This is a genomic window from Pseudomonas sp. D4-21 (assembly GCF_051132125.1).
Taxonomy (GTDB): domain Bacteria; phylum Pseudomonadota; class Gammaproteobacteria; order Pseudomonadales; family Pseudomonadaceae; genus Aquipseudomonas.
Window position 1 is genome coordinate 2,677,613 of the sequence record NZ_CP071664.1, and the last position, 922,746, is coordinate 3,600,358.

General features: G+C 61.4%; 788 protein-coding genes, 6 tRNA genes, 10 pseudogenes and 2 riboswitches (2 of these 806 only partly in view). Of the genes and pseudogenes, 387 read left to right on the forward strand and 417 right to left on the reverse strand.

Annotated elements, in window-relative coordinates:
- The 3 genes from J3Q04_RS12040 to J3Q04_RS12050 all read right to left on the reverse strand — a co-directional run.
- Positions 1-1,532, reverse strand: the 5' portion of a protein-coding gene (locus tag J3Q04_RS12040) for an MFS transporter (protein WP_434605901.1). It extends 34 nt beyond the left edge of the window; only the first 1,532 of its 1,566 coding nucleotides appear in the window; it begins with the start codon at positions 1,530-1,532; its stop codon lies beyond the left edge, outside the window.
- On the reverse strand, positions 1,529-2,998 hold the full coding sequence (locus J3Q04_RS12045) for an efflux transporter outer membrane subunit (protein ID WP_434605899.1): 1,470 nt from the start codon (positions 2,996-2,998) through the stop codon (positions 1,529-1,531). The genes J3Q04_RS12040 and J3Q04_RS12045 overlap by 4 nt, the downstream gene beginning before the upstream one ends.
- 177 nt (positions 2,999-3,175) lie before the next feature.
- Positions 3,176-3,550: a response regulator transcription factor gene (locus J3Q04_RS12050; protein WP_434559008.1), complete on the reverse strand. Its 375-nt coding sequence runs from the start codon at positions 3,548-3,550 to the stop codon at positions 3,176-3,178.
- A 463-nt stretch (positions 3,551-4,013) separates the two neighbouring features.
- Between J3Q04_RS12050 and J3Q04_RS12055 the strand changes: the two genes are divergently transcribed.
- From J3Q04_RS12055 to J3Q04_RS12080, 6 genes are all read left to right on the forward strand, one after another.
- Positions 4,014-9,488, forward strand: coding sequence for a trifunctional serine/threonine-protein kinase/ATP-binding protein/sensor histidine kinase (locus J3Q04_RS12055; protein WP_434605897.1), 5,475 nt, complete (start codon positions 4,014-4,016; stop codon positions 9,486-9,488).
- Between the two features lie 113 nt (positions 9,489-9,601).
- A complete protein-coding gene (locus J3Q04_RS12060; protein WP_434605895.1) occupies positions 9,602-10,201 on the forward strand; it encodes a lecithin retinol acyltransferase family protein in 600 nt (199 codons plus the stop codon).
- Between the two features lie 87 nt (positions 10,202-10,288).
- On the forward strand, positions 10,289-10,936 hold the full coding sequence (locus J3Q04_RS12065) for a response regulator transcription factor (RefSeq protein ID WP_434559002.1): 648 nt from the start codon (positions 10,289-10,291) through the stop codon (positions 10,934-10,936).
- 331 nt (positions 10,937-11,267) lie between these two features.
- Positions 11,268-12,989 (forward strand): type I secretion system permease/ATPase, encoded by a 1,722-nt coding sequence (locus J3Q04_RS12070; protein ID WP_420763811.1) that lies wholly within the window; start codon positions 11,268-11,270, stop codon positions 12,987-12,989.
- Entirely contained in the window at positions 12,982-14,352 is a 1,371-nt protein-coding gene (locus J3Q04_RS12075; RefSeq protein ID WP_420763812.1) for an HlyD family type I secretion periplasmic adaptor subunit, read from the forward strand. The genes J3Q04_RS12070 and J3Q04_RS12075 overlap by 8 nt, the downstream gene beginning before the upstream one ends.
- Positions 14,353-14,354: 2 nt before the next feature.
- Complete coding sequence (locus J3Q04_RS12080; protein ID WP_420763813.1) at positions 14,355-15,704, forward strand: TolC family outer membrane protein; 1,350 nt, start codon at positions 14,355-14,357, stop codon at positions 15,702-15,704.
- Between the two features lie 191 nt (positions 15,705-15,895).
- Here J3Q04_RS12080 and J3Q04_RS12085 read toward each other — a convergent pair whose 3' ends face one another.
- The 5 genes from J3Q04_RS12085 to J3Q04_RS12105 form a co-directional block, all read right to left on the reverse strand.
- Positions 15,896-21,508 (reverse strand): putative Ig domain-containing protein, encoded by a 5,613-nt coding sequence (locus J3Q04_RS12085; RefSeq protein WP_434605892.1) that lies wholly within the window; start codon positions 21,506-21,508, stop codon positions 15,896-15,898.
- 321 nt (positions 21,509-21,829) lie between these two features.
- Positions 21,830-24,466, reverse strand: a complete 2,637-nt coding sequence (locus tag J3Q04_RS12090) for an excinuclease ABC subunit A (RefSeq protein WP_434605890.1) — start codon at positions 24,464-24,466, stop codon at positions 21,830-21,832.
- A 52-nt stretch (positions 24,467-24,518) separates the two neighbouring features.
- Positions 24,519-26,258 (reverse strand): dipeptidase, encoded by a 1,740-nt coding sequence (locus tag J3Q04_RS12095; protein WP_434605888.1) that lies wholly within the window; start codon positions 26,256-26,258, stop codon positions 24,519-24,521.
- A gap of 194 nt (positions 26,259-26,452) precedes the next feature.
- Entirely contained in the window at positions 26,453-28,456 is a 2,004-nt protein-coding gene (locus J3Q04_RS12100) for a peptidase U32 family protein (protein ID WP_420763817.1), read from the reverse strand.
- Between the two features lie 105 nt (positions 28,457-28,561).
- Entirely contained in the window at positions 28,562-30,127 is a 1,566-nt protein-coding gene (locus J3Q04_RS12105; RefSeq protein WP_434605885.1) for a sensor domain-containing diguanylate cyclase, read from the reverse strand.
- 128 nt (positions 30,128-30,255) lie between these two features.
- On the opposite strand from J3Q04_RS12105, the gene J3Q04_RS12110 reads away from it, so the two are divergent.
- Complete coding sequence (locus J3Q04_RS12110; protein WP_434605883.1) at positions 30,256-30,714, forward strand: metallophosphoesterase family protein; 459 nt, start codon at positions 30,256-30,258, stop codon at positions 30,712-30,714.
- 10 nt (positions 30,715-30,724) lie between these two features.
- Here J3Q04_RS12110 and J3Q04_RS12115 read toward each other — a convergent pair whose 3' ends face one another.
- From J3Q04_RS12115 to J3Q04_RS12125, 3 genes are read right to left on the reverse strand one after another with little or no spacing between them, the layout of a single operon-like run.
- Positions 30,725-31,627: a sugar phosphate isomerase/epimerase family protein gene (locus tag J3Q04_RS12115; RefSeq protein WP_434605881.1), complete on the reverse strand. Its 903-nt coding sequence runs from the start codon at positions 31,625-31,627 to the stop codon at positions 30,725-30,727.
- Positions 31,628-31,670: 43 nt separating this feature from the next.
- Positions 31,671-32,840 (reverse strand): Gfo/Idh/MocA family protein, encoded by a 1,170-nt coding sequence (locus J3Q04_RS12120; protein WP_434605879.1) that lies wholly within the window; start codon positions 32,838-32,840, stop codon positions 31,671-31,673.
- Positions 32,841-32,859: 19 nt separating this feature from the next.
- Positions 32,860-33,783 (reverse strand): TIM barrel protein, encoded by a 924-nt coding sequence (locus J3Q04_RS12125; RefSeq protein ID WP_434605877.1) that lies wholly within the window; start codon positions 33,781-33,783, stop codon positions 32,860-32,862.
- A 128-nt stretch (positions 33,784-33,911) separates the two neighbouring features.
- Here J3Q04_RS12125 and J3Q04_RS12130 point away from each other — a divergent pair, with 128 nt between their 5' ends.
- Positions 33,912-34,967 carry a LacI family DNA-binding transcriptional regulator gene (locus J3Q04_RS12130; RefSeq protein ID WP_434605875.1) on the forward strand — a complete coding sequence of 352 codons (1,056 nt, stop codon included), beginning with the start codon at positions 33,912-33,914 and terminating at the stop codon, positions 34,965-34,967.
- Positions 34,968-35,110: 143 nt separating this feature from the next.
- Positions 35,111-36,043 carry a hypothetical protein gene (locus J3Q04_RS12135; protein ID WP_434605873.1) on the forward strand — a complete coding sequence of 311 codons (933 nt, stop codon included), beginning with the start codon at positions 35,111-35,113 and terminating at the stop codon, positions 36,041-36,043.
- 29 nt (positions 36,044-36,072) lie between these two features.
- On the opposite strand, the gene J3Q04_RS12140 is transcribed toward J3Q04_RS12135, so the two are convergent.
- On the reverse strand, positions 36,073-36,414 hold the full coding sequence (locus J3Q04_RS12140) for a hypothetical protein (protein ID WP_434611699.1): 342 nt from the start codon (positions 36,412-36,414) through the stop codon (positions 36,073-36,075).
- Positions 36,415-36,511: 97 nt separating this feature from the next.
- Positions 36,512-36,625 (reverse strand): annotated as a pseudogene (locus tag J3Q04_RS12145) (hypothetical protein); the annotation flags it as partial.
- On the opposite strand from J3Q04_RS12145, the pseudogene J3Q04_RS12150 reads away from it, so the two are divergent.
- The 9 genes and pseudogenes from J3Q04_RS12150 to J3Q04_RS12190 form a co-directional block, all read left to right on the forward strand.
- Positions 36,570-36,805, forward strand: a pseudogene (locus J3Q04_RS12150) (LysR substrate-binding domain-containing protein); the annotation flags it as partial. The pseudogenes J3Q04_RS12145 and J3Q04_RS12150 overlap by 56 nt on opposite strands.
- 228 nt (positions 36,806-37,033) lie before the next feature.
- Positions 37,034-38,338 (forward strand): flavin-containing monooxygenase, encoded by a 1,305-nt coding sequence (locus J3Q04_RS12155; RefSeq protein ID WP_434611586.1) that lies wholly within the window; start codon positions 37,034-37,036, stop codon positions 38,336-38,338.
- A complete protein-coding gene (locus tag J3Q04_RS12160) occupies positions 38,338-38,748 on the forward strand; it encodes a RidA family protein (protein ID WP_003201555.1) in 411 nt (136 codons plus the stop codon). The genes J3Q04_RS12155 and J3Q04_RS12160 overlap by 1 nt, the downstream gene beginning before the upstream one ends.
- Positions 38,749-38,758: 10 nt before the next feature.
- Positions 38,759-39,433: a DUF1028 domain-containing protein gene (locus tag J3Q04_RS12165; protein WP_434605872.1), complete on the forward strand. Its 675-nt coding sequence runs from the start codon at positions 38,759-38,761 to the stop codon at positions 39,431-39,433.
- The gene (gene argE / locus J3Q04_RS12170) at positions 39,426-40,595 is read left to right on the forward strand and encodes an acetylornithine deacetylase (protein WP_434605870.1); all 1,170 of its coding nucleotides are present in this window, start codon (positions 39,426-39,428) and stop codon (positions 40,593-40,595) included. Before J3Q04_RS12165 ends, argE (J3Q04_RS12170) begins: the two co-directional genes overlap by 8 nt.
- A 15-nt stretch (positions 40,596-40,610) precedes the next feature.
- Positions 40,611-42,104, forward strand: coding sequence for an aldehyde dehydrogenase (locus tag J3Q04_RS12175; RefSeq protein WP_434605868.1), 1,494 nt, complete (start codon positions 40,611-40,613; stop codon positions 42,102-42,104).
- A 64-nt stretch (positions 42,105-42,168) separates the two neighbouring features.
- Positions 42,169-43,611, forward strand: a complete 1,443-nt coding sequence (locus tag J3Q04_RS12180; protein ID WP_434605866.1) for an APC family permease — start codon at positions 42,169-42,171, stop codon at positions 43,609-43,611.
- Entirely contained in the window at positions 43,611-44,993 is a 1,383-nt protein-coding gene (locus J3Q04_RS12185) for an aspartate aminotransferase family protein (protein WP_434558970.1), read from the forward strand. The genes J3Q04_RS12180 and J3Q04_RS12185 overlap by 1 nt, the downstream gene beginning before the upstream one ends.
- Positions 44,994-45,067: 74 nt before the next feature.
- The gene (locus J3Q04_RS12190; RefSeq protein WP_434564110.1) at positions 45,068-46,084 is read left to right on the forward strand and encodes an ABC transporter substrate-binding protein; all 1,017 of its coding nucleotides are present in this window, start codon (positions 45,068-45,070) and stop codon (positions 46,082-46,084) included.
- Between the two features lie 193 nt (positions 46,085-46,277).
- On the opposite strand, the gene J3Q04_RS12195 is transcribed toward J3Q04_RS12190, so the two are convergent.
- From J3Q04_RS12195 to J3Q04_RS12215, 5 genes are all read right to left on the reverse strand, one after another.
- A complete protein-coding gene (locus J3Q04_RS12195) occupies positions 46,278-47,189 on the reverse strand; it encodes a LysR family transcriptional regulator (protein WP_420763830.1) in 912 nt (303 codons plus the stop codon).
- 220 nt (positions 47,190-47,409) lie between these two features.
- Positions 47,410-48,612 carry an NAD(P)/FAD-dependent oxidoreductase gene (locus J3Q04_RS12200; protein WP_434605863.1) on the reverse strand — a complete coding sequence of 401 codons (1,203 nt, stop codon included), beginning with the start codon at positions 48,610-48,612 and terminating at the stop codon, positions 47,410-47,412.
- A gap of 324 nt (positions 48,613-48,936) precedes the next feature.
- On the reverse strand, positions 48,937-49,311 hold the full coding sequence (locus J3Q04_RS12205) for a response regulator transcription factor (protein WP_434605861.1): 375 nt from the start codon (positions 49,309-49,311) through the stop codon (positions 48,937-48,939).
- Positions 49,312-49,411: 100 nt separating this feature from the next.
- The gene (locus J3Q04_RS12210; protein WP_434605859.1) at positions 49,412-50,062 is read right to left on the reverse strand and encodes a response regulator transcription factor; all 651 of its coding nucleotides are present in this window, start codon (positions 50,060-50,062) and stop codon (positions 49,412-49,414) included.
- On the reverse strand, positions 50,022-51,197 hold the full coding sequence (locus J3Q04_RS12215; protein WP_434611584.1) for a sensor histidine kinase: 1,176 nt from the start codon (positions 51,195-51,197) through the stop codon (positions 50,022-50,024). The genes J3Q04_RS12210 and J3Q04_RS12215 overlap by 41 nt, the downstream gene beginning before the upstream one ends.
- Positions 51,198-51,586: 389 nt before the next feature.
- On the opposite strand from J3Q04_RS12215, the gene J3Q04_RS12220 reads away from it, so the two are divergent.
- On the forward strand, positions 51,587-52,528 hold the full coding sequence (locus tag J3Q04_RS12220) for a LysR family transcriptional regulator (RefSeq protein ID WP_434558962.1): 942 nt from the start codon (positions 51,587-51,589) through the stop codon (positions 52,526-52,528).
- A gap of 19 nt (positions 52,529-52,547) precedes the next feature.
- Here J3Q04_RS12220 and J3Q04_RS12225 read toward each other — a convergent pair whose 3' ends face one another.
- The 4 genes from J3Q04_RS12225 to J3Q04_RS12240 all read right to left on the reverse strand — a co-directional run bounded on the left by J3Q04_RS12225 (position 52,548) and on the right by J3Q04_RS12240 (position 56,069).
- Entirely contained in the window at positions 52,548-53,567 is a 1,020-nt protein-coding gene (locus J3Q04_RS12225; protein ID WP_420763835.1) for a GlxA family transcriptional regulator, read from the reverse strand.
- Positions 53,568-53,681: 114 nt separating this feature from the next.
- Positions 53,682-54,086 carry a cupin domain-containing protein gene (locus tag J3Q04_RS12230; RefSeq protein WP_420763836.1) on the reverse strand — a complete coding sequence of 135 codons (405 nt, stop codon included), beginning with the start codon at positions 54,084-54,086 and terminating at the stop codon, positions 53,682-53,684.
- A gap of 143 nt (positions 54,087-54,229) precedes the next feature.
- A complete protein-coding gene (locus tag J3Q04_RS12235; RefSeq protein ID WP_420763837.1) occupies positions 54,230-54,523 on the reverse strand; it encodes a putative quinol monooxygenase in 294 nt (97 codons plus the stop codon).
- Between the two features lie 112 nt (positions 54,524-54,635).
- Positions 54,636-56,069, reverse strand: coding sequence for a PLP-dependent aminotransferase family protein (locus J3Q04_RS12240; RefSeq protein WP_434605856.1), 1,434 nt, complete (start codon positions 56,067-56,069; stop codon positions 54,636-54,638).
- Between the two features lie 165 nt (positions 56,070-56,234).
- On the opposite strand from J3Q04_RS12240, the gene J3Q04_RS12245 reads away from it, so the two are divergent.
- Positions 56,235-56,675: a carboxymuconolactone decarboxylase family protein gene (locus tag J3Q04_RS12245; protein WP_434605854.1), complete on the forward strand. Its 441-nt coding sequence runs from the start codon at positions 56,235-56,237 to the stop codon at positions 56,673-56,675.
- A gap of 72 nt (positions 56,676-56,747) precedes the next feature.
- Here the strand turns inward: J3Q04_RS12245 and J3Q04_RS12250 are convergent, their stop codons facing one another.
- The 6 genes from J3Q04_RS12250 to J3Q04_RS12275 all read right to left on the reverse strand — a co-directional run bounded on the left by J3Q04_RS12250 (position 56,748) and on the right by J3Q04_RS12275 (position 64,964).
- Positions 56,748-59,321, reverse strand: a complete 2,574-nt coding sequence (locus J3Q04_RS12250) for a bifunctional diguanylate cyclase/phosphodiesterase (protein ID WP_434605852.1) — start codon at positions 59,319-59,321, stop codon at positions 56,748-56,750.
- Positions 59,322-59,534: 213 nt separating this feature from the next.
- Positions 59,535-61,334: a thiamine pyrophosphate-requiring protein gene (locus J3Q04_RS12255; RefSeq protein WP_434605850.1), complete on the reverse strand. Its 1,800-nt coding sequence runs from the start codon at positions 61,332-61,334 to the stop codon at positions 59,535-59,537.
- Positions 61,335-61,433: 99 nt separating this feature from the next.
- Complete coding sequence (locus tag J3Q04_RS12260; RefSeq protein ID WP_434605848.1) at positions 61,434-61,952, reverse strand: HvfX family Cu-binding RiPP maturation protein; 519 nt, start codon at positions 61,950-61,952, stop codon at positions 61,434-61,436.
- Between the two features lie 16 nt (positions 61,953-61,968).
- On the reverse strand, positions 61,969-62,607 hold the full coding sequence (locus J3Q04_RS12265) for a ferric reductase-like transmembrane domain-containing protein (protein WP_434605846.1): 639 nt from the start codon (positions 62,605-62,607) through the stop codon (positions 61,969-61,971).
- A gap of 303 nt (positions 62,608-62,910) precedes the next feature.
- Positions 62,911-64,227, reverse strand: coding sequence for an ATP-binding protein (locus J3Q04_RS12270; protein ID WP_434605844.1), 1,317 nt, complete (start codon positions 64,225-64,227; stop codon positions 62,911-62,913).
- Positions 64,224-64,964, reverse strand: a complete 741-nt coding sequence (locus J3Q04_RS12275) for a response regulator (protein WP_123344949.1) — start codon at positions 64,962-64,964, stop codon at positions 64,224-64,226. The genes J3Q04_RS12270 and J3Q04_RS12275 overlap by 4 nt, the downstream gene beginning before the upstream one ends.
- 225 nt (positions 64,965-65,189) lie before the next feature.
- Between J3Q04_RS12275 and J3Q04_RS12280 the strand changes: the two genes are divergently transcribed.
- The 3 genes from J3Q04_RS12280 to J3Q04_RS12290 all read left to right on the forward strand — a co-directional run bounded on the left by J3Q04_RS12280 (position 65,190) and on the right by J3Q04_RS12290 (position 67,171).
- Complete coding sequence (locus J3Q04_RS12280) at positions 65,190-65,453, forward strand: DUF2790 domain-containing protein (protein WP_434558946.1); 264 nt, start codon at positions 65,190-65,192, stop codon at positions 65,451-65,453.
- A gap of 31 nt (positions 65,454-65,484) precedes the next feature.
- Positions 65,485-66,693, forward strand: coding sequence for a cytochrome c biogenesis protein DipZ (locus J3Q04_RS12285; protein ID WP_434605842.1), 1,209 nt, complete (start codon positions 65,485-65,487; stop codon positions 66,691-66,693).
- 184 nt (positions 66,694-66,877) lie between these two features.
- A complete protein-coding gene (locus J3Q04_RS12290; protein WP_420764035.1) occupies positions 66,878-67,171 on the forward strand; it encodes a hypothetical protein in 294 nt (97 codons plus the stop codon).
- A gap of 202 nt (positions 67,172-67,373) precedes the next feature.
- Here the strand turns inward: J3Q04_RS12290 and J3Q04_RS12295 are convergent, their stop codons facing one another.
- Positions 67,374-69,248 carry a sigma-54-dependent Fis family transcriptional regulator gene (locus J3Q04_RS12295; protein WP_434605840.1) on the reverse strand — a complete coding sequence of 625 codons (1,875 nt, stop codon included), beginning with the start codon at positions 69,246-69,248 and terminating at the stop codon, positions 67,374-67,376.
- 341 nt (positions 69,249-69,589) lie between these two features.
- Between J3Q04_RS12295 and J3Q04_RS12300 the strand changes: the two genes are divergently transcribed.
- The 5 genes from J3Q04_RS12300 to J3Q04_RS12320 all read left to right on the forward strand — a co-directional run bounded on the left by J3Q04_RS12300 (position 69,590) and on the right by J3Q04_RS12320 (position 74,954).
- Positions 69,590-70,663: an ATP-NAD kinase family protein gene (locus J3Q04_RS12300; protein WP_434605838.1), complete on the forward strand. Its 1,074-nt coding sequence runs from the start codon at positions 69,590-69,592 to the stop codon at positions 70,661-70,663.
- A gap of 2 nt (positions 70,664-70,665) precedes the next feature.
- On the forward strand, positions 70,666-71,643 hold the full coding sequence (locus tag J3Q04_RS12305; protein ID WP_434605836.1) for a thiamine pyrophosphate-dependent dehydrogenase E1 component subunit alpha: 978 nt from the start codon (positions 70,666-70,668) through the stop codon (positions 71,641-71,643).
- A 33-nt stretch (positions 71,644-71,676) separates the two neighbouring features.
- Entirely contained in the window at positions 71,677-72,693 is a 1,017-nt protein-coding gene (locus tag J3Q04_RS12310) for an alpha-ketoacid dehydrogenase subunit beta (protein WP_434558936.1), read from the forward strand.
- Positions 72,693-73,805 carry an acetoin dehydrogenase dihydrolipoyllysine-residue acetyltransferase subunit gene (locus tag J3Q04_RS12315; RefSeq protein WP_434605834.1) on the forward strand — a complete coding sequence of 371 codons (1,113 nt, stop codon included), beginning with the start codon at positions 72,693-72,695 and terminating at the stop codon, positions 73,803-73,805. The genes J3Q04_RS12310 and J3Q04_RS12315 overlap by 1 nt, the downstream gene beginning before the upstream one ends.
- Positions 73,806-73,889: 84 nt before the next feature.
- Positions 73,890-74,954: a 2,3-butanediol dehydrogenase gene (locus tag J3Q04_RS12320; RefSeq protein ID WP_434564108.1), complete on the forward strand. Its 1,065-nt coding sequence runs from the start codon at positions 73,890-73,892 to the stop codon at positions 74,952-74,954.
- A 66-nt stretch (positions 74,955-75,020) separates the two neighbouring features.
- Here J3Q04_RS12320 and J3Q04_RS12325 read toward each other — a convergent pair whose 3' ends face one another.
- The 18 genes from J3Q04_RS12325 to J3Q04_RS12410 form a co-directional block, all read right to left on the reverse strand.
- On the reverse strand, positions 75,021-75,521 hold the full coding sequence (locus tag J3Q04_RS12325) for a DUF6644 family protein (RefSeq protein WP_434605832.1): 501 nt from the start codon (positions 75,519-75,521) through the stop codon (positions 75,021-75,023).
- Entirely contained in the window at positions 75,521-75,871 is a 351-nt protein-coding gene (locus tag J3Q04_RS12330; RefSeq protein WP_420763854.1) for a DUF6152 family protein, read from the reverse strand. Before J3Q04_RS12330 ends, J3Q04_RS12325 begins: the two co-directional genes overlap by 1 nt.
- Before the next feature lie 24 nt (positions 75,872-75,895).
- Positions 75,896-76,450 carry a DinB family protein gene (locus tag J3Q04_RS12335; RefSeq protein WP_434605830.1) on the reverse strand — a complete coding sequence of 185 codons (555 nt, stop codon included), beginning with the start codon at positions 76,448-76,450 and terminating at the stop codon, positions 75,896-75,898.
- Positions 76,451-76,676: 226 nt separating this feature from the next.
- Positions 76,677-77,594: a dihydrodipicolinate synthase family protein gene (locus J3Q04_RS12340; RefSeq protein WP_420763856.1), complete on the reverse strand. Its 918-nt coding sequence runs from the start codon at positions 77,592-77,594 to the stop codon at positions 76,677-76,679.
- Positions 77,595-77,671: 77 nt separating this feature from the next.
- Entirely contained in the window at positions 77,672-78,700 is a 1,029-nt protein-coding gene (locus J3Q04_RS12345) for a trans-3-hydroxy-L-proline dehydratase (protein ID WP_420763857.1), read from the reverse strand.
- A gap of 151 nt (positions 78,701-78,851) precedes the next feature.
- Positions 78,852-79,574 carry an amino acid ABC transporter ATP-binding protein gene (locus tag J3Q04_RS12350; RefSeq protein WP_420763858.1) on the reverse strand — a complete coding sequence of 241 codons (723 nt, stop codon included), beginning with the start codon at positions 79,572-79,574 and terminating at the stop codon, positions 78,852-78,854.
- Entirely contained in the window at positions 79,567-80,217 is a 651-nt protein-coding gene (locus tag J3Q04_RS12355; protein ID WP_420763859.1) for an amino acid ABC transporter permease, read from the reverse strand. The genes J3Q04_RS12350 and J3Q04_RS12355 overlap by 8 nt, the downstream gene beginning before the upstream one ends.
- Positions 80,218-80,226: 9 nt before the next feature.
- Positions 80,227-80,892, reverse strand: coding sequence for an amino acid ABC transporter permease (locus tag J3Q04_RS12360; RefSeq protein ID WP_434558928.1), 666 nt, complete (start codon positions 80,890-80,892; stop codon positions 80,227-80,229).
- Entirely contained in the window at positions 80,885-82,663 is a 1,779-nt protein-coding gene (gene lhpI / locus J3Q04_RS12365) for a cis-3-hydroxy-L-proline dehydratase (protein ID WP_434605827.1), read from the reverse strand. Before lhpI ends, J3Q04_RS12360 begins: the two co-directional genes overlap by 8 nt.
- A gap of 10 nt (positions 82,664-82,673) precedes the next feature.
- Positions 82,674-83,492, reverse strand: a complete 819-nt coding sequence (locus tag J3Q04_RS12370) for an ABC transporter substrate-binding protein (RefSeq protein ID WP_420763862.1) — start codon at positions 83,490-83,492, stop codon at positions 82,674-82,676.
- 231 nt (positions 83,493-83,723) lie between these two features.
- Positions 83,724-84,473, reverse strand: coding sequence for a helix-turn-helix domain-containing protein (locus J3Q04_RS12375; RefSeq protein WP_434605824.1), 750 nt, complete (start codon positions 84,471-84,473; stop codon positions 83,724-83,726).
- A gap of 72 nt (positions 84,474-84,545) precedes the next feature.
- Positions 84,546-85,793 (reverse strand): FAD-dependent oxidoreductase, encoded by a 1,248-nt coding sequence (locus J3Q04_RS12380; RefSeq protein WP_434605822.1) that lies wholly within the window; start codon positions 85,791-85,793, stop codon positions 84,546-84,548.
- Positions 85,790-86,026, reverse strand: coding sequence for a 2Fe-2S iron-sulfur cluster-binding protein (locus J3Q04_RS12385; protein WP_420763865.1), 237 nt, complete (start codon positions 86,024-86,026; stop codon positions 85,790-85,792). The genes J3Q04_RS12380 and J3Q04_RS12385 overlap by 4 nt, the downstream gene beginning before the upstream one ends.
- On the reverse strand, positions 86,019-87,134 hold the full coding sequence (locus J3Q04_RS12390; protein ID WP_434605820.1) for an NAD(P)/FAD-dependent oxidoreductase: 1,116 nt from the start codon (positions 87,132-87,134) through the stop codon (positions 86,019-86,021). The genes J3Q04_RS12385 and J3Q04_RS12390 overlap by 8 nt, the downstream gene beginning before the upstream one ends.
- Positions 87,131-88,063, reverse strand: coding sequence for a 4-hydroxyproline epimerase (locus tag J3Q04_RS12395; protein WP_434605818.1), 933 nt, complete (start codon positions 88,061-88,063; stop codon positions 87,131-87,133). The genes J3Q04_RS12390 and J3Q04_RS12395 overlap by 4 nt, the downstream gene beginning before the upstream one ends.
- Positions 88,064-88,187: 124 nt before the next feature.
- Positions 88,188-89,198 (reverse strand): hypothetical protein, encoded by a 1,011-nt coding sequence (locus tag J3Q04_RS12400; RefSeq protein ID WP_434605817.1) that lies wholly within the window; start codon positions 89,196-89,198, stop codon positions 88,188-88,190.
- Positions 89,199-89,316: 118 nt separating this feature from the next.
- Positions 89,317-89,988: a GntR family transcriptional regulator gene (locus J3Q04_RS12405; protein WP_434605815.1), complete on the reverse strand. Its 672-nt coding sequence runs from the start codon at positions 89,986-89,988 to the stop codon at positions 89,317-89,319.
- 91 nt (positions 89,989-90,079) lie between these two features.
- Complete coding sequence (locus J3Q04_RS12410; protein ID WP_434605813.1) at positions 90,080-91,246, reverse strand: MFS transporter; 1,167 nt, start codon at positions 91,244-91,246, stop codon at positions 90,080-90,082.
- 133 nt (positions 91,247-91,379) lie between these two features.
- On the opposite strand from J3Q04_RS12410, the gene J3Q04_RS12415 reads away from it, so the two are divergent.
- Both J3Q04_RS12415 and J3Q04_RS12420 read left to right on the forward strand, forming a co-directional pair.
- Entirely contained in the window at positions 91,380-92,795 is a 1,416-nt protein-coding gene (locus tag J3Q04_RS12415) for a PLP-dependent aminotransferase family protein (protein ID WP_434605811.1), read from the forward strand.
- Positions 92,796-92,870: 75 nt separating this feature from the next.
- A complete protein-coding gene (locus J3Q04_RS12420) occupies positions 92,871-95,012 on the forward strand; it encodes a TonB-dependent siderophore receptor (RefSeq protein WP_434605809.1) in 2,142 nt (713 codons plus the stop codon).
- A 52-nt stretch (positions 95,013-95,064) separates the two neighbouring features.
- Here the strand turns inward: J3Q04_RS12420 and J3Q04_RS12425 are convergent, their stop codons facing one another.
- Complete coding sequence (locus J3Q04_RS12425; RefSeq protein ID WP_434558910.1) at positions 95,065-95,799, reverse strand: SDR family NAD(P)-dependent oxidoreductase; 735 nt, start codon at positions 95,797-95,799, stop codon at positions 95,065-95,067.
- A gap of 309 nt (positions 95,800-96,108) precedes the next feature.
- Positions 96,109-96,315: a tautomerase family protein gene (locus tag J3Q04_RS12430; RefSeq protein WP_030140737.1), complete on the reverse strand. Its 207-nt coding sequence runs from the start codon at positions 96,313-96,315 to the stop codon at positions 96,109-96,111.
- A gap of 127 nt (positions 96,316-96,442) precedes the next feature.
- On the opposite strand from J3Q04_RS12430, the gene J3Q04_RS12435 reads away from it, so the two are divergent.
- A complete protein-coding gene (locus J3Q04_RS12435; protein ID WP_434605807.1) occupies positions 96,443-97,366 on the forward strand; it encodes a LysR substrate-binding domain-containing protein in 924 nt (307 codons plus the stop codon).
- Positions 97,367-97,569: 203 nt separating this feature from the next.
- Here the strand turns inward: J3Q04_RS12435 and J3Q04_RS12440 are convergent, their stop codons facing one another.
- Together J3Q04_RS12440 and J3Q04_RS12445 are read right to left on the reverse strand one after the other, a co-directional pair.
- Positions 97,570-97,998, reverse strand: coding sequence for a nuclear transport factor 2 family protein (locus J3Q04_RS12440; protein ID WP_420763875.1), 429 nt, complete (start codon positions 97,996-97,998; stop codon positions 97,570-97,572).
- 151 nt (positions 97,999-98,149) lie between these two features.
- A complete protein-coding gene (locus J3Q04_RS12445; protein WP_434605806.1) occupies positions 98,150-99,046 on the reverse strand; it encodes a LysR substrate-binding domain-containing protein in 897 nt (298 codons plus the stop codon).
- A 96-nt stretch (positions 99,047-99,142) separates the two neighbouring features.
- Here J3Q04_RS12445 and J3Q04_RS12450 point away from each other — a divergent pair, with 96 nt between their 5' ends.
- The 4 genes from J3Q04_RS12450 (at position 99,143) to nahK (ending at position 105,915) form a co-directional block, all read left to right on the forward strand.
- On the forward strand, positions 99,143-100,417 hold the full coding sequence (locus tag J3Q04_RS12450; protein ID WP_434558906.1) for a glucarate dehydratase family protein: 1,275 nt from the start codon (positions 99,143-99,145) through the stop codon (positions 100,415-100,417).
- A 362-nt stretch (positions 100,418-100,779) separates the two neighbouring features.
- Complete coding sequence (locus J3Q04_RS12455; protein ID WP_434558904.1) at positions 100,780-101,964, forward strand: porin; 1,185 nt, start codon at positions 100,780-100,782, stop codon at positions 101,962-101,964.
- Between the two features lie 215 nt (positions 101,965-102,179).
- Positions 102,180-103,343 carry a nitric oxide-sensing protein NosP gene (nosP, locus tag J3Q04_RS12460; protein ID WP_434605804.1) on the forward strand — a complete coding sequence of 388 codons (1,164 nt, stop codon included), beginning with the start codon at positions 102,180-102,182 and terminating at the stop codon, positions 103,341-103,343.
- Positions 103,273-105,915, forward strand: a complete 2,643-nt coding sequence (nahK, locus tag J3Q04_RS12465) for a hybrid sensor histidine kinase/response regulator NahK/ErcS' (RefSeq protein ID WP_434605802.1) — start codon at positions 103,273-103,275, stop codon at positions 105,913-105,915. The genes nosP and nahK overlap by 71 nt, the downstream gene beginning before the upstream one ends.
- A gap of 160 nt (positions 105,916-106,075) precedes the next feature.
- Here nahK and J3Q04_RS12470 read toward each other — a convergent pair whose 3' ends face one another.
- The 6 genes from J3Q04_RS12470 to J3Q04_RS12495 form a co-directional block, all read right to left on the reverse strand.
- Positions 106,076-106,741, reverse strand: coding sequence for a response regulator transcription factor (locus tag J3Q04_RS12470; protein ID WP_039588789.1), 666 nt, complete (start codon positions 106,739-106,741; stop codon positions 106,076-106,078).
- A gap of 53 nt (positions 106,742-106,794) precedes the next feature.
- Positions 106,795-107,328, reverse strand: coding sequence for a PQQ-dependent catabolism-associated CXXCW motif protein (locus J3Q04_RS12475; protein WP_434605800.1), 534 nt, complete (start codon positions 107,326-107,328; stop codon positions 106,795-106,797).
- A 233-nt stretch (positions 107,329-107,561) separates the two neighbouring features.
- Entirely contained in the window at positions 107,562-108,353 is a 792-nt protein-coding gene (locus J3Q04_RS12480; protein ID WP_434605798.1) for an ABC transporter permease, read from the reverse strand.
- Positions 108,350-109,081 (reverse strand): ABC transporter ATP-binding protein, encoded by a 732-nt coding sequence (locus tag J3Q04_RS12485; protein ID WP_434605797.1) that lies wholly within the window; start codon positions 109,079-109,081, stop codon positions 108,350-108,352. The genes J3Q04_RS12480 and J3Q04_RS12485 overlap by 4 nt, the downstream gene beginning before the upstream one ends.
- The gene (locus J3Q04_RS12490) at positions 109,078-110,067 is read right to left on the reverse strand and encodes a YVTN family beta-propeller repeat protein (protein ID WP_434605795.1); all 990 of its coding nucleotides are present in this window, start codon (positions 110,065-110,067) and stop codon (positions 109,078-109,080) included. The genes J3Q04_RS12485 and J3Q04_RS12490 overlap by 4 nt, the downstream gene beginning before the upstream one ends.
- Positions 110,068-110,093: 26 nt before the next feature.
- Positions 110,094-111,260: an ABC transporter substrate-binding protein gene (locus tag J3Q04_RS12495; RefSeq protein WP_434605793.1), complete on the reverse strand. Its 1,167-nt coding sequence runs from the start codon at positions 111,258-111,260 to the stop codon at positions 110,094-110,096.
- Between the two features lie 163 nt (positions 111,261-111,423).
- On the opposite strand from J3Q04_RS12495, the gene J3Q04_RS12500 reads away from it, so the two are divergent.
- The 3 genes from J3Q04_RS12500 to J3Q04_RS12510 are packed head-to-tail and all read left to right on the forward strand — an operon-like array spanning position 111,424 to position 113,515.
- Complete coding sequence (locus J3Q04_RS12500; protein ID WP_434605791.1) at positions 111,424-111,621, forward strand: hypothetical protein; 198 nt, start codon at positions 111,424-111,426, stop codon at positions 111,619-111,621.
- Between the two features lie 2 nt (positions 111,622-111,623).
- Positions 111,624-112,880, forward strand: coding sequence for a histidine kinase (locus J3Q04_RS12505; RefSeq protein ID WP_434605789.1), 1,257 nt, complete (start codon positions 111,624-111,626; stop codon positions 112,878-112,880).
- Positions 112,877-113,515, forward strand: coding sequence for a response regulator (locus tag J3Q04_RS12510; protein WP_434605787.1), 639 nt, complete (start codon positions 112,877-112,879; stop codon positions 113,513-113,515). Before J3Q04_RS12505 ends, J3Q04_RS12510 begins: the two co-directional genes overlap by 4 nt.
- Before the next feature lie 163 nt (positions 113,516-113,678).
- Here J3Q04_RS12510 and J3Q04_RS12515 read toward each other — a convergent pair whose 3' ends face one another.
- Together J3Q04_RS12515 and exaA are read right to left on the reverse strand one after the other, a co-directional pair.
- A complete protein-coding gene (locus J3Q04_RS12515) occupies positions 113,679-114,317 on the reverse strand; it encodes a pentapeptide repeat-containing protein (protein ID WP_434605785.1) in 639 nt (212 codons plus the stop codon).
- 133 nt (positions 114,318-114,450) lie between these two features.
- Positions 114,451-116,307: a quinoprotein ethanol dehydrogenase gene (exaA, locus tag J3Q04_RS12520; RefSeq protein WP_434558886.1), complete on the reverse strand. Its 1,857-nt coding sequence runs from the start codon at positions 116,305-116,307 to the stop codon at positions 114,451-114,453.
- A 251-nt stretch (positions 116,308-116,558) separates the two neighbouring features.
- Here exaA and pedF point away from each other — a divergent pair, with 251 nt between their 5' ends.
- From pedF to mqo, 11 genes are all read left to right on the forward strand, one after another.
- Positions 116,559-117,020 (forward strand): cytochrome c-550 PedF, encoded by a 462-nt coding sequence (gene pedF / locus J3Q04_RS12525; protein WP_420763890.1) that lies wholly within the window; start codon positions 116,559-116,561, stop codon positions 117,018-117,020.
- Between the two features lie 5 nt (positions 117,021-117,025).
- A complete protein-coding gene (locus J3Q04_RS12530) occupies positions 117,026-117,901 on the forward strand; it encodes a substrate-binding periplasmic protein (protein ID WP_434605782.1) in 876 nt (291 codons plus the stop codon).
- A gap of 9 nt (positions 117,902-117,910) precedes the next feature.
- A complete protein-coding gene (locus J3Q04_RS12535; RefSeq protein ID WP_434558882.1) occupies positions 117,911-118,666 on the forward strand; it encodes a quinoprotein dehydrogenase-associated SoxYZ-like carrier in 756 nt (251 codons plus the stop codon).
- A 16-nt stretch (positions 118,667-118,682) separates the two neighbouring features.
- On the forward strand, positions 118,683-119,618 hold the full coding sequence (locus J3Q04_RS12540) for a quinoprotein relay system zinc metallohydrolase 1 (protein WP_434605780.1): 936 nt from the start codon (positions 118,683-118,685) through the stop codon (positions 119,616-119,618).
- Between the two features lie 280 nt (positions 119,619-119,898).
- Positions 119,899-121,674 carry a PQQ-dependent methanol/ethanol family dehydrogenase gene (locus J3Q04_RS12545; RefSeq protein WP_434605778.1) on the forward strand — a complete coding sequence of 592 codons (1,776 nt, stop codon included), beginning with the start codon at positions 119,899-119,901 and terminating at the stop codon, positions 121,672-121,674.
- Between the two features lie 270 nt (positions 121,675-121,944).
- On the forward strand, positions 121,945-123,465 hold the full coding sequence (gene exaC, locus J3Q04_RS12550) for an acetaldehyde dehydrogenase ExaC (protein WP_420763895.1): 1,521 nt from the start codon (positions 121,945-121,947) through the stop codon (positions 123,463-123,465).
- Between the two features lie 282 nt (positions 123,466-123,747).
- Positions 123,748-123,819: a pyrroloquinoline quinone precursor peptide PqqA gene (pqqA, locus tag J3Q04_RS12555; protein ID WP_003243383.1), complete on the forward strand. Its 72-nt coding sequence runs from the start codon at positions 123,748-123,750 to the stop codon at positions 123,817-123,819.
- 130 nt (positions 123,820-123,949) lie between these two features.
- Positions 123,950-125,107 carry an alcohol dehydrogenase-like regulatory protein ErcA gene (gene ercA, locus J3Q04_RS12560; protein WP_420764037.1) on the forward strand — a complete coding sequence of 386 codons (1,158 nt, stop codon included), beginning with the start codon at positions 123,950-123,952 and terminating at the stop codon, positions 125,105-125,107.
- Positions 125,091-126,461: an ATP-binding response regulator gene (locus tag J3Q04_RS12565; protein ID WP_434558874.1), complete on the forward strand. Its 1,371-nt coding sequence runs from the start codon at positions 125,091-125,093 to the stop codon at positions 126,459-126,461. Before ercA ends, J3Q04_RS12565 begins: the two co-directional genes overlap by 17 nt.
- Before the next feature lie 186 nt (positions 126,462-126,647).
- Entirely contained in the window at positions 126,648-127,853 is a 1,206-nt protein-coding gene (locus J3Q04_RS12570) for a DUF1624 domain-containing protein (RefSeq protein WP_434558872.1), read from the forward strand.
- Between the two features lie 378 nt (positions 127,854-128,231).
- Entirely contained in the window at positions 128,232-129,875 is a 1,644-nt protein-coding gene (mqo, locus tag J3Q04_RS12575) for a malate dehydrogenase (quinone) (protein ID WP_434605775.1), read from the forward strand.
- A 73-nt stretch (positions 129,876-129,948) separates the two neighbouring features.
- Here the strand turns inward: mqo and J3Q04_RS12580 are convergent, their stop codons facing one another.
- Positions 129,949-130,398 carry an Rrf2 family transcriptional regulator gene (locus J3Q04_RS12580; RefSeq protein ID WP_434605773.1) on the reverse strand — a complete coding sequence of 150 codons (450 nt, stop codon included), beginning with the start codon at positions 130,396-130,398 and terminating at the stop codon, positions 129,949-129,951.
- Between the two features lie 135 nt (positions 130,399-130,533).
- Between J3Q04_RS12580 and J3Q04_RS12585 the strand changes: the two genes are divergently transcribed.
- Positions 130,534-131,433, forward strand: a complete 900-nt coding sequence (locus tag J3Q04_RS12585) for an NAD(P)/FAD-dependent oxidoreductase (RefSeq protein WP_434605771.1) — start codon at positions 130,534-130,536, stop codon at positions 131,431-131,433.
- Positions 131,434-131,436: 3 nt separating this feature from the next.
- Here J3Q04_RS12585 and J3Q04_RS12590 read toward each other — a convergent pair whose 3' ends face one another.
- The 3 genes from J3Q04_RS12590 to J3Q04_RS12600 are packed head-to-tail and all read right to left on the reverse strand — an operon-like array spanning position 131,437 to position 134,468.
- The gene (locus tag J3Q04_RS12590) at positions 131,437-132,744 is read right to left on the reverse strand and encodes a CitMHS family transporter (protein WP_434605769.1); all 1,308 of its coding nucleotides are present in this window, start codon (positions 132,742-132,744) and stop codon (positions 131,437-131,439) included.
- Between the two features lie 54 nt (positions 132,745-132,798).
- Positions 132,799-133,122: an AtuA-related protein gene (locus J3Q04_RS12595; RefSeq protein ID WP_434605767.1), complete on the reverse strand. Its 324-nt coding sequence runs from the start codon at positions 133,120-133,122 to the stop codon at positions 132,799-132,801.
- Positions 133,122-134,468: an acyclic terpene utilization AtuA family protein gene (locus J3Q04_RS12600; protein WP_434605765.1), complete on the reverse strand. Its 1,347-nt coding sequence runs from the start codon at positions 134,466-134,468 to the stop codon at positions 133,122-133,124. Before J3Q04_RS12600 ends, J3Q04_RS12595 begins: the two co-directional genes overlap by 1 nt.
- Before the next feature lie 101 nt (positions 134,469-134,569).
- On the opposite strand from J3Q04_RS12600, the gene J3Q04_RS12605 reads away from it, so the two are divergent.
- The gene (locus J3Q04_RS12605) at positions 134,570-135,436 is read left to right on the forward strand and encodes a LysR family transcriptional regulator (protein ID WP_434605763.1); all 867 of its coding nucleotides are present in this window, start codon (positions 134,570-134,572) and stop codon (positions 135,434-135,436) included.
- A 105-nt stretch (positions 135,437-135,541) separates the two neighbouring features.
- Here the strand turns inward: J3Q04_RS12605 and J3Q04_RS12610 are convergent, their stop codons facing one another.
- Together J3Q04_RS12610 and J3Q04_RS12615 are read right to left on the reverse strand one after the other, a co-directional pair.
- Positions 135,542-136,393 carry a CAP domain-containing protein gene (locus J3Q04_RS12610; protein WP_420763905.1) on the reverse strand — a complete coding sequence of 284 codons (852 nt, stop codon included), beginning with the start codon at positions 136,391-136,393 and terminating at the stop codon, positions 135,542-135,544.
- A 195-nt stretch (positions 136,394-136,588) separates the two neighbouring features.
- Positions 136,589-137,362, reverse strand: a complete 774-nt coding sequence (locus J3Q04_RS12615; protein WP_434605761.1) for an L-iditol 2-dehydrogenase — start codon at positions 137,360-137,362, stop codon at positions 136,589-136,591.
- A 213-nt stretch (positions 137,363-137,575) separates the two neighbouring features.
- Here J3Q04_RS12615 and J3Q04_RS12620 point away from each other — a divergent pair, with 213 nt between their 5' ends.
- The 3 genes from J3Q04_RS12620 (at position 137,576) to J3Q04_RS12630 (ending at position 140,466) form a co-directional block, all read left to right on the forward strand.
- Positions 137,576-138,517 (forward strand): AraC family transcriptional regulator, encoded by a 942-nt coding sequence (locus tag J3Q04_RS12620; protein ID WP_434605760.1) that lies wholly within the window; start codon positions 137,576-137,578, stop codon positions 138,515-138,517.
- A gap of 75 nt (positions 138,518-138,592) precedes the next feature.
- Entirely contained in the window at positions 138,593-139,819 is a 1,227-nt protein-coding gene (locus J3Q04_RS12625; RefSeq protein ID WP_434605758.1) for an RtcB family protein, read from the forward strand.
- Positions 139,820-139,830: 11 nt separating this feature from the next.
- Positions 139,831-140,466 (forward strand): hypothetical protein, encoded by a 636-nt coding sequence (locus J3Q04_RS12630; protein WP_434605756.1) that lies wholly within the window; start codon positions 139,831-139,833, stop codon positions 140,464-140,466.
- A gap of 243 nt (positions 140,467-140,709) precedes the next feature.
- Here the strand turns inward: J3Q04_RS12630 and J3Q04_RS12635 are convergent, their stop codons facing one another.
- A complete protein-coding gene (locus J3Q04_RS12635; RefSeq protein WP_420763910.1) occupies positions 140,710-141,615 on the reverse strand; it encodes a LysR substrate-binding domain-containing protein in 906 nt (301 codons plus the stop codon).
- Between the two features lie 155 nt (positions 141,616-141,770).
- Between J3Q04_RS12635 and J3Q04_RS12640 the strand changes: the two genes are divergently transcribed.
- From J3Q04_RS12640 to J3Q04_RS12670, 7 genes are all read left to right on the forward strand, one after another.
- Positions 141,771-142,895: an NAD(P)/FAD-dependent oxidoreductase gene (locus J3Q04_RS12640; RefSeq protein WP_420763911.1), complete on the forward strand. Its 1,125-nt coding sequence runs from the start codon at positions 141,771-141,773 to the stop codon at positions 142,893-142,895.
- Positions 142,885-143,214 (forward strand): (2Fe-2S)-binding protein, encoded by a 330-nt coding sequence (locus J3Q04_RS12645; RefSeq protein WP_434605754.1) that lies wholly within the window; start codon positions 142,885-142,887, stop codon positions 143,212-143,214. The genes J3Q04_RS12640 and J3Q04_RS12645 overlap by 11 nt, the downstream gene beginning before the upstream one ends.
- Positions 143,207-144,580 carry an FAD-dependent oxidoreductase gene (locus tag J3Q04_RS12650; RefSeq protein ID WP_434605752.1) on the forward strand — a complete coding sequence of 458 codons (1,374 nt, stop codon included), beginning with the start codon at positions 143,207-143,209 and terminating at the stop codon, positions 144,578-144,580. The genes J3Q04_RS12645 and J3Q04_RS12650 overlap by 8 nt, the downstream gene beginning before the upstream one ends.
- Entirely contained in the window at positions 144,577-144,927 is a 351-nt protein-coding gene (locus tag J3Q04_RS12655; RefSeq protein ID WP_434605750.1) for a RidA family protein, read from the forward strand. The genes J3Q04_RS12650 and J3Q04_RS12655 overlap by 4 nt, the downstream gene beginning before the upstream one ends.
- Positions 144,928-145,070: 143 nt before the next feature.
- Positions 145,071-145,853: an ABC transporter substrate-binding protein gene (locus tag J3Q04_RS12660; protein ID WP_420763915.1), complete on the forward strand. Its 783-nt coding sequence runs from the start codon at positions 145,071-145,073 to the stop codon at positions 145,851-145,853.
- Positions 145,854-145,921: 68 nt separating this feature from the next.
- Positions 145,922-146,347 (forward strand): GlcG/HbpS family heme-binding protein, encoded by a 426-nt coding sequence (locus tag J3Q04_RS12665; RefSeq protein WP_420763916.1) that lies wholly within the window; start codon positions 145,922-145,924, stop codon positions 146,345-146,347.
- A gap of 91 nt (positions 146,348-146,438) precedes the next feature.
- Positions 146,439-147,272, forward strand: a complete 834-nt coding sequence (locus J3Q04_RS12670) for an AraC family transcriptional regulator (protein ID WP_420763917.1) — start codon at positions 146,439-146,441, stop codon at positions 147,270-147,272.
- Positions 147,273-147,278: 6 nt separating this feature from the next.
- Here J3Q04_RS12670 and J3Q04_RS12675 read toward each other — a convergent pair.
- Positions 147,279-148,814 (reverse strand): annotated as a pseudogene (locus tag J3Q04_RS12675) (family 10 glycosylhydrolase).
- 295 nt (positions 148,815-149,109) lie between these two features.
- Between J3Q04_RS12675 and J3Q04_RS12680 the strand changes: the two are divergent.
- A complete protein-coding gene (locus tag J3Q04_RS12680; RefSeq protein WP_434605747.1) occupies positions 149,110-149,712 on the forward strand; it encodes a LysE family translocator in 603 nt (200 codons plus the stop codon).
- A 225-nt stretch (positions 149,713-149,937) separates the two neighbouring features.
- Entirely contained in the window at positions 149,938-155,043 is a 5,106-nt protein-coding gene (locus J3Q04_RS12685; protein WP_434605745.1) for a dermonecrotic toxin domain-containing protein, read from the forward strand.
- On the opposite strand, the gene J3Q04_RS12690 is transcribed toward J3Q04_RS12685, so the two are convergent.
- Together J3Q04_RS12690 and J3Q04_RS12695 are read right to left on the reverse strand one after the other, a co-directional pair.
- On the reverse strand, positions 155,000-156,001 hold the full coding sequence (locus J3Q04_RS12690) for a class I SAM-dependent methyltransferase (protein WP_434605743.1): 1,002 nt from the start codon (positions 155,999-156,001) through the stop codon (positions 155,000-155,002). The genes J3Q04_RS12685 and J3Q04_RS12690 overlap by 44 nt on opposite strands.
- Positions 156,002-156,124: 123 nt before the next feature.
- The gene (locus J3Q04_RS12695; protein WP_434564106.1) at positions 156,125-156,805 is read right to left on the reverse strand and encodes a murein L,D-transpeptidase catalytic domain family protein; all 681 of its coding nucleotides are present in this window, start codon (positions 156,803-156,805) and stop codon (positions 156,125-156,127) included.
- Positions 156,806-156,968: 163 nt separating this feature from the next.
- On the opposite strand from J3Q04_RS12695, the gene J3Q04_RS12700 reads away from it, so the two are divergent.
- Complete coding sequence (locus J3Q04_RS12700) at positions 156,969-158,531, forward strand: L,D-transpeptidase family protein (RefSeq protein ID WP_434611490.1); 1,563 nt, start codon at positions 156,969-156,971, stop codon at positions 158,529-158,531.
- An 11-nt stretch (positions 158,532-158,542) separates the two neighbouring features.
- On the opposite strand, the gene J3Q04_RS12705 is transcribed toward J3Q04_RS12700, so the two are convergent.
- Entirely contained in the window at positions 158,543-159,175 is a 633-nt protein-coding gene (locus J3Q04_RS12705; RefSeq protein ID WP_434611488.1) for an NAD(P)H-dependent oxidoreductase, read from the reverse strand.
- Between the two features lie 84 nt (positions 159,176-159,259).
- Here J3Q04_RS12705 and J3Q04_RS12710 point away from each other — a divergent pair, with 84 nt between their 5' ends.
- From J3Q04_RS12710 to J3Q04_RS12720, 3 genes are all read left to right on the forward strand, one after another.
- On the forward strand, positions 159,260-159,889 hold the full coding sequence (locus J3Q04_RS12710; protein WP_434611486.1) for a TetR/AcrR family transcriptional regulator: 630 nt from the start codon (positions 159,260-159,262) through the stop codon (positions 159,887-159,889).
- A 223-nt stretch (positions 159,890-160,112) separates the two neighbouring features.
- On the forward strand, positions 160,113-161,639 hold the full coding sequence (locus J3Q04_RS12715) for an alpha-amylase family glycosyl hydrolase (protein WP_434558830.1): 1,527 nt from the start codon (positions 160,113-160,115) through the stop codon (positions 161,637-161,639).
- A gap of 10 nt (positions 161,640-161,649) precedes the next feature.
- Positions 161,650-163,257 carry an alpha-amylase family protein gene (locus J3Q04_RS12720; protein WP_434611484.1) on the forward strand — a complete coding sequence of 536 codons (1,608 nt, stop codon included), beginning with the start codon at positions 161,650-161,652 and terminating at the stop codon, positions 163,255-163,257.
- Here J3Q04_RS12720 and J3Q04_RS12725 read toward each other — a convergent pair.
- Positions 163,246-164,229: an SDR family oxidoreductase gene (locus J3Q04_RS12725; protein ID WP_434611482.1), complete on the reverse strand. Its 984-nt coding sequence runs from the start codon at positions 164,227-164,229 to the stop codon at positions 163,246-163,248. The genes J3Q04_RS12720 and J3Q04_RS12725 overlap by 12 nt on opposite strands.
- 501 nt (positions 164,230-164,730) lie before the next feature.
- Between J3Q04_RS12725 and nirB the strand changes: the two genes are divergently transcribed.
- The 3 genes from nirB (at position 164,731) to J3Q04_RS12740 (ending at position 168,249) form a co-directional block, all read left to right on the forward strand.
- Positions 164,731-167,292: a nitrite reductase large subunit NirB gene (nirB, locus tag J3Q04_RS12730; protein WP_434564067.1), complete on the forward strand. Its 2,562-nt coding sequence runs from the start codon at positions 164,731-164,733 to the stop codon at positions 167,290-167,292.
- Positions 167,292-167,663, forward strand: a complete 372-nt coding sequence (nirD, locus tag J3Q04_RS12735; RefSeq protein ID WP_434611478.1) for a nitrite reductase small subunit NirD — start codon at positions 167,292-167,294, stop codon at positions 167,661-167,663. Before nirB ends, nirD begins: the two co-directional genes overlap by 1 nt.
- A gap of 145 nt (positions 167,664-167,808) precedes the next feature.
- Positions 167,809-168,249 carry a CBS domain-containing protein gene (locus J3Q04_RS12740; protein WP_434611476.1) on the forward strand — a complete coding sequence of 147 codons (441 nt, stop codon included), beginning with the start codon at positions 167,809-167,811 and terminating at the stop codon, positions 168,247-168,249.
- A gap of 41 nt (positions 168,250-168,290) precedes the next feature.
- On the opposite strand, the gene J3Q04_RS12745 is transcribed toward J3Q04_RS12740, so the two are convergent.
- From J3Q04_RS12745 to J3Q04_RS12760, 4 genes are read right to left on the reverse strand one after another with little or no spacing between them, the layout of a single operon-like run.
- Positions 168,291-168,773 (reverse strand): response regulator, encoded by a 483-nt coding sequence (locus tag J3Q04_RS12745; RefSeq protein WP_420763931.1) that lies wholly within the window; start codon positions 168,771-168,773, stop codon positions 168,291-168,293.
- A complete protein-coding gene (locus J3Q04_RS12750) occupies positions 168,770-171,082 on the reverse strand; it encodes an ATP-binding protein (RefSeq protein ID WP_434611474.1) in 2,313 nt (770 codons plus the stop codon). The genes J3Q04_RS12745 and J3Q04_RS12750 overlap by 4 nt, the downstream gene beginning before the upstream one ends.
- Positions 171,079-171,747, reverse strand: coding sequence for a response regulator (locus tag J3Q04_RS12755; RefSeq protein ID WP_434611472.1), 669 nt, complete (start codon positions 171,745-171,747; stop codon positions 171,079-171,081). Before J3Q04_RS12755 ends, J3Q04_RS12750 begins: the two co-directional genes overlap by 4 nt.
- Complete coding sequence (locus J3Q04_RS12760) at positions 171,744-172,928, reverse strand: sensor histidine kinase (protein ID WP_434611470.1); 1,185 nt, start codon at positions 172,926-172,928, stop codon at positions 171,744-171,746. Before J3Q04_RS12760 ends, J3Q04_RS12755 begins: the two co-directional genes overlap by 4 nt.
- A gap of 174 nt (positions 172,929-173,102) precedes the next feature.
- Here J3Q04_RS12760 and J3Q04_RS12765 point away from each other — a divergent pair, with 174 nt between their 5' ends.
- A complete protein-coding gene (locus J3Q04_RS12765) occupies positions 173,103-173,624 on the forward strand; it encodes an SgcJ/EcaC family oxidoreductase (RefSeq protein ID WP_420763935.1) in 522 nt (173 codons plus the stop codon).
- 267 nt (positions 173,625-173,891) lie between these two features.
- Here J3Q04_RS12765 and J3Q04_RS12770 read toward each other — a convergent pair whose 3' ends face one another.
- Positions 173,892-174,293 carry a hypothetical protein gene (locus tag J3Q04_RS12770; RefSeq protein WP_420763936.1) on the reverse strand — a complete coding sequence of 134 codons (402 nt, stop codon included), beginning with the start codon at positions 174,291-174,293 and terminating at the stop codon, positions 173,892-173,894.
- Between the two features lie 246 nt (positions 174,294-174,539).
- On the opposite strand from J3Q04_RS12770, the gene J3Q04_RS12775 reads away from it, so the two are divergent.
- Positions 174,540-175,610, forward strand: a complete 1,071-nt coding sequence (locus J3Q04_RS12775) for a M28 family peptidase (protein WP_434611468.1) — start codon at positions 174,540-174,542, stop codon at positions 175,608-175,610.
- Between the two features lie 113 nt (positions 175,611-175,723).
- Here the strand turns inward: J3Q04_RS12775 and J3Q04_RS12780 are convergent, their stop codons facing one another.
- Together J3Q04_RS12780 and J3Q04_RS12785 are read right to left on the reverse strand one after the other, a co-directional pair.
- The gene (locus J3Q04_RS12780; protein ID WP_434611466.1) at positions 175,724-176,203 is read right to left on the reverse strand and encodes a DUF1348 family protein; all 480 of its coding nucleotides are present in this window, start codon (positions 176,201-176,203) and stop codon (positions 175,724-175,726) included.
- 87 nt (positions 176,204-176,290) lie between these two features.
- Complete coding sequence (locus J3Q04_RS12785) at positions 176,291-176,857, reverse strand: TetR/AcrR family transcriptional regulator (RefSeq protein ID WP_420763938.1); 567 nt, start codon at positions 176,855-176,857, stop codon at positions 176,291-176,293.
- A 124-nt stretch (positions 176,858-176,981) separates the two neighbouring features.
- Here J3Q04_RS12785 and pssA point away from each other — a divergent pair, with 124 nt between their 5' ends.
- The 7 genes from pssA (at position 176,982) to J3Q04_RS12820 (ending at position 185,073) form a co-directional block, all read left to right on the forward strand.
- Positions 176,982-178,325 (forward strand): CDP-diacylglycerol--serine O-phosphatidyltransferase, encoded by a 1,344-nt coding sequence (gene pssA / locus J3Q04_RS12790; protein ID WP_420763939.1) that lies wholly within the window; start codon positions 176,982-176,984, stop codon positions 178,323-178,325.
- A gap of 11 nt (positions 178,326-178,336) precedes the next feature.
- Positions 178,337-179,353, forward strand: a complete 1,017-nt coding sequence (locus tag J3Q04_RS12795) for an AraC family transcriptional regulator (RefSeq protein ID WP_434611462.1) — start codon at positions 178,337-178,339, stop codon at positions 179,351-179,353.
- 153 nt (positions 179,354-179,506) lie between these two features.
- Positions 179,507-181,171 (forward strand): AMP-binding protein, encoded by a 1,665-nt coding sequence (locus tag J3Q04_RS12800; RefSeq protein WP_434611460.1) that lies wholly within the window; start codon positions 179,507-179,509, stop codon positions 181,169-181,171.
- Between the two features lie 16 nt (positions 181,172-181,187).
- A complete protein-coding gene (locus J3Q04_RS12805; RefSeq protein ID WP_434564055.1) occupies positions 181,188-181,949 on the forward strand; it encodes an SDR family NAD(P)-dependent oxidoreductase in 762 nt (253 codons plus the stop codon).
- An 11-nt stretch (positions 181,950-181,960) separates the two neighbouring features.
- Entirely contained in the window at positions 181,961-183,148 is a 1,188-nt protein-coding gene (locus J3Q04_RS12810) for an acetyl-CoA C-acyltransferase (RefSeq protein ID WP_434611457.1), read from the forward strand.
- 9 nt (positions 183,149-183,157) lie between these two features.
- Positions 183,158-184,285: an acyl-CoA dehydrogenase gene (locus J3Q04_RS12815; protein ID WP_420763944.1), complete on the forward strand. Its 1,128-nt coding sequence runs from the start codon at positions 183,158-183,160 to the stop codon at positions 184,283-184,285.
- Between the two features lie 14 nt (positions 184,286-184,299).
- A complete protein-coding gene (locus J3Q04_RS12820) occupies positions 184,300-185,073 on the forward strand; it encodes an enoyl-CoA hydratase (protein ID WP_420763945.1) in 774 nt (257 codons plus the stop codon).
- A 125-nt stretch (positions 185,074-185,198) separates the two neighbouring features.
- Here the strand turns inward: J3Q04_RS12820 and J3Q04_RS12825 are convergent, their stop codons facing one another.
- From J3Q04_RS12825 to J3Q04_RS12860, 8 genes are all read right to left on the reverse strand, one after another.
- A complete protein-coding gene (locus J3Q04_RS12825; protein WP_434564054.1) occupies positions 185,199-186,350 on the reverse strand; it encodes an acyl-CoA dehydrogenase family protein in 1,152 nt (383 codons plus the stop codon).
- A 2-nt stretch (positions 186,351-186,352) separates the two neighbouring features.
- Positions 186,353-187,459: an enoyl-CoA hydratase/isomerase family protein gene (locus J3Q04_RS12830; protein WP_434564053.1), complete on the reverse strand. Its 1,107-nt coding sequence runs from the start codon at positions 187,457-187,459 to the stop codon at positions 186,353-186,355.
- A 133-nt stretch (positions 187,460-187,592) separates the two neighbouring features.
- On the reverse strand, positions 187,593-188,300 hold the full coding sequence (locus J3Q04_RS12835) for an HPP family protein (protein WP_434564052.1): 708 nt from the start codon (positions 188,298-188,300) through the stop codon (positions 187,593-187,595).
- Between the two features lie 169 nt (positions 188,301-188,469).
- Positions 188,470-189,846, reverse strand: a complete 1,377-nt coding sequence (locus tag J3Q04_RS12840) for a UDP-glucose dehydrogenase family protein (RefSeq protein ID WP_434611454.1) — start codon at positions 189,844-189,846, stop codon at positions 188,470-188,472.
- Between the two features lie 87 nt (positions 189,847-189,933).
- Positions 189,934-190,875: a LysR family transcriptional regulator gene (locus tag J3Q04_RS12845; RefSeq protein WP_434611453.1), complete on the reverse strand. Its 942-nt coding sequence runs from the start codon at positions 190,873-190,875 to the stop codon at positions 189,934-189,936.
- A 46-nt stretch (positions 190,876-190,921) separates the two neighbouring features.
- Positions 190,922-191,470: a hypothetical protein gene (locus J3Q04_RS12850; RefSeq protein ID WP_434611451.1), complete on the reverse strand. Its 549-nt coding sequence runs from the start codon at positions 191,468-191,470 to the stop codon at positions 190,922-190,924.
- Between the two features lie 26 nt (positions 191,471-191,496).
- Positions 191,497-192,300: a putative hydro-lyase gene (locus tag J3Q04_RS12855; RefSeq protein ID WP_434611449.1), complete on the reverse strand. Its 804-nt coding sequence runs from the start codon at positions 192,298-192,300 to the stop codon at positions 191,497-191,499.
- Positions 192,301-192,401: 101 nt separating this feature from the next.
- The gene (locus tag J3Q04_RS12860; RefSeq protein WP_434611447.1) at positions 192,402-193,340 is read right to left on the reverse strand and encodes a LysR family transcriptional regulator; all 939 of its coding nucleotides are present in this window, start codon (positions 193,338-193,340) and stop codon (positions 192,402-192,404) included.
- Between the two features lie 330 nt (positions 193,341-193,670).
- On the opposite strand from J3Q04_RS12860, the gene J3Q04_RS12865 reads away from it, so the two are divergent.
- Complete coding sequence (locus tag J3Q04_RS12865) at positions 193,671-194,912, forward strand: OprD family porin (protein ID WP_434611445.1); 1,242 nt, start codon at positions 193,671-193,673, stop codon at positions 194,910-194,912.
- Between the two features lie 12 nt (positions 194,913-194,924).
- Here J3Q04_RS12865 and phnE read toward each other — a convergent pair whose 3' ends face one another.
- The 8 genes from phnE to J3Q04_RS12905 form a co-directional block, all read right to left on the reverse strand.
- Positions 194,925-195,692, reverse strand: a complete 768-nt coding sequence (gene phnE / locus J3Q04_RS12870) for a phosphonate ABC transporter, permease protein PhnE (protein ID WP_420763954.1) — start codon at positions 195,690-195,692, stop codon at positions 194,925-194,927.
- A complete protein-coding gene (locus J3Q04_RS12875; RefSeq protein ID WP_434611443.1) occupies positions 195,689-196,516 on the reverse strand; it encodes a PhnE/PtxC family ABC transporter permease in 828 nt (275 codons plus the stop codon). Before J3Q04_RS12875 ends, phnE begins: the two co-directional genes overlap by 4 nt.
- A complete protein-coding gene (locus tag J3Q04_RS12880) occupies positions 196,510-197,307 on the reverse strand; it encodes a phosphonate ABC transporter ATP-binding protein (RefSeq protein ID WP_434611441.1) in 798 nt (265 codons plus the stop codon). The genes J3Q04_RS12875 and J3Q04_RS12880 overlap by 7 nt, the downstream gene beginning before the upstream one ends.
- Positions 197,304-198,155, reverse strand: a complete 852-nt coding sequence (locus J3Q04_RS12885) for a putative selenate ABC transporter substrate-binding protein (RefSeq protein ID WP_434611439.1) — start codon at positions 198,153-198,155, stop codon at positions 197,304-197,306. The genes J3Q04_RS12880 and J3Q04_RS12885 overlap by 4 nt, the downstream gene beginning before the upstream one ends.
- A gap of 668 nt (positions 198,156-198,823) precedes the next feature.
- The gene (locus J3Q04_RS12890; RefSeq protein ID WP_434611437.1) at positions 198,824-200,263 is read right to left on the reverse strand and encodes a hypothetical protein; all 1,440 of its coding nucleotides are present in this window, start codon (positions 200,261-200,263) and stop codon (positions 198,824-198,826) included.
- A 73-nt stretch (positions 200,264-200,336) separates the two neighbouring features.
- A complete protein-coding gene (locus tag J3Q04_RS12895; RefSeq protein WP_434564043.1) occupies positions 200,337-201,485 on the reverse strand; it encodes an iron-containing alcohol dehydrogenase in 1,149 nt (382 codons plus the stop codon).
- Positions 201,486-201,656: 171 nt separating this feature from the next.
- Positions 201,657-203,030 (reverse strand): sigma-54 interaction domain-containing protein, encoded by a 1,374-nt coding sequence (locus J3Q04_RS12900; RefSeq protein WP_434611435.1) that lies wholly within the window; start codon positions 203,028-203,030, stop codon positions 201,657-201,659.
- 167 nt (positions 203,031-203,197) lie between these two features.
- Positions 203,198-205,051 (reverse strand): ABC transporter ATP-binding protein, encoded by a 1,854-nt coding sequence (locus J3Q04_RS12905; protein WP_434564041.1) that lies wholly within the window; start codon positions 205,049-205,051, stop codon positions 203,198-203,200.
- Between the two features lie 359 nt (positions 205,052-205,410).
- Between J3Q04_RS12905 and J3Q04_RS12910 the strand changes: the two genes are divergently transcribed.
- Complete coding sequence (locus tag J3Q04_RS12910) at positions 205,411-206,145, forward strand: NADPH-dependent F420 reductase (protein ID WP_434611432.1); 735 nt, start codon at positions 205,411-205,413, stop codon at positions 206,143-206,145.
- A gap of 4 nt (positions 206,146-206,149) precedes the next feature.
- Here J3Q04_RS12910 and J3Q04_RS12915 read toward each other — a convergent pair whose 3' ends face one another.
- The 6 genes from J3Q04_RS12915 to pstS form a co-directional block, all read right to left on the reverse strand.
- Complete coding sequence (locus tag J3Q04_RS12915; RefSeq protein ID WP_434611430.1) at positions 206,150-206,776, reverse strand: hypothetical protein; 627 nt, start codon at positions 206,774-206,776, stop codon at positions 206,150-206,152.
- Positions 206,776-207,474: a hypothetical protein gene (locus J3Q04_RS12920; protein ID WP_420763963.1), complete on the reverse strand. Its 699-nt coding sequence runs from the start codon at positions 207,472-207,474 to the stop codon at positions 206,776-206,778. Before J3Q04_RS12920 ends, J3Q04_RS12915 begins: the two co-directional genes overlap by 1 nt.
- A gap of 94 nt (positions 207,475-207,568) precedes the next feature.
- Complete coding sequence (gene pstB, locus J3Q04_RS12925) at positions 207,569-208,330, reverse strand: phosphate ABC transporter ATP-binding protein PstB (RefSeq protein WP_025214260.1); 762 nt, start codon at positions 208,328-208,330, stop codon at positions 207,569-207,571.
- A 75-nt stretch (positions 208,331-208,405) separates the two neighbouring features.
- Entirely contained in the window at positions 208,406-209,317 is a 912-nt protein-coding gene (gene pstA / locus J3Q04_RS12930) for a phosphate ABC transporter permease PstA (protein WP_039588462.1), read from the reverse strand.
- On the reverse strand, positions 209,317-210,282 hold the full coding sequence (gene pstC, locus J3Q04_RS12935; RefSeq protein ID WP_420763964.1) for a phosphate ABC transporter permease subunit PstC: 966 nt from the start codon (positions 210,280-210,282) through the stop codon (positions 209,317-209,319). Before pstC ends, pstA begins: the two co-directional genes overlap by 1 nt.
- A gap of 73 nt (positions 210,283-210,355) precedes the next feature.
- A complete protein-coding gene (pstS, locus tag J3Q04_RS12940; protein ID WP_420763965.1) occupies positions 210,356-211,387 on the reverse strand; it encodes a phosphate ABC transporter substrate-binding protein PstS in 1,032 nt (343 codons plus the stop codon).
- 246 nt (positions 211,388-211,633) lie between these two features.
- Between pstS and J3Q04_RS12945 the strand changes: the two genes are divergently transcribed.
- On the forward strand, positions 211,634-212,392 hold the full coding sequence (locus tag J3Q04_RS12945) for a hypothetical protein (protein ID WP_434611428.1): 759 nt from the start codon (positions 211,634-211,636) through the stop codon (positions 212,390-212,392).
- 77 nt (positions 212,393-212,469) lie between these two features.
- Here the strand turns inward: J3Q04_RS12945 and J3Q04_RS12950 are convergent, their stop codons facing one another.
- Positions 212,470-213,477, reverse strand: a complete 1,008-nt coding sequence (locus J3Q04_RS12950) for an NAD(P)-dependent oxidoreductase (RefSeq protein WP_434611426.1) — start codon at positions 213,475-213,477, stop codon at positions 212,470-212,472.
- Between the two features lie 108 nt (positions 213,478-213,585).
- Here J3Q04_RS12950 and J3Q04_RS12955 point away from each other — a divergent pair, with 108 nt between their 5' ends.
- Positions 213,586-214,221, forward strand: coding sequence for a TetR/AcrR family transcriptional regulator (locus J3Q04_RS12955; RefSeq protein WP_434611424.1), 636 nt, complete (start codon positions 213,586-213,588; stop codon positions 214,219-214,221).
- A 22-nt stretch (positions 214,222-214,243) separates the two neighbouring features.
- On the opposite strand, the gene J3Q04_RS12960 is transcribed toward J3Q04_RS12955, so the two are convergent.
- The 10 genes from J3Q04_RS12960 to J3Q04_RS13005 form a co-directional block, all read right to left on the reverse strand.
- Positions 214,244-214,675 carry a DUF1810 domain-containing protein gene (locus tag J3Q04_RS12960; RefSeq protein WP_420763969.1) on the reverse strand — a complete coding sequence of 144 codons (432 nt, stop codon included), beginning with the start codon at positions 214,673-214,675 and terminating at the stop codon, positions 214,244-214,246.
- Positions 214,676-214,730: 55 nt separating this feature from the next.
- Positions 214,731-215,423: a type 1 glutamine amidotransferase domain-containing protein gene (locus tag J3Q04_RS12965; RefSeq protein WP_434611422.1), complete on the reverse strand. Its 693-nt coding sequence runs from the start codon at positions 215,421-215,423 to the stop codon at positions 214,731-214,733.
- Between the two features lie 120 nt (positions 215,424-215,543).
- Entirely contained in the window at positions 215,544-216,866 is a 1,323-nt protein-coding gene (locus tag J3Q04_RS12970; RefSeq protein ID WP_434611420.1) for an NTP/NDP exchange transporter, read from the reverse strand.
- 70 nt (positions 216,867-216,936) lie between these two features.
- Positions 216,937-217,992, reverse strand: a complete 1,056-nt coding sequence (locus J3Q04_RS12975) for an oxidoreductase (RefSeq protein WP_434611418.1) — start codon at positions 217,990-217,992, stop codon at positions 216,937-216,939.
- A gap of 41 nt (positions 217,993-218,033) precedes the next feature.
- Positions 218,034-218,294, reverse strand: coding sequence for a DUF2790 domain-containing protein (locus J3Q04_RS12980; protein ID WP_434611416.1), 261 nt, complete (start codon positions 218,292-218,294; stop codon positions 218,034-218,036).
- 1,272 nt (positions 218,295-219,566) lie between these two features.
- Positions 219,567-220,940 carry a heavy metal sensor histidine kinase gene (locus tag J3Q04_RS12985; RefSeq protein WP_420763974.1) on the reverse strand — a complete coding sequence of 458 codons (1,374 nt, stop codon included), beginning with the start codon at positions 220,938-220,940 and terminating at the stop codon, positions 219,567-219,569.
- Complete coding sequence (locus J3Q04_RS12990; RefSeq protein WP_420763975.1) at positions 220,940-221,644, reverse strand: heavy metal response regulator transcription factor; 705 nt, start codon at positions 221,642-221,644, stop codon at positions 220,940-220,942. The genes J3Q04_RS12985 and J3Q04_RS12990 overlap by 1 nt, the downstream gene beginning before the upstream one ends.
- Before the next feature lie 115 nt (positions 221,645-221,759).
- Positions 221,760-223,013 carry an OprD family porin gene (locus J3Q04_RS12995; protein WP_434611413.1) on the reverse strand — a complete coding sequence of 418 codons (1,254 nt, stop codon included), beginning with the start codon at positions 223,011-223,013 and terminating at the stop codon, positions 221,760-221,762.
- A gap of 91 nt (positions 223,014-223,104) precedes the next feature.
- On the reverse strand, positions 223,105-224,409 hold the full coding sequence (locus tag J3Q04_RS13000) for a CitMHS family transporter (protein WP_420763976.1): 1,305 nt from the start codon (positions 224,407-224,409) through the stop codon (positions 223,105-223,107).
- A gap of 55 nt (positions 224,410-224,464) precedes the next feature.
- Complete coding sequence (locus J3Q04_RS13005) at positions 224,465-225,547, reverse strand: 4-oxalomesaconate tautomerase (RefSeq protein ID WP_434564030.1); 1,083 nt, start codon at positions 225,545-225,547, stop codon at positions 224,465-224,467.
- 158 nt (positions 225,548-225,705) lie between these two features.
- Here J3Q04_RS13005 and J3Q04_RS13010 point away from each other — a divergent pair, with 158 nt between their 5' ends.
- The gene (locus tag J3Q04_RS13010; RefSeq protein WP_039588554.1) at positions 225,706-226,596 is read left to right on the forward strand and encodes a LysR family transcriptional regulator; all 891 of its coding nucleotides are present in this window, start codon (positions 225,706-225,708) and stop codon (positions 226,594-226,596) included.
- Positions 226,597-226,734: 138 nt separating this feature from the next.
- Here J3Q04_RS13010 and J3Q04_RS13015 read toward each other — a convergent pair whose 3' ends face one another.
- Both J3Q04_RS13015 and J3Q04_RS13020 read right to left on the reverse strand, forming a co-directional pair.
- Positions 226,735-229,839: an efflux RND transporter permease subunit gene (locus J3Q04_RS13015; protein ID WP_434611410.1), complete on the reverse strand. Its 3,105-nt coding sequence runs from the start codon at positions 229,837-229,839 to the stop codon at positions 226,735-226,737.
- Positions 229,836-230,975: an efflux RND transporter periplasmic adaptor subunit gene (locus J3Q04_RS13020; protein ID WP_434611407.1), complete on the reverse strand. Its 1,140-nt coding sequence runs from the start codon at positions 230,973-230,975 to the stop codon at positions 229,836-229,838. The genes J3Q04_RS13015 and J3Q04_RS13020 overlap by 4 nt, the downstream gene beginning before the upstream one ends.
- Positions 230,976-231,185: 210 nt before the next feature.
- Between J3Q04_RS13020 and J3Q04_RS13025 the strand changes: the two genes are divergently transcribed.
- The 4 genes from J3Q04_RS13025 to J3Q04_RS13040 are packed head-to-tail and all read left to right on the forward strand — an operon-like array spanning position 231,186 to position 234,208.
- Positions 231,186-231,989 carry a MipA/OmpV family protein gene (locus J3Q04_RS13025; RefSeq protein ID WP_434564027.1) on the forward strand — a complete coding sequence of 268 codons (804 nt, stop codon included), beginning with the start codon at positions 231,186-231,188 and terminating at the stop codon, positions 231,987-231,989.
- On the forward strand, positions 231,989-232,675 hold the full coding sequence (locus J3Q04_RS13030) for a response regulator transcription factor (RefSeq protein ID WP_434564026.1): 687 nt from the start codon (positions 231,989-231,991) through the stop codon (positions 232,673-232,675). The genes J3Q04_RS13025 and J3Q04_RS13030 overlap by 1 nt, the downstream gene beginning before the upstream one ends.
- Positions 232,644-234,053, forward strand: a complete 1,410-nt coding sequence (locus tag J3Q04_RS13035) for a sensor histidine kinase (RefSeq protein ID WP_434611404.1) — start codon at positions 232,644-232,646, stop codon at positions 234,051-234,053. The genes J3Q04_RS13030 and J3Q04_RS13035 overlap by 32 nt, the downstream gene beginning before the upstream one ends.
- Complete coding sequence (locus tag J3Q04_RS13040; protein ID WP_434611402.1) at positions 234,050-234,208, forward strand: hypothetical protein; 159 nt, start codon at positions 234,050-234,052, stop codon at positions 234,206-234,208. Before J3Q04_RS13035 ends, J3Q04_RS13040 begins: the two co-directional genes overlap by 4 nt.
- A gap of 113 nt (positions 234,209-234,321) precedes the next feature.
- On the opposite strand, the gene J3Q04_RS13045 is transcribed toward J3Q04_RS13040, so the two are convergent.
- Positions 234,322-235,251, reverse strand: a complete 930-nt coding sequence (locus J3Q04_RS13045; protein WP_434611400.1) for an MBL fold metallo-hydrolase — start codon at positions 235,249-235,251, stop codon at positions 234,322-234,324.
- A gap of 260 nt (positions 235,252-235,511) precedes the next feature.
- On the opposite strand from J3Q04_RS13045, the gene J3Q04_RS13050 reads away from it, so the two are divergent.
- Positions 235,512-235,985, forward strand: a complete 474-nt coding sequence (locus tag J3Q04_RS13050) for a (2Fe-2S)-binding protein (RefSeq protein ID WP_420763984.1) — start codon at positions 235,512-235,514, stop codon at positions 235,983-235,985.
- A 14-nt stretch (positions 235,986-235,999) separates the two neighbouring features.
- Positions 236,000-238,240 (forward strand): molybdopterin cofactor-binding domain-containing protein, encoded by a 2,241-nt coding sequence (locus tag J3Q04_RS13055; protein WP_434611398.1) that lies wholly within the window; start codon positions 236,000-236,002, stop codon positions 238,238-238,240.
- Between the two features lie 71 nt (positions 238,241-238,311).
- Here J3Q04_RS13055 and J3Q04_RS13060 read toward each other — a convergent pair whose 3' ends face one another.
- The gene (locus J3Q04_RS13060) at positions 238,312-238,575 is read right to left on the reverse strand and encodes a DUF2790 domain-containing protein (protein ID WP_434611396.1); all 264 of its coding nucleotides are present in this window, start codon (positions 238,573-238,575) and stop codon (positions 238,312-238,314) included.
- A gap of 212 nt (positions 238,576-238,787) precedes the next feature.
- On the opposite strand from J3Q04_RS13060, the gene J3Q04_RS13065 reads away from it, so the two are divergent.
- Positions 238,788-239,936, forward strand: a complete 1,149-nt coding sequence (locus J3Q04_RS13065) for a MalY/PatB family protein (protein WP_434611394.1) — start codon at positions 238,788-238,790, stop codon at positions 239,934-239,936.
- A gap of 146 nt (positions 239,937-240,082) precedes the next feature.
- Here J3Q04_RS13065 and J3Q04_RS13070 read toward each other — a convergent pair whose 3' ends face one another.
- The gene (locus tag J3Q04_RS13070; RefSeq protein WP_434564019.1) at positions 240,083-240,487 is read right to left on the reverse strand and encodes a VOC family protein; all 405 of its coding nucleotides are present in this window, start codon (positions 240,485-240,487) and stop codon (positions 240,083-240,085) included.
- A 185-nt stretch (positions 240,488-240,672) separates the two neighbouring features.
- Between J3Q04_RS13070 and J3Q04_RS13075 the strand changes: the two genes are divergently transcribed.
- A complete protein-coding gene (locus tag J3Q04_RS13075; protein ID WP_420763989.1) occupies positions 240,673-241,530 on the forward strand; it encodes an SDR family oxidoreductase in 858 nt (285 codons plus the stop codon).
- 62 nt (positions 241,531-241,592) lie between these two features.
- Here the strand turns inward: J3Q04_RS13075 and J3Q04_RS13080 are convergent, their stop codons facing one another.
- The 3 genes from J3Q04_RS13080 to J3Q04_RS13090 are packed head-to-tail and all read right to left on the reverse strand — an operon-like array spanning position 241,593 to position 243,072.
- Positions 241,593-242,036 (reverse strand): DUF421 domain-containing protein, encoded by a 444-nt coding sequence (locus tag J3Q04_RS13080; protein WP_420763990.1) that lies wholly within the window; start codon positions 242,034-242,036, stop codon positions 241,593-241,595.
- 7 nt (positions 242,037-242,043) lie between these two features.
- Positions 242,044-242,562 carry a hypothetical protein gene (locus J3Q04_RS13085; RefSeq protein WP_420763991.1) on the reverse strand — a complete coding sequence of 173 codons (519 nt, stop codon included), beginning with the start codon at positions 242,560-242,562 and terminating at the stop codon, positions 242,044-242,046.
- Between the two features lie 9 nt (positions 242,563-242,571).
- Positions 242,572-243,072: a CinA family protein gene (locus tag J3Q04_RS13090; RefSeq protein WP_420763992.1), complete on the reverse strand. Its 501-nt coding sequence runs from the start codon at positions 243,070-243,072 to the stop codon at positions 242,572-242,574.
- A 167-nt stretch (positions 243,073-243,239) separates the two neighbouring features.
- Between J3Q04_RS13090 and J3Q04_RS13095 the strand changes: the two genes are divergently transcribed.
- Together J3Q04_RS13095 and J3Q04_RS13100 are read left to right on the forward strand one after the other, a co-directional pair.
- Positions 243,240-243,851 (forward strand): Yip1 family protein, encoded by a 612-nt coding sequence (locus J3Q04_RS13095; RefSeq protein WP_434611392.1) that lies wholly within the window; start codon positions 243,240-243,242, stop codon positions 243,849-243,851.
- A gap of 152 nt (positions 243,852-244,003) precedes the next feature.
- Positions 244,004-248,149, forward strand: a complete 4,146-nt coding sequence (locus J3Q04_RS13100; protein ID WP_434611390.1) for a CheR family methyltransferase — start codon at positions 244,004-244,006, stop codon at positions 248,147-248,149.
- A gap of 109 nt (positions 248,150-248,258) precedes the next feature.
- Here J3Q04_RS13100 and ligD (J3Q04_RS13105) read toward each other — a convergent pair whose 3' ends face one another.
- From ligD (J3Q04_RS13105) to J3Q04_RS13120, 4 genes are read right to left on the reverse strand one after another with little or no spacing between them, the layout of a single operon-like run.
- Positions 248,259-250,895: a DNA ligase D gene (gene ligD / locus J3Q04_RS13105; protein WP_434611388.1), complete on the reverse strand. Its 2,637-nt coding sequence runs from the start codon at positions 250,893-250,895 to the stop codon at positions 248,259-248,261.
- Positions 250,892-252,055 (reverse strand): carboxylate-amine ligase, encoded by a 1,164-nt coding sequence (locus J3Q04_RS13110; protein WP_420763996.1) that lies wholly within the window; start codon positions 252,053-252,055, stop codon positions 250,892-250,894. Before J3Q04_RS13110 ends, ligD (J3Q04_RS13105) begins: the two co-directional genes overlap by 4 nt.
- Positions 252,027-253,028: a methyltransferase gene (locus J3Q04_RS13115; protein ID WP_420763997.1), complete on the reverse strand. Its 1,002-nt coding sequence runs from the start codon at positions 253,026-253,028 to the stop codon at positions 252,027-252,029. The genes J3Q04_RS13110 and J3Q04_RS13115 overlap by 29 nt, the downstream gene beginning before the upstream one ends.
- Positions 253,029-253,037: 9 nt before the next feature.
- A complete protein-coding gene (locus tag J3Q04_RS13120) occupies positions 253,038-254,423 on the reverse strand; it encodes an iron-containing redox enzyme family protein (protein WP_434611385.1) in 1,386 nt (461 codons plus the stop codon).
- A 197-nt stretch (positions 254,424-254,620) separates the two neighbouring features.
- Between J3Q04_RS13120 and J3Q04_RS13125 the strand changes: the two genes are divergently transcribed.
- The gene (locus J3Q04_RS13125; RefSeq protein WP_434611382.1) at positions 254,621-255,964 is read left to right on the forward strand and encodes a cation:proton antiporter; all 1,344 of its coding nucleotides are present in this window, start codon (positions 254,621-254,623) and stop codon (positions 255,962-255,964) included.
- Here the strand turns inward: J3Q04_RS13125 and J3Q04_RS13130 are convergent.
- Complete coding sequence (locus J3Q04_RS13130) at positions 255,961-256,497, reverse strand: hypothetical protein (RefSeq protein ID WP_420764000.1); 537 nt, start codon at positions 256,495-256,497, stop codon at positions 255,961-255,963. The two genes, J3Q04_RS13125 and J3Q04_RS13130, sit on opposite strands and share 4 nt — an antisense overlap.
- Positions 256,498-256,638: 141 nt before the next feature.
- Between J3Q04_RS13130 and J3Q04_RS13135 the strand changes: the two genes are divergently transcribed.
- On the forward strand, positions 256,639-256,869 hold the full coding sequence (locus J3Q04_RS13135) for a hypothetical protein (RefSeq protein WP_434564014.1): 231 nt from the start codon (positions 256,639-256,641) through the stop codon (positions 256,867-256,869).
- Positions 256,870-256,939: 70 nt separating this feature from the next.
- Here the strand turns inward: J3Q04_RS13135 and J3Q04_RS13140 are convergent, their stop codons facing one another.
- From J3Q04_RS13140 to J3Q04_RS13150, 3 genes are all read right to left on the reverse strand, one after another.
- Positions 256,940-258,874, reverse strand: coding sequence for a PAS domain S-box protein (locus tag J3Q04_RS13140; RefSeq protein ID WP_434564013.1), 1,935 nt, complete (start codon positions 258,872-258,874; stop codon positions 256,940-256,942).
- Positions 258,875-258,988: 114 nt separating this feature from the next.
- Positions 258,989-261,325 (reverse strand): ATP-dependent DNA helicase, encoded by a 2,337-nt coding sequence (locus tag J3Q04_RS13145; protein ID WP_434611379.1) that lies wholly within the window; start codon positions 261,323-261,325, stop codon positions 258,989-258,991.
- On the reverse strand, positions 261,322-262,974 hold the full coding sequence (locus tag J3Q04_RS13150) for a VRR-NUC domain-containing protein (protein ID WP_434611377.1): 1,653 nt from the start codon (positions 262,972-262,974) through the stop codon (positions 261,322-261,324). The genes J3Q04_RS13145 and J3Q04_RS13150 overlap by 4 nt, the downstream gene beginning before the upstream one ends.
- A gap of 221 nt (positions 262,975-263,195) precedes the next feature.
- On the opposite strand from J3Q04_RS13150, the gene J3Q04_RS13155 reads away from it, so the two are divergent.
- Entirely contained in the window at positions 263,196-263,420 is a 225-nt protein-coding gene (locus J3Q04_RS13155; RefSeq protein WP_420764005.1) for a YgdI/YgdR family lipoprotein, read from the forward strand.
- Positions 263,421-263,515: 95 nt separating this feature from the next.
- On the opposite strand, the gene J3Q04_RS13160 is transcribed toward J3Q04_RS13155, so the two are convergent.
- Entirely contained in the window at positions 263,516-264,418 is a 903-nt protein-coding gene (locus J3Q04_RS13160) for a LysR family transcriptional regulator (RefSeq protein WP_434611375.1), read from the reverse strand.
- A gap of 123 nt (positions 264,419-264,541) precedes the next feature.
- On the opposite strand from J3Q04_RS13160, the gene J3Q04_RS13165 reads away from it, so the two are divergent.
- On the forward strand, positions 264,542-266,005 hold the full coding sequence (locus tag J3Q04_RS13165; RefSeq protein ID WP_434611579.1) for an MFS transporter: 1,464 nt from the start codon (positions 264,542-264,544) through the stop codon (positions 266,003-266,005).
- A 192-nt stretch (positions 266,006-266,197) separates the two neighbouring features.
- On the forward strand, positions 266,198-266,476 hold the full coding sequence (locus tag J3Q04_RS13170) for a DUF1652 domain-containing protein (RefSeq protein WP_003201764.1): 279 nt from the start codon (positions 266,198-266,200) through the stop codon (positions 266,474-266,476).
- Between the two features lie 60 nt (positions 266,477-266,536).
- Here the strand turns inward: J3Q04_RS13170 and J3Q04_RS13175 are convergent, their stop codons facing one another.
- From J3Q04_RS13175 to J3Q04_RS13195, 5 genes are all read right to left on the reverse strand, one after another.
- The gene (locus J3Q04_RS13175; RefSeq protein WP_434611373.1) at positions 266,537-269,005 is read right to left on the reverse strand and encodes a UvrD-helicase domain-containing protein; all 2,469 of its coding nucleotides are present in this window, start codon (positions 269,003-269,005) and stop codon (positions 266,537-266,539) included.
- Between the two features lie 220 nt (positions 269,006-269,225).
- Positions 269,226-270,872: a phosphoglucomutase (alpha-D-glucose-1,6-bisphosphate-dependent) gene (gene pgm / locus J3Q04_RS13180; protein ID WP_434611371.1), complete on the reverse strand. Its 1,647-nt coding sequence runs from the start codon at positions 270,870-270,872 to the stop codon at positions 269,226-269,228.
- 90 nt (positions 270,873-270,962) lie between these two features.
- Positions 270,963-272,360, reverse strand: a complete 1,398-nt coding sequence (locus tag J3Q04_RS13185; protein ID WP_434564005.1) for an aminotransferase class I/II-fold pyridoxal phosphate-dependent enzyme — start codon at positions 272,358-272,360, stop codon at positions 270,963-270,965.
- 75 nt (positions 272,361-272,435) lie between these two features.
- Positions 272,436-273,923: a hypothetical protein gene (locus J3Q04_RS13190; RefSeq protein WP_420764011.1), complete on the reverse strand. Its 1,488-nt coding sequence runs from the start codon at positions 273,921-273,923 to the stop codon at positions 272,436-272,438.
- 670 nt (positions 273,924-274,593) lie between these two features.
- Complete coding sequence (locus J3Q04_RS13195; protein WP_420764012.1) at positions 274,594-275,619, reverse strand: zinc-dependent alcohol dehydrogenase family protein; 1,026 nt, start codon at positions 275,617-275,619, stop codon at positions 274,594-274,596.
- A gap of 258 nt (positions 275,620-275,877) precedes the next feature.
- Here J3Q04_RS13195 and J3Q04_RS13200 point away from each other — a divergent pair, with 258 nt between their 5' ends.
- Positions 275,878-276,792 carry a LysR family transcriptional regulator gene (locus J3Q04_RS13200; protein ID WP_420764013.1) on the forward strand — a complete coding sequence of 305 codons (915 nt, stop codon included), beginning with the start codon at positions 275,878-275,880 and terminating at the stop codon, positions 276,790-276,792.
- A gap of 124 nt (positions 276,793-276,916) precedes the next feature.
- Here the strand turns inward: J3Q04_RS13200 and J3Q04_RS13205 are convergent, their stop codons facing one another.
- Together J3Q04_RS13205 and J3Q04_RS13210 are read right to left on the reverse strand one after the other, a co-directional pair.
- Positions 276,917-277,423, reverse strand: a complete 507-nt coding sequence (locus tag J3Q04_RS13205; protein WP_434611367.1) for a nuclear transport factor 2 family protein — start codon at positions 277,421-277,423, stop codon at positions 276,917-276,919.
- A gap of 79 nt (positions 277,424-277,502) precedes the next feature.
- A complete protein-coding gene (locus tag J3Q04_RS13210; RefSeq protein WP_434611365.1) occupies positions 277,503-278,261 on the reverse strand; it encodes an SDR family NAD(P)-dependent oxidoreductase in 759 nt (252 codons plus the stop codon).
- 221 nt (positions 278,262-278,482) lie between these two features.
- Between J3Q04_RS13210 and J3Q04_RS13215 the strand changes: the two genes are divergently transcribed.
- Positions 278,483-279,940, forward strand: a complete 1,458-nt coding sequence (locus J3Q04_RS13215) for an MFS transporter (protein WP_434611363.1) — start codon at positions 278,483-278,485, stop codon at positions 279,938-279,940.
- A 1-nt stretch (position 279,941) separates the two neighbouring features.
- On the opposite strand, the gene J3Q04_RS13220 is transcribed toward J3Q04_RS13215, so the two are convergent.
- The 27 genes from J3Q04_RS13220 to tssB form a co-directional block, all read right to left on the reverse strand.
- Positions 279,942-280,802, reverse strand: a complete 861-nt coding sequence (locus tag J3Q04_RS13220) for a LysR family transcriptional regulator (RefSeq protein ID WP_434563984.1) — start codon at positions 280,800-280,802, stop codon at positions 279,942-279,944.
- 128 nt (positions 280,803-280,930) lie between these two features.
- A complete protein-coding gene (gene cydB / locus J3Q04_RS13225) occupies positions 280,931-281,941 on the reverse strand; it encodes a cytochrome d ubiquinol oxidase subunit II (RefSeq protein ID WP_434611361.1) in 1,011 nt (336 codons plus the stop codon).
- On the reverse strand, positions 281,941-283,314 hold the full coding sequence (locus tag J3Q04_RS13230) for a cytochrome ubiquinol oxidase subunit I (protein WP_434611359.1): 1,374 nt from the start codon (positions 283,312-283,314) through the stop codon (positions 281,941-281,943). Before J3Q04_RS13230 ends, cydB begins: the two co-directional genes overlap by 1 nt.
- A gap of 13 nt (positions 283,315-283,327) precedes the next feature.
- A complete protein-coding gene (locus tag J3Q04_RS13235) occupies positions 283,328-283,810 on the reverse strand; it encodes a DUF1641 domain-containing protein (RefSeq protein WP_434611356.1) in 483 nt (160 codons plus the stop codon).
- Complete coding sequence (gene fdhF, locus J3Q04_RS13240; protein ID WP_434611354.1) at positions 283,810-286,785, reverse strand: formate dehydrogenase subunit alpha; 2,976 nt, start codon at positions 286,783-286,785, stop codon at positions 283,810-283,812. Before fdhF ends, J3Q04_RS13235 begins: the two co-directional genes overlap by 1 nt.
- 203 nt (positions 286,786-286,988) lie before the next feature.
- Entirely contained in the window at positions 286,989-287,975 is a 987-nt protein-coding gene (acuI, locus tag J3Q04_RS13245; RefSeq protein WP_420764018.1) for an acrylyl-CoA reductase (NADPH), read from the reverse strand.
- Positions 287,976-288,029: 54 nt separating this feature from the next.
- Positions 288,030-288,842: an oxidoreductase gene (locus J3Q04_RS13250; protein WP_420764019.1), complete on the reverse strand. Its 813-nt coding sequence runs from the start codon at positions 288,840-288,842 to the stop codon at positions 288,030-288,032.
- A gap of 241 nt (positions 288,843-289,083) precedes the next feature.
- Positions 289,084-290,202, reverse strand: coding sequence for an OmpA family protein (locus tag J3Q04_RS13255; RefSeq protein WP_434611352.1), 1,119 nt, complete (start codon positions 290,200-290,202; stop codon positions 289,084-289,086).
- On the reverse strand, positions 290,199-290,666 hold the full coding sequence (tssE, locus tag J3Q04_RS13260) for a type VI secretion system baseplate subunit TssE (protein ID WP_434611350.1): 468 nt from the start codon (positions 290,664-290,666) through the stop codon (positions 290,199-290,201). The genes J3Q04_RS13255 and tssE overlap by 4 nt, the downstream gene beginning before the upstream one ends.
- A gap of 3 nt (positions 290,667-290,669) precedes the next feature.
- Positions 290,670-291,206 carry a type VI secretion system lipoprotein TssJ gene (tssJ, locus tag J3Q04_RS13265; RefSeq protein WP_434611348.1) on the reverse strand — a complete coding sequence of 179 codons (537 nt, stop codon included), beginning with the start codon at positions 291,204-291,206 and terminating at the stop codon, positions 290,670-290,672.
- Complete coding sequence (gene tssG / locus J3Q04_RS13270) at positions 291,187-292,284, reverse strand: type VI secretion system baseplate subunit TssG (RefSeq protein WP_434611345.1); 1,098 nt, start codon at positions 292,282-292,284, stop codon at positions 291,187-291,189. The genes tssJ and tssG overlap by 20 nt, the downstream gene beginning before the upstream one ends.
- Positions 292,248-294,017, reverse strand: coding sequence for a type VI secretion system baseplate subunit TssF (gene tssF, locus J3Q04_RS13275; protein WP_434611343.1), 1,770 nt, complete (start codon positions 294,015-294,017; stop codon positions 292,248-292,250). Before tssF ends, tssG begins: the two co-directional genes overlap by 37 nt.
- Positions 294,018-294,036: 19 nt before the next feature.
- Positions 294,037-295,623, reverse strand: coding sequence for a type VI secretion system protein TssA (gene tssA, locus J3Q04_RS13280; protein ID WP_434611341.1), 1,587 nt, complete (start codon positions 295,621-295,623; stop codon positions 294,037-294,039).
- Positions 295,620-298,982, reverse strand: coding sequence for an ImcF-related family protein (locus tag J3Q04_RS13285; RefSeq protein WP_434611339.1), 3,363 nt, complete (start codon positions 298,980-298,982; stop codon positions 295,620-295,622). The genes tssA and J3Q04_RS13285 overlap by 4 nt, the downstream gene beginning before the upstream one ends.
- A 9-nt stretch (positions 298,983-298,991) precedes the next feature.
- Complete coding sequence (locus J3Q04_RS13290) at positions 298,992-300,110, reverse strand: hypothetical protein (protein ID WP_434628520.1); 1,119 nt, start codon at positions 300,108-300,110, stop codon at positions 298,992-298,994.
- 116 nt (positions 300,111-300,226) lie between these two features.
- The gene (locus tag J3Q04_RS13295) at positions 300,227-300,508 is read right to left on the reverse strand and encodes a PAAR domain-containing protein (protein ID WP_434611335.1); all 282 of its coding nucleotides are present in this window, start codon (positions 300,506-300,508) and stop codon (positions 300,227-300,229) included.
- 50 nt (positions 300,509-300,558) lie between these two features.
- Positions 300,559-301,749, reverse strand: a complete 1,191-nt coding sequence (locus J3Q04_RS13300; protein WP_434611333.1) for an SEL1-like repeat protein — start codon at positions 301,747-301,749, stop codon at positions 300,559-300,561.
- A gap of 98 nt (positions 301,750-301,847) precedes the next feature.
- Positions 301,848-303,101 carry an SEL1-like repeat protein gene (locus J3Q04_RS13305; protein WP_434611331.1) on the reverse strand — a complete coding sequence of 418 codons (1,254 nt, stop codon included), beginning with the start codon at positions 303,099-303,101 and terminating at the stop codon, positions 301,848-301,850.
- Positions 303,101-304,906 carry a phospholipase D-like domain-containing protein gene (locus J3Q04_RS13310; protein ID WP_434611328.1) on the reverse strand — a complete coding sequence of 602 codons (1,806 nt, stop codon included), beginning with the start codon at positions 304,904-304,906 and terminating at the stop codon, positions 303,101-303,103. The genes J3Q04_RS13305 and J3Q04_RS13310 overlap by 1 nt, the downstream gene beginning before the upstream one ends.
- The gene (locus tag J3Q04_RS13315; RefSeq protein WP_434611326.1) at positions 304,903-307,614 is read right to left on the reverse strand and encodes a type VI secretion system Vgr family protein; all 2,712 of its coding nucleotides are present in this window, start codon (positions 307,612-307,614) and stop codon (positions 304,903-304,905) included. The genes J3Q04_RS13310 and J3Q04_RS13315 overlap by 4 nt, the downstream gene beginning before the upstream one ends.
- The gene (gene tssH / locus J3Q04_RS13320; RefSeq protein ID WP_434611324.1) at positions 307,611-310,268 is read right to left on the reverse strand and encodes a type VI secretion system ATPase TssH; all 2,658 of its coding nucleotides are present in this window, start codon (positions 310,266-310,268) and stop codon (positions 307,611-307,613) included. Before tssH ends, J3Q04_RS13315 begins: the two co-directional genes overlap by 4 nt.
- Positions 310,269-310,412: 144 nt before the next feature.
- Entirely contained in the window at positions 310,413-310,904 is a 492-nt protein-coding gene (locus tag J3Q04_RS13325; protein ID WP_420234474.1) for an Hcp family type VI secretion system effector, read from the reverse strand.
- Between the two features lie 13 nt (positions 310,905-310,917).
- The gene (locus J3Q04_RS13330) at positions 310,918-312,645 is read right to left on the reverse strand and encodes an OmpA family protein (protein ID WP_434611320.1); all 1,728 of its coding nucleotides are present in this window, start codon (positions 312,643-312,645) and stop codon (positions 310,918-310,920) included.
- A gap of 8 nt (positions 312,646-312,653) precedes the next feature.
- Positions 312,654-313,322, reverse strand: coding sequence for a type VI secretion system protein TssL, short form (gene tssL, locus J3Q04_RS13335; RefSeq protein ID WP_420766879.1), 669 nt, complete (start codon positions 313,320-313,322; stop codon positions 312,654-312,656).
- On the reverse strand, positions 313,319-314,674 hold the full coding sequence (gene tssK / locus J3Q04_RS13340) for a type VI secretion system baseplate subunit TssK (RefSeq protein WP_434611317.1): 1,356 nt from the start codon (positions 314,672-314,674) through the stop codon (positions 313,319-313,321). Before tssK ends, tssL begins: the two co-directional genes overlap by 4 nt.
- A gap of 23 nt (positions 314,675-314,697) precedes the next feature.
- Complete coding sequence (gene tssC / locus J3Q04_RS13345) at positions 314,698-316,233, reverse strand: type VI secretion system contractile sheath large subunit (RefSeq protein ID WP_434611316.1); 1,536 nt, start codon at positions 316,231-316,233, stop codon at positions 314,698-314,700.
- 35 nt (positions 316,234-316,268) lie between these two features.
- On the reverse strand, positions 316,269-316,772 hold the full coding sequence (tssB, locus tag J3Q04_RS13350; protein WP_434611314.1) for a type VI secretion system contractile sheath small subunit: 504 nt from the start codon (positions 316,770-316,772) through the stop codon (positions 316,269-316,271).
- Positions 316,773-317,250: 478 nt separating this feature from the next.
- Between tssB and J3Q04_RS13355 the strand changes: the two genes are divergently transcribed.
- The 7 genes from J3Q04_RS13355 (at position 317,251) to J3Q04_RS13385 (ending at position 328,681) form a co-directional block, all read left to right on the forward strand.
- Positions 317,251-318,066 carry a substrate-binding periplasmic protein gene (locus tag J3Q04_RS13355; RefSeq protein WP_434611576.1) on the forward strand — a complete coding sequence of 272 codons (816 nt, stop codon included), beginning with the start codon at positions 317,251-317,253 and terminating at the stop codon, positions 318,064-318,066.
- 148 nt (positions 318,067-318,214) lie between these two features.
- On the forward strand, positions 318,215-319,468 hold the full coding sequence (mexE, locus tag J3Q04_RS13360; protein WP_420766875.1) for a multidrug efflux RND transporter periplasmic adaptor subunit MexE: 1,254 nt from the start codon (positions 318,215-318,217) through the stop codon (positions 319,466-319,468).
- Between the two features lie 15 nt (positions 319,469-319,483).
- Positions 319,484-322,663: an efflux RND transporter permease subunit gene (locus J3Q04_RS13365; RefSeq protein ID WP_420766874.1), complete on the forward strand. Its 3,180-nt coding sequence runs from the start codon at positions 319,484-319,486 to the stop codon at positions 322,661-322,663.
- Positions 322,660-324,084, forward strand: a complete 1,425-nt coding sequence (locus J3Q04_RS13370) for an efflux transporter outer membrane subunit (protein ID WP_434611311.1) — start codon at positions 322,660-322,662, stop codon at positions 324,082-324,084. The genes J3Q04_RS13365 and J3Q04_RS13370 overlap by 4 nt, the downstream gene beginning before the upstream one ends.
- A gap of 213 nt (positions 324,085-324,297) precedes the next feature.
- Entirely contained in the window at positions 324,298-325,359 is a 1,062-nt protein-coding gene (locus tag J3Q04_RS13375; RefSeq protein WP_434674606.1) for a hypothetical protein, read from the forward strand.
- A 152-nt stretch (positions 325,360-325,511) separates the two neighbouring features.
- Positions 325,512-327,014, forward strand: a complete 1,503-nt coding sequence (locus J3Q04_RS13380; protein WP_434611308.1) for an ATPase domain-containing protein — start codon at positions 325,512-325,514, stop codon at positions 327,012-327,014.
- Complete coding sequence (locus J3Q04_RS13385; RefSeq protein ID WP_434611306.1) at positions 327,011-328,681, forward strand: response regulator; 1,671 nt, start codon at positions 327,011-327,013, stop codon at positions 328,679-328,681. Before J3Q04_RS13380 ends, J3Q04_RS13385 begins: the two co-directional genes overlap by 4 nt.
- Before the next feature lie 248 nt (positions 328,682-328,929).
- On the opposite strand, the gene J3Q04_RS13390 is transcribed toward J3Q04_RS13385, so the two are convergent.
- The 5 genes from J3Q04_RS13390 to J3Q04_RS13410 are packed head-to-tail and all read right to left on the reverse strand — an operon-like array spanning position 328,930 to position 335,449.
- Positions 328,930-329,307 (reverse strand): response regulator, encoded by a 378-nt coding sequence (locus J3Q04_RS13390; RefSeq protein WP_030142671.1) that lies wholly within the window; start codon positions 329,305-329,307, stop codon positions 328,930-328,932.
- Positions 329,300-330,565: a hybrid sensor histidine kinase/response regulator gene (locus tag J3Q04_RS13395; protein WP_434611303.1), complete on the reverse strand. Its 1,266-nt coding sequence runs from the start codon at positions 330,563-330,565 to the stop codon at positions 329,300-329,302. Before J3Q04_RS13395 ends, J3Q04_RS13390 begins: the two co-directional genes overlap by 8 nt.
- 5 nt (positions 330,566-330,570) lie before the next feature.
- Positions 330,571-331,158, reverse strand: coding sequence for a chemotaxis protein CheB (locus tag J3Q04_RS13400; protein ID WP_420766868.1), 588 nt, complete (start codon positions 331,156-331,158; stop codon positions 330,571-330,573).
- On the reverse strand, positions 331,155-331,970 hold the full coding sequence (locus J3Q04_RS13405) for a CheR family methyltransferase (RefSeq protein ID WP_420766867.1): 816 nt from the start codon (positions 331,968-331,970) through the stop codon (positions 331,155-331,157). Before J3Q04_RS13405 ends, J3Q04_RS13400 begins: the two co-directional genes overlap by 4 nt.
- Positions 331,970-335,449: a response regulator gene (locus J3Q04_RS13410; RefSeq protein ID WP_434563934.1), complete on the reverse strand. Its 3,480-nt coding sequence runs from the start codon at positions 335,447-335,449 to the stop codon at positions 331,970-331,972. Before J3Q04_RS13410 ends, J3Q04_RS13405 begins: the two co-directional genes overlap by 1 nt.
- Positions 335,450-335,706: 257 nt before the next feature.
- Here J3Q04_RS13410 and J3Q04_RS13415 point away from each other — a divergent pair, with 257 nt between their 5' ends.
- The 10 genes from J3Q04_RS13415 to J3Q04_RS13460 all read left to right on the forward strand — a co-directional run bounded on the left by J3Q04_RS13415 (position 335,707) and on the right by J3Q04_RS13460 (position 347,149).
- On the forward strand, positions 335,707-336,078 hold the full coding sequence (locus J3Q04_RS13415; protein WP_434611299.1) for a response regulator: 372 nt from the start codon (positions 335,707-335,709) through the stop codon (positions 336,076-336,078).
- A 76-nt stretch (positions 336,079-336,154) separates the two neighbouring features.
- A complete protein-coding gene (locus J3Q04_RS13420) occupies positions 336,155-337,444 on the forward strand; it encodes a glycosyltransferase (protein WP_434611297.1) in 1,290 nt (429 codons plus the stop codon).
- Positions 337,445-337,526: 82 nt separating this feature from the next.
- Entirely contained in the window at positions 337,527-338,432 is a 906-nt protein-coding gene (locus J3Q04_RS13425; RefSeq protein WP_434611295.1) for an AraC family transcriptional regulator, read from the forward strand.
- Positions 338,433-338,727: 295 nt separating this feature from the next.
- Positions 338,728-340,038, forward strand: a complete 1,311-nt coding sequence (locus J3Q04_RS13430; protein ID WP_434611293.1) for an ABC transporter substrate-binding protein — start codon at positions 338,728-338,730, stop codon at positions 340,036-340,038.
- A 164-nt stretch (positions 340,039-340,202) separates the two neighbouring features.
- Positions 340,203-341,135 carry a carbohydrate ABC transporter permease gene (locus J3Q04_RS13435; RefSeq protein ID WP_030142680.1) on the forward strand — a complete coding sequence of 311 codons (933 nt, stop codon included), beginning with the start codon at positions 340,203-340,205 and terminating at the stop codon, positions 341,133-341,135.
- Positions 341,136-341,145: 10 nt separating this feature from the next.
- Positions 341,146-341,976 (forward strand): carbohydrate ABC transporter permease, encoded by an 831-nt coding sequence (locus J3Q04_RS13440; RefSeq protein ID WP_014338173.1) that lies wholly within the window; start codon positions 341,146-341,148, stop codon positions 341,974-341,976.
- Between the two features lie 39 nt (positions 341,977-342,015).
- Entirely contained in the window at positions 342,016-343,119 is a 1,104-nt protein-coding gene (locus J3Q04_RS13445) for an ABC transporter ATP-binding protein (RefSeq protein WP_434611291.1), read from the forward strand.
- Between the two features lie 16 nt (positions 343,120-343,135).
- Positions 343,136-344,617, forward strand: coding sequence for a mannitol dehydrogenase family protein (locus J3Q04_RS13450; RefSeq protein WP_434611289.1), 1,482 nt, complete (start codon positions 343,136-343,138; stop codon positions 344,615-344,617).
- A gap of 93 nt (positions 344,618-344,710) precedes the next feature.
- Entirely contained in the window at positions 344,711-346,198 is a 1,488-nt protein-coding gene (gene xylB / locus J3Q04_RS13455; RefSeq protein ID WP_434611287.1) for a xylulokinase, read from the forward strand.
- 12 nt (positions 346,199-346,210) lie between these two features.
- Positions 346,211-347,149, forward strand: coding sequence for a carbohydrate kinase family protein (locus J3Q04_RS13460; protein ID WP_420766858.1), 939 nt, complete (start codon positions 346,211-346,213; stop codon positions 347,147-347,149).
- Between the two features lie 71 nt (positions 347,150-347,220).
- Here J3Q04_RS13460 and J3Q04_RS13465 read toward each other — a convergent pair whose 3' ends face one another.
- The 4 genes from J3Q04_RS13465 to J3Q04_RS13480 form a co-directional block, all read right to left on the reverse strand.
- Positions 347,221-347,499 carry a DUF1652 domain-containing protein gene (locus tag J3Q04_RS13465; RefSeq protein ID WP_434611574.1) on the reverse strand — a complete coding sequence of 93 codons (279 nt, stop codon included), beginning with the start codon at positions 347,497-347,499 and terminating at the stop codon, positions 347,221-347,223.
- A gap of 380 nt (positions 347,500-347,879) precedes the next feature.
- Complete coding sequence (ilvA, locus tag J3Q04_RS13470; protein WP_434611285.1) at positions 347,880-348,887, reverse strand: threonine ammonia-lyase, biosynthetic; 1,008 nt, start codon at positions 348,885-348,887, stop codon at positions 347,880-347,882.
- A gap of 257 nt (positions 348,888-349,144) precedes the next feature.
- Positions 349,145-350,293 (reverse strand): PQQ-dependent sugar dehydrogenase, encoded by a 1,149-nt coding sequence (locus J3Q04_RS13475; protein ID WP_434611283.1) that lies wholly within the window; start codon positions 350,291-350,293, stop codon positions 349,145-349,147.
- Between the two features lie 40 nt (positions 350,294-350,333).
- Entirely contained in the window at positions 350,334-350,675 is a 342-nt protein-coding gene (locus tag J3Q04_RS13480) for a hypothetical protein (protein WP_420766856.1), read from the reverse strand.
- A 221-nt stretch (positions 350,676-350,896) separates the two neighbouring features.
- Between J3Q04_RS13480 and J3Q04_RS13485 the strand changes: the two genes are divergently transcribed.
- A complete protein-coding gene (locus J3Q04_RS13485; protein ID WP_434611280.1) occupies positions 350,897-351,787 on the forward strand; it encodes a Ku protein in 891 nt (296 codons plus the stop codon).
- Positions 351,788-351,820: 33 nt separating this feature from the next.
- Entirely contained in the window at positions 351,821-353,809 is a 1,989-nt protein-coding gene (gene ligD / locus J3Q04_RS13490) for a DNA ligase D (RefSeq protein ID WP_434611278.1), read from the forward strand.
- A 5-nt stretch (positions 353,810-353,814) separates the two neighbouring features.
- Here ligD (J3Q04_RS13490) and lpxO read toward each other — a convergent pair whose 3' ends face one another.
- Positions 353,815-354,714: a lipid A hydroxylase LpxO gene (lpxO, locus tag J3Q04_RS13495; protein ID WP_434611276.1), complete on the reverse strand. Its 900-nt coding sequence runs from the start codon at positions 354,712-354,714 to the stop codon at positions 353,815-353,817.
- Positions 354,715-355,118: 404 nt separating this feature from the next.
- On the opposite strand from lpxO, the gene J3Q04_RS13500 reads away from it, so the two are divergent.
- Both J3Q04_RS13500 and J3Q04_RS13505 read left to right on the forward strand, forming a co-directional pair.
- Positions 355,119-356,705, forward strand: coding sequence for an ABC-F family ATPase (locus J3Q04_RS13500; RefSeq protein ID WP_420766852.1), 1,587 nt, complete (start codon positions 355,119-355,121; stop codon positions 356,703-356,705).
- Positions 356,706-357,050: 345 nt separating this feature from the next.
- Positions 357,051-358,244 carry an MFS transporter gene (locus tag J3Q04_RS13505; protein ID WP_434611274.1) on the forward strand — a complete coding sequence of 398 codons (1,194 nt, stop codon included), beginning with the start codon at positions 357,051-357,053 and terminating at the stop codon, positions 358,242-358,244.
- On the opposite strand, the gene J3Q04_RS13510 is transcribed toward J3Q04_RS13505, so the two are convergent.
- Together J3Q04_RS13510 and J3Q04_RS13515 are read right to left on the reverse strand one after the other, a co-directional pair.
- Positions 358,238-359,275 (reverse strand): alpha/beta hydrolase family protein, encoded by a 1,038-nt coding sequence (locus J3Q04_RS13510; protein ID WP_434611272.1) that lies wholly within the window; start codon positions 359,273-359,275, stop codon positions 358,238-358,240. The two genes, J3Q04_RS13505 and J3Q04_RS13510, sit on opposite strands and share 7 nt — an antisense overlap.
- A 183-nt stretch (positions 359,276-359,458) precedes the next feature.
- Positions 359,459-360,067, reverse strand: coding sequence for an FMN-dependent NADH-azoreductase (locus tag J3Q04_RS13515; RefSeq protein WP_420766849.1), 609 nt, complete (start codon positions 360,065-360,067; stop codon positions 359,459-359,461).
- A 129-nt stretch (positions 360,068-360,196) separates the two neighbouring features.
- Here J3Q04_RS13515 and J3Q04_RS13520 point away from each other — a divergent pair, with 129 nt between their 5' ends.
- Together J3Q04_RS13520 and J3Q04_RS13525 are read left to right on the forward strand one after the other, a co-directional pair.
- Positions 360,197-361,105 (forward strand): LysR substrate-binding domain-containing protein, encoded by a 909-nt coding sequence (locus J3Q04_RS13520; protein ID WP_420766848.1) that lies wholly within the window; start codon positions 360,197-360,199, stop codon positions 361,103-361,105.
- The gene (locus J3Q04_RS13525; RefSeq protein WP_420766847.1) at positions 361,102-361,452 is read left to right on the forward strand and encodes an MmcQ/YjbR family DNA-binding protein; all 351 of its coding nucleotides are present in this window, start codon (positions 361,102-361,104) and stop codon (positions 361,450-361,452) included. Before J3Q04_RS13520 ends, J3Q04_RS13525 begins: the two co-directional genes overlap by 4 nt.
- A 4-nt stretch (positions 361,453-361,456) precedes the next feature.
- Here the strand turns inward: J3Q04_RS13525 and J3Q04_RS13530 are convergent, their stop codons facing one another.
- Positions 361,457-361,879 carry a DUF1294 domain-containing protein gene (locus J3Q04_RS13530; RefSeq protein ID WP_434563912.1) on the reverse strand — a complete coding sequence of 141 codons (423 nt, stop codon included), beginning with the start codon at positions 361,877-361,879 and terminating at the stop codon, positions 361,457-361,459.
- Positions 361,876-362,706 carry an undecaprenyl-diphosphate phosphatase gene (locus J3Q04_RS13535; protein ID WP_420766845.1) on the reverse strand — a complete coding sequence of 277 codons (831 nt, stop codon included), beginning with the start codon at positions 362,704-362,706 and terminating at the stop codon, positions 361,876-361,878. Before J3Q04_RS13535 ends, J3Q04_RS13530 begins: the two co-directional genes overlap by 4 nt.
- Positions 362,707-362,979: 273 nt before the next feature.
- On the opposite strand from J3Q04_RS13535, the gene J3Q04_RS13540 reads away from it, so the two are divergent.
- From J3Q04_RS13540 to J3Q04_RS13580, 9 genes are all read left to right on the forward strand, one after another.
- On the forward strand, positions 362,980-364,614 hold the full coding sequence (locus J3Q04_RS13540; RefSeq protein WP_434563908.1) for a methyl-accepting chemotaxis protein: 1,635 nt from the start codon (positions 362,980-362,982) through the stop codon (positions 364,612-364,614).
- Positions 364,615-364,849: 235 nt separating this feature from the next.
- Positions 364,850-365,413, forward strand: a complete 564-nt coding sequence (gene pnuC, locus J3Q04_RS13545; protein WP_420766843.1) for a nicotinamide riboside transporter PnuC — start codon at positions 364,850-364,852, stop codon at positions 365,411-365,413.
- A complete protein-coding gene (locus tag J3Q04_RS13550; protein ID WP_420766842.1) occupies positions 365,410-365,934 on the forward strand; it encodes an AAA family ATPase in 525 nt (174 codons plus the stop codon). Before pnuC ends, J3Q04_RS13550 begins: the two co-directional genes overlap by 4 nt.
- 306 nt (positions 365,935-366,240) lie before the next feature.
- Entirely contained in the window at positions 366,241-366,687 is a 447-nt protein-coding gene (locus J3Q04_RS13555) for a hypothetical protein (protein ID WP_420766841.1), read from the forward strand.
- Between the two features lies 1 nt (position 366,688).
- Positions 366,689-367,264, forward strand: a complete 576-nt coding sequence (locus tag J3Q04_RS13560; RefSeq protein WP_434611267.1) for an adhesin — start codon at positions 366,689-366,691, stop codon at positions 367,262-367,264.
- Between the two features lie 60 nt (positions 367,265-367,324).
- Positions 367,325-368,302: a heme utilization protein gene (locus J3Q04_RS13565; RefSeq protein WP_420766839.1), complete on the forward strand. Its 978-nt coding sequence runs from the start codon at positions 367,325-367,327 to the stop codon at positions 368,300-368,302.
- Positions 368,303-368,379: 77 nt separating this feature from the next.
- Positions 368,380-369,060, forward strand: coding sequence for a C39 family peptidase (locus J3Q04_RS13570; RefSeq protein ID WP_420766838.1), 681 nt, complete (start codon positions 368,380-368,382; stop codon positions 369,058-369,060).
- 57 nt (positions 369,061-369,117) lie between these two features.
- Complete coding sequence (locus tag J3Q04_RS13575) at positions 369,118-369,864, forward strand: hypothetical protein (RefSeq protein WP_420766837.1); 747 nt, start codon at positions 369,118-369,120, stop codon at positions 369,862-369,864.
- 46 nt (positions 369,865-369,910) lie between these two features.
- A complete protein-coding gene (locus J3Q04_RS13580) occupies positions 369,911-371,194 on the forward strand; it encodes a hypothetical protein (RefSeq protein ID WP_434563902.1) in 1,284 nt (427 codons plus the stop codon).
- Between the two features lie 286 nt (positions 371,195-371,480).
- Here J3Q04_RS13580 and J3Q04_RS13585 read toward each other — a convergent pair whose 3' ends face one another.
- Positions 371,481-372,806 (reverse strand): sigma-54 dependent transcriptional regulator, encoded by a 1,326-nt coding sequence (locus J3Q04_RS13585; RefSeq protein ID WP_420766835.1) that lies wholly within the window; start codon positions 372,804-372,806, stop codon positions 371,481-371,483.
- A 343-nt stretch (positions 372,807-373,149) separates the two neighbouring features.
- Between J3Q04_RS13585 and J3Q04_RS13590 the strand changes: the two genes are divergently transcribed.
- Positions 373,150-373,416: a hypothetical protein gene (locus tag J3Q04_RS13590; RefSeq protein WP_030142711.1), complete on the forward strand. Its 267-nt coding sequence runs from the start codon at positions 373,150-373,152 to the stop codon at positions 373,414-373,416.
- A 113-nt stretch (positions 373,417-373,529) separates the two neighbouring features.
- Here J3Q04_RS13590 and nhaA read toward each other — a convergent pair whose 3' ends face one another.
- The 4 genes from nhaA to gnd form a co-directional block, all read right to left on the reverse strand.
- A complete protein-coding gene (gene nhaA / locus J3Q04_RS13595) occupies positions 373,530-374,675 on the reverse strand; it encodes a Na+/H+ antiporter NhaA (RefSeq protein ID WP_434611264.1) in 1,146 nt (381 codons plus the stop codon).
- A 207-nt stretch (positions 374,676-374,882) separates the two neighbouring features.
- Positions 374,883-375,704 (reverse strand): HAD family hydrolase, encoded by an 822-nt coding sequence (locus J3Q04_RS13600; RefSeq protein WP_434611262.1) that lies wholly within the window; start codon positions 375,702-375,704, stop codon positions 374,883-374,885.
- Positions 375,701-377,221 (reverse strand): glucose-6-phosphate dehydrogenase, encoded by a 1,521-nt coding sequence (zwf, locus tag J3Q04_RS13605; RefSeq protein ID WP_434611260.1) that lies wholly within the window; start codon positions 377,219-377,221, stop codon positions 375,701-375,703. Before zwf ends, J3Q04_RS13600 begins: the two co-directional genes overlap by 4 nt.
- On the reverse strand, positions 377,218-378,198 hold the full coding sequence (gene gnd, locus J3Q04_RS13610; protein WP_434628506.1) for a phosphogluconate dehydrogenase (NAD(+)-dependent, decarboxylating): 981 nt from the start codon (positions 378,196-378,198) through the stop codon (positions 377,218-377,220). The genes zwf and gnd overlap by 4 nt, the downstream gene beginning before the upstream one ends.
- A 273-nt stretch (positions 378,199-378,471) precedes the next feature.
- Between gnd and J3Q04_RS13615 the strand changes: the two genes are divergently transcribed.
- Both J3Q04_RS13615 and J3Q04_RS13620 read left to right on the forward strand, forming a co-directional pair.
- Positions 378,472-378,645 carry a DUF6026 family protein gene (locus tag J3Q04_RS13615; RefSeq protein ID WP_196304772.1) on the forward strand — a complete coding sequence of 58 codons (174 nt, stop codon included), beginning with the start codon at positions 378,472-378,474 and terminating at the stop codon, positions 378,643-378,645.
- A 270-nt stretch (positions 378,646-378,915) separates the two neighbouring features.
- A complete protein-coding gene (locus J3Q04_RS13620) occupies positions 378,916-380,655 on the forward strand; it encodes a phosphoethanolamine transferase CptA (protein WP_434611258.1) in 1,740 nt (579 codons plus the stop codon).
- Positions 380,656-380,671: 16 nt separating this feature from the next.
- Here the strand turns inward: J3Q04_RS13620 and J3Q04_RS13625 are convergent, their stop codons facing one another.
- The 4 genes from J3Q04_RS13625 to J3Q04_RS13640 form a co-directional block, all read right to left on the reverse strand.
- Entirely contained in the window at positions 380,672-381,166 is a 495-nt protein-coding gene (locus J3Q04_RS13625; protein ID WP_420766829.1) for a GNAT family N-acetyltransferase, read from the reverse strand.
- Positions 381,167-381,220: 54 nt separating this feature from the next.
- Positions 381,221-382,342: a cell division protein ZapE gene (zapE, locus tag J3Q04_RS13630; RefSeq protein WP_434611255.1), complete on the reverse strand. Its 1,122-nt coding sequence runs from the start codon at positions 382,340-382,342 to the stop codon at positions 381,221-381,223.
- A gap of 93 nt (positions 382,343-382,435) precedes the next feature.
- Complete coding sequence (locus J3Q04_RS13635) at positions 382,436-382,777, reverse strand: nuclear transport factor 2 family protein (RefSeq protein ID WP_434611252.1); 342 nt, start codon at positions 382,775-382,777, stop codon at positions 382,436-382,438.
- A 51-nt stretch (positions 382,778-382,828) separates the two neighbouring features.
- Positions 382,829-383,545, reverse strand: a complete 717-nt coding sequence (locus J3Q04_RS13640; RefSeq protein ID WP_434611249.1) for a helix-turn-helix transcriptional regulator — start codon at positions 383,543-383,545, stop codon at positions 382,829-382,831.
- 147 nt (positions 383,546-383,692) lie between these two features.
- Between J3Q04_RS13640 and J3Q04_RS13645 the strand changes: the two genes are divergently transcribed.
- Complete coding sequence (locus J3Q04_RS13645; RefSeq protein ID WP_434563890.1) at positions 383,693-384,163, forward strand: LEA type 2 family protein; 471 nt, start codon at positions 383,693-383,695, stop codon at positions 384,161-384,163.
- Between the two features lies 1 nt (position 384,164).
- Here J3Q04_RS13645 and J3Q04_RS13650 read toward each other — a convergent pair whose 3' ends face one another.
- Complete coding sequence (locus tag J3Q04_RS13650) at positions 384,165-385,088, reverse strand: carbon-nitrogen hydrolase family protein (RefSeq protein ID WP_420766824.1); 924 nt, start codon at positions 385,086-385,088, stop codon at positions 384,165-384,167.
- Positions 385,089-385,172: 84 nt separating this feature from the next.
- On the opposite strand from J3Q04_RS13650, the gene J3Q04_RS13655 reads away from it, so the two are divergent.
- Positions 385,173-386,081: a LysR substrate-binding domain-containing protein gene (locus J3Q04_RS13655; RefSeq protein WP_434611246.1), complete on the forward strand. Its 909-nt coding sequence runs from the start codon at positions 385,173-385,175 to the stop codon at positions 386,079-386,081.
- A 4-nt stretch (positions 386,082-386,085) separates the two neighbouring features.
- Here the strand turns inward: J3Q04_RS13655 and J3Q04_RS13660 are convergent, their stop codons facing one another.
- Complete coding sequence (locus J3Q04_RS13660) at positions 386,086-386,340, reverse strand: hypothetical protein (protein ID WP_039591001.1); 255 nt, start codon at positions 386,338-386,340, stop codon at positions 386,086-386,088.
- 164 nt (positions 386,341-386,504) lie between these two features.
- On the opposite strand from J3Q04_RS13660, the gene J3Q04_RS13665 reads away from it, so the two are divergent.
- Entirely contained in the window at positions 386,505-386,822 is a 318-nt protein-coding gene (locus J3Q04_RS13665; RefSeq protein WP_420766822.1) for a DUF883 family protein, read from the forward strand.
- Positions 386,823-386,882: 60 nt separating this feature from the next.
- On the opposite strand, the gene J3Q04_RS13670 is transcribed toward J3Q04_RS13665, so the two are convergent.
- Positions 386,883-387,914: an Ldh family oxidoreductase gene (locus J3Q04_RS13670; RefSeq protein WP_420766821.1), complete on the reverse strand. Its 1,032-nt coding sequence runs from the start codon at positions 387,912-387,914 to the stop codon at positions 386,883-386,885.
- 2,385 nt (positions 387,915-390,299) lie between these two features.
- Here J3Q04_RS13670 and J3Q04_RS13675 point away from each other — a divergent pair.
- Together J3Q04_RS13675 and J3Q04_RS13680 are read left to right on the forward strand one after the other, a co-directional pair.
- Positions 390,300-392,984 (forward strand): dermonecrotic toxin domain-containing protein, encoded by a 2,685-nt coding sequence (locus J3Q04_RS13675; protein ID WP_434635642.1) that lies wholly within the window; start codon positions 390,300-390,302, stop codon positions 392,982-392,984.
- Between the two features lie 189 nt (positions 392,985-393,173).
- Positions 393,174-394,172: a FecR family protein gene (locus tag J3Q04_RS13680; RefSeq protein ID WP_434611243.1), complete on the forward strand. Its 999-nt coding sequence runs from the start codon at positions 393,174-393,176 to the stop codon at positions 394,170-394,172.
- 44 nt (positions 394,173-394,216) lie between these two features.
- Here J3Q04_RS13680 and pvdQ read toward each other — a convergent pair whose 3' ends face one another.
- A complete protein-coding gene (gene pvdQ / locus J3Q04_RS13685) occupies positions 394,217-396,565 on the reverse strand; it encodes a bifunctional acylase PvdQ (RefSeq protein WP_434611240.1) in 2,349 nt (782 codons plus the stop codon).
- Between the two features lie 294 nt (positions 396,566-396,859).
- Here pvdQ and J3Q04_RS13690 point away from each other — a divergent pair, with 294 nt between their 5' ends.
- Complete coding sequence (locus J3Q04_RS13690) at positions 396,860-397,240, forward strand: fe2+ zn2+ uptake regulation protein (protein ID WP_434563878.1); 381 nt, start codon at positions 396,860-396,862, stop codon at positions 397,238-397,240.
- A 7-nt stretch (positions 397,241-397,247) separates the two neighbouring features.
- Here J3Q04_RS13690 and J3Q04_RS13695 read toward each other — a convergent pair whose 3' ends face one another.
- Positions 397,248-397,436 (reverse strand): hypothetical protein, encoded by a 189-nt coding sequence (locus J3Q04_RS13695; RefSeq protein ID WP_186631798.1) that lies wholly within the window; start codon positions 397,434-397,436, stop codon positions 397,248-397,250.
- 258 nt (positions 397,437-397,694) lie between these two features.
- Between J3Q04_RS13695 and J3Q04_RS13700 the strand changes: the two genes are divergently transcribed.
- The 22 genes and pseudogenes from J3Q04_RS13700 (at position 397,695) to J3Q04_RS13805 (ending at position 429,180) form a co-directional block, all read left to right on the forward strand.
- The gene (locus J3Q04_RS13700; RefSeq protein ID WP_434611238.1) at positions 397,695-398,924 is read left to right on the forward strand and encodes an MFS transporter; all 1,230 of its coding nucleotides are present in this window, start codon (positions 397,695-397,697) and stop codon (positions 398,922-398,924) included.
- 24 nt (positions 398,925-398,948) lie between these two features.
- On the forward strand, positions 398,949-400,076 hold the full coding sequence (locus J3Q04_RS13705; protein WP_434611236.1) for an acyl-protein synthase: 1,128 nt from the start codon (positions 398,949-398,951) through the stop codon (positions 400,074-400,076).
- A gap of 1 nt (position 400,077) precedes the next feature.
- Positions 400,078-402,492 carry an acyl-CoA reductase gene (locus tag J3Q04_RS13710; RefSeq protein WP_434611234.1) on the forward strand — a complete coding sequence of 805 codons (2,415 nt, stop codon included), beginning with the start codon at positions 400,078-400,080 and terminating at the stop codon, positions 402,490-402,492.
- 48 nt (positions 402,493-402,540) lie between these two features.
- A complete protein-coding gene (locus J3Q04_RS13715; RefSeq protein ID WP_434611231.1) occupies positions 402,541-403,815 on the forward strand; it encodes a phenylacetate--CoA ligase family protein in 1,275 nt (424 codons plus the stop codon).
- Positions 403,812-404,756, forward strand: a complete 945-nt coding sequence (locus J3Q04_RS13720) for a GNAT family N-acetyltransferase (protein WP_434611229.1) — start codon at positions 403,812-403,814, stop codon at positions 404,754-404,756. The genes J3Q04_RS13715 and J3Q04_RS13720 overlap by 4 nt, the downstream gene beginning before the upstream one ends.
- Positions 404,757-404,860: 104 nt before the next feature.
- Positions 404,861-405,946, forward strand: a pseudogene (locus tag J3Q04_RS13725) (cache domain-containing protein); the annotation flags it as partial.
- A gap of 378 nt (positions 405,947-406,324) precedes the next feature.
- Positions 406,325-406,852 (forward strand): annotated as a pseudogene (locus J3Q04_RS13730) (methyl-accepting chemotaxis protein); the annotation flags it as partial.
- 224 nt (positions 406,853-407,076) lie between these two features.
- Positions 407,077-407,523, forward strand: a complete 447-nt coding sequence (locus J3Q04_RS13735) for a DUF411 domain-containing protein (protein ID WP_434611227.1) — start codon at positions 407,077-407,079, stop codon at positions 407,521-407,523.
- Positions 407,523-407,957: a YqaA family protein gene (locus tag J3Q04_RS13740; RefSeq protein ID WP_434611225.1), complete on the forward strand. Its 435-nt coding sequence runs from the start codon at positions 407,523-407,525 to the stop codon at positions 407,955-407,957. Before J3Q04_RS13735 ends, J3Q04_RS13740 begins: the two co-directional genes overlap by 1 nt.
- Before the next feature lie 86 nt (positions 407,958-408,043).
- Entirely contained in the window at positions 408,044-409,075 is a 1,032-nt protein-coding gene (locus tag J3Q04_RS13745; RefSeq protein WP_434563860.1) for an alpha/beta fold hydrolase, read from the forward strand.
- 11 nt (positions 409,076-409,086) lie between these two features.
- Entirely contained in the window at positions 409,087-410,049 is a 963-nt protein-coding gene (locus J3Q04_RS13750) for a D-2-hydroxyacid dehydrogenase family protein (protein ID WP_434611223.1), read from the forward strand.
- Between the two features lie 640 nt (positions 410,050-410,689).
- Complete coding sequence (gene glgA, locus J3Q04_RS13755; protein WP_420766807.1) at positions 410,690-412,261, forward strand: glycogen synthase GlgA; 1,572 nt, start codon at positions 410,690-410,692, stop codon at positions 412,259-412,261.
- Between the two features lie 8 nt (positions 412,262-412,269).
- Entirely contained in the window at positions 412,270-414,072 is a 1,803-nt protein-coding gene (treZ, locus tag J3Q04_RS13760; RefSeq protein WP_420766806.1) for a malto-oligosyltrehalose trehalohydrolase, read from the forward strand.
- The gene (gene malQ, locus J3Q04_RS13765) at positions 414,069-416,147 is read left to right on the forward strand and encodes a 4-alpha-glucanotransferase (protein WP_434611220.1); all 2,079 of its coding nucleotides are present in this window, start codon (positions 414,069-414,071) and stop codon (positions 416,145-416,147) included. Before treZ ends, malQ begins: the two co-directional genes overlap by 4 nt.
- Positions 416,144-418,930 carry a malto-oligosyltrehalose synthase gene (locus tag J3Q04_RS13770; protein WP_434611218.1) on the forward strand — a complete coding sequence of 929 codons (2,787 nt, stop codon included), beginning with the start codon at positions 416,144-416,146 and terminating at the stop codon, positions 418,928-418,930. The genes malQ and J3Q04_RS13770 overlap by 4 nt, the downstream gene beginning before the upstream one ends.
- A gap of 20 nt (positions 418,931-418,950) precedes the next feature.
- Complete coding sequence (locus tag J3Q04_RS13775) at positions 418,951-419,307, forward strand: DUF2934 domain-containing protein (RefSeq protein WP_420766803.1); 357 nt, start codon at positions 418,951-418,953, stop codon at positions 419,305-419,307.
- A 146-nt stretch (positions 419,308-419,453) separates the two neighbouring features.
- Positions 419,454-421,613, forward strand: coding sequence for a glycogen debranching protein GlgX (gene glgX / locus J3Q04_RS13780; RefSeq protein WP_420766802.1), 2,160 nt, complete (start codon positions 419,454-419,456; stop codon positions 421,611-421,613).
- A 246-nt stretch (positions 421,614-421,859) separates the two neighbouring features.
- Entirely contained in the window at positions 421,860-422,624 is a 765-nt protein-coding gene (locus tag J3Q04_RS13785) for a PIG-L deacetylase family protein (RefSeq protein WP_434611216.1), read from the forward strand.
- A gap of 190 nt (positions 422,625-422,814) precedes the next feature.
- Positions 422,815-423,615: an endonuclease/exonuclease/phosphatase family protein gene (locus J3Q04_RS13790; RefSeq protein ID WP_434611214.1), complete on the forward strand. Its 801-nt coding sequence runs from the start codon at positions 422,815-422,817 to the stop codon at positions 423,613-423,615.
- A gap of 168 nt (positions 423,616-423,783) precedes the next feature.
- Complete coding sequence (locus tag J3Q04_RS13795) at positions 423,784-426,204, forward strand: autotransporter outer membrane beta-barrel domain-containing protein (RefSeq protein ID WP_434611212.1); 2,421 nt, start codon at positions 423,784-423,786, stop codon at positions 426,202-426,204.
- A gap of 292 nt (positions 426,205-426,496) precedes the next feature.
- On the forward strand, positions 426,497-427,399 hold the full coding sequence (locus tag J3Q04_RS13800; protein WP_420766798.1) for an autotransporter domain-containing protein: 903 nt from the start codon (positions 426,497-426,499) through the stop codon (positions 427,397-427,399).
- Positions 427,400-427,554: 155 nt separating this feature from the next.
- The gene (locus J3Q04_RS13805) at positions 427,555-429,180 is read left to right on the forward strand and encodes an NADP-dependent glyceraldehyde-3-phosphate dehydrogenase (RefSeq protein WP_420766797.1); all 1,626 of its coding nucleotides are present in this window, start codon (positions 427,555-427,557) and stop codon (positions 429,178-429,180) included.
- A 13-nt stretch (positions 429,181-429,193) separates the two neighbouring features.
- On the opposite strand, the gene J3Q04_RS13810 is transcribed toward J3Q04_RS13805, so the two are convergent.
- Positions 429,194-430,087 carry a DMT family transporter gene (locus tag J3Q04_RS13810; protein ID WP_420766796.1) on the reverse strand — a complete coding sequence of 298 codons (894 nt, stop codon included), beginning with the start codon at positions 430,085-430,087 and terminating at the stop codon, positions 429,194-429,196.
- Positions 430,088-430,220: 133 nt separating this feature from the next.
- Between J3Q04_RS13810 and J3Q04_RS13815 the strand changes: the two genes are divergently transcribed.
- Positions 430,221-430,658: an Lrp/AsnC family transcriptional regulator gene (locus tag J3Q04_RS13815; RefSeq protein WP_420766795.1), complete on the forward strand. Its 438-nt coding sequence runs from the start codon at positions 430,221-430,223 to the stop codon at positions 430,656-430,658.
- A gap of 114 nt (positions 430,659-430,772) precedes the next feature.
- Here the strand turns inward: J3Q04_RS13815 and J3Q04_RS13820 are convergent, their stop codons facing one another.
- A complete protein-coding gene (locus J3Q04_RS13820) occupies positions 430,773-431,444 on the reverse strand; it encodes a Bax inhibitor-1/YccA family protein (RefSeq protein WP_039588756.1) in 672 nt (223 codons plus the stop codon).
- A gap of 124 nt (positions 431,445-431,568) precedes the next feature.
- Between J3Q04_RS13820 and J3Q04_RS13825 the strand changes: the two genes are divergently transcribed.
- The 3 genes from J3Q04_RS13825 (at position 431,569) to J3Q04_RS13835 (ending at position 434,681) form a co-directional block, all read left to right on the forward strand.
- Positions 431,569-431,656 (forward strand) — tRNA-Ser (locus J3Q04_RS13825).
- A gap of 121 nt (positions 431,657-431,777) precedes the next feature.
- Positions 431,778-432,632, forward strand: a complete 855-nt coding sequence (locus J3Q04_RS13830) for a prohibitin family protein (RefSeq protein ID WP_420766794.1) — start codon at positions 431,778-431,780, stop codon at positions 432,630-432,632.
- Positions 432,633-432,887: 255 nt separating this feature from the next.
- The gene (locus J3Q04_RS13835) at positions 432,888-434,681 is read left to right on the forward strand and encodes a DAHL domain-containing protein (protein WP_434611207.1); all 1,794 of its coding nucleotides are present in this window, start codon (positions 432,888-432,890) and stop codon (positions 434,679-434,681) included.
- Positions 434,682-434,738: 57 nt separating this feature from the next.
- Here the strand turns inward: J3Q04_RS13835 and J3Q04_RS13840 are convergent, their stop codons facing one another.
- Together J3Q04_RS13840 and J3Q04_RS13845 are read right to left on the reverse strand one after the other, a co-directional pair.
- Entirely contained in the window at positions 434,739-434,930 is a 192-nt protein-coding gene (locus J3Q04_RS13840) for a DUF2188 domain-containing protein (RefSeq protein ID WP_420766792.1), read from the reverse strand.
- A 102-nt stretch (positions 434,931-435,032) separates the two neighbouring features.
- Positions 435,033-435,932, reverse strand: coding sequence for a polysaccharide deacetylase family protein (locus J3Q04_RS13845; RefSeq protein ID WP_434611204.1), 900 nt, complete (start codon positions 435,930-435,932; stop codon positions 435,033-435,035).
- A gap of 227 nt (positions 435,933-436,159) precedes the next feature.
- On the opposite strand from J3Q04_RS13845, the gene J3Q04_RS13850 reads away from it, so the two are divergent.
- The 3 genes from J3Q04_RS13850 to J3Q04_RS13860 all read left to right on the forward strand — a co-directional run bounded on the left by J3Q04_RS13850 (position 436,160) and on the right by J3Q04_RS13860 (position 437,387).
- Positions 436,160-436,414, forward strand: a complete 255-nt coding sequence (locus J3Q04_RS13850) for a DUF6555 family protein (RefSeq protein WP_039588765.1) — start codon at positions 436,160-436,162, stop codon at positions 436,412-436,414.
- Positions 436,415-436,566: 152 nt separating this feature from the next.
- Positions 436,567-436,797, forward strand: coding sequence for a hypothetical protein (locus J3Q04_RS13855; RefSeq protein ID WP_420766790.1), 231 nt, complete (start codon positions 436,567-436,569; stop codon positions 436,795-436,797).
- A 164-nt stretch (positions 436,798-436,961) separates the two neighbouring features.
- Entirely contained in the window at positions 436,962-437,387 is a 426-nt protein-coding gene (locus J3Q04_RS13860) for a hypothetical protein (RefSeq protein ID WP_434563836.1), read from the forward strand.
- Positions 437,388-437,411: 24 nt separating this feature from the next.
- Here the strand turns inward: J3Q04_RS13860 and J3Q04_RS13865 are convergent, their stop codons facing one another.
- Together J3Q04_RS13865 and J3Q04_RS13870 are read right to left on the reverse strand one after the other, a co-directional pair.
- Positions 437,412-437,639, reverse strand: a complete 228-nt coding sequence (locus J3Q04_RS13865) for a PLD nuclease N-terminal domain-containing protein (protein ID WP_420766788.1) — start codon at positions 437,637-437,639, stop codon at positions 437,412-437,414.
- A 94-nt stretch (positions 437,640-437,733) separates the two neighbouring features.
- A complete protein-coding gene (locus J3Q04_RS13870) occupies positions 437,734-437,922 on the reverse strand; it encodes a hypothetical protein (RefSeq protein ID WP_420766787.1) in 189 nt (62 codons plus the stop codon).
- Positions 437,923-438,188: 266 nt separating this feature from the next.
- On the opposite strand from J3Q04_RS13870, the gene J3Q04_RS13875 reads away from it, so the two are divergent.
- Positions 438,189-438,551, forward strand: a complete 363-nt coding sequence (locus tag J3Q04_RS13875) for an NUDIX hydrolase (RefSeq protein WP_434611568.1) — start codon at positions 438,189-438,191, stop codon at positions 438,549-438,551.
- Between the two features lie 87 nt (positions 438,552-438,638).
- Here J3Q04_RS13875 and J3Q04_RS13880 read toward each other — a convergent pair.
- A tRNA-Leu gene (locus J3Q04_RS13880) sits at positions 438,639-438,725 on the reverse strand.
- Positions 438,726-438,919: 194 nt separating this feature from the next.
- Positions 438,920-438,993 (reverse strand) — tRNA-Cys (locus J3Q04_RS13885).
- Positions 438,994-439,331: 338 nt separating this feature from the next.
- Between J3Q04_RS13885 and J3Q04_RS13890 the strand changes: the two genes are divergently transcribed.
- From J3Q04_RS13890 to J3Q04_RS13900, 3 genes are all read left to right on the forward strand, one after another.
- On the forward strand, positions 439,332-440,171 hold the full coding sequence (locus J3Q04_RS13890) for an SRPBCC family protein (RefSeq protein ID WP_434563832.1): 840 nt from the start codon (positions 439,332-439,334) through the stop codon (positions 440,169-440,171).
- Positions 440,171-441,343, forward strand: coding sequence for a zinc-dependent alcohol dehydrogenase (locus tag J3Q04_RS13895; RefSeq protein ID WP_420766784.1), 1,173 nt, complete (start codon positions 440,171-440,173; stop codon positions 441,341-441,343). Before J3Q04_RS13890 ends, J3Q04_RS13895 begins: the two co-directional genes overlap by 1 nt.
- Before the next feature lie 141 nt (positions 441,344-441,484).
- Positions 441,485-442,264: a TSUP family transporter gene (locus tag J3Q04_RS13900; protein ID WP_434611200.1), complete on the forward strand. Its 780-nt coding sequence runs from the start codon at positions 441,485-441,487 to the stop codon at positions 442,262-442,264.
- Here the strand turns inward: J3Q04_RS13900 and nudC are convergent.
- From nudC to J3Q04_RS13970, 14 genes are all read right to left on the reverse strand, one after another.
- Positions 442,232-443,062, reverse strand: coding sequence for an NAD(+) diphosphatase (nudC, locus tag J3Q04_RS13905; RefSeq protein ID WP_434563828.1), 831 nt, complete (start codon positions 443,060-443,062; stop codon positions 442,232-442,234). The genes J3Q04_RS13900 and nudC overlap by 33 nt on opposite strands.
- 6 nt (positions 443,063-443,068) lie before the next feature.
- Positions 443,069-443,881, reverse strand: a complete 813-nt coding sequence (locus J3Q04_RS13910) for a crotonase/enoyl-CoA hydratase family protein (protein WP_434611198.1) — start codon at positions 443,879-443,881, stop codon at positions 443,069-443,071.
- Between the two features lie 217 nt (positions 443,882-444,098).
- Positions 444,099-445,589 carry an efflux transporter outer membrane subunit gene (locus J3Q04_RS13915; RefSeq protein WP_434611196.1) on the reverse strand — a complete coding sequence of 497 codons (1,491 nt, stop codon included), beginning with the start codon at positions 445,587-445,589 and terminating at the stop codon, positions 444,099-444,101.
- Positions 445,586-448,690, reverse strand: a complete 3,105-nt coding sequence (locus J3Q04_RS13920; RefSeq protein ID WP_434611193.1) for an efflux RND transporter permease subunit — start codon at positions 448,688-448,690, stop codon at positions 445,586-445,588. Before J3Q04_RS13920 ends, J3Q04_RS13915 begins: the two co-directional genes overlap by 4 nt.
- A gap of 151 nt (positions 448,691-448,841) precedes the next feature.
- Positions 448,842-451,937: an MdtB/MuxB family multidrug efflux RND transporter permease subunit gene (locus J3Q04_RS13925; RefSeq protein ID WP_434611191.1), complete on the reverse strand. Its 3,096-nt coding sequence runs from the start codon at positions 451,935-451,937 to the stop codon at positions 448,842-448,844.
- Complete coding sequence (locus J3Q04_RS13930; protein WP_420766777.1) at positions 451,934-453,250, reverse strand: MdtA/MuxA family multidrug efflux RND transporter periplasmic adaptor subunit; 1,317 nt, start codon at positions 453,248-453,250, stop codon at positions 451,934-451,936. Before J3Q04_RS13930 ends, J3Q04_RS13925 begins: the two co-directional genes overlap by 4 nt.
- Before the next feature lie 190 nt (positions 453,251-453,440).
- Entirely contained in the window at positions 453,441-453,941 is a 501-nt protein-coding gene (tpx, locus tag J3Q04_RS13935) for a thiol peroxidase (protein ID WP_420766776.1), read from the reverse strand.
- A 106-nt stretch (positions 453,942-454,047) separates the two neighbouring features.
- Positions 454,048-454,719, reverse strand: coding sequence for a DUF3313 domain-containing protein (locus J3Q04_RS13940; protein ID WP_434611188.1), 672 nt, complete (start codon positions 454,717-454,719; stop codon positions 454,048-454,050).
- A 199-nt stretch (positions 454,720-454,918) separates the two neighbouring features.
- Positions 454,919-455,716, reverse strand: a complete 798-nt coding sequence (locus tag J3Q04_RS13945) for a transglutaminase family protein (RefSeq protein ID WP_434611186.1) — start codon at positions 455,714-455,716, stop codon at positions 454,919-454,921.
- Positions 455,713-456,663: an alpha-E domain-containing protein gene (locus J3Q04_RS13950; RefSeq protein ID WP_420766773.1), complete on the reverse strand. Its 951-nt coding sequence runs from the start codon at positions 456,661-456,663 to the stop codon at positions 455,713-455,715. Before J3Q04_RS13950 ends, J3Q04_RS13945 begins: the two co-directional genes overlap by 4 nt.
- A gap of 3 nt (positions 456,664-456,666) precedes the next feature.
- The gene (locus J3Q04_RS13955; RefSeq protein ID WP_420766772.1) at positions 456,667-458,076 is read right to left on the reverse strand and encodes a circularly permuted type 2 ATP-grasp protein; all 1,410 of its coding nucleotides are present in this window, start codon (positions 458,074-458,076) and stop codon (positions 456,667-456,669) included.
- A gap of 583 nt (positions 458,077-458,659) precedes the next feature.
- Positions 458,660-460,705: a TonB-dependent siderophore receptor gene (locus tag J3Q04_RS13960; RefSeq protein WP_434611183.1), complete on the reverse strand. Its 2,046-nt coding sequence runs from the start codon at positions 460,703-460,705 to the stop codon at positions 458,660-458,662.
- 243 nt (positions 460,706-460,948) lie between these two features.
- A complete protein-coding gene (locus J3Q04_RS13965) occupies positions 460,949-462,718 on the reverse strand; it encodes a sodium:solute symporter family protein (RefSeq protein ID WP_420766770.1) in 1,770 nt (589 codons plus the stop codon).
- An 11-nt stretch (positions 462,719-462,729) separates the two neighbouring features.
- The gene (locus J3Q04_RS13970; RefSeq protein WP_420766769.1) at positions 462,730-462,996 is read right to left on the reverse strand and encodes a DUF4212 domain-containing protein; all 267 of its coding nucleotides are present in this window, start codon (positions 462,994-462,996) and stop codon (positions 462,730-462,732) included.
- A 244-nt stretch (positions 462,997-463,240) separates the two neighbouring features.
- Between J3Q04_RS13970 and J3Q04_RS13975 the strand changes: the two genes are divergently transcribed.
- The 3 genes from J3Q04_RS13975 (at position 463,241) to J3Q04_RS13985 (ending at position 466,924) form a co-directional block, all read left to right on the forward strand.
- Positions 463,241-465,037 (forward strand): methyl-accepting chemotaxis protein, encoded by a 1,797-nt coding sequence (locus J3Q04_RS13975; protein ID WP_420766768.1) that lies wholly within the window; start codon positions 463,241-463,243, stop codon positions 465,035-465,037.
- Positions 465,038-465,788: 751 nt separating this feature from the next.
- Positions 465,789-466,091, forward strand: coding sequence for a transposase (locus J3Q04_RS13980; protein ID WP_014717988.1), 303 nt, complete (start codon positions 465,789-465,791; stop codon positions 466,089-466,091).
- Between the two features lie 8 nt (positions 466,092-466,099).
- Positions 466,100-466,924: an IS3 family transposase gene (locus J3Q04_RS13985; protein ID WP_434611621.1), complete on the forward strand. Its 825-nt coding sequence runs from the start codon at positions 466,100-466,102 to the stop codon at positions 466,922-466,924.
- A 1,282-nt stretch (positions 466,925-468,206) separates the two neighbouring features.
- Here J3Q04_RS13985 and J3Q04_RS13990 read toward each other — a convergent pair.
- Together J3Q04_RS13990 and J3Q04_RS13995 are read right to left on the reverse strand one after the other, a co-directional pair.
- Entirely contained in the window at positions 468,207-468,404 is a 198-nt protein-coding gene (locus J3Q04_RS13990) for a YbdD/YjiX family protein (protein ID WP_072390895.1), read from the reverse strand.
- A 15-nt stretch (positions 468,405-468,419) separates the two neighbouring features.
- Positions 468,420-470,480: a carbon starvation CstA family protein gene (locus tag J3Q04_RS13995; RefSeq protein WP_045156376.1), complete on the reverse strand. Its 2,061-nt coding sequence runs from the start codon at positions 470,478-470,480 to the stop codon at positions 468,420-468,422.
- Positions 470,481-470,781: 301 nt separating this feature from the next.
- Between J3Q04_RS13995 and J3Q04_RS14000 the strand changes: the two genes are divergently transcribed.
- Positions 470,782-472,143 carry a cache domain-containing protein gene (locus J3Q04_RS14000; protein WP_434611177.1) on the forward strand — a complete coding sequence of 454 codons (1,362 nt, stop codon included), beginning with the start codon at positions 470,782-470,784 and terminating at the stop codon, positions 472,141-472,143.
- Between the two features lie 31 nt (positions 472,144-472,174).
- Positions 472,175-472,807, forward strand: a complete 633-nt coding sequence (locus J3Q04_RS14005) for a response regulator (RefSeq protein WP_434611174.1) — start codon at positions 472,175-472,177, stop codon at positions 472,805-472,807.
- Here J3Q04_RS14005 and J3Q04_RS14010 read toward each other — a convergent pair.
- Positions 472,794-473,666 carry an SDR family oxidoreductase gene (locus tag J3Q04_RS14010; protein ID WP_434611171.1) on the reverse strand — a complete coding sequence of 291 codons (873 nt, stop codon included), beginning with the start codon at positions 473,664-473,666 and terminating at the stop codon, positions 472,794-472,796. The genes J3Q04_RS14005 and J3Q04_RS14010 overlap by 14 nt on opposite strands.
- A gap of 58 nt (positions 473,667-473,724) precedes the next feature.
- On the reverse strand, positions 473,725-474,954 hold the full coding sequence (locus J3Q04_RS14015) for an arabinose transporter (protein ID WP_434563806.1): 1,230 nt from the start codon (positions 474,952-474,954) through the stop codon (positions 473,725-473,727).
- 143 nt (positions 474,955-475,097) lie between these two features.
- On the opposite strand from J3Q04_RS14015, the gene J3Q04_RS14020 reads away from it, so the two are divergent.
- The 4 genes from J3Q04_RS14020 to J3Q04_RS14035 all read left to right on the forward strand — a co-directional run bounded on the left by J3Q04_RS14020 (position 475,098) and on the right by J3Q04_RS14035 (position 479,310).
- Positions 475,098-475,745: a TetR family transcriptional regulator gene (locus J3Q04_RS14020; protein WP_434611565.1), complete on the forward strand. Its 648-nt coding sequence runs from the start codon at positions 475,098-475,100 to the stop codon at positions 475,743-475,745.
- Between the two features lie 90 nt (positions 475,746-475,835).
- Complete coding sequence (locus J3Q04_RS14025) at positions 475,836-476,627, forward strand: transporter substrate-binding domain-containing protein (RefSeq protein ID WP_434611168.1); 792 nt, start codon at positions 475,836-475,838, stop codon at positions 476,625-476,627.
- A gap of 89 nt (positions 476,628-476,716) precedes the next feature.
- Positions 476,717-478,594, forward strand: coding sequence for a DUF294 nucleotidyltransferase-like domain-containing protein (locus J3Q04_RS14030; RefSeq protein ID WP_434563804.1), 1,878 nt, complete (start codon positions 476,717-476,719; stop codon positions 478,592-478,594).
- Complete coding sequence (locus J3Q04_RS14035; RefSeq protein WP_434611166.1) at positions 478,591-479,310, forward strand: 3'-5' exonuclease; 720 nt, start codon at positions 478,591-478,593, stop codon at positions 479,308-479,310. The genes J3Q04_RS14030 and J3Q04_RS14035 overlap by 4 nt, the downstream gene beginning before the upstream one ends.
- A 39-nt stretch (positions 479,311-479,349) precedes the next feature.
- On the opposite strand, the gene J3Q04_RS14040 is transcribed toward J3Q04_RS14035, so the two are convergent.
- From J3Q04_RS14040 to J3Q04_RS14055, 4 genes are all read right to left on the reverse strand, one after another.
- A complete protein-coding gene (locus tag J3Q04_RS14040; RefSeq protein WP_434611164.1) occupies positions 479,350-481,020 on the reverse strand; it encodes a BCCT family transporter in 1,671 nt (556 codons plus the stop codon).
- Positions 481,021-481,303: 283 nt separating this feature from the next.
- Positions 481,304-482,323, reverse strand: coding sequence for a TRAP transporter substrate-binding protein (locus J3Q04_RS14045; protein WP_420766518.1), 1,020 nt, complete (start codon positions 482,321-482,323; stop codon positions 481,304-481,306).
- 52 nt (positions 482,324-482,375) lie between these two features.
- A complete protein-coding gene (locus J3Q04_RS14050) occupies positions 482,376-483,656 on the reverse strand; it encodes a TRAP transporter large permease subunit (protein ID WP_420766519.1) in 1,281 nt (426 codons plus the stop codon).
- Complete coding sequence (locus tag J3Q04_RS14055) at positions 483,653-484,198, reverse strand: TRAP transporter small permease (protein ID WP_434611162.1); 546 nt, start codon at positions 484,196-484,198, stop codon at positions 483,653-483,655. Before J3Q04_RS14055 ends, J3Q04_RS14050 begins: the two co-directional genes overlap by 4 nt.
- A 505-nt stretch (positions 484,199-484,703) precedes the next feature.
- Between J3Q04_RS14055 and J3Q04_RS14060 the strand changes: the two genes are divergently transcribed.
- Positions 484,704-484,961, forward strand: coding sequence for a phage infection protein (locus tag J3Q04_RS14060; RefSeq protein ID WP_434611159.1), 258 nt, complete (start codon positions 484,704-484,706; stop codon positions 484,959-484,961).
- A 228-nt stretch (positions 484,962-485,189) separates the two neighbouring features.
- On the opposite strand, the gene J3Q04_RS14065 is transcribed toward J3Q04_RS14060, so the two are convergent.
- Positions 485,190-490,058 (reverse strand): NAD-glutamate dehydrogenase, encoded by a 4,869-nt coding sequence (locus tag J3Q04_RS14065; RefSeq protein ID WP_434611157.1) that lies wholly within the window; start codon positions 490,056-490,058, stop codon positions 485,190-485,192.
- Between the two features lie 476 nt (positions 490,059-490,534).
- On the opposite strand from J3Q04_RS14065, the gene J3Q04_RS14070 reads away from it, so the two are divergent.
- From J3Q04_RS14070 to J3Q04_RS14100, 7 genes are all read left to right on the forward strand, one after another.
- The gene (locus tag J3Q04_RS14070; protein WP_434611154.1) at positions 490,535-490,888 is read left to right on the forward strand and encodes a hypothetical protein; all 354 of its coding nucleotides are present in this window, start codon (positions 490,535-490,537) and stop codon (positions 490,886-490,888) included.
- A gap of 221 nt (positions 490,889-491,109) precedes the next feature.
- Positions 491,110-492,135, forward strand: coding sequence for a LacI family DNA-binding transcriptional regulator (locus J3Q04_RS14075; protein WP_434611151.1), 1,026 nt, complete (start codon positions 491,110-491,112; stop codon positions 492,133-492,135).
- 157 nt (positions 492,136-492,292) lie between these two features.
- On the forward strand, positions 492,293-493,075 hold the full coding sequence (locus J3Q04_RS14080) for a sugar phosphate isomerase/epimerase family protein (RefSeq protein ID WP_434611148.1): 783 nt from the start codon (positions 492,293-492,295) through the stop codon (positions 493,073-493,075).
- Entirely contained in the window at positions 493,068-494,078 is a 1,011-nt protein-coding gene (locus J3Q04_RS14085; protein ID WP_434563784.1) for a sugar kinase, read from the forward strand. Before J3Q04_RS14080 ends, J3Q04_RS14085 begins: the two co-directional genes overlap by 8 nt.
- A gap of 55 nt (positions 494,079-494,133) precedes the next feature.
- Positions 494,134-495,429, forward strand: coding sequence for an MFS transporter (locus tag J3Q04_RS14090; RefSeq protein WP_434611145.1), 1,296 nt, complete (start codon positions 494,134-494,136; stop codon positions 495,427-495,429).
- Between the two features lie 16 nt (positions 495,430-495,445).
- Positions 495,446-496,423 (forward strand): 2-hydroxyacid dehydrogenase, encoded by a 978-nt coding sequence (locus tag J3Q04_RS14095; protein ID WP_434611143.1) that lies wholly within the window; start codon positions 495,446-495,448, stop codon positions 496,421-496,423.
- 679 nt (positions 496,424-497,102) lie between these two features.
- Positions 497,103-498,818, forward strand: coding sequence for an ATP-binding cassette domain-containing protein (locus J3Q04_RS14100; protein ID WP_434611141.1), 1,716 nt, complete (start codon positions 497,103-497,105; stop codon positions 498,816-498,818).
- 244 nt (positions 498,819-499,062) lie between these two features.
- Here the strand turns inward: J3Q04_RS14100 and J3Q04_RS14105 are convergent, their stop codons facing one another.
- Positions 499,063-499,431, reverse strand: a complete 369-nt coding sequence (locus J3Q04_RS14105; RefSeq protein WP_420766530.1) for a DUF6124 family protein — start codon at positions 499,429-499,431, stop codon at positions 499,063-499,065.
- A 583-nt stretch (positions 499,432-500,014) separates the two neighbouring features.
- On the opposite strand from J3Q04_RS14105, the gene J3Q04_RS14110 reads away from it, so the two are divergent.
- The 9 genes from J3Q04_RS14110 to J3Q04_RS14150 all read left to right on the forward strand — a co-directional run bounded on the left by J3Q04_RS14110 (position 500,015) and on the right by J3Q04_RS14150 (position 512,506).
- Positions 500,015-500,974, forward strand: a complete 960-nt coding sequence (locus J3Q04_RS14110; protein WP_434611138.1) for an AAA family ATPase — start codon at positions 500,015-500,017, stop codon at positions 500,972-500,974.
- A gap of 9 nt (positions 500,975-500,983) precedes the next feature.
- Positions 500,984-501,928, forward strand: coding sequence for a DUF58 domain-containing protein (locus J3Q04_RS14115; RefSeq protein ID WP_420766532.1), 945 nt, complete (start codon positions 500,984-500,986; stop codon positions 501,926-501,928).
- Positions 501,925-502,419 (forward strand): DUF4381 domain-containing protein, encoded by a 495-nt coding sequence (locus tag J3Q04_RS14120; RefSeq protein WP_420766533.1) that lies wholly within the window; start codon positions 501,925-501,927, stop codon positions 502,417-502,419. The genes J3Q04_RS14115 and J3Q04_RS14120 overlap by 4 nt, the downstream gene beginning before the upstream one ends.
- Complete coding sequence (locus J3Q04_RS14125; RefSeq protein WP_434611134.1) at positions 502,412-503,491, forward strand: vWA domain-containing protein; 1,080 nt, start codon at positions 502,412-502,414, stop codon at positions 503,489-503,491. Before J3Q04_RS14120 ends, J3Q04_RS14125 begins: the two co-directional genes overlap by 8 nt.
- Complete coding sequence (locus tag J3Q04_RS14130) at positions 503,488-505,221, forward strand: tetratricopeptide repeat protein (RefSeq protein WP_434611132.1); 1,734 nt, start codon at positions 503,488-503,490, stop codon at positions 505,219-505,221. Before J3Q04_RS14125 ends, J3Q04_RS14130 begins: the two co-directional genes overlap by 4 nt.
- Positions 505,218-506,855 (forward strand): BatD family protein, encoded by a 1,638-nt coding sequence (locus J3Q04_RS14135; RefSeq protein ID WP_420766536.1) that lies wholly within the window; start codon positions 505,218-505,220, stop codon positions 506,853-506,855. Before J3Q04_RS14130 ends, J3Q04_RS14135 begins: the two co-directional genes overlap by 4 nt.
- Before the next feature lie 169 nt (positions 506,856-507,024).
- On the forward strand, positions 507,025-508,269 hold the full coding sequence (locus J3Q04_RS14140) for an exonuclease SbcCD subunit D C-terminal domain-containing protein (protein WP_434611130.1): 1,245 nt from the start codon (positions 507,025-507,027) through the stop codon (positions 508,267-508,269).
- Positions 508,266-511,907: an AAA family ATPase gene (locus tag J3Q04_RS14145; protein WP_434611127.1), complete on the forward strand. Its 3,642-nt coding sequence runs from the start codon at positions 508,266-508,268 to the stop codon at positions 511,905-511,907. The genes J3Q04_RS14140 and J3Q04_RS14145 overlap by 4 nt, the downstream gene beginning before the upstream one ends.
- Positions 511,904-512,506 carry a glutathione S-transferase gene (locus tag J3Q04_RS14150; protein ID WP_434611124.1) on the forward strand — a complete coding sequence of 201 codons (603 nt, stop codon included), beginning with the start codon at positions 511,904-511,906 and terminating at the stop codon, positions 512,504-512,506. The genes J3Q04_RS14145 and J3Q04_RS14150 overlap by 4 nt, the downstream gene beginning before the upstream one ends.
- Positions 512,507-512,510: 4 nt before the next feature.
- On the opposite strand, the gene J3Q04_RS14155 is transcribed toward J3Q04_RS14150, so the two are convergent.
- The 9 genes from J3Q04_RS14155 to J3Q04_RS14195 all read right to left on the reverse strand — a co-directional run bounded on the left by J3Q04_RS14155 (position 512,511) and on the right by J3Q04_RS14195 (position 519,448).
- The gene (locus tag J3Q04_RS14155; RefSeq protein ID WP_434611122.1) at positions 512,511-512,765 is read right to left on the reverse strand and encodes a hypothetical protein; all 255 of its coding nucleotides are present in this window, start codon (positions 512,763-512,765) and stop codon (positions 512,511-512,513) included.
- Positions 512,762-512,941 carry a hypothetical protein gene (locus tag J3Q04_RS14160; protein ID WP_434611121.1) on the reverse strand — a complete coding sequence of 60 codons (180 nt, stop codon included), beginning with the start codon at positions 512,939-512,941 and terminating at the stop codon, positions 512,762-512,764. The genes J3Q04_RS14155 and J3Q04_RS14160 overlap by 4 nt, the downstream gene beginning before the upstream one ends.
- Positions 512,942-513,056: 115 nt before the next feature.
- Positions 513,057-513,182: a hypothetical protein gene (locus tag J3Q04_RS14165; protein ID WP_434563761.1), complete on the reverse strand. Its 126-nt coding sequence runs from the start codon at positions 513,180-513,182 to the stop codon at positions 513,057-513,059.
- 167 nt (positions 513,183-513,349) lie between these two features.
- Entirely contained in the window at positions 513,350-513,529 is a 180-nt protein-coding gene (locus tag J3Q04_RS14170) for a hypothetical protein (RefSeq protein ID WP_420766540.1), read from the reverse strand.
- Positions 513,530-513,684: 155 nt separating this feature from the next.
- Positions 513,685-514,860, reverse strand: a complete 1,176-nt coding sequence (locus J3Q04_RS14175; RefSeq protein WP_434563759.1) for a lactonase family protein — start codon at positions 514,858-514,860, stop codon at positions 513,685-513,687.
- Positions 514,847-515,143, reverse strand: coding sequence for a DUF5629 family protein (locus J3Q04_RS14180; RefSeq protein WP_434563757.1), 297 nt, complete (start codon positions 515,141-515,143; stop codon positions 514,847-514,849). The genes J3Q04_RS14175 and J3Q04_RS14180 overlap by 14 nt, the downstream gene beginning before the upstream one ends.
- 238 nt (positions 515,144-515,381) lie before the next feature.
- Complete coding sequence (locus J3Q04_RS14185; RefSeq protein ID WP_434611118.1) at positions 515,382-516,962, reverse strand: aldehyde dehydrogenase (NADP(+)); 1,581 nt, start codon at positions 516,960-516,962, stop codon at positions 515,382-515,384.
- Between the two features lie 13 nt (positions 516,963-516,975).
- Positions 516,976-517,968, reverse strand: a complete 993-nt coding sequence (gene araD1 / locus J3Q04_RS14190) for an AraD1 family protein (RefSeq protein ID WP_434611116.1) — start codon at positions 517,966-517,968, stop codon at positions 516,976-516,978.
- Between the two features lie 157 nt (positions 517,969-518,125).
- On the reverse strand, positions 518,126-519,448 hold the full coding sequence (locus J3Q04_RS14195; protein WP_420766545.1) for an MFS transporter: 1,323 nt from the start codon (positions 519,446-519,448) through the stop codon (positions 518,126-518,128).
- Positions 519,449-519,641: 193 nt separating this feature from the next.
- On the opposite strand from J3Q04_RS14195, the gene J3Q04_RS14200 reads away from it, so the two are divergent.
- The 4 genes from J3Q04_RS14200 (at position 519,642) to J3Q04_RS14215 (ending at position 527,106) form a co-directional block, all read left to right on the forward strand.
- Positions 519,642-521,378, forward strand: a complete 1,737-nt coding sequence (locus tag J3Q04_RS14200; RefSeq protein ID WP_420766546.1) for an IlvD/Edd family dehydratase — start codon at positions 519,642-519,644, stop codon at positions 521,376-521,378.
- A 205-nt stretch (positions 521,379-521,583) separates the two neighbouring features.
- Positions 521,584-522,309, forward strand: a complete 726-nt coding sequence (locus J3Q04_RS14205; RefSeq protein ID WP_434563751.1) for a FadR/GntR family transcriptional regulator — start codon at positions 521,584-521,586, stop codon at positions 522,307-522,309.
- Between the two features lie 112 nt (positions 522,310-522,421).
- A complete protein-coding gene (locus tag J3Q04_RS14210) occupies positions 522,422-526,309 on the forward strand; it encodes a dermonecrotic toxin domain-containing protein (protein ID WP_434611112.1) in 3,888 nt (1,295 codons plus the stop codon).
- Complete coding sequence (locus J3Q04_RS14215; protein WP_434611110.1) at positions 526,303-527,106, forward strand: hypothetical protein; 804 nt, start codon at positions 526,303-526,305, stop codon at positions 527,104-527,106. The genes J3Q04_RS14210 and J3Q04_RS14215 overlap by 7 nt, the downstream gene beginning before the upstream one ends.
- A 149-nt stretch (positions 527,107-527,255) precedes the next feature.
- On the opposite strand, the gene J3Q04_RS14220 is transcribed toward J3Q04_RS14215, so the two are convergent.
- The 8 genes from J3Q04_RS14220 to J3Q04_RS14255 form a co-directional block, all read right to left on the reverse strand.
- Positions 527,256-529,631 carry an efflux RND transporter permease subunit gene (locus J3Q04_RS14220; RefSeq protein ID WP_434611108.1) on the reverse strand — a complete coding sequence of 792 codons (2,376 nt, stop codon included), beginning with the start codon at positions 529,629-529,631 and terminating at the stop codon, positions 527,256-527,258.
- Between the two features lie 43 nt (positions 529,632-529,674).
- Positions 529,675-530,727: a WD40/YVTN/BNR-like repeat-containing protein gene (locus J3Q04_RS14225; protein ID WP_420766550.1), complete on the reverse strand. Its 1,053-nt coding sequence runs from the start codon at positions 530,725-530,727 to the stop codon at positions 529,675-529,677.
- Positions 530,728-531,084: 357 nt separating this feature from the next.
- The gene (gene pepN / locus J3Q04_RS14230; RefSeq protein ID WP_434611106.1) at positions 531,085-533,742 is read right to left on the reverse strand and encodes an aminopeptidase N; all 2,658 of its coding nucleotides are present in this window, start codon (positions 533,740-533,742) and stop codon (positions 531,085-531,087) included.
- A gap of 13 nt (positions 533,743-533,755) precedes the next feature.
- The gene (locus J3Q04_RS14235; protein WP_434563739.1) at positions 533,756-534,586 is read right to left on the reverse strand and encodes a DUF2797 domain-containing protein; all 831 of its coding nucleotides are present in this window, start codon (positions 534,584-534,586) and stop codon (positions 533,756-533,758) included.
- A complete protein-coding gene (locus J3Q04_RS14240) occupies positions 534,583-534,843 on the reverse strand; it encodes a YeaC family protein (RefSeq protein WP_420766553.1) in 261 nt (86 codons plus the stop codon). Before J3Q04_RS14240 ends, J3Q04_RS14235 begins: the two co-directional genes overlap by 4 nt.
- A 45-nt stretch (positions 534,844-534,888) precedes the next feature.
- Positions 534,889-535,761, reverse strand: coding sequence for a rhomboid family intramembrane serine protease (locus tag J3Q04_RS14245; RefSeq protein WP_434563737.1), 873 nt, complete (start codon positions 535,759-535,761; stop codon positions 534,889-534,891).
- Positions 535,758-536,732, reverse strand: coding sequence for a metallophosphoesterase (locus J3Q04_RS14250; protein ID WP_420766633.1), 975 nt, complete (start codon positions 536,730-536,732; stop codon positions 535,758-535,760). Before J3Q04_RS14250 ends, J3Q04_RS14245 begins: the two co-directional genes overlap by 4 nt.
- Entirely contained in the window at positions 536,729-537,619 is an 891-nt protein-coding gene (locus J3Q04_RS14255) for an NAD(+) kinase (RefSeq protein WP_003180647.1), read from the reverse strand. Before J3Q04_RS14255 ends, J3Q04_RS14250 begins: the two co-directional genes overlap by 4 nt.
- Before the next feature lie 105 nt (positions 537,620-537,724).
- Between J3Q04_RS14255 and J3Q04_RS14260 the strand changes: the two genes are divergently transcribed.
- On the forward strand, positions 537,725-538,675 hold the full coding sequence (locus tag J3Q04_RS14260) for a DUF1853 family protein (RefSeq protein WP_420766555.1): 951 nt from the start codon (positions 537,725-537,727) through the stop codon (positions 538,673-538,675).
- Positions 538,676-538,824: 149 nt separating this feature from the next.
- Here J3Q04_RS14260 and J3Q04_RS14265 read toward each other — a convergent pair whose 3' ends face one another.
- A complete protein-coding gene (locus J3Q04_RS14265) occupies positions 538,825-539,382 on the reverse strand; it encodes an NADPH-dependent FMN reductase (RefSeq protein WP_420766556.1) in 558 nt (185 codons plus the stop codon).
- Positions 539,383-539,567: 185 nt separating this feature from the next.
- Here J3Q04_RS14265 and J3Q04_RS14270 point away from each other — a divergent pair, with 185 nt between their 5' ends.
- Both J3Q04_RS14270 and J3Q04_RS14275 read left to right on the forward strand, forming a co-directional pair.
- Positions 539,568-539,798 (forward strand): hypothetical protein, encoded by a 231-nt coding sequence (locus J3Q04_RS14270; protein WP_420766557.1) that lies wholly within the window; start codon positions 539,568-539,570, stop codon positions 539,796-539,798.
- An 86-nt stretch (positions 539,799-539,884) separates the two neighbouring features.
- Positions 539,885-540,778 carry a LysR substrate-binding domain-containing protein gene (locus J3Q04_RS14275; RefSeq protein ID WP_434611101.1) on the forward strand — a complete coding sequence of 298 codons (894 nt, stop codon included), beginning with the start codon at positions 539,885-539,887 and terminating at the stop codon, positions 540,776-540,778.
- Here J3Q04_RS14275 and J3Q04_RS14280 read toward each other — a convergent pair.
- The 4 genes from J3Q04_RS14280 to J3Q04_RS14295 all read right to left on the reverse strand — a co-directional run bounded on the left by J3Q04_RS14280 (position 540,744) and on the right by J3Q04_RS14295 (position 543,812).
- The gene (locus J3Q04_RS14280; protein ID WP_420766559.1) at positions 540,744-541,358 is read right to left on the reverse strand and encodes a GNAT family N-acetyltransferase; all 615 of its coding nucleotides are present in this window, start codon (positions 541,356-541,358) and stop codon (positions 540,744-540,746) included. The genes J3Q04_RS14275 and J3Q04_RS14280 overlap by 35 nt on opposite strands.
- Positions 541,359-541,527: 169 nt before the next feature.
- Positions 541,528-542,289, reverse strand: coding sequence for a DNA polymerase III subunit epsilon (gene dnaQ / locus J3Q04_RS14285; RefSeq protein ID WP_420766560.1), 762 nt, complete (start codon positions 542,287-542,289; stop codon positions 541,528-541,530).
- Positions 542,290-542,514: 225 nt separating this feature from the next.
- Positions 542,515-542,967: a ribonuclease HI gene (gene rnhA, locus J3Q04_RS14290; protein WP_434611098.1), complete on the reverse strand. Its 453-nt coding sequence runs from the start codon at positions 542,965-542,967 to the stop codon at positions 542,515-542,517.
- 86 nt (positions 542,968-543,053) lie between these two features.
- Positions 543,054-543,812, reverse strand: a complete 759-nt coding sequence (locus J3Q04_RS14295) for a class I SAM-dependent methyltransferase (RefSeq protein WP_420766562.1) — start codon at positions 543,810-543,812, stop codon at positions 543,054-543,056.
- Between the two features lie 65 nt (positions 543,813-543,877).
- Between J3Q04_RS14295 and gloB the strand changes: the two genes are divergently transcribed.
- The 8 genes from gloB to fabI all read left to right on the forward strand — a co-directional run bounded on the left by gloB (position 543,878) and on the right by fabI (position 554,595).
- The gene (gene gloB, locus J3Q04_RS14300) at positions 543,878-544,645 is read left to right on the forward strand and encodes a hydroxyacylglutathione hydrolase (protein WP_420766563.1); all 768 of its coding nucleotides are present in this window, start codon (positions 543,878-543,880) and stop codon (positions 544,643-544,645) included.
- A gap of 99 nt (positions 544,646-544,744) precedes the next feature.
- Positions 544,745-546,193 carry a transglycosylase SLT domain-containing protein gene (locus J3Q04_RS14305; protein ID WP_420766564.1) on the forward strand — a complete coding sequence of 483 codons (1,449 nt, stop codon included), beginning with the start codon at positions 544,745-544,747 and terminating at the stop codon, positions 546,191-546,193.
- A gap of 194 nt (positions 546,194-546,387) precedes the next feature.
- On the forward strand, positions 546,388-548,217 hold the full coding sequence (locus J3Q04_RS14310; RefSeq protein WP_434611562.1) for an extracellular solute-binding protein: 1,830 nt from the start codon (positions 546,388-546,390) through the stop codon (positions 548,215-548,217).
- Positions 548,214-550,067, forward strand: coding sequence for an extracellular solute-binding protein (locus tag J3Q04_RS14315; protein WP_434611095.1), 1,854 nt, complete (start codon positions 548,214-548,216; stop codon positions 550,065-550,067). The genes J3Q04_RS14310 and J3Q04_RS14315 overlap by 4 nt, the downstream gene beginning before the upstream one ends.
- Before the next feature lie 4 nt (positions 550,068-550,071).
- Positions 550,072-551,148: a microcin C ABC transporter permease YejB gene (locus J3Q04_RS14320; RefSeq protein ID WP_420766566.1), complete on the forward strand. Its 1,077-nt coding sequence runs from the start codon at positions 550,072-550,074 to the stop codon at positions 551,146-551,148.
- A 1-nt stretch (position 551,149) separates the two neighbouring features.
- Positions 551,150-552,169 carry an ABC transporter permease gene (locus tag J3Q04_RS14325; RefSeq protein ID WP_434563729.1) on the forward strand — a complete coding sequence of 340 codons (1,020 nt, stop codon included), beginning with the start codon at positions 551,150-551,152 and terminating at the stop codon, positions 552,167-552,169.
- A 1-nt stretch (position 552,170) separates the two neighbouring features.
- On the forward strand, positions 552,171-553,781 hold the full coding sequence (locus tag J3Q04_RS14330; RefSeq protein ID WP_434611092.1) for an ABC transporter ATP-binding protein: 1,611 nt from the start codon (positions 552,171-552,173) through the stop codon (positions 553,779-553,781).
- A gap of 19 nt (positions 553,782-553,800) precedes the next feature.
- Complete coding sequence (gene fabI, locus J3Q04_RS14335; RefSeq protein WP_003202751.1) at positions 553,801-554,595, forward strand: enoyl-ACP reductase FabI; 795 nt, start codon at positions 553,801-553,803, stop codon at positions 554,593-554,595.
- A 53-nt stretch (positions 554,596-554,648) separates the two neighbouring features.
- Here fabI and J3Q04_RS14340 read toward each other — a convergent pair whose 3' ends face one another.
- Both J3Q04_RS14340 and J3Q04_RS14345 read right to left on the reverse strand, forming a co-directional pair.
- A complete protein-coding gene (locus J3Q04_RS14340) occupies positions 554,649-555,062 on the reverse strand; it encodes a hypothetical protein (RefSeq protein ID WP_434611090.1) in 414 nt (137 codons plus the stop codon).
- A gap of 38 nt (positions 555,063-555,100) precedes the next feature.
- On the reverse strand, positions 555,101-555,973 hold the full coding sequence (locus tag J3Q04_RS14345) for a lipid II-degrading bacteriocin (protein WP_434611088.1): 873 nt from the start codon (positions 555,971-555,973) through the stop codon (positions 555,101-555,103).
- Positions 555,974-556,299: 326 nt separating this feature from the next.
- Here J3Q04_RS14345 and J3Q04_RS14350 point away from each other — a divergent pair, with 326 nt between their 5' ends.
- Complete coding sequence (locus tag J3Q04_RS14350) at positions 556,300-557,124, forward strand: AraC family transcriptional regulator (protein WP_434563727.1); 825 nt, start codon at positions 556,300-556,302, stop codon at positions 557,122-557,124.
- 137 nt (positions 557,125-557,261) lie between these two features.
- On the opposite strand, the gene J3Q04_RS14355 is transcribed toward J3Q04_RS14350, so the two are convergent.
- A complete protein-coding gene (locus J3Q04_RS14355) occupies positions 557,262-557,849 on the reverse strand; it encodes a LysE family translocator (RefSeq protein ID WP_420766570.1) in 588 nt (195 codons plus the stop codon).
- Between the two features lie 174 nt (positions 557,850-558,023).
- Between J3Q04_RS14355 and J3Q04_RS14360 the strand changes: the two genes are divergently transcribed.
- From J3Q04_RS14360 to J3Q04_RS14375, 4 genes are all read left to right on the forward strand, one after another.
- Positions 558,024-559,478, forward strand: coding sequence for a TrkH family potassium uptake protein (locus J3Q04_RS14360; protein ID WP_434611085.1), 1,455 nt, complete (start codon positions 558,024-558,026; stop codon positions 559,476-559,478).
- A 64-nt stretch (positions 559,479-559,542) separates the two neighbouring features.
- On the forward strand, positions 559,543-560,625 hold the full coding sequence (locus J3Q04_RS14365; protein WP_434611083.1) for a bifunctional transcriptional activator/DNA repair enzyme AdaA: 1,083 nt from the start codon (positions 559,543-559,545) through the stop codon (positions 560,623-560,625).
- A 22-nt stretch (positions 560,626-560,647) separates the two neighbouring features.
- On the forward strand, positions 560,648-561,274 hold the full coding sequence (locus J3Q04_RS14370; RefSeq protein WP_434563721.1) for a DNA-3-methyladenine glycosylase family protein: 627 nt from the start codon (positions 560,648-560,650) through the stop codon (positions 561,272-561,274).
- Between the two features lie 113 nt (positions 561,275-561,387).
- Positions 561,388-561,876, forward strand: a complete 489-nt coding sequence (locus tag J3Q04_RS14375; protein ID WP_434611080.1) for a GFA family protein — start codon at positions 561,388-561,390, stop codon at positions 561,874-561,876.
- Here J3Q04_RS14375 and J3Q04_RS14380 read toward each other — a convergent pair.
- On the reverse strand, positions 561,873-562,475 hold the full coding sequence (locus tag J3Q04_RS14380) for a tRNA-(ms[2]io[6]A)-hydroxylase (protein WP_420766575.1): 603 nt from the start codon (positions 562,473-562,475) through the stop codon (positions 561,873-561,875). The genes J3Q04_RS14375 and J3Q04_RS14380 overlap by 4 nt on opposite strands.
- 158 nt (positions 562,476-562,633) lie before the next feature.
- Between J3Q04_RS14380 and J3Q04_RS14385 the strand changes: the two genes are divergently transcribed.
- Positions 562,634-563,497, forward strand: a complete 864-nt coding sequence (locus J3Q04_RS14385) for a universal stress protein (RefSeq protein ID WP_434611078.1) — start codon at positions 562,634-562,636, stop codon at positions 563,495-563,497.
- Positions 563,498-563,580: 83 nt separating this feature from the next.
- Here the strand turns inward: J3Q04_RS14385 and J3Q04_RS14390 are convergent, their stop codons facing one another.
- Positions 563,581-564,051, reverse strand: coding sequence for a DUF1289 domain-containing protein (locus tag J3Q04_RS14390; protein ID WP_420766577.1), 471 nt, complete (start codon positions 564,049-564,051; stop codon positions 563,581-563,583).
- Positions 564,052-564,458: 407 nt separating this feature from the next.
- Between J3Q04_RS14390 and acnB the strand changes: the two genes are divergently transcribed.
- Positions 564,459-567,068, forward strand: coding sequence for a bifunctional aconitate hydratase 2/2-methylisocitrate dehydratase (gene acnB, locus J3Q04_RS14395; protein ID WP_249877324.1), 2,610 nt, complete (start codon positions 564,459-564,461; stop codon positions 567,066-567,068).
- A gap of 136 nt (positions 567,069-567,204) precedes the next feature.
- Here the strand turns inward: acnB and J3Q04_RS14400 are convergent, their stop codons facing one another.
- Positions 567,205-568,485, reverse strand: a complete 1,281-nt coding sequence (locus J3Q04_RS14400; protein ID WP_420766578.1) for a serine/threonine transporter — start codon at positions 568,483-568,485, stop codon at positions 567,205-567,207.
- 286 nt (positions 568,486-568,771) lie between these two features.
- Between J3Q04_RS14400 and J3Q04_RS14405 the strand changes: the two genes are divergently transcribed.
- The 4 genes from J3Q04_RS14405 (at position 568,772) to J3Q04_RS14420 (ending at position 573,082) form a co-directional block, all read left to right on the forward strand.
- Complete coding sequence (locus J3Q04_RS14405; RefSeq protein ID WP_420766579.1) at positions 568,772-569,737, forward strand: 2-hydroxyacid dehydrogenase; 966 nt, start codon at positions 568,772-568,774, stop codon at positions 569,735-569,737.
- A 145-nt stretch (positions 569,738-569,882) separates the two neighbouring features.
- Positions 569,883-570,950, forward strand: a complete 1,068-nt coding sequence (locus J3Q04_RS14410; RefSeq protein WP_434611075.1) for a phosphotransferase family protein — start codon at positions 569,883-569,885, stop codon at positions 570,948-570,950.
- A 24-nt stretch (positions 570,951-570,974) separates the two neighbouring features.
- Entirely contained in the window at positions 570,975-571,742 is a 768-nt protein-coding gene (locus J3Q04_RS14415) for an SDR family oxidoreductase (RefSeq protein ID WP_003180553.1), read from the forward strand.
- Positions 571,743-571,972: 230 nt separating this feature from the next.
- Positions 571,973-573,082, forward strand: a complete 1,110-nt coding sequence (locus J3Q04_RS14420; protein WP_434563711.1) for a Gfo/Idh/MocA family protein — start codon at positions 571,973-571,975, stop codon at positions 573,080-573,082.
- Between the two features lie 153 nt (positions 573,083-573,235).
- Here the strand turns inward: J3Q04_RS14420 and J3Q04_RS14425 are convergent, their stop codons facing one another.
- Entirely contained in the window at positions 573,236-574,678 is a 1,443-nt protein-coding gene (locus J3Q04_RS14425) for an FAD/NAD(P)-binding protein (RefSeq protein ID WP_434611072.1), read from the reverse strand.
- A 15-nt stretch (positions 574,679-574,693) separates the two neighbouring features.
- Positions 574,694-575,257 (reverse strand): helix-turn-helix domain-containing protein, encoded by a 564-nt coding sequence (locus J3Q04_RS14430; RefSeq protein ID WP_434611070.1) that lies wholly within the window; start codon positions 575,255-575,257, stop codon positions 574,694-574,696.
- Here J3Q04_RS14430 and J3Q04_RS14435 point away from each other — a divergent pair.
- Complete coding sequence (locus J3Q04_RS14435; RefSeq protein WP_434611558.1) at positions 575,252-576,274, forward strand: DMT family transporter; 1,023 nt, start codon at positions 575,252-575,254, stop codon at positions 576,272-576,274. The two genes, J3Q04_RS14430 and J3Q04_RS14435, sit on opposite strands and share 6 nt — an antisense overlap.
- A gap of 25 nt (positions 576,275-576,299) precedes the next feature.
- On the opposite strand, the gene J3Q04_RS14440 is transcribed toward J3Q04_RS14435, so the two are convergent.
- The 3 genes from J3Q04_RS14440 to J3Q04_RS14450 form a co-directional block, all read right to left on the reverse strand.
- On the reverse strand, positions 576,300-578,144 hold the full coding sequence (locus J3Q04_RS14440) for a bacteriocin immunity protein (protein WP_434611068.1): 1,845 nt from the start codon (positions 578,142-578,144) through the stop codon (positions 576,300-576,302).
- An 84-nt stretch (positions 578,145-578,228) separates the two neighbouring features.
- Positions 578,229-578,507, reverse strand: a complete 279-nt coding sequence (locus J3Q04_RS14445) for a bacteriocin immunity protein (protein ID WP_434611066.1) — start codon at positions 578,505-578,507, stop codon at positions 578,229-578,231.
- Positions 578,504-581,080, reverse strand: coding sequence for an S-type pyocin domain-containing protein (locus J3Q04_RS14450; protein WP_434611063.1), 2,577 nt, complete (start codon positions 581,078-581,080; stop codon positions 578,504-578,506). Before J3Q04_RS14450 ends, J3Q04_RS14445 begins: the two co-directional genes overlap by 4 nt.
- Before the next feature lie 257 nt (positions 581,081-581,337).
- Between J3Q04_RS14450 and J3Q04_RS14455 the strand changes: the two genes are divergently transcribed.
- The 6 genes from J3Q04_RS14455 to J3Q04_RS14480 are packed head-to-tail and all read left to right on the forward strand — an operon-like array spanning position 581,338 to position 587,410.
- Positions 581,338-584,262, forward strand: coding sequence for a monovalent cation/H+ antiporter subunit A (locus J3Q04_RS14455; protein ID WP_434563699.1), 2,925 nt, complete (start codon positions 581,338-581,340; stop codon positions 584,260-584,262).
- Entirely contained in the window at positions 584,262-584,606 is a 345-nt protein-coding gene (locus J3Q04_RS14460; protein ID WP_005789164.1) for a Na+/H+ antiporter subunit C, read from the forward strand. Before J3Q04_RS14455 ends, J3Q04_RS14460 begins: the two co-directional genes overlap by 1 nt.
- Positions 584,603-586,288 (forward strand): monovalent cation/H+ antiporter subunit D, encoded by a 1,686-nt coding sequence (locus J3Q04_RS14465; RefSeq protein WP_434611060.1) that lies wholly within the window; start codon positions 584,603-584,605, stop codon positions 586,286-586,288. The genes J3Q04_RS14460 and J3Q04_RS14465 overlap by 4 nt, the downstream gene beginning before the upstream one ends.
- Positions 586,288-586,776 (forward strand): Na+/H+ antiporter subunit E, encoded by a 489-nt coding sequence (locus J3Q04_RS14470; protein WP_420766635.1) that lies wholly within the window; start codon positions 586,288-586,290, stop codon positions 586,774-586,776. Before J3Q04_RS14465 ends, J3Q04_RS14470 begins: the two co-directional genes overlap by 1 nt.
- Positions 586,773-587,051: a K+/H+ antiporter subunit F gene (locus J3Q04_RS14475; protein ID WP_420766590.1), complete on the forward strand. Its 279-nt coding sequence runs from the start codon at positions 586,773-586,775 to the stop codon at positions 587,049-587,051. Before J3Q04_RS14470 ends, J3Q04_RS14475 begins: the two co-directional genes overlap by 4 nt.
- On the forward strand, positions 587,048-587,410 hold the full coding sequence (locus J3Q04_RS14480) for a Na+/H+ antiporter subunit G (protein ID WP_420766591.1): 363 nt from the start codon (positions 587,048-587,050) through the stop codon (positions 587,408-587,410). The genes J3Q04_RS14475 and J3Q04_RS14480 overlap by 4 nt, the downstream gene beginning before the upstream one ends.
- A gap of 74 nt (positions 587,411-587,484) precedes the next feature.
- Here the strand turns inward: J3Q04_RS14480 and J3Q04_RS14485 are convergent, their stop codons facing one another.
- The 3 genes from J3Q04_RS14485 to J3Q04_RS14495 form a co-directional block, all read right to left on the reverse strand.
- On the reverse strand, positions 587,485-587,922 hold the full coding sequence (locus J3Q04_RS14485; RefSeq protein WP_420766592.1) for a DUF3995 domain-containing protein: 438 nt from the start codon (positions 587,920-587,922) through the stop codon (positions 587,485-587,487).
- A gap of 136 nt (positions 587,923-588,058) precedes the next feature.
- The gene (locus J3Q04_RS14490; RefSeq protein WP_420766593.1) at positions 588,059-589,069 is read right to left on the reverse strand and encodes an ABC transporter substrate-binding protein; all 1,011 of its coding nucleotides are present in this window, start codon (positions 589,067-589,069) and stop codon (positions 588,059-588,061) included.
- Between the two features lie 183 nt (positions 589,070-589,252).
- Positions 589,253-589,702, reverse strand: coding sequence for a hypothetical protein (locus tag J3Q04_RS14495; protein ID WP_420766594.1), 450 nt, complete (start codon positions 589,700-589,702; stop codon positions 589,253-589,255).
- A gap of 411 nt (positions 589,703-590,113) precedes the next feature.
- Here J3Q04_RS14495 and J3Q04_RS14500 point away from each other — a divergent pair, with 411 nt between their 5' ends.
- The 3 genes from J3Q04_RS14500 to J3Q04_RS14510 all read left to right on the forward strand — a co-directional run bounded on the left by J3Q04_RS14500 (position 590,114) and on the right by J3Q04_RS14510 (position 591,028).
- A complete protein-coding gene (locus J3Q04_RS14500) occupies positions 590,114-590,371 on the forward strand; it encodes a hypothetical protein (protein WP_420766595.1) in 258 nt (85 codons plus the stop codon).
- A 99-nt stretch (positions 590,372-590,470) separates the two neighbouring features.
- Entirely contained in the window at positions 590,471-590,701 is a 231-nt protein-coding gene (locus tag J3Q04_RS14505; RefSeq protein WP_420766596.1) for a hypothetical protein, read from the forward strand.
- Between the two features lie 90 nt (positions 590,702-590,791).
- Positions 590,792-591,028, forward strand: a complete 237-nt coding sequence (locus J3Q04_RS14510; RefSeq protein WP_420766597.1) for a DUF2789 family protein — start codon at positions 590,792-590,794, stop codon at positions 591,026-591,028.
- Positions 591,029-591,114: 86 nt separating this feature from the next.
- Here the strand turns inward: J3Q04_RS14510 and J3Q04_RS14515 are convergent, their stop codons facing one another.
- The 14 genes from J3Q04_RS14515 to J3Q04_RS14580 form a co-directional block, all read right to left on the reverse strand.
- Positions 591,115-592,722 (reverse strand): methyl-accepting chemotaxis protein, encoded by a 1,608-nt coding sequence (locus J3Q04_RS14515; protein ID WP_434611056.1) that lies wholly within the window; start codon positions 592,720-592,722, stop codon positions 591,115-591,117.
- Between the two features lie 169 nt (positions 592,723-592,891).
- The gene (locus J3Q04_RS14520; protein ID WP_030141286.1) at positions 592,892-593,296 is read right to left on the reverse strand and encodes a TraR/DksA family transcriptional regulator; all 405 of its coding nucleotides are present in this window, start codon (positions 593,294-593,296) and stop codon (positions 592,892-592,894) included.
- A 326-nt stretch (positions 593,297-593,622) separates the two neighbouring features.
- Complete coding sequence (locus J3Q04_RS14525) at positions 593,623-594,645, reverse strand: ABC transporter permease (RefSeq protein WP_420766599.1); 1,023 nt, start codon at positions 594,643-594,645, stop codon at positions 593,623-593,625.
- Between the two features lie 88 nt (positions 594,646-594,733).
- Complete coding sequence (locus J3Q04_RS14530) at positions 594,734-596,287, reverse strand: sugar ABC transporter ATP-binding protein (protein ID WP_434563689.1); 1,554 nt, start codon at positions 596,285-596,287, stop codon at positions 594,734-594,736.
- Between the two features lie 72 nt (positions 596,288-596,359).
- On the reverse strand, positions 596,360-597,286 hold the full coding sequence (locus J3Q04_RS14535) for a sugar ABC transporter substrate-binding protein (protein ID WP_420766601.1): 927 nt from the start codon (positions 597,284-597,286) through the stop codon (positions 596,360-596,362).
- A gap of 53 nt (positions 597,287-597,339) precedes the next feature.
- Positions 597,340-597,492, reverse strand: a complete 153-nt coding sequence (locus J3Q04_RS14540; RefSeq protein ID WP_434563685.1) for a hypothetical protein — start codon at positions 597,490-597,492, stop codon at positions 597,340-597,342.
- A gap of 142 nt (positions 597,493-597,634) precedes the next feature.
- Positions 597,635-598,687, reverse strand: coding sequence for a Gfo/Idh/MocA family protein (locus J3Q04_RS14545; protein WP_434611052.1), 1,053 nt, complete (start codon positions 598,685-598,687; stop codon positions 597,635-597,637).
- Positions 598,688-598,840: 153 nt separating this feature from the next.
- A complete protein-coding gene (locus J3Q04_RS14550) occupies positions 598,841-599,851 on the reverse strand; it encodes a Gfo/Idh/MocA family protein (RefSeq protein WP_420766604.1) in 1,011 nt (336 codons plus the stop codon).
- A 30-nt stretch (positions 599,852-599,881) separates the two neighbouring features.
- On the reverse strand, positions 599,882-601,813 hold the full coding sequence (gene iolD, locus J3Q04_RS14555; protein WP_434611050.1) for a 3D-(3,5/4)-trihydroxycyclohexane-1,2-dione acylhydrolase (decyclizing): 1,932 nt from the start codon (positions 601,811-601,813) through the stop codon (positions 599,882-599,884).
- 164 nt (positions 601,814-601,977) lie between these two features.
- Positions 601,978-602,799 (reverse strand): TIM barrel protein, encoded by an 822-nt coding sequence (locus tag J3Q04_RS14560; RefSeq protein WP_434611047.1) that lies wholly within the window; start codon positions 602,797-602,799, stop codon positions 601,978-601,980.
- Between the two features lie 32 nt (positions 602,800-602,831).
- Entirely contained in the window at positions 602,832-604,334 is a 1,503-nt protein-coding gene (locus J3Q04_RS14565) for a CoA-acylating methylmalonate-semialdehyde dehydrogenase (RefSeq protein ID WP_434611044.1), read from the reverse strand.
- Between the two features lie 30 nt (positions 604,335-604,364).
- The gene (gene iolB, locus J3Q04_RS14570) at positions 604,365-605,174 is read right to left on the reverse strand and encodes a 5-deoxy-glucuronate isomerase (RefSeq protein ID WP_434611041.1); all 810 of its coding nucleotides are present in this window, start codon (positions 605,172-605,174) and stop codon (positions 604,365-604,367) included.
- Positions 605,171-606,064 (reverse strand): myo-inosose-2 dehydratase, encoded by an 894-nt coding sequence (iolE, locus tag J3Q04_RS14575; RefSeq protein WP_434563673.1) that lies wholly within the window; start codon positions 606,062-606,064, stop codon positions 605,171-605,173. The genes iolB and iolE overlap by 4 nt, the downstream gene beginning before the upstream one ends.
- A gap of 189 nt (positions 606,065-606,253) precedes the next feature.
- Entirely contained in the window at positions 606,254-608,191 is a 1,938-nt protein-coding gene (locus tag J3Q04_RS14580) for a bifunctional 5-dehydro-2-deoxygluconokinase/5-dehydro-2-deoxyphosphogluconate aldolase (RefSeq protein WP_420766610.1), read from the reverse strand.
- A 313-nt stretch (positions 608,192-608,504) separates the two neighbouring features.
- Here J3Q04_RS14580 and J3Q04_RS14585 point away from each other — a divergent pair, with 313 nt between their 5' ends.
- Together J3Q04_RS14585 and J3Q04_RS14590 are read left to right on the forward strand one after the other, a co-directional pair.
- A complete protein-coding gene (locus J3Q04_RS14585; protein ID WP_434611039.1) occupies positions 608,505-609,425 on the forward strand; it encodes a MurR/RpiR family transcriptional regulator in 921 nt (306 codons plus the stop codon).
- Positions 609,426-609,458: 33 nt separating this feature from the next.
- Entirely contained in the window at positions 609,459-610,070 is a 612-nt protein-coding gene (locus tag J3Q04_RS14590) for a glutathione S-transferase N-terminal domain-containing protein (protein ID WP_434611037.1), read from the forward strand.
- A 50-nt stretch (positions 610,071-610,120) separates the two neighbouring features.
- Here the strand turns inward: J3Q04_RS14590 and hcnC are convergent, their stop codons facing one another.
- The 3 genes from hcnC to hcnA are packed head-to-tail and all read right to left on the reverse strand — an operon-like array spanning position 610,121 to position 613,099.
- A complete protein-coding gene (gene hcnC, locus J3Q04_RS14595; RefSeq protein WP_434611035.1) occupies positions 610,121-611,380 on the reverse strand; it encodes a cyanide-forming glycine dehydrogenase subunit HcnC in 1,260 nt (419 codons plus the stop codon).
- Positions 611,373-612,782: a cyanide-forming glycine dehydrogenase subunit HcnB gene (gene hcnB / locus J3Q04_RS14600; RefSeq protein ID WP_434611033.1), complete on the reverse strand. Its 1,410-nt coding sequence runs from the start codon at positions 612,780-612,782 to the stop codon at positions 611,373-611,375. Before hcnB ends, hcnC begins: the two co-directional genes overlap by 8 nt.
- The gene (hcnA, locus tag J3Q04_RS14605) at positions 612,779-613,099 is read right to left on the reverse strand and encodes a cyanide-forming glycine dehydrogenase subunit HcnA (protein WP_420766636.1); all 321 of its coding nucleotides are present in this window, start codon (positions 613,097-613,099) and stop codon (positions 612,779-612,781) included. Before hcnA ends, hcnB begins: the two co-directional genes overlap by 4 nt.
- 1 nt (position 613,100) lies before the next feature.
- Here hcnA and J3Q04_RS14610 point away from each other — a divergent pair, with 1 nt between their 5' ends.
- The 3 genes from J3Q04_RS14610 (at position 613,101) to J3Q04_RS14620 (ending at position 615,426) form a co-directional block, all read left to right on the forward strand.
- Entirely contained in the window at positions 613,101-613,301 is a 201-nt protein-coding gene (locus J3Q04_RS14610; RefSeq protein ID WP_420766615.1) for a hypothetical protein, read from the forward strand.
- Positions 613,302-613,379: 78 nt separating this feature from the next.
- Positions 613,380-614,063, forward strand: a complete 684-nt coding sequence (locus J3Q04_RS14615; protein ID WP_047230191.1) for a response regulator transcription factor — start codon at positions 613,380-613,382, stop codon at positions 614,061-614,063.
- The gene (locus tag J3Q04_RS14620; RefSeq protein WP_434674607.1) at positions 614,041-615,426 is read left to right on the forward strand and encodes a sensor histidine kinase; all 1,386 of its coding nucleotides are present in this window, start codon (positions 614,041-614,043) and stop codon (positions 615,424-615,426) included. Before J3Q04_RS14615 ends, J3Q04_RS14620 begins: the two co-directional genes overlap by 23 nt.
- Before the next feature lie 45 nt (positions 615,427-615,471).
- On the opposite strand, the gene J3Q04_RS14625 is transcribed toward J3Q04_RS14620, so the two are convergent.
- The 21 genes from J3Q04_RS14625 to J3Q04_RS14725 all read right to left on the reverse strand — a co-directional run bounded on the left by J3Q04_RS14625 (position 615,472) and on the right by J3Q04_RS14725 (position 643,461).
- Positions 615,472-615,720, reverse strand: coding sequence for a DUF1652 domain-containing protein (locus J3Q04_RS14625; protein ID WP_420766617.1), 249 nt, complete (start codon positions 615,718-615,720; stop codon positions 615,472-615,474).
- 240 nt (positions 615,721-615,960) lie between these two features.
- Entirely contained in the window at positions 615,961-617,445 is a 1,485-nt protein-coding gene (locus J3Q04_RS14630) for a PAS domain S-box protein (RefSeq protein WP_434611030.1), read from the reverse strand.
- A gap of 82 nt (positions 617,446-617,527) precedes the next feature.
- On the reverse strand, positions 617,528-618,607 hold the full coding sequence (locus J3Q04_RS14635) for a tartrate dehydrogenase (protein WP_420766619.1): 1,080 nt from the start codon (positions 618,605-618,607) through the stop codon (positions 617,528-617,530).
- Positions 618,608-618,647: 40 nt separating this feature from the next.
- Entirely contained in the window at positions 618,648-620,105 is a 1,458-nt protein-coding gene (locus J3Q04_RS14640; RefSeq protein WP_434611028.1) for an NAD-dependent succinate-semialdehyde dehydrogenase, read from the reverse strand.
- Positions 620,106-620,395: 290 nt separating this feature from the next.
- Positions 620,396-621,553 (reverse strand): acetylornithine deacetylase, encoded by a 1,158-nt coding sequence (argE, locus tag J3Q04_RS14645; RefSeq protein ID WP_434611026.1) that lies wholly within the window; start codon positions 621,551-621,553, stop codon positions 620,396-620,398.
- Positions 621,550-622,701, reverse strand: coding sequence for an NAD(P)/FAD-dependent oxidoreductase (locus J3Q04_RS14650; protein WP_434563655.1), 1,152 nt, complete (start codon positions 622,699-622,701; stop codon positions 621,550-621,552). Before J3Q04_RS14650 ends, argE (J3Q04_RS14645) begins: the two co-directional genes overlap by 4 nt.
- Positions 622,698-624,074: an FAD-dependent oxidoreductase gene (locus tag J3Q04_RS14655; protein ID WP_434611024.1), complete on the reverse strand. Its 1,377-nt coding sequence runs from the start codon at positions 624,072-624,074 to the stop codon at positions 622,698-622,700. Before J3Q04_RS14655 ends, J3Q04_RS14650 begins: the two co-directional genes overlap by 4 nt.
- Entirely contained in the window at positions 624,056-624,364 is a 309-nt protein-coding gene (locus tag J3Q04_RS14660; protein ID WP_434611022.1) for a (2Fe-2S)-binding protein, read from the reverse strand. Before J3Q04_RS14660 ends, J3Q04_RS14655 begins: the two co-directional genes overlap by 19 nt.
- Positions 624,361-626,205 carry an ABC transporter ATP-binding protein gene (locus tag J3Q04_RS14665; protein ID WP_420766625.1) on the reverse strand — a complete coding sequence of 615 codons (1,845 nt, stop codon included), beginning with the start codon at positions 626,203-626,205 and terminating at the stop codon, positions 624,361-624,363. The genes J3Q04_RS14660 and J3Q04_RS14665 overlap by 4 nt, the downstream gene beginning before the upstream one ends.
- A 1-nt stretch (position 626,206) precedes the next feature.
- A complete protein-coding gene (locus tag J3Q04_RS14670; protein WP_420766626.1) occupies positions 626,207-627,082 on the reverse strand; it encodes an ABC transporter permease in 876 nt (291 codons plus the stop codon).
- Positions 627,079-628,035 carry an ABC transporter permease gene (locus J3Q04_RS14675; RefSeq protein ID WP_420766627.1) on the reverse strand — a complete coding sequence of 319 codons (957 nt, stop codon included), beginning with the start codon at positions 628,033-628,035 and terminating at the stop codon, positions 627,079-627,081. The genes J3Q04_RS14670 and J3Q04_RS14675 overlap by 4 nt, the downstream gene beginning before the upstream one ends.
- Positions 628,036-628,077: 42 nt before the next feature.
- Positions 628,078-629,721 (reverse strand): ABC transporter substrate-binding protein, encoded by a 1,644-nt coding sequence (locus tag J3Q04_RS14680; protein WP_434611014.1) that lies wholly within the window; start codon positions 629,719-629,721, stop codon positions 628,078-628,080.
- Positions 629,722-629,805: 84 nt separating this feature from the next.
- Complete coding sequence (locus J3Q04_RS14685) at positions 629,806-631,080, reverse strand: NAD(P)/FAD-dependent oxidoreductase (RefSeq protein WP_434611012.1); 1,275 nt, start codon at positions 631,078-631,080, stop codon at positions 629,806-629,808.
- Positions 631,081-631,117: 37 nt separating this feature from the next.
- Positions 631,118-631,786 (reverse strand): haloacid dehalogenase type II, encoded by a 669-nt coding sequence (locus J3Q04_RS14690; RefSeq protein WP_420766630.1) that lies wholly within the window; start codon positions 631,784-631,786, stop codon positions 631,118-631,120.
- Between the two features lie 338 nt (positions 631,787-632,124).
- On the reverse strand, positions 632,125-633,771 hold the full coding sequence (locus tag J3Q04_RS14695) for a phospholipase D-like domain-containing protein (RefSeq protein ID WP_434611010.1): 1,647 nt from the start codon (positions 633,769-633,771) through the stop codon (positions 632,125-632,127).
- Positions 633,772-633,953: 182 nt separating this feature from the next.
- Complete coding sequence (locus J3Q04_RS14700) at positions 633,954-634,697, reverse strand: vWA domain-containing protein (protein ID WP_434611007.1); 744 nt, start codon at positions 634,695-634,697, stop codon at positions 633,954-633,956.
- Complete coding sequence (locus tag J3Q04_RS14705; RefSeq protein WP_434611003.1) at positions 634,622-635,629, reverse strand: ATP-binding protein; 1,008 nt, start codon at positions 635,627-635,629, stop codon at positions 634,622-634,624. Before J3Q04_RS14705 ends, J3Q04_RS14700 begins: the two co-directional genes overlap by 76 nt.
- Before the next feature lie 62 nt (positions 635,630-635,691).
- Entirely contained in the window at positions 635,692-639,465 is a 3,774-nt protein-coding gene (cobN, locus tag J3Q04_RS14710; RefSeq protein WP_434611000.1) for a cobaltochelatase subunit CobN, read from the reverse strand.
- A 3-nt stretch (positions 639,466-639,468) separates the two neighbouring features.
- Positions 639,469-640,533, reverse strand: a complete 1,065-nt coding sequence (cobW, locus tag J3Q04_RS14715) for a cobalamin biosynthesis protein CobW (RefSeq protein ID WP_434610998.1) — start codon at positions 640,531-640,533, stop codon at positions 639,469-639,471.
- Positions 640,534-640,632: 99 nt separating this feature from the next.
- Positions 640,633-640,869: riboswitch (cobalamin riboswitch) on the reverse strand.
- A gap of 104 nt (positions 640,870-640,973) precedes the next feature.
- The gene (locus J3Q04_RS14720; RefSeq protein ID WP_434610996.1) at positions 640,974-642,110 is read right to left on the reverse strand and encodes a glycerate kinase; all 1,137 of its coding nucleotides are present in this window, start codon (positions 642,108-642,110) and stop codon (positions 640,974-640,976) included.
- Positions 642,111-642,336: 226 nt separating this feature from the next.
- Positions 642,337-643,461, reverse strand: coding sequence for a sugar diacid recognition domain-containing protein (locus J3Q04_RS14725; RefSeq protein ID WP_434610994.1), 1,125 nt, complete (start codon positions 643,459-643,461; stop codon positions 642,337-642,339).
- 193 nt (positions 643,462-643,654) lie between these two features.
- Between J3Q04_RS14725 and J3Q04_RS14730 the strand changes: the two genes are divergently transcribed.
- The 5 genes from J3Q04_RS14730 (at position 643,655) to J3Q04_RS14750 (ending at position 653,736) form a co-directional block, all read left to right on the forward strand.
- Positions 643,655-644,965 carry an MFS transporter gene (locus tag J3Q04_RS14730; protein ID WP_434610992.1) on the forward strand — a complete coding sequence of 437 codons (1,311 nt, stop codon included), beginning with the start codon at positions 643,655-643,657 and terminating at the stop codon, positions 644,963-644,965.
- A gap of 135 nt (positions 644,966-645,100) precedes the next feature.
- Positions 645,101-646,114 carry an aldo/keto reductase gene (locus tag J3Q04_RS14735; protein WP_434610989.1) on the forward strand — a complete coding sequence of 338 codons (1,014 nt, stop codon included), beginning with the start codon at positions 645,101-645,103 and terminating at the stop codon, positions 646,112-646,114.
- A 157-nt stretch (positions 646,115-646,271) separates the two neighbouring features.
- Positions 646,272-647,156, forward strand: a complete 885-nt coding sequence (gene rarD / locus J3Q04_RS14740) for an EamA family transporter RarD (RefSeq protein ID WP_420767726.1) — start codon at positions 646,272-646,274, stop codon at positions 647,154-647,156.
- 117 nt (positions 647,157-647,273) lie between these two features.
- Positions 647,274-650,726: a hypothetical protein gene (locus tag J3Q04_RS14745; RefSeq protein ID WP_434610986.1), complete on the forward strand. Its 3,453-nt coding sequence runs from the start codon at positions 647,274-647,276 to the stop codon at positions 650,724-650,726.
- A gap of 100 nt (positions 650,727-650,826) precedes the next feature.
- Positions 650,827-653,736, forward strand: coding sequence for a hypothetical protein (locus tag J3Q04_RS14750; RefSeq protein WP_434610984.1), 2,910 nt, complete (start codon positions 650,827-650,829; stop codon positions 653,734-653,736).
- Between the two features lie 172 nt (positions 653,737-653,908).
- On the opposite strand, the gene hppD is transcribed toward J3Q04_RS14750, so the two are convergent.
- Both hppD and J3Q04_RS14760 read right to left on the reverse strand, forming a co-directional pair.
- Positions 653,909-654,985, reverse strand: coding sequence for a 4-hydroxyphenylpyruvate dioxygenase (gene hppD / locus J3Q04_RS14755; RefSeq protein ID WP_434610981.1), 1,077 nt, complete (start codon positions 654,983-654,985; stop codon positions 653,909-653,911).
- Positions 654,986-655,235: 250 nt separating this feature from the next.
- Complete coding sequence (locus J3Q04_RS14760) at positions 655,236-656,180, reverse strand: DMT family transporter (RefSeq protein ID WP_434610978.1); 945 nt, start codon at positions 656,178-656,180, stop codon at positions 655,236-655,238.
- A 128-nt stretch (positions 656,181-656,308) separates the two neighbouring features.
- Between J3Q04_RS14760 and J3Q04_RS14765 the strand changes: the two genes are divergently transcribed.
- Both J3Q04_RS14765 and J3Q04_RS14770 read left to right on the forward strand, forming a co-directional pair.
- A complete protein-coding gene (locus J3Q04_RS14765) occupies positions 656,309-657,181 on the forward strand; it encodes a LysR family transcriptional regulator (RefSeq protein ID WP_434610975.1) in 873 nt (290 codons plus the stop codon).
- Between the two features lie 318 nt (positions 657,182-657,499).
- A complete protein-coding gene (locus tag J3Q04_RS14770; protein WP_420767720.1) occupies positions 657,500-657,865 on the forward strand; it encodes a histone-like nucleoid-structuring protein, MvaT/MvaU family in 366 nt (121 codons plus the stop codon).
- Between the two features lie 92 nt (positions 657,866-657,957).
- Here J3Q04_RS14770 and J3Q04_RS14775 read toward each other — a convergent pair whose 3' ends face one another.
- Positions 657,958-658,488 carry a DUF4946 domain-containing protein gene (locus J3Q04_RS14775; RefSeq protein ID WP_434610973.1) on the reverse strand — a complete coding sequence of 177 codons (531 nt, stop codon included), beginning with the start codon at positions 658,486-658,488 and terminating at the stop codon, positions 657,958-657,960.
- Between the two features lie 147 nt (positions 658,489-658,635).
- Here J3Q04_RS14775 and gloA point away from each other — a divergent pair, with 147 nt between their 5' ends.
- Positions 658,636-659,157 carry a lactoylglutathione lyase gene (gloA, locus tag J3Q04_RS14780; RefSeq protein ID WP_420767718.1) on the forward strand — a complete coding sequence of 174 codons (522 nt, stop codon included), beginning with the start codon at positions 658,636-658,638 and terminating at the stop codon, positions 659,155-659,157.
- Positions 659,158-659,225: 68 nt separating this feature from the next.
- Here the strand turns inward: gloA and ahpF are convergent, their stop codons facing one another.
- From ahpF to galU, 4 genes are all read right to left on the reverse strand, one after another.
- Positions 659,226-660,788, reverse strand: coding sequence for an alkyl hydroperoxide reductase subunit F (ahpF, locus tag J3Q04_RS14785; protein ID WP_434610970.1), 1,563 nt, complete (start codon positions 660,786-660,788; stop codon positions 659,226-659,228).
- A gap of 123 nt (positions 660,789-660,911) precedes the next feature.
- Complete coding sequence (gene ahpC / locus J3Q04_RS14790; RefSeq protein ID WP_011061677.1) at positions 660,912-661,475, reverse strand: alkyl hydroperoxide reductase subunit C; 564 nt, start codon at positions 661,473-661,475, stop codon at positions 660,912-660,914.
- A 234-nt stretch (positions 661,476-661,709) separates the two neighbouring features.
- A complete protein-coding gene (gene gorA / locus J3Q04_RS14795) occupies positions 661,710-663,065 on the reverse strand; it encodes a glutathione-disulfide reductase (protein ID WP_434611555.1) in 1,356 nt (451 codons plus the stop codon).
- Positions 663,066-663,239: 174 nt separating this feature from the next.
- On the reverse strand, positions 663,240-664,079 hold the full coding sequence (galU, locus tag J3Q04_RS14800; RefSeq protein ID WP_039592970.1) for a UTP--glucose-1-phosphate uridylyltransferase GalU: 840 nt from the start codon (positions 664,077-664,079) through the stop codon (positions 663,240-663,242).
- A 233-nt stretch (positions 664,080-664,312) separates the two neighbouring features.
- Here galU and J3Q04_RS14805 point away from each other — a divergent pair, with 233 nt between their 5' ends.
- Complete coding sequence (locus J3Q04_RS14805) at positions 664,313-664,528, forward strand: hypothetical protein (RefSeq protein ID WP_420767715.1); 216 nt, start codon at positions 664,313-664,315, stop codon at positions 664,526-664,528.
- A gap of 114 nt (positions 664,529-664,642) precedes the next feature.
- Positions 664,643-664,924, forward strand: a complete 282-nt coding sequence (locus J3Q04_RS14810; protein WP_420767714.1) for a hypothetical protein — start codon at positions 664,643-664,645, stop codon at positions 664,922-664,924.
- 14 nt (positions 664,925-664,938) lie between these two features.
- On the opposite strand, the gene J3Q04_RS14815 is transcribed toward J3Q04_RS14810, so the two are convergent.
- Positions 664,939-665,289 carry a hypothetical protein gene (locus J3Q04_RS14815; RefSeq protein WP_420767713.1) on the reverse strand — a complete coding sequence of 117 codons (351 nt, stop codon included), beginning with the start codon at positions 665,287-665,289 and terminating at the stop codon, positions 664,939-664,941.
- A 206-nt stretch (positions 665,290-665,495) separates the two neighbouring features.
- Here J3Q04_RS14815 and J3Q04_RS14820 point away from each other — a divergent pair, with 206 nt between their 5' ends.
- From J3Q04_RS14820 to ada, 5 genes are all read left to right on the forward strand, one after another.
- Positions 665,496-665,798 carry a DUF1883 domain-containing protein gene (locus J3Q04_RS14820; protein ID WP_003182962.1) on the forward strand — a complete coding sequence of 101 codons (303 nt, stop codon included), beginning with the start codon at positions 665,496-665,498 and terminating at the stop codon, positions 665,796-665,798.
- A 26-nt stretch (positions 665,799-665,824) separates the two neighbouring features.
- The gene (locus J3Q04_RS14825; RefSeq protein WP_420767712.1) at positions 665,825-665,995 is read left to right on the forward strand and encodes a hypothetical protein; all 171 of its coding nucleotides are present in this window, start codon (positions 665,825-665,827) and stop codon (positions 665,993-665,995) included.
- Between the two features lie 135 nt (positions 665,996-666,130).
- The gene (locus J3Q04_RS14830) at positions 666,131-666,850 is read left to right on the forward strand and encodes a 2OG-Fe(II) oxygenase (protein WP_434563617.1); all 720 of its coding nucleotides are present in this window, start codon (positions 666,131-666,133) and stop codon (positions 666,848-666,850) included.
- Complete coding sequence (gene alkB, locus J3Q04_RS14835) at positions 666,837-667,517, forward strand: DNA oxidative demethylase AlkB (protein WP_434610966.1); 681 nt, start codon at positions 666,837-666,839, stop codon at positions 667,515-667,517. The genes J3Q04_RS14830 and alkB overlap by 14 nt, the downstream gene beginning before the upstream one ends.
- 87 nt (positions 667,518-667,604) lie before the next feature.
- A complete protein-coding gene (ada, locus tag J3Q04_RS14840) occupies positions 667,605-668,678 on the forward strand; it encodes a bifunctional DNA-binding transcriptional regulator/O6-methylguanine-DNA methyltransferase Ada (RefSeq protein WP_434610964.1) in 1,074 nt (357 codons plus the stop codon).
- Here the strand turns inward: ada and J3Q04_RS14845 are convergent.
- Positions 668,642-669,130, reverse strand: coding sequence for a GyrI-like domain-containing protein (locus J3Q04_RS14845; RefSeq protein ID WP_434610961.1), 489 nt, complete (start codon positions 669,128-669,130; stop codon positions 668,642-668,644). The two genes, ada and J3Q04_RS14845, sit on opposite strands and share 37 nt — an antisense overlap.
- Before the next feature lie 148 nt (positions 669,131-669,278).
- Here J3Q04_RS14845 and J3Q04_RS14850 point away from each other — a divergent pair, with 148 nt between their 5' ends.
- The 8 genes from J3Q04_RS14850 (at position 669,279) to J3Q04_RS14885 (ending at position 675,635) form a co-directional block, all read left to right on the forward strand.
- Positions 669,279-670,340, forward strand: a complete 1,062-nt coding sequence (locus J3Q04_RS14850; protein ID WP_434610959.1) for an NAD(P)H-dependent flavin oxidoreductase — start codon at positions 669,279-669,281, stop codon at positions 670,338-670,340.
- Between the two features lie 238 nt (positions 670,341-670,578).
- Positions 670,579-671,328 carry a molybdate ABC transporter substrate-binding protein gene (modA, locus tag J3Q04_RS14855; RefSeq protein WP_434610957.1) on the forward strand — a complete coding sequence of 250 codons (750 nt, stop codon included), beginning with the start codon at positions 670,579-670,581 and terminating at the stop codon, positions 671,326-671,328.
- Positions 671,328-672,008 carry a molybdate ABC transporter permease subunit gene (gene modB / locus J3Q04_RS14860; RefSeq protein WP_420767705.1) on the forward strand — a complete coding sequence of 227 codons (681 nt, stop codon included), beginning with the start codon at positions 671,328-671,330 and terminating at the stop codon, positions 672,006-672,008. The genes modA and modB overlap by 1 nt, the downstream gene beginning before the upstream one ends.
- 3 nt (positions 672,009-672,011) lie before the next feature.
- Positions 672,012-673,091 (forward strand): molybdenum ABC transporter ATP-binding protein, encoded by a 1,080-nt coding sequence (gene modC / locus J3Q04_RS14865; protein WP_434610955.1) that lies wholly within the window; start codon positions 672,012-672,014, stop codon positions 673,089-673,091.
- Positions 673,092-673,212: 121 nt separating this feature from the next.
- Positions 673,213-674,250, forward strand: a complete 1,038-nt coding sequence (locus tag J3Q04_RS14870; protein WP_434563609.1) for a DNA topoisomerase IB — start codon at positions 673,213-673,215, stop codon at positions 674,248-674,250.
- Between the two features lie 133 nt (positions 674,251-674,383).
- A complete protein-coding gene (locus J3Q04_RS14875; RefSeq protein ID WP_030142235.1) occupies positions 674,384-674,947 on the forward strand; it encodes an ATP-dependent Clp protease proteolytic subunit in 564 nt (187 codons plus the stop codon).
- Between the two features lie 222 nt (positions 674,948-675,169).
- Positions 675,170-675,349, forward strand: a complete 180-nt coding sequence (locus tag J3Q04_RS14880; RefSeq protein ID WP_003182983.1) for a general stress protein — start codon at positions 675,170-675,172, stop codon at positions 675,347-675,349.
- Positions 675,350-675,410: 61 nt separating this feature from the next.
- Complete coding sequence (locus tag J3Q04_RS14885) at positions 675,411-675,635, forward strand: hypothetical protein (protein ID WP_420767702.1); 225 nt, start codon at positions 675,411-675,413, stop codon at positions 675,633-675,635.
- 178 nt (positions 675,636-675,813) lie between these two features.
- Here J3Q04_RS14885 and J3Q04_RS14890 read toward each other — a convergent pair whose 3' ends face one another.
- Both J3Q04_RS14890 and J3Q04_RS14895 read right to left on the reverse strand, forming a co-directional pair.
- A complete protein-coding gene (locus J3Q04_RS14890; RefSeq protein ID WP_434563607.1) occupies positions 675,814-676,566 on the reverse strand; it encodes an OBAP family protein in 753 nt (250 codons plus the stop codon).
- Positions 676,567-676,653: 87 nt separating this feature from the next.
- Positions 676,654-677,190 carry a DUF3087 family protein gene (locus tag J3Q04_RS14895; RefSeq protein WP_434610951.1) on the reverse strand — a complete coding sequence of 179 codons (537 nt, stop codon included), beginning with the start codon at positions 677,188-677,190 and terminating at the stop codon, positions 676,654-676,656.
- Between the two features lie 217 nt (positions 677,191-677,407).
- Here J3Q04_RS14895 and ppnN point away from each other — a divergent pair, with 217 nt between their 5' ends.
- Positions 677,408-678,781: a nucleotide 5'-monophosphate nucleosidase PpnN gene (gene ppnN, locus J3Q04_RS14900; protein WP_420767699.1), complete on the forward strand. Its 1,374-nt coding sequence runs from the start codon at positions 677,408-677,410 to the stop codon at positions 678,779-678,781.
- A gap of 117 nt (positions 678,782-678,898) precedes the next feature.
- On the opposite strand, the gene J3Q04_RS14905 is transcribed toward ppnN, so the two are convergent.
- Positions 678,899-679,561, reverse strand: coding sequence for an HAD family hydrolase (locus J3Q04_RS14905; protein WP_434610949.1), 663 nt, complete (start codon positions 679,559-679,561; stop codon positions 678,899-678,901).
- 78 nt (positions 679,562-679,639) lie between these two features.
- Positions 679,640-680,986 carry an MATE family efflux transporter gene (locus J3Q04_RS14910; RefSeq protein WP_434563601.1) on the reverse strand — a complete coding sequence of 449 codons (1,347 nt, stop codon included), beginning with the start codon at positions 680,984-680,986 and terminating at the stop codon, positions 679,640-679,642.
- Positions 680,987-681,569: 583 nt separating this feature from the next.
- Between J3Q04_RS14910 and J3Q04_RS14915 the strand changes: the two genes are divergently transcribed.
- From J3Q04_RS14915 to J3Q04_RS14970, 12 genes are all read left to right on the forward strand, one after another.
- A complete protein-coding gene (locus J3Q04_RS14915; RefSeq protein ID WP_434635644.1) occupies positions 681,570-682,481 on the forward strand; it encodes a methyl-accepting chemotaxis protein in 912 nt (303 codons plus the stop codon).
- Positions 682,482-682,490: 9 nt separating this feature from the next.
- Complete coding sequence (locus tag J3Q04_RS14920; RefSeq protein ID WP_003180343.1) at positions 682,491-682,859, forward strand: response regulator; 369 nt, start codon at positions 682,491-682,493, stop codon at positions 682,857-682,859.
- Positions 682,860-682,874: 15 nt separating this feature from the next.
- Positions 682,875-683,159, forward strand: a complete 285-nt coding sequence (locus J3Q04_RS14925) for an STAS domain-containing protein (protein WP_420767695.1) — start codon at positions 682,875-682,877, stop codon at positions 683,157-683,159.
- A 39-nt stretch (positions 683,160-683,198) separates the two neighbouring features.
- The gene (locus tag J3Q04_RS14930) at positions 683,199-685,295 is read left to right on the forward strand and encodes a chemotaxis protein CheA (protein ID WP_434610945.1); all 2,097 of its coding nucleotides are present in this window, start codon (positions 683,199-683,201) and stop codon (positions 685,293-685,295) included.
- Positions 685,296-685,327: 32 nt separating this feature from the next.
- Entirely contained in the window at positions 685,328-686,986 is a 1,659-nt protein-coding gene (locus J3Q04_RS14935) for a methyl-accepting chemotaxis protein (protein WP_434610942.1), read from the forward strand.
- Between the two features lie 39 nt (positions 686,987-687,025).
- Positions 687,026-687,562 (forward strand): chemotaxis protein CheW, encoded by a 537-nt coding sequence (locus J3Q04_RS14940; RefSeq protein ID WP_420767692.1) that lies wholly within the window; start codon positions 687,026-687,028, stop codon positions 687,560-687,562.
- The gene (locus J3Q04_RS14945; RefSeq protein ID WP_434610939.1) at positions 687,559-688,395 is read left to right on the forward strand and encodes a CheR family methyltransferase; all 837 of its coding nucleotides are present in this window, start codon (positions 687,559-687,561) and stop codon (positions 688,393-688,395) included. Before J3Q04_RS14940 ends, J3Q04_RS14945 begins: the two co-directional genes overlap by 4 nt.
- The gene (cheD, locus tag J3Q04_RS14950) at positions 688,392-688,889 is read left to right on the forward strand and encodes a chemoreceptor glutamine deamidase CheD (protein WP_434563593.1); all 498 of its coding nucleotides are present in this window, start codon (positions 688,392-688,394) and stop codon (positions 688,887-688,889) included. Before J3Q04_RS14945 ends, cheD begins: the two co-directional genes overlap by 4 nt.
- 2 nt (positions 688,890-688,891) lie before the next feature.
- Positions 688,892-689,971, forward strand: coding sequence for a protein-glutamate methylesterase/protein-glutamine glutaminase (locus J3Q04_RS14955; RefSeq protein WP_434563591.1), 1,080 nt, complete (start codon positions 688,892-688,894; stop codon positions 689,969-689,971).
- Between the two features lie 483 nt (positions 689,972-690,454).
- Complete coding sequence (locus tag J3Q04_RS14960) at positions 690,455-690,982, forward strand: HvfA family oxazolone/thioamide-modified RiPP metallophore (RefSeq protein ID WP_434610936.1); 528 nt, start codon at positions 690,455-690,457, stop codon at positions 690,980-690,982.
- Positions 690,983-691,049: 67 nt separating this feature from the next.
- Positions 691,050-691,901 (forward strand): HvfB family MNIO-type RiPP peptide maturase, encoded by an 852-nt coding sequence (locus tag J3Q04_RS14965; RefSeq protein ID WP_434610933.1) that lies wholly within the window; start codon positions 691,050-691,052, stop codon positions 691,899-691,901.
- Positions 691,894-692,634 (forward strand): HvfC family RiPP maturation protein, encoded by a 741-nt coding sequence (locus J3Q04_RS14970; protein WP_434610930.1) that lies wholly within the window; start codon positions 691,894-691,896, stop codon positions 692,632-692,634. The genes J3Q04_RS14965 and J3Q04_RS14970 overlap by 8 nt, the downstream gene beginning before the upstream one ends.
- Before the next feature lie 27 nt (positions 692,635-692,661).
- Here J3Q04_RS14970 and J3Q04_RS14975 read toward each other — a convergent pair whose 3' ends face one another.
- Entirely contained in the window at positions 692,662-693,633 is a 972-nt protein-coding gene (locus J3Q04_RS14975; protein WP_434610928.1) for a GlxA family transcriptional regulator, read from the reverse strand.
- Between the two features lie 152 nt (positions 693,634-693,785).
- Between J3Q04_RS14975 and J3Q04_RS14980 the strand changes: the two genes are divergently transcribed.
- The 5 genes from J3Q04_RS14980 to J3Q04_RS15000 all read left to right on the forward strand — a co-directional run bounded on the left by J3Q04_RS14980 (position 693,786) and on the right by J3Q04_RS15000 (position 697,746).
- Positions 693,786-694,676, forward strand: coding sequence for an MBL fold metallo-hydrolase (locus J3Q04_RS14980; protein WP_434610925.1), 891 nt, complete (start codon positions 693,786-693,788; stop codon positions 694,674-694,676).
- Between the two features lie 191 nt (positions 694,677-694,867).
- Entirely contained in the window at positions 694,868-695,170 is a 303-nt protein-coding gene (locus J3Q04_RS14985) for an ArsR/SmtB family transcription factor (protein WP_434563579.1), read from the forward strand.
- A gap of 61 nt (positions 695,171-695,231) precedes the next feature.
- Positions 695,232-696,206, forward strand: coding sequence for a zinc-dependent alcohol dehydrogenase family protein (locus J3Q04_RS14990; RefSeq protein ID WP_434610921.1), 975 nt, complete (start codon positions 695,232-695,234; stop codon positions 696,204-696,206).
- Positions 696,207-696,247: 41 nt separating this feature from the next.
- Positions 696,248-696,541: an antibiotic biosynthesis monooxygenase family protein gene (locus tag J3Q04_RS14995; protein WP_420767681.1), complete on the forward strand. Its 294-nt coding sequence runs from the start codon at positions 696,248-696,250 to the stop codon at positions 696,539-696,541.
- A 272-nt stretch (positions 696,542-696,813) separates the two neighbouring features.
- Entirely contained in the window at positions 696,814-697,746 is a 933-nt protein-coding gene (locus J3Q04_RS15000; protein ID WP_434610919.1) for a hypothetical protein, read from the forward strand.
- 24 nt (positions 697,747-697,770) lie between these two features.
- Here the strand turns inward: J3Q04_RS15000 and J3Q04_RS15005 are convergent, their stop codons facing one another.
- The 3 genes from J3Q04_RS15005 to J3Q04_RS15015 form a co-directional block, all read right to left on the reverse strand.
- Complete coding sequence (locus J3Q04_RS15005; RefSeq protein ID WP_434610917.1) at positions 697,771-698,025, reverse strand: colicin E3-like toxin immunity protein; 255 nt, start codon at positions 698,023-698,025, stop codon at positions 697,771-697,773.
- Between the two features lie 10 nt (positions 698,026-698,035).
- Positions 698,036-699,259: a colicin E3/pyocin S6 family cytotoxin gene (locus J3Q04_RS15010; RefSeq protein WP_434610915.1), complete on the reverse strand. Its 1,224-nt coding sequence runs from the start codon at positions 699,257-699,259 to the stop codon at positions 698,036-698,038.
- 153 nt (positions 699,260-699,412) lie between these two features.
- Positions 699,413-700,153 carry a gamma-glutamyl-gamma-aminobutyrate hydrolase family protein gene (locus tag J3Q04_RS15015; protein ID WP_420767678.1) on the reverse strand — a complete coding sequence of 247 codons (741 nt, stop codon included), beginning with the start codon at positions 700,151-700,153 and terminating at the stop codon, positions 699,413-699,415.
- A gap of 145 nt (positions 700,154-700,298) precedes the next feature.
- Here J3Q04_RS15015 and J3Q04_RS15020 point away from each other — a divergent pair, with 145 nt between their 5' ends.
- The 4 genes from J3Q04_RS15020 (at position 700,299) to J3Q04_RS15035 (ending at position 704,282) form a co-directional block, all read left to right on the forward strand.
- Complete coding sequence (locus J3Q04_RS15020) at positions 700,299-702,065, forward strand: S8/S53 family peptidase (protein ID WP_434610913.1); 1,767 nt, start codon at positions 700,299-700,301, stop codon at positions 702,063-702,065.
- 96 nt (positions 702,066-702,161) lie between these two features.
- Complete coding sequence (locus J3Q04_RS15025; RefSeq protein WP_420767676.1) at positions 702,162-702,323, forward strand: DUF2986 domain-containing protein; 162 nt, start codon at positions 702,162-702,164, stop codon at positions 702,321-702,323.
- Between the two features lie 4 nt (positions 702,324-702,327).
- Positions 702,328-703,128 (forward strand): DUF6630 family protein, encoded by an 801-nt coding sequence (locus tag J3Q04_RS15030; protein WP_434610911.1) that lies wholly within the window; start codon positions 702,328-702,330, stop codon positions 703,126-703,128.
- Between the two features lie 200 nt (positions 703,129-703,328).
- Complete coding sequence (locus tag J3Q04_RS15035; RefSeq protein ID WP_434610909.1) at positions 703,329-704,282, forward strand: alpha/beta fold hydrolase; 954 nt, start codon at positions 703,329-703,331, stop codon at positions 704,280-704,282.
- Positions 704,283-704,346: 64 nt separating this feature from the next.
- On the opposite strand, the gene J3Q04_RS15040 is transcribed toward J3Q04_RS15035, so the two are convergent.
- From J3Q04_RS15040 to gabT, 4 genes are all read right to left on the reverse strand, one after another.
- The gene (locus J3Q04_RS15040; protein ID WP_434611552.1) at positions 704,347-704,754 is read right to left on the reverse strand and encodes an ester cyclase; all 408 of its coding nucleotides are present in this window, start codon (positions 704,752-704,754) and stop codon (positions 704,347-704,349) included.
- A gap of 74 nt (positions 704,755-704,828) precedes the next feature.
- Positions 704,829-705,317, reverse strand: coding sequence for an Lrp/AsnC family transcriptional regulator (locus J3Q04_RS15045; RefSeq protein ID WP_420767674.1), 489 nt, complete (start codon positions 705,315-705,317; stop codon positions 704,829-704,831).
- A gap of 45 nt (positions 705,318-705,362) precedes the next feature.
- Positions 705,363-706,019: an HAD family hydrolase gene (locus J3Q04_RS15050; protein ID WP_434610906.1), complete on the reverse strand. Its 657-nt coding sequence runs from the start codon at positions 706,017-706,019 to the stop codon at positions 705,363-705,365.
- A 38-nt stretch (positions 706,020-706,057) separates the two neighbouring features.
- Positions 706,058-707,353 (reverse strand): 4-aminobutyrate--2-oxoglutarate transaminase, encoded by a 1,296-nt coding sequence (gene gabT / locus J3Q04_RS15055; RefSeq protein WP_434610904.1) that lies wholly within the window; start codon positions 707,351-707,353, stop codon positions 706,058-706,060.
- Between the two features lie 287 nt (positions 707,354-707,640).
- Here gabT and J3Q04_RS15060 point away from each other — a divergent pair, with 287 nt between their 5' ends.
- The 3 genes from J3Q04_RS15060 (at position 707,641) to J3Q04_RS15070 (ending at position 710,376) form a co-directional block, all read left to right on the forward strand.
- Positions 707,641-708,567 carry a 2-hydroxyacid dehydrogenase gene (locus tag J3Q04_RS15060; protein WP_434610902.1) on the forward strand — a complete coding sequence of 309 codons (927 nt, stop codon included), beginning with the start codon at positions 707,641-707,643 and terminating at the stop codon, positions 708,565-708,567.
- A gap of 201 nt (positions 708,568-708,768) precedes the next feature.
- On the forward strand, positions 708,769-709,626 hold the full coding sequence (locus J3Q04_RS15065; protein ID WP_434563561.1) for a GNAT family N-acetyltransferase: 858 nt from the start codon (positions 708,769-708,771) through the stop codon (positions 709,624-709,626).
- A gap of 42 nt (positions 709,627-709,668) precedes the next feature.
- On the forward strand, positions 709,669-710,376 hold the full coding sequence (locus tag J3Q04_RS15070) for a cupin domain-containing protein (RefSeq protein WP_434563559.1): 708 nt from the start codon (positions 709,669-709,671) through the stop codon (positions 710,374-710,376).
- A 511-nt stretch (positions 710,377-710,887) separates the two neighbouring features.
- Here the strand turns inward: J3Q04_RS15070 and J3Q04_RS15075 are convergent.
- Both J3Q04_RS15075 and J3Q04_RS15080 read right to left on the reverse strand, forming a co-directional pair.
- Positions 710,888-712,030, reverse strand: a complete 1,143-nt coding sequence (locus J3Q04_RS15075) for an HlyD family secretion protein (RefSeq protein WP_434563557.1) — start codon at positions 712,028-712,030, stop codon at positions 710,888-710,890.
- Positions 712,027-713,688: an MFS transporter gene (locus J3Q04_RS15080; RefSeq protein WP_434610897.1), complete on the reverse strand. Its 1,662-nt coding sequence runs from the start codon at positions 713,686-713,688 to the stop codon at positions 712,027-712,029. Before J3Q04_RS15080 ends, J3Q04_RS15075 begins: the two co-directional genes overlap by 4 nt.
- Before the next feature lie 496 nt (positions 713,689-714,184).
- Between J3Q04_RS15080 and J3Q04_RS15085 the strand changes: the two genes are divergently transcribed.
- From J3Q04_RS15085 to J3Q04_RS15115, 7 genes are all read left to right on the forward strand, one after another.
- Positions 714,185-715,486, forward strand: coding sequence for an OprD family porin (locus tag J3Q04_RS15085; RefSeq protein WP_434563553.1), 1,302 nt, complete (start codon positions 714,185-714,187; stop codon positions 715,484-715,486).
- A 181-nt stretch (positions 715,487-715,667) separates the two neighbouring features.
- Complete coding sequence (locus J3Q04_RS15090) at positions 715,668-716,486, forward strand: NAD-dependent epimerase/dehydratase family protein (protein ID WP_420764460.1); 819 nt, start codon at positions 715,668-715,670, stop codon at positions 716,484-716,486.
- 43 nt (positions 716,487-716,529) lie between these two features.
- The gene (locus J3Q04_RS15095; RefSeq protein ID WP_420764461.1) at positions 716,530-717,435 is read left to right on the forward strand and encodes an SMP-30/gluconolactonase/LRE family protein; all 906 of its coding nucleotides are present in this window, start codon (positions 716,530-716,532) and stop codon (positions 717,433-717,435) included.
- Between the two features lie 56 nt (positions 717,436-717,491).
- On the forward strand, positions 717,492-718,460 hold the full coding sequence (locus J3Q04_RS15100) for a TRAP transporter substrate-binding protein (RefSeq protein ID WP_420764462.1): 969 nt from the start codon (positions 717,492-717,494) through the stop codon (positions 718,458-718,460).
- A gap of 76 nt (positions 718,461-718,536) precedes the next feature.
- A complete protein-coding gene (locus J3Q04_RS15105; RefSeq protein WP_420764463.1) occupies positions 718,537-719,064 on the forward strand; it encodes a TRAP transporter small permease in 528 nt (175 codons plus the stop codon).
- Entirely contained in the window at positions 719,064-720,344 is a 1,281-nt protein-coding gene (locus tag J3Q04_RS15110; RefSeq protein ID WP_420764464.1) for a TRAP transporter large permease, read from the forward strand. The genes J3Q04_RS15105 and J3Q04_RS15110 overlap by 1 nt, the downstream gene beginning before the upstream one ends.
- 199 nt (positions 720,345-720,543) lie before the next feature.
- The gene (locus J3Q04_RS15115) at positions 720,544-721,413 is read left to right on the forward strand and encodes an aldose 1-epimerase (protein ID WP_434610892.1); all 870 of its coding nucleotides are present in this window, start codon (positions 720,544-720,546) and stop codon (positions 721,411-721,413) included.
- Positions 721,414-721,566: 153 nt separating this feature from the next.
- On the opposite strand, the gene J3Q04_RS15120 is transcribed toward J3Q04_RS15115, so the two are convergent.
- The gene (locus J3Q04_RS15120; protein ID WP_434610890.1) at positions 721,567-722,367 is read right to left on the reverse strand and encodes a sulfite exporter TauE/SafE family protein; all 801 of its coding nucleotides are present in this window, start codon (positions 722,365-722,367) and stop codon (positions 721,567-721,569) included.
- A 138-nt stretch (positions 722,368-722,505) separates the two neighbouring features.
- Here J3Q04_RS15120 and J3Q04_RS15125 point away from each other — a divergent pair, with 138 nt between their 5' ends.
- Positions 722,506-723,369 (forward strand): MBL fold metallo-hydrolase, encoded by an 864-nt coding sequence (locus tag J3Q04_RS15125; RefSeq protein ID WP_434610888.1) that lies wholly within the window; start codon positions 722,506-722,508, stop codon positions 723,367-723,369.
- 257 nt (positions 723,370-723,626) lie between these two features.
- Here J3Q04_RS15125 and bkdR read toward each other — a convergent pair whose 3' ends face one another.
- On the reverse strand, positions 723,627-724,115 hold the full coding sequence (gene bkdR, locus J3Q04_RS15130) for a Bkd operon transcriptional regulator BkdR (protein ID WP_420764468.1): 489 nt from the start codon (positions 724,113-724,115) through the stop codon (positions 723,627-723,629).
- A gap of 194 nt (positions 724,116-724,309) precedes the next feature.
- Between bkdR and J3Q04_RS15135 the strand changes: the two genes are divergently transcribed.
- From J3Q04_RS15135 to J3Q04_RS15155, 5 genes and pseudogenes are all read left to right on the forward strand, one after another.
- Positions 724,310-725,545: a 3-methyl-2-oxobutanoate dehydrogenase (2-methylpropanoyl-transferring) subunit alpha gene (locus J3Q04_RS15135; RefSeq protein WP_434610886.1), complete on the forward strand. Its 1,236-nt coding sequence runs from the start codon at positions 724,310-724,312 to the stop codon at positions 725,543-725,545.
- A 1-nt stretch (position 725,546) separates the two neighbouring features.
- Positions 725,547-726,607 (forward strand): annotated as a pseudogene (locus J3Q04_RS15140) (alpha-ketoacid dehydrogenase subunit beta).
- Complete coding sequence (locus J3Q04_RS15145) at positions 726,608-727,885, forward strand: dihydrolipoamide acetyltransferase family protein (protein ID WP_434610884.1); 1,278 nt, start codon at positions 726,608-726,610, stop codon at positions 727,883-727,885.
- A gap of 3 nt (positions 727,886-727,888) precedes the next feature.
- Positions 727,889-729,271, forward strand: coding sequence for a dihydrolipoyl dehydrogenase (gene lpdA, locus J3Q04_RS15150; RefSeq protein WP_434610882.1), 1,383 nt, complete (start codon positions 727,889-727,891; stop codon positions 729,269-729,271).
- A gap of 280 nt (positions 729,272-729,551) precedes the next feature.
- The gene (locus tag J3Q04_RS15155; RefSeq protein ID WP_420764472.1) at positions 729,552-730,571 is read left to right on the forward strand and encodes a branched-chain amino acid aminotransferase; all 1,020 of its coding nucleotides are present in this window, start codon (positions 729,552-729,554) and stop codon (positions 730,569-730,571) included.
- A gap of 88 nt (positions 730,572-730,659) precedes the next feature.
- On the opposite strand, the gene J3Q04_RS15160 is transcribed toward J3Q04_RS15155, so the two are convergent.
- A complete protein-coding gene (locus J3Q04_RS15160) occupies positions 730,660-731,589 on the reverse strand; it encodes a DMT family transporter (RefSeq protein ID WP_434610880.1) in 930 nt (309 codons plus the stop codon).
- 110 nt (positions 731,590-731,699) lie between these two features.
- Here J3Q04_RS15160 and J3Q04_RS15165 point away from each other — a divergent pair, with 110 nt between their 5' ends.
- Positions 731,700-732,494, forward strand: coding sequence for a helix-turn-helix domain-containing protein (locus J3Q04_RS15165; RefSeq protein WP_434610878.1), 795 nt, complete (start codon positions 731,700-731,702; stop codon positions 732,492-732,494).
- Positions 732,495-732,831: 337 nt separating this feature from the next.
- Here J3Q04_RS15165 and J3Q04_RS15170 read toward each other — a convergent pair whose 3' ends face one another.
- Complete coding sequence (locus tag J3Q04_RS15170) at positions 732,832-733,587, reverse strand: ArsR/SmtB family transcription factor (RefSeq protein WP_434610875.1); 756 nt, start codon at positions 733,585-733,587, stop codon at positions 732,832-732,834.
- A gap of 81 nt (positions 733,588-733,668) precedes the next feature.
- On the opposite strand from J3Q04_RS15170, the gene J3Q04_RS15175 reads away from it, so the two are divergent.
- The gene (locus J3Q04_RS15175; protein ID WP_434610873.1) at positions 733,669-734,790 is read left to right on the forward strand and encodes a cytochrome P450; all 1,122 of its coding nucleotides are present in this window, start codon (positions 733,669-733,671) and stop codon (positions 734,788-734,790) included.
- Between the two features lie 11 nt (positions 734,791-734,801).
- Here the strand turns inward: J3Q04_RS15175 and J3Q04_RS15180 are convergent, their stop codons facing one another.
- Positions 734,802-735,143 carry an FKBP-type peptidyl-prolyl cis-trans isomerase gene (locus J3Q04_RS15180; protein ID WP_434610870.1) on the reverse strand — a complete coding sequence of 114 codons (342 nt, stop codon included), beginning with the start codon at positions 735,141-735,143 and terminating at the stop codon, positions 734,802-734,804.
- A 139-nt stretch (positions 735,144-735,282) separates the two neighbouring features.
- Here J3Q04_RS15180 and J3Q04_RS15185 point away from each other — a divergent pair, with 139 nt between their 5' ends.
- Together J3Q04_RS15185 and J3Q04_RS15190 are read left to right on the forward strand one after the other, a co-directional pair.
- The gene (locus tag J3Q04_RS15185; protein WP_434610868.1) at positions 735,283-736,347 is read left to right on the forward strand and encodes a M4 family metallopeptidase; all 1,065 of its coding nucleotides are present in this window, start codon (positions 735,283-735,285) and stop codon (positions 736,345-736,347) included.
- A complete protein-coding gene (locus J3Q04_RS15190; RefSeq protein ID WP_434610866.1) occupies positions 736,344-736,667 on the forward strand; it encodes a protealysin inhibitor emfourin in 324 nt (107 codons plus the stop codon). The genes J3Q04_RS15185 and J3Q04_RS15190 overlap by 4 nt, the downstream gene beginning before the upstream one ends.
- Here J3Q04_RS15190 and J3Q04_RS15195 read toward each other — a convergent pair.
- Complete coding sequence (locus J3Q04_RS15195) at positions 736,664-736,972, reverse strand: RcnB family protein (protein WP_434563525.1); 309 nt, start codon at positions 736,970-736,972, stop codon at positions 736,664-736,666. The two genes, J3Q04_RS15190 and J3Q04_RS15195, sit on opposite strands and share 4 nt — an antisense overlap.
- Before the next feature lie 151 nt (positions 736,973-737,123).
- Between J3Q04_RS15195 and J3Q04_RS15200 the strand changes: the two genes are divergently transcribed.
- A complete protein-coding gene (locus J3Q04_RS15200) occupies positions 737,124-738,224 on the forward strand; it encodes a DNA alkylation repair protein (protein WP_434563523.1) in 1,101 nt (366 codons plus the stop codon).
- Positions 738,225-738,233: 9 nt separating this feature from the next.
- On the opposite strand, the gene J3Q04_RS15205 is transcribed toward J3Q04_RS15200, so the two are convergent.
- The gene (locus J3Q04_RS15205) at positions 738,234-740,312 is read right to left on the reverse strand and encodes a putative bifunctional diguanylate cyclase/phosphodiesterase (RefSeq protein WP_434563521.1); all 2,079 of its coding nucleotides are present in this window, start codon (positions 740,310-740,312) and stop codon (positions 738,234-738,236) included.
- 279 nt (positions 740,313-740,591) lie between these two features.
- On the opposite strand from J3Q04_RS15205, the gene pncA reads away from it, so the two are divergent.
- Both pncA and J3Q04_RS15215 read left to right on the forward strand, forming a co-directional pair.
- Positions 740,592-741,248, forward strand: coding sequence for a bifunctional nicotinamidase/pyrazinamidase (pncA, locus tag J3Q04_RS15210; RefSeq protein ID WP_434563519.1), 657 nt, complete (start codon positions 740,592-740,594; stop codon positions 741,246-741,248).
- 38 nt (positions 741,249-741,286) lie between these two features.
- Positions 741,287-741,928 (forward strand): DUF1345 domain-containing protein, encoded by a 642-nt coding sequence (locus J3Q04_RS15215; protein ID WP_434610862.1) that lies wholly within the window; start codon positions 741,287-741,289, stop codon positions 741,926-741,928.
- Positions 741,929-742,037: 109 nt separating this feature from the next.
- Here the strand turns inward: J3Q04_RS15215 and J3Q04_RS15220 are convergent, their stop codons facing one another.
- From J3Q04_RS15220 to J3Q04_RS15230, 3 genes are all read right to left on the reverse strand, one after another.
- The gene (locus J3Q04_RS15220) at positions 742,038-742,415 is read right to left on the reverse strand and encodes a hypothetical protein (protein ID WP_434610860.1); all 378 of its coding nucleotides are present in this window, start codon (positions 742,413-742,415) and stop codon (positions 742,038-742,040) included.
- Positions 742,416-742,621: 206 nt separating this feature from the next.
- Positions 742,622-743,923: an ATP-binding protein gene (locus J3Q04_RS15225; protein WP_434610858.1), complete on the reverse strand. Its 1,302-nt coding sequence runs from the start codon at positions 743,921-743,923 to the stop codon at positions 742,622-742,624.
- A 3-nt stretch (positions 743,924-743,926) separates the two neighbouring features.
- A complete protein-coding gene (locus tag J3Q04_RS15230) occupies positions 743,927-744,628 on the reverse strand; it encodes a response regulator transcription factor (RefSeq protein WP_030141219.1) in 702 nt (233 codons plus the stop codon).
- Positions 744,629-744,871: 243 nt separating this feature from the next.
- Between J3Q04_RS15230 and J3Q04_RS15235 the strand changes: the two genes are divergently transcribed.
- Positions 744,872-745,312 carry a hypothetical protein gene (locus J3Q04_RS15235; protein WP_434610854.1) on the forward strand — a complete coding sequence of 147 codons (441 nt, stop codon included), beginning with the start codon at positions 744,872-744,874 and terminating at the stop codon, positions 745,310-745,312.
- 76 nt (positions 745,313-745,388) lie between these two features.
- Here J3Q04_RS15235 and J3Q04_RS15240 read toward each other — a convergent pair whose 3' ends face one another.
- From J3Q04_RS15240 to J3Q04_RS15255, 4 genes and pseudogenes are all read right to left on the reverse strand, one after another.
- Positions 745,389-747,686, reverse strand: a complete 2,298-nt coding sequence (locus tag J3Q04_RS15240; RefSeq protein ID WP_434610852.1) for an autotransporter outer membrane beta-barrel domain-containing protein — start codon at positions 747,684-747,686, stop codon at positions 745,389-745,391.
- Positions 747,687-747,928: 242 nt separating this feature from the next.
- Complete coding sequence (locus tag J3Q04_RS15245; RefSeq protein ID WP_434610850.1) at positions 747,929-749,962, reverse strand: hypothetical protein; 2,034 nt, start codon at positions 749,960-749,962, stop codon at positions 747,929-747,931.
- Between the two features lie 187 nt (positions 749,963-750,149).
- Positions 750,150-750,962 carry a hypothetical protein gene (locus J3Q04_RS15250; protein ID WP_434610847.1) on the reverse strand — a complete coding sequence of 271 codons (813 nt, stop codon included), beginning with the start codon at positions 750,960-750,962 and terminating at the stop codon, positions 750,150-750,152.
- A 120-nt stretch (positions 750,963-751,082) separates the two neighbouring features.
- A pseudogene (locus J3Q04_RS15255) lies at positions 751,083-752,290 on the reverse strand (pyridoxal phosphate-dependent aminotransferase).
- Between the two features lie 107 nt (positions 752,291-752,397).
- A riboswitch (cobalamin riboswitch) is annotated at positions 752,398-752,618 on the forward strand.
- A gap of 96 nt (positions 752,619-752,714) precedes the next feature.
- Here J3Q04_RS15255 and J3Q04_RS15260 point away from each other — a divergent pair.
- The 4 genes from J3Q04_RS15260 (at position 752,715) to cobM (ending at position 754,828) form a co-directional block, all read left to right on the forward strand.
- On the forward strand, positions 752,715-752,903 hold the full coding sequence (locus J3Q04_RS15260) for a CbtB domain-containing protein (RefSeq protein ID WP_434610845.1): 189 nt from the start codon (positions 752,715-752,717) through the stop codon (positions 752,901-752,903).
- Positions 752,904-752,914: 11 nt separating this feature from the next.
- Positions 752,915-753,610: a CbtA family protein gene (locus J3Q04_RS15265; RefSeq protein ID WP_434610843.1), complete on the forward strand. Its 696-nt coding sequence runs from the start codon at positions 752,915-752,917 to the stop codon at positions 753,608-753,610.
- Entirely contained in the window at positions 753,607-754,011 is a 405-nt protein-coding gene (locus J3Q04_RS15270) for a cobalamin biosynthesis protein (protein ID WP_434610841.1), read from the forward strand. The genes J3Q04_RS15265 and J3Q04_RS15270 overlap by 4 nt, the downstream gene beginning before the upstream one ends.
- A 70-nt stretch (positions 754,012-754,081) precedes the next feature.
- Positions 754,082-754,828, forward strand: coding sequence for a precorrin-4 C(11)-methyltransferase (gene cobM, locus J3Q04_RS15275; protein WP_434610839.1), 747 nt, complete (start codon positions 754,082-754,084; stop codon positions 754,826-754,828).
- 306 nt (positions 754,829-755,134) lie between these two features.
- Here cobM and nfuA read toward each other — a convergent pair whose 3' ends face one another.
- A complete protein-coding gene (nfuA, locus tag J3Q04_RS15280) occupies positions 755,135-755,719 on the reverse strand; it encodes a Fe-S biogenesis protein NfuA (protein ID WP_003182850.1) in 585 nt (194 codons plus the stop codon).
- Between the two features lie 244 nt (positions 755,720-755,963).
- A pseudogene (locus J3Q04_RS15285) lies at positions 755,964-756,146 on the reverse strand (hypothetical protein); the annotation flags it as partial.
- Between the two features lie 154 nt (positions 756,147-756,300).
- Here J3Q04_RS15285 and metH point away from each other — a divergent pair.
- Positions 756,301-760,011 (forward strand): methionine synthase, encoded by a 3,711-nt coding sequence (gene metH, locus J3Q04_RS15290; protein WP_434610837.1) that lies wholly within the window; start codon positions 756,301-756,303, stop codon positions 760,009-760,011.
- Between the two features lie 65 nt (positions 760,012-760,076).
- Here the strand turns inward: metH and J3Q04_RS15295 are convergent, their stop codons facing one another.
- Entirely contained in the window at positions 760,077-766,862 is a 6,786-nt protein-coding gene (locus J3Q04_RS15295) for an NEL-type E3 ubiquitin ligase domain-containing protein (RefSeq protein WP_434610835.1), read from the reverse strand.
- 264 nt (positions 766,863-767,126) lie between these two features.
- On the opposite strand from J3Q04_RS15295, the gene J3Q04_RS15300 reads away from it, so the two are divergent.
- The 3 genes from J3Q04_RS15300 (at position 767,127) to J3Q04_RS15310 (ending at position 770,025) form a co-directional block, all read left to right on the forward strand.
- Complete coding sequence (locus tag J3Q04_RS15300) at positions 767,127-767,345, forward strand: DUF2970 domain-containing protein (RefSeq protein WP_024781254.1); 219 nt, start codon at positions 767,127-767,129, stop codon at positions 767,343-767,345.
- A gap of 543 nt (positions 767,346-767,888) precedes the next feature.
- On the forward strand, positions 767,889-769,547 hold the full coding sequence (locus J3Q04_RS15305) for a nitrite/sulfite reductase (RefSeq protein WP_420764499.1): 1,659 nt from the start codon (positions 767,889-767,891) through the stop codon (positions 769,545-769,547).
- Positions 769,531-770,025 (forward strand): DUF934 domain-containing protein, encoded by a 495-nt coding sequence (locus J3Q04_RS15310; RefSeq protein WP_420764500.1) that lies wholly within the window; start codon positions 769,531-769,533, stop codon positions 770,023-770,025. The genes J3Q04_RS15305 and J3Q04_RS15310 overlap by 17 nt, the downstream gene beginning before the upstream one ends.
- 221 nt (positions 770,026-770,246) lie before the next feature.
- On the opposite strand, the gene sohB is transcribed toward J3Q04_RS15310, so the two are convergent.
- Positions 770,247-771,278: a protease SohB gene (sohB, locus tag J3Q04_RS15315; RefSeq protein WP_434610833.1), complete on the reverse strand. Its 1,032-nt coding sequence runs from the start codon at positions 771,276-771,278 to the stop codon at positions 770,247-770,249.
- A 227-nt stretch (positions 771,279-771,505) separates the two neighbouring features.
- On the opposite strand from sohB, the gene J3Q04_RS15320 reads away from it, so the two are divergent.
- The 3 genes from J3Q04_RS15320 (at position 771,506) to J3Q04_RS15330 (ending at position 773,553) form a co-directional block, all read left to right on the forward strand.
- Positions 771,506-772,216: a histidine phosphatase family protein gene (locus tag J3Q04_RS15320; protein WP_434610830.1), complete on the forward strand. Its 711-nt coding sequence runs from the start codon at positions 771,506-771,508 to the stop codon at positions 772,214-772,216.
- 52 nt (positions 772,217-772,268) lie between these two features.
- Positions 772,269-772,586 carry an SCP2 sterol-binding domain-containing protein gene (locus tag J3Q04_RS15325; protein ID WP_016774477.1) on the forward strand — a complete coding sequence of 106 codons (318 nt, stop codon included), beginning with the start codon at positions 772,269-772,271 and terminating at the stop codon, positions 772,584-772,586.
- 103 nt (positions 772,587-772,689) lie between these two features.
- On the forward strand, positions 772,690-773,553 hold the full coding sequence (locus J3Q04_RS15330) for a LysR family transcriptional regulator (RefSeq protein ID WP_420764503.1): 864 nt from the start codon (positions 772,690-772,692) through the stop codon (positions 773,551-773,553).
- Between the two features lie 80 nt (positions 773,554-773,633).
- Here the strand turns inward: J3Q04_RS15330 and J3Q04_RS15335 are convergent, their stop codons facing one another.
- Entirely contained in the window at positions 773,634-773,867 is a 234-nt protein-coding gene (locus tag J3Q04_RS15335; protein ID WP_420764504.1) for a YdcH family protein, read from the reverse strand.
- 216 nt (positions 773,868-774,083) lie between these two features.
- On the opposite strand from J3Q04_RS15335, the gene J3Q04_RS15340 reads away from it, so the two are divergent.
- Entirely contained in the window at positions 774,084-774,605 is a 522-nt protein-coding gene (locus J3Q04_RS15340) for a DUF4142 domain-containing protein (RefSeq protein WP_420764505.1), read from the forward strand.
- Between the two features lie 50 nt (positions 774,606-774,655).
- On the opposite strand, the gene J3Q04_RS15345 is transcribed toward J3Q04_RS15340, so the two are convergent.
- The 15 genes and pseudogenes from J3Q04_RS15345 to J3Q04_RS15415 all read right to left on the reverse strand — a co-directional run bounded on the left by J3Q04_RS15345 (position 774,656) and on the right by J3Q04_RS15415 (position 791,624).
- Complete coding sequence (locus J3Q04_RS15345; RefSeq protein WP_434610826.1) at positions 774,656-774,922, reverse strand: hypothetical protein; 267 nt, start codon at positions 774,920-774,922, stop codon at positions 774,656-774,658.
- Between the two features lie 96 nt (positions 774,923-775,018).
- On the reverse strand, positions 775,019-777,130 hold the full coding sequence (locus J3Q04_RS15350) for an ATP-binding protein (protein WP_434610823.1): 2,112 nt from the start codon (positions 777,128-777,130) through the stop codon (positions 775,019-775,021).
- Between the two features lie 164 nt (positions 777,131-777,294).
- Positions 777,295-780,393, reverse strand: coding sequence for an error-prone DNA polymerase (locus J3Q04_RS15355; protein WP_434610820.1), 3,099 nt, complete (start codon positions 780,391-780,393; stop codon positions 777,295-777,297).
- Positions 780,369-781,790: a Y-family DNA polymerase gene (locus J3Q04_RS15360; protein WP_434610818.1), complete on the reverse strand. Its 1,422-nt coding sequence runs from the start codon at positions 781,788-781,790 to the stop codon at positions 780,369-780,371. Before J3Q04_RS15360 ends, J3Q04_RS15355 begins: the two co-directional genes overlap by 25 nt.
- A gap of 26 nt (positions 781,791-781,816) precedes the next feature.
- Positions 781,817-782,419, reverse strand: a pseudogene (gene imuA, locus J3Q04_RS15365) (translesion DNA synthesis-associated protein ImuA); the annotation flags it as partial.
- Positions 782,419-783,036 carry a transcriptional repressor LexA gene (gene lexA / locus J3Q04_RS15370; protein WP_420764511.1) on the reverse strand — a complete coding sequence of 206 codons (618 nt, stop codon included), beginning with the start codon at positions 783,034-783,036 and terminating at the stop codon, positions 782,419-782,421. The pseudogene imuA and the gene lexA, both read right to left, overlap by 1 nt.
- Before the next feature lie 275 nt (positions 783,037-783,311).
- On the reverse strand, positions 783,312-783,584 hold the full coding sequence (locus tag J3Q04_RS15375; protein WP_420764512.1) for a DUF971 domain-containing protein: 273 nt from the start codon (positions 783,582-783,584) through the stop codon (positions 783,312-783,314).
- A complete protein-coding gene (locus J3Q04_RS15380) occupies positions 783,581-784,543 on the reverse strand; it encodes a HEAT repeat domain-containing protein (RefSeq protein WP_420764513.1) in 963 nt (320 codons plus the stop codon). The genes J3Q04_RS15375 and J3Q04_RS15380 overlap by 4 nt, the downstream gene beginning before the upstream one ends.
- Positions 784,540-785,388 (reverse strand): ABC transporter ATP-binding protein, encoded by an 849-nt coding sequence (locus J3Q04_RS15385; protein WP_420764514.1) that lies wholly within the window; start codon positions 785,386-785,388, stop codon positions 784,540-784,542. The genes J3Q04_RS15380 and J3Q04_RS15385 overlap by 4 nt, the downstream gene beginning before the upstream one ends.
- The gene (locus J3Q04_RS15390) at positions 785,388-786,170 is read right to left on the reverse strand and encodes an ABC transporter permease (RefSeq protein ID WP_434610814.1); all 783 of its coding nucleotides are present in this window, start codon (positions 786,168-786,170) and stop codon (positions 785,388-785,390) included. The genes J3Q04_RS15385 and J3Q04_RS15390 overlap by 1 nt, the downstream gene beginning before the upstream one ends.
- A gap of 129 nt (positions 786,171-786,299) precedes the next feature.
- Positions 786,300-787,706 carry an ABC transporter substrate-binding protein gene (locus J3Q04_RS15395; RefSeq protein ID WP_434610812.1) on the reverse strand — a complete coding sequence of 469 codons (1,407 nt, stop codon included), beginning with the start codon at positions 787,704-787,706 and terminating at the stop codon, positions 786,300-786,302.
- Between the two features lie 179 nt (positions 787,707-787,885).
- Positions 787,886-788,131 (reverse strand): 4Fe-4S dicluster domain-containing protein, encoded by a 246-nt coding sequence (locus J3Q04_RS15400; RefSeq protein WP_434610809.1) that lies wholly within the window; start codon positions 788,129-788,131, stop codon positions 787,886-787,888.
- A 24-nt stretch (positions 788,132-788,155) separates the two neighbouring features.
- A complete protein-coding gene (locus J3Q04_RS15405) occupies positions 788,156-789,895 on the reverse strand; it encodes a fumarate reductase/succinate dehydrogenase flavoprotein subunit (protein ID WP_434610806.1) in 1,740 nt (579 codons plus the stop codon).
- Complete coding sequence (locus J3Q04_RS15410; protein WP_420764518.1) at positions 789,892-790,644, reverse strand: GntR family transcriptional regulator; 753 nt, start codon at positions 790,642-790,644, stop codon at positions 789,892-789,894. The genes J3Q04_RS15405 and J3Q04_RS15410 overlap by 4 nt, the downstream gene beginning before the upstream one ends.
- Positions 790,645-790,739: 95 nt before the next feature.
- On the reverse strand, positions 790,740-791,624 hold the full coding sequence (locus J3Q04_RS15415) for a LysR family transcriptional regulator (RefSeq protein ID WP_434610803.1): 885 nt from the start codon (positions 791,622-791,624) through the stop codon (positions 790,740-790,742).
- A 129-nt stretch (positions 791,625-791,753) separates the two neighbouring features.
- Here J3Q04_RS15415 and J3Q04_RS15420 point away from each other — a divergent pair, with 129 nt between their 5' ends.
- The gene (locus tag J3Q04_RS15420) at positions 791,754-793,397 is read left to right on the forward strand and encodes a GMC family oxidoreductase (RefSeq protein ID WP_434610800.1); all 1,644 of its coding nucleotides are present in this window, start codon (positions 791,754-791,756) and stop codon (positions 793,395-793,397) included.
- Between the two features lie 206 nt (positions 793,398-793,603).
- Positions 793,604-795,226 carry an MFS transporter gene (locus tag J3Q04_RS15425; protein WP_434610797.1) on the forward strand — a complete coding sequence of 541 codons (1,623 nt, stop codon included), beginning with the start codon at positions 793,604-793,606 and terminating at the stop codon, positions 795,224-795,226.
- Positions 795,227-795,288: 62 nt separating this feature from the next.
- Here J3Q04_RS15425 and J3Q04_RS15430 read toward each other — a convergent pair whose 3' ends face one another.
- Positions 795,289-795,696: a response regulator gene (locus J3Q04_RS15430; RefSeq protein ID WP_420764522.1), complete on the reverse strand. Its 408-nt coding sequence runs from the start codon at positions 795,694-795,696 to the stop codon at positions 795,289-795,291.
- 241 nt (positions 795,697-795,937) lie between these two features.
- On the opposite strand from J3Q04_RS15430, the gene J3Q04_RS15435 reads away from it, so the two are divergent.
- Positions 795,938-797,881, forward strand: a complete 1,944-nt coding sequence (locus J3Q04_RS15435; protein WP_434610795.1) for a DNA topoisomerase III — start codon at positions 795,938-795,940, stop codon at positions 797,879-797,881.
- Between the two features lie 543 nt (positions 797,882-798,424).
- Positions 798,425-798,754, forward strand: a complete 330-nt coding sequence (locus J3Q04_RS15440; protein ID WP_434563474.1) for a hypothetical protein — start codon at positions 798,425-798,427, stop codon at positions 798,752-798,754.
- A gap of 186 nt (positions 798,755-798,940) precedes the next feature.
- On the opposite strand, the gene glsB is transcribed toward J3Q04_RS15440, so the two are convergent.
- Positions 798,941-799,849: a glutaminase B gene (gene glsB / locus J3Q04_RS15445; protein ID WP_420764525.1), complete on the reverse strand. Its 909-nt coding sequence runs from the start codon at positions 799,847-799,849 to the stop codon at positions 798,941-798,943.
- 321 nt (positions 799,850-800,170) lie between these two features.
- Here glsB and J3Q04_RS15450 point away from each other — a divergent pair, with 321 nt between their 5' ends.
- Entirely contained in the window at positions 800,171-800,365 is a 195-nt protein-coding gene (locus J3Q04_RS15450) for a hypothetical protein (RefSeq protein ID WP_420764526.1), read from the forward strand.
- Between the two features lie 14 nt (positions 800,366-800,379).
- Here J3Q04_RS15450 and J3Q04_RS15455 read toward each other — a convergent pair whose 3' ends face one another.
- From J3Q04_RS15455 to J3Q04_RS15505, 11 genes are all read right to left on the reverse strand, one after another.
- The gene (locus J3Q04_RS15455) at positions 800,380-801,402 is read right to left on the reverse strand and encodes a hypothetical protein (RefSeq protein ID WP_434610792.1); all 1,023 of its coding nucleotides are present in this window, start codon (positions 801,400-801,402) and stop codon (positions 800,380-800,382) included.
- Between the two features lie 84 nt (positions 801,403-801,486).
- Positions 801,487-802,893 (reverse strand): saccharopine dehydrogenase C-terminal domain-containing protein, encoded by a 1,407-nt coding sequence (locus tag J3Q04_RS15460; RefSeq protein WP_434610790.1) that lies wholly within the window; start codon positions 802,891-802,893, stop codon positions 801,487-801,489.
- Between the two features lie 115 nt (positions 802,894-803,008).
- Positions 803,009-803,818 carry a DUF3618 domain-containing protein gene (locus J3Q04_RS15465; protein WP_434610788.1) on the reverse strand — a complete coding sequence of 270 codons (810 nt, stop codon included), beginning with the start codon at positions 803,816-803,818 and terminating at the stop codon, positions 803,009-803,011.
- Positions 803,815-804,246 carry a phage holin family protein gene (locus J3Q04_RS15470; RefSeq protein WP_420764529.1) on the reverse strand — a complete coding sequence of 144 codons (432 nt, stop codon included), beginning with the start codon at positions 804,244-804,246 and terminating at the stop codon, positions 803,815-803,817. The genes J3Q04_RS15465 and J3Q04_RS15470 overlap by 4 nt, the downstream gene beginning before the upstream one ends.
- Positions 804,246-804,899, reverse strand: a complete 654-nt coding sequence (locus tag J3Q04_RS15475; protein WP_434610786.1) for a hypothetical protein — start codon at positions 804,897-804,899, stop codon at positions 804,246-804,248. The genes J3Q04_RS15470 and J3Q04_RS15475 overlap by 1 nt, the downstream gene beginning before the upstream one ends.
- Before the next feature lie 248 nt (positions 804,900-805,147).
- The gene (locus J3Q04_RS15480; protein ID WP_420764531.1) at positions 805,148-806,077 is read right to left on the reverse strand and encodes a ZIP family metal transporter; all 930 of its coding nucleotides are present in this window, start codon (positions 806,075-806,077) and stop codon (positions 805,148-805,150) included.
- 107 nt (positions 806,078-806,184) lie between these two features.
- Positions 806,185-807,066: a manganese catalase family protein gene (locus J3Q04_RS15485; RefSeq protein WP_420764532.1), complete on the reverse strand. Its 882-nt coding sequence runs from the start codon at positions 807,064-807,066 to the stop codon at positions 806,185-806,187.
- A 266-nt stretch (positions 807,067-807,332) separates the two neighbouring features.
- Positions 807,333-807,710, reverse strand: a complete 378-nt coding sequence (locus J3Q04_RS15490; RefSeq protein WP_434564093.1) for a general stress protein — start codon at positions 807,708-807,710, stop codon at positions 807,333-807,335.
- Between the two features lie 511 nt (positions 807,711-808,221).
- Positions 808,222-808,470 (reverse strand): metallothionein, encoded by a 249-nt coding sequence (locus J3Q04_RS15495; RefSeq protein WP_420764533.1) that lies wholly within the window; start codon positions 808,468-808,470, stop codon positions 808,222-808,224.
- A 24-nt stretch (positions 808,471-808,494) separates the two neighbouring features.
- Positions 808,495-808,764, reverse strand: a complete 270-nt coding sequence (locus tag J3Q04_RS15500; RefSeq protein ID WP_420764534.1) for a hypothetical protein — start codon at positions 808,762-808,764, stop codon at positions 808,495-808,497.
- Between the two features lie 78 nt (positions 808,765-808,842).
- Entirely contained in the window at positions 808,843-809,352 is a 510-nt protein-coding gene (locus tag J3Q04_RS15505) for a ferritin-like domain-containing protein (RefSeq protein WP_434563466.1), read from the reverse strand.
- 178 nt (positions 809,353-809,530) lie between these two features.
- On the opposite strand from J3Q04_RS15505, the gene J3Q04_RS15510 reads away from it, so the two are divergent.
- Positions 809,531-810,358 carry an NAD-dependent protein deacetylase gene (locus tag J3Q04_RS15510; protein ID WP_420764536.1) on the forward strand — a complete coding sequence of 276 codons (828 nt, stop codon included), beginning with the start codon at positions 809,531-809,533 and terminating at the stop codon, positions 810,356-810,358.
- Here the strand turns inward: J3Q04_RS15510 and J3Q04_RS15515 are convergent.
- On the reverse strand, positions 810,338-811,249 hold the full coding sequence (locus tag J3Q04_RS15515) for a LysR family transcriptional regulator (RefSeq protein ID WP_420764537.1): 912 nt from the start codon (positions 811,247-811,249) through the stop codon (positions 810,338-810,340). The genes J3Q04_RS15510 and J3Q04_RS15515 overlap by 21 nt on opposite strands.
- A 168-nt stretch (positions 811,250-811,417) precedes the next feature.
- On the opposite strand from J3Q04_RS15515, the gene J3Q04_RS15520 reads away from it, so the two are divergent.
- From J3Q04_RS15520 to J3Q04_RS15530, 3 genes are read left to right on the forward strand one after another with little or no spacing between them, the layout of a single operon-like run.
- The gene (locus J3Q04_RS15520) at positions 811,418-812,116 is read left to right on the forward strand and encodes a CoA transferase subunit A (protein WP_420764538.1); all 699 of its coding nucleotides are present in this window, start codon (positions 811,418-811,420) and stop codon (positions 812,114-812,116) included.
- A gap of 35 nt (positions 812,117-812,151) precedes the next feature.
- Positions 812,152-812,817 (forward strand): CoA transferase subunit B, encoded by a 666-nt coding sequence (locus J3Q04_RS15525; protein WP_003180355.1) that lies wholly within the window; start codon positions 812,152-812,154, stop codon positions 812,815-812,817.
- 11 nt (positions 812,818-812,828) lie between these two features.
- Positions 812,829-814,010, forward strand: a complete 1,182-nt coding sequence (locus J3Q04_RS15530; protein ID WP_434610779.1) for an acetyl-CoA C-acetyltransferase — start codon at positions 812,829-812,831, stop codon at positions 814,008-814,010.
- A 248-nt stretch (positions 814,011-814,258) separates the two neighbouring features.
- Here the strand turns inward: J3Q04_RS15530 and J3Q04_RS15535 are convergent, their stop codons facing one another.
- Complete coding sequence (locus J3Q04_RS15535) at positions 814,259-814,972, reverse strand: FadR/GntR family transcriptional regulator (protein WP_420764540.1); 714 nt, start codon at positions 814,970-814,972, stop codon at positions 814,259-814,261.
- Between the two features lie 336 nt (positions 814,973-815,308).
- Here J3Q04_RS15535 and J3Q04_RS15540 point away from each other — a divergent pair, with 336 nt between their 5' ends.
- Both J3Q04_RS15540 and gudD read left to right on the forward strand, forming a co-directional pair.
- Complete coding sequence (locus J3Q04_RS15540) at positions 815,309-816,655, forward strand: MFS transporter (protein ID WP_434610776.1); 1,347 nt, start codon at positions 815,309-815,311, stop codon at positions 816,653-816,655.
- Between the two features lie 30 nt (positions 816,656-816,685).
- The gene (gudD, locus tag J3Q04_RS15545; RefSeq protein WP_434610774.1) at positions 816,686-818,029 is read left to right on the forward strand and encodes a glucarate dehydratase; all 1,344 of its coding nucleotides are present in this window, start codon (positions 816,686-816,688) and stop codon (positions 818,027-818,029) included.
- A gap of 76 nt (positions 818,030-818,105) precedes the next feature.
- Here gudD and glgB read toward each other — a convergent pair whose 3' ends face one another.
- The 3 genes from glgB to J3Q04_RS15560 form a co-directional block, all read right to left on the reverse strand.
- Positions 818,106-820,340, reverse strand: coding sequence for a 1,4-alpha-glucan branching protein GlgB (gene glgB, locus J3Q04_RS15550; RefSeq protein ID WP_434563456.1), 2,235 nt, complete (start codon positions 820,338-820,340; stop codon positions 818,106-818,108).
- A gap of 11 nt (positions 820,341-820,351) precedes the next feature.
- Positions 820,352-823,696 carry a maltose alpha-D-glucosyltransferase gene (treS, locus tag J3Q04_RS15555; RefSeq protein WP_434610772.1) on the reverse strand — a complete coding sequence of 1,115 codons (3,345 nt, stop codon included), beginning with the start codon at positions 823,694-823,696 and terminating at the stop codon, positions 820,352-820,354.
- Positions 823,697-823,869: 173 nt separating this feature from the next.
- Positions 823,870-825,867 carry an alpha-1,4-glucan--maltose-1-phosphate maltosyltransferase gene (locus J3Q04_RS15560; RefSeq protein ID WP_434610770.1) on the reverse strand — a complete coding sequence of 666 codons (1,998 nt, stop codon included), beginning with the start codon at positions 825,865-825,867 and terminating at the stop codon, positions 823,870-823,872.
- Between the two features lie 207 nt (positions 825,868-826,074).
- Between J3Q04_RS15560 and J3Q04_RS15565 the strand changes: the two genes are divergently transcribed.
- Positions 826,075-826,239, forward strand: coding sequence for a hypothetical protein (locus J3Q04_RS15565; protein ID WP_434610768.1), 165 nt, complete (start codon positions 826,075-826,077; stop codon positions 826,237-826,239).
- A 135-nt stretch (positions 826,240-826,374) separates the two neighbouring features.
- Here J3Q04_RS15565 and J3Q04_RS15570 read toward each other — a convergent pair whose 3' ends face one another.
- Positions 826,375-826,875, reverse strand: a complete 501-nt coding sequence (locus J3Q04_RS15570; RefSeq protein ID WP_434610766.1) for an MgtC/SapB family protein — start codon at positions 826,873-826,875, stop codon at positions 826,375-826,377.
- A 131-nt stretch (positions 826,876-827,006) separates the two neighbouring features.
- On the opposite strand from J3Q04_RS15570, the gene J3Q04_RS15575 reads away from it, so the two are divergent.
- The 3 genes from J3Q04_RS15575 (at position 827,007) to mapR (ending at position 830,516) form a co-directional block, all read left to right on the forward strand.
- Positions 827,007-827,243, forward strand: coding sequence for a DUF3203 family protein (locus J3Q04_RS15575; protein WP_420764554.1), 237 nt, complete (start codon positions 827,007-827,009; stop codon positions 827,241-827,243).
- Positions 827,244-827,655: 412 nt separating this feature from the next.
- Positions 827,656-829,068: a cytochrome c oxidase accessory protein CcoG gene (gene ccoG, locus J3Q04_RS15580; RefSeq protein ID WP_434610764.1), complete on the forward strand. Its 1,413-nt coding sequence runs from the start codon at positions 827,656-827,658 to the stop codon at positions 829,066-829,068.
- 38 nt (positions 829,069-829,106) lie between these two features.
- Positions 829,107-830,516, forward strand: a complete 1,410-nt coding sequence (gene mapR / locus J3Q04_RS15585) for a GntR family transcriptional regulator MpaR (RefSeq protein WP_420764556.1) — start codon at positions 829,107-829,109, stop codon at positions 830,514-830,516.
- Positions 830,517-830,631: 115 nt separating this feature from the next.
- Here the strand turns inward: mapR and J3Q04_RS15590 are convergent, their stop codons facing one another.
- A complete protein-coding gene (locus tag J3Q04_RS15590) occupies positions 830,632-831,378 on the reverse strand; it encodes an SDR family oxidoreductase (protein ID WP_434610761.1) in 747 nt (248 codons plus the stop codon).
- A 77-nt stretch (positions 831,379-831,455) separates the two neighbouring features.
- On the reverse strand, positions 831,456-832,355 hold the full coding sequence (locus J3Q04_RS15595) for a Dyp-type peroxidase (RefSeq protein ID WP_434610760.1): 900 nt from the start codon (positions 832,353-832,355) through the stop codon (positions 831,456-831,458).
- 227 nt (positions 832,356-832,582) lie between these two features.
- Between J3Q04_RS15595 and ampC the strand changes: the two genes are divergently transcribed.
- Entirely contained in the window at positions 832,583-833,728 is a 1,146-nt protein-coding gene (ampC, locus tag J3Q04_RS15600) for a class C beta-lactamase (protein ID WP_434610758.1), read from the forward strand.
- 61 nt (positions 833,729-833,789) lie between these two features.
- Here ampC and J3Q04_RS15605 read toward each other — a convergent pair whose 3' ends face one another.
- The 4 genes from J3Q04_RS15605 to J3Q04_RS15620 form a co-directional block, all read right to left on the reverse strand.
- Complete coding sequence (locus J3Q04_RS15605; protein ID WP_420764833.1) at positions 833,790-834,347, reverse strand: DUF4174 domain-containing protein; 558 nt, start codon at positions 834,345-834,347, stop codon at positions 833,790-833,792.
- Positions 834,348-834,483: 136 nt separating this feature from the next.
- Positions 834,484-835,842: an erythromycin esterase family protein gene (locus J3Q04_RS15610; protein WP_434610755.1), complete on the reverse strand. Its 1,359-nt coding sequence runs from the start codon at positions 835,840-835,842 to the stop codon at positions 834,484-834,486.
- Positions 835,843-835,911: 69 nt separating this feature from the next.
- Positions 835,912-836,697 (reverse strand): sulfite exporter TauE/SafE family protein, encoded by a 786-nt coding sequence (locus tag J3Q04_RS15615; protein ID WP_434563435.1) that lies wholly within the window; start codon positions 836,695-836,697, stop codon positions 835,912-835,914.
- Between the two features lie 103 nt (positions 836,698-836,800).
- Positions 836,801-837,550 (reverse strand): hypothetical protein, encoded by a 750-nt coding sequence (locus J3Q04_RS15620; RefSeq protein ID WP_420764562.1) that lies wholly within the window; start codon positions 837,548-837,550, stop codon positions 836,801-836,803.
- A gap of 297 nt (positions 837,551-837,847) precedes the next feature.
- Between J3Q04_RS15620 and J3Q04_RS15625 the strand changes: the two genes are divergently transcribed.
- On the forward strand, positions 837,848-838,996 hold the full coding sequence (locus tag J3Q04_RS15625; protein ID WP_434610751.1) for an aldose epimerase family protein: 1,149 nt from the start codon (positions 837,848-837,850) through the stop codon (positions 838,994-838,996).
- A 172-nt stretch (positions 838,997-839,168) separates the two neighbouring features.
- The gene (locus tag J3Q04_RS15630; protein WP_434610749.1) at positions 839,169-839,990 is read left to right on the forward strand and encodes an aldo/keto reductase; all 822 of its coding nucleotides are present in this window, start codon (positions 839,169-839,171) and stop codon (positions 839,988-839,990) included.
- 147 nt (positions 839,991-840,137) lie between these two features.
- Here J3Q04_RS15630 and J3Q04_RS15635 read toward each other — a convergent pair whose 3' ends face one another.
- Positions 840,138-842,501, reverse strand: coding sequence for a DNA polymerase II (locus J3Q04_RS15635; RefSeq protein ID WP_434610746.1), 2,364 nt, complete (start codon positions 842,499-842,501; stop codon positions 840,138-840,140).
- A 321-nt stretch (positions 842,502-842,822) separates the two neighbouring features.
- Between J3Q04_RS15635 and J3Q04_RS15640 the strand changes: the two genes are divergently transcribed.
- The 5 genes from J3Q04_RS15640 (at position 842,823) to J3Q04_RS15660 (ending at position 846,775) form a co-directional block, all read left to right on the forward strand.
- Positions 842,823-843,263, forward strand: a complete 441-nt coding sequence (locus J3Q04_RS15640) for a CBS domain-containing protein (RefSeq protein ID WP_030138503.1) — start codon at positions 842,823-842,825, stop codon at positions 843,261-843,263.
- A gap of 69 nt (positions 843,264-843,332) precedes the next feature.
- Positions 843,333-843,929, forward strand: coding sequence for a paraquat-inducible protein A (locus tag J3Q04_RS15645; protein ID WP_434610743.1), 597 nt, complete (start codon positions 843,333-843,335; stop codon positions 843,927-843,929).
- Positions 843,914-844,585 carry a paraquat-inducible protein A gene (locus tag J3Q04_RS15650; RefSeq protein WP_434610740.1) on the forward strand — a complete coding sequence of 224 codons (672 nt, stop codon included), beginning with the start codon at positions 843,914-843,916 and terminating at the stop codon, positions 844,583-844,585. The genes J3Q04_RS15645 and J3Q04_RS15650 overlap by 16 nt, the downstream gene beginning before the upstream one ends.
- Positions 844,566-846,221 carry an intermembrane transport protein PqiB gene (locus J3Q04_RS15655; protein ID WP_434610737.1) on the forward strand — a complete coding sequence of 552 codons (1,656 nt, stop codon included), beginning with the start codon at positions 844,566-844,568 and terminating at the stop codon, positions 846,219-846,221. The genes J3Q04_RS15650 and J3Q04_RS15655 overlap by 20 nt, the downstream gene beginning before the upstream one ends.
- Before the next feature lie 17 nt (positions 846,222-846,238).
- Positions 846,239-846,775 carry a PqiC family protein gene (locus tag J3Q04_RS15660; RefSeq protein WP_434563419.1) on the forward strand — a complete coding sequence of 179 codons (537 nt, stop codon included), beginning with the start codon at positions 846,239-846,241 and terminating at the stop codon, positions 846,773-846,775.
- 1 nt (position 846,776) lies between these two features.
- On the opposite strand, the gene J3Q04_RS15665 is transcribed toward J3Q04_RS15660, so the two are convergent.
- Positions 846,777-847,406: a glutathione S-transferase family protein gene (locus J3Q04_RS15665; protein WP_434563417.1), complete on the reverse strand. Its 630-nt coding sequence runs from the start codon at positions 847,404-847,406 to the stop codon at positions 846,777-846,779.
- A gap of 193 nt (positions 847,407-847,599) precedes the next feature.
- Here J3Q04_RS15665 and J3Q04_RS15670 point away from each other — a divergent pair, with 193 nt between their 5' ends.
- Positions 847,600-848,034 carry a phage infection protein gene (locus J3Q04_RS15670; RefSeq protein WP_434610734.1) on the forward strand — a complete coding sequence of 145 codons (435 nt, stop codon included), beginning with the start codon at positions 847,600-847,602 and terminating at the stop codon, positions 848,032-848,034.
- 152 nt (positions 848,035-848,186) lie between these two features.
- Here J3Q04_RS15670 and J3Q04_RS15675 read toward each other — a convergent pair whose 3' ends face one another.
- The 3 genes and pseudogenes from J3Q04_RS15675 to J3Q04_RS15685 all read right to left on the reverse strand — a co-directional run bounded on the left by J3Q04_RS15675 (position 848,187) and on the right by J3Q04_RS15685 (position 851,368).
- The gene (locus J3Q04_RS15675) at positions 848,187-849,281 is read right to left on the reverse strand and encodes a DUF1615 domain-containing protein (protein WP_434610732.1); all 1,095 of its coding nucleotides are present in this window, start codon (positions 849,279-849,281) and stop codon (positions 848,187-848,189) included.
- 283 nt (positions 849,282-849,564) lie between these two features.
- Complete coding sequence (hemB, locus tag J3Q04_RS15680; RefSeq protein WP_434563413.1) at positions 849,565-850,539, reverse strand: porphobilinogen synthase; 975 nt, start codon at positions 850,537-850,539, stop codon at positions 849,565-849,567.
- 131 nt (positions 850,540-850,670) lie between these two features.
- Positions 850,671-851,368, reverse strand: a pseudogene (locus J3Q04_RS15685) (glutathione S-transferase family protein).
- A 294-nt stretch (positions 851,369-851,662) separates the two neighbouring features.
- Between J3Q04_RS15685 and J3Q04_RS15690 the strand changes: the two are divergent.
- Positions 851,663-852,337: a histidine phosphatase family protein gene (locus J3Q04_RS15690; protein WP_434563409.1), complete on the forward strand. Its 675-nt coding sequence runs from the start codon at positions 851,663-851,665 to the stop codon at positions 852,335-852,337.
- A 149-nt stretch (positions 852,338-852,486) separates the two neighbouring features.
- On the opposite strand, the gene mnmH is transcribed toward J3Q04_RS15690, so the two are convergent.
- Together mnmH and selD are read right to left on the reverse strand one after the other, a co-directional pair.
- On the reverse strand, positions 852,487-853,590 hold the full coding sequence (gene mnmH, locus J3Q04_RS15695) for a tRNA 2-selenouridine(34) synthase MnmH (protein WP_434610729.1): 1,104 nt from the start codon (positions 853,588-853,590) through the stop codon (positions 852,487-852,489).
- The gene (gene selD / locus J3Q04_RS15700) at positions 853,590-854,624 is read right to left on the reverse strand and encodes a selenide, water dikinase SelD (protein WP_420764575.1); all 1,035 of its coding nucleotides are present in this window, start codon (positions 854,622-854,624) and stop codon (positions 853,590-853,592) included. The genes mnmH and selD overlap by 1 nt, the downstream gene beginning before the upstream one ends.
- A gap of 152 nt (positions 854,625-854,776) precedes the next feature.
- Here selD and J3Q04_RS15705 point away from each other — a divergent pair, with 152 nt between their 5' ends.
- Positions 854,777-855,055: a hypothetical protein gene (locus J3Q04_RS15705; RefSeq protein WP_420764576.1), complete on the forward strand. Its 279-nt coding sequence runs from the start codon at positions 854,777-854,779 to the stop codon at positions 855,053-855,055.
- Positions 855,056-855,060: 5 nt separating this feature from the next.
- Here J3Q04_RS15705 and J3Q04_RS15710 read toward each other — a convergent pair whose 3' ends face one another.
- Together J3Q04_RS15710 and J3Q04_RS15715 are read right to left on the reverse strand one after the other, a co-directional pair.
- The gene (locus J3Q04_RS15710; RefSeq protein WP_420764577.1) at positions 855,061-855,513 is read right to left on the reverse strand and encodes a DMT family transporter; all 453 of its coding nucleotides are present in this window, start codon (positions 855,511-855,513) and stop codon (positions 855,061-855,063) included.
- Between the two features lies 1 nt (position 855,514).
- On the reverse strand, positions 855,515-856,012 hold the full coding sequence (locus J3Q04_RS15715) for a DMT family transporter (RefSeq protein WP_420764578.1): 498 nt from the start codon (positions 856,010-856,012) through the stop codon (positions 855,515-855,517).
- Positions 856,013-856,123: 111 nt separating this feature from the next.
- Here J3Q04_RS15715 and J3Q04_RS15720 point away from each other — a divergent pair, with 111 nt between their 5' ends.
- Both J3Q04_RS15720 and J3Q04_RS15725 read left to right on the forward strand, forming a co-directional pair.
- A complete protein-coding gene (locus J3Q04_RS15720) occupies positions 856,124-857,059 on the forward strand; it encodes a LysR family transcriptional regulator (RefSeq protein WP_420764579.1) in 936 nt (311 codons plus the stop codon).
- Positions 857,060-857,133: 74 nt separating this feature from the next.
- Positions 857,134-857,721, forward strand: a complete 588-nt coding sequence (locus tag J3Q04_RS15725; RefSeq protein ID WP_434610725.1) for a hypothetical protein — start codon at positions 857,134-857,136, stop codon at positions 857,719-857,721.
- Between the two features lie 313 nt (positions 857,722-858,034).
- Here the strand turns inward: J3Q04_RS15725 and J3Q04_RS15730 are convergent, their stop codons facing one another.
- The 4 genes from J3Q04_RS15730 to J3Q04_RS15745 form a co-directional block, all read right to left on the reverse strand.
- Positions 858,035-858,751: an alpha/beta hydrolase gene (locus J3Q04_RS15730; protein WP_434610722.1), complete on the reverse strand. Its 717-nt coding sequence runs from the start codon at positions 858,749-858,751 to the stop codon at positions 858,035-858,037.
- Positions 858,752-858,815: 64 nt separating this feature from the next.
- Positions 858,816-859,928 (reverse strand): M14 family metallopeptidase, encoded by a 1,113-nt coding sequence (locus J3Q04_RS15735; protein ID WP_434610720.1) that lies wholly within the window; start codon positions 859,926-859,928, stop codon positions 858,816-858,818.
- 104 nt (positions 859,929-860,032) lie between these two features.
- Positions 860,033-860,812 carry an ABC transporter substrate-binding protein gene (locus J3Q04_RS15740; RefSeq protein ID WP_420764583.1) on the reverse strand — a complete coding sequence of 260 codons (780 nt, stop codon included), beginning with the start codon at positions 860,810-860,812 and terminating at the stop codon, positions 860,033-860,035.
- A 289-nt stretch (positions 860,813-861,101) separates the two neighbouring features.
- Complete coding sequence (locus tag J3Q04_RS15745; protein WP_420764584.1) at positions 861,102-861,536, reverse strand: rhodanese-like domain-containing protein; 435 nt, start codon at positions 861,534-861,536, stop codon at positions 861,102-861,104.
- 100 nt (positions 861,537-861,636) lie between these two features.
- Between J3Q04_RS15745 and ftrA the strand changes: the two genes are divergently transcribed.
- Positions 861,637-862,596, forward strand: a complete 960-nt coding sequence (gene ftrA, locus J3Q04_RS15750; RefSeq protein WP_434563395.1) for a transcriptional regulator FtrA — start codon at positions 861,637-861,639, stop codon at positions 862,594-862,596.
- Positions 862,597-862,633: 37 nt separating this feature from the next.
- Here ftrA and cobF read toward each other — a convergent pair whose 3' ends face one another.
- Together cobF and J3Q04_RS15760 are read right to left on the reverse strand one after the other, a co-directional pair.
- A complete protein-coding gene (gene cobF / locus J3Q04_RS15755) occupies positions 862,634-863,389 on the reverse strand; it encodes a precorrin-6A synthase (deacetylating) (protein ID WP_434610716.1) in 756 nt (251 codons plus the stop codon).
- Positions 863,386-863,952, reverse strand: a complete 567-nt coding sequence (locus J3Q04_RS15760) for a histidine phosphatase family protein (RefSeq protein ID WP_434610713.1) — start codon at positions 863,950-863,952, stop codon at positions 863,386-863,388. The genes cobF and J3Q04_RS15760 overlap by 4 nt, the downstream gene beginning before the upstream one ends.
- Before the next feature lie 297 nt (positions 863,953-864,249).
- Between J3Q04_RS15760 and J3Q04_RS15765 the strand changes: the two genes are divergently transcribed.
- The 8 genes from J3Q04_RS15765 (at position 864,250) to J3Q04_RS15800 (ending at position 870,299) form a co-directional block, all read left to right on the forward strand.
- Positions 864,250-864,462, forward strand: coding sequence for a hypothetical protein (locus J3Q04_RS15765; protein ID WP_434563389.1), 213 nt, complete (start codon positions 864,250-864,252; stop codon positions 864,460-864,462).
- Positions 864,446-865,198: an N-formylglutamate amidohydrolase gene (locus J3Q04_RS15770; protein ID WP_434610710.1), complete on the forward strand. Its 753-nt coding sequence runs from the start codon at positions 864,446-864,448 to the stop codon at positions 865,196-865,198. The genes J3Q04_RS15765 and J3Q04_RS15770 overlap by 17 nt, the downstream gene beginning before the upstream one ends.
- Positions 865,199-865,306: 108 nt before the next feature.
- Positions 865,307-866,323: an arginine N-succinyltransferase gene (locus J3Q04_RS15775; RefSeq protein WP_434610707.1), complete on the forward strand. Its 1,017-nt coding sequence runs from the start codon at positions 865,307-865,309 to the stop codon at positions 866,321-866,323.
- Positions 866,324-866,381: 58 nt separating this feature from the next.
- Positions 866,382-867,416, forward strand: a complete 1,035-nt coding sequence (gene astA, locus J3Q04_RS15780; protein WP_434563385.1) for an arginine N-succinyltransferase — start codon at positions 866,382-866,384, stop codon at positions 867,414-867,416.
- Between the two features lie 197 nt (positions 867,417-867,613).
- Complete coding sequence (locus J3Q04_RS15785; protein WP_434610704.1) at positions 867,614-868,387, forward strand: hypothetical protein; 774 nt, start codon at positions 867,614-867,616, stop codon at positions 868,385-868,387.
- Positions 868,384-869,043, forward strand: coding sequence for a transposase (locus tag J3Q04_RS15790; protein WP_434610702.1), 660 nt, complete (start codon positions 868,384-868,386; stop codon positions 869,041-869,043). The genes J3Q04_RS15785 and J3Q04_RS15790 overlap by 4 nt, the downstream gene beginning before the upstream one ends.
- Before the next feature lie 17 nt (positions 869,044-869,060).
- Positions 869,061-869,246, forward strand: a complete 186-nt coding sequence (locus J3Q04_RS15795) for a hypothetical protein (protein WP_420764594.1) — start codon at positions 869,061-869,063, stop codon at positions 869,244-869,246.
- 183 nt (positions 869,247-869,429) lie between these two features.
- Positions 869,430-870,299, forward strand: coding sequence for an isocitrate lyase/PEP mutase family protein (locus J3Q04_RS15800; protein ID WP_420764595.1), 870 nt, complete (start codon positions 869,430-869,432; stop codon positions 870,297-870,299).
- Positions 870,300-870,438: 139 nt separating this feature from the next.
- Here J3Q04_RS15800 and J3Q04_RS15805 read toward each other — a convergent pair whose 3' ends face one another.
- Positions 870,439-871,668: an acyl-CoA dehydrogenase gene (locus J3Q04_RS15805; protein WP_420764596.1), complete on the reverse strand. Its 1,230-nt coding sequence runs from the start codon at positions 871,666-871,668 to the stop codon at positions 870,439-870,441.
- A gap of 177 nt (positions 871,669-871,845) precedes the next feature.
- Here J3Q04_RS15805 and J3Q04_RS15810 point away from each other — a divergent pair, with 177 nt between their 5' ends.
- The 3 genes from J3Q04_RS15810 (at position 871,846) to J3Q04_RS15820 (ending at position 874,330) form a co-directional block, all read left to right on the forward strand.
- Positions 871,846-872,775 (forward strand): LysR family transcriptional regulator, encoded by a 930-nt coding sequence (locus J3Q04_RS15810; protein WP_420764597.1) that lies wholly within the window; start codon positions 871,846-871,848, stop codon positions 872,773-872,775.
- Between the two features lie 182 nt (positions 872,776-872,957).
- Positions 872,958-873,359 (forward strand): MerR family transcriptional regulator, encoded by a 402-nt coding sequence (locus J3Q04_RS15815; RefSeq protein WP_420764598.1) that lies wholly within the window; start codon positions 872,958-872,960, stop codon positions 873,357-873,359.
- A gap of 71 nt (positions 873,360-873,430) precedes the next feature.
- A complete protein-coding gene (locus J3Q04_RS15820; protein WP_434563379.1) occupies positions 873,431-874,330 on the forward strand; it encodes a hydroxymethylglutaryl-CoA lyase in 900 nt (299 codons plus the stop codon).
- A gap of 590 nt (positions 874,331-874,920) precedes the next feature.
- Here J3Q04_RS15820 and J3Q04_RS15825 read toward each other — a convergent pair.
- Positions 874,921-876,618, reverse strand: a complete 1,698-nt coding sequence (locus J3Q04_RS15825) for an AMP-binding protein (RefSeq protein WP_434563377.1) — start codon at positions 876,616-876,618, stop codon at positions 874,921-874,923.
- 187 nt (positions 876,619-876,805) lie between these two features.
- Here J3Q04_RS15825 and J3Q04_RS15830 point away from each other — a divergent pair, with 187 nt between their 5' ends.
- The 4 genes from J3Q04_RS15830 to J3Q04_RS15845 are packed head-to-tail and all read left to right on the forward strand — an operon-like array spanning position 876,806 to position 882,367.
- Positions 876,806-877,969 carry an isovaleryl-CoA dehydrogenase gene (locus tag J3Q04_RS15830; RefSeq protein ID WP_434610698.1) on the forward strand — a complete coding sequence of 388 codons (1,164 nt, stop codon included), beginning with the start codon at positions 876,806-876,808 and terminating at the stop codon, positions 877,967-877,969.
- An 11-nt stretch (positions 877,970-877,980) separates the two neighbouring features.
- Positions 877,981-879,588, forward strand: a complete 1,608-nt coding sequence (locus J3Q04_RS15835; protein ID WP_434610695.1) for a carboxyl transferase domain-containing protein — start codon at positions 877,981-877,983, stop codon at positions 879,586-879,588.
- Between the two features lie 14 nt (positions 879,589-879,602).
- Complete coding sequence (locus J3Q04_RS15840; RefSeq protein ID WP_434610692.1) at positions 879,603-880,421, forward strand: gamma-carboxygeranoyl-CoA hydratase; 819 nt, start codon at positions 879,603-879,605, stop codon at positions 880,419-880,421.
- Positions 880,418-882,367 carry an acetyl/propionyl/methylcrotonyl-CoA carboxylase subunit alpha gene (locus tag J3Q04_RS15845; RefSeq protein ID WP_434610689.1) on the forward strand — a complete coding sequence of 650 codons (1,950 nt, stop codon included), beginning with the start codon at positions 880,418-880,420 and terminating at the stop codon, positions 882,365-882,367. The genes J3Q04_RS15840 and J3Q04_RS15845 overlap by 4 nt, the downstream gene beginning before the upstream one ends.
- Before the next feature lie 30 nt (positions 882,368-882,397).
- On the opposite strand, the gene J3Q04_RS15850 is transcribed toward J3Q04_RS15845, so the two are convergent.
- Positions 882,398-883,045: a LexA family protein gene (locus J3Q04_RS15850; RefSeq protein WP_434563369.1), complete on the reverse strand. Its 648-nt coding sequence runs from the start codon at positions 883,043-883,045 to the stop codon at positions 882,398-882,400.
- Positions 883,046-883,173: 128 nt separating this feature from the next.
- Here J3Q04_RS15850 and J3Q04_RS15855 point away from each other — a divergent pair, with 128 nt between their 5' ends.
- Complete coding sequence (locus J3Q04_RS15855; protein WP_434610686.1) at positions 883,174-883,515, forward strand: DUF6124 family protein; 342 nt, start codon at positions 883,174-883,176, stop codon at positions 883,513-883,515.
- 487 nt (positions 883,516-884,002) lie between these two features.
- The gene (locus J3Q04_RS15860; RefSeq protein ID WP_434610684.1) at positions 884,003-885,154 is read left to right on the forward strand and encodes a M14 family metallopeptidase; all 1,152 of its coding nucleotides are present in this window, start codon (positions 884,003-884,005) and stop codon (positions 885,152-885,154) included.
- 61 nt (positions 885,155-885,215) lie between these two features.
- Here the strand turns inward: J3Q04_RS15860 and J3Q04_RS15865 are convergent, their stop codons facing one another.
- Positions 885,216-885,752, reverse strand: a complete 537-nt coding sequence (locus J3Q04_RS15865; protein WP_420764608.1) for a cytochrome b — start codon at positions 885,750-885,752, stop codon at positions 885,216-885,218.
- Positions 885,749-886,828, reverse strand: a complete 1,080-nt coding sequence (locus tag J3Q04_RS15870) for a catalase family peroxidase (protein ID WP_420764609.1) — start codon at positions 886,826-886,828, stop codon at positions 885,749-885,751. The genes J3Q04_RS15865 and J3Q04_RS15870 overlap by 4 nt, the downstream gene beginning before the upstream one ends.
- A 166-nt stretch (positions 886,829-886,994) precedes the next feature.
- Here J3Q04_RS15870 and J3Q04_RS15875 point away from each other — a divergent pair, with 166 nt between their 5' ends.
- Both J3Q04_RS15875 and J3Q04_RS15880 read left to right on the forward strand, forming a co-directional pair.
- Entirely contained in the window at positions 886,995-887,501 is a 507-nt protein-coding gene (locus J3Q04_RS15875) for a sigma-70 family RNA polymerase sigma factor (protein ID WP_420764610.1), read from the forward strand.
- Positions 887,498-888,250 (forward strand): anti-sigma factor family protein, encoded by a 753-nt coding sequence (locus J3Q04_RS15880; RefSeq protein ID WP_434610680.1) that lies wholly within the window; start codon positions 887,498-887,500, stop codon positions 888,248-888,250. Before J3Q04_RS15875 ends, J3Q04_RS15880 begins: the two co-directional genes overlap by 4 nt.
- 134 nt (positions 888,251-888,384) lie before the next feature.
- On the opposite strand, the gene J3Q04_RS15885 is transcribed toward J3Q04_RS15880, so the two are convergent.
- Entirely contained in the window at positions 888,385-889,221 is an 837-nt protein-coding gene (locus J3Q04_RS15885) for an IclR family transcriptional regulator (protein WP_434610677.1), read from the reverse strand.
- A gap of 244 nt (positions 889,222-889,465) precedes the next feature.
- On the opposite strand from J3Q04_RS15885, the gene J3Q04_RS15890 reads away from it, so the two are divergent.
- The 8 genes from J3Q04_RS15890 to J3Q04_RS15925 all read left to right on the forward strand — a co-directional run bounded on the left by J3Q04_RS15890 (position 889,466) and on the right by J3Q04_RS15925 (position 897,593).
- Positions 889,466-890,491, forward strand: coding sequence for an ABC transporter ATP-binding protein (locus tag J3Q04_RS15890; RefSeq protein ID WP_434610675.1), 1,026 nt, complete (start codon positions 889,466-889,468; stop codon positions 890,489-890,491).
- Positions 890,488-891,357, forward strand: coding sequence for an ABC transporter permease (locus J3Q04_RS15895; RefSeq protein WP_434610672.1), 870 nt, complete (start codon positions 890,488-890,490; stop codon positions 891,355-891,357). Before J3Q04_RS15890 ends, J3Q04_RS15895 begins: the two co-directional genes overlap by 4 nt.
- 6 nt (positions 891,358-891,363) lie before the next feature.
- Positions 891,364-892,158, forward strand: a complete 795-nt coding sequence (locus tag J3Q04_RS15900; RefSeq protein WP_030140057.1) for an ABC transporter permease — start codon at positions 891,364-891,366, stop codon at positions 892,156-892,158.
- 7 nt (positions 892,159-892,165) lie between these two features.
- Positions 892,166-892,456 (forward strand): (2Fe-2S)-binding protein, encoded by a 291-nt coding sequence (locus J3Q04_RS15905; protein ID WP_420764615.1) that lies wholly within the window; start codon positions 892,166-892,168, stop codon positions 892,454-892,456.
- Positions 892,457-892,616: 160 nt separating this feature from the next.
- A complete protein-coding gene (locus J3Q04_RS15910; RefSeq protein ID WP_434610669.1) occupies positions 892,617-893,972 on the forward strand; it encodes an FAD-dependent oxidoreductase in 1,356 nt (451 codons plus the stop codon).
- Positions 893,969-895,084 carry an NAD(P)/FAD-dependent oxidoreductase gene (locus J3Q04_RS15915; protein ID WP_434610667.1) on the forward strand — a complete coding sequence of 372 codons (1,116 nt, stop codon included), beginning with the start codon at positions 893,969-893,971 and terminating at the stop codon, positions 895,082-895,084. Before J3Q04_RS15910 ends, J3Q04_RS15915 begins: the two co-directional genes overlap by 4 nt.
- 18 nt (positions 895,085-895,102) lie before the next feature.
- Entirely contained in the window at positions 895,103-896,164 is a 1,062-nt protein-coding gene (locus J3Q04_RS15920; protein WP_434610664.1) for an ABC transporter substrate-binding protein, read from the forward strand.
- An 88-nt stretch (positions 896,165-896,252) separates the two neighbouring features.
- On the forward strand, positions 896,253-897,593 hold the full coding sequence (locus tag J3Q04_RS15925; protein ID WP_434610661.1) for a leucine-rich repeat-containing protein kinase family protein: 1,341 nt from the start codon (positions 896,253-896,255) through the stop codon (positions 897,591-897,593).
- Positions 897,594-897,600: 7 nt separating this feature from the next.
- Here J3Q04_RS15925 and J3Q04_RS15930 read toward each other — a convergent pair whose 3' ends face one another.
- Complete coding sequence (locus tag J3Q04_RS15930) at positions 897,601-898,305, reverse strand: YebC/PmpR family DNA-binding transcriptional regulator (RefSeq protein WP_420764620.1); 705 nt, start codon at positions 898,303-898,305, stop codon at positions 897,601-897,603.
- A gap of 216 nt (positions 898,306-898,521) precedes the next feature.
- On the opposite strand from J3Q04_RS15930, the gene J3Q04_RS15935 reads away from it, so the two are divergent.
- Positions 898,522-899,910, forward strand: a complete 1,389-nt coding sequence (locus J3Q04_RS15935; protein ID WP_434610659.1) for a type VI secretion system Vgr family protein — start codon at positions 898,522-898,524, stop codon at positions 899,908-899,910.
- A 156-nt stretch (positions 899,911-900,066) separates the two neighbouring features.
- Here J3Q04_RS15935 and J3Q04_RS15940 read toward each other — a convergent pair whose 3' ends face one another.
- The gene (locus tag J3Q04_RS15940; protein WP_434610657.1) at positions 900,067-900,348 is read right to left on the reverse strand and encodes a hypothetical protein; all 282 of its coding nucleotides are present in this window, start codon (positions 900,346-900,348) and stop codon (positions 900,067-900,069) included.
- 13 nt (positions 900,349-900,361) lie between these two features.
- On the opposite strand from J3Q04_RS15940, the gene J3Q04_RS15945 reads away from it, so the two are divergent.
- Complete coding sequence (locus tag J3Q04_RS15945) at positions 900,362-900,838, forward strand: hypothetical protein (RefSeq protein ID WP_420764623.1); 477 nt, start codon at positions 900,362-900,364, stop codon at positions 900,836-900,838.
- A gap of 65 nt (positions 900,839-900,903) precedes the next feature.
- Here the strand turns inward: J3Q04_RS15945 and J3Q04_RS15950 are convergent, their stop codons facing one another.
- Both J3Q04_RS15950 and J3Q04_RS15955 read right to left on the reverse strand, forming a co-directional pair.
- Positions 900,904-901,812, reverse strand: a complete 909-nt coding sequence (locus tag J3Q04_RS15950; protein WP_420764624.1) for a 1-aminocyclopropane-1-carboxylate deaminase/D-cysteine desulfhydrase — start codon at positions 901,810-901,812, stop codon at positions 900,904-900,906.
- Between the two features lie 172 nt (positions 901,813-901,984).
- Entirely contained in the window at positions 901,985-904,024 is a 2,040-nt protein-coding gene (locus J3Q04_RS15955; protein ID WP_420764625.1) for an FAD-dependent oxidoreductase, read from the reverse strand.
- Positions 904,025-904,294: 270 nt separating this feature from the next.
- Between J3Q04_RS15955 and J3Q04_RS15960 the strand changes: the two genes are divergently transcribed.
- Both J3Q04_RS15960 and J3Q04_RS15965 read left to right on the forward strand, forming a co-directional pair.
- The gene (locus J3Q04_RS15960; protein ID WP_420764626.1) at positions 904,295-905,425 is read left to right on the forward strand and encodes a nitrilase-related carbon-nitrogen hydrolase; all 1,131 of its coding nucleotides are present in this window, start codon (positions 904,295-904,297) and stop codon (positions 905,423-905,425) included.
- Between the two features lie 2 nt (positions 905,426-905,427).
- Positions 905,428-906,465, forward strand: coding sequence for an AraC family transcriptional regulator (locus J3Q04_RS15965; RefSeq protein WP_434610652.1), 1,038 nt, complete (start codon positions 905,428-905,430; stop codon positions 906,463-906,465).
- Between the two features lie 330 nt (positions 906,466-906,795).
- Here the strand turns inward: J3Q04_RS15965 and J3Q04_RS15970 are convergent, their stop codons facing one another.
- From J3Q04_RS15970 to J3Q04_RS16015, 10 genes are all read right to left on the reverse strand, one after another.
- The gene (locus J3Q04_RS15970; RefSeq protein ID WP_434610650.1) at positions 906,796-907,665 is read right to left on the reverse strand and encodes a DUF2242 domain-containing protein; all 870 of its coding nucleotides are present in this window, start codon (positions 907,663-907,665) and stop codon (positions 906,796-906,798) included.
- Positions 907,666-907,886: 221 nt separating this feature from the next.
- On the reverse strand, positions 907,887-909,758 hold the full coding sequence (locus tag J3Q04_RS15975; RefSeq protein WP_434610648.1) for a SurA N-terminal domain-containing protein: 1,872 nt from the start codon (positions 909,756-909,758) through the stop codon (positions 907,887-907,889).
- 224 nt (positions 909,759-909,982) lie between these two features.
- On the reverse strand, positions 909,983-910,255 hold the full coding sequence (locus J3Q04_RS15980) for an HU family DNA-binding protein (protein WP_003183171.1): 273 nt from the start codon (positions 910,253-910,255) through the stop codon (positions 909,983-909,985).
- Between the two features lie 148 nt (positions 910,256-910,403).
- Positions 910,404-912,800: an endopeptidase La gene (gene lon, locus J3Q04_RS15985; RefSeq protein ID WP_039589135.1), complete on the reverse strand. Its 2,397-nt coding sequence runs from the start codon at positions 912,798-912,800 to the stop codon at positions 910,404-910,406.
- 160 nt (positions 912,801-912,960) lie between these two features.
- Positions 912,961-914,244: an ATP-dependent Clp protease ATP-binding subunit ClpX gene (clpX, locus tag J3Q04_RS15990; protein ID WP_109751640.1), complete on the reverse strand. Its 1,284-nt coding sequence runs from the start codon at positions 914,242-914,244 to the stop codon at positions 912,961-912,963.
- 107 nt (positions 914,245-914,351) lie between these two features.
- Positions 914,352-914,993, reverse strand: a complete 642-nt coding sequence (gene clpP, locus J3Q04_RS15995; protein ID WP_003183177.1) for an ATP-dependent Clp endopeptidase proteolytic subunit ClpP — start codon at positions 914,991-914,993, stop codon at positions 914,352-914,354.
- 92 nt (positions 914,994-915,085) lie between these two features.
- Positions 915,086-916,396 (reverse strand): trigger factor, encoded by a 1,311-nt coding sequence (gene tig, locus J3Q04_RS16000; RefSeq protein WP_420764630.1) that lies wholly within the window; start codon positions 916,394-916,396, stop codon positions 915,086-915,088.
- A 413-nt stretch (positions 916,397-916,809) separates the two neighbouring features.
- Positions 916,810-916,894 (reverse strand) — tRNA-Leu (locus J3Q04_RS16005).
- Positions 916,895-916,952: 58 nt separating this feature from the next.
- A tRNA-His gene (locus J3Q04_RS16010) sits at positions 916,953-917,028 on the reverse strand.
- Between the two features lie 40 nt (positions 917,029-917,068).
- Positions 917,069-917,145: transfer RNA gene (locus J3Q04_RS16015), tRNA-Arg, on the reverse strand.
- A 281-nt stretch (positions 917,146-917,426) separates the two neighbouring features.
- On the opposite strand from J3Q04_RS16015, the gene folD reads away from it, so the two are divergent.
- Complete coding sequence (gene folD / locus J3Q04_RS16020) at positions 917,427-918,281, forward strand: bifunctional methylenetetrahydrofolate dehydrogenase/methenyltetrahydrofolate cyclohydrolase FolD (RefSeq protein WP_420764631.1); 855 nt, start codon at positions 917,427-917,429, stop codon at positions 918,279-918,281.
- A gap of 325 nt (positions 918,282-918,606) precedes the next feature.
- The gene (gene pbpG / locus J3Q04_RS16025; RefSeq protein ID WP_434610644.1) at positions 918,607-919,545 is read left to right on the forward strand and encodes a D-alanyl-D-alanine endopeptidase; all 939 of its coding nucleotides are present in this window, start codon (positions 918,607-918,609) and stop codon (positions 919,543-919,545) included.
- Positions 919,546-919,596: 51 nt separating this feature from the next.
- On the opposite strand, the gene J3Q04_RS16030 is transcribed toward pbpG, so the two are convergent.
- Both J3Q04_RS16030 and J3Q04_RS16035 read right to left on the reverse strand, forming a co-directional pair.
- A complete protein-coding gene (locus J3Q04_RS16030) occupies positions 919,597-919,800 on the reverse strand; it encodes a DUF6021 family protein (protein WP_420764633.1) in 204 nt (67 codons plus the stop codon).
- A gap of 99 nt (positions 919,801-919,899) precedes the next feature.
- Complete coding sequence (locus J3Q04_RS16035; protein WP_434610642.1) at positions 919,900-920,577, reverse strand: peptidase C39 family protein; 678 nt, start codon at positions 920,575-920,577, stop codon at positions 919,900-919,902.
- A 222-nt stretch (positions 920,578-920,799) separates the two neighbouring features.
- On the opposite strand from J3Q04_RS16035, the gene J3Q04_RS16040 reads away from it, so the two are divergent.
- The gene (locus J3Q04_RS16040; protein ID WP_420764636.1) at positions 920,800-920,964 is read left to right on the forward strand and encodes a hypothetical protein; all 165 of its coding nucleotides are present in this window, start codon (positions 920,800-920,802) and stop codon (positions 920,962-920,964) included.
- Positions 920,965-921,162: 198 nt separating this feature from the next.
- Here J3Q04_RS16040 and J3Q04_RS16045 read toward each other — a convergent pair whose 3' ends face one another.
- Together J3Q04_RS16045 and J3Q04_RS16050 are read right to left on the reverse strand one after the other, a co-directional pair.
- A complete protein-coding gene (locus J3Q04_RS16045) occupies positions 921,163-921,912 on the reverse strand; it encodes a TerC family protein (protein WP_420764637.1) in 750 nt (249 codons plus the stop codon).
- A 27-nt stretch (positions 921,913-921,939) separates the two neighbouring features.
- Entirely contained in the window at positions 921,940-922,203 is a 264-nt protein-coding gene (locus tag J3Q04_RS16050) for a hypothetical protein (protein ID WP_420764638.1), read from the reverse strand.
- A 136-nt stretch (positions 922,204-922,339) separates the two neighbouring features.
- On the opposite strand from J3Q04_RS16050, the gene nhaR reads away from it, so the two are divergent.
- Positions 922,340-922,746, forward strand: partial view of a transcriptional activator NhaR gene (nhaR, locus tag J3Q04_RS16055; RefSeq protein ID WP_420764639.1) — the beginning only. 490 nt of this gene lie beyond the right edge of the window; only the first 407 of its 897 coding nucleotides appear in the window; the start codon lies at positions 922,340-922,342; its stop codon lies off the right edge, out of view.

Below are 922,746 nucleotides of genomic sequence, written 5' to 3' on the forward strand. Positions count from 1 at the left end.
CGTATGACCGGGGCAGGGATGAAGCTCAGGCGCAGCACCAGCGGAATCAGCAGCACGGCCAGTGCGCCCAGGACGCGGTAGGCGTCGGCGATAGACAGCACCAGCGCCTGCCCGCCGATGAGCATCATCAGTTGCTGTGGATCGGGCATGGACGGCAAGGCGCCGCCCACCATGGCCGTGTGGTCCAGCAGCATTTCCGAGTGGAAACGTGCGCGCAATACCATCAACTGCCCGACCAGCGCAGCGCCGGCCAGGGACCCGAAGGCGCGCACTGTATTGATGGTGCCGGAGAAAAAAGGCCCCTCGGCAGGCTGCACCACGCTGGTAATCAGGAACAGCATCGACACCACGGCCATGGGTTGCCCCAGCGATTGCAGCGTTTGCGCCAAGACGAATTGTTCGCGGTTCCAGTCGCTGGTCAATTGCGCGCCACACAGGCACGCCAGGGCAATCAGGCACAACCCCGCGGCGAAGACCAGGCGCGCATCGACCCACTTCTGGTAGAGCAGCAGCGCCACCAGGGGGCCCAGGATCAACTGCGGCAGCGCCACGATCAGGCCAATGGAGGCCATCTGGAAGGGCCGATAATCCTGGAGCGTGGCCAGATAGCTGGCGGGCAACAGCGAGCTGGACATCAGCACCACCAGCAAGCAGAGAAACAAGGTGCAGCCCAGCCCCAGGTTGCGGCGCCCCAGGACTTGCAATTTGATGAAGGGCGAGGGGTGATACCACTCGGTCAACAAGTAGATCACCAGCAATGCCAGGCCGGCCAGCAGCGAGGAGGTGACCAGCGGCGAATTGAACCAGTCCAGGCGCGTGCCTTGGTCCAGTGCCACCGTGATCAGGCCGAAGGCCGGCACCGCGAATGCCATGCCCAGCCAGTTGGCATGCCCGAAACGCTGGGGTTGGATGGGTTCTTTGGGCAATCCCCAGCCAATCAATGCCGCAGCGATACAGGCCAGCGGAATAATCTGCCAGTACACCCAGCGCCAGTCCTGCAGGCCATCTGTCCAATGGCCGGCCAGCCAGATGGACAGGTTGGGCGCGAAGGTGGCGGTCATGGCATACAACGCCAACCCATACAGCCGTATCGATGGCGGCAAGAATTTCAGCGCAGCCATCATCAGCAAGGGGATCGTCATGCCACTGGCGAGGCCTTGAACAAAGCGCAACGCCAGCAGCAGGTCCAGGTCCCGGATGAAGGGCAATATCGCCGCCAGCGCGGTACAAGTGCCCAACACCCACAGTTCGAGGCGGCGGACCGAAAGCGTCATGGCAAACCAGGCCGCAAAGGGCATCGCGATCAGCTCCCCGGCGCTGTACGCCGTGGTGAGCCAGGAGGCGTCGTCCAGGCCGAAGCCCAACGCGCCCCTCACGTCCGCCAGGGCCAAAGCACCGACGCGGATGTTCAGTCCCGCCATCATTGCCGCCAGGAAGATGCCCAGCAGGCCGACCAACGGCCGCTTCGAGGCCCCGGCGTGGGGCGCTTCGCTGACAGCGACGGCGGCCGTCGGCAAGGCCATGCTGTTCATCGAACCTGCTCCGGATCCCAGCCGCCGCCCAGGGATTTGTACAGATTGACCACGGTGAGGGTGGCGTTGGTCGCGCTGGTGTTGAGGTGGGTCTGGCTGGCCAACAAGTTGAGTTGCGCCGTGAGGACGCTCAGATAGTCGGCGGCGCCTTGTTGATAGCCACGCTCCGCCGCGTCCAGTGCCTCCCTGTTCTGTTCGTACGAAACCTGCAGCTCGTCGTGCTGGCGCCGTTGAGCAGCCCAGGCGTCCAAGGCATTGTCTACCTCGTGCCAGGCTTGCAGCACGGTCTGGCGATAGGCGAGGGCGGCGGTTTTTTGCCGCGATTCGTTCAGGGCCAAGCGCTGCATCAGGCGGCCACCCTCGAAGATGGGCAGGTAGACGGTCGGCCCGACCGAAAACATCCGCGAGTCCCAACTGGTGAGGTCGCCGCTGTCGAAAGCCTCCACGCCGATGCGGCCTTTCAAGCCGATACGCGGATAGAAATCAGCCTTGGCCACGCCGATAGCCGCCGTGGCAGCGTGGAGTTGCGCCTCGGCGCGCAGGATATCCGCGCGCCGGTGGGCCAGTTCCGACGGCACGCCCAGCGGAATGCGTGCAGGCAGCGACGGCAGGGGCATGGCCTGGCGCAGTTGCGCATCGAGGGCTCGCGGTTGTTCACCCATGAGCAGGGCAAGGGCGTTCATCTGGGCGTTACGACGCTGGGCCAGCTCGGGAAACAGGGCTTTGACCGTCGCCAACTGCGCGCGGGCCGATGAGGTTTCGAAGCGTGTCGCCACGCCGTTGCGTTCGCGGCTTTCGGCCAGGGCCAGGGTGCGTTCGGCAACCGCTTGGTTCTGCCGGGCAATGTCCAGTTGTGCCTGGGTCCCGCGTAACTGCAGATACGTGCGCGCCACTTCGGCGGCCAGCGCCACCCTTACGGCTTCGCGATCGTACAGCGAGGCCTGGACTGTCGCCTCGGCACCTTCGCGCGAACGTCGGGCCCGGCCCCAGAGGTCGATTTCCCAGTTCGCATCGAAACCCAGCTGCCAGAAATTGCTGGGATCGGTGGGAGCCCCCAGGGCGGCGAATTTGCCATGCTCGCTTAGCCCCTCGCGGGCGTAGCTGGCGTTGGCGCCGACAATGGGCAACAGCTGCGACGCGACGATGCCCAGCCGTGCGCGGCTTTGCTCGATGCGTTCGGCGGCCATTTGCAAGTCAAGGTTTCCCTCCAGCGTGCGCGCCAGCAACTGGGTGAGCAGGGCGTCATTGAACAGCCGCCACCATTGCATGGGCACGGCCGCAGTGGAGGAGCGAGGCTCGCCGTAGTGTTCCTGGCGGGGCGTCAGTTGCGCGGCGTCCAATCCGTTTTCAGGCCTGATGAAATCCGGGCCCACCATGCAGCCCGCCAGGCAAGCAGCGCCAAGCGCCGCGGTGATGGCGGGGAAGCGAGAGCGTAGGTACTGGGGTAATTCGTCGAAGCCTGACATAGCCAGATCCCCGCAATGTGCGGCGTCAGCCGAAGAGCCTCCGCCATGGGGTCGATAGATTCGTGACCCCATATTATCGACGGGTTGCCCCAGGCACACTTCTACCTCGGTTCAGCGAAACCATACGTGGGATAGGCGGGGATATACGCAAGTATGAGCAGGAACCGATCCCGTTGATCAGTGCGGCTGACCGAGGGCTTTTGCGATGCAGTCCAGCAACCTTCTGGCATCGCAGGGCTTGGGCAGGCAATCCACCAGCCCCGACGTGTTGGCGGCCAGTTCCGGGTACGCCGTAATGAACAGGGTAGGGATACGCACCTTGTTTTTCAGCAGGTGCCGATGCAACTCGATGCCGCTCATGCCCGGCATCTGTATGTCGCAAACCAGGCAGCCGGTTTGCGCGGGCGCTTCTGAATCGAGGAATTCCCTGGCGCTGCGATACGTACGGACCTGATGGCCGCTGGACCGCAACAGGCTATTGAGCGCCGTGCGTACGGATTCATCGTCATCGATGACTGCGATCGTCTTGTTGCACACGGGGGTGTCTTCCATGGGATCGCTCGTAACAGCGCCGGTTTTCAATTCACCATACGCGGTCCGTCCAGGCGCAAAAGTATACCTATGTATATCCGGCTAAGACCTAAGGTGCGCGCGCCCCTGGCGGCATGCAACCAACGGATGCCCAAGTCATACGCGGGCAGGAATGACTGGCGGGGAATTTCACATAGACTGGCGCCGCATCGTCGGCCTGCGTGGTCATTCAACTGCCGTATCCGCTGTGTCCGAGGCCCGTCATCGCCGTTGAAAAAAATATGGGAAGGGCACAGGCGAGGCGCTAATCTAAACGACGGCAATACGATCCGTCCCGGAACCCGACATGAACGCTTTTCGTCGAGTCGCCGGCGCAGCCATGGAAGCCGAACCCTGGCCTTGGCAATTGCGGCATGACACTGGATGGCAGCTCGACGGTAAATGCAACTGAACCCCTCTTGCTCCAGTGCCGATGGAAACCCGCATGCAAACACAATGGGACGATGGCGAGCGTATCTTCTGCCGGGAACGACGCCCAGGTGCCGACGGCGATAAACCTGTCCTGGTGGTTCGGCCCGCCACCCGCCAGCCGCGGCCCGATTGCCTTGAGCGTCTTGCTCATGAATTCGGCCTGAGGGACCAGTTGGATGCTTCGTGGTGCGTACGGCCCCTGGAATGGATCAGTGAAGGTCCTCAAGTGCAATTGGTCGCCAGCGACCCGGGTGGTTTGCCGCTGTTGCAATTGCTCACCTCGCCCTTGGAGACGACCCGGTTCTTGCAGCTCGCGGTGAGCATTGCCGTCGCATTGGGCAAGCTTCACGAGCGTGGCCTGATCCATAAGGACATCAAGCCCAGCCATATCCTGGTGGATTGCGACGACGGCCAGGCCCGGCTCACCGGGTTCGGCATGACGTCACGCTTGCCCCGCGAGCGGCAGGCTCCCGAGACGCTTGCCGGGACGCTGGCCTACATGGCGCCCGAACAGACCGGCAGGATGAATCGCTCGATCGACTCGCGCAGTGATCTCTATTCTTTCGGCGTCACGCTCTACCAGATGTTGACCGGCTCGCTGCCGTTCACGGCATCAGACCCGATCGAATGGGTGCATTGCCATATCGCCAAGAGGCCGCTGGCGCCCAACGAGCGGATCCAAACCATTCCCGACATGCTGTCGCGGATCGTCATGAAGCTGCTCGCCAAGACCGCCGAGGAACGCTACCAGACGGCCGCGAGCGTAGAGCACGACCTGCGTCAGTGCCTGGCGCATTGGCGGCAGTGGCGTCGCATCGAAGATTTTGCATTGGGCGAGCAAGGCGGCTCAGACCGCCTTTTGATTCCCGAAAAACTCTATGGACGCGAGCCCGAGGTCCAAGCGTTGGTAAGCGCGTTCAACCGGGTGGTTGAACGTGGCGCGCCGGAACTCGTGCTGGTCACGGGGTATTCCGGGATTGGTAAATCTTCCGTGGTCAACGAGCTGCACAAGGTACTCGTGCCGCCAAGGGGGTTGTTCGCCCGTGGCAAGTTCGATCAGTACCGGCGCGATATTCCCTATTCGACGCTGATCCAGGCGTTTCAGAGCCTGGTGCGTACGCTGTTGGGCAAGAGCGATGCCGAGTTGGCCGGTTGGCGCGATGCATTGCGCCAGGCCCTGGACCCCAACGCACGGCTGATGACGGACCTGATCCCTGAACTGAGGCTGATCGTCGGGGAGCCGCCTGCGGTGCTGGCACTCGATCCCCAGCAGGAGCAACGGCGCTTCCTGCTGGTGTTGCGCCGTTTTATCGGTGTGTTCGCCCGCCGCGAGCATCCCCTGGCGCTGTTTCTCGACGACTTGCAATGGCTTGACGCGGCGACGCTCGACCTGCTGGAAGACCTGCTGACCAGCGACGACGTGCAATATCTGCTGCTGGTCGGTGCGTACCGCAGCAACGAAGTGGATGCGACGCACCCGCTGTCAGGCAAACTCAAGACGCTGCGCAGCGTCGGCGGCAAGGTCAGCGAAATCATGCTCTCACCGCTCGCCAAGGGGCATATCGAGCAATTGATCGCCGAGGCGCTGCATGACGAGCCTGCTCGCATCGAGCCGCTGGCGCAGTTGGTGCTGGACAAGACCGCGGGCAATCCGTTCTTCGTGATCCAGTTCTTGCAGGCGCTCGCCGATGAGCACTTGCTGGCGTTCGATCATGGCAGCCGACAGTGGTGGTGGGACCCGGATCGGATTCACGCCAAGGGGTACACCGACAACATCGTCGACTTGATGAGCGGCAAGCTGGCGCGCCTGCCGGCCCAGACGCAGCAGGCCTTGCAGCAGCTTGCTTGCATGGGGAACGTCTGCGGGCTGAACGCACTGGCGGTTATCCTTGAGGTCCCCAGAGCGCAAATCCGCACGGTCCTCTGGGAGGCGGTCCGCCAGGAACTGGTAGAGCGCCGCGACGGTGCTTACGGTTTTGTCCACGACCGTATCCATGAAGCGGCCTACTCGATGATCCCCCCGGAGTCACGCGCCTCGGCCCATTTGAAAATCGGCCGGCTGCTGGCCCGGCAGACCGCTCCCGAGGGCCGGGACGAGGCGATATTCGACATCGTGGGCCAGCTCAACCTCGGCGCCGGGTTGCTCGTCGATCAGGCCGAGCGAGAGGAGCTGGCCGCGCTCAACTTGCTCGCCGGCCAACGGGCCAAGGCGTCGACGGCCTATGCGTCGGCACTCAATTACCTGGCCCATGGTGCCCAGCTGCTGGGCGATGACAGTTGGACGCATCGGCACGGCTTGAATTTCGCCCTTGAGCTGAACAGGGCCGAATGCGAGTTCCTCACCGGCCAGCTCGCCATTGCCGACGAGCGGCTGACGGCGCTGGCCAATCGCGCCGTGACGGTGAGCGAACGGGCCAGTGTCGCCTGCCTGTTGATGGATGTGTACTTGCTGATGGATCGCAGCGACGGCGCGGTGGCGGTGTGTCTCGCGTACTTGCGGCATGTCGGCATTCACTGGGCCGCGCAGCCAAGTGACGAGGCCGTGCGCCAGGAATACGACCGCATCGCCACATTGCTCGGCGATAGGGCCATCGAGGATTTGATCGATCTGCCCTTGATGGAAGACGCGACCGCGTTGGAGACCGTCAATGCGCTGAGCAAGCTCTTCGCCCCGGCCCTGCAAAGTGACGCGAACCTGGCGGACCTGTTGATCTGCAAGGCCATCACCTTGAGCCTGGAACGCGGCAATTGCGACGCGTCCTGTGTGCTCTATGCCAATCTGTTCAGGGTCGCGGGCCGGCGGTTCGGCGACCATGAGGTGGGGTTCCGTTTCGGGCAGCTGGGCTGCGACCTTGTCGAGCACCGTGGCATGACTCGATTCGAAGCCAGCACCTATCTGTGCTTCTCTTGCTTTGCCGTGCGCTGGATGAGACCGGTCGGACAATGCCGCGACCTCTTGCGTCGTTCGTTTGCGGCTGCGAACCGGATCGGGGACCTGCCGTACGGTGCCTACGCGGGCAACAACCTCACTGCGGATCTGCTCTTCGCCGGGGAACCGCTGCCCAAGGTACAAGATGAAGCCGAGCGTGGCCTGGACTATGCGAGGAAGGTGCGTTTCGGGCTGGTGACGGATTTCATCGTCACGCAATTGCTGCTGATCCGGATGCTTCGCGGCCAGACGTCGATCTTCGGGCGCCTGGATGACGACGAACTGGACGAGGTGACCACCGAATCCCATTTGTCCAGCAATCCGGACCTGGTCCTGGCTGAATGCTTGTACTGGGTTCGCAAGCTACAGGCCCGCTGTATGGCCGACGAGCCAGAAGCGGCCTTGGCCGCTGCCGAAAAAGCGCGCCGGTTGCTCTGGGTTTGCCAGTCCTTTTTCGAGGAAGCCGAATATCACTTTTTCGGTGCCCTGGCCCATGCTGCCGTTTATGACAAAGCCCCTGCGGATCAGCGAGGGGCGCATCTGGACGCAATGAAGGAGGGCCATGGACAGCTTCAGGCCTGGGCGCAGCAGTGCCCGGACAACTTTGCCAGCCGCGCCGCACTGGTGGGCGCGGAGATTGCCCGTGTCGAAGGGCGGCCAATCGATGCCGAGCTGCTTTACGAACACGCCATGAACCTCGCCCGGCAAAGCGGCTTCGTCCATGTCGAGGCGCTTGCCAACGAACTAGCCTCACGTTTCTACGCCGCCCGTGGCCTTGGGAAAATCGCTCGCATGTATATGCAGGACGCCTGCTACGGCTATCTGCGTTGGGGAGCCGACGGCAAGGTTCGACAGCTCGAAGCCCGGTATCCGTGGCTGCGCGAAACAGAACCCGCGCCCGGCCCGGCGACTACGATGGCGACTCCGGTGGAACACCTGGACATCGCCACCGTGCTCAAAGTCTCTCAGGCAGTGTCGGGAGAAATCGTCCTGGAGAAGCTGATTGATCGGGTGATGGCCACGGCCATCGAGCAGGCCGGCGCTGAGCGCGGCCTGCTGATCCTGTCCACTGGCGAGGGGCACCGGATCGCGGCGCAAGCGACGACCGGCGGGACCACGACGCAACTGCGTGACGAGCCGGTCAGTTCGGCGCTGTTGCCGGAGTCGATTTTTTACCATGTGCTGCGGACCCAGGAGAGCGTGTTTCTCGACGACGCCATGGGCCCGGCTGCCGCGACGTTTGCCGCCGATCCCTACTTTCGCCAATGTCCCGTGCGGTCGATCCTCTGTCTGCCGCTGGTCAACCAGGCCACGCTGGTGGGCGTGCTGTATTTGGAAAACAGCCTTGCCGCCCATGTATTCAGTCCGAACCGCCTCGCCATCCTGAATCTGGTGGCGTCTCGCGCGGCTATCTCCCTGGAAAACGCTCGTCTGTACCGAGAGGTGGCCGAACGGGAGGCAAAGATCCGTCGTCTCGTCGATGCCAACATCATCGGGATTCTGGTCTGGAATGCCGAGGGCGACATCATCGAAGCCAACGACGCGTTCCTGCGCATGGTGGGCTATGAGCGCGAAGACCTTGCCTCCGGCCGGCTGCGTTGGCGGGACCTGACGGTGCCGGAGCATCGCGAGCTGAGCGAGCGTTCTTTGGCCCAGGCCCTGCGCACCGGACAAGCCTGCCCGTACGAGAAGGAGTACTTCAGGAAAGACGGCAGCCGTCTGCCGGTGATCGTTGGCCTGGCCATGTTCGAAGCCAGCAGCCGGGAAGGCGTGGCCTTTGTGCTGGATCTGACCGAGCGCCGACAGGCCGAGGAGAAGATTCGCGAAAGCGAGCGTCGCTATCGCGAAGTGCAGGCCGAACTGGCCCATGCAAACCGAGTCGCGACGATGGGCCAGTTGGTCGCCTCGATCGCCCATGAGGTCAACCAGCCGATCGCCGCGACGATCCTCAATGCCGACGCCGCCCTGCGTTGGCTCAACGCCCAGCCGCCGGAAATCGAGGAAGTCCGGCAGATTCTCGGGCATCTGGTCTTCGATGCCAATCGAGCCGCCGATGTGCTGGGGCGAATCCGCGAGCACATCCGCAAGGCTCCACCGCAGAAAGGGCCGCTGGACATCAACGCAGCCATCGAGGAAATGGTCGAGTTCAGCCGCAGCCAGATCATCAAGAGTGGCGCCTCGATCCAAACACACCTGGCCGACGCGCTGCCTGCTATCGACGGGGATCGCGTGGAGCTGCAACAGGTGCTGCTCAACCTGATCATGAACGCATTGGAGGCCATGAGCGCCGTCGATGAAAGCGAGCGGCACTTGTCGATCAGTTCCGGGCTGGACGATGCCGGTTGCGTGTGGGTGAAAGTCTGCGATTCGGGGCCGGGCTTTGCCTTGGGATGCGCGGAACGGGTGTTCGCATCGTTCTACACCACCAAGGCTTCGGGCCTTGGGCTGGGATTATCCATCTGTCGATCGATCATCGAAGCCCACGGCGGCTGTTTGCAGGCGCACGCCAACCAGCCCCGTGGGGCTGTCCTCGAGTTCTCGCTGCCCGTTGCTCGTTAATACCAAGGTTTACATGCTGCATATCAATCGATCAGTGAACCAATCCCACGTACAAATGATCCCCGCCAACCCGAGCGATACAGTGATTGCCATGGGTTGCGGAGGATCTGGCAATGAAACTGACAGGCATCGCGGCGGATGAATTTTCGTCACTTCGTTCAATAGTGCTTATCTGCCTGGCGTTGGTAGCGGCCAACGTCTCCTACCGTTTGGTTGTGCCGGTGTCGGCAGGCGTGACTCTGGAACCCCGCCACGGCACCAAAAGGCCCGGAGGGCTGGCGATCGATTCGCTGAGGTTGGTCGATATCAGCGCCTTGGGCGAGGTGCCCATCGGGGCGCATCTGATCAGTCCGCGCCGTTTCTATATCCATCACGGGATTTACCTGGGCGCCGGAAGCGTTGCCCATTATTCGGGGTTCAGTGGCGCGCTGGAAGCGGGGCCCATCGAAGTGACCGATCTGGAGCATTTCGCCAGTGGCAGGCCGGTGTGGATCATCGAACAACCCGCCCGCTATCCGGCCAACGAAGTGGCCCGTCGGGCCCGCTCCAGGTTGGGCGAAAACCGCTACAGTCTCCTGGCCAACAACTGCGAACATTTCTGCACCTGGTGCCTTACCGGGAAGGGCTACAGTGCCCAGGTCGGCGCGTATTGGCACCGGCCGCGCGAGTTCCTGGCAACGATTACCGCACTGAAGGCTCTTTTCGTTGCGTGACGCTACCGATTGCGCCTCGTCAGGCCCACTTCGGCGTCGAAGGCGCTGTGCTAGGCTTTTTCAATCCACCCTGCGAGAGAATCGTGCATGAACGGCAATATCAAAAACAATGAGCCGGGCAGCGAAGGTCCTGTTGTGTTCGTGCTGGACGACGATGCGTCCATACGTTGTGCATTGAGCAATCTCCTGCGCTCTGTCGGCATGCGCGTCGAGACATTCGCGTCCACCGCCGAGTTTCTCCAGCGGCCCAAACCCGATTGCGCCAGTTGCCTGGTACTCGATGTCCGGTTGCAGGGCAGTAGCGGGCTGGATTTCCAGCGCCAGTTGGCGGCGTCGAATATCAGGATTCCCATCATCTTCATTACCGGTCACGGCGACATTGAAATGTCCGTCAAGGCGATGAAGGCCGGCGCCATGGACTTTTTGGCTAAACCGTTTCGCGAACAGGATTTGCTGGACGCCGTGTCAGCTGCGCTTGAGGCGGACGTCAAACGGCGGGAAATCGAGCAGCAGCTTTGCGGCTTGCATACGCGTTACCAGACGTTGACGGCGCGCGAGAAGGAGGTCATGGCCCTGGCCGCCAAGGGGCTGATGAACAAACAGATCGCCGGGCAGATGAACCTGAGCGAGATTACCGTGAAAATCCATCGCGCCCATGCCATGAAGAAAATGCACGCCAAGTCGTTCGCCGACCTGGTGCGGATGGCTGAAACCCTCGGCGCAGAACCTGCCTAACGCGCCAAACCTGTGGGAGCGAGCTTGCTCGCGATGGCCGTAAGGCAGTCAAATCGATGCGACTGGTCCGCCAACATCGCGAGCAAGCTCGCTGCCACAGCAAAGCCCGATCCCGAACCGCCGCCGTTTTGCTCTATCCCTCGCAAAAATCCCGCTTCCCCTCTGGCACTAACCTGCGACTACGTTGTCAGTACTTGGCCGCCGTAGGGCCGACGTTCGGCTCATATAGCGACAATGTCAGCTACATGACGCCCTTTTTTTGACGCCTTCGGGACAAAGACTCGCATGGATTTCGCGGGGACCGTTATTTCCTTTTGCGGGTTGACACTCTATGGGTTTTTTTCTCGATCCACGGCATGACATTGATGCCGCTTTGTTAAGTTATCGCCGTGTATTCTGGTCCCTGGCCTTGTTCAGCGGCGTGATCAATCTGCTGGTGCTGGTGCCGTCGCTCTACATGATGCAGGTCTACGACCGGGTCCTGACCAGTCGCAACGAAACCACCCTGGTCATGCTCACCTTGATCGCCCTTGGGCTGTTCATGTTCAGTGCGTTGATCGAGTGGGTGCGCGGCGAGGTGATGATCCGCATGAGCGCCGGGCTGGACGACGCCTTGGGCGAGCGGATTTTCGATGCGGCGTTTGCCCGCAGCCTGCGCGAGCACAACGCCAACCCGGCACAAGTGCTCACCGATCTTGCCACCTTGCGACAGCTGATTACCGGCCAGGGCCTGATCGCCTTGCTCGATGCGCCGTGGCTGCCGATCTTCCTGCTGGTGGCGTTCATCTTTCACCCTTGGTTCGGCGTATTGACGCTGGTGCTCGCCGTATTGCTGATCGGCCTGGCGCTGTGGGGCGAGTTGGCGACCCGTTCCCGCCTGGGAGAGGCCAATCGACTGGGCGTGCAGTCCTCGGTCTACGTCAACAGCACATTGCACAACGCCGAGGTCATCCAGGCCCTGGGCATGCTCGGGCCCCTGCGCCAGCGCTGGAGCCTGCTGCAACAACGGATCATCGCCGCGCAGGCCCACGCCAGCGACCGCGGGGCGCGCATCACCTCGGCGACGCGATTCGTGCGGATTTCCGGTCAGTCCCTCGCTTTGGGATTGGGCGCGCTGCTGGTGCTGGAGGGGCAGCTCTCGGCGGGGATGATGATCGCCATGTCGCTGCTGCTGGGACGTGCCCTGGCTCCGGTGGAAATCGCCATCGGCTCGTGGAAGCAATTCAACAGCGGCCGCCAGAGTTACCAGCGCCTGAGCCAACTGCTCGCGCAACATCCGCGCGATCGCTTGCGCATGCCGCTGCCACCGCCCACCGGCGCGCTGCGCCTGGAGCAGTTGTACGTCGGACCGCCCGGGGCATCACAGCCGATTCTGCGGGGCATCAATTTCAGCCTCGGCAAGGGCGAAGTGCTCGCGGTGGTTGGTCCCAGTGCCAGCGGCAAATCGACTCTGGCTCGCGCGTTGGTTGGCGTGTGGCCGGCCATGGGCGGATCGGTGCGCCTGGACGATGCCGAGATCAGCCAGTGGTCCCATGACGCGCTGGGGCCATACCTGGGCTATCTGCCCCAGGACATCGAACTGTTCGATGGCAGCGTCGCCGACAACATCGCCCGTTTCGGCGAGCAGGACGCCGACAAAATCATCGCCGCCAGCCGTCAAGCGGGCATTCACGAAATGATTCTCAGGTTTCCCAAGGGCTACGACACACCGTTGGGCCCTGGCGGGCTTGGCCTGTCTGGCGGTCAGAAGCAACGCCTGGGCCTGGCGCGCGCGCTGTATGGCAGCCCGTCCGTGATCGTGCTCGACGAGCCCAACTCCAACCTCGATGAAGCCGGTGAACTGGCGCTGGTGCAGGCCATCGGCGTGCTCAAGGCCGCCGGCAGCACCGTGGTGTTGATCACCCATCGGCCCAACGTGCTGGCGGTGGTCGATCACATCCTCGTGTTGAAGGACGGCACTCAACAAGCGTTCGGCCCTCGGGACCGAGTGCTCAAGGCGCTGATGCCGGGGCCGCGGCCGGCCGCTGTGCGGGAGGCAGGCAAGGATGCGTGATTTGAAATCGGCCACACCGGCCCACGGCGAGCATGGCCTGAGCGTGCTCAGCAGCGACACATTGCCCACCGCGAGCACCGATGCGGGCGGCGCGGCGCGCTACGGCGTGGTTTTCCTGGCCCTGACCCTTGGCGGCTTTCTGCTTTGGGCCTGCCTGGCGCCACTCGACCAGGGCGTGGTGGGCAGCGGCACCGTGGTAGTGGCGGGGGAGCGCAAAGCGGTGCAGTCACTGGTGGGGGGCGTGGTGGAAAAACTGTTGGTCAGTGATGGCGATCGTGTCAGCCAGGGGCAGTTGCTGGTGCAGCTCAACACGGTGCAGGCGCAATCGCAGTTGGACGTGACCCTGGGCAAGCTGCTCAACGACCGCAGCATCGAGGCGCGGTTGATGGCCGAGCGCCTGGGCGCCGATGAAATCCAATGGCCGCAACAATTGCTGGAGCGCGCCGATGAGCCACGTGTCAAGGCGGCCATGGCCCTGCAGAGTCAGCTGTTCATGACCCGGCGTGCCGAACTGGGCAGCCGCCTGAAGATCATCGAGCATGAAATCGGCGCCTTGCAGCAACAACTGCAGGGCTACGAAGGGGTCAAGCGCAACTACGATGCGCAAATGCGCTTCCAGCAACAGGAACTCGAGGGCTTGCGCGAGTTGGCCCGGGAAGGCTACGTGCCGCGCAACAAACTTTTCGAGGCCGAGCGAAACGCGGCGCAACTGGCCGGACAGATCGCTTCGGGCATCGGCGACGTCGGGCGCACCCGCCAGGCGATCAACGAAAGTCGGCTCAAGGCCTTGCAGGCGCAGCAGGAGTTTCGCCGCGATGCCGAAACCCAGCTCAGCGAGGTTTCGGCCGAAGCCGCTGCCTATGCCGATCAGATCCGCGCCTTGCAGTTTGAAGTCGATAACGGTGCGATCCGCGCGCCGGTGGCGGGCCAGGTCATGGACATGTCGATCCACACCGTGGGCGGCGTCGCCCAGGCCGGGCAGACGCTGATGCAGGTGGTGCCGTTGGACGCGCCGATGGCGATCACCGCGCGTTTCGATCCGTTGATGGCCAATAAGCTCACCCCCGGATTGCCGGTGCATGTGCATTTCACCGCCCTGCAGCGGGTGGATACGCCGACTGTGACCGGCACGGTGACCACCGTGTCGGCGGACCAACTGATCGACCAGCAGACCCACCAGCCGTACTTCTCCGCCAAGGTAGAAATTCCCGCCGAGACAGTCGTCGCGCTGCAAGGCGCCGGTTTGCTGGTGCGGCCCGGCATGCTCGCCGACGTCACCGTCGTGACCGGTGAACGCACCTTGATGAACTACCTGATGAAACCATTGCGCGAACGCTTGCTGGCTGCCTTCAAAGAGGAATGAGCATGACCGACCGTTGCCGTTACGGCGTCCGTGTGCTGTTGAGCCTGTACACCAGTTGGGCGGTGATCGGCCCCGCCTGGGCGGCGGAGGGCGGGCTGAGCCTGACTGCCGCCTACGATGCCTCGCGGCTCAATGACCCGACCTTGCAGACCGCGACCCACGCCTACGACGCGTCCCGGCAGGAAGAAGCGATTGGGCGTGGCGGGCTTTATCCGCAGGTCTCGCTGTCCTCGCGGTATGGGTATGGCGGGCGTACCGATGGCGGTGACGACAGCAGTTATGTGAACAGCAACGACTACCAGGCGAACAGCGTGACGCTGGCGGCGCAACAGCCGCTGTATGACAAGGGGCGCTGGGCGGCTTATCAGGAAGGCAAAGCCCGCGGCGTGCTCGGTAGCCAACAATTCGACGTGGCCGGCCAAGCCTTGTTCGACCGGGTCGCCAAGGGCTATTTCGATGTGGCCCGGGCCGAGAATGAATTGAAGTTGATCGCCCAGCAGAAGACCGCCATTCGTGGCTTGGTCATCCAAAGCAAAAAGCTCTATGAAGGCGGCCAGGGGGCAATCACCGACATCGACGAGGCCCAGGCCCGGCTCGATCTGGTGGAGGCCCAGGAAACCGAAGCCCAGGCCCGTCGCGTGGCCGCGCTGCGGGCACTGTCGGGACGGGCAAGCGTGCCCATCGAGGACATCCAGCCGATGCGCGAAGAATTGCCTGCCGGCAGCCCCATCCCGCCGGAGCAGGATTTGCCGTACTGGACGGCAATCGCCCGCGAGGCCAGCCCCGAACTGGCCGCGCGGCTGGCGGCGGTGAAAGTCGCCGAGGCCCAGGCCGACAGCCAGCGCGCCGGGCATTACCCGACGTTGTCGTTGACCACGCAGTTGACGCGCCGGGAAACCCGCCAGTACCAAGAGCTCGACCCGCGCCAGGACACCTATTACGTCGGTGTGCAGCTGGACATCCCCTTGTATCGCGGCGGCGCGGTGCGCGCTTCGGTGGCCAAGGCCGAGGCACAACTGGCCGGCGCCCAGTCCGACTATGACGTGCAGCGTCAGGAGCTGGCCGAGTCCATCGAGACCGATTACCTGGGCGTGGTGGCGGGGTTCGCCAAGAGCAGGGCCATGCTACGGGCGGTGGAGTCCAATCAGCGCGCGCTGACGTCGACGGAAAAAGGCTTCCAGGGCGGCGTGCGCTCGACGGTCGACATCCTCGACGCCCAGCAACGGCTGTTCCAGGCGCGCCGGGACCTGCTCGACACCAAGCTCGACATGCTCCAAAGCTACGTAAGCCTGCACACCCACACCGGCCAGATGAACCGTGCGGTGCTGGAGCAGGTGCAAAGTCTGTTCTGAAGTCGTGGCGCTGTGGTGGCGAGGGAGCTTGCTCCCGCTGGGCCGCGAAGCGGCCCCAAAGCAAATTACTGCGGTGTGTCAGGCAAATTCCGTCTTGCCTTTTTAGGGCCGCTACGCGGCCCAGCGGGAGCAAGCTCCCTCGCCACAAAGGCAGGAGTACAAGGGCTGCAAAGCAGCCCCTATAAGCTCAATCAGGCAGTGAAGTCGCTGGCATGCAGCTCCTTGACGCCCACCAGAGAGAGTTCGAACTCGGCGGTGGCGTCGGAGTCGACGCTGCCGTAGAGGATGCCGTCGACAAAGCGCAATTGGCCGGTGGCGTTGGTGGTGTCAAAGGCGTTACTGCCAATGAAGGTGAACGCATCGAGGTTGGCGGTCAGCGGGTTGGCGTCCAGGCCGGTGAAGTCCAGCTTGTCCATCTCCGTGCTCTTGAAGCCGTTGATCACGTCCCGTGCCGCCCCGACGCCCATGTCCGACAACGCGCCAAACGCATAGGTGTCCGCGCCGGTGCCGCCGGTGAGGTTATCGGTGCCCGCACCGCCGATCAGCCGATCATCGCCCGAGCCGCCCACCAGGGTGTCGTTGCCGGCACCGCCGTCGAGGATGTTTCCAGCGCTGTTGCCCGACAATGTGTCGGCGTAGGCGCTACCGGTCAGGTTCTCGATGAACTTCAAGGTGTCCAGCCCGGAGCCCACGGTGTTTTGCTGGGCAGAGGTCGAGAGGTTCACGGTGACCCCGGCCAGGGCTCGGTCGTAGGACACGGTGTCGTTACCATCACGCCCGTCGAGGATGTTGTCGCCGGCACCGGCGAACAAGGTGTTGGCCAGCGCGTTACCCGTCCCGTTGGCGACGCCGGGGCTGTCGACGTAGAGGTTCTCCACGTTGGTGCCCAAGGTGTAGGCGGCGAGGCTACTGTGGACGCTGTCGATACCGCCGGTCACCGGATTGCTGCTTTTCTCGATGACGGTATCGCTGGCATTGTCGACGTAGTAGGTATCGTCGCCGTCGCCACCGCTCATGCTGTCGGCTCCCGCAGCGCCATTGAGCACGTTGTTGGCGACGTTACCGGTGATGAAATTTCGCCGATCGTTACCGGTGCCGTCGATGTCCGAAACGCCGGTCAGCACCAGGTTTTCCAGGTTGGCGCCCAGTGTCCAACTGACCGAAGCCTGTACCGTATCGATCTGCGCGGTCGAGGTGTTGGTTTCCACGACGCTGTCGAACGCGTTGTCGACGACGTAGATATCGTTGCCATCGCCACCGGTCAACGTGTCGGCGCCCAGGTCGCCGTTCAGGGTATCGTTGCCCGAGCTGCCCACCAGCGTATCGTCCTGGTCGGTGCCGGAAATCATCCCGCCCTCATTCTGCGCGCCGTCGAAAATGTCCTGCACGCTGTTGTTGTCGTTGGGGTTGCCCTGGAAACCGAGGTCATCGGCGATGTAGTCGGCCAGGCGCTGGCCAACGATTTCCGCTGATTCCTCGTGCAGGTGCCAGACGTCGTCGGGATAAACCAGCGGGTCCACTTCATAACGCAAGGGCAGGTCGTTGGGGTCCACCGCCAGTTTTACATCGGCACGCTCGGCGGCGATGGCTTCCTGGACGGCGCGAACGTAGCCCACACCCTCGACAATGTCGGCGATCTTATCCTCCGGGTAACCACGGGCGCGCGCGGCGTCCTGCTCGTAGTGGCCGGTCTCCATGATGTACACGTTGAAGTTGCCGAATTGGCTGTGCAGGTAATCGAATACCTTCAATGTCGCCGCTTTGTAGGCTGCCGCTGCTGCCGCCTTGTCCGTGGAGCGGGCGATTTCCTGGGCGGCTTCTTCGCCTTGGCCCCAGATGATGCCCATGGTCACGTTATCGATGGACTTCAGTTCGGTGAGCTGGTCACGCAGCAACGTCACGGCGCGCAACAGCGCCGGCCCCGGTTGATTGGTATCGGTCAGCCACCAGCACAACTTCAGCTCCTCGGCGCCCAGCGTCGACAAGCCGTTGACCGTGCTGCCGCCGACGGCGATGTCGATGCCGTTGCCATCGGCATCGTCGAACTGGCTGCGTACGTCGTAGGTGGTGTACTTGCTCAGATCGTTGACCAGCATCGAGGTGCCGGATTGATCGTCGTCTTCGCTCATGCGCAGCAGGCGCGCGTTGGATTGGCCAAGAGTCGGCAGGTAGAGGATGTCTTGCTGAGCGCGTTCGCCAAAGACGAAATCGTCGGCGGTGAGGGTGTTGAGGTAGTTGCCGTTCAGGGCGATTTCGAAGCGATTGCCATCGGCGTCGGCCTGGCTGGATTTGACATAGGTCTTGTCGCCCGCCGCGTTCAGGGTCATGTAGAGCGTGCCGTTGTTGCCGTCGCCCAGGCCAAGGAAGCCCAGCCCGGAGACGTCAATCTTGTCCACGCCCACGGTGAAGTCGTAGATCGTGTCCGTGGCGGTCACGCCGCCGATGTCGTAATCCCGGTAGCTGTCGGCCAGGTTGTTGTAGCGGAACGTGTCGGCGCCGTCGCCGCCATACAACGAGTCGCGTCCGGCGCCGCCGTCGATGATGTCCGCGCCGGTGCCGGCCTTTATGGTGTCGTTGCCGCCGAGGCCGAGGATCAGGTCGGCGCCTGCCGTGCCGTTGAGGCTTTCGGCGTTGGCGGTACCGGTGATGGTGTTGGCCGGCGCATCGGCGACCACCAGGGCGAAGTTGTCGCTGACCGAGGCGCCCGAGGGGTCGGTGGCCTTGACCAGCACGTCGTAGTTACCAGCGGCGGTGGTGGTGGGCGTGCCGCTGAACGTCAGGTTGGCGGCGTTGAACGTCAGCCACGAAGGCAGGGCGTTGCCGTTGGCGAGGGTCGCGGTGTAGGTCAGCACATCCTGGTTGGCGTCGCTGAAGCTGTTGCTGGCCACGGTGTATTTGAACGGCGTGCTTTCGCTGGCGTTCTGGTCCAGAAGGGGGATGACCACCACCGGCGCGACGTTCGTCGGAGTGTTCTGGTCGGCAAAGACAAAATGATTGGCGGTCAGGCTGCTGACCAGGTTGCCGGCCATCGAGATTTCGAAGCGGTTGCCGTTGGCATCGACCGTGAGGTCCTTGAGGTAGGTGCGGTTGGTCGATGCACTGTAAGTGACTTGCAGCGTGCCATTGAGCCCGTTGCCCAGGCCCGTATAACCGAGAGCCGCGACGTCGATCTTGTCGGCGGCCACGTCGAAATCGAGGATCTGGTCACTGGCGCTGGTGGAACTGGTGCGGTAGCTGTCGAGCTTGGACGTATAGCGGAATACATCGGCGCCCGTACCACCGGTCAGTTTGTCCACGCCGGTGCCGCCCACCAGGACATCGTTGCCGGCGGCGCCATTGAGGGTGTCGTTGCCCGCACCGCCGAAAATCTGCTCGTTGGCGACGGTGCCGGTCAAGGTGTCGTTGTTCGGCGTGCCGTTGATCACCACGGACGAGGGCACGTCTTGCACGGCCAGGGTAAAGCTGTCGCTGACGGTGGCGTTGCTGCCATCGGTTGCGGTGACCTGGATCGAGTAAGTGCCCGACGCCGTGTCGGGAGGCGTGCCGCTGAAGGTGCGCGTGGCGGCATCGAACGTCAGCCAGCTGGGCAGGGCGCTGCCGTCGGCCAGCTTGGCGGTGTAGCTGAGGCTGTCATTGTCCGGATCGTTGAAGCTGGTGGCCGGGACCACATAATTGAAAGGTGTCTTTTCGGTTGCGTTCTGATCCAGCAATGGCGTGGCTACCACCGGCGCCTGGTTGGTGGGCGAGGACGTGGCGAAGACGAAATTGGCATTGGTCAGCTTATTGAGGTAATTGCCGTCCAGCGCTACCTCGAACCGATTGCCGTTAGCGTCTGCCTCCAAGGACTTGATGTAGGTCTTGGTGCCGGCGCTGTTGAGCACCAGGTAGACGGTGTTGTTCTTGCCGTCGCCAAGGCCGGTAAAGCCCATGGCGGAAAGGTCGATCTTGTCGGCGGCGATGTCGAAGTCGGTGATCAGGTCACCCAGATTCGCGCCGCCGGTGTTGTAGTTGCGGTAGCTGTCGAGTCGGTTGGCAAACACAAAGGTGTCTGCCCCGGCGCCACCGGTGAGGGTGTCCATGCCTGCGCCGCCGTCGAGCTTGTCGGCGCCCGCGCCACCACTGAGGCTGTCGTTGCCCGCCAGGCCGAGCAGGGTGTCCGCCGCATCGCTGCCCTGCAACGAGTCGCTGCCGGTGGTGCCGGTGATCACCCGGTTGAAGATGAAGTTATCTGCCGTCAAGGTACTCGCCAGGTTGCCTGAGAGAATCAGCTCGAAGCGATTGCCGCTGGCATCGGCGTCGTAGTCCTTGATGTAGGTGCGGTTGCTGCTGGCGTTGTAGCTGACCTGCAGGGTGCCGCCACGGCCATTGCCCAGGCCGGTGAAGCCGAGATCGGCGAGGTCGATCTTGTCCTGGGTCACGTCGAAGTCGGTGATGGTGTCGTCGAAGCTCGCCGTTGCGTTGCGGTAGCTGTCGGACTGGCTGGTGAAACGGAACGTATCGGCGCCCGTGCCGCCGGTGAGTTTGTCGACGCCCGCGCCGCCCACCAGAATGTCGCTTCCGGCCGCGCCGTTGATGGTGTCGTTGCCCGCCGCCCCAAAGAAGATCTCGCTGGCGCTGGTGCCGGTGAGTGTGTCGTTGCCGGCCGTACCCTGTACGGTGGTCATCGGCACCGTGGCGCTGACGTAGCTGCCATCGCCATAGACCAGCGTGGCGCCCTTGCTGGTGTGGCTGATGGTGTTGGCGATGATGGCGTTGCGATCGGTGCCGTCTTCGTTGCGCTCGGCGACACCGTAGGTGGACAGGTTGCTGCCGCTGATGATGTTGCCCTGGATCAGGTTGTCGCTGCCGTTGAAGTACTTGCCGGACACCCCGAGCGTATCGTCGTAGGACTGAATGATCACTTCCGGCACCGCGCTGCCCAGCGCGTTGTTGTTCAGCGTGTTGTCCAGTACCTCGACATGGTTGCTGCCATAGATGCGGACACCGGCGCCGTTGTTGTCATGGATGTCGACCCCGGTCACGGTTACGTCGCTGGACAGCTTGATCAGCACGCCTTCAGCGCCGTTGCCGTACATCTCGCCACCGGTGATGGTGATGTTGCTGGGGGAGGGGATGTCTTCACTGCCGCGCTGCACCACGATGCCGTTGCCGCCGTTGTTATAAGCGACGTTGTTGGTCATGGTGAAATCGTGGGTACTGGTGACAACGTTGAAACCGTGGCGGTCGTTGTCGTAGGCAACGTTGTTTTCGAAGGTGCTGTCGCTGAGGAAGTCGGCGACGAATCCGTCCAGGCCGTTGCCGTGGGACACGCTGTTCTTGATAACCATGTTGACGGTTTGCTCGTGGGGGTCGAAGCCATACCCGGAGCAATCCTTGATCTCGACGCTGTCGAGGGTGACGTTGGAGTCGTAGCCTTCTTCGCCGGGGATATACCCGTTGAACCAGCCGTCCACCTTGCCGGTGGTGGCGTCGCGGTTGCCGTCGATGGTGAGGTTGCTGACCCCGAAATCATGGGTTTCTTCGCCATAGGCTGAGCGGATGATGCCGGTGATCTTGGCATCGGAGCCATCGACCAATTTCACCGTGGTGTCGCCCATGCCGTCGCCGTACAGGTAAACGTTGCTCTTGAGCATCAGGCAGCCGTCGGAGGGTTCCTCGCCCCCTGACACGATGTAAGTGCCCGTCGGCATGTACACCTGGCCCCCGCCCGCGGCAGCTGCCGCATCAATTGCACTTTGAATGGCCGCCGTGTCGTCAGTGACGCCATCTCCTTTGGCGCCAAAATTTTGTACGTTGAAAATCATGGACTTATCTCCGTATCAGGTTAAGAACCTCGGTATCTGCCAATATTCCATCAGCGACCACGGAGTTATGACCGGAGTAAGTGAAAAAGTTGCGTCCGCATATCGGCGGAGTGTCAAAAAACTGATAAACGGTTGTGGGTTGGTTTGATGTGTAACATTTAATTGACGCTTTTGAGCGCCGTATCAGAGCTGTGGGAGTTCGATCGCGATAGCGGTGTACCCGTTACCTTTGATGCAACTGATCCGACGCCATCGCGAGCAAGCTCGCTCCCACAATGAAAGGGTGGTGCGGCTTGCAGTGCCTTGGCCCAAGGTGAACATTCACTCCAAGACCTTCTTGAGAAACGGCGCCGTGCGGCTCTCCCCGCAGTTCGCCACCACCTGCGGCGCGCCGCACACCACGACGTTGCCTCCCTGGGTCCCGGCCCCTGGCCCGATGTCGATGACCCAGTCGCTTTGCGCTACCACGCGCATGTCATGTTCCACCACGACCACCGTATGCCCTTCATCCACCAGTCGATTGAGCTGCACCAGCAAGCGGTCCACGTCCTGGGGGTGCAGGCCGTTGGTCGGTTCATCCAGCACGTAAAGCGTCGCGCCTCGGGCCTTGCGTTGCAGTTCCGTCGCCAGCTTGATCCGCTGGGCCTCGCCGCCGGACAGTTCGGTGGCCGGTTGGCCCAGGCGCAGATAGCCCAGGCCGATGTCTTTGAGTACCTGGAGCGAACGCCTGGCTGGCGGTTGCTCGGCGAAGACCTCCAGGGCCTGGTTCACCGTCAATTGCAGCACTTGGGAGATGTCCAGGCCTTGCCAGGTCACTTCCAGGGTCTGTGGGTTGTAGCGGGCGCCATGGCAGGTCGGACAGGGGGCGTACACGCTGGGCATGAATAATAATTCCACGCTGACGAAACCTTCCCCCTCACAGGTTTCGCAACGGCCCTTGGCGACGTTGAAGGAGAACCGTCCGGCATCGAAACCGAGCGCTTGTGCCTGCTCCGTCGCGGCGAAGAGCTTGCGCACATGGTCGAACAGCCCGGTATAGGTGGCGAGGTTGGAGCGTGGCGTGCGGCCGATGGGTTTCTGGTCGACCTGAACCAGTCGCTTGACCCCCTCGAGCCCGGCGGTGACCTGGCCGCCGCTGGCCAGCACCGGTTCGTCTTCCAGGCTTTGCTCTTCGCCATCGGCGTTGGCGCCGGGCTGGCCCAGGTGGGCGCCGACCAGATCCAGCAGGGCCTGGCTGACCAGGCTGGATTTGCCCGAACCGGAAATGCCGGTGACAGCCGTGAAGCAGCCCAGGGGAAAACCCACGCTCAGGTTGTCGAGATTGTTGCGGGTGATGCCGTCCAGCCGCAGCCAGTCCTTGGGTGGGCGCGGATGGCGCGCAATGGCCCGTTCTTCGGCGAACAAGTAGGCGCGGGTGCGGGATTCGGGCACTTGCCCAAGGCCTTCGGGCGGGCCACTGTAAAGGACCCTGCCGCCTTGCTCGCCCGCGTCGGGGCCCACGTCGATCAGCCAGTCGGCGCGGCGCATGGTGTCCAGGTCGTGCTCGACCACAAACACCGAGTTTCCTGCTGCTTTCAACCGTTGCAAGGCGCCAAAAAGCGCTTCACTGTCGGCCGGGTGCAGGCCGGCGGAAGGTTCGTCCAGCACATAGATCACCCCGAACAATTGGGAGTTGAGCTGGGTCGCCAGGCGCAGGCGTTGCAGTTCGCCGGAGGAAAGCGTCGGCGTGCTGCGCTCCAGGGCCAGATAGCCGAGGCCCAGGTCGATCAGCGTGACGATGCGCTCCAGCAGTTCGGCGGCAATGCGCTGGGCGGCCAAGCGCTTTTCCAGGGACAGATTGGGCGTGTGGCGCGCGTCCGGCCCGCCAGCGTGCGGGTTGTCGCCCCTGGCGGCGCGCTGCTCACGAGCCTCGCGCGTCTGGCGATGGGTGAGAACATCGCCCGATTCTTCGGGCTGCTCCAGATAATCCGGCGCCGCTACGGCCTTGAGCACCTCGGCCAATTCCAGCAATGACAGGTTGGACAGCTCGGCGATGTCCAGCCCGGCAAAGGTAACGGTCAGCGCCTCGCGCTTGAGGCGCTTGCCTTCGCAGACCGGGCAGGGGCTGGCGCGCATATATTGCGCCACCCGCTTGCGCATCTGCGCGCTTTGCGAATGCATGAAGGTGTGCAACAGGTAGCGCCGGGCCCCGCTGAACGTGCCCTGGTAGCTAGGTTCGAGTTTGCGCTTGAGGGCGTCGCGGGTCTGGGCCGGGGTGAGCCCGGCGTACACCGGGACGGTGGGGGTCTCTTCCGTGAAGAGGATCCAGTCGCGTTGCTTCTTCGGCAGGTCGCGCCAGGGAATGTCGACGTCATAGCCGAGTGTCACGAGGATGTCCCGCAGGTTCTGCCCTTGCCATGCCATGGGCCAGGCGGCTACCGCGCGTTCGCGGATGGTCAGCGAAGGGTCGGGGACCATGGTGGCTTCGGTCACTTCGTAAACCCGGCCCAGGCCGTGGCATTGCGGACACGCGCCCTGGGGCGTGTTGGGCGAAAAGTCCTCGGCATAGAGCATCGGTTGGTCGGCCGGGTAGCTGCCGGCGCGGGAGTAAAGCATGCGGATCAGGCTCGACAAGGTGGTGACGCTGCCCACCGAGGAGCGCGCGCTGGGCGTGCCGCGCTGTTGTTGCAAGGCGACAGCCGGCGGCAGGCCTTCGATGCTGCCTACGTCCGGCACGCCGACCTGGTCGATCAGGCGCCTGGCATAAGGTGCGACGGACTCGAAATAACGACGCTGGGCTTCGGCGTAAAGCGTGGAGAAGGCCAGCGAGGATTTGCCGGAACCCGACACGCCGGTGAACACCACCAGGGCATCGCGAGGAATGTCCACGTCAACGTTCTTGAGATTGTGTTCGCGGGCGCCACGCACCCGGACGAAACCGGTGCCAGCGGTTAAAGCAGGGGCTGAGCGTGGGGGCATCGGGATTCCTTGTGGACGTCGGTGGTTGCGGCGATGGGGAGCACGCCGTTACTTAGAGCTTCGGCAACTGCCCGATCCGCCCCATCATTTCGGTCACGACCTGCAGGTCCAGCAGGAACTGCTCCACGGTCTTGAACTCATTGTCGTTGTGGCCGGTGTACTTGACGTCGGGCATGGCCAGGCCGAACTGCACGCCGTTGGGCAAGTCATGGACCGACGTGGCCCCGGCGGACGTGCCGAACTTGTGCTCCATGCCCAGGTTCTCGGTGGCGACGGCCAGCAGTGCCTTGACCCATTCGCCCTCGGGGTTACGGTACATGGGTTCGTCGATAGTGTTGTCGAAGGTCACGGCAACCCCGGACTTCTTGGCCCACGCGGAGAGCTTGTCGTTGATCTCAGCCTTCAGCGTGTCCGTTGGCTTGCCCACGGGCACTCGCAGGTTCACGGCGAGCTTGAAGCTCTTGTCGTCCATCCCGACGTAGGTCAGCGAGGCGGTCAGCGGGCCCATGAACGCGTCGGAAAAGCCGATGCCCAGTTTGTTGCCCAGGTAATCCAGGCCCCAGTTGTCGGTGGCGTAACGCGCAGCGTCGGTGATGTGGTTGTGCTTGAGCGCGACCTTGCCATCCAGGCCATTGATGAAGGCCAGCATCCTGGCGACCGGGTTGACGCCTGACTCGGGCTCGGAGGAATGGGCGGATACGCCGGTAAAGGTCAGCTTGACGGTTTTATCGGCCACCTCGCTTCTTACTTCAAAGTCGCCGCCATTGGCTTTGGCGTAGTCGGTGCCGGCCTTGAGCAGGCTGGCGGCCAGCTCGGCGGGTTTGTCGGTGCTGAACGTCGCGACTGAAGTCGACGGGATCTGGTTGGTCGCCATGCCGCCGGTCATTGCAACGACTTCAGCCCCTTTGCCTTGGCCCGCCCGGCGAGGGAAGTTCGCCATGACCGTGCCGTAGCCTTTCTCGGCGATCACCACTGGGTAGCTGCCATCGAGCGCCAGGTTGTAATTGGGCGTCGGGTTGCGCTCGAAATAGTAGGGGATGGCGTCGCCGGTGGTTTCTTCGGTCGTGTCCACCAGCAGCTTGAAGTGGCGCGCCAGCGGCAGTTTTTCGTCCTTGATGATCTTCATGGCGTAGAGCGCCACGACGATGGCGTTCTTGTCATCCTCGGTGCCTCGACCGTACATGCGATCGCCCACCAGCGTGACCTTGAACGGATCGAGCCTGGTGCCGTCCTTGAGCACCCAGTTTTCCGGCGTCACCGGCACCACGTCGGCATGGGCGTGAATGCCCACGACTTCGTCACCGTTGCCTTCGAGTGAAATCTCATAGACGCGGTTGTCGATGTTGCGGAAGTTCAGGTTGAAGTCGTTGGCCAGGCTTTTGATCTTGTCGGCGATCTTGAGAAACTCGGGGTTTTCATGCTGGGCCACGCCGTCCTTGCGAAAGGTCGGGATTTCCACCAACTGGCGCAAGGTCTCGGTGGCGGCCTTGCCATACTTCACCCGGGCGTAGATACCGAGCAGCCGATGGATTTCGTTCTGTTGTTCCGCCGACAGGGTTTTGTTGCCTTGGAAGGCATCGATGGCCGGGCCGAGATTCGCGGATTTGGCCAGCTCACTCTTGGCGACGCTCGCCAGGAACTGGCGGAAATCGCTGACCGAGGTATCGGCGTAGGTCTTGACGAAGTCCGCGCTCTGTTGGGCGGTGATGTTGGCGTTGGCGGATATCGAGTAGGACGAGAGGGTGGACAGGACGAGGGTGGCAATAGCCAGGCGCTTGAACGGGAAGTTCATGGTGAGGGGCATTCCTTTGCAGGGAAAAGTGTCGTTTGGTGAAACAATCACTTACAACCTAGCACCATGAGCGCCGGTTGGGGGAGCCCTAAGAACGGAATATGTCGCCGGAAAAAGCGCAAACGGCGCAGAAATGAAAAATCCCCTGTGGGAGCGAGCAAGCCCGCTCCCACAGGGTTCGGTGGTGACTGGAGTCAATGCGTCCCGCGCGGAATCGTCTTGAGCAGATCTTCCGGGCTGATATGCCCCACCACCGGCTGAGCCGTGCTGCCCGGCAATGGCAGGTCGAGGATATGCCCCTTGATCTTGCCGACCACATGCATCTCGCAGGGTTTGCAATCGAACTTCAAGGTCAGCACTTCATCGCCGTGAATCAGCTGCATCGGCGCGACCTTGGTGCGCACACCGGTGACGCCCTTGGCTTGCTTGGGGCAGAGGTTGAACGAAAAACGCAGGCAATGCTTGGTGATCATCACCGGTACTTCGCCGGTTTCCTCGTGGGCCTCGAACGCCGCGTCGATCAGCTTGACGCCGTGGCGGTGGTAGAAGTCCCGGGCCTTCTGGTTGTAGACGTTGGCCAAAAACGACAGGTGCGACTCCGGGTACACCGGTGGCGGCGTGGTTTCGGCCTTGCGCCCGCCCCGTGGATGCGCTGCGACGCGCGCCGTGGTCAGGGCTTCGATCACCTCGCGGCGCAGTGCCTTGAGCTGGGAGTTGGGAATGAAAAACGCCTGGGGCGCGTCCAGCTTGATCGACGTGGCGTGGTACTCGGTGGTGCCCAGTTGGCCGAGCAGGTCCTGCAACTGCTCCAGGGCTTGTTCTGGCTTGTTCGCCAGGCCGAAAGGACCGTCGAGGGCAACGCTGGCGCTGATGCCTTCTTCGCTGGTGGCGGTCAGCTCCAGGCGCTCTTCGCGCAACTGCGCGACCCAGGCCAGGCCCACGCGACGCTCGGCGGAGGTCTTGAGCAAGGCTTGCTGCCAGTTGTGGTCCAGGTTGCGGCTCAGCGGATGGTTGGGCCGCAACTGGTACATGCCGGCGGGCATCTCGTTGGGCTCGACGCGGTAGCGGTAGCGCTTCTGGCCTTCGTCATCGAGGAACTCGCCCTTGGGCTCGGCGATGTTGGCCCGGAAACCCACCACTTCGCGCTTGACCAGCACGTTGAGGCCGTCGCCGTTGGACAACGGATCAGACGTCACCACGTGCAGGTCGCGCTTGCCGACTTTCTCCACCACGCCCACCGGTACGCCGGTGAACGTGGGGGAGTCGAAGGCGCCGATGTCGATCTTGCGCTCGCTGACGAAGTAGTCGGTGCTGCCACGGTGGAAGGTCTTGTCCGGGTCCGGCACGAAGAAGTGCGCGATGCGGCCACTGGAAGCGCGGGCCAGGTCCGGGCGGTCTTCGAGGACATCGTCCAGGCGCTGGCGATAGTAGGCGGTGATGTTCTTCACATAGGCCGCATCCTTGTAGCGGCCTTCGATCTTGAACGAGCGCACGCCAGCTTCAACCAGGGCGCGGATGTTGGCGCTCTGGTTGTTATCTTTCATCGACAACAGGTGCTTTTCGTAGGCGACCACCCGGCCTTGATCATCCTTGAGGGTGTAGGGCAGGCGGCAAGCCTGGGAGCAATCGCCACGGTTGGCGCTGCGGCCGTTTTGCGCGTGGGAGATGTTGCACTGGCCGGAAAACGCCACGCACAACGCGCCGTGAATGAAGAACTCGATGGCTGCGTCGGTTTCGTCGGCGATGGCGCGGATTTCCTGCAGGTTCAGCTCGCGGGCCAACACCAGCTGCGAGAAACCGGCCTGGTCGAGGAATTTCGCCCGGGCGAGTGTGCGAATGTCGGTCTGGGTGCTGGCGTGCAGCTCGATCGGCGGAATGTCCAGTTCCATCACGCCCAGGTCCTGGACGATCAGGGCATCGACGCCGGCATCGTAGAGCTGATGGATCAACTGGCGGGCCGGCTCCAGCTCGTTGTCATGCAAGATCGTGTTGATCGTGGTGAACACCCGGGCATGGTAGCGATGGGCGAACTCCACCAGCCCGGCGATATCGCTCACCTCGTTGCAGGCGTTGTGACGCGCACCGAAACTCGGGCCACCGATGTACACGGCGTCGGCGCCATGCAGGATGGCCTCGCGGGCGATGGTCACGTCGCGGGCGGGGCTGAGCAATTCCAGATGATGTTTAGGCAAGGACATGTTTTTTTAGTCAGGCTGGTCACGGTCGAAGCGCGCATTGTAGCCGCCAGGCGCCGGATCGGCACCTGTGCAAGCCTGTGTCGGGGGAAATGAGCCGATACGCGGTCAGCCCTGGGCGGCGCCGATGCTGCACCAGCGGTTGCGCCCGGTGTTCTTCGCCAGGTACAGGAACGCGTCGGCGGCCTTGATCAACATGGCGGGGCTCACGTCCTCGTTGCTCGGCTGGCAGGTGTTGATGCCCGCGCTGATGGTGACGATGCCCAGGGGATGATCGCCATGCTCGATGTTCAGGGCCCTGACGGCTTCGAGGATTTGTTGCGCGACCTGGGCGGCGCCAGTGCTGTCGGTGTTGGGCAGCAACACCGTGAATTCCTCGCCGCCGTAGCGGACCGCCAGGTCCCCGGGCCGCTTGATCGTCTGCCCGATCGCGCTGGCAATCGCCCGCAGGCAGTCGTCGCCGGCGGCATGGCCGTACTTGTCGTTGAAGCGTTTGAAGTAGTCGACGTCGAGCATGATCAGGGCCAGGGACGAACCCTGGCGCTTGGCCAGGCGCAGCTCATCGGCCAGGGCGCTGTCTAGCCGCCGACGGTTGCCCAGGCCGGTCAGGCTGTCGGTCAGGGCCATGTCCCGCATGGCTTGGTGGGCGCTGCGGATCTGCTTTTCCATGGTCATGCGGTAGCGCAGCTGGCTCAACACGATGAGCCCGAAACCCACCAGGATGGCGATCAGGAATATCAGCACCAGGCTGGTCTTGAACAAGTCCCGGCGCCACGGGGCGACGATCGATTCGCGGGACAAACCGGCTTCCACCACCAGCGGGTAGGTGGTCAGGGCCCGGTAGCCGTACAAGCGTTCGGTGTCGTCGACGACCGCCCGGGCTTCGGCCACGCCCTGGTTGGAGGTTGGCAGGTGCTCACGGAAGATCACGCTGTTGACCAGGCTCTTGCCGATCACCGAGGCGACGAAGGGCCGTCGTACCAGGATCGTGCCACTGCGCAATGCGAGCACCAGCGCGCCTTTGTCGTCGATCTTGAAGTCACCGTAATAGTCGACGAAATAGCTGACCTTGACGGTCCCGAGCATCACGCCGGCGAAAGAGCCGTCGGGGTTGTTCAAGCGGCGCGAGACAGGAATGATCAAGTCGTCGGTGGAACGACTCTTGATCACTTCGCCGATACGCACGCCACGGTCCTGGTGTGTGCGGTGGTACTGGAAGTAGTCTCGATCGGCGTTGTTCGCCATTTCCGGTATCACGTCCTTGTCTGTCGCCAGCCATTGACCGTCCGGGCCGTAGATAAACAAGCCGTGCAGTTGCGGCATGATCGCGGCTTGCTGGATGAGCAGCTTGTGGATACGCGCAATGTCCATGTTTTGCAGCCCGTCGCCTTCCACTCGTTCGGCAAGGGCGGCGGTGAGCACGTCCACTTGGCGGATGGCGTCTTCGGCGTGTTGGGCGGTTGCCCTCGCCAGGTTGGTGACCGAGTCGCGGGCGGAAGCGAAGGCCGCGCGATAATCGCGCCATGTGCGCCAGCCCTCGACGGCCAGGAAGGCCATGACGACCACGAGCATGAAACTGACCGTCAGCCGAAACGCCGCCCCGGCTCGCACAGCCTGCGGGAACGCTTGATCGGGGCTTTCAATCCTGGGCTCTGGCTGTTTGCTTCCGAGCATTGGCTTATCCTTCTACACGACGGGTCTGTGCGCTTGCAGCGCGCAGCCTATCCTATTCCATTTCAGCACGTTAGCTAACTGCGACGAGGCCTATACAGCCGACGACACACGGCACAAGGGGAAGGTTCATGAAAGTTGGCGTCATATCCGACACCCACGGCTTGCTGCGCCCCGAAGCGTTGGACGCGCTGCAAGGCTGCGAGAGGATCATTCATGCCGGTGATATCGGCAGCCCGCAGATCCTGGAAGCCCTGGCATCCATCGGCGAGCTGTACGTGGTACGTGGGAACAACGACCTGGAGGCCGACTGGGCAGGACAGATCGCCGATCAGTTGCAATTCGACCTGGGCGGGTGCCAGGTGCTGTTGGTCCATGACATCGCCGACGTGCCGGCGACGCTCGATCCAGCTGTAAGGGTGGTGATCACCGGCCATTCCCACAAGCCGCTGATCAACTGGCGTGGCGAGCGGCTCTACCTCAACCCCGGCAGCGCCGGCCGGCGGCGGTTCAAGCTGCCGGTGACGCTGGCGTTGCTGGAGGTCAGCGAGCAGGGGATCGAGCCGCGGATCGTGCCGTTGCTGCCGTGACAGGCCTGAGTTACCTGAAGTATTTGTCGACGTAGGACTGGATCTCCTGGCGCATGAAACGCCCGGATTCATCGGCCCGTTCCTCCCAGCCGAACACACATGCCGTGACGATGCCGTCGAAGCCGGTCTTCGCCAGTTCGCCAAAGAACAGGTCCCAGTCGATCTCGCCCTGGTGCATGTCCATGTGCTGATGCACCGTCACCTTGGCTCCGGGTGGGTTGACGATATAGCGCAGGCCGGACGAGGCCTTGTGGTTGTAGGTGTCGGCAATGTGGACATGGGTGATCATCGACCCGGCTTCAGCGATCATGGCTTGCATGTCATCGCCGAAGTAGAACGTGTGGGGGGCACAGTACAAAAACTTCACGTTGTCTGAACCGACGGTCTTGAGCATGTCCAGGGCCGGCTGAAGGGTTTCGCACCAGTCCTCCGGATGCGGCTCGACGTTGAGGGTAACGCCTTCGGATTCGAGGATCGGCACCAGCTCTTCCATCGAGCGCCACCAGGCCGCTTCGCTCGACTCATGGCTGTGCATGCCGCCACAGCAGCTGACCTTGTGCCCGCGATCGGGCGACGGCCCGCGACCGAACTCCGAGTTCATCGTCGTACACCCCATCTCCACGGCAACCTGGATCGCTTCCTTCCAGTAGTTCACCGCCGCCCGGCGTTCGTCCTCGTGGGGGCTGGCCCAGCGGTACATCGGCAGCAGCGACGCCAGTTGCAGGTCATGGTCGCGCAGGGCTTTCTTGAATTCGGTGATGCGTCCCTTGTGGGCGCGAGGGCGAACCCACCACGGCAGGAAATCTTCACGCGGCGACAGTTCCAGGTATTGGTAGCCGAGCTCGGCGGTCTTGCGGCACAGGTCCGGCAGGCTCAGGTGGCGGTGCATGTAGGGATCGAGGGCGATTTTCATTGTTGTTCTCCGTTGATCAACATTGGTTACCTGTGGCAGCAGGTTAATAGGCGATCCAGGTTGAATCGTTGTTGGCCGATTCCACGCAGCGCTCCACCCAGCGCACGCCGTCCACGCCGGCGTCGATGTCGGGATAGCGCAGCGCGGCCAGCATTTGGGCGTCGCCACGGTTGGCGGCGTCCATGGCGAGGGCGAAGCGGCGATAGAGATTGGACCAGGCCTCGAACAGCCCTTCGGGATGACCGCCACCGATGCGGTCGTCCAGCAAAGCGTCGTCGTGCAGATAGCCCATGCCGCGCTCCAGGGTTTGCGCGGGCTGGCCCTGGATCTCGAAACTGAGCTGGTTGGGGCGCTCATCCCACCATTCCAGGCTCGCCCGGGACCCGATCACGCGGATTTTCTGGCCGTGCATGGAACCGGCATTCACCGCGCTGGACCAGACCATGCCCATCGCGCCGCTTTCGTACTCCATCAAGGTATAGGCGTTGTCCTCCAGCGGCGCGCGGCTGGCGACGAAGCTCTGCCGGCTGCACATCAAGCGCTTGATCTTGAGCTCAGGCATCATCACCTTGGACAGATACAACGGATGCGTACCGACATCCCCCAGCACATAACTGGGCCCGGCCTGGCGCGGGTCGACGCGCCATTGCGTCGCCTGGCTCTGAGCCTCTACCGGCGCGCTGTGAAAACCGTGGGCGAACTGCATATGCACCATGCGGATCTCCCCCAGCTCCTTGGCTGCAATCATTGCCCGCGCCTGTTCGATCAACTGGTGCCCGGCGTAGCCGTAGGTCAGGCCGACGATACGGCCCCGGGACCTGGCCAGGGTCCGCAACGCCTCGGCTTCGTCGAGGGTGAAGCACAGCGGTTTCTCGCAAACCACATGCAAGCCGGCTTCCAGGGCGGCGCGGGTGATGGCGTAGTGCGTGCCGTTGGGGGTGGCGATCGACACCGCCTCGATGCCGTCGGGCCGCTGTGCTTCCAGCTCGAACAAGCTCAGGTAGTCCGGATAACAGCGCGCCGGGTCGATCCCCAAAGCTTCCCCGAAGGCCCGGCCACGGCCCGGATCGATGTCCAGCGCACCGGCGACCAGTTCGAAGTTGCGATCGCGCAGGGCGGCCGAGCGGTGGATGTAACCGATCTGGCTGTGCTCGCCGCCGCCGACCATGGCCCAGCGCAGGGGCCGTCCAAGGGTTTTGCTGCCATTGATCATGAGTGTGGTCCTCCTTTGGTCAGAAGCCGATGCCGGCCAAATAGGCGCGGCTGGCCGCCACGTCGTCCAGGCTGGTGGCGGCGTTGCGCGGGTCGCGTTCCTGTTCGACGGTAATCGCGCCTTGGTAGCCGAGCTCACGCAGCAGGCCATGCAGGGCCGGGTAGTCGATGGCACCGCGTCCTATCGGGCACATCACGCCCCGGGCACAGGCGGCGAAGAAGCGGATGCGCTCGTTCAGCACTTGGTCGAAGACCGCCGGGTCTATGTCTTTGAAGTGCAGGTAATCCAAGCGATGGGCGTAGGTGCGCAGCGATGCGAGCGGGTCCATGCCGGCGTAGTAGAGGTGCCCGGTGTCCAGGCACAACCCGGCAATGTCGTGGGGGATGTCATCCACCAGCCGCGCCAGCTCATCGGCGAATTCGATGTAGCCGCCCGCGTGAGGATGGATGACGGCGCGGATGCCATAGGTGTCCCAGGCGAGGGCGGCGATGGCGCGGATGTGCGCCATCATCGCGTTCCAGTGCGCGTCGTCCAGGCGTGGCGCGCGGTCCGAATGGCCGGCCGCGTAATCGCGTTCGTCGTGGCCCCAGTCGATGATCACCAGGTAGGGCCCGCCGAAGCGCTGGCCGGGCTGGGGTTTGAAGGGCGGCAGTTGTTTGAGCGAGCCGCAGATGGCGTGGGTCTGGCGCAGCAGTTCGGGCAGATTGGCGGGGTTTACCAAGTCATCGAAAATCGTTCCCGCGACGATGTGCAGGCCGTGCTCCGACAGTGCTGGATTGAGGATTTCCGCCTCCAGCGGCAGATAACCATAGGGCCCCAGCTCGATGCCGCGATAGCCCGCATCGGCGGCTTCGCGCAGCACCCGTCGCCACGGTGGCAGAAACGCGTTCTTGATGTCGTCGACGCCCCAGCAGCAAGGCGCCGTGCAGATGTGGATCGCCATTTGAAGCACTCCGGCTGTGTTGTTGTTTTTGTCTTGGGCTGATGCTATTGCCTCGTTGCGGAGCGGGCCATGGGGAGATGGCTTAATGTGTCAGAACCCCTCATGATGGCGAAAAGAGGTGTCAAGACATGTCAAAGCAGCCACGCCGAAAATTGCGCCCCACCATGGCCGATGTCGCCCGGGAAGCCGGTGTGAGCCTGTCGACGGTGGACCGGGTGCTGAACCTGCGCGCCGACGTGCGTGCCGACACCGCCCAGCGCATCGCGGCAGCGGCGGGGCGCTTGGGCTTCCATGCCAAGGGGGTGATCGAGCAGCGTGTGCTCAACGACCGTCCCACCCTGCGTCTGGGGTTCCTGTTGCAGAAAAGCGGGGTGCCGTTCTATCAGGGGCTGGCCCACGCCCTGTCAAACGCCGCCGCCACCTGCACGCGAGCGCGGATTCGCGTGGTCATTGGTTACCTGGACGACCTTGATCCGGTCAACGTGGCCCAACGCATCCTCGCCTTGCGTGACCAGGTGGACGGCCTTGGCGTGGTGGCGGTCGATCACCCCAAGGTGCGTGAGGCGGTGGCCCAATTGCGCGCGACAGGCATATCGGTCGTGGCGCTGCTCTCGGAACTGTCCAGCGGCGCCGGCACTGGTTACGCCGGCCTCGACAATCGCCTCACGGGACGCACCGCCGGTTGGTTCATCAGCCGCCTCGCCAGGCAGCCCGGGCCAGCGGCGGTCATGCTCAGCAGCCAGCGTTTCCAATGCCAGGAATTGTGCGAATTGAGCTTTCGCAGCTACTTGGCGGAGCAAACCGGCGAATGGGAGCTGCTCGCCTCGCGCCTGACCCTGGAGGACGACGAGTTTGCCTATGGCAACACCGTCGACCTGCTCACGGCAGAACCCGACCTGGCAGGGCTTTACGTGGCCGGCGGCGGCATCGCCGGGGTATTGCGGGCCCTGCGCAGCCTCCAGCAGCAACAGCTGCGCCTGCCCGTCGTGGTGTGCCATGACCTGACGCCGCTGACCCGGGAGGCGTTGAAAACCGGATTGGTCCAGGCGGTGCTCTCCCACCCGGTGACCACCCTGGCCGAAGAAGCCGTGGATGCTCTGGTCGAAGCCGCGACGGCCACGTCGGTGGGGCCGGTGGCGAGGCGGGTGGTGGCGTTGCAGATCGATGTGCCTGAAAGCACCTAGCGGTTACTTCTTTCGCTTGATGCTGCCGCTGTTTCTGCACGAGCTTTTAAACAGGCCTGTGCAATGAGTGAACGTCGTTATAGCTATCGGTCACTGGGTGTGCCATCATTTTGCCTCTATTTTGGTGGGATGGCAGGGACGCAATGCAAATCGAAAATCTAAGGCGCTTTCTCGACGCGGGAACCACCTTTTCCTTTGGTGAATCAGCTACGCCTCATACGGCCAACGACTTTTGGCAATGGGCTTTTTCCAACATGAACGTACCGGTTCTGCGAGGTGTGCTGATCGAATATCTGGTGGCCAGAAAGCTGATCGCCAACAACGATGACATCGTCGGAGATACGGTCAGGACGTTAACTACCTACACGCCTCGCAAAGGTGACCTGACCCGAAGCATCGAGCAGTTCTACCAAGTGCAACCTCATGGTGATGTATTTGATTTGCAGTTGAGCTGGGGCGTGACACTGGAAATCAAGAGCACCGCATCACCGGATACCTGGAGGCTGAACAAGACCTGCCGCTGGAACATTATTGAAGACAAGAATCTCAAGGAAGCGGTCTTTCCCGCTCAGTTCTATATCCTGGCGCAAATGGACTCCCAGGTGAATTTCACCGACAGCGCACTGGATTTGGGTTCAATCAAATTCCATGTGCGTACGGGAGAAGAGATGGATACGCTCGCCGCCAAGTATCAATCGCTGGGGTTCACCAAGTTCGTAGGCGAGGTGCCCAACCAGCGTACCTGTCAATATGATGAACTGCCCGTTGTGTTATCTGAATTGCAATCAAAACGTCTCGCCCGGGTCCGGAAAAAACTGCTGCCGGACTGGAAGCTTGAACCCCTCGCCCGCGCAGGAAACTTCATGCCGTTGGCCGTTGAAATGGCTGGCTATGTCGAAGCGGGGTGGTATGAGGAGGTTCAAGTGCAAGGCAAATGGACGGCCGTGCGGATCGCACCGATTGCGTCGCCGTGGTTGCCGGACGAAACACCAGGCTGGCGGGATTGGGAGGCAGCGGGTTTTGCTTACGTTCCGGAGATTGTTGCGGTAATCGAACCGGAAGATGCGACTGCCTGAAAACAAAACCTTCGTGACACCACGAGGGTTCAGCCATGACCTTTGGTTCTTACTGTTGCCCTTGATGCCCGGTCAGTGTCGGATAAATCCGTATAACCCTGCGCCTCGCCCTGATAGAACGTGGCCGGATCGGCCGCGTTCAACGCCTCACCCAATCGGAAGCGCTCCACCAGATCCAGGTGTGCCAGGAACGGTGTTCCAAATGACACCACGTCGGCGGTGCCCTCACTGATGGCCGTGCCAGCGCGTTCGACGCTGTAGCCGCCGTTGGCGATATAGGGCCCGCCGAAGCGGCGCTGAGTTCGAGGAAATCGAACGGTCCTTCGCCGCCCCACGATGTGCAGGTACGCCAAGCCATAACGGCTGAGCATCCGGGCCGTGTGGTCGAAAGTCGCCTGAGAAGTAATTGAAGATCGGCGACAGGCGAACGCCAACGCGGCCGGCGCTAAAGTCCTCGATCACCGACTTGACCTCCTCTTTGAGGAAGCGTGCGCGATGCTCGATCGAGCCGCCGTAGGCATCGGTGCGCCTGGTTGGCCCCGATGGCAATGAAGGAGAAGTGCAGATACCCAGCCGCTTCAACGCCGATACCGCGCAAGCCTTGCGCCAGGCCCGGTGGCGGGGCTGGGCATCGCCGTGCTGCCGTCAGCCCTGAGCAGCCTGGAAGCTGGCCGGTTGGTGCGTGTATTGCCGCAATACCAACGCAGTGGTTTTGGTTTGAACGTGCTCTATCCAAGTCGGCGACAATTGCCTCGGGCGCTTCCACAGGCCCAATGCCGGGTGAACCGCCCCTGCCTGGCGCGATTTTGTTCCAACCAGTTTTTTCCTTCCCAGCCACAACAAAAACCCTCGTTTCGTAAATTCCCGCCTGCCAACACAATCGCCTCGACAGCTTGTTTCGATAGCTGCAATCGCAGAACAACAAGAAACCGGAACCCGAGGCGGCGACACGCCGACTTGAGCCAAACCCTCTGCCGGAAGTGCCAAGACATGCCCGTTGAAACCCTACGCATCGATACGCTTGTAATAGGCGCCGGCCAGGCCGGCGTCGCCATGAGTGAACATTTGAGCCGCCAAGGCGTGCCGCATCTGGTGGTGGAGCGCGACCGCATCGCCGAAGCCTGGCGCACGGCGCGCTGGGACTCGCTGGTCGCCAACGGCCCGGCCTGGCATGACCGCTTTCCTGGGCTGGAATTCGACGGCCTGGATCCCGATGCGTTCGCCTCCAAGGACCAGGTGGCCGAGTACTTCGAAGCCTACGCCCGCAAGTTCAACGCGCCGATCCGCACGGGTGTGGAAGTGCGCAAGGTCGAGCGCACTGTCGGTCGCCCAGGTTTTACTATTGATACCTCCGACGGTGTGATCGAAGCCACTAACGTGGTGGTCGCCACCGGGCCCTTCCAACGTCCCGTCATCCCGCCCATCGCGCCGCAGATGCCTGCGGTCACCCAGATTCACTCGGCGCAATACCGCAACCCCGGGCAGTTGGCCGAAGGCGCCGTGCTCGTGGTGGGAGCGGGGTCGTCGGGGGTGCAGATCGCCGATGAATTGCAGCGGGCCGGCAAGCAGGTCTACCTCTCTGTCGGTGCCCATGATCGTCCGCCACGCGCCTATCGCAATCGGGATTTCTGCTGGTGGCTCGGGGTGCTGGGCGAGTGGGATGCCGAGGCGGTCAAGCCGGGCAAGGAGCACGTGACCATCGCTGTGAGTGGCGCCCGGGGCGGCCACACCGTGGATTTCCGCCGGCTGGCCCACGAGGGCATCACGCTGGTGGGCCTGACCCGAGCGTTCAACGGCCACGTAGTGAGTTTCGAATCCAACCTTGCCGAAAACGTCGCCCGTGGCGATGAAAACTACCTGGCGTTGCTCGACGCCGCCGATGCCTATATCGAGCGCAATGGCCTGGACCTGCCGCCCGAGCCCGAGGCGCGCCGGCTATTGCCCGATCCTGAATGCATGACCCATCCGATCCTTGAGCTGGACCTGGTCGAGGCGGATGTCAGCACCATCATCTGGGCCACCGGGTACTCGGTGGATTACAGCTGGCTGAACGTCGATGCGTTCAAAGCCGATGGCAAGCCTCGGCATCAGCGTGGGGTCTGCAGCGAACCTGGCCTCTATTTTGTCGGCCTGCCTTGGCTGTCGCGCCGGGGGTCGGCGTTCATCTGGGGCGTGTGGCACGACGCCCGGCATATCACCGACCACATCGTCAAACAGCGCACGTATCTCGACTACCGCGATGCATCCCAGCGCATTTCGCCACCTTTGAAAACCAGCCTGACGGGAGTTCGTTGATGCCTACTCACACTCGCATCCGCATGTTCAACACCAAGGACACCTACCCCAACCAGACCCTGGACAACGACCTGTGCCAGGCCGTGCGCGCGGGCAATACCGTTTACGTCCGTGGGCAGGTCGGCACCGATTTCAACGGCCAGCTGGTGGGCCTCGGCGATCCGCGGGCCCAGGCCGAACAGGCCATGCGCAACGTCAAGCAACTGCTCGAGGAAGCCGGCAGTGACCTGAGCCACATCGTCAAGACCACCACCTACCTGATCGACCCGCGCTACCGCGAGCCGGTGTACCAGGAGGTCGGCAAATGGCTCAAGGGCGTGTTCCCGATTTCCACCGGGCTGGTGGTCAGCGCCCTCGGCCAGCCGCAGTGGCTGATGGAAATCGATGTGATCGCGGTCATCCCCGAATAAGGAGCACGACATGACGTTTTCCATCGTCGGACGCTGCGCCGAAACCGGCCAGTTGGGCATCGCCATCAGCTCGTCGAGCATTGCCGTCGGCGCCCGTTGCCCCTGGCTGCGGGCAGGGGTTGGCGCGGTGTCGAGCCAGAACATTACATTGCCTGCGCTGGGCCCGCAGATCCTCGACGAATTGGCCGCCGGTTCGGTGGCCCAAGAGGCGCTGGACCGTGCCCTGGCACGCAACGGCTACAGCGAGTATCGCCAGGTGGCCGTGGTGGATGCCCAGGGGCGCACGGCGGTTTTCAGCGGTCGCCACGCGTTGGGCGTCCATGGCGCCGGGGTCGGCGAACAATGTGTGGCGGCCGGCAACTTGCTGGCGGGCGACGGGGTCATTGCCGCAATGGTCACGGCATTCGAACAGGGTGAGGGCAGCCTCGCGTCCCGCCTGTTGGGCGCGTTACAGGCGGGCCAGGCCGCAGGCGGAGAAGCCGGGGCGGTGCATTCGGCGACGTTGTCGGTGGTGGATGACCTGACCTGGCCAATCGTCGATCTACGGGTCGATTGGGCGGATGAAAATCCCATCGGCGAACTGGAAAAACTCTGGCTCGCCTATCAGCCGCAGTTGCAGGACTACCTCACTCGCGCCCTCGATCCAACCCAGGCGCCCAGCTACGGGGTGCCGGGCGATGAGTGAGTTGCGCAGCCGTGCATTACTCGCCGAGCTGGTGGGCTTTGCCACGGTCAGCCGCGATTCGAACCTGGCGTTGATCGAGTTCGTTCGCGATTACCTGCACGGCCTGGGCGTGACCAGCGAGCTGATCTACAACACGGAACGGACCAAGGCCAACCTGCTGGCGAGCATCGGCCCGTCGGTGCCGGGCGGCGTGGTGTTGTCCGGGCACACTGATGTAGTGCCGGTGGACGGGCAAGCCTGGACCGCGGAGCCGTTCCGCCTTAGCGAGCGGGACGGCAATTTGTTCGGACGCGGTACGGCGGACATGAAAGGCTACCTGGCCTCGGTGCTGGCTGCGGTGCCGACATTCCTGTCCAGCCCGTTGAAGCGTCCTGTACACCTGGCGTTCTCTTATGACGAAGAAATCGGTTGCCTGGGCGTGCGCGGCCTGCTGGAAGTCCTGCCGCAACGCGTCCCGCAACCGGCCTTGTGCCTGATCGGCGAGCCCACCGAGCTGCGACCGGTGTTGGGCCACAAGGGCAAGTTGGCGATGCGTTGCCACGTCAAGGGCGCGCCTTGCCATTCCGCCTATGCGCCTTACGGGGTCAATGCCATCGAACAGGCGGCGCGCTTGATCGGCCATCTGGGTGAGATCGGTGCGGAGCTGGCCGAGCCCTCACGACACGATCCGCGTTTCGACCCGGCGTATTCGACCGTACAGGTCGGCGTGATCCAGGGCGGCACGGCATTGAACATTGTCCCGGCCGATTGCCGCTTCGATTTCGAGGTGCGCGCCTTGCCGGACTTCGCCCCGCAGGCAGTGGTCGAGCAGTTGCGCGATTACGCCGAACAGACGCTGCTGCCCAGGATGAAGGCAATAAACGCCGACACCGCCATTCGTTTCGAACCCTTGTCCGCTTACCCGGGCCTGGCGACCTCGCCGCACAGCGCGGCCGCGCGCCTGGTGGCCCGGCTGTGCGGCAACGACGGTTTCGGCACCGTGGCGTTCGGCACCGAGGGCGGGCTGTTCCACCAGGCCGGCATCCCAACGGTGGTGTGCGGCCCCGGCAGCATGGACCAAGGCCACAAACCCGACGAATACGTGAGCGTCGAGCAAATGGCTGCCTGCGATCGCTTGATGGACCGCCTGGCGGTTTACCTCAGCGAACCCAATGACGTTTGATCCAAGGAAATACCCGTGAACGAATTCAATGATTGGAAGGCGCGTGCCGCTCAAGTGCGCCTGCGCGACAGCGCCCTGATCGACGGCGAGCCCCACGAAGCCCTCGATGGCGCCCGATTCGAAGTGATCAACCCCGCCAACGGCGTGTTGCTCGCCAATGTCGTGGCCTGCGCTGAACCGGAAGTGGACCTTGCCGTGAAAAGCGCACGCAAGGCATTCGAGCAGGGCCCTTGGGCGCGCATGGCGCCCAGCGAGCGCAAGGCCGTGTTGTTGCGTTTGTCTCAGTTGATGCTGGCTCATCGCGAGGAACTGGCGCTGCTGGATTGCTTGAGCATGGGCAAACCGGTCATGGATGCCTGGAACATCGACGTGCCGGGTGCCGCCCATGTGTTTGCCTGGTATGGCGAAAGCCTCGACAAACTCTACGACCAGGTCGCGCCCTCGGCGGCGAACGTCCTCGCCACGATTACCCGCGTTCCGCTCGGCGTGATTGCGGCGGTGGTGCCGTGGAATTTTCCGTTGGACATGGCGGCCTGGAAAGTCGCGCCAGCGTTGGCGGCGGGCAACAGTGTCGTGCTCAAGCCGGCGGAGCAATCGCCGTTTTCGGCCCTGCGCCTGGCTGAACTGGCCCTCGAGGCAGGCGTGCCACCGGGTGTGCTCAACGTCGTGCCGGGCCTGGGCGAGCAGGCCGGGCGGGCGCTCGGCTTGCACCCGGACGTCGATTCGCTGGTGTTCACCGGATCGACCGAGGTCGGTAAATATTTCATGCAGTACTCGGCCCAGTCGAACCTCAAGCAGGTCTGGCTGGAGTGCGGTGGCAAGAGCCCGAACCTGGTGTTTGCCGATTGTCAGGACCTTGACCTGGCGGCGCGCAAAGCCGCGTTCGGAATCTTCTTCAACCAAGGCGAAGTGTGCTCGGCCAACTCGCGGTTGTTGGTCCAACGGTCGATTCACGACGCGTTCGTAGAACGCCTGGTGGAACAGGCTCGCCTGTGGCAACCCGGCGATCCGTTGGACCCTGCGAGCCCTGCCGGCGCTATCGTCGATGCGCGTCAGACCGCGAGGGTCATGCAATACATCCAGCAGGCCAAGGCTGAAGGCGCACGCCTGGTGTGTGGGGGACGCCAACTGAACATCGATGGGTCGAGCAATTTCATCGAACCGACGATCTTCACCGAGGTGCGCCCAACCATGCAATTGGCCCGTGAAGAGGTGTTCGGGCCGGTGCTGGCAATCAGCGTGTTCGATGACGAAGAGCAGGCCATCGCCATGGCCAACGAACACATCTACGGCCTGGCGGCCTCCGTGTGGACCGACGACCTGAACCGGGCCCACCGTGTGGCGCGGCGTTTGAACGCGGGCACGGTGTCGGTCAATACCGTGGACGCCCTCGACGTCACCGTGCCCTTTGGCGGCGGCAAGCAATCGGGCTTCGGACGCGATCTGTCGCTGCACGCCTTCGACAAATACACACAACTGAAGACCACCTGGATCCAGCTGCGCAGCTGACCGCGGTCCAGGTCGTCGTTCGCAATCGATTTGTTCTCCCTAAAAAAAGAAAACGGAGCAACCGATGGACAGTTCCTCAAGCGTGCCGCTACAAACCGTTACGTCATCGCAGGTCGGCCCACGCAAACGGCTGGGCCTGAGTGCCCTGTTGGCCGTCGCCGTGGGCCTGGTGGTTTCCCAGGGCGTCATGGTGCTGATGCTGCAAGGGGCCGGGATCGCCGGGCTGGGCTTCGTGATTCCGTTGGCCTTGGCCTGGCTGTTGGCCCTGAGCTACGCCTGTTCGTTTTCCGAACTGGCCTTGATGATTCCGCGCGCAGGCAGCCTGAGCAGTTACACCGAAGTCGCCATCGGCCAGTTCCCGGCGATCCTGGCGACGTTTTCCGGTTATGTGGTGGTGGCGATGTTTGCCCTGTCGGCGGAACTGCTGCTGATGGAATTCATCATCGACAAGGTCTACCCGCACTCGATGCCGCCGTTGAGTGTCGCGGTTGGCGTGCTGTGCCTGTTCACGGTGCTCAACCTGTTCAACATCGACATTTTCTCTCGGCTTCAAACGGTGTTGGCCTTGGTCATGACGGTGATGCTGTTGGTCATGGGCCTCGGCGCCTTGGCGAGCGATGGGGCAGGCAGCGTATCGACGTTGGTGGCGGCTACGGGCTGGAACCCCATGGGGCTCGGTGTCATTGCCCTGACCGCGATGGCGGTGTGGGGATTTGTCGGGGCCGAATTCGTCTGCCCACTGGTCGAGGAAACCCGCCGTCCGGAACGCAACATCCCGGCCTCGATGATGATTGGCCTGACGGTGATCTTCGTCATTATCTGCCTGTATTGCCTGGGCGCTTTGCTCACCGTTCCCCAGGCTGAGCTCGCCAGCAATGGCTTGCCGCACTATCTGTTCGCGACTTCGGTGTTCGGCGAGGCCGGGCAGGTATTCCTGGTGACCGCCGCCATCACCGCAACGTGCAGTACGCTGAACAGTTCCCTCGCTGCCATACCGCGCATGTTGCTGGGCATGGCCCGTAGCGGCCAGGCGTTCGGCATCTTCAAGCGCCAGGGCAAGCGCAGCGGTGCTCCTTGGGTGGCGGTGCTGTTCGTGGCGCTGGTTACCGGCTTGCCGCTGCTGCTGATGCACGACACGCCCGACGCCATCAACCTTTTGCTTCTGGCGGCGGCCCTGGCCTGGCTGCTGGCCTATGTCATCACTCACATCAACGTGATTGCCCTGCGGCGCCGCTATCCCCATGTCCACCGGCCGTTTCGCACGCCGTTCTACCCGGTGCCGCAGCTGTTCGGCATTGCCGGCATGCTCTTTGCCATCTGGCACGTGTCCCCCAGCCCTGAAATGACTGTTCCGATCTTCGCCAGCGCTGGCGCGGTGCTGGGCATCGTTTCGCTGATCGCGCTGGTGTGGGTCAAGTGCGTGATGGGCAAACCGCTGTTCAAGCCCGAGCCGCTGGCGTCTGTCCAGGGCACCGAAACCGACAAGATCAACAAAGGAGACCTTTAATGAACGCGCCATTGAACCCGAACCGCAGCACCCGCGAATATCAGGCCCTGGATGCGGCGCACCACATCCATGCGTTTCTCGACCAGAAAGCCCTCAATGCCGAAGGGCCACGGGTCATCGTCCGTGGCGAAGGGCTGGCGCTCTGGGACAACGATGGCAAGCGTTATCTGGACGGCATGTCGGGCCTTTGGTGCACCAACCTGGGCTATGGGCGCCAGGACCTGGCGGCAGCGGCCAGCCGTCAGTTGGAGCAATTGCCGTACTACAACATGTTCTTCCACACCACCCATCCGGCCGTGGTGGAGCTGTCCGAGCTGCTGTTCAGCCTGCTGCCGGATCATTACAGCCACGCCATCTACACCAACTCCGGCTCCGAGGCCAACGAGGTGCTGATTCGAACCGTGCGCCGCTATTGGCAGATCCTCGGCAAGGCGCAGAAGAAAATCATGATCGGTCGTTGGAACGGCTATCACGGCTCGACCCTGGGCGCGTCGGCGCTGGGCGGCATGAAGTTCATGCACGAAATGGGCGGGGTGATTCCGGATGTCGCGCACATCGACGAGCCGTACTGGTTCGCCCACGAAGGTGACCTGACCCCAGCCGAGTTTGGCCTGCGGGCGGCCCGGCAGTTGGAAGAGAAAATCCTCGAACTGGGCGCCGAGAATGTCGCGGCGTTCGTGGCCGAACCCTTCCAGGGGGCCGGCGGCATGATTTTTCCGCCAGAGAGCTACTGGCCGGAAATCCAACGCATTTGCCGGCAGTACGACGTATTGCTGTGCGCCGACGAAGTCATCGGTGGCTTCGGTCGCACCGGCGAATGGTTCGCCCATGAGTATTTCGGCTTCGAGCCCGACACATTGTCCATCGCCAAGGGCCTGACCAGCGGCTACATCCCCATGGGTGGCCTGGTCCTGTCCAAACGCATGGCCGAAGTGTTGGTGGAGCAGGGCGGCGTGTTCGCCCACGGCCTGACTTATTCCGGGCACCCGGTGGCGGCCGCGGTGGCGATTGCCAACCTAAAGGCCCTGCGCGACGAGGGCATCGTGACACGGGTCAAGGACGACACGGGGCCGTATTTGCAACGGTGCCTGCGGGAAACGTTCGACGGGCACCCGCTGATCGGCGAGATCCAGGGCGCCGGCATGGTCGCGGCCCTGCAACTGGCCGAAGACAGGAACAGCCGCAAGCGCTTTGCCAACGAAAACGAAATGGCCTGGCAATGCCGCACCTTCGGCTTCGAGGAGGGCCTGATCATTCGCTCCACCTTGGGCCGGATGATCATGGCCCCGGCGCTCGTGGCCAGCCATGCCGATATCGATGAACTGGTCGACAAGACCCGTATTGCTGTAGACCGCACCGCCCGCGCTTACGGTCGCCTCTGAGTCCGTCGCCGGCTCGTGCGGGCGAGCCGGCATTTTCGAGGAACCGATTCATGTCCACATCCTTGCGTTACAACATGGCGTGTGCCCTGGCGTTGCTGAGTACCAGCGTCCTGGCCGCGCCACAAAGCCTGACCGTGATTTCATTCGGCGGCGCCACCAAGTTGGCCCAGGACAAGGCCTACTTCCAACCCTTCAACGCCAGCGGTGCGGGAAACATCGTGGCCGGCGAGTACAACGGCGAGCTGTCGAAGATCAAGGCGATGGTCGCGGCCGGGCATACCAGTTGGGATGTGGTCGAAGTGGAGAGCCCCGAACTGCTGCGTGGTTGCGAGGAAGGCTTGTTCGAAAGACTCGACCCGGCGGCCATAGGGAAGCCTGCGGATTTCGTTCCGGGAGCGCTCACTGAGTGCGGCGTGGCCACGTACGTCTGGTCGATGGTCCTGGCCTATGACCAGAGCAAGCTCGCCAAGGCACCCACCTCCTGGGCCGATTTCTGGAACGTGACCGAATACCCGGGCAAGCGTGGGTTGCGCAAGGGGGCCAAGTACACCCTGGAAATCGCCTTGCTGGCGGACGGCGTCAAGACAGAAGATGTGTACAAGGTCTTGAATACGCCGGAAGGCGTGGCGCGGGCATTTGCCAAGCTGGACCAGATCAAGCCGAATATCCAGTGGTGGGAGGCGGGCGCCCAGCCGGCGCAATGGCTGGTGGCCGGGGATGTGGCGATGAGCGCAGCCTACAACGGTCGCATCGCCTCGGCGCAGAAAGAGGGCATGAAACTGAGCATCGTCTGGCCGCAAAGCCTGTATGACCCGGAATATTGGGCGGTGGTGAAAGGCACGCCAAACAAGGCCTTGGCGGAGAAATTCATTGCCTTCGCCAGCCAGCCGCAGACCCAGAAAGTCTTCTCGGAGAACATCCCCTACGGACCGGTGCATCGCCAGACACTGGGCCTGCTGCCCGCTGAAGTCCGCGAGCAACTGCCCACCGCCGAGGCCAACCTGGCACAGGCGCAAGCGGTGGACGCGGAGTTCTGGGTCGACCATGGCGAAGAGCTGGAACAGCGCTTCAACGCCTGGGCGGCTCGCTAGTATCCAACCTAATATCGAACCGCTCTTGTGGCGAGGGAGCTTGCTCCCGCTGGGGTGCGAAGCACCCCCTTTACCCTGTGATCGCGGTGTAGCAGGTGGACCGCGTCAGGTTTTTGGGGCTGCTGCGCCCGAGGCGTCGGACCGGCCCAGCGGGAGCAAGCTCCCTCGCCACGGAGGTATGAGGCTCGCCGGTCTACGCCAGCCATTCCCCGAACTGCTCCTTGCAGTAATCCACGAACAGCTGCGCCGGCTTGGTCAGGTGCGCGCGCTTGAGCCAGCCGGCCACCAGGGCCGAACCGGTTACGTCCTCGGCGATGCTGACGCACACCACGTCCTGTCCGTCGTAGGTGCAGCTCGATTGCGGGCGGGTCACCAACACGGCGAAACCAAATCCCTGGCCGACCATGCCGCGCACCATTTCGATGGAGGGCGAGCTGAAGACGATGTTTGGCGTCAGGCCCAGCTCCTCGAAAATACTGACGAAATAGGTGCGGCTGGGCTGCACATCCAAGAGGATCATCGGCTCAAGCGCCAGGTCGCGAAGCGATACCTGGGATTGATTGGCAAAGCGGTGTCCGGCCGGCAGCAGTGCGTACGGCCGTTGCGGTGCCGTGAGCGCTTCGGTTTCGATCGTGCTGTCGAGATCGTGCTCATAAAAAATCGCCAGGTCGAAACGTCCACCGGTCAGGCCTTGAACCAACTCCTGCTGTTCGCCGTCCTGCACGCGGATCTCCACGCCAGGAAAACGCTCGCGAAAACCGGCGATCAGCCGTGGCAGGTAGAGCGGGGCGACGGTCTCGAAGCAGCCGATGTCGATCTGCCCGCTGACGACGTCATTGTCGGCCAACGCGTTCTGTTCGAATTCCCGGGCCATGCGCAGCAGCTCCTGGGCCTTTCGATAGAAACGCGCACCGGCCGGCGTCAGCGAGACGCCCTGGGCGTGATGACGGATCAACAACTGCACGCCGAAACTGTCTTCCAGGCCCTTGACCGCCGTGGCAATCGACGGTTGGGCGATATACAGCTTGCGGGAGGCTTCGGCGACGCTGCCACACTCCACGGTGGTGACGAAGTACTTCAACTGACGCAGGGAGTAGGACGCCACGGCACACCTCGGTCCGGATGATTTTGCCTACCTTACCGTGAGCCGCTTGCGCAGCGCGACGGGCGTTGCAACGGATTTTGCTGGGCAGTGGCGATATCCAGGCTGGCTTGTCGGACGGGCATAAAAAACGCCCGCCGAAAAAACCTTGGCAGGCGTTTGGGAAAGTCCGGCACAGAAGGAGGGACTGGCCGGTTGGCGCGTGAGTTTCAGGGCATTGGGATCAGGCGACAGGGATCAATGGATCCGCGGCAGCCAGTGCGGTGGCGCGGTCGGCGGCGGGTGGATAGATCCACACAGAGTTGATCTGGGTCTTGAGGTCCTTCGCTTCTTGTCCGACCAACTTGACCTGGCGATCCCAACCTTCGGTGTACACCGCGCCCCAGCCGCCAAGGTCCAGGCACGTCACGTACTTGGGTTGGCTGTAGGTCATCGGCGCGACGCCCAGCAGATCGGCTGCCACATTGTTGCCCGCGTAGCGGCCGAGGGCGATGGCGTGCTGGCAGGACATCGCCGCGTAATTGCCCAGGTCGTCGGTGGCAGCATAGGCCACGTCGCCGGTGGCGAAGATATCGCTCTGTCCGAGCACCTTCAGGTTCCCGTCGACATGCAGCCGGCCCTGGCGATCGTGGGTGCCGGGCACTTGTTCGGTCAGCGGGCTGGCGCGGAAACCGACGGTCCAGATGACAGTCCTGGATTCGATGCGCTGGCCGTCCGACAGCGTGACGCCTCCGGCATCCACCGATTCGACCGAGGCATTGAGCATCCACTCGATGCCAAGGTGGTCGGACGCTTCGATGATCGAAGGGCTGATTCCTTCGCCCAACGCCGCACCGATTGTCGGGCCCCGGTCGACCACGATCACGCGGATGTTGGCGTCGCTGCCCAGGACGGCGCGCAGGCGGGCGGGCATCTCAGTGGCGGTTTCGATCCCGGTAAACCCGCCGCCGGCCACCACCACGGTGTTGCGAGCGGGGCTGTCGGGCAGGGTGGCGAGGGATTTCAGGTGGGCTTCGAGGCGCGTCGCCTGTTCGATCTCATCGACGTCGAACGCATGCTCCAGCATGCCCTCAAGGTCGGGGCGAACCAGCTTGCTGCCTGCTGCCAGGACCAGTCGGTCATAGCCCAGCGTGCCTTGGCCGCCAAACACGTCGCGATAGCCGATCTGCTTGCGGTTGACGTCGATGCTCTCGGCAAAGCCTTGGACGAAATTTACCCCGACCGCGTCGAACAACCCGGCCAACGGCGCCATCATGGTGTGGACGTCGGGTTCGTAGAAACGCGGGCGGATGCGCAACTCCGCCTGGGGCGCCAAGACGCTGATCTGTACGTCATTGCGATCATGCTGGTCGAGCAGGCGAGCCGCGCTGAGTGCGCTCCATACGCCGCCAAAACCGGCGCCGACGATCAAGATTTGCTGTTTCATGAGGTGCTCCCGAAGACTGAGTCGATACGTTGAATTTGTTTGATGTTTCAGCGTGACCGTGTTGCGAAACGCCCGGAGGTGCTTGGCCTGATGGGGTGAATCATTAGGCGCATTCAGCTTCGGTTCGCTATTGGAAATGGTATTCGTCGGCGGGAGCCGCGGCACTTCTACATAGGGTCAGTGGCGGCATGCGTGGGTGTTAGGGGGGCTATACGAAGGTATTAAAATCGTTGGGTTGTGGATTTTCAGCAGCCGCAGAACGATGCGCACCCCGTTACGCTTGTGGGAGCGAGCCTGCTCGCGAAGAGGCCACTGCAACCGCCTTCACCCCTCGCTACCCATCACCGATTCAATGCAGGCAATCAACTCACCACAATCAAACGGCTTGGGAAAAACCGCCACCGGGCTCATCCCGCCCGAGCGGGTTCGCGGCGGTACGGCAGGCAGGCCCGTTATGAAAATAAGCGGAATCTCGATGCCGCGGGCACGAAGCTCATCGCACAGTTGAATCCCGGTCATCCCCGGCATTTGAATGTCCGACAGCAAGCAAGCTGTATTCACATAGCCAGCTGAAGACAAGAAATCGAGAGCACTGGGGTAAGTCTTGACGCGATAACCGTGGGAGCGCAGTAAACCATCCAATGCAACTCGAACCGATTCATCGTCATCGATAATTGAAATAATTGCGGTGTCGGACATTTCGAAACCTGGCAGTAATGTCAGGACGCCATAAAGGCGTCCCTATCACTGCAAGATACGCGGTACAAAAGCCGCGCCTAGTATACGTGGGTATGAACTTTCACTGACCGCGCCCCGGGTCCAATGCCTGGGCCATGCGCACCAGCTCGGCAAACGAGCGCGCGCCCATCTTGCGCATGGCCTGGCCGCGATGAATCTTGACGGTGATTTCGCTCAAGCCGATCTGCCCGGCAATCTGTTTGTTCATCAACCCCGACGCAGCCAGGAGCATCACTTGTCGTTCCCGGGCGGTGAGGCTGGCGTGGCGGTCTTGGAGCGCCTTTTGGCTGTGCTCGGCCTCGCGACGCAGGCGGTCGCGCTGGTGGGCGGTGGACACCGCATCGATCAGGTCCTGTTCACGAAACGGCTTGGTCAGGAAGTCCACTGCGCCGGCTTTCATGGCCCTTACCGTCATGGCGATATCGCCATGGCCAGTCATGAACACGATGGGCAGGTGAACGTCGGCGCTCGCCAGCTGTTGCTGGAAGTCGAGGCCGCTGGTGCCGCGAAGGCGCACATCCAGTAGCAGGCAACTGGGCCCGTCGGCGCGTGGATGGCGCATGAAGTCTGCCACCGAGTCGAACAGCTCGACCCGCAGGCCGATGGACCGTAGCAGACTGCGGAGCGCTTGGCGTAACGACGCATCGTCATCGACCACGTAAACGATGGGCTCAGCGGTGAAGGCAGCGTTCGGGGTGTGGCTTGGGTTCATGGGCGGCGTCCTTGGCGGGGCGGGCAGAGGTAAGCAATGGCAACGAAAACGTGAACGAGGTGCCTTGTCCAGCCGCGCTGGCGGCCCAGATCCTGCCGTCATGGAAGTCGATGATGGAGCGGCAAATGGAAAGCCCGATGCCCAGGCCGTTTTCCTTGGTGGTGAAGAAGGGGGTAAACAGAGAAGGCAGGATCTCGTCGGAAATTCCGATACCGCGGTCCGCCACCTCCAATAGCACCTCGTGCTCCTGCGTCCAGGTGCGTATGCGCAGGATCCGATCGGGCGAGTCAATCGTTTCCATCGCCTGGCACGCATTGATGATCAGGTTGATGATCACTTGCTGCAGTTGCACCCGGTCGGCGTTGACCTGGCACGCCTTTGCCGCGAGGTTCGCCTTCAGGCTGATCTTGTGATGAGCCAACTGCTGGCGCACCAGGTTCAGCGACTCGTTGACGATGTCGTCCAGTAGCTCAGGCTGACGCAGAGGGTCGCATTTGCGCGCCATCGCTCGTGTACGATTGATGACTTCGCTGGCGCGACAGGCATTGGTGACGATCCGCTCCAGCGCGTCGAGGGCTTCCTTGAGGTCCGGAACCGGGCGATCGAGCCAGCGACGACAGGCCTCGCCGCTGCTGGTGATGGCGGTCAGCGGCTGGTTGACTTCATGGGCAATCGAGGCGGCCATCTCTCCCAGGGACGTCAGGCGCGTGACGTGGGCCAACTGGGCGTGGGCGCGGGACAACGCTTGCTCGGCGTGTTTGCTGGCGATCAGGGCGTTGATCAGGTAGGCCTGGTTGTGGCGCAGGCGGTCCGCGGCCTGCTTGCTGCGCAACGCGAGAAACGCAATGGCGGACAGGGCCGTCAGGCAACGAAAGAACCCAGTGATGGACTCCCAGCGGTGATAGCCACCGTTGTACGCAAACATCGCCGTCAGCAAAAACATGCACATCAGCGCTACGGTGATCACCAGGTTGATGGAAAACAGGTTCGCCGCCATCAGCAGCAAAGTGATGTACAGCAGCGTCGGCGCCAGGTCGGAATGGGTTTCGGAATTGATGATGACAATCCCGCAGGCCACCACCAGGCCCACGGCCCAGCCCAGGGCGTTGACCACTGGGTGGGCGCTGATGCGCATCGACGACTCCCCGCCCATCGGGCAGGGGATGTACCGGAAGCTGTCATAGACACTCTTGAACATCGTGGCGGGTGTGGGCACGGCGCAGACCTTCTGTTGTCCGGTGCAGCCCGAGGAAACGGGGCATCGATTTCGGATCTTAGAAGTTGCCCCTGGCATCGGGTAGGACATAAATCCCTGAATTACTGCCAACCCCGGCCGGTTGTCGATGCATACCCACGTATCAATGAATCTACCCAAAGCGTGAGTCCGGTGTCCCCCAGTACAACAGACGCCGGAGGGGCTCTGGCATAACCTTCCTGGTACGTCGTCGTTGTCCAACCGTGCAAACGGCCCGAGGCACGACGTTTCTTTGCTGACTCATTGGCCCTGTGCCTGGAATGGCTACCATGATGAACAGAAATGACCTGCGTCGTGCTGACATCAATCTGCTGGTTGTCTTCGAAACCATGATGCATGAGCGAAATGTCACACGTGTGAGCGAGAAGCTGTTTCTCGGGCAACCGACCATCAGCGCGGCCCTGGCGCGTTTGCGCTTGATGTTCGACGACCCGCTGTTCGTCAGGACCGGGCGGTTGATGGAGCCGACGTCCCGGGCCCGGGAGATTTTTTCCAACCTTTCACCCGCTTTGGACGGCATCGCCGCCGCCTTGAGTCGCTGCCAGGCGTTCGACCCTGGCACCAGCGAGGCAACGTTTCATATAGGCCTTTGCGACGATGTCGAGTACGCGCTGCTGCCGGATTTGCTGCGCCGCCTGCGGGTCGAGGCGCCGGGCACGACGTTGGTGGTGCGTCGCACCGATCAATGGCAGATGTGCCAGTTATTGGTCAGTGGGGAAATTTCCCTCGGTATCAGCCATACCCTGGAACTGCCGGCCAACGCCCGGCGCAAGGCGCTGCGCCCGATCCGGCCGATGCTGCTGCGGGCCGATTCGCGTCCCGGCGAGTTGACCCTGGACGACTTTTGCCGCCGACCCCACGCCGTGGTTTCATCCATGGGCCACGTCATCGATGATTCGGACCGCGCGTTGAGCCTGGTAGGCCGGCAGCGGCGGGTGGTGCTGACGGTACCGCAATTCAGCGCATTGCCCGTGTTGTTGGATCGCAGCGACATGATCGCCATCGTGCCCGACTATGTGGCCCGGGCTATGGCGGCAGTCGCAGGCTTGCGGGCGGAGCCGGCGCCGGTCCAATTGCCTGAGCATGAGCTGTCGATGGTCTGGCGAGGTGCCTCCCATGATGATCCAGGCGAGCGCTGGCTGCGTTCTCGTTGCTGCGCGTTCATCGCCGAGCAGGCCCAGTCGGCGCCGCAAGCCCGGCGCGTGGCCTGACGCGATCGCGCAAGCCTTCTCAAAGGGAAAACCGGCTGCGATATTCGCGCGGTGAGATCGACAGATGCCGCTGGAACGTATGGCGCATCCGTTCCTCGTCGCCGAAGCCGCACGAGCGGGCGATCTGGTCGATGTTGCGCTCGGAGTCCTCCAACAACCTTCGCGCGGCTTCGAGGCGGAACATTTCGACGGCCTTGGCCGGCGTTCGTCCGGTCTGGCGCTTGTAGACCCGGGCAAAATTGCGCGGGCTCATCCGCGCCTGCCGGGCCAGACGTTCGATGGTCAGGTCGGCCTCGTTCAGGTGCTCGGCGAGCCAGGCGTGCAATTCATCGAACCCGGCGCTGTCCTGGGTCTGGGACAGCAACAATTGGCTGAACTGTGCCTGTCCACCGGGCCGCTTGAGAAACACCACCAGTTCCCGGGCCACTTGCAGGGCCACGTCGCGACCGCAGTCGGCCTCCACCAGCGCCAGGGCCATGTCGATGCCGGCGCTTACCCCCGCGGAGGTCCAGACCTTGTCCTGTTGGATGAAGATGGCGTCCAGGTCCACTTCGATCAATGGGAAACCGCTCTTGAGCATCTCGCACATGGCCCAATGCGTGGCGGCACGGCGGCCATCGAGCAAGCCGGCCTGGGCCATGAGGAAGGTCCCGCTGCACACCGACGCCGTGCGCCGGGCCCTGGTGGAGGCCGCGCGCAGCCAGTCCACCAGCTCGACACAGTCAATCATCGCCTGACGAATGTTCGGGGCACCGGGCACGATCAGCGTGTCGATGATGACGTCGTCGAACTGATGCAGGGACGCCGTCTCGACGACCAGGCCTTCAGCGGTCTGCATCAGCCCGCCGGCCAGGCTTGCGGTGTGCATCCGATAGCCCGGCCGGCCGCGTTCGGCCATGGCTTTGGTGGCGGCCCAGAACACGGTCTGGGCGCCGGTCAGGTCCAGAAGGCCCATTTGCGGATAGGCGAGGAACACCAACGCACGCGGTTGGGACATCGACTCGGCGGCGATGTGAATGTCATGGGTCATCTCGTTCATGGTCGCGTCGGCTCGGTAGGGCGCATTTTGAGGATAAAGGTTTCGGCCTGCCCCCCCGCTTTCGCGAGCAGGCTCGCTACCACCGGAAAGCGACGGTGGGAGCGAGGCCATGGGTCATTGCTTGAGCGGAATCAGCACCGCTTCGTTCTCACCCATCACCATGAACACCAAAAGCTTTGCCGGTTGGGTGGCGCTGGCGTTCCTGGATACCAGATGCTCGGAACCGGCGGCTTCGTACCAGTACTCGCCAGCCTTGTAGGTGATGGCCGGCTCGCCCTTGACCTGGGACGTGACTGCGCCTTCGAGCACATAGGCCATGGCGGTGCCGTCATGCTTGTGGGCGATGGACGACTGGCCCGGTGCATAGTCGACGGTCAACATCATGGCTTTCTTGCCGGGCAGGTTTTTGAGCAGTTTTTCCTGAAGCACCTGAACGTTCTCCGACGGCGCGGTTTCGTGGGCGTACAGCGCGGCAACGGGAAGCAGGCTCAGGGCGGCGATCAAATAAAGCGTTTTCATGGGGCGGGTCCTTTGTGGTATCGAGTGAGTTCGCGTTCACCCTAAGCCCCAAGGTGTCGGGGACAAACGTCCAATTTATTGAAAGACGAGTAGACCGCGGTGGCGAGGGAGCAAGCTCCTCGCCACGCCAGAGATGAGCCCATTCACACCACCGGGAAACTGTTGAAATCCACGCTGCGAGCCAGGCGGCTTTCGATCAGGCTGATGAAGCCCTGGACTTCGGGGCAGTTGAAATGCGCCTGCATCGCTGCTTCCGATTGCCAGCGGGCGCTGACGTTCCAGCGGTCGTTGTCTTGCGGGCAACGGTCGACCATATAGGCGTCGCAGCCTGGCGAGGCCCGCAGGGTTTCGACGATTTGCTGCAACTGCCGGCCCAGTTCTTCCGAGCGCCCGGCGGCGGCCTGCACCTGAACGGTATTGATCACTTGGCGAGACATTGTCCTGGCTCCTGAATCAAGTCGAACGGAATCTGATGACACCCAGGCAGGATAGGCCCGGCAAGACAAGGCTAAAACAGCCAATGGGCGGATAAATGCCCAGTCCAATCGGTCAGGCGACCTGCTGCAGGATGTCCCGCAGGCGATCGAAGGCGATATCGATGTCGAGCAGTTCGATGGCGCCAAAGCCCAGTATCAAGCCTGGACGCACCGGTGCCGCGGTAAAGAATCCGTCGAGGCTATAGAGCCCAACCTCGGCTTTCTTAGCCAATTCGATCACCAACGGCAGGTCGATCGGCACCTTGCACAGCACCGCCATATGGAAGCCCGCTGTGGTGGGCACGGCCTCGAACCACGGTGACAGGTCATCGGCCAAGCGCGCCAGGATCCGCTCGCGCCGGCCGGCATACAGCGCGTGGCAGCGCCGGATGTGCTTGAGCAAGCAGCCCTCGGCGATGAACTTGGCCAGTGCCCATTGGGGCAGCGTGGAGGTGTGCTGGTCGGTAAGGCGCTTGGCGAGGATCACCGCCTCGAGAATCGCCGGCGGCAGGACGGCGTAGCCGAGCCGCAGCTCCGGCAGCAAGGTTTTGGAGAAGGTCCCGACGTACGCCACGATCCCGCGCTCGTCCATGCTCTGCAGGGAGTCGGTGGGCCGGCCTTCATAGCGGAATTCACTGTCGTAGTCGTCTTCGATGATAATCGCGCCCAGCTCATACGCCCGTGCCAGCAGCGCCTCGCGCCGGGGCTGGCTCATGGGCATGCCCAGGGGAAACTGGTGGGACGGCGTCACGTAGATCAACCGCGTGCCGTCGGGAATCATGTCCACGCGCATGCCTTGCTCATCCACCGGCACCCCGGCCACCGTCGCGCCGTGGGATCCGAACAGCAGGCGTGCCGGCGGGTAGCCGGGATCTTCCATCGCCACCAGGCTGCCGGGGCGGGTCAGTACCCGGGAAATCAGATCGAGGGCCTGTTGCGCGCCGTTGCACACCACCACGTCGTCGTCCTGGCAGTTGACCCCTCGGGAAAACGCGATGTGCCGGGCGATGGCATTGCGCAGCGTCGGCAATCCCTCGGGTTGGCTGTAGAAACCCTTGGCGGTGGCGATCTGGCGAAGGGCGTGGGCGGTGCAGCGACGCCAGTCATCCAGGGGGAACTGGCCCTTGCCGGTTGCGCCGCCGATGAAGTCATAGCGCAGCGCGCTTTCAGGCAGCGGATGGCGCAGCAGGTCCGGCATATTGCGCCAGGTCTCGACCACGTCCGCCCCGGCCAGCTCACGGTGACTGTGCTTGCGCACGACGCTGGCCGGGCGCGCGTTGACATAGGTGCCCTTGCCGATGACGCCGGTGAGGAGATTTTCGTAGGTCAGTTGCGCGTAGGTGTCGGAGACGGTCTTGCGCGAGACGCCCAACTGCTCGGCCAGCAGCCGGCTGGGTGGCAGTTGCGTGCCGGCCGCCAGCCGACCGCTCTCGATGGCGCTGCGCAATTGTCGGTACAACTGGCCCGCCAGGTCCTTGCGGCCGTTGATGACGACGTGAAGTTCCATACCTGCGGGCTCCCGGATAATCGATGGCGGCAAGGGCCGCGGACGCAAGATTACCCGCAATGCGCCGGCGCGGAGAAGTTGCGTGGGCGTTTATCGTCAGATTGGACCTGTCACGGGCGGCGTCGACGTCCTACCGTGAAATCATCAACCACCACGGAGGCGGCCATGAGCCCGCGTCTTGATTACTACAGCGCATCCCCCGGGGCGATGAGGGCAATGATTGGCCTGGAAGCGCTGACCAGCCGCCTGAGCATCGAGCCGGCGCTGCAGCATCTGATCAAGATCCGCGCCTCGCAACTCAATGGCTGCGCCTTCTGCACCGACATGCATTCGGTGGATGCGCGCCGCCAGGGCGAGACGGAGCGGCGTCTGTATGCCGTAGCGGTATGGCGCGACAGCGGATTCTTCAGCGAACGCGAAAGGGCGGCCCTGGCCTGGACCGAAGCGGTCACCCTGTTGGCTGAAAGCCAGGTGCCCGATGACGTCTATGCCGTGGCCCGCGCCAGCTTCACCGAAGAGGAACTGGTGGACCTGACGCTGGCGATCAGCACCATCAACAGCTGGAACCGATTGGCGGTGAGTTTTCGCCAGAGTCCGGGAGGCTAGGCAGTGCCTATGCGGCGTGCTGAAAACTGACCGTCCAACATTCTGGGGTCAGTCCAACAAAAGCCATGAAGCCTAGAGCCACCGCGGCGTTGTAAAGAACGAGGCCATTTCCGAGCGAGCCAATGCCGCGCCGAAGTAAGGCCCTTGTACCTGGTCACACGCCACGCTGCGCAATTGGCTGAACTGCCGGGCATTCTCGATGCCCTCGGCGGTGACCATCAGCCCGACGCTGCGGCTCAGCCGGATCATCGCCAGCACGCCTTCCTGATCATGCTCCAGGCCCAATTGCGTGAGGATATTGCGATCGAAGCGGATGCCGTCGAATGGCTGGTCGAGGACTTCCCTAAGGGAAGCGATGTTGGTGCCGAACTTGTCGATGTTGATACGTACGCCCAGCGCCTTCAAGGCATGCAAGGTATTGGCGAGGGTCTTGTGGTCGGTGAGCAGTACGCCTTCGGCCACTTCCAGGGTCAGGCGTTGGGCGGGAAGACCGCTGGTCTCCAGGGCTTTGTGTACCTGGTTGAACAGGAAACTGCTGCTGAACCACCGAGGCGAAACGGCCAGGGAAACGTTGAGTGCGTTGGGCCAGCTCGTCGCTTCCTCGCACGCGTTGATCAGCATCCAGCTGCCCAGCTCTTCCAACTGCCCGGACGCTTCGGCGACCGGGATGAAGTCGATGCCGCCCAGTTCGCCGCGTTCGGGATGGTGCCAGAACGCCTGGGCTTCAAAGCCGTGCAACTGCTCGGCATTCACGTCGAAGCGTGGCAGGTAACGCAGTTCAAGCTGGCCTTCCTGCATCGCGTCGCGCAATTGCTGTTCATAGCGGCGCCGGTCACGGGCGACGTTGCCCATGGCCTCTTCATAGATGCGCCAGGTGTTGCGGCCGGCGGCCTTGGCCGCATACAAGGCAATGTCAGCCTGGCGCAGCAGCTCCTCGGCACGTGGGTCACGGGGGTGCGACCACGCCACGCCGATACTCACGCCCAGGTACAGCGTATTGCCGTCCAGGTGCATAGGGCGCTGCATGCAGTCGATCAAGCGCTCGCAGAGCTGATCGAGGTCTCTTGCGCTGCCTGGGTTGGGCATGACGATGACGAATTCGTCGCCCCCCAGTCGCGCCACAAGATCGCTGTTGCGAACGTTTTGCTGGAGGATATGAGCCACTTCCTTGAGCACTTTGTCGCCCACGGCATGGCCCAGGGAGTCGTTGACCGGCTTGAATCGATCCATGTCCAGGTTCAGTAGCGCCAGTGGTGTGCTCTGCGCGTGGTCCAGGTGTTCGCTGAGGCAATCGAACAGACGGTTGCGATTGGCCAGCCCGGTCAGCGGGTCGTGCTGGGACAGGTGCTTGATTTGTGCCAGGGCGCGCAATTCATCGGTGATGTCGGTGGCGGTGCCACGAAAGCCCTGGCTACCGGCGTCGATGGCCCGTACCGAAAGCTTGCAGGTGCGTATGCGTTGGTTACGCGCAATGTACTCGCACAGCAGCGGGGCAGACGAGGCACTGTTGGCGCCGCCGAGCAGCCAATGGGCAATGGAGATCGACCCGCTGTGGGGTTCCAGCAACCGGTGCAACGGTTTGCCGATCCATTGCGTGGGGCTGAAGCCCGTCACCTGTTCAAAGCGCTCCGACAGATAGGTCAGGTTTGCGGCCGAGTCGACTTCCCACAGCCAGTCTGACGACACTTCGGCAATGTCGCGAAAGCGTTCCTCGCTGCGCTCCAACGCCTTGCGATGGGCCAGGAGGCTGACGTACTGCTGTTCCTGTGCGCGAAGCATGACCAAGGCGTGGCGCAATACCAACAGGGCCATGACGCCCAGGAACAGCAACGCCAGTGCCAACAACGGCAACAGGGCTTTACGCAGATCCTTGCCGGGGGTAGCGGGGCGCCAGGCCAGGGCTTCGCGGGTCAGGTCATTGAGCAGCACCTGGGCGGTGTCTTTCGGGCCTGGGGTATGGGCGATATGGGCGTCCGGCAGGGCAAAGTCTCGTGCCAGGTCCTGCAACGCGTCCGTATCGAGGACTTTGACGAATAAAAGCAGGCTCGGCGGGCCAGGAATCTCTGCCACGCTGTTGTCGGTGCCAGTGGTGATGGCCGAGACGGCGACGAAGGCAGGCGCGTCCTGGTGATGGAGCAATTCGACGATCACTTCATCGCGATTCTCGGCGGCGCTGGCCTTTCTGGCGAGTGCCCGCAGGTTGCCAGTCAGCCATGTGTCGGCGTGCACTTCGCTCATTTCACCATCGATGACCGAATAAACCGTCTTGCCGGTCGGGGAAATCACGAACACAGCCTGGTAGCCATACAGCGAGAACACGCTGCTGCCGACATTTTCCTGGTCGTAGGCCCAGTCTTTGTCGACTTCGACGTGCAGGTGGCGGTAGGCGTCGCTCCACTTGGAATAATCGCTCAGGTCGCGGCCGATGCCGGTACGAATCCCGTCGACGGCCCGTTGGGCAAAGAACAGACTCTGGGAACGGGCCTGTTCGTCCTGGGTCTGGGTGATGTTGAGCAATACCGCGATGGCCAGCGCGGACATGATGAACAGCAACAGCATGATGGCCGGAAAGGTGCGGCGAGTGAAACTTCGGGTAGGCCGCTCGCCGGAAATCACCGTGGAGCCATTGCCAGCATCTTCATTCATAAAAACAAGCCATCAGCTGAACGCGAGACATCCCGCACTAGTTTTGTATCGGCTGACCGCCTGATTAACTTAATGAAAGTGGAAAATAGCTGACCAGTTGCACCATTTTTAACGGCAGCTGCCCTCAGGTGCTACGCCTTGGCGGTATCGCCGCCATATAGGCGCCGCCGATTGATCCGATCAGCTCATATCGGCTCGCTCGAGTCTGCATGCTTATTCTTTGTCCTTGCGATGACCGGGCAGCAACGCGCCGAGCACCTGCTTGGCGGTCTCGACCACGATGCCGTGCTCGTTCGGATCGCCCTGGAGCAGGGTCGAGGCGAACTTCTTCGCCTGTTCCAGCTTGATGTGCGGCGGCAGCGGAGGCACGTCGGGGTCGGTGCGGAACTCGATCACCACCGGGCGTTCGGCGGCGAACGCCTGGTCCCAGGCGCTCGCCACGTCGCTTTCCTGGTCGACGAGGATGCCCTTGAGGCCGATCGACTCGGCGAACAGATGATAGGGAACGTCGGGAATATCCTGGGACGCCTCGAATTTCGGGTCGCCTTCCATCACTCGTTGTTCCCAGGTCACCTGATTCAGGTCCTGGTTGTTGAACACCGCGCAGATCCAGGTGGTGTTGGTCCAGGTGCGCCAGTATTTGGCGACGGTGATCAATTCGGCCATGTTATTCATCTGCATCGCGCCATCACCGACCAACGCGATCACCGGACGATCCGGGTGGCAGAACTTGGCGGCGATGGCGTAGGGCACGGCGGCGCCCATCGAGGCGAGGCCGCCGGAGAGTGAACACATCATGCCGCGACGGATCTGGACATCCCGCGCATACCAGTTGGCGCAGGAGCCGGAGTCGCAGGTGATGACGGCGCGATCCGGCAGCCGTGGCGAGAGTTCGAACGTGACGCGCTGCGGGTTGATCGGTTTGGCCGAGACCAGGGCGCGTTTTTCCAGGGTCTTGTCCCAGTCCGCTCGCCATTTCTCGATTTTTTCGCGCCAGGTGCGGTCGGTTTTTTCTTCGATCAGCGGCAGCAGGGCCCGCAGGGTGTCGGCGCTGTCACCTTGCAAGTTGACTTCCATGGGGTAGCGCAGGCTGAGCATGTCTGGCTTAAGGTCGATCTGCACGCCACGCGCCTGGCCCTCGCCAGGCAGGAATTCGGCATAGGGAAAGCCGGACCCGATCATCAGCAGGGTGTCGCAACCGGCCATGAGGTTGTCGCTGGGCTCGGTGCCCAGCAGCCCGATGGAGCCGGTGACCCATGGCAGTTCATCGGGCACCACGGCTTTGCCGAGCAGGGCCTTGGCGACGCCGGCGCCGAGTTTGTTGGCGATGGCGATCACTTCGTCCGTTGCATGCAGGGCGCCGGCGCCCACCAGGATGGCAACTTTCTTGCCGGCATTGAGCACCTCTGCCGCTCGGCGCAGGTCTTCCTCGTAGGGCACGACCTTAGGTTTGCGGTAGCCGACGCCGGAATGCAGCGTGCCGTGCTTGTGGGGCGGCGGTGTGTATTCCAGGTCTTGGAGGTCGTTGGGCAGGATCAGCGCGGTGACCCGACGCTCACCCACCGCCGTGCGTACCGCGCGGTCGAGCAGGTGGCGGACCTGGGCCGGGGCGCTGGCTTGCTGGACGAACGCGCCTGCAACGTCCTTGAACAGGCTGGGCAGGTCCAGTTCTTGCTGATAATGGCCGCCGAGGGCGTTTCGGGCCTGCTGGCCGCAGATCGCCAGGACCGGCATATGGTCCATGCGCGCGTCATACAGGCCGGTAATGAGATGCGACGCCCCAGGGCCGGAGGTTGCGATGCAAACGCCCAGCTCGCCAGTGAACTTGGCATGGGCGCAGGCCATGAAGGCCGCCATTTCCTCGTGCCGCGCCTGGATGAATCGGATCTTGCCCTTGGCCCGGTTCAGAGCCCCGAACACACCGTTGATGCCATCGCCAGGATAGCCGTAGATGCGCCGAACGCCCCATTCATAAAGGCGTTCAACCAGAAAATCGCCGACGGTCATGCTCATGTCTGTTCCTCGTCCTGATGGGCTGTCTTGAGCGTTGCGCCCGCTGGGCAGCGGTACGCAGCGCCATGGCTCTTACAGGACTGGACCGACTCAAGCCCTTCAAGGTTTCGATTTTTTTGACCGGAGCAACGACTTCAATAGCGCATCGACGCTCAACCGCCCGGCGCCCTGCAACAGCAGCGGCAGCAATGCGACCAGGTAAATCAATGGCAGTTTGAAGTTACCGTAGCCCTTGTTGGTGATCGCGTACCCTTGGGCCAGCTCGCCCAGGCTCGACCAATCCGCCGGCCAGTGCACGGCGGCGGTAGCGACCACGGTGACGATCATCAGCACCAGCGCCGAGGCGCGTGTGCCCAGGCCGATCAACAGGGCGACGGCGCAGATCAGCTCCGCCCCCATCGACAATTCCCAGTTCCAACTGGCCGGCACATGGTTGAACGGGAACGGAAAAGCCGACTGGATCTCGGCGAACCAGTTCTGGCCGTTCCATTTTTCCAGGCCGGACTCAAAGAACTCCCAGGCCAGGAACAGGCGCAGCCCCAGGGGTGCGAGCCACGAACCGGCGTGATCGAGGTTCAGGTGCAGGCCGTTCAGGGCTTTCGACAAAGAGGCGTACATGGTTGATCTCCTCGGCTCAGGCCGCACGTTGCAGGGATTGACGCTTGTTGGCCTGGGCCAGCTTGCCCACCAGGCGGACCGCCGTGGCGGCGCATATCAGGCCGAAGGGCAGCACGTACCAGGCGCTCATCGGAATGCGCTTGAAATTGGAATAGGCAAAGATCGCCGCCAGTACCCACATGCCGGTGGTATGCAGGCGCTTCCAGGCGGTGGCGCCGATCAGCCGCGTGGTGCTTTTGAACGAAGTCAGGGCCAGCAGCAGGATAAACACGTAGCCCACGGTGCCGGGCACGTTGCCAAGGGTGGTCCGGCCGGGCCAGAACTCGGTGTTGAGCTGGCCGTACCAGTAGATCAATGCGGCGTGGACCAAATGGGAAAAGGCAAAGGCCAGCCCGATGAAGCGCCGTTCGCGCACCAGGGATTTGCTCAGGGGCGAGGGCACCAGCACGGCGAACGCCGACGCTGTAAAGGCCAGCAGGAACAGGACGAAGGACGAACGGGCGGTCGCGCGAATGGCACTGCGCACGCCTTCTGTGAGGTCTGGATTGAAGATCAGGACCAGCACGGTCATCAGCAATACCAGGGCAGCAAGCAGGCTGAACAGCGACCAGCCCTGGTAACGGAAAGCAGGCGGCGTTGCGGTGGCGGTAGGCATGGGGAAGCTCCTTGGATGGCCCGGCATCGTGGTGGCCGGGAATAGAAGGAGTCTTTCAAGTGGGTGTAAGCGGGGTGTGTCGGGAAGGGGGCCGGTGTGCAAGTTTGTGTATGCGGCGTGGTGGTTGACACACTGATATACAAACCCCGATACCGAACCTTGCACATGACCTTGTGGGAGCGAGCCTGCTCGCGAAAGCGGTGTGTCAGCTACATCGGCGTTGGATGTGCCGCCGTCTTCGCGAGCAGGCTCGCTCCCACAAGGGATATCCACAAGGGATATCCACAAGGGATTCAGTAGTCTTCAGACCTGGGTATCGCAACCCAACCGCAGCTCAGCGCACAGCCCACCGCCCTCGCGGTTGCTCAAGGTCAGCGAACCGCCCATGGCATTCGCCAGTTGCTGGGCTATGGCCAAACCCAGGCCGGTGCCACCGGTTTCCCGGTTGCGCGAGCTTTCCACCCGGTAGAACGGCTTGAGCACTTCGGCCAGTTCCTGCTCGCTGATGCCGGGGCCACGGTCCAAAACCCGGATCGCCAGCTGCCCGTTGGCGGCGGGCTGGACCTGGATCTGCGCCGCGCCGCCGAACTTCAACGCATTATCCACGAGGTTGACCAGCACCCGGCGCAATGCGTGGGGACGGGTATCGATGATCGCGGCGTTCTTGCCGGACAGCTGCACGTCCTGCCCGGTGTCCTGGTAGTCGAACACCAGGCTGTCGAGAAACGCGTCCAGGCTTATCCGGCAACTGGCCTCGGTGGCGCCATGGATGCTGCGGGCGTAGGCCACGCCTTCACGCACCAGGTGCTCCATTTCCCCCAGGTCGCTGTAAAGTTTGTCTTTTTCGATGCCGTCATCCATGAATTCGGCCCGCAGCTTCATGCGGGTGATGGGGGTCTGCAGATCATGGGAGATCGCAGCCAACAGATGCATGCGCTCCTTCAAATAGGCGGCGATGCGGTCCTGCATGGCATTGAAGGCCTTGGCCGCATGTACCACCTCGGTCGGGCCTTTTTCGTCCAGGCGCACGCCGTGGGCGTTGGGGTCCAGGGTTTCGACGGCCTGGGCCAGCCGGGTGAGGGGGCTGATGGCGATGCGCACGGCAAGCCACGTGCAGCCGATCAGCAGCGCCAGTTGCCCCAGCAAGACCACCGGCAGCCAGGGCGAAAGCGGTGCCATCGCCGGACGTACGTCGATGGTCAGCGGATTGCCGTCCTTGAGGCGCAGGTGCGCCTGATAGTGCATCTTCGGTCCCGGGATCTGGTTGTAGGTCAGGGCATAGGCTTCGCCCAAGGCTTCCTGGATCGAGCTGACCGATATCGGCGCGTTGACCGGGAGCATTGGCATGCCAGGCTGGCCCTCATCAAGCACATAGCCGTAGTTGCGTCGCGCAAGCTTTGGCAGCCACGCGGGGCGTTCGGCGGCAGGCAGGCGATCGAGGATCGCCACGGACGTCGAGACGTCAGTCTCCAGGTTGCCGAGCATGGTGTTCTTGGCGCTCTCGTAGCGTTCGTAGTATTGGACGCCGAACGACAAACCCTGGGCCAGGACCAGACCGATCAGGAAAATCAACGACAAGCGCGAGGCGAGGGTACGCGGCCACCGCAGAGACAGGGTCATACCGAGGCCTCGAGGATCTCCACCGGCAGCGAGAACACGTAACCTTCACTGCGTACCGTCTTGATGTACGCCGGCTCGCGGGCGTCGTCCAACAGGCGTTGGCGCAGGCGACTGACCAACAAATCGATGGAGCGGTCGAACAGGTCCGCGTCACGGCCCTGGGTCAGGTTCAACAACTGGTCGCGGTTGAGTACCCGCTGTGGATGGTCGAGGAATACCCGGAGCAAGCGGTATTCGGCGCCGCTCAGGGCCACCATGGTGCCGTCGCTGTCCAGCAGGTGGCGAGCGGTGGTATCCAGCCGCCAACGGCCAAACGCCAGCAGGCGCCCGCTCTCGGTGACCACCAGGTTAGGCGGCAACATGCGCGTGCGGCGCAGCACGGCGTTGATCCGCGCCAACAGCTCCCGGGCGGCGAAAGGCTTGACCAGGTAATCGTCCGCGCCCATTTCCAGGCCGATGATGCGGTCGGTCTCGTCGTTGCGAGCGGTGAGCATCAGGACAGGCGTGGCCTTGTGCTTGCCGGCCCGCAGCTCCCGGCACAACACCAGGCCATCGTCGCCGGGCATCATGATATCCAGCACGATCAGGTCCACCGGAGTGGTCTCCAGAAAGGCGCGCATTTGCCGGCCATCCGCGACCACGGTGGTGCGCAAACCGTTCTTTTTCAGGTAGTTGCCTACCAGCTCCCTGATCTCGCGATCGTCGTCCACGATCAGCACATGATCGACATGATCCATGGTGTTCTGCCCCTTGGCGTTTTGGTGTGGGTCAGTCTACAGCCAGCAGCCGGCCTGGCTCGCGACGGTTTGTATTGCAGTGTATCTGGCGCGTGGCGGATACACAGCGATGCAAAAAGCCACCTGCTCGATACAGGCGCGATACGTGGGGAGCATTCAATGGCATCCATCGAGGCGACACAACCGGCCTCTGCGACAAACACCCATTGAATCGAGGACCGCACCATGAACACCAAAGCCATCTACGCCGCCTGCCTGTTCGCCGCGCTGAACATCTGCACCCTGTCGGCCCGGGCCGAAAGCACCGCGCCGGCGCACACCTACACCTACGGCACACACCTGGATGTTCGCAAAGTGCTGTCCCTGAGCGAAGACCCGCAGCCAGCCTGTGGCGTGGTCAACGCCCACATGACCTACCTGGACTCGGCGGGCCATGAGCAGGCGCTGGATTACCGCAAGCTCTCCGATAACTGCACCAACCAGAACTGACCTTCGCCAGCCTTTATATTGAGGTGTTGCCATGCTTCTGATCGCATTTCTCGGCGGGATCCTGACGATCCTCAGCCCTTGTATCCTCCCGGTGGTGCCGTTCCTGTTCGCCCGGGCCAATCAATCGCGCCGTTCGGTGTTGCTGACGCTCGCCGGCATGGTGCTGACCTTTGCCTTGGTGTCCAGCCTGGCGGTGGCCAGCAGCGAATGGGTGATACGCGCCAGTAGCGTCGGCCGGCAGGTCGCCTTGGTGGTGATGGTGCTGTTTGCGCTGTCGCTGATGTTCAGCCGGGTGGGCACTTGGTTGGCGCGGCCGCTGGTCAGCCTGGGCAACCGTCTTGACACCGGTGCCGGGCGGATGGGCGGGCCTCTGGCGTCAGTGTCGGTCGGTGTCGCCACCGGGTTGCTCTGGGCGCCGTGTGCCGGGCCGATCCTCGGCGTGATCCTGACCGGGGCCATGCTGCAAGGCGCCAGCGCCCAGACCAGCCTGTTGCTGCTCGCCTACGGCCTGGGCAGCGCCCTGTCGCTGGGTACCCTGATCCTCGCCGGTCGAGGCCTGATCGGTCGGTTGAAACTCTCGCTGCCGATCACCGCCTGGCTGCGCCGCGCCACCGGGGCACTGGTGTTGCTGGCCGCCGTGGCGATCGGCACTGGGGCGGATGACCGGTTATTGGCCGCGACGTCGTCGCAACAGTCGGCCAGCTTGGAAAAAAGCCTGTTGGAGAGCGTGCCCAAAGCCATCGACTATGTGGTGAGCAAGGCCAGCGCGAGCGCCATGCCGGACCTCGAAGCCCAAGGCGCCATGCCTTCGCTGGACGGCGCGGTGCAATGGCTCAACTCGCCGCCGCTGAGCAGCGAGTCGTTGCGGGGCAAAGTGGTGCTGGTGGATTTCTGGACCTACGACTGCATCAACTGCCAGCACACGCTGCCGTATGTGAACGAGTGGGCGAAGAAATACGAAAAGGACGGGCTGGTGGTTATCGGCGTTCATACCCCGGAATACGGCTACGAAAAGATCATCGACAACGTACGCGCACAGGTGCGCAAGCTGGACATCCAGTACCCGGTGGCCATCGATAACCGCTATGCGATCTGGCGTGCCTTCAACAACCAGTACTGGCCGGCCCATTACTTCATCGATGCAAAGGGGCAGGTGCGCTATAGCCACTTCGGCGAAGGGCGGTATGGCGAACAGGAACAGGTGATCCAGCGATTGCTACAAGAGGCGAAGTCTGGATAAAAATACTATTTATCAAGAGGTTATAGTTTCTATATAAAGTTGTTTGTACGGATAGACATAGGCTTGAGAACGGCCCGCCAATGCTGGCCCCTTGCTCCATAAGTTGAGGTCAAACTCCTTTCATTTCAGAAAGTTGGACGACAAACCTATGCGTGTTTCTATCTGGATCGCGGCGGCCATGCTCATGGCCGCCGTTTCGCATGAAGCCCAAGCCAGGGCGCTGACGGCAAACCAGCAATCGGTGTGTCGCTGGGGTTCGGACATTGCCGCTGGAGCGCAGGCGTCCAAGCTGTCCGGAGTGAGCCTGTATGGGGCGCGCAAGAAACTGCAGGTGCGCAAGTTTCCCCGGCCCTGGATGCGCATGACCGCCCTGGGCATCACCGAACAGACCTACAACAGCACCTCGCGGCTCAAACCTGCCGCGGTCAAGCAGACCTACTACGAACAATGCGTGCGCCATGAGCTGGCGCGACGATAAGCCATCAGCCCGGGTTCCTGCCGTAATACCGTTCACTTGAGAAAAAGACGATCCCGTGGCGAGGGAGCTTGCTCCCGCTGGGCCGCTAAGCGGCCCCATACCTGCCGAATGCAGAGCTTCAGATACATCGCATTCTCCGGTTTTACGACTGCTTCGCAGCCGAGCGGGAGCAAGCTCCCTCGCCACAGCTGTTTGGCGGCCTTTAGTGAACAGCGTCAGGACGCCTGCCGGGCATCTCGATACCGTGCTGATGCACCCGTCGATACAGGGTCGCCCGGGAAATGCCCAGCGCCCTGGCCGTCGGGGTGGGTTTCCAGCGATGACGCACCAGGGCGTCCAGCAACGCCTGGCGTTCAGGGCTGGCGCTGGGCTCCGGCCCATGATCGGCGGCGTCCGTGATGTGCAATGATTCAGGCAGGTGGCTAAGCTGGATCACGCTCGCCTCGCAGACCGCGCAGGCATAGCGCAGCACATGCCGCAACTGGCGGACATTGCCCGGCCAGTGATAACCCAGCAGGCATTCCAGCGCGGCGCCGCTCAGTTGCACCGCACCGCCGCACAGCGCCGACTCTTCTTCAAGGATTCGATTGATCAACGCCAGCCGGTCGGTGCGTTCGCGCAGCGGCGGCAGCTGGAAGCGGGCGCCGCCGAGACGGAAATACAGATCCTCGCGAAACTCGCCGGCTGCCACCAGCGCCTCCAGGTCGCGGTGGGTGGCGCAGATCACCTGGATGTCCACGGCCTTGCGCCTTGAAGCCCCCAGTGGCGCTACTTCGCCTTCGGCCAGCACCCGCAACAGGCGGGTTTGCAAGGCGAGCGGCATGTCCCCGATCTCATCGAGGAACAGCGTGCCGCCATCGGCCTGCTGCAACAGACCCTGCATGCCCTTGGCCGAGGCCCCGGTGAAGGCACCGGCGACGTAGCCGAACAGCTCACTCTCGATCAGGCTTTCCGGTATGGCCGCGCAGTTCAAGGCCACGAAGGGCCGATCGCGACGCTGGCTGGCCTGGTGCAACTGGCGGGCGAAGACCTCCTTGCCGGAACCGGTTTCGCCCTGGATCAGCACCGGCAGGTTGCGATCCTTGACCCGCACCGCCAGGTTCAGGCTGTCGGCCAGGCGTGGATCGAGTTCGGTGGGAGTCATCGCGACGCGCTGGCGAGGCTTGGCCCGGCGCCGTGGCGCGCTCAGGCGGCCATGCAAATCGACATCGAGTGGGTAGAGGCTTTCATCCCGGGCCCGGTGCAGCAATTGCGGGTCGAAAACCTGGCTGATGTGGCGAGGCAACTGGCCGTAGCGTTGCATCAAGTATTGGCGCGCCGCCGGGTTCAGGGCTTGCAGGCAGCCATCGTCGTCCCAGGCAAGCAGCAGATCCGGCTGGCTGTCGACGTACCCCGCGTTGCGATGGGCCCGCAACACCCAATAACCCTGGACGCTGCTCATGAAAAACGCCTGTTCGATCTCCCGGGCGCTCTGCACCACCATTTGCCGGATCAGGTGCTGGGAACGTCGATCATCCGGCGAGCGCACCGCCGAGACGTCCAGCACGCCGAGCAGCTCGCCTTGCGGATCGAAGACCGGCGCGGCGGAGCAGGTCAGGCCAATGAACGCCGCGCGAAAGTGATCACGCTTGTGCACCGTCACCGCAGTCTTGGCCGTGAGCACCGCCGCCACGCCGCACGTGCCTTCTTCGCCTTCCGACCAGCACGTACCCAGGTAGAGCCCGGCCTTGCGGCAGTCGTTGCGAAGGGTGGTTTCCACCCGGTAATCGATGGTCTGGCCCTGGGCATCGGTCAGCAGCACGCAATAGTCGGCATCGCGCACCCGGCCGTGCAGGCGCGCCACTTCGTCGCTGGCGATATTGAGGAACAGCTCCGAGCGCTCGCGGCATTGCTTGAGCACGTCGTGGGACAGGATCCGTGGGCCCTGGAGCGAGCCGGGGTCCAGGTGATGTTGCTCCATGGAGCGGCGCCAGGAGTCGAGGATCAGGTCCGGCACGGGCAGTTGCGGCAGTTGGGCGGCGTTCTTCAGCACGCGGCTGATGCAATCCACGTGCGCCCTGGAGTGAGCGGAAAGCATAGGGGCCTCCGGTTCAGCTTCTTGTCATTGTCGGCACATTAAGCGCTGATCGCCGGGCGCAGACAAGCCCGACGGAGCGCAGGCAACCCGGTGAGACGCCACGTCTCAACGTCTCGCGGTTAGGTCGTGCAGGCTGGCATGTGGCGTCTCACCGGGCCTATGGCCAATGCTTGCAGCGGAGCGCCGCAAGCGCTCTGGATCGGGGTTTTGCGTCCAGTTTCCGGCTATTGGCACCGCCCTTGCTCTAGGCCTTGGACCCACCCGTTGGGCTTCCAATAATAAAAAGAGGTGCCTATGACTTGCACGCCAAGCCCGTTGACTGTTCCCGCCACGGTGGCGCCATGAGCCGCCGTCCGCTCACCGTCGGCATCATCGCCAACCCCGCATCGGGCCGTGACGTGCGGCGGTTGACCGCCAACGCCGGATTGTTCTCCAGCACCGACAAGGTCTCGGTGATCCAGCGCTTGCTGGCGGCGTTTGGCGCCACCGGCATCGAGCAGGTGTTGATGCCCACCGACATGATCGGCATGGCCGCCGCCGTGCTGAAGAACAGCCACAGCCGCCAGGCCCGCAGTAGCCATTGGCCGGCCCTGGAGTTTCTCGACCTGACCCTGCGCCAGACCGTCGAAGACACCCGCCGCGCCGCACGCCTGATGGCCGAGCGCGAGGTGGCGCTGATCGCCGTGCTCGGCGGCGACGGCACCCATAAGGCTGTCGCCGCCGAAGTGGGCGACATTCCTCTGTTGACCCTGTCCACCGGCACCAACAATGCCTTCCCCGAACTGCGCGAGGCCACCAGTGCCGGGCTGGCAGGTGGGTTGTACGCCAGCGGTCGGATCCCAGACGCGATCGGTTTGCGCCGCAACAAGCGCTTGCTGGTTTGCGACGCCGGGCGTGGTTTGCGGGAAGTCGCTCTGGTGGACGTTGCCGTGTCGCCGCTGCGCTTTGTCGGCGCGAGGGCGATCAGCCGCGCGCAAGACCTGGCCGAAGTGTTCGTGACCTTCGCCGAACCGCAATCCATCGGCCTGTCGGCGCTGTGCGGGTTGTGGTTTCCGGTGTCTCGCCAGGCGCCGGGCGGTGCCTGGATGCGCCTGGACCCGCAATCCCCCGAGGCGCTGCTGGTGCCGCTCGCGCCGGGCTTGCTGCAAGGTTGCGGCGTGCTGGCCGCCGGGCCTCTGGAGCCCGGCGTCGCCCATGGCTTGTCGCTGTCCGCCGGCACCTTGGCCCTGGATGGCGAGCGGGAAATCGAATTCAACGTCCATGACCGGCCCACGGTCACCCTCGATGCCGGCGGCCCGCTGAGCATCGACGTTAACGCGGTGCTCACCTACGCCGCGCAACAGCGCTTGTTGGCCATTGGTCGCGAGCACCCGCAACACCCCTCGAACCTTCAAGAAGACACGCCTGGAGAATAAAAATGTCGACATCGCTCAACCATGATCAATTGCTGCACGCCTATCAGATCATGCGCACCATCCGCGCCTTCGAAGAGCGTCTGCACGTGGAATTCGCCACGGGGGAGATCCCCGGGTTCGTCCACTTGTATGCCGGCGAAGAAGCCTCGGCCGCGGGCGTCATGGCCCATCTCGGGGACGACGATTGCATTGCCTCGAACCACCGTGGCCACGGCCATTGCATCGCCAAGGGCGTGGATGTGTACGGGATGATGGCCGAGATCTACGGCAAGAAAACCGGCGTCTGCCAAGGCAAGGGCGGCTCGATGCACATCGCCGATTTCGAAAAAGGCATGCTCGGCGCCAACGGCATCGTCGGCGCCGGTGCGCCACTGGTCGTCGGCGCTGCCCTGGCGGCTCGGCTCAAGGGCACCGACAGCGTCGCCGTGGTGTTTTTCGGCGACGGCGGTTCCAACGAAGGCGCAGTGTTCGAAGCCATGAACATGGCCTCGGTGTGGAACCTGCCATGCCTGTTCATCGCGGAAAACAATGGCTACGCCGAAGCCACCGCGTCCAATTGGTCAGTGGCCTGCGACCACATCGCCGACCGCGCCGCCGGCTTCGGCATGCCCGGCGTGACCGTCGATGGCTTCGACTTCTTCGCCGTCCATGAAGCCGCCGGGGCCGCCGTCGAGCGCGCCCGTGCCGGGGAAGGGCCGTCGCTGATCGAGGTCAAGCTGACCCGCTACTACGGCCACTTCGAAGGCGACGCCCAGACCTATCGCGCACCCGACGAGGTCAAGCATTTCCGCGAAAACCAGGACTGCCTGATGCAGTTCCGCGAGCGCACCACCCGGGCCGGGCTGCTCACAGTCGAGCAGTTGGACCAGATCGACAAAGAGGTGCAAATGCTGATCGAAAATGCCGTGTACAAGGCCAAGTCCGATCCCAAGCCGGCGGCGTCCGACCTGCTGACCGACGTCTACGTCAGCTACCCCTGAACGCCCCTGAAAACAACAAGAGAGAATCCCATCATGGCGAGAAAAATCAGCTATCAGCAGGCAATCAACGAAGCCCTGGCCCAGGAAATGCGTCGCGACTCCAGCGTGTTCATCATGGGTGAAGACGTGGCCGGCGGCGCTGGCGCACCCGGTGAAAACGATGCCTGGGGCGGCGTGCTCGGCGTCACCAAGGGGCTTTACGACCAATTCCCCGGGCGGGTGCTGGACACGCCGCTGTCGGAAATCGGCTATGTCGGCGCGGCGGTCGGCGCCGCCACCTGCGGCGTGCGCCCGGTGTGCGAACTGATGTTCGTCGATTTTGCCGGGTGCTGCCTGGACCAGATCCTCAACCAGGCGGCGAAATTCCGCTACATGTTCGGCGGCAAGGCGTCCACGCCCCTGGTCATTCGCACCATGGTCGGCGCCGGCCTGCGGGCCGCGGCCCAGCATTCGCAGATGCTCACTTCGTTGTGGACACACATCCCGGGACTGAAAGTGGTGTGTCCGTCATCGCCCTATGACGCCAAGGGTCTGCTGATCCAGGCCATTCGCGATAATGACCCGGTGATCTTCTGCGAGCACAAGTTGCTCTACAGCATGCAGGGCGAGGTGCCGGAAGAGCTCTACACCGTGCCGTTCGGCGAGGCCAACTTCCTGCGCGACGGCAAGGACGTGACTCTGGTGTCCTACGGGCGGTTGGTCAACACCGCGATGGATGCGGCACGCAACCTGGCCGGACGTGGCATCGACTGCGAAGTCATCGACCTGCGCACCACCAGCCCGCTGGACGAGGACAGCATCCTTGAAAGCGTCGAGAAAACCGGACGCCTGGTGGTGATCGACGAGGCCAACCCGCGCTGCTCCATGGCCACCGACATCTCGGCGCTGGTGGCGCAAAAGGCTTTTGGCGCGCTCAAGGCACCGATCGAGATGGTCACCGCGCCGCACACGCCGGTGCCGTTTTCCGACTCCCTGGAAGACCTGTACATCCCCGACGCGGCAAAAATCGAGCAAGCCGTGCTCAACGTGATCGAGTGGAGCAAGCACTGATGAGCCAGATTTTTACCCTGACCATGCCCAAGTGGGGCCTGTCGATGACCGAGGGCCGAGTCGATGCCTGGCTCAAGGAAGAAGGCCAGGCCATCACCAAAGGCGATGAAGTGATGGACGTCGAGACCGACAAGATCTCCAGCAGCGTCGAGGCGCCATTTTCCGGCGTATTGCGCCGCCAGGTGGCGCGCCAGGATGAAACCCTGCCGGTCGGCGCCTTGCTCGGCATCGTCGTCGAAGGCGAAGCCAGCGACGCCGACATCGACGCGGTCATCGAGCAGTTTCAATCCAATTTCGTGCCTGGCGACGCGGCTGACGAGGACAGCGGCCCGAAACCGCAGAAAGTCGAGGTGGACGGTCGGCTGATCCGCTATTTCGAGCGCGGCGAGGGCGGTACGCCGCTGGTGCTGGTGCACGGTTTTGGTGGTGACCTCAACAACTGGCTGTTCAACCATGAAGCCTTGGCCGCTGGGCGCCGGGTGATTGCCCTGGATCTGCCAGGGCATGGCGAATCGGCGAAAACCCTGGAGCGCGGTGACCTCGACGAGCTGAGCGGTGTGGTGCTGGCCTTGCTCGATCATCTGGACATCAACGCGGCCCATCTGGTCGGGCATTCCATGGGCGGGGCCGTTTCGCTGAATGCCGCGCGCTTGATGCCGCAGCGCTTGCGCTCACTGACCCTGATCGGCAGCGCCGGCCTGGGCGCCCAGATCAACGGCAGTTACTTGCAAGGCTTCGTCGACGCCGCCAACCGCAACGCCCTCAAGCCACAGCTGGTGCAACTGTTCTCCAATGCCGAGCTGGTCAACCGGCAGATGCTCGACGACATGCTCAAGTACAAGCGCCTGGAAGGTGTGGACGTGGCCCTGCGCCAATTGGCAGCGAACTTGTTCAAGGACGGCCGCCAGCAAGTGGAGCTACGCGAGGTGGTGCAGGCCGGCCATGTCCCGACCCTGGTGATCTGGGGCAGTGATGACGCCATCATCCCGGCGGTCCACGCCGAAGGGTTGAGTGCCCAGGTCGAAGTGCTGCCGGGCCAGGGCCACATGGTGCAGATGGAGGCGGCCGAGCAGGTCAATCGATTGATTATCGAGTTCATCGGACAGCACTGAACCAGCGGGCGGCGGTTGAGTCGTCGCCCTATGAAAAATCCTGGAGGTAACGCTATGAACGTTTCAATCAAGCCGACCCGCAGCATGCGCGCCGCCGTTTGGCATGGCCGTAATGACATCCGCGTCGAAGACGTGCCGCTGCCGGTTTCACCGCCCGCCGGTTGGGTGCAGATCCGCGTGCAGTGGTGCGGCATCTGCGGTTCGGACCTGCACGAGTACGTGGCGGGGCCGGTGTTCATCCCGGTGGACGCGCCACACCCCCTGACCGGGATCAAGGGCCAGTGCATCCTCGGCCATGAGTTCTGCGGCGAGATCGTCGAGCTGGGCGAGGGCGTCGAAGGTTTCAACGTCGGCGAACCAGTGGCCGCCGATGCCTGCCAGCATTGCGGCACTTGCTATTACTGCACCCATGGGCTCTACAACATCTGCGAGAACCTGGCTTTTACCGGGCTGATGAATAACGGTGCGTTTGCGGAGTTGGTCAATGTCCCGGCCAACCTGCTGTACAAACTCCCGGCCAACTTTCCTGCCGAGGCCGGCGCGTTGATCGAACCGCTGGCGGTGGGCATGCACGCAGTGAAGAAGGCCGGCAGTTTGCTTGGCCAGAACGTCGTGGTGGTCGGCGCCGGGACCATCGGCCTGTGCACGATCATGTGCGCCAAGGCGGCCGGCGCGGCCCAGGTCATCGCACTGGAAATGTCCGGCGCGCGCAAGGCCAAGGCCCTGGAAGTCGGGGCCAGCCATGTGATCGATCCCAATGAGTGCGACGCCCTGGCCGAAGTTCGGCGCCTGACCGGCGGCCTGGGCGCCGATGTCAGCTTCGAGTGCATCGGCAACAAGCACACCGCCAAGTTCGCCATCGACCTGATCCGCAAGGCGGGCAAATGCGTGTTGGTGGGGATTTTCGAAGAACCGAGCGAGTTCAACTTCTTCGAACTGGTTTCAACCGAGAAGCAGGTGCTGGGCGCATTGGCCTACAACGGTGAGTTCGCCGACGTGATTGCGTTCATCGCCGACGGACGCCTGGACATCTCGCCGCTGGTGACCGGGCGCATCCAGTTGGAAGAAATCGTCGGCCAGGGCTTCGAGGAGTTGGTAAACAACAAGGAACACAACGTGAAAATCATCGTGTCACCCGCACGGATCTGACGGCGCCTGAAGTGGGCGATTTGGCGATGGCCGGAAGCGGCCATCGCTTTTTTTTTCAATGCTCGTTCAGGTGTAGGCCAGCAAGCGCCCGCAGCCGATCACCGCGATCCACAACGCCACGGACAGCAGCGCCTGGAGCTTGGCCAGGCTCGGCGCCGTGAGGTGGGTATTCCATTGCTGGACGGAGCGGTAGGGCACCAGATGGAACAGCAGGGCATTGACGCCTGCCGCCGCGATCAGGCACAGCTTGAGAATGAACACGTTGTTGCTGGCGAAATCATGAGGGTGCGCACTGAACATCATCAAGCCGGCAGGCACGATCAACAGCAGGGCCCCGACGGCCCATCGCAGCAGATGGCGAGCCAGTGCGGTCACGGCGATGTCCCTGGACAGCCCGAGGACGCGCAGATCGAACATCACCACCGCGCCCACCAGTATCGAGAACCCGATGATGTGTAGCACTTCCACCAGCGGATAGAGCCATAGCTCGCTGCGCATGGCCGAGGCCAAGGGCGAGTCGCCCAATCGGTCCATCCAGCCTTGCGCGACCGGGCCAGTGACCTGCATCAGCGCAGCTCGGTGGTTCTGTCGTCGATGGTGATGCGTTCGGCGCGAAGCTCGTCAGGCTTGTTTTTATTGGCGTAGCCGACCACGGTGGCCCGGTTACCGGCTTTGAGCATGTCTTTGGTCAGCCCCCGATTTTCCATGCGAGAAGGCGGCGCGAGCACGACGAACCACGTCTTTTCCGTGGTTTGCAGGCGTACGGTCCCGTGGGGGTGGGAGTAACCGGACTCCTTGATCGTACCTTCGAGCGTCAGTGGCTTGCTGGCGTCGTATTCGCTCCAGCCATGGTGGGCAAGGGCGGCGGTGGCGACCAGCATCGTGGACAAGCCGATGCAACGAAAGATCAGGTTCATGGCAAGGTCTCCTGGGTTATCGATTCAATCGGGCTGGTACTCTCGCCAGACCCGCTGCTCGTCGAGTTGCAGCAACTGTTCCTCCTCTTCGCGGAAGCGGCGGTCGCAATCGAGGAAAAACTCGTCGAGCTGCGGCGGTTCGACGTGGGTGGCGCTGAGCATGGTGTGGACCTGGCCGCGGTGATGGATCTGGTGCTCGAACAGGTGCAGCAGTAAGCGGTCGATCCGTTCGAAAGCGTTGCCGTCGGCACGCACCAGGTCGACGGTGCGAGACAGGTCTGTGCGTTTAAGGTTGCTGCACAATGCCGCCAGTTGCCGGTCGGTCCGGTCCTGGCTTTCCCTGAGCTGGTTGAACGCCAGCATCTCGGAAAAATCCCGCTCCTGGCCCAGGACATCGCCTTTGAGGGCGGTGAGGTAATAGCGATCTACTTCCAGTATGTGGCACAGCGTGGCTTGGATGGAGGGGAAGAAACTGGTGCGGTAGGCCTCGTATTCCACGGTGTTCAGCTGTGCGCAGGCGTCCAGCAGCCTGTGATTGGCCCATTGGTTGTTCAGGGCCTGGGCCAGGAAATAATTCATGGGACGCCTCCCGTGCGTCATTGCGCCGGGGAAAAAGCGTAGCAAAGACTGGCGATAACGCCGTGTTGCTGGTCGGTTGGTCCCGTGTTTGCACCACGACCCCCTGTGGGAGCGAGCTTGCTCGCGATAGCGTCGGCACATCCAATAGAGATGCAAGCTGGACAACCGCTATCGCGAGCAAGCTCGCTCCCACAGGTTTCTCACATGCCTGAGCCTGCGCCCCGGCTTAGAGCCCCACCTCCGGCAACACTGGCCGATTGGCCAGGGCCGTGGCCATGATCTGCTCCACGTACACCCGGTCTGCTTCCGGCAGGGCCAGGCGCGGTGGGCGGGTGAGAGCGCTGCCTCGGCCGGCAATGGCTTCGCAGAGCTTGATGCACTGCACCAGGTCGGCGCGGGCGTCGAGGTGCAGGATCGGCATCAGCCATTCGTAGATCGGCATGGCTTCGGCGAACCGTCCGGCGCGGGCCAGCCGGAAGATCGTTTCACCTTCCTTGGGGAACACGTTGGACATGCCCGAGACCCAACCTTCTGCGCCTACGGCGAGGCTTTCGAGCACTACATCATCGAGACCGGCGAATAGCACGAAGCGATCGCCCACTTCATTGCGCACGTCGATGAAACGCCGGGTGTCGCCGGAGGAGTCCTTGAAACACACCACGTTGTCGCAATCGGCCAGGGAAATCAGGATGTCCGGGGTGACGTCGTTCTTGTAGATAGGCGGGTTGTTGTAGACCATCAGCGGCACGTCGGCATGCCGGGCGACATAGCGGAAATGTTCGGCGGTTTCGAACGGCTTGGAGCCGTAGACCAACGCGGGCATCAGCATCACCCCGTCGACACCGACCTTGCGCACCGCATTGGCGACTTTGGCGGCCTGCACGCTGGTGAACTCGGCCACGCCGCAGATCACCGGCACTCGGCCCCCGGAAGCGTCCACCGCCACTTCGGTCACGGCAATCTTTTCCTCCGCGCTCAGGGAAGTGTTTTCCCCCACCGACCCGCAGACCACGAGGCCGGATACGCCATCGCGAATGACGTTGGAAATGACCTGATGGGTTTTTTCCAGGTTGATGGAAAAGTCATCGTTGAATTGGGTGGTAACGGCGGGGAATACGCCGCTCCAGTTGATGCGTTGGCTCATGGGTGTCTCCTTTTGGTGTGTCTCTGTGGCGAGGGAGCAAGCTCCCTCGCCACAAGGGTTATGGGTGGGTATGAAAGTCATGCGCCGGGCCAGGTGTCTGAGAGCCGGTAGCCCTGCGGCCACGGATCGGCCGGGTCCAGCAGCAATTGGTGGGTTCCGGTGATCCACGCCCGCCCGGCGATGCACGGGTAGATCGCTGGGCGACCGGCAACGTCGGTCAGTGAGTCGATGCGGCAATGGAATTCGGAGCCGATGATCGAGCGGCCGATAAACCGTTCACCCACCTGCATCAGGCCTTTGGCGTGCAGCACCGCCATGCGGGCCGAGCAACCGGTGCCGGTGGGCGAGCGGTCGATCTTGCCGGGCTGGATGACGACGGCGTTGGCGCCGGTGGCGATGCCGTTTTCCATGACGACGGGCGCGGCGACCTGGCAGAACGAAATGTGCGACCAATCGGGATTCAAGGGGTGTACGAAGCCCAACTGCTCGTTGGCGGCCCGGGTGATCTTCAGCCCCACGGTCACGAGATCGGCGGCCTCGTCGGGGCGAATGGCGAAGCCCAGGCGCTGGGCGTCGACGATGACGAAGCTGTCGCCGCCATAGGCGGTGTCCACCTGCAATGTTCCCAGGCCCTCGACTTCGATCCAGGCATCGAGGCGGTCAGCGAAGGAGGGCACGTTCTTGATCTCGACCCGTTGCACCTTGCCGTCGCGGCAGTCGGCCACGGCCTCGATCAAGCCGCCCGGTGCCTCCAGGACCAAGCGCGTCTGGGGTTCGGTCATCGGCAGGATGCCGCTGTCCAGCAGCACGGTGGCGACGCACAACGAATTGGAGCCGGACATGGGTGGGGTGTCGGCCGGTTCCATGATGATCCAGGCCATCTGCGCCCGCGGGTCCTTGGCCGGCACCAGCAGATTGACGTGGCGGAACACCCCGCCACGAGGCTCGTTGAGGACGAAGTTGCGCAGGGTCTGGTCCTGGGCGATCCAGCGTGATTGTTCCCAGACCGTGGCGCCGGGTGGCGGCGCGACACCGCCGACGATCACATCGCCGACTTCGCCTTCGGCGTGGCAGCTGACTATGTGGATGATTCTGGATGAGCGCATGGGTCAGATCCTTGTGTTGTCTGGTCGGGCCTCATCGTCGGATCGCCGCCCGGAGCAAGCTCGCTCCCACAGGGTTCTGTGGTGGTTAGCAGCTCATTGCGGCCTACACAAAACCCGTGTGGGAGCGAGCCTGCTTGCGATAGGCCATCCGCTATTTCACCGACTTGAGGAATGCCGCCGTCTCCGGCTGCACCGGATTGCCGATCACCTGCTCCGGCGGGCCGATCTCATGGACTCGCCCATTGCAGAAGAACGCCACGCGGTCGGATACGTCCCGGGCGAAGCGGATCTCGTGGGTCACCAGCACCATGGTCATGCCGTCTTCGGCCAGCATGCGCATGGTGTCCAGCACCTCACCGACCAGTTGCGGGTCGAGGGCCGAGGTGGCTTCGTCGAACAGCATGTAGTCCGGCGACATCGCCAAGGCACGGGCGATTGCCATGCGCTGCTGCTGGCCGCCGGAGAGCTTTCCGGGAAAGGCCTTGAGCTTGTCCCCCAGGCCCACGTGCTCAAGCTGTTTGACCGCCAGCGCCTCGGCGTCCTGCTTGGTCTTGCCCAGCACCTTGCGCGGCGCGAGCATCACGTTTTCCAGCACGGTCAGGTGGGGAAAGGCGTTCCACTGCTGGAAAACGATGCCGATCTTCTGCCGGAGGCGGTTGAGGTCGGTGGCGCTGTCGTGTACCGAGACGCCGTCCACCCGGATGCTGCCTTTCTGGATCGGCTCCAGGCCGTTGATGCACATCAGCAGGGTCGATTTACCGGAACCGGACCCACCGATGATCGACACGACTTCGCCCTTGTCCACCGTCAGGCTGACACCCTTGACGACTTCCAGGTTGCCGAAGGATTTATGCACGTTTTCGATCTCAATCATTTTCTTGCCACCTTCTTTCCAGGCGAGCGCCGAGGCGGGCGACCACCAGGCTCATGAGGTAATAAATGAGGCCCGCGATGCACAGCACCAGCAGGGGTTCCTGAATACGCGTGACGATGGTTTGCGAAGCCCGCAGCAGTTCGACGATGCCGATCCACATCACCAGCGCGGTGTCTTTCATCACCCCCAGCACCAGGTTCAACCAGCCGGGAAACGCCACCCGCGTGGCAATCGGCAGGACGATGAAGCGCAGGTCCTGCCAGTACGTGAGCCCCAGGGATCGGCTGGCCCGCCGGGTGCTCGTCGGTACCGCCAGCACGCCACCGCGGACAATCTCGGTGAAGTACGCGGCGGCGTAGACCCCCAGCACGATGCAACCGACGGCGAAGGCGCTGAGGTCCAGGCCGACGATGCTCTTGAGGGAATTGAACAGCACGAACTGGATTAGCAGTGGCACGCTGCGAAACGCATCGAGTACCCAGGCCAATGGCAGGCTGACCCTGGGCAACAGCGCCCGCAACAGGCCGAACAACAACCCGGCCACGGTGCCCAGCAGGATCGACCAGACGGTCAATTGCACCGTAACCCAGGCACCTTCGAGCAGATACAACACGTCGTTGACGGTAAGGCTTGTAGAGAACATGTCCCGCCCTCAATAACGAAACAGGCGCCAGGACAACAGCCGGGCCAACCCGACGATCAACTTGGCGATCAGGTAATAGAGCACCGCCGCGAGGGCGAAATATTCGAAGGTGCGGAACGTCTTGACGTTGTATTCCTGGGTCACCCCGGTGAGGTCGTTGTTCAAACCGACTACCACACCCAGGGACGTCATCAACACCGCCCAGACCATTTGATTGGTCAGCGGGTAGAAAACGATGCGCAACAGTTGCGGGACGATGATCATCCGGTAGGCCTGGAACGCGCTCATGCCCAGGGAACGGGCGGCGCGCATCTGCGTGCCCGGTACGGCCTTGAGGCCACCGCGAAAATTTTCCGCCAGGTAGCCGGCGTTGTTGAAGGTGATACCCGCCAGCAACGCAAACCACGAACTGACGTGCAGCCCGAGGGAGCCGAGGCCAAAGTAGAGGATGTAGATCTGGAACAAGGAGGGTGTGTTGCGGGCGATCGACACCCAACCATTGCCGACACCGCGCAACAGCGGATGGCGTGCCTGGCGCATCACCGTCAGGACGAGGGCGATCAGCACGCCGAAAATCATCGACAACGCGGCGGTTTCGAAGGTCACCCAGGCGCCGGCAAGCATATCGGGCAGGGCGCGCAAGGCGGGGCGCCACTGGAAGCTGTAGTCAAACATGGCTCGGAGTCCCCTTGGGTGCGGAAGGTTGCAACCACTGTGGCGGCTGATCGCTGGCGGTGGCGGTGCAGGCCGCCTCGATGCAATCGGCCAGACCGGCAAAATGCACGCCGCGCCCCACCAGGCCCGGCGCGTAGTGCGCGTATTTTCCGGAATTGGTCATCAGGGTGGTGGCGGTCGGCGGGATCACCGGCTCGCCCAACATGCACCAACAGGTGTCAGTGACCAGCGTCGCCCCGAAGGCCCGGATCGCGTCCAGGTAACCTGCCTGGCGGGCCTGTTCCAGTACGGCACGGCCACAGGTGATCGCCAGCACCACGCCGGGGTGTTTGTTCCGGCCCGAACACAGGTGTGCCAGGGCGGCGAATTCGCTGAGGGAGAAATGTGGGTTGCCCAGGGAAATCACATCCACGTTGCGATGCCGGGCACTGTTGAGCTCGCGCCAACTGACAAGCAGCCCGGCAGCGTTGACGGTTTCCACCGGTAACACAGCGTCGCAGTCCAGCACATTGGCCGGGTCCAAGGCCTCGGGCGTCACCCCGGCGATGTGGAACAGTGGCGCGGCGCTGGTGGTCGCGAACGCGGCGCCAAAAGCCTTCAAATCATCCCGGGTGGGCGCGGCGTCTTCCAGGCCCCGTATCAGCGGGACACGTCGTCCCGTCAGGCCGCCGATGTGATAGCCCAGCAGCGGATAAAAACTGTCGTCCATCGGGTCGGGCCTTGTCACTTCGACGATCAGCCCGGCCTTTCGCGGCCCATCGAGATGACATCCGGCCAGCGGCGCGCGACCGCACAGGGCGATGCAGATGTCGAGAAAGTCCGGGTACTTCTGCGTGCGGGCGCCGAGCACGCTGTTGGCGTAGACCACCGCGTTGGACTCGGCCCAGACAATCTGTTCGCCGGCCACGGGCGCGGTGTCCAGCAAGTAGGGCGCACAGGTGAAGCTCAATTGCGCGCCCATGGCCATGTAAGCATCACCCAAGGCGCTGGCCGGTTCGCCCAGCGCAGCGTCGACGCCCAGTTCCCGCCAGCGGCGCTGGTCCACGGAGATCGAATTGAGGGTCGTGGGCACACTCACTTTCGCCCCCCACCGCACCAGTTGTTCGGCAAAGCGCAGGCTGGCCGGGCCGGTATAGATACAGCCGTCGATGTGCGCCTGGGTGATGTCCAGCAGTTGGTCGGCGCCCTGGATCTCGGCCATCCGCAGGACGATTTGCATCGCTAGTTGGGCTGCCTTGCCGTGCGCGCCGTCGAGCATTGCCCGATCCCGCTCGTTCAACCGGACGGTGAACGGCATGGACGGCTGCGGGGCCATATCCGTCCCATGCCATTGATCGTTGGGCCGTCGGCCGGACAACGTCAGGCGGTTGCCCTCGACGCGCACGAATCCTTGGCCGCGCAAGCCAGCGAACGCCTCGTGGCCGATGCACAACACCGGCAGCGAGCGCTGGAAAATCACCTCGGCCACGAGTACTCCAAGGGCCAGGATCTCGTCGACTTCGGCCAGTACCAGTGCGGCCGGTGCGTGGCCGTTGCTGATGAGCTCCATCAACACGCTGCTGCCGGTGCAGGAACCCCGCCCGCTGGGAATCGCCAGCACGCGGCCGCCCAGGCGTTCGCCACTCAGAGGATGATGCCGGTCGATGATTTCGCCCGTAATGGGATCGACCCCGCCCCAGAAGCTCAGGCCAACGTCGGCGAACAACAGGGTGCCCTGGGCGGCACCCTCCACCAGGCTGCGGCCGTGCAAGCGGATAGGCGTGCTTGGCATGCCGCGATCCTCAGTAGTACACCTGGGGCACGGTCAGGTTGGCCGGCGGGATCTCGGTACCGACCCATTTGACGAACAGCTCCTTGTAGCGGCCCGTGCGCACTTGCTGGTTGACGAACAGGTTGAGGTAGTTGAGCAAGCCGTACTCGCTGCGCTTGGCGCCGAGGGACACGTAGTCGATGACATAGGGAGCATCGCCAGCGATCTTCAGGCCCTTGTACTTGCCCGACTTGATGGTCGCGGCGGCCACGGTGTTGGTCACGACGGTGGCGTCGATGTGCCCCTGGGCGACCGCCAGCAATGTGTCGTTCTGCGACTGGTAGGCGCGGAAACTGCCGCTGCCCCAACTCTTCTGATCTTTCTCCAGGGCGATGGCTTCGTAAGTGCTGCTGGTGTTTCCGAGTTTCTTGCCCTTGAGGTCGGCGTAGCTGTTGATACCGGTGTCGTCGCGGGTCAGCACCACCATCTGGAAGGCAAAGTAGGGCACGGTCAGGCCAACGGTCTTGGCCCGCTCCAGGGTGTCGGAAGTGGAAGCGACAATGACATCGGCGCGGCCCGAAAGCAGCGCGGGGATGCGGTCGGAGAATGGCGTTTCCACCACTTCGGCGTCGACGCCGAGGACCTTCGCCAGGTCGTGGCAGTAATCCACGTCGAAGCCCGCCGGTTTGTTACTTTCATCGCGAAAACCCATGGGTGGGAAGTCCAGTGTCACCGCGCAACGCAGCTTGCCCGAGCCGATGATGTCGTCGAGCTTGTCGGCATGGGCGGGTAGGGCAAGCAGGGGAAAGAGGACAACGCCAAGGGCTACGGCCAATGCAGGGTTTTTCATAAATGCCTCGCTGTCGAATAAATGCGGAGAAATATCGTATTGAGGATTCCGTATACGATATTAGATAAGCAATCGACGTGCCTGATCGGGTCCTATTCCTGTGTTTTTAGTAATGCTTTGATAACCAACAGATTATGGTGGTCCGGCGGCCAGGCACCGGGCGCGCAGGTGAAAGTGAAGTGTTACAGATGGGAGCAGCGGGGTGGGTTTACGCCCCCTAAAGGAACAGGCTCAACGCTGGTTGTCCCGGTACTGGCTGGGTGAAAGGCTCGTCAGCGCGCGGAACTGGCGGCTGAAGGCACTGTGATCGGTATAACCACAGCGCAGGGCGATCTCGGTAATGGGCAGATCGTGTTCCAGTAACAATCGCGAGGCCTCTCCCAGGCGCGCCTTGTGAATCATCTGCCGAGGCGTGAGCTGGAAGATGCGCTTGCAGTGTCGTTCCAGCTGCGCCACCGACGACCCGGCGATGGCAGTGAGTTCCGCCAGGCTGATGGGGCGGGCGAAGTGCTGCTTGATGTGCGCGTCCACGGCCGCCAGTTGCTGGTACGCCGGATGGCTCGATTGCGGCGACTGCAAGTCACGGGAAATCCCGGCCAGGCCGACGATCCCGCCCTCAGGTTCGCGCAAGGCAAGCTTGTGGGTCAGGCACCACACCGGTTGGTTGCCGTAATAGAGGTGCAATTCGAGCTGGTCGGCCAGCTCCCGTCCGCTGGCCAGCACCCGTCGATCCTGTTCGGTGTACAGCGGGCCGAAGCGCTCCGGGAACACTTGCTCGGCAGTCAGACCGAGCAGGTCGTTGCATTGCTTGAAGCCGCAACGCCGGGCCAGGGTCTGGTTGACGAATGCGTAGCGGGCTTGGGTGTCCTTGATGAAAAACACCGTGTCCGAGAGGGTATCGAGCAACGGCGCGATGGGCAGCAGACTGCGCAGCAGGGTGTCGAAGTCGCAGGGAGTGAAGGTCGTCAGCGAGGGGTACATGGGCGGCTTCGTCGTTTTGTCAGACGTGGAGTTTTGATCGAAATGAGGTGCTTGTCACGCCGTACGCGTGGCTCACTCATCTGCCAGATTAAGCAACGTCTCAACCCGTGCCGGACTGAACGGTGGACGAGGAGCCGGCGGCGCCCAGCCAAACAGATGCTCCAGCGCCGCGCCGCAAACCCTACCCTGGCAGGCGCCCATCCCGCAGCGGCTGGCAAGTTTTGCTTCGCGCCAGTCGGCATGGCTGCTCAGTTCTGCATAGGCCACGTCTTCACAGCGACACACCAAGGTGTCGCCCCGGGCCAGGCCTTTCAAACGAGCATCTAGGGCGAAAGCCTTGTTCAACGCCAGGGCAAAGCCCTGCCACCGCGCCCGGCGAGGCCAGAGGCGTTCGGCTGCCGAGGTGTCGTCGGCGGCGACGTGACCGGCGATGGCGCCTTCCACCAGGGCCAGTTCGCTGCCACCGAAACCGGTGCACTCTCCAGCGGCGTAATGATCACGGCGCGTGGTGGCCTGCCAGGCGTCAACCGCTAGGGCTTGTCCAGCCAGCTCGCAGCCCAACGCCTGACCCAGCTGGGTATTGGGAATCAGGCCGAATCCGCAGGCCAACCGGTCGCACGCCAATTCCACAGTCTTGCCCCGCTGTTGCAGGCGCACGCCTTCGAGCTTGTCCCGTCCCAAGGCTTCCAGCACATGCGTGCCGACGCGGTAGTGGGAATCGAACAGGCTGAACGCCTGCGTCAACTTGCCCGGCCAGTGCGGCAACTGCATGGCAAAACCTGTAACGGCGGCACCGCTGGCTTGTTCGGCGATGCGCAATATTTGCGCCCCGTGGTGCCTGGCCGTCGCCGCGCTGGCCAACAACAACGGGCCGCTGCCGGCAATCACCAGGCGTTCGCCGCGCACCGGCAGGCCGCCCTTGATCAGTGCCTGCAAGCCACCGGCACCGGTGACGCCGGGCAGTGTCCAGCCAGGGAAGGGCAGCAGCAGTTCCCGCGCGCCCGTGCAAAGAATCAGCCGCTCGTAGCGGATCAGCCATCCCTGCTCGGCGTTTTCCACCAACAGTGTCTTCTCGCCCGCGCAGGCAATGACCCGGGTGCCGGCGTGGCAGTACACATTAGTGCAGGCGTTCAGACGATCACGCATCCGACCCGCCTGGGCAGGCAGGCTGGCCTGGGGACCGTCGCGCCAGATCTGTCCGCCAGGGCTCGGGTTGTCGTCCAGCAGCACGATGCGCGCCCCGCTGCGTGCCGCGGCCAGCGCAGCGGCCATGCCGGCGGGGCCGGCGCCGATGATGAGGATGTCGGCGAGTTCGGTCATGGTCGGGTGTCCACGCGCATGCCGTCGCGGCACAGCGTCTGGCACGCCAGGCGCCGGCGGCCGTCGATCATCACCCGGCATTCCTGGCAGATGCCCATGCCACACAAGGGGGCCCGGCGTTGGCCGCTGACCGAGGTGCGACTGCAACCGTCAGCACCCAACGCCAATGCCGCCGCGACGCTGGTGCCATCGGCCACCGAGAGCGGGCGGCCATCGAGGAATAACTCAGGCATGGACCGCTTCTCCCAGGAAACGTTGCGGCAGGTAAGGTTGCGCGGCCAGCGGCGCGGTTTCGTTGAGTAGCTGGGCGACCAGCAAGTCGGCCGTCGCCGGTGCGGTCGTAACGCCGAGCCCTTCATGACCCACCGCCAGCCATAGGTCCTTGCGCTGCGGATGTTGGCCCACCAGTGGCAAGCCGTCGGGGGTCGCCGCGCGAAAGCCTGTCCAGGCGCGGATACCGTTGAGGTGCGCCAGGCCAGGCATGTAGTCCACGGCACGCTTGAGCATTTTCGCCAGCATCCAGCCTTCCACCTCTGGGTCGACATTGCCGAACTGCCGCGAAGCGCCGATGAACAGTTGTCCCGTCGGGCGCGGTTGGATGTTGCACGCCACCGACGGTCCGCTGGCGTTGTGAGCGCTGGTGACGTAACCCAGCTCAACCAAGGTATGGGTGACAGTGGCGGGGTAGCGGTCGGTGATCAACAGGTGCCCCTTCTTGGGTTCGATCGGCAGCTCCGGGCACAGCTCGGTGGCCTGGATGCCGTTGGCGAGCACGACTGCGTCGGCGCTGAGCCAACCGCCCCCTGCGAGGCGCACGCGGTGACCGTCCACTTCGCTGACTTGCGCCCGTTGATGGCGAATGTTGGCGTGATCGAGCATCCAGCGGGCGGCCGCGGGTGCGTAGAGAATGCCGTCGCCCTTGATCAGCAGCCCGCCTTCGAGGCCGGGCCGCAGTTCCGGTTCGCGCTGGAGCAGTGCGGCTCGGCCGATCAGTTCACAGGCTTCGTCATGGGCCATCAGGTTCATGTATTTGCCGTGGGCCACGGCCATCTCTTCGGCGTTGGCCGCCAGCCACAACGTGCCGTTGTTGCGCCAGGCGCAGCGTTCTGGAAGATCGGGGGCCATCTGGCGCCAGCGTCGCAGGGAGTATTGGCTCAGAGCCAGCTCCGCCGGGTTGTCATCGAGTACCAGCAAGTGGCCCATGCCGGCCGCCGTGGCGCCGTGCCAACCGGCGTCCAGCACCAGCACCTTCAAACCACGCTGGGCCAAGGCTTGCGCGCAGGCGGCGCCGATGATGCCGGCGCCGACGATGATCACGTCTGCGACATGGCCTTGGCTCACGGACGAATGCCCCAAGCGAACGGATCGTCCGGCTCGAGGAGCAAGGTGCTTTCAGCACTGATATAGGCCCGGCCGCGAATGGTCGGCACGATGCGCTCGCCTGAACGTTCATACGACCCTTCGAATTCACTGCCGATGACGCTGGCCTGGCGCCAGATCTGCCCGGGTTGCAGTTTGCCGTCGGCCGCCAGGCACGCCAGTTTGGCGCTGGTGCCGGTGCCGCAGGGAGAGCGGTCATAGGCTTTGCCGGGGCACAGCACGAAATTGCGGCTGTCGGCCTGGGGATCGTCGGCGAACAGCTCGATATGATCGATCAGCCCGCCGTCCTCGCCGCGAAACCCCTGTTGCTCCAGGGCTTGTTGCACGGCGAAGGTGTAGGCGGTCAGTGCTTCCAGGTTGTCGCCCGCCACGCGTTGCCCGTGGTCGGCGATCAGGAAAAACCAATTCCCGCCCCACGCCACATCGCCAGACACCGGCCCGATGCCCGGCACCTCCAGGCGCAGCCCTTGGCGGTAACGGTAGGCCGGCACGTTGCGCACGCTGACCGAGCGATCCTCGTGCAACGTCGCCTGCACTGTGCCCACCGGTGTCTCGATGCTGTGCACGCCCGGGCCGATCCGGCCCAGATGAGCCAATGACGCCACCAGGCCGATGGTGCCGTGGCCGCACATGCCCAGGTAGCCGCTGTTATTGAAAAAGATCACCCCGGCACAGGCGGTCGGGTCCACCGGTTCGCACAGCAACGCGCCCACCAGCACATCGCTGCCGCGCGGTTCCAGGACGCACGCGGTGCGCCAGGCGTCGTGCTGCTCGGCCAGGCGCTGCCTGCGTTCGGCCATGCTGCCCTGGCCCAGGTCGGGGAAGCCATCGGTCACCAGTCGGGTCGGTTCGCCGCCGGTGTGGGAGTCGATCACGGTGATGCGTTTCATGGCGCCACGTCCGTTCAGATGAGTGGACACAAGCGTGGCGCGCGCCGGGGGGTGGCGGCTTGATGGTTTTAGTTGTCGGTGATGACGAAATCGGCATAGTGTGCGAGACGAGGCCGAACCGTCATCAACTGCGTGCGTTTGTCCATCGCCATTCGGTATGGCTTGTATCGATATTGATAGACTCGAGCTTCTCCGCCACATAGCGCAAGCAGGCTCCTCCGTCGGGTTTGTAGTGTCCGGAGGCATCGTTGACCATCGCTAGGACATTTTGCATACGGTGTTCCTTGACCCTGAACTCTCCCGCGCAAATGACCGGTCTGCCGCTTCCAAGTTGACTGTGTCTTAAATACTCCGATGGTTTGGCATGTTCCCAGCGCTTATAAATAATCGATCCCTCAGGCGTATATACCCATGTATAGCTGTTGGATTCGCTGTTTGGGGCAAGGAGTTCGCTTGTTTGACCTTTCAGTTGATTACCGATCAACTTGCCGTTCCAGACGCCGAGCAGTTGACCCACCCCTTCTAGTTGTGCCGGGTTGTAACAGCGCCAGCGGGTCAAGTCACTGATATACGGCATCCAGCGTATTGGATACGTCTGAGCGCTCAGATCTAAGGGGCGACGATCGGAGTTCGTCCAGTTGGAGAAATCCACGATGCCTGACCATACCGGGCGAAGATGCGGTGATTTGTTAAAAATCCACGTATCTATTTTATTCATTGCGTTGGTGTAGATATCGTTGGCGGTAATCAGTAGCGACTCGAGTTCCCAGGCATCCGAGATGATCGGGTGCGGCACAGGCGCTTGATAGAACGTCAGGCCGCGAATGTCCGATAGCGAAATGCTCGACCTGCCAAACATCCTTTGGATATCAATCGAAATGTGAATCGTCTGACCGACTCTCGGGGCTTCGATGTAAGTCTGTAACTCGTTGTACGGTCCCATTGATATCAATAGTGTGTCGTCGGTTCCCGCGTAGTAAGTATTCTTTATCTGCGCCGTGACAGTCAGCGTGTCGATGATGGGCTGATTGAACGCTGAGACGATTGTATCTGGGGTGATGTTTGACGCTGCGACGGACGAAGCTGCGTCGCTTTGATTGAATGAGCTCATGCTCAACCGGTGCTGATTAGACATATGCCGTCCCTGGCAAAAGTAGGTGCGCGAGAGCCTAACAAATCAGGCGCAAGTTGCAACGGGCGCTTTGTTTCTATGTTTTTGGAATAGGCCAATGCGGGAAATAAGGCAATCGTGATCAGTGACCGGAAGGCAAGAACTCGAACAGCGTCCTGCAGACCCCGGCGATATGTTCGTCCAGCAGTTTCACCGCGCGCTCCACGTCACCGGCGCGGCAGGCGTCGAGGATTTCGCGGTGCTCATGGTCGGCGCGATCCTTGCCGGCCGACAGGCTCATCTGCATGCGCAGGTAACGTTCGAGTTTGTCGTGAACCGAGCGGATCAGGCTCACCATGAAGGGCCGTTGCGCCGGTTCATAAAGGCAGGCGTGCAACTGCCAGTTCAGCTCGGCCCAGCGGCCGACGTCGTCCTCGCCGATGAACTCCCGGCAGATGCTTTCGGCACGGGCGAAGGTCGCGTCGGTCATGTTGGGGATCGCCAGGCGCAGCACCTTGTCCTCCAGCAACATCCGCACCTCGAACATCTGCGCCAGTTCCGCCTCGGAGATCCGCGTAACCATCGCCCCGCGATTGCGCTGGAACATCACCAGGCCCTCGGCTTCCAGGCGCTTGAGCGCTTCGCGCACGGGGATCTTGCTGACGTTGAATTGCCGGGCGATGTCGTCCTGGCGAATCGGCTCGTCCTCGGCGAAAAGCCCGGCCACGATAGCGTCGCGCAAGTGGCGGGTAATGATTTCCGAGGTGGACGGGGTGTTGCCCAGGTCGGGCAGGTTGAATTTGGATAAAGTCACGGCGACGGTCGTTTGGCTGAGGTGGGGATATGGTATACGACCTGCCTGCCGTGATGTCGAGCGACGTTGGCCATTGTGGCGAAGGGTTTATTCAGCCGTGGGAGGGTTGGGTGATGAAAGCCTGCGTCCGGACGATGCGCAACCCGGTGATCGTTGCGCCTGCCAGCAACGCCAGGCCAAACACCGTCAACGCGACATCAGCGCCGAAATGGTCAGCCATCCAACCCGTCACCACGACCGGAATGCTGAACCCGACATAGGCGAAGAGGAAGAAACCGGCGCTGACTCGGGCTTTTTGCGTACCGGCCATGGCCGTGATCGCCGACAGTCCGCCGAGGTAAAGAAAGCCATAGCACGCACTGCTGGCCCCCAGTGCGCCGAGCAGCACGGCGGCCAGCGAACCCTGGCTCGCGCCCCAGGCGAGCAGCGCATAGCTCAAAGGCAAGACGAGCAGCCCCAATCCCGTGGCCCTGGCCGGCTGCATGCGTTTCACCCAAGGCTGGAAGATCAGCCCGCAACTGATCACGGTGAAGGTCGACAGGCCGGACCATCGCTGCAAGTCATGGGCCGCGAGCACCGAAGGCAGGATGGCGATCACCAGCCCGGAAGTCGCCCAGGCCAGCAGCATGGAGAAGCTGTAGGGCAGGCTGCCAGCAGGGAACAACGGCAGGCGCAACAGCGGCGCGTGCCTGATTTTCGGGGCTGGGTCTGGCAGTCGCGCGACCACGACGATCGCCAGGGCGGCCAACGCCAACTGCACCCAGAAACTGCCTGGCGTAACGCTGTGATGGACGAACAGGAAAAGGCTGGTCAACGCCGCGCCCAATCCAAAACCCAGGGAGGTGCTGGCGGTGACCCGGTTTGCCGGCGACCGGGCATCGCCGGTCGGCATCAATTCCACCATGTAGGCCGTGGAAGTCGCCGAGGCCAACCCGGTGCCGACGCCCATCATCAGGCGCGCCACGCCCAGCGCTATCAGGTTGGGCCAGATCGAGGTGATGACCGTTGCCAGCATCGACAGGCCAAGCGCCACCAGGATCAACGGTTTGCGGCCCATCCGGTCGGCCAGTCCGCCGAACGCCAGCAGCACGGGCAACACGCCGAGCACATAACCGGAAAACGCCACCGCCGTGGCGCCTGCGCCGTAACCGGAAAGCTGCGCATAGGTGGTGTACAGCGGCGCCTGCAGGTTGACCGCCAGGGTGATCAGGCACAGACCAAAGGCCAGGCCCCATGAATGTCGTTGCTGTGCGTCCAAGAGAGATCCTGCAAAAGTGTGAGCCTGGGCGGACTATCACCGCCGGACAGCAGGCAAACAAGGAACAGACGGGGGGCTTTTATGTTTAACTGTTTGCTCGAAATTCAAGAACACTTAGCCGAGACGCCGCGCCATGGACCTGAACATCGATCGCAACGCCAGGGGAAGCGTGGTCCGGCAACTGGTTGCCAGCCTAGCCGCGTGGATCGATACCCATGGCATCCGCCCCGGTGCGCGAATGCCTTCGATCCGCCAGTTGGCGACGGAAAACGGCTTGAGCCTGTCGAGCGTGATCAAGGCATATGACCAACTGGTCGCCAGCGGCGTATTGGAATCGCGGCATGGTTCGGGTTTTTTCGTGGCCCAGCAGTTACCCCAGGCGCTGGCGGCGCAGATCGAGGATGAGGCGATATCCTGGCCGCTGTTCGACAACGAATCGACCCAGCTCAAGCTGGGTTGCGGCTGGCTGCCGGACGCGTGGCGCGATGACACCGACCTGGGCCAGGCGATCCGGCAGGTGGTGCGCAGTGACAATAAAGCGCTGTTCAATTACAGCACGCCGTTGGGCTCGGCTGATCTGCGCCTGCAAATCCAGAAGCGCCTGGGCCTGATCGACATTCACGTCGATCCTCGCCAGATCATCACCACCCAAGGCGCCAGCCATGGCTTGGACCTGTTGGTGCGCACGCTGCTCAAGCCCGGTGACCTGGTGTTGGTGGAGAGCCCTGGCTATTACAACCTGTTCAACCTGCTGAAGCTGCATGGAGTCAGGACCCTGGCGGTGCCGAGAACCGCCCATGGTCCGGATATCGCCCGGCTGGAGCAGTTGCTCAAAGCGCACAAGCCCACGTATTTCTTCATCAACAGCATGTACCAGAACCCCACCGGCACCAGCCTTGCGCCGAGCGTGGCCTATCGCCTGTTGCAACTGGCGACGCTGCACGACTTTCGGCTCATCGAGGATGATATCTACGCCGATTTCCAGAACGGCCCGACGTCGCGCCTGGCCTCCCTCGATGCCCTGGACCGGGTGATCTACCTGGCGAGTTTTTCCAAGACCTTGTCCAGCTCGTTGCGCATCGGCTACGTCGTCGCCCAGCCTGAAATCATCCAGCGCCTGGCGCAGGTCAAGATGGTGACCGGTATTGGTTGTTCATTGCTGACGGAAAACGTCGTGGCGACGCTGTTGGCGAACGGGGCGTATCGCAAGCTGATCCAGCGCCTTCGCGGGCGCCTGAACAAGCAGATGGCGAGCACGTTGCGTCAGCTTGACCCGACGCACTGGGAAGTGTTTGCCGAGCCCAGTGGCGGGCTGTTCGTGTGGGCGCGGCCTCGTCTTGTGCCGGCCGAGCGGGTGCGACAGATCGCCAAGCAGCTGCAGGTTCAGTTGTCCCAAGGGTCGTCGTTCCTGCCAGAGGGGGGTGCCTGCGACTGGTTGCGGCTGAACGTTGCGTTCACCCAGGATGCCCGGGCCCAGGCGTTTCTCAGGCAAATTCGACAAGTTTCCACAGCTGGAACGGGGGTACTAATGGGAATAGATGTCAAATAGGAATGAGTTGCTGTATCTTTCGCGACACATTCTTGTCGCCCTTGAGGCGGCGTCTTTCATTAGGATTGTGTGTCGATGCGTCGGATACTCGTTTCACTGTGTGTGCTCCAAGCTTATTCCATCTCCTCCTGGGCAGAAGAGCCCGTTTCCACGGACAAGGCGCCGCTGGAGTTGCAAGCCACCGACATTGTCGGCACCTCGGACTTCGAGACTGCACAAGGCCCGGTAAAGGGCTACCACGCCACCCGTTCCGCCAGCGCCACGCGTACCGACACCGCTATCCACGAAACCCCGCAGTCGATTTCTGTCGTGTCCCGCGATGTGGTCGAAGACCTCAGCGCCACGCGCCTGCAAGATGCCCTCGATTACGCTGGGGGCGTCGGCAGGGGGAACAATTTCGGCGGCCAGGGCCTGACCACGTTTACCGTGCGTGGCTTTACCACGGGCGAGTTCTACCGCAACGGCTTCCCGATCAATCGGGGTTACCCGAACATGCCCGATGCCAACACCATCGAGCGTCTGGAAGTGCTGCGTGGGCCGGCGTCCATGCTGTATGGGCGTGGCGATCCCGGCGGCACCTTCAACGTAGTGTCCAAGCAACCATTGGCCGAGCGCACGGTGACCCTGGGCAGTCAGATCAGCGATCAGGGAATGCGTCGCGGCACCTTGGATGCGTCCGGCCCGTTGGATGACGAAGGCCGCCTGGCTTATCGCTTGAATGTGGTGGGCGAGGGCGGCGATACGTTCCGCGATCATGTCGAGACCGAACGTTATGGCATCGCCCCTGTGGTCACTTGGCAGGTCAACGACACCACGCGCCTGACCTTCGAAGGCGACTTCATGCGCAACAATGCGCCGCTGGACCGTGGCCTGACGCACTACGCAGGCCAGCGTGGCACCGCGTCCCGCGATACTTTCTTCGGCGAAAAAGACGTCGGCAAGTTGCACAACGACAACAACATGCTGCAGGTGCGTTTCGAGCACATGCTCAACGACGACTGGACCCTGGCCGGTGGCACCCAGTGGCTCGACGGCACGTTGCAGGGCAACGCTGTCGAAGGCAACGGCATCGCCGCCGATGGGCGCACCCTGGGGCGCAACTTCAACTACCGCAAGCTGGAATGGACCGACCGCGATACCCAGCTCAACCTCACCGGGCACTTCTCCACGGGAGGGTTCGAACATACGCTGCTGACGGGTGTGGAATACGAAGACTACAGCTACGAATCCATCATCCAGCGTTCCGCCGGTGGTTCTGGCGCGTACCCGATCGACATCTTCGATCCGGTCTATGGCCAGCCGCGCCCGGCCTTGACCCGCACCCCAACCGACGACCAGGAAAATCTCAAGACCTTCGGCGTGTTTGTCCAGGACCAGGTGGCGCTGACCGAGCGGCTGAAGGTGCTGGCGGGGGCGCGTTTCGAGCGGTTTGAGCATGAGTATGAAAGCTTTGTGCCCCAAGCACGCCCCGGCAGCCGCAACTGGGAGGTTACCGACAATGCAGTCACCCCACGCCTAGGCGTGATCTATGACCTGACCGACACGGTGGCGGTCTATGCCAACACCGCGCGCTCGTTCAAACCCAACAACGGCGCGAGCCGCGAGGGTGGCGGGTTCAAGCCGGAAGAGGGTAAGTCCTATGAAATGGGCGTTAAGTGGGAAGCGCTGGATCGCCAGTTGAGCGTCGATGCGGCGGTCTATCAGATCGAAAAACGCAACGTGCTGACGCCCGATCCGTTGGATTCGACCTTCAACGTCGCCGCTGGCGAAGTGCGCAGCCGTGGTTTCGACTTGAACGTGGCGGGCAACCTGACACCGGAGTGGCGCGTCATCGGCGGCTACGCCTATGTGGACGCCGAAGTGACCAAGGACGAGAACATCCCCACCGGTACTCGGCTGCTCAACGTACCGAAAAACACCGTCAGCCTGTTGAACGTCTATGAATTCCAGGACGGTGGCTTGAAGGGGCTAGGCCTGGGCCTGGGCGCCAGGTATGTGGATGAGCGGGCCGGCAACACCGCCGCCACCACCTTCACCATGGACGACTACACGGTGGTCGACCTGCTCGGCTACTACAAGGTCAACGAGCGCATTCGCCTCAACCTGGACCTGAAGAACCTGTTCGACGCCGATTACGAAGAGGGCGCGTTTGGTGGCGTCTACGCCTATCCGGGCGCACCGCGGACGGTGCAGGCGGGCATCTCCTACACGCTGTAGGTTCGAGCTAAAGAAAAACCCCGAAGGTTTCTGCCTTCGGGGTTTTTGTTTTTCACCATTTGCCGGTGCTCATGCCGCCGTCCACCGGCAGGACCGCGCCAGTCGTGAAGTCGGCACCCGCCAGGTACAACACGGCTTCGGCGATCTCTTCGATGGTGCCCACCCGACCGGCCGGCGCCAGGTTGTTGAGGAAGTCGCGGTGCGCCGGGTCATGCATCGGCGTGTCGATGATACCGGGCGCCACGGCGTTGACCTTGATGTTGAAAGGCGACAACTCCAGGGCCAGGGCGCGGGTCATCTGGTTGACGCCGCCCTTGATCAACACTGGCAGTGCTGCCGGCACCTGGATGTTCGGTTGCAAGGCCACCGAGGCGGAAATGTTGATGATGAAACCCTGCTGGCGATCGATCATGTGCGCGGCTGCGGCCTGGCTGGCGTAGACGAGCCCTTTGAGATTGGTGTCCAGCAGCGATTCCAGGTCCTGCGGGCTGTATTCGACAAAGGGTTTGGGCAGGAAAAAACCGGCGTTGTTGACCAGCCCATCAACCGCGCCAAACGCCGCGATGGCTTTGCCGACAAGGGCGGTAGAGGTCGCCGGATCGGCAATGTCTCCGGCCACGCCGATGAAGCTCGCTGGATGGCCCAACTGGCCGGCCGCATCGTCCAGGCCCGACTGGGAACGGGCATTGCCCACTACGTTATAGCCGCGAGCCAGGAACGCCTTGACCAAGCCAAGGCCAATGCCGCTGGACGCGCCGGTGATGATGACGGTTTTCTGATTGCTCATGATGTTGACTCCTGATCACGTTGAGTAGGAACCGCTGCGCCTGTCTGGGCGTTGGTTGTGATCAGGGTATTGATGCGCTTGGGTTTGATAAATGGGGGTTCTGGTACTTGAGTTGATACTTGGTGTAATCAATCAATCGAACCTACGCTACACCCTGTGGGAGCGAGCTTGCTCGCGATGGCATTAGATCAATCACATGTGGGCTGGCTGACCCGCCGCTATCGCGAGCAAGCTCGCTCCCACAGGGATAGCGACTCGGCAGGCAGAAAAAAGCCCGGTCATTCGGACCGGGCTCGGTAGGGCGAAGCCTTACTCCTTGGGTTTGCTTCGATACTCCGTCGTCGTCATGCCGGCATAACCCCAGTTATCGGTGTCGACTTCCTCGATCACGATATGGGTCAGGTGCGGGTCCTTGCCCAACACACGCTGCAGGGTTTCGGTGATTTCGCTAATCACCTGGGCTTTCTGTTCGCGGGTAACGCCGTCGCGGGTGATACGTACATTGACGAAAGGCATGCTGCACTCCAGTTGACGAGAATAGGCGCGGGAAGATCCAGCGCAATCGAGGGACCACTGTATTTATACGCCACGGCCTGATAAACAGGCATCGGGAATCTTCAGTTGATACGCGGTGTAATGAATCATGAAGCGGCACTTCGAAGACTTGCAGTTGGGCAGCATCGAGCTTTTCTGTCTGGCGGCGGAGGCGGGCAGTTTCACGGCGGCGGCGCAGGTGGCGGGCGTGACCCCAGCGGCGGTGAGCCGCTCGATTTTTCGGTTGGAAGAGCGTCTGGGTTCGCGCCTGTTTGTGCGCACCACCCGCAGCATCCGCCTGACCGACGCCGGCAGGACTTTTTTCGAGCAATGCCGTCAGGCATTGACGCAATTGGTCGAGGCGCAACAGGAAGTCATGGGGGCGCAATCCGTGCCATCCGGGCAACTGCGCATCAGCGTGCCGACGACTTACGGCCATCACCGCATCCTGCCACTGCTGCCGGCGTTTCGCGCGCAATACCCGCAAGTCACCGTTGATGTCCACTTGAGCAACCGCAACATCGATTTTGTCGCAGAAGGTTATGACCTCGCCATCCGTGTTCGGGCCCAGCCGGACTCCTCGATGATCGCCCGGTTGCTGGAAGACGCGAAACTGGCGGTGGTCGCGTCCCCGGATTACTTGCGCAGGGTAGGCACGCCGCAAACGCTGGAAGACTTGGAATCGCACGAGTGCATCCAATTCGAGCTGCCCAGCAGTGGTCGTCGTATCTCTTGGTTGTTCAACGTCGAGGGCAAGGAGAAGGAAGTGTTCGGGCAGGGTGGGTATTGCTGTTCCGACGACGTGTTGGGCGGGGTAACGCTGGCCAAGCATGGCGCCGGGCTGTTCCAGACCTATCGATTCATCGTTGAAACAGAGTTGGCGGACGGGCAATTGGTGGAAGTGCTGACACCGTTCGCGGGGCGTTCGCGCCCGTTCACGTTGCTGTATCCCCATGGCCGGTACGTGCCGCAGCGGGTGCGGGCGTTTGTGGATTTTCTGTTGCAGTACCGGGAGCAGTGGGCCGCGACTTGAGGTGATTGTGATCTGTGGCGAGGGGATTTATCCCCGCTGGGCTGCGAAGCAGTCCTCGCTCAGACTGCTCGGTGTGCCAGATTGAACACCCGCCGCTGTTGGGGCTGCTGCGGAGCCCAGCGGGGATAAATCCCCTCGCCACAATGGATCACCATAAGCTCAAATAATGCGTTTGCCGCAGAGATTCCCGGCCCAGCCCCTTATCAGAACCGGAATGCCTGACGACCAATCAGCAGCCATTTGCCGTTCTGTTTTTGCCAAATCTGGAAGTTTTCGATTTCGGTCGGGACCACTTCGGTGCCCTTGAGCGCCTGGGCAGAGAAGTGGTTGCGTACCAGGGCCACGTCGCCAGAAAGGGTGATTTTCTGATTTTTCATTTCCAGGGTCTTGAATGCGCTCTTGCCGGTTTCGATGTCGGCGATGAAGGCTTTTTTGTCCTGGATATTGCCGCTGGAGTGGCCGTAGGTCAGGTTCTCGGCGGCAAGGGCCTGGAGTTGGGGGATGTCTTTGTGAAGCATGGCCTGGGTCAGGTGGTCTACAGCTTCGGCCACCTCTTTTTCGGCCGGTGCGGCGGCTGCGACGTAGCCGCTGAAGAGGCAAACGAAACCGATCAGCAATGATGCTTTTTTCATGGGTTTTTTCCTTGTTTTTGTAAGTATCGGGAATTCAGAGCATCTAGTGCTCGTCGGTCATCGTACAACTTGTCACGGTAGACTGGAATAGGGCACGGTCAACGTGGGGAGGGAGCAAGCGTCCTCGCCACAAGGGCAAACGGTATTTTGCCTACAGTCCCTCCCGAACGGCCCCCCGAATCCCCTCCAGCAACATCGTAAACGCCGGATTGTCGTTATCCTCCCGCCAAACCAGATGCAGCTCACTTTGCACCCCTTCACCCAGATCGATCTCGCGAAACACCACCTGCCTGAACGCCACGCTGGTCGCGCAACGCGGCACCAGTGCCAGGCCCATGCCGGCGTTGACCAGCGCCAGGATGGTCAGCGAAGACCCCAGCCATTGCACGAACTGCGGAGTGACACGGGCCGAGCGCAGCATGCCGGTGAGCAGTTCGTTGAAGGGCGGGTAGGCGGAGTGGGCGTACATCAGGAACGGCTGTCCATCCAGGTCCTGCACGCTGACAGACTCGGCGTTGGCCAGCGGGTGGCCCGCAGGCACGGCCAGGACAAACGGCTCGCGCACCAGGCACTCAGTGGCGTAGCCGGTTTCCAGCAGCGGCGAGCGGACGATGCCCAGGTCGATGCGCCGGGCGCGCAGGGCTTCGTGTTGTTGGTAGGTGTTCATCTCCGACAGGACGATCTTCACCTGCGGTTGCTTGAGCCGCGCTTCGGCGATCACCTTTGGCAGGAATTCATACACCGCGCTGCCGACGAAGCTGATGGTGACCGAACCGATATGGCCCTGGGCAAAGCGCTTGGCGGCCACTGCTGCCTGCTGCGCCTGTTGCAACAGGTTCTGCGCCTCGATGAAGAACGCCCGGCCGGCGGCGGTGAGGGCGACGCTGCGGGTGCTGCGGGTGAACAGTTCGACGCCCAGGTGATGCTCCAGCAATTGGATCTGCCGGCTCAAGGGTGGTTGGGTCATGTTCAGGCGTTCGGCGGCGCGACGGAAGTTGAGTTCGGTCGCCACGGTGGTGAAGCAGCGCAGTTGGGCCAGCTCAAACATTGATTCAATCCTGGTATCAATCAAGTGCCAGGTTAGATTAGACGGGAACAATCAGCGACGTCCATCATCGACGCGCACACCTTCCGGAGCCGCTGCATGAAAATCAAACGCGTCACCGTCACCCCCATCGCTTTCCGCGACCCCCCGCTGCTTAACGCCAGCGGCATCCATGAGCCCTTTGCGCTGCGCTCGATCATCGAGATCGAAAGCGACAACGGCTACATCGGCCTCGGCGAGAGCTACGGCGATGCGCCGGCCCTGGCGATCCAGCAACAGGTCCAGGACCAACTGGTCGGCATGGACCCGTTCAACCTCAACCAGTTGCGGGCCATCGTTCAGGCCACCGTGGCGGCCCACAAGCCGGCCAGCGTTGCCGGGGCGGAACTGGCGCCGGGCTCCCATGCGAGCAAAGCGGTGAGCAATGCCTATTCGGCCTTCGAGGTGGCTTGCCTGGACTTGCAGGCGCATTACCTGAACGTGCCGCTGGTGGACCTGTTGGGCGGTGCGATTCGCGATGAAGTGCCGTTCAGCGCATACCTGTTTTTCAAATATGCCGAGCACATCGACTCGCCATATCCTGCGGACAACTGGGGCGAAGCGCTGAACGAGCAGCAGATCGTCGCCCAGGCACGGCGGATGATCGAGGAATACGGGTTCAAAAGCATCAAGCTCAAGGCCGGCGCCCTGGAGCCGGAGCATGAAGTGGCCTGCATCAAGGCGTTGAAAAAAGCGTTTCCTGGCTTTCCGCTGCGCATCGATCCCAACGGCAACTGGTCGCTGGAAACCTCGATCCGCATGGCTGAGCTGCTAGGGGACGACCTTCAGTATTACGAAGACCCGACGCCTGGCCTGGAGGGCATGGCCGAGCTGCACAAGCGCACTGGCCTGCCGCTGGCGACCAACATGGTGGTCACCGATTTTGACGAGTTCCGCCGAAGCGTGGCCCAGGACAGCGTGCAGATCGTCCTGGCCGACCACCATTATTGGGGCGGGCTGCGGGACACCCAGGTACTGGCGAAAATGTGCGACACCTTTGGCCTGGGGGTTTCCATGCATTCCAATTCGCACTTGGGCATCAGCCTCATGGCCATGGCCCACGTGGCGGCTTCGGTGCCGAACCTGGATTACGCCTGCGACACCCATTACCCATGGCAGGAACCGGATGAAGAAGTGATCAAGGGTGGCAAGCTTCCGTTTGTCGACGGCTGCGTGAAGATCACCCGGGCGCCGGGCCTGGGGTTGGAGCTGGACCGCGATCAACTGGGCAAGCTGCACGAGCAGTTCCTCAGCTGCGGCATTCGTCAGCGCGATGACGTGCGGCAGATGCGCCGTTATCGGCCGGATTGGAAGACCGTCAAGCCGAGGTTCTGAGCTGAAGGCGAGGGGGCCTGCTGCGCAAGCCAGCGGGAGCAAGCTCCCTCGCCACGGGATCACCTTGTATTAGGGAACGAAGTCGTACTCGGCTTTGTGGCGAGGGAGCTTGCTCCCGCTGGGCTGCGCAGCAGCCCCAAACCAGACGACTCGGTACCACTGCACAACGAGTTGATCCTACCCACCCACCGGCCCACACCCAAAGTACCGCGCCCGGCGGCATCCGGGTCTTACACACAAACTGCCGCGCCGGGCCTGCGCTGCCAAAGCAGCCGCCAATCACTTCCAAGGCAGCGTATGACGCGCCCGGGTGCCTTTCGATAATCGCCTCCGACATCCCGTCCCCTGTTGCGGAGCGCGCCATGCACAACAATAAAAATACCTGCCTGCGTTTTTTGCCTGCGGTCATCGCAGGCCTCTCGACTCTCGCCCCGATGCCTTGGGCCCACGCCGAAATCATGCTGTACGACAAGGACCAGACGACCTTTTCCACCGACGGCTACATCAACGCTTTCTACGTCAACAGCGACGTGGACCGTGCCGGCGAACAGTTCGACCGCCGCCAGTCGCGGGTCAAGATGGGCTTCTTGCCCAACTACCTGGGCTTCAACATGGGCAAGCAGGTCGATGATCTCAAGCTCGGCGCCCGGGCGTCGTTCTGGGTGACCATCAACGACAGCGAAACCAACGGCACCGACACTGCCATCGACGTGCGCCAGTTCTACGGCACCGTCGCCAACCCGGAGTGGGGCGAAGTGCTGATCGGCAAGGACTTCGGCCTGTTCGCCCGTTCCAACATCCTGCTCGATGAGCTGCTGGCCGGTTATGGCCAGGTCAGCGACACCTTGGGCCTGGTGGACGGCGGCGGCGTCTCGTTCGGCAATATCGGCAGCGGTTATCCGTACCCGTTCCCTACGTCGCAAATCACCTATCGCACCCCCGTGATGGACGGGTTGCGCGTGGCGGTGGGCATCATGGACCCAGTGGACACCAACGACAGCAGCGCCACCGGCAAGGCCTACCAGGAGAACCCTCGCACAGAGAGCGAGGTTACTTATCAGTTCGACCTGGGCGCAGCGAAGATCTACAGCTGGCTGAACGGCAGCTACCAGACCTCCGACAACACCGACTCCAGCGTCGAGTCGGTCACGTCCAAAGGTTTGGGTTATGGGGTGCAGGCGAAGATGGGTGGGCTGTCGCTCACCGGCTCGGGGTTTCAGGCCAAGGGTATCAACCCGTTCTTCACAAACAATGCCGGCGAGGCCACGTTGCGCAATGTCGACAGCAAGGGCTACCTCTTGCAGGGCTCCTACAAGCTGGGCAAGAACCGCCTGGCGCTGTCCTATGGCAAGACCGAGGACGACGGAAACGGCGTGGTCGGCAGCGGCGCCGACTATGAGACTCGCGGTGTCGCGCTGTTCCACGACATCAACGATAACCTCAAGCTCGTCGCCGAATACAACCAGTTCGAAATCAACGGCCACGACACCAGCGCGCAGAACGAAGACACCGATACCTTCGCGGTGGGGGCGGTGTTGACCTGGTAAGGACTACTCAACCCGTGGCGAGGGAGCAAGCTCCCTCGCCACAGAAGCGATCCACGTCAACAAAGTTTTCCTGGCGGCCCCAACCGTGCGCATCGCGGCTGGGGCCGCCACGGTTCTCATCCCATGGAAGCGTCCATCCGCTACCCAAGTAGCATTCGTGGGCCGGGCGTCGATTCGTACACTCAAGGCTCTATCACGCACCGTCGGAGGCGCAGATGCAGCAGGCCCAGAGCGAGGGCGTGGTCAGCGCCATGTCCCAGGCAACGGACGTCGAGCAAGTGGCCCAGGAGCTGGCGCGACAGTTGTTGCACCCGTACCTGGGGTTCGTGCTGTTTTTCTGTTCCGCCGAATACAATCTGCCTGCCCTGGGCCAGGCGCTTTCGCGCAGCTTTGGCGGGATCCGGCTGGTGGGCTGCACCAGCGCGGGGGAAATCACGCCACAAGGTTACGGCCGCAACTGCGTGACGGCGGTGGGTTTCGACCACCGGCATTTTTCCATCGCTGCCGAACTGATCGGTGAAATGGAGCACTTCAGCCTGATCGATGCCCAGCAGATGGTCGAGCGCCTGGCCAGTGGTTGCCGCAGCAACGCCTTGGCGCCGATCAAGGGCCACAGCTTCGCCTTGACCTTGCTCGACGGTTTGTCCAGCCGCGAGGAGATGGTGCTGGCAGCCTTGAGCGCCGCCCTGGGGGACATCCCGCATTTCGGCGGCTCGGCCGGGGATGACAATTACCTGACCCACACCCACGTCTACTTTGAAGGTCAATTCCACAGCGGCGCGGCCGTGGTGGTGTTGATCAATACTTGGCTGGAGTTCGAAGTGTTTACCACCCACCACATCCTGCCCCGGCAGGAAAAACTGGTGGTGACCGGCGCCGACAGCGCCACGCGCAGGGTCTACGAGCTAAACGCCGAGCCTGCGGCCGAAGAATACGCACGGCACATTGGCGTGCCGGTAAACGCGCTGGATTACCGGGTCTTCGCTGCCCATCCATTGGCCGTGCGCATCAACGACCAGTACTACGTGCGAGCGATCCAGCAGGTCCATTCGGACCTGAGCCTGAGTTTCTATTGCGCGGTGGAGAACGGCATCGTCCTCACCGCCATGAGCCCGGGGCCGTTGCTGCACAACCTGCAAGATCTGTTCGATGGTTTGCAGGCGCGCCTCGGGGACTTGCTGCTGACCCTGGGCTGCGACTGTTTCCTTCGACGCCTGGAGCTGGAAGATCGCGACGGCCTGGAACAGATCGGCCAGTTCCTGCGTGAACATCGGGTGATGGGGTTCAACACCTATGGAGAGCAATTCAATGGCATGCACATCAACCAGACATTCACCGGAGTTGCCATTGCCCGCCATCGCGTCCCCGACCATCGCTGAACTGCAGGCGCAGCTCGCCGCTCTGGAGCATGAGAACCGCAAGCTGCGGCGCATCAATGAAGCGCAGATCGAGCGGGTGGAATCCGGCGTGACGCGCGGCAGCGACCCATACGCAGCCTTCCAGCATTCGGTGGTGCTGGCCGAACAGGTGCGTGAGCGTACCGACGCCTTGAACCAAGCCATGGCCGAGTTGAAGGCCGGCAACCATTTGCTCGGCGAAGCGCGGTTGCGGGCGGAAACGGCCCATCGGCATTTGATCGACGCGATCGAGAGCATTTCCGATGCCTTCGTGCTGTTTGACGCGCAACAGCGCATCGTCCTGTTCAACAGCCGTTTCAAGGCGTTCTGGGCCCACAGCAGGGTGCGGATCATCGCGGGGATGCGCCTTGCCGAGGTCAAGCGTTTGATGACCGCCAACGGCTTGTTCAGCGAAGAAACCCGCGGCCAGCCCGACGAACCGGTGCTGTACCGATTGCAGAACGGGCGCTGGCTGCAAGTCAGTGAGCGGCCGACCCAGGAAGGCGGCCGGGTGATTCTCTTCACCGATATCACCGACGTCAAACTCAGTGAAACCGTGCGCCGGGAACAGGCCATCGCGCAGAAATCCCATCTGTTGCAGCGCGCCGTGGACAACCTGTCCCAGGGCGTGGCGATGGTCAACGCTCAAGGCGTGCTGGAACTGTGGAACCGGCGCTTCCTGGAGCTCAGTGGCCTGGCACCGGTAGCGGCCCATCGGCCGTTCAACGAGGTCATCGCCGACAGCGAACTGCAACTGCTCACACCGACCAGTCGCGATGGCAATGGCCGGCTGATCCAGGAGTGTGAGCAACGGCTGTCCGATGGCCGAGTCCTGGAGATCCGCACCCATCCACTGCCCACCGGTGGCTACGTCAACACCTTCACCGACATCACCGAGCGCTACCAGCACGCCGAGGCGTTGAGCGAGAGCGAGCGCTGGATCCGCCTGATCACCGACCACGTTCCGGCGCTGATCGCCTATCTCAACGCCGATCTGGTCTATGAGTTCACCAACAAGGTCTACGAGCAATGGTATTGCTGGCCCCGTGGCGTGATGCTCGGCCAGAGCCTGCGAGAAGCCCACAGCGAGCAGCACTATCAGCGCTTGGAAGCCTACGTGGCCCGGGCGCTGGCGGGCGAGAGCGTGACGTTCGAATTCGCCGAGACCAACATCAACAACCAGGAGCGCTACATGCTGCGCTCCTATGTGCCCAACGTGCTGGCCAACGGCGAGGTGGTGGGGATCTTCGTGCTGATCCGCGACATCACCGAGCGCCGTCGCACCGCCGAGGCGTTGCACCAGGCCTATCAAAACCTGGAGCAGCGCGTGCAGGAGCGCACCGCTGAACTGACCAGCCTCAACGACCAGTTGCTGCGCGAGATCGATGAGCGCAGCCGGGTGGAACTGCGCTTGCGCGAAGCCAAGCGCGAGGCCGAGCGGGCCAACCTGTCAAAAACCAAATTCCTCGCGGCGGTCAGCCATGACCTGCTGCAACCGTTGAACGCCGCGCGGCTGTTCACCAGCGCCTTGCTGGAGCGCCGCGAGCCGGTGGCGAACGCGCACCTCGTGCGCAACGTGAGCAATTCGCTGCAGGACGTGGAAAACCTGTTGGGCACCCTGGTGGATATCTCCAAGCTCGACGCCGGCGTGATCAAGGCCGACGTGGCGCCGTTCGCCTTGAGTGAATTGCTCGACAACCTGGCGGCCGAATATCGCCAAGTGGCGCGCAGCGAGGGTCTTGAATTGTGTTTCGTACCTTGTTCGGTGCTGGTGCGCAGTGACATCCAACTGTTGGCGCGGATCCTGCGGAACCTGCTGAGCAATGCGCTGCGCTACACCCCGAACGGGCGGGTTCTGCTGGGATGCCGGCGTCTTGGCAATCGTGTTTCGATCGAGGTCTGGGATTCTGGCATAGGCATCGCCCAGGATCGCCTGGAGGAGATTTTCCAGGAGTTCAAGCGCGGTGATGTCCAGCGACCGAACCAGGATCGAGGCTTGGGCCTGGGGCTGGCGATTGTCGAGAAGATCGCCAGGATACTTGGGCACCGGATCCGGGTGCGCTCATGGCCGGGCAAAGGCTCGGTATTCGCCATTGAGGTGCCCCTCAGCGCCACCGCGCCCAAGCCGCTGCCGTGCCTGGACATGAGCGAGCCCATGCTTGAACGCCTGCGCGGGGCGCGGGTCTGGGTGCTGGATAATGATGGAGCGATCTGCGCCGGCATGCGTACCTTGCTCGAAGGTTGGGGCTGCCTCGTGGTGACTGCGCTGTCGGAACAGGACCTGGCGCGGCAAGTGGACGGCTACCGTGCCGAAGCCGACCTGCTGATCGCCGATTACCACCTGGATCACGACCAGAACGGCGTGGACGCCGTGGCCCGGATCAACGCCTGCCGTGCCTCACCGATCCCGGCCATGATGATCACCGCCAATTACAGCAATGAACTCAAACAGCAGATCCGCGAGCTTGGGCACACACTGATGCACAAGCCGGTGCGGCCGATGAAACTGAAGATTGCGATGAGTCACTTGCTGGGCCAAACAACCAGCCGATGAGTCGAACCGCTTTTGTGGCGAGGGAGCTTGCTCCCGCTGGGCTGCGAAGCAGCCCCATCCTGAACAAGCCTGACACACCGAGGTGCCTGGGTTTGGGGCCGCTTCGCGCCCCAGCGGGAGCAAGCTCCCTCGCCACAGTGTCCCGTTAGTGTTCAGCCGTTCAACGCCGCAAATAAGCCCCGAAATCAATATCCCCCGCGCTGAGAATCGCCTGCACCCGGTTATGCACGTTGAGCTTGCGCAGGATCGCCGAGACGTGAGCCTTGACCGTGGTTTCGGCGATGTCCAGCGTGTAGGCGATCTGCTTGTTCGACTCGCCCTTGGTCATGCGTTCGAGTACCAGCAGTTGCTTGCGCGTCAGGGCCTGGAGCAGTTCGGGCGGGAACGCCGGGGTTTCGTTCAAGCGGCGGCCCGTGGGGCTCTTCTGGGTGCGGATGATGTCCGGCGGCAAGTACACGTTGCCGTTGAGGATCTGCTCGATGGCGTCGGTCATTTGCGAGCGAGGTGAAGACTTGGTGATGAAACCCACCGCGCCATAGGTGATGGCCTGCAGAACGATTTGCTTGTCCTGTTCGGCGGACACGATCACCACGGGGATGGTCGGCGCTTCGTTGCGCAGGTTGATCAGGCCGTTGAGGCCGTGCATGCCGGGCATGTTCAAGTCCAGCAGGATCAAATCCAGGTCGTCGTGTTCGCGGGTCAGCGCCAGGGCGCTGTCCAGGTCGGCGGTTTCCATCACCTCGCTACCGGCGAACCCGTCGCTGATGACGTTGTGGATGGCTTCGCGAAACAGTGGGTGATCGTCGGCTATCAGGATTTTATACATGGCCATTCACCTCGTTATTGTCGTGTTGGGGCAATTGCACGCAGGGCGCTGCATCAGGGAAAAGGTTCGGGGCGGGCCGCTTGCAAGGGCAGGTTGGCCGCCTCCCAGGCGTCGAGGCCGTCGCGGTACCAATACAAATGTTTATAGCCCATGGACGCGGCGCGTTTTACCGCGTTCCAGCTCAACCAGCAATCGGAGCGGCAGTAAAAGACCAAGGGTTGGTCCAGGCGCCCGTCGGTGGCCTTGCGCAGGTGGGAGGTGAAGTAATCCTGCCAGTTCGCCTCCAGCTCACCATCGCCCGTATTGGCCAGCCATAGGCTGCCGGGGAGGTTGGCGTGGGGCTCGGTGTCGATGAAGCGCCCCTGGACCCATGGACGACGGTACACGTCGATCAACACCGGGGCGGGCGTTTGCCCAAGCAGGCGCTGCAAGCCTTCGGTGTCGACGGTTTGCGCGCCCTGGGCGGAGGCGGGCGTGGGGCTGCGGTATTGGGTAATGCGATAGCCCTGCGCCGAAAACAACGCAGTGTCGGCCTGGGCGACATTCAGCGCCAGGCCCAGCAAGACGATGGCCAGCAAACGGGGCATGGGATTTATCCTTTTTGTTATGCGCCCATTACATGCCAGGGTCGAGGTCTTGTGAATGCGACCATAGACAGGAAAAACGGTACTAAAGTAGTAATTTTCATCACGGATCACACAAATCCCCTGTGGGAGCGAGCCTGCTCGCGAAAGCGGTGGGTCAGGCAGCATAGATGTGTCTGGTCTACCGCATTCGCGAGCAGGCTCGCTCCCACAAGGGGCTGTGTGTATCAGGTAGGTCAATTGGCCTTGCGCAACGCCGCATGCTGCGGATTGAACGTCCACACCGCCAGCAGCGCGAACAGCAGCGTCAGCCCCACGCACACAACCATCGCCAGCACATTGAATTGCCCATACAACGCGAACCGCACCAGCTCCACGCCATGGGTGAAGGGGTTCACCGCGCACAGCCAGTACAACCAGGGGCTGGCTTCGAGCATTTTCCACAACGGGTACAGCGCCGAAGACAGGAAAAACATCGGGAAGATGACGAAGTTCATCACCCCGGCGAAGTTCTCCAGCTGGCGGATCGCGTGGGACAACAACAGGCCCAGGGCACTGAGCATCAGCGCCACCAAAAGCAAGGCCGGCAATGCCGCCAGCACGCCCATGGCTGGCGGCTGGACACCGTAGAGCCAGGCGATGGCGAGGAAGGCGTAGACCTGCAAGAGCGAGATCAGCGAGGTTGCGAGCAATTTGCTCGCCAGCAAAAAGGCCCGGGGCAGGGGGCTGGTCAGCAGCACGCGCATGCTGCCCATTTCGCGGTCATAGACCATCGACAGCGAGCCTTGCATGCCATTGAACAACAGGATCATGCAGGCCAGCCCCGGCACGATGTACACCTCATAGGGGATGTAAGTGTCATAGGGCGCGATGATGGCGATGCCCAGCGCCGCCCGGAAGCCGGCGGCGAACACCAGCAGCCACAACAACGGTCGCACCAGTGCGCTGAGCAATCGCGTGCGTTGCAAGACGAAGCGCAGCCATTCGCGCATCACGACGCCAAGGAAACATCGCCAATACGCGTTCATGCGGCAACTCCCGAGGCGGTCAATCGATCAAAGGCCGAGCCGAGACTGCCGCCGTGTTCCTCGCTCACGTCCTCGGCCCGTCCGCTGGCGACCAGCCGGCCCTGATGCACGATAAGCAGGTCATCACTGGGCTGCACTTCGTCCAGCAGGTGCGTGGCCCAGAGCACGCTGATGTCCTGTTCGCGACACAGTTGGCGAATGTGTTGCCCCAAAGCCTGGCGGCTGGCCGGATCGAGCCCGACGCTCGGCTCGTCCAGCAGCAGCAAGCGCGGTTCGTGGAGCAGGGCCCGGGCGATTTCCACCCGGCGCCGGTGTCCGCCATTGAGGTGGCGCACCCGCTCGTGACGTCGTTCGGTCAACTGCTGGCGGGCCAGTTCGGCTTCAATCCGGGCATCGGCCTGGCGCCGGCAAAAGCCATGCAGCGCGAGGTGATAACGCAGGTTCTGCTCGACGCTCAGGTCCAGGTCGAGCGTGCTTTGCTGGAACACCACGCCCAACTGGCGCAACGCCTGGTGCGGTGACGTGCGCAATGAATGACCGCCGACGCGGATCTCGCCGCGCTGAACATCGTACAGACGCGTCAGCAACGCAATCAGCGTCGACTTCCCAGCGCCGTTCGGTCCGAGGAGGGCGGCGAAGCGTCCGGGCGGTACGCTGAAGCTGATCTGGCGCAGGGCTTGCCGCGCACCATAGGCGAAACTCAGGTCGCTGACCTCCAAGGCGTTCATGGCGTCACCACCACGCCCCAGGGATAGCGGCCGACCTTCACCGACTTGAGCACCTTGCGGCTCTGCACGTCGATCACCGAGACGTCGCCGCTGACTCCGTTGGTTGCCAGCAGTTGCTTCTGGTCCGGGGTGAACGCCAGCTGCCAGACGCGTCGGCCCACCAGCAGGTAATCCAGCACTTCGAAAGTCTTGGCATCGATCACTGCCACATGGTTAGCCGGGCCCAGGGCGACGAATGCCAGCTTGCCGTCGGCGCTGAGCTTGATGCCCACTGGCTGCACCTTGTCCGGGTGCACGCCCTTGATCTGGAAGGTCAGAGTCTTGAGCACCTGGCGCGAGGCAACGTCGAGGATAGTCAGCGTCCCGCCGATCTCCGCCGAGGCCCAGAGTTGCGTGCCGTCGCGATTGAACTCGACGAAACGCGGCCGTTGGTCCACCAAGGTGTTGTCGGCCAGGGTCTGGGTGCTGGTGTCGATCCAGTGCAGCATGTTGGTGGTTTCGCTGGTGTTGACCGCCCACTTGCCGTCGGGGCTGACGGCCATGCCTTCGGGCTCGACGCCGACGCCGATCTGGCCCAGCACTTCGGAGGTATGGGTGTCGATCACTGTGACCAGCGCATCGTCCTCGTTGGAAACGTAGAGCCAGCGGTCGTTGGGGTGCAGGGCGAATTGCTCCGGATCCTTGCCGGAGGGCAGCTCCTTGATGATCTTGCGAGTGGCGACGTCCATCACCTGGACGCGGTCCGAATCGCTGGCGCAGATGTACAACAGGCGGTTGTCATGGGACAACAACAAGCCTCGCGGGCGCTGGCCTACCGGCAAGGTATCGACAACTTCCAGGCTCTGCAGGTCGATCAGGCTGAGGCTGTTGTCTTTTTCGTTGGAGACCCAGGCGATACTGGCGGCAGCGGGACCGGCAAGGAGCAGCGAGGCGCCCAGGGCGAGGGCTTGGCAAAGCAGAGCCGGGTTGAGCAGGGGGCGGCGCATGGCGTTTTCCTTATTGTTGTGATCGATCAGGGGTAGCGACAGCTCACTTCGGGCCGGTCGAAGCCCAGGCTGTCCATTTCGTTGGACGGGTGGAGAAAACCGTCCTGGGGCGACGTGCTGACCAAGGCCCGAGGCTGAACCAGGGGAATCGGTTGGCGCAGTTGACCATTCCAGGGCCGGTAGCTGAGCTTGCGGCCCTTGAATCCATCCAGCGGCAGCTCGTCGCCAAGGGCCAGTTGGCGAATGGCGAATGGCTCGTCCTGGCGCAGCTTGCTCACGGCGGCGGCGATACTGCGCACGGCGATCCAGGCGGCGAAGTCGCGGTCGTTCATCCAGCGGCCGGCCAAGGCTTCGAAGCGCTTTTGCAACTGCGCCGCGCCGTATGTCTCGACGGTCTTGTGCCAACCGGTGGGCGTCAGTCCCTGAGTCCCTGCGACCGGGCGCGGGAGCCAGGTCTGATAGGGCACGTATTCGCCGAAGTCGCCGCGCTCGTCGGCTACCAGCACCACGTCGTACTCGACGGCCTGGGTGAACAGCGGCATGTCGGCCTGGGCACTGCGGCGCTGGTCGTTATCGAACTGCCAAGGTTTCTCGGCGACGATCTTCATGCCGAAGCGTTTCATGGCCCGGCGCAATGCAGCGGCGTAGGCCTGGTCTTCGGGTGTCTGGCCGACGATCAGCAAGGCCCGCTGCCATTTGCGCACGACGCTGAACTGGATCAAAGCGTCGGCCAGTGTCGCGCGGTCGGGCAGGGTGTGTAGCACGTTGCTCAGGCAGCCGCTGGTGCGCAGGCTGTCGTCGGGGCTGCCGGCGTTGAAGAGCAGGCTGTCGGGCAGGGCGGCGCTGAGCTGGCGTAGGCTTTCGCCTGGCGCATTCACCACGAACAAACGCAGGCCCTGTTCATGCTGGGCACGGGCGGCCTCCAGCAGTGCCTGCGGGTTGTCGACGTTAGCGCTTTCGAGACGGTAGTCGTGCTTGAGAAATCGCCCGGTGCTGTTGCTGTCGATGATCGCCAGTTCGGCGCCGCGCAATCCGGCATCGGTGGGTTCAGCGATGACGTTGGACAGCAGCGGGCCGGGGTCGGGACGGTAACCCAGGTAGCCGATGCGCACCTGCAACGGCGCGGCATCGCTGGCCTGGGCGGTCGATGCGGCCAACAGGTAGATCAGGGCGTAACTGACAAGCCAGCGCATGACGTCCTCCATTGCAGGTAGCGCCAGCATAGGAAGGCCGTGATGCCGGGGAAATATGCAGAAAGTACCGCTGGGGCAGTACCAAGGTAGTAGCTCGCCCCAGGCGCCGGGGTTTTAGGATGCTTTCAATTGTCATTCATCAGGGAGCGGACAGACCGTGCGAATGTTCAAGACGCTGCTGTTGCCGTTGTTGCTGATCCTGAGTTTGATAGGCGTGGATCGACCTAAAGTGTCCTTTGTGGGAGCGAGCCTGCTCGCGAAAGCGTTGGTCCAGCCGACGTTGATGTTGGATGTGCCTTCGCTTTCGCGAGCAGGCTCGCTCCCACAGGGGGCCGGTGTGATTCGCAGATTGGAGCACTGACCATGTCTGCCCTCTGGCGCATCAACCTCTGGGTCACGGCGTTCTTCGCCCTGGTCACCCTGGCCTGCGCAACGCTGCTGTTGCACCAGGCCACGGTGGATGTGCGACGCGAACTGCAATCGGCCGAGTCGGTGGTGCATTACCTGCGCGAGACTGCCCAGCGCGACCCGGCCAGCCTCCAGTCGCGGCTCACCGGCAGCCTGCGTCACGTTCGGGTGCGCTGGTTGGCGCCCGGCGAAAACGCGCCGGCACAGGAGCCTGGCTTGAACGCCTGGTTGGGGCGTCGACTCCTGGCCCAAGGGCCTGCCGCCCAGATCGTCGAGTTGCAGGACGGTCGTCGGGCCTGGATTGCCGTCGACCCCGGTGACGAAGTCGATGAAATCTTCGATTCCCTGGTGCAGTTGCTTGGCGTTTGCGCGATGGCGTTGCTGCTCAGCCTGCTGGCGATCCGCTGGGCGGTGCGCCGGGGTATGCGCCTGCTGGACGAGTTGCTACAGGCGTTGCACCAGGTGTCCAGCGGCGACCTGCAAGTGCATCTGCGGCCCGAGGGCCTATCGGAAGCCCAGCAATTGGCGGCGCATTTCAACCGCATGACCGCCGCCCTGGGCCAGACTCGGGCCGACAATGCGCGGCTGACCCAGGCGTTGCTGGCCGTCCAGGAGCAGGAGCGCAGGTCCCTCGCGCAAACCTTGCACGACGATTTGGGCCAGTACGTGGCAGGTATTCGCGCGAGGGCCTGTTTGTTGCGCCTGGTGATTCATCAGCCGCCCGTGCTGGAGCAGACCGCCAACGAATTGGAAGAACACTGCGATCATTTGCAGCAAGGCTTTCGCGCCTTGGTCAACGACTTGTATCCGGTCGTGCTCCAGCATCTGCCGTTGGGTGAGGCCATTGAATTGTTGGCCCGGCAATGGCAGGACAGCCACGGCATCGCCTGTCAGTTACGGGTCGATGGAGCACCGCCGCCATTGGCCGCATCGCACAAGGCTCAGTTGTACCGCCTGTTGCAGGAAGCGCTGACCAACATCGCACGGCATGCCGACGCCAGCCAGGTGCGGATCCGCATGCAGCACCGCGCCGGTCGCCTGCGGCTATGGGTGCGCGATAACGGACGCGGTGCCCAGCAGCCCTCCCGGGCCGGCGTGGGCCTGCATTCCATGGCGGAACGGGCGCGCAGCCTTGGTGGTGAGCTGCGGATCATCAGTCGGCCCGGGGCGGGTTGGGCGCTGGCCTTGAATATTCCCTTGGAGGCCTCATGAACATTTTGTTGGTGGACGACCACGCCGTGGTTCGGCAGGGCTACGCCAGCTTGTTGCGGACTTTGATGCCACAGCTGCAGGTGCGCGAAGCGGCCTGCGGCGAAGAGGCGTTGAGCCAGGTGCAGGAACAAGTGCCGAACCTGGTGATCATGGACTTCGGCCTGCCGGGGATCAGCGGGCTGGAAACCACCCGGCGCCTGCGTCAACGCTTGCCGCAACTGCGGGTGCTGTTCTTCAGCATGCACGACGAGTTGCCGTTGGTTCGCCAGGCGTTGGACGCGGGCGCTGCGGGCTACCTGACCAAGAATTCGGCGCCGCAGGTATTGATCGAGGCGGTACGGCGAGTGCTGGCCGGCCATGCCTACATCGAGCAGGCCCTGGCCACTCAGTTGGCCTGCGCCACCACCCGCCACGACAGCGATCCACGCCTGCAATCGATGACCCAGCGCGAGCTGGAGATCTTCGTCATGCTCGCCAATGGCACTCCCGCGCGCACCATTGCCGAACAGCTATGCATCAGCGCCAAGACCGTGTCCAACCATCTGACGTTGCTCAAGAGTAAGTTGCAGGTCAGTTCCCATGCCGAGTTGGTGCATTTGGGGATCGATATGGGAGTGGTGCGGGTGGCTGGGTGAGTCCCTGACTTGAAATGCCGGCCAATTGTGGCGAGGGAGCTTGCTCCCGCTGGGGTGCGAAGCGCCCCCAAGGCCGGCGCCTCGGTGTGTCAGGTTAATTGAGTCGTACAAATTGGGGCTGCTTCGCACCCCAGCGGGAGCAAGCTCCCTCGCCACGGGAGCTTCATTGTTCCCAAGACGTTGGGCATCCGACACACCCCTGCATATTCGCATCCTGGAAATTCCCATAGTGCTGCCGCGAGCCCGTCAGGTTGGCCTGTTCCAGGTTGCTTTCGCCCAGTTTGACCTCCTGCAGGTTGGCATCGCGCAAGTCGGCGCCCTTGAGGTCGGCTTTGCTCAGCCAGGCCATTTCCAGGTCGGCGGCTTGCAGGTTGGCGTCGTGCAGGCGGGCGCCGGACAAGCGGGCGAACTGGAGATAGGCGGCCGTCAGGTCGGCTCGCTGAAACTGCGCGCCCTGGGCAAACAGGCCCCAGCCCTGGATCGCCTTGAGCGTGGCATCGCTGAAGTCCGCCAGGCGAAGGTTGCTTTGTTGCAGGCTCGCGCGACTCAGGTTGGCGCCCTGTAGCTGGGCCTTTTCTAGATTCGCCAGGTCCAGCCGGGCATGGCGCAGGTCGGCGTCGCGCAGATCCGCGCCGGCGAGGTTCATCTTGCGCAGGTCCTGGTTGGCCAGGTGGGCGCCCCGCAGGTTAGCGCCGGGGCATTGGCTGGATTCGGCAATGAGGCAGCCGTTTAGGGTCAGTGGGGTGTCGTCGGCGTTGGCAAACGCGCTGATGAACAGAAGCAACAAGGGCAATGATTTCATAGCATGAACTCGATGTTAACTGTGGGAGCGAGCTTGCTCGCGATGGCGGTGGTTCAGCCGGCATTGATGTTGACTGACACTGCGCCATCGCGAGCAAGCTCGCTCCCACAAGGGATTGTGGTGGAGGTCAGGGTTATTTCTGCGCCGTCGCCTTATCCCAACTCGGAATCTTAAACACCCAGAACGAACCGCCCTGGGCCACCGGCTTGGTCAGTTCGGCCATGTCTCCGCCCCACAACGGTACGGCGCCGCCGTAGCCAACGGTCACGCCGATGTATTGCTCGCCGTCCTGCTCCCAAGTGACGGGCGGGGAGACAATGCCGCTGCCGGTCTGGAACTTCCACAGCTCTTTGCCGGTTTTCGCGTCGAAGGCCTTGAAGAAGCCATCGCCAGTACCGGTGAACACCAGGTTGCCCTTGGTCGCCAGCACACCGGCCCACAGGGGCAGAGGCTCCTTGTGCTCCCACACCACCTTGCCGGTGGTGGGGTTCATGGCTCGCAGGCTGCCGACGTGGTCGTCATACATGCGCTTGATTCGAAAGCCCATGCCCAGGTAAGCCGAGCCTTTCTTGTAGCTGACTTCCTCGGTCCAGTACTCCTCTTTCCACTGGTTGCCCGGTACGTAGAACAGCCCGGTGTCCTGGCTGTAGGCCATGGGGTTCCAGTTCTTGCCACCGAGGAATGGCGGTGAGACTTCCACCGGCTTGCCCTTGGTTTCACCGGGCAATGGCTTGGCCGGACGCTGGCCAGGGTTTTCCACCGGGCGGCCAGTCTTCAGGTCGATGTGGCTGGCCCAGGTAATGTTGTCGACAAAGGGAAAGGCGTTCTGCAGTTTGCCGTTGTTGCGGTCCACCACGTAGAAGAAGCCGTTGCGGTCGGCGTGGGCGGTGGCCTTGACCATTTTGCCGTCCTTGTCCTTGTAGTCGAACAGCACCAGTTCGTTGTTGCCGGAAAAGTCCCAGGCATCGTTGGGCGTGTGCTGGTAGAACCATTTCACTTCACCGGTGCTGGGGTCGACGCCCACCTGCCCGGAGGTGTAGAGGCTGTCGTAATCGTGGGGATTGCCGTCCTTCGCCGTGCGCGCCCAGGTGTTCCACGGGCCGGGGTTGCCCGCGCCGACGATGATGGTGTTCGTCTCGGGATCGAAACTGGCGCTTTGCCAGGGCGCGCCGCCGCCGTGGCTCCAGGCCTCGACCTTGCCGGTCTCGGTGGTCTTGTCGTCGGGCCAGGACGGCGCCTTGACGTCGCCGGTCGGGGTGCTGTCCTTGCCGTTTAGCCGCCCCATGTGGCCTTCGACGAAGGGGCGCATCCAGACTTCTTCACCGGTGTCCGGATCGCGGGCAAACAATTGCCCGACCACGCCGAACTCGTCGCCGGAGCTGCCATGGATCAGCAAAACCTTGCCGCTGGTCTTGTCCTTGATCAGCACCGGGGCGCCGGTCATGGTGTAGCCGCCGGCGTGATCGCCGAACTTCTTGTTCCACACCACCTTGCCAGTGTTTTTGTCCAAGGCGACGACCCGGGCGTCCAGCGTGCCGAAGTAGATCTTGTCGCCATAGATGGCCGCGCCCCGGTTAACCACGTCGCAGCATGGGCGGATGTTGTCCGGCAGGCGGTGGTTGTAGGTCCACAGGCGCTTGCCGGTCCTGGCGTCGAGTGCGAACACCCGTGAGTACGAGCCGGTGACGTAGACCACGCCGTCGCTGACGATGGCCTGGGATTCCTGGCCGCGTTGCTTCTCGTCGCCGAAGGAATAGGACCAGGCCGGGGTCAGCTTGAAGACGTTCTTGTCGTTGACCTGGGCCAGCGGGCTCCAGCGCTGGGCGTTGGTGCCCATGCCGTATTGCAACACGTCCTTGGTGGTCAGGTGATCGTTGGCGATGTCTTCCCAGGTAACGGCGGCGTTGGCCTGTGGGCCCAGGGACAGGCTGCCGGCCAGCAGCAAGGCAACGGTCAGGGACGAGAGGGCAGGGAGCGTTTTTATTGTCATGGTGGGATTCCCAGTGAGGTTTTGGCCTGACTAGGGTCGGGTCTCGCCCCCCTGGTCCGATACGGAAAAAATCCCGCCCTCGCCGGGAAAACTTCCCAGGGCGCCTGTCTTTGCGACTAGCGTCGGATGGCCTGCTACCAAGGAACTAGACCGCGACCACCAAAGCAGCATTCGGTTGGCGGCAGACGGTTCCTAAGATGACGGCACGGCCTCTGCGAAGAGGTCTTGCGTGCAATTTCGAGGGCATAACAATGACAACAAAACGCAACGCCATCATCGCTACCGCATTGCTGATGGGGCTGACCGGCGCAGGCTCCGCATGGGCCCATGGCAACGTAGTGCCCCAGGCAGTGGAAACCCAGGGACTGACCCCGATCAAAGACACCAACCTGCCGTTGGATGCCGATGGCTGGGCCTCGCAAAACCCCTATCGCAATGCTCCCGAACGGGACAAAGCCGTCGAAATCGGCGCATCGGCGTACAACCAGAACTGCGCGGCCTGCCATGGCCTGGAAGCCAAGTCCGGCGGGATCGCCCCGGACTTGCGCATGCTCGATGCCGCCGAAGCCGGTGACGAATGGTTCGTCGAACGGGTGCGCCATGGCGCGGTGCGCGACGGCCGGGTCTATATGCCGAAGATGGCCGACTACCTGAGCCAGGAAGCGCTGTGGGCGGTGCGGACCTATCTGGACAGCGTACACGTCGAGGAGTGACCGCCATGCGCCTGTTCGCCTGGGTGATGTGCAGCCTGTTGCTGTGGGGCTCGGCGGTGCAGGCGCAGGTCCGCGGCTATGACCAGATGATCGCCGACGGCGAATTGAAGGTCGCGGTCTACAAGGACTTTGCCCCCTACAGTTTCGAAGACCAGGGCCAGCCCAGGGGCGTCGACGTTGAATTGGCTCAGGCCTTGGCCAAGGCCATGGGCGTGCGGCTGAAACTGATGTGGGCGCCACCTGGCGAGAAGCTCGACGATGACCTGCGCGACTACATCTGGCGCAGCAGTCCGCTGCACGACCGGCAACTGGCCGACCTGATGATGCGAGTGCCGTACGATCACGACTATGTGCAGCGGCGCAACGACATTGGCGAACGGGAAAACGCCCAGGTCGTGATGTTCGGGCCATATCAGCAGGAGTGCTGGCAGGTGGCGTATGACCGCCGTCGATTGGCGTCGGTGGGCAGTGTCGCGGTGTTCCAGCGGCACCCCATCGGCGTCGAAGTCGACAGCGTGCCATCGTTCTACCTGACCTCGGTGTTCAACGGCATGCTCAGTGCCAAGACCCGCCATTACCCCAGCGTTGCCAAAGCCTTCGGGGCCATGCAGGCCGGCGAAGTCGATGCGGTCATGGCGATGCGCGGCGAGATCGACTGGCAAGTGCATCAGGCTGCCGACTCGCAGTTGGCCCTCGCTGAAAACGCTTATCCGAACATGGGTAAGCAGCGCTGGGAGATCGGCATGGCGGTGCATGAAAGCAACCGTCAGCTGGCCTATGCGGTGGAGGAGGCGCTGGAAGGCTTGATTCGCGACGGCAGCCTCAAGGCGGTGTATGCCCGCTATGGCCTGCGCTACGAAGTACCGCAAATGTACCAATAGGAGCGCAGGATGAACTGGCGTGTGTTGGGGCTGCTGTTGGGCTGGCTGCCATTGATGGTTAGCGCAATCGAGCCGGGAAAGGATCCGGTGCCATCGGTGATGTGGGCCTTCTATCACAAGCAATTGCTGGCTGACGCACCGTTCGTTTTCGACGACCGGGTGCGGCTGCTGGCGCCACCTTTTGCCGAAGATGCGCGGCAGGTGCCGCTGGAAATCGATGCCAGGGCGTTCACCGGCGATGTCGTACGAGTGCTGGCGTGGGCCGAGCTCAACCCACTGCCGAAAATCGTCGACTTCCAACCTTCGGAGCGGGTGCTGCCGTGGCTGTCGATCCGCATTCGTATCGAGCAGGCCACGCCGTTACGTGCCGCCGTACAGACCCGCGACGGCCTGTGGCACGTTGGCTCGGCCTTGATCGACGCGGCCGGTGGTGGTTGCACGGCGCCCAGCGTGGTGCGCACCCAACCGGGTTGGGAAGAACACCTGGGCGAAGTGCTGGGCGGGCGCTACCCGCGTGGGGACTCGAATCGCCTGCGCTTGCAGATAGCCCATCCCATGGACAACGGCCTGGTGAGCGGCATCCCTGAGTTTTTCCTCAACCAGGCGCAACTGTTGGACGCTGACGGCAAGCTGCTGGCGCGCCTGGAGCTGTTCCCGGCGGTCAGTGAAAACCCCAACCTGGGCTTCGACATCCAAGGCCCGGGACAGACCCGCCTGGTGCTGCGAGACAACAGCGGCAACGAATTCGAGGCGGCCATTCCCTGACCACAAGGAGCGCACCATGCGCTGGTTGTTGCTGATCTGTCTTGGACTGTGCCTGCCGGCGTGGTCCTCCGATTATTCCCTCAAGCCCCGGCAGATCGCCGAGGGCACCTGGCTGCTGGAAGGCAGCACGGATAATTTCGCCAAGGCCAACGGTGGCAACATCGTCAACACGGCGTTCATCGTCACCGACGTCGGGGTGGTGGTCATCGACACCGGCCCGTCCAAGCGTTACGGCGAGTCGCTGCGCCAGGCCATCGCGGCGACGACGGACAAACCGGTGATCCAGGTGCTGCTGACCCACCATCACCCCGATCATGTGCTGGGCAACCAGGCCTTCAACGGCGTGCCTGTTGGTGCGCTGGCGGGCACCGCCGACCTGCTGCGACAGCAGGGCGATGCGATGGCGGAAAACATGTACCGGCTGGTGGGCGACTGGATGCGCGGCACCGAAGTGGTTTTGCCGACCCAGGCGCTGAGCCCCGGTACGCTGAAGGTCGGCGATCACTCGCTGCGCCTGCTTGCGTTGGCCGGGCACACCGGGGCGGACCTGGCGATCCTCGATGAAACCACCGGCGTGCTGTTTGCCGGTGATTTGGTGTTTTATGAACGGGCCCTGACCACCCCGAACAGCCCCGGCCTGGATATCTGGCTCAACGATCTGAACACGCTGCAGGCGCTGCCCTGGAAGCAGATCGTCCCCGGCCACGGCCCGGTGGCCATCGACGCCCGGCCTTTCGCACAGATGCACGATTACCTCGGCTGGCTCGACCAACTGATGCGCGAGGGCGCCGCCCGGGGCGACGACATGGCCGAAATGATCCGCAGCCCCATCCCCGAGCGCTTCGCCGGGATCAGCTTGAGCCGGTATGAGTTGATCCGCAGCGTCAGTCATCTTTACCCGCGTTATGAGCGGGCGGGGATGACGCGGGTGGATACCCAAAACCCTGACTGATCACACATCCCCGTGGCGAGGGAGCTTGCTCCCGCTGGGGCGCGCAGCGGCCCTAAGATAGCCAGTCAACATTGATAACCAGGGGGACAACAGAAGGGCTGCTGCGCAGCCCAGCGGGAGCAAGCTCCCTCGCCACGGGGTATTTGCTTACCTCTATGTGTACCAAGGAACTAGAAAACTCAACACAGCGGGCAATTGTTGGCGGCGGCCCCCGGCCCAAGAATCTGCGACAGACCGGGAAATTTTCCCGGGTATAACAATAACCGCAGAGGTAGCCGCCATGATTCATCCCGCACGTCGCCAGCCCTTCGCCGTAAGCCTGCTGCTCAGTGCCATGCTGCTGTCCGGCTCGGCCTTGGCCGCCGTGACCGACCAGGAAATTCTCCAGGACCCGAAGAATCCGCAGCAGGTCGTGACCAACGGCCTGGGCGTGCAGGGCCAGCGCTACAGCCCGCTCGATGCCCTCAATGTCGATAACATCAAGGACCTGCGTCCGGTCTGGGCGTTTTCTTTCGGCGGTGAAAAGCAGCGCGGTCAACAGGCCCAGCCCATGATCAAGGACGGGGTGATGTACCTCACCGGCTCCTACTCTCGGGTGTTTGCGGTGGATGCGCGCACCGGCAGGAAGCTCTGGCAATACGACGCGCGCTTGCCCGATGACATCCGCCCTTGCTGCGACGTGATCAACCGGGGCGTGGCGTTGTATGGCGACCTGGTGTTCTTCGGCACGCTGGACGCCAAGCTGGTGGCCCTGAACAAGGACACCGGCAAAGTGGTGTGGAGCAAGAAGGTCGCCGACCACAAGGAAGGCTATTCCATCAGCGCCGCGCCCATGGTTGTGAATGGCAAGCTCATCACCGGCGTGGCGGGGGGCGAATTCGGCGTGGTCGGCCAGATCACCGCATTCGATCCGAAAAATGGCGCGTTGCTGTGGACCCGGCCGACCGTTGAAGGCCACATGGGCTACGTCTACAAGGACGGCAAGGCCGTGGAGAACGGTATTTCCGGCGGCGAGGCGGGCAAGACCTGGCCGGGCGATCTCTGGAAAACCGGCGGCGCCGCGCCTTGGCTGGGCGGCTACTACGACCCGGAGACCAACCTGCTGCTGTTCGGCACCGGCAACCCGGCACCGTGGAACTCCCACCTGCGCCCTGGCGATAACCTTTATTCGTCGTCGCGCCTGGCCCTGAACCCGGACGATGGCACCATCAAATGGCACTTTCAGAGCACGCCCCATGACGGTTGGGACTATGACGGCGTCAACGAGCTGATCTCGTTCAACTACAAGGACGGCGGCAAAGACATCAAGGCGGCGGCGACCGCCGACCGTAACGGCTTCTTCTACGTGCTCGACCGCACCAACGGCAAGTTCATCCGCGGCTTCCCATTCGTCGACAAGATCACTTGGGCCACTGGCCTGGACAAGGATGGCCGTCCGATTTACAACGAGGCCAGCCGTCCGGGTGCGCCGGGCAGCGAGGCCAAGGGCAGCTCAGTGTTCGTCGCTCCGGCATTCCTCGGCGCGAAGAACTGGATGCCGATGGCCTACAACCAGGACACCGGTCTGTTCTACGTGCCATCCAACGAGTGGGGCATGGACATCTGGAACGAAGGCATCGCCTACAAGAAAGGCGCGGCGTTTCTCGGCGCTGGGTTCACCATCAAGCCGCTGAATGAGGATTACATCGGCGTGCTGCGGGCCATAGACCCGAAAACCGGCAAGGAAGTGTGGCGCCACAAGAACTTCGCGCCGCTGTGGGGCGGGGTGCTGACCACCAAGGGCAATTTGGTGTTCACCGGTACGCCTGAAGGGTTCTTGCAGGCGTTCAACGCCAAGACTGGGGAAAAGGTCTGGGAATTCCAGACCGGCTCCGGCGTGCTGGGCTCGCCGATCACCTGGGAAATGGACGGCGAACAGTACGTCTCCGTGGTCTCGGGTTGGGGCGGTGCGGTGCCGCTGTGGGGCGGTGAAGTGGCCAAGCGCGTGAAGGACTTCAACCAGGGCGGCATGCTCTGGACCTTCAAGTTGCCGAAGGAACTTGTCGCCAAGCGCTAAAACCTTGCCGAGAACCGTGGCGAGGGAGCTTGCTCCCGCTCGGCTGCGCAGCAGCCGCCAAAAGCGGGGAGTGCTGCGCACTCCAGCGGGAGCAAGCTCCCTCGCCACAAGGGCCTGCGCCGGCCTTGAACTTGCGCTTATCGCTTACAAACCTACGACCAAATAACGAGAGAGCCCCCTGCCAATGACGCATTCGTCCACCGCGCGGGGCTCTCTACCATCGGCCTATCGCCTGTCCCGCGACAGGCATCGACCAGGCAGAGGCCCATCATGATCTACGCACAACCCGGAACCCCAGGCGCCGTCGTTTCCTTCAAACCGCGCTATGGCAATTTCATCGGCGGCGAGTTCGTCGCGCCGGTCCACGGCGAGTATTTCACCAACACTTCGCCGGTCAATGGCGAAGTCATCGGCGAGTTTCCGCGCTCCAGCGCCGCCGACATTGACAAGGCCCTGGACGCGGCCCATGCCGCCGCCGATGCCTGGGGCAAGACGTCGGTCCAGGACCGCTCCCTGATACTGCTGAAAATCGCTGACCGCATCGAACAGCACCTGGAAATCCTGGCGGTCAGCGAGACCTGGGACAACGGCAAGGCCGTGCGCGAAACCCTTAACGCCGACGTACCGTTGTCAGCCGACCATTTTCGCTACTTTGCCGGCTGCATTCGCGCGCAAGAGGGCGGGGCCGCCGAGATCAACGAGTTGACCACCGCCTACCATTTCCACGAGCCGCTGGGCGTGGTCGGGCAGATTATCCCGTGGAATTTCCCGCTGCTGATGGCCGCCTGGAAACTCGCCCCGGCCCTGGCCGCCGGTAACTGCATCGTGCTCAAGCCGGCGGAGCAGACGCCGCTGTCGATCACGGTGTTCGTCGAGCTGATCGCCGATCTGCTGCCGGCCGGCGTGTTGAACATCGTCCATGGTTTTGGCCGCGAGGCCGGTGAGGCCCTGGCCACCAGCAAGCGCATCGCCAAGATTGCCTTCACCGGCTCCACACCGGTGGGTTCGCACATCATGAAATGCGCGGCCGAGAACATCATCCCGTCCACCGTGGAACTGGGCGGCAAGTCGCCGAATATCTTCTTCGAAGACATCATGCAAGCCGAGCCGGCGTTCATTGAGAAAGCGGCGGAAGGCCTGGTGCTGGCGTTCTTCAACCAGGGCGAAGTCTGCACCTGCCCATCCCGTGCCTTGGTGCAGGAATCGATCTATGCGCCGTTCATGGCCGAGGTCATGAAGAAAATCGCCAAGATCAAGCGCGGCAACCCGCTGGACACCGAGACCATGGTCGGTGCCCAAGCGTCCCAGCAGCAATACGACAAAATCCTTTCGTACCTGGACATCGCCCGGCAAGAGGGCGCCGAACTGCTTACCGGCGGCGCGGCCGAATGCCTTGAAGGAGACTTGTCGAGCGGCTATTACATCCAGCCGACCCTGCTCAAGGGCCACAACAAGATGCGCGTGTTCCAGGAAGAGATCTTCGGGCCGGTGGTGGGCGTGACCACTTTCAAGGACGAAGCCGAAGCCCTGGCGATCGCCAACGACACCGAGTTCGGCCTCGGTGCCGGCCTCTGGACCCGCGACATCAACCGCGCCTACCGCATGGGCCGGGCGATCAAGGCCGGTCGCGTCTGGACCAACTGCTACCACCTGTACCCGGCTCATGCGGCGTTCGGTGGCTACAAGAAATCCGGCGTCGGGCGTGAAACCCACAAGATGATGCTCGACCATTACCAGCAGACCAAGAATCTGTTGGTGAGCTATGACGTGAATCCGCTCGGGTTTTTCTGACCCTGGGAGATAACAAGCAGTTGCAGTGACCCTGTGGCGAGGGAGCTTGCTCCCGCTGGGCCGCGAAGCGGCCCTTTCCTTGATGCACATATTGATTGTGTGGCTGCTTATTTGGGGCTGCTGCGCAGCCCAGCGGGAGCAAGCTCCCTCGCCACAAGTGCTCGCTGCTCCAGTAGTACCAACGCACCCCACCCACCGCTTCGAAAGTAGCATTCGAGCCCTGGTCGCCCCGTGCATTAATGAACCTGCCGGAATCGCCCGGTACAAGAAGAGGAAAGACCCATGTGGACTAAACCCGCGTACACCGACCTGCGTATCGGCTTTGAAGTGACGATGTACTTCGCCAACCGATGAGGCGCCGGCCCGGCCTGATGCGTTCGGGCCGGGCTCCCCATTGGTCGGATTGCATTCATGGCGGGATGCTTTAGGCTCAACGTATCCCATGACAATAACAACAGGCTTACCGATGAGCCCCCCTGAAAAAATGAGCCTCAGCCCGCTGCGCAAGTTCGTTTCCCCTGAAATCATGTTCGGCGCAGGATGTCGGCACAACGTCGGCAACTACGCCAAGACCTTCGGCGCGCGCAAGGTGTTGGTGGTGACTGATCCCGGGGTCATCGCCGCCGGTTGGGTCGGCGATGTAGAAGCCAGCCTGCAAGCCCAGGGCATCGATTACTGCCTCTACAGCGACGTCTCGCCCAACCCACGGGTCGAGGAAGTGATGCTCGGTGCCGAGACGTACCGCGAGAACCATTGCGACGTCATCGTCGCGGTCGGTGGCGGCAGCCCCATGGACTGTGGCAAGGCGATCGGGATCGTGGTTGCCCATGGCCGCAGCATCCTTGAATTCGAAGGCGTGGATACGCTGCACGTGCCCAGCCCGCCGCTGATCCTGATTCCCACCACCGCCGGCACCTCGGCCGACGTCTCGCAGTTCGTCATTATTTCCAATCAGCAGGAACGCATGAAGTTTTCCATCGTCAGCAAGGCGGCGGTGCCGGACGTGTCGCTGATCGACCCGGAAACCACCCTGAGCATGGACCCGTTCCTGTCCGCCTGTACCGGTATCGACGCCCTGGTGCACGCCATCGAGGCGTTCGTCTCCACGGGTCACGGGCCGCTGACCGATCCCCATGCCCTGGAGGCAATGCGGCTGATCAACAACAACCTGGTGCAGATGATCGCCAACCCGGCGGACGTCGCCCTGCGGGAAAAGATCATGCTCGGCAGCATGCAGGCCGGGTTGGCATTTTCCAATGCGATCCTCGGCGCCGTGCATGCGATGTCCCACAGCCTGGGTGGCTTCCTCGATCTGCCCCATGGGTTGTGCAACGCAGTGTTGGTGGAACATGTGGTGGCGTTCAACTACACCTCGGCACCGGAGCGTTTCAAAGTGATTGCCGAGACCCTGGGCATCGATTGCCGGGGCCTCAACCATCGGCAGATCCGCACCCGGTTGGTGGAGCACCTGATCGCTCTCAAGCACACCATCGGCTTCCATGAAACCCTCGGACTGCATGGCGTCAGCACGTCGGACATTCCATTCTTGTCGCAACATGCGATGGACGATCCGTGCATCCTCACCAACCCTCGAGAGTCGAGCCAGCGGGATGTCGAGGTCGTCTATGGCGAAGCCCTCTGAGGAGCAGCAAAAAGCCCTGGCAGGCTTGCTGGGGCTGGGCAACCACTCGACACGCAAAAGCCACTACCCTGAACTGGCGGCGCGCCTCGATGAGCTGGAGCAGGCCCGACGGCACCTTCAACAGCTCAATGATCAACTGGAACAACGGGTGGCCGAACGCACCGATGCGTTGCTGGAGGCCAATCACAACCTGCAGCAGCAAATTGCCCAGCGCGAGCTGGTCGAGCAACAGCTGCGAGATGCCCGGGACGCCGCCCAGGCGGCCAACCGCAGCAAGGACAAATACCTGGCCGCCGCCAGCCATGACCTGCTGCAACCACTCAACGCCGCGCGCTTGCTGATTGCGACGTTGCGCGAGCGGCAACTGCCCGCCCCGGAACACGTACTGGTGGAGCGGACCCACCAGGCGCTCGAAGGCGCCGAGGATTTGCTCACTGACCTGCTGGACATCTCCCGCCTGGATCAAGCTGCTGTCAGGCCGGACCTGGCGCCTTATCGAGTGGATGAGCTACTCGCGCCGCTGGTGTCCGAGTTCCAATCGGTGGCCGGTGCCGCGGGCCTGGAATTGCGCGTGCGGTTTGCCGATGACGCGGTACTGACGGATCTGCGATTGATCACTCGCATCCTGCGCAACCTGCTCAGCAACGCCTGCCGATACACCGACCAGGGCGGCATCCTGCTGGCGGCTCGGCGTCGGGGAGGGCGGTTGCGTCTGGAAGTCTGGGACACGGGGCGAGGCATTGCCGCCGATTGCCTGGAGTCGATCTTCCTGGAGTTCAACCAACTGGACGTCGGTCGTGCGGCGGATCGCAAGGGCGTGGGCCTGGGACTGGCGATCGTCGAACGCATTGCCCATATCCTCGGTTATCGGGTGCAGGTGCGTTCGCGGCCGGGACGCGGCTCGGTGTTCAGCATCGACGTGCCGCTGTCGGCCGAGCGGCCGCTGCCCATGTCCCAGGTCCCGGTCCAGCCAGTGGCAGGCAATCCGCTGCCGGGTCGAAGGCTGTTGGTCATCGATAACGAAGTGAGCATTCTGCAAAGCATGGCGGCGCTGCTGGAACAGTGGGGTTGTGAAGTGCTGACCGCCACCGATCAAGCCGCTGCCCTCGACGTCCTGCGGGGCCGTGCCCCGGAACTGATCCTGGCGGATTTCCACCTTGATCATGGTGTGGTCGGCTGCGAGGTGGTCAGGCATCTGCGCGAGCATTTCCAGCGGGCGATTCCCGCCGTGATCATCACTGCCGACCGCAGCGACCAATGCCGCCGCGCCTTGCGCAAACTGAACGCGCCGCTGCTGAACAAACCGGTCAAGCCTGGAAAGTTGCGGGCGGTGTTGAGCCAGTTGCTCGCATAGGCCGCCGTACACAGATCCCCGTGGCCGCTGGGTCAACGGAAATGATGGGGCTGACAAGCCGCTTTGGCGAGCAGGCTCGCTCCCACAAGAACGAGGCATTTGCAGGTATTCGTGTTATGTTATCCGCTTTCATTTGGCAGGTATTCTCATCTGCCTTGTCCGGACCACGACCGCCCGAGTACCGCCATGAGTCTATCCCCAAGCGCGACAAGCCCAGCCGCTGTCATCGCGCCGACCCTTGCATCCACCACCGCAACAGCCGCCACACGCTTGCTCGCCATCGACGCCCTGAGGGGATTCGTCATGTTGTTGATGCTGGTGGACCATGTGCGCGAAACGTTTCTTCTGCATCGTCAGGTCACTGATCCGATCGATGCCCTGAGCGTGACCCCGGACCTGTTTTTCACCCGTTTGCTCAGCACGCTGTGCGCGCCGGTGTTCATCTTCCTTACCGGTTTGTCGGCATGGCTCTACAGCCAGAAACACACCGCCGGCCAGACCTCGGTGTTCCTGCTCAAGCGCGGTCTGTTCCTGGTGTTTCTGGAACTGACGTTCGTGTGTTTCGCGTGGAACGCCGAGTTTCCGCCGAAGACGCTGTGGTTGCAGGTGATCTGGTGCATCGGGATCTGCATGATCGTCCTGGCGGCGCTGCTGCATTTCAAGCGCAGCTGGCTGATTGTGCTTGGGGTCGCCATCGTCGCTGGGCACAACCTGCTGGACGGTATCGTGCTCGGGCCGGATTCACCGTTTTTCGTGCCGTGGTCGATTCTTCACCAGCGGGCGTTCATCGACATCACCGAGTTCACCCGGGCCCGCACCACCTATCCGGTGCTGCCATGGATTGGCGTGATCCTGCTGGGTTGGGGTATCGGGCCATGGTTCGCCAAGGACGTGGAGCCCGCCGTGCGCCTGCGGCGGTTGTTCATGGTCGGCCTTGGCTTATTGATCGCCTTCGCGTTGATCCGCTATGTCAATGTCTACGGTGATAAACCCTGGGTCCAGACCGGTGATGGGTTGCGCACATTCATGAGTTTCATGAGTGCGACGAAATATCCGCCGTCGTTGATGTTTCTCATGCCGACGCTGGGGCTGGGCTTGATCCTGCTGGCCCTGTTCGAAAAAGCCCAGGAGCGGGGGAGCATCGCGAAACTGGCGATCTACGGCGGCGCGCCGATGTTTTTCTACTTGCTGCACCTCTACGTGCTGAAGGCCATGTACCTGGTTGCGGTCGCCTTGTGGGGAACCAACCAGGGCGCGTATTTCGGCTTCGATCACTTGCCAATGGTCTGGTTGTGGAGCGTTATGCTGGCCGTCGTGCTGTTTTTTCCAACACGTTGGTTCGCCGCCTTGAAACAACGCCGTCGCGATATCTCGCTCCTCAAGTACCTCTGATTTGGCGAAACCGCGATATTTGCGGGACGCAACCGAGCCATTAAAACGCCGCCATTTGGTCGGCGTTTTTGCCTGAAATGTAAAAATACGCTTCGGTCTGTTTGGTTCATTCTGTAAACTCCCCCCGCTGCGACAATCGGGCACGGCCACGCCGGGCCCGATCCAGACCGTTTTGCAGTGTCCCTCACCCAGCTGAAGCCAAGACCTACAAGAAGTCAGCGCCGGAGAGACATAAATGTGAGGCCGATATGCTCGGCCCCTGTAGGTCCATCCTCCAGTCCACTCGATACCCGCCCGCCGGCCTTGCCGCAATGGGGTGTGGTTGATGCTTGAACAAAATCGGAGGACGGAATGGCGTTCCATCCTAGGGATACACACATGTTGAAGAAAACACACACGGCGCTATTGGGCCTGGCGATGGCGATGGGTCTTGCGACCACGCACGCCGCCGAGCCGAAAAAAGTGGATGTCTTGCTCATTGGTGGCGGCATCATGAGTTCGACCCTCGGCGTCTGGCTCAATGAGCTGGAGCCGGGCTGGACCATGGAAATGATCGAGCGCCTGGACGGTGTTGCCGAAGAAAGCTCCAACGGCTGGAACAACGCCGGTACCGGTCACTCCGCGCTGGCCGAGCTGAACTACACGCCGGAAGACAAGAACGGTAAGGTCGAGATCGTCAAGGCCATCGAGATCAACGAAGCGTTCCAGATCTCCCGTCAGTTCTGGTCCTGGCAGGTCAAGAACGGTGTGCTGAAGAACCCGCGCTCGTTCATCAACTCCACGCCGCACATGAGCTTCGTCTGGGGTGATGACAACATCGCGTTCCTGAAGAAGCGCTACGACGCGCTCCAGGCCAGCCCGCTGTTCGCCGGCATGCAGTACTCCGAGGATCCGGCGCAGATCAGTAAATGGGTTCCGCTGATGATGCAAGGGCGTGACCCGAGCCAGAAAGTCGCGGCCACCTGGAGTCCGCTGGGTACCGACGTGAACTTCGGCGAAATCACCCGTCAATTCGCAGCTCACCTGCAATCCAAGCCGAACTTCTCCCTCAAGCTTTCCAGCGAAGTGGAAGACATCACCCGCAACGAAGACGGCACCTGGCGCGTTTCGTACAAGAACCTCAAAGACGGGACCGAAACCGAGACCGACGCCAAGTTCGTGTTCATCGGTGCCGGTGGCGGCGCGCTGCACCTGCTGCAGAAGGCTGACATTCCAGAAGCCCGTGAATACGCCGGTTTCCCGGTGGGTGGTTCGTTCCTTGTGACCGAAAACCCGACCATCGCTCAGCTGCACCTGGCCAAGGCCTACGGCAAGGCTTCGGTTGGCGCGCCGCCGATGTCGGTGCCGCACCTGGACACCCGCGTGCTTGATGGCAAGCGCGTGATCCTGTTTGGCCCGTTCGCGACGTTCTCCACCAAGTTCCTGAAGAACGGTTCGTACTTTGACCTGCTGACCAGCACCACGACCCACAACGTGTGGCCGATGACCAAGGTCGGTATCGAACAGTACCCGCTGGTGGAATACCTCGCCGGTCAGCTGATGCTGTCGGACGAAGACCGCTTCAATGCTCTGAAAGAGTATTTCCCGGACGCCAAGCAGGAAGACTGGCGCCTGTGGCAAGCCGGCCAGCGCGTGCAGATCATCAAGCGTGACGAAGAGAAGGGCGGCGTGCTGAAACTCGGCACTGAAGTCGTCGCTTCCCAGGATAGCAGCATCGCCGGCCTGCTGGGCGCCTCGCCAGGTGCCTCGACCGCTGCGCCGATCATGCTGACCGTGCTTGAAAAAGTCTTCAAGGACAAAGTCGCCACCCCGGCCTGGCAGGAAAAACTGCGCCAGATCGTACCGAGCTACGGCACCAAGCTGAACGAAAGCCCTGAGCGTGTTGCGCAGGAATGGGCCTACACCAGCGAAGTGCTGCAACTGGACCCGCCACCGGCTATCGGCAAGGCTGGCACCGTTGTAGCTCCGGCCCAGCCGGCTGCTGCTCGGCAATCCAATCCAGCGGCTGACATGGCGCTGTAAACCGGACGCTGTCTGGTCAGGTAAAAAAACGCCGCTCATTGAGCGGCGCTTTTTTATGTGCGTGCGCCAGGAATCAGAGGTGACGCTCGACCTTGGGCTCGTCCCGAAACCGCGTATCAAAATCCTCCGCCAACTGGGCCAACGTGATACTGCCCAGACGCTCAAGCAACAACGCCTGGGCCTCATCGAACGCATCCGTCAGCGCCGCATTCACCGCTTGTTCAACCAGGCATTGCGGATGATCAGTGGACAGGCCGATGGCGAAAATCGACGTGCTGCCCAACGCCTGATGAATGTCCAGCAGCGTCATCTCCGCCAACGGTTTAGCCAGGCTCCATCCACCGCGATGGCCTTTCTCCGAAGTGACGTAACCCCGTTCCTTGAGCAACGCCATGGTTCGGCGCACCACGACCGGGTTGGTACCCAGCATCTGGGCGAGGGTGTCGGAGGTCGCCGATTGCTGGTGGCGATCCATATGAATCAAGACGTGCAGCATGCGTGATAGGCGGGTGTCGTTTCTCATGGGCGGGTCCGAAGGTAAATCTGCGCGGAGTATCGCCTGTAATGGCAAAAGTTACGAGACCATTGACAGGCGCTTTTCAAGAAACATACGATGTTTCGAGAAAATCCCACTCCTTCGAAAAATGGAGATCGCCCCATGGAACACGACATCATCATCGCTGGCGGCAGCTACGCCGGCCTGTCCGCTGGCCTCCAATTGGCCCGCGCCCGTCAAAAGGTGCTGGTAATCGACGCCGACCAGCGTCGCAACCGGTTTGCAGCGACTTCCCATGGTTTCCTAGGACAGGACGGCCGCGCCCCGGATGACATTGCCAGTGACGCCCGTGCCCAACTCATGGCTTACCCGACCGTGGAATGGCTGTCGGATAGCGCGATCCACGCCACCCGCGACGCGGACGGCTTCGTCGTCGAAACGGCCCGGGGACAACGCTACAGTGCCAAACGCCTGTTGCTCGCCACCGGCGTGATCGATGAGTTGCCCGATGTGCCAGGATTGAGGGAGCGTTGGGGAAAAAACGTTTTCCATTGCCCGTACTGTCATGGCTATGAATTGGAGCGGAGGCCGATTGGTGTGCTGGCGACGTCGCCGATGTCGCTGCACCATGCCTTGATGCTGCCCGACTGGGGCCCGACGACGTTTTTCACCAATGGTGTGTTCGAGCCTGACCGTGAGCAACAGGACAGCCTGGCGCAACGCGGTGTGACCTTGGTGCCGGAACGTGTCGAACGTATTGAAGGCGATCGGGCCAATGTGGTGTTGGCGGGCGGGCGAGTGATCGCCATTGAAGGCCTGTTTGTCTTGCCGCATACCCGCGTTGCCAGTTCCCTCGCCAGATCCCTGGGTTGCAACTTTGAAGAAGGCCCGCTCGGGGCGTTCATCCAGGCCGACCCGATGACCCGGGAAACCAGCATTCCCGGGGTGTTTGCTTGTGGCGACGCGGCGATGCCGTTCGGCTCGGTCGCGCTGGCCGTTGGTGATGGGGTGAGGGCGGGCTCCGGGGTGCATCGGTCGTTGATCTTCCAGACCCACCCTTGAAACTCAGACCTGTACCGCGCCGGTTGCCACGGCGAAAGCGAGCATCACCAGGCTGACGCCCCAGGCCCAGAAAAACGTATAGGCCATGTGCTTGCGCAGTTCGACGCCGGACAACGCAAGCGCCAGGTAGACGCTGGGCACCACCGGGCTGATGGAGAACCCGGTGTTCTCGCCGATCAACATGGCCCGGGCGACCGCTTCGAGGGGAACGCCGGCCGCGGCGGCCACGTCCCTGATCACCGGTAGCAGGGCGAAATAATAGGCGTCCGGCGAAAAAATCATGCCCAGGGGCACGCCGAAGAAGCCGACGATCACGTGCAGGTATTGGGCAGAACCCGCGGGCAGGATATCGATCAGCGCCAAGGCCATGCCGTCGGACATCTTCGCGCCGGAGAGCACGCCCAGCAGGACGGCGGCAGCCATCATCACCAGGACCATCTGCAGTGCATCGGATGCATGAGCCTTGAGGCGTTCGGCCTGGGCGTCCAGGGATGGGAAATTCAGCGGCAGGGCGATGCCCAGTCCCACCATGAAACACGCATACAAAGGGAAAATACCGGTGAACAGGCACACCAGGATGCCACCGGTCAGGGCCACGTTCAGCCAGTAGCGCGGCTCCCGGGGAGAAAGACTGAATTCGCGATCCTGGGTTTGCAGACCGTCTACATCACACGTTGCGGCCGCCCCCAGCGACACCGGTTGGCGACGCTGGGCGCGCAGGCCTAATACCGTCGCCACCCCGAGCATGCACACCAGGCCCACCATCTGCACCGGCAGCAAGCCCAGCCACAGCTCGGTGGCGTCCAGGCCCGACACCGCGGCGGCGCGGGCGGTCGTGCCGCCCCAAGGCACCATATTGATGACGCCCGCCGTGGTGCCCACCAGACACAGCAACATCGCCGGGCTCATGTTCAAGCGTTTGTACAAGGGCAGCAGCGCCGGGATAGTCAGCAGGAACGTGGCGGCGCCAACGCCATCCAGGTGCACCACCGACGTCACCAATACGGTCACCAACGCCACAGCCAGGGGTTTGCCGCCCGTGCTGCGGATCAGCAGGTTGACCAGAGGATCGAACAACCCCCGGTCACGCATGATGCCAAAGAACAGGATGGCAAACAGGAAGAGCGCGGCAGTCGGCGCAACCGTGATCAGGCCGGCCTTGATGAATTCGCCAATCTGCCCGAGATTGAACCCCGCGAGCAGACAAACGATCACGGGAAGGGTGGTGAACGCCACCACCGGGCTGATCCTGCGCAGCAATATCAGTCCGATGATGGCAAGCATCATCAAAAAACCCAGGGTTGTAATCATGTTGCAGCCTCTCTTTTTATTCTTGTCGGATGGTTCGGGCGGGCGAAGGATCGATCAGTCTCCCGGGCCTGGCAGGTGCAGGGCCAACAGCAGATAGCTCAAGCTCTTGCCGTGGCGGTCCAGGCCGCAACTGCGGTTCACGCCGCCCTCCAGGGCGTCTTCAAGGACAAAATTCAGTGCATTGAGGTTCGGCAGTTCATAGCGCTGCACCATGGAAGGCCGCCGCGTGGCGAATTGCTCGGCCACCCGTTCGCAGGTCAGCTCCCGCAGCAACCAAGCGTAGTGGGCCGCGTCATGGGGAAACACCGCGATGCTGAGAATGTTGCCTTTGTCGCCGGCACGGGCGTGGGCAAAATCGGCGAGCGTGACGAGGTTCATCAGTACCACTCCAGGGTTGTATGGATTTCACCGCGCGGCAGCAGGAAACTGCGAGTGGTGATGGCCTCGACGAGGTGTCGCCGAACGCCACCGCCGCCGGCTGGCCCGTTGGTGTAGAGCGATTCCACCTCGGCCAACAGCACTTCGAGCAACGACCGGTCGGTGTGGGTCAGGCCGATGCGCACGCGCACATCTTCGAGGGCTGGTGCCTGGGCGAGTTGCTTTTGCAGATAGCGACCGCCCTGGTCGTTGAACAGGCTGGCGACGCCGGAAAGATCGATCCAGGGCTGTACGCCTGGCGCCAACCGGTCGAAACGCTCCAGCAGGATTTCTCGCGCCAATGCCGCACGCGCCACGGCGCCGGGGCCGGCATAGGATATTTCCGCCTCGCCGAACCAGAGGCCACGCACGCCCGCCAATCCTTTGAGCGTGTCAGGACGCGGATGGCCGAGCAGGCCGCTGATTTCCACACGGTCGTTGCCCAGGTCCTGCACGCGTGCTTCGCCCAGATCCAGTACAACGTCCGGTGTCAGGTAGCGGCGAGGGTCGTGGACTTCGTAAAGAAGCTGCTCCTTCACGGTCTGCTCGCTGACCCGGCCGCCGCTGTGGCGGGTCTTGCCCAGGATCAAGCGGCCGTCCTCGTGGATTTCGGCGATCGGACAACCGAGATTGACCGGGTCTGGAATGTCTTTCATCCCGGGATGCGCAAAATAACCGCCGGTGACCTGGGTGCAGCACTCCAACAGATGGCCGGCCGCCGTGGCGACGGCGATTTTCTGCCAATCGTCGGCGCTCCAACCCAACCCATGACGGATCGCGCCTACCGCCAGCGAAGGGTCGGCGACACGGCCACAAAGAACGATGCCGGCACCGTCGGTCAACGCCTGGACGATACCGTCGGCGCCGGTGTAGACGTTGACGGAGACAGGCTGTTGAGTATCGGACGACAGCCATCGCTCATAGCGCGGCGGTGTTTCTTCAAGCAGGTCGTCGCCGAGCACGCAGGCAATTTTCAGCCCAGGGAAACGACCGGCCAATGCACCGCGCAGTCGCTGGGCGGCCGCCCTCGGGTTGGCGGCGCCGCCGTTGGTGATGATCGGGATCCCGGCTTCGATGCAAAGGTCCAGCATGGGCTCGAGAAAATCGAACAACCGGGCGGAATAACCGGCCTGTGGATCGAGGCGCTTGCGCAGTTGCGCTTCGGCCAGGGTCCGCTCCGCCAGCAGCTCGAGCATGATGTACCGCTGGCCGCTGCGTTGTGCCAGGTCCTGGGCCAGTCGCAGGGCCGCGTCAGGCCGGTCATTGGCGAAACCGGCGCCACACCCGACGAGAATTGTTTTTGTCATGTCCGTTTTCCACTGAAGGGTGGCCCTATAGTGGAGAGGCTGGATTGTTCTGTGAATTTTAAAGGTAGAATCAATTGATCCAATAATTTTATGAGCGGGCCATGAACGTATCCTTCCGCCAGCTGCGTGCGTTTATCCTGATCGCTGAAACGTCCAGCTTTACCCGCACCGCCGAACAGCTGCACCTGTCCCAGCCGGCGCTGAGCTACAGCATCCGCAAACTCGAAGAGAGCATGGGCCTGCAATTGCTCGCGCGAAACACCCGCAGCGTCGAGCTGACCCCGGCCGGCGAGCATTTCCTGCCCCAGGCCCGGCGCATGCTTCGGGACATGGACGATGCCGTGCGCGACGCCCGCGACACCCTCAGCTTGAGCCGGGGCACGCTCAGGCTCGCAGCGTTGCCGACCGCTGCCGCGTCGTTCCTGCCGGGGGTCATCGCTTCTTTCCAGCGTGAGCATCCGGGCGTGAACGTGCATCTGCTGGATGGCCGAGCGGGGGAAATCATGGGCTGGGTGCAGCGTGGCGAGGTGGATGCCGGCATCAGTTCACTGCCGGACGACCTGTCTGGCTTGAGCTTCGAGCGCCTGTTGGATGACAACCTTGTGCTGCTGAGCCACAAGGATCATCAACGCGATTGGACGCAGCAGCCTTATATCGCCCTGACGCCGGACACCAGTATCCGGCCGTTGGCTGACGCTGCGTTGCGTTACCTGAATGTCGATCCGTTGCCCGCCTGGGAAGTGGCGCATATGAGCACCGCCACGGCCTTGGTGCGGGAAGGGCTGGGATTTTCGCTGTTGCCGGCCAGTTGTACGGCGGTGTTCAACATCGGCGAGCAATGCGCCGTCACCGCCATCGATCAACCGGCAAAACGTTCGATTGGCCTGCTGCAGCGCAAGCCAGTAGCCCCGTCACCGTCGTTGAGCCAGTTCATGGGGCATGTGCGGCAGGTATTGCGGCTGGAATGAGGGCCGATGCGCGGCCTTCGCGAGCAGGCTCGCTTCCACAGGGGAAAACCGCAATCCATGTGGGAGCGAGCCCTGCTCGCGAAGGCGCAAGGTCGATCAATACAATTACTGAGTGCCAAACATCGCCGTCCAATAGATCCCCGCATCGCTCTTCGGGTCCACCGCATACCCGGCGCCCAGTTCGCGATATTGCGGATTCATCAGGTTGGCGCAGTGCCCCGGACTTGCCAGCCAGCCGTCCACTACCTTCAGCGCGGTGTCCTGGCCGGCGGCGATGTTTTCGCCGATGGCCTGGCCCAGGTAACCCGCCAATTCAGCGCGATCGCCCGGCATGCGTCCGTCACGGTCCTTGTGATCGAAGAAATTGTTGTTGGCCATGGCCCGGGTGTGATTGACAGCGGCCAGGGCCAGCGTGGCGTTCCAGGCCAGCGGCGTCGTGGCGCTGAACGCATCGGTGCCGCAGCGGCGCGGCTGTGCGCGGGCGCTGTTGATCAGTTTGAGCAATTTCTGCCCTTCGGCCTGCCAATCACCCAGGCGCGCCGATAACAGCGGGCGGGCGAGCACGATGCGCCACTCACGGTCCAGGCGACTGACGCCGATATCGACAAATTGTGGGTCCAGCACAACTTGGCAGAAGCTTTCCTGTACAGCCTTCATTGCCGCTTGGGCGTCGCGCGGCCCGGACAGGCTGATGGCCTGCACATTGACCATCGGGTAGGCTGCTCGCGCCAACGCCTGTTGCAGATCGCCGATGCCATTGGCCGACAGGATCAACCGCGAATCCATCGCCAGCGGTGGCAATTCCAGGGACGCCTGGCCCGCGCAGCTTTGGGACTGGCTGCGGTAGAGGTTGATGGACTCGACCAGTTGCGTCTCCTCGGTGGCTGCGGCGCTGGTGGCAAACGCCAGTCCCAGCGACAGCGCGGCAAGACGCATGACGGAAAAAATGGCACGCATGTAAATCTCCCTTGAGCGGACGGCGCCTATGATGCGCAATTTTTGCCCCGCTGGGGCAACGGTATTCACGCTCTCTTGAAATCCCTTGCAACGGCACCGTTTGGTACCGTTTGGGACGATCCTCAAGTAGTCGGATCAATTTTCAGGCGATTAGGTCCATTTTCGTCGTCTCAAGGCCATAAAACTTCCAGCGCGTCAGCTCATCCAGTTGCCTCCGTCGACGTTGTAGGTCTGTGCCACTACGTATTCGCTTTCCGCCGACGCCAGGAAAATCGCCATGCCGACCAGGTCCTGGGCCGTGCCCATCCGGCCATACGGGACCTGTTGCCCGACCAGCCGCTTCTTTTCTCCCAACGGCAGGTTCTCATGGCGCGCGAACAGCGCGTCGACGCCGTCCCAATGTTCGCCGTCCACCACGCCAGGGGCGATGGCGTTGACGTTGATCCGGTGTTTGATCAAGTCCAGCCCGGCGGACTGGGTCAGGCTGATCACGGCAGCCTTGGAGGCACAATAGACCGCCACCAGGGCCTCGCCGCGCCGGCCGGCCTGGCTTGCCATGTTGATGATCTTGCCGCCGTGGCCCTGGCTGATCATCTGCCGAGCGGCGGCCTGCAAGGTGAACAACGTGCCGGCGACATTGATGGAAAACAGCCGTTCGTAGCTCTGGCGCGTGATTTCGACGACGGGCGCGAGGTCGAACAGGGCCGCGTTGTTGATCAGGATATCCAGCTTGCCCGCACGGGCCACGACTGCGTCGATGGCGCCATCGATTGACGCCTGGTCAGTCACGTCCATCTTGACCGCAAAGGCGCTGTCGCCCAGTTCAGTGGCGGTGGCTTTGGCACGCTCGAGGTCGATATCGGCAATCGCCACCGTCGCGCCTTCGTTGATATAGGCCTGGGCAAACGTGCGCCCGATGCCGCGGGCGGCGCCGGTCACCAGGGCGCTTTTTCCTTCCAGTCGTTTCATGGGGAGGTCCTGTCATTGTTAGGGGCAGGCCGATTACAGCAGCGCGGGCGGAAGCCGACAAACGCCAGTGGGGCTGAAAACTGATACTTTTTTAACGCGATCGACTACCCCAGCGCCCGTGTTAAAAAAGTATCGGTGCGCGGTCGCGACGAGGCTGGCGACGCCCTAGGCACTCGGCGTAAGGTGCCCGCAATAACGAGAAAGAGGCGCGACATGCCTGACCACCGAACGCTGCTGTACGATCACCGGCCTGCCGAGCTGGAAGTCATCCTGACCGAGCCCGAGCACAGTTTTCGCTGGTACGAACACGACTATCCCTATCCGCTGGCACGCTGGAACCATCATTCGGAGTTTGAAATCCACCTGATCCGCCAGGGCAGCGGCAGATTACTGGTCGGTGACTACATGGGCCCTTTCGGGCCAGGCCATGTGGCGATGATCGGGCCGGATTTGCCTCACGACTGGATCGGCGATGTCGCACCCGGGGAGCAGTTGGTCGGGCGCGACGTGGTGTTGCAGTTCGACGGTGCCACGCTGTTGTCGTTGCGCCGGACCTTACCTGAACTGGGGGATCTGCAGCGATTGTTCGAGCGGGCCAGACGTGGCCTGGCCTTTAGCGGCGGCACTGCGCGCCGTGCCGCGCAACTGCTCGAAGCGATCGGCCCGGCCAGGGGGCTGGCGCGACTGGCGCTGTTTCTCGAACTGCTCGACACCCTTGGCCATGCCGGCGACGGCGAGGCCTCATGCCTGGCCAGTCCTTGCTATGCGCCGGTCCTTGACGCGCGCAGCTCGGAGCGCATCCAAAAAGCGTTCGAATATCTGCAAGCCGAACTCACGGGCGACCTGCGCGTGTCAGAGATCGCCCAGCAACTGGGCATGAGCGAGCCCGGATTCTCTCGGTTCTTCAAACGCATCACCGGGCACGGGTTCATCGACCTGACGCGCAAGCTCCGGGTCCAGCGCGCCTGCCGGTTGCTGTCGCAGAGCGAAATGGCGGTGACCGATATCTGTTTTGAAGTCGGTTACAACAACCTGTCCAACTTCAATCGGCACTTTCGCGTCGAGATGAACCAGACGCCCAGCGAGTATCGCCACAGCCTCGAGGCAGGCTCGCCACATCCCGTCATGCAATCGCATTCGACAGACCGCACCTGAATCTGCGTTCATGGCCGGTGTCGAAAATCATGAGCCGGCAATCAAGCCGGTTCGCCTATAGACAGTGCTCCGGTCATGCAAGAAAACACCTACGACCTGCTGGAAGTCGCCAACGGCAAGCCCATCAAGCTCTGGACCCAGAGCGTCCCGGTGGAGCCCGAGGCCCGACAGCAATTGATGAACACCGCGAAGATGCCGTTTATCTTCAAGCACTTGGCGGTGATGCCCGATGTCCACCTCGGCAAGGGCTCGACCATAGGCAGCGTGATCCCGACCGTGGGGGCAATCATTCCCGCTGCGGTGGGGGTGGACATCGGTTGCGGCATGATTGCGGCCCGTACTTCACTGGATGCCGCCGATCTGCCCGACAACCTCCACGCCCTGCGTAGCGCCATTGAAAAAGCCGTGCCCCATGGCCGCAGCCTCAGCCATGGCGGGCGCGACAAAGGCGCCTGGAGCAACGTCCCACGGCACGCGGACCAGGCGTGGTCCGCGCTGGCCGCGCGGTTCAAGGCGATTACCGACAAATACCCGAAGCTGGCCCGCACCAACAATCGCCAGCACCTCGGGACCCTGGGCAGCGGTAATCATTTCATCGAGGTGTGCCTGGATGAGGCCAATCGGGTCTGGCTCATGTTGCACAGTGGCTCCCGGGGCGTGGGCAACGCCATCGGCAACCTGTTCATCCAGCTGGCCCAGGCCGATATGCGCCAACACCTCGCCAATCTGCCGGATCGAGACCTGGCCTATTTTGAAGAAGGCAGCCGGCATTTCGATGACTACGTCGAAGCGGTGGGCTGGGCTCAGGATTTCGCCCGGCAGAACCGGGCGTTGATGATGGACGCCGTGATACAGGCCACGCGACAGGTGATCAGCAAACCGTTCGAAGTGGCTTTGGAAGCGGTGAACTGCCATCACAACTATGTGCAGAGGGAGCGACACTTCGGACGCGAGGTGCTGGTGACCCGCAAAGGCGCGGTATCGGCGCAAAAAGGCGAACTGGGCATCATTCCCGGCTCGATGGGCGCCAAAAGTTTCATCGTCCGGGGCCTGGGCAACGAGCAATCGTTCTGTTCGTGCAGCCACGGGGCCGGTCGGGTCATGAGCCGCACCGAAGCGAAAAAGCGTTTCACCGTCGACGACCAAGTGCGCGCCACCGCCCATGTAGAGTGCCGCAAGGACGTCGCCGTGATAGATGAAATCCCCATGGCTTACAAAGACATAGAAAAGGTAATGCATGCACAACGTGAACTTGTCGAAGTGCTGCATACACTGCGTCAAGTGGTGTGCGTCAAGGGTTAGCGGAGCTCGTCATGTTGAGGATCGTTGAACAGTCGACCAGTGATGCGTTGCGCCAGCGGATGGAGAAAGCCGGTTGCGCGTTTGATTTCCTGGTCTTCGCGCCCGAGGCGGTTGATACCGTCGACCAAGCGCTGCATGGCCAGGCGGTAGACCGGCTGTTCCAGTACATCAAGGCTCAATGGCTCGAACAGCACCGTCAGTTGGTCGTGGATCCGTCCGTTGCCGACGTCCCGCCTCCAAACATGAACTGGGACTTGGCCAAAGCCCGACCCAGAGCGCTAGGGCGCGATGAGATCCTTCAACTGGTGCGTGTTGAAAAGACCGGGCGAAACCCGGAATCCTTCGCTTTGTACGACGCGTTCTGCGAGCCACCCTATGGCACTCGCTTCGTTGACGACACGCCCCAGGCGCTGTTCAAGGAATGGCTTGACGTGTTGGGGCTTGCACCGGATGCCCGCGTGGTGGTGGTGGACTGGGTCGATAATTTCAACTTCAACGGGTTGGCCAGCGACGAGCCCGATCCGACCCGGGACCCCTGGAGTGATTATTTCGCCGATGGCATGGAATGGTGGGGCGTTTGGTGCCTGAGTATCTGGAACCCCGAGCGTTGCACGCTGGGGGTGCTGGCGGCGAGCACGACGGATTGAGGCCCAGGAGAGACACGTCCCGATAGTCGAGCCTATACAAAACCCGTGGCGAGGGAGCTTGCTCCCACTCGGCTACATAGCAGCCGCAAAACGGCGAGTGAGCTTTACCTTGATTCCATTAAGGGGCTTGCTTCGCAGGCCATCGGCAGCAAGCTCCCTCGCCACGGGTTTTGCGGCAGTTCAGTTTTGGTCAAGTGATCCATCAAGTCTTCACTGATTTGCCCAATGGATCCGTTGAACCAGCTAAAACCGATACGCCGCCGGCACCTGCGCCTCGATGAATCGCTGCATGTGTTCCAGAAAGCACGCCTGCAATTTCGACAAGGGTCCCTGAATCGGCAGCAACATGCTGAAGTCCATTTCAATCGCCGGCTCGAAGGCGCGGAAGACGATGCCGTTGCCCCGGTATTCGACCGCGCTGATGGCGTCCACCAACGCAACGCCCAGGCCTTGCTCGACGAACGTGCACATGGGCTGGGAAAGCTGCGTCTCCAGGCGCAATTCACGTTCCACGCCGTGTGCGGCGAAGATCGCGTCGATGTGCTGGCGAGAACCAATGGACTGCGGATAGGAGATGAACCGCTCACCGTGCAGGTCTTGCGGCACGATCATCCGGCGATCCGTCAGACGATGGCCAGCGGGAAGGGCGCAGAGCATCCGTGTCGCCAGCAGTTTTTCAGCGCGGGGACTCGGGTAGGTGTTGGGCAGGACGATCAAGCCCAGGTCGCAACGCTGGCCCACCACCAGGTCCACGACTTCCCGCGAGGATTGCACCACCAGGGAAACCTGCACCTGGTCATGCTCGGCCATGAACGCGGCGATGGCCCGTGGCAGGAACGACAAGCCCATGGCCGGCGCGCAGGCGATGTGCAGCGATCCGCGCTTGAGGTTGCGGATGTCCTGTGCGGTCCGCGCGATGCGTTCCACGCCCAGCAGCGACCGCTGCACCTCCTGATAAAGCGTCATGGCTTCGGCGGTGGGTTGCAGCCGCCCCTTGATCCGGTCGAACAGGCTGAAGCCGATGTCTTCTTCCAGGCTGGCGATCAGCCGGGTCGCGGCGGGCTGGGAAATGTGCAGCATCTCGGCGGCGCGGGTCACCGTCTGCCCCAGGATCACTGCGCGAAAGGCTTCGAGCTGACGAAGGTTCATGGGCTTACCTATCCATAACAAAAAGACATGAACTGGACAAAATAAAGCATTTTTCACGAGCGCGGCAGCGCCCTAGCATCTTGTCCATCAAAGCATGTGTCCGAAATAAAGGCCTGTGCCCCCTGCAAGAAGCACCTCCACGGTAAAGAGCTGCCATGCAAAAAACTGATGTCATCATCGTCGGCGGTGGGTTGGTAGGTATGTCCATCGCTTATGGCCTGGCCCTGCTCGGACGCCAGGTGAGTGTGCTCGACGAGGGCGACGATGCCATACGCGCCGCCCGGGGCAACTTCGGTTTGCTCTGGGTCCAGGGCAAGGGTTTTGGGATGAGTCCTTATGCGCAATGGACCCGTGAGTCCGTGGCGCTGTGGCCACGCTTCGCCGCTGCGTTGCAGGCCGATACCGGCATCGATATCCACCTGCGCCAGCAGGGCGGTTTCCAACTGTGCCTGAGCGACGCGGAAATGGCCGAGGAGGCCGCGCGCCTTGGCTGGCTGCGCGAAGCCCTTGACGGCGATTACCCCTACGAACTGCTGGCACCGGCACAACTGCGCAGCCGTCTGCCCGGCATCGGGCCAGACGTGGTGGGCGGTTGCTTCTCGCCCATGGACGGTCATGTGAATCCGTTGAAACTGTTGCGTTCGCTCTACGCCGCATGCCAGGCCCGGGGCGTAACGTTGATCAATGGTCATCACGTCGATGCAATCGAACCCGATGCCAGTGGTTTTCGGCTACGTGCCGGCGACCAGCACTGGTCGGCCCGGCAGGTTGTCCTGGCCGCTGGCCTGGGCAATCGGAGCTTGGGTGAAATGGTTGGTCTGGATGTGCCCGTGCAACCGAACCGAGGGCAGATCCTGGTGACCGAGCGCCTCAAGCCCTTTCTCGATTACCCCACCACTTACGTGCGTCAGACCGACGAGGGCACCGTGCAATTGGGCGATTCCCATGAATCGGCAGGTTTCGACGATGGCACCGGTAGCCAAGTCATGGCTGCTATCGCGAGGCGCGCGGTGCAGTGTTTCCCGCTGTTGGGTGACGTGCGGCTGGTGCGTGCCTGGGGCGCGTTGCGGGTGATGAGCGCGGACGGGTTCCCCATCTACGAAATGTACCAGGGCTGCCCCGGGCTGTCGGTCGTCAGTTGCCACAGTGGTGTGACGTTGGCCGCCGCTCATGCCCTGCGCCTGGCCCCGTGGATTGCCGGTGAATTCGATGACCCGGCCGTGAAGCCATTCGGCTTGCACCGCTTTAGCTCATCCGTGGAGGTACGCCATGCTGGCTGACAGCCTTTTCAGACCTTTGGTCGCTGCGCAGCACAATGTGTTGATCGAATTCGAAGGCCAACCGTTGAGCGTGCCGGGGAATGTCTCGCTGGCGGCCGCCTTGCTCGCCAGCGGCGTCCGCCATACCCGCGAAAGCGCCATCAACGGCAGGCCCGGGGCGCCGTATTGCATGATGGGCGTGTGCTTCGAATGCCTGGTGCAGGTGGATGACCAGGCCAACGTCCAATCCTGCCTGGTGGCCGTGCGCGCCGGCATGCGCGTGCGCCGTCAATGTGGCGCCGCCAGCCTGGTAACGGGCCGGGAGCAAAGCGATGAGTAACGTCGCGATCGATCTGGTCATCATCGGCGCCGGACCTGCCGGCATGAGCGCGGCGCTCGAAGCCCGGTCCCGTGGATTGTCAGTGGTGGTACTGGACGAACAGGCCAGCCCCGGCGGGCAGATCTATCGCCAGGTCCTTCACGCCGATGCCTGCAGCCGCGCGGTCCTGGGTGAGGATTACCGCGTGGGCGCTGGATTGGCGGCGGAATTCATGCAGTGTGGAGCCCGCTATTTGCCCAACGCGGCAATCTGGCAAGTCACACCGCAGCGCGCGGTTCATTACCTGATCGACGGCCGTGCGCGAGTCTTGCAGGGGCGCCATCTGCTGATTGCCACCGGCGCCCTCGAACGGCCGATGCCGATTCCCGGCTGGACCTTGCCCGGGGTGATGACCGCCGGCGCGGGGCAGATCTTGCTCAAGAGCGCGGCGATGGTTCCGGCCGGGCCCGTGGTCCTGGCAGGTTGTGGTCCGCTGTTGTACCTGCTGGCAGTGCAGTACCTGCGGGCCGGGATCGTCATCGACGCGCTGGTCGATACCAGCCATCGGCGCGATCTCATCAAGGCCTGGCGTGAGATACCCGGGGCGCTCCGTGGTTGGCGTGACTTGCTCAAGGGGGCGGGGTTACTGGCTGAATTGAAGCGTGCCGGTATCCGCCATTTTCGCGGTGCCGCTCATTTGCGCATCGAGGGCGAGGATCGTGCCAGGGCGTTGAGTTTCGACAGTGGCGGGCGGCATCACCAGGTAGGTGCCGAGCTGATTTTGTTGCACCAGGGCGTGGTCCCTCATACGCAGGTCAGCCGGTCGCTGCGCCTGGAACATGACTGGAGCGAGTCGCAGCTGTGCTGGGTCCCGCGCCGCAATGGCTTTGGCGAAACCAGTGCTCCTGGCATCTTCATTGCCGGTGACGGCGGTGGCATCGGCGGCGCCCAGGTGGCGCGACTCGAAGGGCGGTTGGCGGCGCTGGCCGTGGCCGGATGTCAGGAGCCCGCGCGTCGCGTCCAGAAGGCATTACGCCGCGCCCGTGCGGCGCGGCCATTGATCGATGCCCTTTATCGCCCATCGACGCAGAGCTGCGTTCCCGCCGATGACGTCACGGTGTGCCGCTGCGAAGAAGTCAGCGCCGGTGATATCCGCCGTCATGTCGACCTCGGCTGCCTGGGGCCCAACCAGACCAAGGCCTTCGGCCGCTGCGGCATGGGCCCGTGCCAGGGCCGCCAGTGTGGCTTGACTGTCACGCAGATCATCGCCGCCCATCGCCGGGTTTCACCCGCCGAGGTCGGCGACTACCGCATCCGTGCGCCCCTCAAACCCATCACGCTGGCCCAACTGGCCGGCGAAAGCCACTCATTGGAGCAACTGTCATGACCATCCAACGTATCGAAAGCAACCCGCGCCTGAGCCGTAGCGTCGTGCACAACGGCGTGGCCTGGCTCAGCGGCATCGTCGCCGCCGATTGTAGCCAGGACATCGAGGGCCAGACCCGCCAGGTGCTGCAACGGGTCGATGAACTGCTCGCCGCGTCGGGTAGCGATAAACGTCGGCTGCTCAGCGTGCAAATCTGGATGAAAGACATGGGGCGCGATTTCGCCGCGATGAATGCGCTGTGGAGTGATTGGGTCGAGGCCGCGCATACCCCGGCGCGGGCCACCGCACAGGTGGCGTTCGATGACCCGCAGATCCTGCTGGAACTGATCGTCACCGCGGCGGTGTAGCACCGCCGGACCGCTGTGCTGCCGTCCCCGGGCAAGACGACCACCAGAGCCGTCGCCCGCGCTTGTTCACGTTGCTGCTGCCATAACGGACGGCTTCCCCCCGGAGCGTCCGAAATCAATAACATCGCATCCGGAGCTAATGAATGAACATCAAACGCATTGCACTTAACCTGGGCATCGTCTCGTTGCTGGCGTTCGGCGCCAACCTGCAGGCCGCGCAGACTTCGTTGCGCATCGGCATCGAAGCGGCCTATCCACCGTTCGCCTCTAAAACCCCGGACAACGCCATCGTGGGTTTCGACTACGATATCGGCCAGGCCTTGTGCGCCGAGATGAAGGTCCGTTGTGAATGGAAAGAGCAGGAGTTCGATGGCTTGATCCCGGCGCTCAAAGTGAAGAAAGTCGACGCGGTGATTTCCTCCATGTCGATCACGCCGGAGCGGATGAAATCGGTCGACTTTACCGACCGTTACTACCGAATCCCGGCTCGCCTGGTGTTTCGCAAGGGCAGCGGCATCAACGCGATTCCCGCGCAGCTCAAGGGCAAGCGAATCGGCGTGCAACGGGCGACCAACTTCGATCGCTACGTCACCGACAAGCTTGCCCCGGCCGGCGCCGAAGTCATCCGCTACGGTTCGCAGAACGAGATCTTCCTCGACCTGCTGGGCGGCCGTCTGGACGCGACGATGGCCAGTTCGGTCGTCATCGACGAAAGCTTGCTCAAGCGGCCGGAAGGCAAGGATTTTGAATTTGTCGGACCCAATTTCGTCGAAGAACAATACTTCGGCACGGGCATCGGTATCGCGGTGCGCAAAAACGATCCGCTGGCGAGCCGCTTCAACCGGGCCCTGGCAACCATTCGCGCCAATGGCACGTACGATCGGATTCGCCAAAAATATTTCGATTTCGATATCTACGGTGAATAATCAGCGCATTGCCCACGGCCTGTAGGCGCTGGCCGGCAGGCCTCATGTTCCATAACTCGGGGTGATTCATGAAAACCAAAGCGGTACTCACGGAACAGGACGTTGCACAACTACTGGTGGCGGCCAAGGAGCTTGCTCACCAGCGCCAATGGGCGGTGTCGGTGTGTGTGGTGGACGATGGCGGGCATCCCCTCGGGCTGCTGCGCCTGGACGGCGCGTCGCCCTTGTCGACCTACATCGCCACCGAAAAAGCCCGCACCGCCGCCATGGGACGGCGTGACAGCAAGGCCTTCGAGGACATGATCAACGGCGGCCGCCTGGCCTTCTTGAGCGCGCCGCACTTGCAGGGCATGCTCGAGGGCGGCGTGACGATCCGCCATGACGGCCAATGCATCGGCGCCATCGGAGTTTCCGGTGTGAAGGCCGAGGAAGATGCGGAGCTGGCGCGGTTGGCGGTGGAGACGGTGCTGCCGGTAATCACGCCCGATGCGTGATGCTATTTCCCCTCGGTCTGCACAAATCTTCCAGACAGAGGCCCGAGCAGCCGTTAATCTGCCGGAGCACATCGACTAGACGGAAAGAAACATGACAGCGCGCAACTGGATCGATCTCAAGCAGGACGCCACGTCCGGCATCGAGACCGTGCGCGCGCATTTCGAGGGGCATGCCTACGATCCGCATTGGCACGACGCCTACCTGGTGGGCGTGACGGAGCAGGGCGTGCAGCAGTTCCATTGTCGCCGACAACAACACACCAGCACGCCGGGCAAAGTGTTCCTGCTCGAGCCCGGCGAACTGCATGACGGTAACGCCCCTCACGAACACGGTTTCACCTACCGCACGTTGTATCTCGAACCGCAATGGCTGGAGCGCGAACTGCGCTCGCTGTTCGAAGAAGCGCCGGACAACGCCCGCCTGGGCTTCGCCGCAACCCTCAACGACGACGCACAACTGGCGCGCGCCACCGCCACGGCTTTCCAGAGCTTGCATGAACAGGACATCCTGATCGTGCGCCAAACCGCCCTCGACATGCTGCTGTCCAACCTCACCCAACACCTGCACTGGCGCGCGCGGATCAATCCCGACCCGCGCTTGCCGCTGGTGGCCCAGCAGGCCCGCGACTACCTGCACAGCCATTTGAGCGAGGACATCGGCCTCGACGACCTCGCGCGGGCCACCGGTGTGGATCGCTTTCGCCTGAGCCGCGCGTTCAAAACCGCTTTCGGCCTGGCGCCCCATGCTTACCTGATCCAGCTGCGCCTGGCTCGGGCGCGACGTCTGCTGGCTCGTGGCGAAAGCGCCGTGGCGGTGGCTGCGATGCTCGGTTTTGCCGACCAGAGCCACCTCGGCCGTTGGTTCCAGCGTGCCTATCGCATGAGCCCGGCGGACTATCGCAAGCGAGCACTCCGGAACCAATGAACCGGTTCATTCGCTTTGTTGCGGTACAAGGGCGCTCCAACGGGCGAGCGCCATGGCGCTTTCATTGTGGTTGCGATCAAGTGCTGTCACGGCATACATCATCCCCTCGGAACTCGACGGTGACGTATCCACCCAACACTGTTGTGTTCCCGCCCTACGCACCGTAGCGATCAGATTTTCAGGATTGTCGATCATGACTGACTGATTGCACGCGAATCTGTAAATCGCGTAGTACACGGTCCCCTCGTCATTTCCATCCACCCATCGAAGTTCAACCCCTTGCGACGCCGTGCGGCATTCCGGCTCTATGGGTGGGGCGGGGGGCTTTGTGCCTTTCCACGGCATGGAAGGAACGAGCGCCAGGGTTGGCCATATACTTTGCTTGATCACACCTGTCGCGGGCAGCACCGCCGGGGCATGGAAGAATGACGCTCGAAAAAGAACACTTCCGTGAACGCCCTCCGATGTGAGGTTCCACAGGAGTTGGTTACCGATTTCAGTCGTGCCATTTTCCACGAGCCACTGTGGTTCCGCACTGCTGGCGACTCCTACTTTATAGAGTGCCATGCCGATATATAGATGCACACTTTTGCCGCGAACGACACTTGCCCACCAGTTCGAAATAATGTCGTACTGCACTATTCTGCGCGTCAGCGGCCAATACACTTGAGGCGCGATATAGTCGAGCAGTTCATCCAATACCCACTGTCTCGTATCGGCGAACTGCTTATCGTAGGTGGGACTGCCGGCCGTGGTATCCGACCCCTCTATATCGTCTCTTTGGTTGCGCCATACTCCTGCGGGACTGACACCGAACTTGACATGTGATTTCGAGGCTCGTATTCGCCTGGAAAGCAGGGCTATCATCTCGGTGATGTTATTTCGGCGCCAATCGCCCTTGTCTTGAAAGGCATTACCATACTTCGCAAAAGTGTCCGCATCATCAAGTGGCGAGTCTGGCGTTTCGTAATAGAAATAATCATCGAGATGAACGCCATCGATGTCGTAGTTGTCGACCACTTCCATGATGCCTTGAATAACCCAATCCCTTGCCTCTGGAACCCCTGGGTCCAGCACGAATCGCTGCGCGGCGATGCGGACCCAGTCATGATTCGACGAGTAAACACTGACGGGCGAGGCGGGGGGCACGTTACTCAACGCCTCGACAGTGCTTTGTCTTGTATTCATGGAGACTCTGTATGGGTTGAACCATGCGTGCAGCTCCAAGTTGCGCAGGTGTGCCTGCTCGATGGCGAACTGCAATGGATCGTAACCGGGATCCTGGCCCAAAGTGCCAGTAAGTTAGGCCGACCAAGGCAGTACTTGCGAACGGTAGAAGGCATCGCAAGCCGGTTTGACCTGAAAGAACACCGCATTGAGCCGCAGCTTGACTGCCTCGTCCAGCAGGTTTTTGAGTTCGTTCTTTTGTTGGTTGATGCGTGCCTGAGGATCAACAAGCGAGAGGGAGTTTTTTGACGGCCAGTCGAGATTGATTACTGTCGAGATCCACGTGCCTCGAAGATGGCGCTTGATGTTAGTCAAAGTATTACTCCCCGCAGAAAATATGATGTGTGCGGACAGGAATATAAATGAAGTAGTCAGGGTTGGTTGTTCAGCGTGCTGTCAATTTTGCGGCGAGATATTGCACGATCGAAGTGTGTAACTTGGCATTGCCATATGCGTCCGGTAACAGGGTTCCTCGACTAGCTTCGCGGGTCGGTTTTTACAGTAATGCACTGAGCCCGGTGGACTAGCGCAAGCGCTGCTCAATTGTTCCAGACTCAATACGGCGGCATCGGGATGATCAGCTCTACGATCACCAATGAGAAGTCGCTCCATGGACCAATTACTGCCGTTTGCCTTGTTTGCCTTCGTCGCCTCCATCACGCCGGGCCCGACCAATATCCTCGTACTGAGCCACAGCTCACGCTACGGCCTGGCGACCACTTGGCCGATAATCCTCGGCGCTTGCGCAGCCGCCGCCATGTTGGTGCTATTGGTGGGCACCGGGCTGGGGGACGTGCTGGCCCGGCATGGCATGGTTCAAACGGCGCTGTCATGGGCCGGCATCGCCTGGCTCAGCTGGATGGCTTGGCAGATCTACAGCGCACCGGCTGAAGCCATCGACCCGGACCGACCTGTGGACGGGCCCCGACTCGGCCTGGTGGGCGCCGCCGGGTTGCAGCTGGTGAATCCCAAGACCTGGATGATGGCGTTGGCGGTGGTCAGCGTGTTCGCCGGGTCCGAGGCCGACCGTACGGCGCGGGTGCTGTGGCTGTCCCTCGCATTCTTCGCGATTTCGATCCCCTGCATGACTGCCTGGGCCTGCTTGGGGCGTGGCGCGGCGAGGTTTTGCCGTTCCGCCGTTGCGATGGGCCGCTTCAATCGGGCCATGGCGGTGTTGCTGCTGGTCTCGGCGTGGTTGACGTTGGTTGTCTAGTCGAGAGCCGCTTAGATGGCGGCCTGACGCGAAGGGGCAACGGGTTCGCTGCACGCACCCAGGCGCCGGGTGCGATTAGCCGCGAGCCCGTGCCCCAGTCTCGCAACCCCTTGCAACGCTTCGCCGGTTTCAAAAAGCGTCCGATTTCGACAGCATCGCCCAACCCTGAGCTGAGCGTGCTCACCACTTCGAACGCTCGAACGACCCCAAGGAAGGAGGTCCATCATGTCCATTCAAACTCATGTCGCCATCATCGAGGCCAAGCTGCCCGGCTGGTTGAAGCGAGCCGCGCGCCCTCATCAGACGCGCTTGAAAGCCCTCATGAAGCAGTTACAGAGCGACAGCGACGCACTCAACGCGTTGGTTGCCGACCTGCCGAAACCAGCGGTTTTCGCAACCAACCTGCTGCAAGCCGAGCCACAGATACAACGCTGGATTGCGGTAAACGGCTTTGGCACGGCTGTCGATGCGGTGCGCAGGGCAAGGGTGAGTCGCACCCACTACATCCGTGACCCCGCCCTGACGGTGGTGAAAGCCGCGATGCAAAATTTCCCGCCCGCCGATGCTGTGACAGGCAGCGACTTCGATAAGGACGGCGTGCTCTACATTCAAGGTCGCAGCCTGGAGTTCCTGGACGCCGATGAACGATCGGATACCGCGGCATTGCCCATATCACCCGCCGAATTTGCGCGTCTTTGCCGCCGGATTAACGCAGGCGGGGCTTACCGACAGGTGCTCGAAAGCAGGTTGCCGCACCTCGGCGCCGAAGTCCCCGCCATTGCGCATGTCTACATGAGCTATGCACGCAGCCGTCTCGCCTACGATGCCTATGAAGCGAAGCTGGACGGGCGCCTGGATGAAACCGGCGAGCGGATGCTGGCCCACGTTGGTGTGCACCTGGAAGAGCGACCTGCCGTGCCGCTGGCTTGCGAGGTCAAGTCCCTTGAGCTGCTGTCGGTGCCGTTGTTCGGTGCACGGGTTTACTGGGGCGTGCAAGGCAACGCCGAAGGCGTTCGGCCAGTCGTCCTGCACATGCCCCATGATGCGGTGGCGCCCCTCAAGCAATTCAAAAGCCTGCAAGCCATGTCTGCCGAGCTGATCGAACGGGTACGTAAACGCAGTTATCGCCAGAGCCTGATGCATTACTTCCCGTTGCGCTTGCAGGCCTCGTTGGGGACCGCGTTGCACGATCAGGTGGAATGGCGGGTGGATGCCCACCCTAACGTGATGCAGGAGATCTACGGCCGCATCACCGGCTGGCGCGAGGGTGAGCGGGGCGAGGACGGGACGCGGGAACGCATCCGGGTGCCGATGCCAAAGGTTGCCTGGGGCCTGGGTGATCTGCGCGAGCAGCCCTGGCCCGCTTGCTATCGCGAGTGGCGCGGCCATGTATTGGCCAACGCGGCTACGCTGATGGTTCCCACCGAGGAGAAGGACTGGCAGGCGCGGATGGCGCGGTTTGCCTACTGGGAAAGCCTTGCCGAGCGTGCGTTGATGGTCACGGCCATGCTGTTCCCGTTCTACGCACCGGTTGGCATGACCGCGGCGGCGGTCGGGGGCGCGCAGATGGTGTATGAGATTTTTGAAGGCATCCAGGCGTTCAACGAAGGCCAGGCCCAGGAGGGCATCGACCATATCTTCAATGTCTTGTTCGGGATCGCCCAAGGTGCCTATCTGGGATTCGTGGGCGGGACCCTGGAGCCGATGTCCGCCCATGACGGTAGCACGCGCTTGTGGAACGGCGATGTGCGTAGTTTCCGGGCGCAAGGCGTGCCGCCGGCAGAAGCCGAACAGGACGCGTGGGGCGTCTGGCGCACACCGGAGCAGGCCTGGGTTCGAATCGACGATGACTACTTCGAAGTCCAGGGAGCCGGCGACGCGCTCGACCTGCGCTTGCCTGCCGACCATCGTGGTATCCGACCGCCCCTGAAGTGGAACCGTGCCCGTGGTTGGCAGTGGGCCCATCGCGATCCGATGCGGCAGGGCAACCTGGAGCTGCTGCGATCTTTCGCCGAAACACCCTCCGAGCTGGATGACCAGGCAATCCTCTCATTGCAGCGCCAGACAGGTATCAACGAGGAACATCTACGCTATTTGCAGGTCGAGGGCCAGCCATTGCCGGCAATACTCGCCGACAGTCTGGATGACGCGAGGAACTGGCAGAACCTGAAACAGGCCGTCGCGCGACTGCGCCGCAATGAGTCGATGGGGGGCGCGCACTTTCGGATCGTCCAGACCCTTGTCGATCTTCCAGGCTGGCCGAGAGGCGCCACGCTGCGCTACGACGATGGCGTCAGGGTCTACCCCATTGGGCGTGCGGGCGACGTGCGGTTTATCCGATTGACCAGCACAGATTTGCAGAGCGATGCCTGGGCCAACTATTTGCTCTCGAATTTGGGCAGGGAAGAACAGACCGAGATACTCGGGCAACGCAGCATCGGCCTGCGCCCAGCAGAGCGTAGTCGGCTGTTGGCGGACCGCTGGGCCGACCTGTTGGAGCGCAACGCGGCACGGGTGACCGATGGCATGCGTCGCGGTGTCGAGCTGGATCCGTTGGCCACGCCGATCAAGCGTGCTTTTCCCGGTATGCCGGAGTCCATCGCCAACGAGCTTGCCCGTCAAACGACGGGGGTCGAACGGTTGCGCTTGGTCCAAGGGCGTGTGGCCGGGGACTTGGGTGACCAATGTGCCGAAGCGTTGCGTGAGTTGCGCCTGACCCGCGCGCTGGGCGCATTGGAACGCGGTGAAAGCACCGGCGACCGGGATCGCCTGGTCATGGGCCTGCTCGACCAGTCGCCGCTGGCCAAGGGGCGTTTGCATCTTCGCCTGTGGTCGCGGGAACTCCGGACTCCGCTTGAGCTGGAAGGAGAAGGGCCGATGAAGACCATCCGCCAGGAAGGTGAGCGATACCAGCCTTTCGATGAACAAGGTGAAGAACTGGCGGGCCCTCTCCCGTTGGAGGAAGCGCTGCTCAGGGCCATGCCCGATGATGCGCGCAAGGCGCTCGGCCTGGATATATGGGACGCGACGAAGCTGCGCACCCGTTTGCTCGACCAGGCCTTGGATGATCGGCAGGCACTCCGTGGTTTCCTACAGATGAAGCGCATCGGTGATGACGGGCCCGGCCTGCAATCGCTCAACGGCCGCATGGGTTACCCGCTCAGCGGGCGTGGACGCCTTCCTCTATCGGCGTGGCGCAACGGCCTGGACCATCGGATCGAACAGCTTTATCCCGGTCATGCCGGTGATGCCATGGTTCAGCTTCGGCTGGATCTGAGCCAGCAGGCGAGGCGGGCGGGCACGACGCTGGAGGCGTTGGTCGACCGGCTGCAAGCCCAGTGGACAGCACTTGACCAAGAGCTGCATCACTGGGAATCCCATGGAGACGTGCATCACCCCGCCGAAAACCCGCTCGACCCGCAGGCGCGGGCCGAGCAGCGCAGGATCGTCGGCGGGGAAATCCGCCGTGCCTGGCGACGCACCCCGGTTCCGGGCCAGGAGGGGAGCGAGGTGCGGTTGAAGCTGTCGGGGCACTACCTCGGCCGATTACCGACCATCAGCGCAAATTTCGAGCACATCGAAGAGTTGATGTTGACGAATCTGAGCCTGGATGAGGACCCATCTGATTTCCTCCGGTTGTTTCCCAACATCGATACCTTGCACCTGCGGGGCAACCAGCTGAATACGATACCCGTGGCTGCCGGCGAGTTGCGCGGGCTGCTGGAGTTGTCGATGAAAGACAATCCCTTGTTGATGACCGCCGATGTCTTCGTACCTCTGCTTGGCGGCGATTCGGCGAGCAACCTGCATATCCTGAACCTGTCGGGAGTCAGCAGTGGGGTAGGGCCGTCGATGAGTGCCGCCACGGTCGAGGCCATCGGTCGCCTCGCCGAGCTGCCTTCGCTGCAGGACCTGGTATGGGCTGATAATCTGCATTTCACTCCCGAGCAGCTGCGAGCCATCGCCGCCTTGCCGGAGCTGCGCATCTTGAACCTGTCGCGCTGTGGCCTGAGGCTCGATGAGGAAGGCAGCGCATTCCTGCGCACGGCGACCGGGCTGGAGGAGCTCGCCTTGAACGGCAACAATTGCACCCATCTGCCAAGCCTGCCCGAGCTCAGACTGTTGCGGGACCTGGGACTGGCCAATACCGGGCTCGATACGGTGCCCCCGGCGGCCCTGGCGATGCTGTCCAATCCATCCGCCGCGCATATCACCCTCGACCTCATGAATAATCGGATCAGCAATATCCAGGATGACCTGCTGCCTCTATTGGGCGGTGAGCCAACACCTGAGGTGCTGGCAATACTCCTTCAGAACAATCCGTTGCCGAGCGCCCAGATCCAAGCGCTTCGCGTCTTGCGACCGGAGGCCTTTCGCTACACGGCCGATGATTGGTTGGAGGGCTTTGACTCTTTTCGAGGCTCCCTGGAGGCGGCGCGCGATGAGCCCGGGAACAGGCGGTTCATTGACTGGTTTTCAGTCCGGATGACCAGCGATATCAACAGTGCCGACCCGGGGCTGCCGTCCAATGCTCGTTCCAGGGGAGCCGCCGTGCTTCAGCATTACACGAATTTCGAGGACATCTATGCCGAGCTACCGAGCCGACTGACAGACTTTGATCCACAACTGGCAGCGCTGCGCAGCCGGTTGCAGGCGCGCATCCTGGACAGGGTATCGCCTGATTTGTCAGAGCTTGAAGTACACATATCCATGTTCATTACGGTACAGCGCGCCCGCCTTTTGAATGAGCCAGTGCCTTTTGCCAGTTTCATGAGAATTCAATACGACTTCTGGAATTACTCGCTATCGCTCAGGCCGCTCACTGTTGCCGAGCGTGCCGCACTGATGAGCCGGGAGGCGTTCATCGACTGGCTTTGCACGGCCCAGGACATTTTCAACGATGCTGATCAAGTTGCTTGCGTAGGGGAAACCACTTGGCGGCCGTACCTTGGCCTGATGTCCCGGGACTGGACTGAAGGAGCGACCATTTGGGAAAGCGTGGACGAGAAGCTGTCGGATGCCTTCAGCGAACCGGTGGACGCGGCCGGCTGGCCGCAAGCGCTGCTGGACAACCTCAGGCATCCAGCCGCCGATCTACCGAGTGCCTGGGAGCACGCTCCGGTGGATGGCCAGATGGTTTGGCGCCGAGCGAACCTGGAGGCCGTGAACGATGTGGACTGGACTGCTGGCCAGCCGGTGGCACTCAATGATGATCAGTTCCGGCGCACCATGGCGATCTACCGCTCGGTGAGGACTCGGGAGATCGACGCCCTGGTTCGTCGCGTGACTACCGATCTGGTCGATCCATGGTGGCCGTTGCGGCCTCAATAGCGTCCATACCCTTGCCTGAGGCCTGTCGCCTGAATACCAGGGCCTTGAGGCCACAGGCCGGGTCAGCGTCTGGAAACTCCGGGGGATTGGCCAGCCGCTCTGCAAATAACAGCCCCGGCGCTTCGCGCATGACACCGTCGATGAGGAAGTCCGGGCCGGTGGCCGGATCGTTGCTGCAAGCCAGGACGGTTCCGGCAGGCGTCAACAGTTCCGGCAGGCGGCGCAGTACACGCTGATAGTCCTTGGTCAGCAGAAAGCTGCCTTTCTGGAAAGTGGGTGGATCGATGATGACAAGGTCGTACGGCCCGTTGTTGATGACCTTGCCCCAGGACTTGAACAAGTCGTGGCCGAGGAAACTGACCTGGCCCAGGTCATGGCCATTCAACCGGTGATTGTCGCGTCCACGGCTCAAGGCCGCGCGGGACATATCCAGGTTGACCACGTGGTGCGCACCGCCGGCAATGGCCGCTACCGAAAAACCGCAGGTGTAGGCGAAGAGGTTCAGCACCCGCATGCCAGAGGCATTGGCCCGCACCCAGTCGCGCCCGTAGCGCATGTCGAGAAACAGGCCGTTGTTCTGCTTCCTTCCCAGATCGATCCGGTAGCGCAGGCCGCCTTCGGTCAGGGTCCATTCATCGATCGGTTCGCCTACCAGCCACTGGGTGAGACTGTCGGGCAGGTATCGATACTGCACGGCGAGGGTATGGGCGCCGCTGTGTTGCCAGGCGGGCGAGGCGGCGAGGGCGCGCAGCATGGTGAACAAGTCATCCAGTTGCGTTGGATCGGGCTCCTTGAACAGCGAAACCAGCACCACGCCTTGCAGCCAGTCGACAGTGATTTGCTCCAGCCCTGGCCAGCAGCGCCCGCGACCGTGGAATAGGCGACGGGTTTCGTCGGGCACCGATCCCAGCGCCGTCGACAAGTGGCTCTGCAATGTTTGAAGGGCTTGAGGATTCATCAGGAAAAACGCCAGCGACTCGAAAGGCCGGCATTTTAACCACCGGCGAACCGGGTGCAATCCCTGTGGCGAGCAAGCTTGCTCGCGCTTGAGTGCGAAACACTCACACGATTGGGGCTGCTGCTAGCCGCCACTGGTCGCCAGGATGCTCGCCACCTGTTGCGGCTGGCAATTGAGATAGGCCGAACGCTTGAGCCACGCCGGGTCGGGGTACCAGGAAAACATGAATTGCCCACCCTTGAGCTTGTCGATCACCTGGCGCGCCACTTGCGGGCGTACGGCGGGGCAGCCGAGGCTGCGGCCGATGCGACCCTGGCGCGCGCTCCACAGCGGATTCACATAATCGGCGGCGTGGATCACGATCGCCCGGTCCCGGGCCAGGTCGTTGAAACCGGGTTCGAGGCCGTCCATGCGCAGGGAGTAGCCATGGGCGCCCTGGTAGCTTTCCTGGGTACGGAACAACCCGAGGCTGGACTGATAACTGCCCAGGCGATTAGAGAACTGCGTGGCGAAGTTTTCCCCGGATTTCTGCCCGTGGGCCACCAGGTCGCGCAGCACCAGCTTTTTCTGGCGCAGGTCGAAAATCCATAGCCGGCGGGCCGTGGACGGTTGCGAATAGTCGATCACCGCCAGGTGGCGGGCCTGTCCAGCGCCGTTGGCAACTGCGCACTGCATCGCACTCAGGGCACTTTTCAGCGCCTGGGGATTGAGTTCCGGCGCGGCGTGGGCGAGGCTGTTGTAAAGAGGCTGGGTCTTGGGTTTTTCGGCCAGCGCGGGGCTGCACACGACGCCCAGGCTGGTCATGACCAGGCAAAGTCGGCGCAAGTAGGCCGATACAGGCGAAAACAGCTTATGGTGGCGTTCGTTTGCGGCATCCCGTCCGGTTTCGTTTGTCTGCATGATGGCGGGTCGTACCTGTCGCAAAAATTCACCGTCAACGAGACGGCCATGGATTGGAGTAAAGCAGTTGTTTAAAAAGCCCGCATGTTACCTGAGCCTTTTATTGCTCGTTGCGCCATTGGTCGCTACGGCCGATGACGGCGATCCGGGGCAGGCGCAAACCACGCTGGCGCAGCTGTCGGTCAACTGCCCTGAGTTGGCTGCAAGCGTTGATTTTCCGACAGTCATGAGCTTGCAGTCCCTGTACCAGCAAAACGCAGGCCAGGCGATCTGGATGGACGATGAGCGGTTACAGGCGCTACAAATCCAATTGCAACAACTGGCGGATGATGGAATGGATCCGGCCCGCTACAGCCTACCGGGCCAGGGCGCCTATTCGAATGCGGCCTGTACCGACATCGCCATCAGCCAACGCTACCTGCAAGCCCTGCATGATCTGCGCTTCGGTTATCTGCCACAGAACCGCCTGGAGCCGATCTGGAAAGCCAATCCGCAATTGCCGGATCGTCGATCCATGGTGCTGCACTTCGCCATCGCGGGCCTGCACAATCCGGTAGAGGCTTTCGAACTGGCTCGGCCGAGCCTGACGCTCTATCGCAACCTGCGCGAGCTTTACGTCCGGCAGCGGCAGCAACCCCTGGCGGACTGGCAATCGGTGCCCGGTGGTCCGCTTTTGCAGCCAGACAAGCGCGACGCCCGCGTCCCGGCACTCGCCCGGCGCTTGTTCAACGAAGGCTACCTGAGCGTGCCGCCACTCGATGCCGATGAGCATTACAGCCCGAGCCTCGTGGACGCGATGAAGAATTTCCAACTTGACCATTCGCTACAAGCGGATGGGGTAGTGGGCCCCTGGACCGTCTCCGAGCTCAACATCAGCCCGGCCATGCGTCGCGAGCAGTTGCGCATCAACCTGGAGCGCATGCGTTGGTTGGCCCAGGACCTGGAGCCGGACAGCGTGCTGGTCAACGTGGCGGCGGCGCAACTGACGGTTTACCAGGGCGGCGCTCCAGTGTGGCAAACCCGCACCCAGGTGGGGCGTGCCGAACGCCAGACGCCGCTGATCAAATCGCGTATCACCCGCCTGACGCTGAACCCCACCTGGACGATCCCGCCGACCATCATGCGCGAGGACAAACTGCCCGAAATCCGTCGCGACCCGGAATTTCTCACTCGGCACAATCTCCGTGTGCTCGATCGGGACGGCTTGCCGGTGGCAGCGGAGAGTATCGACTGGGAGCACCCCGGCGATCTCATGCTGCGCCAGGATGCCGGCTCGAAGAATCCCTTGGGCAAACTGGTCGTGCGCTTTCCCAACCCGTTTTCCGTGTACCTGCACGACACGCCCAGCCAGGCTTTGTTCAGCAAAGGACCGAGGGCCTTCAGCTCTGGCTGTGTGCGCATCGAGCAGGTCATGCACATGCGGGACTTGCTCGTAACCCCGGCCGAACGCAAGCGGACCGACACGCTGCTGGCAAGCGAGCTGACCCATGAATTCAGGCTGGCCAAGCCCGTGCCGATCCTGCTGGGCTATTGGACAGTGCAAGCGGACAGCCAGGGCCGGGCGGTGTATATCCCGGATATCTACCAACGCGATATCGCCCTGTCTGCCGCTGACCGCCGTGCGCTCTGAGCACAGGGGGCTCAGGCGCATGCCGCTTCGCCCGTTACATGGGCCGTCTCGTCAGTTGTCGAAAAGAGCCGTTGGCCAAGGGCCTCTGCCGTTTGCAGATGTAGCTTCGGATCGAGGCTTTCCGATTCGAGCAATCTGTCGGAGCTCACGACGTGGGCGCCGCAGTAGTCGAAGATGCCGTGTTCGATTTGCGTGACCATCGCCTTGTCGTAGCCGTGGCGTTCGAAACTGCCGGCATCTGCGCCGCCGACGCCCACCAAATGAACCCGCAGCCGCTGGAGTTTCTGGACAAATGGTTGACCGGGGATGTAATCGAACGCCCAGCCGTTGGAAAATACCCGGTCGATCCATCCCTTGAGCAAGGCCGGCATCGACCACCAGTAGATCGGGTACACCACGACCAATGCGTCGGCACGGTCGATCCGGGCCTGCTCGGCAAGAACATCGGCGGGCGGTGCTGCAACGCGGCGATGAACCGCACCGTCGGCGTAATCAAAGCGTGGGTCGAATCCTTCGGCCGCCAAATCGGCTATCTCGAACGTATCCGTCGGATTGGCTTGATTGATCCCGTTGCCAATGGCTTGGGCGAGGGCATGGGTCAAAGAACCCGGGTTATGGTGAGCAACAACGATAACGGCATGCATATGGATTTCCTCTGGTATCGCGCATTAACAAGCGCGTATGATCAGCTAAGTTACTGAACGTAAGTTACCGTTGGTATAGTTAACATGTCAACCCACGAAGAAAATGGGCGCCCCGGCGCTGCACCCCGGCGGCGGCTATCGCGCGCCGACAGGCAACGGCAGCTGTTGGAAGTCGCCTGGCGCATGGTGCGCGAAGAAGGCAGCGAGGCGCTGACCCTGGGCCGCCTGGCGGAACAGGCTGGCGTGACCAAACCCATCGTCTACAACCACTTCCTCACGCGATCAGGGCTACTGGCCGCGCTTTATCAGGATTTCGATGTCCGTCAGACGGCGTTGATAGGTGCCGCGATCGACGCCAGCGAGCCGGATCTGGAAAGCCGCGCGCAGGTGATTGCTGGCTCCTTTGTGGATTGCGTGCTGCTTCAGGGAAGGGACATACCGGGCGTCAGCGCGGCGCTGAGCGGCACGCCTGAACTTGAGTCCATAAAAAGGGAATGTGAACGAAGCTTCCTGGAAAAATGCCGATCGGTCCTCGAACCCTTCGCCGGAACCGGACGCCTTTCCCAAGCGAGCCTGCGGGCGATGCTGGGGGCGGCGGAGGCGTTGTCCGATGCGGCGGCCAATGCAGAGGTCAGCGCGGAGGAGGCCAAGCGGGAGTTGTTCCTGACCATCGTTGCGATGGTCGAGCGGGCTGCCGGAAATGCCTCAAACTGATCAACCGCTATCGCGAGCAGGCTCGCTTTCATAAGTCTTGTGAACGGAACAACCCCATGTGGGAGCGAGCCCGCTCGCGATGGCGGCAGCACATTCAACCTCTCTCCAAGAAAAAACGAACCCCAGGCTCCTTTTTCGGTTCTTAACTGATGTCCCTTGATAACAGGGACATCAGGCGGGGCCGCGGTCTTGCCCACCAAACACTGCGATCAAAGGAGGCGACATGCCCAACTCCTTCCATTCGCCCTGGTGGAAGAACGCTGTGATCTACCAGGTCTATCCTCGCTCTTTTGCCGATGCCAACGGCGATGGCATTGGCGATCTTCCCGGTTTGACGGCACGTCTGGACCATCTGCAACGTCTGGGCGTCGATGCATTGTGGCTGTCGCCGGTGTACCGCTCGCCGATGTGTGACGCAGGCTACGACATCTGCGACTACACCGATGTCGATCCGCTCTTCGGCAACCTGGCCGACCTCGACGCATTGATTGCCCAGGCCCACGAACGAGGCTTGAAGGTCCTACTCGACTTCGTGCCCAACCATACGTCCGACCAGCATCCCTGGTTCCTCGAATCACGTTCCAGCCGCGACAACCCCAAGCGCGACTGGTACATCTGGCGCGACCAGCCCAACAACTGGCGGGCCTCGATCGATGGCGGCAGCGCATGGACCTGGGACGAGACCAGCCAGCAGTACTACTTGCACTTCTTTTTGCCGCAACAACCGGATCTCAATTGGCACAATCCAGAAGTCGTGGCCGCCATGCACCAAGTCCTGCACTTCTGGCTCGAGCGCGGCGTGGACGGGTTTCGCGTCGACGTGGTGCATTGCGTCGGCAAGGACCCGAGTTTCGCCGACGACCCGCGCTGCATGGCCGGTGAAACGATGGTCAAGATCAACGACCAGCCGTATAGCCATGAAGTGTTGCGAGGGTTGCGACGCCTCGTTGACAGCTACCCCGGCGAGCGGGTGCTGATCGGTGAGGTGAACATTCGCTCCACGGCGCAGGTGGCGGCCTACTACGGCGCCAGTGACGAATTGCACATGTCATTCAATTTTCCACCCCTGGACGCCCCCTGGGACCCGGTGGTGTTTCGCATGTGCATCCGCGAGGTGGAAAACGACCTCGGCCCCTTGCAGGCCTGGCCCACGTGGGTGCTGTCCAACCACGACAACAGCCGTCACCGCAGTCGCTATGGTGGCTCGTTGCGCCGGGCGAGGGCCGCGGCAGTGATGCTGCTGACGCTGCGGGGCACACCCTTCATCTACCAGGGCGAGGAATTGGGGCTGGAAGACACCCAAGTAACCGCCCAGACCCGCGTCGATCCTGGCGGGCGGGACGGCAGCCGGGCACCGTTGCCGTGGACGTCCCAGGCGCCGCACGGTTGGTCGGGGCAGGCGCCGTGGTTGCCATTTGCAGCAGACGCCGGCGCGTTGTCGGTGGAGTCGCAGGAACGTGCCGCCGATTCGGTGTTGGCCCTTTATCGCCGTTTGCTCGCCTGCCGTCGCAATAGCCTGGCGCTGCGCCTGGGCGGCTGGGAAGAACTGCCGTCCCATCCACAAGTGCTGGCCTATCGTCGCCATTGTGAAGGCGACGAGCGCCTGGTCTGCATCAACTTTGCCGACAACGAACACACCTTTCCTTTGGCCGATCCCTGGCGGGTGGAAGTCGCCAGTGATGGGGCGGACGAAGGCCAGCCGTTCAGCGGTCTTCTGGCTGCCGAGCAGGCCGTGATCCTGTGTCGATAAGGAGTGATCAATGAAAGCCAATTGGCACCGAAACACTTTGATCTATCAGATCGATCCATCCTTGTTCTACGACAGCAACGGCGATGGCCGGGGCGACCTTAAGGGCATCATTCGCCAGCTGGACTACCTTCAGGCGTTGGGCGTCGGTGCGCTCTGGCTGATGCCGCTGTATCGGTCACCGTTCAAGGACGCCGGTTATGACGTCAGCGATTTCATGGCACTGGACCCGCGCTTTGGCAGCGAAGAAGACTTGCGCCAGTTGATCGTCCAGGCCGGTGAGCGCGGCATTCGAGTGATCCTTGAATTGGTGGTGCAGCACACCAGCGATCAGCACCCCTGGTTCCTTCGCGCGCGGCGGGACAAGGACAGCGTCTATCGAGATTATTATCTGTGGTCCGACACGCCGGTGGACGATGGCAACCAGCCAATCTTCCCATCGGTGGAGGACAGTATCTGGCGCTGGGACGAACAGGCCGGACAGTACTATCGACACCTGTTCTACCGCCATGAGCCGGACCTCAACCTGGCGAACCCTCGCGTGGTCGAGGAGATCGAGCGCATCATGGTCCATTGGCTCGAGCTGGGCATCGCCGGCTTTCGTCTCGATGCCGCTTCACACCTGGTGGAACAGGCTGGCGGCGGCAATGAAGAGCAGGGCGTCTGGGTGCTCGACCGATTCTACAAATGCATGACCCGCATCAACCCCGAAGGCGTGCTGATGGGCGAAGTGGATGTCGAGCCGGAGCGCTTCAGCCACTATTTCGGTACCGGGGAACGCTTGGGCCTGGTCTTGGATTTCTGGGTCAACAATCATCTGTTCCTGGCACTGGCCCGTGGCAAGGCCGAGCCTTTGCAGCGGGCCATCATCCGGCGTCCGGCGCCACCGGATGGTGCGAATTACGCGGTCTGGCTGCGCAACCATGACGAACTCGATCTGGAGCGCTTGAGTGAGCAGGAACGCGAGGAAGTGATGCAGGCGTTCGCCCCGGAACCGGACATGCGCCTGTACGGCCGAGGCATCCGCCGGCGCCTGGCGCCGATGCTCGGCGGCGATGTCCGGCGCCAGGCCTTGGCCCAGGCATTGTTGTTGTCACTGCCCGGGACGCCGATCGTGCGCTACGGCGAAGAAATCGGCATGGGCGAGGACTTGTCCCGTCCCGAGCGCCTTTCGGTGCGCACGCCCATGCAATGGAGCGACGAGGCCAATGCCGGGTTCTCATCGGCCCAGCGCCTGGCTGCGCCGCTGATCGACGAAGGGCCGTTCGCCTATACGCGACTGAACGTGGAAGCGCAGCTGGATGACCCCGATTCGCTGCTGGCTCGCGCCCGTCGATTGCTGTTGGCGCGCAGGCGGTTGGGTGAAGTGGGCGACGGCAAGGCGCGCCTGTTGACGGTCGATCATCCAGCGGTGTTCGCCATCGCGCATGAATGCAGAGCAACCTCGGTGATGCTGGCGAATATCGGGACCGACGCGGTCACCGTGCAGTTGCGCGAGCTGGACCTGGAGGGTTTCGAGGAAGTGCTCTCGGACAGCCCGTACCCGGCCCCGGCGCAATCGAAGCTGGCGCTGAACGGATACGGGTATCGCTGGTTCCGGCGCAGTGGCTCAGAACAGTAGCAGCACGAGCGCCAACAACCCGCCACAGGCCAACAGCAGGGCCGACACCTGTGTCGAGCTCAGGGCCAGCGCAGAGTCCCGGGAGCGGCCGTTGAAGCGCCCGCGGGTACGATGCATGGACTCCTGTGGCTCGAACAGATTGTCCGGGCGCTGATTGTCGTCATCCTCGTTGGTCATTTGCCCCGACCAGGCGTTGCGGGCCAACAGGCGATCGAGCAGCCCAGGCATCAGACACGTGCCGACAATGGCTTTGAGCGACGCCGCACCCAGCCACAATTCCCTGGGCGTGCGCTTGACCACGCTCAATATCGCCCGGGCGGCCACGTCCGGATCATGAATCGGTGGCACCGGTTGCGGGCGCTTGCCCAGCTTGTTCCGGGCCCAATCGAACTGCGGCGTGTTGACCGCCGGCAGTTGCACCATGCAGACCTTGATTTTGCTGTGCTCATGAAGCAGTTCGCAGCGCAATGAATCGGTAAAGCCACGCACCGCGAACTTGGCTCCGCAATAAGCGGCTTGCAGGGGAATCGCGCGGTAGGACAGTGCCGAGCCGACCTGGATGATCACCCCGCGATTACGTCGTCCCATCAGGTCCAGCGCTGCGAGGGTGCCGTGGACGGTGCCCAGGTAAGTCACCTTCGTGACTCGGTGGATTTCTTCGGCGCTCAACTGACGGATCGGCGAAAACACCGTGACCATTGCGCAGTTGATCCACACATCGACAGGTCCCAGTTCGCGCTCCATCCGCTGGGCCGCTTCGAAGACTGCATCGGCGTCGGCGACATCGACGCTGATCGCCAGGCACGTCGTACCCAATTGGTTCAGTTCTTCTGCGGTAGCCGCCAAGGCTTGTTCGCCCCGGGCCAGCAACCCGACGCGGTAGCCCGCCGCGGCAAACCGGTGGGCGGTCGCACGACCGACGCCGGCGGTGGATCCACTGATGACAACGACAGGTGGGTTTCGCTCATCCATTGCGTTCACATCCGATCAATAGCCTGCGCCCTCTGGCGCTGTTGGGTTCCAGTTATTGTGAAAATCCCGGCCAGCGTAGGTTCAGGATTTTTTGCGCGCGGGCTCTCAGGGTTGCACTTATATGAAGCCGTCGGTGCCCGATCGCACCATCGCAAGGCAAAGGAACAGGCGGATGTCGCCCACGGGTTTCGGGTAGCCGAGCTGACCCCTTCGCGAGCAAGCCCGCTCCCACAGGGGGCTGGCGGCGAATATGCGATTGCTGATGAGGTTTGGCACGCTCGCTGCAAGACCTTGTCCAGGCCCACCGTGAACACAATCGAGTGGGTAGCCCCGTCGGTCAACGAAGATCGAGCGCCAGCAGGCCGGGGGATAACGGTAGATCAGGGCGCAGCCGCCGGGTCGATACCGCACAGAACAGGCAAAGACGCCTGGAACCGCAAGGTTTCAGGCGTCTTTTTTTTGCTTTCAAAAAACCGTGATGGGCTTTTGTCGGGTGCTTTTATGAATTCCAACGTTGCTTCCCTGAACAAACTGCAAACGCTGATCGTGATCGGCAATGGCATGGTCGGCCATCACTGCGTCGAGCAACTGATCGAGCGCGGTGCCCTCAACCATTACCGCGTGCATGTCTTCAGCGAAGAGCCGATGCGGGCCTACGACCGCGTGCATCTGTCCGAATATTTTTCTGGGCGAGACGCCGAATCCCTGGCCCTTGGCGAAGCGACGTTGTACCAGACGCCGGGTGTGACGTTGCACCTGGGCGTGCCGGTGTTGGAAATCGACCGCCAGGCGCGTGAGGTGGTCACCGCCACTGAACGCCTCGGCTATGACAAGCTGGTGCTCGCCACCGGTTCCTATCCGTTCGTGCCGCCGATCCAGGGCGCCGAGGGTGATTCTTGCCTGGTCTACCGCACCCTCGAAGACCTCGATGCGATCCGCGCCGCCGCCAGCAACGCCCGTCGTGGCGTGGTGGTCGGTGGCGGATTGTTGGGCCTGGAAGCGGCCAATGCCTTGAAGAGCCTCGGCCTGGAAGCTCACGTCGTGGAATTCGCCCCCCGGTTGATGCCCGTGCAATTGGACGAGCAAGGCGGCCTGGCACTCAAGGCGCGCATCGAGAAACTGGGCGTTGGCGTGCATTTGTCCAAGGGCACCCAATCGATCAGCGCGGGCGAGCAGTATCGTTATCGGATGAACTTCGGCAACGACGATTTCCTCGAAACCGACTTGATCGTGTTTTCCGCCGGTATTCGCGCCCAGGATGCGTTGGCCCGTCAATGCCAATTGCCGATCGGCCCCCGCGGTGGCGTGGTAATCGACGACCATTGCCAGAGCAGCGACCCGGACATTTACGCCATCGGCGAATGTGCGGCGTGGAACGGCAGCATTTTTGGACTGGTCGCGCCGGGCTACCAGATGGCCCGCAACGTCGCGTCGCGCCTGTGCGGCGAAGCCGGCGAGGCGTTTACCGGCGCGGACATGTCCACCAAGCTCAAATTGCTGGGCGTGGACGTCGGCTCCATCGGCGACGCACACGGCAACACGCCGGGTTCGCGCAGCTTCCAGTTCATCGACGAAACCAGCGCCAGCTACCGTCGCCTGGTAATCGACGCTGACGGCAAGCGCGTGATCGGCGCGGTTTTGGTAGGCGACAACAGCTACTACGACACCTTGCTGCAGTACATGCAGAACGGCATCGCGTTGCCCAAGGACGCCGCCAGCCTGATCCTGCCATCGTCCGAAGGCGCCCCGACACTGGGCCCGGCGGCTTTACCCGAAACCGCCACCCTCTGTTCGTGCCACAACGTCACCAAGGGGGCGGTCTGCTCGGCCATCGACGGCGGCTGCACCGATCTCGGCCAGCTCAAGTGCGACACCAAGGCCGGCACCGGTTGTGGCGGCTGCGCGGCGCTGGTCAAGCAAGTCTTCGAGCACGAACTGATCGCCCGCGGCGTCAGCGTCGACAAGAGCCTGTGCGAACACTTCGCCTATACCCGCCAGGAACTGTATGCCCTGGTGCGCGTGGAAGGCATCATCAGTTTCGAAGAATTGCTCGCCAAACACGGTCGTGGCCACACCGGTTGCGACCTGTGCAAACCGGCCGTGGGCTCGATCCTGGCGTCGTGCTGGAACCAGCCGATCATGGACCCGCACCTGGTGCCGTTGCAGGACACCAACGACACCTTCATGGCGAACATGCAGAAGAACGGCACCTATTCGGTGGTGCCGCGCATCGCCGGTGGAGAAATCACCGCCGACAAACTGATCGCCATCGGCGTGGTTGCCAAGAAATACGACCTTTACACCAAGATCACTGGCGGACAGCGCATCGACCTGTTCGGCGCGCAGCTGCACCAGTTGCCGGACATCTGGGCCGAATTGATCGAAGCCGGGTTCGAAACCGGCCACGCCTACGGCAAATCCACGCGCACGGTAAAATCCTGCGTGGGCAGCACCTGGTGCCGCTACGGCGTGCAGGACAGCGTGCAAATGGCCCTGACCATCGAGGATCGCTACAAAGGCCTGCGCTCGCCCCACAAGCTCAAGTTCGCGGTGTCTGGCTGCACCCGTGAGTGCGCCGAAGCCCAGAGCAAGGACGTCGGCGTGATCGCCACTGAAAAGGGCTGGAACCTCTATGTGGCCGGCAATGGCGGTATGCGTCCGCGTCACGCCGAACTGTTCGCCACCGACCTGGACGATGCGACGCTGATCCGTTACATCGACCGCTTCCTGATGTTCTACATCCGCACCGCCGACAAGCTGCAACGCACCTCGGTGTGGCGCGAGAGCCTGGAAGGTGGCCTGGACTATCTCAAGGACGTGATCATTCACGACAGCCTGGGCCTGGGCGCCGAGCTCGAAGCGCAGATGCAACTGGTGGTCGACCGCTACGAATGCGAATGGGCCAACGCCCTGAAGGACCCAGAAAAGCTCAAGCGCTTCCGCACCTTCGTCAACGACAAGCGCGGCGATCCAGACGTTCATTTTGTCCGCGAACGCGGCCAGCGCCGGCCGGTGCATGCCGGCGAACTTCACTTGATTCCCGTCACCGAGGAGGTGCTCTGATGACCCAGCCAAACGTCGTTCGTATCGCCCAAGAATCCGTGCAATGGCATGCCCTGTGCAGTCGCGAGGACCTGGTGCCCAACTCCGGCGTGGTCGCCTGGCACGACGGCAGCCAAGTGGCGCTGCTCTATCTCCCAGAGCATGCGGACAAGCCACTGTACGCCGTCGATAATCGCGATCCGAAGTCCGGCGCCAACGTCATCGGCCGCGGCCTGTTGGGCAATATCAAGGGCGAACTGGTCATTGCCTCGCCGATGTACAAACAGCATTTCCGCCTGGAAGACGGCCTTTGTCTGGAGTACCCGGAGCAGCGCTTGCGGGTCTGGCCGGTGCGCTTGAATGGCGATGTGGTGGAAATAGGCGAGGGCTGATTAGCTTGCCTGATTGTGGCGAGGGGATTTATCCCCGCTCGGTTGCGTAGCGACCGTAAGATTTTTTGGGCCGCTGCGCGGTCCAGCGGGAGCAAGCTCCCTCGCCACGACAGCGGCCACTTTTGTTTGAGATTGGGGATTAGTAATGAAGACCGCCGCGCAACTGGTAAGGCTCAAGAGCGTACAGAACCAGCGTGTCCACAGCATCGCACCGGATCAGACCGTGCTCGAAGCGTTGCAGATCATGGCCGAGAAAAATGTCGGTGCGCTGCCGGTGATCGAAGGCGGGCAGGTGGTGGGGGTGTTCAGCGAGCGGGACTACGCGCGCAAGATGGTCCTCAAGGGCCGTTCATCCGTGGGCACTGCGGTGCGCACCATCATGAGCACGCCGGTGATCACCGCCGACAGCCAGCAGAGCATCGATCGCTGCATGGCGGTCATGACCGACAGCCACCTGCGGCATTTGCCGGTGCTGGATAACGGCGAGCTGATCGGGCTGTTGTCCATTGGCGACCTGGTCAAGGAAGCGATCGTCGAACAAGCGGACCTGATCCGGCAGTTGGAGCATTACATTCGCGGGCATTGAGCACCTGCTGTGCCGTTGTGGCAAGAGAGCCTGGGAGCCATTCAATCGCTTCCGTGCTGGGCCGCATCAGCGCTTGGCCGGTGCTGGCGCAACAATTCGATTTGTTGGGCGGGAATCAAGGTGCGCAAGGATTTATAGAGGGCGCGGGTTTCCAACAGGTTCCACACGCGCAACATGGTTTCCAGCGCATCGAGGGGTTTGCTGATGAAGTCGCGCGCGCCCAGCGCCAGGGCACGCAGGCGGGTGTCGCGGGTCGCGTCGGCCGTCAGGACCAGGATCGGCAGGTAATCATTGGCCGGGATCCGCCGGTTGAGCTGCTCCAGCACCGCGAAGCCATCGAACGCAGGCATGTGCAGGTCCAGGATGACCAGGTCCGGCTCGAAACTGTTGAACAGGTCAAGGGTGCGCAGCGGTTCGGTGCTGCTCAGTACATTGTGCAGCCCTTCGCGGGCGAGCAATTGCTCCATCAGATCCAGGTTGGGGCGCTGATCGTCGATGATCAGGATGCGCAGGTCGCGATTCATGCGGACTCCGGTAGATAACGCTCAAGGTGGCCAAGGAAGGCCTGGATATGAATGGGTTTGGTGAGGATCGCCGTGGCGCCGGTGTCAAGCAGGGCCCGGTGGGACAGGTCGCTGGCATCGGCGGTGATCATCAACACCGGCGTGTAGGCCGTGGTCGGGGATTGGCGCAGGCGGCGAAGAACTTCCAGGCCATCCAGATCGGGCAATGTCACGTCCAGTAGGATCAATTGCGGCGCGTGCTGGCGAGCCAGGTCGAGGCCCATCTGGCCTTGCATGCTGGACAGCAACTGAATGCCTGGACGGCGTTGCATCAGGGTCTCGATCAGGGCGAGGCTAGACAGGTTGTCCTCGATGCACAGCACCTTGCCGTCGAATTCGGTGCGTGGGCGTGCCACTTCCAGCGCAACCATGGGCGGCAGGTGAGCGCCGGATACTCGGGCGCCGGGCAGTCGCAACGTGAAGCAACAGCCTTGTCCCGGATCGCTGCGTACTTGCAGGCTGCCTTGCATCATCTCCAGCAGGCTCTTGCTCAGCGAAAGGCCGAGCCCGGTGCCTTCGATCTGGGGATCCGCGCCGAGGCGCTCGAATGGCTTGAACAGCTGATCCAACAGCTCGGGGGCGATGCCACGCCCGGTGTCGCTGATGGCGATACTGACATGGGGAGCTTCAGCCGTGACCTCAATGCGTACTTCGCCACCCGGCTGGTTGTATTTGATGGCATTGGACAGCAGGTTCAGCAATACCTGCACCAGGCGCTGGCGATCGGCAAGCACGCCGCTGCCCTCGGGCAGCGATGCAAGCTCGGCCAGATGTATCCCGGCGTCGGCCGCCATCGGCGACACCAGCGTCAACGCTTCGTGCAGCACCGCCGGCAATCCGATCGGTTCGATGTTCAGGGGCAGGCGGCCGGCTTCGATTCGGGCGATGTCGAGTACCTCGTTGATCAACGCCAACAAGTGCTGACCGGCTCGCAGGATGTGGCTGACTTGCGTGCGCTGGCCGGCAATGGAATCCATGTCCAGCAGTTGCGCGAAGCCCAGGATGGAATTCAACGGCGTGCGCAGTTCATGACTCATGCGCGACAAGAACTCACTCTTGGCGCGACTGGCGCTTTCGGCTTCTTCACGGGCCGTGCGCAGGGCTATCTCGGCGGCCCGTCGGTCGGTGATGTCCCGGGTGATCTTGGAGAAGCCTCGCAGGGCGCCGGTGCTGTCGTATTGGGCGGTAATCACCACGCTGGCCCAGAAACGACTGCCGTCCTTGCGGCATCGCCAGCCTTCTTCCATGTAATGACCTTCGCGGGTGGCCGCGAGCAAGGCCATGTCCGGATGCGCCGGGCATTCTTCGGCCAGGTAGAACAACGAGAAATGCCGGCCGAGCACTTCCTGTTCGGTATAGCCCTTGATCCGTTCGGCGCCGACGTTCCAAGTGATCACGTGGCCTTGGGCGTCCAGGGCGAAGATCCCGTAGTCCTTCACCCCATCGATGATCAGCCGCAGGCGTTCTTCGTTGTCGCGCAAGGCTCGTTCCCGCTCGGCCAATAATTGCCCAGCCTCCACCAGGCGCGTGCCCAACTGGCCGATCTCATCGCGCTCCGGTGGTTGTGGCAACAGCGGTTGGCCCAGCGCCAGACGCTGGGCGTTGCCTTGCACCTTCTGGACCCGGGCGACGATGCCCTTGGACAGGAACAGCACTGCAACGATGGCGCCGAACAGTCCGCACAGCGCCGCCAGCAGAGTCGCGAACAACAGGCGCATGCGCGTAGCGGAAGCGGCGGCGCTGCGGTCGGTGAGCAGGGCGTCCTCACGGATACGCATGGCGCTGATCTGCTCGCGCAGCACGTCCAGCACTTGTTTGTTTTCGATCAGGATGGCGGTGATGGTCGCGGTGTTGTCGCCTTTGCCGGTGCGCAGGGAGACCAGTCCGTTGAGCTTTTCAGTGATCAGCGGTGTGATGGTCTTTAGGTGCTCGCGCATTCTGGCGTCGCGGATATTATGATCCAGGCGTTGCAGTGCGGCCTGGATCTTTGGGGTGGCCTGTTCGTAGCCGGGCAGGAAATCTTCGCGGCGGGTCAGCAGGTAACCGCGCACGCTGGCGGCTGCTTCGGCCAGTAGGGTGTGCACCGCCTGGATGTCGCCCTGTACCAGCAGCACCCGGCGCACATCCTCTTCGGCGCGTGCGGTCTGGCGCTCGGTGATGTAGATCAGCACCAGTGACAGCAACAGGACAACCAGCGGCAGGGAAATCACCACCAATGCCTTGCCCCGCAAGGGCAGGTCGGCCCAGCGACGGGCCGCGAGGATCTTCATGGCCATTGCCCCGACGGTTGCGCGACCAACCCCAGGGCGATACCGCGCACCGCGGCCTGGGTGCGGTCGGCGGCGCCAAGCTTGCCGATGACCCGCTCGACATGGGCCTTTGCGGTGCCGGGGGCGATGCCGAGTTTTTCGCCGATTTCACGATTGCTGAAACCACTGGCGACCAGGCCGAGCACCTGCCGCTCACGGGCGGTCAGGGCCTGGACCTGAGCCGTACCTCCGGCGCCGCGCTCGGCCATGCGCCGCAAGAGGCGGGCGCTGACCGAGCTGTTCAAGGCTTCCTCTCCCTGGGCGACCCTTCTGAGCGCATCGATCAACTCGGCGCGACTGGCATCCTTGAGCAGATAACCGACGGCGCCCGCGCCGATGGCCGCTTCCAGGTGGTCGGGGCTGTCGTCCATGGTGAAAATCATGACCTTGAGCTGCGGCTGACGTTGTTTCAGGATGCGCGCCGCGCCGAGGCCATTGAGCACCGGCATGCGAATATCCAGGATCGCGATGTCCGGTTGCAGCTGCTGGCACAAATCGAGCGCCTCCTGGCCGTCTCTGGCCTGGCCGACCACCTCGAAGCCCTCGATACCGCAAAGCATTGAAATGAAACCGGTACGGGTCACTTCGTGATCATCGGCCAACAGCACGCGCAGAGGACGGTTCATGATTGGCCTCCATGGGTTGGCAGGGGCACGCTGGCCAACAGGCGAGTACCACCGTTGCGTTCGCTGCGACAGTCCAGATGGCCTCCCAGGAGGCTGGCACGTTCCTGCATGGCCGCCAGGCCCAGGTGGCTGGAGCCATGGCTTTCGATGGGCGGTTCGAGGGCAAACCCGCGGCCATCGTCCTCGACCCGCAACGTTGCCCGTCCGTCACGCACCACCAAGCCAAGGCAAACATGCCTGGCCTGGGCATGCTTGAGGATATTGTTGATGCCTTCCTGGGCGATGCGGAACAGGGCAATCTCGGCGTTTCCCGACAGCCGCGCAGCGCTGTGCTCGACCCAATCCACTGTCAGCCCGGCGTCACGCAGGCGATCGGCTTCCTTGTCGATGGCGGTGTACAAGCCAAAATCGTCCAGTACATGGGGGCGAAGGCCGCCGATCAACTGCCGGCTCTCGCCGACGCAACGCTGGGCCAGGTCGAGGATGGCCTGGTGTTCGCTGTGCAGCGTCGACGACAGCGGCGGGCAGCGGCCGGCGAAACCTTGCAGGCGCTGATGCAGCCCCGCGAGGTTCTGCGCAAGGCCATCGTGAAGGTCATATGCCACGCGCTTGCGTTCGTCTTCCTGGGCGCTGAATAGCCGATGGACCAGCTCGGACATGGTCCGCTCACGGGCTTGCAGCGCCTGGAGCAGCCGGCTGTTTTCCAGGTGCGCCGCCAGCAGCGTCGCAAGCAATTGCAGCGACTCGATGTCCTCGTTGTCGGGGGCCCCGAGGGGCACGCTGTTACCCAGCAGCAGGGCACCGAACACGATGCCGTCCGCGCCTCGCAGCGGCACGCGCAGAACCTGCGCCAGGGTTTTCCCCGGACAGTCCAACCACTGCGGTTCGGGCGCCGACGGCTGCGCGAGCTGGGCAAGCAAATCGAGCCCATCGCCGCTGCCGTGACTGGCAACGGTTTGCAACGTGGCTTGCGGCGTCCACTCCAGCAACAAGCCATGGTCCATGGCGACGAATGCGCACGCTCGCTGCACCGCGCGCTCGCGCATTTGCGCCAAGGGCAGGCGGGTCAATTCGTGCCCGGTGCCCAACAGAAGGCCCAAACGTGCCGCGCGGCTTTGCGACTGGCGGTATTGGCTGCGGATCGCCAGGGCGCTGCCAGGGTCGTGGGGTGGGCTTTGCATGGGGGAACTCCAGCGTGGACGTGAACCGGCCTGGTTCGCGATGGCGACATTAGACCTTGGGATCGGCACCTGGCCTATCTGCCGAATGGCATAGGCGATCAGCACCGGTTGGCCGATGGCGAGCGCTGCGGGGATCGGCAAAGTGGGGCCATTGAAACCCAAAGGACCACAACGATGAAAATGAAAACCTGTGCCATCGCCGCTTTTTTCGTGCTGGCTGCTCCCTTTGTCCAGGCTGCGGAGACCGCGCCGTTCGTCTATCGCACCGTCGTCGAGCAACCGCAAAAGCAAACCGACCGGGAAATAGCGGGGCTTTTCGACCGCTGGAACGCAGCACTGCAAACCGGCAGCGCCAGCGCGGTGACCGCCCTCTACGCGCCGGATGCGGTATTGCAACCGACTGTTTCCAACAAGGTGCGCAGCACACCGGACCAGATCCAGGATTACTTCGTGCACTTCCTGGCGGCCAAGCCGGTCGGGGTAATCAACTACCGGGAGATCCGTCACCTGGGCGCCGACGCTGCGATGGACAGCGGGGTCTACACGTTCACGCTGACCCAGGCCGACGGTTCCAAGCGAGAGGTCCAGGCGCGGTACACCTTCCTCTATGAACGACTCGACGGGCAGTGGAAAATCATCAACCATCACTCATCGGCCATGCCTGAAGTGCCCAAGACCCTCCACGCCAGCCATTGAGGCCGCCGGTGCCTTTGTCATATGTCAGCCCCGGCACCGTCGGCACATCCCACTCTGCGCCAAGGTATGCGCGCCAATGTCGAGAACGTCGCGGATAAACGGTATTGAAGTTCGGCGGGGGCTTCGGATGACAGTGAGCCGGGGTTGACGCTGCGACGCCTCGGACTTATCTGGTTTCGGCGACCGTGGATTTTTGAATGTGGTTCTCTGAAGTGGAGGTATATCCGTTACCAGGATGACGGATATACAAACCGGCCAAGAGCAGCCTCAACCACCCCGAAACAGATCCCGCGAGTCCAGCAACCGCCAGGCAATCTCAGGCCGCTTCTCCAGCCCCCGGCGAATCGCAGCCGGGATCGACTGGCGAATCTTGCGGCATAGCCCCGGCTGCTCCTGGAATTCGATGGCAATACCGCGCATCGTCCGAACCTCGTTATAGCCGGGCTCGATGGTTACCCGCACACCCAGGTTCTCGAACAGCCGCTGCTGCAACCGTTCAAGCTCGTCCAGGCTCTGGATATTTTCCAATCGCTCAAGCAGGCGTTTCTCTTCCTGGCGATTCAGGCAAAGGATGCGCAGATCGCTGCCCGGCGTTTGCAGCAACGCATCACGCCCGCAATCACAGACACCAGGCGGGCAGGGGGGGCGGATGGGCATCGACGCGGTCATGGGCTCCACAAGCTCTGCAACACGACAAACCGCCTTCGGCGTAGGGACGATCCAGGCAATGTGATGCCTGACGGCGTGTCGGTCAACCCTTCGGGAAGGCCGCCTGTCCGCACTTCATGGGGGGCCGCTCGTCAGTTTCGCCAGGATCCGATCAAATTTTCCAAGGCCAGGCGTGTTCAAGAAGACAGACACGTCGCGGCCCGCTTCGTCAGTGGGCCGCGCCTGGAAAAAAGGAGAACCCATTTGATGCAACCCAATCCGTCTACCTTGCCGCTGCTGGAGGAGCTGCTGATGGCCCGCGGGCCCGGCGGGCAGGAGCATGAAGTGCGCGACATCTGCCTTCGGGAGCTGAAACCGCATTGCGACGAAACCTGGGTCGACCCGGCGGGCAATGTCATCGGGCTGATCAAGGGCGCCCGGCCGGACACGAAGCCGCATCAGTCGATCCGGATCATGGCGCACCTGGACGAGATCGCCATGCTGGTCAAACGCATCGAGTCTGACGGCACGTTGCGAGTGGTGGCCCTGGGCGGTGCCAATCCGATCAACTTCGGGGTCTGCCCAGTGGACATTCTTGGCGACCGGGATTTCATTCCTGGCGTGTTGTCGTTCGGGTCGATGCACAGCACCGGTGAAACCCACCAGGGCGCGGACGTGTTGTCGGGAAACGTCAATTGGGGTGACGTCCATGTGATTACCCGTCGCACGAGCGAGCAATTGCAGGCCCATGGGGTACGCCCCGGCACGCGGGTGGTGTTGAGCCAGCACTGGCGACGACCGTTCCGGGTCGGCGACGCCATCGCCGCGCATTTCCTGGACGACCGCGCGCCCATGGTGGCTGCGCTCCAGGCCGCCACGCTCTTGGCCGAGCGCCGTAAAGAGCTGCCACACGACGTTTATTTTGTTTTTACCACCCAGGAAGAAGAGTCCAATGCCGGCGCCCTTTATGCCGCCAGCCATTTGCCCGGGGACGCCACGGTGGCGGTCGAGGTCGGCCCCGTGGTCGCGGAATACGCGACCCGATTGGGCGTCGATCCGATCATCAACACGGGTGACAAGAATGGCTGTTACCACCGTGGGCTCGTCGACCAGCTGTACCAGGCCGGTAAACGCAGCGGGCTGACACCACAATTTGCCTTGTTGGCGGATTTCGCCAGTGACGCCAGTGCGATCATGAGCAGCGGGGCGTCCGCCCAAGGCGGTTGTATCGCAATCCCGACCGAAAATACCCACGGCTATGAGCTGATCGTGGAAGGCAGTATCGAGGCTTGCGCGGTGACATTGCTGGAATTCTTGTTGAGTCGACGTAGTGCCTGACGCCACGGGGATCAATGTGGGAACGAACCTGCTCGCGAAGGCGGCGGCCCATCCAATATTGCATTGGCTGATACACCGCATTCACGAGCAGGCTCGCTCCCACAAGGGTTTGGTTACAGCCCCAGCTCAGAAAGGCCTGGGTGATCGTCCGGCCGACGGCCCAGCGGCCAATGGAATTTACGTTCGCTTTCCTTGATCGGCATGTCATTGATGCAGGCGTAGCGGTTGGCCATCAGGCCGTTCTCATCGAATTCCCAGTTTTCATTGCCGTAGGAGCGGAACCAGTTGCCCGAGTCGTCGTGCCATTCATAGGCGTAGCGCACGGCAATACGGTTGCCAGTAAAGGCCCAGAGCTCCTTGATGAGCCGGTAGTCGAGTTCCTTGGCCCACTTGCGGGTCAAAAAGGCCTTCGCTTCTTCCCGGTTATGGGCGAATTCAGCGCGGTTACGCCATTGAGTATCGAGAGTGTAGGCCAGCGATACTTTCTGCGGGTCACGACCGTTCCAGCCGTCTTCGGCCAGGCGAACTTTTTCGATAGCTGTTTCACGGGTGAAAGGTGGCAGCGGTGGGCGAACTTCGGCAGAGGACGACATGGCCAATCTCCAGATAATGAACGTGGGTTGCACGATTGCTTTACAGCGAGGGTCTTTACGAGCGGTCCTGCGGTTTACACGTGTTGCTTATTCAATCGCCAACAACATCTTCAGGACGTCTTGGGCCTGATCGGCAGCATCGTGATCGCCCATGACGAGCGCGAGGGTAATGGCGCCGTCAATCAGGATGAGCAGCTGTCGGGCAAGCACGTGCGGCTGCTCAATACCCTGTTCGGTACACAAGCGGGTCACATACTCGAGCAATGCCTGTTTGTGCATTTTCGCAACCTGGCGGACCGGGTCCTGAGGGTCGCCGGTTTCGCCGCTGGTGTTGATGAATGCACAACCACGGAAGCCTTCGCTCTGGAACCAGCCCTTGAGCACGGGAAACAGGCTGAGCAAACGTGCGAGGGGCGTCGGCGCCTTGCCCACTTCGCTGCTGAACCACTGCATCCAGCGTTCATCACGGCGCTTGAGCGCCGCGACGACGAGCTCCTCCTTGTTGGCGAAGTAGCGGTAGATACTCTTCCTGGAGACGCCGGCGGTTTTTACCAGAAGATCCATGCCGGTGGCCGCGATGCCACTTCTGTAGATCAACTTTTCGGCGACATCAAGGATGATGTCTCGTGTTTCAGTGCCAGTGATTTCGTTCATGCGACTTAAAGTAGAACGGTCATTCTCCTTGGTCAAATATTTTTTCATCTCGACGGGGAGACCCCAAGCCACGCGTCATGGTGTAAGCTCAACGGTTCTTCGGAATCGACTTTTTGCGAGCCCTATGCCGTCGCTTTTCAAACGTTCCTTGCTGCCCAAGCTGCGCAGCTTTCCACTCACCGCCGACGCCGTGACGATCCTCGACGGTGCCGCCGAGTTTCGCCGTTGCCTGCTTGAGAAAATCGCCCAGGCCACCCAGCGCATCTACATCGTCGCCCTCTACCTGCAAGAGGACGAGGCCGGCCAGGAAATCCTCGATGCCTTGCATGCCGCCAAAACCGCACGTCCCGAACTGGACATTGCGGTGGTGGTGGACTGGTTGCGGGCGCAACGTGGGCTGATCGGGGCCAAAAAACAGCCGGGCAACTCGGCGTGGTATCAAAAACAGACCCGCGCCCATGCCAGCGAAGTGCCGATCTACGGCGTGCCGGTGCAGACCCGCGAGCTGTTCGGGGTACTGCACCTCAAAGGCTTCGTGATCGACGACTGTGTGCTCTACAGCGGTGCGAGCCTCAACAACGTCTACCTGCACAAGTTCGACAAGTACCGCTACGACCGTTATCACCTGCTGCAGAACGCCCCGCTGGCCGATTCGATGCATCATCTGGTGCAACATGGCCTGATCGCCTCCAGGGCCGTGCATCGCCTTGACCTGCCGGACCTGCCCAGCACCCGCAGTTTGCGCAAGGACATCGGCGACCTGCGCAGCCGCCTCAAGTACGCGGCCTACGACACCACGGCGGGCAGCCTCGACAAGAATGGCCTGTCGGTGAGCCCGTTGCTGGGCGTCGGCAAGAACAACCCGCTGAGCAGGGTGATCGGTGAACTGATCGCCGGCAGCCGCAAGCAACTGACCATCTGCACGCCGTATTTCAACCTGCCATTGGCTGTGACGCGGGAAATCAACCGTGCTCTGGCTCGCGGCGTGCGAATCGACATCATCGTTGGCGACAAGACCGCCAACGATTTTTATATTCCTGCGAGCGAGCCGTTCAAGATCATCGCTGCGTTGCCCTACCTGTACGAAATCAGCCTGCGTCGCTTTGCCAAGCGGCACCAGCGCTACATCGACAGCGGCCAGTTGAACCTGCACCTGTGGCGAGACGGCGACAATACCTACCACCTCAAGGGCATGTGGGTGGACGAGCGCTATACCTTGCTCACCGGCAACAACCTCAACCCACGGGCGTTTCGCCTGGACCTGGAAAATGCCCTGTTGCTGGACGATCCCAAGGGCGAGTTGTCGGGACCGCGCCAGGCCGAGCTCGAGCGGATCTATCGGCACACCCAGCGAATCGAACGCTACCTGGACCTGGAAACCCTGCCGGATTACCCCGCAGCGGTGGGCAAGTTCCTCAAGCGCGTCAGCCGGGTGCGAATAGAGCGTCTGCTTTACCGGATCCTGTGAAAACCCAGGCCATGTCGGAAAAAGACACCATCTCGGTCCACTTGGTGCGCGAAGCACTGCTGCAAAGCTGTGCCCCTGGCGCTGCGACCGACGAGGTGCTGCGCAAAGTGGGCATCGACCCGGCGTTGCTCGGCGATGCCCTGGCGCGGGTCCCGGCCCATGCCTATGCGCAGCTTTGGCGCCTGCTGGCGAGGCGCCTGGATGATGAATTTTTCGGCATGGACCCGCGCAAGCTCAAGTCCGGCAGCCTGGCCTTTCTGTGCCGCTGCGCCATGGCCCAGCCGACATTGGCCTCCGGGCTGACGGCGGGGCTGGGGTTCCTTTCGCTGATGCTCGAACACCTGCCGGCGCAATGGGCTCGCCAACAAAGCCTGGCGGAAATTGTCCTGCTCGAAGAAGACCAGACACCGCGCCGGGCCTTCACGTATTTCACCTATTGGATGATCGTCCATGGCGTGGCCTGCTGGCTGGCCGGGCGACGCATTCCGATCCTGTCCGTCGAGTTGCGGTGCCCGCAGCCCGACTTCTGTGATGATTACCGCGTCATGTTCTCCCAGAACCTGCGCTTCGACCGGCCCCGTACGCGGATGATCTTTTCCGCCGACTGCCTGGACCTGCCCATCCGCCGCAGTCCCGAGGAGCTCAAGCGCTTCCTGGCCCAGGCACCGGCGAATATCCTGGTCAAGTACCGCGACCCGCAAAGCCTCTCCAGCCGCATTCGCCATGACCTGCGCCAGCTGCCCGCCGAGCAGTGGCCGGAAACCGAAGCCCTGGCCCAGCGGTTATGCGTTTCCGCCTCGACCCTGCGCCGACGCCTGGCAGAGGAGGGGCAAACCTACCAGGGCCTCAAGGACGGCGTCCGCAAGGAGCTGGCCATTGCCTGGCTGGCCGAACCTTCCATCAGTTTCGTGGAAATCGCCTCGCGCCTGGGGTTCGCCGACGCCAGTTCGTTCTACAAGGCGTTTCGCAAGTGGTCCGGGTCCAATCCTGGGCACTATCGCAGCTTGATTCTCAACGAGGCGGGCTGACGGCCCGCACAGCCAACGCCTACTTTGGTCCATGGCCAAACCAGTCAAGCAACTTGAAGGCTTTGACCATTGCCGCGCCGCCTCTTCGGCGCGAGTATTTCCCTGCTATTCACGGTTCCCCCCACCAATAAAAAGTACAGAGGGATTCTGGTCATGCGCGATTATTCGTCCGCCACGTCGCAGTTCGATTACCTGAACACCGTCAATGCCTCGTTGCACGGCTCGCTCGAAGCGCTCAATGCCTGCGTCGAATGCTGCGACAGGCACACCTTGCCGGGGCGCATCGCCTTGTTTTGGGAGGGCCGTGACGGCAGTGACGCGACCTGGACTTACCGTGACCTGCAGGACAACGCGGCGCGCTTCGCCAATTTCCTGCGCGCCCAGGGCGTCGGCAAGGGTGACAGGGTGGCCGGCCTGTTGCCGCGCACTGCCGAATTACTGATCGTGGTGCTCGCCACCTGGCGCATCGGCGCGGTGTACCAGCCGCTGTTCACCGCGTTCGGCCCGAAAGCCATCGAACACCGCCTCGGCAGCTCCGGGGCACGGGTTGTGGTCACTGACGCCGTCAACCGTCCAAAACTCACTGAGGTTGCCGATTGCCCCATCGTCGTCACGGTCGGCGGGAAAAAGGGCGAGGGCATCGTTCGTGGCGATTTCAGCTTCTGGGCCGAAGTCGCCAATCAGCCCAACCAGTGCGAACCCCTGATGCTGACTGGCGAAGACCCGTTCCTGCTGATGTTCACCTCCGGCACCACCGGCCCGGCCAAGGCGTTGTCGGTGCCGCTCAAGGCGATCGTGGCGTTCCAGAGCTACATGCGCGACGCCGTTGACCTGCGCCCCGAAGACGCGTTCTGGAACGTTGCCGATCCCGGCTGGGCCTACGGCATCTATTTTGGCGTGACCGGGCCTTTGGCGATGGGGCATCCGATCACGTTCTACGACGGCCCGTTCACCCTGGACAGCACCTGCCGGGTCATCAATAAATACGGCATCACCAACCTCGCGGGCTCGCCAACGGCCTATCGCCTGCTGATCGCTGGCGGCGAGCAGTTCGCCCGCTCAATCAAAGGCAAGCTGCGCATCGTCAGCAGCGCCGGCGAGCCGCTGAATCCGGAAGTGATCCGCTGGTTCGCCGACAACCTGGACGTGGTGATCCACGACCATTACGGCCAGACTGAACTGGGCATGGTGCTGTGCAATCACCACGGCCTCAAGCATCCGGTGCACCAGGGCGCCGCGGGTTTTGCCTCGCCGGGCCATCGCATCGTGGTGCTGGATGAAAGCCATCAGGAGTTGGGCGTCGGCCAACCGGGCATTCTTGCGGTCGACCGTAGCCAGTCACCCATGTGTTGGTTCGCCGGCTACCAGGGCGGGCCGACCAAGGCCTTCGTCGGCGATTATTACCTGAGTGGCGACACCGTCGAGTTCAATCCGGACGGCAGCATCAGCTTCGTCGGGCGCAGCGATGACGTGATCACCACGTCCGGCTATCGCGTTGGCCCGTTCGATGTGGAAAGCGCGTTGATCGAGCATCCGGCGGTGGTCGAAGCTGCCGTGGTCGGCAAGCCCGATCCGGAACGTACCGAGCTGGTCAAAGCCTTTGTGGTGCTCAGCGCCCAGTACCGCGCCGCGCCAGAGCTGGCCGAAGAACTGCGGCTGCACGTGCGCAAGCGCCTCGCTGCCCATGCGTATCCGCGAGAGATCGAATTTGTCAGCGACTTGCCGAAAACCCCAAGCGGCAAATTGCAGCGCTTTATCTTGCGCAACCAGGAAATCGCCAAAGCTCAAGAGACTGCGGCGAAGAACGTTTCAGCTTGAATCCAAGGAAACCATGATGCAGATCGACAACAAGATATTCCTCGTCAGCGGTGGCGCTTCCGGCCTCGGCGCGGCCACCGGTGAAATGCTGGTCAAGGCCGGCGCCAAGGTGATGCTGCTGGACCTCAACGCCGACGCCGTGGCCGCCCAGGCGCAAAAGCTTGGCTGCCAGAGCGTGGTCGCGGACATCAGCAACGAAGCAGCCGCCGAAGCGGCGGTCAAGGCCACGGTCGATGCGTTTGGTGGCCTCAACGGCTTGGTCAACTGTGCAGGGATCGTGCGCGGCGAGAAGATCCTCGGCAAGAACGGTCCTCACGCCCTCGCCAGTTTCAGCCAGGTGATCAACGTCAACCTGATCGGCAGTTTCAACCTGTTGCGCCTGGCCGCTGCGGCCATTGCCGAAACCGAAGCCAACGCCGACGGCGAGCGCGGTGTGATCATCAATACCGCGTCGGTGGCGGCCTTCGACGGCCAGATCGGCCAGGCAGCCTATGCCGCATCCAAGGGCGCGATCGCCAGCCTGACTCTGCCGGCCGCCCGTGAGCTGGCACGCTTCGGCATTCGTGTGATGACCATCGCGCCGGGCATTTTCGAAACCCCGATGATGGCCGGCATGACCCCGGAAGTGCGCGACTCCCTGGCCGCCGGCGTGCCGTTCCCGCCGCGCCTGGGCAAACCCGCCGAGTACGCGGCGCTGGTCCGGCATATCATTGAAAACAGCATGCTCAACGGCGAGGTGATCCGTCTCGACGGCGCCTTGCGCATGGCCGCCAAATAGGAGGATTTGTCATGTCCCATGATCCAATTGTCATCGTCAGCGCTGTCCGCACCCCGATGGGCGGCTTCCAGGGCGAACTCAAAAGTCTGACCGCGCCGCAGCTGGGTTCCGCCGCCATCAAGGCTGCCGTGGAGCGTGCCGGCATCGCACCGGACGCGGTCGAAGAAGTGTTGTTCGGGTGTGTGCTCGCCGCAGGCCAAGGCCAGGCGCCGGCACGGCAGGCAGCCCTCGGCGCCGGGCTCGACAAATCGACCCGTTGCACCACACTCAACAAGATGTGCGGTTCGGGCATGGAAGCAGCGATCCTCGCCCATGACATGCTCGTCGCCGGCAGCGCCGACGTCGTGGTGGCGGGCGGCATGGAAAGCATGTCCAACGCCCCGTATCTGCTGGACCGTGCTCGCGCCGGCTTGCGCATGGGCCACGGCAAGGTGCTGGACCACATGTTCCTCGACGGCCTCGAAGATGCCTACGACAAGGGGCGCCTGATGGGCACCTTTGCCGAAGACTGCGCCGAGGCCAACGGCTACAGCCGTGAGGCCCAGGATGCCTTCGCCATCGCGTCCACCACCCGCGCGCAACAGGCAATCGAGGATGGCAGTTTCGATGCCGAAATCGTGCCGTTGCAGGTCATGGTCGGCAAGGAACAGGTCACCGTTCGCCACGACGAGCAACCGCCCAAGGCACGCATCGACAAGATCCCCACGCTCAAACCGGCGTTCCGCGAAGGCGGTAGCGTGACGGCGGCCAACTCCAGCTCGATTTCCGATGGCGCCGCAGCCTTGGTGATGATGCGCCAGAGCCAGGCGCAACAGCGCGGCTTGAAACCTTTGGCGGTCATCCATGGCCATGCGGCCTTTGCCGACGCCCCGGGCCTGTTTCCCACGGCGCCGATTGGCGCGGTCAAGAAGCTGATGGGCAAGACTGGCTGGTCGCTGGACGAGGTTGATCTGTTCGAAGTCAACGAAGCTTTTGCCGTGGTGGGCGTGGTAACGATGGACAAGCTGGAAATCCCCCATGACAAGGTCAACGTCCATGGGGGCGCCTGCGCCTTGGGCCATCCGATCGGTGCATCCGGCGCACGGATCCTGGTGACCTTGTTGTCGGCCCTGCGCCAGAAGGGCCTCAAGCGCGGCGTCGCGGCCATCTGCATCGGCGGCGGCGAAGCCACGGCCATGGCCGTTGAATGCCTGTACTAAGGAACTGCCATGCTCCCGACTGAAGAACAGACACAAATCCGCGACATGGCTCGGCAATTCGCCCAAGAGCGTTTGAAACCGTTCTCGGCTGAATGGGACCGCGAGCATCGTTTTCCCAAGGAGGCCATTGGTGAAATGGCCGAGCTGGGCTTTTTCGGCATGTTGGTGCCGGAACAGTGGGGCGGCTGCGACACCGGTTACCTGGCCTACGCGATGACGCTGGAAGAAATCGCCGCCGGCGACGGCGCGTGCTCGACCATCATGAGTGTGCACAACTCGGTGGGTTGCGTGCCGATCCTGAAATTCGGCACTGACGAGCAGAAAGCCAGGTTCCTCACACCCCTGGCCAGCGGCACGATGCTCGGCGCCTTTGCCCTGACCGAGCCTCAGGCCGGCTCCGACGCCAGCAGCTTGAAGACCAGGGCGCGGTTGGAGGGCGACCATTACGTGCTCAACGGCAGCAAGCAGTTCATCACGTCCGGGCAGAACGCTGGGGTGGTCATCGTGTTTGCGGTCACCGATCCGAGCGCCGGCAAGCGCGGTATCAGTGCTTTCATCGTGCCCACCGACTCGCCGGGCTACAGCGTGGCGCGGGTCGAAGACAAACTCGGCCAGCACGCCTCCGACACTTGCCAGATCCTCTTCGAAGACCTGAAGGTGCCCGTCGCCAATCGCCTGGGAGAAGAGGGCGAGGGCTACAAGATCGCCCTGGCGAACCTGGAAGGCGGGCGGGTTGGCATTGCCGCGCAGTCGGTGGGCATGGCCCGCGCGGCATTCGAAGCGGCGCGCGACTATGCCCGTGAGCGCCAGAGTTTCGGCAAACCGATTATCGAACATCAGGCCGTGGCGTTCCGCCTGGCCGACATGGCGACTCAGATCGCCGTGGCACGGCAGATGGTTCATCATGCCGCAGCCCTGCGCGATGGCGGCCAGCCGGCGCTGGTGGAAGCATCCATGGCCAAACTGTTCGCCTCGGAAATGGCCGAGAAGGTCTGCTCCATGGCGCTGCAAACCCTGGGCGGCTACGGTTACCTCAACGATTTCCCGCTGGAGCGCATCTACCGCGACGTGCGGGTCTGCCAGATTTACGAAGGCACCAGCGATATCCAGCGCATGGTCATTTCGCGCAATCTTTGAACAAGGAATCCTGCATGAATTACGAAACGATTTTGTTGGAGATCAAGGACCGCGTCGGCCTGATCACGCTAAACCGTCCTCAGGCGCTGAATGCGCTCAATGCGCAGATTGTCAGCGAGCTGAACCAGGCGCTGGACAGCCTGGAGGCGGACCCGCAGATCGGTTGCATCGTGCTGACCGGCTCGAAAAAAGCCTTCGCCGCCGGCGCCGACATCAAAGAGATGGCCGAGCTGACCTACCCGCAAATCTATTTGGACGATCTGTTCAGCGACAGCGACCGCGTTGCCAATCGCCGAAAGCCGATCATTGCGGCGGTGAACGGTTTTGCCTTGGGCGGCGGGTGTGAATTGGCGTTGATGTGCGACTTCATCCTGGCGGGTGACAACGCCAAGTTCGGCCAGCCGGAAATCAACCTCGGCGTGCTGCCGGGCATGGGCGGCACCCAGCGTCTGACCCGCGCCGTGGGCAAGGCCAAGGCTATGGAAATGTGCCTCACAGGGCGTTTTATCGATGCGGTCGAGGCCGAGCGTTGCGGCATCGTTGCGCGGATCGTGCCGGCTGATGAGCTGCTGGACGATGCAATGAAGACGGCGGCACTGATCGCCTCCAAGTCCGTGCCTATCAGCATGATGATCAAGGAAAGCGTCAACCGCGCTTTTGAAGTCAGCCTGTCCGAAGGCGTGCGTTTCGAGCGGCGGGTATTCCACGCCGCGTTTGCGACACAGGACCAGAAGGAAGGCATGGCGGCGTTCGTGGCCAAGCGTGCGGCGGCGTTCCAGGACAAGTAAGGCGGCGTTCCGACTGACCCCATCGCGAGCTAGCTCGCCCCCACAGTGGATCTGGGGTGTACGCGCTATTGCGTACGCCTCCAAACCCTGTGGGAGCGAGCTAGCTCGCGATGTTTTTCCCGCCGTTACGCCAGGTAGTGCTTGAGTTCGCGGGCAATGACCATGCGTTGTATTTCGCTAGATCCTTCGTAGATCTGGGTAATCCGCGCATCCCGGTAGTAGCGCTCCACCGGATAATCCTCCAGATACCCGTACCCCCCATGGATCTGTATCGCCGACGAGCAGACTTTCTCGGCCATTTCCGAAGCAAACAGCTTGGCTTGCGACGCTTCCGACAAGCACGGTTTGCCAGCGCTGCGCAGGCGCGCGGCGTGGAGGATCAGCAGGCGGGCGGCGTTCAGGCGGGTGTGCATGTCGGCCAGCAGGTTGGCGATGCTCTGGTGCTCTATGATTGGCTTGTCGAACTGCACACGATCGCGGGAATAGGCCAGGGCCGCTTCAAACGCTGCGCGGGCGATGCCTAGTGCCTGGGCGGCAATGCCGATGCGACCGCCTTCGAGGTTGGAGAGCGCAATGGCCAGGCCTTTGCCTCGGGCACCCAGCAGATTGGCCTCGGGGACGGTGCAGTTGCTCAATGTCACCGCGCAGGTGTCGGAAGCGCGAATGCCCATTTTGTGTTCGGAGCGATCGACGTTGAAGCCCGGGGTATCGGTCGGCACCAGGAACGCCGAGATGCCTTTCTTGCCCAGGTCCGGGTCGGTCACAGCGAAGACGATCGCCAGCTTCGCCCGTTTGCCATTGCTGACGAACTGCTTCGCGCCGTTGATCACCCATTGGCCGTCCCGCAGCTCGGCGCGGGTGCGCAGGTTGTGGGCTTCGGAGCCGGCCTGGGGTTCGGTCAGGCAAAAGCAGCCAATCGCCTGGCCGCTGGCAAGATCCGCCAGCCACGTCTGCTTCTGCTCATCGGTGCCGAAATTGAGGACCGGCCCGCAACCCACCGAGTTATGAATGCTCATCAATGCGCCCGTGGCACCGTCGCCAGCGGAGATTTCTTCCACGGCGAGGGCGTAGGCCACGTAATCGACATAGGTGCCGCCCCATTCCTCCGGCACGACCATGCCCAGCAGGCCCAACTCGCCCATCTTCGCCACCAGGCCGTCGTCGATCCATCCGGCTTTCTCCCAGGCCTGAGCGTGGGGCGCGATTTCACCGCGGGCGAAGTCACGGGCCATGTCGCGGATCATCACTTGTTCTTCGGTCAGCTCGAGGTCTTGCATGATCAATTCCCGTGGTAGTCGAGACCGTCGAAGAAACTCGCCACGACCGAGGCGTCCAGCGCCTCCAGGGTCGGCGGGTTCCAGCGCGGGCGCTTGTCTTTATCGATCAGCAAGGCGCGTACGCCTTCGATCAGGTCACCGCGCTCGAACCACTGGCGGTCCAGGTGCAGCTCGAGGGCGAAACAGTCTTCCAGGCTCAAGTGACGGCCGCGACGCAACATTTCCAGGGTCACCGCCATGGCCAACGGCGAGCGGGTTTCCAGCAGATTGGCGGTTTCCATCGCCCAATCATGGCTGTTGGCAACCGTGACCTGACGCAACTGCTCGACCATGCTCGGCACATCGGGCAGAGCGAAGAAATGGTCGATGACGGACCGCAAATCGGCGAGGGGCGGTGCAGGTAGCTGTTGAACCGCCATTTTTGCCAGCAGGCTTTGCAAGTCCTTGAGTGGGGTATCGCGCCACTCCAGTCGATCGAGACGCTCATCGAGCTGGGCAAGCTTGCGGCTATCGAGGTACCAGTCGGCGAGCCCACAGTACAACGCGTCGGCGGCGCGGATGTGCACACCACTGACGCCCAGGTAGATCCCCAGCTCACCGGGAATGCGCGGCAGGAAATAACTGCCGCCCACGTCCGGGAAATAACCGATGGACACTTCAGGCATGCCCAGGCGAGTGCGCTCGGTCACTACCCGCAGGTCGGCGCCTTGCGCCAGGCCCATGCCGCCGCCCAGCACGAAACCGTCCAACAGGGCCAGAATGGGCTTGCGATAGTGGTGGATGGTCAAGTCGAGGGCGTATTCCTCGACGAAGAAGTCTTCATGCAGGGTATCGCCCTGCTTGTGGCTGTCGTACAGCGAGCGGATATCACCGCCGGCACAGAACGCCTTGTCGCCGGCACCGCGAAGGACCACCGCGCGAATCTGCGCATCCTGCGCCCAGGCATCGAGTTGCTGTTGCATGCTGCGCACCATGCCCAAGGTAAGGGCATTGAGGCCGGCGGGGCGGTTCAGGGTCAAGTGGCCAATGTGGTTGCGGACTTCGAACAGCACCTCGTATGGCGCGGTCTCGACGCCGTCCGCAGCTTGGGATGAAACCTGAGCTGTCATCGCTAACTCCCTGCTTTTATTGTCTTTATAAATAATGTCGCGCGTACCCGGTCGGGATCGTAACAGTGCAAATTTGCATTGCACAACCGGGATACGTGCAGGTCCTGTCTGCATATTTATAGCAGCCACAGGCTCAACCGCGACCCGACAGCACCTCCGTGATGCTGCGGCGCTTGGCATGGCGCTCGCTGGCGTGGATCAATTGTTCGAGATCCTCGGGAGTTACGTCGAAGAATGCTTCCATTTCCTCGAGCGCAAGCTTCAAGTCTTCGGCGGTGATGGCCTGGCGATCCACGGGCGGGTGGTCGGCCGGAATGGCGGCGACCGGCTCGCTGGCGCGCTTGGGGTAGCGTACGCGCGTCAGGTTGTTGTAGGCCAATGCGAAGGCGAGCAGACCGGAGCCGGCCAGCATCGAAGCGCCAAGCGCCTGCCAATCCAGGGCAATGATCGAATGATCCGCCAGCACCAGCGTGGCCGCCAGGGCCCCCGCCGGCGGGTGCAGGCAACGCAGCCAGCACATCAGAACCAGCGCCATGCCCGCCGCCAGGCAAGCGCTGCCCAGTGTTCGGCCGAGCACATGGGCGACCAGCAACGCCACGACTGAAGCACAGAGGTAACCGCCAAAAATCGACCAAGGCTGGGCCAGGGCGCCCGACGACACGGCGAACAGCAATACCGCCGAGGCCCCGAGAGGGCCGATCAGGTGTTGCGCCACTTCGAGGCCAAACACCTGGCCGCAGAGCCAGACACTGAACATTGTTCCTAAAGCCATGCCGATCGCGGCACGGCTCCATTCGGTGGGACGGGTATTGATAGCAGCGGGGAACCAGCGAGAAAACATTAAGCGGAGATCCAAAAAGCCAACAAAAAAAGGGGCTTACGGGAGAATCCCAGAAAGCCCTTTAAGTGTTCCAACATTTGGGGGAGGAACGGAGCACAGTGTGCCGCTCGGCTCTCTTGCTTACAAATTCATATTAATGCTGGTTGAGTTCATTTATTTTGCAGTTTGATCAAGCGCTTCTGGCTTGTAACCAAGGCTGGTGGGCAATGGGCAAGCTGCATGACTGTCCGCGGCCCATCGGGAGATAGACGAAACCTCTGTCCGCCATGCGTTCCGGTTCATAGAGGTTTCGCCCATCAAAAATCACCGGTGCGTTCAGGCGCTGCCGGATCAGCTGGAAATCGGGGGCCTTGAACGACTGCCATTCGGTGCAGATGATCAACGCATCGGCGCCGGCCAGGACTGACTCTGGCGTTCCCATCAGCATCAGTTTCGGCTCGTTGGGGTAGAGCAGCTGGGTCTGTTGCATTGCTTCGGGGTCAAACGCGCGGACGTTGGCCCCAGCCGCCCACAACGCTTCCAGGAGCATGCGACTGGGGGCGTCGCGCATGTCGTCGGTGTTGGGCTTGAAGGCCAGGCCCCACAGGGCAAAGGTCTTGCCGTGCAAGTCGCCCTGGTAGTAAGCATTGATGCGTTCGAACAGTTTGTGTTTCTGCCGCAGATTGATGGACTCCACCGCCTGCAGCAGGTCACTGGCGCAATGGGCTAGCTGCGCTGTATGGATCAAGGCCCGCATGTCTTTAGGGAAGCACGAACCGCCGTAGCCGCAACCGGGATAAATGAAGTGATAGCCGATGCGCGAGTCAGCCCCTATGCCCTGGCGCACCGACTCGATGTCGGCACCGAGGTGTTCGGCCAGTTCGGCGATCTGGTTGATGAAGCTGATCTTGGTTGCCAGCATGCCGTTGGCCGCGTATTTGGTGAGCTCGGCGCTGCGCACGTCCATGAACAGGATCCGGTCGTGGTTGCGGTTGAATGGCGCATACAGCTCGCGCATGGTTTCCCGGACTTCTTCACGCTCACAGCCGATCACAATGCGATCGGGACGCCGGCAATCGGAGACCGCGGAGCCCTCCTTGAGAAATTCGGGATTGGACACGACATCGAATTGCAGCAGGCGCCCGGCCTTGAGCAGGCACTTATCGATGTGGGCGCGCAGGATATCGCCAGTGCCCACCGGCACGGTGGACTTTTCCACCACCACCAGCGGCTGTTCGCCGTAGCGGGCAACGGCTTCAGCGACGGCGAGGACTTGGCGTAAGTCCGCCGAGCCGTCTTCCCTGGACGGCGTGCCGACGGCGATGAACACGACCTGCCCATGCCGGACGGCCATTTGTTCGTCGCTGGTAAAACGCAAGCGCCCGGCATCGAGCCCCTCGCGCACCAGCGTCGCCAGGCCGGGTTCGAAAATACTCACCTGACCCTGGCGCAGGTTCTCGATCTTTTGCTCGTCGATGTCCATGCACACCACGTCATGACCGACCTCGGCCAACACGACGGCTTGCACCAATCCAACGTAACCACTGCCGAACACGCTGATCTTCATGGCGAACTCCCTGGACCATCCCGAGCGGCCGCACCCAGCGGTACACCGCGGTGCGCTCGTTTCAGGATAGGGCGGGGATGTTGCAGTTCACTGACAGCCTGCCGGGGCAGGGTCCGCCGCCAGCCGGTATCGGGCAGGCAGTTGCGCGCTGAATTCTTCAACCACCTCCCGGGTCTGGGTGACGATGTCTTCGACCCGTTCCATGCCCGCGCCGGTGCGCCAGCTGGCGACCACGTCCATCACCGAGGGCAGCGGCACGCCATCCACCAGCCTCAACGTGCCCTGGGCCAGTTCGCCTTGAACCAGCGCCGCGGGCATGGCGCCGATGCCAAAGCCGTCGCGCACCAGCCGCGTGATGGCCGACGCCGAATTCACGCAATTGATGCGCGGCGAGACGATATTGGCCGAGTGCAGCAGGTTGAGGACGTCCTGGTGCGGACGCGAGTTGCGCGAAAAGGTCACGATGCGCTCCTGGGATAATTCTTCCAGCGAAGCATAATCGCGGTCATAGGCGGAGCCGGTGCGCACCACCCAATGCATCGGATAACGGGTCAAAAGCGTATTGCGCACGCTGTCCAGGCGCAGGATGTCGGTTTGGAAGATGATGTCCTGATAGCCTTTTTCCAGCTGCGAGCACAGGTTGCTCGCGGTATCGGCCGACAACTCGATTTCCAGGGCCGGGTAGCATTCCATCAGCCGTGTCACCAACGGGCTGAGCCAGGTATGGATCACCGTGTCCATCGCGCCGATGCGGATCCGACCGCGCACCTGACGGGGATCCTTGATCACCGCCTTCATGCTTTGCATGGTTTCCATGATGCGCTCGGCATATTCGAGTACCCGCAGGCCTTCGGATGTCAGCGACACGCCCTTGGGATCGCGGACGAACAAGCGCACGCCCATTTCATCTTCAAGGGCCGCGATACGGCTGGAAATCGACGCCTGAGTGGTGAAGAGCTTTTCCGCCGTCAGCCGGAAGCTTTTCAAGCGGGCGACCCAGACGAAGGTTTCCAGGAACTTGATATTCATGTCGGGCAGCTCCTTGAAACGAAGAGGCAGGGAAATCCAAGGGCGATCAAACCGTTCGATCATGCCTGACTGACAGGTATTGGATCACGTCTTCAAGCGCGCTTGAATCCGGCACCGCATCCATGGCGTCATCAACGCTGCACCACGGGTACGCCAAACGCGACACCCAGGCCATGACTGCCGATAGATCGTCTGCAGGCAAGGTTTTCATGTGTGCAATGGTGATGGTGAGTCCCTCAGCCAACCATGACTGGGGCCTGAATCGCCAGTCATACCGGCCACACCCGACCCGGACTTCACCGCTGTGCTTGTCCGCCATGGCGACCATCCAACGGCACTGTAGCGTCTCGGCGTTGGACGCAGGAGGAGCGTCCAGGCAAAACGTGTAGACGTTCTCGAAGGTCTGGTTGAAACGGCTCACCAGCACATCACCGATGGCGCCACGGCCTTGGACATGATCGGGGAATGAAATGGATCCGGTGCATACCACCATGTCCAGGGTCGCGTCATTGGTAAACGCCTGGTCCAGCAGGTGGGGGCGGTTGCCGTCCTTGGCGCGGATGTACTGCTCGATCGATCGTCGCGGGCTGTTCATCAAATCTCCGTCTCCGGGTCGATACATCACAATGCGCTGTTCCATAGATCGGTGACCAGCATGCAACCCGGCGCGTGAGTGATACACAGCGGCGGACGCGACGCCTGGACCACCGATTGCGGCGTCACGCCACAGGCCCAGAATACCGGTATTTCATCGCTTTCGACCGGTACCGCATCGCCGTAGTCCGGCGTTTCCAGGGACTCAATGCCGATCTGCGATGGATCGCCAATGTGTACCGGGGCGCCATGGACGCCGGGCATGCGCCCGGTGATCTGGATCGCCTGGATCGCCGCCGCCGCTTTCATCGGGCGCATGCTCACGACCATTTTGCCCGACAGTCGCGCGGTGGGGCGTGTGTCGATGTTGGTGCGGAACATGGCGACGTTGCGACCCAGGTCGATGTGCCTCATCCGAATGCCGGCCTCAAGCAACGGTTGCTCGAAAGAAAACGAACAGCCGAGGGCGAAAGTCACCAGGTCATCGCGCCAAAGGTGTTCGATGTCCGAAGGTTCCTCACTTATCTCTCCGTGGTGAAAGACCCGGTAGCTTGGGACCTCGTGGCGGATGTCGATGGGAGCGCCCAGGTTGCGCAGGAAGGGGTCACCCGGTTCCGTCACGTCCAGCACCGGACAAGCCTGACGGTTGAGCGTGCAGTAGCGCAGGAACTCGTCGGCCCAGTCTCCCGGCAGGATCACGATATTGGCTTGGACCCGACCCTGGCCCAGGCCGCTGGTATGGCCGTGGTATTGCCCGGCGGCGATTTTCTGACGCAAGGCTTGCGGTGAACACTGCTGCAGTTGCTCGAGGGACAGGGCTGATGGACTCATCGCAGGGGCTCCGTTGGGTTCTTTTTCTGAGTGAGTCCTTTTTAGAAAATCCCGGCGATGGCGTCCAACAAGGAAAATTGCTACCCCCTGACAAGTAAAAGTTATTCGACCGTCGACAGCCCCGGTGCCGCGACCATGCGTTGCGGTCCGACGTCCGTGGCGTACTGGCAGACCACTTGGCGGCTCATGTGCACGATGCTTTCGATCAGTTCGAGCCCCACGCCGGCCCGCCACGATGCGACGACATCGAGCTGGGGAAGGGGCGCGCCCGGTTCCAGCTGGATCAACTCGCCACGGGCCAGCGGCTTGGTCACCAGCGCCGCGGGCAGCGCACCAATGCCGAAACCGTCGCGTATCAGTCGCGTCATCGCCGATACCGAATTGACGCAACTGACCCTCGGCGTACCGACGCCATGGGCATACAGCAGGTTGAGCACATCCTGGTGAGGCCGTGAATGCTTGACGAAAGTGATGATGCGCTCGCTCGCCATTTCCGCCAGCGAGGCGTAGGGCCGGGCGTAAATCGATTGGCTGGCGGCGATCCAGTGCATCGGGTAATGCCCCAGCTCGAGATTGCGCACGCTTTCGTGGCGGACCAGGTCGGTCTGGAAGGCGATGTCCAGGTAACCTTTTTGCAGCTGCTCACAAAGATTTCGCGCCGCGTCGGCGGTAATTTCGATCTCCACGGCGGGAAACGCCTGCATCAGCATCGACATCAACGGGCTCAGCCAGGTGTGAATCACCGTGTCCATCACACCGATGCGCACCAGGCCTTGCTGTGGGGTTCTGTTGTCCAGGGACTGCTTCAACTCGCGCTGAACGTCGAGCATTCGCTCGGCATATTCAAGGACCTTGGTGCCTTCCGGGGTCAATGACACGCCCCGTGAATCACGCACGAACAGGCGCAGGCCCAGCTCGTCTTCCAACGAGGCGATCCGACTGGAAATCGCGGCCTGGGTGCTGAACATCTTTTCGGCGGTCAGGCTGAAGCTTTGCAGGCGAGCGACCCAGACGAAGGTTTCGAGAAACTTGAGGTTCATGGTGGCTCTCTTGGCGTTTATCGTTCTTATCGTTGCAATTGTTACTCCAGATAGGGCTTCGGCGCGCATCAAATTTTCTTATGTACGCGCCTGGGTTTTTCCCGTTTGACGCTGTATCGCGCCACTGCGAAGAATCCGCCCCGTGGCGAGGGAGCTTGCTCGCTCAAGCGCGCAGCGCTCACCGTGAATGGGGCCGCTGCGCCCGAGGCGTCGGACCGGCGCAGCGGGAGCAAGCTCACTCGCCACAGTATCCGCACTGCCCCAAATAATAAGCGAGGCGCGTACGCCGTCCCCGAAGGGATCGTTCGCGCTCACAAAAAGGAGCACGCCATGCCCTGTTTCATCGATACCCACTGGAGCCGTTCGCCCATTGGTCCCTTGCTCGGCCTGGGCCTGATCGGCGCGCCGGTGGCCCATGCCGATTGCATTGGCGACAGCAAGGCCAGCCTGGAAGCTCGCAATTTTTATTTCAACCGCGATTTCAGGCAGGAGGGCGCTCGGGACAAGGCCGAGGAATGGGCGCAAGGGTTCTTGTTGCGCCTGGAGTCGGGGTACACGGCCGGCACCGTGGGTTTTGGTCTCGACGCCTTGGCCATGGCCGGCATCAAGCTGGACTCGGGCGGCGGGACGGCGGGTACCAATCTTTTGCCGGCGGACCTGTCCGGCGGCTCCCAGGACCGCTACGGCGAAGTCGGGCTCACCGCGAAAATGCGCATGTCCAACAGCACGCTGAAAGCCGGGACGCTGCAGATCAAGGACCCGGTGGTGAATTCCAACGACACGCGCCTATTGCCGAGCACCTTCAAGGGCGGACTGTTGAACGTGCAGGAAATCGACCGCCTCAAGCTCACCGCCGGGCAGCTCTCCCAGATCAATTTCGTCGATTCCACCGACTATCAAGACATGACCGCCAATCGCATCGGCGGCACCAGCGACAGGTTCCAGTTCGCCGGGGCGGACTACCAGCTTCTGCCCAATCTCACCGCGCAGTACCGCTACGGCAAGCTCGAGGATATCTACCAGCAGAACTACCTCGGCTTCGTCCACACCCTGGACCTGGGCGATGGCCAGTCACTGAAAAGCGACGTGCGTTACTCGCGCAGCACCGAGGACGGCAGTTTCCGCGGGATCGATAACCAAGCGTTCGGCGCACTGTTCACCTACAGCCTCGCTGGCCACGGGTTCGGGCTGGGCTATCAGCGCATGAGCGGCGACGATCCGTTCCCCTACATCTCCCGCAGCGATCCTTATCTGGTCAACTTCGTGCAGATCGGCGACTTCGCCAACACCGACGAACGCTCCTGGCAAGCCCGCTACGACTACAACTTCGCCGCCCTCGGTGTGCCGGGCCTGACATTCATGACCCGCTACATCAGTGGCGACAACGTGCAACGCAGCGCGCCAGGGGAGGGCCAGGAATGGGAGCGCAACACCGACATTGCCTATGTGATCCAGGACGGCACATTGAAAGGGCTGGGTTTCAAATGGCGCAATGCAACGGTGCGTTCGAACTTCGGCAATGACCTGGATGAGAACCGTTTGATCGTCAGCTATACGATGGCGTTGTGGTGAATCCCCAGGCCGTCAAGCCTTGACCCAACGCTGACGGCTCCAACTGCTCAACGTATCGACGGTGAAGACCAGCAGCAACATCGCCAGGATCACCGTGCTGCCTTGCGCCTCCTGGAACAGGCTGAGGCTGACGTAGAGCATCTGGCCAAGGCCGCCGGCGCCGACGAACCCTAGCACGCTGGCCATGCGGATGTTGTTTTCCCAGCGGTACAAGGTGTAGGCCAACAGTTGCGGCATCAGGTTGGGCAGCGTGCCGTAGCAGAACGCCCAGAGGGCGCTGGCCCCTTGCAGGCGGAGGGCATCGGCGGGTTGCGACGGAGTGTTTTCCAAGGCTTCGGCAAACAATCGACCGAGCACGCCGACGGTGTGCAGGGCGAGCGCCAGCGTACCGGCGTTGGGGCCAAGCCCGGCGGCAAGCACCATCAGCGCGGCCCATACCAGCTCCGGCACCGCGCGCAAGGCGTTCAACAACAGGCGCGACACGCTCTGCAACGGCCAGCCAAGGCGCCCGGCGGCGGGCAGCGCCAAGGCCAAACCCAGCACTGCCGCGAGCAGTGTGCCAAGGGCGGACATGGCGATGGTTTCCAGCGCGCCATGGCCGATCGCCTTGAGGTAGGTCGGGCTCAGGTCAGGGGTCAGGAAACGCTGGGCATAAGCGGCCATTTGCTTGAGATTCGAGTGATCGCCAAGGGCGTCCAGGTCGATACCCAGATAGACGAACGAGGCAACCACGGCCGCGCCGATGCACAGCAGCAACAGCGCGTTGAGCAGGCGACTCATGCCAACCTCCAGCGCAGCACGCGACTGAGCTGGTCGGCGAGCAGCACCAATATCAGGAAAGTCAGCAGCAGGCTGGCGACTTCACCGCCGGCGAACATGCGCAACGACAGGTCCATCTGTTGGCCCAGTCCACCAGCGCCGACGAAGCCCATCACCACCGAGGCGCGGATGGCGCATTCCCAGCGGTACACGGTGTACGACAGCAGCTCGGCGGCGACGTTGGGCAAGATGCCGTAGCAGAAGGCGGCGAGCCGACCGCTTCCGGCTTGCATCAGCGCGTGCGCGGGGCGTTGGTCAACCGACTCGAAGATTTCCGCGTAGACCTTGCCCAGCATGCCGCTGTAGGTGATGGCGATGGCCAATACCCCGGCGGTGGGGCCAAGACCGACGGCCCGGACGAAGAGCAACGCCCAGACGATCTCCGGCACGCTGCGCAGGAAGATGAGCAGGCCACGGACCGGCCAACGCAGCCACTGACCCCAAAGGCCAGGCCTGCCTGCGCGGTACGCGGCGGACAACGACAGCGCCCGGCTGGCGACCAGGCTCGCGGGCACCGCCAACAGCAGTGCCAAGGCCATGCCGGCGGTAGCGATGGCGAGCGTCTGCAGTGTGGCTTGCAGCAGCAATTCGACAAACGTTTCGTCATGGGCCGGCGGCCAGAACGCGGCGGCGAACCGGCCCATCTCGCTTTGGCTATCGCTGGCCAGCAGCACACCCAGGTCCAATTCGCTGAAATGGATACCCGGCCACAGCAGGGCAATGGCCAGCAGGCCAAGGAACAGGCGAGGGAGGGCGGCGGGGTCCCGAGCGTCACGCGTCAGCATCGGGGAATCTGCACGCTCGACGGCGGCGGTGGGCTCGACAGCGACTCCAGTTGCTCATTGGCATAAAGTGCATCGAGCTGCTTGCGATCAACCGCTTCGGTCGGCAAGTCGAAGAGAATCTGGCCGTCACGCAAACCAATGATTCGCGAGAAATGCGCAAGCGCCAGGTCCACCGCATGCAGACTGGTCACCAGGGTGACGTGCTGCTCCCGGGCATGCTGGCAGAGCACCGAGAGCGTGTGCTCGGCGAGCACCGGGTCCATCGCCGATACCGGTTCATCCGCCAGCAACACCTCCGGCGCCTGGTAAAGCACGCGGGCGATGCCGACGCGTTGCAGCTGCCCGCCGGACAATTGCTGGCATTGCACGAACAGTTTTTCCCCCAGGTCCAGACGGGCCAAGGCTGCCCGAGCCCCGGGGATATCCAGCGGATGGAACAGGTTCAGCAGGCTTTTGCCGATACCCCATTGCCCCAGCTTGCCAGCCAGTACTGCGGTGACCACACGTTGGCGCGGGGGCAGGGGAGGCGCTTGATGAATCAAGCCAATGCGCGCACGCAGGCGTTGGCGCTGGCGCGCCGACAGCTGCCAGGCCCGCTCGCCCAGCACTTTTACTTCACCGTTGGCTGGCCGCAGCGCGGTAGCAAGGACGTTGAGCAGGCTGGACTTGCCAGCGCCGGACGGGCCGATGATCGCGACCTGTTCCCCTGCGCGCAGGTGCAGGTCCACGCCGCGCAACGCCTGGGCGCCGTTGGCGTGGATGACGCTGGCCTGGGTCAAACGCAATGTCATTTGAGCAGGTCAGCGGCGCGTGCGGCTTCTTCGATGCCCTTGTAGTTCTCGGGCTTGGTTTCGATGAAGCGGCTGGCGGCTTGCAAATCAAGGATCTCCTTGTCCTTTGGGTTCGCCGGATCAAGCGCCAGGAACGCGGCCTTGATCTTGCCGGCCACCGCCGGGTCGAGGGTCCCGCGCACCGTCCAGTTGTAGTCGAAATACGCTGGGGTGGTGGCGAAGACCTTGACCTTGCTGGTGTCGACCTTGCCGGCGGCCACCAGTTTTTCCCAGACGCTGGCGTTGAGCACGCCGGCATCGACCTTGCCGGCCTGAACCCACGCCGCCGTCGCGTCATGGGCACCGGAGTAGGCCACGCGGCTGAAGTAGATTTCCGGCTTGATGCCATCCTGGAGCATGAAGTAACGCGGCATCAGGCTGCCGGAAGTAGACGAAACAGAGCCAAAGGCAAAGGTCTTGCCATTCAGGTCGCGCAGGGATTTGACGGCCGGGTTGGCACTGATGAATTTACTGGTGAACTGCGCGTCCTGCTCACGTTGCACCAATGGAATGGCGTTGCCGGTCTTCAGGCGAGCCTGGACGAAAGTAAAACCGCCCAGCCAGGCCATGTCGATGCGGTCGGTGGCCAATGCCTCGACCACCGCGGGATAGTCGCTCACCGGTACGAACTCGACCTTCATGCCGATCTGCTGCTCCAGGTAAGCCCCCAGCGGCTTGAACTTGCGCAGCAATTCGGTCGGCGCTTCGTCGGGAATCGCGCTGACTTTCAGGGTGTCGGCGGCCTGCGCCAGGACAGAACTCAGGGTCAGGGTGAAACCGACGGCCAAGGCCAGGGAACGCTTGAGCATGGAAATCTCCGGTGCGTGAAAGCAAAAAGGTTCAATCACCTGGCATTCTTGCCGGGCGCGTTGTGAGGGTAGACGAATGGGGGCGATTTTGATCGTTTCCGGTGATCAGGTAAATGGCTATAGTCGCTTGCTACATCCTGTTGCGTCAGAGCGAATAACGCAGGCCGAGCATGACCGATGGGGCTTCGTACTGTGGACCGAGCAGATCCATGTGCCGACCAGTGCGGGTCATGTGTCGTCGAAAATCCTGACTGTTCAAGTCCGCAGTCCTTGCAATGCTGCTCATTACAGTTGCTGTCCGGTTGCATGACGCTGTGACCGTTCATGCTCAGTGTGAACGTGCTGAGGTGACAATCGTGGCTTCAAATCTGTCTGCCCACGCCCCAGGTAGCTCCATACGAAGGTTCACATAATGTATATTATGTTAAACAAGATGTTTACGTATCCGCTCCCTTCCTGTTGTCCACTTCCAGTAACCCCGCTTCTCGAAAATCAGAAGATTGACCCACATTCATAATCCACCTCTCGACATCGGCGCTCACTAACGGCTTGGACTGTTTCCGGCTCACACGCTCGCTACCAGAATTTTCCTAACGTCCAAGCGAGGGATGCCGGGCCGGAGCTTTGCAGCTGCGGCCCGGCTGATATCGACGGACACGTCGCCCAGGTTAAAGCACATTCTCCGTTGCAACCCGCCTGATCGCGGGGGCCGACCCGACATCTCTGACAGGGTTGCCGCCCGGCGCCTTCAGGTCCTTGGCAAACGTCCCATCCACCTCCCCCTTGAAAAAGTTCTTGCCGTAGATCAGCAAGCACAACACAACGCCAATTCCAAATGCCCAGCTCGCGCCTTTGATCGCGAGCACCGCGCCAATCACGCCCGCGATGCCCAGGTCACGCTGGCTTCGGGCTTCGAGAATGCCCAGGCGTACGCTAACGTACCCTTGGATCAGCAGCGTCAGTGACAAGGCGACACCGAGAATCGGCTGTACCAGCGTGACGACCGGCAACAACAGCAGACCGCTGTTGGTACCCCAGCGGAACGACCCGACGCCGCCAATGATCGACTTCATTGCCTTCGGTCCACCTTTGAAACGCTCGATCACGACCACCAGCATCGCGGCCCATTTTGGCCCGCACATGGCGACATCGGGACCAAAGATGCTCATGAACGCGTTGCGCGCGCCGAAGATCAGGTGAGCGCGATCGGCGTTGTAGTCGACGACTTCGTCGGTGCGCACGGTTTCTGCCTCATCAAGGAGCGATTTGGCGCTGAGCACGTCGCCGAACACGATGATGTAGGCCGCCAGCATGGTTGGCAACGCTGAGATGAACATGGAGACTGGCGGCATGCCCAGACCGAAGACGGTGTAGTCATTCCACAATCCGGCAAAGTCCGGTTGGCTGATTCCCCACTGAATCGTCGGCCATGGCGCCTCACCAAACAACGGTGCAATCACCACCGCCAGCAGGATGATCGGCAGGATGCCGAGCTTGGCGAAGTTCCACCAGAAGCGGTTGCGTTGCTTGAGCTCGTTGAAGTGCTGGGAAAAGATCAGGTAGAAGGCTATGCCCACCGCAATGGAGATGGTCCAGGGCAGTACATTGAATTTCCCGCCCACCTGGAACACCGCGATCACGGCACTCAAGCCAGCCCCGACGATGATGCCGGACTTGATTGCCGAGGGCACGAATTCCACAACCTTTTTCGCCATTCCAGTCGCCCCCAGGGCAATTGAAAATACGCCAAGCATCAGTTGGAAGGCTATCAAGGCATGGACACGCTCCGGGCCCATTGGGAACTGCGCGCAGTAAGCCATCAACAGAGGAACCGCCGGCGTGATCCAGCCAGGAACGGTCGGGTCACCGAGCAAATGGTGCGCCAGGTAAAGCAAGCCGTTGAGCATCACCACGGCAAGCGCGACTTCGAAAGGCATGCCCAGCAGTTCGGTCATCAGCGGGATCGCGGCCAGGTCCACGGCACACATCAACAAGCCTTGGAGGTAGTCTGGAAGTTCGATCTTGTAATGGAGAAACGGCAACCGGACCTTGAAAGGACCGAGCGGGATGTATGGACTTTCGCCCCGCTGCGCAGGAGTGTCAGACATTGGGTTCACCTGTGTTATTGGTCTTGTAGTGGCGGGCGCAGGCTCTGGGAAACCGGAGCCATGGCTTTATGGATCAGTAGGCGGCGCGATAGATCTTCTCGATATCGGCGGCCGTCAGCTTGCGCGGGTTGTTGCGCATCAAACGGTCGATCTTGCTGGCCTCCTCCGCCATCGCTGGGATGGCCTCCTCGGGCACGTTGAAACTGCGCAGCCCGGAGGGAATATCAACGCCAGCACACAGATCCGCCATGGCTTTCACAGCCTGGTCCGCAGCGTCCCTGTCGCTCAGGTTCGCGACGCGCACGTCCATGGCTTCGGCGATGTCACGGAAACGCTCGACGCAAGCTGTCTTGTTCCACTCCATTACGTACGGCAGCAGCAAGGCGTTGCTGACGCCATGGGCAATGTTGAACCGTCCGCCGAGCGGGTACGCCAGCGCATGCACCGCCCCTACCCCCGCGTTGCCAAACGCCATGCCGGCCATCAGGCTCGCAGTGGCCATGTCTTCCCGGGCTTGCAGGTTGGTTGGGTTGGCATAAGCCTTCGGCAGCGCCTTGCTGATCAACTTGATCGCACCGAGCGCGATGGCATCGGTGATTGGCGAAGCGTTGACTGAAAGATAGGACTCGACCGCATGCACCAGCGCATCGACGCCACTGGCCGCCGTCACACTGCGTGGGCAGGTCAACGTCATGGTCGGACTGACCAGCGCCACGTCCGGTAGCAGGTAGTCACTGACGATGCCTTTTTTCAGCTGTGCTTGCTTGTCGGAGAAAATCGCGACGTTGGTCACTTCCGAACCTGTGCCGGCAGTTGTCGGGATAGCAATCAAGGGCGGGCCCTTGCGTTTCACCAAATCGACACCGAACAGTTCCGTCAGCGGACCTGCATGACCGGCATACGCCGCGACGCCCTTGGCAATATCGATGGCACTGCCGCCACCCACCGCAATCAATCCGTCGTGTCCACCCTCGCGATAGGCGCGAGTGCACTCCTCCACGATGGCCACCTCAGGCTCCGGTTTGACCTGGTCGAAAACGCCGTAGTGACGATCACCGAGTTGCGCCAGCGCCAGGTCCACAGTGCCGGAGTTCACCAGGACGGTGTCCGTGACGATCAGTGGGTTCTTGATCTCAAGGCGCGTCAGCTCAGCGCAAAGCTGCTCGATTGCGCCGGGTCCGGTGATTAATTTATTGGCGATTTTGAAAGAAGAAATGTTCATCGGGCTCGTCCAGTTGATGTTGTTTTATGGAAGACGTGCCAAATGGGACAGCGAAAGACGTGCCAATGCCCTGGAAGCCCCGTCCTACGGGACTTTGCGTGGATTATGGGCTTTTTTACCGGTGAGCTCCGATTAGTTTTCTGATCGTTTTACCCTACATTGATCAGAATCCTAATCAGACTGTTCCCAGCGTTTCATTTTCTGCACCACAGTCGCCTGGCTCACCCCTAACGCCTTGGCCGCAAGGCGCGTGGTCTTGTGCGCAAGCAGCGCGGCGCGAATCGCGCTGCGCTCGGCATTTTCCAATACCTTGCGCAGTGGCAGCCCCGCGTCATTGGTTTTCGACGGATTAAGGTTGAGGATCTCTTCCGGCATATCAAGCGCCTCGACAGTCCCGGTCTGATTGGTCACCACCAGCCGTTCGACGACGTTGATCAACTCGCGAATATTGCCGGGCCAGGCGTATTCGCACATCAAGTCGAGGGCATCCAGACTCCACTGGACCTGGCGTTCATAACGAACGTTGAATCGGTCGAGGTAGTAACGCAGGAGTGGCGCAATCTCCTCCCGACGTTCGCGCAGTGCCGGTATGTGAATCGGCACCACGTTGAGCCGGTAATACAAATCAGCCCGAAAATGCCCCTCCGCCACCCGCTGCTTGAGGTCATGGTGGGTGGCGCTGATGATGCGTACATCCACCTCCTTCAATTCCAGGCCGCCGACAGGAATGAAGCGGTTCTCTTCGATGACCTTGAGCAGCTTGACCTGCACCGGCAGCGGAAGATCACCAATCTCATCTAGAAACAACGTGCCGTGATGCGCCAGTTCCAGCAGGCCACGCTTGCCTTTGGGACCTGCGCCAGTGAACGCCCCAGGTGCATAACCAAACAGCTCGGCTTCGATCAGATTCTCGGGCAGCGCGCCGCAGTTGAGCGCGAGGAAGGGTTCGCTGGCACGGGGGCTGGCGTTATGGATGAATTGCGCGACGAGGGTCTTCCCGACGCCGGTTTCGCCTTGAAGCAACACCTTCACCGAGCTGCTCGCAACCTGCCGGGCCAGCGAAAGGACGCGGCCGGAAACTTCCTGATCGGCCATGAGCGGAGAACGCAGCAGATTGTCCCGTTGCCCGGCATGAAGCTTGGCGGTGCTGTTGCGCAGTTGTTTGAGCTGTTGCAACTCATCGCGCTCGTGTTTCATGCGCAGCAGTTCAGTCATGTCGCGCACGGTGCTGACCACATATGAAATTCGCTTTCCAGCGTCGAGAATTGGCGTGGCACTGACGAGCAGCTTCTTGCCATGGCTCAGGCTCTGCATCACCGATACCGGCCGACCACCCTGTAACACGCGCAATGTGGCCGATTGCGAGATGACGCCCTCCTTCACCAGCTCCTGCATGGATCGACCGACGAGATCCGCACCACTGAGCCCGGTCAGGCGCTCATAGGCTTGATTTACTTTTAGCGTATTGCCGTCGCCATCCGTGATGTAGACGCCGTCATGGAGAGCGTTGAGCAGTTCTTCGAAGCTGGCGTCATTGACGTTCACCGGGGAGGTTCCTTCAGGGGGAGCAGTCATATGCAGAGGGTACATTCTTGCAAAACCCCGCCTGCGAGAAAATCGCTTCCCTGGGACAAGCCCTGAAATACGCGGGTCTTTCGGATTGCACGATTACACGGAACCGGAATCACGTGTTGTTCCGATACTGAGCCAGCCTACTCCACCGCCTCAACCACCCCCTGATCCTCCCCCAGGAAACCGCCACTCTGGTGATGCCACAATCGCGCATAGGTCCCGTTCTTCCCGAGCAGCTCGGCGTGGGTGCCCTGCTCGATGATGCGGCCTTCATCCATGACGATGAGCCGGTCCATGGCCGCGATCGTCGACAGCCGATGGGCAATGGCGATCACGGTCTTGCCCTTCATCATTTCATCGAGGCTTTCCTGGATGGCGACCTCGACTTCTGAATCCAGTGCGCTGGTGGCTTCGTCAAGCAGCAGGATCGGGGCGTTCTTGAGCATCACCCGGGCAATTGCGATGCGTTGTCGCTGGCCTCCCGAAAGCTTGATCCCACGCTCCCCAACCAGGGTGTCGTAGCCGCAATGACCTTGCTTGTCACTCAGTTGGCTGATGAATCCATCGGCTTGAGCGCTGATCGCGGCGCTGCGGATCTGCGCGTCGGTTGCATCGGGGCGGCCATAGGCGATGTTGTCGCGGATGGAGCGGTGCAACAGCGACGTGTCCTGGGTGACCATGCCGATGGCACTGCGCAAGCTGTCCTGGGTGACGTGGGCGATATTCTGCCCATCGATCCGAATCTCGCCGCTGTCCACGTCGTAGAAACGCAGCAGCAGATTGATCAGCGTGGATTTCCCGGCGCCGGAACGGCCTACCAGGCCAATCTTTTCTCCCGGGCGGATGCTCAGGCTCAGACCATCGAGCACCTGGCGTTCGCCGTTATAGTTGAAGCGCACCTTGTCGAAGGTCACCGCGCCGCCCGTGGTGACCAGCACGCCGGCGTCTGGCGCATCCTGCACCTTGGGGCCGCGGGTCAGGGTCGCCATGCCATCCTGCACCGTGCCGATGTTCTCGAACAGCGAGGTCATTTGCCACATGATCCAGTGCGACATGCCATTGATGCGCAACGCCATGGCGGTAATCGCCGCGACGGCACCGGTGCCGACTTCGCCTTGGTGCCATAGCCAAAGGGCATAACCGCCCGAGCCCATGATCAACCCGACCACCAAGGCCTGGTTGACGATCTCGAACTGGCTGACCAAGCGCATCTGGCGAAAGCCGGTTTGCTTGAAATCCTCCATGGCGGCGCGCGCAAAATGCGCTTCGCGCTTGGAGTGGGAGAACAGCTTTACCGTGGTGATGTTGGTGTAGGCGTCTGAAACTCGCCCGGTCATCGACGACCGCGCATTGGCCTGTTCCTGCCCTACTTTCTCCAGGCGCGGCACGAAGTAGCGCATGGCGACACCGAACAAGACCATCCAGGCAATGAAAGGCAGCATCAGTTTCAGGTCAAAACCGCCTGCCAGGGCGATGATCGCGATGAAGTACACGCCGATCCCGGGAACGATCTCGATGATGGTGAACAGCACCTCACGCACCGACAGCGCCGTCTGCATCACTTTGGTGGTGACCCGGCCGGAAAACTCATCCGAAAAGAACGACAGGCTTTGCCTCAGCATCAGCCGGTGAAAATCCCAGCGCAGGCGCAACGGCAAATTGATCGCTAGAATCTGGTGCTGCACCATCGTGCGCAACGCGACCAGCCCAACGCTGGCCACCAGGATGATGCCGATGCCCCACAGCACCCGACTCTCTTGCGCTGCCGCATCGCCGCCTGCCTGCCAGGTCGAGAGCAAGTCCACGACCTGACCGAGGAAAGAAAACAGCCAGGCTTCGTAGATCGACACACCGGCACTGAGCAGCGCGAATGCGAGAATGTAACCGCGTGCGCCTCGCGTGCAAGCCCACAGGAACCGCGCCAGACCGTCGGGTGGCGGGGGGACTTCATCGGGTGGGAAAGGGTCTAGCCGTTGTTCAAATAGGCGAAGCATGGTGATTTCCAAAACGATCTGACGCATAGATAGTCGCATTTAAAGGATGCGTTGAGGGTTTTGGACGCGCAGACAGTGCCGTTTGCTCAGAATTTTTACCCGCGGAGGGCCGGAATTTCTCCGGCTCCCGCTGAAATACGAAAAATGAAGAAAAACGCCATGCCCTTGGACGAGTTCCTGCATGACGTTCTTGAATTGCTCGAAATCGACTCCACAGGAACTTGTCGTCGAGCGCGCCAAGCCATTACGGTTTGCCGAATCCAACGGCCCACATGACGAGATTCTAAGTTTGCTGGCCGGATACAGGCCGGCGCAGGAATGATGAGACTTGCAGACTGTCCACAAGCGAGGTGATTGAAATGAAAATCGGAATTATCGGCGCAGGCAACATTGGGGTGACCCTTGCCCGCAAACTCGCGGCGTGCGGGCATGACGTCAAACTGGCGAACTCAAAAGACCCTCAAAGCCTCCAGAAACTTGCCAGCGAAATCGGCGTGCATGCCGTGACCAAGGACGATGCGGTGTCCGGCGTGGACGCTGTAATCCTGTCGATTCCATTTGCTAGATACCCTGACCTCAAGCAGACGTTGAGCAATGCTTCCCCGAAGACCGTCGTCATCGATACTTCCAATTACTATCCGGGTCGCGACGGGGCAATCAAGGAAGTTGAGGACGGCAAGCCCGAGAGCGTCTGGGTGAGCGAACAGCTTGGTCGCCCGGTGGTCAAGGCATGGAATGCCCTGCTCGCCGCCACGCTTGCCGACAAAGGCCAGCCGGCGGAAGCTTCAACGCCCATCGCGATACCCGTGGCTGGGAACGATGCCGCCGCTGTGGCGCTAGCGCAGGATCTTGTCGAGCAGACAGGCTTTACCGCTTTTGCCGCCGGTAGCCTCGAAGCCTCATGGCGTCAGCAGCCAGGCACACCGGCTTACTGCACCGAGTTGACACTGCCGGAGCTGGAAATGGCGCTGGACGCGGCTGAAAAGGCACGGGCACCGGAGAACCGCGACGCACTGATCGCCAGGTTCATGGATCCCGGCAGTCAGCTTACCCATGAGCAGATTGTGGCCCTGAATCGCACGATGACAGCCTGACTTGCTAGCCGGTCGTAACCCGGCGCAACGGAGCCCGCTGGACCGGCCTCTGCTGCCAATCAAGCTGCGCCTGGACCATGGCCACCGCATCCAGCACCTTCTGCGCCCAGCCTTCATCCTCCGGATGCACCACGACAACGCGAAACCCGTGGTCATCCCCTTCAATCTGCACACCCTCGGAATCATCGACGTGCAAGTCGATATCGAACGCCGGCGGGTACTTGGAGGGTGAGTTGGACAGCCCATGTGTCGTCAAGGCGCGGTTGTGCAGCACGCTGTTGACGACACCGTCGACGCGGATGCCGTACAGCAGCAGCCAACGCCTGATGTAGGACGGCGTGCGCCCAGATGATGTGTAGACCCAGATACTGCAACCCTGGCGACGCAGCTCCCGGATCAGCGAGCGCGTACCCATGCGCAGCGGCTCTCCCAGCCAGCGGTGAACACAGGCCGGCAACCGGCTTCGCTCGACATCGCAGTGGTGGAGTTGGCAGGCGAGCGTGTCGTCGATGTCGAACGAAATGCGTATGCGCTGGCGTTGGAGCAGCCGCGTCGGATTGACGCTACGGATAGCCTGCCCTACCCGGCCACCTAAGGTTTTGCATCCGGCGAGCACAAGAGCCCTGCTCATCAGTGACGGCCCTGTGAGACGGGCAAGGATTTGCCCTCGAGGAAAAATTTCATTGGATCCGGTGCCTGTTCTTCGAGGAACGCTGCGTATTTCTTCTTGATCTTGGGCAATTCATACAAAGCCTTGACGCCATGCTTGGCGGAGTTGCGTATGACCGAGGACGGATTGAAGTAGCCCTCGGCGTTTTCCAAAGACAGCACAAAAGGAGGAAGCCCCGCGCGCATGAGCAGATAGCTGACGATGAGCGACCCACTGCGGTTGTTGCCCTCGATGAACAACTGCGGCTTGCTGAGAATGCGTACATAGACGCCGGCCGCACGCTTCCACACCGACTCACTGCGATAGGCGCAATACCAGTTGTACAAATCCTTGATGCCGCCCTCAACGTTGTTGAAGAAATGCGCCTCGGTCGCCGCCAGGTGCTGGGCGTATTCCAGCCGGCGTACGGGGTCTCGGCCACACAGCACCGTGGCGTTGATCTCGAGCATCAGGTTCAGTTGCTGGAGATCGAACAGGTCGACGCCGCGGGCCACATAGTCGTCAATCAGCCCATAGCCTTCAAGCACATTTTGCAGCACTTCATCCGTCAGGGGGTCCCGCGGCTCCGTGAAGTGCCGGCTCAGCGCGGCGAAGCTCTTTTGCACTTCGCGCAGTGCGCGCTCAATCGCAGGCAAATCAAGGCGATGCGTAGCAGGCATTGGTGCTCCTTGGAAACGCTTGGTAAATGTCTACCGGATGCCCGCCAAATCCATTTGGCTTCTGCAGGGATGCGGCCTCGACCGAGGATGTCGCTCAGCTGAACTTGCCGCTGATGTAATCGCCGGTCATCTGTTCACGGGGGTTATCGAAAATCTGCGTCGTCGGGCCCATTTCCACCAGATAGCCGGTGCGTGTGCCCTGGGAAATGTCCACCGAGAAAAACGCTGTGGTGTCAGCAACGCGGATGGCTTGCTGCATGTTGTGAGTCACCAGCGCGATGGTGTAGTCCTTTTTCAACTCGACCATCAGTTCCTCGACCCGCCGGGTAGCGATCGGGTCGAGCGCCGAACAGGGTTCATCCAGCAGCAACACTTCCGGCTCGGTGGCGATGGCGCGGGCAATGCACAGCCGTTGTTGCTGGCCACCGGAGAGCGACAGGCCGCTGACCTTGAGCTTGTCCTTGACCTCGTCCCACAGCGCCGCGCCTTGCAGCGCATGCTTGACCCGGTCGCCAATGTCACCTTTATAGCGATTGAGGCGCAGGCCGAACGCGACGTTGTCGAAGATGCTCATCGAGAACGGGTTCGGCTGTTGGAACACCATGCCGATATAACGGCGCACCACCACCGGGTCGACACCCTTGCCGTAGACGTCCTGGCCAAGAAAATGCACGTGGCCCTCGAAGCGGAACCCCTTCACCAGATCGTTCATCCGGTTGAGGCTGCGCAGCACGGTGCTCTTGCCGCAGCCGGATGGGCCGATGAAGCCGGTGATCTTGTTTTTCTCGATCGGTACGTGGCTGTCACGCACCGCCATGAAGTTGCCATAGAAAATCTTGTCCAGTTTGCAGTCCATGACTACAGGCGCCTGGGTGACAAACGGAGCGGCTATTTGCGCAGTGGATACGTTCAAGATCAGATGCTCCCGTTCTCAATACTTGGGCTTGCCGAAAATACGGCTGATGATGTTCACGACCAGCACGATCATCACCAGCACCAACGAGGCCGCCCAGGCGAGCTCCAGTTGGTTGTCGAAAGGCATGCCGGAAAAGTTGTAGATCAGCACGGCAAGCGATGCCGTCGGATTCATGACCTCTAGGTTGCCTTGGTGGTAGATCCAGTAGTTGCTGAACAGCGCGGTAAACAGCAACGGCGCGGTTTCGCCGGCGGCGCGCGCTACCGCCAGCATCACGCCGGTGAGGATCGCGGGCATGCCGGTGGGCAAGATGATTTTCCAGATCACCTGCGAGCGGGTGCAGCCCATGCCATAGGCGGCGTCCTTCATGATCTTGGGCACCATCCGCATCGACTCTTCCGCCGTCAGCACGACGATAGGCAGCATCAGCACCGCCAGCGCCACGCCACCGGCCGGTGCCGAATACGTGCCGGTGGTCATCACCACCAGGGCATAAGCGAAGACACCGGCAAGAATCGATGGCAGACCCGTGAGCATCTTGGCCGCAAAACGCGCGGCGTTTGCCAGTTTGCTGTCCGGCCCCAGCTCTGCGAGGAAGATCGCTGCCATGATGCCGACGGGCACCGCGATGGCCGCCGCGATACCCACCATTACGAAGGTGCCTGCCATGGCGTTGCCGAAGCCGCCGCCCATCTCGAAGCCTGTCGGCGGCAGCTCGGTGAACACTTCCAGGTTCAAGCGCGCACCGCCGCGGGTGATCAGCATGTACAGCACCGAAATCAGCGGTACGCTTGCCAGCAGTGCCCCCGCCCAGACCAGGGTGGTCAAGATCAGGCTGCGCAGGGCCCGGCCCTCGAACCTGCGTTGCAGGCTGGGCATCGCGCCCGCTGGAGCCGTCAAATCTGTTGCAGCAGTGAGATCAGTCATCACTTGTTACCCCGTTGGGCGTACATCATGATCATCGAACCGATGATGTTCACCAGCAGCGTGATGAACATCAACACCAGTGCGGCATACATCAACACCTCGATCTCGTTCGGCCCGGCCTCGGGGAAGTTCAGCGCCAACAGCGCCGCGAGGGTATTGGCCGGTGCGAACAGCGAGAGCGAAAGCGTGTTGGCGTTACCGACCAGCATGGCCAGCGCCATCGTTTCACCCAGCGCCCGGCCCAAGCCAAGGACCAGCGAGCCGAAGATGCCGGTGGCGGCAGACGGCACCATCACCTTGAGAATCGCTTCCCAGTGGGTGGTGCCCATGCCGTAGGCGGCCTGCTTGGTTTTCATCGGTACGGCCGTGAGCGCATCCTGGGAAACGGCGGCAATGGTTGGCAGGATCATGATGGCCAGCACCAGCGCCGCAGGGAGCAGCCCCGGCCCGCTCAAGGAAGTGCCGAAGAACGGGATCCAGCCCAGTTCGCTGTTCAACCAAGTCGTCAGCGGACGGATCGCAGGGATGACCACGTAGATGCCCCATAGGCCGTAGACGACGCTGGGGATAGCCGCGAGCAGTTCGACGATGGTGCGAAAAATGGCGGCGAGCTTGGGGGGCAGAAAGTCCTGGGTCAGGAAAATCGCCATGCTGACGCCGAAGAAACCTGCAATGAGCAATGCGATCAAGGCGCTGTAGAGCGTGCCCCAGATCGCCGGCAGGATGCCGTATTTACCTTGGTTAACGTCCCAGACAGTGCCGAAAAGCACATCCGTGCCATGCTTCTCCATGCCCGGAAGCGCCTTGCGCCCCACCTCGAACACCAGCGCAAATACCAGCGCCAGGATCAGAACCACCCCGATGCGTGCAAGCGCACGGAAGGTGCGATCAACCAGGAAGTCCTTCGCCGATGGTGGTTGGCAGGCAGAGTCCGGATTAACCGGTACGACAAAAGGTTTGTTCATTGGCTAAGTCCGAACAAGGGAAAAGCTCTCCCGGCGCGGCTGATCGCGCACGCACCGGGAGAGGTCTCATGCATCACTGAATGTTGGCGGACGCTTTGCGAACCTGCTCGACGACGGAGGCCGGCAGTGGGATGTAACCCATCGAGTCGGCAATCTTCTGGCCTTCGGTCAGGCTGTATTCGACCATTTCACGCATGGCCTTGGCCTTGGCCGGATTGCCGTTGTCCTTGCGGAAAATCATCCAGGTGTAGGACGTGATCGGGTAGGACTTGGCACCGTCCGGATCAGGCAGCCACGACACCAGGCTTTGCGGCATCTTCACCGCAGCCAAGGCCTCGGCACCGCTTTCGGCGTTCGGCACGACGTACTGGCCGGCCTTGTTCTGCAACTGGGCAAAGTCGACCTTGGCGAGTTTGGCGAAGCCGTATTCGATGTAGCCAATCGCACCCGGGGTCTGGCGCACGGTGGCCGTCACACCATCGTTCTTGGGCGACTTGATGAACTTGTCGCTGGCCGGCCAGTTGACCGTATTGCCCTCGCCCAGCGCCTGCTTGAACTCAGGGTTGATGGTCGCCAAATGCTTGGTAAACACCGCAGTCGTACCGCTGGAATCCGCACGCACAACGACGGTGATCGGCGTATCGGACAGTTTCAGGTCCGGGTTGGCGGCGACGATCTGGGGGTCGTTCCAACGGGTGATCTTGCCCAGGAAAATGTTGGAGTATACGTCCCTTGGCAGCTTCAGGCCCTTGGGATTGCCCGGCAGGTTATAGGCCAGGACGATTTCACCGGCCGTCATCGGCAGCAACTGCACGCCTTCGGCGACCTTGGCGATGTCTTCGTCTTTCATGGCCGAGTCGCTGGCGGCGAAATCGACGGTCTTGTTCAGGAAATCCTGAACCCCGGCGCCGCTGCCCTTGGATTGGTAATCCACGGTGACACCGTCGGACTTCTTGCTGAAATCCTTGAACCAGGTGAGGTAGATCGGCGCGGGGAAACTGGCGCCAGAGCCCGTCAGGCGGACGCTCTCTGCGGCGAAGGATGCCGAGCTGGCACAAAGAGAAACCGTAACGGCAAGCGCAGCAGACTTCATCAAACTTTTCATTAAAGGAAACTCCTTGTGATGACGGGCTGAGGAACTCTGCAACAGAGTTGTTACGTTTTTATGAAGATCGAATGGCAACGTCGCTTTTTTCCACCTGACATGTTCCTGTCAGCGGCCTGTCACCCTGACGTCAGTTCCCTGCGCCTAAGGTAGGCCTTGATCTCTCTGAGGTGGTTGCGCGAGCAACAGGCCCAGTGGGACGTCGTTTTTTGCTGGCCTCATGCATCAGCGGAAGGAGAAACGCTAATGAGCCATCCCGATGGGCACGACAGCACGCTCGATCAATTGACCTGGCGGGCGACCCTTGACCGCAATCTGGACAAGAAAGACCTGTTGCTTCACATGCTCGCCGAACAGCAGTTCGTGGTCGCGCAGCTGCGAGCCCGCAATATGGATCATCGGGACTATCTGCTCGCGGTGATTGATTCAGCATCGGCCGTGAGCGAAGGCGCAGGCCAACCCTCCCCCTTCGATGCCCATCGAATGCGTCGCGTCATTACCGAGGCGGCCGCGAGGGGCCATTGGGGCAAGGCAGGCGAACGTGGCCGGAGTCAGGGGATCGCCGCTCATTACGATGCCCAGGGCTGCGCCGCGATCGTCGTCGATATCGAGATGAGCGATGAGCGCCGCTTGATTGTTCATCACGCGGTCGTAGTGGCGGACCTGGGTTATGTAGAGAGCCCAGGCCGTGTGCGCTCGCAGCTTGAAGGCGCCTGGCTGATGGGCGTGGCTCTGGTGACGTCTTGTGATATCGGGCCCGCGATGGGCAATCGTTGCGCGATACTGGCCAACCGTGCGAGTTGGCCACTGGTTCCATGGTTGCCAGGCGAAATCGCCGTGCACCTGATCAACCCAACGGGTGCTGTCAATGTCGGGCAGCCCAGTCAGGTGAGCTACGTACCGGTCGTCCGGGCCCTTTGCAGCGCAATTTGCCAGGGCCCGGACAACCGAGCCAGCGACGCGCGGCTCAGCAGCCAGGTGCTCGAAAAGGCCGGCGAACGTTGAGCCGTTGCCTGGGGCAAGAGTCTGCCCTGCGGCGAGGTTTTGCCAGGCGCCAGCTTAGGGAGCGCTGATTCGCAGCATCATTGCACCTGCAACCGGCGCAACTCGCCGCCCTCTTGTTTCAAGCGTTTCAGGTACGCCGCAGCGTCCAACAACTGATAGGGAAAATAAAGCCCTGCCGACGTCACCGGCTGACCATCCAACCCAAGCAGGCGTTCAAGAAGCATGGCGACGCTAAGGCCGGTCAGCGGCGCCGTGCCCGCCGGGTGAACGACGGCGTGACGGGTGCGCAGCGGTTCGCCTTTCAGGTCCGCGCCGGCAAGCTCGATGATGATCTCGGTGGACATCGGTTGTCCTTGTCGCCGACTGGAGCTCACCCCGATGCCAATGTTGAACTGGACATTGGCCGCGCCCGTCGCAGCCGCCAGGCCGGCGACATCAATGGATGAGAAGCCGCCGGCGTCGATTGACGTACCGTCCACGGCTTGGAACTGCGTATTGGAATGTTCGCCTTCACGCCATACGAACACCCCGTCGCGCCTTGTCAGCGCTGCGGGGAGCATCTTGTTGAGGTGTTCGAAATCGCTGGCGACGGTCGGCCCGCCAGTGTCCTGCTCATCGACCAGCGCATCGATGCGGATATCATCGATCTGGCCAAATTCCCGGGCCACGCTCAACGTCGCCGCCGTCGTTGCGCCGGCCATCCATTCGTAACCCAGAACAATGGGCGAGGCGCCTGGCGCATGCATGTACATTGCGATTTCGGGGGCGATCTCGAAGACCCCGGAAGATATGCTCAGGTGCGGCACCCCGCGCTTTTGCGCATAGCGCAATCCGGCGAGAGCGTGGTCCATGTAAAAAACCACCACGGCGCTGACCGGACGATCGCCGAGGCCCAGGTCGTCTGCGCTGGAATCGATCACCACGGCCTGCGCCCCGCCCATCTGCGCTGCGACCCGTTGGGCCTTCGCAAGGTCCCGCCCACCAATCAGCAGCGGCACGTCTGGATAAGCGGCGCGTAGCGCTCGGGCTGTGTGGTGGCCGATTGCGCCGGAACCGCCCATGAACAAGATAGGATTGAGTGACATTGTTTGTTCTCCTTGTTTCCGGGTTGACCTACTATTAGTAGGTAACCTAGCACACCCTCACCGACAGTTACCTACCATTGGTAGGTTTTTTGAATTGGAAGCGACAACGTGCAAAAAAAAATCGAGCCGACCCCTGTCAGCGCTCCGTCCCGCAGGCTTTCCAAAGCCGAACGGCGACGCCAGCTACTGGACACTGCCTTGTTGATCGTGCGCGAGGAAAACGCCGACCGACTGACCCTGGGCCACCTGGCCGTCCGCGCCGGGGTGTCCAAGCCCGTCGTCTATGATCATTTCGGGACACGCTCGGGGCTGTTGATCGAGCTCTACAAGTGGATCGATACCGAGCGGGTCAACGCGTTCCGGGACGCGATGTCCAGCACCACCCTAAGCCTTGAGCAAACCGCCCAGGCTCTGGCCAGCGCCTACATCCAGTGCGCGGCGGACCATACCGACGAGTTTCACGCGGTGGGCGCGGCCTTGGCCGGCAGTGACGAAAAGGTGGCGTTCCAGGAATTGCTCGACAATTGCGTAAAGATGTTCATGGCCGTTCTCAAGCCCCACGCCCGTCTGGCAGAAGCCGAACTTGAGCGGTGCTGCATCGGCCTGGTTGGCGCGGGAGAAGCGCTCTCCGGCGCCTTGGTTAGGGGGCGACATGGCGAGGAGGAAGTGATCGAAGCGTTCACGGCATTGATACAGGGCGTTCTGAAGCCGATGTCCTCGCAGCCTCAGGGGCCTGCTGATTAGGTCGGTGTGACGCGCCCGCCGTTCATACCTGTTGCTCAAGCAGGGCGAGGGTTTTGCGATCCGGCTCGCCGGAATAGAACTGGTCGAGCGCCTGTTGATACAAAGGAGAGCCCGACTGGGCGCTGACGAACAGCGTAAGACAGGAACGAAACTTCATATCATCGGGCGAGCCGAATATGCGCTCGGCGCTGACGTCGCTGTGTTGCAACACCGCTTCAACAGAGCTCTCCAGTCGCGGACCGAGCACATCGTGTTGCAGATACGCGCGGGCCTCGGCAAGGCCGGAAATGGCGAAACGACTGGCCATTTCGGAACGGCCAAGCCCGCGCAATTGCGGAAATATGAACCACATCCAGTGGCTCGTCTTACGGCCCGCACGCAACTCATCCATGACGCGACTGAATACCGGGTGTTGCGCGTCAACGAAACGGGCCAGATTGTATGGGTCGTGCATGTTTGATGCTCCTCCAACGGGAGCGACTTGATCTGTCGCCCCCACAAAGCCGGATTCAAGCGCTCTGCTCTTGCTTCAGCCGCTTGAGCAACGCATGGGCGGCCGCTTGCGATGAGGCCGGATTCTGGCCGGTGATCAGGTGGCCATCCTCCACCACATGACTCGCCCAGTCCGCGCCCTTGGAGTATTGCGCGCCTTTGGCCTTGAGCATGTCCTCCACCAAAAACGGCACCACTTGCGTCAGGCCCACCGCCTCTTCTTCGGAGTTGGTGAATCCGGTGACTTTTTTACCTTTCACCACAGGCTCGCCATCCGGTGCGTTGACATCCTTGAACACCCCAGGCGCATGGCAGACCGCGGCGATGGGTTTGTTCGATGCATAAAAGGCTTCGATGAGGGTCTTGGAGTCGGTGTCTTCGGCGAGATCCCACAGGGGGCCGTGGCCGCCAGGATAGAACACCGCATCGAAATCATAGGGATCGACCTCGCCCAGGGGCACGGTATCGGCCAGTGCCGCTTGGGCGCTGGTATCCGTGGCGAAGCGCCGCGTGGCGTCGGTCTGGGCTTGTTCCTCATCGCTCTTGGGGTCCAGAGGGGGCTGCCCGCCCTTCGGGGACGCCAGCGTCACCGCGGCGTTGGCGTCGATGAACACGTAATAAGGGGCCGCGAATTCTTCCAGCCAGAAACCGGTCTTCTTGCCGGTGTCGCCCAACTGATCATGAGATGTAAGTACCATCAAAATTTTCATGTACACCTTTCCTCCGATCGGTAATGGGCGAAATGCATCCGCCCTGCATTATTGTCAGAGGCTGCATCGCGGTAGACGTTCAAGTCGTTAGCGCCACGCCGCGATGCAAATGCACAGGCGTCATGCCCTGGCCGAAATGGCCGCCAGGCGCAGTTCCCTTGATGCGGCGTAATCCGCCTGTCGCCCCAGTTGCCAGCCCAGGTAACCCCACAGTAACGCGCAACACGCACCCACCATCGCCGCCACCCCTGCCCCTTGGCCCAGCTGGTCGAGCAGGCTCTTGGCCCAGCCGCTCATGGCGTCGCCGGCGCGATAGACCACGGTGTCGATGAAGTTCTTGGCCGTGTATTTACTTTCAGCATCCAGCGGTGCGAAGAGCATCTCCCGGCCCGGCCGCACGAATGCGTATTCGCCGATGCGTCGCACAATCATCAGGGTCGCCAGCAGCGCAAACCCAGGCGCCAGGGCCAGGCCCAGGAAGCCGATGCACATCAGCAACGGGACGATAGCCAGCAACGCGCGCACGCCAAGCCTCGGTGCGATTCTGCCGGTGATGAATAGCTGGGACAGCAACGCACCGGCCTGCACGATGATGTCGATGGTGCTGAAGATGCGAACTTGCGAGGCGCGGTCCGGATAGTGTTCGGCCACCAGACGCGCTTGCTCGAAATAGAGAAACGTACTGACCGTCGCCAACAACACCACGAAACCGGCGATGCCCAACAAGTAAGGCGAGCGAAGCACGGCAACCATCCCACTCAACGGATTGCCGGCCAACGGCTGTCGAGGGCTTTGCGTGGGCGCAGCACCGGGCCGCCCCGCCCCACCTTCTTCACGCCAGTTCATCAAGGTCCTTTTCAACACAAGCGTCGCACCGAGCAACACCGCCGCCAACAGCATCAAGCCTGACACACCTACGATGTCGATAAGCAAAGCGCTCAGGGCCGGCCCCAACAGGCCGCCGACACTGGCGCCGGCGGCGATGAACGCGAACAAGCGCTTGGCCTGCTCGCTGTCGAACACATCCGCCATCAAACTCCAGGCCACCGACACGACGAACAGGTTGTAAACCGATATCCAGACATAAAACACTCGGGCCAGCCAGACGCTGTCCGGTTGGAATTGAAAGAACTCGACGAACATCAACAGGTTAATGCCGAAAAAGCCGTAGACCCAGTCGATCAGACGCAATCGCGGCACCCGGGAACTGAGCCAGGCGAACAGCGGAACGGCCGCGAGCATGACCAGGAAGGTCGCGGTAAACAGCCATTGCAAGTTCTCGACGCCTGCTGCAATGCCCATCGATTCGCGGATCGGACGCAGCATGAAGTAACCGGTAAACAGGCAAAGAAACAGCAGGAACCCGCACAGTGCCGGACGCAGCTCGCCGTCGCGGGCGTTGAGGGCGAGACTCAGCCGATGCAAGTAGGAAGTCGTACTCATGAAAACTCCAGAGGGAGGCGGCAGCAGACTAGAGAGCAGGCGCGAGACGGACACTCGCGCCATGACCGGTTCAGCGATAGGTAACGCCGGTCAGACGTTCGGAGGCGGCCCAGAGCCGTTCGGCGTCCGCTTCGTTGGTCGCGGCTGGCGGTGTCTTGGCGAACCCCAGCGGGCCGCGTTTTTCCTCATCGCCCGTCGGACCGTAGTAGGCACCGCCAACGGCCTGCTCGGCGGTGGCTCCGTAGAGCGTGGGCAGCGCACCTTGTGCCGCGGAATGGTACGCATCGCGGTCCTTCGCCCAGCGCTGGCCGAACACGCTATTGACGCCCGGGCCGCGGGCGATCAGTTCAGTGACGGCCACGCCGGGATGGGCGGCAATGCTGCGGATACCCCATTTTTGCGCGTCACTACGCCGTTGTAATTCGAAAGACCACTGGAGCACAGCCAGTTTCGACTGGGCATAGGCTGCATAAGGGTCGTATTTCTCCTCGGACTGCAAGTCATCGAGATTCACCGCGCCGCGCGTGGCCGCGATGCTGGAAAGGCTTACCACTCGCGCGTCGTCGCTTTGGCGCAGAAGCGGAACCAGCAGGCCAGTCAGCGCGAAGTGCCCCAGGTAATTGGTCGCCAGCTGAAGCTCAAAGCCATCGGCGGAGGTGCCCCGCTCCGGCGGCGCCATGATGGCGGCGTTGTTGATCAGCACGTCGAGGCGCGGCAATCGCTGGTTGAGCCGCTCGGCCAGGCCGCGCACCGATGACAGGTTGGCCAGGTCGACGGGCTCGAACTGCAACTTGGCGTCGGGTACGGCCTGGCGGATACGCTTGATGGCCTCCGCGCCCCGCTCCGGGTTACGCGCCGCGATAATCACTTCGGCGCCGGCGCGCGCCAACGCCAGCGCATCTTCGTAGCCCATGCCGCTGGTGCCGCCGGTCACCAGCACGATCCGGCCCTTCTGGGAGGGCATGTCACGGGCCGACCAGTCGGGTTTCGGCGCGGCACGATCCGATGCTTCAAGACTCATCGCACTGAGGAGCGCGACGCCGGCCGTCAACGTACGGGCCAGCCTCATGAGCTTGCTGATGTTGTATGAAAAGCCAACGGCGGGGGTGATCGTTCTATTCCACATGATTGAGTTCCTTGATTGGGTGGCAACCGGCGCGACCGGGCTCACTGAATGGCGCAGGCGTCAGTCTGCTGAAGGAAACTGACGTGCCGGATCTGTCCTTGGGTGTCTACGTAGGTCATCTTTGCCTGCGCGACCTCGCATACGGCTGATTTCGGCTCCTCGATACGCAGGGCTTGGGCAACGTCCAGCGGCATGCCGTATTCATAAGCCGGAATATTGGTTTGCTCTTTGGCAAACAGAGGCGAACCGCTCAACGTGATCACTGCCAGCAGACTTGCGACCGACAAGGTTTGAATGTTCATGGTGGACTCCACTGTCCTGACCGGGATGGTGGTTGAACTTTAAGAGCGGGACGCTGACGTCAAGGTGACCGGTGCCTGTCAGGAACATGTCAAACGCCAATGCGATGGCGGTGCTTCAGCTAATGGAAATACTGAATGTGCAAACGTCTTCGCGAGCCTGCTCGCGATGGCGGTGCTTCAGTTGATGAAGATGCTGAATGTGCCGGCGTCTTCGCGAGCAGGCTCGCTCCCACAGGGGTTGGGTTGCCCTTGGGATTCATGTCAGCCGCAAATCCGGTGTGGGAGCGAGCCTGCTCGCGATGGCGGTGCTTCAGTTGAGGAAGATGCTGAATGTGCCGGCATCTTCGCGAGCAGGCTCGCTCCCACAGGGGGGGGTTGTGTTGCCCTCGGGATTCAAGTCAGCCGCAGATCCAATGTGGGAGCGAGCCTGCTCGCGATGGCGGTGCTTCAGTTGATGAAGATGCTGAATGTGCCGGCGTCTTCGCGAGCAAGCTCGCTCCCACGGGGTTTGTGTTGCCCTCAAGATTCAAGTCACCCGCAGATCCAATGTGGGAGCGAGCCTGCTCGCGATGGCGGTGCTTCAGTTGATGAAGATGCTGAATGTGCCGGCGTCTTCGCGAGCAGGCTCGCTCCCACAGGGGTTGTGTTGCCCTCGGGATTCAAGTCAGCCGCAGATCCAATGTGGGAGCGAGCCTGCTCGCGATGGCGGTGCTTCAGTTGATGAAGATGCTGAATGTGCCGGCGTCTTCGCGAGCAAGCTCGCTCCCACGGGGTTTGTGTTGCCCTCAAGATTCAAGTCACCCGCAGATCCAATGTGGGAGCGAGCCTGCTCGCGATGGCGGTGCTTCAGTTGATGAAGATGCTGAATGTGCCGGCATCTTCGCGAGCAGGCTCGCTCCCACAGGGGGGTTGGGTTGCCCTTGGGATTCAAGTCAGCCGCGAATCCAGTGTGGGAGCGAGCCTGCTCGCGATGGCGGTGCTTCAATGAGGAAGATACTGAATGTGCCGGCATCTTCGCGAGCAGGCTCGCTCCCACAGGGGTTGGGTTGCCCTTGGGATTCAAGTCAGCCGCAAATCCGGTGTGGGAGCCAGCCTGCTTGCGATGGCGGTGCTTCAGTTGATGAAGATGCTGAATGTGCCGGCGTCTTCGCGAGCAGGCTCGCTCCCACAGGGAGTTGTGTTGCCCTTGGGATTCAAGTCAGCCGCAGATCCAATGTGGGAGCGAGCTTGCTCGCGATGGCTGTATCACGGGCAACGGGGACTGAAGGCGGACTAACGCGCTGCCTGGCTTGTCAACGAGAACCCGAAGGTATTGAGCCCGTCCTTGCTGTGGGCGAACACGCGACCGCCGTGCATGGAGGCCACCGCCCGTACGATGGAAAGCCCCAAGCCATGATGCGCGTCACTGCGGGCCCGGGCGGCGTCGGCCCGGTAGAAGCGCTCGAACAGACGCTGCAGATGAACGTTATCAATCGGCTCGCCAGCATTGGACACGCTCACCTCGGCCTGCATGCCATGGCTGACCAGGCTTACCGTGATCGTGCTGGTCGGTACCGCGTATCGCGCAGCATTCTGGATCAGGTTGGCCAGGGAACGGTGGAACAGACGTCGGTCGATGCACACCCGCATGTCGCCTTGAATCACCACGCTCAACTGCTTGTCGTGCAAGACCGGCTCCAGGTAGTCCACTGTCTTGGACGCCTCTTCATAGAGCGAGACATCGCTCAGCTCCGTGGCTCGCTGCCCGCTTTCGGCACCCGCCAGGAACAGCATGTCATTGACGATGGTGCCCATCCGCTCCAGCTCTTCGAGGTTCGATTGCAGCAGGTCTTGAAGCTCATTCACGTCCCGGCCGTGGGCCAGGGCGACCTGGGTCTGGCCGATCAGGTTGGTCAAGGGCGTGCGCAATTCATGGGCGACATTGGCATTGAACCCTTCGAGCTGGCACCAGGCGGCCTCCTGGCGAGCCAGGGCGCCGTTGAACGACACAGCCAGCTCCTGCAACTCACCAGGCAACGCCTCGGTGTCCAGCCGTTGCTTGGAATCCCCCGGCGGCAGGCTGTTGGCCTGGCGGCTCAGGCGCCGGACCGGTCCCAGGCCAAAACGCGCGATCCAATACCCCAGCAGCGCGACCAGCACGACACCCAACGCGGACGTTACGATCAACGTCTTGGTGAAATTATTCAGGGTCTTCATGAACGGCGTCGAATCGAGCCCCACGATAAAACGCACCTCCGGCCGGCTGCCCATGGCCGCGATGGTTTCGATCATCAGCACCATGGGGCGATCCCGGTCAGGGATGGCGACCGTGGAAAACCCATCCGGACGCTTTGACCAATCCTGGCCGTCCGGCATCGCCCCGCCATAGCTGTAGGCCGGGTTATCGACCAGGACCCAGTAACGCACGCGCTCATCGGTGGGTGTCAGGCCGTCGAGCTTTTGCCGCAGCCCCACCCAGAATTCCGGTGAATCATATTTCGCGAGCACCGGATCGAGAACCGAATGCCGCAGGATAAGCTCGTTCTGCATCTGGTCTTCGAGCGATTGCTTCAAGGAACAGCGCAGCAGCGTTGCGCTGACCGCGGTGATAAGCATGACCGCGAGGGCAAACATCAGGGCGAGCCGCTTGGAGATCGATCCTTTCATCACACCATCCCAACGTGCCTGTCGTCCGCTTCACGACTTTCCAATACATAGCCCATTCCGCGCACGGTATGCAGCAATTTGCGTGGATATGGCGCATCCACCTTGGCGCGCACACGCTTGATCGCGACCTCCACCACGTTGGCATCGCTGTCGAAATTCATGTCCCAGACCTGCTCGGCAATCATCAATTTGGAAAGAATCTCCCCCTGGTGTCGCGCCAGCAGGCTCAACAGGCAGAACTCCTTTGCCGTGAGGTCCAGCCGCAAACCGGCCCGGGTGACCTTGCGGGCTTGCAGGTCGACCTCCAGGTCGTCGATGCGCAGATGCGTGGGATCGGCCGCGTCATCGGCGCGACGGCGGATCAACGCCTGGACGCGCGCCACCAGCTCGGCAAACGAAAAGGGCTTGCCCAAGTAGTCATCAGCGCCCTCGCGCAATCCCCGGACGCGATCATCCACCGTGCCCCTGGCCGACAACATAATCACCGGGGTTTTCTTGTGCAGGCGCAGGCCCTGCAACACGGCATAGCCGTCCTTGCCCGGCAACATGACATCGAGGATGACCACGTCGTACTCAAGCTCCAGGGCGTAGTGCAAGCCATCGATGCCGTTCGTCGCGACATCGACAATGTAGCCGAGCTCGCTCAAGCCGCGGTGGACATAGGAGGAGGTTTTTTCTTCGTCCTCGACGATCAGCAAGCGCATCTGGTGACTCCTCTACGAAAGCGGGGCAACCAGAAGAGTCTAGACGCAGAAGGTGTCCGGAGGCTGACGGCTTGCTGACATTCTTGTCAGAAAGCCCCCCCCGCGAACCCAGACCCTACCAAAGCGCGACGTCATAAGTGACGTAGACACGGTTGCTATCGCGTCCCCGTGAAAAGTCGGAGCGATAGACATAGTTACGCAATTTGACACCCAACCCCTTCAACTTACCTTGCTGCACAATGTAAGCGACTTCGGCGTCGCGCTCCCACTCGTTCACGACGCTGTTGGATTTGCCATCGGCGCCACTGAGGTAGCGGCTGGAAAACGTCAGGCCGGGCACGCCTAGGCGAGCGAAATCGTAGCCGTAGCCGAGCATCCAGGTCTTTTCATCTTCCTCGATGAACTTGCCGATCCCAACGTTGCTGAAGGAATAGACCGTGGCGCCGCTGATGTATGGCAAGCCCCCTTCCCCGCTGAGCTTCTGGTAACCGGCACTGAACGTGTGGCCGAGGGCAACGTACGACAGCGAGCCGCTGAACATGTCATTGTCGACTTTACCGCCATGGGCCAAGCCCGAATCGGCACTGTTGAAGTAGCGCAGGTCGCTGGTGAGCACGCCGGGACCGAGCTGTAGGTCATGTTGGACACCGGCGAAGTTCTGCCGGTAGAAGTTTTCCAGTTCGCCATAGAAATAGCTCAAGCGAATGTTCTTTCCCAGCTTGTAGTCGGCGCCGGCATAAATGAAGTCGCCTGACTCGTTGCCACTGTAGCCGTCGGGCACGATCGGCATGCTGTCGCTTGAATCGCGCAGTTTGAATCGTTCCAGCCGCCCACCCGTCAGGGTGAGGTTGTCGATGTCGTTGCTGCTGACCTGCCCCCCCTGATAGGTCTGGGGCAGCAGCCTCGCGTCGTTGTAGATCAGTACTGGGTTCTTGGGCAGCAGCGTGCCGTATTTGAACGTGGTTTTCGCCAGTCGGGCCTTGGCGGTCATCCCCGCGCTGGCGAACTCTTCAGCGGCACGACCGTCGTCATGGACCGGTAGCAAGCCAGTGCCGCTACGACCGGGCCCCGAATCAAGCCTGAATCCGAGCAGGCCCAGGGCATCGACGCCGAAACCGACCGTGCCTGACGTGTAGCCTGACTGATAATCCAACAGCAAGCCCTGAGCCCATTCGGTGCGCTCGCTTTTGGCGGTCCGCGCCGCTCGCGCACTCATGCCATGTTCATCGCGAAAGTTCTCGTTGAAGTAAACATTGCGCAACTGCAATTTGAGCTTGCTGTCGTCGACGAATCCCTCTGCACTGGCGTTGGCCAACGGCAGCAGACCAAGAATCGGAAACAGAACCCCGCGAATCAGGTAAATACTCATGTCGAGTGTCTCGTTGTTGTTATTTGGCGCGCAGGCCGGCGCACTCCCCATGCGGGGAGGGTCAGGCAAGGACTAAAGGGTGTCGGGTGAATCAGGAGAACAGCGTCAGCGCCCCGGTCAGAAGCGCCAGCGCCGTTATTACGATTGAGGTGAGCACCGCCCATTTGATGGTGGCTTTCTGGAAATCGCCCAGGTCGCGATCGACCATGCCCACCAGCAACAAGGTCGAGGCCACCAATGGGCTCATCAGGTGCACCGGCTGACCGAGGATGGACGCCCGAGCTATTTCGACCGGGTGAATCCCGTAGGCGGCAGCGGCGTTAGCCAGGATAGGCACGACCCCAAAGTAATAGGCATCGTTGGACAATACGAACGTCAGCGGCATGCTGGTAATTGCCACCACCAGGGGGAACAAATGGCCCCAGGAAGGCGGAATCCAGTCGACCAGCGTTTGCGCCAGGGCATCGACCATTTTTGTTCCGGAGAAAATTCCGGCGAAAATACCCGCCGCGAACACCAGCAGGACCACGGTCATGGCGTTACCCGAGTGGGCGAGAATGCGCTCTTTCTGGATGTCCAGCTGCGGATAGTTGATCACCAGCGCCAGGACGAAACCGATCAGGAACAGAATCGCCGAGTGCATGAGGCCCATCACCAGCGCGACCATGACTGCGACGACCAACAGCAAATTGACATAGGCCAGTTTCGGACGCTTGTGCGGCGTGTCCTCCAGGATGGCCTTGATATAGCAATCGCCGCCTCCGCTCTGTAGTTGAATGTTGCCGATACGCTTGCGCTCGGCACGACCCAGCAGGAACGCGGTGAACACCACCCACATCGCGCCACCGATCATAGTCGGCAACAAAGGCACGAAGTACTCGCCGGCATCCAGGCCGAGTGCCGCGATGGCCCGGGTCGCCGGCCCGCCCCAAGGCGTCATGCCGCTCATGATGCTCAGCGAAAGCATCGCGACGGTCGCCAGGATCATCGGATTCATGCCGATGCGCTTGTACAGTGGCAGCATCGCGGCGCAGGTAATCATGTAGGTCGTCGTGCCGTCACCGTCCAGTGCAACGAGAAGCGACAGCAGTGCGGTGCCCACGGCGATTTTCATCGGATCGCCATTGACCCGCTTGAGGATCTTGCGGATCAGCGGGTCGAACAGGCCCGCGTCGATCATCAGACCGAAAAAAAGAATCGCGAACAACAGCAGTGCCGCCGACGGTGCAACCATCTTCAGCCCATCCAGCATCATCTTGCCAGTGGTCCCACCGAAGCCGCCGATCACCGCGAAGACTATCGGCACGATCGTCAGGGCGACGATCGGCGACAGCCGTTTGGTCATTATCAGAAAGGTGAAGACCACCACCATGGCCAAGCCAAGTAAAGCGAGCATAAGTCAGTTCTCTTGTTGTTATGAGTCGCTGATGCAATGACAAAGTCTGCCCGGGTCATCCGGCCAGGCGCTGGGGAACCGTGGCGTAGACAAAACCTGAAAAAAGCCTGCGGGCGGTACGGACCACCGAGGCGCGGATGGTCTCACCCTTTTCGCCGGTGTAGGACAACACGACATCGATACCGCCACTGGGGTGCTCGATGCGCACCCGTTGAAGGCGTGGTTCGCTGACGCCGCCAAGCAGGTTGGCCGCGACACTGCCGTCGGTCACGCAGGCCGTCGCCAGCCCGATGGAACCGGTAATCGCCAAGGCGCGATGACAGCTATGCGGCATGAAGTAGCGCACCTGGATCGTCCCGCCACACGTGGCCGTCGAGACCAGCACTGGCTTGGGAATCACTTTGTCGCTGACGTCGCCCAGGCCCATCGCCAAGCCGGCCTTCAAACGCAAGGACTCCAAACGCTGCAAGAATGCCGTATCGCCATCAAGCTCGGCGGGGCTTTCGTCGCCACGCTTGCCGAGCTGGCCGGCCTCGACAATCAGCATCGGCATGGCCATGTCGATGCAAGTCACCGGGATGCCATCGATCAAGTCGACGGATTGCCCCGTGGGGAAGAGTTTTCCGGTCTTGCTGCCGGCTGCGTCGAGAAAGGTCAGTTGCACTGGAGCGGCCGTGCCCGGCACACCGTCGATGGCAGTGTCGCCTTCGTAGCTGACCTTGCCCTGAGGTGTCTGGACCTCGGCATTGACGAAGGTTCCGGTATTGAGGTTGCGGATCCGCACGCGGGTCAGGTCGCCTGTGGCCTTGACCAGCCCTTGCTCAATTGCGAACGGGCCTACGGCACAGAGCATGTTGCCGCAGTTGGGTGCAGTGTCGACCCGGCGCTGGGAAACCATGACCTGGACAAACAGGTAATCCACGTCGGCTTCAGGGTGCAGCGATGGGCTGACGATCGCCACCTTGCTGGTTTGTGGACTACCACCCCCGATGCCGTCGATCTCCAGCTCATGGCCAGAACCCATCAGGTTGAGCAGCAACTCGTCACGTTCAGGAATCGTTGCCGGCAAATCCCAGGCGAGAAAAACCGGACCTTTGGAAGTGCCGCCGCGCATGAGTACACAAGGAATTCGTTGCATGACCACTAACTCTTGTTGATCAATCTGGATAATTGATGCTCTGTGCACAAGAGTGGCAGGGTTTAAAAAGTGTTTCCAATGCAAAGATCGGAGTTATTATTGCGTTTCGCAAAAGAATTATTTTGGAGTTCTTTGGAACCTGGTAGCGAGAAAAATTGATGGAATATGAACTTCAGGACATCCGATCTTTCGTTAAGATCGCCGAACTTGGCAGTTTCCATGAAGCCGCCGATGCACTGCACCTATCCCAGCCCGCCCTCAGCCGACGGATGAAAAAGCTTGAGGAAGGATTAGGCACCGCCTTGCTCGACCGCACGACGCGAAAGGTCAGCCTGACCAGCGTTGGGCGTGATTTCCTGCCTAAGGCGCGGCGCTTGTTGGATGATTTTGACGATTCCATTCTCAATATCCGCGAATTGGCCGAGCGGCAGATCGGCCGAGTCACCTTGGCCTGCATCCCGACGGCGGCGTTCTATTTTCTTCCCTCGGTGATCCGGCTTTATAACGAACGCTACCCGAAGATCCGCATACGCCTGCTCGATCTCAGTGCCAACGAAGGATTGGAGGCTGTACTGCGTGGCGAAGCTGACTTCGGCATCAACATGATGAGTGGCCAGCACCCGGACATCGAGTTCGTGCCCCTGGTCAACGAACCCTTTGTGCTGGCCTGCCGACGAGACCATGAGCTCGCTGGCCGCAGTGCGGTCACCTGGTCGGAGCTCAGCGACTATCGGCTGATCGGTGTCGGTCGCTTGAGTGGCAACCGCATGCTGCTTGACCACGCCTTGTCAGGCCTGAGCTGGCGTCCGCAGTGGTTCTACGAAGTGCAGCACCTGTCCACATCCTTGGGCTTGGTCGAGGCTGGCCTCGGCGTGTCGGCGATGCCCAGCCTGGCGATGCCGGCGGTCGATCATCCGACGCTGGTCAGCGTACCGCTGATCGAGCCGGTGGTGAATCGGTCGCTGGGTCTGGTTTATCGACGCGGTGCCTCCCTTTCCCCCGCTGCGGAAAAATTCGTCTCGATCCTGCTGGAGCAGTGGCCACAGTAGAGGCCAACGCTATGCACCGGCCAATCGATGCCATACTCGCTCACCACAACGCTTGGTCGAGAACAAGGCGCCAGGACGCTGACGCATTGTTTCTCAGAGCGCCTTGTCCCTGTCGCGCAACAGGGGCTTGGGTCGGCTTCATGAGTGCTCGGAGTGACCCCCCACCGTTTCATTACCCGTGATGTTACGCATACGCGCATATATTCCCTGCGCGCCGTCGTCCACCAAGGAAAACACCACGGGAATGACCAGCAGGCTCAGCACTGTCGAAGTGATAAGCCCGCCAATCAACACGATGGCCATCGGCGCGCGGAAGCTCGGGTCAGCCCCCCAACCGAGTGCGATGGGCATCATGCCGGCGCCCATGGCGATTGTCGTCATGACAATGGGCCGCGCACGCTTGCCGCAGGCATCGATGATCGCTTCAGAGCGCGTCAGTCCGTGGTCTCGGCGCGCGAGGAGGATGTAGTCGATCAGCAGGATCGAATTCTTCGTGGCAATCCCCATTAGCATGATGAGCCCAATCATCGACGGCATCGACAATGTCGAGCCGGTGACGAACAGCGCCAGGAAGGCGCCTGGCACCGAGAGCACCAGGGCGGCGAGAATGGTCAGCGGTTGCAGGAAGTCCTTCAGTAACAGGACCAGGACCATATAGATGCACAACACCCCGGTCAGCATCGCCACGCCGAATCCCGAGGCAAGCTCCCCCATGGCTTCGGCATCTCCCACCGAAGTGCGCACCAGGCCGGGCGGCAGTGCTTGCAGGCTCGGCAAGGCAAGCACTGCCTGTTCAATGTCGCCCAATGGCTGGCCGTTTGTCTCGATTTCGATATTGACGTTGCGCATGCGGTCGAAACGTTCGATCTGCGCCGGGCCGCTGGCGATCTCCAGCGACGCGACATTTTCCAGCGGCACCGGACCACGGGCGCCGGGCACCGGTAGGCGCTTGAGCGTCTCGAAATCCTGACGAGCGGCGTCGGTCAAGCGCACGACAACAGGCACTTGCCGTTCACTGAAATTGAGTTTGGCGAGCGCCTGGTCGTAGTCACCCAAGGTGGCGACGCGCAGGGTGTCGGCGATAGCTGCGGAGGTCACGCCAAGGTCGGCCGCCCTGGCGAAATCGGGTCGCACCAGCAGTTCGGGGCGTTTCAGGCTCGCGGTCGAAATCACCGCGCCCACGCCAGGCACGCCGCGCAGTTCGCGCTCCACCAGCTGCGCATGCCGGGTGAGCAAGGCGCCGTCTTCGCCGGCAAGCACCAGCACGTAGTTCTCCGACTCGCCCATGCCCACCTTCACCCGCGTTGCGGGCAGTATCGCGAGGGCTTCGCGCAATTGTTTCTCGATCTGTTGCTTACTCAGTCCAGGTCGATCGTTACGGTGCGTCAGGTTAAGTGTCAGCACCGCCGTGCGGACATTTTTGACGTTGCCGCCCGCTCCTATAGGGTCGGTGCCGGCATTGCCGTCCCCGACGGCGGTGTAGACCTTTTTCACCTGGGGGTTGTGCCGGACTATCCCCCGGGCCTGCTCGGCCAGCACCAGGGTGTCGCCCAGTCTGCTACCGGGCGCAAGCGTGAGGGTGACCTGGGTTTGCCAGTCGTCATCGGGCGGCATGAAGGTGCCAGGCAACGCTGCCGCGAGCATCAACCCGCCGACAAAAAAAATCGCTGCGCCAACAGCGGTCACGGCTCGATGACGCAGGCACCAGCGGGCCCAGGACAAGTAGTGCATCACCCATCCGGCCACCCTGGGCTCGGGTTTTTTCGGGGCGCGCATCAGGTAGGCCGCCATCATGGGCGTCAGCAGGCGCGCGACAACGAGAGAGAAAAATACCGCCGTGGCCGCCGTCCAGCCAAACTGGACGAAAAACTTGCCGACCGTGCCGCTCATGAACGCGGTGGGCAGAAACACCGCAATCAACGTAAACGCCGTGGCGACCACCGCCAGGCCGATCTCCTCAGAGGCATCCATGGCCGCCTGGTAGGGTTTCTTGCCCATCTGCAAGTGGCGCCCGATGTTTTCCACTTCGACGATGGCGTCGTCCACCAGCACACCGACCACCAGCGACAGCGACAGCAGCGTAACGGTGTTGATCGTGAACCCCATCCAGTGCATCACCGCGAATGTCGGTATCGCCGACAGCGGCAGCGCGACAGCCGAGACGAAGGTCGCTCGCCAATCCGGCAAGAACAGGAACACCACCAGCACCGCCAGTGCCGCGCCCTCGTAGAGCAGGTGCAGGGAACCCTGGTAATTTTCGATCACCGGCTCGACGAAACTGAACGCCTGGTTGAACGTGATTCCAGGATGTCGGTTCTTGAGCCGCTCAAGGGCGGCGCGTACACCTTCATCGACCTCGATTTCCCCGGCCCCTTTTGCCCGTACGATTTCGAACGCGACCACCGGCTCGCCGTCCAGCAGCGCCGCCGAACGTCGCTCGCCAACGGTATCGGATACCGTCGCGACCTGGTCGAGCCGCACTCGCCTGCCGTCACTCAAGGTCACGTCCAGCATCGCGACTTCATTGGCCGACCGTACCGTGGCAAGCGTACGCACCGTTTGCTCGATGCCACCCAGATCCACGCGCCCGCCGGAGGCCTCTTGCTGGATCTGGCGAAGTTGACGGGAAATATCCAGCGCCGTGGTATTCAAGGCCAACAGGCGTGCCGGGTCCAGATCGATGCGGATTTCCCTCGTCACCCCACCGACACGCTCGACTGCGCCCACGCCAGGGACAGCCAGCAAGGCCTTGCTGAGGGTGTTGCCGGCGAACCATGACAGCGCCTCTTCGTCCAGGCCCGCGGCCGACACCGTATAGGTCAGGATCGGCGTGCCAGCAACCTCGATCTTGCTGATCACCGGGTCGCGCAGGTCGGCGGGCAGGTCTGCCCGAACCCTGGAAACCGCATCACGAACGTCATCGAGCGCTTCCTGGGTGGGTTTGCCGAGGCGGAACTCAACCGTGATATCGGCGTTGCCGTCGGTCAAGGTGCTCTGGATATGCTTGACGCCCTGCACGGTGGCGAGAGAATCCTCGATCTTGCGGGCCACATCGTTTTCCAGCTGGACCGGCGAAGCACCCGGCAGCTCGGCTGAGATAGCGACCATGGGCAGGTCGATGTCGGGAAAGTTCTGCACCTTCATCTTCCAGAAGGCCATCGCGCCGGCAAAAGTCAGCAGGATGAACAACAGCACCGAAGGCGTTGGGTTGCGGATCGACCAGGACGACACGTTAAGGCTCATTGCGCGCTCCCGCTGGTGAGATTGTGTATCGGTTGGGTGCGCCCCTGGACGACGCGGACAAGGTCACCTTCAGCGAGAAAACCGCCTCCGGCTTCGATCACGGCGGCGGTGATGTCGATGCCAGCGGTGATCTCGATTCGATCGCCGACGCGGCGCCCTACTGTCACCTTGGCCTGGGCCACTTGGAACGCCGCGCCGACCTGCAAGACGTAACTGAAGCCGTCGTGCTGCAGCACGGCAGTTTGCGGCAGCGTCGCCATCCGCTCGGCCCCGACGTCGAACTCGCCACGGGCAAACATCCCGGCACGCGCCGCCGTGTCGGCGGGCAGGTCGACATACACCAGACCATTGCGGGTCTGCATGTCCACCGTGGGCGCAACCCTGCGCACCCTGCCCTCGATCGCCGCGCCGTTGACCGGCACCACACGCGCAAGCTGGCCGGGATGGAATTTCGCGAGATCCGCTGCCGCGACCTCGGCGCGCCATTCGAGCCGGCTCTCGCGGATCAGGCGAAACAGCTCCTGGCCGGCGGGTAATACGGCGCCCACCGTGGCACTGCGCGCCGATATCACTCCGTTGTCGGGCGCCAGGACGCGGGTCTGGGCCAGGCGCAGGTGCTGCAATCGTTCGGCGGCCTCGCCCGCCTCAAGCCTTGCCTGCGCCGTGCGTTCGGCTGTCACATGTTGATGGACCTGCTGCTGCGAGAGCGCCCCGCTCGACTGCAACTGCCGGGCACGCCGCGCGATGGCCCGGGCTTCGGCCAGGGCCGAGTGTGCTTCGGCGGTGGCCGCGCGACGTTGCGCGAGTTCGGCGGCCACCGTATCGGAGCTGAACGTTGCGAGCACCTGGCCACGCCGCACCACATCGCCAACGTTCACCATGACCTCGGCCAACCGCAAGCCATCGGCCTCGGTGCCGACGCTCGCTTCCTGCCACGCCATGATGTTGCCATTGGCCTGGATGCGAACCGGCAGCATGGCCGATTCAAGCCGGGTGACGGCCACGGTCAGTGCCGGTTTGGGGTGATGTTCAGGACCGGGCGGTCGCGGGTCCGGCGACAGGCCCATCATCACCAATGCAACGGTGCAGGCGATGGTCGCGACAAACAGAACGACGTGGAGGGTTTTTCTTTTCATGGGGGATCGGATTCCTGCGCAGGGTTCGCATCGCTCGCGGGTGCCGATACATCCACATGGCGCGATTGCTCGAGACGGTCACTATGCGACAGGCAGTCTTTCGCAACACTTACCGGCAAAAGGCGGTTAGCCATGCCGAACCGTAAGTGTTCAGTAAGAAGAAGTTCTCAACGATAGGCATGCATTCATCCCACCGATCCGGAGACTTCCATGCGCGCCTTGACCTTATCGAAACCTTACCTTGCGATCCGGCTGACCATCGCCAGCTCCGCGCTTGTGCTGGGCGTGTGCTCACCGATCGCGGCCAGTGCCGACGAGTCTGAAGGCTCCGCTTGGGGCCTCGGCGTGGGTGCAGCCAGCAGCCAACAGCCCTACAAAGGCATCGACCGTGACAGCGAGGTCCTGCCGCTGATCTATTTTGAAAACGAATATGTGCGCGTCTTTGGCCCAACCGCCGAGATCAAATTGCCGAGCCTGGACATCAGCGACACCCAGCAACTCGAATTCAGCCTCGTCGGTGAGTACGATTTCAGTGGCTATGATGACGATGACGCCCGCATCCTGGACGGAATGAGCGACCGCAAGGGCGGCTTTTGGGCGGGGGGCAAGGTGCAGTGGCGCAACGACCTGGCCGATGTCAGCGCCGAGTGGTTGGGCGACGTTTCGAGCAACAGCAAGGGCCAGCGCTTCACCCTGGGCCTGGAACGGTCGTGGAATTTCGGCGAGCACATCAGGCTCACGCCACGGCTGGCCGCCATCTGGCAGGACGACAACTACGTCGACTACTACTTCGGCGTCCGGGAAAATGAAGCTCGCGCCGATCGGGCAGCCTATGATGGCAAGTCCGGCATGAACACCGAAATCGGCTTACGTGGAAACTATATGTTCGATGATCATCACTCCGTGTTTCTGGACCTCAAGGCCACGAGCCTGTCCGATGAAATCAAGGACAGCCCGCTGGTAGATCGATCTACCGAAAACAGCGCGCTGTTCGGCTACCTGTACCGTTTCTGATGAGCCGCATACTGCTGGTCGAAGACCATGAGCGTCTGGCGCAACTGGTGTGCAAGGGTTTGTCGAGCGCAGGCATCGCCGTCGACGTCATCAGCCGCATCGATGCGGCATGGGCGGCCATCCAACAGGTGCCCTACCAGGCGTTGATTCTCGACCGGGGTTTGCCGGATGGCGATGGGCTGCTACTGCTCGAACGCTTGCGCAACGCCGGGTTGGGCGTGCCCTGCCTGGTGCTGACGGCCCGCGACGCGCTGCATGACCGGATCGAAGGCCTGGACGCCGGGGCCGATGACTACCTGCCCAAGCCATTCGCCATGGACGAAATGGTCGCACGCGTGCGGGCCTTGTTGCGCCGCCCCGTGGAGCGCCGCCCCTTGGCGCCGTCACACGGCGACCTCAGCGTGCAACCCGACGCAGGGGTCATGTGCAGCGTCAAAGGCAGCGTTCCACTGGCGCCGGCGGAAATGCAGATCATGTTGTTGTTACTGCGCAAGCCCGGTGAAATCGTCCGTCGCAGCGCCATCGAGGCGGCTGCGTGGGGCTTGAGCGAAGCCGTGACGCCAAACGCCCTCGACGTGGCCTTGCATCGTATTCGCCGCAAGCTTTTGGCGATCGGCTCCCACCAACGGATAGTCAACTTGAGAGGCCTGGGCTATGCCCTTCGTCAAGACGACCTGGCGCAATAGCATCAGTTTCAAGGTCCTGCTCGCCTACGTCGCCGGCGTGGGCTTGAGTATCTTGCTGATTGCGCTGGGCGCTGTCGCGCTCATTACGTCCAGGAGCGATATCCTCCTGACCACCGACGTCGCCGAACGCACCCATGAACTCGCCGGCAAGCTGATGTTCGACGCGGCGGGCCATCCTACCGGCTTCGATGACAGCGAAGGTGATCGCGTCTGGACCTTCAAGAGCCTGGGGGTGGAAATCGGCTATCGCGTGCTGGACTCGCAGGCAAACGTCGTCCTGGCCTCCACCGACGAGGCATTCTGGTCGCCGGTCGCCAAATCACCGCCTTCGGACCAAGGGCGCTTCAAGTTCGAGCGTGAGGGCATGCTGATGTACGCCGCCACCGCCCCGGTGGAGCGCGACGGCACGATCTGGTATCTGCAATTCGCCGTCAGCGAACGACTGATGGAACTGCTTCATCAGGGTTTCGCCTGGCCTTTCATGGGGGCCGGTATCGTCCTGTTCAGCCTGGTGCTGCTTTTTGTCTTCGGCGCTTGCGCCTATTTCACGCTGGGGTATGCGCTCAAGCCACTGCGCGAAGTCTCGGAATCAGCGGCGGCCATTTCCCCTCGATCCTTGCATTCACGCCTGGACAGCAAAACCGTGCCGTCGGAAGTCGCGCCACTGGTCAGCAGCTTCAACAGCGCCCTTGAACGCCTGGAACAGGGATACCGTGTGCAGCAGGAGTTCCTCGCGACCGCGGCCCATGAACTGAAGACGCCACTGGCGCTGATCCGCGCGCAAATCGAATTGATGGCTCCAGACAAGACCCGCGACTCGCTGCTCAATGACGTCGAGCACATGACACGCCAGGTTCAACAATTACTGCTGCTGGCCGAGACCAGCGAGGCCCACAACTACAGCTTTGCCGCCGTGAACGTCGGGGAAGTGGTGCAGCAAGCCGCAGACTACCTGCAACGCATGGCCGACGCCGCGCGGGTCGGCATCGTCCTGACAGGGCATACGGCCACGCAAACGCCTTGGCAGGCCGACCGCAGCGCCCTGTTCACGCTGCTGAAAAACCTGCTGGAAAACGCCATCCAGCACGCGCCTGAAGGCACGCAGGTGCGGGTGCAATGTACCGCCGACAAGTTAACCGTGCGCGACTGGGGCCCCGGCGTGGAGCAAGCGCAACTGCCCTACATATTCACTCGTTTCTGGCGCGGCGCCCATCGGCGCGATCACGGCGCGGGACTGGGGCTGACCATCTGCCAGGAGATCGCTCGCGCACACGGGTGGACACTGGTTGCGCACAGGGCGGAACCGGGATTGGCGTTTTGTTTGTCCCCGCCTGTCACCGATTCACCGAGTATAAATAGCAGTCAGGAGAGTTCATGAAAATCCATCGCCTGTTTTTCGCATGCGCGTTAGTACCGGGTCTCTTTGCTGGTGGCTGGGCATCGGCGCAAAGCTTCCCTTCCACGGTCGTGGTCCGTATCGCGCAACTTGAGATCGACATTTCAAGCTTTACGTCGAGCAAACCAAGTCGATGATCCGCTCGCGAGGGCTGATCGAGACGACGCCGGTGCAACTGAGTTCGAAGTGACAACGTCGCGACTTGGTTCGTTACGCTGGGCCCGAACTGACATCCAAGCCCAGCCAGCACTCAATAATCCCAGGACCCCGCCACCCAACGAAACGCGTCGCCATCCACCGCCACACGGCCCACGGAAGGAAACGAAAGGTGGGTCGCCACGAACAGCTCCCCGCTTGCCGCGGCCTCTTGCATCAACCGTACGCGAACGCGCACCGCTTCTTCAGGGTCATGCTCGAAGCCGTTTTGCCAATCGGGATGGTCGAAAGCCACCGGGAACAAGGCGTCGCCGGCAAACGTGAGCTTTTCGCGGCCAGACGTCACATGCACCACACTGTGCCCCGGGGTATGCCCGCCGGTGCGTTTGACCACGACACCCGGCGCCACTTCATGCTCCTGCTCGAAGGTGTGCAGTTTGTCGTGGTATGCCTCCATGAACTGCCGCGCGGTCGTGTGCAGCACGTCCGGTATCGGCGCGGGCATGACGGTGCGGGAGAAGTCAGGCTCCGCCCAGAAATCGACCTCGGTTTGGCAAACATGGATCCGCACGTCCGGGCTCAGGCGGGTCCGTACCTCGTCGACGAGCAGGCCGCCTATGTGATCCATATGCATGTGGGTGATGACCACGTCGGTAATGGAGGAAAGCTCGATGCCGGCCGCCTCCAGCCGCTTTGGAAACAGCCCTGCACGTGGGAAGCCGGGGAACTGCCCGCCCAGCCCCGCGTCGACCAGCAGGGTTTGCTCGCCGCTGCGCACCACCAGCACGTTCAACGCCCAATCGAACGCGTCCGGGCCAAGGAACATGTCCTTGAACCAGGCAGCACGTGCGGCGGGGTCGGCATTGGTGGACATGGTCGAGGTCGGCAGCGGCAGCACGCCGTCGCTCACCACCAGTACATCGATGTCGCCGACCTTGAGTGCGTAGCGCGACGGAACCAGTTCCTCGGTCGCGGATACTCCCTGGATGGTTTTTTGCGGCGTGTCTTGCAGATGCATCGTCATGATCGCTCTCCTGTGCTGGATGAGGCGAATCCGTATCCATTGGCAGAACAACGGATCACCTGGAGGACGAGTGTGCATCGCGGTATGGCGCGCCCGATATCATACGCGGGTATGCCGTGCCCACATCTTGGCGTGGTCGTTTCAAACGAACGGCTGGGTGATTTGCAAGATTGGGCAATAATCGGACCGGATCGTGCAAGCTATCGCGCCCGATGCTTTCTATAGTAATCGGTGCCCAACCATCTGGAGCTGGTCCGACTATGAGCGCCCTCAATATCAATGGCCGTGAGCACACGGTTGACGTAGACCCTGGCACCCCTATTCTCTGGGCCCTGCGCGACACGCTGGGCATGACCGGCACCAAGTTCGGCTGCGGTGCGGCCTTGTGCGGCGCCTGCACCGTTCATCTGGATGGCCAGGCCATTCGCTCCTGCGTGACGCCGATAGCCGCGGCGGTCGGCAGGAAGATCACGACCATCGAGGCGGCCACCGACGGCAGCGACCCGGTAGGCACCGCGGTGCACGAAGCCTGGGTCAAGCATGACGTGGCGCAGTGCGGCTACTGCCAGAGCGGGCAGATCATGAGCGCGACCGCGTTTCTCAAGGCCCAGCCCAAGGGCAAGCAGCCGACACCGGCCGAGATCGACTCGGCGATGGCCGGCAATATCTGCCGCTGCGGCACCTACGCACGAATCCGCGCCGCGGTGGCCGACGCCGCCAAAGCCCTCGCCTGACAGGGAGTTGCGCCATGCTGAACGAGATTTTTCCAACCGAACTTCCGCGAGCCTTGCAGCACCTGCTCGAACGCGATGACGCGGACGGTCCCGCGACCCTGCCCCGCCGCAGCTTCCTCAAGATCGTCGGCATCGGCGGCCTGGCCTTGGGGGCTTTTCCTCACCTGGCCCTGGCCGAACAGGCTAACGGCGCGGGCGAAGGCCCACTCAAGCCGACCCAGCAACCCTCTGCCTTCGTCCAGATCGCGCCTAACGGCGAGGTGACGGTGACCATCAATCGCCTTGAGTTCGGCCAGGGCGTGCAGACCGGCCTGCCGATGATCCTCGCCGAAGAGCTCGACGCCGACTGGAGCCTGGTGCGCACGCGCAACGGCAGCAACGACGCGGCGTACATGGATCCGGCCTTTGGCATTCACCTTACCGGCGGCTCCAATTCGATCAAGAACAGCTACACCCAATACCGCGAACTGGGCGCCCGGGCCCGTTCGATGCTGCTGGCCGCCGCAGCGGCGCGCTGGAATGTCGACGCCTCCAGCCTGACCACGCAAAACGGCGCTGTGCTTGGCCCTGGCGGTCGCAAGGCCAACTACGGTGAGTTGGCCGAAGCCGCCATGGCGATGCCCGTGCCGGAGAAGGTCACGCTCAAGGACCCCAAGGACTTCCGCCTCATCGGCCAGGCCACCACCCGCCTCGACGCCAAGGCCAAGAGCAGCGGCCAACAGGATTTCGGCATCGACGTGCATCTGCCGGGGCAACTGACCGCCGTGGTCGCCCATCCACCGGTATTCGGCGCCCGCATCGCCTCCCTGGACGACAGCGCCGCACGCGCGACCAAAGGTGTAAAAGCCGTGCTGCGCGTGCCGTTGGACGGCGGTGCCGAAGGCGTCGCGGTGATCGCCGACGGCTACTGGCAGGCCAAGCTGGCGCGTGATGCGCTGAAGGTCGAATGGGACGTAGCCAAGGTCGAAAAAGTCGACACGGAAAAACAACTGGCCCAGTACCGCGAACTGGCCGGCCAATCCGGACCGCTCCACTTCGATGCCGACATGAAGCCCCTGGCGTCGGCGCCCCATCAACTGGAAGCCGAGTTCGTATTTCCTTATCTGGCCCATGCGCCCATGGAGCCGCTGAACTGCACCGTCCAGCTGTCCGAGGGCCGTGCGCAGTTGTGGGTGGGTACGCAGTTTCCCGGCGGCGACGGCGCGGCAGCGGCCAAGGTGCTCAATCTCAAGCCTGAGCAGGTCCAGGTGAATGTGCAGACGGCGGGCGGTGGCTTCGGCCGGCGCGGCGTGCCCACCAATGATTTCGTCGTACAGGCTTGCGAAGTGGCCGAGGCGGCCCGCGCCGCCGGGCTCGATGCCCCCATCCGCACCCTTTGGAGCCGTGAAGACGACATCAAGGGCGGCTACTACCGCCCCATGCACCTTCACCGCGCGCGGATCGGCTTCGACGACAGCGGCAAGGTGTTGGCCTGGGACCACGCGCTGGTGGGGCAATCCATCTTGACCGGCACCTTGTTCGCCGGGCAGATGAAAAACGGCATCGACCCCACCGCCACCGAAGGCCTGCGCGATCCGTATCCGCTGCCGATGCGATTGACGGTGCATCATCCCAAGCTCAATGTGCCCGTACTGTGGTGGCGCAGCGTCGGCTCGACCCACACCGCCTTCGTAATGGAGACGCTGCTCGACGACATCGCCCGCACGACCAAGCAGGATCCGGTGGCGTACCGCATGAAGCTGTTTGGCGACCAGAACCCGCGTCATCGCGACGCGCTACAGTTGGCGGTCGACCGCAGCGGATACGGCAAGCGCCAGTTACCCGCCGGTCAAGCCTGGGGCGTGGCGGTGCACGAGTCGTTCAGCTCGGTGGTGGCCTACGTGGTCGAAGCCTCGGTGCAGGATGGCCGTCCCGTGCTCCATAACGTCACGGCGGGCGTGCACTGCAATCTGGCGGTCAACCCACGCAGCATCGAAGCCCAGGTCCAAGGCGCTGCGCTGATGGGCCTGTCGATGTGCCTGCCTGGTGGCGCCGTGACGTTGAAGGATGGTGTCGTGCAACAAAGCAACTTTGCCGACTTCAGCGTGCCGCGTATCACCGACATGCCGCAAATTGCCGTCCACATCGTCCCGAGCGCTGAGCCACCGACCGGCATGGGCGAACCCGGCCTGCCCGCCTTGGCCCCGGCGTTTGCCAATGCCATTGCCAGCCTGACGGGCAAACCCCTGCGGCAGTTGCCGTTCAGCCTGGCTTGATTGGGAGCGAACGCCAAACCTTGGCGAGGGGTTTTATCCCCTCGCCACAGCCACATGGGACAACCGTTTCTTCAATTGCCCTGACCGCAATCCTGCTCGATCGCGCTGTAGTCCAGCGCCTGGATCGCCCCGGTGGAATCCAGGTAGGTCATTCGCGACTCGACGACGCCGCAGCCTGAGCCCATCCCTTGCTTGACCGACAGCACCTGGGCGATGTCCAGGTGATCACCGTACATATAGGTATGCGGCTTGACGGCGTCCTGGGCGTTGGCTGCCAGAGCGCCGAGGCTGAGGACGGCGAACAGTGAAGCAATGCTGAGATTCTTGACGTTCATGGCGATGTCTCCGACGTTTGAGTGAGTAGCTGAGACGGCTTGTGCTGTCTCGATGGGCTCATTTGACGCCGGCGAGGTATCTGGGATGTGTCATCGACAGGCCCAAAGGAATCAGTGCGTATCGGCAAAGGGTCTGGATACACAGCGATACAATCATGCCGTTCACGCTTTATCATGGCGCCATCCCCATTCCCTGACCTGATGGAACGACCATGACTTTCGATTTCGACCTGGTGTTCGAGCGCCACGGCACCGGTAGTACCAAGTGGAGCCGCTACCCGGCGGATGTATTGCCAATGTGGGTGGCCGATATGGATTTCGCCGCGCCACCGGTCGTCGTCGATGCGCTGCGCAAACGCCTGGAGCACCCGATGCTCGGCTACAGCGTTGCCCAGGACAATCTGCGCGCGGCCATCGTCGCCGATCTCTGGAGCAAATACGCCTGGCGCGTCGAGCCCCAGCAAATCCTATTCCTGCCTGGGGTCGAGCCGGGTTTCAACATGGCACTGCATGCGCTGGTGGAACCGCAGCAGAACGTCGTGGTGCAGGTGCCCAACTATCCACCGCTACGCAACGCGCCTGGGAACTGGAACCTGAACAAGGTGGAATTGGCATTCGACACGGTCGATGGCGAGTTCCGCACACCGCAGGCCGAACTACGGGATGCCCTTCAAGGCGGCGGTGCACTGTTGCTGAGCAACCCTCATAACCCACTGGGCAAGGTATTCGGTCGCGACGAACTCAAGGCGGTGGCGGATATTTGTGTCGAGCAGGACGCCTGGATCATCTCCGACGAAATCCATGCCGAGCTATGCTTCGATGGCCGCGTGCACATCCCCACCGCCAGCCTGGGCGCGGACATTGCCGAACGCACCATCACCCTGATGTCCGCCAGCAAGGCCTATAACATCGCGGGGCTGAAAACCTCCTTCGCCATTATCCAGAACGCCAAGCTGCGCGAGCGGGTCAACGGCGCCAGGGCCGGCATGGTCGACAGTGTGAACGCCCTTGGCCTGGAGGCCACCCGCGCCGCGTACAGCGAAGCGGGACCGTGGCTGGAGGCCTTGAAGCAGTATTTGCAGGCCAATCGTGATTACCTGGTCGAGGCGGTGAAGACCCGCTTGCCGGGCATCACCATGACCGTGCCGCAGGGAACGTACCTGGCGTGGCTGGATTGCTCCGGATTGGGGTTGGACGACCCACAGGGCTTTTTCCTGAAGCAAGCCAAGGTCGGCCTGAGCGCCGGGCTGGATTTCGGCGACGACGCGGGGCAGTTCGTGCGGCTGAACTTCGGCTGCCCACGGGCGTTGCTGGAGGAAGGGATTGCGCGGATGGAGCGTAGCCTGAAATCCCGAACCTGACCGGATCCCCTGTGGCGAGGGAGCTTGCTCCCGCTGGGCTGCGAGCGGCCCCAAAACCTTGCGGTCGCTGCGCCCGAAGCGTCGGACCGACCGAGCGGGAGCAAGCTCCCTCGCCACAAAAGCCTCCACCACCGGCCATGCCGAAGTCAGTCATGCATATCCGGCGTATGCACAAAACACAGCTTGTTCCCCTCCGGATCCCGGCAATAGGCGCCGAAGTAATCCTTCGAATATTGGGGCCTCGGGCCCGGCTCGCCTTCGTCGAAACCTCCCATGTCCATCGCCATCTTCCAGGCTTCGCGTACGGCTTGCTGTGATTCAGCGGCAAAGCTGACCTGCATCCCATTGCCCCAGGTCGCCGGCAGCCCGTTGATGGGCACCTGGACGAACACCTGCGGCCAATGCCTGCCGGGCTGATGCCAGCCCTCGCCGGGTGGGCCAGAGTCGTCCTCGCTGTCCATGCGCACCAGGCCAAGGCAGCCCAGGACCGCATCATAAAACGCGACCATCTTCGGTAGGTCGCGCGCGCCGATCTGTATATGACTGAACATGCCCTTCTCCTTCTGAGACCTTATTCGATTGGAAAAGGCGGCTTCGCCCACGTTCACCTTAATCGGTGATCGGTCGATGAAACGCTCGTGGTCACGCTTATCGACCGACAGGAAAATTCGACCGAACTCCGGCCAAAACCCCAGGGTCCACCCTCCATCGCAACCACTGGAAATGGAGAACGAAAATGGCCGATTACCCAACCCCACCCTTCCCTAAGCAAAACCAACCCGTACCTGGCAGCCAGCAGAAAATGGACCCTTATCCAGACTGCGGCGAACAGAGTTACAAAGGTTCAGGACGCCTGGCGAACAAGATCGCCCTGATCACCGGCGCCGACAGCGGCATCGGGCGCGCCGTGGCGATTGCCTTCGCCCGTGAAGGCGCGGACGTGGCCATTTCCTACCTGAACGAACACGAAGATGCCAAGGAAACCGCGCGCTGGGTTGAACAGGCCGGTCGCCAGTGCCTGTTGCTGCCGGGCGATCTTGCCGACAAGGCCCAGTGTCGCAAGGTTGTCGATGAAACCGTGGCGCGCTTCGGGCGTATCGATGTCCTGGTCAACAACGCCGCGTTCCAGATGACCCATGAAACCCTCGAAGAAATTCCCGATGAAGAATGGGTGCGCACGTTCGATATCAACATCACGGCGATGTTCAGGATCTGCCAGGCCGCGGTGCCGCACATGAAGGCCGGAGGCTCGATCATCAACACCACATCGGTCAACTCCGACATGCCCAAGCCGACGCTGCTGGCCTATGCTACGACCAAGGGCGCCATTGCCAACTTTACCGGCGGTCTGGCCCAGATGCTCGGGCCCAAGGGTATTCGCGTGAACAGTGTTGCGCCGGGGCCGATCTGGACGCCGCTGATCGTCGCCACCATGCCCGAGGAAGAAGTGCAGAATTTCGGTTCCCAGACGCCGCTGGGCCGCCCCGGCCAACCGGTGGAAGTGGCGCCGATCTTCGTGCTGCTGGCGTCGGATGAGTCCAGCTACATCTCCGGCTCGCGGTATGCGGTGACGGGGGGCAAGCCGATCCTGTAAGCGCAGGCACATATTCCGTGGCGAGGGAGCTTGCTCCCTCGCCACGGAAAGCGCCCTTCTGATCACTCCTTGGCAATCACCGAAATCTTCCCATTGCGCTCGATGATCGCGAATTTGATCTGGTCCAGGGTCTCGATGCCCTGGCTCGAGCGTGCCGCTTCCATGATGTCCGCCTCAACCAGCCGTGCGTGGCGCATACGGCCCTGGAGGATGCGCCCGTCCTCGACGATGATGGTCGGGCCGCCATCGATGAGCCGGGACACCCAGTCGGAGCGCAGCTTGAGCAACGAAAATCCGACATCAATGGCGATCAGCGTGACGATGACCATGAACGAGTTGGTCATCGAAAAGTCATCCCCCAGCAGCGCTTGCTGGGTCGCCTCGCCAATGATCATCAAGAGCACGAAATCGAACGTGGTGATTTCCGCCAACGAACGACGCCCGGCGATCTTGAACAACACCATCAGCACCGCATACATCGCGGCGGCTCGCAGTACCGAATCCATATGTCACCTAAGGAAAGATGAATTGACTGAACGTGACCACGGCGCCGTTGGGCGTTGCGATGCGGCTCTGGTACGTGCCGAGGCCTTCGCTGAGCAATGACAGGTGCAGGTTCGCCTGCCCCTGACCATCCGCCTGGAGCCAGAGCTTCATGCCCGGACCCGCGGCGGCCGAGCGCATGGGCGTAGGTTGCACGCTTTGCACGTCGAATCCCTCCAGCCAGTCGCCCCCGAGCTCGATTTCCAGCACTGCATTGGGTGCTCCCTTCAAGCGCACGATCACCGGATTGGTCGAGCCGTTGCGATGGAACCTCTCGTATTCGACCCCGATGCTGCCGTCAGCACTGTGAATCTCGCTATTGCTCAGTGGCCCATGGGAAAACAGCCCGAGCAACGTCAACAAGACCAGCAGCACCAACGCATACCAACCCACCCGTTCGAAACGCCAGACCTTGTGCTGGAACGCCATGTCCTCGCATACCGGGTACTGGCGACTGCGATGATCGTCCTGTTCGCATTGGTCGGTCATGGGGTCCTCCTATCGACGTTCACCCGCCATGGCGCGCCGGTGATAGCTGGGCAATTGCTGCAAGGCGTATTCACTGGATAACCGTTGCACCTGGCGCCGATCGCCGAAAAAACGCTCTCGGCGGCTGAACAGCGCGCGCTGCCCGTTCAATTCGAACGCCCAGGCAAAACACACCGTGCCGGCGGGAATACCGTCCTTGTCGTCGGGCCCGAGCAGGCCGGTGGTGGCCACCGCCACGTTGGCGTTGGCGTCGCGCAATGCGCCAAAAGCCATTTCCTCGGCGACTTCGCGGCTGGTCAGGTTGAAGGTATCGATGGTCCGCGGCTTGACACCCAGCAGCCGCTGCTTGGCTTCGGGGGAATACACCACGTAACCGCTTTCGATCAGCGAACCGCTGCCCGGCACTTCGGCCAACAGCGTGACGATAAGCCCTGCGGTGCAGGACTCGGCAGTGGTCAGGCGCAACTCATGTTCACGCATGTACTCGATCAGGGAATGGGCAACAGTCATGGCATACAGTCCTTCATGGATGCTGATGGGTTGACCCCCGCCGCCTCGAATCATTCCCTTTATCGCGCCGTCGCGCCAAGCGGTCAAATAAATGAAACCCCTGGTCATTCCTGTACCTCATAACGGTATGAGCCTCATGCAGAGGCTGTCTTGATCAGGAGGTCGTTATGTCCGTGCTTTTCGTCAAACTGTTCACCCATCCGGAATTCGCCTGGGGGGACATTCGCGAGCAGGAACAGGCCCATCCCCACCATTACCTGGCGCATCTTCTGTTGCTCGCACTGATTCCGGCGGTAGCCCTGTTCGTCGGTACCACTTGGACCGGTTGGAGTCTGGCCGAAAACGAAACCGTGCGACTCAGCCACGCCAGTGCGCTGCAGCTGTGCGTCTTGCTGTATGTGACCATCGTTGTCGGCGTAACGTTGATGGGGCTGTTCATCCGCTGGATGTCGCGCACCTTCGAGGCCCGGCCAACCGTCAACCAATGCATCGGTTTCGCTGCCTACACCGCGACCCCCTACTTCCTGGCCGGAATATTCGGCGTGTACCCCAGCCGATGGCTGGCAGTGGCCGTCCTGCTGGCGGCTTCGGTGTACTCGACTTTCCTGCTGTTCGTCGGCCTGCCTAAGTTCATGGGTTTGAAGAAGGAACAGGGCCTACTGTATTCGGCCAGTGTCTGGGGCGTCGGCCTGCTGGTGCTGGTCACGATTCTGGTGGAGATGATCCTGCTGTGGTTCAACTATTTGCAGCCGGAGTATTTGCGGGTTCCGGTAGGCTGAACGGGTTTTGAGGTACACAATAACGGTGGCGGCGGTGTTGCGAAGCGTCAATTTCGCAATGTTCGTGTAACACGACTATCCTGCGGCTTTGCATCCTGAAATCGAGTCGGCAGCGCTGGACCGCCCCGCCGCCCTTTAAGGCCTAACCTAATATGTCATCTCCAAGCAAACGCTCTCCCAACGTTCCACAACGAAAGGAGCTGAGCCCCAGTCACCTGGATTTCGCCGTCGTGGGCATCGGCGCCTCGGCGGGTGGGTTGCAGGCCATCAAGCAGTTTTTCGAGCACATGCCCAAGGACAACGGCATGGCGTTCGTGATCGTACTTCACTTGGCGCCGGATCATCAGAGCATCGCCGACAAGATCATCCAGGAATCCACCAAGATGCCTGTATTGCAGGTGACCGAGGCGGTGCCGATCGAGAAGAACCATGTCTATGTGATTTCCCCGGCCCATCATTTATCGATGAACGACGGGTATCTGAAGGTTACCCCGGCCGAACCGCGCCAGGGTGGGCACGTGGCGATCGACCTGTTTTTCCGTGACCTGGCCGATGTGCACAAGGACCGCGCGTTTTGCCTGGTGCTGTCGGGCACCGGTTCCGACGGTGCCGTGGGTCTGTCAAGAATCAAGGAGCAAGGGGGGGTGACCCTCGCTCAGTCGCCCCAGGACGCCGAATTCGATGGCATGCCACAGGCGGCCATCGACACCCAGATGGTCGATCTGGTGCTACCGGTGGCGGAAATGCCGCAAAAACTCCTGGAGCTGTGGCAAAACTCCCAGGCCATCCGCCTGCCGACCGCCAACGACCCTGAGATACATGCCCAGCCGCCGACATCCGAGCGAGAAGCCGTTGCCGCCGAGCAATCGCTGCACGACATCCTGGTGCAGCTGCGGGCAGGCACCGGCCATGACTTCAAGCATTACAAACGGGCCACCGTGCTGCGGCGTATCGAACGACGCATGCAAGTCACCGCCCAACCGGACCTCAACGCCTACTACAGCTATCTGCAGAATCATCCGGAGGAAACCAAGGCCCTGCTCGGTGACCTGCTGATCGGTGTGACCAACTTCTTCCGGGACCGTGAGGCCTTCGAAGCCCTGGAGCGCGACGTACTGCCCAACCTGCTCAAGCCGGTGGAACCGGGCAGCGTCCCGCCGGAGGAAATCAGGGTCTGGTCGGCCGGCTGCTCGACCGGCGAGGAAGCCTACACCCTGGCGATGTTGATCAGCGATCAACTGCAACACGACGCCAGCAACGCCAAGCTGCAGATATTCGCCACCGACATCGATGAGCGGGCAATAACCGTGGGCCGCAGCGGGGGCTACCCCGAAGCGATCATCACCGACGTGCCGCCCACCCGCCTGCGCCAGTACTTCGTCAAGGAAAACTCGACATTCCGTGTGCGCAAGGAAGTCCGCGAACGGGTGCTGTTCGCCAAGCACAGCCTACTCTCGGACCCGCCGTTCTCGCAGATCGACCTGATCGTGTGCCGCAACCTGCTGATCTACCTCGACCGCGAGGTGCAGCGTGAAATCCTGCAAATGTTCCACTTTGCCCTGCGGCCGGGCGGCTATCTGTTCCTCGGCTCTTCGGAATCGGCCGACGCCTGCAGCGAATTGTTCAGCCCGGTGGACAAGCGCAACCGGATCTTCCGCGCCAAGTACGGCACCGCCAGCAGCCGCCGCACACCGACCATGCCCCGTGGCGGTTATGTGCGCAGTACCTCGGCGTTGGTCCCGCCCCAGGTCGCGGTGCCACGCAAAGTCTCGTTCGCCGATATCCACCTGCGCGCCATCGAGCGTGCCGCGCCGCCCAGCATGATTGTCGACAACAATGGCGACATCCTGCACATGATCGAAAGTGCCGGCCGCTACCTGCGCCATGTCGGCGGCGAAATGTCGCGCAACCTGCTGACGCTGATCAATCCGCAACTGCGCCTGGAAATCCGCACGGCGTTGTTTCAGGTCAACCAGAACGGCCAACCGGTCAAGTCACGCCAAGTCAACATGGAACGCGACGGACGGCGTTTCCTGGTGGACCTCCTGGTCCAGCCCTATCGCGACGAACAGTCCGATGGCGACTTTGTGCTCGTCGTCTTCGAAGAGGAAGAAATCGACCCCGTCCAGCAGGTTGCCGCCATTACCAGCCAGACCGAAAACCAGGTGCTTGCCAACCTGGAACGCGAACTCCAACGCACCAAGTCGCACCTGCAGGACACCATCGAGCAGGCAGAAGTCTCCAGCGAAGAGCTCAAGGCTTCCAATGAAGAAATGCAGGCCATCAACGAGGAGTTGCGATCAGCCACCGAGGAGCTGGAGACCAGCAAGGAAGAGCTGCAATCGATCAATGAGGAACTGCTGACGGTCAACTACGAGCTCAAGACCAAGGTGGAGGAAACCGACAAGATCAACGACTACCTCACCAACCTGATCGCCTCCACCGATATTGCCACGGTATTCGTCGACCGCAGCATGCGCATCAAGTGGTTCACGCCTCGGGCCACGGAGATTTTCAGCATGCTGCCGGTGGACACCGGCCGTTCGTTGCTGGACATCACCCATCGGCTGGACTACCCGGACATGGCGGCGGACGCCACCCAGGTATTCGAATCCCTGAACATGATCGAGCGCGAAGTCACTAGCAGCGACGCTCGCTGGTACATTGCCCGGCTGCTGCCATACCGCTCCAGCGAAGATCATATCGACGGCACGGTGCTGACCTTCATCGATATCACCAAGCGTCGCGCGGCCGAAGAAGAGCTGCGCTTGGGCGAGGAACGCATGCGCCTTGTGGCTGAAAGCACCCGCGACTACGCGATTATCCTGTTGGACGAGCACGGCGTGATCACCAGCTGGAACACCGGGGCGGAGCTGATCTTCGGGCATACCAAGAGCGAAGCCGAAGGCAGTTACTACGACTTCGTGTTCACGCCCGAGGACCGCGCCACTGGCGTACCCGAAACAGAATTGAGCACCGCTCGAACCAAAGGCCGTTGCGAAGACGAGCGCTGGCACCAGCGCAAGGATGGCAGCCGCTTCTTCTGCAGCGGCGAAGTCACACTGCTCAGCGGCGAATGTCTGCAGGGTTACGTGAAGATTGCCCGTGACCTCACCGGCCACAAGCGCCTGCACGAGGAACAGACCCAGCGGCTCCTGGAAACCCAGAACTCCAGCCATTTGAAGGATGAGTTCTTCGCCGTCATGTCCCACGAGCTCAAGCACCCGCTGAACCTGATCCAGCTAAACGCCGAATTGCTTCGCCGCCTGCCGGTGACCAAGGCCGCCACCACCGCGGCCCGGGCCGTCAATACCATTTGCGATGCGGTCAACAGCCAGGCACGCATTATTGACGATCTGCTGGACGTGGCCCGTGTCCGCACCGGCAAGCTCAAGCTCAAGCGCCAAGCCGTCGATCTGGCGCGGGTGCTACAAGACATCTACACCGTGGTGATCAACGACAATCATCCCAACAAGGTCACTCTGGACCTGCCCGAGGGTTCCAATGGAGAACTGATCGTCAATGCCGACCCGACCCGGCTGGAACAGATCATCTGGAACCTGGTGAACAACGCGCTGAAATTCACCCCTAGCGGCGGCCGCGTGCAACTGGTCGCCAGCCACGACGACCATATGGCGCGCCTGGACGTAAAGGATTCCGGCGTGGGTATCGCGGCGGAGCACCTGAGCGAAGTGTTCGACCTGTTCGGCCAGGCCGAGACCCAACACGCGACACACCAGCGCGAAGGCCTGGGGATCGGCCTGTCACTGGTCCGGCAATTGACCGAAGCCCACGGCGGCAGCGTCGAGGTCAAGTCCGAGGGGCTGGGGAAAGGTTGCACCTTCACGATTCGCCTGCCCCTGAGCAATGCCGCGATCGTGCCCAAACCGCAGGCTTGCGAGGAACAGTCGGGACGCCTGAGCGGCCTGACGGTGTTGCTGGTGGACGACTCCCCGGACGTGCTCGATACCCTCAAGTTGCTGCTGGAAATGGAAGACGCCAACGTGGTCGCTTTCGACCAGCCGCTGCAAGCCTTGCAGGCCGCCAAGGACGCCCGTTTCGACGTGGTGATCTCCGATCTGGGCATGCCGGTGATGAATGGCCATGAATTGATGCAGGCGCTGCGCGAGCTGCCTCACATCAAACACATCCCGGCCATCGCCCTGACGGGCTACGGTGCGTCCATCGACCTGCATAAATCACAACAATCGGGCTTCGACCAGCACATCGGCAAGCCGGTGTCCTATGACGAGTTGATTGAAACGATCGAGCAGTTGCGGCGTTCGCGGGTTTACTAGCTGGGGCTGGCTAGAACAGCCTCTGTAGCGGGGGTGCTTGCTCCCTCACCACAGAGGCGGGTTATTTTTAGCTACTCATTGCCTCGCCAAAAAAGCGAGGCCGATCAAGCTACTTCGCAGTCTTCTTCATCCCAATCCGCCGCCGCATGTCGGCGGTGATGCTCTGGCGGGTCTTGGGCAAGTCAGCCCAAGGCTCATGCCCCACCTCCGCCAGCCGCTCGTGGACGTTGTTCACGTTCCAAAGGTTGGCGCCCTTGAGCTCGGCCACTTCTTCCCGGTAGATGGGCACCGACACCGGCAGCCCTTCCCTGGTACGCACTGCGTAGGCACAAATGGTGGTTGCGCCCAAACCGTTGCGCAGGTAATCGATGAAGATCCGCCCTACCCGGTTCTTGGGACCCGACACTGCCGAGAAGCGATCGGGCAACAGCTTGGCCATGTGGCTGACGATGGCATGGCTGAAGCCTTTCACCTCATCCCAGCCCAACTTGCGAGTAATCGGCACGACAATGTGGATGCCCTTGCCGCCGCTGGTCTTTAGAAACGCCTTCAGGCCCAGCTCATCCAGCACTGACAAAGTCAATTGCGTGGCTTCCACCATGCTTTTCCACGGCAGCGCCGGGTCCGGGTCAAGGTCGAGGACGAAGCGGTCAGGCTTGTCCAGATCGGCAGAAGTCCCGTTCCAGGTGTGCAGCTCCACGGTACTCATCTGTACCGCGCCGATCAGCGCTTCGGCGTTGTTGATGATCATCACTGGTTGCCCGGTCAGGTCCTTGTCCAGGCTGGTGATGCCGGGAATTGCCAGGCGCTCGGGGTTCTTCTGGAAGAACAACTCGCCGGCGATGCCATCCGGCGCCCGTACCAGCGCCACCGGGCGATCGGCCAGCTCCGGCAGGATAAAATCAGCAACGCTGGCGTAGTACTCGGCGAGTTGCATCTTCGTGGTGCCGCTGCTCGCGTCGATAATCCGATCCGGATGGGTAATGCGGACCTTGCCTTCCAAGGTTGGCGACTGCGTGGTCTTGGCCTTGGCCGTGGCCTTGGATTTGGATTTGGATTTGGCTTTCGGCTCGGCCGGCGCCGGTTCAGCATTGTCCTTGGCCGCCGCTTTTTTCACGGTTTTGGGCAATTCCTGGGTAATCGCCTTTGCCGGTTTGTCATTGCGCAGGCCATGGAACACGGCATGGCGTACCGAGCCTTCCTTGGTCATTTCGGCAAACGCCACTTCCGCCAGCAACTCCGGTTTTAGCCAGTGCACACCCTTGGCGTCATACCCTGTGGGCGGATTGACCACGGCGGCCTTTTTGGTTTCCAGGGGCAACAGCTGCTGATGGATGCTTTTGAGCGTGGTTTCGTTGAAACCGGTGCCAACCTTGCCGGCATAGCGCAGCTCGCCGCTGTCGACGTCATGCAGGCCCAGTAACAAGGCGCCAAACGCGCTGCGGGCGCCCTTCGGCTCGCTGAAGCCGACCACGACGAATTCCTGGCGGTTCTTGCACTTGAGCTTGATCCAGTCGCTGCTGCGCCGGGACACATAGGCGCTGCCCTGGCGCTTGCCGATCAGCCCTTCCATGCGCATCTGGCAGGCACTGTTGAGCAATGCTTGCGGGGTTTCTTCGAAGGAGTCGGAGTAACGCAGCAAGGGATCTTCGTTGGGTTCCAGCACCGCAGCCAACGCCGCCCGGCGCTCCTCCACCGGCACTTTGCGCAAGTCCATGCCGTTGAGGTACGGCAGGTCGAACAGGTAATAAGCGATCTTGCCACTGCTGCCAGCGTCGAAGGCGTTTTGCAGGGCCTGGAAGTCCGGCACGCCTTGCTCGTCGGCGACGACCATTTCACCGTCCAGCCAGGCTGATTCCAACCCCAGCCCCGCCAGAGCCTCGGCCTGTTTCGGCAGTTTGTGGGTCCAGTCATGGCCGTTGCGGGTAATCAAGCGCACGTCGCCATTATCGATGCGCGCCATGACGCGGTAGCCGTCGAACTTGATTTCGTAGAGCCATTCGCCATCGGGTGCGCTTTCCACCAGGGTCGCCAGTTCCGGCTTGAGGGTCTCGGGGATGGGCCCGGCCACGGCGCCGCTGAGGGTGGTCTTGCCGCTCTTTTTGGATGGCTTCGCCTTGGCGGGTTTTTCCGGCTGCTTTACAGCCTTGGCGGCGGCCGCCTTGCCCCGCCGCTTGGGCACGATGGTGCGGTCACTGAGCACGCTGTCGGGCTCGGCCTGCACCACGTCGTACTCGCTTTCCGGCCGGGCGGCGTCATCTTGATGCTTGATCAGAAACCATTGTTCCTGCTTGCCCGGCATATGGGTGCGCACCAGGTTCCACAGCCCCGCGAGCTTTTCCCCCCGCAGCTCGAACTTGAGCCGGCCTTTTTCGTAGGCTTCGTGCACGTCACCCTGTGGAATCCACACGCCCCGGTCCCAGACGATGACGTCGCCCGCGCCGTAGTGCCCCTCCGGGATACTGCCCTCGAACGTCGCGTAATCGATGGGATGGTCTTCAACGTGAACCGCCAGGCGCTTGACCTTCGGGTCCAGGGACGGCCCCTTGGGCACCGCCCAGCTCTTGAGCGCGCCATCCAGCTCCAGGCGAAAGTCGTAATGCAGCCGCGTTGCATCGTGCTTCTGTATGCAGTACTGCAACCCGTGGGTGGTTTTTGCCGATTTGCGAGAGCGCTTCGCCGACGGTTCCGGGGTGGCGCCGAAATCGCGCATGCGGTTGTAGTCGTCGAGGGTTTTGCTGGTCATTGGCCACCTGCAACTTGCGCGAGGGTGGGATCGGCCACCGGCAAACCGGCGGTTTCCGACAACAGCTGATCGACCACCCGGCCCAGGGCCTCTTCGGTCGTATCGCCCAGCAGCAGGCCTTGCTCGTAGAGGACCACTTGTCGATCAGCGCTGGTGCCCTCCTGGATGATCCGGCGCGCTTGCTTGAACACATCCTGCACGCCCAGCGCCGTCGCGGTGTCGCCGAAGGTCTGCTCGGCCAGGTTCAGCCACTCGCCAATCAGCATCGGCTGCTCCTGGCCTTCGACAATAAATTCCGCGAGGATGCCGTGGCGCTTGGCCCGATAGCGGTTTTCCTTGAGGATCCAGTGGGACATCAAGCTGTAGTGGGCGCCTGGCTTGGGCTGGGCGACGGCGTGGGCAATCATCAGTCGAAACAGCGAGACGAGGCACAGCACATCTTCGGTCCGCGGGCAGGCATCGCAGATACGCAGCTCCAGGGTCGGATAGTGCGAGGAAGGCCTGATCACCCACCAGCAATCGCTGGGCTGGCGGATGGAGCTGGTGCGGGTGAGCATGTCCACGTAGCCATTGAAGGCTGATTCGTCCTCGAAGAATTCCGGCACGCCCATGCGCGGCCATTCATCGCAGGCCACTTGCCTATAACTGCTGAAGCCACTGTAGGCGCCGTTCCAGAACGGCGATGACGCGCTGAGCGCCAACAGCATCGGCAGCCAGGGCAGCACCTCATTCATCACCTTGACCCGGTCATGATCGCCCGGCACTTCCACATGTATGTGCAGGCCCGACAGGACGCTGCGGCGCGCCACGCGCTGGTAGTCGTCGAACAACTGCTGGAAGTGCAGCTCGTCGGTGGGTTGCAAGCCAACGGTCGCCATTGGATGGGATCCTGCGCTCAGCAATCCCAGGCCATGGGGCGCCAAGCGCTGAGTCAGGCCGTTACGCACCTGGGCCAGGTAATCGGCCGCCTCGGCCAGGCTGCGGAAGATGGGCGAAGCCATTTCCACCTGGCTCTGGAACATTTCATGGGCGAAGTGCTTGCCCAGCTCTTCCCGGCACGCCGTCACCGCCGCCGCCGACGGTTGATCGGGCATGCGGCGGGTTTGCAGGTCGGTGATGAAATATTCCTCTTCAATGCCGAACTTCAGACGCCTGTTCATCGATATTCCCTCCGATACCCGCACCCGTGCGGGTGACAACCAACGCCACCACGGCGATCCGTTCCACGTCCTGATAACCGGGTGTCAGCAGTTCCTCGCCAAACACATCCGGGTCCAATTCCCTGTAGGTCCAGGCGAACTGCGGTGAATCGCGCCAAGGGCCCAGAGCCTCCAGAAACGGATCACGACCGTCGACCATCGCCACGCCGGTGTAGAGCACCAGCGAACCGCCGGGTGTCAGCCGTGGCAATGCCTGTTCGACGATACGCAGCGACAATCCCGCGCCCAGCGTTCCGCCGCCATGGCGATAAGCACGCTCGGCGGGGTCGGCCATATACGGGGGGTTGGCGACGATCAGGTCGAAGTCGCCCTCGACGTCCTTGAGCACGTCGCTGCGGGCGATCTCGACATTTGCCACCTCGGCCAGCGCCGCGTTGACGGCGCACAGCCGCAAGGCCATCGGGTTGATGTCGATGGCCAGTACCTGGGCTTCGCGTCGGGCGCGGGCAATCACCATCGCCCCGACACCGGCGCCGCAGCCAATGTCCACCGCGCGATGCACGGCCGTGAAGTTCTGTTGCAGATGGGTATGGATCAGGTGCGCGAAACGGTAGCTGTCGGGGCCGAAGAACACTGCGTCGTTGGCCTGGGTCGGAAATTGCGAATGGGCGAACAGCATGCCGTCCAAGCTTGACCAGCGCACGCGGCTGCGCAGCAGGCCGTCGTGTTCTTCCAACACTTCTGCTTCTTGCAATTGACGCTGCTCGTCGGCGGAAATAAGCCCCGGCGCGAAGGGCCTGGACCAGCCGAAAACATCCCGCAAGGTCTTGGAGCGCTCGTTGCCTGGCCGCTGGTTGACGCGCTCGTGAGTAAGCGGCGTTGGGGTGATGAAACGGTAGCCGTCAGCGTGCAGGCGGCGACCTAGCTGCAGCAGGGCCAGGTCGGGTTCGGACAGGCGGTCTTCCTGATTCATGCAGGGCTCCTAGCGAAGGGCGGATTTGAGTTCGATGAACCGGCGGGTCGCCAACAACCCGGCCGGGTGGCTGTGGCAGCGGGCCGAGAGCCAGGGCATCAGAATTTGCATCTGCTCATCGGGGGCCTTGCCCCGCAGCGTTTGCTGCAGGTTCTGCACATCCGGGTCTTGGGCCGGTGCCGGCGATTCATGGGCCGCGCCATGATTGCGGCGGGCGCCGGGACGACCGCGCTGGTCCAGCCAGTCGCCGGCAATCCAGTCATGCAGCAGCTGTTTTTCGTAAGGGCTGAAAACCCCGAACATCGCCGCGCCCGGGCCTTCGATCAGGGTCCAGAAACGGCTGTTCTGGGGATCTTCATGGCGTCGGATCCAGCCTTTGCCTTGCATGGCCTTGAGGAAACCCTCCAACTGCCCCGGTTCCGCCAGCCATTGGTTGACGGTCTTGCCTTCGAACTTGCAGTAATCGGAATGCATGTGCTGGCCGAACGGGCGCTTGCGCTCAAGCATGTCCAGGACTTCGCGCTCAAGGTCGAACGACTCGATGACCGCCCGGCTGCCCTGCCCCAGGTCGTTGAGGCGATAGCCCAGTGTGACCCGGCGCCAGAACGACTCGCGGTCAGCTTCCATCGGCATCAGTTGTTGCAACGCTTGCACGGCTTTGTGGGCGTGCCCGGTGCTGGCGTTGTCGATGGTCACGTGAAGCGTGAAGTAATACGGGTCGATGTCCAGCTCGCTCAGCTCATAGGCGCTGATCAGCAAATGCAGGGGCAGTTGCTCATAACCCAGGTTGTAACCGATGACCTCGGGCAGGTATTCGTCGCCGGCATAGCCCAGGGCCAATTGAACAGCACCTTGCAGGTAGCGCTCGTCATCGATGTCGGGCATGTCCTGTAAGCCGTGTTCGGCCAACAGCTTGCGGTAGAGCACGACATGGTTCTGGGCCGGAACGCCATCCCCAAGCTCTTCCAGATAGGTGCACAGCAGCCCCTCGAAGCGATGGTCATGCCAGTGTTTGAGCACACCGTACAGCCATGCGCCGTCCACGAGCTTAGTCGGCGCCACGGCCTGGATAAAATACAGGGCATGGGCCTTGGTCTGGAAAAACTCCCGACCGCCGCCGCTTTTGCGCCGTTCCAGGTAGTCGGCATATTGCCGGGCCACGCCGGCGCTGTGCTGTTCTACCCAGGCAAGCAACGCGCCAGGGTCGTCAGGCATTTCTTGAGGCAATGCGCTCGCTTGTTCGAGACACGGTTGCAGGAAGGCCTGGGCAACCGCTTGTTTGTCAGCATCGTCGGCGCCTTGCAACAGCCGCTCGTAACACTGGCGAACGTTACCAGCACTTGTGAATGGCTGCGCGGTGGCAGGCCTGGATTGGAGGGGTGTCAGCGCAGTCATATAGGCCTCTTGGGTTCTTGGCTGGACGCTCGAATCGGCACGTCTCTTCCTTTGCAGAGCCTCGCGCAGGGCAAAAAATTCCCCTGGATCGAAAAGCGCCCGGATAAACGGAATCGCCCTGATATGCGGCGGAACCCTCGCTTCGCTATCGCCCTCGAACGTTGGACAGGCGCCTTTTCATTACCCAAGGAGCAATCATGATCTTTACCGTGTGGGTAGCCGTACTCGGCGCTGTCTTGCTGACCTTGGCCCTGACCTCCTCCTACCTGCGCTGGATGCCCGTCACCACTTCCGCCGTGTGCCTGGCGCTGGGCGTCGCCATCGGGCCGGCTGGGCTGGGGCTGCTAAAGCTTGATGTCAATGACTCGTCCGGGTGGATGGAGCACCTGACCGAAGTCGCCGTCGTGTTTTCGCTGTTCGTCAGCGGTCTCAAGCTGCGCCTGCCCCTCAAGAACCGCAGCTGGCGCGTGGCTTACGGGCTCGCCGGGCCGGTGATGATCTTGACGATCGTCGGGCTTTGCCTGGCGCTGCATTACCTGTTTGGCCTCGGTTGGGGCATGTCGATGCTGATCGGCGCGATACTGGCGCCGACCGACCCGGTGCTCGCGGCCCTGGTGCAGGTCAACGATGCCCGCGACGACGACCGGGTGCGGTTCGGGCTGTCCGGTGAAGCCGGGCTGAACGATGGCACGGCGTTTCCCTTCGTCATCCTTGGCTTGCTCATGCTGAGCGAGGAAGGCAGCGGATTCCTCGGCGAATGGGCGTTGCGGGACGTCCTGTGGGCGGTGCCGGCGGGTTTGTTGGTGGGCTACTGGCTGGGGCGCGGCATCGGCGGGCTGACGTTGTCGATGCGTATCAAGAATGCCGACAGCACCTTGTCACCCAATGACTATCTGGCCCTGGCCCTGATCGCCCTCGCCTACGTGGCGGCAGAAGCGATCCACGGCTACGGTTTCCTGTCGGTGTTCGCCGCTGGCCTGGGGCTGCGCCAGGCCGAGGTCGAGTCCACCGACGAACACTCGCCACCGGCAGAACACCTGGTACAGCCGGTGGTGGGCCACGAAACGGTCGAGCCTCAGCAGGCGGTGGTCGGCGACACCCAGGCCTTGGACGACGGCCAAGTGGCGGCTGGCGTGATGATGAGCGACATGCTGGCGTTCGGCAGCCTGGTGGAGCGTTCCATGGAGGTTTTCCTGGTGACACTGCTGGGCGTCGTCCTTGCCACTCATTGGGATTGGCGGGCCCTCGCCGTCGGCGCCCTGTTATTCGCGGTCATTCGCCCGTTGAGTGTGTGGGTGATGCCCTGGGGGCGGTTGCTGGACCATCCGCAACGGCTGTTGATCGGCTGGTTCGGTATCCGCGGGATCGGCAGCCTGTTTTATCTGTTCTACGCCTTGAATCACGACGTGCAATCGGAAGTGGCGCAGCAGTGCATCAACCTCACGCTGTCGGTGGTGGCGCTGAGCATCCTTGTCCACGGTGTCACCACCCAACCCGCCCTGGCGTGGTATGAGCGCCGCAAAGACGGTCGCACGGGCTAGCCGCCCGGATCGGTCACTTGGATAAACACCGAGTAAATGCCCAACAGCACCCAGAACGCTGCGAATATCCACGGCGTGCGCACCGAAAACAGCAGCGACTTACGGTAGCCCTTATGGGTCGACTCTCGCTCGCTGAACAGCGGCGATTCGTCGTAGGCCAGCCCCATCAGCGGCTCGCTGCGCAGCAATTCGCTTTGTTTGAAATGCCAGTGGTCGATGATGTCGTAGGCGGCCCGAATGCCCGGCCATGCATTGAGGGAACTCAAGACGCCGAGCAACGCCAAAAATGGCGGCACGATCAGTGTGAAGAGCTTGCCCCACTCCGGGTTCAGATTGGCCATGCAGGATGCAAACGCGATCACCAGGAATGACTGGGCGGTCAGGTAGGCGTCGGTGCGATTGGCCAGAATGCTGGTTTCGTACTGGATTTCCCGACGATAAAAGTCCAGCCGCTCCTTGGGCGAGCCGAACATTTTGGCGTTGTGTTCGGTCAGTTCTTCTTCAGGGGTCAGACGGGTGAGGATTCTGGGCATTGCTCAGGTTTTCCCTCGGTTTGATTGGGGTACATCTAGAAGGATGAGAGCCGGGCAAGTTCAAGCCGATGGACCAAAGGTCAACGAAACGCTGCTGCACCGCCGGGGTCTTTAAAGGATTGAAGGCAAGAGGAAAAAAGCGTGGATTATCTTGGATGGGTGCAATGGCCAGCAATGGCGATCACGGTATTGGCGGCATGGTTGATCGGATCGCGCCAGCCCCGTCGGCGAGTGGCGGGCTTCAGTTGTTTTATTCTCAGCAATATCCTGTGGGTCATTTGGGGCTTGCACACGGATGCCTACGCGCTGATCGTCTTGCAGTTCTGCCTGTGCGCGATGAACCTGCGGGGCTTCAAGAAAAATACCCAATGACACACCATCTGATCGTGGCGAGGGGTTTTGATCCCCTCGCCACAGCGGTCGCACATGACGACTTGGCGGTTTAACCCATCGTCTGCCCGATGATCTGCACCAGGTCGATCTGCTTGAATGGCTTGGTCAAACGCGGCAATTGCGTTGCAAACCCTTCCAGGCGCTCGGCGTAACCAGTGGCGAGGATAACCGGCAGGGTCGGTTGGCGCTCGCGCAGCAATCTGGCCAGCTGCGCGCCATCCATCTGGGGCATGGCCATGTCAGTGATCACCAGGTCGATACCTTCATTGCGCTCGAACAGCTCCAGCGCTTGGGCGCCAGACAACGCGCAGAGGACCCGATGCCCCAAGTCTTCGATCAGCAAACGGGTGCTGGTCAGCACCAGGCTGTCATCGTCCACCACCAGCACCGTCAGTTTCTGGACGTGTTGCGTTGGTATCTCGGTGGCGGGTGGCTTGTCCCTGACCGAATCGTCGGCCACTGGCAACCACAGCTCGGCACTGGTGCCGACGCCTTTCTCGCTCTTGAGAATCAGCCGGCCGCCCAGCTGCTCGGCCAGGCCATGCACCATGGACAGACCCAGGCCAGTGCCTTTGCCGACGCCCTTGGTGGTGAAAAAAGGATCCACCGCCGAAGCCAGCGTCTCCTCGTCCATGCCCTCGCCTTCATCGCTGATGGTCAGGCAGATGTAGCGTCCGGTCGCCAGCGGCTTGCTTGCCGTCGGAGCATCGCTCCCCTGTCGCTCCTGTGCCTGGATCAAGATCCGGCCGCCCTGGGGCATCGCGTCCCGGGCATTCGTCGCCAGGTTGAGGATCGCCAGTTCCAGTTGGTTGACGTCGGCCAGCACCGGCGACAACGCCTCGTCAAACTGGGTCTGGATGTGTATCGAAGGGCCCATGGAGCTTTGCAGCAAACCGCTGATGCCGTCCACCAGCGCCGACAATTCGACCGGTTCGGCGCTGAGTTTCTGCCGCCGGGCAAACGCGAGCATGCGCTGGGTCAGCGATACGCCGCGCAGCGCGCCCTGGGTGGCGTTGTCCAGCAGTTGGGTCAGCTTCGGCTCGCTGGGCATACGCTTGCGCACGATCTCCAGGTTGCCAAGGATCACCGTCAGCAGATTGTTGAAATCATGGGCGATGCCGCCGGTGAGCTGGCCGATGGCTTGCAATTTCTGGGATTGGAACAACGCCTCGCGAGCCTGTTCAAGGGCCTGCTGCGCTTGGGTGGCATCGGTGATGTCCCGGGTGATCTTGGCAAACCCCAGCAACGTACCGGTATCGCTGCGAATCGCATCGATAACCACGTGGGCCATGAATCGCGTGCCATCCCTGCGCACGCGCCAGCCCTTCTTTTCGAAACGCCCCTCCGTGGCGGCGATGCTCAGAGCGCGCTGCGGCTCCCCGGCTTCGCGGTCTTCAGGGGTGTAGAACATGGAAAAATGCTGGCCGATGGCTTGAGCCGGCAGATAGCCCTTGATGCGCTGGGCACCCTGGTTCCAGTTGGTGACTTGTCCATCCGGATCGAGCATGTAGATGGCATAGTCGGTGACGCTTTGCACCAGCAGGCGAAATTGCTGTTCGCTTTGCTTGAGGGTTTCCTCGGCCATCTTGCGATCGGTCAGGTCACGGGTGATCTTGGCGAAACCGAGCAGCTCGCCGCTCTGGGCGTCGATGATCGGGTCGATCACCACGTGAGACCAGAACAGCGTGCCATCCTTTCGCACTCGCCAGCCTTCGCCTTCGAAGCGTCCTTCGCGCACGGCGGTGTCCAGCGCCCGCTGCGGCAGGCCGGCGGCGCGGTCCTGGTCGGTGTAGAAACGGGAAAAATGCTGGCCCAGGATTTCCGATTCTTCATAACCTTTGAAGCGCCGGGCACCGGAGTTCCAACTGATGATAATGCCCGACGGATCGGTCATGTAGATGGCATAGTCCACCACCGCATCGATCAACAGTCTAAAGCGCTGATCTTCATCGATACGGGCGGTCTTTGGGTTCTTCTCAAGCATGTGGCCGAGGCATCCAAGGGAATTTGGGTGGAGTATGGAACAACTGACCCGCCGGGAAAAACCTGATTTTCGTGGGGCTATAGGCTGTTGGGCTTGTGACAGCGGTGCATCCGCCTAAGAAGAGGCAGGATATGCAGGCGACATCGCGATCAAGCTCGCTCCCGCAGGTGCCTTGGGATGCTCAGGATTGATTGACCACCACCGTGGCAGCAACTGCTGCACCTTGGCCTCGCCGAAGCGATCGTCGATCAGCATCACCACTCCGCGATCCAGCTGGGTACGGATGACGCGCCCAGCCGCTTGCACGACCTTCTGCAGGCCGGGGTACAAATAAGTGTAGTCGTATCCATCGCCGAAGATCGCCGCCATTCGCTGCTTGATCTGTTCATTGACCGGGTTGAACTGCGCCAGTCCCAAGGTGGCGACGAAGGCGCCGATCAGGCGCGAGCCCGGCAGGTCGATGCCTTCCCCGAACGCCCCGCCCAGCACGGCGAAGCCGATGCCCTGGCCCTGCTCCGTGAATCGCTCGATAAACGCCTGTCGTGGGGCCTCGCCCATGCCGCGCGATTGCGCCCAGGTCTCGACGTGCGGATATCGCTCGGCGAACAGCCCGGCCACCTGCTGTAAATAATCGAAACTGCTGAAGAACGCCAGGTAGTTGCCAGGGCGCTCATCGAACTGGCGGCCCATCAACTCGACGATCGGCTCAAGGGAAGCCTGGCGACGGGCGAACCGGGTGGAAATGCGACTGACCACCTGTACGTCCAATTGTTGGGCCTGGAACGGTGACTCAACGTCGATCGATACCGTGTCCGCCGGCGTACCCAGCAAGTCAGCGTAGTAGCGCCGTGGACTCAGGGTCGCGGAGAACAGCACGCTGCTGCGTGACGCCGTGAACCGGGGCCGCAGGAAACCGGCCGGGACCACGTTGCGCAGGCACAGCGTGGACAGGCTGCGCTGGCGACCGGTTTCTCGCTTATGGATATCGAACAGGAAGTGCTCGTCGAACGACTCCGCCACGCGCCCGAACTGCAAGATGTCGAAATAGAAGGCCTGCAGGCCGCTGTCCAGGCCTTGGGGGTGGTCGTTGAGGTAATCGCCCATAGCCGTGGCGCAGGACCCCAGCGCAAGGAGCAGCTTTTCCGGGGGGCGGCCATAAGCCTGGTAAGCCGCTACCTGTGGTGCGTGCAAGGCATTCCACTGGCGATTGAGCTTTTGCAGGGGTTTCTTCAGGGGCTCGGGCGCGGTTTTGAGCACCGCCGACAAGGTGGCCTGATCCAGGGTCGCGCTGTACATCTGCCGCCCTCGCTCCACCAGGTTGTGGGCTTCGTCCACCAGGGTCGCGACCGCCCAGCCATTGGCCTGGGCAAGGCCGAAAAGCAAGGCGCTGAAATCGAAATAATAGTTGTAGTCTGCCACCACCACGTCGGCCCAGCGGGCCATTTCCTGGCTCAGGTAATACGGGCAGACCTCGTGGTGCAGGGCGATGTCACGCAACGCGGCTTGATCGAGGAGCGTTACCTGGCTCGCCGCTGCCCGGGCCTGGGGCAGGCGGTCATAGAATCCACGGGCCAGCGGGCAGGATTCGCCATGGCAGGCTTTATCCGGATGTTCACAAGCCTTGTCCCGGGCGATCATTTCCAGCACCCGCAGCGGCATCGCGGTCGTGCTGTTGGTGAGCAGCCGGGCGGCGTCCAATGCCAGTTTGCGTCCTGGGGTTTTCGCCGTGAGAAAAAACACCTTGTCCAGGCGCTGCGGCGCCAAGGCCTTGAGCATGGGGAACAAGGTGCCAACCGTCTTGCCGATGCCAGTGGGCGCCTGGGCCATCAGGCAACGACCGGTGCTGACGGCCTTGAAAACCGACTCGGCCAGGTGGCGCTGCCCCGGCCTGAAGGTCGCGTGGGGAAAAAGCAGGGCCTGTGCGCCCTGGTTGCGTGCCTGGCGATGGCGCATTTCCTGCTCTGCCCAGGCCAGGAACCGTGCGCATTGCTGCTCGAAAAACGTCTGGAGTTGCGACGCTTCGAAACGCTGGTCCAGGCAGGTTTCCTTCTCGCTGACGATGTCGAAATACACCAAGGCAACGTCAATGCGCGGCAGCTCCAATTTCTGGCACATCAGCCAGGCGTAGATCTTCGCCTGGGCCCAGTGCAGCTGCCGATGGTTGTCCGGTTGCTTGCTGAGGTCGCCGCGGTAGGTCTTCACTTCTTCGAGGCGGTTGGTCGCAGGATCGTAGCCATCGGCTCGCCCCTTGACCTTCAGGCTCTGGTAGGTGCCTTCCAGGCTGACCTCTGCCTGGTAGCCCTCGCTGCGCCGTGATGCCACGGTCCGGTGGCCGACAATCCCTTCCAGCGCGGTGGGTGACGGAGTAAAGCGCAAATCGAGGTCGCCGACCTTGGCGGTGAATTCACACAATGCCCGCACGGCGATGCTGTAGCCCGGCGCCTCGGTCATGCGCCCTGCTCCGCCCATTGCACGTAACAGACAGCCACTGGCATACGGTGCTCATGGCAGAAGTCCAGCCATCGCAGCTGGTTGTCCTGCAGGCGATCGCCAGGGCCTTTGACTTCGATCATGCGGTAGGTCTTGTGCTGCGGCCAGAACTGGATCAGGTCCGGCATGCCCGCGCGGTTGGCCTTGATGTCCAATAGCAAACGACTGAACCAGTGTTTGAGGTGCTCTGACGGCAGACAGTCGAGCGCCTGGTCCAACAGCGCTTCGGACAGCGCCCCCCAGAACACGAAAGGTGATTGCACGCCACATTTTTCTGAATAACGACGGCGGATGGTTTCACGGTAGCGCCCGTCATCCAGCTCGGCGAAGCACGCCGCGAACAGCTCGGCGCGACGGTCGTGAAAGTCCTCGTTGAGCAGGTCCACCGGGCCGCGCTGGAACGGGTGGAAGAACGACCCTGGCAACGGCGCGAAAATCGCCGGCCAGCACAGCAGGCCGAACAGGGAATTGACCAAGCTGTTCTCGACGTAGTGCACCGGCGCGGCGTCGTCATGCAAATGGGCCTGGACGCAATATTCCACCGACAATGCCGGATCGACCCGGGGTAAGTGCAAATCCAGCCGCTCGACGCTCCGGGCTATCGGGCGCGGCACGGGTGGCCCGCCCAGTTTGCGCCGCAGCCGCGGCACGATCCGCAACAGGGCTTGTTGTTCGGCGGCGCTTTGCGGCGACTGCGCCGCGGCTTCGCCCAGGTCAAGAGCCAAGGCATATTCACCGACGCGTTCAAGCACCCGGATCATGCGCAACCGCGCGCCGGGATAGGTGCAATCGCAATAGATGCACAGGGCCGTGGCAAAGTCGCCGATACGTTCAGCGTGCTGGCCGATCTGGAACAACAGCTTGCCCCGACGCAGCTCCAGCCAAGGATTATCCAATTCCAGGGTATTGATCCGGGCGACGATCGCCTCAAGCGCTTCACCGGCTTCGAAGCACTGCTGGCATTCATGCAGGAAAAGACAGGCATCGATGTCCTGCCGGCTGCGCAGCCCCCGGGACTCGACACTGAACTCAACGGCCTCGTAGGTAAAAATACCCAGATCCGCCAGCACGAACTCCGACCAATCCTGGTAGAGATTGCCGAAGAACATCAAACGCAAGCGGTCGCACAGCGCCATGACGGTCAGACTGAACAACCGATCCTGGAGCTGAGGGCACCAGGCGCGAAATGGCTGGGGTTGGCTGAACCCCTCGCTCAACGCCAACAGCCAGTCAGCCTTCTTTGCCTTGGGCTGCTCGATACCATGGCCGAGGCAGAGCAGGATTTCAGGCTTGAGCAACACTTCGAACAATTCTTCCAGGCTCAGCTCAGCCTCTTCCTCCACCCAGCCCAAGGCGATCAGGGGTTGCACCGCCGTGCCGATGTCGCCGATCTCGGGGTAATGCAATTTGCCGTGGCGAAAGTGCCGCCCCTTGCGCATCACCATCCGCACCAGCAGGCCTTGGGCGGCACGCGGCAGTGCGGCGAAATCCTCGATGAAACGTTGCTCTTCGACGCTGAGTACATCGGCGTAGCGTTGCGCCAGCCAGGCGAGCACCCGCTGGAAATTGTTCAGGTAGTAAAAGGGATCGTCGAGGGGGTTGGCTGTCACGGAAAATAGCGCCACGGTGCTTGAAGTACTGGTTATGCGTACAGATAACAGCTAGTCGCAGCCCAGGCAACTGCAAAAGATGAGCGGTCTCCTATATTTAAAGGGGAAAACCTTCAAGCGGCGATGAACTTTCCTACAACAAGCGGGACCAATGGCGGTTAACTCAGTGATGGCCCGGTCGAATCAGCTGGGCTTCACCCTTATGCATAGAGGTTATGGATATGAACATCAGGTTTCTGGGCCTGCCCTGGGTCGCCGTGGCATTCCTGGCGCTGGCCGGCTGTGCATCACCAACCGTGGTGACGTTGCAGAACGGTACCCAATACTTGACCGAGGACACCCCCAATACCCGCACGGCGGATGGCTTCTACGAATTCGAAGACATTTCAGGCAAGAAAGTCCGGGTTCGTGCCGATGAAGTCGCCACGATTCGCAAGGAAGACTGAACGGATCCCGGGCCCTCCCCTTGGAGGGCCGGCCGGTCTGTCCACCTGTACCGGACCGACCCCGCCAGTCCATGGCCCTAACCTCGCTGGCTTCGCTATATCGGTTTTTTCCCCGAACATATTTCCCGCAGACAGCCCCTCAACCAACGGTGCACGGGGTCAGCATCCATTCGCGGATGCCAGAGCATTGCGACAGTGAATTCAGGAATCGGGACTGGCAGCGCGAAGCTGTGCATGCCGTGGCGCAGGCGCGTGGTGTAGCGCTCCGGCACGCTGGCAATCAAATCGCTGGACCGCGCGAGCCCCAGGGCAGTGGAAAAACCCGGGACGCAAGTCACGATGTCGCGGGATAGATTCAACGCCCCCAAGGCCTCATCGATCGGGCCATGCTCGATTCCGCGCAGGGAAACGCCGACATGCCTGCCGGCCGCGTAACCGGTTACATCCACCTCGGCCCGACTCAGCGGATGCCCCGCACGCACCACGCCTATGATGCGGTCGACGAACAACGCCTGGGTGCGCAGTTCCGGGCGCGTGTCCTCATCGACGACGGCGGTCTCCAGGTCCACGCTGCCCTCGCGCAGCGCCGTGCCGTCCCGGTCGGTCTTCTCGACAAAACGCAACCGTATTCCTGGGGCGTGCTCGCTTAGGTATGCGATCAGGTCGATCGCGAAGTTCTCCACGAATCCTTGGCGGGTGCGCAACGTAAATGTCCGGTTGATACGGCGCAAGTCCGGGGCCTGCACCGGACGCAAGGCGGCCTGGGCGCCCTGCACCAACTGGCTGACTTGCTCGCGTAGTTCCATGGCCCGGGGCGTTGGAACCAGGCCGCGCCCCGCCCGGACCAGCAACGGGTCCCCCGTCGCCTGCCGCAACCGCGCCAACGCTCGGCTCATGGCCGAGGCACTTAGCCCCAGCCGCCGGGCCGCACCGGCCACGCTGCCTTCGGACAACAACGCATCCAGGGTGACGAGTAGATTCAGGTCGATTGCAGACATTGGCGGGCCTTTGGCTGGGTTGGATGGCGTCACATGCAGCTATAACCTGCAACTCATGCGTCTTCCGCCATGTTAAGCCTCGACGTACCGTTGTAACAGCAGGTTGCAAACAACGGAGACATGATGAAGCCAGCCAATGCAGAACAAAGCTTGCCAACGACAGCGGCTCACTCGCCGAGTACCCCGGTGCGCTGGGCCCTGACCAGCCTCGCACTCTCGACACTGCTGGCGTCACTGGGTGCCAGCGTAGCCACCGTCGCCTTGCCGGTGCTCGCCGAGGCGTTCGAGGCCTCGTTCGCGCAAGTCCAATGGGTCGTGCTGGCCTACCTGCTCGCGATTACCACGCTGATCGTGAGCGTGGGCAGGCTCAGCGACTTGCTGGGCCGGCGCAAGCTGCTGCTGGCAGGCATTGCGCTGTTTACCCTTGCGTCGGCGCTGTGCGCCCTGGCGCCGTCGCTCTGGTGGTTGGTCGCGGCCCGGGCCCTGCAAGGCCTGGGGGCGGCGATCATGATGACCCTGACGCTGGCCCTGGTCGGCGAAACGGTGGAAAAGAGCAGGACTGGCAGCGCCATGGGGCTGCTTGCCACGCTGTCGGCGGTGGGCACCGCCTTGGGCCCGTCCCTGGGCGGCCTGCTGATCACAGGGTTTGGCTGGCACGCACTGTTCTTGATCAACCTGCCCCTGGGCCTGCTGACGCTGCTGTTGGCTTGGCGATTCCTGCCTGTCGTGCCCAGGCCGATTGCCATCGGGCGCTTGCGCTTCGACGGCCTGGGCACACTGTTGCTCGCCACCGGGCTGGGCGCCTATACCTTGGCGATGACCGTCGGACGCACAAGCTTCGGCTGGCTGAACAGCGGGCTGTTACTGGTAGCGGTTATCAGCGGCGGGCTGTTCGTCCAGGTGCAACGTAGGCTCGACTCGCCACTGATTCCCCTGGCGATGTTCCGCGACCGCCCCCTAGTGTCAGGCCTGGCGGCCAGTGCATTGGTCGCGGCGGTCATGATGGCGACTTTGCTGGTCGGCCCGTTCTACTTGTCCATCACCCTCGGTCTGCCTCCGGCAATCGTCGGCTTGGTACTGGCGGCGGGCCCCTGCGTGGCCGCGCTCGCCGGTGTGCCCGCCGGACGCCTGGCTGATCAGTTCGGGGTACGTCCAATGCGGCTAGCCGGGCTGGCGACGATGGTCCTCGGCACCCTGCTCTTGTCGCGGATTCCCCCCACGCAGGGCATTGCGGGCTATGTTCTTGCCATTGCGGTGACTACCCTTGGCTACGCGCTGTTTCAACCCGCGAACAACGCGGCGGTGATGGCGCCGGTCCCCGATGACAAGCGTGGCGTGGTTGCCGGCCTGCTCAATTTATCGCGCAATCTTGGCTTCCTTTCTGGCGCGTCAGTGCTCGGTGCGGTTTTTGCCGCGGTTTTGCCGACCAACGGTATCTCTGTCGCAAGTCCGGAAGACGTAACGAACGGCATGCATCTCACGTTTGCCGCCGGCCTGGCCCTGACCGCCCTGGCGTGGTTGATAAGCGCCGCAACCCGCGTGCCAGAGCGGTTGAAGCAAGGCGCGGAGCGCACCAGCAAACGGTGATGGCGTTCTGAACATTTAGCGTTAGGTCATGACGCAGATCAAAAAAACTGAACCAATCGCCAAACGGACTGAAAAAATCCACGTGCCGTTCATTTTCAAATGCTATTTTTAGTACTCACTGGTAGAGCCAAGATGGCTCTTCCTTCCTGACATGAGCAAAAGGAAGCGCTTGATGAAGAAGGCGGGCTACAGATGAATAAAGGATCTTTCAGCAAGGTAACGTTCCCCAACGCCTGCCAGTTGATGCGCTGGCACTTCCATCCCATGGGCTTCGAAGCCAGCATGGACGCTCCGGGCAGTATGGTTGCCCGGTTATTTGATCGCGCGAGCGGCGAAACCATGATCGCGATTGCAGGCATTCCCTGCGCGACCGTGATGAACGCCCCCGACGTCGAGCGAATTATCGAAGCGGTGGAAGCCGAGCTAGAAGCCTTCGTTCCTCCGGTTGGTTTGCGACGATTCGCCTCATGACGAAAAAAGCCCACATTTTTATGTGGGCTTTTTTGTCGTTACGAGTTTTGCCAAGGCAGCTCAGCCGCGCGCACGGCGGTGATCAGCGAAAAACGGTTTGCCTACCCCGACCCGGTCCGAGGCCTTCGGTGCGTTAGCCGCCTGGCTGTCTTGACCATCGACATACCAGTAGCAATGCTGCACCGTCCGTGTAATGCCCACATACGCCAAGCGCAGGATCTCATCGCGCTGCGCCGAGTCGTAAGGTTCGGCGTCGCCTTCCTGGCCCAACCCAGCCATTCGATACACCTGGTTCTTGTACGGCGAACGGGTCAAATGTTGGCAGTCGCCTATCAAGAACACCGCATCCGCCTGGAGACCCTTGGCGCTATGGTAGGTCATCTGCCTGAGGCGCCTTTGAGAATACGGTAAGCTAGAATCCACCTTAACTGTTGGCTCAATATACTTTTGTATCAATAGCTTATCGCTACTTTTTCGATACAACATCAAGATCGAATCGCCGTTGCGGTAGTGCTCGCCGAGCCGCCTCGCCAAGCCTTCGTCGTCCCGCTCCAGCACATTGACCGGGCTCGGCGAACGAGGCTCTCCACTGGCCTTGGCTTTTTTGCCGGGAATGGAAGGCGTCGTACCAACGATATGTTCGGCCGCGTCGATGATGTATTGGTGGCTGCGGTAATTCTCGGTGAGCATGACCCGCGTATTCGCCGGTGATGGAAATTGCTTGTTGAATCCCACGAAAAAACTCGGCGAACTGCCACGCCACCCGTAGATCGACTGCCAGTCGTCACCCACGCACAGCAACGACGACCGCTGGGCGCCCCGCCCCACATGCATGGCGGGCCCGCGCTTGCGCACCTCACTTAGGGTCGCTCGCAGCCAGGAGACGATCTGTGGCGAAACGTCCTGGAACTCATCGATCATCAAATGTGACATCGACCTCAGCAGCGCGTCATCGAGCAGCTTGAAGTTCTCCGGCGAATGCTCGCTGAACAGCGAGAACATCCGGTTGTAGGTCATGACCGGAGGGGACTGGTCGAGCAAATGGTCCTCGAAAGCCCGCCAGAAACGGCTCAGCGCCTCGAAAAAATACCGATCCGGGTCGTCCTTGGAGAAACACAGCCTGCCCACGGCGTCCGGGACATCCAGGCCGAGGTTTTCGATGAAGCCCGCCGCCGAAACGAAACAATCCAGCAACGGTGCCGAAGCCAACTCGCCCTTTATCTTGTAATCAAAGCCGGGACCCGCCGTGCCGTTGCCCGCCAGCGAGGCGAGGACCCGCCCGGCCTCTTCATAGCTTTCGAGCCAAATCAACGGCTTACGGCAGAAAGCTTGAAACAGAGTTCGCTTAACTGCCCATTCGGCGCGCAGGCTGAGCTTGGCGCCGGGCCGACTCAGTTGAGTATTTTCTCGCGGATCGAACCCTAGCATCACCCAGGCATCGAGGGTCGGTATGTAGCCGTGGCAATGAAACCTCGACCCATTGATCTCAAACGTTTCGCGCTTGGGCTCAACCCCTTTGATCGGCCAGACGCCCGCGCGAAACCAGAGGTCTTCGATCGCATCGCACAACGCTTCGTCGCGCTGGGCCGCCAGCTCGGTCACAGCGATGCGCTTTTGCACATCCGGGTGGTCGCGCTCCAGTTCCTTGAGCTGCAAGGCGTGACGGGAAAGTGACGTCATCAGCGCACGGAACCGCTCGTCACGCTGATAAAGCCCGTGATAGCAGGCGTTGAGCTGCTGGCGCTGGGCATCGTTGATGCGCAGATCGAACGGATTGCCTTGGCCGTCCTCATCATCAGGCCCGGTTCGATGGCTCAGGGTCTCGAACGCCTGGAGCCGCTCGAATCCCGGCAAACTGCGGACCATGGGCAGGATACGAGAATGGAAGGTGCGCACCAGTTCGCGCGCCTCCTTCAACCCGATCGCCCGCCCCCAAAGCGCAAAGACCGAGATGAGCTTCTCGATGAAATCCTTGCGCGACTCCCGGGTAAATGTCACCACGGTCATCGAGCCCAGCTCGAAGCCCAGGTACTGTGAGAGCAGCACGATGCGCAGCACCAAGGTGGTGGACTTGCCCGCGCCCGCGCCCGCAACGACCGACGTCGCCGGCGTATCGCTGAAGATCATTTTCCATTGGGCGCTGCTGGGTTGCGCCTGCGCCGGCAACAGCCGGGCAACGTCAGCCTTCATGCGTTTTTTCAGCTCGGCCGTCAGGGGGAAGCGCCAGTCATCGAACAGCAGGTCATCGACTTGGGGAGCGGGATGTTCAGTGCTTCGCGAATCCCGGATCAACAGGACCTGGCGACCCTCTTCCAACCCCTCAGCTTTGCCTTCACTGAAACCATAGTCAAACCCGGCGGTGTGGCCGCTTCGAAAGCCATCGGCCTGACCGTGCAGCCAGGACGCCCGGTGTTGGGCGCGCAAACGTGTCAGGCCGTGGCCGAATAAACGCGCGGCCAGGCGCTTGAACCAGGGCATCTGGGCCAGGGGCAAGAGGTCGGAGGGAAGATCGGGACGGTGTTGCGGCACGCTTGGGGACTCCGGAGTTCAGAACCATGGCGACTATGGTGTCTGGATTTACCGGCGGATTCCAGCCAAAAGCTTTTAAGTCATGGATTTAGGCGATGAAATGAAAGTGCCATGGCAGGTTGGTATCGCAAGGTTTGCTGGCATGGCAATGCTTCGCGAGCAGGGTCACCCACCCCTGTATTGGCATCGCTGCAAATACAGGGGGGAGCGTAACGTTCGGTTACTGCCCGGAAATGGCCCCGTCCACCAGCGCCTGGGCTTCGACCACCAGTTGTTTAAGGTGCTCGTCGCTCACGAAGCTCTCCGCATAGATCTTGTAGATGTCTTCAGTGCCCGACGGACGCGCTGCGAACCAGCCGTTCTCGGTCATCACTTTCAGGCCGCCGATGGCCTGGTCGTTGCCTGGCGCATGGCTGAGGATGTTCTTGATCGCCTCCCCGGCCAGTTCGGTGGACTGGACCTGGTCCGGCGACAACTTGCTCAGCAGTGCTTTTTGCTGCGGGCTGGCCTTGGCGTCGACCCGCACCGAGAACGGTTCACCCAACTCATCCGTCAGGGCGCGATAGGCCTGGCTTGGATCGCGACCCGTGCGAGCGGTCATTTCCGCAGCCAGTAACGCCGGAATCAGACCGTCCTTGTCGGTACTCCAGACGCCACCGTCCTTGCGCAGGAACGAGGCGCCGGCGCTTTCTTCGCCGCCGAAACCGAGGGAACCGTCGAACAGCCCATCGGCAAACCACTTGAAGCCCACCGGGACTTCATAGAGGCGTCGTCCCAGACGGTTGGCCACGCGATCGATCAGGCCACTGCTGACGACAGTCTTGCCGACAGCGGCATCGGCACGCCATTGCGGGCGGTTCTGGAACAGGTAGTCGATCGACACTGCCAGGTAGTTGTTCGGCGCCAGCAGGCCGCCGCTCGGAGTCACGATACCGTGGCGGTCATGATCCGGGTCACAGGCGAACGCCACGTCAAAACGTTCTTTCAGGCCGATCAGGCCTTGCATGGCGTGACTGGAGGATGGGTCCATGCGGATTTGCCCATCCCAGTCGACCGTCATGAAGCGGAAGGTCGAATCGACGTGAGTATTGACCACGTCCAGATCCAGTCGATAGTGCTCGGCGATGGCCGGCCAGTAGCGCACGCCCGCGCCACCCAGCGGGTCGACGCCCAAGCGCAACCCGGCATTGCGAATGGCATCAAAATCGATGACGTTGACCAGATCTGCCACGTAGGTATTGAGGAAATCATGGCGGTGGGTGGTGTCGGCCTTGAGCGCCTGTTCGTAGCTGATGCGCTTGACGCCGGCCAGCTGGTTGGCGAGCAGCTCATTGGCCTTGGCTTCGATCCATTTGGTGATATGGGTATCCGCCGGGCCACCGTTGGTGGGGTTGTACTTGTAGCCACCGCTTTGCGGCGGATTATGGGACGGCGTGATGACGATGCCATCGGCCAGGCCAGTGGTGCGGCCTCGGTTGTAGCAGAGGATGGCGTGGGAAACGGCCGGCGTAGGGGTGTATTCATCGCCTTCGGCAATCATCACGGTGACACCGTTGGCGGCCAGCACTTCCAGGGCGCTGGCTGCCGCGGGGGTCGACAACGCATGGGTGTCGATGCCGACGAACAGCGGCCCATCGATACCTTGGGCTTCGCGGTAAAGGCAAATCGCCTGGCTGATGGCCAGCACATGCCATTCATTGAAGCCCAGGTCGAAAGAACTGCCGCGGTGCCCCGAGGTGCCGAAAGCGACGCGCTGGGTCGCGACCGAGGCATCGGGTCGGCCCGTGTAATAGGCCGTAACCAGTCGCGGGATATCGATCAACAACTCTGCCGGTGCCGGCTTGCCCGCAAATGGACTGACTGTCATGCAAAACCTCGGAATGAAGTGGCTCGAAAATGGATGCAGTTTACTGACAGTTCGACCATCACGCGATGGGTTCGATCCCTGGCCCAGCGATCAAGATTGCTCGAGCTTCAAAGCGTCGGCCAATGCAGATAGGGCGGCCTGCCGATCGTCCACTGAGCTGAATGCGTGGGTCAGGCGCAGATGCTGGCCGTACATCCCCTGGATGCTGAACAATTCTCCCGGCGCGATGACGATTCGACGGGCCAGCAGGCGCTGAAAGACCCGGCGCATGTCAGCTGGGCGCGAAGTTCGCGCCCAGACCGTCGCCCCTCCTTCGGGCTCCACCCATTGCAGGCAATCACTCACCCGCTCGCGCAACAATTGCGAGGTCGACGCGGCGCTTTCCCGTAGCAAGCGGCGCAAGACCAGGAGGTGCTGGTCGATCCTTCCATTGCTGTACAGGCGTGCAATCGCCTTCTGGCGAATCGGCGACAGGCGAAATGCGCGCAGCAGGAAGTGCCGTTGCAAGGTCAACGTCAGTTGCCTGGACAGCACGTAACCGTAGGGCGCCTCGGCACCGATGGTTTTCTCGAACGTGGAGTAGACAATCAGGCGATCCGGGTCCAGCAGATCCCGAAATGGCGTGCTCCCTGGCTCGAATACCAAGTCGGTGTAGCTATCGTTCTCCAGCACCCAGGTACCGTATCGTTCGAGCAACCGCGCCACGGCGCGGCGATTACCCTCGCTCGCGCGCGTCCCCCTGGGCATGCTCAAGACCGAGGACAGCACCACCAGGCTCACCGTTTCGCTCGCAAGCAATCGCTCCAGTTGCTCGACGTCCATGTCCCCGCCCGCCGGTGATGGCAGCTCGATCACTTGCACATCGGCCGCTTGCAGCAGGCGCAGGACAGTCCAGTCGCCGGGCGACTCCATCAGCACCGTCGCCCCCTTGAGGGCCAATACCGCGATGAGGATCTCCAGGACACCTCGCAGGTCGGCACCGATATAAACGTCGTCGGCATTCCAGCATCGGGCCGGTGAAGACGTATAGCGAGCCGCAAGGGCCGTTCGCAGCTCCTGTTCGCCCCAGGGTTGTGAGGGCAATTGTGAAGCGCGCGGGTATTGGCGGAGCAACTCGCGCTCGAGCAAAAGCAGCGGGCTGTCCAGCGGCTGCAGGGAAGCCGGCTCATCATCGCTGAGCACCAGCATGCCAGGCCTGCGGGCGTTGACATACAAGGTTTCGAGCAAATCCTCACCGTCGCCCAGGTCGGCAACGCAGGGCACCGGCGACGCGTAGTAACCGGACTTGGCGATCGAATACACGCGCCCTTCCTTCTCCAGTAGCGAGTAGGCGTACTGGATCGTCGAGATGGATACGCTCAGGCGCTCGGACAACTGCCGCAACGATGGCAATCGCACCTTGGCGTCTGCGCCAAGCTCATTGATGAGGTTCGTCAGGTATCGGTAGACCGCCTGGTAGGCGAAATCTGTTTCCCGGCCTACCTTCATGAGCCCGCGCCAACGATACGAGCCATGGCCAGCCGTGCCGGGACGAGAAAAGCCAACCCCTTCAAACCCCGTTCCTCAGCGTCGCGCCGAGCGTTCGCGCAATCCATCGGTACCCTGCTCATCTTCATCCGTATCGAAGCCTTGCTCGACTGATTGCGGGCCGACCACCGAAACCGCCCCCCGTTCCGCAGGGACGAGTCGGACGCGGTACAACTTGCCAAGCATCGGGATAGACAGGCCGCTGACATCCACCATCCATTGCGCAACCTGATCGGCGACGGTCCCTCCCTGCAAGGCTTTGTGCAGGTCCGGCATTGCCACCAGCATGCCCGGATGGCTACAGCGCAGGAAATGCTCCAGCCCCGCGCCATTGTCCACGAAGGGCGCAAACAGCATGCACACCAGTTGGGTTTCATTGAGCCTCAGGGTGTTTTGCACCTCGTTGGCTGCCTGGGCGCGACGCTCGGGGATGGCCGCCGGCGAGCCGAACAGTTCCTGGACCTGTTGGCAGACATGGAGGGGTAATTGCTTGCGATGCATGAGCATGACAGTGCGCTGCACATAGTCGCCATAGCCGGTTTCATAGCTGCGGCCTTGCAGATAGCAGGCCTGCAAGCCGTACAGGTGAGCGGACAGGAACGGACTGAGGAACTCATGCTCGATCGTTGGCGCAACCAGCCCATCGGGACGTACCCGCAGAAATTCACTGAACAGAGGCCAGTTGTTTTCCTCCAGGCGATCGACGATCAGGTCGTCGATGCTGATATGCCCTATCCGCCGACAGGCCTCGAACTGACCTTCGGGCCGCCACGGCCCCAGGCGGGCCCGGCCATAGAACTGTTGGAAGAAATCGCCGCCTATCGTGTCGAGCTGCATGAACAGGCCGTCGAAGCCACAACTCGGATCGACAGGCTGGCCGACCTTGCGGGTCGCACGATGAAGGCCCGCCATGAATTGCTTCTGCTGGCGTGGCGTGTCGCTGCTGACCCATGAATCGACGCCCGACTCCCAGCGCGCCACATGCCTGTAGAATTCCGCCATTGCCAGGTAGCCCTCATCCCCCAGGCCCAAGAGGCTGTCGGACGGACGCAGGTGGCCCAGCATCAGCATGTGGGTCCGATTGGACTCATACCACGCCTCCGAAGGTGCCTTGCGATGGTCGAATGGCACCACCTCACGGTTGTCGGCCATGAGCAGCTCCACCCTGGGGTCGTCGTAGAGGAACAGCGCGCTGTAGCAGCGATGAATATTCTCCAGGCTGGCCTGGGTCGTCTCCCCCAGGCGAGGCGTGGCGACGCGAAGATCGAACGTCGCCGGGTGCCGACCGGCGATGCTCAATTGCGCCGCTCGCAAGGCTGTCAGGACGTAGAACCCCTCCCGGCTCCCATTCTGCACCGACAGCACCCGGTAATCGCCGATTCGCTCGATGCCCCCAGCGGCGACGATCAAGCGTTGGATCAGGAGCTGCAGTGCAGTCCGTTCCGCTCGGGAATAAAAATCCAGCAAGCGTTGCAATACTTGCTGGTAAACGTAAGTCATTGCCTGTTCATGAATTGCACTCATAACCATTTACCTGGAAATTCGATTATCGGCGTCGCGCCCGCACCAATCCGATTGCGCGACGCAGTGTTCTGAATATTGCTTTGTTATTGCCAACAGTATTGGCAATACGCTCCACATTTGCCTTGGGTAATCATTTGACACATACGAGGCAACTTGACCCCGCCGCCTCATCAGAGCCCAGGAAAACCCCGCAATCATTGCCCCTCGCTGAACAATCGTTACATCCTAGGAGATTTCTTACAACTTCCCACAGACTAGAGAGACAACAGATAAAGAACATGCCGAAAAGCAACTCTCCTGTTGACCAACTCGATTTTCCCCATGATCGACGGGCAGGACCAAAGCAACTACCATCCGGGCCATTTTGAATATTCGCTGAAGGGTCGAAACCTGAGTAAAGTCTGTATTGCGCCACGACTTCTTCCTTGAGTTGGAAACAAGCGTTCAATTATCAGCACTTAAATAATGATTAGAAGATACAGATTGGCGCCAAAAACCAGTTCAGTTGCGCGACTTCGGTTTTCAACGCGGGGAAAAGCGGCATAGGTAACGCGCACAAGCAGGCGCAGGGCCGCCTTGGATAAGGCAAGACGCAATGAAAAGGCGCGTGGCCAGGCAGGCCAGGGCCGCGCAAGAGCCGAAACCGCTGGCTCTTGCGCAAGGAGGGGAATCAGGCGGGGTCGACCACCTGAAGGGCAACACGTTCGCGGCAAGGGCATTCGCCCATGTAGCGGTGGGCCTCGACGAACTCGGAGAAGGGAAAGACCCGAGTCTTGAGTGGCAACACGACACGATCGGCGGTGAGCTGGTTGATATCACGCAATGCGCGCTGCAAGGCCACCTGGTCCTGGACAATCCCCAGTTCCGGCTTGCCGGTGAAATTGCCGATGCAGTGCACGAAGAACTGGATGTTCTTCTGGAAGGCCGCGCAAGCCGGAAATGGCGTCTGGTTGCCACCCTGCAAGCCATACAGCACCAGGCTGCCACGAGGTGCCAGCACGTCACCCAGGAGCGACATCTGCGGACCGCCAAGGCCGTCGAACACGACGTCGACGCCACGATTGTCCGTCAGCTTGTTGATTTGCATCAGCAAGTCCTGCTCTTCGGTAACGATCACCTTTTCGGCGCCCAGCGACAGCAGATATTCGCGCTCGTCGGCAGTCTTGGTCGCTGCGATCACCCGCACACCCAAGGCCTTGCCCAGCTGCACGAACGACGGACCGGCGCAATGGCTGGCATCGGTGACCAGGGCAAACTGCCCAGGCTTGACCCGTGCCAGGTCCATGTAGGCGAAGTAGGCGATCAACAGCGGCGTGTAATGCACCGCGGCCTCGATTGGGCTGAGCACGTCGGGATAGCGAGTCAGCGCGGTGCGTGGCAGCACGATGACCTCGCCATACACCGGATAATCGTTCGGACTCTCTGCGGGGAAGCTGGCGACCTTGTCGCCGACGGCCAGATCGTCGACACCGTCGCCGATGGCGGTGACCACGCCAGCCATTTCATGGCCAAGCCCCGAAGGCAGGCGCGCCTGGGACGACGCCAGGTTCTGGCGCCACAGGGTGTCATACCAGCTGATGCCGATCGCTTCGACGCGGACCTGCACTTCTCCCGGCGCAGGAAGAGCCGCCGCATGCTCTTCGCATTTGAGCACCTCGGCACCACCAAACTTGTGAAAACGGATCGTGCGGGACATCGCAAACCTCGTCAAAGTAACCTCTAATGCCATGAACTCTATCCGGGCTTTGTAGCCAAGACCACCAGTGGCTATTAATAGTCGACATGCCTGTCATTGATTCCGCAGCAAGAAAACCTAACCAGTCCTGTAGGACTTATCCCTAAGAAAATGCATTTACCCGATGCAGAGTACCAGCCTTTCCCCGTAAGATTCATGCCGGTCATTGTTCCCATATGGCCGCCCACGTCAAGCTTGCCGAATCTGCCAGGACCCCAGATGAATCGTAATGACCTGCGTCGTGTCGACCTGAACCTGTTGATCGTGTTCGAAACATTGATGCATGAACGCAGTGTGACCCGCGCCGCCGAGAAGCTGTTTCTCGGCCAGCCGGCCATCAGCGCCGCGCTGTCGCGCCTGCGCAGCCTGTTCGATGACCCCTTGTTCGTGCGCACCGGGCGCAGCATGGAACCCACCGCCCGAGCGGTGGAAATCTTCGCCCTGCTCTCTCCGGCCCTGGATTCAATCTCCACCGCGGTCAGCCGGGCGGCGGAATTCGACCCGGCCACCAGCACTTCGGTGTTTCGCATCGGCCTGTCGGACGATGCCGAATTCGCCCTCCTGCCCATGCTGCTCAAGCGCCTGCGAGCCGAAGCACCGGGCATTGTGCTGGTGGTGCGCCGGGTCAATTACATCCTGATGCCGGGCTTGCTGGCCTCGGGGGAAATCTCCATCGGCGTCAGCTATACCGACGACTTGCCGGCCAATGCCAAACGCAAGGTATTGCGTCGCAGTTCGCCGAAAGTGCTACGGGCCGACACCGCGCCGGGACGGCTGACCCTGGACGAATTCTGCGCCCGGCCCCACGCCCTGGTGTCATTCGCCGGGGATTTGAGCGGCTTTATCGATGAAGAACTGGAAAAACTCGACCGCAAGCGCCATGTGGTACTGGCGGTTCCGCAATTCAACGGCCTGAGCACACTGTTATCGGGCACCGACATCATCGCCACCGTACCCGATTACACCGCCGACGCATTGACCGCCGCCGGCGGCGTGCGCGCCGAAGACCCACCCATCCCGGTGCGAAGCTTCGAACTGCACATGGCTTGGCGGGGATCACAGGATAATGACCCGGGAGAACGCTGGTTGCGGTCGCGGATCCAGATGTTTTTTGGCGACCCTGAGAGTCTTTAGATTTCGTCCGGCAGGCTGTTTAGCTGATCATTTCTGACTCTTTACCGGTCGTGGCGATCCATTCACACCGGGCAGCGCTCGTCGTTCGCGCCACTCACTACTCACTGGACGTCATGCAAACACGTCATTTCTGTGAAAGCATGTTCAGGCGCTGATGTTGATCCGCTGTGTACTTTTCATCGCCCGCTACAGGTACCCAATCCTTTAAAGGTGTCAGAAAGTGCAGTTCAAAACGACGTGACAGGAACGCCCATTTTCCGTCGCGACGTTCAAACCTGTCGTGGTACAGCCCACTGGCTTGAACCGGACCTTTTTCAATGTCATGGAACAGGCAATCCGCGGCCACCGTACCCGCCGCGCTGTCACCCTTGATTTCGATCAGTGGGTTGGCCATCCAGTGGTGCATATAAGGCATCTGGTGCCAGCTGTTTTGCGCCATCGCCAGGATTTCGTCACGGTTTCCGGCCTTACCGAAACCCGGTAAATCCAGTGTCGATTCTTCGTGCCAGATTGCGCTCAGGAGCAACACGTCAACGCGATCGAAGGCATTGGCGTAGGCGCTGATCAGCGACTCGATTGCGGCGCGACTTTCCAGGGCGTTCAGTCGGGTGCTCAGTTCTTCAATGTTCATGATGAGGTTCCCTGCTGAGACTTCGCAAAAGCGAAAAAGGCAACCCTCTGCGAGGGCTGCGCTGCGGTTAAGCAAGTGTTCAGATCTGCGACAGGCCGCCGTCGACCATCAGCTCCACACCGTTGACGTATTTCGCATCGGCGGATGCAAGGAACAGCGCCGACGAGGCGATTTCTTCAGGTTGGGCCATATACCCCAGCGGAGTGATCTGCTCGACATGTTGTCGCAGCGCGGCGATGTCGCGTTCGCTCATCTTCAAGCCGTTATCCATCAGAGGCGTGCGGGTGAAGCCAGGGCTCAGGACATTCGCTCGAATCCTGCGACCTTTGAGTTCGTTGGCCCAAGTCCTTGCGAAGGACCGCACCGCGGCCTTGGATGCGTTGTAAAGGCTCAGCCCTTCCATCCCGTTGCTGGAACAGATAGAGGCCGTCAACACGATCGAAGCGCCATCTTTCAACAATGGCATTAACGTCTGAACGGTAAAAAAAACGCCCTTTACGTTAATGTCGAACATATTGAAATAAGCCGTCTCCGTGGTCTCGCCCACCGGGTTTTTTTCACAAATGCCCGCGTTGGCAAACACTGCGTCCAATTGATCGTCACGGGCCACAATGGTCGCCTTGAGCTTATCGAGATCAGCCTGGCGCGCGACATCCGAAATGACCGCGACGGCTCTGTCGCCCAGCTTTGCCACCGCAGCTTCCAGCGTGGCTGCAGAGCGACCCGTGATGTAAACACGCTTGGCTCCCTCTGCAATCAAACCCTGCGCAATCGCAAATCCGATCCCGGTGGATGCGCCGGTGACAACTGCAACCTGATTGGCGAATTTACCTGACATATCTGACTCCTCAGCCTCGGTTGTGTGGCTCGATTGAAACCACAGCACGGCCATTTTGAGAGGAGTCAGGGGCTGAGCGGCACTGCCAAAAATGAACATTGGCCGTTCAGTTATGTGAGGCGTCAGCGAAGGTTTGATCGTTTAGATTCGAGTCAGCTGATTCAGAGCATGACCCGCAATCGAGAATATCTGGAACCGAAGTGTTCCAGGAAGGAGACCTTATGCCTCAGATTAAAATCGCCCCCCCGGAACCGCGGCGCTGGTTGATGTTCGCCATCTTGTTGGTCGGTGCGTTTTTACCGCCGCTGGATTTTTTCATCGTCAACGTAGCACTGCCCTCGATTCAACAATCGCTGGGCACGGCCTCCTCCGCCGAACAGTTGATCATCTCGTCATATGCGGCTCTTTATGCCGTGACATTGATCACCGGGGGTCGGCTCGGCGATATCTACGGCCGCATGAGAATGTTCTTCGTTGGCCTGGTTGGCTTTGCAATCGCCTCATTGATCTGCGGTGTCGCCGAGTCACCTTGGATGTTGATCGCCGGACGTTCGCTGCAAGGCGTGACGGCAGCGGTCATGGCGCCCCAGGCACTCGCTTCAGTGCAGGCCATATTCCCTGAGTCCGAAAAACCTTTGGCGTTGAGCCTCTATGGCGCAGTCTTTGGTCTGGCGTCGGTAGTCGGCCAGGCCCTTGGCGGAATATTGATATCGCTCAACTTGATGGGCTTGGGGTGGCGGGCGATATTTCTTGTGAATTTACCGATTGCGTTACTGGTGATTCTGATCGCCATTGCGGTGGTCAAGGAAACCCGCGCACCACATACAAGCAAGCTTGATCTGGGCGGAACGGTACTGTCCATGGTGACGCTGGGAGCGCTGATCGTGCCGCTGATCGAGGGGCGTGAAGCGGGCTGGCCTTTGTGGGCCTGGCTGTCGCTTGCGGCGGTGCCGCTGCTGGCCTGGCTGTTCTGGCGCTACGAAGCGCGTTTGCACCAAGCGCAAGGCGCGCCGTTGCTGAATCCTGCCGTACTGCGCGCGCCTGGGTTGGGCCGGGCACTGTTCGTCGCTCTGACCTTTTACGCGATCGGCGTGTTTTTTCTGCTGTTTTCTATTTATTTACAGGGAGCGCTGCATACGAGCCCACTCAATGCAGGCCTCGTCTTCCTTCCTTTCGGCGCGGGCTTTTTGCTGGGACCGCTCTCCACTCCTCACTTCAGGCATTTGCTGGGGGCGTACGTCAATCCGGTCGGGATGGGACTTGAAGTGTTGGGGCTCATGCTCCTGGCCTGGCTCGTGGCGCACACGCCGATGTCCGTCAGCCCCGCTGCGCTACCCCTTGCCGTCATTCTGTTTCTGATCGGCTTCGGACAAGGACTGGCCCTTCCGACATTGATGCGCATGATCACAGGGCGCGTGGCGCCAGCGTACTCCGGCATGATTGCGGGCATTACCAGCTCTACTCTGCAAATCAGCACATCACTGAGTGTCGCGATAATAGGCGGAGTTTTTTACACCCTTCTAGGCACGGACACAGACGCGGCTGCCATCACCCACGCCTTCACCGTCTCAATACTCTGTATCGCGGCATGCCTGGTCGTAGGCACGGGACTCAGCCTTACCCTGGCGCGCCAACCTGCTGCGCAACTGCAAACGACAGCCATGCACCCAGCGGAGTGAGTCAACCGCCTGCCTGGTTGCCGATCATGATGGAAGCAAGGTCGGCAAGAGCACGCAGGCTGTCCATCTGCCGCATGTCCTGGTGGTAGCCCATCCATATGTCGCGGCCCGGTGGCGCCTCATGCGGATCAATCAGGCGCAGCGCCGTTAACCGGTCGCCCAGGGCGCGGGGCAGCACAGCGATGCCCTGCCCTTGCGCGCACATCTGCGCCTGGACGGTGCGACTACTACTGGTGAACACCGTACGGGCCAGAGGGTAACGCTGCCGCAGCCACTGCACATCGGGATAATGTGATTGGGCGACACTCATGGTAATCAAGCCAACCCCCTCGCCCTGCGGCTCGAGGTCAGGAGATCCGACGGCGGTGTACAGCCCATAGCTCAGGGAAGTGAGTTTGCGGTGAACAATATCGGGTTCGGTGAAAGGAACGATCCGAAACGCGATGTCGGCGTCGCGACGGGCAAGGTCGAACAATCGATGCCCGGCGATGACCTCGGGCACGATCAACGGATAACGTCGCCCCAGTTCGCTCAGAACCGGGGCCAGCACGTAACAGGCAAACCAGTCAGCGCAGGAGATGCGCAACACACCTTCTGGCTGCGCGCTGTCGCCCGCAAGGCGCCGCTCGATGGCCAACGCACTTTGCTCCATTTGCTGCGCCAGGCTGAGTAGCTTCTCTCCGCTCTCGGTCAGTATCAGACCTTGGGTGGTACGCAGGAAAATGGGCTGGCCGCTGGACTGTTCAAGCACCTGCAAGCGCCGCCCCACGGTCGGATGGCTAACACCCAACAGCTTGGCAGCAGCGCCCAATGACCCACTGCGGGCAATCGCGAGAAAGACCCGCACATCACTCCAATCCATGCTCCGCCCCGATGCAAAAATGAAGAGTTAGAGTGCAGCAATGGCAATGCCGTAGCAATCCCGCTCTCGACAAGCATGTCTACAAACTAGTCGACACACCATTCGGAGACGGGAAATGAAGACAGGCTTTATCGATCTGGGAAGTACTGCGCTTTGACCTTACCGCGAAACACCCAGAACCCCCACGTGTTGTAGGCCAGCGTGACCGGCACCAGCACCGCGAATCCCACGAGCATGAACCCCTGGCTCGAAGCGGGAGCAGACGCTTGGCTGATCGCCAGCGACGGCGGCAGGATCAACGGATAGAGGGTAATGATCGCGGCAGCGAACGCCGTGCCAAACCATCCCAATACCGCAAACAACGGAAGGAAATGGTATCGGCTGGAAAAAGCCCGGTAAAACCCGACCAGCAACGCGCACTGAACAAGCAGAAGCGCCGGGCTCAGGTTCGATTCAAGAAGATGGTCTCGATAGGACGGCGCCAACTCGCTGGTCCACATCACAATGATTGCAATGCCTGCCAGTGTCAGCCACCCCAGCCATCGCGCCTGCCTTCTGGCCGCCGCTTGCAGCGCGCCTTCGGTTCGCCAGAACAGCCAGCAACTGCCAAGCAGTGCGTAGCCAATCACCAGCACCACGCCACACGCCAGCGCAAATGCACTCAACCACTCCCAACCGTTTCCGGCGAACCGGCCCTCGTGGTGATCGATTCCCTGTACCACGCTGCCCATGATGACACCCTGGCAAAGCGTTGCGATCAACGAGCCGGTCACGAGGCTGACGTCGAGCCAGCGCTTCATTCGTGCAGGCGCGTCGGCCCGGAACTCCAACGCGACGGCCCGGACAATCAATGCCAGCAGCATCGCGATCACGGGGATATACAGGGCGGAAAACAAGACGCTGTAAGCCACGGGAAAAAGCGCGAGCAAACCGCCGCCACCGAGCACCAGCCAGGTTTCGTTCCCGTCCCAGATCGGCAGGATGGAGTTGACCATGATCTGCTTATCGTCGGGGTGTTGGCGGGTCGCGAAGAGGATGCCGACGCCCAGGTCGGTGCCGTCCAGAATCACGTAGGTGATGATCGTAAAGGCAATTGCGGCGGCCGACAGATTGGGTAACAGCGCTTCAGAGATGAACATCACGATTTCCTCCGCGTTGCGCTGGCTTGATCGTCGGCATCCGTTGAAGTTGCCGGCAGTCGGTTGATGGCGCGTATCAGGTAAAACAGCCCCAGGCCGAAAACCAGCAGGTACAGGATCACCAGGGCGAGTGTGCTGCCCAGGACGAATGAGAGCGGTTGCTGCGAGCTGCTGTGAACGGTGCGCATCAAGCCATAGACCGTGAATGGCTGGCGCCCGACTTCGGTAACCACCCATCCGCAAACCATCGCTACGAACCCGGCCGGGGCCATGAACACCGCACAGCGCATCAGCCATCGACACTCGAACAGACCGCCGCGCCAACGCAAGAAGAGACTGGCGATACCCATGGCCACGATCAGCAAGCCGATGCCCACCATGATACGAAACGCAAAAAAGACCACGGCCACGGGCGGGATGTCTTCGGGCGCGAAATCATCAAGGCTCTGTATGGTGCCGGTCCAGTCGTGGCGCAGATAAAGCGAGCCGAGATGGGGTATCGCCAGTTCGAAATCATTCCTGCGGTTGGCCTGGTCCGGTATCGCAAACAACCTGAGCGGCTCGCCCTGGCCGGCTTCCGGGCGTCGCCAGGAACCTTCCATCGCGGCCAGCTTCTGCGGCTGGTGATCTCGGGTATTTTCGCCGTGCAGGTCCCCCGCGACGAGCTGGATAGGCCCGACCACGGCCGCCATCCACAGTGCCATTGAGAACATCACTCGCGCAGGCGCGTGGGTATTGTCGCGCAGCAAGTGCCACGCGCCCGCGCCGCCCACGAGGGTGGCCGTGCCGAGAAAGGCGGCGATGCTCATGTGCACCATACGGTAGGGAAACGAGGGGTTGAATATGATCTGCAGCCAGTCTTCGGGCACGAACCGGCCATCGCCGGCAATGCTGAAGCCCGCCGGTGTGTGCATCCAGGAATTGGCTGAAAGTATCCAGAATGCACTGAACAACGAGCCCACGGCGACCGCGCATGTAGACAGGAAGTGCAGGCGCGGCCCGACTTTGTTCATGCCAAACAGCATGACCCCGATGAAGCCTGCTTCCAGGAAAAACGCGACCATGACTTCATAGAACATCAGAGGCCCGAGGATGCCCCCCGCCCGGCTGGCCAGCGCGCTCCAGTTGGTCCCGAACTCGAACTCCATGACCAGCCCCGATGCCGTGCCCACGGCGACTGTCAAGGCGAATATCTTCAGCCAGAATCGGTAGACGTCCATATAGACCTGACGCTTTCGCCACAGCCAGAGGGCTTCCAGCACCATCAGGTAATTGGCCAGGCCGATGGAAAATGCGGCAACCACGATGTGGAAGCTAATGGTGAACGCAAACTGGTAGCGCGCTAGCATCAACGCCGAATCCATCGATTCCATGGGCAGGCCCCGCTCAAGCGCCGCTGGGTTTGCCGCAGAATTGGCTGATCGGTTTATCGATCGGCCTCTTCATGCCCTCACCCATCGCTTTCAAGCCCTCCAGGAGCGGCAAGATCGCGCGCCAAAGCGATTCGTCATGCAGCAAACGGTATGCGCCCCGCACGCCTGGCGCGACGTCGTCGTTGTTGGGCGCGGTCCATTGACTGACCGCAGCGCCGGCATCCTTCAGCGCGAAGACCAGCCGATAGAATTCATCGGGCGGCACGCGGGACAGTGCCATCGCCAGGATCGACAGGTTCTGAATGACGTTGAGCGTGCCTTCCTTGTTCAGGCCATCAACCAGCACTTTGGCAATCGCCGTGTTGGCACAGACCAGGTCATTGGCCATGCGCAGCACGCCGTGTTCATGGAGGCTCTGGACCAGACGATCGAGTTCATCCTGCGCGTCAGGTTCGGTCTTGCTTGGTTTTACGTTGTAATCAATAGGTTCGGCCATCAAAACCTCTCCGGATGGGGCGCCGGTGCGTCGATCGGCGCGTAGTCGTCTCTGGCCCACTTCACCTCAACAGCCACGCCATTGTTCGGTGTCCTGTGGCCGTTTCGGAAATTGCCGCGCGGCAATGCCGATTGCGGAGGGGGATCCCTCAGGATCGTCATCTTCACAGCGGTTTCCTTGTAGGCCGGCGTGTTGACGTCTGGATCATGATGTTCCCCGGTGAGTTCATTAATGCCGGGCTTGCCCTGGTGAATCGGCATGAACAGCACCTTGCCGCACACTCGATCGGTGATCAGAACCGGCACCGTGACCGAACCACGGCGAGAAGTGATCCGCACCTGGGTCCCATCCTGGATACCCCGCTCGTCTGCAAGCTCGGGACTGATTTCGACGTACCAATGCGGTGACAACGAATCGACACGGTCGCCACGTCCCGTCTGGTTGTTGCCCTGGAAATGCTCCAGCATGCGTCCGTTGTCCAGCAGCAGGTCGAATTCGCTGTCGGGCGCTTCCGCCGGAGGTTTCCACTCCAGCGGGTACAACACGGCTTTGCCGTCGTCGGTGTGGAACCGGTCGGTATAGAGCAATGGGGTATCGGTGCCATCCGGCTTTACTGGCCAGAGGAGAGATTTCCAACCGTCCAGGCGCTCATAGCTGGCGCCGGCGAACAGGGTGGCGATACCGGCCACCTCCGCGAAGATCTGCGAGGGATGCTCGTATCCCCAGTCATGGCCCATTCGCTTGGCCAGATCGGTCAGGATGCGCCAGTCTGGAAGGCTGTTGCCCAGCGGCGGAAAAACCTCATGAAAACGTTGGATCCGCCGCTCGGTGTTGACGAAGGTGCCCTCCTTCTCAACGCTTGGGCAACCTGGCAGCACGACGTCGGCGAACTGCGCGGTGCGGCTGAAGAAAATGTCCTGCACGACCATGAAATCGAGTTTTCTGAAAGCCTCATGCACGTTTTCAGTGTCGGCGTCGGAAAACGCCGTCTCTTCACCGATCACATACATGGCTTTTATCTTCTGCTCGGCGGCATGCTGAACCATCAGGAAGTTGTCTTCACCGACCTTGTTGGACAGTCGTTCCGGCGCCACACCCCAGGCCTTCGCCCACTTGGCTCGAACCGCTTCGTCAGTGACTTTTTCATAACCGGGATAGACGTTCTTCAAACACCCGAAGTCGCTGGCCCCCTGGACGTTGTTATGGCCGCGCATCGGATAACCGCCGGTTCCCGGGCGGCCATAGTTGCCGGTAACCAACAAGAGATTGGACAGTGCAGTGCTGGTGTCGGCCCCATGGCTATGCTGGGTAATGCCCATTGCCCAGAGCAGGCAGACCCGTTTGGCGTTGCCGATCATGTTAGCGGCGCTGACCAGATCCGCCTCCGACAACCCGGTGACCTGCGACGCGAATGGCAGGGTAAAGGGTTCCAGGGAGCGTCGGTACTCGTCCACCTGATTCACCCGCGCTTCCAGGAATGCCGCGTCCGCCATGCCATGATCGAACAGGTAACGCGACATGGCGCTGGCCCAGACTATGTCGGTGCTCGACCTGATCTGCAGAAACAGGTCGGCGCGCTCCGCCATTTCATGCTTGCGTGGATCGACCACCAGCAGTTTTTGCCCTCGATGCTTGCGCGCGGCCTTGATTTTCGAAGCGATAACCGGATGGTTCTCCGCCAGGTTGCTGCCCACCAGGACGATGAGGTCCGCCTGCTCAAGATCGGCGATCGTGCCGGCGTCGCCGCCGTAACCGACCGTGCGGAACAACCCCTGTGTCGCGGGGTTCTGGCAGTAGCGTGAGGAGTTGTCGACGCTATTGGTGCCGATGATCAGGCGAGCGATTTTCTGCGTCAGGTAAGCTTCTTCATTGCTGGCCTTGCTGGAGCCAATGAAGCCGATGGCATCGGCGCCGTGCTCACGTTTTATGGCCAGAAGACGGCCTGCGACCAAGGTCAGCGCCTCGTCCCAGCTTGCTTCACGAAACCGGCCGTTTTCCCGGATCAGCGGCGTTGTCAGGCGTTTCTCGCTGTTCACGAAATCCCAGGCGAACTTGCCCTTGATACACGTGGAAATGCCGTTCGCCGGTGCGTTCACCACTGGCTGCACCTTGAGCAGCGTGCGGTCGCGAGTCCACATTTCGAACGAGCAGCCCACGCCACAATAGGTGCACACGGTCTTGGTGCGTTTGATTTCAGGCTGGCGCCAGTGCATGTCCATGACGGAAATAGCGGTAATGGGCGGCGCACCGATCGTATTCTCGATCGTCTTCACCGCGTCGATGAGCGGCCGCTTGATGTCCTCGGGCATCGACGTCAACGGTCCGGCATCCGGCTGCATGGTTTTTTCGAGCAACGCGTTGCAGGGGCAAACCGTGACGCAATGACCGCAGCTCACACAACTGGAACCCTCTATCTTGGTTCCGCCATCCCACAACACCCTTGGATGCGCCTGGGTGAAATCGATGCTCAGCGTTTCATTGACCTCGACGTTCTGGCACGCTTCCACGCAACGCCCGCACAGGATGCATTGATCGGGATCGTAGGTATAAAACGGGTTCGAGTGGTCCTTGCTGTAGGGCTTGCGCTGGTATTTGTAGCGCTGGATCACGGGGTTCATGTCGGCGACGGTATTGTGCAGCGTGCAGTCACCGGTGTTGTGCTCGCAGACCGTGCAATAAAGCTCGTGCTTGGCAAGGATCCGGTCCATGCCTTCCTCCTGCGCCGCCTTCACGCGAGGCGTTTCGCTCACCAGCTTCATGCCGTCGGCGGAACGCAGCGCGCACCCGCGGACCAACTCGCCATCATGCTCGATCCAACAGACATCGCAGGTCTGGATCGGCCCGAGGGCGCGGTGATAGCAGACGTGAGGCAGGTCGATGCCCTGCTCTGCCAAGAAATCGATCAGCGGCTGGTCAGCGTCACCCCTGAGGGTGCGACCGTTGTACTCGACGCTGCACTGGTATCTGCCATTCATGGAAACTCGCCCCGTTGGCCGACTAACCGCCCGGACAGTGGCCCAACGAAGCTAGAGACCGAATGCCCACACGGAAATGTTCAGTTACAGAATCGATATCCCAGTGCTGCAAATGTTCATTAATTTTTGCGCGAAGCCGCTACAGCGTGTGGCATCCGAATGCTTGTAACGCTCCGCTAATAAATGCTGGCTTGTCCTTTCGCTCAAGCATTCACATCCACGACCGTGCGCCCGCGAACCTGCCCTTGCAGCACCCGAGCCGCGACTTCCGGCACTTGCGCCAGGCCGACAAGCTGCGTGGTGCGAGCAAGCTTGTCCACATCCAGATCCCGGGCCAGACGCGACCATGCCTGCAAACGGACAGCCTGGGGCGCATTCACGGAGTCGATACCGGCCAGGGTCACGTTGCGCAGGATGAAAGGCAGCACCGACCCCGGCAGATCCGCGCCCTGGGCGAGGCCGAAGGCGGCGACGACCCCGCGGTATCGGGTCTGGGCCAGGGCATTGGCCAAGGTATGGCTACCGACTGAGTCGATGACGCCCGCCCAACGCTCCTTGGCAATCGGTGCGCCCGGCTCCGACAGGGTGCGCCGATCAATCACCTCTGCAGCGCCCAGGTCACGCAGATAGTCGGCTTCTTCCAGGCGTCCAGTCGACGCGATCACCCGATAGCCCAGGCCCGACAACAGCGCTATCGCCACCGAGCCCGCGCCGCCGTTGGCGCCGGTCACCAGGATATCGCCCCCGTCGGGCGCCAGGCCGCCGTGTTCCAGCGCCAGCACGCTGAGCATCGCGGTGTAGCCCGCCGTGCCAATGGCCATGGCTTGGCGGGTCGAGAATACGTCCGGAACCTTCACGAGCCAGTCACCACTCACCCGGGCCTTCTGGGCGAAACCGCCGTGGTGCGTCTGGCTCAGCCCCCAACCGTTCAGCAGTACCCGGTCGCCAGCCTGGAAACCTGCGTGGCTGGAGCTTTCAACGATTCCGGCGAAGTCGATGCCGGGAATCAACGGGAACTGGCGGATCACCGGCGAGCGGCCACTGAGGGCCATGGCATCTTTGTAGTTCACCGTGGAATATTCGATAGCGACGGTGACATCACCGGGCATCAGGTCCTCTTCGGTGAAGTCGACCAGGCCGGTCGATATGGCTTCATCGGTTTTGGTGGCAAGCAGCGCTTTGAAGGTCATGGTTGTTTTCCTGTGCATTTGAGCGGCGAATGTCGTGGGCCCGGTTGAGCAGATTCACGCCAGTTGCATCGCCTTGCGGATACCGGTATCCAGCATGCCCGCCGGCGCGAAGCGGCGCATGAACTGCAATTGGGCTGCCGCCTTGCCGGCGGTGTAACGCAACTTCGGACGCTCGGCGCGAGCGGCCTTGAGCACCACGTCAGCGACCACATCGGGCCCCTCGGCCGTGGCCATTGCGTGATTGACGACCTTGGTTACCTTACCCCGGATATCCTCGTACAGGTCCAGCTTAGCGTCAGCCTGCAGGCTGTTGCTCTCGAATGATGTCTTGGTATAACCGGGCTCGATGACGACGACCCGGATGCCATGGGTCCGTAATTCATGATCAAGGGCTTGGGAATAGCCATCCACCGCGTGCTTGCTCGCCACGTACAGCGCCACATAGGGCACGGATACCACGCCGAGTATGGAACCGATGTTGATGATGCGACCGACACCCTGGCGACGCATATGCGGCACAACGGCGCGCGTCATTCGCACAACACCGAGGAAATTGGTATCGAAGATCGCCTTGGCCTGGTCGATCGAGCTTTCTTCGGCCGCGGCCGGGGCGAGCCCGAAACCGGCGTTGTTGACCAGCAGGTCGATACGCCCTTCCAACCGCATCAACTGCGCAACCGCGGCCTCGACGCAGGCATCGTCGGTCACGTCGAGTGCCAGCATCTCATACGCCTGATGATCGGCCCGGGCTCCGCGCCGGCTGGTGCCGTATACCTGATAGCCGGCCGCTACGAGGGAGTTGGCAATGGCTTCGCCGATACCGGAAGAAGCGCCGGTCACCAAGGCTACGGGTTTGTGGATCGTCATGGAGTGTTCCTCGGCAACTGGGTCGGGCCCGACATCGATACGTGTCGGGGCAGCTCTATGATGATGAGCATAATCATAGCCGTCAACAGTTTTGATTTTGATTGACATCTAATTTAGATCCAGCCTGATGCTGTCCGTCGCTTCGAGGTTACCTTGGCATTCATGCACTGGAACCTAATGCTCGCCAAAGTGGATTTGCCACGCTGCGTCTGTAGGCCGAAGCAGGTTTCAAGGAGGACGTTCAAAGCGGCGTCTCTTGTCCAACCTTCCCCGAAAGCTCACAAGCCACCACTTGCGGCACCACGCGGATACCGACACGCCGATTGGCCCTTCGCCCAGCTTCGGTGTCGTCTCCAGCTATGGGCTGACCGGCGGCAACGCCCTGGACGGCTAGGCAACCGGCGGGGATTTTGCCCACGTGCTGCATCCAGTCCCGCACTGCAACAGCACGGGCGTTTGAGAGTTGCAGGTTCTGTTCCGATGAACCTGTCCCGTCGGTATGGCCTGAAATGACGATCAACCCGTCTGGCTGGGCCTTGATATCCACCAAGGCCTTGACCAAGGTATCGGTCGAACCAGGCTTGAGCTGCGAACTGCCGACATCGAACAGCGACAGGCTGTCCAACTGCACCGGAGCGGGCAAGACCAACGCTGACCTCGCGCTCATCCACCACCCGACAACCCCTGCGACGAGAGCGAAGACGAGCGCCGCGCCGCACAGCCATGGCGAAAAGTGCCCCTTACGATGGGTCATGTCCGGCGGGGGCAGGACCACAATGGGTATCGCCAATGCCGGCTCTGTCATTCCCATGGGAAGCAGTGCCGCTTCGATACGTTGATCGCATCGTTCCAAACGTTGGATCAGCTGGTTGACCTGCTGGCGCAGAGACTGGAGAGCCGGCAGCGGCGTGGATGCGTAGCTTGCCAGCCGCTCAGTCAGGCAGCCCAACGCACCATCGAGCTCAAGCAACGCGCGCTGATCGTTGGTCGTCAGCGCCAGGCCACGCAGCAGCGTTTGCAGCTGTGCGAACAACCACCCCAACGTATCCAGGCGCACCCGCACCGACGGCGGCCACAGGCTGGGCCATTGACTGCTGAGCGTCTTCAACAATCGAACGCCTTGGACCATGCCGTCCAAACCGTGACGCTGGCTTCGAGCCAGCGCATAGAAGCTGACGGTTTGCAGCTCCGCACCGTTGAGTTGCAGCAGCACAAGGCATAACTGCTCGACTTTTTGCCAATCCACGTCTGGGCAGGCGCCATGGCCCAATCTGGCCAACTCGTCGCGCAAAGCGACGAACTCAGCATAGCCGCGCGGATCGCCACCGATTCGAACATGCACTTCAAACAACGCGCTCATCGCGCTTGCCTTGCGTTATCCGTTCCCGTTGCCGCCACATGGTTCTGTCGCTTCAGGTGACGCATCAGGACTTTGCCCTCCGCTCCCAACGTGGTACCGAAAGTTACCCGGCGCCCTCCTTTCAACTGCACGTCCAGGGCGCACTCCAAATGCCCCGGCAGTAATTGCGGCAGTAGCTCAATGGCGAGCGCCGTCAATCGCGGTTCGTATTTGAGTAGGGTATGGGTCATGGCCTTCACCAACGTATGGGCGGTAGCCGGTAGCCCCTGCAAAATGGTTCCCATGTCGGGAAGTCCATAATCCGGTAAATGGCTGACGCTGCCGGCCCGGCTATTGAGGATGCGTTGCAGGTTGTCCAGGACCGACAGCGTGTGCTGGTCCTGCTCGCTGACGCGATGCAAATCCAGTTCACCATTGAAGTTTTGCAGCAGCATTTCATAGAGCGAAGGGTTGGGCTCGGTCATGGATCAGTCCTTCGCCAACGGGCGCAACGTCAGTTGGTTGGCGCCTATCTCGATGAGCCGTGCCCGATCCGGGTCCAGGTCTTCGCGCCTCAGCACCAGGCGCCAGGAGCCTAACGCGGCGTCTGGACTTCGAAACAAGCCCACCAGCGCCACTACCCGCGTGCGGGGGTCCATGGGCACGCTCAACAGGGCCCCTGCCCCGGGTTTCACCACCACGGCGCGTTTGTCCAGCAATGCACCGTCGAACAGGTTGTCGTCTGTGTTCACCAGCCCTTCGTAGGTAGCCTGCTCCAACGCGGTACTGTCGCGTAACTGGTAAACCCGCACCAAGGTGGGCAGCGATAAGGCGTTCATGTCCGCGGTTTCGGTGTTGAGCGCGGTTCGTGCGTTGAAATCCAGGTGCAAGGTCTTGACCTGTTTACGGAACATCGTCCCGGTGGTGAACCCCGTGCTCGGCTCGACGGTCTGCGCCGCTCCACACCCGCCAAGCGCAGCGACCAGCACCGTGAGTGCCAACTGGTTAATAAAGGTATGTGACATGTTGTGTTTCCCTGATCCGTGGGTTGGTCGAAAGGCCCTGGTAGCGGCCCATATTGATCGTGAGGGTGTCCTGTTCTCGCGGCTGCCAGGTGTCTGAACCCAAGCCCAGCACACCGGTCATTCCCAGTCGTATCTGCCGATGCCCCAGTATCGGAGTTGGCAGGCTGCTTACCGCGATGGTCAATTGCAGCGTCGCGGTGCAGCGCCATCCCAGGTACACCCGCAGGAGTACAAGCAGGTCGCGGTGAAGCGCTCCGCCGGGCAACCAGTCATTGGCCTCCTGCGCGTCGTCGGTGGACAGCACCAAGTGCAGCTGGCTGTTGACGTCTTGCCCGACATTGCCCAGCGGCGTGCCCTTGGACAAGCGTACCGGGCAAGACGGACACAGGCTGGCCGGTTGCGGCAAGGGAATCTTCTGCGGCCGGTGCGGGGTTATCCGTGCCTGGGTATGGACGGCAAGCAGCTTGACGAGCGCCTCGATGCCTTCGGCGTTGCGGGTAGGCAGGCGCATGACGCTGAGCAACGCGAGGAAACGGGAGACTGGGGTAGCGACGCGTTCCGCTGTTCCGGGAATGCCCAGCCCGATCAAACCGAACAGGCACTGCGATGTCCCATCGCTGCCGCCCGCTGCAAACGTCGCTGGATAAGAGTACTTGCGCCAGATCCGATAGAACTGAGTGAAAATCCGGTGATTGAAAATGTCGAGGAAAGCTTCCAGGGCCTCATGCCCCTCCCGGCGTTGAGCGATGTCATCCACAAACCCCGTCGGCATTGGCGAATCTAGGCCGTACAAACCCATCAGACGGGTGCGCACCGTAGCCGGACGTTGCGGGTTGTTCGTGTCGATTTCGATCGCCTTCAGCTCACCGGCGGGAAACCCCATGCCGGGATCGGGTCGAAAGCGCACGGGATCGTCTGCCGGATGCGCGGTGCTGCCAAGCAGAGGACGGCCGGGCAGCGCTTGTTCCAACAGTTGGCAGAAACGATACAGGCTGGCCTCGGCCACCCGCCCTCGCAACGCGTCCAGCAAACCGTCGGCGTTCAACCGGGAATGCGCTGGCTGTGGTTCTCGTTCCATCGCAGGCACGCTCCGGTAGGTTGAAGAATCAGCGTGAGCTGGGTGAACAAATGAATGTCGGCGTAGAGCGCAAAAAAGCGGTTGAGCATTTCACCGAACAGACTGATATCGCCGTCCCCCGAAAAGCCGTGGGCATCCAAGGTGATTTCAATATCCACCCCGCGCAGCAAAAAGCCATTTTCAAAACGTTGGACCAGGTGATGGTTCACCTCGACAATCGCCGCCAGGCGACGCCGGTTCTGCTCGCTGCCGGTCCAGTCATACAACGCCAACGTCCCGCGCAACACCTCTGCGCTGTCGAGCATCGGCAAGAAATTGGAGCCCAGGTGGCTCAGGATGCGCCAGTGGAAACGGTCGCGGTTTGGCGGATAGCACGGCAACGTCGGCGCACACAGGTTGCGCACCCGCAGGCCGAACTGGGTGGTTTGCACCGCTGTATCGAGCACCGTGCTCTGCAGCGCTTTGCGTGGCAGCTGGCCGTGGGTGCCGATCAGGTGTAACGACAGGCTGGCGTGGGTATGCAGCCGATCCTCGTCGAAGCCTTCTCCGCCCAGGATCAACCAGGTGTCGTACAGCCCATTGGCGGCCCGCTTCAGGCGGCTATGGAAATAACGTTCCGGCGCCTCATCACGCAGCATGCCGCCTTTATGGCGAAAACTGGTGAACGGCACGTAGTCCATGCGCTCGGCGCCTTTGGATGCGGTCACCTGGTCCACCGAATAGATTTCCAGATGGCCATCCTGCAAGCGCATCGGACGCAGCAAGTAATCGGTTTGCAAGGGGTCCAACGCCAACGGGTCGGCCTCCAGTACGAACAGGTTGATCACCGGCACCGAGTGCAGACGAATATGTTCACGGTTCAGGTCGAAGTTCTGCGGCCAGGGCTTGGACAGCACCACTTCGAGCTCGAACCAGGGCGCGCCGGACTCAAGCGGCAGTTGCTCAAGGCCACAGAGGGTGACGAACATGAATTTTTCACGAAACGTGAAGTACTCAAGCAGCAGTTGATAGCCGCTGAAAGCGCTGTCGCCCTTGGGCCACAGGCGATCCTCGTCGCCAAAGCCCTTGGGGGTGAAATACCCGTCCACCGGCTTGCGATCCGACTGTCCTGGCAAGCGCACATACATCGCCTGCCTGTTCAAGGTCAGGGCTTGGTGCAGTGCGCTGGCCAGTGGCGCATCGGCATTCAAGTACAGCGGCAAGCGGCTCAGGTCGATTTGTGACCAAGGGACGGACGCGCTTCGGACAAAACGCAAACGCAGCAGCGAGCGGCCATCCGGTTCGTGGTCGCGCGCCACGACTGTCAACGCCAGCGGCTGTAACGTCACGTCTTGCGTGGTGGTGTAGCGACAGCAGGTGTGCTGCGGCCCGATGGGGCGCGACAGGATCTCGAACCCTCTGGGGATTCGTTCGCTGCGCTTTATCAAGGCAAGATCCGGCGCCAGCTCGATAATCGACAGGGACGGTATGGTCCGCAAGTAATGCGGCCACAGCAGGCTGACCAAGCCTTCGGTGAGCTCCGGCAGATCATCGTCGAGCTTCTCCCGCAAGCGCCCCATCAAGAATGCAAAGCCCTCGAACAAACGTTCTACGTAAGGGTCTTGCGCCCCCGGCTTGTCGAGATTGAGATATGCCGCCCGGTCCGGGAACGCCTCAGCGAATTCCTTACCGGCCTCGCGCAAATAACGCATCTCGGCGTCGAAATATCGCAATGTCAGATTTTCCATGTCCATAAAAGTCCTGAAATGAGTGTCAGCCGCAAAGCACAGCGGCACGTACCGGATCGATGGCCACCAGCGCCGCCAACAAAGGTTCCATGCGTCGGGCCAGGGCAGGTTTGTCCGTGTCGTTGCGTTGGGCCTTGACCCGCAGCAACCTGAGCAGGCGAGCCTTGACCTCGAAATACAACTCGGGCTCCCACACGCACAGGTCATGGTGCTGTGAAGCGGTGTCCAGTTCCCCCAGCAGGTGGATGGCCAGCTCACTTTTGCCGAACTGTTCGGCCACCCTCGCCATCAGCAGGCGCAGCAGCCATCGTTGGCGTGCGCAAACAATGTCCGGGCGCGCCGCCAGCCAAGCCAGCGCTTGCTCGACCCCTTCTTTGTCGGCCTGCGCCAGGGCTTCGGTTTCCCACGACAAGATGTCGGCATCCCCGATGACCGGTGCCGACGATGGCGCGGCCAACCCTTGCTCCGGGCGGTCTGCGCTGGCTTGCTGGGCAATCCACTCACGTGTGGTCTCATCGGCGAAAGGCGTGCCGTCGCGCCAGCGCAGCAGCTCCAACCCCGGCAACCGATCCAAAAACATGCCCAGGTCACGTTGGACGACATCAGCCCAGCACACCTGCGGCGCCGGTTGCTGACTCAGTGCCTGATACACATACCACTGCAAATCCAACCAGAAATGGTTCACGCCTTCGGCATAGATTCGTTCCGCGTGATCGAGCAACTGGGTCCAGCCCTGCTGCAAGTACAAACGCTTGAGCTGCGCCCGATAGTCAGCCCTGGGCGGCGTCAGCCGGGTGTTGCCATCGGCGTCCTCGGGCGGCGCCTCTTGCACCGTGTCCCAGCGCAGGCTCTTCATCACGCGGTGGGCCGCCAGCCAACCCTGAGGTTGATCACGCAGATAACCAGCCAAGGCCCGGCCGTGGTCCAACAGATCCCGACCGGACTTGATCGCGATAGCAGCCGAAGCCCTGGCCTGGGCTTGCGATTCCTGGCTGGCGGTACTCTGCGGGACCAGCGCCTCCATACCTTCGGACCGAGCCAATCGGGCGGATAACGCGGCATACAGGGCCCCCAGGCAAGGACGTTGATCGTCAGGCCATGCCGTCAGGCCCTGCTCCAGCCAGGCCAATGCCGCGGCGGTGCGCTCGGCCTCGGTTTTCACCACCTCCGGATACCGCCACAGCGTATCGAGCAGCTTTTCGCCGGCCAGCCACTGCAACGCCATCTTGCGGCTGTTCGGTCGCACGGGCAGTACCGTATCGGTGAACCGCTCCACCAGCGCCGCCAACAGGCTCAAGCCGTCGGCCAGCCCGGCTTCGCCGTCCCTGCACAAGCGAGCCCACACGTAATAGGTGGCGACGCGTAAATCCTTACATTTGCGGGTCAGTAGCTTTTCACCCAGTTGGGCCACTCGTTCAGCATCGGCGCCGGACAGCTTGCCAACCTCTTCGCGCATGCATTGAAAATCATCGTCATAGCCAGGGTCGTGCCCAACGGGTGCCGCTTCGCTGATGGGCTGCAGCCAGGGTTGCCAGCGTGCGGCCTGTTCACGGGCGATGGCCAAGGCGTCGCGCTTGCCCAGGCAATGGGTGATCAGGTTTTGCAGGCTCATCGGAGCACCTCATTGCGCGCCAGGGGCACCGCTGGCCCGCCCTCAGCCAAAAATATCCGCCCCGGCAACGTAAACCCTCGCAACTTCAGAAGCGCCATCGGCCCGGCATCCAGTTCGGTGCGCAGGTGCCACGTCAGGCCCAGACCATCGGGCGCCTTGAGCACCATGCGGTAGCGGCTGTCGCCATCGTCCAGCGCGGTGAACGTGGCCTGTTCCAGCAAGCGGATCAGCCCCCAGGCGCCGGCGTAGTCGGCGAACAACCGTTCGCCGGTGTGGACGCTGGTCCACGTCAGGCTGACGCCGGGGTAGTCGCTGCGTCCTGGCCAGCCGAAGCGCTGCCAGCGCTCCTTCTGGTTGAAGTAGTGGTGTTTCTCTCCGTTGAGGATGAAGGTGGTTTGCACCACATCGCGCACGCCTTTGCCGCTCAGTTCAAAACTCAAGCCCAGGCCGCCGTCGGTGTAGAGCACGTCGGCCAGATCGCTCAGTTGATTGACCGCCTCCAGGAATTGGGGATTGACGCGCAAACCGCGACCGTGGCGGGGATCGGCCACCCAGCGGTTGCCTTCCTTGCGCAACACGCCGCTCAACTGGCTGTGGAGAAAACGTTCGATGCGCCCCGTGTCGGCGCGGATCATTTGCCCCAGCATCGGCAACGAAGCATCGCTGGCCGTCGCGGCGAAGGGATAACGCCCGGTAAAGGCCGCGTTCCAATGCTCGACGATCGAACGCCGCCATTGGCTGTTGAGGCCCGCCGCCGACGGTTGCAGCACTCGCTGCCAGGCCTGTTCCAGCGGTTGCACGAACAGCGTTTCGCCCACGCCGGCCCATTGCGCACCGAGGCTGGCGGCCATCAGACGGCCATAGGACTGGGTATCGGTGAGGTCGATGCCCCGGCCCTGGAACACCGTCTGCGCCAGGGCCTGGGTCATTTCCATGGGGTCGCTGGCCGTGTTGATCTGTTGCAGTTTCAGGCGCACGCGGGTCACTTGGGTGAGGTAGGCCTGGAGGCTCAAATGGTCAGCGCCACCCTTGCCCAGCAAGGCCAACAACGGGCCGAACGTCGGATCCAGCGGGCCGCTCGGCAGGTCGGCCAGCGGGTCTATGGGCGGGGCCTTGTCCGGGCCGATGAGCTTGTGCGCGGACCTCATCAGCGAGTCGCCCAGGGCCGGGGCGCGGGTGCCCGCTTGCCCTTGATAGGCCAGGGTATTGATCAACGCGAGCAACGGCGATTGGCGCACGTCGCTCATCAGCGTCAACTGGTCGATGACCTGTTCCAGGCTTTTGGGTTGATTGCCCCGCAGGCTGTTGAGAAACACCAGCCAGGCGCCCGCGTAGTCCTTGAAATAGCGTTCGGTCAGGCGCGCCTTGAGCTCGCCGGGCGTCAAGCGCACATCGATGTCACCGGGGCGATCACTGAGCACCCAATCGATTTCTTCGCGGCGCGCCTGGGTGATGTCATCGATGGCCTGGCGCACCTGGCCCTCCCAGGCCTGGCGCGTGAACACTCCCGGCACGCTGGCCTTGCTGGAAAACAACCCGGCGGCTTCGGTGTCGCCCACCATCTGTTGCAGGCCCAGGGCTGGATAGTGCGGGGTGGCGTCGTCCAGCACCCGTTGATACAGGCTGGCCTCGGCGTTGCGTTGGCCCAATTGGTCGAGCAGCACCTGGCGCACCTGCGCCACCAACCGCGGGTCGGCCTCGATGCGCCAGTCCGGGTGCGCGGCCAGTTGCTCGGCGTAGAACTGCCACAGGTTCGGTGCGAGGGTCTGCCAGAGCCCTGGCGAAATTCCGTCACGCGTGGGTTCGGCGTGGCCCAGGGTCTTGACCAACAGGGGCGCCTCGGCTTTGTCCGGGCGCGCCATCATCAGGTAAGCCTTGAGCTGATCGTAGGCCATACGCGTACGCTCAACGCGCTCGGGGCTGCCCGGCGCCAGCTTGACCAGCGCCTCCAGTTGCCCGCGCAACCTCGCCGCCGCCGGGTCGCGCACCAGGCGGTTATTGGCCTCGACATACCGGGGCCACAACAGTTCGAGCAAGGTTTCATTGCGGTTCAAGCCAAAGCGCTGGTACCACGGCGCACCGGACACGACACGGTGATCCAGGCGAGCCAGCACGTGGACGAGCGCTTCGAGCGCCAACAGTTGCTCCTCTTGGGTGGATGACTGTTGTAACGCCGTCGACAAGGCCTGCGCCTCGACGATCTGCGCCCGATTGCTCATAAAGGACAGCGCCATCCCCGCGCCCCACACCAGCGCCAGGCCCATGAACAGCCCATAGACGACTCGCGGCGCGCCCCACCCCAACCGCGCGCCGACGGCCTTGTCGCGCTGCACGCCGTGCCACGCCGGGTCCGGCCACCAGAAATGCTCGCCGTCAGCGCTTTGCGTCACGCGCAGTGGCAGGCTGAACCACAACCCTCGCAGCATCACCCCCGGGTTGAACCCACTCAACGACGGCGCCAGCGCCTGCCGCCAACGGGCAATGCCCTCGGCCTGCAAATCCCGGGACAGGCGCAGCAGGAAATCGTGGTGCATCCGCTTCTTGATCTTCATCTGGGCAAAGCCCTGGCAACGCAACGGCTCGACCAGATCCTCCAGGCACGCCTCCAACAGAGACGGCGTCACCTTGGCCGGCAACAGACAACCCACCGGCTGGCTCTCGCGCCCGTCCTGGGACCAGCCGCTCTCGCACACCTGCCACAAGTGCAACGGCAACCGTCGGCCTAGCCGCCGAGCCAGCCCCTGCAACTGCCGCATGCCCTTGGCCAGCGCCACCGCATCGGTGCTTTGCGGTTTGTCCAGCGCCCAGACCACCCCATCCAGCGCCCGCCAACGGCGCAGGGTGAGCCACGGGTTCAACAGCGGGGTTTGCAATTCTTCCTGAACGCTGCCGCCCCATAGCAGCACGGTGCGTTCGCCTTCGAGCCATTTCTTTTTTGCCAGCTCCGGGGCGATGGCGGCGATCTGGGTGGGCTCGCCGACGATGAGCAGCAGGCGGACCTTGTGGCGCCAGAGGGGGCCGTATTGGAAGCGGAGGTTTTCGCGTAGCTCAATCGACGATCTTTCATGCACCGAGTTGGGGTCGGCCTTGTTGAGCGGTAATAGCGGGCTGATGTGTGTCTGATACTTTCGATACGCCGAACGCCCCAATGCATGGCCTAGAAAATGGAATCCACCCAGGAACGACACCACGACGAAGGCTACCGCAGATATGCCCAGCGACCCGAGGGCCTGATGGTCGCTACCAGGCTGAACGCCCAGTGTTTGAGGGTAGCGCCCCACCACAGCGCCCATGATTGCGCAAAACAGCAACAAACCGCTGGACACCGCCCACACACGTATAAAGCTTCGCAATTGCATTCGAACTTCCTATTCTGATATTGAGGCGGCAGGCGTTAACGCCATGCTCCAAAGCCTGGCGTCAGCGCGGCCATCGCCGCTGAAAATGAATTGCGGAGCCCCGCCAGCCTCAATGGCTTGCGTCGCCGCGACAATTGCCAGCCATGGCGAGGCCTTGCCTGGATTTCCCAGCATCCCATCCAAGTCACGAAGCCCTTGCTCATGCTGGATCGGTATCGATAGCTCGGTGGATACGCTGTCCAGGTCTCTATGACGTTGTGCATCAACGCCCGCTCGCCAGACATACCGGACCGACTTAGGCTCCATCGGTACCCAGGCACTGGCCTGCGTCGCGGCAACACGCAGCGCCTCAGGACAAGGTTGGCGCTCCTGCTCCGGACGGTGAAGCAAGGCCACGGGTGCCACGGTTGTTTGCGTCAACTGATTGCCCAGCAGCAAACCCGCAATCACTTCCGCCGTGCCCTCGGGTTGTGGCGGTGCAAACCGCAACCCGATGACCAGCAGCACTGCTTCGTCATCGAAGCGTTGGTCGAGCCAATGGTCCAACGCCTCAAAGCCATTGCCTTCGACAAGAACCGGCGCCTGACGGATAGCGGACGTTTGCCAGGCCAGTTCCCACGTCCGATCCCAGGCCTGATCCGGCAAGCCGCTGTCGGCCTCCAACAACAAAGCCAACGGCGTATGGTCGGGCAACTGCGCCAGGATAGGGACAAACGCCTCGAGAGCCTTTTGCAAGGTGCGAAACAACATTGGTTCGAGGTCTTCGGCCAAATCGCCCGGTAAACGGCTATGGCATGACGATGACGGGCCGAGTCTCGAAGGCTGCACTTTCTGTACCTTGATGCCGCTCTGCAAAACATCCCACTGCATTGCAGGCTTGTCGCCCGGAGCGCGCAAGGCGGTATGCAGATCGACTTTCAGCACCTGTAGGAAACGCCGCCCCTGACGTTTTTTTTGAATTAGGTCCTCTTGGCGCGCCAGATCCCAACCGTCGGCCGCCGCTTGCTCGCCGAGATACAGCAATGTCCGCCCGAAACCCAAGGCACACCACCCCAGCAAGGGCACACCCAACGCCAGGCCCCAGGGAGTTTCCGGCGACGGGTGCAACGCTTCGGGGCCGAACCACAACAGCCCCCCCGCTCCCAACAACAAACAAAACACCAATAACCCAAGCCAAAGCCAAGCCCGCGGCCGTCCAGGCCTGGGCGCCAAGACCGGGACATCATCCATTCGCACCGCCATGATTAACGGGCCCTTGCACTAGACATCGATGAAGTCAACGCACAACGACAGGCGCAAAGATGCCCGGCAAAGGCGACAGGCGCACCATTGTCCTTGAACGTCGGGTGACCCTCGGCAATGAACGTGCGCCCGTGGCCCGGCACCGGGCAATCCACCGGGTCGCCTTGCCGAGCGACGCCGATGCCGCCGAATTTCATGGTAGTAGAGCCTGATTGGACAGTTCCGTTTCCGGTTGTTTTGTCGCCGATTCGAATGATGTTTTTCATGTCTTTCTCCTTGTTCATACAAATTCCATGCGTGATCAAACCGCTTTCGAAACAGCGATTGAGGTCTATCAGGGGGTGGTCCAATGGGTGGTTTGCGGATATAGGATCTCGCCCCGTTCGAAGCGTCGGATCACGTCGTATCGGGCGGCGATCCAGGAGCCAGTGCGCGGGCATGGTTCGCCGCTTTGGCAGCTCGGCGAGGGTTCGGATGCCCTGATTAACGCGGAGGAGCTCGGCGTGGGTCTGCCGGTGGCGGTTTCGAGCCCATTGGCCTCGGCCAGCTCGCGGATCAGCGCTTCGCTGGGCTTTTGCGGTGGGGCATTGGCCAGGCGGGCTTCGAGCCATTGCAGCTTGCCGTCCCATTCAGGCAATGCGGCGGGCGCCAGGGGGAGAATGTCGTTGATCTCGGGGACGGTGGGGTTGGCATAGGAATATACCGCGAGGATTCGCCAGATCGTTTCATAGCGCTCGGCGCGTTCGAGGTCCTCTTGCTGGCCGAGGTAGTCCAGCTGATTGGAGGCGATTGGTCCGCGAAATGCGTCTTCCAACGAGCCGGCAGCGCTCTCATCGCCAGCTGCTGTTCCCATTTGAAATATTTCAAGCGCTTGCTGGTATTGACTCTTGTGCTGAAGATGAATGCCCAACGCAACAGCTGCCCCCCCGTGATCTTGCTCAGCGGCGCAACGACGCATCCGGCCGGCGATGTCCGGTGCAACGTCGCAGGGTGCTAGCTTCTCCACCACAAGGTAATGGGCCTGGGCGTTTCCCTCATCGGCTGCCTTACAGAAGTAACGCAACGACATATCGGTATCCTGATGCAACCCCGCCGAACCTTGTTGCAAGAAGACTCCGATGAAGTAGTAACCGGTCGCCACACCCGCATCGATCAAGGTTTTGCTCAAACGCAAATGCTGGGCGCCACTCAGCTTAAAACGGCCTCGCATGGAGCCGTTCTGCAGGTTGATGTTGGCCTTGTAATGACCATGCTCTGCGGCGATGCGATACAGCCGTTCAATCTCGGTATCGACGGTCTTGTCCTGCTTGAACTGGTTGTTTTTTTGCAACCAGCGCGCGTACTGGAACAGCACGTCGCTATCTGCGGACGGCTCCGGGATCGTTTCGTGCTTGCAGGTGAAGGCCAGCTTGGTCTCGATCTTGGTTAAAGGCTTCAAGGACGGGTCCTTCTTTGGGAAATTAAAAGTGCCACTGTTGCCGCATGCGGCCAGTGGCAGGCAGGACAGGAGGCAGATTCGACGCATCAGTCGAGGTCGTTCAGGACGGCTTCGTAATGAAATTCGCGGTGTCCCATTCGGCTGATGCCTTCCACGCCTCATATCCCTGAACAGCAAGCGATCCCTCATCCGTGGAGCATCCATTCAACCTGTTCTGGGCCGACTGTCACCCGGTCCGGTAGCAGGAAACGACTCTGACGGTTACGCACGTTTAGCGTTGGCAGGATCTCGCCCTGTTCGAAGCGTCGAATCACGTCATACCCGGCGGCGATCCAGTAGCCGGTGCGCGGGCATGGTTCGCCGCTTCGGCAGCTTGGCGAGGGTTCGGCGGCCCTGATGAATGCGGAGGAGCGCGGCGTGGGTCTGCCGGTGGCGGTTTCGAGCCCCTTGGCCTCGGCCAGCTCGCGAATGAGCGCTTCGCTGGGCTTCTGCGGCGGGACATTGGCCAGGCGGGCTTCGAGCCATTGCAGCTTGCCGTCCCATTCAGGCAGTTCGGCGGGTGGCAGGGGGAGGATGTCGTTGATTTCGGGGACGGTGGGGTTGGCGTAGGAATATCTCGCGAGGATTCGCCAGATAGTTTTGTAGCGTTCGGCGCGTTCGAGATCTTCCTGTTGGTCGAGGTAGTACAGTCCATTAGTAATGGGCGGTGCACGAAATGCCTTTTCCAAACGTCCCGCAGCGTTCTCGTTACCGGCTGCGGCCCCTATCTGGAGTACATCAAGCGCCTGTTGATATTGCTCCTTGTGCTGAAGATCAATGCTCAATGTAACAGCCGCCTCACCATGGCCTTGCCCAGCGGCGCAACGATACATTTGTGTCGCTACTTCTGGTGCAACATCAATGGTTTCGAGTTTGTCTGCTATTAGGTACTGGGCTTGGGCGTTGCCCTCATTGGCTGCCTGACGGAAGTAACGCAACGACATATCGGCATCCTGATGCAACCCCGCCGAACCTTGCTGCAGGAAGATCCCAACGAAGTAGTAACCTGTCGCCACTCCCGCGTCGATCAAGGTTTGGCTCATACGCAAATGCTGGGCGCCACTCAGCTTAAAACGGCCTCGCATGGAGCCGTTCTGCAGGTTGATGTTGGCCTTGTAATGACCATGCTCTGCGGCGATGCGATACAGTCGTTCAATCTCGGTATCAACGGTCTTGTCCTGCTTGAGCTGGTTGTTTTTTTGCAACCAGCGCGCGTACTGGAACAGCACGTCGCTCTTTGCGGACGGCTCCGGGATCGTTTCGTGCTTGCAGGTGAAGGCCAGCTTGGTCTCGATCTTGGTTAAAGGCTTCACGGAAGGATCCTTTTTGGAGAAATTAAAGGTGCCACTGTTGCCGCAAGCGGCCATCAGCAGGCAAGACAGCAGGAGGATTCGGCGCATCAGTCGAGATCCTTCAGGATGGCTTTGTCGTAATAGAATTCGACGAGCGAAGCGCCGGGCTTTTCCTTGTTTTTTTGGAGGCGTTTGTTTTTATCGATAAGGTCCTGCCAAGCGTTAAACGCCTCCTCCGGATCATCCTGCGCCCCCCGCTTATCCGTATGCAGATCCCACAACCGCCGCCGCAACTTCTGGGTAACGCTCATCCACTCGTGAGCGATATTCAGCTCACTGTCCACCTGCATGCTCCGGGTGTTGATGTTGGCCGAGCCATGGGTAGTGAACACGTCGTTGATGATCATCAGCTTGGAGTGGATGTACACAGGCATCCACGGCTTGCCCGCCGGTGAGTCAGGGGCAACCAATGAGCAGATATGAACCTTCAGGCCGGGGATTTCCTCGGGCAGGACGGTGCTGTCCTTGATCTCTTGCGTTTTCTGGTCAAGCTCGGCCTGCCATTGGGCCAGTTCTCTCTGGCCCTCGCGGTCACGCGGTTCCGGGCGGGGCCTGGGCGGGGCTTCCTGTGGCAGTTTTTGAATGCGCCGCAGCTTGGTAACGCCGGGGATGGTGTTGGCGCGCCCGAGACTTTCGAGCATGCGTTGGGTGTTCACAGTGCCTGCACCGATGCCATCGTCGGTGGTGTTGGTGATCACGAACAGGTGCAGGGCGCCGTGCAGGCCGGGGTCGCGTCCGGCCTTGGTCTGGGTGGCGGCGACCGACTTGATGAATTCGGCCAGCGGCGGCCAGCGGAAATACTGGTTTTCGATGTAGATGAACTGGGTCGCGTTGTTGACGGCCTGCATATAGAGCCGCTCGATGTCGCGCTTGCCCTCCTGGGGCTGGGTACGCAGGATCTGGGCGATCTGCGGCATGCCGAGGGTGCGCAGTTGCGGCCCCACTTTCATGGACTGGCGCGAGGCGATCAGATTTTCGTCGGTCTCTTTGCGCCAGGCGATGGCGAAGTTGTGGTGCAGGTGCTCTAGGATCGGCCCGCTGACCTGGCTGGAAATATCCTGGCGTGGGGTGTCGCCGCGTGGGCCACGGTTGGGCGCGGGCTTGGTGTCCTTGGAGCGGTTCAGTGCCGAGTGCCCGTCGGTGTCCCAGTACTCATCGAGCATGTTGTGGCCCATGATGAAGCCGACCGCGCGCTCCGGCAGTTCGAAGTCCACCAGCACACTTTTCTGATGGTGGGTGGCCGTCCACCTCAGCGTCTGGCGCATCTTGGTGCTGATTTCGCTGTCGAGGCTCTCATACTTCACCCAATGAGCAATCTCGCCCCTTTCGTCCAGGTTGAAGCCGCGACTGACAAATACCGGCCGTGCGCCGGTGACGCGTTGCGCGGCCTCGTGGTCCGCGACCGCACACGCCGCAAACCACTGGCGATCGAAGGCGTACTGTTCTTCGGTGGTGCGCTGCATCGCCCGGTCCATGAGCCGGATCGAGCCTTTGCCGGGCAAATTGGCCTCACCGGCAAACCCTGCGGTATTAAACGGCATCTCCCAACCCAGCAACCGCACCTCAACGCCTTCCTGCGCCTTGGTCATGAGCAGTTCGCCGATGCAGGGTGCCTTGCCGTCGCGGATGAAGTACATCGACGGCTGGAATCCCCAGCAAATGATGTCGATGCTCTTGTTGGCTTTGGCAATGGCATGATGCACAGCCCTGAAGGTTTCCTCGCCATTGACCAAGGGTTCATAGCTCGCCATCACGGGATGGTATTCAGTGAGCTGGACGTACCATGGTGGGGTGCACACGGCTTCATTGGTGTGCTGTAGCGCGATGGGCACCACGATGTCCGGCAGCATCATTGGTCTGTTTCTTCCTTGGCAGGGTGGGGGGCGTCCATCAGGACGGCGTACAGTGCGCGGTGATTTGTGTGCGTAGAGGGGCCGGTCAATTCGGCGTCGGTCTGTGAGCGGTGGTTATGCAAACCACGGTTAGCCAAGTGCGCCTGTTCGGCATTGCGGTACTCGGTGGGTACCGGTAGTTGGTAGGTCAAGCCGTTGGACATCGTCAGTTGGTAGCCGCGAGTGACGGGCTGATGCTCGATCAGTAGATGCCCACTGTCGTCGAGCACGCCTTGTTGGAGGGGCACACCATCGGCCATGAGCGTATAGGGCATGCCCGCCCAACCTCGACCTGACGCATTGGGCGCTTGAGGCATTTGCAGGCGCAAAGGCTGCTTGGATAAACGCCGAGGGTAGTCCGGGTGTGAGGCCTTTATGCTGGCAGCGCCTTGCACATAATCGAAATTCGCCGACTTGACGATGAAATCCCCCAACGTTCCCGACTCAATCACCGCCTCATCCAGCGTGATGTAGCTGCCGCCTGCATTAAGGGTGATCTTCTTTTTCGCGACGATGCGGATCTCGTCTTCGGTGCTGGTGATGTCCAGCCCATGACGCGCCATCAGTTCCAGGCTGTCGTTCTGCGCCTGCACCACCACCGGTCCCTGGTTGGCGATCAGCTTGATTCCCAGCTTGCGCACGAACAGGCTCAGCCCCTGGCCAACGCCGATGAACAGGCGCCTGACCACGCTGAGGTCGGCTTGGCCGCCAGCGTTGAGCATCAGGTTGTGTTGCGCGGCCATTTGCAGGTGTTTGCCGCTGGTCACCGCGATGCCTTGGGGAGCGCTTAGCAGTAGGACGGAGGTTTTGAGCTGTTCGAGGTCTTGCCTGAGCAAGGCCAGTTGCGCTTGCACGTCGGCGGGTTCGGCCTGGCTCGCCTGTGCGTCGCTGGAAAGACTGTCCAACTGGTCCACGGCCTGCTGCAGCCGGTCTGCCGCCGCACTCATGTCCAGGACGTCGCCCTTGGCCTGGGTTTGCTCATCAGCACTGATAAACACCCCCTTGCCCGCACGAAGGGCGCCATGTCCATCGGTGCGCAACTCAAACCCTTCCCCCCGCTTCGTCTGCTCGGCATCCACCAGATGCCCCAGGTTCAACTGGCTCTTGCCGCTGTGCTCGGTGCTGAGCTTGATGTGCTCCTGCCCGCGGGTGTCGTCCATGCGTAGTTTGTTGTTGGTCGGAGTGCGCAGCACGTTGCGGCGCTCGTTGCGGGCGGTGACGGGGTCCGGGTGCCGGTCGTCGTGCAGGGCGTGGGCGATGTAGGGGCGGTCGGGGTCGCCGTGCTCGAAGGCCACCGCCACTTCGGTGCCGGCCTGCAGCGGGAAATGCAGGCCGTGGGTGTCGCCGCCGTAGGGTCGGGCCAGGCGCAGCCAGGCGCTTTCGCGGCCGGCTTGCCAGGTGTCGCGGTCGAACAGGAAGCGCACCTTGTAGCGGCCCTCGAAGTCGAGGTCAGCGTACGGCGGGTTGACTTCCGGGTGACTGACGCGGGCGGGAATGGTGCCGCTGATGCGCGGCTTGGGCGGCAGCGGTGGGCGAAAGCACACGGTTTCCGAGTAAGGAATCGCTTGGAAGGTGGCGATGAAGCTGCGGTCCCGGGCCGCTTCGGTGCGCAGGCTGACGATCACCGCGCCGAACTCGAAGGCCTGGGGCGCGCCGCCGGTGATTTCGAGCATCTGGGCCGGGGCCAGGGTGGCGCTGCTGGTGGTGCCGCTGAGGCGGGTCTGGTCATTGAGGTAGAGTTCATGGCGCAGGCGCGCGTAGAAAAAACCACTTTCGCTTTGCAGGTCCTCGTCCAGGGCATAGCGCTCGCCCAGCACCGTGTAGGGTTCGCCGTAGTGATAGGCCTCGCCGTAGGTGCCCTTGGCGCGGCGGGTATGGTCGACCTCGCCGTCGAGGAATGCGTAGGCCTCGCGATGGTGGTAGGCGCGAAAGTTGATGTTTTTTTCCACCACCTGGTGGGCGGTTTGCAGGTGCCAGACCGCGTCCTGCTCGTTGGCGCACAAGCCGGACGGCGGGCGACACGGCAACTTGACGCCGCGCTGGTAGTGCCGCTGGTCGTCGTGAAACTCCACCACGTCGATGCTCAGGCGGTCATCGCTGACGACCCGGTACCAGATGCCGACATCAGCCAGCAGGCGCTCGATGAAGGCCAGATCGCTTTCGTCGTATTGCATGACCTGTTCACGCCGGGGGTAGTCGCGCACCACATTGAAATAGAAATGCTGGCCCCGGAAATCATGGCGCGTGCGCAGGATGTGTTCGACGATCTGCGGCACCGACTGGTGCTGGTAGATCCGAAACTGCTTGCCCCGCGCCAGCAGCGCGAAACGCGGTTGCAACGTGATTTCGTAGCGGGCTTCGTCGTTGGAGCCGGACAGGCGCTTGAACGCCGTGATCGCGCCATTGAACGTGCGCAGCGGCTTGATCTCCGGCGGCGCGAAGCCCTTGGGCGTCGGCGGTGGCGGCAGCGGGTAAAGACTGAAGTAGGCATCCCGGTTGAGCAGGTCGGTGGCCACCAGGTCGCGCTCGGTGCAGGTGAATTCGATGCGGTAGTGGTAGGGCCGGCTCAGGTGCTCCTCGCCGGTGAAGGCCAGGACGTCGAGATGGGCTGTGAGGTCGCAGACGCTCAGGGTGTGGCGGCTGTGGTCGAAGAAGGTGGCCATGTTCATCGCGCAGGCTCCATGGCGACGGTGCCGGTCCCGGCCGTGTCCGCGACATCGATGAAACGCAGGGTGATGCCCTCCTCCTGGCAATAACCCAGGCGCACCCCGTTTGTTCTTATCTGCGCGGCCCGGCGTTGCAACAACTGTTGGCTCAGCACGGGCAAAATCTGTTCGTTGAGCAGGCTATCGATGTTGCGCGCCCCGGTATCGGGCAGCAGGCAAGCGGCAACCATCGCTTCGCCGAGGGCATCGTCGAACTCGCAATCCAGGCCATAGTGGCGCCGCAAACGGTGGGCAACCTGGCCCAGCTTGATCGCAACGATGGATTGCAGCGCACCGACTTGCAGCGGGCGATAGATGAGGGTCTGGAAACGCGCCAGCAAGGCCGGCTGAAAGTGTTCGCGCAGGATCGGTCGCAGGCATTCATGCAACGTGCCGTCCGGCGCGTCGGGTTGAACGTGAAGGCAGGCCTGCAACGCGTCGCTGCCCAGGTTGGAGGTCATCAGAATGACGGTGTTGCGAAAATCGACCTCTCGCCCTTCTCCATCACGCATGAAGCCACGATCGAACACTTGGTAGAACAGGTTCAGGACGTCGCGATGGGCTTTTTCCACCTCGTCGAGCAGCACGACGCTGTAGGGCCGTTGACGCACGGCTTCGGTCAGCACACCACCTTGTCCGTAACCGACGTAACCGGGCGGCGAACCTTTGAGCTGGCTGACAGTGTGGGCTTCCTGATACTCGGAAAGGTTGAGGGTGACGAGCGCCTTTTCGCCGCCGAACAGGGCGTCGGCCAAGGCCCGGGCGGTTTCGGTCTTGCCTACCCCGCTGGTGCCCACCAGCAGGAAAACGCCCAGGGGGCCTTTGTCATCGGCGAGCCCGGTCTTGGCGGCACGCAGGCGCTGAGCCAACGCTTCGAGGGCTGGGGCCTGGCCGACGACGCGCTCCGCCAATTGTTGTTCAAGCTCCAGCAGGTGCGCTTGTTCATCTTTGAGCAAACTGCCCAGGGGCACCCCAGTCCAATCGGCGATCACCTCAGCTACGCTGCGGGCGTCGACATCCAGGGATAACATCGGCTGATTGCCTTGGATCGCATCCAGTTCCTGTTGCAACTGGACACAGTCCACCCAGCGCGGCGGCTCTGCCTCGCGAGCATCGAGTAATTGTTGAGAGAGATCGAGCACCTGCCTGTATCGGCTCAGCAGCTCGATTCGGCCGCGTTCCAATTCGGCATGTTGCGCAGCGATCTGCCCGAGGCGTTCGGTGTCGACGCGACTGCCCAGGCCCTGGTCGGCTTCCAGTGCCTGTCGCTCCAGTTCCAGGGCAGCCTGCCGCGCCTTGACGTGGACCAACGCCTGGGGTTCGCAATCGACACTCATGCGCACCCTTGCACAGGCCGTGTCCAATAGGTCGACGGCCTTGTCCGGCAATTGACGGCCCGTGAGGTAGCGCCGCGACAGGATGACGGCCGCCTGCACCGCCGCATCCTGGATGTGGACGCCGTGGTGGCTCGCGTAGCGGGCCTTGAGGCCGCGCAACATGAGGCAGGCATTGGCATCGTCCGGTTCGTCGACCTTGACCTGCTGGAAGCGACGCTCCAATGCCGCATCCCGCTCGAAGTATTGCTTGTATTCGCCCCAGGTGGTCGCGGCGATGGTGCGCAATTCGCCACGGGCCAGGGCGGGTTTGAGCAGGTTTGCCGCGTCGGCGCCCCCCGCCTGGTTGCCGGCGCCGATCAGCGTATGGGCTTCGTCGATGAACAGCAGGATCGGCGTTTCGGACTGCTGCACCGCGTCGATGACGCTTTTGAGGCGGTGTTCGAACTCGCCCTTGACCCCGGCACCGGCTTGCAGCAACCCTAAATCCAGCGCGCGCACGCAGACGGACTTCAGGCTGTCGGGCACGTCGCCTTGGGCGATGCGCAGGGCGAGGCCTTCGACCAGCGCGGTTTTGCCCACGCCCGGCTCACCGACCAGGATCGGGTTGTTCTTGCGCCGGCGACTGAGTATGTCAATGACCTGACGTATCTCATCGTCGCGACCGAACACCGGATCAATTTGCCCTTCCCCAGCCCGGGCGGTCAGGTCCTGGGTGAATCTGTCCAGCAGTAGCGTGCGTGCATCAGGCTTGGCGTCTCCGTTCAAGGCGGCGATGGGATCGCTTATCGCAACAGGCTCCTGCCCTTGGGGACGCTCTTCGGAGACTTGATCCAGCAAAACAAACAGGCGTTGCAGTTGGAGCTCGCCGAGGCTGAGCAACGGCCAGGCCGCTTCGCAAACCAGCAGCCCGGGGTCGTCCATCAGCGCACCCAGCAGATGGGCGGAGCGCAGCCGGTCGTTGTCGTCATCCAGCGAGGCCCGCAGCCAGGCATGCTTGATCAGTTTTTGCAACGGTTCAGACAGCTGTGGCTTGGCCTGTACGCTGCGCGGCAGGTTATCGACGTGGTTGAGCAGGCCGCACCAAAGCACCTCCAGGTCCAGTTCGTGACGACGGGCGATGACGGTCAAGTCGCCCTCGCCCTGCCCCAGCAACTTGAGCAACCAGTGCTCGATGGTGATGTGGGCATGGGCGCGACTCTGACACATTGAGGCCGCGTCGCTCAGAGCCTGGGCGCAGTAGGGATTCAAACGACGAAGCAGACGCGAGGGGCTTTGTGCCATGGGGAGCATCCTTGTTCGGGTTCCGGTACAGGTCGGGTAAACGGTGGGGAAAACAGATGTTCTTGGCTGAACGCCCGCGAACGGACGCTCAACCCAGCACACCGGCAATCGGCGGCGCCGCGGTGGCCTTTGGGCTTATTCGCCTCAGGCGCTTTGGCGTTCGCTCCAGGAATCGGAATGAATGATGTTGCCGTCCTTGTAGGTCCAGGTGACCTTTTCGTAGCGCAACTCAATCTGTTCCAGGTGGTTATGCTTCTCTTTGGTCGGGTCTTTGATGTCGTGCATTTTTGGCGCGACCTTCACCACCTTGACGTTCTCCAGCTTGGTGATGAAGTACTCGACCTCCTGCCCGGCATCATCGATGCGGTACCACTTGAATTCGGCGCTCTTGAGCGTCTGCCCGGTGGTAACGGCCTTGTAGAGGTAGGGACTGGAGGCGTCGATTTCCTTTGAAAACAGGAACGGCGTATGAACTCGCGCGCCGGTCAGCTTGCCGGTGTTGTTATCGGTCGGGATGTACAGGCTGTGATCCTGAGCAACCACTTCGATGCTGCCCTCGCGCTTTTGTACATCCACGGAACCTTTGATTTGCGCGCCGCCGTCATCTTGCAGCCAGAGGTAAACGGGAATTGCCATGTGAAGCTCCTTTTCAAGATTGAATGTCGCTGAATGCGACTGGGGGTTGACTGTCCGACCCTGTCGTGGGGAACGCACAAGCGCCCACTTCAGGTACCAGACGGATATCGACTCGGCGGTTGGCCGCACGCCCCGCCTCGGTGTCATTGCTGGCGATCGGCTGGCTTGCGCCAAACCCTTGCACGGCGAAACACGTGTCGGGCATGCCGCCCACGTGCAGCATCCATTCATGCACGGCGGCGGCACGGGCTCGGGACAGCTTGAGGTTGTGCGCGGCTTCGCCGGTGGCATCGGTGTGCCCGGCAATCACGATCAGCCAGCCGGATCGTGCCTTGATGCCGACCAACGCTTTGACCAGTACCTTGGTTGAACCCGGCTTGAGCCGCGCGCTGCCCGGGCTGAACAGCGACAGGCTGTCTAGCCTCACGGGTTCGGACGCTTGCGCAGGCATTGGCCCGGACGACGTCAGACGACTGGAAAGCGCCGCCCTCAATGGCTCGCGCAAAAGGTCACCGCGATATAGCCCCATGCCCAGCGCCAGGGGTTCACCCTGTCGGTGGTAGGTCTGCAGCCGATGCGCGGTCTCACGGAGGTTGACCTCGGCTTGCTGGCGCCAGCGAGATGTTGGTTGTTCCTGAGGTTCCATCTCAAGGAGCGGCGCATAGCGGCGCAGGTCATCAGTGACCTGGCGCACCAACAAGTTGTTCTGCCATGCGGAACTGACCAGGGCGATCCCGCCGGCCAGGGCATACATCCACACGGCGATGATGGCGGCACGCTGCATCGAGGTACGTTGGGCCCGCAGTGGAATCAGGTTCAGCAGAGGATCCGGAAACGGCAGCACCGCTTGCATCTCCCCTGTCCTGGTGTCGACCAGCGCCACTTTGCTACGTAGCCGCTGCTCCCAGAGATTCCCCTCCACGGTTTGCGGTATTGCCGGCACCAACTTTATCGACCAGCACACCGCCGAGCCTCGCCCGTCACCACGTGAATTGAAATGCGGCAGCACCTCCTCGTGCAGCCACGCCACCGCATTGTTCAGCTGCACACCCGCATGCAACCGTGTCGCCCGCAGCGCCGAACGGGTGGGCTGTTGCAGCCAGTCAGCCAGATCGACACAGGCTCCGGCATCATGAACACGAGGATTATTGGGAGGACCATCCACCCAGCAGAACCATGGGTCCACGCGCTGAGGTGCGCGGACATAACTCACCAGCATCATTGGCAAGGACGCACCCTGCCTGCCTGCCAGCGCGGCTTGGTGACGAAACGCTCGTATCCGCCCCGCCAGTTCAGCTTCATTCCCGTGTGCCGCAGGGTTGATGACGAACATCACGCTGAGCTGAGCACCCCACCCCGGACGCAAGGCCAGCAGGCTCTCGGTCACGTTCGGCAACTGCTCGACACTCGGCACCCGTACATAGCAACCTTGATGGGTGACGCGTAGCGCCCATCGCTCGTCGGGGACGGTGCCGAACAGGCCATCCAGGGCGTCGCCGCAGACCAGGACCACCGGTTGACGAAACGACGAGGGTGGCATGACAACATCGGCGGCGAACTCTACCGACTGGCGCAATCGAGCCGCACGATGATTGGCCATCGCCCAAACCACCGTCGCAACGCCGATCATGACCAACACCGCGATCACGCGTATCCGGGTGTCGAGCGGGAGGATGAACAGCAATATCACGCCAAGCATCCCGGCCCATGCCCAAAGGACTCGTTTCAATGGAATCGTCATAGGGCCCCTCATGCCTGGCCGGGCATGAGGGAAACAACCACGCCGGCCAGCCAGTGATCCATTGCCCACCAGACACCGGCATGCAGCAGCGCCACCGCTATTCCATGGAACCATGGGGATTGATGCCGACCCAGGCGACCGCCCTTTCGCGTAGCAAGGTTCTGGCTGATATTCAAAGGCGGGACCTGAGCGTCGAGGGCGGCAAGCACTTGCTCGCGCTCAGGGTCGTCAGGGTCCGTGTAGCGGCCTCCGAAACCCAGCATGAGTACCCGATGGAACACGACAAGCACCCGTGGATCCGGTGATGGTTCGCGCAATACCAGGCGCATTTCCTCGTAGAGAAACTCACCGGCCTGGTGCCGGTTGAACAGCTTGGCCTGTAGCGGTTCGCGGCTCCATTCGGCTCGTATCGGGCCCTTCGTGCAGACGAGGATGGCTTCGTCGAGCAGCGCACATTGGGCATGACTGATGTGTTCGATGCTGCGCGGTTCCACCGCGAGCTGTTCGAGCTGCCGTCGAACCTGCTCGACCTGTTCCAGGCAAAGCTGCTGCAGCGCCTGGGTGTCGTGTACCGAAGTACCATGGCGTAACTCGACCACCAGCAAATAACTGTCCTGCAGCAAGGCGTCGATATGCTTCGCCATTGCGTGGGTTTGTTTCGTGAAGTTCAGCGTCATGTGCGTAACACCGCAAACAGTTCAAGTTGGACTTGCGACAAAGTGCTGGGCACGTAGCAAGCAAAAGCCCCGGCGGCCAGCATGGCCTGGCCCTTGGCGTGACCGAGATCGAGGGCGAAGTACTGGTTTTCCAGGCGCAGCGCGATGGCCGCGGGCACATGGCTGAGGGGCTTCAGGGGGACGCCGTCGAGCGCCGCATTGATCAGGTTGTCGACATCGGCCGGCGCGCCGACCTTGCACAAGCGAGGAAATTGCTCCTGCAACTGTGCCGCCGGTAACTGGCAGCGCACCGAGAGGTAGAAATCAGCGCCGTCAGGTTCACGTAGCCGGGCATCGTTGAGCGTTACCTGCCAGCGATTGGCGCTCGTGTTCTCCAGAACCAGTGCTATGACGCGCGAAGGCAGGCTGGCTTCAAGCAACGTTGCGATACAACGCATCAGCGGTGCAAACACCGTCTCCAGTTGCTCATGCCGATAGGCTGGAATCCTGTCGATATCGTGTTCCAGCGAAAACGTCAGCAGCCCCCCGGCCAGCTTGGCGAGCTCCAGATAGACCTGCTCGGGATGTCGCTGGGGATAGGACTTGATATCAGCCAGCACCGGCTCGTAGGTGTTCAAGGCGTTGAGCAACCAGAACAACGACACATCGGCTACAGCGAAGTCAGCCATGCGTTGATTGCTCTCCCGGCGCATGCCCATCAGGCGCTGCCGCTTGGCCGACAGCTGCGTCAATAGGTTGTCCAGCTGGAGCAACAGACCCGGGTGCGCGGCGAAACTGAGCAATGGCGGTACGTAGGCCGGATCGAGACGCCACTTGCCATGCCCTTCACGTATCAGGCGCGCGATGGGACAGACCAGGTAATCACCGTTGTCGTCCTTGTCCAGGCGCAGCGACAGGTTGTGCTCCAGCACCGCGATCGACTGCACTTCCTGCGCATAGAGATCCTGCACGCTACGCCAGTCTTGACGGTAACGGGTGGGCCGATCGGCGCGGCCCTCCTCCATCAGGCAATTGTTTCCGTTGGCCTGTTCCAGGGGCAGGGCCAGCAGCACGAGCGCCTCCCGGGTGTCGTCGGTCAATAACCGCGACAACTCCAGCCCAGGCGGAAGACGATCCACCCGTTCGCTGTCGAGCAGGGTACCGTCGGGCATGCACACGCTTAGCCGGGTTGCCTTGAGCTTACCAAGGCCCAATGCGTCGGTATCGAACTCGACGGCCGTCACGCCCCAGGGATGCGCCAAGGCCAAGCCGGCGCGTTGCTCGTTGGCCCACGCTTCCCAGCGCGCCTGTTGTTGAAACTGTTGCGCAGACAACAGGGTGCCGGACGTCCATAAGGGACGATCGATTTTCATGGCGTCATTTCCTTGAAAGCGAGTCAGGCTTTCGCCTTGGGCATTTGCGAGACCAGGGATAAGTTGACGTCCATGCCCTCGACCTGAAAGTGCGGCACTGCGTACAACTTGACCCGGAAGAAACCGGGGTTGTCCTCGATGTCCTCCACCGTCACCTTTGCGTCACGAAGAGGGTGCGAAGCCTGCAGGTCATCGCCCGGATCGGTCATTTCGGTGACAAGTCCGCCGATCCACTTGTTGAGTTCCAGCTCCAGCAAACGACGATCCTTGGTGGTGCCGATGTTTTCGCGTTGGATCAACTTCAAGTAATGGGCAATGCGCGAGAGCAGGAAGATATAGGGCAGCCGTGCGTTGATCCGGCTGTTGGCGGTAGCATCCGTGGTGTCGTACAATGCAGGTTTCTGAGCCGAGCTGGCGGAGAAGAAACAGGCGTAGTCGCGGTTCTTGTAATACGACAAGGGAATGAAACCGAGATTGGCGAATTCAAATTCGCGGGTTTCCGGGATCATCACCTCTGAAGGAATCTTCACCTGGTTGCCAGTGCCCAGGTCATACAAGTGGATCGGCAGGTCGGTGACTGCGCCGCCCGATTGAGGCCCACGGATCTGCACGCACCATCCATTGGCGATGAAGCTCTTGACCATGTTGGCGGCAAAGGCAAAGGATGCGTTGGTCCACAAATACCTGTCGTGATCGGGGCCCTTGACGCTCTCGATGTAATTGAAGCTGCGCACTGGCACGGTATCCGGGCCATAGGGCAGGCGACCCAGGACCCTCGGCATGGTCAGGCCGATGTATCGCGCATCGTCACTGTCGCGAAACGCCTTCCACTTGATGTATTCGGCGCGATCGAAATAGTTGCCGATGTCCTTGATGGCAGCCACTTCCTCCATGGATCGCTTGCCGAAAAATGCCGGCCCCACCGAACCGATGAAGGGCATATGGGCTGCCGCGGCGACTTTCGAGATATTACGCAGCAAGGCGATGTCCTGCGGGCTACGATCGAACTCGTAGTTGGAGATCGCTGCCGCGATCGGCTCTCCGCCCGGCGTGTCGTATTCACGGGTATAGGTATGCAGGTACAGCCCGCTCTGGGCGATTTCGGGGGCGTCTTCGAAGTCTCGTACCAGATCATCCTTGCTGATATCCAGCAGTTCTATTCGCACGTTCTGTCGAAAATCGGTCTGGTCGACCAGGGACTTTACGCCGCGCCAGGTTGATTCGATCCTTTGGAATTCGGCGTGATGCATGACCGCATCAAGTTGACGACTGATTTGCATGTCGAGCAACGCTATATGTTCATCCAGCAGCACTTTGTCCAATCGTTCCACTCTGTGCGGCGATTCCTTGAGCAACTTCAAGAACACACTGACAGCGGCAGTGACGCGCTCGTCAACCGAGGCCTCGGACAGCGCCTCGGCATGCTGGAAAGTTTCGATGCTTCCCAACTCCGCGATGGGATTCAAATTGATCTTACTGAACAGGGCTGCATAAACTCCCTTATCTTCAGCCAATACTGTAGCGCCGCGCGATTGCACGTTATTACTTTCAGTAGACATATGAATTTACTCTTTGGGCTGCCGCCCGTATTTGATTAGCGAATGTCTTTTGGCGCCAAGGCCGCCAATTCGTCCCGCAGTTCATTGCTGAGAGCATCATCCTGGAGGATGCGCTCCAATTCTTGACGGAAGGCCATGTTATCAAGCAGGTTCGACTTCAAGTCGCGTAGAAGATTGCGCATGGCCAGCAGCGCCCGTAATTGAGGGATCTGCCTGGCTACTTGTTCCGGCTCAAAGTCTTTCATGCGATGAAACTGCAGTTCGATTGAAATATCCTCCCCGTTGTCCGCCAATGTATTATGCGCAGCGATCGTCAAAGTTGGCGAAAACTCGGCCAGGACATGATCGACGTTGTGCTTGTTGATATTGATCTTGTCTCTGACGGATAAAGGGCGCTGTTCGCTGCCGTTGCTGTAATCTCCCATCACCATCAATTTGAGTGGCAACTCAACTTTCTTTTGCGCGCCGCCAGTGTGCAGATCAAGTTTGATATTGATCCTGCTCTTGGGTACTTCATTCTGGAAACTGTATGAAGCCATGCCTATTCCTCTCAAACCGGATGTTAAGTGTTCGCTGTACAAACATAGCGAAGCGGCGCAGAGCCGGACAGGTCTAAACCCAGGCCATTTCTACGAAAGAGAATGGACTCACAAGCTGTCGGAAAATGGCCTACAGATACGGTTTACAACGAAGCGTTGCCGACGTCGGTGCGCGGTTGACACCCGAGACGCGAGGGAGAGGCTTACAAACGAGGAATGACGCAAACCCATTTTCAAGCCGGGTTTCGCGGCGTCTATCTTGGGAGCGGTTGCCGCCATGCGAAGTTCAAGGCTTTTGTCTTCCGGATGATCTATACCTTCAGGTACACGTCGTCAGGCCAAGGGACAGGCCGACGTGTAGCCAATAATAATGTCGTGCCCTCGGTCGGGTGCTGCTTGCTTTTGGACAGCAGGAGGCTATTTGCGCGCCGCCTCCCTCAATAGAATGGCGCGCCTTTCAATGCCTGAAGTAACGATCATGAGCCGGATCACCCGCGTATTGAATGACCGTACCAGCGTATTGTCGCTGCTCTGCCTGCTCCTGGCTGTCGATAGCGCGTGCGGCGAGCCCCGGGTCATTGAACTGCACATCCTCGACGCGCCCCCGTTGACACTGCTCAACGACCCCAGGGGCCACGGCATTGTCGGCGATGTCGCCGTGAAGGCGATCACCCGCGCCGGGTATGCGGTAAAGATCCATGTGCTTCCCTGGGCCAGGGCGCAAAAGCACGTCAGTGAGGAGCATGACTTCTTGATAGCGCCGCTGTCGCGCATTCCGGGGCGAGAAACCCGCTTCACCTGGATCTCGTCGATCATGCCCATGGAGCGCGCGTTCTTCAGCCTCGATCATAAGGTCGGCAGCTTTGCCCAAGCGAAAGAAACCTTTCGCAAGGTGGGCGTCGGCCTGGGTAGCGCGCAAGAGGAAATCCTGCGCACCGAGGGCTTCCGGGACGACCAGATCTACCCGTTGGCCATCGGCGACAACCCTGCCCAAATGCTCCTGATGGGGCGCATCGATGCCTGGTTCAACGGCGTGCCCGAAAGCCGATATATCTGGCCAAAAGTTTCCAAGCGCAAGCTGCTCATGAGTTCAGTGGGCAGCAGTGCCGACCTCTATCTCGCGTGCTCCAGGCAATGCTCGGCGAAACTCGTCGAGGATTTGCGCGGCGCGGTGGAAGCGTTGCGCAATGAAGGGGCGATCAAGCGTATCCATGATCTTTATGTCCCGTTACATCGCCGAGCGGGCGGTGGCATCAGTCTTGCGAACCACCTGAAGGGATATCAACTGGATTGATAGCCAACTAACGAAAGCCCCGCGATAGAGGCCTCGTTGATGACTTATATCATTCCGGATGATAGTTACCTTTGTTTCATTCGATTCGTTCCTCTGCGCCTCGACACGCATCATCCGCCCATCTCAATACACTTGGCGGATGCTATCCATGGAACATTCACTTTCTAAATTGCGCTTTCCCCTCGCACTGTTGGCGGTGCTGGTGATCAGCGCTTGCGGTAAGACTCCCGATACGGCAGCTTCGATGCCGGCGGCCAAAGTCAGCGTGGCCAAGGTGCTGGAGCAGCCCGTCAACGAATGGGATGAATTCACCGGGCGCCTCGAAGCGCCGGAAACCGTCGAGATTCGCCCGCGGGTTTCGGGGCAGATCGATCAAGTTGCTTTCACCGAAGGCGCCCTGGTCAAGAAAGGCGACCTGTTGTTCCAGATCGACCCCCGCCCCTTCCAGGCGGAAGTGCGTCGTCTCGAAGCGCAACTGGCCCAGGCCCGCGCCACCGCGACCCGCAGCGAGAACGAGGCCCAACGTGGCGAACGCCTGCGTCTGAGCAATGCGATTTCCGCTGAACTGGCGGATTCGCGTACGACCGCTGCACAGGAAGCCCGCGCCGCCGTGGCAGGTATTCAAGCGCAGCTGGACCTGGCCAAGCTGAACCTCAGCTTCACCCGAGTTACCTCGCCCATCAACGGTCGTGTCAGCCGGGCGGAAATCACCGCCGGCAACCTGGTGACCGCCGACGTCACGCCGTTGACCAGTGTGGTGTCCACCGACAAGGTCTACGCCTACTTCGACGCCGACGAGCGTGTGTTCCTCAAGTACACCCAACTTGCCCGCCAAGGCCAGCGCGGCCAAGCCACGCCGGTCTACATGGGCCTGTCCAACGAAGACGGCAATCCGCACCTGGGCCAGATGAACTTCGTCGACAACCAGGTCAACCCACAGACCGGCACGATCCGTGGTCGCGCGGTGTTCGACAATAAAGACGGCGCCTTCACGCCAGGCCTTTATGCCCGACTGAAGCTGGTGGGCAGCGGCACCTATTCCGCCGTGCTGATCAACGACGAAGCCGTAGGCACCGACCTGGGCAAGAAATTCGTCCTGGTGATGGATGGCGAGAACAAGCCGGCCTACCGTGCTGTCGAGCTGGGGCCAAAGATCGAAGGCCTGCGCATCGTGCGCAACGGCCTGAGCAAGGACGACACCATTATCGTCAAGGGGCTGCAACGGGCCCGTCCGGGTTCGCCGGTTACGCCTGAAACCGTGCCGATGGCCAGCGAGCAGACCCTCGCCGCCCTGGCACAACAACGCAAAGCGCTCGAAGCCAGCAATCTGCCCCAGGTCGCGCCCTCCAAGGCAGCGTCCGGAGCGGCAGGCAAACTGGCCTCTGCGTCCCCACGCGGTTAAGGGACTGAACTCAAGATGAAATTTTCCCAGTTCTTCATTTCGCGGCCGATCTTCGCAGCGGTGCTCTCGCTGTTGATTCTGATCGCCGGCGCTATCTCGCTGTTCCAACTGCCGATCAGCGAATATCCGGAAGTCGTGCCGCCTACCGTAGTGGTGCGCGCCAACTTCCCGGGCGCCAACCCCAAGGTCATCGGCGAAACCGTCGCCGCGCCCCTGGAACAAGCCATCACCGGCGTCGAGAACATGCTGTACATGTCCTCGCAATCCACCGCCGACGGCAAGATCACCCTGACCATCACCTTCGCTCTGGGCACCGACCTGGATAACGCGCAGGTGCAGGTGCAGAACCGTGTCACCCGCACCGAGCCCAAGCTGCCGGAGGAAGTGACCCGCATCGGCATCACGGTGGACAAGGCGTCGCCCGACCTGACGATGGTCGTGCACTTGACCTCGCCGGACAAACGCTACGACATGCTCTACCTGTCCAACTACGCCTTGCTCAACATCAAGGACGAGTTGGCGCGCCTGGGTGGCGTGGGTGATGTGCAGCTGTTCGGCATGGGTGACTATTCCCTGCGGGTCTGGCTGGACCCGAACAAGACCGCTTCGCGCAACCTGACCGCCACCGACGTGGTGACCGCGATTCGTGAGCAGAACCGCCAGGTCGCTGCCGGTGCCCTGGGTGCGCCGCCGGCACCGAATGCCCAGGCCTTCCAGCTCTCGATCAATACCCAAGGCCGCCTGGTCAATGAGGAAGAATTCGAGAACATCATCATTCGTTCCGGCGCCAACGGTGAAATCACTCGCCTGAAGGACATCGCTCGGGTGGAGCTGGGCTCCAGCCAATACGCCCTGCGCTCGCTGCTGGACAATCAGCCGGCGGTGGCAATCCCGATCTTCCAGCGTCCTGGCTCCAATGCCATCCAGATCTCCAACGATGTTCGGGAGAAAATGGACGAGCTGAAGAAAGGCTTCCCGGCCGGCATGGACTACAGCATTGTCTATGACCCGACGATCTTCGTCCGTGGCTCCATCGAAGCGGTGGTGCATACCCTGTTCGAAGCGCTGATCCTCGTGGTGCTGGTGGTCATCCTGTTCCTACAGACCTGGCGCGCCTCGATCATCCCATTGGTGGCCGTACCGGTTTCGCTGATCGGTACCTTCGCGGTCATGCACCTGTTCGGATTCTCCCTCAACGCCCTTTCGCTGTTCGGCCTGGTGTTGGCCATCGGTATCGTGGTGGACGACGCCATCGTGGTGGTGGAGAACGTCGAGCGGAACATCGAACTGGGCCTCACCCCCGTGGAGGCGACAAAGCGCGCCATGGGCGAAGTGACCGGCCCGATCATCGCCACCGCCCTGGTGCTCTGCGCGGTCTTCGTTCCTGCGGCGTTCATCAGCGGCCTGACCGGTCAGTTCTATAAGCAGTTCGCCCTGACCATTGCGATCTCCACGGTGATCTCGGCGATCAACTCGTTGACCCTGTCGCCGGCCCTGGCCGCAGTTTTGCTCAAGGGGCATGACGCACCCAAGGACCGTTTCTCCAGATTCCTGGACCGGGTCTTTGGTGGCTGGCTGTTCCGTCCGTTCAACCGCTTCTTCGAACGTGCCAGCCATGGCTACGTGGGTACTGTCGCTCGGGTGATCCGCAGCAGCGGGATTGCCCTGATCGTCTACGCAGGCTTGATGGTATTGACCTTCTTCGGCTTCTCCAACACGCCGACCGGTTTCGTGCCTGGCCAGGACAAGCAATACCTGGTGGCCTTCGCCCAACTGCCGGACGCCGCGAGCCTGGACCGCACCGAAGATGTGATCAAGCGCATGTCCGACCTGGCCCTCAAGCAGCCTGGCGTGGAAAGCGCCGTGGCCTTCCCTGGTCTGTCGATCAACGGCTTCACCAACAGCCCGAACGCCGGCATCGTGTTCGTGACCCTCAAGCCTTTCGACGAGCGCAAGGACCCGAGCATGTCGGCCGGCGCCATCGCCGGTGCCTTGAACGGCCAGTACTCGGAAATCCAGGAAGCCTACATGGCGATCTTCCCGCCCCCGCCGGTGCAAGGCCTGGGCACGATCGGTGGTTTCCGCCTGCAAATCGAAGACCGGGGCAACCTGGGCTACGACGAGCTGTACAAAGAAACCATGAACATCATCGCCAAGAGCCACAACGTGCCGGAACTGGCCGGATTGTTCACCAGCTACACCGTGAACGTACCCCAGGTCGATGCCGCCATCGACCGTGAAAAGGCCAAGACCCACGGCGTGGCCGTCAGCGACATCTTCGACACCCTCCAGATCTACCTGGGTTCGCTGTATGCCAACGACTTCAACCGTTTCGGCCGCACCTACCAGGTCAATGTCCAGGCCGAGCAGCAGTTCCGTCTCGAATCGGACCAGATCGGCCAACTGAAGGTGCGCAACAACCGTGGCGAGATGATCCCGCTGGCGACCTTCATCAAGGTCAGCGACACCTCGGGGCCTGACCGCGTGATGCACTACAACGGCTTCATCACCGCTGAAATCAACGGCGCCGCCGCCCCTGGCTACAGCTCCGGCCAGGCCGAGAAAGCCATCGAGAAACTGCTCAATGACGAACTGCCCAATGGCATGACCTACGAGTGGACCGACCTGACGTACCAGCAGATCCTCTCGGGCAACACTGCGCTGTTCGTGTTCCCGCTCTGCGTATTGCTGGCGTTCCTGGTGCTCGCCGCGCAATACGAAAGTTGGAGCCTGCCATTGGCGGTAATCCTGATCGTACCGATGACGCTGCTGTCGGCAATTACCGGGGTAATTCTGTCCGGTGGCGACAACAACATCTTCACCCAGATTGGCTTGATCGTATTGGTAGGACTTGCCTGTAAGAACGCGATTCTGATCGTCGAGTTCGCCAAGGATAAACAGCTCGAAGGCATGAGCCCGCTGGCGGCGGTCCTCGAAGCGTGCCGCCTGCGTCTGCGGCCGATCCTGATGACCTCCTTCGCCTTCATCATGGGCGTGGTTCCCCTGGTGTTCTCCAGCGGCGCCGGTGCGGAAATGCGTCACGCCATGGGTGTGGCGGTGTTCTCGGGCATGCTCGGCGTGACCTTCTTCGGCCTGCTGCTCACCCCGGTGTTCTACGTACTGATCCGTAATTTCGTCGAGCGCAGCGAGGCCCGCAAAGCGGCCCGGGCCCTGAAACTGGAGGCGCAACAATGAGTTTGAAAGCGTTCCTGCCGAGCCTGCTGATGCTTGCACTGAGTGCCTGCGCCGTAGGCCCGGACTACAAGGCACCGCAAACGGAGGCGGCGAATATCACCACCGCCACCGACGGCGCCGCCGGCCAGAAGAACTTCGACCGCGCCCGCTTCGAAGGCGTCTGGTGGCAGCAGTTCGACGATCCGACCCTCAACTCGCTGGTGACGCGTTCTCTGGAAGGCAACCGGGAATTGCGCGTGGCCTTCGCCCGCCTGCGGGCTGCCCGGGCGATTCGCGACGACGCCAGCAATGACGCCATGCCGACCATCACCAGCCGCGCCAGCAGCGAACTGGGCAAAGGCCAGAACCCGATGGGGCAGACGGACGATCGGGTCAACTCCGAGCGTTATGACCTGGGCCTGGACATGGCCTGGGAGTTGGACCTGTTCGGACGCATCCAGCGCAACCTGGAAGCGACCGATGCCGACCAGCAGGCCGTCGAAGCCGATCTCTACCAACTGCAGGTGACCATAATCGCCGAGCTGGTGGACGCCTACGGCCAACTGCGTGGCGCGCAGCTTCGGGAGAAAATCGCCCTGGCCAACCTGGAGAACCAGCAGGCGTCCCGCAAGATCACCGAAAGCCTGCGTGATGCCGGCGTCGGCGATCAGCTCGACGTGGTGCGTGCCGACGCTCGTTTGGCCGCGGTGGAAGCCAGCGTGCCGCAACTGCAGGCCGAACAGGCGCGTCAGCGCAACCGCATTGCGACATTGCTGGGCGAGCGCCCGGACAAGCTGAGCGTGGACTTGAGTCCTAAACAGCTGCCAGCCATTGCCAAGGCTCTGCCGATTGGCGATCCGGGCCAATTGTTGCAACGCCGTCCCGATATCCTCAGCGCCGAGCGTCAACTGGCAGCCGCCACGGCGCGCATCGGCGTGGCCAAGGCCGACCTGTTCCCTAGGGTCAGTCTGAGCGGTTTCCTCGGGTTTACCGCCGGACGTGGTTCGCAGATCGGCTCCTCGGCCGCCAACGCCTGGGCGCTGGGCCCGAGCATTACCTGGGCCGCTTTTGACCTGGGCAGCGTGCGGGCTCGCTTACGCGGCGCCAGCGCCGACGCCGACGGAGCACTGGCGAACTATGAACAACAAGTGCTGCTGGCCTTGGAAGAGTCGGAAAACGCCTTCAGTGATTACGGCAAACGCCAACAGCGCCTGATCTCGCTGATCCGCCAGAGCGAATCGAGCCGCGCGGCCGCCGACCTGGCCGAAATCCGCTACCGCGAAGGCACTGAGGATTTCCTCGTGTTGCTCGACGCCCAGCGTGAACGCCTGGCGGCCGAAGACAGCCAGGCCCAGGCCGAAGTGGACCTGTATCGCGGCATCGTCGCGATCTACAAGGCCCTGGGCGGCGGCTGGCAACCGGAAACCGTCGCCAGCAACTGACACCCTTCCCAACCGAGCTCCTTTGGTTGGCCGCAACCAACCAATTGTTTGCCCCGCGCCTCATTCGGACGCGGGGCTTTTTTATGGATGTCAGAATCCATTGTGGGAGCAGGCTCGCACCCGCGGGTCCCTCACCGCGATTACAGGTTTGACTCAAACGCGGACCTGACCGAAGCTTGCGGCATTTCACGCTCCTGGTTATGGATTACCTGCATGTCTTCGTCTCGCCGCTACCTGCTGTTCACGCTTGCGGTTGTCTTGGCAATCGGTCTCGTCGCGATATGGCTGCGCAATGCCCCACCGCAGATTCCCGAGGCCATCAAGCGTGGTTACAGCGAAGCATTGGAAAGCGCCCGCAACGGACAGCCAGGGGCGGCGCGGATGCTTTACCAGCAACTGGGACGCCCGGACCTCTCCCCCAAGCGCCGGGTATGGCTGCACGGCGAACTGCCCAACTATCCAAGCCCCCAAGCGTTGAAACTGGCGCAGGCGGATTTGCACAGCGAATCGCCGCAGGTCCGCCGCGCGGCGATCGGCAGCATCGTCGGGCTGGTGCCGAACGCCCAGCGCAGCCTGCTGCTCGGCCCGCTCCTGGATGAAAACGACCCGGATGTCCGGTTCGCCGCCGTAAATGCATTGCTGGGGCTGTCACCCGATGAACTTGGGCTGTATTTCGGTGCGATGCAGATCGCCGTCGATACCTGGAAGCAGTCGTTGAACGACAGCCCACCCTCCCCCGAATCCCTCTTTCAGCTTGCCCGGCTGTACAGGCATGACGCCGAACTGGAAAAAGCCCAACAGGCATTGGAGCATCTTCTGCGCCTGCAACCCGACAACCTGCCGGCGCTGGTCATGCAGGTCGATGTGCTGGATAAACAAGGCCAGGGAGAAGCCGCCCGCCAGTTGCTCGCTCGGCAGTTGCAAGCGCAGCCGGCATCGGCTTATCTGCAACATGCGCTGGGCATGTGGCTGTTGCAGCACGGCCAGAGTGAATACGCGGTGCTAGGCTTGGCGAAAGCGGTGGCGGTGGAATTGGAGCCTGATAACCGGCAATACCGTTTTGATCTGGCGACTACGCTGCATGAAGAGCAGGAAGTGGAAGCGGCGCAGAAACAGTTGCAGGAAATCGTCCAGCGCTACCCCGCCGACCGCAACGCCCGGGTGTTGCTGATCAACTATTGGAAGGAGACCGGTCAGTTGCAGCATGTCCAGGTGCTGTTGGCCCAGCTGGAACAACTGAACCCCGACGACCCGGCAATACAACAAGGTTTATAGGGCAATAGGCGTATACCGAAAGTTGTGCAACAGTACGCGTTTTGTCAAAGGAAGCGGAACCGCCATGACTGCCGAAGGTCAAGTGTTCAGGCAGTTCATTTCAGGCGCTAACCCGCCAGCTGCCTACTTCCCTAGTCATGAGAGGGTTATTTTTGATTACATCTAACGAGTTGATCAGCGCAAAAGCCGCCACCGGTATCGAAGGGCTGGACGACGTCCTTTCCGGTGGTTTGTCCCGAGGCCATGTGTTCCTACTGGAGGGAGAACCGGGCACTGGCAAAACCACGGTCGCGTTGCACTTCCTGCTAGCCGGCGCAAAGGCCGGCGAGCGCTCGTTGTACATCACGCTATCGGAAACCGAGCGTGAACTGCGCCAGGGCGCAGCCTCCCATGGCTGGACCCTGGATGAAAACATCCATATCTTCGAATTGACCCCGCCCGAGAGCCTGCTCAATGCCGAGCACCAGCAAAGCCTGCTGTACTCCTCGGACCTGGAGCTGGGCGAAGCGACCCGGCAGATCTTCGAAGTGGTCGAGCGCGTCAAGCCGACCCGCGTCGTGCTGGACAGTCTCTCGGAGATCCGCCTCCTGGCGCAGAGTTCCCTGCGCTATCGCCGGCAGATCCTGGCGATCAAGCACTATTTCGTGCGCTACGACGCTACGGTAGTGCTCTTGGATGACCTGACCACCGAGTCTCTGGACAAGACCGTACACAGTGTCGCCCACGGCGTTATCCGCCTTGAAGAACTGACCCCCAGCTACGGTGCCGAGCGGCGTCGGCTGCGGGTGGTCAAGTACCGTGGGCAGAAATACCGTGGCGGCTACCACGACTTCACCATCATGGGCGATGGCGTGCATGTATTCCCTCGCCTGGTGGCCGCCGAACACCGTGGCCAGTACGTGCGCCAGCAACTGTCCAGTGGCATCAAGGAAATGGACGCCCTGCTGGGGGGCGGCATCGAGACCGGCTCCAGCACGCTGATTCTTGGCCCGGCGGGTACCGGCAAATCCTTGATTTCCTTGATTTTCGCGGCGGCAGCGGTGCATCGCGGCGAAAAAGCCGCACTGTTCATTTTCGATGAAGAGCTGGGGCTGCTGTTCGAGCGCATGAAGCACATCGGCATCGACCTGCTGGAACTGCAAAATACCGGCAATCTGCTGATCGAACAGGTCGATGCGGCCGAGCTTTCGCCCGGCGAGTTTTCCCACCGGGTACGCCGTTGCGTCAACGAAGGCGACATCAAGACCGTGGTCATCGACAGCATCAATGGCTATCAGGCCGCCATGCCCGAAGAAAACGCCTTGGTTCTGCACATGCACGAGCTGTTGCTCTACCTCAACCGCAAAGGCGCGGCGACGTTCATGACCGTCGCCCAACACGGCCTGGTGGGGGACATGCAAGCGCCGGTGGACATCACCTACCTGGCCGACACCGTCATCCTATTGCGTTATTTCGAGGCGCTGGGCAAGGTTCGCCGGGCCATTTCCATCATCAAGAAACGCACCGGCAGCCATGAATCCACCATCCGCGAATACCGCATCAACAAGCAGGGCATGACCATCGGTGAACCGCTGGAAGCGTTCCAAGGCGTATTGCGCGGAGTGCCAACCTATATGGGAGCGGGAAACCCGTTGCTTGAGGATGATCCCCAGTGACGTCGGGCGAGCCACTGTCCGAGCGGGCGCTGATTCTCGCGCCCCTGGGACGGGACAGCCAGATTGCCCTGATGATTCTCAACGAGGCCGGCTTTAATGGCCTTGTATGCAGTCATCTGGGTCATTTGTGTGAAGAGTTGGAACACGGGGCGGGCCTGCTGGTGATTTCCTCGGAAGCGCTGGTAGGGCCCGACCTGGAGAACCTGCTCCAATACATCGAGCAGCAACCGGCATGGTCCGACCTGCCCATCGTCCTGCTGACGCACCACGGGGGGCCGGAGCACAACCCAGTCGCACGTATCGGCACACAACTGGGCAATGTGACCTTCCTGGAGCGGCCGTTCCACCCGGTGACGCTCGTCAGCCTGGTGACCACCGCCCTGCGCGGCCGCCGAAGGCAATACGAAGCCCGGGACCGCCTGATCGACCTGAGCACCAGCGAACAACGCCTACAGAACACCTTGGAAACGCTGGAACAGCAAGTCGAGGAGCGTACCGCCCAACTGCGTCACAACGAGGAAGCCCTGCGCCAATCGCAGAAAATGGAGGCGGTCGGCCAGCTCACCGGCGGCATCGCCCACGACTTCAACAACATGCTCACCGGCATCATCGGCAGCCTCGAACTGCTGCGTCGACGCCTGGCGCGAGGTCGCACCGAAGATCTCGACAGCCTGATAGACCTGGGCGTGACCTCGGCTAATCGCGCCGCGGGCCTGACCCACCGGCTGCTGGCCTTCTCCCGCCGCCAGTCGCTGGATTCCAAGGCCGTGCAGATGAATACCCTGGTGCTGTCAATGGGCGAACTGCTTCAGCGCAGCCTCAACGAAAGCATCGCCCTGGAAATGCGCCTCGACGAACACCTATGGATCGCCGAAGCCGACCCCAACCAACTGGAGAGCGCCCTGCTCAACCTGGTCCTCAACGCCCGCGATGCCATGCCCGGCGGCGGCAAGCTGGTGGTACAGACCTTCAATAAATACCTGGACACCGGTTTTACCGACGCCTACAGCAACCTCGAGCCCGGCGACTATGTGGTGTTGAGCGTTCAGGACACCGGTTGCGGCATGCCCGAAGCGGTGATGCATCGCGCGTTCGACCCCTTCTTCACCACCAAGCCCATCGGCCAGGGCACGGGCCTTGGGCTTTCGATGATCTATGGGTTCAGCAAGCAGTCACGCGGACACGTGACCATCAACAGCGAGGTCGGCAACGGCACCACCGTGAATCTCTACCTGCCGCGCTTCATCGGCGAAGAAATGCACGAACCGCAAGTCGTCGTCCCACAGGCGCCTTATGCGCAAGATGGCGAAACCGTATTGATCGTTGAAGACGACCCAGCGGTGCGGGTCCTGGTCAGCGCGGTGCTCAGCGAATTGGGCTACGCCTTCGTCGAGGCCGGCGACGCCAACGGCGCGGTGCCGATCCTGCAATCGAACCAGCGCATCGACCTGCTGATCAGCGACGTGGGGCTCCCCGGCATGAACGGAAGACAACTGGCCGAAATAGGCCGCCAGATCCGCCCTGACCTCAAGGTATTGTTCATCACTGGCTACGCTGAACACGCGGCGGTGCGCGGTGGTTTTCTTGACCCGGGCATGCAAATGATCACCAAGCCGTTTACCTTTGATTTGTTGACGGCGAAGGTGCGGGAGATGATCAAGGTTTGAGGCGTGGCACCGCTTTTGATTTTGATCTTGATCTTGATCTTAACGCCCCGTTAACCACGCTGGCCTGCGTGAGGGCACACCGAGCCTCGGCGAGGTGCCGAGTGGTGGGGCGAAGCCTTTTTTGCTTGCTTTTTTTGGCGTCTGAAAAAAAGTAAGCCGCCGTAAGGGCGGAACCTCCAGCAGCAATTACCACAGAAACGGATATGTACCCAATCAGCCGTATACCCCAGTCAACCGCAGAAACAAAACTAAGACAACATCCCCTGCATAATCCCCTGCAACACATCCAAATCAAACGGTTTATCCAAAATCGGCGCCTTGCGGGTAATGGGGCTATCCGTCTCGCGCACTTCCTGGGCGTAGCCACTGATGAAAATAACCTTCAGGTCCGGACGCAACCTCACCGCCGGCTCAGCGATCTGCACCCCGGAAATACCCCCGGGCAGACGGAAGTCGGTAATCATCATGTCCAGATGAGGCTTGCTCGCCAGGATCTCGAACGCCTGCTCGCCGTTTTCAGCCTGCAGCACCCGATACCCCTCCCCGGAAAGATAGGCCGACAGCACCATCAGGATCGAAGGGTCATCCTCGACGATCAATACAACGTCTTGCGCATCTTCACTCATGAGAAGCCTTTGTTGAATCAATAGCTGCTGATACGACCCTGGGGTCGCTCAGAGGTTGCGTCCGTTCGCCAGTTTTCTGAAAAGGCAGACAAACGCGAAACAACGCCCCTTCGTTGAGGCGGCTGTTGACCGTGATGATGCCGCCGTGGGCGGTGACGATCTGCTCGGAAATGAACAGCCCAAGGCCCAGGCCGGCGGCGGCGGCCTTGGACGACACCCGTTCGAATTGCTGAAAAATACGCTTCTGGTTCTCTTCGCTGATCCCGATCCCGTGGTCCTGGACCTCGATACAGGCATGCTCCGACGTCTGGTAAACGCGCACCTCAATCGGGCTCTTGCAGCCATAGCGCAACGCGTTCGTCAGCAGGTTCGAAACCACCTGCTCGATACGAAACTCATCCCAATGCCCTTCCACCGAAGGTTCGGCGGTACAAGTCACGGTGCATTCGGCGGCACTGATCTGTGGTTGAAAGTTGTGCAGCAGGTTTTGAACCAGCGCCGTCAGATTGAAACGGGTCGGACGGATGGACAACTTGCCGGTGCGGATCCGCGATACGTCCAGCATGTCCTCGATCAAACGGATCAAGCTCTTTATCTGGCGTTCGTCGCGCTCGACCATCGCCTTCACTTTATCCAGGGTGAAGGCGGCGGCGTTGTCCCGCGCCAAGTGCATTTTACGCAACTGCGTTTCCAGGATCAGGCCGTTGAGTGGCGTGCGGACTTCGTGGGCGACGATCGACATGAAGTCATCGCGCATGCGCACGGCCTGCTCCAGCTCGCCGCGAGTGGCTTGCAATTGCTCAAGCAACAGCTCTTGCTCCCGGCGGCTCTGCTCCAGGGCAAGCACTTGCTCCTTCATCGCCTTTCGCTGGCGATAAAGTTCGACGAACACATTGACCTTGCTTTTGACCGCATGGGTATCCAGCGGCTTGTGCAGGAAGTCCACCGCGCCGTTTTCGTAGCCGGTGAACGCGTAGTTGCGCTCCCGGCCGGCCGCGCTGACAAAGATGATCGGGATACTGCGGGTCTTTTCCGTGCCGCGCATCAACTCGGCCAGTTCGAAACCGTTCATGCCCGGCATCTGCACATCGATGATCGCCAAGGCAAAATCATGTTGCAAAAGCAGCGACAGCGCTTCGTCCGCCGACAAGGCCTTGAACACCTCGCGGTCATCGCGCTGGATCAGCGCTTCCAGGGCCAACAGATTCTCAGGCAGATCGTCGACGATCAGCAGTTTGGCTTGAATATCTCTTGGCATTTAGTTCATTCCAGCCCGGCCAGCAATTGGCCGATGCCCTGCAAAGTTAGGATATGGTCAGGCTCGTGCAAGCTAAGGGCCGCTTCAGGCATGGTGCAAACCTGCGCCTCCTTCGGGTCCTGGACGACCGTGATGCCGCCCAGCGCCTTGACCCTGGCCAAGCCTAGGGCGCCATCACTGTTGGCGCCGGTCAATACCACCGCCAGCAGACGAGGGCCATAGACATCGGCGGCTGACTCGAACAGCACGTCGATCGACGGCCGCGAATGGTGAACCGGCTCTTCGAGGCTCAGCGACAGGCTACGGTCGGCCTCGATCGAGAGGTGATAACCAGGGGTTGCAACGTACAAGGTGCCCGGAAGGATGTCTTGCTTGTCGCGGGCTTCTTCAACGGGTATCGCCAGGCGATGACGCAATACCTGGGCTAACTGACTGTCCCGCTCATCGGGCAAATGCAACACCACCAGCACAGGCAGGCTGAAGCCTTTGCGCAAGTGGCTGAAAATCTTGAGCAACGCTTCGACGCCGCCGGCGGATGCGCCGACGACGACTGCTTCGATCAAGTGGCTGGATCTGTCCGTCAGTGGATTCATAACTTGCGATAGATCCGTTCCTGTTTGACCAGCGGTTCGAACTGCGCACTGAACGCCGAAAAATCCAGCGTCTCCTTGCTCCCCAACACCAGGAACCCACGGTGGCAAAGGGACTCATGAAACAACCCGAAAGCGCGATCTTGCAGCTTTTTATTGAAATAGATCAATACGTTACGACATGAAACTAATTGGGTTTCTGAAAATACGCTATCGGTTGCCAGGCTGTGGTCGGCAAAGGTCACATGCTTGCACAAGGTCTTGTCGAACATCGCGTAATCGTAGGCGGCCGTATAGTAGTCGGCAAACGAACGCTTACCGCCGGCGAGCTGGTAATTCTGGGTGTAGGCCCGGACATTTTCCAGGGAAAAGATGCCCTGCTTGGCTTTTTCCAGGGAGCGCGGGTTGATGTCCGTGGCGTAAATGAACGTACGATCCAGCAACCCCTCTTCTCTTAGCAGGATGGCCATGGAATAGACCTCCTCCCCTGTGCTGCAACCGGCGATCCAGATCTTGATCGACGGGTAGGTCTTGAGCAGCGGCACCACTTCCTCGCGGATGGCAAGGAAATGCGCAGGATCGCGAAACATCTCACTGACAGGGATCGTCAGCAACTGCAGCAGTTGCATGAATGCGCCAGGGTCGTGCAACACACGTTCCTGCAAGGCCGATATGGTCTTGCATTCGAATTGGTTCAACGCATGCAGCACCCGGCGCTTGATGGAAGCGCCGGAGTAGTCGCGAAAGTCGTAGCTGTACTTCAAGTAGATCGCTTCGATCAACAAACGAAGCTCAATGTCTGTGTTTCGTTCCACTAGATTCTTTCCATATTCGGCAACCACACGCGAATCAGTGAGAACAGGCGATCCAGGTCAATCGGCTTGGCCAGGTAATCGTTGGAGCCCGCCGCCAGGCAACGCTCCTGATCATCCTTCATGGCCTTGGCGGTCACGGCGATAATCGGCAATTTGCGCCAGCGGGGGTCCTTGCGGATCAGCGTGGTCGCTTCGAAGCCATCCATCTCGGGCATCATCACATCCATCAGCACCAGGTCGATGTCTTCCACTTCATTCAAACGATCAATCGCCTCATACCCATTGCGCCCGATCACCACGATCGCCCCCTTGGCCTCCAGGGCGCTGGTCAGAGCGAAGATATTGCGCACATCGTCGTCCACCAACAGCACCTTGCGGCCTTCGAAGACCTTGTCGCGGCTGCGGGCGGTCTGGAGCATGCGCTGTCGTTCATGGGACAACCGGGATTCGACTTTGTGCAGAAAGAGAGTGACTTCGTCCAACAGGCGTTCCGGCGAGCGGGCGCCCTTGATGATGATCGAGCGTGAATATTTGCGCAGCTCGGCTTCCTCATCCCGCGTCAGGTTACGCCCGGTGTAGACGATCACTGGCGGGAATGAACAGATCTCTTCGCTGGACATGCGCTTGAGCAAGTCATTGCCCAGCATGTCCGGCAGCTTGAGGTCGATGATCATGCAGTCGTAGACGTTATTGCGCAGCAGGTCCAGGGCTTGCTGCGCCAGGCCTACGGCGGTGATCTCGATGTCGTCGTCGCCGATCAGACGGGTAATGCTGTCGCGCTGCAAGTCATCGTCTTCGACCAACAGCACGCGTTTGACCTTCTGGGTCAGCTTGGCCTCCAGTCGCGCGAAGACGTCCTTGAGCTCCTCCCGGGTGGTCGGTTTGACGGCGTAACCGATGGCGCCCATGTGCATCGCCGCTTCGACGCGGTCTTCGACGGAGATGACGTGCACCGGGATGTGGCGGGTCTGGGCCTGTTCCTTCAGGCGTTGCAAAACGGTAAGCCCGGAGTGATCCGGAAGGCGCATGTCCAGCAGAATGGCATCGGGACTCAGTTGCAGGGCCAGATCAAAGCCTTCGTCGGCGCCATGGGCCACCAGGCACTGGTAGCCCAGCTCATGGGCGAGGTCGAACAGGATGCGGGCAAACTTGGGTTCGTCCTCGATGACCAGGATGCAACGGGAATCGAACGGCGCCTTGTCCCGGTCGTCGGCGAATTGCGGGAGGGGTGCGTCCACCTCGGCAATCAGCGGCACGGGTGCCGGCGCACGGGTCGTTGCAGGCACGGTTGCGGTCGGGGTAAAGGTCACTGGATTCACCGGATTTTCCCCGGGCTCGACGTAACGCTCCGGCAAGACCAGCGTAAAGACACTGCCCTGCCCTGGCTCGCTGGTCACCGAGATCGAACCGCCCAGCAAGGTCGCCAGGTCTCGGGAGATCGACAGCCCCAGCCCGGTGCCGCCATAGCGGCGGTTGGTGGTGCCATCGGCCTGGCGGAACGCCTCGAAGATACTCTGTTGCTGATCGGCGGCGATGCCGATGCCCGAATCACGCACCATGAAGGCAATGCCCGAGCCCGGCTGGCCGGTTACGGACACCTGGACGGAACCCCGTTCGGTGAACTTCACCGCGTTGGACAGCAGGTTCTTGAGTATCTGTTCGAGGCGCTGGCGGTCGGTGTACAGCATCGACGGCGCGTCCGGCAGCAACTGCACCTCGAAGTCCAGTCCCTTTTCAGCCGTCAACGGCTTGAACGTATCCTGGAGCCCTTCCACCAAACGCGCCACGCTGGTGTTTTCCGGCCGCACTTCCAGCTTGCCGGCCTCGACCTTGGAAATGTCGAGGATGTCATTGATCAGGTTCAGCAAGTCATTGCCGGCGGAGTAGATCGACTCGGCAAACTTCACCTGTTCATCGCTGAGGTTATTGTGAGGGTTCTCCGCCAGCAATTTGGACAGGATCAGCGAACTGTTGAGCGGTGTGCGCAGCTCATGGGACATGTTGGCCAGGAACTCGGACTTGTACTTGCTCGAACGCTGCAATTCTTCGGCGCGTTCCTGCAATTGGATCTGGGCCAGGTTCAGCTCGCTGTTCTTCTGGTCCATGGCGTCGCGCTGCTCGGCCAGCTGTTCGTTGGTCTGCTCCAGTTCCTGTTGCTGGGCTTCCAGGTGGGCCTGGGATTCCTTCAGGATGCGCGACTGTTCTTCCAGCTCTTCGTTGGCGGTCTTGAGCTCTTCCTGCTGCACTTGCAACTCTTCGTTCAACTGCTGGGTTTCGGCCAGCACTTCTTGCAAGCGTTGACGATAGCGGGCCGCTTCGATGGACGTGCCGATGTTCCCGGCCACCAGCTCCAGCAGCTCGATGTCGCGCGCGGTCAACGGCCGCAGGAAGCCCAGTTCAACGACACCATTGATGCGGTCATCGTCACGGGTCGGCACCACCAGCACGCAGTTGGGCAGTCCCTCGCCGAGCCCGGAGCTGACCTTGAGATAATCCTGGGGCACATCGTCCAGCCGGATAAGACGCCCCTGCCGCACGGCCTGCCCGGCGATGCCCTCGCCATCGATGATGACCTGCTGGAGTTCGTCATCCTCCTTGGACATGCCATAGGTGGCGATACGCCGTAGCGTGCCGTTTTCTTCCCGTGCATAAAGGGCGGCGACCACGGTGCCCAGGTACTGGGCACAAAACTGCAAGATGTTGCGCCCCAGCAGATTCAAGCTCAACTGACCGAGGACCTGTTCCGCCAACTGGGTCTGGCCATTGCGCAACCAGGCCTGTTTCTCCAGGTGCAAGGCACTCTCCTGCTGGACTTTCAGGCTGGCGCTGTAGTTGCCAGACAGAGTCAGCAGATCCCGACGGCCAACATAGGCCAGCAGCCCACTGACTGCGGCGACGAACAGCAGATACAGAGCGATGCTCCAGACCGTGGTGGTGCGCACCTGTTCGTTACGTTCGGCGCGCAGTTGTTGCTCGGTCTCGACGACATCCTCGAAGGTCTTGCGTATTTCGTCGGTCAACCGCTTGCCCCGCCCGGCCTTGAGCGCACCGCGATAGTCGCCGCCGCTGCGATGAAGATCGATCATGCCTTGGGCGTAATTGGCCCATTCCACCTGGAGTGCCTCGATCCGGCGCAAGCGGTCGGTCTGTACCGGATTATCGGCTGTCAGTTCCAACAATGTGTCCAGTGCCACCGCAATCCGGGGCTTGGCCACTTCATAGGGGTCGAGGAAGTGCTCGTCGCCACTCAGCAGGAACCCGCGCATGCCTGTTTCCAGGTCAACGCTCAGCTTCAGCGCTTCGTTGGCGTTATTGATCACCCGGTCGGTGTGCCCGACCCATTGGATCACCGAGAGAAGGTAGGTGATCAGCACGATGAAAAACACCGCGCTGAGCGCACCGATACCCAAGGGGAGGCTGATGTTACGGCTCAGAAGCTTGCGAAAACTTTGTTCGTCGACCGAAGACGAAGGAGTCATGGAAAAGGCCTTGGTGAGCAGTTGAAAATCATGGAGTTTGCCCAAAAATACGGACTGGATCCACATTTCTGACGATTCAAGGTCGCAAATCCAAGGCGCTGTACCCCGGTTGTAAGGATGCGACTATCCTTGTCAGCTCTTGTACTATAGATCCTTTCTTGTACAGCTTCGGGAACTTGTGCCGCCTCTCGACTTACTCATGCATTACGGCCGGTTATTACCAAGCCCTTACGATTCCACCTTCCGAGAAGTCCATTATGTCCGTCCCTGCCCCTGTCACCCCTCCCACCATCCTGGTCGTCGAAGACGACAACATCGTGCGCATGTTGATTGTCGACGTGCTGGAGGAACTGGAATACGAGGTATTGGAGGCAGAAGGTGGCGAAGAGGCGCTTAAGCTCCTGGAGCAGAAGGACCGTTCCATTGACCTGATGATGACGGATGTCAGCATGCTGCCCATGGACGGTCGCGAGTTGGCAACAAAAGCACGCGAAGTGCGCCCCGGACTCCCCATCCTGTTCGCCAGCGGCTACGCCGAAAGCATCGACGTGCCAGAAGGCATGAGCGTCATCGGCAAACCCTTCTCCATCGATCAATTGCGCGACAAGGTCCAAAAGATTCTTTCTTGAGCGCGGACGCATTGTTGGTCACTATCGGCGCCCCGCGCGCCGACTGCGCCTGAAAATGCTCCAAGGATTGCCCGTCATGCCTCACCCCACCACCAAAGTCCTGGTTATCGGCTACGTCTGGCCCGAGCCACGCTCATCGGCGGCCGGCGGGCATGTCATGCAACTGCTCGAAGCCTTTCTCGAACAAGGCTGGGACATCACCTTCAGCAGCCCCGCCAGACCCGGTGAGAACCGCGCCGACCTGATTGGCCTGGGCATCCGGGAAGTACCGATCGAGCTCAATAGCAGCAGTTTTGATGTGTTTATCAGTGAGCTGGCGCCGGATATCGTCCTGTTCGACCAATTCATGATGGAAGAGCAGTTTGGCTGGCGGGTCGAAAAGCACTGCCCCGACGCCCTGCGCGTGCTCGAAACCTCGGATCTGCAAAGCCTGCGTCATGCACGGCATCAGCGCCTGAAAGACCGCTTGAAGTCCGATGAGTCCTCCCAGGACTTCAGCGACCTGTTCGCCCCGGCCTTGCGCGAGGAATTCGAGCTGATGGCGGACACTGACATGGCAAGGCGGGAAATTGCAGCCCTCTTGCGTTGCGACCTGAACCTGATGGTATCTGAGTTCGAGATCGAGCTGCTGGTGGAACACTTCAAGGTGCCCCGCGAGCTGTTGCTCTGGTGCCCCTTGATGCTGGACTTGCCGACCGAGCCGTTCGTGCCCTTCGAAGACCGAGCGCATTTTCTCAGCATCGGCAATTTCCGCCACGCACCGAACTGGGACGCCGTGCTCTGGATGAAAAACGCCATATGGCCACTGATTCGCCAACGATTGCCGGGTGCGCAGCTGCATCTCTACGGGGCTTACACCCCGCCCAAGGCAGCGGCACTGCATAATCCAGCCCAAGGGTTTCATATCATGAACTGGGCCGAGGACGCCTTGCAGGTCATGTCCGCGGCACGTATCTGCCTGGCGCCGCTGCGTTTCGGCGCCGGCATCAAGGGCAAGCTGATCGAAGCCATGCTATGCGGCACGCCCAGTATCACCACGCCCATAGGTGCCGAAGCCATGCACGGCGGCATGCCCTGGCCCGGGGTGATCGCGCAAAGCGCCGAGGCCATCGCCGAAGCCGCCGTACAGCTGTATACCGACCAGGCGCGCTGGACCCATGCCCAGGGGGCCGGGTTGGCCTTGCTCGCGGAACGTTTTCGTAGGCAGGTCCACGGCCCTGCCTTGATTGACAGTATCAATGCCTGCCGCGTCGACCTTGCGCGGCGCCGTCGGGACAATTTCACCGGCAGCATGCTGCGCCACCACCAGCACAAGAGCACCCAGTACATGTCCCAATGGATCGAGGAAAAGAACCGCAACAGCTGACTCAATCGTCGCTCCGAGGGCTGGAACCCGGGCGGCGAAGGGGGCATTATCCAGCGGCGATAACAACAAAAGCGCCAAAGCCATGACCCGCACAGCCAGAGTCACCGACCCTTCCTATGAGTTGATGGACGACCACAACGGGCTGTCCATCATCTACCGCCAGCACGGTTTTCCCTGTCCGCTGGTGCGCTGGCATTTCCACAAGGAATACGAGCTGCACCTGATCGTCGCCAGCTCGGGCAAGGTTTTCATTGGCGATTACATCGGCAATTTCTCCCCGCAATCGCTGTTCCTCACCGGCCCCAACCTGCCCCATAACTGGATCAGCCAGGTCGCGGAGGACGAAGTGGTGGCCAAGCGCGACATGCTGGTGAATTTCACCGATGAGCTGTTTGAAAGTGGACACCAGGTATTTACCGAACTCAAGACGCTCGCGCCGCTGCTGGAACGCGCTCAACACGGCATCGAGTTTCGCTGCAAGCGCACCGTCCGCGAGGCCATGACCTTGATGCAGCGCATCGCCGATGCGCAGGGCATGAGCCGGCTCGGCTACTTTTTCATCCTGATGGAGCTGTTGGCCAGCTGCGATGACTATCAATTGCTCTCCGGCGCCACCGCCCCACAAGCGGCTGATGAGCACAGCATCGACCGCACCAACCGCGCGGTGGACTATATTTTTGCCCACTACTCCCGGGAATTGCCCCTGGAAGAAGTGGCCGAGCACCTGGGGATGAAACCCACCTATTTCAGCCGGGTGTTCAAGCAAGCCACCGGGCGTTGCTTCATCGAGTTCGTCAATCGGCTGCGCATCAGCAAATCCTGCGAGCTGCTCGCCGACGGCGACAAGCCGGTGACGGATGTGTGCTTTGAGTCGGGCTTTAACAATATTTCCAACTTCAACCGACGCTTCCAGCAACTCAAGGGCATGACGCCTTCCCATTATCGGCGGCTGGCGGTGCAGCGGTTGACCGAGCAGAACCAGGGCTGAATTTTCACCGCCCCCCCGTGGCGAGGGAGCTTGCTCCCGCTGGGCCGGGCTAGCGCTCCAGCGCGAAGCGGCCACAAAATGGGGCTGCTGCGCAGCCCAGCGGGAGCAAGCTCCCTCGCCACAGGTTTTTCGCGAATTTCACTCAGTGCAAAAAAGTATCAGTAAAAGTGCGACGGATGATTTGTCATGCCGTCCATTGAGGGCTGTAATCAGCGCACATTCTTCCTCTCATCCGGAAGACACAAAAACAATAACTGTCCTTCTGCAGCCCGTGGGCGCGGAAAAGGAGTGCGCGATGAAACCTTCGGTAAAAGCTCTGCTTGTCTCCACCTGCATGACCCTCAGCAGCGTCAGTTTCGGCGCACAAACCCTGACCATTGCCACCGTCAACAACAGCGACATGATCCGCATGCAAAAGCTTTCGAAGACCTTCGAGGCCGAGCACCCGGACATCAAGCTGAACTGGGTGGTGCTTGAAGAAAACGTCCTGCGCCAGCGCCTGACCACCGACATCGCCACCCAGGGCGGTCAGTTCGACGTGCTGACCATTGGCATGTACGAAGCCGCACTCTGGGGCGCCAAAGGCTGGTTGGAACCGATGAAAGACCTGCCGGCCGCCTATGACCTGGACGACATTTTCCCGTCCGTGCGCGATGGCTTGTCGGTAAAGGGTTCGCTATACGCCCTGCCGTTCTATGCCGAAAGCTCGATCACTTACTACCGCACGGACCTGCTCAAGGACGCCGGGCTGACCATGCCCGAGCACCCGACCTGGACCCAGATCGGAGAGTTCGCGCAAAAACTCACCGACAAATCCAAGGAACAATATGGCCTGTGCCTGCGGGGCAAGGCCGGTTGGGGCGAGAACATGGCGCTGATCACGACCCTGGCCAACGGCTTTGGCGCGCGCTGGTTCGATGAGAAGTGGCAGCCGCAATTCAATGGACCCGAGTGGAAGGATGCCCTGAACTTCTACGTCGACAACATGAAGAAATCCGGCCCGCCGGGCGCTTCCAGCAACGGTTTCAACGAAAACCTGGCCCTGTTCAACAGCGGCAAGTGCGCGGTCTGGGTCGATGCCAGCGTCGCGGGCTCGTTCGTGACCGACAAGACCCAGAGCAAGGTGGCCGATCACGTAGGCTTCACCTTCGCGCCCCACGAGAAAACCGAAAAAGGCACCTCGTGGATGTACTCCTGGTCGCTGGCGATCCCGGCCAGTTCCAAAGCCAAGGAAGCCGCCAAAGTGTTTACGACTTGGGCAACGTCCAAGGAGTACGGCCAGTTGGTCGCCAAGACTGATGGCATTGCCAACGTACCACCGGGCACCCGCGCCTCCACTTACAGCGACGAGTACATGAAGGCCGCGCCGTTTGCCAAGGTAACGCTGGAATCGTTGAAAGTCGCCGACCCGAAAGCCCCCACCCTCAAGCCTGTGCCCTACATCGGCATCCAGTTGGTCACCATTCCCGAGTTCCAGGCCATCGGCACCCAGGTAGGCAAGTTCTTCTCGGGCGCACTGACCGGCCAGCAAACCGTGGACCAGGCGTTGACCGCCGCGCAATCCACCACCGAACGCGAGATGAAGCGCGCCGGGTATCCCAAGTAAAGGCCTGTAGGTATCCATTTGTGGCGAGGGAGCTTGCTCCCGCTGGCGGGCGAAGCCCGCCCTGGCGATCTGAAAGATTGCCTATCGATATGGGCCCGCTACGCGGTCCAGCGGGAGCAAGCTCCCTCGCCACAGGGAAACGCGTCGCATAAGAGTAAGCACTCATGAATACCTCAACAACGACAGTCAAAGCCCCCATCGAAATAGCCCCGCCGGCCCGCAAGATCCGCCTGGCCAACCCCGGCTGGTTCCTGGTCAGCCCTTCGGTCGCCTTGTTGCTGCTGTGGATGATTGTGCCCCTGGGCATGACCGTCTACTTCTCGATGATCCGCTACAACCTGCTGTACCCCGGCGAAAACGAATTCGTCGGGCTGGAAAACTTCACCTATTTCCTGACCGACTCGGGCTTCATGCCCGGCGCCACCAATACCCTGTTGCTGGTGGGCAGCGTGCTGTTGATCAGTATCGTCCTCGGGGTGTTGATCAGCGCGTTGCTGGAGGCCAGCGAGTTTTTTGGGCGCGGCATCGTCCGCGTGCTGCTGATCTCGCCGTTCTTCATCATGCCCACGGTCGGTGCGCTGATTTGGAAAAATCTGATTTTCCATCCAGTCTCCGGGATCCTCGCTTCGGTGTGGAAGCTCTTCGGCGCCCAACCGGTGGATTGGCTGGCGCACTACCCGCTGCTGTCGATCATCATCATCGTCAGCTGGCAATGGCTGCCCTTCGCGATCCTGATCCTGATGACCGCCATGCAGTCCCTGGACCAGGAACAGAAAGAAGCTGCCCGCCTGGACGGCGCCGGCCCCATCGCGATTTTCTGGCACTTGACCCTGCCACACCTGGCCCGCCCGATTGCCGTGGTGGTGATGATCGAAACCATTTTCCTGCTGTCGGTGTTCGCCGAGATCTTCACCACCACCAACGGTGGCCCTGGTTATGCCTCGACCAACCTTGCGTACCTGATCTACAACCAGGCACTGGTGCAGTTCGACGTCGGCATGGCGTCGGCCGGTGGGCTGATTGCCGTGGTCATCGCCAACATCGCCGCCATCATCCTGGTCCGGATGATCGGCAAAAACCTCACCGACAAGCATTGAGGCCGTCGCCATGACTCTTCAACAATCCCGTCGACTGCAAAGCCTGCTGTTGGGCACGTTGGCCTGGGCCATCGCGATCCTGATCTTTTTCCCGATCTTCTGGATGGTGTTGACCAGCTTCAAGACCGAAATCGACGCCTTCGCCACGCCGCCGCAGTTCATCTTCGCGCCGACGCTGGAGAACTACCTGCACATCAACGAGCGCAGCAACTACTTCAGCTTCGCCTGGAACTCGGTGGTGATCTCCTTCAGCGCCACTGCTCTTTGCCTGCTGATCGCGGTGCCGGCGGCCTACTCCATGGCGTTCTACGAAACCCAGCGCACCAAAGGCACGCTGCTGTGGATGCTTTCCACCAAGATGCTGCCGCCGGTAGGCGTACTGATGCCGATCTACCTGCTGGCCAAGCAATTTGGCCTGCTGGACACGCGCCTTGCGCTGATCATCATCTACACGCTGATCAACCTGCCGATCGTGGTCTGGATGATTTACACCTATTTCAAGGACATCCCTCGCGACATCCTCGAAGCCGCGCGGCTGGACGGCGCCACCTTGTGGCAGGAAATGGTTCGTGTGCTGCTGCCCATCGCCAAGGGCGGGTTGGCGTCTACCGTGCTGCTGTCGCTGATCCTGTGCTGGAACGAGGCGTTCTGGTCGCTGAACCTCACCTCGTCCAAAGCGGCGCCGCTGACTGCCTTGATCGCCTCTTACTCCAGCCCGGAAGGCCTGTTCTGGGCCAAATTGTCCGCCGTCTCGACCCTGGCCTGCGCGCCGATCCTGATCTTCGGCTGGATCAGCCAGAAACAATTGGTGCGCGGCTTGTCCTTCGGCGCGGTGAAATAACGCGCCTTACACAGTTATCAGAAGTGGAGGCCCATCATCATGGCCAACCTGAAAATCAAGAATCTGCAAAAAGGCTTCGAAGGTTTCTCCATCATCAAGGGCATCGACCTTGAAGTGAACGACCGCGAGTTCGTGGTGTTCGTCGGCCCGTCGGGCTGCGGCAAGTCCACGCTGCTGCGGTTGATCGCCGGCCTTGAAGAAGTCAGCGACGGCACCATCGAACTGGACGGCCGCGACATCACTGAAGTCAGCCCGGCCAAGCGCGACCTGGCGATGGTGTTCCAGACCTACGCCCTTTACCCGCACATGAGCGTGCGCAAGAACATGTCCTTCGCCCTGGACTTGGCCGGCGTGCCCAAGGCCGACGTCGAGAAGAAAGTCAACGAAGCGGCGCGCATCCTCGAACTGGGGCCGATGTTGGAGCGCAAGCCCAAGCAACTGTCCGGTGGACAGCGCCAGCGCGTGGCGATCGGCCGGGCCATCGTGCGCAATCCGAAGATTTTTCTGTTCGACGAACCTCTGTCCAACCTCGACGCCGCCCTGCGGGTGCAGATGCGTTTGGAATTGGCGCGTCTGCACAAGGAACTGCAAGCGACGATGATCTACGTGACCCACGACCAGGTCGAAGCCATGACTCTGGCCGACAAGGTCGTCGTGCTCAACAGCGGGCGCGTCGAGCAGGTGGGCTCGCCTCTGGAGCTGTACCATCAGCCGGCGAACCTGTTCGTCGCCGGCTTCCTCGGAACGCCGAAGATGGGCTTCCTCAAGGGCAAGGTCACCGGCCTGGACGACCAGGGTTGTGAAGTGCTGCTGGACGCCGGCACTCGCATCAGCCTGCCGCGAATTGGCTCGAACTTGAGCATCGGCGGCGCGGTAACCCTGGGGATTCGCCCGGAGCACCTTAACCTGGCCCAGCCGGGCGATTGCACGCTGCGGGTGACCGCCGATGTCAGCGAGCGCCTGGGCAGCGACACCTTCTGTCACGTCATCACCGCTTCCGGCGAAGCCCTGACCATGCGCGTGCGCGGTGACCTGGCGAGCCGATTCGGCGAGCAACTGGACCTGCACCTGGACGCCGAACACTGCCACTTATTCGATGCCGAGGGCGTAGCGGTTTCCCGCGCGCTGCGCGCTGCCGCCTGATTGCCGAGATTTTGCGATGAAACTCAACCGACAGAACCTGCACAACCTCAACGCAGAGGTCGTCCTGCCCGCTTATAACCTGGACGACCGGCGCCAAGGCATCGCCCACATCGGTGTCGGTGGCTTCCACCGTGCGCACCAGGCGTATTACACCGATGCATTGATGAACACCGGCGAAGGCCTCGACTGGGCCATTTGCGGCGTAGGCCTGCGCCCCGAAGATCGCCGCGCCCGGGACGACCTGGCCGGCCAGGATTTCCTGTTCACCCTCTATGAACTGGGCGACACCGACGACACCGAAGTCCGGGTGATCGGTGCCATCACCGACATGCTGCTGGCCGAAGACAGCGCCCAGGCATTGATCGACAAGCTGGCCGACCCGCAGATCCGCATCGTCTCGCTGACCATCACCGAAGGTGGCTACTGCATCGACGACAGCAACGGCGAGTTCATGGCCCACCTGCCGCAGATCCAGCACGACCTGGCCCACCCCGACGCGCCGAAGACCGTGTTTGGATTTCTGTGCGCAGCCCTGGCCAAGCGCCGCGCCGAGGGGACGCCGGCGTTTACCTTGATGTCTTGCGATAACCTGCCCCACAACGGCGCGGTGACGCGCAATGCGCTGCTGGCCTTCGCCGCGCTGCGTGATCCGGCGCTGGGGCAATGGATTGACTGCAACGTGAGTTTCCCCAACGCCATGGTCGACCGCATCACCCCGATGACCAGTGGCGCCCACCGCTTGCAGCTGCATGACGAGCATGGCATCGATGACGCTTGGCCGGTGGTATGCGAGCCGTTCGTGCAGTGGGTATTGGAAGACAAGTTCGTCAACGGTCGCCCGGCCTGGGAGAATGTCGGCGTGCAATTTACCGACGACGTTTCGCCTTACGAAGAAATGAAGATCAAGCTGCTCAACGGCAGCCATCTCGCCCTGACCTACCTGGGTTTCCTCAAGGGTTATCGCTTCGTCCACGAAACCATGAACGACCCGTTGTTCGTGCGCTACATCCGCGCCTACATGGACTTTGACGTCACGCCCCAACTGGCGCCCGTACCCGGCATCGATCTGACGCTGTACAAGGACACCCTGGTGGAGCGCTTCTCCAACCAGGCCATCGCCGACCAACTGGAACGGGTGTGTTCGGATGGCTCGTCGAAATTTCCGAAGTTCACCGTACCGACCCTCAATCGCCTGATTGCCGACGGCGGCGAGACCCGCCGCGCGGCGTTGGTGGTGGCGGCCTGGGCGGTGTATCTGAAGGGTGTGGACGAAAATGGCGCGGTCTATTCAATTCCCGACCCTCGCGCGGCTTTCTGCCAGGCGCTGGTGGCTGACGATGCCCTGGTGACCCAGCGGATGTTGGAAGTAGAAGAAATCTTCGGCACGGCTATACCTCGCTCACCTGAATTCGTGGCAGCCTTCGAATGGTGTTGCAACAGCTTGCGCGAGCATGGGGTAACGCGGACGCTTGAGCGAGTGCTGGCGGATCAAGACTAGGTACGGCCCGCCTTTCGTGGCGAGGGAGCTTGCTCCCTCGCCACAGGTTTTGTATGTCCCTGACGATAATCTGATGCTGATCCGAGGATTTCCATGGCAAACCAACAACTGTTCCTGGGCATCGACTGCGGCACCCAAGGCACCAAGGCGCTGATCCTCGACGCGGCCAGCGGCCAGGTACTCGGCCTGGGCGCCGCGGCCCACAGCATGATCAGCGGCGCCAACGGCCGCCGTGAACAAGAGCCCCAGCAGTGGCTCGACGCATTCACCCAGGCGACGCACCAGGCATTGGCCGCCGCCGGGGTCGATGGCCAGGCGATTCTCGGCATCGGCGTGTCCGGGCAGCAGCATGGCTTGGTGCTGCTGGATGACCAAGGCCAGGTCCTGCGCCCGGCCAAGCTTTGGTGCGACACCGAGACCACCCCGGAAAACGATCGGCTGCTGGCGCACCTGGGCGGTGAAAGCGGCAGCCTCGAACGCCTCGGCGTGGTGATCGCGCCGGGCTATACGGTATCCAAATTGCTCTGGACCCAAGAGCAGCACCCCCAGGTCTTCGAGCGCATCGCCAGCGTCCTGCTGCCCCACGACTTCCTCAACCACTGGCTCACCGGTCGCCATTGCAGCGAATATGGCGACGCCTCGGGTACGGGTTATTTCAACGTACGCACCCGTCAATGGGACGTGGCGCTGTTGCGGCATATCGACCCCAGCGGCCGGCTGCAATCGGCTTTGCCCGAATTGATCGAGGCTCACCACCCTGTCGGCAGGATCCTACCGGAGATCGCCGCGCACCTGGGGCTGAACCCCGAGGCGGTGGTGTCCAGCGGTGGCGGAGACAACATGATGGGCGCCATCGGCACCGGCAACATCCAGCCCGGCGTGATTACCATGAGCCTCGGGTCCTCCGGCACCGTGTACGCCTATGGAGCGGAGCCTACCGTCAGTCCGCAGCCATCGGTAGCGACCTTTTGTTCCTCCAGCGGCGGCTGGCTGCCGCTGATCTGCACCATGAACCTGACCAACGCCACCGGGGCCGTGCGCGAGCTGCTGGACCTGGACATCGACACCTTCAACACCCTGGTATCCCAGGCACCGATCGGCGCCGAGGGCGTCTGCATGCTGCCATTCCTCAACGGTGAACGTGTCCCCGCCCTACCCCACGCCACTGGCGCCCTGCTGGGCCTGACGACCACCAACCTGAGCCGGGCCAACCTGTGCCGCGCGGTGGTCGAAGGCACGACATTCGGCCTGCGCTACGGCCTGGACCTGTTGCGTGCCAATGGCCTCAAGGCCCAGAGCATCCGCCTGATCGGCGGCGGCTCGAAGAGCGCGGTCTGGCGGCAGATCGTCGCGGATATCATGGACACCACCGTCATCTGCACCGAGCAGAGCGAGGCGGCGGCCCTGGGCGGGGCAATCCAGGCTGCGTGGTGCCATGGCGGCGCGCAAGAATCCCTGGCCGATCTGTGCGAACGCTGCGTCACGCTCGACCCGGCCAGCGAAACCCGCCCCGTCATCGAGCATGTCGCGGCGTCGCAACACGCCTACGAACGTTACCGGCAACACGTCGCAACCCTTTGAGAGCAGGCAATTATGTATTTGGTGTGTGGTGAAGCGCTGTTTGATTTCTTCAGCGCAAATGAAGCACGAACCCCGGCTTCCCAAGTGAATTACAAAGCGATTGCCGGCGGCTCGCCCTTCAACGTGGCGGTGGGGCTGCGGCGGTTGGGGGTCGAATCAGCGCTGTTTACCGGGCTTTCCGCCGACTATCTGGGTCGTCGTCTGCACCAAGTGCTGGTCGACGAAGGCGTCAGCACCCGGTTCGCCCACGACTTCGATGTGCCAACGACCTTGGCGATGGTAGCTGTCGGGGCCAACGGCTCGCCGCATTACAGCTTCCGTGGCGAAGGCTGCGCGGACCGCCAACTGAGCCTCGACCATCTGCCGACCCTGGGCCCGGAGGTGCGCGGTTTGCACGTCGGCTCGTTTTCCCTCGTGGTGCAACCCGTTGGCGATACATTGCTTGCGCTCGTGCAACGCGAGAGCGGCAAACGCCTGATCAGCCTGGACCCGAACGTGCGGCTCAACCCGCAACCGGATATCGAGCTCTGGCGTTCGCGAATAGCGACACTGGTACCGTACGCCGACCTGATCAAAGTCAGTGACGAGGACTTGAGCCTTCTTTATCCCGACCGCGATCCACAGGATGTCATCGCAGGTTGGCTGGAACACCGCTGCCAACTGGCGTTCCTGACCCGTGGGGGCCAGGGCGCGACGGTGTTCAGCCGTCAGCATGGGGTGTGGTCGCTCCCCGCTTGCCCGGTGCAAATTGCCGATACCGTGGGCGCAGGCGACACGTTCCAGGCGGCGTTGATCGCTTGGCTGACCGAACAGCGATTGGATGATGTGGAGGGTTTGCATTCGCTGGACGCTGGGCAAATCGGCAAGATGCTCGACTTCGCGATGCGCGCTGCTGCGTTGACCTGCGCCAAAACCGGACCGGATTTGCCGTACCGCCAGCAGCTCGATTAGAAAGGAATGACTCGACGCCGGGTTCGACCACATCGGACCCGGGCGTCAGGCTTGCTTAGGTTGGGCTGGAGTTAGCGCCCGTTCATTCGGTGCTGCTGATGAAAATAATTGCCTGAACCGTGACCGTGATCCAGTTCAGTACGCAGCTCGGCAATCAGATCATTGATCGCCCGGCAGCCCGTGAGCTTGGTGGCATCGATGTCGCTCTTGACCAGTGCTACGCGATCGGTTTGATGATCGTCGTAGATCTTGACGGTCATGGACAAGTCCGGTGACAAGGTGCATTGCGACCGCTTGGGCAGCAGGCTGCTTTCGATGATGTTTCGCATTTCGAGGGCAGATAAAAACATGGCAACTCTCTCCTGTTGAGCCAGCCAATTCATGTTCACGACGGCGGTATTTTCGTCCGTTTCTTCCCTGCGGACTGGACTGTGAATGCCGTGCCGTTCGTTCATTTTGGCGTTTTCTGGTGTTGGGGCCCGTAGATCGGGCTCCTGTATTTACCCGCAATTAATATGCCCATATCTGAATACTTCCAGACTGTTACAAATCAATGACTTAGCCAGTAACGCCCCTAGAAGGACCGTGCAAAATGCATGGCGAGGGCCTTTCTTCCATGCAAACTGCAATCAGTCAGTACGACGTGCCACGCTCAGAGTAGCCACTGTTTCGACTTCATGGCCGGGCGTCCGTCGGCTGATTTAAAAAAAGTTCGCCTGACGGTTCAACATCAAGCGATTTCCACGGCAGCACGTTCCGCCACGTGGCGCAAGCTGTCGAAGTTGATGTTGGCGCCAGAATCGATAGCAACGAACGTTTGCCCTTGCGCTCCGCTTTGCGCCACGTGTTGCTTGATTCCCGCTACCGCCAGTGCACCGGAGGGCTCGGTGATTGAACGTGTATCGTCATAAATATCTCTGATCGCCGAGCAGAGCTGGTCATTGGTCACGGTGATCACATCATCGACACAGAAGCGACAGATATCGAAACCGTGGGCGCCGATCTGCGCCACCGCCACACCATCGGCAAAAGTGCCCACGCTGGGGAGCGTCACCCGCGCACCCGCTGCCAGCGCGGCTTGAAGACAGGCGGAGTGTTCTGATTCAACGCCGATGATGCGGACTTCGGGGCGTAGATATTTGACGTACGCCGCCACCCCGGCGATCAGCCCTGCGCCGCCCACTGGAACGAAAATCGCGTCCAATCGGCCTGGGTGCTGGCGCAGGATCTTCATCGCAACGGTTCCCTGCCCGGCGATAACATCCGGATCGTCGAACGGCGAAACGAACTCCCGTCCGCTACGGCGAGCCAGTTCCAACGCGAACGCCAGGGCAAACGGGAAACTTTCACCGTGCAACAACGCCTCGGCGCCTCGGCTGCGTACACCCGCGACTTTCAACTGCGGCGTGGTCTGCGGCATCACAATGCAGGCCGAAATGCCCAGCTCCCGCGCCGCCAGCGCCACGCCCTGGGCATGATTGCCCGCCGAGGCGGTGATGACCCCACGGCTGCGCTGCTCCGGGGTCAGTTGCACCAACTTGTTGTAAGCACCGCGGATCTTGAAGGAAAAGGTCGGCTGCAGATCTTCACGCTTGAGCAGGATCTGATTGCCGAGGGCCTGGGATAGCGCGGGTGCCGCCTGCAACGGTGTGGCCACCGCCAGCTCGTAGACCGGGGCGGCAAGGATCCTTTTTACATACTGTTCCAGCAAATCCAGCTCGGCACTGGTCGGGGTCATGGCGGTCTCCTCGGTTCTGAAGAAGCCCTGGAGACAGAAAGAAAAAACCCGCCTCTAGGGCGGGTTCGGTGCAGCCGTCAGCTAGCCCGCCAATCAGGAATGGCGGTAATAATGCTTGGCTGGCTGCGCAATACGGTGGAAGTCATGGCTGGAAATTAGCCGCGACGAAGCGGTAAGTCAACGGAAATCAAGTCGCTGCAATCTTGTGGCGAAGGGGTGAATCCCCTCGCCACAACTTTAGTTTCATCGCATCGCGATTACTTCAGTCCGACCTTGTACAACGCGCCGTCATCTTCGTCCGTCAATACGTAGAGGAAACCATCCGGGCCCTGGCGAACATCGCGGATGCGCTCCTTGAGCTCACCCAGCAAGCGCTCTTCATGAACGACCTTGTCACCTTCGAACTCCAGGCGAATCAGGTCCTTGGACACCAGCGCGCCGATAAACGCGTTGCGCTGCCAAGGCTTGAAACGATCGTTGTCGTAGAACGCCATGCCGCTGAGCCCCGGCGATACCTGCCAGACGTGGTGCGGCCCTACGGTGCCTTCGACAGTCTTGCCCTGGGCCTCGGGAATCGGCGCGCCGGAATAGTTGTCGCCATGGGTCGCCAACGGCCAGCCATAGTTCTTGCCTCGCTCGATGATGTTCATCTCGTCACCACCCTTGGGACCGTGCTCGTTTTCCCACAACGTGCCGTTCCAGGGGTTCAGCGCAGCGCCTTGGGGGTTACGAAGGCCGTATGACCAGATCTCCGGGCGTACGTTTTTCTGGCCGACGAAGGGGTTGTCGTCAGGCACCTTGCCGTCGGGGTAGACCCGCGCGATCTTGCCCTGCAGCTTGTCCAGGTCCTGGGCGGTGGCACGGTCGTTGTTCTCCCCTAGCGTAATGAAGAGATAGCCATCCCGGTCGAACACCAGGCGGGAACCGAAGTGGTTGCCAGTGGAGAGCTTGGGCTGCTGTCGGAAAATCACGTCGAAGCCGTCAAGGCTTTTCAAGTCCTTGGACAATTGCCCCCGGCCCACGGCAGTGCCGGCCTTGCCGTCCTCCCCGGCCTCGGCGTAGGACAGGTAGATCGTGCGGTCCTGCTTGAAGTCCGGAGACAGCACCACATCCAGCAAACCGCCCTGCCCCTTGGCCCAGACCTGCGGAACACCGTTCAGCGGTGCAGACAATCGTCCATCGGTGCTAACCCACCGCAGGTTGCCGGCGCGCTCCGTCACCAGCATGCCTTGCTGGTCAGGCAGGAACGCCACGGACCAAGGGTGCTCGAGCCCCCTGGCTACCGTCGTGACTTCGAGGGTGCCCTCCTCGCTCTTCAATGCCTGGACTTGCGCGGCGAAGACCGGTGTGGCGAAGACCACCATGGCGCTGGCAAACAGGGTGGCCCGGAATGTTTTACGCAACATGCACACTTCCTTCTGTGGTGACGTGGATCAGGACGGCGCCTCAGCGATTGCCGTTGTTCGTGTTCCTGGGGGGTGTCGGAGATTCGATCGTCGGCCGTGGCGAACCGGCTGGCGAGCCAGCCCGAGGATAGCCGTTGCCGATACCGCCATTTTCCAAGGTCGGGGGCCGCGGCACCGGCACCGTCGGGTTGCTGCGAATGGTTGGCACGTTGGGCTGGGTGCCCTGCATGCTGTTGGGGTTGGCCCGGCGGATCGGGCTGTTGTACGGATTGTTGTTGCCCGGCACGTTCTGCGCTAGCAACACGGGCCCGGTGACCGGGGTAACGGCCTGGGCCGTGGCGCTCATGAAAAGCGCTATCAAGGCGAGCACCCGCCTGTTCATGGAAACCTCCCTGCGACACGAGACGATACCGGCATATCGAAAGCACGCTACGCCGCAGGTTCGTTGTTGTTAAGCGAAATATCCCACTGAAGATGTAACGAGGCATCTCCGCCTGCGGCCTCCCATGGACGTCAACCGCAGCCAGCCGGCGCCCGGCGGAAACTTTTCTCAAGCCAGTGGGGTCACCAGAGAGACCACTCACCGGTAAGGAAAAATGCACCATGGCACGGGCAATCTGGAAAGGCGCAATCAGTTTCGGACTGGTCCACATTCCCGTGGCGCTGGTGTCGGCCACAGCGTCCCAAGGCGTGGATTTCGACTGGCTGGACAAACGCAGCATGGATCCGGTGGGGTACAAGCGTGTCAACAAGGTCACCGGCAAGGAAGTGACCAAGGATGACATCGTCAAAGGCGTGCAGTACCAGAAGGGTCAATACGTGCTGATCAGCGAGGAGGAAATTCGCGCAGCCCACCCCAAGTCGACCCAGACCATCGACATTTTCTCTTTTGTCGACACCGAGAAGATCCCGCTACAGAACATCGACAAGCCTTATTTTCTGGCGCCGGACAAGCGCGGCGGCAAGGTCTATGCGCTGCTGCGCGAGACCCTGCTCAAGACCAACAAAGTCGCCCTGGCGAATGTGGTGCTGCATACCCGCCAGCACCTGGCGGCGCTCATGCCGCTGGAATCGGCCCTGGTGCTGGTGATGCTGCGCTGGCCTGCCGAAGTCCGCGAACTCGATGTACTGGAACTGGGCGACGAAGTGACCAACCCCACGTTGGCGAAAGGCGAACTGGAGATGGCCAAACGCCTGGTGCAAGACATGAGTGGTGACTGGGAGCCCCAGGAGTACCGCGACAGTTTCCAGGAAAAAATCATGGAGCTGGTGGAGAAAAAGGCCACCGAAGGCCGGCTCGAAGCGGTGGAAACCGACCCTGGCGAAGAACAGCGCAAGACCGCCGACGTCATCGACCTTACCGAACTGCTCAAGCGCAGCCTTGGCGGCAAGGGCAAGGCCCCGGAAAAACCAGCCGAAAAGACTGCGGCAAAATCGACCAAGACGCGTAAATCCGCTCCAGCTAAAAAAGCCACCAAGGCCTCCCAGGGCTAAACCCCGGGCGCCTGCAATACAAGGGAATCTGTCATGGCCAAGGCCGAGAGTGAATCTGCCCGTCTGTCCGATGTGGAAGCGGACCCAATAACGACTCGTACCCGTGCCCGACGGGGCGAACAGGTGGACAACGGCCGGCTCCCGGAACGTCTGTCACCACCGCTGGCCACGCCGGTGGAGCACCCACCGGCGGGGGAATGGCGCTATGAAGTCCAATTCCACGGGTATCGACTCCTGGCGCGAATCGAGAACGGCGAAGTACGCCTGTTGAATCGCAGCCACACGGACTGGACCGAACGGCTCAGGCTGCACGCCGACGCCCTGGCGAAGTTGGACCTGGGTGACTGTTGGCTCGATGGGGAACTGGTGCTGCTCGACGACACCGGCCATTCCGACTTCCCTGCCCTGCGCCAGGCCTTCGAGATCGGTCGTAGCGTCGACATGGTCTACTTTCTTTTCGACGCGCCGTTTCTCAATGGCATCGACATGCGCCAACAACCTTTGGAAGAACGCCGCGCCGCACTCAAGAACGCCCTGAAGAACAACACCAGCAAGCGCCTGCGGTTTTCAGAGGCATTCTCCGCCAGCCAACACGACATCTTCGAAAGTGCCACCGCCCTTTCCTTGGACAGTGTGGTCGGCAAGCGCCTGGGCAGCCCCTATGTCTCCGGCCGCAATCCCGATTGGGTCAAGCTCAAGTGTCGGCTGCGCCAGTGCTTCGTTATCGTGGGCTTCACGCGCCCGCAAGGCAAACGCAGCGGTTTTGGCGCACTGTTGCTGGCGGTCAACGGGCCGTCGGGGCTGGTGTACGCCGGTCGGGTCGGCACGGGCTTCAGCCAGTCCCAACTCAAGCAACTGCATGAACAACTCTGCGCCCAGGAGCGCGAAACCTCACCGCTGGACAAAACGCTCAGCGGCGCACAGGCACGCGGCGTGCATTGGGTCGAGCCGACGCAAGTCTGCGAAGTTGAATTCGCTGAATGGACCGGCGACGGCCTGGTCCGCCAGGCGGTATTCCTTGAGCTACCGGGCGACGGGCAAGCCAGTCGCGTTGTGCGCGAACAGCCCATGCCGATAAAAGCGGCGGCCCCCAAGCCCAAGCGTCGGACCAAGGCCAACGCCGCCAAGGTCGACGGCGTGGTGATCACCCACCCCGACCGCGTCGTCGACAGCGTCAGCGGCGTGCAAAAAGCAGAGCTGGCGCAATACTACCTGGACATCGCCCCGTGGATCCTGCCCCACCTCAAGTTGCGCCCGGTCGCGCTTGTGCGGGCACCGGAGGGGATCGGCGAAGAACTGTTCTTCCAGAAACATGCCGACCGCCTGGAGATCCCTCATATCAAACAGCTGGACCCGGACCTGGACCCAGGCCACGCGGCGCTGATGGAGATCGACAGCGTCCATGCGCTGGTCGGCGCCGCGCAGATGGGTGCGGTGGAGTTGCACACCTGGACGGCGACCCATGACCGGATCGAGACACCCGACCTGTTCGTCCTGGACCTGGACCCCGACCCGTCGCTGCCCTGGAGCGCCATGCTGGAAGCGACACGCATGACCTTGTCGGTGCTTGACGAACTGGGCTTGCAAGGATTTCTCAAGACCAGCGGTGGCAAAGGCATGCACGTCATCGTGCCGATGGCGCGCAGCGAGGGGTGGGATGTCACCAAAGCCTTCGCCAAGGCCATCTCACAATTCCTGACCCGGCAGATGCCGCAACGAATCACCGCGACCATGGGGCCGAAGAACCGAGTGGGCAAGGTGTTTGTCGACTATCTGCGCAACGCCCGTGGCGCCAGCACCGTGGCCGCCTACTCGGTGCGCGCAAGACCAGGCCTGCCGGTTTCGGTCCCGATTGCACGGGACGAACTGGACGGCCTGCGCAACGCCCAGCAATGGGACATCCAGACGGCGCTGGAACGGGCCAAGGGCCTGGGCGTCGATCCGTGGGAAGGTTATAGCCATCGCCAGCGGATCACCACCAGGATGTGGACACAGCTGGAGGCTGAAAAGCCCGGTTCCTGAACCTTTCAGATCCAGACGAAAATAGCCAGCAGAGCGCCGAAGAACGCCCATTTCTGCAAGTAGTACAACTTGCGGTTGCGTTTCTTCAGCGCTTTGCCTTGCAGACGAATCTTGTACAACCGTGAAAACGCCCGGTTCAGGCCGCCAGTCTTGTCACCGGCATCGTTCGGCGCTCCAGCGGCGGACATCACGGTACGGCTGAACCAACGGTTGAACGCCGTGGCCCAACGGTACTTCATGGGCCGTTCCACGTCGCAGAACAAGATGATGCGGTTATCTGGCGTCGTGTTTTCGGCGTAATGGATGAACGTCTCGTCGAATATGACCGCCTCGCCGTCCCGCCAGTGATACGACTGGCCGTCGACATCGATGTAGCAACCGGCATCATTGGGCGTCTGCAGGCCCAGGTGGTAGCGATAGGAGCCGGCGTACGGATCACGATGTCGGACCAGTTTCGAGCCCGGCGGAAGTTCAGCGAACATGGCCGCCTTGATCGAGCCGATGCCCTGCACCAGCTCGGTGGTGCGTGGGCACAGCTTCATGGCCGACGGATGGCTGTCGCCATACCACTTGAGATAGAAACGCTTCCAGCCGGTCTTGAAAAAGGAGTTGAAGCCCACGTCGTCATATTGGTTCGAGCGCTTGATCTCGCCTGCTTGCAACAGGTTCTGACCCTCGGCGCGAATTTCTTCCCAATGGGCCTGCAACGGACTCAGGTCCGGGAACTCGCCTGGGCTGAGGAACGGCTTGTTGGGGAATTTCGAGCACAGGTAGAGCAGGCAATTGACCGGCGCGAGGAAGGACGAGTGGTCGCTCAGCTGGCGTCCGAGCTTATGCCGCACGCGCCCACGCAGATGCACATAGCAGATGGAGAGGATATAGATCGCAACGATGATGAGCTTCACGGAGTCCGTCACAATGCAAGAGTTGACAGGCGGCGTCTCCTGGCCAGCCAAGCGGCGAGGTAGAGGGCGTCGAGTGAGATGGCATTTTAGCCAGACTTTGTAACTGAAAGTTATCCTCAGTTGTGAAAAACTGTCTCGCCCGGGCAATACCCTATCGTTAACGCGTCCAGATCAGTACAATCGCCGCCCAATATCACGCGCCCCCTTTTGGCCGATGCCGGAAAACCGACCTCGGCGCCTATCCATTCGGGCGAGGCGCTCCGTATGCAGCTGTCCTCTTATGCCGGATGGACCCTTGCGCTTGCGACCGCGAAGCTTCCAGCGCGGTGCGGATCGGCGCAAACAGGTACTGAACAGGTACTGCCGCACCCTTAGCTACTCTGAATGTTCCGCAGGATAAACCTTTGATTTCTACAGCTAACATCACGATGCAGTTCGGCGCCAAGCCGCTGTTCGAAAACGTCTCTGTCAAATTTGGCGCGGGTAACCGCTACGGCCTGATCGGTGCCAACGGTTGCGGCAAGTCGACCTTCATGAAAATCCTCGGAGGCGACCTCGAGCCATCCGGCGGCCAGGTGATGCTGGAGCCGAACGTGCGCCTGGGTAAACTGCGCCAGGACCAGTTCGCCTACGAGCAATTCACCGTGATCGATACCGTGATCATGGGCCACGAAGAGCTGTGGAAGGTCAAGGCCGAGCGCGACCGCATTTATTCGCTGCCGGAGATGACCGAAGAAGACGGCATGGCCGTGGCCGAGCTCGAAACCGAGTTCGCCGAGATGGACGGCTACACCGCCGAATCCCGCGCCGGTGAACTGCTGCTGGGCCTGGGCATTCCCCTGGAACAGCATTTCGGCCCGATGACCGAAGTCGCCCCAGGCTGGAAGCTGCGTGTGTTGCTCGCCCAGGCATTGTTCTCCGATCCGGAAGTGCTGTTGCTCGACGAACCGACCAACCACCTGGACATCAACACCATCCGTTGGCTGGAAAACATCCTCACGGCGCGTAACAGCACCATGATCATCATTTCCCACGACCGGCACTTCCTCAACAGCGTCTGCACCCACATGGCCGACCTGGACTACGGTGAGCTGCGCCTGTTCCCAGGCAACTACGACGAATACATGATCGCGGCCACCCAGTCCCGCGAGCAGTTGCTGTCGGACAACGCCAAGAAGAAAGCCCAGATCGCCGAATTGCAGACGTTCGTCAGCCGGTTCTCGGCCAACGCCTCGAAAGCCAAGCAGGCCACTTCCCGCGCCAAGCAGATCGACAAGATCCAGCTGGCCGAGGTCAAGCCATCGAGTCGCGTCAGCCCGTTCATTCGCTTCGAACAGACCAAGAAGCTGCACCGCCAGGCCGTGACCATCGAGCGCATGTCCAAGGGCTTCGACGGCAAGACGCTGTTCAAGAACTTCAGCTTCACCGTCGAAGCCGGCGAGCGCGTGGCGATCATCGGCCCCAACGGCATCGGCAAGACCACCCTGCTCCGTACCTTGATGGGCGAGCTGACACCGGACGCCGGCTCGGTCAAATGGACCGAAAGCGCGGAACTGGGCTACTACGCCCAGGACCACGCCCACGACTTCGAGGACGACGTCAGTTTGTTCGACTGGATGGGCCAGTGGACTCAGGGCGAACAGATGATCCGTGGCACCCTGGGTCGCATGCTGTTTTCCAACGATGAGATCCTCAAGTCAGTCAAAGTCATCTCCGGTGGTGAACAGGGCCGCATGCTGTTTGGCAAGCTGATCCTGCAAAAGCCGAACGTACTGGTGATGGACGAACCGACCAACCACTTGGACATGGAATCCATCGAAGCGCTGAACCTGGCGCTGGAGAACTACCCGGGCACGTTGATCTTCGTCAGCCACGACCGCGAATTCGTATCGTCCCTGGCGACCCGCATCATCGAGCTGAGCGCCGATGGCGTGGTCGACTTCAGCGGCACCTACGATGACTACCTGCGCAGCCAGGGCGTGATGTTCTAAGAACAGCCACAAGCCGTAAGCCTCAAGCTGCAAGCGAAAGCCCTGTCCATGTGACGGGGCTTTTTCGTTCCAAACCCAAAAACCGGTGGGAGCGAGCCTGCTCGCGGAATGGCCACTCCTGCCAGCATCCCATTGCCTGACCCACCGCCATCGCGAGCAAGCTCGCTCCCACGGGGCACTTGTGGCCTGCCCCAAGGCTCAAGTACACCCAAACACTGTGGGAGCGAGCCTGCTCGCGATGGCGTTGGCACAGCCATCCCGCTCAACAACCGTTAGCCAGCTTCCTTTTCTCCCCGCCACGCGCCATGATGAAGCACTCCTGCCGCTGCCCGCGAACGAGCCACCATGCCAACAGCCCAGCCCGCTCCCAGCTCCTTGTCGATCACCTTGCAGATCGTCTCCATCGTTTTCTACACCTTTATCGCCTTTCTTTGCATCGGACTGCCCATCGCCGTGTTGCCAGGCTATGTCTACGATCAATTGGGCTTCAGCGCCGTCATCGCGGGGCTGACCATCGGCTCGCAATACCTGGCGACCCTGCTCAGCCGCCCCATGGCCGGAAGGCTGTCGGACAGCGTCGGGACCAAGCGGGCCATCGTGTATGGTTTGCTGGGGATTCTGCTCAGCGGCGTGCTGACGCTGATCTCGACATTGCTGCAGGATTTCCCGCTACCAAGCCTGGTGATCCTGATCGCGGGACGTTTGCTCTTGGGGGTCGCCCAAGGGCTGATCGGTGTCGGGACGATCAGTTGGTGCATGGGCCAGGTCGGCGTGGAGCACACCGCCCGCTCGATTTCATGGAATGGGATTGCTTCCTACGGCGCCATCGCCATCGGTGCGCCGCTGGGGGTGGTGATGGTCGGCAGCCTCGGCTTCGACAGCCTGGGCATCGCCTTGTCCTTGTTGGCCGGCATGGCGCTGCTGCTGATTCGCAACAAGCCGTCGGTACCGGTCGTGCGTGGCGAGCGCCTACCCTTCTGGGCCGTGTTCGGGCGCATTTCGCCCTTTGGCGCGAGCCTGTGCCTGGCCTCGATCGGCTACGGCACGCTCACCACCTTCATTACGCTGTTCTATGTCAGCCGCGGGTGGACCGGCGCGGCGTGGTGCCTGACGGTCTTCGGCATCTGCTTCATCCTGTCGCGGCTATTGTTCATTTCCAGCATCGCCCGTTTCGGTGGCTTCAGCTCGGCCATTGTCTGCATGAGCATCGAGACCGTGGGGCTGGTGATGCTCTGGCTCGCCCCCTCCACCGCGTTTGCCCTGGTGGGCGCGGGCCTGGCCGGTTTCGGCTTGTCGCTGGTCTATCCGGCGTTGGGCGTGGAAGCCATCAAGCAGGTGCCCAACAGCAGCCGAGGTGCCGGGTTGAGCGCCTATGCGGTGTTCTTCGACCTGGCATTGGCGATTGCCGGCCCACTGATGGGCGCGGTGGCGTTGAACCTCGGCTACTCGTCGATCTTTTTCTTCGCGGCCTTGTTGTCGCTTATCGGCCTGGGCCTGGCGCTACTGCTGCGCCGGCGGGCCGAGCGTAGCGATCACTGATCGGCCGTCCTCATGCCCGCGCGGGTCGGCTTGCCCAGTGCCTGGCTGAAGAAGCGACTGGCCTCGGAGATCATGGTGCGGTGGATGTCCTTGCGATCGACCCCATCGGCATCGGTACACAGCGCCGGCATTGCCGCGCTCTGCTCGTCGGTGCATGGGGCCATGAAGACGAAGTGGCCGGCCCCGGCCAATGTCTTGAAGTCCGGCGCGGTGGGCAGCTTGCGCGCCAGGGCCGCGGCGTTCTTGTCGAACGCCACCAGTTTGTCGCCGTCGCCACTGTAGAGCAGCACCGGCACATGGACGTCGGCCAACGTGTGACGGCCGAATTTCAGGCTCAATGGCGCCATCAGCAACAATGCGCGAACCCTGGGATCAGCCACCGGCGACAGGTCATCGCGATCGGCAATCAGCTCACCCTGGGTATTGCAGGCGTCACGGTCATCGGGCCGTTCCTGGCAATAGCGCCGCAGGCGATTGAGGTCTGGCGTGGCGCCGGAAAGAATCAAGGCGGTTTCACCGCCCGCCGAATAGCCGATCACGCCCACCTGTCCGGCATTGACGAATGGCGAGAGCATGGGGTCGTTCAACGTTGCGGTGATGGCTTCGGAGATCTGGATCGGCCGCCCGTACAAATTGCTTAAAGTACCGAGTCGGCTGTGATCCTGGGCGTTGTCCCCCGGATGTATCACCGCAACCACCACGAACCCCTTGCGCGCCAGCGACGTGGCCAGGTCATGCAGGGCCAAGGGCGTGCCGGTGTTGCCGTGGGAGAGCATGAGCAATGGAAACCGGCCGATGGCGATCTGAGCATCCTGCGCCGCGTCGATCTGATAGCCGCCCAGGGAGCTGGACTGATCCTTGGCGGTGGACGGATAGAACGCGATGGCATGCATCGGCTGCTGGTCCAGCGGATCGAGAAAATCCAACTCATGGAAACCGGCGCTCCAATGCGGATGCGGCGCCGGCGCGGCCTGCACCGGACCGAGGCTGGCAAACAGACAAAGCAGTAATGCTGCACCAACACGTGTCATCGAATCTTCCACCTTCGCACGCACGGGGAAGGCCCCGTCGTTAGCGTTCTGGCCGTGCATATCCTGCGCCATCCAGCCCAGCGCCGACATACGAAAAAACCCCGTATTCCAGCCGCTTCATGACGACGAGAATACAGGGTTTTGCAAAGGTTGCCCGAAGCGCCTGGCGCCTTTACGCAAGCCTTACGCGGCAGCGAATTGCTGGCCGATCTGCAGCTTGGCTTCGCTTATCGCTTTGCTTCGCATGTCATCACCGTAGGCCAAGCCTTCGGCGCGGACGAATTCGATGTCGGTGATGCCCAGGAACCCGAACATTTGCTTCAGGTAGTCCTCATGGCCTACGCCACTTGGTTGCCCGGCATGTAGGCCGCCGGAGGTCGAGACGATCACCAGCTTCTTGCCGCCGCACAGGCCTTCGGGGCCGGCTTCGGTGTAGCGGAACGTCTGACCAGCCACGGCGATGCGGTCGATCCAGGCCTTGAGCTGGGTCGGAATGCTGAAGTTGTACATCGGAGCAGCGATCACGACGGCGTCTGCCGCAAGGAATTCGGCCATGGTCGATGCGCTGAGGTCGGCTTCGTGCTTGAGGGCAGCATCGCGCAGCTCAGCGCTGGTGCCGGCGGCGACCAGCGTCTGGGCGGAAAAGTGGCTGATGGCATCGGTCGCCAGGTCGCGGTAAGTGACGGTGATGCCCGGCTCGGCGGCTGTCCAAGCCTGGACCAGTTCACGGCTCAATTGGCGCGAAGCGGAGTTGTCGCCGAGGATGCTCGAATCGATGTGCAACAGTTTCATGTGAGTGCTCTCCAAGTGAGGATCGCGACCAGGCGATCAATTGAGAACAATCCTATCGATGAAACCAATAGCCGATAAGATACCAACAATGCGATAGTTTGTTCCACTGACAGGACAATCGAGCTGGCCATGCAGGACCTCAACGATCTTTATTACTTCGCCAAGGTGGTCGAGGCCGGCGGCTTCGCGGCGGCCGGGCGCTTGCTCGGCATACCGAAGTCGCGGCTGTCACGGCGTATAGCCGAGCTGGAAGAGCGTCTCAATGCTCGCCTGTTGCAACGTACGACTCGCCAACTGAAGCTGACCGCCGTGGGCGAACGCTACCTTCGCCACTGCCAGGCGATGTTGCTGGAAGCGGAGATGGCCGACGAGGCCGTGGCGAGCATGTCCAGCGAGCCCCGTGGACGGCTGCGGGTGTCGAGCCCGGTGGGATTGGCGCACCAGTTTTTGCCATCGATCATCGAAACTTTCCTGGCGAAATACCCGCAGGTCCAACTGGAGATGATTCTGCTCAATCGGCGGGTGGACCTGGTCAGCGAAGGCATCGACGTGGCGCTGCGGGTGAGAGACCTGGGTGACGAGGACCCACTGTTGATGACCCGCCGCTTGCGCCAGGCCCGGTTGATCATGGTCGCCAGCCCCGCCTTTACCGAGGGGCGGCGAATCGAAACTCCGGAGGATCTACGGCAACTGCCGGTGCTGGGGGCGTTGGAAGCAGATCGACAGGTTCACCTGCGCCTGCTTGACCGCCGTGGCCAAAGCACCGAACTGGCCTTGGAAGCGCGCCTGGGCATCGATGATTTCATCGTGCGCCGCGCCTGCGCCCTCGCCGGCCTGGGCTTTACCCTGCTGCCGAGCATGTATTGCGAAGAGGAATTGCGCGACGGCAGGTTGGTGGAGTTGTTGCCTGGCTGGTCATCCCCCGATGGCTGGCTCTTGGCGGTTTATCCTCACCGGCGCGGTATGCTGCCGGCGGTGCGCGCCTGGATCGATCATTTGGTGGCGGCGTTTGAACAATGTGGAGAGAAAACGCTATGAGCTTGAGCGAAGAGGATGTCGCACGGTTTTGCCTGGGCCTGCCTGGGGTCAGGGAAGACTACAAGTGGGGCGGCGTGCGGGTATTTTCCATCGCTGGAAACAAGATGTTCGCCTTGCAGGGCCTGCGCAGTGATTCGTTGGCGTTCAAGGTCGACAAGGACCTGTTTCTAGGCCACTGCGACCGGCCCGGCATTCACCCCGCGCCTTATCTGGCCCGGGCGCAGTGGATCATCATGAACGTGCCCTACCCGCTGGGCGATGACGAATTGCGGGGGCTTCTGCAACGCTCCCATCAACTGGTGGTCAGCAAATTGCCGAAGCGGACGCAGGTTGGGTTGTTGCTGTAGCGTCCTAGAACAACGCCAGCAGATGCCCACCCAGGAACAACTGATCCACCCAGAACCCCTGGTGCAATAACACGACGAACCAGAACACCACCTGAAACGAAACCTTGCGGGTCTTGTGGCGAAACACCTGTTGAGCCAGCAACGCACCGGGCCAGCCACCGGCCAGCTCGACGGCGTGCAACACATTTTCCGGCGTGCGCCAGGCGTCCGAACGCGCCTTGCGCTTATCGCTCCAGTAGAGCAAAAACGCCACGACACTGACGAGGCCGTAAGCTGTCATCGGCACCCAGGACTCGCCTTGCAGCCCCAGCAGAAGCGACCCAGCGAGCGGCAAGGCGCACAGCAGCGCGAACACGCCCAGCTTGAGCCGCAGGTTCTGCACGGCCCCGCTGGTGTGACGCGCGCCGCGCCGGCCTGAATCGTTCATGGCTTGGCCGCTGTCCAGTCCACCCAGCCAAACTGCCAGGTCGCCAGGATCAACAGGCCGAACGCAATCCGATACCAGGCGAAGACTGCATAGCTGTGGCTGGCGATGAAGCGCAGCAGGCCCTTGACCGCGATCATGGCGAAGATGAACGCGGTGATGAAGCCGATGGCAAACACGGGGAAATCCGCCGGAACGAACAATTCGCGGTATTTATAGCCGGAGTAAACCGCCGCGCCGACCATGGTCGGCATTGCCAGGAAAAAAGAGAATTCCGTGGCGGTCTTGCGCGACAGGCCGAACAGCAGCCCGCCGATGATGGTTGCCCCGGAGCGGGAGGTGCCGGGAATCATCGCGATGCACTGGGCCAGACCGACTTTCAGGGCGTCCTTCCATGTCATGTCATCGACGGTTTCGGCGTGCACCGTGTGCTGGCGCTTCTCGGCCCACAGCATCACCAACCCACCCACTACCAGCGCCGTCGCAACGGTAATGGCGTTGAACAGGTAATGATGGATCCAGTCGGCGAGCAGCACGCCCAATATCACCGCGGGAAAGAAGGCAATCAGTAGGTTGGCGGTGAATCGACGGGCGCCGGGCTGGGTCGGCAGGCCCAACACCACATCAAAAATCTTGCGCCGAAACTCCCAGACCACCGCCAGGATCGCGCCGAGCTGGATGATGATGTTGAACGCCATCGAACGTTCGCCACCAAACCCGAGCAAATCCGCAACAACGATCTGGTGCCCCGTGCTGGAAATCGGCAGAAACTCCGTCAGGCCCTCTACCACGCCAAGAATCAATGCCGAAAAGGCAGTCCACAAATCCATTCATCCCCCAAAAAAAAGCCTGTCTATCCAGGCCTTTCTATATTCAAACATTACGCGGCGAGCGCAGCGGGCTGCACGATAACCGCGACCTTGCAAAAAAAACCAATGAAAAAAGCAGAACCGGCTCAGGTTTTGCGCTGCGGGGCCGAAATCCTATCAGACAAGCCCTGATAACGCTGCCGCGTCATGACCCAGGTCCATCACGCGTACCTGCCGAGCGTTAAAGTGCCGGCCGTCGTTAAATGACAAGAATAAGAACCGGAGTGACAGCGTATGAATAGCTTGCGCAGTGTATCGATCAGCCGACGCTTGTGGCTCATCCTGGTCGTGGCCATCGTGATGTTGTTCACGCTGGGCGCGTTTATGCTCAAGCAGATCCACACGGACCTGTATCAGGCCAAGGTGCAGAAGACCCAACACGTGGTCCAGACCGCCAGCGGTGTGTTGAGCTACTACCATGGCCTGGAAACCGCCGGCACGCTGACGCGCGATGCGGCGCAGAAGCAGGCCCTCAGCGCCGTCCGCGGGCTGCGCTATGACCAGAACGACTACTTCTGGATCAACGACCTGACGCCGGTCATGGTCATGCACCCCACCAATCCCAAACTCGAAGGCCAGAACCTCTCGGCGATCCGCGACCCCAACGGGTTTGCGCTGTTCAACGAGATGGTCACCATCGCCAAGGCCAAGGGCGCCGGGATGGTCGACTACCTCTGGCCCAAGCCGGGCGCCGACGCGCCGGTCGGCAAGACGTCATACGTCAAACTGTTCGAACCGTGGGGCTGGATCATTGGCTCCGGTGTGTATGTGGATGACGTCCAGGCAGAATTCCAGTCCCAGGTGATCAAGGCCGCGTTGATCGGTTTGGCGATTACCTTGGTCATGGGCCTGCTGCTGACGCTGATCGTGCGCAGCATCGTCCGTCCGCTTCAGGACACCGTCAACGCCATGGCCAACATCGCCAGCGGTGAAAGCGACCTGACCCGCACCCTCGACACCCACGGTCAGGACGAAGTCACCCAGTTGGCGCGACACTTCAACGCCTTTACCGCAAAACTGCGGCAAGTCGTGGGCCAGTTGCAGAGCTCTGCCAGCGCGCTGGGGCAATCATCCAGCGAACTGGGCAACGACGCCGCGCAGGCGCAGCAGCGCAGCCAGCAGCAATCCCAACAGATGGAACTGGTGGCGACCGCCATCAACGAAGTGACCTATGGCGTGCAGGACGTCGCCAAGAACGCTGAACATGCCGCCAGCGAAATGCGCGACGCCGAATCCCAGGCCCAGCAAGGCCAGGTCAACATCGACGGCAGCCTGCAACAGATCGACCGGCTTTCGCAGACCATCGACCAGGCCGTGGAAGTGATCCGCACCCTGGCGAGTGAAAGCACCCAGATCGGCAGCGTGCTGGAGGTGATTCGCTCCATCGCCGAACAAACCAACCTGCTGGCGCTCAACGCCGCGATCGAAGCCGCCCGCGCCGGCGAACAAGGCCGCGGCTTTGCCGTGGTGGCCGACGAAGTGCGTCTGCTGGCCCAGCGCACGCAGAAATCCACGGCGGAAATCCAGGCCATGATCGAACGCCTGCAAAACCACTCCGAAGCCGCGGTGAAAGTCATCAGCGACAGCAGCCGGGCCTCGCAGTTGACCATCGAACAAGCGGGCCTGGCCGGTGCCAGCCTCAACGCCATCGGCCAAGCCTTGCGCAACCTCAACAGCCTGAACGCTTCCATCGCCAGCGCCACTCTTCAACAGGCCCATGTGGTGGAAGACATCAACCAGAACGTCACCCAGGCCGCCGGCCTCTCCCACAGCACCGCCGTGGCCGCCGAGCAGTCGAGCCTGGCGAGCGCGCGCCTGAAAGACTTGAGCGAACAGCTGAACGGGTTGCTCAAGCAGTTCCGGGTCTGAGATGCATCCTGCTCGCGATGCGCTAGCACATCCAACATGGATGCCAGCTGACCCGGCGCCATCGCGAGCAAGCTCGCTCCCACAGGGTTGCGAGATGATCTGGAGTGCGGATTTACACCGTAATCCCTTGTGAGCTTGCTCGCGATAGCGCCAAGGCTTTCAGCGCTGAAGTTGGAGCTCTGCGCCCCATAGCGTTTACAATCCCCGCCCTCTCCGACTTCCCCAAGGAATCGCCATGTCCGGGCTTGAACTGTTTGCCGCAGCCCTCGGCGTGATCGCTGTCTGGTTGACCGTCAAGCAGAACCCCTGGTGCTGGCCGATCGGCCTGGTCATGGTGCTGCTGTACAGCTGGATTTTCTTCGAAGTGAAGCTTTATTCCGACATGTTGTTGCAGGTGGTCTACGCGGTTCTGCAGCTGTATGGCTGGTGGCAGTGGACCCGCGCCGGGCGCGATCACGAGGGACGCCAGGTCACTCGCCTGGGCGCGCCGTCGGTGTGGCTCGGCCTTGCCATCGGTGCGGCGGGTAGCTTGATGTTGGGCGGTGCGATGGCCCATTGGACCGACGCCGCGCAACCCTGGCTCGACGCGGCGCTCACCGGGTTCAGCTTGGTTGCCCAGTGGTGGATGGCACAGAAACGCGTGCAGTGCTGGCCGTTGTGGATTGTCCTCGACGTGACTTTCGTGGGTTTGTTCATCTACAAGGATCTGTACCTGACCGCCGCCCTTTACGCCCTGTTTACCCTGCTGGCGGTGCAAGGCTGGCGGGAATGGCGTGCCGACCCGGCGCTGCGCACATGAAGGTGGTGGTGCTGACCGGTCCGGAATCCAGCGGCAAGAGCTGGTTGGCGGCCCAGTTGCAGACTTATTTCGGCGGCGTGCGGGTGGATGAATACGTGCGCCACTTCATGGAACAGACCCAACGCGAGACGTCCCTGGACGACATTACCGCTATCGCCACGGGGCAACTGGCCTGGGAAGATGCGGCCCGGGCGCGACAACCGGCCTTGTTGATCCTCGACACGCACCTGTTGAGCAATATCCTCTGGAGCCAGACGCTGTTCGGCGACTGCCCGGCCTGGCTCGAACCGGCCCTGCTGGCACGCCATTACGACTTACACCTGCTCCTCAGCCCCGAACAGGTCGAATGGATCGGCGACGGTTTGCGCTGTCAGCCTGCCCTCGCCGAACGGGTGATTTTTTTTGATGCCATTGAAGACTGGCTGGTTCGCCACCGGCAACCCTTCCTGAAAATCGAAGGTGACTGGGCGCAGCGCCGCGAGCAAGTTCTGGCTGCCGTCTCCCGGTTGCTCCAAGCGTGATGTTTCATCCCTGATACATCCCGCTCTCGCCAAACGCGGATCCACCGCCGCCTCAAGGGTTTGGCAGCCTGACTGTCAAGTCACTGATACACCTTCTTCCAACCCCGGTTCTGGGGCCAAACAGTGGCCTGTGGCCGGTAGCCCGTCGGCAGGCATGTTTCATCGATGAAACAGATTGCCTGACGCTCGCCTGGTCATTCCCGCAACTTACTGAAAACCCGCGCTTTTCGAAATCCGGCACAACACCTGCTCCGCTCCTTCGCAACGCTGACTAGGGCCAGCGCCAAGTGCAGAAGGAACGAAGTCATGGGGACTATCAACACAAGCTTGACCTGTCTGTTGCTGTTCGGCTGCGCCACCGCGGCAACGCTCAGCCTGCCGGCACAAGCCGAGGGCAACGGCGTCATCGTACTCGACCGTGACGTGCAGCCCGTCCATATCGGTCGCAACGGCGGCAAAGACCCCTACCCGACCACCGTCAACGCCAACCCTTCCGATCGGATCAACCAGGCAACCGCGAGCACTGAGCTCAGCGACGGCGAATTCGCCGGCATTGCCAGCGGCTCGACGATCCGCAACACGGTCAATCCGAATACCGGCGTGCAAGGCCTCAACGTGGTGACCAATCCCAACGGCATGCCGGGCATGAGCGCTGGACACGGTGGCGGTAGCGGCGGCGCCATTTCCGGCACCATCAACCGCTCGCTGAGTTCCGGCCTGGCCCCATTGGGCCGCTTGGCGGGAGGCCAGTGAGATGAATTCGACTTGGCTCCTGATCGCGCTGCTCGGCTCATCCGCCGTGCTCGCCGATCCAGGCGTGGCGGTGAGCCATGCCGATCTGCAGAACTCCGGCAGTCGCTATACCGGCAACCTCAATGTCAACCAGGCGGCCGGGGACCGGACCCAACAGACCAACACCCGGGCCATTGCCATTGGCACCGACGCCCAGGCGACCACCGTCGTGCGGCAACGCCTCGACACGCCGGCCAGTGCATCGATGAACGCAAGCGCGCGCATTGGTGGCAGCTCATTCACCAACGGCAACGGCGTGCTGGGCGTCAACCAGTCCGCCGGCGCCAACAACCAGATGGCCAATGTCATGCGGGTGAGCATCAGTGCCCGCCCGCAAAGCATGGACGACAGCGCCCTGTCTCAACAGAACGTGGCGCTGGTACCGAACTCCGGAGCAACTGACACCCCAACCGGCAGCCGCCAGGTCGCAACGAGCGACCAGGCTTTCACCGGCAGCCGAGGGGTTATCCAGGTGCATCAGAGTGCCGGGGTGGGGAACCGCATGGCTAACACCCTGAGCATCCGGGTCGCTGACTGACCCGGCGCAGCGCATAAGAAAGTACCGACACTTAACCAACGACACGCAAGGAGAAACACCATGAAACCCACAATGGCGCTCAAACCATTGGTTTTCGCTCTCGCCGCTGTCATGGCAATGGCTGCACAGGCTGACGGAAACGGTCACGGCAATGGTCATGGCAACGGCCATGGCAACCACGGCCCTAAAGGGCCAACGCTGGAACAACTGCTCTCCATCAGCGCCGGCGCTGGGGCCACGGTGCTGGATGTGCAGAACAGTGACGGCAACGAAGTGACCAACCAGGCGACCCGAAACACCGCCGAGGCCACTGATTCCCTCAATGGCAGCAACGGCAACATGGGCGCCAACATCGCCGCCGGGGATGGCAACCAGCAGGACAATGCCGCCGCACTGGCCACCGCCGATGAAAGCTTCATCTTCGGCTCGGCTGTCGCCATGTCCAGCGCCACGCAAGTCAATAACAACAACTACGTCAAGAACAACTCCACGCTGAACAACGCGTCGCTCACCAACGCGGGCAACAACGGCTCCGGCAACATCGGCATCAACGTGACCGCCGGCAACTTCAACCAGCAGAAAAACAACCTGGCCATCGCTGTGTCGGGCGGCCGGGTGGCTCAAGCCGCTGCGTCGGCTGACCAGTCTTCCACCGGCCTGGTGGTCGACAACAAAGGCGTGAAGAAAAACGAGGTTGTCACCCTTACCAACAGCTACGAGGCTTCTGGCACCTTCAAGGCCAAAGGCAACGGTACCGTCGAAGATGACGGCGGCTGGGGCAACAGAGGCGGTTACGGTGGCGGTCACGACGACGACAAGTTCAAGTTCTCCGCCGTCGGCACCTTCGAACTGGCCGGCAGCAACACCCAACAAGTGTTGACCCGCGACGGCTGGAAAAACCCTGTGATCAACAACGCAACCATGACCAACTCCATGAACGGCTTCTCCGGCAACGGCGGCGCCAACGTGTCGGCGGGCGTGGGCAATCAGCAGAGCAACTCGCTGTCGATTGCTGCGGGTTGCAAGGCCTGCATGTAAAAAAAGCTTCCCTGTGGCAGCGGGCCCTGCTCGCTCCCACAGGGGGCTTTTCCCGATATCCACTAGGCGTATCGATCATGCGTGCGAGAGCGCTTTGCCTGTGTCTATGCTTTGCCTGCGCGAGCGAAGCCGCGCAGATGCCCGTTGCCGCCCTGCCTGGCGGCATGCTCGTCTACAAACCGGTGCAGAGCGTGCGCGAACGCAAGTTCAGCGACATCGTCGAGCAGAAAACCGACTTCAGCTGCGGTGCCGCCGCACTGGCCACCGTGTTGCGCCAGGCCTATTGGCTCGACGTGGATGAAGAACAGGTTATCAAGGGCATGCTGGTCAATGCCGACCACGACCTGGTTCGTACCCAGGGCTTCTCCATGCTGGACATGAAACGCTACGTCGAAACCATCGGCATGCGCGCCCGGGGCTATCGGATACCGCCGGAGAAACTTTCCGCGGTGACGATTCCAGTCGTGGTCCTGATGGATATACGCGGCTACAAGCACTTCGTGGTACTGCAGCGATCCGACAAGCAATGGGTCTACATCGCTGACCCGGTGCTGGGGCACAAACGCTACGCCCATGACGAATTCGTCAAAGGCTGGAACGGCATCGTCTTCGCCATCGTCGGCCCCGGCTACGACAAGACCAACGCGTTGCGCAGCCCACCGCAACCCCTGACGGCACGCAACAAACTGGACGGCTTCAACCCGGTCAAGGACGCGGAACTAATGGATTTCGGCTTCATTCAGAGCGATTTTTTCTAATCGCCGGACAACTGCCAATAAAAATACAAAAGGAGCAGGAAGCTCCGGGAGCAACACATGAAAACCTCATACTGGCTCACGCTGGCCTGCCTGGCCGCAACGACGTCGGGTCTTGCCCACGCCGGTTTCAAACCCATCGAAGTCAAGGATCAGGAACTCGCCGAGCTTCGGGGTCGTTATGTCATGCCTGGGCGAGTCATCAGCTTTGGCATCGTCATGAGCAGCACCTGGCGGAACGCCAGTGGCGACGTGATCGGCGCGTCAAGCTCCATGCAGATCCAGGCCTCGACGGTCAAACCGCAGTTCTATGTGTCCACCATCAAGCAGACCGGCAACGGCAGCGTCCCGGAACAGGGCAACGGCACGGTCACCGGCGGCGCCGGCCTGGGCTCGGGCCAGGGCGTGACCCAAAGCGTGCGAGCCGCGGGTGACGGCAACACGGCCTATAACAACGTCAGCATCAACGTGAAGGAAAGCAGCCACGCCCCTGCCCTGGCCCCCTCGCAAGGCCAACTGTTGACCAAGGGCCAGACCATCAGCGGCAGCAACGCCGCCGGCAGCGTCGCTGTCACCGCGACCGGCAGCGGCGTGCAGATGGCGATCCAGGCCAACCATAACCAGGGCAATACCCTGCAGCAGGTGGCCCAAGGTGGCTTGTTGCAGAACACCCGCCTGCTGGGTAACAGCAACCTGGTCAACAACATGACCCAGCTCAATGTCGTGCTGAACAACAATGGCCCCAGCACCGGAGCCCTGGACTGCAACCTTACGCAGCTGCGCGGCCTTCGAAACCTCGGATATTGATCTACGCTGATCTCCAATCATTGGGCAAATAGGGACGGCATATTTCATGTATCGATCCGTATCGTTGCGCGCTGTGATGTGTTTAAGCACGATGTTCCCGGCAACTCTGGTGCAAGCTGCACCGGACTCGGACATCGAGGCCCTGAAACAAGAACTTCTAGAGCTCAAGCAACGGTACGAGGTCCAGCAAAAAGCCCTGGCGGTCCTCGAACAACGCGTCCGCCAGGTGGAAGACCAACCCACCGCCCCGCCGCCCAAGCGCCTGGCTAAATCCCCGGCCGACATGAAAGGCAACCAGGGCGTGGCGGGCAGCGGCGCGGCCAGTTCAGGAGGCAGCGGTTACGGACAGTCCCTGGCCGACGATTCGCAGCCGGCCCAGAGCGTCTCCAACCTCTACGATGAGGCCAGCGGCTTCTTCGGCGGCGGAAAATTCAGCTTCGAAACCGGCGTGACTTATTCGCGCTACGACACGCGACAGCTGATCCTCAATGGTTTTCTGGCCCTGGATTCGATTTTCCTGGGCAATATCAACCTCGATCGGATCAAGGCCGACACCTGGACGCTGGACCTCACCGGTCGCTACAACTTCGACAACCGCTGGCAGTTCGACCTCAATGTGCCGGTGATCTATCGCGAATCAACCTACCAGTCCGGTGGCGCCAATCAAGGGGCCGCCGGGGTGACCAGCGAAGAAACCGTCACCCGCGACCCGACCATCGGCGACGTGAATTTCGGCATCGCCTACAAATTCATGGATGAATCGGTCAGCAGCCCGGATGCCGTGGTGACTCTTCGCGTCAAGGCACCCACCGGCAAGGATCCGTTTGGCATCAAGCTGCGCCAGTCCCAGGCCAACACCAACCTGTTCGTTCCCGAAGACTTGCCCACGGGCAACGGCGTCTGGTCGATCACCCCGGGCATCTCCCTGGTCAAGACGTTCGATCCGGCCGTGCTGTTCGGCAGCCTTTCCTACACCCACAATTTCGAAGAATCCTTCGACGACATCAGCTCGACCGTCAACCAGGAGGTGCCTGGCAAGGTGCGGATCGGCGACAGCTTCCAGATCGGCGCGGGTATCGCCTTTGCCCTGAACGAGAAAATGAGCATGTCGTTTTCGGTCTCCGACTTGATCCAGAAGAAAAGCAAGCTCAAGCAGGACGGCGGGGATTGGGAATCGGTGGTGTCCAGCGACGCCAACGCGGGCTACTTCAACATCGGCATGACCCTGGCCGCCAGCGACAACCTGACCATCGTGCCCAACCTGTCCATCGGGCTGACCGACGACGCACCGGATTTCACCTTCAGCCTGAAATTCCCGTATTACTTCTGATGCAAAGGCTGATCATGCAATCGACAACTGAGGGAGATCACAGCCTTGCGCATTAGCCAGGTCGGCGAATCCTGGTGATGGAGATTGCTGGCTTCGATGGCGACATTTACTGGCGCGGGCAATCCCAGTACAAAATCTCGAATGTCATCGCGAGCAAGCTCGCTCCCACAAGTATCGTGGGGGCGTCCTACCGGTCGGTTGTGGGGGCTGGAAGCGACGGACGTATTTGGCCTGATCGAACGACGCGGTCTGGAAAGCTGACTCCCCACTGTGGGAGCGAGGCCGTTCAGCGAATCTGGTGCTTGTGCAGCAGCCGATAGAACGTCGGACGCGACACGCCCAGCACACGGGCCGCCACGCTCAGGTTGTCGCTGTGGCGATTGAGCACGTCGCTCAAGGCCTGGCGTTCGGCGCGGGTCTTGTAGTCTTCCAGAGTACCCATCGGGGCGACGACGCCCTGATGGCTGGCCAGGCCCAGGTCCCGGGCTTCGATCTGTCGCCCTTCCGCCAGTACCAGGCCGCGACGGACGCGGTTGGCCAGCTCGCGCACGTTGCCGGGCCAGTCGTGCATCCCCATCGCCACTAATGCGTCCTCGCTGAAACTGCGAGGTCGGCGACCGGTTTCGTGACTGTAGAAATGGGAAAAATGGCTCGCCAGCATCGCCAAGTCGCCATGACGCTCCCGCAACGGCGCCATCACGACTTGCAGAACGTTCAAGCGATAGTACAGATCCTCTCGGAAACGCCGGAGCTCGATGGCCGCTTCCAAGTCCACATGTGTCGCCGCCAACACCCTGACATCAACGGCAATCGGCTGGCTGCCACCGACTCGCTCGATGTGTTTTTCCTGGAGGAATCGCAGCAGATTGGCCTGCAATTCCAGCGGCAAGTCACCAATTTCGTCGAGGAACAACGTGCCACCGTGGGCGGCTTCGATCCGTCCGATCTTGCGTTGATGGGCGCCGGTGAAGGCGCCCTTCTCGTGGCCAAAGAGCTCGGACTGGATCAGATGCTCCGGGATCGCGCCACAATTGATCGCAATGAACGGTTTGTTACGCCGATGAGACTGGCAATGCAGGGTGCGCGCCACCAACTCCTTGCCGGTGCCGCTCTCGCCGCGAATCAGTACGGGCGATTCAGCCGGCGCCAGTTTGCTTAGTAACTTGCGCAGCTCGCGAATTGGCTTGCTGTCGCCCAGCAGCTCGTGTTCAGGCTGATCGATGTGGACAGAGCCCTGCCCCCGCAACCGCGCCATGCCGAACGCCCGCCCCAGCGTCACCTGGACCCGGGACACATCGAACGGCAGGGTGTGGAAGTCAAAGAACCATTCGCAGACAAAATCCCCGACGTTCTGCAGGCGCAGCACTTCCTGGCTGAGCACGGCGATCCATTCAGTCCCGCTGCGGCTGATCAGTTCCTTGACCGCTTCCGGCCGCTCCAGATGGAAGGGCTGCAAGCGCAAGAGGCCGACGTCACAGCTCCGGTCGCTGGCATGCTCAAGGGAACAGCTGTCGACATCCCAGCCGATGGCGCGCAAGCCTGGCATCAGGCGATGGCAATCATCACAAGGGTCAACCACGAGAAGGCGACGCAACGCACTGGCTTCGATCATGACTGATCCTTGGCGCCAAAATTAAGGAAATATGATTAGAAACAGGCGTTTGGCGAACCTGCATGTAACAGTAGCAAGAAGTTGACACTTGCTTGTATCGATTAGTTATCAAGTCGACCACAAACCGGTTATAAGAAATGCGCTTCGTTAGTTTCCGCGCGTCGAATCTTTCACCACGCTTTCAAACAAAAGCCGAAAAGCCTGGTCTGAAAGAAAATCGAAATTTATTCAAAGATTGTGTGACCTGGTCCCGGGTTCGGGACATCAGTACAAGTAACCCGCCGCACGGTATGCCCAACCGACGGCACATCATTTGATTGGGCACCCTTGAGAGATAAACGCCATGAACGCCCCGCTCCGTATCAACGAAGCTCTTTTGATTGCCGACCGCGCATTCCGTCCTTTCCAATGCGTGGCCTGGGCCCCACAAGACGGTAACGGCGAACTGAGCCTGACCGTCATTGACCGCACCAATACCCATATCGGTCGTACCCAGATTCCAAGTAGCGCCTACACCGACCCGGCGCAACTTGCCGACCTGTTGAAACAGGCCCGTGCCGAACTGAGCCAGGAAGGCTACAAACTTCAATCCTGGTCGATGCCGGAATAACTTCCCCAAGAAATACCGGTTCTTTTTCAGAACCAAAAAAACGGCGCTTTCCATTTCTGGATAAGCGCCGTTTTTTTATAGGTGAGATCAAGCCGTTCGGCGGTCTTCTTCTTTCAAGCCTTGGAAGTGGCGCAAAACCGCAACACCAGAATGCCCGCAAGTGCAGCCAATGTAGAACCAGCCAATACGCCAACCTTCACTTCATCGATCAACAACTGCGCACCGGGGAACGCCAGGTTGCCGATAAACAAGCTCATCGTGAACCCGATCCCGCACAACAACGCCACGCCATATACTTGCCGCCACGAACTGTGGGTCGGCATTTGCGCCAGCCCGGCCTTGATCGCCACCAGCGCGAAGGTGAAGACGCCGAGCTGTTTGCCCAGCAACAGTCCCGCGGCGACCCCCAACGGCACGGGATCCAGCAGATTGCTCAATGACACACCCGCCAGGGAGACGCCGGCATTGGCAAAACCGAAGATCGGCATGATGAGAAAAGCGACCCACGGCGATAACCGTCGTTCAAGCTTGAGGGATGGGGAATCCTCTGCTGGGGCGTCTTTGTTCAGCGGGATGCAAAAGGCAAGTGCGACCCCCGCCAGCGTTGCGTGTACACCGGATTTTAGAACCAGCACCCACAACACCAAACCCAGCGCCAGATAGGGCAACAGTCTGGTTACCCCGGCCTTGTTCATGACCAGCAACACTGCAATCACCCCAGCGGAAGCCGCAAGCATGGTCACGTCCAGGCCGCTGGTATAGAACATGGCAATGATAGCGACCGCGCCCAGGTCATCCAGAATGGCAAGGGCTGAGAGGAAGACCTTGAGAGACATCGGCACTCGGTTGCCCAGCAACGAGAGCACACCCAGCGCAAATGCAATGTCGGTTGCTGCGGGGATGGCCCAACCCGCCAACGTTTCAGAAGAATGCCTATTGACCCAGGCGTAGATAAGCGCGGGGACAATCATGCCCCCCAGGGCGGCAAAACCCGGCAGTGCCCTCTGGCTCCATTTGGCGAGTTCGCCAATCTGCATCTCACGCTTGATCTCGAGGCCTACCAATAGAAAAAATATCGCCATCAGCGCATCGTTGACCCAGTGTTCAACAGACATACCCAGAAAAGAGGCATGCAGTACGCTGGTATAAGTGGTGAACAGTGGGCTGTTAGCCACGATCAGCGCGGCGAGCGCCGAAAACATGAGCACGATGCCGCCCGAGGACTCCGATTGCATGAAGCGTTCCAGTGGCGTGGCCATGCGCGTATCACCGCCCTGAGTTGAGCTATTCCCCATTGTTTCCTCCCATAATCCGATCAGCGTCGGATTCTACCCAATACTCAAGCCAGCGGGGCAGTTGTCTTACAACTTGATGGAAACAAATTTCAGGCTCGGGAAAAAACGGCGGCTGGCAAGCATGACCACCATAAGAAAGAGCCCGCCCAATCATCCGGGATGGAAGGGAAGTCACCGCGGCAGGATGTACCGCTCGATCGCTAACGCCGCACCGTCCTCGGTGTTGGCTGCGGTGACCACGTCAGCCTGGCGCTTGATCGCCTCTTCGGCCTGCCCCATCGCAATTGAAAGCCCCGCGCGGTGGAACATCGCCGGGTCGTTGCCACCGTCCCCCATCGCGGCGGTCTGCTCCAGCGGCACGCCGAGGAACTCGGCCAGGGTCGACAGCGCCTCCCCCTTGTTCGCCTTCATCGCGGTCACGTCCAGATAGATCGGTTGCGAACGCGATACCTGGGCCTGGCCATTGAGCAGTGGGTGCAAGCGCGCCTCCAGCTCCACCAGCAAGTCTGTGTTGGCGCTTGTCGCAACGATCTTGTCAATGCGCTCCAGATAGGGTTCGAAACTGTCCACTTCGACAGGCGGATAACCCAGGCCACGGGTTTCCACCGGCACCATGGGCCCATTGGCGTCGCGCACCAGCCAATCGCCGTCGGCAAACACCCAGACCTCGATGCCGGGCTGATCGGCGTACAAGGCCAGGGTGGCCAGCGCCGCCTCGGGCGGCAGGTAATGCACGGCCAGGAAGGTGCCGTCCGGATGCACCAGCGTACCGCCGTTGAACGCTGCTGTCGGCAGGTCGACGCCCAGCGCCTCGATCTGCTGCAACATTGCCCGTGGCGGCCGTCCGGTGGCGAGGCTGAACAACACGCCGGCCTCGCGCAACGAGCGGACGGCGGCGATGGTGCGCTGGCTGAGGCTGTGATCAGGCAGCAGTAAGGTGCCGTCCATATCACTAAGCAGGAAGCGGATGGGGCGTTTCAGCTGATTACTCATCCGAGGCCATGCCAGACGCGACCGTCGCGAGTCAGCAGATCATCAGCGGCCGCCGGGCCGTCCTCCCCGGCCTTGTACGGCTGCACCGTTGCGTCTTCTCGCCACGCGTCGAGGAACGGCTGCACCGCGCGCCAGCCGTTTTCGATGTTGTCGGCGCGCTGGAACAACGTCTGGTCGCCTGTCAGGCAATCGTAGATCAGGGTTTCGTAACCCGTGGACGGCTGCATTTCGAAGAAATCCTTGTAGGCAAAACCCAGTTCGATATTCGCCATTTCGAGGGCCGGCCCGGGCCGCTTGGCCAACAGGTCGAACCACATGCCTTCGTTAGGCTGGATCTGGATTCTCAAGTAGGTAGGTTGCAATTCGTCGACTTCAGTGTCACGGAACTGAGCGTAAGGCGCCGGTTTGAAGCAGATAACGATTTCCGTGTCGCGCACGCTCATGCGCTTGCCGGTGCGCAGGTAGAACGGCACGCCGACCCACCGCCAGTTATCGATCATGACTTTCAGGGCGACGTAGGTTTCGGTGCTGCTGTCGGGCGCGACGTTGGTTTCCTCGCGGTAACCCTTCACTGCGTTGCCGCCTACTTCCCCGGCCGTGTATTGGCCACGTACCGAATTGGCGCGCGCCTGTTCCACCGACCAGGGGCGGATCGCCCCCACCACCTTGGCCTTCTCGCCGCGCACCGCGTCGGCACCGAAAGCGGCCGGCGGTTCCATGGCGACCATCGCCAGCAATTGGAACAAGTGGTTGGGCACCATGTCCCGCAGGGCGCCGGTGTGCTCATAAAAACTGCCACGGGTTTCGACGCCAACGGTTTCGGCGGCGGTGATCTGCACGTGGTCGATGTAGTGGTTGTTCCAGAACGCCTCGAACAAGCTGTTGGAGAAACGGCTGACCAGAATGTTCTGTACCGTCTCCTTGCCCAGGTAATGGTCGATCCGATAGATCTGCTTTTCGCCCATGACCTTTAGCAGGCAGGCATTGAGCGCCTCGGCGGTGTGCAGGTCGGAGCCGAACGGCTTCTCGATCACCACGCGCCGGAAGGCGTCATCCTGCTCTTGAAGCAGCCCGGCCGCGCCAAGGCGGCGGACCACTTCACTGAAAAAACGTGGCGCGGTCGCCAGATAGAAAACCGCATTGCCAGTGCCGCTGGCGGCGATTTTCGCCGCCAGCGCTTCGTAGGTGCTGTCATCGAGGAAGTCACCTTGGACGTAACTGATGCCTTGGGCCAGCCTGGCCCACAGCGTCGGATCGAGCGCGCGGTCGGGATCGCCGCCCTTGCTCGCCGCTTCGCTACGAATGAAATCTTCGAGCTTTTTTGCAAAATCCACATCGCTGATGGCATTGTGGTCAACACCAACGATCTGCAGGCCATCCCCCAACAGCCCGTCACGGCTGAGGTGGTAAAGCGCCGGCATGAGCAAGCGCTTGACCAGGTCTCCATGGGCACCGAACAGGAACAGCGTGGTCGGTGGCGCAGGTTGAGCCTTGGACTTCCTGCCGATCGAGGTCATTTTTTCGTAGTCTCCACATGGCCGCCGAAGCCAAAGCGCATGGCCGAGAGCATCTTGTCGCCATAGGTCGCCTGCTGACGGGAGCGGAAACGGGCAAACAGCGAACTGGACAGTACCGGCACCGGCACCGCTTGCTCGATGGCGGCCTCGATGGTCCAGCGCCCTTCCCCACTGTCGGCCACTTCGCCGGAAAAGCCATCCAGCTTCGGATCGCTGGCCAATGCATCGGCGGTCAGGTCCAACAGCCAGGACGACACCACGCTGCCACGACGCCAGACTTCGGCGATGTCGGCCAGGTTCAGGTCGAAGCGCTGTTCAGGCGGCAGGCTTTCGCTGGATTTTGTCTTGAGGATGTCGAAGCCCTCGGCGAACGCTTGCATCATTCCGTATTCGATGCCGTTGTGGATCATCTTGACGAAGTGCCCAGATCCGGCCGGGCCCGCATGGATATAGCCTCGTTCGGCGCGATCGTCGTCGGACTTGCGGTCACGGGTGCGTGGAATATCGCCCATGCCTGGCGCGAGGCTTTCAAACAGCGGGTCCAGGCGACGAACGACGTCGGCGTCGCCACCGATCATCATGCAGTAACCGCGCTCGAGCCCCCAGACGCCACCGGAGGTGCCGACATCAATGTAGTTCAAGCCTTTTTCCGACAGCGTCTGGGCGCGGCGGATGTCGTCCTTGTAATACGTGTTACCGCCATCGATGACCACGTCGCCCGGCTCCAGCAGTTCGCTGAGCACGTTGATGGTGTCCTCGGTGGGTGCGCCGGCCGGCAGCATGACCCAGACCGCCCGAGGCTTTTGCAGCCCGGCGACCAGCGCCGACAGGTCCGCGACCCCCGTCGCGCCTTCCTGGCTCAGGTTTTCGACGAAAGCGGCATTGCGGTCATAAACAACGGTGGTGTGCCCATTGAGCATCAGGCGCCGTGCAATATTGCCGCCCATGCGGCCCAGTCCGATGATCCCGAGTTGCATGTGCTGATGCTCCCTACTACAAATTAAGGTGTGTCAAAGGTTTAGCTCAAGGTGACTTGTGGAGGTTAGTCCAGAGCATTGCCGCATAGTTTCCGGGTAAATCGCCCGATCACAAAGGATAACGTTCAATAACCCGCCGAAGACACGTCGACCATGAAAAATAAAAAAGTTCCATCAACGGGCAAAAGTATTCAGAATTGGTGCCGATAAAGAATTGTCGCCAAGAAACTGACGACATCTCTCTAGTTGATGTAGCCATTTGCGAGGTGAGCAATGGGCCCTGTCGTTACCGCACGTCCTCCTCAGACCCTTTACGTGACCATTCGTCGCGACGAACTACGCCTGCTGAAAGAAGAGCGTGATTTGCTGCTTGATGAAGTGACGCAGTTGCGCTTGCAGTTGCAACACGCACAGCTTCCTTACCAGAGCCAGGCTTTGGCTCGCTGATTCTGGCCCAGGCGGCACGTGGCACCGGGCGAGCCGGTGTCACACTGACAAACACTCCCAATTACCCTTTGTGGCGATCGAGCTTGCTCCATCGCCACAAAGCCGTTCCCGCCAAACCAGCGGAACCGGACGCCATGATTCGCCTGCAAAAAACTCACGAAGTTTTCACACCACCCTCGCAATACTCCTGCGCTGACAAATAGTTACGACGCATACTGCCGGCGCCAGATCGGTGCCAGTGGACCCCGTCGGCAAAAGCTGGAGCGCTTGATGAGTGTGTTCAAACGCAGCAAAACGACTGCGAAAAGTTTCGATTGGGCCGGGTTCGGCTGGCTTTTTCTGTTCTTCTGGTATTTTTCCGGCATTACCCAATTGCTTATCCTGGCAAGCGATACCTCAGGTTTCACCGGGTTTCGCCAAGCCTTCGTCATGAGTGCGTTCTGGCTGGCGCCGCTGCTGCTGTTTCCGGCTCGCACGCGCCTGCTCGCCGCGGCGATCGGCGTGGTGCTGTGGGCATGCTCGATGGCCAGCCTGGGCTATTTCTTTATTTACCAGCAGGAATTTTCCCAAAGCGTCATCTTCATCATGTTCGAGTCGAACGTGAACGAAGCCGGCGAATACATGACCCAGTATTTCGCTTGGTGGATGGTGCCGGCGTTCCTTGCACACACCCTGGTTGGCTATTTCCTCTGGACACGCCTGCGCCCGGTCTATTTGCCCCGGGGCCAGGCGATGATCGCCGCCGGCCTGATCGTCGTTGCCGTCGTCGGTTACCCGTTGGTCAAGCAGACCCTGCGTACTGGCACGCTTGCCGGCGGTCTGGAGAAATTCGAGGATCGCATCGAGCCGGCCGTGCCCTGGCAGATGCTGGTGGCTTATCGTCGCTACGGTGAACAGCTGGAAAACATGCAAGGCATGCTTCACAGCACCAGCAAGATCGCGCCCCTGCGCAACCTCAAAGACAGCGCGGCCAACCAGCCCGCGACCCTGGTGCTGGTGATCGGCGAATCCACCAATCGCCAGCGCATGAGCCTGTATGGCTATCCGAGGGAAACGACGCCGGAGCTGGACAAGCTCAAGGATCAACTCGCGGTATTTGACAATGTCATCACCCCGCGGCCCTACACCATCGAAGCCTTGCAGCAGGTGCTGACCTTCGCCGACGAGGAAAGTCCCGACCTCTACCTCAGCACACCGTCACTGGTGAGCATGATGAAACAGGCCGGCTACAAGACGTTCTGGATCACCAACCAGCAGACGATGACCAAGCGCAACACCATGCTCACAACCTTCTCCCAACAGGCCGATGAGCAGGTCTACCTGAACAACAACCGCAACCAGAATGCCGCGCAATACGATGGCGACGTGATCGAGCCGTTCAACAAAGCCCTGGCGGACACCGCGCCACGCAAGCTGATCGTGGTTCACCTGCTCGGCACACACATGAGTTATCAATACCGCTATCCGCCGACCTTCAATAAATTCACCGATCGCCAGGGCGTACCCGCCGGCGTACGTGACGACCAGGTGCCGACCTACAACAGCTACGACAACGCGGTGCTGTACAACGACTTCGTCGTCTCCAGCCTGATCAAGGACTACGCCCGCACCGACCCCAACGGTTTCCTGTTGTACCTGTCGGACCATGGCGAGGACGTCTTCGATTCGCCAGGGCATGACACCCTGGGCCGCAACGAAGGCAAGCCGACCGCGCCGATGTACACCATTCCGTTCATGGCCTGGGCCTCGCCCAAATGGCGCGAAACCCATGACTGGAACTTCACCGGCGACCTGTCACGTCCTTACAGCAGCTCACACCTGATCCACACCTGGGCGGACTTGGCGGGCTTGAACTTCGATGAGCTGGACCGGAGCAAAAGCCTGGTCAGCAATTCGTTCACGGCGCGCCCATTGCTGATCGGCAACCCCTATCAAAGCCAGCATAAGGCGCGGATCGATTTCAGCCTCATGAAACCCAAGGGGCCGGCGGGCCAGGTCGTTTTGAAGTAGCCGAAAAGTCCCGTTGCTACAGGGGTTTGATCCAGAACAACATACGGCCATGGGCCGGGTCGAACATGCCGGCGGCAAAACCGAACTTGGCATAACTGGCCTGGGCCACGGCGTTGCCTTCCAGCACTTCCAGGGTGATCTTGCAGCACCCACGCTGGCGGGCAATATCTTCGACTTTCTGCAACATCTTCTGGCTCAAGCCCAGCCCGCGAAACGCTGGCATCACCGCAACGTCGTGGACGTTCACCAACGGTCGGCAGGCAAACGTCGAGAAACCCTCGAAGCAATTGATCAACCCTGCCGGTTCACCATTTACGAACGCCAGCACACTGAAGGCATGCGCGCGCTTGGCCAGCTCCTGGGGCAAATGCGCAAGCACTTCGGCCGGTAGCGAATGGCCGCCACCCATCGGATCCTCGGCATAGCCGTTGAGCACGTGGCAAATCGCTTCGGCATGGATCGGATTGCTGTAGCTGGCTTGCAATACAAGGATTTCCTTGGCTTCTTCCATGATCTTCCATCTCGTTTTCGGTATGGCCGGCGGCTTGGCCGCGGCGGGATCCGGTCAGGCGAGCTGACCGAAACGTTGCAATTGCATTTCCTGGAGGCGACTGAGAGTACGGCGAAACGGGAATTGCAGATAGCCCTCCGTGTACAACTGGTCCATCGGAACCTGGGCCGACAGATACAACGGCACCTTTCGGTCATAACACTCATCGACCAGGGCGATGAACCGACGGACGCCATCGTCGTGTATCGACAGCTGCGGCAACTCGCGGTCGCCGGCCTCGACCCGCTCCACCCCGTCCTCGGTGCCACGGGCGATACGCCCTTCACGCTGTTCGGCGCTCAGGCACGGGACATCGCTGAGAAGGATGGCGCTGAAACGGTCGCACAGCGCCATGAAGTCGACGGCCGAGAACGGTTGTTCGCAGATATCCGGATAGCGGCTCCAGAGCACCTTGTCACAAGCCTTGAGCGCCATGACCTGGCGATGGCCGACTTCGATCGGCTGACTGACAGGTGCCTGCCCCTTGCTCAACCGGTCGAAGACCTCCGCCAAAGGGTCCGCCTGGGCCGGGTCACGCACCCAGTAGCGCTGCTGCAGCGCCCCCGGGTGCTGGCGGTGGTCTTGCCAGCCGTTGACCGGAACTACTTGCATGTAGCGTTTGATGGACGCAATGGTCGGCAGGAATCGCTCCCGGTTATGGCCGCTGGCATAAAGTTCATCCGGCGGCAGGTTGGAGGTGCTGACCACAACCATGCCCAATTCGAACATGACCTGGAACAGGCGGCCAAGAATGATCGCATCGCCGATGTCCGTGACGAACAGCTCGTCGAAGCACAGCACGCGCACTTCTCGGCTCAACTCCCGCGCAAGCGCCTGCAACGGGTCCGGTGTGCCGGTGAGCTGGAACGAGCGCTGATGCACCCAGGCCATGAAATGGTGGAAGTGTTGCCGACGGGCCGGAACCTTGAGGCTTTCATAGAAGCGGTCCATGAGCCACGTCTTGCCGCGCCCGACCGGCCCCCACAGATAGACGCCCTTGATCGACTTGCGGCCCTCATGCAATGCCTTGTGGCATTGCTCAAGGGCCATGATGGCCAACTCCTGGGCTTCATCCTGGACAAAACCATGGTGTTCGATAGCGTGTTGCCAAGCGCTCAAGGGTGAGTCGAAAGTCATACGGCCCGGGTCCGGAAGGCAAAGGTGGGGAGTATGCCATGCGGGGCGATCCCGTGCGTTTCTCCTCAATCGGGTTTACCCAAACCCCACCCTCTAGACAGAAATATCCAACCGGCTGATCTTCCCCTGCTCATCGAGTCGGAAGGTATAGCGCAACTCGAGCGGGCTGCCAGGGAAGGTCCCGGAGATCAGGTTGTGGACCAGCACCTTTCCGGTACGCTGCTGCACGTTGAGCACTTCCACCCGTGGCTGGTAGCGCCGCGCGGTGTCTTCCATCCATTGAGCGATGGCCCGGGTGCCGACCCGATGGTTGCCTTCATCGAACACATTGGCGTCTTCGGCAAAGAAACGCGTCACCGCCGAGCTGTCGCGGGCGTTGGCGGCGGCAATGTAGCCGGCGATGGCCGGCGCCAGGGAAGAGACGGGATTGGACATGTCAGGGCTCCTTGTTTTTTCGTTTCAAGGCCATGCTAAAACAGCGCTGTGTCAGTTTTTGTCAGGAGTGAAACGCCCCGCCTCGTCGAGATTCATCAGCGCAAACCAGGCGCGCAGCCAGTCACTGCGCCTGCCTGGATAACGCTCGCCCTGGACGACGGCCGAGGCAATCCGGTCCGTGCGAAAAGTACGATAGGCGCCACGCAATTCGCACCAGGCCACCACCACTCGAGCCTCATTGAAAAAACCCAGGGCCAGCGGCCAGATCAAGCGCTGGCTCGGGGTCTTGTTCACATCGGCGTAGTCGATATGCAGCTTGGCCTGCGTGCGAATGGCCTGGCGATAGACATTCAGCTCGACAGTGTTTTGCGGATAGCCGTAGCCCGCCGGGCCCGGTAATACGGTGGGGTTGTGCAGCGCATCGCGCAGACCGGGCGCCAGCACCGCCTCGACCTTGGCCAGGGCATCGGCGGCTGCCTTGCCCAGCACCTCGTCGCCGCGCTGGTCGACATAACGCAAACCCAGCACGATGGCCTCGATTTCATCGGCGGTGAACATCAAGGGCGGCAAGAACAGGCCGCTGCGCAGCACATAGCCGATGCCTGCCTCGCCCTGGATCGGTGCGCCGAGGGCCGTGAGTTCGGCGATATCGCGATAAAGCGTGCGCTCGGAGACCTTCAACTCGCCCGCTAATGTCGCAGCCGTGACTGGGCATCGCTTGCCCCGCAAGACTTGCAACAAAGTAAGCAGCCGAGTGGTTCGCGACACGATGATAGGCCCACGAGGAAAGTTGCAGCAGATTAGCAGAGGCTGGTGTCAGAAACTGTCAGTAGGCGACACCGCTTTGACTTGAGCCTCATGGCGAGTGGAATGTTATTGTCCTGTCCCACCCGCCCCAACGCGAGAGCCCCTTTCATGCGCACAATCCGCGGCTTGTCCTTCATTTTGATAGTGCTCAGCCTGAGCGCCTGCGCCCTCTTCCAGCAACGGGATCCGCTGAACATCAATGTGGTCGGTATCGAGCCGTTACCCAGCCAGGGCATGGAACTGCGCTTTGCGGTGAAACTGCGCTTACAGAACCCCAACGAAACCACTATCGAGTACAACGGCGTCGCGCTGGACCTGGAAGTCAACGGCCACACCCTGGCGACGGGGGTCAGTGACCAGAGCGGCTCGATCCCGCGTTTCTCCGAAGGCGTATTGAGCGTGCCGGTGAGCATCTCGGCCTTTTCGGTGCTGCGCCAGACGCTGGGCCTGAGCCAGACCCAGCGCCTGGACAACCTGCCCTATGTACTCAAGGGCAAGCTCGCCGGCGGTGTATTCGGCACGATGCGCTTCGTCGACCGCGGGACCCTTGACTTGCCAGGCGCCTCGGCCACCTGGTGACTCATGCAGTGAAGCGCACGCCCGGCTTGGCCCGCTCGTCCACCACCAGTTCGAACACGTCGGGCCGGGCGTAGTGGCCGACCACATCATAGTCATAGCGCGCACGCACCAATTCGTCGGTGTCGATTTCAGCGGTCAGCAACCCGGCGGTACCCTTCAACGGGCCAGCCAGCACGTCCCCCATGGGGCCCACGATCACGCTGCCGCCGGCGATCAATGGCCGTTGTGCCGGCCAGTTAGCCACTTCGACTCCCAGCGCCTCGGGGGATGCCTGGACCTGGCAGGCACTGACCACGAAGCAACGACCTTCGTGAGCGATATGCCGCATGCTCACTTGCCACATCTCCCGCTCATCCACCGTTGGGGCACACCAGACGTCGACGCCTTTGGCATACATCGCCGTGCGCAGCAGCGGCATCATGTTTTCCCAGCACACCGCCGCGCCCACGCGACCCACCTGGCTGTCGATCACCGGCAGAGTCGACCCGTCGCCCTTGCCCCAGATCAACCGTTCTGTGCCGGTGGGCATCAGCTTACGGTGCTTGGCCACCAAGCCGGCGTCGGGCTCGAAGTACAGGGCCGTGCAATACAAGGTATTGCCGGCCCGCTCGATAACACCCAGCACCAGGCTTGCCCCGGTGCGCGCCGACAGGCCGGCCAATGCCTCCGTCTCGACGCCAGGTACGTCGATGGCGTTGGCGAAGTAGCGAGCGAACGCCTCGCGTCCTTCCGGTAGCCGATAGCCCAATTGCGTTCCAAAACCCTCGCCCTTGGGATAACCACCCAGCAGCGCCTCCGGCATTACGACCAAACGAGCGCCCGCGTCGCGAATTGCCTCTTCATAGGAAAGGATCTGCGTCAGTGTTTCGGCTTTGCCACCCGGTAGCGAGCCGATTTGCAGGGCAGCGACGATGGATTTGGGCATGGTCTTGAACTCCGTGGTTTCAGGTGTTGCTGATTTTCACGCCACGGCCGATCATCAATAAAGCCCGAAATGCTGCTAAAAGATATGAGCCAAATGAATATCGTCGACGTCGATCTTAACCTGCTGAAAACCTTCGAAGCCTTGCACGACGAATCCAGCGCAAGCCGCGCCGCGTTGCGCCTAGGGGTTACCCAGTCCGCCATCAGTGCGGCGCTGCGCAGGCTTCGCGGCATTTATGACGACCAACTGTTCGTGCGCACGGGTCGGGGCCTGGCCCCTACCTTGCGCGCCAACCAGTTGAAACCCGTCATCAGTGAAGCCTTGGACAAGTGCCGCCAGAGCCTGGCAATGGTCGATCCTGGCGCCAGCCACTACGAAGGTCGATCCGTCATCCTCGGCTTGTCCGACGATTTCGAGATCGCCTATGGAAGCCGCCTGATAGAGGAAGTGGCACGACGGGCGCCGGGCCTGCGCTTGATCTTTCGCCAGACCCATAGCCAGATCGTCGGCAGGGCCTTGATGGAGCGCAGTCTGGACCTGGCGATTACAGCGGGGGGATTTACCGAACGGCTGCTGAGTCGCAGGGTCCTCGGCGAAGGTGGCTACGCTTGCCTCATGGATCCGGCCAGTCTGGCAGCGGGCCAGCAGGACCTTACCCTAGAAGCCTTCGTCGCGCGGAAGCATCTGTTGGTGTCGTCCGGCGGCTTCATCGGCATCACCGATGAGGGGCTGGCCGCGCTGGGCCTGCGACGAAGAGTATGTGCCTCGACCACGCATTTTGCGGCGCTGCCGTTCCTGCTCAAGGACAGCCAGGCCGTGGCGACCATCCCAGACCATGCCGCCCGCGCCATCGCCCAGCTCAGCGGCCTGGCATTGGTGCCCTGCCCGCTGGCCTTGCCGCGCTATCCCATCGAGCTGGGGTCGCGGACCCACGGGCAGAAGGACCTGGCGGTGGACAAGGTGCGCGAGGCGATCATCGCGACCTTTGCGTAAGTTTTTATTTATTGGCGGCCATCAGTCGATTGACCTCGCTGCGCACCATGTTGGCGTATTCCGGAGGCGACATGCCGTCCAGTTCGGCGCGTACCCATTCGGCCCACTTGCCCTTGCGCTTGGAACGCTCGCCGAACAACCGGGCGGCGTCGCCCTTGGCCTTGCCCAGGTTGTTCTGCCAAAGCTCGAAGAGCCGGGATTTTTCGTCTTCCAGCGCGGCGCGCTCGGCCAGGGGCCTGTCAGCCAGATTGAAACTCATGGGGAATTTCCTGTTGCGTAAATAGGCGGCATCTTACACCTTGCGGGGAAACGGCTTAACACCGAATTGGCCCTGCGCTGTACGGACGCACCCCTGGCGCTGCAACTTTTACCGAAGCGTGGCACTCCACTGTTCACTGCCATCCATCCTCAAGGAGCACCTCAATGGCCCGTAAAAGCGCCGCGCAACCGAACGGAGAGCAAATCAAGGATCAAGCCTTCAGCGAACTGAAGGCATTGATCGAAGAGTCGGAAAAATTACTCAAGAGCAGTGCGTCGTTGGTCGGCGAGGATGCTGAAAACCTGCGCGGCCAGATCGCCCTGAAACTGCAACAGGCTTTGGATGCGGTTGCCAGCGCCCGGGAGCGCACGCGGCCGATGGTCGATGCAACGCAAGTCTATATTGGCGGGCACCCTTGGCAGACTGTTGCTATTTCCGCGGGGTTTGGCCTCGTGGTGGGGTTATTGCTCGGGCGACGTTGAGCACCGACCCATGGCAAGGGAGACCGCTCCCTTGCCATGAAAAAACCACTGGCCTTCGGTCTACGCTCCCGCCAGTTCCCGCAACTGAGCGTACGCCTGCTCATCCAGCGTGATGCCCTGTTCTGTGGACTTGCCGCGCTCCCGGTGCCGACGATCACCAGGCAAACGGCGCAGCCCCACTCCGTGCATCTGCCTGACGAGTTCCTGGCTGCGCTCGGCAAATCCTTGCCCGGCGGCCTTGCTGGGGTCGATCACGATCAACAATTGCCCAGTCCAAGGCGTTTTGGCGCCGGGGTGATTGCGCCAGTCGAACTCGAAGGAAAAATTGCCCCCGGTTAACGCCGCCGCCAGCAATTCGACCATCATCGACAACGCCGACCCCTTGTGCCCACCAAATGGCAAGAGCGCCCCGCCTTCGAGAATTGCCTTCGGGTCGCGGGTCGGCTGGCCCAGGCTATCCACCCCCATTCCCGGCGGCAGCAGCTCGCCTTTGCGCGCGGCAATCTGCACATCGCCGTGGGCGATGGCGCTGGTGGCAAGGTCGAAGACGATCGGCTCGCCACCGGCGCGTGGCGCGGCGAAAGCGATGGGGTTGGTGCCGAACAGGGGGCGGTCCGCGCCATGAGGCACTACGCAGGTCATGCTGTTGACAACGCTCAGTGCCACCAACCCTTCATAGGCAAACGGCTCGACGTCCGGCCAAAGCGCCGCGAAATGATGGGAGTTGCGGATCGCCAGCACCGCGATACCGGCGCTGCGGGCCTTTTCCACCAGCAAGGGCCGCGCGGCCGCCAGAGCGGGCTGGGCAAAGCCATTGCCGGCGTCCACCCGTACGAAACCTGAGGCGACATCCTCGACCACCGGCACGGCTCGGCCGTCGACCCAACCGCTTTTGAGCGTGGAGACATAACCCGGCATGCGGAACACTCCATGGCTATGGGCCCCGTCGCGCTCGGCTGCGGCGCAGTTTTCGGCGAGGGTGCGGGCGACCTCTGCCGATGTGCCGTGGCGCAGGAAGATCTGCTCCAACAGCCCAACCAAGGCGTCAAGGGATAACGTGCAAGGACCGGTGTGATCGGGAAGCGCGGACATCTGAAGCTCCTGAGTGATTGTAGGAGGTAGCAACAGCGTTGAAACGACAAGACTTGGGCTGATTAACACTGCCCCATGAGCGCCCTGTCAACCTTTGCGCAAGCAACCCTTTGGGCCGGGGCGTTCGCCAGCGAGCCTGGCAGACACGCCCATCGTCCATGCGGTAACTATGTACCACCTGTGCCCTTTCAGCGTGGCCTAGTCTGGCCGCTTCATCCACCGGGACGCCGCATTGGCCTGCCCTGACGAGAAGCGACGATGAGCACAGCAGCACTGCCGTTATTATTTCCCCAGCTGTTGGCCACCAAGGGCTTGGATGAGCTGGAGGCACACCATGGCCTGACGCAGGCCGACCTCGACTGGCTGCAAAACGTTTCGCTGCCCACCCATGCGCAACGCGCCGCACAGACGCCTCCGATGATCGCCGAGACCATCCAGTTCAGCGCCGAAGGCAAGCCGGCCATTGCGTTGGCTGGCTGCTTTTGCCTGCGAACCACGCCCAGACGCGGCGATACCGCCGTCGATCCAGCATTCCTGTACACGCCATGGGACGGCGTTCGCAAGTTCGACAGTCCCGCAGCGCTCCGGGCCTGGATTGACCAGACACTGCTGGACAACCGCGATCGCAACAATCTGTTTCGGCTCCTGTCGATTGCCCAGCGCAGCGAACTGAAGGGCACGACGGATATCGAACAATCCTGGCAGGCCATCGACGGGGACGTTTTCGAGACTCAACTCAACACCATCGAACATGCCCAACACCACAACGTGCTCTCCATGGTGGAGGAATTGGTCAAGTTGCCCCCGCTCGCGACGCTGCTGGACCAGATACTGGGCGACGCGCTACCCGGCCTCGATCCCAGGCAGGTACGCATTGCGCTGTCCAGGATCGACTACACCCAGGCGCCCGAGGCGATTCATGTCACCCAAAGCATTCCCCTGAGCGAGGCGGTGCTGGTCTATTTCCACCATCAAGGCTGGCCAGCCGGGCATCTTGCCGACCTGACCCACCCTGACACGCCTGCGTCGTCCTATTCCGGACAGGAGTGGGAAGCGATCATCAAGGGTGCGGCGATAAGGCTGATCCCGAAGCTGATCGATCGTGTCAACGCGTTCTGGGACACCAGCGGCCCCTTCCACACATCTCGGCGCCAATTCCTGGCCCAATTCATTCAGGACGCCCTGTGGGCGGCCATTCTGATCAAACGAGAAAAAAACCAGCTGACGGAGGCCCAGGGCCGCGAGTTGCTTCGGCTGTTCAGGCCGTCGCGCCGGGACGAGGCAGTGCTGTTCATCGAGACGGTGCGCCTCTGGGAATATGCACCTAACTTCGTGGAGCTCGCTGGATCGCTGATGGTCAGCGGGCAAGGTCATTACCTCTACACGCCCACCGACGGCCTTCAAGTCGTTGGCAATTATCTTGGATTCAAAGAAGCGCTGGTCAGCACGCCCGAGCAGAAGGAGGCGATCTACAACCTGCTGGACCTGGACGAGCGCAACCGGCTCCTGGGTTTCGAGCATCCGCATATTTGCGGCGAACCGATAGACATGCCTATCGCTGATTCATTGGCTGGCGCGATCATCGACAAACAGACGCACAACCTGCGGTATGCGCTGCAAATGTCCCGCCAGGGCCGGGTGAATGTCCATGCACTCGTCGACAAGGCCCTCGACATACGAGCCTTCATCAGCAACAAGCTACTCAATCAAAAGACCGCCGGACATTGGGGGACCCAACCCGCTTTCCATGGAAAATTGCGACTTTCCAACTTCCTGGCCGATCAGATGGAAAGAAAGGCCAAGAGCTACATTGATGTGGAAGGCGCCTTCGCTAGCGAATTTTGCAGGCTGCCATCGTTTCTCCGGTCTTCGCTTCAAAACGGACTCAGGCAATTGCTTGCACAGTTGACCAATGTGTTTTCAGTGGGGATTCGCGCAGAGGCTGATCTACGCTCGATCGACGCCACGCTGCCGACAATCGCCCATGAACTGATCACGACGGTGTTCGCCTTCGACCCCGACTACCCGGATCGCCGGCGGCGCATCGGTGTCAGGGGATTCCGGCCAGACGTTTATTCATTGAAACTGACGTGCGCATCGTCCGGCGTCGCCATCTCGCTGCCACTGGCGAACTGTTTTCTATTGACCGAGCGTGGTGGCCTCGATACGCCGTACTCGGGCATGGCGATCGTCTGGACACCTGCCGACGGGCTACAGGCATTCGCCTCGGTCGACCTGGCCACTCGACAATTGAATCGGCAGCTGCTTGATTCCCGCAGGCGATTTGGCTTGCTGTCCAACCTTCCCCCCGCCCAGCGCCAGCCCCACCGACGCTATCAACTGGACACCTACGAACTGATCGAAGACAACGTTCTGATGAATCGAATGACCTCGTTCATCCACCTTTTCGAGACTGAGTACGCCTACCTGAGTGCCCTGAAAAGCGGGGATTGGCAACTGACCCGCTCGGCACTGGCCAACGGTCTTGAAGCCCTGCTGGAAAAAGGAGCGCCCACCAACCTGAAACGCGCCACGGCTATCGCCCAGGCCAGCAAATACAGGCAGAAACTGCCCGCCTGGCTCGGCGCTGCCCCCCTCGAGGATCAACGTTTGCACGTCGAGATCCTGGAGCAATACAAAAGCAGCGTAGCCGATGGCAAGGATTACCTGGACGGCATCGAACCCCTGCGTACCTACGTGCAAAATCGTCTGCAAGCACTGCTGGACGCACGTTTCCCCGAGGACAGACTCAACCCCGAAACCATCCAGATCACGCCAAACCTGGCGGTGGTCGGCCCTGCCAGTTCATTGACCGACTTTGCCTTGCACCCCATCGATGTCACCAGCAAGGGCTTCAAGGTTTTCTCGACCTCCACGCAATCATTGCCAGACAGCCTGAACGAACTGGCGGTGCGGCAGATGTTGTCGTCGCTCGATATCCAGAGCACTTACAAACATCAGGTGAAACAAGCGCTTTGCGGCGCAATTTCCGATGTCCAGCCCAGGAAGCGACGCTTTCGCCAGCAGCTGCCATGGCAATTGTTGCAATACGCTCACTCACGTCTTCTGCAACAGCACATTTCCCCGAAGGCGTTCGACTTGATCCTCCAAGTCCTGGACATGCCGGACGCCATCGCCCGTCGAGCGGTCAGGGGTGCCGGTGCGTTCATACGTCCACTGGAACTGATCAAGACCGGCGGCGCCGCCGCGGTAAGGGCGCTCGGGCTCTATGTGATCAGCTCGAGCGCCGATCCGGCGGACCCTCACGTTTTATATGCTCCCTACCACGAGGGGCATTCGCTGGCCGAGTTCAAGGATGAACCAAGCATCGTCGCCGCCCTCAATGCCCCCGGCGCGCTTCAGGACCTGCTGGTCCGCCGGCTGCCCGAAGACCAGCGAGCCACCTTCCGGAATCTGTTTGCCGCCACCCTCGGGCAACTGTCGGAGATTACCCTCGCTTCGAATCCGATCGACACCGATGTATTCGAAACCCTGTACAACGACAACGCGACGTTGCTACTGGATATGCTGGGGACGAAGAACCAGGACCATCGCCCATTCGACTGGGCAACGGTGCTGCACCTGTTCAGTTCTGGGATCGGATTGGTGGGTAGGCAGCTACCGGCCAGGTTGACGTTCCTGGAAACGCTTTGGGAGAGCTATCAGGACTTCAAGGGTTCGGCCGAAGCCCTGCAGCAGCACGACTGGAAAACCGGCCTGCATGATTTCATCGCCGGCGCCGCGGAAATGGTGTCGCTGGGTTTGCTCAATCGCGACGATACATTCGGCCTCCTCGATCCCGCCGAACCGGCCTCGCCAAGCAGCTCCTCGACGCCCGGGTGGCAGGAAATCGCCTGCACCGCGCCACTGCGCACCGACTTACAGGCCTTCGAAGCCATAGGCATCAGCCTCTGGGCGCTCCAGCAGAACCGGGCCGACGGCACCTATGAATCAAAGGACGGCGGCAAGTTCTACGTGCCCCTGGCCGGCAAGGTCTATCAAGTGGCAAGGGCCGGCCGGGGCTGGCGCATTATCCACGGTGATGACGAAGGCCCGTTGCTGAGGTATAGCGCCGACGAAACGACATGGGCAATCGACCCACAGCGACAGACCATTCGTTTTGGCAAGGCGGGGTCGAAAATGGCGGTGACCTATAGCGATTTCAAGGCAAAGGGATCCTTGAACATCGAAGCGCGCGGCATGGCTGAGATACGCAAGAAGTCTCCTTATCGCGCCAACGTCATCGTACAGGCACTGGAAACCGCCAGATTCTATTCGCTGAACGCCTTGCTCAATCTAGAGCAGTTCAAAAAACAGCCTTTGCCAGGTTCTCGGCTGGATAGCTTCCTGATGTCGTTCTTTGGGGTCCGACAGGTCGACAGCGCCCTGATCGGCAAAGTGGAGACCGCCATTTTCCCGATATGCAGGGCGTTGGCCGACCCCACCTGGGAACAGCAGAACGCCAGCCGTATCGTCATTGGCAATTTGAAATACCTGGAAGACCGGGCAACCGCATTTGTGCTCGAACCTGCGGCCCGCGGGCGAATCTACCTGACGCAGTTTTTCTTCGAACCGGGGCTGGACTGGTACAAGACCGTGGTGCCGGCGTTCTTCAACGTCGACGCGCATGCCCAAGGCGCGACGCTTATCCACGAGATATCCCATCAGCTCATCGACACGATCGACATCATCTACCTGGACGCTGCGCTGCCGTTTCCCGACTTGATTTCAACCTCGACCCACCTGGGGCAAACACGCTATGACACGCAGAAGGAGCTGCAACTCAATGGGCTTTCCCTGGGCACGGCAAAATCCAAGCTGTTCAGACAGTGGGACAGTACCGACAACAGTTACAAGAGGCTGGAGTTGTTGCCAATGTATAAAGACATTGCCAAGGCCATTTTGAAAGTCACCGACACACGGAGCATGGACGAAGCACGAAACGCGTTCTTGAATCCGGTTTTGCCGGACAAGCGCATCGACGTCATACTCCGTAACGCCGATTCGGTCACGCTGCTGATTTGTGAATTGGGGCGCCAGCTCGATCCGAGTCCATCGCGTTCCACTTGAGTGCGTTGAGCCGTGGGCATGCCAAGGCCGTTGATCTTTTTTTCACGGCATGTGTGCGACAGTACGACCCGGACCTGGACGCTCCTACGTCTGACCAACGGAAAACCGATGCATGCCGTGCAAATGCCATCATCCCTGTTCTCGGCAATGGGCCCCGAGGGTTAGAATGCGGCAAACCAGGAAGAGCCCATGACCGAACGTACACTCCCGCAAGCCGAATACGATGCCATCACCGATGCGGCCGCGCATTGGTGCATGCGTCTGCACGCGGACGACTGCACGGATGCCGAACGGCTGGCGTTCAAGCAATGGCACGACGCCGATCCGCTGCACGCCTTTGAATACGCAGCCATGCTGGAAATCTGGGGCGTTGCCGAGCATCTGCCGCGCGTCGAGCCAATGGCCATCCCTGCGACCCAGCGCCCGCGGTCTCGCGCAGGCTCCATGGCGATCGCGGCGACGGTGCTTGCCCTCGGCCTGCCCCTGGCTGCTTTTACCGGTTGGAACATGGGGTGGTTGCCCAACGCCTACCAGCGATTCGAGGCAGGTTCGAGCGTGCGTCACATCACTCTGGAGGACGGCAGTCACGTAGAGCTCAACCTCGCAAGCGAGCTGGTGTTTGCCAACTACAAGGACGAACGCCGGGTCACGATGAAAAAAGGCGAAGCGTTTTTCGATGTCCGCCACGATAGCCGCCACCCCTTCGTCGTTCGGGCAGGCCAGGGCCAGGTGCGCGTGACCGGGACCCGTTTCAACGTGTGGATGTACCAGGATCAAGTGCGGGTTACGCTGGTGGAAGGTTCCGTGTGGGTAACCAGCCATCGGGCATCCAAAGCGGGCGGCCAGCAACTGTCACCTGGGATGCAGGCGAGCTACAGGGCTGGCGATTTCCAGCCGAAGGTTCGTGACGTCGCCCTCGATGACAGCTCGCTGGCATGGCGAAGTGGCAAGCTGGTGCTGGATAACCTGGCCCTGTCCGACGCGCTGCCGCTGATCAACCGCTACCTCGACCGTCCCGTGATGCTGGCGGACAACGCAACGGGCACTCTGCGCATCGGTGGAAACTACAACCTGAACGAAGTGAAGAACCTGGTGCCTTCGCTGCCCAAGGTCTTGCCGGTGTACCTGACACAGAACAGCGACGGCAACCTGGTATTAAACGCCATCGCTCGTCCTACCCGAAACTGACATAGGCCGCCTCCCTTGGGGACGCGGCCTGATTGCTCCCACGGCTATTGCGTCGCCACCCTGCCCGCCTGCGCGCCCTCATGGATGGTCTGCGCCTGGTAATGCGGGTCGGCCTTGATCTGCTGTTCAGAGAAAGGCAGCACACTTAATTGCCCCTTCGAGAATGCCTGGGTCTGGTCCGCCGAATAGGGCGATGAAGGATCGCTGGACAGTGAGAACGCCAAAAGTCCCTGTGCGTTGGGTCCGTTGCCGTCAAACGTCACCACTTGCAGATAACTGGTGCCGCTGACCACTTCCCGCTGGCCGTTCGCGCCCGGCATGCTCTGGATGGCGTTATAGATGCCCAGCTCGCCCGGTCCACCGTGAATGGGTATCCGGCGGTCGCCGCTGCGGGTCACCTGCACGTCCCGCCATTGGCTATCCGCTTGCAGTCCCGCAGCGTCCACCGCTTGGACCGATGCGACCATGGCCTGGCGCAGCGCATCAGCCACTGGCGATGCTTCGATCGCCAGGCCGCGCGGGGTATGTTGCGGATCGTTCGGGTCGAACGCGACCCGCCAGATGCCCGGCGCCGCCTGCAATGCCTGCATGATGTGCTGGAAATGGACGAACCCCACGCCGCTGTCCAGGCTGGCGGTACGGTCCCAGGCCTTGAGCTGGCTGCATGCCTGCGTCAGGGCCGGTGCGTCGGGCCCCAGCTTCGCGGCACAGAAAGCCAGCAGGTCCGGCATGACCTGATCGGCCAGGTATACCCGGTCGTCCATGACCATGCCCTGCAAATCGCTCACCGTTACCGGCCCCGCCTTTTCCAGTTGTCCCAGTCGGTCCAGGGCAAAACGCGCCCGCAGGCCCAGTGGCAGGTCCTGCTGGCTGATCACGGGGGAATAACCGGACAACGGCTGCGACGGATTGACCATCCACGCCGAATCGTTGGAGTTCTGCACATAATCGCGGCGCAACAGTTGCGGGAGCTTGTCCGCCGCATAGGTACCCTTCTGCACCGCCTTGGGGTCCACATCCCAGGCGCATTCGCCGCGTGAACCGTCCAGCACGATCAGCCGCAGCCCGGCCTTGGGGTCGCTGCATCGGGCAAGCTTGCCGGCATCGACGTTGGGCACCACCGAGACGTTCATATAGAGGCTTTGTCCCTGGTCATCAACGGCCAGGGTATTGACCCAGGGAATCCCCTGAATGCCATGAACGGCCTCTTGCAGATCCTTGAGCGTGACGGCTCGATTCATCGCGTACCACTGCGCCAGCACCCGGTCGTTTTCCAGGTTGGCGTCCCGCAGGCTATAGGCGAACCGGTTATCCCAATCCAGTTTCCCGGGCCATTGCACGATCGGTCCGAACTGCGAACCGTAGACCACACGGGAGAGCGGCTTGACCTGCCCATCGGCCTGCTTGATGTCCACCGTGACCGTTTGCTGGCTCATGGCAACGGACTTGCCATCCACCAGGTAGCGAGTCGGGTCCTTGGGGTCCAGTTGTAGCCGATACAGGGTGAAATGCTTGGACGTATCGACGGTATGGGTCCAGGCCAAGTGCCGGCTGAAGCCGATATTGATCATCGGTAGGCCCGGCAACGCCGCGCCCATCACGTCCAGCTTTCCGGGGATGGTCAAATGCATCTGGTAAAAACGCATGCCTCCCACCCACGGGAAATGCGGATTAGCCAGCAGCATGCCGCGCCCATTGAACGAGCGTTCGCTGCCGATAGCCAGGGCGTTACTGCCGCGCTCCAGGGCGAAGCGCTGTTGCCGTTGCGCCGCGATGGCGAAACCGGACGCCGAGCCCCCCGCGTCTGCCGTAGCCTTGGGCGGCTGCGCCCCGGCCAACGCCTCGGTGAACTGGCCGACGCCACCCTCCACCAACAGGCGCCGGGTGAGCTTGACAATATCCAGCGCGGTGATTGGCCGCACCCACTCGCTTGCGCATTGTTCCGGCAGGCCTTTGGCCTTGCGCTCAGCCAGCGCGCGGTTGTAGCCGGCGGCATAACCTTCCACCAACTGCTGTACCTGGGGCGTCTGCGCCTGCCAGAAACCGGAAACCGCCCGGGGCGTGTTGAGCCACGCAAAAAACACGTCGCTTGCACGATTCTCGCGTTGCTCGACGGTGCCCTGTTCCGGACCAAAATAGCGCGAGCGTTGGCCGTTGACGGTCACGATCTCATTGGCCAACAGGCATAGGTTGTCCTGGGCGTACGCATAGCCGATGCCGTATCCCAACCCCCGCTCATCCTGGGCGCGAATATGCGGCACGCCAAAACTGGTGCGACGAATTTCGGCAGTGGCCTGCCCGGCCTCGCCTCGTGCGCTGACAACGGTACTCAAGCCCAGGGACATCCCCAGCAAGACACCGGCAAGGCAAAACCTCGATAACTGCCCGGACATTCCCACACTCACTCCTGATCGATAGCGTACAAAAACCAGGACGGCCGCCGGTACGCCCTTGTACGTCCGCCCCGGCCTGGAAGTTCACATGCGCCGCGCTTCAACGCGGATGTGCCTACCTTGGGGACGAACCGGATGAAAAAAAATTAATCGGTTGGCAAGCCGCTTCTACCGGGGTTTGACGGTATCCAGGCATTTTTTTCACACCCACGTCCTCATGATTGGCCGCCCTCGTTCGTCCTATACAGGAGAGCGTTGATGATCTTTTCTGTCAGGCTGGTAAGGAGTCTTTACATGCATAACGCGCAAATGCCCATGGAGGGCAAGCCAGGATCGGCCCGTGTCACGATGACAGCCACAAACCGTACGTTCCCTGGGCCAGCGGAACGAGGCGGCAACGAGCAGATCAAGCGTCTGCTCAAGAGCTATGGGCTCAGGACGAGCCTGATTCGCTTGAAGGTCATCGACGCCTTGCTCAAGGCCGCCGATGAAAACCGCCGGCTGGGTGTACGCGGCGTCCATAGCCAATTGTTGGGGCTGGACATTCCCTTGTCCTTTCTGAGCGTGCGTGAGGTGCTAAAGCGCCTGTGCGGCGAAGGCGTGGTCACGCTCAATTCGGATAAAAGCTACAGCTTGCACCACCAGGCCGTGGCCCTGCTCAACACCGAAGAATGAGCGGCGCTCAAGGCTTGACCTTGCGTCGCATCACGCCGTTGATCACCACGACGATGACCGCCACGGCAATGGCGATGTATTGAAACAGCTGCTCGCTGATCATGCCCTTGCCTTGCATCCAGGACAGTCCGAGCATGATCGCCAGTACGACGAGAACCACCAGAATCGAGTATTTCAAACGTTGCGAATGAGTCATTTGCCAGTTTCCTGAAGTTTTCCGTTCTGCCCCCTAGCCTTGCGTTTCTTCCACCATAGGCAAGGTGGCTAGGCAGCCAGGATCGCATGGTACAACCGCCTGGGCATATTCGCGCAACGAAAGAGACCTTTCCCACACCTACCCGTCTACTTTCCTTGGCTCATTATGGGAAAAGTCGTCTTTCGACCCTAGATCTCGCCAACGTACTCTCGAAAAAGAAGAAATTTCCTTCTTTCTGAGAACCGACGTTGGGAACCCATGCCAAATCCGCCCACTTTTCTTACTCCCGTTCGCCTGACGGGTTTCTGCCTGGCCATCGCCCTTTTCGAGTTCCTCACTTACATGGCCAGCGACCTGATCATGCCCGCCATGCTCACCGTGACCCAGGACCTCGATGCATCCCCCGATCAGATTCCCCACGCGTTCAACCTGTACCTGCTGGGCGGCGTCTTGCTGCCTTGGCTGATCGGCCCGTTGTCGGATCGTCATGGGCGGCGCCCCTTCATGCTCGTGGGGTGTGCCGGGTTCGTGCTGGCATGCGTGGCGATCACCCAGGTCACCGGCATGCAGGGTTTCAATGGGCTTCGCCTGGTCCAGGGGATGGGGCTGGGCTTCGTGATTGCAGTCAGCTACCCCGCCATACAGGAAATATTCTGCGAATCCGCCGCCGTGAAGGTCATGGCCATGCTGGGCAATCTCGCCCTTCTTTCGCCGCTTTTAGGCCCTTTGGCGGGCGGGCTGCTGCTGCAGTGGCTGTCGTGGCGCGAGCTGTTCATGTTGCTGGCCGGCCTCGGGGTGGTCAGCTGGTTGGCTTTGTGGGGGTTCATGCCGCGGACGCCCCGTGGCGCGCATGCTGGAACACCGGTCGTCGAACCGTTTGACCTGCGTTCGCTCGTAAGGCGATACGCAGCGCTGCTGGGCCACGGTGGCTTCATGTCGGCCAGCGTTGCGCTGGGGTTGATGAGCCTGCCGCTGATTGCCTGGATCGGCCTGTCGCCCCTGCTGTTGATCCAAGGACAAGGCCTGTCCCCCTTGGCGTATGGGGTTTGGCAGATTCCGGTTTTCGCGGCGGTCATCCTCGGCAATCTCGTCCTCAACGCCCTGGTGGAACGGGCTGGGGTGCATCGGGTGGTCCGCTACAGCTTGTGGCCGTTGTGTACAGGCCTGACCGCGCTGGTGGCCGGCAGTCAGTTCGCCCTGTCCGTTCCCGTCCTGGTCAGTGGGCTGTCGCTGTATGCCATCGGGCTCGGCATGGGCAATGCCGCGCTGTATCGACTGGCCCTGTTCGCCACCGACGATAGCAAGGGCTTGGTTTCGGCCATGGTCGGGATGATCTCCATCGCCGTGATGAGCGCGACAGGGTCGCTGTTGGCGCTGCTGGGTGCCGGGGCGAACCTTGAGTCCTTCGCGCTGATGGTCGGCATCGCCGGGCTCAGCTGTCCTGTCGTGCTGCGCCTGTTCACCTCGCGCCCCGCTGCTCTCCCTTGATTTGCCTTCCCATAGGATGACCCGATGATTCACTTTCCCCATGCCGATGCGCTGTGCGCATGGCCCCAGCCGTATGACGGCGATTCGCTGCCACCGGGGCTGTTCGACAGAGCCATGGCTGAAATCAGCCTGTTCCATAGCCACCACACGCCAGGCTACGAACATTGGCTCAACGCCAACGGGCTTCGGGCCGACGACCTGGACCGTTTGACTGACTGGTCGCGCCTGCCGCCCATTTACGCCAGCTACTTCAAGCAGCGATTGCTGCTCAGCCCCACCGCCGAAGGTGCATTGGAACTCACGTCCTCGGGCACCAGCGGGCAGAAAAGCCGCATGCGCTACGACGAGCGCAGCATGGCGGCGGCCCAAGGCATGGTGGCAGACATCTTTGAGTATTACGGCTGGTCGACACCCGACTCGCCGTGCAACTACTTGCTCTTCAGCCATGAGCCCGAAGCGGCCAATCGCCTGGGCACGGCCTACACCGACCAGTTCCTGTGCCGCTTCGCACCGGCCAATCGGATCGCCTACGCCTTGCGATGCACGGGAAAAGGCCACGAATTCGACGTCTTCGGCGCCATCGGCACTCTGCAATCTTTTGCCGAAGAGGGCCTGCCGGTGCGCATCTTCGGCTTTCCGGCGCTGCTCTGGCATGTGCTTGAGCGCATGCGTGAAACCGGCATACAAGACCTGAAGCTCGCCGCCGGTTCGCTGGTCTTCCTGGGCGGCGGCTGGAAGAAACAGGCGGCCGAGGAAATCCCCCGACGTCACGTTTACGAGCGCATCACACAGCAACTCGGCATCGAGGTCCAACGCTGCCGCGACGGCTACGGTGCGGTCGAGCACGCGGTGCCTTACATCGAGTGCGCCCATCATCGGTTCCACGTGCCGGTCTATTCCAAAGTCTACATACGCCACCCCTCGGACTTCAGTGTCCAGCCGTTCGGCGAGCCAGGGTTGTTGTCGTTCGTTTCGCCCTACATCTCGTCAAGCCCCGCGCACGCCGTGGTGATGAGTGATCTGGCGACCCTGCACCCGGCCAACTGCAAGTGCGGCCTTCAAACCCAGTGGTTCGAGCTGCATGGCCGGGCCGGCACCAGTGCCAGCCGAAGCTGCGCCATGGCCGCTGCCGAATTGATCAAGGAAAACTGATATGTACCTCATCAACGGCCAACTGAACGCCGGGCTGCCGCTCGATGCAGCGCTTGAACGCCTCCAAGCGCAACTGCCCGTCTTGCTGGAAACGCCACCTCGCAGCGAGGAGGTTATCGACTGTGCCGAGGCGTTCGCGCAATGGCTGCGTGCGGCAGACCGAAGCCCGCTGCTGGACGAGGACCAGCGCCAGGCCCTGATTGCTTTCTGCGCCCGCAAGTCGTTGAGCTTCAAGCTGGAACGGGAGCTGGGCGTCGATGCACGTTCGCTACGGCGAATCGATTATTGCGGCGGGCCCTTCGAGAGTTGGCAGCCTTTGGGCCTGGTGGTCCATGTCACGCCGGGCAACTCGCCGTTGCTGGGGTTTTGCGCGGTGCTGGAGGGCCTACTTGCGGGCAACGTCAATTGGCTGCGCCCCAGCACCCGCGAGGGCGACCTGACAGCGCAACTCCTAGCGGCGTTCCTGGCGTGCGATCCAGGCGGCCGGTTACGTGGTTATCTGGCGGTATTGCCGGTGCCCTCTGAACAAACCGGGCGTCTTTTTGCCGTTGCCAATGGCGTCAGTGCCTGGGGCGGCGAAGCTGCCTTGAAGGCATTGCGCGAGCGCATTCCAACGGGTTGTCGCTGGATCGATTGGGGCCACCGGATCAGCTTCGCCTATATCACGCCTCTGGCCGCCACCGAGCAGGCCTTGGATGCGCTGGTGGACGAAGTCTGCCGCCTCGACCAGCAGGCCTGCTCCAGCCCGCAATGGCTGCTGGTGGACAGCGATGATCCTGGGCAATTGCACGCAGTGGGAAGCGCCCTGGCCGCCGCGTTCGAACGCCGGACCGGGCGCTGGCCCACCCTGGAGACCACCGCCGCCGAAGCCTGTGAGATCACCACCCGTACGGCACTGGCCCGCCTGGACTTCAGCTTTGCCAACGAAACCGGCCAGGTCTGGACGGGCAATGGCTGGCGCATTCTCTGGGAGCACCACCGCGCACTGCAACCTTCGCCATTGTTTCGCACGCTGCTGCTACGGCCGATGCCGCAAGTGCTGCTCGCCGAAACCTTGCTGCCATGGCGCAATGTGCTGCAGAGCTGCGCCCTCATCTGCGAGCCGGAACGCGCTCCTGGGCTGGTTCGGCGCCTGATGACCGCTGGGGTTGGCCGGGTGACCTCCACGGGAGAAATCCAGCAAGGTTACGACGGCGAGCCCCACGATGGAGTCTATGGGCTGCAACGATTGAGTCGCCGGGTATCGGTCAGCCTTGATGCAGGCATTGCCAGCCATCGCGTCACGCTGGATGCCGCCGCGAGCCCATTGGCGCTGACCCCTTCGACGCCCATCATGGACAAAGCCGCGTTCGTGGCGCTGCCCCCGGCCCCTCAGGCACAGCTGTTCTTCCGTTCCGGCGGCAGCAGCGGCGCGCCGGTTTTGTCCCCCTACAGCCATCGTGATTTCGACCGCCACATGCGGGCCGCCGCCGATGGGCTGCGCGCCGCGGGACTCGACCCGATGTACGATCGAGTGATGAACCTGTTCTATGGTGGCAGCCTGTACGGCGGGTTCCTCAGTTTCACCAAGATCCTCGAACAGATGGATGTCGTGCATTACCCGATGAGTGCGCCGCCGGATGACAACTTTGCAGAGATCGCGCAGTTGATCGTCGAGCATCGAATCAACACGCTCATGGGCATGCCCAGCACGTTGCATCGTCTGTTCTCAAGCCAGCAATCAGTCCTTCAAGGCTACGGCGGTGTGCGCAAGATCATGCTTGGTGGCGAACACCTGGGGCAGGACTGTCGTCTCCTGTTCGAGCAATGCGGCGTCACCTGCGTTCGCTCGGCAATCTACGGCAGCGTCGATGCGGGCCCCCTCGGGCATGCCTGCATAGCCAGCGGCGACGGTGTGTTTCATCTGATGGAGGATATCCAATCCTTGGAAATAGTTGACCTGGAATGGGATACGCCGGTCGGCCCTGATGGTATCGGGCGCTTGCTGTTCACCTCCCGCGTACGCCAGGCGCGCCCGCTCCAGCGATACGAAGTCGGCGACCTAGGGCGCTGGCTACCCGGCCCATGCGCGTGTGGCCTGGAGTCGCCCAGATTCGAGCTGCGCGAGCGCCACGGCCAACTGGTGCGCATCGCCACGGAGTTCATCAATACCCGGGACCTGTCCGAGCACGCGCAGACGGCCATCCAGATCGTTCTGAGCCATGCGGGCTGTGGCGGTGAGCGTTTGCTGATTCGTACCGATGGCGACGCCGAAACGGTACGGCGCCAGGTGCTGGGCCTCGCAGCGCTGCGCACGTCGGTCAACGCCGGGTTGCTGGTTCTGGACGTCGAGCACTGCCCGGTTGAGCGGTTCGAACATAACAAGCACAGCGGCAAAGTCCCGCTGGTGATCGATTGCAGGTTAGCCGGCCGTTGATTTCGCCCGGTACCCGATAAGCCGACCCATAGCCTTGAGAATATTCCGATGAGCGCCCCATTAACCTACGACCAATGGCTCAACCATATCCGCACGCATTCGATGTTCTATCGCACGCAGCTGAGCCATCTACCCGTCCATGGCTGCGAGTTCCACCAGTTGCCGATCGTCAATCTCAGCGAGTATTGGAAAGACAGCCACGACCTGGACCATTGGCCGGTGTTGACCAGCCGCGTTAAGGACGCACTGGTCTTCAAGACCGGCGGTACGACCAGCGAAGGCAAGTTATCGGTGTATACCCACGCAGAATGGCAACTGATGCTCGATTGCTTCGGTCGCAGCTTGACAGCCCAATTGGCTGCGGGGGATCGCATTGCTAATCTGTTTTTCTCGGGGGATCTCTACGCCAGTTTCCTGTTCATCCACGGTGCCCTGTGCAGCGTCGATGTTGCGATTACCGAGTTTCCCTTCTCCGGCTCGGTGGAACTCGATGTGTTGGCCGACGCCATTGCTGGACACCGCATCAACGTACTCGTCGGCGTGCCTGCGCACTTGCTGGCCTTCGCCAGCCATGTCATTGGCAAAGGGCGCAGGCTGCCACAGATCACCACCGTGCTCTTTGGCGGGGAGAACCTGTTCGAAAGCCAGATGCCGACATTGAAGCGCGCCTTCCCGGGCGCGCGTTTCGCGTCCATCGGATACGCCAGCGTGGATGCCGGACTGGTAGGTGCGAGCACGCCTGATTGCGGCTTGGGCGAGCACCGGGTATTCGATCAGCACACGCGGGTGGAAATCGTCGACGACCTGAGCGGGGAAGCGATCGAGGCCATTGGCCAAGCCGGAAACCTGGTGGTGACGAATTTCAACCGGACCCTCATGCCCATTGTCCGATACCCGGTGGGAGACCGCGCCAGTTGGTGCGAGCCGGCAGGCACGCCGGGGCGCAAATTCGCCCTTCGAGGACGCAGCGCAGAGAGCCGGCGCGTACGCGTTGGCGTGTTGTCGCTGTTTCCCGAAGAAATAAGCGACATCGCGCGGCGCGTGGCCGGCGGTGTGCAGTGGCAACTGATCATCGAGCACAGCCAGGGCAATGACTGCGTGTTGCTCAAGTGGCTGCCGGAAAAAGCCGAGGATGCAGGCCCAACGCGATCCCATGCGCTTAAAGCGGCCTTGATCGAGCAATATCCAGGCCTCGATCGACTTCATGTGGATACCCAGGCCTGTACCGCACAGGACCTGGAGCGCCACCCCCGTTCCGGCAAGCACCTGTCGATCATCGATCGTCGGGTATACGGTTCGCGGGCACCGGAGGATGCCGGATGAGCCTTCTGGTATTCAGGCCGTTCCAAGCCACCGACAGCGCCGGTACGTGCGAGCTGTTTCGTCGGGTGTACGGCGATCACTACGTCTCCCCTGACGTCTACATGCCGCAAATGATCTGCCAGCACAATCTCAAGGGGCGCTGGCATTCGCAGGTGGCGGTGGTCGACGGGCGCGTGGTCGGTCATGCCGCGTTGTGCCGCCAGGGACACGCCACTCAAGATGCCGAGCTGGCGCTGGTTGCGGTGGACCCCGAGTTGCAGGGCAGGCAGATCGCCTCGCGGCTGGGGCAACAATTACTGGACGGTTGCCGGCAGCTCGGGCTCGCCAGGCTATCGATCAAGCAGGTCACCAGCCATCCCTACAGCCAACGGCTGTCCCAACGACTTGGTTTTCATGACATCGGCCTGCTACCCGACTTCGTGCCCTCTCCGTTCGCCACGGACCAGGCCGAAACCATCGTGATCGGCTGCCAAGTGATCGGCGACCACCCTCGACCGCTGCCACGTCTTCAATGGCCCGCGCCCCACCAATGGCTGATGGGCGCGTTGGAAACGCGTTTCGGGACCACCCTTGTGGAAAGGCCGCCGGGCATTCGGCCGTTGCGGCTTAGCCATTTACCCGGCCGGATCGAGATCGTGGCGGATCGGGTGGATACATGCCTCGTCGGGCAGCTTCGGCGCTTGCCGGCCCATTGGCCGCTTTCGGTCCGAATCGGCCTCGGTCGACACTTTTGCGCCGACCACCAGCTGCTGCTGGCTGCGGGTTTTTTCTTCACTGGGATGATGCCCACGGACGCCGGGCAAGGTTGGCAGGCGCTGTTCCACCGAGTTGCACATCCGCGCAGGCTCAGCCTGCACTCGGCCCCCATGCAACGCCTTCACGATGAATTGCAGGCTCACGCTCAAACCTGGAAAAACGCCCAGGCCCATTCCGCCGCCTGACGGCTGGTCAGGCCCACACTCAAGCTCCTGGCAGAGAAGCCGACATATATTGGAACGTTCATCCCATTTGCTTCCGAAAGTCGCCCCGTGCAAGGAACACCCACATGCCCTCATTGCGCACCATTCAGGCCCGCTACACGTTATTTTTGGTTCTGTTCATTCTGGTGTTATCCATCCTGACGGTCGTCGGCATCAGTTACCTCGTCGCACCCAAGCTGCGCCACACCGAGGAACAAGTGGCGCTGAACCGCATTGCCGAGGTCGCCGAGCAGATCCAGGGCGAACTGAACAAGGTCCAGGCCCAGCAACGCAGCATTACCCAGACCATCCCCTTGCTCGACAGCGATGCCATCGACAAGGTACTGCCAGGCCTGGTGGACCAGTACGGTGAGCTGAAAGTGTTCGGCGGCGGGATCTGGCCTTTGCCCAACCAGCGCGCCGAAGGTCGCAGCAAATTCAGCACGTTCTGGCACCGCGACGCTTCCGGCAAGCTGATCGTCAACACCTTCTGGAACAGCGATGCTGCGCCGAACTACTACGAGCAACCCTGGCACAAGGGCGGCATGGCCACTCCCCCTGGCAAATGCGCCTGGGCGGCAGCCTACAAGGACGATGCGAGCGCCGAACCCCGGACCAACTGCGCCATGGCCATCCAGAAGAATGGCACGCCGTATGGCGTCTCCACCATCGACGTGACCCTCGGCTTTTTCAACGAGCTGATCGCACGCAAGGAAGCAGAACTGAACGCCGAGATGCTGATCGTGGAAAGCGACGGCAAGATCATCAGCAACAGCTCGCGGATCAGCGGCCCGATCGTGCTCAAGAACATCAGCGAACTGGCGGCTGGCTCGCCATTTGCCGCCCAGGTCAAGGCTGGCCTGGCCAACCGTGACCAACCGCAGCGCGTCGAATTCGACAACAACGGTGAAGCCAGCACGTTCTTCATGCGACCTATCGAAGGCTCGCCCTGGTTCCTCGCCACTGCCCTGCCGACCCGCCTGATCACAGCCCAACGTGATGACGTATTGAACACGCTGAGTCTGTTGCAGATACCCATGGTGATCCTGTTGGTGCTGATGCAGCTGTATGCGATCCGCCAATTGACCAACCGCATGAAAGTGCTCAAGGGCAACATCGATGCGTTGTCCACGGGCGACGCCGACCTGACCCGCCGCATCACCATCCGCGCCGAAGACGAACTGGGCGCCATCGGTCATTCGGTCAACCGCTTTATCGCGTACCTGCAAGACATGATCGGCGAAGTCACCCAGGCCACCGGCGCCATGGCATCTAGCCTGGACAAGCTGCAGCAGACTTCGGCCCACACCAGTGAAATCCTGATGCGCCATGCCTCGGAGACCGACCAGACGGTAACGGCCATCACCGAAATGAGTTCCACGGCCGAAAGCGTGGCGCAGAATGCCGCTGAGACGGCCGCCTTCACCCAGAGGGCCAATGAACATGCCGATCGCTCCCGCGTCGTTGTCGGCGAGGCATCGAACAGTGTCGTCGCGTTGATCGAGGAAGTGGCCAGCGCCACCCACAAGGTCGAGAGCATGCAGCAGGATGCGCAGCGCATCACCGAGATCCTCGGTGTGATCGGGGCCATCGCCGGGCAGACCAACCTGCTGGCGCTCAACGCCGCCATCGAAGCCGCCCGGGCTGGCGAGCTAGGCCGTGGCTTCGCGGTGGTCGCCGACGAAGTCCGCGCCCTCGCCGCCCGCACCCAGGCCAGCACTTCGGAGATCAACGAAATGCTGACGCGCCTGACCCAAGGCGTGAGCTCGTCGGTCGCGGCCATGGAAAACACCCAGACCAGTTGCCAATCGGCTGCCGACGCCACCTCCCGAGTGAACTCGGGCCTGGACGAAATGGCCGGCTCCGTCAGCCAGATCAACAGCCTCAGCACCCAGATCGCCACCGCCGCCGAGCAGCAAAGTGCAGTGACCGAGGAGATCAACCGGAGCATGGTGCAGATCCGGCACATGGTCGAAGAGCTGGTGGAAAGCGGCCTGGCCAGCGAGAACAACACCCGTCAGTTGCTGGAAGCCAACAGTCGGGTGAATGCGATCATGGGGCGGTTCAAGGTTCGCTGAAAGGACCTTCACCGATTCCCTTCGTCGCGATGACGGTGTGTCAATCAGCGTGCAATTGATTGATCCGCCGCCATCGCGAGCAAGCTCGCTCCCACGTGGTTCAGCGTTCACACACGTTTCAAGGCAACTTACAATTCTGTCATCCGCCCTTCAGCCTGCTGTCGGGCGCCCGTCGCTACTCTGTTATCCTTCCATCCAAAGCCGTTCGCCAAGAGACCTGACCCATGGCCAATCCCCTGCACCTGCTCGCACTGAGCGCCGTTTTCACCTCTGCCCTGGCCCAGGCTGCCGAGCCGGTCACCATCGATGTACACCGCGACGCCAATTGCGGCTGTTGCAAGAAGTGGATCTCCCATCTGCAAGCCAACGGTCTTAAGGTCAATGACCATGTCGAAGCCGACATGAGTTCGGTCAAGCAGCGCCTGGGCGTCGCGCCCAACCTGCGTTCCTGTCACACCGCCGAGATCAACGGCAAATTCGTCGAGGGTCACGTCCCCGCCGAGCAGGTGCTGGCGTTAAGCAAACGCGGCGATCTGCTCGGCATTGCCGCGCCAGGCATGCCGATGGGCTCGCCGGGCATGGAAATGGACGGCATGAGTGATGCCTATCAGGTGATCGGGCAGAAAAAGGACGGCTCCCAAACCGTCGTGGCGGACTATCCAGCCCACTGATGCCCGAGGCATATGTCGGGCTGTTCCTGGCGGCATTTGGCGCGGCGACCCTGTTGCCGCTGCAATCGGAAGCGCTGCTGATCGGCCTGGTACTCAGCGAGCGCCACGCGGTCTGGCTGTTGCTGGGGGTCGCCACCTTCGGCAATGTGTTGGGCTCACTGGTGAACTGGTGGCTAGGGACCCGCGTTGAGCAGTTCAAGGACCGCCGTTGGTTCCCTGTCAGCCCGTCTCACCTGGACAAGGCCCGCCAGCATTACCAGCGCTATGGCTATTGGTCGCTGCTGCTGAGCTGGGTGCCCATCATTGGCGATCCCCTGACGCTGGTGGCGGGCGTAATGGGTGAACCGTGGCGACGCTTTCTGTTGATGGTCACCCTCGCCAAAGGCCTGCGTTATGGCGTACTCGTGCTCGCAACCCTGGGCTGGATGGGTTGAACGTTCCCACGGTTCGGTTGCCTGTGATTAATGTCGCCATAATCCAGCCGTTCCAGGATCGGTCGGTTGCCTAAAGGAGTTTGACAATGCCGCGTTTGACTACCCGCTGGAAGTCCAGCCTGTTCTTGCTCGCTGCCCTGCCGCTGTTCGCCCAGGCCGAGAACCCGCCCGAAGGTCCGGCCTATGGCCCTCAGCTCGAAGGCTTCAAATACCCCTACACCCTCAAGCACTTTTCCTTGCAGTCTCAGGGCAAAACATTGCAGATGGGCTACATGGACGTGCCCGCCCAAGGCAAGGCCAACGGTCGCAGTGTCGTGCTGATGCACGGCAAGAATTTCTGCGCCGCGACCTGGGGCGACTCGATCAAGACCCTCAGCGAGGCTGGCTACCGGGTCATCGCGCCGGACCAGATCGGCTTCTGCACCTCGAGCAAGCCAGACCACTACCAGTACAGCTTTCACCAACTGGCGAACAACACCAACGCGCTGCTCAAGACCCTGGGTGTGCAGAAAGCCATCGTGCTGGGCCACTCCACCGGTGGCATGCTTGCCACCCGCTATGCGCTGCAATTTCCCGATCAGGTCGAACGCCTGGCGATGGTCAATCCCATCGGGCTCGAAGACTGGAAGGCCCTCGGCGTTCCCTACCGCAGCGTGGACCAATGGTATGAACGCGAGCTGAAACTCAGCGCCGACGGCATCCGTACCTACGAGCGCAATACATACTATGGCGGTCGCTGGAAGCCGGAGTACGAGCGTTGGGTGGACATGCTGGCCGGATTGAACAAAGGCCCGGGACATAAGCAGGTGGCATGGAATTCAGCACTGATCTACGACATGATCTTCACCCAGCCGGTCTACTACGAGTTCAAGGACCTGAAGGCGCCGACTCTGCTGCTGATCGGCACGTCCGACACCACCGCCATTGGCAGCGACATCGCTGCGCCGGCAGTGAAGGCCAGGTTGGGCAAATATGACGTGCTGGGCAAGCAGGTCGCCCAGCTGATTCCTCGATCGACACTGGTGGAATTCCCCAATCTGGGTCACGCGCCGCAGATGGAGGAACCAGACCGGTTCCACAAAGCCCTGCTGGGCTGGCTGGACAAACCCATTCTCTGACGAGGTATTCCATGGCGGTGCAGATTGCAGTCATCGATGATTGGCAGGACGTGGCAAGGGATGTGGTGGATTGGTCCGCACTGGAGAGCGTCGGCCAGGTGACGTTCCTGCATGACTATCCCGCCGACCACGACGCCCTGGCCGCGCGCCTGCAAGGCTTCGATGTCATCTGCGTGATGCGCGAACGGACACGTTTCGATGAAGCGCTGCTGCGCCGCTTGCCCAAGCTCAAGCTATTGCTGACCGGCGGCATGCGCAATGCCGCCCTCGACCTGAAGGCTGCCGCCGCGCTGGGTATCCAGGTGTGTGGCACCGACAGCTACAAGCACGCCGCGCCCGAACTGACCTGGGCACTGATCATGGCGCTTACGCGCAACCTCGTCCCAGAAGCCAACGCGTTGCGTGCCGGGCTTTGGCAACAGGGCCTGGGCGGCGACTTGCACGGCAAGACCCTGGCAATCCTCGGCCTGGGCAGCATCGGCACGCGCGTGGCGCAGTTCGGCCAAGTGTTCGGCATGCGAGTGATCGCCTGGAGCGAGAACTTGACGGCCGAACGGGCAACCGATGCCGGCGTCACCTATGTAAGCAAGCAAGCGCTGTTCGAGCAGGCCGATATTCTCTCGATCCACCTGGTCCTCGGTGACCGCACCCGGGGCCTGGTCGATGCCCAGGCGCTGGGCTGGATGAAGCCTGGTGCGCTGCTGATCAATACTGCCCGCGGGCCGATCGTGGACGAGGCTGCCTTGATCGATGCGCTGCAGCATAAACGCCTGGCTGGGGCGGGCCTGGATGTATTCGCCCAGGAACCGTTGCCGCCCGACCACCCGTTCCGGACGCTGGACAACGTACTGGCAACACCTCACGTGGGTTACGTGAGCCGCCAGAATTACCAGCAATTCTACGGCCAGATGATTGAAGACTTGCAGGCCTGGACGGCAGGCAAGCCGATTCGGGTGTTGAAGCCGATAGCCTGAGTTTGCCCGTCCCTGTGGGAGCGAGCCGTTTCCGGGCGGCGTGCCGACGAAGACGGTGTGTCAGTTAGAGGAGATGTCGTCTGACCTGGCGCTTTCGCGAGCAGGCTCCCTCCCACCCAGCTCAAACCATGAAGCATCTGCACCCTGCTTGAAAGCCATCAAAACGCCTCCATCCTGCCCGCCCCTTTATGGTGCGATGCGCTGTTGAACCGCGCACGCGATTGAACCAGCGCCTTTCCCTACAACACGAATGTTTCAAAGAGGCTGCATTTCGTCGGCTCGTATTCCCCTTCGTCGTGTAAGACATTGCCGACAATAAATGTGATTGTCCGACAATTCGACGAAGCGAACCGCACCGCTCTAGCTTCTGACCTAGACTGCCGGTCCGGGCGCAAAACCGACCGGTCATCAGGACGAAAAAAAGTCGAAACTTTTCACAACGGCGAAAGGTCAGGTTAGAGGAAGGGCAACAACGGCTGGAGCATTCCTTGCAACGGCCCCCTCACCTGATTCGCTTCGCCGCATTGGGCAGCGCTTTGCTCTCCTTGCGTAGCGCTCGTGCGCCTGGCCGCAGGATTCGGCCAATGTAACAACAGCTCTGGCGCTTGCCGGAAACAGATCGAGAACATAGGAGTTATTTATGATCAGTGCTGCCTTGGAACCACAGCAAGTCCGCTCTCAACTACCGCCGGCGGCAGAATCGCCGACGGCACCGGTGCTGGCCACCGGAGGCAAGGCACTGCTCCCTGTCGTTCGACAGAATCCAAATCGCAAGAAAATTCTGTTCGTGACGTCCGAAATCGCCGACCTGGTGAAGACCGGCGGGCTGGGTGACGTTTCTTCCGCCCTGCCCCGGGCGATGGCCGGTCTGCACGATGTGCGGATACTGATCCCTGGGTACCCGCAAGTCATGAACAGCGGCAATCCTATCCATATCATCGGCGAACTGGGCGGCCATGCCGCACTTCCGCCCTGCAAGATCGGCCGCATGGACATGGCCGACGGTCTGGTGATCTACGTACTGATCTGTCCCGAACTCTATGCCCGTGAAGGTTCTCCCTACGGCGCCAACAATGGCCGCGACTGGCCCGACAACCACATCCGCTTTGCCCGCCTGGGCCTCGCCGCGGCAGACATCGCCGCCAACCTGGCGCAAATCCACTGGTGCCCCGACCTGGTCCACGCACACGACTGGCCAGCCGGGCTGGCGCCTGCCTATATGCACTGGCGCGGTCAACGCACCCCCACCCTGTTCACCATCCACAACCTGGCGTACCAGGGCGTGGTCAGCCTCGCGTCCTGCCCTGAGTTGGGTATTCCCGAGCACGCGCTGCAACAGGAAGGCATGGAGTTCTACGGCAAGCTGTCGTTCCTGAAGGCCGGCATGGCCTATTCCAGCCACATCACCACCGTGAGCGCCACCTACGCCCAGGAGATCACCACACCGGCGTTCGGCTGTGGACTCGATGGGTTCCTTGCCTCCAAGACTCAACAAGGCTTGCTCAGTGGCATCCCCAACGGCATCGATGAAAGCTGGGACTCGGCCACCGATACCCACCTGCAGCGCCAGTTTTCCATAGGCGACTGGGATGGCAAGGCAGCCAACGCCGCGCATGTACGCGACCTGTTCGGCCTGGATGATTCCACCGGCCCACTGTTCGCCGTGGTATCGCGTCTGGTGTATCAGAAAGGCCTGGACCTGACCGAAGCCGTTTCCGAATTCATCGTCGAGTCCGGCGGGCAGATCGCGATCATCGGCCGCGGCGAGCCGGAAGAAGAACAAGCCATGCGTGAACTGGCCCTGCGCTTCCCAGGCCGGATCGGCGTGCGCATCGGCTTCAACGAAACCGACGCTCGGCGGATGTTCGCCGGCAGCGACTTCCTGTTGATGCCGTCCCGCTACGAGCCCTGCGGCTTGAGCCAGATGTATGCGCAACGCTTTGGATCGCTGCCCGTAGCCCGGAATACCGGCGGGCTTGCCGACACGATCGAGGACGGAGTCACCGGGTTCTTGTTCAACGAATCCACCGTCGACAGTTACAAAGAGGCGCTGACCCGTGCGTTCAAGGTGTACGAGTTCCCCGAACTGCTTAATGCGATGCGCTGCCGGGCGATGTCCGCGCCGTTCAACTGGAGCAAGGCTGTGGAACCCTACGCCGAACTTTACGAACAACTGGTCGCTAAATCATTAGGAAAATCTGCCAGACAATGAGGTAACCGATGCCGTCAAGGACGCCTGAAACCTGGACCCACGGCGCGGTCCTGCTTGATCCAGAGCACACCCGTTTCGCCCTGTGGGCCCCTGATGCCCTTTATGTCAGTGTCGAACTCGACACTGGAGAATCCATACCGATGCTGCCCCAGGCCAACGGCTGGCACATGATCCAGGCCCGTTGCCCCGCCGGCACTCGCTACCGCTACAACATCGATGGTGAACTGCAAGTGCCTGACCCGGCTTCCAGGTCCCAGGATGGCGATATTGACCGCCACAGCGTGGTGGTCGACCCCCACGCTTATCAATGGCGGCACACCGGTTGGCGCGGACGCCCCTGGTACGATGCCGTCATCTATGAACTACATGTCGGCGCCCTGGGCGGTTTCGAAGGTGTCGAGCAACAGCTGGCGCGCCTGGCCGGGCTTGGCGTCACGGCCATTGAACTGATGCCGCTCTCGCAGTTCCCCGGAGACCGCAACTGGGGCTACGACGGCGTGCTGCCGTACGCGCCCCAGGCTTCTTACGGTACGCCGGACCAGCTCAAGCACTTGATCGACAGCGCCCATGGCCATGGAATCGCAGTCATCCTGGACGTGGTCTACAATCACTTCGGCCCCGACGGCAACTACCTGCACCGCTACGCCAAGGGCTTCTTTCGCGAAGACAAGCACACGCCATGGGGCGCGGCGATTGATTTCCGGCGCCGCGAGGTCCGTGACTTCTTCATCGACAACGCGCTGATGTGGCTGTCGGAGTACCGTTTCGACGGCCTGCGCCTGGACGCGGTTCACGCCATCGAAGACCCCGACTTCCTTCAGGAACTGGCCGCCAGGGTGCGTCAGCAGGTGGACCCGACACGGTATGTCTGGCTGACCGTCGAGAACGAACACAACCAGGCCAGCCTTCTGGAACAAGGCTACGACGCCCAGTGGAACGATGACGGACACAACGCGCTGCACGTGCTGCTGACGGGCGAGACCGACGCTTACTACGCCGACTATGCCGAGCAACCGACGGAAAAACTCGCCCGCTGCCTGAGCCAGGGCTTCGTGTTCCAGGGCCATACCAACCGCCATGGCGAATCCCGCGGGGAGCCCAGCGGTCACTTGCCGCCCAGCGCGTTCGTGCTGTTCCTGCAGAATCACGACCAGATCGGCAACCGCGCCCTCGGTGAACGTCTGCATCAACTGGCGCCGCCGCAAGCCCTGCAAGCCGCGACTGCCCTATTGCTTTTATCGCCGATGATTCCGCTGATGTTCATGGGCGATGAGGTCGTCGCTGAACAACCGTTCCTGTTTTTTACCAGCCACCACGGCGAACTGGCCGAGCTGGTGCGTGAAGGCCGCCGCAACGAGTTCAAGGCCTTCAGCGCCTTTGCCGATCCGCAGAAGCGTGAACGGATTCCCGATCCGAACGCGGCCAGTACGTTCGACGCTTCAAGGCCCAACCTGGAGGCGCACCAGCCGGAGCAACTGGCCAGTGAAGCTCTTTATCGCCTACTGCTGAAAATCCGTCGGGAGGAAATCGTTCCGCGCCTGCCCGCCGCCCATGCCTTGGGCGCCGACGTATTGGGTCACGGCGCCGTCAGCGCACGCTGGCAAATGGGCGATGGCAGCGTGTTGCGCATCGACCTGAATCTTAGCGACAAGCCTGTCAACCACAGCGCCCCGCAAGATGCGCAGATTCTTTTCGAACATCCACCGCAGGCCATGGGTCTGTTGCAACAGGGGGTACTCACGCCCTACAGCGCGCTGGTCAGTCTGACGCAAGCGGCAACCTTGCCCACCCTTACTGGAGAGCGCCTATGAGTGATGCGCAATTGGAAATCCTCGCTGGCCGGGCAGGCCTGGCGGTGGACTGGATCGACGCCAACGGCCGGGCCCAGAAAGTATCGCCGGCGGTCCTGCGTTCGGTCCTCACCGGCCTGGGCCATCCCGCCGGTAGCGCGCAGGAAATCGACGCCAGCCTGTTGCAACTGCAAGAGGACCAACAGAACCACCGCCTGCCACCGCTGATCACGGCGGACGTCGGCGCCAATGTCGACCTGAGCCGTTATTTCGAGCCCGGCACGCCTTGCGAAATCCAACTCGAGGACGGCGCGACGATGAGCTCAAAGCTCGATGCCGACGCCGCTCTCCCCGGGATCGTCCCGGTGGGGTATCAGCACGTGAGCATCCAGGGCCAACATTTCACCCTGGCGGTGGCGCCGGCCCGTTGCTACAGCGTGGCCGATGCCGTGGATGATCCAACGCCTCGGGCCTGGGGTTTGAGCGCACAGCTTTATTCGCTACGACGCCCGGGTGATGGCGGCTTCGGCGACACCCAGGCCCTCGAAGAGCTGGCGCGGGTGGCGGGCGAACGCGGCGCCGATGCCCTGGCGATCAGCCCGATGCATGCGATGTTCAGCAGCGATACCGGCCGCTACAGCCCTTACTCGCCTTCCAGCCGGTTGTTTCTCAACAGCCTGTATGCCGCGCCGGGCACCATCCTGGGCGAGCGTGCGCTGCGCACGGCGATCGACGCCAGCGGCCTGACCAACCAATTGCGCAGCCTTGAAGAGCAGCCGCTCATCGACTGGCCGGTTGCTGCCCAAGCCAAGCAACGGGTGCTTCGCGCCCTGTATGACGGCTTCAGACAGGGCGTGCACCCCTTGCACGAAGACTTCAGCAGCTTCCGCCATAGCAGTGGAGAAGCCTTGGAGAATCACTGCCGCTTCGAAGCCCTCCAGGCCGAACGCGCGGCTCGCGGCGAAAGCCTCGACTGGCGCCAGTGGCCCGAAGAATGGCGGGACCCGCGCAGCCCGGCAATCGCCCGTTTCGCCGAAGAAAACGCTGACGAAATCGGCTTCTACGCTTTTTGCCAATGGTTGATTGCCCGCTGCCTGGAGCGTGCCCAGAGCGCGGCCAAATCCAGCGGCATGAGCATCGGCCTGATCGCCGATCTTGCGGTGGGTGCCGACGGCGCCGGCAGCCAGGCCTGGAGCCGGCAGGACGAATTGCTCGCGTCCCTTACGGTGGGCGCGCCCCCCGACATCCTCAATCGCTCGGGCCAGGGTTGGGGCATCTCCGCGTTCTCCCCCGAGGGCCTGGTTCGCAATGGTTTTCGCGCCTTCATCGAGATGCTGCGGGCCAATTTCGCCCACGCGGGTGGCTTGCGCATCGACCACATCATGGGATTGCAACGGCTATGGGTGATCCCCAACGATGCCCCGCCCACCGACGGCGCCTATCTCTACTACCCCATCGACGACCTGTTGCGACTATTGGCCCTGGAGTCCCATCGTCACCAGGCCATCGTCCTGGGCGAGGACCTGGGTACGGTGCCCGACGGCCTGCGTGAAAAACTGGCGGCGCGCTCGATCCTCGGCATGCGCGTGTTGTTGTTCGAACAGGACAACACGCACTTCAAGCCCATTCTCGATTGGCCCGACGACGCCCTGGCGACCACCAGCACCCATGACCTGCCCACTCTCAACGGCTGGTGGCACGGCCACGACATCGACTGGAATGCCCGGCTGGAGCTGATCGATTCCCACACCGAAATGGATTGGCGCAAACATCGCCAGCGTGAACGCAAAGGGTTGCGCAACGCGCTGAACCAGGACCCGCAGAACTTCCGCGAGGAACATTGCGAAACCGACCAGGTGCTGGACGCCAGCGTGCGCTTTCTCGGGCATACCCGAGCGCCGTTGGTACTGCTGCCGTTGGAAGATGCCCTGGGCATCGACGAGCAGGCCAACCTCCCCGGCACCACCGACACCCACCCTAACTGGCGGCGGCGCCTGGCTCTGGAGAGCGGAGCGCTGCTGGACGACCCGGACGCCGCACGGCGTCTGGAAATACTCGCCTGCGCGAGGCTTCAGGCGAACGAGCGTGACCGATGAACGATAAAATGACTCCATCCCTGCGGGCCACCTTACGCCTGCAATTTCACAAGGGCTTCACCCTCGACGACGCCATACCGCAAGTGCCTTACTTCGCGTCGCTGGGTATAAGCCATATCTATGCCTCTCCGCTGCTCAAGGCGCGGGCCGGATCCATGCATGGCTACGATGTGGTCGACCCGACCCAGGTCAACCCCGAGCTGGGGGGTGAAGCCGCGCTCAAGCGCCTGGTCGCCACCCTGCGCGAACATCGGATGGGGCTGATCCTCGACATCGTGTCCAACCACATGGCCGTCGGCGGCAATGACAATCCGTGGTGGCTGGACCTGCTGGAATGGGGACGGCTGAGCCCCTATGGCGAATTTTTCGACATCCAATGGCATTCCCCCGACCCGTTGATGGAAGGCCAACTGCTCCTGCCCTTCCTGGGCAGCGACTACGGCGTGGCCCTGCAAGAAGGCACGCTGAAACTGCGCTTCGACGCCACGCAAGGCAGCTTTTATGTCGAGCATTATGAGCATCGCTTCCCTGTCTGCCCCATGCAGTACGGTGAGTTGCTAAAGCCTTCGGACGACCTGGCAGCCGAGCAGATCGAGTCGCTCAAGGGCCTGGCCGAGCGCTTTACCACGCTGAACTACCAGACCGATGCCCACTCCCTCGCCCGTCCCTTGCAACAGGAACTGCGAGACCTGGCAGCGGAGCCCGCGATACTCGACGCCATCCAGGTCACCCTGAGCGGCTACGACTCCACGCAGCCGGAAGGTTTCGAACGCCTGCATCGGCTGCTGGAACGTCAGAGCTACCGTCTCGCCAGTTGGCGTACGGCGGCGGACGATATCAATTGGCGGCGCTTTTTCGATGTCAACGAACTGGGCGGCCTACGGGTCGAGCGGCCGGCGGTATTCGAAGCGACCCACGCGAAAATCTTCGAGCTGATTGCCGAAGGATTGGTGGACGGGCTGCGGATCGATCACATTGACGGCCTGGCCGATCCTCGGGGCTACTGCCGCAAGCTGCGCCGGCGCGTCGACTCGCTGTCCCCGTCACGGCATCTGCCGATTTTCGTGGAGAAAATCCTTGGCGATGGCGAAACCCTGCGCCGGGATTGGAACGTCGACGGCAGCACTGGTTACGAATTCATGAACCAGATTTCGTTGCTGCAACACAACCCGGCCGGCGCCGAACCCCTCGCTGAATTCTGGAGCCGCCACAGTGAACGGCCAGCGCATTTTATCGAAGAGGCGCGCCTGGCCCGCCAGCAGATTCTCAATGGATCCCTGGCCGGGGACTTCGAAAGCGTGGCCCAAGCCCTGCTGCAGGTGGCGCGGGATGACGTGATGACCCGCGACCTGACCCTGGGTGCCATTCGACGGGCATTGCAGGAACTGATCGTGCATTTCCCGGTGTACCGCACCTATATCACCCCGCTGGGTCGCTCCGCCGAAGATGAGGTGTTTTTCCAGAAGGCCCTGGAAGGCGCCCGGCAAACCCTCAGCGAAGCCGACTGGCCGGTGCTTGACTGCCTGGCCGACTGGCTCGGTGGCATGCCTTGGCGCGGGCGGCCTCGGGGCAGCGAGCGCAAACGGCTGCGCCACGCTTGCGTGCGCTTCCAGCAACTGACTTCGCCGGCCGCCGCCAAGGCTGTCGAAGACACTGCGCTGTATCGTTCGGCGGTGCTGCTGTCGCGCAATGACGTGGGCTACAACACCGAACGGTTCAGCGCCCCGGCTCAGGAGTTCCACGGGGCCTGCTTCGAGCGGTTGGAGCATTTCCCAGACAACCTGGTGACCACCGCCACCCACGACCACAAACGCGGGGAAGACACTCGAGCACGGCTGGCGGTGATCAGCGAACGCCCCGATTGGTACACCTCGTGCGTGGAGCAATGGCGCATCCTCGCCCCGTCGCTGCACAGCGACCCGGCCGCCCCTTCGGCCGGTGACGAGTTGATTCTTTACCAGGCCCTGCTCGGAAGTTGGCCGCTGGACCTTGACTTGCAGGACCCCAAGGCCTTGGCCAGCTATGCCGAACGCTTGTGGCAATGGCAGCGCAAGGCGTTGCGCGAAGCCAAGCTGCAAAGCAGTTGGGCCGCCGTCAACGATTCTTATGAGCAGGCAACGCAGATGTTCCTGGAGCGGTTGCTGCTGTGCGATGAGGGCTTGCCTCTGCGCTGCGCCATCGCCGAAGCCGTGCAGGCCATCGCTCCAGCGGGCGCCCTCAACAGCCTGGCGCAAACCTTGCTGCGCATGACCGTCCCCGGCGTACCGGATCTGTACCAGGGCAACGAGTTCTGGGACTTCAGCCTGGTGGATCCGGACAACCGTCGCCCAGTGGATTTCGAGGCCCGCCGTGAGGCGATGCAGGCCGACAGCGCCCCCGTGGCGCTTGTGCGTGATTGGCGCGACGGGCGTGTCAAGCAGGCACTGATCGCGCGGACGCTGGCCTTGCGGTCCGAGTATCCGCAACTGTTCCGCCAGGGCAGCTACGAGCCGTTGCCGGTACAGGGTGAGCATGCCGAGCACGTATTGGCATTCGTGCGCCAACACCAGCAGCAACGGGCGATCGTCGTGGTGCCGATTCACACGGCGCGCCTGCTGGAAAACAGTGCCCTGCCCCAGGTCGCTGCATCGGACTGGGGCGACACGCGCATCTCGCTACCGTTTGCCACCGAGGGAGCAAAACTGAGGGGACTTTTTGCAAGCGCAGCAGTCACACCCCAAAGGGAGCTGATGGTCAGCGCCGCACTGGGGGATTTCCCGGTCAATGTCTTTATTGAATCTTGAGTCAAGTCAGGAGCACTGCGATGAGTACCGACGATAAACGCATTCGTGAATTCGCCTATCAGATCTGGGAGTCGGAAGGTAAGCCTGCCGGGCAAGAAGAGCGCCATTGGGAAATGGCACGCAAGCTGGCGGAGGCCGAAGCCCTGGCGCCAAGCAAACCACCGAAAGCACCGAGCAAATCCGCGGCCAGCAAGACTGACGGCACCAAGCCGGCTGCTGCCGCCAAGGCCACCGTCGCCAAGGCCGCCGCCAAGAGCACCGCGCCCAAGGCCAAGCCCGCGACCAAGCCTTCGGCAGCTACCGCGGCAATGGTCCCGCCCGCCGACAAGGCTAGCGCTAAAAAGCCACGCGCCACGCGCAAGCCCCCGGCGGTCTGAACCCGCGGACTCATCGTTCCCAAGCCAGTGCTTCTTTCAACGAAGAGGCCTGCTTGTGGCGTGCAGACTTGTATTGTCGCCACAAGCGCAAAGCACGCAGCCCTGCGTGCAGCGCACCACCGTATCTGTCTTTTGCAGGAGCAACTATGACCCGTCCGAAAAATACCACGCCGCCGCCCGTTATCGAGGCTTCGCGGATACGTGAAGGGCTGCCGTTTCCACTCGGCGCGACCTGGGATGGCCTGGGGGTCAATTTCGCGTTGTTCTCGGCCAACGCCACCAAGGTCGAACTGTGCATCTTCGACGACACAGGCGAGGTGGAACTCGAGCGTATCGAACTACCGGAATACACCGATGAGATCTACCACGGCTATCTACCGGACGCACATCCGGGGCTGATTTATGGCTACCGCGTCTACGGTCCGTACGACCCCGAGAACGGCCACCGCTTCAACCCCAACAAGCTGCTCATCGACCCCTACGCCAAGCAACTGGTGGGCGAGCTGAAATGGTCGGAAGCCCTGTTCGGCTACACCATCGGCCATCCCGATGGCGATCTCAGTTTCGATGAGCGTGACAGCGCGCCATTCGTGCCCAAGTCCAAGGTCATCGACCCGGCCCATACCTGGGGCCGCGATCATCGGGTCAGCGTGCCGTGGGACAAGACCATCTTGTATGAAACTCACGTGCGCGGCATCTCCATGCGCCATCCCTCGGTGCCGGAGAACCTGCGTGGTACGTTCGCTGGCCTGATGGTCGACGATGTCCTGGAACACATTCGCAAGCTGGGCGTGTCGTCTGTGGAATTGCTGCCCATCCACGCGTTCGTCAACGACCAGCACCTGCTGCAAAAGGGCATGACCAACTACTGGGGCTACAACAGCATCGCCTTCTTTGCCCCGGATCCGCGCTACCTGGCCAGCGGCAAGATTGCCGAGTTCAAGGAAATGGTCGCGCACATGCACGAGGCCAATCTGGAGGTCATCCTCGATGTGGTTTACAACCACACCGCCGAGGGCAATGAACAGGGCCCGACGTTGTCCATGCGAGGCATCGACAACGCGTCGTACTACCGGCTGATGCCCGACGACAAGCGCTACTACATCAACGATTCGGGCACCGGCAATACACTGGACCTGAGTCATCCCTGCGTGCTGCAAATGGTCACCGACTCGTTGCGCTACTGGGCCACGGAAATGCACGTGGACGGCTTCCGCTTCGACCTGGCGACCATTCTGGGCCGGTATCACGACGGCTTCGACGAACGCCACAGTTTCCTCGTCGCCTGTCGCCAGGACCCGGTGCTGCGCCAGGTAAAAATGATCGCCGAGCCCTGGGACTGCGGCCCCGGCGGCTATCAGGTCGGACGCTTCCCGCCAGGTTGGGTCGAGTGGAATGACAAATTCCGCGACACCGTGCGCGCCTTCTGGAAAGGCGACGATGGCCAACTGGCCGACTTCGCCAGCCGCATGACCGCCTCGGGCGAGATGTTCAACCAGCGTGGCCGACGGCCATACGCCTCGGTCAACTTCGTCACGGCCCACGACGGCTTCACGTTGCACGATCTGGTCTCCTACAACGACAAGCACAACGAAGCCAACGACGAGAACAACCAGGACGGCAGCAACAACAACCTGTCCTGGAACCATGGCGTCGAAGGCCCGACGGATGATCCCGAGATCAATGAGCTGCGTCATCGGCAGATGCGCAACTTCTTCGCCACCCTGCTCCTGGCCCAAGGCACACCAATGATTGTCGCTGGCGACGAGTTCGCCCGAACCCAGCACGGCAACAACAATGCCTACTGCCAGGACAGCGAAATCGGCTGGGTCAACTGGGACCTGAGCGCTGATGGCCAGGCGTTGCTGAAGTTCGTCAAGCGCTTGATCAAACTGCGCATGTCCTACCCGATCCTGCGACGCGGTCGATTCCTGGTCGGCAATTACAACGAGGACATCGGCGTAAAGGATGTGACCTGGCTGGCCCCCGACGCAAGCGAGATGACCGTCGAACAATGGCAGGATGGCCAAGGCCGTTGCCTCGGCATGTTGATGGACGGCCGCGCACAGGAGACCGGCATCCGCCGCAAGGGCGGCGACGCGACATTGTTGCTGGTGGTCAACGCGCACCACGACATCGTCAACTTCCGCCTGCCAGAGGTGCCCGAAGGGAGTTTCTGGACCTGCATGGTGGACACCAACCAACCCGCGGTGCGTGGCCAGGAGCGTTTCGATTTCGATTTCGAATATTCCGTGACCGGGCGCTCACTGCTGCTGTTCGAGCTTCAACGCGAAGAAGAGGAATAAGGGACCTTCCCCGAGTCGGCTGGCGCAAGGACGCGCCCTGCTGCACGCGCAACACAGTTCGAACAAAAAAAACCGGTTCAGATACACATTCTGACGCGACGAATCCGCTGGCATGGTCAATACTTCGCCTGCGGTCGATTCCAGGACTCGGAACATCGCGAATCACAGTCATCGCTCCCAAGGGGCGACATTGGGCGGCTGGCCCGTTGCGTGACTGAACGATTGGACACGACAAGGACGTATCTCATGAAACCTGCCTCTCGGTTGCAAGGCCGGCATCACCCGCAAATCTGGAACAGCGCGCCGCAACTGGCCGATATTCCGATCATCAGCACCCAGACACTCATACCTGCGGGCGCCCGCGCGGTCATCCTTGCCCCGCACCCTGGCGACGAAGTCGGCGCCTGCGGTGGGTTGCTCCAGTTGTTGAGCAACCTGGGCCAAACGATGTTGCTGATCTCGGTCACCGACGGCAGCCTGAGCCATCCGGGCTCGCCACTGTGGTCCGATGAGCGGCTGCGCACGTTTCGCCCGCATCCCCAGGAGAGCGTGGACGCCCTGCATCGCCTGGGCTTGCCTTCCAATGGTCTGCAGTGGGTCCGCGGAGGGTTCCCGGAAAAGGGCCTCGCCGAACATGAAGCCCAACTGACCGCGTTCATCGGCCATTACCTCAAACCTGGCGACGTGGTGTTCAGCACTTGGCGCCTGGACGGCGACAGCGACCACGACACGGTCGGCCGCGCTGGAGCCTTGGCCGCTGAAACCGTCGGAGCGGTGTTCAACGAACTGCCCGTATGGGCCTGGCACTGGCCGGTTCGTGAGCAGAACAGGATCCCCTGGCATCGGGCGCGCAAATTACGGCTGGACGTGTGGACCACCGCCCGCAAGCGTCACGCCATGCACGCCTATGCCAGCCAGCTCGGCAGCGAGCCCACCAACGGCATCGCACCGCTGGTGCCTAGGGTCATTCTCGATCGCATGGGCATGCCGTACGAAATTGTATTTATCTGACCCCCAGCCCTGTGAAAGCGAGCTTGCTCGCGATAGCGGCCCAGCCAATATTTTGTCAAGCTGACCTACTGCTATCGCGAGCAGGCTCGCCCCCACATTTTTCGCCTTGGAGTTTTGTCCGGCAAGAATTCCGGAACTGCCGCAGTCGCCATGAGTCGCATGAACAGAGACGTCTGACTCAGGAGTGAACGTGACTCGCGATTTCCACTGGCGGGTCGAAGAATCAGTGCCGCTGGACGCACCCGCGGCGATTCATCGACTGCGTGTTCTCACGGTGAATACACATAAAGGCTTTACAGCCCTCAATCGTCGTTTCATTTTGCCGGAGCTGCGCGAAGCGGTGCGCGCCACAGGTGCCGACCTGGTTTTCCTTCAGGAGGTGCTTGGTGAACATGATCGACATGCCCTGCGCTACGACAACTGGCCCCAGACCTCGCAATACGAATTTCTCGCCGACAGCATGTGGAGCGACTTCGCCTACGGCCGGAACGCGGTGTACCCCGACGGACATCACGGCAACGCGCTGCTTTCCAAATACCCGATCCGCCAGTTCCGCAACCTCGACGTGTCAATCACCGGTCCCGAACGGCGCGGGTTGCTGCATTGTGTGCTGGACGTGCCGGGCCATGCCGAAGTCCACGGGATCTGCGTGCATCTGAGCCTGCTGGAAAGCCATCGCCAATTGCAGCTCAAGCTGCTCTGCAAATTGCTTGACTCTCTTCCCGAGGACGCTCCGGTGATAATCGCCGGGGATTTCAACGATTGGCAATTGCGCGGCAACACCACGCTTGCCCGTCGCCAGTACCTGCACGAGGCCTTTGAACACCATCACGGGCGTCCTGCCCGGACCTACCCCGCCCGCTTCCCCCTGCTACGCCTGGACCGCATTTACCTGCGCAACGCCACCAGCCACGCCCCGCAGATCCTCGGGAACAAGCCCTGGACGCACTTGAGCGATCACCTGCCGTTGGCGGTGGAAGTGCATCTGTAGCCCCTGATCCGGGTAAACCGACCTGTAAGATCTGACAGTAGCGACGCCTTTGATTCGTTGCTAGCGTGCCTTTCCATACAGCGAGCGTTGCCGGGTCCTGTGTGCCATCTGTCGTGCAACCCATGCTGAAACAGGCATGCCATGGATGCCCATGCAGAGGGATAGCACATGATTCGGCGCGATCGGCATCTCAATCGTCTGTTCAACGCCTTGTGGGTAGCGGCTCCGTTCCTGCTTCCTGCCTCATCAGCGATGGCGGCTTGCACATTGTCACCCACGGCAGGCGACGACACTTACGTGTGCGACAGTGGCACGAGTGCAACCGGGCTTACGGATCTGTCGGGCAACAACAACCTGACGGTCTCAGGCAGTGGCCTCGTTCAGGGTGACGTCGTGTTCGATGCCGGAACCGACCGCATCGAAATCAACGCCAACGGTGTGATCGATGGCGACGTCGAGCAAGGCTCGCAAGCCGACGCGTTTGAAATGAATGGCGGCCGGATTCTATCGATCTCCCAAGGCGATGGCCTCGATACGTTCCTGATGACTGGCGGCACCATCGTCGACGCGTTCGAAGATGGCGACATCGCCCAGATGACCGGCGGCACCATCGGCAGGGTCGACATGAAGCTCGATGACAACGTCTTCGACATGTCAGGTGGGGAAATCATCGGCAACCTCGTCACTGGCTTCGGCAGGGACACCATCATCCTGTCCGAAGGACGCATCGGCGGTAATGTCAGCGTCAGCGGTGGCAACGACAGCGTGACCGTCAGTGGCGGGGAAATCGGCGGCGAGGTCCGGACCAGTGCCGGCGACGATCGATTCCAATGGAGCGGCGGCACCATCCGCTCAGCCATCCTGATGGGCGACGGCACCGACACCGCTCTGTTGCAGAACCTCACCGAGGCGGGACTCGCCCCCACGCCCAGCCTGGACGGAGGCTTGGGCCAGGACAACCTGACCTTCGAGGGCAGCACGTCCAGTACCGGAGCCCGCTATGACAACTGGGAAACCGTCAGCCTGACCCAAGGCTCGCGCCTGGACTTGGGCGACACGCTGCTGCTGGGCGACAACGTCACCGGCACGGGTGTGTTCAACATCGACAGCAGCAGCGTATTGACCTCGACCCAAGGCGTCATCGCGCCGTTTACTTCAGGCCAGATGAGCACGCTCAACAATGCTGGAGCAATTGATCTCGCCGACGGCAACACCCGCACCAACGACACCCTCACCGTGCAAGGCAATTACGCCGGCAATGGCGGCCAGCTACGCCTGCAAACGGTGCTTGGGGCCGATGATTCGCCCAGTGACAAACTGGTGGTCAACGGTGGCACCCTGACAGGCGGCACCGCCATCACCGTCACGAATCTGGGTGGCGCCGGCGGCCTGACTACCCAGGACGGCATCGAACTGGTCCAGGCCCAGAGCGGAGCCGTCAGTGATAGCAGCGCCTTTTCACTGGCGCAATCCGTCTCGGCCGGTGCATTCGACTATCGCCTGTTCAAGGGCGGCGTGGCCGGCAACGCCAACAACTGGTACCTGCGCTCCACGGTAGTGGCGGGCCCGGTCGCAGCGCCCAGCCCGACGCTGCCGCCGCTGCCGGCCGCCGTGCCGGGCGCTGCGCCGATTCCCTTGTACCGCCCCGAAGTCCCTACCTGGTCAGTACTGCCCCCAGCCGCCGCGCAATTGACGCTGATGGCCCTGGGTACGTTTCACGATCGGCAAGGCGACCAGCGCCTGCTGTCGGAAACCGGCGCGTTCGGCGCGGGTTGGGGCCGGGCCTACGGCAAGGACCTCGATCAAACCTGGGCCGGCACGGTAACGCCCCGGTTCGACGGTTCCATCAAGGGTTTCCAGGTCGGCCACGACTTGTACGCCGCCCCGACGTCCGACGATCGGACCCAGCGTATCGGTTTTTTTGTCGGCCACACCGAACTGAACGGCAACGTTGACGGCTTCAACCTCGGGTTCCAAGGTCGGCGCGCTGGCAAGATCGAGCTCGATGGCGACAGCTATGGCCTTTACTGGACCCTCATCGACCGCTCGGGTGGCTACATCGATGCGGTGGTCATGGGCACCCGCCTGAATGGCGATAACCGCTCCGAACGTGGCGTCAAAATCGACAATCGCGGGCACGCCTTGACCCTATCGGCGGAGGCCGGCTATCCGTTTGCGGTAGCTCGCGACTGGGTCTTTGAACCCCAGGCCCAGCTCATTCATCAGAAGATCAGCCTGGACAGCCAGGACGATGGGATTTCAAAGGTCGAATTCGACTCCGACAGCGCCTGGACTGGCCGCCTAGGCGCCCGGCTCAAGGGCAGCTATCAAGTCAGCGGCTTGCCGGTGGAGCCCTATCTGCGAGCCAATATCTGGCACACCTTTTCCGGCACCGACACGGTGACATTCGACGACACCCAACGGATCGAGACCGAACAACGCGCCTCCACGGCGGACCTGGGCGTTGGCTTGGTCGTGAGCCTGGCGTCTAGCGTCAGCGCCTATGCCGGCGTGGACTACAGCAATAACCTGGACAGCAACCAGCAACGCGGCGTGGCGGGCAATGTGGGCGTGAGAATCAGTTGGTGAGGCGCAGACGACGATGAATTGACGCCTAAATAGGATCGTTTTTATCCGCGTGAAATCATTGGGTTAGCGCTCCATGATTTCACTATGCCATTTGTCGGCCAATTTCTTGACGCAACCGCTTTGGTCTTCTTGAATACAACGTACTACCCCCGGAAACACAGTCAGGGGCAGGCCTCTGGAACCCCGCCATCGCGGGTCGCCAGAGGTTTGCCTCATCCATTCGGTCGCCCCTCATTCGGGGTAGGAGAGACGCCCTAAGCGAGAAATGCATGCGATTGCAAGGCAGACCCCCATGAAAACTTCCCCCCGCCCGCAGGAACTCAAAACCACCCTCTGCACCGTCTCGACCTCCCTGTTGCTGTGTTCGTCGATGCAAGTGCTGGCCGAACTGGAAGACCCTCTCACTGCCCCCTGGTACGACCGAACACCCGCCGACCACCCAACGGGCAACGACCCCGCGTCGGGCAAAAGTCCCGCGCTCTTCACGCTTCGCAACAACAATGGCCATACCCAGCGCGTCGGTTTGATCAGCGGCCAGAGCCGGATCACAGCCAATGGCAGCGCAATGCTGGTCGCGCCGGCTCTCGCCAAGCCGGGCCAGGAAACCCTGAGCCTGGAGGGGCAGAATCTTGGAGCCTACTGGAGCCTGACCGGCCCCGCGGGCTGGCACGTGGACCTGAGTGCCAGCGGGGGGCGGGTCAACGGTTTCAGCCTGAACGAACAGGGTCAACGTCAAGCCACCGAGGGCAGCGCCGTCACGCTGTCGGTCGAAGGCGGCTTCCCCATCGGCATCAGCGAAAACTGGGTGGTCGAACCCCAGGCGCAGTTGATCAACCAGCGCATCAGCCTTGATACGCCGAACGGCGAAAATGGTGACAGCAGCGAACTGAGCACTTGGAGCGGTCGCGTCGGCGCCCGGCTCAAAGGGGCCTACCAAGTCAACGGCCTGGGCGTCGAGCCGTACGTGCGCACCAACCTGTGGCACACGGTCCAGAGCGCCGACACCGTTACCCTGGACAAAGTCGACAAGATCAGCAGCAGCCGCAAATCTTCGACCGTTGAAGTCGGCCTGGGCCTGGTTGCCCGGGTCACCCCAGTGGTGAGCCTGTATGTCAGCGCCGACTACAGCAGTGACGTCGACGACAACGACCTCAACGGCGTCATCGCCAGCCTGGGCGTGCGGATGCGTTGGTAAACACCGGCTTCATGCATTCAACGCAATGGTGGCAGGGGCGTAGGCAGGACAGCCGCACGCCCTTGCCACTTCGAAATCACCTTCATAAAGGCGTATAACGCTAGAAGCGCCGCAGACTGTCAGCCCATGGCTCATTTCATTGATGGAGTAACGATATGACCACCGCCACCCTGCTCTCCCATTTATTTCCCAGCGCCGCGGATATCCCAGAGGCCTACCGTCTCGGTGATCCCGTCGAACAACGGGAATACCTGGTCGATGGCGTCTTGAGAACCTGGCAAGGACCACTGGCCACCGTGCGCAGCCCGGTTTACCTAGCCGGCCCGAACGGCGATGAACAAGTGATCCTCGGCAGTACGCCGCTGCTGGACGCCGAGACGGCGCTCACCGCGCTTGACGCCGCCGTCCGGGCCTACGATCGCGGCCAAGGCACATGGCCGACGATGCGCGTCGCCGAACGCATCCGCCATGTCGAAAGCTTCCTGGCGCGCATGCGTGAACGACGTGAAGCAGTGGTCAAGCTGCTGATGTGGGAAATCGGGAAAAACCTCAAGGACTCCCAAAAGGAATTCGACCGGACCTGCGACTATATCGTCGATACTATCAACGCCCTCAAGGAGCTGGACCGTCGTTCCAGCCGCTTCGAGCTGGAACAGGACACGCTGGGGCAGATCCGCCGCGTGCCCCTCGGCGTCGCCCTCTGCATGGGCCCGTACAACTATCCGCTGAACGAAACCTTCACCACGCTGATTCCCGCGCTGATCATGGGCAACACCGTGGTCTTCAAGCCGGCCAAGCTCGGCGTGCTGCTGATACGTCCGCTGCTGGAAGCCTTTCGCGACAGCTTTCCTGCGGGCGTCATCAATGTGATCTACGGCAGCGGCCGAGAGACCGTCAGCGCACTGATGGCCAGCGGCAAGATCGACATATTTGCCTTCATCGGCACCAACAAGGCTGCCAGCGACCTCAAGAAACTCCACCCGCGCCCGCATCGCCTGCGCGCCGCCCTGGGGCTGGATGCAAAAAACCCCGGCCTGGTGTTACGCGATGTCGACCTGGACAATGCCGTCAGCGAAGCGCTCACCGGTTCGCTTTCTTTCAATGGGCAGCGGTGCACGGCCTTGAAGATCCTGTTCGTTCATGAAGACGTCGCCCCGGCGTTCATCGAGAAATTCAATGCCAAACTCGCCGCGCTGAAACCCGGCATGCCTTGGGAAGATGGCGTGGCGCTGACGCCACTGCCCGAAGCCGGCAAGGTCGATTATTTGCACGCCCTGGTGGCCGATGCCATCGCCAAGGGTGCGGGGGTGATGAACCAGCACGGTGGCGAATCCCGGGCTTCGTTCTTCTATCCGGCGGTTCTATACCCGGTGAACACAGCGATGCGTGTGTATCACGAAGAACAGTTCGGCCCCGTCGTGCCCATCGTGCCGTACCGTGACCTGAACACCGTGGTCGATTACGTGCTCGAATCCGACTTCGGCCAGCAACTGAGTATCTTCGGCACCCACCCAGCTGAAGTCGGCAAGCTGGTGGACACCTTCGCCAACCAGGTCGGGCGCATCAACATCAACGCCCAGTGCCAACGCGGCCCAGACACCTTCCCTTTCAACGGCCGGAAAAATTCCGCGGAAGGCACATTGTCGGTCCATGATGCGCTACGCACTTTTTCGATCCGTACGCTGGTGGCAACCAAATTCCAGGAGAGCAACAAGGCGCTTATCAGCGACATCATCCGCGAGCGGGATTCGAATTTCCTGACCACCGACTACATTTTCTGAGACCGCTCGCTGGTTACGACAGGGCCGGGCGCCGCCATTTGACGCCCCAGCCCTGTTGCATGCCGGCAGCAGCCAGCAGGATCGCCGCCACCCCCAGCCACTGAAGCGGTTCGAGGCGATGACCGAAGGCGAACCAGTCGACGAAGATCGCCGCGATCGGATAGATAAAGGACAGCGCGCCGGTCACGGCTGTCGGCAACCGCTGGATCGCGCTGTATAGCAGCACGTACATGATACCGGTGTGAATCATGCCGAGGGTCAGCAGGCTGGCCCAGGCCTCGGGTTGCTGCGGCAACGTCGAGAGATTCGCCCATGGAGCCAACAGCAGTATCCCGGTGCTGACCTGGATCAGCGCGATCAAATGGGGTGGCGTGCCGCTGAGCCGCTTGATGATCAACGCCGCAATGGCGTACAGCAAAGCCGCACCCAACGCCAGGGCGATGCCCGCCAGATAGTCCTCGCCACCCTGCCCTTGTTCGCCATGGGCGCTGACGATCGCCAGCATCCCAAGGAACGAAACCGCGAGCCAGAAGAGCTTTTGCGCGGTGATCTTTTCGCCCAGGAACAACGCCGCCAGCCCGACCAGCATGAACGGTTGGACGTTGTACACCGCCGTACCGATCGCAATCGAAGCGCGGGAATAGGAAGCGAACAGCAATACCCAATTGCCCACGATTGCCACGCCGCTGAGTACCGCCAGCAGGAACGTTGTGCGCGTCAGCACATCCCGACGCAGGAAACCAAATCCCGCGCAAATCAGCAGCAGCGTGACGGCGCCAAATACGCAACGCCAGAACACCACATCCAGTACGGGCAGGCCCGCCACCAGTACAAACCAACCTATGGTTCCGGAAATCAGCATGGCGGCGGTCATTTCGAGCGAACCGCGGCGTAGGGTCTTGTCCATCTTCAGGCTCCTTCGGTAAGTGGCTACAGTATGCCGAGCCGCCGGGCCGGTTCTCCATGGCCTGAAAAAGGCTAAACTGGTTTTTGACCTTTTTTATAAAGGCCATTTTGACCATTTACCTAACGGAGCCGTTATGACTGACGACATCGACCAGATCCTCATCAAGGCGCTGATGGAAGATTCCCGACGCTCGCTCAAGGCTTTGGCGAACCTGAGCGGCCTGTCGTCCCCCAGCGTTGCCGAACGCCTGCGTAGACTCGAGGAGCGTGGCGTGCTCAGGGGCTATACCGTTGAAGTCGATCCGAAGTGTTTTGGTTATCAACTCCAGGCCATCGTGCGCATTCGCCCATTGCCAGGGCAGTTGCAAGAGGTGGAGCGGCAGATCCAGGCCATTGGCGAGTTCACTGAATGCGACAAGGTGACTGGCGAGGATTGTTTCATCGCGCGGCTGCATGTGCGGTCGATGGAACAGTTGGATGTTTTGTTGGATAAGTTGAATGTTCTTGCAGAAACCAATACGGCTATTGTCAAGAAGACGCCGGTGAAGCGGCGGTTGCCTCCGATGGGGTGAGAGCCGTTGATGGACGCCGACCTGGTGCAAGCCCCAGACAAAAAAAAGGCGCCTTTCCTTCAGGAAAAGCGCCGTTTCTCAAATCAACAGCTCAAGCCGGACACTCCGGCAATATCAGTCATCACGTCCCATCAACCCAAACAGCTGCAGCAAGCTGACAAACAGGTTGTAGATCGACACATACAGGCTGATGGTCGCCATGATGTAGTTACGCTCGCCGCCATGGATGATGGCGCTGGTCTGGTACAGGATGCAGACCGACGAGAACAGCACGAAGCCGGCGCTGATCGCCAGTTGCAGGCCGCTGATCTGGAAGAAGAAGCTAGCCACCACCGCACCCAGCAACACGAAGAAACCGGCGGTGATGAAACCACTCAGGAAGCTCATGTCCTTGCGGGAGATCAGTACGTACGCCGACAGGCCACCGAACACCAACGCGGTCATTGCGAAGGCCGAACTGACCACTTCTGCGCCGCCCTGCATGCCCAGGTAACGGTTGAGGATCGGGCCGAGCAGGAACCCCATGAACCCGGTCAGGGCGAAGGCCGATACCAGGCCCCAGGCCGAATCGCGGAGCTTGTTGGTAAGGAAAAACAGGCCGTAGAAACCGATCAGCACGACAAAGATGTTCGGGTAACCGACGCGCATCTGTTGTGCGACGAAGGCCATCACACCGCTGAAAGCGAGCGTGAGTGCCAGCAGGCCATAAGTGTTGCGCAGGACGCGGCTAACTTCTAGCTGCTCAGCCTGCACGCTGTTGTTCACTGCGTAATCCTGTTCGCGCATGGCGACACTCCTCCGGTTTTGAAACATTCAGTGGCAAGGATCATAACAGACGCTCTGTAACAAGCTACGTGGAGAGTTTGACAGTGTGTTTCATTCGGGTATTATGGCGCCCGCAACGCAATACGGAGGTGTGGCCGAGTGGTTTAAGGCAACGGTCTTGAAAACCGTCGACTGTAACAGGTCCATGAGTTCGAATCCCATCGCCTCCGCCATCTTCTACGTTAAAGCCCTGACTTGTCAGGGCTTTTTCGTGTCTGGCGTTTGAAAAAACAGTGACGGTCTTCACAAAGGAAACAGTGCATGCCATCCCCTAGCCTACTCAAGGAAAGTAAAGTGCCCCGTAAAACAATCGGTTCGATCGCTGCTGCAATTGTCGGCGTGGTCCTGTTATGCGTGTTCTTCGGAAGTTGGTACACGGTTGATGAAACCGAGCGCGGCGTGCTCCTGCGCAATGGCGCGCTGGTCGGGGTGGTTGAGCCGGGGCTGTCGTTCAAGACGCCATTTATCGAATCGGTACGCCTGATCAGCACGCAGAGCCAGGTTACCTCCTACGACGACTTGCAGGCCTACAGCAAAGACCAGCAATCGGCCGAGCTCAAAGTGTCGGTGTCGTGGCACATCGCGCCTTCCGACGTGGCGAAGGTCTATACCCAGTTCAAGGATCTGGAAGGCATCCGCGACCGGATGATCAGCCGGCAGGTGCCGACGCAGGTGGAGAATGTGTTCGGCAAGTTCAACGCCGTGGCCGCCGTGCAGAACCGCGTCCAACTGGTCAACGATATCTCCGCTGCGATCAAATCGACGATTACCGGGCCGGTGATCATCGACAGCGTCCAGGTTGAAAACATCGATTTCAGCGATGCCTACGAAAAGGCCATCGAAGCGCGCATGGCCGCCGAGGTCCAGGTCAAGACCCGTGAGCAGCAGCTCGCCACCGAACAGGTCCAGGCGCAGATTCGGGTGACCCAGGCCCAGGCGGAAGCCGATTCGCAAGTGGCCCAGGCCAAGGCCGATGCCCTGGCAACGGAACTGCGTGGCAAGGCTGAAGCCGAGGCGATCAAAGCCCGCGCCCAGGCGCTGGCCAGCAACCAGAACCTGGTGGAGCTGACCAAGGCCGAGCGCTGGAACGGTGAGCTGCCCACCACCATGCTGCCGAACAGCGCGCTGCCTTTTATCGATTTGAAGTAACCTCCGTCGGCGCGGTCGATTCCGGCCGCGCCATTTTCCCGTGCAGCGTCTAGACAGATACGTCGACGCCGGTGGTTGACGCTACACTTGCTTCACTGATGACCAGACGTTCACCGTTAGCAGGGAGCTCACCGTGTACCCAGGCAAACAAACAACGCAACTCCCCTCCTGTATCCCATTCTCCGCCCGTCATCCCGATAATTGCTCACACTCGCCAGGTCCGGTTTCGGCATCCGTTCCGCGCAGGAGAAACCTGTGACCATTCTGATCAATAAATACAAGTGGCCCGTCCTGTTGGCCGCGGCGCTTGTTGTCTTTTCCGCATTGATCTTCTTTTTAATAAAATCCTATACATACGACTCAGCGACCTATTTCGAATCACGGGACTTCATTCGCCAACTCAAGCAAGCCGACGCCAACTGGAACGTAAAAATCCTCAGGAAGAAAATCGGCGTCAACAATAACCTGTCACTCACCCCACCGCCCGAAGCGCAGACTCGCTGGGAGCAATTGGAGCGTTTGAACAGTTCCGGCCCGCTGGCGGCGCTCTGGGCGTCAAGGCGCCAGGGATACGTGGATGCGGTCAAGAACAAGAATCTGCTGGTCGAGCAGTTCGAGCAGCACAACGCCACGCTGCGGGCGTCCCTGGATGAGTTGCCGACGGTTGAAGACGAAATACAAAACCTGTTGCAGGAGATGAAGGCGAACGGGGAGATCGCGCGCCTGACCGCAGCCTCGAATGTCCTGGACCTGGCGTTGACCACCCTGGAGTTCGCCCTTTACGTCACGGCGGATAAAGAACGGGAAGTGCGGGACCAGTTAAGCGAACTCGAACATCAGATTGACCAACTGCCTGCCCTCTATCGGCCCGCGTTTGTGTCTCTGATACACCACGTCAAGACCATCATCCACGAACAGCCCCAGGTCAACGACCTGCTGGACCGCATCAGCGTCATCCCAGTGGCCCAGGAGCTGGACAGCATCAACGAGCTGTTGAACGAAACGCAGCGCAGGACCGCCGCCACGGACCGTAAGTACCATATATACCTGGCGGTGTGCGCCGGCCTGATGGCGCTTTTGATGATCTATCTGGCCGTACGGCTGGTGCGCAGTTATTCAGTCATCAACCAGATCAACCATGAGCTGCAAACTTCCAATGACAAACTGGAAGAACGCGTCCAGGAACGCACTCGCGAGTTGAAGGAGGCCGAACGGGAGTTGGTGGATGCCGCTCGCATGGCAGGCATGGCCGAGATTGCAACGAACGTGTTGCACAACGTCGGCAATGTCCTCAACAGCGTGAATATTTCCGCGGACCTGGTCACCCGCAAGTTGAAAAACAGCAAGACGCAAGGGTTGGGCAAAGCCGTGAAAATGATGAACGAACATGCCGACGACCTGGGTCATTTCATTACCGAGGACGAAAAAGGCAAGTTGTTGCCCCGCTACTTCAATGAACTGGTGGACTCTGTTGCAGGCGAACAAGCACTGCTCATCGAAGAACTGGCGCAGTTGACCAAAAGCATCGATCACATCAAGGATATCGTCACTACCCAACAAACCTACGCCGGGGCTGCGAGGCTGATCGAGCCGCTGAACGTCGCCGATCTGTTCGGGGATGCCCTGCGCATGAATGCAGGTGCGCTGAGCCGGCATCATGTCACCGTGATCAAGGATTACCAGGACGCTCCCGTGATTCTCGGCGACAAGCACCGGCTGCTGCTGATCCTGATCAACCTGATCAGCAATGCCAAGTTCGCCATGTCCAGCGTTGAGCACCCACGGGAGATGACCCTGGGAATCCGCATCGTCGACCAGACGACGTTATGCGTCAGCGTCAAGGACCGTGGCGAAGGGATTTCCAAGGAAAACCAGGCGAGGATCTTCAATCATGGCTTCACGACCCGCAAGGACGGCCATGGCTTTGGCCTGCACAGTTGCGCCCTGGCGGCGGTCGAAATGAACGGCCGTCTCCTGGCCTACAGTGACGGACCGGGGCAAGGCGCCCTGTTTACCCTGGAACTGCCCCTGGAGCTGGCAGCCTCATGACCCGCTTTGACTGCGCGGCTGGCAGCCGTGCCTGCGCGCAGTCAACAGAACGCGGCCCTACTTGACGTTCCCGGACGGGGCGTTACGGCGTCTCCTGGCGGGTAATGCGGCGGCGTAGGCCAGCGCTTCCTCCCGTGAGGCGAAGGAACCCAGCCGATCAGCCTGGGTACAGACTCGCCAAGGGCCGCTGTTGACGCTCAGTACGTCATAGCCATTGATGTGCATTTTCGTCAGCATCGCAGTACTCATGGTGATCACCTCCTGCAAAGTACCGAGTTACGCTGCCTACCATACTCCCGGTTCACCCGTCGGTGCCTACCGGGCGTCGCGACAGTTCATCGTCCATGCAATTCAATGGGAGTCCGAATCCCACAGCCAATCCCATAAACCGGGCAGATGCACGGGCTGGGACGTGTCGCGAACCGTGCGAGCCAGCGCCGCTCGTTCCAGGGCGCGGCTGTCGTCGTAGAACGGCTTCGCATCGGTCCTGAGCCCGGTCTCCCTGGCACTGTCCAAAAGGATCTGTAGGTATTCACGGGCGTGGCGGGCGGTATATCGGTTGAGGTCGTGGAAGGTCACGACGACCGGTATCACACCGTCCACTGTGGGCAATTGACCATCCGCGATGCGCTCGCGGACCTCGGAGAGCTGGCGCGTGAGGCTCATCCGCCGTCGTGGGCTCACGGTAATGCCCCAAACCTTGCCATCATTGGCGCTCAAGTCAGTCAGCAATACGTGCATACCGTGTCGTTGATAAGCGGCAAACGTGCGCTTGTCGAAACTCCAGAATGGCGGTCGTACCAGGTTTGGCGATGCGCCTGTGATCACAGCGATATCGTTGGCGCCATTGAACAGGGACTGCTCCAACTCATCCGGATCCAGGAATCGATGATTGGTATGCCAATAGGTAGCCGTGTGGAATCCCAATAGGTGTCCGTTCGCATGCTCGCGATGCATGAGCGAGCGGCCGATTTCGCTGCCACCGGCCCGTGGCGCTCGTGTCTGGACGAAAAAAACCGCCTTGATCCCAGGCTGCACCGGATTACGGTCCAATGCGTCCAGCACGTCGGCGCTCGGATTCCAGAAAGACGATGCGCTAGGCCCATCATCGAATGTCAGCAGGAAACGGATCGGGGCCTGAACGCGCAGGCGTTCCTCGGTTTGCGGGGTCAATTCGATGGGCGGGCCGATGCAGCCCGACAAGTGCAGGGCAAACAGCGCCACGACCAGCGCCCTGGCGAAATTGTTCATGTCTTGCCTTTATTCAGTGCCACGTTACGTCGCCTTTGATCCTTGGCACCGGTGCTTTCAAGCTCACCTTGGAGAAGGTTACCCGGGTTTGGTTCCGCACCGTGAGCACGGTGTTCAGCAACCCTCGACACTCTCCCTGTAGACCCCATTCTTGACCGTCCGGAAATCCAATGGAATTTTCCGAACGCCTCCGTATCCATCCGTATAGGATCAATTAGGGAGGATTTATGGGCGGTCCATCGCTTTACATCATCGACTACATGCTCCATGGCGAGCCCAAGTCTTTCATCATTCGCGCCGAAGTGATGAATAACTCCGAAGCTTGGCATTGGGCCAGTTGCGACGCGGGTGTTGGGCGCATCCCCAAATTCGGCAGGGAGAAGGTCAAGCGGGTATCAAAACCCATGGCAGAAAAATATGGCATTACCGATGTGCGCTGGCGAGCCTCCGTCGCGCCATCCTGGGTCAAGGAGTCTGGCTGAACAAGACATGAAAGGGTCCGGCGCACCGACTGTCCAGTCGTGCGCCGGATATCCAACACCGCAGAAATATCTCAACTACCCTTATTGCAGCCTTACCCGTCCATAGCGATGGGTTTCGTGCTGCCTCATCCAACGTTGAATGGAGGTGTGACATGTCCGAAAAAGAGTCCATCACCACCCTGCTCACTTTATTGGAATCGCGCCAGGCGGGGCTGACCGCGGCCTGCAAGGAAATTGCCGACTGGGTCGACCATCAGGGCGGCCATCCCGCTGCAGTGCGCATCCGCGATCGGCTCAACGATATCGAAAAGGATGCCCCGTCGATCCAGAGCGCCCTCTCTTCACTCAAACCTGTGGAACGTCCGTTGCCAAGATTTCGCTAATAGGTTTCGCTATATGTTTCGTTGATGGAAAGCTTCGTCAACGACGCTTGCCGCACCGGTTTCCCTGAGCTCCACCGGTTGTAAACCCGATGGAACGACGGCGTACGTTTGCACCTCGATATTGATAGGTATCGATGCAAGAGCCGTCATAAGGGAGAACCAACATGAATGCCAGAGTCCTGCTGCTGATTGCCTGTGCCTGCCCCGCCACCGTCATGGCGCAGGGTTGCGAGGTCCTTACCCGATCCCAAAGCCAGGCGGTACAGGAAATCGAAACCCGCAGTTGCTATGAGTACAAGGGCGTCCCCTCGGAGGCCATCGGCTGGTCCTGCAGCAACGAAAGCAAAGGGACCCTGAGCACTCAAAAGAAACCCGTCGAGCGTTGCGCCGAGGGCTACGTGGCAACGTGTCAGGCAAGACTGACTCAGGAAGCCCTGGCCAATCCCCATTCCACCAGCAAGGATCGCAGCGGCGGCTCGGCGAATATCCCGGACAACGCCCAAGTCACCTGGTACTACTACGACGCGCAACAAGTGCAGCAAGCACAAAAGGATTGCGAAACCACCGGCGGCCAATGGAAAAACCGCTGACCGGGTGGTTCGCATCACATGGCGTCAGCCCTTGCTGTGTTCTGGGGAAGAAGGCGGGTTCTTGACGCCTCGTGGCCCGGCCACGCCCCAGATGATCAAGCCCAAGACAGGCAAGATAATCAGCAACAGCGCCCAGCCCGCCTTGGTACCGGCCGACTTGTCGCTGCGAAAGACGCTGACGATCGCCCACAAGTCTACGAGCAACAGCAACACCGCTACGGCGATCCAGAAATAACTGGCTAGTTCAGACATGGCCTCAATCCTCTTGTCGGTCTATGGATTAGGCATGGCCGCGCCAGCTCCGTTCAAAGAATCTGACTTGCTGTTACGGTTGACGATCGTGCAGCTACAAGCGCTCGTTGAGGTAGGCGACCCATTGCTCATAGGCCTCGTGCTGACGCCGGACCGCCTCGTCCCAGGCGGTTCCCGACATTTGATGGACACAGATAAGCGCCATCATCTCCGACGTTGCTGCGTCGAGCTCAACCAGAAGCTCGTGGGATCTGACTTTGAAGTCTTCAACGGTGGTCATCATTCCTCGCTCCCCCCATCGGGGCCGGCTCGTCCACCCAACATTGATGCGTTTTTTCGGCGCTGATTCATTTTTGGCGATGATCGGTCGTCGACAACGGCCCTGCCTCGACGTTTTCCAACCGTCCGCGAAATAAACGAAGCCTTTTCCATGGGGCGCGATCCCATGGACAGAAACGAAACATTTCGTTTTTTGAACGCCGAAATGGAGCGAGGCTCAAATATTGCAGTTATATTGCACTTTAATGACAGTCGGGATTGGGCCAGGTTATGAAGATTCGAGCGACCGTCATCTGCGAAGAAGACCGCCACATCCTGCTGGTACGTAAGCCCAAAAGCCGCTGGGCGTTGCCTGGCGGAACTGTCGAGCGCGGCGAAACCCACGCCGACGCCGCCCTAAGGGAACTGGCGGAAGAAACGGGGCTGAGCGCCGAAAGCCTGCTTTACCTGATGCGGATCAATGACGGCGGTACCGAGCATCACGTGTTCGAGGCGGCGGTCAACGATTCGACGGCCGCTAGGCCACAAAATGAGATCAGCGACTGTGTATGGCACCCGTTGGACGCCATTGCGCAGTTGCAGATGAAAAAAGGGATGCGGGAAATATTGGAAGCGTTTCGGCGCAGGCTGTAGACCGCTTAACACCTGACGAACAATTTTGCGGACCCGAAACAAACAAGGGTTTGCATTAGCTTTCGCTCGCAAACCCTTGATATTAGATGGTGCCCGAAGCCGGAATCGAACCGGCACGCCCTTACGAGCGGGGGATTTTAAGTCCCATGCGTCTACCAGTTTCGCCATTCGGGCGGTAGCGCGGTCAAGCCATGTGACACTGTCGGATAGGCATCCCACAGGATCGAGGCTGGTGCAACAGAGGGGGAAATATATACATCCCTCCTGGGTGAAGCAAGGCGGCCATTGCCCTTTTCAAGACAAAACCTTTCACCGCCCCCTAAATAAAAAAGCTCCGTAGATCATGAATCTACAGAGCTTTTTAGAAGTGGAGGCCGAAGTCGGAATCGAACCGGCGTAGGTGGATTTGCAATCCACTGCATAACCATTTTGCTATTCGGCCTCAATACGCCTGATGCAATGAAACCACATCAAACGGATAAAAACTTATCCGGACAAAGCCGCTAATAGCGAGCTATCTCCTTGAAAACATTGAAGTTTTTTACGCCTCGATGCATTCGATGGGCGCAATTATGTACTCATTTGCCTAAGCTGACAACCCCTTGATTTCAAAAAAAATTTGCCTGGCGGTGAGACCTTCGGATGTCCTTTCTGGGCAACACGACGGGCCGAAACCTCTCCCAACCGGCTCATCGGGAAACCACTCACACCAACGGAACAACCGCCGTTGCCCTCGGTTCATTCGTTATGTCGTCCCCTGGATCAGCAAGGAGAACCATCATGACTGAACGCCCAAAACTGGTGGCGAGCCGGGCTCCGGTGCCCACCTCATCACGCCCCAATCTTGGCACGCCGGAGCGCCTGGTGTCGCTGGTGGCCGGCTCGTTATTGCTTGCCAATGGTTTGCGCCAGGGCGGTCTAAAGGGCTGGCCGCAGGTGCTGCTCGGCGCGTGCGCTGCCTGGCGAGCCTATTCAGGCACATGCCGGATCAAGCAAGCCCTGACCCACAGCCCTTTCGAACAAACATTCGAACAGGATCGCGATTGGGACGGCAGCAAGGTCATTTCCCGCAGCATCACGGTGGGCAAGCCGAGGGACGAGGTCTATGCGTTCTGCAGCGAACCGGCCAATCTGGGAGCGCTCATGCCATGGGTGGACGCCATCGAACAGACGGGCGAACGAACTTATCGCTGGGTCGCCCATGGCCCGATGGACAAGACGTTGCAGTGTGACCTCGAACACTGCGAACCCAAGGAAGGCCGCAAGCTGCACTGGATTGCCGGTCCGGACCGACGCTTCAAGCATGACATCCAGATGCATTTCAGCGATGCGCCCGCCGGTCGCGGTACGCAGATCAAAGTCATCGTGGCTTGCGAGACGCCTCTCGGCGCGGCCGGCTATGCGCTCGCCGCCGCTATTTCCCGGTTCTCCGACAAGGCCCTGCTCAATGTGCTGCGCAGCATCAAGCAGCAACTGGAAACGGGCGAAGTCAGCACCAACAAGATGCGCGATCCGCATACCAAAGACTTTCTGTTTGTCCACCCGGCTACCCACGCGACGCAAGCGCCGGCCAATGACTCATCCTCTGACAAACCCGAACTCAATGGAGGTACCGTCTGATGCGCGCATTGACTTGGCAAGGCCCCAACAAACTGCAGGTCGAGACGGTGGACGATCCCTCCATCCTGAATCCCCGCGACGCCATCGTGCGGGTGATCCTGTCCTCGGTGTGCGGCTCGGACCTGCATCTACTGGGCGGCTACGTGCCGACCATGCAGGCCGGCGATATCATCGGGCATGAGTTCATGGGCGAAGTGGTGGAAACCGGCTCGGCTGTCACGCAGATCAAGAAAGGCGACCGGGTCGTCACAGTGTCGATTGTCGGCTGCGGAGAATGCGAACATTGCCAGCGTTCGGACTTTTCCTGCTGCGACAACTCCAATCCGAACCCCACCGCCACCGACATCGCCTACGGTCAACCCGCCTGCGGCATCATTGGCTACAGCCATGCGTTCGGTGGTTATGCCGGCAGCCACGCCACCTATATCCGCGTGCCGTTTGCCGACGTCAACCTGTTCACGATCCCCGATGGCGTCAGGGATGAGCAGGCCGTGTTCGTCTCCGATGCGGTGCCCACCGGTTATTTCGCCGCCGACAACGCCGATATCCAACCCGGCGATACGGTGGCGGTCTGGGGTTGCGGCGGGGTTGGGCTGATGGCGATGTCCAGCGCCTACTTGCTAGGCGCAGAACGGGTGATTGCCATCGACCGCTTTGCCGATCGTTTGCGCCTGGCCGAGGAAAAGGCCGGCGCCATCGCCCTCAACTACGAGACCACCGACGTGCATGCCGCCCTGCTGGAACTGACCGGCGGCCGTGGCCCAGATCGCTGCATCGATTGCGTCGGCATGGAGGCCCATGGCACGGAAGTCGATTATTTCTACGACAAGACCAAACAGATGCTACGCCTGCACACCGAGCGCGGGACCGTGCTGCGCCAGTCGATTCGCGCGTGTCGTAAAGGCGGGACGGTGTCGGTGGTCGGGGTGTACGGCGGCTTGCTGGACAAATTCCCGATGGGCGCGATCGTGAACAAGTCACTGACTCTGCGTTCCGGCCAGCAACCGGGACAGCGTTATGTGAAGCGTCTGTTCGAACACATCCAGAACGGTGACCTGGACCCCTCCTATCTGCTAACGCATCCCATGGGCCTGGAGCAATCGGTTGAGGGCTACGCAATGTTCAAGGACAAACGCCAGGATTGCCTACGGGCGGTGTTCCGGCCGGAATAGATCAAACTCCATGGCGAGGGAGCAACTCCCTCGCCACCGGGATTGCAGGGCCTCACCGGACAGTCGCGGCGCGCCGTCATAATCGGTAACATACCGGCCTTTCCCGCAGCCCTCCTGCGCCCTGCCGACTAAGTCCATTCCATGCCTTTCGAACTCAGCGTTGAACTTTCCACCCTCGCGATCCTGGCCGTTGTGGCGTTCATCGCCGGCTTCATCGATGCCATTGCCGGCGGTGGCGGGCTGCTCACCACCCCGGCCCTGTTGACCGCCGGCCTGCCGCCACACTTGGTGCTAGGCACCAACAAGCTCAGCTCGACCTTTGGCTCGGCCACGGCCAGCTTTACCTTTTACAAGCGCAAGCTGTTTCACCCACGGCAGTGGACCCACGCCCTCGTCGGCACGCTGATCGGTGCCCTGGCCGGTGCCGTCGTTGCCCATTACCTGCCCGCCGAGTGGCTGAACAAGATGCTGCCGGTCATTGTCTTTGCCTGCGGCCTCTACTTGCTGTTCGGCGGCACGCCCAAGGCACCGCTGGACAGCAATGCGCCGATCAAGAAGACCTGGCAGTCGCCGCAAGGCTTCGCCCTCGGTTTCTATGACGGCGTGGCCGGCCCGGGCACGGGTGCGTTCTGGACCGTCAGCAGCCTGCTGCTCTACCCCATCGACCTGGTCAAGGCCAGCGGCGTGGCCCGCAGCATGAACTTCGTCAGTAACATCGCGGCGCTGACGGTGTTCATCGTCTCGGGCCAGGTGGACTGGATCATCGGCCTGAGCATGGGCCTGTCGGTGATGGTCGGTGCTTTCTTTGGCGCGCGCACCGCCATCAGCGGCGGCGCGAAGTTCATCCGGCCAGTGTTCATCACCGTGGTGCTGGCCCTGACCGTGCGCCTAGCCTGGCAACACTGGTTCAGCATGGCCTAAGCGCCGCGCCACGTAGAGGTCGATCAGATACCGGGCAATCGAGCGCGAGGCGGGAAGCGGTGGCAGATCGTGGATGCTGAACCACTGCGCGTCTTCGATCTCGTCCTCTTGGGGCACGATGTCGCCGCTGGCGTATTCGGCGTGGAAGCCCAGCATCATCGAATGGGGAAACGGCCAGCACTGGCTGCCCACGTACTGGATGTTCTTCACTTCGATACTGACTTCTTCGCGGACTTCCCGGACGAGGCAGTCCTCGGCCGACTCACCCGGCTCGGCAAATCCAGCCAAGGTGCTGTAGACACCCGAGACAAAACGGGGCGAACGTGCGAGCAGGACTTCATCGCCACGGGTGATCAGTACGATCATGCTTGGTGAGATCCGCGGGTAATGCCGCAGATCGCACGCCTGGCAATGCATCGCCCGCTCGCGCGGCACCTGGCTCATGGGCTGGCCGCAACTGCCGCAAAAGCGGTGTTCCCGGGCCCAGGTCCCGACCTGAGCGGCATAACCCAACACCTTGAACAGCGTGTGATCTTCCTCGAGCATGAACGCGCGCAAGCCTTTCCAGCTGCAACCGGGAATATCCAGGGGGCTGTGCAGTTCCAGCAGGTAGACCGGCTCGCCATCGAAATGGCCGATGCCGTGCTCGGCGAGGATCGACAGGTCTTGGCGCTTGAGCCAGTCGCGAGGAAACAGCGCGCCGTTATCGTCGTACAAAAAACCTTCCGGGCTGCGGGCCACGGCCCAGCCGCCGGGAAGGTCGGTGTCGAGTACTGCGGTGGTCCAGCGTGAAATCATGATCGATCAATCCAGAAATTCGGGTTTCTGTTTGCTCATATGGGCGGCCATGGCCACGCGCAGGTCATTGGATTGCAGCATGGCGGCATTCCACGTGGCGACATATTCCAGGCCGTCGTCGATGCGGTGGTCGCGCATGTAGCTGATCATTTCCTTGGTGCCGGTGATGGCAATCGGCGACTTGGCGGCGATTTCCCGGGCAATGCCCATCACGCCGTCGAGCAGGCTGGCGGTGTCATTGTAGACACGATTGACCAAGCCAATGCTGCGCGCTTCGTCGGCACCAAAGGTGCGCCCCGTATAAGCGAGTTCACGCAGCATGCCGTCCCCGATGATCCGGGGCAAGCGTTGCAATGTCCCAACATCGGCCGCCATGCCGATGTCGATTTCCTTGATGGAGAACTGCGCGTCTTCGGCGGCGTAGCGCATGTCGCAAGCGGAAATCAGGTCGATGGCACCACCGAGACAATAGCCCTGGACCGCCGCGAGTACCGGTTTGCGGCAGTTGTCCACGGCATTGAACGAGGCTTGCAGCTGCAGGATCTTGCGTCGCAGCACGCGGGCGTTACGGCCCACATCCTTGCCCAGTTCGTTCGCCACGCCAGCCAGCATCATCAGGTCGATGCCTGAGGAAAAGTGCTTGCCGGCACCGCTCAGGACCACCACCCGCACTTCGTCGGTGTCGTCGATCCATTGGAAAATCTCGACGATTTCGCTCCAGAACGCCGCGTTCATGGCGTTGATCTTGTCCGGTCGGTTGATCTGCACATGGGCGATGTTGTCTGCAAGTTCGACGTTGAACGCTTGGTATTGCGACATGGCAGTATCCTTTGACCGGCTGGAAGAGGCCTGAACTATAACAAGCGATCACGACAGGACGTAGGCAGCGCATCGGCCAAAAGCGGGACTGCATCACGCTGCGCAATCTAATGTGGGAGCGAGCCTGCTCGCGAAGGCGGCAGGTCAGTCAACATTTTCATAAGCTGAGCCACTGCTTTCGCGAGCAGGCTCGCTCCCACAAGGTCTGGGGCGGGTATCAGTCCGTTGCCGGCTGCTCGGACGCCTCCAACCGCCCATCCCAACCACCGCCCAACGCGGCAATCAACTGCACACTCGCAATCAACCGGCTCTGTTGCAGGCTCAACACGCTGCGCTCGTTGCTCAGAGCTGTAGCCTGGACAGACACCACGTCGAGATAGCCGATCAGCCCTGCCCTGTACTGATTCTGCGTCAGGCGCAGGGACTCGCGGGCGGCGTCGAGGGCTTCCTGGCGCACGCGGGCTTCGTCTTCGAGCACCTTGAGCTGGATCATGTAGTTCTCGACTTCGCGGAAACCGTCGAGCACGGTCTGGCGATAGGTGGCGACCGTCTGATCATACGCCGCCACGCTGCGGTCGACCTCCGCCGAGCGCTGGCCGCCATCGAACAGGGTCATCGCCAGTTGCGGGCCGACCGACCAGAAGCGGTTCGGCACGCTCACCCAGTTATCGTAGGTACTGCTGCTGTAGCCACCGCTCAGGCTCAGGGTCAGGTCCGGGTAATAGGCGGCCTTCGCCACGCCGATGTTGGCGTTCGCCGCCATGACCGAGCGCTCCGCCGATGCGATGTCTGGACGGCGTTCGAGCAGTTGCGACGGCACGGCCACCGGGACTTGCGGCAGCGCTGGGACATCCTGGGTTTCGGCCAGGCTGAATTCGGCCGGCGGCAGACCGATCAGCACGGCAATGGCGTTTTCGAACTGCGCACGCTGCCAGATCAGGTCGATCAGGTCGCCCTGGGTGGTCTTGAGCTGGTTCTGCGCCTGGGCCACGGCATCCTTGCCGGACACCCCGGCGCGGTACTGGTTTTCGGTCATTTTCAGGGAGCGCTGGTAGTTGTCGACGGTGGTCTGCAACAAGCGCTTCTGCTGGTCAATCACCCGCAACTGCAGGTAGTTCTGCACCAGCTCCGATTGCTGGCTCAGACGCATCGCCGCCAGGTCGGCAAAGCTGGCCTGGGCGCTGGCTTCATCGGCCTCCAAGGTACGGCGCAACCTGCCCCACACGTCCGCTTCCCAGCTCACGCCGGCCTGGGCGCTGTAAGTGTCGCGGATGCCGCTGGAGGAACTGCTCAGGCTCGAACTGCTGCTGCCCGTGCCTTGGCTGGAGCGGGTCTTGCCGACCGAAAGGTCGACCGTCGGAAAGAACGCCCCGCGAGCACTGCGCGCCAAAGCCTGGGCCTGACGGTACTGGGCTTCGGCCTGGGCCACGGTCTGGTTGGAGGCGTTGAGCTGTTCCACCAGGTCGTTGAGCCGGGTGTCAGCGTACAGCTCCCACCAGGCGCCACGGGCCAGGGCGTCGCTGGGGTTGGCCTGGCGCCAGCCCTGGGCCTCCTTGTACTGCGACGGCGCGGCGGCTGACGGGCGCTGGTAATCGGGACCGATTGCGCAGGCACTCAGCAGTGCCACGCAGAGCGCCAGGCTCAAGACACGCGAACCACGGGCAGTCGCCAGCGCAGCGACAAGGTTGAACAACGAACGATCGGTCATAGCGGAGTTTCCAGGGCAGCATCAGTGCGCACCCCACGCCAGCGGTTGAAACGATGGCGCAGGTTATCAAGATAGAGGTAGACCACCGGGGTGGTGTAGAGCGTCAGGACCTGGCTGAATACCAACCCGCCGATAATGGTCAGGCCCAGCGGTTGGCGCATTTCCGAGCCTTCGGCGCCACCGAGCAACAGCGGCAGGGCTCCGAGGATCGCGGCCAGCGTGGTCATGAGGATAGGCCGCAGTCGCAACAGGCAAGCGCTGCGGATCGACTCCAACGGCGTTTGGCCGGCGCGCTCCAATTGCAATGCGAGGTCGATCATGAGGATGGCGTTTTTCTTCACGACGCCAATCAGCAGGAACAACCCCAGCAGCGAGATCAGGCTGAACTCGCTGCCCAGGACATAGATCGACAACAACGCGCCCACCCCGGCCGAGGGCAAGGTGGACAGGATGGTCAGCGGGTGGATATAGCTTTCGTACAGCACGCCGAGCACCAGGTACACCGCCAGCAACGCGCCGAGGATCATGAACGGCTGGCTTTTCTGGGTCGCGGCGAACGCGTCGGCGGTGCCGGCCATTTTCGCGATGACATCTTCGGGCATCCCGAGCTTGGCTATCGCCCGCTCGATCGCCGCGGTGCCCTGCTCCACCGTGACGCCTTCGGCCATGTCGAACGAAATACCTTCTGAAGCGAACTGGCCTTCATGGCTGACCCGGTCGTCCTCCAGGCTGTTTTCATAATGGGCAATCGCCGACAGCGGGACCCGCGCGCCATCGGCGGTAATCACCTGGACCTGCTCGAGCGTATTCGGGTCCTGGGCATATTTGGGATTGACCTCCATGACCACCTGATACTGGTTCAGGCTGTCGTAGATGGTCGAGATCTGCCGCTGGCTGTAGGCGTTGTTCAGTACCGAGGTGACCATGTCCATGTCGATGCCCAGGCGTTTGGCCTGGTCGCGGTCCACGATCAGCGTCACCTGCTGCGCCCCGCCACCGTCGCGGGCGTCGATGGCGGTCAGTTCCGGCAAGGCGCGGAAAGCGGCGACGACCTTGGGATACCAGGTGCGCAGCGACGCCAGGTCGGCGCTCTGGAGGATGTAGGAATACTGCGACGTGGTCTGCTCGCGACCGCCACCGAATTGCAGGTCCTGGTCGGCCATCAGCATCAATTGGGCACCGGGTACCTTGGGCATTTCCTTGCGCAAGCGCTCGATGACCTTTTGCGCGGAAATCCCGCGTTCCTTGATCGGCTTGAGGCGTACCAGCATGAAAGCATTGTTGGTGCCGTTGTTGCCGCCGATGAAACCCGCCACGCTCTGCACCGCTTCGTCCTTGAGCACCGCGCGACGGAAGATTTCCATTTTCGGCTGCATCACGTTGAACGACAGCCCATCGTCACCGCGCACGAAGCCGATCAATTGGCCGGTGTCCTGCTGGGGCATGAACGTCTTTGGCACCACCACGTACAGTGCGATATTCACGCCGATGGTCACCAGCAGGCTGAGCAAGGTCAGGCGCCGATGGCGCAGCACCCAATCCAGGCTGCGGGCGTACCCCCGGACCATGCGCTCGTTGAGGCCGTGGCTCCAACGCTGCAAGCGGTTTTCCTGCCCCGGCACGTGGGGCTTTAACCACCGGGCGCAGAGCATCGGGGTAAGCGTCAGGGACACCACCAGCGAGACCACGATGGCGGCCGCCAGGGTGATGGAAAATTCGCGAAACAGACTCTCGACGATCCCGCCCATGAACAGGATCGACAGGAACACCGCCACCAGCGAGGCGTTCATCGACAGCAAGGTGAAGCCCACTTCCTCAGCGCCCAGGTAGGCCGCTTTCATCGGCGGCACGCCCTCGTCGATGTGCCGGGAAATGTTCTCCAACACCACGATGGCATCGTCCACCACCAGCCCGGTGGCGAGGATCAGCGCCATCAGCGACAGGTTGTTCAGGGAAAAACCGTAGAGGTACATCACCGCGAACGTGCCCACCAACGACACCGGTACCGCCAGGGTCGGGATCAGCGACGCACGGAAATTACCGAGGAACAGGAACACCACCAGCACCACCAGCGCCACGGCGATCAACAGGGTCATTTCCGCTTCGTGCAGGGTGGCCTTGATCACCGGCGAGCGGTCCATGGCCAGGTTGAGCTTGACGCTGGCCGGGAGCACCGCTTGCAGGGCCGGCAGCTGGTTCTTGATCTCGTTGACGGTTTCGATGATGTTGGCGCCGGCCTGGCGGTTGATGACCAGCAGCACGGCGGCATCGTCGTTGAAGAACCCACTGTTGTAGCGGTCCTCCACGCTGTCGCTGACCTTCGCCACGTCCTTGAGCCGCAACACCGAGCCGTCCTGGTAGCGGATGACCAGCGTTTCGTAGTCCTTGGCCTTTTCCAACTGGTCATTGGCCTGGACTTGCCACATGCGCTTGTCGTCTTCGACCGACCCTTTTGGCCGGCGGACATTGCTGTCGGCGATCGCCGTGCGGACGTCGTCGAGCGCCACGCCGTACTGGTTGAGTAATTGTGGCTCCAGCTCGATACGCACCGCCGGCAGCGAACTACCGCCGATCTGCACTTCCCCTACCCCCGCCACCTGGGACAGGCTCTGGGACAGGATGGTGGAAGCCAGGTCATAGAGCTGGCCTTTCTCCAGCACGTCGGAGGTCAGCGAAAGCACCATGATCGGCGCCTGGGACGGGTTGACCTTCTTGTAGGTCGGCATGCTGCGCATGCCACTGGGCAGCAGATTGCGCGAGGCGTTGATTGCCGCCTGTACTTCCCGCGCCGCGCCATTGATGTCGCGGTCCAGGTCGAATTGCAGGATCACCCGGGTCGAGCCCTGGCTCGAACGGCTGCTCATGGTATTGACCCCGGCGATGGCGCCAAACGAGCGCTCCAGCGGCGTCGCCACGGTGGAAGCCATCACCTCCGGGCTCGCCCCCGGCAGGTTGGCCTGGACCACGATCACCGGGAAATCCATTTGCGGCAACGGCGAAACCGGCAGCAAGCCAAAGCACACGCCGCCGAGCAGCATGATCGCGAAGCTCAGAAGCATGGTCGCCACTGGACGGCGGATGAAGGGGCCGGAGAGGTTCATCGGCCGCAGCCCCATGCTTCAATGGACAGGCTTTCGTGGCGAGGGAGCTTGCTCCCGCTTGAGTGCGCAGCGCTCACAAAAGGGGCCGCTGCGCAGCCCAGCGGGAGCAAGCTCCCTCGCCACGAAAAGCCCTGGCACGGCACGAAAGCCGTCATACCCGCACCTCATCGGCCTCAGGCCTGACGAACCGCCGCCCCAGGCGATCGAAGTACAGGTAGATCACCGGCGTGGTGAACAGCGTGAGCACCTGGCTCACCAGCAGGCCGCCCACCATCACCAGGCCCAGGGGCTGGCGCAACTCGGCGCCGGAGCCGGTGGCGAGCATCAGCGGCACGGCGCCGAACAGCGCAGCGAGGGTGGTCATCAGGATCGGCCGGAAGCGCAGCAACGCAGCCTGGTAGATGGCGGTCTGCGGGTCCATGCCCTGGTTGCGCTCGGCGTCGAGGGCAAAGTCGATCATCATGATCGCGTTCTTCTTGACGATACCGATCAGCAAGATGATACCGATGATCGCGATCATGCCCAGGTCATTGCCGGTCAGCATCAATGCCAGCAATGCGCCGATGGCCGCCGAGGGCAAGGTGGAAAGAATCGTGATCGGGTGAATGTAGCTCTCGTAGAGCACGCCCAGCACGATGTACATGGTCACCACCGCCGCCAGGATCAACAACAAGGTGCTCGACAGCGACGCCTGGAACGCCTGCGCCGCGCCCTGGAATTCGGTCTGCACGCCGACCGGCATGCCGATGTCCTTCTGCACTTTCTCGATGATATCGACAGCGTGCCCAAGGGCCACGCCCGGTGCCAGGTTGAACGACATCATCACCGCCGGGAACTGGCCAATGTGAGCAATCGCCAACTGCGCCTGACGTTCTTCGACCCGGGCCAGGCTCGACAGGCGGACTTGCCCGCCGTCGGTGGTCTTGACATGGATCTGCTCAAGGGCCTGCGGGCCGATCTTTTCCCCCGCCTGAGCCTGCAGCACCACGCGGTATTGGCTGGCCTGGGTATAGATGGTCGAAATCTGCCGCTGGCCGAAGGCGTCGTAAAGCGCATCGGTGATGTTCGACACCGACACGCCCAGTCTCGATGCGGCGTCGCGGTCGATCACCAGGTAGACCTGCAAGCCCTTGTCCTGCAAGTCACTGGCGACGTCGGTGAGTTCCGGCTGTTGCACCAGGGCTTCGACGAGCCGCCCGCTCCAGAGGCTGAGCAATTCGGCATCCGGCGACGACAGGCTGAACTGGTATTGGGTACGGCTGACCCGGTCTTCGATGGTCAGGTCCTGCACCGGTTGCATGAACAGCCGGATGCCCACCAGTCGGTCCAGTTGCGGTTGCAGGCGGGCGATGATCGCGCTGGCGCTGTCGTCCCGTTCACTGTGGGGCTTGAGGTTGATCAGCAGGCGGCCGCTGTTGAGCGTGGCGTTGTCACCGTCCACGCCTATGTAGGAAGACAGGCTTTGCACGGCGGGATCGGCGAGGATGACCTTGGCCAATTGCTGCTGGCGCTCGCTCATGGCAGCGAAGGAGATCGATTGCGGTGCCTCGGAAATGCCCTGGATCACGCCCGTATCCTGCACCGGGAAAAAGCCCTTGGGCACGGCCAGGTACAACACCACGGTCAACACCAGGCTACCCACCGCCACCAACAGCGTCAGCGGTTGGTGCTTGAGTACCCATTGCAACTTGCGCCCGTAGGCGGCGATCAACCAATCGATCCAGGCGCCGCTGGCGCGGTAGAAGCGGCCCTGCTCCTCTTCCTTGGGTTCACGCTTGAGCAGCCGCGCGCACATCATCGGCGTCAGGGTCAGGGACACCACCAGCGAGATAAGGATCGCCACCGCCAGGGTGATGGCGAATTCGCGGAACAGGCGACCGACCACGTCCGCCATGAACAGCAGCGGAATCAGCACCGCGATCAGCGACAGTGTCAGGGAAATCAAGGTGAAGCCGATCTGCCTCGCACCCTTGAGCGCCGCCTGCATCGGGCTGTCGCCCTCCTCGATGTAGCGGGCGATGTTCTCCAGCATGACGATGGCATCGTCCACCACAAAACCGGTGGCGATGGTGAGGGCCATCAGGGTCAGGTTGTTGATGGAGAAACCGGCCAGGTACATGACGCCGAACGTACCGATCAATGACAGCGGCACGGCCACCGACGGGATGATCGTGGCACTGACCCGGCGCAGGAACAGGAACGTCACCATGACCACCAGGGCAATGGCGATGAGCAATTCATGCTGAACGTCGGTGACCGAGGCGCGGATGGTCTGGGTGCGGTCCGTTAGCACGGCAACGTCCAGGCCGGCCGGCAGGTTGTCGGTGATGCTCGGCAACATCGCCTTGATCCGGTCCACCACCTCGATGACGTTGGCCCCTGGCTGGCGCTGGATATTGAGCAGCACGGCCTGGTTTTCGTTGGCCCAGGCGGCGAGGCGTTCGTTCTCAGCGCCATCGACGATCTCTGCGACGTCCTTGAGCCGCAGCGGCGCGCCGTTGGCGTAGGCCAGGATCAGTTCGGCGTAGTCCTCGGGCGAGGTCAACTGATCGTTGGCATCGAGCATCGAGACTCGGGTCGGACCGTCGAAGTTGCCCTTGGGCTGGTTGACGTTGGAAGCGCCGATCAAGGTGCGCACATCCGCCAGGTTCAAGCCCGCGGACGCCAGGGCTTGCGGATTGACTTTGATCCGCACGGCCTGGCGCTGGCCACCGGCGATGGTCACCATGCCAACGCCGCTGATCTGCGCAATCTTCTGCGCCATGCGCGTGTCCACCAGATCATTGAGCTTGGGCAGCAGCATGGTCTTGGAGGTAATCGCCAGGGTCAGCACCGGGGTGTCGGCCGGGTTGACCTTGTTGTACACCGGCGGCGCCGGCAGGTCGGTGGGCAAAAGGTTGGTAGCGGCGTTGATCGCGGCCTGCACCTGCTGCTCGGCGACATCCATGTTGATGTCCAGATTGAAACGCAGGGTGATCACCGATGCGCCGCCGGAACTGGTGGAGGCCATCTGCGTCAGGCCCGGCATCTGCCCGAACTGACGCTCCAGCGGCGCGGTCACGGCGCTGGTCATCACGTCAGGGCTGGCGCCCGGGTACAGCGTCATCACGCGGATGGTCGGGTAATCGACCTGGGGCAGTGCCGACACCGGCAGCAACCGATACGCAATCAGACCGGCCAGGACAATGGCCAGCATGCTCAGCGTGGTGGCGACCGGGCGAAGGATGAACAGCCGCGAGAGATTCATGCGCCGCCCTTTTTCGCCTTGTCGGCCATGGCCGGCTCAGTCGGGGCCGCGGCGGTCTTGCCCTGCAAATGCTCGGTCGGCGTGGTCGGCACCTCCTGGCTGTCGTTGACCACTTCCACTTCGCTGCCCTCTTTCAGGCGGTCGGTGCCTTCGAGCACCACCCTGTCGCCAGCGGCAAGCCCCTCGGTGACGACCGTCCTGTCGCCATCGCTGGCGCCGATCTTGAGCTTCTTGATGGTGACTTTCTTGTCGCCATCCAAGGCATAGACGAATGTGCCGTTGGTGCCGAACTGGATGGCGGCGGTCGGCGCAAGGACCACGCCTTTGAGCGTGTCGGCCAGCAGGCGCACGTTGACGAACTGGTTGGGAAACAGCGACTGGTCGCGGTTCTCGTAGCGAGCCTTGAATTTCAAGGTGCCGGTGGTGATGTCGATCTGGTTGTCCAGGCTTTGCAAGACGCCGCTGGCCTGCAGCTTCACATCACCACGATCCCAAGCCTCGACCGGCAGTTTCGCCCCGCCGCGATAGCGGGCGAGCACGGTTTCGAGGTTGTTCTCAGGCAGCGTGAAGACAACGCTGATGGGTTGGGTCTGGGTGATGACGGCCAGGGCCGTGGTGTCATTGGCCGCTACCAGGTTGCCGATGTCCAGTTGACGCAACCCTACGCGGCCGCTGATCGGCGCGCGGATCTTGGTGAATTCCAGGTTGAGCTTGGCGTCGTTGACCGCCGCCTGGTTGGTCTTGACCGTGCCCTGGTACTGGCCCACCAGCGCAGCGGCGGTGTCGAGGGTCTGCTTGGCGATGCTGTCCTCGGCATACAAGCCGCGATAACGCTCGAGGTCGACCTGGGCGTTCTTCAATTGGGCCTGGTTCTGCAGCAACGTGCCTTCGGCCTGGAGCAAGGCGTTCTGGTACGGACGCGGGTCGATCTCGGCCAGCAGGTCCCCGGCCTTGACCATCTGCCCTTCCTCGAAGGCGATCTTTACCAATTCGCCGCCCACGCGGCTGCGAACATTGATGGTATTGAGCGCGGTAACCGTGCCCAGCGCCTTGTAATACAGCGGAAAATCCCCGGTCACCGCCGGCGCCACCCGAACCGGGATCGGGCCCGTCGCACCGCCAAAGCCTGGCCGCATGCCGCCCGAACGCCCCATATGCCCGGCCGCGCCTTTCTGCCCTGCTTCGTTGTTCGAGCCAGTGCCGGCAGGCCAGAATTTCCAAGCCAGCAACGCAACGGCCAAGAGGATGAGCAGGCCGAACAGCCAGCGACGAGATTTACGGGAAACAGAGGATTGCATTGAATGGTCAACCATTGGGCGCGTGGGCTTCTTCTACAGGAGGCTGAACGATAAGCACTGGCGGGTATTTAGCAAAGCGCCTTTACCGGCAATTTACCTTGGGCTTACCTTTCTCATACTCGGCTAAGGCCTTGAAACACAAATGAAAACGGCCTGGTCAGGCCAGGCCGTTAACAATTGTAATAAATACTTTGTTTCGGAACAGTTATTTCAGGGCTGCGAGCGCCGCCTCGTAGTTCGGCTCTTCAGCGATTTCCTTGACCAGCTCGCTGTGCAGCACGGTGTCGTTTTCGTCCAGCACCACCACGGCGCGGGCAGTCAGGCCTTTGAGCGGGCCGTCCGCGATGGCGACGCCGTAGTTCTCGATGAACTCGGCACCGCGCAGCGTGGACAGGTTCTGTACGTTTTCCAGGCCTTCGGCGCCACAGAAGCGGGCCTGGGCGAACGGCAGGTCGGCGGAAATGCACAGCACCACGGTGTTATCCAGGTCGTTGGCCTGGGCGTTGAACTTGCGCACGGAAGTGGCGCAGGTCGGGGTGTCGACGCTTGGGAAAATGTTCAGCACTTTGCGCTTGCCCGCGAAGTCTTGCAGGGACACGTCCGACAGATTGCCGGCAACCAGAGAAAAGGCTGGCGCCTTGGAACCGGCTTGTGGCAATTGGCCGTTGACTTGGACTGGGTTGCCTTTGAGGGTGACTTGAGCCATGAACGGATTCCTTCTGACAGGTTTGAAAACAGTGAGGCCGGAGTTAACCATGAAATGGAGCTCCGACCTATGCCTGCACACAAAAAGTCACGAGTGGCGGGGCCCGCTATTTAGCCTTGAGCTGCAAATACGACTGGTGCAGATCTGAGGCCCAGCCGTCGATCACCCCTTTGACATCATCGGGCTTCATGACCTGGGACTCGTTTGACAACGGCTTACCCGTGCCCTTGCGCACCACCTGTGCGACCACCGCATTATTGCCACCGTCCAGAAACACCGCTTCGGTGCCCAGCGTGGTTTCCTGATCGCGAATGCCGCTCGCCGTACTGACCGCGGCGGCCACCAAGGCAATCGGAATCACTTCATAAGGTTTGAGCCCCTCGGTCTTGCTGCTGACCGCGGTGATGGCCGCCCGTACTACCAACACACCCGGCCCGGGACTGGTCGCCAGAGGCAACGACCTGCCCGCCTCCCGCTTGAGCGCCTGGTCGTAGTAGCTGGTAATGCCGGCCAACGTGCCGGCGGGAATCTTCACGGTCGGTTGCGGCTTGGGATAGAGCTGCGTCGGCTCGATATACACACTGGAGTATTTAGCCAGATCGATCTGCGGATCGACCCAACGCATCACTTCGGCCCCCGAAGGCGACTTTTCTTCCTTGAGGCGGCTGTAGTCTCCCAGGAAGCCGGAGTATTCGTCCGGCTGGGTGACTTTGCTCGAGCAGCCCATCAGCGCGAGCGAAGCGATGCAGACAGTGCCGATCATGGACGCGAGTTTCATGCTGTTACTCCTGTAGGCCACACCTGAGGAGGGGCGGAACTACAGGTATAGCCAATGCGCAGGGTTTTGCCTGTTCAGTAGCCGTATAGAGGTTGGATATGCCTGCCTCATCGCGAGCAAGCTCGCTCCCCCAGGGTTAACTCGAACCTTTGGGGAAACGAGCCTGCTCGCGAAGAGGCCTTAGGCTTCAATGGTCAAATTACTGATGCTGCACCTGAACCATCGAGCTTACCTGCACCCGCGCGTGCATCTGCTCCGCCCCGCCACCACGGCGCATGCCGCGAACCGGACAGGCGTCAAGGTAATCCAGGCCAATCGCCAACTTCAAATGGCGGTCGGGACGAAGCAAGCGATTGGTCACGTCAAAGCTGTACCAGCCGTCATCCAGCCAAGCCTCGGCCCAGGCGTGGCTTGCCAGATGGCTCTCGTCCTCGGTACACAGATAGCCGGACACATAACGCGCCGGCACGCCGAGGCTGCGGGCGCAGGCCACGAACGCATGGGCATGGTCCTGACAGACCCCGGCGCCACCGGCGAACGCCTCTGCCGCCGTACTGCTGACGGCAGTAGTGCCGGGGCTGTAGGGCATGCGATCGGCAAGGCCATTCATCAAGTCGGCCAACGCAGCACGGTCACGGCGTGCGCCACATTGCGCCACGGCGAAAGCGCTGAGGATGTCGTCAGCCAGGGTGAGGCGGCTGGTGCGCAGGAACGGCAGCGGTGATTGGGTATCGGGCTCCATTTCCACTGTCTGGTCGATCTGCACTTCACCATAAGCGGTCAGGATCAGGGCGCCGTGAGGCTCGTCCATGGTCATGACGTGCAGGATATTGCCGTACGGGTCGAGCTGGCTGCGCACCAGGCGCGGCAATTCAAGATGCCATTGCAGGATGGTCTGGCGTCGGGTGTCCTTGGGCGTCAGGCGCAGGAACTGGATGCTCGTGCAGACCTCGTCGGCATAGCTATAGGTCGTGTCGTGGCGGATGGACAGTTTCATACGACCTCCAGATAGGCGTCATGAATGGTCTGGCCCAAGTGGCGGATCTGGCCAATCAGCTCGGTCAACCATTGGTGCAGGCCCGACGCGAGGATCTCGTCGATCCCCGAATAACGCAGCCGCGCATTCAGCTCGGCGGCCAGCCGCTGCGCCGGCCGACCGTTATTGCCCGGCAGGCTGGCGAGAATATGGTCCAGTTCTTCAATGCAGGCGTGCAGCGAGCGTGGCACGTCGGCCCGCAGCAGCAACATCTCGGACACCTGCTCGGCATTCGGCGCGTTACGGTAGATCTCATTGAACGCCTCGAACGAAGACAACGCCCGCAGCAACGCACTCCACTGGTAGTAACCGCGCGCCGAGTTGTCGCTGACCTCTTCCGATTCTTCGCCGAACATCTCGTAGCGCGCATCCAGCAGCCGCAACGTGTTGTCGGCGCGCTCGATGAACGTCCCCAGGCGAATGAAACAGTAGGCATCGTTGCGCATGATCGTGCCCGACGTCGCGCCACGGAACAGGTGCGAACGCTCCTTCACCCATTCGCAGAAATGGCTGATGCCATAACGGCCCAGGCCGTTGCTGGCGATGCTGCGCATCTCCAGCCAGGTGGCGTTGATGTTCTCCCACATGTCCGCGGTGATGCGTCCGCGCACGGCATGGGCGTTGGTCCGCGCCGCCCGCAGGCAACTGTAGATGCTGCCGGGGTTGGTTTCGTCCAACGCAAAGAAATGCAGCATGCGCTCGGTGTTGAGGGTGTCATAACGGGCGTTGTAGTCATCCAGCGTACCGGCCGCCAGCAACGACATCGCCAGCTCGGCCTGACCATCGCCGCGTCCGGCCTGGGGCATCAGCGACAGCGAATAACTGACTTCGAGCATGCGTGCCAGGTTCTCGGCGCGCTCCAGGTAGCGGGACATCCAGTAGAGGTCCGATGCGGTTCTTGAAAGCATGTCTTAGTCCTCCACGACCCAAGTGTCTTTGGTACCGCCGCCCTGGGACGAGTTCACCACCAGCGAGCCCTCGCGCAGCGCCACGCGGGTCAAGCCGCCGGGCACCAGACGGGTTTCCTTGCCGGACAGCACGAAGGGACGCAAGTCGATGTGGCGTGGCGCGATGCCGCTTTCGACGAACGTCGGACAGGTGGAAAGGCTCAAGGTCGGCTGGGCGATATAGGCCTCGGGCCGGGCCTTGAGGCGGGCCCGAAAATCTTCGATCTCCGCTGCGGTGGCAGCTGGCCCGACCAACATGCCGTAGCCGCCGGAACCCTGGGTTTCCTTGACGACCAAGTCGGGCAGGTTCGCCAGTACGTGGGACAGGTCCTGGGGCTTGCGACACTGCCAGGTCGGCACGTTCTTCAGGATCGGTTCTTCGGTCAGGTAGAAACGGATCATGTCGTCGACGTAGGGATAGATCGACTTGTCATCCGCCACGCCCGTGCCGACGGCGTTTGCCAGCACCACATTGCCTGCACGGTAGACCGCGATCAGCCCCGGCACGCCGAGCATGGAATCAGGGTTGAAGGACAGCGGATCGAGGTAGGCATCGTCCAGGCGACGGTAGATTACATCCACCTGCTGGGGCCCGGCCGTGGTGCGCATATAGACATGGTCGTCACGCACGAACAGGTCCGCACCTTCCACCAGCTCCACTCCCATTTCCCGGGCCAGGAACGCGTGCTCGAAATAGGCGCTGTTGAAACGCCCCGGCGTCAGGACCACGGTGGTCGGGTTGTCCAACGGGCTTGAGCTTTTGAGCGTGTCGAGCAACAGGTTCGGGTAATGATCGATGGGCGCTACGCGCTGGGCGGCGAAGAGTTCGGGGAACAGGCGCATCATCATCTTGCGGTCTTCGAGCATGTAGCTCACGCCACTGGGCGTGCGCAGGTTGTCCTCCAGCACGTAATAGCTGCCATCGCCATCGCGGACCAGGTCGACGCCTGCGATGTGGGCATAGATGCCTCGGTGCAGGTCCAGGCCCTGCATCGCAATTTGATAACCCTCGTTGGCGAGCACCTGCTCGGCGGGGATGATGCCTTCCTTGAGAATGCGCTGGCCATGGTAGATGTCGGCCAGGAACATGTTCAGGGCCTGGACCCGCTGGATGCAGCCGCGTTCGACGATTTGCCATTCGCTGGCCTTGATGCTGCGCGGAATGATATCGAACGGGATCAAGCGCTCGGTGCCCTGCTCGTCCCCATAAAGCGTGAAGGTGATGCCTGCCCGATGAAACAGCAGGTCGGCTTCACGGCGGCGTTGTTCCAGCAGTTCCAGCGGCGTGTCCGCCAGCCAGCGCGAGAATGCTTGGTAGTGCGGGCGGCAGTCACCCTTCGCGTCGTACATTTCATTGAAAAAAGCGTGGGGCATAGCCAACTCCCAGCCGTGTCGTACACGGCATTTCTTATTACGTCGTCATTCCACCAAGTACGGCCTTGCCTCGTTTATGAGCCCTGGTTCTTTGAATACCTCGTCAGGCATGGGTCTCTGATCAGGCCTTTGCGTCTGGATGACGTGCGCCCCTTTTTTATATTTGCGTATCGAAACTCCTTTCTGCTGGGTCTCGTGGAGCCGTAGCAAGGGCTGTGCCTAAGTGCGGCGGATTGAAGCAATGCTGGAAAAACCGGCGCAAAGCGGTGAAAAAGCGAAATTTATTTTTGATTTCGCGACGAAAAGAGATTCGAGCCCTGAAACGCTGACTCCAGTTTCAAGCGCCGGCACAGCAAACGGGTCGAATCGGTGCAAACAGACGGGAAGTCGAGGCCGAACGCCCCGAAAAGGGGAAATTATTACTCACCGCTAAAGCGCTGCGCTTGGCTCAACCATAGCTCACGAGCGAAGACTTCGCTGAAAGAGCGCTTCGTTGGAAGCGAGCTTGCGCGAAGATAGCCTGAAGCCAGAAACAAAAATGCCCGGACATGGTTGTCCGGGCATTTTTGTTGGCGCGCTGCGATCAGAACGTCACGCTGGCACTCAACCTGGCGGTACGCGGCTCGCCGACGGCGACCTGAAGTTCGCTGCCGGTGGATGACGGGTAGTATTGCTTGTCGAACAGGTTATCGACGTTCAACTGCAACGACGTCTTGTGCCCGAACACCGGCGACTCCCAGCGCAGGAAAGCGTCGGCGACGGTGTAGCTGCTGAGCCAGAAATCGTTGGCGTTGTTGGCGGCGCGCTCGCCGACATAACGGGCGCCGGCACCGGCGTGCCAGGCACCGAATTCGGCCGGGACGTTCAGGTGGTGGCTCAGGTACAGGCTGGCGGTGTGCTTGGGGGCGTCGGCCAGACGATGGCCTTCATCGTCCGGATCATCAAGGATCTCCGTGTGGGTATAGGCGTAGGTGCCGATCAAGTCCCAACGTTCGGCGAGGCGACCGGTGATATCGAGTTCGAGGCCTTGGGAGCCAACTTTGCCAGCGGCTTCTGCCAACGTTACGCCGTTGACCGTAGAGGACGTCACGACGTTTTTCTTCACGATATCGAACAGGGCGAGGTTGATATTCAGGCCCGGCAGCGGATCGTATTTCGCGCCGACTTCGTAGCTGCGGCCCTCCTCCGGCTTGAAGGTATGACTACCCTCGTCCACCACGTCGTTAGGCTTGAACGAGCGACTGTAGTTGCCATATAGCGACAGTTCTTCCGTGGCTTTGTAGACCAGGCCGAGGAATGGGACGAAGGCGTCTCCATTATCGTCGCGAACTGGCTTGGCAGGGACGAGTCCCTGCGTCGTGTATTGATCGTAATGCTGATAACGACCGCCAAATACAAGGATCCAGCGGTCGTCCAGGTGCCAGTTGTCCTTCAGATACACCGAACTGGAGGTCAGCTTGTTGCTCAGGTTGCTCTGCGCAGCATTCACACGACTTGGCTCATCCAGGCCACCGTACACCGGAGTCGTAGGGTCGAAACCTGCTTGGTTAGCGCCACGGTAAGTCTTGCCCCGAAACTGGTCTGAAACCTGGTTGTCGACCCCGACCAACAGATCATGACGCTGGCCGAACAATTCTTGATTGCCAATGAAGTCCCAACTGGCGTAGCGGGTTTCATCGTCATAATGGGCACCGTTGGCGGCGCGCTGAAGGACACCATTCGACAGGCGCGGCTGGGCAATCGAAAGGCTGTAACGGTCATTGTTCCAGCCGTAGGTCACCCGCGTCTTCCACGCCTCGCTCAGTTCATACTCGAACCGCGCGGTGGCGGTTTCGCGGATGCCAACGCTTTTGGCCCAAGGTTCATCCAGGCGCTTGTCATAGTCGATGTCGGCCGGATGTCCATTGGTGAACATCGTCCCCCGGTCAAACGGGTTGGAATATTCGTTGTACTCATAACTCAAATTCAACGAAGCCCGCTCGCCGGTCCAGGCCAACGACGGCGCCACCAGCGTGCTCTCGTTAACCCCGTAGTTGCGCCAGTAATCCTCATGGCCGCGCTCGGCGATCAGGCGATAGGCCAATCCGGTATCGCCCAGCGGTCCGGTGGTGTCCAGGGCCATGGTGCCGCCGCCTTCGCTGTAGGCGGAACCGCTGAGCGTGGTGCTCTGGGTGTATTGCGGCTTCTTGCTGATGACGTTGATCAGGCCGCCAGGTTCCAGCGCGCCGTACAACATCGAGGCCGGCCCCTTGAGTACTTCGACCCGCTCGGTGGTGGCGCTGAAGTTATGGCCCAGGTTGGAACGCACGCCGTCGCGCAGGATCGAGCCGTCGTCGTTGGTGCCGAAGCCGCGCTTGACCAATGAGTCCCGCGAGCCGCCCAGGGTGTTGCCCTGGCTGACGCCGCTGACGAACTTCATCGCGTCCTCCAGCGAGCGCACCTGATAGTCCGCCAGCGTCTGCTGAGTGACTACGTTGATCGATTGCGCCTCTTCCTTGATCGGTACATCGCTCTTGCTCGCCGTGCTGGCTTGCGTCGCCGTGTAGCCCTCGTCCTGAATGATCCGACTGCCTTGCACATCCGTAGTGGGCAGTTCGAGGGTGTCCTGTGCCCTCAAGGGGCTGGCCATGAAACAACAGGACAGCGCAGGTAAAACACATTTGACGAGGGCGTTGCGGTAGGCGAAAGGGGTGAAACGATTCAAGACGCGCACTCACAGAGGGTTGGAAATGAGAGCGAATATACTTTGAGAATGATTCCCAGTAAATCTTTCCAACATTTCCACGCTTGACTCTGAATGCATTAAAGGGCGCCGGAGGATGACTCCGGCGCCCTTTATCGGTCCCCTCTCCGTTTTGGGGCTCGTTGAAGGTCAGTGATCGATGGCGGCGCCGGCGCCCCTCGGTACGCGGATATCCTCCACCAAGTGCTGGATGTGCTCCGGTGGCGGCGCGGTGAAGCGTGACACCACCAGGGCCGCCAGGAAGTTGAATACCATGCCCAATGTGCCGATGCCTTCAGGGGACACACCAAGCCACCAATGTTCAGCCGTGTTCATCGTCGGGTTGATGAATTTGAAATAGACGATGTAGGTGAACGTGAAGGTCAGCCCGACGATCATCCCGGCAATCGCGCCTTCGCGGTTCATGCGCTTGGAGAAGATCCCCATGACGATGACCGGGAAGAACGAAGACGCCGCCAACCCGAAGGCGAACGCCACCACCTGGGCGACGAATGCGGGTGGGTAGATGCCGAACAATCCGGCGATCAATACCGCCACACCGGCCGCGATACGCGCCGCGAGCAACTCCTGCTTCTCGTTGATCCTGGGCATGATGTTGCTTTTGAGCAGGTCATGGGAGATCGAGGTGGAGATCACCAGCAACAGCCCCGCTGCCGTCGATAGCGCCGCCGCCAGCCCACCGGCAGCGATCAAGGCAATTACCCAACCGGGCAGCCCGGCGATTTCAGGGTTGGCCAACACCATGATGTCGTTGTCGACATACAGCTCGTTGGGCACCGGCGAAAGCTGGTTCTTGAGCAACCGCTGCTCATGCGCCCCACGTTCGCCGGTAAAGCTCGGCGCCCCGACCAGCGCCGCCCCAGGGCTGTACTGGATGATGCCGTCGTTGTTCTTGTCCGCCCAGGCAATCAGTCCGGAATTTTCCCAGGCCTTGAACCAGTCCGGCGCGGTGGCATAACTGACGTTGGGGATGGAGGTCAGCAGGTTGGTACGAGCGAACGCTGCCACCGCCGGTGCGGTGGTGTAGAGAATCGCGATGAACAGCAACGCGTAGCCGGCAGACTTGCGTGCGTCCCGGACGGTGGGGGTGGTGAAGAACCGCACGATCACATGGGGCAGGCCCGCGGTCCCCACCATCAGCGCCATGGTGATGAAAAACACGTCCATGGTCGACTTAGTGCCATTGGTATAGGCAGAGAAGCCCAACTCGGCGCCCAGGCCATTGAGCCGTTCGATCACACTCTGCCCCGAGCCGGCGGCTTCGCTGATGAAGCCCAGCTGCGGGATCGGATTGCCGGTGATCATCATCGAGATGAAAATGGCCGGCACCATGTAGGCGAAGATCATCACGCAGTACTGCGCCACCTGGGTGTAGGTGATGCCTTTCATGCCGCCCAGCACCGAATAGAAGAACACGATGGCCATGCCGATCATGACGCCGGTGTTGATGTCCACTTCCAGGTAGCGGGAAAACACGATGCCTACGCCGCGCATCTGCCCCGCCACGTAGGTAAAGGAAATGAAGATCACGCAGATTACCGCCACCACCCGCGCCGTCTGCGAGTAATAACGCGCCCCAACGAACTCGGGCACGGTGAACTTGCCGAATTTGCGCAGGTACGGCGCCAGGCACATCGCCAGGAGGACGTAGCCGCCGGTCCAGCCCATCAGGTAGACGGAACCGTCGTACCCCGCGAAGGCGATGATCCCCGCCATGGAAATGAACGACGCCGCCGACATCCAGTCCGCACCGGTCGCCATGCCGTTGAGCACGGGGTGCACGCCCTTGCTGGCGACGTAGTATTCACTGGTGGAGCCGGCCCGCGTCCAGATCGCGATCGCGATGTACAACGCAAAGGTGGCACCTACGACCAGGTAGATCAGGGTTTTTGTGTCCATGTGCGCCGCCCTCAGTCTTCGTGAACGTCATATTTGCGATCAAGCTGATTCATCTTCCAGACATAGAAGAAGATCTCGAGCACAAAGACGTAGATGGACCCCTGCTGGGCAAACCAGAACCCCAGGGGCGTGCCGAAGAAACTGATGGTATTGAGTGAGTCGACCAGCAAGATGCCGAAACCGAACGACACCACGAACCAGATGACCAGCAACACCAGCATCCAGCGTAGATTTTCCGTCCAGTAGGCACGCGCAGCCTGTTGTTTTTCAGTGGACATCGAAGCGCCCTCTTGTTTTGTTGTTATTGTTTTGCACTTCAAACCGTAGCAGTCGCTGGGCAAGGCGCTAGTACGACTTTCGTCTAATTCGTAACAACAGTTATTGACATCCCTTTCGCACCGAAATGACAGGGCCAGGCCGCGTCAGAATCCCAGGGTGATATCAAATCGCCCCAACCCCCTAAAGCTTTGCCGTTCTCGGTCGAATGTATGCCATCGAATCTATTTTTTCCCTGGAGCTGTGATGCAGACGTTAAAGGCCTTGTATGAGTCTATCGAAATGCAATTTTTCGATACCCTCACCAAAAAGCTTTCAAGCCTTTTCCTCTTGGTCGCGGTCAGTGCCTTGCTTTATTGGGTGGCCCTCAGCGCCCGCGCCGATATCGTCCTGCAGTTGCGCACTGCCCAGCTTGACGCCGCGCTGCTGGGACAGATTCAAGACCGCCTCGACAGCCTCACCCATGCGCTGCTCTTCGGCGCGCTTTTGACGCTGGCCATGGTCAGTTTCATGGTCTGGTACTTCCGCCACCTCATCGTGCGCCCCGTTACCGCCATGACCAAAGCCCTGGAAGAGATCGCCAACGGCGAAGGCGACTTGTCCAAGGACCTGCCGCTGGTGACCCACGACGAGATCCGCACGCTGGCCGCCACCTGCAACCGTTTCCTGGCCAAGCAGCGCGAGATCATTAGCAACGTCCAGGCATTGACCGTCCATATCGCCGTCGAATCGGCCCGCTCGCTGAAGAACATCAGTGATTCCAGCGACAGCGCGACGCACCAGGCGCGCTTCGCCAAGGAAGTGATGGAGCAGAGCAATACCGCCGTGGGCCGTATCGAAGAGGTGTCGCGCCAGACCCAGGGCATATCCGGGACCACCGCGCAGAACCTGAGCATGGCCCGGGACTCCTACGCCGAATTGCTGGAAGTGACCGGCAACATCAGCGAGATTTCCAGCAGCCTCGGCGAGTTCGCCGGGCTGGTGGACGCCCTCAACCAGCGCTCTTCGAGCATCAAGTCGATTGTCGGCCTGATCCAGCAGATTTCCGCCCAGACCAACCTGTTGGCCCTCAACGCCGCCATCGAAGCCGCGCGTGCCGGGGAAAGTGGCCGTGGCTTTGCGGTGGTCGCCGATGAAGTGCGCACCTTGGCGCAGAACGTCAGCCGCGCCACCGACGATATCTCCCGTAACATCGACGCCATGTTGCAGGAAGTCAGCTCGACCCACGAACAGACCACCCAGATCAGCCACAGCGCCCGGGAAACCCAGAAAGTCGTTGAACGCGCGTCCGGTCATTTCGAAAGCATGATCGTCGACTTCGAATCCACCAACGGCAAGTTGGCCGACATCGCTGACCATATCCAGCAATTCGCCGATACCAACACTGGCATCAACGAACGAGTCACCCAGATCCACGCCGACAGCCAGTCGATCGACCAACGCATGCAGCAATCGGCGACCGCTACCCGCGACCTGTCTGGCGTGGCGGAGAAAGTCCAGACGCTACTGGGCCGCTTCGTGCTTGGCCACGGCAAGCTGGACGCCGCCATCACCCGTGCCAGCGAATGCCGCGACACGCTGCAGGTTCATTTGCAGGCGTTGCAGGATGAAGGTGTCAACCTGTTCGACCAGAATTACCAATTGATTCCCGGCACCGATCCCAAGCAATACATGACCAGTTATACCGAACGCTTTGCCCGGGTCTGCCAGGAAGAATGCGACAAGCTCACCCGCAGCACGCCGGGCGGCAAGGTCTCGTTCATTGTCGATACGAAGGGGTATTGCCCGGTCAATAACAGCTGGGTGTCCAAACAACCGACCGGAGACCGCGCGGTGGACCTACCGGTTTGCCGCAACAAGCGGATCTTCAACGACCCGATCGGCCTGCGCGCTGCGGGCAACGTCCAGCGCTTCCTGCTCCAGACCTACCTGCGCGACACCGGGGAAATCATGACCGAGATCGACGTGCCGTTCTTCTTCGGCGGCCGTCACTGGGGCAACTTGCGGGTGGGGTTTGATGCGGCGGTGTTGTTGGCGGACTAAGCGTTTCGACCAGCCGTGTGGGAGCGGTGATGTACGCAAATCTCGAGACCAGCCCAAAACAACTGTGGGAGCGAGCCTGCTCGCGATGGCGTCGGGTCAGTCAATTCATCACCAACTGACACTCCGCTATCGCGAGCAAGCTCGCTCCCACAAGGGAACCGGTGGTGTACAAAAATCCTGAGGCCTGCCCAAAACAACTGTGGGAGCGAGCTTGCTCGCGATGGCGTCAGGTCAATCAAATCCTCGTCAACTGACACTCCGCTATCGCGAGCAGGCTCGCTCCCACAAGGGAACCGGTGCTGTACAAAAATCCTGAGGCCACCCCAAAACAACTGTGGGAGCGAGCCTGCTCGCGATGGCGTCAGGTCAATCAAATCCTCGTCAACTGACACTCCGCTATCGCGAGCAGGCTCGCTCCCACAAGGCGATCTGTGGTGTACGCAATCCCACGGCCAGCCCAAAACAACTGTGGGAGCGAGCCTGCTCGCGATGGCGTCGGGTCAGTCAATTCATCACCAACTGACCCACCGCTATCGCGAGCAAGCTCGCTCCCACAAGGGAACCGGTGGTGTACAAAAATCCTGAGGCCTGCCCAAAACAACTGTGGGAGCGAGCCTGCTCGCGATGGCGTCGGGTCAGTCAATTCATCACCAACTGACCCACCGCTATCGCGAGCAAGCTGAACTGGCCTAATGATTTTGGACACTTCAATCGGGCGCTATGATAGCGCCCAAATCTGAGGTGTTTGGATATGCGTAAATCTTATTCGAGTGAGTTCAAGCTCAAGGCTGCCAGCATGGTGCTGGATGAAGGCCAGCCGGTTACCGAGGTCTGTGCCAGCCTAGATATCGGCCCCACTGCTCTGCGCCGCTGGGTCGATCAAGTGCAAAAAGAACGCCTGGGTTCGACCCCGGTAGGGGCCAAGGCGATTACCGCTGATCAGCGAGAAATCCAGAGGCTCAAAGCCCTACTCAGGGAGAAAGACCTGGACATTGAAATCCTAAAAAAGGCCAGTGCTCTCCTGCTTTTGGACGCCAAAGATCATTCACGCTGATCGATGAGCTGGACGAGCAATACGGCGTTAAAAGGTGTTGCCGGGCGTTTGGGATCAACCGCAGTAGTTTCTACGCCTGGCGCCAGCGCCAAGGCAGAGCAAATCCTGAACGGGACAAGCTCAAAGCCGCGCTGGTCAGGCACCACAGGGCGTCCAGAGAGTCGGCCGGCGCACGTACTTTGTCCAAGGAGCTAAAAGCCAAAGGGCATCGTATCGGACGTTATATGGCTCGCAGTTTGATGCGCGAAGCTGGCATCGCTAGTCGTCAGCGCAGGCGCCATAAGTACAAGTCGCCGGGCGTTGAGGCATTGGTGGCGCCGCACGTGCTCAAGCGAAAATTTGATGTAACGGCGGTTAACCAGGTGTGGTGTGGCGACGTGACTTACATCAAGGTCGGCAAGCGGTGGATGTACTTCGCCGCCGTTCTGGATCTGTACGCTCGGAGGATCGTGGGTTGGTCGTTCTCGATGATTTCTGATGCCAACCTGACCTGCGAAGCGCTACGCATGGCGGTTGAGCTACGCGGCCACCCCCAGGATGTGTTGTTTCATTCAGACCAAGGTTGTCAGTACACCAGTCATAAATTCCGAAACGAGCTTGTGAAACACGGGTTTAGGCAAAGTATGAGCCGTAAAGGCGAGTGCTGGGACAACGCCCCCATGGAGCGTTTCTTTGGTAGTTTGAAATCAGAGTGGGTTCCTGAAACGGGCTACAAACTGGAACATGAGGCCCGGGCAGACGTGCAGCGCTATGTCTCGCGCTACAACATCAGCAGGCCTCACAGCTACAACGACTACCGGTCGCCGGTCGCGAAGGAAAGGTTGGCGGCGTGAACCTTAATCGGTGTCCAAGATTACTTGACCAGTTCAAGCTCGCTCCCACAAGCGAACCGGTGGTGTACAAAAATCCTGAGGCCAACCCAAAACAACTGTGGAAGCGAGCCTGCTCGCGATGGCGTCAGGTCAGTCAATTCATCACCAACTGACACTCCGCTATCGCGAGCAGGCTCGCTCCCACAAGGGAACCGGTGGTGTACAAAAATCCTGAGACCAGCCCGAAACAACTGTGGGAGCGAGCCTGCTCGCGATGGCGTCGGGTCAGTCAATTCATCACCAACTGACCCACCGCTATCGCGAGCAAGCTCGCTCCCACAAGGGAACCGGTGGTGTACAAAAATCCTGAGACCAGCCCAAAACAACTGTGGGAGCGAGCCTGCTCGCGATGGTGTCGGGTCAGTCAATTCATCACCAACTGACACTCCGCTATCGCGAGCAAGCTCGCTCCCACAAGGGAACCGGTGCTGTACAAAAATCCTGAGACCAGCCCAAAACAACTGTGGGAGCGAGCCTGCTCGCGATGGCGTCGGGTCAGTCAATTCATCACCAACTGACCCACCGCTATCGCGAGCAAGCTCGCTCCCACAAGCGAACCGGTGGTGTACAAAAATCCTGAGGCCAACCCAAAACAACTGTGGAAGCGAGCCTGCTCGCGATGGCGTCAGGTCAGTCAATTCATCACCAACTGACACTCCGCTATCGCGAGCAGGCTCGCTCCCACAAGGGAACCGGTGGTGTACAAAAATCCTGAGACCAGCCCGAAACAACTGTGGGAGCGAGCCTGCTCGCGATGGCGTCGGGTCAGTCAATTCATCACCAACTGACCCACCGCTATCGCGAGCAAGCTCGCTCCCACAAGGGAACCGGTGGTGTACAAAAATCCTGAGACCAGCCCAAAACAACTGTGGGAGCGAGCCTGCTCGCGATGGCGTCAGGTCAGTCATTTCATCACCAACTGACACTCCGCTATCGCGAGCAGGCTCGCTCCCACAAGCGAACCGGTGGTGTACAAAAATCCTGAGACCAGCCCAAAACAACTGTGGGAGCGAGCCTGCTCGCGATAGCGTCGGGTCAGTCAATTCCTCACCAACTGACCCACCGCTATCGCGAGCAGGCTCGCTCCCACAAGGGAACCGGTGGTGTACAGAAAGTCCTGAGGCCACCCCAAAACAACTGTGGGAGCGAGCCTGCTCGCGATGGCGTCAGGTCAGTCAATTCATCATTAACTGACCCACCGCTATCGCGAGCAGGCTCGCTCCCACAAGGGATGGGCCTCAGTTCAACAGCACTTGGGCCCGGCCTTGCCGCCGTAACGGGCCTCTTGGCGCTCTCGGAAGAACGCCTCGTAGTCCATCAGCGGCTTGTCCGGGTGCTTGGTTTGCATGTGCTCGACGTAGTTGTCGTAGTCGGGCATGCCGACCATCAGGCGGGCGGCCTGACCGAGGTATTTACCGAGGCGACTCAAGTCATTGAACATCGTTGCAATCCTCTATCAAGCGTCCGGCAGGGCCTGGAATGGCGCTTCTTTGTCCGTGCGCTCTTTCGTGCCCCAGGCGGCGATGCCGACCTTGAGCGCGTAGAACAGGATGCTGAAGACCACGAACAGGAACAATACCGTCAGCGTTGCGTTGGTGTAGGCATTGAACACCACGTGCTGCATCTGCTCGATGCTCTTGGCCGGGGCCAGGATCTGGCCGGCGGCCAGGGCATCGTTGTATTTGCGCGCCAGGGCGAGGAAGCCGATCGCCGGGTTGGCGTCGAACAGCTTGATCAGGCCCGCGGTGGTGGTGCAGATCAGCAGCCAGCTCGCCGGCAGCAGCGTGACCCAGACGTAGCGCTGGCGCTTCATTTTGATCAGCACCACGGTGGCGAGCATCAGCGCGATACCGGCCAGCATCTGGTTGGAGATGCCGAACAGCGGCCACAAGGTGTTGATGCCGCCCAGCGGATCGATCACGCCCTGATACAGCAAGTAACCCCACAGCGCGACGCAGCCGGCGGTGGCGATCAGGTTGGCGGTCCAGGATTCGGTTCGCTTGAGGGCCGGCACGAACGAGCCGAGCAGATCCTGCAGCATGAACCGCCCGGCACGGGTGCCGGCGTCCACCGCGGTGAGGATGAACAGCGCTTCGAACAGGATCGCGAAGTGATACCAGAAGGCCATGGTGTTCTCACCCGGCAGCACCGAGTGCAGGATCTGCGCGATACCGACCGCCAGGGTCGGCGCACCGCCGGCACGGGCCAGGATGGTGGTTTCACCGATGTCCTTGGCCACCGCTTGCAGCGCGTCGGGGGTGATTGCAAAGCCCCAACTGCTGACGGTCTGGGCCACGGCCACCACGTCAGTGCCGACGATCGCCGCCGGGCTGTTCATGGCGAAGTACACGCCCGGCTCGATCACCGAGGCGGCAACCATCGCCATGATGGCCACGAAGGACTCCATCAGCATGCCGCCGTAACCGATGTAGCGGGCGTTGGTTTCGTTATCCAGCAGCTTGGGCGTGGTGCCCGAGGAGATCAGCGCATGGAAGCCCGAGACCGCGCCGCAGGCGATGGTGATGAACAGGAACGGGAACAAGCCGCCCTTCCACACCGGCCCGGTGCCGTCGGTGAACTGAGTCAGCGCGGGCATTTTCAGTTCGGGCATGGTGACCAGGATGCCGATCGCCAGGGCGACGATGGTGCCGATCTTGAGGAAGGTCGACAGGTAGTCCCGTGGCGCCAGGATCAGCCACACCGGCAGGACCGCCGCGACAAAACCGTAGCCGATCAGCATCCAGGTGATCTGGATTCCGGTGAAGGTGAAGGCCTTGGCCCAGACCGGATCGGCGGCGATCTGCCCGCCCAGCCAGATAGAACCCAACAGCAACAGCACGCCGATGATCGAGATCTCGCCGATGCGGCCCGGGCGGATGTAGCGCATGTAGATGCCCATGAACATCGCGATCGGGATGGTCGCCATCACCGTGAAGATGCCCCACGGGCTCTCGGCCAGGGCCTTGACCACGATCAGCGCCAGCACCGCGAGGATGATGATCATGATCAGGAAGCAGCCGAACAGCGCGATGGTGCCGGGAATACGGCCCATTTCCTCGCGCACCATGTCGCCCAGGGAGCGACCGTTGCGGCGGGTGGACAGGAACAGGACCATGAAGTCCTGCACCGCACCGGCCAGCACCACGCCGGCGATCAGCCAGAGCGTGCCGGGCAGGTAGCCCATCTGCGCGGCCAGCACCGGCCCGACCAGCGGCCCCGCGCCGGCAATGGCCGCGAAGTGGTGGCCGAACAGGATGTGCTTGTTGGTCGGGACGTAGTCCAGGCCATCGTTGTTGAGCACGGCAGGCGTGGCCCGGCGCGCATCGAGTTGCATCACGTTGTTGGCGATGAAGAGGCTGTAGTAGCGATAGGCGACCAGGTAAATGGCCACGGCTGCGACGACGATCCAGAGGGCGTTGATCGGCTCTCCGCGGCGCAAGGCCACGACACTCAGCGCACAAGCTCCCAGAACAGCCACGGCAAACCAGGCGAGGTGTTTAACCAAACGGGTTGTCATTGCGTGTCTCCTGCCGATATCCAATGGATTGCGGCGATTGTTTTTATAGTGTGCCCCGGCTATTCGGAGCCGGCCCAATATCCCTGCATGCCGTCAATAAATAAATCCGTAGTACTACGTAGAACCCCGATTCCCTTGTGGGAGCGAGCCTGCTCGCGAAAGCGGCGTGTCCGTTAATGATGATTTGACTGCCCCATCGCCTTCGCGAGCAGGCTCGCTCCCACAGGTCTTATGCCGCGCGCACAGGTTTGGCATATGATGCCGCCATTCGCCTCCCCGCCGCGCCCGGACTGGAGTAAAGATGCTGCTCAAACACAAAATCGTTGCTCTCGGGATCCTGCCGCTGGTCCTGGCGATTGCTGTCATCGGTGCCTTGGTCATCTCGCTCAACCGCCAGTTGGGTGATCAACAGGCGCAACTGATCGAAGACAGCATCCTGGCGAGCAAGCGCGCCGAATTGAAGAACTATGTCGAGATGGCGCAGAGCCTGATCGCGCCGCTGTATGACAACGGCCAGGGCGACGCGCGGGCACAGCAGCAGGTACTGGAAGAGCTGCGCAAGCTCAGCTTCGGTATCAACGGATATTTCTTCGTGTACGACCGCCAGGGTCGCAGCCTGATGCACGCCCGGCAGTCGGAACTGGTCGGGCAATACCTTTGGGACATGAAAGATCCCCAGGGCCTGCCCGTCATCCAGGCGTTGCTCAAGAGCGCCGAATCGGGTGAAGGCTTCCAGCGTTATGCCTGGAACAAGCCTTCCTCCGGCCAGGTGACCGACAAACTGGCCTATGTCGTGATGCTCGATCGCTGGGGCTGGATGCTCGGCACCGGGATTTACCTGGAGGACGTGGAGCGTGCCACCCAACAGGCCCGCGCCGAAGTGGCCCAAGGCATCCACACCACCATGCAGGCGATCGCCGCCATTGCTCTGATCGCGGTGCTGCTGGTGTTCGCCGGCGGCATTACCCTCAACGTCAGCGAGCATCGCCTGGCCGACAAGAAACTGCAGCGCTTGAACCAGCGCATTGTCAGCTTGCAAGAGGAAGAGCGCTCCCGGGTATCCCGTGAATTGCATGACGGCATCAGCCAACTGTTGGTGTCGATCAAGTTCCAGTTCGAGCTGGCCAGCCACGTCATCGAGAACGGCCAGGAAAATGGAGTGGGCATCTTGAAAAACGCCACGGACCGACTGGGTGAAGCCATCGGTGAAATCCGTAGCATCTCCCACGACCTGCGCTCGTCTTTGCTCGACACCCTGGGCCTGCCTGCCGCCATCGGCCAGCTTGCGGCCGAATTCGAGCAACGCAGCGGCCTGGAAGTGTCCTACCGAAGCAACGAATTCGACTGTCGCCTGGAAAACGGCGCACCGGTCTCGCTGTTTCGCATCGCCCAGGAAGCGCTGACCAACATCGAGCGTCACGCCGGGGCGAAGCGTGTCGCCATCACCCTGTTCGGCTCCGGCCAGTCCTTGCGCCTGACCGTTGTGGATGACGGGATGGGCTTCAACGTTCCACAGGTCGAGCGCGGCCATACGGGCATCGGCTTGCGTAATATCCGCGAACGGGTCGAGCATTTTGGCGGGCGGCTGGACATGACATCGGTGCCAGGACGAAGCGAACTGGATATCCTCTTGCCCATGACCATGCCCACCACGGAAAGCTGATGCGCCTTGAATTCAACAAGAGCCCTTGCCGATGACCCTGTCTCCAGCCATACGCGTCGCCCTGGTCGACGATCATTCCCTGGTCCGGGACGGCATCCGCGCCCTGCTGTCCGTCATGCCCCGGCTGGATGTGGTTGGCGAAGCGGAGAATGGTGTACAGGCCATCGAAATGGTCGAACGCTGCCAGCCGGATCTCCTGTTGATGGACATCGGCCTCAAGGACATGAACGGCCTTGAGCTGACCCGGCTGCTGGGCAGGCAGCACCCAGGCTTGAAGATCCTGGTCCTGAGCATGTATGACAATCATGAGTACGTCAGCGAATCCGTGCGCGCCGGCGCCAGCGGCTATGTCCTGAAGAACTCGCCGTCGAAGGAAATCATCGCCGCCATCGAGGCCATCATCAACGGCGGCACCTTCTACAGCGCCGAGATCGCCCAGCGCCTCGCCACCGACCCACACACCGACAGCGAGCTGACGCCGCGCGAGACCCAGGTGCTGAAGAAAATGGTCCAGGGCTTCAACAACAAGGAAATGGCCCGCGAGCTGGACATCAGCGTCCGCACCGTCGAAACCCACCGCCTGAGCATTCGCCGAAAGCTCAACATCGACAAGCCCGCGGCCCTGGTGAAATACGCGATCGACCACGGGATCATTCCGCACTGATGTAGTAACCAGGATGTTCAAGATCATCCAACAACCCCGGCCCGCTCGGCACCCAACCCAACAAACCGCGGGTGTACTCACTGGACACCGCCATGTTCGCGCCCGCCATGTGAGCGAACCAGCCAAAATGCTCGCGCTCTCGGGACTCGACCGGCACTCCCAGGCCACGTCCTATCGCCTGGGCAATGTCCTTGAAGGGTACAGCTTCGTCGGTAACGGCATGGTAGACGGACTGGGTCACGCCCTGCTCAAGCGCCAATCGATAGACCCGTGCCGCATCCAGTCGATGCACGCCCGACCAGCAATGGTTACCGTCGCCGAGATAAGCCGATACGCCCTGCTCACGGGCCAGACGAATCAGGATCGGTACGAATCCATAGTCGCCGACGCCATGGACCGATGGCGCCAACCGAACCGTCGCCACGCGCACACCACGCTCGGTCAGATCCCTAGCCGTGGCTTCGGTCTTGCGAGGCGAGGCCGGGCTGACCACTTCCAGCTCACTGGCGCCCCGGGTCAATCCGAACAAGCCCGAGGTCACCAATAGCGGTCGCTCGGAGCCTTGCAACGCGCCGCCCAGTGCCATAATCGCGTGACGGTCTTGCTCGGCATTTTCGGCAAATCGTGAAAAATCATGATTAAAAGCGGTGTGAATAACCGCATCCGCCGCCGACGCTGCATGATGCAGGACATCCAGATCATCCAACGTCCCTTGAATTACTCTCGCGCCGGTGGCGGCGAGCGCGGCAACCTTTTCTTCGCAACGGGCCAGGCCGGTGACTTGATGCCCGGCGCCGAGCAAATCCTGCACCACGGCCGACCCAACCCAGCCCGTGGCACCGGTAACGAATACGTGCATGAGCAACGCTCCTGTCTGGAAAAGCGAGATAGAAAGTCTTCTATAACCTGAACAAGGCTCAGGATTTGTATTGAACTTGTATTTCCCGACTTCGGAGCAACATCAAGGCCACCCCGAACGACAACGCAACCGCAACAGCACCGCCCAAGTAAACCGCCTCGATGCCCCAACCACTGGCCAGCACACCAGCCAGCGGGCTGGTCATGCCCAGGGAAATATCCAGGAAGGCAACATAGGCGCCCATGGCGAGGCCACGTGACTGCGGCGGAGCACGCCGCACTGCTTCCACGCCAAAACCGGGAAACGCCAGGGAATAACCGAAGCCGGTAAACGCGGCGCCGAGATAGGCGATGAATGCCGTATCGGCGCCCCAGATGAGCAGCAGCCCAACGGCCTCGATCACGACGCAGACCAATGCGACACGCGCGCCACCGATCTTGTCCGGAAGATGCCCGAACAACAGCCGCGCGCCGATGAAGGCCAGACCGAACGCCGTGAACGCGAGCGAAGCGTTGCCCCAATCCCTGGCCGCGAATAACAAGGCAATGAACGCTGTCACGACACCAAAGCCGACGCTGCAAAACGCCAGGCCCATGCCGGGAACCCATACCGCGCCGAACATCTTGTAGAACGGTGTGCGCCGGGTCGCCGTAGGGGCTACGCCGCGGACGCCGGCGACAACCGCCAAGGCCAACAGCGCAATAAACGCCGACGCCACAACGATGCCCATGAAACCCCAACCCGAATCGAGCGCCACGCCAAGCGGGGCGCCCAGGGCGAACGCGCCATACATGGCAATGCCATTCCAGGCCATGACCTTGCCGGCATGCTGCCCCCCTACAAGACCGATGCCCCACCCCAACGCCCCGGTGACGATCAGGCTTTCACCGATCGCCAGCAGCACGCGACCGCCTACTAACAGCCAGACCGACAACACCGGCGTAGCGACGAACGCCAGGGACAGCAGATAGACCAAAGCGGAAACCGCCGCCGTCACCAGCCCGACCATGACCGCGCGCTTGCCGCCGCGCAGGTCGGCGAAATTGCCGGCCCAGGATCGCGACAGCAGCGCCGCGGCGAACTGTGCACCCACTACCAGGCCAATCACCAACGTGCCCATCCCCAGCGTGTCGTGCAAATGAAGCGGCAAAACTGGCAGTTGCATGCCGATGGTGAGAAAGCCGATGAACACGGTCAACGTGAGCGGCAACAATTTGAATACCGGATTGGTTTCGACGGCTGCCGGGGGCGCCACAGAGGCACCCGGATGAATATCTTCTTGAGTCATAACCCTACCCATGGAAAGGGACGCGAAGTGAAGTTGAATGCCGCTTGCGCAGCCGCCTAAAATGCGATCAATTAGTCGCATTCAAGATACGAATAATCCGTCGTATTTCCTATTCGCATTCCTTTTCCAAGGCCGATGCCGCCATGTCCGATCGCCCAAGCCCGCAGATTTCCTCACGCAAGCAGCCAAAACAGGCACGGTCCACCGAGCTTGTGGCGGCAGTCCTGGAAGCGGCTGTTCAGGTTTTGGCGAGTCAGGGCGCCCAACGCTTCACCGTTGCCCGCGTTGCCGAGCGAGCGGGTGTGAGCGTCGGATCGGTGTATCAGTACTTTCCGAACAAGGCAGCGATCCTGTTTCGGCTGCAAAGTGATGAATGGCGGCAGACCAGCGATATGTTGCGAGACATTCTGGAAGATCCCTCCACACCGCCCCTCTCGCGGTTACGAACCCTTGTGCAGGCGTTCATCCAGTCCGAGTGCGACGAAGCGCAGATTCGCGTCGCGCTCAACGACGCTGCGCCACTTTATCGGGATGCGCCTGAGCACCAGGCGGCACGTACTTCAGTGCAGGCATCGGTGGATGCGTTCATGCAGCAAGTGCTGCCGGACGCGAGTATGCAAACCCGCGCCCTGGCCGGTGAGCTGATCATCGCTACCCTCAGCTCCGTGGGGAAACGGTTTTCGGCAATGCCTCGCGTTCAGCAAGAAGTCCAGAGCTATGCCGATGCCATGGCAGATATGTTCTGCGCCTACCTGAAAAACCTCCAGGCGTGCGAGAGCACGGCAGGCTGAGCATTCGCGTCGACGTTCCAGTGACAGCCCGCCGGCAGTTTTACTACACTCCCCCGTCTTGTCCCCTTCCCTTGCGAGGCGTCCCATCCCATGAAAATCATAACAAGCACGATGACGCTCTTTGGCCTGTTGGCATTCTGCGGCAGCGCCCTGGCCGAACCAACGGCTTCGCATCTGGACAAAGTGATCCAGCAAGGTGAACTGCGCGTGTGCACCACCGGCGACTACAAGCCCTACACCTACAAGGCCGAATCGGGGGAATACGAAGGCATCGACATCGACATGGCCCGCTCGCTGGCCGCCAGCCTGGGCGTCAAGGCGCAATGGGTCCAGACCACTTGGAAAACGTTGATGCCCGACATGCTGGCGGGCAAGTGCGACATCGGGATGGGCGGGATTTCGGTGACCCTGGAACGACAGAAGAAAGCCTATTTCAGCAACACCCTGGACGTGGATGGCAAGATCCCGCTGGTGCGTTGCGAAGACCAGTCGCGCTACCAGACCATCGAGCAGATGAACCAGCCTTCGGTGCGCCTCGTCGAGCCGGCCGGTGGCACCAACGAAGCCTTCGTGCGGGCATTCCTGCCCAAGGGCCAGCTCGCCTTCCATGACAACGTGACGATCTTCCAGGAGCTGTTGGACAAACGCGCCGACGTCATGATCACCGATGCCTCGGAAGCGCTCTACCAGCAGAAACTCAAGCCGGGCCTGTGCGCCGTCAACCCGACCCGCTACCTGCAATATGGCGAGAAAGCCTATCTGCTGCCCCGTGACGACAACACCTGGAAGATGTACGTCGACCAGTGGTTGCATCTGAGCAAGGCCAACGGCAGCTATCAGAAAGTCATCGGGCAGTGGCTGGCCGTGCCTCAAGCTCAATAACGAACCGGTGGCCGTACACGCTCCCGGGTTTGTGTGCGGCGCCATGGTCTGGCATGTTGGGCCTTCAAACAGAACTGTCACGAGGCCCCATGCAGATCGAATTACTGGAAATCAGTGAGCACCTTCATCGTTTTCCGCCATTCGATGCCCTTCCCCAGGAGACCCTGGAGGAAATTGCCCGGCGCGTCGAAGTCGCGTATTTCAAGGCCTCAAGCCCGATCCTCGAAGCAGGTGCGGCCATTCATGACCTGCACTACGTACGCAGCGGCGCAGTCGAGATCTATCGGCGAAGCGGCGAACTGTACAACCGACTGGTCGAGGGCGATATCTTTGGCCAGGCGGGCTTGCTGCGCAGCAACCGGGTGCGTTTCCCGGCCAAGGCCCTGGAAGACAGCCTGATCTATTTCATTCCGGCGGATGTATTCGCCCAGTTATGCGAGCGGCACGACAGTTTCGCCGACTTTGTCGAGGCCGAGGGGCATTCCAGGCTCAAGTCAGCCGTCGAGGCCCAAGGCCGTGCGAGCGAGCTGATCCAGCTCAAGTCCCGTGCATTGATTTCCCGGGATCTGGTCTGGGTTACGCCGCAAACCAGCGTCCGGGAAGCCGCACAGTTGATGACCGAACGAAGCGTTTCCTGTGTCGTGGTCCTTGAGCCAGCCGGGAAACACCCCGAGCAGATGCTCGGCATCGTGACCGACCGGGACTTGCGCACCCGCGTTGTGGCCGCCAACCGCAGCGGCGAAACCACCATCGGCGAAGTGATGTCGATCGACCCGGTGGCCATCCAGGCCGATGACTCGTTGTTCGAGGCGATGCTGTGCATGCTCAGGAGCAACATCCATCACCTTCCGGTGATGCACAAGGGCCGCACGCTGGGCTTGATCAATCTGTCGGACATCATCCGACACGAGTCTCAGAGCAGCCTGTACCTGGTAAACAGTATTTCCAACCAGACCAGTGTCGAGGGTCTTCGCTCATTGCTGCGCGACCTACGCGGGACCTACATTCGCATGGTCCGCGACGGCGCGACCGCCCACATGATCGGCAGCGCCATCTCGGGCATTGGTCGTGCCTTCACCCAGCGCCTGCTTGAACTGGCCGAACGCGAACTGGGACCACCACCGGTTCCGTATTGCTTCATGGTGCTGGGCTCGATGGCCCGTGACGAACAATTGCTTGTCACCGACCAGGACAACGCCCTGGTGCTGGACGATCGTTTCGACCCAGCGCTGCATGACGATTACTTTCGCAAGCTGGCTGCGTTCGTCAGCGACGGGCTCGCCCAATGCGGCTACAGCTACTGCAAGGGCGGGATCATGGCGACCAACGTCCAGTGGCGCCAGCCATTGCGAGTGTGGCGTGGCTATTTCAGCCAGTGGATCGAGAAACCGAACGCCGCCACCCTGCTCAACAGCTGCATCTTTTTTGACTTGGACGGGGTCTATGGCGCGCTGGACATGGTCGAATCGCTCAAGACGCTTTGCGCGCAGAAGTCCAGGGATACTCCGGCTTTCCTGGCGGCGATGGCGCGCAACGCATTGAATCGCACGCCGCCCCTGGGTTTCTTTCGTACATTTGTCATGGAAACGGATGGGGAACAAAAACAGATCATCAACCTCAAGGGCCGTGGCACGGCACCCCTCACCGACCTGATCCGCATCCACGCGCTGGCGTGTGGCACCACGGCGCAAAATTCATTCGATCGGCTCGATGCCATCGGCCAAACGCAATGGGTACCACCCGAGGCCATCGAGCATCTGCGCTACGCATTGGAGTTCCTGTCGATGGTGCGCATACGGCACCAGGTCGATGCCATCGAACAGGGTCGCAAACCGGATAATTACATCGAGCCCGAGCGCTTCTCAACCGCTGAGCGGCACAACCTCAAGGAAGCCTTCCAGGTGTTGAGCAATGCCCAGAAATTCCTGCGTTTCCGCTATCCCGGTCACGCCCGGCCATCCCGATGAACGCCCCACGAGTAGCGACCGAACGGACGATGCCGGACTGGGCGGCGCGCTTCGAACAACTGGCGCGACAAGCACGCCATCCCCTGCTGCAGCGTTTCTACCAGACAGGGGTGATCGACGGCCAGACCGCGCTGGAACAAGTGGAATTGCTGGCCATGGATTTGGAAACCACTGGTTTGAACGCCCGCAGCGACAGCATCGTCAGCATCGGCCTGATGCCTTTTACCCTCAAGCGAATACGTTGCGGCGAAGCCCTGTACTGGGTCATCAAACCTTCCACGCTGACCCATGAGTCGGTGACATTCCATCGCATTACCCATGCCGACATCCGTCATGCCCCTCGATTCCCCGACATCATGGACAACCTGCTGGAAGCATTGGCGGGGCGAATCATGGTGGTGCATTACCGGGCCATCGAGCGCGACTTTCTGGACGAGGCGTTTCGGCGTCACCTTGGAGAGGGCCTGCAGTTTCCGGTCATTGACACGATGCAGCTGGAGGCATGGCGGGTCAGGGGTCGGCGCCGTTGGCTGGACCGGCTGTTGCGGCGGCCACCGGCCTCCATCCGGCTGGCCGATACGCGTCTGCGTTATCGACTGCCCACCTATCACGCCCACCATGCATTGACCGATGCACTGGCCACGGCCGAGCTGTTGCAAGCGCAGGTAGCCACCCATTACAGCCCGTCCGTGGCGGTCGGGCAGCTCTGGGATTGAACGCTGGGGCGCGCCTCGCCCCAGCCAATCTTCAGGCGATCAGGATCGCGGTTCTGACATCAATCCCTTCACCAGGGAAATACAGCCCAGCAGCAGAACGATGGCAAAGGGAAGCCCGGTCGAAACCGCCATGGCCTGCAAGGCGACCAGCCCCCCACCCAACAGCAGCGCAATCGCGATCACGCCCTCGATGACCGCCCAGAAAACCCGTTGGGGCACAGGCGCATCGACCTTGCCGCCGGCCGTGATGGTGTCGATTACCAGCGAGCCGGAGTCCGACGAAGTGATGAAGAACACGATTACCAGCACGATGCCCAGCAACGAGGAAATTTCCTTGAGGGGCAGCGCCTCCAGCATCGCGAACAGCTTGAGTTCCAACACTGCATCCTTTACCCCACTCAATCCCTGCAAGGTGGCCTGGTCGATAGCCGTCCCGCCAAAAGTGGTCATCCATAGCACCGACACCAGCGAAGGCACCAGCAAGACAGAAATCAGAAATTCCCGGACGGTCCGGCCCCGGCTGACCCGCGCAATGAACATGCCTACAAAGGGCGACCAGCTGATCCACCAGGCCCAGTAGAACGCTGTCCAGCCCTGGGTGAACTCGGCGTCCGTACGGCCGAAAGGATTGGACAATGCGGGCAGGTATTCAGCGTAGGTCACCACGTTCTTGAAGAAGCCGGTAAGAATGGCCAAGGTGGGACCGACGACGATGATGAAGAGCAGCAACAGGAGCGCCAGGCCCATATTGATTTCCGAGAGCAGCTTGACGCCCTTCTCCAGCCCGGCCAGAACCGACCACAGGGCAATCAGCGTGATACCGATGATCAGTACCACTTTGCTGACGTTGGACGATGGAATGCCGAACAGATGTTCGATCCCCGCCGCGGCCTGCTCGGCACCGATGCCCAGCGAGGTCGCCAGCCCGAACAGCGTGGCGAACACCGCCAGGATATCGATGATATGCCCTGGCCAGCCCCAGACGCGCTCCCCCAGCAACGGATAGAAAATCGAGCGAATCGACAGCGGCAAGCCTTTGTTGAACGAGAACAGCGCCAAGGACAACGCCACGATGGCGTAGATGGCCCAGGGATGCAGACCCCAGTGAAAAATCGTCGCAGCCATCGCCAGGTCCGCAGCGCCTTTCATATCGCCCGCTGCGCCATCGAGGGGGGCCCAGTCCGTGCGTACCCCGCTGGGATCGAGCGTCACGCCCCCCATCGCGGCGGCATAATGCGACATGGGCTCCGCTACGCCGTAGAACATGAGCCCGATGCCCATCCCGGCGGCGAACAACATGGAGAACCAACCCACATAGGTATGATCGGGCGTGGCATCGCGACCGCCCAATCGCACCTTGCCCAGTGGCGAAACGATCAACGCCAGGCACAACAGAACGAAAATATTGCCTGCGCTCATGAAGAACCAGGCCAGGTGCCGGGTCAGCCATCCGCGCATGGCGCTGAAAAGCGGCTCGACTTCATTTTGCAGCGCCAGCGTCACGATGACGAACAACAAAACGGTGGCGGCAGAGATGAGGAAAACCTTGCCATGGATGTCCAGGGAGAAAGAAAACTCACCGCGGAAATTGTCCTGTCCGATGACGTAGTCTGTTTCGATGAGATTTGCCTCGCCGCTAGGGGCAGGTATCCCCTCCGTACCGGGCGTCTGGGATTTTCCTGATAGATCGTCTACAGGATCTTTACCCACGTGAACCTCCTTTGATTATGCAACACGCACGCGCGCGTGATGGTCTGAAAAGCCCCGCTGTTCCAAGTGAAAACGAGAGTAAGTGCCATAGCCTAACAAGTCTGGAGGCATGCCTGTGACATCGACCGGCCATGACTGTTCCACAAACGACATCAGGTTGGGCCTACGAGACGCCGCCACCGTACTGGTTGCGCATCGAAGTCATCCGCCCCAGGCAAAACGAAGGGCGCCGGGACAGTGTCCGGGCGCCCTTCGTATGGACCGTCCGTGGGGGTGCTTCAACTCACTGCGCGGCACGCACCTTGTTGATTTCGTCGTACATCATTTTCACCAGATCCCCGTCCAACGACTTGGCGAACTTGTCGACGACTGGCTTCACGCGCTCGCGAAAGCGGTCTTTCTCGGCCGGGGTGATTTCATTGACGGTCATCGCACCGGCCAGCGTCGCCTTGGCCTTTTCCATGCTCGTCTCGGTGACTTCACGCTGGAAGGTCTGCGCCTCGGCTGCGGCTGCGCGAATCATTGCCTTTTCGTCGTCGTTGAGGCGGTTCCAGGTTTTCTGGCTGATGATCAACGACTGCGGGTTGAAGATGTGGCCGGTGACGGAAAGATATTTCTGCACCTCGTAGAACTTGTTGCCCTCGATCACCGTGAACGGGTTTTCCTGGCCGTCGATGGTGTGCTGCTCAAGGCCCGTGTACACCTCGGGGAACGCCATCGGCACCGGGTTGGCGCCCAGGGCTGAGAAGGTTTCCAGGTAGATCGGTGACTGGATGACGCGCAGCTTCAAGCCCTGCAGGTCTTCGAGCTTGGTCACCGGGTGCTTGCTGTTGGTCAGGTTACGGAACCCCAGGTCCCAATAACCCAGCCCTACCAGCCCCTTGCTGTCCAGCTGTGCCGCCAGTTTCTGCCCGACCGGCCCATCGATGACGGCATGGGCCTCCTTGACGTCGTTGAACAGGAAGGGGAAATCGAGCATGGCGTAATCCGGTGCCTGGGCGGCCAGGATGCCGGAGTTGAGCACGGTGATGTCCAAGGTGCCGCCCTGCAATGCCGACACCGTTTGCACGTCGCCGCCCAGGGTTCCGCCAGGGAACAGGCGGACCTTTATCTTGCCGCCGCTCTTTTCACTGAGCAGGTCGGCGAACTTCTGCGCGCCCTGGCCCTGGGGATGTTCCTTGACGTTCTGGAACGCGAATCGCAAGGTCCGCTCACGGATCTCGTCCGCGTGGCTGGCCACGCCGGTCAGCAGCAAGCCCGTCGCGCACGCCCCGGCCAGCAAGGTTTTCATCAGTTTTCCCATGTCACTCTCCGATCGTTATTGTTTTTAAAGGTCGAGCCAGCGAGCACCGGTGTCAGCCGGTGAAGAATTTCAACGGTCCCAGTACCAGTTGCGGAAACAGCACCAACAGCAACAGCACCACAAATTGCGCAATCATGAACGGCCAGACACCCCGGACTATTTCCTCGAACTCCAGCTTCGCCACGCTGCAGACCACGTTCAGCACCGTGCCCACGGGCGGCGTGATCAAGCCAATCGCAGTGTTGATCAGAAACAGCACGCCGAAATACACCGGGTCGATCCCCGCCTGGATCACCGCTGGCATCAATACCGGCGTCAGGATGAGGATGGTCGGGGTCATGTCCATCACCGTACCGACCAGGATGATCAACGCCATCATCACCAGCAGCAGGAGCGTCTGGTTGTCCATGAACGGCGCGAGCAGTTCCGCCAGCTGGCCCGGCAGGTCGGCGATGGTCACCAGCCACGATGAAACCATGGCCGCCGCCACCAGCAGCATCACCACCGAGGTGGTCCTGGCCGAAGACAGGATCACTTCGTACAGCTGGCTGATCTTCATCTCCCGGTAGATCACCAGGGACACGAACAGCGAATAGACTGCCGCGACCACTGCTGCCTCCGTTGGCGTGAAGATGCCGAACTTGAGGCCCAGGATGATGATCAACGGCAAGCCCATCGCCCAACTGCCATCGAGCAACGTGCGTAGTACCTCGGCTCGGGAACGCTTGGGCGCCGTCTCGACGTTCTCGCGCCGGGAGATCAACCACCAGGCGATGGCCAGCCCGACGCCGAGCATCAGCCCCGGCACGATACCGGCCAGGAACAGCTTGGAAATCGACACGCCGGACGCCACGCCAAAAACGATGAAGCCGATGCTGGGCGGAATCACTGGCGCAATGGTGCTGCCGGCGGCGATCAGCCCGGCCGAACGTCCCCGGTTGTGCCCCGCCAACACCATCATCGGCACCAGCAACGCCGCCAACGCCGCCGCATCGGCCACCGCCGAACCGGAAAGCGAGGCCAGCAGGCAGGAGGCAATGATCGCGACGTAACCCAGGCCGCCGCGCTTATGCCCAACCAGCGCCATGGCAATGTTGACGATGCGCTTGGATAACCCGCCGACATTCATGACTTCGCCGGCCAGCATGAAGAACGGCACGGCCATCAGCGGAAAGCTGTCGGCGCCATTGAGCAAATTCTGCGCAATGATCTGCGCGTCGAACAAGTCCAGGTAAAACATCAACGCGACGCTGACCACCAGCAAGGCAAAGGCAATCGGGATACCCAACGCCATGCTGCCCAGCAGCGACCCGAGGAAAATAGCCAACGTCATGGGCGGGTACTCTTGAGGGTGTCAGGGTTGAGGCCGGCGGCTTCGCTTTCCTCGACTGACAAAGGATCGTCATCCCGCAGTTTGCCGAACAGTGTCAGGTACAGTTCGTACAGCAGGATCGCCGTGGCGCTGACCCCGAACACCAGCCCGGCGGCGTAGAACAGCGCCATCGAAAGGCCCGAAGCCGGCGCGACCACGTTGAGGTTGATCACCGCCTGCTGCCAACTGCCGCTGACGATCAGTCCGCAAATGTAGAGCATCAGCAGATGCCCGATGACCAGGCAGGCACGCTTGCCTGCTGGCGGCAAGCGCTTGACCAGGCTGTTCATGCCCAGGTGCGCGCGGTCCTTGAGCGCCACGAGGGCACCTAGAAAAATCATCCAGACGAAGAACCAGCGCGACAGTTCCTCCGACACACTGATGCCGGAGTTGAAGGCATAGCGCAGCACTACATTGCCGAACACCAGCACGATCATCGCGACCATGCACAGCACGATCAGCAACTTGAGCAGCTTGAAATACAGATCGACGACTTTTGTCATCTTGAACACCTCCAGGTTGATCCAGACACCGGCCGTGTAGCCGGCGACAGGGCGAGCGCTATCGGATCGACGCTGGAATATTCCGGAAAGCATCGCAAAGGGAGGTATGCAATGAGGACAAGTTCGGTTGACGGGCACGCATGAGGGGATCCTCTGTTTTTATTATGGCCTCGCCTGGACATGGCAAGGCTGGGTGACCGCTAAAATGTACTACCCAGTTAATCCGGTCAATAACCTTGCTTGACCGGATGACCGATCCAGGCGGAACTACCGTGCGATTATCGGTCACCGTTGCGAGGCGCCCCGCAGCCTCCCGGTTGGGCGAGGGATTTTTCGAAGGCGTTTTGTATCGGTCTGTATAGGAGCAGCCGATTGATACGAATCCGCCGATTTCGGTCCTTTGCGGCACACATCCTCGATACACCCGGGCGCTTAACTGCACACACCGGACAGCAGCACACACCCGCTGCACTGGCCCACTCAATCAAGCGCAAGGAGAACTACCATGATCAACTTCTCGAAACTCTCGTCCCTGGCAATCGCCCTGACCCTGGTTGGCGGCGTCGGCCTATCGAACATCGCCGCGGCCGAAAGCGCACCGTCGTCTTACGAACAGGCTGCACATCAGTTGGCCGAAGGTGGATCGGATCGCCTGATCGAGAATCGCGTAGCCGAAGGCGGCTCCGATCGCCTGATCGAGAATCGCGTAGCCGAAGGCGGGGCTGATCGGTTGCAGGAGCTGCGTGAACGCAGCCCTGTCTGAGAGCGCTTTTCTGTGGCGAGGGGATTTATCCCCGCTGGGCTGCGCAGCAGCCCTAAAGCCTTCGCCTCTGTCTTACAGGCCCACCGAGCTGCCTGATTTGGGTCTGCTGCGCAGCCCAGCGGGGATAAATCCCCTCGCCACAAGAGCTTTCTGGCCTTCATGGGCTGGAACATCACCCATAAAAAAGCCCCGCATCTCTCGATGCGGGGCTTTTTATTCAACGGTGAATCAGTTGGCCGTCACGACCGCCTGACCACTCAGCGCCAGGTCCAGCAGCTCGCGGTTGGCCACCGCATACATGGCGTAGTCGGTGCCGCTGGCGGCACGGATGTCCACCAGCATGGCGCGCCAGCGCTCGACCATTTCACGATGCTGCTCGAGCCACAGCGCCAGGCGGGTTTCCACGTCCTGGCTACCGTCACCTTCCTGCAGGACCGAGATGGTAATCGCCCGTTGCTGCCAGTCGATGTCATCGCGGAACGCTTCACGGGCCAGGGCCTGCCAGTTGTTTTCAACCGGCAAGGCACTGATTTGCTGCAGGTACCAGGTTATGTCAAGCGCGCTGCCCACGGCGAAGTAAGCCTTGGCCACGTCGGCGGCGTTCTGGCCGGTGACGTCGGACGCCTCGATGATCGGCAACAAGGTGTACAGGTGGGTAGTACCGGCAACCATGCGCGCCAGCAGTTCCGGCACGCCGGCCGCCACGTAGGCCTGGTAGCGAGTCTGCCAACCTTCGCGGGTCGGGCCTTCCAACAGTTCGTCGAGCTTGAGGCCCAACGCCGCCAGGTGCGGACCGAAGTGAGCGACGTCACGGGCAGCGTTCTGCTCGTTGCGGCGGCTGCGCAGGAACCAACGCGTGGCGCGACGACCCAGGCGCATCAGCTCATCCATCAGCTCCAGCTGCACGTCGGCGGAAACCTGGTGGTCCAGGGCTTCGATCTGGCGGAACCAGTGTGGGAGATGGAAGATATCCCGCACGATTACATAAGCACCCGCCACGTTCGCCGGGCTCATGCCCGTCGACTCTTTCAACCGCTGGACGAAGGTGATGCCCATGTGGTTGACCAGGTCGTTGGCGATCTGGGTGCTGACAATCTCGCGCTTCAGGCGATGGCGACGCATGGCCTCGGAGAACTTGCTCACCAGCGTTGGCGGGAAAGCCGTCTCCATGTCACGGGTCAGGTAATCATCGTCCGGCACCAAGGAGTTGAGCAGCGCTTCCTTGAGGTCGATCTTGCTGTAGGAGATCAGCACCGACAGTTCGGCACGGGTCAGGCCGTGGCCCGCCGCGACACGTTCGGCCAGTTGTTCTTCGGTCGGCAGGAACTCGATGGCGCGGTCCAGCTTGCCGCGGGCTTCCAGGTCGTTCATCAGGCGCTTGTACTCGGCGATCCGCACGAAGGCGCGGCGTGCCGCCAGGGACAAGGCCTGGGTCTGCTTGTAGTTGTTGCCCAACACCAGGCCACCGACTTCGTCGGTCATGCTCGCCAGCAACTGGTTGCGCTGCTTGTCGGTCATGTCGCCGGCCTGCACCACTTCGTTGAGCAGGATCTTGATGTTCACTTCGTGGTCGGAGCAGTCCACGCCACCGGCGTTGTCGATGAAGTCGGTGTTGGTGGCGCCGCCATTGAGGCCGAACTCGACGCGACCCAGTTGGGTCATGCCCAGGTTACCGCCCTCGCCCACCACCTTGCAGCGCAATTCATTGCCGTTCACGCGCAGTGCATCGTTGGCCTTGTCGCCGACATCGGCGTGGCTTTCGGTGCTGGCCTTGACGTAAGTGCCGATACCGCCGTTCCACAACAGGTCCACCGGCGCCTTGAGCAAGGCGTTCAGCAGTTCTGTCGGGGTCAGTTTGTCGGCCTTGATGTCGAAGCGCTCTTTCATCTGCGGCGAGATCGCGATGCTCTTCGCGCTGCGCGAGAAGATGCCGCCGCCCTCGGACATGATGCTGGTGTCGTAGTCGGTCCAGGCCGAACGCGGCAGCTCGAACAGACGCTTGCGTTCGGCAAAGCTGCTGGCAGGCTCTGGGTTCGGGTCGATGAAGATGTGCAGGTGGTTGAAAGCCGCGACCAGTTGCAGCTTGTCGGACATCAACAAGCCGTTGCCGAACACGTCGCCGGCCATGTCGCCGACGCCCACCACGGTGATGCTGTCTTGCTGGACGTTGATGCCGCGCTCGCGGAAGTGGCGCTGCACGCCGACCCACGCGCCCTTGGCGGTGATGCCCATTTTCTTGTGGTCGTAGCCGGCCGAACCGCCGGAGGCGAACGCATCGCCCAACCAGAAGCCGTAGTCGATGGCGATGCCGTTGGCGATGTCGGAGAAGGTTGCGGTGCCCTTGTCCGCCGCGACCACCAGGTACGGGTCATCGTCGTCATGCCGCACAACGTTGGCCGGCGGTACCAGCGCGCCGTCCTTCAGGTTGTCGGTGATGTCCAACAGGCCCGAAATGAAGATGCGGTAGCAGGCGATGCCCTCGGCCGCGATCTCGTCCCGGCTGCCGCCCAATGGCAGGCGACGCGGCAGGAAACCGCCCTTGGCGCCCACCGGCACGATCACCGAGTTCTTCACTTGCTGGGCTTTTACCAGGCCCAGCACTTCGGTGCGGTAGTCTTCTTCACGATCCGACCAGCGCAGACCGCCACGGGCAACGTTGCCGAAGCGCAGGTGCACGCCTTCGACCCGTGGCGAGTAGACGAAGATTTCGAACTTCGGCACCGGCTTCGGCAGTTCCGGAATCAGGTGCGGGTTGAACTTGAAGCTGAAGTACGACTTGTTCTGGCCGTTGGCGTCGGTCTGGTAGAAGTTGGTCCGCAAGGTGGCCTTGATCAGGTCCAGATAGCGACGCAGGATGCGGTCTTCGTTGAGTACCTGCACCTCGTCCAGGGCCGAGAGGATCGCTTGCTCCAGACGCAGTTGCTTGTCTTCCAGGTCGTCGCCGCTGAGCTTGCGCGCCAGGTAGAAACGGGTCTTGAACAACCGGGTCAATTCGCGAGCGATGTCGGTGTGGTTGTTCAGGGTACTGGCGATGTAGCCGAGGTCGAAGCCCAGGCGGATCTGTTTCAGGTAGCGGGCGTAGGCACGCAGCAACGCCACGTCGCGCCATGGCAGGCCGGCGGTCAACACCAGGCGGTTGAACGCATCGTTCTCGGCATCACCACGCACGATGTGGACGAACGCGTCCTGCAAGGTGTCGTTGAGTTGCTGGATGTCGAGGTCCAGGCCTTCGGCGGCGGTGAAGGCGAAATCATGGATCCAGAACTCGCGGCCATTGGTGTGGCGCAGGCGGTACGGGAACTCGCCCAGCACGCGCAGGCCGAGGTTTTCCAGGATCGGCAGCACGTCGGACAACGCCAACGGCGTGTCGGCGTGATACAGCTTGCAATGCAGCTCACGCTGGCCGGAGACCTGGCCCAACGGTTGGTAGAAGCTCATCACCAGCGGGTTGGTTTCACTCAGGCTCAGCAGGTGTTGCATGTCCACCACGGCCGAGTGCGCGGCGAAACGCTCGCGGTAGCCGGCGGGGAAGCCTTTCGGGAAATCCGCCAGCACATTGGTGCCCTGGGCTTCGCCGAAGCTCTCGATGACCAGGCTGGCGTAGTCGTCCTTCCAGCTGCGGCAAGCCTGTACGACTTCCTTTTCCAGCAGCAGCGGGTCGATGTCGATGCGGTTCTTCGGATCGACGCGCAGGATCAACTGCACGCGGGCCAGTACGGACTCGGAGAAGAACGTCCAGAACTCGCAATCCGACGCCTTCAGGCGATCCATCAGCACTTGCTGGATCTTCTGGCGAACTTCGGTGGAGTAGATGTCACGCGGCACGTAGGCCAGGCAGTAGCAGAAACGGCCGTACGGGTCCTTGCGCAGGAACACGCGAATCTTGTTGCGTTCCTGGATCTGCACAATCGACATGACGGTGCTGAACAGCTCGTCCACCGGGGTCTGGAACAGGTCGTCGCGGGGCAGCACTTCAACCACCTGGGCCAGTTCCTTGCCCAGGTGCGCCTTGGCCTGGAAGCCCGAGCGACGTTCGATTTCTTCGACCTTGCGGCGGATGTACGGAATGACCCGCACGCTCTCGCCATACACCGAGGAGGTGTAAAGGCCCATGAAGCGGCATTCCTTGACGACCTTGCCGTTGGCGTCGATCTCGCGGATCGATACGTAGTCCGGGTAGGCCGGACGGTGTACGCGGCTCGGGTGCGCGGCCTTGGCGAACGACAGCAGGGTCGGTTCGCGCAGGTAGTTGACGGCGTAGTCTTCGATGCGCAGGTCTTCGGCGGTCAGGCCGGCGCGCAGCAATTTGGTCAGGCCGAGGAAGGACTCGGGGTCGTACTCGATGTGACCGCCATCGGCTTCGTCGCGAACCACGAACTCTTCATAGCCCAGGAACGTGAAGTGGTTACCCACCAACCATTCCAGGAAGCTCTTGATCTCGGCCTTTTCGTCGGCGTCGGTGGCGTAGGCGCTGTTGTCCAGGCTCGCGAGGATTTCCTGCACCTTGGCTTTCATCGGCTCGAAATCAGCCACGGCGACGCGCACTTCGCCCAGCACCTGCTCAAGCTCCTTGCTCAGGACGTTGAGTTCGGCGGCGTTGGCGCAGCGGTCGATTTCCAGGTACATCAGCGACTCTTGCAGCACGTCGTCGCCCTGGGTGCCCTTCGGCAGGATCTCCAGCAACTCGCCCTTGCTGCCGCGACGCACGCTCAGGACGGTGGTTTGCAGGGTATGGATGCTGTAGCCGCGACGGTTCAGCTCGGTGCGGACCGAATCCACCAGGAACGGCAGGTCATGGTGCAGCACTTCGACGGCGGTGTGGGTCGATTGCCAGCCGTGGCGTTCGTAATCGGGGTTATAGACGCGCACCTGCGGTTGCGCGTGGTCGAAGCGCTCAAGCAGGCGCCAAGCGGACAGGGTGCAGCCGGCGAGGTCGGACAACCGGCGCTGGGTGAGTTCATCGAGGGAAATGATGCCGAAAAATTGTTCAGCGAACAGCGCCACTTGTGGCAGTGCCTGTTCACTGATGTGCTGCGCCAGTGCCGCTTGCAGTTGATGCTGGAAGTCGGCTTTGCTGGCTGCGGTGAAGAACGCCATCTGTGGTACTCCGCTTGGGCTTGTTATTGATGAAAGCGTCGCGTGCAGCCCCTTTCGGGGCCGTCGGCCATCCCGTTCCTGATTCTCGGGCAGAGGAAACAGGATGACAGGTGGGTGAAGCTGGACGCGACCCGCAGGTCACATCCTTTTCTCACCTAATTGCAACGTAATGACCACCTGCAAAAAACACTCCGCGATGCTCTTTGCAGGTACACATCCGTTGCGCAGCTTAACGAGTGCGACAACGTGCCTGCTTGCAGCGCTGCGACATATTCGGTCATCGGCTAGCTCCCCCGCTCGCCAGGCATCGAACAACCCTAGGCTGTGTATGAAATGTGCGCGAGCACATTTCATACAGACCCTAGCAGTCCCAGGGCCAAACGGCACCCTGCGGTGGTAATCCAGCAGAAATTCGCCGGGACTGGCAGAATCCCGTTTTTGCCCCCGCAAGGCTCATCGGAGCCAGGAGCCTTCCCATGCAAATGACCACCGCCCTGCTGATCGCCAACCCATGCGATGACGAAGAAGACAACATGGCCATGCTCTGCTGCCACAGCGCCCAGGGCGAAATGTTCCTGATGACGCGCTATCCGGACGAAGACGAACTGGAGATAACCCTGGACGGCGAGCCCTCGACGCTGGACGGCGTCAAGGTCATCCTCAGCCCGACCCTGCTGAAAATCGAAATCGCCGCGACGGACGCCGATGCGCTCAATGGCGATGATGTGCTGGAAATAACCTTCGATCCCAAGGTGACGGACGTGGCGGAAGTGGAGCTGACCTTGCAGAACATCCTCAGGGGCACGGGGACCTATATAAGCCAGCTCTGACTTCCAGGCGAGCGCTCCTCTGTGGCGAGGGAGCTTGCTCCCGCTCGACTGCGCAGCAGTCGCAAGGCGGCCTATGTAGTTTGTTCTTTACATCGCGGCGAGTGGTGCGAAGCACCGTCGGTCGTACCTGTGACGCGCCGCCCTTGACGACCGAATGAGTTCTGGTGTTTCCTGAAACCGGTTTCAGAGCCTCAATAAATCTAAAAAGCAGGTTTCAATCCGTGAATTCTTTCTCCGCCGCCCAGCGCAGCCGCGTGACCATGCTCGACGTCGCCGAACGCGCTGGGGTCTCCAAGGCCAGTGTCTCGCGTTTCATTGGCGAGGACCGCGCCCTGCTCTCGGAAGCCATCGCCCGGCGCATCGAGCAGGCGATCAGCGAGCTGGGCTACCGGCCGAACCAGATGGCCCGCGGCCTCAAGCGCGGGCGCACGCGCCTGATCGGCATGCTCGTGGCCGATATCCGCAACCCCTATTCGATTGCCGTGATGCATGGCGTGGAAACCGCCTGCCGGCGCCACGGCTACAGCCTGGTGGTGTGCAACACCGACCGCGACGATGAGCAGGAGCGCCAACACCTGGCGCTGCTGCGCGCCTATAACGTCGAAGGGCTGATTGTGAACACGCTGGGTCATCACCGCGATGAGCTGGTCGAACTGCGCAGCGAGATGCCCATGGTGCTGGTGGATCGCAAGGTCGATCGACTCGAAGCCGACCTCGTCGGGCTGGACAACCCGGCCGCCGTCGAGATGGCCCTCGATCACCTCGAACAGCGCGGCTACCGCGACCTGCTGTTGGTCACCGAGCCGTACGATGGCACCAGTTCGCGGATCGAGCGGGTCGACAATTTCAAGGCCAGCATCGAGCGACGCCCTGCCCTGGCCGGCGCCGTGGTGGAAACCTGCGATCAACTGCTCCCGCGCATCAAGACCTTTCTCGCCCAGCCGGACCGTGGCCCCAAGGCGTTGTTTTGCGCTAACGGTATCGCCGCGCTGGCTGCGACCCAGGCATTACGCGATTTGGGTTGCCACTTGTTCGACGATATCGGTTTGATCGCCCTCGATGACCTGGACTGGTATCCGTTGGTGGGCAGCGGCATTACCGCCCTCGCCCAACCCACCGCTGAAATCGGCGCCCGCGCGTTCGAATGCCTGCTCAAGCGCCTGCGCGGCGATAACGGGCCGGTGCAGACCCTGGATTTCTCGGCGCGGTTGATTGAGCGTGGGTCGACGCTTGGAGTTTTTCGGTGATCGGGCTGGCCCCATCGCGAGCAGGCTCGCTCCCACACTGGACTTGCGTCGCACTGAAGATCCCTTGTGGGAGGGAGCCTGCTCGCGATGAGGCCCTCAAACACATTCCATAATTTTTTTGACCAAAACTGAAACCGGTTTCAGAGGTACAACAACAATGACCAAACCAGCCGTTTCCATCAGCCTCTCCAGTTACGGCGCCGACCTCGTGCGCCAGCATGGTCAAGGCAGCTTCATCGCCCTGCTGGCCGCCGCCGGCGCGTCGCGCATCGAATGGCGCGAAGAGCTGCTCACTACCGAACAACCCGCCGAACTGGCCGCTGGGGCGCGGGCCCAGGGGTTGGAAAGTATCTTTTCATCGCCGATCGAACTCTGGCTCCCCGGCCAGCCCAGGCCCAATCCCGCCCTGGCGTCCACCCTGCAACGTTGCGAAGCGTTCGGCTCGGCTTGGCTGAAGGTTTCCCTCGGCCACTTCACTGACTCCCACGACGTATCAGCCCTGGCGGATGCCCTATCGGCAAGCCCGGTGCAACTGCTGGTGGAAAACGACCAGACCTTGCAAGGCGGGCGGATCGAGCCCTTGCAACGCTTCTTCGCGGCGGTGGAAGAACGCGGGGTACCCATCGGCATGACCTTCGACATCGGCAACTGGCAATGGCAGGACCAATCAGCCACCGTGGCCGCCCTGCAACTCGGACGGCACGTGGCATATGTGCATTGCAAGGCCGTGGCCCGACGCGCCGATGGCAAGCTGGTCGCGGTGCCGCCAGCCGCGACCGACCTGCACCTGTGGGAGCAATTGCTCAAGCACATGCCGGTCGGCGTGATGCGCGCCGCCGAGTACCCGCTAGAAGGCGATGACCTGCTGCAACTGACCGCTGAACATGTCGCCACCCTGTCCCGCCTGGGGCAATCGCGCCGGGAGGCCGCTCATGTCTGAGATCGATGTGCTGTCGTTCGGTGAAACCATGGCCATGCTGGTGGCCGACGAGACCGGCGACCTGGCGGCCGTCAACCAGTTCCACAAACGCATCGCCGGGGCCGACAGCAATGTGGCCATCGGCTTGGCGCGGCTGGGTTTTCAAGTCGCGTGGCTCAGTCGGGTCGGCGCCGACTCCCTGGGCCGTTTCGTGGTGCAGACGCTGGAAAAGGAAGGCCTGGATTGCCGTCACGTGGCGGTTGATCCGGCGCACCCCACCGGGTTCCAGCTCAAGTCCCGTACCGACGATGGCAGCGACCCGCAAGTCGAATACTTCCGGCGTGGTTCGGCGGCCAGTCACTTGTCCGTGGACTCCATCGCACCGCCATTGCTCGCCGCCCGTCATTTGCATGCCACCGGTATCGTGCCAGCGCTGTCTGTGACTGCACGGGCAATGTCCTTCGAATTGATGACCCGCATGCGCGAGGCCGGCCGCAGCCTGTCGTTCGACCCCAACCTGCGCCCGAGCCTGTGGTCCAGCGAAGCGACGATGATCAGCGAGATCAATCGCCACGCCGCCCTCGCCCACTGGGTCTTGCCCGGCCTCGGTGAAGGTCGGTTGCTGACCGGTTTTGACGACCCGGCCGACATCGCCGCGTTCTACCTGGACCAGGGCGCCGAAGCCGTGGTGATCAAGCTCGGCCCGGACGGCGCTTATTACCGCACCTCGCGTGACCAGGGATTCATCGCCGGCGTGCCGGTGGCCCGGGTGGTGGACACCGTGGGCGCCGGGGATGGCTTCGCCGTCGGCCTGATCAGCGCATTGCTCGAAGGCCGCGACATCACCGAGGCGGTACGGCGGGCGAACTGGATTGGCAGCCGCGCGGTGCAGAACCGTGGAGACATGGAAGGGCTGCCGACGCGCCTGGAATTGTCGGCTGAATTTGAAACCGCCCATCGCGAGCAAGCTCGCTCCCACAAAGATTCGAGTTACCCCTGTGGAAGCGAGCTCGCTCGCGATTGAATCCACCGCTAAACGCACCTGCTGCATAAAAACAACAAGCTCAGGAGTCAACGACATGCAAACGCTCAACCTCGCCACCCGCCGCTGGTGGTACATCATGCCCATCGTCTTCATCACCTACAGTCTGGCCTACCTGGACCGGGCCAACTATGGTTTCGCCGCGGCTTCGGGCATGGCCGAAGACTTGATGATCACGCCAGGGCTGTCCTCGTTGCTCGGCGCGCTGTTTTTCCTCGGCTATTTTTTCTTCCAGGTCCCTGGGGCGATCTACGCGCAGAAGCACAGCGTGAAGAAGTTGATCTTCGTCAGCCTGATCCTCTGGGGCTCGCTGGCGACCCTCACGGGCGTGGTCTCCAATGCGTATTGGCTGATCGTGATCCGCTTCATGCTCGGCGTGGTGGAAGCCGCCGTGATGCCGGCGATGCTGGTCTATCTCTGCCATTGGTTCACCCGGGCCGAACGCTCGCGGGCCAACACCTTCCTGATCCTTGGCAACCCGGTCACCATGCTGTGGATGTCGGTGGTCTCGGGGTACCTCGTCGAGCAATTCGACTGGCGCTGGATGTTCATCATCGAGGGCCTGCCGGCGGTGCTCTGGGCTTTTGTCTGGTGGCGCCTGGCCGATGATCGTCCAGCCCAGGCCAAGTGGCTCAGCGAGCAGGAGAAGAAGAACCTGGAAAGCGTGCTGGCCGCCGAGCAGGTCGGTATCAAGGCCGTGAAGAACTATGCCGAGGCCTTCCGCTCGCCGAAAGTGATCATCCTGGCGTTGCAGTTTTTTTTCTGGAGCATTGGCGTCTACGGGTTCGTGCTGTGGTTGCCGTCGATCCTCAAGGCAGGCCTGAAGATGAACATGGTCGAGGCGGGATGGCTGTCATCGCTGCCTTATCTGGCGGCAGTGATCGCCATGCTGATCGTGTCCTGGGCGTCGGACAAGGTCCAGAAACGCAAGCGTTTCGTCTGGCCGCCGCTGCTGATCGCCTCCATCGCGTTTTACGCCTCCTATCTGCTCGGAGCTGAACACTTCTGGTGGTCCTATGCCTTGCTGGTGATTGCCGGCGCCTGCATGTACGCGCCCTACGGGCCGTTTTTCGCCATCGTTCCGGAGATTCTCCCGGCCAATGTCGCGGGTGGCGCCATGGCGCTGATCAACAGCATGGGCGCGCTGGGTTCGTTCGGCGGCTCCTATCTGGTGGGCTACCTCAACGGTTCCACCGGCTCCACCGGCATGTCCTTTCTGTTGATGAGCGGCGCGCTGCTGCTGTCGGTGTTGCTGACCCTTGCCCTCAAACCCGGCGCCAGCGACCGGGTCGTGACCAAAACCGCGACGCCCCATCCGGCGCCTGTCCGTTAACGAATCGGGAACCCCCATGAAAAAGCACGTGGTGTTGTACAAGAAACTTTCAGCGCAACTGATGGATCGCTTGCAGGCGCATGCCCAGGTCACCCTCATCGAAAACCTCGATGCCCAGGGCCTGGCGCAACTGCGCGACGCCCTGCCCAGCGCCCATGCCCTGCTGGGCGCGAGCCTCAGGCTCGATCCGTCGCTGCTGGACCTGGCCCCCAACCTTGAGGCGATCGCCAGCGTTTCGGTGGGCGTCGACAATTACGATATCGATTACCTGACCGAACGCCGGATCCTGCTCACCAACACGCCGGATGTGTTGACCGAAACCACCGCCGACACCGGCTTCGCCTTGATTCTGGCAACCGCCCGACGCGTGGTGGAGCTGGCCAACCTCGTCCGCGCAGGCGGTTGGCAACAGAGCATCGGGCCCCGACATTTCGGCAGCGACGTCCATGGCAAGACCCTGGGCATCGTCGGCATGGGCCGCATCGGCGAAGCCCTGGCCCAGCGCGGGCACTTTGGCTTCGGCATGCCGGTGCTCTATCACAGTCACTCGCCCAAGCCTGCGGTGGAGCAGCGTTTCAATGCGCGCTATTGCGATCTGGATACGCTGCTGCAACAGGCCGACTTCATATGCCTGACCTTGCCGTTGACCGCTGAAACCGAAGACCTGATCGATGCACGGGCGTTTGCGCAGATGCGCCCTGACAGCATCTTCATCAACATCTCCCGAGGCAAAGTCGTCGACGAAGCGGCAATGATCGACGCCTTGCGCAACGGGCAGATCCGTGGCGCCGGGCTGGACGTTTTCGAGCGCGAGCCCCTGGACCCGGAATCGCCGCTGTTGCAGATGGACAACGTAGTGGCGACGCCGCACATGGGCTCCGCCACCCACGAGACCCGGGAAGCGATGGCGCGTTGTGCCGTGGAGAACCTGCTGGCGGCGCTGGCGGGTGAAAGGCCAGCGAACCTGGTCAATCCGGGGGCGTGGAAGCGCTGACATTGCCGCCTTCAAAATGTGCCATCGCAAGCAAGATCGCGATGGCACCTGTATTCATTTAGATGTGCACGCAACACAACCTTTCCGGGCACGCCCGCCTTAGAGCGCCGCTGCCGAATTATCCTTTTTGATCCTTCCTTAAATAATATAAACATACCAAACGGCGAAAACAGTAGAGAGAAACCACACTTCCAGCAAAGTAGCTACATTCCTACATCTCCCTCCTACTCAACGGCAAGAACAAACCTACGTCAGCCTCGGAAGTCACGCAATAGCCTTCACATCACCCCAATGCTATTAATTAATCACTTGCGAACTAACGCAAGTTGGGCGCTCGCATCGCGACGCCCATTAATTACATTGGAGTAATCGATATGGGTAGGAAACGCTCTAAAATAAATCATACCTTTTTCGGCCTGTCGCAGGCATTAGGCCTTTCTAAAGATCTGCTCGCAACGGAAGCCGATTTTTTCGCGTCACTGACTGCAAAAAAACTATCCATTAAACGAACGAAATACTCGACCGAACGGTAGCCCGCTTCTCAGGCAACAGCATCGTCACCCAGATCTATATCCCAGGACTTGAGCGCTTCAACATCATTAGAAACGGTCGCTTGGTGGTGCCTCGGTACGTGTTACGCGGTTGAGTTATCGAACGCAAAGCAACCAGGAGCGAGTAGATGCACAGCATCCGAGCAATGATAAAAACCGCCTATAAAAAACACGCCAAACTTCTAGCAATAACCGTAATTACAATTATCGCACTCAAGCTCATCACACTTGCCCCCCCGCTGTTACTCGGGACCATTATCGATACCCTGCAAGACAACAGCAATCCAGCATCGAGCACTCTACGTGCAATGACGACAGGCCTGATTGTCGCGGGATGTATTCATGCCATCATCACGCCTCTGCAGCTCCATGCGCTGTCCAAGCTGGTGCAGGGCATTATCATGAACGCTTCCATTGCATGGATCACCGAACTCATAGGTAAAGAATTTTCGTTATTCAACTCTTGGAGAATCGGTCATTTCATCAAATCGGTCGAGCGCGGAATTACTGCGCACGAACAACTACTCACTTTCATTGTAACCATTGCGCTCCCCGTACTCCTGGAGTTTATAGTTGTTGGGGGAGCTTTTGTTTTCATAGGGGGTGGTGATATTTTTTTGAGCATGACGGCATCCGGAGTTATCTATCTGGCTACCACCCACCAAATTATCAAATGGCGAAGAAAGCACATCGATGCAGTCGATGAACAGGAAGATGAGTTAAGTGCACACCTCTACAACACCCTCAACGCGGGGAAAAACATAAAGCTGGAAGGTGCCATACCTACTGCCCTGCACCCGTTGAACGCGGCGTTCAGACGTTATGCCAGCGCTGCTGTGACTACCGCATCCTCTGGCGGCCTGCTGAGCACCGCCAAGATATTGTTCGTAAGCCTCTCCACTGGGGGATTGCTCTACTGGGGCGTCTTGGACCAGCTTTCGGGTCAGCCCAGTATCAGTGTCGGGCAGTTGGTTGCCATTTTTTCAATCGCGGGGAGTTATCTGCTCAGTATTTCAACCTTGACTGACGGGTATCGTGTTCTTGATCAGTTCCTTGCAGACCAGGGTCAATTTCAGGGTCTGCTATCACTCCCGGACTTCGATCGCAGCAATCGGCTGGCCTTGGTTGATTCCCAGCGCTCCTCAGTTCTGGAACTCGGCCCCTGCGAAGTGACGGGAACGGGACCGCTTCGCCTGTCGATCAAGCGCTCCCTGGCATTTGCTCAAGGGCAGTCAGTGGCCGTTACGGGCCCTAGCGGCGCAGGCAAAACCACTTTTCTGGAAGTCCTCGCCGGGCTTGATGCATCAAAGCGAGACCTACTGAGCATCGACTTGGTACCGGTCTCACTTTTGACCGGCCAAGCCCACTTGGACGCCTTGAGATACTGCCCCCAACAACCGCGATTTCTGGAGGGTTCTTTTGAACAATCGGTTCTGTTCGGAGGCAGCGCATCGCCGATGTTGTCTAGAGCCATACGGCAATTGGAACTGGATGAGATTGTGACAACACGGCAGGTCAGCGAAAGTGCATCGAATATCTCCGGAGGCGAAGCTAAACGCCTATCACTGCTGCGCCTTATCAACAAACCCGGAAAATTCAATATGTTCGACGAGCCAAGCGCATCCATCGAACCCAGGCTGACCACGCCTCTATGGGACCTGTTATTCGACGTTTTTGCCGGGCAAGGGTTGATATGTGTCACCCATGACATTGACCACCTGCATCGATTTGACCGGGTCATTGTGATGCATGACGGGGCAATCGTGGAGGATGGTCGCTGGCTGGATCTTATCGACAGGCCAGCAATCAAGCTGCTGGTGGATGAGATTCGGATGCAGAACTAGCGAAATATGGTGCTGGATCTGCTGCCGTCATCGTCGGATCGCCGCCGGAGCAGGCTCGCTCCCAAGGTTTTGCCGTTTGCCCAAATTTAAGGAATGACACAAGTCCCTTGTGGCGAAGGAGCTTGCTCCCGTTCGGCTGCGCAGCAGTCGCAGGCCCGGCGGGCGCGGTGTGTATGGGGAACCGCGCCGGCTCGGTTTGGGGCTGCTGCGCAGCCCAGCGGGAGCAAGCTCCCTCGCCACGGGGTTATGTCGGCTGACGGGTTTCGATGTTGTCCAGTGCACGGTTCGCCAGCAGGCTGCCCAGTTCGATCAGTTGCTGAATGCCCAGGAGGAAATGCCGGCGTGAACCGTCCAGGTCGAAAGCCAAGTCATTGGCCATGGCATTGGCCGAAGCCAGGGTTTCGCTGAGGTAGGCAAGCAAGCTTTCGGTGTCGATGTCCTTGTTGACGGTAAAGAGTTGGCCGGGGGCAGGTTCTGCTCCGGGTTTGGCCGGTTTGCGTTTTAGGTAATGGTCGAGGACTCGGTCGGTGACTTCGTCGTGTTTTTGGGACTTGGTTTTTGGGCGCGGTGAGGACGAATCGGTGTTCGGTGGGTTGGGCGTTACTTTGAACATAGATGAAACTCCAGATTAGAAAATTGGAGCCATCTCTCTCGCTACCAAACGAAGGGAGGTGGCCATACGAAGGTTGGTAGACCGGTTATCTGGCAACCCGGCGCGTCCAAGGACGCCCTGCGCATGACCACCATAAAACAGAGGACGAAAAGCCCCCTATATCAGGCTGCACCTGCGCCAGAAAACCGGGCTACCAAACCCGATCGCTGATTCCTCAACGACCCGGAAACGATAGAACCTGCCTTCCAAGCGCACAAGCCGGCGGATTCTGGCGCAGTCGTAGGCAATGGCGCAAGACAACGTAGCCTGTTCCAGAGCACTCCTACGTCCGGATAAACACCCCTTCATTTTGAGAGTGCGTTGCACTCAAGCGGGAGCAAGCTTCCTCGCCACGGGGTAAGTGCGCCTGTCCGGGTGGGATTCTTGGCAAGCAAACCCACCCCCCAATGTTTCCAAGCCGATCACAATTCACACGGCCGATCAAAATCCCGTTAGTCGCCACCCCCCGCCATGCATTAAAGTAACGCCCCCAGCCCCGGCGTTATCCGAACGCCTGGGCCACCCTTTCCAGGAACAGTCATCGATGGAACATCGTGAAGCGCTGCTGGCGCTGCGAACCTTTCTTTCTACGCAGATTCTCGGCCAGGACAAACTCATCGAGCGCCTGCTCATCGCCTTGCTCGCCGATGGGCATATGCTGGTGGAAGGCGCGCCAGGGCTGGCGAAGACCAAGGCGATCAAGGAGCTGGCCGAGGGGATCGAAGCGCAGTTCCATCGCATACAGTTCACCCCCGACCTGTTGCCGGCCGACATCACGGGCACTGAGATCTATCGTCCCGAAACCGGCAGTTTCGTGTTCCAGCAAGGGCCGATCTTTCACAACCTGGTGCTGGCGGATGAAATTAACCGGGCCCCAGCCAAGGTCCAGTCCGCCTTGCTCGAAGCGATGGCCGAGCGGCAAGTCAGCGTCGGGCGCAGCACCTATGAACTGTCGCCGCTGTTCCTGGTAATGGCGACACAGAACCCGATCGAGCAGGAAGGCACCTACCCCCTGCCCGAAGCCCAACTCGACCGATTCCTGATGCACGTCAAGATGGGTTTCCCCGACGCTGCGGTGGAACGCCGCATCCTGCAACAGGCCCGAGGCGAGGCACTGAACGGCGAGACCAAGCCGGAGCGGCGCGTCAGCCAGCAGGCGATCTTTTCGGCGCGCAAGGAAATCCTCGGGTTGTACATGGCCGATGCCGTGGAGGAATACCTGGTGCAACTGATCATGGCCACCCGCAACCCGGCCAAGTTCGATCCGGAAATGGCCGAGTGGATCGCCTACGGCGCCAGCCCACGGGGCTCGATTGCCCTGGATCGCTGCGCCCGCGCCCACGCCTGGCTGGCCGGGCGCGACTTCGTCAGCCCGGAGGACATCCAGGCCGTGCTGTTCGACGTGCTGCGCCATCGCATCATCCTGTCGTTCGAGGCCGAAGCCGCCGGCATCGATCAGGACCGGGTCGTGCAGCGGATTCTCGACGTCGTCGCCGTCGCTTGAGTATCGACAATGAATAACCCACTGGCGCCCGTCCCGGGCATCCGCGTCAGCCTTTCGGAGCTGATCGAGATGCGCCATCGCGTGCGCGAAGTGCAGTTGTTCTCCACGCCTGGCCAGCGCAGCCCACTGATTGGCCTGCACCATTCCAAGCTGCGAGGGCGCGGGGTGGATTTCGATCAGGTGCGGGTCTACCAGGCCGGCGATGACGTGCGCACCATCGACTGGCGGGTCACCGCGCGGACCCAGGAACCCCACACCAAACTGTTCCACGAAGAACGCGAGCGGCCGATCTTCATCATGATCGAGCAGAGCCACCGCCTGTTCTTTGGCTCCGGGCTGATTTTCAAGTCGGTGCTGGCCGCTCGGGCCGCAAGCCTGATCGGCTGGGCCGCGCTGGGGCACAACGACCGGGTTGGCGGACTGGTGTTCGGCAACAACGCCCATTACGAAGTCAAACCACGGCGCAGCAAGCAGAGCCTGTTGCAATTGCTCAACCGTCTGGTCCGGGTCAATCAGTCCCTCCAGCCCGACGGCGAGTCGGACCGCGACTCTTTCGGCGTTGCCTTGCGCCGGGCCCGGGAGGTGCTGCGCCCCGGCAGCCTGGCGATCATTATTTGCGACGAGCGCGCCTTGTCCGACAGCGCCGAGCAGCAACTGACCCTTCTCTCGCGCCATTGCGACCTGCTGCTGTTGCCATTGTCCGACCCGCTGGATCACGCCCTCCCCGCTGCCGGATTGCTGCGTTTTGCCCAGGGCGGCGAGCAACTGGAACTCGACACGCTGAACCTGGAGTTACGCCAGACCTATCGCGCCAAGGCCGAAGCACGGCTGGAGCGCTGGGAGATGTTGGCCCAGAAGCTGCGGATCCTGATGCTCCCCTTGAGCACTCAAGGCGACATGGTCGAACAACTGCGTGAATACCTGAATCCCAAGCGCCCGGGGAAAGCCCGATGAGCAGCCTGGATCAGTTGCAGCCACTGATGGCCCCGCCTCCCATCGGATTCTGGCCGCCCGCGCCGGGCTGGTGGCTATTGCTGTTGTTACTGCCGATGCTGGGCCTGGGCTTGTGGCAGTTACGCCGATTCATCCCCATCAAACGCAGCAGCGCCCGGGCCGAACAACCGCTGGACCCGGTGCGTCTGGCCGCACTGGCCGAGCTCGCGCTGCTGCCCAAGCCCTACGACGGCGCACCGGCCGGCGCCTGGTTGCAACAACTCAACGGGCTGCTCAAGCGCTTGTGCCGCAATCACTATCCGTACAGCCAGAGCCACACACTCAATGGGCGCAAATGGCTGGCCTTCCTCGATAACCGCTGCCCGGCCGCCGGGCTGACCCGATGGATGATCCTGGTGGAGGGCGCCTACAAACCCGAATGCAAGCTCGATGACAAAGCCATCGCCGGCCTGACCCAAGCCGTCGAAATCTGGATTCGCAAACATGTTTGAATTCGCCTGGCCGTGGATCTTCGTCCTGTTGCCGCTGCCCTGGCTGATGCGCCTGGTGCTGCCGGCTGCAGACAGTGGCGAGCCGGCGCTCAAGGTCAGCTTCCTCGATGAACTCGAAGGGTTGGTGGGCCGCCGGGCCCGGGCCAATCTACCGACGTGGCGCCAGCAGGCCCCCTTCATCCTGCTTTGGCTTCTGTTGTTGATCGCGGCCGCCCGCCCGCAGTGGCTGGGCGAGCCGTTGCCGATCGCCGCGAGCGGTCGCGACCTGCTGGTGGCGGTGGATGTGTCGGGGTCGATGGACTTTCCCGACATGCAATGGAAGGACGAAGACGTCAGCCGTCTGGCGTTGGTCCAGCGCACGCTCGGCGATTTCCTCGAAAGCCGCGAAGGTGACCGGGTCGGCCTGATTCTGTTTGGCACCCAGGCGTATCTGCAAGCGCCCCTGACGTTCGATCGCCGCACCGTGCGGCGCTGGCTCGACGAAGCGCGCGTAGGCATCGCCGGCAAAAACACCGCCATTGGCGACGCCATCGGGCTGGCCCTCAAGCGCCTGCGTCAACGCCCGGCGCAGAGCCGAGTATTGATTATGGTGACCGATGGCGCCAACAACGGCGGCGAGATCGACCCGCTGACCGCCGCGCGGTTGGCTGCCGATGAAAACGTGAAAATCTATCCGATCGGCGTGGGCGCCGATCCGGAACAAAGTGGCACCGCCGGGTTCCTGGGCGTCAACCCGAGCCTGGACCTCGACGAAGCGACACTCCGAGAAATCGCCCAGGTGACCGGAGGCCAGTATTTCCGGGCCGAGGACGGCGAGCAACTGCAGGCGATCAAGACAACACTTGACCAGCTCGAACCGGTGTCCCAGCAACCGACCCAGGCCCGCCCGGCCCACGCGCTGTATCAGTGGCCGCTAGCCGTCGCACTGGTGTTGAGTATGTTGCTGGTGGCACGGGAGCGCTGGCCGGACAATCCATTGCAGCGCCTGTTCACCCAGCCGCTGTTTCAACCCGCGCACCCTTCCGAATGGCGCCAGCGGCTCAAGCGCCTGCGACTGCGGAGGCGCCGATGATCGCGCTCTGGCCGCACTGGCTGCGCCCCGGTTTCATCCTGCTGCTGCCCTTGCTGGGCTGGCTGCTCTGGCAACTGTGGCATCGGCAAAAACGCGTGGGCCGTTGGCAGATGATCCTGCCCCCGGCATTCCACGGGGTGCTGCTCAGCGGCGGCAGCGGAAGTGAAAGCAAACTGCCCTGGATTGCCCTGGGCCTGGGCTGGCTGCTGATGGTGCTGGCCTTGCTTGGCCCCAGCTGGACACGGGTCGAGCAGACCAGCCAGAAACCCGCCGATCCGCTGGTGATCATCCTCGAACTGACACCGGAAATGCTTGCCACCGACGTCCCGCCCACGCGTTTGGAACAAGCCCGTCGCAAAATACTGGACGTGCTGCACAACCGCAGCGACGCCCAGACCGCGATCATCGTCTACGCCGGCAGTGCCCACACCCTGGTGCCGCTGTCCGATGACCTGGCCACCAGCGCCAACCTGCTCGAAGCCCTGGCGCCACCAATCATGCCCCAAGGCGGCCACCGCGCCGACCTTGCCGTCAACAAGGCCATGGCCCTGCTGGACCAGGCCGGGCTCGGCCACGGGCGTATCCTGCTGATCGCTTCGTCGCTGAACGAGCAGGAACGCATGGGCATTCGCCAGGTCCTGGACGGTTCCGCCACCCGCTTGCTGATGCTGGGCATTGGCACCCGCGAAGGCGCGCCGGTGGCCCAGGACGACGGCAGTTACCTCAAGGACGCCCAGGGCGCTATCCTCGTGCCGCGCCTGGACAGTCCGAGCCTCAAGTCCTTCGTCAATGAGCTGGACGGCCGTTACCGCGCCACGCATGTGGACGACAGCGACCTGCGCGGCCTGGGCCTGATGGACGCACCGCGCCAACTGCGCAGCGATGGCCAGACATTGCGCCTGGACACTTGGGCTGACCAGGGTTATTGGCTGCTTCTGCCGCTGTTGCTACTGGCGGCGTGCGCGGGGCGGCGCGGCTGGCTTTTCTGCCTGCCGCTGCTGTTCGTCCTGCCGCAAACAGGCCATGCCTTCGAATTCCAGGATTTGTGGTTGCGTCCCGACCAGCAAGGCCAGCACCTGCTCAAGCAAAAACGCCCGGCCGAGGCCGCCGCCCGTTTCGAGGACAGGCAATGGCAAGGCGTCGCCCTCTACGAAGCCGGCGAGTACAGCGAAGCGGCTCGGCGATTCGCCGAAGGCAACGACGCCCGCTCCCACTACAATCGCGGCAATGCACTGGCCCGCAGCGGTGAGCTGGAGGCGGCGATCGATGCCTATGAGCAGGCTTTGGAGTTGCAACCGGACCTGCGTCCGGCGCAGACCAACAAAGCCCTGGTGGAAAGCCTGCTCAAAGAACAGACTGCGCCACCGGACGAGCCCGAATCTGCCGAAAACCAGGAACCGCCTCCCACGGAGCAACCGCAGGAGACCGACAGGCCCAGCCAGTCGTCCGAGCAGGGCCACCCCTCCTCCGAAGCGACAGCCACGCCGGACGACTCCGAGGCGTCCGAGGCCCCACCGCCCGGCGCCCAGGATGTGCCGGGCAGCGAGTTGCCCGACGAGCAGACCACCACCGCGCCGCTCCGCCCGGCCGCGGGTCAACGCAACGAAGAAGAACAACGCCAGGCGCTGGAACAATGGCTGCGCCAGATCCCGGACAACCCGGGTGAGCTGCTCAGGCGTAAATTCTGGTATGAACAGCAAAGCCACCAGGCCCAGGAAAAAGATCAATGACCCGCTTCACCGTCTACCTCCTCGCCTTGCTGCTCTGGACTGCCGGGATCCAGGCTGCGCAGTTGACTGCCAGCGTGGATCGCAGCCGCCTGAATTCGGGGGAGACCGTGGAACTGACGCTGGAATCCAACGACGCCACGCTGTTCGGCAAACCCGATCTGAGCCCGCTCCAGGAATTGTTCGACGTACGAGGCACCCGCCAGGTCAACCAACTGACCACCCTCGACGGCGAGAATCGCGCCACGACCCGTTGGATCGTCACACTGCTTCCCCGCCAGAGCGGCACCGTGGTGATACCGGCCCTGAAATTGGGGGAAGTGACCAGCCAGCCGATCACGTTGCAGGTGATCGAAAGCGAAACCCGCAACGCTTCCGGCACCCTCGCACCGGTGTTCATCGAAGCCAGCCTCGACCAGGCCGAAGTGTACGTGCAGGCCCAGGCGATCCTGACCTTGCGCATCTACCATTCGGTGTCGCTCTACGACGACAGCAGCCTGACACCCTTGCACATCCCCGATGCGCGCACCGAGCAACTGGGCGAATCGCGCACCTACGAGAAAGTCATCAATGACGTGCGCCACGGCGTGATCGAACTGCGTTATGGCATTTATCCGCAGCGCAGCGGCGAGCTGGCGGTCCCGGCACAGACCTTCAGCGCCACGCTGGTCGAACCCACCGCCCAGGGCGGCGCATCGCCCGTCGCCAAGCCCGGCCAACTGATGCGCGTAAGCTCCACGCAGTTGCTGCTGACCGTCAAGCCAAAACCCGCCAGCTACCCGGCCGACCTTCCCTGGCTGCCGGCCCGCAGTTTGTCCTTGAGCGAAAGCTGGAGCCCGGAACCGACCCACAGCCAGGTCGGCGACTCATTGACCCGCAGCTTGACCCTGGAAGCGGAGGGTCTGACCAGCGCCCAATTGCCGCCACTGCCTGCTACCGAAATCAACGGCCTGCGCCGTTACCCCGACCAGCCGGTGCTGAGCAGCCGCAGCAGCGAACGTGGCCTGGTGGGCAGCCGCGAAGACCGCGAGGCACTGGTGCCCAACCGCAGCGGCACTATCGAGCTGCCGCCGGTTGAAGTGGTCTGGTGGAACACGCTGGAAGATCACCTGGACCGCACCAGCCTGCCCGCGCGCACGCTGCAAGTGGCGAATAATCCAAGCTTGATGGTCGACACGCCGGCGGGCACTGCGCAGATCGTCACGACCGTCGACAGCGAGACACTTTGGTATTGGCAGTTGAGCACGCTCATTCTGGCGTGTACGACGCTGCTCGGTTTCGGCCTGTGGTGGCGCGCCCGCTGGCAACCCGCCGTCCTGCGCTCGACCCAGGCCGGGCCAAGCCCGCGCACCCTGCTCGATGACCTCAAGCGTGCCTGCCTGGCCAACGACTCGCACGCTACTCGCCAGGCATTGGACGCCTGGGCTCGGCAGCAACCGGAAACCCTGGCCGACATGGCGGCGCGCTTCGTGCCGCTGTCCGATGCCCTCGACGGCTTGAACGGCGCCCTCTACAGCGAAACCGGCCAATATTGGCAAGGCGAAGACCTGTGGCGCGCCATCCGCGCCATTCCGCCGCTCGAGGGAACGCCGGACGCGGCGGGTGATTCCAGCTTGCCACCGCTTTATCCCAAATAGCCGGGATAGCACCGCTTTCTGTGGCGAGGGGATTTATCCCCTCGCCACAATTGGCTCAGCTGTAGTGCTCGCCAAGTTGAGCCGCCCCCTCCCCCGCGTTTACCAGTAAACTCTGCATTTTTGCGCCGCCTCTCTTCCCGCGGCCATCGTCTGTTTTCTGGAGTCTGCCTTGCGTCTGTTTCACACCTCCGACTGGCACCTGGGGCAAAACCTCCACGGCCAGGATCGCGACTTCGAACACGCCTGTTTCCTTGATTGGCTGCTGCGTCAGCTGGCCAGCGAAAAACCCGACGTTCTATTGATCGCCGGCGACATTTTCGACACGGTCAACCCGCCCGTCAAAGCCCAGGAGCGTCTGTACGACTTCATCGTCAGCGCTCATGAACAAAACGCCAACCTGACCATCGTCATGATCGCGGGCAACCACGATTCCGGTTCGCGCATCGAATTGCCGGCGCCGCTGATGCGCCGCCTGCGCACCCATGCCCTGGGCCGCGTCCTGTGGCTGGACGATGGGCAGCTGGACGTCGAGCGCCTGCTGCTGCCGCTGCCCGACGCCAAGGGCAAGGTCCGGGCCTGGTGCCTGGCCCTGCCGTTCCTGCGGCCGGCCGAGGTCACGGGCGCGCAACTGGGGGACGATTATTTGCGCGGCATCGGCCAGGTCCACGAATGGCTGATTGCCGCCGCCAACGCCAAGCGCAAGAAGGGCCAGGCGCTGATTGCCGTCAGCCATGCACACATGGCCGGCGGCTCGGTATCGGAGGATTCCGAGCGCAGCCTGATTATCGGCAACGCCGAAGCCCTGCCAGCCAGCCTGTTCGGCCCAAGCATCACTTATGTCGCCCTCGGCCACTTGCACAAGCCACAAAAGGTCAACGGTGAAGAACGCATCCGCTACAGCGGATCGCCGATTCCGTTGTCGTTTTCCGAAATCGGCTACCGGCACCAGATTCTCGACATCGCCCTAAACGGCGAAACCCTGGTCAGCGTCGAACCACGGCTGATTCCCCGCGCCGTCAACTTGCAACGCCTGGGCCCGGCGCCCCTGGCCGACATCCTGGTGCAACTGAAGGACTTGCCGGACATCGACTTGCTGGCCGACATCCATCGCCAGCCCTGGCTGGAAGTCCGGGTGCGCCTCGATGAACCGCAGCCGGACCTGCGCAATCAGGTCGAAACCGCCCTGCAAGGCAAAGCCGTGCGACTGGTGCGGATCGCAGCCGAGTATGCCGGCAGCGGTGGCTCCGGCGATGCCGATGGAGGCGCGGCGCTGATTGAACTCGACCAGCTCAGCCCACAGGAACTGTTCAGCCGCGCCTGGCAGGACACCTACGGCAACCCAGTCGATGACCAGACCCTCAAGGACTTTGCCGTGCTGTTGCAGGATGTACAGATGGAGAGCGAACAGCCATGAAAATCCTCGCGATCCGTCTCAAGAACCTCGCCTCCCTGGCGGGGCCGTTCGAAATCGATTTCACCGCCGAACCCTTGGCCAGCGCCGGTCTGTTCGCCATCACCGGCCCCACGGGCGCCGGCAAGAGCACCTTGCTCGATGCCCTGTGCCTGGCGCTGTTCGGCGCGGTGCCACGGCTGAACAACACCGGTCGTGACGCCAAGGTGCCCGACGCCGACGGCGAAATCGGCACGGGCGATCCACGCACGCTGCTGCGTCGTGGGACCGGCGAGGGTTATGCCGAAGTGGATTTTCGCGGCATCGATGGTCGCCGCTACCGGGCTCGCTGGGAGGCCAATCGTGCCCGGGAAAAAGCCTCCGGCAAGCTGCAAGCCAGCCGCCAGAGCCTGCGTGACCTGGACAATGACCAACTGCTGGCCAGCCAGAAAGGCGAATACAAAGCGCAACTGGAAGCCGTCCTCGGTTTGAATTTCGAGCAGTTCACCCGTGCCGTGCTACTGGCCCAGAGCGAGTTCAGCGCCTTCCTCAAGGCTGACGACAACGACCGCAGCGAATTGCTGGAAAAGCTTACCGACACCGCGCTGTATACACGCCTCGGTCGTCGTGCCTTCGACAAAGCCAAGCAGGCCAAGGAAACCCACAAGCAATTGCAGGACCAGGCCACGGGCGTCACACCGCTATCGCCCGAAGCCCGCGCCGAGCTGGATCAGCACTTCAACGAAGCCCAGCAGCAACTCAAAACCCAACAGGCGCAGCTCAAGCAACTGGAGCAGCAACAAGCCTGGCTCAAGGACCTGCGCCATCTGCAGGACGAACAGGCCAGCGCCGCCGAGCAGTTGCAACGGGCCCAGGCCGATTGGGAGGCGCTGGCAGACGAACGCCTGAAACTGACGCGCCTGGAACAGCTGGCACCCCAGCGGCATCAGTTCATCCGTCAGGCGGAACTGGCCCGGCAGCTGGACCCGCTCGCGGCCAGGATCCAACAGCTGACGCAGCAACACGTCGAGTTGCATGAACGGCAGGCCGAACTGGAAAAAGGCCTCGGCATCGCGCAGCTGGCCGTGGCCGCCGCCCGCCAGCAGAGCACCGACAGCACGCCACTGCTGCGTCAGGCCTTCGACGAACAAAGCAGCCTTGCCCGCCTGGCCAGGGAGGCCGAGCAAGGCGCTGAACAGTTGCAGCAGGCCCAGCAGGCAAGCACCGACGGCCAGCGCACGATCGACACCTTGCTGGAACAACAGCAGCAGGTTGGCGAACGGCTTGAACGGATTGCCGGCGAACTGGAACAAAGCACAGACCTCGCAACACTGAGTGATGCATGGGGCGCCTACCGCGATCGCCTCCAGCAACTGATGCTGATCGGCAATCGACTGAACCAGGGCCAGGAAGAACTTGCGCTGCTGGAACAAACCGCCGCTCGTGCCGCCGAAGACCTCGCAACCCGCCGACAAAGTCTTGAGGTGCTCTACAAGGAGGCCGATGCCGAACCGCAAGCCGTGGCCGAACAGATCCAACTGCTTGGCAACCTGCTGCAAGACAACCGCAAGCAGTTACGTGCATTCGAAGACCTTGCTCGGTTGTGGGCCAGCCAGCAGGATTTGGACAAGCGTGTCGCCGAACTGGAACAGCGCCAGCAGCAAGCCTTGCAGCAACGCGACCGACTGGTGCGTGAAGGCAGCGAAGCCAAGGCCGAGCTGGCGGTCGCCGAACAGACGCTGACCGTGACTCGCGAGCTGCTGGAACGCCAGCGCCTGGCCCGTAGCGAAAGCGTCGAGCAACTGCGCGAACAATTGCAGGACAACCAGCCCTGCCCGGTGTGTGGCAGTGTCGAACATCCCTACCACCAACCCGAAGCGCTGCTGCAAAGCCTCGGGCGCTTCGATGAAAGCGAACAGGCCAACGCTCGCAAGGCCGTCGACCTGCTCAATGAAAAAGTCATCGAACTGCGGGCCCAGTACAGCGGGGTCATTGCTCAGCTCAAGGAATTCAAGCAGCAGCAAGAACAACTCACCGACCAACAACGGAGCGTGGCGCCAAGCCTTGAAGCTCACCCGCTGTCGGCGCAGCTGCTGGCCCAGGATTCATCCAAGCGCGCCGCCTGGCTGGCCCAGCAAACCGCACAGCTGAATCAACTCATCAGCCAGGACGAACATCGCCAGGCCGCCCTGCTTACGCTGCAACAGGACGCCGCCAAGCTGGCGCAGCAACTGCGCGATGCAGAGACAGCCAGCCAACAAGCCTCGCAGCATCTGAACAACCAGCTACAGGCACTGGCCCGGGATCGCCAGCGCCTGGACGAGGAGCTTGAGCACTTCAGCGCACTGTTGCCGGCCGACACGTTGCAGGCCCTGCGCAGCGAACCTGCCGCCTCGTTCATGCAACTCGACCAGCGGATCAGCCAGCGCCTCGCGCAACTGGAACAGCAGCGCGAAGAGCTCGCCGACCAAGTCCAGCGCCAGCAAGCCCTGGAGAAAGAACAGGATCGGCAGCAGATACGCACACAGCAACTGGAATCGGCGCAGCGCCAGTTCAGCGCGTTGAACGCGCAACGACAGGCGTGCGAGGAAAAGCTTCACCAACTGCTCGGTGAACACGCCAGCGCCGAGCAATGGCAACACCAAATCGACCTGGCCCTGGAACAGGCTCGCCATGCCGAGACGACGGCCAATCAACAATTGCAGGATCTGCGCAACAGCCTCGTGCAACTGGCTGCCGAACTCCAGGCACGCCATGAGCAGGCCCAATCCCTGGAGGCCGAACAGCAGGCGTTGGCCGCGGGTATCGCCCAGTGGCGCGCAGCTCATCCGGAACTGGACGACGCCGCGCTGGGCGCGTTGCTTGGTCTCGACGACCAACAGGTCGCTCACCTGCGGCAACGCTTGCTCAACAGCGAAAAAGCCATCGAGCAGGCCCGCGTATTGCTCACCGAACGGGAGCAGCGGCTGCAAAACCACCAGTCGCAACACAACGGCAACCTGCCGGCGGAACAATTGGCCGAAGCCCTCGCCACGCTTCACGGGCAGTTCGCGGCCAGCGAACAACGCTGCGCAGAGCTGCGTGCCGAACAGGCCGAGGACCAGCGCAGGCAGACTGCCAACCAGGCCCTGGCCCAACAAATCGAACGAGCCTACGCCGAGTACCAGCGCTGGGCACGCCTGGACGCATTGATCGGGTCGGCCACTGGCGATCGCTTCCGCAAACTGGCCCAGGCGTACAACCTCGACTTGTTGGTCCACCACGCCAACGCCCAGTTGCGACAATTGGTTCGCCGCTACCGCCTCAAGCGCGGCGGCAGCATGCTCGGCCTGCTGGTGATGGATACCGAGATGGGCGATGAATTGCGCTCGGTGCATTCGTTGTCCGGCGGCGAAACCTTCCTTGTTTCCCTTGCCCTGGCACTGGGCCTGGCCTCGATGGCGTCCAACACGTTGAGAATCGAGTCGCTGTTCATCGACGAAGGCTTCGGCAGCCTCGACCCCGAGTCGCTGCAACTGGCGATGGACGCCTTGGATGGGTTGCAGGCCCAGGGGCGCAAGGTCGCGGTCATTTCCCACGTGCAGGAAATGCACGAGCGCATCCCGGTGCAAATCCAGGTCCGGCGCCAAGGCAACGGATTGAGCACGGTGGAGGTGAAATGAGCCGCGCCACGCTGTATTCGTTCCGCCGTTGCCCCTACGCCATGCGCGCCCGCATGGCGTTGCGCTACAGCGGTATCGCGCTGGACATCGTCGAAGTGAGCCTCAAGGCCAAACCACCGGAAATGCTCGCGCTGTCGAGCAAAGGCACGGTGCCGGTCTTGCATGCCGATGGACGGGTCATCGATGAAAGCCTCGAGATCATGCACTGGGCCTTGGGCCTGCATGATCCGCAGGATTGGACATTGCTGAATGATCCCGACGGTCGTGCTCTGACGGCGACCTTGATCGAAGAAAACGACCAGGTTTTCAAGCTTCACCTCAACCGTTACAAATATCCGGAGCGCCATCCGGACCACTCGGCGCTGCATTACCGGAGCGAGGGTGAAGCGTTCCTGCGCAAGCTGGACGGATTGCTTGAAAACCGCCAGTTCCTGGCCACGGATCACCTGAGCCTGGCGGACGTGGCGCTGATGCCGTTCTTGCGCCAGTTCGCCCATGTAGATCGCGAGTGGTTTGCCCAGTCGCCCTACCCTCGGCTTCGGGAATGGTTGGAGGGTTTACTGGATTCAGAGCTGTTTGTGGCGATCATGGCCAAATAGGTATTTATCCAGCGCTGCACATGCGCGCTTGGGCGCAATCAATTTGAAACGGCCCGAACACCGCCGCCCTCGGCTTGACCGGCGGGTTCCCCACCAACACACCCAGCGCCCTGGCGGTGAGGATGTTGTGGGCGATGTTGTGGTTGCATTCGATGGTCCGCGCCAACGACCCCGCCGACGCCTGACCCAATCCAAGCAATGAAAAGCCATTGGTGATGAATGCCAGGAAGGCGATCACCCAGAATTTGCACCTGCTCATGCTCCGGACGCTCCTTTCGCGACGGCATGCGTGACGCTCACGGCTGAAGCCTGGAGGGAGGGTTCCGCAACGTTTTGGTATTGGGTGCCGAGACTGACTACCAGCACCAGCGTTACGTAGAGGCCGATGGCCAGGTAGGCGCCGCGCTTGGCGCAGATGAGGATTGCACTGGCCATGGGAGGCTCCGTGGGCATGTTTGAATGCCCACAGAATCAATCAAATAAACCGTTATGAGTAGCGACTAATATGCATAGTCACCATCAGTTTAATTGATCGATAAAAGTTATCCGCTCAGTCGCTCAACAAGCTCAACAATCGCTCGCGAGCCACTTCCAATTCACCGGGAATCGGCTGGGCCGCCGAAACAATCGGGGTGGAATAAAGGAACAGCAACATCACTGCCAGACGCATCGCCATGGTGTCGATCCTTATTAGCAAGGAGTCAATTAACTAGCGTCAAATTTAACCACATGGCTATGTGACATCACAACAAAACTTTCCTCCTGAACGCACGAAGCCTGCGATCTTGTCTCTCCGTCTTCGATGAGGAGATGAAAAGATCGCAGGCTTCAGTGTGAGCGTGCTCAGTGTTGAGTCTTGTGATCCAGCGCCGCGTAGAAGTTGGCGCTCTGTTGCAGGTATTTTTCGGTGTAGCTCTGGGTGCGGTTTTTCTTGTCGCTGATCTCGATGCTGGCACTGGCGGGCAATGCCACGGTGGCGGAGATGGCGGAAGCGGCGATCACGGAAAAAAGATTCATGTTCATGGCGGTAATCCTCGGATTCAGTTGGCTGACTTGCCCGGTGGGGCCGTGAAGCAAACTTACGCGCCGAGGCGTCTCGTCTTGAAATGCTTTGTAATACTAGCGACTATCAGTCTCGTTGATACAACTCCGAAAGCCCCGAAAATCGGGGCCTCGGGTTATTGACGAACGAGGAATTTCACATCGCTCGGTGCGTCCATGGGCAGCTTCTGGACGGTCTTGCCCAGCAGGCCGGTCTTCGGATCGCGCTCGATGACCACGATCTGATTGCTTTTCTGATTGGCGACCAGAACGAATTTTTCGCTCGGGTCCAGGCTGAACTCTCGAGGATGATCACCCTCGACGGAGCGTCGCTGCAGCTCTTTCAAGGTGCCGGAAGCCGGGTCGACGGCGAACACCAGCATCTCGTTTGTGGTGCCACGATTGCTGACGTACAGGAACTTGCCGTCTTTGGAAGCATGGAGCGCTGCTGCGGCTTTACCTGGCTGCGGCTTTCCATCGGCCAGCGCGACAAGCTGGCGCTGGGTCAGGCGACCGTCCTGGTAATCGAACACGGCCACCTGGGCCGTCATTTCCATCGTCAGCCAGGCGTGCTTGCCATCCCCACTGAACAATAGATGGCGCGGTCCGCTGCCCGGTGGCAACTGCACGAACGGCGGATCGGCAGGCGTCAGCGGCATTTCGGGGTTGGCCTTGGGGTCGTAACGGTAGACAAACACCTTGTCTGCCCCCAGGTCGTTGGCGAACACATATTTGCCATCGGGTGACGACACCGAGGAATGCACATGACCCGACTTCTGCCGCTCGGAATTGACCCGACTCGGCTGATGGCTGCCCATCTGCACCACCGGCGCCAACCTGCCATCCGCGCCCACCGGCAACACCACCAAGGTGCCGCCCGGGTTTTCCAGGACGGAATAATTACTCACCAGCAAATGCTGGCCATCATGGCTCAGGCTGGAGTGGGTCGGCTCGTTGCCCAAAGATTGCACTTGGTTGATCAGGCTCAGTTCAAAGGTCTTCGGGTCGATGGCGTAGCTGCTGACCTTGCCCACCGGGTCTTTCTGGCCCGGCCCGTTTTCGTTGACCACGAACAACCGGGTCATGTCCTTGGAAAGGGTCAGCCAGGAAGGGTTGTGCGTCTTGATCACTTGCAATGGGTTGGCATCGATCTGGCCGGTGCGGCTGTCGAATCGCAGGCGGTAGATGCCCTGGCTCTGGTCCGCCGTGTAGGAACCCACCAATAACTGATGGCGCTCGCCAGTGTCCGCCTGGACGCCCATGGCGCCGACGCTGCCGGCCATCAACAAGGGCCAGAAACTACGCATCTTCATGATCGGAGTCCTCATCGTCGTGGCCGCTGGTCGCTTCCACGCATTCCAAGTGGTGATCGCCCGAATCGCTGGTGATGATCCAATGCTTCTGGGCTTCGTCGAAGGTCGCGGCCTGCATCTGCGCCTCAGTGAAACGCCAATGCTCGCGGGTGCGACCGTTCATGCACTCGACGTGCAATTGATCTTGCTCATCGAGGGAGAAATCGAACGCGTGCAGCCCGTCGATGATCAGCATGTCGCAGTGTTCGAGGGCATGCAGCAGGGTGTCGGTTACGGCAGTCATGTTGATCAGTCGGTCATTGGGAAAGCCAGCATGATAACCCAATGTAGGAGTGAGCCTTGGGCCATAAGGTTCGAAAGCAGTGTTGCCTGACATATCGCTTTCGCGAGCAGGCTCGCTCCCACAGGGGATCTCCAGTGAATGCAAAATTTGTGTTCGCTGAAAATCCAACTGTGGGAGCGAGCCTGCTCGCGAAGAGGCCGGCACATTCAACTCGAATGTAACGACCTCACCGCAACCCTCAAAGCGCCTCGCGCCCCGGCACCCCATCCACCAACCGCAGGATACCCAGCGGATTGGCGTTTTTCAGCGGTTCCGGCAGCAGGCTGTCCGGGTAGTTCTGGAAGCATACCGGACGCAGGAACCGGTCGATCGCCAGCGTACCCACCGACGTGCCACGGGCATCGGATGTCGCCGGGTAAGGCCCGCCATGGACCATCGAATCACACACCTCCACGCCGGTTGGATAGCCATTGAGCAAGATGCGCCCGACTTTCTGCTCCAGCAACGGTGTCAGCTCGCCAAACTGTTCGAAGTCCTCCGGCTCGCCAATCATCGTGGCGGTGAGCTGGCCATGAAGGCCGTTCAGGGCTGCGGTCAGTTGCGCCTGGTCCGCGACTTCGACGAACACCGTGGTCGGGCCGAAGACTTCTTCCTGCAACGCTTCGTCGCTGTTGATCAGCAGGCTGGCATCGGCCTTGAACAATTGCGGCTGGGCCTGGTTGCCCTGCTGATCGCGACCGGCCAGGTGTTCGATGCCCGGGTGAGCCAGGAGCTTCTGCAAGCCCTTGCCGTAGCTTTGCAGCGTGCCGGCGTTGAGCATGGTCTGCGGCGCCTGGTCGCCGATCAGCGAAGCTACCTGCTGGGTGAACGCGGTGAATTCCGGCGAGCGGATGCCGATCACCAGGCCAGGGTTGGTGCAGAACTGACCGCAGCCCTGCACCACCGAGGCGGTCAAGTCGCGGGCAACGCTGTCGGCGCGATTTTTCAAGGCCTGCGGCAATATGATTACCGGGTTGATGCTCGACATCTCGGCAAACACCGGAATCGGCTGGGGCCGAGCGGCCGCCATGTCGCACAGGGCGCGCCCGCCCTTGAGGGAGCCGGTGAAACCGACGGCCTGGATCGCCGGATGCTTGACCAGCCATTCGCCAACACCACCGCCGTAGATCATGTTGAACACGCCGGCCGGCATCGCGGTTTTTTCCGCTGCGCGAATGATCGCATCGGCCACGTGCTCGGCGGTCGCCATGTGGCCGCTGTGGGCCTTGAACACGACCGGGCAACCGGCGGCCAGGGCGGCGGCGGTGTCACCACCGGCGGTGGAAAATGCCAGCGGGAAGTTGCTGGCGCCGAACACGGCCACCGGACCCAGGCCGATGCGGTACTGACGCAGGTCCGGACGCGGCAGCGGCGTGCGCTCCGGCAAGGCGCGATCGATACGCGCACCGTAGAAATCGCCACGGCGCAGGACCTTGGCGAACAGGCGCATCTGGCCGCTGGTGCGACCGCGCTCGCCCTGGATGCGGGCCGCTGGCAAGGCGGTTTCGCGGCAGACCACGGCGACGAAATCATCGCCCAGGGCGTCCAGCTCATCGGCGATGGCGTCGAGGAACTCGGCCCGGCGCGCCGCGCTCAAGCTGCGGTAGATCGGATGCGCCGCCGCAGCGGCCTTGGCGGCCGCGTCGACTTCTTGCTCCGTGGCCTGGACGAATTCATGGGGCAAGGCCTCGCCGGTGCTGGCGTCGACGCTCTGCAGGCGAGTCTGGCCGGCCGCGCTGCGCGCACCGCCGATGTAGTTGTGACCAAGGATCTGGTTCATCGCAAGTCTCCTCTTAAAGTGTGCCGATAGTACCCGGATTGAATACCGCGTCTACCGGGGCAATGCCGTTGACCAGCGGCGCGCCGAACTCGGCCTGGCTGATTTCGAACACGTCCCCCGGCTGGGTGCGGATGCCGTCGGCGAACGACAGCGTCGCGGTGCCGAAGAAGTGAACGTGAACGTCCCCCGGGCGCAGGAACTGACTGTACTTGAAGTGGTGGAATTCCAGGTTTTCGAGGCTATGGCACATGTTCGCCTCGCCGCTGAGGAATTCGTTCTGCCACAACACTTCGCCGTTGCGCAGGATACGACTGGTCCCGGACAGATGTTGAGGCAATTCACCCACGCGAAGTTCCGGGCCAAAGCTGCAACTGCGCAGTTTCGAATGGGCCAGGTATAGATAATTCTTGCGCTCCATGACGTGATCGGAAAATTCGTTGCCCACCGCGAAGCCCAGTCGATACGGCTTGCCATCGTGCCCAATGACGTACAGGCCGCTGATCTCCGGCTCTTCGCCGGCGTCTTCGGCAAACGGTGGCAACGGGAACGGATGGCCCGGGCGGACCACGATGCTGCCGTCGCCCTTGTAGAACCATTCCGGCTGCACGCCGGCCTGCCCGGCCTGTGGTTTGCCGCGCTCGACGCCCCATTTGAAGATGCGCATGGTGTCGGTCATCGCTGCTTCGTCGCCGGCCTGTTGGTGCATCTTGTCCCGGGCCGAAGCGCTGCCCAGGTGGGTCAGGCCGGTGCCGCTGACCAGCAAGTGCGCCGGGTCCGGGTGGTCCAGCGGCGGCAGGATACGCAGTTCGCCGAGCAGTTGCGCGTAGTCATGGCTCGCCCCCAGGCCCAAGCCGTTGACCTGCTGCTCAAGCTTCACGCCCGCCTCGATCGCGGCCAGCGCCAGCTCCCGCACAGTGGCGGCGCCCTGCACTTCACGTACCTGATCGCCCTCGACCACACCGACGCGGCGCTCGCCGTTACTCAATTCGAACTGAACTAAACGCATGGGTTTTCTCCCGTAAACAAATTTTGACCTCTGTGCAGTCCCCTGTGGGAGCGAGCCTGCTCGCGAAAACGGTCTGACAGTCGACATTATTGGTGGATGGAAAACCGCTTTCGCGAGCAGGCTCGCTCCCACAGTTTTTCAGCGTCAGCCCTCAGATTCAGCTACGCGTCGCCCCCCGGGCGCTCGCCGCGAACTGATCCGCCGGCAGCACATGCTTGCGCTCCAGCAGGCGATAGACCACGCCGGTCAGCACCAGGCCGAACACCATCACGCACGACAGGAAATAAAGCCCCGAAGCCAGGTTGCCGGTGTACTCCTTCAGCGCACCGATCACGAACGGCCCGATGTAGCCACCCAGGTTGCCCACCGAGTTGATCAACGCAATGCCCGCCGCCGCGCTGGCGCCAGCGAAGAAACGTCCTGGCAAGGTCCAGAACACCGCTGTGCAGGAGAACAGCGCGAATGCCACCAGGCACAGCGCGGCCAGTTGCAACACCGGTACCGACAGCCAGGCACTGAGGAACAGGCCGATGGCGCCCAGTACATACAACACGGCGAGGTGACCGTAGCGATCATTCAAGCGATCGGAACTGCGGGGAATGATCAACAGGCCGATGATGCCGAAGATATACGGTACGGAAGACACAAAACCGGTCACCAGGTCACTGCCGCCAAACTGCTTGATCAGTGTCGGCAACCACAAGCCCAGGCCGTAGATGCTCAAGGTCACTGGCAGGTAGAACAGCGCCAGCAGCAAGACTCGCTTGTCTTTCAGCGCATGCAATGGATTGCCGTGGCGCGTCTGGCCGTATTGCTCGAGGTCTTTTTGCAGCTCGCCGGTCAGCCAGTCCTTCTCGGCCTGGTCCATCCACTTCACTTGTTGCGGGCCATCTGGCAGATAGCGCAGCACGGGCCAGGTCAACAGCACCGCCGGCAGGCCGATGACGATGAACAGCCACTGCCAGCCATGCAGGCCAAGGATGCCATCCATGCCCAGCAAGCCACCGGACACAGGGCCGGTGATCATCATCGCGATGGGTTGGGAAAGAATGAACAGCCCGAGGATCTTGCCACGATGGCGCACCGGGAACCATTGGGTGATGTAGTACAGCACGCCCGGGAAGAACCCGGCTTCGGCCGCACCCAGTAAAAAGCGCATCACGTAGAAACTGTGAGGCCCTTGTACAAACGCCATGCCAATGGTGATGGCGCCCCAGGTGATCATGATCCGGGCGAACCAGCGCCGGGCACCGAAGCGTTCGAGCATCAGGTTGCTGGGGATTTCCAGCAGGAAATAACCGATGAAGAAAAGTCCTGCGCCCAGGCCATAGGCGGCGTCGCCGATGCCGATGTCGGCACCCATGTGCAACTTGGCGAAGCCCACCGCAGAGCGGTCCACGTAGGCGATCAAGTACAGCAGGATCAGGAAGGGAATCAGTTTGAGAGTGATGCGACGAATAAGCCGCAATTCCTGGCTCATGGGGCCGGTCTCCGATTGTTGTTGTTATAGAACCTTGGGGGATTTCTCTCGCGAACGAACGCCAGGACAACCCCTCCGTTGAATCGGACTATATAGTAATACTATTTACTCAACAACACTTCCAAACCGCGCAAATTGCGCTTATGTTACGCTTCAGCTCGAACAATATAGTCATACAATAAGAGAATCGATCATGTCTGATAAGAAACCCTCCCTGCGCTCGGCCCAATGGTTTGGCACTGCCGACAAGAACGGCTTCATGTACCGCAGCTGGATGAAAAATCAGGGCATCGCCGACCATCAGTTCCACGGCAAGCCGATCATCGGCATCTGCAACACCTGGTCGGAGCTGACGCCGTGCAATGCGCACTTCCGCCAGATCGCCGAGCACGTCAAACGCGGCGTGATCGAGGCTGGGGGTTTCCCGGTGGAATTCCCGGTGTTCTCCAACGGCGAATCGAACCTGCGCCCGACCGCCATGCTGACCCGCAACCTGGCGAGCATGGACGTGGAAGAGGCGATTCGCGGCAACCCGATCGATGGCGTGGTGCTGCTCACCGGTTGCGACAAGACCACCCCGGCCTTGCTGATGGGCGCCGCCAGTTGCGACGTGCCGGCCATCGTCGTCACCGGTGGCCCGATGCTCAACGGCAAGCACAAGGGCCAGGACATCGGATCAGGCACGGTGGTTTGGCAGTTGAGCGAGCAGGTCAAGGCCGGCACCATCACCATTGACGACTTCCTCGCCGCCGAGGGCGGCATGTCCCGCTCGGCCGGCACCTGCAACACCATGGGCACGGCCTCGACCATGGCGTGCATGGCTGAAGCCCTCGGCACTTCCCTGCCCCACAACGCGGCGATTCCGGCCGTGGACGCCCGTCGTTATGTGCTGGCCCACATGTCCGGCATGCGCGCGGTGGAAATGGTCCGTGAAGACCTGAGATTGTCGAAGATCCTGACCAAGGAAGCCTTCGAAAACGCCATCCGCGTCAACGCCGCCATCGGCGGGTCGACCAACGCGGTGATTCACCTCAAGGCCATCGCCGGACGCATCGGCGTGCAACTGGACCTGGACGACTGGACCCGCATCGGTCGTGGCATGCCGACGATCGTCGACCTGCAGCCATCCGGGCGCTTCCTGATGGAAGAGTTCTACTATGCCGGCGGCCTGCCCGCCGTGCTGCGTCGCCTGGGTGAAGCCAACCTGATCCCTCACCCGAACGCGCTGACAGTCAACGGCAAGAGCCTCGGTGAAAACACCAAGGACGCGCCGATCTACGGCCAGGACGAAGTCATCCGCACCCTCGACAACCCGATCCGCGCCGACGGCGGTATCTGCGTGCTGCGCGGCAATCTGGCGCCATTGGGCGCAGTGCTCAAGCCATCCGCCGCCACGGCGCAACTGATGCAACATCGTGGTCGCGCGGTGGTGTTCGAGAACTTCGACGAGTACAAGGCCAGGATCAACGACCCGGAACTGGACGTCGATGCCGACTCGATCCTGGTCATGAAAAACTGCGGGCCGAAGGGTTATCCGGGCATGGCTGAAGTGGGCAACATGGGCTTGCCGGCCAAGCTGCTGGCCCAGGGCGTGACAGACATGGTGCGCATTTCCGATGCGCGCATGAGCGGCACCGCCTACGGCACCGTGGTGTTGCACGTGGCGCCGGAGGCCGCGGCTGGCGGACCTTTGGCCGCCGTGAAAGAAGGCGACTGGATCGAACTCGATTGCGCCAGTGGCCGCTTGCACCTGGACATCCCGGACGCCGAACTCGCCGCGCGCCTGGCCGACCTCGCACCACCGCAACAATTGCTGGTGGGCGGCTATCGCCAGTTGTACATCGACCATGTGCTGCAAGCGGACCAGGGCTGCGACTTCGACTTCCTGGTGGGCTGCCGCGGCGCCGAGGTGCCGCGTCACTCCCACTGACCCCGTCACCTCCCTGTGGGAGCGAGCCTGCTCGCGAAAGCGTTGGACCAGCCGGCATTTATGTTGCCTGAACCACCGCATTCGCGAGCAGGCTCGCTCCCACAAGGGGTCTGCGTCGACCTTGAGAACTCGCACTAGCGACCCGTCATCGCCGCGCCTGCTATCATGCGCAGCACCCCACGCACACAGGATCGCGCCGCGTCCCATGGATTACCGTAAACCCTCCGACCGCAAAAGCATGCATGCGCGCATCGTCCAGGAACTGGGCAGACAGATCGTTTCCGGCCGCTTCAAGCCCGACGACAAACTGCCCGCCGAAGCGTTGCTGTGCGAAGAGTACGCCGTCAGCCGCCCCGTGCTGCGCGAAGCCACGCGGGTGTTGGTCGCCAAGGGGTTGGTGTATTCACGGCCGCGAGTGGGCACGGTGGTCAAGGCCCGTCGGGAATGGCACATGCTCGACCCGGACGTACTGCACTGGCTGATGCAAAGCAGCCCGCAGAATGAATTCTTCGGCCTGCTTACCAGCGTGCGCAGCATCATCGAACCAGCCGCCGCCGCGCTCGCCGCGCAGTTCGCCACCGACGAAGACATTGCCGCCATCAGCGAAGCCTACCAACGCATGGAAGCGGCACCGACTCCCGAAGCGCTGCTGCAACCGGACCTGGATTTCCACAGCCGCATCGCCGACGCCACCCACAACGACCTGCTCGCCAACCTCTGCAACATGTTGTCCGTGGCCATTGCCGAAGCGCTCAAGCACTCCAACCAGCGGCCCAACCTGCATGAACTGGCGATGCCGCGACACAAGGCGATCCTCACCGCCATCGAGAACCGCGACGCCCTCGGCGCACGCCACGCCACCCTGGTGCAATTGGATGATGCCCGCAGCGCCTTGAACGTGGTGTTGGGCAGCGATCCCGCCCCGGCCTGACACAAGCCATCCCCAGCGGGTGGTACCTATATACCGCACGCAGGGAAAGAGAATCCCGACACTTGACTCTCGCCGTCATCCCGACGGCCATGCGTCCAGAAAAGGAATTCTCATGAACACGCTCTCCTCGGCCGGCAGCCCGCCGGCCGCCGCGCACACCATCAACCCGATGTCCGCCCGCCCGACCTTCAAGCAGGTTGTCCAGCAGGTGCTCGGGCAAGCCCTCAGGGAAAAATACCCCGCGCTGGCCATCGACCTCGACAAGACCCGACTGGCGACACCGAACGAGGCCGCCCAAGGCTGGAACTACCAACCCTTCATGCCCTTGGTGCTCGATTACCTGGCCCTCGGCACGCCAGTGGATTTCAGTTCACGGGGTAATTTGGACTGTTATCTGTCCGACTCGGTCCCCAGCCGTCTCTGGTCGGGCAACGACAGGCTCGACATGGAGGTTGTCGAGAAACTGCTGCATGAACTGCCCTGGACCGTGCCGATCGGGCTCGAAGAAGCATTGACCCGCTATTGGAACGGCGATGCCGAAACCATCTCCCACACCCGGGTGGCTGCCCGCACCAGCCGCTGGCATTGGCTGGGCGATACGCTGAGGATCACGTTGCATATCCGCAGGCTTCAGCAACCGGGCCTGACGGTGCCCGCCTGCGAGGCGCTGGACCAGATCGTCCGGTGGCCGGACCGCGAGCAGCGTTTCCAGCGCAATGCCTCTGCGGTATACGTGTATGGCCTGAACAGCGTGCTGACCAAAGGCGCCGTGTCCTCGGTGCTGCCGAGCATCGATCTTCTGCTCATGCATTACACCGAGTACGGGCTTACGCTCTTGCTATGCAGCCCGGGCGCCGCCATCCGACCTTTCGAATCGCTGGACGCCTTCAATCGCCATTGGCGCGAACAGATCGCCAATCGCTATGTGGTCGACACGATCACTTGCCAACGCTACGAGCTCGACGGCGACGTTTTCGACACCCAGGCCGCGCTGATCCTGGAGCAACAACTCACCGAGCTGAAGGCCGTGCAACTGCCGTCAAAAATCGGCCTGGCGAACCTCAGTGCGCTGTACAGCGACTTGAGCGACCCGACGCGATGCCTGCGCGATGCACCAAGGCTGACGCCTGAGACATCGGCTCGACTCGCGCCGCTACTCCCCGATTGGTTGAAAAATGCATCCCTGGCCGATTGCGGCCGATTCCAGCGGTACAGCCTGGCGCTGGCCAGTCTCAGGAGTCGGATTCAAGGCCCAAGCCACCCCAGCGACATCAAGGCCTTTGCCGCCGAGGCGCTGCTCACGCAAATGAACAAAACCAATGACATCAGCCCGGACAAGGCCGACCCCAGCCAGTACCAACCCGATGATATCGAGCTGATCTTCACAGTGTCCGCGGGATATCCCGGAACGGCCGGTATCAGCGAGCGCAGGACGATGAGCCTTACCCGCCTGGCCATCGACAATCTTGTCGCCCGTCCCAGCGGCCATCTGCAACTCGCCCACCGGCAGGGCCTGTCATTGCCGGCCTGGCTGACAACAGATTTCATCACCCGCAAGAACGGGCTGATCGAGCAAGTCGACATCGGCACGACCTATCCTCGCTACCTGCAACAAGAGCTGTTGGGCGACTCGTCCCAAGCCCGTGAGCAGCAAAAGATATTTGCCGAACAGGTCCCGGCGCAGTTACCGCTCGAAGCGCTGCGGCAGGTGCTCACCGAAAAAAACGGCATGACCCGCCAAGGGCTGCGCCTCATCGAAGCGGTTTTCCAACCCGACACCGAGGGTCGACAAGTCGACGGGCAGCCCGTTGTCATGCGTCACCTGGCCTTTCTGCGCAAACCCCAGGCCCAGCCCGACATCGCGAGCAACATGTTTATCGTCGAAGCACAGGACGCCAGCACCGGCCCGCATCTGTTGTACCGTCCGCTGTACGTGCCCTCGCTGATGGAGTTTCCCACCCGCCTGGCGCTGCAACAGGCCATCGCCACTACGGGCGACCTGCAAACCAGCGTCCTGACCTGGATGTCCGACGCGGCGCGCTCGGTGTATGCCAACGGTGGCTTTACGGAGCCGCACATCGTGCGTTTTTTCCAGGGCGACGAATTCAGCGCCCCCGAAAAACCCGTCCCGGCCACGCTTGCCACCGATGGCATGAATGACGAGTTGCTGCAGTACCTGCACCGAGGCGAACTGCTCCAGTACCTGTATGGCTGCAACGCCCAGGCCTTGATCACACAGGCCGACCGAAACTCCGTCTCGAACAGCGAAAGCCGCTGGGCGGCATTGCTGGAAGGCGGCAGCCTGTTGTTCAACACGTTGCTGTTCCCGTTGTTGCGCGGCCCGGCCATGTCCGCGGTCTGGTTATGGAGCTTGATGGCCAGCGCCAGTCGCGACATTCCCGCCCTGATCAGCGAAGACCCTGTGACACGAGAGTTGGCTGCCGTCGATTTTCTGGTCAACCTCGCCATGCTGACCAGCCAGTTGCACGCCAGCCCGCTGCCACCACGCGTGCCCATCGCCGAAACGGTCAAGGAGCAGGCCATGCAGCCCCCTGCTCCACGTGCCATGGCCGAACAATGGCCGGCGCCGCCGGTGCCGGCCATCCTGGAAGGATCCGTTTCCCTGCCCGACGCGCATTCCGGCGCCCTCAACCGCATTCTCGATTTCAGTTTCACCGGCGCCCGTCATCGCCTAACGTCGCAGCAACGCACCCAACTGGCACGCATGCAAGTACCCCGCCCCGAGTCTCTCCCCGAACCGATCCACTACGGTCCCTTCAAAGGTCTCTATGTGATCGGTAACAAATGGCACGCGCTGGTGAACGAAAACTTGTATCGAATCAGCCCGGAAGCGGACGGCAGCACCAGGATCGTCGACCCGCTCGACCGGCTCAGGATGGGCCCGGCGCTGCAAACGGATGGCCAAGGCAACTGGTCCATTGACCTGGGCCTGCGCCTCAGGGGGGGCATGCCGCCTAAACGCATTGCCGAGCAACGGCAACTGAACGTTAAGAGAACCATCACCTTGATCGAAGAGACAAATGCGATGAGGAAGCGCATTGATAGGTTGCAAACGGAGCTGGACGTCGCTCAACAGATACTCAACAGAGTAGAAAATGACAGCACCAAAACCGAAAACCAGCGGGGCCCCAGGCGCAAAGTGTTCTATGACCTGAACAAAGAACAGGTCGACATTTACCTGACAATGCTCGACAGGGCGCCGGAACATGCCAGGTTGGGTATCGATATTCCCGCCAAGGAAATCCGTGCGCTGATGGAAAATGTGGTCATCAATGCGCGCAGGGCGGTATTGGTCACTGATATGGAGCAACGCGCCCTCAATGCAGCCAACCCGAACTATGGGGAAGAATTGGTGTTGACGGCCGTCACTTCCAACATGAGGGACTATCTGAAGTTCCTCGACCAAACAGCCGAGATCAATGAGCAGGCCATCCACTGGCTGGAGCTCAAGGATGAATACCTCGACAGGCTATTGAACCTGGACAGCGCAGGCGCCCAGGCCTACGAGCGCCTGGTCAAAGACCGTCCCCTGGACGAGAGAAATGCCTTGGGCTCCAAGGCCCTGCAACTGGCGACATTGCCGTTGCTGTCGATCAAGCACCCGGAGAGCGACCTGCCCGACAGCTTGTTTCGTATCGTCCAGCCTTTGGGAGAGCAGGTGCGCTCGCACTCGGAACTGGGCATGTACGACCTGCCTGAGCTTGAGCATCTGGAAGTGTTGGAAAGCCTGACCGAGCGATACGCCAAGACGCTGGATGCCTTGCTCGGCATGAAGACGCTCTATATCGACGACATCAACGAAGCGTCCTTCGACAAGCTGATCTCACTGGTCGACAGCCTGTACCAAGACGCCTCCAGCAAGCTTGCCGCCGAAGTCAAACCCGAGCCAAAACCTCGCAAGCGCCCGTCAAAACGGCCTAAGTCGCCCTCCGGCCGTCCTCAGAAGAAGGTGATCAAGACGCGAAAGAACGCGTGCTGATTGGCGACCTGAAGCCTGCGGGTACCAGCTTGCCGATCGAAGTCGTGGAGCTGCGCTCGCAAGCCAATGACGAGGTGCTTTCCACGTATTCGCAACACGACGATGTCTGGGATGTCGTCGAAGTGCGTCGACCACGCCCCGCTCCCCGAACGCGCTCCATCAAAGCAATCAAGGCCGATGCACAGGGCCTGCTGGGGCAGTTGGCGGAACGCCTGCGCCGCGCCGATGCCTACAAAAAGCGCTGCCGACATCCCCAGGAGATCGAAGAAATCATGAGCAACGAAGCCAGTCGCTTCCGTGTGCTCGCCGATGAACTGGACCGCGCCTTCACAGCCTCGAAAACATCTCGCACAGCGGCGGACCAGGCGCTGGGCAAGCAATTGTCGGATGCGATTTCAAGCCTGGGCAGCAAAGGCAGTGCCTTGCGCACCGAACTGAGCCTGCACCTGCCGCCCACCGACGGCAACCTTCGCTACTTGTTCGATAAAAACCTGATTCAAGTCGCGCTGCTCGGCAAGCGCCAGCCCTTGAAGGGCACCCGCAAGGACTTCCTCCAGGAATACGCGGTCAACGACCGCAAGGGTTTCCCGCTCTGGTATGGGCATTTTCACTATGAAACGGTGGATTCGCCGAAAGCTGACTACACCGTCGCCCACCTCAAGACCAAGGAACAACGCCACGAACACTATCATTCGCTGCTTGCCAAGGCCGATAGCCCTTATGCGGTTGTAAACGTGCACCGTGGACAGATCGGCCGATCATTGGCCCAAAGCAGGTTTCTACCGTTGGCGCCGTGATCGAGGCCCATGGAAACCTGTGGGAGCGAGCTTGCTCGCGATGGCGGATGGACATTCAACACCTTCATTGACTGTCACACCGCTATCGCGAGCAAGCTCGCTCCCATATCAGTTCACCACCTGGGCTGTGCCGAAGGTACTGCCATCGGTCAATGGGCGAACAGCGAATTGCCCTTCTGCCCCGCCAGTTTTTCCGGCTTGATCAGAAAGCGCGCCAAGGCCGGCAGCAGCCACAACGCGCCGAACATGTTCCACAGCAGCATGAACGTCAGCATCAAGCCCATGTCAGCCTGGAACTTGATGGCCGAGAAGATCCACGTGCACACCCCGATCGCCAGGCACAGCCCGGTGAACAGCACCGCTTTGCCGGTGGACTTCAGCGTCTGGTAATACGCTTCCTGCAACGGCAGGCCGGCCCGCAGGAAACTCTCCAGGCGACTGTAGATGTAAATGCCGTAGTCCACGCCGATCCCTACACCCAAGGCCACCACCGGCAGGGTCGCGACCTTCACGCCAATCCCCATGAAGGCCATCAACGCGTTGCCCAACACCGACGTCAGCACCAGCGGCAGGACGATGCACAGCGTCGCCGGCCAGGAGCGGAAGGTGATCATGCACATCGTCGCGACGCAGATATAAACCAGGATGAGGATGATCAGCTCCGATTCCTTGATCACTTCGTTGGTGGCGGCCTCGATGCCGGCGTTACCGGCGGCCAGGATGAATTCCAGGCCATCGCGGTTGTTCTCCTTGGCGAAGTCCTGCACCGCCTTCACCGCGCGGTCCAGGGTCTCGGCCTTGTGGTCGTTGAGGAACACCAGCACCGGCGCCAGGGAACAGCTGTTGTTGTACAGGCCATCGGCCCGGGCAATGGAGCTGTTGAGCACATCGGGGTTACGGGAAAGGGTTTCCCATTTCAGGTTGCCCTCGTTCATGCCCTTGATCATTTGCTTGGACACGGTCACCAGGGAAATCGCCGATTGCACGCCCTCGGTGTTCTGCATCTTCCACATCAGCTCGTCGATCGGCGCCATGGCTTCATAGCGCGAGCAGCCTTCGGCCTTGGTCTTGACCATCACCACCAGCACATCGGAACTGGTGGAATAGTTGCTGATGATGAAATTGTTGTCTTGGTTGTAGCGCGAATCCGGTCGCAGCTCGGGTGCGCCCTGGTCCAGGTCGCCGATCTTCAGGTTCTGGCTGTACCAGAGGCCGCCGCCGAAAGCGAGTACCGCCAAGGCAATCGACACCGGCGCGACCTTGGCACTGGCGAACTTCGACAGCAGGCGCCAGAACGGATGCTCGCGGGTCGCGTCTTTCTTGCTGCGCTCGACGGCCCGCTTGCTGATGCCTACATAGGAAATCGCCACCGGCAACAGGATCAGGTTGGTGAACACGATCACCGCCACACCGATGGAGGCGCCGATGGCCAGTTCGCGAATCACGCCGATGTCGATGATCAACAAGGTAATGAAGCCGACGGCATCGGCCAGGATCGCGATCATCCCCGGCAGGAACAACTGGCGGAAGGTACGCCGGGCAGCCGTCAGCGCGTTGTCCGCTTCGCTGGACTGCAAGGCGATGCCGTTGATTTTCTGCACGCCATGGGAAATGCCGATGGCAAAGATCAGGAACGGCACCAGCATCGAATAGGGGTCAAGGCCAAAGCCCGCCGCGTGCATCAGCCCCAACTGCCAGACCACCGCCACCAATGTGGTGCTCAACACCGCCACGGTGCTGCGCATGCAGTTGGTGAACCAGTACAGGAGGATCAACGTAATCACGAAGGCCACGCCAAAGAACATCACCACCATGACCAGGCCGTCGATCAGGTCGCCGACCTTCTTGGCGAAACCGACGATATGGATCTGCACATTGGGGTTCTGGGCTTCGAACTTGTTGCGGATCTTGTCTTCAAGCTCATGGGAAAACTTGCGGTAATCCAGGGCGAGCAACTTGCCTTGGTCTTGCGGGTCCGGGTAGGACTCCAGCAGCGGGATATCGATGATGCTCGATTTGAAGTCGTTCGCCACCAGGCGCCCGACCTGGCCGGACTTGAGCACGTTGTTGCGCAACAAGTCGAGGCTGTCCGCCGAGCCATCGTAGCTCTGGGGAATCACCTCACCGCCGGCGAAGCCCTCCTCCGTCACCTCGGTCCAGCGCACGCTCGGGCTCCACAGCGACTTGAGCCCGGAGCGGTCAACGCCGAAGATATAGAACACTTCATCGTGGATCTGGCGCAGGGTCTCCATGTATTCCTTGGAGAAAATGTCGCCGTCAGTGGCTTCAACGGAGATCCGCACCGTGTTGCCGAGGTTCGCCAGATCGTTGCGGTGTTCGAGCATCTTTTCGATGAAAGGATGCTCGAGGGGGATCATTTTTTCGAAACTGGTGGAGGGCCGGATCAGCGTCGCTTGCCAGAAAAGGAAGATGCTGACCAGCAGGCAAATGACGATCACTGCCGGGCGGTTGTTGAAAATCAGGCGTTCGAGAAACGTCGCCTTGTCTTGATGATGACTGCTCATGGGGTCCGCCTTGTTGTTATTGTGCCCGTCTGACAGGTCCGGCTCATTTGCTCAATTCGGCGCCAGTGGACGTGGTGGCGCGAACACCGCCCTGTCCCGCCAAGATCAGGTTACCGTTGCCCGCCGACGTGACGGCCGCCACGGAAATTCGATCCGGACGGTTGAACACGCTGAACGTCACGCCATCGTCGGTGCTGCGGATCACGCTGCCACCGTTGCCGACGATGACGATCGAGCCGTCCGGCAACAGCGTTGCACCCGACAAGCCGAACTCCAGCGCGCCACGGGCGGCCTTGAGCTCGACCTGCTCCCAGGTCGTGCCAAAATCGGTGGAACGATAAAGATTGCCGCGAAGGCCGTAGGCCAACAGGGTCGAAGGCTGGGCTGTGCCAACGACGCCAAACAGCGAGCCTTCATAAGGGCCTTGGATTTTTTCCCAGGTCTGCCCCCAATCGGAGGAACGGAACATGCTGCCGGCCTCGCCGACGATGAACAGCCCTGTATCTTTCACGGCGGTAACAGCATTGAGGTGGTATTGATCTTCATTGTCGAGGCGGTCGCTGGCGTCTTCCCAGTGCTTGCCGCCATCGTTGGTCTCGTACAGCGCACCGTAGGCACCCACGGCGAACCCATGGCTGGGGTCCTGGAACCAGACGTCCAGCAAGGGCGCCTCGCGAGGCAGGTCTTCGAATTGCTTGGTCCAGGTGGTGCCGCCGTCGACGCTGGCGAGGATCTGCGCGTCGTGTCCTACGGCCCAGCCATGCTTGTCATCCACGAAGAACACCGCAGTGAGCAGCTGGCGGGTCGGAACCTTGGCCTGGGTCCAGGATTTACCCTGGTCATCGGAATAGACGATGTGGCCACGGTCACCGACCGCCACCAGTCGCTGGCCGGCCTGGACCACATCAAGCATCAGGGTCTTGCTGGCCTTTGCCGACTCGACGGAATAGATGACATCGGATGTCGATGCGGCCACCGCCAGCACGGGTGCCGACAAGACGGCGGAGCCCAGCAGTGAGAGCGCCGAGGCCAGCAACGCCACACGGCGCAGCATCGGCGGCCGGCAGCGGCCCACAGCCATGACAGGCTCATTCATAGACCTTTCCCCCATTATTATTGTTATGGCTTGGTACGTTGCCAGGCTTGGAGCATAGCCCTGAAACCTGCAATCTAGAGCCACTCGCAAGCGGAACCTATCCTATCGGGCTTTCGAAAGGTCTGACAATCGACGCCACGTTATCTTTTGTTAACCATGGGGATAACGGGAAGGGGTGAATCAGAAGATATTCGTGAGAATGATGACTGTGGCGAGGGAGCTTGCTCCCGCTGGAGGCCGGCGGACTCCCTTTTCCTGGTTCACGCGCCTTCAGTGGCGAAACGAATCAAGGGCAGGCCTGCTTTGCAGGCCAGCGGGAGCAAGCTCCCTCGCCACAAAAGGCAGCGCGAAGCCTGGTCAAGCCAGGCTCTTGCTCACCACTTCAAACACATCGGCCGACAACCCGCCAGACGCCAGGATGCGCTCCAGCTCGGCCTTCATCAGTGCCTGGCGGGCACTGTCGTATTTGCGCCACCGGGTCAGCGGCGCCAGTTGCCGCGAGGCGATCTGCGGGTTGAAACCGTTGAGCTGGATGACCAGATCCGCCAGGAAGCGGTAGCCCGAACCGTCGGCGGCGTGGAAGTTGATCAGGTTCTGCCCGGCGAACGCGCCGATCAACGCCCGCACCTTGTTCGGATTCTTGATGTTGAACGCAGGGTGCTCCATCAGCGCCTTGACCCGCGCCAGGCCACCCGGCAACGGGCTGCCCGCCTGTACGCTGAACCATTGGTCCATGACCAGTGGGTTGCCCTTGAAGTTTTCCGCGAACACTTCCAGGGCGCGAGCCTTCTCGGTTTCGAACGGAGAGTTGACCAGCACCGCCAGCGCCGTGAGGCGCTCGGTCATGTTGTCGGCAGTGTCGAACTGATCGAGCGTCGCGCTCAACACTTGCGGTTTGTCGGTCAGCATCAGGTACGACAGCGCAATGTTCTGCAACGCGCGACGGGCGAAGTGTTCAGCCTCGGCCACGTAAGGCGTGCGCCGGGACAGGTCGCGATTGGCCTCATAGCGCAGCCATAAGGCTTCGAACAGGTCCTGCGCCAATTGCCGGCGGGCAAACTCGCGGGCGACGTGGATCGCCTCGACGTCGGCGATTTCGCTGATTTCGGTCAGGTAGGCTTCGCTTGGCAGCGAGAGCATTTCCGCGACCATCGCCTGATCCAGCGATTCATCCGACAGCACGGTGCGCAATGCGCTGACCAGCCGTGGATCCAGCACCAGGCTCTCGCCCCGCTGGTGCTGGCCGATCAGTTCCTGCAACACCTGCACCGACAACTGCTGGCCGGCATCCCAGCGGTTGAAGCCATCGCTGTCGTGCTGCATCAGGAACATCAGTTGGTCGCGGTCGTATGGGAAGCTCAGTTTCACCGGTGCGGAGAAACCGCGCAGCAACGAAGGCAGAGGCTTCTCGGCGATATCGACGAAGGTGAAGGTCTGCTCGGCTTCGGTCACCGAGATCACCCGAGTGGTGCCGATGGCCGCCGCTTCGCCGTTCAGGCGTAGGGGCATTTCACCGCCCTGGCTGTCCAACAGGCCCAACTCGACGGGAATCACGAACGGCAGTTTTTCCGCTTTGTCCGGGGTTGGCGGGCAGCTCTGGCGGAAGGTCAGGCTGTAGGTCTTGGCCGCTGCGTCGTAGGACTCGCTCACCACCAGCCGTGGGGTACCTGCCTGGCTATACCAGCGCTTGAACTGGCTCAGGTCGACACCGTTGGCATCTTCCATGGCCTTGATGAAATCGTCGCAGGTTACGGCCTGGCCGTCGTGACGCTCGAAATACAGGTCGCTGCCCTTGCGGAAGCCTTCGGCCCCCAGCAGGGTGTGGATCATGCCGACCACTTCCGAGCCCTTTTCGTACACGGTCAAGGTATAGAAGTTGGAGATCTCGATGAAGCTGTCCGGGCGCACCGGGTGGGCCATTGGCCCCGCGTCCTCGGCAAACTGGTGGGTACGCAGGTACGCCACGTCCTGGATACGCTTGACGGTGGCCGAGTTCATGTCCGCCGAGAAGCCGGCGTCGCGGAACACCGTGAAGCCTTCCTTGAGCGACAACTGGAACCAGTCGCGGCAGGTCACGCGGTTGCCCGACCAGTTATGGAAATATTCGTGGGCAACGATCGCCTCGACCCGCTGGTGCGCGGCGTCGGTGGCGGTTTCGGCACGGGCCAGCACGGCGCTGGAGTTGAAGATATTGAGGCCCTTGTTTTCCATGGCGCCCATGTTGAAGTCGTTGACCGCGACAATCATGAAAATGTCGAGGTCGTATTCGCGACCGTACACCTCTTCGTCCCAGCGCATCGACTTCTTCAAGCTGGTCATGGCGTGCTGGCATTTGTCGATGTTTTCTGGCTCGACGTAGATGCGCAGCGCCACGGTGCGGTCGGTCATGGTGGTGAACGTGTCTTCGACGCACCACAGGTCACCGGCCACCAGTGCAAACAGGTAGGCGGGCTTCTTGAACGGATCTTCCCAGGTCGCCCAGTGCCGACCGTCTTCGCCGGGGCCGCTGGCAATCGGGTTGCCGTTGGACAGCAGCACCGGATAGCTGTGCTGCTCGGCCACTACCGTGGTGGTGAACTTGCTCATCACATCAGGGCGGTCGAGGTAGTAAGTGATCTTGCGGAACCCCTCGGCCTCGCACTGGGTGCAAAACATACTGCCGGATTTATAGAGGCCTTCCAGCGCTGCATTGGTTTGCGGATGGATCCGCACAGTGGTATCGACCGTGAACGCCTGGGCCTTGGGCTGCAAGGTCAGGTGGCTGTCATCGAGCTGGTAGTCGCCCTGCCCCAGGTCGGCGTCGTCGAGCTTGATCGACAGCAATTCCAACTGCTGGCCATCGAGCACCAGCGGCGGCAGTCCGGCACCGCGCTCGGGGTTGCGGCGCATCACCAGTTGCGCATGGACCAGGCTGTGGTCCTCGAACAACTCGAAGGTCAGGTGTGTTTCGTCGATCAGGTACTCGGGGGCCTGATAGTCCTTGAGGTAGATCATCTTCGGTTGTTCGGTGCGCATGGGTCGAATCCTTCTACTGATGCACGGCGAGCTGGTAAGCCGTGTATTTACGAATATTGATCACGCCGGTGTCGAAAATCAGGTATTGGCCCTTGATTCCCAACAGCGTGCCCTCGGCGATCGGGTCCTTGTCCAGGTTGAAGCTGACGATCTTGGCCGGGTATTGCTCCACCGGGTAACGGATCTCGATGGGTTCGACGTCCGCTATGGTCTGGATCGCCTGCAAGCCGAATCGTTCCTGAAGGCCCTGCAAGCCCGGGGCGCAGCTTTCGAAGAGGGAATCGCGGATGGCGGGCAAGTCCACCGCCGCCGCGTCGCCCTTGAGCAAGGCGCGCCAGTTGGTCTTGTCCGCCACCTGGCTGCGGAACAGGTCCTCGACGAACCCCGACTGCTGGCGGGTGGCGACCCGCAGGATCGGCAGCGCCTGGCTCGCACCCTGGTCGAGCCAGCGGGTCGGCAACTGCGTGGCGCGGGTGATGCCGACTTTCACGCCCGACGAATTGGCGAGGTAGACCACGTGATCGGTCATGCAGAACTGCTCGCCCCACGCTGGGTCGCGGCAGGTGCCCGCGTCGAAATGGCAGCGCTCGGGGCTCATGATGCACAGGTCGCACTGGGCCAGCTTGGTCATGCAAGGGTAGCAATAACCCTGGCTGAAACTGGTCTTGGTCCGGCGTCCGCAATGGGTGCAGTGGATCGCACCAAGGTATTGCAGGCGAATCGTGCTGCCGATCAACGGATTGACCGGCACCTCGACGTCACCCAGGCGAAAGGCATATTGAACAGTCGGCCCGTCAAGGCGCGCCGACATCTTGCTGATTGCACCGCGGCCAATCTCGATCAATGGATGGCATCCGACTTGAACAGGATATTGGGCACTTCGATGGCTTTGGACTGGCATTCCTGCGGGCCCATGTAGCCGGTGCGCTCTTCCTCGGGCAGGTTCTGGATTTCCCAGGCGATCATCGCCTGCAGCGACAGCTCGCGCTGCTCGGCGGTGAGCTTGTTGCCATCGGCCCATTTACCGATCTCCACGGCCAACTTCAGGCTGCGGTAGATGTCGGGGGTGATGTTCTGGATCATTTCGTTGAAGGAAGACATGGATTCTCCGCGCAATCGCGCATTTTCAAAAGACACAGGCGCCTGTCAAAGAGACATTTTACGGCGAGCGAACAGCCCGCCCAACAGCCCGGTGAAGCAGCCGACGAGTAGCCCACCGACATGGGCCGCGTTGGCGATCTCGCCGAAACCGATCAGCGAAACCAGCCCGGACAGGCACAGCAGCAACCACACCAGCATCATCACCAGCACCCCTCGGGGCAAATGATAGGCCGGGTTCGGTGCGAGCAGTTGGTAGATCCAGCAATGCCCCAGCAGGCCGTACAACACTCCCGACAACCCGCCGAACAGCGTCGGGCCACTGAAAAAGTACTGGGCGAAATTGGAGACAAGGCTGAACAGCAGCGTCAGCCCCAACAGGTTGATGCCGCCCTGGCGCGCTTCGATCCGCCGCCCCAGCTCCCAATACCACATGCCATTCATGGCGATGTGCAGGAAGCCGAAGTGAATCAGCATCGGCGTCACCAGGCGCCACCACTGCCCCGCCGCCAGGCTATCGGCCAGCGGTGTGAACTGGATGTACTCGCCGACGATGCGAAACTGGAGGAAGGTCAGCCAGCGCAAGGTTTCAAGATTGTCCCCCAGCAGCGTCACGGCGCTGACGATCAGGCTCAGCAGCAATACCAGGGCCGTCACCGGACTGCGGGTCAGCTGTTGCACGAACCCGGTTCGCCGGGAAGTGCTGCCCTTGTCCGGCAGTTCCAGCTGCTGCTCGGGATCGCCAGCAGGGAATCGCGCATACAACGAGCGCACGTCTTCACTGATCTCGTTCGGCACCCAGAGCACCTGCTCACCCGCCTCTTCACTGACGCGATGGGGGACCTGCATGCGTTGCAGCAGTTTGACGAAACCGCTGAGGTCTACCGCCAGGGGCAGGCGCAGGACCGCGACGACGCTCATTGCACCACCTCCGGTCGCTCGACATCGACCCAGACGAACTTGTGCGGATCCAGGCGGGTTTCCTGGTCGAGGCGATACGCAACGAGCTTGCCATAGAGCACCGCGCTGTAGTCCAGGCACGCCAGGTTCGAGCGGATCGGCGCAGGCTTGCCGCTGCGCCAATAATGGCCGACGAACAACATCGGCTGATCGACGCCATAACGCAGCAGGTTGTTTTTTTCATCCGGGGACAATGGCGTGCGGGCCACAGGTTCTGGCAATGCATCAGGCTGGAACACGATGTCGCCGTAGGTCTGCGGGTTGTCTTCCCAGAACTTGGTGCGGAAGAATGCCCGCGTCAGGCCATCGCCACCCGTCAGGGTCATGCCATGGGGCAGGCGCATGTCGGTGCCCCGCAGCAGGCGGTCGAAGACCGTACAGGCGAAACTGCCGGATTCGGCCGACGCCTGGAGAAAATGCTCGTCGACGCAGCCATTCGGAAACAGGCCACGCAAGGGTTCGATGAGGCCGGCATCCCAGCAAGCGTGCACGACCCGGAAACGGCCGGCATCGACAAACAACGGCAGCTCATAGAACCATTTGAGGAAATCGCGCCACTCGCCAGGGTGCTGCTCGAACTGGCTCAGCGTCTCGTTGAGCAGGCGGGCATGGCGCGGCGTGTGTTCACGCACGTAGCGCTGGCCGCTGCCCGGCAGTGCCGGCGTGCTCCAACCCAGCGCATTGAATTCGTGGTTGCCCATGATGCACAGCGCCTGGCCGGCCTGCACCATGTCGTGGACGATGTGCAGCGCCTCGCGAATACGCGGGCCACGGTCGATGATATCTCCAAGGAACACAGCCATGCGCGACGGATGCCGCCAGACCCCGCCCTGCTTGTGGTAACCGAGCCGGTCAAGCAGGTGTTCCAGGGTCAAGGCGCATCCGTGCACGTCGCCGATCAGGTCGTAACTGCGCGCGGGATCGAGCATCAGTCGCCTCCACCCCCCAGACGACTGCCCCAGCCGAGCTTGGTCCGGCAGACTTCGTAGTAGTTGTGATCCAACGGGTGGATCAGGCGCAGCTTCTGGGCCTTTTTGCTGACGGTGATGGTGTCACCTGGCGCGCAGGTGAAATGGTTCTGGCCGTCGCATGATACTTGCGGGTAGATCTGCATATCCTTGGACACGACGATTTTCAGTTCACTGTTGCCATCGACCACGATGGGTCGCCCAGACAAGGTATGGGGGTACATGGGCACAATCACAATAGCGTCGAGCTTGGGATGCATGATCGGCCCGCCCGCCGACAGCGCATAGGCGGTGGAACCGGTGGGCGTCGCGACGATCAGGCCGTCGGCCTTCTGGCTGCAGACGAACTGGCCATCGATGTACAGCTCGAATTCGATCATGCGGGTGGACTTGCCGGGGTGCAGCACCACGTCGTTGAGGGCATCGCCTTGGCCGATGGCCTCGGCGTGACGACGGACCTCGGCTTGCAGCAGGAAGCGGTTCTCCACCAGATAATGGCCGTCCAGTACCTCGGCAACCTTGATTTCCAGCTCGTCCGGGCGGATATCGGTGAGGAAGCCAAGGCTGCCACGGTTGATGCCCAGTACCGGAATGTTGTGCCGCGCCAAGGCCCGGGCGGCGCCCAGCAGGCTGCCGTCGCCGCCGACGACGATGACCATGTCGCAGACTTCGCCGAGCATCTTGCGCGACGATGTCTGCAGACCGTGGCCCGGCAGCACTTCGGCGATGGTGTCTTCGAGGATCACATGCAGGTGCCGCTCCAGGAGGAAGCGTTTGAGACGGCGAACGGTGTCCAGCACCTGTGAACTGCCCAGGCGACCGATGATGCCGATATTGCGAAATTGCTCCATGAGGCTCCTGTGAGGGTCTGCGACGGGCGAAAAATACGATTATGGGCGAAAGCGCTCCGTAGACAAAATTCTTTAAGCCTCCAGCGCAACGGCTATGCTCGCAAGATGATCCTGTTCCCTGAGTTGCTGGACCTGCCCCGCCGCCTGCGCCATCCCGAAGTGCGGGATCTGGCGTGGGTGATCGTCGCCCCACCGATGCTCATCGACACCCCTTGGCCCCAGCGTCACCCGCTGGCGGGCAGCGACTGGGTGCAGCAACCCCATCGATTGGAGCATTGGCTTCGCCAACTGGACCGCGACAGCTACCCGCTGCTGCAATGCCTGTCCCAAGGTCGGACGCGGCGCCTGGGCCTGTATTACGAAAGGCTGTGGCAGTTTGCCGTGCAACACGCGCCGGGCATCGAACTGATCGCGGCGAACCTGCCGATCCGTCGCGAAGGCCATACGCTGGGGGAACTGGACCTGCTGCTGCGCGATGGCGAAGGTGTGCACCACTTGGAACTGGCGATCAAGCTGTACCTGGGCCCGCAACAGGGCAACGGCCACGATACTGCGCAATGGCTCGGCCCCGGCTGCCATGACCGTCTCGACCGCAAGCTGGCGCACCTGCGCGAGCACCAACTGCCGATTTCAGCCCGCCCGGAAAGTCGTCAAGCCCTGGCTGCGCTGGGCATCGAATCGTTTCGCCCACACCTATGGCTCGGCGGTTATCTGCTCTACCCCTGGCCCGGCGAGGCCGAACCACCGAGCGGCGCGCACCCCAGGCATTTGCGCGGCCGTTGGCTGCATCAACGCGATTGGCCTGGGTTCATCGGCCAACGGCCTCCGGGCCGCTGGCAGCCCCTGCCCCGCGCCGCCTGGCTGGCCCCGGCCCATTATCCGCCAGACCAGGTCTGGACTGCCGCGCAACTGGACGCCTGGCGAACCGCACTCGACCCCATGGCGCCGGCACAACTGATGGTGCGCCTGACGGAAAATGCCGAGGGCGAATGGGAAGAAGCCGAGCGGGCGTTCCTTGTGGCGGATCTTTGGCCGGATGTGCCGGGCAACGGCTAAGCTTTGAAATGCCCTTCTGGGCACCATCGCGAGCAGGCTCGCTCCCACATCTGGAATGCAATTTCCTGTGGGAGCGAGCTTGCTCGCGATTGAGGCCGACGCCATCTAAGGGACAACCGCACAACCAACGCCGGCACCGTCAACACAGATCAAAGCTTCTTGTGCTGCTCGACCCACTTGCTATAGCTATCGATAAACTTCTGCAAAAACGGCCTGACCGAATCCGAGAGGTTGCCCGCTTCGTCGAACGCGGTCCCCGCGCCACTCAGGTAGGCTTCCGGTTGTTGCATGCAGGGCACATCGAGAAACACCAGGGATTGGCGCAGATGATGGTTGGCGCCGAAACCACCCATCGCACCGGGTGAAGCGCTGATCACCGCGCCTGGCTTGCCACTCAGGCAACTCTGGCCGTAAGGGCGCGAGCCAACGTCGATGGCGTTTTTCAGAGGGGCCGGCACCGAGCGGTTGTATTCCGGGGTTACGAACAGCAGCGCGTCGGCGGCGCCTACTTGCTCGCGAAACCTGGCGTAGGCTTGGGGCGGTGTCACGTCAATGTCTTCGTTGTACAGCGGCAGTTCGCCTATCTCGACGATATTCAGCTTGAGGTTGGTTGGCGCCAGCTCCGCCAACGCCAGCGCAATCTTGCGGTTGATCGACGCCTTGCGCAGGCTGCCCACCAAAACGGCAACGTTGTAGACATTACTCATCAGAGGTTCTCGATTGTCGGCTCATAGGAAGCCTGTAGTTATAGATGATCGGCACGACAATTGGACCAATGGAGCGTCGAAAACCTGCCGCACGGACTATTTTTTTCTTGTAGGAAAACTTACCGCGCTCGGCAAAGGTCTACAGAACCGCAAATCGAGTGATCTATTTCCAGAGGTTCTAAGCAATGGCAACAGTACTTGTCGGACAGTTTCATGCGCGGGACGCTGAAGGACGCGTCTATTCTGTGCATGAATTCCAAGAATCAGACCCGTCCCAGGACGGCATTGGCAAGGATGTCATCACCTATAAGCTGGCCATTGGCGATCGAGTCAGCAAGTTGGATGAGGAGAAATTTCTCCTGGTGCAGTCCGGCATCGAACTGATCCGCGAACCCGAACCGCAAATAGCGCTGTAACCCGGTTTCTTGAGCAGAAGTCGCACCCGTAATTGGGTTAGGATTCAGCCTCCCAATGGCTTACCTGCCTAAAACGGACTTCTTGCATGCGTTTACGCCACATCGAAGTGATCCAGGCGCTGCTGCAGACCGGCCACCTCGCAACCGCGGCCGAATGGCTGCAATTGCCGGTGGCCGAAGTCGAGTCGATCCTGCGCGATGCGGAAGCCCAGCTCGGTTTCATGCTGTTTGCCAGCGTTCGCGGACGATTGCAGGCCACCCGCGAAACCCTGGAGTTGCGCGAAGGCATTACGCAGCTTTACGACACCCTCGAGCCAATACAGCGGCTGGCCAGCAGCTTGAAACATCATCAGGCCCCGCCCCTGCGCATCATCTGCACCCCGCCGCTGGCGCAACAGTTGCTGCCCCTGGGCATCGCCGCCCTGCGTCGGCGCCATCCGGATGCGCCTTGCACCCTGCTCAGCGAACCAACCCGCGAAATCGTCAAGAGCCTGTTGCTGCGTGAAAGCGACTTGGGCCTGAGCCTGCACGATCCGGAACACCCGGACATCCACTGCCAGACAATCGCCCAAGGCAAACTGCAATTGCTGGCGCCCCATGGCTGGCTGCAACCTCGGCAGAAATACATTTCAATACAGGACTTGGCGGGCCAGTCGCTGGTGGGGCTTGATGGTCATGACCCGCTGAGCCTGGCATTCGACCACAAGCTCGCGGCGCTGCGCCCCGCACCGGTGATCCAGATTCGTGTGCAGACGCACCAGATGATGCGCGCGATGGTCGAAGCCGGCGAAGGCCTCGCCATCGTCGATCCATTCACCGCCTCGGGCGCCAAGGGCAGCGAGCTGGATATCTGCCCGGTGTCACCAGCCGTTCCGATCTGCCTTTACGCACTCAGCCTGAACGGTGTGCAGCCCTCGCCGACGGTCCAAGCGCTGCTGGAACGAATTACGGAACAAGCCGAGGCGTTGCTGAACCACTGATCGTCATGCCCAGCGGATCGTCGAACAACCGGTACCAGAACAGCGCCACCTCGGCGGTATGCCGATCGATGCCGCGATAGCGCAAATGATCGATCCCGCCGAGCACGTAGCCGCAACGTTCGTAGAGACGGCAGGCACCCAGGTTATTGTTCTGGGTTTCCAACATGATGCCCGGCAGTTTTTTCTTGCGGCTCCAGAACTGGGCCACGTCCAACAGTGCCTTGGCCACCCCATGCCGGCGAGCCGGGGCATGCACCGCCAACTCATCGATATGGGCATAGCCATTCCAGTTGGTGCTGATCACCAGGTGACCCACTGGCTGGTCGTCCAGGTAGGCCATGAAGATTTCGCTGTCGGGGGCATCCCGGAAACTGGCGAATTCTTCAGGATCGATACCGTAGCACTTGCGGTAGGGAACGATCGGCGTCACCGGCCATTGGCTCACCGGCCGGCCGATCTGCGGCGTACCGTAGGCGCTGACGTCAAAACTGAAATCACTGCCCCAGACATACACGGCAAAGCCGTCGTCGACGACGCGTACCGAGAGGCCGGGATGCTTGGGATTCTTGACCGGTTGCATACAGGGAAAGGTCCTCATTCCTTGAGGCAATCAACGGCACAGTGCCATCCATTGCCCTTGCCTCTCGAATCTTCACACATCAAGCGGGTATCCATGGCCTGCCTTGCTTCAGGTTAGAAGGTACTGGCGATTGTCGCGAGAAATGATCGGTATGAACCGTGGATCCGGATCAATTCGCGGCGGCCTGCGCCTCAGCCAGTTGCGTCCACAATGCCGGGGCGCCCGCGGACTTGGCGATCGCTTCCAGACGCGCGGCATGTTCGGCCAGGTCGCTTTCGCTGGCGCGGATGATCCGGGCCGGCTTGCGGTCCGCAGGCAAGCGACGGATTTCGGTCGCCTGGTTGCCCGAACCTTCGCCGGTACCGTTGCCGTCCGAGGCGTTACCGGCCAGGGACAGGCTGGTCTGCCCGCCGGTCATGGTCAGGTAGACGTCGGCAAGGATTTCGGAGTCGAGCAAGGCGCCGTGCAGCTCACGGCCGGAGTTGTCGACGCCGTAGCGCTTGCACAAGGCGTCGAGACTGTTGCGCTGCCCCGGATGCCGTTCCCGGGCCATCATCAACGTGTCGAGAATGGTGCAGTGCTGGGTGATATCGGCGCGGTCGTGCTGGCCCAACAGGGCGAATTCATTGTTGATGAACCCGACGTCGAACGCCGCGTTATGAATGATCAGCTGGGCGCCCTGGATGAACTCGAAGAATTCATCGGCCACCTCGGCGAAACGCGGCTTGCCCACCAAAAATTCATTGGTGATGCCGTGCACGCCAATGGCACCCTCGTCACTTTCGCGGTCCGGTTGCAGGTAAACGTGGAAATGACGGCCGGTCAGGCGCCGACCCATCAGCTCGACACAGCCGATTTCAATAATCCGGTGACCGTCGGTCACCGGCATGCCGGTGGTTTCGGTATCCAGTACTACAGATCTGTTGGCCATCAGTGTTCAATTCTCAACGGGCAGTCTTGCAAAAGCGCGGATCTTACCATGCTATGAGGTGGGATTAGCCTGGGACCGCTTTTGTGGCGAGGGAGCTTGCTCCCACTAGGTTGCGCAGCGACCGCCGAAAGGGGCCTGCTTCGCCCGAGGCGCCGGACCGGTCCAGCGGGAGCAAGCTCCCTCGCCACGATTATTTCCATTTGCCAAAAAACAGATCCGGCCGGATCAGGACTGCTTGTAGCCGCGCACCTCATCCACTCCTCGATTGGCCAACTGGTCGGCCCGTTCGTTTCCGTGGTGACCAATGTGGCCACGCACCCATTTCCAGGTGACGTTGTGGCGGTTGACCTGCTCGTCCAGCAATTTCCAGAGGTCGTCGTTCTTGACCGGTTCTTTCGCCGCCGTCTTCCAGCCGCGCTTCTTCCAGTTCGCCATCCACTCGTTGATGCCTTTCATTACATACTGCGAGTCGGTCACCAGCAGCACGTCGCACGGACGCTTGAGCTCTTCCAACCCCCGAATGGCGCCCATCAGCTCCATGCGGTTGTTGGTGGTATTGGCTTCGCCGCCCCAGAGCTCCTTTTCCACGCCCTTGCACACCAGCAATGCACCCCAGCCACCCGGGCCAGGGTTGCCCTTGCAGGCGCCATCAGTGAAGAGTTCCACGCTATCGCTCATGCCAATCAATCCAAAAAACAAAAGGCCGCCGCCCAGGGCCGTTCAGCGCCCGGAGCCGGATACGGCCAGAACCATCGATAAAGGGATTACGGCTCGATGTGGCGACGGTTGACCTTGGCCATCGGCAAGGGAATCAGCTTGCCCATCGGCTCGCGTCGCGCCTGACGCACCGGGCGCAGCCCGACCGCGATCTTGCGCGCCACCAATAAATAGAAGCCGCCACCGGACAATTGCCAGTCACCCGCCTTGCGCTCCCAGCCAGCCAATCGGGCCTGCCACTTGGGCGACGCAAGCGGCGGACGATAGCACCCGAAGCGGCGTTTCTCCAGCGCGAAACCCAGCAGGTTGAGCCAGTCGCCGACCCGCGAGGCCGAAATGCAACGGGCCTGGCGCAGCGCATCGCTGGCAAATACATGGCGCAATCCCCAACTGCTCCAGGGGTTGATGCCGATGATCAACAGATGCCCACCGGGCCGCACGCTGCTGGCGGCTTCGCGCAACAGCCCATGGGGCGACAGGCAGAAATCCAGGCCGTGCTGCATCACCACCACATCGGCGGCATGCTCGCTCAAGGGCCAGGCCTGCTCCTCGCAAACGATCTCGACGCCCGGCAACGGCGCCCCCAAGCGCACGTTGCGCTGGACCTGAGGCGCCGACGGTGGCGTTTGCGCCGAAGGACCGTAATGCACCAGATAGCCGCCAAAGAACCGGCCCAACTCGTCTTCGAGCATGCGCCGTTCTTCTTCCAGCAGAAATTGCCCGACAGGGCCGGACAGCCACTCACGGGCAGAGCTGATCAATGCCAGCCAGTCAGGATCGGCCTGAGCGAACGCTTCATCGGTCATTGCATTCTCCAACGCGTCAGGAAGTTCTAAGATGCGCCTTTGTTTTGAGCTTGGCGAATTCGACGATGATACAGATCACTGCCCTGCCCGCGTTTAACGATAACTACATTTGGTTGTTACAAGACCACTCGACGCAGACTTGCGCCGTGGTCGATCCAGGCGACGCCGCGCCAGTGCAGGGGTGGCTTGAGGCTCATCCCGACTGGGTCTTGAGCGACATCCTGGTCACCCACCATCACCACGATCATGTCGGCGGTGTCGCCGCGCTGAAAAGCGCGACCGGCGCCACCGTCTACGGCCCGGCCAGCGAAAACATCCCGGCGCGAGACATCGCCCTTAACGACCACGCGAAAGTCAATGTGCTGGGCCTGGACTTCGATGTTTATGCGGTTCCCGGGCACACATTGGGGCATATCGCCTACTACCACCGTGGCCTGCTGTTCTGTGGCGACACGCTGTTCGCCGCCGGTTGCGGACGGCTTTTCGAGGGCACGCCCGAACAGATGCACCACTCCCTGGGCCGCCTCGCCGCGCTCCCTGAAGATACGCTTGTCTACTGCACCCATGAATACACCTTGAGCAATCTGAAATTCGCCGCCGCGGTCGAGCCGTCCAACCCAGACGTTGCCGCCCGCCTGGAGAAAGTCACCCAGCAGCGCAACCAGGGCATCATCACCCTGCCCTCGACCCTGGCTCTGGAAAAACTCACCAATCCGTTTTTGCGCACCGCTGAAACATCCGTTAAACAAAAAGCAGACGAACGGAACGGTCAACCCAACCAGACGGCGAGTGAGGTTTTTGCGGCCTTGAGGGCCTGGAAAGATAAGTTCTAAGGCAGCTACCGATTGATACAAAAATTCTGAATGGTTGACCTGCTGGGGTGCGCTTCCTAGAATCGGCCGACATTTTTGCCCGGAACTTACTTCCAGCCAATGTCGTCATCTATTCGCAGGTCCGTCCAGTCAGACACACTGACCCGCTTGGCCCAGGCCATCGCGGTGGCAGTGTCCGCCACGCTGGCGGGCTGTCAGAGCACCGGCCAGGTGCCACAGAGCGATGCTGCGCATAAGCCGAATGTCGCCGCGCGGGCCAAGCAAAAACCTGTGTGGCTCACGGAAAAGCCTACCCCCCAGGTGCCCCAGGATGTGTGGGAACGCATGCGCCAGGGCTTCCAGCTCCAGGAAACCGCCGGCGTCAACCCGCGCATCGAGCAGCAGCGTTTGTGGTTCGCCAGCAACCCTTCATTCCTGGAAAATGCCGGCGAGCGCGGCAGCTTATATATCCACTACATCGTCGAGCGTCTTGAAGAACGCAACATGCCGCTGGAGCTGGCGCTGTTGCCGGTGATCGAAAGCGCTTACAACCCCATGGCCTATTCCCGGGCCAATGCAGTGGGACTGTGGCAATTCATCCCTTCCACCGGGCGTTATTTCAACCTGCGCCAGACCCGCTTCTACGACGGCCGTCGTGACATTACCGCGTCCACCACCGCCGCGATGGACTACCTGACGCGCCTGCACGACATGTTCAACGGTGACTGGTTGCTGGCACTGGCGGCCTATAACGCTGGTGAAGGCACGGTCAGCCGCGCCATCGAGCGCAACGAGAAGCTTGGCCTGCCCACCGACTACTGGAACCTGCCGCTGCCCAGCGAAACACAGGCCTACGTGCCCAAGCTGCTCGCGCTGTCCCAGGTCGTGTTGGCTCCGGACGCCTATGGCGTGAACCTCAACCCGATCGCCAACGAGCCGTACTTCCAGGTCGTCGAGATCAACCAGCGCATGGACCTGTCGAAGGTCGCGGCGGTGGCGAACATCGACGAGGACGAGCTGTTCCAGCTCAACCCGGCCTTCAAGCAGCGCACCACCATCGACGGCCCGCAGCACCTGCTGGTGCCGACCTCCAAGGCGCAACTGCTGACCGCCAGCCTGTCGACCATGCGCCCGGAAGAACTGATCAGCCCTCGCTCGCTCAAGCCAGTCTTCGAGACCGCCGATGACAGCGAAGTGGAAGGCGCAAGGCGCACCTACCGCGTCAAGCGCGGCGACAACCTGGCCCAGATCGCCAAGGCCAACAAGGTCCAGACCAAGGACTTGCAGCGCTGGAACAAGCTCAGCGGCAACAAGCTCAAGGTCGGTCAAACGTTGGTGATGCAGGACGTCAAGGCCACCAAGGCCCGCGGCAAGCGCATCAACACCGTCGTGGCCGCCAAGGGCAAGGAACAAAAGAAGCAGACCCAATACAAGGTCAAGCAGGGTGACTCGCTGTACGTCGTCGCCAAGCGCTTCAATGTCGAAATGCAGCACCTCAAGCGCTGGAACCCGCGCATGGGCAAGGCGCTCAAGCCTGGGCAGATGTTGACGGTCTATTCCCCGCACTAGGCTTATCGATGGCTGAAGGGCTGTGCCCGAGCAGCATTCGTGGCGAGGAAGCTTGCTCCCTCGCCACGAATGCATTCTCGCCCCGGCTTCGCCTAATCTGAGAGGCTTTGGCCCACCGCCTTTTTCCCGCCCATACAAGCTGTTACTGTACAGGCCATAAATGCCCAAGCCGCCTGGATCGGATCCCAGACTTGATACGCCCCCTCCTCCTGCTCCTGATCAGCCTGGCATCGAGCCCTGCCGCCGACGCTACCATCAGCGAAAGCCATGGCTATGCGCAGTTCGGCACGCTGAAATACCCGGCCCGGTTCACCCACTTCGACTGGGTCAACCCGCAAGCGCCCAAGGGCGGCACCTTGCGGATCATGGCGTTTGGCACCTTCGATACCCTCAATCCCTATACATTCAAGGGCAGCAGCCCGGTTTCCACGCCGAACTTCCTGCAATACGGCATCAATGAGCTGAACGAACCGCTCATGGTAGGCACTGGCCAATATGCGCCCTCAGGGGATGAGCCAACGTCGAGTTACGGCTTGATCGCCCAGTCGGTGGAGTACAGCGAGGACCGCAGCTGGGTGGTGTTCAACCTGCGGCCCGAAGCGCGCTTTCATGATGGTGTGCCGATCACTGCCTATGACGTAGCGTTTTCCTACCGAACGCTGCTCAAAGATGGCCATCCGCAATACCGGACCAATTTGCAGGAAGTGCTGCGGGTGGATGTCCTCAACCCGCTGAGAATCCGCTTCGTGTTCAAGCGCTCGGGCAATCCGCTGCTGATCCTGCGCCTGGGTGAGCTGCCGGTGTTGCCGCAGCATTATTGGAAAGACCGCGATTTCAAGGCGACCACCTTCGAGCCGCCGTTGGGCAGCGGGCCTTATCGCATCACCAAAGTGCAGCCAGGTCGCCAATTGGTGTTCGAGCGAGTCAAGGACTACTGGGGCAAGGATCTGCCGGTCAATCGTGGCAAGTACAACGTCGATCGAATGGAAGTGGATTTCTACCGAGACAGCGGCGTCGCCTTCGAAGCCTTCAAGGCCGGTGAGTTTGACATCTACATCGAGCACCAGGCCAAGAACTGGGCCAACGGGTACAACTTTCCGGCGGTGAACCGTGGCGATGTGATCAAGGCGCAGATTCCCCACCAGATTCCGACCCAGACCCAGGGCCTGTTCATGAACACCCGGCGCGCCACCTTCGGCGAGGTCAAGGTCCGAGAAGCCCTGGGGTTGATGTTCGATTTCGAATGGACCAACCGCACCCTGTTCAGCGGCGCGTACAAACGAACCCTCAGCTATTACCCCAACAGCGAATTCTCCGCCACTGGCCTGCCCGTCGGCCACGAGTGGCTGTTGCTCAAACCTTACCGTGAACAACTGCCCCCTCGATTACTGACCGAGCCCTTCAGCCTGCCCCAAACCGACGGGCGCGGCATTCCCCGGGAAACCCTGCGCAGGGCCCTTGGCCTGCTGAAGGAAGCCGGCTGGACCCTCAACGGCCAGCACCTGCTCAACGCCGCCGGCCAACCCCTGCGCTTCGAGATCCTGCTGGTCAACCCGAACCTGGAGCGCATCCTGCAGCCCTACGTCGAAAACCTGGCCAGCATTGGCATCCAGGCCCGAGTGCGCACAGTGGATCGTGCCCAGTACAAGCAGCGATTGGACCAGTTCGACTTCGACATGATTTTGCTGACCCTGGGCCAGACCCTCAGCCCGGGCCTTGAACAATGGCAGTATTTCCACTCCAGCCAGGTCGGGATCAAGGGCAGCAAGAACTACGCAGGGATCGCCAATCCGGTGGTTGACCATCTGCTGGAAAAACTGCTCTCCGCCCAGACCCGCGACGAACAAGTCGCCGCCGGCAAGGCCCTGGACCGGGTCCTGCTGTGGCAGCATTACTGCATTCCCAACTGGTATATCAATTACCATCGCCTGGCGTATCGCAACCGGTTCGCCTTTGTCACCACGCCGCCCTACACCCTGGGCCTGAGCGCGTGGTGGCTGAAATCTTCGGAGAAAGATCAATGAAGCCTCTACGCGCCCTGCTTCTGCAGGCCGGCAGTTTGTTATTCGCCGGGCTGGCCTGCGCCGCGCCGCAGCACGCCGTGACCTTGTACAACGAGCCACCAAAGTACCCGGCCAATTTCAAGCATTTCGACTACGTGAACCCCGATGCCCCCAAGGGCGGAATATTCCGTCAGGGTGGCTTTGGCAGCTTCGACAGCCTCAACCCATTCATCAGCAAAGGCGTACCTGCCGATGACATCGGCCTGATCTACGACACCTTGGCCAAGCAAGGCCTGGATGAGCCCTTCACCGAATACGGCCTGGTCGCGGAAAAAATCGAGAAAGCGCCGGACAACGGCTGGGTGCGCTTTTACCTGCGCCCCGAAGCGCGCTTCAACGACGGCCACCCCATGCGCGCCGAAGATGTCGTGTTCAGCTTCGAGACCCTGACCAAGGATGGCGCGCCGATGTTCCGCGGCTATTACAACGATGTGGCCGAGGTCATCGCCGAAGACCCACTCAAGGTTCTGTTCAAGTTCAAGCACACCCATAACCGTGAACTGCCGCTGATCCTCGGCCAACTGCCGGTATTGCCCAAGCATTGGTGGGCCAGCCGCGATTTCAGCAAGGGCAACCTGGAAATTCCCCTGGGCAGCGGGCCCTACAAGGTCACCGAAGTAAAGGCCGGACGTTCGATCCGCTATGAGCGGGTGAAGGATTATTGGGGCAAGGACCTGCCGGTGAACCGCGGTTTCTATAACTTCGACGTATTGACCACCGACTATTACCGCGACAACACCGTGGCGGTGGAAGCCCTCAAGGCCGGACAGTTCGATTACTGGCTGGAAATGACCGCGAAGAACTGGGCCAACGCCTACAACATCCCCGCCGTGACCGAAGGCCGCCTGATCAAGGAACAGATTCCCAACGGCAACCCTACGGGCATGCAAGGCTTCATCTTCAACCTGCGCCGCCCGGTGTTCCAGGATGTACGGGTGCGCCAGGCCCTGAGCCTGCTGTTGGACTTCGAATGGACCAACAAGCAGTTGTTCAACGGTGCCTACGCCCGCACCCGCAGCTATTTCGAGAATTCGGAAATGGCCGCCACCGGGTTGCCCGGCGAAGACGAGCTGAAGATTCTCGAACCCTTGCGCGGCAAGATTCCCGAGCAAGTCTTCACCGAAGCCTTCCAACCTTCGGTCTGCGACGGCAGCGGCATGATCCGCGACCAGCAACGCAAGGCCTATCAGCTGTTGCAGGAAGCCGGCTGGCGCATCGTCGATGACAAGATGGTCGATGCCCAAGGTAAGCCGGTGGTGCTGGAGTTCCTGCTGGCCCAGACCGAATTCGAACGGATCCTGCTGCCGTTCAAACGCAACCTGAGTGACCTGGGCATTGAACTTGTGATCCGCCGCGTCGACGTGTCGCAATACATCACCCGCGTGCGTTCGCGGGACTTCGATATGGTGGTGGGCAGCTTTCCGCAATCCAGCTCGCCAGGAAACGAGCAGCGCGAATTCTGGATGTCGGCCGCTGCGGACAAACCCGGCAGCCGCAACACCATGGGCCTCAAGGACCCTGCCGTGGACCAACTGGTGGAACAGTTGATCAACGCTGACTCGCGCAAGAGCCTGGTGGCCCATGCCCGGGCATTGGACCGGGTCCTGCAATGGGGCTATTACGTAATTCCCAACTGGCACATCAAGACCTGGCGCGTGGCCTACTGGAACCACATCGGCCACCCGAAAGTCACGCCGACCTATGACATCGGCACCACTACATGGTGGGTCAAGCCGGAGGTCAAGCCAGCCGATGAGGTAGAAAAGCAGGTCATCGAGCAGCAAATCGCCGCTCCCGAGAGTGTGGAGTAACCCGATGCTGGCTTATATTTTTCGGCGGCTGTTGCTCATCATCCCGACGCTGTTCGGCATCCTGCTGATCAACTTCGTCATCATCCAGGCCGCGCCCGGCGGCCCGGTGGAGCAAATGATCGCCAAGCTCGAAGGGTTCGAAGGCGCCACCAGCCGCATCGCTGGCGGCGGTGCCGAGGTATCGGTGGCAGGTTCCTCCTCTTACCGCGGCGCCCAGGGCCTGGACCCGGCGCTGGTCAAGGAAATCGAGCGCATGTACGGCTTCGACAAGTCCGCCCCGGAGCGCCTGTGGATCATGATCAAGAACTACGCCCGCCTGGACTTCGGTGACAGTTTCTTCCGCGACGCCAAGGTCATTGACCTGATCAAGGAAAAGATGCCCGTGTCCATCTCCCTCGGGCTATGGAGCACACTGATCATGTACCTGGTGTCCATCCCCCTGGGGATCGCCAAGGCGACGCGGCACGGCAGTCATTTCGATGTGTGGACCAGTTCGGCGATCATCGTCGGCTATGCGATCCCGTCGTTCCTGTTTGCCATCCTGTTGATCGTGGTGTTTGCCGGCGGCAGCTATTTCGACTGGTTCCCGCTGCGTGGGCTGACATCCAACAACTTTGATGAACTGACCCTGGGCGGCAAGATCCTCGACTATTTCTGGCACCTGGCCTTGCCAGTGACCGCGCTGGTGATCGGCAACTTCGCCACCATGACGCTGCTGACGAAGAACAGCTTCCTCGATGAAATCAACAAGCAGTATGTGGTCACCGCCAAGGCCAAGGGCCTGACCCGCAACCGCGTGCTGTATGGCCATGTGTTTCGCAACGCAATGTTGTTGGTGATCGCCGGCTTTCCTTCGGCCTTCATTGGCATTTTCTTCACCGGCTCGCTGCTGGTGGAAGTGATCTTCTCCCTCGACGGCCTGGGCCTGATGAGTTTCGAAGCCGCGATCAACCGCGACTACCCCGTGGTATTCGGCACACTGTTCATCTTCACCTTGCTGGGGCTGGTGGTGAAATTGATTGGCGACCTGACCTACACCTTCGTCGATCCGCGCATCGATTTCGAAAGCCGGGAGCATTGAGATGAACCTGTCCCCTCTCAATCGCCGCCGTTTCGAACTGTTCAAGGCCAACAAGCGCGGCTGGTGGTCGCTGTGGCTGTTCCTGGTGCTGTTCGTGCTGAGCCTGGGCGCCGAGCTGATCGCCAACGACAAACCGCTGGTGGTGCATTACGACGGCGGCTGGTATTTCCCGGCCCTAAAGCGCTACCCCGAGACCACCTTTGGCGGCGAATTCCCGCTGGAGGCCAACTACAAGAGCCCGTACATCCGTGAGCTGCTGGCCGCCAAGGACGCCTGGGTGGTGTGGGCACCGATTCCGTTCAGCTACCAGAGCATCAACTACGACCTGAAAGTCCCGGCACCGGCGCCGCCCTCCTCGGTGAACTGGCTCGGTACCGATGACCAGGGGCGCGATGTGCTGGCGCGGGTGATCTACGGTTTTCGTATCTCGGTGCTGTTTGCCCTGACGCTGACGGTGCTCAGCTCGATCATCGGGGTGATCGCCGGTGCCCTGCAGGGTTTCTACGGTGGCTGGGTGGACCTGGCCGGCCAGCGCTTCCTGGAGATCTGGTCCGGGTTGCCGGTGCTGTACCTGCTGATCATCCTCGCCAGTTTCGTCCAGCCCAACTTCTGGTGGCTACTGGGCATCATGCTGCTGTTTTCCTGGATGAGCCTGGTGGACGTCGTGCGCGCCGAGTTCCTGCGCGGCCGCAATCTGGAATACGTGCGCGCCGCTCGCGCATTGGGCATGCAGAACGGCGCGATCATGTTCCGCCACATCCTGCCCAACGCCATGGTCTCGACCATGACGTTCATGCCGTTCATCCTCACCGGCGCCATCGGCACCCTCACCGCCCTGGATTTCCTCGGCTTCGGCCTGCCGGCGGGCGCGCCTTCCCTGGGCGAGCTGGTAGCCCAGGGCAAGTCCAACCTCCAGGCGCCGTGGCTGGGCATCAGCGCGTTCGCCGTACTGGCGATCATGCTGAGCCTGCTGGTGTTCATCGGCGAGTCCGCTCGCGATGCCTTCGATCCGAGGAAGTGAAATGAACCAGGACAATCTGATCGAAATACGCGACCTGGCGGTGGAGTTCGTCGTCGGCGAACGCCGCCAGCGGGTGGTCGAAGGCGTCAGCTTCGACATCAAGCGAGGCGAAACCCTGGCCCTGGTGGGCGAAAGCGGTTCGGGCAAGTCCGTGACGGCCCACTCCATCCTGCGCTTGCTGCCCTATCCGCTGGCCCATCATCCCACCGGAACCATCCAGTACGCGGGCCAGGACCTGCTGGGCCTGAAGGAAAAAACCATCCGCCATATTCGCGGCAACCGGATCGCGATGATTTTCCAAGAGCCGATGACGTCGCTGAATCCCTTGCACTGCATCGAAAAACAGCTCAACGAAGTGCTCGGCATCCACAAGGGCCTGACTGGCAAGGTCGCTACCCGCCGCTCCCTTGAACTGTTGGAGCTGGTCGGCATTCCTGATCCGCACAAGCGCCTCAAGGCCCTGCCCCATGAACTGTCCGGTGGCCAGCGGCAACGGGTGATGATCGCCATGGCCTTGGCCAATGAGCCGGAACTGCTGATCGCCGACGAACCGACCACCGCACTGGACGTCACCGTGCAGCTGAAAATCCTCGAACTGCTCAAGGATTTGCAGGCACGCCTGGGCATGTCGCTGCTGCTTATCAGCCACGATTTGAACCTGGTGCGAAGAATTGCGCACCGCGTATGTGTCATGCAGCGCGGTTGCATCGTCGAACAGGCATCGTGCGCAGAGTTGTTCCGCGCGCCGCAACATCCGTACACTCGGGAATTACTGGCCGCCGAGCCCAGCGGCAACCCGGCAAACAACGTCGTCGGCCCGCCGCTGTTGCAGGTCGAGGACCTGAAAGTCTGGTTCCCGATCAAGAAAGGCGTGTTCAAGCGTACGGTGGATTACATCAAGGCGGTGGACGGAATCCGCTTCAGCCTGCCCCAGGGCCAGACCTTGGGCATCGTCGGCGAAAGTGGTTCCGGAAAGTCGACCCTGGGGCTGGCGATCTTGCGGTTGATCGGCAGCCAGGGCGCGATCCGCTTCGAGGGCCAGCAGCTCGACTGCCTGTCACAGCAGCAGGTCCGGCCGCTGCGCCGGGAGATGCAAGTGGTGTTTCAGGACCCGTTCGGCAGCCTGAGCCCACGGATGTGTGTGAGCCAGATCGTCGGCGAAGGGTTGCGGATCCACAAGATCGGCACCCCGGCAGAACAGGAACAAGCGATAATCGCGGCATTGAAGGAGGTAGGCCTGGACCCGGAAACCCGGAACCGCTACCCCCATGAATTTTCCGGAGGGCAACGGCAGCGCATCGCCATTGCCCGGGCCCTGGTGCTCAAGCCGGCGTTGATTCTGCTGGATGAGCCGACGTCGGCCCTGGACCGTACCGTGCAACGCCAGGTGGTGGAGCTGTTGCGGTCGCTGCAAACCAAGTACAACCTGACGTACCTGTTTATCAGCCATGACCTGGCTGTCGTCAAAGCGCTGAGCCACCAGCTGATGGTGGTCAAGCATGGCCAAGTGGTCGAACAAGGTGATGCCCGCAGCATATTCGCCGCGCCGCAACACCCCTATACACAGCAGTTGCTGGAGGCCGCCTTCCTGGCCCCAACAACTGCCGAATAACCTGAAAGAGGAGCAACACATGGGTTTTCTCGCCGGTAAGCGCGTACTGATCGTCGGTGTCGCCAGCAAGCTGTCCATCGCATCCGGCATCGCTGCCGCCATGCATCGCGAGGGCGCTGAGCTTGCCTTCACTTATCAGAACGACAAACTCAAGGGTCGTGTCGAAGAGTTCGCGCAAGGCTGGGGTTCGAGCCCGGAGCTGTGCTTCCCATGCGACGTGGCCAGCGATGAAGAAATCGCCAAGGTCTTCGAAGAACTAAGCAAGAAGTGGGATGGCCTGGACTGCATCGTGCACTCCGTGGGCTTCGCCCCGGGCGACCAGTTGGACGGCGACTTCACCGAAGCCACCACCCGCGAAGGCTTCCGCATCGCCCACGACATCAGCGCCTACAGCTTCGTGGCCCTGGCCAAAGCCGGCCGTGAAATGATGAAAGGCCGCAACGGCAGCCTGCTGACCCTGTCGTACCTGGGCGCCGAGCGCACCATGCCGAACTACAACGTCATGGGGATGGCCAAGGCCTCCCTGGAAGCGGGCGTTCGCTACCTGGCCGGCTCCCTGGGCCCGGACGGCACCCGCGTGAACTGCGTATCGGCCGGCCCGATCCGCACCCTCGCCGCTTCCGGCATCAAGAATTTCCGCAAGATGCTGGCCGCCAACGAAGCGCAAACCCCGCTGCGTCGCAACGTCACCATCGAAGAAGTCGGCAACGCCGGCGCCTTCCTGTGCTCTGACCTGGCGTCGGGCATCAGCGGTGAAATCATGTACGTGGACGGCGGCTTCAACACCACCGCCATGGGCAACATCGAAGAATAATCTTCGCGTTGCAACAAAAACGCCGCTTGACCTGGAAAGGTCAAGCGGCGTTTTCAATTCAATCTTCGTGGACTGGCCAGCAGCAGCAAGGCGAAGGAAAGCAGAAACAACAATGCCGCCAACACCCCGGATACCGCGTCATACAAGTAGGCCAAGGAGACCAACGCCCCCAAGAGTGACGTTACAAAAAGGGGAGCATTGGCAAACGCATACACCCCAATACGCAGCGTGAAAGACCGTCGCGTTAAAAACTGTTGGGCAAAACTGCCTAGCCCCGTCAGGGCGGCAGACGTCGCGGTCAGCACGATCAACACAACCAGGTACATCGCAACTGCCGGAACACCTAGGGTATCGTTGGGATTCCCAGGGTTCTCCATCACAGTGTCCGCCGGGAATAAAAACAGCGCCGCACACGCTGCCACCATGCAAAAGATAGCTCCCGCCAGTCTCTTCTCTTCGCGCATCATCGAGGATTACCTTGAGAAATCAATGGGAAGCTCGCCAGTCATTCGTATTTCATAATCCTGCGCTCGGGCAACTCGCCCCACTGGCGCAGCGCAGTCGTCGCTTTTTCATCAAATACCCCACGATGATTGCTGGCGTTCGCGTCGTAGCGATCCGAAAAAGCCTTGGCAGTACCGGTGAATTTAAGGCTACCCGATGTGTTACGGATTACCTTACCGGTAATTTGAAGCGTGATGTTTCCGAGATAGATCCTCGCGATATTCGAGTCCTGAGCCGTGGAGTAAGGAACCCTTAGATTAACGGTGGTTACTCCAATTCCTGCCGTGTTGATAATCGCCATTAAATCAGGAATTTTTTTCGGCGCAGGGCTGATACCAGTTCTGTCGAGTCGAACGCTGACAGGTTTGCCTTTTCCGAGTAGCCAGTGGCTTATAGCTTTGAAAGGAGTGAAAACGCCTCCAGAAAACTCCTGTTCGGTCGCCAGCTGTTCCGTATTTTTGATTTTCGCCCCCTCCTTTATCCCGAGCTTCCAGGCGCTGGCGGTGTCGAGCTTGGGGTTTCTCAGCACCAATAAATCAGCGCCATGTGCGACCTTCAATTCACCAATGATTATCCCGTCCAGTCCATACCGGACAGGTGAATTATTACGCATCGCTACAAGATGGCGGCCCAGCATCTGAGGCCAATGACCCCGTTCGTACGCCACGTTGCGCTCTTGGATCATTTTCCCAATCATCGCCATTGGAGCAGGGGAAGGAAGGCCTCTCCCGCTTCCGCGTGACGTGCCGTATGTTTCGGGATAAACATATGTCAGGGGGAGTTCGTTGTTCATGGAGGCACCTAACCAAGTCAAATAGTTGTAATGCTGCGGTTTTGACTCAGCATTACGGAATGCAAAACCCATCTTGCGCATTCCAGGTGCCCCTCGTGCGGTACATATTTATAGCGTTGCGCCGACTGGCAACGTGGCGCTTTGTGCAAAACTCACCGTCCTACGTGGCCACCTCTAGAACGGGCCGCGACCTCCTTTGCAGATGCCTCTTGGATGAGCATCCATACGCCCTTCAGTTGCACAAAAACGCCGCTTGGCCTAGAAAGGTCAAGCGGCGTTTTTTTGCTCTGCACATTATCTGTGGAACGAACTTGCAACCCAGTCCAGACCCGCACCGATCTCGAACGGGCATTTTTGGGCGCAGGCGAATACACTCAGGCACAGCCAATAAAACAGGACATCAACCGATGAAGCCCGCCAACCATGACGCTGCCCCACGTTTCTGGCACGACGCGGCGCTGCCTTTCATCGAAGCCCGGGCCATCGCCGATGGGCGCAAGGTCTGTTATTCGCGTCACTCCCACGACCATTTCTCGATCGGTGCGATCACCGCCGGGCGCAGCACGTATCTGCATGAGCAGTCGAGCTTCCAGGTCGAGGGTGGCACGGTGGTGCTGATGAATCCTGGCGACGTCCACGCCTGCAATCCCATCGACAATCAACCCTGGTCCTACGTGATGCTGTATGTCGATACCCAATGGCTAAGGGACCTGCAACGGCGGATCGGCTTTGATCCGTCCATGGAGTTCCAGGCGTTCGACACCACCCACAGCCGCGATGCCGCGCTTTTCTCCGGCCTGTGTGCGCTCTACGAAATACTGGTGGATGAACAGGTCGATACCCGCGCCAAAAAAGATGCCGTCGAGGCGTTTTTCACCGACCTCCAGCATCGGCTCAATCCGGCCGGGCGCCCGGACCGGGGCAGTCACCCTGCTTTGATGCGGGCCGCGCAGTTCATCCATGACCATTGCACCGAAGCCCTCAAGCTCGAGGATATCTGCGCGTTTGCACAGCTCTCGCCGTCCTACTTGAGCCGGGCCTTCAAGCGTCACTACGGTATGACGCCCCACGCTTTCCTGATCAATCGCCGGATCCAATTCGCCCGTCGCCAATTGCGCGAGGGCAAGTTGATTGCCGATGTCGCGCTGCAAAGCGGTTTTGCCGACCAGGCGCATTTCCAACGGGCATTCAAGCAACACCTGGCCGCCACGCCCGGGCAATACCGAGGCTGACACTGCCCCGTCCCGTGGCGAGGGAGCTTGCTCCCGCTGGGCTACGGAGTAGCCCTCGATTCCAAGCGACCGCTGCGCAGTCGAGCGGGAGCGAGCTCCCTCGCCACGACAGCGTTCCAACCCCAAGGACGGGTTGCTCACGGCAACAACAGATACACCGCGCTCGCCACCAGCAACGCCGCCATCGCCCGATTGAACAGGCGCATGGTCACCGGATTCCCCAGCCAGGTACGCAGGAAGCTGCCGGCGTATGCCCAGCAGCCCACGGACAGGTAGCAGATCACCAAATAGATCGCCGCGAACTGCCACACCAGCGATGCCTCGCCATCGGCGACGAAAGCGCCCATCCCCGCCACGCAGGCCAGCCAGGCCTTGGGGTTGAGCCACTGCATCAGTGCGCCGTAGATCATCGACGGCGCGCGCCCTTCGTCCCGCTCACCCAGCTCGCCGTTGTCCATCGCCAGCTTCCAGGCCATGAACAACAGGAACGCCACCCCCGCCAGTTGCACCACGCGGGTGAGCCCCGGCCAGCGCTGCAAGACTTCGTGCAACCCCAACCCCATCAAGACCAGCAGCAGGACAAACCCCAGGGTGGCGCCGGCGACGTGGCGCAAGGTGGCGCGCAAACCGTACCGAGCGCCGGAACTGAGGGCCACGATATTGACCGGGCCCGGCGTAATGGACGCGACCAGCGCAAAGGTCGCCATGGATAATATCAAGCTCATCACATATCTTCTTCGTTTGAGGAAAGAGGTCCCAAGTTAAACGGGTTGCCCGCACGGGTATTGAAGAAAACTGCCTTCGTCATCAAGCACGCCCGCTTCTTTTTTTACGCAAACTTTACGCGCTGACCGACTCGCCAAATCGATACTGTGCAGCTTTTGAATCAGGCGTTATCCATGTCCATAGCGGTTCTGCGTCTCATCGGTTTCATCCTTGGGATTTTCCTGATCACCCTCGCGGTCAGCATGGCGATTCCGCTGTTCGCGCTGATGTTCTACGAGCGCAACGATGACTTGTCGGCGTTTCTCTGGTCGAGCCTGATCACTTTTGTCTGCGGTGTGGCACTGGTCGCCCGTGGAAGACCGGAACAGGCCCAGATGCGGCCCCGGGAAATGTACCTGCTGACCACCGCCAGTTGGGTATTCGTCTGTGCGTTCGCCGCCCTGCCAATGGTGCTCATTCAGCACATCAGCTACACCGATGCGTTTTTCGAGACCATGTCCGGCATCACCACCACCGGCTCGACCATCCTGACCGGTTTGGACACGGCATCGCCCGGCCTGTTGATATGGCGCTCGATGCTGCACTGGCTCGGTGGAATCGGCTTTATCGGCATGGCCGTGGCGGTCCTGCCGTTATTGCGGGTCGGTGGCATGCGGCTGTTCCAGACCGAATCTTCGGATTGGTCGGAGAAAGTCACGCCGCGCTCGCATGTCGCGGCCAACTACATCCTGTGGATCTACGTAGGCTTGACCGCGCTCTCGACGTTGGCGCTGTGGCTTGCCGGCATGACGCCTTTCGAGGCGATCAACCATGCGATGTCGCTGATTTCCACCGGAGGATTCTCCACCTCCGATGCGTCCCTCGCCCATTGGCCGCAACCGGCGGTCCATTGGGTGTCGGTGGTGGTCATGATGGCGGGGTCGCTGCCCTTCACGCTGTATGTGGCGACATTGCGAGGCCACCGGCGCGCCTTGCTCAAGGACCAGCAAGTCAGGGGATTCATAGGCTTTCTGGTGGTCACCTGGCTCGCGGTCGGCACCTGGCTGAGCCTGAACAGCGACCATGCATGGTGGGACGCGGTCCGTATCGTCGCGGTCAACGTCACCTCCGTGGTCACAACCACTGGCGTGGCCCTGGGGGACTACACGTTGTGGGGCAGCTTCGCCCTGCTGCTGTTCTTTTACCTGACGTTCGTCGGCGGCTGTTCGGGGTCCACCGCCGGGGGCCTGAAGATCTTTCGGTTTCAGGTCGCCAAGGTCCTGTTGATGGGCAGCTTGAAGCAATTGATCCACCCCCGGGCGGTGATCCAGAAGAAGTACAACAATCACCCCATCGACGAGGAAATCGTTCGCTCGCTGCTGACGTTTTCGTTCTTCTTCGCGATCACCATCGGCGCCATCGCCCTGGGCCTCGCGCTGATCGGCCTGGATTGGACGACCGCCTTGACCGGCGCCGCCACCGCCGTGTGCAACGTCGGCCCGGGCCTGGGCAATATCATAGGCCCGGCCGGCAACTTCTCGACCCTGCCGGACGCGGCGAAATGGCTGCTGACCCTCGGCATGCTGCTGGGACGCCTGGAGATCCTGACGGTGCTGGTGTTGTTCACGCCAGTGTTCTGGAAATATTGATATCGGCAAATTCACTGTCGATTTTTCGGTGGAGGGCTTGGGGCCACGGTTCTATGCTCCTCCCATGAACCTACAAGACTCGCTGCTCCCGCCCCACGCCGAAATGGTCCGCGCCATGCTCGAACGAGACACCGCCTACGAGGGGGTGTTTTTCACCGCGGTCAAGACCACCGGCATTTTCTGTCGTCCCAGCTGCACGGCACGCAAGCCGAAGCCGGAGAACGTGGAGTTCTTCGCTCACGCCGACGAGGCCATGTCGGCCGGCTATCGAGCCTGCCTGCGCTGCAAGCCATTGGATGCCGCGGCCATCGCACCGGCCTGGATCCAGGCGCTGCTCAAAGCCGTGGATGCCGGGCCCGACGTGCGCTGGACCGATGCGCTGCTGCACGAACAGGGCATCGAACCGCTGAAGCTGCGCCGCTGGTTCAAACAGCATTTCGGCATGACTTTTCACGCCTACCTGCGCACCCGGCGCCTGGGCATCGCCTTGGGCGGAATCAAGGAAGGCGCCTCGATCGACAACGCCGCGTTCGATTCCGGCTATGAATCCCTGAGCGGTTTTCGTGATGCGTTCGTGAAGTCTTTTCATATCACCCCCGGCCGCGCCGGCCTCAGCGAACCGTTGCTGTTCACCCGACTGACAACCCCTCTGGGGCCGATGCTGGCCATGGCCGAACGTCGCGGACTGGTGCTGCTGGAATTTCTCGACCGCCCGGCCTTGACCAAAGAATTGGAAGAACTGCAGCAACGCTACGGCTACACGGTCGCCCCGGGGCATAACGCTCATTTGCAACAGATCGAAACCGAACTGGCGGATTATTTCGCCGGCAAACAAACGACTTTCCACGTGCCGCTGCACATGCCTGGCAGCGCCTTTGCAGTCCGGGTCTGGGCCGAACTGCAAAAGATCCCCTATGGCGAAACCCGCAGCTACGGCGCCGTCGCCTGTGCCCTGGGCAGCCCTGGCGCCAGCCGCGCCGTGGGCTTGGCCAACGGGCAGAATCGCCTGGCTATCGTCATTCCCTGCCATCGGGTGATCGGCGCGGACGGCGCGCTGACCGGTTACGGTGGCGGCCAGCCGCGCAAGGCGTTTTTGTTGCGGCTGGAAAAAGCCGCGGTGCAGGTTTCGTTGCCCTTGGCGTTTTGATCAGCCCCGAACAGAGATCCGGATGAGCACGCCTTACGACGAAGCGAGTACTTTCCTGGCCAATCTTGACGAAGACTGGCGGCGTCACATCGCGTCCGTCGGCCCGTGCCTGCTGCAACCCAAGCCGGCCCGCGATCCCTATGAGGCACTGGTGCGGGCGATTGCCTACCAACAACTGCACGCCAAGGCCGGGGACGCCATTCTCGGGCGGCTTGTCGCGCTGTTTGCCCCCGCCGCGTTTCCCGCCCCCGAACAACTGTTGGCAACAGACAGCACGCTACTGCGCAGTTGCGGATTCTCCGCGAGCAAGCTCGCGACCCTCCAGGGCATCGCCCAGGCGACACTGGATGGGATCGTGCCGGATTACGCCACGGCCCGGGCCATGGACGATGAAGCACTGATCGAGCGCCTGGTCAGCCTGCGCGGCGTCGGGCGCTGGACCGTGGAGATGCTGTTGATCTACAGCCTGGAACGAGTGGATGTCTTGCCGGCGGATGACTTTGGGGTTCGCGAAGGATATCGACGGCTAAAAGGTCTGGAGACTCAGCCGAATCGCCGGCAGATCATCGCTATCGGCCAGGCCTGGAGTCCTTATCGGACGGTGGCGGCTTGGTATTTGTGGCGGGTGCCCAAAATCAAGTCCGCATGATCGTTCATCGCGGGCAAGCTCTTCCACTGGCGTCGGCGCATTAACTTAAAAGTTGAGAACATCACCCCATCGAGGTTGTCCAGATTATTCAGTCCCTAACCGGAGGTCCCCCCATGCACCTCGAAGGATCCTGCCATTGCGGCGCCGTTTCGTTCAGCCTGGACAGCACCCATCCCTACCCTTACCAGCGGTGCTATTGTTCGATCTGTCACAAGACCCAGGGCGGCGGCGGTTTTGCGGTCAACCTGGGGGGCGATGCGAAGAGTCTCAAGGTGCAAGGCCGCAAGCACATCACGGTCTACCATGCGCGACTCAAGGATGAAGGCGATAAACGCGCCCATCGCAGCAGCGCCGAACGGCATTTCTGTTCGCTTTGCGGTTCGGGGTTGTGGTTGTTCAGCCCCGAGTGGCCGGAGCTGATCCATCCGTTTGCCTCAGCCATCGACACGCCGTTGCCGGTACCGCCGGAGCACACCCACCTGATGCTGGGTTCCAAGGCGCCGTGGGTGGAAGTCGAGGCGCATCCGGGCGACCAGCAGTTCGAGGTATATCCCGAGGAATCGATTGCCCAGTGGCATGAACGGTTGGGTTTGACCCGTTAGGCCGGCACGCCGCTGTGAAACCGGAACTCCCCATCCGGCGACTCGATCAGCTCGCGCTCGGCCTCGCGAACCTTGTCGATCACCTGGGCGATGTCCTTGGCGTCTCCATACTGATAAGCCAGCTTCAGATAACCCTGGAAGTGCCGGGCCTCACTTTTCAGCAAGCCGAAATAGAATTTGCCGAGTTCCTCGTCCAGATGCGGCACCAGCGCCTCGAATCGCTCGCAGCTGCGGGCTTCGATGAAGGCGCCGACCACCAGGGTGTCCACCAGTTTCACCGGCTCGTGGCTGCGCACCACTTTGCGCAAGCCCGAGGCATAGCGCCCGGCCGAGAGCTGGCGAAGACCTACCTTGCGTTTTTTCATCAGGCGCATGACCTGCTCATGATGCACCAGCTCTTCCCGGGCCAGGCGCGACATCATGTTGATCAAATCTACATGGGAATGGTACTTGGCGATCAGGCTCAGGGCGGTGCTGGCGGCCTTGAACTCGCAGTTCTTGTGGTCGATCAGCAGCGTTTCCTGATCGGCCAGCGCAGCCTGGACCCAGGCATCGGGGGTGCGGCAGCCGAGGAACTCGTGAATTTCGGGAAGGATCATGGGGCTCACGGAAAAGGTAGTCGAGCAAAGGGCGCCGATTATACCGGCCTGCCTCCAGACCACCAGTCACACCGATTGATATGCATCAAGTCGACGCGCCATCCATAGCAACTATAGTTGAGCAACGCCATGCCTCTTTATTGCTGGAGACGCCGATCATGCAAGCCATTCGCAGCATCCTGGTGGTCATCGAACCCGAACATTCGGAAAGCCTTGCGCTCAAGCGCGCCAAATTGATCGCCGGAGTAACCCAGGCTCATCTGCATCTGCTGGCATGCGACAAACACCACGATCATACCGGCCTGCTCAGCGTGCTGAAAAGCGCATTGCTGGCCGACGGCTATAGCGTCACCACCGAACAGGCCTGGAACGAAAGCCTTTACGAAACCATCATCGACGTGCAGCAGGCCGAAGGCTGTGGCCTGGTCATCAAGCAACACTTCCCGGACAGCCCATTGAAAAAAGCCCTGCTGACCCCGGCGGACTGGAAGTTGCTGCGCCATTGCCCGACCCCGGTGCTGCTGGTCAAGACGTGCGGTTCCTGGAAAGACCGGGTCATCCTGGCGGCAGTCGATGTCGGCAATGCCGATGGCGAGCATCGTCACCTGCACTCGACCATCATCGATCACGGCTATGACATTGCCCTCCTGGCCAAGGCGCACCTGCATGTAATTAGCGCCCACCCGTCACCGATGCTCTCGTCGGCCGACCCGACCTTCCAGCTCAAGGAAACCATCGAAGCGCGTTATCGCGAACAATGCCGGGCGTTCCAGGCCGAGTTCGACATCGATGACCAGCATCTGCACATCCAGGAAGGCCCGGCGGACGTATTGATTCCCTACATGGCCCACAAGCTTCAGGCCGCGGTCACCGTGATTGGCACCGTGGCGCGCTCCGGCTTGTCAGGCGTGTTGATCGGCAATACCGCCGAAGCCGTGCTCGATGCGCTGGAAAGCGATGTGCTGGTGCTCAAGCCACAGGAAGTCGAAGACCACCTGGTGGAGTTGGCGTACAAGGGTTGAGGCTTTGTGGATTCAGCCGAGTTTCCGTGGCGAGGGAGCTTGCTCCCTCGCCACAAAAGCTATCTGGTCCGAATGACAGGCTGTCAGCCGTCCATCGCATCCTTGAGGAACCCCGGCGCGATATAACGTTGGTAATGCGCTTCGGACAGGAGGAAGAATTCCCGATCAATGGCATCTCGCAGGTCCGGCAGGTCCCAATCGCGAAACTCCGGCAACAGGACCATGCCGTACGCTTCCAGGTTATTGATCACCCGCGCGCCCCGGGCGATCAGTTGATAGGCCCAGCAATATTCCGATTGGTGCGGCACGAAGCGGATCTTGCGCGCCTCCAGTTGCTGACGCAGCAACGCCGGGTCGAAAACCTCCAGCTTCGCCACCATTACCTGCACCAGCAGTTGCTCGAGCCGCATCCACACCGCGCGTTTTTCTTCCTCGTTGTAGCCGTTCCAGTGGATCACTTCATGGTGGAACCGCTTGCAGCCACGGCAGACCAGGTCACCGTAGACAGTGGAACAGAGGCCGACGCAGGGGGTCTTGATGAGCTGGTTGGGCATAAGGCAACGCACACGCAAAAACAGGACAGACGGGCATGTTAGCCCTTTGTCTAAGATTGATCACCCCTCAAACCTGGAAGCCCAACTTACCTTTAATTTTTTTTTCCCGTAGAATCAGCCAGCCTTTTAAGGCGCCAATGTCCGTTAGAAGCTGTTTTCAAAGCGTCACGAGCACAGTCGTTCCTTCAGAGCGGTGTTGGCGAAGGGTCTTTCCAGCGGGGAAAGCCCAACGCCAACCCTCATCAGCTCCCCGTTCTGCAGGCGTAAAACTTTGAAAGCAGCTTCTGTGAGGAACTCCGTCAACTCTGGCGTGGAGGCCCAAAAAGCCCCTGTCGCGCATGAGTGCCGTGAGTTTCTGGATGAGCGTCCCGGACACCCATTTGGGACCACTGATGAGGGTAATAACTGTGCTTGAAGCCTACCGCAAACATATCGAAGAGCGTGCAGCCCTGGGTATCGTTCCTCAGCCGCTTAACGCCGAACAAACCGCAGGCCTGATCGAGCTGCTGAAGAATCCTCCGGCTGGCGAAGAAGCCTTCCTCGTTGACCTGATCACCAATCGTGTTCCGCCAGGCGTCGACGAAGCCGCCTACGTCAAGGCCGGCTTCCTGTCCGCCCTGGCCAAGGGCCAGGCCCAATCCCCTCTGTTGGACAAGAAGCGCGCTGTAGAACTGCTCGGCACCATGCAGGGTGGCTACAACATCGTGACCCTGGTCGAGCTGCTGGACGACGCCGAGCTGGCGCCAGTCGCCGCCGAAGAACTCAAGCACACCCTGCTGATGTTCGACGCCTTCCACGACGTGGCTGAAAAAGCCAAGAACGGCAACGTTCACGCCAAGGCCGTGCTGCAATCCTGGGCTGACGGCGAGTGGTTCAAGAAGCGCCCGGTGCTGGCCGACAAGATCAGCCTGCGCGTGTTCAAGGTCACCGGCGAAACCAACACCGACGACCTGTCCCCTGCCCCGGACGCCTGGTCGCGTCCTGACATCCCGCTGCACGCCCTCGCCATGCTGAAAATGGCCCGTGACGGCATCGTTCCGGACGAGCAAGGCAAGACCGGCCCGATGAAGCAGATCGAAGAAATGCGCGGCCAGGGCTTCCCGATCGCCTACGTCGGCGACGTGGTGGGTACCGGCTCCTCGCGTAAATCGGCCACCAACTCGGTGCTGTGGTTCTTCGGCGACGACATTCCCTACGTGCCGAACAAGCGCGCAGGCGGTTTCTGCTTCGGCAGCAAGATCGCACCGATCTTCTACAACACCATGGAAGATGCCGGCGCACTGCCGATCGAGTTCGACGTGTCGAACATGAACATGGGCGACGTGATCGACCTGTACCCGCACGCCGGCAAAGTCTGCAAGCACGGCACCGACGAAGTCATCACCACCTTCGAAATGAAGACCCCGGTGCTGTTGGACGAAGTCCGCGCTGGTGGCCGCATTCCGCTGATCATCGGCCGTGGCCTGACCGAGAAGGCTCGCGCCGAACTGGGCCTGCCACCGTTCGACCTGTTCAAGAAGCCTGAAGCGCCTGCTGAAAGCACCAAGGGTTTCACCCTGGCGCAGAAGATGGTCGGCAAGGCTTGCGGCCTGGCAGAAGGCCAAGGCGTTCGTCCTGGCACCTACTGCGAACCGAAAATGACCACCGTGGGTTCCCAGGACACCACAGGTCCCATGACCCGTGACGAACTGAAAGACCTGGCGTGCCTGGGCTTCTCGGCTGACCTGGTGATGCAGTCCTTCTGCCACACCGCGGCCTATCCGAAGCCGATCGACGTCACCACCCACCACACCCTGCCTGACTTCATCATGACCCGCGGCGGCGTTTCCCTGCGTCCGGGCGACGGCATCATCCACTCGTGGCTCAACCGCATGCTGCTGCCAGACACCGTGGGCACCGGTGGCGACTCGCACACCCGTTTCCCAATGGGCATCTCGTTCCCGGCCGGTTCCGGCCTGGTCGCGTTCGCCGCTGCCACCGGCGTCATGCCGCTGGACATGCCGGAATCGATCCTGGTGCGCTTCAAAGGCAAGATGAAACCTGGCATCACCCTGCGTGACCTGGTTCATGCCATTCCTTACTTCGCTATCCAGAACGGTCTGCTGACCGTCGAGAAGAAAGGCAAGAAAAACGCCTTCTCCGGCCGCATCCTGGAAATCGAAGGCCTGGAAGGCTTGACCCTGGAGCAGGCGTTCGAGTTGTCCGACGCCTCGGCCGAACGTTCGGCTGCGGGTTGCACCATCAAGCTGTCGAAAGAGTCGATCACCGAGTACCTGCAGTCCAACATCACCCTGCTGCGCTGGATGATCGGCGAAGGCTACGGTGATGCGCGTACCCTGGAACGTCGCGCCCAAGCGATGGAAGCCTGGATCGCCAACCCGCAACTGATGGAAGCCGATGCCGACGCCGAATACGCCGAAGTCATCGAAATCGATCTGGCCGACATCAGCGAGCCTGTGCTCTGCGCGCCGAACGACCCGGACGACGCCCGTCTGCTGTCCAGCGTTGCTGGCGAGAAGATCGACGAAGTGTTCATCGGTTCGTGCATGACCAACATCGGTCACTTCCGCGCTGCCGGTAAACTGCTGGATCAGGTCAAGGGTCAGCTGCCAACCCGTCTGTGGCTGTCGCCACCGACCAAGATGGACGCTCACCAACTGACCGAAGAAGGCTACTACGGCATCTACGGCAAGGCCGGTGCTCGGATGGAAATGCCAGGCTGCTCGCTGTGCATGGGTAACCAGGCACGCGTCGAGCCGAACTCCACCGTGGTGTCGACTTCGACCCGTAACTTCCCGAACCGTCTGGGTGACGGCGCGAATGTCTATCTGGCCTCGGCCGAACTGGCATCCGTGGCGTCCATCCTGGGTCGCCTGCCGACCGTCGAGGAGTACATGGAATACGCCGGCAAGATCGACAGCATGGCAGCGGACGTGTACCGCTACCTGAGCTTCGACCAGATCGCCGAGTTCCGTGAAGCGGCTGCAAACGCCAACATCCCGGTCGTCCAAGCGTAACGCTTAAGACGCCCGCCTAAAAACGCCGCCCCTCTCACGATGGGCGGCGTTTTTTTATGCCTGGGATTTGATGAAAGCTGACTCGCCGCTTTCGCCGGAACGCCGCCCGGAGCAAGCTTGCTCCCACAAAAAAAGGTCAGGCCAAGAGGGAATAGACCAACGCAGTAATCGCCACCAAACCCACCGCCACCACAAAGACATTCGACGCTTGTCCGCGATAACGAGCCATGGCCGGGACCTTGCGGATGGCGTACATCGGCATCAGGAACAAAATTGCCGCGATCACCGGGCCGCCCAGGGTTTCGATCATGCCCAGGATGCTTGGGTTGAGAGTGGCGACAACCCAACACACCACCAGCATGAACGCTGCCGTGAGGCGGTCCAGGGTCTTGGGGGCTGGGCGGCGGCCGCTCTTGACGATCAAGCCCTTGAGGCCTTCGCTGGCGCCGATGTAATGCCCGAGGAAGGATTTGGCGATCGCCACGAAAGCAATCAACGGCGCCGCGAAGGCGATGGTCGGGTTGCTGAAGTGGTTGGCCAGGTACGACAGGATCGACAGGTTCTGCGCCTTGGCCTCGGCCAGTTGTGCCGGGGACAGGGTCAGCACGCAGCTGAACACGAAGAACAGCACCATTACGACCATCAGCACATGGGCGCGCGACAGGATCTGCGCACTGCGCTTTTCAGCGTCATTGCCGTAGCGGCGTTTCTGGTCCACTGCGAATGCCGAGATGATCGGCGAATGGTTGAATGAGAACACCATCACCGGAATCGCCAGCCACAAGGTATGCAGCAACGCCGAAGGCTGCGGCACCGTCGACGCCGTGCTCAGGATCCCGCCGTTCCAATGGGGCACCAGGAACACCGCCAGAAACAACAGCGCCACGATAAAGGGATAGACCATCAGGCTCATGGCCTTGACGATGACCTGCTCGCCGCAGCGGACCACGGCCAGCAGGCCGAGGATGAGCATCAGCGACAACAAGGCCCGGGGCGGCGGCTGCACGTGCAGCTGGTGTTCCAGGAAACTGCCGACCGTGTTGGTCAGCGCCACGCTGTAGATCAGCAAGATCGGGAAGATGGCGAAGAAGTACAACAGCGTGATCAGCGCACCGGCCTTGATACCGAAATGCTCTTCCACCACCTCGGTGATGTCCGCGCCGTCGCGGCCGGACAATACAAAACGGGTCAAGCCCCGATGCGCATAGAACGTCATGGGGAACGCCAGCACCGCCAGCACCAGCAGCGGCCAGAAACCGCCAAGGCCGGCATTGATCGGTAAGAACAGCGTGCCGGCACCAATGGCGGTGCCGAACAGGCCCAGCATCCAGGTCGTGTCTTGGCGACTCCATTGGCTGAGGGTGGCTGGGGCTGTCGTTTCAAAGCGCTCTTCGACGCTGTTGGCCTGATCATTCATCCGGTCGGGTCTCCGCTTTCCGGTCACATGCACCCGGCCGGGACGAGTCGGAAAAACCCGACAGGCAGCGCCCCTGGCCGAAACAGGGGCGCGATTGTCCGGGATTAACGTGCAGAAGCAAAGACTTAGCTGAGGAGCGGTTCTGCGGAGCAGCGTTTTCCAGTTCGCCCCCACAAGAACAGCGCAGCAGGACAAATGATCATAAAAAAGCCCAGGCCATCCCTCCCGCCGGCTCCTACAATCAGGTTGAATATCGATGATCGAAAAGCGCCTACAGGAGCCCAGCATGACCGCAACCGTTCTGGTACTGGTTGAAACCGTCAACGAATACCTGCCAATCCTGGAGCGCCAGGGTTATCACTTGGAATTGGCGCCCACGCCCGCCGAACGCAAGACAGCGATTTTCGAACACGGCGACCGGTTCAGCGCGGTGTTGACCCGTGGCCCCCTCGGTTTGACGGCTGAAGAAATGACGGCTTTGCCCAACCTCAGGATCATCTGTGTAATCGGCGCCGGTTATGAGCAAGTGGACCTGCAAGCCGCCAGCGAGCGAGGCATCGTCGTCACCAACGGTGCCGGGGTCAATGCCTCCTCGGTGGCCGACCATGCCATGGCGTTGTTGCTGGCGTTGGTGCGCGATGTGCCTCGATCCGACGCGGCCCTGCGCCGTGGCGAGTGGCCGCGAACCATGCGCCCTTCCCTCGCGGGCAAGCACCTGGGCATCCTGGGGCTCGGCGCCGTGGGCATGGCCATTGCCAAGCGGGCCGCCCTCGGTTTCGACATGAAGGTCAGCTACCACAACCGTCGCGTGCGCAGCGATGTGCCCTACGCCTTCTGCGCCACCCCCACCGAGCTCGCCAGGGTGTCGGATTTCCTGATTGTCGCCACGCCCGGAGGCCTGGACACCCGCCAATTGATCAACAAGCAAGCCCTCGATGCCCTGGGGCCCCACGGTTTCTTGGTGAATATCGCCCGGGCCAGCGTGGTCGCCACGACCGAACTCATCAGCGCCCTTGAACACCGGCGAATTGCCGGGGCTGCGCTGGATGTGTTCGATCACGAGCCCGAAGTGCCTGACGCCCTGAAACACTTGCCCAATGTCGTGCTCACGCCTCACGTGGCCGGCCTGTCGCCGGAAGCGACACGCGCCACGGTGGAGTTGGTGGGTGAGAACCTGAACGCGTTCTTTTCCGGCAAGCCGGTGCTGACGCCAGTGCAGCTACCCGATGCGCAGGCTTGCGTTGACCGGTAGGCCAGACGCAACCACGGCTCATCAAATCCGCTGATCACCCAGCAACACGCTAACCTATAAGACCCCGGCGTGCTTGTGACGGCTGTCGCACGCCATTAGATTAGCCAATGATCGATGGCCTCCAAAATAAGCAGAAGGGATAAGCATGGCAGTTACTGATCAGTCCACCCGCGTGCGCGACGGTGAAGAACTCGATGCCAACCTGATCGACCCGTACCTCAAGGCCCACATTCCTGGCTTGACCGGCACGCCGGTGATCAGCCAGTTTCCCGGTGGCGCGTCAAACCTGACGTACCTGCTCGAATACCCCGAACAGGAGTTCGTCCTGCGCCGGCCCCCGTTCGGTCACAAGGCCAAATCGGCCCACGACATGGGCCGTGAGTTCCGCATCCTCAATCAATTGCGTGAAGGTTTTCCGTACTGCCCGAAAGCCTACGTCCATTGCACCGACGAGTCGGTGATGGGCGCCGAGTTTTACGTGATGGAGCGGGTCAAGGGCATCATTTTGCGCTCCGAGCTGCCACCGGAACTGGGCTTCGACGCCGCCCGCACCGAAGCATTGTGCAAGAGCTTCATCGACCGGCTTGTCGAGCTGCACCGCGTCGACTACACCGCTTGCGGCCTGGCCGACCTGGGCAAGCCCGAGGGCTACGTGGCCCGGCAGATCCGTGGTTGGAGCGACCGCTACGACAAGGCCTTGACGCCCGATGCGCCGAAATGGGAGACGGTCAAGGCCTGGCTCAACGACAAGATGCCCGCCGATCATCCAACATCGAGCATCGTCCACAACGACTACCGCTTCGACAATGTCATCCTGGACCCGGACAACCCGATGCAGATCATCGGCGTGCTGGATTGGGAACTGACCACCCTCGGCGATCCGTTGATGGACCTGGGCAACAGCCTCGCGTACTGGATCGAAGCCGGTGATCCGGCGCCCGTGCAACTGATGCGGCGTCAGCCAAGCCACGCGCCGGGCATGCTGACCCGCCGTGAGTTCGTCGATTACTACGCCGAACGGTCCGGGATTCGCATCGACAACTTCGACTTCTACTACACCTATGGACTGTTCCGCCTGGCCGGTATCGTCCAGCAGATCTACTACCGCTTTTTCCATGGCCAGACCCAGGACAAACGCTTCGCGCAGTTCGTTCAGATGAACAAGCTGCTGGAGCAGATGAGCCTGCAAGTCATCAGCAAATCCACGCTCTGAGCGCACCTATAACAAGGAAACAGCATGTCCAAGACCCAGTTGTTCGACCTCGACGGTAAGATCGCTTTCGTTTCCGGCGCCAGCCGCGGCATCGGCGAAGCCATCGCCAAACTGCTGGCCCAGCAAGGCGCCCACGTGATCGTCTCCAGCCGCAAGCTCGATGGTTGCCAGCATGTCGCTGACGCCATCATCGCTGCCGGCGGCAAGGCCACCGCCATTGCCTGTCACATTGGTGAAATGGAGCAGATCAGCCAGGTGTTCGCCGGCATCCGCGAACAGTTCGGGCGTCTGGATATCCTGGTGAATAACGCCGCCACCAACCCGCAATTCTGCAACGTGCTGGACACCGACCTGGGCGCGTTCCAGAAAACCGTGGACGTGAACATTCGCGGCTATTTCTTCATGTCGGTGGAGGCCGGCAAGCTGATGCGCGAAAACGGTGGCGGCAGCATCATCAACGTGGCGTCGATCAACGGCATTTCCCCGGGAATCTTTCAGGGCATCTACTCGGTCACCAAGGCCGCGGTGATCAACATGACCAAGGTCTTCGCCAAGGAATGCGCGCAGTTCGGCATCCGCTGCAACGCCCTCCTGCCGGGCCTGACCGATACCAAGTTTGCCTCAGCGCTGGTCAAGAACGACGCCATCCTCAAAACCGCCCTGGCGCAGATTCCCCTCAAGCGCGTGGCCGACCCGAGCGAAATGGCCGGCGCGGTGTTGTACCTGGCGAGCGATGCGTCGAGCTATACCACGGGCGTGGCGTTGAATGTGGATGGCGGGTTCCTTTCCTGACAACGAGCCGCGAGGCAGACCTTTGGAATTCCTGTGGGAGCGAGCTTGCTCGCGATAGCGTTGCATCAGGCACAACAGTACCGGCTGATCCACTGCAATCGCGAGCAAGCTCGCTCCCACAAGGGACGCTGAGCGGCAACAGAATGAATATTTATTCCAGTATTTGCAATTAGCGAATATTTATTCCATAAAGAGCCCTCCTGAAAATAAAAATTCAAAGGGCTCTTCTCATGCGTGAACTCGGCATCGGTCTGATTGGCACTGGTTTCATGGGCCGTGCCCATGCCTTGGCGTTCCACAATGCCAAGGCGGTGTTCGACCTCCCCTTGAACCTGAAACTGGCGGCCCTGGCCGACGCCGATCCGCAGCGTGCCCGGCAATGCGCCCAGAGCTGGGGGTTCGAGACGGCTCACAGTGACTGGCAACGGCTGATCGACGACCCGAAGGTTCATTTGGTCGCCATTACCACGCCCAATCATTTGCACTTTCCGATGGCCATGGCCGCGTTGGCGGCGGGCAAGCCGGTCTATTGTGAAAAGCCGTTGGCGGTATCCCTGGAACAGGCCGAGCAGATGCGCCAGGCAGCTAAGGCGGCTGGCGTGGTGACGCGGGTCGGCTACAACTACCAGCACAACCCGATCATCCAACTGGCGCGGGGGATGATCCAGCGCGGAGAGCTTGGACAGATCATCAGTTTCCAGGGCGAATTCAGCGAAGATTTCATGGCCGACCCGGCCTCACCCTGGTCGTGGCGCTGCGAGGCCGCGCATGCCGGTGGCGCGCTGGCGGACCTGGGCAGCCATCTCCTGGCGATGGCGCGGCATTTGTTGGGCGAGGTAGAGGCTGTGTGTGCCGACAGCCAAACCGTGCACAAACAGCGTCCTGCCAAGGTTGGCAGCACCGAACAACGCGCGATCGCGGTGGATGATCAGGTCAATGCACTGCTGCGCTTTGCCAGCGGCGCCCGGGGCACGGTGAGCAGCAGTTGGCTCAAGCACGGCTGCAAGAATCACCTGAGCTTCGAAATCAGCGGCACACTCGGCACGCTGGCGTTCGACCAAGAAAGGCTGAACGAGCTGCGGGTGTGCCGCGCCGGCCAGGCGGGTTTCCAGCGACTGCTGGCCGGCCCGGATCTACCCGGCTATGCCGCGTTCAGCCCTGCCGCCGGGCACCAGTTGGGCTACAACGAACTGAAGACGTTGGAGGTGCAGGAGTTGATCATGGCGCTGGCAGGTGAAGGTGGCAGCGGGACGGATTTCGAAGAGGCCTGGGAAGTGGAGCGGCTGGCGGCGGCGATTCGCGTGGCGGCGAGTGAGGAGCGTTGGGTGCAAGTGCGGTAGCAATGAAACACGCTTCTGTGGCGAGGGAGCTTGCTCCCGCTGGGTTGCGCAGCAACCCCAAAGAAGTCGGAGGTAGTTGACCTGACACACCGAGGTGAATGGTTTTAAGGCTACTTCGTAGCCCAGCGGGAGCAAGCTCCCTCGCCACAGGATTCAACGCTGGGCTTGGAGTTCAGCTAACCGCCCCGCCAACGCCTTGGCCTGGCTCGCCACGTCGGTGACGGCCGTGCTTTCCCACCACATCCCTCGCAATGGCGGGCCCATCGCGAACAGGCGGCTGGCCGGTTCGCTTCGGGCGTCCAGCACCGCACCATCGGCACGGGCGGCAATCCCCAGCGCCAACGGACCGGGCTGGATCAGCCCCCGGGCCAGCAGCTGTTGGGGCAATGGCCGCGCGACCCGACGCCAGTCGTATTCAATGCCGCTGGAATTGATCAAGGCGGCGCCCTGCACCACTTCCAGCGCCGCCTCGCCCCTTCGGCGAATATTGATCGCCACCGATCCTTCGCCAGACGACACAAGCCCCTTGTACGACGCCGCCTGGATCCGCAACCGTCCCTCCCCGTGCAGACGCGCCACCAGTTCCGCGCTCAACGGAGGCGAGCGATGGTGATGGCTTTCCCACCAAGGTCGTACATGCCGCACAAACTGTCGGCGCTGCACATCGCTGGCCTGACTCCACAAACGCCCGATATGGGCACGCACCGTGTCCAGCGGGGCCTGCCAATCGATGCCCTGGGCTTGGGCCAAGCGGCATTGCCCACGCAGCGCGCGCATCAACTGGCGTGGCGAACGCAGGCTGTGATCATCGGCGAGAAAGTCCACCCAGGCCGGTGGCTGCCGACGTACATGGGGCAACAAACCGTGACGGGAAAATACTTCGATAGGCCCGCGATGCCCGGCCTGTTCCAGCGATACCACGGCATCGACCATGGTCAGCCCCGAACCGATGATCATGACCGTCGCTAGCGGATCAAGCTGGCGCATCGCAGCCACGTCCCACGGATCAAGCGCCGCGGCGTTCAAGCCGCTCGACTCGGTCTGCGGGGTTCGTGCCGCGGGGAACATGCCGGTGGCGAGCACGGCAAAGCGTCCTTGCAATACTTGGCCATCGCCGAGCGTCACTTGCACGGCATCATCGATGACCCGCAAATCGACGGCCTCCCCGCGCACATGCTCCGCCACCGATCCATGGCGCGCGCCCAACGCACGAGCCTCGGCCAGACGCTGTTGCACATACAGGCCGAACATCCCCCGCGGAGGAAACAACTCGCTGACCGGCACATGTTGCTGATCGGACTCAGGCCAACCACCGGACGCGATGAACGCAGCGAGCCATTGCGTGAGATCATCGGCATTGTCCGGGTCGACGCTCATGCGTGCCGCATTGCCATTGAGGGTGTGGCCCAGTTCCACGGCGCTGTAGGCCTCGCCCCGGCCCAACTCGCTGCGCGGCTCGACAATCAATACCTCGCGCCGGCCCGGCAGCCGCAGCAGTTGCGCCGCCAACAGGGTTCCGCTCAGGCCGCCGCCGATAATCAGGATATCGGCCTGGCGGGCGGTGCCGATCTCAGATTGCTCCAGCGCTGTGTCCATACCGCTCTCCAGGAGTCAAATCACCACGTTGCGGACGAATCTCACCGCCACCGGACCATCGTTGCGATAAGCATGGGGCTGGTTGCTGGCAAACATGAAAAACTCGCCGGCCCCGACTCGACGTTCTTCGCCGCCCAACAACAATGTCAGGCAGCCCTCGAATACGTAGAGCTGTTCGCTCCAACCGTCCGCGTCGGGTTCTGAATGGTAATGCTCGCCGGGTTCCAGGCGCCATTCCCAAAGCTCCACCTCTCGGTTGGCGGTGGCCTTGGCCAATAAGATGGCTTTGCTGCCGGGAATCACACCGGCCCAGGCCAGCTCATTGATCCGGCTCGGATCGCGGGCGTCAGGCGCCTGGATGAGGTCGCTGAAAGCCACGTCCAAGGCTTCGGCAACGCGGTCCAGGGTGGTCAGGCTGACATTCTTTTCGCCCGCTTCGATGGCAACCAGCATCCGCCGGCTAACACCGGACAATTCGGCCAGCGCCGTCTGGCTGAGCTGCGCGGCATGCCGCAGGCGGCGGACGTTCTGGCTGACGTGTTGCAGGACGGACGCCCGCTGGCCATTTTCTTTGTGCACTATATTGCTCATCTGCCGGGGTTGCGCATTATACTGCCCAACTTCGGGCGCATTGTGCGTCCGCCTCAAGTAGTGCGCAAGGTCATGGCATCGGTGAACTCCCCGCAAACTTCCTCCCATCTGCCCAGGTTCAGCAAGGCCGAATGCGTGCTCGTACTGATCACCATGATCTGGGGCGGCACGTTCCTGCTGGTGCAACACGCCATGACGGTCAGCGGACCGATGTTCTTCGTGGGCCTGCGCTTTGCCGCCGCGGCGGCTTTTGTCGCGCTGTTCTCGTGGCGCCACTTGCGTGACCTGACCCTGTTCGAGCTCAAGGCCGGGGCCTTCATCGGCGTGGCGATCATGCTCGGCTACGGCCTGCAAACCGTAGGCCTGCAAACCATTCCCAGCAGCCAATCGGCCTTTATCACCGCCCTGTATGTGCCTTTCGTGCCGCTGTTGCAATGGCTCGTGCTGGGCCGGCGGCCGGGGTTGATGCCAAGCATAGGCATCATGTTGGCGTTCACTGGGCTCATGCTGGTGTCCGGGCCGGCTGGGGCCTCGCTGAACTTCAGCCCCGGTGAAATCGCCACGCTGATCAGCGCCATCGCGATTGCGGCGGAGATCATTCTGATCAGTGCCTATGCGGGCCAGGTCGATGTACGGCGGGTAACCGTGGTGCAACTGGCAAGCACGGCGGTGCTGGCATTCCTCATGGTGGTGCCGACGCAAGAGGTCATCCCAGGCTTTTCATGGCTGTTGCTGATCAGCGCGGTGGGCCTGGGCGCCGCCAGCGCAGCGATCCAGGTGGCGATGAACTGGGCCCAGAAAAGCGTCTCGCCGACCCGCGCCACGCTTATCTATGCCGGCGAACCGGTATGGGCCGGCATCGCCGGGCGCCTGGCGGGTGAGCGGTTGCCGGCGATTGCGTTGCTCGGGGCGGGCTTGATCGTGGCGGCGGTGATCGTCAGCGAGTTGAAAACGCGGAACAAAGGTGTCGTAGGGGCAGATGAAGCGCTTGAGCGCGAGGGCTGACCGTCCATGCGTCAGCCCTCGGGTTTCAGTAGCGAATAATCAGATTATCGAGATCGTAGACCCCACCGCCCTGCGTGATGTCGACGCGGTGCAGAATGCGCAGCGCACGATGATCGTCGGGCTCCTCGCTGCGGGGCGCTGAACCGTTGAGCAGTAACACCCTGTTTTCGATATTGAATTGTGCATTCAAGGTCGGTACGGCCGCAACGGCCCTCCAGAATGCACGTTTGAACAGATCGAAACGCTCGAAAACTTGCCCGCGCAATGAATCGGCGACTGACGCAGGGACCGACGCTCCCTGGCTGCTCAAGGCTTGCGTTCGCCAATCGTCAGCCTCCGCGTGCCCTTCTCCACTGACGACACCTGGACAATCCCGACGGTCATTGAATAGCACATAGACCGGCTCAAGCCCTGACTCCCGCGGAAACACCACCACATAATCATCGAATCGCACCTCTTCGATAGATTCGAACGTGGCCAATTCGGGCACTGGCGATGACCGGACGAAACCAACGGAATCGAGCCGATCCGGTTTTGGCGCCACCGGCGCTTCCAGGCCATGGGGTACTGCCCACTTAATAACGGAGGGCTGCGGGCCATCGCTCGTGAACCGATAGGCCCTCTCGCCTTCCTGCCAGACGGCGAGCCTGACACGAACCTTCGCTGGCAAAACCCCGGCGCAGGGAGTGATAAAGACTTCGAAGAGTTCGCGTATTTCTTTTAATCCATACGACAGACTGCCGACCTTCACGGGGACTGTCGAGGTGCTCATTCGCAGCGGCAGTTCTACTTCGCCTTGCTGGGCGGCCAATAGTTGCCAATCAAGATCGATCAGAGAAAGCTCATTCAGCGCAACGCAGAGGCCAAAACGCACGGCCTTGGCGCGGCTGGCGAACCTGAAGTGCAGCACGCCGGCGTACTGTCCAAGATGCTCCTGCGCACCGTCGGTCAATGACCAATTGAATTCGGCGACTGCGGAACGCAGGGTCTTATGCAAGTCCACTCGTTGTACCGACATCAACGGCTGTGCGTCGCTGATCAAAAGATCCGGTCGTTCCAGGTTAGCGACGGCAGACAGGCGAAACTCGCTTGGGTATCGGTCGGGAGTCCGTAGGCGCACCAGTTGCTGCCAGGCATGATCAACCAAGGCTTCGGCGTTGGTGTGGAGTTCGGCATGGCGCTGGGTGTTGGAGGGCAGACGCGCCAGATAACCAGCCTGATTGGCAGTGGCCTGCTGCAAAACGGCTTGCCAGAGGGGCCTCTCCGCCTGGCTGTAGGTAAGATTTCGCTGTGCCGCGGCTTTGTCGAACTCGACACGCATTTTTTTACCTTCGAATGCACGAACCGCCATCAGCAGCTCGTGCTGTGCATGTTCAACCCGACGGATACCTTTTTCCAGTGCCTCCAGCGTCGCGTTCGAATGCTGTTGGATTGGCAGATGCTGGATAGCGCTTTCAAGCAGAGAGAATGCTGCATCGACCGTTTGCTCCGCAGAGGCGATGTCCCCAGCCATTCGCTGAGCGTTCGCAAGTTCGTGCCTGGCTCTCGCCGTGGTGTGTCCAATAAGGCTCGACCCGTCGACCGGCGTGAACGGTGCTGGAAGCACACCGTCCCTGAAAGGAATGAGTCTCCTCTGGTGATACCAATGCTTGAGCTGGAAGGTGACTGCGCCTGGGGAATGAAAATTGGAGGTATCCTCCGGGTAAAACAACAGATCCGCACCATCAGGATGACCAACTATCAGATCGAAGTGTTTGATCAGTCTGTCATGCTCTTTCTTGTCCCTGCAGGCCTCCACATTCCAGATCTTGTCGACAAGAGTTTGAAATTCGGACTCGGTGTAATCCTGGAGTTTGGGTTTAAGTTCCATCTTTGGTTTTTCCTTGCTCAAGCGTGCGACGTGGATGACGCACCTGCTCGCGACGGGTCGAGCTGATGCGTACGAAACGATGATTTATTCGGGTTTGAAACCTGGTCTGTTATTGCGGGCTCGCCATTCCTTGACTTCTTTCAGGATTCCAGCGGGGCTGTCTTCTTGGCCTTCCTTTGGGTAGAAGAGAACATCTGAGCCATCAGGGTGCTCAGTAATCAGTTCAAAATGGTCCACCAACCTATCGGTATATTGGCTCAACGCATCCCCCTCCAAAGCAACGGAGTAATCAAAAAATTTTCGAAGAAATGTCAGAAATTCAGCCTCCGTATAATCTTCCAGCCGTTCTTTGAGCACGCTCATGGCTTCTCTCCTTTGTGAAAATCAATATGCCGCCTTGCAGTCATAACTAGCAGATTTTCCAAGTCATAAACTGCGCCGCCTTTCGCAACTTCGTGCTTATGATGGATTTCATACTTCCTTCTCCCGCCAACCTGATCCAATCGACTAGCGAACGGCGGCGCTCCCTTGGTCATCTCTCGCAGATTTGAGCCATTAAACTGCTTACTTAAATCACGATCCGCCGCCACCGCCCTCCAAAACGCCTCCCTAAACCGATGAAAGTTCGCAAACTCTCTGCCCCTCAACTGATCCGCAATCCGATCAGGAATCGCCACCCCAGTCGTTCTCGCCGCCTCCCCCAACCAAATGCCTGAAACTGGCTGCCCAAAGCCGAGGGCCATCCCGGGATCATCTCGCCGGTCATAAAACAGCGCATCCGGCGAGGGCAGATCCATATCCCCCGGATACCCAGGAATACTCGCACCGGTCTGCACTGGATCAACAGCCGGAAGCGTCTCGTTTTCCGGTAGGACGGGGATGACAGGCTTGCCGGGATAAATCTGCGAAAACGGTGGCGTGACGGGCAGCGTGGTCGGGCCAAGTTGTTCGATGCCCGGCGGAACCAAAGGCGTTCGGGTACCGTGGCCGATGGGAGGCGCCGGCCAGGGGATGACCGCCGGGACGATGCCCGGCCTGCCGAGCAGGCTGTTTGGTGTGGTGATGCTGATCCGGTCGAGGTTGAATGGATTCTCACCCAGCTCCGCACGCTCCCGATAACGCAGCTCGAATTCTCGACGCTCTCCCACCCATGTGCTTTTTGGCGCATAGGGCGCAAAGCCGCGTTCGATGCGTTTGCGGTTGAGTTCGTCTGTGTTTGCCCACAGAGCCGGATGTTCAGAGAGGGTCCGCCATAGCGCCTGGTCGAAGGCGCCGAACGACTTGATTGGCTGCGCCCGCATCGAGTCACCGATGGGCTCAGGGATGGCCGCGCCTTGCGCCTGGCTGGCGCTGGACCACCAATCATTCGCAGCCAGTTTGCCTGCGCCAGTGACGACACCCGAACCCAACGGTGGCGCTTCGAAAGAGAAATAGGTCGGCGGCAAACCGGGCACACACACGATGCAGTCCTGAATGCGCAGGTCCACACCCGCCGGCAGTGCTTGTATCTGGGGCGTCAGCGAAGTCACACCTGGGAAGTTCTGAGGGACAGCCTGCGCAACCGTGTCTGCCGCGAATTGCAATTGCCGTGTCGGGAAGCCGGGAATTTCAGCGTTGTACAGACCACTCAATGGGTCGAGCACCGCGTTGATAACCGGAACCCGCCCGTCGATACCCTCGGCGACGCTGGTTGCATGAATAGCGGTACCTTGCGCCGTGGTTTCGGGTTTGAGCCGGTAGGCCACTTCAACGGAGCCACCGGCATCGGCGACACGCTGCAAGGCTTGCCCATCAACCAGCCCCAGTGCCTCTGCCGGAACCCCAACGCCTTGGAACAGGCGCCCGCGCTGTTGCGGTGTGAGTTCACCGTCACCCAGTACAGGCGAATAAACCATGGCCGTGACAAAAACCGGTCCCGTCCGGGCCAGGATGCGCCCGTAATCTTTAAGCGCCGCAACACTGGCCTCAACGGATTTTTCCAGTACCGCCGCCGCTTCCTGTGCAACGAACACCGTCTCACGGGTCAGGACCATTCCACCCGAAGCCAGCACTGAGGTGGGCACGGTCAGGGTATGGGCTTGCCTGAACAGTTGGCGCCGGATGCTTTCGTCGACCTTTTGCTTGAAGCGTATGCGCTCGGCCCGCCGTTCGGCGTACTGACGCTGGCGTTCCCAGACGGCCTCCCGCTCGCGCCAAACGACAGTCTGTTCGGCATGGTGTCGGGCCAGTGCGTTGGATTTTTCGGTCAACGCCCTGATTTGCTCGGCCAATAGCCGCGCTTCGTGTGCAGCGGTGTAGGCTTGCTCCCAAAGACGGTGACCTTCGTCCAGCGCGGCACCGAATTGATCCACTCGCGCGCGGTAGTTATCGACCGAACGGGAAAGTGGATCCTGTCCGTCAAAGGCACGGGCAGCGAGATTCTTCGCCTTGAGTGCGTGAGACTTGCGGGCGACCAGCCCATCGATCTCATTTTTCTCCTTGCTAATGGTGTAAAGCTGCCAACGCTCGGCTGAATTCGAGGCGGGCGGACGTTTTGCGGCCGTGATTTCCTTTTGAAGCGCCGCGTCGAGTTGTGATCGCTTGCCCGCGAAGTTTCGATCCACCTCGGCCCGGGTGGTGGTGTGGCGCTGCACCATGGTCGCCAATGCCTGTTGGCGCGCCTGCTCCTTTACCTTTGCGGCAGCGGCGGCCTTGGCTTTTGCTGCATTGGCCTTTGCTTTTTCAACGGCTTTCGCTTCCTCGGCCTGACGCTTGAGCGTTCCTTGGCGCCGCTTTTCCATCCCTTTGGCCGAACGCTTTGGGCCTCCTGTTGCTCCTACGCGGTTCCCTCCGTAGCCGCCGCCATATCCTCCTCCGGAACCGCCGCCCGATGAGGGCCGTCCCGGCCTGATGACTACCGTTCCATCTGATCCATCGCTGAATGTTCGCTTTTCCATACAGATCTCCTTTTCTGTATGGCGCAGGATGGTGATGAAGCCCTGCTCGGGTGCGGTACATACTTACCGCACCCGAGCAGGGTTCGTGTGGTACGAGTGCCTTGATACCCATGGTCGATCCCGACGACCCGGCGCTCGCAAAACGACTCCAAACAGGAAAACTTCCCCCTCCTTGTAGGATTCTGCGACACCCTCGCGGTTGGTGATCGGGAATACGCCACGTATGATCCCGAACAACCTTTGCCGAATAGAAGCCTATGTCGCTGATAGTTCTATTGCTTTTGCCCTTCGTCGGCAGCTGTGTCGCGGCGTTGCTGCCGCATAACGCGCGCAATGCCGAATCATTGCTGGCAGGTCTTGTGGCCTTGGTGGGCACCGTTCAGGTGGCTTTGTGGTACCCGCAGATCGCCGACGGCGGGGTTATCCAAGAGCAATATGCCTGGCTGCCCAGCCTTGGCCTGAATTTCGTCCTGCGCCTGGACGGCTTCGCCTGGCTGTTTTCGTTGCTGGTGCTGGGCATCGGCACGCTGGTGTCGTTGTATGCCCGCTACTACATGTCGCCGGACGATCCGGTGCCGCGGTTCTTTGCGTTTTTCCTGGCTTTCATGGGCGCGATGCTCGGGCTGGTGATTTCCGGCAACCTGATCCAGATGGTGTTCTTCTGGGAATTGACCAGCCTGTTCTCATTCCTGCTGATCGGTTACTGGCATCACCGCGCCGACGCGCGGCGCGGCGCCTATATGGCGTTGATGGTGACCGGCGCCGGCGGGCTGTGCCTGTTGGCCGGGGTGATGCTGCTTGGCCATGTGGTGGGCAGTTATGATTTGGACAAGGTCCTGGCCGCCGGCGACATGATTCGCCAGCACGCCCTCTATCCAGTCCTGTTGCCGCTGATCCTGATCGGCGCCTTGAGCAAGAGCGCCCAGTTTCCTTTCCATTTCTGGCTGCCCCACGCCATGGCCGCGCCCACGCCGGTGTCGGCGTACCTGCACTCGGCGACCATGGTCAAGGCCGGTGTTTTCCTGCTGGCACGGTTGTGGCCCTCGCTGTCGGGCAGTGAACAGTGGTTCTATATCGTCGGCGGCGCCGGGGCGTTCACACTGATGCTGGGCGCGTATTGCGCGATGTTCCAGAACGACCTCAAGGGCCTCCTTGCCTATTCGACCATCAGCCACTTGGGGCTGATTACACTTCTGCTTGGCCTCAACAGCCCGCTGGCGGCGGTCGCGGCCGTGTTTCATATCCTCAACCACGCCACGTTCAAGGCCTCGCTGTTCATGGCCGCCGGCATCATCGACCACGAAAGTGGCACCCGGGACATCCGCAAGCTCAGCGGCCTGGTGCGGCTGATTCCGTACACCGCCACCCTGGCGATGGTTGCCAGCGCGGCGATGGCCGGGGTGCCGTTGCTCAACGGCTTCCTGTCCAAGGAAATGTTCTTCGCCGAGACCGTGTTCATTTCCGCCACGGCCTGGGTCGAGCTGGCGCTGCCGATCGTCGCCACCATTGCCGGCACGTTCAGCGTCGCCTATTCCCTGCGTTTTACCGTCGACGTGTTCTTCGGCCCCACTGCCACCGACCTGCCCCACACGCCCCATGAACCGCCGCGCTGGATGCGCGCGCCGGTTGAGCTTCTGGTGTTTACCTGCCTGTTGGTGGGCATCTTTCCGGCACAGGTGGTTGGTTCGTTGCTGGCGGCGGCGGCGCTGCCGGTGGTGGGCGGTCCGCTGCCCCAGTACAGCCTGGCGATCTGGCATGGCCTGAACGCGCCCATGATCATGAGCCTGGTGGCGATGTCGGGTGGGATCGTCCTGTACCTGCTGCTGCGCAAGCAATTCAAGCAAGGCCATATCAAGCAGCCACCGCTGATGGGGCGTCTCAGCGGCAAGCGTTTGTTCGAGCGCAGCCTGGTGCTGATGATGCGCCAGGGCCGACGGTTGGAGCGCAAGATCAGTACCCGGCGCTTGCAGGCTCAGTTGTTCCTGCTGGTACTGGCGGCCGTAATGGCCGGGCTGATTCCGATGCTCAGCAGCACGCTGGCCTGGGGCGACCGCCCCAGGATTCCCGGCTCCGTGGTGTTCGTCACGCTGTGGGTGCTGGCCATCGCTTGCGCGTTGGGCGCTGCCTGGCAGGCCAAATATCACCGCCTCGCGGCGCTGACGATGGTCAGTGTCTGCGGCCTGATGACGTGCGTGACTTTTGTCTGGTTCTCGGCCCCGGACCTGGCCTTGACTCAACTGGTCGTGGAGGTGGTCACCACGGTGCTGATCCTGCTGGGCCTGCGCTGGTTGCCACGGCGGATCGAAGATGTGTCGCCGCTGCCCAACAGCGAACGCCGCGCGCGCATCCGTCGTCTGCGGGACTTGCTGCTATCCATCGCAGTGGGCGGCGGCATGGCGTTGCTGTCCTATGCGATGCTCACGCGCCAGACACCCAACGACATTTCGTCGTTTTACCTGAGCCGGGCCTTGCCCGAAGGTGGCGGCAGCAATGTGGTAAACGTGATGCTGGTGGACTTCCGCGGCTTCGACACCCTGGGCGAAATCACCGTACTGGTGGCGGTAGCGCTGGCGGTATTCGCCCTGCTGCGGCGCTTCCGGCCACCCAAGGAAAGCATGCAGCTCCCGGCGCAACAGCGCCTGCTGGCGCCGGACGTGGTGACCGACCTGGTCAACCCGCGTCACGCCAGCGACACCGCGCTGGGCTTCATGATGGTGCCGTCGGTGCTGGTGCGCCTGCTGTTGCCGATTGCCCTGGTGGTGTCGTTCTACCTGTTCATGCGCGGCCACAACCAACCGGGTGGCGGTTTCGTCGCCGGCCTGGTGATGTCGGTGGCGTTCATCCTCCAGTACATGGTCGCCGGCACCCAGTGGGTCGAAGCACAAATGAGCCTGCGACCGCTGCGCTGGATGGGCACGGGGCTGTTGTTCGCCACCGCGACGGGGTTGGGGGCGATGGCGGTGGGTTATCCGTTCCTGACCACTCACACCTGGCATTTCGAGTTGCCGCTGCTGGGTGACCTCCATCTGGCGAGTGCGCTGTTCTTCGACATCGGCGTCTACGCCGTGGTGGTCGGCTCCACGCTATTGATCCTTACCGCCCTGGCTCACCAGTCGGTGCGGGCCCATAAACCGGGGCTGCACGCCAAACCCGTCGCCCCCCTCAAAGGAGCCAACGCCTGATGGAAGAAGTCATCGCAATCGCAATCGGCGTATTGGCCGCCTCGGGCGTCTGGCTGGTGCTGCGGCCCCGGACCTTTCAGGTGGTCATGGGGCTTTGCCTGCTGTCCTATGGCGTCAACCTGTTCATCTTCAGCATGGGCAGCCTGTTCATCGGCAAGGAACCGATCATCAAGGACGGCGTGCCCCAGGATCTGCTGAACTACACCGATCCGCTGCCCCAGGCCCTGGTGCTGACAGCCATTGTGATCAGCTTCGCCATGACCGCGCTGTTTCTCGTCGTCTTGCTCGCGTCCCGCGGGCTGACCGGCACCGACCATGTGGACGGCCGGGAGCCCAAGGAATGATGCTGACGCCTCACTTGATCGCCGCGCCCATCCTGCTACCGCTGCTGACCGCCGCGTTGATGCTGATGCTGGGCGAGAAACATCGCCCGCTCAAAGCGCGGATCAATCTGTTTTCCAGCCTGCTGGGCCTGGGCATCGCCGTGCTGCTGTTGGACTGGACCCAGGACCAGGCATTGCCCGCGTCCTTTGGCGTGTACCTGCCGGGCAACTGGCAAGCGCCGTTCGGAATCGTGTTGGTGGTCGATCGCCTGTCGGCGCTGATGCTGGTGCTGACGGGCATCATCGGCGTCTGCGCCCTGCTGTTCGCGATGGCGCGGTGGGATCGGGCCGGCGCCAGTTTCCATGCGCTGTTCCAGATTCAGCTGATGGGTCTTTACGGCGCTTTCCTGACGGCGGACCTGTTCAATCTGTTTGTGTTTTTCGAAGTATTGCTGGCCGCGTCCTACGGCTTGATGCTCCACGGATCGGGGCGGGCCCGCGTCTCGTCGGGGCTGCATTACATCGCCATCAACTTGCTGGCGTCGTCGTTGTTCCTGATTGGCGCGGCGTTGATCTATGGCGTCACCGGCACCTTGAACATGGCCGACCTGGCCTTGAAAGTGCCCTTGGTGCCCGAAGCGGACCGCGGCCTGCTGCACGCCGGTGCCGCGATCCTGGCAGTGGCGTTCCTGGCGAAGGCTGGCATGTGGCCGCTGAATTTCTGGCTGGTGCCGGCCTACAGCGCGGCCAGCGCCCCGGTGGCGGCCTTGTTCGCGATCATGACCAAGGTGGGCGTCTACACCGTGTTGCGGTTGTGGACCCTGCTGTTCTCGGGGCAAGCCGGCGCGTCGGCGTATTTTGGCGGCGACTGGCTGGTCTACGGCGGCATGGCGACCATCGCCTGCGCGGCCATCGCCATCCTCGCGGCCCAGCGCCTGGAACGCATGGCCAGCCTGAGTATCCTGGTCTCGGCCGGCATCCTGTTGTCAGCCATCGGCTTCGCACAGCCCAACCTGATAGGCGCCGCGCTGTTTTACCTGGTGAGCTCGACCCTGGCGCTGTGCGCGCTGTTCTTGCTGGCCGAACTGATCGAGCGCTCACGCTCCGCCAATGACCTGCCGCTGGAAGATGACCTCGACACCCTGCCGCGCCCCCTGGAATCGCTGCAGCCGCCCAAGGGCATCAACCTCGATGACGAACAGAAAGCCGTGGTCGGGCAAGTGATCCCCTGGACCATGGCCTTTCTCGGTCTGAGTTTCATCGCCTGTGCACTGTTGATTGTCGGCATGCCTCCCTTGTCGGGGTTTATCGGCAAGCTGGGGCTGCTCAGCGCGCTGCTCAACCCCCAGGGCCTGGGGGCGAGTGCCGACGTGCCCGTATCGGCCGCCGCCTGGGGCCTGCTGGCGCTGTTGATCCTGTCCGGGCTCGCCTCGTTGATCGCCTTTTCGCGCTTGGGCATCCAGCGCTTCTGGACACCGCAGGAACGGCCCTCCCCGCTGTTGCGTCCGTTCGAATGCCTGCCGATCCTCGCGTTACTGGGGCTGGGGATCGTCTTGACGTTCAAGGCCGAGCCATTGCTGCGCTACACCCAATCCGCCGCCGATGGGTTGAATACGCCTGAACATTATGTGATGGCGGTTTTTTCCACCCGCGCCGTCCCCAACCCTGAAGGCAACACTCGATTGCAGGCGGTGCAGCCATGATCAAGCATTTGTTTCCCGCACCGTGGCTGTCCCTGGCATTGGGGTTGCTCTGGCTGTTGTTGAACCTGTCCCTGAGTGCCGGCCACCTGCTGCTGGGCGCCGCGCTGGGTTTCCTCGCGCCACTGATGATGCGTCCGCTGCGGCCACGACCCATCCGTATCCGGCGTCCCGGGGTCATGCTGCGACTGCTCTTGCTGGTGGGATGGGACGTGCTGGTGTCCAACCTGGCCGTCGCCTGGCGCGTACTCAACGCCGGGCGCCGCCCGCCTCGCTCGCGGTTTATCAAGGTGCCGCTGGACCTGCACGACGCCAATGGGCTGGCGGTGCTTTCGATGATCACCACGGTGATTCCAGGGACGGTCTGGTCGGAGTTGGCGCTGGATCGCAGCATCCTGTTGATACACATTTTCGATCTGGAGGACGAAGGGGCGTTTATCGACCATTTCAAGGCCACCTACGAGCGTCCGCTGATGGAGATTTTCGAATGAGCGCGCTGCTGTCCAATGCGATCCTGCTGAGTCTGTTCCTGTTCTCGCTGACCATGGTGCTGACCCTGGTGCGCCTGTTCAAGGGCCCCTCGGCACAGGACCGGGTCCTGGCCCTCGATTACTTGTACATCGTCGCGATGCTGATGATGCTGGTGCTGGGCATTCGGTATGCCAGCGACACGTATTTCGAGGCGGCGCTGTTGATCGCCCTGTTCGGCTTTGTCGGCTCGTTTGCCCTGGCCAAGTTCCTGTTGCGTGGCGAGGTGATCGAATGACGGGAGAACTGTCGATGTGGGTCGAGATCCCAGTGGCGATCCTGCTGGTGCTCGGCAGTCTTTTCGCCCTGACCGGGGCGATCGGCCTGGTGCGGCTCAAGGATTATTTTCAGCGCATGCACCCGCCTGCCCTGGCTTCGACGCTGGGGGCCTGGTGCGTTGCGCTGGCCTCGATCATTTATTTCTCGGCGCTCAAGTCGGGCCCGGTGCTGCATGCCTGGCTGATACCGATCCTGCTGTCCATCACGGTGCCGGTGACGACCCTGCTGTTGGCCCGGGCGGCTTTGTTCCGCAAGCGCATGGCGGGGGATGATGTACCGGCGGAAATAAGCAGCCCCAGGACCGGGAGCGATGGTTAAGGAAGCTTGAGACAGGCTTTGTTGTGGCGAGGGGATCTATCCCCTCGCCACAACGGCGTTCGCCTCTGGTTCGCTCAAGCCCACGCCACCGTCAGCAACCCTGCCCCCAGCACGACACACAACGGCGAGTAGACCCAGGTATCGAGCCGGGCGAACGTCGACCCCTTGACCTCCTTGAAGAAACCCACCAGGTTCGACTCGCCAATGGCCCGGGCAAACATCAACAGGGCAATCGCACTGATCAGCCATTGCAAGGCACGATGGGTCACGGGAGGCGCGATCAGGCCGACCCGCAGACACACCAGCACCGCAATCATCAGCAGCGCCAGCGCCACCAACAGCGTCAGCCATCCCGACGGGTTGAACGCCGGTTGCAGTGTGCCGCCCTGCTTCACCGGCACCTGCGGCACTACCGCCAGCGCCGCCCACTGCCCGCCCAGGGCCCAATACAAATGAATCAAGCTGATGGTCGCAAACACCGCGACCAGCGACCGAGCCAATACAAGCGTCATTCGCCAGCCTCCTGAAAAAGGTTGAACAATCATCCTAGCTGGAATCTGGCATTTCGCTGGACGGGCGCAGGTTGCCGGATTCCAGTGAATGACGACTTGCCCAGGATCAACTGTTCAATTGACTGGCCTTAACGCGCTACAGCCCCGCGGTCACCTTGTCGGCGACCTCCTTGGGTAACCAGGCCTGCCAAACCTCGGGGTGAGCCTTGAGGAAGGCTTCGGCGGCCTCGCGGGAGGGCGTGCGTTTCTCACTCATATCGGCCAGGGCCTTGTTCAGCGGGTCGATCGGCAGGTCGACCTTGCTGAAGAACTCGGCAATGTCCGGGTGTTGTTTCTGGAACGGTACGGACACGCCAATGGACAACTTCGAAGCCAGGGACCGCGTCGGCCTGGGGTTGGGGTTGTCGGCATCGGTCAGGGTTTTCCAGGCCTCGGCATCGAATGGCGGCTCTTGCAACTGCACCAGTTTGAAACGCCCGAGCAGCGGCGTGGGCGACCAGTAGTAGAACAGGATCGGCTTGCCACGGCGAATCGACGAAGTGATCTCGGCATCGAGCGCGGCCCCTGAGCCGCTGCGAAAGTTCACATAGCTGTCGGAAAGACCGTAGGCCTTGAGCTTTTGCTTGTTGACCACCTCGGAAGTCCAACCGATGGGACTGTTGAGGAAGCGTCCCTTGCTGGGGCTTTCCGGGTCCTTGAACACGTGCTTGTAGCGCGCAAGGTCCTCGACGCTGCGCAAGTCCGGCGCCAGGGGCTTGATGCCCTTGGCAGGGTCGCCCTTGATGACGTATTCCGGCACCCACCAGCCTTCGGTCGCGCCCTTGACCGTATCGCCCAGGGCAACCACCTTGCCTTCGGCCTCGGCCTTGACCCACACCGGACTGCGACCTGCCCACTCCTCGCCGATCACTTGGATATCGTTATTGGCCAGGGCGGTTTCCAGGGTAATGGTGGTGCCCGGCAACGTGTCCGTCGGCAACCCGTAGCCCTTTTCGACAATGACCCTCAGGATATCGGTGATCAGGCTGCCGCTTTCCCAGTTCAGGTCGGCAAAGTGGATCGGCGTCGATGCAGCGGATGCCGGAAGGGGTGAAACCAACACAGCGAGGGTGGCCCAGGCAGCCAGCCACTGTCGAACTCGTTTCATGTTTGATACCTCATGCCGGATGCAGCAATAGCCGAACGGCGTGCGAAGCGAACGCAAGCCTGTGACTAGTTCAGTCAATTGACTGTAGCCAAGGTTCCAGCAGGAGCGTTTTAAAACTGTTACGAGTATAAAAAGAACAAAGGACATCAACCCGATTCGTCATCCAAGGATGAAAGCCGCTTCCTACTCGCTGGCCTTGAATGTCACAAGTTCACCCTTGCGCCATTTGGCAGCCTTGGCGGTGACTGCTTTCAACGTCTTGGTCAAACCTTCCTGCAACTGTTCGTTGGCGGCCAATACGGTCACTACGCTGTGCCCTTCCTTGAACAGGATGGCGTGGCCCTCGGCGGTCGTGACGAACGCGTAGTCACCCAGGCCATAGACCGTCAATTTGATTTCACGAAACCGGATTTCAAACTTGCCTCCCTCGCGACTGGGAAGTACCGCCGCGCGAAAATGGTCGCCAACCTTGAGTTCCAGCCGGGGTTTGTCATCGACGACCAATGCCGACTCGGTGTCGATTTCGGCAATATAGATACCTTCGGCGGTCTGCTCGGTGATATAGACAAACCGTGACTGGAATTGCTTGACCAGTTTTGCCCGCAGGTCGCCCAGTACAAATAACGCATGCATGTCGAGATTACTTACTGCCAAGGAAACATCCCCATCTTTAAACGGCCCACTCTTTGAGAATGGACCACGAGAACCCGCACGGCCCCATGGGCCTGTCATTGAATTCGAAAGTGAACGGTGCGCCCTGACCCAGGGCGGGAGAAGACTATAGGATCGCTACTCTCGCCGTCTTTCCCGGCGGTCGTCAGAGGCTGAAGGAAAACACCACTCTGAGCATCGGAAAAGGTGGGACTACTAACTTTAGGGAAATTTCTCACTTAGAAAAGCATTTTTCTGACATCGAGGCCAAAAAAAATTGCTTTAGATAGGCGCAACCGTACACACGGTGCTGCCGATTCTAGAGCAGCCGCTGACGCGCAGACTACTTAAAACAGCCGGCAATTCGTCGGTAACCATAGAAAAGGAATTCACATGGCTACGTTTCCAACCCTGATCCGCCCCGCCATCTCATGTGTCGCCCTGGCGCAGGACGCCACTCATGACGACGGTTACGCACCGATTGCATTGATCCAGCCCAGATACCGGGTCGTTCTTGCCGGCAAGTGTTTTTTTCATATCGAAGAAACCTCTACCGGGCGCGTAAGAGGTTTCCGCGCCGACCATAACGAAGCCTGCTATCTCGCCCGCACCCTCGAACAGAACCCTTCAACGGCAGGCGCCATGACTTAACTCAGCCGCCGACCGGCAACTGCTGCCATACTGCCTGCCCAGCGAGCGCCTCCATCGGCGGTGCTCGTACAACAATATGACTTGAAGGGAAGGCGCGACGTGACGGAACTAGACATCGGCGATTTTTTCATCCGCGGCGAAGCCAGAGAGGTAGAAGGCGAATTCCAAGCGGTCATCGTCATGCGCGCCAAAACCGCCGCCACTGCGGTCACCTATCACCAGGTAGAAAGGGATCGCTGGTTCAAGACGCCGGAACTTGCGGCCGAGGCCGCCAAGGAGTCAGCCCGGGCCCTGAAGCTCGCGGTGGACGAAGGTGCGCTGAAAGCCTGAAGCCAATCGAACTCCTGACGATTGCTCGCCTCAGATAGAGGGAAGCAACCGAGGCGCCATGACGGCGGTAGTCCAGAGGAGTCCTACAAAATGGAACAACCATCCCACGAACTCAGCACCCTGTTTGACCAACTTGGCCTGCCTTCGGACGGCAACGCCATCGATGATTTCATCATGGCGCACCCGCTGGATCCGAACACCAAGTTGGTCGATGCGCCTTTCTGGTCGAATCAGCAACAAGATCTGCTTCGCGAATGGTTGCTTGCCGACGGCGAAGAGGCGGTATTGGTGGATCAACTGAACGTACGCCTGCACGACGGTAAATAACCCCAGAACGGCAAGCAAGCTTTCGTGGCGAGGGAGCTTGCTCCCTCGCCACGAAAGCTTGCTCGTCATACAGGCTCCGTCGAGACTCAGCGCGGTTTCTCGGGCTTATAGCCCAGCCGCAACCCACCCCAATGACGTCCCTTGAGCATGATTGGCACCGACAGGTCATGCATCAGCTCGCCCGTGTCCCGCGTATAGGTTTGCAGCAACACCGGCTGTTGATGACTGCCGCAGCGGATCCCGGTGCGATCGGAGAACTTGCGCTTTGTGCGATTGTTCAGCGTGTCCACTTGCGGATCGCCGGTCAACGGCTGACAGAACGCATTGTTGTGAGTCGGCACGTAGCCCTGCTGAGTGCAGGCAATCGCGAAGACCAGCCCCTCATGCCGCGCCAGCAACGGTTCCTGGATCGCTGGCAGCACCTGGTCGGTGTAGCGGTCGAAACGGGTCTGGAACTTCGCCGGATGGGTATTGGGGATCGGTTGGTAGCTGCGATCGAACAGATCCTCCAGGCTGACGCGCCCCTGGTCGATATCCGCCTCGAACTGTGCGGCAATCCGGCTTGCCCCTTCCCGCGCCAAGTCATAGACCCGCTGGTGATAATCGTCCAGGCCCACCTCGGCCAGGCGCTCGCTGATGGTCTCGGCCTGGCCTTCCATCTGCACAGCGGCCTCGGCCAGGCGCTGGGTCTGCTGGTCGCTGATCGCCAGGTCACCGCGCATTTGCTCGATCGCATGAAACAGGCTATCGAGTTGTCCACGGTTAGTGTCGGTACCCTGGGCGATGGCGCTGACCTGGGTTTCGACACCGGCCGCAAGCCGCGCGATGTTTTCGAGGTGCTGGCCGGTGTGCTCGACTTGCTGCACACCGCTGTCCAGGTCACCGGCCAATTGGCGGATCTGCTCGACGACCTGCGCGGTGCGCTGCTGGATATCCGCGACCATCACGCCGACCTCGCCGGTCGCCGCGGCAGTGCGCCCGGCCAACCCACGCACCTCGTCGGCCACCACCGCAAAACCGCGACCATGTTCCCCGGCACGGGCCGCCTCGATCGCAGCGTTAAGGGCCAACAGGTTGGTCTGGCTGGCGATCGATTGAATCACCAGGGTCACCCGCTGGATTTCGTCGCTGCGCACGCTCAGCGCCTCGATGAGTTCGCGGCTTTCATTGGCGCGCTGACTGAGCTGATGCATTCGGCTGATGGATTCGACCAACTCGCTGCGCCCGGCGACACTGCTGCGATGGGCCTCGCTGGCCGCGCCCAGGGCCTCTTGACTGAGCTGCGAGGTGGCCTGCTCGGTCGCGATCATCGCTTCGGCGTTGCCAACGATCTGCGCCGCGGCCCCGAGCTGTGACTGGACCTTGCCCGCCAGCTGCTTGACCGAATAGGCAACGCCAGCGGCGGACAGTGCATTATGGCTGGTGGTGTAGGAAAGATCGCGGGTGAGCTCGGCCAGGCTGTCGCTTGCCGTCGGCACCGGTGTGCTGTTCAGCCGCGAGCGCAGGCGTGGCAACCAGACGATGAGCAGCGCCAGCGGCAACGCCAGGTACAACGACCAACCGCCCAAGGTCATGCCACACAGCAGCGAAACCAGCGCCAGGCTTTGCAGAGTCGGCGCAAGCCAGCGCGCTGTAACGCGCGCTACTGGCACCGAGGCCGACGCTGTCGCCGCCAGAGATCCTTCTGTCGCCATTTTCGTCACCCACTTTTCTCATTGTTATGGCCGCATTAAACGCCACTATCGAGCCATTATCCATGGTCCATTAGTCGTGTTTTCGGCAAAAAAACGAGAAGCGTGATGACCAAAAAGCAAAAAGACCGCAGCTTCGGATGAAGGGCTGCGATCTTTTTCGAAAACGGTATCAGGCCTGGCGCTGGTGCTTGTCGATCTGCTCGTGACGTTCCTGGGCTTCGATGCAGTATTTGGTGGTCGGACTGATCAACAGGCGCTTGAGGCCGATCGGCTCGCCGCTGTCGTCGCACCAGCCGAAGCTTTCGTCGTTGATACGGTCCAGGGCCTGCTCCAGTTGCGGCAGCATGCGCTGGTCGCGATCGATGGCGTTGACCAGCCAGGTGCGCTCTTCTTCTACGGAAGCTGCGTCCGCCGGGTCGGCCGGGCTGTCCAGGCTCTCAATGGCGATTCGGTTCTGTTCGATGCGCTCGTGGGTTTCGACTTTCATGTTCTGCAACAGCTTGGTGAAGTAAGCCAGTTGCTCGGCATTCATGTAGTCATCCGCCGGCATGGCCAGCAACTTTTCCTTTGTCATTGATTTCTCTATAAAAAAACGTGCATTAAGGCGAATTATGGAGCGTCCCGCATCAAGCAGCCACGCTCATCGGGAAGGCGCCGTTTATTCCAAGCGCCACCCGGCACTCAATTTACGAGGGGCGGCAGTCTAAGGCCGAGTCGGGGCGTCAGCAACCGAAAACATGGGGAAAATGTCCGACAACCGCTTCAAATGCTGTCTGACAGGCTTCTGCCGGCCGTCGGAGTGCGTTTATAACAAGAAATTCGCTGCGATGGCTGTATCAAGAAGACAAATGGCAACGCCACGCGGGTCAGGCGTGGCGCTTTGTCGCAACCTCAGGCATGTCAGCGTTTGAGTTTGCGCTTGTTGCGGTACTGATCGATCACCACCGCGACGACAATGATCAGACCCTTGATGATGTCCTGGATATAGGCATCGACACCGACAAAGGTAAAACCACTGGCCATTACCCCGAGGATCAGCGCACCGATCACCGTCCCGGTGATGCGCCCCACTCCACCGGCCAGGCTGGTGCCGCCAATGACCGCCGCGGCGATCGCGTCGAGCTCGTAAGACATGCCCATGCCGGCCTGCCCGGTCGCCGCCCGCGCCGAGGCCACGACGCCGGCCAAGCCCGCCAGCAGCCCCGCGATGCTGTAGACGATCACCAGGTGGCGCTTGACGTTGATGCCCGAGGTCCGCGCCGCCTGCATGTTGCCGCCGATGGCGTAGGTGTATTTACCGTACTTGGTGTAGCGCAAGGCGACGTGGAAGATCACCGCCACCACCAGGAAGATGATCACCGGCATAGCGCCATGACCGATGGCGGTGTACGAATCGGACAACATGCTCACCGGCTGGCCTTCGGTGTAATAACGCGCCAAGCCACGGGCCGAGACCATCATGCCGAGGGTGGCGATAAAAGGCGGGATGCCGGTAACGGCGATGATGCTGCCGTTGATCGCCCCCGCCAGCAGCCCCACGCCGAGGCCCGCCACCACCGGTATCCACACGGGCAGGTCCGTCAGGGAAGGAAACACCGCCCGGGAAAAATCCGAAGTCTGGGCCAGGCTCGCGGCAATCATCGCCGACAACGCCAGCACCGAACCTGACGACAAGTCGATGCCGGTGGTGATGATCACCTGGGTCACGCCGATGGCCAGCAGGCCGATGATCGACACTTGCAGGATCATCAGCACCAGGCGCTGGGAGTTCATCAGGAAACTCTGGTCGCGCATGATCCAGCCGAACAGCTCGAACACCAGGCCGATGCCGATCAGCACCAGGAAAATGCTCAGTTCCGTGGGCAGCCGCCGACGCGTCCTGGCCGGTGCGGCGGCGGGTTTGTTTTCCAATATCGCGTTCATAGCCAATCACCTTTTTTATCTGTGGCGAGGAAGCTTGCTCCCTCGCCACGGGATTATTGCTCGACGTTATTGATTCGCCCGGCAGGCATCAGGACAGGCCCGACGCCAGTTGCATGACTCGTTCCTGGGTGGCTTCGCTGCGGTCGAGGGTGCCCATCAGGTCGCCTTCGTGCATCACCATGACGCGGTCGCTCATGCCCAGCACCTCAGGCAGCTCCGAAGAAATCATGATGACCGCCATGCCTTCGCTGGCGAGGTAGGCAATGAGTCGGTAGATCTCGGCCTTGGCGCCGACATCGATGCCGCGGGTCGGTTCGTCGAGGATCAGGATGCGCGGGTTGGTCATCAGCCAGCGGGCCAGCAAGGCCTTCTGCTGGTTACCGCCGGATAGAGTGTCGATGCACTGCTCCAGGGACGGTGTCTTGACCCGCAGCTTCTTGCACATGTCCTCGCACAAGGCGCGCAGGGCTTTTTGCTGGATGAAACCGTTGCCGACGTAATGAGGCAGCACGGCCATTTCCATGTTTTCCAGCACCGACAAGCAGGGAAACAAGCCGCTGAGCTTGCGATCCTCGGTCAACAACGCGAAGCCCTTCTCGATCGCCATGTGCGGATCACTGATGTGGACCGGCTGGCCGTCCAGCAAGATTTCGCCGCCAGTGGCAGGGGTGACGCCGAAAATCGCCTCGGCGACGTTGGTCCGGCCCGAGCCCATCAACCCCGCGATGCCGAGGATTTCCCCGGCGTGCAGGTCGAACGACACCCCTTTGAAAATACCCGCCAGGCTCAAGTCCCGTACCGACAGGACCCGATCGCCGATTGGCTTGTCCCGCTCGGGGAACAATTGGCTCAATTCACGCCCGACCATCATCGAAATCAGGCTGTCGCCATCCATGCTGTCGGCCCGTTGCAGGCCGATGTAGGCGCCGTCGCGAAACACCGCCACTTCATCGGCGATGGCGAAGACTTCGTTCATTTTATGGGTGATGTAGATGATGCCCTTACCCTGGGCCTTGAGGTCGGCGATGATCGAGAACAAATGGGCGACTTCGGTCTCGGTGATGGCCGAAGTCGGTTCGTCCATGATCAGGATGTCGGAGTCATACGAGACGGCCTTGGCGATCTCCACCATCTGCCGTTCGGCAATGCTCAGGTTGCCCACCTGCTCCTCCGGGTCAAGCTTGATGCGCAAGCGCTCCAGCAACCGGGCGGTGCAGCGGTGCATTTCACCATGATCGATCATGTGCAGGCCGTTGAGCTGTTCGCGGCCGATCCAGATGTTTTCGGCGATGCTCATGTGGGGCATCAGGTTCAGTTCCTGGTGGATCATGGCGATCCCGGCCTGCAAGGCCGCCAGGGGGGTGTCGAAGGTCACCGGCTTGCCCCGCAGGCGCAGCTCGCCGGCGTCGGGCTGGTAGATGCCGGCGATGATCTTCATGAGCGTGGATTTGCCCGCACCGTTTTCCCCCATCAAGGCCAGCACCGAGCCGGGGCGTACCCGCAATTGCACGTCTGACAGGGCCACGACGCCAGGGAAGCCTTTGCTGACGTTGACGACCTCCAACAGGTACGGTTCGTCAGGTAATGCGTCCGGCCGGAACGTTGCCGCCGGGGCGCTCGAAGCAGTCGCTGATGCGAACATGGTGGGTACTCCCTGGGCAAGGTCGGCGCGGCGACCTTGCCTGTTTATTGTTGTGATGAAACAGGTGAAGCGTTACTTGAACTGATCGACGTTCTCCGGCGTGATCAAGCGATATGGCACCCAGACGGATTGCTCGACCGGCTGCTTCTTGACCATTTTCACCGCGGTATCGATCGAGCCGTCGGCTTGACCCTTGGCGTCCTGGAACACCGAGACCGCCATGTCGCCTTTCTTGATGGCGTTCAAGCCGTCCGGCGTGCCGTCGACCCCTGCGATCAACACGCTGCCCTTCTTGGCGCCCGTTTGCCTGAGGGCCATGGCGGCGCCAATGGCCATTTCATCGTTGTTGGACACCACGGCGTTGAACTCGCGGCCTTGGGTCAGCCAGTCATTGACCAGGGTCATGCCCTTGTCCCGGGACCACGTGCCCGTCTGCTCCTGCTCGATCTTGATGTCCGGGTACTTGGCGAGGACTTCCTTGACGCCCTTGGTGCGGTTGGTGGTGGAGTTGTTCGCCAAATCGCCCAGCAGGATCACGATCTCACCCTTGCCGCCCATCTTGTCGGCCAGGTACTGCATCTGCATGCGCCCGGCCTCAAGGTCATCCGAGGCCACGGTGACCACGCCTTCCGGCAGTTTCGGGTCGTCTGGACGGCGGTTGACGTACACCAGCGGAATGCCGGCGGCCACGGCGGCCTTGGTGATGCGTTGGGTCGCGGCGGTGTCCACCGGGTTGACGATGAGCGCGTCGACCTTCTGGCTGATGAAGCTTTCTACCTGACTCAATTGCTTGACCACGTCGCTGCGCGCATCTTCGAACTGCAACGTGACGCCGTCCGGCAGGGCCTTGGCTTTCTTGTCCATGGACTCGCGCAGGTAGGTCAACCAGGTGTCATCGAACTGGGACATGCTGACGCCGATCTTCAGGTCCGCCAGGGCAGCGCCGCTGGCAAACATCAATGACAGGGCCAGCGAGGCAATACGGGTCTTGGTGTTCATGAACGTTCTTTCTCCACTTTTTTGTTGGTCTTATGGATAAGGCGTAACGGACTTCAGGAACGTGGTAAACGCACGATCGGTGCGCCGGGCATGCAGCACACCACGGCGCCCCTGCGCTGGATGCACAGGGCTTCGAACAAGGGAAGGATTGCGGACAGGCGCAAGGACAATGGCAGGTGAAACGCAGAGCGGTTGAAGGTTTTCATCGACGGTACCTGGCTGTGTTTCTTGTTTTTGTTTCGTCCTTCGTCCATTCAGGGCGAGCCTGGATAAACGCGGACAGGGTTGTCGGTAACCTGGAATCGACTTTATTGGAAAATATTTTCCATATCAACCCATTTTAGAATTTTATTCGTTTTTTATTCCATGTCCTACAGGCTCGGATAAACACACCACCTGACCCTGCTCCGCGCTCTGTCTTGCCGCGTCCAGGAGGCGTGTCGTGGCCAGGGCATCGCGGGCCGCAACGGGCAGCGGGCCGTCGCCCTGCAACGCTGTCTGTAGACGCTGATAGAACGCGAGCCAGCAGCCCCGTTCCGAGGCTACCCGCTCGCGCTCGGCACCGTGTTCGAACCAGCCCCAGCGCCGATGTTCTTCCGTGCCCCAACGTTCGCCCTCGGTGGCGGGGCTCAGTCCCGCCAATGCCAGGGCCTCCTGACCATCGAGGCCTTCGACGGTATAGCAGCCTTCGCTGCCACTGACCCGAAACCTTGGGCGCGGAGCGCTTTGCAGGCAATTGCCGCTCAAGTGCGAGACCACACCGCTTGCGTGGACCAACGACATGAAAAAACCGTTGTCGTAGGCCTGGCCTGGCTGTCGATAATCCAGCTCGGCATACACCCGGGTCACCGGCCCGAACAATTGCAGCGCCTGGTCCACCAGATGGCTGCCCAAATCCCGCAGGAAGCCCCCGCCACTGGCTTTGCCCACCGAGGTCGGCGAGTAACGTTCGACGCTGGACTCAAAACGAATGACCTGCCCCAGGGCACCGGATGAAAGCAATTTGCGCACCGTCAGGAAATCCGAATCCCAGCGGCGGTTCTGGTACACGCTCAACGGTACGTTGCGTCGTTCGGCAGCCAACACCATCGCTTCGGCCTGCCCGGCATCAAGGGCGAATGGCTTGTCGCTGACCACCGCCACGCCGTGCTCGATGGCCTCCATCACAATGGCAGGGCGCGCTTGCAGCGGCGTGGACACCACCACCGCATCGACGCCGGCCGCCACCAGTTGCTCAAGACTATCGAAGGCCTGGACCCGCGGATGCTCGGTTGCCAATTGCTGGCGTCGCTCGGCGGAACGGGTCACCACCCCGACAAACGTAGCGCCCGGCAGGCTGCTGATGAGCGGCGCATGAAAAAACCGCCCGCCCTTGCCATAGCCCACTAGTCCGATTCGCATGAACACTCCTTATCTGGAAATAACGCCGGGCCCCTGTGGGAGCGAGCCTGCTCGCGAAAGCGGTGTGTCAACCAACATGAATATTGACTGGCCTGACGCCTTCGCGAGCAGGCTCGCTCCCACAATTGACTGCATTCCACAGAGGGAATGTGGTCAGCCGTAAAAGCGTGGCCGCTCCGGCAGCTCGACCTTGATGATCTGCCCACTCTGCTGCGCTTGGACACAGGCATCCGCCGCCACCGCCGCGGCGAAACCATCCCAGGCCGACGGCCCGCCTACTTGCCCGGCACGCACGCCGTCGATGAACGCCTGCAACTCGACGTCATAAGCGGCGATGAAGCGATCCTTCCAATCCATCAGGATGGCATTGGACAGCTTGGCGCCGCTGCGCAGTTGCACCTGGGACGGTTCCGGCAGCTTGGCGATGCCGGTCTCCCCCACCACTTCGCATTGGATGTCGTAACCGTACTGGCAGTTGACGAACACCTCGACGTCGATCCGCGTGCCCTTGGCGGTTTCCAGCAGAACGATCTGCGGATCCCGCAGGTGGGCCAAAGCCTTGCTGCTCTTGCGCGGGAACACCACCTGTACCGACACATAGTCGTCGGCCAGCAGCCAACGCAGCACGTCCAGCTCGTGGATCAGGGTATCGGTGATCGCCATGTCGGTCTTGTAGTTCTCCCCCACGCTCGGGTTGCGGTGGGCGCAATGCAGCATCAACGGCTCGCCAATCTGGCCGCTGTCGATCACCGATTTGAGCGCGCGGTAACCTTCATCATAAGGGCGCATGAAGCCCACCTGCACCAGGCGCTTGCCGTGGGCCACTTCGGCGTCGACGATTTTGCGGCAGCCTTCGGCCGTGACCGCCAGGGGCTTTTCGCAGAACACCGGTTTGCCTGCCGCGATGGCCGCCAGCACGAACTCTTCATGGCTCGGCCCCCAGGAGGTGACGAGGATCGCCTCGACGTCCGGCGCCGCGATCAACGCGTGGCCGTCCGGATAGACCTCGGCGGTCAGTTTGAGGTCGGCCACCACTTTCGCCGCCTGGGCAAGGTTGATGTCAGTCACTGCCACCACCTGGCTGTTGAGCAAGGTCTGGCTGCAACGACGGATGTGGTCCTGGCCGATGGCCCCGGTGCCGATGACGCCCAGCTTCAAAGACATGTTGAACTCCTTATGTAGGTGTTGGCGCAATCAGTATTGACGGGCCTTGGCCAGTCGTTCGTTGAGGGTCTTGGCGACGGCATCGGTGCGGGCGCTGGTGGAGACCTGCGCCACGCCGACCCGCCACCAGGATAGGTATTTGTGGATCATGGTCTTGGGCAGGACCTTGATGTCGATCAGGGTCGAGACCGTCTGGCGCCGGGCGTCGGCCAATGCCGCGTACAACTCGTCCAACGTCTTGACCGTGTAGGTCTTGCAGCCATAGGCCGCCGCGCTCATGGCGAAATCCACCGGCACAAAGCCGCCATCGAGCTTGCCCGTCTCGGGGTTGCGGAAGCGGAACTCGGTGCCGAAGCTGTCCATGCCGTGTTCCATTTGCAGGTTGTTGATGCAACCGAAGGTCATGTTGTCCAGCAGCACGATGTTGATCTTGCGCCGCTCCTGGATGGAGGTTGCGAGTTCCGAGTGCAGCATCATGTAGGAGCCGTCGCCCACCAGCGCGTAGACCTCTTTATCGGGCTCGGCGAATTTCACCCCCAGGGCGGCATTCACCTCATAGCCCATGCATGAATAAGCGTATTCGACGTGGTAAGTATTCACGCCCTTGCTGCGCCAACTGCGCTGCAGGTCGCCGGGCAGGCTGCCGGCGGCGGCGACGATGATGGCGTCGTCCGCCAGGGTTTCGTTGAGGGTGCCAAGCACGCGACTTTGGGTCAGGCAGGACCCCGTGAGCTCGATGAATTCACGAAACACTGCGGGGTCCATGTGATCGTTGATTTCCGGGACGAAGTCCTGGGTCTGGAAATCTGCCTGGTAGATCCGGTCCACTTCGGCGTCGAGCTGGGCCTTGGCGTCGGCGATCTGCGCGCCCCATTCGGCACGGTAGTCCCCCAGCTTGTCGGCCAGCGCCTCCAGGCCCGAACGGGCGTCGGCCAGCAGTTGCACGCCATCGAGTTTCAGCGCATCGCACGGGCTGATGTTGAGGTTGAGAAATTGCACGTCGCAATGCTGAAACAGCCATTTCGACGCTGTGGTGAAATCGCTGTAGCGGGTGCCGATGCCGATGATCAGGTCCGCTTCCTTGGCCAGCAGGTTCGCCGCCAGGCAGCCGGTCTCGCCAACGCCACCGACATTCAGCGGGTGGCTGGAGACGATGGCGCTTTTTCCCGCCTGAGTCTCGGCAAAGGGAATCTCGAAGCGCTCGGCAAAGGCTTGCAATGCAGCATTGGCCCCGGAGTACTTCACCCCGCCACCGCAGATGATCAATGGCTTGCGCTTGCCCTTGAACAACGCCAGGGCATCGCCGAGCATCGCTTCGGTGGCCGGCCGGCGGTCGATGCGGTGCACGCGTTTCTGCAAAAAATAATCCGGGTAATCGTAGGCTTCGGCCTGGACGTCCTGGGGCAGCGCCAGGGTCACCGCGCCGGTCTCGGCCGGGTCGGTGAGCACGCGCATGGCCTGGATCGCGGCAGTCATCAATTGCTCGGGGCGGTTGATGCGATCCCAGTATTTGCTCACGGCCTTGAAGGCATCGTTGGTGCTGATGCTCAGGTCATGGAATTGCTCGATCTGTTGCAGCACCGGGTCCGGCTGACGACTGGCATAGACATCGCCAGGTAACAGCAGCAGCGGGATGCGATTGGCCGTCGCGGTGGCGGCGGCGGTCAGCATGTTCGCCGCGCCGGGACCAACCGACGAGGTACAGGCGTAGATTCTGCGCCGCAGATGCTGCTTGGCAAACCCGATGGCGGCATGAGCCATGCCTTGTTCGTTGCGGCCCTGATGAACCACTAGGTCGCCGCTGTCCTGCTCCAGCGCCTGGCCCAGGCCCAGCACATTGCCATGGCCGAAAATGGTAAACACCCCGGCGACGAACTTGCTCTGGACGCCATCGACCTCGACGTACTGGTTATCGAGAAATTTCACCAGGGCCTGGGCCATGGTCAGTCTTGTTGTGGTCATGCTTGCACCTTATTGGAATGCAAATCCGGCAAATTTACTCACCCCCTGTGGGAGCGAGCCTGCTCGCGAAAGCGACCTGTCAGGCGACATCAGTGTTGGATGTACTGCCGCCTTCGCGAGCAGGCTCGCTCCCACAAGGGGATCTTCATCAAGTCAAAATCAGCTCAGGCCTGGGACTTCTGCAAGTGATTCATACTCGCCCCCAACGCTTGGCGAATATCGGCCAACTCATGAACACTTTCGGCAAACGGCTCGAAGGACAGGTAACCGTCATAGCCGCCGCGGAGCAGCGCCTCGATCTGCCCGGCATTGCCGAGAATATCCCCCTCGCCCACCAGCACTCGATGGCCGTCGCGAATGGTCGCCAGTGGCGCTTGGGCATCCTCGACCCCTGAGATGTGAACCAGCCCGGTCAATTCAGGGAAGAACTCCTGCTCGCCGGCCAGATGGTGATGGAAGGTGTCATGCACCAGGCGAAACACATCCAGCCCGTCGGTGGCCTTGATCGCTTCCACCGCCGTGCGCTTGCGGCGTAGCGAGCACTCTGCAAAACCCAAGGGTTCGATGAAACCGTAAATGCCGAAGGCGCGCAGAATCGGCGCCAGTTCACTTAAGGCAGTACGCAACCCCGCCGCTCGCTCGACCTCGCTGCGCGGATCGGCGCGATCGTTGAGCGGGCACATCACCAATCCCTCGGCGCCACACTCGCGGGCGTAATCGGCCAGGCGCACGGCCTGGGCACGGCGCTCTTCGTTCCACACATCGAACGGGTACAGGGCGTTGATCGACAGCACTTTGATGCCGCGCGCCTCGCACAACTCGCGGACATGGGCCGGCGGCATGCCGTCTTCGATCTCGACACCTTTGAGGTCATTGCGAATCTCGATGGCATCGGTCTTCAACGCCAGCGCCAGGTCGATGAAAGCAGGCAGCGACAGGCGCGGGGCAACCATTCGATTCAAGGCAAAACGCAGGGGCTTGTTCATTGTTGTTCTCCCTCCGGCATTCATGAAATGAGTTATTGGGCAGTGGGCATGCTGAACTCGGGGCCCTTGGCGATGCTGTCGGGCCAGCGCTGCATCACGCTCTTGTAGCGACTGTAGAAACGCAGGCCTTCCTCGCCATAGGCATGGTGATCCCCGAACAGCGAACGCTTCCAGCCGCCAAAGGAGTGCCAGGCCATGGGCACCGGGATCGGCACGTTGATGCCCACCATGCCGACCTTGATGCTGCGGGCGAACGCCCGGGCGATGCCGCCATCACGGGTGAAGCACGACACGCCGTTGCCAAACTCATGGGTATTGATCAGCGCCACCGCCGTGGCGAAATCCGGCACACGAACGATGCCCAGCACCGGGCCGAAAATCTCCTGTTGGTAGATGCTCATCTCGGCGGTGACCTGGTCGAACAGCGTCGCGCCGACAAAAAATCCCTGCTCGGCCCCCGGCACCTTGAAGCCCCGGCCGTCGACGATCAGTCGCGCACCCTCGGCCACGCCAGCATCGATGAAGCCTTCTACCTTGGCCTTGTGTTCGGCGGTGACCAACGGCCCCATGTCGGTGCCGGGTTGCTGGCCATTGCCGACTTTCAGTTGGTCGATACGTGGCAACAGTCGGGCGATCAGCTCATCGCCCACGTCGCCCACCGCCACCGCGATGGAAATCGCCATGCAGCGCTCGCCGGCAGAACCGTAGGCCGCGCCGATCAGCGCGTCCGCCGCCTGGTCGAGGTCGGCATCGGGCATGACGATCATGTGGTTCTTCGCCCCACCCAGGGCCTGCACGCGCTTACCGTGCGCCGTACCCTGCTGGTGGATGTATTCGGCGATGGGCGTGGAGCCGACAAAAGAGATCGCCTCGATGTCCGGGTGCTGCAATAGCGCATCCACGGCCGCCTTGTCGCCCTGGACGACATTGAATACGCCGTCCGGCAGGCCGGCTTCGGTCAGCAAGCGGGCCATCAGCAAACTGGCGGACGGGTCGCGTTCCGAAGGCTTGAGGATGAAGCAGTTGCCGGCAACCAGCGCCAGGGGAATCATCCACAACGGCACCATGACCGGGAAGTTGAACGGCGTGACGCCAGCGCAAACGCCCAGCGGTTGGCGCAAATTCCAGTTATCGATACCGCCGCCAATGTTGTCGCTGAAATCGGTCTTGAGCAGGCTCGGCGCACCGCAGGCGTACTCGACGATTTCGATACCGCGGGTGACTTCGCCGTGGGCGTCGGACAGCACCTTGCCGTGTTCACGGCTGATGATCTGCGCCAACTCATCATGGTGGCGGTCGAGCAATTCCTTGAACTTGAACATCACCCGCGACCGTCGCAACGACGATTGCTCGGACCAGGCCGGGAACGCCGCCAGCGCCGAGGCCACCGCTGCCTCGACGGTACTCGGCTCGGCCAGGGCCACCCGGGCCTGCACCGCGCCGGTGGCCGGGTTGAAGACATTGCTGGAGCGAGCGGTGTCGCCATCCTGCACTTGGCCGTTGATGTAATGGCCTATTACCGGGGTGTCGCTCATTGTCCTGGTTCTCCGTTGGAATGTTCGAATTCAGAGGTCGAGCAGCCAGCTGTGCTGCGGGTCGTTATGGAACTGCCAGACCCGCTTCGGACCGGCCATGACATTCAGGTAATACGACTCGTACCCGTAGGGCACGCTGACCGGGTGGTAACCCTTGGGCACCACCACCAGGTCACTGTTTTCCACGGCCATGGCCTGGTCGATGCTGCGGTCGTCGGTGTAGACCCGCTGGAACACGAAGCCCTGGGACGGGTTGACCTGGTGGTAGTAGGTCTCTTCGAGAAAGCTCTGGTGCGGCAGGTCGTCGGTGTCGTGCTTGTGGGGCGGATAGCTGGACGAATGACCGGACGGCGTGCGCACTTCCACTACCAGCAGCGAGTGGGCCGGTTCGCTGTCGGGCAGGATGTCGCAGACATAACGAGTATTGGCGCCCTTGCCGCGAACGCTGCGTTTCATGCTTTGCGGGCGGATCAGCCGTGGTCCGTATTCATTGCTGGCCGCGCCCGGCGCGGCGCACACCGCTACTTGCACGTCGCTCAAGGCCGTCACCTGGGCCTGGCTGCCGGGTGGCAGGTATGCGGCGTAGGGGGATTTATCCTCGAACACCGAGTGGCGGTCACCGAGGTTGTCCCAGTTGAACGTTCCCTGCCCCGGCGCTTCGCCCTTGAGGTCGATACGCCCGCTGAGCAGGACCACACACAACTCCTTGTCACCCGCCATCACCGGAAGGGTTTCTCCGAGGCTCAGGCGGTAGGCCGCGAAGCCCACGTAATCCAACGCACCATGGGGCAGTTCGACCAGTTTCTGGCCGCCGGGATTGCTCTTGATCAACAGGCTCATGCCGGCATCCTCTCTTGCAGCAGGGCACGCAAGGTGTCGTAGCCCTTCTTGGCGTAGACATAACTCGGCGCCACGGCGGGGTCCTGCTCGGCTTCCACCACCAGCCACCCTTGGTAGTCGGCAGCCAGTAGGACGTCGAGCAACGCAGCGAAATCGATGTCGCCATCCCCCGGCACGGTGAAGGTGCCATTGATGATGCAGTCGGGGAAACTCCAGAGGTTGTTGCGCGCCAGCTGCACCACGGGTTTGCGCACGTCCTTGAAATGCACGTGACAGATGCGCTCGATGTGCTTGCGCAAGACTTGCAGCGGTTCGCCACCGCCCATGTAGCAATGCCCAGAGTCGAACAGCAGGCCCACTTCGCTGCCGGTCAGGGCCATCAGCTTGTCGATGTCCGAAGGCGATTCTACGTAGGCGCCCATGTGGTGGTGATAGGCCAGTCGCACGCCCTGGGACAGGGTGAAGCGCGCCAGTTCGGTGAGCTTGTCGGCGTAGGCTTGCCAGGCTTCGTCGGTGTGAAAGCGCGGGCGTTCGATCAAGGGGATGCGCTGGCCCTGGATGGAGTCAGCCACTTCGCCATAGACCAATACCGTCGCGCCGTTCTGCGCCAGCAGTTCGACATGGCTGGCGATGGCGTCGATTTCCTCGGCCGCCGAACGCCGCGCCAATCGACTGGAATACCAGCCGGAAACCAGCGCCAGGTCGTACGGGCGCAACACGTCGCCGACGCCCTTGGCGTCCTTGGGGAACTTGCCGTTGAGCTCAAACCCTTCGTAGCCGATTTCCTTGCCTTCGCTCAGCGCCGTGCTCAAGGGCGTCTCGCCGCCAAGGGACGGCAGGTCGTCGTTGCTCCAGGAAATCGGGTTGATGCCAATTCGAATAGCGGGCATGGCTGCACCTTTTATTGTTGTCTCTAATGTTCAGCCGATCACCTGTGGCGAGGGAGCTTGCTCCCGCTCGGCTGCGAAGCAGTCGCAAAACTATGGATGCGGTTTTACCTGTCAAATCGAGGGTGGCTGGATTTGGGACTGCTTCGCAGTCCAGCGGGAGCAAGCTCCCTCGCCACAAGGGCCCTGTCATCAAGCCCGGGCACTGCGCCACGCCTCGATCAATTCCACAAACCGCCCCTGCACGTCCCGGATCAACGTTTCGTCATCGATCTCCCCGGCCATCCAGGCCCGGCTCGGCTCCTGGAAAATCGTCCGGCCCACGGCAAAGCCCCGGCAGGTGGTGCTCTGGCTGGCCTGGCGGAAGCCCTCGGCCAATGCGGCGGCCGGGGCGTTGAGGCCCAGCAGCACCACGCCACGGCAGTACGGGTCGCGCTGCTGGATCAACTCGTCGAGTTGCTTCCACTCTTGGGCAGTCTGCGCTTCGATCTTCCACCACGCCGGGAAAATACCCAGGTTGTAGAGGCGCTTGAGGGCGCGATAGAGCACGTCCGGATGGGCTGATGGATGATCCTTCGGCGGGATGACTTCCAGCAGCAACTCATGACCGCTGACCTGGGACGCCTTGTACAAGCCCATCAACTGGGCCTCTTGTTCCAGGCGCAGCAGCGGTTCGTCGTCGGGGTGAAATTGAACCAGGCATTTGATGATCTGTTCCTGCGGCCAGGCAATCAGGTTGCTGCCGATGGAGCGCCCGTGCTCGAACGCCAGCGGCCGCGAGCCCTGCACTTCCACCGGCCGCGCCACCCACCAGCCACGCCCGGTGGCCGCGTTGAGGGAGTCCTGGCCAAAGCGCTGGTCGGCCAGCAAACCGACATCGGCGGCGATACCCTGGCGTTGCAGGTCGACCTCGACCCGCTGCACAGCCTGGATGAACAGTTGCTTGAGCTCGCTGATACTGTCGAGGCCACGCCCGCCGCGCTGAGCCAGTTCCACCAGTTGCCAGCGATGGTCGAAGGCGAAGATGAACAACTGCTTCCAGGCCCTGCGCGGCACGCTCACCTGATGCAGCCGTTGCAGCGCGGCATCCTGGTCCGGTCGGGTGATGGGCACCGGGCTGTTGAACAAATAGTCGAGTTCGGCCCGGGTCGGCATCGCCGGAGCGCAGGCATGGCGCGAAACCACCAGGCCACCGCAGGCATTGGCCAACTGGCAGCAGCGCTCATCGTCGGCGTCCTCCAGCCAACCGGCGAGGAACCCGGACATGAACGCATCACCGGCACCCAGCACATTCAAGACTTCGACCCTAACGCCCGGATAAATGGCGCCGTCTTCCAATCGGTTCGGGATGTCACCGTGGATCACCGTACATCCTTGTGGGCCGAGCTTGACCACCAGGGTTGCCGCCGTCAGCGCGCGCACCGTACGCAGCGCGGCCAGCAGGTCCTCGCTGCCGCCAGCGATGAGGAATTCTTCCTCGGTGCCGACGATCAGGTCGAAACGCGCCAGGATGCCTTGCACGTGCTGGCTGACCTTGCGGTCGGCAACGAAACGGGTTTCACCGTCGGCCTTGCTCGCCAGGCCCCAGAGGACCGGGCGGTAATCGATGTCGAGAACGCATTTGACGTTGTGTTTTCGGGCATGGTCCAGCGCCTGGATGCTCGCGTTGTAGACGCCTTCGGTAGAGAAATGAGTGCCGGTGATCAGCAGCGCCTTGCTGGAAGCGATAAAGGTTTCGTCGATGTCTTCGGCCCGCAGCGCCATGTCCGCGCAGTTTTCCCGGTAGAACACCAGGGGAAAGGTCTCGCGATCCTTGATACCCAGCAAGACCATGGCGGTCAGGCGCTCGGCATCGACCTTGATGCCGCTGACGTCACAGCCTTCCCGGGCGAGGGACTGCACCAGGAAACGCCCCATGTGATCGTCGCCTACACGGCTCAACATCGCCGATTTCAGCCCCAGGCGGGCCGTACCGAAGGCGATGTTGGCCGACGATCCACCCAGGTACTTGGCAAAACTGCTGACATCTTCCAGCCGCGCGCCGACCTGCTGCGCATAGAGATCGACGCCCAGGCGTCCCAGGCAGATGACATCCAATTGACGCCCACTGGCAAAACGAGTCTGACCCATGCTGGCTCCTGTTATTTTTATCAGCCTGCGCTTGCCGTCGGAACCGACGCCAACGCTTTGGTGGATGCAGACTAAAACGAGCAAGCGCCAAGAATCAATATTTTTTCCATATATTTTTATCGTGGAATATTTTTTCCAATATGCTATTGCTCAACCGGGCCAGACGCGGTGCATCGTTTCAGCAGGCGCTACAACTTCGTTCACCCATGATTTTCCTCCCGCCTACGCTGTAGACTGCGACCAGCCAACCTATTGTCGAGGATCGGCCCGTTTTTCAGGGGCGTCCTATAAGAACAAGCCAGAAGGATTTCCTATGACCCGCCCCGATCTGCAGGCGTCGTCCGAGAGCGCGTCCGAAGCCGCCCTCCCCAGCCCACCGATCAACGCCGAGCGGCTGTTGCAACTGATCACCGAGGAATACGAAGGCCTGCCGCGCCAGCTCAAGCGCATCGCCAGCTATATGAGCCAGCAAAGCGACCGGATCATGGTTGATCGCATCAGCGACATCGCCCGGGAATGTGAAGTGCATCCCTCGGCCATCGTGCGCTTCTCCCAGCGCTTCGGCTTCAGCGGGTTCAGCGAAATGCAGGCTTTGTTCCGCGAGGCGTACACCCACAAAACCACGCCGGTACAGAACTACCAGCAACGCATTCGCAGCATGATCGCCAACAAATCCCAGAAGGCCAGTGCCGGCGACCTGGCCCGGGAATGCGTCAACGCGACCCTATCGGGTATCGAACGCCTGGGGCTGGAGCTCGAAGACGAGGCGTTCGAAAAAGCCGTGGACCTGGTGGTGAATGCCGACAACATCTATGTGGTCGGTGTGCGGCGTTCATTCGCGGTGGCCGATTACCTGGTCTACAACCTGCAGCACACCAACAAGCGCATTCACCTGGTCTCCGGCCTGGGCGGCAGTTATCGCGAGCAGATGCGCAGCGTGCGGGCCAACGACCTGGTGATTGCCATCAGCTTTACGCCTTACGGCAAGGAAACCCAGCACTGCCTACGCATTGCCCAGCATCACCAGGCGAAGACACTGATCATCACCGACAGCAACTTATCGCCGCTGGCCAAGCGGGCCAACGCGGTGTTGCTGGTCAACGAAGGCAGCTCGTTCGCGTTCCGCTCGTTGAGCGCCACGTTGTGCCTGTGCCAAGCGCTGTTCATCGCCGTGGCCTACCGACTCGAACTCAAAGTCGATGAAATCCATGAACAGGTCGGCTTCGAGGATTGATACCCGACCTGCCAAACCGCTGAAGGAGAAGCCATGAAACTGATCGGCATGTTGGACTCGCCCTACGTGCGACGCGTCGCCATTTCCGCCAAATGCCTAGGGATTGCCCTAGAACACGAATCGGTGTCGGTGTTCCGGCAATTCGAGCATTTCCAGAGCATCAACCCGGTGGTCAAGGCCCCCACGCTGGTGATGGATGATGCCTCGGTGTTGATGGATTCCACCTTGATCATCGATTACCTGGAGGCACTGGCCGGCCCGGCGAACAGCCTGATGCCGTCCGATCCAGCCCAACGATTGCGCTCCTTGCAATTGGTCGGGCTGGCGCTGGCGGCGTGCGAAAAGTCGGTGCAGATCTATTACGAACGCACCCTGCGACCGGCGGATATCCAACATGCTCCGTGGCTGTCACGAATTTCGGGCCAGTTGCTGGCCGCCTACGGTGAGCTGGAGCAAGCCCTGGCAAAACAACCGCTGCCCACCGATGGTTCCATCGATCAGGCCGGCATCACCGTCGCCGTGGCGTGGACCTTCACCAACCTGTTGGTGGCGGATCAAGTACAAGGCAAGTCCTTCCCGCTGATCAGCGCATTCACCGCCTATGCCGAAGGGTTGGAAGCGTTTGTCAGCACGCCGGTGGAATGACGGCTGGATACATGCCTTTGTGGGAGCGAGCAAGCTCGCTCCCACAGGGTTCAGGCCGGTTCCATTTTTCTAGGCTCTGGAGTCGGCGCTACCTCGAAGCGGTCGGCCAGGAATGGCGTGATGTCCAGTGGCAGCGGCTCCTGGTTCACCAGTTTGTCCAGCAGCACGCCGGTGATGGCCGAGGTCAGGATACCGGTGCGAAAGTGCCCGCAGGCGTTGAGGTAGCCCTCGACACCGCGCATCGGCCCCAAGATCGGTAGCTCATCGGGTGAGCCTGGACGCAGGCCGGCCCAGGTGCGCTTCAGGTTGATGTCGGCCAGTTGCGGGATACAGCGCACGGCACCCTGTACCAGCCCTTCGATCTCCGGGTAGGTGGTGGTCACGTCGAACCCTTTGTCCTCCGTGGTGCTGCCGATGAGGATTTCGCCGTTGTCTTTCTGCGCCACGTAGCAGTCGCTGGTGGTCAGGCAGCCATTGAGGATTTTGGGCATGCGCTCGGTCAAGAGGATCTGGCCCTTGACTGGCTTGACCGGGATCCGCACGCCCGTTGCCTGCTCGCTCAGGTCCGCCGCCCAGGCGCCGGCGGCGTTGATCAAGGTCTGGCAAGTGAATGTACCGGCCTCGGCGGTCTTCACGCCGGTGACCCGCGTCCCGCTTCGCAACACGTCAGTCACGTTGGTGTTGAAGAACAGGTCGACACCGTTCTGCCGCGCGCCCTCGGTGTAGGCGTCTGCCAGGCGGAATGGGCTGACCTGATGGTCGCACAGGAACTCCAGGGCACCCCGGGCCTCGTGGCTGACGTTCGGCTCGGCCTCGCGCAATGCCGCCTGGTCGAGCCAGCGCACCTGATCGGCCAGATGAGGAATGCAGGCGACGATATGCTCGGCATACAACCGATCTTCATCGTCGTAGATCACGAACTTGAGCCCGGTCCGTTCGAACTTGAAATCCATGCCATGACGATCGAACAGTTCCCGGTGCAATTGCGGGTACATCGCGTTGGACTGCAAGGCGAATTCGAAAAACGAATCGGGCAGGATGTGCGGCGTGCTGGCATCCACCGCCACGGCGGCGCCCTGGGCCTGGCGCTTGCGATTGGCTGACATCATCCTGAAGAAAATCACCCCGCAACCCAGGCCCACCGATTCGCCAATGGCCCAGAGGCCACCCGCCGAGGCGCGGGTGGCGTTGCCTGGACGCTTGGCGTCGATCAGGGCGATCTTCAGATGGTTGCGCTTGGACAGCTGGTAAGCGCAGGAGGCGCCGATCACGCCGCCACCGGCAATCACAACATCGTAATGCCTAATCATGGGAAACGGCCTCCGTGCCGAGGTACTGGAACGCTGAAAAAGGAACAGGATCTATGGGGAAACGTGGCCGTAGCCACCCTACATCAGCGCGCCCGGTGGCCTCGCGCAACCGGTCGCTGCAATAACCGACGCACATGCGCCCCTGGCAGTCGCCCATGCTCACGCGGGTGCGCATCTTCAGGCTGGCCATGTCTTGCACGCCCTGCGCCAGGGCCCGGTCGATGTCGGCGCGGGTGGCATGTTCGCAGCGGCAGATCACCGTGTCGGCGGCAGGCAGCGCCGTTTGCCCCGCCCCGCGCTGGGTGTAGCGATCGACCGCGGCGCGAAAACGAATGATGCGGTCCAGTTGTGCCTGGTACCGCTCGCGACGACCGAGGGCTGCCGCCTCATCCAGGACATTGCGTTGCACCAGCACCGACAGCGCCGCGATGCGCCCGCTCAGCATGGCTGCCTCTCCCCCGCGAATCCCGCCCATGTCGCCCGCCAGATGGACATGCGCCTCGCTGCCCCGTTGCCAGGCATCGGACACGGCACGCAGATAGCCGTCGTCGCTGAAACCATGTTCCAGGCCCATCTGCTGGCTCAGCTGGGTGCGCGGGATAAACCCGTAGCCGACGGCCAACGTCTGGGCCGGCACCTGTTCGGCGCGCGCAAGGTCCGGTTCCCAATTTACGGAGTACGGCGCTACGGTCACGGCGCTCAACTCGCCCTCGCCTTCGGCACGCACCACGCCCCAGCCATAGCGCACGGGAATGCGATGGCGCTTGAGGTACGCGAGCATGCCCAGGCCGTCGAGGAACAGTTGCGGCTTGTTCAGCAGCGCTAGGCTTTCCTTGGCGATCCTGCCGAACGCACACGCCTCATAGACGCCCGCCACGGTGACGCCCGAGGCGTGAAGCTGACAGGCCACCAATGGCAATAACGGGCCCGTCCCGGCGATCACCACCGGGCTCGGCGGCTTGACCACGCCGCTCTTGATCTGCAGCTGCAAGCCGCCAAGCATCATCACGCCCGGGAGGGTCCAGCCAGGGAACGGTACGCTGCGTTCATGGCACCCCGCTGCCAGGATCAACTGCGAATAGGCAACCGACCGCAAGCGCTCGTGCGCATCGAGCAGCGTCAGCGCCCGGAATCCCTCCGCCCCGATGACACGGCTGCCCAATTGCACGTCGATCAGGTCGGCGTGGCGCTGGAAGTCCCCATGGAGCTTCTCCAACGCTTCGCTGTAGCGGGCCCCCAGGTAATCCAGGCATACGCCATCGCGCAAGGGGCCGCGATACACCACGCCACCGAGGCGCGGCGCCTCTTCGAGCAAGGTGCAGCGCACCCCGTGGGAGGCCAGCTCGGTAGCCGCCGCCATGCCCGCCGGCCCGCCGCCGACGATGACTGGATCGAGGTTCATGGCGCCTCCGTTTCAGCAATGCGGTTGGCCCGGGTCTCGATCTGCATGCCGGGGCGCACGAGTGTCTGGCAGGCGCGGCGCTTATGGCGACCATCGATCTTGACCAGGCAGCAGTGGCAAACCCCCATGCCGCAATAGGCGCCACTGATCTGGTCGTGGTCGTTGCGGGCCACCTGCCGGCGACCCAGGGCCTGGATCACGGTAAGCACGGTTTCGCCCTGGGCGGCATTGACAGCCTGTCCGTCCAGGAGCACGGTCATGTCAGCCTCGAGCGGCTGGATATCGTATTGTCGGTGTATGAGGTCTTGAGGTTGCATCATGCAGCTCTTCCTTGAAGGTTCAGTCGGTCTTGGCTCCTTGCGGCACGCCACCACCCGCCTTGCGGCGATGCCCATCGGCGACTGCGCGCCAAAACAGGGCAACAGGCGCAGCATGCTGGTGCGCGGCGCAATGATGTTAGGGATTATTTGTGACGAAGTGTTGATCCAGGCCAATCAATGCGCACGTCCGCGCCCATGAACTTTTTTTCAGAAAGCCGACAGGTATTCTTTGGCAGAATGCTGCGCAGTCGCTCCAATTACTCACCCGGTACTGACCATGAACCGCATCCTGACCATCGAAGACGACGCCGTGACCGCTCGGGAAATTGTCGCCGAACTGACCCGCAACGGCCTGGACGTCGACTGGGTCGACAATGGCCGCGAAGGCTTGGAGCGCGCGGTCAGCGGTGACTACGACCTGATCACCCTCGACCGCATGCTCCCCGAACTGGACGGCCTGGTGATTGTCACCACGCTACGGACCATGGGCGTGGCCACGCCGATTCTGATGATCAGCGCCCTGTCCGATGTCGACGAACGCGTCCGCGGCCTGCGCGCCGGTGGCGACGATTACCTGACCAAGCCGTTCGCCACCGATGAAATGGCCGCCCGGGTCGAGGTGTTGCTGCGCCGCAACAACGGTGCCCGTGAACCCGAGACCGCGCTGCGGGTGGCGGACCTGGAGCTGAACCTGATCAGCCGCGAAGCCAGCCGCAACGGGCAACTGCTCAGCCTCTTGCCCACCGAATACAAACTGCTGGAATTCCTGATGCGCAACAGCGGCCAGATCCTGTCGCGCATGATGATTTTCGAAGAGGTCTGGGGGTATCACTTCGACCCCGGCACCAACCTGATCGACGTCCACATCGGTCGCCTGCGCAAGAAAATCGACCCGCCGGGCCTGGAACCGCTGATTCGTACGGTACGAGGGTCCGGCTATGTCATTGCTGAACCCCGCTAAGGGCTGGCGATCCTCCAGCAGCCGCCTGCTGGCGCTCTACAGCGCGCTGTTCGTGATCTGGAGCGCCATCCTGATGGGGGTGATGTATTACGAAGTGTTTGGCTACCTCGACAGCCTCGCCAAACATTCCCTGATGCAACGCCAGCACCTGTTCGCGCGCATCCACGGCGACCAGCTGGAGGACGCGCTGATGGCCAGCCTGACGTTGGACGAACGCGGCGTCGACGCCTACGGCCTGTTCGATCCGCAGTTGCGCCATCTGAGCGGACCGATCCAACGCATCCCCGCCGATCTGCCGCTCGATGGCAAGATCCATATGCTCGGCGGTTGCGTCGATTCCGACGACCCGGGCGTGCCGTCCGACAGTTGCGACGCGATAGCGACCCGGACCCAGGATGGTCGCTGGCTGGTGCTGGCGCGGGACAATGGCTCGTTGTTCGCCGTGACACGCATCATTTCACACGCGCTGTTCTGGGGCGTATCGCTGACGATCCTGCCGGGCATCTTCGGCTGGCACCTGCTGCGGCGCCGGCCGTTGCGGCGGATTCGCAAGCTGCAAGCCAGCGCCGAGGCCATCGTCGCCGGTGACCTGTACCATCGCCTGCCGCTGTCGAGCCGCCGCGATGAGCTGGACATGCTGGCGGCCATCGTCAACGCCATGCTCGACCGCATCGAACGGCTGATGAACGAGGTCAAGGGCGTCTGCGACAACATCGCCCATGACTTGCGCACGCCACTGACCCGCCTGCGGGCCCAGCTCTATCGCATCCAGCAGGAAGCGGCGGACGGCTCGCCCGAAGCCTTGCAGATGGATCAGGTGATCGCCGAGACGGATACGCTGATGGCGCGGTTTCGCGGGCTGTTGCGGATATCGGAGTTGGAGGACCAGCAGCGTCGCTCCGGCTTCATGCGCCTCGATCCCTTGCAGTTATTGCAAGAACTGCACGATTTCTACCTGCCCCTCGCCGAGGAGCGCGAGCTGGTTTTCAAGCTGGAGGTGCCCGCCAGCCTGCCCCTGCTCAACGGCGACCGGGCGTTGCTGTTCGAGGCCGTGTCGAACCTTCTGAGCAATTCCATCAAATTCACCCCACCGGGCGGTGAGGTGATCCTGCGCGGCGTCGACCAGGGCGACAGCACCCGCATCGAAGTGCTCGACTCCGGCCCTGGCATCCCGGAGGCAGAGCGCAAGGCGGTGTTTCGCCGTTTCTACCGCGCCGAGGGCAGCAGCCAGCACGGCGGATTCGGCCTTGGCCTGTCCATTGTCGCGGCGATTGTCAATTTGCACGGATTTACCCTGGAAGTGGATCGCAGCGAGTCGGGCGGCGCCCGGCTGGTGCTCGATTGCCGGGCGACATTGCTCTGATTCGTTGGCCCGTGGCGAGGGAGCGCGTCTTAGCGGACCAGGAAATCAGGCAGGATCACTGCGGTGCAACGGCGTGTTCTGCAGTTCGTAGCGCAGCTCGTCAATCAGCTTCTCCAGGCCCTCTTCAGAGCGGATGCTCTCGACGCTCATGCCGCTCACCACCAGGTCGACCTCGCCGCTTTCCTGGTGATACAGACGAATAGTCAGCGTGCCATCGCCATTGAGGTTGCATGCGCAGGACAGCGGAGCAAAACTTTTTTCGAGGCGGGCGCGAAGCGGAGCAAGATGGGTCATCGTTCGCACCTCAGCTTCGAAGTCGCAAATGACCGTTGGACACACCCGGCCTCCTGGCTCCCGCAGACTTCCTGTCGATCTCGCACTTGAAGGGCTTGTTGCGCATTGTGGCGTATTCCTTGACTGTTTCGTGGGGGACGCGACATCAACAGCTATGCCGCACCCTCTCAGCCTAAGGAAGGAGGCGCCCGCGAAGAACCCGAATTTGCACTAGCACGGCAGGTGCATATGCACTGGCTACTATGATGCCTTCATCCGCCATTCATTTGCGTACAACCCCCGCTCTCGCGCCCAGACAATCGCTTCGCTGCGGCTATGCACGTCCAGTTTGGAATACAGCGTAGCCACGTGATTGCGCACGGTGTTTGGCGCGAGCTTGAGCCGCGCGGCGATTTCCTTGTCCGCCAGGCCTTCGCAGATCAGGCCAAGCACATCGCGTTCCCGGGCCGTCAGCTCGGTGAACGATGTCGTGGGGCTTTGCGCGTTGATACTTTTCACATTGGCGAGTTTTTCGATCAAGGTCCGACTGAACCACGAGGCGTCCTTCATCACTTCCTCGATGGCCGCCACCAGTTCCAACTCCGAACGCTTGCGTTCGGTGATGTTCATCAGCACCAGCAAATAGCAGGGTTTGTCCTGGATGACCACAGTGTCGGCCGCCACTTCGCAGTCGATCTGTTCGCCCCCCTTTCTGTGAACCTTGATGTCGACGCCGGACACAGTGGCGGTCTTTTCCAACCGCGCAAAAAGCGTCGCGCCTGCGTCCTTTTCGAGAAAACCGATTTCCTCGACGGTCTTGCCCAACAACTCTTCGCTGGCATAACCGGTCGCCTGGAGGAAGGCTTCGTTGATTTCCAGCAATTGCTGCTCAGCGCTACAGATCAGCGTTGGCACCGGCGACAGGCGGAATGACTTGGCAAAGCGCTCCTCGCTTTGACGCAGCGCCGTCTCGGCCTTGCGCCGGGGCTCCATGTCCATGAAGGAGAACAGCATGCAGTCTTCATCGTGCAGGTCCAGGGGCTGGCCGGCGACGATCACTTGCTTGCTGCTACCGTCCGGCAAACGCATTTCGGCCTGCATCTGCGGAATGGTCGCACCCTGGCCCAGGCGCTCGATGGCCAGGTCACGCTTCTCGGCCGCTTCGAGCACATCCAACTCATACACCGAACGGCCGATCACCTGCTCGCGGCTGTAGCCGGTCATTTCCAGGAAGCCCGCGTTGACCTTGATATAGCGCAGGTCGCTGAGGCGGCAGATCACCGCAGGCGCCGGATTGGCACCAAAGGTTCTCTCGAACCGTTGCTCAGCGCTGGCCCATTCAGTGGCATCGCTGAGAATCAGCACCAGATATTCCGGCTCGCCGGCACGGTCACTCAGGACCATGCTGCGGATGCGGTGAACCCAGGTCCGATCCGGGTCGGCGTCTGGCGTGACTTCCACCAGCACATCGCTGAATTCATCGCCACGAGCGACGCGGGCAATGGGGTAATTGTCTTCGGGCAACGAATGGTTATTGCGATAGCGCAGGTGGAAACGCTTGGCGTATTGCTTGGCATTGGCGCCCAACTCGCCGAGCTCCGTGACGCCGTGCATGGTCAGGGCGGCTTCATTGGCCCAGGCAATGGTCTGGTCGACCTCGACCAGTATCACGCCGTCAGACAATCCGGCGATGATTTGCAGCAATTGGCGGCGATTGGTATCGGTGTTCGGGACGTCCTGATTCATTGGGTCTCCATGGGTCGTGACGTTCAGGCATGGATGCGTTGAAGGTTACGACCACATGGGCTTGCGATAGTGCGCCAGGCCCTCAAAGCCCCGCGGCGATAGCCTTGCCGACGTCCTGGGTCGAGGCTTGTCCGCCCAGGTCCGGGGTTATCGGCCCGTGTGCGATCACCTGCTCGATGGCCCGCAGGATCCCGTCATGGGCCGCGCGATAACGCTCATCGCCGTTGCCAAGGAAATCCAGCATCAACGCTGCCGACCAGATCATCGCGATCGGGTTGGCAATGTTTTGCCCATAGATATCCGGCGCCGAGCCGTGCACCGGTTCGAACAGCGAGGGAAAGCGCCGCTGCGGATCCAGGTTCGCCGACGGCGCGATGCCGATAGTGCCGGCGCAGGCGGGGCCGAGGTCGGAAAGGATGTCGCCGAACAGGTTCGAGGCGACCACGACATCGAAGCGGTCTGGTTGCAGGACGAAACGGGCGCACAGGATGTCGATGTGCTGTTTGTCCCATGTCACCTCGGGGTATTGCTCGGCCATCAAGGCCGTGCGTTCGTCCCAGTACGGCATGCTGATGGAAATCCCGTTGGACTTGGTCGCGGCCGTCAGGCGCTTGCGCGGTCGGGATTGGGCCAGGTCGAAGGCGAACTTGAGAATCCGGTCGACGCCTCGGCGAGTGAACACCGATTCCTGCAGGACGAATTCATGCTCGGTGCCTTCGAACATCTTGCCGCCGACCGAGGAATATTCACCCTCGGTGTTTTCGCGGATTACCACGAAATCGATATCCCCCGCCTCCCGTCCGGCCAGCGGACAGGGCACGCCCGGGAACAGCCGCACCGGGCGGATGTTCACATACTGGTCGAAATCGCGGCGGAACTTGAGCAACGAGCCCCACAGAGAAATGTGGTCCGGGACCTTGTCCGGCCATCCCACGGCGCCGAAGTAGATCGCGTCGAAGCCCTTGAGTTGCTCGAACCAGTCGACGGGCATCATCTGCCCGTGCTCCAGGTAATAATCGCAGTGAGCCCAATCGAACACTTGGATGTCCAGGTCCAACTGCCATTGCCTGGCGGCCTGCTCCAATACTCGCAGGCCTTCGGGCAATACTTCCTTGCCAATGCCATCGCCGGCAATCGCGGCGATTCTAAAGGGTTTACTCATCAGTCCTGACTCCCGGTTGTCTGTTCAAACGAAGGCCGCATCACAGCCCACCGATATGGAAAGCTTTCACTTCAAGGTATTCATCCAGGCCGTACTTGCTGCCTTCGCGCCCCAGGCCGGACTGCTTGATGCCACCAAAAGGCGCCACCTCCATGGAGATGATCCCGGTGTTGAGCCCGATCATCCCGAACTCCAACGCCTCGCCGAAATGCCACGAGCGCCGCAGGTCCTGGGTAAAGAAATAGGCACCCAGGCCATAAGGCGTGGCATTGGCCAAGGCCAGTGCCTCGTCCTCCGTCGAAAAGCGCATCAGCGGTGCAACCGGGCCGAAGGTTTCTTCATTGGCAAGCAACATCCCGGCGTGGGCGTCGCCCAGCACCGTCGGCTCGACGAACTGGCTGTCGCCTTGAGGAATGCCGCCACACAGCAGGCGCGCGCCCTGGCTCAGCGCGTCGTCGATATGCCGGGCGACCTTGCTCACCGCAGCAGGATTGATCAATGGGCCGATCATCACGTCGGCTTCGAGCCCATCGCCGATCTTCAGCTTGCGCACTTCCTGCACCAGGCGCTCGGCAAAACGTTCGTAGATGCCTTCCTGCACCAGGATGCGGTTGGCGCAGACGCAGGTCTGGCCGGCGTTGCGAAACTTGCTTTGCATGATGCCGGCCACGGCCTGTTCCAAATCAGCATCGTCGAACACGATGAACGGCGCATTGCCACCGAGTTCCAGGCTCAGGCGCTTGATGTGCTCGGCGCTCTGGCGCATCAACAGGCGGCCGACCGCCGTCGAGCCGGTGAAGGAAATCTTGCGCACCGTCGGGTTGCCGGTCAGCTCTTCGCCGATGCCAGCAGGCATGCCCGTGACCACATTGAAGACCCCGGCCGGAATCCCGACCCGCTCGGCCAGCACGGCGAGCGCCAGGGCGGACAACGGTGTCAGGTCCGACGGCTTGACGATCACCGGGCACCCCGCCGCCAGCGCCGGAGCGCACTTGCGGGTGATCATCGCGTTGGGGAAGTTCCACGGTGTGATGGCGGCGCAGACGCCGACCGGTTGCTTCAGGGTGAGCAGGCGACGGTCGCCGCTGGGGGCCGGAATGGTCTCGCCATAGACCCGACGGGCCTCTTCGGCGAACCATTTGACGAAGCCGGCGCCGTAGCGAATCTCGCCCCTGGCTTCATTCAGTGGCTTGCCCTGTTCATGGGTCATGATCAGCGCGAGGTCTTCGAGGTTGTCCATCATGGCCTGATACCAGCGCTCCAACACCGCCGCCCGCTCCGCCGCCGGACGCGCGCGCCATGCCGCCCAGGCCCCGTCCGCTGCCTCGATGGCGCGTCGGGTTTCGCTGCCTTGCATCGCGGGGACGCGGGCGAGCGTTTGGCCGGTGGCCGGGTTGATGACGTCGAGGGTGGCGCCATCGTCGGCCCCCACCCACTGCCCGTCGATATAAGCCAGTTCCGCCAGCAGGCTGGGGTCTTTCAGAAGTTGAGTGAGCATGGTCGCGTCCTGTTCCGAGGTAGTTCCAGTCTAAGGAGGTGCCGCGGCGCAGGATGCTGAAAGCGGAGGTTGGGCGGTGTTGGATGCTGAAGTTTTGGGGTGAAGCGGCAGGCTATACCGATAGGACTGCGACTGCTTTGTTCTTGCTTGGTGCGTGGGAACGGGCTTGCTCGCGAAGGCGGCGTATAAGCCCATGAGTGAGTCGGATGTGCTGGGCCCATCGCGAGCAAGCTCGCTCCCACAGGTTTCTTTGGCGTGGCTAAACCTGGGAGCCTTGCGGTGGACGCGGTTTAAACCTTCAAAGCCCCAAGCAACCCAGCCAGGAACCGCTCCCCCGCCTCCATCTGAGCCACCTCGATAAACTCATCCGGCTTATGCGCCTGTTCGATGGAGCCCGGCCCACACACCACCACCGGCACGTCCAGCCGCTGCTTGAACAACCCACCCTCGGTGCCGAAAGAGACCTTCGCAGTCCCGGTACCCGGCTCAGCGAAATGCTTGAGAAACCGCACCGCTTCGACGCTCGGATGCGTATCAAGCCCCGGATAGACATTCAGCGTCTCGATCTGGATGTCCGCTACGTTCGAGAGCTTTTTCGCCTCGCGGACGATCACTTCGGCGTGCTCGTGCAGTTGCTCCAGAAACCGATCCAGATCGTCGGCCGGCAGGTTGCGCACTTCGAAGTCCAGCGTACACAGGTTCGGCACGATATTGAGTGCCTTGCCGCCGACGATCTGCCCGACATGCACCGTGCTGTAGGGCACGTCATAGTCGCTGTCCTGGGCGCCCTGCTCCTGCAACTGCCGTTGACTCTGGCGCAACGCCGCGATGAAGTCGCACGCCACGTGGATGGCGTTGACCGAGCGCGGGGCCAGGGATGAGTGCGCTTCCAGGCCTCGGCAGTAGGTGCGGTAGGAGCCCTTGCCCTTGTGGCCCAACACGAATTGCATGTTGGTCGGCTCACCGATCACGCACAGGAACGGTCGCACCGGGGCCAGGTGCAGCACGTCGAGCAGGCGGCGAACGCCCACGCAGCCGATTTCTTCATCATGGGAAAGCGCCAGTTGCAGCGGCCGGCTCAACGGCTGGTCGGCCGCGTCAAGCATGGCGTCGATCGCCAGGGCGATGAAGCCTTTCATGTCACAGCTACCGCGCCCGTAGACCCGGCCATCGCGCACCGTCGCCTGGAATGCCGGAACGGTCCAGGCTTGCCCCGCCGCCGGCACCACGTCGGTATGGCCGGATAGCAGGACCCCTGGCACCTCACGGGGGCCGGTGCTGGCGAACAGGTTGGCTTTCTTGCCGCTCTCGTCCTTGACGATCAGCGATTCGATGCCTTTGCCCGCCAACACATCGCGGACGTATTCGATCAGCGCCATGTTCGATTCCGAGGAAACCGTTTCGAACGCCAACAGGCGCTCGAAAATAGCCAGGACGCGAGGTTTCATGAGGCTTTGCTCCGTTGTTCGGAAGGGGTGAACCGGCGGATGGAGAACGGTTCGATCGACGTGCTGGTGGTGCCGGTGCTGATCAGTTCGGCCATGACATCGCCGACGCCCGGACCGAGTTGGAAACCATGGCCGCTGAAGCCGAAGGCGTAGTACAGGCCGTCGACGTTGCCGCTGGCGCCCATCACCGGCAGGTTATCGGGCAGGTAGCCTTCGATACCGCTCCACACGCGGATGATGTTGAGGTTGCCAATGCCCGGCACCAGGCGCCGCATCTGGTCCAGTTGGTTGAGCAGGCTGCGCGGTTCGACATGAGCCCGGCGGTTGAGCATGTCCGGCTCGCAACGGTAGCCACCGCCGATGATGATGTTGCCCCGTGGAATCTGCCGGAAGTAGATCACTTCTTCGGGAATCTTCGTGTACACCCCGATCACCGTCGGCAAGGCATAGGGCACCGGCTCGGTGACGGCCATTTGCGGACCGTTGGGTGCCAGCGGCACCGGCTCACCGAACTGCCCGGAAAGTTTTTGCCCCCAGGCACCGGCTGTGATCAGCAATTGGGAGGCGCGGAACTGGCGGCCATCGGTCGTGGTGACGCTGAATTCGCCATTGGCCTTGTACACCTCGGCGACTTCCGTGCGTTCTTCGATGCGGGCACCGAGGCGCCGCGCCGCCCGGGCAAATGCCGGTGCTGCGAGACGCGGGTTGGCGTGACCGTCATGGGGGGCGTACGAGCCGCCCTTGACGTCCTTGCCCAGGAACGGAAAGCGCCCGTGCAGTTCACTGCCCCGATAAATCTGCAGTTCCAGTTGCCGGGCTTCGGGGGCATCGGCGTAGGCTTGCAGCTCCTCGATTTCCTCTTCCCGGTAACACACGCGCATGTGTCCGCTGGGAATGAATTCCAGGTCCTCGCCGATCAGTTCCGGCAGGCGTTTCCACAGCGCCCAGGAACGGTTCGCCAATTCCAGCTGCCCGAGAAAACGGCCCTGGCGTCGCACGTTGCCAAAGTTGACGCCGCTGGCATATTGGCCGATCTGGTCGCGCTCCAGCAGGATCACCGACCGGCCCCGCTGGCGCAGGAAAAACGCCGACGCCGCGCCCATGAAACCACCACCGACGATCAATACATCGGCCTTTTCAACGGTCATGGCGTGACCTCCTGAGTCAGCATGGAAAGCGGTTTGACTGGTGCCTGTCCGCGCTGGCGTCCGACTTCTTGCACCGGCACGCCCGCCGCCGCGGCAATCACCTCGGCCCCGGCCTGGGAGCAATAGCGACCCTGGCAGCGACCCATGCCGACCCGGCTGAAAGCCTTGGCCCGATTGACTTCACAGGCCCCCTTCTCGCTGACGGTACGCCGCAGCTCACCGGCGCTGATCATTTCGCAGCGGCAGACGATGGCTTCGTCCGGCAAGGCCTTGGCTTGCGCGGCCGGCCAGGGAAACGCCTGGGCGAGGCCGAGGCGGAACTCGTCCATCACCTTCAACGCCCCGCGCTGTTCGGCCAATCGGGCCGCATCCACCGGTTGCTGCAAGTCACCCAGTAGCGCCATGGCCACCAGCCACCCGGCATGCTCGGCGCCGTCGGCACCCCGGATTCGCGAGCCGTCCCCCGCCGCATAGATGCCACTGACCGACGTCCGGCCTTCTTCGTCGGTGTCCAGCAGCCATTGCCCGGAAGCCTCGTCGAAGCGCAGGCGGCAGCCCGCCAGGTCGGCCAGCTGGGTTTCGGGACGCAGGTGATACCCCAACGCCACCGCGTCGCAATCCACCGTCAGTTCCTGGCCGTCTGCGCGACGTACCCGAACGCCGCTCACTCCGGCGGTCGCTTCGCCGAGCACTTGCAGCGGCGAAATACCCAGGTGTACCGCAACCTTCGCCCGGTACAGCTGCGCCAGCAATTTCATGCCCGTGAACAGCAGGCCAGGACGCGCCATGAGCTTGGGCAAAGCCAGGATGCGCTTGACCAATGGCGAGGTGTCCAGCACCGCCGCGACCTGGGCGCCAGCCTTCACGTATTGGCTGGCCACCAGGTACAGCAACGGCCCGCTGCCCATGAACACCACCCGGTGCCCAATGGACACCGCCTGAGCCTTCAAGGCAATCTGCGCCCCACCGAGGCTATACGTACCGCCCAACTGCCAGCCCTCGACCGGCATCAAGCGGTCGGTGGCACCGGTACAGAGGATCAGTGCGTCAAAATCCACTGTCGTATGGCGACCCTGGCTGACGCAGCTCAATTGACCCGGCGTCAGGTTCCACGCCAGCGTATCCGGACGATAGTCGAGGTTGGGGCGCAGGCGATCGAAGCTTTCGTGCAAATCACGGGCCTTGGCCGCTTCGGTGCCGTACAGCGTCCCGTAGTCTCGGGTGAACCCTTCGGGCTGGCGCCGGTAGATCTGCCCGCCGTCGCGACGGTTCTCGTCGATCAGGATCGGCCTGAACCCTGCCGCGACCAACGTCTGGGCACAGCGTACGCCGGCTGGTCCGGCGCCGACGATGACTATCCGCGCAGTGGCCATATCGCCTCCGGTTGCGTGGTGATGATATCCAGCCCTTCGCGGACTTCGTTGGAGCAGGCGCGCAAGCGTTCGCCGCTGCGGGTCCAGACCCAGCAATCCTGGCAGGCGCCCATCAGGCAAAAGCCGGCGCGGCTGCCGGGATCGAATTCCGACTGGCGCAACGCCGGGCCGTGGGTCAGCAAGGCGACCATCAACGTATCGCCCTGCAACGCCGTGATGGGCACGCCATCGACCTTCAGATTGACGACGGGTCGACCCTGTTCGGCCAACCTCACGAAACGCGCGCTCATGCGTAGGCTCCCACGATCATGCTGTTTGAATCCCGCTGGCTTTTCAGCAGTTCGCCGCTGTCGTGGTGACAGAGCACCTCGCTGCCGCCATCGATGATGCGCCGGGGTGGCGCGATATGGTTGCACACCCCATCGACCCGTACCGGGCAGCGACCGAGGAATGTGCACAGATCCGGTTCATTGGCCGTTGGCCCCAACGCCGGCAACGTACCGCAAGTCGTCGCGCCGCAGGTTTCCAGCCAGCCCTGGCGCAGCTCTGGCACCGAATGGATCAGCAGGTCCGTGTAGGGATGAAACGGTGCCTGGGCGAACGATTGCCGAGACCCCGACTGGACCTTGTGGCCGCTGTACATCACCACGATGTCGTCGCACAGCGCTCGCACGGTGGAGATGTCGTGGCTGATGAACAGGTACGACACGCCCAGTTGTTGGCGCAGGTCGCGCAGCAGTTCAAGGATCGCCGCGCCGACCACGGTATCGAGGGCCGACGTCACTTCATCGCAGAGGATCAGGTCCGGCTTGGCCGCCAGCGCCCGGGCCAGGTTGACCCGCTGTTTCTGACCGCCGGACAGCTCGCTCGGACGTCGCTCGGCCAAGTCCCGGGGCAAACGGACGAGGTCGAGCAACTCGCCGATGCGCTCGCGCAGGGCCGCGCCCTTGAGGCCGAAATACATCTTCAACGGCCGGCTCAGGATGGCGCTGATGCTGTGCATGGGGTTAAGGGCGGTGTCGGCGTTCTGGAAAACCATCTGGATGCGGCGGAACTGGTCAGCAGTGCGTTCCTGCAAGCTACCGCCCAATGGCTGGCCGTCGAAGGTCAACCCGCCAAGGGCCGGAGGCAGCAACCCCGCCACCACCCGGGCCAAGGTCGATTTACCTGAACCGGACTCACCGATCACCCCGATGGCCTGGCCCCGGCGCACGGTGAGATCGATGTCCTCCAGCACGCGAATCGCCGGCATGCCTTGCGGGTTCTTGTTGCCGTAGCCGGCGGTCAGCCCCCGGATGGTCAACAGCGGAGCGTCCTCCGCGAGGCCGCAGGGCGGACGGATCGTTGTGTCCGGACGCGCCGCCGCCAGCAGGCTTCGGGTATAGGCATGGGCGGGCCCCTTGAGCAACGGCGCGGTCGCGCTCTGCTCGAATATCTCGCCGCCGTTGAGTACTACGATCTGGTCGGCCATCTGCGCGACGACAGCCAAGTCATGGGACACGTACACCGCCGTCGCGCCCCGCTCGCGCACCACGCGTTTGAAAGCGCGCAGCACATCGATCTGGGTCGTCACATCCAGGGCGGTGGTGGGCTCATCGAGCACCACCAGCAGCGGATCGCTGATCAGCGCCATTGCCGCCATGACCCGTTGCAATTGCCCGCCGGAGACTTGATGGGGATACCGCTGACCGATGCGCTCGGGGTTCGGCAACGCCAGGTCACGGAAAAGTTCGATGGCCTTGGCTTCGAGCACCGCCCGGCTGCCCAGGCCATGGATCAGCGCGCCCTCGACCACCTGGTCGATGAGCTTTTTCGCTGGGTTGAATGCCGCCGCGGCGCTTTGGGCAATGTACGAGACGCGATTGCCGCGCAAGCCTTGCAGCTCGCCTTCGCTCAAGGCCAGCATGTCGTGCTCGCCGATGCGCACCACGCCACCGGCCAGGCGACAGCCGCGTCGGGCATAACCCAGAAGCGCCAGGGCAATGGTGGTCTTGCCGGAGCCGGACTCGCCGATCAATGCGAGCACTTCGCCTTTTGCCAGAGAAAAACTGACGCCCTTGACGATCTCCACCTCGCCGCGTTCGCCACAGGCGACTACCCGCAGGTTTTCGACTCGAATCAATTCGCTCATTTCAATGACCTCCCGTGCGTCGATTGCGCCGCGAAGACAGGCGATCGATAAACAGATTCACGCCGATCGTCAGGGTGCCAATGGCCAGGGCCGGAATCACGATGGCTGGCGCGCCCTGGTTGAGACCGCCGATGTTCTCGCGCACCAGGGAGCCCAGGTCTGCGTCCGGCGGCTGCACGCCCAGGCCGAGAAAGCTCATGCCACTGAGCAGCAGCACGATAAAGCCAAAGCGCAACCCCAAGTCGGCCAGCACCGGGTTGAGCATGTTCGGCAGGATCTCCACACAAGCGATGTACAACCTGCGCTCGCCACGGGTACGGGCCACCTGCACGTACTCCAAAGCCTCGATATTCACGGCCATGCTGCGGGCGATCCGGAATGCGCCCGGCGTGAAGCTCAGCACCGCCGTGCAGATCAACAAGGTCACCGAGGAGCCGAAGGCCGAAACCATGATCAACGCAAGCATCTTGCTCGGGATAGAAATGAAGGCGTCCATCAGGCGGCTGATCAGCTCGTCCAGCCACTTCGGCGAGACCACTGACAACAACGCACAAGTGGTTCCCAAGCCGCTCGCCAGGACCGCCGCGACCAAGGCCAGGCCGACGGTGAACCTTGCGCCCACCATGATCCGGCTGAGCATGTCGCGGCCCAGGTAGTCGGTGCCCAGCGGGTACGCCGCGCTGAAGCTGTCGAAGACGTTGTCGGACACCACTTCGCCCACCGGGTGCGGCGCCAGCCAAGGTCCGAAAATGGCCACCAGCAACCAGATGACGCACATGGCGGCGCCGAGCAGGCCGAGCCAGGAGGCGCCGTTGGAAACCTTGCCATAGGCCAGTTCGGGCGCAGCAGGCGGGGACTTCGCAATGAGATTGTTCATTGGTTTCTCAGCCTCGGGTTGGACAGGATTGCGCACAGGTCGGCAATCAACACCAGCATCAGGTACGCCGTGCAAAACAGCATCGTGCAGGCCTGGACCAATGCCATGTCGCGGTTCGTCACGGCATCGACCATGAGGCTGGCGATGCCGGGATAGTTGAAGATCGTCTCGACGATCACCACGCCACCCAGCAGGTAGGACAAGCTCAAGGCGATGGCATTGGCGATCGGCCCGATGGCATTGGGCAAGGCGTGGCGCAAGACCACCCGCACCGGACTCACGCCTTTGAGGCGAGCCATCTCAACGTAGGGGCTGTCGAGCTGATCGATCACCGCCGCCCGGGTCATGCGCGCCATCTGCGCAACGATCACGCAGCACAGCGTCATGACCGGCAAGGCATAGGTGCGCATGAATTGCAGCGGCGAGGTGATTTCGCTGGAGTAGGACAGCGCCGACAGCCAGCCCAGGTTGACCGCGAAGATCAACACCGCCAGCGTCGCCACCAGGAACTCCGGCACCGCCACCATCGTCAGCGTGAAGAAACTCAGGACGCTGTCGATGCGCCCCCCTCGGCCCATCGCCGAGCCGATTCCGAGGATCAGTGCCACCGGCACCGACACCAGCGCCGTGGCGGCCGCGAGCATCAAGGTGTTGGGCACTCGTCCGGCCATCAGCTCGCTGACCGGCACGGCATTGGAAATCGATACGCCGAGGTCGCCGCTGAGCAGGCTGGTCAGCCAGTGCAGGTAGCGCAATGCGCCTGGCTGGTCGAGGCCCATCTTCACCCGCAGGGCCGCCACTTGTTCAGGCGTCGCGAACTGTCCAAGGGACTGTTGCGCCGCGTCTCCCGGCAATACCGCCGTGATGGCGAACACCACCATCGAGACGATCAGCAGGGTCACGATCGCGGCGCCGAGGCGCCGGCCGATCAACCACAATGTGTTGCTATTCATCACCCGATCCTCTTGCCATGTCACGGAGCCAGACCACGCTCATCAAGCGTCCAGCCAGACTTGCTCGGAGAACATGTAGCCCATGAAGCCACCCAGCGGATTGGTGCCGTAGCCCTTGACGCGTTGGTCGACGCCATCGATGTTGCTGATGAACACCGGGATGCCGATGCCACTGTGCTCATGCACCAGCGTCTGCATGTCGGCGTACATCTTGCCGCGCTTGGCCTCGTCGGTTTCGCCACGGGCCTGCACCAGCAGTTGGTCGAATTGCGGGTTTTTCCAGCCGGACTCGTTCCACGGCGCCGAGGACTGGAAAAACTGCGAGAACAGCATGTCGGCGTTCGGCCGTGGGTTGATGTTGCCGAAGCTCAGCGGGTGCTTGGCCCAGTGGTTGGACCAGTAGCCGTCGCTCGGCAGCCGATTGACGTTGAGTTTGAGCCCGGCCTCCTTCGCCGACTGCTGCAAGAGCACGGCGACGTCCACCGAACCGGTGGCGGCCGGCGAGCACATCACCGGCATGCTGATGTTTTCCATGCCGGCTTTCTTCAGCAGGAAACGCGCCTTTTCCGGGTCATAGGTGCGTTGCGGCAGGTCGGCGTTGAAGAAGCGCGCGCCCGGCGCAATCGGATGATCGTTGCCGACCCTGGCAAAGCCACGGAAAATCGCCGACTTGACCTGCTCGCGGTCCAGCAACAGTTTCATCGCCTGGGTGAATTCGGGGCTCTGGCCTGGCATCTGGTCCTGACGAATGATCAGGTCCGTGTAGTTGCCCGAGGGCGAATCGACGACACGGTGGCCTGCGCTGTCCTTGATGCGGGTCGTCGAGCGCGGGTTGACCTCGTTGATGATCTGCACATCGCCCGACAGCAGCGCGTTGACCCGCGACGGCTCGTCGCCGATGCCAATGAACTCGATCTCGTCCAGGTAGGGCAAGCCGGGCTTCCAATAATTGGTGTTGCGGGCGCCGATCGAGCGTACTCCCGGCTTGAACTCCTTGACCTTGAACGGACCGGTGCCGACCCCCTGGCTGAAATCCGTGGTGCCCTCGGGCACGATCAGCATGTGGGACACGGCCAGAATCGACGGCAGTTCGGCATTCGGGCCGCTCAAGCGGATCTGCACCTCGTGGGTACCATTGGCCTTGACCTCCTCGAATTGCGAGGCCAGCGGCAGGACCTTCGAACCGGTGACCGGATCCTTGTGCCGCAGCAGGGAAAACACCACGTCCGCCGCTGTCAGCCCTTTACCGTTGTGGAAGGTGACTTCCTTGCGCAGGGTGATCACCCACAGCGTCGCATCGGTGGTGTCGATGCGTTCGGCCAGCTCCAGTTGCGGCACCATGTGGCTGTCGAAACGGGTCAGGCCGTTGTAGAACATGTAGTGGCGCACGTAGTCGGTGGACGATGAGCCCTTGGCCGGATCCAGGGTATCGGCGGTGGAACTGGTGATGCCCGCCACTCGGATACGTCCGCCGGGCTTGCCCTTGCCTGGGCTCGTGGTGTCATCGGCCCACAACTTGCCGGCGGCGCCGAACAGGCTGCCGGCCCCGGCCGCGGCGACCCCGGCCAGCCCGAGCATTTGCAAGGCGTGGCGGCGCGACATGCCGCGATTGAGCCCTTCGAAAACCCGCAGACTTTCTTCGCCCGTAATCAACTGGCCGTCGATGCTGTTCTTATTGTCAGTCATGTCAGTTCTACCTTCCGCAAGTGATAGGGGCTCGGTTGCGCACGGTCGTCGCAACGGTTGAAACGCCAAACAACGCCTTATGAATCAGTGTAGGTAGTCCTGCAGGCGGTAATACGCGCCTACAAACGGCAGGAACCAGGGCTTGCCGAAGTGCCCGGGAATCGCCGGCCAGTCGAGCTCGCGCCAAGGGTTGGCTTCGACCTTGCCGGCCATGACGTCGGCCATGACCTGGCCCATGTGCACCGACATCTGCACGCCGTGGCCGCTGTAGCCCATGGAGTGGTAGATGCCGCCATGCTGGCCGGCGCGGGGCAAGCGGTCAGAGGTCATGTCCACCAGCCCGCCCCAGCAATAGTCGATTTTCACGTCGGCCAACTGCGGGAACATCTGCACCATCGTCGCTTGCAGCACCTTGCCGCTCTTGGCATCGGACACACTGTCGGACATGGCAAACCGCGCACGGCCGCCAAACAGCAAGCGGTTGTCCGGGGTCAGGCGAAAGTAATTGCCGATCATGCGACTGGTGACGTAGGAGCGACGGGCCGGCAGCAAACTGTCGATCAGCGCCTGTGGCAGTACCTCGGTGGCGACCACGAAACTGCCCACCGGGACGATGCGTCGCCGATACCAACCCAGCCCGCCTTGCTGGCACGCACCGGTGGCCAGCAGAATTTGCGAGGCATGCAGCACGCCTTTGTTCGTGTTGACCTGATAGCCGCTGCCGCGGGTCTTCCAGTCCTTCACCTCGACGCCCTGGAAAATCAACGCGCCATGACGGGCGGCCGCCTCGGCCAGGCCGACACCAAAGCGCCCGACATGCATCTGTACGCCATTGCGCTGCAGCAGGCCGCCGTGGAACTGGTCCGAATTGACCTCGGCGCGAACCTGCTGCGCAGACAACAATTGAACCTCGGCATCGACCTCCTTGCAGATCAGTTCACAGGTGCGCGCCAACCCTTCGTAGTGCATCGGCTTGGCGGCCAGCTTGAGCTTGCCGTGACGCGTCAGGTCGCAGGCAATCCCTTCCTGCTCGACCAACGAAACGACGCTCTGCACGGCGCTTTCGTAGGCCAGGTAATAAGCGCGGGCCTTATCGGCACCCAGGCTTGCTGACAATGCCGCATAGTCCTGGGCGACGCCGGTGTTGCACTGCCCGCCATTGCGCCCGGACGCCTGCCCGTTCACCCTTCCCGCCTCCAGCACCGCCACCCGGGCGCCCTTCAAGGCCAGGGCCCGGGCCGCCGCCAGACCGGTGAAACCGCCACCGACGATGGCGACGTCGACCTGGTCGGGCAACCCGCCGACCTGGGCACCGGTGAAGGCCGGTGCGGTATCGAGCCAATAAGACTCACTGCCCATGTCTAAACCCCTTTCGCCTTGAAGCGTTCGCTCGGTTTCAGAGCCCGACCAGTCCAGGCAGCCCGCCGATATCGGGGATCTGGTGGTAGTTGTAGATCGAGTTGCCCGGTTGCTCATGACCACGAGCAACGAAGGCCTTGTGCTTGATCTTCATGTCATTGGCCGGCATCAGGTCGTAACGGAAGCTCGACGACACATGCAGCACATCCTCCGGCCCGCAGCCGAGGTTATCGAGCATGTATTCGAACGCGGCCAGCCGCGGCTTGTAGGCCTGGGCCTGCTGGGCAGTGAACACTTTATGGAAAGGCGCGCCGAGCTTGTCGACGTTGGACATGATCTGCTCGTCCATCGCGTTGGAAAAAATCACCAGGGGGATCTTGTCGGCGATCTTCGACAGGCCCGCCGGCACATCGGCGTGGGGGCCCCAGGTTGGCACGGCGTCGTAATAGAGCTGGCCTTCGCCGCGGTATTCGACGTTCCAACGCTTGCAGACCCGCATCAGGGAGGTCTTGATGATCTCATCATAAGGCCGCCAGTCACCCATCACCTGGTCCAGGCGATAAGCGGCGAAGTCCTTGACGAATTGGTCCATCTGCCCGGCATCGACACGGTCGGCGAACAGCTCGCGCGTCATGTTGCCCATCTGGAAGTTGGTCAACGTGCCGTAGCAGTCGAAGGTGATGTACTTGGGTCGAAGAAAGCTCATGAGTGCGGTCCTGGATTTGTTGTTGAAGGCATGACGAAGCAAACATTGACGCCATTCGTGAGGCTCGCGGCAACGCTGCATCACGTTTTCATTACAACACCATGAGACCGTGGAAAAACCGTTAAAAATAGTCGCCGCTTGGTACAAACCACCGTTTTGCGGGGCCCGCTCAGCAGACTTTGCGGGATGCTCCAGACACGGGCGCTGCGCCCGTGTTTCTGAGGGTTTGGGGGCAGTTATGGTGCGCCAGGCGACGTTTTGCCGAGAGGTTTACGGCAGGATCTGCGCCGTGGCGCAGCGATTGGCAGCACAACGTGGAAACGTTTTCGACGGCCGCTTCAACGGCCGCAAAACCTGATCCTGGACAACATCCGCAGATCGCCCTCGCGGTAATAGTCATCGCTCCAGCTGTCGTCCGGCGCCAGGGGCTGGACCTGCTTGAGGGCGAGCTTTTTTGCGAAATAGCGAAACCGGTAGTGCTCATAGAAGCGCAGCAGTTCCAGCCCGTAGCGGTCGGCCAGGTCGGTGTCGCCCCGGATGATCAGATAGTTCTCGTCGTTGCTGGCGCTGGCGGCGGCGCTCAGGTTGTGGCTGCCGCTGATGATGGTCGGCGAGTCACTGGTGAAGTCGGTGACCACGGCCTTGGTGTGGACCAGCAGGTTGCCCTTCTGGCCTTTCATGTTTTCCCGCAGCCAACCCTCCAGGCCGGTATTGAGCAGCGCGGTGGCGGCGAATTCGGCGGTGCGGTCGGCATGGAAACCGGTGATGCGGCTGGTGGTGTTTTGCAGGCCGTAGCGCAACACGTCGTCGTTCGGCTGGCCGAGCAAGGCATCGAGAATCCGCTCGGGTAAGACGAATGCGGTGACGAACAGCAGGTCCTTGCGCGCGGCCGCGATGATCTCGACAAAGCGATCGAGATCGCCCTTGCCGTTGCGGGGCGAAAAACCGGCGAAGAGTTTTTCGTCGCCGTCCATGGGATTGCTGAGCGTCAGCCAATCGCGGGTGGCGTCGACGTCCCCGGGGTTGGCCCAGATCTGCTCGAACACCTGGCGATAACTGTCACTGATGCGTGGATCGTCCAGCACATGGATGACGTTGGCCTGGCGATAGACGCCGTTGGCGGTGAAGTTGGTGCTGCCACACAATACGGCCTCGGGGGTCGGCACTCCATGCCGGTCGATTCTGCTCAGGACGATGAACTTGTCGTGGAAAATGCTATGGGTGACTCGACCACGCTTGTTCGCCGCCGGCAGTTTTTGCAGGCTGGCTTCATTGCTGATCGTCGCGTCGTCCTCCGGCTGGGCATGGTAAAGCACCCTCACCCGAGCGCCGCGCGCATGGGCCGCGTTGACCGCCTCGACAATCACCGGCAGTTCGTATTCATAAATGGCCACGTCCAACGCCCAGCTTGCATCCAGGGCCCGGTCGATGAAGCCGACCAGGCGCCCCAGCAAACCGTTTTCCAGCCAGCGACGCGGCGCATCCGGCCAGTCTTCGATGGACAGGCTCCGATTGGCGCTGATCAGGCTGTCCAGTTCCGGAAACTTGCGCTGGAACGCCTGGCTGGCGGCCACCGCGCGATTGAAGATGACGCTCTGGTTGGCAGGCTGGCCGTCATCGCTGGTGACGGTCAACTCAAGGGCCTCGCCCAACTGCGGCGCATCGGGACTGCCGTAGGCCAGGTGCACGCGGTAATGGATCGTCGTGCCAGGGTTGACCGCGTAATCGGCCCAGCGAAATTTCTGCAACGGCGCCTTGTCGCTGGGCGTGGCATGGAACTGCGGGAAGGTGTGGGCCTTGTCGGGGAAGGTCAGACTGTTGAACAGGAACAGCCACGGCTTGTCACCGTGCTGCTTCTCGATGGCGAAGCCCAACAGCCCCTTGCGCCGTGGCTCGGCGAGGTCCATGGCGAGCAGCACACCGTTGGTGCCTGCGTAGGCCTTGACCCTGAAATCGTCCTGGGGGTTGGTGACGAGTACGCGCATGGGTTCATTCCTTTGAGAGTTGCTTGAGCATAGAGCAGTGATGCCGATTGAGTCATGCAGATCACGGACCGAGTAGAAGCCTTCGCGAGCAGGCTCGCTCCCACAGGATTTTGTCGCGACCTTGATTCCAAAGGCCACCACCAACCCCTTGTGGGAGCGAGCCTGCTCGCGAAGCGGTCCTGTCAGACAAACCGATCTTCAGCATCAATATGCCGATACTCAGCCCCCAACTGCCCCGCCAATTGCCGCGCCCGACCCAGGCGGATCGGCCCGCGCTCGATGTCGATGAGCAGGCTGGGGCAATCGAGGGGCGGCATGGGTTGCCCGTCTCTCACCCGGCCGTCGGTCATCAGCAACACCCGCTGTCGCTCCGCCGGGAAGCGCTTGCGACGGGAGGCCAGCCAGCGCTGCGCCTCGCCGATCGCCGCCAGCAACGGCGTACCACCACCGGCCCCCAGCGCGTCGAGCCACTGCACCAGGCCGTGGGAGGCCTTGAGCCCTTGCACTTGCCAGGTCGGCGTGGCGCCGCTGGCCGTCAACAGCGCCAACCGTGCGCGTTGTCGGTAGGCCTCGTCGAACAGTTGCGCCAGCAGGCCCTTGCCGTCGCTCAAGGCCCGATGGCGACGGGTCGAGGCCGATGCGTCGACAATCACCAACCAAAGTTCATGGGCTGAACGCTGCCGCGATTTGAAACGCAGGTCCGCAGCCAGGCGCGGACGCCCCTTTAGCAGCGTGCCCGGCCAGTCCACCACACCGTTGGACGCTGCTTTGCCGTGGCCTTGGCGCCCATGGTCCAGACGTCCCGGACGGGGTCTGGCATTCGCCCCCGACGGCGAACGGGGGCGAATGCCTAGGGCTTTTTTGGCCAGCTCGGCACGTCTCGTCGGGCGCCGGTCGGCAACGCCCGGGGCGGCAGGTCGCCCCATTGGCCTTGGCCTTCGCTGGGTTGGCTGGTTTCATTCGGGTTCGAAGGTGGGGCCTGGTTTGGCGCGGGGGGCGGAGCGGCGTGCTCGCGGCGGCGATGACGCAGGGCAAATTCGGCAACGGCATCGATGTCTTCAGCAGCGATGGCGTGCGCGCCACGCCAGGCGGCATGCGCGCGGGCAGCCCGCAGCCAGACCAGGTCGGCGCGCAACCCATCGACTCCGCAGGCAAAGCAACGCTCGGTGATCTGCCCCAGCGCCGCGTCATCCAGGGGGATTTGGGCCAAGCCTGCGCGGGCCTGTTCGCAGCGTTCACGCAACCGCTGCTGGGCCGGCTCCCACTCGGCGCAAAACGCCGCCGGGTCGTTGTCGAAATCCAGGCGGCGACGGATGATCTGCCCGCGCTCGGCCGGTGCGGTGTGGCCATCGAGGGCCACGTTGAGGCCGAAGCGGTCGAGCAGTTGCGGACGCAGTTCGCCTTCTTCCGGGTTCATCGTACCGATCAACACGAAACGCGCCGGATGCCGGTGGGAAATACCGTCGCGCTCGATCAGGTTGGTGCCGCTGGCGGCGACATCCAATAGCAGGTCCACCAGGTGATCAGGCAACAGGTTCACCTCATCGACGTACAACACGCCGCCGTCGGCCTTGGCCAGCACCCCCGGGGAAAACTGCGCGCGCCCTTGCCCCAATGCCGCGTCCAGGTCGAGGGTGCCCACCAGCCGCTCCTCGGTGGCGCCAAGGGGCAAGGTCACGAACTGACCGCTGGCCAACATATCCGCAAGGCCCCGGGCCAGGGTGGACTTGGCCATCCCGCGCGGGCCTTCGATCAGCACGCCGCCGATCTTCGGATCGATGGCCGCCAGGCACAGGGCCAGTTTCAGCGCATCGGCGCCGACCACGGCGGCGAGGGGGAAATGTGGGGTGTCGGTCATATGAGATATCTCATCAATGTAGGGAGCTCCCTCGCCACCAGCGGCCGTCATCCATCGGTAAGTCAGCCATCTTCTTCGATGTCCAGCAGCAGGTTTTCCAGCGCCTCGCGATAATCCCCCGGCGCCTGCCACATCCCCCGCTGCTGCGCTTCGAGCATGCGCTCGGTCATGTCCCGCAGGGCGTCGGGGTTGTGCTGCCGGACGAAGTCACGGGTATGCGGATCGAGCAGATAGGCATCGGCCAGCAAGGCGTACTGGTGGTCTTCGATCAACTGGGTGGTGGCGTCGAAGGCGAACAGGTTGTCCACCGTCGCCGCCAGTTCGAACGCGCCTTTGTAGCCATGACGCTTGACCCCGTCGATCCACTTCGGATTGGCCGCGCGGGAACGGATGACTCGGTTGAGTTCTTCTTTCAAGGTACGGATCTTCGGCAGATCCGGTTGGCTGTGATCGCCGTTATAACTGGCGGCGGTTTCGCCGCTGAGGGTTTCCACGGCTGCGAGCATGCCGCCCTGGAATTGGTAGTAATCGTTGGAATCGAGCAGGTCGTGCTCACGGTTGTCCTGGTTCTGCAACACCGCTTGCACCTGGCTCAGGCGCCGGGAAAATTGCGCCCGCGCGGCGGTGCCTTCGTCGCCCGCACCATATGCATAACCGCCCCAGTTGAGGTACACCTCGGCGAGGTCTTCGCGACTCTGCCAGAGCCGACCGTCGATGGCCCCTTGTACGCCCGCCCCATAGGCGCCGGGCTTGGCGCCGAAAATCCGCCAGCCGGCCTGGCGCGCCGCGTCTTCCATGGGCAAGCCCGATTGCAGCAAGGCTTCGCGCTCGGCACGCACTTTGGCCGCCAGCGGGTTCATGTCATCGGGTTCATCCAGGGCCGCTACGGCTTGCACCGCCGCATCGAACAAGCGGATCAGATTGGCGAAGGCGTCCCGGAAGAACCCGGACACCCGCAACGTCACATCCACCCGAGGCCGGTCCAGCAGGCTCAACGGCAGGATCTCGAAATCGTCGACCCGCTGGCTGCCCGTGGCCCACACCGGACGCACGCCCATCAGCGCCATGGCCTGGGCAATGTCGTCGCCGCCGGTGCGCATGGTGGCGGTGCCCCACACCGACAGGCCGAGCTGGCGCAGGTGATCGCCGTGGTCTTGCAGGTGCCGCTCCAGAATCAGGCTCGCCGACTGAAAACCGATGCGCCACGCCGTGGTGGAGGGCAAGTTGCGCACGTCGACGGAGAAGAAGTTGCGCCCGGTGGGCAGCACATCCAATCGTCCGCGACTCGGCGCGCCACTGGGGCCGGCCGGTACGAAACGCCCGCCCAATGCGTCGAGCAAGCCGCCCATTTCCGCCGAGCCACAGGCATCCAGGCGTGGCGCGACGACGGCACGCAGGTGGTCGATGATGCCGTGCACCGTCTCCCACCCCGGCGCGTCGAGCTGCGCGATATCGCCGGCCAAGGCTTGCTCGATCAGTCGCGCCGCGAACAGCTCCAGACGCTCACGGCTGTCGCCGACGGTGCGCCAGGGCTCATCGCTGACGTCGCGCAAAGCCTCGGGACGCTCGCCGGCCCAAGGCTCGGCCAAGGTGCAATCGAGCGGATCGAAGCCCAACCCGAACGCCTTGGCCAGGGCCCGCAGCAGGCTCGACTGGGCGCCCTTGCCGTCGCCACGGGGAATGCGCAGCAATGCCAGCAAGGTGTCGATGCGCAGCCGTCCGCTCGGCGACTCGCCAAAAATATGCAGGCCATCGCGAATCTGCGATTCCTTCAGGTCGCACAGGTAGGTGTCCAGGCGCGGCAGCCAGATCGCCGCGTCGGCGTCGCTGTCGAGGCCGGCGTCGAGTTGCAGCTCGCGGTCGATATGCGTCTCGCGCACCAGGGCCAGGATGTCCCGTTGCAATTCCCTGGCGCGGCGCGGATCGAGCAATTGCGCCTCGTAGTATTCGTCAGCCAGCAGCTCCAGGTTGCGCAGCGGCCCGTAGGTTTCGGCGCGGGTCAGCGGTGGCATCAGGTGGTCGATGATCACCGCCTGGGTACGCCGCTTGGCCTGAGCGCCCTCGCCCGGGTCGTTGACGATGAACGGATAGATGTTTGGCAGCGGCCCAAGCAGCGCGTCCGGCCAGCAGTTTTCCGACAGCCCGACGCCCTTGCCCGGCAGCCATTCGAGGTTACCGTGCTTGCCGACGTGGATCACGGCGTGAGCGCCGTAGGTGTGGCGCAACCAGAAATAGAACGCGAGGTAGCCATGGGGCGGCACCAGGTCCGGGTCGTGGTACACCGCGCTCGGATCGACCTGATACCCCCGCGCCGGCTGAATGCCGACGAACGTCAGGCCCAGGCGCAGGCCGGCGATCATCAAGCGTCCGTCACGGAACATCGGGTCCTGCTCGGGTGCGCCCCAACGGTCCAGCACCGCTTGGCGATTGGCCTCGGGCAGCGCGTCGAACAGGGCCCGGTACGCGTCGACGGCCAGGCTCTGATGACAAGGCTGCAGGTCGAGGCTGTCCAGGTCGTTGGTGACGCCGCCGAGCAACTGCCGGATCAGCGCGGTGCCGCTGGCCGGCAGCTCGGTGGTCAGCGGATAACCCTCGGCCTGCATCGCCCGCAGAATATTCAGCGCCGCCGCTGGCGTGTCCAGGCCGACGCCGTTGCCGATGCGTCCGTCCCGGGTCGGGTAGTTGGCCAGGATCAGCGCCACGCGCTTTTCGCCGTTGGGCAGGCGCGCCAGGGTGGTCCAGCGGCGGGCCATTCCAGCGACAAAATCCATGCGTTCGGGTACCGCCCGGTAGCAGACTACATCGCTCTGGCTGCGCTCGCTGCGCCAGGCCAGGTCCTTGAAACTGATGGGCCGGCTGATGATTCGCCCGTCCAGTTCCGGCAAGGCGATGTGCATCGCCAGGTCTCGTGGGCCCAGGCCTTGTTCGCTGGCGCGCCAGCCGGGTTCGTTGTCCTGGGCGCAGATCGCCTGGATCACCGGGATATCGCGGCGAAACGGCCGCAGGTGCGGCGCTTCCGGACTCGATTGTGCAAAACCGGTGGTGTTGAGAATAACCCCCGTTGCCACTTCGTCCAGCCAGTCTTCCACCTGTGCCAGACAACCGGGTTCCTTGAGGCTCGCCACGGCGATCGGCAAAGGGTTGAGCCCCGCCGCTTGCAGCCGCTGGCAGAACACGTCGATGAACGCGGTGTTCGCGGCTTGCAGGTGGGAGCGATAAAACAACAGCGCCGCTACGGGATCGCCTGCCCGCCAGTCCGCTTGCCAATCATTCAGGGTCGCGTTGGTTTTTTCCGGGTGATAGATCGCCGTGCGCGCCAGGGGCTGGGGCTCGCCCCACGGATAATCGCGGCCAAACCATTGGCTGCCCAGGTGACGGAACAGGTTAAGGGCGTTTTCCAATCCGCCTTGACGAAGAAACTGCCAGAGCCGATCGCGGTGCTCGGCGGACACGTTGCTCAGATCGCTGAGCTCCGGGTCCGGACGGTCGTCCCCCGGCACCAGGATCAATTTCACCCCGCGCCCGGCCAGTTCCACCAGGCGCTCGATGCCGTAGCGCCAATAGCCGATGCCACCGTGCAACGACAGCAGGACGACCTTGGCGTGGCGCAATACATCTTCAACGTACAGATCCACCGAGGCGTGGTTCTGCACGTGCATCGGGTTGGCGAGGCGAAACTGCGGAAAATCGTCCGGCAACTGCCGCGCCGCTTCTGCCAGCAGCGCCAGGCTGGAATCGCCGCTGCACAGGATCACCAGCTCGGCGGGGGTTTGCCCGAGGTCGGCGATGTTGTCATCCGACACGAAACCACCGGGCTGGGTCCTGAGCAGGTGCATGGTTTAGACGCTGAGGGCGGCGCGCAACTGCGCTTCGAGCAGCCCGGCGTCCAGGGCCTGGCCGATCAGCACCAGACGTGTGACGCGCGCTTCATCGGCGCCCCACTGGCGGTCGAAGTGCTTGTCGAAGCGCGTGCCCACACCTTGGATCAACAGGCGCATCGGCTTGTTCGGGATGGCCGCGAAGCCCTTGACCCGCAACACGTCATGCTGAATTACCAGTTGCGTCAGCGCGTCCAGCAGCAGGCTTTCGTCAGCTTGGGGCAGTTCGATGGAAATCGAATCGAAGGCATCGTGATCGTGGTCGTCGTCATCGCCGTCATGGTGGTGGTCGTGATGGCTGTGGCGGCTGTCGATGTGTTCCTCGGAGCCCGCGCCCAGGCCGATCAACACGTCCAGCGGCAGGCGACCGTTGCTGGCTTCGATGACCTTGACCGCTGGCGGCAGCTCTTCGGCGACTTCCAGGCGGACTTTGGCCAGGTCCTCGGGGTTGATCAGGTCGGCTTTGTTGAGGATCACCAGGTCGGCGCTCGCCAGTTGATCGGCGAACAGCTCGTGCAGGGGTGATTCATGGTCCAGGTTCGGGTCCAGCTTGCGCTGGGCATCGACCTTGACCGGGAACGCGGCGAAGGTGCCCGCGGCCACGGCCGGGCTATCGACCACGGTGATGACCGCATCGACGGTGCAGGCGCTGCGGATTTCCGGCCACTGGAAGGCCTGGACCAGCGGCTTGGGCAAGGCCAGGCCGGAGGTTTCGATGAGGATGTGGTCGAGGTCGCCGCGACGCGCCACCAACTCACGCATCACCGGAAAGAACTCTTCCTGCACGGTGCAGCACAGGCAGCCGTTGGCCAGTTCATAGACGCGGCCGTTGGCTTCTTCTTCGGTGCAACCGATGGAGCACTGCTTGAGGATCTCCCCGTCAATGCCCAGTTCGCCGAACTCATTGACGATGACCGCGATACGTCGGCCTTGGGCGTTGTCGAGCATGTGCCGCAGCAAGGTGGTCTTACCCGACCCGAGGAAACCGGTGACGATGGTGACGGGGAGTTTGGCCAGTGTTTTCATCGGATGCCCTTTGGCAAGGTGGCGGGCAAACGGGACGACAACCACTGGCACAGGCGCGCGCGGAAGATTTCGCCACCGGATCACCCCGCCCGGTTGTAGTGAGAATCTGTTGTCGAGGCAGGTCTCCTGGCTGACGGCGGGCCAAATCGGCTTTTTTCAAAGCCGGGACTGACATTTTGCTGCGCCTTCCCGTGTGCCCGTTGTATAGGGCTAGCACAGTGGCCTTGCAGAAACAGCACCGTTCACAGTTGCGGGGGCAGCCGCGGCTTGGACCGCGTTCCCTTCTCAGGCTCTGTACGCGAACATTTCATACAGACCCTAGCTTCGGCGCGTGCCGAAGAACCTCGAAGGCGCAAGGCTACGCAGGGTGTGCGGGCGGGTCAATGTCCCAAGGCAATCTCCGACGACTGATGCGTCCTGGCGACTGCCCCAAGGGCAAGTCAGCGCGCCGCCACTCGCCAGAGCCGGGCGATGTCCTGGGCCCGCTCGGCCAGCAGGCGTGGCGCATCGGCGCAAGCTTCTTGTAGCGTCATCGGCCCATTCGCCAGGGCAAACGCGGCATCGATGCCGTGCTCATAAAGCGCTTCGTAGCCCTCCCCCAGCGTGCCGGCGATGACCACCACCGGTACGCCGCGCCGCTGGGCGATACGGGCTACGCCAAACGGCGTCTTGCCACGCAGGGTCTGGGCGTCGAAACGGCCTTCGCCGGTGATCACCAGGTCGGCGCCGTCGATCGCAGCGGCCAGGCCGGTCAATTGCGCGACGACTTCCACGCCGGTACGAAACTGCGCCTGGAGGAACGCCTTGGCGGCAAACCCCAGGCCGCCAGCGGCACCGCTGCCGGGTTCGTCGCGAACGTCGCGGTTCAACACCTGGGCACAATGTTCAGCAAAGTGCCCCAGCGCCCGGTCCAGTTGTTGCACCTGCTCGGCGGAGGCGCCTTTCTGCGGGCCGAACACGGCTGAAGCGCCATGGGCACCGCAAAGGGGGTTGTCGACATCGGCGGCAATCTCGAAGCACACGCCGGCCAGGCGCGGGTCCAGGTCGCCAAGGTCGATACGCGCCAGTTTGCCCAAGGCCAGGCCGCCGGGGGGCAGGGCTTGGCCCTGGTCGTCCAGCAACGCCACGCCCAGTGCCTGCATCGCCCCGGCGCCGCCGTCGTTGGTGGCGCTGCCACCGATCGCCAGGATGACTCGGCTCGCCCCTTCATCCAAAGCGGCGCGGATCAGTTCGCCAGTGCCATAGGTGCTGCTGGAACAAGCGTCGCGCTGTCCCGGCGGCACCAGTTGCAGGCCGCTGGCCTCGGCCATCTCGATGATCGCCGTGCGGCTGTCGGGCAACCAGCCCCAGCGGGCTTGGACAGCGGCGCCCAGCGGGCCACGGACCCGCGCCTCGCGCCATTGGCCATCGCAGGCCGCGAGCACCGCCTCCACCGTTCCCTCGCCGCCATCGGCCATTGGGCACTTGATCAGCTGCGCGTCCGGCCAGACCTCGGCCAGCCCTCCTGCGATGGCGTCCGCCACGGCCTGGGCGCTGAGGCTGTCCTTGAACGAGTCGGGGGCGATGACTATTTTCATTTTTGTTCTCCGGTTCCGATGTACAGCATGCTGCCAGCTGACCGCGATTCTGACGCCGGTCCGCCGCACAAAAGACCTTGGGCATTATTGGTCAAATTCACAAAGGATGGGTTGGCATTGCTGGCCTCTTCGCGAGCAGGCTCGCTTCCACATGGGAACTGCTGTGGTCGCATATTCTGTAATCACTGGAGATCAATGGTGGGAGCGAGCCTGCTCGCGAAGGGGGTCACTCCGGAAAATTTTGATTATGTGGCAACAGTTGAACCCCCAGGTACAACGCCAGCATCCCATCCAGCCTGAGCGGGTCGACGCCGCTGAGTTCGGCGATGCGTTCCATGCGATAGCGCAGGCTGTTGCGGTGGATGCCCAGGGCGTCGGCGCAGGCCTGGCTCTGGCCGTCGTGTTCGCACCAGCTTCGCAAGGTAGCGAGCAATTGGCCGTTGCTGTCCTTGGCGATCACTTTGCGCAACGGGCTGAGCAGTTCGTCGAGGGCATCATCGCTGCGATGCCGCCAGAGCATCACCGGCAGCCGATAGCGATTGAGCAGCAGCAAGCGCGACTGCGGCAGGACATCGCGCCCATACGCCAGCAGATCCGCCACCCGCCGGTAGCAACGGCGCAGCCCCGCCAGCCCCTCGGCCTGACCGCCCACAGCAACTCGCAGGATGCTCCAGCCCAGGCCATCGAGCTTGCCCAGCAGCCGCTCGTTCTCCACCGAGGCCGTGACCGGCCGGCACCAGAGCAAGGAGGATTTGGACGACGTCAGGCACCAGCTGTCCGGGTAGCGCGACATCAGCCAGGCGCTCAGCGATTCGACGGTTTGACCAGGGCCATGCTCCAAGCCCAATTCGAACAGATACGGTACGCGCGACAGCTGCGGCTTGAGGCCCATCTGCTGCGCTTCATCGAGCAACCTTGGCGAATCACCGGCATCGCCTAGCAGCAATGCCAGCAAGTCATCGCAACGCTGACGGCGCCATTGCTGCTCGGCCTGCTGGTTGCGCTGGCCGAGCAGCATTTCGGCGGTCATGCGCACCAGTTCGGCGTAAGTGCGCAATTGCGCGGGTTCGCCGGTAATGCCCAGCACGCCGATCAAGCGCTGGTCGAGCATCAATGGCAGGTTGATTCCCGGCTGTACGCCCTTGAGGTGGACGGCGGTGTGCTCGTCGATTTCCACCACCCGTCCGTTGGCGAGGACCAGTTGCGCGCCCTCGTGGCGGGTATTGATGCGCTCGCGCTCGCCGCTGCCGAGGATCAAGCCCTGGTTGTCCATGACGTTGACGTTATAGGGCAGAATCGCCATCGCCCGGTCGACGATGTCCTGCGCCAGGTCGTGATCGAGTTCGAACATGGGCGGTGTTCCTTGCAAACGGCGTGATTGTTGTTTTGAGGTGCGCCGCCCACGGGATTGGTCAGGCGCACAGGGTCGGATTGCAAACGTTGTGCTGCGGCACAAAGACACGGGACCTTGGGCTGGCCGAGACTCAAGGGGCGGTCAACGTTACCCCTTGGCACGCCAAAATCATAATAAAGAGAGCCCCGTCATGTCCCAGAGCGCAGCAGCCCTCCTGGCTACCCCCGACGAAAAGAATACCGTCTACAAGCGCATCACCCTGCGTTTGATCCCGTTCATCTTCATCTGCTACCTGTTCAACTACCTCGACCGGGTGAACGTTGGCTTCGCCAAGTTGCAGATGCTCGACGCGTTGAAGTTCAGCGAAACCGTGTACGGCCTCGGCGCCGGGATTTTCTTCATCGGCTACGTGCTGTGCGGCGTGCCGAGCAATCTGGCCTTGACCAAATTCGGCCCTCGGCGCTGGATCGCCCTGATGATGATCACCTGGGGCACGCTGTCGACCTGCCTGCTGTTCGTCACCACCCCAACCCAGTTCTACACCTTGCGGCTGTTCACCGGGGCGGCTGAAGCCGGGTTCTTCCCTGGCGTCGTGCTGTACCTTTCGCAATGGTTCCCGACGTTCCGCCGTGGCCGGATCATGGCGCTGTTCATGTCGGCCATCCCAGTGTCGGGGCTGCTGGGCAGCCCGTTTTCCGGCTGGATTCTCAACCACTTCGCCGCCGGCCAGGGCGGCCTGGCGGGTTGGCAGTGGATGTTCCTGCTGCAAGGCATCCCGACAGTGATTCTCGGCGCCCTGGCGTTCTTCCTGCTCAGCGACACCTTCGCCAAGGCCACCTGGCTGACCGACCATGAACGCGCCGTGCTCACCGCCGACCACGCCGAAGACCTGGCCAACAAACCGAAAACCACCACAGACTCCCTGGCCGCCGTGTTCAAGAACCCGGCGATCTGGGCCTTCGGCCTGGTGTACTTCTGCATCCAGAGCGGCGTGTATGCGATCAATTTCTGGCTGCCGTCGATCATCAAGAACCTCGGTTTCAGCGATAACCTGGTGATCGGCTGGCTGAGTGCGATTCCCTATCTGCTGGCGGCGGTGTTCATGTTGCTGGTGGGGCGCTCGGCGGATCTGCACAAGGAGCGTCGCTGGCACTTGGTCGTGCCGATGCTGATGGGCGCGGTGGGGCTGCTGATCGCGGTGAACTTCGCCACCACGCCGGCCATCGCCATCCTCGGCCTGTCCATCGCCACCATGGGCGCCCTCACCGGCCTGCCGATGTTCTGGCCGGTGCCCACCGCCCTGCTCAGCGCGGGCGCGGCGGCCGGCGGGCTGGCGTTGATCAACTCCATGGGCCAGATGGCCGGTTTCCTCAGCCCATACCTGGTGGGCTGGGTCAAGGACACCACTGGCTCGACCGATGCGGCGCTGTACCTGCTGGCCGGCGTGATCGTCTGCGGCAGCCTGTTGGCGCTGCGCATGACCCGCACCTTGCGGGCCTGACACCCCTTTTACCCTGTGGGAGCGAGCTTGCTCGCTCCCACAATTGATTTGTGGTGGTTTGAGAATTCTGTTTGATCCTTGCGGCGGTTCTGGTATTTGATTGAACCTTTCCCCCATGAATAAAAGGATCTTGTCATGAGCTACCGCACGCTAGGCCATTCAGGGTTGCAAGTCTCGACGTTGACCCTGGGCACCATGATGTTCGGCGAACAGACCAGCACCGAAGATTCGCTGCGGATCATCGACAAGGCCTGGGACCAGGGCATCAACTTCATCGACACCGCGGACGTCTACACCGGCGGTCGCTCCGAAGAAATCGTCGGCGAGGCGATTGCCCATCGGCGCCATGAATGGGTGCTCGCCACCAAGGTCGGCTTCGGCCCGCCGGACGGTATGCCTAACCGCAGCGGCCTGAGCCGCAAGCATCTGTTCAATGGGATCGAGGCCAGCCTGACGCGCCTGGGCACCGATTACCTGGATATCTATTACCTGCACCGCGAAGACCACAACACCCCGCTGCACGTCACCGTGTCGGCCATCGGCGACCTGATTTGCCAGGGCAAGATCCGCTACTGGGGCCTGTCGAACTACCGCGGCTGGCGCATCGCCGAGGTGATCCGCATTGCCGACAGCCTGGGCATCGACCGCCCGGTCATCAGCCAACCGCTGTACAACATCGTCAACCGCCAGGCGGAAACCGAGCAGATCACAGCGGCGCAGAATTATGGCCTTGGCGTGGTGCCATTCAGCCCCCTGGCTCGCGGCGTGCTCAGCGGCAAGTACGCGCCAGACGTCGCACCGGACGCCAACAGCCGTGCCGGACGCCAGGACAAGCGCATCCTGGAAACCGAATGGCGGGTCGAGTCCCTGCGCATCGCCCAGCAGATCCTGGAATACACCCAGGGCCGGGGCGTGGGCATCGTCGAGTTCGCCATCGCCTGGGTGCTGAACAACAATGCCGTCACCTCGGCCATCGTCGGGCCGCGCACCGAGGAGCAGTGGGATTCGTACACCAAGGCGCAGGCGGTGAAAATCACGGCGGAGGATGAAGCGTTCATCGATTCGCTGGTGACACCGGGCCATGCCTCGACGCCGGGGTTCAATGATGTCGGCCATTTCGTGCCGGGGCGCGTGCCGCGTACGTCGTAACTTACACTGAGATCACCGTGGCGAGGGAGCGTGCTCCCGCTCGGCTGCGCAGCAGTCGCTCTTTGGGGCCGCTACGCGGCCCAGCGGGAGCAAGCTCCCTCGCCACGGGTAAACGGCTTTCCGTATCGTGCTGCAATTCCAATAACAAGAGGCATCCGTGTCCAAAGGCATCGCTCTATCGGTCTCGGCATCCGCCCTGTTCGCCGTCATGTACTACTACACCTCGCTGCTCGCGCCGCTGACGGGCCTGGAGATTTTCGGTTGGCGCATGTTGCTGACGATGCCGTGCATGACTGCGTTCATGCTGATCTCCCGTGAATGGAAACTCGTCTCGGATCTTGTCGCACGCCTGATCGCCACGCCGCGCTTGCTGCTGGGTGCAATGGCGTCATCGGCATTGATGGGGGCGCAGTTGTGGCTGTTCATGTGGGCGCCGCTCAATGGCTACAGCCTGGACGTGTCGCTGGGCTATTTCCTGCTGCCGCTATCGATGGTCCTGACGGGGCGCATCGCCTATGGCGAGCGCCTTTCGCGTCTGCAGAAAGCCGCGGTGTTTTTCGCTTCTCTCGGCGTGCTCAACGAGCTGTACCGGGTGGGTGGGTTTTCCTGGGCGACGTTACTGGTGGTGCTGGGCTATCCGATCTATTTCATCCTGCGCAAACGCCTGCGCACCGACAACCTGGGTGGGCTCTGGCTGGACATGACGTTGATGCTGCCGTTGGCGCTCTGGTTCGTGCAGAGCGGCGAACAAGGTTTCAAGGTTTTCAATCAACACCCGTGGCTGTCGCTGCTGATCCCGCTGCTCGGGGTCATCAGTGCCTCGGCCCTGGTGGCCTACATCGTTGCCAGCCGGTTGCTGCCCTTCAGCCTGTTCGGGCTGTTGAGCTACGTCGAGCCGGTGTTGTTGCTGGGGGTCGCGCTGCTGCTGGGTGAAAGCATCCAGGCTGAAGAATGGCTGACCTATATCCCCATCTGGATGGCCGTGGCGGTTCTGGTATTCGAAGGGTCCAAGCATATGGTGCGGCAACGGCGCCGGGCCTGACTGCCCCAGCTTGCATCACGAAACACTCTGCGCCCACGCGCCAGGTCCAGCTCCTTTATCATGCCCGCACGAACGCCAGGAGGGCGCTCGGCAGACCTTACGATAAAGGAATTATCGATGTCAGAACCTTCCCAAGGGCGATCCGCCCAACCAGGGGTGGAACGGATTCCACCTGTGGTGATCACCGATATCACGTCCCATCCGCTGCAACGTCTGCCCGAACATAACGACACGCAACCGGATAAAAAACCAACGCCCCGGGAACGGCTCACGCGTTTGGATGAACGCCTGGGGCCGGTGAAGATTGGCGAGTTGAGCATAAGCCGCGTCGACCTTTATCGCATGGGCGCACGCCTGGGCGACGACGGGACCGCAACAGACTCGGCACTTCTTTCGCAACCGGACGGAGCGCTGATCGATGCCGTCCGGTTCGATCCACTGATGATCGAGACTTACATCAAGGCGCACCCTTCGGGCAACGCCCCCGATGCGACCTCTCTGTTGTTCGAGCTCGCGTCCGTCCGATCCTCCAGCTCCCCCGCGATTCTTGAGCCAACACCAGGCCACGTCCCCAGCGGGTCGATGGACACGTTCGGCAAATTGCTCGATGCGTTGCAGGCGATGCAAGCGTTGCAGGGCCAACCCTTCGCACCGGGCATGCCAACCTGGGTCAACAACCTGAAGAGCCACGGTATGCTCACCGCTGCGCTGGGCATGCAGATCTACGGAATCTACGGTGGTCTGGTGGGGATCCGTGATGGCCTGAGAAACAGCGATCTGGCCGAGATAGCGGTCAGCTCCGGGGAAATCGGCGGTGAGCTCACTTCGGTCATGGTGGAGCACGGGCTGTTGAAGACCGGAAAACAAATGCTGCGCCAGGCTGACCGGGTGCTCATGGGCTTCAAGGCCACCGCCGTGGGCAAATGGCTGATCCGCAGCGCGGGCCTGATGGCCGGCATCCTCACGCTCCCTTTCGATATCTACCACGCCATCAATGCCTTCGACGCCGCCGCCAGATCCACGGGCAAGGAAGCCATGGACCATTACGTCTCGGCCGGCATGAGCGTGGCGAGCGCAGGCCTCTCGGTCGCGCTCGGGGCGGCGGCAATGGCGGGGTTCGGTCTGACCGGCGCGGTTGGGTTGGTGGCGTGCGCCGTCCTGATGGTGGGCGCAAGGGTCTACGGCGCAGCACGCCAGGTCGATGACATTGACGATTACATTGAGCTGAGCATCAACGAACGCTGGCGCTCGGGTTGGTTCGCGTTCACTGGGCAAGCGCTCGATACTCAAGTGATGGGACGCTACGAGGTTGCGCGCACCCGTGTCGGGTACACCCAGGCGCTGGTGGACCAGGCGCGCAAGCTGCTGGACGGCGAGCTGAAACCCAGCGTGGAAGCCCTCGTCAGCGGCCGCTTCGAAGTCAACATGCAACCGCTCAAGCACTGGAGACTGCACTGGGATGACGGCGAGCAGCCTTACCGGGAAGTGAGCACACCAGAGGTAGTGGAAAGCGACGATGTAATCGACGCATCTCGGGGGCTGGACAAGGCTCCCAGGGTGACCGTCGGTGAACCGGGCAAGGGCAAGGGCATCTATTGGCAGTTGGGTGGCGGCAACGACCAGGTCTTCGGCGTATACGACAAACCCAACTACTTCAGCTTCTCAACGGGTAAAAAGAGCCTGACGGGAGGTTCGGAGGATGATGCGTTCATGTTCCATGTGAACGAGACACTCAAGACGCCGGTCGTGGATGCCAGGAACGCGCTGCATGGCGGCGCGGGCAACGACACGCTGTCGTTGCAGGGTCGACTCCCGGACGTCAACGGCTCTTACGCCTATCTCGGCCTTGAAATCGATCTGCCCGGCGGACTCTCCCTGTTGAAGTCCCACGACGACACCCACCCTGCCCACTACGCAACGATCACCTCGATTGAAAACGTCGAGACACTGCCCCGTGGCTACAGCCGAGTCATCGGTGACCGGCACCCCAACCACATCACGCTCAATGGTATGGATGACCGAGCCACCGGTGGACGCGGCGATGATGTGTTCCGGCTGATGGGCAACTCCAGTCGGGTCGACGGTGGCCCCGGCACGGACCGTTACTACGTCGCCATCAACACTGGCGACATCCATATCACCGAGGATGGGACGGAGCCGAGCATCATTGAACTCGGCTATCCAGCGGAAGGGATCAAGGGTTGGGAAATCCAGGGCACGTCATTGAAGGTGACGTTATCCCATGATGCGCAGACAACGGATTTATTTCGCGAGCTGTGCATTGTCGATACGTATTGCCAGGTTGGGACTCAACGGGTCCTGCGTAATGACGCTCTGCTGTTCGTGACGCAAGATGGCTTCACTTTCAAGCCGGATCTGCCAGACGCTTTGCTCGCCCCGGAAGATCACCCCGTCAGCGCGATCATGATGCATCAAGGCAAATCGCCGCCCGCGCCGGTCATTTTCAATGGTGAAAAAGTCGCCTCACGGGATCTCGTCTCCGAAAACTATTTCGTTGCCAGGGAATGCCCCGACCCTATCTTCGATATCCCGCAGCAACCGGCCAACGCAACCACCACGCTGTTCCTGGACCATGACGACAGCGAATTGGAAGCCGTCCACGCTCATTATCGCGTGGAGGTTCGCACCATCGGTTATTGGAACTGGCTGACCTACAGCGACATGAAGCTGGTGCTGCAATTCACCAACGGCACGCGGCTGACGCTCGATCATTGGATGAAGCATAACCAGGGTGTTGCGTCGAATGTCACGGGCATGTTGATGTCCACTGGCGTATCGCTCACGCGCGCCATCACTCTGGTCTTTCGTGACGGCACCTCCTACCGGGTGGGTACGGTACGGCCGTCATTCCACGATGATTACCAGAACCCGGGAACACGCGTGGTCGAGGGGCGCCATGTACTGCGCCGACGCCCTGGTCGTGCTGTCTTCCGGTCCCCGTCCCGTGAAGTCATACGCCTGCCTTCCAGACCGCAAAAAATCAGGTTACCTGAACGCCAGCACACCAGCATTTACGAGCTGGAGGGCAACGCCTCCACTTACGAAGTCCACCCCAGCCCTGGCGCCACCCTGCGCCTGTATACGACCAGCGCAACCGATTCGTCGGGGTGGAATATTCACGCCGACAGCTTTGACATGGATCTGGCCCGCAGCGATATCCGTGTCGGTAGGACCTGGGTCCTGCTCGGTGACGTGCGGTTGTTGCTCACGCCAGAGCCCGATGACCGGAAACCACCGGAAATTGTGCATGTGGAACTCGTGTCCGGCACCCGTTACCAGATCGACACCGCTCTGGCGAAAGCGCGACTGTTGAGCATCAATGCCAGGTTCCATGCCGACATTGCCACGCTCCTGCGAGAAATCCAGGCCCATGAAGCTGATGGCAGCCTGGCGACGACATTTCTCAGCGTCGCTGGCGTTCGCCTCGCTGACGGCACGCCAGGCGCGATCTTCTATGACGTACTGGACCAGCGCTGGATTCTCGCTAGCGACGACACGCAAGAAGTGAACAGCTCGGACCTGATGATCGGGACCGTTGCCCAGCACTGAACAACACTCCCTCAACACGTCCAAGCAGCCAAGACCAACCCGTCCGCACGCGTCGGCACCGGCTGGCCGCTGCAACACGACACCTATCAAGGAAGAGAACATGTCTCCAAAAAAACCTGTGCGCCCGAAGGGCACAGACACGCCAGGCACCGATCCGGGCACGATCACCCTACCCGACGTCAGGCTGCCGCCTCATCTTGCATTGCCTGGGACCGGCATCCCGCCACGCCCCCACACGTCGACGTCCGAGCCCAGTGGCTCTGCCGGGGCTTCATCCCAGAAGAGCCCGCCGCCACCCGTCGAGCTGACGGACCCGACCAGTGGCGCCCCAACGGCTGCGCAGCCTTCGCCAAGGTCCTTGGATCGCTACGCGCTCAATCCACCCGAAGGGTTGCCACCGGCCCGCGCCGATGGTCTTCGGGTCAACGGCAACGGCAGCTACGTCGATCTGGACGACGGAAAAGTCGCCCGGGTCGTCCATGACCCTGCCTTGAACGCTTATTACGCGTGGGGCCTGAATGAACTGTCACCTTCGGGCCCGGCACTCTATCGGCCAACAGGCGCGGTGTCCTGGCGCGAAAACGCCTTCGCCACGAAGCTGCGGGCCTACCAACTGGGCAAGGACCAGCGAGCAGTATTCGATCGCAGGAACGAGGGGCTATCGAGCCAGTCCATCAAAGAGCGCGACGCTGCTTTAGGCCCTATTTACCGGACCCAACAGAACCAACTGAAAGAGGACGCCCGGTTATTCCTTCAAAACGCCCAACGGATCCCTCGTTCCGCCGCTCCTTCGTTGCTTGGCGTGGAGACATTTTCCAAGCTCATCGAGAAAATCTTCGAACACTCCCAAGGCCTGGTCATGACGGAGCGGTTTTCGGGCACCGGCAGCAAGATGCAACTGATCGACGCGATGCCGGCACTGGTCGCAAGCGGTGTAACGACGCTGTACCTGGATCGCTTGCGAATCGACATCGACCAGGTCGTCCTGGACGGGTTCGCCAGAACCGGTGTCCTCGACGCCAGACTGAAGCGTCGCCTGCACGCTCTCGACGTGAATGATGACGCGGTCCCGCCAACGCCCTACACCTATCAGAACCTGATCATCGCGGCGCGGGAAAATGGCATAAGGGTCCAGGCCCTGGACTGCGCCGCCAGGGCCCAGGCGGAACTGTCCGGAGACGACGGTTTCCGAGGCCTGTTCACGTATCACGCCAGCCAAGTGATCAATGCCGACCGCCTTAATCGTCCGCAAGGCAAGTGGGTCGCCCTGGTGGGAGCGTCCCAGTATCGTAAAAGGAACATCGCTCTTGAACAGGAGCAGCACGCCACGGTGACTTTCAGCTACCCCAACACGCCTGGCCTGGCCCAAGTGCAAGGTGTGATGAGCTTGCATGTCGAGGACCTTGCCCATGGCCCGAACCTGCAGGTCATCCAGGACCCGTCGCTCGGGGCCGCTGATTTGAACCTGAACGTAGGGGGCCAGGGCATGAAGCCATTCGAGCTGCCCGTTCGTTACCGACGCGTTCTGGAACAAGACATTCGAAGTGCCAACCTTACGCAGGACCCCCATAGCCTTTTTGCGACAATACCGGTGCAGCGTGGTCTCGATGTCGAAACCGCCCAGAGGGAACGTTTCCAGCGCGCCAGGGATACCATCAGCGCCAGCCAGTACTTCTTCGAAGGCCAACCGGTCACCCGCCCCAGGCCGCGCACGCCGGCACTGCGACCTTACAGCCCACCCCCCGCTGTGCTTGAAAGCATTTACCGTGTATCCAATGGCCTGGTCTTGGGAGCGGCCTACAACGCCATCGGCGCCAGGAAGTTCTTGATCGACAACATGCCCGCCCTGAAGGAGCAGCAGGTCAAGACGCTCTACATGGAAAACCTGATCATTGAATACGATCAACCCCGGCTGGATGCATTTGCCTCCAGCGGTGCGATGTCCGATCCTCTGCGGGCGAATCTCCGGCGCCAGGACGAACTCCAGCAGATGAATTCCTCCAGCGCCCATTCGTTGGTCAACCTCATCACTGTTGCTCACCGGCACGGCATCAAGGTGCAGGCGCTCGACACGTCGATCACCTTCAGGGACGAAATGAGGCGGCACGCCCCCGAGCGCTCCAGGAACTTCAAGTACGTGGCCCATACCCTCATCGAGACCGACCAGGCCCACCGGGGCCCGCACAAATGGGTGGCGCTGGTGGAGAGCGGCCACGCCAATACCGCTCGAAACACCCCCGGATTGGCTGAACTGCAAGGTGCCGTCGGGGTACGCGTGGTCGATGCCGGCAGTCAACCCACGCGAGTGCTGCCCGATGAAGGAGAGATCGTTTCCAGTCTCTTGCCCATCGCACGACCAGCCGCTCACCGTACGCCCTCCGGCGCCGGGTACCTTTTTGTGAAGTCAGATCTGCTGCTGGAGATAAGTACCGGCACCCAGCTGATACGGCGGGCGCCCGTCAGCCCTGGCAAGTTGTTGAACAAGCCGAACGAATTCCTGATCGAACGCTCGGAAGATGGGTTTCAGCTGTACCTGGCGAAACATCAGCTGGGGGACTTCAGCGTATACCCTCTGCTTATGGCCGCTGACCAGCTATCGGTCGACATTCCCGACCTGTCCCAGCATTACCACCGGGTGTGGCAAGTCAACAAAGTGAAGTTCAAGGAAATCGACGCACTGGTGTGGGCGCTCAAGACTGCCGGTCTGAAACAGGTCAGCGGCACGACGGTGATTCCCGTCTCGCCGCTGCGCCTGATGGATAGGCACCCACGGCTGACCGATCCTGGCATGTACCTTGTCGAAACCAGACCGGAAGGCACCATGATCTTCCACCGTTCCAAGGACAGCTCGATCAAAAGAACGCTGGTCAGCAAGGATCAGTTGTCGGGCAAGCTTTATATCAATCGACCGGAATGGGGGCTTACCGAGCTTCGTCTGTTTGACAACCTGGACGCCCTCACGGCCCACCTGGATGAAGCGATTGGGTTGAAACGCGTGCAAAGCGCCTGACAAACAGCACCGGTCAAGCATTGATGCCGGACCTGCTCTGGCCAATATCCAGGGCGCGGGCGAGCTTGCTGGCGACGGCGCCACCACGGGCGGATGGATCGCCAGCGTAGCTTGCGCCGGGCAAAAAAAACCGCCCGGCATCAGGCCGGGCGGTGTTTGTGACACTCAGGCATTAGTCAGTAGTCAGCACACCACGGCGCACCTGGTCACGCTCGATCGACTCGAACAGCGCCTTGAAATTGCCCTCGCCGAAGCCATCGTCGCCCTTGCGCTGGATGAATTCGAAGAACACCGGGCCCATCAGGGTTTCCGAGAAAATCTGCAGCAGCAAGCGTTTGTCGCCCTGCTCGGAAGCACCATCGAGCAGGATGCCACGCGATTGCAGCTCCGCCACTGGCTCGCCATGATTCGGCAGACGGCCCTCGAGCATTTCGTAGTAGGTGTCCGGCGGCGCGGTCATGAAGCGCATGCCGATTTTCTTCAGCCCATCCCAGGTCTTGATCAGGTCGTCGGTGAGGAACGCCACATGCTGGATGCCCTCGCCATTGAACTGCATCAGGAACTCTTCGATCTGGCCGGCGCCCTTCGAGGATTCTTCGTTCAGCGGAATGCGGATCATGCCGTCCGGCGCGGTCATGGCCTTGGAGGTCAAACCGGTGTATTCGCCCTTGATGTCGAAGTAGCGGATCTCGCGGAAGTTGAACAACTTCTCATAGAAGTTCGCCCAGTACGCCATGCGCCCGCGATACACGTTGTGGGTCAGGTGATCGATGATCTTGAGCCCCGCACCCACCGGATTGCGGTCGACACCTTCGAGAAACACGAAGTCGATGTCATAGATCGAGCTGCCTTCGCCAAAACGGTCGATCAGGTACAGCGGCGCGCCGCCGATGCCTTTGATCGCAGGCAGGTTCAGCTCCATTGGGCCGGTCTCGATATGGATCGGCTGGGCACCGAGTTCCAGGGCGCGCTTGTAGGCTTTTTGCGAGTCCTTGACGCGGAACGCCATGCCGCAAACCGACGGACCGTGTTCGGCGGCGAAGTAGGACGCCACGCTATTGGGCTCGTTGTTGAGGATCAGGTTGATCGCGCCCTGGCGATACAGGTGTACGTCCTTGGAGCGGTGGGTCGCTACCTTGGTGAAACCCATGATCTCGAAGATCGGCTCCAGGGTGTTGGGCGTAGGGGATGCAAATTCGATGAATTCAAAGCCCATCAGGCCCATCGGGTTTTCGTATAGATCTGCCATGTCGGCGCCTCATCATGCTTATCAATTAACAAGAAACGTTAGTTGCCAGTGATGCTGAGGGCGCGCGGCGGCGCGCAGGAAATACCGCGGACGCTGCGGGCGAGGAAATCGCCATAGATCAGTTGAAACCCAAGTATCTTCATTGTCGACCCAAGGCTCTTGCGGGCGAGGCTTCTGCTGCCAGAAGACGTTATTCTTATATGCGTAAATCGATTCTACACAGCGTAACCACATTTGTCCGCCTTGGGTATCAAATCGCCTTTTTGGCCGAGCGTGCAAGGGGTTTGTTGCACAGGAAAATACCCATCAGGATCAGTCCCCCGCCCCCGCACATCAAGGCCGTAAGCCGTTCGTCCAATAGCAAGGCGCCCAGCAGGACCGCCGTCAGTGGATTGAGCGCGATGAACACGCCGGACCGGGTCGCGCCAATCCGGCGGATGCCGTCATACCAGGCGATATAGGCCAGCGCCGAGCCCAGTACGCCAAGGTACAACAGGCTCAGCCATTGCCCGGCATCCAGTGCGGTCAGCGCCGCGAAGCGAATCTCTCCCCCGGCCGCGCACGCTCCCCAGAGCATCAGCGTGCCCAGCAGGATCGACCAGGTCACCGTTTGCAAGGGGCCAAGGCTTTCATTCAGGCTTTTGGAAAATAGCGAGTAGATACCCCAGCCGAGCACGCAGCCGAAAATCAGCACGTCGCCTACCCACCCTTGCTCCGTTGTTTGTAGCAAGGCCGGGTCACGACCCACGATCACCAGACCCGCCCCGCCGAGACACAAGACGATGCCGGCGACTTTCAAGCGGCTCAGGCGCTCCTTGAATAACCACCAGGAGGCCAGCCCGATCACCGCCGGGTTCAACGCCACGATCAACGAGGCCCGCGACGCACTGATGTATTGCAAACCATAAAAGAAACACAGGTTGTAGAAGAAAATACCGAAGAAACCCAGCATCGCCAGCTGCAAGCCCTGCTTCAGGCTGGGCCTGGCCAGAGGAATGCCGGCCACCCCGAGAAACACCAGCAGCGCGAGACTCGCCAGCAAAAAGCGCAGGCTGGCGGCCAGCATGGGCGCCAATGCATCGGAGAGGATCCGCCCGGCCACGAAGGTCCCTCCCCAGATCATTGTGACCATGGCGAGCTTCAGGTAGACCTGCAGGTCGGAAGCGATCGGCATGGAATGTTCCATGGGTTTCATTGCTTTCATCTCATTCAAGGTCGTTCGGATGCCAGTGACGAGGGAGCTCCCTCGCCACGGTTTTCTCTGTCGCTCAAGTGCCGTATTGTTCGCCTCATATCTTGTCATCGTAAAATGAGCCTTTACTCATGACCCTGACCCAACTCGAAATCTTTTCGCTGGTCGCCGAGCTGCGCGGCTTCACGGCAGCCGCGACACGGTTGGGCATCGGACAATCAGCGGTGTCGCACGCAATCAGATCCTTGGAAAACGAACTGGGCGTCGAGCTGTTCAGGCGTCATCAGACCCTGGTGGAGCCCAGCGACATCGGCCAGCAATTGCTGCTGCGGGCCCGAGCCATGCTCGGCTTGGCCAACACGCTGCGCCAGGAAGCCGCCGATGCCCGAGGCATGCGCCGCGGAACCTTGCGCATCGGCTCGTTCGGCCCGACAGCTTCGATGAAGCTGTTGCCCGCTATCCTGGAACGCTTCAGGACCTTGCACCCGGGGATCGAAGTGCATGTCGACGAGGGGCCGGACCGGCAGGTTCTGCAATGGTTGGACGAACGCCGGATCGACGTCGGTTTCGTGGTCTTGCCGGAGGAACGCTTCGATACGTTCGCGTTGATGACCGACCAGATGGTCGCCCTGCTCCCTGCTGCTCACGCCCTAGGGGATCGAACCCACGTGCAACTCAAGGATTTGTGCGACGACCCTTTCATTCTCACCGAGGCCGGCTCGTCGGAACTGGTCTGGCGACTGTTCAATGCCGCGCGCTTGACACCCAATCTCCGTTATCGCTGCTCGCAACTGCTCAGTACGCTCGACCTCGTCACTCGTGGCAACGCGGTGAGCGTAGTGTCCGAAGGCTCGTTGCCCCTGTTCGATAATCCTGGCTTCGTTGTTCGTCCTCTGTCGCCTCCCATCCCACGACAGATCGGCCTGGCCGTACTCGATAGCCGCCAGGCCTCGCCGGCAACCCTGGCATTTATCGAGCTGGCACAGGCCGTTCAGCCGACTTGATTGCGCTTAACTTTCGATAGGGTTATCTATTAGCCCAACGGACTAGAGCACGCGATTTCATTACACCGCCTAGTACTGCTAACAGCCAATCTCCGTCGCCAGTCGCTTGACGTCATCGGCCCGACTGATGGTAAAACGCCAACAGCTGTTACATAACGAAAAAGTTACGATTTACACTTTTCGGTTTAACTACTACAATTTTTTCTGCCTCTACCAGATAGCAGGAGAGTCATTAGTCACCGAGTCGCTACAAGGCGCCTGGCTTATAGCTTTGTTTGCGGTTGGTATCAGCCTTATATTTTGATTGGAGTAATTATATTGTCCAGACTCGCTGAATTTCGCAAAGCCGAAAAGGCCCTTCAAGAGCAGCTCGCGCAGCTGGAAGCTTTGAAGAATGACGCCGGGCTCAAGAAAGAAATCGAATTCGAAGAAAAGCTCCAAGGGCTGATGAAAACCTACGGCAAGGGCCTGCGCGACATCGTTGCGATCCTCGACCCGAGCCCGTCCAAATCAGGCCTGTCGTCGGGCAAGACGCCAAAGACTCGCCGTGCCCGCGTCGTCAAGGTCTATCAGAACCCGCACACGGGCGAACTGATCGAAACCAAGGGCGGCAACCATCGCGGTTTGAAAGCCTGGAAGGAAAAATACGGTGCGAGCACCGTCGATTCCTGGCTGCGCGGTTGAAAGCACTACAACGAAAAAAGCCCTGGCCTGCACCCAGGGCTTTTTTATGGGCCGAACTTTCGTGTTGGCCCAAGAGTATTACGCTGAAAGCCTTATAATTTCAGGCTATTTCGTACCGACTGTATTTCATCCTGGCTTTCTACAAATACCTGCGCCTGCCCCGCATAGGACAACACGTAGGCATTACCCTCATTAAGTGCCGCGACGAGGGTCTGCGACAATACATGACGCCCGTTTTGCGTGATCGTGCAAGTGGTTTCCAAAGCGCTTACGCCGCCCAATACGGACGCGTGAATCTTATTGCAGACACTTTGATAGCCACCTTGGAAAAAATCCTTCTGAATGGACTTTCTCATTTCCAACAGCACGCCTTGCAAGTTTACTTGATGGTCGGGCTCGACAGCCGACGCGGTCAACTCCATCACCATCACGGCATTGCCCGAAGGGTCGCTTTTGGTGGCGCGCTGCCGACTGGTACCTTTGGCCGGGGCCGGTGCGTCGGCGGGCAGCGATTCGATGATCCATCCCGAGGGCCAGGTTACCTGTGGTTCGGCCGCCCCCACATCGACGCTCGACGCGACGGCAAACAACAGGACGAACAGCGAAGAAAGCGGTCGAAACATTGCGTTGCACTCAAGAACTGATCGTGAAGTCTGAAGCGCGACGCACCACCAGGCAATAGGCACGTTTGGCGATGCCTCGCCCCTTGCGTATCATGGACGCACCTGCAAGGAAGCTAGCACAAGCCCCATTTATTTTTCGGAGGGCCCATGAGCCTGCAAGAACTCAATACTTTCCCTGGCGTCACCGCTCAACCCGATGCCGCAACGGCCAAGTTCGTCTTCAACCACACCATGCTGCGGGTCAAGGACATCACCAAGTCCCTTGATTTCTACACCCGTGTGCTGGGTTTTTCCCTGGTGGAAAAGCGCGACTTTCCAGAGGCCGAATTCAGCCTGTATTTCCTTGCCCTGGTCGACAAGAACCAGATCCCGGCGGACGCGGCGGCGCGTACCGAGTGGATGAAATCGATCCCCGGCATCCTCGAACTGACGCATAACCACGGCACCGAAAACGATCCGGCGTTCACCTACCACAACGGCAACACCGACCCGCGCGGTTTCGGCCACATCTGCATCTCCGTGCCAGACGTGGTCGCCGCCTGCGAGCGCTTCGAAGCGTTGGGCTGTGACTTCCAGAAACGCTTGAGTGATGGCCGCATGAAAAGCCTGGCCTTCATCAAAGACCCGGACGGTTATTGGGTCGAGATCATCCAGCCTGCACCGTTGTAAGTTCTGCGGTCACAAAAAAACCCCATGAGCCAAGGCCCATGGGGTTTTGTTCTTTCAGCGACTGGCTATCAGGCCGGTGCGGAGGTGCGGATCAGGTGATCGAAGGCGCTCAGCGAAGCCTTGGCGCCCTCGCCCACGGCGATCACGATTTGCTTGTACGGCACGGTGGTCACGTCACCGGCAGCGAACACACCCGGGATCGACGTTTCGCCACGAGCATCGACAATGATCTCGCCACGCGGCGACAGCTCGACGGTGCCCTTGAGCCAATCGGTGTTGGGCAACAGGCCGATCTGCACGAAGATCCCTTCCAGCGCCACGTCGCGCACTTCACCGCTCGGACGGTCCTTGTAGCGCAGGCCGTTGACCTTCTGCCCGTCACCCGTCACTTCGGTGGTCTGGGCGTTGGTGATCACCGTCACGTTCGGCAGGCTGTGCAGTTTGCGCTGCAACACCGCGTCGGCACGCAATTGCACATCGAACTCCAGCAACGTGACGTGGGACACGATACCCGCCAGGTCGATGGCCGCTTCGACGCCGGAGTTACCGCCGCCGATTACCGCGACCCGCTTGCCCTTGAACAGCGGACCGTCACAATGCGGGCAGTACGCCACGCCTTTGTTGCGGTATTGCTGCTCGCCCGGCACGTTCATTTCGCGCCAGCGGGCACCGGTCGCCAGGATCACGGTCTTGGCCTTGAGGCTCGCGCCGCTGGCGAACTTGACTTCATGCAGCCCACCGGCCGTGCCTGGCACCAGTGCGTCGGCGCGTTGCAGGTTCATGATGTCGACGTCGTATTGCTTGACGTGTTCTTCCAGGGCGACAGCCAGTTTCGGCCCTTCGGTTTCCTGGACCGAGATGAAGTTCTCGATGGCCATGGTGTCGAGCACCTGGCCGCCGAAACGCTCGGCCGCCACACCGGTACGGATGCCTTTTCGTGCCGCATAGATGGCCGCCGAGGCACCGGCCGGGCCACCGCCCACCACCAACACGTCAAAGGCATCCTTGGCGCTGATCTTCTCAGCCTGGCGCTCGATGCCACTGGTGTCGATCTTGGCGAGGATCTCTTCCAGGCCCATGCGACCCTGGCCGAAGTTCACACCGTTCAAATACACGCTTGGCACGGCCATGATCTGGCGTTCATCGACTTCAGCCTGGAACAGCGCGCCGTCGATGGCGACGTGCTTGATGTTCGGGTTCAGCACCGCCATCAGGTTCAGCGCCTGGACCACGTCCGGGCAGTTCTGGCACGACAGCGAAAAATACGTCTCGAAGTTGAAATCGCCCTTGAGCGAGCGGATCTGTTCGATCACTTCGACACTGGCCTTCGAAGGGTGGCCACCGACTTGCAGCAGGGCCAGCACCAGCGAAGTGAATTCATGCCCCATGGGAATGCCGGCGAAACGCAGGCTGATATCGGCTCCCGGACGGTTCAACGAAAACGATGGCTTACGCGCATCGGTGCCGTTGTCGAGCAAGGTAATCTGGTTGGAAAGACTGGCAACGTCTTTGAGTAACGCAAGCATTTCCTGGGATTTCGCACCGTCGTCGAGGGATGCAACGATCTCGATCGGCTGGGTGACCCGTTCCAGGTATGACTTCAACTGAGCTTTAAGATTGGCGTCCAACATACGGGCGATTTCCATTTTTGAATTTCAGAAAAAACAACGCCCAGGCGAATCTCGCCCGGGCGTTTTTTGGGGCGAAGCGGCTTACTTGGCTAAGAGCGGATCGCCCTCGGGTAACGCATTGGTTTAGATCTTGCCGACCAGGTCCAGGGACGGAGCCAGGGTGGCCTCGCCTTCTTTCCACTTGGCTGGGCAGACTTCACCTGGGTGAGCGGCAACGTACTGGGCTGCCTTGATCTTGCGCAGCAGCTCGGAAGCGTCACGGCCTACACCACCGTCGTTGATTTCAACGATCTTGATCTGACCTTCAGGGTTGATCACGAAAGTACCGCGGTCAGCCAGGCCAGCTTCTTCGATCAGCACGTCGAAGTTGCGGGAGATGGCCAGGGTCGGGTCGCCGATCATGGTGTACTGGATCTTGCCGATGGCTGGCGAAGTGTTGTGCCAGGCGGCGTGGGCAAAATGAGTGTCGGTGGACACGCTGTAGATTTCGACGCCCAGCTTCTGGAACTCGGCGTAGTTGTCGGCCAGGTCTTCCAGCTCGGTTGGGCAAACGAAGGTGAAGTCAGCTGGGTAGAAGAACACGACAGACCACTTGCCTTTCAGGTCGGCGTCCGATACTTCGACGAAAGCGCCGTTTTTGAAAGCGGTGGCTTTGAACGGTTTAACTTGGCTGTTGATGATAGGCATCGTTGACTCTCCGTCAGTGGTTGAAAAGTTGATGGGGTGAATCTTAGCCATTCATTGCGCTGTTGGCTCATTGCCAAAGCTCATGCAAATGATTGGTTTTGACTATCAGGAATCTATATAGATAGAAGAAATCTGTGGAAGCTGCCGAAGGCGGCGATCAATTGATCGTGGCAGCTGCCTGACAGTTCACGGGGCTGGATCAACGGATCACAGCCCCATGGACGAAAAGCCTGATCAGGCGGTAGGCGTACGCATGGTGACGAATTCTTCGGCTGCGGTTGGATGCACGCCGATGGTTTCATCGAAATCGCGCTTGGTAGCACCGGCCTTGAGGGCAATCGCCAGCCCTTGGATAATTTCACCGGCGTCCGGCCCGACCATGTGGCAGCCCAGGACCTTATCGGTCTTGGCATCGACCACCAATTTCATCAGGGTGCGTTCCTGGCAGTCAGTGAGGGTCAGCTTCATCGGCCGGAAACGGCTTTCGAAAATCTGCACCTCATGGCCGGCTTCCCGAGCCTGTTCTTCAGTCAAACCTACCGTGCCGATGTTCGGCAGGCTGAACACCGCCGTGGGGATCATTCGATAATCGACCAGGCGGTATTGCTCAGGCTTGAACAGGCGCCGCGCCACCGCCATGCCTTCGGCCAGGGCGACAGGCGTGAGCTGCACACGGCCGATCACATCGCCAATGGCCAGGATCGACGGTTCAGCCGTCTCGTATTTTTCGTTGACCTGCACGAAGCCTTTCTCGTCCAGCTTGACGCCCGTGTTCTCCAGCCCAAGATTGTCCAGCATCGGCCGGCGGCCGGTGGCGTAGAACACACAATCGGTCGACAACGTGCGACCGTCCTTGAGCGTCACTTTCAGGCTGCCGTCGGCTTCTTTGTCGATGCGTTGGATGTCTGCGTTGAATTGCAGGTCCAAGCCACGACGCTGCTGCTCTTCGGCCAGATGCTTGCGCACCGCGCCATCAAAACCGCGCAAGAACAGGTCGCCGCGATAGAGCAAGGATGTCTGCGCGCCCATGCCGTGGAAGATCCCGGCGAATTCCACGGCGATGTAGCCGCCTCCCACCACCAGCATGCGCTTGGGCAGCGTCTTGAGAAAAAACGCTTCGTTGGAACCGATGGCGTGCTCGCTCCCGGGAATATCCGGAATCACCGGCCAGCCGCCGGTGGCGATCATGATGTGCCTGGCGGTGTAGCGCTCGCCGTTGATCTCGACTTCATGAGGGCTGGTAATCCTGGCGTGGCCTTCATGCAAGGTCACACCGCTGTTGACCAGCAGGTTGCGGTAGATGCCGTTGAGGCGATTGATCTCACGATCCTTGTTGGCGATCAGCGTGGCCCAGTCGAAACTCGCCTCGCCCGCCGTCCAGCCGTAGGCCGACGCTTGTTCGAAATCCTCGGCGTAATGCGCGCCGTAGACCAGCAGTTTTTTCGGCACACAGCCGACGTTGACGCAGGTCCCCCCCAGGTAGCGGCTTTCCGCCACGCCCACTTTCGCGCCGAAACCCGCGGCAAACCTCGCCGCCCGCACACCGCCGGAACCGGCGCCAATCACATACAGATCAAAATCGTAGGCCATCATCTATCTCCTTCGGCAGGTTGTCAGCATACCTGCTGTTTTCACTTGAGGCAGCGTTGCAGCGCAAACAGCGACTTTGTTTGTGTGATTGATGATTGGCGGAAGGTTTTTTTGCAGAAAAAAAAACGCCCCGAACCAGTCGGGGCGTTTTTTCAAGGCGCGACGCAGGCTGAATCAGTAAGCCTTGCCGGTCTTGTAGAAGTTCTCGAAGCAGAAGTTGGTTGCGTCGATGTAACCTTCGGCGCCACCGCAGTCGAAGCGCTTGCCCTTGAACTTGTAGGCCATGACGCAGCCGTTCTGGGCCTGTTTCATCAGGGCGTCGGTGATCTGGATCTCACCGCCCTTGCCTGGCTCGGTCTGTTCGATCAGGTCGAAGATGTCCGGAGTCAGGATGTAGCGGCCGATGATCGCCAGGTTCGACGGCGCATCTTCAGGTTTTGGTTTTTCAACCATGCTGTGAACGCGGTAGATGTCTTCGCGGATCATTTCACCGGCGATGACACCGTACTTGTTGGTTTCCTGCGGATCCACTTCCTGGATCGCCACGATGGAGCAACGGAATTGCTTGTACAGCTTGACCATCTGGGTCAAAACGCCGTCGCCTTCCAGGTTCACGCACAAGTCGTCCGCCAGAACCACGGCGAACGGTTCGTCACCGATCAGCGGGCGGCCGGTCAGGATCGCATGGCCCAAACCTTTCATTTCGGTCTGGCGGGTGTAGGAGAACGAGCACTCGTCCAGCAACTTGCGAATGCCGACCAGGTATTTTTCCTTGTCGGTGCCCTTGATCTGGTTTTCCAACTCGTAACTGATGTCGAAATGGTCTTCCAGGGCGCGCTTGCCACGGCCGGTGACGATGGAGATTTCCGTCAGGCCCGCATCCAGGGCTTCTTCGACGCCGTACTGGATCAGTGGCTTGTTCACCACCGGCAGCATTTCTTTGGGCATGGCTTTAGTCGCTGGCAGGAAGCGAGTACCGTAACCGGCTGCTGGGAACAAGCATTTCTTGATCATATAAGTCCTTGAAAAGGCGGTGTGTACAAGTTTCGGCGCAGTCTAATCAGCCGGCAGGCACCTTACAATGCCTGCGCTGGCCAACCGATGCCATCATAGAGAAATAAACCGGCGGATAGTTCAATCGCCTTTCGCTTCGATGGTTCCAGCGGTCCTCACTGTACGCCCATCAGCACGGTTTGCGAGCATTTGGCGTATCATGGCCGCCTTGATTCCGCCAACGAGGCAGCTAGATGTCGGCAACACAGAACGCAAACGGTTATTCGGTCAGCCAGGACAAGGACGGCCAGTGGTGGATTATCAACTACCACGGCGAGCAGGTCGCCGGTCCCTTGCCCACCAAGACAATGGCGGTGGAAGTCGCCGCGGTCTTTCAGGACGAACGTTCCGCCCCGGCGCCCCGGGAACGTGAACAGGCGCCAGCGCGCAATACTCGCCGCAAGAAATAAACAGACGGCCCCGCCGAAGCCCTGGTGCTCGGAAGGGGCCGCGGGTTTAGCTGTACCGGAATGGCCATTCGCTATAATCTCGCGCCATTCCTCCCCATCCTGATGACAACCCCCATGAAGACAATCCTGGCGCTGTTTGCAGTTCTGGCCCTGGCAGGCTGTGCCTCAGCAGAAAAAACCTATCTGGATACCGGTGAACAAGGCTTGGCCATCGACTGTTCAGGCGAAGCCAATTCCTGGGCGACGTGTTACGAGAAAGCGGAAGCTTCCTGCGCCGGTACGGGCTACCGCATCGTCGGCACGGATGGCACGCCACAGGCCAACGACAGCGAAAAGACCCTCGGTGTGGACGTGGGCAACTTCACCAGCCGCAGCGTGGTGGTCGTCTGTAAATAAAGGACGGGCCCTGCTTAACCGGAAATACAAGCGTTGGCCGCATCCTGAACGTCGCCCGGGCGCACCGGTACGTTGGAGAGGCTTTCGTGCAGCTTGATGCTGGAGCCGCTGGAGCGTTCGTCGATGTCGAACACCGCGGCCGGTAGCGCCGACAGCTTGCCGGGGACGATCACCCGCACGCCATTCTTATGTGGCTCCATTTGCAGCGGGCCACGGCTCTCCAGAAGCTTGTCGGCAACGCACTTGGCGTATTCATGAGGTTTCTTGCCGGAGATGACGCTCATGGTGGGCGGCGTCTGGTTGATGTCCGATACCGATGCACATCCACCCAAGGCCAAGGCCAATACCCACACGCTGCGCTTCATATGAATCCTCCAATAAAGACCCTCCGACAATGCAAACGTCGATTTTCTCCAACGTCCTCTCATTTTTTATTCGCCACCGCCTGATAAATGAATGACACCCAGGACAGGGGCCGGATATTAACCCGCGGTGCTGATAAACTGCGCTCCATTATCATTGCTTCATCTTACTGTCCTGATTTGCAAGAAATGCCCTTCTGGAGGCGCCCATGAAATTCATCCACCAGCGCGAGCACCTCAACGAAGACGATATCGTCGTGATCGAATGCTCCCAAATGTGCAACATCCGTTTGATGAACGACGCCAATTTCCGTAGCTTCAAGAATGGTGGCCGCCACACCTATCACGGCGGCGCGTTCGACACGTTCCCGGCCAGGATCACGGCCCCCAGCACGGGCTTCTGGAATATCACCATCGACACCGTCAACCGTCGCGCCATCAGCGTTACCCGCAAGCCGACCCTGACCCACAAGATCAAGATCATCCGGCGCTCCAGTTCGAAGCTGAGTTGAGCCCCCCGTCCAAGATAGGTAAAACCGTGGCCCAGACAACCAAATACGTTATCAAGTACAAACTCAACGGCGAGCGCCGCTTCGAGTTCGCGCAACTGCAGACCGGCACCGAGGAAGAAGCGCTGGTCGCGCTGCAAAAGTTGCATGGCGAGACCGATGATCAGATCACCGATCTCAAGGTCAGCAAGGCACTCTGAAGCCTGCCAGCTGGCTTTTTGTGGTTAGGGAGCTTGCTCCCTTTCTACAAAAAGCGCTTCACATCGCAAGAATCGGAGTGCCCGGCAGCGCTGCACTCTTCAGGCTGAACAGTCCTTTTATCCAGGATTGCAATCATGTCCTCAACGCCTCTATTGACCCAACACCTCCCCCACCTCGATTGGCCCACCATGGTGGATAGCCTCGATGAGGACGGCTGCGCGATCATTCGCAACCTGCTGCCGACCGTACAATGCCGGCAGTTGAGCGGTTTGTATGAGGACGCCGGGGTTTTTCGTTCGCGGGTAATAATGGGGCGCCACGGATTCGGGCGCGGTGAGTACCAGTATTTCGCTTATCCGCTGCCTGAGATCGTCCAGCAATTGCGCCAGTCGCTCTATCCGATGCTGGTCCCAGTGGCTAATCGCTGGAACGATTGCATGGGCCTGGAAACGCGATACCCCGATAAGCACACGGATTTCATCCGCCGTTGCCATGCCGCCGGGCAGCAGCGTCCCACACCGTTGCTCCTCCAATACGGCCCGCAGGATTACAACTGCCTGCACCAGGACCTTTATGGCGAACAGGTGTTCCCGTTACAGGTAGCCATCCTGCTGTCGGAACCGGGAGACGACTTTACCGGGGGCGAGTTCGTCCTCACCGAGCAACGCCCGCGCATGCAGTCACGCCCCCAAGTCATCGACTTGAAACAAGGCGACGCCGTGGTGTTCGCCGTACACCAGCGGCCGGTCAAAGGCGTTCGCGGGTATTATCGGGTTAACTTGCGCCATGGCGTCAGCCGTGTACACAGCGGTCGCCGGCATACACTCGGGATCATTTTTCATGATGCGCAATGACGACACCCCCGTCACTCTCGACCTGTTCGCCGACCAGGCGCCCACCACGCCTGGCCAGGTCGAACAGATCGGCCAGCAATCCTTCGTGCTACGCGGGTTTGCCCTGCCCTGGCTCGACCGTTTGTTGCCAGCGCTGGCAACAGTCTTGCAGGCCGCACCGTTCCGGCAGATGGTCACGCCCGGTGGCTTTACCATGTCGGTGGCCCTGACCAGTTGCGGCGCACTCGGCTGGACCACCGACCGCAGCGGCTATCGCTACACCGCCCATGATCCACAGACAGGCGATCCCTGGCCCGCCATGCCGTCAGTGTTTCGCGAGCTGGCCCAGGCCGCCGCCCGGCAAGCGGGCTTCGAGCACTTCGAGCCCGATGCCTGCCTGATCAACCGCTACGTGCCCGGCGCGCGGATGTCGCTGCACCAGGACAAGAACGAGCGCTCCCTGACGGCCCCCGTCGTCTCGCTTTCCCTTGGCCTGCCGGCGACATTCCAGTTTGGTGGATTCGAGCGCAGCGACAAAAGCCAGCGCATTCCGTTGTTTCATGGCGACATCGCAATCTGGGGCGGCGTGGATCGGTTGCGCTACCACGGCGTGCTGCCGCTCAAGCCGGGACAACATACACGTCTGGGCGCCCAACGCATCAACATGACGTTCCGCATGGCCGGATAACAATGCAGAATTCAACCGCAAGACCCGGAGTGTCGTCACCTGGATGGCTCAGTAATCTAGCCAAAACGGGCCAAAGGAATCACGACCATGAACAGCACTTCAAGTACGCTCGCCCCTGATCAGGACCCTCGCTGGGCCGCCGTACTCGCCCGGGATCCGCGCGCCGATGGCACCTTTGTCTACGGCGTGAAGACCACCGGCATCTATTGCCACCCCAGCAGCCTGTCGCGCCTGCCCAACCCGCGCAATGTCGAATTCTTCGACACGCCGGAACAGGCCCAGGCAGCCGGTTATCGTCCCAGCAAACGGATGGCCAGGGACCAGACCCAGATCGCCGCGCAACAAGCGGCGCGGGTGGCGGCGGCCTGCCGGCAGATCGAGGCGGCCGAGCAACTGCCAGGCTTGACTGAACTGGCACAAAGCGCCGGCCTGAGTCCCTTCCATTTTCATCGCGTCTTCAAGTCGATCACCGGCCTGACCCCCAAGGCCTACGGCGCCGCCCATCGCTCGCGCAAAGTGCGCGAACGCCTGGCCGACGCCGGAACGGTGACCGAAGCGCTTTACGACGCAGGCTTCGGTTCCAACAGCCGCTTCTATGAAGCCGCCGACAAAGTCCTGGGTATGAAACCTGGCGAGTATCGCGCCGCCGGGCTGAACACCGATATTCGCTTCGCCCTCGGCCAGTGTTCCCTGGGAGCGATCCTGGTGGCGCAAAGCGAGCGTGGCGTGTGCGCGATCCTGCTGGGGGACGACCCGGATGCGCTGCTGCGTGACCTGCAAGACAAGTTCCGCCGCGCCAACCTCATCGGTGCCGACCGGGAATTCGAGCAACTGATTGCCCAAGTGGTGGGCTTCATCGAGGCACCGGCGCTGGGCCTGGACCTGCCACTGGACTTGCGTGGCACGGCGTTCCAGGAACGGGTCTGGCAAGCCCTGCGAGAGATCGCGCCCGGCAGCACCGCCAGCTATGCCGAAATCGCCCAGCGCATCGGCATGCCCAAAGCGGTGCGCGCGGTGGCCCAGGCCTGCGGCGCCAATAGCCTCGCCGTGGCGATCCCCTGCCATCGAGTGGTGCGCAGCGACGGCAACCTGTCGGGCTACCGCTGGGGCGTTGAGCGCAAGCGTCAGCTGTTGGCGCTGGAACGCTCGCCCGAGGATTGAACACCGATATAGATCGCCACCGAGTCGGGTGCGGTATAGACCTCGAAATCGGTGCTGAACCGGCGCACGGCCTGCGGGTTGTCGGCGAAGTACGCCCAGATCAGCCCCCAGGTCTGGATCACGCAATCGGGCATTACGCCCTTGGCCGAGAACATCAGGTAATCCCCGCCTTCGACTTCCACGGCGGGGTAGCCTGCGCTCGTGGCGTCGACCTGTACGCCCGCCGTCACATTGAAGTAGCCGGTGGCATCGGACTCGTAGCCGGAGTACACACCGTAGACGAACGACTCCGACTGCCGCGCCGGAACTCGCTCGAACAACCCTTCGGTGAAGAATTGCTGCCACATCGGGCCGATTTTCGCCGTATCGCCCTGTTGCTCCTCGGCGTTGCGGGTGCGTACCTGCAAACCGGCGACCGTGAAAGGTTCGACGGTCTTGAGTTTCACGTCCATGGGTTCGGCTCCTTGATAAGTGGTGTCCCATGGTACCCATCCCGCCGTTGGTATCAAACCCGGGCAGCGATTGAAAAACTCGACTGGCCCTGGCCGGGTCACACCTGCTAAAAACACCGTTTCCTTCTGCCGTCGGAGACACCCGAACATGAGTCAGTGGCCAGACACCCGCATTCTTGACCTGCTCGGCATCGAGCATCCCATCATCCAGGGGCCGCTGGCCGGGGTGACCGGTCCGGCGATGGTGGTCGCCACTTGCAATGCCGGCGGACTGGGCTCGATGCCCGCGGCGATGCTCGACGTGGAGCAACTGCGCCAGGCACTGACGACCATCGCCGAGCAGACCGACAAGCCGTTCAACGTCAATTTTTTCAGTCATCAGCCGCCCGCTTTCGACGAACAACGGGCCGAGGCCTGGAAACAGCGCCTCAAGCCTTATTACGAAGAACTGGGGGTGGATTTCGACGCGCCGACGCCCGTATCCAATCGCACGCCGTTCGACGATACGGCCTGCCGGGTGTTGGAGAAGATGCGACCCAAGGTGGTCAGCTTCCACTTCGGCCTGCCGGAAAAATCGTTGCTCGATCGGGTCAAGGCCACCGGGGCGAAAGTCCTCTCTTCGGCCACCACCGTGGAAGAAGCGATCTGGCTCGAGCGACACGGCTGCGACGCGATCATTGCCATGGGTTATGAAGCCGGCGGTCATCGAGGGATGTTCCTCAGCGACGACCTCGATACTCAGGTGGGCCTGTTCGCCTTGCTGCCGCAAGTCGTGGACGCGGTGACCGTGCCGGTGATCGCCGCCGGCGGTATCGGCGATGCGCGGGGCATCGTCGCCGCATTTGCCCTGGGTGCGTCGGCGGTGCAGCTGGGCAGCGCCTACCTGTTTACCCCGGAAGCGAAGATCACGCCTTCCCATCACCGGGCGTTGCGCACGGCCAAGGAAAGCCAGACTGCAATCACCAACCTGTTCACCGGTCGGCCGGCCCGAGGGATCGTCAACCGGGTGATGCGCGAGGTCGGCCCGATGAGCCCACTGGCGCCAGCATTTCCGCTGGCGGGCGGCGCGTTGATGCCCCTTCGCGCGAAGGATGAAGCCGACTTCGCCAACCTTTGGGCCGGCCAGGCGTTTCCCCTGGGGCGGGAGCTGCCCAGTGGCGAGCTGACGCGGCGCCTGGCTGAGGAGGCTCTGGCTCGGTTCAAGGGCTGAGCGCTAGCCTGACAGTCTCCGGCGCTTGACCGGACGCTATCGCGAGCAAGCTCGCTCCCACAGGGGTTCAGTGTGAATATCAATCATGCATTCATCCCGAAATCCTGTGGGAGCGAGCTTGCTCGCGATGACGGCAGCCCTGCCACCGCTGACTTCTGACAAAAAGCCACGTTCCGTTTGTCAGCCTTTCGCTATATATTCCGCTATATAGCGAAACCATTTCCACGGAACCCTGCCCATGCGCCTGACCCCGCTCGTCCTGCTGCTTGCTACTTGCTTTTGTATCAACGCCGCCCAAGCCGATGAAGTGCAAGTCGCCGTCGCGTCCAACTTCACCGCCCCGATCCAGGCCATCGCCGCCAGCTTCGAGAAGGACACCGGGCATAAACTGATTGCCGCCTACGGCGCGACCGGGCAGTTCTATACCCAGATCAAGAACGGCGCGCCATTCGAGGTGTTCCTGGCTGCCGACGACACCACGCCGGCGAGGCTGGACAGCGAAGGCGACACCGTGCAGGGCTCGCGCTTTACCTACGCCATCGGTACGTTGGCGTTGTGGTCGGCCAAGACCGATTACGTCGACGCCAAGGGGCAAGTCCTGCGGGACAATGCCTTCCAACACCTGTCCATTGCCAATCCGAAAACCGCGCCGTATGGCCTGGCCGCCACACAGGTGCTGGAAAAGCTGGGGCTCACCCATCAGGCCAAGGGCAAGATCGTCGAGGGCCAGAACATCACCCAGGCCTATCAGTTCGTTTCCACTGGCAATGCCGAACTGGGTTTCGTGGCCCTGTCCCAGGTGTTCAAGGACGGCAAGCTGACAAGCGGTTCCGCGTGGGTTGTCCCGGGCGAACTGCATGATCCGATCAAGCAGGACGCGGTGATCCTGGCAAAGGGACGGGGCAACCCCGCCGCCCAGGCATTGATGAGCTATCTGAAGGGCCCGAAAGCCGCCGCCATCATCCAGGCCTACGGTTACCAACGCTGATGCCACTGACCGACGCCGATTACGCCGCCATCTGGCTGACCCTGAAACTGGCGTCGCTGACCACGGTGATCCTGCTTTTCATCGGCACGCCCATCGCCCTGTGGCTGTCGCGCACCCAATCGCGGCTTCGCGGTCCGGTGGGTGCGGTGGTCGCCCTGCCGCTGGTACTGCCGCCTACCGTGATTGGCTTCTATCTGCTGCTGGCGCTGGGACCCAACGGCTGGATCGGCCAATTCACCCAAGCCCTCGGGCTGGGCACCCTCACCTTCAGCTTTACCGGACTGGTGATTGGCTCGGTGATCTACTCAATGCCCTTCGTGGTGCAGCCGCTACAAAACGCCTTTTCCGCTATCGGCAGTCGTCCTTTGGAAGTCGCCGCCACCCTGCGGGCCGGGCCGTGGGATACCTTTTTCAGCGTCATCCTGCCTTTGGCCCGACCGGGTTTCATCACCGCCGCAATCCTCGGCTTCGCCCACACGGTGGGTGAGTTTGGCGTGGTGTTGATGATCGGCGGCAACATCCCCGAGAAGACCCGGGTGGTGTCGGTGCAAATCTACGACCACGTCGAAGCCCTTGAGTACAGCCAGGCCCATTGGCTGGCGGCGGCGATGCTGGTGTTCTCTTTCCTGGTGCTGCTGGCGCTGTACTCTAGCCGCCGAACTCGCGCCGGTTGGAGCTGATCGATGATCGAGGCAAGGTTTCAACTCGACCGTGGCGATTTTTCCCTGGACCTGGACCTGCAATTGCCCGGCCGTGGGGTGACGGCGTTGTACGGCGAGTCCGGATCCGGCAAGACCACCTGCCTGCGCTGCATGGCCGGGCTGGACCGACCGACGCGGGGTTTCGTCGAGGTCAATGGCGAGGTCTGGCAAGACAGTGAGCATGAGGTGTTCGTCCCGCCTCACAAGCGAGCGCTGGGGTATGTTTTCCAGGAGGCGAGCCTGTTCGATCACTTGTCGGTGCGCGACAATCTTCTGTTCGGCCTCAAGCGCGTTGCCGCGGCGCAACGGCGCGTGGACATCAACCACGCGACGGAACTGCTCGGCATCGGCCATCTCCTCGACAGGCAACCTCACAACCTTTCCGGTGGCGAACGCCAGCGCGTCGGCATCGCCCGCGCCTTGCTGACCAGCCCGCGCCTGCTGCTGATGGACGAGCCTCTGGCCGCCCTCGATACACGCCGCAAAAACGAGATCCTGCCTTACCTGCAACGGCTCCACGATGAGCTGGATATCCCGGTGCTGTACGTCAGCCATTCCCAGGACGAAGTGGCGCGGCTGGCCGATCATATCGTGGTGCTGGACGCTGGGCGGGCCTTGGCCAGCGGGCCAATCGGCGAGACCCTCGCCCGGCTCGACCTGCCATTGGCGTTGGGGGATGACGCAGGCGTGGTGATCAACGGAAAAGTCGCCGGCTACGACCCGGGCTATCAGTTGCTCACCCTGACCCTGCCCGACAGCCAGTTGAACGTGCGGGTTGCCCACACGGCGCTGGCGGTCGGGCAGCCGCTGCGCTTCAAGGTCCAGGCCCGGGACGTCAGCCTGAGCCTGGCGAACGACGGGCAGACCAGCATCCTCAATCGCCTGCCAGTGGCGGTCGTCAGCGAACTGGCCGGCGACAATGCCGCCCATGTGCTGATCCGCGTGGAGGCCGCCGGCACACCGCTGCTGGCGCGGATCACTCGGTATTCGCGCGATCAGTTGAAGCTGCATCCCGGACAGATCGTGTGGGCGCAGATCAAGGCGGTGGCGGTGTTGGCGTAGCCTTCGCGCCTGTAGGGCCAGCACACAAGCGTCCCAAGTGACATGAGAATCTCGGCACGACCGCAACGGGCAGAGGTCAATGAGTTCACAGGCCATTTGAATTCATCGCCAAGGATCAACCATGCCCGACACCCCGCTGCCCGATGCACTCCCGGCCGACTTGCACTATGTCGATGACACTGCGCCGGGCATTACCCGCAGGAAACTGCGAGGCAAATTCTGCTATTTCGACCCTTCGGGCCAGCGCATCACTGACGCGGCCGAAATCCAACGCATCAATTCCCTGGCCGTTCCGCCGGCCTACACCGACGTCTGGATCTGCTGCGACCCGCGCGGCCACCTCCAAGCCACCGGGCGCGATGCCCGTGGGCGCAAGCAGTACCGTTATCACACGCGCTGGCGCGAAGTGCGCGATGCCGACAAGTATTCACGCATGCTGGAATTCGGCCGCACACTGCCCCGGCTGCGCAAACGCCTGGAAGAGATCCTCGCCACCCCCGGCTTCAGCCGCGACAAAGTCATGGCGACGGTCATCACCTTGCTCGACGTCACCCTTATTCGCGTCGGCAATACGCAATACGCCCGGGACAACCGCTCCTACGGCCTGACCACCCTGCGCAACAAGCATGTCGCGGTCAATGGCAGCGCCATCGCTTTCCAGTTCCGGGGCAAGAGCGGCATCGAACACCAGATCACCGTGAAGGACCGGCGCCTGGCGCGGATCGTCAAGCGCTGCCAGGAAATGCCCGGGCAGAACCTGTTCCAGTACCTGGATGAAAACGGCGAGCGCCACGCCATCACTTCTTCGGATATCAACGCCTACCTCAAGACCCTCACCGGCGCCGATTTCACCGCCAAGGACTACCGCACCTGGGCAGGCAGCGCGGCGGCGCTGGACGGCCTGCGCACACTGCAGTGGGAAACCGAAACCGAGGCCAAGCGGCACGTGGCCGAGATGGTCAGGCAGGTCGCCCGACAGTTGGGCAACACGCCCGCCGTCTGTCGTAAATGCTATATCCACCCCGCCGTTGTGGAGGGTTTCATGCGCGGCGTCCTGCACGAACTGCCCAAGCCCCGGGTTCGCAAAGGCCTGAGTGCCCAAGAAGCTGCGCTGACGATGTTCCTGCAGCGCATGGCCCAAGCCGTCGAAGCCTGTTGACCGAAGCAATCGAGCGCTGCGGGCCTCGATAAGCGAATGACGGAAGTGGAACATCCGACAGCCGGCGGACTCCCAACTGTACAGAGCCGCTGATCCGCAGACTCGTCAACGCGTAAGTCGAGAGGAGTTTCAGATGTCCGAACACATCGTCCATTTCCATTGCCAGATCGATCAAGGAACCACCGAGCGCTTTCGGGACAATTGCCTGGAAGCCATTGAAAAAGGCGCCGACTCGCTGATGCTCAACCTCTCTACGGTCGGCGGTAGCACGAACTTCGGTTTCACCCTTTACACCTTCATCAAGTCTCTTCCCGTGCCGGTGCGCGCCGTGAACGCCGGCAACATCGAGTCGATGGGCATCGTCATGTACCTGGCCGCCAGCGACCGCACCACCACGCCCCACTCGCGCTTCCTGATCCACCCGATGAATTGGTATTTCGGCCAGAAGTCGGTGGATCACTCGCGCTTGCGCGAATACCTGTCCAGCCTGGACAACGACGTGGCGCGGTATGTGGAAATCTACGTCAAGGAAACCGCCGGTGCCGCCACGCAACTGGATATCTTCAAGTGCCTGTGCGCCGAGGAGCGTGTGATCCCGGCGGAAAACTCACTGGCCTTTGGCATTGCCCACAGGGTTGAACAAGTGGTGTTTCCACCCGAAGCCAAGCATTGGAAAGTGAGCGGCGGTGAGGACTGAGTATTCGATGAATAAATATCATTTGCCGCCGCTTTGTTAATTAATCTTTTCGATGTTGTATAAGCTCAAGCGAAACGGCTGTATAACTTTTTTCAGCAACACTTTTCAACTCACTACCGTTCGTCGCCAGCGAAACGTTTTTTCTAAACTTCCATCCGCCGTTTTCTTTCACAATACTGCGAGGCACGTTTTACTCGCTTAACTAAAATGAGGATTCTCGAAATGGCTAATAGCGGAAACAAAAATCCAGGTAACTTCGCAAACGACCGTGAGAAAGCATCCGAAGCCGGCAAGAAAGGCGGACACGCTTCCGGCGGCAATTTCGCAAATGATCGGGAAAAAGCCTCTGAAGCAGGCCGCAAAGGTGGCGAACGCAGCCACGGCGGCGGCAGGAAGTCGTAACCCGAGAACCGTTGGGGCGCAGCTCTGCTGCGTCCTGGCGCTTGACTTGTCGAGGTAACGAATGAGCCAGGATCGATTCATCGTCAGTTTCATCGCCGACGGCCAACCCGATAGCCGGGTATTGGCAGGCGACACCGAGACGCTTACCACCGAAGAAGCCGAGGCACTCTTGCGAGTGTCCTTTACTGAATTAAAGAGCGTCAAGATCAGCGATGTTCAAGTTCAGAAAAGAACCAAGCCAAACGAAACGGAACATGATGTTCCGGGGCATTTCAAACAGCCGTAGTGTATATAACCTTCCTTTTCAACTCCCTGCCCCGTGGCGAGGGAGTTTGTTCCCGATGGGCTGCACAGCAGCCCAACTCGTATTAACAAAACATATATATCCAGGTGGATTGCCCTGGGCCGCTTCGCAACCCAGCGGGAGCTAGCTTCCTCGCCACAAAGCATTTGTTCAAATGACTTTAATGGGTATGCCCCGTCGGATCCTTTATCTGCCACACCTGCCCTTTGCGCCACGCATCCGCGCCAGGATCGATGTCCGGTGCGCTGATCGATTCGCGGGCGTGTTTCTTCGCTTCGCTGTCGATGCCCATCCGGCGGTCGCGCTCGCGCACCAATTGCGGATCGATCTGCCCATCGGCGGTGAACCCCATCATCAACTGCGGAACGCCGTAAGGCAGAGCGTTGCCCTGCTCGGTGTGCCAGGTGTGCCAGGTCTTGCCGTAAGTGCTGACCAGGTTCTTCATCAAGCGGGTTTCCGCCACCTCCGGTATGCCCGGCGCGACCAGTTGTCCAGACTTCACCTCATGCACATGGCTGTGCCACAGCTGCTTTTCGGCGGCGGGCAAGCTTTCGAACAGGCGCTTACTGATGATGTATTCCACGCCCATCAATTTGGCCTTGGCGCTGTTGGCATCGAAGATGGCGCACTGGAACACTTCTTCGTTCAGTGCCGTGCAGTAATGGTGCGCTTCCATTTGCCCGGACATCCGGCCGTTATAAAAATGAAAGCCGTCCAGGTAGGTATCCAACGCTTGCAAAGGGGGTTTGTTCTGCATGATCCCGGCCCCCGCTTCCAGCGTCGCGGTGGTTGGGCTTTTCGCGGCGCCTGGCGCGTCTACCGGTGAGTGGCTGTTACCGCCCGCGCAGCCCGCCAATCCCACTGTAGCCACACACAACAGGGCCCAGGTTCCATGAACCATCTTTCCAGTCATCTCGACTCTCCTTTCCATGACTGCTCATGAGAAAGGCATTGGAAGACCGGGGTTTATTTTTTTCCCGAGGCAACCGATGAGCGGCCGTTAGCGGCGCTCGCCGTAGGCCTGTTTGACCGAGTCTATCCAGGCCGGGTCCAGGCGTGATTGCTCTGAATCCAGGCCCAGCGCCTGCATGTTTTCCAGATGCTCGTCGGCCTCACGGACCAACGAGGCGTGGTCGCTGGAATTGGCATCCAGCCGGTGCATCTGGGCCAGGCCCAGGTGATAGAAACGCAGTAGCTTCATCGCTGCCGGATCCCGGGCCTGCACACCGGCCTTTACCTGGTGCATCACATTGGTGACGCTCATCAGGCTGCGCTTGAGCTGCCAGCCATACACCGCAGCGGCCATCCACGGCTGCGACCAGAAATAGCCGCGCATCAGCCCGACCATCACCAGCACGGCAGCGAAAACGCCGCCGACATTGAAGCGAAAATTATCGCCCCCGGGTGTACCGAACAGCATCACCGCCAGGCTGGACAACAGCATTGCCAGCGCCAGAAACACCACGGCCACGATGAGGGTGCTGCGACGGGTCTGTTGCCGGTAGTCGGCGGCGTCCCACGGTTTGATCTCGAACATCGCGTCGCAATTTCCTTGTATGGCGTGAAAAGACTCGCGCATTATCGCCTGCCCGGTCGATTTAGCTATGCTGGGGCTCATTTTGTGTTGCAACCGACCCGATGGATCCGGATCAAAGTCCATGGCGATACCGCAAGGATCGTGCGATCTTCCTGCGTGGACGTTTTTTTCAAGATGCCGCCGTCGTGCGAGCGGCATCGTTTTCAAGGAAAGCTGAATGACTCAAAGACATGTAATCAACGCTTCGGTAAGCCCCAAGGGCAGCCTGGAGACTTTGTCCCAGCGCGAAGTGCAGCAACTGAGCGAAGCCGGTTCCGGCAGCATCTACGATCTTTTCCGCCAGTGCGCCCTGGCGATTCTCAACACCGGCGCCCATGTCGATAACGCCAAGACCATCCTGGAAGCCTACAAGGACTTCGAGATCCGCATCCACCAACAGGACCGTGGTGTACGCCTGGAGCTGCTGAACGCGCCGGCCGATGCGTTCGTCGACGGCGAGATGATCGCCAGCACCCGGGAAATGCTCTTCAGCGCCCTGCGCGACATCGTCTACACCGAGAACGAGCTGGACAGCCAGCGCATCGACCTGAGCTCGTCCCAGGGCATCAGCGACTACGTGTTCCACCTGCTGCGCAACGCCCGCACCTTGCGCCCTGGCGTGGAACCGAAAATCGTCGTGTGCTGGGGCGGCCACTCGATCAACACCGAAGAATACAAGTACACCAAGAAAGTCGGCCACGAACTGGGCCTGCGCAGCCTGGACATCTGCACCGGCTGCGGTCCCGGCGTGATGAAAGGCCCGATGAAAGGCGCCACCATCGCCCACGCCAAGCAGCGCATCCAGGGTGGCCGCTACCTGGGCCTGACGGAGCCGGGCATCATTGCCGCGGAGGCACCGAACCCGATCGTCAATGAACTGGTGATCCTGCCGGATATCGAAAAGCGTCTGGAAGCCTTCGTGCGCGTCGGCCACGGCATCATCATCTTCCCGGGCGGCGCCGGTACGGCGGAAGAATTTCTCTACCTGCTGGGCATTCTCATGCACCCGGCCAACCAGGACCTGCCGTTCCCGGTGATCCTCACCGGGCCTAAAAGCGCCACGCCGTATTTCGAGCAGTTGCACGCGTTCGTCGGCGCGACCTTGGGCGAAGCCGCGCAGAAGCACTACCAGATCATCATCGACGACCCGGCCGAAGTGGCGCGGCAGATGACCCAGGGGCTCAAAGAAGTGAAGCAGTTCCGCCGCGAGCGCAACGACGCCTTTCATTTCAACTGGCTGCTGAAAATCGACGAAGGTTTCCAACGCCCGTTCGACCCTACCCACGCCAACATGGCCAGCCTGGGCTTGAGCCGCGACCTGCCCTCCCACGAACTGGCCGCCAACCTGCGCCGGGCATTTTCGGGGATCGTGGCCGGGAACGTGAAGGACAAGGGCATCCGCCTGATCGAAGAACACGGCCCGTACGAAATCCATGGTGATCCCGCGATCATGGAACCGCTGGATCGCCTGCTCCAGGCCTTTGTCGCGCAACACCGGATGAAACTGCCGGGCGGCGCGGCGTATGTGCCGTGCTATCGGGTAGTGACCTGACCTCAAATCGCTAAGGTTAAACATGTGGGAGCGAGCCTGCTCGCGAATGCGGTGGTTCAGCCATTATTGATATGACTGACATGACGCCTTCGCGAGCAGGCTCGCTCCCACAGGGGGCTAGCGTTGGTTTGAGAAGCGTAGCAATCCATCATCCACCGCGACACTCAGCCCACGGTAATCCGCGATCTGCGAATGCACCGTCACCACCGGGTGCGTATGCGTGGCCGTCACTACCATTACGTCCATGTTCGCCGCCTCGCCAGCCTTGATTCCGGCTTCTGCGTCCTCGAACACCAGGCATTCCTGCGGAGCAACTTGCAAGCGTTGTGCGGCCAATAGGTAGCACGCTGGATTCGGCTTGCCGGCGCTCACGTCCTCGGCGGTCACCATCACGTCGGGGCGCGGAATCCCGGCCGCTTCCATGCGACGCAAAGCCAAGGCCATCGGCGCCGAGGTGACAATCGCCCATTGCGTCGGCGGCAGGCTCTTGAGAAAGGCCAGCGCACCGGGCACCTCGACCACCCCTTCCACGTCCTCGATTTCTTCGATGGTGAGCTGCGCGGCCTCGGCCTGGGCATCCACTCCTGGCAGGTTCTGGCGGGCAACGGTGTCGACGGCGCGCACGCCATGGATAGTCGGCAGGAATTTAGCCACGTCCAGGCCATGGCGCATGGCCCAGCGGGTCCAGATCCGCTCGGTGGCGGCGACGGAATTGAGCAGCGTGCCGTCCATGTCGAAGAGGAAGGCGCGGTAGGCGACGGTGGGGAGTTCTGCGGACATCGGGATCCTCGTAAATCGGAAAAGGTGACTAACCCTATGGGAGCGAGCTTGCCTCCCAAGGGTTCCATGTCGGGCCGGTTACACCAACCGCTCGATCCGCTGGTGCTGCCAGACCCGTTTGTAATACAGCGTCTGCAGCAACAGCATGCTCAGGTAAGCCACCGGAAACGCCATCCACACCCCTTGCAGGCCGAAGTGTGCGTCCAGCAGGTAGGCGACCGGAACTTGCACGCCGATGATGCAGAAAATCGAGATCGCCACCGGCATCAGCACCGTGCCGCTGGCGCGCATGATGCCACCGATGATGGCCTGGAAGCCGAACACCAAAAGGCTCCATAGCATGATGTGCAACAAGTGCTCGGCCTGGACCCGCGCCGCCGGGTCGGTGATGAACAGGCCCAGCAACCAGTGGGACAACAAGTACCCCAGCAGCACCAGCCCACCGGTCAACCAGACGTTGATCAGCATCCCGGTGCGCAGGATCGGCCCCAGGCGTTCCAGGCGTCCGGCGCCGATGGCCTGGGCGCCGAGGATCGACGCGGTGATGGCAATCGACAGCGCCGGGAACTGCACGTAATTGACAATCTGCGTCACCGCGCCATAGGCGGCCGTGGCTTGGGAGCCGTGGCGATTGACCAGGGCCAGGATGACCAACTCCGACAGCGAGATCACCACCATCTGCAATCCGGTGGGCAGGCCGATGCGCAGCACTTTGCCGAGGATATCCCTGTCCAGGCGCATCGCCGCGAACAGCGCCCGATCCGGCGCCAAGGCATGGGCCCGTCGATTCAGGCGCCACGCCAGCATCGCCATCGCCGACGCGGTGCCCACCAGCCCCGCCAGCGCCGCGCTCTGGATGCCCATCTGCGGCAACCCCAGCCAGCCACGGATCAACGCCGGCGTCAGCGCCATCCCGACGCTGGTGGACACCAGCAACGCCAGCAACGGCGAAACGGTATCGCTGACACCACGCAATAGCTGGGTGAAAAGCACAAACACCAGCAGCATCGGGAGGATCCACATCATCACCCGCGCATACGACACCGCATCCTCCAGCACGTCGGCGGGCGTTCCGAGGCCTTGCAGCCCCTCGCGGGCAAAAACACTGCCGAGGATCGCCGCCGTCAGTCCGATGATTGCCCCCAGCAGCAGCGTCGAGCCGGCAATCGCCTTCACGGTTCCCGTCTCGCCGGCGCCGTAGGCCTGCCCGATCAAGACCCCTGCCCCCGCGCCCAGGCCAATCACCAACGCGATGAAGAAAAACACGATGGGAAACATCCCCGATACCGCCGCCAGGGCCTGGGTGCCGAGCATTTGGCCGATGTAGATGCTATTGAGCGTACCGGACATCGATTGCAGGAAATTGGACAAGACCATGGGGGCCAAGAACAGCAGGTAGGTTTTCCAGAGAGGCTGGGTGGGCATGAGGGCTCGATGGCAGGTTCGAAAACTGGTGCGGGTAATTTAGCTCAATCCTTTCATTGTGTTTCAGAGAATGATCTGACGAACACTGTTGAGGTTCACCGTGATTTCTTCCACAGGTCAGGCCACCTCGACATTTCCAGGATCTCGTCTATTCTGCGATAGCAATGTGCCACTTTTTTTCCAAAACCGGACGACTGGTCCTCAAGACCGGGTCGACTTTGCAGATAACCAGTTATTCGCAAATATCCTGTCAGCAATACTGTTCAAGGACCGAACCATGATGTCGTATTCCCACGACCATTCCCTTGCCACATCCCAGACGCACACCTCCTGGCACGCCTTGATCGTTGCCATCATCGCCGGCGCAGGGCTGCTGGTACTCAATGGCACGAGCGCTCAAAACATCGGTTTCAGTGCTGTGCTTCTGGTCCTTGGCGTGGGTGCCGGTATCTGGGGCGCGCGTTCGCAGCGCCTGCAATTGGACAAGGTGGCCGCAGCGGCCATCGCCCATCATGAACTGCAAGCAGCCGACCATGGCGCTCACAAAAGCAGCGCGCAACTCAACGAAGTGATCCTCGGCGCGATGCCGATCTGGGCCAAGCAAGTCGAAAGCTCACGGCAGCAGACAGAAACCGCGATCGTCTCGTTGACCAGCCGCTTCACCGGCATTTCCTCGCGTCTCGAAGAAACCGTACAAGCCTCGCAACTGGCCGCTGGCGAGTTGGCGGGCAGTGGTGGTGGCGGTGCCGTCCAGGTGCTGGCGCAGAGCGAAGGCGAACTGGTGAAGGTGATCGATTCGCTGAAGAGCACCCAGGCCAGCCGTGATGAAACCTTGGCCCAAGTGCGCAACCTGACGGCCTACACTGGCGAGTTGCGGACCATGGCCGCGGATGTCGCTGCGATTGCCGCCCAGACCAACCTGCTGGCCCTCAACGCCGCCATCGAAGCCGCCCGCGCAGGCGAAGCCGGACGCGGTTTTGCGGTAGTGGCAGATGCCGTGCGGGCCCTGTCGAGCAAGTCCAGCGAGACCGGCCAACAGATGTCGGCCAAGGTCGATGTCATCAACACCGCCATCACCCAATTGGTGCAGGCGGCTTCCAGCGGCGCCGACCAGGACAGCCAGTCCGTGGCCGTGTCCGAAGGCAGCATCCAACGCGTGCTCGAACGCTTCCAGAGCGTCACCGGCCGCCTCGCCGATTCGGCCGACATGTTGCAACGGGAGAGTTTCGGTATTCGAGACGAACTCACCCAAGTGCTGGTCAGCCTGCAATTCCAGGATCGGGTCAGCCAGATCCTCAGCCACGTGCGCGACAACATCGAGGACCTGCATGTGCACATGCAGCAAGCCAGCCAGTCGCCCGAACAGGCCATCTCCATCGACGCCCGCCAATGGCTGGCGCGCATGGAAACCACCTACGCCACCGACGAGCAACGCCGCAACCATCACGGCGACTCGGCCGCGCAACAGACTTCACAGGAAATAACCTTCTTTTAGGAGCCCCTCATGGCGAAAAATGTATTGGTTGTCGACGACTCCGCGAGCGTTCGGCAGGTCGTCGGCATCGCGTTGAAAAGTGCCGGCTACGACGTGATCGAGGCCAGCGATGGCAAGGATGCACTGGGCAAGCTCAACGGCCAGAAAGTGCACCTGATCATCAGCGACGTGAACATGCCGAACATGGACGGCATCACCTTCGTCAAGGAGGTCAAGAAACTGGCCAGCTACAAGTTCACGCCGATCATCATGCTCACCACCGAATCCCAGGAATCGAAGAAGCAAGAGGGCCAGGCCGCAGGCGCCAAGGCCTGGGTGGTCAAGCCGTTCCAGCCAGCGCAGATGCTGGCGGCGGTGTCCAAGCTGATTCTTCCCTGATGGCTGGAGGCTTCAATGCCGCTGCTGTACGAAGTAGAAAATGACACCGCGCAGGTGCAGATCGACGGCGAGCTGACGATCTACACCGCCGCCGACCTGGCCGCGCAATTGCTGCCACGGTTGGGGGCCACGCCCGCCATGGTGCTGGACCTGTCGCAGATCACCGAGATGGATGGCGCCGGCCTGCAATTGCTGCTGATGGTACAGCGCGAGGCGCCCAAGGCCGGGACCCAACTGACGGTGGCCGACCCAAGCAAAGCCGTCACCGAAACACTGGCGCTGTGCAACCTGGTTGCATAGTCCCTTTGCAACACGTCGGACACGACAAAGGATATGAGCGTGAGCATCAATCTCGATCAGGCACAACAAACCTTCATCGTCGAGGCCCGTGAACAACTGCAGGCGATGGAAGAATCGTTGCTGCAATTGGAAAACGACCCCGGCGACGATGACGCCATCGGCGCGATCTTCCGAGCGGCCCATACGATCAAAGGGTCGGCTGGACTGTTCGGCCTGGAGCCGATCGTCAGCTTTACCCACATCGTCGAGGATGTGCTCGATCGCCTGCGCGAGGGCAGCGTCGCGGTGGACCCTGGCTTGATCGCGGTGCTGCTCAAGTCCGGCGACCACATGCTCGAATTGATCGACGTGGTCGCCAACCAGGGCTCGACGTTGCAGCCCCCTGCCCTGGCGCGGGAAATGGAACTGTGCCAGCTCCTGCAGGAGTACCAGGCGCCCCCGACCGCGACCGAACCGGATCGTGAAACCCAAGCCGAGCCAACCGGCTCAGCCGAAGCGTGCCTCTGGCACATCTCCCTGCGCTTCGGCCAGGACGTGTTCCGCAACGGCATGGACCCCTTGTCGTTCCTGCGCTACTTGCAGACCCTGGGTGAAATCGTCGACATCACCACGCTCACCGAGGCGATGCCGGCCATCGACACCTGGGATGCCGAATCCTGCTACCTGGGCTTCGACATCGCGTTCCGCTCCGCCGCCGGTTATACCGCGATCAATGAAGTGTTCGATTTCGTCCGGGAAGACTGTGCGATCGAAATCGTCGCCCAAGACGTCGAGGCCCAGGCAAGCATCGGCGAGGTCGCGACATCCCAGGCACAGAGCGACGAAAGCACCGCCATGGTCACCACGGGCGAGCTGATGCAGGACCAACGCAAGACCCCGCGCATGCCTGCCCAGGTCGCGCCTGACAAGCAGGCCGTGGTCAGTGACAGTAAAACCAAGGACGGCGCGTACGTGCGCGTCAATGCTGACAAGCTCGACGAACTGATCAACCTCGTCGGTGAATTGGTGATCGCCAGCGCCGGCGCCAGCCTGTTGGCCCGTAACTGCCAGAACGACCCATTGCAGGAAGCCACCTCGTCGGTATCCGGGCTGGTGGAGGAGATTCTCGACGGCGCCTTGCGCCTGCGCATGATCCCCATCGGCGAGACCTTCAACCGCTTTCGTCGGGTGGTGCGCGATGTCAGCCAGGAGCTCGACAAGGACATCGACCTGATCATCAGCGGCGCGGAAACCGAGCTGGACAAGACCGTGGTGGAAAAGATCGGCGACCCGCTCATGCACCTGTTGCGCAACGCCATGGACCATGGCATCGAAACCGCTGAGGCGCGGCTGGAGGCAGGCAAACCGGCCAAGGGGCATTTGCACCTCAACGCTTACCACGACTCGGGCAGCATCGTGCTGGAAATCGCCGACGACGGCGCCGGCCTGAACCGCGACCGCATCCTGGAAAAAGCCCACGAACGTGGGCTGATCGCAGCGGGCGCGAACCTGACCGACCAGGAAATCTACAACCTTATTTTCGAACCGGGCTTTTCCACCGCCCAGGCCGTCACCAACCTGTCCGGGCGCGGCGTGGGCATGGACGTGGTCAAGCGCAACATCACGCTGCTGCGCGGCACGGTCGACCTGGACAGCCAGCCGGGCAAGGGCACCGTGGTGCGCATCCGACTGCCGCTGACCCTGGCGATCATCAACGGATTCCTGGTCGGCATCGGCCAGTCCACCTATGTCATTCCGCTGGACATGGTCCAGGAATGCATCGAGCTGAGCGAAGACGATGGCATCGCCAGCCGCGAACAAGGCTACCTCGACCTGCGGGGCGAGGTGCTGCCATTGGTGTACTTGCGCGATCACTTTCATCACGAAGGTCCGGCCTCGCGCCGGCAGAACGTGGTGGTGGTGCGCTACGCCGAACTCAAGGCCGGGCTGGTGGTGGATGACCTGTTGGGTGAATTCCAGACCGTGATCAAGCCCCTGGGCAAGCTGTTCGGCGCACTGCGCGGCATCAGCGGCTCGACCATTCTGGGCAGCGGTGCCGTGGCGTTGATCCTCGACGTACCGGCCCTGCTCACCCAGATCGCACAAATAGAAAACCGCTACAACTCGACCCCATTACAACAAGCCAACGCTCGCTGACGCTTCAACACTCCATGGAGAGGTATTCCCCAATGAAATGGTTCTACGACCTTAGAATCGCCACCAAACTGATCGCTTCATTTCTCGTGGTGTTGGCGCTGACCGCCGTCATGGGCGTGTTCTCGATCATCCAACTGGGCCAGGTGAACGGCACCGCCCTTGATATCCGTGAGAACTGGATGCCGTCCATGCGCGCCGCTTCAGGCATGCGCTTTTTTGCGGCGAGTTTTCGCCTCAAGGAGAATCGCCATATCGCCGCCGACTCCGAACAGGAGCGCGTCACCCTCGAGCAAGAAGCCGAGGAGGCCAAAAAGGCCTTCGAAACGCGCCTGGGCACTTACGAGAAACTGCTCTCCAGCGCTGAGGATCGTCAGGCATTCGAAACCACCCGCGATGACTGGGCTTCTTACCTTGCAATCAGCAAAGACCTGCTCGCATTGTCCCGGCAGAACCTGACCGAGCAAGCCCAGGCGATGCTCAAGGGCGAATCCAAGAATCGCTTCGACCTGGTGACCAACGACTTGCAAAAACTTGTCGAGCTCAACGCGGCCGGCGCTGACGTCGCCAGTGCGCACGGCACCCGCTTGTATGAAAACGCACGCCTGTCGATCATCGCCGTGCTGGTCGCGGCCCTGCTGGTGGGCCTGGGATTGGCGCTGTTCGTCTCACGCATCATTTCCCGTCCGTTGAAACAGGCGGCGGTGGTGGCCGAGCAACTGGCCGAGGGCAACCTGAACGCGAAGATCGAAAGTGGTTCGAAAGACGAAACCGGCATGGTGCTCAACGCTATGCAGAACATGGTCGGCAAGCTGTCGCATATCATCGGTGAAGTGCGCAACGCGGCGGACAATCTCGCCAGCGCTTCCGAAGAAGTCAGCGCCACCGCGCAGTCGATGAGCCAGGCCACCAGCGAACAGGCGGCCAGCGTCGAGGAAACCAGCGCATCCATCGAGCAGATGAGCGCCAGCATCAACCAGAACACCGAGAACGCCAAGGTGACCGACGGCATGGCCAGCAAGGCTGCCAAGGAAGCCACCGACGGCGGCGAATCGGTGCAGCAGACCGTGGTGGCGATGAAGAAAATCGCCCAACGCATCAGCATCATCGACGACATCGCCTACCAGACCAACCTGCTGGCGCTCAACGCCGCCATCGAAGCGGCCCGCGCCGGCGAGCACGGCAAAGGCTTCGCAGTGGTCGCTGCCGAAGTCCGCAAACTGGCCGAGCGCAGCCAAGTCGCGGCACAGGAGATCGGCGAGCTGTCGTCCAGCAGCGTCGACATGGCCGAGAAGGCCGGCAACCTGCTGAACGAGATGGTCCCGTCCATCAACAAGACCTCGGATCTGGTGCAGGAAATCAGCGCCGCGTCCGAAGAACAGGCCGCCGGTGTGGCGCAGATCAACACCGCCATGACCCAACTCAACCAGGTGACCCAGCAGAACGCCTCCAGCAGCGAAGAGCTGGCCGCCACCGCCGAAGAGATGAGCAGCCAGGCCGAACAACTGCAACAGGCGATGAGCTTCTTCACCCTGGACACGCCCTCCAAGTCCGCGGCCCAGGTCGCCCGGATCGACAACACGCCTGGCCCCTCCAGCCGCAAACCGGCCCGGGCGCCGGCACCGGTGATGCCCAAGGCGTTTGCCTACAACATGGCCAGCGCGCCGGACGAATCGGAATTCACCCGGTTCTGATGGCTCGGTTCCATAGGCTTGCTTAAAGGAGAAAAGGCAATGGGCGCCATCGCGACCACACGTCAGACCGCCAGCGCGGTCGAGGAAGAAGCGCAGTACCTGACGTTCATGCTCGGCACAGAGATGTTCGCCATCGGCATCTTGTGCATCAAGGAAATCATCGAATACGGAAACCTGACCGTCGTGCCGATGATGCCGGCCTTCGTTCGCGGGGTGATCAACCTGCGCGGCGCGGTCGTGCCGGTGGTGGATCTGTCGGCCCGTTTTGGCCGGCCGAACTCCACCATCAGCCGCCGTAGTTGCGTAGTGATCATCGAGGCCGCCAGCGCTGACGGCCTGGCCCAGGACATCGGGCTGCTGGTCGACACTGTATCGGCGGTGCTGGAAATCCCGGCCTCGCAGATCGAACCGCCACCGAGTTTCGGCGCGAAAATTCGCGCCGACTTCATCAGCGGCATGGCGAAGGTCGAGGGCAAGTTCGTCATCGTCCTGGAGGTGGATCGGGTGCTGTCCATCGACGAAATGTCCGAACTCGCCCAAGCCAGCCCCGCCGCACTGGAAGCGCCAGACTCATGAGCACGGACACTTGCAAGGAACGCACAGTGAATTCAATGGCGCTCACTGACCGGGAGTTCGGCCAGTTTCAATCCTGGTTGTACCAGACCGCCGGCATCAACCTGTCGCCGGCCAAGAAAGCCCTGGTGGCCGGGCGCCTGTTCAAGCGCCTCAAGCACTATGAGCTGGACAGCTACGGCGAGTATTTCAAGCTGATCATGAGCGGCCAGCGCAGCGACGAATTACAAGTGGCGCTGGACCTGCTCACGACCAACGAAACCTACTTTTTCCGTGAGCCCAAGCACTTCGATTTTCTTCGCGATCATGTGCTGCCCCATGCGACGCCGGGCAAGACCTTTCGCCTGTGGAGCGCGGCCAGCTCGTCCGGCGAGGAGCCCTACAGCCTCGCCATGACCCTGGCCGAAAGCCTGGGCACCACGCCCTGGGAAGTCATCGGCTCGGACATCAGCATGCAAGTGTTGGCGAAGGCCCGTTCTGGGCACTATCCGATGGAGCGCGCCCGCAACCTGCCCCATTCGTTACTCGTGAAATATTGCCTCAAGGGCACCGGCAATCAGCAAGGCACCTTCCTCATCGATCGGGCGTTGCGCAACCGGGTCAACTTCATCCAGGTCAATCTCAACGACACGCTTCCGGAGTTGGGGGAGTTCGATGTGATTTTCCTGCGCAACGTGATGATCTATTTCGACCAGCCCACCAAAAGCAAAGTGGTTGCCCGACTGATCCCCCGGCTCAAGCCCGGTGGGTATTTCATCGTCAGCCATTCGGAGAGCCTCAACGGCGTTTGCGATGCGTTAAAGCTGGTCGCGCCTTCGATTTATCGCAAGCCATGAACGCCGCGATAAAGCCAGTCGCCGAAGTCTATCTGGGGCCTGGGGAGTTTCGCTTTGCGACCTGCCCGACCCGGCTGCGCACGATCCTTGGCTCATGCGTTGCCATCACCCTCTGGCATCCACGGCGCAAGATCGGCGGCATGTGCCACTTCATGTTGCCCAACCGGGTACGCTGCTCCACGGCGCTGAATGGGATGTACGCCGATGAAGCCTTTGAGTTGTTCGTCCGCCAGGCGCGGGCCCATCGCACCGAACCCGAGGAATACCAGCTCAAGCTGTTCGGCGGCGGCGAAATGTTTCCCGAGCTGCAACGCCACGTGGCGTTCGGCGACGTGGCGCGGTTGAACGTCAACGCCGCGCTGGAAATGGCCGCCCTCTATCGCCTGGACCTGATTGCCCAGGACATGGGTAGCACTGGCTACCGAAGTATTGTTTTCGACCTGTGCAATGGCGATGTCTGGGTCAGGCACCAACCAATAAGGACCTTGAATTAACCATGCCAGGCAGAAAAATCAATGTATTGCTGGTGGACGATTCCGCCGTGGTCCGTCAGGTATTACTGGCGATCCTGAGTGACACGCCGGACATCAACGTTATCGGCGCGGCGTCCGATCCGATCTTCGCCATGGATAAACTGGCGAAGGAATGGCCCGACGTGATCGTGCTGGACGTGGAAATGCCGCGCATGGACGGCATTACCTTCTTGAAAAAAATCATGAGCGAACGGCCCACGCCCGTGGTGATCTGTTCTTCCCTGACGCCCAAGGGCGCGGAAACCACGCTGCAAGCCATGGCCGCCGGCGCGGTGGAAATCATCACCAAGCCCACTAGCGGCCTGAAGAACTTCTTGCTGGACTCGGCGTCGGAACTGGTCTCGGCCATCCGCGCCGCCGCCCAGGTCAACGTCCGCAACCTGGGTAAACGCCCGGCCCCGGCCGCCCCGCTGACCCCGGCGGCCAAACTCAGCGCTGACGCGATGCTGCCCGCCGCCAACGGCCACGCCATGGCCCAGACCACCGAACGCATCGTCGCCATGGGCACCTCCACCGGCGGCACCCAGGCCCTGGAGGCGGTGCTGACGGCCCTGCCGCGCGTGTGCCCGGGCATCGTCATCGTCCAGCACATGCCGGAAAAATTCACCGCCTCATTCGCCGCCCGGCTCAACAGCCTGTGCCAGATCGAAGTGCGCGAAGCGAAGAACAACGACCGCATTCACCCGGGCCTGGCGCTCATCGCCCCCGGCGGCAAGCACATGATGGTGACCCGCAGCGGCGCGTTCTATCACGTGCAAGTGGTGGACGGCCCGTTGGTCAATCGCCATCGCCCCTCGGTGGATGTGCTGTTTCGCTCGGTGGCCAAGTTCGCCGGCCGTAACGCCACGGGCATCATCATGACCGGCATGGGCGACGACGGCGCCCGCGGCCTCAAGGAAATGCTCGATGCCGGCAGCGCCACCGTTGCCCAGGACGAGGCCAGTTGCGTGGTTTTTGGCATGCCCAAGGAAGCGATCAAACTCAACGCCGCCCAACGGGTGATGCCGTTGCTGGACATTGCGCAGGTGATCTTGCACCGCTGATCCGCGCATCTTTTCTCAAGTGAAAGCTGTGTGGCGAAGGAGCTTGCTCCCTCGCCACACAAAAGCTGTCTTAAACAGGCGAGATCGTCGCCAGCACACCAATCAGCAGCGTCAGCGCCAGGAAACCACCCAGAAAAATCGCCATCTTCGCCATGAGCTTTCTCCCAATAGAGCCATTGCGGCACGATCGAATTGTGGGACGAGAACTGAGACCGTTACAGACGCACCTGTAAGCGAAAAATACGGATCAGCGGAAAAAGGTTCGCAGCGCTCTGTATCCACGACACACAGCAATACAAACACACCGCCGCATGACACATCCCAGATACACGACAAGCGCCAAATGGCCCCGTCCGAACAGGCCAGTCCCGCCTTGCTTCGACCCGACGTGCCGAGCACCGGGCAAGCAACGTGACACCGCCACGGCACACGCCCCGCGCAACGCTTGCCAGGGGCCACACAGCTCTTATCTGGAGAAATCTCATGACGCGTACAAAAAATTCGAACTCCGCTCGCCTCGCCCTCGCCGCCCTGGCTTTGTCCGGCGGTTTGGGCCTGGCCCAGTCCGCTTTCGCCGTTGACGCCCTGGCCCAGGGTTATCAATTGGCTTCGGCTGAAAAGACCTCCGAAGGCAAATGCGGTGAAGGCAAATGTGGCGCTGCCGAATCGGCCAAAAAGGCCACACAGGCTGAAGGCAAGTGTGGTGAAGGCAAATGCGGTGCCGCCGAATCGGGCAAAAAAGTCACCGCGGCAGAAGGCAAGTGCGGTGAAGGCAAATGTGGCGACGCGTCCTTCGCTCGTACCGACACTGACGACGATGCTCGTGTGTCGCTGAAGGAATTCCTCACCGTCGCGCCGACCCAGCAAGCCGAGTTCGAAAAGATTGACAGTAACCACGACGGCTACCTGTCCGAGGCGGAAACCTACAAATACCGCACCGGCCAATACACAGCCAATGGCAAGAAAGTACCGACTGAGCTGTTCATCCATATGAGCCAGGCCAAGGAGTAAATCCCCTTCGCTCCTCCCTCCCGGCCGCCCAGGCCGGGAGGGTTTGGCCATCCCCTGGAGAAGCGCGATGAGCACGTTCACTTCACCCTCCGGCGCCGGACTCGGCCTTCGCCGTGCCCTGCTAAGCGACCTACTGGAAATGGCCCCCAGCGCCGTGGATTTCCTTGAGTGCGCCCCGGACAACTGGATCGGTGTCGGCGGCGTCTACGCCGAACAACTCGACCAACTCGCCGCACGGCACCCCATCACCTGCCACGGCCTGTCCCTGTCCCTCGGCGGTCCGCAGCCCCTCGACATTGAACTGCTGCGTGGTACTCGCCGCTTCCTCGATCGCTACGCCGTGGCGCTCTACAGCGAACACCTGAGTTACTGCTCCGACAGCGGTCACCTCTACGACCTCTTGCCGATCCCCTTTACCGAAGAAGCCGTCCATCACGTCGCCGCCCGCATTCGTCAGGCTCAGGACGTATTGGGCCAGCGCATCGCGGTGGAAAACATCTCCTACTACGCCGCGCCCTTCCAGGCCATGAGCGAGATCGACTTCATCACCGCCGTGCTACAGGAAGCCGACTGCGACCTGCTGCTGGACGTCAACAACCTCTACGTCAACGCGATCAATCACCGTTACGACGCCGAGAAGTTCCTCGCCGCCATCCCGGCCCAACGCGTCACCTACCTGCACGTCGCAGGCCATTTTGACGAAGCCGAGGATTTGAAAATCGACACCCACGGCGCGGCCGTCAAGCAAGACGTCTGGACGCTGCTACACCAGGCGTATCAACGATTCGGCTCGGTACCAACCCTGCTGGAACGCGACTACAACTTCCCACCCTTGTCGGAACTGCTCGCTGAAGTCGGGCAGATCAAACACCTTCAAAAACTCGCTTGCCCGGCAACACCGGAGGCCCGCCATGCCTGAACAACTGCTCGACCAACTCAACTGCATGGCCAATTACGTCCGCAATCCTCAAAACCCACCACCGCCGGGAATTGAAACCCGACGCCTGGCCGTCTACCGGCAACTGTTCATCGGCAGCATCGAATCACTGCTGGCCGCCAGCTTCCCGGTCATCCACCAAACCCTGCCAGACGCTGACTGGCGATGGCTGGTCCACGATTTCTACGCGAACTACCGTTGCCAGACGCCACTGTTCACGCAGCTGGGCGGGGAGTTTGTCAGCTATCTGGAACAACGTGCGTGCTCGCAGAACCACCCCGCCTGGCTGCCCGAGCTGGCGCAACACGAATGGAGCGAAAGCGCCCTGTTGCTGAATGATGCGGTGGAGCCCGCACACAATCCCCACGGCAATCTGGTTGAAGGCACGCCCGTGATGTCGGAACTCGCGTGGGCACACGCCTATGAATGGCCGGTGTGCGACATCGGGCCGGATCATCGGCCCATCGACAAACCAACGGCCCCGACGTTGGTCCTGCTTCAGCGCCGTGGTGGGCACGTGACGTTTTCACGCCTTGCGCCAATGGCTTATGCGCTGCTGGTTTCGCTGACGGAGCATAGGCGCAGCGGGCGGGAGCATCTGGTTGCGTTGGCCGAGGCGGCAGGAGTGACGGTGCGTGAGTTGATGCCGGTGGGGGTCGCGGCCCTTGAGGGGTTCAAGGCGCAGGGGATTGTGTTGGGAACGCGTTGGGGGTGAGCAAGACCATCGAAAGATACATCTCCATCAACGCTTGCGCCCCACCCCAAGACAAAACATCTTCCGATAATCAGAAGGCGACGTCCCCAGATGCGCGCCAAAGTGCTGCCTCAACGACAATGACGTCCCAAACCCCACCTCCCCTGCGATGCATTCGATGGGCAACTCAGTCGTTTCCAGCAATGCCTGCGCTCTGGCCACTCGTTCAGCAGTTAACCATTTGGACACGGTTGTGCCCGTCGCCTCCTTGAACCGACGGGTAAACGTCCGCCTGCTCATTTTCGCCGTGTCTGCCAGAGCGTCGAGAGACAGGTCACTGGACAGATTCATTCGGGCCCATGTCAGGACGTCGGATAAATGAGTCTCGCCAGCGAATGCTGGCACTGGGTGTTCAACATACTGCGCCTGGCCTCCCGGCCTGTGAGGTGGTGTCACCAGCATTTTCGCGGTGCGATTCGCCACGTCCGCACCGAGGCGCTCGCGCACCAGGTGCAAGCAACAATCGATTGCCGCTACGGTGCCCGCGGACGTCACGATGTTATCGGCACGGACGTAAAGCACCTCGGGTTTGAATCGAACCTTGGGAAAACGTTGCGCAAACTGGTCACGGGCAGCCCAGTGGGTAGTGGCTTCCTTTCCATCGAGCAGCCCGGCATCGCCGAGGACGAATGCCCCCAAACACAATCCCACAATGAGCTTGCCTTGCGTGTTGGCCAGCTGCAGCGCTTCCACGAGCTGGGGCGATGCAATCAGGGATTGATCGCCCCACGCCGGGATGATGATGACGTCGCAGGTTTCCATCAGCTCCAGGCCGAGGCTTACCGACAACCCAATGTCTTGGTCGGTACCGACCATTCCGGGCACTTCTGCGCAGTAATTGATTTCATACCGAGGCCCATCGGGCGCAGGCTGGGCGGTTCCCAATACCATTCCCGGCACCGAAAGGTGGAAAAGGCTGACGCCTTCGAAAGCTAAAACAGCAACGCGTACGGAGAGCATGGGGGCAGCCTCGGTTCGCCCCGTAGGGCTCAAGGTGAACAACGTTGATCAGTTGGCCCGATTATATCGAAATGTGTCGTTCGGGCCACTGTTGACCCCCGAGACATTCGGGAAGAATGGACCCCTCGTGGTAAACAACAGGAATGATTTTTATGAAACTCAGAACGTTACAGCTTGCCCTCAGCATTGCTTGCGCCGTGGCCGCTACCCCTTCGTACGCCGGTTCAACTACTCCCAAGGCGCCTGGCGCCCCTCATAAACTGGATTTGCAGCAGGTCCGCAACGCGACGGTAAAAATCACCTTCGGTGACACCACCTTCCTGATCGATCCGATGCTGGCAAAAAAAGGCGCCTATCCGGGTTTTGAAAACACCTATCGAAGCAACCTTCGCAACCCCTTGGTTGATCTCACCCAATCGCCGGAGAAGGTTATCGCCGGGGTCGACGCCGTCATCGTCACCCATACACACCTGGACCACTGGGACGATGCCGCACAAAAAGCGCTGCCTAAAGACATTCCGTTGTTCGCTCAACATGAAGCAGATGCGCAACTGATTCGTTCCCAAGGTTTCAAGGACGTACGCGTACTAACTGACGAAGCGGAATTCGGCGGCGTCAAAATCACCAAGACCGGCGGCCAGCATGGCACTGACGAAATGTATGCCGTGCCAGCGCTCGCAAAACCTCTGGGCGGAGCCATGGGCGTGGTTTTCCAGGCGCCAGGCTATAAGACTCTCTACCTTGCCGGTGACACGATTTGGCGTAACGAGGTAGACCAGGCCATCAACCAGTACCGTCCGGAAGTAATCGTGCTCAACGCCGGCAAAGCAAAAATGGCAGGATTCGAAGGTTCGATCATCATGGGTGAAGATGATGTGCTTCGCGCCTCAAAAGCCGCGAAAAACGCACACATTGTCGCGGTGCACATGGACGCGATCAACCATATGTCCCTCACTCGTGAAGAACTGCGCGCCTACGTTAAGAAGCAAGGGATTGAGGAACGTGTAGATATTCCGGAGGACGGTGCTTCGCTGGAATTCTAAGCGAAAAGGGGCAGGTTTATTTAATCAATAAATCTGCCCCCTTTCTCGATGCCGGCGCGGTGGTGGCGCTTGAAACGTTCAAGGCGCAGGGATTGTGTTGGGGGTGACCCAAAGCGCGGAGTTCTCTACCGCCCAAAGGATTCATTGAAAATCGTATTGACATATCGGTAAATCTCGATATTATCCACTCCATGGAATTGATCGAAGTATTTAAAGCCCTATCGAACCCTACACGCCTTCAAATCTTGAAAGGCCTGAAGGACCCGACAAAGAACTTCCCTCCGCAGGATGAAGGTGACGTTCTCACGGTGGGCGTTTGCGTCAGCAGTATCCAGGAAGGCATCGGATTGTCCCAATCCACGGTGTCTGGTTATCTTGCGACGCTGCAACGAGTGGGTCTGGTGGAAGTCAGGCGCATCGGTCAGTGGACTTACTACAAGCGTAATGAAGCGGCCATCAGCACCCTTGCTGAAATCATAGGGAAAGAGCTCTAATTTTTTGCCGTAAAATATCGAGATATCTCGATATCCCTTTTTATAGATATGAGGTGTCATTATGAAAGCGATGGTATTGAAATCATTTGGCGGTGCGGAATCGTTTGAACTTCGCGATGTGCCCAAACCCGTGCCGCATGCAGGGCAAGTCCTGGTCCGGGTGCATGCCACCTCCATCAATCCCTTGGATTACCAGGTCCGACGCGGCGACTATCCGGATCTGGTGCCACTGCCGGCCATCACCGGACACGACATTTCGGGCGTTGTCGAAGCAGTTGGGCCGGGCGTGACAGCCTTCGCTCCCGGAGACGAAGTCTGGTACACCCCGCAAATATTCGATGGCCCAGGAAGTTACGCCGAGTACCACGTAGCTGCTGAGAGCATCATCGGCAAAAAGCCTCCCTTGCTAAGCCACCTTGAGGCGGCGAGCCTGACATTGGTTGGCGGGACGGCGTGGGAAGCACTGGTCGTGCGTGCGTCGCTCAGAGTGGGAGAAAGCATTCTGATACACGGCGGCGCGGGAGGTGTCGGTCACGTGGCGATCCAGTTGGCGAAAGCCATCGGAGCACGGGTATACACGACCGTGCGCGAGGCGAACTTCGAATTCGCGCGCAGTATGGGGGCCGATGTCGTCATTGATTACGAGAAGGAGGACTACGTCGAGGCCATCACGCGGGAAACAGAAGGCCGTGGGGTTGACGTCGTGTTTGACACCATCGGCGGCAATGCACTGTCACGCAGCCCCGACACACTTGCACAGCTTGGTCGCGTAGTCAGCATCGTGGACATTGCACAACCGCAAAACCTGGTTCAGGCCTGGGGCAAGAACGCGAGTTATCACTTCGTTTTCACAAGGCAGAACCGAGGCAAACTCGATGAGTTGAGTGCATTGATAGCACGAGGTCAGTTGCGGCCACACGTTGGCGCGGTCTATTCCCTTGCCGACATCCCGCTCGCCCATGCACGGCTGGAAAGTCCCAACAACGGCGTTCTAGGAAAAATCGCGATCGCCGTTGAGCCATCGCTCATCTCATAAGCCCGTACTTTTTAACCGTTCATGTCATTTCGAGGTACGCCATGATTTACGAGATCGCCCTGCTCCCCGTTCACAAGGACCGCATTGAAATGTTCCGACGTGCGTTTGCCGAGGTCGCTCCTCTGCTCACCCGTGCAAAGGGATACGGCGGTCACTTGCTGGCGCCCGGGATTGAAACCCCTGAACAATTCAACCTGATCGTGAGATGGCAGTCACTTGAAGATCACACGCCGGGTTTCGAAGAGAGTGAAGACCATCGGATATTCATGATGGGATTGGAGGAATATTTTTCGGATGAACCGAAGGTCTACCACATCGAGGGAGGCAGTTTTTAGGACAGATGTACATCTCCACCCCAACGCCCGATACACCGTATCGGGCGTTTTGGCGTTTGACTTAGGCCCCAATTCATTCCGAATGCCTGCCTGGCGGTGTTCCGGATCGACCGAAAACTGGCAGGTCGGCGGTGGTTATGCCTACGCGCACACGCCATCAAGCATGCCGAGAACCCGCCGAAAGAGGTATTCTGCGCGGCTAGAAAACAGCCATGGCCAATGGCTGTTCGCAACTTGAAGCGGTCTTGAAAGTGGTGCGCCAGGAGGTCTGCATGTTGATTGGATATCGATTCGAGCGTACCGCGCGGGATGACCTGCATATCCACTCGATCAATTGGGTGCAGGGCGGATTCGTGCTGCTGACAAGCGCGATGACTTTCATTTTTCCAGTGGCGGCCGTGCTCGCAATCACAGATGCCGACTTGTCGCCGACAGGCATGGATCCATTGGCCTCACTCCTGCTCGTGCTCGGGCTGCTGCTGATTGCTGCCCTAGGCTTGGCGCTGATGCTTTACACCGGCACCCGCGAAACCTTGCTGTTGTCGCGTATCGACGGTGAAGGCAAGCGCCGTACCTGGAACTTCTTTGCACGCCGCGAACGGGTGCATTCGGTGTTTAGGTTCGACGCCGTCAAGCACCTCGAGCTCCGCCGCCATCAACAGGCCAAACCAGCCAACACCCAACTGTGGCTGGTGATGCGCGATGGCGCCACCCACCGCCTGACAAGTGACAACGTTGCGGTGGTGCCGGGCAGTGAACGCACCGAGCGGTGGCTGCGTGAGCTGAGCGACTACCTGCAGGTACCGATGCCCACGGAGGTTGCTGTCGGTTCGACGGCCGTTTCGAAAGTGCCCTACAGGCCTACTCCAACGCCGGCGAAGATCGCCAGGCAACACAAAGCGAAGGCACTCACGCCTTCGGCTGAGTCGACCGAACAACTAGGCATCCCCGCACGCGCCCTGCTCGCCTTGATTGGCGCTTTCCTGGTTGTGCTGGAGCTGACCCGTCTGATCGCATGGACGCCGTCGCTGTTTACCGGACGGATACGCATCGGCAGCACTCGCCCGACGATTTTCTACTGGACCGAACAGCCCGTGGCCTTTTCATTCCACTTGATTATCGGCCTGGCAGAGTTGCTGATCATCGGCGTCATCGCCTGGGGCTGCGTGCGAGTGGCGATCGAGGGGCGGTTGAAGTCAAAATAGATCCGTCCCGTTTTCTCCTCTCGATTACCAGCTATCTAGATAATCAAAAGCTATTTGATAGTCGTAGTTCGCCCAATCGATTGAATGCTGAAAGTACGGCTGGATAATTCCTACCCAGTCCAACAGGAGATCAAACCCCCCGTTATTTATGTTGTTATCGAACGGGATGCCTAAAGCCTCCACGACCGAGCCATCATCACCCAGATCCTCTGTATATTCTTCTCCTTCGAAGGATTCCGTTTGCTTGCTATACCACTCAAGTCGCAATTTGAGTCCCATCTTTTGATCCTCACAAATACTTTCTTATGCTGCGATTTTTCTTAGGGCCATCTGTCTGCTCGCCAGTAATTGGATCGAATGCACCTAAATGACTTCCGTCGCTTGCTCGGTAAGCTTCCAGTTCACCGTGCGAGGCATCCCACTCGTAAATGGTCCGGCCTTTGGCGTCGAGCCAGCGATCTCTTAAGCCTCCGCCTCCTTGCACCGGAGTTTTCTTCTTGCCTTTCTTCAGACCAGAGAAGCCCGTAATTTCATGTGTCTTCGGAGCAGGATGATAGTCGTGGCCCGCCTCGGCCAGACCCTTTCGGCGGATGCTCAAAACCACATAAACCGGCCGAACCCCCGAGTCCACCGGGAACACCAGAATGAAATCCTTGTACTCCGGCGGATAGATCGGATTGACGATGATGCTGTCCGCCATCGGCGTCGACGGGTAGATCCAGATATGCGGGGTTTGGGGGGCGGCTTCCAGGGCGGGGATGCCGAGGGTTTCGGAGGGGTCGGTGGCTGGGGTCCAGATCAGTTCGATGCCATCGCCCAGGTCGGCGATGTATTGGTCGGCGCGCGGCGTCAGGTGGACGACGTCGACCATTTCCCAGCCGCGGTTCTGACCGGTGTAGAAACCGTAACCCTTGATACTGCCGTCGGCCTGTTGCTCGATGCTCAAGCGCATGCGGCTGCGGGCCTTTTTTAGCTGGCGTAGCTGGTCTTCGCTGTAGAGCGCGCTGTCGCCCAGGCTGGAAGGCCAAAGCAAGGCGACGATCCCCGTTAACAGCGCCGCGCCAACCGTGCCTGCAGCGGCTCCCGCAGTTGTCGCGGCGCAGCCGCCCAGGGCGAGTCTGCCCAATGTAGCGGGAATTGCAGTTGAGCCGATCTGCTTGAGGGGGACAGTCCCGGAATCGTCGGCCTCGCGGCCGCCAAGCCACTTCAAGTCGCCGTACTGCTTGACCAGCTCCGGCGGAATGAAACCATGGGGGTTGTTGTAGTCGATGATGCCGTTGGGGAGCTCGCAGCATTTAGCGAAAACGGACCCGGTGATGGGCAGGGATTTTTTTTCGACCTTGCCCCATCTTTCCTTTTCGTAGGCGGCCTGTCGCGCAAGCATGGCGTCATGACTGCGCTGGAGTGCCTCGTACTCGGCCAGCTCGCTGGACGTCATGTCCCGGTAGGAAATGTTGTGCCCTTCGCCGGACCGTGGATTTTTGACTTTTGGCAGATTGTTTGGGCGCGTCACGAATCGCGATTCTCATCCTGAAAATTCAGGACGGACGCTATCGCAAGGGACTCATGCGGCGCTGTCAGACGCTTCTCGAATTGCCCGTTCCGTTTTCCTCAGACGGTGTGGGCCGGCAAGGCAACAAGATCTGCGTCTGTGTCACGAACCGGATTAGCTCGCCCGCTGCCTGCACGCCTCTCCGAACGCGCGAAAGATCGCCCGATAATCCGGATGCTCCGTCACTTCCCATTCCGGGTGCCATTGCACCCCCAACGCAAACGCCCGGCTGCCCTCCACCGAAAGCCCCTCCACCAGGCCATCCTCCGCCACGGCTTCGATGCGCAAACCCTGCCCCACCCGTGCGATGCCCTGGCCGTGGACGGAGTTGACTTCGATCTGTTCCTTGAGCCCCAACCGCGCCAACACCCCGCCCGGTCGCACGGTCAGTGCATGGTTGCGGGCGTATTGGTCCTGGACCGGCTCGTTGCTCGGCGGCTCGTGCTCGGCGCCGGGGCCGTTGAGTTGTTGATGGAGCGTGCCGCCAAAAGCGACATTCATTTCCTGGAAGCCGCGGCAGATGCCAAGCACCGGAAGACCGGCCTCGACAGCGGCGCGCCAGAGCGGCAGCGCCAGGTTATCCCGGGCCGGGTCGTGCTCGGTGCCAGGCGGGCTGGGTGGGCCGCCGTAGTGATGGGGTTCGATATTGGAAGGCGAGCCGGTGAAAAGCAGCCCGTCCAGGCCAGCGATGACGTCAGCCGGATCGATCAGTGACGCAACCACCGGAAGGATCACCGGCAGTGCCTCGGCGGCGGTCGCGACGGCTTGTGCGTATTTGTCGTTGCTGAGCTGGACGGTGTGTGGGCCGACCTTGCCTGAACAGGCGATGATTCCGATCATGGGTGGACGAGACATAGGGTTCCCCGTTTTTCAGTTGCCTATGGATCGGATTTCGGCGCGGGTTCGGTTGTTCAATTTTGATGACGGCTGGCGCCATTGCCTGAACGAAGCCATCGACACAGCGGTCGGAACAGCAAACCCCGGCAAAGAAACCTCACCCATGCCCTTACGATCCGCTGTCCTCGTCACCTTGATCGCGTTGTCTGCCGGCACGTCTGCAATGGCGCAAGAGCCGTTGCGCCTGGAAAGCCTGAAGCGCTGCGGCGACTTGCTCGAAATCGAGCGCCAGGAGTGGTGCTTGACCGCGCGAGGGCTGGGTGAAGCAACGCCGCAACTGAAACTCGGTGAAAAAGCGATTCCCGCTGACAGGGTCCAGCGTGACGGCCAACGCCTGCGTCTGCATTTGGACAAGGCCGACTACCAAAGCGGGCCGCTCTGGCTGGAAGACGGTCCGCGCGCCAGCAATGCCGTCTGGTTGACCCTGCGCAGCAGTCATGTCGTCGCGGCCGGGCCGGATGAGGTGACCAAGAACATGGACGGCCTGACCACCTATGTGGATCTGGTCAGCGTGTTGATCGAGGAAAGCCACGATGGCCGCCAGGAGGCGGAACGTCTCGCCAACAAGTACGGGGCCAGGGTGGTCGGCAGCATCGCGCCGCTCAACGTGTATCAATTGCGCCTGCCGGCCAGGGACCTGATGCAGCGCGACGCGTTGGTGCTGCGCCTGGGCGGCGAAACCAGCGTCGATGCCGTAGTGATCGAAGAGTCCGGGGCCGAAGAAACCGAGCAAGCGCCCACCCAGCCCGAAGAGCCCAAGAAACCGGCCCAGGGCTCCGATGAATGGGCCGCGAATCGCTTTCTCGACGCGGTGCATTACTACCAGCGGCGTATCCCCGGGCAGCAGGCGCCGATCCAACCGCAGCCGGTGCGCATCGGCTTGATCGAGCGTGACGTGGATTTCGACACGGCGGATTTTGCCGACTATCTTGGCCCCTGCTCAATGCCGCGCACCTGCGTCTACGCCCGTGATGCGAACAAACCCGACAACCATGGCACGACCGTCGCCGGCATTCTCGCCGCGCGCTGGAACGATGGTGGCAACACCGGTTTGCTGCGGGGCCTGGACAAGGCGAGCGGCGGCTTCGAAGTGATCGTCGAGCGAAATTCGGACGCAGGGATCACAGCCAACATCGCCGCCTCGGTGAACCTCGTCGAGGATGGCGTGCGTGTGCTGAACTGGAGCTGGGGCATCCACCGCGTGGGAGCGAAAGACGTCAAGGGCGATGACGTCGATTCGCTGCTGCGTTCGGGTATTGCCATGAGCGGCTACGAAGAACTGCTGGAAGAGTTTTTCCTGTGGCTGCGCAAGGAACATCCCGACGTGGTGGTGGTGAACTCCGCTGGCAATGGGTCGTCATTTTCTGGCACCGATGAATACCGCCTGCCCTCCTCGTTCATTACCGAACAGTTATTGGTGGTCGGCGGACACCAGCGTAGCGAACGGGCCGGCGTCGCCGTCGATGACCCAGGCTACGCGGTCAAGCGCAACTCCTCGAATATCGACATGCGCGTCGACATCACCGCCGCCGCGTGCACCCACGCCTCGACGCCCAATGCCGGCGAGGATGGCGCGGTGCATTGCGGCACATCGTACGCCACACCCATGGTCACCGGCCTGCTGGCAGCGATGCTGTCGATCAACCCGCAACTTCACCCCGAACAGCTGCGCATGCTCCTGCGACGCAGCGCCATGACCATTGGCGACAATCACGACTTCGAACAAATGGACGGCGAAGACCTCACCGCACCCATCCTGCCGTCGGAGCGCAATTACCAGCTCAACGACAAGGACGTAGGGCGTTCGGCACGGCTGGACATGCAAAAGGCGCTGGATCTTTCGGTGCAGAGTCGCAGCCGGGTGCGTTGATGCAGGGCTCAAAATCAGCGCTACACTTTCGGCGATAACTTATTCGACTGGCGGTATGATCGACCCCCAGCCTCTTACGCGCCCAAGTGGAACAACATGAATCGTCGCAAGAAAATAAACCAGTTGCTCAAGGCCAACGCCAAAAAAGCCAGTGCCAAGCTGGCACCGAAAAGCAAAGACCGATACATCAGCAAAGCCGACCGACTGAAAATGGCGGCTGAAGCCGGACCGGACTCGACCGTTTCCCCTGAGAGCTGATTCTTTGAACCCCATTGACCCCCTGTCGCTTCAACGCGTCATCACCGCCCACGGCACACTCGAAGGCGCGGCCTATTTCGACGCAGAGGAAAGCCTCGTCCACGACATATTCGTGGATCGCATCGTTCTCCAGACCAACTACCTGGACCACAGCAGCTATAAGGTCGACCTGGCCGAGGGCGCGGTACGTGTGCGCAAGACGCGGCTGGATAACTACCACCGAGGCCACAAGGCCCAGGTGATCGACGATGCCATGGACGAGGACGATTGGCTGGAATTGGGCAGCCTGTGGCAGCGTCTGAGTCGTGACCTGGACACTCAGGGGCAAACGCCACCACCGGATCCGGCCGATACGCTGGCGGACCTGTTCGACTGCCTGTTCGACGAGACACACGCGCAAGCGCTGATCGAAAACATGCCGGCGGCTACCGGCCGATGGGACTGGGCGTGGACTCAGCTGCAATCGGCCCTTGTCAGCACGCATCGGATGGCTGAGTTCGAGTGGAAGGAATGGTCGTTGTCTGGCGTCTACGCCATCAACGCCCTCGCCCCCCTGCGCGAACGGGGCATTGAAATCCCCACGCCCGACGGCACAGTCGTCGATGCAGTCAATCACGCCGACGATTGGGAGCGGGCGCTGCTCCAGTATTTCAATGCACGACTGGAAATCCACGATCTGAAGCTGTTGGCCATCGGCACGCATTTCGACGAGTACCAAGCGTTTGCATGCCTGCCGATGAACGGTCTGGGCCTGGCCAATGCGTTGGAAATCATGGGCAGGCTGGGCATCGTCTACAAATGCTGATCCTGCTGTTTTGCGGCAAGGGAGCTCCCTTGCCACAAAACCCTGCACACCCAGGAAGCAGAACACGGGTATCTGAAATCCCCATAGTTGCTATCGACGCCAGCGCCGTTCTCGTTCCGCTGCGCCCTCTCTAATCTGCCCACCAACGGGATCGACGACGATCTCGGCAGATCAAACCGTCCCTTATGGAGAGAGAAACGATGAACACAATCAACCGCACCCTGGCTGTCGCAACCCTGGCCCTGGCCACCCTCGGCGCCGAAGCGGCGACACCTGTCCAGGCCGGCGCCAGCGCCTCGGCAATCGGCAGCGTGGTGCAGTCCGCCAGCTACATCACCACCAAAGATGGCGTCCAGCTGTATTACAAGGATTGGGGCCCGCGCAATGGCCAGGTCGTCACCTTCAGCCACGGCTGGCCGCTGGATTCCGACAGCTGGGAAGGACAGATGATGTTCCTCGCGTCCAAGGGCTACCGCGTGATCGCCCATGACCGCCGCGGTCATGGGCGGTCCAGCCAACCTTGGGAAGGCAACGACATGGATCACTACGCCGACGACCTCGCGGCGGTCATCGAAGCGCTGGACCTGAAGAATGTCACCCTGGTCGGCTTCTCGACGGGGGGCGGTGAAGTGGCTCGGTACATCGGTCGCCATGGCACAGCCCGGGTGAAAAAAGCCGTGCTGGTGTCCTCGGTTCCACCGCTGATGCTCAAGACGGATACCAACCCCGGCGGCTTGCCGCTCGAAGTCTTCGACGGCCTGCGCAAGGCCTCCCTGGAGAACCGCTCGCAACTGTACCTGGACATCGCGTCCGGTCCGTTCTACGGCTACAACCGCAAAGGCGCCAAGCCATCCCAAGGCCTGATCCAATCGTTCTGGGTTCAAGGCATGCAGGGCGGCAGCAAGAACACCTATGACTCGATCGCGGCATTCTCGGCGACCGACTTCCGTGGCGACTTGAAGAAATTCGACGTGCCGACGCTGGTGATCCACGGCGACGATGACCAGATCGTGCCCATCGACGCTGCAGGCCGCGCCTCGGCAGCGCTGATCAAGGGTGCCCGGTTGCTCGTCTATCCCGGTGCGCCGCACGGGCTGACCGAGACACACAAGGACCGTCTCAATCAGGACCTGCTGACTTTCCTCAAGGAATGAGGCTCGGATCGCCCTGGACGGTAACCCCTGTGGAGCGAGCCTGCTCGCTCCCACATGATTTTGCTCAAGGCCCTTCTTCGAAAGGGCTTTGGCGTTGCAGCGCCGCCTCCACCGCCGCCTTATCGATCACCGACCACACCCGAACGATCTTGCCCTGCTCGAAGGTATAAAACACGTTCTCGGAAAATCGAATCCGCCGACCGCGGGTGTCCAATCCGAGGAAACGTCCGCGCGGCGAGCAATCAAAAAGCAAACGACTCGCGACATTCGGCGGTTCGACCACCAGCAGGTCGATATTGAAACGCAAGTCCGCGATCGTGCCCGCATCGTTTTCCAGCATCGCCCGATAACCCGCCAGGCCCACCGGGGCTCCGTTGTAGTGCACGCTGTCGTCGACGAAGCTGCCCAGGTCTTGCCACCGACGGGCATTGAGGCAGGCGATATAGTTGCGGTATTGCTCGGCCAGGTCCATGTCCAGGTCCTCCATCAGCGAGGGTTACCTGGCAGTGACCGCAGACAAAGGCCAGTGGTTCTGGACGAGCGCCTTCAATGCCGCAACAGTTTGCGCAACGGAATCTCATCCTTGCGAACCGGCGACTTGATGACGATGTAGCTGAAGTACTTGGAGATGCCGATGTTCTTGTCCAGCAGGCTTTCCATCACGTCCTGGTAATCCTGGATGCTGCGGGTCATGAAACGGACCAGGTAATCGTAGCCGCCACTGATCAAGTGGCATTCGAGCACTTCGTCGACGAGGCGAATATTGGACTCGAACTTGGCGAAGTCCTCACGCTTGTGGTCGCTCAGGGTGACTTCGGTGAACACCGTCACCGAATCGGTGATCTTGGCAAGATTGAGATGGGCCTTGTAGCTGGAGATATACCCCGCCGACTCCAGGCGCTTGACCCGTTGCAGACATGGGCTGGCTGACAGCCCCACAGCGTCGGCCAGGCTGACGTTGGTCATGCGACCGTCTTTTTGAAGCTCGACCAAAATGCTGATGTCGATCCGGTCCAGTTTCGCTAAACCTTCCATCGCATACCCCTCGCCTGCCGTTTGTAAGACAATCTTCTAACAAAATCAGCGCCGTAAAGACAGCTGATGCTGAGCCACCAGGTCCGCCATACTGTTGATGCAGTAGTCCGCCGCGCAGGGTGCCGGGGAGGTGTCGAGGTCGCGACAGATCAGGCACACCGCCCCAACCGCCCGCGACCCTGTGCCAGGGCGGGTCACGTGAAGGATCGCCGCCGCGTCCAGCCCATTGGCGTCCAGCCAGTCACGATCCTGCAGCGGCGCGCTCGCCAGCGAAATGAAATCCTCCGGCTCGATGCCCAGGCGCCCGCACAACACGCCACGGTCCTCGGCGTCGCGGTCGCCCAATACCAACAACCGATAGAACTTGCGCAAGTAAAGCATCGCTCCCGGTGCGTCCTCGAACAGCGTCCAGCCCGCGGCCGAGCGGGCGAAGCTCATGCCCTCCTCCCAACTGGCCTTGAGCTTCCAGCGCTCGGCCAGTTGACGGTGGGCGAAACACAGCAGGCCACTGAAGCCCAACTCGCCGAAGCGCGGATACAGGGATTGCAGCACCTCGTTGAAATCGGCGAGCAGCGCGGCTTTGTCCAATGGTCCGGCATGGTTTTCCAACAACGGCTGCAAGGCCGCCCAGACACCTGAATCACGATCCACCAGGACCTCATCGCAGTCGATCAGCAACGCCTGGTATTCAGTCAGCTTCATCTGTAAGCCTCCGATGATGTCCCATCGATCAACGCTCCCTAAACGGCACAGACCCGTGCCAAGGCGCCTTCGAGAATCTGCAACGCTTCGTCGATCTGCGCTTCGGTGGTCACCAGCGGCGCGAGGAAACGCAGGACGTTGCGGTACACCCCACACTTGATCACCAGCAGCCCACCGGCACGGGCTTCGTCGATCAGCCGCTGGTTGAGCTCCGCATCCGGCGTACGCGCATCGTCCTGCTTGATCAGCTCGATCGCCAGCATGAAACCCTTGCCCCGCACATCGCCAATGCGCGGATAGCGCGTTTGCAACGCCAACAGGCCCTGGCGCAACCGTTCACCCAACGCCTCGCCGCGGGCCAAAAGCTGTTCTTGCTCGTAGGCGTCGATCACCGCCAGCGCCGCCGCGCACGACAACGCGTTGCCGCCATAGGTGCCGCCCAAGCCACCGGGCAGCGGCGCATCCATGATCGCGGCCTTGCCGACAACGCCCGACAGTGGCAAGCCACCGGCCAGGCTCTTGGCGACGGTGACCACGTCTGGCTGGATGCCGGCATGCTGGAAACCGAACCATTTGCCGGTACGTCCGAAGCCGGTCTGGATTTCATCGAGGATCAGTACAATCCCGTGTTTGTCCGTCAGCGCGCGCAGGCCCTGGAGAAACTCGGTGGGCGCCGAGAGGAAACCGCCGTCACCTTGCACCGGCTCGATGATGATCGCCGCCACTCGCTCGGGCGCCACTTGGGTTGCTAGCAGCTCGTCCAGCGCTTGGAGCGCCATTTCGCCGGTGACGCCTCGATACGCGTTTGGATAAGGCGTGTGGAAGACTTCCGGCGCGAACGGCCCGAAGTTCTGTTTATAGGGCTGGCTCATGCCGGTCAGGGTGGTGCCAAGCAACGTGCGGCCATGGAAGCCGCCACGAAAGGCAATAACTGCCGAGCGGTTAGTGTGGGCACGGGCGATTTTCACGGCGTTTTCCACGGCTTCGGCGCCGGAGCTAAAAAACGCTGCCTTATAGTCGTGCTGGCCGCCGATCATTTCACACAGGCGCTGAGCCAGATCCAGATACGGCTTATAGGCCACGACCTGGAAACAGGCATGGGAGACTTTCTGCAATTGAGCCTGCACCGCCGCGACGACTTTCGGGTGGTTGTGGCCGATGTTGAGCACACCGATGCCACCGACGAAGTCCAGGTAGCGCTTACCGTCCACGTCCCATAACTCCGAACCCTGGGCCCGATCGATCACCAACGGGTGCGCGGTCACCAGCCCACGGGGCACGAATTGATCACGCTGACGGAGCAGACTCGGGGTTTCTTCGACTTTACTGTTCATTGGCATTTCCCATCGTGAGCCGCGCAACCAGGAAGCGGCTGCGGTGTGTTCACAGGTTAAGCGTTCGACGCAACGGTCTACGCCGAACTTGCTCGTTGAGAAATCCGGATCGACTGTTTACACCCCGGCAAACAGCAGAATCCGCCAACGGCCTCGCGCCCCAACGATTCTGCCGCCATGGGCGCGCTACAGCACCGCCCCGTGCCCCCCTGCGCATGCCTTTCGACAGATCCTGCTTCGCCATTCAGGCATGCTGAACACTCTGGAATCTGACGCGAGAACTGTCCATGGCCCTGCTCTATAAAGCTGACCCGATACGCGGCGAACAGTGGCGACGCCTGTTCGCCGAACAGGCACCCGACATCCAATGGCGGGCCTGGCCAGACATCGGCGATCCTCGGGATATCCGCTACCTCGCCGCCTGGCAGGCACCGGATGACCTCGAGACGCTGCTGCCCAACCTTGAGGTGCTGTTCGCCCTCTCGGCCGGCGTCGACCAACTCGACCTCGCACGTTTGCCACCCACGCTGCCCGTGGTGCGGCTGCTGGATCCAGGCATCAGCCAGGGCATGTGCGAATACGCCAGTTTCGCCGTGCTCAGCCTTCATCGAGACATGATGCGCTACCGCCAGCAACAGGCCGAACGTCGCTGGCAGGCGCATCGCCTGGTGCCGGCCCGGCAACGTCGGGTGGGTGTCATGGGTCTTGGTCTGCAGGCGCGACAGATACTCGCCACCTTGAAGCCATTCGGCTTTGCCTTGTCGGGGTGGGCCCGTAGCGAACATCACATCGATGGCGTGACCTGTCACGCCGGCGCCGAGCAATTGCCCGCTTTCCTCGGCCAGTGCGACATCCTCCTGTGCGTGCTGCCGCTCACCGAACAGACCCAAGGCATCCTCAACCGCCAGCTATTGGAGCATCTGCCCAAGGGGGCAGCCTTGATCAACATGGGCCGGGGGGGTCACCTCGTCGAGGCGGACTTGCTCGACGCACTCGCCAGCGGGCAACTGAGCGCGGCAGTGCTCGACGTGCTGACGCAGGAACCGGCCGATCCCGGGCATCCTTTCTGGAACCACCCGCAGATCCTGCTGACGCCTCATATCGCGGCGATGACCCAGCCGGAGACAGCCTTTGACGGACTGCTGGAGAACATTCGACGGCACCAGCGGGGCGAATCGATGCTGGGCTTGGTGGATCGCGAGCGCAATTATTGACATGGCTATCGCGCAAATCGGCTCGGTATTTCCTGCTGGGCTGACGCCCCGTTGGGGCAAGAAATTCGGCCGGCACCGCTGCGGCTTATCGAAGCTGCCGAATTCACTGGCGGCTATTGTCAGCCCAGGCGACAGGTGAGATACAACCATTCTGCACGGACAATTGCGTCCGGCTCCACGTCAACTTCCAGGGGACCCGCCATGTCCATTTCGCAACGCCCTGCTTACGTTTATCGCGCCATGACCGACGCTGATGTTCCCTCGGCGCATGCCTTGTCCGTGCAGCTGAAATGGCCCCATCGCCTGGAGGATTGGGCGATGTTGCAGCGGCTCGCCCAAGGTTTCGTCGCACTGGATGGGGATCGCTTGATCGGCACTGCGTTCTCCTGCGCCCAGGGCAACTACGCCACCATCGGCCTGGTTATTGTCGACGATGAATACCAGGGCCGGGGCATTGGTCGCAAATTGATGGAATTGGCGATCGAGGCTTGCGGTTCGCGTACCGCCGTTCTCAATGCCACGTTGGCCGGCACGCCTCTATACGCCAGCCAGGGCTTCGTTGAGTTCGGGCAGATCCAGCAACATCAAGGGCACACATCGTCACCTGTCCCGCCGGCCCTGGGCAACGGCCAACGCTGCCGTGCGCTGGCACCGGCCGATCGGGCCGAGTTGATCAGGCTGGCCAACCTTGGCAGCGGCCTGGATCGCGAGGCCGTGCTGAACGATCTGTTCGATGTCGTTGAACAGGGCGTGGGCATCGAGCAGGACGGCCAGTTGCGCGCCTTCGCCCTGCTTCGCCCTTACGGACGCGGACGCTGCATCGGCCCGGTCATCGCCCAGGACGCCACGCAGGCCCGGCACCTGGTCGCGGCATTGCTGGCCCACGTGCCGGAGGCGTTCGTGCGCATCGATATTCCCGCCGACTGCGGCTTGGGACCCTGGCTCGAAGAGATTGGCCTCAAGCACGTCGACACCGTTGCCCAGATGGCACAAGGCACTGCGCCCCAGGCCAGTGGCGGCGTGCGCCAATTCGCACCGGTGACCCAGGCCATCGGCTGACAGACTCTTCATTCCATGCCTTTAATTCCGGAGCAATGTTTCATGCTTGAACCCACTGCAATGCTGTTGGCGCGCGCCGATGGCAGCCCCGCCTCCACCTCATTCAAGCCAGGTTCATTGGGTGCCAACGACCCCTTCGACCGGCTCATTGCCTACGCTGGGGTTGATGGCATGGCCGCCGGCGTGGTCCGGGCCGGCGGACGAATCAGCGTCGAGGAGTATCCGTTCAGCGAAACGATCGTCGTCCATGCCGGGGCGGTCACGCTGCGCAGCCAGGCGCAAACGCTGCGGCTCAATCCGGGCGAAAGCGCTGTGATAGCCCGTGGCACCGCCCTCGAAATTGATGCGCAACCGGCTTCGCTGTGGGCCTTTTGTGCCGATACCCAATCCGTCGAGGCCAATCAACCGGGACTCACCGCCCTGCCCGCGCCGACCTTGCTTGCACCCTCCGCGGCGCCCGACGAAGAGATCCTGCTCAGCCCGGCGCCGCAATGCCGCTCGCACAACCTGTTCGTCGAGCAAGCGACGAACCTGCGCATCGGCATCTGGGATTCAACCCCCTACACACGCAAGTCACGGCCGCACAAGCTGCATGAACTGATGCACCTGCTCGAAGGCAGCGTCACCTTGCAACTGGCCGACGGCACCGAGCTGATCGTCGGCACCGGCGATACAGTGTTCGTTCCCTTGGATGCCCCTTGCGCCTGGAAAAGCAGCGTCTACGTGCGCAAGGTCTACGTCGTGAGATGAGCGCCAGGCACTGAATTCGGGATTGCACCGGGTTCTTGTGGGAGCGAGCCTGCTCGCGAAGAGGCCGGCACATCCAGCATCTTCATAGCCTGGGGTGCCGCCATCGCGAGCAGGCTCGCTCCCACATTGGATTTTTGGTAGCCACAGAACTTACATAATCCACATTGGATTTTTGGCAGCCATAGAACTCACATTATCCACATACCCTTGTGGGAGCGAGCCTGCTCGCGAAGGGGCCGGCACATCCAGCATCTTCATCGCCTGGGGTGCCGCCATCGCGAGCAGGCTCGCTCCCACATTGGATTTGTTGGTAGCCACAGAACTTACATAATCCACATTGGATTTTTGGTAGCCACAGAACTCACATAATCCACATTGGATTTTTGGTAGCCATAGAACTCACATAATCCACATACCCTTGTGGGAGCGAGCCTGCTCGCGAAGGGGCCGGCACATCCAGTATCTTCATCGCCTGGGGTACCGCCATCGGCGAGCAGGCTCGCTCCCACAATTATTCTGTTTTTTCTGCATTACCCGCCGTATCGATACTCACCACCACCGACATTCCCGGCCGCAGGCGTTCGCTTTCCGGCTGGCCTGGATCGACTGTGATGCGAACCGGCACGCGCTGGGCGATCTTGACGAAGTTGCCCGTGGCGTTGTCGGCCTGCAACAGGCTGAACTCAGAACCGGTGGCCGGGGAGATCCGTTCGACATGCCCATGGAATCGGCGATGGCCGAGGGCATCCACGGTGAAACTTGCCGGCTGGCCAACACGCACCTTATCCATCTGGGTTTCCTTGAGGTTGGCGATCACCCATTTCTGGTTCGGGACCAGGGCCATCAGCTGTGCACCGGAGTTGACGTAGGCCCCGAGGCGTACGCCGATCTGCCCCAACTGACCGTCCCGGGGCGCCACGACTCGGGTGTTGGACAGATCGATGCGCGCCAGTTGCACCGTCGCCTCGGCACTGGCGACGGCGGCTTCGAGGGAGCCACGGTTGACGACCACCGTTTGCAAATCCTGGCGGGCGATTTCCAGGCTGGCCTGGGCTTGCGCCACGGCGGCTTGGGTTTGTGCGCTGGCCGCGCGGCTCAGGTCCAGCTCACGCTGGGACACCGAACCGTCTTTGATCAGTTCCTCGTTGCGGCGCAGGTCGGCGGCGTTTTTTCGTGCCTGGGCCTGGCTGTCCGCCAGCGCGGCCTGACGCAGCTTGATGGTGGCTTCGGCGCTGTTGCGTTGTTGCACGACGTTGGCGAGGGCCGCTTGCTGCACGGCCAGTTCCGCCAGTGCCTGGTCGAGACGTTGTCGATAGATGCGGTCGTCGAGCCGCACCAACAGATCGCCAGCCTTCACGAACTGAAAATCCTGCACCGGCACTTCATGCACGTAGCCGCTCAACTGCGGCCCGATGATCGTCACTTGCCCGCGCACCAAGGCATTTTCTGTGGTTTCCACGGCGCTACCGAACGGCGGCAATTGCCAGGCATAAAGCACCACCAGCACACCGACGATCGCCACTGCCGCGAACCCCAGGGATGAAAGAACTCTTATCCGCAGGGAACGCGGTTTTGTCGCTGGAACGGCGGGTGGCGCCTGGTCCTCAGGCGTATCGGCGATGGCGTTGGTGGTCGTGGAGGTCGGCTCGGTCATGAAGAAGTGGCACCGCTTGGTTGTGTCGAAGGGGCAGGCGCTGTGGCGACGTGCTGGGTGGTAGTCATCAGCCACAGGGCGCGGAGGGAGATCCAGATCATGGTCAGCACGGCGATCACCGCGATCAGCATGAACACATCGTTGTAGGCCAGCACGTTGGCTTCGCGGGTGGCGGCCGCGGCAAGGCTGCGAATGCCTTGCAGGTGCCGCAGGCCCGGATCGGCGATCAGCGAACCCACCGCCGAGCCACCGCTGTCCACCCGCGCGGCCACGCGAGGGTCGAACAGGTTGATGTTTTCCACGAGGTGGCTGGAATGAAATTTCTCGCGCACCACTTGGAAGGTACCGAGCACCGCGGCCCCCACCAGGCCACCGAGGTTCTGGCAAATCCCGAACAACACGGAAAAACTCACCAGATTGCGCGGGTTGGTCAGTACATTGCGCACGCCGAGAATCATCGTCGGCCCCAGGAAAAACGTACTGCCAAACGCCAGCAGAAACTGACTGAAATACATGTTTTGCGGGCGGCTCAGGTTGTTCGAGTAGCTGTCCATGACCGAGCCTGTCGCCATCAACGCGAGGGAAATGATCAGGGGCATGAACAGGTGCGCCGGGTTGATCGTCAAGGCACTGGTCACCAGCCCGGCGATGCTGCCGATCAGCATCACCACATAAAGGCTGTGCATCTGTTGGCTGCTCATGTTCAGCGCTTGCAGAAACCCCACCGCTCCAGTGGATTGTTCCGAAGTCACCATGCGAATCAGGATCACCGCCAGGGCCAGGCGGATCATCACCCCACTGCCCAGCCAGCGCGTCATCAGCATCGGGTTGCTGCGGTTATGCTCGATCGCCAGGCCCGCCAGGATCAACACGATGGACAGCGCCGAGGCCACGCCGATCCATGGCGCCTCCAGCCACCAATCGATGCGCCCCAACGACAGCACCGCGCACAACAAGGCGACGCCGCTGGCAAGCACCGTGAAGGTCAGGAAATCGAGTTTTTCAAACGTCTTGAAGCGGTCGCCCGGTGGCAACTTGAGCAGCAGCACGCAACCCAACGAGAGCAGTGCCATCCCCAGTTCGAACAGGTAGAGGCCCCGCCACTCGGCAATTTGCAACAGGTCTTCGGAGAACAACCGGGCCATCGGCAAGGCCAGCTGCGAAGTCCCCAGGCCCAGCACTAGCGCCTTGAGCCGCCACTTCGCCGGGAAAGCCTGGACCATGTAATACAGGCCCAAGGAGCTGAGGGCAGCGCCGACCATGCCATGGGCCGCCCGCACGGCAATCGCCGAGTTCAGGTCGTTGACGAACAGATGACCGAACGTCACTAGGGCGTACAGCGCCAGGAACACCTCAGTGAACGCGCGCAAGCCGAACTGCTGGCGAAACTTTACCAGCAGCAGGTTCATGGAGACGTTGGTCATGACGTAGGCGGCGGGCAACCAGGCCATCTCGGCGGTGGTGGCGCCGAGGGCCCCTTGCAAGTAAGGCAAGTTGGCGATCACCAGCGAATTGCCCAACCCCCCGGTCAACGCCACCAGCACGCCCACCAGCGCAAAGGCGAGCCGTTTGGGCGTGGGATGCAGTGGCGTCGACGGGGAGCCTGGCAGCGTCGGCCTTTCGTGGGGCTCCCAGGCGCGTGGGGTGTATTGATCCATTCAGAGACCTTGCAGGGACATGTCGGCTCGTTTGCCACGGGTCAATTCCCGTTCGACGATGGGAAGGTGCAAGAAGTGCCCGGGGCTTTTGCGTGGCGAGGGAGCTTGCTCCCGCTGGCTGCGCAGCAGCCTCCCCTGTAAACGGAATACGCCGTAGAGAGTCGCCTGGGATGGGGCTGCTGTGCAGCCCGGCGGGAGCAATCTCCCTCGCCACCCACTGCCTTTTTCGAGGCCATTCGACTAATGTCTTACGCCGGTCATCGCATGACCTACGCCGCTCGTCGCTATCCTGGGGGCACCGTTTTTCCTTGCCGCAACGGCCCGCTTGCCTGCGTTTTGTTAGGCGAAAGCGTTGAAATAGCCCATGGCCGGATCATTCTCGATGAAAATTTGCGGTAATGGCCAGTTGACAACGAGGAACGCTCCACAAATAATCCGCTCCATGTTGTACGACGACGTATGACAAATAAAAACAACAAAAAGTAGGAGCGTCAGAGTGAGCACTCGTGCCCGTTTTTCGTCCAGTAACCGTCCCAGCCGCCGTACCCTTCTCAAATCCACGCCCGCGCTGTCACTGCTCGGCTGCACCGGTCTGGCGCTGTTCATGCCCATGACCGCTGGTGCCGAAGGCTTTGTCGATGATGCCAAAGCCACGCTGAACCTGCGTAACGCCTATTTCAACCGCAACTTCGTCAACGACAACGCCACCCAGGGCAAAGCCGAGGAATGGACCCAGAGCTTCATCCTCGACGCCAAGTCCGGCTTCACCCAGGGCACCGTCGGTTTTGGCGTTGACGTGCTGGGCCTGTACTCGGTCAAGCTCGACGGCGGTCGTGGCACGGCCGGCACCCAGCTGCTGCCGGTGCACGACGACGGCCGCCCGGCCGATGACTTCGGTCGCCTGGGCGTGGCCCTGAAGGCCAAGGTCTCGAAGACCGAATTGAAAGTCGGCGAGTGGATGCCAGTGTTGCCGATCCTGCGTTCCGACGATGGCCGTTCCCTGCCGCAAACCTTCCGTGGCGGCCAGGTGACCTCCACCGAGATCAACGGCCTGAGTCTCTACGGCGGCCAGTTCCGCGCCAACAGCCCGCGTAACGACGCGAGCATGGAAGACATGTCGATGAACGGCCGCGGTGCATTCACCTCCGACCGTTTCAACTTCGGTGGCGGCGAATACGCCTTCAACGAAAAACGCACCCAGGTCGGCGTCTGGTACGCGGAACTGTCCGACATCTACCAACAGCAATATTTCAACCTGACCCACAGCCAGCCGATCGGCGACTGGACCCTGGGCGCCAACCTCGGTTACTTCACCGGCAAGGAAGACGGCAGCGCACTGGCCGGCGACCTCGACAACAAAACCGCCTTCGCCATGCTTTCCGCCAAATACGGCGGCAACACCTTCTACGTCGGCCTGCAGAAAGTCGGCGGCGACGATGCCTGGATGCGCGTCAACGGCACCAGCGGCGGCACCCTGGCGAACGACAGCTACAACTCCAGCTACGACAACGCCAAGGAAAAATCCTGGCAACTGCGCCACGACTTCAACTTCGCCGCCGTCGGCGTGCCGGGCCTGACCCTGATGAACCGCTACATCAGCGGTGACAACGTTCACACCGCCACGGTCGACGACGGCAAGGAATGGGGCCGTGAAACTGAACTGGCCTACACCGTGCAGAGCGGCGCACTCAAGAGTCTCAACGTGAAATGGCGTAACGCATCGATTCGTCGCGACTTCAGCACCAACGAATTCGACGAGAACCGTATCTTCATCAGCTATCCGATTTCGCTCCTGTAAGACCCATGGAACACTTGCCATGAACGCCTGCCAGCGCCATGGCGAGCCCCGGCAAGGATGCCGACCCAGAGCGGTTCGTCGATCAAACGTTGACAAGGTAGCGGAAGGATAAGGATATTCCCTCTCGGTCGTACGACAACTTATAACAACTGTACCTCTCACTGTTTGCTCAGGTAATGCCATGACCACCACACAGATTCGCCATCCCTTCAATCGCCTGCTGTTGACCGGCGCCGCCGGCGGCCTTGGTAAAGTCTTGCGCGAACGCCTCAAGCCTTATGCCCGCCACATTCGCCTGTCTGACATTGCCAACATGGCCCCGGCCATCGATGAAAGCGAGGAAGTGGTGCCGTGCGACCTGTCGGATAAGCAGGCCGTGCATCAACTGGTTGAAGGTGTCGATGCCATCCTGCATTTCGGTGGTGTATCGGTTGAGCGTCCATTCGAGGAGATCCTCGGCGCCAACATCAGCGGCGTGTTCCACATCTACGAAGCCGCGCGTAAGCACGGTGTCAAACGCGTGATTTTCGCCAGTTCCAACCACGTCATCGGTTTCTACAAACAAGACGAAACCCTCGACGCCCACTGCGCTCGCCGTCCGGATGGCTACTACGGCCTGTCCAAGTCCTACGGCGAAGACGTCGCCAATTTCTACTTCGATCGCTACGGCATCGAAACCGTCAGCATCCGCATCGGCTCGTCGTTCCCGGAACCGCAGAACCGTCGGATGATGAGCACCTGGCTGAGCTTCGACGACCTCACCCAACTGATCGAATGCTCGCTCTACACACCCAAAGTCGACCACACCATCGTCTATGGCGTCTCCGCCAACCGTGACGTCTGGTGGGACAACAGCCACGCCGCGCACCTGGGCTACAAGCCCAAGGACACCTCGGAAATCTTCCGCGCCAAGGTCGAAGCGCAACCGATGCCGGCCGCCGATGATCCGGCCATGGTCTACCAAGGTGGCGCCTTTGTGGCCGCCGGCCCGTTCGACTGATCCGCCTGTTGTCCGTGGGATACAAACGAACCAAGGAATCACCATGCAAGCCGAATTGATTGTCGACGCACGCAACGCCGTCGGGGAAAGCCCTGTGTGGGTGCCCGAGGAAAACGCCTTGTATTGGGTGAACATCCCCAGCGGCGGCCTGCAGCGCTGGAGCGCCAGCAGCGCAAAGATCCAAAGCTGGGAAGCCCCCGAAATGCTCGCCTGCATTGCCCGTCACCAGGACGGTGGCTGGATCGCGGGGATGGAAAGCGGTTTCTTCCGCCTGCATCCACATGACGACGGCAGCCTGGACAGCGAGCTCTGTGCAAACGTCGAGCACAGCCGCACCGACATGCGCCTCAACGATGGCCGTTGCGACCGCCAGGGCCGTTTCTGGGCCGGCAGCATGGTGCTGAACATGGGCGCCAATGCGGATGAAGGCAAGATGTACCGTTATGAAGCCGGACAACGCAGCCCGGTCGAGGCGCAACTGAGTGGTTTCATCGTGCCCAATGGTCTGGGCTTCAGCCCCGACGGCCGGACGATGTACCTGTCTGATTCACACCCGCTGATCCAGCAGATCTGGGCCTTCGACTACGACATCGACAGCGGCACCCCATCCAACCGCCGCCTGTTCGTCGACATGATGCCCCTGGCCGGTCGCCCGGACGGCGCGGCAGTCGACGCCGATGGTTGCTATTGGATCTGCGCCAACGACGCCGGCTTGATCCATCGCTTTACGCCGGATGGACGTCTCGACCGCTCCCTGGAAGTGCCGGTGAAAAAACCGACCATGTGTGCCTTTGGCGGCAGCCAGCTGGACACCCTTTTCGTGACCTCGATCCGTCCTGGAGACGACAACGATCCGCAATCCCTGGCCGGTGGCGTGTTCGCGCTGAACCCCGGCGTCAAGGGTCTCGCTGAACCTGCTTTCGGAGGATGGAAACACTCCGCGAACTGATCTGCTTTGCCGCTTCACATCGATAGACATAAAAACAACAACACTGGAGATTGACCATGAATTTCAAACGTACACTTCTGATCGCGGCCTTGCCCCTGGCCTTCCTGGCACAGGCGGCGCAGGCTCTGGACATCAAGATCGCCGACATCCACCCCAAGGGCTACCCAACCGTGGTCGCCGAGGAATCCATGGGTAAAACCCTGGAAAAGGAGAGCAAAGGCGAACTGAAGTTCAAGTACTTCCCGGGGGGCGTACTGGGCTCTGAAAAAGAAGTGATCGAGCAGATGCAAGCCGGCGCAATCCAGATGTCCCGCGTCAGCCTGGGCATCGTCGGCCCCGTGGTGCCGGACGTGAACGTCTTCAACATGCCATTCATCTTCCGCGACCAGGCGCACATGCGCGCCGTGATCGACGGTGAGGTCGGCGATGCGATCCTGGACCGGATCACCAACTCCGAATTCGGCCTGGTGGCCCTGGCCTGGATGGACGGCGGCACGCGCAACCTCTACACCAAGAAGCCCGTGCGCACGCCGGAAGACCTCAAGGGCATGAAAATCCGCGTCCAAGGCAACCCTATGTTCATTGAAATGATGAACGCCATGGGCGGCAACGGTATCGCGATGGACACTGGCGAGATCTTCAGCGCGTTGCAGACTGGCGTGATCGACGGCGCGGAAAACAACCCGCCGACCATGCTCGAGCACAACCACTACCAGAACGCCAAGTTCTACAGCTTGACCGGGCACCTGATCCTGCCTGAGCCGATCGTGATGTCGAAAATCACCTGGAACAAGCTCACCCCAGAGCAGCAGGACATGGTGAAAAAAGCGGCCAAGGCTGCCCAGGCTGAAGAGCGCAAGTTGTGGGACGAGAAATCGGCCGCCAGTGAAGAAAAACTCAAGAAAGCCGGCGTCGAGTTCATCACCGTCGACAAGAAACCCTTCTACGACGCCACCGCGCCGGTCCGAGCCAAATACGGTGCACCGTACGCCGACCTGATCAAGCGCATCGAAGCTGTCCAGTAAGACCTCTTAATCTGTACTCATGAAACGGCTGGGCGCGCCTGCGGTTAGAAGGCGCGCCCGGTAACGGTGGAACCCGATGAAGAATTTGCTGCTGCGTATCAACGACAAGATTTACATGACTTGCATCTGGGTGGCCGGCCTCTCTGTCCTTGCCGTTGCGCTGATGATCCCTTGGGGCGTGTTCGCCCGCTACGTCCTTGGCACCGGCTCAAGCTGGCCGGAGCCCACCGCGATCTTGCTGATGATCGTCTTCACCTTCATCGGCGCCGCCGCCAGCTACCGCTCCGGGTCGCACATGGCTGTGGACATGGTCACCAGCCGCCTGCCCCAGCACTGGCAAAACGTGGCTTCGGTGTTCACCCAGTTGATGATGGCAGCGGTGTGCATTTTCATGACCATCTGGGGTGCCAAGCTGTGCATGACCACTTGGAACCAGTTCATGAGCGCCATCCCTACCCTGCGAGTCGGCATCACTTACATGCCGATCCCGATCGGTGGGTTCCTGACCCTGATTTTTGTCTTGGAAAAACTCTTGCTGGGTGATCAAAGCCAGCGTCGGGTCGTGCAGTTCGACCTGGTAGAAGAAAACGAAGGTGCCGCTTAATGGACGCTCTGATTCTGCTGGGCAGTTTTTTGGTATTGATCCTGATCGGCATGCCGGTCGCCTACGCGCTGGGCGCCGCCGCCCTGATTGGGGCATGGTGGATCGACATTCCGTTCCAGGCCATGATGATTCAGATAACGGGCGGCGTGAACAAATTCTCGCTGCTGGCCATTCCGTTCTTCGTCCTGGCCGGCGCGATCATGGCCGAGGGCGGCATGTCTCGCCGGCTAGTGGCCTTCGCCAGCGTGCTCGTAGGTTTCGTCCGTGGTGGCCTGTCCCTGGTCAACCTCGTGGCCTCGAGTTTCTTTGGCGCGATCTCGGGTTCCTCGGTGGCTGACACCGCCTCGGTCGGTTCGGTACTGATCCCGGAAATGACACGCAGGGGCTATCCACGTGATTACGCCACCGCCGTCACCGTCAGTGGTTCGGTACAAGCGCTGCTGACACCGCCAAGCCACAACGCAGTGCTGTACTCTCTCGCCGCTGGCGGCACCGTCTCCATTGGTTCGCTGTTCATGGCCGGCATCGTCCCCGGCATCATGATGAACCTCTGCCTGATGGCGCTGTGCCTGGTCTTCGCGAAAAAGCGCAATTACCCCAAGGGCGAGGTTATTCCGCTCAAAGAAGCGCTGAAGATTTGCAAGGAAGCCATGTGGGGCATGATGACGTTGTTCATCATCCTGGGCGGCATTCTCTCGGGTGTGTTCACTGCCACTGAATCGGCCGCCATCGCCGTGGTGTGGGCGTTCTTCGTGACCATGTGCATCTATCGCGACTACAAGTGGAGCGAGTTACCGAAACTGATGCACCGTACGGTGCGCACCATTTCCATTGTGATGATCCTGATCGGCTTCGCCGCCAGCTTCGGCTACATCATGACGCTGATGGAAATCCCGGCGAAGATCACCACCGCGTTCCTGACGCTGTCGGATAACCGCTACGTGATCCTGATGTGCATCAACGTGATGTTGCTGCTGTTGGGCACCGTGATGGACATGGCACCGCTGATCCTGATCCTCACGCCAATCCTGATGCCAGTCATCGTCGGCATCGGCGTGGACCCGGTGCAGTTCGGCATGATCATGCTGGTGAACCTGGGTATCGGCCTGATCACGCCGCCGGTGGGCGCGGTGCTGTTCGTCGGCTCCGCCATCGGCAAGGTCAGCATCGAAAGCACCGTCAAGGCCCTGCTGCCATTCTACGGCATGCTGTTCCTGGTTCTGCTGCTGGTGACGTACGTGCCCGCCATTTCGCTGTGGTTGCCACATTTGGTGTTGTAACAGAAAACAATAGGTCCCCTTGTGGCGAGGGGATTTATCCCCGCTGGGCTGCGCAGCGGCCCCAAAACCAGCCATCTCGATTTGTCTGATACACCGAGATTGAAGCCTTTAGGGCTGCTTCGCAGCCCAGCGGGGATAAATCCCCTCGCCACACTTGGGCGTATTCCCCTCCAGCTTTGCCAACCCATCAGACGCCGCCATGACACCACCACTCCTCCACCTCGAAGACAAACTGACCCGCCTCACCCTGGCCCCACACCTGGGCGCCAGCCTCGTTGAATGGACCTTGCGCAGCACCGGCGCTCCCCTCCTACGCCCACCCGCGCCACAAGCGCTGGAAAATGGCCTGCCAGGCAAGCTCGGCTGCTTCCCGTTGATCCCGTGGTCGAACCGAATCGCCCATGGCGGTTTCGATTGCCCCGGCGGCTGGCTCGCCCTGGAAGGCAACAGCCCCAACGATCCGTTTCCGATCCATGGCAGTGCCTGGCAGCAGCCCTGGCAAGTCGCCGAACAGAGTGCCGGGGAAGTCTTGTTGCAACTCGACTGCCAAACCCCGTTTGCCTATTGCGCCAGCTTGCGGATCCGCCTCAGTGGCGGCCAATTGCAGATGGCGCTGCACGTCACCCACATGGCCGAACAGGCCGCCTGGCACGGGTTGGGTTTGCATCCGTATTTCCCGCGCACAGCCGATACCCGCCTGCAAACCCGCGCCAGCGAAGTCTGGATGTGCGACGCCACGAAACTGCCAACGGAACTGAAGGACGTTCCCTCGGAGTGGGATTTCCAACACGCACGGTTACTGCCGGATACCCTCGTCGACAACGGCTTCGGTGGTTGGGATGGCCAGTGCCTGATCCAGCAACCAGACCTGGGTTATGAACTGGAATGCCGCGCCAGCGGCAGCGATTACTTCCTGCTGTACTGCCCCGTGGGGCTGGATTTTTTCTGCATCGAACCGGTAAGTCACCCGGTCAATGCCCATCACCTGCCAGGACGGCCGGGGCTGCGTTTGCTGGAGCAAGGGCAATCGGTGGCGTTGGGGTTTTCGATGCAGTGCCGAGAGTTGTAAGGCGCGCCGATCCCCGTGGCGAGGGAGCTTGCTCCCGCTCGGCTGCGAAGCAGACGCCCTGGCTCAAGACCGTATGGGCCTGCTGCGCCCGAGACGTCGGACCGGTCCAGCGGGAGCAAGCTCCCTCGCCACAAAAGCCCCCTGACCAGATCGCTACGCCCGCACCAGCATGAACACCGCCACCCCCAGGCAAACCCCGGCAAACCCCACCTGCAAGGCCCGCGCCGGCACCTTCGCGCAGAACCGTCGCCCCAGGATCATCCCGACGATACTCGCCGCAATGAACGCCGCCCCAACCCGGTCGATGCTCACCCCGGCATGAAACGCGCCGACCACGCCAATCAACGAAACCAGGCTGATGACCATCAAGGATGTGGCGACGATGCCGCGCATCTGCACGTCGGTAAGTTGCTTGAATGCCGGCACGATCAAGAAACCGCCGCCCACGCCCAGCAAACCTGAGACCATTCCCGTGACCGCGCCCAATGCCGACAGCGTGGCGGTGCAGCGCGGTGTCCAGGCCAGCCGCCCGGTCTGGCGATCGAGCATGCAATTCTTTTGGCCCCAGCTGGCCGCGCCGTGATCGCTGGGGCCCGGCTGCGAGGTTTCCCGGCGCAGCATGCGCGCCGCCACCAGCACCATCAGCAGGCTGAACAGGACCATCAGGATTTTTTCCGAAAGCTGGTGGGCGAAGTAAATGCCCACTGGCGAGAACACAGCGCCCAGCAAGGCGATTAACAGCGCCGCGCGGTAACGCACCAGGCCATGGCGCAAGCCATCGATGGCGCCCACCGCCGCCGCGCTGCCCACCGCGAACAGTGCCACCGGCGCGGCCTGGGTCATGCTCCAGCCCAGGCCCAACACCAGGGCCGGGACGGCCAGGATACCTCCGCCCGCCCCCGTCAGGCCAAGAACCAGGCCCATCACCACACCGAATAAACTTGCCAGTAACATAAGGGTCTCTCAAGCCGCGCACGTCTGTTGTCAGGCGTGATCGCATTTGCAGGACGCGGTGGCCCTCACTTAAGCTGCGGACCATATGTCGTAAATCTTGCGCATTGCAACCGCTTCTTCTTGCACAGGTCCGCTGCCATGCCCGCGCAGATCCAAAGCTTCCTCGATCCCGCTTCAAAGACCTACACCTACGTGGTTTACGAACACGACGGCGGGCAATGCGCGGTGGTCGACCCAGTGCTCGACTACGACCCGGCATCGGGCCGCAGCGGTACCGCACAGGCTGATCGAGTGATCGCTTATGTGCGCGAACATCAATTGACAGTGCAATGGCTGTTGGAAACCCATGCCCATGCTGATCACCTGTCCGCCGCGCCTTATCTGCGCCGGGAACTGGGCGGCAAGATTGCCATCGGCGAATCCATCGGCCAGGTGCAGGACGTGTTCAAGACGCTGTTCAACCTGGAGCCGCAATTCGCCGTCGACGGTTCGCAATTCGACCAACTGTTCGCCGCCGGAGAGTCCTTCCTGATCGGCAATCTCAAGGCCACTGCGCTACATGTGCCCGGCCACACCCCGGCGGACATGGCCTATTTGATCGACGGCGACGTGATCCTGGTGGGCGACACGCTGTTCATGCCGGACGTGGGCACCGCCCGTTGCGACTTCCCGGGCGGCAATGCCCGTCATCTTTACGCCTCGATTCGCAAGTTGCTGGCCTTTCCCGCCAGTGTGCGGCTGTACGTGTGCCACGACTATCCGCCGGAAGGACGCGAGCCCCAATGCATGAGCACCGTGGGTGAGCAGCGCCAGTACAACATCCACGTACGCGATGGCATCGATGAGGCGTCGTTCGTGACCATGCGTACCCAGCGCGACAAGACACTGGGCATGCCGACGCTGCTGTTGCCGGCGATCCAGGTGAATGTGCGAGCCGGCCACCTGCCGCCGGCCGAGGGCAATGGCGTGACCTACCTGAAGATTCCGATCAACCAGCTCTAAGGTCGCCACCTATCCAATGTGGGAGCGAGCCTGCTCGCGATAGCGGTGGGTCTGCTTACATCAGAGCTGAATATGCCGACGCCATCGCGAGCAGGCTCGCTCCCACAGGGTTCAGCGGTGATCGCAGAACTCGACCAACAGTACAATCCGATGTGGGAGCGAGCTTGCTCGCGATGGCGGTGGGTCAGGCAACAATGAGCCGTCAGAAACCCACAACTCCCCTGTAGGAGCTGCCGAAGACTGCGATCCTTTGATTTTCAGGTACCCAAGGTCAACCCATTGGCCGGCAACGGCAACGCAGTCTTGTAGCGCACCTGCTTGAGCGCAAAGCTGGAGCGGATGTTCGCCACCCCCGGGACCTTGGTCAAAAAGTCCATCATGAACCGCTCCAGCGACTGAATGGTCGGCACCAACACACGGATCAGGTAATCAGGATCGCCGGCCATCAGGTAGCACTCCATGACCTCCGGCCGGTCGGAGATCGCTTCCTCGAAGTGCTGCAACGCCTCTTCCACCTGCTTCTCCAGGCTGACATGGATAAACACGTTGACGTGCAACCCCAGCAAGTCGGCGTCCAGCAGCGTGACCTGCTCGCGGATCACCCCCAGCTCTTCCATGGCTCGGACGCGGTTGAAGCATGGCGTCGGTGACAGATTGACCGAGCGAGCGAGATCGGCGTTGGTGATCCGGGCGTTGTCCTGAAGGCTGTTCAGAATGCCGATATCGGTGCGATCCAATTTGCGCATGAGGCAAAATTTCCTGTTTTTTATCGTTGTGCAGATTTTTTATCTGCAAATGATCTGAACAGCAAGGCAACAGAGAAAAATATTCTTCTTCGTCGAGCCTATGATTGTTGTAGGACAATTTCCCACCTACCCAGGGAAATTCGTCAGCTAGCGCGCCCACTACAAGAAATTCACAAGATCGAGCGTAGAAAGCCATGAACCCAGCGTACGAACCGCTACGCCTGCACGTCCCAGAACCCTCGGGCCGTCCCGGCTGCAAGACCGACTTTTCCTATCTGCATCTGTCCGATGCCGGCACGGTGCGCAAACCTCCCATCGACGTCGAACCCGCCGACACCGCTGACCTGGCCCGCAGCCTGATCCGCGTGCTCGATGACCAGGGCAATGCCTTGGGCGAGTGGGCTGCGGACATCCCCGTCGAGATCCTGCGCAAGGGCATGCGGGCCATGCTCAAGACGCGCATCTACGACAACCGCATGGTCGTCGCCCAGCGTCAGAAAAAAATGTCGTTCTACATGCAAAGCCTTGGCGAAGAAGCCATCGGCAGCGCCCAGGCCTTGGCATTGAACATTGACGACATGTGCTTCCCCACCTACCGCCAGCAAAGCATCCTGATGGCCCGGGAAGTGCCGCTGGTGGACCTGATCTGCCAACTGCTGTCCAACGAGCGCGACCCGCTCAAAGGCCGGCAATTGCCGATCATGTATTCGGTCAAGGACGCCGGCTTCTTCACCATTTCCGGTAACCTCGCCACGCAATTCATCCAGGGCGTGGGCTGGGGCATGGCTTCGGCGATCAAGGGCGATACCAAGATCGCCTCGGCCTGGATCGGTGACGGCGCCACCGCCGAATCGGACTTCCACACCGCCCTGACCTTCGCCCACGTCTACCGCGCCCCGGTGATTCTCAACGTGGTCAACAACCAGTGGGCGATTTCCACCTTCCAGGCCATTGCCGGCGGTGAAGCCACCACCTTCGCCGGGCGCGGCGTCGGCTGCGGCATCGCCTCCCTTCGCGTCGATGGCAACGATTTCATGGCGGTCTACGCCGCTTCGCGCTGGGCCGCCGAACGCGCCCGCCGCAACCTCGGCCCGGCGCTGATCGAATGGGTCACCTACCGCGCCGGCCCGCACTCCACTTCCGACGATCCTTCCAAATACCGCCCCGCCGATGACTGGAGCCATTTCCCCCTGGGCGATCCAATCGCCCGCCTCAAGCAGCACATGGTGAAGATCGGCCAGTGGTCCGAAGAAGAGCACGCGGCGGTCACCGCCGAACTCGAAGCCGAGGTGATCGCCGCGCAGAAAGAAGCCGAGCAGTACGGCACCCTCGCCGGCGGGCAGATTCCAAGCGCCGCGACCATGTTCGAAGACGTCTACAAAGAGATGCCGGAGCACTTGAAGCGCCAGCGTCAGCAGTTGGGGATCTGACATGAACGATCACAACAACAATATTGCGTTGGACACCGCCATGACCACTACCACCATGACCATGATCCAGGCTCTGCGCTCGGCCATGGACGTGATGCTTGAGCGCGACGATAACGTCGTGGTGTTCGGCCAGGACGTGGGCTATTTCGGCGGCGTGTTCCGCTGCACCGAAGGCCTGCAGAACAAGTACGGCACTTCACGGGTGTTCGACGCACCGATTTCCGAAAGCGGCATCGTCGGCGTGGCGGTGGGCATGGGCGCCTACGGGCTGCGGCCGGTGGCCGAGATCCAGTTCGCCGACTACGTCTACCCGGCGTCGGACCAGATCATTTCCGAAGCGGCGCGCCTGCGCTATCGCTCGGCCGGCGAGTTCACCGCGCCGATGACCCTGCGCATGCCCTGCGGCGGCGGGATCTATGGCGGCCAGACCCACAGCCAGAGCATCGAGGCGATGTTCACCCAGGTCTGTGGCCTGCGCACCGTCATGCCGTCCAACCCCTACGACGCCAAGGGTCTGCTGATCGCCTCCATCGAGAACGATGACCCGGTGATCTTCCTCGAACCCAAGCGCGCCTGTATAACGGCCCGTTCGACGGCCACCATGACCGCCCTGTAACGCCATGGTCCAAGCATCCGCAGGCGCAAGTGCCGGACGGTTACTACACCGTGCCACTGGACGTCGCCGCCATCACCCGTCCGGGCAAGGACGTGACGGTGCTCACCTACGGCACCACGGTCTATGTCTCCCAAGTGGCGGCCGAAGAGACCGGCATCGACGCGGAAGTCATCGACCTGCGTAGCCTCTGGCCGTTGGACCTGGACACCATTGTCAAATCGGTGAAGAAAACCGGCCGTTGCGTGGTTGTCCACGAAGCCACCCGCACCTGCGGTTTCGGCGCAGAGCTGGTCTCGCTGGTGCAGGAACACTGCTTCCACCACCTGGAAGCGCCCATCGAGCGTGTCACCGGTTGGGACACCCCCTACCCGCATGCGCAGGAGTGGGCGTATTTCCCTGGGCCGTCCCGTGTGGGCGCGGCGTTGAAACGGGTCATGGAGGTCTGAATGGGCACGCACGTTATCAAGATGCCGGACATCGGCGAAGGCATCGCGGAAGTTGAGTTGTCGGTGTGGCACGTCAAGGTGGGCGACATGGTCGTCGAGGACCAGGTACTGGCCGACGTCATGACCGACAAAGCGATGGTGGATATCCCCTCGCCAGTGCATGGCCGGGTCATCGCCCTGGGTGGCGAGCCGGGTGAAGTCATGGCGGTGGGCAGCGAGCTGATCCGCATTGAAGTGGAAGGTGCGGGCAACCTGAAGGAGTCCGCGCAACCGGCTCCGGCTCCGGTTGCGGCTGCTGCTGCGCAAGCACCGAAGCCAGCGCCAGTGGCAACGCCTGAACCGGTGATGGCAAAAACCGCCGCACCCCGCTGCACCCCGCAAGCCCCAGTGGCACGTGACCCCGACGAGCGTCCACTGGCCTCGCCGGCCGTGCGCAAGCACGCATTGGACCTCGGTATCCAGCTGCGCCTGGTCCAGGGCAGCGGCCCTGCCGGGCGTATTTTGCATGAAGACCTGGAAGCCTATCTGGCCCAGGGGCCGTCGACCCAGGCCAAGGGCGGTTCGGGTTACGCCGAACGCCATGACGAGCAGCAGATCCCGGTGATCGGCATGCGCCGCAAGATTGCCCAGCGCATGCAGGAAGCAACTCAACGCGCCGCCCATTTCAGCTACGTCGAGGAAATCGACGTCACCGCGCTGGAAGAGCTGCGGGTTCACCTGAACGAAAAACACGGCGCCAGTCGCGGCAAGCTGACCTTGCTCCCCTTCCTCGTTCGCGCGTTGGTCGTGGCCCTGCGAGACTTCCCGCAGATGAACGCCCGTTATGACGACGAAGCCCAGGTCATCCATCGCTGCGGCGCAGTGCATGTCGGCGTTGCGACCCAGAGCGATGTCGGCCTGATGGTGCCCGTGGTGCGTCACGCCGAAGCCCGCAGCCTGTGGGACAGCGCGGCGGAGATCTCGCGCCTGGCCACGGCCGCCCGCAATGGCAAGGCCGGTCGCGATGAGCTGTCCGGCTCGACCATCACCCTGACCAGCCTCGGCGCGCTCGGCGGCATCGTCAGCACACCGGTGCTGAACCTGCCGGAAGTGGCGATCGTCGGCGTGAACAAGATCGTCGAGCGGCCTGTGGTGATCAAGGGGCAGATCGTGGTCCGCAAGATGATGAACCTCTCCAGTTCCTTCGATCACCGGGTGGTCGACGGCATGGACGCGGCGCAATTCATCCAGGCCCTGCGCGGCTTGCTCGAACAACCTGCCACCCTGTTTGTGGAGTAGGCGATGCAGACTTTGAACACCAAGCTATTGATCATCGGCGGCGGTCCCGGCGGCTACGTGGCGGCGATTCGCGCCGGCCAGCTGGGCATTGAAACGATCCTGGTGGAAGGCCAGGCGTTGGGCGGTACCTGCCTGAACATCGGCTGTATCCCGTCCAAGGCATTGATCCATGTGGCCGAGCAGTTTCACCAGACTCACCACCACAGCCAGGGCTCGGCCTTGGGTATCACCGTGTCGGCGCCAACCCTTGACATCGGCAAGAGCGTGGAATGGAAGGACGGCATTGTCGACCGCCTGACCACTGGTGTCGCCGCGTTGCTGAAGAAGAACAAGGTCCAGGTCATCCACGGCTGGGCCAGGGTCATCGACGGCAAGACCGTTGAGGTCGGCGACACGCGCATCCAGTGCGAGCACCTGCTGCTGGCTACCGGCTCGAAAAGCGTAGAACTGCCCATGCTGCCGATTGGAGGGCCGATCATCTCGTCCACTGAAGCCCTCGCCCCCACCTCGGTGCCCAAGCACCTGGTAGTGGTCGGCGGTGGTTATATCGGCCTGGAGCTGGGCATCGCCTATCGCAAGCTCGGCGCGCAAGTCAGCGTGGTCGAGGCCCAGGAGCGGATCCTGCCGGCCTACGACGGCGAACTGACCCAACCGGTACACGAGGCGCTCAAGCAGTTGGGCGTGAAGCTGTACCTCAAGCACAGCGTCGAAGGTTTCGATGCCCAGGGCAGCACTTTGCAGGTGCGTGATCCCAACGGCGACACGTTAAACCTGGACACTGACCGGGTGCTGGTGGCGGTTGGACGCAAACCCAACACCCAAGGCTGGAACCTTGAAGCCCTGGACCTGGCGATGAACGGCTCGGCGGTGAAGATCGACAACCATTGCCAGACCAGCATGCGCAACGTCTGGGCCATCGGCGACCTGAGCGGCGAACCGATGCTCGCCCACCGGGCCATGGCTCAGGGCGAGATGGTCGCCGAGCTGATCGCCGGTGAGCATCGCGAGTTCAACCCGACCGCCATCGCGGCGGTGTGCTTCACCGATCCGGAAGTGGTCGTAGTAGGCAAGACGCCGGACGAGGCCAAGGCTGCCGGGCTCGATTGCATCGTGTCGAGCTTCCCCTTTGCCGCCAACGGCCGGGCGATGACCTTGGAATCGAAAAGCGGTTTCGTGCGCGTCGTGGCGCGCCGGGACAATCACTTGATCGTCGGCTGGCAAGCGGTTGGCGTGGGGGTGTCGGAGCTGTCCACCGCGTTCGGCCAGTCCCTGGAAATGGGCGCGCGCCTGGAAGATATCGCCGGCACTATCCACGCCCATCCGACGCTGGGCGAAGCGGTGCAGGAAGCGGCGTTGCGGGCGTTGGGGCATGCGTTGCATTGTTAACGGCAGTTATCCCGTGGCGAGGGAGCTTGCTCCCGCTGGGCCGCGAAGCGGCCCTGAATCTGGCGACGGGTTTATTCAGTCACACCGCGTCTAACGGGTTACGACTGCTTCGCAGCCGAGCGGGAGCAAGCTCCCTCGCCACGGGGGAGTCGGCTGGAAATATCTCCTGCTCCTCATCGAGCAAGCTGCGAAACACCCCCGGAATGAAGTATTGTTGTGCCCATTCAAAAACGTCAGAAGCTTGAACCGTTTCGACGGTTGTCAGGAAATAGAGGGTGTCATGGGTAACGAGAGCATCAATTGGGACAAACTGGGCTTTGACTACATCAAGACCGACAAGCGCTACCTGTCGCATTGGCGCGATGGCGCCTGGGACGCGGGCACCCTGACCGACGACAACGTGCTGCACATCAGCGAGGGCTCCACCGCCCTGCACTACGGTCAGCAATGCTTCGAAGGCTTGAAGGCCTATCGCTGCAAGGACGGTTCGATCAACCTGTTCCGTCCGGACCAGAACGCCGCCCGCATGCAGCGCAGCTGCGCCCGCCTGCTGATGCCGCATGTCGACACCGAGCAGTTCGTAGAAGCCTGCAAGCAAGTGGTCCGCGCCAACGAGCGCTTCATCCCGCCGTACGGCACTGGCGGCGCGCTGTACCTGCGCCCGTTCGTGATCGGCGTGGGTGACAACATCGGCGTGCGCACCGCGCCCGAGTTCATCTTCTCGATCTTCTGCATCCCGGTCGGCGCCTACTTCAAGGGCGGCCTGACCCCGCACAACTTCCTGATCTCCAGCTTCGACCGTGCCGCCCCACAGGGCACCGGCGCGGCCAAGGTCGGCGGCAACTACGCCGCGAGCCTGATGCCCGGTTCCCAGGCCAAGAAGGCCAGCTTCGCCGACTGCATCTATCTGGATCCGCTGACCCATTCGAAAATCGAAGAAGTCGGCTCGGCCAACTTTTTTGGCATTACCCACGACAACAAATTCATCACCCCCAACTCCCCTTCGGTCCTGCCGGGCATCACCCGCCTGTCGCTGATCGAACTGGCGAAATCGCGCCTGGGCCTGGAAGTGATCGAAGGCGACGTGTTCATCGACAAGCTGTCGGATTTCAAGGAAGCCGGCGCCTGCGGTACCGCTGCGGTGATCACGCCGATTGGCGGCATCAGCTACAAGGACAAGCTGCACGTGTTCCACAGCGAAACCGAAGTCGGCCCGATCACCCAGAAGCTCTACAAAGAGTTGACCGGCGTGCAGACCGGCGATGTGGAAGCGCCGGCGGGTTGGATCGTCAAGGTTTGATCCAAGCCCCTCTGGGCAGCTGAATTTTTTCAGTAAAAAAGCCCACCTCTGTCATAGCAAGGGTGGGCTTTTATGCATCTGCGTTCAGTTACTCTTGCCGCAATACCGGCGATCGCCCCCAACGCTGGCGAAACCAACCGTAACCGCTTACCAGCAAGATCCCACTCAAAACCAGCGCAGCGCCAACGATAAAATTCGGCTCCAGCGGCTCATCCAGCAACCAGACGCCAAACCCGATGCCGAACAGGGGCGTCATGAACGACAGCACCCCCAATTGCGACGCCAGATACCGGCGTAGCAGCGAAAACCAGATCAAGAAGCTGGCGAAGGACACCAGCAACACCTGGAACGCCATGCTCGCAATAAGGGATGGCGTGGGGTTGATTGTCGTTTGCCCCAGCGCTGCCGACATGCCGATCAGCAGCACCCCGGCGCCCACCAACTGGTACAGCAGCGTCTGGCTGGCCGGCAGGTCCGTCAGCCGCGAACAGCGTACCGTCACGGTGGTCGCGCCCCACAGCGCGCCGGCCAGCAAGCCCATGCCATCGCCGAGCAACGAACTGCCGTTCGCCGCGCCCGAACCGCCGCTGAAGGCCACCACAATGCCGCCGAAGGCAACGGCGATACCTAGCCACTGCGCCGGTTTGAGACGCTCGCTTGGCAACTTCCAGTGCAAACCGAGGGCGGCGAACATCGGTGCGGTGTAGAGGAAAATCACCATGTGCGAAGCCGTCGTGTGGCGCAGGCCCTCACCCACCATCACGAACTCCAGGGCGAACAACAACCCCACCAGCAGGCCCGGGCGCCAACTGCCGTCGGTCAGGGACAGGCGTTCACCGCGCGCCAGCACCAACAGCCAGACCAGTACCGCGGCGATGGCCGAGCGCACACCCAGTTGCAGCATCGGCCCCATGTCGGCGGCGCCGGCCTTGATCGCGACTTGCTGGAAACCCCAGATGGCACAGAGGCCGGTCATCAGGGCGATGACCTGGCCATCCAGGGCACGGCGGGTGGTCATGGAAAAGGTCCTCGGGCAGAAAAGAGACGAAAGGATTGTCGGCCTGACAGCTTTGCTGGATATAGTGATTACCCGACAAGCCATCCCGGTAATCCGCCATTGCGGTCGATATGCAGCCTCCAGCCCAACACTTGAAGATTCCTCCGTTCGACGCGGCGCTACCCTTGGCGATTTTCTTCCGCAGCGCCTGCATGCCGGCCCACGCCACGTATCCCCGGCACCGGCATGCCTGGGGAGAGTTCGTCTATTCCTACAGTGGCGTGATGGAAATCGAAATCGCCCAGCACCATTACCTGGCGCCCCCGCAATACGGCATCTGGCTGCCGCCGGACATGGAACATGTGGGATTCAATCGGCATGAAGCCTGCCATTGCTCGTTGTACCTGGCGGCCGAGCTGTGCGGTGCGCTGCCAGCCGTCCCCTGCGCGCTGACCCTGAGCCCGCTGATCCGCGCGTTGCTGGAAGAACTGCGCAGCGACCCGCCGAGCCAGCCACAGACGCCCGAACAGCAGCGCTTGTTGCAAGTGCTGGTGGACAAGCTGACGCAGGCGCCCCATGTCGGCAGTTACCTGCCCTCCTCGGATGATCCGCTGCTGGGTCCGGTGTTGCGGGCCTTGGAAGCCAATCCCAGTGACCCGCGCTCCTTGCCGCAACTGGCTCGCGCCGCCAACACCACCGAGCGCACACTGATGCGCCGGGCCCAGCGGGACCTGGGCATGTCCTTGGTGGAATGGCGCCAGCGCCTGAAAGTCATCGAGGCCCTGGCCCTGCTCGAACGTGGTCAGAGCGTGGAAACCATTGGCCTGGACCTGGGCTACAGCAGCGCCTCGGCGTTCATCAGCATGTTCCGCAAAATGATGGGCACCACGCCGGATGAATATCGGCGCCGCCATATGACTGCATGAATGAGCGGCCGCCATCGCGAGCAGGCTCGCTCCCACAGGAAATCTCGGATGGTCTTAAGTGTTGTGTTCAGCGCAAGTCCATTGTGGGAGCGAGCCTGCTCGCGATGGCGGTGGGTCAGCTTGCACAAGGATTGAATGTGCCGCCGTCATCGCGGGCGAGCCCGCTCCCACAGTTGATCTCGGGTGGTCTTGAGTGTTGTGTTCAGCGCAAATCCACTGTGGGAGCGAGCTTGCTCGCGATGGCGGTGGGTCAGCTTGCAAAAGGATTGAATGAGACGCCGCCATCGCGAGCAGGCTCGCTCCCACAGGAAATCTCGGGTGGTCTTGAGTGTTGAGTTCAACGCAAGTCCACTGTGGGAGCGAGCCTGCTCGCGATGGCGCCAGTCGATATGGCATCGAATTCCGCATCGATCCCAAACCGCCCTGCCATTTCCTTGCGACCGCTGGCCGTCAACCCCAGCGCCCGGCTGTCCAGGTCCTGGACCAGCCATTTGCGCTTGATCGCCAGTTGCAGCAACGCCGCCCCCAAGGCGCCGCCCAGGTGCGGCCGGCGCATGCTCCAGTCCAGGCATGGGCAGGCGAAGCGGCGCCGTTGGGCCGTCAATGCCTGCACATCGATACCCAAACCTTCGAACAGCGCCTCACCCGTTTCACTCAGCCGATACCCTTGGCCGTCCACCTCGACCAGCCATCCGGCTTCGAGCAAGCGGTCATGCAGCCGCACCGCTAGGGTGCCCGCCATATGGTCGTAGCAGGTGCGAGCATACTGCAGGCGATCCGGCGTACGTGGGGTGAAGGTCGGCGCGGCGTCCCGGCCAATCACCATCAACGCCTCGAGGGCAGTGGCCACGCGTTTGTCGGCGAGGCTGTAATAACGATGACGGCCCTGCACATGCAAGCGCACCAGCGCCGATTCCTTGAGCTTCGCCAGGTGGGCGCTGGCGGTGGATGCACTGACGTCAGCGATGCTTGCCAGCTCCGTGCTGGTCCGAGCGTGGCCGTCCATCAAGGCGCAGAGCATTCGGGTGCGGGCCGGTTCGGCAATGGCCGAGGCCACCTGGGACACGCCCACATCGTGTTGCTCTGCGTTCATATTTCGCTCCCGGACGAATCAAGCCATGCGTCGACTGGAGATAGTAGCAGCACTCTCCCCTGCACGAACGAGGCAACCATCATGGACCCGATCACCGCCGCGACACACGCCGATCCCTACCCATATTATTCGACCCTTCGCGCCAACGGCGGGCTGGACTTCGACCCACACTTGAATATCTGGGTCGCTAGCAGCGCCGAAGCGGTGTGCGCGGTCTTGCATCATCCCGACTGCCACGTGCGCCCCGCCCACGAGCCGGTGCCGAAGGCGATTGCCGAGGGGCCTGCCGGCCGAGTGTTCGGGCGCCTGATGCGGATGAACGAAGGTGAACGACAACGCTGCCCGAGGGCGGCCATCGCGCCGAGGTTGCAGGACATCGATCCCCGCCAGGTCGAGGCGCTGGTGAAGGCGCGCTTGCTCAGGCATGGCGCCGAAGGCGTGCGCCAGGCGCAGTTCAGCGGCCCGGTCAGCGTGGTGGCGCAATTGCTGGGTTTCAATCCGACGGACAGTCACCTGATCAGCGAGCTGACGGGTGATTTCGTCGCCTGCCTGTCGCCCCTGAGCCAAGCTCCACAACTGGAGGCCGCCCACCGGGCCAGCGAGCAACTGGCAAGGCTTTTCCAGGAGCGGATCATCGCGCGAGACAGTCAGTTATTGAACGGCATCTGCCAGGGCTTCGAAGACGCCGACCCAGACAGCCGGACCGCCAACCTGATCGGCTTGCTTTCGCAAACCCATGAGGCCACCGCAGGCCTGATCGGTAACGCATTGTTGGCGTTGATCCGTGATCCCGCGCTACATCAAGTGCTCCGGGACGACTCTACGCTGATCAACTCATTGTTGGCCGAAGTCCAACGTTTCGACCCAGCCGTGCAGAACACCCGACGCTTCATCGCCGCGCCCTGCGAAATCCTTGGCGCTGCGCTGTCCCAGGGAGACGCAGTCCTGGTGCTGCTAGCCGCGGCCAACCGCGACCCGCAGCTCAACCCGGAGCCGGATACCCTGCTGTTGGATCGCCCGAATCGGCGCAGTTTCAGCTTCGGCAGCGGCCGCCACGAATGTCCAGGCCAGGCCCTGGCGATGGACATCGCCCGCGCATCCCTGGAGGCAATCCTGGAACGCACGCCGTGCCTGGATCAACTGGCCTGGCACTACCGCCCCTCGACCAACGGACGGATCCCGCTGTTCAGCGACCGGTCATGAACGAAGGCGTCTCAATCGTCCCGCGTCAGGACTTCCAGCAACTCGATTTCAAAGCTGAGATTGGCGTTGGGCTTGATGTGGGCGCCCACGGACCGTTCACCGTAGGCCAGGTGCGCCGGTACCCAGAGTTTGCGCTTGCCGCCGACCTTCATGCCCATCAATCCGATATCCCAGCCCTTGATGACCCGGCCAGTGCCGATCACGCATTGGAAGGGTTTGCCGCGACTGTGGGATGAATCGAACTCTGTACCGTCTTCGAGGGTGCCGCGATATTGGGTGGTAATCAGCGCGCCTTTGACTACGCTTTTGCCGTCGCCCTCTTTTAAGTCGATGATTTGCAACTCGTCATTCATGGCGTTATTCCCGTGTGATCCAGGCGCGGGGTTTTCGCAGATATCTGCGCGACAGGCAACCTTTTGCGGCAAAGGGAACCGCAACGGCCACTTCGGTTCACATGGGTATCGACCCTGCATTTCAGATAAGGATTTTCTGATGATCGACTCACGCCCGCTCCACGGCTTCATTCCGCCTTACATCCTCAACCGCATTATCGCCCATGGCTCCGAGCAGCAGCGTTCCAGCGCCCTCGGCACCCTGACTCATGTCAAGAACCTGCGCCACAACCCAGGCCCTCCCAGCAACCCACCCGCGTCCGCCAAGCTGCCCAAGCCCGGCAAGGCCGGCCAACCACAGCGCAGCATCCACGACGCCCAGAACGGCATGGAACTGCCAGGCCAACCGGTGCGCCTGGAGGGTCAATCGCCCAGTGGCGACCCGGCGGTGGACGAAGCGTACGACGCCCTCGGCGCGACCTATGACTTTTTCTGGAGGGTGCTGGAGCGTGACTCCATCGATAACAAGGGGTTTGCCCTGGTCGGCAGCGTGCATTACGGCCAGGACTACGAAAACGCCTTTTGGAACGGCGCGCAGATGGTGTTCGGCGACGGCGATGGCGAGATCTTCCAGCGCTTCACCCGCTCCCTCGACGTCGTAGCCCACGAGTTGGCCCACGGCGTCACCGAAAGCGAAGCGGGCTTGATCTATGCCAACCAGTCCGGCGCATTGAACGAATCGATTTCCGATGTGTTCGGGGTACTGGTCAAGCAATTCGTATTGGGCCAGACCGCCGAGCAGGCCGACTGGTTGATCGGCGCGGACCTGCTCACCGACAGGATCAACGGTGATGGTTTGCGCAGCATGTCCAACCCCGGCACCGCTTACGATGACCCGCTGCTGGGCAAGGATCCCCAGCCGGCGCACATGCGCGAGTTCGTCATCACCCGCGAGGACAACGGCGGCGTGCACATCAACTCCGGCATTCCCAACCGGGCCTTTTATCTGGTGGCGACCGCGCTGGGCGGATTCGCCTGGGAAAAGGCCGGGAAAATCTGGTATGACACCTTGTGCGACAGGCAACTGGCCAACGACGCGTCCTTTAGCGCGTTTGCTCGCCTGACCATTGAGCACGCCCGCCAGCGTTTCGGCGAACGGGAAGTCAAAGCCGTCCAGGATGGCTGGGCACAGGTGGGTGTCGACCTGAACGAGGAGAACGGATGAAAACCCTGCCAGACCTTGATGACAAAGCGGTCGTAAAGCTGTCGCGCCAGGGCGGCGTGGCAGCCATCCATGCCCTGACCCGGCCCCGGGAAATCGAGTTCGCCCAATGCGACATCGACCAACGCACGCGCATCTGCTCGGTGCTGGAGGGGTGCCTGCCGCTCACCTCTTCCACCCCTGGCCGCGGCGACCAGCGTTATTTCCAGATCGAGGTGCGTTACCGGGCCAACGACCGGGACGACGAAATGGTGCTGCAAGTGCCCGAGGACCGGGCACCTGGCGAGTTGGTTCATCTGTGGGATAAAGGCGAAGTGCTTTAGCGTGTCGCCGGGACGATCTTGACGATTGCGCCGGACACGGTTTCGATCAGCAGGTACTTGTCGTCGATATGCACCCATTGCTGCTCTTCTGTCGGCTGCTCGAGCTTTTTCTGCTTCCAGTCTTTCATGGCCCTGTCCGAGCGCTGGTAGTCCGCCGGGACCCGGTCGTTTTCCACCAGCCGGCGGCCATTGCTTGGCGAATGCTCCAGGGCGTCTCCGGTTTTCTCGACGGCTTGCGCGACAGGCCCAAAGGCTCCGAGGCCGGCGATCAAGACGAGGCTGGCGATGAGGGTGGGTTTGCGCATAGAAGAACTCCAATTAATTCAAGGTACTGAATCTGGGACTTCGGCGACGGCGAATCATTCCTTTTACTGTTGCTTCTGAAGGCCCCATTCCCATGTGCCGGCTATGGCATAGTGGCGAGCCTTGGCCCAACACCCGCCGGACGGACCCAACATGAGCACCACCACCTCTTCCCCAGCCCTCAAGGAAATCTTCAACAACGCCCGCCTGGAACACATCGCCACCGAAATGCGCGCGGTGTACCCGGCGTTCGATGCCAAGGCGTTCCTGGACATGACCAACGATGGGCTGGCGCAGTTGTCGGTGATGCAGCGCATGGCGCGGGTCAGCGAGTGTCTGCATACGGTCTTGCCGCTGGATTACGAATCATCGCTGGAAGTACTGCGTGCCCTGGCGCCGCGTTTGAACAGCATGTTCGTGAGCATGTTCCTGCCGCACTACGTGGCGTCGTACGGTCGGCATGCCTTCGAGGCGTCCATGGACGCGCTCAAGTATTTCACCCGGTTCGGCTCCGCGGAATTCGCCGTGCGGCATTTCCTGCGCGATGACCTGGCAGGTACTTTAGAAGTGATGCATGAATGGGCACTGGACGCCAACGAGCACGTGCGCCGCCTCGCCAGCGAAGGCAGCCGCCCGCGCCTGCCCTGGTCATTCCATCTGGAGCCGATCCAGGCCAACCCGGAACTCGCCGCCGCCATCCTCGATGCGCTCAAGGCCGACGACAGCCTGTACGTGCGCAAATCCGTCGCCAACCACCTGAACGATGTGACCAAGCAGCATCCCGACTGGGTCCTTGACCGCATCGAAGGCTGGCCGCTCCAGGAGCGCCACACCGCCTGGATCGCCCGGCATGCCCTGCGCAGCTTGATCAAGCAAGGTAACCCCCGGGCGCTGGCGGTCATCGGAGCGGGAGGTAAGGCGCAGGTCGAGGTCTCGGATCTGCAAGTGCTGCCGGCGGTGATTCGCCTGGGCGAGCAGGTCACGTTGTCGTTCAAGGTGCAATCGACTTGTCCCGAGAACCAACGCTTGGTGATCGATTATGCGATCGATTACGTAAAAGCCTCGGGCGGTACGTCGGCCAAGGTGTTCAAACTCAGGACCTTCGACCTGCCCGCCCTGGCGTGCGCCAACCTCAGCCGCTCCCAGCACATCCGCGAGCTGACCACGCGCCGACACTATGAGGGCCGGCATGCGGTACATGTGCTGATCAATGGCGAGCGGCTGGGCAGCACCGCGTTCGACATCGTCCCCTGAGCAATCGCCTCAGGCGATCGCCACGCGCGGGAATTGGCGGATGTTCTTGAGGAAATGCTCGGCCGGTTGCGGATGCCCCAGCAGATAACCTTGCAGTGAATCGCAGCCCAACTGCGTCAGGAAGTCCTGTTGTACATCGGTCTCCACCCCTTCGGCGACGATCCGCAGCCCCAGGGCCTGGCCGAGGGCGACGATGGCCGAGACGATGGCCGCGTCATCGCTGTCGTGCTCCAGGTCGCGCACGAAACCGCGATCGATCTTCAACTCGTTGGCCGGCAGGCGCTTGAGGTACATCAGGCTCGAATAGCCGGTGCCGAAGTCGTCGATGGACAGGTCCACGCCCATGTCCGACAGCTGTTGCAGCACCGTCATGCTCGCGTCCGCGTCGCTCATGGCAGTGGTCTCGGTGATTTCCAGCGTCAGGCTGTTGGCCGGCAAATGATGAGTTTCCAGCGCCTTGGCCACGCTCTGCACCAGGCCCGCATGGCAGAACTGCAAGGCCGAGAGATTCACCGCGATGCGCCAGTCGGTGTAGCCCAGCACGTACCATTCGCGCATCTGCCGGCAGGCTTCGTTGAGCACCCATTCGCCGATCGGAATGATCAACCCGGTCTTCTCCGCCAGGTCGATGAAGGTGTCGGGCATCAGCAGGCCCTGGGTTGGATGAGTCCAGCGCAGCAGCGCTTCGGCACCTACCGGACGGCCCTTCGCGGCGTCGAACTTGGGCTGGTAATGCAGGCTGAACTGCCGCTGCTCGACGGCGATGCGCAAGTCTTGCAGCAGTTGCAATTGCTTGCGGGCGTTGCTGTTCATCGAGGCGTCGAAGAAGCTGTAGCCGTTCTTGCCGGCGCCCTTGGCGTGATACATCGCCGCGTCCGCGTTCATCAACAGTTCATCGGCGCTCTGGCCGTTGCCCGGATAAAGCGAGATGCCGACACTGGCGGAGATCTGCAGGTCATGGTCGGCGACCCGGAACGTGCCGCCGATCAATGCAACCTGCCGAGCGGCCAGGCGCAGGGCGTCGTCCGGCTCGGCCAGTTGCACCAGCAGGACGAACTCGTCGCCACCGATCCGTGCGAGGGTGTCCTGGTTGCGCAGATCCTCGCGCAGGCGCAGGGCCACGTCCCGCAGCAACAGGTCGCCCATGTGATGGCCAAACGCGTCGTTCACCGGTTTGAAGCCATCCAGGTCAATGAACATCAAGGCGAAACACCCGCCCTGTTCCTGCACGCGGTGCATGGCTTGGCCAATGCGATCGGCCAGCAAAACACGGTTGGGCAGTCCGGTCAGGGGGTCGTGCAAGGCCAGTTGAGTCAGCTCCCGGTTGGCCTGGGTCAGCGACCTGGCCAACTCCGCCGTACGCGCTTCAAGGCGCGCGTCGAGGATGGAAGTCAGCAAGGTAATCGCCAGGATTGCCAGGGTGGTAATCAGCACCACATTGTCCAGCCCCTTGCCGCTCAAGCCATCCAGGGCCCCGCAGAAACTGCCTTCGCGGAACTGCGCCGCGGCCATGCCGGTGTAGTGCATGCCGACGATGGCGACGCCCATCACCACGGCGGCGCCGGCACGAGCCAGGCGTACGTGAGGCGTATTCTGGCGAAGATGAAAGGCGATCCATAACGCCGCCGCACACGCTACGACGGCAATCAACAACGAAGCCCCGAACAGCGTCGGGTCGTAATCGATGCCCGGTTGCATCCGCAACGCGGCCATGCCGGTGTAATGCATGGCACTGATGCCGGTACCCATCACCAACGCGCCGAACGCCAAATGCCAGGCGCGCAGTTGTGGCTGGCTGACCAACCACAGCGCAAAGCCGCTGGAAAGGACGGCAATCAGCAAAGACAGCGCAGTGATCGCCAAATCGTAGCCAAGCTCTACCGGCAAGGTGAAAGCGAGCATGCCGATGAAATGCATGGACCAGATGCCCACCCCCATCGCCAACGCACCACCGGCCATCCAGAAGTGAACGGCGCGCCCCTGAGCGGTGGCGATACGCCCGGCCAGATCCAGCGCGGTGTAGGACGCCAGGATTGCAACAAACAGGGAAAACGAAACGAGAGCGGGTGAATAGCTGCCGATGAGCATGGGTTTTTTCTCGTGACCTTAAGGCCGTACTGCTTCCATGCCCGGTTGAAAGTTGGCGATTCTACACAGTCGCTACAGAAGCGCATCAAAAAGCCATCATACAAAAAATATTTGCGACGAAAGACACTGGGCTCCCCTGTAGCGGCCCTTATCCGCAGGGCGTCGTCCACCGGCCCATGTGGAATCAAGCTTGCTCGCGATGCGGTGCCCGGCACAAACAACCACCTGAGCCGGAACCGATTCGGCTAAGCTCTTCAGTTCCCCCCAGGAGCAGCCGGCATGACCCTAGCGGATACCAAAGCCACAACCACCGCTTTACTCGTGATTGACATCCAGAACGACTTCATCCCTGGCGGCCAACTGGCCGTGCCGGGTGGCGACGAAATCGTGCCGCTGGTCAACCGACTCGGCCGTTCGTTCCTGAACGTCGTCTGCGCCCAGGACTGGCACCCCGCCGGGCACGCCTCGTTCGCCTCCAGCCATGAAGACAAGCAACCCTTCGACCTCATCCAGCTCCCCTACGGCGAACAAAAGCTCTGGCCCGATCACTGTGTCCAGGATACCCCGGGCGCCGCGCTGCACCCTGACCTCGACTTGCCTCATGCCCAATTGGTCATTCGCAAGGGGTGCAACCCGGCCATCGACAGTTACTCGGCCTTCATGGAAGCCGACCGCCAGACCCCGACCGGCCTGACCGGCTACTTCAAGGAACGCGGCATCGACACGGTGTACATGGTCGGATTGGCCCTGGACTTCTGCGTGATGTACTCGGCGCTGGACGCACGAATGGCTGGCTTCAACGCGATCGTCGTTCTGGACGCTTGTCGGGGCATCGATATCGACGGTTCGATGGACGCGGCCATGCGGCGCATGCAGGAGGCCGGCGTGCGGCTGATTCAATCCAGCGACATCGCCAGCCCGGCGTTTGCCGGATGACTGTTACTACCCGTATTCCCTTGTCACAGTGAGTTCCCATGCCCCGCCTCACCCGCACTCACCCGCGCCTTTCCTGGGCCACGATCATTGGCCTGGCCGCGGGTTTGTCGATTCCCGCTGACTCGGTCATCGGCAAGATCCTGATCGGCTGGAACGTCGGGGTCTGGACTTATCTGCTGTTGATGTTCTGGCTCACGGTGCGAGCCAAGGCACCGGACGTGAAGCGCATCGCCGAAATGGAAGACGAAAACGCCGGGCTCGTGTTGTTGATGGTTTGCATCGCAGCCTTGGCCAGCCTGGCGACCATCACCTTTGAACTGGCCGGCAGCCGCGACCTGCAAACGGCCGGCAAGTGGCTGCACTATGGCGCGACCGCGTTGACCGTGATCGGCTCATGGTTGCTGATCGGAGTGATCTTCAGCGTTCACTACGCCCGGCTGTATTACACCTGGAACGGCAAGGAACCGGCGCTGCGTTTTGCCGAAGGCCTGGCCACACCCAATTACTGGGATTTCCTGTACTTCTCGTTCACCATCGGCGTGGCGGTGCAGACCTCGGACGTGGGGGTTGCCACGCGGCAGTTGCGCAAGATCGTGTTGGCGCAGTCGTTGATCGGTTTTGTGTTCAATACGGCGATATTGGGGTTTTCGATCAATATTGCGGCGGGGTTGTTTGGATGATTTGAGCAGCTCCGCAGCCCAGCGGGGATAGATCCCATAAGTGCATCAACTGAATTGACCTGACAATCACGTCCATAAATCCGGTAATTGTCAGATCAGATCTGAACTTCTAATCCACCCATTGCCTTAGGGAGAATTCGCCTTTTACACTCACCCCTTCATTAAGCTCAACGTCGAAGTTTCCCTTGGCCAGCTTCCCCTCGTCATATTCATCAAACCGAATCGTTCCGCTCACCGCGGGACGTGTGTATTCATCCATACTGAAATCCATATAAACCTGTTCCGATGATGGGCCAACGTCATACGTGCCTGCACCGTTCACCACCCCCGGGGAGGGATTAATCCACATACTCTGGGGATTATTGAATCCCGACAATCCAGGTGGGTTGGTAAACGAAACTGATTCCGCTTTAAAATTAAACGTCGCAGCCATAGCGGTCATAAAACCTTGTGCTTCGGTTTTTTTTTCTGGGCTTCTTTTGTTCATGTCTGACTCCGCGAGATAGCTAATAAGTAAACACACGTCAGCAAACTAAAGCGATCTGCATGCCCGTACACCTGTCAACAATTACAGTACCGACAAACGGTTCGTCGGAATCTCTAACAGCAACATCACCCAGATGAGCGGTGGAACGAAGAATTGGGTTGGCGCCAATGGCATAAATCCCCTAGCCACAGGGACTGCATCAGGCTTCAAGGCGGCGTTGGCAGCCACAGCCTGAAGCGTGCCCCGTCCAGCGGCGAAGCCCCGACCGTCAGGGTGCCGCCTTGGGCTTGCAGGGCACGGCGGCTGATCGCCAGGCCGAGGCCGAAGCCGCCCGTGGCGCGGTCGCGGCTGCGGTCCAGGCGGTAGAACGGCTCGAAGACGCGCTCGCGCTCGCTGTCGGGAATGCCAATGCCATCGTCGTCGACCCAGATCTCACAGCCTTGATCACCCACCAGCACACCGACCTGGATGCGCTTTTCGCAATAACGCATGGCATTGCGCAACAGGTTCTGCAACGCCCGGGCGGTCAGGCGCGGGTCCAGCACGAAACGCTCCAGTGCGCCGTGCAGCAGCACGTCGATCACCACCTCCGGCGCGGCCAGGTCTTCGTCGAGGCTGCCCAGGATACTGTCGATGAACTCGTCCAGCGGCACTTCGACCCGCTCCGGCACCCGCTCCGGATTTTGCAAGCGGCTGTAGGACAGCAGTTCCAGCACCAACTCGTCCAGTTCGCGAATGTGCGCCACCAACCCTTGCAGACGCTCGCGACTGGCCGTCGGCATCTCCTCCGACAACGCCAGAGCGAGGCCAAAATCGAGCCGGGTCAAGGGCGTGCGCAGTTCATGGGACACGGCGTTTAGCAGGTCCCTCTGCTGGTTGAGCAGATTCTCGATGTCCCCGGCCATGGTGTCGAATACGTGGGCCAGGCTGCCAATGTTCGAGCGCGGCGCAATGTGCGTGCGCTCGCTCAAATGCCCCTTGCCGAAACGCTCGGCGGTGCGCTTCAGACGCTCCAGATCGCGCCAGTGCGGCCGCAACCAGAGCAGCAGGCAGCCCAGCATCGTCGCGCCGATCAGCACGTTGATGCTCCAATACAGCCAACTGACATCCGCCGGGTCGGGCGGCACGATCATCTTCACCGCCGTGCGCTCGTCCAGCGGCGCTGCCGCCAGGGTTCGCCAGCCCCAGTCACCGACGCGCACCACGTTCTCGCCACGTTTGAGACGCGCCTGTTCGGTTGCGGTGAAACCGGCGTCCTCGGTGGTCGCCAACTCGATGCGCAACGGCTCGAACTCCTTGTCCATCTGCGCCGCCAGCGCCGGCCATTGCTCGCTGGGCACGGCGCGGAACTGCTTGACCATCAACGTTTGCAGGCCACGGGAATAGTCGAGGTTGTAGGCCTGGAAACGCTCGTGGAACAGGCGGATCACCAGTTCCGGCATCAAATAGATTGCCGCGCTGTAGGAAACGATGGTGACCAGATAAAGGCGAATCAGCAGCTTCCACATCGATCAGCATTCCCACTCGGAACGGCTGAACAGATAACCCTTGCCCCACACGGTCTTGATCTTGCGCGCCTCGCCGGCGTTGTCGTCGAACTTGCGCCGCAGCTTGGAAATCGCCACATCCACCGAACGATCGGTGCCGTTGAACTCAATGCCGCGCAGCCGTTGCAGGATCTGGTCGCGACTCAGCACTTCGCCGGAATGACGGGCCAGCACCACCAGCAGGTTGTACTCGCCGCTGGACAACTCCACCGGCTGCCCGCGCCAGGTCACCGTGCGTTCGGACAGATCGATGCACAGGTTGCCCATGACGATGCGATCATTGACCGTCTGCGGCTCGGTCAGGCTGCTGCGCCGCAGCAAGGTGCGCACCCGCGCCAGCAGCACCCGTGGCTCGCAGGGCTTGGTGACGTAATCATCGGCGCCCATTTCCAGGCCCAACACCTGGTCGTGGCTGTCGTCCCGCGCCGTGAGCATCAGGATTGGCAACGTCGCCGAATCGGCCCGCAGCAAACGGCACACCTGCAAGCCGTCCAGGCCCGGCAGCATCAGGTCGAGAATTACCAGGTCCGGCGGATTCGCCCGCGCCCGCTCACGTACATGGTCGCCACGGTTGAGCACGCTGACGTGATAGCCGTTGCGTTCGAGGTAGCTGGCGATGAGTTCGCAGAGGGCGGCGTCGTCTTCGACGAGGAGGATGTTGGGCATGGGGTGTATCCAAAGGTACGAGGCGCTGGGAATCTCAAGCCGCGAAGGATATACGCCCTCATCCGCCGCGGAGCAAAACCCTTACATAATTTCACAACCATCTTCCCCACCACAGAACTCCAGCCTGGACACCTGTAAGACTTGACAGTATACAAAAGTGCAGCATGGGCTCTATATAAGGAAACCAGACGCATGGCGTAGCGTGCCGACTGGGGTCTTCTCATCAACCTATGGAGTTCACCTATGAACAAAGCAGCCAGTAAATCTGCCTTACGTGCAACGGACGTTGACTTCACCGCCACTCTTGAGGACGGCTCCCCCTTTCGTGCCTCCGTAACCGAACTTAAAAGCTCCGTTACGCCAGGCCGCGGCGATATATGGATGGTGGTTGCCACCGAATGGGCAAACGGTCGTCCCAGAACGTTCACCATTACGTTCTCCAAAGATAGGAAAGACGCAACCAATGAACCGGTGACGGACCACGACCAACATGCAACTGTGCATTTCAATAATTATGAGGATCCGCAAAACCCGACGCTACAAAAAGCCAGGTCAGGAACGATCACTTACCATTTAAATCGCACAAGTTTAAATTTCTCAGGGTCTTTTCAAGTGAACATGGACAAAGCTGACGGCACGGGCCGCTTTCTATGCTCGGGGACATATGACACAGAGCTTAGTTAATAGAAATAGCCCCGGCGTCAAGCCGGGGCTACACATTCTACAAACTATAAAAATCTAGGTCCTGACCAACACAGGCTTACCATTTAAATTGCAGGCCTACCGTTCCCCCCACTGGCATTTCAATACCTTTACCATTCATGTACTCCACCTCCGCGTGAACTTGCCAGCGTTGCGACAAATTGATGGCCACGCCGGCCCCTAACTCGGCACGGGATCCAGAAAGATCATTATTGAATACGTTGTTGTTGACCTTGACTTCGTTATTCTTGGCAAATTCGTGCACCAACGCCGCACGAACGTAGGGTTGCACCATCGCTCCGTTGCGTAGCTGGATATCGCGCCCAGCTGTCATACCTGCCTTGCCGAGCAATGAGTAAGTAGTGTCGCCCTCAGCACGCAGGCCGTTGTTCAGTCGATAATCCTTGCCACCTATCGCCACCGCAGACCAGTGGGTAAAGGGCTCGATAAAATAGCCATCGTCAAGCTTGATATTGCGTCCAATCTCTACCGAACCGCCCAAGCCGGTGTTGTCGTAATCACCCTTGACCCGCTTGCCATCGCTCATACCAACCTTGGCATCGTTCTGGAAGCGGTTGAGCTTGAGAACGCTGTCCACGTAATAACCACTGGCCTCATCCATCCACGTCAGGTAAGTACCTAAGTAGTAGCTTTTGATCGTACCGGAAGTTCCACGATGCAAATCAAGGTCTGAAGTACTGTGACCCGCCATTACCCCAACCAGCCACTGCCCATCTCCCATTGGCAAAGGCGCATCGGCGCCGAGCGAGAAACCTTGCTGGGCCTGCCGGTATCCAGCCCCATAGCTATCCGACACGTTGTATTTATTGCCATACGCCCGCATCCAGGCACCGGACTTCTGTGGATTGAAGCGCAATTCCCCCATGCGACTGCGCAACGAGGTCAGCTCGCCATACCACACCGTCGGTGCGGTATTGAACAGTGCCATGACTGCCCGAGTGGAAGGGCTGACCCCACGAGCCGTAGGATCCAGGAACCAATCGTTACCGGAGGCACTTTGCTTCAATCCATAAGTAAATGCGCCCAGATCGACTTCACCACCGGCATTCGCCAGGGTAAAGGTCGCGTCCCCACTGGCAGTATTTACGACCTGGACCGGTTGGCCACTGGCGGGGTCGATGCCGCTACTGGCGATCATAAGCTGATGGTTGCCGGTGGCGGACCCGGTGACATTGAGTACATCGGTCTGGTTTGTCGCAAAATCGGTGCCGATCATGAACAGACCGTTACCGGACAGGTTTTCTACATTCAGTTGATAAAAAGCATTATCGGCACCGAATCTCACCGTACCGCCGTTTAAAGACAAATCGCCGACCTGACTGTTGCCCGTCATGGTCCAACTCGATTGAGCATCAATACCGACCGTCGCAACATTAGTCATGACGCCGGTCAATTGCGAGCCTTGCTGCAACGCTACTGCTGCCGTGCTGCCTCTATCAGCTGTTATGTCACCGGTCAACGACCCCTGGGTAAAAGTCAGCGCCGCGACACTGTTGTCGGAAACTTGAATGTTACCCGTCAAGTCGCTCAGTCCTACATTCATGGCTACGTCAGCGGCGCCCTTTGCTTCCAGGATCGTTGCGTTGCTCCCGGTCAGCGTCGAACCGTTGAGCACGTCAATCCGCGTGACCGGTGCCGAGCTACCCGCGTAATCCACAACAATGGCAGAACCGTTCTTCCCCTCGATGCTCGAACGATCAAGCTCTAGGCGATTGCCAACCGATACACCGCTTTCGAGCCCCAACGTGACGCCATTCTGACCGCCGATAATGCGTGTTCCGTTGCTTGCAAACGCCGAGGCGCCCAGCAGCGAAAGACCAAAACTCGTTGCTCCTGTGCCCTCAATGGTCGATTTCGAAAAAGTCAGGGTGCTATAGGCCGACGCACGAGCGCCACCTGTGGTGCCGGTAATGGTACTGTCGGTTGCCGTTACCGTTGAACCGGTTGTCGAAGTGACGGCACGCGCGGCTGATAATCCCAATCTATCCCCGGTGATGGTACTGCCATTGATCGTCGCGGTACTGTTGTCAAGTCGCAACGCAGAGGGCGCATTCCCACCAGCGACGGTAGTGTCAGATAAGTTGATGGTAGAACCATTACTTCCTGTAATCCTTCCAGTGGTAGCTCCGCTGGCATTCAACGTAGATTCAGAGGCCGAAATATCGAGCGTGTCTGCGCCATTGACGTTCAACGTTGACGTCTGCGCAAGCGTCCAGGCTTCCACCGGAGAACCGTTTGTGAGTGTCTGCTCCTGGCCGACTAACGTCCCGGCAAGCGACGGCTCAGCCAGGAACAATAAACATAATAATAACGAACTACCCACCTGGCCTGACATTCCAAGTGATCCTCTGTCGAATTTAACCAATTGCATATCGCTACCCGCGTTTCGTCATTTCGAATAAAAATGACAAGGCTAATTTTTATGAGCATCCCCTCTCACAGACGGCCGATAATCTACACCTCAGTTTCGCAATTTTATGTAGGATAAATCCCAATAAACAGCAGGAGTTTTCTTTGCACTCTGTTATAGCGACGACGTCGGGGGACAACGTAGCATCCCCCGATTCCCGCCCCCACCTATTGAGTCGGTGTTCCTTCACAATAATTAAAGCTGTTATTCAGCAGTGAAACCTCGTTTAGAAACTCAAGCGACGATGTAAGCACCCCACCGATATCCACCTCATACCAAATTTTTATATAACCATTAGGCAAGCCGGAAGCGTGTGTCGGCTGGATAGGTTTGAGCTTTGTCAAGTAGGGCTCGATATTCTTGACAAACTGCCCACCCGTCTCCGCTCCGGTAATTTGGTAAGTTCCGAGATAGTCCGTGCCAGGGATTTCATCAAGTCCCAACGCATCGGTGGTTCCAACGGATTTAAGCGTAACAACCGTGCCGGGAGGCATATGCGTTGCATCTATGTCGACCGTAACGGGCAACGCGTATGTGCTCCTGTCCAAATATCGGCATGAAACAAGACCGTTAAACAACCGAACCGTTGGAGCTGGCAGTACAACCCGAACCGCATCGACCTGAACCTCGGTGGGGTACGATCGCATTACATTCCGACCGCCATCTTCCTCAATCGTCCAATAGGCAATTTTCTTTCCAACCCCGGCGCCATCGATGTCAGCGGCTGACATGTTAAAGGTCAATGGTGTCAAGGTCCCGGCCGTTAGGTTTTCGCTATACACTTCCACGCCGTTGAACCACAACCGGGCGACCTCATCGCCAATCGGCACCCACGCGCTTGCTGCATCGACGAGGGGCGTGCTGATAGTCGCCTCCTTTCCACGATCCTCTGGCGTTATATGGTTTGGAGTGCCAGAGCCACCAACGGCCACCACCGTGACCTTCACCATATCCGGATTTTCCAACGAGGGAAAAATCGGATTCTCGGGGCCACGATAGCTAAAATCAAGAGCGGACTCTGCTGGAACGGATGGAACTGGGTTTTCTGTTGTTCGGGAAAATTGATATTCAGTAAATACAGCCGCTTGCGCGGTAGAGCTTCCCCAAAGCGCAAGCAGCTTGTTCGTGGCCACCGGAAATTGGAGTACTTTATTAGGTGCCTCCTGGCCTAACTGCTGACTGCCTAAAGCAAACTCTGTACTACCGTTACCGTTAATAATCTTCGGAATGATCCGGTCCGTGTCTTGGCCATTAGTGGTATAGGGTACTTCTACATACACTGGGCTGGTCAGGTCCTCCAAGTCGACAACGTCCGGCAAGATGCCTTTCGGAATATAAGAGTCATGCAGTTGAGGCCGTGGCCGGCGACGGACATAGTAGCCACTCGCCAACGCGTCCTCGCTGATATTTCCAACCACATCTTCTAATACGTACCAGACGTAATATTGCCCGTCCAATTGCGGAATAGCTGCCGTTGGTACCGACACCTCCCCAGATGACGTTAGATCTTGGGTATGTACAGGCGTCCCGACACCGTAACTGTCCCCCGCATAGACGTGAATGACATCGTCATCACGATGAAAGTCATAGCTAACATTGATGGCCAGCTCCAGCGTGCTGTTATTGGCGAGCCAATCATCATCAATTTCTTGACCCGGAGCCAAATTTACAAATATGGCGGCCTCCGGCTTCAGCCTCATATTCGACGGTTTGTCATGCTCAGGTGCATACCGGTCAATTTCTGCTGGGAACCATGGCGACATGTCCGCGTTGCCGTCCGCGCCTTTGTAGTGGACAAATTGATATTCGTAAGTCGTTGACGCTTTCGATGCGTCATCATCCGCGAGCGCAATAGTGGATACCGGAATATTGAGTTCCGTCGGGCGACCTGTTACAGGGCCAAACTGGCCGTCAGCGACCATGGTACCGTCCCCCGTATCTGGCGCCTTCCGCTCATACAACTCCCATTCGTCACTGTCATGCGGGCTTGCAATATCACCGGTATGGAATCGAACCGTCATCGTCCGGGTGTCCAGCACCGATTTGGGGATCAGGTCGTCTATGATCTGTCCGACAATTTCGGGGGGATTCAGCAGAACGCCGGAGTCAGAATTTTTCGTGCGTAAGGCTGTCCGCGAGCGCTCAGCAATCTGCTTCAGCGTTAATACTTCACCGTTGGGACTTGTACTTGTACTGGTCATTTTTATTTCTCCATAAACTATAAACTGAACTGAACTGAACGAGACATCTTCAAATCTCAAAGAGATTCAATCGTCACCACGCCACCGAATCGAATGCAGCGCAAATCCTTAACGTCTGCCGAGACTATAAAAGAAAGCACCGCTCTCGAAGTTCCGTCTACCTCATACCTCATGCACCTTTGCTATCTTAGACAAATCCGCCACAAGGCTCCGTCTCGCCCGGAATGACTCGATCGATCTTGACCAAACCTTTCTTCGACCGACCTTTAGGAATTCCATTTCGATAAATCGTGTACTGAGCAATGCCGGAATCGCTATCCACCATAGGCTTTACATAGGGTACGAAAGGGATTTCCATGACAAATCCATAGGCCGCTTCGCTGTCACTTATCGTTTTGCGAAACTCGTAGATGGGCGTCAGTGCCGGAGGGCTGCCATTCAAAGTGCTAAATCCCTGCCACTCAAGAACACATTCGTCCTGCCCATTGAAAATCGATTCAGGCGCTATCGCCACCCTGACCTTTTCCCAGATTGGCACGGGCGAAGTGCAATTGAGATAACCCCATAAGTTGCTGTCCGGAAAGGTCGGCTCCGCCAAGGTTGGTACAAGCACCGGTGTATGATCGATCGTCAGTTTGCGAATCGGTGAAGGATCGAAATTTCCGTTAACACTATGCTCTAACAGATAGCGAATTTCGGCAGTACCGTCGACGCTCATCATTTGAGGCGTTATTGGAAATGTAAACTCCGGTCGATCATCTACCTGATAGTATCTGTTGTTAAAAATTACCGTTTCTGTTGGTGGATTTATTGGCTGCTTCCAATAAACCGTAAGCTCCGTATATATTCCGGGCTGCCCCGGAAAATCGGTCCAGCGCGTTATTCTTCCGGTCGTTCCGTTAGTCAGTTGTTCTAACGGAATACGGCCTTCCGGGTCCAGTTCACTCACGCCATCTATGCGCAAAGGTACAGCTGTGATTTGACCGTTCGGCTGTGCCATTTGTATCGTGCTCCGGATAAGTGCGCTGCGGGCGCACATTGCCTAACGAAGTCCACGATTCAATTAAGCGCCGGGTATATATGTTTGCCTACTGTCATATCTGACAGGTCAACCTACCGTTCATCGGGCCGGCGTCTCGGCGGGTACGCCTTGGGCTTCTCTAAGTTGTTCCACAGCACAGTGGGCAATTCGCTGGCACGCCTTCGCCAGTTCCATCCGACCTATCACTAACCCAATCCGAATATGCCCCGCCGCACTCGGCCCAAACGCCTCCCCCGCCAACACCGACACGCCATACCCGTCCAGCAGCCGCTCGGCAAACGTTTGGGCATCCAGCCCCGTCTCACGCACATCGACCATTACGAACATGCCGCCATCGGGTCGTACAGGTTTGAGCCCTGGACAGCCCTCAAGCGCCGCGCATACCAAGTCCCGACGTTGGCGATACTCCGCGCGCATCTGCGCCACTTCCGGCAGATCCCGTTCAAGGGCAACCAGGGCACCGCACTGGACGAAATCCGGCAAACCAAACAGCATGCACAGCGACAGATTGGAAAGGTGTTCAGCGAGAGGTTCGGGGCCAATGGCCCAGCCGATGCGCCAACCGGTCATGGCATGGGATTTGGACAGGCTGTTGATGGTGACTGTGCGCTCGGCCATGCCCGGCAGGCCGGCCGGGCTGATGTGCTCGCCTTCGTAGAGCAGGTCGCTGTAGACCTCATCGCTGATCAGCCACAGATCGTGTTCGATGCACAGTTGCGCCAGGGCTTGCCAGGTGCACAGCGGCAGGCTGGCGCCGGAGGGGTTGTTGGGGCTGTTGATCAGCATCGCACGGGTGCGCGGGGTGATCAGCCGGGCGACGTCGGCCGGCTGGACTCGGAAGCCGTTCTCCGGCGTCACCGCCACCGGCACCACTTTCGCTGCGCAGGCACCGAATACCGCTTCGTAGGTGACGTACATCGGTTCGGCGACGATCACTTCATCGCCAGGGTCGAGCAGGCATTGCGCGACTAGACGCCGCATTGCGCGCCGGGCAGCACCGTAACGTGGCCCGCGCCCACTGGTTGGCCGCAGCGTTGTTGGTGCCGCCGGGCGATGCTGGCGCGCAGGCTGTACAAGCCGCTGGTGTCCGAATAGTGGGTATCGCCGGCACGCAGGCTGGCGACGGCGGCCTCGACAATGGCGGGCGGTGTGTCGAAATCCGGATCGCCCACCGAGAGCAACAGCACGTCCCTGCCCTCCTCGCGCATGGCCAGTGCCCGGTCATGAATGGCCCAGGCGGCAGCGCCGTCGCCAGTGATGCGTTGGGTCAGGGCTGAAAAGCGCATGTCATTTCCTTGTGAGTCGCGGTATTGAGCTCAACCCTATCTCAAATCCCGAAGCGCGCCACCGTTTGGATGGCCTTGCGCATTGACGCCCGGCCCTCGCCCATGGTCTGCTGTACGCCAGTTTGGGTGCCCTTCACAGGGTGAAACGGGAAACCGGTGAATCGTGTGCTTTACTTCAAGGCCACGTCAGTCCGGTGCTGCCCCCGCAACGGTAAGCGAGTGAAGCGTCGAAACCACTGTGCATGCGCATGGGAAGGGGACGCTTTCAGGCAAGGCTCAGGCCCTGCCCCTCGTGAGCCCGGAGACCGGCCCATGACTTCTTTTCAACAAACCCGCGGTGGGCGGGCGCTGTTCGAATCCCGGCGAGTCTTCGCCTGGGTTTTCATTGCGCTCGGTCCGCCCGCTGACACCAGAGGGAAGCGCCATGTCGACCATCAGCAGCACCGCCCGCACGAACAGTAGCACCGTCACCCTGAGCCAGCGCTTGAGCGCCGCGGTCCTTGCCTCGATTCTCGGCGCGGGCCTGGTGTATTTCGCCGGTTTCTCCCACATCGAAGCGGTGCACAACGCAGCCCACGACACACGGCACAGCGCCGCGTTCCCGTGCCATTGAGCGCCGACACCATGATCAAGCGTATCGCGCAAACCGCCGGTTTCAGTGGATTGTTGGCCGCCCTGCTGCTGACTCTTCTACAAAGTTTTTGGGTATCGCCGCTGATCCAGCAAGCCGAGACCTACGAAAAGGCCCCGGCCGCCGAGGTCCATGAACACGCCGCTGGGGTTGCACACAGCCATGACGCGCAAGCCTGGGAGCCGGAGGACGGCTGGCAACGCGTGCTCTCCACCACCGGCGGCAACCTGGTGGTCGCGGTGGGTTTTGCGCTGATGCTCGCGGGCCTGTACCCCTTGCGTGAACCGACGCGCACATCCCAGGGTTTGCTCTGGGGCCTGGCCGGCCATGCCACCTTCGTCCTGGCGCCGACGCTGGGCTTGCCCCCGGAACTGCCGGGCACTGCTGCGGCGGATCTGGCCCAACGGCAGATGTGGTGGATCGGCACCGCTGCGTGCACGGCGGTGGGCATCGCCCTGATTGCGTTCGGTCGGCATTGGCTGTTGAAAGTGTTGGGCCTTGCGACCTTGCTGATTCCTCACGTCATTGGCGCCCCGCAGCCGGACGTGCATTCCATGCTCGCGCCCGAGGCGCTGGAAAGTGAGTTCAAGCTCGCTTCGCAATTGACCAATGTTGCGTTTTGGCTGGCCTTGGGCCTGATCAGCGCCTGGCTGTTCCGCCGTGGTGCACAGGCTCACGACCAAGCATGAGTGGCGGGCCGATCCTGGTGGTCGGCCTCGGCTGCCAGCGCGGTTGCCCGGCCAGCACGTTGCGGGCATTGCTTGAGCAGGCGCTGCTGGCCCACGGTATCGCGCTCGACGAAATAAGGGCATTGGCGAGCATTGACCGCAAGCGTGACGAGCCGGGGCTGCTGGAGTTGGCAGCGCAATTATCGCTGCCGCTGACGTGTTTCAGCGCTGAACAACTGGCGGGTTATCAAGCACAGCTCAGCCATCGCTCAGCCATCGCTTTCGAGCATATGGGTTGCCATGGCGTCGCCGAAAGCGCCGCCCTCGCCCTGGCCGATCAACTGGGTGTTTCGCCCGCAAGATTGCGAGTTACCCGCCAGAAAGGCCCGCAGGCGACATTGGCATTGGCGATGGCTTTGTAACACTCGATAATCGCTCGCCGAATCATGAGCATTGCTCATGCACGCCCTCATCTTTGCATAGGAACCGGTCATGACCGTTTACTTCATCGGCGCCGGCCCTGGCGATCCGGAGCTGATCACCGTCAAGGGCCAGCGGCTGATTCGCAACTGCGCCGTGATCATCTACGCCGGCTCCCTGGTGCCAACGGCCGTGCTGGAAGGCCACCGCGCCGAACAAGTGGTCAACAGCGCCGAGCTGCACCTGGAACAGATCATCGATCTGATAAAGTCGGCACACCTCAACGGTCAGGATGTAGCGCGAGTGCACTCCGGCGACCCAAGCCTTTACGGCGCGATCGGCGAGCAGATCCGCTACCTGCGGGAGCTGGACATTCCTTTCGAAATCATCCCGGGCGTGACCGCCACTTCAGCCTGCGCCGCTCTGCTCGGTGCCGAGCTGACGCTGCCAGACATATCCCAAAGCGTGATCCTGACCCGCTACGCGGACAAAACCGCCATGCCCACGGGAGAAGAGCTGGTCAGCCTGGCGCAACACGGCGCCACCATGGCGATTCACTTGGGCGTCAACCATCTGGAAAAAATCATCGATGAGCTGCTGCCCCACTACGGCGGCGATTGTCCGATTGCGGTAATTCACCGGGCGACGTGGCCCGATCAGGATTGGGTGGTGGGGACGCTGGAGGATGTTGCCGAAAAGGTACGGGCCAAGGGCTATCGGCGTACGGCGTTGATTCTGGTGGGACGGGTGTTGGGCAATGATGTATTCAGCGAATCATCGCTGTACCGCGCTGGACATGCGCATCTCTACCGACCCTGACTCATCACGGTCCCTTGTGGGAGCGTGCTTGATCGCGATGACAAAGGCACATTCAACATCATCGCAAGCTGACCCACCGCTATCGCGAGCAAGCTCGCTCCCACAGGGTTCGGCAGGTGCCCACAGGTTACGCGCCGATCACCGAAGCTGTTGTGGCGAGGGAGCTTGCTCCCGCTGGACCGCGAAGCGGTCCCTGGGTAACCCACGCACCCATCACGGAGAACGCGCCGGTTGCCTTGCGATTGCTTCGCAATCGAGCGGGAGCAAGCTCCCTCGCCACAGTGTTCTGCGCGCAGCGAACACCTATCAGTAGTAGGCGTTTTCTTTCTGCGTGTGGTCGGTCACGTCGCGTACGCCCTTGAGTTCCGGGATGCGCTCGAGCAACGTGCGCTCGATGCCTTCCTTCAAGGTGACGTCGGCCTGGCCGCAGCCCTGGCAGCCGCCGCCGAACTGGAGCACGGCGATGCCGTCTTCCACCACGTCGATCAACGATACCTGGCCGCCGTGGCTGGCCAGCCCCGGGTTGATTTCGGTTTGCAGGTAGTAATTGATGCGCTCGTTGACCGGGCTGTCGGCGTTGACCATCGGCACTTTCGCGTTCGGTGCCTTGATGGTCAGCTGGCCGCCCATTCGGTCAGTGGCGTAGTCGACCACCGCATCGTCCAGGAAAGCTTCGCTGAACGAATCGATGTACGCGGTGAAGCTTTTGAGCCCCAGCGCGGTGTCTTCAGGTTTTTCTTCTCCCGGCTTGCAGTAGGCAATGCACGTCTCTGCGTACTGGGTGCCGGGCTGGGTGATGAAGATGCGGATCCCGATACCCGGGGTGTTCTGCTTGGACAGCAGGTCGGCCAGGTAATCGTGGGCGGCATCGGTAATGGTAATGGCGGTCATGGAAACTCCTCGCAGGCTTGCCGGCAGTTTACGCCAATCATCGCGCCGGACAAAGTCCTAGTATTTTTGTCAGGAAAGAACCCGACGATGTGAAGGCACATCGCCAGGCGCCTCGATCAGAGATTCTGGTAGCGATTCATGTCCAGCACCCTGCTTCCATGGGGTCGGTTTCCATGGCGTCGACAAATGCCGGCACCTGCCCGGCGGGGATGTTGAAGATGAAATTCGGATAGCTGCTGAGCACGCCCGGATCGCTGCCCAGGTTCAACTGGCAGGCAGAGTCATGGCAGGCGTGGCAGGCCACGCATTTTTCGGTGAAGATCGGCTGGATGTCGCGGGTATAGGAAATCGCGGGAGCGGGACTTCCGGCGGCTGCGGTAAAGGACAACAGCAGCAACAGACTGCCGGATAACAAGCGGTACGGCATGTCTCGGTCCCTAAGAATTCTCCGACGATTCTACCGGGCAGGCATCACCTTGCAAACATGAGCGATATTCATGCAAAAGCCCAGCATGATCAAATACCGCACAGGTTTGCTATGATCCCGGCTTTCGTAATGGTCTTTTTTTCCAGGTAGTCCTATGTCCGATCGCAGCGCTCGCCTCCATCTTCTCCAGCAAGCCCTCAAGGAACGTATCCTGATCCTCGATGGCGGCATGGGCACGATGATCCAGAGCTACAAACTGGAAGAACAGGACTACCGGGGCAAGCGTTTCGCCGACTGGCCAAGCGACGTCAAGGGCAACAACGACTTGCTCGTACTGACCCGCCCCGACGTGATCGGCTCGATTGAAAAAGCCTACCTGGATGCCGGCGCCGACATCCTCGAGACCAACACCTTCAACGCCACCCAGGTGTCCCAGGCGGACTATGGCATGCAGGGCCTGGCCTATGAATTGAACCTGGAAGGCGCGCGCCTGGCCCGCCAGGTCGCCGACGCCAAGACCCTGGAAACCCCGGACAAGCCGCGCTTCGTCGCCGGCGTGCTCGGCCCGACCAGCCGTACCTGCTCGCTGTCGCCGGACGTGAACAACCCCGGCTACCGCAACGTGACCTTCGACGAACTGGTGGAGAACTACACCGAAGCCACCAAGGGCCTGATCGAAGGCGGCGCCGACCTGATCCTGATCGAAACCATTTTTGACACGCTGAACGCCAAGGCCGCGATTTTTGCCGTGCAAGGTGTCTACGAAGAACTGGGCGTCGAACTGCCGATCATGATCTCCGGCACCATCACCGACGCCTCCGGCCGCACCCTCTCCGGCCAGACCACCGAAGCCTTCTGGAACTCGGTAGCCCACGCCAAGCCGATCTCGGTCGGCCTGAACTGCGCCCTCGGCGCCAGCGAATTGCGTCCCTACCTGGAAGAGCTGTCGAACAAGGCCAGCACCCACGTATCGGCCCACCCGAACGCCGGCCTGCCCAACGAATTCGGCGAATACGATGAACTGCCGGTGGACACCGCCAAAGTCATCGAAGAGTTTGCCCAGAGTGGCTTCCTTAACATCGTCGGCGGCTGCTGCGGCACTACTCCGGCGCACATCGAAGCGATCGCCAAGGCCGTGGCCGGTTATGCGCCGCGGCAGATTCCGGAGATTCCCCGGGCGTGCCGCCTGTCGGGGCTGGAACCGTTCACCATCGATCGCAGCTCCTTGTTCGTCAACGTCGGCGAGCGGACCAACATCACCGGTTCCGCCAAGTTCGCCCGGCTGATCCGCGAGGACAACTACACCGAAGCCTTGGAAGTGGCCTTGCAACAAGTCGAGGCCGGCGCCCAGGTGATCGACATCAACATGGACGAGGGCATGCTCGATTCGAAGAAGGCCATGGTGACCTTCCTCAATCTGATCGCTGGCGAACCGGACATTTCCCGGGTGCCGATCATGATCGACTCCTCCAAGTGGGAAGTGATCGAAGCGGGCCTCAAGTGCATCCAGGGCAAGGGCATCGTCAACTCCATCAGCATGAAGGAAGGCGTCGAGCAGTTCATCCACCACGCCAAGCTGTGCAAGCGCTACGGCGCCGCCGTGGTGGTGATGGCCTTCGACGAAGCCGGCCAGGCCGACACCGAGGCGCGCAAGAAGGAAATCTGCAAGCGCTCCTACGACATCCTGGTCAATGAAGTCGGCTTTCCCCCAGAAGACATCATCTTCGACCCGAACATCTTCGCCGTCGCCACCGGCATCGAAGAGCACAACAACTATGCCGTGGACTTCATCAACGCCTGCGCCTACATCCGCGACGAACTGCCTTACGCGCTGACCTCCGGCGGCGTGTCCAACGTGTCGTTCTCGTTCCGCGGCAACAACCCGGTGCGCGAGGCGATCCACTCGGTGTTCCTGTTGCATGCGATCCGTGCGGGCCTGACCATGGGCATCGTCAACGCCGGCCAATTGGAGATCTACGACCAGATCCCGGTGGAGCTGCGCGACGCCGTGGAAGACGTGATCCTCAACCGCACCCCCGAGGGCACCGATGCCCTGCTCGCCATCGCCGACAAGTACAAGGGCGACGGCAGCGTCAAGGAAGCGGAAACCGAGGAATGGCGCGGCTGGGAAGTGAACAAGCGCCTGGAGCATGCGCTGGTCAAAGGCATCACCACCCATATCGTTGAAGACACCGAGGAGTCGCGGCTGTCGTTCGCCCGGCCGATCGAAGTGATCGAAGGCCCGCTGATGGCCGGCATGAACATCGTTGGCGACCTGTTTGGCGCCGGCAAGATGTTCCTGCCCCAGGTGGTCAAATCCGCCCGCGTGATGAAGCAGGCGGTGGCGCACCTGATCCCGTTCATCGAGGCGGAAAAAGGCGACAAGCCGGAAGCCAAGGGCAAGATCCTCATGGCGACGGTCAAGGGCGACGTGCATGACATCGGCAAGAACATCGTCGGCGTCGTGCTCGGGTGCAACGGCTACGACATCGTCGACTTGGGGGTGATGGTGCCGGCGGAGAAGATCCTTCAGGTGGCCAAGGACGAGAAGTGCGACATCATCGGCCTGTCCGGCCTGATCACCCCGTCCCTGGACGAAATGGTGCACGTGGCTCGCGAGATGCAGCGCCAGGATTTCCACCTGCCGCTGATGATCGGCGGCGCCACCACCTCCAAGGCTCACACGGCGGTGAAGATCGAGCCCAAGTACAGCAACGACGCGGTGATCTATGTCACCGACGCTTCCCGCGCCGTGGGCGTGGCGACCCAGTTGCTGTCCAAGGAGCTCAAGCCGGCGTTCGTCGAGAAAACCCGCCAGGACTACATCGAGGTGCGCGAACGCACCTCCAACCGCAGCGCCCGCACCGAGCGCCTGAGCTACCCGGCGGCCGTGGCGAAGAAGCCGCAGTTCGACTGGAGCAGTTACCAGCCGGTCAAGCCCACCTTCACTGGCGCACGGGTGCTGGACGACATCGACTTGAACGTCCTGGCCGAATATATCGACTGGACGCCGTTCTTCATTTCCTGGGACCTGGCCGGCAAATACCCACGCATCCTCACCGACGAAGTGGTCGGCGAAGCGGCCACGGCGTTGTACGCCGATGCCCGGGCGATGCTGCGCAAGCTGATCGACGAAAAACTCATCAGCGCCCGCGCCGTGTTCGGCTTCTGGCCGGCCAACCAGGTGCATGACGATGACCTGGAAGTCTATGGCGACGACGGCAAGCCACTGGCGCGCCTGCATCACCTGCGCCAGCAGATCATCAAGACCGACGGCAAGCCGAACTTTTCCCTGGCCGACTTCGTCGCGCCGAAGGACAGCGGCGTCACCGATTACGTCGGCGGCTTCATCACCACCGCCGGCATCGGCGCCGAAGAAGTCGCCAAGGCGTATCAGGAAGCCGGCGACGACTACAACTCGATCATGGTCAAGGCCCTGGCCGACCGTTTGGCCGAAGCCTGCGCCGAGTGGCTGCACCAACAGGTTCGCAAGGAACACTGGGGCTACGCCAAGGACGAAAGCCTGGACAACGAGGCGCTGATCAAGGAGCAATACACCGGCATCCGCCCTGCCCCGGGCTACCCGGCCTGCCCTGATCACACCGAGAAGGCCACTCTGTTCCGCCTGCTCGACCCAGAAGCCAGCGAACTGAAAGCCGGACGCAGCGGCGTGTTCCTCACCGAACACTACGCCATGTTCCCGGCGGCGGCGGTCAGCGGCTGGTACTTCGCCCACCCTCAGGCGCAATACTTCGCCGTAGGCAAGATCGACAAGGATCAGGTCCAGAGCTACACCGCGCGCAAGGGGCAGGACTTGAGCGTGACTGAACGCTGGCTGGCGCCTAACCTGGGTTACGACAACTAAGCGGAAAATACCGACCGGTCGACGCGCTGATGTCGACCGGCCGGCTTCATCGCCACGGCTGCGTATCAGTTACGGCGTGAGGGTCCGGGCTGAGGCGAGCCGCTGCGCGGTGGCTCCGACTCTTCGGCGACGCCCTCCAATACGCCCATCTCTTTTCGGGTCAGCTCGACCAACGTTTGCCTTTCAAGATCGTCGATTTCCTTGCTCTTGGCATTCAATTGCCGGCCATACTCGTGCGCATCGATATCACCTTCGTCGCGACGGTCCTCCAGTTCGTTCAGAAGATCCTCGCGCCGCTGGTAGGTCGCATCATCTATTTCGCGCATTTGTTCTGGGTAACGCTCCCGGAGGTAGCTCGTCCAGTATTCACGCGACAACATGTCCTTGAGCAGTTCATCGCCCTGCTCCGCCTCAAGTACCGAGTCGCGCACCTGCTCCAGTTGCGCTTCGGTGACCGGCACACCATAGGCCATGTGTTCAGGCTGTCCTGGCAAATCGATTCCATCGCCCCAATCTCTCGTCAGGCCAATGCGATAACGCAGGCGGACCTCTGCCCGGTCCATGCCTTGCCCGTTCGCTTCGGCCAACGTATCGACCCGGTCCAGCCGAAACAGCTGACGGGACAAGCGCAGCAGCGCCCGCCCCCTGCGCTCCAGGCTGCCGAGAGGAATGTCGCGCAACGCTTGATAGACAAACACACGAACCTCCAGCTCGCTGAACGTCAAGATGCGTCCGTCGATGCAGGTGCCGTGGGTTTCGGCGCTCTGAAACAGCAACTGGCGCAGTTCGCCGTTTTCGCTGGCCGCTTCCAGGACGTTCCACACCCGTTGCGTCAGTGCCGCGCGGCTACGCCTGAAATCGATGGTGTTACGCAAATGGGCGAGCAACTGGAAGAACCGTTCGTGGTCGCTTTCCTCGGCCAGTTGCGTCCAGATTTTCTTCCGAGCCGTCATCTGATCATCGCTGGAGCCGACCAACCATTGCTCCAGCGCCTGCGCCGACGTATCGCCTGCCGGATCGAAAACAGGCTCGGCCTCAGGGAAGACGGCATGAGGATCCTGATGGAAGTTGCCGCCTCCACCGCCATCCGAGTCGTCATCAAAATCAGAAACATTCCCTCGCGGCGCTTCCAATCCGGCGATCCATTCATCGAGTTCTTCTCGGGAAAGGCCCATGACTTCTTCGTGATTATTTTCTTCCAGGTAACCCCTCAGTGCTTGAAGGGTGGGAAGCGACAGGTCTTCGTTATCACTCAGGTCCATTCCGGCCACGAGTGTTTCATGACTGCCATCGAGCAAGTCCGGCGCAAGGTCCGTGAACTCGTTGCCGCTCACGTTCAGCTCCCTCAGGTCTTGCGCATCCAGCAGATGGCTGGGCCAGTCTGATAACTCGTTATAACTGAGATCCAGCGATTCGATCCGACCAAAGTCCGGTGGATCGAATGCTCTCAATCCGTTGGTGCTGAGGTTCAGCGAACGCAGGCGACCATGGGTCAATAACGGGTAAGCCGCCCCCGACGGCAAATTGTTGTACCCAAACCCCAAGTGCTCCAATTGCGGCATTTGCAGGACGGCATCCGGTACGGCGCTCAGTTCATTGCTGCCCAGGTCCAGGTGTCTCAGCTGAGGAAAAGCCCCGAGGAAACCGTTTGAACCTTGTTCGGTTATCAGGACGCCTGAAAGATCCAGCATCGTCACCCCAGGAATCGAATCGACCAGCTCAGGCAAGTCGCCTAGCTGCAGGCCATGCAGGCTGAGTGTCTGCCCTGGGCCACCGTAACGCATCAATTCTCTTTGCCACGCCTCGCGAATGCTCCCCGCCGCAAGGGCGCGGCTTTGCGCGGACACGGAGCCCCTGGCTACGCGTATTTCCCGGATAAAAAGCCAGCCATTCAATCGACGCGTCAGCGAAATATACGCCTGGTGCCACTGGTTGATCTGACTGTCGATTTGCCCGTCGGTCATGCCCTGTTCACGCCATCGCTCCAGCACCAGGACCGACTGTCGCTGTGTCAGGAGCGGATCCAGCCGCCTCAGGCGAAGCTGCCGCCCGGCATCGCCCTCGACCACTGCCGATGCCTCGGGGAGCGCCAATAGATGTCGAGCCGTGGACCAACTCGTTTCTGTCGGCGGGAACTCGGACGGTACAGTCCCCCCGGAGAATCGAGCCAAAGCGCCATGGGGAAGCCCTCTCGCATCCTCGACCCGTCGTTGTGCCGCGCCCAGCGCCGCCTCGCCTTCGGGATTGAAGGGGTTACCGGTCACATCGACCTTCAGCAGGACGTCGTCACTGGCCAGCGCCGCGGGTGGGAGCGATTGGATCTGGTTGTCCCGCAAGTCGAGCCAGGACAGGTTCGGCAAGCTCTCGGCACCGGTTGGCCAAGCTTGCAGCCGGGTTGACCGGAGGTTCAAGGCCCTGAGTTGGGTCAAGGCACTGACATCAAAGACATTGAGGGGATTGTTCTCCAGGTTCAGTTGTTCAAGTGTCTGCAAGCCGTTGAACTGCGCCTGGACCGCAGGCGTGGCGAGCAGGTTGTTATCGCGCAGGTCGAGTTGTTTCAAGACTGGCAAGTCTTCGGCGGCAAAAGGCAATTCGCTGAAGCCGTTGCCGCTGATATCCAATGTCCGCGTACCGGTGAACGCTCTAAAGAAGCTGCGTGCCTGCGCGGCAGGAACATCCAACGATCCCAGGCGCAACGTTTCCACATGGGAAAAGCTACCGGCCGGCAGCACCGGGAGCGTTGTCAGCTTTTTAGCGGGAAGACTCGATTCGGATGGCGGCAATTCGAACGTTGCGATTTCAGTCGTCGGTAAATCGAGACGTTGGCGAACCGCACGACGCCAGCTGTCTCGCAAGGCTCGGAACAGGGGTCCACCGCCCCGCCACCACAGTGTCGAAGGCATCGAAGGCGTCGATGTTTGCGGCCCGGTCACCTCATACTGCGCAAAAATTTCATCGTGTTCCGCCCTGATGGCCTCTACCGCGTCAAAGCGTGCCTGGTGAGTATGCAGAGTGCTGTCGAACCGCTCCGGCAGGCGTCCATAGAATTCCGCCTCACCAATGAGCAATCGCAATTGCCCGCGACAGTACCCGTCGACCATCTGGTCCACATCGGTCAGATGGCCGAGCTCACCGGCATAATCGCGGACGTACCGGTAGGCACGCGCGAACGACGCCGGGGTCAGCGCCGACCAATTGAGCGACATGCCTGGCCACAGCGCTTCACGACCTTCGTATATCCAATCAGGCAACGTATGGATCGATGTGCGCACCAGGTCCAACCGTTCGAGCAGAGGAAGACGCTGCACATATTCGGGCCATTGCGTCAGGGCCTGGGGCGCCTCGATGGTCAAACTCCGCAAACGATTCAACGGTGTCAGGTCCAGATCACCGATGACCGCTGCATCGAAACCTGAATAATCGAGATGTAACGTCTCCAGTGAGGTCAGCCTGGTGAGCGTCGCCGGGAAATCCTCTGCCAGTGAGGAAGCAGCCGTAGAGAATCGCAGGCTGGTGAGCCCTGGCATCTGGTTCACCGCCTGCGGCAAGGTAGTCAAGTGCTGCGCTTGGGCGAAAAGAGAACCGATGTATTGGCGTTCCCGCCCGCCAATCGACAATCTCGTGACGCCAGGGAAGCGCGCCAGGAACGCATCCGCGTTAGCGTCTGTCAGGCCATTGCCGACCAACGACAATTCACGCACGTGGGGAAAATCGAGGGGCATTTCAGGCGGCGGCACCTCGGTGGAAAGCGACAGTCGCGCCGCTTCGGCCGAGTCTTGCGCCAGCGGTCCATTGCGCCAGCTCTCCCTGAGCGCCTGCACAAATTGACGCCTATGGAAATCGGCAGGGCTGCCTGTAGAAGGCCCCCGCCAAAGGTCGAGCGTGTCATTGAGCGACAGCCACTCACGCTGGCGAATTTGCAATAGCGAATAGATCTGTCGATCTGTTTTGCCCTGCTGTTGCCTGAAAAAGGCATCGGCTTGCTCCGCGCCTGGATAAAGCTCTTCCACCCGTGCCCTAAGGGACGGATCCAGCCCCTGCCCTCGTCCACTCGCGTAGTAACCCTTGAGCGTCGCGCTTACGCGGATCGGCGGCTTGAAACGTTTGGCATGAGGTTCAAGGAACGATGTCATTGCCTTGTGGTGCACGTCTGCGTATTCGATGACCTTGCGTTGCAGTACGGCGCCTTGCTCGACATCCGACAGCCCCAGTGCAGAAGACGCCTCCTCAGGCAGCGCCCGGAGAATCGAACGGTAGAAGTTGCCGCCCGTGTCAGGGAGCTGCCCCAATTCGTTGAGCGCCTGATAACGAGGTCCGTTTTTGATCAGGTATTTTTTCTGCGGTGCATCTTCAGCGCCGATGCTGTCAAGCAAAGCCCCTTCGACGCCTCCCTCACGCACTTCCAGACGCAGCGTATCCGGCCATCCCGGCAGTTTTTCCAGGGCTCGCAATGCCAGTCGCCGACTGTCGGCCGAAGGGATATTTTCGCTGCGCAACCCTGCGTACGCCCGCACCTGGCGTCCTTGTCGCGCATACCAACGCGCCTCTTCCAACAGGTTCAGCGGCGCGCGTCGCGTCGCGTCCAGACGGGCGAGATCCGCAGCCCGGCCATGGGCGATCACCTCTTGGGCGGCGGCCTCGCTAAGGCCCGGGCACTCAAGCTGCAACGTGCGAATTCGAGCGTCCGCAGCTTCCGTGCCCTTGTACAGCCTGTCGAATACCTGCGAACGGGTGACAGATTCCGTTGCGTCTTGCGGCTGGCCGATCACGCGGCCTGCCTCGGCATCCGTCTTGAACAGGCGCATCGCATCCTTCAGTTCGGGAGGCGGCGGCGCTAGGTCCATGTGCATTTTGCGTAGTGTGTTGTCGCTGACTCCGCTGATGTCCGCGAGCCTGAGCAGCACGTCATCGGAAAATACCGCAGTCTCATGACCGATGCGCCTGAGCAGCGTCAGGCGATCCCAGGTCATCGGGCGCTCCAGGGAATGGCGCCAGGCGCCAGCGCCGTTATGCAAGAGGATGGGTTGATAGGCCGCATCGTCGGTCGGATGTCTGATGCGCCATTTGTGCACCGATGCATCAAAAAACTGCTCGTAGACCTTGTCACCCTGACGGATATAGGTCTTCCCATCGATTTGGTATTGGCCCAACGCGTTCGGAACATTCGTGCTGTCGAGTGTGACCTCACGCTCATAGCGACTCAGGTCGGGTTTCCACAGGCGTGTTTCGCCATTGGGCAATGTCACGGGCTCAAGACGCTCGATCACCGGCTCCGCCTTGATCGCGGCCAGCTTGCCGATTCCTGCGCCCGCACCGGCCATCACGGCCATCATTGCCAGGTTCTCGGCGATATCGACCAAGTGGGCCTTGGCTGCCCGTTTGTCACCCTCGCCCCACTCCACCGCACCTTCAAGGGTTTCGTACAGCAGCTGTTCGGCCATGAAAACCATCATCACCTCGCCCAGCACCGGAACGAACATGGACGCGATGTTCACGGCAAACAGCCCTAGCTGCAGGAGGCTGGCCAGTTTCGCTGCCCTCGCCTTGGCGTCGACATCATTCGTGGGGACCGCATGGCTGCGCGCATCGGCCAGTACCTGATCACGGTACCGGTCATAGAGGTATTGCCATGGGTCGAGGTTGTCGGCCCACGCTACGCGGCCTTTCTGGCCCACCGACGAGGGCGCGATGTAGGGGTTGGGTTCGCGCTCCATTTTGGGATGCTTAGGAGGGAACTCATTCACGCTCACCAAATGCCTGACAGGCCCCAGGATAACCGCCCAGTCATTCATGGGCTCAGCGATCCAGCGCAATTTATCTCGTGGGGATCCGGCAGCCTCCCGGACAAACTGGCTGAAGAAATAAGGTCGCTTGTCGTAGGGAACGAACTGACTGAAAAAACGCTGGTAAGGCGTGGGACCGGTGTCTGGTCGCGCCGTATCCGGGGTGGTGAGCAATTGCTTGAAACGGGTTTTCAGTTGATCGCCGTTGTATCGCTTTAGCGGATGCTTGGGGTCATGGGGAACGTAGAGAATGACTTCGTCGCTGTAGCGATCTATTTCGCAAGGAGTAAACGCGACGCAGCCCACCATCCTCTGCTTCATCAACGTCATGTCCTCGAACCAGACCGGCGTATTGCCTATCCGAGGATTGTTCTCGCCATTGATGACCGAGAGGATCATCGCGTGATCCTTGGGCTCGATATCCTTCGCCAACAACGCTTGCTCGGCGGCGGCCCTCATCGCGGCTTTCTGGTTGGCAATGAAATGCTCGCGAAGCGTCGTTTCGGTCGCGGCGTCAGCCGGATAGAAAAAAGACTTGAGATAGGTCTGGTACTTCGTACCGATATCCAGGCTGCGGCACAGCTTGAGGAACTGACCGACCGACACGTTCAGTACCACGGAAGAGCCTGTGCCGTGTGTGCCTGCTTTCATGACGAATCCAGAACTGTGATGGTAGGCATGGGGGTCACACTCCCAGCTTTCGAAGTTGTGCAGCGCGGCCTGTAGCATGGGCAACGCCAACACTTCGAACGTGCTCAGTTCCGTCTTGAACAACCCCATTTCCATTGCTCTTCTGAGGCATAGCCAGGTCTTGTCGACATCCGCCTCGACTCCGAACTGATCTTTTAATGCCTGGACCAACAACGGCTTGGCGAACGTGTCGATGTCCTGGAACGACGACATCGTCTTATCCAGATGAATCCGTGCGGCAGCACTTTCCTTGAAGCAGGCGTCCACGACCTTACGCTGGTCTGGCGAAGCATTCGTATACCAGGCGGGCTTTTGCGTTCCGGCTTGTTTCAGCGCCTGCCGGCGTTGTGTCGATGCTTCGATAAGCCATGCAGGCATGGCAGTCTCCAGAAAGTCTGCGTGCACACTCTCCGTGGCCCGTGACCCTGGCTGTGGTTTTTTCTTCGGGTTGCGTGTGGAATTCGGTGGCATACATCGCTCCTTTGAATGAAGCGACAGCAGACCCGTTCGGCGAGCCGCATCGGCGGTAGATAGTTATAGGCCGTCGGAAAACATCGTAACGAATCCCCAAGCATGGCCGAACCCTCCACGAAGGCGCAGATTGACTATGCTGGGTGGGAACCGATTTTCAGCGAGGGATTTATGGACGATCCAGTCGACAACAAGCCGCCCACCCTGTTGCAGATGATGCACAGCGTGCTCGCCGCGGCTTTTGGTGTGCAGAGCGGCAAGAATCGCGCCCGGGATTTCACCCACGGCAAACCAAGCCACTTCGTGATACTGGGGATCGCTTTCACGGTGATCTTCGCCTTGACGTTGTTTGGCATCGTCAAGCTGGTGGTGCATCTGGCGGGGTTGTAGCTCCCTTCAACACCATACATGACCCTGTGGGAGCGAGCCTGCTCGCGATAGCGATTGTTCAGTCAAGCATGAAGCGACTGACACACCGCTATCGCGAGCAGGCTCGCTCCCACATTGGGTTGCGCGTTGAGTTGAAAATTATTGATGACTGACCCAGAACACCGCCGTGCCCACCACCAGGATAATCAGGAACAGAATGGCCCAGGCATCAACGGTACTGTCGCTTTTCCTTGCTTTGGTCGAATTGCTCATTGCATCGCCTCTTGTCGGTTTTGTAGGTGATTGCATAGGGACTCGACCACAGTTAAGACGATGATTGCCCGCACGACAAATGTGGATTAGCCGATAACTTATCTCATTAGTCGATTTCGTTCTTTACATATACTCAAACATCACTTTTGCGCATAACTCAAAACAGGTATCTTGCACCGGCTCCTCTAGGAGTGCGCGGCCGTGCGCGCAGAATTGCCGAGGCAGAACCCGATTCCAGCGAGCCAAGACGCAGCTGTTTCTGATCGGCCCAAGCCTGAGACCGAGACTTATATGTACGTATATGACGAGTACGATCAGCGGATCATCGAGGACCGCGTCAAGCAGTTCCGTGATCAGACCCGACGCTATCTGGCAGGCGAGCTGAGCGAAGAAGAATTCCGCCCTCTGCGCTTGCAGAATGGCCTGTATATCCAGCGCTTCGCCCCGATGCTGCGCGTGGCCGTGCCTTATGGCCAACTGACCTCGCGCCAGGTGCGCAAGCTGGCGCAGATTGCCCGCGACTACGACAAGGGCTACGCCCACATCAGTACCCGGCAGAACGTCCAGTACAACTGGCCGGCGCTGGAAGACGTGCCTGAGATCCTCGCCGAACTGGCCACCGTGCAGATGCACGCGATCCAGACGAGCGGCAACTGCCTGCGCAACGTCACCACCGACCAGTTTGCCGGCGTCGCGGCCGATGAGCTGATCGACCCACGTCCATGGTGCGAAATCGTCCGTCAATGGACCACGTTCCACCCGGAATTCGCCTACCTGCCGCGCAAGTTCAAGATCGCCATCAACGGCTCGAGCTCGGACCGCGCGGCCATCGAAGTCCATGACATCGGCCTGGAAACGGTCTACAACGCCGCCGGCGAGCTGGGCTTCCGTGTACTGGTGGGTGGTGGCCTGGGCCGTACGCCGGTGGTCGGTGCGTTCATCAACGAGTTCCTGCCATGGCAGGACCTGCTGAGCTACCTCGACGCCATCCTGCGGGTATACAACCGCTACGGCCGTCGCGACAACAAGTACAAGGCGCGGATCAAGATCCTGGTCAAGGCCCTGACGCCTGAAGTGTTCGCCGAAAAGGTCGAGGCCGAAATGGTCCACCTGCGCGGCGGCCAGACCACCCTGACCGAAGCCGAAGTCCACCGTGTGGCCAAGCACTTCGTCGACCCGGACTACAAGGCCCTGGGCAACCAGGATGCGGAACTCGCCGCCCTCGACAAGGAGCATCCAGGTTTCGCCCGCTGGCGTACCCGCAACACGCTGGCTCACAAGAAGCCCGGCTATGTCGCGGTGACCCTGTCGCTGAAACCGACCGGCGTGGCGCCAGGCGATATCACCGACAAGCAACTGGACGCCGTCGCCGACCTGGCCGATCGCTACAGTTTCGGCCAACTGCGCACCTCCCACGAGCAGAACATCATCCTGGCCGATGTTGAACAGAGCCAGTTGTTCACCCTGTGGGGCGAACTGCGCGAACAAGGTTTCGCCACCCCGAACATCGGCCTGCTGACCGACATGATCTGCTGCCCGGGCGGTGATTTCTGCTCCCTGGCGAACGCCAAGTCGATCCCGATCGCCGAATCGATCCAGCGCCGCTTCGACGACCTGGACTACCTGTTCGATATCGGTGAGCTGGACCTGAACATTTCCGGTTGCATGAACGCCTGTGGTCACCACCACGTTGGCCACATCGGCATCCTGGGCGTGGACAAGAAAGGCGAAGAGTTCTACCAGGTCTCCCTCGGTGGCAGCGGCAGCCGCGACGCCAGCCTGGGCAAGATCCTCGGGCCATCGTTTGCCCAGGACGACATGCCGGATGTGATCGAGAAACTGATCGACGTGTACATTGAACAACGTACCGAAGACGAGCGTTTCATCGACACTTATCAACGTATCGGCATCGACCTCTTCAAGGAACGCGTCTATGCAGCGAATCATTAAGAACAACGAAGTCATCGACGAGACCTGGCACTTGCTGCCCAAGGACGCGACCCTCGATGGCATTTCCAATTGCGACGACCTGATCGTGCCCCTGGCCCTGTGGCGCGATCACGCCCACGCCCTCAAGGCCCGCGATGGCGGCCTGGGTGTGTGGCTGGACGCCGACGAGGAAGCCGAGGAAATCGGAGATGACGCCAATCAGCTCCAGGTCATCGCCCTGAACTTCCCGGCCTTCACCGACGGGCGCAGCTACTCCAACGCCCGTCTGTTGCGTGAACGCTACGGCTTCAAGGGTGAACTGCGGGCCATTGGCGATGTGCTGCGCGACCAGTTGTTCTACATGCGCCGCTGCGGTTTCGACGCCTTTGCCCTTCGCGCCGATAAAGACCCGTACGAAGCCCTCGAAAGCCTCAAGGACTTCTCGGTGACATATCAGGCGGCCAGTGACGAACCGCTGCCGCTGTTTCGTCGTCGCTGATTACCTGATACACAAAAAAGCCCTGGACCGGGTGACCGGTTCAGGGCTTTGTTTGTTGATGGATATTGAGAGCAGAACCTAATCTTCAGCCCGCCTTGGCCCCATGTGGAAGCGAGCTTGCTCGCGATAGCGGTTCGCCTGGGCAGGTGATGTTGAATGTACCGCCGCCATCGCGAGCAAGCTCGCTCCCACAAGGTTTAGTGGTGGCCACCCGCCTCGAATTACCAAAACCGCTGCTGGGTCAGGCGGCTCCACCAACTGAGCAGCACACGATCCACCGAACCGCTTGCCGCCATGCCGATGCGTTCCTGCAGGCTTTTGCGTTCGGCATAGTGCAGATGGTACAGCTCGGCACCCTTGGCCCTTTCGGCCAGGTACTCGTCGCTGGTTTTCAGCTCGTCCACCAAGCGCTTTTCCAGCGCCGCGACACCCAACCACACTTCACCTGTGGCAACGTCATCGATCGCCAGTTGCGGGCGGTACGTGGCGACAAAGTTCTTGAACAGCGCATGGGTAATGTCCAGGTCTTCCTGGAATTTTTCCCGGCCCTTCTCCGTGTTCTCGCCAAACACCGTCAACGTTCGCTTGTATTCGCCGGCGGTCAGCACTTCGAAATCGATGTCGTGTTTCTTCAGCAGGCGATTGACGTTGGGCAACTGCGCCACGACGCCGATGGAACCGAGAATCGCAAACGGGGCGCTGATGATCTTCTCGCCGATGCACGCCATCATGTAACCGCCGCTGGCCGCCACCTTGTCGATGCACACCGTCAACGGTACGCCGGCTTGGCGGATCCGCGCCAGCTGCGACGAGGCCAGGCCGTAGCTGTGGACCATGCCGCCGCCGCTTTCCAGGCGCAGCACGACCTCGTCCTTGGGCGTCGCCAGGGTCAGGAGGGCGGTGATTTCATGGCGCAGGCTTTCGGTGGCGGAGGCCTTGATGTCACCGTCGAAATCCAGCACGAAGACCCGAGGCTTGGCAGCCGGTTTGTCCTTCTGCTTTTTTTCGGCCTTTTCAGCCTTGCCTTCGCTCTTGCGCAGGGCCTTGAGCTGCTCCTTGTCCAGCAGCGTCTGCTCCAGGCGCTCGCGCAACGCTTTGTAGAAATCGTTGAGCTTGCTGACCTGCAGCTGCCCCACCGACTTGCGCCGCCCCTTGCTGCGCAGCGCAGCGAAACTGGCCATGACCACCAGGATGGCGATGACCAGTGTGACCGTCTTGGCCAGGAAACCGGCGTATTCGACGAAAAACTCCACAGCGACTCCTTAAATGCAATGCGCCATTTGAACGCAGGCGCGTAACGCTGCCAGCATACCCATGCGCTTGCCCTGCTACCAGCCATGAAATCTGTGGTTACGTTAGCTCGGACGAGCCTGGATAACGCTGTAACGGCCATTTCAAACAAGCGTATGTTTTTTCATTGACACGCCATCGCCATCCTCATAACCTCGCCAAACCTTCAACGTACCGGGATGACGCGGACGTGGGCAGCATTTATCTGATTCGACATGGCCAGGCCTCCTTTGGTGCGGACGACTACGATGTCCTCTCGCCCAACGGCATACGCCAGGCACAAGTGCTGGGCAGCCACTTGGCGCAGCTCGGTGTCGTGTTCGATCGCTGCCTCTCGGGCGACCTGCGTCGCCAACAGGACACCGCCACTGGCGCGCTGGGCCAGATGAGCGCAGCCGGCCTGCCGGTTCCGGAACTGGAAATCGACGCCGCCTTCAACGAATTCGATGCCGACGCGGTCATTCGCGCCCTGCTCCCGGACATGCTCTCCCAGGAGCCCGAGGCCCTCGACATTTTGCGCAACGCCGCGCAGAACCGCGCCGAGTTCCAGCGCATCTTCGCCTTGATCGTCGAGCGCTGGCTCAGCGGCCGCTACGACCCGCCGGGGCTGGAGAGCTGGCTGGGTTTCGTCGAACGGGTCCAGGCTGGCCTGCACCGCATCCTCGACAATGCCGACAAGACGCACAAGATCGCCGTGTTCACCTCCGGCGGGACCATCACCGCCCTGCTCCACCTGATTACCCAGATGCCCGCCAGGCAGGCCTTCGAGTTGAACTGGCAGATCGTCAACACCTCGCTCAACCAACTGAAATTCAGGGGCCGCGAGGTGGCCCTGGCTTCCTTCAACAGTCATGCGCACCTGCAACTGCTGAAGATCCCGGACCTCATCACCTTCCGCTGAGTCCGGTTTGCTGTAGACCCCTGCTGTATTACCCCGAATAAGGATCGAAACCATGACCTCCGTAGCCGACGCCGTAAAAGCCATGCAAGCCAAGTTCAACCCAGCCGCCGCTGCCGGCCTGGACCTGGTATTCGGTTTCAACATCACCGACGAAGACAAGCAGTACGCCCTGATCGTGAAGGACGGCACCTGCGACATCCAGGAAGGCGAGAATCCAGACGCCAACTGCACGCTGGTCCTGGACAGTCAGACCCTCAAGGACATCGTCAGCGGCGAAACCGACGGCATGCAAGCATTCATGGGCGGCAAGCTGCGCGTTGAAGGCGACATGATGCTGTCGATGAAACTGTCCGAGCTGTTCCCGTCCTGAGATCAGGTCGCCCTGGCTGTACCCAAATCCCGCCCTTGTGGCGGGATTTTTTGTTTCTCGCCGCAAACCTTACAATGCCCGTTCACCCCGCCTCGGCCTGAACATGGACATCGACCTCGCTCGCACTTTCCTGGAAATCGTCCGCCACGGCAGCCTCGCCGCCGCGGCAGAGAAACTGCACGTCACCCAGACGGCGATCACCGCCCGGGTCCAGAAGCTCGAAAGCCAACTTGGCTGCGGGTTGTTCGTGCGCAATCGGGCCGGCGCGCGACTGACCAGTGATGGCGAAGCCTTCGTGGTCTATGCCAACCAGCTCGTCCAGACGTGGGAGGCCGCCCGCCGTGACCTGCCGCTGCCAGAGGGCTATCGCAACGTCTTGCACCTGGGCGGCGAAGTCAGCCTGTGCAACCCCTTGATGCTCGCCTGGGCCGGCGAGCTGCGCCAGAAGATTCCCGGCCATGCCCTGCGCATGGACATCCGCGACGGCGAAAACCTGCTGCAGCAACTGGAGCTGGGCCTGCTGGACGCGGCGGTGGTGTATCAGCCCGAGTACTGGCCGCGGCTCCAGGTTGAGCAGTTGCTGGAAGAAAAACTGATCCTGGTGCGCCTGGCCGCTCGTCCCGAACCTTACGTGTACATCGACTGGAGTGCCGATTTCCGTCGCCAGCACGACACGGCGCTGCCGGACAAGGCCAAGGCCGCGGTGACCTTCAATCTTGGGCCCCTGGCGTTGCAGTACATCCTGGAAAACGGCGGCAGCGGTTATTTCCGCACTCGGGTCGTGCAGAGCTACCTGGACAGCGGCATTCTGGAGCGAGTGCCCAAGGCGCCGGAATTCAATTACCCGACCTACCTGGTGTATTCAAGGGACCGGGATTCGGCCGCGTTGCAGCAGGCGTTCGACGTGCTGCGGGACATCGTCAAGACTGGCAGCGACTGGTCTCAGCGCTGGGATCCGCTGGGATAATGGATTGGGTGGGCCGCTTCGCGGCCCAGCGGGAGCAAGCTCCCTCGCCACAAAAAGCGCTCAGGGGATAACCGTCATCGCTACTTTTGCATCAGCGCGGCGATGTCGTCCTTGATCCGCAACCGTTCTTTCTTGAGCTTATCCAGGTCGTCGTCGGTCACTACGGCGGTGGGTTTTTCAGCCTTCACGACTTTTGTATCGATTTTCGAATATCGAGTGATCAGCGCGTCGAGATCCTTGTCCTTTTCGCGTTTTTTCTGAATGTCGTCTTCTGTGCACTTCAGATCCTGGCAGAGATCATGGGACACCGGCATGGAGCACCTCCTTCGTGAGTTCGGTGACAAGTGCTTTTCTGGGCACTGCCTGTCAGCAGCATGGCCTTGCCGATCGGGTTCTGTCGACCGCCAATCCGACCAGCGGTGACCGTTCGTCGTGCCACGACGCGTTCCGATAAAACCTTCCCCCGAGCTTTTCCCTCCATTGATCAGTACCCAGAGAATCACCTGTACAACCTGTGTGGAGACTGACCTATGGACAGATTTACCCTGCGTCAACTCGGCCTGGCTGTTGCCCTGAGTAGCAGCATGGGCATGGCATGGGCCGCGACTTCCAGCGACTTTGTCGACAACGCGGCGGCCGGCGGCATTGCGGAGATCGAAACCGGCAAACTGGCGCTGCAAAAAAGCCAATCGGCGGACATCAAGGAGTTCGCCAACAAAATGATTGCCGACCACACCAAAGCCAACGAAGAGCTGAAGGCGCTGGCGAAAAAACATGACATCGAAGTACCAGACGACACCACGTTGATGAAAAAGGCCAAGGCCAAGATTCTTGACGTGCGCGATGAGTCCTTCGATCCGGCCTATGCAAATAACCAAGTGATGGCTCACGAAGAGACCGTCGCCCTGTTCAAGAAAGAGGCTGAGACCGTCACTGACGATAAGAAGCCTGGCAGTACCGAACTGAAGGCATTTGCCCAGAAAATGCTGCCGGACCTGCAGCATCACCTGGAAATGGCGAAGAAGCTTCAAGCGGCCCACCCTAGTAAATAACGCCATCGTCAATAAAAAAGCCCGACTCTCGAGTCGGGCTTTTTTATTGATCAGCTGTCGGCTGTGTCGATATCAGCATCAGTCTTGTCACCGGGTCCAGGCCGATCCGGTTCCGGCTTGAAACCGGGGCTGTAGGTGTTGTCGTTATCCTGATGATTTTTCTTCTGATCGACCTCACGGGCAGCACTGTGAGCCTCGTGTGTTTCAACCGGATTGGCAGGCTGGTTATCCGTCACTTGAGGATCGATTGCCGGATCGTTACGCGAGGCCGGGGTTTGCGTCTGGCCTTGTTGCTGAGTATTTGCAGAGTCGCTCATTAGACACCTCGTTCATGACCAGGCCGAATAGTGATCGGCCCTGCTTATTCGAAGGCAAAACGGCGGCTTGGGTTCCATTCTTTTACCGCGTTGGGCTCACTCGTCCAGTGCCGAACTGACCATCCGCGCCAATGCATCCGGGGTGTAGGGTTTGCTCAGCAGGTGGGTATCGGGGCTCAGTTGGTGATTGCGCGAGATGATGTCCCGGGTGTGTCCCGACGTGAACAGGACCGGCACCGGCGGGGTCTGTACCTTCGCCCAGGCCGCCAGGTCGGAGCTCTTGATCAGGCCGGGCATGACCACATCGGTGAAGATCAGGTCCACCGAGACGCCATCGAGCAACAATTTCATGGCCTCGTCGCCGTTGGCGGCGGTCAGGGTCCGATAGCCGAGCTGCTCCAACAACTCCACCGAGGCGCCGCGTACATCGTCGTTGTCCTCGACCACCAGGATGGTTTCCTCCAGGCCGGATCGAAGCTCGCGGGGTGGTGCCTGTTCCGGGGACTCGGGCTTGTGGCTGCGGGGAAAATACATATGCACCTGAGTGCCTTCGCCCGGGTGGCTGGCAATTTCGATGTGCCCTCCGCTCTGCTTGACGAACCCGAACACCATGCTCAATCCAAGCCCCGTGCCTTGGCCGTCGGTCTTGGTGGTGAAAAACGGCTCGAAGACCTGGTTCAGGACTTCGGGCGCCATACCCGCGCCATGATCGATCACCGACAGTCGCACGTAATCCCCTGCCGCAACTCCTTTGCCGGCACAGGACGATTCGTCCAGGACGATATTTTCCCCGAGCATTCTGATGACACCTTCGCCCCCCATGGCGTCGCGGGCATTGATCGCCAGGTTCAACAGGGCGTTTTCCAGCTGATTGCAATCGACGTGGATACACCAAGGCTCAGGAGGCAACGCCACCTCGATGCGGATGGTTTCGCCCAGGGCCCGCTGCAACAATTCACCCAGGCCTTCATAGATGCGCCGAGGGTTGTAGACCGCCGGTGACAACGGCTGGCGACGGGCGAAAGCCAGCAACTGCGACGACAGCTTGGCGCCCCGCTCCACGGCTTCGATGGATGCACCGACCCGCCGCTGGACATTGGGATTGTCAGGCTCGTGGCGAGCCAGCAAGTGCAGGTTGCCGGCGATCACCTGGAGCAGGTTGTTGAAGTCATGGGCCACGCCTCCCGTGAGCCCGCCGATGGCCTCGAGTTTCTGCGATTGACGCAACTGCTCCTCGGCCGCCAACCGCGCCTGCACTTCACTGGCGACGCGTTGTTCCAGGTCGCGGGTGAACTTGAGCAGCGACGCTTCGGCGGTCTTGCGCTCGTTGATATCGATCAGTACGCCGGGAAACCGCAGGGGCTTGCCCAACGCATCGAACTCGCATCGCCCGCTGGCCAGCACCCAAAGGTAATCGCCCTCGCCACGGCGCAAGCGATATTCGGCGGTGTAGGGAGCGCCCGTGCGCACGGTCAGGTCGACCCGTTGTTCGACGTCGTCGATGTCGTCCGGATGGATGCGCTGGCGAGCGATCTGGATGGGCAGTGCATCCAGCGGGCACTCGGGCGGATAACCGAAAGTACGGGCGAAACGTTCATCGCCAGACAGCGTGTCGGTGGCGATATCCCAGACGAACGACCCCAGCAACGGCCCGGCCGAAAGCGCCAATTGGATACGCTCATTGACCGCACGGTAGCTGCGCTCGGCCTCTTGCCGGGCCCGCTCGCTCAGCACCAGCTCGGTGGTTTCCACGACAATCGCCAACACGCCGGCAGGCGAATGGTCATCGTCGGGGACCGGGCTGTAGTAGAGATCCAACCAGACGTCTTCGGGCTTGCCGTCGCGCAGCAGCACCAGCTCCTTGTTGCGGTAGGACAAGGTGCCGCCGCCCAGGCACACGTCCAATACGTGGCGGTTGAATTCGGCCACCTCCGGCCATCCCAGCTCCACCGCGCTCCCCAGCAGGTAGGGATGGCGGCCGCCGGCGAATTCGGCATAGGCGTCGTTATAGATCATGTAGCCCTGGCGGCCCCACAGCATGACCATCGGCAATGGTGAAGCGAGCATCAGTTGGACCGCGCTGCGCAGGCTGGCGGACCAGTGCTCGATCGCACCCAGCTCCGTGCGACGCCAATCGTAGGCCCGGATGCGCCGGGCCATTTCTCCGTCCCAACCGGGACACCCGTTACTTTGGGATAAGAACTTCATGGAACGTCTCTCACCTCAAGCTACCAGCAGGGAAGCGGCATACCACAAGTCCCTTGTGCTAGTGCTTCGAGCGCGAGGTTGGCAATTGGTTTCATGCAGACTGACGACGCCAACCCTTTGTGGCGAGGGGATTTATCCCCTCGCCACAGATTTCAACCAAACATTCAGCGAAAATCCCGACTGCGCACATTGATGCCCGCCAGCAAACCGCTCAAATCGCTCAGGCGCCCGGCAATCAGATGACGGACCTCGCCGACACTTTCCCAGCGCCCGTCCACCCTGAGCAATTGCGACCCTACCAGGACCTTGCGCTGGCGTTCGGCCAAGTCGCGCCAGACCACTACGTTGAGATTGCCGAACTCATCTTCCAAAGTGACAAAGGTCACCCCGCTGGCCGTGCCTGGACGTTGGCGACCAGTGACCAGCCCCGCGACGCTGACGTGGCGGCCATGCTCGACAGCCTGCAATTCCCGGGAGCTGCGACAGCGTCGGGCGCGCAATTCGGAACGCAGCAAGGCCAGCGGATGAGGCCCCAGCGTCGTGCCCAGGGTGGCGTAGTCGGCGAACAGGTTTTCCCCCACCGTGGGTGTCGGCAAGGCCACGGTGGGCTCTTCCGGGCTGGGCAGACCCGCGAACAAGCCCAGTTGTTTTTCCACTCCGGCAATTTCCCAACGGGCGCGATGGCGGTCGCCGGCCAGGCCGCGCAAAGCGTTGGCGTCCGCCAGTTGCTCCAGGGCCCGGGCGTCGAGTCGAGCCCGTTCGCCCAGGTCGGCCACATCGCTGAAAGCCCGCTGCCCGCGTGCCACCTCGATACGCCGGGCATCGTCCTCTCTAAACCCCTTGATCAGACGCAAGCCCATGCGAATCGCCGGCTGGCGGCCTTCCATCGGTTCCAGGCTGCATTCCCAGTCGCTGGCCCGCACGTCCACCGGACGGATCTGCAACTGATGCCGGCGAGCATCCTGGAGGATCTGGTCCGGGCTGTAGAAACCCATGGGCCAGCTGTTGATCAAGGCACAGGCGAACGCCGCCGGCTCGTGGCATTTGAGCCAACTGCTGGCGTAGGTCAGCAAGGCGAAACTGGCGGCATGGGATTCAGGAAAGCCGTAATTGCCGAAGCCCTTGATCTGTTCAAAGAGCTGCGCGGCGTATTCAGGTTTGTACCCTTTGGCCGCCATCCCGTCGGCCAATCTTTTCTTGTGGGGTTCGAGCCCGCCGTGGCGCTTCCAGGCGGCCATGGAACGACGTAACTGGTCCGCTTCGCCCGGGCTGTAGCCAGCGGCGACAATGGCGATCTGCATGACCTGTTCCTGGAACAGCGGAATGCCCAAGGTGCGGCCCAGCACTTCTTTCAATTCCGACGATGGATAAGTGATCTTCTCTTCTCCATTGCGCCGCCGCAGGTAGGGATGCACCATCCCGCCCTGGATGGGTCCCGGTCGCACGATCGCCACCTCGATCACCAGATCGTAGTATTCCTTGGGCTTGAGCCTGGGCAACATCGCCATCTGCGCCCGGGATTCGATCTGGAACACGCCGATGGTGTCGGCGCGGCTGATCATCTCGAACGTGGCCCGATCATCCTTGGGCAACGACGCCAGGGTATGACGCACGCCCCGGTAATGCGCGATCAAGTCGAAACAGCGACGAATCGCGCTGAGCATGCCCAGGGCCAGGATGTCCACCTTGAGCAGCCCGACCGCATCGAGGTCGTCTTTGTCCCACTGGATGATGGTGCGCTCGGCCATCGCGGCGTTCTCGACCGGCACCAGGGTGTCCAAGGGTTGCTGGGAAATCACGAAGCCGCCGGGGTGTTGGGACAGGTGCCGGGGGAAGCCGATCAGTTGCTGGGTCAGGCTCAACACCCGACGCAGCACCGGGCTCTCCGGGTCGAAACCACCCTCGCGCAAACGCTCCAGCGGCGGTGCCTCATCGCTCCAGCGCCCGCAGCAATCGGCCAGTGCATTGACCTGGTCCGGCGGCAGGCCCAGGGCCTTGGCCACGTCGCGTACCGCCCCGGGGCCGTGATAGCTGCTGACCACGGCCGTCAACGCCGCGCGATGCCGGCCGTAGCGCTGGAACACGTACTGCAGGACCTCCTCGCGACGTTCGTGTTCGAAATCGACGTCGATGTCCGGTGGCTCATTGCGCTCGCGGGACAGGAAGCGTTCGAACAACATGTCCGTCTGTGCCGGGTCGATTTCGGTGATGCCCAGGGCGTAGCACACCGCGGAGTTGGCCGCCGAGCCCCGGCCCTGGCAGAGAATGTGACGGCTACGGGCGAAACTGACGATGTCCTGCACGGTGAGGAAGTAGCTGTCGTAGCCCAGTTCGGCAATCAATTCCAATTCCTTGTCGATCTGCACGCGCACCTTTTCTGTGACGCCGTTCTTCCAGCGCTCGCGCATGCCGCGCGCGGTCAGTTCCCGCAGCCAGGACGCCGGATCATGGCCCTCGGGCACGAGCTCGCGGGGGTATTCATAGCGCAACTGACCGAGGTCGAACGTGCAGCGCCGGGCGATGTCCAGGGTTTCATCGAGCAAGGCGCGGGGGTAGAGATCGGCCAGGGCCTGGAGGCTGCGCAAGTGGCGTTCGCCGTTGGGGTGCAGACGCTGACCGGCCTCGGCAACGGTGACGTGGTGGCGAATGGCGCTCATGGTGTCTTGCAAGGCGCGGCGACCCCGCACATGCATATGCACGTCGCCCGTGGCGACGGCAGGAAGACCCAGGCGTTCGGCCAATGCGAGCAAGTCCGCGAGCCGTCGCTGGTCGTCTTGACCGCAATGCAACTGCACGGACAGCCAGAGTCTTTCGTTGAACACCTGTCGGAGCCAGCGCCCTTGCGCCTCGGGCGTCTTGCCATCGGGGACCCACAGGGCGAGCAGCCCTGGCAGCGGCTCGTCGAAGTCTTCTCGGACGATGCGATAACGGCCCTTTTCGCTGCGCCGCCGTGCGCGGGTGATCAGCCGGCACAAGGTTTGGTAGCCCTCGAGGTTTTCCACCAACAGCACCAGCTTCGGACCGTTCTCGACCTGGATTTCGCTGCCGACGATCAATTGCAAGTCCAGTTCCTTGGCTGCCTGCCAGGCCCGGACGATGCCGGCCAAGGTACATTCATCCGTCACCGCCAGGGCCCGATAGCCCTGCTGTTTGGCGCGACGGCACAATTCCAGGGCGCTGGAGGCGCCGCGCTGGAAGCTGAAGTTCGACAGGCAATGCAGCTCGGCATATTCGACGCTCATGCGAACCAACCTTGCAGCCACAACGGTCCGCCCTCGCCCACCGGTCGATAGGCCCAGCCGCGTTGGCCGGCGCGGGTTTCGATCAGGTAGTAATCACGGCGCACATCGGCGCCGTCCCACCAGCCGGACTCGATGCGCTCCGGGCCCATGAGGATTCGCGCCTGGCCTTCAGGCAAGACCTGGGGCTCGCCAAGCAGCCAGCCGGGACGCTGGACATCATCGCGCAGCGGACACATCTGTTGTTGCGGCTGGGGTTTCATCTGCCAGGCGCACTCGGGGCGGTGGTCATCGCCAAATCCCAACCCTTGCACGGCTTCGTCACCGAGGCGCGCCCGCAGCCGTTCGCGCAGTTGTTCCCACGGCAAGGACTGCTGGGGACGCTCGTCGAACAATTCCAGGCGCTGGGGCACGAAGCTCGGCAGGTCTTCGGCACACAAGCGAAAACCGCGCACGGGCGCCTCGACCTGCACCTGCTCGAGACGGCCACGGGCCAGCTCGAACAGCATCGAAGCATCCCGCTCGGCGCTGAGCAGGCCGACCTTGATCACCGTGTCCGGCAAACCGGCGTGTTCCAGGTGCAAATCAAAACGCTGCACGCCGCTGTCGCGGCCGCACAGGTAGGCCGACAGGTCACCGGTCAAACGTCGCAGAGGAAACAGCAATGCCTGGTGGGACTGCACGTCGTAGTTGAGTTCGATGCGCACATCGAAACGGTCCGGGGGCAGGTAGAACGACAGCGCCAGGGTGCGGCTGCCCACCAGCGCATCGAGGTGCTTGAGCATGTCGGCTTCGAAGCGCCGCGCCAGGGTGTGCCGGGGCAAGGCCTGGACTTGGCTGAGCCGGCGCAGGCCCATGCGCGACAAGGCCGTGGCAGCTTCGGGCGCCAGGCCGACTCGGTCCACTGGCATCTGTCCCAGGTACGCTTGCAAGGTCTCGTTATCGGGCACGACCAGGGCGTCGTAAGCATTGGCCAGCATCCGCGCCGCCACGGGATTGGGGGCGGCGACGATGCGATGCCGAAAACCCAGCTCAGTCAATTCGGCCCGCAACCGCGCCTCGAACACCGGCCATGGCCCGAACAGCCCCAGGCTCGACTCGATTTCGAACAGCACCGTGCGTGGATAATGCACGCTCACCTGGGAGCTGAAACGATAGGCCCAGGCCGCCAGGAATCGTTGCCAGTTTTCGATCGGCGCCGCGTCGTACTCGGCGGTGGCGAACCCTTTGCTCAAGGCCTGGGCCGCGGTCATGGTCTGGCCGGGGCGCAGGCCCAGGGCGCGCGCCGGTTCATTGACCGCTTGCAGCACCCGGCGCTGGGCCGGGCCGGTCAGCAGCGCCAGGGGCTCGCTGGGGTCGGGGCGCTGGCGCAGCGCGGCATCCAGCGCCAATTGCGGGAAGAGAATACAGACCCAGCGCATCGCAACCTCAATGCCCTGTCTGGGGGGAACGCAATCGGCGCCGAACGCGCCAGCCCGCCCCGGGACTTGAGCACCCGCAATTGTGCGGGCCGGGAATCGATGGCGATGCGCAGGGCCGCCGGGGACGGGTTGATGGCTTCCTGGATCGAGCGCCAGGCGAACGCCAGCGTCTGGCCGGTTTCCGCCGCGACCTGCAAACGGCGCAAGGCCCGGTCATCCGCCTGGCGCGGCCAGCACAACACCGCGCCGCAACTGCCCGAGCGCAGACATTGTTCGGTGGCCCATAAGGCCTCCCGTGGATCGGCCTGGATGATCGACAACTGGCGCAAGTCCACCCCGGCGTTTCGCCAGGCCTGGGGATAGGGCACGAACGGCGGCGCCACCAACACGATCCGCTCCCCCGCCGCCGACAGCCGCGCCAGGGTCGGCCACACCAGTTGCAATTCGCCCACGCCCGGCGCGCCGATGAGAATTTCCGTCAACGCCGCTTCCGGCCAGCCACCACTGGGCAGTGCCGCATCCAGTACGGCGTGGCCGGTGGGCTGTGGACTGGCGGCCGGCGGCGCAGGCCGGCCCTTCCAGACCTGGCCGCCATTGAACAGCGTGTCCAGCGCAACGACGGCGCCCATCAGCCTTGTCTCACCAGGCCACAGAACACGCCTTCTATCGCCAGGTCCTGGTCGGCTTCGACGATGATCGGCTGATAGGCTGGGTTGCGTGGCAACAGGCGTACGCGCTCGCCGACTCGCTCAAAACGCTTGATGGTCACTTCACCGTCCAGGCGCGCCACGACAATCTGCCCATTGGAAGCCTGGGGCGTGCGTTGCACACCCACCAGATCGCCGTCGAGGATACCGTCCTCGATCATCGAATCGCCCTGGACCCGCAGCAGGTAGTCCGGCGCTTTGGTGAAGATCGCCGGGTCCAGCAACAGACGGCTGTGGACCTCGGCATCGGCACCGATCGGCAGGCCGGCGGCCACCCGTCCCAACACCGGCACATCCAACAGTTCGGGACGCGGCGGCTGATTCAACAGCCGGATGCCCCGGGCCTGGTGCGGATTGACTTCGATGAAACCGGCTTCGGTGAGCGCCAACACATGCTTGCGCGCCACGCTGCGAGAGGCGAAACCAAACGCCTCGCTGATTTCAGCGAGGCTGGGAGGCTGGCCCTGTTCGGCGATGCGTTCGCGGATAAAGGTCAGGATGGCGGTACGGCGGGGAGTGAGAGTCGTCATGGAGTACATTTGTACTCCTGTCGGTTTTTTCTGACAAGCGCCGCCAGTCAGTTCACGGGTTGACTGCGCAAAATCAAATTGACCGTGTTGAATGATTTAGGGGCTGCCGACGCAGCCCAGTGGGAGCAAGCTCCCTCGCCACGGGTTCACCCTATTGCTCAAGTAACCAGCGTATCCCTGTGGGAGCGAGCTTGCTCGCGATGGCGGTGAGTCAGCTTGCAAACAGGTTGAATATACTGACGTCATCGCGAGCAAGCTCGCTCCCACAAGGGATAGGCATAAAGCTACAGACCCGCCAGATAAGCCCAGGGAAAAATCCCCCGCTCGTGGCCATCGCTAAAGACCAACTGCACCCCATAACCCTGGCTATTGACCCCAACCACCCGGACCCGCGAATCAACCTGCACCGCCACGCCTTGCAGGCGAAACGCTCGACACCGCGAGCATGGGCATTGCCGGCGCAGCTCGGCATGGTCCAACTGTTGTTCGCGCCCATCAGGCCAACTCAGGCGCAACAGCCCCTTCTCCCGTGAATTGCCAATCGCCAGCGGGCTCATTGCAGTTGGCCCAAGGCAATGCGCACAGCCTTGCGTACCTCCGGATCGCCATCCTCCTGGGCGGCCTGCAACGCCGCAATGGCAGCAGGATCGTTCAACTCGCCCAAGGCCAGTGCTGCCTCCTTGCGCAGATTGCTGATGCGGTGGCCCAGGGTTTCGATCAATGCCGCCAGGGCCGGGGCGTAGCGCAAACGACCCAGGCTGCGGGTCGCCCGCAAGCGCACTTGCCAGTAGTCGTCCGCCAAGGCATCGATCAGGGCCGGGCCGGCATCGGCGTGACCGACCTTGCCCAGCGTTGTAGCGGCTTCTTCGCGAACCGCCCACGCCGGGTCCCGCAAGGCCTGGCGCAGGGCTGGCAACACTTGCTCATCCGAAGCCAGGCCAAGGGCACCGGTGGCCGCGCGGCGTACTTCGCTGTCCGGGTCATCACTGGCGAGCCGGGCCAAGGCTGGCAAGGCGCCGAGGTGCTTGAGCCAGCCCAGCACGCCAACCGCTTCGCGGCGCACGCCAGCATCGTCATCGGCCAGGGCGGCGATGGATGCTGGCGCGGCATCGCCCAGGCGCAACTCGCGCAAGGCCCGGAAGGCCGCGACGCGGACACCGGCGTCGGCATGTGTCGTCCAAGGCAGGATCACTCTTCCTGCCGCCTCGCTCTTGAGCAGGCTCAAGCTTTGGGCAGCAGCGGCCTGCACCGTCGGTGATCGATCGGTCAGGGCTTCGCACAAGCCTGCGACCACCGGCTCGTCCTCCCAGGCTTCGAGCAATCGCGCGGCTTCGGCGCGCACCTCGGCGCTGGGGTCACTGGCCAGGCGATCCACAAGCCACAACAGGCCTTCGGGCTCTTCAAGGTCGGCCAGTTCGATAAGGGCGATGCGGCGCACACCGGCGTCCTCGTCGGTAAGACGCGGTTGCAGGGCGAGAATGTCTTGGTTGTCGGTATTTTCAAATAGAGAGGTCATAGGGCAAATCGCGGCAAGGAGGTTTCAGGGGGCAACCCGAGGGGATTGAGGCGCGGCAATTGCTGGCCATCTTCATGACGCAGCAGCTCAAGGCAGTGGCGCTTCAATCGGGAGAATTCAGGGCTCGTCACCAGCTCAGTCGTGCGTGGCCGAGGAAAATCCAGGCGCAGATCCTCGATGATGCGACCCGGCCGTGGGCTCATCACCAGCAAGCGATCGGCCAGGAATAGCGCCTCGTCGATGTCGTGGGTGACGAACACAACGGTGGTGCGGATGCGCGTCCAGATGTCCAGCAACAACTCCTGCATGTTCAAGCGCGTCAGTGCATCCAGCGCGCCGAAGGGTTCATCCATCAGCAACAAGCGCGGGCGGTTCACCAGCACCCGTGCGATCTCCACTCGCTGCTGCATGCCACCGGAGAGCTGGTCCGGCCAGTGCCCGGCAAAACCCTCCAGGCCCACCGAGGCGAGCATCTCATCGGCGGCTCGTTGTCGTTCGACTTTGCCCAGGCCACGCATCTTCAGGCCAAAAGCAACGTTGTCGCGCACGCTGCGCCATGGAAACAAAGTGTGCTGCTGGAACACCATGCCGCGCTGAGGCGAGGGACCGGCCACCGGCACCGCGTCGACGTTCAGCGTACCGGTGCTCGGTTGCAGATGCCCGGCAAGGGCACCGAGCAAGGTCGATTTGCCGCAACCGGACGGCCCCAGGATGCAGACGAACTGGCCCGCCTCGATCTGGCAATCGAGCCCCTGCACCGCTTCGAAGGCCTGGGCACCCTGGCCCAGGACAATGGACAACTGGCGGATGTCGATCCGCCCTTCAGGCGTTTGCATTGCACTCATCAGGCTTTTCCTCGGGGCCGGTGCCAAGGCGTGAACAACCCGCCCAGGCGCTTGATCAACAAACTACTGCCCATCCCCAGCACGCCGATCAGCAACATGCCGACCACGATGTCGGGGTAGTTCTGCACGGTGTAGGACGCCCAGGTGTAGTAGCCGATGCCGTACTGGCCGGCGATCATTTCCGCCGTCACCAGGCAGAACCAGGACGTGCCCATGCCGATGGCGAGGCCAGTGATGATGCTCGGCGCGGCGCCCGGCAGAATCACTTCCAGCAGGATGGCCCGGCGTCCCGCCCCGAGGCTTTTCGCTGACGCGACCAGCCGCCGGTCCACCCCTTCGACGCCGTGCACGGTGTTGAGCAGGATCGGGAACAGCGCGCCGGTGAAGGTGATGAACACCATCGACAATTCCGACGACGGGAACATCAGAATCGCCAACGGAATCCAGGCCACCGCCGGGATCGGCCGCAGGACTTCCAGTGGCGGCAACAGCAAGTCTTCGGCCCATTTCGAACGACCGATGGCCACGCCCAGCGCCACGCCAATCAGCAGCGCCGCACCGTACCCGGCAAAGACCCGCCCCAGGCTGCTGCCCAGGTGCCGCGCAAGATTGCCCGATTCCCCCTGGCCAAGCGCGGCCTGGAGTACCGCCAATGGGGCCGGGACGTTGGCGAAGGTCACCAGGCCGAGGTCCCAATGACCGTCGGCGGCGAGCTGCCAGAACAGCAGGCAGAGCAGCAGTGAAGCGGCTCGCAGGAGCCAGCGTTTGGGTGATGGGTACACAAATCTTCCTCCGGAGTGGAATCCTTGTGGGAGCGAGCTTGCTCGCGATGGCGTCAGGTCAGTTGAAATCGAATTGGCTGACACACCGCTATCGCGAGCAAGCTCGCTCCCACAGGGGACGGTGTCAGGTCAACGGGCGGCGACCGCCTGGGTCGTCGCCTCGGTGAAATCCAGGACCTTGCCGCCCTGCTGCGCGGCAAACTGCTCGGCCTGCCCTTTCAACAGGAACGCGCTGAGCTGGCCCTTGGCATCGCTGGCGAACCACGCCTGCTCGGCCAGCAGCTTGATCCCGCTGTCGCTGGCCTGTGCGTAGACGGCTCGGATACCCTTGCCTTCCTGCTTGAGGCTCGCCAGCGCGGTGAAGGCTGACTGCGCGGAGGCGTAATGGCGCACTTTCGGCTCGCCGCGTACCCAGATTTCGGCCACGTGGCGGGCATCGGTGATGGCCTGGCCGGTCGCAGTATCGGCGCTGCCCAGCGGGGTCTGGGCGTAGTTGGCCAGTTGCGCGGTGTAATCCAGGTACGAAGCCTTGAAGGCGGCGCGGATGTACTGGTCATCGATGAAGGTGTTGAGGTCCAGCCCGCGATCGGCTTTCTTCAGCAGCTTAAGGGTGTCGATGGCGGTGCCCACGGCCTGGCGGTATTCCGGTTTCCAGGTCAGGTCGCGGGTCTGCACGCCCAGCGGCCCGTGGAACAGATAATTGACCTCGGCATCCACGCCGGTGACCTTGGCGATCAGCTCGCTGTACTTCTCAGGCTCGGCGGCCAGCAACTGGTTGGCTTCGATGGATGCACGCAGGTAGGCGACGACGATTTCCGGGTACTTCCTGGCATAGGCCTGGTCCACCAGGGCGCCATGGAATGTTGGCGTCTTGGCCTGGGCGCCATCGTAGATCTTGCGGGCAAAACCACGGCTGGGGAACAGTTCGGCGAACGGCACGAAATCAGCGTGGGCGTCGATCTTACCGGCCTGCAACGCCGAGCCGGCGACCTCCGGTGGCTGGGCGATGATGTTCACATCCTTGAGTGGATCCCAGCCTTGGGCCGCGACGGCGCGCAGTAGCATGCCGTGGGCGGTGGAGGCAAAGGGCACGGAAATGGTCTTGCCCTTGAGCTCGGCCAGGGATTGAACGCCCGAGGCGCTCGGCACGACGATGCCATTGCCGCTGCCCTGGGTGCTGCCCGACAACACGCTGATGAACAGGCTGTGCTTGCCAGCGGTTTCGAACGCCACGCCATTGAAGGCGCCGGGAAAATCGGCCATGGCGCCGAAGTCGAGCTTGCCCGCCACCATCTCGTTGGTCAGTGGCGCGCCGCTGGTGAAGTTTTTCCACTGGATGTCGTATTGGGCATCCTTGTACGCGCCGTCGTGGGGCAGGTATTTGTCCAACAGGCCCAACTCCCGAATCAACAACCCACCGGCGGCGCAGTTGATGGTGGTGTCCTGGGTGCCGATGGCGATGCGGATGGTTTCTGCCTGGGCAGGCAGGGTCAATGAAGCCAGTACCAGACCGGCCAATGCTGCACGCAATAACATGGGTGTGTCCCCTCGAATCGTTTATGGGTATTTCGTCTCCGCCGCGATCAGGGCGCGGTGGGAAACGAGGGGTGTTGTGGGTTTAGCGTCCGGGGTGGCCGGATGGCTTTTTGTGGTGTCTGTGGTGGCCTCTTCGTCGGAATGCCGCCCGGAGCAGGCTCGCGATGGCGTCGTCGCAATCAGCGCAACAGATACGGAATCTCGACTTTCACCGCCCCCGTCGGGCAGTCTTTTTCACAGGGCATGCAATACCAGCACTCATCGAACGCCATGTAGGCCTTCTGCGTTGCAGGGTTGATCGCCAGCAAGTCCATGGGGCAGACATCGACGCAGACCGTGCAGCCTTTGTGGGCGATGCATTTGTCCTCGTCCACGGTGACGGGGGCGTTGGAGCGGAAGAAGATTTCCTGGGGTTGGTAGACCATGGGCGTTCTCTTTGAGTGAAGGGTTCAAGCCGCGTCGGCACCGACCCGCAGCCGGTCATAGGCCTGCAGCTCGTCGGCATCGAGGGCGATGATGTAGGGCTCGACCGCTTTCTTGAAGGAAGTCATCTGGCCTTCCTCGCCTTTCTTCAGGTGGCAATGGCAGAACCAGTCGCTGTCGTTGCGCTGCGGGTGGTCGACCCGATAGTGGTACAGCCCCCAACGGCTTTCCGCGCGAAACAGCGAGGCGCGGGCGGCCATTTCGGCGCAGTCGCGGATGACGCTGACCTCCATGGCACGCATCAGCTCATGGGCGTTGTGAGCCTTGATCTGATCCAGGTCGCGCTGGATATCGCTGAAGCGTTGCAAGCCGATCTGCATTTTTTTCGTGACCTTCGGCGGCTGCAGGTAATCGTTGACGAAACGTCGCAGCTTGTATTCCACCTGGGCCGGCGGCAGGCCGTGCTCGCGCTCCAGTGGCGCGTAAACGCGCGTCCTCTCCCGTTCGATCTGCCCGACGTCCAGCACCGAGAAATCCTTCCCCGCCACAAAATCCGCGGCGTTGTTGCCGGCAAACCAGCCGTAGGTGAACGCACCGAGCATGTAGTTGTGCGGCACCGCCGCCATGTCACCCGCCGAGTACAACCCCTTGACCGAGGTTTGCGCCCGCTCGTTGACCCACACGCCCGAGGCTGAGTGACCGCTGCAAAAACCGATTTCGGAAATGTGCATCTCTACCATCTGCGTGCGGTAGTCGGTGCCACGGTTGGCGTGGAACTGGCCGCGACTGGGGCGTTCGTTGCTGTGCAGGATCTCTTCGATGTTCTGGATGGTCTCCTCGGCCAAGTGATCGAGCTTGAGGAACACCGGGCCATTGCCGCCTTCGAGTTCCTGGTGGAACTCCCACATCATCTGCCCGCTCCAGTAGTCGCATTCGATAAAGCGCTCGCCCTTGTTGTTGGCGGTGTAGCCGCCCAGGGGACCGGTGACGTAGGCGCACGCCGGGCCGTTGTAATCCTTGATCAACGGGTTGATCTGGAAGCATTCCAGGTTCGCCAGCTCGGCACCGGCGTGATAGGCCATGGCGTAGCCGTCGCCGGCATTGGTCGGGTTTTCATAGGTGCCCATCAGGTAGCCCGAGGCCGGCAACCCCAGGCGTCCCGCGGCGCCGCAGCAGAGGATGACCGCTTTGGCCTTGATCACATGGAAGTCGGCGGTGCGGCAATCGAAGCCCATCACACCGTTGACCGCCCCCGCTTGGTCAGTCAGCAAGCGCGTGCAGACCAGACGATTGGTGATGCTCACCCGCGCCCGCTTCAACTGCCGGTACAGGACTTTCTTGATGTCGTGCCCTTCCGGCATCGGCAGCACATAGGCGCCCATGTGGTGGACTTTTTTCACCGCGTAGTCGCCGGTTTCGTCCTTCTCGAACTTCACGCCCCATCGATCCAGTTGCTCGATCGTTTCGAAACTGTGCGTCGCGTAGGCGTACACCGCCGCCTGGTTGACGATGCCGTCGTTGGCGATGGTGATTTCCTTGGTGTACTGCTCAGGCGTCGAATGGCCCGGGATAATTGCGTTGTTCAAGCCGTCCATGCCCATGCTGATGGCGCCGCTGCGCTTGACGTTGGCCTTGTCCACCAGCAGGACGCGCAGGTCCCGGTTGCGTTCCTTGGCCTTGATCGCCGCCATGGGGCCGGCGGTACCACCACCGATGACGACGATGTCGTATTCCTGTTCGAGGGTATTCGTTGAGCGTTGGGTCATGCCTGCGTCCCTTTTTGCCGGTCGATCCGCAAGCGATACTGGAAAGCATCGCCGCGGTAGTAGAGGTATTCGAAATCCAGCGGTCGCCCATCGGCGCCATGGGTCAGGCGTTCGATGCGCATCACGGGCGACCCTGGCTCGACCTCCAGGGCTTGGCACAGCTCGCTGTCGGCCAGCACCGCATCGATGGCAAGGTCCGCGTGGCCGAGGGCCAGGCCGCAATCGTTTTCCAGAATCAGGAAAATGTCCCGTGTAACCAGATCGGCTTTTTCCAGGCGCTCGCCGAGGTCCTTGGGCAGGTAGGTAATCTCCAACGACACCGGTTCGCGGTTGATCAGCCGCACCCGTTTGATCTGCGCCACCACATCCCCCTCCGCAACCTTCAACCGCTCGGCCACCGGCTTGTCGGCGGGAATGAATTTGAAACTGCGAAGACGATTGATCACCTCGAAGCCGCGGCCGGTCATGGACTCGGCCAAGCCCTGGAGGGTGCTGACGTTCTGGAAGGTCTTGGGTTTCGCGACAAAGGTGCCTTTGCCATGGATCTTGAAAATCAGACCTTCCTTTTGCAGGTCCCCCAAGGCCTGGCGCACGGTGATTCGGCTGACGCGAAACAACGCACCCAGCTCGCTTTCCGAAGGCATCTGGCTGCCTTGGGGGTATTCACCGTCGAGAATGCGCGTGCGCAACAGGTCGCGCAGTTGCAGGTGCAGCGGCACGCTGCTGAGGGAAAGAACGTTGTCAGGCATGGCTTCAGTCACTTGTCATAACGAGTTATGACGTGATCTTAAGGAAACCTCCCGAGTCTTGAGAAATACCGTTTGGACATATCCTTAGAGTCGGCTCAGGGCAACAGCAGCCCCTGCTCCTGCTCGCACAGCTGCACCACGTAATCCCACAGCACCCGCAGCCGCACGGATTTATGCAGTTCGCGGCGGGTGCTGATCCAGTAGCTGCGACAGATGGTTTCGTCCGGGAGCAAGGGCACCAGCGTCGGGTCGCTGCCGGCCATGTAACACGGCAACACGGCGATGCCCAGGCCCGATCGCGCGGCTTGCTGCTGGGCGATGACGCTGGTGCTGTGGAACACCACCCGGGGCTTGCGGCAAAAACTGTTGAGGAACATGAGCTCCTGGCTGAACAACAGATCGTCGACGTAGCCGATCCAGGCGTGACGGCCTAGATCTTCGCGGCTGCGCAAGGGCGGCGAGCGATCCAGGTAGGCCTGGCTCGCATACAGCGCCAGGCTGTAGTCGGTGAGCTTGCGTGTCACCAGCAGGTCGGCCGCCGGTCGTTCGAGGTGGATACTGATTTCCGCCTCGCGGTTGAGAATGCTGACGAAGCGCGGCACCGCCACCAGTTCCACCTCAAGTCCCGGATAGCGCTGGAACAACCCCTCCATGCGACTGGCCAGGAACATGATGCCCAGCCCTTCCGTCACGCCCAACCGGATCTTGCCCAAGGGTGCGCTGGATTGGGTGATGTCCTCTTGGGCCAGCAACGCGACGTTTTCCATGGCCTCGGCATGCTTGAGCAGCGCCTCGCCCGCCGGGGTCAGTTCATAACCCTGGGCGTGCTGGACAAACAAAGCCGTGCCCAGGCTTTTTTCGATGGCCTCGATGTGTCGGGCCACGGTGGCATGGGTGGTGTTGAGCCGTCGCGCGGCCGTCAGCAAGCGGCCGCTGCGTTGCAGTTCCAGGAAGTAGCGCAAGTCATTCCAGTCGAACATGAGCCATCCTTGAAAACGCCTGAACCCGGGATTGTTTATAAACGCTCAGCAGGTGCGCAAAAACTAACATTCTTTTGACGAAAACTAACAACTACGATGAGCCAACAAGAACAATAAATGAGGTCGCGAATGCAACCTGTCGTCGATGAATACGATTACGTGATCGTGGGCGCCGGCCCTGCCGGGTGCTTGCTGGCCAATCGGCTGTCGGCCAACCCGCAACACCGGGTGCTGCTGCTCGAAGCCGGCGGGCGCGACAACTATCCGTGGATTCACATCCCGGTCGGCTACCTGTTCTGCATCGGTAATCCGCGCACCGACTGGTGCTTCAAGACCGAAGCGCAACCGGGCCTGCAGGGCCGCGCCCTGAGCTATCCGCGCGGCAAGGTGTTGGGCGGCTGCTCGTCCATCAACGGCATGATCTACATGCGTGGCCAGGCCGCGGACTACGATGGCTGGGCCGCCGAAGGCAACGCTGGCTGGTCCTGGAAGGACGTCCTGCCGTTGTTCAGGCAAAGCGAAAACCACTTCGCCGGAGACTCCGAACTTCACGGCGCGGCCGGCGAATGGCGCGTCGAGCGCCAGCGCCTGTCATGGCTGATCCTCGACGCCTTTCGCACCGCCGCCGAGCAGAGCGGCATCCCCAACGTCGAGGATTTCAATGGCGGCGACAACGAAGGCTGTGGCTATTTCCAGGTCAACCAGAAAGCCGGGATACGCTGGAACGCGGCCAAGGCTTTCCTCAAGCCGATACGCACTCGCCCCAACCTGACGGTCTTGACCGAAGTCGAAGTCGACCGCGTTTTATTGCGCGATGACCGCGCCCACGCTGTCAGCGCTCGCTGGCAAGGCAAGGCCATGAGCTTCAAGGCTCGCAAGGAAATCGTCCTGTGCGCCGGGGCCGTCGGTTCGCCGGGCATCCTGCAGCGCTCCGGGATCGGCCCGCGCAGCTTGCTGCAACGCTTGGGCATTGGCGTGGCGCACGAGTTGCCGGGCGTGGGCGGCAACTTGCAGGACCATCTGCAACTGCGGCTGATCTATCAACTGGAAAACGCCCGCACCCTGAACCAGATCGCCGGTACGTTGTGGGGCAAGATGGGCATGGGCCTGCGCTACCTGTATGACCGCAGCGGCCCGCTGTCCATGGCGCCCAGCCAACTCGGCGCCTTCGCCCGCTCGGGGCCGGAACAGACTTCGGCCAATCTCGAATACCATGTGCAGCCATTGTCTCTGGAACGCTTCGGCGAACCCTTGCACAGCTTCCCGGCATTCACCGCATCGGTGTGTGACTTGCGCCCGATGAGCCGCGGCCGCGTGGACATCCGCTCAGCCGATCCGAGTGAAGCGCCGTTGATCCAACCCAACTACCTGAGCCACCCCGAAGACCTGCGGGTCGCGGCCGACGCGATCCGCCTGACCCGAAGAATCGTCGCCTCCCCAGCCCTCGGCGCCTTCAAACCAGTGGAATACCTGCCGGGACCCAGCCTGCAGACCGAAGAGGAACTGCACCAGGCCGCCGCCCGCATCGGCACGACGATCTTCCACCCGGTGGGCACCTGTCGCATGGGCCAGGACGGCGACGCCGTGGTGGATGCGCAACTGCGCGTGCACGGCATCAAGGGCCTGCGCATCGCCGACGCCTCGATCATGCCGCGCATCATTTCGGGAAACACTTGCTCGCCGACGTTGATGATCGCCGAGAAGGCAGCGCGGATGATCCTCGAACCCATCACCGTCAGCATCACAAGCCAAAAGGAGCCGGCCACAGTCTGAAAAACATTGGAGATTCCTGTGGGAGCGAGCCTGCTCGCGATGACGGTGTATCAGCTAACGTTCATGTCGACCACCACACCGCTATCGCGAGCAGGCTCGCTCCCACAAGGAAAACATTTGGATCAAGAAAGTGTGTCACATCAGGAGACGCCCCCACCCGGCGTCGCAGTGGAACAACAAAAACAATCACTGTGAGGGATACCGCTATGTCTGAACATGTTCAGCCCCTGGAAGCCACGCGCAGCGCCGGCGCCAGCCAGGAAACCCAGAAAGTCATCTTTGCCTCGTCCCTCGGGACGGTGTTCGAGTGGTACGACTTTTTCCTCTACGGCGCCCTTGCGGCGGTCATCAGCAAACAGTTCTTCGCCGGAGTGAATGACACCACGGCGTTCATTTTCGCGCTGATGGCCTTCGCCGCCGGGTTCATCGTGCGGCCGTTCGGTGCGCTGGTGTTCGGGCGGCTGGGGGACATGATCGGGCGCAAATACACCTTCCTCGCGACCATCGTCCTCATGGGCCTGGCCACGTTCTGCGTCGGCCTGCTCCCCAACTACGCCAGCATCGGCATCGCCGCGCCGGTCATCCTGGTGGTGCTGCGCATGCTCCAGGGCCTGGCCCTGGGTGGTGAATACGGCGGCGCGGCGACCTATGTCGCCGAGCATGCGCCGATGGGCAAGCGTGGGTTCCACACCAGCTGGATTCAGTCCACCGCAACATTGGGGCTGTTGCTGTCGCTGCTGGTGGTACTGGGTTGCCGCTACTTCACCGGCGATCAGTTCGAAGTCTGGGGCTGGCGCATTCCGTTCCTGCTGTCGATCCTGCTGCTGGGCATTTCCACCTGGATCCGCCTGAGCCTGCACGAGTCGCCGGCCTTCCTGAAAATGAAAGAAGAAGGCAAGTGCTGCAAGGCGCCGATTCGCGAATCGTTCGGCAAATGGGAAAACCTGAAAGTGGTGCTGATCGCCCTGTTCAGTATCAACGCCGGGCAAGCGGTCACCTTCTATGCAGCGCAATTCTACGTGCTGTTTTTCCTTACCCAGTTCCTCAAGATGGACCCGGCCCTCGCCAACAGCCTGCTGATCGTCAGCGTGGTGATCGGCGCGCCGTTCTTCATCTTCTTTGGCTGGCTGTCGGACAAGGTCGGGCGCAAACCGGTGCTGATGATCGGCCTGCTGTTGGCGACGGCGCTGTACTTCCCGATCTTCAAGACGCTCGCCCATTACGCCAACCCCGCCATCGACCTGGCGAGCCGTCAGGCGCCGATCACGGTAGTCGCCGACCCGGCCACGTGTACCTTCCAGTTCGACCCGGTGGGCAAGGCCCGTTTCGACAGCCCTTGCGACAAGGTCAAAACCTTCCTGGTCAAGCAAGGCCTGCCCTACAGCAGCGTCGCGGCACCGGCCGGCAGCACCGTGCAGGTCAGCGTCGGAGACGTGAAGCTCGAAGGTTACGACGAAGCCGCCCTGCGTGGCGCGGTGACCCTGGCCGGCTACCCGCAACAAGCCGACGCCCAGCAGATCAATCGGCCGATGATCGTGGCCCTGATCGTCGCGCTGATCATCATTTCGGCGATGTGCTACGGCCCGTTGGCGGCCCTGATGGTCGAACTGTTCCCAACCCGGATCCGCTATACGTCCATGTCCTTGCCCTACCACATCGGCAATGGCTGGTTCGGCGGTTTCCTGCCCACGGTGTCGTTCGCCCTGGTGGTCTATACCGGGGACATTTTCTACGGGCTGTGGTACCCGGTCGTGATTACGGGGGTGAGCCTGGTGGTGGGGATGATCTGCCTGCGGGAAACGCGCAACGTGGACCTGGACACCAACTGAGCACTCATCGGACCCTTTGTGCCGAGGGGTTCCATCCCCTCGCCACGGGTGCTGTCGTCAGCTCAGTGTACCGAGTGGCTCTTGACCGTGCTCTCCACCAGATCCAGCATCTGCCCCAGCGCCCATGGCTTGGCGATGAACGAGGCCTGGTGCTTGATCCCGGCGCTTTCCGGGGTTTCGAAGCCCGACATGATCAGCAGCGGTATCTGCGGCCAACGATCCCCGGTCAGGTTGGCCAGGTCGGCCCCGTCCATTTCGCCGGGCATGGTGATGTCGGTGAGTAACAGGTCCACGTAATCGGCGCTTTCCTCCAGAAATGTCAGCGCCGAATCGGCGCTTTCCCTGGGCTCGACGACAAATCCTTCGTCCTCCAGGATCTCGCAGAGGAATTCCAGGATGGTCGGATCATCCTCGACGACGAGAATCAAACGTGTGCTCGCCTGTCCGTTGCCCTTCGGCATCGAATTCATGAAGTGACTCTCCTTGATTCCATTAACATGCTTTGCGGTTTGAGCCGCTCTGAAAGTTATGAGCGATGCCCTTGCGATAAATTCATTCTGCTTGCCCATCCAGTCGCCGGGCTGTCTTGCCAAGGGGGTCGTTGCAACGCAGCGCAATGTTTTATCTGTATATCCATACAGATAAAGCTTGCCCCGTCGCCAATCCCTGACCATGCTAGCGCCCCATGAAACCTGCTTAGGAAGAGGCGCGATGCGGCTGTACCTGTGTGAAAAACCGTCCCAGGCCAAGGACATCGCCGCGGTACTGGGCGCCACCCGGCGCGGCGATGGCTGCTGGCTGGGCGCGAACGTCACGGTGACCTGGTGCATCGGCCATCTATTGGAGACCGCGCCGCCCGACGCCTACGATGCCCGCTACAAGCGCTGGGTGCTGGCCGACCTGCCCATCGTGCCGGCGCAATGGAAGATGACCGTCAAGCCGAAAACCGCCAGCCAGTACAAAGCGGTCAAGCGCCTGTTGGGTGAAGCAAAGGAACTGGTCATCGCCACCGATGCCGACCGCGAGGGCGAAATGATCGCTCGGGAGCTGGTGGAGCATTGCCGCTATCGCGGACCTATCCAGCGCCTCTGGCTATCGGCCCTGGACGAAGCCTCGATCCGCAAGGCCCTCGCCGCCCTCAGGCCGGGAGCGGAAACCTTCAACCTGTATCACTCGGCACTGGGTCGCTCCCGGGCCGACTGGCTGATCGGCATGAACATGAGCCGCCTGTTCACGCTGCTGGGGCGCCAGTCCGGTTATCAAGGCGTCCTGCCGGTGGGCCGCGTGCAGACACCGACCCTGCGACTGGTGGTGGATCGCGACCGCAGCATCGCCAACTTCGTACCGGTCGCCTACTGGGCCATCGACGTGCAACTGAGCCATGCCGGTACGGCGTTTGCCGCCCAGTGGCGCGCCGACCCGGATGCCTGCGACGATCAGGAGCGCTGCCTGAACCAGGCCCTGGCGCGCAATGCTGCCCAGGCCATGGGCAACGCCGCGACCGCGCGGGTGACCAAGGTTCGCACCGAACGCCTGCGCGAGGCCCCGCCGCTGCCGTTCGACCTCGGCACCTTGCAGGAAGTCTGCTCGAAGAAACTTGGACTCGGCGCCCAGGAAACCCTGGACATCGCCCAATCGCTCTACGAGACCTACAAGCTCATCACCTATCCCCGCAGCGATTGCGGTTTCCTGCCCTTGAGCCAGCACAGCGAAGCACCCGCGATCCTGGCCGCCCTCGCCCAGGCCGACCCGGCCCTCGCCCCGCTGCGCGATCACCTGCAGCCGCAGCGCAAGTCCCGGGCCTGGAACGACGCTAAGGTCAGCGCACACCATGGAATCATTCCCACGGCGGCGGCGAAGAACCTCGACAAGCTTGCCGCAAAGCAACGGGCCGTCTATACGCTCATTCGCGCACGTTACCTGGCGCAATTCCTGCCCAATCATGAATACGACCGGACCCAGGCCGACTTCGATTGCGCTGGGCAAGACCTGCGCGCGGTGGGCAAGCAGATCGTCGAACTCGGCTGGAAACGCGCCCTGCCCGAAGCATTGGCGCCCGCACGAGGTCGCGAAGCCCCCACGCCGCAAACCTTGCCGCCACTGGCCGAGGGCCGCGATTGCAACGTCGACGCGGTGACGCCAAAGGATTTGTGGACCCAACCGCCCAAGCCCTTCACCGAAGGCGACCTGATCAAGGCGATGAAAAACGTCGCCAAGCTGGTGGAGGATCCGCTGCTCAAACAGAAGCTCAAGGACACCACCGGCATCGGCACCGAGGCGACCCGTGCATCGATCATCCAGGGCCTGCTCGACCGTGGTTACCTGGTGAAAAACGGCAAGGCCCTGTCGGCTACCCCAGCCGCCTTCAGCCTAATCGACGCCGTGCCTCGGGCGATCGCCGACCCCGGCACCACCGCCATCTGGGAACAGGCGCTGGACATGGTGCAAAGCGGCGAGATGAGCCTAGAGGAATTCGTCACCCGGCAGGCCGCCTGGATGAGCAAGCACGTCGCCCGCTGCCAGGGGATGAGCTTGAGCATCAGCGGCCCGGCCAGCCCCGCCGGGCGAGGCGCCACGCCGTGGAAGAACAAGCGCAAGCCGGCCAAGCGCAAGGCTGGGGGCGCTCCGCGCAAAACCAAGGCCAAGGCCACCTGACTGTCAGATGAGATCCCTTGCCACAGGTGATGACTCGCGGCCTTTTTTCATACCCAAACCATTTTGTCCGACAATATGTAGTGACCAAAAATAATCACTACAAAACCGTTGACGCCTCCGATTTGCCCTTGCATGATGCAGACGTCTCCCCGATCGGGAGTACAGGCAAATGTTTGAGCAAGCTCGTCTGACCGCCGAGCTGTTTTTTTGGATAAGGGACTGCCCACAAGGCAGATTGAAGGTGCTGACCTGGCATGACCGTCCGGTGACAAGGACGAGAAACGCCGGCGAATCAATCCTCATGACGCATGGGCTCGACCCTCGAAAGTCGACACTGGCCTGAAGATTCTTCGCTGTTTCTCTTCGTTGTAGCGCATTTGCGTAGCAGCCCTTCGATTAACACTACACAACCGATGCACGACCCCGCAGAAGTCCGGCGGACGAATGCTGACGGCCTGATTTCGGTATCAGGCAGGCACTTACCGAACAGCGAAGTTTTGCGAACCACCAGACAGATCAACCAAATGGTCAAGGGGCTTACACATGAATCTGAATAATCAACCATCTATTGATGAACTGGCTCGCATGTTCGCAGCACACAAGGACAGTCTGGACAGCCATATCCTGTGGATCAGCAAGACCGGCCAGGTCCATATGGACTGCCTCTCGCCTTTCACCCAGGAAGACGAATTCGAGAAGAGCCAGGCAGACTTGTGTGCGCGGCTGAAGATGTACCGCCGTGGCCAAGGCTACGTGGGCAAGAAGGCCGCAGCCGACAAGGACTTCATGGGCCGCGTGCTGCAAACGCTGACCCAAACCTGGCAATCGGTGCAGGACACTGCCGAGGTCCGGGTCGTCGACCGCCTCTGCTGATATCACACATAAAAAAGGGCCCGCTCCTGACTCAGGAGCGGGCCCTTTTTTTGGCCCCGAGGGTCTGTATGAAATGTGTTCGCGCGAAGGCCAGACAAGGCGAAACGGGGCGAGGAAGCGCAGTGTACTGGAGTACATGAGCATTCCGAGCCCCGCTTCAAGTGCGGATACATTTCGTACAGAGCCTTAGAACACCGACCAGCCAATCCTTTGGCTAAGCAATTCCAGCGCCGCCATGCCGGCCAGCGAGTTGCCGGCCGCGTTGAGCTCCGGCGACCAGACGCACACGGTGAACTGTCCTGGCACCACCGCGACGATCCCGCCGCCGACGCCGCTCTTGCCCGGCAGGCCGACACGGTAGGCGAAATTGCCCGCCTCGTCGTACAGGCCGCTGGTGGCCATGATGGAATTGACTTGCTGGGTCTGGCGAGCGCTGAGAATCTGCTCGCCGCTGTGCTTGCAGAAACCGTCGTTGGCCAGGAAGCAGAACGCCCGGGCCAGGTCGATGCAGTTCATTCGCAGCGCGCAGTGGCTGAAATAACTGCGCAGCACCGCTTCCACGTCGTTATGGAAGTTGCCGAACGATTGCATCAGGTAGGCCATCGCCGCGTTGCGGGCACGGTGCTGGTACTCCGACTCGGCGACCTTGCCGTCGACCAATATCTGGGGGTTACCCGACAGCCTCCGTACAAAATCACGCATCGACAGCGCCGGAGCGGCGAAGCGTGACTGGTTGATGTCACAGATTACCAACGCGCCGGCGTTGATGAACGGGTTGCGCGGACGGCCGCGTTCGAACTCCAGTTGCACCAAGGAGTTGAAGGGCTGGCCGGAGGGCTCATGGCCCAAGCGTTCCCAGATGGCCTCCCCGGAATGCTCGATGGCCTGAACCAGGCTGAATACCTTGGAGATACTCTGCACCGAGAACGCTGTCTCGGCGTCGCCCGCGCAATATATCTCGCCATCATTGCTGTACACGGCAATGCCCAACTGGTTGGCCGCCACGGTGCCGAGGGCGGGGATGTAGTCGGCCACCTTGCCCTGGCCGATCAGGGGACGAACCGTATCGAGGATCTCGTTCAACAGTGCTTGCATGTGCGCAGGGGTCCAATCATTCCCCATTCGAGTGCGGGGATACAGACGCTAGACGCCGACGGGGAGGTTCAGAGCACACTGGCTCGGTCCAAAAAACGTGGCGAGGGAGCTTACTCCCGCTGGTCTGTGCTACAGCCCCATTGCTGGTCGCCGCAACCGGACAGACCGAGCGATGGAATGAGGGGCCGCTGCGCGGCCCAGCGGGGGCAAGCTTCCTCGCCACAAAAACAGCGTCCGGCCATGACTTTCTAAAAGTTGCGGGGGCGCTAGTCGCAAGATCCAACGGTCTATAGTCAAGGATCAACCGGCAGGAGGTAAACGATGCGCCAGATCATGCAAAAAGAACCCTGGTGGGCCGCGCCGCCCCAGCCTGGGCAGGATGAAAACGAACTGGAATGGGGCTGGCTGGTGATCTACAGCGAAGGCGAGCCGCGCTTCGAATTTATCAAGGAGCGTCCCACGGACGAACAGATCCGCCATCGCAAGGGCTGTCGCGTCACGCTGGGGTCTGACTAGGGAACAGACATCGGTCATGGAGCAATGGCGCGCAGTTGCACCGGCCGATCGGCAAGGTCCGCTTCCACCAGGTTGCCATCGATTTCCCCGGCCAGGTAATACACCGCAGCCATCACCCCACTGAGGGGATGCTTGAGAGATTTGAACCAGGCTTCGTCGAACGCGGCGCTCAGGCTCTTGCGGATGTGCCCTTCCATTTCTTCCCGTTCGCCCTCGTGGATCATCGCTCGGATGCCCGCCACGCCCACTGAAATCAGCGCCCCGGCTGCCTTTCCGGCCACGGCCGCCGCCGCACCGGCCGCCCCTCGGGTGGCGAATTGGGCTTCGATCTTTTCGCTGGTGCGTTGCGCCACCGTGGCGATCACCGCGTCCGACGGACCTGAACCGGTGTCTGCCGCCTTGTCGACATGATCGATCAACGCCGCGTAGGCCGGCAGTGTATTGAGCGGTTCGGTGTGGACCATTTCGTACAACGACGCATTGCGTGCCGCTGGCGGGCCCAGGTTGATGGCCGTGATGCTGTGCAGACGCCGGTTCATCACTTCGGGTGGGATGCGATGTCGCTGGGCGATCACCTGGATCTGCTGATTGAGCAGGCGCAAGTAATAACCCGTCGCATTGGCCCTGATTGCCTCGGGATCGATTTCCACCGCCACGGGTTCCAACACCTGCTCGCGATATTGTGCCTGCAAGTACACCGACAGCCGCTTGGCCGCCGAATCCGCCTCGCCCTCGGCGCTGGCCGAATACCAGCTGACTTTCAGGGCCAGCCATTCCTGGGTCCAGTAACTGCTGAACCAGGGGATGAACTCGGCCTCCGTGCGCTCGTAGACCAGCACCCGCCAATGCTCCATTGAGCCACGCGCATACAGCTGAGCCTGTTCAAGGGCGCTTTTCGACGCGACGATGATTTGTCGGTCAACCTGTCGCCACGTGTCCTGGGCAATCGCGACCGTGGCCACCGGCTGGCCGCGCTGAGACGTGGCGCACCCCGCCAGAACGAGCATCACGACCAGCATCAGCGAACGCAGCACCATTGCGCCACCCGGGCACCAAGAGTTCCAGGGATTTGAGTATAGGCGTTGGAACCGGGTCGGTTTCCGTGGAGAGGGTCGCAGCAGTTAGAACCGAGTGAAATACGCGAACTGCCAGTCCTGCGCCGGGTCGTCCGTTGATGGATTGGGGCTGGCGCCACTCGGTGTCCAGTCAGTGCGCTGCCCGGCCAGTGTGCCTAGGTAAGGCCTGGCGATTTCCAGCACGCGCTCGTGATCCATCTGTTCGGGCTCGACGATGCCTCGGTCCGGATGCTCGACCGCCCAGACAACCCCCGACAGCACACCCGCCGCTACTTGCAGGCTGGTGGCGTTGTTGAACGGCACCAGCGCGCGGGCTTCGTCGATACTCAACAGCGAGCCGAACCAGTAGGCGTTAAGCTCATGTCCCATGAACAAAACGCCCAAGGCGTCTATGCCGCCGCTGTCGATTTCACCGTTGAGGATGCGCTGCCGGGTTTGTGCCTGCCAGCCTCGGCCGATCAGTTCGTGGACCGACAGCAAGGCATCGTTGCAAGGATGGTAGGCGTAATGAAGGGTGGGTCGATAAAGCAACTTGCGCTGATCCTTCAAGGTCAGCAGGTCGGCTGTCGAAGCGGTCTCATGGTGGGTGATCAGCATCCCCAGGCATGGGCCGCCCAGGGGCGTCCAGGTCTTTACCAGCACGCTGGCGCTCGGTCGCTCCAGATAGATCGCGTTCCGACTGCCGAAACGGTGCCGCCGCGCGGATGGCGGCCAGACACGCTCATGGCTGCCCCAACCCAGCTCCGCTGGCTGGGTGCCCTCACTGATAAAGCCGTGGACCGACCAGGTGTTGACGAACTCATCGTCTTCCTTGAGACGCTGGGACCGTTGCGTATCGCGTTCGGCGAAATGAATGACCTTGATGCCCATTTCCATGCATAACCGGGCCCAATCGACGCCATGGCGATCCTCGGGCAGCGGATGGTTCAGCTGCATGGCCAATTCCACCAGGCCGGCCTTGAGCAGGTGGGTAATCAAGCCTGGGTTGGCCCCGTGGGCAATGATCGCCGTCGGGCCCCTGCCCAGTTTTTTGCGCAAATTCAGGGCTTGATAGCGCAACGCGTAATTGGTGCGCAACGCGTGGTCCAACTGCGGATCGGTGTAGCCCCCCGCCCATGGCTCGACGCAGGTGTCCAGGTAAAAAGCACCTTTGTCGAAGGCATACGCAATGACTGCCAGGGAGCTGACTTCTACCGACAGGTTGACGATGAAGTCACCCGGCTCGACGAAGCGATCCAGGATTTGCGCGAAATCCGGCTCGGTCAGTGCTTCGCGGACGAAATGGATGCCCCGCTCCTTGAACCAGATGTTCTGCTCGATGACCGGTGCGATAACAGTGATCTGCCGGACCTCGATGTGCTCCTGCCCCAGCAGCAAGGGCAAGGTGGCCCGGGCGATGGAGCCGAAGCCGATGAAGACCAGATGGCCGGTGAACGGAACCTGATGTTTCATGTGCTGCTTCCTTGAAGACGATGTATTTCCCATGAAATAACCGAACGTCGACCGAAGCTACTGTCAATGTTGACAGGTGCGGCGCGGCTCGACCCGCGCCGCGCCCTGTGTTCGCCTATGAAGTCCCCAGTCCACCGGACAGGTCCGCGCCTGAATGCACCCGTCCGTTGGCCGGCTCGACGCCGGGTTCATCACGATGCTCGGTGGTCTTGCTTACCGTGTCACGCACCGTTTCATACCCCTCGCGCGCCTTTTGCTTGGCTTTGTCGGCCAGGTCGGCACTGGTCTTGCCCATCACTCGCTGTTCGGTGGTGGTACTGGGCAAGGCCGCTCCCAACATCGCGCCCAAGGCTATACCCGCCGCCGCCATCATCAACGGCTGCTCCTTGAGCAAGCGGCTGAACTGATCGCCCAGGTCGTGGGAGCCCTGGGTCATGCGCTCACCCGTTTCATGGGCGCTGCGCCGGGCTTGACGGGCACCGGAGCCCAAACCTTCGGCCAGATGCGAGGCCTTGTCCTTGAGATGGTGGAAACCCTCACGCAAGGAGTCGGTGGTGTCGTGCAGATGGTTCCGGGCACTGCCCACGCCACTGGCGAGCCCCTCGGTCCAGCCGCCGGTGTCCTGGTCGGGTCCGACGCGATAGCCAACCCGAGGCGGGTGGTTCTGGCCGAGCATCAGCCAGCACAATCCAACCGTGGTCAGTACCGTCGGCACGGGGTTGTTGCGTACTGTGGTGCCCAGGTTGCCGAAGAACTCCGCGCCGTTGCCCTTCACCAGGCCCAAGGCTTGGTCGAGCATCTGGCCCGGGGTTAATTTGCTGCCCAGGGCATCGACGATATGGCTGATATGGGCACGCTGCTCGTCGATCTCGCGCTCGATGGCCTCCGGGCTCTTTTCCGATTCTGTTTTGAATTCATCCTTCATGAGGCTTTCCTCCGCAGGGCTTCCTGGTCTTTGTTCAAGGCGTCGAGCGTTCGGTCAGGCTTGAAATGGGACGGTTCGAATTGCTTCTTGCCGGACTGCACCATGACGAAACCGATGATCATCACCACGACGCCAACGATCAGCGCGGCCAACCAGGGCGCCATCATCGTGCTCAGGCCATACACCACGGCCATCAGCAAGATGATGAAGCCGGCCATCAGCACCATTGCGCCGCCCGCCACACCGGCGATACCGGCTTTCAAGGTGTTGAGGCTGGCCTGGAATTCCGCCTTGGCCAGGGCCAGTTCCTTGGTGAACAGTGAGGGCACCTCGTGGGTCAACTGCCGGAGCAGGCCCATGACCGAGGCATCGCTTTCGGGCGCCGGGGCACCTGCGGGACGCTGGATATCCGGGTCTGGTCGATTCATCACAATTCTCCTCTGGTATTGGCCGAGCCCGGCAGCGAGCCGGTGGCTGAATCACTGGGATGGTCCTGCACGCTGGGTGAAGTCGGGGTAACGCCGGTGGCAAGGCCGCTGCTGCTTGTCGCGGCACCCGGACCGATAGGATCAGGTATCGGGTCGAAAGGCTGAGTGCCGGACCCTCCGGTCGGTGGCTCCGCCTGTTCGGCGGCAGGGTTGTCGACTTCGGTGGCGACCGGCGAGGTGCCGGCCTTGAGGAACCGCGACAGTCCGAAACCCACGGCAATACTGCCAGCGAGGAACAGGCCGGGGTTCTCTCGCGCCAGCCGCGAGCCATCGTGCAGCAGCTGCTCGGCGCTCTTGTTGCGCAGTTTGCTGGCCAGGCCGCTCATGTTATCGGCCATGTCCGCCAGGTAATGCGACAAGCCCAGCGTGTCGTTGGCTTCGAGTTCCGACATGGCCGACTTGGCGCTACGCGCCAATGCATCGATCTGGTCCGCCGCGGTATCGCGGTACTGGCCAAAATGCGCATCGGCCTGCTCTCGGGCGCTGCCGATGGCTTCGTTCACGTCATCCTTGATGTGGTTCAGGGGCTCTTCAGCTCGCCCCTGGCTTGCGGTGCCGCTTTGTCGCTCGGGGTTGTTGTCCGGGATAGTCATGTCTGTCCATCGCCTCCGTGATGAAAAACTCAATATCAGGCACTGCCTGGGCAGATGCCTGGATCAGTGCCTCTCAGAACAAGTGACGGGACGCATGGGAGCCGAGTTCCAACGAGTTTGAGGGTTGCACGCCGTGTGGTCGCCGACGCCGTTGGGTTGGGTTTCGTTAAAAAAAAAGGGCATTGGTGCGTACACCAATGCCCGATCCAACCCTGGTCCAACAGACCAACCGATGCTCCTATCCAGCCTCAACCCAGCGCGGTATCCAGAAACATCATGACCGCGAACCCCATCATCAGCCCGAGGGTCGCTGGCGTTTCGTGGCCGTTGCGGTGGGTTTCGGGAATCACTTCATGGGACACCACAAAGATCATCGCACCCGCCGCCAGCCCCAGGCTTATGGGGTAAGCCACGGCCACGCCAGAAGACATGCCCAGGCCGATCACCGCGCCCAGCGGCTCCATCAACCCTGAGCCGACCGCAATCAGTGCGGCGCGCAACGTGCTGATCCCGGTCACCCGCAGCGCCATGGCGATGGCGAGGCCTTCGGGAATGTCCTGGATCGCAATGGCGGTGGTCAAGGGCAAGCCGACCTTGAGGTCGCCGTTGGCGAAGCTCACGCCTATGGCCATGCCCTCAGGCAAGTTGTGCAAGGTGATCGCCAGGACAAACAACCAGACCCGGTTGATGCGCTTGGCCTCGGGGCCACGCCGGCCACTCAACTCATGCTCATGGGGGACGAAACGGTCAAGGCCGACCATCAGCAAAACCCCCAGCCCAAGGCCGATCACGACCACAAGGGCGGCAAGCAATTGGTTGCCACATATGATTTGCGCCGCTTCAATGCCGGGCAGGATCAACGAAAAGGAGCTCGCCGCGAGCATCATGCCGGCCGCGAAACCCAACATGATGTCCTGGGTGCGCGATGAAATATCGCGCAGCACCACCGCCATCAGCGCCCCCAGGGCGGTGGCGGCGAAGCCGGAGGTTCCGCCCAGCGCCGCATAGCCCAGGTTCTGGCGGTCGGCCCCCACCAGCGCGTTATAGCCGCTATACAGCAACAGCACCGCGACCAGCGCCAATCCAAGCCAGAAGGTCACCCCCAGCAGCAGATTGTTTTGCACAGGATCAAGCCAGGTACGCCAGGGCGATCGAATCCGGGAGGTGGGCTGGTCCATCTAATGTCCTTGTCGATTAGCCGCGCGAAGCCCGCCCGTCCCCCATGATGGCGGGACGGGCGGGCGATATGTTCAGGCGAGAGGGCCCAAGCCCCCTCGCCGGTTTATTACAGTTTGTCACCTTGCATCCCCGAACCCAAGTCGGCGCCTGTCGTAGGATCGCTTTCAGGGTTGGACATCGTCCGCGCCTTCATGTCCATCAGCAGAGCTTCGTCTTTCTCACTCAACTGCACAGTGGCCATGCCATCGCCGCCATCGACCGCTGGCGTTGGGTTCTCGACGAATTCCCAATCGTCGCCCTGATTCCAAGGACCGCGCACCGAGGGTTCGCCCTGGGACATATTGAAGTACACATTGGTGAACTCCGGCATGCCAGGCAATTTCCCTTGTGGGAAGTTGGGCTGGATGGAATGGAGGGCTTTTTCGAAGGACAGCTGGTGGGCGATTTCACGGGTCATCAGGAAGCCCAGGGCTTCTTTTACACCCGGGTCATCAGTGACATTCATCAGCCGCTCATAAACGATTTTCGCCCGGGCTTCGGCGGCGATGTTCGAACGCATGTCCGCCGTGGGCTCACCGATGGTGTCGATGTAGGCCGCGGTCCAAGGCACACCGGCCGAGTTGGTCAGCGGCGAGCCTGCGCCATACAGCACGCTGGTGATGTGGGAATCGTTGCCGGCGCCGTTGATCTCGCGATACAGCTGGCCCTCTTGTTCGACACCTTCGGCCATCTTGCCCTTGGCGCCCTTGTTCAACATCACGATGATCGAGCCGATCACCTCCAGGTGGCTGAGCTCCTCGGTGGCGATGTCCATCAGCAGGTCCTTGCGGCCTGGATCATCTTCGGACAGGGCCTGGGTGAAATAACGGGACGCTGCGGCCAGTTCGCCTTGGGCGCCACCAAACTGTTCGAGCAACAGGTTAGCGAGTCCTGGATTGGGCTCGGCGACGCGCACGGTATATTGCAATCGTTTGTTATGAATAAACATGATTGAACTCCTCGGTCAGGACACAGTTCATGGGAAACCCTGCCGACGACAGGCCCATGAAAGTCAGAAGAAGTTAAACAGATAAAATTTATTTTTTATTCACGACATAAGACGAACGGTCACTGTGGTTATACAAAAACCAACCCGCCTTGAATAATGAATAATTAAGCGAAGCCGGGCATGACATACCCGACTGTAAACACACTTTAATAAGCGGCTGGTACAGGCCTCATGCCAGCGACATGAGGCCCGTAGACCACGGGGCATTACGATTTACGACCGCCACCGTGGCTGTTTTCACCGCCTTTCTTGCCAGCTTCGGAGGCTTTTTCCCGATCATTTGCAAAGTTGCCGCCAGACGCCTGGCCACCTTTCTTGCCGGCTTCCGATGCCCGTTCAGGGTCATTGGCAAAATTGCCACCCGAGGCTTGTCCACCTTTGCGGCCCGCCTCTGCGGCACGTTCCGGATCGTTGGCAAAATTGCCACCCGACATGTGGCCACCCTTACGACCGGCCTCGGCTGCGCGTTCCGGATCGTTGGCGAAGTTGCCACCCGATGCTTGGCCGCCTTTCTTGCCGGCTTCCGATGCCTTTTCACGATCGTTAGCGAAATTGCCAGGGTTGTTATTACCTGTATTTGCCATTTCATTCACCTCGTTAGTTGCTATTTGCGAACCCCGTTGGCTCGTACTTATTCGGAAAACATGCCGCATCCAAGGTTTGAAGAAAGTGCTTCAAACGGCGACGAACGGTCAATGCTTAATTTATATACCGCTGCGCTTGGAATGAATTGAAATTCGCTATCACCCAAGCGGCGATCAATTAACGCCATCAAGATGCTCAACTTTATGGGAGCCACCTGCTCGCAAATGCGATGTCCCGGTCGATATGAATATCGAACTTTGAACTGCTTCGCGAACAGGTTCGCTCTCACAATGGCTTTACGCTGAACATCTAAATACAGTGCGTGTCTTTCCACGCTGTCCGCCAAGGGCCGAGTGGCGCCGGCACCCCATTGCACCGGTCTCGTCACCCTGGCCTCGCGCCGTTCCAGGAAGCCAAAACTCGCGGGCTGCCGGTGTTGTCTTGCACCACCGCACTGACCGGCTTGCGGTGTCCGGGTACCCTGTCGCCGATACCCGGATAAAGCGTTATTCAGGGCGAGATCGGGTCGCTGGCCGGGAACGTCTCTTCCAGCGCTTCATCCAGTTGATCGTTGGTAATGTCCCGTTCGCCAACTTTGCCACTGCGTTCGCAATGGCAATCCTGCGCCGGGCACGGCTCGCCGTTGGGGTGTTGTTCCGCGCAGGCCTGGCTGCAATAAGCCTCGCCGTCGTGATTGAACACCCGCTCGGGATCGACGTCGCAGTGACAGCCGGGGCAGCCACATTTCAATTCACTCATGCTCCTCCTCCTGCATTCGCGCTATCAGGATCCCACCAGCAACTGCACCTCAAGGTTCGCTGCCGCAACGCCATGCTTGGCGACATACACTTCATCAACCCAACCTTTGGTCAGGTTGCGATAAGTCTGGGTGCCCACGGCCGTGCCGCTGTCCCATTCAATGATGTCGCCGATGTCAACGTCGTTGGCGGGGCCCAGTTCGAGCACCGTGTGGCCATCCTCTTGCGCCACGTAGACGCCGACCCTGGCGCTTTGTCGATTGATGGCTCTTACCTCTCCGGTGGTCTGCTTCATACCTGTCCTCTATCGTTTTGACGGCAGGTTGGGACGTGGCCGGAGCAACCGGCCGCGCCTTTCATGCAAGCTCCAACCTCAGCGCTTGGCTTCGGTATGCGGGTTGGCCGAACGCTCCAGGAATGCCTGGGTGATTTCCGGCAAATGGTCGCGCAGCCAATCGGCCATCGCGATTTCCTGGGGCAGGATCTGCTCGCAAGCCCTTTGGGTTTCCACGTCGCCGGCCACTTTCGCCGCTTCGATCAGCACCGTGTAGGAAGCAATCTCGAGGTTTTCGAAAACGTAGCCACTCATGGCACCCTTGACCACTTCGTCACTCATCGCCATGCCGCCCATGGCCTGACCGAACGCCATCAGCTTGCCGGCCATGTCCTTGAGCATCGAGGGGCTGCCGCCCAGGCGCTGGATGCACCCTTCGACCAACTTCTGCTGCCCGAGCGTCTCTTCGATGTGCTGTTCGATTCGGGCCTTGAGCACCGGATAATGTTCCAGGCGCTCGGCCTGGGCCTTGAGCATTTTCTCCGCTTGCTGTTCCATGGCGTGAGCATCGTTGAGCCAATCCAGCAGGTTCTCTTTAGGGGTTGCCATTGCGTTCTCCTTATTCAGTGTCATTGGCGCACTGCAGTGCGAAAGCTCTGAAATACCGCACATAGGGTGGATGTCCGCCGCGCCGGGAAAGTTTGAAGAAACAGCATCGGAGGGCGACGAAAGGCGTACCGCGGACCCGATGCTAACCTCTACGATTCAAGGCCAGCGGAGCACAGCAATGCCCGACGATCTTCACCGTGAACCCATCGAACAACTACAGGAATACCTGTCCGGGCGCCGTTTCCTGGTGCTGACGGGCGCGGGAATCAGCACCCCTTCCGGCATCCCCGACTACCGTGACAGCGACGGCGTTCGTCGGGGCCGGCAACCGATGATGTACCAGGAGTTTCTCGCCAAACCCGAGGCGCGAAGACGCTACTGGGCGCGGGCCATGCTGGGCTGGCCACGCCTGCGCCAAGCGCGCCCGAACCTGGCCCACGAGGCCCTTGCAGCGTTGCAGGCGGCGGAGCGCATCAGCGCGCTGATCACACAGAATGTCGACGCCCTGCACGACCGGGCCGGAAGCCGCCAGGTCATCGAGCTGCACGGCAGCTTGCATCGAGTGCTGTGCCTCGATTGCGGCCAGCGCAGCGAGCGGCAGCACATCCAGGCCTTGATGGAAACCGAGAATCCCTACCTGACCGGTGTCGACGCAGTGCAGGCGCCCGATGGCGACACGCTGCTGGACCCGGCGTTCGAGGCACGCTTCCAGGTTCCGCGTTGCCCCCATTGCGCGGGTGAACGCCTGAAACCGGATGTGGTTTTTTTCGGTGAAAACGTCGCCGCGCCCACCGCCGCTCGCGCCATGGAAGCCGTTGAACAAGCGGATGGATTGTTGGTGGTGGGGTCGTCATTGATGGCCTATTCGGCGTTTCGCCTGTGCCGGGCAATCAAGGACCAGGGCAAGCCGCTGCTGGCGATCAACCGGGGCAAGACCCGGGCCGATGAGTTGCTGGATTTGAAGGTTGAAATGCCGTGTGAGCAGCTATTGCCGCTGCTGACCTGAAGCTCGCTCCCACAGGTCCTGATCCTTGAACGTATCGAACAATGCCTGGGCCGCCGCCGACAGCTCGTAGCCCGGCTTGGTCAGGACGCCGATTGCTCGTTCTATGACCGGCTCGCCAAGGGTGATGCAGCGGGCGCCCAGCTCGTGCATCTGGCCGACGCACAGGGCCGGCACGGCGCTCACGCCCAGGCCGCTGGCAACCATCCGCCCGACCGTCGCCAGTTGGTGGCTCTCGAATTCCACGGGCAGTTTCATGCCTCGGGATTGCAGATGCTCCTCCAGCATCACCCGCACGGTAGAGGGCCGTTGCAAGGTGATGAACGGCTGTTCCAATAAAGTCTCCCACTGGAGTTCGTCGCGCTGGGCCAATGGCGAATCCAGCGGCACCACCGCGACGAAACGGTCCAGGTACAACGGCGTGAACACCAGCGACGAACCCTGCATCGGCTCGAACGCCACCCCCAGCTCCACGTGGCGATCGCGGACCATTTCCAGCACCTGTTCATTGATCACGTCGTTGACCGTGACGTTGACATTTGGGAACCGCGCGCGGAAGGTCTTGAGGATCGGCGGCAGCAGGTTGCCGGCGAAGGATGGCATCGCGGCCAAGGTCACACGGCCACGCTGCAAGGTGAAACGCTGGCGCATTTCGTCTTCGGCGTTATCCCAATCGGCCACCAGCCGGCGGGCCAGTGGCAGCAGTGATTCGCCTTCGGGGGTCAACGCGACGTTACGCGTATTGCGACTGAACAGACGGCCACCGAGGCCCTCTTCCAGCGCCTTGATCGTCAGGCTCAGGGCCGATTGAGAGAGGTGCAACCGCTCGCAAGCCACGGCGAAGCTCAGGCTTTGGGCGACGGCAAGGAAAGCGCGGATTTGTTTGAGGGTCATAGTCGCTAACGCTCCCAGCGGCGAGTGGTCAGTTTCGAGCTGCAAGCTTATGCCAGCTTTTATTGAGTTTTATCAATCAATGCAACGTAAAAATCAACTTAACAAATATATGACTTGGCGCAACACTGCATTCCATTGCGACCCCATTCAAGAATAAAAGAGGTGTCTATGGCAGGTTTCGACAAACGCGTGAGCTCTTACGAAGAGGCGCTGGACGGCTTGAAGGACGGCATGACCGTCATCGCCGGCGGCTTCGGTCTATGCGGCATTCCAGAGAATCTGATCGCCGAGATCAAGCGCAAGGGCACCCGCGACCTTACCGTGGTTTCCAACAACTGCGGCGTTGACGGTTTCGGCCTAGGCGTCCTGCTGGTGGACCGGCAGATTCGCAAGGTGGTGGCTTCCTACGTGGGCGAAAACGCCCTGTTCGAACAGCAATTGCTGAGCGGCGAAATCGAAGTCGTGCTCACCCCCCAAGGCACCCTCGCCGAAAAAATGCGTGCGGGCGGCGCAGGCATCCCGGCGTTCTTCACCGCTACCGGCGTCGGCACCCCCGTGGCCGAAGGTAAGGAAGTACGCGAGTTCCACGGTCGCCAGTACCTGATGGAAGAATCCATCACCGGCGACTTCGCCATCGTCAAAGGTTGGAAAGCCGACCATTTCGGCAATGTGATCTATCGCCACACCGCTCAGAACTTCAATCCCCTGGCCGCCACGGCGGGCAAGATCACCGTGGTGGAAGTCGAAGAAATCGTCGAGCCCGGCGAGCTGGACCCGGCACAGATCCATACTCCAGGCATCTACGTCGACCGGGTCATCTGCGGCACGTTTGAAAAGCGCATCGAACAGCGCACCGTACGTAAGTGATCCCCTGCCCCCGGCCCGAATGAAGGAATGACACCATGGCACTTTCCCGCGAACAAATGGCTCAGCGCGTCGCCCGCGAAATGCAAGACGGCTATTACGTAAACCTCGGTATCGGCATCCCGACCCTGGTCGCCAACTACATCCCCGAAGGCATGGAAGTCATGTTGCAATCGGAAAATGGCCTGCTCGGCATGGGCGCGTTTCCCACCGAAGCAGAAGTCGACGCTGACATGATCAACGCCGGCAAACAAACCGTCACCGCGCGCATCGGCGCGTCGATCTTTTCGTCCGCCGAATCGTTCGCGATGATTCGCGGCGGTCACATCGACCTGACCGTGCTCGGCGCGTTCGAGGTGGACGTCGAAGGCAATATCGCCTCATGGATGATCCCCGGCAAGCTGGTCAAGGGCATGGGCGGCGCAATGGACCTGGTGGCCGGTGCCGAGAACATCATCGTCACCATGACCCACGCGTCCAAGGACGGTGAGTCGAAATTGCTGCCTCGCTGCAGCCTGCCGCTGACCGGCGCCGGGTGCATCAAGCGCGTGCTCACCGACCTGGCCTACCTGGAAATCCAGGACGGCGCCTTTATTCTCAAGGAACGCGCCCCGGGCGTCAGCGTCGAGGAAATCGTCGCCAAGACCGCCGGCAAACTGATCGTGCCGGACCACGTCCCTGAAATGCAGTTCGCTGCCCAGTGAGGAGAGATTCGATGCAAGAAGTCGTGATTGTCGCCGCTACCCGTACCGCCATCGGCAGTTTCCAGGGTTCGCTCGCTTCCATTCCCGCGCCGGAGCTCGGTGCCGCAGTGATTCGTCGGCTGCTGGAACAGACCGGTCTGGCTGGCGAACAGGTCGATGAAGTGATCCTCGGCCAAGTGCTGACCGCAGGCTCCGGGCAGAACCCGGCGCGCCAGGCGTCGATCCTCGCCGGCCTGCCCCACGCCGTGCCGGCGCTGACCTTGAACAAGGTTTGCGGCTCAGGCCTCAAAGCGCTGCACCTGGGCGCCCAGGCGATTCGCTGTGGCGATGCCGACGTGATCATCGCCGGCGGGATGGAAAACATGAGCCTGGCCCCCTATGTGTTGCCAGCCGCCCGCACCGGCTTGCGCATGGGCCACGCGAAAATGATCGACAGCATGATCACCGACGGTTTGTGGGACGCGTTCAACGATTACCACATGGGCATCACCGCCGAGAACCTGGTGGACAAGTACAGCATCAGCCGCGAGGCGCAAGATGCGTTCGCCGCCGCGTCCCAGCAGAAAGCCGTCGGCGCCATCGAAGGCGGCCGCTTCGCCGATGAGATCACGCCGATTCTGATTCCCCAGCGCAAGGGCGATCCGGTGGCCTTTGCCGTCGACGAACAACCGCGCGCCGGCACCACCGCCGAATCCCTGGGCAAGCTCAAGCCGGCGTTCAAAAAAGACGGCAGCGTCACGGCGGGCAATGCCTCATCGCTGAACGATGGCGCCGCCGCCGTGATCCTGATGAGCGCAGAAAAAGCCAAGGCGCTGGGTTTGCCGGTGCTGGCAAAGATCAGTGCCTACGCCAACGCCGGCGTCGACCCGGCGATTATGGGCATCGGCCCGGTCTCGGCCACTCGCCGTTGCCTGGACAAGGCCGGTTGGTCGCTTGACCAACTGGACCTGATCGAGGCCAACGAAGCCTTCGCCGCCCAGTCCTTGGCCGTCGCAAAGGAGCTCGAATGGGACATGGACAAGGTCAACGTCAACGGCGGCGCCATCGCCTTGGGCCATCCAATCGGGGCTTCGGGCTGCCGAGTGCTGGTGACGCTGCTGCATGAAATGATCAAGCGCGACGCCAAGAAAGGCCTCGCGACACTCTGCATCGGCGGCGGCCAAGGCGTTGCCCTCGCGCTGGAACGGGCGTAACCGACAACAGGCACAACGGTGGCCGCGCGGACCCACGACATTCGCGCAGTCACCGGCACCACCACCGGCGCGACCTTGGTTGCGCCGGTTTTTTTATGCCTTGAGTTTGGGTTGTCCAATCTGGCCCCATCGCGAGCAAGCTCGTTCCCACAAGGGTGCTTTGGTATCCGCAGACGCACTGTTCACCCCAAATCCCCTGTGGGAGCGAGCTTGCTCGCGATGGAGGTGGGTCAGGTGACGATGATCCGTCAGCCCCCCGCACCCAACCGGTCACGACTGTTGGTCAGGTGCAGCCACATGGCCGCGCGGGCGGCGTCGGGGTCCTGGCGCTTGATGGCGTTGTAAATCGCTTCGTGCTCCAGGTTGGCAAATTGCGCAAGCCTGCCCAGGTCCGCCTGGCCACGTTCAGCCATGTTCACCCGCGTACGGGGAATCATCGCACTGCCCAAGTGCTGCATGATTTCGACAAAACAGGTGTTGTCCGTGGCTTCGGCGATCAACAGGTGGAAACGCCGGTCAGCCTCGACGCAGCTGTCATTGCTGCTGAGCAACCGCTGATAGTCATCCAAGGCCTCGCGCATCTGCTGCAACTGCCGTTCGCTGCGACGCTGGGCAGCCAAAGCCGCGGCCTGGGTCTCAAGCCCCAAGCGCAATTCCAGGATTCCCCGAACGCCCGCCGCGGTATCGACGTTGAGCCTCAGCCCTTGCTCCCCCGTTTGTTCCAGCACGAAAGTGCCTATGCCGTGGCGTGTCTCCACCAGCCCCGAGGCCTGCAACTTGGAAATCGCCTCGCGCACCACCGTGCGGCTGACGCCATGCTCTTGCACGATGGCGCCCTCGGACGGCAACTTCTGCCCCGGCTTCAACTGCCCAAGCAAAATGCTCTGGCTCAACTTCGCCACCAAGTCATGGGCCAGGTTGTGGGCGCGCTTGCGCAGGGGCGCTTCAATGTCTTGCTGCATGTGCCAGGGTTCCTTGAAGACAGGCGTGTCGATCCTATCACTGGCAGGGGTGGATTTGTGCATCGGCGAGGCTTTTACTTGTATGACAACAGGCAGGATAGCCCTTTAAAACCGCATAAAGGGGGATGTATTCGACACCCGTTTCAACCGTTCAGATAGGGTAGAAGCGCCTTTATTGGCTTACAAACCCACGAATACGGCATAAAAACCCTTCCCACCCAATCCAATCGTGCTCAAAAACTGCTTGTCAGACAAAAAAACCCACTTGTATGATGTCTATCAACATCGGCACCCGCACGATGCCCCGCATAAAAATAAAGAGTGGGAGAAAAATCAGTGAATACCTCCAGCCTCAGGGCGAATGCCGGCGCGGATCCGGTGCTGCAATCGGCTATATCCAAGGTCAAGCGCCACATCTTGCCGCTGTTCGTCATCATGTTCATCGTCAACTACATCGACCGGGTGAACATCGGCTTCGTCCGCTCCCATATGGAGCATGACCTGGGCATCGGTGCAGCCGCCTACGGTTTTGGCGCCGGCCTGTTTTTCATCGGCTACGCGCTGTTCGAAGTCCCTTCCAACATCTTGTTGCAACGCATCGGCGCCCGAATCTGGCTGACGCGCATCATGCTTACCTGGGGCGTGGTGGCGGCAGGCATGGCCTTCATTCAGAACGAAACCCACTTCTACATCCTGCGTTTCCTGCTGGGCGTGGCCGAGGCTGGCTTCTTCCCTGGCGTGATTTACTACTTCACCCGTTGGTTGCCCGGAGTCGAACGCGGCAAAGCCATCGCCATCTTCCTCAGCGGCTCGGCGATCGCTTCGCTGATTTCCGGCCCATTGTCAGGATTGCTCCTGCAGATCAACGGCCTGGGCATGCACGGTTGGCAGTGGATGTACTTTATCGAAGGGATGTTTTCCGTCGGCCTGTGCTTCTTCGTCTGGTTCTGGCTCGACTCCAAGCCCCACGACGCCAAGTGGCTGGACCGTGCTGAACAGGACGCGCTGGTCAAGGCCATCGATGATGAACAGGCAGCCCGTGAAGCCGCGACGCCGATCAAGCTGTCCATCGGGCAACTGCTCAAGGATCGCCAGATCATTCTGTTCTGCGTGATTTATTTCTTCATTCAATTGACGATCTATGCCGCCACCTTCTGGCTGCCGAGCATCATCAAGAAGATGGGCGAGCTCAGCGACGTTCAGGTCGGGCTGTTCAATTCGATTCCCTGGTTGCTGTCGATTGTCGGCATGTACGCCTTCGCCTCGCTGTCGGCCAAATGGAAGTTCCAACAGGCCTGGGTCGCTGCGGCCCTGCTGATCGCCGCGGCGGGGATGTTCATGTCCACCACCGGCGGGCCCATCTTCGCCTTCGTCGCGATCTGCTTCGCGGCCCTGGGTTTCAAATCGGCGTCTTCGCTGTTCTGGCCGATTCCCCAGGCCTACCTGGACGCACGCATTGCCGCCGGCGTGATCGCGTTGATCAATTCGGTGGGCAACCTCGGCGGCTTCGTCGCGCCGACCACCTTCGGCCTGCTGGAACAGCACACCGGCTCGATCCAGGGCGGTCTGTATGGCCTCGCCGCCACCTCGATCATTGCCGCGATCATCGTATTCGCCGCACGCAACACACCCAAGCAGAAATCCGCCACGACCTCCACCGACCCGGTTACCAGCCACGCCTGACCACAACAATAATTCAAGGATACGTACACGATGACTACGCCAGACACCAGCAAAGCCCCGATCATCACCAGCATGCAGGTCGTGCCCGTGGCCGGCCACGACGGCATGCTGCTGAACCTCAGCGGCGCCCATGGCCCGTTCTTCACCCGCAACATCGTCATCCTCAAGGACAATGCCGGGCACACCGGCGTGGGCGAGGTGCCCGGTGGCGAACGCATTCGCCAGACGTTGGAAGATGCGCGCTCGCTGGTAGTCGGCAGCCCCATCGGCACCTACCAGAAAATCCTCAACAGCGTGCGCCAGGCCTTTGCCGACCGCGACGCCGGTGGCCGTGGCCTGCAAACGTTCGACTTGCGCATCACCATCCACGCCGTCACTGGCCTGGAAGCCGCATTGCTGGATCTGCTCGGCCAGCATCTGGATGTCCCGGTCGCGGCCCTCCTCGGCGAAGGCCAGCAGCGTGACGAAGTGAAGATGCTTGGCTATCTGTTCTATGTCGGTGATCGGCAACAGACCGACCTGCCCTACCGCAGCGAACCGGACGCCGATAACGACTGGTTCCGCGTGCGTCACGAGAAAGCCCTCGATGCCAAAGCGGTGGTGCGCCTGGCCGAAGCGGCCCATGCGCACTATGGTTTCCAGGACTTCAAACTCAAGGGCGGCGTGCTCAAGGGCGACGAGGAAATCGAAGCCGTGACCGCATTGGCCGAGCGTTTTCCCCAGGCGCGCATCACCTTGGACCCGAACGGCGCCTGGTCACTCAAGGAAGCGATCCGCTTGTGCCGTGATCAGCACAAGGTGCTGGCGTACGCCGAGGACCCTTGCGGAGCGGAGAATGGCTATTCGGGCCGCGAGGTGATGGCCGAGTTCCGTCGGGCCACCGGCCTCAAGACCGCCACCAACATGATTGCCACCGACTGGCGCGAGATGGGCCACGCCATTACCTTGCAATCGGTGGACATCCCCCTCGCCGACCCGCACTTCTGGACCATGCAGGGTTCTGTACGGGTCGCGCAGATGTGCAATGAGTGGGGCCTGACCTGGGGCTCACATTCCAATAACCACTTCGATATTTCCCTGGCGATGTTCACCCACGTGGCAGCCGCCGCACCGGGCGACATCACTGCCATCGACACCCACTGGATCTGGCAGGACGGCCAACGCCTGACCAAGGCGCCTTTGCAGATCAAGGGGGGTTGCGTGCAGGTGCCGAAAAAACCTGGGCTGGGGATCGAACTGGACATGGACCAGCTGGCCAAGGCTCACGAGCTGTACAAAGGCATGGGGCTTGGGGCGCGGGACGATTCGGTGGCGATGCAGTACCTGATCCCGGGCTGGACGTTCAACAACAAGCAGCCGTGCCTGGTTCGCTGAGACGCTAAGAACTTTTAGCTCGGCACCGTATGTGGGAGCGAGCTTGCTCGCTCCCACATTGGATCTGAATCCGGGGCTAACCCTCCGGCCGCAGGATCAGCACCGCCAGCGGCGGCAGGTTAAGTTCCAGCGAAAGCGCCTGGCCATGGCTGGGGATTGCCTCGGTCGAGGCACCGCCGCCGTTGCCATAGTTGGAACCGGCGTAGGTGTCGGCATCGCTATTGAGCAACTCCACCCAACGACCACCAAACGGCACGCCCACCCGATACGCCTCGCGCGGCACCGGTGTGAAGTTGGCGACCACCAGCACGGGCCGACCGTCCTTGCTCCAGCGCAACCACGCATAGACGCTGTTGAGCGCATCGTCGCCGATCAGCCACTGGAAGCCCTGGGGTGCGTCGTCCTGATCGTGCAGCGCCGGCTCTTCGCGATAGAGTCGATTCAGATCGCTGACCAGCCTTTGCACGCCGCGGTGCTCCGGGTACTGCAACAGGTACCAATCCAGTTGCTGGTCATGATTCCATTCGCGCCATTGGCCGAACTCGCAACCCATGAACAGCAGCTTCTTGCCGGGATGGCCCCACATGAAACTCAGATAAGCCCGCAGGTTGGCGAATTTCTGCCAGCGGTCACCGGGCATCTTGTCGATCAGCGAACGCTTGCCATGGACCACTTCGTCGTGGGAAATCGGCAGAACGAAACGCTCGGACCAGGCGTACACCAGGCCAAAACTCAACTCGTTGTGATGGTGGGCGCGGTACACCGGATCCTGCTGGATGTAATGCAGCGAATCGTGCATCCAACCCATGTTCCACTTGTAGGCGAAACCCAAACCGCCCTGCTGCGTGCTCTGGCTGACGCCAGGCCAGGCGGTGGACTCTTCGGCGATGACCAGCGCACCAGGGGTTTCCAGGGCGATCACGTCGTTGAGATGCCGCAGGAAATCGATGGCTTCCAGGTTCTCCCGTCCGCCATGGCGGTTAGGCACCCATTCGCCGGCCTTGCGCGAATAGTCGCGATACAACATCGAGGCCACGGCGTCCACCCGCAGGCCGTCGACGTGGAAATGCTTGAGCCAATGCAACGCCGACGCCAGCATGAAGCCGTGGACTTCGGTGCGGCCCAGGTTGTAGATGAGCGTGTCCCAATCCTGATGGAAGCCTTCCAGCGGGTTGCCGTACTCGTACAGCGCCGTGCCGTCGAACTGGGCCAGGCCATGGGTATCGGTGGGAAAGTGCGCCGGGACCCAGTCCAGGATCACACCAATGTCAGCCTTGTGGCAGGCGTTGACGAACGCGGCGAAATCATCGGGCGAACCAAAACGCGCCGTGGGGGCAAACTGCGAAAGGGGTTGATAGCCCCACGAACCACCGAACGGGTGCTCCATGATGGGCATCAGCTCGATATGGGTGAAGCCCAGGTCCTTGACGTAAGGGATCAACCGCTCAGCCAGCTCATGCCAGTTGTACTGCCGGGACACCTCCCCCGCCTCGTCGATCTCGCACTGCCAGGAACCGGCGTGCAACTCATAGATCGAAAGCGGCGCGCCCGGTAGCTGGCGTTCACGACGGCTCTGCATCCACTCGTCGTCGTGCCATTCGATCTTCAGGGGCGGGGCGACCTTGGACGCCGTATCAGGCGGCATCTGCGTGGCCAGGGCCACCGGGTCGGCCTTGAGCGGCAGGATGCCGTGGGCACCGAGGATTTCATATTTGTAGCCTTCGCCGGGACCCAGCCTCGGGATGAAGATTTCCCACACGCCAGACGGGTAACGAATGCGCATCGGGTGCCGGCGCCCGTCCCAGACGTTGAAATCCCCCACCACCGAGACCCGGCGCGCATTCGGCGCCCAGACGGCGAAGCGCACGCCATCGACGCCATCCACCGTTTTCAGTTGAGCACCGAGGCAGGCACTGAGGTCGCGGTGATTGCCCTCGGCAAACAGGTAGAGATCCATTTCCCCCAGCAGCGGTCCGAAGCTGTACGGGTCCTCGGCAACCTGCTCGCCACCGGCCCAACGGGTGCGCAGCAGGTACGGTTGGGCGCGGTCGAAATGGCCGACGAACAGGCCCGGGGTTTCGGTGATCTGCAACTCGCCCAGCTCTTCGCCGCCGTCACGGGCGAGCACATGCACACTCAACGCGCCGGGCAGATAGGCCCGGATGAATTGCCCTCCGGCGCCATCGCCATGAGGGCCCAGGATCGAAAACGGGTCGTGGTGTTCGGCGCGCACCAGCGCGTCGATGTCGTGGGGGGCCGGCAGCAAAGACTCTTTGGCCTGCCCCTGTGATTCCTTGTTCGAGACGCTCATGATTCTCTCCACTAAATCGGTCCGGCTAAATCGGAAAAGGGTTCAAGCCCACTCAATAACCCGTACAGGCCGTGCAGCGGCACGGGCAGCCAGGCAGGGCGATTCTCGGCTTCATAAGCCACTTCATAGGCCGCCTTCTCCAGGCCGAACAACGCCAATGCGGCGTCCTCGCCTTCAGCATCCTTCCACTCATGGGCAAGACTAGCTGCCGCCAGCCGATATGCCTGGACAAATGCCTGGCGAGCCTCGGTCAGATAACGGTCGGCGACTCGCTTGCGCGCCGCATCGGCATCGGCCGTGCTGTCGACGGTGTGCAACTGGACCGCCATCGCCGCCGCGTAATCGAACGAGCGCAACACACCGCTGACGTCCTTGTACGGGCTGTGCTTGCCACGTCGTTCATGCAACGGCCGCGCCGGCTCCCCTTCGAAGTCGATCAGGTAGGCATCGCCCTTGATCACCAGCACCTGCCCCAAGTGCAGGTCGCCATGCACGCGGATGCGCAAGCCGCCAGCGGCCTTGCCGGCCAGCTCCTGGACGTGGGCCAGCACGGTTTTCCTGTGTTCCAGCAAGCGTGCGACCATCGCCTGGTCCGCTGGGTTCAATTGGTCCTGGTTCTGTTTGAGCAGACGCAAGGCATTTTCCACCTGAGCGGCCACGTCCTTGCCGATAGCCTGGGCCTCCTTGGCGCTGGTAGGCTGGGGCGCGAAGTCCGGATTGTCGGTGGGCTGGGCGAGCACCTGGTGCATCTCCCCGAGGCGCTGGCCGAGCATGCCGGCGAAATCCTTCAGTTCGCCCAAGGCGTTGTAATGCTGTTCCTGCTCCGACACGGCGTCGGCCAATTCGTCGCGCAACGCGCGTTCGAGATTGTTCTGGGTCCATTCCCATGCATCGCCCTGGTTGCTCAGGTAACCCTGGGCGATCATCAGCAAGGCATCTTCACCCTGGGCATCGCGGCGAATCACCGAACCCAGCAGCGGCGAGATGTTGCTGAAACCTGCCGCGGTCAGGTAAGCGCTCATCTCCAGTTCCGGGTGAACGCCGGACGCGACTTTGCGGATCAGCTTGAGCACCAGGCTGCCACCCACCACCACTGAACTGTTGGACTGCTCGGCGGACAGGTAGCGCACCTCCGGCTCGGCGCCCAGGTTCAGCGCCGCCAGACCTTCGGTGGGTTCGAAGCGCAATTCACCGTCAGCGCACGGCAGCACCGAACCGGCCTGAATGCCCTGGAGCACCGCGCGAATGAAGTTTTCCAGGGTGAACGCATCGGTGATCAAGCCGACCTGGCGACCCCGACGAACCCGCGACAAGGCCAGTTGCTGGGGCAGCGCCGGGCCGACGTGCTCTTCGGCGAGCAGGCCAAATGGAAGTTGATAACGCAAGGTCTGGCCGGCGCTGGTGACGTCGATTTCGCTCAACAGCACAGGGTGTTGCGGATCGCCGAAGCGCACGCCATAAACGATGTCGACGTTCTCGATGGCGCTGTCCTTGCCGGCGAACCAGCGGCGCTTTTGCAGCCAGCTTGGCAGGATGCTCTGCTCCAACGTGGCGCGCGATGGCGCCTCGAGCAACTCTTCCAGGCGTTTTTTCAGCACCAGCGTGGTGAAATCCGGCAGGCTCTGGACCGGCTCCACATGCCAGCTCGGCATCTGGTTTTCCGCCGCCAGGGCGAACCAATAGAAACCGTACGGCGCCAAGGTCAGCAGGAAATTCAACTGGCCAATGGGCGGGAATGCGTTGCCACCAAGCATTTCCACCGGGACCATGCCCGCATAGGCCGACAGATCCAGCTCGGCAGCCTGGGCACTACGCGATACGTTGGCCACGCAAAGGATGATTTCGTGCTTGCCGTCCGGGCCGGTGTACTCACGGGTATACGCCAGGATCCGCCGATTGCTCGGCGACAGCATTTTCAACGTGCCCCGGCCAAAGGCCTTGGACTGCTTGCGCACTGCGAGCATGCGACGAGTCCAGTTGAGCAGCGAATGAGGGTCGCCGGACTGGGTCTCGACGTTCACCGACAGATAGCCGTATTGCGGGTCCATGATCGGCGGCAACACCAGGCTCGCCGGGTCGGCGCGGGAGAAGCCGCCATTGCGGTCGATGGACCACTGCATCGGCGTGCGCACGCCATCGCGGTCGCCCAGGTAGATGTTGTCGCCCATGCCGATCTCATCGCCGTAATACAAGGTCGGCGTGCCAGGCATCGACAGCAACAGGCTGTTGAGCAACTCCACGCGGCGGCGGTCGCGCTCCATCAGGGGAGCCAGACGTCGACGAATGCCGAGGTTGATCCGCGCGCGACGGTCGGCGGCGTAGTAATTCCATAGGTAGTCGCGCTCCTTGTCGGTGACCATCTCCAGGGTCAGCTCATCATGGTTGCGCAGGAAAATCGCCCACTGGCAGTTGGCCGGAATCTCCGGCGTCTGGCGCAGGATGTCGGTGATGGGAAAGCGATCTTCCTGGGCCAACGCCATGTACATGCGCGGCATCAAAGGGAAGTGGAACGCCATGTGGCACTCGTCGCCATTGAGGCCTTGGGCATCGAGGTCGCCAAAATAGAGCTGGGTGTCTTCCGGCCATTGGTTGGCCTCGGCGAGCAACATGCGGTCAGGGTAATTGGCGTCGATCTCGGCACGAATCAGCTTGAGGACGTCGTGGGTCTCGGGCAGGTTCTCGTTGTTGGTGCCGTCGCGCTCGATCAGGTAGGGGATCGCGTCCAGACGCAGGCCATCGATGCCCATGTCGAGCCAGTAGCGCATCACCGAGAGCACGGCCTTGATGACTTGCGGGTTGTCGAAGTTGAGGTCCGGCTGGTGCGAGTAGAAACGGTGCCAGAAGTACTGGCCGGCGACCGGGTCCCAGGTCCAGTTGGACTTCTCGGTGTCGAGAAAGATGATCCGGGTGCCGTCATATTTGTGATCGTCATCGGACCAGACGTAGAAATCCCGTGCCTTGGAGCCTTTCTTGGCCTTGCGTGCGCGCTGGAACCAGGGGTGCTGATCGGAGGTGTGGTTGATGACCAGCTCGGTGATCACCCGCAAGTTGCGCTTGTGGGCTTCGGCAATGAAGCGCCGCGCGTCGGCCATGGTGCCATAGTCGGGGCTGACCCCCCGGTACTCGGCGATGTCGTAGCCGTCGTCACGCCGGGGCGAAGGATAGAACGGCAGCAGCCAGATGGTGTTGACGCCCAGGTCGGCGATGTAATCGAGCTTCTCGATCAGACCGGGAAAATCACCGATTCCGTCATTGTTGGAGTCGAAATAGGATTTGACGTGAACCTGATAAATGACCGCGTCCTTGTACCAGAGCGGGTCGTTGATGAAGGTGGCAGACCGGGGTTTCTTGGCCATTTGCAACTCCTGCTGATTCTATAAAGCCGTTGAGCTGGCTGGCGAGACGTACGTGGCGAGGGAGCTTGCTCCCGCTTGAGTGCGAAGCGCTCATCGCTTTTAGAGGGCCGCTGCGCGACCCAGCGGGAGCAAGCTCCCTCGCCACAAAAGCACTTCATCCGCTCACTTTTGTTTTATGCCACGCTGATCCGCCAGATCCCGAACGGCTGGTAAGCCGGGTCGATGCGCATGAACTGGTACTTGCCATACCAAGTCCAGCGGTGGCCGTTCATCAAGTCCTCGCCCTGGGTCTGGGCGTCGTCCGGCAGGCCCATCTCCCACAACGGCAATTCGAAATTCGCTTCCTGGACGTTATGCGGATCGAGGCTCACCGCCACCAGGATGAAATTGCTGCCGTCCGGTGTGCGCTTGCCGAAGTACAGGATGTTGTCATTCCAGGCGTTGTAGATTTTCAGGCCAAGGTGCGTGTGCAACGCCGGGTTCTGGCGACGGATACGGTTGAGCTGGGCGATTTCGGCGATGATGTTGCCCGGCGCGGTGAAATCCCTCGGGCGGATTTCGTATTTCTCCGAATCGAGGTACTCCTCCTTGCCTGGCACCGGCGCCGATTCGCACAGTTCAAAGCCCGAATACATGCCCCACAGGCCCGACCCCATGGTCGCCAGCGCCGCACGAATCAGGAAACCCGCGCGTCCCGAGTGATGGAGGAACGCTGGGTTGATGTCCGGTGTGTTGACGAAGAAATTCGGCCGGTAGCATTCGCGCCAAGGCGACTCATTGAGCTCGGTGAAATACGCCGCCAGCTCGGCCTTGGTGTTACGCCAGGTGAAGTAGGTGTAGCTCTGGGAATAACCGACCTTGCCCAGTCGCGCCATCATCGCTGGGGTGGTGAACGCTTCCGCGAGGAAAATCACCTCTGGGTGCTGCGCACGAACGTCGGCGATCAGCCATTGCCAGAACGGCAACGGCTTGGTGTGAGGATTGTCGACACGGAATATCTTCACGCCTTCGTTGACCCAGCCGACGACGATATCCCGCAGTTCCAGCCACAGGCTGGGGATTGCATCGGCGGCGTAGAAATCGACGTTGACGATGTCCTGGTATTTCTTCGGCGGGTTCTCCGCGTATTTGATCGTGCCGTCCGGCCGCCAGCTGAACCAGCCCGGATGCTGCTGCAGCCAGGGGTGGTCCTGGGAACACTGGATGGCGAAATCGAGGGCGATCTCCAGGCCATGGTCGGCGGCCGCGGCCACCAGGCGCCGGAAATCTTCGCGGGTGCCCAGCTGAGGATGGATCGCCTCATGGCCGCCCTCCTCGCTGCCGATGGCATATGGGCTGCCTGGATCGTCCGGACCGGCGGTCAGGGAATTGTTCGGCCCTTTGCGGAAACTGCGGCCGATCGGATGGATCGGCGGAAAGTACAGCACGTCGAAGCCCATGTCCTGGATCACCGCCAGGCGCGAATGCACGTCGTTGAACGTGCCGTGACGCTTGGGATCATCGGTGATCGAACGGGGGAAGAGTTCGTACCAACTGGCGAATTCGGCCAGTTGGCGCTCCACGTCCAGTGGATATTCGGGACTGATGCTCAGGTAAGGCCGGTGATCGGCCAGGGACATCAAGTCGGCACTGCGTGGCGCGAGAAACAACGCCACTTGCTCTTCAGGCAGCAGGCCCGAAAGCTCGTGGTGCAACGCGGCCAGCTGTTCGCTCAATTCGCCGTCGCTACGCTCGGCGGCTTGTTGCACGTGGTTGCGCCCCTCTTGCAGCTCCAGGCTGATGGGCACACCGGCGGCGTATTTTTTTTCCAATTCATAGCGGAAGCTGGCGAACTGGTCGAGCCAGGCTTCGATACAGAACACGTAGCGTCCGACGGCCGGTACTGTGAACTGGCCACGCCAGCCATTATTACCCAGCTCGGCCATGACCTCGCTGTTCCAGATGTCATCTTCCAAGGCACGCCAACGGATTCGCACGGCCAATTTATCGTGGCCATCGGCGAACACCTTGCTGGTCACCGTCACGTCCTGTCCGGCGAGGGCCTTGGCGGCAAATTGCCCGCCGTCAATCACTGGCGTGGTGTCTTCAATCGCAATACGCGGCAACAACAAGGCCTGGGACAACGGCAGATGCGGGTTGTATTCCAGGTCGGTCGGCTGTTCGGCAGTCATCGAGCATCGCTCCTTTTACGCCCCATGGACGCGTTTGTGGCGGTAAAGGCCCAACGGGTCCTGATTAACTCACTTAAGCTCCGAACCGGACCGGCAGCCAAAAGTTCAGCGGGATTTGCTGGCCGGCAGCGGGGAATCAAACCCGTCGAACGGTGGTCAACCAGACAAGCACGACTCAAGCCACTTGCGTCCTGGAGGCACCACCCGATGACCATTCCCATCCCGGCCGAAACACCCGATCCGAACATCGACGACCCCAACCTGCCGCCACCGGGTCCCGATCCCGAGCCGATTCCGGAAAAAGACCCGCCGCTGGACCCGCAGCCGCCCCAGGGCGATCCGCCAAGCGAGGCGCCGCCGGAGCGGTTTTAAAGCCTAGCCGCAGTTAACCTGCGGGAGCGAGCTTGCTCGCGATAGCGTCAGGTCAGCGAAGCCAGAGGTGACTGACACATCGCTATGGCGAGCTAGCTCTCCCACAAGGACCTTGCGCACAGCCCGGCGGATGCCTTACAGCTTCTCATCCCTCTCCAGTGCCCGAACAATCACTGGCATCACACTGAAGATTGCCAGCGCCAGAACGGTGCTGAGCACCGCCGTCGCTTCCCGGCCGAGCCCGGCGGCGACGCCGATGGCGGCGGTCATCCACAGGCCCGCGGCGGTGGTCAGGCCTTTGACGTGGCTTTCATCTGCATCCGTGTTTTTCAAGATGGTACCGGCGCCGAGGAAACCGATCCCGGCGACAACGCCCTGTATCACCCGGCTCATCGCATCGGCCTCTGACCCCGACATTTGCGGCACCAGCACGAACAGCGCGGCGCCCAGCGCCACCAGCATGTGGGTGCGCACCCCGGCGGCCTTGCCCTTGTGCTCACGCTCGAACCCCAAAATGCCTCCCAACAGTGCAGCCATTACCAGGCGCACCGTCACCCGCGTCATTTGCTGGGCATCGGCGATGTCGGCGAACTCCGCTTGCAGGGTCATCCAGACTTCATCCCACCACGAATCCATGAACGTTCCTCTCTTCACTCGATAAACGATTGACCGCAAGCGATGCGAGACGTGCGACCGCTGATCAGCCACGAAGAACCCTGCCGATCGGGAGGCGCCTAACGTTCAGGCATACAGGAAGGAGCAGTACCATGACTGTACGTATCGATGACCACCAGACCTGCCATTTCGACACCGCCAACGGGCCGGAACTTCGCCCGGCCAGCGAGCTGACCATCATCACCGACCCGGACAAGGCCATGTCGGCGGTGGAGCTCAATGGCGGGCGGGTCTACCTGACCGAAGCGCAGGTCGATGCCCTGATCGTGGCTGGGGCGGCTGACGGGCGGCAGAATCTGAAGGCGACGGACGGGGATTCGGTCATCTGACGGCTCGTTTGGCTCTTATTTCTGATCTTGCGTTGCTTTTGATTTTGCTTTGCTTTGATCTTGCGTTGCTCTTGATCTCGCTTCGGCTTTTGATCTTGAACGCCCCGTTAACCACGCTGGCCGAACGCAGGTATTGCGTAGTGGGGCGAAGCCTTTTTTGCTTACTTTTTTTGGCGTCTGAAAAAAAGTAAGCCGCCGTAAGGGCGGAACCGTCAGTAGCAATTACCGCAGCAACGGATATAAACACCATCCCAAGAACGAAGCCCACAATCCGTGAGGTGCATCAAACTGGCGCAGCGCAAGGCTCTTCACCCCATCTGATCCGGTTTTTATCAACCCACCTGAGCCTGTTATGCAAACAGTTCAATGGTCATAGTGCCCCAGCCAGATAGCGGCTGATGAGCGACCGACCATGAGCGAAAGAATCCCCGCCCAACTGATACAGACCTTCGACCCCACGCCCACAAAAACAAAGTCCAGAACCACCGACAACCTGATCCACACCCGCAGCTTTACCGGCTTGTTCCGCACCTTGCGCATCAGCGGTGCCGGCATTCTGTTCCTGTTGTTCTTCGGCACGGTATGGCTGAACTGGGGCGGCCGCCAAGCGGTGCTCTGGGACCTTTCCGAGAGCAAGTTCCACATCTTCGGCGCGACCTTCTGGCCCCAGGATTTCATCCTGCTGTCCGCCCTGCTGATCATCGCCGCGTTCGGCCTGTTCGCCATCACCGTGTTCGCCGGGCGCGTGTGGTGTGGCTACACCTGCCCCCAAAGCTCATGGACCTGGATCTTCATGTGGGTCGAGAAAATCACCGAAGGTGAACGCAACCAGCGCATCAAACTCCAAGCCGCGCCGTGGGACTTGAACAAACTCCTGCGGCGCTCGGCCAAGCACACCTTGTGGCTCGTCATCAGCCTGCTCACCGGCCTGACATTCGTCGGTTATTTCACCCCGATCCGCCCCCTGGCCGAGGAACTGCTGACCTTGCAGATCGGCGGCGTCAGCCTGTTCTGGGTGCTGTTTTTCACTGCGGCCACTTACCTCAACGCCGGCTGGCTGCGCGAAGCGGTGTGCATGCACATGTGCCCTTACGCACGGTTCCAGAGCGTGATGTTCGACAAGGACACCTTGACCATTTCCTATGACGTGGCCCGTGGTGACATTCGCGGGCCACGCAAACGCGAGGTCAATCCCGCCGATGTCGGACTGGGTGACTGCATCGACTGCCAGATGTGCGTGCAGGTCTGCCCCACCGGCATCGATATCCGCGATGGCTTGCAAATGGAATGCATTGGTTGCGCGGCGTGCATCGACGCCTGCGACTCGATCATGGACAAGATGGGCTACGCCCGTGGCCTCATCAAGTACACCTCCGAGCATCAACTGCAAGGAGGCAAGACACATCTGCTGCGGCCACGGCTGGTGGGCTACACGGCGGTGCTGCTGTTCATGATCGGTGCCCTGGCGGTGGCGCTGGCGGAGCGCCCCATGGTGTCGCTGGATGTCAGCAAGGACCGTGGGCTGTTCCGTGAAAACAGCCAGGGCCAGATCGAAAACATCTATAGCCTGAAAATCATCAACAAGACCCAGCAACACCAGGCGTATGAATTGTCCCTGGTGGACGGCGACGGCTTTGTCCTGCAAGGCAAGACACGCCTGAGCCTGGCGCCGGGGGAAATCGTCGACGTGCCAGTCTCGGTGGCGATGCTCAGCGAACGGCCACGCAGCGGTTCCCAGGAAATGACCTTCAAGGTTGCCGACAGTGACGAGCAGCAAGTCTACAGCGTGGCCAAGAGCCGTTTTGTCGCGCCGATGAATCGGTGACCCTTTAAGATGCAATGTCCCTTATGACCGGGCCCGCCATGAAACGCTACGAAAAATTCGCCGACGACATCGCTGAACTGATCCGCTCCGGCATGCTGGGGCCCGGCCAGCGCGTGCCGTCGGTGCGCTACGCCAGCCAAACGTACGGCGTCAGCCCGTCCACTGTTTTCCAGGCCTATTACCTGCTGGAGCGACGCGGCCTGATCCGGGCCCGGCCGCGTTCCGGTTATTTCGTCAATAATCTTGCACCGCGCCCGTTCTGCGAGCCGGTCATCAGCAGCCAGGTGCAAGAGTCCACTGAAGTCGATGTCAGCGAACTGGTGTTTTCGGTGCTCGACTCGATCAAGGATCCCGCCACCGTACCGTTCGGCTCTGCATTCCCCAGCCCCATGCTGTTTCCGTTGCAGCGGCTGTCCCGCTCGTTGTCCAGCGCGACCCGGGACATGGACCCACGCGTGGTGGTGACCGACATGTCACCGGGCAATCCTCAACTGCGCCGCCAGATCGCCTTGCGCTATATGGTCGGTGGGCTGATGTTGCCCATGGAGCAATTGCTGGTCACCAACGGCGCCCTGGAAGCCTTGAACCTATGCCTGCAAGCGGTGACCGAGCCCGGCGACCTCGTGGCGATCGAAGCCCCTGCGTTCTATGCCAGCCTGCAAGTGCTGGAAAGGCTGAAGCTCAAGGCCGTGGAAATCCCCGTGCATCCGCGTGACGGGATCGACCTGGACGTGCTGGAACAGACGCTGGCGCGCCATCCGATCAAGGCGTGCTGGTGCATGACCAGCTTCCAGAACCCCATGGGCGCCACCATGCCCGAGGCGCGCAAGCAAGCGTTGGTGGAGCTGTTGCGCCAACACCAGGTGCCGTTGATCGAGGACGACGTCTATGCCGAACTCTATTACGGCCAGCAGGCTCCCAAACCAGCCAAGGCGTTCGACACCGAAGGGTTGGTGATGCATTGCGGTTCGTTCGCCAAGAGCCTGGCCCCGGGTTATCGCGTCGGCTGGGTCGCCGCCGGGCGCTATGCGCAGAAGATCGAACGGCTCAAGCTCATGACATCCCTGTGCGCCTCGATGCCGGCCCAGGCCGCGATCGCCGACTACCTGCAACACGGCGGCTACGACCGGCACCTGCGCAAGCTGCGCTACGCCCTGGAAGAACAGCAAAGCGCCATGCTCGCCGCCATCGGCCGCTATTTCCCGCCCCAGACCCGCGTCAGCCAGCCGGCGGGCGGCTATTTCCTCTGGCTGGAACTGCCGGAGCAGATCGACTCGCTGAAGCTGTTCCAGATGGCATTGGCGCAAGGCATCAGCATCGCCCCCGGGCCGATCTTTTCACCGACCCAACGTTTCAGGAATTGCATCCGGCTGAACTATGGCGGGCCTTGGACTGAGGCGTCGGAAAAGGCGATGGAGACATTGGGGCGGATTATCCGGTCGTTCTAATATTTGGTTTGCCAGCACTACCGCCATCGCGAGCAAGCTCGCTCCCACATTTGGAACGCAATCCCCTGTGGGAGCGAGCTTGCTCGCGATGAGGCCAGGGCAGACCGCCCAGTTCTCAGCGCCCACCACCAAGGTCAACAAACGTCCCCGTCGCATACGAAGCCTTGTCCGACAGCAACCAGATAATCGCCTCCGCCACCTCATCCGGACGCCCGCCTCGCGCCATGGGAATCGCCGATTCCAGCTTGCTGACCCGCTCAGGATCACCACTGAGGGCGTGGAAATCGGTGTAGATATAACCCGGGCGAACGGCGTTGACGCGAATGCCTTCGCCGGCCACTTCCTTGGACAGGCCTACGGTGAAGGTATCCAGTGCGCCCTTGGAGGCCGCGTAGTCGACGTATTCCCCCGGCGCGCCCAAGCGGGCGGCAACCGACGAGACGTTGACGATGCTACCGCCCTGCCCGCCATGGCGGGGCGACATGCGCAGCACCGCATGCTTGGCACACAGGATCGGCCCCAGCACATTGGTCTTCAAGATTTTGAGAATGCGGAACTCGGACATTTCATCGAGCCGGGATTTGTGGGCGACCGTACCGGCGTTGTTCACCAGGGCGGTGACACGGCCCAATTCGGCGTCGACGCGGTTGAACAGGCCGACCACCTCATCTTCGATGCTCACGTCGGCCCGCACCGCAATGGCCTGCGCGCCCTTGGCCCGGACCTGTTCGAGGATGTCCTGAGCGGCGTTTTCATCGGACTGGTAGTTGATGCAGATGTGATAGCCCTGATCCGCCGCCAGCAGCGCCGTGGCCGCTCCGATCCCGCGCCCGCCACCAGTGATGACGATGACTTTATCCACGCTTGCTCTCCCGTTCCACGCAAACACGTCGGGCCCAAGAATAGCGTTGACCCGACGATTTGCACAACGCGGCCGGTTTACCGGGGCGATGACACCGACTGGCGAGCCAGTGCGCGCAGGTCCAGGCGCCCGTCCAGCAGCGGCGGGCACCAGTAATACCCGCCAGTGATCGGCCGGCTCATGCGGTACAAACCATCGGTAATGCCGTCTTCGAGGCCGCTCATGCGGCGCAGTTGCGCTTCGAAGGCATCCAGGGAGAAACCGAACGCCAGGAACATCAGCCCAGCGCGATCGCCTTCGATCCACGGCATGGAACGGCGCACGACGAAAGCCTCCGGTGCAAAGCTTTCCTGGGCCGTGCGCTTGACGTGGGCCGACTCCGGCGCCTCTTCGATTTCCTCGTTGTCGCTCAAGCGACGGCCCATGATGTTGTCGCGTTCGTGGGGCTGCATCGCCGCGAACCCGTCCAGATCGTGCTGCCACTGCTGGATCGCGGCGAAGCTGCCACCGCGCAGTCCGTCGGCGCCCTGGGCCAGGGCAGCGGCGACGGCCGCGTCATCGTGGGGGTTCTCGGTGCCGTCTTCGTAGCCGGTCAGGTCGTGGCCGGTCATATGGCGGAAGGTTTCGTTCATTTGCACCAGGCGCAGGGCCGGCGCCAGGGCCGCTTCGATGGCGCGGCTGCGGTGCAGCAGCTCGCCGCGATCCTCGCCATGCAACCAGCACCACAGCGCGTGCTGGGTCGAGGGATTATCGACGCCGACACCGGCCAGGGCAGGAAATGCCCGCAGCCCCTTGACCTCGGCGCCCAACGCTTGCACCAACGACTCGCCAAACCCGACAACCGCGCGGCCATCCAATTGCAGCAACAATTTATCGATCGCAGCCGGCAGTGCCTCGACCGATTCCAGGGCAAAAAACAGATGACGGGCCTGAGGCGGAACAGGGGTGGCGAGAATGCCGGGCTGGTAGTAACTCATGGGAACTCCTTCGGAAAGAGTCGCGAGTTTACCCGGCGGCCGCCGCTTTGTGTCGTTTCGCTTGAGGACAGGACCCTTCGGCCGACGGGACCGTTTTGTGGGAACGCTCCCACGTCCCTGTCAGACAGCTCGGAACCCAGCCTGCATCCGTTGCTGCGGATTGCCGGGCAGCAAAAAACGCCCTAGATTGACCGTCCCTCAAGGAAGGCCAACGAGAGCGGTCCATCATGCACATTGCCAAATCGATACTCGCCGGGAGCTTTTTCCTGATCCTTTCTTTTACCGGCGTCGCCCAGGAACGCCTTGAAGAAACTGTCGATGCCGTTATCCAGCCCCTGATGAAACAGCAGGACATCGCGGGGATGGCGGTGGCGATCACCCACAACGGCCAGCGCCAGTTCTTCAATTATGGCGTTGCCTCCAAGGACACGAGAAAGCCCGTCACCGACCAGACCCTGTTCGAAGTCGGCTCGATCAGCAAGACCTTCACCGCCACGCTCGGCGCCTATGCCCAGGCCCAAGGCAAGTTGCAATTGTCGGATCCCGCCGGTCGCTATGCCCCGCAGCTGAACGGAGCAGCGCTGGCAAACACCCGCCTGCTTGATCTCGCTACCTACACGGCGGGCGGGCTGCCTTTGCAGTTTCCCGACGATGCAGACCATGCCGACAGGATGTTCAGCTATTACAAGTCCTGGAAACCGCTCTACCCGACCGGCACCCAACGGCTCTACTCGAACCCGAGCATCGGCCTGTTTGGCCATCTGGCGGCCCGCGCCCTGGGTCGGTCATTCGATGACGTGATGGAACAAACGCTGATGCCGGGGCTGGGCCTCAAACACAGTTATGTACGGGTGCCGCAAGACCAATCGGGCCGATACGCCCAGGGCTATGCAAAGGATGGCAAGCCCGTGCGGGTCGGACCTGGCGCCTTGGATTCCGAGGCGTATGGGGTGAAGACCAGCTCAGCGGACCTCATTCGTTTCGTCGAGGCCAACCTGCGACCGCAAAAGCTGGACGAAGCCTTGAAGCAAGCCATCGCCACGACCCACATGGGTTTCTATCGGGTCGGCGGGATGACCCAGGGCTTGGGCTGGGAGTTCTACCCTGCCCCGTTCACCGTGGATGACCTGCTCGCCGGCAATACCCCGCAGATGGCCCTGACCCCACAGAAAGTCGAACCGCTCAACCCGCCCCGCCTGGCGCCGGACGGCAGCTGGATCAATAAGACAGGCTCTACCAACGGCTTTGGCGCATACGCGGCGCTCGTGTCTGGAAAGGATTTGGGGATCGTGATGTTGGCGAACAAGAACTACCCGATCGAAGAACGGATAAAGGCCGCGCACAAAATCCTGGCGGCATTGGAACGACAATGAAGTCTGCTTTTGTGGCGAGGGGGCTTGCTCCCTCGCCACGTAAATTCGGCGTTATAGAGGGTCAATCCTCCAGCGCCTTCGGCGCGGCCGCGGGCTTGGTGGGCTTGGCCGCCTTGCCCGGCTTGGCGCCTTTCGCGTCCTTGGCCGGCGCGGGTTCTGGCTCGGGTAGCGGGGTTGGCGCCACGGCTTCCTTTTCAGCCGCAGGCAATTTGTCGACAGCATCGAACAGCTCGCTCAATGTGATCGCGCCGGAATGCTCAAGCTTCTTTTCCCCATCCTTGCCCACCAGGATGATCTTGGGCAGCGCACCGGCTCCCAGCTTGAGAGAACGGATCAGTGCCATGGTGCTTTGCGGGTCCAAATCCTTGCCATCACGTTTCCCGATGGTGTTGAAAACGGTGTAGAGCATCATGTTGCGTTCGGAGAATCCCTGCTTGCCCTCTGGCTTTTCGAGCTCTGCTTTCAACGTGGACCATGCAGGGTCGACGGAGCTGGGCGCGATAATGATCAAGGGGCGGGTCTTGCCCACCTCCGCCACCAGGGGCGAGTCGCCATCAGCGGCGAACAAGGGGCCAGCAAAGGCCAGCAAGGTAGCGAAGGTCAACGACCGAATAAGCATGCGCCTCTCCTTTTGATATTTACGCTGTACTGATTGCACATGGCGGCGATTGTTCCGCGAGAGTCGCCCGTTACCGCAGCTGCCTGCCTTGAAGCTTAGGCCACCGGCCCCATAGCGCAACCGCGTCACGAGGCGCTCAAAGGCCGAATGGGAAGGTGTCTTCCTCGTGCTCAAGCGTGTGAGGTGTTGGCAATGGCGTGACCGCTTCGGTCTGCTCGAACCAGAGCCAGGCATCGAACTGCTCGGCCAATACGGCTTCGAAGTAATGGCTCTGGCGTTCGGTTTCAGGGCGGTAGATCACGCCGATAGCGCGTTCGAGCAGGGGCTCGGACAATGCGTCCAGCAGTGCCTCGTCAGGATTAGTCCGCCAGTCCGTGAGCGATGCGCGAACACCCGTATTCAGGAATTCCCGCTCCCAACTGCCGGCCAGCGCGGGCAGCACCTGCTTGATTTTCATCGGTGAGTCCCAATCGTCGGCCGCCGCCACGCTGCCACGATTGGTGCCCATGCCCAGCAGCACCGCGTCGCGGCCGTAAGCCATGCGGCATAACTGGCCGATATTGAATTCACCTTCCCAACCCATGCGGGTCGCGGCGGCATTGCCGATGTGGGAGTTGTGCGCCCAGACCACCGCTTTCGCATCGGGGCCACGATGTTCCATCAGGCTCTGCAGGGTGTCGAACATGTGCCGGTCCCGCAGGTTCCAGGACGATTTTCCGCCGCGATACATGGCCCGGTAGTACTGTTCGGCGGCGCGCACGACCCGGGCGTTCTGGATGGCGCTGAAGAAACTCTCGTCATCCTCGATCAGGGGATCGAGGCGCTCGGCGAGCAGCGTGTTGAGCTGCTCGACCACCGCGTCCTCGCAGGTCGCCAGGTTGCCGCGTTCGGTGAAATGACCGTAAAGCGCCGGGTCGTCGTGCCAAGGCGTCAGGCAACCATAACGATGCCGGGCGCCGCGGGCCAGGTGGGGGTGTGCCTTATCGAGGTAGTTGAGCACTTCGTCGATCGAGTGCCGCAAGCTGTAGACGTCGAGGCCGCGAAACTCCACGCGCCGATCGCCCGGCTGCTCCAGGTTGTAATCGCGCAACCAGCGGACGAAGGACTGTACGTCGGTGTTGCGCCACATCCAGCTTGGAAACCGGGCGAAAGCCTGCTGTTTCCAGGCCGAGGGTCCGAGGTCACGCACGCAGCGGTCGATTTGCCCGGCGTCGGGCCAGTCGGCTTCGACGGCGACGATCCCGAAGCCGTGATGCTCGATCATGTGCCGGGTGATGGCCGCGCGGGTGCGGTAGAAGTCATGGGTGCCGTGGCTGGCTTCGCCGATCAGCAAGACCTTCGCGTCGGCAAAGCGATCGAACATCTCGCCAAACGCCGGGCTGTCCTCGGCGGGCAGCGGTTCGGCGTGATGACGCAGAATGTCGGCGATGTCGGAGCGAGGTTCGACGCGACGACGGCGCAGGCGTTGCAGCAGATCTCTGGCTGGGCTGTTCATGGATCGTGGCCTCATCAGTACCTGGTTTACAGGTATGACTATGCCTATCGGCCCATGACTCCGAGCAAATCAGAACGCCAGTTTGAAGCCGATCATCGCCAACATCACCGCCAGGCAAGGGCGCAGGAGTTCATCGGAAATACGTCCCGACAAATGGCTGCCCAGGTAAATGCCCGGCAGTGAACCGATCAGCAAGAAGCCGAGGATGTGCCAGTCCATGTTGCCCATGCTTGCGTGGCCCAGGCCGGCCACCAGGGTCAGCGGCACGGCGTGGGCGATCTCGGTCCCCACCAGGCGCCTGGTGACCAGGAACGGATAGAGGATGAACAGCGCGACAGTGCCCAGGGCGCCGGCGCCGATGGAGGTCAACGCGACCATCGTGCCCAGCACCAAGCCGGTAATCACAGTGAGTACGTTGAGCCGTGAGCCGCTGGGGTTGTAGTGGCCGCCGGCGCGATCGTGGGCGAATTGGAGCAGGCGTTTCTTGAACAGGATCGCCAGGGCAGTGGCGAACAACACAAAACCCAGTGCTTGCTTGATGACTGCGTTCATCGCGTCTGGCGAGCTGTTCAGGCTGCTGAGGAACCACAGGGTCAGCCCGACCGCCGGCACGCTGCCCAAGGTCAGCCAACCGGTGATGGACCAGTCGATATTGCGGTTCTTGGCGTGAACCAGCACGCCGCCGGATTTGGTAATGGCCGCGTACAGCAGGTCCGTACCCACCGCCGTCGCGGGGTTGATGCCGAACCACAGCAGAATGGGGGTCATCAGCGATCCGCCACCCACGCCGGTCATCCCGACGATGAAACCGACCACCAGGCCCGCTACGACTAAACCGAAATTACCGAAATCCATCAAACCCGTCTCAGCGCGACCGCGTGAAAAATCTGGCCGCGAGCATAGCGATTTTTCTTATAACCCCCTATATCGATGTGATCTATCTTTATTCCATTTTTGATCACTGGACGGGCAGGAAATTCAGGAACAGCAGGCTCTGTGCATAGTTGAGCCCTATCCGCCGGTAGCGCTCGTCGAGCATCTGCGTCAGCAGGTCCAGGCGTGCAACGATTTTCCCGAACTCGACGGCAAAGCTCAGGTTGCTGCCCTCCTCCGAGATTTCGTTGGAAAACAGCATCGGCGAGCCGTCCTTGTTCTGCCGCTGGCCCAGCAACCAGGTTGCCTTTTCGATGTTGCGCGCAGCGTTGCTGACGAAGCGCGGATCGATGGTGTCGGTCATGTAGAACTCCAGGCGATTGCCGTGGGCCGTGACCAGCATGCTGCCAATGGCGTAGATGAACGCACCGACCCTATCACCAAGGAACTCGGGGCTCATGGCATAGCTCAGGGCCGCCAGGTCCTTTTTATTGCCCAAGGTCGGCAAGGGCTGCTGTTGCTCGATGGCTTGGCGCACTTGCTTGACGGCGACGCGGACGTCGAGAAAGCCCGACTTGCGCAATTCTTCCGGGTTGCGCAGGTAAAGTTTGTGCATCAGCAGGTAAAGGCTCTGCAAGTTGTCGTGCATCGAGAGCGTGGCCATCCGGTCCACGCTGGTCTGCAAGAATTCCTGGGGCTTGGCGTTGCTGAACTGCGTAACCATGTCCTGGCCTTGCTGGTGGGTGCAGCCGCCGCTGAGCAACAGCAACAGGCCCACCAACAGCAGGTTGCTGCGACGTGGCGACACCATCACGGAAAGTAAAACACCGGCCATCGAATCTCGTCTGGACATGGGGAAGCGGTGGGGCTCGCCGCTTCCTGGCCATGGATAGAGCGGAAAAAACCCTAAAAGTGCAGTGCCTTACCCGAGAGTTGACGTCTGGTCACGATTCGCCTCGATCAATTAGTCTTACTTTTTAATTGATAAATCTCAATTTATAGCTATAAATCCCTTCTCCACCCGCAAATAGAAAGACTACTGAACAGAAAAACCTTCATCGCTGTCCGACCAATTAACGGACTCGACCCGCGTTAAAACAACAAAAAAACAACAGGAAGGAAGGTCACACTCATGCTTGAATCCAGACACCTGCTCTCGGCCCTCGGAGTTTCTCTGATGATTGCCACCTCTTCACAGGCCGCCGGCCTGACCAACGAACGCGTTGCTTTCGGTAAGACCGACGACGGCACGGCGGTTGAAAAATATGTGTTGCGCAACAGCAACGGCATGGAGGCTACCGTCATCACCTATGGCGGGATTCTCCAGTCGCTGATCGTGCCGGACAAAAACGGCATGACCGACGACATCGTGCTCGGCTTCGACGATGTCCAGGGCTACCAGAAGAATGGCAATGTATATTTCGGCGCGACCATCGGCCGCTTCGGCAATCGCCTGGCTGGCGGCGCGTTCGAGTTGGATGGCAAGCGCTACCAGGTGCCGCAGAACGACAAGGACAATTCGCTGCACGGCGGGCCGCAAGGGTTCGACAAGCGTGTCTGGAAAGCCGAGCCGAGCAACGACAAGGACTCGGTCGGCGTGACCCTGACTTACCTGTCGAAGGACGGCGAGATGGGGTTTCCCGGCAATCTGAAGACTGACGTCACCTACAGCCTCAACGACAAGAACGAACTGCGCATCGACTACAAGGCCACCACTGACAAACCGACCGTACTGAACCTGACCAACCACAGTTATTTCAACCTGGCGGGTGCAGGCAATGGCGACATCCTCAAGCAAGTCGCGACCTTGCACGCGTCCCGCTACACACCGGTGACCGCCAAGCTGATTCCCACCGGCGAGCTGGCGCCAGTGGCCGGCACGCCGATGGACTTTACCAAGCCAACCGCCATCGGCACCCATATCAAAGCCGATCATCCGCAGTTGAAGTTCGCCGAGCCAAAACAGGGTGGGTTTGACTTCAACTGGGTGCTCGACGCCAAGGGTGACGTAAACAAACTCGCCGCCGACGTCCAGGATCCGAAGTCCGGGCGACGGCTGCAGCTCTTTACCACCGAACCCGGTGTGCAGTTCTACACCAGCAACTTCCTCGATGGCACGGTCAAGGGCAAGCAAGGCAAGGTCTATCCGCACTGGGGCGCGTTTACCCTGGAGACCCAGCACTTCCCCGACTCGCCGAACCAGCCGGACTTCCCGACCACGCGGCTGGATCCGGGCCAGACCTACACCCAGGCCATGGTGCTGAAGTTCTCGGCGGAATAACCCTCCTGCCAACCGAGCGTTCCCACGTTGCGCGTGGGGACGCCTCCCGTGGCGCTTTGCGTCATGCATTTCGGCCCTAGAGCATCCCGCTGCATTGCGGCGCGAATCAAACCTGAACGCCTGGTCTATTCTGCTGCCACAGCTTAATCGACCCGCACGACAGGAGATGCGAATGAGAACTCTGGAGTTGGCCGGCGTGTCCGTGCCGGTAATCGGCCAGGGCACTTGGCGCCTGGGTGAAGAACCGTCCCATCACAAAAAAGAAGTGGCTGCCCTGCGCTTGGGCATTGAAATGGGCATGACCCTGATCGACACCGCCGAAATGTATGCCGAGGGCGGCGCCGAAAAAGTCGTTGGCGAAGCGATCACCGGGCTGCGTGACCAAGTGTTTCTGGTGAGCAAAGTCTACCCCCACAACGCCAGCCGCAAAGGCATTCCGCTGGCCTGCGAGCGCAGCCTGCGGCGGCTCGACACCGATTACATCGACCTTTATCTGCTGCACTGGCGTGGCCAATACCCGCTGGAAGAAACCGTCGAAGCGTTTGAACGACTTCGCGAAGAAGGCAAGATCGGGCGCTGGGGCGTGTCGAATTTCGACGTGGACGACATGGAAGAACTGAACGCGCCCGACTGCGCCACCAACCAGGTGCTGTACAACCTGCAGGAGCGCGGCATCGAATACGACCTGCTGCCCTGGAGCCAGCAACGGCGCATGTCGATCATGGCCTACTGCCCGGTCGGCCAGGGTGGGCAGCTGCTCAGGGATCACACCATGCAACAAATCGCCGAGCGCCACCGCGCGACACCGGCGCAGATTGCCCTGGCCTGGCTGTTGCGCCAGGACAATGTGATCGCCATTCCCAAGGCCGTGCAGCCTGAACATGTGCGCCTGAATGCCGAAGCGGCGAATCTGCAACTTGAGTCCCAGGATCTGGCGGCACTGGACCTGGTGTTTCCCAAGCCCCAGGGCAAGCAGCGGTTGGCGATGGTTTAGCTTGGGGAATCGAAGGTTCTGTGGCGAGGGAGCTTGCTCCCGCTGGGGTGCGAAGCGGCCCTCGCTTTAGGCGGCTGCTGCGCAACCGAGCGCGAGCAAGCTCCCTCGCCACAAGAGCATTGCCCTCCAACCCATCACTCAGCGGCATCAGAACAACCCCATCTGCCCCCCGACCAAAGTCGAAAAATCATCGTCCACAAACGGCAGGATTGCATCCGCCACCGGCTGTAGTTGCTTAGTCACGTAATGGTCGTAATCTATCGGCGCGCTGCGGGTTTCCAGCGGCTCGGGGCCGGCCACGGTGATAACGTAGCTGATCCAACCGCCGTTCTGATACTGCCGAGGCCGACCCTGGCGTTCGTTGAACTCGTCGGCGAGCCGAGCGGCCCGTACGTGGGGCGGCACGTTGCGTTCGTAGTCATCCAGGGGGCGGCGCAGGCGCTTGCGGTAGACCAGACGCTCATCGAATGTACCGGCCAGCGTCTGGCGCACGTAGTCGCGCACATAATCCTGATACGGCTGGCGATGGAAGATCCGCCCGTAAAGCTCCTGCTGGAACTGCCGGGCCAGGGGCGACCAATCGGTGCGCACGGTTTCCAGGCCCTTGTAGATGATTTCATCGCTGCCGTCGGCGCGGGTCACCAAGCCGGCGTAGCGCTTCTTGCTGCCCTCCTCCGCGCCGCGGATGGTCGGCATGAGGAAACGCTTGAAATGGGTTTCGAATTGCAGCTCCAGCGCGCTCTCCAGGCCGAACTCGTCACGCACGTGTCCGCGCCACCACCCGTTGACGTAAGCCACCAGTTCCCGGCCAATCGCCGCGGCTTCTTCCTGGCCATGGGACCGGCGCAGCCAGACGAAGGTTGAATCGGTGTCCCCATAGATCACCACATGCCCCCGGGCTTCGATCAACTGCCGGGTGCGTTGCATGATCTGATGACCGCGCAGGGTGATGGACGACGCCAGGCGCGGGTCGAAGAAGCGACAGCCACTGGAGCCGAGCACTCCATAAAACGCGTTCATGATGATCTTCAGCGCCTGGGACAAGGGCGCGTTATGTTCGCGCTTGGCGGTCTCCCTGCCTTCAGCGACCCGCGCCACGATGGACGGCAGGCAGTGTCGGGTACGGGAGAACCGCGCCCCGCGAAAGCCTGGGACAGACTCGTGCTCGCCCGGATGGCGCAGCCCCTCGATCAGGCCCACCGGGTCTATCAGAAAGGTGCGGATGATCGACGGGTACAGGCTCTTGTAGTCGAGCACCAGCACCGATTCGTAGAGCCCCGGCTGGGAATCCATGACGAACCCGCCAGGGCTGGCCTCGGGCGGACGCTGGCCGAGGTTCGGCGCAACGAAGCCCTGGCGGTGCATCAGCGGCATGTAAAGGTGCGTGAACGCCGCCACCGAACCACCGCTGCGATCGGCCGGCAGGCCGGTGACGCTGGCGCGCTCCAGCAGGAACTCGAGCAGATCGGTCTTGGCGAAAATGCGCGTCACCAGCTCGCAGTCCTTGAGGTTGTAGCGGGCCAGGGCCGGCTTGTCCTCGGCGAACATGCGGTTGATCTCGTCCATGCGCTGGTACGGGTTGTCGATGGACTTGCCTTCGCCCAGCAGGGTCTGCGCGACGTTCTCCAGGCTGAACGACGGGAAACTCCAGGTCGCCGAACGCAAGGACTCGATCCCGTCGATGATCAACCGGCCCACCGCCGAGGCGAAGAAATGATTGTTGCGCGCGCCATGCTCGCGCCACTGCATTTCCTCACCGCCACGCCCCAGGCGCAGCGGTACGGCCAACCGACGAGCATGCTCATGCAGCACGCGCAAATCGAACTGCACCAGGTTCCAGCCGATGATCGCGTCGGGGTCGAAGCGGGCAAACCACTCATTGAGCTTCTTGAGCAGCAGCGTTCGGGATTCGCAATATTCGAGTTGGAAATCAACGTCGCGATCATCGCCGTTCGGTGGACCGAGCATATAGACCTGTCGCTCGCCGCAGCCTTCCAGGGCGATGGAGTACAAATCGCCCTGGGCGGTGGTTTCGATGTCCAGGGACACCAGCCGCAGCGGTGGGCGGTACTCGGGAGCCGGTTTCATCTGGGCGTCGAGCAGCACGCCGTCGGCCGATGGCGTGCCACCGAACCACACCGGGGCGGTGATGAAGCGCTCCATCAGGTAGCGCTCCGGTGGCCGGATATCAGCTTCGAACACGTCCACGCCGGCGCGCCGCAGCGTGGTGTCCAGGCGCATCAGTTGTCCATGCTGTCGACAATACAGGCCCAGCACCGGGCGATGCTCGAAATCCAGCAGGTCCAGGGGACGCAGCTCGATGTCCTTCTCCCCTTGCAACAGCGCTTCGGCCTGGCCGCGCTGCACTTGCGGCACGAACGCCACCGAAGGCTGCACCGGCAGGCGCACGCGCCGGGGGCCGGCATCGGTCGCCAGCCAGAACTCGACTTCGGTGCCCGCCGGGGTATCGCGCCAATGCCGGGTCAGGACGAAGCCCTGCTGTAGATCCACCGCTGAAACCTCAAAACTTGCATGTGCGCTGATTCTACCTGTGGCGAGGGGATTTATCCCCGCTGGGGTGCGCAGCAGCCCCTCAAGCAACTTGCATCAGATGAATGTCGTGTCGACATTTTTGGGACTGCTGCGCAGCCCAGCGGGGCGGCGCGACGCTTCGCTAAATCCCCTCGCCACAACGGCGGATGACTTTAGATAGGAGTGAATTCACCCGCCATGACGCTTTTGGACGACTGACTGCCGCTTTATCGCTTGCCCTTCGCCGTTGGGTCTACGATTCTTTTACCACCCGCAAAAAACGACACCCGAGGCCTCCCCATGAAAACCGTCGCGCAGTTGCTCCGGATAAAAGACGAGAAGAACCAGCAAGTGCACACCATTTCACCGGACGACATGGTTTTGCAGGCCCTGATGCGCATGGCCGAGAAAAACGTCGGTGCCTTGCTGGTGGTGAAGAACGACGAGGTGCTGGGCATCATCAGTGAGCGTGACTATGCGCGCAAAATGGTCTTGCACGGGCGCTCATCGGTGGGCACGAAAGTCAGCGACATCATGGTTTCGCCCGTGATCACCATCGATCCCCATCAGAACGTCGAGACGTGCCTGAGCATCATGACTGAAAAGCACTTGCGGCATTTGCCCGTCGTGGAGGACGGCAAGCTCGTCGGCCTGTTGTCCATCGGCGACCTGGTGAAAGAGGCCATTGCCGAACAAGCAGACCTGATCCGACAACTGGAGCAATACATTCGCGGCGAATGATCGGCTCGGGCGGGTTGCTCATTTGCGACTCACTTCTATATTGAAGGAGTTGCCCCGCCGAGCATCCCCATGGCCGTTACCGAACGACTGATCATCTGTGAACATTGCGATGCGGTGTACGAGCCGGTTGAGCTCGCCCCGCATCAAAAAGCTGCGTGCGTGCAATGTCACGCCGTGATCCAGCGCTACAACGGCCTGACCATCGAACAGCGCTTGGCCTTGACCATCACTGCGGCGGTGGTTTGGGTCTTCGCCAACGTTTATCCGGTGATGAGCATCCGCCTCCAGGGCTTGAGCAACAGCGCGACGCTGTGGGACTCCGTCGTTGCCCTGAGCCAGGGCCCCATTACCTTCATCGCCCTGGTCGCCGCCGTCGCGATCATCATCGCCCCGGCCTTCCAATTGGCGCTCCTGCTCTGGGTGCTGGGCTACGCCTATTCCAAACGGCGGGCACCGGCTTTCAGCCTGTGCATGCGCAGCCTGGAAACCCTGCGGCCGTGGAGCATGCTGGAGGTGTGCCTGCTGGGTGCGTTGGTCGCGGTGATCAAGCTTGCCGGCCTGCTGGATGTACTGCCCGGCATCGGCCTGTTCGCCCTGGCGGCCTTGAGCCTCTTGATGATCCGTATTGCCGGCCGTGATGTCCGCGACCTTTGGGCCACCCTGTGAACGGGCCATTGCCAGGCAACCCGCCCCGGGCCGGCGACTTGGACCTGTGCCTCTGCCACAGCTGCGGCCTGGCGTGCGACATGAGCAACGAGCCCGAGACGTGTCCGCGCTGCGATGCCGCCCTGCACCGGCGCAAACCCGATACCCTGACCCGCACCTGGGCCTACATGCTGGCGGCGCTGGTGTTCTATATCCCGGCGAACCTGCTGCCGGTCATGAACACCCAAATGCTCGGCGATGGCGCGGACAGCACGATCATCAGCGGCGTTCTCGAGTTCTGGAACAGTGGCGCCTGGGACATCGCCTTGATCATCTTCATCGCCAGCATCGCCGTACCGGGCATCAAGTTCGTCGTACTGACGCTGCTGCTGGTGACCGTGCAGCGGCGCAGCACCTGGGCCCAGGTCCAGCGAGCGAAGCTGTACCGGCTGGTGGAGGTCATCGGCTACTGGTCGATGCTTGATGTGCTGGTCGTAGCGTTGGTGGCGGCGCTGGTGAAATTCCAGGCCCTGAGCGACATCGAACCGCGACCGGGAATACTGTTCTTCGGTCTCGTGGTGCTGTTTACCATGCTGTCGGCCATGAGTTTCGATCCACGGCTGATCTGGGATACCCAACCATCCGAGGAGGTCATGGATGAAGTCGCAAGCCACTGATGGACAGCCCGCACCGGGCCGGGCCCATGTCACCAGCCGACGCTGGACGGTGTCGCTGGTATGGATCGTGCCCATCATCGCCGTGCTGGTGGGGGTGTCCCTGGTGGTCCATAACTGGCTGCAGCAAGGCCCGACCATCACCATCACCTTCAAGACGGGCGAGGGCCTCACCGCGAACAAGACCCCGGTCAAATACCGCAACGTGGTCATCGGCCAGGTCACCGACGTGCAACTGAGCGCCGACCAGAAGAATGTGACCGCCACCGTCAAGCTCGCCAAGACCGCGGACACGTTCACCCATGAAGACTCGGTGTTCTGGGTGGTCCGGCCGCGTATCGGCGCTGGCGGTATCTCCGGGATCGATACCTTGCTGTCCGGGGATTTCATCGGTGCCGACGCCGGCCACTCCACCGTGCGCGCCAAGTCCTTCACCGGCCTGGAGGCCCCGCCCCCCATCACTTACGGAGAGCCGGGCAAGCGTTTTACCCTGCACTCCCAGGACCTCGGTTCGCTGGACATCGGCTCGCCGGTGTACTTGCGCAAGATCCCGGTGGGCCAAGTGGTGTCCTATGCCCTGGACGCCGAAGGCAAGGGGGTCAATATCGAAGTGTTCGTCAATGCGCCAAACGATGCCTACGTCACCGAGAACACCCGCTTCTGGAACGTCAGCGGTGTCGATGTGAACGTCGGCGCCAACGGTTTCGCGGTCAAGACCGAATCCCTTTCCGCCCTGCTGGTAGGAGGCATTGCCTTCAGGGCGCCGGAATACAGCCCAAACGACACGCCTGCCGCCGAAGACAAGAATTTCGAGCTGTTCGCCGACCAGCAGAGCGCCCTCGCCCCGCCCAGTGGCAAGCCACAGTACCTGGCCTTGCGCTTCGACCAGGCTTTACGCGGGTTGCGCGTCGGGGCCCCGGTGGAATTCCTCGGGATCGAGATCGGCCGAGTGGTGGCCATGAACCTGGATTTCGACGAGAAACAGCGCACGTTCCCCGTCAACGTCGGCATCGTGATCTACCCCCAACTGCTGGGCAAGGCGCATGAGAAGTTGCTCAAATCCCTGGATTACGACCCGGAAGACGAAGCCGCCGCGGCTCGGCTGGTCGGCAGTTTTGTCGAGCGGGGCCTGCGCGCCCAGGCTCGCAGCGGCAACCTGCTGACCGGGCAGTTGTATATCTCCCTCGATTTCTACCCCAAAGCGGAAAAGGTCGCCTTCGACCTCGCCGCCCGCCCCCTGCGGATCCCGACGATCCCGGGCAGCCTGCAGCAATTGCAGGAACAACTGCAAACGGTGGTGGAGCGCATCAACAAGCTGCCGCTGGAGAGCATCGCCAGCAATCTGGACGGCAATCTGGTGGAGCTGCGCAAAGGACTCTCGCAATTCAACAACAAGACCCTGCCGGGCGTGCAAAGCACCTTGCAGGACGTGAGCAAGACCCTGCAATCGGCGAATTCCACGTTGGCGGAAGACTCGCCACAGCGTGAACAGCTGACCCAGACCCTGGATGACCTGGGCCGCATGTCCCGTTCGCTGCGCGAGCTGTCGGACTACCTGAGCCGACATCCTGAATCGCTGCTTCGCGGCCGTCCGAAGGACGCCCCGGCGCAAAACCTGACTTTTCCGGTGAAAGAATGATGACAGGAGCACGCTCGATGCCGCTGACGCTGAGATGTTCGTTGATTGCCCTGGCGCTGCTCCTCGGCGCCTGCCGCAGCGACCCTATCCACTATCACACCCTGAGCCCGGTCCAACCGGCGGGCCAGGTGCATGCGGGCGTGGATATCCAGATCGAGCAACTCAGCGTTCCACCGCAAGTGGATCGCACCCAGATGGTGATTCGCCAGGGCGACAGCGGGTTGGCCATCCTCGAAACCGAATGGTGGGGCTCAAGCCTGGCGGACGAACTACGCAGCAGCCTTGACGAGCAATTGAGCAACCCCGGTGCGCCAAAGCGGTTGCTGCGGGTCGACGTGCAGCGCTTCGACTCGATTCCCGGTCGGTATGCGCGCATGGACGTGCAATGGCGACTGCGCACGCTGGGCAGCGACGCCCACGCCCTCACCTGTCGCAGCAGCCTGCAAACGCCGGCCACGGGCAATATCGACGACTTGGTGAAGGGGCATCAAAACAACGTCCGGCAGTTGGTCGACCTCGTGGGGCAAGCGGCATCGCGCAACGCCTGCCCCTGATTCAATCGGGCCAATGCAGTGAAAGCACTGGAGCGACTCGCGGGTGGTGGTCGATACGCGCCAGCAAGGCATGGAACTCAGGGCGGGCATTGAGCATCGCTTCCCGGGTTTCGACCCATTTCGTGATCACCGCCGCCAGGATATCCAGCGCGCCAGGCTCGGCGCCGCCGAGAAAGGGTGACGCTGCAAACTGGTCGGCAAACAGAGCCCAGTTGCGATACAGGCGCTGTTTCGTGCCCGACACCAGACGTTCCTGGGTGAGTTCGTCCGCATCAGGCAGCCAGCGCTGGGGGAAATCGATAATGCCAATGGGCGTGTAGCAATTGGCGGCGATATAGACCAGGCCACGTATGACCTGCGCGCGTTGGGCCGGATCCTCCGGCAACAGTTTTGATTCTCGGAAAGACAACCCCAAGTGAATCAGGATCGCCGCCGCCTCGGTCAACACCGAGCCGTCCGGCAGTTGCAGGGTCGGGACCTGCTTCTGAGGATTCAACGCCTCGAGTTCTTTCGCGGCCTCGTTGTCCTCGGTCGAATAGGTATCGACGCGTCGATAAGGCACCCCGCATAGGTTCAAGGCGACCTCGACAGCTGCCGAGCCGGACTGGCTGTGACCGAATAACTGGTACATGCACCTGCCTCCTGCAAAAGGGATTATGCCGGTAGAGCTTCCTGGTTCGTGAGTGTTCCATCAATCAGACTGACACACCTGCAACGAGCTATCACCGCCGTCGATGTTCACCATCACGTCAATGAAGTTCTCATGCTCCCTGCCCGGCGCAACAATGGCCCCACACAAACAACACACCCCGGAGCACACCATCATGAAACGCCAAATCATCCTCAGCTTCGCCTTCTCGGTACTGGCCGCCAACGCATTCGCCGCCACTTCCCAACCCGTCGTTGCCGAAGGTGGCTCCGACCGCCTGATCGAAAGCCGCGTCGCCGAAGGTGGTTCCGACCGCCTGCTGGAACGCCGCGTCGCCGAAGGTGGCTCCGACCGCTTGCTGGAACGTCGCGTCGCCGAAGGTGGCTCCGACCGTCTGCTGGAACGCCGCGTCGCCGAAGGTGGCTCCGATCGTCTGCTGGAACGTCGCGTCGCCGAAGGTGGCTCCGATCGCCTGCTGGAACGCCGCGTCGCCGAAGGTGGCTCCGATCGTCTGCTGGAACGCCGCGTCGCCGAAGGTGGCTCCGACCGCTTGCTGGAACGCCGCGTCGCCGAAGGTGGCTCCGATCGTCTGGCTCAGAACCGTGCATGAGTGGTTTTTACGCAATGCCTGACCCGGTTCCAAACGACGTTCAATACGAGTCATGGCGAGGACAGCCCCTTGCCATGACGGTCCAACCCGCTTGCAAGTCATCCCCCTGAAAGCCCGGCCTCAACCGCCGGGCTTTTTCATGGCCAGAAGTTTTAGCGCCCCGAAGCCCGAGCCATGCAGCGCTGATAACGTTCGTCCACGCGCTTGGCAAACCATGCGGTGGTCAGTTTGCGTGTGATTTTCGGACTCTTGAGCACAATGCCCGGCAACAGTGCCCGAGGCAGCGGCTTGCCCTCGGCCTTCTCAGCCAGTTCGAACACACCCTTATAGAGTTTGCTGTCTTCGAAGGCGAGGCTGTCGCCCAGCTCCAACTGATCGCGGATGGTCGGGTTGCGCATCCCCAGGGACTTGCCCAAGGTGCGCACCGCCAATTCCGTTCTGCCCGGCATGATCGAGCCATGCAAGATCAAATCGCCGTCCAGGGCCAAAGAAATACCCGAAGCGCGACTCACCGCATGTTGAAACGCCGCGTTGCGACTGGCATACCACCCGGCATTGAAATCGGCGAACCGGTACAGCGGCTCTGTGTAGCTCACCGGATAGCCCAACAAATGGGCGATGCCGAAATACATGCCGCCACGACGACTGAACACTTCCCGCCGAATGGAGCCATCCACCGTATACGGATAATCCCGGGCATTGGCCTGGGCAAATGCGATGCTGACCTGCATCGGGCCACCCGTGTGCACGGGATTGAAGCCGTCGAACAACGTCTTGCCCAACGGCACCATGCTGATGAAGTCATCGAAAATCGCGCTGAGTTCTTTCTCGCTTCGCGCCGCGTCCAGACGGTCGCTGTAGCTTTTACCGTTCGGCGAACGCACCTGGAGCGCGCCGCTGACCAGGAACCCCGGAATGTGCACCTTGGCCGCGCGACGGTCGATCTCCTGCCGGGCGATCTTGCCCAGCCCGGGCACGGCCGGATCGGCCTGGAACGTGGATTCCTGTTCGGTCACCGCCAGCACCGAACAGATGTTCTGCGTCGTGGGCGGGATCTGCTGCGCCGAAAAGGCTACGTAGATATCCGTTGCCCAGCCTGCCCGATCAGCGGTCTTGGCCGGCAACAAACGAACGATCTGCGCCTTGACTTCGGCAGGCTGGCGTTCAGGCTCCTGGGCCTGGCGAGTGCCGCAACCGGCCAGGGCCAGCGAAGCGGCGAGGCTGATCGTCAATCGAGTGAAATGCATGGTGCTCCATCAGATCCATTGTTCGGGAGCAACCATACGACCAAAAGCCGGTAGAAATCCAATAGAGAGCAAGCTTGCTCCTACAAGGCAACGCCGTTCACTCAAGGCCACCTGCAAACCCGTGGCGAGGGAGCTTGCTCCCGCTGGGCCGTGAAGCGGCCCCAAAACCCGCCCAATGCGCAGCAACAGAAACACCGAGTCCGACGGTTTACGACTGCTTCGCAGGCGAGCGGGAGCAAAGTCCCTCGACACAGGTCCATCATCTTTCTAGTACGGTGCTGGGTTAGATTCCGCTCAAGGCCAGGTCCAGGGCGAAGTAGGTGAAGATCAGGTCTGCCCCGGCCCGCTTGATCGCGCCCAGGCTTTCACGTACCACGCGGGCCTCGTCGATGGCACCGGCCTGGGCGGCAAACTTGATCATCGCGTATTCACCGCTGACCTGGTAAGCCGACAAGGGCAAGTTCGACGCCTGGCGAATGTCGCGGATGATATCGAGATAGGCCCCTGCCGGCTTGACCATCAACGCATCGGCGCCCTCCTGCTCGTCCAGCAACGACTCGCGCAAGGCTTCGCGACGGTTCATCGGGTTCATCTGATAGCTCTTGCGGTCGCCCTTCAAGGCACTGCCGCCAGCCTCGCGAAACGGCCCGTAGAGCGCCGAGGCGAACTTGGTGGAGTAGGCCATGATGGCGGTCTGGCTGAAGCCCGCGTTGTCCAAAGCCTTGCGAATAGCCTGGACTTGCCCGTCCATGGCCGCCGACGGCGCAATGACATCGGCACCGGCGCGCGCCGCCGCCACGGCTTGCTTGCCCAGGTTGACCAAGGTGCGGTCGTTATCCACTTCATCGCCATGCAGCACGCCGCAATGGCCATGATCGGTGTATTCACAGAAACAAGTGTCGGACATCACCACCATTTCCGGCACGGCGTCCTTGCAGATCCCGGCCATGCGCGATACCAGGCCACGCTCGCTCCACGTGTCGCTGCCATCGTTGTCCAAGTGATGAGACACGCCAAAGGTCATCACCGACTTGATACCCGCGCGGGCATAGCGCTCGATTTCGCCGGCCAGTTTCGATTCGGGGATACGCCTCACACCCGGCATGCTCTTGATCGGCACAAAATCGTCGATCTCTTCCTCGACGAAGATTGGCAGCACCAGATCGTTCAATGTGAACTCGGTTTCCTGGAACAGGCTGCGCAAGCTCGCGTTGCGGCGCAGACGGCGTGGACGTGCTTCGGGGAACTGGCTGGACATGGGACTCCGGGGTCAGGTTTGAATCACGAGGCAAAGCTTATGCCCTGGCCGGCCAGGGCACAAACGGCGCTCGGAAAACAGAGTGTTACCGACCGGGCAATAATCCCTCAGTCAGCGAGCCCTGGTGCCAGTCATTCCGGGATCTTCAACCCGCGAGTCACTGCCGGCCGCGCCAGGAAACGCTCCAACACCCGAGTCACGTTGGGGAAGTTCTGGATGCCCACCAGGTCACCCGCCTCGTAGATCCCAGCAGATTGCGCACCCACGCAAACGTCGCGATGTCGGCAATGGTGTAGCGCTCGCCCATGATCCAGTCCCGCCCCTGCAAACGGCCATCGAGCACCTTGAGCAGGCGCCTGCTTTCCTCGACATAACGGTCGCGCGGTCGCTTGTCCTCGTAGTCCTTGCCGGCGAACTTGTTGAAGAACCCCAGCTGCCCGAACATCGGCCCGATCCCGCCCATCTGGAACATCAGCCACTGGATCGTCTCGTAGCGCGCCGCCGATTCCTGTGCGAGCAATTGGCCGCTCTTGTCCGCCAGGTAGATCAGGATCGCCCCCGATTCGAACAACGCCAGCGGTTGGTCCCCGGGACCGTGGGGATCGAGAATGGCTGGAATCTTGTTGTTGGGGTTCAGCGACAGAAACTCGGGCGACAATTGGTCATTACTGCCGAAATCGACTTTATGGGGCTCGTACGGCAGGCCAATCTCTTCGAGCATGATCGAGACTTTTACGCCGTTGGGGGTCGGCAGGGAGTAGAGCTGGATCCACTCCGGGTACTGGGCGGGCCATTTTTGGGTGATGGGAAAAGGGGTCAGGTTGGGCATGAAATGGGTTCCAGAGTCAGCCAGAAAGCTGAAGCATAAATCAGCTGATCCAGCTTTGGGCCGTCGCCCATTCTTAAATCCGCAACATCCTGTTGCTAACATTCGCTTCATGTCCTGACGGCATGCCGCTAAAAACAGCGCATCGGCCAGGATCGAACCAAAGGGCGAGAAGGGACTCAGAGAGAGGCCCCGAGAAATCGAAGCGGCTTTACGACAAGGAAAACACCCGGGCCCAGGGCCTCGCGGTGCCGGGGTTTGTCAGCCTGAATCGAGAGCATCGAAGACGTCTATCCCATGATGAACCCACAGAGATTCACCCGTTACCTCAAACGCCGTTCGTGGCTGGTGCTGCCGACGCTGCTTGTGGCCTGTGGACTGGTACTGTCGCTGGAATCCAGCGTCAGCCGCGCGCAGCCAGCCGACGGTGTCCAGACCCTGGTGTTCTTGCGCCACGCCGAGAAACCCGCCGGGGGCCTCGGCCAGCTCAACTGCCAAGGCCTCAACCGCGCCATCGACCTGGCTACCCTGCTGCCGGAAAAATTCGGCAAAGCTGACTATGTATTCGCCGCCAACCCTACCCGAAACGTCGAAGAGGGTGAGTTGGACAATTCCTATAGTTACATCCGCCCATTGATGACCATCAGCCCCAGTGCCATCAAGCTGGGCTTGCCGGTCAATATCGAATACTCAGCCAACGACACCAGCGATCTGGCAAACGAACTGCTGGACGACAAATACCACAACTCCACCATCTACACCGCCTGGTCCCATGGTTACCTGCCGGAGCTGATCAATAAGGTCGCCGGTGAAGCGGTGGGCAAACGGCAAGAGATTACCGACGATTGGGCGTCGAGCGATTTCGATTCGCTGTATGTACTGACCCTGACGTGGCACAACGGCAAGGCCAGCCTCACCAGCCAGAATTACAAGCAAGGGCTGGATAACGGGCAGGAGACGTGCCCGACGTAAGCGGCAGGCCGCTTCTATTGACTGGACATCCGATGTGGGAGCGAGCCTGCTCGCGAAAGCGGTTTCTCAGTCACTGGCGCATTAAACGGCCTCTTCGCGAGCAGGCTCGCTCCCACAGGGGCACGGTGTGTTGAATGCCAGATGGCGCCCTACCCGCCCCGAGCCGCGCGCTCGCGCAGGTATTGCAATACCGCCGCCTGCTCCCCGGCGAACTCGATGCGCCCGCCCTTCTTTTCTCGCTGGAATACGTACATCGGGTCGTAATATTCGCGCAGCAAGCCTTCGATCCAGCCGCGATGCAAATCGACGGCTCCCGTACTGGCCTGCTCGGCCAGGGCCGCCTCCATGATGTCCATCAACCGGCGATGACGGTCGCCCCCCAGCCGCCTATGGATGTTATCGAGGCTCGACAGCAGCCGTTCGGAAAACAGTGAGAAACCTTCGTCGCCATGCACGTCGATGAATTCGGCACAGAGGTTGATCACATAATCGCCCAGGATTCGCTCGACTCGTCGCTCCAGGCTGTCTTCTAGCCAGACCATCGGCACCTGCTGCATACGCTGGTACAACGGCAGCGGCACGGCGCAGCTGCCCACCATGCGACTTTCGTCTTCCAGCACGAATTGCTCGAGCCCGGCGGCGCGCTTCTTCAGCACATCCACCGCCAGCAGGTTTTCGAAATCGATGTTGGACGGCTGCCCGGTGGCGCGCTTGCCAAAGCTGGAACCGCGATGATTCGCGTAGCCTTCCAGGTCCAGTGCGTTGGGCAGTTGCGTCAGCACTTCGGTCTTGCCCGTGCCGGTCATGCCGCCCAACAAGACCAAGTCGCACTGGGCAGCCGCTTGATCGACGGTTTCGAGCAGAAAGGTACGCATGGCCTTGTAGCCACCGCCGACACGGGGGTAGTCGATGCCGGCTTCTTCCTTGAGCCACTGCTGGACAATCTGCGAGCGCAAGCCACCACGAAAGCAATAAAGCACTCCTTCGGGATGGGAACGGGCGAAGTCGGACCAGGCCTGGATGCGCTGGGCCTTGGTGTCACCGCTAACCAATTGATGCCCGAGGACGATGGCAGCTTGCTGGCCCTGTTGTTTATAGCAAGTGCCAACGCGTTGCCGTTCGATGTCGGTCATCAGGGGCAGGTTGACCACGCCGGGAAACGCGCCCTTGAGAAATTCGACGGGCGCTCGGGTGTCCATCATCGGACGGTCGTTGAGGAAGATATCGCGGTAATCGGTGATGTCGCGGGGCATCAGAACACCTCGACCGCGTGGCTCTGTCGCTCGACCAATTCACCGATCGGCTCCAGCGAAAGGCCCAGCTCGACGGCAACCTGCAGGAATTCGCTTTCGCCTTCGGGCGTGACGGCAACCAGCAAGCCGCCGCTGGTCTGCGGGTCGCACAGCACGCGCTTGTGCAACTCCTGGACCCGACCGACCCTGCTGGCGTAGCTGTCATAGTTGCGCAGTGTGCCGCCCGGCACGCAGCCCAGGTCCAGGTAGTACTCGACGCCCGGCAAGCGCGGCACGGCGTCGTAGCGGATGCGTGCGGTGAGCTGGCTGCCATCGGCCATCTCCACCAAGTGTCCGAGCAAGCCGAAACCGGTGACATCGGTCATTGCGGCCACGCCGTCGAGCTTGCCGAAACGGCTGCCGGGCTTGTTGAGGGTGCACATCCAATCCCGGGCCAGGCCCACGTCGGCGGCGCGCAGCTTGCCTTTCTTTTCCGCGGTCGTGAGGATGCCGATGCCCAGGGGTTTGGTCAGGTACAAGCGGCAACCCGCGACGGCGGTGTCGTTGCGCTTCATGTGGCGCTTGTGCAGGAGCCCCGTCACCGCGAGGCCAAACATTGGCTCCGGCGCATCGATCGAATGGCCGCCCGCCAAGGGAATGCCCGCCTCGTCGCACACCGAGCGGCCACCACGAATGACCTCCCGGGCAATCTCCGGGGCCAGTACGTTGACGGGCCAGCCGAGGATTGCAATCGCCATCAGCGGATCGCCGCCCATGGCGTAGATATCACTGATGGCATTGGTCGCGGCGATGCGTCCGAAATCGAAAGGATCGTCGACGATCGGCATGAAGAAATCGGTGGTCGAGACCACCCCGCGCTCCTCGTCGATGGCATACACCGCTGCATCGTCCCGGGAGGCATTGCCGACCCAAAGCTTGGGGTCAAGGTTCTGCGCACCGCTGCCGGCCAGGATCACTTCCAGCACCTGGGGCGAAATCTTGCAGCCGCAACCGGCACCGTGGCTGTACTGGGTCAGGCGAATCGGCTCGCTCATGGGCATACCTCTCGTAAGTCAAGGTCGGCAATTCTACCAGCAACGTCCGCCGCCCACCGCCCGTCGCGATCAATCGCCGCGTATCCGACGGAATTTTTCCGGCGTCGCGGGACTCACTTGAACAATAGCCGAGCCTTCCAAGGAGATAGCCGATGGACCCAACCCCACCCGCGACGACTCATCTTGATTACGGTCTCGACACGCTGTTCGGCCGCGAGACCAAAAGCGTCGACTGCCAGTTCGACGTCAAGCGTCTGGACGACGGCGAGCCGCCGTGGTTTGCCTTGCATGTACGTCCGCCGCTTCCCGAAGACCTGGCAAAGGCCCAGATCGTGGTGTTCAGCGCCGAAGGCCGGCGCATCAGCGGTATCGTTCGGCGTTCCGAGCGCCTGGCCGACGACAGCTTGCAGCTGGACGTCGAACCGGACTGAAGCGCTCAGGCGCGCGGTGTACTGCTGCGGTACATGAACACCAGCGCCAAAGCCAGGCAGGCCATGGCCAGCAAGCGGCTGCTGGACAGTTCGATCGCCGGATTGCCCAGCCAGCCGAAGTTATCGATCAGCATGCCCATGCCCAGTTGCCCGACAATGACCGCCACGGTGGCAACGGCCGTGCCGACTCGTGGCACCGCGCCGACCATCACTATCATGTACACCACGCCAAACAACGCACCGCTGAGCTGCCACTTGGGCACCTCCAACAGGCTCATGGCGTGGGCCGGCTCGAAAAACACGATCAACAGCCCCGTGACCACCGTGCCCACCACAAAGGTCAGCAGGCTGCTGCGCAGCACGCCAACCGTCTCGCCCAGGCGTCCGTTGATCGCGGCCTGAACGCTCAGTACCGCGCCGGCGGCAACGACCACCAGCAATAACACAATGATGCTCATATCAACCTCGGGCTATCAGGACAAGGGCCACCACAATCAACGCCAACGCCAGCCAACGCTCGCGATTGACCCGCTTGCGACTCGCGCCGAACCAACCGAAATGGTCGATCAGCACGCTTTTGCCCACTTGGCCGGAGAGGATCGCGATCATGGTCATCGCAATACCGATGTGAGGGGTGGCGAGGGTCAGGACCACCACATAGATGGGTCCCAGAAAGCCGCCGATCAATTGCCAGCGCGGCAGCGTGTCCAGTGATGGGCCTCGCTGGGGGCCGCTGAGCAACAGCAGCAGGAACAACAGCGCGGCGCCCACGCCAAAGATGCTCAACGTCGCCCATAGATGGCCGACCTGGATGCCCAACGGTCCCAGCAGACCGGCCTCCACCGACAATCCCATGCCCGCCAGGATGACCAGGGGCAACAATAGCCAGCGCAAAAATGGCCGGGGTGGCGCCGCAGCCGCTATCGGCGCGGCCGCGTCTTGTGATGTCGGTTGCATCGAATGTACCTGTCTTGGAAAGAAACGACGGGCATTATCAACTGGCGCTCCTATGCGATAAATGTGAGCATTCCCACAACACTTTTGCGCAGTACGCACAGCGGATTTCCCATGCAAGGTCTCGATGAACTGGGTTTCAAGGCACTCCGACTCTTTGTCGCGGTGCTCGATCACGGCAGCTTTTCGGAAGTGGCGCGGCGTGAGGGGTTGGCGCCCTCTTCGATTTCCCGCCAGATCCAATTGATGGAGCAAGCGCTGAACCAGCAACTGCTCTATCGCCACACGCGCGCCGTTTCGCCCACCGAAGCCGGCCGCCTGCTCGGTCACCACGCACGGTTGTTGCTGGTGCAACTGGAGGAAGCCGAACAAGCCTTGCAGGAGCAGTACAGCGAGCCGGCCGGGCTGATACGGATCAACGCTCCCGTGGTGTTCGGCCAGCGACACCTGACGCCGTGGCTGGGCCAGTTGTGCGAGCGCTACCCCAAGCTGCAGTTGGACATCCAGCAGACCGACAATTATGTGGACCCGCTGCAGCAAGGTGCCGACCTGCTCTTTCGCATCGGGCCGCTGCACGATTCCAGCATGCAGGCGCGGATCGTCGCGCCGCACCGCTTCCAGATTGCCGCAAGCCCCGACTACCTCGCCCGTCATGGCACGCCACGCAAGCCCCAGGACCTGGCTGCCCATGAGTGCCTGGCCTATAAAGGCGTGGCGGGCCAGCAGCGCTGGTTCTTCCGACGTCCCGGTCAAACCTGGACGCCATACAGTGTCAGGGGCCCGATCACCGGCAACCACGCCGACACCCTGACCCAGGCCGCCGTGCAAGGGCTGGGCCTGGTGATGTTCCCGTCGTGGCTCATCGGCGAAGCCGTGCGCAGCGGAACGCTGGTGCCGGTGCTGAGCGACTACGAAGCGTCCAACAGCCTCGAACCCCAGCAAATCGCTATCCTCTGGCCCGGCAGCCGACGCCTGTCGGTGAAGGTGCGTACGGTGATCGACTTTTTCCTTGAATGTTTCGGCGAGGTGCCCTACTGGGATCGTCCTTGACGGTCAGGCGCTGGAGTCAAGGCCAGGCCCATGGGATGATCCAGCTTTAGATCGAGCCTGCGTGGAGCGTTTTAATGTCATTGCTGAGTAAACGAGCCGCCGCCGTGCTGCTGACGGCGGTCGCCAGCCTGGCCGCATGGCCTGCCATGGCGGCCCAGCCCAAGACCGTGGCCCAGGCACCGGTCCAGAAGATTTCGATGCTGGGCGGCAAGTTCAGCTTCACCCTGCCCAAGGGCTACACGGCAACGCCGTTATCCGCGGGCGAAGTGGCCCAGGGGACAGCCGGGGCGACCGGTATGATGTACAGCAATGCCACGAGCAAGACAGTGGTGATCACGGCTGAAAACACCTTGGTCGACGGGGCGAATGTGAAGGACAACGACGCGGCCTTCCTGGACAGCACCTTTGCCGATTTTGCCGTCCAGAAAACCAAGGCTCTGCCGGATGCCAAAATTCTTGGCGAACAAAGCCTGATCCAGAAAACCACCGGTCTGGGCCTGCGTCAGCTCGACACCAAGGCCACGCAGGGTGGCGGGCCGACGTTGGACACCACGCTGATCGGCGCCTCCGGCACCCGTATGGCCGTGGTGCAGATCATTTCCAGGGCCAGCGACCAGGCCGGCCATGAGGCGCTGGTCAAGCAGATCGCCAGCGGGAAGTGAGAACACTGGCGCAGCATGCCTGACCCGTGGGAGCGAGCCTGCTCGCGATGACGGCGATACATTCGGCATCCCCATCAACTGAAACACCGCCATCGCGAGCAGGCTCGCTCCCACACTGGATTTGTGGAGGACTCAAAACCCAAGCGCAGCACACCCCCCTGTGGGAGCGAGCTTGCTCGCGATGACGGCGGTACATTCAGCATCCCCATCAACTGAAACACCGCCATCGCGAGCAGGCTCGCTCCCACACTGGATTTGTGGATGACTCAAAACCCAAGCGCAGCACAATTCCCTTTGGGGGCTGGTGTGCCTATCAGGGGTTGAGTCGCTCAAGCCAGGCCCGCAGATCCTTCACTTCCTGCGCATTGATCTCATGGCCAAGGCCCGGATAGGCATGGAATTCCGGCTCCAGGGCCAGGGTCTTTAGGAAGGTGTCGGCGTCGGTGCCGTCATGGAAGGGAATGATCGGATCCGCGGTGCCGTGGCCGATGAACACGGCTAGCGCCCTTCGTGCCTCGTCGGGCGTCAGTTCGGCCCGCAGCACCGGCAGGATTCGCCCACCCATCGCAGCGATGCCCCCGACGGCTTCCGGGTGTCGCAAGGCGATTTCGTAGCTCATCATCGCGCCCTGGCTGAAGCCCACCAGGTAGACGTTGCCCGCATCGGTCGGGTACTTGGCCCGCGCCTTTTCGATGAATTCCATAAGCATCTGGCCACTGGCCTTCAAGTCTGAAGTGTCACCGTCATACGCGCCCTCGCCCTTTTTGGCGAACCATTGGTAGTGGCCCGGTTCCATGGACTTGGGCGCGCGCACCGAGAGGTAGTTGTAGTGCCTGGGCAGTTCATCGGCGAGCCTGAGCAGATCCGTTTCGTTGCTGCCCGAACCGTGCAGGAAAATCACGAGCGGCCGGTTTCGGGCCTGCTCGTCGGCGCGGGCCAGGTAATTGAGGGGCAAATCCGTTTGCAGCGACGGTTGGGCCTGCACGCCGGCCGATACCAGCAGCAGAAACAGGGCGAACGCTTTGAGCATCAGTCTTCCTCCATCATTGGATAGCCGCACGACAACGACCGTGCGGTGAGGTAGACAGCACTTATCAGTCGTTGATCAATTTCCCCGCCCGAATAGGCTCGCGCCCGGCGACTTTCGCCTGCCAGATACCTGGCTGGGTGTAGCGCCCACGATCCAGGGCGAACAGTACGCCGCTGGTGCCCGCTGGCACAACGCTGACCCGGTCATTCAACGGATCGACCACCTCGAACAGCGGATCGCCGCGCTCCACCCACTCCCCGGCCTCCCGCAGGAAACTCACCACGCCATCGTGCGGCGCGAACAGGTATTGCGTGCCTTCGAACGGCAAGCCCTCGCAGCATTCTTGCGGCGCGGCCGGCCAGTCACCGGCGATGAGGCCCTGTTCCGCGAGAAATCCCAGGATGGCTTCGCAATTGGCCTGGGCCTGCTCCACCCGGGTGTCGCCCATGCTGCCCAGTTCGAGCGTCGTCGCCAGGTTGGCCGGCGGAATCGCCGCTTGCGGAAAAATCCTAGCCAGGCGCAACCAGGGTGTCGAGCAGGACTCATCGAACGAACTGCCGCCCGAATCTTCACACAGCAACGCCACCCCGGCCTTCAAGCGCGCGGCCAATGAGCGCCACTGCGGCCATTGCTGGGGCAAGGCATACAAGTGGATCGCGGCCTCGAAATCACAGTGCAGATCCAGAGTGACATCGGCGTCGCAGGCGTGGCGAAGCAATAGCCGGTGCAGGGCTTCAAGCTGGGAAGGTGGCGGCGGCAGATCTTCCAGCACCTCGACCATTGTCTGGCGAATCAGGGTGATGTTGGCGGCCGGGTCATCCCCGAGACGGTCACCGATGCGTTGCGCCACCGGGGCGCTGAGTTCGACGAAGGAACGGTTGAAATTCTTGCCGCTGCCCAGCTCGAAACGCCCCATATGGGCGCTTTGCAGATGCTGATCCAGGCCGATGGGATTGGCCACCGGCACGAGCTCGATCACGCCTTTGAGCAAACCACGGGCTTCAAGATCGTTCAGTCGCTGTTTCAGCTCCCATGCCGTGCGCATGCCCGGCAACTCGTCGGCATGCAGGCTCGCCTGGATGTACGCCTTGCGCGGCCCGTGGCCGTAACGAAACACGCTGAGCGAACGCTCCGTGCCCAGGTGACTCCATGGCAGGATATGGTCGATGCGTTGCATAGGCACTCCAGATATCGGTTTCTCGACAGGCTCAGGGTAAAACAATCGCCCATGAAAAAGGTGGCCGGCCGGGTCAGCGGCGGGCCACCTGTGGGCTTCAGCTATTAATGCCCGTAGACGTCAAAGGCGAAGTATTTGTCCTGCACTTTCTTGTAGGTGCCATTGGCGCGGATTTCAGCGATGGCAGCGTTGAATTTCTCGGCAAGCTCTTTGTCACCCTTGCGCACCGCAATGCCGGCGCCGCCGCCGAAGTACTTGGCGTCTTCATAGGTAGGCCCGACGAAGGCAAAACCTTTGCCGGCGTCGGTTTTCAGGAAACCTTCGTCGAGGTTGACCGAGTCAGCCAGCATCGCGTCGAGGCGACCGGCAACCATGTCCAGGTTGGCCTCCTGCTGAGAGGTGTAGCGCACCAGGTTGATCCCCGCCGGCACCAGCACTTCGGTCGCGAAGCGGTCATGGGTACTGGCGCGCAGTACACCGACTTTCTTGCCCTTGAGCTCGGTCAGCGGGTCCTTGACGTCGGTGCCTTGCTTCATCACGAAACGCGCCGGGGTGTGGTAGTACTTGATGGTGAAGTCGACGTTTTTCTTGCGGTCGTCCGTGATCGTCATGGACGACAGGACCGCGTCGATTTTCTTGACCTTCAGCGCCGGGATCAGGCCGTCGAACTCCTGCTCGACCCAGACACACTTGACCTTCATCTGCTCGCACAGCGCGTCGCCGATATCCACATCGAAGCCGGCCAGCTTGCCGTCAGGGGTTTTCATCGAAAAGGGTGGATACCCGGCCTCGATCCCGAGACGGATCGGCTTGGCGTCTTCGGCCACGGCTGAGAAGGATAATACGGACAGTGCCAGGGCACCGAACATGACAAGCTTCTTCATTTTTGCTCCTGAGTGCGCAGGTTTTTTTGATCGTTATTGGCAGATTCGGAAACAGCGTTCGGTCTGGGAAACCGAAGTGGGCGGGAGTCTAGAGGGGCACTCGGGAGGGGAATTACGTAGAGGCGACAAATAGTTATAGAAATACCCAGGCTTGGCTGAGGATCATGAATTTACGAAAAGTCTGACAGAGGCAAACGCTGATGGCGAGGTTCTGCACCGCTCAGGACTGCTACGCAGCCCAGCGGGAGCAAGCTGCCTCGCCACTACGTGAATAAGCCGCCGGAAAATTTCAGCAATCGCAGCTGACGATCTTCTCCGCCACGCGCTCTACGGAACCCGTCAGGCGAAAGCCCTCGTCGAGCCAGCCCATGACGCCGCCAATCATTTCCTTGACCGGATACCCGAGGGTCGCCAGGCGGACCGCAGCCTTGTTGGCGCCGTTGCAGTGTGGCCCGGCGCAATAGACCACGAACAGAGTCGTCTCGGGATAGGCCGCCAGTGCGTGCGCCGTGAGCGTGCGGGTTGGAAGATTGATCGCCCCCGGCACATGCCCGCGCTCGTAGGCCAGCGGACCGCGTACATCCACCAGTACAAAATCGACATCGCCCGTTTCCTGGCTGGCATGGACATCGGAACAGTCGGTTTCGAACATCAGGCGCCGGCTGAAGTGTTGCAAGGCCAGGTCGGATGAGGCGGCAGGCACTTCGCTAACGGGGCTGGTCATGATTTTTACTCCTGGAACAAAAGGGCTCGAAGAGACTTTATCGACCTGGCGCTTACCGCTACAGTGGCGGATACGACACTCTGTGGGAATTTTCCGCCAAATGCATCCTACACCCGGCCTCGTCGCGATCCTTGCCTACGACGGCCTGTGCACGTTCGAGTTCGGCGTCGCCGTCGAGATATTCGGACTGGCACGGCCCGAGTTCGATTTCCCGTGGTATGAGCACCGCATCGTCGCCGTCGACGAAGGCCCGATGCGCGCCATGGGCGGCTTCCAGGTGCTGGCCGATGGCGGCATGGAACTGCTCGACAGCGCTCGTACGATTGTCGTGCCGGGCTGGCGCATTCGCAGCGGTCCGCCCTCCGATGCCCTGCTCCAGGCCCTGCGGCGAGCCCATGAACGCGGCGCCCGTTTGTTGTCGATCTGTTCAGGAGCGTTCGTGCTTGCCGCCACGGGATTGCTCGACGGCCTGGGCGCCACGACTCATTGGCGCTACACCGACGAGCTCGCCGAGCGCTACCCCGCCATCGATGTGGATCCCGACGTGCTTTATGTCGATTCAGGCCAAGTGATCACGTCGGCTGGCAGCGCGGCAGGCATCGATGCGTGCCTGCACCTGGTTGCGCGGGATTTCGGAGCCCAGGTCGCCAACACCGTGGCACGCCGGCTGGTCATGCCGACGCAACGCACCGGCGGCCAGGCGCAATTCATTCCGTCGCCGGTCAGTCGCACACCGCGCAGCGACTTGTCCGGCGTCATGCAATGGGCCCGGGAGCGTCTCCACGAGCCGCTGGGTGTGCGCGAGCTGGCAAGCCACGCCGCCATGAGCGAACGAACCTTCCTGCGCCGCTTCACCCAGGCCTCTGGCCTTTCACCCAAGGCCTGGCTGCAACATGAACGCCTGGCTCGGGCGCGGGAACTGCTGGAGAGCACGAGCGACAACACCGACATCATTGCCCAACTCTGCGGCTACCGCTCGGTGGAAAGTTTCCGCGTGGCATTTCGTAGCGTGGTGGGGGTTGCGCCGTCGGTCTACCGAGAGCGGTTTGGGCGGGGATGAACCCAGCATGAGCTTCGCCCAGGTTTGCTCGCGACGCTCAGCGTCTGCGCAACAAGTACGTGTCCATGATCCAGCCATTGGCCTGCCGCGCCGCCTGGCGAGTGCGTTCGATGTCATCGGCCACGTCCCCCAGCCGGCCGGCGACCAGGATTTCGTCCGCCGTCCCTAAATAGGCGCCCCAGTAGATGTGCAGGTCCGGATCGCTTACCTGACGATACGCGTCCTGCGCATCGAGCATCACCACCACGCTCTCCGCGTCGCCGACCTGCCCCGCCGCCAACCGCCGGCCAGTGGTGATCTCCAGCGAACCGCCAATGGTATTCAATGACACTTTATGTCGCGCCGCGAGGGCCTGGACGCTGGTGATGCCAGGGATCACTTCGAACTCGAAAGCGCAGCGTCCGGAATCAAGGATCGCCTGGAGGATACGCAAGGTGCTGTCGTACAACGACGGGTCGCCCCACACCAGGAAACCGCCGCATTGTCCGTCTGATAACTGCTCTTCGATCAGCCCTTCGAAAATGGCCTGCTTCGCCCGATTCAGCTCCGTGACAGTGCCCGCGTAGTCCGAATCGCCGCGCTCGCGCTCAGGACTGCTGGCTTCGACGAAACGGTAGGAATGGTCGGCGATATAGCGTCGACAGATCTCGCGGCGCAAGTCCAGCAACCCGTCCTTGGCAGGCCCCTTGTCCATCAGGAAAAATACATCCACCTGGTTCAAGGCCTTCACCGCCTGCATCGTCAAGTGGTCCGGATCACCTGCACCGATGCCGATCACCAAGAGTTTTTTCATGGTCGTGACTCCAAGGCTCGCAAGCGCCAAACCCCGTTGAATCGCAGGTCAACGACGCCAAGGGGTTCGATATCGATCCGGTTGAACATGGCCGGTTGGCAGCCCAGCACGTTCATCATGGCGGCGCGGATCACGAACGGATGGGTAACGGCCAACCAACGACCCGGGGTCTTTTCCAGCGACGCCAGCCAGTCACCGACGCGCCGACACAATTGGCTGACGGATTCACCGCCGTGGGGCGCGGCGTCCGGATCATCGCGCCACGCCTGGAGGTGCTGCGGTTCGGTCGCGAGCAACTCGTCGACCGACGCCCCCCGCCACCGTCCGAAATCACAATCGGCCAATGCCGGGGTCACCACGGGTGAGTCACCCAACAAGGCCGCCGTCTGGCGCGTCCTCAGTTCCGGCCCGCAGAGCAGATGCCGGGCATGGTGGTATTGGCGACCGATCTCGGGGCGCTTCGCCAGCCAACCGGCATCCAGCGGTTCGTCCAGGCCCAAGCGAGCGCTTTTCTGAGCGGCGGTGCGGGCGTGGCACATCAAGGTCAGGCGGGTCGCTTGCACGGGGAATTCTCGGGCGGTTGGAGGGGATCAGTGACAGGGCAATGGCGCACTTTGTTGTACAGCACCTTATATGAACTCCAATAACGTTGGACAAAAAGGCGTTATGTCCGACACCGGCAGAAGCATTACCTGACATACAAAGGCACCTCAACCAAAGCCTTGCCCTACAAGGCTTACACATAAGTTCAGACTTTTTAAACGGAACGTAAAAACCTCTGGACACGTAGCACCCGCTACCCAAATACTATTTTCGAAATGATGAAAAAAACCCAACACCCATCCAGGCAAGGAGCACGGATGCCTCTCTCCAGAGACCAGACCAGCGATCCATGCCTGGTTTTGCCGCCATCGGAAAGCCAGGCCATAGATGCCCTGCGCAGTCGGGCATTGTTCGAAGCGGTGTCCAGCCCGCTGGTTGAAGCCTGTCCAGCCTTGAAGGCCCGGGAGCCGGCCTTGACCCAGGCGTCGCCATCTGCCGAGCCTTGTGAGCACTATGCGCGAACCCATTGAATGCGCCGAATCAGGTCTGTACACCAAGCCTGCTTTCAGATTGCTGCGGGAAGAGTCGGACCATCCGCTGCTGCTGGTCTGTGAACACGCCAGCCGATTCATCCCAGGCGCGCTCAATGACCTGGGTCTGGATGAGACGGCGGCCCAGGAACATATCGCCTGGGACATCGGTGCCCTGGCCTTGGCCGAGCGGCTGTCCGAAACCCTTGGCGCGACCCTGCTGTCGGCCAACTACTCGCGACTGTTGATCGACCTGAACCGCCCATTGCACGTCCCCGACAGCATCCCGGCGCAAAGCGAGATCTACCAGATCCCCGGCAACCACTCGCTGGACGACGCCACGCGCGAATACCGCCAGCAGTGCCTGTTCCACCCTTTTCATGACCAACTGCGAACCCTGATCGACCGCCGCCTGGCTGACAACCGGGTCGTGCGGGTAGTGGGCATCCATAGTTTCACCCCGGTGTTCTACGGCCAGCCGCGCGCACTCGAGGCTGGCGTCCTGTTTGGCGAAGCCAGGGAATATGCCCAGCACATCGTCGAAGGGCTGGCCCGGCACTCGCTGCGGGTCGCCGGCAACCAGCCCTACAAGGTCAGCCCCTTGAGCGACATGACGGTTCCGGTACATGGCGACGGCCGCGGCCTGGATTCGGTGCTGATCGAAGTGCGCAACGACCAACTGCGCAGCCTCGAGTCGTTAAGGACCTGGAGCGCATACCTCGCTCCCCTGCTATAAACACGACGGTGTAGAGTTTTCAGCTGCAAAGCAACAACGCGTGGACAACGACAGTGATCGTCAAGCCCGGTGCCTATCAGCGGGTTCTTTGGAACAGGAGTGCAATCCATGCTGGCTTTACGTCCAGTTCAATTGACCGATTTGCCGCAACTGCAACAGCTGGCCCGCGATAGCCTGGTAGGCGTCACTTCGCTTCCCGACGACGTCGATCACCTGCGGGAAAAAATTCTCGCCTCGTGCGCCTCCTTCGAGGCCGAAGTGCACACCCCGGGCGGGGAGAATTATTTTTTTGTTTTGCAGGAGCTGGAATCAGGTCGCCTCGTGGGCTGTTCGGAAATTGTCGCCACCACGGGTTGCGGCGAACCATTCTACAGCCTGCGCAACCGGCCGTTTTCCAGCGAATCCCGCGAGCTGAACATCCAGCACGGCGTACCCGCGCTGTCGCTCTGCCAGGACCTCAACGGTCAGACGCTGCTGCGCGGTTTCCACATCGACGCTGCACGGGTACGCACGCCGGAATCGGAGTTGCTTTCCCGGGCGCGGCTGATGTTCATCGGCGCCCACCCGCGGCGCTTTGCCGACTCGGTGATCACTGAGATCGTCGGTTTCAGCAGCGAGGATGGCCAGTCGCCCTTCTGGGACGCCGTCGGACAGCATTTTTTCGACCTGCCCTACACCGAGGCCGAACGTCTGTGCGGCTTGCGCAGCCGAACCTTCCTCGCAGAGCTGATGCCTCAATACCCGATCTATGTCCCCATGTTGCCCCCGGCGGCCCAGGCCTGCATTGGCCGGGTCCACCCGGACGGCCAGGAAGCCTTCGACATCCTCGAGCGCGAGGGTTTCGAAACCAACAACTACGTGGATATCTTCGACGGTGGCCCCACGCTGCACGCCCGGGTCGCGAACATCCGCTCGATCACCCAGAGTCACTTGGCTATCGCGCGCCAGAGCCGACGCATCGACGCCACGGGTCGCTACCTGGTCAGCAACGATCGCCTGGGCCATTACCGAGCCATTGTCGCCGACCTGGAAGTCAACGGCGAAAGCCCTGTCCCATTGCAGCCCGATATGTTGCATGCGTTGGGCATTGCAGAGGGTGACCGGATCCGGGTGGTCCGCCTATGAGACGCCTTCGAGCCCGTCTATGGCAGCATCGCGCCCGGCATGATCAAGGAGCGACACCATGATTGTCCGCCCGGTCGCCCTGACCGACCTGCCTGCGTTGATGGACCTGGCGCGCTGCGCCGGCCCGGGGTTTACCAGCCTGCCGGCCAATGAAGAACGCCTGGCGCACCGAGTGCGCTGGGCCCAACGGACCTTCGCCGGGCAGGTGGAACGTGCCGATGCCGACTACCTGTTCGTGCTGGAGGACGACGACCGGCACGTGGTGGGTATCAGCGCGCTGACCGGTGCGGTGGGGGTGCGCGAGCCCTGGTACAACTACCGCGTGGGTGTGACCGTCAGCTCGGCGCCTGAATTGGGCATCCAGCGACAGATCCCGACGCTGTTCCTCAACAACGAAATGACCGGTCAATCGGAAATCTGCTCGCTGTTCCTTCATCCCCATCAGCGCCGTGGCCATAACGGGCGCTTGCTGTCCCTGGCGCGACTGCTGTTCGTGGCCGAGTTCTCCCAGCTGTTTGGCGAAAAGCTGATTGCAGAATTGCGCGGTCGCGCGGACGACCAGGGCTGCTCGCCTTTCTGGGATAGCCTGGGACGACACTTCTTCAACAAGGACTTCAGCTACGCCGACCAGTTGGCTGGCATGGGCAACAAAGCCTTCATCGCCGAGCTGATGCCACGCCAACCGTTGTACACCTGCCTACTCACCGAGCAGGCCCAGGCAGCGATAGGCAAAGCGCATCCGGACACCGAACCCGCCTTGAAGATCCTCGGTGCCGAAGGCTTCGCCCACAAGGGATACGTGGACATCTTTGACGGCGGGCCGGTCATCGAGGCACCTGTCTCGAAGATCCGCAGCGTACGTGACAGCCAGCCACTGACCTTGACGATCGGCACGCCGGACGGGCAGGCGCCGGTGTGGCTGATCCACAACCGGCGCCTGGAAAGCTGCCGCGTCACCAGCGCCCGGGCCCACCTGCATGGCCAAAGCCTGCTCGTTGACCGCGCCACAGCCCAACGTCTGCAAGTGCAACCGGGCGACACGGTACGCGCCGTGACGTTGCTCAGGCCGCGGGAACAGGCCGAGGCGGCATAAATCCGCCGCCCTGTCCCGGCACTTTCCATTTACTCCTCGCGCAACGTGAGGATGTAACATTGAAACAATAACAACCCTCTTTAACCAGAAAGCAACTCGATATTTCCCCAGCAATACTTGTCGACAATTAGCAAGTTGCCTCCCACCCGGTCCAACTCCATACTTTTCAACACCGACCCACTGCAACGAAAACGATCATGATCAAAAATCTAATTACCGAGATAGTTTCGCCAACGGACATTGCGGAAACAATTAAATCATTGGACATGACCTCAGAAACAAGACAACTGGTTTCTCAACTTACCGCCGCACCCGACTTTGCCAGGGAGCAATTCCGGCGGGCAACAATCATGAACGCCACCAACCCGCATACGGGAACCGTGATACTGCACCAGACGAGTATAGGCAATATAAGTGTTAAATCACCTACATTCGACTCAACTTCATCGCCACTGTACTCAGTGCCCGGCCACAGCATTTTTTTCGCGCTTGACCGCCCCTTCCAGGTCCAGCGATACACTTTGATGGAACAGTGTATCGAAAAGGCCGACAGCGTTATTGTTGACGAAAGAAACCCGCTGATCATCGACGGCCGTCATACATTATTCGACTACATCCAAACCGACCCCAAGCCAGCCAGACTTACAGGGCGAATCAATCTGCCAAACAGAGCGGCCGATATCAGCGTATTCGATCGTGTCACATTGAAAAAGATAGCGTGGTTGCCCCACGATGAAAGTGCCTCTCGTTATCTGGTCAGCCTGGAGCTGCTCGACACAATCCAAGACCTCGATGGCGTCAAGGTCGCGGAGGAGTTGGTCTACCACTATCATCCCGCTGTGGTGTGGAAAGCCTTCCAGATACTCTACCGAGCGGACCGGCCCAAGGCGCTGGCATACGCTCCATTGCTGAAAAAACACAAAAGTGCGCGCCTGGACAGCTTGCTTCGTCCACTGGAGAAGGCCGCATGAAACTCGACACTTTCCTGGAGCGCATAAACACTTACGATCTGCAGCGTGACAAAGCCGATGTCATTGAAGACATGCGCCAGCTGGCGACGAATCGTTCTTTATTGAGTCACCATCTGCATGACGTAATACAGAGAGATGGTTTCGCCATCCGCAACAATATCTACAATGCCTATGCCTTTGTACTGCACAGCAACGATGAGTTTACCCTGCGCCTGGGATTCTGGGCACCCGTGGAAACACATGACGAGAGCAAGACTTTCATCTACAACCTGAACCATAATCATGACTTCGACATGTATGCGGTGGGCTATAGCGGAGATGGTTATACAACGGTTGTCCGCGAAATACTTGATGAACTTCCCTTACAAATGGGCAAGGTGCCCAGATTAGGTAAGGAACGAAGCGTAAAACTGGCGCCAGGCGAAGTTTTATACATGCCTGCATTTCGAGAGATCCACAAACAGATCGCGCCTCGGTCAATGTCTGCATCGTTGAGTCTGCTCATTCATCCTGAACTCTCGATCAGACCGGACGAAGCCTGGTGTTTCGATGACAACTATAAGCCGTTTTACCCCGGCGTAGCTGCGCAAGAGACAGCGTTATTCAAAGACACGCTGTCGTTGCTCAACCCCGGGCAGTCATTGGCTGCCCTATAACCAAAAGAGGAAAAAACATGGATAACCTGATGAACAACTGGGACCAAGCGCCTTTGCTGCGAGCCGGTACGGATGCGGTGGATACCGCTGTCCAATTGACGAACGAGAACGAAGTCTTCTGCACTATTCCCTTCTCGACCCGCTTCAACGTTGGAAACATTCACGAGATCAAGAAGATGTGGGGGGAAACGACCCTGTCCTGACATCGTTTAAGCTGTAGGCACTCGCCAGGCTACAGGCCTTCCGGTCTGTGGCCTTTTTTGGTGCACTGCAAAGCATGGCCCATGCACATTCGTCATCATCTTTGTGCCTGCCGCATGATAGCCTTTGGTTTTTCGGCGTTGACACTTTTGCTCAAGCCCTTCCATTCCATTGGTGGAACTTATATGTCCAGGCTTTCCCATCAAGATTTGCGTCGCAACTTCCGCCAATTGCTGGCTTCCGACACGTGCTACCACACTGCGTCCGTGTTCGACCCGATGTCAGCGCGCATAGCCGCAGACCTGGGATTCGAAGTGGGGATCCTCGGCGGCTCGGTCGCTTCATTGCAAGTGTTGGCCGCGCCGGATTTCGCCTTGATCACTCTCAGTGAATTTGCCGAACAGGCTACCCGCATCGGTCGCGTGGCCCAGCTGCCGGTGATCGCCGACGCTGACCACGGCTACGGCAACGCGCTGAACGTGATGCGCACGATCATCGAGCTCGAACGCGCCGGCATTGCCGCGCTGACGATCGAAGACACCCTGCTGCCCGCCCAGTTCGGCCGCAAGTCCACGGACCTCATCAGCGTGGCCGAAGGCGTCGGCAAGATCCGCGCCGCCCTGGAGGCCCGCGTCGATTCGGAGATGGCCATCATCGCCCGGACCAACGCGGGAATACTGCCGGTTCAGGAAATCATCAGCCGCACCCAACAATACGAACGTGCCGGCGCCGATGGGATCTGCATGGTCGGGGTACAGGACTTCGAGCATCTGGAAAAGATCAGCGAGAACCTGAACGTGCCGCTGATGCTGGTCACTTACGGCAACCCGCTGCTGCGTGACGACAAACGCCTGGCCGAGCTGGGTGTACGGATCACCATCGATGGCCACGGCGCCTATTTCGCCGCGATCAAGGCCACTTATGACAGCCTGCGGGAACAGCGCCAGATTTTTACCCAGGCGTCGGACCTGAGCGCCACCGAACTGACCCACACCTACACCCAGCCCGAGGAGTACATCCGTTGGGCCGAGGAATACATGAGCGTCAAGGAATAAGCTCATTCACCGTCCAGGAGACGGCCATCGCGAGCAAGCTCGCTCCCAAGGTGCTTGCGGTGAACGCCAATGCTGCGTTCATCCAACAAACTCAGTGGGAGCGAGCCTGTTCGCGATTACGTGTCAGTGTGAAGAAGCTTCAATGCCCGCTGCGCAACATCTCCTTGGGCACATACTTGCCGATCTCGAACTTGCCGATGGCGGCGCGGTGGACTTCATCTGGGCCGTCGGCCAGGCGCAACGTTCGCTGCATGGCATACATGTAGGCCAGCGGAAAGTCGTTGGAAACCCCAGCCCCGCCATGAATCTGGATCGCCCGGTCGATGACCTTCAGCGCCACGTTCGGCGCAACGACCTTGATCTGGGCGATTTCGCTCTTGGCCACTTTGTTGCCGACCGTGTCCATCATATAGGCCGCCTTCAACGTCAGCAGGCGAGCCATGTCGATCTCCATCCGCGAATCGGCGATCTTGTCGATGTTGCCACCCAGGCGCGCCAGTGGCTTGCCGAAGGCGGTGCGACTGATGGCCCGCTGGCACATCAATTCCAATGCGCGCTCCGCCATGCCGATGGAGCGCATACAGTGATGAATCCGGCCCGGGCCGAGGCGGCCCTGGGCAATTTCGAAACCGCGGCCCTCGCCTAGCAGGACGTTTTCGTACGGCACCCGCACGTTGTCGAACAGCACTTCGGCGTGGCCATGGGGCGCGTCGTCGTAACCGAACACCGGTAGTGGCCGGACGATCTTGACCCCGGGCGTGTCCACCGGCACCAGGATCATCGAATGCTGGGCGTGACGAGGTGCATCGGGATTGCTCAGGCCCATGAAGATCAGGATCTTGCAGCGCGGGTCGCAGGCGCCTGAGGTCCACCACTTTTTACCGTTGATGACCCACTGGTCGCCATCGCGCTCGGCACGGGCGGCCATGTTGGTGGCATCCGACGAAGCGACGTCCGGTTCAGTCATGGCGAAGGCCGAGCGAATCTCTCCCCGCAGCAACGGTTCCAGCCAGCGCTGCTTTTGTTCTTCATTGGCGTAACGCACCAGCACTTCCATGTTGCCGGTGTCCGGCGCCGAGCAGTTGAACGGCTCCGGCCCCAGCAGCGAGCGCCCCATGATCTCCGCCAGCGGCGCATATTCAAGGTTGGTCAAGCCTGCGCCCAGTTCGGATTCCGGCAGGAACAGATTCCACAGCCCTTCGGCCCGGGCCTTGGCCTTCAGCTCCTCCATGATCGCGGTGGGTTGCCAACGGTCACCTTCGGCCACTTGTCGTTCGAATACCGCTTCGGCCGGGTAGACATGCGCATCCATGAACGCCGTAACGCGTTCACGCAGCTCCTGAACCTTGGGGGAATAGGCAAAATCCATGGGCAGCACCTTCTTGGCAGAGGTTGTTTTTAGGTCATGGAATCGATGCTAGTTGAGCTACGAAAATTTACCTAACCTATTCTCGGCGTGTATTAACATTCATCACCGATATATGGTTCACTGATTTGCATTGCCACCCGGCACCTCATACAAGCCCAAGAATAAGAGTGCAGCGCCATGAATCTGAGCAAGGTCGACCTCAACCTTTTCATTGTCTTCGATGCGATCTACACCGAAGCCAACCTGACCCGTGCCGGGCAGATCGTCGGCATCACTCAGCCGGCCGTGTCCAATGCCCTGGCGCGTTTGCGCGAGACCTTCAATGATCCGCTGTTCGTGCGCACCGCCCAGGGCATGGTGCCTACACCGATGGCCCAGAATATTATCGGGCCGGTGCGCAACGCCCTGTCGCTGCTGCGGGTATCGGTACAGGAAAGTCGGATCTTCAACCCACTGCAAGCCGTCAAGACCTACCGCATCAGCATGACCGACCTCACCGAGGGCGTGATCCTGCCGCCACTGTTCCAGCGCCTGCGTCGCCTGGCGCCGACCGTGGCTATCGAGAGTTTTCTGTCCAAGCGCCGGGAGACCACCAAGGAGCTGGCCGCCGGACGCCTGGACTTCGCGGTGGACGCCCCGCTCAACACCGACCCACAAGTACGCCACGTCAAGCTGATGGAGGACCGTTACGTCTGCGCCATGCGCAAGGGCCATCCGCTGGCGAACAAGGAAAAACTCAGCCTCGACGATTACCTGGCCCAGACCCACGTGCATATTTCCAGTCGCCGCAACGGCCTGGGTTACGTGGACCTGGCACTCGGCAAAATGGGCATACAGCGCAAGATTGCCCTGCGTTCGCAGCATTATCTGATGGCGTCCCAGGTGCTCCAGCAGACCGATATGGTCATGACTGTTCCGGAGCGCTTCACGCGCCGCCATGACCTGCATGCGGTCCACGTGCCCGTCAACGATGTGCCGCCAGTGGAAACCCATCTCTACTGGCACGAAAGCACCGACCAGGACCCGGCCAATCGTTGGATGCGCGAGCAGATCATCGAACTGTGCCAACAGGTGACGGCCCATGAGAAGAAGCTCGATAAGGTTTAGCCTGTCCAATGTGGGAGCGAGCCTGCTCGCGATAGCGTCGGATCAGTCACTATTCATATTGGCTGGACTACCGCTTTCGCGAGCAGGCTCGCTCCCACAGGTTTCGTCGACAGCTCATTGCTTGACGTGAACGTCAACCTGCAATTAGCTTAGCGCCAACTCCTATCGTTTCGAGCGCTTCCATGAGCAGCCTGACCTACAGCATCTCCGATCTCGCCCGCGAGCTGGATATCACCACTCGAGCCATCCGCTTCTATGAAGAACAGGGTCTCTTGCGTCCGGAGCGTCGAGGCCAGGAACGTGTTTACTCGCCACGGGACAAAGTCAGCCTGAAACTGATCCTGCGGGGCAAACGCATTGGGTTTTCCCTCGCTGAATGCCGTGAGCTGATCGAGCTGTACGACCCCACCAGCGGCAATCAGAAACAGTTGCACAGCATGCTGGCGAAAATTGCCGAGCGTCGTGAGCAACTCGAACAGCAGCTGTTGGACATCGAACAGATGAAACTGGAACTCGACACCGCCGAGGAACGTTGCATCCAGGCGCTGGAACAGACGCTCAAGGGCGAGGAAACCGTCCAGTAACACAACAGTTATCCAGTGGGAGCGAGCAAGCTCGCTTCCACACCGAGCCCATTCACCACAGGTCAATCCCCATGTCCCTGCCCTCTTTTGTACGCCTGATCGAAGTCGGCCCCCGCGACGGGCTGCAGAATGAATCGCAACCCATCAGCGTCACCGACAAGGTGCGCCTGGTGGATGCCTTGAGCGCCGCGGGCCTCGGTTACATCGAGGTTGGCAGTTTTGTCTCGCCCAAATGGGTGCCGCAAATGGCCGGCTCGGCCGAGGTGTTCGCGCAGATTCAGCGCAAGCCCGGTGTGACCTACGGCGCGTTGGCGCCGAACCTGCGGGGGTTCGAGGACGCGCTGGCGGCAGGCGTCAAGGAGGTTGCGGTGTTCGCGGCGGCATCCGAAGCATTTTCCCAACGCAACATCAATTGCTCCATCAAGGAAAGCCTGGAACGTTTCGCCCCGATCATGGAGGCCGCACAGCGCAACGGTGTCAACGTACGCGGGTACGTGTCGTGTGTGCTGGGCTGTCCTTATGAAGGCGCGGTCGAACCCGAGCAAGTGGCCTGGGTCGCCCGGGAGCTGTACGACATGGGCTGCTACGAGGTTTCCCTCGGCGACACCATCGGGACGGGCACCGCCGGCGCCACACGCAGGATGTTTGAAGTGGTTTCGGGTGACGTTCCCCGGGAAAAACTCGCGGGACACTTCCATGACACCTATGGCCAGGCAATGGCCAACGTCTACGCCAGCCTTCTGGAAGGTATCGCCGTGTTCGACAGTTCCATTTCCGGCTTGGGCGGCTGTCCCTATGCCAAGGGCGCCAGCGGTAACGTCGCCACCGAGGACGTGCTTTACCTGCTCAAGGGGCTGGGTATCGAAACCGGTATCGACCTGGACGCACTGATTGCCGCGGGCCAGCAGATTTGTGACGTGCTGGGCCGCCCCACCGGTTCGCGTGTTGCAAAGGCGCGGCTGGCGCAGTGAGGTGTTACCGCCCTCGTCTGTAACGGGGGTGAAACGAGTAACACGGAAACAATTTGTCTGGGATTGGCCGTCCTGATTTTTTCGAGAAAATCACAAGTCATTGTTCTATATAGATTTTTAAAAGTTGGCACGCCACCTGCTATATCTCCTGCACAACAAGAATAAAAAAAAGCGACAAACCCAATAAAAACAAGACGAAACGACTCTGGCATAACAAAAACAACACGGCAGAGACGCAGCTAACAGATTTTTTTGGAGAAGATGTGCTTTTCAGGGTGCTTTCAGGAGCAACCCGCAACCGGGCAGAGAACAATAAAACTACCTTCAGGTAGCGCCCGAATCGGTTGGATCGCCAGGCGAAAAAGCAGATCAGCGCTCAAAAAAATACGTTTGCTCTTGATCCCGGATGGGGATCGCCAAAAACAGCGGTAAAGGGTCACGGCTGCCAAAAACAACAACAGGCCGCCCCTCAATAATAAAAAAAGAGCACGCGACGACAAAATTAAAGGGGAGCTTCGGCTCCCCTTTGTGCTGTCTGGCGTTTGGGTTTTCCTGCGGGAGCGAGCAAGCTCGCCCCACAGGGAAGTTACTCAGCCATTGCTATCGCTCAGTTCTTCGATGCTGATTTCCCGCATGCGAAATTTCTGGATCTTGCCCGTGACCGTCATGGGGAATTCTTCGACGAACTTGAAATGCCGCGGCGTCTTGAAGTGAGCAATTCGCTCCTTGCACCACGCTTGCAGCTCTTGCTCGGAGGCGCTGTGCCCGGGGTGGAACTTGATCCAGGCTACGATCTCTTCGCCATAACGCGAGCAAGGTATGCCAATCACTTGTACGTCGGCCACTGCGGGATGAGTGAAAAAGAATTCTTCCAACTCCCGAGGATAAACATTCTCTCCACCACGGATGATCATGTCCTTGTTGCGCCCGACGATACGCACGTAACCCTGCCCATCCATGATCGCCAGGTCGCCGGTGTGCATCCAGCCTTGCGAGTCGATGGCTTCGGCACTGCCCTTGGGATTATTCCAATAGCCGAGCATCACGCTGTAGCCTCGCGTACACAACTCACCGATGGTGCCGCGAGGGACGATTTCCCCCGCCTGGTCGATGATTTTGCTTTCCAGTTGCGGCTGAGTGCGGCCGACGGTAGTGACGCGTAATTCCAATTCATCTGTAGGACCAGTCTGCAACGACACCGGACTGGTTTCCGTCATGCCGTAGGCAATTTGCACCTCAGCCATGTGCATCTCGTTGATGACTCGCCGCATCACCTCGATGGGGCACGTAGCGCCGGCCATGATCCCGGTACGCAGGCTGGACAGGTCGAAATCCCCCCGTTGCGGCTGGTCCAGCATGGCAATGAACATGGTGGGCACACCATACAACGCGGTGGCTTTTTCCTCGGCCACGGTGCGCAGGGTCAGCAACGGATCGAACGCGTCGTTGGGGTAGATCATGGTGCTGGCGTGCGTCACGCAACCCAGGTTGCCCATGACCATGCCAAAACAGTGATACAGCGGCACTGGGATCACCAAGCGATCGCCAGCGCTCAGGCCGAGGCTTTCACCCACCATGTAGCCGTTGTTGAGAATATTGTGATGACTAAGGGTCGCCCCCTTGGGAAACCCGGTGGTCCCGGAGGTGTACTGGATATTCACGGGCTGATCGAAACGCAGGCTGGCCTGGCGCTCGGCCAGTTGCCCTGGCGACACCGAGGCACCCAGGGCCGTCAACTGCGACCAAGGCAGGAAGCCTGAGGGTGGCTGCGGATCGAGGCTGATCACACCGCGCAGATCCGCAAGGCGCTCGCTGTGCAAATGCCCGATAGGTTGCTCTGCCAGTTCCGGCGCCAATGCTTGCAACATGGCATGGTAATCCGAGGTCTTGAATGACCCCGCGCACACCAGCCACTGGCAGCCGGACTGCTTGAGTACGTACTCCAGTTCGGAGGCACGATACGCCGGGTTGATATTGACGAGAATCACGCCGATCTTCGCACTGGCGAACTGACTCACGCACCACTGCGCACAGTTGGGCGCCCATATGCCCAGGCGATCGCCTGTCTTCAACCCCAACGCCAAAAAAGCCCGTGCGTGTAAGTCGACCACTTCGGCCAGTTCGTGCCACTTGTAGCGCAGCGACTGGTGACGAACCACCAGTGCTTCGCCATCAGGGCATCGAGCCACGGTCTGGTCGAATGCTTGGCCAATGGTCTGCTCCAGCAAGGACTTGGCTTGGCTGCCTCGGGTGTAGCTCGATTGCGCTTGCGAACCGGGTTGATCCATGACGACCCCTCTTGTCTTTATTCGGTGGGTGTATCGGCAATTTCCGTAGGAAAGCGGCCTTACTCTCGCCCAAGTTGACGTTAACGTAAAGAGCGATTGACAGCCATCCGTCACAAGCTTACGTTAACGTAAAGGTGAGAGCAGTCCTGCTACTTTCCGCACCCGACAAAAAAACAAAAGGTGTCCCATGAGCTACCCATCCCTGAATTTTGCCCTTGGCGAAACCATCGATATGTTGCGCGACCAGGTCCAGTCCTTCGTCAAGGCCGAGCTGGCGCCTAGGGCAGCCCAGATCGACATCGACAATCTGTTCCCTGCCGACATGTGGCGCAAATTCGGCGACATGGGCTTGCTGGGCATCACTGTGCCGGAAGAATACGGCGGTGCCGGCCTGGGCTATCTGGCCCACGTGGTCGCCATGGAGGAAATCAGCCGCGGCTCGGCCTCGGTCGCCCTTTCCTACGGCGCCCACTCCAACCTGTGCGTCAATCAAATCAACCGCAACGGCACCCATGAGCAAAAGAGCAAGTACCTGCCCAAGCTCATCAGTGGCGAAGATGTCGGCGCCCTCGCCATGAGCGAACCGAATGCCGGCTCCGACGTGGTTTCCATGAAACTGCGCGCCGAAAAACGTGGCGACCGCTTTGTGCTCAACGGCAGCAAGACCTGGATCACCAACGGGCCCGATGCCAACACCTACGTCATTTACGCCAAGACTGACCTGGAAAAAGGCCCTCATGGCATCACTGCGTTCATCGTCGAACGCGACTGGAAAGGCTTCAGCCGCAGCAACAAATTCGACAAGCTCGGCATGCGCGGCTCCAACACATGCGAGTTGTTTTTCGATGACGTCGAAGTGCCCGAGGAAAATATCCTCGGCGTGCTCAATGGTGGCGTGAAAGTGTTGATGAGCGGCCTCGACTATGAGCGCGTGGTCTTGTCCGGTGGCCCGACCGGCATCATGCAGGCGTGCATGGACCTGATCGTTCCGTACATCCACGACCGCAAGCAGTTCGGCCAGAGCATCGGCGAATTTCAGTTGATCCAAGGCAAGGTCGCCGACATGTACACCCAGCTCAACGCCAGCCGCGCCTATCTGTACGCAGTGGCCCAGGCGTGCGAGCGCGGCGAAACCACCCGCAAGGACGCCGCCGGGGTGATCCTCTACAGCGCCGAGCGCGCCACGCAAATGGCCCTCGATGCCATCCAGATATTGGGCGGCAACGGCTACATCAATGAATTCCCGGCTGGTCGTCTTCTGCGTGACGCCAAGCTGTACGAAATCGGCGCGGGCACCAGTGAGATTCGTCGGATGTTGATTGGCCGCGAACTGTTCAACGAAACCCGCTAACGGAGCTGACCATGGCCACGCTGCACACCCAGCTCCACACCCGCTCGCCCGAGTTCATCGCCAACCGCGACGCGATGCTTGGACAGGTCGAGGCTTTGCGCACCTTGCTCACACACATCCAGCAAGGCGGCGGGCCCAAGGCCCAGGAGCGGCACACGTCCCGGGGCAAATTGCTCCCGCGCGAACGCATCAATCGCTTGCTGGATCCAGGCTCGCCCTTTTTGGAAATCAGCCCGCTGGCGGCTTACGAAGTCTACGGGGAAGACGTGCCGGCGGCCGGCGTGATCGCCGGCATCGGTCGCGTGGAAGGCGTCGAGTGCATGATCGTCGCTAACGACGCGACGGTCAAAGGCGGTTCGTATTATCCGCTGACGGTGAAAAAACACCTGCGGGCCCAGACCATCGCCCAACAGAACCGCCTGCCCTGCATTTACCTGGTGGATTCCGGCGGCGCGAACCTGCCACGCCAGGATGAAGTGTTCCCCGACCGCGAGCATTTCGGCCGCATTTTCTTCAACCAGGCCAACATGAGTGCCCAGGGCATCCCGCAGATTGCCGTGGTCATGGGCTCCTGCACCGCCGGCGGCGCCTATGTGCCGGCGATGGCGGACGAGGCGATCATGGTCCGCCAGCAGGCGACGATCTTCCTCGCCGGCCCGCCCCTGGTAAAAGCCGCTACCGGCGAAGTGGTCAGCGCCGAAGACCTGGGTGGTGCCGATGTGCACTGCAAGATTTCCGGGGTGGCCGACCATTACGCCGACAGCGACGAGCACGCCCTCGCATTGGCACGTCGCAGCGTGGCCAACCTCAATTGGCGCAAGCTTGGCGATGTGCAGCAACGCGCACCCATCGCCCCGCTGTATTCGAGTGACGAGCTTTATGGTGTGGTCTCGGCCGATGCCAAGCAGCCGTTCGATGTGCGGGAGGTCATTGCGCGGCTTGTCGATGGTTCGGTGTTCGACGAATTCAAGGCGCTGTTCGGAACGACCCTGGTGTGCGGCTTCGCGCATTTGCACGGTTATCCAATCGCCATCCTCGCCAATAACGGCATCCTGTTCGCCGAGGCCGCGCAGAAAGGCGCGCATTTCATCGAACTGGCCTGCCAGCGCGGGATTCCCCTGTTGTTCCTGCAAAACATCACGGGCTTTATGGTCGGCCAGAAATACGAAGCCGGCGGCATCGCCAAGCACGGCGCGAAACTGGTGACCGCCGTGGCCTGCGCCCGGGTACCGAAGTTCACCGTAATCATCGGTGGCAGTTTCGGCGCGGGGAACTATGGCATGTGCGGCCGCGCCTATGACCCGCGGTTCCTGTGGATGTGGCCCAATGCCCGGATCGGCGTGATGGGTGCCGAGCAAGCCGCCGGCGTGCTCGTGCAAGTCAAGCGCGAACAGGCCGAACGCAGCGGCCAGCCCTTCAGCGCCAGCCAGGAAGCCGAGATCAAGCAACCGATTCTCGATCAATACGAAGAACAGGGGCACCCCTATTATTCCAGCGCGCGGCTGTGGGACGACGGCGTCATCGACCCGGCGCAGACCCGCGATGTGCTGGGGCTGGCCCTGTCCGCGTCGCTGAACGCGCCCATCGAACCGAGCCGCTTCGGCGTGTTCAGGATGTAACCGGGAAAACGCCCATGACTCAGTACAGCACGCTCGAATTGCAAACCGACCCGCGCGGCTTCGCCATCCTGTGGCTCAGCCGCGAATCAAAAAACAACGCGTTCAACGCCGAGATGATCCGAGAGCTGATTCTCGCTCTGGACCAGGTCGGCAGCGACCCGAACCTGCGCTTCCTGTTGCTCCGTGGCCGGGGCAAACACTTCAGCGCCGGCGCCGACCTGGCCTGGATGCAACAGTCCGCCGAACTCGATTACCACACCAACCTGGACGACGCCCGGGAACTGGCGGAGCTGATGTACAACCTCGCCAAGTTGAAGATTCCAACGTTGGCGGTGGTTCAGGGAGCCGCGTTTGGCGGCGCGCTGGGGCTGATCAGCGCCTGCGACATGGCCATCGGCGCCGACGAAGCGCAATTTTGTCTGTCAGAGGTGCGCATCGGCCTGGCACCGGCAGTGATCAGTCCATTCGTGGTGCAAGCCATCGGCGAACGGGCGGCGCGGCGTTACGCCCTGACCGCCGAACGCTTCGGCGGACAACGTGCGAAAGAGATCGGCTTGCTGTCGGAAAGTTACCCCGCCGAGACGTTGGACGATCAGCTCGGGCAATGGATCAACAACCTGTTGCTCAACAGTCCAGCGGCCATGCGCGCCAGCAAGGAACTGCTGCGTGAAGTCGGCAACGGTGCGCTCACGCCGGCGCTGCGCCGCTACACCGAAAACGCCATCGCCCGGATACGTGTCAGCCCTGAAGGTCAGGAGGGCTTGCGAGCTTTCCTGCAAAAACGCCCGCCCAGTTGGCAAGCCGAGTCGAACAACAAGGAGCCGCGTCAATGAGCGCCCCTATCCTCAATACGCTACTGGTCGCCAATCGAGGTGAAATCGCCTGCCGGGTCATGCGCACAGCCAAGGCCATGGGCCTGGCTACCGTCGCGGTGCACAGCGCCACCGACCGTGACGCGCGCCATTGCCGTGAAGCCGATATCCGCGTCGACCTGGGCGGTAGCAAGGCCGCCGACAGCTACCTGCAAATCGACAAACTGATCGCCGCAGCCCTTGCCAGCGGCGCCCAGGCCATCCATCCCGGCTACGGTTTTCTTTCTGAGAATGCCGGCTTCGCCAGGGCCATTGAAAAAGCCGGGCTGATCTTCCTGGGCCCACCCGCCTCGGCCATCGACGCCATGGGCAGCAAGTCCGCCGCCAAGGCCTTGATGGAAACCGCCGGCGTGCCGCTGGTGCCTGGCTATCACGGTGAAGCCCAGGATCTGGAAACCTTCCGCGCCGCCGCCGAGCGAATCGGCTACCCGGTTCTGCTCAAAGCAACGGCGGGTGGCGGCGGTAAGGGCATGAAGGTCGTGGAAGACGTCAGCCAACTGGCCGAAGCACTGGCATCGGCGCAGCGCGAGGCGCAATCATCGTTCGGCGACGCGCGCATGCTGGTGGAAAAATACCTGCTCAAGCCGCGCCACGTGGAAATTCAGGTATTCGCCGACCAACACGGTCACTGCCTGTACCTCAACGAGCGCGATTGCTCGATCCAGCGCCGGCACCAAAAAGTTGTCGAAGAGGCTCCCGCTCCGGGTCTGAGCCCGGAGCTGCGCCGGGCAATGGGCGAGGCCGCGGTGCGCGCCGCCCAGGCCATCGGTTATGTCGGCGCGGGCACGGTGGAGTTCCTGCTGGATTCGCGGGGCGAGTTCTTCTTCATGGAGATGAACACCCGGCTGCAGGTCGAGCATCCGGTCACCGAAGCGATTACCGGCCTCGATCTGGTGGCCTGGCAGATCCGCGTGGCCCAAGGCGAACCGCTGCCGATTACCCAGGAACAAGTTCCGTTGCGGGGCCATGCCATCGAAGTACGGCTTTATGCCGAAGACCCGGCCAATGATTTCCTCCCCGCCACCGGACGCCTGGCGTTATACCGTGAATCCGCGGGGGGCGAAGGTCGACGGGTCGACAGCGGCGTAGAAGAAGGTGACGAGATTTCTTCGTTCTACGACCCGATGGTCGGCAAGCTGATCGCCTGGGGCGAAAACCGTGAGCAGGCCCGTCTACGGTTGCTCGCGATGCTGGATGAGTTCGCCATCGGTGGCCTGAGAACCAACATCGGTTTTCTGCGGCGCATCGTCGGCCACCCGGCCTTTGCAGCGGCGCAACTCGATACCGGATTTATCCCACGCTACCAAGCGCAACTACTGCCCGAACCTGGCGAATTGGACGACGAGTTCTGGTACGCGGCGGCCCTTGCCTTTGCCTTGGGCATGACGCCTCGCGTCCGCGTGGATGACCTCAATTCCCCCTGGGCCGAGACCACCGGGTTGCGCCTGGGGCTGCCAGGGGAAACCACCCTGCATTTGGTCTGTGGTGGCCAGGATCGGGCGATAACGGTGGACGTTACCGCCCGCAGCGCCGAGCTCAAGGGGGAGCACCTGGTTATCGAGCGTAACGGCCTGCGTCGCAGCCATCGGGCTGTTCGCCAGGGCGACAGCCTTTATCTGCAATGGGCGGGCGATTTGCATCGCGTCGATGTCTACGACCCGTTAGCCGCCGCCGAGGCCAGCCACGGCCATCAGGGCGGCTTAGTCGCCCCTATGAATGGCAGCATCGTGCGGGTGCTGGTGAGTGTCGGGCAACCAGTGGACGCCGGCGCGCAGTTGGTGGTGCTGGAAGCCATGAAGATGGAGCACAGCATCCGTGCACCCAAGGCGGGCGTGATCAAGGCGTTGTATTGCCAGGAAGGTGAGATGGTCAGCGAGGGCAGCGCGCTGGTGGCATTGGAAGAATAGGTATCGGCCCGTTTGCCGGGCCGATCCAGTTCAGAACCTGATGGTTGCCTGTACGACCACGCCGATGATGCGGCAATGCTCTGTGTATAGATTTTTCGGGTAAGTGGGATTGAGCGGGACCAGGTAACGCTGGCCGCTCTCTTCGATCAGTTTGCGGAAGGTCGCATCGCTGCTGCCGGGCAGTTTCGCCACCACCAGTTTGCCGGGCACGGCCTCGATCGCCGGATCAACCAGGATCGACATGCCCTCAGGGATGCTCAGCCCGCTTGGCGCAGTCATCGCGTCGCCTACCACCACCAGCCAGAAAGCGTCTCCCTGGGCATGGTAGTCCGTCAGCTCGTAGCGCGGCTGCCCGTACCCGACCAGATCACCCTCGTGAACCGCGCCGATGTCGTGCCAGTCATTGACCGGGTAGCGGAAGTACGGGTTGTACTTCTGCGCCAGCGCCATGCCCTCGTCAGTGGAGGTGTCCGGTTCGCGGATCACCATTGCCACTTCCAGGAACTCGAGTCCGAGCTCCTGAAGCACCCGATTCATGTCTTCAAGACTGGGCTGCCGGCGCTTGGTCAGCCAATGGCCGACACCACCCTGGGACATCCCCAAACGCTCTGCGAGCACCACTTGCGTGATGTGCAGCTCCTTCATCTTGGCCTTGACCAACTCTATCCATTTATCCATGAACGGCACGATACGTGGATGACCACGCCCATCAAAACACAAATTGTAGTATTTAAATCGTCGTCACAATTACGAAGCGTACTAAGCTGGATCCAGGATTTCACACCAACACGGAGAAACTCGACACCATGGACAAGCCCAACAAAGACGAGCCCACAACCCCTTCGGAAAGCACATTTCCCTCGCTTCAGGATTGCCCTGCGGCGAAGCGCGCCTTGGACTATTACTTGAAACCAGGTATTGCGCACGCCCAAGCAGAACATCGCTTCTTCGACGTGAACCGCAACATCAGCGGTGAGGAAGCCCTGGTTCATGCCTGCGAACTGCTGCGCTGCGCGGCCGCTACCGCCCAGGAATCTGCCACTCGACTCAGCGGCACGAGCCGCGACCTGGCATTTTCGGTGGTGCATATGATCGACTTGGTCAAGGTCATGATCGACCGGTCGCTGGACGGTTACCCTACTCGCTAGGCGTAACGCTGGAAAAGGCGGCTGCATAACCACATGGGAAATAATTTCCAATGGGCGCAATAAAAACATTTGACTTGCAAATGATAATGATTATTATTGCATCAGCTGGTCGCGAGATCAGTCGATAGGCCAGAAGACCTTAGGTCGGACTTCTGGATTATCTCCTCATCAGGCTAATCACGGTTTTTGACCCGGCTTTTTGCCGGGTCTTTTTTTTGCCGATTTTCGGCTTATGGCTTCAGGCTAATGAAGTCTTTGGGTGTCGCTAATTCGGTGCTGGGGATGATAGCAAATGCACATTCGTTTACAAAAGCCCCTGCGTTGCACCGGTTCGAATGATCGACAGGCAGCACTTGAGAATCGATCAGGGACTCTCTAATCTGCAAATGCGTCCAGGGAGGACGCCCCCTTCCCCAACAACAATTCGTCCCGGTTTTCTCCTTCTTTGCGTGTAAAGTAACGGCCATGAAAATCCTGGGCAGGAATCGTGACCGTGGCTAAATCGTCCTTTGATATCAACGCCAATTTCGACAGCGGCAACATCGAAGTGGTGGACATCGGCAACCCGTTGCAATCATTGCTGAAAATCAGACCTGATACCCGTAGCGCCCATTTCCAGTGGTTTCACTTCAAGGCCAGCGGGTTGCACGTCGGCCAGGAATATTCCTTTCGCCTACTCAATGCCAGCCAATCCTCCTACAACAAAGCGTGGACCGGTTATCAAGCCGTTGCTTCCTATGACCACGTCAACTGGTTCCGTATTCCTACGCAATTTGAAGGCGATGCGCTGCGCTTCCACCTGGAGGCCGAGCAACCTCACGCCTGGTTCGCCTATTTCGAACCTTACAGCCGCGGCCGCCACGATTGGCTGATCGAACAAGCGCAGCACAAGGCTGGCACCGAACTGCTGGCGACCGGCAAGAGCGTCGAGGGTCGCGATATTCAATTGCTGCGCAAGGGCAGCGGTGCCGAAGGACGGCGCAAAATCTGGATCATTGCGCAGCAACATCCCGGTGAGCACATGGCCGAGTGGTTCATGGAAGGCATCATCGAACGCCTCCAGCACCATGACGATGCCCAACTGAACCGGCTGCTTGCCAAGGCCGACCTGTACCTGGTGCCCAACATGAACCCCGATGGCGCGTTTCATGGCCATCTGCGCACCAACGCGATGGGCCAGGACTTGAATCGGGCTTGGCAGAACGCCAGCCCGGAAATCAGCCCCGAGGTATTTTTCGTACAACAGCAAATGGAAAAGTATGGCGTTGATCTGTTTCTGGACGCCCATGGCGACGAAGAAATCCCTCACGTCTTCACCGCTGGCTGCGAAGGTAACCCCGGCTACACACCGCGCATCGCCGGGCTCGAAGAACGTTTCCGCAGCCATCTCAAACGCCAGACCAAGGATTTCCAAACCGCCCACGGTTACACCCGCGACGAACCCGGCCAGGCCAACATGACGCTGGCTTGCAACGCGGTCGGCCAGAAATACGACTGCCTGTCGCTGACCCTGGAGATGCCTTTCAAGGACCACGACGACCATCCGAACCCGCACACCGGCTGGTCCGGCAAACGCTCCATGCAACTGGGCAAGGACGTGCTAAGCACCCTCGAGTCCATGGTCGACGAGCTGCGCTGAGGTCCCTTTAGCGCCGTTCCCCTGTGGCGAGGGAGCAAGCCCCTCGCCACGAGCCTCCCGGTCAGTCCCGGCCGCGCAACATGCTGTGCAACACCTCGTCCCGGCGCACCCACCCGTGAAACAACGCCGCCGCCAGATGCACCAGCACCGTCAGGAATAACAAATAGGCCAGGTAACCATGAGCCTTGCGCAGCCATGCGAAGGTCTGGGCATCCGCGGGTAGGATGGAAGGCAACCGAAGCGACTCGCTGAGCATCACCGGGTCCCCCGCCGCCGATATCATCCCCCAGCCCAACAGTGGCAACGCCAGCATCAAGGCATACAACAACACATGCGAAGCCTTGGCCGACAAGGCCTGCCAGCTCGGCAGGTCGGCCGGCAACGGCGGTATCTGCGTGGTGAAGCGCACCACCAGGCGGACAATCACCAACAACAAAATAGCGATGCCCAGGGGTTTGTGCAGTTGAAGCAGCCACTCATGGCGCTCGGACACGGAGGCGACCATGCCCGCGCCGATAAACAACATGGCGATGATCATCAAGGCCATCATCCAGTGCAGCAGCCGAGCCAGCGGCGCGAAATGTCGGGGGGCGTTCATGGACGAGACTCCTGGGTGGCGGGCAACTGGCTGACTTCGCTGGTACGGCGCAGGTACGAACTGGCATAGGCCGCCGAACGAGCGGCCAACAGCGGATCATCAGAACCTTCGATCCCACTGGGCAGGATCAGCGGGTCATAGTTGATATCGCGGCAATCTCCGTTGTCCTGCGCCTGGGCGCGCTCCAGCACCAGGGTGCCGGCGTTGAGCACCTTGCGATCGGCGGGCCAGGCCTTGCTGGCGTCGTTGACCGGATCGCCCGGGTTGGCCAGGGTGATGTTCAACTGCCAGCGCAGTGGTCCGCCAGCCAGGCGTTTTGTCAGGTCCTGTTCCAGGAAGTCGGCGCCTTGGGGTGGGCTCGCATCCACCGCGTCCTTGCTTATCGGCACCACCCCCCAACGCACGGCCTGGCGTTGTCCGGCAGGGCCCACCAGGTAGAACGCATTGATGCCGTTGTAGGTTTCAGTGGCATAGCTGGCCGATGGCTTGGCCGTCTTGATCCATTGCAGGAACGGCACTGCCTCGGGATGCGCTGCAAAAAACGCCGGCACGGCGCCAGGGTTTGGTTTGCCCGTGGCCGGGTCCGGCGACTGGGCCTGTTGCAGTTCAAAGAAAGCCTGCGGTGTACCCACCGGGAACACCGGCATACTGTTCATACCGGTGCGCCATTGCTGGCCGTCGGCCTGGGTAAAACGCAGCGCCAGGCTTCGGATCGGCACACTGCCATCCGGTGCGTAGGGGTTGCCGCTGGGCAGCGCAAAACGACCGACCACAGGCGTGCGTGGCTCATTGAATACCTGGGCGCTGGAGTAGGCGCGGGCTTCGCCACTGCTTTCAAAATAACCGGCAACGCAGACACCCTTGGAGTGATTGCGCCGGAAACCCGCATGGACCCCGTTGTTCGTTTCCAGCACATTGACCAAGGCCTTGGGCGTCAGGCGTTGTGGGTCGAGTGTGCCATTGACGTAGGCAAACGCCCCGGCCAGCGCAGCAACGACCACGGCAATGGCCGTCAGGCGCAATGTCAGGCTGGCGGCGCTCAACGGCGGCCGACGTTCAGAAGAAGGGTCAACCATTTGGAGACTCCAAGGCACAAGGCCGTTAGTGGAAAGGACCCGTCAGACGAAAGCCCAACGTGTTTATTCCCACGCTTCATATTTATTTTTCGTTCACTGGAATAATCTTGTGCCTGGATCGTCTTTCTTTCCAACGCAGTGATTGCCCACGAAGCCACGCATCCTCATGAACGAACTCGACGACCAGTTGCGCCTGCTCATTCCACGGCTGAGACGTTTTGCCGTGTCGCTGACACGCAACCCCAGCAACGCCGACGACCTGGTCCAGGCGTGCCTGGAAAGGGCCCTGTCGAAATGGAACGACAAGCGCCCGGACGGTGATTTGCGGGCCTGGCTGTTCTCCATCCTTTACCGGCAGTTCCTCGATGCCCATCGTCGTTCCCGACGGTACGCACGCATGCTGGAATTCTTCACCGGGCGCGACGATGCACACCCGTCCGCCGAGCGCAGCGTCATCGCCCAATCGTCGCTCCAGGCTTTTGACCAGTTGCCCACCGAACAGCGCGCGTTATTGCTGTGGGTGTCAGTAGAAGGCTTGAGCTACCAGCAAGTCGCCGACATCCTGGGCGTGCCGACCGGCACCGTGATGTCGCGCCTGTCACGGGCCCGCCAGGCCTTGCGCCAACTCAGCGACGGCGAAATCGCCCGCCCTGCCCTGCGAATACTCAAATGATCACCCTGCCCCCCAGCGACAAAGACCTGCACGCCTACGTCGATCATCAACTGAGCGAAGCCGACCGACGACAGGTTGAAACCTACCTGGCCAGCCACCCCGCCGTCGCCAAACGCGTACGGGCCTGGCAACAGGACGCGCAGCATCTGCGCGCAACCCTGAGCGCAACCTTGCAACTCCCACCCAATCCCAGCCTCGACCCGACTGTCATCCGTCAACACATGAAACACCGTACTCGCCGCCTTCTCGCCAGCGCAGCGGTCTTGACGCTGGCCGTCGGTATCGGTGGGGTGGGCGGCTGGCAGGCCCGACAGATAACCCTGCTCAGCGCAGCAGCGCCCATGGCTGACGCATTGCAGGCGTACCGGTTGATTGCCCAGCAGGGCGTGCTCCCGGCCGATTACCAGACTGGCGACGAGCACAGCATGCAAGGCTGGCTCGACCGTTACTTCAGCCAAGCCGACCGCTTGCCGGATCTCTCGGCGGCGGGCTTCACGCCGGTCAGCGGGCGATTGCTCAGCACTGACCAAGGCGCGGCGGCGATGGTGGTTTACCAGGATTCGAGCGGCCTGAAGATCAGCTTCTATATCCGCCCACCAGGTCCGAAAAATTTCCTGCTGCCCCGTGGCAGCCGGCGCGATGGCGAACTGCAGGCCGAGTATTGGTCCGGGCCTGGGTACAATTATGCGATGGTCATCCCGAGCGATACGCCGACGGCGCAGAAGCTCAAGCAGACCTTGAATTTCTGACCACCACCTTCCCCTGTGGGAGCGAGCCTGCTCGCGAAATCGGTCGCACAGTTAGAAATGATGTCGACTGAGATACCGCCTTCGCGAGCAGGCTCGCTCCCACAGAGGTCTTGTGACAGGCCAAAAATCGGTATTCACCCCTGCCTGAACACCTGCGAAGGCCTGCGCAGCAGCGGATCGAACGGGTTGATTCGCGGGCCGATCATCGCGGCTTCGCGCTTGAGCATTTCCACCACCGTTGGCAGCCTATCCGGCCCGAGCCGGTCGCTGATGGTTGCCACGCTCAAGGCCGCCACGGCCCGTCCCTCACGATCGAGAATCGGCACCGCCACGCCGGCCATGCCCTGCAAGACCCCGGTGTTGCGCCCGGCATAACCCAGCGTGCGGACGTTCTCCACTTCCGTGCGCAGGAAAACCTCATCGTACAAATGAAAATCCTTGAGCCGTGGCAGGTTGTAATGGATCACCGTGTCGCGCTCTTCCTCCGGGAGGAACGCCAGGATCGCCAGGCTGCCCTGTCCCACGCCCAAGGCCACGCGGCCACCGATGTCGCCGGTGAATGTGCGGATCGGAAACGGCCCTTCGCTGCGGTCCAGGCAGATCGCATCGAAGCCACAGCGTGCCAGCAGAAATAGCGAATCCCCCAACGACGCCGACAACCGCAACATCGCGGGCCTGGCCAGTTCCCGCAGGTTGCCGGTGTTACCTGCGCGGGCCGCCAGGGCAAAAAAGTCCAGGCTCAAGCGGTAGCGTTTGCTGCGCGCATCCTGCTCGACCATGCCTTCATCCATCAGGTTGCGCAGCAAGCGGTGCGTTGTGGGCTGGGACAGGCCAATGCGCTGGGCCAGTTGCGTGACTCGCTCGCCGCCCTCTGCGGTCTCGCCCAGGCTGCGCAAAACGGCAAACAACCGAGAAACCGAGCCAACCCCTACTTCAATCTTTTTGGTATTCCGCTCAATGGAATCAGACATCGGATTTTTTACTCAGTTATTTATTCACCGAAAGAAACGGAAAATAGTCATCGCTTCAGTGAAATAGTCCATTGAGCCCATCCTATTCTTCGTCCTACTCTGCGTCCATACAGGGGCGATTCGAACAACAGCGGCAGCCGACGTAAGTCGAGCGCCAACGCACCCCGCGACATCCTTTCGTATCTGCCCATACAAAAAAGCGCGCCTCGCGGCGACGCATAACAATCTCAGGTGGAGCGCAGTCATGGCTTTCGTGCAACTTCAAGACTTGAGCAAACGGTATGGCGACCTGGACGCCGTGGTCGCCACCAACCTCTGTGTGGAGAAAGGCGAATTCGTCTCTCTGCTAGGGCCGTCCGGTTGCGGCAAGACCACCACCCTGCAAATGATCGCCGGCTTCGTTGAGGCCAGCAGCGGCCGGATCCTGCTGGACGGGCGCGACATCACTCATGCCAAGCCCGCCAGCCGCGGCCTGGGCGTGGTGTTCCAGAGCTACGCGCTGTTTCCCCACATGACCGTCAAAGACAACGTCGCCTTCGGCTTGCGCATGCGCAAGGTGCCCAGCGCAGAATTGCAGTCCCGGGTCGATCGCGTACTCAAGCTGGTGCGCCTGGACCGGCATGCCGAGCGTTACCCGCGAGAACTCTCGGGCGGCCAGCGTCAGCGCGTGGCATTGGCCCGGGCGCTGGTGATCGAACCGCCGGTGCTGCTGCTCGACGAACCCTTGTCCAACCTCGACGCCAACCTGCGTGAGGAAATGCAGTTCGAAATCCGCCGCATCCAGCGCGAAGTCGGCATCACCACATTGATGGTCACGCACGACCAATCCGAGGCGCTTTCGATAAGCGATCGAGTGGTGGTCATGCAGGCCGGCCGCATCACCCAGATCGACGCGCCCTACACCCTTTACGAGCACCCGCGCACCGAGTTCATTTCCGGCTTCGTCGGCAAGGCCAATCTGCTGCCCGGCGAACGTGACAGCGCCGGCGTCGTGCAAGCCAGCAGCACCGGTAAAGGTGAGCTGACCCTGAGCCTGCGTCCCGAAAAGATCGACCTGTGCGCCCCCGGCTCGGGACGACTGCAAGGCACCGTCACCCAGCGTTTTTTCCTCGGTAGCCAATGGCTGTATGGCGTCTGCACCCCTCTGGGCGAACTCAGCGTGGTACGGCGCAACGACGGCTCGGCGCCCCTGGCCGAAGGCACCGCGGTGGGTCTGGACTGGGATCCGGCGCTGCTGCGTGTGTTGAGCGTGGATGAGGTGTTGGCATGAAGCTGATCGATGCCATGAAGCGCGGCCGCCAAGGCTATTGGATGTCAGCCCCGGCCCTGGCCTTGTACCTGGGCCTGCTGGTGATTCCCCTTGGTCTGACGCTCGTGCTGTCGTTCAATGTTTTCGACTACGGCTCGGGTATCGACAGCGACGCCTACACCTTCGGGCACTACACCAGCCTTCTGGGCGACCCGTACTTCTACGAAATCTTCCTGCGCACGTTCTGGATCAGCGCCCTGACCACGTTGCTGTGCGTGGTGATCGGCGTACCCGAGGCGTACATCCTCAGCCGCATGGGCGCGCCGTGGCGTTCGATCTTTCTGATCCTGATCCTTACGCCGCTACTGATTTCGGTGGTGGTGCGAGCGTTCGGCTGGAGCCTGCTGCTCGGCGCCGATGGCCTGATCAACCAGACGCTGCAAGCCCTCGGCGGTTCACCCATGAAGCTGCTCTACACACCGTTCGCGGTGGTCGTCGCCCTGGTGCACGTGATGCTGCCGTTCATGATCATTCCGGTATGGACCTCGCTGCAAAAACTTGATCCCGCCGCCGAACAGGCCGCCCTATCCCTGGGCGCGAGCCAATTCACGGTGATCCGCAAGGTGGTGCTGCCACAGATCATGCCGGGCGTGTTGTCCGGCACGCTGATCGTGTTCGGCCTCGCCGCCAGTTCGTTCGCCATCCCCGGCCTGCTCGGCGGGCGCCGCCTGAAAATGGTCGCCACGCTGATCTACGACCAATACCTGTCGGAACTGAACTGGCCGATGGGCGCGGCCATTGCCGTCGCGCTGTTGTTGCTCAATCTTCTGATCATGCTGTCGTGGAACCGCATGATCGAAGGCCGCTACAAGAAATCACTGGGGTAATTCTTCATGTCCAGGAACGGTCCTTTCGCCCTGTTGTTTCATGCCTTGGTAGTGGTGTTCATGCTGGCGCCGCTGGTGGTGGTCTGCCTGGTCGCCTTCACGCCGGAAAACACCCTGAGCTTGCCCACCACGGAATTTTCCCTGCGCTGGTTTCGTGCCGTGTTCGAGCGCGCGGATTTTGTCGATGCGTTCTACAACAGCCTCATCCTGGCGTTCAGCGCGGCCTCGCTGGCGACACTGATCGCGGTGCCGGCGGCCTTGGCGATCACCCGGTTGGAGTTTCCTGGCAGGGATTTTTTCAACGGCCTGTTCCTGTCGCCGATCATCATTCCGCACTTGGTGCTGGGCGTCGCGTTGCTGCGCCTGTTTGCACTGATGGGCGTGAACGGCAACTTCAGCTGGCTGATCTTCGCCCATGTGCTGGTGATCACGCCATATGTGCTGCGCCTGGTATTGGCCTCGGCCATCGGCCTGGATCGCAGCGCCGAGCAAGCCGCGCAGTCATTGGGCGCCGGTCGTTTCACCCTGTTCCGCCAGATCACCTTGCCGATGATTTTGCCCGGCGTCGCCGGAGGCTGGTTGCTGGCGTTCATCAACAGTTTCGATGAAGTCACGCTGTCGATTTTCGTCACCTCGCCGGCCACGCAAACCTTGCCGGTGCGCATGTACGTCTACGCCACTGAATCCATCGATCCGATGATGGCGGCGGTGTCGGCACTGGTGATCGCGCTGACGGCGCTGACCATGATTCTGCTCGACCGGGTGTATGGCCTGGATCGAGTCCTGGTAGGCAAACAATGAGGGCACCATGGCTCTGCTGAAACGACTGGCCGAAAACGACCGCCCGGCCCTGGATTTCCTGCTCGACGGCGAACCCGCCAGCGGCTTGCTCGGCGATACCGTGCTAACCGCGGTACTGACCTGCGGCGAACACCTGCGCGGCAGCGATTTCAGCGCCGAGCCCCGTGCCGGCTTCTGTCTGATGGGCGCCTGCCAGGATTGCTGGGTCCGACTGGGCGACGGCCGCCGCGTGCGCGCCTGTTCGACGATGCTCGAAGCTGGGCAGCAGGTCAGCCGCGAGCCGGGGCGCCAGGTATGAATGGCGTTGACCGGGATGGCCTCATCGCGAGCAGGCTCGCTCCCACAGGTGACCTGCGGCGTACGCAAGATCGGCATCCACGACAGATCCCATGCGGGAGCGAGGCTGCTCGCGAAGGCGGCATCAAAGGCACCGCCAATGCCTCGCCAATGAGGTGCCCATGAAACCCATCGTCATCATCGGCGCCGGCCCCGCCGGTATCCGCGCCGCGCAAACCTTGGTCGCCCATGGCATCTACCCGATCCTGCTGGACGAAGCCGCCCGCGGTGGCGGGCAGATCTACCGACGCCAGCCCGTCAATTTCAGCCGGTCTGCGCGCAAGCTTTATGGTTTCGAGGCAACAAAGGCCAACGCCATCCACCAGACCCTCGATGCGTTGCGCGAGCAGCTCGACTACCGCCCCGACACGCTGGTCTGGAACGCTGAAGCCGGTCAGTTGGATACCTTGCATGAGGGCCGCGCCGATCGCCTGGATTACGCCAACGTGATCGTCGCAACGGGGGCCACCGACAGGATTCTGCCGGTCCCCGGCTGGACCCTGCCGGGCGTCTACAGCCTGGGCGCGGCGCAGATCGCCCTTAAATTCCAAGGCTGCGCCATTGGTGAACGGGTGGTATTCGCGGGCAGCGGGCCATTGCTTTATCTGGTGGCGTACCAATACGCCAAGGCCGGCGCGAACGTCGCCGCGGTACTCGACAGTTCGCCCTTGAGCGCGCAGACCCGCGCTCTGCCCGGCCTGCTCGCACAACCGGCCACGCTCGCCAAGGGCCTCTATTACCGCGCCTGGCTGACGACACATGGTATCCCGGTGCATCAAGGCGCCACCCTGGCGCACATCGACGGGAAACGCCGGGTACAGTCGTTGAAGTGGCGAAACAAAACGGGCGAGCACACGCTCGATTGTGATGCGGTCGCCTTCGCCCACGGCTTGCGCAGTGAAACCCAACTGGCCGATCTGCTGGGCTGCGAGTTTGCCTGGAACCCGCTCAATCGCGCCTGGCTACCGCAACGCGACAGCGCCGGTCGCAGCAGTTCGGCCGGGGTCTACCTGGCCGGTGACGGCGCTGGGATCATGGGCGCCGACGCCGCCGAAATGGCCGGCGAGCGCGCCGCCCTGGCACTGCTCGAAGACCTCGGCTACCGAGTCGACCCGCAACGTTGCGCCCAGTTGGAACAGTCTCTCGAACGCATCGGTAATTTCCGCCAAGGCCTGGAGCAGGCCTTTGCCTTCCCTGATGAGTGGGCGAGCCTCGCTCAAGACAACTTGATGATTTGCCGCTGCGAAGAAGTCAGCGTCGGCGATATCCGCCAGGTCGTGGGCGAAGGTCACTGGGAAATCAACCGGGTCAAGGCCCACTGCCGGGTCGGCATGGGCCGTTGCCAGGGGCGGATGTGCGGTGCCGCCGCCGCGGAAATCATCGCTTGCGCAAGTGGCCGCGACATCCGGGACATCGGGCGCCTGCGGGCACAGGCCCCAGTCAAGCCCGTGCCGTTTGGCCTGGAGGTCGAGCCATGATCGAGGTCGATGCAGTAATCATTGGTGGCGGCATCGTCGGCGCCTCGGCCGCACTGTTTTTGAGCAAGGCCGGACGCCGCGTGGCGCTGTTGGAACGAGACTTCTGCGGCTCGCATTCCAGCGGCGTGAACTACGGCGGCGTGCGGCGCCAGGGCCGGCCCTTGTCTCAGTTGCCGCTGTCGCAACGTGCCCATGAAATCTGGGGTCAATTGCCGCAGTTGATTGGCATCGACGGCGAGTATCAGCGCAGCGGCCATCTGAAGTTGGCACGCAGCCTCGATGACCTGCGTTCATTGCAGAACTACGCCGCCAGCAGTCAGGGCTTTGGCCTCGATTTGCAACTGCTGGATCGCGACGAATTACGCAGACGGTTTCCCTGGGTCGGCATCGTCGCGGTCGGCGCCTCGCTGTGCCCGGACGATGGTCACGCCAACCCGCGGCTGGTCTCGCCGGCATTTGCCCAGGCGGCCCGCAGGCATGGCGCACAGGTTCACGAGCAATGCCCGGTCAGCCACGTCACTCACGACGGCCAACGCTTTGCCGTGCACACCGAAACCGGCCTCGAATGTCGCGCGCCGTGGCTACTGAATTGCGCTGGCGCCTGGGCGAGCCGCTTCGCCGCGCAGTTCGGCGAAGCAGTGCCGATGTACGCCGGGCACCCAGCGATGCTGGTGACCGAGCCGCTGCCCGTGGTGATGGACGCCAGCACGGGCGTCGAAGGCGGCGGCATTTATGCGCGCCAGGTCGCCCGGGGCAATTGCGTGCTGGGAGGGGGCCAGGGCTTCGCACTGGACGACGCCCGCGCCAGGCCCGGCCAGCACGCGGTCATCGAGATCCTGCGCCAGGCCGTCGAACTCTACCCTTTTCTGGAGGGCGCCCAGGCGATCCGCACCTGGAGCGGCACCGAAGGCTACCTGCCCGATCGCCAACCGGTAATCGGCCCCAGCAGCACCCAACCCGGTCTCTTGCATGCGTTCGGCTTCGCCGGCGCGGGCTTCCAGATCGGCCCGGCGGTGGGCCAGGCGCTCACCGAAATCATCTGCAGCGGGGCTTCGTCCACGCCGCTGGATGCGTTTTCCATCACCCGGTTCCACTCCATCTCCGTTGCTTGATAGAGGAAGGTCGCGCTAATGAATAACGTCAAACGCAGTGCACTGTTCGGCTTCTGCTCGCTGGGTTCCGCTTGCCTGGGCGCCCTGCTCCCCGTCACCCAGGCGTTGGCCGAGCCGACGCTTTACCTGGGCATGAACGGCGGCACCATGGAGCGGCTTTATGCCGACAAGGTCTTGCCGGCCTTCGAGAAGGCCAACAATGTCAAGGTGGTGATCGTGCCGGGCACTTCGGCCGACATCCTGGCCAAGGTCCAGGCCAGCAAGGGCAACCCGCAGATGCACGTGATGTTCCTGGACGATGGCATCATGTACCGCGCCATCGCCATGGGGCTGTGCGACAAGCTGCAGGACAGCGCCCCCCTGGCACAGATTCCGGCCAAGGGCCGCATCAAGGACCAGGCCGTCGCCGTCAGCCTCGGCGTCACCGGACTGGCCTACAACACGCGGCTGTTCAAGGAAAAAGGCTGGAACACGCCGACGTCCTGGATGGATCTGGCGGACCCTCGATTCAAGGACAAGGTGGTGTTTCAATCGATGGCCTCCTCAACCTTCGGCCTGCACGGTTTTCTGATGTTCAACCGGATCCAGGGCGGCAGCGAAACTGACGTCGAGCCAGGCTTCAAGGCGTGGCCGAACACCGTCGGGCGCAACGTGCTGGAGTACATTCCAAGCTCGGCGAAAATCTCCGAGATGTTGCAGACGGACGAAGCGGCGCTGTTCCCGTTGACGCCGACCCAGGTCACCGCGTTAAAACTCAAGGGCATGCCGGTCGAGTATGCACAACCGAAGGAAGGCGCAGTGGTGCTGAACGTCGCCGAATGTGCCGTCGCCCAGAACAGCGAACCCGAACTCGCGCAAAAACTCGCTGCCTTCCTGCTGACGCCCGAAGCCCAGGCCATCGCCCTTGAAGAAGGCGACCAGATCCCGTCCAACCCCAACACGCCGACCACCGACAAGACGCGAGGCCAAGTGGACGCGATGAAGCAGTACCTGGAAACCGCGATCGCGGTGGATTGGGATCAGGTCAATGAACAACGTCCGGCGTGGAATGCGCGGTGGAACCGCAGCATCGAGCGCTAGAAGCACTGGCGCAACCTTTTTGTTTATCATGCGGGCCTGCGCCGGTTTCACCATTGCGCTCGGCCCCTTGATAGCAGCGACTTCCCCAATGCAGACCCTCACCCAACTCCAAACCGGCCAGCTATCGGGCATTGCCCGACTGAAGCTGTCGTGCGGCCTGACGGAGTTTCCTCAGGAAATTTACGACCTGGCGGACTCGCTCGAAATCCTCGACCTGAGCGGCAATCAACTCGAAACGCTGCCAGCGGATCTCCATCGGCTTACTCGCTTGCGGATACTGTTCTGTTCGGACAACCGCTTCACCGAACTGCCTGAATGCCTGGGCCGTTGCAGCGCATTGACCATGGTCGGCTTCAAGGCCAACCGCATCGAGCGCGTCACGGGCGCAGCCTTGCCGCCGCTGCTGCGCTGGTTGATCTTGACCGACAATTGCGTCAGCCAGCTGCCGGATGAGCTGGGCCGGCGTCCCCATCTGCAGAAATTGATGCTGGCCGGTAATCGCCTGCGGCAATTGCCGCCGAGCCTGGCCCGGTGTCATCGCCTCGAATTGCTGCGTGTTTGCGCCAATCAACTGACCGAACTGCCCTCCTGGCTGCTGGAAATGCCGAGCCTCAGTTGGCTGGCCTACGCCGGCAATCCATTGCAAGCGCAAGGCGATACCCAGGCGCTGCATGCCGCCACGCCGATCGATTGGTCGCAGTTGAGCTTGCAGCGTTCATTGGGCGAAGGGGCTTCGGGCGTGATCCACCATGCACTTTGGCAACCGCCCGGCAAGGCCAGGCGCGACGTCGCGGTCAAGCTCTACAAAGGCCAGATGACCAGCGATGGCTCGCCATTGCATGAAATGCATGCGTGCATCACCGCCGGCAAGCATCCGAACCTGATCGAGGTGCTGGGTCAGGTCAACGGCCATCCAGAGCAACAGGCCGGGCTGGTGATGGCCCTGATCGGGCCCGATTACCGCAACCTGGCCGGGCTGCCGAGCCTGGAATCCTGTACCCGCGACGTGTATGCCGATGAACTGCGCCTGAGCGCCGATGTGGCCTTGCGCATCGCCCGGGGTATTGCCGGCGTGGCGTGCCACTTGCACCGACAAGGCCTTACCCATGGAGACCTGTACGGCCACAACATCCTCTTCAATGACCAAGGCGATTGCCTGCTGGGGGATTTTGGCGCGGCGTCTTTCCACGCCACGGTCGAAAAAGACAGGCAAACACGGGCGTTGCAGCGCATCGAGGTGCGGGCCTTCGGGATTCTGTTGGGGGAATTGCTGGCGCGGATCGAACCGGCGCTCGGTAACGAGGATCTTTCACGACTGAAAGACCTCGAGGGGCGGTGCTGCCAGCCGGATGTACTGGCGCGGCCGGGGTTTGACGAGATTGAAGAATTGCTGCGAGTGGTGAAGGAGCTCGCTCCCTCACCACAGTGACTTTGGCTTAGCCCGCCAGACCGACAAACATATCCTGCACGTCGTCGTGGTTGTCGAGGCCTTCGAGGAACGCCTCGACTTCCGCCATTTGCTCATCGGTCAGGCCGCTGACCGGGTTTTTTGGCTGATAGCCCAATTTGGCGGACAACACCGTGAAGCCTTGCTCCGGCAACGCCTTTTGCACGGCGTCCAGGTCGCCAGGCTCGGTGATGAACAGCGTCGCACCGTCCTCGCCCGGTTCGAAATCCTGGGCCCCGGCCTCGATGGCGGCCATTTCCGGATCAGCGTCGGGGCTGTCCGGGGCGGCTTCGATCATGCCCACGTGGTTGAAATCCCAGGCCACCGAACCCGAGGCACCCAGTTGGCCCTTGCGGAACGCAACGCGAATCTCCGCGACGGTACGGTTGATGTTGTCGGTCACGCACTCAACGATCAGCGGCACCTGATGGGGTGCGAACCCTTCGTAGGTGACACGATGGTATTGCACGGTTTCGCCGAGCTGGCCGGAGCCCTTCTTGATCGCGCGCTCCAGGGTCTCGCGGGGCATCGAAGCTTTTTTTGCCTGCTCGACCACCAGCCGCAGGTGCGCGTTGGTGGCGACATCAGCACCGTTGCGCGCGGCAATGGTGATTTCCTTCACCAATTTGCCGAAGATCTTGCCCTTGGCGTTGGCAGCCGCTTCTTTGTGTTTAACCTTCCACTGTGCGCCCATTACTCACTCTCTTGTCTGACGCGCCGAGACACCTGGCCGGCGCTGTGGCGCAAGTTTATACGGCCTAAACCGGCTGATCGACCAAAAAATCGCTGCCTCCAATCGACATTTTCACAACGTGTTGTAGGGGGTTTCCGAAATAGCGATTCGGGCACAGCGCTGCGCGCCGGGGTTTCGTACCCTTGCACTCTTATCCTTCAGCCAGCATGGGCCGCAATGCGCAACGATTCGGAACACCCTTTCAGCCTGACGATCCTTCAAAGCGATCTGCGCCTGCAAGTGCTGCGGCTCAATGGCCGTGAGGCCCTGAACCAGCCTTACCGCTTCGATCTTGACCTGATCGGCCTGGCGCCGCCGGTCAGCCCCGACAGTCTGCTGGGGCAGGCAGCTTTCCTACGCCTTGATGGCGAGTCGGGCGTACATGGGGTTGTGCATTATGTCAGCCTGACCGCCGACACCATGCGCCGCGTGGGCTATCGCTTGACGCTGGTCCCTCATCTGCAGCAATTGGAACAAGGGCCACGACGGCGGGTTTTTCATCGGCTCAACGTTGTCCAGATCCTGCAGTGCCTGCTGGAAGGTAACGCCGTGCCTTCCGACAGCTATCGTTTCGAGCTGCCGCACGGGCAGTATCCGACTCGCCCGTTCTGCATTCAATATGAAGAAAGCGACCTGGATCTGTTGCAGCGGTTATGCGAAGAGGAAGGCATTCACTATCACTTCGAACACGCGCCCCAGGGCCACGTCGCCGTATTCGCGGAAGACCCAAAGAGCTTCCCGGCACAGCCGGTCGAACTGGTCATGCGCCAGGATGCGGACAGACACCCGACTATTAGGCGGCTATACCAGCGCCATCATTCGATCATCGCCAGACCACCCGTGGGCCACAACGACCGAGGGGCGACACTCCCGCCTGGAAGCGCGGCCTCAGAAAAAATGCGTGAAGATCCGGCACAGGCTTACCGCTACCAGGCGGGTCGCCGCAGCCTTGAACGGTTGCGCTATCGGCATCGGGAAATCCATGGCCACGCCACAGAACCAGCCCTGCGCAGCGGTCACATCGCGCAGATCTGCAATCACCCGGTGTCGTCCTTCAATGATCAATGGCTGATCACCGAGGTCCAGCACCGAGGAAGGCAATTTTCCATACTAGAAGCGAACCCGCCGGCCACGCCGCAACCGCGGCATTATCGCAACCGGTTTTGCGCCATCCCTTGGTCCACGGTGTTCCGCCCGGCGCTCAAGCATCCCAAGCCATGTATCGCCGGTTACCACGTCGCCTACGTGTTCGGCCCGCCCGGCCAGCAAGCCAGGCCTAACGAGCAGGGTAAAGTCGAGGTCAGCCTCTGGAGCCCGGAGGAAGAACCGATCACGTTGCCCCTGTCTTGGCCGATGCCCGATGACCGTCCCCCATTGATTGCCGGCAGCGAAGTGCTGGTCAGCTTCATCGAGGGCGACCCAGACCGTCCAGTATTGTGTGCAGGATTGGTGGGCCCGGCCGTGGACAGCGATGGCCCTCCGTCTGCCCCCCCGCCTGAGCCAGGCGACAAAGATGTCGGGCTGCTGTTCAACTGGCTCTTGAACCCGCCGGACATCTCACCATGATCCTTTCCTAACCCAATTGCGGCTCGTCGATGCGCACTTTCCATTCAAAGTTTTCTTTCCGATAAAAAATGCCGCAACTCCATGGAGATTGCGGCAATAGTTCACGGTATTTCCAATCGAACGTTTCATACATTAACAACTGAACAATACAAATCTTCAGTTCTTTTTGTTCCCGTCCATGTCAAACCATTCGCCATCGGGAAATAGCACACTCCCATCCGGAAATTGAGTCTGTCCATCGGCAAATACTACACGCCCATCAAGGTATACCAACGTGCCGTCGCCATATTGAATAGTTCCATCGGGACGCGTGACCGATTCACCTTCGACATCCACCACACTGCCATCGGCCAGCGAGACTGTCCCATCGTTATTCGTGGTACTCCCGGGTGATTTTGCCAGGTTTAAGAACGCCAGGGGATCGATACCCACGTTCAAGGTGGGCCACGGAATGGATGCCCACGCCGGGGTGGGTTTAGTGGACGGACCGGGTGTCGTCGCTGGTGTCGGATTGGGTTTTGGCGTTGGTTTAGGTGTTGGCTTGGGCGCTGGTTTGGGTGCCGGCTTTGGGGTGGGCTTTGGTATTGGCTTGGGTGCGGGTTTGAGCGCCGGGCCAGGCTTGGCCGCCGGTTTTGAAACAAGGCCAGGCTTGGCCGTCGGCCTCGGGCGCGGCGGTTTCGCCATCTGCCGGTTAATGACAGCGTGTTGTGCGTTGTTGCCATTGAACGTATCCATGTTCTACCCCTCGTTTTATAAATACGGCCCGGCCGATCCAGGCTCGCTTATTTATAAATCCAAAAACATTGAGGCAACGATAGAGAACTTGAAAAGACCGTACAAACGAAAAAGATCATATAAATATGACCGGGCAAGTATTTCAGAATCTCGACCGCACAACAGCAGACCTGCAAACTTCAACCAGAACTGAACAACAATGTTGGAGATCGTAGGAAAGAGCGAGCATTGATTGCTATACATGTTCTTATTGATGGCTCACTGAAACCCACGACGCCCCTGCAAGCCACCCGTATGAACGAAGATCAACCGAGTACCCGGCTCAAAGGCGCCGGCCTCGACCTGAGCCTTTAGCAACATCAACGCCTTGCCGGTGTAGAGCGGCTCCAGCTCGATGGCCTGGGTGGTTTCTATGAACGTGGAGAGATCAGCATCAACCTGGCCGAAACCACCACGGCTGCCGTCGAGCAGCTCGTAGAGCGGGTCGGCAAGCCCTGCCGCCCTCACAATGTTTTCCACGTTCTGGCTGACGCCATGGCCTTGGGGCACCGCCAGGACGCCATGCACCTTGCGCTGGCCGGCTTCAGCCAGCACCAGGCCCGCCAGCGACGTTCCGGTGCCGCAGGCCAGCCACCAGCCGTGATAGTCCGCCCAGCCCAACGCCGCCAGTTGATCACGGGCACAGGCGACCCAGCTCATGCAACCTTGCGCGCCGGGCAGGCCTGCACCCCCTTCCGGCACCGCCCAGAGTTCAGGGTATTGCGACCGCCAGGGTGTCCAGAAACCTTCGTCATGACGCCTGCGGTATCCCTCGTAACCCAACCAGTGCAGCGTCATGCCGAACGCTTTCAAGTCGAGCACCGTGGGCGTATCCAGGGGATGGCCGCGCAGCAGTCCGACCGTCGCGAACCCAAAGCGCCGGCCCGCTGCGGCCAGTGCGTGCAGGTGGTTGGAATGAGCGCCGCCCAGGCTCATCACACCTGCAGCACCGCCCCGATGGGCTGCGCGCAGGTGGTGAAGCAACTTGAACCATTTGTTCCCGCTGATCAGCGGATCGATCCGGTCCAGGCGCAGCACTGCCACCTCGACGCCGGACCGGGCGAGCCAGTCCAGATGAAGGGGTTCGAGGCGAGGTTGAGGGTGCCAGTCGAGAGCGGGAAGTAGCATGGCGGCGAGTCGGGTGGAAAACAGGCCGGCATATTAACAGCTGGTTGCAAACGTCCTGACATCAGAAAAACGGTGGGGCGAGCTTGCTCGCGATAACGGTGGGTCAGCCAACACTTCTGAAACTGACTGACCGCCATCGCGAGCAGGTTCGCTCCCACAGAGGACTTGCGCCTTACAACTGCGCCGCCAGCCGCGAGCCTTGGTTGATCGCGCGCTTGGCATCCAACTCCGCCGCCACGTCGGCGCCGCCGATAAGGTGGACGGTCTGGCCGGCCGCTTCCAAGCCCTCCTGCAACTCGCGCAGCGGATCCTGGCCGGCGCAGATAACCACGTTGTCCACCGCAAGCACTTGCGGCTCGCCCGTTTCGCCGATGCGAATGTGCAGGCCCTGATCGTCGATCTTCAGGTACTCGACGCTGTTGAGCATCTGCACCTGCTTGTTTTTCAAGCCTGTGCGATGAATCCAGCCGGTGGTCTTGCCCAGACCGTCGCCGACCTTGGACTTCTTACGCTGCAACAGGAACACCTGCCGGGCCGGCGCATGAGGTTGCGCCTTGACCCCGGCCACGCCGCCGCGCGCCTCGAGGTGGGTATCGATCCCCCACTCCTTCCAGAACGCTTCGCGGTCCTGGCTGGTGGCAACCCCCTGGTGTACGAGGAATTCCGACACGTCAAAGCCGATCCCACCTGCACCGATCACCGCGACGCTACGCCCTACCGGCTTACGCTCGAGGATCACGTCCAGGTAACTCAGCACCTTGGGATGATCCACGCCCGGGATGGCTGGCACTCGCGGTGCGATGCCGGTCGCCAGGATAATTTCATCGAAACCGCCGGCCACCAACTGCGCGACGTCCACCCGGGTATCGAGGCACAGCTCGACGTGGCTCGTCTGCAACTTGCGCTTGAAATAACGCAATGTTTCGAAAAACTCTTCCTTGCCGGGCACACGCTTGGCGATGTTGAACTGCCCGCCGATTTCACTGGCCGAATCGAACAGCGTCACCTGATGGCCGCGCTCGGCCGCCACGGTGGCGGCGGACAACCCGGCAGGACCGGCGCCCACCACGGCGATTTTTTTCACCTGGGTCACTGGCAGGTAGTTGAGCTCGGTCTCATGGCACGCTCGCGGATTCACCAGGCAACTGGTGAGCTTGCCACCGAACGTATGGTCCAGGCAGGCCTGGTTGCAGCCGATACAGGTATTGATTTCATCCGCCCGGCCAGCGGCTGCCTTATTGACGAACTCCGGGTCAGCGAGGAAAGGCCGAGCCATGGACACCATGTCGGCGTCGCCCTCGGCCAGGATCTGCTCAGCGACCTCAGGCGTATTGATGCGGTTGGTGGTGATCAACGGAATGCTCACCGAACCGCGCAGCTTGGCGGTGACTTTACTGAACGCTGCCCTTGGGACCTTGGTGGCGATGGTGGGAATACGCGCTTCATGCCAACCGATACCCGTGTTGATGATCGTCGCACCGGCCTGCTCGATGGCCTTGGCCAGTTGGACGATCTCTTCCCAGGTGCTGCCCCCTTCCACCAGGTCGAGCATCGACAGACGGAAGATGATGATGAAATTCGGGCCGACCGCCTCGCGCACCCGACGCACGATGTCCACCGGGAGGCGCATACGGTTTTCGTAACTGCCCCCCCAACGGTCGGTACGGTGATTGGTGTGGGCCGCCAGGAACTGGTTAATGAAATAGCCTTCCGAGCCCATGATTTCGACACCGTCGTACTCGGCCTTCTGGGCCAGCAACGAACAAGTCACAAAATCGCTGATCTGTTTCTCGATGCCCTCTTCGTCCAGCTCCTTGGGCTTGAACGGGTTGATCGGCGCTTGGATCGCGCTCGGTGCCACCTGCTTGGGGCTATAGGCATAGCGTCCGGCATGGAGGATCTGCATGCAGATCTTGCCACCGGCTTCATGCACCGCCCGGGTGACGATCTGGTGCTTGAGGGCTTCCTCCTCGGTGGTCAGCTTGGCCGCACCGGAGTAAACGCCACCCTCATCGTTAGGACCGATTCCCCCGGTGACCATCAGGCCCACGCCGCCACGGGCGCGCTCGGCAAAATAGGCCGCCATGCGCTCGAAGCCACCGGGCTTTTCTTCAAGACCGGTGTGCATCGACCCCATCAGGGTACGGTTGCGCAGCGTGGTAAAGCCAAGGTCCAGCGGGGCCAGCAAATGCGGGTAATGAGGGGCGGTCATTGGTTACTCCACTACGGGCGATCACGGAAAATGCGGAAGCTCTATGGCTTCCGTCAGTCATGGGTAACAGCCTAAGAGTCGGGATGGGGACGCTCAATGACCGAAACTGACAAGTTGATGATCCAAATGCACAGGACAATCGGCTCGCCTAGACTTCCCACATCCTCCTCACACCGCTGTGCGCCCTTTCGCTAATCCTTTGTTTTACCGTACCCTGCCAGGTGTCCTGGTGAAAAATCACGAACCTGTAAGCGACCATTGACTGTCCCCATGCGCAAATTTCTGTACCTGCTGTTCTCACTGGCCTTGATGGCCGCCGTTATCACTTACGCACTGTGGACAGCGGACCGTCCAGTCGGCCATTACCTTTCAGACCTGCGCATCAACCTGGCGGTCGACCAGGGCACGCCTTCTGATCGCGGCAACTTGCTCGGCATCCAGCCCGAGCTTTTCCCCACCGACTACCAGAGCCCCCAGCGCCTGCGTCGCAAGCTGGCCGCCTATCTGCAAGCGGCGCGCGACCAAGGGTTTCTCAACGACAAAACCATCGTGGTCCTGCCCGAGCACATCGGCACTTGGCTGATGGTCAGCGGCGAAAAGGACGAGGTGTATCAAGCCAGTACATTGAAGCAAGCCATGCATTGGCTCGCCGCCAGCAACCCGCTGGCTTTTATTCGCGCCCTGGCAAGCGCCAAGGGCAGCAGCCGCCTGGACGATGCCTACCTGCGGATGAAAGCGGACACCATGGCCCGGGATTACCAGACGCTGTTTGGGGGCCTGGCCAAGGAATTCGGCGTGACCCTGGTGGCCGGCTCCATCGTGCTGCCCGAACCCAGTGTCAGCGAAGGCGAGCTGAAGATCAGTGGCGGCGCGCTGTACAACACCAGCCTGGTTTTCGGCCCCGATGGTCGTCCGATCGGCCAACCCCTGCGTCAACGTCATCCGATATTCGACCAACAAGACGTGCTCGGGGCAGAAGAAACCCAGGCTACCCCGGTCATCGACACGCCGGCCGGTCGCCTCGGCGTACTAATCGGCAGTGACAGTTGGTATCCGCTCCATTATCGGCAACTCGACGAGCAGGACGTGCAATTGATTGCCGTACCCGCCTTTGTGGTTGGCCGCGATTCGTGGAATGAACCCTGGGCAGGCTACAAAGGCCTGTCCACGCCAAGCGAAGTGAGCCTCAAGCCCGGCGAGATAACCGAAGGCCAGGCATGGCGTCGCCTGACATTGACCAGCCAGTTGCCGGTCAGCCAGGCCCTGGGGGGCGTCAGCGTGTTTCTACGCGGCCAGTTCTGGGACAACGGCAGTGCCGGCCAGAGTTTCATCAGCCATGGCGGCCAGCAGTTCCCCGATGGCGAAGCCCGTGGCGCTCGCCTGTTGAACCTCTGGTTGTGAGCATGAAGCCACAGCCGATGCGCCTGGGCGACTTGTCCGTGGGTTTCGTCCATAGCCTTGCCGACGCAATTGCCAGCCACGGGAGGGATCCGCTGCCGTTGCTCGAACAATACGGCCTTGATCCTGCACGCCTGGCCGAACCCAGGGCGCGGCTGTCGATTCCGCGCTACATGCGCCTGGGCCACGCCGCGATCCAATTGACAGAGGATCCGGCACTGGGCTTGCGCATGGGTCAGCTCAGCCGCTTGAGCCAGGCCGGGCTCGCCGGCGTGACTGCCGCCCAGGCGCCCACCGTACGGGAAGCTGCCCGCTGCATGATCCGCTTCGAGCCGCTGTACGGTTCCAATTATCGCGGACAATCAAGCTTCCACGAGGACGCCCGAGGCGCCTGGCTGCGGTTCTATTCCATCAGCCCCTATAACGCCTATAACCGCTTCGTCGTGGATTCGATCATTGCCGGCTGGCTCAAGCAGTTGTCCAGTGTGAGCGAAATCGGGCTGCAAGCCGAACGCATCGACATCGAATTCGAGGAGCCGGAGTATGGGCAGGCCTATCAGATACTTGGCGACTGCCCGATGCAGTTCGGCGCCGAACAGAACCAGCTGCGCCTGGGCCTGGATAGCCTCGCACAGCGCAATCCTCAACACTGTCCCAGTACCTGGCGGCACCTGGTCCAATTATGCGAACGGGAACTGGAGCAACTGACACGCACACGAACCTTGCGTGAACGTATCATCCAGCTGCTGGGTCCGCTGCTCAATGGTGGGCGGGAGCCGGATCTAGAAGAAGTGGCGATGCGCCTGAAACTGCCTACCTGGACGTTGCGCCGCAAACTGGCGGAGGAAGGCACGCAGTTCAGGGCGATCCTCAACGAGACCCGTCGAGACCTGGCCATGACGTACATTCGCGACACGGAGCTGGCGTTCGGCGAGATCGCCTACTTGCTGGGGTTCGCCTCGGCGGAAGCCTTTCAACGTGCCTTCAAGCGCTGGAACAACCAAACGCCCGGAGACTTTCGTCGCAGCCGCAAGGGGACATGAACCCGATACCCAGCGCCCAGGCTCCGTCGTGTCTCGTCGCCTCTAACTGGCCTCTAGCTGCCAGCAGACATGCCCCTAAAGCTCAGTCGCATCCTCGGCTGGTTCCAGCGGGTCCAGCTCATAGGCCTGATATTCCAGCAGCTCTTCCTGATAATCATCCATTGCGCGTCCTTCCCAATCGTTGAACCGAAGCCTGATGGCTTGGAATCAGCATAAAGCTGCTTTGTGAATAAAACATGAAGCCACAGCCTCATGAATTAAACGTAGCACAGCGTTGGGGATTTAAAGCCAAGACATGTAGCAAGGAATGACAGCCCTTGCTACAGCTGCTCAGGAGGCCGGCAGGGGTTGGATTGGCTCGGTCGGTGCAGGCAAGGAGCTGGCCGGCGGCGGTGTGATGGTGTCCGACGAAGAAGGCGCGTAGGACTCCGGCTCGCTGGGTGCGATCGGCGCGGGCTCGACTGGCGGCGCGACCGGCTCCGATGCGGCGGGGGCCGACTCGACCGGCATGATGGGTGCCGGGGCCGGCGCTGGTTCCGCTGCAGGCGCTTGCAAGGCCCCAGGGGCGGATGCGGGAGCCGACGCGGGAGCCAAGGCTGCCGGTTCGGCCTTGGGTTCCGGAACGCCAAGCTCCGCTTTTGGCTTATCAGCATTCTCCACGGCTTTCTTGGCTTCCGGTGGCAGGAACACCTCCACCAGCGCGAAGAAGCGCTCATAGAACTTGGCCGCCGATACGGTTTCACTGGCGACCTTGACCATCGAATCATCCGAAGAACCGATCGGCATCGAGACCGATCCCAACACGCCCACGCCCAGGCTGGCGGAGTTGTTGATTTTCTTCAGGGCGTAGCGGTCCTGCAAGGCGTTGGCGAACATGGTGGCGCGATGGCCGGGACCGCCATCCTCGGCGCAGACCAGGTTGAAGCTGATCTCCATGTGGGTATCGCCAGTCTGCTGGAAACTCTTGTGGCCGCTGATCAGCTTCGGATCGCTGCTGGTGATGATGTAGCCCTGGCTGAGCAACGCCCGGCGCCCTGCTTCGCAGGTCGCCACATCAGTCACCGGATAGGTACGCGAGAACGTACCCGAATCATCAAAGTTCTCGTGCTCGTAGATGGCGGCCTTCTTGGAGGAGCAGCCGGCCGCGACAGCCAGCAGCAATGCCAGCCCAACGGTGCGCATGTGAAATGATTTGAACATTGAGCATCCTGGGTAAAACAATCCGGCGCGTATTGTGCAACAGAACGCGACCAGGCAGCTTGGGTAATCGTGTCTCAAAGGGGGTACAAGTCTACGGGGGCTTGCGGGCAGGAAAAAGACCAAGTTCGACGAATCGACGAACATCCCCGTCAACAGCAATACACAGATACAAAAAGACCCCGGCTTTTCGGCCGGGGTCCATGGCTAACGCATCAATGCACTCAGAAGCGCTTGATGTCCGCCTCGCTTTCCAACTGTTTGCGGTAAGCCGCAAAATCCTGCTGGCCGACACGGGACGCCAGGTAGCGACGGTACTCGGCCTTTTCTTCCTCGGTCGGTGCCGCACCTTCGTTGACGCCGTTCAGGCGCAAGACCGTCACGCTGCCGTCAGGCAGGGTCACGCTGGCGAACGTCGGCTTGTCCTTGGTCTGCGGCTTGGACATGCGGAACAGCGCCTGCAGCACGGCAGGATCGATGCCTTCCTGGCTGCGAGTCGCCGCTTCTACAGCTTTCCACGCCTGGCCATTGACCGGCTTGTCCAGGGCAACCTTGCCATCGCGCAGGCTGGCGATCAGCTCATCGGCCTGGGTCTTGGCACCTGCGCTGGCATGTTCCTTGGACAATTGGGCGCGTATCGGACCGGCCACGCTTTCCAGCGGCATTTGCGCAGGCTTGCGGTGTTCCTTGGCACGCAGCACCACGACCGTTTCCGGGTCCAGCTCGATGGCCGTGCTGTTGGCACCCTCTTCCAGCACTTCCGGGCTGAACGCAGCAGTGATCACGGCGCGGTTGGCCGCAATTCCTTCACCGCCTTCGCGACCAAACGGTGCCGAGGTGTGCACGGTCAGCTTGAGGTCCTGGGCAGGCTGCGCCAAGTCCGAGGCTTCGAACGAAGCGTCTTCCAATTGCTTGGTCGCCTCGACGAAACGCTGCTCGACCTGCTGAGCCTTCAGTTCGCGAGTCAGCTTGTCCTTCAGGCTCGCAAAGGTCGGCACCTCAGGGGCTTCAACACCCAGCAGCTTGATCAGATGCAGGCCAAAGTCGGTTCGCACCGGCGCCGAAACCTGGTCCTTGTTCAGGGCGTACAGCACCTTTTCGAACTCCGGATCGTAGACCCCTGGCCCAGCAAAGCCCAGATCGCCGCCATTGTTCGCCGAGCCTGGATCCTGGGAATATTCCTTCGCCAAGGCTTCAAACGACTCGCCTTTGGCCAGGCGCGCCTGGACTTCCTCGATCTTCGCCTTGGCCTGGGCTTCGGTGACCTTATCGTTGACTTCAATAAGGATGTGCGCCGCGCGACGCTGTTCGGACAAGTTGGCGATTTCTTTCTGATACGCCGCTTGCAGGTCCTCATCCTTGACGCTGACCTGGTCGAAGAAAGAGGCTTTCTTCAGCTCAACGTAGTCAATGACCACCTGGTCGGGTGTCATGAATTCCTTGGCGTGCTGATCATAGTAGGCCTTGACCTCGTCATCGGTCAGCTTCACGGTCGATGGATCTGCCTTGATGGTAAGGGTCGCGAAGTCACGGGTCTGCTTTTCCAGACGGGCAAACGCCAGCACCTGGGCATCGGTGACAAATCCGCTGCCAGCCAGGCCGGCGCGCAGCTGGCCGATCAGCATTTCCTGCGCCAGCATCTGGCGGAACTGCAGGCGACCGTAACCCAACTGGCGTATGACCTGGTCGAAACGCTCGGGGCTGAACTTGCCATCGACCTGGAACTCAGGCGTTTGCAGGATCACTTGATCCAGCGCGGCTTCGGAAAAAGCGAAATCCGCATCATGGGCGCCTTGTAGCAACAACTTGCGATCGATCAGGCCCTTGAGAGCCGAGTCGCGCAACATCTTTTCGTCCAGCAAGGAAGCATCGAAATCCTTGCCCAACTGTTGCATCAGCTGACGGCGTTGCATGTCGACCGCTTGGCTCAGCTCGTTCTGGCTGATCTCCTCGCCGTTGACCTTGGCCGCTTCATTAGTGTTCGAGGTGGCCTGAAAAATGGCTTCGAAACCGGTCAACGCCATCAATGCGACGATGATCCCGATGATGGTCTTGGCAATCCAGCCTTGTGAATTGTCCCTGATATTCTGCAGCATGCGTCCCCCAGAAACGGTTGAACTTCAAATTTAGGCAACCGTGGAGCGTGGGTAGAATCCGGATAGAAGAAAGGCGCATCCGAGGATGCGCCTTCTCGTAACTGGCGGAGCGGACCGGGCTCGAACCCGCGAGCCTCGGCGTGACAGCCCGGATGTTACCGGACGCATTACCGCTCCGCTGCCAAGCCAGGCATGACCCCGACCCGGATAAACTCAGTGAAACCTTAGTTAACGGCTTCTTTCAGCGCTTTACCAGCCTTGAAGCCAGGCTTTTTGGCAGCCGGGATCTCCAGGGTCTTGCCGGTCTGCGGGTTGCGACCGGTGCGAGCTGGACGATCAGTCACGGAGAAGGTACCGAAACCAACCAGAACAACGGAGTCGCCGGCCTTGAGAGCGCCAGTGACGGATTCGATTACAGCGTCCAGCGCACGGCCAGCAGCAGCTTTCGGGATATCAGCGGATGCAGCGATAGCATCAATCAGTTCCGACTTGTTCACTCTAAGTCCCCTTATATCTATTTGAGATGATTCTAAGTTTTTTTGGTGAAAGCAAAAACGAGTGCTGAATGGCCTGCAGACACTTAAGAGCCGCTTTATAACAAGGGCTCTAAAAAACTGTCAAGGAAGCCCCCCAGGCAAATGCGTATTAATGCGTGCTAATTCTTTCCTTAGAGTCAGACTCTCGCTTTTCTTCCTTCGCGACAATCTCCGGAGCCACATCCGGCAAGGGCTCCGGCGCGTATTGCAGCGCAATTTGCAGGACTTCGTCAATCCATTTAACCGGTTTGATCTGAAGATCCTGCTTAATGTTGTCAGGAATTTCCTTCAGATCGCGCACGTTCTCTTCGGGAATGATCACAATCTTGATCCCACCCCGGTGAGCCGCCAGCAGTTTTTCCTTCAAGCCGCCAATTGCCAGGACCTGACCGCGCAGGGTGATTTCACCCGTCATCGCAACATCGGCACGCACCGGAATGCCGGTCAGCGCGGAAACCAAGGCGGTGCACATACCCACGCCGGCACTCGGTCCGTCCTTGGGCGTTGCCCCCTCCGGCATGTGGATGTGGGTGTCGCGTTTCTCATGGAAATCCAGCGGGATACCCAGGCTCCGCGCACGGCTGCGGACAACCGTCAGCGCAGCCGTGATCGATTCCACCATCACATCGCCCAGGGAACCGGTCTTGATCAACTGGCCTTTTCCGGGCACCACGGCGGCTTCGATCGTCAGCAATTCGCCACCCACCTGCGTCCACGCAAGGCCGGTCACCTGGCCAATCTGGTCCTGCTGTTCGGCAAGGCCGTAGCGGAATTTACGCACGCCCAGGAAGTGCTCCAGCAGGTCCGAAGTGACCTTGACCGCGAAGCGTTTTTCCAGGGCGTGTTCCTTCACGGCCTTGCGGCAAACCTTGGCAATCTGCCGCTCAAGGCCCCGCACACCCGCTTCGCGAGTGTAGTAGCGGATGATGTCGCGGATTGCTTCTTCGTCGAATTCCAGCTCGCCCTTCTTCAGGCCGTTGGCCTGGATCTGCTTGGGCGAAAGGTATTTGACGGCGATGTTGATCTTCTCGTCCTCGGTGTAGCCCGGCAGACGGATCACCTCCATCCGGTCCAGCAACGCTGGCGGGATGTTCATGGAGTTGGAGGTGCAGAGGAACATCACGTCCGACAAGTCGTAGTCGACTTCAAGGTAGTGATCGTTGAAGTTGTGATTCTGCTCGGGATCGAGGACCTCCAGCAACGCAGAAGCTGGATCGCCGCGCATGTCGCTGCCCATCTTGTCGATTTCGTCCAAGAGGAACAGCGGGTTGCGCACGCCGACCTTTGTCATTTTTTGAATCAATCTTCCTGGCATCGAACCGATGTAGGTACGGCGATGACCACGGATTTCCGCCTCGTCGCGCACGCCGCCAAGGGCCATGCGTACGAACTTACGGTTAGTGGCGTGGGCAATCGACTCTGCCAGAGAGGTTTTACCCACCCCTGGAGGACCGACCAGGCACAACACCGGACCACGAATTTTCTTCACGCGCTTTTGCACAGCGAGGTATTCGAGGATGCGTTCCTTGACCTCTTCCAGACCGTAGTGGTCGGCATCGAGGATATCCTCGGCACGCGCCAGGTCCAGACGTACCTTGCTCTGGGCTTTCCATGGCACCTGGACCAGCCAATCAATGTAGGAGCGCACCACGGTGGCTTCCGCCGACATCGGCGACATCTGCTTGAGCTTGTTCAGTTCGGCCTGGGCCTTGGCAAGGGCATCCTTCGGCAGGCCGGCGGCATCGATGCGCTTCTTCAGCTCTTCGATTTCGTTGTGACCTTCGTCACCATCGCCGAGCTCTTTCTGAATGGCCTTCATCTGCTCGTTCAGGTAGTACTCGCGCTGGCTGCGCTCCATCTGTTTCTTGACGCGACCACGAATGCGCTTCTCAACCTGCAGCAGGTCGATCTCGCCATCGAGCAATGCCAATACATGCTCGACACGGGCTGAGAGATCGATGATCTCGAGGATTTCCTGCTTCTGCTCGATCTTGAGGGCCATGTGAGCCGCCATCGTGTCGACCAGGCGTCCTGGCTCGTCGATGCTGTTAAGCGACGACAGCACCTCGGCAGGCACCTTCTTGCCCAGCTGAACGTACTGTTCGAACTGCGACAGCAGGCTGCGGACAAACACTTCGGACTCACGCTCTGGTGCATCGACTTCATCGATGAGCGAGACTTCGGCACGGCAGTGACCATCCACCTCGCTGAAACGCTCGACCGCCCCTCGCTGCTCGCCTTCAACCAGCACTTTTACCGTGCCATCGGGAAGCTTGAGCAACTGCAGGACCGTTGCAATCGTACCTACGCGATAAAGTGCGTCTTCGCCGGGATCATCGTCGGCAGGATTTCTCTGAGCGATCAGAAGAATCTGCTTATCACCCGTCATCGCGGCCTCGAGGGCTTCGATGGACTTCTCGCGCCCCACGAACAGCGGGATAACCATGTGCGGATATACCACGACATCGCGCAATGGCAGGAGAGGCAATTCGATGGTTGTCTTCATGATTTCGCCTCTACGGCGGCCATAAGGCCGTAAACAGATGGAAGTAAGCTTGAAACCAAGATGGGGGCAGCCTTCAAAAAAAACAAGCGCTAACACGTCTAAAGCGCGCTAATAGCAAAGGGGCCCGAAGGCCCCTTCTTTTATTTCAACTGCGGGACACTCACGCGTCCGGCGCAGCCTTGGCAGTCGGCTCACTGTTTTCGTAGATATACAGTGGCTTGGACTTGCCTTCGATGACACTTTCGTCGATCACGACTTTGCTCACCTCGGATTGCGAGGGGATTTCATACATCGTATCGAGCAGCACACCTTCAAGAATCGAGCGCAACCCACGGGCACCGGTCTTGCGTTCCAGGGCTCGTTTGGCAACCGACTTCAGCGCGTCCGAACGGAACTCAAGGTCTACGCCTTCCATTTCGAACAGCTTGGCGTATTGCTTGGTCAGGGCGTTTTTCGGCTCGGTCAGAATCTGCATCAATGCTGCTTCATCCAACTCGTCCAAGGTCGCCAGGACCGGCAGACGACCGACGAATTCAGGGATCAGGCCGAACTTGACCAGATCGTCAGGCTCGACTTCACGCAGGGATTCACCGACCTTCTTGCCCTCTTCCTTGCTGCGGACTTCGGCGTTGAAACCGATGCCACCACGGGTCGAACGGTTCTGGATGACCTTTTCGAGGCCAGAGAACGCACCACCGCAGATGAACAGGATGTTACGGGTGTCGACCTGCAGGAACTCCTGCTGCGGATGCTTGCGACCACCCTGGGGCGGTACGGAAGCGACCGTGCCTTCGATCAACTTGAGCAAGGCCTGTTGCACGCCCTCGCCGGAAACATCCCGGGTAATGGACGGGTTATCCGACTTGCGGGAAATCTTGTCGATTTCATCGATGTAAACAATGCCCATCTGGGCCTTTTCCACGTCGTAGTCGCACTTCTGCAACAACTTCTGAATGATGTTCTCGACGTCCTCACCCACATAACCCGCCTCGGTGAGGGTGGTTGCGTCGGCGATGGTGAACGGAACGTTCAGCAAGCGGGCCAGAGTTTCTGCAAGCAGGGTCTTACCCGAGCCCGTAGGGCCGATCAGCAGGATGTTGCTCTTGCCGAGTTCGACCTCGTCATTCTTTTTGTCACGCTGGTTCAGGCGCTTGTAGTGGTTGTACACCGCTACGGCCAGTACCTTTTTCGCGCGCTCCTGACCGATAACATACTGGTCAAGGATGCCGCTGATTTCTTTAGGCGAAGGCAACTTATGCGCGCTGCTTTCGGCCTGGGCTTCCTGCACCTCCTCGCGGATGATGTCATTGCACAGGTCGACGCACTCGTCGCAAATGAAGACCGAGGGACCGGCAATCAATTTGCGTACTTCATGCTGGCTTTTGCCACAGAAGGAGCAATAAAGCAGTTTGCCGTTGTCCTCGCCGTTGCGGGTGTCAGTCATTCGATCGATCCAAATCCGATAGGCTTGCAACACAAGATGAAGGCAATTGCGGGCTTTTTCAAGCCCGCAGGCGGCCGGTCATCCCAACCACCTGCATTTTGAGCGGCTTAGGCAGGCATTTGACGCTTGTTGATCACAGAGTCGATCAGACCGTATTCGGCCGCACGCTCAGCGCTCATGAAGTTGTCACGCTCGGTGTCACGCTCAATGGTTTCGAGGCTTTGGCCGGTGTGATGGGCCAGCAACGAATTCAGGCGCGAGCGAATATGCAGAATTTCCTTGGCATGGATATCGATGTCCGACGCCTGGCCCTGGAAGCCGCCCAATGGCTGGTGGATCATCATGCGCGAGTTAGGCAGGCAATGGCGCTTGCCCGCTGCGCCGCCGGCGAGCAGGAACGCACCCATGCTGCAGGCTTGGCCGATGCAGATGGTGGACACGTCAGGCTTGATGAACTGCATGGTGTCGTAGATCGACATGCCCGCAGTCACCGAACCGCCGGGAGAGTTGATGTACAGATGGATATCCTTGTCCGGGTTTTCCGCCTCAAGGAACAGCAACTGCGCCGCAACCAGGTTGGCCATGTAGTCTTCGACGGGGCCGATCAGGAAGATGACGCGCTCCTTGAGCAGGCGCGAATAGATGTCATAGGCACGTTCGCCACGGGCGGACTGCTCGATAACCATAGGGACCAGGCCGCCTGCGGCCTGGATGTCAGAGCTCTGCTGATAAAAAGAATTGCGGGACATGTCTCGCAGTCACTCCCAAATAGTTATGTCTTGAATACGCATAAGCCAGCGCGAAGGCTGGCTTATGGTGTGTATTTCTTACCGCAGAACCATCAATCGGCTTGTGGAGCTTCCACCGGCTTGACCGCTTCTTCGTAAGAGACCGCTTTGTCGGTCACGCTAGCTTTCTGCAGAACAGTATCCACAACTTGTTCTTCCAGCACAACCGAACGGACTTCGTTCAGCTGCTGCTCGTTCTTGTAGTACCAGGACACCACTTGCTCAGGCTCTTGGTAGGCCGAGGCCATTTCCTGGATCAGCTCGCGCACGCGGGCTTCGTCAGGCTTGAGTTCGAATTGCTTGACCACTTCGGCGACGATCAGGCCCAGTACCACGCGGCGCTTGGCCTGCTCTTCGAACAGCTCGGCCGGCAGTTGGTCTGGCTTGATGTTGCCGCCGAACTGTTGAACGGCCTGTACGCGCAGACGGTTCACTTCGTTGTCCAGCAGGGCCTTTGGCACTTCGATCGGGTTGGAAGCCAGCAGACCGTCCATGACCTGGTTCTTGACCTTGGACTTGATGGCCTGGCGCAGCTCACGCTCCATGTTCTTGCGAACTTCGGCGCGGAAACCTTCCAGGCCGGTTTCCTTGATGCCGAACTGAGCGAAGAATTCTTCGTTCAGCTCAGGCAGCTTCGGCTCGGAAACACTGTTGACGGTCACGGTGAACTCGGCGGCTTTGCCAGCCAGGTCCAGGTTCTGGTAGTCCTCGGGGAAGGTCACGTTCAGGACGCGCTCTTCACCGGCCTTGGCGCCAACCAGGCCGTCTTCGAAGCCTGGGATCATGCGACCCGAGCCCAGCACCAGCTGGGTAGCCTTGGCGGAACCGCCAGCGAATACTTCGCCGTCGACCTTGCCGACGAAATCGATGTTCAGCTGGTCTTCGTTCTGGGCGGCACGGTCGGTCGCTTCGAAGCGGGTGTTCTGCTTGCGCAGGATATCCAGCATCTTGTCCAGGTCGGCGTCCGAAACGTCGGCGCTCAGGCGCTCAACGGCAATGGATTCGAAACCGGCAACGGTGAACTCAGGGAACACTTCGAACGTGGCGACGAACTCGAGGTCCTTGCCTTTTTCCAGCACTTTAGGCTCGACGGAAGGAGCGCCAGCCGGGTTCAGCTTCTGCTCGACCACTGCTTCGTAGAAAGAAGACTGGATCACGTCGCCCACGGCTTCCTGGCGCGCATCAGCTTCGTAACGCTGACGGATCACGCTCATTGGCACTTTGCCTGGGCGGAAACCTGGGATTTTGGCCTTTTGGGCAGTCTGCTGCAGACGCTTGTTGACCTGAGTCTCGATACGCTCAGCTGGCACGGTGATGCTCATGCGGCGCTCAAGAGCAGAAGTATTTTCAACAGAAACTTGCATGGATATTCCTCGTTGCACAGACGTTGGCCGGGCGTTTCCGACCCCAGAATCAAGGGCATGCATTCTAGTAGGTCAAACTCAAGAAGTCACCCTACTGAAAACGCGCGGGAAACAGGCGCCGGGTTTAGAAGCGGAGCAATCAGTCATGCCCCGCCCGGTTTGCAAATAAAGTCGATCCTCGCCAGGGCTCTGCACGGCGCTTCTATATATAGAAGCGCCGCCCTCGAGCACTTGGCGTAAGGCCTCCACGAAAAGACCGACGGACATGCCAAGCATCATCACGAAACACAATCGCGACGAATCGCCCTGTGCCCGCATGAAAAAAACCGGACATGAGTCCGCGAATAAAACAAAAACGGCGCAGCCCTTTTCAGGTTCTGCGCCGTTCTCTGCTAATTAAATAGCGACTTGTATGGTGCGGACGGAGAGACTCGAACTCTCACACCTTGCGGCGCTGGAACCTAAATCCAGTGTGTCTACCAATTCCACCACATCCGCGTATCAAGCTTTTAAAGCAAAGGCGCCAGACTGTTAAATCTGGCGCCTTTCTAGAATATGGGGTGGACGATGGGGATCGAACCCACGACAACGGGAGTCACAATCCCGTGCTCTACCAACTGAGCTACGCCCACCATATTGCCTTGTTGCCTTACTTGTGCCAAAGCTGCCTAATGGCGCACCCGGCAGGACTCGAACCTGCGACCATCCGCTTAGAAGGCGGATGCTCTATCCAGCTGAGCTACGGGCGCCTTTTTAATCTGTATTCTTGGACGATTACAAACTAAGTGCTTTCAGTTTTACCGAGTTGAAACATCCAACTCCGCTCCACCTTCTTAACCAGTGCTAGGCTGTGCCCGACAAGTGCGACGAATGTTATAGACGGCCCGATAGGTCGTCAACTCTTTTTTAAAAAAAATTCATTTAATTAAAGGGGTTAGGGGAATTTACAGACCAAGCGCCTTTGCCCTCACGCCTCGGCATGCGAGAATGCGCTCTCTTTTTTTCCCCTCTCGATGGTTAACCACGCGCAATGACTGCACAACTTATCGACGGCAAATCGATCGCCGCCAGCCTGCGCCAGCAGATCGCCCAACGAGTCACCGAGCGCCGCCAGCAAGGCCTGCGCACGCCCGGCCTTGCGGTGATCCTGGTCGGCAGCGATCCTGCCTCTCAGGTTTATGTCTCGCACAAGCGTAAAGACTGTGAAGAGGTCGGCTTCCTTTCCCAGGCCTACGACCTGCCTTCCGAAACCACTCAGCAAGCGCTGGCCGATCTGATCGACCGCCTGAACGACGATCCGAACATCGACGGTGTTCTGCTCCAGTTGCCGCTGCCTGAACACCTGGACGCCTCCAAGCTTTTGGAACGTATCCGTCCGGACAAAGACGTCGACGGTTTCCACCCTTATAACGTCGGCCGCCTCGCCCAACGCATTCCATTGCTGCGCCCCTGCACGCCCAAGGGCATCATGACCTTGCTGGAAAGCACCGGGGTGGATCTTTACGGGCTCGATGCCGTGGTCGTGGGCGCCTCCAACATCGTCGGTCGCCCAATGGCGATGGAATTACTGTTGGCTGGCTGCACCGTCACCGTGACCCACCGCTTCACCAAGGACCTGGCCGGCCACGTCGGCCGTGCCGATCTGGTGGTGGTTGCCGCCGGCAAGCCTGGCCTGGTCAAAGGCGAATGGATCAAGGAAGGCGCCATCGTGATCGACGTGGGCATCAACCGCCAGGACGACGGCAAACTGGTAGGCGATGTGACCTACGAGACCGCCCTGCCCCGCGCCGGTTGGATCACACCGGTTCCCGGTGGCGTCGGCCCGATGACCCGTGCCTGCCTGTTGGAAAACACGCTGTACGCGGCCGAGACGCTTCATAGCTGATAAAGGCCTCGACGCAACCTGTGGGAGCGAGCTCGCTCGTGATAGCGGTGGACCAGCCAGCATATCCGTTGACTGAAACCTACCTATCGCGAGCAAGCTCGCTCCCACAGTGTTTTCAGCTGCCAACATCCGATCCAACCCGTGACGCTCGAATTACATTTTTTTCAGATTCGATTCGCCAGAATCCCCGTCCATTAAACTTTATTTATTCAAGCGTCCCGGTGGCAGCGGCATATGGCGCTGTCATCGCCCATACTCATAAAATGCGGCGCTTTTTCAACACGCCCCGCTCAACGGCACCCTTAACTCAATCGAGTCTACTCGCGTGAAAATCCGTCTTTCGATCATCAGTCTGTTTTTCGTTTTTACAGGGACTTTCATCGCGCACAACGTCAGTGCCCAGGAAACCATCGCTGCTCCACGGGACACTTCCAAACTGCAAGTCGCATCCGGCAGCGCCATCCTGTTGGACTTGCAGACCGACAAAGTGGTGTATTCCAGCAGTCCGGATGTCGTGGTGCCGATTGCATCGGTAACCAAGTTGATGACCGGCCTGATCGTGCTGGACGCCAAGCAGAACCTGGATGAATACATTTCCATGACCATCGCGAACACACCGGAAATGAAAGGCGTGTTTTCCAGGGTCAAGCTCAACAGCGAACTGTCCCGCCGGGATACGTTGCTGATCGCATTGATGTCGTCGGAGAATCGAGCCGCCGCCAGCCTTGCCCATCATTACCCAGGCGGTTATGCGGCGTTCATCGCGGCGATGAACGCCAAAGCCAAGGCCCTGGGCATGACCAGCACCCATTACGTCGAACCCACCGGCCTGTCAATCCACAACGTGTCGACGGCCCGGGACCTGACGAAGCTGCTGATCGCCGCGCGCAAATACCCCTTGCTGAGTGAGCTGAGCACCACCAAGGAAAAGACTGTAACGTTCCGCAAACCGGTCTACAGCTTGGGCTTTCGCAACACCGATCACCTGGTGCACAAGGCCAATTGGGATATTCAACTGACCAAGACCGGCTTCACCAATCAGGCGGGTCACTGCCTCGTATTGGTGACCAAGATGGGCAATCGTCCGATGGCACTGGTCATCCTCGATGCGTTTGGCAAATACACCCACTTCGCCGACGCAAGCCGCATCCGTAGCTGGGTCGAGACCGGAAAAAGCGCCAGCGTCCCGGCTGTGGCCTTGCAATACAAAGCCGCTAAGAACCTCAAGAGTCGCCAGAGCGGTGTGGTGGAAGCGTCTAAATAAGGCGCGATACATCACACATGAATAGCCCCGACTCGTCGGGGCTATTTGCATTCAGGGCTTCAAATCACCCAGCGGATCATAAGGCCGGGAAGAAGGCGGTTCCTCGTCGTCCTCATCCTGGGGTGCCTTGGCCGGCCCTATCGGATCGACTTGGGGATCGTCGAGGTCCGGAGAGTCGGGATCGAATCCCAAGTCATCGTCACCGGACGAATGTTCGGAAGAATGCGGTCCCGAAGGTGTTTTCGATTGTGCCATTGCTGCCTCCTTGGATCATGGCCTGGAAACTCCAGGCCTTGACGGTAAGAACCCGAGGCACGCCGGGTCGTGCCCGCCAGGTGACGAACGGGGCAGCGCTCAGCGGGCGGTGCCCAAAGCCTTGGTGGCGCGCGCGGCTGCCTGTTCCTGCCCTGCTCCGGCCAACTCATCGGCGGCCTTCAACCAGCGCTTCGAATCGACATTGGCCGGCAACTGCCCCGGTTGCTGGACCAAGACTGCCCAACCGCCAGCGCCTTTGAAAGCCGATTCGAACGCACCGAAACTCATCGAGGAGCGGCGATTCATCCCTGAACGCAGCAGTACGGTGCGCTTGTGCCGGTTATAACCCACGAGGATTGCGTAGCGCGGCTCAGCCCAGAACGCCGAGCCGTCGGTATAGCGCAGCAACACCGGATAACCGGCAGCCACCTGTTCGAGCAACGCGCCAAGCTCAGCCTCCAGGGGATACACCACCAGCCCATGTTCACGTGCCAGGGTTTGCAGGTTCTGCTGTAAACGGGCCTCGCCGCCGGGCAGGTGCAGCGGCTTCTCCAACAACCCTGGGGTAGTCACTGTGCCTTGCAACGTCAATAGGGCCGCCAGGGATTGCGGCGCGCCCTGGAACATTTCGCCACGAAAGAACGGCACGCTGTTGAGTTCTACCCGTTCAGGCAGTCGCTTTACTTGCGGCGACACACTTCCCGCGCATCCCGCCAGGGCGGCGAGACACGCCGTCGCGAATACCAGTGATCGAAAAGATGAAATTACTGGCAACATGATGACTCTCTTATTCAGACAGCCCCGGTATCAAGGCCGGGCTTGGGCCGACGATGATAAGACGCGTGCCGGCCCGGGTATAGCCATAAGCGACAGTTTCGACACCGTGATAGAACCAACCGATTCTTTGCACATGCAAGATATCGACTGCCCGTAACACTTGAGCGACTAGACTGTCCATTGTAAGAGTGCATTGCCCGGTCTGGGCAGAAGGAGGCACAGATGAGCCTGATGACGACTATTCTGATGCTGGTTTTCGGCTGGTTGAGCGTAGCGGCAGCCATGTTGTGGGGGGTGTTGCGAATCGCCCGTCGCCACCATCCCGCACCAAGACGAGAAATGCAGCAGACCACTAAATCTTCCAGGCGCCACGCCACCGCGCACTAGGGCCTGCAGAAATGTGATCGCGAAGGCCAGACAACGCGAAACGGGGCGAGGAAGCGCAGTGTCCTGAAGTACATGAGCATTCCGAACCTCGTTCAACGCAGTCTGGGCGAGTGCGGATACGTTTCGTATAGGGCCTAGAGCGTCACCATGAAAAAAGCCGCCCGGGCGTTAACCCGGGCGGCTTTTGTCTGCCTTGGATCAGGCTTCGTCGACCAAGACCTTCTGCTTGGCGCGACGGGACATCATGTTCAACACCTCGATAGCCGCCGAGAAGGCCATGGCCGCGTAGATATAGCCCTTGGGCACGTGGGCACCGAAGCCTTCCGCGATCAGCGTCATGCCGATCATGATCAAGAAGCCCAGGGCCAACATGACCACGGTGGGGTTGTCGTTGATGAATTTCGCCAGCGGCTCGGCGGCCAGCAGCATCACCAATACCGAGACCACAACGGCAATAATCATGATCGGCAAGTGCTCGGTCATGCCCACCGCCGTGATGATGCTGTCAATGGAGAACACCAGGTCAAGCATCAGGATCTGACCGATCGCAGCGGCAAACCCCAGGGTCACGCCGGAAGTGGCCGACTTCGGATCATTGGGCGCCGGGTCCATGCTGTGATGGATCTCGGTGGTCGCCTTCCACAACAGGAACAGGCCGCCGGCGATCAGGATCATGTCCTTCCAGGAAAACGCCTGGCCGAGAATCTCGATGACAGGCTCCGTCAATTGCACGATGAAGGCGATGGTGCTCAGCAGACCCAGGCGCAGGATCAACGCCATGCCGATGCCAATCCGCCGCGCCTTGGCACGGTGTTGCTCGGGCAACTTGTTGGTCAGGATCGAAATGAAGATCAGGTTATCGATGCCGAGCACGATTTCCATGACGACGAGGGTTGCCAGAGCAATCCAGGCGGTGGGGCTGGCGGCGAGCTGTAACAGATAATCCATGGGTCAGTCCTGACTCGATTTGACGGGTTAGAGGGTATGGGTAGCGGGTTCGGATTCTTCAGCGTCCTTCTCCGGCGCTTTCTTGGGGCTGATCAGCCCGCCGGTGGCGTCACTGAGGGCTTGCTCGGCGGCCTTGTGCGTATCGTCGATGGCCTGCTTGGCCGTTTCGACAGCTTGCTCCTTCAACTGCTCGGCCAATTGTTGGGCGCTTTTTTCCGCTTGTTCGCAGCCCACCAGGGCCATCGAGGAAAATGCCAGCAAGGCTGCAAGCCCCAGGGTTCTATACGTCATGCACATTGCCTCTCAGAGAATAGAGGGAGCACGAAAGATGGCTCACCGATGGCCCGGAATTCTAGAGAGGGAAATACTTCAGGAAAATTCGTATTTTCAGCGGCTATACTTCGGTTTTTACGAAGCGGCGAGAATCATGCTCAATTATCGACAGCTGCATTATTTCTGGGTCGTGGCGAAAACCGGCAGCATCGTGCGGGCCTGCGAGCAACTGAACCTGACGCCGCAAACCATCAGCGGGCAAATCTCATTGTTTGAACAGACCTACAACATCAAGCTGTTCCGCCGAGTCGGACGCCAGTTGGAACTGACCGAGGCCGGCCGCCAGACGCTGCCTTACGCCGAGCACATGTTCCAACTGGGCGGCGAACTGGAGCTGATGCTGCGGGCTCAACCCAACGAGCAGCAAACGCTGTTCCGGGTCGGGGTGGCGGACGTCGTGCCCAAATCCATCGTTTATCGGCTGTTGGCACCTACCATGGAATTGAGCGAGCCGCTGCGCATTACCTGCCGGGAAGACAAGCTCGAACGGCTATTGGCCGA

Bases quoted from the DNA above. Each gene is read 5' to 3' on its own strand.
- J3Q04_RS12045 (WP_434605899.1), bottom strand. From the start codon at position 2,998: ATGTCAGGCTTCGACGAATTACCCCAGTACCTACGCTCTCGCTTCCCC.
- J3Q04_RS12050 (WP_434559008.1), bottom strand. From the start codon at position 3,550: ATGGAAGACACCCCCGTGTGCAACAAGACGATCGCAGTCATCGATGAC.
- J3Q04_RS12055 (WP_434605897.1), top strand. From the start codon at position 4,014: ATGCAAACACAATGGGACGATGGCGAGCGTATCTTCTGCCGGGAACGA.
- J3Q04_RS12060 (WP_434605895.1), top strand. From the start codon at position 9,602: ATGAAACTGACAGGCATCGCGGCGGATGAATTTTCGTCACTTCGTTCA.
- J3Q04_RS12065 (WP_434559002.1), top strand. From the start codon at position 10,289: ATGAACGGCAATATCAAAAACAATGAGCCGGGCAGCGAAGGTCCTGTT.
- J3Q04_RS12070 (WP_420763811.1), top strand. From the start codon at position 11,268: ATGGGTTTTTTTCTCGATCCACGGCATGACATTGATGCCGCTTTGTTA.
- J3Q04_RS12075 (WP_420763812.1), top strand. From the start codon at position 12,982: ATGCGTGATTTGAAATCGGCCACACCGGCCCACGGCGAGCATGGCCTG.
- J3Q04_RS12080 (WP_420763813.1), top strand. From the start codon at position 14,355: ATGACCGACCGTTGCCGTTACGGCGTCCGTGTGCTGTTGAGCCTGTAC.
- J3Q04_RS12085 (WP_434605892.1), bottom strand. From the start codon at position 21,508: ATGATTTTCAACGTACAAAATTTTGGCGCCAAAGGAGATGGCGTCACT.
- J3Q04_RS12090 (WP_434605890.1), bottom strand. From the start codon at position 24,466: ATGCCCCCACGCTCAGCCCCTGCTTTAACCGCTGGCACCGGTTTCGTC.
- J3Q04_RS12095 (WP_434605888.1), bottom strand. From the start codon at position 26,258: ATGAACTTCCCGTTCAAGCGCCTGGCTATTGCCACCCTCGTCCTGTCC.
- J3Q04_RS12100 (WP_420763817.1), bottom strand. From the start codon at position 28,456: ATGTCCTTGCCTAAACATCATCTGGAATTGCTCAGCCCCGCCCGCGAC.
- J3Q04_RS12105 (WP_434605885.1), bottom strand. From the start codon at position 30,127: ATGCTCGGAAGCAAACAGCCAGAGCCCAGGATTGAAAGCCCCGATCAA.
- J3Q04_RS12110 (WP_434605883.1), top strand. From the start codon at position 30,256: ATGAAAGTTGGCGTCATATCCGACACCCACGGCTTGCTGCGCCCCGAA.
- J3Q04_RS12115 (WP_434605881.1), bottom strand. From the start codon at position 31,627: ATGAAAATCGCCCTCGATCCCTACATGCACCGCCACCTGAGCCTGCCG.
- J3Q04_RS12120 (WP_434605879.1), bottom strand. From the start codon at position 32,840: ATGATCAATGGCAGCAAAACCCTTGGACGGCCCCTGCGCTGGGCCATG.
- J3Q04_RS12125 (WP_434605877.1), bottom strand. From the start codon at position 33,783: ATGGCGATCCACATCTGCACGGCGCCTTGCTGCTGGGGCGTCGACGAC.
- J3Q04_RS12130 (WP_434605875.1), top strand. From the start codon at position 33,912: ATGTCAAAGCAGCCACGCCGAAAATTGCGCCCCACCATGGCCGATGTC.
- J3Q04_RS12135 (WP_434605873.1), top strand. From the start codon at position 35,111: ATGCAAATCGAAAATCTAAGGCGCTTTCTCGACGCGGGAACCACCTTT.
- J3Q04_RS12140 (WP_434611699.1), bottom strand. From the start codon at position 36,414: ATGCTCAGCCGTTATGGCTTGGCGTACCTGCACATCGTGGGGCGGCGA.
- J3Q04_RS12155 (WP_434611586.1), top strand. From the start codon at position 37,034: ATGCCCGTTGAAACCCTACGCATCGATACGCTTGTAATAGGCGCCGGC.
- J3Q04_RS12160 (WP_003201555.1), top strand. From the start codon at position 38,338: ATGCCTACTCACACTCGCATCCGCATGTTCAACACCAAGGACACCTAC.
- J3Q04_RS12165 (WP_434605872.1), top strand. From the start codon at position 38,759: ATGACGTTTTCCATCGTCGGACGCTGCGCCGAAACCGGCCAGTTGGGC.
- argE (WP_434605870.1), top strand. From the start codon at position 39,426: ATGAGTGAGTTGCGCAGCCGTGCATTACTCGCCGAGCTGGTGGGCTTT.
- J3Q04_RS12180 (WP_434605866.1), top strand. From the start codon at position 42,169: ATGGACAGTTCCTCAAGCGTGCCGCTACAAACCGTTACGTCATCGCAG.
- J3Q04_RS12185 (WP_434558970.1), top strand. From the start codon at position 43,611: ATGAACGCGCCATTGAACCCGAACCGCAGCACCCGCGAATATCAGGCC.
- J3Q04_RS12190 (WP_434564110.1), top strand. From the start codon at position 45,068: ATGGCGTGTGCCCTGGCGTTGCTGAGTACCAGCGTCCTGGCCGCGCCA.
- J3Q04_RS12200 (WP_434605863.1), bottom strand. From the start codon at position 48,612: ATGAAACAGCAAATCTTGATCGTCGGCGCCGGTTTTGGCGGCGTATGG.
- J3Q04_RS12205 (WP_434605861.1), bottom strand. From the start codon at position 49,311: ATGTCCGACACCGCAATTATTTCAATTATCGATGACGATGAATCGGTT.
- J3Q04_RS12210 (WP_434605859.1), bottom strand. From the start codon at position 50,062: ATGAACCCAAGCCACACCCCGAACGCTGCCTTCACCGCTGAGCCCATC.
- J3Q04_RS12215 (WP_434611584.1), bottom strand. From the start codon at position 51,197: ATGCGCATCAGCGCCCACCCAGTGGTCAACGCCCTGGGCTGGGCCGTG.
- J3Q04_RS12220 (WP_434558962.1), top strand. From the start codon at position 51,587: ATGATGAACAGAAATGACCTGCGTCGTGCTGACATCAATCTGCTGGTT.
- J3Q04_RS12225 (WP_420763835.1), bottom strand. From the start codon at position 53,567: ATGAACGAGATGACCCATGACATTCACATCGCCGCCGAGTCGATGTCC.
- J3Q04_RS12230 (WP_420763836.1), bottom strand. From the start codon at position 54,086: ATGAAAACGCTTTATTTGATCGCCGCCCTGAGCCTGCTTCCCGTTGCC.
- J3Q04_RS12235 (WP_420763837.1), bottom strand. From the start codon at position 54,523: ATGTCTCGCCAAGTGATCAATACCGTTCAGGTGCAGGCCGCCGCCGGG.
- J3Q04_RS12240 (WP_434605856.1), bottom strand. From the start codon at position 56,069: ATGGAACTTCACGTCGTCATCAACGGCCGCAAGGACCTGGCGGGCCAG.
- J3Q04_RS12245 (WP_434605854.1), top strand. From the start codon at position 56,235: ATGAGCCCGCGTCTTGATTACTACAGCGCATCCCCCGGGGCGATGAGG.
- J3Q04_RS12250 (WP_434605852.1), bottom strand. From the start codon at position 59,321: ATGAATGAAGATGCTGGCAATGGCTCCACGGTGATTTCCGGCGAGCGG.
- J3Q04_RS12255 (WP_434605850.1), bottom strand. From the start codon at position 61,334: ATGAGCATGACCGTCGGCGATTTTCTGGTTGAACGCCTTTATGAATGG.
- J3Q04_RS12260 (WP_434605848.1), bottom strand. From the start codon at position 61,952: ATGTACGCCTCTTTGTCGAAAGCCCTGAACGGCCTGCACCTGAACCTC.
- J3Q04_RS12265 (WP_434605846.1), bottom strand. From the start codon at position 62,607: ATGCCTACCGCCACCGCAACGCCGCCTGCTTTCCGTTACCAGGGCTGG.
- J3Q04_RS12270 (WP_434605844.1), bottom strand. From the start codon at position 64,227: ATGACCCTGTCTCTGCGGTGGCCGCGTACCCTCGCCTCGCGCTTGTCG.
- J3Q04_RS12275 (WP_123344949.1), bottom strand. From the start codon at position 64,964: ATGGATCATGTCGATCATGTGCTGATCGTGGACGACGATCGCGAGATC.
- J3Q04_RS12280 (WP_434558946.1), top strand. From the start codon at position 65,190: ATGAACACCAAAGCCATCTACGCCGCCTGCCTGTTCGCCGCGCTGAAC.
- J3Q04_RS12285 (WP_434605842.1), top strand. From the start codon at position 65,485: ATGCTTCTGATCGCATTTCTCGGCGGGATCCTGACGATCCTCAGCCCT.
- J3Q04_RS12290 (WP_420764035.1), top strand. From the start codon at position 66,878: ATGGCCGCCGTTTCGCATGAAGCCCAAGCCAGGGCGCTGACGGCAAAC.
- J3Q04_RS12295 (WP_434605840.1), bottom strand. From the start codon at position 69,248: ATGCTTTCCGCTCACTCCAGGGCGCACGTGGATTGCATCAGCCGCGTG.
- J3Q04_RS12300 (WP_434605838.1), top strand. From the start codon at position 69,590: ATGAGCCGCCGTCCGCTCACCGTCGGCATCATCGCCAACCCCGCATCG.
- J3Q04_RS12305 (WP_434605836.1), top strand. From the start codon at position 70,666: ATGTCGACATCGCTCAACCATGATCAATTGCTGCACGCCTATCAGATC.
- J3Q04_RS12310 (WP_434558936.1), top strand. From the start codon at position 71,677: ATGGCGAGAAAAATCAGCTATCAGCAGGCAATCAACGAAGCCCTGGCC.
- J3Q04_RS12315 (WP_434605834.1), top strand. From the start codon at position 72,693: ATGAGCCAGATTTTTACCCTGACCATGCCCAAGTGGGGCCTGTCGATG.
- J3Q04_RS12320 (WP_434564108.1), top strand. From the start codon at position 73,890: ATGCGCGCCGCCGTTTGGCATGGCCGTAATGACATCCGCGTCGAAGAC.
- J3Q04_RS12325 (WP_434605832.1), bottom strand. From the start codon at position 75,521: ATGCAGGTCACTGGCCCGGTCGCGCAAGGCTGGATGGACCGATTGGGC.
- J3Q04_RS12330 (WP_420763854.1), bottom strand. From the start codon at position 75,871: ATGAACCTGATCTTTCGTTGCATCGGCTTGTCCACGATGCTGGTCGCC.
- J3Q04_RS12335 (WP_434605830.1), bottom strand. From the start codon at position 76,450: ATGAATTATTTCCTGGCCCAGGCCCTGAACAACCAATGGGCCAATCAC.
- J3Q04_RS12340 (WP_420763856.1), bottom strand. From the start codon at position 77,594: ATGAGCCAACGCATCAACTGGAGCGGCGTATTCCCCGCCGTTACCACC.
- J3Q04_RS12345 (WP_420763857.1), bottom strand. From the start codon at position 78,700: ATGCGCTCATCCAGAATCATCCACATAGTCAGCTGCCACGCCGAAGGC.
- J3Q04_RS12350 (WP_420763858.1), bottom strand. From the start codon at position 79,574: ATGATTGAGATCGAAAACGTGCATAAATCCTTCGGCAACCTGGAAGTC.
- J3Q04_RS12355 (WP_420763859.1), bottom strand. From the start codon at position 80,217: ATGTTCTCTACAAGCCTTACCGTCAACGACGTGTTGTATCTGCTCGAA.
- J3Q04_RS12360 (WP_434558928.1), bottom strand. From the start codon at position 80,892: ATGTTTGACTACAGCTTCCAGTGGCGCCCCGCCTTGCGCGCCCTGCCC.
- lhpI (WP_434605827.1), bottom strand. From the start codon at position 82,663: ATGCCAAGCACGCCTATCCGCTTGCACGGCCGCAGCCTGGTGGAGGGT.
- J3Q04_RS12370 (WP_420763862.1), bottom strand. From the start codon at position 83,492: ATGAAAAACCCTGCATTGGCCGTAGCCCTTGGCGTTGTCCTCTTTCCC.
- J3Q04_RS12375 (WP_434605824.1), bottom strand. From the start codon at position 84,473: ATGTACCCCTCGCTGACGACCTTCACTCCCTGCGACTTCGACACCCTG.
- J3Q04_RS12380 (WP_434605822.1), bottom strand. From the start codon at position 85,793: ATGACCGAACTCGCCGACATCCTCATCATCGGCGCCGGCCCCGCCGGC.
- J3Q04_RS12385 (WP_420763865.1), bottom strand. From the start codon at position 86,026: ATGCCTGAGTTATTCCTCGATGGCCGCCCGCTCTCGGTGGCCGATGGC.
- J3Q04_RS12395 (WP_434605818.1), bottom strand. From the start codon at position 88,063: ATGAAACGCATCACCGTGATCGACTCCCACACCGGCGGCGAACCGACC.
- J3Q04_RS12400 (WP_434605817.1), bottom strand. From the start codon at position 89,198: ATGTCTAATCAGCACCGGTTGAGCATGAGCTCATTCAATCAAAGCGAC.
- J3Q04_RS12415 (WP_434605811.1), top strand. From the start codon at position 91,380: ATGGACCTGAACATCGATCGCAACGCCAGGGGAAGCGTGGTCCGGCAA.
- J3Q04_RS12420 (WP_434605809.1), top strand. From the start codon at position 92,871: ATGCGTCGGATACTCGTTTCACTGTGTGTGCTCCAAGCTTATTCCATC.
- J3Q04_RS12425 (WP_434558910.1), bottom strand. From the start codon at position 95,799: ATGAGCAATCAGAAAACCGTCATCATCACCGGCGCGTCCAGCGGCATT.
- J3Q04_RS12430 (WP_030140737.1), bottom strand. From the start codon at position 96,315: ATGCCTTTCGTCAATGTACGTATCACCCGCGACGGCGTTACCCGCGAA.
- J3Q04_RS12435 (WP_434605807.1), top strand. From the start codon at position 96,443: ATGAAGCGGCACTTCGAAGACTTGCAGTTGGGCAGCATCGAGCTTTTC.
- J3Q04_RS12440 (WP_420763875.1), bottom strand. From the start codon at position 97,998: ATGAAAAAAGCATCATTGCTGATCGGTTTCGTTTGCCTCTTCAGCGGC.
- J3Q04_RS12445 (WP_434605806.1), bottom strand. From the start codon at position 99,046: ATGTTTGAGCTGGCCCAACTGCGCTGCTTCACCACCGTGGCGACCGAA.
- J3Q04_RS12450 (WP_434558906.1), top strand. From the start codon at position 99,143: ATGAAAATCAAACGCGTCACCGTCACCCCCATCGCTTTCCGCGACCCC.
- J3Q04_RS12455 (WP_434558904.1), top strand. From the start codon at position 100,780: ATGCACAACAATAAAAATACCTGCCTGCGTTTTTTGCCTGCGGTCATC.
- nosP (WP_434605804.1), top strand. From the start codon at position 102,180: ATGCAGCAGGCCCAGAGCGAGGGCGTGGTCAGCGCCATGTCCCAGGCA.
- nahK (WP_434605802.1), top strand. From the start codon at position 103,273: ATGGCATGCACATCAACCAGACATTCACCGGAGTTGCCATTGCCCGCC.
- J3Q04_RS12470 (WP_039588789.1), bottom strand. From the start codon at position 106,741: ATGTATAAAATCCTGATAGCCGACGATCACCCACTGTTTCGCGAAGCC.
- J3Q04_RS12475 (WP_434605800.1), bottom strand. From the start codon at position 107,328: ATGCCCCGTTTGCTGGCCATCGTCTTGCTGGGCCTGGCGCTGAATGTC.
- J3Q04_RS12480 (WP_434605798.1), bottom strand. From the start codon at position 108,353: ATGAACGCGTATTGGCGATGTTTCCTTGGCGTCGTGATGCGCGAATGG.
- J3Q04_RS12485 (WP_434605797.1), bottom strand. From the start codon at position 109,081: ATGAACGCCTTGGAGGTCAGCGACCTGAGTTTCGCCTATGGTGCGCGG.
- J3Q04_RS12490 (WP_434605795.1), bottom strand. From the start codon at position 110,067: ATGCGCCGCCCCCTGCTCAACCCGGCTCTGCTTTGCCAAGCCCTCGCC.
- J3Q04_RS12495 (WP_434605793.1), bottom strand. From the start codon at position 111,260: ATGCGCTGGCTTGTCAGTTACGCCCTGATCTACCTGTTGGCCGCATCG.
- J3Q04_RS12500 (WP_434605791.1), top strand. From the start codon at position 111,424: ATGTTCAAGACGCTGCTGTTGCCGTTGTTGCTGATCCTGAGTTTGATA.
- J3Q04_RS12505 (WP_434605789.1), top strand. From the start codon at position 111,624: ATGTCTGCCCTCTGGCGCATCAACCTCTGGGTCACGGCGTTCTTCGCC.
- J3Q04_RS12510 (WP_434605787.1), top strand. From the start codon at position 112,877: ATGAACATTTTGTTGGTGGACGACCACGCCGTGGTTCGGCAGGGCTAC.
- J3Q04_RS12515 (WP_434605785.1), bottom strand. From the start codon at position 114,317: ATGAAATCATTGCCCTTGTTGCTTCTGTTCATCAGCGCGTTTGCCAAC.
- exaA (WP_434558886.1), bottom strand. From the start codon at position 116,307: ATGACAATAAAAACGCTCCCTGCCCTCTCGTCCCTGACCGTTGCCTTG.
- pedF (WP_420763890.1), top strand. From the start codon at position 116,559: ATGACAACAAAACGCAACGCCATCATCGCTACCGCATTGCTGATGGGG.
- J3Q04_RS12530 (WP_434605782.1), top strand. From the start codon at position 117,026: ATGCGCCTGTTCGCCTGGGTGATGTGCAGCCTGTTGCTGTGGGGCTCG.
- J3Q04_RS12535 (WP_434558882.1), top strand. From the start codon at position 117,911: ATGAACTGGCGTGTGTTGGGGCTGCTGTTGGGCTGGCTGCCATTGATG.
- J3Q04_RS12540 (WP_434605780.1), top strand. From the start codon at position 118,683: ATGCGCTGGTTGTTGCTGATCTGTCTTGGACTGTGCCTGCCGGCGTGG.
- J3Q04_RS12545 (WP_434605778.1), top strand. From the start codon at position 119,899: ATGATTCATCCCGCACGTCGCCAGCCCTTCGCCGTAAGCCTGCTGCTC.
- exaC (WP_420763895.1), top strand. From the start codon at position 121,945: ATGATCTACGCACAACCCGGAACCCCAGGCGCCGTCGTTTCCTTCAAA.
- ercA (WP_420764037.1), top strand. From the start codon at position 123,950: ATGAGCCTCAGCCCGCTGCGCAAGTTCGTTTCCCCTGAAATCATGTTC.
- J3Q04_RS12565 (WP_434558874.1), top strand. From the start codon at position 125,091: ATGGCGAAGCCCTCTGAGGAGCAGCAAAAAGCCCTGGCAGGCTTGCTG.
- J3Q04_RS12570 (WP_434558872.1), top strand. From the start codon at position 126,648: ATGAGTCTATCCCCAAGCGCGACAAGCCCAGCCGCTGTCATCGCGCCG.
- mqo (WP_434605775.1), top strand. From the start codon at position 128,232: ATGTTGAAGAAAACACACACGGCGCTATTGGGCCTGGCGATGGCGATG.
- J3Q04_RS12580 (WP_434605773.1), bottom strand. From the start codon at position 130,398: ATGAGAAACGACACCCGCCTATCACGCATGCTGCACGTCTTGATTCAT.
- J3Q04_RS12585 (WP_434605771.1), top strand. From the start codon at position 130,534: ATGGAACACGACATCATCATCGCTGGCGGCAGCTACGCCGGCCTGTCC.
- J3Q04_RS12590 (WP_434605769.1), bottom strand. From the start codon at position 132,744: ATGATTACAACCCTGGGTTTTTTGATGATGCTTGCCATCATCGGACTG.
- J3Q04_RS12595 (WP_434605767.1), bottom strand. From the start codon at position 133,122: ATGAACCTCGTCACGCTCGCCGATTTTGCCCACGCCCGTGCCGGCGAC.
- J3Q04_RS12600 (WP_434605765.1), bottom strand. From the start codon at position 134,468: ATGACAAAAACAATTCTCGTCGGGTGTGGCGCCGGTTTCGCCAATGAC.
- J3Q04_RS12605 (WP_434605763.1), top strand. From the start codon at position 134,570: ATGAACGTATCCTTCCGCCAGCTGCGTGCGTTTATCCTGATCGCTGAA.
- J3Q04_RS12610 (WP_420763905.1), bottom strand. From the start codon at position 136,393: ATGCGTGCCATTTTTTCCGTCATGCGTCTTGCCGCGCTGTCGCTGGGA.
- J3Q04_RS12615 (WP_434605761.1), bottom strand. From the start codon at position 137,362: ATGAAACGACTGGAAGGAAAAAGCGCCCTGGTGACCGGCGCCGCCCGC.
- J3Q04_RS12620 (WP_434605760.1), top strand. From the start codon at position 137,576: ATGCCTGACCACCGAACGCTGCTGTACGATCACCGGCCTGCCGAGCTG.
- J3Q04_RS12625 (WP_434605758.1), top strand. From the start codon at position 138,593: ATGCAAGAAAACACCTACGACCTGCTGGAAGTCGCCAACGGCAAGCCC.
- J3Q04_RS12630 (WP_434605756.1), top strand. From the start codon at position 139,831: ATGTTGAGGATCGTTGAACAGTCGACCAGTGATGCGTTGCGCCAGCGG.
- J3Q04_RS12635 (WP_420763910.1), bottom strand. From the start codon at position 141,615: ATGAACCTTCGTCAGCTCGAAGCCTTTCGCGCAGTGATCCTGGGGCAG.
- J3Q04_RS12640 (WP_420763911.1), top strand. From the start codon at position 141,771: ATGCAAAAAACTGATGTCATCATCGTCGGCGGTGGGTTGGTAGGTATG.
- J3Q04_RS12645 (WP_434605754.1), top strand. From the start codon at position 142,885: ATGCTGGCTGACAGCCTTTTCAGACCTTTGGTCGCTGCGCAGCACAAT.
- J3Q04_RS12650 (WP_434605752.1), top strand. From the start codon at position 143,207: ATGAGTAACGTCGCGATCGATCTGGTCATCATCGGCGCCGGACCTGCC.
- J3Q04_RS12655 (WP_434605750.1), top strand. From the start codon at position 144,577: ATGACCATCCAACGTATCGAAAGCAACCCGCGCCTGAGCCGTAGCGTC.
- J3Q04_RS12660 (WP_420763915.1), top strand. From the start codon at position 145,071: ATGAACATCAAACGCATTGCACTTAACCTGGGCATCGTCTCGTTGCTG.
- J3Q04_RS12665 (WP_420763916.1), top strand. From the start codon at position 145,922: ATGAAAACCAAAGCGGTACTCACGGAACAGGACGTTGCACAACTACTG.
- J3Q04_RS12670 (WP_420763917.1), top strand. From the start codon at position 146,439: ATGACAGCGCGCAACTGGATCGATCTCAAGCAGGACGCCACGTCCGGC.
- J3Q04_RS12680 (WP_434605747.1), top strand. From the start codon at position 149,110: ATGGACCAATTACTGCCGTTTGCCTTGTTTGCCTTCGTCGCCTCCATC.
- J3Q04_RS12685 (WP_434605745.1), top strand. From the start codon at position 149,938: ATGTCCATTCAAACTCATGTCGCCATCATCGAGGCCAAGCTGCCCGGC.
- J3Q04_RS12690 (WP_434605743.1), bottom strand. From the start codon at position 156,001: ATGAATCCTCAAGCCCTTCAAACATTGCAGAGCCACTTGTCGACGGCG.
- J3Q04_RS12695 (WP_434564106.1), bottom strand. From the start codon at position 156,805: ATGACCAGCCTGGGCGTCGTGTGCAGCCCCGCGCTGGCCGAAAAACCC.
- J3Q04_RS12705 (WP_434611488.1), bottom strand. From the start codon at position 159,175: ATGCATGCCGTTATCGTTGTTGCTCACCATAACCCGGGTTCTTTGACC.
- J3Q04_RS12710 (WP_434611486.1), top strand. From the start codon at position 159,260: ATGTCAACCCACGAAGAAAATGGGCGCCCCGGCGCTGCACCCCGGCGG.
- J3Q04_RS12715 (WP_434558830.1), top strand. From the start codon at position 160,113: ATGCCCAACTCCTTCCATTCGCCCTGGTGGAAGAACGCTGTGATCTAC.
- J3Q04_RS12720 (WP_434611484.1), top strand. From the start codon at position 161,650: ATGAAAGCCAATTGGCACCGAAACACTTTGATCTATCAGATCGATCCA.
- J3Q04_RS12725 (WP_434611482.1), bottom strand. From the start codon at position 164,229: ATGGATGAGCGAAACCCACCTGTCGTTGTCATCAGTGGATCCACCGCC.
- nirB (WP_434564067.1), top strand. From the start codon at position 164,731: ATGAATTCCAACGTTGCTTCCCTGAACAAACTGCAAACGCTGATCGTG.
- nirD (WP_434611478.1), top strand. From the start codon at position 167,292: ATGACCCAGCCAAACGTCGTTCGTATCGCCCAAGAATCCGTGCAATGG.
- J3Q04_RS12740 (WP_434611476.1), top strand. From the start codon at position 167,809: ATGAAGACCGCCGCGCAACTGGTAAGGCTCAAGAGCGTACAGAACCAG.
- J3Q04_RS12745 (WP_420763931.1), bottom strand. From the start codon at position 168,773: ATGAATCGCGACCTGCGCATCCTGATCATCGACGATCAGCGCCCCAAC.
- J3Q04_RS12750 (WP_434611474.1), bottom strand. From the start codon at position 171,082: ATGAAGATCCTCGCGGCCCGTCGCTGGGCCGACCTGCCCTTGCGGGGC.
- J3Q04_RS12755 (WP_434611472.1), bottom strand. From the start codon at position 171,747: ATGAACCGTCCTCTGCGCGTGCTGTTGGCCGATGATCACGAAGTGACC.
- J3Q04_RS12760 (WP_434611470.1), bottom strand. From the start codon at position 172,928: ATGCAAAGCCCACCCCACGACCCTGGCAGCGCCCTGGCGATCCGCAGC.
- J3Q04_RS12765 (WP_420763935.1), top strand. From the start codon at position 173,103: ATGAAAATGAAAACCTGTGCCATCGCCGCTTTTTTCGTGCTGGCTGCT.
- J3Q04_RS12770 (WP_420763936.1), bottom strand. From the start codon at position 174,293: ATGACCGCGTCGATGCCCATCCGCCCCCCCTGCCCGCCTGGTGTCTGT.
- J3Q04_RS12775 (WP_434611468.1), top strand. From the start codon at position 174,540: ATGCAACCCAATCCGTCTACCTTGCCGCTGCTGGAGGAGCTGCTGATG.
- J3Q04_RS12780 (WP_434611466.1), bottom strand. From the start codon at position 176,203: ATGTCGTCCTCTGCCGAAGTTCGCCCACCGCTGCCACCTTTCACCCGT.
- J3Q04_RS12785 (WP_420763938.1), bottom strand. From the start codon at position 176,857: ATGAACGAAATCACTGGCACTGAAACACGAGACATCATCCTTGATGTC.
- pssA (WP_420763939.1), top strand. From the start codon at position 176,982: ATGCCGTCGCTTTTCAAACGTTCCTTGCTGCCCAAGCTGCGCAGCTTT.
- J3Q04_RS12795 (WP_434611462.1), top strand. From the start codon at position 178,337: ATGTCGGAAAAAGACACCATCTCGGTCCACTTGGTGCGCGAAGCACTG.
- J3Q04_RS12800 (WP_434611460.1), top strand. From the start codon at position 179,507: ATGCGCGATTATTCGTCCGCCACGTCGCAGTTCGATTACCTGAACACC.
- J3Q04_RS12805 (WP_434564055.1), top strand. From the start codon at position 181,188: ATGCAGATCGACAACAAGATATTCCTCGTCAGCGGTGGCGCTTCCGGC.
- J3Q04_RS12810 (WP_434611457.1), top strand. From the start codon at position 181,961: ATGTCCCATGATCCAATTGTCATCGTCAGCGCTGTCCGCACCCCGATG.
- J3Q04_RS12815 (WP_420763944.1), top strand. From the start codon at position 183,158: ATGCTCCCGACTGAAGAACAGACACAAATCCGCGACATGGCTCGGCAA.
- J3Q04_RS12820 (WP_420763945.1), top strand. From the start codon at position 184,300: ATGAATTACGAAACGATTTTGTTGGAGATCAAGGACCGCGTCGGCCTG.
- J3Q04_RS12825 (WP_434564054.1), bottom strand. From the start codon at position 186,350: ATGCAAGACCTCGAGCTGACCGAAGAACAAGTGATGATCCGCGACATG.
- J3Q04_RS12830 (WP_434564053.1), bottom strand. From the start codon at position 187,459: ATGACAGCTCAGGTTTCATCCCAAGCTGCGGACGGCGTCGAGACCGCG.
- J3Q04_RS12835 (WP_434564052.1), bottom strand. From the start codon at position 188,300: ATGTTTTCTCGCTGGTTCCCCGCTGCTATCAATACCCGTCCCACCGAA.
- J3Q04_RS12840 (WP_434611454.1), bottom strand. From the start codon at position 189,846: ATGAAGATCAGCGTGTTCGGCAGTGGTTACGTTGGATTGGTGCAAGCC.
- J3Q04_RS12845 (WP_434611453.1), bottom strand. From the start codon at position 190,875: ATGAATATCAAGTTCCTGGAAACCTTCGTCTGGGTCGCCCGCTTGAAA.
- J3Q04_RS12850 (WP_434611451.1), bottom strand. From the start codon at position 191,470: ATGAACAGCCCGCGACGATCGATCGAGCAGTACATCCGCGCCAAGGAC.
- J3Q04_RS12855 (WP_434611449.1), bottom strand. From the start codon at position 192,300: ATGAGTCCATCAGCCCTGTCCCTCGAGCAACTGCAGCAGTGTTCACCG.
- J3Q04_RS12860 (WP_434611447.1), bottom strand. From the start codon at position 193,340: ATGAACCTCAAGTTTCTCGAAACCTTCGTCTGGGTCGCTCGCCTGCAA.
- J3Q04_RS12865 (WP_434611445.1), top strand. From the start codon at position 193,671: ATGCCCTGTTTCATCGATACCCACTGGAGCCGTTCGCCCATTGGTCCC.
- phnE (WP_420763954.1), bottom strand. From the start codon at position 195,692: ATGAGTCGCCTGCTCAACGCGCTGTTGCTGCTGTGCATCGGCGCGGCC.
- J3Q04_RS12875 (WP_434611443.1), bottom strand. From the start codon at position 196,516: ATGCTGACGCGTGACGCTCGGGACCCCGCCGCCCTCCCTCGCCTGTTC.
- J3Q04_RS12880 (WP_434611441.1), bottom strand. From the start codon at position 197,307: ATGACATTGCGTTTGACCCAGGCCAGCGTCATCCACGCCAACGGCGCC.
- J3Q04_RS12885 (WP_434611439.1), bottom strand. From the start codon at position 198,155: ATGCTCAAGCGTTCCCTGGCCTTGGCCGTCGGTTTCACCCTGACCCTG.
- J3Q04_RS12890 (WP_434611437.1), bottom strand. From the start codon at position 200,263: ATGTCTGACACTCCTGCGCAGCGGGGCGAAAGTCCATACATCCCGCTC.
- J3Q04_RS12895 (WP_434564043.1), bottom strand. From the start codon at position 201,485: ATGAACATTTCTTCTTTCAAAATCGCCAATAAATTAATCACCGGACCC.
- J3Q04_RS12905 (WP_434564041.1), bottom strand. From the start codon at position 205,051: ATGCTTCGCCTATTTGAACAACGGCTAGACCCTTTCCCACCCGATGAA.
- J3Q04_RS12910 (WP_434611432.1), top strand. From the start codon at position 205,411: ATGAAAATCGGAATTATCGGCGCAGGCAACATTGGGGTGACCCTTGCC.
- J3Q04_RS12915 (WP_434611430.1), bottom strand. From the start codon at position 206,776: ATGAGCAGGGCTCTTGTGCTCGCCGGATGCAAAACCTTAGGTGGCCGG.
- J3Q04_RS12920 (WP_420763963.1), bottom strand. From the start codon at position 207,474: ATGCCTGCTACGCATCGCCTTGATTTGCCTGCGATTGAGCGCGCACTG.
- pstB (WP_025214260.1), bottom strand. From the start codon at position 208,330: ATGGACTGCAAACTGGACAAGATTTTCTATGGCAACTTCATGGCGGTG.
- pstA (WP_039588462.1), bottom strand. From the start codon at position 209,317: ATGACTGATCTCACTGCTGCAACAGATTTGACGGCTCCAGCGGGCGCG.
- pstC (WP_420763964.1), bottom strand. From the start codon at position 210,282: ATGAACAAACCTTTTGTCGTACCGGTTAATCCGGACTCTGCCTGCCAA.
- pstS (WP_420763965.1), bottom strand. From the start codon at position 211,387: ATGAAAAGTTTGATGAAGTCTGCTGCGCTTGCCGTTACGGTTTCTCTT.
- J3Q04_RS12945 (WP_434611428.1), top strand. From the start codon at position 211,634: ATGAGCCATCCCGATGGGCACGACAGCACGCTCGATCAATTGACCTGG.
- J3Q04_RS12950 (WP_434611426.1), bottom strand. From the start codon at position 213,477: ATGTCACTCAATCCTATCTTGTTCATGGGCGGTTCCGGCGCAATCGGC.
- J3Q04_RS12960 (WP_420763969.1), bottom strand. From the start codon at position 214,675: ATGCACGACCCATACAATCTGGCCCGTTTCGTTGACGCGCAACACCCG.
- J3Q04_RS12965 (WP_434611422.1), bottom strand. From the start codon at position 215,423: ATGAAAATTTTGATGGTACTTACATCTCATGATCAGTTGGGCGACACC.
- J3Q04_RS12970 (WP_434611420.1), bottom strand. From the start codon at position 216,866: ATGAGTACGACTTCCTACTTGCATCGGCTGAGTCTCGCCCTCAACGCC.
- J3Q04_RS12975 (WP_434611418.1), bottom strand. From the start codon at position 217,992: ATGTGGAATAGAACGATCACCCCCGCCGTTGGCTTTTCATACAACATC.
- J3Q04_RS12980 (WP_434611416.1), bottom strand. From the start codon at position 218,294: ATGAACATTCAAACCTTGTCGGTCGCAAGTCTGCTGGCAGTGATCACG.
- J3Q04_RS12985 (WP_420763974.1), bottom strand. From the start codon at position 220,940: ATGAAAGGATCGATCTCCAAGCGGCTCGCCCTGATGTTTGCCCTCGCG.
- J3Q04_RS12990 (WP_420763975.1), bottom strand. From the start codon at position 221,644: ATGCGCTTGCTGATCGTCGAGGACGAAGAAAAAACCTCCTCCTATGTC.
- J3Q04_RS12995 (WP_434611413.1), bottom strand. From the start codon at position 223,013: ATGAGTATTTACCTGATTCGCGGGGTTCTGTTTCCGATTCTTGGTCTG.
- J3Q04_RS13000 (WP_420763976.1), bottom strand. From the start codon at position 224,409: ATGCTCGCTTTACTTGGCTTGGCCATGGTGGTGGTCTTCACCTTTCTG.
- J3Q04_RS13005 (WP_434564030.1), bottom strand. From the start codon at position 225,547: ATGCAACGAATTCCTTGTGTACTCATGCGCGGCGGCACTTCCAAAGGT.
- J3Q04_RS13010 (WP_039588554.1), top strand. From the start codon at position 225,706: ATGGAATATGAACTTCAGGACATCCGATCTTTCGTTAAGATCGCCGAA.
- J3Q04_RS13015 (WP_434611410.1), bottom strand. From the start codon at position 229,839: ATGAGCCTTAACGTGTCGTCCTGGTCGATCCGCAACCCAACGCCTTCG.
- J3Q04_RS13020 (WP_434611407.1), bottom strand. From the start codon at position 230,975: ATGAAAAGAAAAACCCTCCACGTCGTTCTGTTTGTCGCGACCATCGCC.
- J3Q04_RS13025 (WP_434564027.1), top strand. From the start codon at position 231,186: ATGCGCGCCTTGACCTTATCGAAACCTTACCTTGCGATCCGGCTGACC.
- J3Q04_RS13030 (WP_434564026.1), top strand. From the start codon at position 231,989: ATGAGCCGCATACTGCTGGTCGAAGACCATGAGCGTCTGGCGCAACTG.
- J3Q04_RS13035 (WP_434611404.1), top strand. From the start codon at position 232,644: ATGCCCTTCGTCAAGACGACCTGGCGCAATAGCATCAGTTTCAAGGTC.
- J3Q04_RS13040 (WP_434611402.1), top strand. From the start codon at position 234,050: ATGAAAATCCATCGCCTGTTTTTCGCATGCGCGTTAGTACCGGGTCTC.
- J3Q04_RS13045 (WP_434611400.1), bottom strand. From the start codon at position 235,251: ATGACGATGCATCTGCAAGACACGCCGCAAAAAACCATCCAGGGAGTA.
- J3Q04_RS13050 (WP_420763984.1), top strand. From the start codon at position 235,512: ATGAGCGCCCTCAATATCAATGGCCGTGAGCACACGGTTGACGTAGAC.
- J3Q04_RS13055 (WP_434611398.1), top strand. From the start codon at position 236,000: ATGCTGAACGAGATTTTTCCAACCGAACTTCCGCGAGCCTTGCAGCAC.
- J3Q04_RS13060 (WP_434611396.1), bottom strand. From the start codon at position 238,575: ATGAACGTCAAGAATCTCAGCATTGCTTCACTGTTCGCCGTCCTCAGC.
- J3Q04_RS13065 (WP_434611394.1), top strand. From the start codon at position 238,788: ATGACTTTCGATTTCGACCTGGTGTTCGAGCGCCACGGCACCGGTAGT.
- J3Q04_RS13070 (WP_434564019.1), bottom strand. From the start codon at position 240,487: ATGTTCAGTCATATACAGATCGGCGCGCGCGACCTACCGAAGATGGTC.
- J3Q04_RS13075 (WP_420763989.1), top strand. From the start codon at position 240,673: ATGGCCGATTACCCAACCCCACCCTTCCCTAAGCAAAACCAACCCGTA.
- J3Q04_RS13080 (WP_420763990.1), bottom strand. From the start codon at position 242,036: ATGGATTCGGTACTGCGAGCCGCCGCGATGTATGCGGTGCTGATGGTG.
- J3Q04_RS13085 (WP_420763991.1), bottom strand. From the start codon at position 242,562: ATGACCGACCAATGCGAACAGGACGATCATCGCAGTCGCCAGTACCCG.
- J3Q04_RS13090 (WP_420763992.1), bottom strand. From the start codon at position 243,072: ATGACTGTTGCCCATTCCCTGATCGAGTACATGCGTGAACATGAGTTG.
- J3Q04_RS13095 (WP_434611392.1), top strand. From the start codon at position 243,240: ATGTCCGTGCTTTTCGTCAAACTGTTCACCCATCCGGAATTCGCCTGG.
- J3Q04_RS13100 (WP_434611390.1), top strand. From the start codon at position 244,004: ATGTCATCTCCAAGCAAACGCTCTCCCAACGTTCCACAACGAAAGGAG.
- ligD (WP_434611388.1), bottom strand. From the start codon at position 250,895: ATGACCAGCAAAACCCTCGACGACTACAACCGCATGCGCGATTTCGGC.
- J3Q04_RS13110 (WP_420763996.1), bottom strand. From the start codon at position 252,055: ATGAACAGGCGTCTGAAGTTCGGCATTGAAGAGGAATATTTCATCACC.
- J3Q04_RS13115 (WP_420763997.1), bottom strand. From the start codon at position 253,028: ATGAATCAGGAAGACCGCCTGTCCGAACCCGACCTGGCCCTGCTGCAG.
- J3Q04_RS13120 (WP_434611385.1), bottom strand. From the start codon at position 254,423: ATGACTGCGCTGACACCCCTCCAATCCAGGCCTGCCACCGCGCAGCCA.
- J3Q04_RS13125 (WP_434611382.1), top strand. From the start codon at position 254,621: ATGATCTTTACCGTGTGGGTAGCCGTACTCGGCGCTGTCTTGCTGACC.
- J3Q04_RS13130 (WP_420764000.1), bottom strand. From the start codon at position 256,497: ATGCCCAGAATCCTCACCCGTCTGACCCCTGAAGAAGAACTGACCGAA.
- J3Q04_RS13140 (WP_434564013.1), bottom strand. From the start codon at position 258,874: ATGCTTGAGAAGAACCCAAAGACCGCCCGTATCGATGAAGATCAGCGC.
- J3Q04_RS13145 (WP_434611379.1), bottom strand. From the start codon at position 261,325: ATGACCGAGGCGCCGGGCTACAGCATCGCCGTGCGGGCATTGTGTGAA.
- J3Q04_RS13155 (WP_420764005.1), top strand. From the start codon at position 263,196: ATGAACATCAGGTTTCTGGGCCTGCCCTGGGTCGCCGTGGCATTCCTG.
- J3Q04_RS13160 (WP_434611375.1), bottom strand. From the start codon at position 264,418: ATGTCTGCAATCGACCTGAATCTACTCGTCACCCTGGATGCGTTGTTG.
- J3Q04_RS13165 (WP_434611579.1), top strand. From the start codon at position 264,542: ATGAAGCCAGCCAATGCAGAACAAAGCTTGCCAACGACAGCGGCTCAC.
- J3Q04_RS13170 (WP_003201764.1), top strand. From the start codon at position 266,198: ATGAATAAAGGATCTTTCAGCAAGGTAACGTTCCCCAACGCCTGCCAG.
- pgm (WP_434611371.1), bottom strand. From the start codon at position 270,872: ATGACAGTCAGTCCATTTGCGGGCAAGCCGGCACCGGCAGAGTTGTTG.
- J3Q04_RS13185 (WP_434564005.1), bottom strand. From the start codon at position 272,360: ATGAAGGTAGGCCGGGAAACAGATTTCGCCTACCAGGCGGTCTACCGA.
- J3Q04_RS13190 (WP_420764011.1), bottom strand. From the start codon at position 273,923: ATGAGTGCAATTCATGAACAGGCAATGACTTACGTTTACCAGCAAGTA.
- J3Q04_RS13195 (WP_420764012.1), bottom strand. From the start codon at position 275,619: ATGTCCCGCACGATCCGTTTTCACAAGTTTGGTGGTGCCGAGGTGCTC.
- J3Q04_RS13200 (WP_420764013.1), top strand. From the start codon at position 275,878: ATGAATCGTAATGACCTGCGTCGTGTCGACCTGAACCTGTTGATCGTG.
- J3Q04_RS13205 (WP_434611367.1), bottom strand. From the start codon at position 277,423: ATGAACATTGAAGAACTGAGCACCCGACTGAACGCCCTGGAAAGTCGC.
- J3Q04_RS13210 (WP_434611365.1), bottom strand. From the start codon at position 278,261: ATGTCAGGTAAATTCGCCAATCAGGTTGCAGTTGTCACCGGCGCATCC.
- J3Q04_RS13215 (WP_434611363.1), top strand. From the start codon at position 278,483: ATGCCTCAGATTAAAATCGCCCCCCCGGAACCGCGGCGCTGGTTGATG.
- J3Q04_RS13220 (WP_434563984.1), bottom strand. From the start codon at position 280,802: ATGGATTGGAGTGATGTGCGGGTCTTTCTCGCGATTGCCCGCAGTGGG.
- cydB (WP_434611361.1), bottom strand. From the start codon at position 281,941: ATGTTCATCTCTGAAGCGCTGTTACCCAATCTGTCGGCCGCCGCAATT.
- J3Q04_RS13230 (WP_434611359.1), bottom strand. From the start codon at position 283,314: ATGGAATCGATGGATTCGGCGTTGATGCTAGCGCGCTACCAGTTTGCG.
- J3Q04_RS13235 (WP_434611356.1), bottom strand. From the start codon at position 283,810: ATGGCCGAACCTATTGATTACAACGTAAAACCAAGCAAGACCGAACCT.
- fdhF (WP_434611354.1), bottom strand. From the start codon at position 286,785: ATGAATGGCAGATACCAGTGCAGCGTCGAGTACAACGGTCGCACCCTC.
- acuI (WP_420764018.1), bottom strand. From the start codon at position 287,975: ATGACCTTCAAAGCGCTGCTTGCCACCAAAACCGATGAAGCCATATCG.
- J3Q04_RS13250 (WP_420764019.1), bottom strand. From the start codon at position 288,842: ATGACGATCCACAAACCCGTAGCCTTGGTGACCGGCGCTTCTTCCGGT.
- J3Q04_RS13255 (WP_434611352.1), bottom strand. From the start codon at position 290,202: ATGAGCGCGTTGTTTGAAGTGCATGTTCGAATCGGTGGCGATCCGCGC.
- tssE (WP_434611350.1), bottom strand. From the start codon at position 290,666: ATGACCGAGCCCAACCCTTCGCTCTATGAAATGCTGCTGCAAAACTTC.
- tssJ (WP_434611348.1), bottom strand. From the start codon at position 291,206: ATGTCACATACCTTTATTAACCAGTTGGCACTCACGGTGCTGGTCGCT.
- tssG (WP_434611345.1), bottom strand. From the start codon at position 292,284: ATGGAACGAGAACCACAGCCAGCGCATTCCCGGTTGAACGCCGACGGT.
- tssF (WP_434611343.1), bottom strand. From the start codon at position 294,017: ATGGACATGGAAAATCTGACATTGCGATATTTCGACGCCGAGATGCGT.
- tssA (WP_434611341.1), bottom strand. From the start codon at position 295,623: ATGAGCCTGCAAAACCTGATCACCCATTGCCTGGGCAAGCGCGACGCC.
- J3Q04_RS13285 (WP_434611339.1), bottom strand. From the start codon at position 298,982: ATGCAATTGCGAAGCTTTATACGTGTGTGGGCGGTGTCCAGCGGTTTG.
- J3Q04_RS13295 (WP_434611335.1), bottom strand. From the start codon at position 300,508: ATGAACAAGGAGAAAGACATGAAAAACATCATTCGAATCGGCGACAAA.
- J3Q04_RS13300 (WP_434611333.1), bottom strand. From the start codon at position 301,749: ATGCGTCGAATCTGCCTCCTGTCCTGCCTGCCACTGGCCGCATGCGGC.
- J3Q04_RS13305 (WP_434611331.1), bottom strand. From the start codon at position 303,101: ATGCGCCGAATCCTCCTGCTGTCTTGCCTGCTGATGGCCGCTTGCGGC.
- J3Q04_RS13310 (WP_434611328.1), bottom strand. From the start codon at position 304,906: ATGATGCTGCCGGACATCGTGGTGCCCATCGCGCTACAGCACACCAAT.
- J3Q04_RS13315 (WP_434611326.1), bottom strand. From the start codon at position 307,614: ATGAACATGGCCACCTTCTTCGACCACAGCCGCCACACCCTGAGCGTC.
- tssH (WP_434611324.1), bottom strand. From the start codon at position 310,268: ATGGCACAAAGCCCCTCGCGTCTGCTTCGTCGTTTGAATCCCTACTGC.
- J3Q04_RS13325 (WP_420234474.1), bottom strand. From the start codon at position 310,904: ATGGCAATTCCCGTTTACCTCTGGCTGCAAGATGACGGCGGCGCGCAA.
- J3Q04_RS13330 (WP_434611320.1), bottom strand. From the start codon at position 312,645: ATGACGATTCCATTGAAACGAGTCCTTTGGGCATGGGCCGGGATGCTT.
- tssL (WP_420766879.1), bottom strand. From the start codon at position 313,322: ATGACGCTGAACTTCACGAAACAAACCCACGCAATGGCGAAGCATATC.
- tssK (WP_434611317.1), bottom strand. From the start codon at position 314,674: ATGAAAATCGATCGTCCCTTATGGACGTCCGGCACCCTGTTGTCTGCG.
- tssC (WP_434611316.1), bottom strand. From the start codon at position 316,233: ATGTCTACTGAAAGTAATAACGTGCAATCGCGCGGCGCTACAGTATTG.
- tssB (WP_434611314.1), bottom strand. From the start codon at position 316,772: ATGGCTTCATACAGTTTCCAGAATGAAGTACCCAAGAGCAGGATCAAT.
- J3Q04_RS13355 (WP_434611576.1), top strand. From the start codon at position 317,251: ATGAGCCGGATCACCCGCGTATTGAATGACCGTACCAGCGTATTGTCG.
- mexE (WP_420766875.1), top strand. From the start codon at position 318,215: ATGGAACATTCACTTTCTAAATTGCGCTTTCCCCTCGCACTGTTGGCG.
- J3Q04_RS13365 (WP_420766874.1), top strand. From the start codon at position 319,484: ATGAAATTTTCCCAGTTCTTCATTTCGCGGCCGATCTTCGCAGCGGTG.
- J3Q04_RS13370 (WP_434611311.1), top strand. From the start codon at position 322,660: ATGAGTTTGAAAGCGTTCCTGCCGAGCCTGCTGATGCTTGCACTGAGT.
- J3Q04_RS13375 (WP_434674606.1), top strand. From the start codon at position 324,298: ATGTCTTCGTCTCGCCGCTACCTGCTGTTCACGCTTGCGGTTGTCTTG.
- J3Q04_RS13390 (WP_030142671.1), bottom strand. From the start codon at position 329,307: ATGAGTGAAGATGCGCAAGACGTTGTATTGATCGTCGAGGATGACCCT.
- J3Q04_RS13395 (WP_434611303.1), bottom strand. From the start codon at position 330,565: ATGCCAAGAGATATTCAAGCCAAACTGCTGATCGTCGACGATCTGCCT.
- J3Q04_RS13400 (WP_420766868.1), bottom strand. From the start codon at position 331,158: ATGAATCCACTGACGGACAGATCCAGCCACTTGATCGAAGCAGTCGTC.
- J3Q04_RS13410 (WP_434563934.1), bottom strand. From the start codon at position 335,449: ATGACTCCTTCGTCTTCGGTCGACGAACAAAGTTTTCGCAAGCTTCTG.
- J3Q04_RS13415 (WP_434611299.1), top strand. From the start codon at position 335,707: ATGTCCGTCCCTGCCCCTGTCACCCCTCCCACCATCCTGGTCGTCGAA.
- J3Q04_RS13420 (WP_434611297.1), top strand. From the start codon at position 336,155: ATGCCTCACCCCACCACCAAAGTCCTGGTTATCGGCTACGTCTGGCCC.
- J3Q04_RS13425 (WP_434611295.1), top strand. From the start codon at position 337,527: ATGACCCGCACAGCCAGAGTCACCGACCCTTCCTATGAGTTGATGGAC.
- J3Q04_RS13430 (WP_434611293.1), top strand. From the start codon at position 338,728: ATGAAACCTTCGGTAAAAGCTCTGCTTGTCTCCACCTGCATGACCCTC.
- J3Q04_RS13435 (WP_030142680.1), top strand. From the start codon at position 340,203: ATGAATACCTCAACAACGACAGTCAAAGCCCCCATCGAAATAGCCCCG.
- J3Q04_RS13440 (WP_014338173.1), top strand. From the start codon at position 341,146: ATGACTCTTCAACAATCCCGTCGACTGCAAAGCCTGCTGTTGGGCACG.
- J3Q04_RS13445 (WP_434611291.1), top strand. From the start codon at position 342,016: ATGGCCAACCTGAAAATCAAGAATCTGCAAAAAGGCTTCGAAGGTTTC.
- J3Q04_RS13450 (WP_434611289.1), top strand. From the start codon at position 343,136: ATGAAACTCAACCGACAGAACCTGCACAACCTCAACGCAGAGGTCGTC.
- xylB (WP_434611287.1), top strand. From the start codon at position 344,711: ATGGCAAACCAACAACTGTTCCTGGGCATCGACTGCGGCACCCAAGGC.
- J3Q04_RS13460 (WP_420766858.1), top strand. From the start codon at position 346,211: ATGTATTTGGTGTGTGGTGAAGCGCTGTTTGATTTCTTCAGCGCAAAT.
- J3Q04_RS13465 (WP_434611574.1), bottom strand. From the start codon at position 347,499: ATGTTTTTATCTGCCCTCGAAATGCGAAACATCATCGAAAGCAGCCTG.
- ilvA (WP_434611285.1), bottom strand. From the start codon at position 348,887: ATGACCCCGACCAGTGCCGAGCTGGATTTGCTGGAACAGTATGTAAAA.
- J3Q04_RS13475 (WP_434611283.1), bottom strand. From the start codon at position 350,293: ATGTTGCGTAAAACATTCCGGGCCACCCTGTTTGCCAGCGCCATGGTG.
- J3Q04_RS13480 (WP_420766856.1), bottom strand. From the start codon at position 350,675: ATGAACAGGCGGGTGCTCGCCTTGATAGCGCTTTTCATGAGCGCCACG.
- J3Q04_RS13485 (WP_434611280.1), top strand. From the start codon at position 350,897: ATGGCACGGGCAATCTGGAAAGGCGCAATCAGTTTCGGACTGGTCCAC.
- ligD (WP_434611278.1), top strand. From the start codon at position 351,821: ATGGCCAAGGCCGAGAGTGAATCTGCCCGTCTGTCCGATGTGGAAGCG.
- J3Q04_RS13505 (WP_434611274.1), top strand. From the start codon at position 357,051: ATGCCAACAGCCCAGCCCGCTCCCAGCTCCTTGTCGATCACCTTGCAG.
- J3Q04_RS13510 (WP_434611272.1), bottom strand. From the start codon at position 359,275: ATGACACGTGTTGGTGCAGCATTACTGCTTTGTCTGTTTGCCAGCCTC.
- J3Q04_RS13515 (WP_420766849.1), bottom strand. From the start codon at position 360,067: ATGAAACTGTTGCACATCGATTCGAGCATCCTCGGCGACAACTCCGCT.
- J3Q04_RS13520 (WP_420766848.1), top strand. From the start codon at position 360,197: ATGCAGGACCTCAACGATCTTTATTACTTCGCCAAGGTGGTCGAGGCC.
- J3Q04_RS13525 (WP_420766847.1), top strand. From the start codon at position 361,102: ATGAGCTTGAGCGAAGAGGATGTCGCACGGTTTTGCCTGGGCCTGCCT.
- J3Q04_RS13530 (WP_434563912.1), bottom strand. From the start codon at position 361,879: ATGAACGATTCAGGCCGGCGCGGCGCGCGTCACACCAGCGGGGCCGTG.
- J3Q04_RS13535 (WP_420766845.1), bottom strand. From the start codon at position 362,706: ATGGATTTGTGGACTGCCTTTTCGGCATTGATTCTTGGCGTGGTAGAG.
- J3Q04_RS13540 (WP_434563908.1), top strand. From the start codon at position 362,980: ATGAATAGCTTGCGCAGTGTATCGATCAGCCGACGCTTGTGGCTCATC.
- pnuC (WP_420766843.1), top strand. From the start codon at position 364,850: ATGTCCGGGCTTGAACTGTTTGCCGCAGCCCTCGGCGTGATCGCTGTC.
- J3Q04_RS13550 (WP_420766842.1), top strand. From the start codon at position 365,410: ATGAAGGTGGTGGTGCTGACCGGTCCGGAATCCAGCGGCAAGAGCTGG.
- J3Q04_RS13555 (WP_420766841.1), top strand. From the start codon at position 366,241: ATGGGGACTATCAACACAAGCTTGACCTGTCTGTTGCTGTTCGGCTGC.
- J3Q04_RS13560 (WP_434611267.1), top strand. From the start codon at position 366,689: ATGAATTCGACTTGGCTCCTGATCGCGCTGCTCGGCTCATCCGCCGTG.
- J3Q04_RS13565 (WP_420766839.1), top strand. From the start codon at position 367,325: ATGAAACCCACAATGGCGCTCAAACCATTGGTTTTCGCTCTCGCCGCT.
- J3Q04_RS13570 (WP_420766838.1), top strand. From the start codon at position 368,380: ATGCGTGCGAGAGCGCTTTGCCTGTGTCTATGCTTTGCCTGCGCGAGC.
- J3Q04_RS13575 (WP_420766837.1), top strand. From the start codon at position 369,118: ATGAAAACCTCATACTGGCTCACGCTGGCCTGCCTGGCCGCAACGACG.
- J3Q04_RS13580 (WP_434563902.1), top strand. From the start codon at position 369,911: ATGTATCGATCCGTATCGTTGCGCGCTGTGATGTGTTTAAGCACGATG.
- J3Q04_RS13585 (WP_420766835.1), bottom strand. From the start codon at position 372,806: ATGATCGAAGCCAGTGCGTTGCGTCGCCTTCTCGTGGTTGACCCTTGT.
- J3Q04_RS13590 (WP_030142711.1), top strand. From the start codon at position 373,150: ATGAACGCCCCGCTCCGTATCAACGAAGCTCTTTTGATTGCCGACCGC.
- nhaA (WP_434611264.1), bottom strand. From the start codon at position 374,675: ATGGCCACGCCACTGGAACGCTTCATGCAATCGGAGTCCTCGGGCGGC.
- J3Q04_RS13600 (WP_434611262.1), bottom strand. From the start codon at position 375,704: ATGAGTAATCAGCTGAAACGCCCCATCCGCTTCCTGCTTAGTGATATG.
- zwf (WP_434611260.1), bottom strand. From the start codon at position 377,221: ATGACCTCGATCGGCAGGAAGTCCAAGGCTCAACCTGCGCCACCGACC.
- gnd (WP_434628506.1), bottom strand. From the start codon at position 378,198: ATGCAACTCGGGATCATCGGACTGGGCCGCATGGGCGGCAATATTGCA.
- J3Q04_RS13615 (WP_196304772.1), top strand. From the start codon at position 378,472: ATGGGCCCTGTCGTTACCGCACGTCCTCCTCAGACCCTTTACGTGACC.
- J3Q04_RS13620 (WP_434611258.1), top strand. From the start codon at position 378,916: ATGAGTGTGTTCAAACGCAGCAAAACGACTGCGAAAAGTTTCGATTGG.
- J3Q04_RS13625 (WP_420766829.1), bottom strand. From the start codon at position 381,166: ATGGAAGAAGCCAAGGAAATCCTTGTATTGCAAGCCAGCTACAGCAAT.
- zapE (WP_434611255.1), bottom strand. From the start codon at position 382,342: ATGACTTTCGACTCACCCTTGAGCGCTTGGCAACACGCTATCGAACAC.
- J3Q04_RS13635 (WP_434611252.1), bottom strand. From the start codon at position 382,777: ATGTCCAATCCCGTCTCTTCCCTGGCGCCGGCCATCGCCGGCTACATT.
- J3Q04_RS13645 (WP_434563890.1), top strand. From the start codon at position 383,693: ATGCGCACAATCCGCGGCTTGTCCTTCATTTTGATAGTGCTCAGCCTG.
- J3Q04_RS13650 (WP_420766824.1), bottom strand. From the start codon at position 385,088: ATGCCCAAATCCATCGTCGCTGCCCTGCAAATCGGCTCGCTACCGGGT.
- J3Q04_RS13655 (WP_434611246.1), top strand. From the start codon at position 385,173: ATGAGCCAAATGAATATCGTCGACGTCGATCTTAACCTGCTGAAAACC.
- J3Q04_RS13660 (WP_039591001.1), bottom strand. From the start codon at position 386,340: ATGAGTTTCAATCTGGCTGACAGGCCCCTGGCCGAGCGCGCCGCGCTG.
- J3Q04_RS13665 (WP_420766822.1), top strand. From the start codon at position 386,505: ATGGCCCGTAAAAGCGCCGCGCAACCGAACGGAGAGCAAATCAAGGAT.
- J3Q04_RS13670 (WP_420766821.1), bottom strand. From the start codon at position 387,914: ATGTCCGCGCTTCCCGATCACACCGGTCCTTGCACGTTATCCCTTGAC.
- J3Q04_RS13675 (WP_434635642.1), top strand. From the start codon at position 390,300: ATGACCTCGTTCATCCACCTTTTCGAGACTGAGTACGCCTACCTGAGT.
- J3Q04_RS13680 (WP_434611243.1), top strand. From the start codon at position 393,174: ATGACCGAACGTACACTCCCGCAAGCCGAATACGATGCCATCACCGAT.
- pvdQ (WP_434611240.1), bottom strand. From the start codon at position 396,565: ATGTCCGGGCAGTTATCGAGGTTTTGCCTTGCCGGTGTCTTGCTGGGG.
- J3Q04_RS13690 (WP_434563878.1), top strand. From the start codon at position 396,860: ATGCATAACGCGCAAATGCCCATGGAGGGCAAGCCAGGATCGGCCCGT.
- J3Q04_RS13695 (WP_186631798.1), bottom strand. From the start codon at position 397,436: ATGACTCATTCGCAACGTTTGAAATACTCGATTCTGGTGGTTCTCGTC.
- J3Q04_RS13700 (WP_434611238.1), top strand. From the start codon at position 397,695: ATGCCAAATCCGCCCACTTTTCTTACTCCCGTTCGCCTGACGGGTTTC.
- J3Q04_RS13705 (WP_434611236.1), top strand. From the start codon at position 398,949: ATGATTCACTTTCCCCATGCCGATGCGCTGTGCGCATGGCCCCAGCCG.
- J3Q04_RS13710 (WP_434611234.1), top strand. From the start codon at position 400,078: ATGTACCTCATCAACGGCCAACTGAACGCCGGGCTGCCGCTCGATGCA.
- J3Q04_RS13715 (WP_434611231.1), top strand. From the start codon at position 402,541: ATGAGCGCCCCATTAACCTACGACCAATGGCTCAACCATATCCGCACG.
- J3Q04_RS13720 (WP_434611229.1), top strand. From the start codon at position 403,812: ATGAGCCTTCTGGTATTCAGGCCGTTCCAAGCCACCGACAGCGCCGGT.
- J3Q04_RS13735 (WP_434611227.1), top strand. From the start codon at position 407,077: ATGGCCAATCCCCTGCACCTGCTCGCACTGAGCGCCGTTTTCACCTCT.
- J3Q04_RS13740 (WP_434611225.1), top strand. From the start codon at position 407,523: ATGCCCGAGGCATATGTCGGGCTGTTCCTGGCGGCATTTGGCGCGGCG.
- J3Q04_RS13745 (WP_434563860.1), top strand. From the start codon at position 408,044: ATGCCGCGTTTGACTACCCGCTGGAAGTCCAGCCTGTTCTTGCTCGCT.
- J3Q04_RS13750 (WP_434611223.1), top strand. From the start codon at position 409,087: ATGGCGGTGCAGATTGCAGTCATCGATGATTGGCAGGACGTGGCAAGG.
- glgA (WP_420766807.1), top strand. From the start codon at position 410,690: ATGATCAGTGCTGCCTTGGAACCACAGCAAGTCCGCTCTCAACTACCG.
- treZ (WP_420766806.1), top strand. From the start codon at position 412,270: ATGCCGTCAAGGACGCCTGAAACCTGGACCCACGGCGCGGTCCTGCTT.
- malQ (WP_434611220.1), top strand. From the start codon at position 414,069: ATGAGTGATGCGCAATTGGAAATCCTCGCTGGCCGGGCAGGCCTGGCG.
- J3Q04_RS13770 (WP_434611218.1), top strand. From the start codon at position 416,144: ATGAACGATAAAATGACTCCATCCCTGCGGGCCACCTTACGCCTGCAA.
- J3Q04_RS13775 (WP_420766803.1), top strand. From the start codon at position 418,951: ATGAGTACCGACGATAAACGCATTCGTGAATTCGCCTATCAGATCTGG.
- glgX (WP_420766802.1), top strand. From the start codon at position 419,454: ATGACCCGTCCGAAAAATACCACGCCGCCGCCCGTTATCGAGGCTTCG.
- J3Q04_RS13785 (WP_434611216.1), top strand. From the start codon at position 421,860: ATGAAACCTGCCTCTCGGTTGCAAGGCCGGCATCACCCGCAAATCTGG.
- J3Q04_RS13795 (WP_434611212.1), top strand. From the start codon at position 423,784: ATGATTCGGCGCGATCGGCATCTCAATCGTCTGTTCAACGCCTTGTGG.
- J3Q04_RS13800 (WP_420766798.1), top strand. From the start codon at position 426,497: ATGAAAACTTCCCCCCGCCCGCAGGAACTCAAAACCACCCTCTGCACC.
- J3Q04_RS13805 (WP_420766797.1), top strand. From the start codon at position 427,555: ATGACCACCGCCACCCTGCTCTCCCATTTATTTCCCAGCGCCGCGGAT.
- J3Q04_RS13810 (WP_420766796.1), bottom strand. From the start codon at position 430,087: ATGGACAAGACCCTACGCCGCGGTTCGCTCGAAATGACCGCCGCCATG.
- J3Q04_RS13815 (WP_420766795.1), top strand. From the start codon at position 430,221: ATGACTGACGACATCGACCAGATCCTCATCAAGGCGCTGATGGAAGAT.
- J3Q04_RS13820 (WP_039588756.1), bottom strand. From the start codon at position 431,444: ATGCGCGAACAGGATTACGCAGTGAACAACAGCGTGCAGGCTGAGCAG.
- J3Q04_RS13840 (WP_420766792.1), bottom strand. From the start codon at position 434,930: ATGAGTACTGCGATGCTGACGAAAATGCACATCAATGGCTATGACGTA.
- J3Q04_RS13845 (WP_434611204.1), bottom strand. From the start codon at position 435,932: ATGAACAATTTCGCCAGGGCGCTGGTCGTGGCGCTGTTTGCCCTGCAC.
- J3Q04_RS13850 (WP_039588765.1), top strand. From the start codon at position 436,160: ATGGGCGGTCCATCGCTTTACATCATCGACTACATGCTCCATGGCGAG.
- J3Q04_RS13855 (WP_420766790.1), top strand. From the start codon at position 436,567: ATGTCCGAAAAAGAGTCCATCACCACCCTGCTCACTTTATTGGAATCG.
- J3Q04_RS13860 (WP_434563836.1), top strand. From the start codon at position 436,962: ATGAATGCCAGAGTCCTGCTGCTGATTGCCTGTGCCTGCCCCGCCACC.
- J3Q04_RS13865 (WP_420766788.1), bottom strand. From the start codon at position 437,639: ATGTCTGAACTAGCCAGTTATTTCTGGATCGCCGTAGCGGTGTTGCTG.
- J3Q04_RS13870 (WP_420766787.1), bottom strand. From the start codon at position 437,922: ATGATGACCACCGTTGAAGACTTCAAAGTCAGATCCCACGAGCTTCTG.
- J3Q04_RS13875 (WP_434611568.1), top strand. From the start codon at position 438,189: ATGAAGATTCGAGCGACCGTCATCTGCGAAGAAGACCGCCACATCCTG.
- J3Q04_RS13890 (WP_434563832.1), top strand. From the start codon at position 439,332: ATGACTGAACGCCCAAAACTGGTGGCGAGCCGGGCTCCGGTGCCCACC.
- J3Q04_RS13895 (WP_420766784.1), top strand. From the start codon at position 440,171: ATGCGCGCATTGACTTGGCAAGGCCCCAACAAACTGCAGGTCGAGACG.
- J3Q04_RS13900 (WP_434611200.1), top strand. From the start codon at position 441,485: ATGCCTTTCGAACTCAGCGTTGAACTTTCCACCCTCGCGATCCTGGCC.
- nudC (WP_434563828.1), bottom strand. From the start codon at position 443,062: ATGATTTCACGCTGGACCACCGCAGTACTCGACACCGACCTTCCCGGC.
- J3Q04_RS13910 (WP_434611198.1), bottom strand. From the start codon at position 443,881: ATGTCGCAATACCAAGCGTTCAACGTCGAACTTGCAGACAACATCGCC.
- J3Q04_RS13915 (WP_434611196.1), bottom strand. From the start codon at position 445,589: ATGACCGATCGTTCGTTGTTCAACCTTGTCGCTGCGCTGGCGACTGCC.
- J3Q04_RS13920 (WP_434611193.1), bottom strand. From the start codon at position 448,690: ATGAACCTCTCCGGCCCCTTCATCCGCCGTCCAGTGGCGACCATGCTT.
- J3Q04_RS13925 (WP_434611191.1), bottom strand. From the start codon at position 451,937: ATGAATCTCTCGCGGCTGTTCATCCTTCGCCCGGTCGCCACCACGCTG.
- J3Q04_RS13930 (WP_420766777.1), bottom strand. From the start codon at position 453,250: ATGGTTGACCATTCAATGCAATCCTCTGTTTCCCGTAAATCTCGTCGC.
- tpx (WP_420766776.1), bottom strand. From the start codon at position 453,941: ATGGCTCAAGTCACCCTCAAAGGCAACCCAGTCCAAGTCAACGGCCAA.
- J3Q04_RS13940 (WP_434611188.1), bottom strand. From the start codon at position 454,719: ATGAAACTCGCGTCCATGATCGGCACTGTCTGCATCGCTTCGCTCGCG.
- J3Q04_RS13945 (WP_434611186.1), bottom strand. From the start codon at position 455,716: ATGAAACTGTCCATCCGCCACGACACGACCTATAGCTATGCCGACGAG.
- J3Q04_RS13950 (WP_420766773.1), bottom strand. From the start codon at position 456,663: ATGCTTTCAAGAACCGCATCGGACCTCTACTGGATGTCCCGCTACCTG.
- J3Q04_RS13955 (WP_420766772.1), bottom strand. From the start codon at position 458,076: ATGCCCCACGCTTTTTTCAATGAAATGTACGACGCGAAGGGTGACTGC.
- J3Q04_RS13960 (WP_434611183.1), bottom strand. From the start codon at position 460,705: ATGGCCAGCCCCTTGAGGGCACAGGACACCCTCGAACTGCCCACTACG.
- J3Q04_RS13965 (WP_420766770.1), bottom strand. From the start codon at position 462,718: ATGGACACAAAAACCCTGATCTACCTGGTCGTAGGTGCCACCTTTGCG.
- J3Q04_RS13970 (WP_420766769.1), bottom strand. From the start codon at position 462,996: ATGTCCACTGAAAAACAACAGGCTGCGCGTGCCTACTGGACGGAAAAT.
- J3Q04_RS13975 (WP_420766768.1), top strand. From the start codon at position 463,241: ATGCAGACGTTAAAGGCCTTGTATGAGTCTATCGAAATGCAATTTTTC.
- J3Q04_RS13980 (WP_014717988.1), top strand. From the start codon at position 465,789: ATGCGTAAATCTTATTCGAGTGAGTTCAAGCTCAAGGCTGCCAGCATG.
- J3Q04_RS13990 (WP_072390895.1), bottom strand. From the start codon at position 468,404: ATGTTCAATGACTTGAGTCGCCTCGGTAAATACCTCGGTCAGGCCGCC.
- J3Q04_RS13995 (WP_045156376.1), bottom strand. From the start codon at position 470,480: ATGACAACCCGTTTGGTTAAACACCTCGCCTGGTTTGCCGTGGCTGTT.
- J3Q04_RS14000 (WP_434611177.1), top strand. From the start codon at position 470,782: ATGCTGCTCAAACACAAAATCGTTGCTCTCGGGATCCTGCCGCTGGTC.
- J3Q04_RS14005 (WP_434611174.1), top strand. From the start codon at position 472,175: ATGACCCTGTCTCCAGCCATACGCGTCGCCCTGGTCGACGATCATTCC.
- J3Q04_RS14010 (WP_434611171.1), bottom strand. From the start codon at position 473,666: ATGCACGTATTCGTTACCGGTGCCACGGGCTGGGTTGGGTCGGCCGTG.
- J3Q04_RS14015 (WP_434563806.1), bottom strand. From the start codon at position 474,954: ATGACTCAAGAAGATATTCATCCGGGTGCCTCTGTGGCGCCCCCGGCA.
- J3Q04_RS14020 (WP_434611565.1), top strand. From the start codon at position 475,098: ATGTCCGATCGCCCAAGCCCGCAGATTTCCTCACGCAAGCAGCCAAAA.
- J3Q04_RS14025 (WP_434611168.1), top strand. From the start codon at position 475,836: ATGAAAATCATAACAAGCACGATGACGCTCTTTGGCCTGTTGGCATTC.
- J3Q04_RS14030 (WP_434563804.1), top strand. From the start codon at position 476,717: ATGCAGATCGAATTACTGGAAATCAGTGAGCACCTTCATCGTTTTCCG.
- J3Q04_RS14035 (WP_434611166.1), top strand. From the start codon at position 478,591: ATGAACGCCCCACGAGTAGCGACCGAACGGACGATGCCGGACTGGGCG.
- J3Q04_RS14045 (WP_420766518.1), bottom strand. From the start codon at position 482,323: ATGGGAAAACTGATGAAAACCTTGCTGGCCGGGGCGTGCGCGACGGGC.
- J3Q04_RS14050 (WP_420766519.1), bottom strand. From the start codon at position 483,656: ATGACGTTGGCTATTTTCCTCGGGTCGCTGCTGGGCAGCATGGCGTTG.
- J3Q04_RS14055 (WP_434611162.1), bottom strand. From the start codon at position 484,198: ATGACAAAAGTCGTCGATCTGTATTTCAAGCTGCTCAAGTTGCTGATC.
- J3Q04_RS14060 (WP_434611159.1), top strand. From the start codon at position 484,704: ATGATCAACTTCTCGAAACTCTCGTCCCTGGCAATCGCCCTGACCCTG.
- J3Q04_RS14065 (WP_434611157.1), bottom strand. From the start codon at position 490,058: ATGGCGTTCTTCACCGCAGCCAGCAAAGCCGACTTCCAGCATCAACTG.
- J3Q04_RS14070 (WP_434611154.1), top strand. From the start codon at position 490,535: ATGCAAATGACCACCGCCCTGCTGATCGCCAACCCATGCGATGACGAA.
- J3Q04_RS14080 (WP_434611148.1), top strand. From the start codon at position 492,293: ATGACCAAACCAGCCGTTTCCATCAGCCTCTCCAGTTACGGCGCCGAC.
- J3Q04_RS14085 (WP_434563784.1), top strand. From the start codon at position 493,068: ATGTCTGAGATCGATGTGCTGTCGTTCGGTGAAACCATGGCCATGCTG.
- J3Q04_RS14090 (WP_434611145.1), top strand. From the start codon at position 494,134: ATGCAAACGCTCAACCTCGCCACCCGCCGCTGGTGGTACATCATGCCC.
- J3Q04_RS14095 (WP_434611143.1), top strand. From the start codon at position 495,446: ATGAAAAAGCACGTGGTGTTGTACAAGAAACTTTCAGCGCAACTGATG.
- J3Q04_RS14100 (WP_434611141.1), top strand. From the start codon at position 497,103: ATGCACAGCATCCGAGCAATGATAAAAACCGCCTATAAAAAACACGCC.
- J3Q04_RS14105 (WP_420766530.1), bottom strand. From the start codon at position 499,431: ATGTTCAAAGTAACGCCCAACCCACCGAACACCGATTCGTCCTCACCG.
- J3Q04_RS14110 (WP_434611138.1), top strand. From the start codon at position 500,015: ATGGAACATCGTGAAGCGCTGCTGGCGCTGCGAACCTTTCTTTCTACG.
- J3Q04_RS14115 (WP_420766532.1), top strand. From the start codon at position 500,984: ATGAATAACCCACTGGCGCCCGTCCCGGGCATCCGCGTCAGCCTTTCG.
- J3Q04_RS14120 (WP_420766533.1), top strand. From the start codon at position 501,925: ATGAGCAGCCTGGATCAGTTGCAGCCACTGATGGCCCCGCCTCCCATC.
- J3Q04_RS14125 (WP_434611134.1), top strand. From the start codon at position 502,412: ATGTTTGAATTCGCCTGGCCGTGGATCTTCGTCCTGTTGCCGCTGCCC.
- J3Q04_RS14130 (WP_434611132.1), top strand. From the start codon at position 503,488: ATGATCGCGCTCTGGCCGCACTGGCTGCGCCCCGGTTTCATCCTGCTG.
- J3Q04_RS14135 (WP_420766536.1), top strand. From the start codon at position 505,218: ATGACCCGCTTCACCGTCTACCTCCTCGCCTTGCTGCTCTGGACTGCC.
- J3Q04_RS14145 (WP_434611127.1), top strand. From the start codon at position 508,266: ATGAAAATCCTCGCGATCCGTCTCAAGAACCTCGCCTCCCTGGCGGGG.
- J3Q04_RS14150 (WP_434611124.1), top strand. From the start codon at position 511,904: ATGAGCCGCGCCACGCTGTATTCGTTCCGCCGTTGCCCCTACGCCATG.
- J3Q04_RS14155 (WP_434611122.1), bottom strand. From the start codon at position 512,765: ATGAGCAGGTGCAAATTCTGGGTGATCGCCTTCCTGGCATTCATCACC.
- J3Q04_RS14160 (WP_434611121.1), bottom strand. From the start codon at position 512,941: ATGGCCAGTGCAATCCTCATCTGCGCCAAGCGCGGCGCCTACCTGGCC.
- J3Q04_RS14165 (WP_434563761.1), bottom strand. From the start codon at position 513,182: ATGGCGATGCGTCTGGCAGTGATGTTGCTGTTCCTTTATTCCACCCCG.
- J3Q04_RS14170 (WP_420766540.1), bottom strand. From the start codon at position 513,529: ATGAACATGAATCTTTTTTCCGTGATCGCCGCTTCCGCCATCTCCGCC.
- J3Q04_RS14175 (WP_434563759.1), bottom strand. From the start codon at position 514,860: ATGAAGATGCGTAGTTTCTGGCCCTTGTTGATGGCCGGCAGCGTCGGC.
- J3Q04_RS14180 (WP_434563757.1), bottom strand. From the start codon at position 515,143: ATGACTGCCGTAACCGACACCCTGCTGCATGCCCTCGAACACTGCGAC.
- J3Q04_RS14185 (WP_434611118.1), bottom strand. From the start codon at position 516,962: ATGAACCAGATCCTTGGTCACAACTACATCGGCGGTGCGCGCAGCGCG.
- araD1 (WP_434611116.1), bottom strand. From the start codon at position 517,968: ATGCGTTTAGTTCAGTTCGAATTGAGTAACGGCGAGCGCCGCGTCGGT.
- J3Q04_RS14195 (WP_420766545.1), bottom strand. From the start codon at position 519,448: ATGAGCCAGGAATTGCGGCTTATTCGTCGCATCACTCTCAAACTGATT.
- J3Q04_RS14200 (WP_420766546.1), top strand. From the start codon at position 519,642: ATGTCTGATAAGAAACCCTCCCTGCGCTCGGCCCAATGGTTTGGCACT.
- J3Q04_RS14205 (WP_434563751.1), top strand. From the start codon at position 521,584: ATGGATTACCGTAAACCCTCCGACCGCAAAAGCATGCATGCGCGCATC.
- J3Q04_RS14210 (WP_434611112.1), top strand. From the start codon at position 522,422: ATGAACACGCTCTCCTCGGCCGGCAGCCCGCCGGCCGCCGCGCACACC.
- J3Q04_RS14220 (WP_434611108.1), bottom strand. From the start codon at position 529,631: ATGAGCAGTCATCATCAAGACAAGGCGACGTTTCTCGAACGCCTGATT.
- J3Q04_RS14225 (WP_420766550.1), bottom strand. From the start codon at position 530,727: ATGAATGAGCCTGTCATGGCTGTGGGCCGCTGCCGGCCGCCGATGCTG.
- pepN (WP_434611106.1), bottom strand. From the start codon at position 533,742: ATGCGCACCGAACAACCGAAGATGATCTACCTCAAGGACTATCAGGCC.
- J3Q04_RS14240 (WP_420766553.1), bottom strand. From the start codon at position 534,843: ATGTCTTCCTTCAACGAAATGATCCAGAACATCACCCCCGACATCTAC.
- J3Q04_RS14245 (WP_434563737.1), bottom strand. From the start codon at position 535,761: ATGAGCGTCGTCGCGGTCCTGCGCCTGCCCCTGGCGGTAGACCTCAGC.
- J3Q04_RS14255 (WP_003180647.1), bottom strand. From the start codon at position 537,619: ATGGAGCAATTTCGCAATATCGGCATCATCGGTCGCCTGGGCAGTTCA.
- J3Q04_RS14260 (WP_420766555.1), top strand. From the start codon at position 537,725: ATGATCCTGTTCCCTGAGTTGCTGGACCTGCCCCGCCGCCTGCGCCAT.
- J3Q04_RS14265 (WP_420766556.1), bottom strand. From the start codon at position 539,382: ATGAGTAATGTCTACAACGTTGCCGTTTTGGTGGGCAGCCTGCGCAAG.
- J3Q04_RS14270 (WP_420766557.1), top strand. From the start codon at position 539,568: ATGGCAACAGTACTTGTCGGACAGTTTCATGCGCGGGACGCTGAAGGA.
- J3Q04_RS14275 (WP_434611101.1), top strand. From the start codon at position 539,885: ATGCGTTTACGCCACATCGAAGTGATCCAGGCGCTGCTGCAGACCGGC.
- J3Q04_RS14280 (WP_420766559.1), bottom strand. From the start codon at position 541,358: ATGCAACCGGTCAAGAATCCCAAGCATCCCGGCCTCTCGGTACGCGTC.
- dnaQ (WP_420766560.1), bottom strand. From the start codon at position 542,289: ATGGCCAACAGATCTGTAGTACTGGATACCGAAACCACCGGCATGCCG.
- rnhA (WP_434611098.1), bottom strand. From the start codon at position 542,967: ATGAGCGATAGCGTGGAACTCTTCACTGATGGCGCCTGCAAGGGCAAC.
- J3Q04_RS14295 (WP_420766562.1), bottom strand. From the start codon at position 543,812: ATGACCGATGAAGCGTTCGCTCAGGCCGATCCTGACTGGCTGGCATTG.
- gloB (WP_420766563.1), top strand. From the start codon at position 543,878: ATGATACAGATCACTGCCCTGCCCGCGTTTAACGATAACTACATTTGG.
- J3Q04_RS14305 (WP_420766564.1), top strand. From the start codon at position 544,745: ATGTCGTCATCTATTCGCAGGTCCGTCCAGTCAGACACACTGACCCGC.
- J3Q04_RS14315 (WP_434611095.1), top strand. From the start codon at position 548,214: ATGAAGCCTCTACGCGCCCTGCTTCTGCAGGCCGGCAGTTTGTTATTC.
- J3Q04_RS14320 (WP_420766566.1), top strand. From the start codon at position 550,072: ATGCTGGCTTATATTTTTCGGCGGCTGTTGCTCATCATCCCGACGCTG.
- J3Q04_RS14325 (WP_434563729.1), top strand. From the start codon at position 551,150: ATGAACCTGTCCCCTCTCAATCGCCGCCGTTTCGAACTGTTCAAGGCC.
- J3Q04_RS14330 (WP_434611092.1), top strand. From the start codon at position 552,171: ATGAACCAGGACAATCTGATCGAAATACGCGACCTGGCGGTGGAGTTC.
- fabI (WP_003202751.1), top strand. From the start codon at position 553,801: ATGGGTTTTCTCGCCGGTAAGCGCGTACTGATCGTCGGTGTCGCCAGC.
- J3Q04_RS14340 (WP_434611090.1), bottom strand. From the start codon at position 555,062: ATGATGCGCGAAGAGAAGAGACTGGCGGGAGCTATCTTTTGCATGGTG.
- J3Q04_RS14345 (WP_434611088.1), bottom strand. From the start codon at position 555,973: ATGCGCAAGATGGGTTTTGCATTCCGTAATGCTGAGTCAAAACCGCAG.
- J3Q04_RS14350 (WP_434563727.1), top strand. From the start codon at position 556,300: ATGAAGCCCGCCAACCATGACGCTGCCCCACGTTTCTGGCACGACGCG.
- J3Q04_RS14355 (WP_420766570.1), bottom strand. From the start codon at position 557,849: ATGAGCTTGATATTATCCATGGCGACCTTTGCGCTGGTCGCGTCCATT.
- J3Q04_RS14360 (WP_434611085.1), top strand. From the start codon at position 558,024: ATGTCCATAGCGGTTCTGCGTCTCATCGGTTTCATCCTTGGGATTTTC.
- J3Q04_RS14365 (WP_434611083.1), top strand. From the start codon at position 559,543: ATGAACCTACAAGACTCGCTGCTCCCGCCCCACGCCGAAATGGTCCGC.
- J3Q04_RS14370 (WP_434563721.1), top strand. From the start codon at position 560,648: ATGAGCACGCCTTACGACGAAGCGAGTACTTTCCTGGCCAATCTTGAC.
- J3Q04_RS14375 (WP_434611080.1), top strand. From the start codon at position 561,388: ATGCACCTCGAAGGATCCTGCCATTGCGGCGCCGTTTCGTTCAGCCTG.
- J3Q04_RS14380 (WP_420766575.1), bottom strand. From the start codon at position 562,475: ATGATCCTTCCCGAAATTCACGAGTTCCTCGGCTGCCGCACCCCCGAT.
- J3Q04_RS14385 (WP_434611078.1), top strand. From the start codon at position 562,634: ATGCAAGCCATTCGCAGCATCCTGGTGGTCATCGAACCCGAACATTCG.
- J3Q04_RS14390 (WP_420766577.1), bottom strand. From the start codon at position 564,051: ATGCCCAACCAGCTCATCAAGACCCCCTGCGTCGGCCTCTGTTCCACT.
- J3Q04_RS14400 (WP_420766578.1), bottom strand. From the start codon at position 568,485: ATGAATGATCAGGCCAACAGCGTCGAAGAGCGCTTTGAAACGACAGCC.
- J3Q04_RS14405 (WP_420766579.1), top strand. From the start codon at position 568,772: ATGACCGCAACCGTTCTGGTACTGGTTGAAACCGTCAACGAATACCTG.
- J3Q04_RS14410 (WP_434611075.1), top strand. From the start codon at position 569,883: ATGGCAGTTACTGATCAGTCCACCCGCGTGCGCGACGGTGAAGAACTC.
- J3Q04_RS14415 (WP_003180553.1), top strand. From the start codon at position 570,975: ATGTCCAAGACCCAGTTGTTCGACCTCGACGGTAAGATCGCTTTCGTT.
- J3Q04_RS14420 (WP_434563711.1), top strand. From the start codon at position 571,973: ATGCGTGAACTCGGCATCGGTCTGATTGGCACTGGTTTCATGGGCCGT.
- J3Q04_RS14425 (WP_434611072.1), bottom strand. From the start codon at position 574,678: ATGGACACAGCGCTGGAGCAATCTGAGATCGGCACCGCCCGCCAGGCC.
- J3Q04_RS14440 (WP_434611068.1), bottom strand. From the start codon at position 578,144: ATGGAACTTAAACCCAAACTCCAGGATTACACCGAGTCCGAATTTCAA.
- J3Q04_RS14445 (WP_434611066.1), bottom strand. From the start codon at position 578,507: ATGAGCGTGCTCAAAGAACGGCTGGAAGATTATACGGAGGCTGAATTT.
- J3Q04_RS14450 (WP_434611063.1), bottom strand. From the start codon at position 581,080: ATGGAAAAGCGAACATTCAGCGATGGATCAGATGGAACGGTAGTCATC.
- J3Q04_RS14455 (WP_434563699.1), top strand. From the start codon at position 581,338: ATGTCGCTGATAGTTCTATTGCTTTTGCCCTTCGTCGGCAGCTGTGTC.
- J3Q04_RS14460 (WP_005789164.1), top strand. From the start codon at position 584,262: ATGGAAGAAGTCATCGCAATCGCAATCGGCGTATTGGCCGCCTCGGGC.
- J3Q04_RS14465 (WP_434611060.1), top strand. From the start codon at position 584,603: ATGATGCTGACGCCTCACTTGATCGCCGCGCCCATCCTGCTACCGCTG.
- J3Q04_RS14475 (WP_420766590.1), top strand. From the start codon at position 586,773: ATGAGCGCGCTGCTGTCCAATGCGATCCTGCTGAGTCTGTTCCTGTTC.
- J3Q04_RS14480 (WP_420766591.1), top strand. From the start codon at position 587,048: ATGACGGGAGAACTGTCGATGTGGGTCGAGATCCCAGTGGCGATCCTG.
- J3Q04_RS14485 (WP_420766592.1), bottom strand. From the start codon at position 587,922: ATGACGCTTGTATTGGCTCGGTCGCTGGTCGCGGTGTTTGCGACCATC.
- J3Q04_RS14490 (WP_420766593.1), bottom strand. From the start codon at position 589,069: ATGAAACGAGTTCGACAGTGGCTGGCTGCCTGGGCCACCCTCGCTGTG.
- J3Q04_RS14495 (WP_420766594.1), bottom strand. From the start codon at position 589,702: ATGCATGCGTTATTTGTACTGGGCGACCTGCGGGCAAAACTGGTCAAG.
- J3Q04_RS14500 (WP_420766595.1), top strand. From the start codon at position 590,114: ATGGCTACGTTTCCAACCCTGATCCGCCCCGCCATCTCATGTGTCGCC.
- J3Q04_RS14510 (WP_420766597.1), top strand. From the start codon at position 590,792: ATGGAACAACCATCCCACGAACTCAGCACCCTGTTTGACCAACTTGGC.
- J3Q04_RS14515 (WP_434611056.1), bottom strand. From the start codon at position 592,722: ATGGCGACAGAAGGATCTCTGGCGGCGACAGCGTCGGCCTCGGTGCCA.
- J3Q04_RS14520 (WP_030141286.1), bottom strand. From the start codon at position 593,296: ATGACAAAGGAAAAGTTGCTGGCCATGCCGGCGGATGACTACATGAAT.
- J3Q04_RS14525 (WP_420766599.1), bottom strand. From the start codon at position 594,645: ATGAACGCGATATTGGAAAACAAACCCGCCGCCGCACCGGCCAGGACG.
- J3Q04_RS14530 (WP_434563689.1), bottom strand. From the start codon at position 596,287: ATGTTCGCATCAGCGACTGCTTCGAGCGCCCCGGCGGCAACGTTCCGG.
- J3Q04_RS14535 (WP_420766601.1), bottom strand. From the start codon at position 597,286: ATGAACACCAAGACCCGTATTGCCTCGCTGGCCCTGTCATTGATGTTT.
- J3Q04_RS14540 (WP_434563685.1), bottom strand. From the start codon at position 597,492: ATGAAAACCTTCAACCGCTCTGCGTTTCACCTGCCATTGTCCTTGCGC.
- J3Q04_RS14545 (WP_434611052.1), bottom strand. From the start codon at position 598,687: ATGCGAATCGGACTAGTGGGCTATGGCAAGGGCGGGCGGTTTTTTCAT.
- J3Q04_RS14550 (WP_420766604.1), bottom strand. From the start codon at position 599,851: ATGTCTTTGAAGCTGGGCGTCATCGGCACCGGGGCCATCGGCCAGGAC.
- iolD (WP_434611050.1), bottom strand. From the start codon at position 601,813: ATGACCACAACAAGACTGACCATGGCCCAGGCCCTGGTGAAATTTCTC.
- J3Q04_RS14560 (WP_434611047.1), bottom strand. From the start codon at position 602,799: ATGAACAAGCCCCTGCGTTTTGCCTTGAATCGAATGGTTGCCCCGCGC.
- J3Q04_RS14565 (WP_434611044.1), bottom strand. From the start codon at position 604,334: ATGAGCGACACCCCGGTAATAGGCCATTACATCAACGGCCAAGTGCAG.
- iolB (WP_434611041.1), bottom strand. From the start codon at position 605,174: ATGAGCCTGTTGATCAAGAGCAATCCCGGCGGCCAGAAACTGGTCGAA.
- iolE (WP_434563673.1), bottom strand. From the start codon at position 606,064: ATGCCCGCTATTCGAATTGGCATCAACCCGATTTCCTGGAGCAACGAC.
- J3Q04_RS14580 (WP_420766610.1), bottom strand. From the start codon at position 608,191: ATGGGTCAGACTCGTTTTGCCAGTGGGCGTCAATTGGATGTCATCTGC.
- J3Q04_RS14585 (WP_434611039.1), top strand. From the start codon at position 608,505: ATGACCCGCCCCGATCTGCAGGCGTCGTCCGAGAGCGCGTCCGAAGCC.
- J3Q04_RS14590 (WP_434611037.1), top strand. From the start codon at position 609,459: ATGAAACTGATCGGCATGTTGGACTCGCCCTACGTGCGACGCGTCGCC.
- hcnC (WP_434611035.1), bottom strand. From the start codon at position 611,380: ATGATTAGGCATTACGATGTTGTGATTGCCGGTGGCGGCGTGATCGGC.
- hcnB (WP_434611033.1), bottom strand. From the start codon at position 612,782: ATGAACCTCGATCCAGTCATCGTCGGCGGCGGGCCGGCGGGCATGGCG.
- hcnA (WP_420766636.1), bottom strand. From the start codon at position 613,099: ATGCAACCTCAAGACCTCATACACCGACAATACGATATCCAGCCGCTC.
- J3Q04_RS14610 (WP_420766615.1), top strand. From the start codon at position 613,101: ATGCAGCTCTTCCTTGAAGGTTCAGTCGGTCTTGGCTCCTTGCGGCAC.
- J3Q04_RS14615 (WP_047230191.1), top strand. From the start codon at position 613,380: ATGAACCGCATCCTGACCATCGAAGACGACGCCGTGACCGCTCGGGAA.
- J3Q04_RS14620 (WP_434674607.1), top strand. From the start codon at position 614,041: ATGTCATTGCTGAACCCCGCTAAGGGCTGGCGATCCTCCAGCAGCCGC.
- J3Q04_RS14625 (WP_420766617.1), bottom strand. From the start codon at position 615,720: ATGACCCATCTTGCTCCGCTTCGCGCCCGCCTCGAAAAAAGTTTTGCT.
- J3Q04_RS14630 (WP_434611030.1), bottom strand. From the start codon at position 617,445: ATGAATCAGGACGTCCCGAACACCGATACCAATCGCCGCCAATTGCTG.
- J3Q04_RS14635 (WP_420766619.1), bottom strand. From the start codon at position 618,607: ATGAGTAAACCCTTTAGAATCGCCGCGATTGCCGGCGATGGCATTGGC.
- J3Q04_RS14640 (WP_434611028.1), bottom strand. From the start codon at position 620,105: ATGCTCACTCAACTTCTGAAAGACCCCAGCCTGCTGGCGGAACTGGCT.
- argE (WP_434611026.1), bottom strand. From the start codon at position 621,553: ATGAAACCTCGCGTCCTGGCTATTTTCGAGCGCCTGTTGGCGTTCGAA.
- J3Q04_RS14650 (WP_434563655.1), bottom strand. From the start codon at position 622,701: ATGACCGTTGAAAAGGCCGATGTATTGATCGTCGGTGGTGGTTTCATG.
- J3Q04_RS14655 (WP_434611024.1), bottom strand. From the start codon at position 624,074: ATGGCCACTGCGCGGATAGTCATCGTCGGCGCCGGACCAGCCGGCGTA.
- J3Q04_RS14660 (WP_434611022.1), bottom strand. From the start codon at position 624,364: ATGAGCGCGCGTTTCGTGAGGTTGGCCGAACAGGGTCGACCCGTCGTC.
- J3Q04_RS14665 (WP_420766625.1), bottom strand. From the start codon at position 626,205: ATGAGCGAATTGATTCGAGTCGAAAACCTGCGGGTAGTCGCCTGTGGC.
- J3Q04_RS14670 (WP_420766626.1), bottom strand. From the start codon at position 627,082: ATGAACAATCTCATTGCGAAGTCCCCGCCTGCTGCGCCCGAACTGGCC.
- J3Q04_RS14675 (WP_420766627.1), bottom strand. From the start codon at position 628,035: ATGAATAGCAACACATTGTGGTTGATCGGCCGGCGCCTCGGCGCCGCG.
- J3Q04_RS14680 (WP_434611014.1), bottom strand. From the start codon at position 629,721: ATGACTGACAATAAGAACAGCATCGACGGCCAGTTGATTACGGGCGAA.
- J3Q04_RS14685 (WP_434611012.1), bottom strand. From the start codon at position 631,080: ATGGGCAGTGAGTCTTATTGGCTCGATACCGCACCGGCCTTCACCGGT.
- J3Q04_RS14690 (WP_420766630.1), bottom strand. From the start codon at position 631,786: ATGAGCTTTCTTCGACCCAAGTACATCACCTTCGACTGCTACGGCACG.
- J3Q04_RS14695 (WP_434611010.1), bottom strand. From the start codon at position 633,771: ATGCGCGTACTCGTCACCAACCCCCAGGACGATTTCAGGGTCAAGGCC.
- J3Q04_RS14700 (WP_434611007.1), bottom strand. From the start codon at position 634,697: ATGGGGCGACCTGCCGCCCCGGGCGTTGCCGACCGGCGCCCGACGAGA.
- J3Q04_RS14705 (WP_434611003.1), bottom strand. From the start codon at position 635,629: ATGACCGACACCCCACATTTCCCCCTCGCCGCCGTGGTCGGCGCCGAT.
- cobN (WP_434611000.1), bottom strand. From the start codon at position 639,465: ATGCACCTGCTCAGGACCCAGCCCGGTGGTTTCGTGTCGGATGACAAC.
- cobW (WP_434610998.1), bottom strand. From the start codon at position 640,533: ATGAAAACACTGGCCAAACTCCCCGTCACCATCGTCACCGGTTTCCTC.
- J3Q04_RS14720 (WP_434610996.1), bottom strand. From the start codon at position 642,110: ATGAAAATAGTCATCGCCCCCGACTCGTTCAAGGACAGCCTCAGCGCC.
- J3Q04_RS14725 (WP_434610994.1), bottom strand. From the start codon at position 643,461: ATGTTCGAACTCGATCACGACCTGGCGCAGGACATCGTCGACCGGGCG.
- J3Q04_RS14730 (WP_434610992.1), top strand. From the start codon at position 643,655: ATGTCCCAGAGCGCAGCAGCCCTCCTGGCTACCCCCGACGAAAAGAAT.
- J3Q04_RS14735 (WP_434610989.1), top strand. From the start codon at position 645,101: ATGAGCTACCGCACGCTAGGCCATTCAGGGTTGCAAGTCTCGACGTTG.
- J3Q04_RS14745 (WP_434610986.1), top strand. From the start codon at position 647,274: ATGTCAGAACCTTCCCAAGGGCGATCCGCCCAACCAGGGGTGGAACGG.
- J3Q04_RS14750 (WP_434610984.1), top strand. From the start codon at position 650,827: ATGTCTCCAAAAAAACCTGTGCGCCCGAAGGGCACAGACACGCCAGGC.
- hppD (WP_434610981.1), bottom strand. From the start codon at position 654,985: ATGGCAGATCTATACGAAAACCCGATGGGCCTGATGGGCTTTGAATTC.
- J3Q04_RS14760 (WP_434610978.1), bottom strand. From the start codon at position 656,180: ATGAAACCCATGGAACATTCCATGCCGATCGCTTCCGACCTGCAGGTC.
- J3Q04_RS14765 (WP_434610975.1), top strand. From the start codon at position 656,309: ATGACCCTGACCCAACTCGAAATCTTTTCGCTGGTCGCCGAGCTGCGC.
- J3Q04_RS14775 (WP_434610973.1), bottom strand. From the start codon at position 658,488: ATGTTTCGACCGCTTTCTTCGCTGTTCGTCCTGTTGTTTGCCGTCGCG.
- gloA (WP_420767718.1), top strand. From the start codon at position 658,636: ATGAGCCTGCAAGAACTCAATACTTTCCCTGGCGTCACCGCTCAACCC.
- ahpF (WP_434610970.1), bottom strand. From the start codon at position 660,788: ATGTTGGACGCCAATCTTAAAGCTCAGTTGAAGTCATACCTGGAACGG.
- ahpC (WP_011061677.1), bottom strand. From the start codon at position 661,475: ATGCCTATCATCAACAGCCAAGTTAAACCGTTCAAAGCCACCGCTTTC.
- gorA (WP_434611555.1), bottom strand. From the start codon at position 663,065: ATGGCCTACGATTTTGATCTGTATGTGATTGGCGCCGGTTCCGGCGGT.
- galU (WP_039592970.1), bottom strand. From the start codon at position 664,079: ATGATCAAGAAATGCTTGTTCCCAGCAGCCGGTTACGGTACTCGCTTC.
- J3Q04_RS14805 (WP_420767715.1), top strand. From the start codon at position 664,313: ATGTCGGCAACACAGAACGCAAACGGTTATTCGGTCAGCCAGGACAAG.
- J3Q04_RS14810 (WP_420767714.1), top strand. From the start codon at position 664,643: ATGAAGACAATCCTGGCGCTGTTTGCAGTTCTGGCCCTGGCAGGCTGT.
- J3Q04_RS14815 (WP_420767713.1), bottom strand. From the start codon at position 665,289: ATGAAGCGCAGCGTGTGGGTATTGGCCTTGGCCTTGGGTGGATGTGCA.
- J3Q04_RS14820 (WP_003182962.1), top strand. From the start codon at position 665,496: ATGAAATTCATCCACCAGCGCGAGCACCTCAACGAAGACGATATCGTC.
- J3Q04_RS14830 (WP_434563617.1), top strand. From the start codon at position 666,131: ATGTCCTCAACGCCTCTATTGACCCAACACCTCCCCCACCTCGATTGG.
- alkB (WP_434610966.1), top strand. From the start codon at position 666,837: ATGATGCGCAATGACGACACCCCCGTCACTCTCGACCTGTTCGCCGAC.
- ada (WP_434610964.1), top strand. From the start codon at position 667,605: ATGAACAGCACTTCAAGTACGCTCGCCCCTGATCAGGACCCTCGCTGG.
- J3Q04_RS14845 (WP_434610961.1), bottom strand. From the start codon at position 669,130: ATGGACGTGAAACTCAAGACCGTCGAACCTTTCACGGTCGCCGGTTTG.
- J3Q04_RS14850 (WP_434610959.1), top strand. From the start codon at position 669,279: ATGAGTCAGTGGCCAGACACCCGCATTCTTGACCTGCTCGGCATCGAG.
- modA (WP_434610957.1), top strand. From the start codon at position 670,579: ATGCGCCTGACCCCGCTCGTCCTGCTGCTTGCTACTTGCTTTTGTATC.
- modB (WP_420767705.1), top strand. From the start codon at position 671,328: ATGCCACTGACCGACGCCGATTACGCCGCCATCTGGCTGACCCTGAAA.
- modC (WP_434610955.1), top strand. From the start codon at position 672,012: ATGATCGAGGCAAGGTTTCAACTCGACCGTGGCGATTTTTCCCTGGAC.
- J3Q04_RS14870 (WP_434563609.1), top strand. From the start codon at position 673,213: ATGCCCGACACCCCGCTGCCCGATGCACTCCCGGCCGACTTGCACTAT.
- J3Q04_RS14875 (WP_030142235.1), top strand. From the start codon at position 674,384: ATGTCCGAACACATCGTCCATTTCCATTGCCAGATCGATCAAGGAACC.
- J3Q04_RS14880 (WP_003182983.1), top strand. From the start codon at position 675,170: ATGGCTAATAGCGGAAACAAAAATCCAGGTAACTTCGCAAACGACCGT.
- J3Q04_RS14885 (WP_420767702.1), top strand. From the start codon at position 675,411: ATGAGCCAGGATCGATTCATCGTCAGTTTCATCGCCGACGGCCAACCC.
- J3Q04_RS14890 (WP_434563607.1), bottom strand. From the start codon at position 676,566: ATGACTGGAAAGATGGTTCATGGAACCTGGGCCCTGTTGTGTGTGGCT.
- J3Q04_RS14895 (WP_434610951.1), bottom strand. From the start codon at position 677,190: ATGTTCGAGATCAAACCGTGGGACGCCGCCGACTACCGGCAACAGACC.
- ppnN (WP_420767699.1), top strand. From the start codon at position 677,408: ATGACTCAAAGACATGTAATCAACGCTTCGGTAAGCCCCAAGGGCAGC.
- J3Q04_RS14905 (WP_434610949.1), bottom strand. From the start codon at position 679,561: ATGTCCGCAGAACTCCCCACCGTCGCCTACCGCGCCTTCCTCTTCGAC.
- J3Q04_RS14910 (WP_434563601.1), bottom strand. From the start codon at position 680,986: ATGCCCACCCAGCCTCTCTGGAAAACCTACCTGCTGTTCTTGGCCCCC.
- J3Q04_RS14915 (WP_434635644.1), top strand. From the start codon at position 681,570: ATGCCGATCTGGGCCAAGCAAGTCGAAAGCTCACGGCAGCAGACAGAA.
- J3Q04_RS14920 (WP_003180343.1), top strand. From the start codon at position 682,491: ATGGCGAAAAATGTATTGGTTGTCGACGACTCCGCGAGCGTTCGGCAG.
- J3Q04_RS14925 (WP_420767695.1), top strand. From the start codon at position 682,875: ATGCCGCTGCTGTACGAAGTAGAAAATGACACCGCGCAGGTGCAGATC.
- J3Q04_RS14935 (WP_434610942.1), top strand. From the start codon at position 685,328: ATGAAATGGTTCTACGACCTTAGAATCGCCACCAAACTGATCGCTTCA.
- J3Q04_RS14940 (WP_420767692.1), top strand. From the start codon at position 687,026: ATGGGCGCCATCGCGACCACACGTCAGACCGCCAGCGCGGTCGAGGAA.
- J3Q04_RS14945 (WP_434610939.1), top strand. From the start codon at position 687,559: ATGAGCACGGACACTTGCAAGGAACGCACAGTGAATTCAATGGCGCTC.
- cheD (WP_434563593.1), top strand. From the start codon at position 688,392: ATGAACGCCGCGATAAAGCCAGTCGCCGAAGTCTATCTGGGGCCTGGG.
- J3Q04_RS14955 (WP_434563591.1), top strand. From the start codon at position 688,892: ATGCCAGGCAGAAAAATCAATGTATTGCTGGTGGACGATTCCGCCGTG.
- J3Q04_RS14960 (WP_434610936.1), top strand. From the start codon at position 690,455: ATGACGCGTACAAAAAATTCGAACTCCGCTCGCCTCGCCCTCGCCGCC.
- J3Q04_RS14965 (WP_434610933.1), top strand. From the start codon at position 691,050: ATGAGCACGTTCACTTCACCCTCCGGCGCCGGACTCGGCCTTCGCCGT.
- J3Q04_RS14970 (WP_434610930.1), top strand. From the start codon at position 691,894: ATGCCTGAACAACTGCTCGACCAACTCAACTGCATGGCCAATTACGTC.
- J3Q04_RS14975 (WP_434610928.1), bottom strand. From the start codon at position 693,633: ATGCTCTCCGTACGCGTTGCTGTTTTAGCTTTCGAAGGCGTCAGCCTT.
- J3Q04_RS14980 (WP_434610925.1), top strand. From the start codon at position 693,786: ATGAAACTCAGAACGTTACAGCTTGCCCTCAGCATTGCTTGCGCCGTG.
- J3Q04_RS14985 (WP_434563579.1), top strand. From the start codon at position 694,868: ATGGAATTGATCGAAGTATTTAAAGCCCTATCGAACCCTACACGCCTT.
- J3Q04_RS14990 (WP_434610921.1), top strand. From the start codon at position 695,232: ATGAAAGCGATGGTATTGAAATCATTTGGCGGTGCGGAATCGTTTGAA.
- J3Q04_RS14995 (WP_420767681.1), top strand. From the start codon at position 696,248: ATGATTTACGAGATCGCCCTGCTCCCCGTTCACAAGGACCGCATTGAA.
- J3Q04_RS15000 (WP_434610919.1), top strand. From the start codon at position 696,814: ATGTTGATTGGATATCGATTCGAGCGTACCGCGCGGGATGACCTGCAT.
- J3Q04_RS15005 (WP_434610917.1), bottom strand. From the start codon at position 698,025: ATGGGACTCAAATTGCGACTTGAGTGGTATAGCAAGCAAACGGAATCC.
- J3Q04_RS15015 (WP_420767678.1), bottom strand. From the start codon at position 700,153: ATGTCTCGTCCACCCATGATCGGAATCATCGCCTGTTCAGGCAAGGTC.
- J3Q04_RS15020 (WP_434610913.1), top strand. From the start codon at position 700,299: ATGCCCTTACGATCCGCTGTCCTCGTCACCTTGATCGCGTTGTCTGCC.
- J3Q04_RS15025 (WP_420767676.1), top strand. From the start codon at position 702,162: ATGAATCGTCGCAAGAAAATAAACCAGTTGCTCAAGGCCAACGCCAAA.
- J3Q04_RS15035 (WP_434610909.1), top strand. From the start codon at position 703,329: ATGAACACAATCAACCGCACCCTGGCTGTCGCAACCCTGGCCCTGGCC.
- J3Q04_RS15040 (WP_434611552.1), bottom strand. From the start codon at position 704,754: ATGGACCTGGCCGAGCAATACCGCAACTATATCGCCTGCCTCAATGCC.
- J3Q04_RS15045 (WP_420767674.1), bottom strand. From the start codon at position 705,317: ATGGAAGGTTTAGCGAAACTGGACCGGATCGACATCAGCATTTTGGTC.
- J3Q04_RS15050 (WP_434610906.1), bottom strand. From the start codon at position 706,019: ATGAAGCTGACTGAATACCAGGCGTTGCTGATCGACTGCGATGAGGTC.
- gabT (WP_434610904.1), bottom strand. From the start codon at position 707,353: ATGAACAGTAAAGTCGAAGAAACCCCGAGTCTGCTCCGTCAGCGTGAT.
- J3Q04_RS15060 (WP_434610902.1), top strand. From the start codon at position 707,641: ATGGCCCTGCTCTATAAAGCTGACCCGATACGCGGCGAACAGTGGCGA.
- J3Q04_RS15065 (WP_434563561.1), top strand. From the start codon at position 708,769: ATGTCCATTTCGCAACGCCCTGCTTACGTTTATCGCGCCATGACCGAC.
- J3Q04_RS15070 (WP_434563559.1), top strand. From the start codon at position 709,669: ATGCTTGAACCCACTGCAATGCTGTTGGCGCGCGCCGATGGCAGCCCC.
- J3Q04_RS15075 (WP_434563557.1), bottom strand. From the start codon at position 712,030: ATGACCGAGCCGACCTCCACGACCACCAACGCCATCGCCGATACGCCT.
- J3Q04_RS15080 (WP_434610897.1), bottom strand. From the start codon at position 713,688: ATGGATCAATACACCCCACGCGCCTGGGAGCCCCACGAAAGGCCGACG.
- J3Q04_RS15090 (WP_420764460.1), top strand. From the start codon at position 715,668: ATGACCACCACACAGATTCGCCATCCCTTCAATCGCCTGCTGTTGACC.
- J3Q04_RS15095 (WP_420764461.1), top strand. From the start codon at position 716,530: ATGCAAGCCGAATTGATTGTCGACGCACGCAACGCCGTCGGGGAAAGC.
- J3Q04_RS15100 (WP_420764462.1), top strand. From the start codon at position 717,492: ATGAATTTCAAACGTACACTTCTGATCGCGGCCTTGCCCCTGGCCTTC.
- J3Q04_RS15105 (WP_420764463.1), top strand. From the start codon at position 718,537: ATGAAGAATTTGCTGCTGCGTATCAACGACAAGATTTACATGACTTGC.
- J3Q04_RS15110 (WP_420764464.1), top strand. From the start codon at position 719,064: ATGGACGCTCTGATTCTGCTGGGCAGTTTTTTGGTATTGATCCTGATC.
- J3Q04_RS15115 (WP_434610892.1), top strand. From the start codon at position 720,544: ATGACACCACCACTCCTCCACCTCGAAGACAAACTGACCCGCCTCACC.
- J3Q04_RS15120 (WP_434610890.1), bottom strand. From the start codon at position 722,367: ATGTTACTGGCAAGTTTATTCGGTGTGGTGATGGGCCTGGTTCTTGGC.
- J3Q04_RS15125 (WP_434610888.1), top strand. From the start codon at position 722,506: ATGCCCGCGCAGATCCAAAGCTTCCTCGATCCCGCTTCAAAGACCTAC.
- bkdR (WP_420764468.1), bottom strand. From the start codon at position 724,115: ATGCGCAAATTGGATCGCACCGATATCGGCATTCTGAACAGCCTTCAG.
- J3Q04_RS15135 (WP_434610886.1), top strand. From the start codon at position 724,310: ATGAACCCAGCGTACGAACCGCTACGCCTGCACGTCCCAGAACCCTCG.
- J3Q04_RS15145 (WP_434610884.1), top strand. From the start codon at position 726,608: ATGGGCACGCACGTTATCAAGATGCCGGACATCGGCGAAGGCATCGCG.
- lpdA (WP_434610882.1), top strand. From the start codon at position 727,889: ATGCAGACTTTGAACACCAAGCTATTGATCATCGGCGGCGGTCCCGGC.
- J3Q04_RS15155 (WP_420764472.1), top strand. From the start codon at position 729,552: ATGGGTAACGAGAGCATCAATTGGGACAAACTGGGCTTTGACTACATC.
- J3Q04_RS15160 (WP_434610880.1), bottom strand. From the start codon at position 731,589: ATGACCACCCGCCGTGCCCTGGATGGCCAGGTCATCGCCCTGATGACC.
- J3Q04_RS15165 (WP_434610878.1), top strand. From the start codon at position 731,700: ATGCAGCCTCCAGCCCAACACTTGAAGATTCCTCCGTTCGACGCGGCG.
- J3Q04_RS15170 (WP_434610875.1), bottom strand. From the start codon at position 733,587: ATGAACGCAGAGCAACACGATGTGGGCGTGTCCCAGGTGGCCTCGGCC.
- J3Q04_RS15175 (WP_434610873.1), top strand. From the start codon at position 733,669: ATGGACCCGATCACCGCCGCGACACACGCCGATCCCTACCCATATTAT.
- J3Q04_RS15180 (WP_434610870.1), bottom strand. From the start codon at position 735,143: ATGAATGACGAGTTGCAAATCATCGACTTAAAAGAGGGCGACGGCAAA.
- J3Q04_RS15185 (WP_434610868.1), top strand. From the start codon at position 735,283: ATGATCGACTCACGCCCGCTCCACGGCTTCATTCCGCCTTACATCCTC.
- J3Q04_RS15190 (WP_434610866.1), top strand. From the start codon at position 736,344: ATGAAAACCCTGCCAGACCTTGATGACAAAGCGGTCGTAAAGCTGTCG.
- J3Q04_RS15195 (WP_434563525.1), bottom strand. From the start codon at position 736,972: ATGCGCAAACCCACCCTCATCGCCAGCCTCGTCTTGATCGCCGGCCTC.
- J3Q04_RS15200 (WP_434563523.1), top strand. From the start codon at position 737,124: ATGAGCACCACCACCTCTTCCCCAGCCCTCAAGGAAATCTTCAACAAC.
- J3Q04_RS15205 (WP_434563521.1), bottom strand. From the start codon at position 740,312: ATGCTCATCGGCAGCTATTCACCCGCTCTCGTTTCGTTTTCCCTGTTT.
- pncA (WP_434563519.1), top strand. From the start codon at position 740,592: ATGACCCTAGCGGATACCAAAGCCACAACCACCGCTTTACTCGTGATT.
- J3Q04_RS15215 (WP_434610862.1), top strand. From the start codon at position 741,287: ATGCCCCGCCTCACCCGCACTCACCCGCGCCTTTCCTGGGCCACGATC.
- J3Q04_RS15220 (WP_434610860.1), bottom strand. From the start codon at position 742,415: ATGAACAAAAGAAGCCCAGAAAAAAAAACCGAAGCACAAGGTTTTATG.
- J3Q04_RS15225 (WP_434610858.1), bottom strand. From the start codon at position 743,923: ATGTGGAAGCTGCTGATTCGCCTTTATCTGGTCACCATCGTTTCCTAC.
- J3Q04_RS15230 (WP_030141219.1), bottom strand. From the start codon at position 744,628: ATGCCCAACATCCTCCTCGTCGAAGACGACGCCGCCCTCTGCGAACTC.
- J3Q04_RS15235 (WP_434610854.1), top strand. From the start codon at position 744,872: ATGAACAAAGCAGCCAGTAAATCTGCCTTACGTGCAACGGACGTTGAC.
- J3Q04_RS15240 (WP_434610852.1), bottom strand. From the start codon at position 747,686: ATGTCAGGCCAGGTGGGTAGTTCGTTATTATTATGTTTATTGTTCCTG.
- J3Q04_RS15245 (WP_434610850.1), bottom strand. From the start codon at position 749,962: ATGACCAGTACAAGTACAAGTCCCAACGGTGAAGTATTAACGCTGAAG.
- J3Q04_RS15250 (WP_434610847.1), bottom strand. From the start codon at position 750,962: ATGGCACAGCCGAACGGTCAAATCACAGCTGTACCTTTGCGCATAGAT.
- J3Q04_RS15260 (WP_434610845.1), top strand. From the start codon at position 752,715: ATGTCGACCATCAGCAGCACCGCCCGCACGAACAGTAGCACCGTCACC.
- J3Q04_RS15265 (WP_434610843.1), top strand. From the start codon at position 752,915: ATGATCAAGCGTATCGCGCAAACCGCCGGTTTCAGTGGATTGTTGGCC.
- J3Q04_RS15270 (WP_434610841.1), top strand. From the start codon at position 753,607: ATGAGTGGCGGGCCGATCCTGGTGGTCGGCCTCGGCTGCCAGCGCGGT.
- cobM (WP_434610839.1), top strand. From the start codon at position 754,082: ATGACCGTTTACTTCATCGGCGCCGGCCCTGGCGATCCGGAGCTGATC.
- nfuA (WP_003182850.1), bottom strand. From the start codon at position 755,719: ATGACCGCCATTACCATTACCGATGCCGCCCACGATTACCTGGCCGAC.
- metH (WP_434610837.1), top strand. From the start codon at position 756,301: ATGTCCGATCGCAGCGCTCGCCTCCATCTTCTCCAGCAAGCCCTCAAG.
- J3Q04_RS15295 (WP_434610835.1), bottom strand. From the start codon at position 766,862: ATGCCTGCATGGCTTATCGAAGCATCGACACAACGCCGGCAGGCGCTG.
- J3Q04_RS15300 (WP_024781254.1), top strand. From the start codon at position 767,127: ATGGACGATCCAGTCGACAACAAGCCGCCCACCCTGTTGCAGATGATG.
- J3Q04_RS15305 (WP_420764499.1), top strand. From the start codon at position 767,889: ATGTACGTATATGACGAGTACGATCAGCGGATCATCGAGGACCGCGTC.
- J3Q04_RS15310 (WP_420764500.1), top strand. From the start codon at position 769,531: ATGCAGCGAATCATTAAGAACAACGAAGTCATCGACGAGACCTGGCAC.
- J3Q04_RS15325 (WP_016774477.1), top strand. From the start codon at position 772,269: ATGACCTCCGTAGCCGACGCCGTAAAAGCCATGCAAGCCAAGTTCAAC.
- J3Q04_RS15330 (WP_420764503.1), top strand. From the start codon at position 772,690: ATGGACATCGACCTCGCTCGCACTTTCCTGGAAATCGTCCGCCACGGC.
- J3Q04_RS15335 (WP_420764504.1), bottom strand. From the start codon at position 773,867: ATGCCGGTGTCCCATGATCTCTGCCAGGATCTGAAGTGCACAGAAGAC.
- J3Q04_RS15340 (WP_420764505.1), top strand. From the start codon at position 774,084: ATGGACAGATTTACCCTGCGTCAACTCGGCCTGGCTGTTGCCCTGAGT.
- J3Q04_RS15345 (WP_434610826.1), bottom strand. From the start codon at position 774,922: ATGAGCGACTCTGCAAATACTCAGCAACAAGGCCAGACGCAAACCCCG.
- J3Q04_RS15350 (WP_434610823.1), bottom strand. From the start codon at position 777,130: ATGAAGTTCTTATCCCAAAGTAACGGGTGTCCCGGTTGGGACGGAGAA.
- J3Q04_RS15360 (WP_434610818.1), bottom strand. From the start codon at position 781,790: ATGCGCTGGGTCTGTATTCTCTTCCCGCAATTGGCGCTGGATGCCGCG.
- lexA (WP_420764511.1), bottom strand. From the start codon at position 783,036: ATGTACTCCATGACGACTCTCACTCCCCGCCGTACCGCCATCCTGACC.
- J3Q04_RS15375 (WP_420764512.1), bottom strand. From the start codon at position 783,584: ATGAGCCCGCTGGCGATTGGCAATTCACGGGAGAAGGGGCTGTTGCGC.
- J3Q04_RS15380 (WP_420764513.1), bottom strand. From the start codon at position 784,543: ATGACCTCTCTATTTGAAAATACCGACAACCAAGACATTCTCGCCCTG.
- J3Q04_RS15385 (WP_420764514.1), bottom strand. From the start codon at position 785,388: ATGAGTGCAATGCAAACGCCTGAAGGGCGGATCGACATCCGCCAGTTG.
- J3Q04_RS15395 (WP_434610812.1), bottom strand. From the start codon at position 787,706: ATGTTATTGCGTGCAGCATTGGCCGGTCTGGTACTGGCTTCATTGACC.
- J3Q04_RS15400 (WP_434610809.1), bottom strand. From the start codon at position 788,131: ATGGTCTACCAACCCCAGGAAATCTTCTTCCGCTCCAACGCCCCCGTC.
- J3Q04_RS15405 (WP_434610806.1), bottom strand. From the start codon at position 789,895: ATGACCCAACGCTCAACGAATACCCTCGAACAGGAATACGACATCGTC.
- J3Q04_RS15410 (WP_420764518.1), bottom strand. From the start codon at position 790,644: ATGCCTGACAACGTTCTTTCCCTCAGCAGCGTGCCGCTGCACCTGCAA.
- J3Q04_RS15415 (WP_434610803.1), bottom strand. From the start codon at position 791,624: ATGTTCGACTGGAATGACTTGCGCTACTTCCTGGAACTGCAACGCAGC.
- J3Q04_RS15420 (WP_434610800.1), top strand. From the start codon at position 791,754: ATGCAACCTGTCGTCGATGAATACGATTACGTGATCGTGGGCGCCGGC.
- J3Q04_RS15425 (WP_434610797.1), top strand. From the start codon at position 793,604: ATGTCTGAACATGTTCAGCCCCTGGAAGCCACGCGCAGCGCCGGCGCC.
- J3Q04_RS15430 (WP_420764522.1), bottom strand. From the start codon at position 795,696: ATGAATTCGATGCCGAAGGGCAACGGACAGGCGAGCACACGTTTGATT.
- J3Q04_RS15435 (WP_434610795.1), top strand. From the start codon at position 795,938: ATGCGGCTGTACCTGTGTGAAAAACCGTCCCAGGCCAAGGACATCGCC.
- J3Q04_RS15440 (WP_434563474.1), top strand. From the start codon at position 798,425: ATGAATCTGAATAATCAACCATCTATTGATGAACTGGCTCGCATGTTC.
- glsB (WP_420764525.1), bottom strand. From the start codon at position 799,849: ATGCAAGCACTGTTGAACGAGATCCTCGATACGGTTCGTCCCCTGATC.
- J3Q04_RS15450 (WP_420764526.1), top strand. From the start codon at position 800,171: ATGCGCCAGATCATGCAAAAAGAACCCTGGTGGGCCGCGCCGCCCCAG.
- J3Q04_RS15455 (WP_434610792.1), bottom strand. From the start codon at position 801,402: ATGGTGCTGCGTTCGCTGATGCTGGTCGTGATGCTCGTTCTGGCGGGG.
- J3Q04_RS15460 (WP_434610790.1), bottom strand. From the start codon at position 802,893: ATGAAACATCAGGTTCCGTTCACCGGCCATCTGGTCTTCATCGGCTTC.
- J3Q04_RS15465 (WP_434610788.1), bottom strand. From the start codon at position 803,818: ATGAAGGATGAATTCAAAACAGAATCGGAAAAGAGCCCGGAGGCCATC.
- J3Q04_RS15470 (WP_420764529.1), bottom strand. From the start codon at position 804,246: ATGAATCGACCAGACCCGGATATCCAGCGTCCCGCAGGTGCCCCGGCG.
- J3Q04_RS15475 (WP_434610786.1), bottom strand. From the start codon at position 804,899: ATGACTATCCCGGACAACAACCCCGAGCGACAAAGCGGCACCGCAAGC.
- J3Q04_RS15480 (WP_420764531.1), bottom strand. From the start codon at position 806,077: ATGGACCAGCCCACCTCCCGGATTCGATCGCCCTGGCGTACCTGGCTT.
- J3Q04_RS15485 (WP_420764532.1), bottom strand. From the start codon at position 807,066: ATGTTTATTCATAACAAACGATTGCAATATACCGTGCGCGTCGCCGAG.
- J3Q04_RS15490 (WP_434564093.1), bottom strand. From the start codon at position 807,710: ATGGCAAATACAGGTAATAACAACCCTGGCAATTTCGCTAACGATCGT.
- J3Q04_RS15495 (WP_420764533.1), bottom strand. From the start codon at position 808,470: ATGAGTGAATTGAAATGTGGCTGCCCCGGCTGTCACTGCGACGTCGAT.
- J3Q04_RS15500 (WP_420764534.1), bottom strand. From the start codon at position 808,764: ATGAAGCAGACCACCGGAGAGGTAAGAGCCATCAATCGACAAAGCGCC.
- J3Q04_RS15505 (WP_434563466.1), bottom strand. From the start codon at position 809,352: ATGGCAACCCCTAAAGAGAACCTGCTGGATTGGCTCAACGATGCTCAC.
- J3Q04_RS15510 (WP_420764536.1), top strand. From the start codon at position 809,531: ATGCCCGACGATCTTCACCGTGAACCCATCGAACAACTACAGGAATAC.
- J3Q04_RS15515 (WP_420764537.1), bottom strand. From the start codon at position 811,249: ATGACCCTCAAACAAATCCGCGCTTTCCTTGCCGTCGCCCAAAGCCTG.
- J3Q04_RS15520 (WP_420764538.1), top strand. From the start codon at position 811,418: ATGGCAGGTTTCGACAAACGCGTGAGCTCTTACGAAGAGGCGCTGGAC.
- J3Q04_RS15525 (WP_003180355.1), top strand. From the start codon at position 812,152: ATGGCACTTTCCCGCGAACAAATGGCTCAGCGCGTCGCCCGCGAAATG.
- J3Q04_RS15530 (WP_434610779.1), top strand. From the start codon at position 812,829: ATGCAAGAAGTCGTGATTGTCGCCGCTACCCGTACCGCCATCGGCAGT.
- J3Q04_RS15535 (WP_420764540.1), bottom strand. From the start codon at position 814,972: ATGCAGCAAGACATTGAAGCGCCCCTGCGCAAGCGCGCCCACAACCTG.
- gudD (WP_434610774.1), top strand. From the start codon at position 816,686: ATGACTACGCCAGACACCAGCAAAGCCCCGATCATCACCAGCATGCAG.
- glgB (WP_434563456.1), bottom strand. From the start codon at position 820,340: ATGAGCGTCTCGAACAAGGAATCACAGGGGCAGGCCAAAGAGTCTTTG.
- treS (WP_434610772.1), bottom strand. From the start codon at position 823,696: ATGGCCAAGAAACCCCGGTCTGCCACCTTCATCAACGACCCGCTCTGG.
- J3Q04_RS15560 (WP_434610770.1), bottom strand. From the start codon at position 825,867: ATGACTGCCGAACAGCCGACCGACCTGGAATACAACCCGCATCTGCCG.
- J3Q04_RS15565 (WP_434610768.1), top strand. From the start codon at position 826,075: ATGACCATTCCCATCCCGGCCGAAACACCCGATCCGAACATCGACGAC.
- J3Q04_RS15570 (WP_434610766.1), bottom strand. From the start codon at position 826,875: ATGGATTCGTGGTGGGATGAAGTCTGGATGACCCTGCAAGCGGAGTTC.
- J3Q04_RS15575 (WP_420764554.1), top strand. From the start codon at position 827,007: ATGACTGTACGTATCGATGACCACCAGACCTGCCATTTCGACACCGCC.
- ccoG (WP_434610764.1), top strand. From the start codon at position 827,656: ATGAGCGAAAGAATCCCCGCCCAACTGATACAGACCTTCGACCCCACG.
- mapR (WP_420764556.1), top strand. From the start codon at position 829,107: ATGAAACGCTACGAAAAATTCGCCGACGACATCGCTGAACTGATCCGC.
- J3Q04_RS15595 (WP_434610760.1), bottom strand. From the start codon at position 832,355: ATGAGTTACTACCAGCCCGGCATTCTCGCCACCCCTGTTCCGCCTCAG.
- ampC (WP_434610758.1), top strand. From the start codon at position 832,583: ATGCACATTGCCAAATCGATACTCGCCGGGAGCTTTTTCCTGATCCTT.
- J3Q04_RS15605 (WP_420764833.1), bottom strand. From the start codon at position 834,347: ATGCTTATTCGGTCGTTGACCTTCGCTACCTTGCTGGCCTTTGCTGGC.
- J3Q04_RS15610 (WP_434610755.1), bottom strand. From the start codon at position 835,842: ATGAACAGCCCAGCCAGAGATCTGCTGCAACGCCTGCGCCGTCGTCGC.
- J3Q04_RS15615 (WP_434563435.1), bottom strand. From the start codon at position 836,697: ATGGATTTCGGTAATTTCGGTTTAGTCGTAGCGGGCCTGGTGGTCGGT.
- J3Q04_RS15620 (WP_420764562.1), bottom strand. From the start codon at position 837,550: ATGGCCGGTGTTTTACTTTCCGTGATGGTGTCGCCACGTCGCAGCAAC.
- J3Q04_RS15625 (WP_434610751.1), top strand. From the start codon at position 837,848: ATGCTTGAATCCAGACACCTGCTCTCGGCCCTCGGAGTTTCTCTGATG.
- J3Q04_RS15630 (WP_434610749.1), top strand. From the start codon at position 839,169: ATGAGAACTCTGGAGTTGGCCGGCGTGTCCGTGCCGGTAATCGGCCAG.
- J3Q04_RS15640 (WP_030138503.1), top strand. From the start codon at position 842,823: ATGAAAACCGTCGCGCAGTTGCTCCGGATAAAAGACGAGAAGAACCAG.
- J3Q04_RS15645 (WP_434610743.1), top strand. From the start codon at position 843,333: ATGGCCGTTACCGAACGACTGATCATCTGTGAACATTGCGATGCGGTG.
- J3Q04_RS15655 (WP_434610737.1), top strand. From the start codon at position 844,566: ATGAAGTCGCAAGCCACTGATGGACAGCCCGCACCGGGCCGGGCCCAT.
- J3Q04_RS15660 (WP_434563419.1), top strand. From the start codon at position 846,239: ATGCCGCTGACGCTGAGATGTTCGTTGATTGCCCTGGCGCTGCTCCTC.
- J3Q04_RS15665 (WP_434563417.1), bottom strand. From the start codon at position 847,406: ATGTACCAGTTATTCGGTCACAGCCAGTCCGGCTCGGCAGCTGTCGAG.
- J3Q04_RS15670 (WP_434610734.1), top strand. From the start codon at position 847,600: ATGAAACGCCAAATCATCCTCAGCTTCGCCTTCTCGGTACTGGCCGCC.
- J3Q04_RS15675 (WP_434610732.1), bottom strand. From the start codon at position 849,281: ATGCATTTCACTCGATTGACGATCAGCCTCGCCGCTTCGCTGGCCCTG.
- hemB (WP_434563413.1), bottom strand. From the start codon at position 850,539: ATGTCCAGCCAGTTCCCCGAAGCACGTCCACGCCGTCTGCGCCGCAAC.
- J3Q04_RS15690 (WP_434563409.1), top strand. From the start codon at position 851,663: ATGATGAACCCACAGAGATTCACCCGTTACCTCAAACGCCGTTCGTGG.
- mnmH (WP_434610729.1), bottom strand. From the start codon at position 853,590: ATGCCCCGCGACATCACCGATTACCGCGATATCTTCCTCAACGACCGT.
- selD (WP_420764575.1), bottom strand. From the start codon at position 854,624: ATGAGCGAGCCGATTCGCCTGACCCAGTACAGCCACGGTGCCGGTTGC.
- J3Q04_RS15705 (WP_420764576.1), top strand. From the start codon at position 854,777: ATGGACCCAACCCCACCCGCGACGACTCATCTTGATTACGGTCTCGAC.
- J3Q04_RS15710 (WP_420764577.1), bottom strand. From the start codon at position 855,513: ATGAGCATCATTGTGTTATTGCTGGTGGTCGTTGCCGCCGGCGCGGTA.
- J3Q04_RS15715 (WP_420764578.1), bottom strand. From the start codon at position 856,012: ATGCAACCGACATCACAAGACGCGGCCGCGCCGATAGCGGCTGCGGCG.
- J3Q04_RS15720 (WP_420764579.1), top strand. From the start codon at position 856,124: ATGCAAGGTCTCGATGAACTGGGTTTCAAGGCACTCCGACTCTTTGTC.
- J3Q04_RS15725 (WP_434610725.1), top strand. From the start codon at position 857,134: ATGTCATTGCTGAGTAAACGAGCCGCCGCCGTGCTGCTGACGGCGGTC.
- J3Q04_RS15730 (WP_434610722.1), bottom strand. From the start codon at position 858,751: ATGCTCAAAGCGTTCGCCCTGTTTCTGCTGCTGGTATCGGCCGGCGTG.
- J3Q04_RS15735 (WP_434610720.1), bottom strand. From the start codon at position 859,928: ATGCAACGCATCGACCATATCCTGCCATGGAGTCACCTGGGCACGGAG.
- J3Q04_RS15740 (WP_420764583.1), bottom strand. From the start codon at position 860,812: ATGAAGAAGCTTGTCATGTTCGGTGCCCTGGCACTGTCCGTATTATCC.
- J3Q04_RS15745 (WP_420764584.1), bottom strand. From the start codon at position 861,536: ATGACCAGCCCCGTTAGCGAAGTGCCTGCCGCCTCATCCGACCTGGCC.
- ftrA (WP_434563395.1), top strand. From the start codon at position 861,637: ATGCATCCTACACCCGGCCTCGTCGCGATCCTTGCCTACGACGGCCTG.
- cobF (WP_434610716.1), bottom strand. From the start codon at position 863,389: ATGAAAAAACTCTTGGTGATCGGCATCGGTGCAGGTGATCCGGACCAC.
- J3Q04_RS15765 (WP_434563389.1), top strand. From the start codon at position 864,250: ATGCCTCTCTCCAGAGACCAGACCAGCGATCCATGCCTGGTTTTGCCG.
- J3Q04_RS15770 (WP_434610710.1), top strand. From the start codon at position 864,446: ATGCGCGAACCCATTGAATGCGCCGAATCAGGTCTGTACACCAAGCCT.
- J3Q04_RS15775 (WP_434610707.1), top strand. From the start codon at position 865,307: ATGCTGGCTTTACGTCCAGTTCAATTGACCGATTTGCCGCAACTGCAA.
- astA (WP_434563385.1), top strand. From the start codon at position 866,382: ATGATTGTCCGCCCGGTCGCCCTGACCGACCTGCCTGCGTTGATGGAC.
- J3Q04_RS15785 (WP_434610704.1), top strand. From the start codon at position 867,614: ATGATCAAAAATCTAATTACCGAGATAGTTTCGCCAACGGACATTGCG.
- J3Q04_RS15790 (WP_434610702.1), top strand. From the start codon at position 868,384: ATGAAACTCGACACTTTCCTGGAGCGCATAAACACTTACGATCTGCAG.
- J3Q04_RS15795 (WP_420764594.1), top strand. From the start codon at position 869,061: ATGGATAACCTGATGAACAACTGGGACCAAGCGCCTTTGCTGCGAGCC.
- J3Q04_RS15800 (WP_420764595.1), top strand. From the start codon at position 869,430: ATGTCCAGGCTTTCCCATCAAGATTTGCGTCGCAACTTCCGCCAATTG.
- J3Q04_RS15805 (WP_420764596.1), bottom strand. From the start codon at position 871,668: ATGGATTTTGCCTATTCCCCCAAGGTTCAGGAGCTGCGTGAACGCGTT.
- J3Q04_RS15810 (WP_420764597.1), top strand. From the start codon at position 871,846: ATGAATCTGAGCAAGGTCGACCTCAACCTTTTCATTGTCTTCGATGCG.
- J3Q04_RS15815 (WP_420764598.1), top strand. From the start codon at position 872,958: ATGAGCAGCCTGACCTACAGCATCTCCGATCTCGCCCGCGAGCTGGAT.
- J3Q04_RS15820 (WP_434563379.1), top strand. From the start codon at position 873,431: ATGTCCCTGCCCTCTTTTGTACGCCTGATCGAAGTCGGCCCCCGCGAC.
- J3Q04_RS15825 (WP_434563377.1), bottom strand. From the start codon at position 876,618: ATGGATCAACCCGGTTCGCAAGCGCAATCGAGCTACACCCGAGGCAGC.
- J3Q04_RS15830 (WP_434610698.1), top strand. From the start codon at position 876,806: ATGAGCTACCCATCCCTGAATTTTGCCCTTGGCGAAACCATCGATATG.
- J3Q04_RS15835 (WP_434610695.1), top strand. From the start codon at position 877,981: ATGGCCACGCTGCACACCCAGCTCCACACCCGCTCGCCCGAGTTCATC.
- J3Q04_RS15840 (WP_434610692.1), top strand. From the start codon at position 879,603: ATGACTCAGTACAGCACGCTCGAATTGCAAACCGACCCGCGCGGCTTC.
- J3Q04_RS15845 (WP_434610689.1), top strand. From the start codon at position 880,418: ATGAGCGCCCCTATCCTCAATACGCTACTGGTCGCCAATCGAGGTGAA.
- J3Q04_RS15850 (WP_434563369.1), bottom strand. From the start codon at position 883,045: ATGGATAAATGGATAGAGTTGGTCAAGGCCAAGATGAAGGAGCTGCAC.
- J3Q04_RS15855 (WP_434610686.1), top strand. From the start codon at position 883,174: ATGGACAAGCCCAACAAAGACGAGCCCACAACCCCTTCGGAAAGCACA.
- J3Q04_RS15865 (WP_420764608.1), bottom strand. From the start codon at position 885,752: ATGAACGCCCCCCGACATTTCGCGCCGCTGGCTCGGCTGCTGCACTGG.
- J3Q04_RS15870 (WP_420764609.1), bottom strand. From the start codon at position 886,828: ATGGTTGACCCTTCTTCTGAACGTCGGCCGCCGTTGAGCGCCGCCAGC.
- J3Q04_RS15875 (WP_420764610.1), top strand. From the start codon at position 886,995: ATGAACGAACTCGACGACCAGTTGCGCCTGCTCATTCCACGGCTGAGA.
- J3Q04_RS15880 (WP_434610680.1), top strand. From the start codon at position 887,498: ATGATCACCCTGCCCCCCAGCGACAAAGACCTGCACGCCTACGTCGAT.
- J3Q04_RS15885 (WP_434610677.1), bottom strand. From the start codon at position 889,221: ATGTCTGATTCCATTGAGCGGAATACCAAAAAGATTGAAGTAGGGGTT.
- J3Q04_RS15890 (WP_434610675.1), top strand. From the start codon at position 889,466: ATGGCTTTCGTGCAACTTCAAGACTTGAGCAAACGGTATGGCGACCTG.
- J3Q04_RS15895 (WP_434610672.1), top strand. From the start codon at position 890,488: ATGAAGCTGATCGATGCCATGAAGCGCGGCCGCCAAGGCTATTGGATG.
- J3Q04_RS15900 (WP_030140057.1), top strand. From the start codon at position 891,364: ATGTCCAGGAACGGTCCTTTCGCCCTGTTGTTTCATGCCTTGGTAGTG.
- J3Q04_RS15905 (WP_420764615.1), top strand. From the start codon at position 892,166: ATGGCTCTGCTGAAACGACTGGCCGAAAACGACCGCCCGGCCCTGGAT.
- J3Q04_RS15910 (WP_434610669.1), top strand. From the start codon at position 892,617: ATGAAACCCATCGTCATCATCGGCGCCGGCCCCGCCGGTATCCGCGCC.
- J3Q04_RS15915 (WP_434610667.1), top strand. From the start codon at position 893,969: ATGATCGAGGTCGATGCAGTAATCATTGGTGGCGGCATCGTCGGCGCC.
- J3Q04_RS15920 (WP_434610664.1), top strand. From the start codon at position 895,103: ATGAATAACGTCAAACGCAGTGCACTGTTCGGCTTCTGCTCGCTGGGT.
- J3Q04_RS15925 (WP_434610661.1), top strand. From the start codon at position 896,253: ATGCAGACCCTCACCCAACTCCAAACCGGCCAGCTATCGGGCATTGCC.
- J3Q04_RS15930 (WP_420764620.1), bottom strand. From the start codon at position 898,305: ATGGGCGCACAGTGGAAGGTTAAACACAAAGAAGCGGCTGCCAACGCC.
- J3Q04_RS15935 (WP_434610659.1), top strand. From the start codon at position 898,522: ATGCGCAACGATTCGGAACACCCTTTCAGCCTGACGATCCTTCAAAGC.
- J3Q04_RS15945 (WP_420764623.1), top strand. From the start codon at position 900,362: ATGGATGCCCACGCCGGGGTGGGTTTAGTGGACGGACCGGGTGTCGTC.
- J3Q04_RS15950 (WP_420764624.1), bottom strand. From the start codon at position 901,812: ATGCTACTTCCCGCTCTCGACTGGCACCCTCAACCTCGCCTCGAACCC.
- J3Q04_RS15955 (WP_420764625.1), bottom strand. From the start codon at position 904,024: ATGACCGCCCCTCATTACCCGCATTTGCTGGCCCCGCTGGACCTTGGC.
- J3Q04_RS15960 (WP_420764626.1), top strand. From the start codon at position 904,295: ATGCGCAAATTTCTGTACCTGCTGTTCTCACTGGCCTTGATGGCCGCC.
- J3Q04_RS15965 (WP_434610652.1), top strand. From the start codon at position 905,428: ATGAAGCCACAGCCGATGCGCCTGGGCGACTTGTCCGTGGGTTTCGTC.
- J3Q04_RS15970 (WP_434610650.1), bottom strand. From the start codon at position 907,665: ATGTTCAAATCATTTCACATGCGCACCGTTGGGCTGGCATTGCTGCTG.
- J3Q04_RS15975 (WP_434610648.1), bottom strand. From the start codon at position 909,758: ATGCTGCAGAATATCAGGGACAATTCACAAGGCTGGATTGCCAAGACC.
- lon (WP_039589135.1), bottom strand. From the start codon at position 912,800: ATGAAGACAACCATCGAATTGCCTCTCCTGCCATTGCGCGATGTCGTG.
- clpX (WP_109751640.1), bottom strand. From the start codon at position 914,244: ATGACTGACACCCGCAACGGCGAGGACAACGGCAAACTGCTTTATTGC.
- clpP (WP_003183177.1), bottom strand. From the start codon at position 914,993: ATGTCCCGCAATTCTTTTTATCAGCAGAGCTCTGACATCCAGGCCGCA.
- tig (WP_420764630.1), bottom strand. From the start codon at position 916,396: ATGCAAGTTTCTGTTGAAAATACTTCTGCTCTTGAGCGCCGCATGAGC.
- folD (WP_420764631.1), top strand. From the start codon at position 917,427: ATGACTGCACAACTTATCGACGGCAAATCGATCGCCGCCAGCCTGCGC.
- J3Q04_RS16030 (WP_420764633.1), bottom strand. From the start codon at position 919,800: ATGGCACAATCGAAAACACCTTCGGGACCGCATTCTTCCGAACATTCG.
- J3Q04_RS16035 (WP_434610642.1), bottom strand. From the start codon at position 920,577: ATGTTGCCAGTAATTTCATCTTTTCGATCACTGGTATTCGCGACGGCG.
- J3Q04_RS16040 (WP_420764636.1), top strand. From the start codon at position 920,800: ATGAGCCTGATGACGACTATTCTGATGCTGGTTTTCGGCTGGTTGAGC.
- J3Q04_RS16045 (WP_420764637.1), bottom strand. From the start codon at position 921,912: ATGGATTATCTGTTACAGCTCGCCGCCAGCCCCACCGCCTGGATTGCT.
- J3Q04_RS16050 (WP_420764638.1), bottom strand. From the start codon at position 922,203: ATGACGTATAGAACCCTGGGGCTTGCAGCCTTGCTGGCATTTTCCTCG.